This is a genomic window from Phenylobacterium sp. LjRoot97, from assembly GCF_964254345.1.
GTDB lineage: Bacteria > Pseudomonadota > Alphaproteobacteria > Caulobacterales > Caulobacteraceae > Phenylobacterium.
In genome coordinates this window covers 1,664,042-2,554,687 of record NZ_CAXUTH020000001.1, presented here as the reverse complement: position 1 = coordinate 2,554,687, position 890,646 = coordinate 1,664,042, and the positions used below count along the sequence as shown (strand labels likewise).

Sequence of the window (890,646 nt, the reverse complement as noted above, 5' to 3'; positions counted from 1 at the left end):
CGGGCCGGGTGCGCAAGCGCTCAAATCGACTTTGTCCACAGAGCAAAAAAAGAGCCCGGCCGGAGCCGGGCTTGAATCGAAGTTCGGTGATGGTGGGGTGTCTTCAAGGAAGACGCCGCCATGGTCCCGCTCCGATGGTTAAGTGGCGATTAACGCTCCTGTCCGCCAATGGACGGGCGCGACGCCGAGACCTCTCGACGGGCCGAGCGCTCGCCGCTACCAGGGGCGAAATCGCAAGACGTAGGGCGGAAATGCGTATCCATTTCACCGGCATAGCTGGGGCGGGCATGAGCGCCGTGGCCCTGATGATGCGCGACGCGGGCCACGAGATCTCCGGATCGGACGAAGATGTCTTTCCGCCCATGTCGACCTATGTCGAGGGACTGGGCTTTCCGTTTCACCGCCGATTCGACGCGGCCAACCTGCCGGACGGCCTCGACGTGCTGGTTCTCGGGACCAGCGCCAAGCTCGGCGCCGAGACCAATCCCGAGGTGATCGCCGCCCGCGCCCGCGGCGTGCGAGTCACCACCTTCGCCCAGATGCTGGGCGAGGCGACCCGCGATCGCGCGGTCACCGTCGTCGCCGGATCGTTCGGCAAGTCGACCTGCACCGCCCTGATGGCCCATGTGCTGCATGAGGCGGGGACCAGCCCGGGCTGGATGGTCGGCGCCATCTCGCCGTCGCTGCCCGCCACCGGCCAGTGGGGGAAGGGCGAAGTGGTGCTGGAGGGCGACGAGTACATCGTTTCCTCGGCCGATCCGCGCTCCAAGTTCGAGCTCTACCATCCGAACCACCTGCTGCTGACCTCGCTGGTCCACGACCACGTCAACGTCTTCCCGACCTTCGAGGAATACGAGGCGCCGTTCCGGATCCTGCTGCGCAAGCTGCCGCAGAGCGGCCTGGCGGTGCTGCGCGAGCATCCGGCGACGCGGGCCGTGGCCGGCGAGACCGCCGCGCGCGTGGTCTGGTACGACACCAAGCCCTGCGACGGCTGGTACGCCGCCAATGTCGTGTTCGGCGAAACCACCGCCTTCGATCTGATCGGTCCTGGCGGGCGGACGATCGCGCTCACCACCCAGCTGCTCGGGGCCCACAACGTCGAGAACGTGGTCGGCGTCGCCGCCTACCTGCTGGAACGCGGTCTGGTCACCGAGGCGGCGCTGGCCGCGGGCGTCGCCAGCTTCGCCGGCATCCGCCGCCGCCTGGACCGCCTGACCACCACGTCGCAGATCCCGGTGATCGAGGGCTTCGGCAGCTCCTACGAGAAGGCGCACTCGGCGATCGACGCCATGCGGCTGCACTATCCGGACCGCCCGCTGGTCGTGGTGTTCGAGCCGCACACCTTCAGCTGGCGCAGCCGTGACGCCCTGCCGTGGTACGACACCGTGTTCACCGGCGCCTCGCGCGTGCTGATCTGCCCGCCGCCGGTCCACGGCGCCGGCAGCCACCATCAGTCGACCTTCGAAGAGATCCTGATGCGGGCCCAGGCGACCGGCATCGCCGTGGAAGGCGTCGCCGACGCCCAGGCCGCGACCGAGGCGCTGTCGCACCTGCGCGGCGACGAGGTCGTGCTGCTGCTGTCCTCCGGGCCGCTGCTGGGCCTGCCCGACAGCCTGCCGGCTCTGTTCGACCGTCTCTACGGCGCGCCTGCCTACGCCTGAGGCGTCCCGGCCTCTCGGCGAACTCGCCCTGCGGCGGACCGCAAGACGATGTTCGCCAAGCTCATGACCTGAACTACTCGGCCGCTTCCTTGAACTGCGCCCGGCGCGGGCCGAGGTAGCCGAACAGGAAGGCGGCGACCTTGCGCATCTGGATCTCCTCGCTGCCCTCGGTGATCCGATAGCGGCGGTGGTGGCGATAGATGTGCTCGAACGGCTTGTGGCGCGAATAGCCGATGCCGCCATGCACCTGCATCGCCCGGTCGGCGGCCTCGCAGACCAGCCGGTTAGCCCAGTAGTTGCACATCGACACCTTGTCGGAGATCTGCTTCTCGATCTCCTTGTGCGGCATGCGGTCCATGTCCCAGGCGGTCTTGCGGATCAGCAGCCGCAGCATCTCGGCCTGGGTGGCCAGCTCGACCAGCGGCCACTGGATGGCCTGGTTCTCGGCCAGCGCCTTGCCGAACGGCTTGCGGGCGCGGGCGTACTTGACGCTCTCCTCGATGCAGTAGACCGCCGCCCCCAGCGACGAGGCCGCCTGGCGGATGCGGTTCTGGTGCACGAACGACTGGCCCAGCCCCAGGCCGCGGTCGACTTGGCCCCAGTAGCTATCCTCGGGCACCCAGACATCGGTGAAGCTGACGCGCGGGTGGTCGGTCGGCATATTGAAGGTCCAGAGGTACTCCTCGACCTTCACGCCGGGCGCGTCCGCCGGGACGATGAAGCAGGTGATCCCGGTGGCGTCGCCGTCCTGGCCGGACGTGCGCGCGAAGACCATGACGTGGGTGGCCACGTGCATGCCCGTCGTCCACATTTTCTCGCCGCGGATCAGCCAGCCGGGCTGGCCGTCCTTGTCCTGGCGGACGGCGGTGGTCTCCATGAAGGTGGCGTCGGAGCCGTGGTTGGGTTCGGTCAGGCCAAAGCCGGTCCGCATCCCGCCGTTCAGCAGCTTGTCGCCGTCGCGCTCGTACTGAGCGTTCGTCGCGAACTCCTTGAACATCAGGATGAAAGGGTTGTTGCCGACGATCGAGTGCTCGTTCTGCAGGTCGTTGTGCAGGCCCAGCCCCTTGGCCGCCAGGTGCTCGCGGATCACCGCCATGTCGAGGTTGGTGCCGGCCTTGCCGCCCATCTCCTTGGGCCAGGCGTAACGCAGGTGGCCGGCCTCGTCGGCCAGCTTGCGGGCCTTGCCCAGCAGCTCTTCCCATTCCTTCTTCGGCAGGCCGCCGGCGTCCCAGTCGGTGCGCTCGTATTCGCGGCGGTGGTCGAAGAACCGGATGTTGTCGTCCTGGTTCTCCAGCGGCTTTATCTTGGCCTCGATGAAGGCGTCCAGCTCGTCCAGATAGGCGGACAGTTCGGGCGGCAGGCTGAAGTCCATCGCGTCTCTCCCTGTTTTGCGAAGCAGCCTAACCCAGGTTTGCGCTTCCGCCGGGTCAGGGGTGTCGGTCGATCCGTCGCCTGCTCGGCGTGATCCGTCGCGCGCGCCTCGAACGGCCAAGGGTGGGCGGGTAGGCGGGCGGAGTTCCACGTTTGGAGGTCCGCATGCGTCTTCTCCTGCTCGGCGCGTTCGCGTCGCTCTCGCTCGCCGCGCCGGCGCTCGCCGGGGTTCCGGCCGGGGCCTGGTCCCAGAAGTCCGACGGCCAGGAGCTGACCCTGGTTCCCAAGCTGAAGATCTCGCCCAGCATGTCGGCGACCGGCATGGTCCTCGGCACGAGCGGCTACGGCGGCGCCTCGACCACCACGACCTTGCAGAGCGAGTTCGTGCCGATGCGCACTCAGCGTGCGATGTCGCTGGTGATCGCGCCCGACGGCGGCTTCACCTGGACGATCGACAAGAGCCGCCCAGCATCTGCGCAAAGCGCCGACTGCAAGCTGCTGATCCGGGAGGAGAAAAGCGGTCGGGTGCGGGCCGAGGGCGACCGCCTGATCTTCGACGTCACCAGCGGCGTGCAGAGCTCCCGCGACAGCTGCGACCCGGGCAAATCCTCGCGCGGCCCCAAGGCGGCGGCCAGCGAGAGCTACGGCTATCGGCTCTCCGGCGGCGCCCTGAACCTGACCGCCGCCGGCGGGGTGAACTGGACTTTCAGCGGCGGTTGACGCGGCGAGAGCCGTTTACAGCCGCGCAAAACCCCGCCCTGATCGCGCAAAAGCCAAGGGAGGCTGCGCGGCGGATGTCGGATCAGGTGCTCGAAGGGCTGCAGAGGCTGGCGCCGGAACTGGCCGGCGAGGGGGCGAGCGTCGAGGGCCTGCAACGCCTTTCCGGCGGCGCCAGCATGGAGACCTGGGCCTTCGCCCTGGTCGGCCGCGAGCGGCGCGATGAGCTGGTCCTGCGCCGCCGCACCGCGCCGATGGCGCCGGAGGAGGGCCGCTCGGTCTCGCTGGCCACCGAGGCGGCGCTGATCACGGCCGCCCACGCGGCCGGCGCGCCGGTGGCCGAGCTGGTGCATCTGGCCCGGCCGACGGACGGCCTCGGCGAAGCCCACATCACCCGTCGCGTCGCCGGCGAGACCCTCGGCCGCAAGATCGTCTCCGACCCCAGGTTCGAGGCTGTGAGGCCAAGGCTCGCCCGCCAGTGCGGCGAGATCCTCGCCCAGATCCACGCCGTCCCGCCGCCGCCCGGCCTCAAGACCGTCGACGCCCTGGAGGAACTGGCCCGCTATGAGGAGGTGTACCGCAAGTCCGGAGCCGAGCGGCCGATCCTCGAGCTGGCCTTCCAGCACCTGAAGAAGATCGCCCCGCCGCCGCGCGAAGCCGTGCTGCTGCACGGCGACTTCCGGAACGGCAATCTGATGATCGATCCGGAGCGCGGCGTCAGCGCGGTGCTGGACTGGGAGCTGTCGCACTGCGGCGACCCGGCCGAGGACCTCGGCTGGATCTGCGTGAACTCCTGGCGCTTCGGCCGCGCCGACCTGCCGGTCGGGGGCTTTGGCCGCTACGAGGACCTGCTGGCCGGCTACGTCGCCGGCGGCGGGGCCGAGATCCCGCTCTCGCGGGTGCTCTACTGGCAGGCGCTGGGCTCGCTGAAGTGGGGCGTCATGTGCCTGATGATGTACGCCAGTTACGCCAATGGGGCCGAAAGCTCGGTCGAACGCCCGATGATCGGCCGGCGGGTTTCCGAGACCGAGATCGATCTCGTCACGCTGCTGGAGAACGGCCTGTGATCGAACATCCCAAAGCCGAGGAACTGGTCGAGGCCGTGGCCCGCTGGATCGACAGCGTGCGTCCTCAACTCGGACCGCGCGACGCTTTCCTGGCCCGCGTCGCCGCCAACGCGCTCAGCGTCGTGAAGCGCGAATTGCAGGCCGGCCCGGCCGCGGAGGCGGCGGCGGTCGAGCGGCTCAGCGCGCTGCTGGGGCGTGAGGGCTCGCTCTCGGACCTCAACGCCGACCTCTGCGCGCGGCTGCGGGCTGGCGAGATGGACGCCGCAACGCCAGGGCTGCTGGCGGCGCTGCGGGCGAACATCACCGAGCAGATCGCCATCGACCAGCCAAGCTATGCGCCGGAGCCCCGCTGACGGGTGATTCCGGCCCTGGCGGAGGGCGCTGATCGCGGATAGAGCGGCGTCATGTTGAGCCGCAATGACTGTCTGGACCTCGACGCCCGCGATCCGCTCGCGGCGCGGCGCGAGTTGTTCGACCTGCCGGCCGGGGTGATCTACCTCGACGGCAATTCGCTGGGCGCGCTTCCCCGCAACGTTCGACCCCGCCTGGAGGCGGCGGTGCAGGACGAATGGGGCCGCGACCTGATCAAGAGCTGGAACACCGCCGACTGGATCAATCTGCCGTCGCGCGTCGGCGACCGGATCGCCCGGCTGATCGGGGCGGGGGCGGGCGAGGTGATCGCCGCGGACTCCACCTCGGTGAACCTCTTCAAGCTGGCCGCCGGAGCGCTGAAGGCGCGGCCGGGCCGCAAGGTCATCGTCACCGAGCCGGGCAACTTCCCGACCGACCTCTACATTCTTCAGGGCCTGCGCGACCTGCTGGGCGACGTCGAGCTGCGGGTGGTCGAGCGCGCGGACCTGGCGGCGGCGCTGGACGAGGACGTGGCCCTGCTGCTGCTGACCCACGTCCACTACAAGACCGGCGCGATCCACGACATGGCCGCCTTGACCGCCCGCGCCCACGCGGTCGGCGCTCTGGCTCTCTGGGACCTCAGCCACTCGGCCGGCGCGCTGGCGGTGGACCTCAACGGCTGCGGCGCGGACCTCGCGGTTGGCTGTGGCTACAAGTACCTGAACGGGGGGCCTGGCGCCCCGGCGTTCCTGTTTATCGCCAAGCACTTGCAGGCCGATTTTCAGACGCCGCTGACCGGCTGGATGGGTCACGCCGCGCCGTTCGCGTTCGGCGACGACTATGCGCCCGCGCCCGGCGTGCTGCGCGGCCTCTGCGGTACGCCTGCGGTGCTCGGCCTGACGGCGCTGGAGGCCTCGCTGGAGGCGTTCGACGGCGTCGATATGAGCCAGGTCCGCGCCAAGTCGATGGCCCTGGGCGACCTCTTCCTCGACCTGGTTCTTGAGCGTTGCGAAGGCTTTGACCTCGGATGCTCGCGCGACGCCGCGTCCCGCGGGAGCCAGGTCGCCCTGACCCACGAGAGCGGTTATGCGATCATGCAGGCCTTGATCGCTCGCGGCGTGATCGGCGACTTCCGGGCCCCCGACGTGCTGCGCTTCGGCTTCACCCCGCTCTATGTCCGCCACGTCGACGTCTGGGACGCGGCGGACATCATTTCCGACATCATGGCCCGCGGCGAGTGGCGGCAGGCCCGCTATCACGAGGTCTCGGCCGTCACATGAGCGAGAAGCTGCACACCCCGCCGGCGATGAGCTACGGCGACTATCTCGGCCTCGACACGCTGCTGGCCTCGCAGAAGCCGCGCTCGGACGAGCACGACGAGCTGCTGTTCATCATCATCCACCAGGCTTCCGAGCTGTGGCTGAAGCTGTCGCTGCACGAACTTCAGGGCGCCCGCGCGCACATCCGCGCCGACGACCTGGGGCCCGCCTTCAAGATGATCGCCCGGGTCAGCCGCATCCAGGGCCAGCTGATCCAGTCGTGGGACGTGCTCGGCACCATGACCCCCAGCGACTACCACGCCCTGCGGCCGCACCTGGGCCAGAGCTCGGGCTTCCAGTCGTTCCAGTACCGGATGCTGGAGTTCGTCATGGGAGCCAAGGACGCCTCGATGCTGCGCGTCCACGAGGGGACCGAGGTCCACGCCCCGCTGGTCGCCGCCCTGGCCGAGCCCAGCCTCTACGATGAGGCGATCGCCCTGCTGGCGCGTCGCGGCTTCGACATCCCGGCGGCGGTCTTGGACCGCGACTGGCGTCAGGCGCACGTCGCCGATCCGGCCGTCGAGGCGGCCTGGACCGCGGTCTATCGCGATCCGGATAAGTACTGGGATCTCTATGAGTTGGCCGAGAAACTTGTCGACCTGGAGTTCCGCTTCCAGCAGTGGCGCTTTGCGCACCTAAAGACCGTCGAGCGGATCATCGGCTTCAAGGGCGGCACCGGCGGCAGCGCCGGGGCGGCCTATCTGGCCAAGGCGCTGGAAGGCTCGTTCTTCCCCGAGCTGTTCAGGGTCCGGACCGTCCTCTAGGGCGGCGGCGGGGCGGTCAGCGCGCGGTTGATCGCTTCGCCCAGGGTCTCGGCCAGCAGCGGCTTTTCGACGATGTCGACCCCGGCGGCCTGGGCGCGGCTGCGCACCTGCGCGTTCGGATGGGTGGTGATCAGCAGCGCCGGCAACCGCACGGCCCGGCGCCGCAGCACCTCGACGAGTTCCAGCCCGTCCATTCCCGGCAGTTGCAGATCGACCACCAGACAGCCGTCCGCCGGGAGCCGCGGGCAGGCCGCGAGGCTCTCGGCGTCGGGGAAGGTCTCGACTTCGTAGCCGTCGATCTCCAGGGCGAACTTCAGCGCCGTGCGCACGGCCGGGTCGTCATCCACGAGGAGGAGCGGGGCGGGGCGCACGGCGGTTCCCATGGTCAGGCCGCGGCCTTCCAGGTCGGCTCGAGTTGCGCGTGCGGCGGGCAGGGGGCGACCGGGACCTGCGGCAGGCCGATCATCTCATTCGCGAAGCCGTGGTTCACGTCGCGATGGTGGGCTTCGTCGGCTCGCACCACCAGGACCACGTCGCGCAGGGTCGCGGTGTCGGGCAGACCCCAGTAGCGCTTGGCGATCTCCGGCGCGGGCACGTTCGGGCTGCGGCCTTCGTCGATCTCGGCGAGGTAGTGCGTGTAGCTGATCACCGCCTCTTCCTCGAAGTAGCCGACCACGCGGTGGGCGGTCTTGGCGGAGACGAGGTAGAGGCCGAAGAAGAACAGGTAGAACACCCACTGCACGGCCACGACGACGAACCGCTCGAACAGCGTCGGCTTGCTGACCTCGATGAAGGTCATCAGGTGCATGCGCTCGTTCTCGGCCTCGTCCATCAGGGTCTTGATCCACCCCTTGTCGTCGCACATGCGGCGCAGGCACTTCAGGTGGGTCAGGGTGGCGCCGACCATGCCGGGCACCGCCGCGACGGTCTCCAGGACCACGGCGCGGTGGCCGTAGCGCTTGGCGAAGAAGGTGTCGGCGCAGAAGCGCAGCAGCTTCACGAAGCCGAAGGCGACGCTGTCGGAAACGCCCTGCGGCTTGTGGTGGACGCTGGTGTCGACGAGGGGGGCGGTCATGTTCGGGCTCCTGCTCCGATGATGGCGAACAGGTACCCGTGCGGCGCCTTGGACAGAATCCGTGTCTTCCTCTTAAGGGGTATCCCCTAGCTTCGCCGCGCCCGCCGGTGCGATATCGGACAGGCGGCGCAACAGGTTCAAGGAAGGCCAGGTTCTGCAGTACGGCTCGTCCAACGTCTGGATCGGCGCGGCGGTGGCCATCCTCGCCACCCTGGCCGGCGTCGCCGCCCATGTCCTGCTGGCCCCGGTCGTCGGCGACCGCGTCGCCTTCCTGGTGTTCGTGCCGGCCGTCGTTCTGGCCTCGGCCCACTCGGGCCTCGCGCCCGGCGCGCTGGCGGCGATGCTCGGCGTCTGGTGCGGTCTCTTCCTGGCTCAGCGGCATGGACCGATCAGCGACGCCGACATCGCCAGCGCCATCGTCTTCGCCGGGGTCGCCGCGGCCATCGTCGTGGGCGGGGAGTCCTTCCAGCGCTCGCGGCGCGAGGCCGCCGCCGTCAACCGCGACCTGGCCGCGCGCGAGGCGCACCTCAGCTCGATCCTCGACACGGTCCCCGACGCCATGATCCTGATCGACGAGCAGGGGATCATGCAGTCGTTCTCCAGCGCCGCCGAGCACATGTTCGGCTGGACCGCGGCCGAGGCCATGGGGCGCAACGTCAGCCTGCTCATGCCCGCGCCGCACAAGGAGGCGCACGACGACTATCTCGAGCGCTACTACAAGACCCACGAGCGCCGGATCATCGGCCTGGGCCGCGTCGTCGTCGGTCTGCGCAAGGACGGCTCGACCTTCCCGATGGAGCTCTCGGTGGGCGAGATGCGCACCGCCGACGGCCGCTTCTTCACCGGCTTCGTCCGGGACCTGACCGAGCGCCAGCGCACCGAGGCGCGGCTCAAGGAACTGCAGTCGGAACTGGTGCACATCTCGCGCCTCACGGCCCTGGGCGAAATGGCCTCGGCCCTGGCGCACGAGCTGAACCAGCCGCTGTCGGCGATCGCCAACTATCTGCGCGGCTCAGTGCGCCTGCTCGCGAACGACCCGATCCCGCGCGAGCGGCTGAGCGAGGCGCTCGACAAGGCCAACGAGCAGACCCTACGCGCCGGCCAGATCATCCGCCGCCTGCGCGACTTCGTGGCCCGCGGCGAGACCGAGCGGCGGGTCGAGAGCCTGCCCAAGTTGATCGAGGAGGCCGGCGCCCTGGCCCTGGTCGGCGCCAAGGAACACGGCGTGCGGGTGGCCTTCGACCTCGACCCGGCGGTCAAGCACGTGCTGGCCGATAAGGTCCAGGTCCAGCAGGTCATCCTGAACCTGATCCGCAACGCCATCGACGCGATGGACGAGTCGCCCCGGCGCGAGCTGCAGATCATCACCCGGTCGGCGCCGGACGACCTGGCGCAGGTGACGGTGTCCGACACCGGTCCCGGCATCAGCCCCGAAGTGGCCGAACAGCTCTTCCAGCCTTTCATCACCACCAAGCGGCATGGCATGGGGGTCGGGCTCTCGATCTCGCGTACGATCGTCGAGGCGCACGGGGGCCGAATCTGGGTGGAGAACACGCCCGGCGGCGGGGCCACCTTCCATTTCACGCTGCGCAGCGTTGCGGACGAGGAACTCGATGGCTGACGAACTGGTGCATGTGATCGACGACGATCCGGCGGTTCGCGATTCCCTGGCTTTCCTGCTGGAGACCGCGAATCTCGCGCCGCGCACCTACGACTCGGCCGTGGCGTTCCTCGAAGCCCTGCCGGAGGTCACGAGCGGCTGCGTCGTCACCGACGTGCGAATGCCCGAAATGACCGGCATCGAGCTGGTGCGGCGGCTGAAGGGGCAGGGGTTCCGCCTGCCGATCGTGATGATCACCGGCCACGCGGACGTGCCGCTGGCGGTCGAGGCCATGAAAGCCGGCGTCGCCGACTTCATCGAAAAGCCGTTCGACGACGAGGTGCTGCTGGCTGCGATCGCCGCGGCGCTGCGCGACGGCGAGAAGGACCGCCAGGGCGCGGCCGAGGCGGCGCAGATCACCGCGCGCATGGACAGCCTGTCGGGCCGCGAGCGCGAGGTGCTGGGAGGTCTGGTGGCGGGCCACGCCAACAAGGTGATCGCCTTTGATCTGGGGATCAGCCCGCGCACCGTCGAGATCTATCGCGCCAACGTCATGACCAAGATGAAGGCGGCCAGCCTGTCGGAGCTGGTTCGTATGGCCATGCTCGCGGAGCGAGGCTAGCTCAGCGCTTCCCGCCGCCCGCCGCGCTCCAGATCGACACGCCGCCGAGCGTCAGCGCGAAAGCGGAAAACGAGACGACGACCATGGCCAGGTAGAGGGTGTCGAGCGACATTGGGTGGGCTCCTGTCTGATGAGCCCACGGTGACGCTATCAACCCCGCTGGAACATTCGTGAGTGCTCCTTAAGGGCTTCTACGGAAAGCCCTAGATCGGGAACTCGACCCCCTGCGCCAGCGGCAGGTCCGAGCCGTAGTTCACGGTCTGGGTCTGGCGGCGCATGTAGGCCTTCCAGGCGTCCGAGCCGGATTCGCGGCCGCCGCCGGTCTCCTTCTCGCCGCCGAACGCTCCGCCGATCTCCGCGCCGGAGGTGCCGAGGTTGACGTTGGCGATGCCGGTGTCGCTGCCCAGGGCGCTGGTGAACAGCTCGGCCTCGCGCAGGTCGTTGGTGAAGATCGAGGCCGACAGCCCTTGCGGCACGGCGTTGTTGCGCGCGATCGCGTCCGCGAGGTCGGTGTAGGGCAGCACGTAGAGGATCGGCGCGAAGGTCTCGGTCATCACGTTGGCGTCGGCGGCCGCATGCTCGACGATCGCCGGCTGGACGTAGAAGGCCTCGGGGTGCAGCTCGGCCAGCGCCCGGTCGCCGCCGGTGACCACCGCGCCCTGCGCCTGGGCTTCGTCCAGCGCCGCCTGCATGCCGTCGAAGGCCGCCCTGTCGATCAGCGGCCCGACCAGCACGCCGTCGTCGAAGGGATCGCCGATGCGCAGCGAGCCATAGGCCCGCTTCAGCCGGTCGACGAACTCGGCGCGGACGTTCTCGTGCACGAACAGCCGCCGGGTGGTGGTGCAGCGCTGGCCGGCGGTGCCGGCCGCGCCGAACACGACCGCGCGTAGGGCGAGATCCAGATTGGCGCTCGGTGCGACGATGACGGCGTTGTTGCCGCCCAGCTCCAGGATCGCCTTGCCGAAGCGGGCGGCCACGCGCGGGGCCAGCTCGCGGCCCATGCGGGTCGAGCCGGTGGCGCTGATCACCGCCAAGCGGCGGTCGTCGGCCAGGGCCTCGCCGGCCGCACGTGCGCCGATCACCACCTCCAGCAGGCCCTCCGGCGCTTCGTGGAAGTCCTGGGCGGCCAGCGCGAACAAGCTCTGGCAGGCCAGCGCCGTCAGCGGAGTCTTTTCGGACGGCTTCCAGACCACGCTGTCGCCGCAGACGATGGCCAGGGCCGCGTTCCAGGCCCAGACCGCCACCGGGAAGTTGAAGGCGCTGATCACCGCCACCGGCCCGGCCGGATGCCAGGTCTCGGCCATGCGGTGGCTGGGACGCTCCGAGGCGATGGTCAGGCCGTAGAGCTGACGCGACAGGCCGACGGCGAAGTCGCAGATGTCGATCATCTCCTGGACCTCGCCCAGGCTCTCGCTCAGCACCTTGCCGCATTCCAGCGTCACCAGCTGGGCCAGGTCGCGCTTGGCGGCGCGCAGGGTCTCGCCGAAGCGGCGGATAAGCTCGCCGCGGCGCGGGGCCGGAACCTGGCGCCAGGCTTCGAATGCACGCGCCGAACGGGCGATCTTGGCGTCGATCTCGGCCGCCGAATCGATCTTCAGCCGCGCCAGTACCGTCCCGTCCACCGGACTGGAGACCGCGAGGTCGCCGTCCGGCTGTTCACCGAGAAACGCCCGCAAAAACGCCGCACGGGCCGCTGGGCGGGCGATATCGACATTGGCGGGGATAGGAGCGTAAAGGGCTTGCGACGCGCCGTTGGACATGAACTCGATGATCCGGGATGTGGCGCGAACCGCGCCTCTTCTTGTCAGATTGCTTCTACATGCGGCGCATGGCTTTGCAAATTGCAAATAATTTGACCAAATCGTCACGTGTGATGGATCGCGCTTTTCCGTGATGGAAATAGCGGACTAGAAAGGACTCACGCGCGGACTCCGCGCATGAGGCACAGCAGGAACCCGGCCCCTTGATGACGACTCTCTCCAAGCGCGAACAGGAGCTGCTGCAGCTTCTCCGCGAAGATGCGCGCAAGAGCGTGACCGACCTGGCCAAGGAACTGGGGGTCAGCAGGCCCACCCTGCAGAACATGATGAAGAAGCTCGAGGAGGTGGCGATCAGCCGCTACACGGTCGAGCTGAAGCCGACCTTCGCCAATGCGCCGATCCGCGCCTACGTGCTGCTGAACCGCGAGCCTCGGAAATCCAACGAGATTCTCGACGTCATCATGAAGTTCCCGACGGTGCGCTACGTCTGCACCATCACCGGCGAATTCGACGTGATCGTCGAGCTGGAGGCCGGCCAGTACGAAGACCTCGAAGCGATTCTCCACGGCATCGAGCTGATCGACGGGGTGGTCCGCACCCAGACCTACATGGTGCTGTCCGAGAACTTTTCGCAGAAGGATCTGCCCTTCCTGCCCGCCAATCTGGTGGAGCCTGCCGGGAGGTAGCTTCCATATTGTCAGTTCGTTCCCTGCCAATCTTTACATTTCTGCATAACAAGCTTGCCAAAAGCGAAAGCCGCCCTTCTAATATGTAAAGAAGGTCGGGGCGTTCAGCTTACAGATTGCCGTCGGCGCCGCCTTCGACGGGACGCAGTGCGCGTCCAGCAGGGGGAGGGGCTCCATGGCGACGCGACGGGGATTGCTGCAGGCTGCGCTGGCGGGCGCGGCGTTCGCCTCCGCTCCGCGCGCCTTCGCCGCCGCCGAACCGGCCGTCGTGTTCGACGCCCTCGGCGAGATGCGCACCGTCTATACGCCCGAGCTGGTCGAGCAGATCCTGGCCAGCGGCACCCGCGCCATCGCGGTGACCATCACCGATCCCAAGGTCGAGGCCGACAAGTCCCTGGCCCAGACCAACGCCGACATCGACCTCTATGACCGCTACTACGACGGCCTGCCGGCGCAGTTCATCCGCACGATCAGGGCCGCCGACGTCGACCGCGCCGCCGCCGAGCGTAAGATCGCGGTCTTCTACAATCTGCAGAACTCGACGCCGGTCGAGGCCGATCCCGGCCAGATCGCGGTGCTGCGCGCTCGCGGCGTCACCTCGATCCAGCTGACCTACAACGACCTCAACCGTTCCGGCGCCGGCTGCTTCGTCGACGACGATCCGGGGATCACCCCGTTCGGCCGCGAGATGGTCGCGCGCCTGGAGGCCGAGCGCGTGCTCGTCGATCTCTCCCACGCGGGGATGAAGACGATGGCCGGCGCCGTCGAAGCCTCGAAGCGTCCACTGATCGTCTCTCACACCGCCTGCAAGGCGCTCTGGGACCATCGTCGCAACACCACCGACGCCAACATCCGCGCGGTCGCCGCCAAGGGCGGTCTGGTCGGCGTCACCCAGATCCGCACCTTCCTGACCCGCGAGAAGGCGAACAACCGTCACGCCTACTTCGACCACATCGACCACGCGGTGAAGGTGGCGGGGATCGAGCACGTCTGCATCGGCAGCGACCGCGACCATCGGGTGATCCCCGACACCGCCGAGGAACTGCGCATCCTGCTGCACGAGGAAGGCTCGCAGATCTCGGCCGACGACTGGCCGCTGTACCTCGACGGCATGAACGGCCCGCGCCGCATGGACGTGGTGCGCGAGGAGCTGCGCAAGCGCCGCTACAGCCAGGCGCAGATCGACAAGCTGATGGGAAACAACGTCCGCCGGCTCTACCGCGACGTGATCGGGTAGGCCGTCCCCCCGGGCGCATGTGTGTGATTATTTTGGGAGATTTTCGATGAGTGGTTTCAGGTTCGCTCTGGCGGGCGCGGCGGCGGCGATTGCGCTCGCAGCGGCGGGCGCGGCCAGCGCCCAGGCTGACAGCTATCAGGGCAAGGACCTGTTCGGGAACGCGCTCTACGCCAAGGGCCGCAATCCGGTGAACGTCGGTTCGGGCGACGACCTGCAGAAGGCGGCCGACGCCGCCAAGGTCGCCTACGAAGCCAACATGACCGTCGACAGCGCCACTTGGTACGCGCGCCTGCTCGGCTATCAGGGCCTGCCCAAGGACGCCATCGACGTCCTGACCGTCGCGCTGAAGAAGTATCCGGACGCGCCGAAGCTGCTGCGCCACCGCGCCCACCGCTACTTCAGCATCCGTGAGTTCGACAAGTCGATCGACGACGGCCTGCGCGCGGCCAAGCTCTATGAGAACAAGCCGCTCGAGCGCGAGAAGCTCGGCCCGTTCCCGGCCAGCCCGGACGTGGTCCAGTTCTACACCTACTACCACCTGGGTCAGGCCTACTTCGCCAAGCACGACTTCGACAACGCCGCCAAGTGGTTCCGCCGCGCCGGCGAGATCGGCGAGGGCACGGGCGGTCCGCCCGACGTCACCGCTTCGCTGTACTGGGAGTACCTGTCCCTGGCCCGTGGCACCCGCTACGCCGAAGCCAAGCAGCTGCTGAAGAACTACGACGTCGACCTGTACGACCTGCGGGACAATCCCGAGGGCAACAACTACTTCGACGGCATCCAGCTGTTCAAGAAGCTGCGCGACCCGCTCGACTTCTACTCCGAGCGCGACACCGGCAAGGCCTTCAGCAACTCCGACGGCATCAAGTCGTCCACCAGCTACAGCCTGGCCCAGTACTACATCCTCCGGGCCGAATACGACCTCGCCAAGCCGCACCTGCGCAAGGCGATGGAGATTTCGACCTGGTCGTTCTTCGCGCGGATCCAGGCCGAGTCGGACTGGGTGCTGCTGTTCGGCAACGAGAAGCCCTAAGGGCGCCGGCCGCCGGGGCGGCCACTACAAACAAAAAGACGGGGATTAGACAGATGCAGAACTACGGGCGTAGCGCCTTCTTGAAATGCGGCGTCGCCGCCATCGCCATCCTGGCGGCGGCGACGCCGGCCATGGCCCAGGACGCGGTCGAGGAGGTGGTCGTCACCGGCTCGCGGATCGCGCGCCAGGACCTGGTCTCTTCCAGCCCGGTGACCACGGTCTCGGGCGAGGACATCAAGGTGGTCGGTTCGGCCAGCGTCGAGGAGTACCTCAACACGCTGCCGCAGCTGGTCGCCGGCGCGACCAAGTCGACCAACGTGACGGGGCAGGCGGACGCCACGGCCAACCTCAACCTGCGCGGCCTGGGCGCCAAGCGCACCCTGGTGCTGGTCAACGGCAAGCGGTTCATGGCCTCGAACCAGCAGGGCATCGTCGACGTCAACAACATCCCGGCCTCGCTGGTCGAGCGGGTTGAAGTCGTCACCGGCGGCGCCTCGGCGGTCTACGGCTCGGACGCCATGGCCGGCGTCGTGAACTTCATCCTGAAGGACAAGTTCGACGGCCTGCAGGTCGAAGGCCAGTACGGCATCTCCGGCCAGGGCGACGCCCAGGACTGGTCGACCTCGCTGACCTTCGGCGCCTCGGGCGAGCGCGCCAGCGTCATGATGTACGTCAACTACGAGGACCGTGCGGCCCTGCGCGGCAACGAGCGTGAACTGTCGCGCTACTCGACCATCGACTCCAACGGCGTGTTCGTCCGCAGCGGCACCGCCGGCCGGGTCGGCGGCACGCTGATCGGCATCCCGACCCCGAACGGCACGGGCGGCTTCACCAACCGCGACTACGCGCTGGACAACCTGATCCCGCGCCCGTTCATCGCGGCGACGGACACCAACTACGAACTGCAGCAGGACTACGCGATCCAGACGCCGCTGCAGCGGACCAACGTCTACGGCCGCGGCACCTACGACTTCACCGACACGATCCAGGGCTACCTGGACTTCGGCTACAACAACGTGAAGTCCAGCGCGATCCTGGCCCGCACGGCCCCGAACATCCGCGAGACCACCAACGTCCCGGGCCTGCCGTACAACGCCTCCTTCGTCAGCCCGCAGATGGCGGCGCTGCTCGCCGCGCGCTCGAACCCGACCGCGCCGTTCGCGCTGCGCTTCGAGGCCCCGAGCCAGTTCCCGAAGCGTGAGATCGCCTTCGCCCGCGACCTCTACCGCGTGCTCGGCGGCTTCGAGGGCACCCTCGGCGACTGGAAGTGGGACGCCAGCTACAGCTACAGCCACCTGGCCACCACCGAAGTTCAGAAGGGCGACATCTCGCGCCGGATGTTCGTCGAGGCCTCGACCCCCAGCGCCACCGACCCGACCAAGTGCGCCAGCGGCAACCCGCGCTGCGTGCTGGTGACGAACCTCACCGACTGGTCGCCGGCCCTGGTCAACTTCCTGCGCGTCGACAACCTGTCGACCACCGAGCTGACCGAGAAGATCCTGCAGGCCAACATCTCCGGCTCGCCGTTCTCGCTGCCGGCCGGCGAAGTCGGCCTGGCCTTCGGCGCCGAGCACCGCTCGGTCGCCAGCTCGGACAACCCCGCGCCGGTGCTGCTGGACTTCGCCTCGGCGGGCTTCGGCGAACGCAACGCCACGGCCGGCGAGTACGACGTCACCGAGTTCTACGGTGAAGCCGTTGTCCCGCTGCTGGCCGGCATGACCGGCGTCGACTACCTCGGCCTGGAACTCGCCGCGCGTTATTCGGACTACTCCACCGCCGGCAAGGTCGAGACCTACAAGGCGGGCGGCGAATGGCGCATCAACAGCGATGTGCGCCTGCGCGCTCTCTATCAGCGTGCGGCGCGCGCGCCGAACATCGCCGAACTGTTCGGGGGCATGATCAACACCTACCCGGCGATGATCGACCCGTGCTCGCGCACGGCCAACCCGAGCGGCCAGGTGGCGGCGCTGTGCGTCGCCCAGGGCGTCCCGGCCTCGGCGATCGGCTCGTACCAGCAGAACGGCGCGGCGATCGAGGCGCGCCTGGTCTCGAACCAGAACCTGAAGGTGGAGACCTCCGACACCGTCACCATCGGCGCCGTGTGGACCCCCAGCTTCCTGCCGGGCTTCAACCTCACGCTCGACTACTTCGACATCAAGATCGATGACGCCATCGAGCGCCTGGGCGGCGGTCCGCAAGGGACGCTGGCCTCGTGCTTCGCCAGCAACGACGTGAACAGCGAGTTCTGCAAGACCTTCACCCGGTCGCGCTCGACCTACGAGATCATCGACTGGGGCGTGCCGCTGGCCAACGTCGCCAGCCTGCAGACCTCGGGCCTCGACATCGCCGCCAACTACGGCTGGACGATGGACAACTGGGGCATCGGCGGCGACCCGGCGCGCCTGCGCGCCTCGCTGTTCGTGACCTGGGTCGACAAGAACACCTTCCAGGCCAACGCCACGGCTCCGGTCGTCGACCGCGTCGGCACCGTCGGCGGCGACACGCCGGCGATCCCGGAATGGCGCTGGACCGGCCAGCTCAACTATTCGAGCAGCGGCCTGGAGCTGTCCTGGCAGACCGAGTTCCTGTCTTCGGTGAAGGATCGCAAGTACGCCAACGCGATCCTGGCCGGCTCGGCCAATCCGAAGGCCGGCATCGCCGCTCCGGAAGTCGACGCCTATTTCTACCACAACGTCCGCGCCGCCTATTCCTTCGACCGCTACACGGTCTCGGGCGGCGTCCGGAACCTGTTCGACAAGGAAGCCCCGCGGCTGTCCTCGCCGATCGAGGGCAACACCGATCCGAACACCTACGACGTGATCGGCCGCTACTTCTTCGTCGGCGTGCAGGCGAAGTTCTAAGTCTGAGAACCATTGGAGCGCTCCCGCTGCCCGGGGGCGCTCCAACTGGCGGCAGCCCCCCCGGCCGCCCCTGGAGCGACCGGCGCACCCCACGCGCCGGTCGCTTTATTTTTGCCTGTTGCGAAAAATCCTAGTGGTCGCTAGGAATCGCTGAGCGATCGCTAGGGAATGAGTGAATTGAGCAGGCGTCTCCTCATCGGGTTGGACAGCGGCGGCGCCAAGACGGCGGCCGTGCTCTGCGATGAGACGGGGCGCGTGCTCGCCCGTGTCCGCGACATCGGCGCGGCCATTGTCGGCTTGCCCGACCTGCGCTTCTACAAGGTCGTCGGCCGGGTGCTGGCGCGGCTGTGCGAGCAGGCGAAGGTGGCCCTGGCCGACGTCGAGCGCGTCGCCATCGGACTCAGCGGCGTCGACTATCCCGACGAGCAGGCCGAGCAGCACCGCCTGATCGCCGCCCGGTTCGGCCTCGAGGGCCGGCTGGAACTGGTCAACGACGGGCTGGTCGCGCTGTGGGGCGTCTCCCGCGCCGAGGCGGTCGCATTGTTCCAGCACGGCAGCGGCGTGACCACCGCCTATCGCAGCGCCTATGGCGGCGAGACAATCTACGACAGCCTGGACGTCGCCGAGGTCTTCGACGTCCGCCGCGCCGCCTTCGCCCAGACCGCCCGGATGATCGACGGCCGCGCCGAGCCGACCGAGCTCAAGGACCGGGTGCTGGCCCACTGCGCGGTGCCGGCCGAACGCTTCGCCGAATGGGCCTTCCGCGACGAGGCCGCGCGCGAGCGCCGCATGGCCGTCGCCCCCGTGGTCTTCGCCGCCTGGCAGGCCGGCGATCTCGCCGCCGCCGAGATGGTCGCCCGCGCCGCCGACGACTACGTGCTGACCATGCGGGTGATGGGCGAGCGGATCGGGGCCCCGTTCGAGGCCGCGTTCGGCGGCGGGGTCATCACCCAGGGCGGAACCGCCTTCCAGCTGCGGCTCGGCGAAATGCTCAGCCGCCAGTTGCCGGATGCGCGCCTGACCCCGGTGGCGCTGCCGCCGGAGCACGGCGCGGCGGTGTTCGCCGCCTTCCGCGCCGGCCTCGATCCCCAGCCGTTCTTCGCCAAGCTCGCCGAACTGGAGGCCGCCTGATGCGTCCCATCGTCCTTTGCATCGTCGGCGCGGGGGGCAGCTACACCCCGGAGATCGTCGAAGGCGTCCTCGACCGCCAGGGCCTGACGGTCGCCGAGATCAGCCTGACCGACAGCGATCCGCAGCGGCTCGCGGTCATGGCCGGCCTGACCCGCCGGATGGTGGCCGCCAAGGGCGCGAAGATCGCCGTCCGCGAAAGCTCCGACCTCGCACAGGCCGCCGCCGGGGCCGACTTCGTCGTCACCCAGATCCGGGTCGGGGGCATGGCCGCCCGCCAGCTCGATGAGACCATTCCCCTGCGCTACGGGGTGATCGGCCAGGAGACGACCGGCCCCGGCGGCATGTTCAAGGCGCTGCGGACCATCCCGGTGATGATCGACATCGCCCGGACGATCGCCGAGGTCGCGCCGAACGCCTTCATCCTCAACTACACCAACCCCAGCGGCATCGTGACCGAGGCGGTGCTGAACCACACCGACGCCAAGCTGCTCGGCCTTTGCTCGTCGATCCCGCTGCTCCAGCACCGCCTGCGCAAGATCCTCGCGCCGGTGCTCGGCGAGGTGCAGATCGCCAGCGTCGGCCTCAACCACCTGGGCTTCATTCACCAGATCACCGCCGGCGACGAAGACGTCACCGCCCGGGCCATCGCCCACCTGGCGGGCAGCTACACCGCCAACGACGCGCTGTTCGCCTCGGCCCTGAAGATCGCCCCGACCCTGGGCGCGATCCCGGTCGAGAAGTACGGCGACCTCTACTTCCATCGCCGGGGCGAGTTCGAGGCCATGATGCTGGCGGAGCGCACCCGCGCCCAGACGGTCATGGACATCGAGGCCGAGGTGCTGGCCGAGGCGGCCGACCCGGCCGTCGCCGCCAAGCCGCCGGCCCTGATCCGCCGGGGCGGGGAGGGCTACAGCGGCGTCACCTTCGACACCCTCGACGCCGTCCTCAACGACCGCGGCGCGCACATCGTGATGAGCGCGCTGAACAAGGGCGCGGTTGCGGGCCTGCCTGACAATGCCGCCGTCGAGACGGTCTGTCACGTTGACGCCGCCGGAGCGCGGGCGCTGCCCGTGGGCGAGATCCCGCTGGCCTATCGCGGCCTCGTCCAGGCGGTGAAGGCGCACGAGAGCCTGACCGTCCAGGCGGCGGTGACCCGCAGCCGCGACGTGGCCCTTCAGGCGCTGCTGGCCCACCCGCTGGTCGGCGACATCGATATCGCCGCGCCGATGCTCGACGAGATGCTCGCCGCACACGGCCTGAACTACCAATAACGTCCGGGGAGGGACGCCATGGAGCCTGCGAAGAGTCTGGTCGAGCGCCTCGGCTACGGCGCCGACGAGCGGCTGCTGATCATCAACTGCGACGACGTCGGCTCCAGCCACGCCGCCAATCTCGGCTGCTACGAGGCGATGACCCAGGGCGTCGCGACCAGCGGCACGCTGATGGTGCCATGCGCCTGGGCGCGCGAGGCGGTGGACATGTTCTCCGATCTCGACCTCGGGGTGCACCTGACCCTGACGGCCGAGTATCCCGGCTATCGCTGGCGCTCGCTGACCGGCGGCCGTTCGCTGCACGACGCCGACGGCTTCCTGCCCTCGACCGCCGCGGCCGTGTTCGCCCGCGCCCAGATCGACGAGGTCCGGGCCGAGTGCCGGGCCCAGATCGAACAGGCGCTGGCCTGGGGCGTCGACATCACCCACCTCGACTCGCACATGGGCGCCAACCAGATCGACCAGCGCTTCATCGAGGTCTACGTCCAGCTGGCGCAGGAGTACGACCTGCCGCTGCGGATGCTGGGCCCGAAGCTCGAGGCGCATCTCGGCGTCTCGGGCCGCCGGCTGGCCGCCGACGCCGGCCTGGTCTGCAACGACGAGTTCGTCTCCGAGTGGGGCCGCCCGACCGGCGAACTGCTGCAGGCGGCGCTGCCGCGGCTGGCGGCCGGCGTCGCCGAGGTCAACGTCCATCCGGTGCTCGATGGACCCGAGCTGCGCGGCTACGACAAGAAGGAGCCGCTGATCCGCATCGACGACCACGCGGTGACCATGGATCCGGCCACCCGCGGCTTCCTCGATGCGCAGGGCTTCCGGATGATCAGCTTCCGTCCCTTGCGGGACCTGCAGCGCGCCGCCGCGTGAGCGAGGCGCGGCGGGTTCGCGCGGCCTACGGGCTCGGCTGCTTCGGCACCGACCTCTACTGGCACGGCACGAGCTTCTTCCTGCTGTTCTATTACACCGACGTGCTCGGGCTCCCGAGCGCGACGGCCGGGCTGGTGTTCGGCGCGGCGATGATCTGGGACGGCCTGATCGACCCGCTCATGGGTCTCCTCGCCAGCCGCACCCGCACCCGCTGGGGGCGCTATCGGCCCTACATCCTGCTCGGCGCCGCACCGCTGGCGGGCGCCTACGCGCTGATGTTCGTGCAGCCGTTCCTGAACGTGCCCTGGCCGCTGGCCTTCGCGCTGCTGGCCCAGATGCTGTTCCGCACCGCGTATACGGCGGTCTCGATCCCCTACGGCTCGCTCTCGGCGGCGATCACCACCAGCGCCGACGAGCGCAACATGCTGGCGACCTTCAAGGTCTGGGGCGGGGCGCTGGCCGCCCTGGCCGTGGCCCTCGGCAGCCAGCCGTTCGTCGCCCTCTGGCCGAGCCCGCAGGTCGGCTGGCTGATGCTCGCCCTGCTGGTCGGGGCGGCGTCCTCGGCGGCCTTCGTCGTCATGTTCCTGCGCACCCGCGAGCAGCCGCCCGGCGACGAGGCGCCGCCCGCCTTCGGCACGATGCTGCGGGCCCTGCTTGAAAACCGGCCGTTCCTGATCCTGCTGGCGGCCATCGTGGCGGTGAATGTCGCCACCGTGATCAGCGGCAAGGTCACGGTCTACTACTTCACCTACTACCTCCAACGGCCCGACCTGACCGGCCCCGGCCTGGCGATCCAGATCGCCGCGGTGATGCTGCTGACCCCGGTCTGGAGCTGGGTCGGCCGGCGCTGGTCCAAGCGCGTCGCCTGGCTCTGCGGCGCAGGTCTCGCCACCGCCGGCCTGGCGGGGCTCTACGCCTATGGCGGCAAGGATCCGGCTGTGGTCATGACCATCCTCGGCCTCGTCCAGATCGGCGGCGCGGCGATCCCGATCACCATGTGGTCGCTGATCCCGGACACCGTCGAGGTCGGCGAGTGGAAGACCGGCGCGCGGGTCGAGGGCGCGGTGTTCGGCGTCGTCACCCTCGGCCAGAAGGTGGCGCTCGGCCTCGGCATCGGCCTGACCGGCGTGCTGCTGCAGGCCTCCGACTACGTCGCCGGCGCGGTGCAGGGGCCCCAGACCCTGCGCGGCCTGCACCTGATGATGACCGTGCCCTCGATGCTCGGCTTCGCGGTCTCGGCGGCGATCATGTGGTTCTACGTCCTGGACGGGCGGCTGCACGGCCGCATCGTCCGCGCCCTGGAGCGCCGCGCCGCCTAGGGCTTGCGCCGGCCCTTGGCCAGCGGCCCGAACTCGGCGCGGGCCCGTGCGACCCGGGCTCTCATGTCGGCCAGAACCTCGGCGTGCGCGCTGGCGACATTGTAGGTCTCGCCCGGATCGGCGCTGAGGTCGAACAGCAGCCCGTAGTCATAGGCGTCCAGCGGCAGCTCGCCCTCGCGATAGTAGGAGCGCGTGACGTACTTCCAGCGCCCGACCCGCACCCCGGCCACGTCCTCGTTGTTGAAGAACAGCAGCTCCTCGTGCGGCGAGACTGCGCCCTTCCGGCGCAGAATGTCGGACACGTCCCGGCCGTCCAGCTGCGCCGCCGGCGGGGGCCGCCCCGTCCAGGCCGCCAGGGTCGGCATCAGGTCGATGTTCATGCTGGGCGCGTCGCTGACCAGGCCTGCGGGGATGGTCCCCGGCTGGCGGGCGATGAACGGCACGCGGAAGCCGCCCTCCCAGCCGCCGCCGCCCTTGCGGTCGCGCCAGGGGCCGCTGGAGCCCTCGAACCAGGGGCCGTTGTCGGAGGTGACGATCACCAGGGTGTCGCGCTCCAGGCCCAGCGCCTTCAGCCTGTCGAGCAGTCGCCCGATCCCGGCGTCCATCTCCTCGACCACGTCGCCATAGGCCCCGGCCGCCGATCGTCCGGCGAACTGCGGCGGCGGCTCCAGCGGATAGTGCGGCGCGGTCAGCGCCAGCATCAGGAAGAACGGCCGGCCGCGGCTCTCCTCGATGAAGGCCAACCCGCGCTCGAAGAACCGCTCGGTGAGCTGCGGCGAGTCGACCGTCTCTGAGGCCAGCGTCCCGCCGGGGCCGCGGCTGTCGTAGAGCGCCAGCGGCTTCATGTCGTGCGAGTAGGGCAGGCCGAAGAACTGATCGAAGCCCTGCACGGTCGGCGGCCAGTACGGCCCCGCGTGCCCGAGGTGCCACTTGCCGACCAGCGCGGTGGCGTAGTCGGGCTTCAGCATCTCGGCCAGGGTGATCTCGGACGGCGGCAGGCCGTGGGTGTCGCCCTGGCGGATGACGTCGTAGCCGAGCCCGGTGCGGATCGGGTAGCGGCCGGTCAGCATCCCAGCCCGCGAAGGCGTGCAGATGTTGGCGCTGGAATAGGCGCTGGTCAGCCGCGCGCCCTCCCGCGCCATGCGGTCCAGGTTCGGCGTGCGGATCGCCGTGGCGCCATAGGCCCCGACATCGCCCCAGCCCAGGTCGTCGGCCAGGACCAGGACGATGTTGGGCGCCCGCCGCGGTCCCGCCGCCGCCCCGAAGGGCAGGGCGCTGGCGGCGGCGCCGATCAGGAGGTCGCGGCGGCGCATCGTCAGAACGCCGCGGTGACCTCGAGGCCGTAGGTCTGCGGCTCGCCGCGCTCGACGAACCGGGTGCCCAGGAAGTCGGCGGTGCGGTTGGTCAGATAGTCGTCGTCGGTGATGTTCGCGCCCCACAGGCTGACGGCCCAGCGGCTGTCGATGTGGGTCAGGGTCACCCGCGCGTTGACGATGTTGCGGGCGTCGAGCACCTGGTTGGCCAGGTTCTCCTGGCCCGCATAGGTGCGCGAGCGGTAGGCGTACTGGCCGAACAGGGTCAGCTCCGAGCCCATCGAGGGCAGGTCGATGGTGTACTGGGCCGAGGCGCTGCCCGACCACTTCGGCGAGAACGGCAGCTCGTTGCCGGTCGCGTCGCTGCCGGCCGCCCCGCCGCCTTTGAAGTCGTCGAAGGTGGCGTCCATATAGGCCGCGTCCAGGGTCAGCCGCAGGCCGGCGATCGGCAGCGCCTCGACGCTGAGCTCCGCGCCCTCGGTGTGCACCTTGGCGGCGTTGGACAGCTGGATGACCGTGATCCCGCCGGGGAACTGCACGAAGCGGTTGATCTGGTAGTCGTCGTAGTCGGCGATGAACGCGGCCAGGTTCAGGCGCAGGCGCCGGTCGAACAGCTCGGTCTTGGCCCCGATCTCGTACGACTGGACCGTCTCGGTGTCGAAGGCGAAGTCGGCGCGGCCGTCGTTGTTGAGGTCGCGGACCTGGTTGCGGTTGAGGAAGTCGATGTTCCAGCCGCCGCTTTTGAAGCCGGTCGAGTACTTGGCGTAGACGTTGACGTCTTCGCTCGCCTTGAAGGTCACGCCCACGCTCGGCGTGAAGCGGTTCTCGTCGGCCTCGTCGCGGAAGTTGTTCAGGGTGGCGATGCCCACCAGGCCGCTGTTGGAGCCGTCGAGGTTGAACAGCAGCTTGCGCTTCTCGCTCGTGTAGCGGCCGCCGGCGTTCAGGATGAAGCGCTCGGTGATGTCGAAGTCCAGCGAGCCGAAGGCGGCGTACGACGTGGTCTCGATGCTGGCCGACGACGGCGTGTTCGAGTTCGGCGGGATGCCGAGGCCGAGCGCCCCGACCATCGGACCCCAGGCGGCGACACGGTCGGTGTCGGCGTCCTCCCTCAACAGGAAGGTCCCGGCCACGTAGCGCAGCCGGCCCTCGTTCGGCGAGGCCAGGCGCAGCTCCTGCGTCCACTGCTTGAATTCGTCCTGGTAGAGCGTGTGCAGGAAGTCGATCGGGCTGTAGTCGTTGTCGGCCTGGATCGCCTGCTTGCTCATCCGGTAGGCGGTGATCGAGGTGATCGTCGACCCGCCGGCCAGCTCATAGTTGATGTTCAGGGCCGCGCCGCCGGTCTCGGCGTGCTTGAAGCGCGGGGTGTTGGTGTTGACCACCCAGGGCGCGGGCGCGTTCGGATCGGTGGTCCCGCCGCCGGTCAGGTTGGACACCGCCTCCGGACCGCCGCGGAACGAGTGGTCGCGCATGTAGTCGGCGCTGACGTCGATGGTCAGGTCTTCGTTGGGCAGGAAGCGGACCGCCGCCCGATAGGACTGCGAATCCAGCGACCCCATCATAGTGTCGCCGCTGAACAGGTTGCGCGTGAAGCCGTCGCGGCGTTCCAGCCCGACCGAGGCCTTGGCCAGCACCTTGTCGGCGACGATCGGCAGGTCGGCGCGCAGGCCGAAGCTGCCGTAATTCGCGTTGCCGGCGCCCAGGATCAGCTCGCCGCCGAACTCGTAGCCCGGCGCGCGGGTGATGATGTTGGCCGCGCCCGAGACGCTGTTGCGCCCGAACAGGTGGCCCTGCGGCCCGCGCAGCACCTCGACGCGGTCGATGTCGAGCAGGCTCTGATTGAGCGAGGCGACCTGGCCGATATAGACGCCGTCCAGATAAACCCCGGCGCGGCCGCCGAAGCCGATGTTGCGGCCGCCGCCGCCGACGCCGCGGATGTAGACCGTGCCGTTGGCCTTCTCGACGCTGAAGTTCGGCGCGACGGCGGTCAGGTCCGACAGCTTGGTGGCGTGCAGCTGGTCGACCCGGTCCTGCCCGATGGCGCTGACCGCGATCGGCACCTCCTGCAGGTTCTCGGTGCGCTTCTGGGCGGTGACCACCACCTCGTCGAGCGCGACGTCCTGGGCGGCGGCCGTCTCGGCGGCGCCCATCGCGGCCAGAGCCGCGCCGGCAAGCAGAAATCTACGCATGGATCCCCTCCCTAGAGCGGCGCGGACATGCGGCTCCACCCCGGAAACCGACCGCGCACTAGAATTCTTGTAATCACTAGGTATTGGCCAACAGCTAGCAGGCGCTAGGTTTCCGTGCAAGGTTCATTTGGATGACCACGACGCGTGCCCCCGCCCAGACCGCCAGCGCTCCTGGAACCCGTCAGCCGCGGGGCAGGGCCCGCCGGGCGGCGGTGCTGGAGGCCGCGCGGCGGCTGTTTGCGAGTCAGGGGTTCAAGGGCTCCAGCCTGGCGGCGATCGCCCAGGAGGCCGGCATCACCGACGCCGGGCTGCTCTATCATTTCCCGACCAAGAACGCCTTGCTGCTGGCGGTGATCGCCGAGGGCGACCGCGAGCAGGACGAGGCCCTGGAAAAGGTCCGCGACGTCCAGGGGCTGCCGCTGCTCGAACGCATGGCCGAGTTCGGCGCCGACCTGGAGGCCGATCCGATCCTGACCGCGCTGGACGTGACGCTGTCGGCCGAAAACCTCTCGGGCGAGACCGAGATCAACGCCTACTTCGTCGGCCGCTACGACCGCTTCCGGGCCATGCTGACCCAGGCCTTCGAGGAGGCGCGCCGCGCCGGCGATCTGGTCGGCGACTTCGACCCGGCGGTTGAGGCGGCGAACATGACCGCGGTGCTCGACGGCCTGCGCCTGCAATGGCTGCTCAGCGACGGGGCCGTGTCGATGTCCGGCGGCATGCGCGCCTATGTGGCCGGCGTGATCGCCCGGCTGTCGCCCCGCTCCTAGGCCGCTTCCGGCGGCAGCTTGCGGGCCCGCGCTTCGGTCCAGAGATAGAGGCACAGGATCGTCAGCGCGACGACGCCGGCCCCGGCCCACATTGTCTGTTCGGGGAACGCCTCGGGGGCCACGGCGATGGGCGAGGGATTGTTGGTCGCCACGATCAGCCCGGCCAGCGCCACGTTGAACAGGCTCTCGCCGACGATGAAGCCTGAGGCCAGCAGCACGCCCAGCCGCTGGGCCGCAGCCCCATGCGGCTTGCGGCTGACCCAGCGGTCATAGATCCAGCCGACTACGGCCCCCAGCACGACCGGCAGCGTCACCGCCGCCGGCAGATAGATGGCGATCCCAACGCCCAGCGGCGGCAGGCTGTACTTGCCGGTCCGCCGCAGCAGCTCGTCGACGACGACCAGCACGACGCCCAGCGCCACGCCGACGCCGATATAGATCCACGGCAGGTCGCCCTGGATCACGCCCTTGGCCAGGGTCGAGATCAGCACCGCCTGCGGCGCGGCCAGCGGCTGGTCCGAGATGGCGTGGAGGTTCGGCGCGCCGGCGAAGCCGAACGCCTTGTTGAGGATGTCGAGGATCGGCGGGATCACGCAGGCGCCGGCGACGACGCCGACGATCAGCGCGGCCTGCTGCTTCCAGGGCGTGGCGCCGACCAGCTGGCCGGTCTTCAGGTCCTGCAGGTTGTCGTTGGCGATGGTCGCGACGTTGAGCAGCACCGCGGTCACGAACAGGGCGTAGGCGACGAGGGCGGCGTGGCCGGTCGGGCCGACGGTGTTCGCGGCCAGCAGCACCAGCAGCAGCGAAGCGCCCAGCACCGAGAGGATGGCGAGCCCCGAGACCGGGCTGTTGGACGAGCCGATCAGCCCGGCCATGTAGCCGCAGACCGCCGCCACCAGGAACCCGGCGATCACGACATAGAGCACCCCGCCGGCGATCAGCGGCCAGATCACGCTCTCCAGCGGGCCGGCGCTCAGGAAGCTGTAGAGCAGCACCGCCAGCGGCGGCAGGCTGCCCAGGATCACCGCCCCGACGATCCAGATCGGCATGTCGCGCTCGGTCAGCGGCAGGTCGGCGCCCTTGCCGGCGGCGCGCAGGCCTGAGGCGCGGATCGCCCCGGCCAGGCCGATCCAGACCGGGCCGGCCAGCTTGGCCAGCGTCCAGATCGCCGCCGCGCCGATCGCGCCGGCGCCGATGAAGCGCACGTTCGGGGCCCAGGCGGCCTGGGCGATCTCGGCCGCGGTTCCGGTCGCGGCCGGGTTCAGGTGGGTCATGATCGGCACCGCCACGCCCCAGGCGATGATCGTGCCGACCAGCATGGCGACTCCGACCGCAACGCCCATCAGGTGGCCGGCGCCGATCAGCGCCAGCTGCAGGCCTCCGGCCAGTCCGGTGGCGGTGGTGGGGGTGGGGCGGAACCAGACCGCGATCTCGCCGGCCAGGGCGCGCATGCCGACCGCGGCGGAGATGGCGGCCGAGCCCAGCGATCCGACGACCACGGCGGCCAGCCCGGCCTTGGCCTCGGCCCCGCCGGACGAGTCGCGCGACCCCGAGCCGACCTTCAGCACCTCGGCCGCGGCGCGGCCTTCGGGGTAGGGCAGGTCGGAATTGGTCACCAGGGCCCGGCGCAGCGGGATCGTGTACATCACCCCCAGGACCCCGCCGATCACGCAGATCCAGAACGAGGTCCAGAACGGGAAGCCCGTCCACCAGCCGACCATCACCAGGCCGGGCAGTACGAAGATGATCGACGACAGCGTCCCGGCGGCCGAGGCCACCGTCTGGACGATGTTGTTTTCCCAGATGGTCGAGGTCTTCAGGCCCCGCAGGATCACCATCGAGATGACCGCCGCGGGGATCGACGAGGCGAAGGTCAACCCGACCCGCAGGCCGAGATAGACGTTGGCGGCGGTGAACACGACCGTGATCAGGCAGCCCAGGGCCAGGCCCCGCAGCGTCAGTTCGACCCGCTTGTCGCCCGTGGCCATTCCCGAATCCCCCGGCGCGCCGTGTTCGGATCAGTTGTGACCCAACACGGGCGCCCCCGCCAGGGGATCAGGCCGACTGGGTGTTGTCGGGCAGCCCCAGGATCCGCTTGGAGATGATGTTGTTCTGGATCTCGGACGAGCCGCCGTAGATCGACATCGCCTTGCCGCCCAGCCAGCTGCGGACCGTCTCGATCTCGTCCTTGCTGAAGGCCTCGCCCTCCCAGCCCAGGCCCTGGTGCCCCATGATTTCGACGGTCAGTTCGGCCCGGGTCTGGGCGACGTTGGTGGCCGAGTTCTTGAGCACCGAGGCGGCGTTGGTCGCCCCCGACGCGCCCTTCGATTCGGCCGCCGCGCGCGCCAGGGTCAGCCGGTGGATCTGGGCGTCCATCAGGTGCCGGGTCAGCCGCGTGCGCAGGTCGGTGTCGGCGATGCGGCCGTCGGCGTCGAGCTCGAGATAGCGCTTGGCGATGTCCTGCATCGGCGTCGCCCGCGGGCCGTTCGCCGCGCCGGTCTGGCTGGCGCGCTCGTGCTGCAGCAGCCGCTTGCCGACCGTCCAGCCGACGTTGAGCTCGCCCAGCACCGCGTCCTTCTCGGCGCGGGCGTCGTTGAAGAAGGTCTCGCAGAACGGCGAGGCGCCGGCGATCAGCGCGATCGGCCGCGTCTCGATGGCGTCCTGCTGCATGTCGATCAGCATGAAGGTGATGCCGTCATGCTTCTTGGCCTTGGAGTCGGTCCGCACGAGCGCGCCGCACCACTGCGAATACTGCGCCCCCGAGGTCCAGGTCTTCTGGCCCGTGATCGTCCAGTGGTCGCCGGCGTCGGTCGCCTTGGTCTGCAGCGAGGCCAGGTCCGAGCCGGCGTTGGGCTCGGAATAGCCTACGCACCAGCGGATCTCGCCGCGCACGATCGGCGGGATGTGCTTGCGCTTCTGCTCCTCGGTTCCGTAGTCGAGGATCGTCGGGCCGACCATGGTCACGCCCATGCCGAAAGTCAGCGGGTTGAAGGCGCCGATCTTGGCCATCTCCTGCTGCAGCACGCGGGCCTGCTGGCCGCTCAGGCCGCCGCCGCCGTACTCGGTCGGCCAGGTCGGGGTGCCCCAGCCCTTTTCGCCGATGCGCTGCATCCAGAGCAGGACGTCGCCCTCGGGCTTCTCGCCTTCCATGAGGGCGGCTGCGACGCCGGGCTTGCCGCGTAGCGAGGCCGGGAAGTTCTCTTCCAGCCAGGCGCGGGCCTCGGTGCGGAATTCCTCGAGTCCCAGTTCGCTTCCGAAGTCAGCCATGTCCAATCCTCCGCTCGTTGCGGACAAACTATTGGCTGGCGCAGGCGCGGCAAGGCGCCCGTCGCGTAACCCTGCGCAGATTTCCGCCGGCGGGGGCGGAAATCGCAGGTCAATTGTCGTGCGAACTACAGAACGATGGCGTTGCGGTAGGAACGAGACCGGCTAGGGGGCGTTTCCAGGCGGTCCCTGACGCAGATTCCACGGCTGCATGTCACGGATTTCAGAGCGCTGCATGAACGGCGGTTGTGCGTCGCGCAGCAGGATCGCGAGGCGTCCGACAAGGTCGCTCATTCGACTGCGGGTCAGCGTCCCGCTTGTCTGGCTGACAGTTCTGTCGCCCATAGCCCACCTTCCAACCCCACGGCGCTTCTGCGGCGCAACGGGCTCCCATGGACAACATAGAAGCCCCGCCTATTAAGGAAAGCTAGGGAAATCCCTTCCGGGGTGTGCTCAGTCCCGTCACACGTGTCATGGGCGACACGGCGCTAGGACGCCGGCGTCGGCGTCGTCAGACGCTCCCCGACCGCAAACACGATTTTGTCGAAGTGCTTCACGACGCGGCCCTCGGCGACAATGTTCGAGGACATGACCGGAGCCCCGGTATATTCGAGCATGCTCCCTCCCGAGGGGACGGCGACGACGCTTAGGGTCATGCGCTCGCCAAATGACATCGCGGACATGGGGGCTTTGGCGGAAACGCGGGCCATGGCTGCGCTCTCTTCCTGGATCTTGAATCCCGAGGCGGGAAGCGCCTGGAGAAGGGCGGCGTAGACCTCGTCCTTCGAGTTTGGGAACTGCTGGCGAAGTGTTTCGGCGTGCGCCGGCGCCGCAAGGCCGAAGGCGCATGCTGCAATGATGATGGCTTGTTTCATTCTCTATTCCCCCCCGGGACCTTCCCCGATCGTCCGGCGAAGCATCGCCGTGAATCTTCTGACAATCGACTAACGCGTCAACGACCTGCGTCGCGCGTGACGCCGATCGGATCTCCGGTCCCCTCGGGACCTCGACTCGCTACTACTCGATGCGAGCTTGTGGCAGGCGGACGCCCGCACGCGCGCTGGTCTAGAGCTTGTCGTCTTGATTTTGCTGGGAAAAATTTGGAGGCCTGACCGAGAATCGAACTCGGGTTCACGGATTTGCAGTCCGCTGCGTCACCACTCCGCCATCAGGCCGCCGCCGGCCGGAGCCGGGGAGGGCGGATCGCTAACAGAACAGGCCGCTCCCTGCAATCCTCTCTCGCCTCTCTCATGGGCCGATTGCCTTCACGTCAGCGGCGGACCTATAAGCGCGCCAAGTTTCTTATTCTGCGTCTGCCCCGTCGAGGAATCATGGCCGCCGATTTCGCCGCAGCCCGGCTCAACATGGTCGAGAGCCAAGTTCGCACCAATGACGTGACGGACGTGCGTCTGCACGACGCGATGCGCGCGATTCCGCGCGAAGCGCTGATCCCCGCGGACCGGGGCTTCCAGGCCTATGCCGACGTCGATGTCGAATACGCCCCGGGCCGCTATCTGCTGCGCCCGCGCGAGGTCTCCAAGCTGCTGCAGGCGGCCAAGCCGGTCGAGGGCGAGCGGGTGCTGGCGATCGCCGCTCCCTACGCCGCGGCGGTTCTCGAGGCGGTCGGCCTCGACGTGACGCGCTTCGACGCCGAGGAACTGAAGGCCGTCCCGGGCGGCGACTACGACCTGATCGTGGTGGAAGGCGCCGTCACTCGGGCGCCGCAGACCTGGCTCGACGCGCTGGCCCCTGGCGGCCGTCTCCTGGTGGTCGAACGGAACGGACCTACCGGTCAAGCTGTTTACTATGTCCGCGCCGACGACGGCGTCGGCCGCCGTACGCTGTTTGACGCCATGGCGCCTGTTCTGCCGGGCTTCGAACCGAAGGCGGGGTTTGCGTTCTAGGTCGAGGCGATCCTCGCGTGCAGATGGCGCACGTGAAACATGGCCGAAACCTTGGGGTGAAAAAAGCTTAAGGTCGCGCCCACTAGTCCGGCGCTGAATAGCCGGTCATATAGGACCCGGTCTCACTACGCCGTTTCGGGGATAACCATGTTCAATAGTCGTCGCGGAGGTTTGTTGGCCGCGGTCTACAGCGCAGGACTTGCGCTCACGATCGCCGCGCCCGCGTCCGCCGAAACCCTGGCCGAGGCGATCGCGCTTGCGTACGACTCGAACCCGACCCTCCAGGCCCAGCGCGCCACGCAGCGGGCGCTCGACGAGAACTGGGTCCAGGCCCGCACCGGTTATCGCCCGCAGGCCTCGGTGACCGGCTCGGTCGCCTATGCCGACATCCGCACCCCCGGCCAGGGCGACTACATCGACACCAACGGCGACGGCATCCGCGACACCCTGGTCGCCGGCCGTCGTGACGACAACAGCGCCAGCGCCACCCTGCAACTGAGCCAGCCGCTTTACACCGGCGGCCGCGTGGCCGCGGCGGTGAACGCCGCCGAAGCCGACATCCTGGCCGGCCGCGAGCAACTGCGCCGCACAGAGGCCACGGTGATCCAGTCGGTCGTCCAGGCCTACGCCGACACCCGGCGCGACCAGGAAGGCCTGCGTATCCGCGAAGAGAACGTCCGCGTCCTCCAGCGCCAGCTCGACGAGTCCAAGGCCCGCTTCGAGGTCGGTGAAATCACCCGCACGGACGTCGCCCAGTCCGAGGCCCGTCTGGCCGCGGCCGAGGCCCAGCTCTCGCAGGCCCAGGCCCAGCTGGCGTCGAGCCGCGCGGTCTACGCTTCGGTCGTCGGCCAGAACCCGGGCGATCTGGCGCCGGAGCCGCCGATCTCGTCCTTCCTGCCGGCCGACGTGGCCCAGGCCTACGAGGCGGCCGAGATCAACAATCCGCAGATCCGCCAGGCGCAGTACACCGAGCAGGGCAGCCGGGCTCGTGTCGCAGCGGCTCGCGCCGAGCGCATGCCGAACCTCGGGCTCACCGGTTCGGTCGGCTACAGCGGCACGGCCGATCCCTGGCAGGGCGAGGATTCGTCGCGCGCGGTCCGCGCGGGAGCGACCCTGACCGTGCCGTTGTTCACCGGCGGCCTGGTCTCGTCGCGCGTGCGCGCGTCGATGGAGCGCAACAACGCCGACCGCATCAACGTCGAGGTGGCGCGCCGCTCGGTCATGCAGAGCCTGACCCAGGCCTGGAACCAGCACCTGGCCAGCAAGGCGAGCATCAGCTCGACCGACCAGCAGGTGAAGGCCGCCCGAATCGCGGCCGAGGGCACCAAGCAGGAGCAGCAGGTCGGGCTGCGCACCACGCTGGACGTGCTGAACGCCGAGCAGGAGCTGCGCAACGCCGAGCTCTCGCAGGTCAGCGCCCGCCGCGACGAGTTCGTCGCCGGCTCGCTGGTGCTGGCGCAGATGGGCCAGTTGGAAGCGCCGATTCTGGAGCCGAGTCTGACGCGCTACGACCCCAGCGCCAATTTCCGCAGCAACCGGATCACCTGGGGCTGGGTGCCGTGGGAAGAGCCGATCGCCGTGGTCGACGGCGTGTTCACGCCCAAGACCGTCGAGAAACCGATGGCCGCTCCGTCTCCCGCCGCGCCGAAATAGGGTTAAAGTTTTAGTGCACGGTTTCGCCTGTGAGGCGATTAGGCGCTTGCGCCTTCTGGCGGAAATTGCAGGATCACACCGTCGCGCCAAGCTTGGCGTGACGGATTCTCTTTCGCACCACCGGCGGCCCTGAAATGTCTGAACAGACCTCGCAAGAACCGACGATGGAGGAGATCCTGGCCTCCATCCGACGCATCATCTCCGAAGATGACGCGCCGGCGGACGCCGCGGCTCCCGAAGCTGAGCCCGAACCCGAACCCGTCCAGGCGACCGCGCCGGTGTTCGAGCCCGAGCCGGAGCCCGTCGTCGAGGAAGACGACGGCGCGCTGGAGCTGACCGACAAGATCGAGTCGCTCGGCGACCTCGACGTCTACACCCCGTCGGTGAGCGAAGAGCCCGAGATCCCTGCCTACGAGCCGCCCCCGGCGCCGCCCGCACCGGCGGTCGAGATCGGCGACGGCCTGGTCGGCGCGGTCGCGGCCAGCGCCGCGGCCTCGGCCTTCGGTCAGCTGTCGCGCTCCATCCAGATGCCGGCCGAGGGCCGCACGCTGGAGGACGTGGTCCGCGAACTGCTTCGCCCGCTGCTCAAGCAGTGGCTCGACGAGAATCTGCCGGGCATCGTCCAGCAGACCGTCGACAAGGAAGTCGAGCGGATCGCCCGCGGCGGCGTACGCTAGGCGAACACGAGCACCGCTCACCCGGTTCGCCGGGCCCCCAAGCCGGGTCTGCATTTTCGTTTTCGCGAGTCCGCTTGGATCCCCGCTGGCGCGGGGATGAGCGGATTCCCATGTCATCGCGCTTCCACGCCGATGCTCGAAAATGTATGCAGCGCCCCAAATGCTTGAAAAGAATTTCGACCCCAAGACCGCCGAACAACGCCTCTACGCCATGTGGGAGGGCTCCGGCGCGTTCGCGCCGAGCGCCGATCCGGCCGCCGAGCCGTTCTCCATCGTCATCCCGCCGCCGAACGTCACCGGTTCGCTGCACATCGGCCATGCGCTGAACAACACGCTGCAGGACGTGCTGACCCGGTTCGAGCGGATGCGCGGCAAAGCCGCTCTCTGGCTGCCCGGCACCGACCACGCCGGCATCGCCACGCAGATGGTCGTCGAGCGCCAGCTGGCCGCCGCCGGCAATATCGGCCGCCGCGACATGGGCCGCGACGAGTTCATCGCCAAGGTCTGGGAATGGAAGGCCGAGAGCGGCGGGACCATCACCAACCAGCTGCGCCGCCTGGGCGCCTCCTGCGACTGGAGCCGTGAGCGCTTCACCCTCGACGACGGGCTCTCGGCCGCGGTCCGCAAGGTGTTCGTCACCCTCCACAAGCAGGGCCTGATCTACCGCGACAAGCGCCTGGTGAACTGGGATCCGCACTTCCAGACCGCGATCTCCGACATCGAGGTCGAGCAGAAGGAAGTCGACGGCGCCTTCTACCACTTCGCCTATCCGCTAGAGGACGGCTCCGGCGAGATCGTCGTCGCGACGACGCGTCCGGAGACCATGCTCGGCGACACCGCCGTCGCGGTCCACCCGACCGACGAGCGCTACAAGGGCCTGATCGGACGCGCCGTCCGCCTGCCGATCGTGGGTCGCCCGGTGCCGATCATCGCCGACGAGTACGCCGATCCGGAAAAGGGCTCGGGCGCGGTGAAGATCACCCCGGCGCACGACTTCAACGACTACCAGGTCGGCAAGCGCAACAACCTGCCGATGATCAACATCTTCACCGAAGATGCGAAGATCAACGAGAACGCCCCGGCCGAGTATCAGGGCCTCGACCGCTTCGCGGCCCGCAAGAAGGTGGTCGCCGCCTTCGAGGAACTCGGCCTGCTGCGCGAGATCGAGAAGACCCGCCACGCCGTCCCGCACGGCGACCGCTCGGGCGTGGTCATCGAGCCCTACCTGACCGACCAGTGGTACGTCGACGCCAAGGTCCTGGCCCAGCCGGCGATCAAGGCGGTGGAAGAAGGCCGCACGGTCTTCGAGCCGCGCCACTGGGAAAAGACCTACTTCGAGTGGATGCGGAACATCGAGCCGTGGTGCATCTCGCGCCAGCTCTGGTGGGGGCACCGGATCCCGGCCTGGTACGGCCCGGACGGCAAGATCTTCGTCGCCGAGAGCGAGGAGGGGGCCAAGGCCGCCGCCCTCGACCACTACGGCCACGAGGAATACCTGCGCCAGGACGACGACGTCCTCGACACCTGGTTCTCGTCGGGCCTGTGGCCGTTCTCGACCATGGGCTGGCCCGAGAAGACCAGCGACCTGGAGCGGTTCTATCCGACCAGCACCCTGGTCACCGGCTTCGACATCATCTTCTTCTGGGTCGCCCGGATGATGATGATGGGCATCCACTTCATGGGTGAAGTGCCCTTCGACCGCGTCTTCATCAACGCCCTGGTTCGCGACGCCGAGGGCAAGAAGATGTCGAAGTCCAAGGGCAACGTCATGGACCCGCTGGAGCTGGTCGACGACTTCGGCGCCGACGCCCTGCGCTTCACCCTGACCGCCATGTCGGGCCAGGCGCGCGACATCAAGCTCTCGCGCCAGCGCATCGAGGGCTACCGCAACTTCGGCACCAAGCTCTGGAACGCGGCCCGCTTCGCGCAGGTGAACGGCTGCGCCCGCGCCGAGGGCTTCGACCCGGCCAATGTGAAGGGCGTGCTGAACCGCTGGATCGTCGGCGAGACGGTTCGCACCGTTCATTCGATCACCAAGGCGCTGGAAGGCTGCAGCTTCGACGGCGCCGCGAACGGCCTCTACCGCTTCATCTGGAACACCTTCTGCGACTGGTACGTCGAGCTCTCCAAGCCGCTGCTCAACGGGACCGACGAGGCGCTGAAGGCCGAGACCCAGGCCACCGCCGCCTGGGCGCTCGACGTCATCCTGAAGCTGCTGCACCCGGTCATGCCGTTCCTCACCGAGGAGCTGTGGGCCCAGACGGCCGACCTTGGCGCTCCGCGCGGCGAGGGGATGCTGATCACCGCCCGCTGGCCGCAGCTGCCCGACACCCTGATCGATCCGGACGCCGACGCCGAGATCGGCCTGATCGTCGCGGCCGTCAGCGAAGGCCGCTCGGTGAAGGCCGAGCTGAACGTGCCGCATTCGGCCCGCCCGCCGCTGCTGGTCATCGACGCCACCGACGCCCAGCGCGCGGTGTTCAAGACCAACGCTGCGGTCATCGCCCAGACGCTGCGCGTGGCCGAGGTCGACTTCGTCGATCAGGCGCCGCAGGGGGCCATCCCCTTCGTCGTCAACGGCGCGACCCTGGCCCTGCCGGTGGCCGAGTTCATCGACCTGACCGCCGAGCGCGCGCGCCTGGCCAAGGAGATCGCGGGCCACGCCTCCGACATCGCTCACGTGATGAAGAAGCTCGGCAATCCGGCCTTCGTGGCCAACGCCAAGGAAGAGGTGGTCGAGGAGAATCGCGAGCGCCTGGCCGAGTCCGAGGCCGCCAAGACCAAGCTCGAGCATGCGCTGAGCCTGCTCGAGGCCGTGGTCTAGCCACCCGCGTTACGCCGCTTCGCCGATGAATGGTCGGCGGGGCGGCGTTCGTCCAGCTTTGGTGCGATTACCTGCCGCCGCGTCAAACGCACGTTTGCACCCGGAGCTAGGTTATGCTTGTTCACCTACGACGACGCGGGCGCGTTCAAGGCCCGCGCGAGCATTAGGAGAACGCCTATGTCCGAGGCTGTGCTGCCCGCTGGCTGGCCCGCCATGTCCATCGCCCAGGCCCACGCGCTGATCACTGCGCCTGGATCCCCGGCCGAGATCGAGACGGTGGATATCCGCGGCGTTCCCACCCGGACCTGGAAGAACCTGCCGCCGTCGCTGCGCTCGATCGTCGAGCTGGGCCGCGCCCACGGCGAAAGGGTGTTCCTCGTCTACGAAGACGAGCGCGTCACCTACGAAGCCTTCTATCGCGCCGTCTCGGCCCTGGCCCGCCAGCTGCAGGCTGACGGCGTCCAGAAGGGCGACCGCGTCGCCGTGATCATGCGCAACCTGCCCGAATGGGTCGTGGCGTTCTACGCCGCCGCCTCGCTGGGCGCGATCGTGACCCCGCTGAACGCCTGGTGGACCGGCCCCGAGCTGGAGTACGGCCTGACCGATTCCGGCAGCAAGGTCGTGCTGATGGACGCCGAGCGCTACGAGCGCCTGACCGAGCACCTGCCCAACTGCCCGGACCTGGTCCGCGTCTATGTCAGCCGCTCGCGCGAAGAGATCGCCCATCCCCAGGTCACCACGCTGGAAAGCGTGCTGGGCGGCGCCAACGAGTGGGCCAGCCTGCCGGACCAGGCGCTGCCGCCGGTCGACATCCATCCCGACGACGACGCCACCATCTTCTACACCTCGGGCACCACGGGTAAGCCGAAGGGCGCCCTGGCCACCCAGCGCGGCGTCAACTCGAACATCATGGCCGGCGCCGTCGCCGGCGCGCGCGCCTTCCTGCGCCGCGGCGAGAAGCCGCCGGAGCCGGATCCCGCCGCGCCGCAACGCTCGTCGCTGATCTCGATCCCGTTCTTCCACGTCACCGGCTGCATGGCCGTGCTGAACCCGTCGCTGGCCGGCGGCGCCAAGCTGGTGATGATGCACAAGTGGGACGTCATCCGCGCCTTCGAGCTGATCCAGCGCGAGCAGATCCAGTCGGCCGGCGGCGTGCCGACCATCGCCTGGCAGCTGATCGAGCATCCGGCCCGCGCCAACTACGACCTCTCCTCGCTGGAGTCGGTCTCCTACGGCGGCGCGCCCTCGGCCCCGGAACTGGTCCGCAAGATCAAGGAGACCTTCCCGAAGTCGGCCCCCGGCAACGGCTGGGGCATGACCGAGACCTGCGCCACCGTCACCACCCACGGCGCCGAGGACTACGCCAACCGTCCCGACAGCTGCGGCCCGGCGGTCCCGGTCAGCGACCTGGAGATCCGTGACCCGGCCGACGGCGTCACCGTGCTTGGCCCCAACGTCGTGGGCGAGCTCTGGGCCCGCGGCCCGCAGGTCGTGAAGAACTACTGGAACAAGCCGGAAGCCACCGCCCAGACCTTCGTCGACGGCTGGGTCCGCACCGGCGACCTGGCCCGCGTGGATGAAGAGGGCTTCTGCTTCATCATCGACCGCGCCAAGGACATGCTGATCCGCGGCGGCGAGAACATCTACTGCATCGAGGTCGAGAACGTTCTCTACGACCATCCGGCGGTGATGGACGCGGCGATCGTCGGCATTCCGCACCGGACCCTGGGCGAGGAGCCGGCCGCGGTCGTCACCCTCAAGCCGGGCGCCTCGGCGACGGAAGAAGAGCTCCGCGCCCACGTGGCCGAGCATCTGGCGGCGTTCAAGGTGCCGGTGAAGGTCCGGTTCTGGCACGAGACCTTGCCTCGCAACCCGAACGGCAAGATTCTCAAGAACGAGCTGAAGAAGCTGTTCGTGGAGGAGCAGGCCTAACCCGCCTGGACAAGGCTTGGGCAAGAAGCGCGCGGATGTCGTCCTGGTCGAACAGGGCCTGTTCGACAGCCGCGCGAAGGCCCGGGCCGCCATCGAGGCCGGCGGCGTCAGCGTCGCCGGCCGCGTGCTTTCCAAGCCCTCAGACCTGATCGACGAGGCCGCGGACATCGCCGCCGTCGCCGCCCACCCGTATGTCGGGCGCGGGGCGCTGAAACTGGTCCACGCCCTGGACCTCTGGCCGGTGCAGGTCGAAGGCCGCACCGTCGTCGACGTCGGGGCCTCGACCGGCGGCTTCACCGAGGTCTGCCTGCTGCGCGGCGCGGCGCGGGTCTACGCCGTCGATGTCGGGCGCGGACAACTGCATCCCAAGCTGGCGGGCGATCCGCGCGTGGTGGGACTGGAGGGCGTCGACGCCCGCAACCTCGACCCGCGCCTGATCCCGGTCGCCCCCGATCTCATCGTCACCGACGTCAGCTTCATCGGCCTGGCCAAGGCGCTGCCTGCGGCCCTGGCGCTCGCGGCCGGCGCCGCCGATCTTGTCGCGCTGGTGAAGCCGCAGTTCGAGGTCGGGCCCGAGCACGTCGGCAAGGGCGGGCTGGTCAAGGACGAGGCCGCGCGCCGCCGGGCGCTGGACGAGGTCGCGGCGTTCCTGACGGCCTCACGCTGGGCCGTTCGCGAGACCGCCGACAGTCCGATCGCCGGCGGCGACGGGAACCTCGAGTTCCTGCTCTGGGCCCAGAGGGCCTGATCCAAAAAAGGAGAAGCCGCCCGCGCGGGGTGGCGCGAGCGGCTTCCGTCCGTCGAATACGCCGACGGGCTCCCCCTTGGGAGGCTTAGTCGACGACCTGGAAGTTCCCGTTCGCGTCGGGGCAGACGCGGACGAAACGCTTCTGGGTGCGGCCGTCGGGCAGATAAATCGGGCTTTCGGCCAGGGTGCAGCCGTCGGTGGCGGCCGGACGCTCGACCACGCGATAAGGCTGGCCGCGGTCGTAGTCGCGCCGGTCGTCGTACGAACGGGCGTAGTAGCCGCTGTCGGCCGGCTGGCCGTAGTAGCCGTTGTAGGTGGTCTGCGGGGCGCGATAGGCCGTGCCGCCGCAAGCCGCCGAGTTCTTGCCGACCGCCGCGCCGCCCAGGGCGCCCAGCGCGCCGCCCAGCAGGGCGCCTTCGGTGCGGGCGTTGCGCGCCGCCGCGTTCGAACCGATCGCCGCGCCCAGCGCGCCGCCGACCAGGGCGCCGACCGTGCCGCGGTTGGTCGAGTCACGACGGCAGGGGTCGTAGTAGGTGTTGCCGTAGCTGTTGCCGTAGTACGGCGCCGACTGGGCGGCCGCGAAGGTGGGGATGGCGGCGGCCGAGCCGAGCGCCATGACGCCGGCCACGCCAGCAAGTGCGCTCTTGGCGAAGGTCGAACGGAAGTTCATTGCGGATTACCCCTCTTGGGACTGATGCGATGTTGGTCTTGTTCTTGATTTAGCTGCGGCCGCTCGGACGCCAGACGCCGTCACGGCCCCGGCAGACCTCGTAGCTGTGGTTGCGGCCGCCGTAGTTGTCCTGCACCCAGCGGCAGTTGCTGGGCTGGCTGTAGCTGCTGCGCTGATAGTTGCTGCTGGTGCGGGCGGCCGGGCGCGGGGCAGGGGCAGGGCGATAGTTGCTGCACTTGCTGTTGCGCTTGCCGATCTCGTGGCCGGCCACGGCGCCGACCGCGCCGCCCAGAACGGCGCCTTCGGTCTTGGCGCCCTTGGCGGCGACGCCGCCGCCGGCCAGCGCGCCGACCAGGCCGCCGACGATGGTGCCCTTGTTGGCGCTCTGGCGCTGTTGCTCGCGGCAGGGGTCGTAGGATTGCGCCGACGCGACGCTCGGGAACGTCACGGCGGGCACGGTGATGGCCATCATCCCGGCGGCGGCGAGAGCAAGAGCGCGTTTCATCGGCTTCTCCTTCATTCAAACTCGGAGGCGGCGCCGAAGCCCCGCCTGCGCTATGGAACTTGGCTGAACGAGTCTGAACGGTGCTTGAGTGGCCTGTTCATGTACGTTCATCTTCGTTGACGCCTTGTCCCGCCTGGGATTGCGGGGTCGGCGCCATCAGGCGAGTTTCAAGCATGCGACGTCCCCGGCCTCATCGGGCCCGACCCACCGAAGCCCCGTCCGGTCCGCCGGTCGAGGTTCTGATCGAGGCTGTAGGCGGCGAGGGCGACGGCATTGCGGCCGGTCCGCTCTATGCGCCGTTCACCCTGCCGGGCGAGCGCGTGCGCCTGGCGGCCGGCCCGCAGCGCCGCGAGGTCGAGGCGATCCTGGCCGCCAGCCTGCAGCGCGTGACCCCGCCGTGCCCGCACTTCGGCGTCTGCGGCGGCTGCGCCCTGCAGCACTGGGAACACGAGGCCTATCTGGCCTGGAAGGTCGAGCGGCTGATCGGCACCCTGGCGCGCGAACGGATCGAGACGGAGGTCCTGCCGGCCTTCGCCGCCAAGCCGCACACCCGTCGCCGCCTGGCGCTCCACGCCCGTCAGGGCAAGAAGGACGCCGCGCGCCTCGGCTTCAAGACCCGCAAGTCGTGGGACGTCGTCGACATCAGCGCCTGTCCGATCGCCGATCCGGCCCTGGAGGCCGCGCTGCCGGCGCTGCGCCGGCTGGCCGCGCCTTTGTTCGAGCACCCGAAGTCCGCGCCGACCCTGCACGTGACGCTGACCTCCACGGGCCTCGATATCGACATCAGCGGCGTCGAGCGCAAAAGCGGCGGGCTATCGGCTGACGCGCGCATGCGCATGGCCGAGTTCGCGGCGGAGGCCGACTTCGCGCGCGTCACCATGGATGGCGAGGTCGCCTACATGGCCCGCCAGCCGACCGTCCGCATCGGGCCGGCGACCGTCGCTCTGCCGGCCGGGGCGTTCCTGCAGGCGGTGCCCGAGGCCGAGGCGGCGATGGCCGCGATGGTCGTCGAGTCCGCCGCCGGCGCCGAGCGGATCGCCGACCTGTTCTGCGGCGTCGGCACCTTCACCTTCCGTCTCGCGGCGGTCGCGCCCGTCCTGGCCGTCGACGGCGCGGCCCCGGCCGTGCGCGCGCTCAGCGCGGCGATCTCCACGGCGCCGGGCCTGCATGGGATCACCGCCGAGGCCCGCGACCTGACACGCCGGCCGGTGCTGGCCGAGGAGATGAAGCGCATCGATACCGTGGTCTTCGACCCACCGCGGGCCGGCGCGGCCGAACAGTCGGCCGAGATCGCCCGCTCGGGCGTGGCCCGCGCCATCGGCGTCTCCTGCAACCCGGCGACCTTCGTGCGCGACGCCCGCACCCTGATCGACGCGGGCTTCACCCTCGAGCGGGTCCTACCGGTCGACCAGTTCCTCTGGTCGCCCCACGTCGAGCTGGTCGGGGTGTTCAGCCGCTGACAAAAGCGGGCGCGCCCGTCTCACGCTCGGTGAACACTGCGATGCTCAGAGCCTGACTTTGGACCTCGGTCACCCGGCGGACCACAGCCATCAGGACCAGGATCAGCGCGACCGCAACGATGCTCGTCAGAACGTTGAACTGGTTGCTGCTTGCGACTTCGTCGACGGACTTCGCCGAGAAACTCAGCCGAGTGCTGATGTTGCCGAGCAGCCCGTTGAGGATGAACAGGCCCCACCACCAGCGCAGCAGGGGCGGCGTCTCGACGTTTCGCCACCCTTGCGGCGACTGGCTGATCTGCCAGGTTTCGCGCATGGCCTTGAACGGCATGTAGAGGGCGGCGAAGGGGATGAAGTACCATCCGACCGCCCACGCTGGCCTGACCTCCTTGCTGGGCGCGAGGAGGGAGGCGTTCAGATTGACCCGGTAGATCCACTTCAAGGTGAGAAAGCCGGCGACGAGATAAACCAGCGTGTAGGCGACGCCGCTGACGCCGACCAACAGATTGACGGCGTCGCCCAGCGGCGCGTCTTCATAGGGCAGATCAGGCGTTGCGTCTGAATACTGGCGCAGAGCGCCCAGCTCCATCAGGCAGGCGAGACTGAACATGAGCTCGGCGGCCAAAAGCCCCCATTGGCTGGCCAGGACGGTGCGCGCCAGCGGCTCCGGCGCCTTGGTTGTCGTTGCTTTGCTCATGCACTTTCCCCACGCGCCTTGCGAAAACAAGCTATAGCTTAAGCGGCGCCCGGGCAAACTGCTCGGTGGGCGTGCGGCCAGGATCAGCCCCCGAACAGATCGCCCTGATCGCCCGCCTTCGCTGGAACCTTGAACTGCGACAGGTCGAGGGCTGGCAGTTTCTCGTCCAGGCCAAAGCGCTTCTTGGCCGCGTGGAAGCGCTGCGACATCAGTTCGGCGATCGGACCTTCGCCGCGCATGCGCTTGCCCCATTCGGGATCGTAGTCGCGTCCGCCGCGCATCTGGCGCACCAGCGACATCACCCGCCGCGCCCGGTCGGGATGGTCGGTCTCCAGCCATTCGCGGAACAGATCCTTGATCTCGCGCGGCAGCCGCAGGGCGACATAGCCGGCGCCCCTGGCCCCGGCCTCGGCGGCCCGTTCCAGCACCGCCTCCATTTCGTGGTCGTTGAGGCTGGGGATCGCCGGCGCGAACATCACCACCACCGGCACGCCGGCGTCGGCCAGCGCCTTGATCGCGCCGATCCGCCGCTCGGGCGTCGCCGCCCGCGGCTCCATGCTGCGCGCCAGCCTGCGGTCCAGGCTGGTGACCGAGATCGCCACCCGGCAGAGGTTGCGCCGGCCCATGGCGGCCAGCACGTCGAGGTCGCGCAGGATCAGCGCCGACTTGGTGATGATCGAGCAGGGGTGTCCGAAGCGGAGCATCACCTCCAGCACGCCGCGGGTGATCCGCGTGGTCCGTTCGACCGGCTGATAGGGGTCGGTGTTGCCGCCGATGTGGATGAACTCCGGCCGGTAGCGAGGCGAGGAGAGTTCCTTCTCCAGCAGCTGCGCCGCGTCCGGCTTGAAGAACAGCCGGCTCTCGAAATCGAGCCCGGGCGACAGTCCCATATAGGCGTGCGCCGGGCGGGCGTAGCAGTAGATGCAGCCGTGCTCGCAGCCGCGATAGGGATTGATCGAGCGGGAGAAGCCGACGTCCGGGCTGTCGTTCTTGCTGATGATCGTGCGGGCGTTCTCCGGGCTCAGCGTGGTCTTCAGCTGCTGGGGCTCGGCGTCCTCCACTGTCCAGCCGTCATCGAACGCCTCGCGGGCCTGGCTCTCGAACCGGCCGCTGGCGTTGGACCGCGCCCCGCGGCCGCGAACAGTGATCTGCTGGGTGAAAGTGCTCACAGCGGCGAGCATAGCATTGGGCGCGAACAAAACAAGAACAATGTTGACGCAGGCCGCGAAGCGTCACCTTTGATGGGCATGATTTCCGTCGTCGTCACCTCGGCCGATTCCGACCGCGATCTCGCCGCGCTGCTGGCGGCCCTGGTGCCGGCTGCGGTCGACGGTCTGGTGCGCGAGGTGCTGGTCGTCGACGGCGGTTCGACCGACGCAGCCGTGGCGATCTGCGAAGACGCCGGGGCCGACCTCGTCACCGGCTTCGCCGCGGCCCTGCGCCGGGCCCGGGGCGACTATGTGCTGGCGCTGCCGCTGTCGCTGCGCCTGCGGCCGGGCTGGGACGAGAGCGTGCGGCGGCGTCTGGAGGAGGGCGGCGGGACCGCCCTGCTGGTCGCGCGCGAACCTGGCCTCCTCGAACGCCTGACCGGGCCAAAGCTGGCCGGCGTGCTGGCGCGGACGCAAGGGCTGGACGGCGTGGACGATCTGGCCGCCCTGCGCCGCCGCGTCGGCCGCGCGCCGGTCCTCAGCTAGCGGTCGAGCCGGGCGTCGACCGAGCGCGCGCCCTGGGCCAGGGCGTCGAGGGTCTTGGTGTCGAGGCCGAACTTCTTGCGATAGGTCCAGTAGCCCGCCATCACCTTCTCGACGTAGTTGCGGGTTTCCTGGCTCGGCAGGCTCTCGATCACCATCAGGCTGTCGCCCTCGTCGCCGACCATCTTGGCCGTCTTCAGCAGCGTGCCGGGGCCGCCGTTATAGGCCGCCACCGTGCGCAGGATGTCGTAGCCGACGCCGCGCTCCATAAGCCAGGTCACATAGTCCTGTCCGACGCGCAGGTTGAACGCCGGGTCGAACATCGGGCTCATGTCCGCCTTCAGCTTGTCGTCGCCGGCGGCGCGGGCGGCCGCTTCCGGCATCACCTGCATCAGCCCGACCGCCCCGGCCGGCGAGACCGCCTGCGGGTTGAAGCGGCTTTCCTGCCGGACGATCGCATAGACCAGCGCCCGGTCGATGGTGAAGCCGGACTTCGGTTCCAGGACCGGGGTCGGATAGTCAGGCTCGGCGAACGAGCGGGCGGCCGGCAGCGAGGCGGCGACGTCGGCGTCCGACGTCAGCGGCGCGTTCAGCGCCAGTATCAGCGACATCCACTGCGAGCGGTCGGCTTCGGTCTTGGCCATCGCCAGGCCCGCCCGCAGCTCCAGCCCGGCCTCGACCGGCATCCCGATCTGGGCCAGCGCCGTCGCGCGGTGGGCGCGGGCGTCGTCGCGGATGAACGGGGTCAGGTGCGCGCTGGGCGCGGAGGCGAAGGTCGCCGGCACGATCTCCCGGGTGACAAGCGGCGGCAGGGGCGGGGCTTCAGAGACGCGATCCAGCGCCTCCAGCCGCACACGGCGCTCGGCGATCATGCCGTAGAAGGTCGTCGGGTGGCGCGCGGCCAGCTTCAGGAAGCCCTGGGCGCGGGTCGTGTCGCCGGTCTGCTCCAGCGAGCGCGCGGCCCAGTAAGCCGCGCCCGAGCGCAGCCACGGGTCTTCTTCTTCGTCGCGGGCGACCTGGCTGAAGAAGGTCTGGGCGACGGCGTAGTTCTTGAGGCGATAGGCGGCCAGGCCGGCGATCCAGCGCTCGCCCACGGCGGGGGCCAGATCCATCGCGGTCTGCACGTCGCCCGAATAGAAGGCCTCGCGCGCCTTGCGGGTGCGGTCGGCCGGAGCCTTGCCGGAAATCCCCTGGGCGGTGATCTCGACCCGTCGCCAATCGGCGCCGGCCAGCAAGGGGGCCTTCAGGGGCTTGGCGATCGCCGGCTTGCGTTTGCTGGCCAGGGTGTAGATTCGCTCGGCGCCGGGCAGGTCGCTGTACTGGTCCAGCCACTTGGCCAGGTCGTCATAGCTCGCGACGTGCCCGCCCGGGTGCATGAGCTGGCGGAACGCCAGGTGGCCGGCCAAGGAACGATCCTTGATCTCGGACGTCTGCATTTCGGCGTCGATGAAGTCGCCGCGGTCGACGGCGTCGAACGCGGCGGCGTAGCGCTTGGCGTCCCACGGGCTCAGGGCCTGTGGCGCAGCGTTCGTCGTTCCGGCGATGGCGGAGCAGATCATGGCCAAGACCGCGATCCGCATGCCCTTGCGTGCCCGCATGCGATCCCCACGTCGCCGCCTCTGCGCGCGGACAACGTGACCCTCAGTTCTCGTGACGGTTAAGTCTTAAGCGCCACGGTCAGGGCGATCAAGCCGTTCGGTCAGGGTCAGAAGGTCGCTCCAGGCCTTCTTCTTGGCCGCGGGCTGGCGCAGCAGGAAGGCCGGATGCAGGGTCGGCATGGCCGGCAACTCCAGGTTTCCGGCCTCCGAGCGCCACTCGAACCAGCGGCCGCGCAGCGACAGGATGCCCTCGTCGCGCTTGAGCATCGACTTGGCCGACGGCGCCCCCACCAGCAGCAGCATCTTGGGCGACACCAGTTCGATCGCGCGCTCCAGAAACGGTTGGCAGACAGCCTGTTCCTGCGCCGAGGGGGTGCGATTGCCGGGCGGACGCCAGAACACGGTGTTGGTGATGAACACCCGTCCGCTGAGGCCCGCGCCGGCCAGCATCTTGTCCAGCAGCTGGCCTGCGCGGCCGACGAACGGCTCGCCGCGCGCGTCTTCGTCGGCGCCGGGACCTTCGCCGATCACCAGCAGCGGCGCGTCGGCCGCGCCGCGCGCGAACACCGCCTGGCGCGCGCCTTCAAATTTAAGAGAGCAGCCGTCGAATCCGGCGATCGCCGCCTTCAGCGCCTCGAGGTCCTGCGCGGCCGCGGCCAGCTGCCGCGCCTGGGCGATCGCGCTGGCGACGTCCGCACCGGTCCCGGCGCGCACCGGCGTAGGCGGCGCGGCAAGCGGCTTCTTCTCTGGCGGCTTGGGGGGCACGAACTTGCCCGCCTCAATCCGATCGATGGGCGTATCATGCAGCATGGCGTCGACGCCCGCTTCCGCCCAGAAGGCGAGGAGGCTTTCGGCGACACGATCGAAGGGCACGGCTTGGCTCATGGTACTCTTTAAAGAGCGTCTATAGCCGAGTTCGCGCTTGACCGCCCTTGTACAAGCTTCGGATAAGTCGCCCGACGGATCAACGCCGCGTGAAACAAGGGGGAGGGGAACCCCGGCGCGGCCTTTTGGGAGTTACGGGGATCATGAGCGAGACCATCGCCACTGATACGATTGAACGCGAAGCGATGGAATACGACGTCGTGATCGTCGGCGCCGGGCCCTCGGGGCTGTCGGCGGCCATTCGCCTCAAGCAGTTGGCCGAAGCCGCTGGGACAGAGGTCTCGGTGGCGGTGCTCGAGAAGGGCTCGGAAGTCGGCGCCCACATCCTCTCGGGTGCGGTGATCGATCCCAAGGGCATCAACGAGCTGCTGCCCAACTGGAAGGAACTCGGCATTCCGCTGGAGACCAAGGTCACCCGCGACAAGTTCGTGATCCTCGGCCCGAACGGCGACCTGGACGTCTCCTGGCTGCCCTTCCCGAAGTGGATGCTGAACCACGGCAACTACATCGCCTCGCTCGGCAACGTCTGCCGCGCCCTGGCCACCCACGCCGAGGCGCTCGGCGTCGAGATCTATCCGGGCATGGCCGCCTCGGAAGTCGTCTACAATGAAGACGGCTCGGTGAAGGGCGTCGTCGCCGGCGTGTTCGGCGTCGACAAGGACGGCAACCACGGCCCTGACTACCAGCCCGGGATCGAACTGCACGCCAAGTACACCTTCATCGGCGAAGGCGTCCGCGGTTCGCTGGCCAAGCAGCTTCAGGCCCGCTTCGGCCTCACCAACGGCCGCGACGCCCAGAAGTTCGGCATCGGCATCAAGGAACTCTGGCAGGTGCCGGACGAGAACTTCGAGCCGGGCCTCACCCAGCACACCTTCGGCTGGCCGCTCGACAACGCCACCGGCGGCGGCTCGTTCATGTACCACTTCGGGGACAACTACGTGGCCATCGGCTTCGTCGTGCACCTGAACTACAAGAACCCGTGGATCTCGCCCTTCGATGAGTTCCAGCGCTTCAAGACCCACCCGACCATCCGCGGCTACCTGGAAGGCGGCAAGCGCGTCGCCTACGGCGCCCGCGCCATCACCGAGGGCGGCTCGCAGTCGCTGCCGCAGCTCTACTTCCCGGGCGGCGTGCTGCTCGGCTGCTCGGCCGGCATGGTCAACGTCCCGCGCATCAAGGGCAGCCACAACGCGGTCAAGAGCGGCATGATGGCCGCCGAGGCCGCCTTCGAAGCCATCCAGGGCGGTCGCTCGAGCGACGAGCTCTCGGGCTACGAGGACGCCTACAAGAAGTCCTGGATCCACAAGGAGCTGTGGGCGGTCCGTAACTTCAAGCCGCTGTGGTCGAAGTTCGGCACCATCCCCGGCATCGGGCTCGGCGCCGCCGACGCCATGATCGCCAACATCTTCGGCGGCTGGTCGCCGTGGGGCACGGTGAAGCACGGAAAGACCGATGCGGAATCGACGGGCCTGGCCAAGGACTACAAGCCGATCGTCTATCCGAAGCCGGACAACGTGTTCAGCTTCGACAAGCTGTCGTCGGTGTTCCTGTCGTCGACCAACCACGACGAGAACCAGCCCGCGCACCTGAAGCTCAAGGATCCGAGCATCCCGGTGAACGTGAACCTGCCGCGGTTCGGAGAGCCAGCGCGCCTGTTCTGCCCGGCCGGCGTCTACGAGGTGCTGTACGACGAGGCGGGGAACAATCCGAAGTTCCAGATCAACTTCCAGAACTGCGTCCACTGCAAAACCTGCGACATCAAGGATCCGTCGCAGAACATCAACTGGACGACGCCGCAGGGCGGCGACGGGCCCAATTACCCGAACATGTAAGAGACCGAAGGGGGCCCTCGCGGCCCCCTTCTTTCTTTGGGCTCGCGATTTCACCTGAGTTCGTCGACCACGCCTTGAACTCGCCCGCGAAAGCGCCGAGTTTCGCACGCATGCGCCGTCTGCTTGTCGCCCTCGCTCCGCTGCTTCTCGTCACCGCTTGCGCCACCGCCGCGCCCCAGGACGTCGCCTGGACGCCGCCCGTCAATGACGGCATGGGCGGCTCGGCCTACGGATCCTTCCTGGCCGGGCAGGGGGCGCTCAACGACGGGGCCGGCGCCGAGGCCGCCGCCTACTTCGAGCGCGCCGAGCTCGAGGGCGGCTCCAGCGACCTGCTCCGTGACCGCGCCTTCACCGCCGCCGTGCTGGCCGGCGACATTCCGAAAGCCGCCGTGCTGGCGCCCAACGGCGCCGACGCCTCCGAGGCCACCAAGCGGCTCGGTCAGCTGGTCGTCGCCGTCGAACTGATGGCGCAGGGCAAAGGCAAGGAGGCGCAGGCTGCGCTCTCCGGCGACGCCATCGGCTTTCCGCATCGCGGCGCGGCCGCGCTGCTCGCCCCCTGGGCCGCGGCCATGGCCGGCGACACCGAAGGCTCGCTCGTGCGCCCCGAGATGCGCGGCGACCGCGTCGTCGACTACTTCGGCCAGCTCGGCCAGGCCTGGCTCTTCGAGCGCGCCCGCCGCTACGACGAGGCCGAGACCGACTACAAGGCTCTGACCGGCGGCGACGCCCCCGGCGACATCGCCGTCCAGGCCTATGGCGCCTTCCTGGAGCGCCGCAATCGCCGCGCCGACGCGGTCGCGCTCTATGACCGCTCGTTGGCCGTCCAGCCGAACAACGAGAACCTGATCAGCGCCCGCGCGCGCGCCGCCGCGGGCAAGTCGGCTCCGGCCGCGCCGAACCTGCGCCAGGGCGCGGCCCAGGTGCTGGTCGCCCCGGCCGCGACCATGCTGGCCGCCAAGCAGGAGCAGCTCGGCCTGGCCTACCTCCGCCTGGCCCTGCGGCTCGATCCCGGCCGCGACACCGCCTGGTTGATGGTCGGCGACATCATGGAGGCGGCTGGCGACGTCAACGGCGCCCGCGCGGCCTACGCCAGGCCCAAGCCCGGCTCGAACGACTACAGCGCCGCGCGCAGCAAGCTGGCCTGGAGCTACCAGAACGCCAAGCAGTCCGACGTGGCGCTGAAGATGGCCCAGGAGGCCGCCGCCAGCGGCGACGCCGAGGCCAAGCTCACCTACGCCGACCTGCTGCGCGCCAACGAGCGCTACGACGACTCCGCCCAGGTGCTGAGCGGCTTGATCGACGCCAACTCCACCGCCGACTGGCGCCTGCTCTACATGCGCGGCGTCGCCTACGAGCGCGCCGGTCATTGGCCCGAAGGCGAGCGCGACCTCAAGGCGGCGCTGGAGCTGCGCCCCGACGAGCCGGAACTGCTCAACTATCTCGGCTACACCTGGATCGACCGCGGCGAGCGCCTGGCCGAGGCCCTGGGCATGGTCGAGCGGGCGGTGGCCGCCAACCCGCAGTCGGGGGCGATGATCGATTCCCTCGGCTGGGCGCACTACCGGCTTGGCGACTACAAGAAGTCCGTCGACCTGCTGGAGCAGGCGGTCGAGCTGGAAGCCGGCGATCCGGAGATCAACAATCACCTCGGCGACGCCTACTGGCGCGTCGGCCGCCGCATCGAGGCCGAGTACCAGTGGCGGCGCGTGCTGACCCTGGATCCCGATCCGAAGATCAAGGCCGACGTCGAGGCCAAGCTCGCCTCGGGCCAGGGACCGAAGGGCCCGTCCGCCGCGCCGCGCATCGCCGGCCAGTAGCCGATGAGCCCGATCGCCTTCGCTCCGGCGAAGATCAACCTGTTCCTGCACGTCGGCGCGCCGGGCGCTGACGGCTACCATCCGCTCTGCAGCCTGATGGCCTTCGCCGATGTCGGCGACCGCGTCGTGCTGCACGAAGCCGACGTCCTGTCGGTTCGCGTCCACGGCCCGTTCGGCGGCATGCTGGCGGGCGAGGGCGACAACCTCGTGCTGCGCGCCGCCCGCGCCCTGCTGGCCCGCGCCCGCGGCCCCCAGCCGCTGGTCGGGCTTTCGCTGGAAAAGCTGCTGCCGGTGGCCGCGGGCCTCGGCGGCGGTTCCAGCGACGCTGGCGCGGCGCTGCGGCTGCTGCGCACCGCGCTGGGCGTTCAGGTCGACGATGACGCGCTTGAGGCGATCGCCGCCTCGCTGGGCGCCGACGGCGCGGCCTGCCTCTGGGGCCGGCCGGTGCTGGCGCAGGGGCGGGGAGAGCTGCTGACCCCGGCGCCGCAGTTGCCGACCATCGAGGCGGTGCTGGTCAATCCGCGGGTCGAGGTCTCGACCCCGGCCGTCTACCGCGCCTTCGACGCCCTGGGCGACTTCGGCGACGTCGAGCCGCCGCCGATGCCGGCCGCCTTCGAGAGCGTCGAGGAGCTGGCCGCCTGGCTCGGCATGATGAGCAACGATCTCCAGGCCCCGGCTATCGGCCTGGCGCCCGAGGTTGGCGACGTGCTGGCCACCCTGGCCGAAGAGCGTGAGACCCTGATCGCCAGGATGTCCGGCTCGGGCGCGACCTGCTTCGCCATCTGCGCCAGCGACATCGAGGCTGACGCCCTGGCCGCCCGCGTGGCCGCGCTGCGCCCGGACTGGTGGACCGTCCGCTGTCGCCTTGGCGGCCCCTGGCCGGACGCCTGATCCCCACGCGCCGAAACGAAAACGGGGGACCCGAAGGCCCCCCGTTCCCATCCCCCCGTTTGAGGCGATCTAGTCGTGCAGGGCTTCGCCGTGCTGCGACATGTCCAGGCCTTCGACCTCGGCTTCGTCGCTGACCCGCAGGCCGATCGTGTACTTCACGACCATCAGGATCAGGAACGTGGCCACGGCGGTGAAGGCGATGGTGACGCCGACGCCCCAGGCTTGGGTCATCAGGCTCGCGCCTTCGCCCAGGCTGTTGACCTTCGGGTCGGCCAGGACGCCGGTCAGCAGAGCGCCGACGATGCCCGCGATGCCGTGCACGCCGAAGGCGTCCAGGCTGTCGTCGTACTTCAGCAGGCGCTTCAGCCACACCGCGCCGAAGTAGCCGCCGGCGCCGCCGAGCAGGCCGATGATCAGCGCGCCTTGCGGGTTCACGAAGCCGGCGGCGGGCGTGATGGCCACCAGGCCGGCCACGGCGCCGGAGGCGAGGCCCAGCATGCCGGGCTTCTTGCGCTCGACCCACTCGATCAGCATCCAGGCGATGGCGGCCGCGGCGGTGGCGACCTGGGTGTTCAGCATGGCCACGCCGGCCAGCGAGTTGGCGCCGACAGCCGAGCCGGCGTTGAAGCCGAACCAGCCGACCCACAGCAGGCTGGCGCCGATCATGGTCAGCACCAGGTTATGCGGCGCCATGTTCTCGCTGCCGTAGCCCTTGCGGCGGCCGAGCACGAGCGCGCAGACCAGGCCCGCGACACCGGCGTTGATGTGGACGACCGTACCGCCGGCGAAGTCGAGGACGCCGTCGCCGCCCAGGAAGCCGCCGCCCCAGACCGCGTGGGCGGTGGGCGCGTAGACCAGCAGGGACCAGAGCACGGTGAACACCAGCATGGCCGAGAACTTGATGCGCTCGGCGTAGGCGCCGGCGATCAGCGCCGGGGTGATGATCGCGAAGGTCATCTGGAACATCACGAACACCGATTCCGGGATCGTGGCGGCCAGGCCGTTCGTGCTCTCCATGGTCACGCCCGAGAGGAACGCGTTCCCCAGCCCGCCGATGACCGCGTTGAGGCCCTCGTTCGAGTTGGTGCTGAAGGCCAGCGAGTAGCCGGCGACCATCCAGACCACCGAGATGACGGCGGTGATGGCGAACGACTGGGCGACCGTCGCGATGACGTTCTTGCGGCGGACCATGCCGCCGTAGAACAGCGCCAGGCCCGGGATGGTCATCATCAGGACCAGGGCGGTGGAGGTCAGCACCCAGGCGGTGTCGCCGGTGTCGAGGGTCGGCTCTGCGGCCGGGGCTTCGGCGGGCGCGGCCTCGGCCGGCGCGGGCGCCGCTTCGGGCGCGGCCTCTGGCGCAGCGGCGACGGGCGCCGCCGCCTCGGCTGCGGCGGGGGCGGCCGGAGCAGCCTCCTGCGCGAACGCCGGGGCGAGCGCGCCGCCCGCCAGCGCGGCGGCGAGCGCCAGGCCCGCCAGCTTGTTGAATCTCGTTGTGTTCATTGTCGTTATCCCCTTGTCCCGATGAGTTCGGCGCGCGTCACAGCGCCGCCGTGCCGGTCTCGCCGGTTCGAATGCGCACAGCGTCCTCGACGTTGAGGACGAAGATCTTCCCGTCGCCGATCTTGCCGGTGGCGGCGGCGCCCTTGATGGCCTCGACGGCCTTGTCGGCCGCCGCGTCGTCGACCACGGCCTCCAGCTTGACCTTGGGCACGAAGTTCACCTGGTACTCGGCGCCCCGGTAGATCTCCGTCTGGCCCTTTTGGCGGCCGTAGCCCTTCACCTCGGAGACCGTCAGGCCTTCGATGCCGGCGCCCACGAGCGCTTCGCGCACGTCGTCCAGCTTGAAGGGTTTGACGACCGCTATGATCAGTTTCATCGCCTGCTCCTGCGCGTCCCCAGCCGGGGGGCGCGCGTTCGATTTGTCCCGCATCCGCCGGAAGATGCGGCTGGCATCCCCCCTCCGACGGCTAAGGGCGACGCTATCGACGCGCGGCCCGCGGAACGGCGCCCGGTAACTTCTGATCAATGAAAAGGCGCGGGAGGCACGATTGCTGTGCAGAACGGGGGTGCGGCGCCCAAATTTCAGGCGAATTGGCGCTCCAGCGGGCGTTTGCGCCCGTCGGGCCTGCGGTTTGGAGCGGAACAAAAGCGCGGCGCCGAGCGCTAGAACGGGACGCAACCTGGTGGCGGGGGCCAGGTGGATCATTCGGAGGCGATGACGATGACCATGAAAACCCTGCTCACAGCCGCAGCCGCTCTGGCCCTGATCGGCGGCGCCGCCCACGCCGGTGAAGGCGCGAAGAAAGCCAAGCCCGCTGCTGCGGCGGGTCAGCAGCATTCCGGCGCGATGACCGCGCCTGGAGCCGACGCTTCGGCCACTACGCCCGACACCAGCGTCAACCCGCCGGGCGACGCGGCGCCGATGATGGCGCCCGACAACGACGCTGCGGCGATGCCGCCAGCCAGCGCCGACGCCTCGGCGCAGGGCGTGCCTGCCTCGGCGACCGTCGCCAGCAATGCGGTGACCAATGGACCTGTGGCCGACACGCCCGAGAACAGGGCGAAGTTCAAACCGCTGTCCCGCGCCGGACGGGCGACCACGCCGCGCGGCAATTAGAACAAGGCATTCCGCCTTGAAGCGAAGGTCGGCGGGCCCTATGGTCCGCCGACTTTTTTTGCGCCTGCGAAACCCCTGCCAATGCCAGCTGATAAGCCGCTTTCGTTTCAGGGTCTTATCCTGAAGCTGCATGACTATTGGAGCCGCCAGGGCTGCGTGATTCTGCAGCCTCACGATGTCGAGGTAGGGGCGGGTACGCTTCATCCGGCTACGGTGCTTCGCGCTCTGGGCCCCAAGCCCTGGCGCGCGGCCTACGTGCAGCCCTCGCGCCGCCCGGCCGACGGCCGCTATGGCGAGAACCCGAACCGGCTGCAGCACTACTACCAGTATCAGGTGATCCTGAAGCCGAACCCGGAGAACCTGCAGGAGCTCTATCTGGGCAGCCTGGAGGCGATCGGCCTCGACACCCGCCTGCATGACATCCGGTTTGTGGAAGACGATTGGGAAAACCCCACCGTCGGCGCCTGGGGCCTGGGCTGGGAAGTCTGGTGCGACGGGATGGAAGTCACCCAATTCACCTATTTCCAGCAGGTCGGCGGCCTGGACGTCTGGCCGGTGGCCGGCGAGCTCACCTACGGGCTCGAACGCCTGGCCATGTACCTGCAGAACGTCGATCACTTCACCGACCTGGCGTTCAACGATCCAGACGGCCCGCTGCCGATGACCTACGGCGACGTGTTCCTGGAGAACGAGCGCCAGCAGTCGGAAGCCAATTTCCACCTCTATGACGTCGACACTCTGAAGCGTCAGTTCGAGGACATGGAACGCCAGGTGCCGCGCATCCTCGACGGCCGCGGTCCGCAGGGCCAGCGCACCGTGCTGCCGGCCTACGACCACGTGCTCAAGGCCAGCCACCTGTTCAACCTGATGGACGCCCGCGGCGCGATCGCCGTGGCCGAGCGCCAGAGCTACATCGGCCGCATCCGCGACCTGACCAAGATGTGCGCCGAGGCGTGGGTCGAAAACGAAGGCGGCAACGCGTGAAACGCGCTGTCCTTACGACTCTCGTCGCCATTGCGGCATCCGTCGGTCCGGTTCTATCTGCGTGCGCGCGGGAGACGGCGCGGTCGCCAGAGCAAGAGGTCATCTTCTCCAAGGAGCAGGACGCGGCCCTCACTGCGGCGTCGGCCGAAGCCCGCAAGTCGTTGCCAGTGTTCTGGGCGAAGTTCGACGCCAAGCCGGCCGGCTACGGCGACTATGCTGTCAAGGCGGCCTTCGAGACTCGCGGCGGCGCCACCGAGAACATCTGGGTGAACGTCATCGGCCGGGCCGACGGCAAAGTGACCGGAGAACTCGCCAATGAGCCGTACGATCTGGGCGCCCTGAAGCTGGGCGACCAAGTCGACGTCGATGAGACGGCGATCTCCGACTGGCAGTATTCGAAGGGCGGCAAGCTCTACGGCCATTTCACAACGCGAGCGCTCACCGCTCGCGCCAATGCGGCTCAACGCGCTCAGTCGGCGGAGTTGTTCTCCCCGCAACCGCTTGAGGCCGGAGCTAACTGATGCCCCAGCTTCTGATCGAACTGTTCTCCGAAGAGATTCCCGCGCGCATGCAGGTGCAGGCCGCGCGCGACCTCGACCGCATGTTCCGCGAGCGGCTGGCCGAGCAGGGCCTGCTGCCCGAAGGTCTGAAGACCTTTTCCGGCCCGCGCCGCCTGACCCTGGTGGCCGAGGGGCTGCCGGAAGCTCAGGGCGACCGCCACGAGGAGCGCAAGGGCCCGCGCGTCGGCTCGCCCGACGCCGCCATCGACGGCTTCCTGCGCTCGACCGGCCTGACCCGTGACCAGCTCACGGAAAAGGACGGCGTCTGGTTCGCCCATATCCATCGTAAGGGCCGCCCGACCGCCGAGATCGCCGCCGAGATCCTCGATCACGTGATCCGCAACTTCCCGTGGCCCAAGTCGATGACCTGGGGCCGCGGCACGCTGCGCTGGGTGCGGCCGCTGAAGCGCATCGTCTTCCTGTTCGACGGCGCCGTGGTGCCGCTCAACGTGGATGGCGTCGAGTCCGGCGATGTCACCGAAGGCCATCGCTTCATGGGCTCCGGCAAGCCCTTCAAGGTGAAGGACTTCGACAGCTACCGCGACAAGCTGGCCGCCCACTTCGTGATCCTCGACCCCGAGGAGCGCAAGGACCGCATCATGGACGGCGCGCGCACCCTGTGCTTCGCGCGCAACCTGGAACTGGTCGACGACGACGGGCTGCTGGACGAGGTCGCCGGCCTGGCCGAATGGCCGACCCCGGTGCTCGGCGACATGGATCCGGCCTTCCTGGACCTGCCGCCCGAGGTGATCCGCACCTCGATGCGTACGCACCAGAAGTACTTCGCCGTCTCCGATCCCAGCCGTGGAAACGGCAATGGCGGCCGCAAGCTGGCGCCGAACTTCCTGACCGTCGCCAACATCGAGGCGGCCGACGGCGGCAAGGAAATCGCCCGCGGCAACGCCAAGGTGCTGTCGGCGCGCCTGAACGACGCCCGCTTCTTCTGGGATGAGGACCGCAAGGTCACCCTGGAAGATCGCCTGACCAAGCTCTCCGGCGTCACCTTCCACGCCAAGCTCGGCACCCTGGCCGAACGCGTCGAACGCCTGGAGCTGCTGGCTAAGGCCATCGCGCCGCGCGTCGGCGCCGATGTCGCCAAGGCCGTGTTGGCCGCGCGCCTGTCGAAGGCCGACCTCGCCACCGGCATGGTCGGCGAGTTCCCGGAACTGCAGGGCCTGATGGGCGGCTATTACGCCCGCGAGGAAAAGATCAGCCCGGTCGTCGCCGACGCCATCCGCGACCACTACCGCCCGGTCGGCGCCAAGGACGAGGCCCCGGACACCCCGGTGACCATGGCCGTGGCCATCGCCGAGAAGCTCGACACCCTGGTCGCCTTCTTCGCCATCGACGAAAAGCCGACCGGCTCGCGCGACCCCTATGCGCTGCGCCGCGCCGCGCTCGGTATCATCCGGATCCTGCTGGGGTCGGAAGCCCGCGCGCCGGTGCGCGAACTGGTCGCCGACTGGTACAAGTCGCTGCGCTGCTACGTCGATCCGGGCCGCGCCCTCTACGTCTCGACCCGCCGCACGACCGGCTATCTGGGCCCGGCCTACCGCTCGCCGTCGGAAGTCTTCGAGACCTATGTCGAGGAATTCGAGAACGCGCTGCTCGAGGGCGTGCCCTATGTCGTTTCGACGACCGAGGACTTCGACATCCGCTTCGACCGCTCGGCTCCGGCCGGCGATCCGCCCGAAGGCGAGGTCCAGTACCAGTTCCGCCCGTACGGCGTGGTCGCCGACGAAGTCCTGGGCTTCCTGGCCGATCGCCTGAAGGTCGCCCTGCGCGACCAGGGCAAGCGCCACGACCTCGTGGACGCGGTGTTCGCGCTCGGCGACGACGACCTCGTGCGCATCGTCGCCCGGGTCGAGGCGCTCGACCACTTCCTGACCGGCGCCGACGGCCAGAACCTGCTGGCCGGCTACAAGCGCGCCGGCAACATCCTCAAGGCCGAGGAGAAGAAGGGCGAGCTTCCGGCTGGCCCTGCCGTCGGCATGCCGGCCGCGCCGAAGGAGGAGGGGGCCCTGATCGCCGCCCTCCAGGCCGCTGAGCCGGCTGTGGCTCAGGCATTGCAGCAGGAAGACTTCGCCGACGCGATGCGTGCCCTCTCGGGACTGCGCGCGCCGGTCGACGCCTTCTTCGAGGCGGTGCTAGTGAATTCTGAAAACGCGGCGGAACGCGAGAACCGCCTGCGTCTTCTCGTGCAGGTTCGCGACCTCATGGAGCGGGTCGCGGACTTCTCGCAAGTGACGGGCTAAGGAGGCCTTAGGAATGTCGACCGATACGCTGACCAAGTCGCGCTGGGTCTATTCCTTCGGGGGCGGCAGCGCTGATGGCGACGCCTCGATGAAGAACCTCCTCGGCGGGAAGGGTGCGAACCTGGCCGAGATGTCGTCTCTGGGCCTCCCGGTGCCGCCCGGCTTCACCATCACGACCGAGGCCTGCGTCCACTACTATTCCAACGAGAAGCAGTACCCGGCCGAGCTCAAGGAGCAGGTCGTGGCCGGCCTGGCCGTGGTCGAGAAGATCACCGGCAAGAAGTTCGGCGACACCGCCAATCCGCTGCTGGTCTCGGTCCGCTCGGGCGCCCGCGCCTCGATGCCGGGCATGATGGACACCGTCCTCAACCTTGGCCTCAACGACGAGACCGTCGAGGGCCTGGCCAAGCTCTCGGGCGATCGCCGCTTCGCCTTCGACAGCTATCGCCGCTTCATCCAGATGTACTCGGCCGTGGTGCTCGACCTCGACCACCACATGTTCGAAGAGATCCTCGACGAGCATAAGGAACGTCTCGACGTCACCGTCGACACCGGCCTGACCGCCGAGGACTGGGAAAAGGTCGTCGCCGACTACAAGGCCGCCGTCCAGCAGGAGCTGGGCCAGCCGTTCCCGCAGGACCCGCACGCCCAACTCTGGGGCGCCGTCGGCGCCGTGTTCGCCAGCTGGATGAACGACCGCGCCAAGTTCTACCGCCGCATGCACGACATCCCGGAAAGCTGGGGCACCGCCGTCAACGTGCAGTCGATGGTGTTCGGCAACATGGGCGACTCGTCGGCCACGGGCGTGGCCTTCACCCGCAATCCGTCGACCGGCGAGGCCCGCCTCTACGGCGAGTTCCTGATCAACGCCCAGGGCGAGGACGTCGTCGCCGGCATCCGCACGCCGCAGGCCCTGACCAAGATCGCCCGCGAGGAGATGGGTGAGAAGGCCCTCTCCATGGAAGAGGCGCTGCCCGAGGTCTTCACCCAGTTCAAGGCCGTCGTCGAGAAGCTCGAGAAGCACTATCGCGACATGCAGGACATCGAGTTCACGGTCGAGCAGGGCCAGCTCTACATGCTGCAGACCCGCAACGGAAAGCGCACCGCCAAGGCGGCGCTGAAGATCGCGGTGGACCTGGCCAGCGAGGGGCTGATCACCCAGCAAGAGGCGATCATGCGGGTCGAACCCGCCAGCCTCGACCAGCTGCTGCACCCGACCATCGATCCGGCCAGCCCGCGCGACGTGGTCACCACTGGCCTGCCGGCCTCGCCCGGCGCGGCCACCGGCAAGATCGTCTTCAACTCCGACGAGGCCGAGCGTCTCGGTTCGGCGGGCGAGGCGGTCATCCTCGTTCGCGACGAGACCAGCCCGGAAGACATCCACGGCATGCATGCGGCCCGCGGCATCGTCACCGCGCGCGGCGGCATGACCAGCCACGCCGCCGTGGTCGCCCGCGGCATGGGCCGTCCCTGCGTCTCCGGCGCCGGCGAACTGCAGATCGACGGCAAGGCCGGCGAGCTGCGCGTCCGCAGCCGCGTCTTCAAGGCCGGCGACATCCTGACCATCGACGGTTCGCGCGGCGAGATCCTGGCTGGCGCCGTTCAGATGATCGAGCCCGAGCTGACCGGCGACTTCGCCGCCCTGATGGAGTGGGCCGACAAGGCCCGCCGCCTGAAGGTCCGCGCCAACGCCGAAACCCCGCTCGACGCGCGCACCGCCCGTCAGTTCGGGGCCGAAGGCATCGGTCTCTGCCGCACCGAGCACATGTTCTTCGACGAGGACCGCATCGCCGCCGTGCGCGAGATGATCCTCGCCGACGACGAGGCCGGCCGCCGCAACGCGCTGGCCAAGATCCTGCCGATGCAGCGCAACGACTTCGTCGAGCTGTTCACGATCATGGAAGGGCTGCCGGTCACCATCCGACTGCTCGACCCGCCGCTGCACGAGTTCCTGCCGCACACCGAGGCCGACCTCCAGGCCGTCGCCGACGCCACCGGCATCGACGCCGCCAAGCTCATGCGCCGCGCCAAGGAGCTGCACGAGACCAACCCCATGCTCGGCCACCGCGGCTGCCGCCTGGCCGTCTCGTATCCCGAGATCTACGAGATGCAGGTCCGCGCCATCTTCGAGGCGGCCTGCGAGATCGCCGAGAGCGGCAAGGCCGCGCCGATCCCCGAGATCATGCACCCGCTGGTCGCCAAGGGCGAAGAGATGCGCTACCTGCGCCAGCTGACCGACAAGACCGCCCAGGCGGTGCTCAAGGAACGCGGCCGCGAGATCGAGTATCAGGTCGGCACCATGGTCGAGCTGCCCCGCGCCGCCATCCGCGCCGGCGATCTGGCGCAGAACGCCGAGTTCTTCTCGTTCGGCACCAACGACCTGACCCAGACCACCTTCGGCATCAGCCGCGACGACTCGGGCCGGTTCCTGGGCGCGTATCTAGAGAAGGGCATCTTCGAAAAAGACCCCTTCGTCAGCCTCGACCAGGAAGGCGTGGGCGATCTGATCCGCCTGGCCGCCGAGCGCGGCCGCGCGGCCCGCCCGAACGTCAAGCTCGGCATCTGCGGCGAGCATGGCGGCGACCCGGCCTCGATCGAGTTCTGCGAGAGCGTCGGTCTCGACTATGTCAGCTGCTCGCCGTTCCGGGTGCCGATCGCCCGTCTGGCCGCGGCCCAGGCCGCCGTCGGCGGTATCGAGAAGGACCGCTAGTCATCCTGCGCCTGGAGCTCGCCGGCAGGCGGGCCCCAGGCGTCGCAGCCCGCCGTCGGCGAGGTTGACGTCCAGACACGAAAAAGGCCGCGCGATCAGCGCGGCCTTTCTAGTTTTCAGGTCCAGCCTGGCTTGGCCGGCCTAGACGGTCTTGGCGTTGGCCCGCTCGGCGGCGCGCGAGCGGCGCACCATGCTGCCCAGGCCGAAGAAGCCGACGATCATCATCAGCCAGGTGCCGGGCTCGGGGACCGGGCTCGTCGGCGTGGTCGGGGTCGTCGGCGTGGTGGGCGTCGTCGGAACCGTGGGATCGGTCGGCGTCGTGGGCGTCGTGGGATCCGTCGGGTTGGTCGGGGTCGTCGGTGTGGTGGGCGTCGTCGGGTCGGTAGGATCCGTCGGCGTGGTCGGCGTCGTCGGCGTCGTCGGCGTCGTCGGATCGGTCGGATCCGTCGGATCTTCACCGCCGCCGCCGGGCGGGGCGATGTAGGTGCCGCCGCCGCCGCCGCCGCGCGGACCGAACATGCTCGGGAAGCCGCCGCCGCCCGGATTGCTGACCGGCAGGGCCGCCAGGCTCATCGGCGGCGAGGCGTCGGCCGTCTCGGCCGGCGGTCCGGCCACTTCGTCCAGCAGGCGCTGGGCGGGCGGACGCGCTTCAGGGGGCAGGGCCGCCATGATCGACGGCTTGGTGTCGCATTCGGTCGACGGCGGCGCCAGCGCGGCGTCGGTGCGCATCGCGTAGGACGACTCCGGCAGCTTCTTCATCGGCGCAGCCGGCTTGGCTGCGGCGACGGCAGTGCGCGGCTTGGTGGCCGGCTTGCGCGCCTGGGCGCTGGCGGCGGGCTTGGCCTTCGCGGGCTTCACGGCGCGGTGCGGCGCAGCGGCCTTCGGCGCCGCAGGCTTGGCCACAGCCGGTCGTGAGACCTTGATGAAGCAATCTTCGGCGGCGGCGGGTGCGGCGGCCGCCGTACTCAAAATCGCACCCATGACGACATATTTGGCGATCGCCATGTCGTTCCCCCCAGACTGACGAGCATCCGCCGCTTCACGGCGATGCTCACAAGAGGCGCTCTCGCGCCGGGCTCGCCACCATTTTAAGGCGAGCGTTTCAAACTCGACCATATAGTACAACGGCGTCCAGGAAAACGCGCGTAATCAATTGTAAAGCACGCTAACCCTTTGGCGTTGCACGGTTGCTACGCCCCGGCCGACGGTTAACCTTCGCCCGTCAGGAGAAATACCGTGACGAGATGCTGGACTGATTCGGTTTTGCGACTACTCGTCGGCCGCGCGGATCTTGTCGAGCTGGGCCGTGATGATGCGCGGCGAGGGCGCGGCGCTGAAGTCCATCACGCACATGGTCGAGTAATCGCGATGCGGGCCGCAGCTGACGCCGACCACCTTGAAGGCGGCGGTGAACATGTTGGTGCGGTGGCCGCGGTCCGGTACGCCGCTGTCGATGATCAGGGCGCGCACCACGTCCTCGGGCGAGGGCGGGCCATAGGCGATGTTCTCGGCGGACAGCGCCGCCGCCGCGCCGTGGCGGCGGACCCGGTCGTAGAACCGCTCGCCGTTGGCGCTCGCGTGGCCGATGTGTCCGGCCGGGCCTTGCATCGACACGTGTTCCAGCGCCGCCGAGGTCAGCATGTCGTCGGGGCGCAGCGGCGAGAGCGGCCGTTGACGCTTGAGGAACGCGACCGCTTCGATGTAGGCGGCGTGGTCGGCAGGCTCGCCGGCGTCGATCAGCGCCTGTTCCCAGCGGGTGACCGGTTCACGCTCGAGGCGCCGGGCGTATTCCTGGGGATAGGCGCGGGCGAAGTTGATCTCGGCCAGGATCGCGTCTTCCATCGGCCCGGCGGCGGCCAGGGTCGGGGCGCACAGGGCGGTCCCGAGCGCGGCGGCAAGAACGTGATGTAGGAAGCGCAGTTTCAACTGTATCGCCCATCAATTTCCTGGGCGAAGACTGCAGTATCGCGATGTATTTCAATTTAAGAGTAATGGTTACAATCCTGGTTACCTTAACGCGAAGTCAATATCCGGACTGGCTGGAGCGCGGTCTGGGGCGTGGCTGTCGACGTCGATCCGAGGGGCGGGCGTGGTGAGATTGAAACCCCTGATGGCAGGGCTGGGCGTGCTCGCCCTGGCCGCTTGCGACGCGCCGCAGAAGGGCGCGGCGCAGAACGACGCCGCGTTCGAGCGCGAGCTGCGCGCCTACCTGCTCGCGCATCCCGAAGTGATCCGCGAGGCCGCCTCCAAGTTGCAGGCCAAGAAGGCGGCCCAGGCCCGCGCCGTGCTGGCGCAGGCCAAACCTGCGCTCGAGCGCGACCCGCGCGATTTCGTCGCCAACCCCGGCGGCCGCGCCACGGTCGTCCAGTTCTTCGACTATCGCTGCCCCTATAGCCGCGCCGTCTCGCCCGACATCGATCGGCTGATCGCCGCCAATCCGGACGTTCGCTTCGTCTTCAAGCAGTACCCCGTGTTCGGCAGCTCGTCCGACTACGCCGCCCGCGCCGCCCTCACGCCCCAGGGCAAGGCCAAGGGGCTGGCGCTGCACCGGGCGCTGATGGCGCAGAAGGACCTGAACCCCGCGCGGGTCGACCGTATCCTTTCCCAGCAAGGGCTGAACCCGCGGGAGGTCGACGCCGCTGCGCGCGATCCGGCGCTGGCCGAGCAACTCGCCGACACCCGCGAACTGGCGCTGAAGCTGGACCTGAAGGGCACGCCGACCTTCGTCGTCGCCGGCGAAATCATCCCCGGCGCCGACGTCGTGCGGCTGGAGGCGGCCATCTCCCGGGCCCGCGCCTCGGCGCTGTCCAGCGTCGGCGAAGCGCTGACCCGCAATCCGTTCGGCCACTGACCGGGCGCGAGCGCCCCTTGGCGGGGGGCTCGCCATGCCCCACCTTTGCACCCGACACGCCGCAATCTGGCGGGCGCCTCGCTCGCCCGCACGCCTGGAGCCTGCTGATGACCGACTACACCCCGCCGAAGGTCTGGACCTGGAACAAGGAAAACGGCGGGCGCTTCGCCAACATCAACCGCCCGATCGCCGGCCCGACCCATGACAAGGAGCTGCCGGTCGGCCGCCATCCGCTGCAGCTCTACTCCCTGGCCACGCCCAACGGCATCAAGGCGACCGTGATGCTCGAGGAGCTGCTGGCGCTGGGCCATGCGGGCGCCGAGTACGACGCCTGGCTGATCAACATCGGGACCGGCGATCAGTTCGGCAGCGGTTTCGTCGACATCAATCCGAACTCGAAGATCCCGGCGCTGCTCGACCGCAGCGGCCCGACCCCGATCCGGGTGTTCGAATCCGGCGCAATCCTGGTCCACCTGGCCGAGAAGTTCGGGGCCCTGCTGCCGACCGATCCGGCCAAGCGCGCCGAGGCCATGTCCTGGCTGTTCTGGCAGATGGGCAGCGCGCCCTATCTCGGCGGCGGCTTCGGCCACTTCTACGCCTACGCCCCGACCAAGATCGAATACGCCATCGATCGGTTCGCCATGGAGGCCAAGCGCCAGCTCGACGTGCTGGACCGCCGCCTCGCCGAGAGCCAGTACCTCGGCGGCGACGAGTACACGATCGCCGACATCGCCGTCTGGCCCTGGTACGGCGGCCTGGCCAAGGGCGTGCTCTACGAGGCCGGCGAGTTCCTGGCCGTGCACGAGTACAAGAACGTGCAACGCTGGGCCGACCAGATCGCCGAGCGCCCGGCCGTCCAGCGCGGCCGCATGGTCAACCGCACCTGGGGCGAGCCCTCGACCCAGCTCTGGGAGCGCCACGAGGCCAGCGACTTCGACACCAAGACCCAGGACAAGCTGCAAGCGGCGAAGTAGGGCAGGGCATGAGCTATCCGTTCACGCCCGCCTTCCGCGCCGAGCTGGCCGCCCGTTGCCAGGCGTTCCCGCGCCTGGCCTACGACGGGCCCCAGCTCAAGCACGCAGCAGTGGCCATCACCCTGGTGGACGCCGGCGACGGCTCGGGCGAGACGGCCTTCCTGCTCACCCGCCGCTCGGCGACCTTGCGCGCCCACGCCGGGCAGTGGGCGCTGCCGGGCGGGCGCTGCGACGACGGCGAGACCTTGCAACAGGCGGCGCTGCGCGAGCTGCACGAGGAGCTCGGCCTGCATCTGGCGCCGTCGAGCATCCTCGGGGTGCTCGACGACTACGCCAGCCGCTCGGGCTACGCGATCGCCCCGGTCGTCACCTGGCTGGAGGACGCCAGCGCCCTGGCGCCCAATCCGGACGAGGTGGCGTCCGTCCACCGCTTCCGGCTCGACCAGATCGCCGGCGACGACGCCGTGGCCTTCGAGACCATTCCGGAAAGCGAGCGGCCGCTGATCCGCCTGAACCTCGGCGAGCACCACATCCACGCCCCGACCGCGGCGCTGATCTATCAGTTGCGGGAAATCGTCGCCGGCCGCGTCACCCGCGTCGCCGACCTCGACCAGCCGGTCTTCGCCTGGCGCTAGGACCTAGGCGATCAGGGTGGTGAACACCGCCGTGACGCGCTCGATGAACACCTCGCGCTCACGGCTTTCCAGCGCCTCGCCGCGGATCAGCCGCTCGACCAGGAAGCCGATATAGACCCCGGCCAGCACCCGGGCGCGCGCCTCGGCGTCGTCCCCGCCCAGCCAGTTGCGGATCGGGACCAGCAGGCGCTCCTGCACCAGGGCGTTCAGCAGCGGGGCCGTCGCCGGGGAGGTCGCCGCCCGCAGCAGGAACTGGAAGCGCTGGGTCCTGGCCTCGTCGTCGTGCGGCGTTCCGGCCAGCATCAGCGCCATTTCGCCTGCGAAGTTCGCGCGGTCCCAGTCCAGCTGCTCGTTGGCCCGGAAGGAGTCCTTCAGCGCCTCGACGAACAGAGCCTCCTTGCCGCCGAAGTAGCGCTTGACCAGCGCCACGTCAGCGCCCGCCTCGCCGGCGATGTCGCGCAGGGTGCAGTCGTAGCCGACCCGCGCGAACTGCTTCTTCGCCGCCTTCAGGATGGCCGCGCGAGTGGCCTCGGCGTCGCGCCGACGGGGGGCTGGGCGAACAAGCGTCTCAGTCATCGCCCCTTGTGTACACGACGTCGGGGCGCCGGTCAGGTCTCTCGCCGCGTCAGCCGCGCCGGGCCGCGTCGATCGCCGCCACGTCGATCTTGCCCATGGTCATCATCGCATCGAACGCCCGCTTGGCCTCCGCGCCGCCGGCCGCCATCGCCTCGGTCAGCGTCCGCGGCGTGATCTGCCACGACACGCCCCAGCGGTCCTTGCACCAGCCGCAGGCGCTCTCCTGGCCGCCGTTGCCGATGATCGCGTTCCAGTAGCGGTCGGTCTCCTCCTGGTCGTCGGTGGCGATCTGGAACGAGAACGCCTCGTCCTGCTTGAAGGTCGGGCCGCCGTTCAGGCCCAGGCACGCCACGCCCGCCACCGTGAACTCGACGGTCAGCACGTCGCCTTCCTTGCCTGACGGGTAATCGCCCGGCGCGCGGCGCACGGCGGTCACCTCGCTGTCGGGAAAGGTCTGCGCATAGAAGCGCGCGGCGGCTTCGGCGTCGGTGTCGTACCAGATGCAGATCGTGTTCTTGGCCATGGCGTTTCCCTGATCGCCCGCCTCGGGCGTCCGGTCATAAACGTCGCTAGCGGATCAACGTTCGGCAAGCCGGCCGCTTGCTAAGTCAATCGCCGTTGACATAGCCCCGGAGTGCGCTCAACCTTCCCCTAAGTCCGCGCGTCCGGTGCCGTTTGCTGCCGGGCGAAATCAAAAGATGGCGGGCGCGACCTGGGAAGGAAGCCATGAATATCTCCGCCAAGATTCAAGCTGCCGACGCGGCCGCCGAAATCGCCGCCATGCCGCTGGAACAGCTCAACCCCGCCAAGGTGTCGCGGTTTTACGACGACTCCATCTGGCCGGTGTTCGAGCGCTTGCGCCGCGAAGATCCCGTCCATTTTACGCCGGACAGCGAGTACGGCCCCTATTGGTCGATCACCAAGTGGAACGACATCATGGCGGTCGACACCGACCATGAGAACTTCTCCTCGGCCGAGGGCATCACCCTGATCAATCAGGTGGCGATGGCCGAGCAGGAAAAGGTCATGGGCGTCCGTCGCCGCGGCGGCGCCGGCTTCATCACCATGGACGAGCCCGAGCACAGCCGGGCGCGCAAGGCGGTCAGCCCGACGGTGGCCCCGTCCAACCTGCACAACATGGCCCCGCTGGTGCGCGAACGCGCCGGCCAGATCCTCGACTCGCTGCCGATCGGCAAGGAGTTCGACTGGGTCGACCTGGTGTCCAAGGAACTCACGGCCATGACCCTGGCCACGCTGTTCGACTTCCCGTTCGAGGACCGCCGCAAGCTGACCTACTGGTCGGACATGGTCACCAACCAGCCGGGGCACGGCCCGGTGAAGAGTTGGGAGCACAAGGGCCAGGCGATGATGGAGTGCTTCGCGGCGTTCCAGGAGCTCTGGGACCAGCGCGTCAACGCCGAGCCGTCCGGCGACCTGATCTCCATGTTGGCCCACAATCCGGCCACCCGCGACATGGAGCTGGCCACCTATCAGGGCAACGTCATCCTGCTGATCGTCGGCGGCAACGACACCACCCGCAACACGATCTCCAGCAGCGTCTATTCGCTGAACAAGAACCCCGAGCAGTACGCCAAGCTGCGCGCCAACCATGACCTGGTGCTGTCGATGGTGTCGGAGACCATCCGCTGGCAGACGCCGCTGGCGCACATGGCGCGCGTCGCCACCCGCGACGTCGAACTGGGCGGCAAGACCATCAAGAAGGGCGAGCGGGTCGCCATGTGGTACATCTCGGGCAACCGCGACGAAGAGATGGTCGACCGCCCGAACGAGTTCATCATCGACCGCGAGCGGCCGCGCCAGCACATGTCCTTCGGCTTCGGCGTCCACCGCTGCGTCGGCAACCGCGTGGCCGAGATGCAGTTGACCATCATCTGGGAAGAGATCCTCAAGCGCTTCCCGGAGATCAAGGTCGTCGGCGAACCGACCCTCAACTGGTCGGCCTTCGTGCACGGCTTCGAGACCCTGCCGGTGGTTATTCCGCACCGGAACTAATTTGCAGACAGGGAGGGGCGCGCCGCCTTCGCGGCGGCGCGGGGAGGCGGGAGCCGAGCGTCTGGAGCGCTCGGCCCCTTTCTTATGTGCCCCATACTGGCGCTGTCACGGCATGTTCATGCGCATTGCGGGCAATCTCCGGCATGTTGCGTCCATGGTTACATTTGAAACTTTCCGGTATCGGCCAAGATAAAGCTGGTCTTCCGGCAACAGTGCGCGGGTTCCGTCACTCCAGAGTCGACTACATCACTTGGCGAGTCGGGAACTTCTCTGTAGCTGCGCTGTCGCGGGGCTTTGGGTCCGGCCATCGCGAGCTTGCGGCTCGCGCAAGACAGTAAGACGAGCGCCGCTCACCGGGAGTAAGTAATGTCCGACCAGTACGACCGTCCTTCGACCGACCGTCGCAGTTTGATGGCCGGGGCCGCCGCCGCTGCGGCCGGCGCCTTCCTCGCGCCCGGCCTGGCCAGCGCGACGACCGCCGACCTCGCGGTGATCCGCAAGGCCGCCGAGGCCGACAAGGCCGACGCCATCAAGCGCCTGCAGGAGTGGATCGCGCTGCCGACCGTCGCGGCCGAGGGCGTGGGCGTCGTCGAAGGCCCGGCCTACATGGCCAAGATCGCCAAGGAGGCCGGCTTCCAGACCGCCGAGATCATCCCGACCGACGGCGTCTCCGGCGTGTTCGCCACCCTGGACGTCGGCGCCCCGCGCTGGATCGGCGTCTACTTCATGTACGACGTGAAGCAGTACGACCCGAAGGAATGGTCGAGCCCGCCGCTCGAAGGCCGTCTGGTCGAAAAGGCGCCGTTCGGCACGGTGATGATGGGCCGCGGCGCGACCAATTCGAAGGGCGGCCAGATCGCGCTGCTCAACGCCCTGCGCGCCATGCGCGCCGCCGGCAAGAAGCCGCCGGTCAACATCGCCCTGATCTGCGAAGGCGAGGAGGAGATCGCTTCTCCGCACTTCCGCCAGATCGCCACCCATCCGAAGGTGCTGCCGATCCTGCAGAAGTGCGAGGGCATCTACGTGCCTGGCCCCTCGCAGGACCGCACCACCGGCGAGGTCTCCTTCACCCTCGGCGCCAAGGGCCCGGTCGAGCTGCAGCTGATCGTCGACGGCTCCAAGACCGGCATCGGTCCGAAGACCGACATCCACTCGTCCGAGAAGGCCCGCATCGACAGCCCGATCTGGCGTCTGGTCCAGGCGCTGGCAACCCTGACCAGCGCCGACGGCAACACCCCGACGCTCGACGGCTTCATGGACAAGGTCCGGCCGCTCTCGGCGCGGGAAAAGGAGCTGATTGGCCAGCTCGCCCAGAAGACCAACGAGGCCGCCCTCAAGCAGGCCTACGGCAACAAGGCCTGGATCGACAACCTCAGCTACGAGAAGTCGATCGAGCGGTTGCTCTCGCAGCCGACCATCAACCTGCAAGGGCTGGTCGGCGGCTACACCGGCCCGGGCGGCAAGAGCATCCTGCCGAGCCGCGCCGAGGCCAAGCTCGAGATCCGCATGGTCCCGAACCAGACCTACGACGACACCGTCCGCCAGCTGCGCGAACACCTCGACAAGCGCGGCTTCCAGGACGTCCAGATCAACGTCTCGGGCGGCTATGATCCCACCGAGACCGCCGAGGACGCCCGCGTCGTCCAGGCCGCGCTCGGCGCCTACAAGAAGATGGGCATCCCGGTGACGCTCTCGCCGCGCAGCGCCGGCTCCTGGCCGGGCTCGCTGTTCACCCAGCCGCCGGTCGCCCGGCCCGCCATCCACTTCGGCGTCGGCTTCGGCTCGGGGGCGCACGCGCCGGACGAGTTCATCGTCATCGACTCCGCCAATCCGAAGGTGGCCGGCTACGTCGACGCCACCATGGCCCAGGCGCAGTTCCTCTACGCCCTGGCGGAAATGAAATAGCCGCTGCCGCCCCCTGCCGGGGGCGGCTTCCACTCGCACGAATTTTGACGATCGCCGCCGAGCCCGCGGGCCCGGCGGCACGATACTTGGGGGAAGTTCACACAGTCATGTCAGTCCAACGTACCAGCGGCCTTGGCCGCTCTTTCCGCGTCGCCCTGCTTGGCGCCTCGGCGACCGTCGCCGTGGCCGGCCCGGCCCTGGCCCAGTCCACCCAGCCGCCGGCGGTCGAGGAAGTCGTCGTCACCGCGCTGAAGCGCGCGACCAACCTGCAGGACACGCCGATCTCGATCTCGGCGGTGACCTCGGAAACCATCGCCAACTCCGGCGTGCAGTCGATCGCCGACCTCGGCGCGACGGTTCCCGGCCTGACCTTCGTCAACAGCGGCCCGTCGTTCAGCCGCGTCGTGATCCGCGGCATCAACGCCGCCGGCGAGCCGACGGTCGGCGTCTACTATGACGAAACCCCGGTGACCGGTTCGATCGGCGCGGGCAACAACGCCGGCGGCTCGACCCCGGAACTGCGCCTGTTCGACGTCGAGCGCGTCGAAGTCCTGCGCGGCCCGCAAGGCACGCTCTACGGCTCCGGCTCGATGGGCGGCACCCTGCGCACCATCTACAAGAAGCCAAGCTACGTGTTCGACAGCGCCGTGGACGCCTCGCTCTCCAAGACCGAAGGTGCCGGCGACTGGAACTACGAGGCCCAGGGGATGGTCAACATCCCGCTGGCCCAGGACAAGGCCGCGCTGCGCGTGGTCGGCTTCTATCGTGAAGCCGCCGGCTACATCGACAACACCTATCTCAACCTCAGCGACATCAACGAGATGGAGACCTGGGGCGGCCGCGCGCTGCTGCGCCTGGAGCCGACCGAGAACCTGACCATCGACCTGGCCGCCTACATCAACCGCACCGAGGCCGAGGCCCCGAGCTGGTTCCCGGCGGTCGGCGAGTACAAGTCCGACGCCCGCACGCAGCTGCCGCAGACCGACGACCTGGACCTCTACAGCGCCACGGCCAACCTCGACCTCGGCCCGGTCACCGCCGTGGGTTCGGTGTCGTACATGCGCCGCGAGCTGATGAGCACGCAGGACGTGACCCAGTTCATGCAGGGCTTCCGCACGGCGGCCCGTTGCCAGGCGCTCTACAACCGCGGCTCGGCCTGCAGCACCGACCAGCTGTCGGCCTACTACGCCTATGTCGACACCCAGTATCCGTCGGTGCTGAAGCCGCAGCAGGAGATGGACACCTACACCGCCGAGCTGCGCTTCACCTCGAACTACGAGAGCGCGCTGCAGTGGACCGCGGGCGGCTTCTTCTCGGACCGCAAGACCGTCGTCTGGAACCCGCAGGTCGGCGTCGATCCGCGCACCGGCGCGCTCTACGAGCCTGAAGTCGTGATGACCGGCCGGGTGATCGACGACACCCTGAAGCAGTACGCGGTGTTCGGCGAGCTGTCCTTCGACGTCAACGAGCAGCTGAACCTCACGGCCGGCGCCCGTTACTTCAAGTACACCAAGGACATCATCGGCGAGACGCTCGTCCCGTCGATCCTGGTGGGCGCGGTGGTCACCCCGCCGACCCACGTCCAGTCCGAGGAAACCGGCTGGGTGTTCCGCTTCAACGGCTCCTACAAGATCACCTCGGACGTGATGGTCTACGCCGAGGCCTCGCAGGGCTATCGCCCGGGCGGCGCCAACCAGGTGCTCGGCCTGCCGGGCAACCTGACCCCGTACGCCTCGGACCAGCTGTGGAACTACGAAGTCGGCGTGAAGTCGGCTTTCTGGGATCGCCGCGCGACCCTCAACGCCGACATCTTCCAGATCGACTGGAGCGACATGCAGGTTCGGATTCTGACCCCGAACGGCGCGTTCAGCTACATCGGCAACGCCGGCAAGGCGCGCATCCGCGGCCTGGAAGTCGAAGGCGCGGTCAATCCGCTCTCGGGCCTCTCCATCACCGGCAACTTCTCGGTCATGGAAGCCGAGTTGACCCAGGACCAGCCGGGCGCCGGGACCACCATCCCCAACGCCGGCCTGAAGGGCGACCGCATCCCCTACGTGCCGAAGTTCCAGGGCGCGATCTCGGCCCAGTACGTCTGGCCGGTCGCCGAAGGGCTCAACGGTTTCGCCCGCGTCGACTTCAACCACATGGGCAGCTCGTACAACGAACTGCGCACCAGCTTCGTCTATGCGCGCAAGATCGACTCCTATGAGCTGATCAACACCCGTCTTGGCGTCGAATCCGACGACGGCGAGTGGGGCGCGTACCTCTTCGTGACCAACCTGCTCGACGAGGCGGCGATCTTCTCCAAGTCGGTGGGCGCCACCTCGGCGGCCCGCACCTCGGTGTTCTCGGCCCCGCCGCGGACCATCGGGATCAACCTGCGCAAGTCGTTCCAGTAACGCCTCGCCAGTACAGGCCGAAGCCGGGCGCGGCGCGCCCGGCTTCGGACGAATTGTCGCCGGACATGGAACCAGCGCGGCGGTAGTCCGTAGGAAGAGAGCACCGACAGCGCGGTCTGAGGCGGGATGTGAACGACGGGACGGCCAGTGACGACGGCATCGAGGGCCGCTATCGCGCGGTCTTCGACAACATGTCCGAGGGTTTCGTCGTCTGTGAAGCCATTCTCGGACCGGACGGGCGGCTGACCGACTACTGGATCCGCGAGGCCAATCCCGTGTTCTGCAGCCGCGTGGCCGGCGCGGCCGACGTCGTCGGCCGCCGGCTGCTCGAGGTGCAGCCCGACACCGATCCGCGCTGGATCGCTGCTTGCGGACGGGCGTTCGCGGGCAAGTCCGTCCGCTTCGAGTTCGCCGACGTCGCGGGCGGCCGCTGGTACGACGTCAACATGATGCGGTTGTCGGACACCCAGTTCGGGCAGCTTTTCGTCGACGTCACCGCACGACGCCAGGCGGCCGATCGCCAGTCCGAGCTGTTCGTCGACCTGAACCACCGGGTGAAGAACAACCTCGCCATCGTCGCCTCGCTGCTGATGCTGCAGGCGCGGAGCGCGGGCTCCGAGGTCGCCAACGCCCTAACCAAGGCGGCGGACCGGATCAGCTCGATCAGCGACCTGCACACCATGCTCCATCAGCAGGAGGCGCACGACGCCGTCCAGCTGCAGCCCTATCTCGGCGGCCTGGTCGAACGCCTGTCGTCCAGCCTGCTCGACGGCGACCGCGTCGCGATCGAGGTCGCCTGCGATCCCGTGGAGGTGAGCGCCGAACAGGCCGTCAGCATCGGCCTCATCGTCAACGAGCTTGTCACCAACTCGGTCAAGCACGCCTTCAAAGACGGCCGGCAGGGCAGGGTGAAGGTCACCGGACGCAACGACGCCGCCGGCTATCTCCTTCGGATCGAGGACGACGGTTCCGGCATCGATGGCCTGGCCGAAGAGGGCCTGGGCATGCGTCTGATCAAGTCGCTGGCGTCCGGCCTGGGCGACGTCAGTTGGACCGGGGGCAGCGGCGGCGCGGCCGTCGAACTGCGGTTCCAGGAGCCGGCCGCGAAGTCGGTGTGAGATTTTCGAACAAGCTACTGCGGTCTGATCGCTTGCCTCCAATCCTTGCCGGCCGCATGCCGGCCGGCGTTGCAGGTCAAGGACGCCATGCTCAGCTTCTCCGAACGGTTCACCGATCTTGCCGCGGCCCGCTCGCCCCTGTGCCTGGGGCTTGATCCGTCGGCCGAGGTCTTCGCCCATTGGGGGCTCGCAAGCGACGCCGCCGGCCTGCAGCGCTTCTGCGAAACGGTGCTCGACGCGGTGGGCGACAGCCTTGCGGTGGTCAAACCCCAGGCCGCCTTCTTCGAGCGGTTCGGCCCTGCGGGCATGACCCAGCTGGCCCAGGCCGCGGCCCAGCTGCGCCGGCAGGACGTGCTCAGTCTCATCGACGCCAAGCGCGGCGACGTCGCCGGCACCATGCAGGGGTATGCGGGCGCCATGCTGGGGGCGGACAGCGGCTTCGGCGGCGATGCGGCGACCGTGACCGCCTATCTCGGCTTTGACGCGCTCCAGCCGATGTTCGATCGCGCCGCCGCGACCGGGGCTGCCGTGTTCGTCGTGGTCCATTCGTCCAACCCCGAAGGGCGCGCCTTGCAGTCGGCACGGATGGGGGACGGCCGGACCGTCTCGCAGGCCCTCGCCGACGCCGTGACGGCGCAGAACGCCGCGACGCCCGGTCTGGTCGGCGCGGTGATCGGGGCGACCGTTTCGCAGGACGATGCGGCCATCGTCGAGCGGTTGCCCGGGGCGCTGATCCTGGCCCCCGGCGTCGGCGCGCAGGGCGCGGATCTCGCGACCGTCGGATCGCGTTTCGCCCATGCGCGGGGCAGGGTGATCCCCTCGGTGTCCCGCGACATCCTCCGCCACGGGCCCGGCGTCTCCGGCCTGCGCGCGGCGATCGACCGCTATCGCGACCAGGCCTGGGCGGCCTTGGGGTAAGCCTTTCCTGGAGGGGGCCGGAATGCGCCAGATGCGCGGGCCCGTCGCCGCTACACGGGGGGCATGACCCAAGCCACCGAAGACCTCCCGCCTCCTTCGCATCTAAGCGCGGGCAAGATCCTGTTCCTGGCCTGCGCGGCCGCCGTCGCCACGTCGACGAGCTACACGGTCCAACCTGAGCTGGGGCTGATCGCCGCCGATCTGAACACGTCATTGGCCGCCGTCGGCGTTGCGGCGGGCCTGCCCATCCTCGGCTACATGCTGGGACTGGCGCTTCTCGTGCCGCTCGTCGATCACCTGTCGGCCCGCACACTGGTGCCCGCCCAACTTGCGGCGCTCGCCGGCGCCTTGATCCTGGCGTCGCTCGCGACCTCCGTCGAAGTCCTCGGCGCAGGGCTGCTGTTGTCCGGGGTCTGCGCCAGCACCGGCGCGCAGATGAGCACGCTGGCCGCCAAGCACTCGGCGCCCGACCGTCAGGGGCGCGCTTTGGGCGGCGTCACGGCAGGGATTTCGGCGGGCATCCTGCTTGGTCGGATCATCGGCGGCGGTCTGACCGACGCGGTCGGTTGGCGGGCGATGCTGCTGATCGTGGCGGCCGCGTGCCTGCTCTGCGCCATCATCGGGCGAGCGCTGCTGCCGCGCGACGTCCCGCGCCCGGCAGGATCATGGCTGTCGGGACTGCTCGGGGCGCCCCAGCTCCTGCGCACCTATCCGGACCTGCTGATCGCCGCGACGTCGGGCGCGCTGTGGTTCTTCGCCTTCAGCCTGGTGTGGGTCGGCGTATCGCTCGCCCTTTCGCTGCCGCCCTACGGGCTGGCGCCGACCACCGTGGGCCTCTACTCGCTCGCCGGGCTGGCAGGCATGGCGGCGACGCCGTGGGCCGGCCGTCTCGCCGACCGCTTCGGCAGCCGCGCCGTCGTCGTGGCCGGCCTGGTCCTGGCCCTGGCCTGCACGGTCGCCATGGTCTCTGGGCTGGCCTACGCAGCCTTGACGCTCGTCGCCCTGGCGCTCTTCGACGTCGGGCTCTTCGCTGCGCAGGTGGCCAACCAGCGCCGCGTCCTTGCCCTGGACCCGTTGCGTCCAGCCCAGCTGAACAGCACCTACATGGTTATCTACTTCGTCGGCGGCAGCCTCGGCGCCGCCGCCGGCGGGCCGATCGTCGCCACCCTGGGCTGGCCGCTCGCCGCGGCCACGGCCGTCCTGGCGATCGTCGCCGCGCTGGCGATCTACGTCCGGCGCGGACGCGAGGCCGCTCTCATTTGACGATCGTGGCCATCTGTTCGCTGGCCTGCTTCAGGCAAAGGTTCGCCTGAGCATTCTTCTGCTCGTTGCTCAGCTTGTTCAGGGCGCCGTCCACCTCCTGCCGGGTGGCCTTCGGCTGGAGCTGACTGGCGCGGCCCATATAGAAGCCGAAGGCCATCGACAGGGCGGCGATCGCCCGCGGCTCCGGGGGTTGCGCAGCCGAAGCTCCGGCGAGACCGGCTCCAATCAGTCCGACGCAGGTCAGTTCGTTTTCGCGGCTGCCGGGGGCTGGCGCGGAAAGGGCGTGTGTCGACACCAGCCAGAGTGCTGTCGCCGTCGTCCAGGCTGCGAGTTTCATGGCGTCCTCCGCAGGTTGAACGCCTCAAAACGGAATCAGGCGTCCAGATTTGCGGGCACGTCCACGGTCAGCCCATAGGGCCGGCCGAGTTCGATGAGCTTGCCGATGTCCGGCGCCGTCGGCGACACTTCCCGGTCGAAGTCGGTGAACATGTGCGACGCGCCCTCGTGCGAGGTCAGCGAGATCATCTCCCCGCCGCCCTTGCCGAACCGGAACCAGTGGGTGGTCCCGGCCGGCAGGTGGACGAAGGTGCCGGCGTGGGCGAGCAGTTCCTGCTCGCCGATGCCGAACGCGATCTCGCCGGCGACGACATAGAACGCCTCGTCCCAGGGATGGCTGTGCGGCGGCGGGCCGCTGCCTTCCGGTCCCACCTGGTGAAAGACTTCGTAGCTGCCGGTGCGGTCGCCGCCGGCGAGCACGGTGATCTGCTCGCCCACGACGTTCAACGGACGGACTCCGTCGGTCAGCTTGACGACGATTGGCTCGGCCATGGTCGGCTTGCTCCTGTTGCGCGCATTAACGATAACATCGTTATGCGATGCTCGCCATGACGTGCTCGGCGCGCGGCGCTATTCAGGCGCCATGTCGCATCCGCTTGATCGCCCCGTCTGGTCGGCCCTGACCGGCCGCCAGTCCCACCTCGCGCACCAGCACGGCGCCGCTGTCCGCTTTGCTCCCGAGTTCGGGCTGTTCGCCGCTCTGCCCGACTCCTCGCCGCAGAGCCTCGCGGACCTGGCCGACCTGGTCGCGACGCAAGGCGACGTGGCGGTGGTGGAGGAGGGGCCGGCCCCGCTGATCCCGGGCCTGGCCGTCCGCAGCCAGGCGCTCTGCTGGCAGATGGTCGCCGAAAGCCCGAACCCCATCGGCGAGCCGGCCTTTCCGATCGAGGTGCTGACCGCGGCCGACGCCCCCCAGATGCTCGCCTTGGCGACCCAGACCGCGCCGGGTCCGTTCTTCGCCCGCACTCACGAGCTGGGCCGCTTCGTCGGGGTCAAGATGGACGGCAAGCTCGTGGCCATGGCCGGCGAGCGGATGCAGCCGGCCGGCTACACCGAGGTCAGCGGCGTCTGCACCGACCCGGCCTATCGTGGTCGCGGCTTCGCCGCCGGCCTGATGCTTGAGGTCGCGGCCCGCATCCGCGCGCGAGGCGAAGTTCCGTTCCTCCACTCCTACGCTCACAACACCGGCGCCATCGCCCTCTACCAGGCGCTGGGCTTCGACTTCCGCTGCGAGCTGGTGATGACCACGCTCACGCGCGGCTAGCGCTCGGGGCGGCCGCGGGGTTAGGCTCGCGGCAAGCCGAAGGGAGAGAGACATGGCCTTGGAACTGCGCGCCCGCCGGAACCCCGTCGTCCCTGCCGATCCAGCGCCGCGCCGCGTCCGCGCCCATCCGGTCTACCTCGCCCCGCGCGCCACCCCTGCCGGCGCCGTCGGCTTCGGCGCGATGGGCAGCGTGGCGCTCGGCGCCATCGCCTTCGGGGCCTTCGCGGTCGGCGCGCTGGCGATCGGCAAGCTGGCGGTCGGCCGGGTCTCGGTCGGCCGGGCCCGGATCAAGCGCCTGGAGATCGACGAACTGACCGTGCGGCGTCTCACCGTCCTCGACGACGGGGAGCCCCCTCGCTAACGTCCGGGCAAACGCCGCCTTGGAGGCGGCTTCTCGGAGCTAAATCACTGACATGCGTAGGTTCGTTGCGCCGCTGATCGCGGCCCTTTGCCTGCCCGCGGCCGCCATGGCCGCCGCCCCCGTCGCCCACGACGGCCTGGCCCGTATCGAGATGCAGATCGAGACCGGCTTCCTGAGCGCCGAGGAGCGCCAGGTGGTCAACCTGCTGATCCAGGCGGCCGATGAGATGACCGCCATCTACAAGCGCCAGGCGGCGGGGCAGGGGCCGGGCCACGGCTTCTATCCCGAGGGCCTGACCAAGGCCGAACTCGACGCCTACATCGCCGCTCACCCGGCCGAGAAGGCCGCGCTGATGGACGGCTACACCGTGGTCAAGCGCCAGGGCGGCAAGCTGGTCACCGTGCCCTACAACGTCGAGTACAAGGCCGAGCTCGACCGCGCCGCCGCTCTGCTGGACAAGGCGGCGGCCATCACCACCAACCCCAGTCTGAAGAAGTTCCTGACCCTGCGGGCCCAGTCCTTCCGCACCAACGACTACTTCGAGTCCGAGATGGCCTGGATGGACCTGGCCGGCACGCCGATCGAGGTCGCGATCGGCCCCTACGAGACCTACACCGACGAGCTCTACGGCCAGAAGACCGCCTTCGAAGCCTTCGTCACCCTGAAGGATCCGGCCGAGAGCAGCGCGCTGGACAAGTACAAGGGCTACCTGCGGGCCATGGAGGAGAACCTCCCGGTCGACGCCAAGTACAAGAACTTCGCCCGCGGCGGCGAGTCGCCCATCGCGGTGGCCGAACAGGTCCGCGGCGGCGGCGACAACACCGTCGGTCCGCAGACCATCGCCTTCAACCTGCCCAACGACGAGCGCGTGCGCGAAGCCAAAGGCGCCAAGAAGGTCGTGCTCTCCAACGTGCTCGGGGCCAAGTACGACCGCATCCTCAAGCCGATGGGCGAGCGCGTGCTGGTCGCCGACCAGGCCGCCCTGGTCAGCAAGAAGTACATGACCTTGGAGACCCTGTTCCACGAGCTGTCGCACAGCCTCGGCCCGGGCTCGATCGTCGTTGACGGCCGCCCGACCACCGTCTCGGCCGAGCTCAAGGAGATCGCCGGCACCGCCGAGGAGGCCAAGGCCGACGTCATGGGCGCCTACAACATCCTCTACATGATGGAGAAGGGCGAACTGCCGAAGGCCGAGCGTTCCCAGCTGTTTGCGAGCTACACCGCAGGCATCTTCCGCGCCGCCCGTTTCGGCGCCGGCGAGGCCCACGGCCGCGGCGCGGCGCTGCAGTACGGCTATCTGAAGTCCAAGGGCGCGCTGGTCTGGGATCCGGCCGCCAAGCGCTTCAAGGTCGATGACGACGCCATGCAGGCCGGCCTCACCAGCCTGCTGGCCGAGCTGATCAAGCTGCAGGGCGACGGCGACTACGCCGGCATGAACGCCTTCTTCGACAAGTACGCCAAGCTCGATCCTGAGGCCGAGACGGTGATCGCCACCCTGAAGGATATCCCGGTGGACATCGCGCCGGTCTACCCGGACAAGATCTGAGCATGAACAGCGAGATCGCCGCCGACCTTCAGTCCCTGATGGCCTTCGAGCTTGTCCGTCTGGGCAAGACCGTGATCACCGTCGGCGGGCTGGTGGCGGCGATCCTCATCGTGGCGGTGTCGCTGCTGGCCGCGCGGCTGGCGGCCGGCGCCATCCGCCGCATCCGCGGCCGGGTCGACACCGACGCCGCCCCCTCGATCTACATCTTCGAGAAGCTCAGCACCTACGGCCTGGTGATCTTCGGGATCATCGCGGCCTTCTCGACCCTCGGCCTCGACCTCTCGTCCTTCACCCTGTTCGCCGGGGCGCTCGGCGTCGGTCTCGGCTTCGGCATGCAGGGCATCGTCAAGGAGTTCATCTCCGGCCTGGTGCTGCTGTTCGACAAGCTGATCCGCATTGGCGACTACATCGAGTTGCAGACCGGCGAGCGCGGCGTCGTCGCCGAGATTGGTCCACGCGCCACCCGCATCCGCAACAACGACGACCTCGACGTCCTGATCCCCAACTCGCGCCTGATCGAGCAGCCGGTCACCAACTGGACCCATCAGAACGGCGCGCGGCGAATGCATATCCCGTTCCGCGTCGCCTACGGCGTCGACAAGGAAGCAGTGCGCGAGGCGGTCCTGCGCGCCGCCCACGCCGTGCCGTTCACGATGAAGGACACCTCGGTTCGCAAGACCCAGGTCTGGCTGATCGGCTTCGGCGAGAGCGGCCTATCGTTCGAGCTGGTCGTCTGGCCGGCGCTGGAGGCGGTTAAGCGGCCCAACGCCACCCACGCGGCCTACACCTGGGCGATCGAGGACGCGCTGCGCAACGGCGGCTTCGAGATCCCGCTGTCGCAGCGCGAGCTGCGTGTCCGCTCGGTGTTCGGCGAGGAGGGCGAGGACGCGCTGCAGACCCTGGGACTGGCCAGCCATGCCGGCGTCATCCGTCCGGACCTGGCCCGCGCCAGCACCAACGACGCGGCCGAGGACCTGGCCCGCGGCGCCCAGCAGGACGCCGCCGAGGCCGCGGTCCGTCCGCGTGGCCGCAGCGGATGAAGCCGCTGGCGACCATCGGCTACGAAGCCGCCACCCAGGACGCGGTCATCGACCGCCTCAAGGCGGCCGGCGTCGAGCTGCTGGTCGACGTGCGGGCGGTGGCGGCCTCGCGCCGCGCCGGGTTCTCCAAGACCCTGCTCGCCGCCAGCCTGGCCGACGCCGGCATCGGCTATGTCCACCTGCGCCAGCTCGGCACCCCCAAGCCGGGTCGTGAAGCTGCGCGCAAGGGCCGCATCGCCGAGATGACCGCCATCTTCGAGGACCACCTGGCCGAGCCCGCCGCCCAGCTGGAACTGGCCGCCGCCAAGGAACTGGCGGCCGAGCGCAAGATCGCGCTGCTCTGCTTCGAAGCCGATCATCGCGGCTGCCATCGCAAGATCCTGGCCGATCGCATCTGCGAAGACCTTGGCTGCGCGGTCGAGCACCTTTAGGAGCACGCCCATGAGCAACAACCGCATCGTCCTCGCCAGCGACCACGCCGCCATCGCGCTCCGCCAGGCGATCGCCGCCCACGTCTCGGCCCTCGGCTGGGAGGTGCTCGATCTTGGCCCGAACACGCCCGAAAGCGTGCCCTATCCGCAGCAGGGCGAGGCCGCCGCTCGTCAGGTGGCGTCAGGCGACTGCCGGTTCGGGATCATCGTCTGCGGCACCGGCCAGGGCATCATGATGGCCGCCAACAAGGTCAAGGGCGTGCGCTGCGGCGTCTGCTCCGACACCTTCTCGGCCCGCATGATCCGGCAGCACAACGACGCCAACATGCTCTCGATGGGCGCCCGCGTGATCGGCGAGGGCCTGGCCCTCGACCTCGTCGACGCCTTCCTGGCCGCCGAGTTCGAAGGCGGCCGTCACGCCCCGCGCGTGGACATGATCAAGGCGCTGGAGGGCTAGCCCCCGAACGCCCGGCGCAGCTTGTCCAGCGCCGGGGTGATCGTATCCCAGTAGGGGCGGGCGCATTCGCCGTGCCAGGGGCCGCTGAGGCCGCGCACGCCGTCGGGGTCTTCCTTGAAGTGCATGTTGGTGGTGGGCTCGCCGGCCTTGATCGGCAGCTTGCACTTCGGGCACCAGCGACCGCGCGGGTCGCCGCCGGGGACGTCGTCATAAGCCATCTGGGTACTCCCCGGGGAACTGGAGACTGAAGCTTAGTCCTCAGGTCCCCGGAGGCCGACGCGGCACGTGGCCGCGCTAGCGCTTGCGGACGAACACCGTCCCGGCCGAATAGCCGGCGCCGAACGAGCAGATCAGGCCCGTGTCGCCGCTGGCGAAATCGTCGTTGGCCTTGTGGAAGGCGATGATCGAACCGGCCGACGACGTGTTCGCATATTCATCAAGGATGATAACGTTCTCGCCGGGCGCCGGTTCGCGCCCCAGGACGCGCTTTCCGATCAGCTCGTTCATGTTGATATTGGCCTGGTGCAGCCACATGCGCTTGAGGCCCGTCGGGTCGATGCCCAGGTCGCCGGCGTGTGCGACGATCATCTCCGAGACCATCGGCACCACCTCGCGGAACACCTTGCGGCCTTCCTGCACGAACAGCTTGTCGGCCTGGCCGGCGCCCTCGGGGGCGGCGCGGTTCAGGAAGCCGAAGTTGTTGCGGATGTTGTTCGAGAACTGGGTCTTCAGACGCGTGCCCAGGATGTCCCAGCCGCCGGTCGCGTCCTCGGCGCGCTCGACGATCACCGCGGTGGCGACGTCGCCGAAGATGAAGTGGCTGTCGCGGTCGCGGAAGTTCAGGTGGCCCGAGCAGATCTCCGGATTGACCATCAGCACCGCGCGGGCCGAGCCCGAGCCGACGAAGTCCGCCGCCGTCTTGATCCCGAACGTCGCCGACGAGCAGGCCACGTTCATATCGAAGGCGAAGCCCTCGATGCCCAGCGCCTGCTGCACCTCGATGGCCATCGCCGGATAGGCCCGCTGCATGTTCGAGGCCGCGCAGATCACCGCGCCGATCTGGCTGACGTCCTTGCCCCAGCGCTCGATCGCCTGCTTGGCCGCCTCGACCGCGATTTCGGCCAGGACCGAGATCTGGTCGTTCGAGCGCTCCGGAATGATCGGACGCATCAGGTCCGGATCGACCAGGCCGGTCTTGTCGACCACGAAGCGCGACTTGATGCCCGAAGCCTTCTCGATGAACTCGGCCGAGGACGGGGTCAGGGCCGCGACCTCGCCGGCGGCGATCGCCTCGGCGTTGGCGGCGTTGAACCGCTCGACATAGGTGTTGAAAGTCTCGACCAACTCGGCGTTCGAGAGGCTGTGCGGCGGGGTGTAAAGGCCCGTGGCCGCGATCACGGCTTGATGCAAAACGCTGTCTCCGACGACCGCTCCTCTCGTTGCACGGGGAGCTTCGGATCACAGTGATAGCACGTTCGCTTACGGCGTCAGCGGTCGATGTGGCCGCAAGGCAACAGACATAATTCGTCTTCTGATTGTCCCGGCAGGGGCCATTTCTCGCCCTGTTTGAGCGCGACCAAGGTCACGTGGCTGGAGATCGCCACGCCTAAGTACGGAGTAAAAAACATGAACAAGAACATTTCTCTCATCGCCGCCGTCGCCGCTGTCGCCATGGTCCCCGTCGCCGCCAACGCCCAGGCCGTCACCGGCTACGGCTCGGTCGGCTACAGCCACCACGATCTGGAAGGCGCTGACGTCGGCGCGATCCAGGGCCGTCTCGGCGCCCGCTTCAACCCCTATCTCGGCGTCGAGGGCGAACTCGGCTTCGGCGTGAAGAAGGACGACGTCAATATCGGCGGCGTCAGCGGCAAGGCCCAGCTGAAGAACCAGGCCGCCATCTACGGCGTCGGCTTCCTGCCGGTGGCCCCGAACGCCGACCTCTACGCCCGCGTCGGCTACGGCAAGAGCGAAGGCAAGGTCTCGGTCCCGGGCGCGATCGCCAAGGCCGACGGCAACAGCTGGAACTACGGCGTCGGCGGCCAGTACTTCGTCGACGACAAGAACGGCGTGCGCGCCGACTACACGCGTCACGAGTTCGAGGACGACGCCGGCAAGGCCGACGTCTGGTCGGTCGGCTACGTCCGCAAGTTCTAAGCCGGGGGCGGGGAGCGTGATCGCTCCCCTTCCTTGAGTTCGAGCCCAAAATGGAAAGGGCCGCCTCCTTGCGGGGGCGGCCCTTTTTCATGGGGGGTGCGCTGCGCCGCCGTCAGGCGGCGGCCCGCTCACAAGGACGCGCCGCCGTCAGGCGGCGGCCCCCTCTTCATGACAAGGACGCGCTGCGGTCATGCGGCGGCGCGATGAAGGAAACGGCCGGCCAGGTCGCCGTTGCGCAGGAAGATCTGCACCTCGGCCGCGCTTCCCGAGCGCGCATAACGGTCGGCGAGCGCGCGGGCGGCGGCTTCGGCGCGACCCCCGGCTTCAAAGATAAGTTCGTTGTCAAAGGCTTCTGAACGGACAGCCCAACCGTCGCCGGCGGGCGCAACCAAAATCTGAAGAGCCATGTGAGCTCCTTTTTACTCTACTAACTTTCGGGGTTCGTGAACGCCCCGTTCTGGAGCTTCACGATGGAGCATGCAGACGGCCATCGCATGGCGCCCGCTGGGCGAGGTCAGGCCGGCATTCGCCCCTGTTTAAGATGACATCGACACATGTGCGTCGCTCGCTGGCTCACTTCCGATAGCTGCACAGATAGGACTCCCGCGTCGTTTCGCCACCCCAGAAAGCGCGAAACCTGCGTGAAGTTTCCCTGACAGCTGACGAAAGGCGGAGGGGAGGGCTAGGCGCCCGGTCCCGACCAGATCGGCCCGGCCAGGATCGCGCCGCTGGTGAAGTCCTGCAGATAGACCTCGAGCCCGCCCTTGGTCTCGTCCTTGTCCTCGTCGCGATAGGTCTTGGGCGCCAGCCGCGCCGCGCGCCAGCGCAGCACGTCGAACTGCAGCCGCGCCACCTTCACGTCGCCCACGCGGGCTTCGGAAGCGATCGCCCAGGCGAGATCGGCCAGCATCTCGGCCTGCATCCGCCGCGCCTGCCGGTACATGGCGGCGAAGTCGTCATGGGCGCGCAGCCATTCGTAGACCGTGCCGGTGACCGGCATGTCGGCCTCGCCGCAGATCTCCAGCAGGCTGCGGCCGCTGGCCAGCCGCCGGCAGATCTCCTCGCCGACCTCGGCCCGGTAGGCGTCCGGCCGCGCCCAGGGGCGAGCCCGCTTCCAGGCCCGGTCGGCGGCGCCCGCGCGAAACGCGTCCCGCCGCGCGGCCTGCGCTTCGGCCTGGGCTTTTCGCAGCGCGGCCCCGAACTGCGGCCGCACCGCGGCCCAGCGATGGACCGTCGCCGCGCCCGGCATGTCGCGCGGTTTGCAGATCGCCCGCAGGCTTTCGCCGGCCGCCACTCGGGTGCAGATCTGCGCGGCCATCGTCTCGCAGAACGGCGTCACCGCGCGGTTGCGCGGGCCCTCGATCTCGGTGGATTCATGCATCCGCCCAGCATAACGCAAGGGGAGAACATAGCAAGAACAAATGACGGTTCTCCGCGCGGTCTGAGACATATGCGCCACAAGCGGAAAAACTTGCCGGCCGCGGCCTTGCGCCCCCTCGCGCAGGCGCGGGAGCAGGCCCATATCGGGCTCCTCCCATGGAAGCGTTCATTCAGAGTCTTGCAGATTTCATCACCCGGCATGCGGCCTGGGCTGGCCTTGTGCTGGGCCTCGTCACGCTGCTGGAATCTCTGGCCCTGATCGGCGCTTTCATTCCGGCCACCGCCCTGATGGTGATGGCCGGCGGGCTCATCGCCGCGGGCGTGCTCGATCCGGTCGAAGTGGTGCTCTGGTGCGTCGCCGGCGCGATCATCGGCGACGCCGTGTCGTTCGAGCTCGGCCGTCGCTTGGGCCCTCGCGCCCTGCGCCATCCGATGTTCAAGGGCCACCGCCGCAAGGTCGCCCGTACGCGCCTGTTCAACCGCCAGTATGGCGCGGCCTCGATCTTCATCGGCCGCTTCTTCGGCCCGCTGCGCGCCTTCGTGCCGCTGGTGGCCGGCCTGCTGCAGATGCGCCGCCGGACCTTCCAGTTGGCCAACGCCCTGTCGGCCGTGGTCTGGGTGCTCGCCATCCTCGCGCCGGGCTATTTCGCCGCCAAGGGCCTGGCCGAGCTCGAGGCCCTGGGCGAGGCGCATCTGACCACCATCGCCGCCATCACCCTCGGCGGCCTGGTGATCATCGGCCTGGTGGCCCGCGAAGTGCTGCGCCGCCGCGCCGCGGCCGGAGCGCCGCCGGTGTTTGCAAAGCCTCGCGCCTAGATAGCTGTCACTTGACGGTCACGTTGCGCGGGCGGACCCTGCCTGCGGGGAGGACCGTAAGTGTCGCAAGCATTCTTCGTGCAGTTCGCTGCGTCGGCGGCGGCGATCGCCGTGCTGGTCGGCCTGGCCGCCTGGGCCAAGATCGCCAAGCCGATGACGCCGCTGACTGACGCCAAGGCCCTGGAACTGCTGGCGCAGGAGTTTCCAGGCCGTCCGATCGACCGCATCTGGGTGGCGGTCGACGGTCGCGGCGCCCTGGCCAAATCCGGGGCCGCGGCCCTGGTGCTCTGCGAGGTCGGCGACGGCTATGTCGCCCGTCACATCCCCTGGACCCAGGCCGTGGCCTCGTCCTTCCGCGACGGGGTGGTGCGGCTCGATCTTTCCGACGTCGCCGCGCCGGTCGCGCGGCTGGCGCTGCCGAACTGGCCGCCGGCCCCTGGCCCTGGCGAGGATCGCCGCGCCGCATGAGCCTCGATCCCGTCACGCTCGCCACTCCGTTCTTCATCCTGGCGATCATCCTGGAGGTGGCGCTGGCGCGGCTTGGCGCCACCCGCACCAACTATGAAGCCAAGGACACCGCCGCCTCGCTGGTGATGGGCCTGGGCAGCACGCTGGCCGGCCTGCTGGTCGGCGGCGTCGTCGCCGCGGCCACGCTCTATGTCTACCAGCACCGGCTGTTCGACATCCCGATGACCGCGGTCTGGGCCTGGATCGCGATCTTCCTGCTCGAGGACCTGACCTACTACTGGTTCCACCGCCTCAGCCACGAGCGCCGGTTCTGGTGGGCCGCGCACGTCAACCACCACTCCTCGCAGCACTACAATCTCTCGACCGCGCTGCGGCAGACCTGGACCGGCGGGATCGCTGGAACCTGGGCGCTGTGGCTGCCGCTGGCCTTCCTCGGCTTCCCGCCGGCGATGATCGCCATCCAGAAGGGGATCAGCCTCGTCTACCAGTTCTGGATCCACACCGAGGCGATCGGCCGGATGCCGCGCTGGTTCGAGGCGGTGTTCAACACCCCCTCGCATCACCGCGTCCATCACGCCCGCAACCCGCGCTACCTCGACCGCAACTACGCCGGCATCCTGATCGTCTGGGACAAGCTGTTCGGCACCTTCCAGCCCGAGCTGGACGAGGAGCCGTGCCGCTATGGCATCGTCAAGAACCTCGGCGACTTCAACATTCTGCGGGTGGCGTTTCACGAGTGGGCCGGAATGTTGGCGGATGTCTCGCGCCATCCGCGCCACGCGCTCGGCTACCTCTTCGGCCCGCCGGGCTGGAGCCATGACGCCAGCCGCGACACCAGCCACACCCTGCGCGCCCAGTGGCAGGCCCAGCAGGCGCAGGAGGCGCCGCCGCCGGTATCCAAGGTCGCCTGAGCGCCTGACAGAACCGTCAGGTTGTTCGCCCGTTTAGGTTCTCGCTAGGCTGCGGGCAGGCAGACGCGAGGCGAGATGAGCTTGGAGACTTCGACACGGGCGGTGCTGGACGCGCCCGGCGCCGGTTTGGCGAGCGCGCTCGACCGGCGGATCTTCGGGCCGTCGCGGGTCGACTACTCCCAGCCCAAGGGCGATCCCGGCCTCTATGGCCCCGACTCGGTCGCCTGGCGGGTGCACGCCAATCCCATCGCCCTGGCGATCGGCGGCGTGGCGGCGGTGATCCTCGAACTGGCCGAGCCGCGGGTGCGCACCGGCGTCTGGGAGCATTCGATCTTCGCCAGCGATCCGCTGACCCGCATGCGCCGCACCGGCGAGGCGACCATGATCACCACCTATGCGCCGACCGCAGAGGCCGACGCGCGCATCGCCATGGTCACCCGGATGCACGAGCGCGTGCGCGGCCAGACGCCCGAGGGGCAGGACTATCACGCCCTCGATCCGGACCTCGCCGACTGGGTTCACCTGACGGCCGCCTACGGCTTCCTCAACGCCTACAAGCGCTATGTCGACCCTGGCCTCAGCCGGGCCGACCAGGATCGTTACTATGTCGAGGGCGGGGCGGTCGGCCGCGCGTTCGGCGCGCGCAATCCGTCGACCTCGGCGGCGATGACGGCGCAGCGGATGCAGGCGATGCGGCCGCAGCTCGTGCATCACCCGATCATCGACGAGTTCCTGGGCATCGTGCGGCGGACCTCGCCGATGGGCCTGGTCGGGCGTGCGCTGCAGCCGCTCGTGGTTGAGGCCAGCATCGACCTGCTGCCGCCGGGCGTCGCGAGCCAGCTGGGGCTCGGCGCCAATCCGGCTCGGCTGGCGGCCGCCAAGGTCACGCTGTCGGCGCTCGGCCGCGCCGCGCGGCTGGCGCCGGGACCAATCCCGCGCCAGGCCTACGCCCGCATGGGCCGGCGGCCCTAAGGCGCGGCGAGGGCGACGCCCAGCGCCGCGAACGAGGCCATGGCCGCAGCCTCCGAGCCGTCCAGGTCGATGGCGCGGCTGGCCGCCGGGATCACCACCGCCTCGAAGCCCTCGGCCAGCGCATCCTCGGCCGAGTAGCGGACGCAGAAATCCAGCGCCAGGCCGACGAACACGCAGCGCTTCAGGCCCCGCTGGCGCAGGTAGCCGGCCAGGCCCGTGGCCGTCGACTTGTCGTTCTCGAAGAACGCCGAATAGCTGTCGACCTCCCGGTGATAGCCCTTGCGCAGCACCAGCTGGGCGTGGGTCACGTGCAGCGCCGGATGCAGCTGCGCGCCCGGCGTGCCCTGCACGCAGTGGTCTGGCCACAGGGTCTGGGGCCCATAGTCGACCTCGACCGCGCTGAACGGCTGCGCTCCGGGATGGTTGGAGGCGAACGAGATCTGGTCGCGCGGGTGCCAGTCCTGGGTGATCACCACATGCTCGAAGCGCGCGGCGATCTGGTTGATCAGCGGCATGATCTCGTCGCCGCCCGCCACCGCCAGCGCTCCGCCGGGACAGAAATCGACCTGCGGATCGATGACGACCAGCACATCGTCGGGGCGGACGGCGAGGGGAGGCAGGCTCATGCCGCGATCATAGCGCGTCAGCCGCGGCCTTTCACCGCCGCCGCCACGATCGCCGCGTTCTGGGCCCGGTAGGCCTGCTGGACCAGGCCCTTCCAGGCCGCCAGGTCGACGACGACGGCGTCGCCCCGGGCGCGATCCTTGATCTGGTAGTTCTGGTCGGTCGTGGCGCCCATCGAGCCCACCCGCACGCCGGCCGCGCCTTCCGAGATGGTCGCGAACGAACCGGCCATCGGATAGTCGGTCAGCAGGCTCCAGCCGCCGGCGAAGGCCGGGCCGCGGTCGAAGGCGCTGACCAGTTGCGCGCCCGATCCGGCCCGCAGGCCAAAGCGCAGGTTCGACGACACCCCGGCGCTCGAGCGGCCCAGGAAATCGCCGCCGGTCTTGGCCTCCATGTCGGCGAAGTCGATCACCACCTGCGAGATCACCGCCACCGCGTCGGCGTCGCGGGCCGCCGCGCCCAGCTTGCCGGTGGCGTCCATCGACGCCATACGCCCCATCGGCGAATTGCTGGGATTGTGGAACGGCGTCAGCAGCGGCGCGGCCTGCGCGCCCATCGCCGTCCAGCCCATCTTCACCGACTTGCCGATGGTGATCGACGGGCCGACCGCCACGACATCGCGGTTGTTCGGCGCGGCGGCGACGCCGGCGGTCAGCGCCACGGCTTCGGAGTCGGAGAGCACGTCGAAGCCGGCGGCCTTGAATTGCGCCACCAGGTCGGCGTGCGCGTCATTGGCCAGCGTCTGCATGGTGGCGTCGTCCACCCCTTCCAGCATCAGGTTCAACCGCGAGCGCGCCGCGATCGAGGCCACCGCCGTGCCCTGCTGCTGGGTGATGTAGGTGACGTGATAGGCCGGGATCGCCACCCGCTTGCGCTGCTTGAAGAACTTCTGGTCCGAGCCCGACAGCTTCGGCCCTGCGCTCTGCGCCCAGGCGGCCTGCGACGGCGCCAGCGTTCCGGCGACAAGGATGGCGGCCGCGGCCAGGCCGGCGGCGAGCTTGCGATGCATCTTGGAATTCCCCCTTGGTGACTCGGGGCACTTTAGGCGGTGAACATTGTTCGATGAAAGAGGTTCGGCGACGCAAATGCGTTCGACCGCCGCACTTGTGCCCCGCGGCATCGACTGCTAATGCGACTAACTCGCATTATTAGGAGTAGCGAAGGTCGCAGGCTCCTCATGTCGGGGGACATCGAATGCAACGGAAACTGGGGCTGCTGACGGGCGTGGCGCTGGCGGCGATCGCCGGGACGGCGAGCGCGCAGGACACCAATGTCGACGAGCTGGTGGTCACCGGCCGCTACACGGTCGACGAGCAGATCGACACCGCCACCGGCCTGGGCCTCACCGTGCGCGAGACGCCGCAGTCGGTGACCGTGATCACCCAGCAGCGGATGCGCGACCAGAACCTGACGACCATCGCCGACGTGGTGCGCAACACCGCCGGGGTCTCGATGGTCGAGGTCGACGACGTCCGCAACGTGTTCAACGCCCGCGGCTTCGAGATCAAGAACTACCAGATCGATGGCGTGCCGCTGTCGTGGAGTCTGGCCGGCGACTCCGGCGAGACCGTCGCCGACATGGCGATCTACGAGCGGGTCGAGATCGTCCGTGGCGCCACCGGCCTGCTGACCGGCGCCGGCGATCCCTCGGCCTCCATCAACCTGGTCCGCAAGCACGCCGACGCCCGCGAGTTCGGCGGCTCGGTGTCGGCCGCCGCCGGCAGCTGGAACAAGTTCCAGGTCGAGGCCGACGTCTCCGGCGCCACCAGCGACGGCCGGATCCGCGGCCGCGTCGTGGCCAAGTACGAGAACCGCGACACCTACTTCGACCGCCAGTCGACCGAGAAGTCGGTGTTCTACGGCGTCGTCGAGGCCGACCTGACCGTCAACACCCTGCTGCGGGCCGGGGCCAGCCGCCAGGACACCAACCCGAACGCCGCGTTCTGGGGCGCGCTGCCGACCTTCTACACCGACGGCGGCCTGACCAGCCTGCCGGTCTCGACCAACACCGCGGCGAACTGGTCCTACTGGGACACCACCAACACCAACTACTTCGCCAACCTGGCGCACAGCTTCGACAACGGCTGGAGCGTCTCGCTGAACTACAACCGGCTGATCAACGAGCAGGATTCGCAGCTGCTCTACCTGTTCGGCGCCATCGACCGCACCACCGGCGTCGGCCTGGCCACCTGGCCCTACAAGAGCAAGGGCGAGACCACCCAGGACAGCTTCGACGTCCAGCTGCACGGCGACTATTCGCTGTTCGGCCGCGAGCACGACTTCACGCTGGGCGCGCTCTACAGCAAGCAGAACTCCGATGTCGTCTACTACCAGGCCGGCGGCCCCAACGCCTTCGCCCCGGCGACCAGCATCTACACCTGGGACGGCAATTTCCCGCAGCCGGTGTTCGGCCCGGCGGCGACCCAGTACACCGACAACAAGACCGAGCAGACCGGCTTCTTCGCCGTCACCCGTCTCAACATCACCGACCAGCTGAAGGTGATCGGCGGCGCGCGGTTCTCGTCCTGGGAGCGAAGCGGGATCAACGGCGGGGCGGCCGACAACTACAAGGCCGACGACGTCGTCATCCCCTATGTCGGCGCGCTCTACGACCTGACCGACCAGCACCGGCTCTACGCCAGCTACACCGAGATCTTCCAGCCGCAGAACGTGCGCGACATCAACGCCAAGACGCTCGAGCCGATCACCGGCAAGGCCTACGAACTTGGCCTGAAGAGCGCCTTCTTCAACGACGGCCTGCAGACCTCGGTGGCGGTCTTCAAGATCCAGCAGGACGGCCTGGGCCAGCCCACCGGCGTCATGGTCCCCGGCTCGAACCCGCCGGAGGAGGCCTACGCCCCGGCCGACGGCGCTGAGAGCACCGGCTTCGAGCTGGAAGCCACCGGCCGCATCAACCCCAACTGGAACGTCAGCGCCAGCTACGCCCAGTTCGAGGTCGAGGACGCCGCCGGCGCCAAGGTCAACACCGACCAGCCGCGCAAGAGCTTCTCGCTGTTCACCACCTATGCCTTCGATGGGGAGTTCGGCGGCGGGCTCGACGGCCTGACCGTCGGCGGCGGCGTCAGCTGGCGCGACACCATCTACTCGCTGGCCGTCAATCCGGTGACCACCGCTCCGACCCGGATCGAGCAGGAAGCCTTCGCCCTGGTCAACCTGATGGCCCGCTACGAGATCACCGACACCACGGTCGTGCAGGTCAATGTCGATAACCTGTTCGACGAGACCTACTACAGCCAGATCAGCTACTTCAGCCAGTATCGCTACGGCGCCCCGCGCAACTTCACGGTCAGCCTGACCCAGAAGTTCTAGGGCGACCCGGCGCGGCAGGGCGACGATCGCCCCGCCGCGCGCCCAGGCCGTCGTCGGTTCAGGAGCCGCCGGTGGCGCCGAACTGCAGGGTGTCCATCACCTTCTCGAGGTTGAAGCTGCCCGCGCGCTGCGCCGGCGGGAACTCCTTCATCGTCTCGAGATAGTCGCCGATGATGTCCTGGCACGGGACCAGGATGAAGGCCCGATCAAGGTACCAATCCCAGTAGGTGTTCGACGTGATGTCGGCGAACTCGTAGGGATCCGTGCGCAGATTGTAGAGCTTCGGAATGCGTCCGGTGACGAACGGCCGGCCCCAGATTTCCAGGGTGCCCTCGGCCTTCTGCTCCATGAACACGACCTTCCAGTTGTCCATCCGCAGCCCGGCCACTTCGCCCTCGTCGGTGAAGTAGATGAAGCCCTTGCGCGGGCTCTTCTCGCCCTTGGTCAGGTGACCGACCAGGCTGTCGCCGTCGAGGTGGGACTTGAACTTCTTGCCGTTGAGGGTGGCGCCCTTCTTCAGGTCTTCCTTGATCGACGCGGCCCCGGCCATCTCGGCGAAGGTCGGCAGTCAGTCGAGGTGCGAGACGATGTCGTTCGAGACCGAGCGCGCCGGGATCTTGCCCGGCCAGCGCACCAGCGCCGGCACGCGATAGGCGCCTTCCCAGCTGGTGTTCTTCTCGGACCGGAACGGCGTGGTGCCGGCGTCCGGCCACGAGTTGCAGTGCGGGCCGTTGTCGGTCGAGTACATGACGAAGGTGTCGTCGGCGACGCCCAGTTCGTCCACGAGGTCGAGCAGCACGCCGATCGCCTTGTCATGGTCGATCATCACGTCGTGATATTCGCTCTGCCAGCGTCCCGCCTGGCCCCGGCTGGCCGGCTTCACGTGGGTGCGGAAGTGCATGTGCGTGGTGTTGAACCAGACGAAGAACGGCACGCCCGCCTTCACCTGCTCGCGAATGAAGGCGACCGTCCGCTCGGTCACCTCGTCGTCGATCGTCTCCATGCGCTTCCTGGTCAGCGGGCCGGTGTCCTCGATCGACTGCCCGCCCTTGCCGTCGGCCTTGCAGTGCAGGACCCCGCGCGGACCGAAGCGCTTGCGGAAGTTGGGGAACTCCTTGGCGTCCGGATAGTCGGGGTTCTCCGGCTCTTCCTCGGCGTTCAGGTGGTAGAGATTGCCGAAGAATTCGTCGAAGCCATGCATCGTGGGCAACTGCTCGTCGCGGTCGCCGAGGTGGTTCTTGCCGAACTGGCCGGTGGCGTAGCCCTGCGCCTTCAGCACCGTGGCGATGGTCGGGATCGAGTCCTTCATGCCCTCCTTGGCGCCCGGCATCCCGACCTTGGTCAGGCCGGTGCGCAGCCCGCCCTGGCCGGTGATGAAGCTGGCGCGGCCGGCGGTGCAGCTCTGCTCGGCGTAGTAGTCGGTGAACACCATGCCTTCGTCGGCGAGGCGGTCGATGTTGGGCGTGCGGTAGCCCATCATGCCCTTGGTGAAGCAGCTCAGGTTCGACTGACCGATGTCGTCGCCCCACATGATCAGGATGTTCGGTTTCTTCGCCATCGCCTCTGTCCTCGCCAACTGATTGGGGTGGGCAGTCTGGCGGTCGTTCCAGCGCGCGATATCGGGCTTTACCCGCCCGCGCCGAAGTTAGATTGCCGCGGCGCCGGCTCGGGACACACCCGCGTCTTCGGCATAGGATGCCCGACCAACTGCGGAGGCGGCGATGTCACGGGTGCGGGTAGGGGCCTTTTCGATCTCGCTCGACGGCTTCGGCGCCGGCCCCGGGCAGAGCGTGGAGCATCCGCTCGGCCGCGGCGGCGAGCAGCTGCATCAGTGGGCCTTCGCCACCCGCTTCTTCCACGCCATGCAGGGCCAGGACGGCGGCTCGGACGGCGTCGACCAGGCCTACGCCCAGCGCGCCATGAGCGGCTTCGGCGCCTTCATTCTCGGCCGCAACATGTTCGGCCCGGTCCGCGGTCCCTGGCGGCCGGACGAGGGCTGGCAGGGCTGGTGGGGCGATGACCCGCCCTACCACGCCCCGACCTTCATCCTCACCAACCACCCCCGCGAGCCCATCGAGATGGCCGGCGGCGCCACCTTCATCTTCGTCACGGAGGGGATCGAGGCGGCGCTGGATCAGGCCAAGGCCGCGGCCGGCGACCTCGACGTCAAGATCGGCGGCGGCGTTGACACCGTGCGCCAGTACCTGCGCGCCGGGGCCATCGACGAAATGCACCTGGCCCTGGCCCCGGTCCTGCTCGGCCAGGGCGAAGCACTGCTCGCCGGCCTCGACCTGCCGGCCATGGGCTTTGTGGTGAGTGAGCACGTGGCCGGCGAGGGGGCCACGCACGTGGTGCTGGCGCGCTAGGCGGCCGCGGCGTCTTGCGCCGGGCGCGCAGCCTGCGCCGGCGCGTCCTCCGACTCGATCGCCGGCGGCCGGACCAGGATGCGATAGGTCAGCGCGAACAGCAGCCAGAGCACCGGCGCGGTCAGGGAAATTCCCCCATGGCTCGCATCGAGCGTGACGCCCGACCCGTCGTCGTGCATCGCCGTCGACCACGCCAGGCCATAGCCGCAGGCCAGCCACGTCAGCGCGAACCAGGCCAGGAACTGCCGACCCGTGCCGCGCGCCATGATCTCGGGGAAGATGAAGGCGATCCCCACCCCCAGCACCGTCAGGTCGTAGTCGTAGCCGTAGGGGCTGACGCAGACCGTCGCGGCGCAGGCCAGGGCCGCCAGGCGGTTGAACGCCACGCCCTTGATGCAGGCGAGGGCCAGGATCGCCAGCGAGACGACGGCGCTGACCAGCTGCAGCGTCATCGCCGCCGCCGGCCCAGCGCCCAGGCTATGGGCCGCGGCATAGACCGAGTTCATGCGGAACAGCGGGTAATACCCCGCCGCCAGGAAGCGGCTGGCCTCGCCCACGGCGTTGCGGAAGTCGAGCCAGATCCCGACGCCGTAGACCGCCGTGGAGACCGCGAGCAGGGCCAGCCCGACCACCCCGGCGATGACCGCCACCGACCAGCGGCGATGCAGCAGCACGATCAGGCCGACGGCCACCGCCAGGTGCGGCTTGATGATCAGCAGCCCCAGCGGCAGCCCGGCCAGGCGGCGGTTGTCGCGGAACGCCAGCAGGAAGGCGCCGATCAGGCCCGCGATCAGGAACCCGTTCTGCCCGGTGCGCAGGTTGAGCAGGATCGCCGGCGCGACGGCCATCACCACGCCCGGCAGCCAGGGGCCGGCGATCCGCCGCAGCACCCAGACGTAGAAGCCGAAGCTCCCCAAGGCGAACAGCAGGAACGCCGCGCCGATCGGAAGCCCTGCGAGACCCTGCATCGCCAGCGTGAACGGCGGCGGATAGGTCCAGGGCATGAAGGCGGCCGAGCCGGCCATCTCGATCTGGGCGCCGAACATCGACATCGCGTGATAGGCCTCCGACACCCGGCCCTCGAGCGCCAGCCGGCCCGCCAGGTGGAAGGCGTCGAAGTCGGTCAGCACCTTCTTCTGGCCGAGCAGTTCCGGGGCCTGGAAGCGCACCGCCGAGACCACCGCCAGCAGGCAGCCCAGCACGATCAGGGCGCGGAGCAACAACCGGCTGCGGCCGATCCCGAACACAGAACCATCTCGGGCCACAGCGTCGTCCCCATTCATCGCCGCCCCGCAGCGGCCTTCCGCAGCGCTCTACACTGCGCAACACGTCGCGATTGTCGGGCCGTCTTGCTGAATAATGCTTAACTGTGAGGCGAGAGCGCGAGTTTAGTCTTGGAGCGCCGCCCAAGTTATTTCGACTTTCCACGTGAGCCACGGATACGCGCCGAGTCGTCCTCCGCCGCTTGAGGGGACTTGAGGCGAGAATAATGCGAGCCTCCAGCGGGTGGGAACGCAGCGAACCAGGAGGATAGCGGGGCTCGCCGCGGCCGGGCTGGTCGGCCTGATGCTCTATGGCCTCTCGGCCTATGTTCTACTGCCGGCGGCCTGGCGCCACTATGAGCGGCAACCGAGGCTGGTAGGGCGTCCGATGGTGACCCGCACCTCCGCCGACATTCCGGGCGATCCTCTGAACATCGGCCTGGTTGGCGAGGAGGGCGACATCGCCGCCGCCATGCAGGCCATCGGGTGGGAGCCGGCCGATCCGCTCACGACGCGTTCGAGCCTGGGCATCGTGCGCAGCGTGCTGGTCGACAGGCCCGATCCTCGCGCCCCGGTCAGCGCCTTGTTCTATGATGGCAGAAGGCAGGATCTTGCATTCGAGCGCGCGAGCGGCGCCAGCGCGAGGCGGCGCCATCACGTACGGCTGTGGAAGGTGCTGGATGTCGGGACCGAGGGGCGGCCGGTGTGGCTTGGCTCGGCCACCTACGATCGTGGCGTCGGCCTGAGCGCCGACACCGGACAAGTCACGCACGACATCGCACCGGACATCGACGCCGAGCGCGACCTGCTCGCCGAGCAAATCCTATCGGCTAGGCGAGCCACCAGCGCCTATCAGGTGTCAGGAGTGGGGCCCACGCTGGCGGGGCGCAACGGCGGGGGCAATCGCTACTTCACCGATGGAGAGATCGAGGTGCTGGTCCTGGCGAAGGGCGGCGGGCCCGGGCCGGCGGCCCCGACGCAGGCCGATCCCCCGCTGCGCATTCAGCTGAAGGACCGGCTCTGGGACGGCATGCGGCCGATGCTGCGCCGCCTGTTCCACTAACTCGTCTGCACGGCGGGGCGCCCGAGCCAGCAGAGGCTGAACCGGGCGCTCGGCCGGCGTGCGTCAACCCACGAAAATCCAATCCCCGGTCAGCGACGACAGTGGCGCTCCGACCAGCACCCGGGTCGCAAAGGCGACGATGGGTGAGCGGGCCCGCTACGTCAACGCGCACCGAGAGATCGCTCAGCTGATGGGCGAAGGGCGCTTTGCGCCTCTCCGAGCCATGGGCGCTTTCTGGCGCAGGGCTGATGGAATGCGGACGAGGATATTGCGGGGGGCCTGCTACGATGGCCCAAAGGCGCGACCGCGCTTGACTGGCGGCCTGCTTCCCCCGCTACAGAACGACCGAACAAAGTGATTGAAAGGACAGCGACATGGCTTTGCTTGACGAGCTCAGAGCTGACCAACTCGCGGCGCGCAAGTTGAACGACCGCCTGAAGGCCGACCTGCTCACCACACTGATCGGCGAAGCGACGCAGATCACGACCGAAGAGTTCAAGCGCGGCGTGACGGAAGTCACTGACGAAAAGGTCGTCGCAACGGTCGCGAAGTTCCTGAAGAATACGAAACTGACGCTGGAGAACCTCGCGAGCGAGCGCGCCCGCCTGATCGAAGCCGGCAGCGATGCGTCGAGGGTCGACCAGCGCACGACGGCCGCTGAAACCGAACTGGCGATCCTTTCTTCGTATGGCCCGAAGCAGATGACGGAATCGGAGCTGCGCGAGGCCATCAACGACTTCCGGGCCAAGAACCCCGACGCCAACGTCGGAACCATCATGGCCCGCCTGAAGAGTAGCTTCGGCGGCCAGTATGACGGCAAGGCAGCAAGCGCGTTGGCCCGGGGCTAGGGCGCCCGCCGTCAGGCGCTAAGCCCTCCTATCGTTCGCTGCTGCTCGCAGCGCCCACCTTTCCGCGATGGATCAGAGACGTAGCGTGGCGCGTGCGCTTCGGATACCCACCGACCAATGGCCGAGCTGAAGTCTACCCAAATCGCCAAGGCGCTGAGTTCGGCTATGGCCGAGCGCCGGCTTGTTCGGCTGACGACGCGGTACGACGAATGGGTCGTGCGTGGCCGCGTACTGGGCATAGGGCCCGGGTTTGTCATGGTGGCGGTGGTGAACGATGGGATCCGGCTTGACGGTTTCGAGTGTTTCCGTCGGCCTGACATCGTTGCTATCGAGGACGATCCGTACGCGGTGTTCATCGAAACTGCGCTAGCTCGACGCGGTGAAACGACCTCGAACGCGCCCGCTGTATCGCTTGCGAGCATAGAAGATTTGTTGGAGACGGCGGGGCGCGCCTTTCGCCTCATCACGATCCACTGCGAAGAGATCGACCCGGAGGTCTGCTACATCGGCAACGTTCACGAGATCGCCGATGGCCACCTCGTGATGCGAGAGATCACTCCTGCGGCAGAATGGGATGCCGAACTGGAGCGTCACCCAACGGCCGATATCACCCGAGTAGCCTTCGGCGCTGACTACGAGCAAGCTCTAGCGCTCGTCGCCCCTTCGTCACCCGTTTAGGGAGGCGCTCGCGTCGCATCCTCTGGCGCGTGCGACTTGAAGGCCCCCAATCGGAGGTCCGCCTTCAGGCCCTCCGCCGATGTCCGCAAGGGGCGCAAAGCCGTCAGGCGTCCACCCCCATCACCCCGCCACCACCAACGCCTCCATCCCGCGGAAGAACGGCAGCGCCCGCCAGGTCGGCTCGTCGCCGGCCAGGCGCAGGTCGGGGAAGCGGGCGAACAGGCGCACCAGGGCCTGCTTGGCCTCGATCCGGGCCAGTGGCGCGCCGATGCAGATGTGGCTGCCGCCGCCGAAGGCGACGTGCGGCACGTGCTTGCGGGTGATGTCGAAGCGGTCGGGGTCCTCGAACACCTCCGGGTCGCGGTTGGCCCCGTGCAGCGAGGTGATCACCGACTGGTGGACGTGCATCGGGCAGCCGCCGACCTCGCGCTCCTCGGAAATCACCCGGTTAGTGATCGCCACCGGCGATTCAAAGCGCAGGATCTCCTCGACCGTGGCGGCCGCCAGGCTCGGATCGGCCTTCAGCTTGGCCAGTTCCTCCGGGTGGTTAAGCAGCAGCCAGACGCCGTTGCCGATCAGGTCGGTGGTGGTCAGGTTGCCGCCGATCAGCAGGGCCGAGAGATTGACTCGGATCTCGTCGTCCGACAGCGGCGCGCCCTCGGCCTGCAGCTTGACCATGTCGCTGATCAGGTCGTCCTGCGGCGCCGCGCGGCGCTGCTCCATCAGGTGCGAGAAGTAGTCGGTGAGCTTGCCCGAGCCCCACTCCATCTTCTGCGTCTCTTCGGGGGTCCGCAGCGGGTTGAGGCCGAGGATCGAGGCCTCCGACCATTCGCGGAACTCGCGGAACCGCTCGCGCTCGACGCCGAGGATGGTGGCGATGACCAGGATCGGGATCGGGATGGCGACGTCGCCGATCAGGTCGAAGGGCTCGCCGTGCGGGACCGCGTCGATCACCTCGTCGATGATCGCCTCGATCTGCGGCTTCATGGCGTTGATGCGGGCATAGAAGGTCTTGGCCAGCGGCAGCCGCACGCGGCTGTGGTCGGGCTCGTCCAGCGACAGGATGCTGTCCAGGCGCGGGGCGTCGGGATCGCGGTCCATGCGGCGGAGCAGGGCGCCTTCCTCCGAGCGGCTCCAGTGGCGCCACAGGCTGCGGTCGTTGACCGTGTCGCGCACGTCGCCGTAGCGGGTCAGGAACCAGGTCTTCACCGGCTCGTCGCGGTGCACCGGGCACTGCTCGCGCAGGTCCTTCAGCCGCTCGTGCGGATTGACCCGCGCCACGGGGTCGAAGGCGGAGGTCTCAACGATGCTCCAGGCGCGTTGATCGCCAGCTTGATCGGTCATCGGCGTCACTCCCCATACCTTTGTTTCGAACCATAGTGGGCAGATCGGCGACGGCATCAAGGGGGCGACGCAGGGGAAACTGAACATTGATTAGATAATTCCCCGCGCGACGGGACGGCGGCCAGGCCGCCGGCGCCCGCGCGACCTGGGATTGGCGCCTTCGAAACCCAGGGTCGCGCGTCCCGCGGTCGCAGACGCGCGGCTCAGCGCCTTCTAGCGGTCAGGCTTGGCCGGCGGCCCGCTGGCGAAGTGGTCGTCGCCGCGCGAAGCGGCCAGGGCGACCTGGCGCTGACGCTCCGCGTACCCCGACCGCTGCTGGGCGTCCCGCTCGCCATGACAGGCCGGGCAGCTGACGCCGTCTTCGAACAGCGGCGAGTCCCGTTCCTCCGGCGTAACCGGCATGCGGCAGGCGCGGCACAGCACATGGCTTCCGGGCGCCAGACCATGGCCGAGCGCCACGCGCTGGTCGAAGACGAAGCATTCGCCCTGCCAGAGGCTGGTCGGCTCGCTCTGCGTCTCCAGGTACTTCAGGATGCCGCCGTCGAGGTGATAGACGGCGTCCAATCCTTCCGACTTCAGGAAGGCGGTCGCCTTCTCGCAGCGGATGCCGCCAGTGCAGAACATGGCGATCTTCGGCGGCGAGGCCCGCCCGCCCAGCAGGGCCTCGCGGTTGGCGCGGAACCAGTCGGGAAACTCCCGGAAACTCCGCGTTCCCGGGTTCACGGCGCCGGCGAAGGTGCCGATCCGGACCTCGTAGTCGTTGCGCGTATCGATGACGAGCGTGTCCGGTTCGCTGATCAGGGCGTTCCAGTCGTCGCACGACAAGTGGCGCCCGGCCGCCAGGGGATCGATGTGCGGCTGCCCCATGGTGACGATCTCGCGCTTGATCCGGACCTTCATGCGGTAGAAGGGCATGACCGCCGCGCGGGAGATCTTCACCGAAAGCTGCTCGCAGCCGGGCAGCGTGCGGATATAGGCCAGCGCCGCATCGATCCCGTCCGGCGTCCCCGCGATGGTCCCGTTGACGCCCTCCGGCGCCAGCAGCAGCGTGCCCTTGATCCCATGCTCGGCGCAGACGGCCGCCAGCGCCTCGCGCAACGGCGCGCAGTCGCTGAACGGCGAAAATCGATAGAGCGCGGCGACGCATATAGGCAGGTCGGTCATGTCGCGGCAGCGATGTCAGGTTCGCAGCCCCAGGGGAAGCAACCCCGACCGGAAAATTGGACCACAGGCCGACTGCCGCGCAAAGCGCCGGGCAGGGGGCGCGTCCGCCTTCCGGCCGCCCACGGACGCCCGCCCTTGGCGCGAGCGGGGCCTAGGCAGAGCGTGGTCGTCGTCGATGTCAGCTAGGGGCTCCTAGCCGACATCTACGTGGTCCGCTCTTGGGATGGCGCTGTTCCGGCGCGTTCGCATCGGGCTTTCAGCTGGCCATCGGAAGGTCCGCTCAGGGCCACCGCTGCGCTGGTGTGGACCGGTTATGGTACCGCTCAGCGCACCTACTCCGACGTGACAACGATGAAGGTCTGATCGTCGCTTGTTCAGCAAACGAAAGTGGGCAGAGCTTGACCGTCGCCTCATCATCCGGGAAATACGAGTGGGGCCTGAACATGAGTACATGTTTCTGAGCGATATGAGTGGCGCAGGCTTCATGGCGTTACCTGGGCATGACTGCTCCCGCTATCCGCAGAGTGGGCGTTATCCCTATCTGGCTGGAGTCCACCTTGACCTTTCAGATTCTTTGCCTCTCTGGGGGTGGTTTTCTCGGGCTCTACACGGCGGGCGTTCTCGCCGAACTGGAGGCCGAGGCCGGCCGGCCGTTGATGGAGTGCTTTGACCTAGTGGCCGGGACGTCAGTTGGCGGCATCATCGCACTCGGTCTCGCCGCGGGCACTCCAGCGGCGGCCATCCGCGACGCCATCCGTGAGAACGGAAGCGCAATCTTCTCGGAACGCCGCGCGCCGAGAAGCGAGATGCAAAAGAGAGTCGCGCTGTTAGCCAACGTGGGCCGTGCGAAGTACCGGCCCGAACCGCTACGCCGCGTCATAGAGCAGGTGGTGCCGGCGGGCACACTGATCGGCCAACTACGTCACCGAGTAATGGTCGCTGCAGTCAATCTGACCAAGGGTGGCCCGCAAGTCTTCAAAACGGATCACCACGAGACCTTCACGCGGGACTGGAAGCTCAGTGTCACCGACGTCGCGCTGGCCACCTCGGCCGCGCCAACGTTCTTTCCACTTCACCAGATTGACGGCCAGTTGTTCGCCGACGGGGGCTTGTATGCTAACGCGCCGGACCTGTTGGCCATTCACGAAGCACAGCACTTCCTCGGTCAGGATTTGGCCGAAGTTCGGCTGCTCAGCATCGGCACCACCACTTCCAAGTTTTCCATTTCCAATACGGCCAATCCTGACATGGGTTGGATGGCTTGGATGGAGGGCGAGCGGCTACCGAGCGTCATGATCGCGTCGCAGCAATTGCTTGCTGACGCGATGGTGAAACATCGGCTCGGCGACAACTACGTGCGCATTGATACTGTCCGCTCACCGGAGCAAGAGCGAGAGCTTGGCCTCGACGTGGCCACTTCGGCTGCGGCTGCCGACTTGATCGGGCTCGCACAGGTATCGGTGCAGGAACACTCGGGCAAAGGGACGTTGACGCCCTTTTTCAATCACCGCGCGGCCGAGCCGCAATTCTTCAATCGCAAATAGGGGGTTGCGGCGATGGGCATTGCGGCTTCGCTATTCTTCTCGACGGCAGATCCGGAACGGACGCTGGACTGGCGTGTGCGGCCATCGGACGAGCAGTTCGAAGCCCAAGAAGCGAGGTGGAACCACCTCGCTGAGTATCTGCTAGCCGAGTTGGGCTCGGAGTCCGGGTGCTCGATGAGGTCCTGGCTGCAAGGATCCTACAAGTTCGGCACGCAGGTTCGCCCCGCCCGCGCTGGTGAAGAGTTTGATATCGACCTAGGTGTTTACTACCAGTGGTCCGGAGAACCTGAGGACGGCGCGCACGGCCCCGTCGACCTCAAGGACATGGTGCAACGGGCGCTTACCAAGTACGCGGCCAACGCGGACAACGACGCCACCTCGGTGTCACCCGCTAAGCCCCGATGCTCGCGCATCCATTTCACGGGTGACTTTCACATCGACGTGCCGGCCTACCATCTGGACAGCGATCGCGATGCGCGGGCCTTGGCAACCGCCTATGACGAGTGGGAGGCTAGCGACCCCAAGGCAATCTATCAGTGGTGGACTTCTACCATCAACGAGGCGGGTCGGCCCCGCGCACGGCGTATGGTCCGGTACCTCAAAATGTGGGCGGCGCTTCGATTTGAGGAGGGAGGACGGCCCAGTTCTATCCTCCTCACCGTGCTGACCGGCGAGGCCTACGTCAGGCTCGATTTCAACACACTCAGCGGCGATGACGAGGTATTTCAGGCGCTCGTCTCGGCAATCCACGCGAGACTTCAGCGCAGCTATGCAGTCACGAATCCGAAGGACCCGCGGGAAGACCTCAACCGGTTGGACCGCGAGGGCAACGAGGCCTTCGTAGAGCAATTGTACGAACTCCTCGGTTGCTGTGGCCGAGCGCTGGGCGCTCTGACTTCGGCGGAGAGCGCGGAAATATGGTCGGAGGCCTTCGTCCACTTCTTCCCAGCGCCTGGTGACGAGGAGGTGGTGGTGGAGATGGCCAAGTTCAGCAGCCGCGCCATCGTCGCGCAGACATTTGTGCCAGAGGTCGCCGTCGAGGCGGTGACTGACGGCATCCTTCGCCAGCGCTACCGGGGGCAGAATGGGATTGGCCCCATTCCGAAGGATTGCACCGTTACCTTCACCCTAGCGAATGCAGCCTCGCTGCCCGCTGGCGCAGTTTTAAGCTGGGTCGTACGCAATGAGGGCGACGAAGCGGAATTCGTAAACGACCTCGGACACATCGCCGGCTCGGGACTCAGCGTTAGCCGGCACTCTGCTTACACAGGCGTCCACCACATGGACGTGTCAGTGAAGCTAAACGGCCGTCTCATCGGAAGGCGACGGGTTCCAGTAGATATTCAGGGCCGCTCGGCACTACTGCCCCGGCAGACACAACGACGGCCCGCGAACATCAAACTGCGCGGCCGGCGTTGAACATGATCCTCTAGGAAAACACAGTGACAATTGTGGTCTACTGGAGGACCGGCAACATCCTCCAGGTCGTGGCAGATACTCGCATCTCGGGACCAGGTCACGTGTACACGGATGCTGGCCCTAAGGTTTTGCTACTCAACATGCAGAGTCGCGCAGCCGGGAAGGATCAGCAGGATCTGAGCCATCGCACGTATGGCTTCGCCTATGCAGGCTCATCGCTCGCGGCCTTGAGCGCATACGCCGTCGTCTCGAACTGCTTAGCCAATCTAGTGAGGCATGGAGACAGCGTCTTCCCATCTGTGTTCGCCGTGGCAAGCTGGATCGAGGAAGCAGCAAACCGGTACATCGCGGAGAGCAAACCACCGGCCCCGCCACTACTGTTTGAAGGCGTTGTGTTCGGAGCATGTGAGGTGGAGAAATCTCGCGTAGCCGTGGCCATTGAACCTCGCCAAGTCGACGGAGTGTGGCGCGCGCAGTCTGAGCGAGCGCCAATCGCGCACCCCGATGTCATCGGGATGCTGGGGCAGTCGACAAGGTTCGTTGAGCGCCTCAACCAATGGCAAGCAGCCGGCAAGGACTTCGATCCGCACGGCGTCATTGATGAGATGATCGCTGATCCCAACGAGCCGACAGTCGGAGGTACAAGGCAGGTCGCGATTTCAGCCGGCTGGGATGTGGAAGTCGTCCCTGTAGCTGTGCCGTCAGGCGAGGGTCAGCGTCTGAAAACGCTTCTAGCCGGCATCGATGTGAGTACATTTCCTTACTGCGATGGGTTCAGCGTCGGCTACCAAGTTCAGATGCTAAAGAAGGCGACGTGACGCGCGCGGGGGCGCAGGCGGAGCCTGCTCGCCGTATTTCGCCTTATCCGCCCGGATCTTGGCTCCTACTCTCCCGCAGCCGCTTCAGTGCCCAAGCCGGCCATGCGGTGCGATCCTGGTGTTCTCGGATGCTGTCAGGCGCCCGAGCGAGGAGCCGACGGGGGATCCTGGGCCAGGCCACGTTCTGTTGTAGGCGGCGGCGTTGCTCGACGCAGTTGCCGATGAGGCGGATGTAGTCGCGCACGTCGACGGCGGCGTCGCGGCAGGCGCGGTATTCGGCGAGCAGAGTTTTCTCGGCAATCATCTTAGCCCGCGTGTTGTGGGCCCAGGTGTGGGCGCGCACTTCGCCAGCCTTGAGGAAGTGCGCGCGGTCCTGGACAGGTAGGGCATCGACATCGGCGACAAGGTGGAGTGGGACGTGGACGGCGTTGTTCCGGCGATCCTCGATGTCGCCGATCTCGCGAAGCAACCAAGGAACATAGAGGCGAAGCTCTTCGGTCCAGCCCGGCGGTTCAGGCACCATTTCATTCACGGCCTTGCCAAGCCAGTTCCGCTTCTGCCTATCAACGCGCGAGCGTTGCCATTCTTCCAACTGAGCCGTGCGCACGCCGCGCGTCAGGACGATGCCGTATAGGCGGCCTAGGTGCTCATGCATGTCGTTCCAAGCTAGCGTCGCCTGGCCAATGGCGAGCGCATACGCGCGGAAGGGCCGCTCGGTGAACCTCACGCCAATCAGGGATCGCAGGGTTTCGCTCGGCACGAGTCGACTCAGATTTCAGTCAGGCGAAGCATAGCATGCGGCGCGCGGCCGGTTGGGGAAGGAACGGTCGACTTTAGGACCGAGCACCTCGTGCTGACGCGGGTGGCCGCCGACAAGCTCGCTGAACCAAACCAACGGACCATGCAGATGACCTTCGTGCGGGAACGCTCCCCCAAGCACTAGATCCACATTCTGCTCACTCATTCACCCACCGCAAAGCGGAGTCCCGCAATTCGTCGCTGCGGTCGCAGACGTCGTTGCCGCCGTTAAGGGACGTGTATCAGATCGGCCGGAAAGGGCATGGCTGCGATCAGCAGCAGGGGTGGTTAGGGCGCGCTCGGCCTGACATTCTGTGCCTATGGCGCCGCTACTCGCGATAGTTCTGGCTTTGGCTGATCCCGCGTCGGCAGGAGCGCGCGCAACCGCAGAAGTTTCGGACACCCGCGCGGTGCTGCCCGACCGGCGTCTCCGCAAGGATCAATACGTCCGCTACTTCATGCGGGCGACAATCCGGAACGACGAGGATCTTCCCTTCACCACGTCTGGCTCCTTCACTCTTGCAGCTCCGCTCGACGTTTGGCTCGGCGTTTATGTCCGAACGCCCAGCCCTTGGACCAGGGCGCCCGCTGGGATGCATGTCGTCGCCCAGCCAGAGCGTTTCCCAGAGTTCGTCCACGGCGGCTGTTTGGTCGTGAACCTTGTGGCCGACGCCAACACGGGAGAGACGCTGGGAAGCTGGTGTAACGCAGACGGTGGGCCGCCAGTGAATGGCGCGCCGACTTCGCTACCGACCTACTTTCCCGCTCACTCGCCCATCCGCTGAGACTTCCAATCGGGGCCGGATGCGGGCGGCCTAGACCGCGCCATCCCACGCAAGCGGCGCGCTAGTCGCGCAGCAGCGGCAGGGCCAGGCCCGAAACCGGCCGGGCGCTCAGCGCCTCGCGCCGGAAGCGGAACAGTTCGGCGGGGCGGCCGCCGGTCTCGGAGTCGACCCGGCCCAGGCCCTCGACCAGTTCGGCCCGCTCCAGGGCGCGGCGGAAGTTCTGCTTGTGCAGCGGCACGCCGGCGATCGCCTCCACCGCCCGCTGCAGGGCCGAGAGCGTGAAGGCGTCGGGCATCAGCTCGAACACCACCGGGCGGTACTTCAGCTTGCCGCGGAGGCGGGAGAGGGCGGTGGCCAGGATCCGCCGGTGGTCGGAGGCCATCGGCTCGCCGAGCGCCGCGGCCAGGGCTTCGGACGGGGCGCCGGGCGCCTCGGCCCGGTCGCGGGCGGCCTCGGGGGCCAGGCCCGCCTCGTAGAGCAGCTCGTAGCGCTCCAGCACCCGCTCCTCGTTCCAGGGCGCGCCGTCCAGCGCGAAGGCCAGCCGCGCGCGGGCCAGCTTCTCGATGCGCCCGCCGGCCCAGCGGCGCAGCGCCGGCTCGAGCGCGTCGAGGGCTTCGGGGCGGCCCTCGCGCCAGTCCTCGTAGGGGAAGAACCGCGACCAGTCGGCCCAGGCGGTGTCGGGGCCCGTGGTGTCGACCGGGGTCGGGGTCAGGGCCAGGTAGCCGACCGAGAGCACGCGCGCGGCGCTGGAGCCTTGCCCCATGTCGGCCAGCGGCGCGTCGCGGCCGCGGTCGCCGAAGGTGTAGAGCTGCTCGACATAGCCGAGGTCGAAGCGGGTCTGGGCGGTCACGAAGGCGCGCAGGGCCAGCTCGAAGGTGCGGTGGGCGTCGGGGTCGAAGGGGCCGAAGGGCAGGCTGGCCAGCTGGCCTTCGCGGCGCACGGTCAGCACCACGGCGTCGCCGTCGCGCACGGCCACGACCACGGCCGACAGTCCGATGACGACCGGCGCCTGCGCCATCAGTGGGCGGCCGCGAAGTCGAAGGGCACGCCGTAGCCGCCGTATTCGTAGTCGCCCATCGCCTCGACGGCGTCGACCATGCGGCCGCGGCGGGAGAGGATGTCGTCGGCCAGGGCGATGATCTTGCGGTTGGGGTAGGCGTGCTTGGCGGCGCGCCGCATGCGCATGGCGATCAGGTGCTCGTCGGCGGCGGGGTTGCGGTCGCAGGCCAGGATGAAGGCGCTGGCGCTGGAGCGGCTGATCCCGGCCCAGCAGTGGACGATCATCGGGGCGTGGGCGTCCCAGGCGCGGCCGAAGGCCAGCAGCTGGTGGACGAGGTCGGCGCTGGGCAGGATCAGGCCGTCCATCGGCTCGGCGATGTCGTTGACCGACAGCCGCAGGTGGCGCTCGGCGGGCAGGCCGGCCGGGGTGTCGATCATGCTGGCGGCGTCCAGCAGGGTGATCATGTGCGACGGGGCGCGGGCCGCGATGAGCGCGGGCACCTCGGCCAGTCCGCAGACAATCAGGGTCATGGCGCTACTCGGTGTCGAAGGCGGCGTCGGCTGAGGCGGAGGCGAATCCCGCCGCCTCGGAGAGTACATTGTAACGCTGAATGTAACGGCTTTGCGCCTGCGCCGGGGGCAGGGGGTCGATGATGAGCGCGTAGCCGGCCGGCGGGGCGCCGAAGAACTCCAGCGCCTCCTTGTGGCTGAAGCCGGCCAGCTGGGTGGCCTCGAAGAAGGCGCAGGCGCGGTCGGCCTGCTTGATCAGCTTCTTGATCGCGACCGGGGCCTTGGCGGGGATGCCGAAGCGGACGTGGATCGCCGTTTCCAGCCGCTCCTCGAATTTCTTATAATCCACCCCCAGCGCCGCCTTGAACGGGCTGATCATGTCCCCGATCACGTACTCCGACGCATCGTGCAGCAACGCCGCCAACCGCCAGCGCGGATCGAGGTCCGGCTGGATGTGCGCGCAGATCTCCTCGACCACCACCGAGTGCTGGGCGACCGAGAAGGCGTGCTCGCCGGTGGTCTGCCCGTTCCACCGCGCGACGCGGGCCAAACCGTGGGCGATGTCCTCGACCTCGATGTCCATCGGCGAGGGGTCCAGCAGGTCGAGCCGGCGCCCCGAAAGCATCCGCTGCCAGGCGCGCGGTTCCTTGCGCGATGTACGCAGCCCTTTGCTCACCGATGCGTTCCTTCCATGGTCAAGGTCGTGAACTGACGCAGGACTTGCCAAAGATCAATGCGCGGCGTGCGATGGAGGCTCCAGATGGGCGGCAAGCCGGGGCGAGAAAGGAACTGCGATGAGCTGGGCTAGGATCATGGCGCCGTTGTCGGGAGGCGAAGGCGACAAGGCCGTGATAGCGGCCGCGGCCAAACTCGCCGAACCGTTCGGCGCCGAGATGGCGGGGGTCTACACCCCGGCCGACGTCGCCGACGTGATGCCCTGGATGGGCGAGGGCTTTCTTGGCGGGGTCCAGACGACCGCGCTGGAATCCCTGAAGGAAGCCGCCGTCGCCGGCGAAAAGAACGCCCGGGCCGCCATGGCTGCAACGCCGTACGCCAAGGGACAGTTCATCGCCCTGCAGACGCCGGTCTGGGCCGGCCTCTCGGCCGAGAGCCGGTTGTCGGACGTGGTGGTGTTCAACAACGATTCCGCCCGCGGCCGCGGGCCGCTGGCCGAGGCGTTCCAGCAGATGGTCGCCGACGAGCAGCGGCCGGTGCTGGTGGCCCGCGACGGCTTTTCCGTCGGCGGCCCGGTCGCCGTGGCTTGGGACGGCGGCAAGGAGGCCTCGCGCGCCGCGCGCCTGGCCATGCCGCTGCTGGAGAAGTCGAAGCACGTCGTGATCCTTGCGGCGCCGAAGGCGACCTCGCGCAGCTTCGACCCGCAACGGCTGCAGGCCTACTACGCCGCCCGCGGCGTGAAGGCGGAGGTCGACATCCTGCCCGATAGCGGCGACGCCGCGCCGCTGCTCCTGTACGCGGCGAGCAAGGCCGGGGCAGGGATTCTCGTCGCCGGCGCCTTCGGGCATCCGCGGCTGCAGGAGTTCATCTTCGGCGGCACCACCCGCACCCTGCTGTCGGCCGACCAGCCGTCACTCTTCCTATCCCACTAGAGCTAGAGGTTCAGGACATGACCCTGTCGCGTATCGTGATGCGGCTCGCCCGCAATCCCGGCACCGAGTTCGCCGGCGGCGACGATCACCGAGGCTACGCCCTGACCGCGCCGCTGACGCCGGACGGCCTGCTCGACGCCGACGCCTACGCCAAGGCGCGCTCGGAATGCGTGGTGCGCCGCTTCGCCCCCGACGAGGACGCGGCTGACGGCCGACTGTCGCGCCGTGGCACGCGTTGGTTCTTCGACTACGACGACGAGGATACGTCGGATGACGAGCCGGTGCATCGCCTGGGCGAGCATCGCTTCGCGGTCGGCGAGTACGTGACCGTCACGGACGAGGACGGCCGGCCGCTGACCTATAAGGTCGTCGAGGTTCAGGCCGCGGGCTAGACGCCGCCGTTGCGGCGCACCAACTCCTGGACGTCGTGATAAATTTTGTCGCCGGACTCGGTGTCGAGCTTGGAGCGGACCTTGGCCACGGTCAGCGGGCCGCTCTTCGGCCCGCCGGCCTCGAAGCCGACGTAACGGTAGCCTGCCGGCAGGTCCTTGCCGGTGTAGATGAAGGTGGCGCGCAAGCCGCGCTTCTCGCGTGAGAGCGCTTCGCCCCGCATCCGGACGTCGCGATAGATGTTGACGGTGGTGTCTTCGCCGTCCGCGTCGACGCGCAGCGGGCCAATGCGGACATTGGCGCTGTCGCCTGACTCGGACACGTGGACCCCCGGCAGATCAATGCGGTTGCTCCCGGCGTCGTCGAGCTTGCTGGATGACACCGATAGGCCGGCGTCTGCGGCGGCTTCGGCATGAACACGCGCCACCTCGGCGGCCATCGCCCCGACATTCGCCTTCATGGCTGCGGCCGTGGCGATCTTGGCGCCGGCTTCGGCCTGGGCGGCCTCGGCCTCGGGAGTCATCGGCCCGGGCGTGCTGCGCAGCTCGGCTTCGATCCTGGCGAGGGTCTGTTGCGGCGTGTCGGCGATCTGCGTGAGTTCGAGACTGACCTCCGCGCCGTCGGATGAGCGGTAGGCGCAAGACTTGCCGTCGGCGGCGATGCTGATCCGGGTCAGTTCGCCCTCGGTGCTCGGGCAGTCGAGCTTGGCCACCGCGCGCGGCGGCTCGCGGTTGCAGGCCGCGAGCGTCAGCGCCGATGCGACGAGGAGAAGTGCAGCCTTCATACGAAAAACGCTCCGGTCATGTCATGGCGACGGTGACCGGAGCGCTTTGAAACGTCGAGTGAATTCGCCGTAAGCCTATTGTTGGCCGGGGCGGCTCCCAGCGCCTTCGCGGCGAGCAAGGAAGGCCAGGCGCTCGAACAGGTGGACGTCCTGTTCGTTCTTCAGCAGCGCGCCATGGAGGGGCGGGATCAGCTTGGTCGGATCCTTTTCCTTCAGCGCATTCTCGTCGATGTCCTCGACCATCAGCAGCTTTAGCCAATCGAGCAGTTCCGACGTCGACGGCTTCTTCTTGAGGCCCGGCACCTTGCGCATGTCGTAGAAGATGCGCAGCGCCTCGGCGACGAGCTTCTGCTTGATGCCCGGATAGTGGACCTCGACGATCTCGTTCATCGTGTCGGCGTCGGGGAAGCGGATGTAGTGGAAGAAGCAGCGGCGCAGGAATGCGTCCGGCAGTTCCTTCTCGTTGTTCGAGGTGATGATCACGATCGGACGGACCACGGCCTTGATCGTCTCATTGGTCTCGTAGACGTAGAATTCCATCCGATCGAGCTCCTGCAGGAGGTCGTTCGGGAATTCGATGTCGGCCTTGTCGATCTCGTCGATCAGCAGGATCGGGCGCTTGTCGGAGGTGAAGGCCTCCCAGAGCTTGCCCTTCTTGATGTAGTTGCGGACGTCCTTGACGCGTTCATCGCCGAGTTGGCTGTCGCGCAGGCGGCTGACCGCGTCGTATTCGTAAAGGCCCTGCTGGGCCTTGGTGGTGGACTTGATGTGCCACGTGATCAGCTCGGCGTCGAGCGCCTTGGCGATCTCATAGGCCAGCACGGTCTTACCGGTGCCCGGTTCGCCCTTGATCAGCAGGGGCCGTTCCAGCGCGACAGCCGCGTTGACTGCGACCTTCAGGTCCTCGGTGGCGACGTAATTGTCGGTGCCTTCAAAACGCTGGCTCATTCGCGCTCCCTGGGACGGGCGAGTATGGCGCCCGCTTTCGAACAAATGTTTCAACCTGGGTGCAAACTAAAGACCCAAGCGGGACATTCAAGCTGATTGAGCGCTGTTCCGCGGCGTTTGTCGCAAAAGGTCGCGGGCCTTCCCTAGCGTCGGGGGTTTGTGACCGAAACGGGATCAGACGCGGGAAAGCTGTCCTCGAGGCCGATTTCCAACGCTCTTTCGTCGCTGGCGTCTGACTTACCGGCCGCTGCGTAGCCCATAAGGCGCAGATCCTCGTCGCTGACCGCCTTGGACTGAAAATTGGTGAAGTCGTCCTCGCCGCCCGCGACAAGGTCCGCGTCGGCGACTTCTTCGAGGCCCTCTATCGAATCGGAATCGACCTCGTCCTCGTCGAATTCGTTCTCATCGTCGTCGAAATCCTCGGCGGAGGCGCGGTAGTCGAGCTCGTGATCCTCTTCCAGGGTGTCGTCGTCGAACTCGTTCTCGTCGAAGTCGGCGGCGTCATAGGCCTCGGCTTCGTCGTCGTCGCGATCGCCTTCGGCCTGGGTGGCGTCGAACAGATCGGGCATCTCTTCGAAGGTCCGCATCTCGCCGACCTGCTCGCGATCATCGAGGTTGGCTTCGTCGAACGTCTCGGCGTTGTCCTGGTCGTCGTAGCCGTCGTCTTCTCGCAGACCCGGCATGATCGCTCTCCTGACTTCAGGCGCCCGCGGCGGACGCATCGTCGGATCAACCCGCCGCGACGACTCGCGTTCCACCGTTTGCGGCCTCGGAGAGGTCGGCCGCGATCTCGGCCATGACCGAGGTCCAGTCGCCGGGATTCTCCGGCGAGTAGGCGCGAACCTGACTGTACCAGGGATAGTGGTCGGTCCCGAGCCGGGTCCAGGCGGACTCCACAGCGATCAGCCAGGCCGGCGCGCCGCTGGCGGCCGCCAGGTTGAAGGTGGCGTTGGAGAAGCCGACGACCAGATCCAACGCCGCCGAAAGCGCAGCGACGTCGTCGAGGTCGTTGCGCAGGTCGATGCCCGACGGCTGGTGCATCTCAACGCCGAAGGCTTCTCGCGCATGAGCGATGGCTTGAGACTGGTCGCCGTACTGAAGGTTGACGAAGGTCACGCCCGGCGTCTGCAGCACGGCCCGCCAGTTGTCGAACGGGGCGAAGTAGAGGTGGCGGCTGGAGTCGATGACCAGGCTGGTCCAGAGCACCCCGACCTTGAGGCCGGGGAGTGTCGCCAGCTTGTCGCGCCAATGCTGCACGCGTGCGGGATCAGGCTTCATGTAGCCCGACGGGCGGGCAGGAAATTGTGAGAGCGCGGCGCGATGCGTCTTGAGCATCGCCCCCAGCGGCGCCCAGAAGTCGATCTCATCCCAGTCCTTGATGAACGGGGCGCCGCGGAAGGCGCGACCGTCGCCCTTCAGCGTGACATGGGCTCCGAAGCGGACGTTTGGATAGCTGCGTTGGAACAGGGGCAGCAGCCGGTCGGTGACAGCCACCGTCAGGCGGCCTTCGGGGCCGAGTTCGGCCAGGACGTCGTCGAGCAGGTTGGCGAAGAGGATTTCGTCGCCCAGGCCTTGCTCGCCGAACAGCATCAGGTGACGACCGGCAATATCCGTTCCGGGAGCCCACCGCGGCCGCTCCACGATGAAGTGGATCGGCTCGGCATAGGTCGGCTCAAGCCGCGCGTCGTAGTAGGACCAGCCTTCAGTCAACTCGCTCCGCGCCAACAGCATGGTGGAGAGCGCAAAGCGCATCATCGAGGTGTCCTGGGGGACATCGGACAGTTCTATGGCGCGTCGGCAATGGCTCAGCGCCTCCTCGTGCCGGCGCTTGGTGAAGAGGATGTTGGAAAGGTTGTAGTGCGCCTTGGCGTAATCGGGCTCGAGGCGTAGCGCCTCGCTGTAGAAGATCTCGGCCTGATCGATGTCGCCCTTGTCGCCCACGATCGTGCCGAGGGTCAGCCACAGCATGGCCGACTCCGGCTCGGCCATCAGCGCCACGCGCACGACGTCGATGGCCTCGTCGAACCGCATTTGGCGACGGAGCAGCGCGCCCAGGTTGTTGGACGGCTCGCGCGCGCCCAGCTTGAAGCTCAGGCAGTGACGGAACAGCACCTCGGCCTGAGGCAGCATGTCCATCTTGAAGGCGAGCCGGCCCAGGTCATGGGCGATGTCCGGATCGGCCGGCGACAGCGACAGGGCGCGTTCATAGGCGTCGAGCGCCGGCGCCCGCTGATTGAGCTTGTCGCGACCGATGCCGAGCAGGTGCCAGCCCAGCACCAGGCTCGGGTCGTGGGTCAGCGCCTCTTCGGCGGCTGTGCAGGCCTCTGCAAAGCGATCTTGGTCGGCGTGCTCCAGGGCGACGCGCAGGGACTTCAGCGCTTCCCGGGTCGCCTTGGCCGACGCGATCTCAGCACTCAGGCGGGCGAGCTTCTCCGGGGCGGCGGCGTCGCCGACGGGACCTTCGTCGAAAATCGCCATGGTCAGGCCTCCGCGCGAGTGAGGGCGACGCCCGAGGCGTCGACATGATCGGCCAGCGCTTCGGCCAGATCTCTCATCAGCGATCCCCAATCGCACGTGGCCTCGGGCCAGAAGGCCCGCACCTGACTGTACCAGGGATAGTGATCGGCCCCGAGGAGAGACCACGCGTCGCTTGAGGTGAGCAGCCAGGCCGGCGCCCCGCATGCTCCCGCCAGATTGAAGCTGGCGTTTGAGAAGCCGACCGTCAGGTCCAGCGCACAGGTCAAGGCCGCGACGTCGTCGAGGTCGTTCTTCAGGTCGATGCCTTGAAGTTGGATGATCTCGACGCCGAAGTCGTGCTTGGCGCGGGCGATGCTCTCGCTCTGGTCGCCGTACTGCAGGTTCACGAAACTGACGCCCGGCGTCCTAAGCACCGGCTCCCAGGCCTCGAAAGGCGCGAAGTAGCGGTAGCGGGCCGTGTCGATCAGCATGCTGGTCCAGAGCAGGCCGACACGGCGCCCAGGCAACTCGTCCAGCACCCCGCGCCAGTGACGCACCCGCTCCGGATCGGCCGTCATGAAGCCTGCAGGACGGCGGGGAAAGGCGTCGACGCTGCGGCGGAACTGCCGGGTGGCTTCGCCGAGCGGCGCCCAGAAATCGACGTCGGCCCAGTCCTCGACGAACGGGGCGCTGCGGACGTTGCTTCCGAGGCGCTTGATGGTGACGTGCGAACCGACCCTGACATGGGGATAGGACCGCTCGAACAGCGGCGCGAGGCGGTCGGTGATCGCCAAGGTCAGTCGCCCGCTCGGTCCGAGCGCGGCCAAGACGTCGTCGATGGGGTTCGCAAGCAGGATCTCGTCGCCGAGGCCCTGTTCGCCAAACAGCAGCAGATGTCGTCCGGCGATGTCGGCGCCGGGCTCCCACCGCGGCCGGGGCGTGAGGAACTGAATGGGGTCGCGATAGGTCGGATCGAGCCGCGCGGTGTAGGTGTCCCAGCCCTCAGCCAGTTCGCCCGCTCCCAGCAGCATCGTCCCGAGAGCAAAGCGCATGCCGGTGATGTCGTCCGGCGACTGCGAATCGGCGATCGCCCGCCGGCACTCGGCGATCGCTTCATCTCGCTGCCCCAGGGCGAATAGCGTGTTGGCGAGGTTGTAGCGGGTCCGACCGTCGAGGGGATTGAGGCGCACCGCCTCGGCGTAGAACACATTGGCCTGTTCCACCTCGCCGCGCTCTTCGAGGACGACCCCGAGGGCGTTCCAGAGCATGACCCGCTCGGGGTGGGCCTGGATGGCGGGCTTCAGGACCTCGATCGCTTCGTCGTAGCGAAGCTGCTCGCGCAGGACATTGGCGAGATTGTTGCTGCTCTCGGCCGAGAACGGCCGGAACGACAGGTAGTGGCGAAACAGCGCCTCGGCCTGGGGATACATCTCCATCTTGGAGGCGAGGCGGCCCAGGTCGTTGGTGATCGGCGGGTTTGTCGGATCTAGCGCCAGGCCGCGCTCGTAGGCCTGGAGGGCGGCGGGCCAGTCGCCCAGGTGCTCATGGGCGATCGCCAGCAGATGCCAAGCGTGAACGAGCGCCGGGTTGCGGTCGACGGCCTTCTGCGCCGCGACGCGAGCCCGCGCGTAGTCCTTTGCGGCAATGAGGCCGAGGGCCTGCTTCAGATGTGTCAGAGCTGCGTGGGCGGCCTTGAGCGAGCCGAGCTCGTTCTGCAGTCGGCCAACCGCCTCGCTTGAGGCCGAGTCGCCGGCCAGTCCGCCGTACGGTTTGGAAGGGGCGCGAGCTGCGACGCCTGGATTCGAAGTCACACTCATTACGCCGTCCCAGCATCCCGCATGCTGCGATCTTGAAAAAACATGCTTAACGGTCTGCTAATGTTCTGGGGCGACAGGGGTGTCGCAAGGTCCGGTTAACCCCTCGCATCTAGCCTTGCCCAATCGGACTGCCGAGTGCAGGCGGGTTGGGCGACGTGCCTCTATTGGAGACTGAGGAATGCCGCTTAAACTGTCCCTGAAGCCCGGCGAGAAATTCGTTCTCAACGGCGCGGTGGTGCAGAACGGCGATCGCCGTACGACCCTGGTCCTGCAGAACAAGGCGTCGGTCCTTCGCGAGAAGGACATCATGCAGCCCGAGGACGCCGCCACGCCGGCCCGTCGCATCTATTTCCCGATGATGATGATGTATCTCGATGACGGGGGGGCTGGTCGTTACTACGACGAGTTCGCCGAACGTCTGACCGAGTTCATGAGCGTGATCCGGAATCCGGAAGTGCTGGCGGAGTGCGTGGCCATCTCAAAGCACGCCATGGCGCGCGAGTACTACAAGGCGCTCATGCTGTGCCGGAAGTTGATCGAGTACGAAGACGAGAGGTTGGGGAATGTCGCTTCGAGCTTACCAGCAGGCGGCGAGCCGGGCTGAGGCCCCTAAGGACGCTGAGTACCGGCTGTTCGGCCAGGTGACGCGGGCGCTGATCGTGGCGTCCGAGGCTCCGGTCGCTGATTTTGCTGTGCGGATCGACGCCATCGACTGGAACCGGCGGCTCTGGTCGACGCTGGCGCGCGACTGCTCCGAGCCTGACAACAAGTTGCCGCCGCAGATTCGCGCCGGGATCATCTCGCTCAGCCTGTTCGTCGGGCGTCATTCCAGCGAGGTGATGCGGGGAGAGGACAACTTCGACACGCTCATCGAGATCAACAAGATGATGATGCAGGCGCTGTCCCAGCGCGCCGACGCGCCGGCCGCAGCCTGACCGCCGCAACTCGTTAACGCCGCTCTCGAATTCAGCGCCGGCCCTCGTGGCCGGCGCTTTGCATTTGGGGCTAGTGTGGCGGGTGGAAGATATTTGCCGATCGGCAAAAAATGCCGGCGTCGCCAGGCAAATATTGCCGGGTCAGGGCGTTTCCATGGCCCTGGGGTGTGGTTTACCCCGGGTAAATGCGAAAAGCGCAATATATTCAAATAGATATTTGCTGGCTGGCGTGGCCCCGCACTTGCTTCGTGTGGGGCGGGCAAAAAGCCTCCGGCAGTCAAAACGACGCCGGTCTCCGAGAAAAGGAACCACGCGTATGGCCATGAATTCGGTTAATACCAACCAGGGCGCGATGATCGCCCTGCAGAACCTCAACACCACCAACAAAGAGCTCGGCGTCGTCCAAAACCGGATCAACACCGGTCAGAAGATCTCGTCGGCCAAGGACAACGGCGCCATCTGGGCCATCGCTCAGAATCAGCGCGCCGAATCGGCTTCGCTCAACTCCGTCGTCTCGTCGCTGCAACGCGGCCAGTCGGTGGCTGACGTCGCTATGTCGGCCGGCACCGCCATCTCGGACATTCTCGTCCAGATGAAGGAAAAGGTCCTGGCGGCGACTGAAGCGGGTCTGTCGTCCGCCTCGAAGCAGGCGCTCAGCGACGAGTACACGGCGCTGCGCGATCAGATCAACACGATCGCCAACAACGCCACCTTCGACGGCGTCAACCTGATCTCGGCGGCCACGGTCAACAGCTCGAGCATCAAGTCGATCGCCAACGCCGACGCCACCGCGACGATCGACATCGCCCACGTGGACCTGTCGAAGTCGAACACCAAGATCGCCGCGACGCTGAGCTCGCTGACCGGCACCGTGGGTTCGGCGGACGTGAAGGACGTGGAAGACGCCATCCAAGACGTCTCCTCGGCCCTCTCGAAGCTCGGCACGGGCGCCAAGGCGCTCGACACCCACATGACCAACGTCATGAAGCTCCAGGACACCCTGGACGCCGGTGTCGGCAACCTGGTCGACGCCGACCTGGCGAAGGAAAGCGCGCGGCTGCAAGCCCTGCAGACCAAGCAGCAGCTTGGCGTGCAGGCCCTCAGCATCGCCAACCAGTCGTCGAGCACTCTGCTCGGCCTGTTCCGATAAGGCCAAAAGGGGCGCGGCTTCGGTCGCGCCCTGCGTCGGCGGCGGGGAGGGCGACCTCTCCGCCGTCTGCGCGCAACTGGGGTCGTCGGACGGCGCAAGCCTCGGGCGAATGGAACCATGGAGAGCAAGCTCTCAGTCGTGGCGGCGCTACCGGATATCGAACCCACCCAGATCGCCGCCAAGCCGGTCGTCGCGCCCGCGCCCGTTGCGCCGCCGTCGCCGGAGCCGGATCTGCGGCTGGTGATCGAAGAGGGGCAGGCGGGCAGCTTCGTCTACAAGACCATCGACCGCCGTACCGGCGAGGTGGTGCTGCAATTGCCGCGTGAAGAGGTGCTGCGTATGCGGGACGCCGAGGCCTACGTGGCCGGAACGGTGATCGCGACCCAGGCCTGAGTTTCGCTGCGCCCGCATCGCGGGCTCTGTCGCGCGCCTGTCCACAGGGCGCAACCGCAGCCCGGACAACGGGTCTGCGGCTATTGGCGCATCGTCGTTAATCTTTCGGAAACCATACGCTTCCTAGCGTTAACCATAGTTTCGGCGTGCGAGTCGCGCGTCATTCATGGGTTCTCTGAAGGAGATTGGCGCCATGGCGATGAGCGTTAACACGAACAAGTCGGCGCTGATCGCGCTCCAGAACCTCAACACCACCAACGAAAAGTTGGAGCAGGTTCAGAACAAGATCAACACCGGCCTGCGGGTCTCGAGCGCCAAGGACAACGCCGCGGTCTACGCGATCGCGCAGAAGCAGCGGGCGGACTTCAGCTCGCTCGGCGCCGTGAAGATGAGCCTCGACCGCGCGACCTCTATCACCGACGTCGCCTTGAGCGCCGGCCAGCAGATCAGCGACATTCTCGTCCAGATGCGGGAAAAGGTCGTCGGCGCCGCCGAAGACTCGGCCTCGCCCTCGACCCGTAAGGCGTTCGACGACGAATACCAGACGCTGCTGCAAGCGATCAGCCAGTTCTCGTCGTCGGCCGAGTTCGACGGCGTTTCGGTGCTCAACGGCTCGCTGACCGCCAACCTCAACTTCCTCGCGAACTCAGACGGCGACAGCTACATCGCACTGACGCCGCAGGACTTCACGATCTCCGGATCGATCATCAATCTCGATGGTACGGCGCTGACCGGCACGACCAGCTCCACGAAGTCGGTGCTTGCCTCGCTCGACCTGGCGATCGGCAAGGTCACCGCGGCGCTGGCCGAGATGGGCGCCCAGGCCAAGCAGATCGAAAAGCATGTCACCTTCGTCTCGAAGCTGCAGGACGTGCTGGAGACCGGGATCGGCAACCTGGTCGACGCCGATATCGCCAAGGAAAGCGCCCGCCTGCAGGCCTTGCAGGTCCAGCAACAGCTGGGCGCCCAGGCGCTCTCGATCGCCAACTCGCAGCCGCAGGTGATCCTGCAGCTGTTCAAGGGCTGACGCCCGTCTGAGGAGAGCGTACCCGGCCCCGGATCCCTTAGGTTCCGGGGCCTTTTATTTGCCTGGGCGACCGCGGCCTTAACACCTCGTCAGCCCTTGTGGCGCAATCTGCGGTTGGGAAATTGCGTGAGTCGGTGGCCTAGGTGATCAGCCTCGATACCAATCTGTTGCTTGGGTACTATCAGGCCAAGAACGGCTTGAGCGCCGCTGTGGGCGGAACCTCCACGACGGTCGCCTCGTCGGTGAAGAAGGCCCCGACTCCGCCTTGGAGCACTCTGTCCGCGGCCCCGAAGGCCGACGAGATGCTCAAGAGCGTCATGATGGGCCGCAAGTTCATCGACGAGTACCAGACCCAGCTCGACGTGAAGGGCGCCAGCGAGGACTACCGGCAGCTCTTCGCGATCCACCAGGGCCTGTCGACGCTCGAGGCGTTGGCCAAGAAGGCCGACGGCAAGGACACCAGCGCCGCCGAGTTGAAGCGAATCCAGGCGGCCTTCACGCGCGGCATGGCGGAGATGTCGGGCTATATCGACGACGCGAACTTCGACAAGCTGCGGCTGACTTACGGCGACGTCGCCGACAAGGCCAAGGGGACGGTCGGGGTGCCGAAGACGGTGCCGAAGTACATGACCTCGCCCCTGCACCAGGGAACGGCGACCGAGGCGGTCGACGCGTTCCAGGGGGACATGAAGTTCAGCGTCAAGATCCGGCTGCCGAACAAGGTCGAGACGACGATCGACTTCGACCTCGCCGAGATGGGCTCGACGACCCGTTCGATGAACGAGGTGGTCAAGTACATCAACACCAAGCTCAGCTCGGCGGGCTTTTCCACGCGCTTCGCGGTCGAGAAGATCGCCGGCGCGGAGAAGACCACCGAGGTCAACGGCCGGACGATCAAGCTGGGCACCGAGCCGGACAAGTTCGCCCTGAAGATCCAGGGCGATACGACTGAGATCCTGACATTTTCCGCGCCGACGACGTCGCCGGCCGTCTACATCACCCAGACCGCCGGCGACCCGAAACCCGCCAAGACCACGAAGGTCGAGGACGGCAAGGTGGTCACGGTCACGCCTGAGCCGAAGCTGACCGAAGAACTGATCAAGTTCGAGACCGGCACGACGTCGGACGCAGTGCGCCGTCCCGGCGACGTGAACTGGGTCGAGGGGCGGGTCTTCAACGTCGCGCTGCCGGAGGGCGTGGAGAAGGTCCACAAGACCGTCACCGGTCCGGACGGCTCGCTCTACCTGCTGGCCGACGTCAACGACACCGTCGACGGCCAGACGATCAAGGGCGCAGGCGACGTCGCGCTGATGAAGTTCGATTCGGCCGGCAAGCTCGTCTACACGCGCACGCTCGGCGCGTCGGCCGATGCGACGGGCTTGGGCCTCGCGGTCGGTCCGGACGGGCAGATCGCGGTGTCCGGCTCGGTCACCGGGGGTTTCGCCGCCAGCGGGGTGCCCATCGGCAACGGCGCCTTGGAGACCATCCCCAAGGTCCTGAAGGCCGACAACGGCGTCGACGAGACCAAGCCCGACAGCTTCGTGGCCGTGTTCAGCGCGGCCGGCGACGAGATGTGGTCGCAGCGCATGGGCGCGCGCGACGATGACGAGGCCACCAGCGTCGCCTTCGGCGCCGACGGATCGCTCTACGTGCTCGGCCGCACCAAGGGCGCGATGCCCGGCCAGACGTCGAACGGCAACTGGGACAACTATCTGCGCGCCTTCGACGCCGAAGGCCGCCTGAAGTCGACGACCCAGTTCGGCACCTCCGGCGAGGACAAGCCCGCCGGGCTGGTCGTCGATGGAACCAATGTCGTGGTCGCCTCGATCGAGGGCGGCGAGGTCAAGCTTCGTCGCTATGACATGACCGATCCGAAGGCGCCGGGGCTGTCGGCGACACGCAGCCTCGGCACGCTCGGCGGCGGTTCGGTCGCGGGCATCACCATGGACGGCGGCAATATCGTGATCGCCGGATCGACCGGCGCGACTCTCGGCGTCGCCAACACGACCCGGCCTTCGTCGGGCAGCGTGGACGCGTTTGCGGCGCGGATTTCGATGGACCTGTCGGGGAGCGCCGACGCCATCGCCTACTACGGCGGCAGCGGCGACGACCGCGCGACGGCGATGACGGTCGCCGACGGCAAGGTCTGGCTGACCGGCACCACCAAGACCGATCTGCCGGGCATGGACAACGCCGTCGGCAAGGTCGACGGCTTTGCGGTTGGGCTCGACATCGGCACGGGCGTGGTCGCCTGGTCGCAACGCTTCACCGGTTCGGAGAAGATGACGACGCCGACGTCGATCGCAGTGGATCCGGCAGGCGCCAGCGCTTTGGACCGGCTCGGGCTACCCAGCGGCAAGGTCGCTTATTCGGACTCCCAGCTCGTCACCTCGGCCACCTCGGCGCGGCCGGGCGACACCTTCCAGATCCGACGGCGGATCGGCGGCCCGGCCGTGACGATCACGATCGAGGCGACCGACACGCTCGATACCCTGGCGAAGAAGATTCAACGTGCGACGTCGTTCGGCGTGAAAGCCGAGGTCGTGTCTGACGGCGACGTGCGCAAGCTGCAGATTCGGCCGCAGAACAGCCGGTCCAGCCTGGAGATTCTGGGCGGGAAGGGCGGGCTCGACGCGCTCGAGGCGCTCGGCCTGCATGAGGGCTTCGTCCGCAGCACGGTGATGAAGGACGACAAGACGGTCCCGGGCGACGGAGGCTCGGCGATGTACGGGCTGAAGATGCCCCGCGACTTGTCTCTGTCGACCAAGGAAGACATCAAGGCGGCCATCGACAAGCTGACCATGGCGATGTCGGTGCTGCGCGGCGCCTACCGCGACCTCGAACAGGGCATGAAGCCCGCCAGCGAGACGAAGAAGGCGACTGGCGAAGTGCCTGCCTATCTCAAGAACCAACTGGCGAACTATCAGGCAGGCCTCAACCGCCTGACCGGCGGCTGACCAGACGCGCGCTTGAAACCGTCACACGCACGGTCTAGCGAGAGCGCATGGAATTCCTGAAAGATCGGCGCACGCTTCTGGCCCTTGTCGGCGGCGCGCTCGCCTTGTTGGCCGGCGTGATCATCGCGAGCGTCATGGTCAACAAGGGTAAGGGTGAAAAGCCTGCGCCGCCGCCCGCCTCGCAGGGTGGCCTGGTCGTTGAGACGGGCGCGCCGGACGACGGCCGGTTGGATCCGGCAAAGCCGCTGCGTTGTTTCGTGGCCGGGCAGTATGTCGGCGAAATGACCCTCGCCGAATGCGCGAAGCGCAACGGCGTGGCGACCGGCGCGCTCGACGTCGGTGTCGACGAGGCCGGCAATCTGGCCGCCGCTGACCAGGCCGGCACGATGCTGACGCCGCTGCCGCCGCAGCCCGAGGCCGTAACACCGCTCAATCCGACGCCGGCCGCGCCGACCCAGACGCCGGCGGCGACCAATGCCCCCGCGGGCAGCTGCTGGCGTTATGTCGATGGCGGTTGGCGCAAACTGCCCAACGAGCTGTCCCTCAACGCCTGCGTTCAGACGTTGTTCGCTGGCCGCTGCGAGCGGCCCGGCGGAGCGACCTACGGCCGCTGGATGCAGCAGACGCTGCGCCTGGTGCCGGGCAAGGTGGAGGTGTCGGGCGACAATCGCAGCTTCCGTCCGCTGGCCGAACAGGCGCAGAACTGCTCGATCTCTTCGATCGGCTAGGGATTCGCCCTGCCGCCGCCGCAATCGCGACTATAGGCTGACCCCATGCTGCTCCGCTTCGCCCTCGTCGCTGGCCTTTCCATCGTCGCGCTGGCGGCGTGCTCCAAGCGCACCTTGCCGCCGGGCGGGGAGGGGATCTGCTGGAACGTCACCCGCACGGCGGACGGCGAACTGAAGTACCACAAGCTGAAGACGGACGTTCCGACGCTCGAACACTGCGCGGCCGAGCTCGAGAGCATGCGGGTTCGCTTCCTGCGCATGGGCGGCTCGGTCCGCGAGATCACCGGAGCCTACAAGGGCAGCTTCATCTTCATCGACCGCCGCGGGATCTTCACCGCTCCCTCGCTGGAAGAGCATCCCTACCTGGCGCTGGTGCGTACTGGCGATGGCCGCTTGGCGATCCCCGGCGCGATGCCGCAGCAGGCCGAGCAGTAGGCCGCTGCCCGCGACCAAATCGCTGTGGACTAAGCGTTAACGTCGTGAACAGATAGAGAACATCGACGTTGATCCGTGCGAGCGGGTCGTCTAGCGTCGCGCGCTTGGGCGAAAGCCCGCAAGCACGGAAAGCAAGGGACAAGCTCATGGCGGGCAGCGTCAACAAGGTCATTCTGGTCGGCAATCTCGGCGCCGACCCTGAAATTCGTAGCCTGAATTCGGGCGATCGGGTCGCCAACCTCCGCATTGCGACGTCGGAAACCTGGCGCGACCGGAGCTCGGGCGAGCGCAAGGAAAAGACCGAGTGGCACCGAGTCGTGATCTTCAACGACAACCTCGTGAAGGTGGCCGAGCAGTATCTGCGCAAGGGCTCGAAGGTCTACATCGAGGGCGCGATCCAGACCCGCAAGTGGACTGACCAATCGGGCCAGGAAAAGTACTCGACCGAAATCGTCCTGCAGAAGTTCCGCGGTGAACTGACCATGCTCGACGGCCGCGGTGATGGCGAGCGCAGCGGCGGTGGCGACTACGGCGGCGATTACGGTGGCGGCAGCGGCGGTGGCGGCGGCGGTTACGGCGGCGGCGGCGGCGGCGGCGGATTCGGCGGCGGCTCGCGCAACCAGAGCTCCGGCCCGCGGGAAGACTTCTCGGCCGACCTGGACGACGAAATCCCGTTCTAGGCGTCACGCAACAGATCAAAAGGGCCGGCTGCGAAGCCGGCCCTTTTCGATTCCGGCTGTGATTGGCCTTGGCCCAGCGGTCGAGCTAGATCACTGCTCGTCCATAGTTCTCGGGGGCTTCCCATGAAAATGCTGTCGTGCGCCGCTTCGGCGGCGGTTCTCGTTCTGGCGGCCGCGCCGGCCACGGCCGCGACGCTCGATGTGCAAGCGGCCAAGGCGCAGGTGGCCCAGACGCTGAACGGAGACTACGCGCAGCTGGACGCGCTCTACAGGGATCTGCACGCCCACCCGGAGCTCGGCTTCCAGGAAACGCGCACCGCCGCCAAGCTCGCGGCCGAGATGCGCGCTCTTGGCCTGGAGGTCACCGAGGGAGTCGGCGGCACCGGCGTCGTAGCTGTCCTGAAGAACGGTCCCGGTCCGACGGTCCTGGTCCGTACCGAACTCGACGCCCTGCCGATGGAGGAGAAGAGCGGTCTGTCCTACGCCAGCCGCGCGCAGGCGACCTGGAACGGCAAGGAGACCTTCGTCGCCCATTCCTGCGGCCATGACGTGCACATGGCCGCCTGGATCGGTACGGCGCGCGCCCTGATCGCCGCCAAGGCGCGCTGGAGCGGCACTGTCATGTTCGTCGCCCAGCCGTCTGAGGAAACCGTCAACGGCGCCAAGGCGATGCTGGATGACGGCTTCATCAAGCGCTTCGGCAAGGCCGACTACGGCTTTGCGCTGCACGTCGGTCCGGGGCTCGCCGGGCAGGTCTACTACAAGCCCGGCGCGGTCAGTTCGACCTCCGACAGCCTGGACGTGGTGTTCGCCGGGCGCGGCGGGCACGGCTCGATGCCGGCCGCCACTATCGACCCGGTGATGATGGGGGCTCGTTTCGTGGTCGACGTTCAGAGCGTGATCAGTCGCGAAAAGGATCCGGCGGCGTTCGGCGTCGTGACCATCGGGTCGTTCCAGGCCGGCAGCGCCGGCAACATCATTCCCGACAGCGCGCAGCTGCGGGGCACCATCCGCACCCAGGACGGCGCGGTGCGCGACAAGATCCTCACCGGTGTGGAGCGGACCGCCAAGGCGGTCGCCGACATGGCCGGCGCGCCGGCGCCGACGGTTAAGATCGTTCCCGGCGGCAAGGCGGTGATCAACGATGCAGCGCTGACCGAACGGACAGCGAAGGTCTTCCAGGCGGCGTTCGGCGCCAATGCGGTCGTCCAGCCGCAGGCAGGGTCGGCGAGCGAAGACTATTCCGAGTTCATCATCGCGGGCACGCCGTCGGTCTACTTCGGCATCGGCGGCTACGACGCCAAGACGATCGCCGAGGCGCAAAAGAGCGGCGCGGCGCTGCCGGTGAACCACTCTCCGTTCTTCGCGCCGGCCGCCGAGCCGTCGATCCGCACCGGGGTCATGGCCATGAGCCTGGCGGTCATGAACGTCACGGCGAAGTAGGGGGGCGTCAGGCGACGCGGCCGCCGCTGCGCGCCCAGCTGTCGAGATGGGCGCTGAGCACTGAGAGCGGCATGGCTCCATAGAGCAGGCCCGCGTCGTGGAAGGCGCGAATGTCGAAGGCGTCGCCCAGCCGCGCCTTGGCCGCGTCGCGGGACTGTACCCAGACCTGGTGGCCGAGCATGTAGCTCGACGCCTGGCCCGGCTGCACGCAGTAGCGCTCGACCTCGCGCGTGACGCTGGTCTCCTTGTCGCCGAGCGTGTCGACCATGTAGGCGATCGCCTGTTCGCGGCTCCAGCGCTTGTGGTGCAGGCCGGAGTCGACGACCAGCCGCGCTGCGCGGAACAGCAGCGAGGCGAGGTAGCCGAGGCGACCCAGCGGATTGTCCTCGAACGCGCCCATTTCGTCGGAGAGCTGCTCGGCATAAAGCGCCCAGCCTTCGGAATAGCCTGAGAACAGCGGCATACGCCGCATCAGCGGCAGCCCCTTGGCCTCCATGGCGAGCGCGATCTGCAGGTGGTGGCCCGGCAGCACCTCGTGGTGGACCAGGGTCGGCAGATCCAGGCGCGGCTGCTCGGCCGTGTCGCGTAGATTGATGTAGAAGATACCGGCGCGCGAGCCGTCGACAGAGCCTGGTTGATACGAACCGCCGGGAGCTCCAGCCTCGATCGTCGTTGGGACGCGGGCGATCTCGACGGGGGCCCGGGGCAGAGCGCCGAAGTACGCGGGCAACCGCTTGCGCATCGCCTCGGCCATCCCGTTCATGTCGGACAGCAGCTGCGCGCGGCCAGCGTCGGTGTTCGGATAGATCTGGTCTGGGCGCCGGCGCAGGGCGGAGATCCGCTGGCCGACCGAGCCCTGGCTCAGGCCTTGGGCCTTGAGGATCTCGTCCGCCCTTGCGGTCAGTTCGGCGACGCGTTCAAGCCCGAGGCGGTGGATTTCGTCGCCGCTCATGTCGGTCGTCGTGAACGACCGGACGGCGAAGCGGTAGTAGGCCTCGCCTTGGGGCAGGCGCCAGCAGCCGGCGTCGTGCGAGGCCGTGGGCAGCGCCTGCTGCAGCAGGTGCAGTTGGCGGCGCAGCGCAGGGTAGACGCTCGCCTCGACGATCCTGGCGGCGCGCGCCTCCCAATCCCCGTCCAGGCCCTTTTCGGTCGTGCGGCGGGTCAGGTTGGTCACGAGTTCCGACGCCGTCGGTGCTGGAGCCAGCATGGCCGTGAGCTGACCGGCCGTAGAGCGCAGAATGAAGTCAGGCGGCGTCGCGCCCAGAGCGAAATCGGTTCGGACGCGCTCGGCTTCCTGATCGAGGGAGGGGCCGAAGGCCGCCAGGCGATCGAGATAGGCCTCGGCGTCGTCCCTGCTGGCGATCCCGTGCTGCGTCCCGAGGAAGCTGGGAATGCTGCGGTAGTTCCCGCTGAGCTGCGAGACGATGTAAGGGATCGCACCGCCGACGCCGGGGTCGCCATAGGGGAAGCTGTAGCCCTGCAGCGTGACGTCGGCCAGGTAGGCGGCGGTCTGGTAGTTGAGCAGGTCGCCGCCGCGCAGCGTCGCCGGATCGAACGGCCGCAGGTCGGCCGCCATCTGCTCGAACAGCGCCTTCATCTTCGCCAGGCTCGCGTCGGAGCGATCGTCCAGCCGATGCTTGGCGGCGGCGTTCGCGCCAGTATCGAGACCGGTCAGCGTCATAAGCTGCGGCGAGGCGGCGAGGGCGGCCTGCATCGCCTGGTCCATCAACGCCGTGAGCCGGCGGCCGTCTGTGCTCTGCGCGGCGGCAGGCGAGGCGGCTAGGGAGGCGGCCCCTGCGAGCAGGACGTCTCGGCGGTTCAGCATGGTGATGATCCGGAAGGGGACGTCAGCCGCCGCGGGCCGGGCTCGCGGCGGCGCAGTCAGGGTGCGGGCGGGCGCTTAGCCGCCGGCGATGACGCCGCAGGCGATGCGTGCACCGGCGCCGCCGATCGGCTGGGTCGTGTGGTCGTCGGCGTTGGCGTGGACGACGATGGCCGAGCCGTCCTTGTCGGTCAGGTCCTGACGGCCATCGACGCCGCCCAGCGACACGAAGGTGGTGAAGATCTCGGCGTTCGCCGTGCCGTCGGCGGCGACGAAGATGTTCGGCAGATCGCCGGCTTCGTTGGCGTCGGGGTTCAGCAGGCCGTGCACCATGGTCGGGCCGCCGTGCACGTGGCCGCCGGCCGACGTGAAGTCAGACTTCGAGCAATCGCCCTTCTCATGGAAGTGGAGTCCGTGCCAGCCCGGAGCGACCCCCTTCATCTCGACGCGCATCAGCACGCCCTTGGGCGCATTGGTCAGGGTGGCCGAGCCCACCGAGGCGCCTGCCGAATTCTTCAGTTCGATCCGTTGGTTGGCCGGCGCGTCTGCGGCGATCGCCGTCCCGGCGAAAAGGGTGGCGGCGAGGGCTGCGAGGGCATATTTCATGAGATCTAGCACCTGGGTTCGAAACTGTACGGACATTTGGCCTTACGGCCTCCGGGATGGTAACAACAGAACCTAGCTTTGTGTCCGATTCTAAACGGCTAAATCCTCTCCTTGACCGACGAAACCCATACCCCGCCGGACGGTGATCGGCGTGGGGGCATCGCCCCTATCGCGATCGAAGACGAGCTGAAGCGCTCCTATCTCGACTACGCGATGAGCGTCATCGTGTCCCGCGCCCTGCCGGACGCGCGCGACGGCCTCAAGCCTGTCCACCGCCGCATCCTGTTCTCGATGAACGAGCAGGGCCACACGCCCGACCGTTCATACGTGAAGTCGGCCCGCGTCGTCGGGGACGTGATGGGTAAGTATCACCCGCACGGCGACGCCTCGATCTACTTCACCATGGTCCGGATGGCGCAGCCGTTCTCCATGGGCCTGCTGCTGATCGACGGCCAGGGCAACTTCGGTTCGGTCGACAACGACCCGCCGGCGGCCATGCGCTACACCGAGAGCCGCATGAGCAAGGCGGCGATGTCGGTCGTCGCCGACCTCGACAAGGACACCGTCGACTTCAAGGAGAACTACGACGGCACCGAGCAGGAGCCCGTGGTCCTGCCGTCGCGGATCCCCAACCTGCTGGTCAACGGCGCCGGCGGCATCGCCGTCGGCATGGCCACCAATATTCCGCCGCATAACCTGGGCGAGGTGATCGAAGCCTGCCTGGCCTATGTGGACGATCCCGAGGTCTCGCTCGACGCCCTGCTGGACATCGTGCCTGGTCCCGACTTCCCGACCGGCGGCGAGATCATCGGCCGCTCGGGCGCGCGCAATGCTTTGATGACCGGCCGCGGCTCGGTCGTCATGCGCGGCAAGGCGGACATCCAGGAGATCCGCAAGGATCGCGAAGCCATCATCATCAACTCGATCCCGTATCAGGTGAACAAGGCCGCGATGGTCGAGCGCATCGCCGAACTGGTGCGCGAGAAGAAGATCGAGGGCATCGCCGACCTGCGCGACGAAAGCGACCGCGACGGCATGCGGGTCGTGGTCGAGATGAAGCGCGACGCTTCGCCCGACGTCGTCCTGAACCAGCTCTATCGCTACACCCCGCTGCAATCGTCCTTCGCCGTCAACATGCTGGCGCTGGACCGCGGGCGCCCGCGCGAGATGAACCTGCGCGACCTGGTCGTGGCCTTCGTCGACTTCCGCGAGGAAGTGGTCGTCCGGCGGGTGAAGTTCGAGCTCGGCAAGGCGCGCGACCGCGGCCACGTCTTGGTCGGTCTGGCCATCGCCGTCGCCAACATCGACGAGTTCATCCACATCATCCGGTCCTCCAAGGACCCGGCTGAGGCGCGCGAACGCCTGGTGGCCAAGGATTGGCCGGCCGGCGACATGCTGCCGCTGGTCGAACTGATCGCCGACCCGCGTACGCTAGTCATCGACGGCGCTCTGATCCGGCTGTCGGAAGAGCAGGCCCGGGCCATCCTGGCCCTGACGCTGTCTCGCCTGACCGGCCTCGGCCGCGACGAAATCTTCGGCGAGGCCCGGGAACTGGCCGACACGATCCAGGGGCACCTGACCATCCTGTCGGCACGCGCCAATGTCATGGCGATCGTCCGCGACGAGCTGGTGGCCGTGCGCGACGCCTTCGCCGTGCCGCGCCGCTCAGAAATCGTCGATGGCGACGCCGACGTCGAAGACGAGGACCTGATCGCCCGTGAGGAGATGGTCATCACCGTCACTCACGGCGGCTATGTGAAGCGCACGCCGCTGACCACGTACCGCACCCAGCACCGGGGCGGCAAAGGCCGCTCGGGCATGGCGACCAAGGAAGAGGATGCGGTCACCCGCGTCTTCTCAGCTTCGACCCACACGCCGATGCTGTTCTTCTCGTCGGGAGGCAAGGTCTATCAGCTCAAGGTTTGGCGCTTGCCGGTCGGCAACCCGAATTCGCGCGGCAAGGCGTTCGTAAACTTGCTTCCGATCGAGCCGGGCGAGAGCATCACCTCGATCCTGCCGGTGCCGGAAGACGAGGCGGCCTGGGCTCAGTACGACGTGATGTTCGCCACGAAGTCCGGCAACGTCCGCCGCAACAAGCTCTCCGATTTCCAGGGCATCAAGCGTAACGGCAAGATCGCCATGAAGCTTGATGACGGCGACCAGATCATTGGTGTCGGCCTTTGCAACGCTCAGCAGAACGATATCCTGCTGACCACCGCTCTTGGCCGCTGCATCCGTTTTGCGACGGAAGAAGTCCGGGTGTTCGCCGGCCGTGACTCGACCGGCGTCCGTGGCATCCGCCTGGCTGAGGGCGACAAGGTGATCTCGATGGCGATTCTTCGCTCCGTCGAGGCCCTGCCGGCCGAGCGGGCGGCCTACGTCAAACACGCCAACGCCATGCGCCGGGCCACTGGCGACGACGTCGAGGAGGTCTCCGCGCCAGACGACGACGAGGCTGAGGGCGACGTCACGCTCAGCGTCGAGCGCATCGCCGAACTGGGTGCGGCCGAGGAAGTCATTCTCACCGTCTCGACCGAGGGCTTCGGTAAGCGGACCTCCGCCTACGAATTCCGACGCACTGGACGCGGCGGGCAGGGGCTCTTGGCTCAGGACCTCACCAAGAAGGGCGGCCGCCTGGCGGCGTCGTTCCCGGTCGAAGAGTTCGACGAGATACTGCTGGTCACCGACCAGGGCCAGTTGATCCGCACGCCGGTCAACCAGGTCCGCATGGTCGGTCGCAATACCTCGGGCGTCACGATCTTCCGCACCAGCAAGGACGAGCACGTCGTGTCCGTCGAGCGCCTGGCCGACCAGGGCGGCGGCGATGCGGCCGCCGATGATTCAGACATCGAAGGTGACGCGGCGGAATAGCGCCGCCGCGTATCCTCGCTACGCGCAACCGTTGGTTCAGCTGACGGTTGCGGGTGAGATTTGGGCTTGCTTTCGCGGCCCGTGCCGGTGAAATCCTGCTGCACCGCAACAGGGGGGAGACGTCGAATGACGCGTGTGGGGCTCTATCCGGGGACCTTCGACCCGATCCACAACGGCCATACCGACATCATCGGCCGGGCCGTAAAACTCGTGGACAAGCTGGTCATCGGCGTGGCGATCAACGCCGGCAAAGGCCCTCTGTTCGAGTTGGAAGAACGCGTCGCGATTCTGCGCGAAGCCACCCAGCACCTCAATGATCGAGCGGAGATCGTCGTCCAGCCGTTCGAAGGTCTGCTGATGCACTACGCCCGCGAAATCGGCGCCCAGGTGATCGTGCGCGGTCTGCGCGCAGTCGCCGACTTCGAATACGAATTCCAGATGACAGCGATGAACCAGCAGCTCGATCGCGAGGTCGAGACGGTGTTTCTGATGGCCGATCCGCGTCACCAGGCCATTTCGTCAAAGCTGGTCAAAGAAATCGCTGTCCTCGGCGGCGACATCAGCAAGTTCGTCAGTCCGGCCATCAAGGATGCGCTGATGGCCAAGGTCGGCCGCGGCTGACGTCGGCGGACGGGCTGGCGGTATCGCGCGTTGCCCGCTACGAGGGGCGCATGATCCGAACCCTGTTGCTCACTGCCGCCGTCCTGGCGATGGCGGCCCCGGCCGCCGCCCAGGCGCCCGCCGCAAAGCCTCCCGCAGCCGCGCCCGCTCCGTCGGCTGCCGATTGGCGCACGCCCAATCCGGACGACCTGTTGGTCATCGACACCAACAAGGGGCGGATCATCGTCGAGATGCTGCCTGAGGCGGCTCCCGCCCATGTGCAACGGGTCAAGGAACTGACCCGCGCCGGCTTCTATGACGGCCGCAGCTTCTTCCGGGTCATCGACGAGTTCATGGCTCAGACGGGAGACCCCGAGGACCGTGGCACCGGCGGTAGCGACAAGCCGGACCTGACTCAAGAGTTCCTGTTCCGTCTTGGTCCTGACGCCGGCTTCGTGCAGGCGGCCGACCAGAACGTCGCCCAGGTGGGCTTCATCAAGTCCCTGCCGGTGAAGAGCCAGAGCCCAATGCTGATGGCGATGACCGCCGACGGCAAGATTTCGGCCTGGCCGCTGTACTGTCCGGGCGTCGCCGCCATGGCCCGGGGGCAGGGCGAGGACAGCGCCAACAGCCAATTCTTCCTGATGCGCCAGACCTATCCGTCGCTAGAGCGCCGCTACACCGGCTGGGGCCGGGTCGTGTCGGGCCTCGACGTCGTGCGCGCGATCAAGGTCGGCGAGCCGGTGGCTCCGCCGCAGGACAAGATGGACAAGGTCCGCATCCTGGCCGATATCCCCGCGTCTGAACGCCCCAAGGTGCGCGTGATCGATCCCAACAGCGCCTGGTTCAAGGCCGAGATCGAAAGCGTCCGCGCCCGGATGGGTGAGAATTTCTCGGTTTGCGAGATCAAAGTCCCATCGGAGGTGAAGTGATGGACCCGGAAAACACCCTTATCCTGACCCTCGACACGGGCCCGGTGACGATCAAGCTCCGCCCCGACCTGGCGCCTGGCCACGTCGAGCGCATCAAGGAGCTGTCGCGCGAGGGCTTCTACGACGGCGTCGTGTTCCACCGCGTCATCGACGGCTTCATGGCCCAGGGCGGCGACCCGACCGGCACCGGCACCTCGGGCTCGGACAAGCCGAACCTGCAGGCTGAATTCTCGCGCGAGCCGCACGTCCGCGGCGTCTGCTCGATGGCTCGGACCTCGGCGCCGCACTCGGCCAACAGCCAGTTCTTCATCTGCCTGGATGACGCCACCTTCCTCGACGGCCAGTACACGGTCTGGGGCGAAGTGGTCGAAGGCATGGACGCGGTCGACGCGCTGCCCAAGGGCGAGCCGCCGCGCGCTCCGGGCAAGATTCTGTCCGCCCGCGTCGCCGCCGACGCCGCGTGACGCCGAACCTGGAAGCGGCGTATGCGCAGCCGCATCGCCGCTACCACACGCGGGCCCACATCGAGCAGTGCCTGGCGCTGCTCGATCAGGTCCCTGACCTCACCGACACCGAACGCCAGATCCTGACCTATGCCATCTGGTGGCACGACGCCGTCTACGACCCGTCGGCTGCGGACAACGAGGCCAAGAGCGCGCAGATGGCCAAGGCCGATCTGCGAGATTTCGACGTCTCGATCCACGCCCGCGAGGAGGTGGCGCGGCTGATCCTTCTGACGGCCGGCCATGAGGTCGAAGACGAAGATCGGCTCGGCGAATTGCTGGTCTCAATCGACCTGGCGATTCTCGGCGCGCCGGCCGACCGCTACGACGCCTACGGGCGCGCGGTCCGTGAAGAATATGCCCACGTCCCGGACGACCTCTGGCGCAAGGGCCGCGCCGGCGTGCTGCAACGCTTTCTCGACGCGCAGGTTATCTTTCCCGATCCGGCGTTCGCCGAATGGCTGGACGCCCAGGCGCGGGACAACCTGACGCGGGAGCTCGCGTCGCTCGGCTAGGAGGCTGCGGTGGCGCGGCTGAAGGTCTTCGTCACCTCGGATGGCTTCACCGACTATGTCGTGGCGGCGACCTCTCGGGCCAAGGCGCTGGCGGCTTGGGGCGCACATCAGGACCTGTTCCAGACCGGCGGCGCCCGCGAAACGGTCGACCCTGATCTCATAGCCGCCGCCAGCGCGCAGCCTGGGCAGGTGCTGCGCCGGCCCTCGAAGGTCACCCCGCTGGTCCCCAAGCGCCGGGTTGCCGACAAGCCGGCTCCGCCGCCGAAGCCCGCGGCCCCGAAGAAGCCACGCGGGCCGACGCCGGCGCAGCTGCGCAAGATCGCCGAACTCGAGGCCGAACTGGAGGCCGCCGCTGAACGCCACGCGGCCGAGTTGGCGCAGATTGCGGACGAGAGGCGCGCGCTCGAACGGCGGCGCGACGACAGCGAGAGCAAGTTCCTGACCCGCCGCAGCGAATTGCGAGAGGCCCTGCGCAAGGCGCGGCTGGCGTTAAGGTGACGGTGCCAGGAGGACGATGACCGGATAGTGGTCCGAGCCCAGCAACGGTCCGCGCTCGACCCGGACTGTGCGCCATCCCGGACCGGCGTAGACATGGTCGATCGGCAGCAGCGCGAAGGGCAGGCGCATGCCCGATGGGCCGCGGTCGGCGGGCCAGGTGAACAGCCCGCGGGTCCGTCGCTCCAGTCCGAAATTCGCGTCCTCGCGCCGCCGGCTGAACGACCAGGGCGTGGAGTTGAAGTCCCCCGACAGGATCAGGCGGTCCTTTGGAAAGCGCTCCAGCAGGCCAGCGATGACCCGACCTTGCGCCTGCTGCCAACCGCCATAGATCGGCCAAGTGTAATGCGTGCCGAAGACACTGAACTCGCCGCGCTCGTCGCGGAAGGTGGCCCCGGCGATCGGCGGGCGGATATCGTCGGCGCCCGGCGGCACCGGGACCTCGTTGGCGATGGGCCTGGCCTTCGAAAGGATCATCACGCTGCAGTCGCCGCAGCTGACGTGATAGCCGTCAAAGGCGCGCTTCAGGGCCGGAGCAATCACGCTGGCCTCTTCGACCACCAGGATGTCGGGGTCCTGCGCGCGTAACCATTGAACAGTGGCGACCTCGCGGCTGTTGCGCTCCCAGGCGTTGAACTGGATCAGCTTGATCTGTCCGGGCGCGTCGGGTCGCGCAGGCGGGCTGGCCTGCCGTAGATACTCCGGGGCCAAGAGTGTCGCAGAGGCCGCGATCGCGACGGTCGAGACGGCGGTAAGGAGCAGGCGTGCGCCGCGTCGCTCGAACATCAGTCCATAGACCGCCGGGATCAAAGACAGCGCCAGCAGCATCGGCGCAAAGTGGGTCAGGACGTCGAGCCGCACGCTCCAGCGGCCGCCGTGGGCGGCCAGCGCCCAGCCCGCGCAGCCGAATGCGGTCAGGGCCATCAGGCTGGTGATCAGCAAGCGAAGCGAACGCATCGGCTAGTTCTGCTTTGGAGCCAATACGGCCACGACAGGATAGTGATCTGAGCCCAGGCGCGGGCCTCGGGTGACCGAGACCGTGCGCCAGCCCGGTCCGGCATAGACATGATCGATCGGCAGCAGCGCAAGGCCGAACGGGCCGTTGGCGGGATAGGTCGCCAGCGCACGCGTGCGGCGCTCCAGTCCCAGGGCGGCGTCTTCGCGACGGCGTGAGAACGACCACGGCGTGGAGTTGAAGTCGCCTGCCAGGATGAGCCGCTCAGGGGCGCGGCCCTTGATAAGTTCCTGCAGACGGGCGCTGTTCTCGGCGTGGGTCCGCAGGTCGGTCGGCCAAACGTAGTGGACGCCGACGACCGCAAAGTCGCCGATGGCGTCGCCCAGATGGGCGATGGTGACGGCCGGGCCCAGCCCCTTGCGGCCGCGTCGCGGCGCTTCGATCTGCCTGGCGGGCGCGCGCGTGAAGATCGCCACCTCGCAGGTCTTGCCGCAAGCCATCTGCCGACCGAGCCGTTGTGTGACGGCCGTCTGGAAGACAGCGCGCGAGTCCTCGACGACCAGGACGTCGGGGTCCTCGGCCGTCAGCCAGGCCAGGCGCTGTTCCAGACCCTGGCTGTCGCGCGCGGCGTTGAACTGGATGATCTTGATCTGGCCCGCAGAGCCGGGCGGCAGCGTGGGGCTCTGGGGGCGCATGAACTCCGGCAGCATCAGGGCCAGGCTGCCGATCACCGCGGCCGCGCCGAGCAGCGCGGGAGCCAACCGACGATGCGCGAAAATCGCCGCCGTCAACGTCAGCGCGCCGCCGGCCAGATAGAGCGGCGCAAAGTGGGTGAGAACGTCGAGCCCGTCGCTGAAACGCCCGCCTTGCGCGGCGACGGCCGCCGCCGCGGACAGCGCGCCAAGCGGCAGGACGACGCCGCGGAGGACGAATCGCACGAGGCTCATGGCGCGAGCTTACACGCGGCCACGCTTGACGGGTGGGCTGCCCCGTGCGCTTCAAGCGCGTCCATGCAGCTCTCCGATTTCGACTTCGAACTTCCCGACGACCGTATCGCCCTGCGGCCGGTGACCCCTCGTGACTCCGCACGCATGCTGCTGGTGTCGAAAGGCTCGCCGCTCCGGGACGTGAAGGTCGCTGATCTGCCCGCGCAATTGCGCGCCGGCGACGTGCTTGTGCTCAACGACACCCGGGTGATCCCTGCGCGGCTCAAGGGTCGACGCGTCCGCGAAGGCTCGAACGTGGCGGTCGAGGCGACGCTGCACAAGCGGTTGTCGCCTTCGCGATGGTCGGCGTTCATGAAGCCCGGAAAGAAGCTCGCGCCTGGCGATCGGGTGCGGTTCGGCTCGACCGACGACCGCGCCTGCCTGCTGGGCGTCCTCGACGCCACGGTGATCGAAAAGGGCGAGGGGGGCGAGGTGACCCTTGGCTTCGACTTGGCAGGGCCCGACCTCGATGCGGCGATCGCCGAACGCGGGGCCATGCCGCTGCCGCCCTACATCGCGGCCAAACGCGGTGAAGACTCTCAGGACAAGGCCGACTACCAGACCGTCTATGCGGACGAGGAAGGCTCGGTCGCCGCGCCGACCGCAGGCCTGCACTTCACGCCACGGCTGCTCGACGAACTCAAGGCCATGGGCGTGACGCTGCAGTTCGTGACGCTGCACGTCGGCGCCGGCACGTTCCTGCCGGTGAAGACCGAAAACCTGTCGGAACACCGCATGCATGCCGAGTATGGCGAGGTCGACGCGTCCACCGCCGCAGCGCTCAACGCGGCCAAGGCTGCGGGGGGGCGTATCGTCTGCGTCGGCACCACGTCGCTGCGCCTGATCGAGAGCGCCACCGGCGAGGACGGTGTTGTGCGGCCCTTCGCCGACGAGACGGCGATCTTCATCACGCCCGGCTATCGCTTCCGCGCCGCCGACGGGCTGATGACCAACTTCCACCTGCCGAAGTCGACCCTGTTCATGCTGGTCAGCGCGTTCGCCGGCCTCGAGACGATGCGGGCGGCCTACGCCCATGCCATCGCCGATGGATACCGGTTCTATTCCTACGGCGACGCCAGCCTGCTCTGGAGAGCCAACTAGTGGCCGCATTCCCCTTTGAGATCGCCGCGACCGACGGCACGGCGCGCACCGGCGTGTTGAAGACTCCGCGCGGCGATATCCGCACCCCTGCCTTCATGCCCGTCGGCACTGCGGCGACGGTGAAGGCGCTGACAGTCGATCAGGTACGCTCGACCGGCGCCGACATCATCCTGGGCAACACCTATCACCTGATGCTGCGGCCGACCGCCGAGCGGGTCGCGCGTTTGGGCGGCTTGCACAGGTTCATGCGCTGGGACCGGCCGATCCTGACCGATTCCGGCGGCTTCCAGGTCATGTCGCTGTCAAAGATCGCGAAGGTCACCGAGGAGTCCGTGGCGTTTCAGAGCCACATCGACGGCTCCAAGCACGTGCTCACACCGGAGCGTTCGATCGAGATCCAGGCCGATCTTCTGGGGTCCGATATCGTCATGCAGCTCGACGAGTGTGTGGCCTGGCCGGCGGAGGAGGGACGGGCGCGCGAGGCGATGCAGCTGTCGGCCCGCTGGGGTAAGCGTTCGAAGGACGCGTTCGGCGCGCGCGAGGCTCAGGCCTTGTTCGGCATTCAGCAGGGCTCGACCTTCGAGCATCTTCGCAAGGAATCGGCGGAGCGCCTGATCGAGACCGGCTTCGACGGCTATGCGCTGGGCGGACTGGCGGTGGGCGAGGGGCACGAGGCGATGTGCGAGGTGCTGGACTACGCGCCGGCCATGCTGCCAGCGGACCGGCCGCGCTACTTGATGGGGGTCGGCAAGCCGATCGATCTGGTGGAAGCCGTCGCCCGCGGCGTCGACATGTTCGACTGCGTATTGCCGACCCGTTCGGGCCGCCATGGCCAGGCATGGACTTGGGAGGGCGCGATCAATCTGAAGAACGCCCGCTTTGCCGAGGACGACACGCCGCTGGACGAAGCCAGCGACTGCCCGGCCTCGTCGCACTACTCGAAGGCCTATCTGCACCACCTTGTGAAGTCCGAGGAGATCCTCGGCCAAGTGCTGCTGTCCTGGCACAACATCGCCCATTTCCAAGCCCTCACCGCCGCTATGCGGGAGGCGATCGCCGAAGGGCGGTTCGAGCAGTTCCGTCGTGATTTCAAGGCCCGTCAGCGCACCGGGTAGCGAGGCTTCAACTCCTGCGACTTCACCGGCGTCCCTGTGAGGATGTGCGACGGCGTCGCCGGCGGGGGGCAGCCACGGGCTTCGCCGAGGCCCTTCAGGTAGGCGCGGCGCACGCCGCCAGCGGTGATCGCGGCCGTAACCATGCTGTCGTGGCGCTCGGCGCCGGAGAGCTTCCGCACCCATCCACGGAAGGGAATCACGTCGGACGCCAGGCCGGCCATGACGCCCAGGGCCGCGCCCTTGCCACGATCCATGAGGTCGTCCTCGTCCACGGCGGCTTCGTCCAGATCAGCGCCCAGCGCGCCGTTGAGCGGGAGGATCGCCGCGGCGATGGCTTCGCACGTCGCTGCTTGCGGTCGCTGATAGGGGTCGGCCATCGCCTCCAGCAGGACGGTCGGGATCTTCGTCTGCAGCAGGTTGACGTCGCGTAGCGGCGCCGAGACGGCCCCCTGCATGCTTTCACGCTTGGCTTCGGACGTCGTTTGGATCTTGGCCGAGCCGTCGGCCGGCGGGGTGACGCAGCCGCCGACAAGCAGAAGCGGAATCAGGGCGGGAACAAAATTGCGCATGGCGGGGATGCTAAGGGCAGGGAGAACCTGTTGGAAAGCTGCAGCAGCGCTCTTGCTCCGGACAGGCCGCCCGCATATGGTCCGCGCCTCTTCGCCGCCGCCCCCTGGGCGCGGCGACGTGGGCCGGTAGCTCAGTGGTAGAGCATTCGACTTTTAATCGAATGGTCGTGAGTTCGAACCTCACCCGGCCTACCAATTCTCTCGACACCCCAGGATCGGCCAAACGGGGCGCGACGGCTGCGTGTGTGGTCAAGCCTGCTCAGGCTTTCGCTCGGCGATGTAAGAAAAACTATATTGTCGATGGGGGCGCTGGGAATTAGCCAGACGCCCTGACCGGACGCAGCGAACTTGGCGTCTCGGCGTTAATGCGTCTGAACCGGGGCTGTAACGATGACGGCGACCACGCCGACCGAACGTGTCGCGTCACGAAGGCCGCTGATCCGGCGGCGCTCGGCGATTCCGGGCTTCTCCTTGACCATGGGGCTGACGCTCGCGATCCTGTCGCTGATCGTGCTGATCCCGTTGTCAGCGGTGGCGTTGAAGGCATCTGAGCAATCCGCCTCGGAGTTTCTGCAGGCGGCTTTCAACGAGCGGGCCTTGACCGCCTACCGTCTGTCCTTTGGCGCGGCGCTGATCGCCGCACTGATCAACGGCGTGTTCGGGCTGCTGACGGCCTGGGCGCTGGTCCGTTATCAGTTTCCCTTCAAGAGCCTGGTGAACGGGATCATCGATCTGCCGTTCGCCCTGCCGACCGCAGTAGCCGGCATCGCGCTGGCCACGCTCTACGCACCCAACGGCTGGATAGGGGCGCTGCTCGCCCCCGCCGGAATCAAGGTGGCCTATACGCCGCTGGGGGTGATCGTAGCCCTGACCTTCATCGGCCTGCCGTTCGTCGTGCGAACGTTGGAGCCGGTGATGCGCGACCTCGCCGCCGACGTCGAAGAGGCTGCGGCGAGTCTGGGCGCGACGCGCCTCGACACCATCGTCCGGGTCATCCTGCCCGCGCTCGGCCCGGCGTGGCTGACCGGTTTCGCCTTGGCCTTCGCACGCGCGGTCGGTGAGTACGGCTCGGTGATCTTCATCGCCGGCAACATGCCCTACAAATCCGAGATCGCGCCGTTGCTGATCATCATCGAGCTCGAGCAGTACGACTACGCCGGCGCGGCGACGATCGCAGTCGTCATGCTGTCGGTCTCGTTCCTCATGCTGTTCGTCATCAACGCCATCCAGGCCTGGGCGCGGAGGCTCGCCGCATGAGCCGGCTTCGCCACCCCACCGAAGATCCGCCCTGGGCCAAGGCGCTGATCCTGGCGATCGTCGCCGCCTTCCTAGCCTCGGTCCTCGTGCTGCCGATGGTCTCGGTGTTCTTCGAGGCCCTGCGCAAGGGACTGCCCGCCGCCCTCGAGGCGATCGGGACCGAGGACGCCCGCGCGTCGATCAAGCTGACCCTGATCACCGCGGTGATCACCGTGCCGTTCAACATCGTGTTCGGGGTCTGCGCCTCGTGGGCGATCGCCAAGTTCGAATTCCCGGGCAAGCCGTTCCTGATCACTCTGATCGACCTGCCGTTCTCGGTGTCGCCCGTGGTCGCGGGGCTCATCTACGTGCTGGTGTTCGGCGCCCAGGGCTGGTTCGGGCCCTGGCTGATCGATCACGATATCAAGATCATCTTCGCGGTGCCCGGCATCGTGCTGGCGACGATCTTCGTGACCTTCCCGTTCGTCGCGCGCGAACTGATCCCGCTGATGCAGGAACAGGGCGTGGACGAAGAGGAGGCGGCCGTCTCGATGGGAGCCTCGGGCCTGCGGACCTTCTGGAGCGTGACGGCGCCGAACATCCGCTGGGGCCTGCTCTACGGCGTCCTGCTCTGCAACGCCCGAGCGATGGGCGAGTTCGGCGCGGTCTCCGTGGTGTCGGGGCATATCCGCGGCCTGACCAACACCATGCCGCTGCACGTGGAGATACTCTACAACGAGTACGATTTCGTCGGCGCGTTCGCCGTCGCGGCGTTGCTCTGCTTCCTGGCGGTCGTCACCCTGGTGCTGAAGACCCTGCTTGAAATCGCCCAGCCGCCGTCGCGGCCGGGCCGTCATTGATCGCGAGACGCTGCAAATGACCATTTCCATCCGTTCGGTGGAGAAGACCTTTGGGCGATATCCCGCGCTCAACAGCGTCAGCCTTGAGATCGCCGACGGTGAACTGCTGGCGCTGCTTGGTCCGTCGGGCTCGGGCAAGACCACGCTGCTGCGGGTCATCGCCGGGCTTGAGTTCCCCGACAGCGGTCAGGTTCTGTACGGCGAACAGGACATGACCTACGCCGGCGCCGCTGCGCGCCGGGTCGGCTTTGTGTTTCAGCAGTACGCGCTGTTCCGGCATATGACGGTCGCGAAGAACGTCGCCTTCGGTCTCGACGTGCGCAAGGGCGCGACCAAGCCGAGCAAGGCCGAGATCACTCAGCGGGTCGATGAACTGCTCCGCCTCGTCGAGCTCGGCGAACTGGGCAAGCGATATCCGGCGCAGTTGTCAGGCGGCCAACGCCAGCGGGTCGCCCTGGCCCGCGCCCTGGCCGTGAACCCGAGCGTGCTGCTGCTGGACGAGCCTTTCGGCGCGCTCGACGCCACGGTGCGCAAGTCGCTGCGCAAAGAGCTTCGTCGCATCCACGACGCCACCGGCGTCACGACCATCTTCGTGACCCACGACCAGGAAGAAGCGCTGGAACTGGCTGACCGCGTCGCGATCCTCAATCAGGGCGCAATCGAGCAGGTCGGGACCCCGCAGGAGATCCACGACAATCCGACTGGCGCCTTCGTCGCCGGCTTCGTGGGGGAATCCAACCGTATCGAAGGGGAGGTGAAGGGCGGTCGCTTCCGCAAGGGCGACGTTCAGTTCACCGTCTCGGGCGTCGCCGACGGCGCGGCGGTGGCCTATGTGCGGCCCCACGAGCTTGTGCTGTCACCGACTGCGGACGAGGGGACCTTCGGCTTTGTCGCCAACCACATCGCCCCGCAAGGCGCGGTGGCGCGGATCGACGGCGCCACGCCCGGCGGCCTTCGGCTTGAGGCGGCCTTTGCGCGCCAAGCGGTGGCTGACCTGAGGCCTGGTGCGAAGCTCAACCTCTCGGTCAGCCGCGCGTACGTCTTCCCAGGCTAGCGGCGATGGGCGAGCCGTTCATTCGCCTCTTGGGATCCGGCGATCTGGCTGTACTGGGGCAGGTCGCCGCTGAGGTGTTCGACCGGGCGATCGATCCGGTCATCTGGGCGGAGTTTCTCGCCGATCCACGGCATCACCTGGCTGTGGCGGTCGACGGCGATGTGGTCGTGGGCTTCGCGTCGGCGGTGCACTACGTCCACCCGGACAAGCCGCCCCAGCTCTGGATCAACGAGGTCGGCGTCGCGCCGACCCATCAGCGGCGAGGCCTCGCGCGCGACCTGTTGGACGCGCTGCTGATCAAGGGCCGGGCCCTGGGCTGCTCCGAGGCCTGGGTGCTGACCGAGGAGGACAACGCTGCGGCCCGCGCCGCCTACCGATCCGCGGGCGGGCAGGAAACCACCGGCGTCGTGATGGTGACCTTTCCCTTCGACTGACCGGCTATTGTTGCTGTTGTTGCTGCTGGTCGTAGGCCGGGACGCCAGTCGGCCGCCGCCGTCCGCCGCGCGCGAAAGAGGGTTGCGCCATGCGGATGAATTCCGGCTCGGTTGGGGCGGTGCGGGCGCGCCGCACCGATACTCCGACCGCGAGCTGGCTTTCGGCGTCGCCCTTGTAGACCCCGCGCGAGGGCGGCACGTCGTTGTAGTCGCGGCCTACGGCGGCGGCGATGTGGCGTTCGCCCGCGAGCACGTTGTTGGTCGGGTCGAAACCGACCCAGCGCAGCGACGGCAGGAAGACCTCCACCCAGGCGTGGGTCGCGTCAGGGTCTGAGCGGTCGCCAGCCTGTCGGTCGGTGACCAAATACCCGGAGACGTAGCGCGCGGGAACGCCCCAGCCGCGACAAATCGCGATCATGATGTGGGCGAAGTCCTGACAGACGCCGCGCCCGGCGCCGAGCGCCAGATCGATCGGGCTGTCGGCATGGGTGACGCCGGGCTCGTAGTCGAAAGAGGTGTAGATTGTCTCCGACAGCGCACGCACGGCGTTGAGAGGGTCGCGCCGGCGCAACTCGTCCAAGCCGTGCTCGGCGACGTAGGTGCGCAGCGCGTCGGTTTCCGCCGCGAAGCCGCCGAGCGTCAGGAAGTCGAAGTTTTCGCCGCGCACGAAATCGCTGCGCAGACGGTCCCATTCGCCATGGTCGAGCGCGTCGGGCAGGGCGGGCGGCGCCTGCGTCTCGACGGCGGCGTTCGCGACGATGCGCAGCCGGTCGTGTGGATGCGGGACGTCGAAATGGTAGACCGCGTTGCCGAAGGGGTCGGCGTAGGAAAACAGCTGCGCGGCCGGATCGACGTCGAGGTCGAAGGAGACCAGGCGCTGGCGAGCGGCCTTTTGCGGCTGCATCCAAACCTCCATGACGCTTTCGCGCACAGGTTCGGCATAGTGATACTGGGTGACGTGCCGGACTTCGAGAAGCATGGGCGATGAGGTCCTAGGCCGGCAGCCGGGTTTCCAGGGAATAGGCGACGAAGGTGTCGTAGATCGACTGATGGAGCGCGGCGCAGTCTTCCAGCACGCTGGAGATCAGCCCGCTGGCGCCGTCGTATTCGTCCATGTCGGCATACTGCAGGCGCGCCCTTAGACGCCCGGCGAGGCGCTCGGGCGGCGAGTGGCCGCCGGCGTCTGCATGCCGTGCGGCCGAACCGAGGTACTCCTCGATCCGGGCGGTGCAGAAGCGCATCGAGCGGGGGAACTCCTCGTCGAGCAGCAGGAACTCGAGAACCTTGCGCGGCTGCACGTCGGAGGTGAACCGGCGAAGGTAGGGCTCCAGCGCGCAGCTCATCCGCAGAACGCCCATCAGCGCCATGTGGTCCTCCGGCGCGCGGCGCAGGCCGAAGCAGGCCTCCAACAGGCGACCGATGAGCTGGGCCCGCTCCAGGTGCACGCCCAGCAGCAGGAAGCGCCAACCCTCGCCATGGCTCATGGTGGCGTCTGCGGCGCCCTTGAACAGGTGAAGGTCGGCGATGATCTCGTGCAGGAACGCGGAAGGGCCGTCGCCGAAGGCCCGGGCGGCGTCGCTGGCCGTGACCCGCAGGTGGAGCATGTTGAGGCGCTCCCAGGTCTCGGTCGTGATCTGGTCGCGGACCTGCCGTGCGTTCTCGCGCGCGAGCGCCAGGGACGACACGATCGAGCCGCCATCATGCCGGTCCAACGCCAGGGCCAAGGCGAGTTGGTAGGGATCGTCGGCGCGATGGCGCTCGGTGTCGCCGACCGCCGACAGGACAATGCGTGAGACGAGCCCGGCGGCTTCGTTGCGGTCGAGTGTGGCGTTGAGCATCACGTCGCTGAGGCGGCACAGGTGTTCGGCGCGTTCGACGTATCGGCCGATCCAGTAGAGGCTGTCGGCCACGCGAGCGAGCATCATGGCTGAGCTCCCGGCGGCGTGGACTCCAGCACCCAGGTGTCCTTGGATCCTCCGCCCTGGCTGGAGTTCACGACCAGCGATCCCTTCTTGAGAGCGACGCGGGTCAGGGCGCCTGGGGTCACGACGATCTTCTCGCCCGAGAGAATGAAGGGGCGCAGATCGACGTGGCGCGGTTCGATCTCGCCGTCGATCAGGCAGGGGGCGGTCGAGAGCTGGATCGTCGGCTGGGCGATGTAGTTGGCCGGGTCGGCCGCGACGGCGGCGGCGAACGCTTCCCGTTCCTTGCGGCTCGCGTGCGGACCGACCAGCATGCCGTAGCCGCCCGAGGCGCCCACCGCCTTGACCACCAGCTTGTCGAGGTTTGCGAGCACGTGCGCCAACTGCGATGGCTCACGGCAGAGGTAGGTCTCGATGTTCGGCAGGATGGCGTCCTCGCCGAGATAGTAGCGGATGATCGCCGGGACGTAGGCGTAGACCGCCTTGTCGTCGGCGACGCCGGTGCCGGGCGCGTTGCAGATGACGACGTTGCCGGCCCGGTAGGCGTTGAACAGGCCGGCCGACCCCAGCGCCGAGTCTCTACGGAAGGTCAGGGGGTCGATGAAGTCGTCGTCGACCCGGCGATAGATCACGTCGATCCGTCGCAGGCCGGTCGTGGTGCGCATGTAGACCATGTTGTCATGCACGACGAGGTCGCGACCCTCGACCAGCGGGCAACCCATCAGCCGGGCGAGATAGGCGTGCTCGTAGTAGGCGGAGTTGTAGACCCCGGGAGTCAGGACCACGATCTGCGGATTGGGCCGCCAGTCGGCCGCCATGCTCTTGAGGGTGGTCAGCAGCAGGTCGGGGTAGCGGTCGATGGACCGGACGCCCGCCTCGCGGAACGAGCCGGGGAAGGTGCGTCGCGAGGCCTCGCGGTTGGCCAGCATATAGGAGACGCCGGACGGGACGCGCAGGTTGTCCTCCAGCACCGCAAAAGCGCCGTCCGGCTGGCGGATGAGGTCCGATCCGCAGACGTTGGCGTAGGCTTCATGCGGCACGTAGAGGTTCTGCATCTCCCGCCGGTACGAGGGCGCGCCGAGCACAAGTTCGCGGGGGACTACGCCGTCCATCAGGATCTGTTGGGCGCCGTAGATGTCGGCGAGGAACATGTTCAGGGCCCGCAGGCGCTGGGTCAGGCCGGCCTCGATCCGCTCCCACTCCGCGGCCGGAATGATGCGGGGGAGGAGGTCGGTCGGAATGATCCGCTCGGTGCTGCTTTCGCCGCCATAGACGGTGAAGGTGATGCCCTGGAGCAGAAAGTAGCGTTCCAGCGTGCGCTGGCGCTCGGCCATGTCGGCTGGGGCCAGGGTCGCGATGCGCTGATGCAGGCCCGCATAGTGATCGCGCACGCCGCCGGCGCCGGTGACCATTTCATCATAGGGAGTCGCGGGCGGTTGGACCGCCTGCGCGCCCGTCGTGCAATCAGGGTCCTGGGTCGCCACGCCGTACTCCACCCGCCAGCCCTTTCCTGCAGTTCGCTGGGAAAAGCTTAGGAAAGGCGGGCGCGATTGAAGCGCGAAATCCGACCCAGCCGGCGCGCCCCGCGTGGGCGCCCACGAATTGTGCAGATTGGCGCCTGTGCGTGTGGCGCCTTCATCTATCGGTGGTGGGTGACAGGCGAGCGCGACGCGGGCTACACCGATGGAGGGGGCGCATGTGAAAGGATTGGCGTGGGACGATTGGTCGTCGCGGTCGCCGCCTCGGCGGCCATTTGTGCGTCTGGAACGGCTCGAGCCGAGTCTCCGCGCGCGACCATCGAAGGACAACTCGACAGCGACCTGCGCGAGGCGATCGTCCGCGCCGTCGGCGAGACGGACAAACCGATCTCCAACCGCTTCGAGGCCCGCCGCCGGGCCAACGAGGCCGGCGAAGACGCGATCGCGGTGCTGCGGTCCGAGGGCTACTACGCCTCCGAGGTGGATCCTGACGTTGGCGACGGCGATCCGCCGACGGCTCTGGTCCGCGTCACGCCCGGCCCGCTGTTCACGCTCTCCGATCCGCAGATCGACTGGATCTCGCCGGAGCCTATCGAGAGCGTTCGCCAGTCGGGGGAGGTGGTCATGGGCCTGGCCACCGGCGCTCCCGGTAGGGCCGTCGACGTCATCAACGCCGAAGGCCGGATCGTCGCGGCGGTCCAGAAACGGGGCTATGCCGATGCAGCGGCCCAGCCGCGAGAGGTCATCGTCGATCACGCCGATCGCACCGTCCAGCCGACCTACAAGATTGCGGCGGGCGAACTGGTGCACCTGGGCCGGCTGAAAATCGTCGGGGAGCGCGGGCGTAGCCGCCCGGGCTGGCTGGAAAGCCTGGCGCCGTGGAAGCCTGGCGAAGTCTACGACCCTGAGGACGTCGGCGAGCTTGAACGCCGGCTGCTCGACACCGGCGTCTACGACTCCGTCACCGTCTCACTGGCGCCCAAGGATCAGGCCGAACCCGATGGACGGCGACCGATCCTGCTGAGCCTCTCGGACCGCAAGTCGCGGACCCTGGAACTCGGCGCGAGCTATTCGACGACAGAGGGCTTCGGCGCGGACGCGCGCTGGACGCGCTACAATGTTCTGGGCCGGGCCGACACTCTGGCCTTGCTGGCCCGCGCCTCGAACATCGACAGTCGCCTGGACGCGGAGTTGACCTTGCCGCACTGGCGGCGTCCGCAACAGTCGCTCAAGGCCGGCGGCGGCGCCTATTCGAACCGCACCGACGCCTACGACGAAACCGGCGTCGGCATTCGTGCGGACGTCACCCGGCGCTTTCGGAAGACATCGTACCTCACCCTCGGCGGGTCGCTCGACTACGGCACGGTCGAGGAGAAGCAGACGATCCAGGTTTCTTCTCTGGGAGATCGGCTCCTCACGGTGGCTGGCTTGGCGGCCGGTGCGCTCGATCGATCCGACGATCCGCTGGATCCCAAGCGGGGCTGGCGGCTCGACGTGCGGGCCGAGCCGACCTACCTGATCGGCGACGAGAGCATGGCCTATCTGAAGGTCCAGAGCCAAGGCACGGTCTACGTTCCAGTGGACGCCAAGGCGCGCACGGTGATCGCGGGCCGCGTCAAGGCGGGGGCGATGATCGGCGGCAGCATCCCCGAGGTGCCGGCGTCCCGCCGGTTCTACGCCGGGGGCGGCGGCTCGGTTCGCGGCTACGCCTATCAGGCCATCGGCCCGCGCGACATCGACAACACGCCGGAGGGAGGCATCTCGCTGCTGGAGACATCGCTCGAGCTGCGCCAGAAGGTCGGCGAGCGCTGGGGCGTCGTCGCGTTCGTGGACGCGGGCGCGGTCGGCACCAACGAGTTTCCCACTGGCGACGACTTCAGCGTCGGCGTCGGGATCGGCGTTCGCTACGATCTCGGTTTCGGCCCGATCCGCGCCGACATCGCCGTGCCGCTCGACAAGCGCGAAGGCGACCCGGCGTTCCAGATCTATCTCAGCATCGGGCAGAGCTTTTGAGCGAGACGCCGAACGAGATCGAAGAGGCTCCGGCCGCGCCGAAGAAGAAGGCCCGCCGGCGTTGGGGCCTGGTCTTGCTTGTGGCGTGCGCGCTGCTCGTCGCCCTGGCCGCCGCCGCCCTGCTCACCGGGCGATACGGGGCGCTCTCGCCCCAAGGCCGGTCGATCATCGAGACGCGGGCCAACGGCCTCAAGGTCGGTCGCTTCGGCAGGCTGTACTTAGAGGGGTTGAGCGGCGACGTCTGGCGCGACTTCAGCGTTCGCAAAGTCGAGATCCGCGACCCCAAGGGCGTCTGGCTCGAGGGGCGTAATCTCCGTCTCAAGTGGGTGTTCCGCGACCTCGTCCAGCGGCGCTTCCACGCCACCGACGTGACGGCCGAACATCTCGTCGTCCATCGACGCCCGGTCACCGAGCCCAAGCGTCCCTCGGCAGGCATGCCGATCGACGTCGTCATCGACCGTGCGAGCGGTCGGGTCGAACTGATGCCGGAGTTGGCGCGGACCCGCGGGGTCTACGACGTCGAAGCCTCGATTGAGCTCATGCGCCGCAACGGGGGCCAGAAGGGCGCGGTGAAAGCGGCCAGCGTTCTGCACCCCGGCGACCACCTGGACGCCAAGTTCGACTTCGGCGGCGGCCGTCCTCTGGTGCTGGAGGCCGACGCGCGAGAGGCCCAGGGCGGCGCGCTCGCTGGAGCGCTCGGTCTCGCGCCGGATCAGCCGTTCCTGCTGCACGTCAGGGCGAAGGGCGAGGCGTCGACCGGCCGGTTCTCGGCTGTCGCCGAAAGCGGCGCGTCCCGACCGGTGGACGCGTCCGGCGTCTGGGGCCCGGAAGGCGGCTCGGCGCAGGGCCGCGTCGAACTGGCCGCCTCGACCCATACCCAGGCGCTGGTGGCGAGGCTCGGCCCCCAGGTTCAGTTCGTGGTGACGGGCAGCAAGGCCGAGCAGGGGCTGTTCGACTTGCAGGCGGAGCTGACGTCCGACAACGTCGCCGTCACCGCCAAGGGCAAGGCGAACCTCGGCGAGCGCCGGACAGGGCCGAAGGGCGTGGCGCTGACCGCCTCGGCGCGGGAGTTGTCGAAGGTCACCGGCGGCCCCTCAATGGGCCTTGGGCGCGTCGACGGCGTGCTGACGGGGACGCTGGACGATCTGCGGTTCGCCGGAACCGCCGATGTGGCCCGCTTGAAGCTCGGTCAGTACGACCTCGATCGGGTCTCCGGGCCGTTCGAATTCACGCGCAAGGACAAGGTCCTGGCGATCGAAGGGCGCCTGGCCGGGGCCGGCGGGCGCGGCGCGGGCCTGGCCGCAGCGCTGCTGGGCGCGCGGCCGACGGCCGTGATCGACGCCGCCCGACTGGCCGACGGCCGCTTGATGCTGCGAAAGGTCGAGGCCAACGGCGCAGGGCTGAAAGTCGACGCCAGCGGTGGCCGCAGTCTGCTGGGCGGTCTCAACTTCAAGGGCACGGCGGCGTTCTCGAACCTGGCGGCGGCGCGGGCCGGCGCCAGTGGTGCGCTCACCGCCGACTGGTCGGCGAGCCAAGGCGGGGCCGGCAAGCCCTGGGCGCTAACCCTTGACGCCAAGGGCGCACGGTTCGCGTCCGGCTTTTCAGAGCTCGATCGGCTGCTCGGTCCGACGCCCAGCCTGCAGGCCCGCGCCGACGTCGCTGGCCGCAAGGTTTCGATCACGCGCGGCGCGCTCGACGGGGCGGCGATCAACGCGACGACGGCCGGGGTGCTCGACGAGGCGGGCGATATGCGATTCAAACTCGACTGGTCGGCCAACGGTCCGTTCCGCGCCGGTCCGGTCGAGATCACCGGCAAGGCCAGCGGGACGGGCGCCGTCACGGGTAAGCCTTCGTCGCCGCGCGCCGACCTGCTCGCGGACATCGAGGCCATCGACTTGCCGCGGTTGCCGCTCAAGGGCGCCAAGCTGACCCTGAGCTTCATGCGCGGGACGGGCGCCTCCAGCGGCGTTGTCTCGATGACCGCGGCCAGCGAATTCGGCCCGGCGGCGGCGCACTCGGCTTTCAGCTTTCCACGGGGCGGGGTCGACCTGTCGGACCTGTCGCTGGACGCCGGAGGGTTGACCGCCAGCGGCGCTGTATCGCTCCGGAAGGCGACGCCCTCAGCGGCCGATCTCAAGGTGCGCGTCGTCAAGGGCGCGTTCCTCGACGGCGGGGCGGTCGCGGGGGCGGTGAAGGTCGTCGATGCGCCAGGCGGCCCACGCGCCACGCTGAACCTCACCGCCAACGATGCGGTGCTGCCGGGCTCTCGCTTTGCGGTCCGCAACGGCGCCGTGACGGCGGACGGTCCCCTGTCGCGGTTGCCGTACCAGGCTCGACTACAGGGCGTTTCGGCCAGCGAGCGCTGGCGCCTGGAAGGCGGCGGCACGCTGTCGGCGCAAGATCCGGGCTATGAACTCACCTTCGCCGGCGACGGCGCCTACGGCCGCCGGAACATGAAGACCGTAGAACCGGCGGTCCTGCGTTTCGGGGGCGCAGAGCGCAGCGCGCGCCTGCGCCTGGTCGCCTCGGACGGGGGGCGCATTGACCTCGATGCGAGCCTGGAAAAGGACGCCGCCGACATCCGCGCGCAAGTGCAGAACCTGGGGCTTGGCCTAGTCAACGCCGACCTGACGGGCCGCGCCGACGGCACGCTGACCCTGACCGGCCGTGGCGGCCAACTGGACGGAACGCTGGAAGCCAAGCTGGACGATGCTCGTGGCCGCGGATCGCCGCGTGAGCAGGGCCTGGACGGCGTCCTGAAGGCGAAGCTGGCCGGGGATTCCCTCGAACTCGACGCCGCCGTGACCAACGAACATGGCCTGCGCGCCAACGCCCAGGTCGTCCTTCCGACCGAGACCAGCGCCAGTCCGTTCCGCATCGCGATCGCCCGAACGCAGCCGATGCGTGGCAAGTTCTTCGCGGACGGAGAGGTCAAGCCGCTCTGGGACCTGCTGGTGGGCGGCGAACGCGAGCTGGCCGGCCACGTGCAGATGCAAGGCACGCTCAGCGGCACCCTGGCGGACCCGCGGGCCGTCGGGCAGGCCGAGGTCGACAACGGCCGTTTCTCTGATGGCGCGACGGGGCTCGTGCTCACCGACGTCACGCTGCGCGCGACCCTGGCGGACAACGCGGTCAACATCGTGCAGGCGACCGGGGCGGACGGGCATGGCGGCTCGCTGGCCGGATCCGGCCGGCTGAGCCTGCTCCGCGACGGAGCTTCGACACTCAAGCTCGACCTGAAGAATTTCAGGTTGATCGACAATGATCTTGCGACCGCCTCTGCCTCCGGGCAGGCGACCCTCGACCGCGCCGCCGACGGCAAGGTGCGCCTGGCGGGCGACCTGACCATCGATCGCGCAGACGTGGCGGCCAAGCTGACTGGCGGTTCCGGCGTCGTGAACATGGACGTCATCGAGCGCAACAAGCCGGTCGACGTTTCCGGCTCCCTGCAGCCGGTGGCGCGGCGCGGGCTGGCCATGACCCTCGACGTCACGCTCAAGGCTCCGCGGCGGATCTACCTGCGCGGCAAAGGACTGGACGTCGAGCTGTCGCTGGACGCCAGGGTCGGCGGTACGACGGCGCGCCCGACGCTGTCGGGCACGGCGCGCGTAGTGCGCGGTGAGTACGACTTCGCCGGCAAGCGCTTCGAGTTCGACGATCGGGGCGTGGTCTATCTGGCGACCTCGCCGCAGGCGATCCGTCTGGACCTGTCGGCGACGCGGGACGATCCGTCGCTGACCGCCGTGGTGCGCATCCGCGGCACGGCGGCCAAGCCGGAGATCACTCTCACCTCGGTCCCGACCTTGCCCAACGACGAGGTGCTGTCGCAGGTGCTGTTCGGACGCTCGGCCTCGCAGCTTTCGCCGCTGGAAGCCGCGCAGCTGGCCTCGGCCCTCTCGTCGCTGGCCGGCGGCGGCGGGTTCGACGTGGTCGGCAACCTGCGCACCTTCGCAGGCCTGGACAGGCTGTCGCTGGCCGGCGGCGACGAGTCCGGCGTCACCGTCTCCGGCGGCAAGTATCTGACCGATGACGTCTACCTGGAAATCACCGGGGGAGGGCGCGACGGCCCCTCCGCCCAGGTGGAGTGGCGACTCGGACGTAACCTGTCCATCATCTCGAAGCTGGCCAGCCAGGGGGACGGCAAGCTCGCCGTTCGCTGGCGCAAGGACTACTGACGATGCGACGGCTGATTTCGGTCCTTCTGGCGCCTCTGCTGCTGACGGCGTGCGAGAAGCCGCTGACGGCTCCAAGCAATCCGGGCGTCTGCTGGCGCATGGTCGAGGGCATGAACGGCAAGCCCGACTTCCGACCGATCGCGCCGAACATCGACACGCTGGAGAACTGCGCCGTTCGCCTCGAAGGCTTGCGGATGACCACCGGCCTGCCGATGACGGGCGCGTTCCAGGGGCGCTTCATCTACGTCACCGACGAGGAGATCAGCGTCGCCTCGGGCCCGAAGGCCCAGCGCTATCGCGTGTTCACGCCCGCGGCGCGGCTCGAGGTCCAGAAGGGCATCCAGACCCTGTTGGACCGAGAGAAAGCCGGCGGCTAGCCGCCCGCCAGCCGACCGCCGCGCTCGGCATAGGCCTGGGTCCCGCAGGTGAAGATGCGATCTCCCGGGGCCATCGCATCGATGGCGATGTCCTCGGCTCCGTCCAGCCGCGCGTAGATGGCCGAGAAGTCGGCGAGCGTCGTCTCGCGCAGCGCCTTCAGCGAGGGGATGACGAAGTAGACCTGCTGGAAATCGTCGATGCGGTAGGGGGTGCGCATCACCCGCTCAAGGTCGAAGCCGATCCGGTTGGGCGACGGGTCGTCGAGCGCGAAGATCGACTCCGAGCGGCTCGAAACGATGCCGGCGCCATAGATGCGCAGGCCCTGCGGGGTTTCCATCAGGCCGAACTCGACCGTGTACCAGTAGAGTCGCGCCAGATTGTGCAGCTGGCCGCGGCCGAGCGCCTTGAGCCCGCCCTCGCCATAGGCCTGCATGTAGTCGGCGAAGATCGGGTCGGTGAGCATCGGCACATGGCCGAAGACGTCGTGGAAGACATCAGGCTCCTGCAGGTAGTCGAGTTCGTGCGGCTGGCGGATGAACCGCCCGGCTGGAAAGCGCCGGTTCGCCAGGTGGTCGAAGAAGACGTCGTCAGGCACCAGCCCGGGCACGGCGACCACCGACCAGCCGGTCAGCTTGCGCAGTTCCGCGTTGATCCGCTCGAACTCAGGGATGCCGCCACGATGCAGATCAAGGGCGTCCAGGCCCTTCAGAAAGGCGTCGCAGGCGCGACCAGGCAACAGTTGCGCCTGGCGCTCATAGAGCGTCGTCCAGACATCATGCTCGGCCTGGGTATAGCTCGGCCAGTCCTGGTCGATGGTCCAATCGGCCCGGGCTCCGGGCGGCGGGGTGGTGTTGAAACCGTCTGCGCTCATGGCAGGTACAATGGGCGCGTCGCCGCGAAACTTCCGTTCGAACTATGCCGAAAAATCGGGGTTCGGCGGATAAAGATTGCGTATGGTTGGCGTCGCGTGGAACGTCCTTGCCACTGGCCTAGTGACTGATCCGCGGGCGCAGCACGTAGTGCCCTTCCTCGAAGGATTCGAAGATCAGCGCCGCCTGCGGGTGGCCGACCGGCTCGCCGCTGTCGTCGGGCATCAGATTCTGCTCCGAGACATAGGCGACGTAGGCGTTTTCCTCGTTCTCGGCCAGCAGGTGATAGAACGGCTGGTCCTTGCGGGGGCGGATTTCCTCAGGGATCGACAGCCACCATTGCTCGGTGTTGGCGAACGTCGGGTCCACGTCGAAGATCACGCCGCGGAACGGATAGTGCCGGTGACGGACCACCTGTCCGATGGCGTACTTGGCCAGACGCGCTTCGGTGAGCACCGTCGGAGGCGCCACCAGATCTCGTCCGCTTTTTTCGATTCGAGCGTCCATAAAACCGACTCTAGATCCCGGCGCCTAACTGGGAGGTGAACGTACTGCTCATCGATCGCAGTGCAAGTGCGCGCCTTCCGAGAGGCGAACGGCCTTGCTACAGTCGCCTGTGAAACGAGGCGCCGGCGTCGGCGCCTGCTAGGGACGGATGTCGGTCCATGAGGGTGGCGCTGTTGAGCGCGTTCGGGCGGAACGTGCTCCAAGGCCTTGAAATGCAAGCGTTTTGGTCGCCGTTCCGGTGACCGCGACGCTTGATCGGATTGCAGACTCCGGGTCCCGGAAACCCCCGGTCGCGTCGGCGGCGGATTCGCCGTGCTATGGCGCGCTCGATCTGGGTACGAACAATTGCCGCCTGCTCATCGCAACCCCTATGGGGCGAGGATTTCGCGTCGTAGAGGCCTATTCGCGCATCGTGCGGCTCGGCGAAGGCCTCTCGCAGACGGGGCGACTATCTGACGCAGCCATGGAACGTGCGCTCGCCGCGCTCAAGGTCAGCGCCGAAAAGGTGCGCCGCCGCAAGGTGATCAAGCTCAAGGCGATCGCCACTCAGGCCTGCCGTGCGGCCGACAACGGCGCGGAGTTCGTGGCGCGGGTCGCCGCCGAGACCGGACTGAATCTTCAGATCATCACGCCGCGGGAAGAGGCGCACCTGTCGGTGGCCGGCTGCCTCAACCTGCTCGATCGCCAGGCGCAGGCTGCGCTGGTGGTCGATGTCGGCGGCGGTTCGACGGAGCTTTCGTGGGTCGACCTGACCGCAGGCGGCTTGGACACCGAACTCGGCAAGTTCTCGGCCTCACAACTGCCGATCAAGGCGTGGCTGTCGATTCCGATCGGCGTGGTCACTCTGGCCGAGCGCTTCCCGGAGGGCGAACGGGCGACCGAGGCCTGGTACCGGGCCATGGTCGACGCCGTAAAACGCGAACTCGCCGGCTTCCGGCACGCGGACGAACTGCGGCCGATATTCGACGCGGGCGCTGCGCATCTGGTTGGGACTTCCGGCGCGATCACCAGCCTGGCGGGGATGCACCTTGGTCTGCGGCGTTACGATCGCAGCGTCGTCGACGGGATCTGGATGAGCCGGGCCGAATGCGACGCCGCCGCCCAGATGCTGCTTGAGCTCAGTCCCCAGGAGCGCGCCGGACAGCCGTGCATCGGGCCTGACCGCGCTGACCTGGTGCTGGCCGGCGCCGCCATCTTGCAGGCGGTGCAGGAACTCTGGCCCTGCACACGCGTGCGCGTCGCCGACCGCGGACTGCGAGAAGGCATCCTGATGTCGCTGATGTCGGGGGCCGGGAAGCGCAAACGCCGACGCCGCCGTCGGCGCGGCCGTGGATCGAGCGCGGGTTCCGCTGTAAACGCTTCCGAATGAGCGAACCTCCCCGCAAGCGTATGGTCAAACCGCCGTCTGGCGGACTGGAAGAGGGCCGGGGAAAACCCGCCCGCCTCAAGACGGCCAAGGATCGCACGCCGTCCCAGCAGGCCTGGCTGAATCGGCAGATCAATGACCCGTTCTCGGCCAAGGCGCGCGCGCACGGCTATCGCAGCCGCGCGGCCTACAAGATGACCGAGCTCGACGACCGTCTGAAGTTTCTGAAGCCTGGCGCGCGGGTCATCGACCTCGGCCTGGCGCCCGGGGGCTGGACGCAGGTGGCGATCGAGCGCGGCGTCACCAACATCGTCGGGGTCGATCTGCTCCCCGTCGATCCGTTGCCGCCCGCCCACATTCTGGAGATGGACTTCACCGATCCGGAATGCGGCCCCAAGCTTATCGAGTTGCTGGGCGGGCTGCCGGACGTCGTGCTGTCGGACATGGCGCCAAACACGGTGGGCCATAGGCGGACCGACCACCTGCGGATCATGGGTCTGATCGAGGCGGCCGCGGATTTCGCGATCAGCGTTCTGAAGCCGGGCGGCGCATTCGTCGCCAAAGCATTCCAGGGCGGGGAGACGGCGGAGGTCATCGGCCTGCTCAAGCGGCACTTCACGGATGTGAAGAACCTCAAGCCGAAGGCCAGCCGCGCCGATTCCTCGGAAGTCTATCTGATCGCGACCGGCTTCAAGGGCTGACTGGCGCGGGGGCGGTCCCGGCGCCTTCAGCCAGCAGCCAGTCGCGGAACCGGTCGAGCGCACGGCTGGTGACTCCCGACGTCGCGGTCATCGCGAAGGCGCTCTCCGCCTTGCGGAAGCCCATCGGCGCGACCAGCCGTCCGTTGCGGATGTAGTCCGCTACGAGCGGCCAGGGCATGACTGCAGCTCCCAGTCCGGCGATCGCGGCGTCGATCGCGAAGTGGAGGTGGGCGAACGGCTGCTCCGGGCCCGGGGGCAGATCAACGCCGGTCAAGGCGGCCCAGATGGCCCACCCTTGCGGATGGGTCTGGGCCGTCAGCCGCGGCGCGGCCTGCGGCGCGCCGGCGAAGCGCTCGGCGAGGGCGGGGGACATCACCAGGCCCAGGTGGTTGGCGATGAAGCCTGTCGTCTCCGGCTCGCTGAGGCGGCTGCTCGGAACGATGCGGACGACCGCATGCGCCCCGCGATATGACGTGGCGTGCGAAGGCAACTCGGCCAATTGCAGGTTCACGTTCGGGTGGGCGGCCGTGAAGCGGGCCAGCCGCGGGATCAGCCACTTCACCGAGACGCTGGCGTTCACCGCGATCAAGAGGTCCTCGCCGCCGGCGCGGACCTGCCCGACGGCGGTGGCGATCTGATCGAAGGCCGAGGTCAGCGCGGGCAGCAACCGCCGGCCGGCGTCGGTCAGCTCCAGCCGGTGCTTGGGGCCGCTGAACAGTCGCACGCCGAGTTGGTCTTCGAGCGCCTTGACCTGGCGGCTGACGGCGCTGTGGGTGACGTTCAACTCGTCGGCCGCCAATGTCGCCCGGCCAGTGCGCGCCATCGCCTCGAAGGCCCGCAGGGCGTTCAGCGAGGGGATGGCTCGTGATGTGAGATTTTCGAACATCTCGCGTCGAATATATCGTTTTCCTCAAAAGACCAATTGCCTCAGAAGCTCGCCATGTCAGGAGAGCCCACCCAGTCGCGACCGCCTAAGCTGCTCGTCACGCTGATCCTGGGCCTTGGCCAGATCGTCGCTTTCGCCTCCAGCTACTACCTGATGGGCGCCCTGGGCGACCCGATCGCCCGCGACCTTCATCTCGCTCCGACCGTCTTGTTCGCGCTCACGTCAGCGTCCCTCGCGGTGTCGCCGATCCTCTCGACCGCCGCGGGCCGCTGGATCGATCGGCGAGGCGGCAAGGTCGTGCTGTTGGCCTCCAACGTGATCTTTGCGCTGGCCTTGGCCCTGCTCGGCTGGGCGCCTGATGCGATCGGCCTTGGCCTCGGCATGGCGGTGCTTGGCCTGGGCATGACCATCGGCATGTACGGCACGCCCTTCGCCATTCTGGTGTCGCTCTACGGCGAGGAGGCCCGTCGGCCGATCACCGGCGTGGCTGTGTTGGGCGGATTGGGTTCAGCCGTCGGATGGCCAGTCACCGCCTGGCTCGCCGAGACCTGGGGCTGGCGCGGCGCCTGCCTGGCCTGGGCGGCGGTACACCTGCTGATCTGCCTGCCGCTCGTCGCAGTGGTCACGCCAAAGATCCTTGCGCACGCTCGCCATGCGGCCGACCAGCCCGCCGCGCCCGTGGTCTGGGACCGCCGCATGATCCAGCTCGCCACGATCTTCGCCTGCGCCTGGTTCATTTCCAGCGCCATGGCCAACCACCTGCCCAGGCTGCTGGCGAGCTTCGGCCTCCCCCCTGGCCGCGCGGCCGCGGTCGCCGGGCTGGTCGGCTTTGCGGCCGTCGGCGTGCGCCTGGCCGAGTTCACAGTCCTGCGCCGCGTGCCGATCCTGATCTCCACGCGACTGGCGACCTTGCTGCATCCGCTTGGCGCGTCCTGCCTGGCCGCACTCGGCGCCCAGGCCGCGCCCCTGATGGCGCTGGGGCAGGGCGGGGGCAACGGCATGATCACGGTCGCCAAGGGCGTTCTGCCGCTCACCCTCTTCGGGCCCGCCAACTACGGCTACCGCTCAGCCCTGCTGTCGCGCCCGGCGCTCGTGCTGCAGGTGGCCGGTCCAGCCCTCTACGGCCTTGCATTGGCCGAGTCGCCGACCCTGGCCTTGGCGCTGTCGTCGGGGCTTTGCCTGGTCATGTTCGCCATGACTTTCGGCCTTCAGAACCGTCACCAACCTCAAAAGGAGCACGCTGCGGCATGATTACGCTCGATCCGGCCCTTGCCGGGAGCGCCCGAGAGGGCTTATACGCGGCTCGCAAAATGGAGCCTTACATGGACATTCGCGAAGGTCTCACCTTCGACGACGTTTTGCTGGAACCGGGTGCGTCCGACGTGATGCCCACCCAGGTGGACACCGCCACCAAGTTCACTCGCGAAATCAGTCTCAACATTCCCCTCGTGTCCTCCGCCATGGACACGGTCACCGAAAGCCGCCTCGCCATCGCCATGGCCCAGGCTGGCGGTCTGGGCGTGCTGCACCGGAACCTCACCGTCGAGGAGCAGGCCGACCAGGTCCGCGAGGTGAAGCGCTACGAAAGCGGGATGGTCATCAATCCGCTGACCATTCACCCGGAGACCACGCTGCGCGAGGTCCGCGAGATCAAGGCGCGCCGCAAGATCTCGGGCTTTCCGGTCGTCGAGCCGGGCACGGGCAAGCTGGTCGGCATCCTGACGAACCGCGACATGCGCTTCGAGGGCCGCGACGACATCCCGGCCCGGGAGCTGATGACCAAGGACAACCTGATCGTCGTGCGCCAGGGCGTCACCCAGGCCGAGGCTCGTGAGCTGCTGCGCAAGCACAAGATCGAACGCCTGATCGTCGTCGACGACGACTATCACGCGGTCGGCCTGATCACGGTCAAGGACATGGAAAAGGCCCAGGCCTATCCGTCAGCGGCCAAGGACGCCCAGGGCCGCCTGCTGGTCGGCGCCGCCTCGACCGTCGGCGACGCCGGCTACGAGCGCTCGATGGCGCTGGTCGACGCTGGCGTGGACGTGGTGGTGATCGACACCGCCCACGGCCACAACGCCGATGTCGCCAAGGCCGTCGGCCGCCTGAAGCGCGAAACCAACCGCGTGCAGATCGTCGCTGGCAACGTCGCCACCTATGAAGGCGCGCGGGCCCTGATCGACGCCGGCGCCGACGCCGTGAAGGTCGGCATCGGTCCGGGCTCGATCTGCACCACCCGCATCGTCGCGGGCGTGGGCGTGCCGCAGCTGACCGCCATCGCCGACGCGGTTCGCGCCGCCAAGGGCACCGACGTTCCGGTCATCGCCGACGGCGGCATCAAGTACTCGGGCGATCTGGCCAAGGCGCTCGCCATGGGCGCCCAGGTGGCCATGATGGGTTCGGCCTTCGCCGGCACCGACGAGGCTCCGGGCGAGGTGTTCCTCTATCAGGGCCGCTCCTACAAGGCGTACCGCGGCATGGGTTCGCTCGGCGCCATGGCCAACGGCTCGGCCGACCGCTACTTCCAGAAGGAAGTCTCGGCGCTGAAGCTGGTGCCGGAAGGCATCGAGGGCCAGGTCGCCTACAAGGGGCCGATTGGGGCCATCGTGCACCAGATGGTCGGCGGCCTCCGGGCGGCCATGGGCTATGTGGGCGCGCCGGACCTCGAGACCTTCCGCAACAAGGCGCGGTTCATCCGCATCACCGGCGCGGGACTTCGCGAAAGCCACGTTCATGACGTGATGATGACCCGCGAGTCTCCGAACTATACGAGCCCGGTCTGATGACCATGGCCGTCGAACTGAAGCTGCTGGGCGTGGCCGTGATCATCGGCCTGGTGCAGTTGATCTGGGCGGCGGTCGCGGCTCGGGGGCAGCAGGGACTGGAGTGGGGCAGGGGGCCGCGTGACGAACCCCGGCCGCTTTCTGGAAACGCCGCGCGGCTGGAACGCTCGTTCTCCAACTTCATGGAGACGTTTCCGCTTCACGCCGCGGCGGTTGTCGTGGCGTACCTCGCGGCCAAGCTCGGCGATCTGACGATGTGGGGCTCGCTGCTCTATGTCGTCGGTCGCGCACTGCACCCGTTCGCCTACATCCTCGCCGTTCCCTTTGCGCGCAGCCTGGTCTGGTTCGTAGGGTTCGGCGGCACTTTGGCGGTCGTGGCCGCCATCTTCCTCTGACTATGAGAATAGCCTTTGCGTGACGGCGGACGCCTCTCCGCAGCCATCGAGATTCTCACCGACGTCGAGACGCGCCACCGGCCTGTGAAGCTGGCGCTGAAGGCGTGGGGCGATGCGTCGCGATTTGCTGGTTCCAAGGACCGCGCCTGGGTCTCGGGCTTGGTGCTCGACGTCCTGCGCCGCCGCCGCTCGCTGGCTTGGCGCATGGGCGACGACAGCCCCAGGGCTGCGGTGTTCAGCGCCCTGCACGTGCTGTGGAACTGGCCGGTCGAACGGATCGCCGAGGCCGCGGCCGATGCGCCGCACGGGCCCGGCGAGCTCAGCGACACCGAGCGTGCGGCCCTGGTGCAGCCCCGCGACCTCGCCGACGCGCCGCCGTCGATCCGGGGCGACTATCCCGAGTGGCTCCAACCCTCGTTCGGTCGCGCCTTCGGGCACGATGCGGCTCTCGAAGGGGCGATGCTGTCCGAGCGCGCGCCGGTGGACCTGCGGGTCAACACCCTGAAGACCGACGCCGAGCAGGCGCTGAAGGCGCTGGTGCCGCTCAACGCCGAGCCGACCGGCGTCCTGCCCAACGCCTTGCGCATCGCCGCGCCGGATCCCAGCCAGCGCAGCCAATCGCTGGAGGCCGTTCCGGCTTTCTCCAAGGGCTGGTTCGAAGTCCAGGACCTGGCCTCACAGATCGCCGCGGAGGCCGCCGGTGAGATCGCCGGCAAGCAGGTGCTGGACCTGTGCGCCGGGGGCGGGGGCAAGACCCTGGCCCTGGCCGCCGCGATGGCCAACAAGGGCCAGATCTACGCCTACGACAGCGAAGCGCGGCGGCTGGCCGACACCGTCCGCCGGTCCGAGCGGGCCGGGGTGCGGAACCTGCAGGTCCGCTCGCCGATCTACGCCGACGCGCTGAAGGGGCTCGACGGCAAGATCGACGTGGTCTTCATCGACGCGCCCTGCACCGGCACCGGCGCCTGGCGTCGGCACCCGGACACGAAGTGGCGGCTGAAGCCGGCGACCCTGGCGCAACGCACGGCCGACCAGGACGCGGTGCTCGACCACGGCGTCCAGTTCGTGAAGCCTGGCGGGCGGATCGTCTACGTCACCTGTTCGGTACTGCCCGAGGAGGACGAGGACCGCGTCGCGGCCTTCCTCGAGCGCTGGATGGACTTCCGCGTGATCCCGGCCACCCAGAACCCGCACCTCGTTTCCCATCTCACGGCGGAGGGTTTCCTTCGCCTCTCGCCCCGCAGCTCGGCCACCGACGGCTTCTTCGTCGCCGTGCTTGAGCGCGCCAAATGGACCCCGCAATGACCCAGCCCGCCCACGAGAAAGTCCTGATCGTCGATTTCGGCAGCCAGGTGACCCAACTCATCGCCCGTCGGGTTCGCGAGAGCGGCGTCTATTGCGAGATCCATCCGTTCGACAAGATCGACGACGTGCTAGGCGGCTTCTCGCCGAAGGCGGTGATCCTGTCCGGCGGCCCGGCCAGCGTCCACGAGGACGAGAGCCCGGCCGTCACCAAGAAGATCTTCGAACTGGGCGTGCCGGTGCTGGGCATCTGCTACGGCGAGCAGACCATGTGCGCCGAACTGGGCGGCCGGGTCGAACCGGGCACGACCCGCGAATTCGGCCGCGCCGAGATCGAGATCGTCAAGGAAAGCCCGCTGCTCGACGGCCTGGGCGGGATCGGCCACCGCGAGGTGGTCTGGATGAGCCACGGCGACAAGGTCACGGCCCTGCCGATGGGCTTCGAGGCGGTGGCGGTGTCGGAAGGCTCACCCTTTGCGGTGATCGCCGACGAAGGCCGCCGCTACTACGGCATCCAGTTCCACCCGGAGGTGGCGCACACCCCCCGCGGCGCGCTGATGCTGCGTAACTTCGTCCACAAGATCGCCGGCCTTAAGGGCGACTGGACCATGGCGGCGTTTCGCCAGGAGATGGTCCAGAAGATCCGCGACCAGGTGGGCGAGGGGAAGGTGATCTGCGGTCTGTCCGGCGGGGTCGACAGCTCGGTCGCCGCGGTGCTGATCCACGAGGCGATCGGCGACCAGCTGACCTGCGTGTTCGTCGATACCGGGTTGTTGCGGAAGGACGAGGCCACCCAGGTCGTGACCATGTTCCGCGATCACTACAACATTCCGCTCGTCCACGTTGACGCCGGTGATCTTTTCCTCGGCGAGCTGGCCGGCGTTTCGGACCCGGAGACCAAGCGCAAGACCATCGGCAAGCTGTTTATCGACGTCTTCGACAAGGAAGCGGCGAAGATCGACGGGGCCAACTTCCTCGCCCAGGGCACGCTCTATCCCGACGTCATCGAAAGCGTTTCGGCGCGCGGCGGGCCGTCGGCGGTGATCAAGAGCCACCACAATGTCGGCGGTCTGCCCGACTACATGAAGCTCAAGCTGGTCGAGCCGCTGCGCGAACTGTTCAAGGACGAGGTGCGGGTGCTGGGCGTCGAACTGGGCCTGCCGCCGCAGTTCGTCGGCCGCCATCCGTTCCCTGGCCCGGGTCTGGCGATCCGTATTCCGGGCGAGATCACCCGCGAAAAGGTCGCCGTGCTGCAGCAGGCCGACGCCATCTATCTCGAGGAAATCCGCAAGGCCGGGCTCTACGACAGCATCTGGCAGGCGTTCGCCGTATTGCTGCCGGTTAAGACGGTAGGGGTGATGGGCGATGCGCGCACCTACGAGGACGTTCTGGCCCTGCGGGCGGTCACCTCGACCGACGGGATGACGGCGGACTTCTTTGAATTTCCTTGGGAAGTTCTCGGCCGCTGCGCCACGCGGATCATCAACGAGGTGCGCGGCGTGAACCGCGTCGTCTACGATGTGACCTCCAAGCCGCCCGGCACGATCGAGTGGGAATAGGGGGCTAGCGGCAGGTTTTCCGCCGCTGACCGCACTTACCTGCCGGAAGGGTCAGCTCGGGCTCGACCAGGTCGAGAGCACGACTTTGCGTTCGACCTGATCCTCGTTCCGAAGGGTCAACGTCCAGTCGCCCGGGGTGATCGGCCTCTCGACGTACAGCGATCTGAAGATCTGGCTGGCCTCGGGCTTGCCCGCGAGGTTCTCGGCGGCGACGGCGCCCTTGTCGTCGGTCAGGGTCGCGGAGACCTGGCTGGCGGCCACGAAGGTCACGCCCAGGTTTCGGGCCTGCCTGACCGGGATGACGACCTTCAGGGTCTGGCCCGGGGCCAGCTTCGCGATCTGCGAGAAGTCGGGGACGGCGACGTCGGCCGCACTGCCGTCCGAGGCGTCGAGGCCCTGGCCAAGGGCGCTGAGCGCCGACAGTTTCACCGGCTGGGCCGCGGCCTTGGGGCCGATCGCGACCCGCGGCTTCACGAAGGACGAGAAGCCCTCCACGCCGGTCATGCTCGTATGCAGGACGCTCTGCTGCTCGGTGTCGGCGATGGTCCAGGTCGCGGAGGGAACGGTCACCACGCCGTCGTTGGCGTCGAACATATAGCAGATGGCGGGCAGGGGATTTCCGGCCAGGACCGAGAACTCGACGCCCTTGCGGTTGGCGTGGGCCGCGTTGAATTGGGCCACCACGCTCGGCCGCAGATCGCGCAGAGCGTCCATCGACTCCCCGGCGGTTTCCATCGGCGCGCTGATCATGTCCGCGCAGCGGCTGCCCATATTCGGGGTGCCGAGCATCACCAGGTGCGAGACCTGCGGTTTGCCGTCGGGATAGGTCGGCATGGTCGCGTGGATGTATCGCCGGCTGATCAGACCCCCCATCGAGTGGGCCACGATGTCGACGTGCCAGGCGTTGCGGTCCTGTTGGGCGTACTTGACGTAGAGGCCGAGCTCGACGGCGTTCTGGGCGATGGTGTTGGTCGGGCCCAGATTGCCCACTTCATCGCCGGTGCGCATACGGCCGTGCTCAGGCTTTTCGCCGACCGGGAACGCCTTCCAGTCGTAGGAGTGGCTGGTGGTGAGGATGTTCTGCCAGACCTCCCAGGCGCGCCAGTTCGACCATAGGCCGTGCACGAGTACGAGCGGTTTAGGCGCGACCTTCAGGTTCTGGGTCTTGTCGTCGACCTTCTTTCCGGCGTCTTCGAGCTCGGTCCTGATGCGCTGGACCAATCTCGGCCGGCCGTCGTCGTACCAGGCGTAGCCCGAGGAATCCCACTTGAACGACACCTCGGCCTGCTCACCGGCTGGGACCGTGACCGAAAGCTCCTCGATCAGGCTGTCAGGCTTGTCGCCGTCCCACTTGTCGCCCTTGTAGGTCTCGCGGAACTTGATGGTCGCCGACTTCTCGTCGGGGCCGTCATTGGCGACGGTGGCCGTCACACGGACGATGTTGCCGTCGATCGTGCCCTTCTGCTCGGAGATCTCCTGCCAGGCCTCCCAGGTCGGGAAGCGCATGTCCTCGAACTTGACCTCGACCAGCCGCAGCGCGCCGCCGCAGCGGCGCAGGTTCCATTTCAGGGTTTCGGTCGTCCCAAAGGACGTGACCGAGTGGCTGCCAGACAGCCGGTCGGGGTCGGAGGGCGAGACCCGGTCTTCGCCGCTGCTCGAGAAGGTCAGCCCGTTGATGGTCGTGGGCATGTCGGCGATGCTCTGGTTCACGCCCTGCTTGGGGGTGCACTGGCCGCTGTAGCTCGATGACGTCGAACCCGAGGCGGTTCCCTTCACTTCGGGCAGCCGAACGCCGACGGTGTATTCGCCATTCGAGCTCATGCTGATGTTGACGCCAGCCTCGAGCCCGCTGCCGTTGGCGCGGGTCTGGCTCTTGGTGACGAAGGCGCCGGACATGGCGCGCGGGGTCCGCGTGCCGGGGCAAATGTGCTGGTCGTTGGCGGCCGTGGTCTCGGTCGAGATCGAGCTCAGGTTGATGTTCGCACGGCCGAGGCTCTGGTCAGGCTCGGGCGCAGGTCGCACGGCGATCTGCGCAGCGTATTCGTAGGTCATCGACCAGGTGGTCGTGTCGACGCCTTTGCGGGAGACGCGCTCCACGGTCTTGGAATTGCTGTCGGCTTGGGATCGGAAATACTGCACCGAGCCAGACCAACCGCGCGTGCACTGTGCGGCCTCGGCCACGACGGGGACCGCCGTTGTCGACAGCATCAGACCAATGGCGAGTGCCGGAAAGGTGCGCAAATCGATCCTCCAGATCCCGGTGTCTGAACGGCGGCGCAGATTTGCTTCCCCCGTGCCGGCCATCGGCGTCGACGCCGGCGGGGGGCCATCTCGCGGGCGGGCCCGCGGCTGAAGTAAAATGCTACCAACAACGCGATCTGTGGGACGAAAACCACCGAGGAGGCCCCTCGTGCGCTCGGGCCTCCGGGCTCGGGATCAGCCGGCCTTGCGGCGGGCGGGGCGCTGCTGGAGGACGTTGCGCATCGCCAGGCTGGAATGGATGCGCGCGACGCCGGGCAGCCGCGAGAGGATGTCGGTGTGGATCGCCTCGTAGTCGGCGGTGCTCGCGCCGGAGACCCGCAGGATGTAGTCGACGTCGCCGGTCATCAGGTAGCACTCCTCGATCTCGGGGTGCTCGCGAACGGCGGCCTCGAAGCGGCGCAGATACTCCTCGGTCTGCTTCTCGAGGGTCAAACGCACGATGGCGATGATCCGACCTTCGGAATCCGGTGCGGCGATGATGGCGGTGTAGCCGCGAATGACGCCGCGTTCCTCGAGCATGCGGATGCGACGCAGGCAGGCCGAGGCCGACAGCCCGACCTCGGCGGCCAGTTCGCTGTTGGGCCGTCGGCCGTCCAGCCGAAGGAGTCGGATCAGGCTGCGGTCGATGTCATCCAGGGCGATGGTCATGTGTTGCTTGGTTGTGCAAGAAAGATGCGCAATGTGCCGCGTGGTCGTTGAATATACGACGATGAGGCGAAACGTTCGAATAATCTTCGAGTAGCCTCTAGCGCGCCGACAGACGGGAGGCGAGCGATGGCGAATTTCGAGGATCCGGCCGAGGCCCTGGCGGGCGGGCGCCTGACCATCGACCTTGCCGCGCTGCGCACGAACTATTCGCTCATCGCCGAGCGCGCCGCGCCGGCCCGCGCCGCCGCGGTCGTGAAGGCCGACGCCTACGGCCTCGGGGCCGAGCGCGTCGTCCGCACCTTGGCGGAGGCCGGCTGCCGGGACTTCTTCGTGGCGGTGATCACTGAGGCTTTGTCACTCGTCACGCATGCGCCGGCCGAGGCGCGGATCTACGTGCTCAATGGTCTGCCGCCGGGCGCTGAAGCCGTCTGCGCCGACGCGGGCGTCGTCCCGGTGCTGAATTCGCTTCCTCAGATTGAACGCTGGCGAGCGGAGGCCCGGCGGCGGGGCGTTCGGCTGGCGTGCGTCGTCCAGGTCGACAGCGGAATGTCGCGCCTGGGCCTGGCGCCTGGCGACATCGACAACCTTCCCGCCGGCCTGATGGACGATGTCGAGGTGGTGCTGGTGATGAGCCACCTGGCCTGCGGCGACACCCCGGGGGCGGCGGCGAACCAGGAGCAACTGGCGCGCTTCGAGGCGTTGGCCGATCGCATCGGGCCCGCTCTCCCGCGCTCTCTGGCCAATTCCGCGGGCGTGTTCATCGCTCCGGAGTTCCGTCAGGACCTCGTGCGTCCGGGGTTGGCGCTTTATGGCGCGGCGCCGATCGACGGGGCGGCGAGCCCTGTCCGCCCGGTCGTGCGACTGGAGGCGCGGGTGATCCAACTGCGGAGCATCGAAGCCGGCGCCGGCGTCGGTTACGGCCTGACCTATGTCGCGCGCGAGCCGCGGCGACTGGCGAGCGTGAGCGTCGGCTATGCCGACGGCTGGCCTCGACGGCTGGGCGGCCGGGCCGCAGCCTATTTCGGCGACGTTCGGTTGCCGATCGTCGGGCGGGTGTCGATGGACAGCATGACCCTGGACGTCAGCGATTTGCCGGCTGGGGCGCTGAGCGAAGGCGACTTCGTGGACCTGATCGGCCTCAACCAGACGCTGGAAGCCGTCGCGGCCGGCGCCGAGACCATTGCCTATGAAATTCTGACCGGGCTGGGGAAGCGCTATTCGCGCACCTACCTGACCCATGACGCGCGCGCGGAGATCGACGCATGAAGGTGGCAGTCCTGGGCGGCGGGGTGATCGGCGTCACCTCCGCCTACTATCTCGCCAAGGCCGGTCACGAGGTGACGGTGCTCGAGCGCCAGCCGGGACCGGCGCTGGAGACCAGCTTCGCGAACGCGGGCGAAATCTCGCCGGGCTACGCCTCGCCCTGGGCAGGGCCCGGCGTTCCGGCCAAGGCCGTGAAGTGGCTGCTGATGGAGCACGCGCCGCTGATCCTGCGGCCGAAGCTGGACGCGGCGACGATCGGCTGGCTGCTGTCGATCCTGCGCAACTGCACGGAAGGTCGCTATGCGCTCAACAAGAGCCGCATGGTGCGGCTGGCCGAATACAGCCGCGACCTGCTGATCGCCCTGCGGGCGGACACCGGCATCGCCTATGACGAGCGCAGCCGCGGTACGCTGCAGCTGTTCCGGACCCAGGCGCAGCTGGACGGCATCGGCAAGGACGTCGAGGTGCTGAAGTCGTACGGCGTGCCCTACGAGGTCCTGGACGCGGCGGGCTGCGCCGGCGCCGAGCCGGGCCTGGCCAACGCGCTGGAGCCGATCGTCGGCGGCCTGCGCCTGCCGCATGACGAGACCGGCGACTGCTTCAAGTTCACCAATGCGCTGGCCGAACTGGCCAAGGGCCTGGGCGTCGAGTTCCAGTTCGACACCGCCATCGCCGGCCTGCGCAAGGAGGGCGACCGCATCGCAGCCGTGCGGACGAGTCGGGGCGAGGTCACGGCCGACGCCTTCCTGGTGGCGATGGGCAGCTATTCGCCGGCCTTGGTGCGGCCGTTCGGGATGAAGCTGCCGGTCTATCCGGTGAAGGGCTACTCGATCACCGCCCCGATCCTCAATGCCGAGCGCGCGCCGGTCTCCACCCTGCTGGACGAGAGCTACAAGGTGGCGATCACCCGGCTGGGCGATCGCATCCGGGTCGGCGGCATGGCCGAGATTTCCGGCTTCAACAACGACCTGCATCCGCGCCGCCGGCGGACCCTGGAGCACTCGATGCAGAGCCTGTTTCCGGGGGCGGGCGACGCCGCGGCGGCGAGCTTCTGGTCGGGCCTGCGGCCGATGACCCCGGACGGCACCCCCGTAGTCGGCGCGACGCCGATCGGGAACCTCTACCTCAACACCGGGCACGGCACGCTCGGCTGGACGATGGCCTGCGGATCAGGGCAGGTGATCGCCGACGTGATCAGCGGCGCTGCGAGCGCCATCGACACCCGGGATCTGGCGATCTCGCGATATTCAAACTGAGAAGGAAATGAGCCCCATGGCGATCGAACGTATCGAAGCCGGCCCCCGCATGAGCCAGGCCGTCGTCCACGGCGACACGGTCTATCTGGCGGGTCAGGTCGGCGCGCCGGGCGAGAGCGTCACCGTCCAGACCCAGCAGGTGCTGGCCCAGATCGAAAAGCTGCTGGCCGCGACGGGCAGCGAGAAGTCCAAGATCCTGACCGCCACCATCTGGCTGGCCGACATGGCCGACTTCGCCGAGATGAACGCGGTGTGGGACAAGTGGGTCGATGGCAAGGACGCCCCGGCCCGGGCCACCGGCGAGGCCAAGCTGGCCACCCCGGACTACAAGGTCGAGATCATCATCGTCGCCGCCCGCTAAGGGCGCTGACGGTCGAGACAAGAGGCCCGGCGGAACGCTCCGCCGGGCCTTTTTCGTGCCGAGCGGGCCTGGCATCGTGGAACCGCGCCGGGGGCGAGCGACTTCGTGATGCGACGAGTCCCGCAGGAGCGCGCCCATGATCATGAAAGCCGCCGTCGCGCGGGCCTTCGGCAAGCCGCTGACCATCGAGGAACTGCCGATCCCGCAGCCGGGTCCGGGGGAGGTGCTGGTCAAGATCGCGGCCTGCGGCGTCTGCCACACCGACCTGCACGCCATCGACGGCGACTGGCCGGTCAAGCCGACCCTGCCGTTGGTGCCGGGCCATGAAGGCGTCGGCCATGTGGCCGCCGTGGGCGCGGGGGTCGCCGATCTGAAGGAAGGCGACGCGGTCGGCGTGCCGTGGCTCTACGACGCCTGCCGGGCCTGCGAGTTCTGCGAGACCGGCTGGGAGACGCTGTGCACGCGCCAGCGCAACACCGGCTACAGCGTCAACGGCGCCTATGCGCAGTACGTGCTGGCCAGCGCCCCGTTCGTCGGGCGGCTGCCCAAGGACGTCGATTTCGTGGCCATGGCGCCGATCCTCTGCGCCGGGGTGACGACCTACAAGGGGCTGAAGGAGACCGAGGCGCGGCCCGGAGAGTGGGTGGTGATCTCGGGCATCGGCGGCCTGGGCCACGTGGCGATCCAGTACGCAAAGGCCATGGGCCTGAACGTCGTGGCGATCGACGTCGCCCAGGACAAGCTGGACCTGGCGTCCCACCTGGGCGCGGACCTGGCGGTCGACGCGCGTCAGCCGGACGCCATCGAGCGCGTGCAGCGTCTGACCGACGGCGGCGCGCATGGGGTGCTGGTGACGGCGGTGTCGCCGTCAGCCTTTCAACAGGCCATCGCCTGCGCCCGGCGGCGGGGAACGGTGGCGCTGGTCGGCCTGCCGCCCGGCGACTTCCCGACCCCGATCTTCGACGTCGTGCTCAAGCGGATCACGGTCCGCGGCTCGATCGTCGGCACGCGCCGGGATCTGGCCGAGTCGATCGCCTTCGCCGCCGACGGCAAGGTGAGGGCCACCGTGACCGCTCGGCCCCTGGCCGAGGTCAATGCGGTGCTGGACGATCTGCGGGCCGGTCGGGTCGAAGGGCGCGTGGCGCTGACGATGTAGTCGCGATAAGTCGGAGCTTGGCTAGACCCAGGCGGATTCGACCGATGAGCATCACGATCTACGGCATCAAGGCGTGCGACACGATGAAGAAGGCGCGCACCTGGCTCGACGATCACGGTGTGGCCTACGGCTTCCACGACTACAAGGCGGTCGGGATCGACCGTGCGAGCCTGGAGCGCTGGGCCGGCCAGGTGGGCTGGGAGGTGCTGCTGAACCGCTCCGGCACCACGTTCCGGAAGCTGGCGGACGCCGACAAGGCCAACCTGAACCAGGACAAGGCCATCGCACTGATGCTGGAGCAGCCGTCGATGATCAAGCGTCCGGTTCTGGACGTCGATGGCCAGCTGCTGGTGGGGTTCAAGCCCGACGCCTACACCGCGAAGTTCAGTTAGGTTGAGGGGCGGGGGCGTTCTTCACCAACATGAAGAACATTTCATGCGCCCGCCTGCATCCGTACGCTTAGGTCGGCGCCTCTTCCCATCAGAACGGGGCCGATGAGCCACCCGCACTGAGAGAAGGAAGAGCACAATGGAAGATATCCTGGTCCCGCTGGGGTTCTTCGCCATGATCGCCGCGATCGTCATCGTGCCGCGATACCTGAAGAGTCAGGAGCGTCAGAAGCTCCAGGAGACGCTGCGCGCGTCGATCGAAAAGGGCGCGGAGTTGCCGCCCGAGGTCGTCCAGGCGCTGACCAGCGACGCCAAGGCCCCGCCCTCGTCGTATCGCGACATGCGCGCCGGGATCATCTGGCTGGGCGTGGCGATCGGCTTCGCCTCGCTGGGCGTGGCGGTGTCGTTCTCCGAGCCCGACGCGCTGTACCCGATGCTGGGCGTGGCGGCGTTCCCCGGCTTCATCGGGCTGGCGCTGATCGCGCTGTCGTTCATCTCCCGCGGCAAGTAGCCCGCAAAGGGGAGGGGAAAGCCCCTGATGTCGGGCTCTCAAAACAACAGGCTCGCAAGCGCCCATGACGTGGAACTGGCCGCGCTGGCCGCCACGGGCGACCGCTCGGCGTTCGGCGAGCTGGTCCGTCGGCATGGCTCGGCGGTGCGCGGCCTGCTGCGCCGGATGGGCGCGCCGCCAGCCGAGGCGGACGACGTGGCCCAGGACGCGTTCCTGACCGCCTTCGAGCGGATCGGCGAGTTCCGCGGGCAGGGCACGTTCGTCGCCTGGGTCCGCAAGATCGCGGCGCGGGCCTATCTGCGCCGCCTGCAGCGCGAACGGAAGATCGCGGCGCTGACCGCGGCGGACGAGGACGTCGCCGCGACGCCCGACGCCGCCGGCCGTATGGACCTGGACGACGCTTTGCGGGGGCTGGGCGCGGCGGAGCGGATCTGCGTGTCGATGTGCTACGGCGCGGGGCTGTCCCATGCCGAGGCGGCCGACGCCTTGAATCTGCCGCTTGGAACGGTCAAGTCGCATGTCAAACGTGGTCTGGAGAAGCTCAGAGCGCGACTGGCGCCGGCCGACGGCGCTCCGCTGGAAGGGAGGCGCGGGAATGGCTGAGCTCGAATTCGAGCGGCGTCTTGAACGCCTTTTCGCCGAACCGCCGGCCTTCTCGGACGAGAAGGCCTTCGCCGTGTCTGTGGAGCGCAAGCTGAACCGCGGCTGGAATATCCGGCGCTGGATCATCGGCGCCGCGGGCTTGGCCGGCGGCGTCATCGGCGCCAGCCAGCTGATCATGTCCAACTTCGTCCATCAGGTGGAGAACGCGTCGGAAGGGTCCACGCGCCTGCTCCAGGCCGGGGTGCAGCAATTGGCCCCGCGCTCGGATCTGCTCGCAGCGCTGCCGGCGGGCTCTTCCGTGGTATGGATCGCCAGCGGAATGGCGGTGCTCGCCATCGGCTTCGTGGTGACCCGAGTGTTCGAGGAGTTTTAGTGATGTCGGCTCAGCGTCAGGAAACCGTACGGCGGATCGCCGCCCCCGATATCGCCGCCCGCAAGGGCGGGGTGCCGGTCGTGTGCCTCACCGCCTACACCGCCCCGATGGCCGAGATCCTCGACGACCATTGCGACCTGCTGCTGGTCGGCGACTCGCTGGGCATGGTCGTGCACGGCCTGCCCAACACGGTCGGCGTGACGCTGGAGATGATGATCCTGCATGGCCAGGCGGTCATGCGGACGTCGAAGCGGGCGATGGTGGTCGTCGACATGCCGTTCGGCTCGTACGAGGGCTCGCCTGAAGTGGCCTACGCCAATGCGGCGCGGGTGATGAAGGAGACCGGCGCCCAGGCGATCAAGGTCGAGAGCGGCCCCACCGTGGTCGACACCATCGACTACCTGGTCAAGCGCGGCATCCCAGTGATGGGCCACGTCGGCCTGCGCCCGCAGGCGGTGCACGTCGACGGCGGCTTCAAGGCCAAGGGCAAGGGCGGCGACGAGCGCGCCCGCATCCTGCAGGAGGCCAAGGCCACCGCCGAGGCCGGCGCCTTCGCGGTCGTGGTCGAGGGCGTGGCCGAGGGTCTGGCCCGCGAGATCACCGAGGCGATTTCGGTCCCGACCATCGGCATCGGCGCCTCGGCCGGCTGCGACGGTCAGATCCTGGTCACCGACGACATGCTGGGCCTGTTCGACTGGACGCCCAAGTTCGTGCGTCGCTACGGCGACCTGCGCGGTGAGATCAGCAAGGCGGTCGCCGGCTATGCCGACGACGTCCGCGCCCGCCGCTTCCCGGGACCGGCCGAGATCTACTTCGCCAAGGCCGGCTAGAACCGCCGCAATCCGGAAACGTCCAGCCCCGGTTCGAACAGGATCCGGGGCGAGACGTGCAGCGCGGTGATCAGCGCGTGCATCTGCGTCGAGGGCAGGCGCAATCGGCCGTGTTCGGCCATCGACAGCTGCGTGTGCGGAATCCTCGCCCGGTCGGCGAGATCGTCCAGCGCCAGGCCCCTGGCCTCGCGGACGGCTTTCAGTCTCCGGCCGACGGCTTCGAGGTCCGCGCTGACCGGAGGCAGCGATATGATCATCGCCGGTCCTCCCTGATGGGCGAAGCTTAGGACCAATTGGGCGGCCAGCCCAATCAACTTATCCTATTGAATAGATAGATGGTTTCGATGCTGCGGCGCCGTGCGGGAGCAGGGTGTCCCGCCATGGACGTGTGTCGGGATGAGGTCTGCAATCCACATAAAAACAACGTCCTATGCGATAATGCTGACATGAAGTGCATTGCGGCCGGTCGACGCCGATCTGACGAGCGACCCGAGCCCGGATCGCCTCAGCGAAGTGAAATCCGGTTTCGCGGGCGCCCGAACGCGCACTAGTTTCAGGCCGATGGCCAAGCTTTTGAACGTGATCCGGGCGGCCGGCGCCCAGACGACCGTGCGTATTCTGCTCGCCCTGGTCGCCGGCCTGATGGTTGGCGCCGCGTTGGCCGAGCATCCGTCGATCGACAAGATCATCGCCGTCGCCGATCCGATCGGCGGGCTGTGGCTGGACGCCCTGCGCATGACCATCGTGCCGCTGGTCTTCTCGCTGCTGGTGGTCGGCGTGTCGGCGGCGGCCGGCACCGCGGCGGCCGGCGGGACCGCGGCGCGGGCGCTGGGCCTGTTCGGCGTGCTGCTGCTGGCCAGCGCGCTATTCTCGGCGCTGGCGGTGTCGGGCGTGCTGGCTGCGTGGCCGGCGCCGCAGGCGGCGGTCGCCGGGCTGCGCGAGGCGGCGGGCCATTCAGCCCAGAAGGTGCCGGACTTCCCGACCATGGGCGCATGGCTGCGCGCCTTCATCCCGACCAATCCGATCGAGGCGGCGGCCGAGACCAACATGGCGCCGCTGGTGGTGTTCGCGCTGCTGTTCGGCTTGGCGCTGACCCGCATCCGCACCGAACTGCGCAACGGACTGACGAACGTCTTCCAGGCGGTGATGGACACCATGCTGGTGCTGGTCCAGTGGGTGCTGCTGGTTGCGCCGATCGGGGTGTTCGCCCTGGCGCTGATCGTCGGGGCCAAGGCCGGGTTCGGCGCGGCCGGCGCGCTCGGCCACTACATTCTGATCTTGTCGGGCGTCTGCATCTCGGTCGGGCTGCTCTCATACCTGCTGGCGCTGGCGGCCGGCGTGCCGCTGCTGGCCTTTGCGCGGGCGGCGGCCCCGGCCCAGGCGGTGGCGTTCTCGACCCAGTCCTCGATCGCCTCGCTGCCGGCGATGATCGCCGGCACGCGCCAGCTTGGCGCGTCCGAGGCAAGCATCGGCGTCGTGCTGCCGCTGGCGGTTTCGCTGTTCCGGATCACCAGTCCGGCGGCGAACCTGGGCGTGGCCATCTACTGCGCCCACGTGTTCGGCGTGCCGTTGAATGCGGCCTTGCTGGCGGCCGGGATCGGCGTGGCCGCGGTGATCAGCCTGGCCTCGGTCGGGCTGCCCGGCCAGATCACCTTCTTCACGACCACCGGGCCGATCTGTCTGATCATGGGCGTGCCGCTGGAGCTGCTGCCGATCCTGCTGGCGGTGGAGACCATTCCCGACATCTTCCGCACCGTCGGCAACGTCACCGCGGACATGGCGGTGACCTGCCTGGCCAAGGGCGTCGAAAGGGGCGCCAAGTGACCCGGACGGCGAAACCGGCCCCGCCGACGCGCGGCCGACGCAAGAAGGGCGAAGGGCCTGACCTGCGCAAGGCCATCCTCGACGCGGCCGAGCAGCTGTTCGCCGCACACGGGTTCTATGGGGTGACCACCCGCCAAGTCGCGGCCGAAGCAGGCGTCGATACGGCGCTGATCCACTACTATTTCGGGGCCAAGCGCGACCTGTTCGACGCGGTGTTCGCGCGGCGCGCCGAGATTCTCAATGCGGTCCGAGTCGAGGCCATGGCGGCGTACGAGGCGCAGAGCGGCGGCGTGATGACGCCGCGCGGCGTCGTCGCGGCGTTCATTGAGCCGCTGATCGAGATGTCGCTGACCGGCGAGCCGGGCTGGAAGAACTACTTCCGGCTGGTGGCGCTGGTGAACAACACCCCGGCCTGGGGCGGCGAAACGATGCACCACTTTTTCGACCCCGTGGTCCACCAGTTCATCGACACCCTGCGCAGGGTGATGCCCCAGGCGCAGCTGCCGGATCTCTACTGGGGCTACCAGTTCCTGACCGGGTCGATGATGCTGGCGTTGTCGGAGACAGGCCGGATCGACCAGCTGTCGGAGGGCCTGTGCCGATCGACCGATCTGGCGGCCGTGCGCGCACGGCTGTTCGACTACTGCGCGGCCGGCTTCGAGGCGATCGCCGCGCCGCGGCCTTGAGCGCGGCCTGCGGCGACGGTCCGCCGTTGCAGCCGCGCGCCCACCGCTATAGGTTCCGCCGCTCTGAACACTAACGCCTATTCGCGCGGAGTCCCCCGACGTGGTCGATGTCTTTGATGAAGTCGAGGAGCAGCTTCGCTCCGAGCGCTACAAGTCGATTGCCCTGAGGGTCCTGCCGATTCTCGGCGGCGTGCTGGTGGTGGCGCTGGTCGCCGCCCTGGCGGTCTGGGGCTATCAGCATTTCCGCAGCCAGGCGGCGGCCGAGGCGTCCGAAAAGTACGCGCAAGCGATCGAGGCGTTTAACGCCGGACGCCGCGACGACGCCATCCGGCTGTGGGGCGAGGTGGGGCACGGCTCCTCCAAGGCCTACAAGTCGCTGGCCCTGCAGCACCTGGGCGGCCTGAAGATCGCCGACAACAAGACCGCCGAGGCGGTGAAGCTGTTCGACGAGGCCGCCGAAGCTGCGCCGAACAACATCATCGGCGACGCCGCTCGCCTCAAATCCGCCTTCGCGTTGCTGGACACGGCTCCCTTGAAGGACATGGAGGCGCGCCTGACGCCGCTCACCGAAGAAGGCCGCCCCTATCGCGCCCAGGCGCGCGAGGCGTTGGCCTTTTCCAAGCTGATGGCCGGCGACCTGGCCGGCGCGCGTAGCGACTTTACGGTGATCGGCCTGATGGCCGACGCCGGCGAGGCTTCGCGCCAGCGTGCGGAGGCGGCTAAGGCCCTGATCGATTCCGGCTCGGCCAAGGCCCTGCCGGCGACCGTGAAGGCCGCCATGGCCCTGCCGCCGCCGGTGCAGCTGCCGCCCGGCGCGGTCCCGCCGGGCCTCGCGCCCCAGGCCGCCCCGCAACAGTCCGCCCCCGGAGCCCAATGACGTCCATGCGCCGTACCAGCCTCCTTGCTCTGTTCCTGGCGGCGAGCGTCGCCGTGACCGGCTGCTCGACCGTCAATCGGCTCAACCCGTTCAACAAGGGCGATGAAGGCCCGCAGGAAACCGCTTCCGAAGGCGAACGCATCGCCATCGTTGCGGCCGACCAGACCCTGGAAGTCGCCGAGGCCCTGAAGGGCGCCGACTTCTTCCTGCCGACTCCGGAAGTGAACACCAGCTGGTCGCTGCCGGGAGGTTCGCCCGAGCAGTCGATGGGCCATGTCGAGGCGGGCGGCAGCCTGTCGATCGCCTGGAAGCGCGGCTTCGGCGCCGGGTCCGACCGCGGCGCGCACGTGACCGCCACGCCGGTCGCGGCCAACGGCAAGATCTATGTGATGGACGGCGAGGCGTCGGTCTCGGCGTTCGACGCCCAGTCGGGCGCGCAGCTGTGGCGCACCAACCTGCGTCCCGACTCCAAGCGCGACAAGGAAGCCTTCGGCGGCGGCCTGGCCCTGGCCGACGGCAAGCTCTACGTGACCTCGGGCTATCGCTTCGCCGCCCAGCTCAACGCCGACACCGGTGCGGTGACCTGGCGCACCAGCACCGAGCAGCCGATCCACGCGGCGCCGACGGTGTCGGGCGGCCGGGTGTTCACGGTCGCGGTCGACAACACTCTGCTGACCTTCGATGCGGCGACCGGCGCGACGGGCTGGACCTATCAGGCGCTGTCGGAATCGGCGCGGATCCTGGCCGCCTCCAGCCCGGCGGTGTCGGGCGATACGGTCGTGGCCTCGTTCGGCTCGGGCGAACTGGTGGCGCTGCGAGCGGGCAACGGCAACGACCTCTGGAACGAGGCGCTGAGCCGCGCGAACCGCAACAACGCGCTGTCGGAGATTCGCGACATTCCGGGGCGTCCGGTGATCTACCAGGGCGACGTGTTCGCGGTCAGCCACTCGGGCGTATTCGCCGCCACCGACCTGCGCAGCGGCCAAGCGCGCTGGAGCCTGCCGGTGACCGGCATCACCTCGCCGTGGCCGGCGGGCGACGTCGTCTACGTGGTCTCCAAGGCCGGTGAAGTGATCTGCGTGGCGCGCGAGAGCGGCCAGATCTACTGGATCACCGACCTCGGCAAGGACCGCGAGTCGAACGGCGGCGGCTTCATGGGCATCGGCAAGAAGAAGTTCACGACGCGGCCGATCTGGTCGAGCCCGCTGCTCGCCTCCAACAAGCTGATCGTGGCCGGGTCGACCGGCGAACTGGTCGCCCTCAACGCCAAGACAGGCGCCGTCGAGAACACCGTGAACCTCGGTTCGCCGACCCTCATCAGCCCGATCGCCGTCGCCGGCACGGTGTATGTTGCGACCGACAAGGCGCAACTGATCGCGCTGCGCTAAGCGGAACCTGATCTAGATGCCTATGCGGCTCGCTATCGTCGGACGGCCCAATGTCGGCAAGTCGACATTGTTCAACCGGCTGGCGGGCAAGAAACTCGCCATCGTCGACGACCAACCCGGCGTCACCCGCGACCGGAAGTTCGCGCTTGGCCGGATCGGCGATATCGACCTGGAGCTGATCGACACCGCCGGCTTCGAGGACGTCACCGACGACAGCCTCGAATCGCGCATGCGCCAACAGACCGTGACCGCCATCGAGGAGGCGGACGTGGCGCTGTTCGTCATCGACGCCCGCGAGGGCGTGACGCCGATGGACGAAGTGTTCGCCGAGCTGCTGCGCAAGCACGACAAGCCGGTGATCCTGGCCGCCAACAAGGCCGAGAGCAAAGCGTCGGAAGTCGGCGTCAACGAGGCCTTCGGCCTGGGCCTCGGCGAGCCGGTCGCGATCTCGGCCGAGCATGGCGAAGGCATGGCCGATCTCTATCAGGCGCTGCTGGCGGTCTGGCCTGAGGTCGACGACGAGCACGAGGACGAGGACGGCGAGAAGCCGATCCGCATCGCCATCGTCGGCCGGCCGAACGCCGGCAAGTCGACCCTGGTCAACAAGATGATCGGCGAGGACCGGCTGCTGACCGGCCCCGAGGCCGGGATCACGCGCGACGCCATCCCGGTCGACTGGACGTGGGACGGCCGCCCGGTGCGGCTGGTCGACACAGCTGGCCTGCGCCGCAAGGCCAAGGTCCAGGAGAAGCTCGAGAAGCTGTCCACCGGCGACACCATCCGCGCGATCACCTTCGCCGAGGTGGTGATCCTGGTGATGGACGCCACGCACCCGTTCGAAATCCAGGACCTGCAGATCGCCGACCTGGTCGAGCGCGAGGGACGCGGCCTGGTCTTCTGCCTGACCAAGTGGGACCTGATCGAGGATCAAGGCGCGACCCTGAAGGAACTCACCGAGGAAGCCGGCCGGCTGCTGCCGCAGCTGCGCGGCTCGCCGGTCGTGGCGCTGTCGGCCGAGACCGGACGGCACTTGGACCGGCTGATGCCGGCGGTGTTCAAGGTGCACGGCGACTGGTCGACCAAGGTGAAGACCCGCGACCTGAACGATTGGCTGAAGATGGCGCTGGAGCGCCACCCGCCGCCCGCCGTCGGCGGCCGTCGCGTGAAGCCGAAGTACATGGCGCAGATCAAGGCCCGCCCGCCGACCTTCGTGCTGTTCGCCAGCCGGGCCGACCAGCTGCCGGACCACTACCGCCGCTATCTGATCAACTCGCTGCGCGAGAGCTTCGACATGCCTGGCGTGCCGATGCGGCTGACCGTCAAGTCGAACAAGAACCCCTATGCCGAGGGCGAGGAGAAGGGCGGGCCGGCCCCGAGGTCGTCCGTGCCGACGTTCGCGCCCAAGCTGGGCAAGAAGGTTGCGGCGCCCAAGGGCGTGGCTGCGGTGCGGGCCAAGGCGGCCGGCTCTGCTGCGGCGGCGACCGAGGTCGCCGACAAGCCGAAGCCAAAGGTGAAGCCGAAGACCAAGCAGGTCGCGCCCGGCAAGGCGAAGGTCGGCGCGGGCCCCACGCCGAAGGGCCGCGCCGCCAAGCTGAACCGCCCCGGCGTCAAGCCGAAGCGAGCGTCCCGGCCGACTTCCACGCGTCGAAGCAAACATTAGCCTTGGGCAGGCCCAGCTGGGCCTGCGCCAATTCCACGATCAGCGGGCCGATCTCCGACGGGTGCGGCAGGTCCATCGGATCTTCGCCGGGCATGGCCTCGGCGCGCATCTTGGTGCGCATGGCGCCCGGATCGATCAGCGCCGCACGGACGGTCGTGTTCTCCAGTTCGTCGGCCCAGGTGCGCACCAGGTGCTCGACAGCGGCCTTGGTCGCACCGTAAGCGCCCCAGAACGCCTTCGGGCGCTCGACGCGGCCGGAGGTGAAGAACAGGCCGCGGCCGGCGTCCGATTCACGCAGCAGCCGCTCGGTCGAACGGATCAGGCGATAGGTCGCCGTCAGGTTGGCGCTGACGACCCGGTCCCAGATCGGCGGGTCGATGTGCGAGACCGGCGTCAGGCCCCCGAGGATCGCCGCGGCGTGCACCAGGATGTCCAAGCGCTGGAAGCGCTGGTGGATCGCCAGGCCCAGGCCGTCGATGTCGTCGCCCTTCAGCAGGTCCAGCGGCACCAGGGTGGCCGGCTTGCCGGTAGCCTCCTTGATCTCGTCGTCCAGTGATTCCAGCGCGCCTTGGTTGCGCCCCACCGCGATGACGTGAGCGCCGGCCTTGGCGAGCGCCAGGGCGCATTCGCGGCCGATGCCGCGGGTCGCGCCGGTGACCAGGGCGATGCGGCCGTCGAGGGGAAGGGACTCAGTCATGACTTGGCTCTTGAAGCGGACGTTGGGCGTAGCGCTGCGCCAGCACAGCGCAGAGCATGAGTTGGAACTGGTGGTACAGCATCACCGGCAGAAGCACGAACCCTACCGTCGCGGCCGGAAACAGCACGCCGGCCATCGGCACGCCGGCCGCCAAGCTCTTGTTGCAGCCGGCGAAGGCGATGGCGATCTCGTCTTCCTTCGGAAAGCCGCGGACGCGCGCGACCCAGATCATGAAGCCCAGCGAGATCGCCAGCAGCACGAGGCAGACGAGAATGATGCGGACGAGGTCGAAGGCCGAGACCTTCGACCAGATGCCGGCGACCACCGCCCCTGAGAAGGCGTTGTAGACGACCAGCAGGATCGAGAACTTGTCGACCAGGCCCAGCGGCTTGGCGTGGCGCGAGATCCAGCCGCCGATCCAGCGGCGCAGCAGCTGGCCGGCCAGGAACGGGGCCAGCAGCTGCAGCAGGATGGCCTCGAAGGACGAGAGCGAGAGGCCGCCGCCTTCGGCGCCCAGCAACAGCCCGACCAGCAGCGGGGTGATGAACATGCCCAGCAGGTTGGAGACCGAGGCCCCACAGACCGCGGCGGCGACATTGCCCTTGCCGATGGCGGTGAAGCCGATCGCCGACTGGATCGTCGAGGGCAGGCAGGCCAGATAGATCAGGCCGGGGGCGAGGGCGGCTGGCACGATCCAGCCCGGCAGGGCCGAAGCGCCGAGGCCGAGCAGCGGCCAGAGGACGAAGGTGGTCGCCAGCACCAGGCCGTGCAGCCGCCAGTGCAGCAGGCCCTTGATCACCGCCTCCTGGCTGAGCTTGGCGCCGTGCAGGAAGAAGACCAGCGCGATGCCGGCCTTGGTGAGGTCCGAGACGACGGGCGCGGCCGCGCCGCGCGCCGGCAGGAAGGAGGCGAGCACCACCATCCCGACGATCGCGGCGATGTACCAATCCAGGCCGAGGGACTTCAGCCGGCCCTGGAGGCTGGTGCGCGCAACGGCGGCCTTGGCGTCAGTCACGCCTCAACTCTTCGCGTAGGAGCCTTTCCCGGAGGAAAGGCTGCAGTCGCGGCTCACGCGTCGACCAGGAACGAGAGCTGACGGTCGGCGCCGTCGTTGCGTCCCTCGGCGATCTCGCGATCCAGCAGGCGGGTCGGATAGTCGCCGGTGAAGTAGTGGTCGGTGAACTGCGGGTTGGCGGGGTCGCGCGGGGCGGCCTGCATGGCCTCGTAGAGGCCCTCGACCGACAGGTAGCCCATCGAGTCGACGTCGAGGATCTTGGCGATCTCCTCGACCGACTTGTTGGCCGCCAGCAGGTGCTCACGGTCGGGCATGTCGATGCCGTAGTAGTCGGGCCACTTGATCGGCGGCGAGGCCGAACGCAGGTGGACCTCGGCGGCGCCGGCCTCGCGGACCATGCGCACGACGCGGACCGAGTTGGTGCCGCGGACGATCGAGTCGTCGATCAGCATCACCCGCTTGCCGGCCAGGACGTTGCGGTTCGGCGAGAGCTTCATGCGCACGCCCAGTTCACGGGCGCCCTGGGTCGGCTGGATGAAGGTCCGGCCGACATAGTGGTTGCGGATGATGCCCATCTCGAAGGGCACGCCGGTTTCCTGCGAGTAGCCGAGCGCGGCCGGCACGCCGGAGTCCGGCACCGGCACGACGACGTCGACCGGCACGTGGCTTTCCTGGGCGAGGCGGCGGCCCATGCGCTTGCGCACGTCGTAGACCGAGCGGCCGTTCACGACCGAATCCGGACGGGCGAAGTAGACGTATTCGAAGATGCAGGGACGCGCGCGGGCCGCCGGGAACGGCTTCATGCTGCGGATGCCCTTGTGGTCGATGACCACCATCTCGCCGTGTTCGACGTCGCGGACGAACTTGGCGCCGATCATGTCGAGGGCGCAGGTCTCGGACGCCAGGACCGGCTTGCCGTCGAGGTCGCCGAGCACCAGCGGGCGGATGCCCAGCGGGTCGCGGACGCCGATCAGCTTCTTGTTGGTCAGGGCGACGAGGGCGTAGCCGCCTTCGATCTTGGAGAGCGCGTCGACGAAGCGTTCGACGAACTTGGCCTTCCGCGAACGGGCCAGGAGGTGAAGGATCACTTCCGAGTCCGAGGTCGACTGGAAGATCGCGCCCTCGGCGACCAGCTGCTCGCGCAGGGTCAGGAAGTTCGTGAGGTTGCCGTTGTGGGCGAGGGCGACGCCGCCGGCCTCGAGGTCGGCGAACATCGGCTGGACGTTGCGGATGAAGCTGCCGCCAGCCGTCGAGTAGCGCGTGTGGCCGATGGCCGAGTGGCCAGGCAGGCGCTCGACCAGGTCAGGTCCGGCGAACGCGTCGCCGACATGCCCCATGTGGCGCTCGGTATGGAAGCGCTGGCCGTCGAAGACCGCGATGCCGCAGGCCTCCTGGCCGCGGTGTTGGAGGGCGTGCAGACCCAGCGCGGTGACGGCCGCCGCAGCGGCGGTGTCGTAGACGCCGAAGACCCCGCACTCGAGTCGCGGGGTATCGTCGTCAGGATCGCGAAAGGTCGGCTGGCGCCATCGATCTTGATCCTGAGTCATCGGGATTTCTCCACCAGATCGTCGAGCCTGCGTCGTTCGCGCGGGTCATAGCCTTGGGCGTCCGCAGAGTCACCCCGGTCCGTCGCCGAACCTTCACGAACTGCGTCTCCAATCGAAGGCGCAAGTTTACCAGCCATGTCTAAGCCCTTGGGCGCGAAGGCCTTTAGCGCTTTGGCCGCCGCGCTGGTCAGAGGATAAAACGCCGCACCTGTCATCCATCCCGGAACCCGATCCGGCGGAGTCGCCGCCTGAAAGGCCAAAAGCATGGCTCCCAGGACCACGAGCGCGCGCACGAGGCCGAATCCGAGACCGATGGTGCGGTCCAGAACGCCCAGTACATGGGTGCTGTGCACGCTGCGCACCATGGCCCCGCCGGTGACGCGCAATGTCGCATAGACGACGACGAATGCGGCGAGCCCGGCGACTACCGCGCCGGCCCACGGCGGGTCCTCCAGCAGGCTGCGGCCGATCGGGGCGGTCCAGCGCAGGCCGAACACCGCGACCACGGCCGCCAGCACGAAGGAAAGCGCGCGCACCATCTCGCGGGTCGCGCCGCTGAAGAAGCCGACGGCGGCCGAGATCAGCAGGATCGCCAGGACGATGATGTCGAACCAGGGCAAGCCGGCTACTCCCACTGACATTCGCCGATGCGCCGGATGGCGTCGGCCAGCCGCGTCGCGCCGATGGCTTTCATGGCGCCGCCGCCGTCGAGCCCTTGCGGCCCGAGCACCCGATTGAAGCCGAGCTTGGCGGCTTCCTTCAGGCGGGAGTCCATGCGGCTGACCGAGCGGATGTCGCCCGACAGGCCGATCTCGCCGAACACCACGCAGTCCTGCGGCAGGGCCTCGTCGAGCGCCGAGGAGGCGAGGGCGGCGGCGGCGGCGAGGTCGGCGGCCGGTTCTGTGACCCGCAAGCCTCCGGCCACGTTCAGATAGACGTCGCGGTCGCCGAGCGAGAGCCCGCAACGAGCCTCCAGCACGGCCAGCACCATCGCTAGGCGTCCGGAATCCCAGCCGACGACCGCCCGTCGCGGCGTGCCGTAGGCCGAGGGCGCGACCAGGGCCTGGAACTCGACCAGCACCGGGCGCGAGCCCTCGATGCCGGCGAACACCGCAGCGCCCGCGGCGCGCTCGCCCGAGGTGTCGAGGAACAGGGCGGAGGGATTGCGCACTTCGCCGAGCCCGGCGTCGCCCATTTCGAACACGCCGATCTCGTCGGTGGCGCCGAAGCGGTTCTTGGTCCCGCGCAGGATCCGGAACGGATAGCCGCGCTCGCCCTCGAAGGTCAGGACGGCGTCGACCATGTGCTCGACCACGCGCGGACCGGCGATGGCGCCGTCCTTGGTGACGTGGCCGACCAGGATCATGGCCACGGACTGCTTCTTCGCCAGCCGCACGAGTTCGCCGGCAGCGGCGCGGACCTGGGTGACCGAACCGGGCGCGGCCTCGTGCGCGTCGCTCCACATGGTTTGGATGGAGTCGATGACGACGAGGTCGAACTTCTCGCGCTTGAGACTGTCGAGGATGTCGCGCAGCGAGGTTTCGGCGGCCAGGCGCACAGGCGCATCGGCCAGGCCCATGCGCTGAGCGCGCCCCCGAACCTGCTCGATCGCCTCCTCGCCGGAGATGTAGGCGCAGCGCACGCCGCGACGCGCGGCGTTGGCGGCGACCTGGAGCAGCAAGGTCGACTTGCCGACGCCGGGATCGCCGCCGAGCAGGATGGCCGAGCCCGGCACGACGCCGCCGCCGCAGACGCGGTCAAACTCGTCGACGCCGGTGGAGATGCGGGGCGGGGCGGGGACCTCGTCTTCCAGACCCTGGAAGTTGACGCCCCGCGCGCGGCTGGCCTTGCTGGGCGCGAGGGCCCCTGGCGGACGGCTCTGGACCTCCTCGATCAGGGTGTTCCAGGCGCTGCAGGCAGGGCACTGGCCGGCCCATTTGCTCTGCACCGCGCCGCAGGACTGGCAGACATAGACGGCGCCGTCGCGGGCCATGCGAACTCCATGATTCGTAATAAGTGCGCAGTCTAGCGAGGCTAGCGGATCAAGTCCGTCGCCCCGAAGTTGGCGTCCGTCGCACGGCGTGAGATAGATTCGCGTTACGCGAGTAGGGCGATGGGTTTTCAAGGGCTGGAGGCGTGAATGAGCGCAGTTGAACCGGGGACCGCGACGTCGGGTCTGGTCGAACGAGTTAAGTCGATCCTGTTGAAGCCGGGCGCGACCTGGGACGTGATCGACACCGAACCGGCGACGACCGGCGGTCTGTTCAGGAACTATGCGGCCATACTGGCGCTGATCCCGGCGATCTGCGGCCTGATCGGCGGAGCGGTGATCGGCGGCGCGTTCGGGATCAAGATCCCGATCCTGTTCGGAATCGTCGGCGCGGTGGCCGGCTATGTGCTGAACCTGGCCATGGTCTTCGTGATGGGCCTGATCATCGATGGCCTGGCCCCGTCGTTCGACGGCCAGAAGAACCGGGTCCAGGCGATGAAGGTCGCGGTCTATTCGAGCACGGCCGGATGGATCGCCGGCGTGTTCTCGCTGATCCCCATGCTGGGGCTGCTGGCGGTGCTGGGATCGCTGTACGGGCTTTATCTGCTCTATCTGGGTCTGCCCAAGCTGATGAAGGCGCCGCAGGAGAAGGCCTTCGGCTACACCGCCGTATCGGTCGTCGTGGCCATCGTGCTGTCGATCGTGATCAGCGCGGTTCTGGGTGCGATCAGCACGTTCGGCATGGTCGGTATGGGCGCGGCCGGCGCGCTGAGCTCCAACACCGTGCAGATCGGCGACAAGTCGGTGGACCTCGGCAAGCTTGAAGAGGCGTCCAAGCAGATGGAGGCCGCCGCCAAGCAGATCGAGAGCGGCGAGGCGCCGGAGGCCGTGCAACCCGACGTGCTGAAGGCCTATCTGCCTGAAGGGATCGCCGGTTACGCGCGCACCGAACTGACCACGGGGTCGGGCGGCGCGGCAGGCGTCGCCGGTTCGCAGGCCGAGGGCGTCTACACCAAGGGCGACGCCAAGATCCGGCTCAGCGTCACCGACCTGGGCGCGGCGGGCGCGCTGGCGGGCATGGCCAGCGCTTTCAACATGCAGTCGTCGAGCGAGAGCGACGGCAAGTACGAGAAGATCGGCAAGGTTGACGGCCGCATGACCCAGGAGTCGTACGACAAGACCAGCAAGCACGGGCAGTACAGCGTGCTGGTCGGCGACCGGTTCATGGTCGCCGCCGAGGGCGAAGGCGCGAGCATCGACGACCTGAAGTCGGCGGTGGCGGCGGTCGGTCCGGCGAAGCTGGAAGCCCTGTCGAAGGGCTAGACCGCGCCGAGGTAGACCCGGTCAGGGCGGCCGCCGAGGCGCACGAGGCATTCGTGCGCCACAGTGCCGGCGGCCGTCGCGATGTCGTCGATCAGCACGTTTGGACCGAGGAGCTCCACATAGTCGCCGATGGCGGCCGGGGACTGGCCAAGGTCGACGCCGATCAGGTCCATGGTCACGATCAGCACCTGGCGGCGGGCGCCGGCGTACCAGGCGTAGCCGCCGCGCTGGGAAGACCGAATGACGCCGTCGGCGTAGCCGGCTCCGACAACGGCCATGCGGATCGGGCGGTGGGCGACGACCCGCGAGCCGTAGCCGATGGTTTCGCCGGGCTGGACGTTGCGGATGTAGAGAATCTTCGCCTCGAGCTTGGCCACGGCCTGGAGCCGGGGATCGGGGTGTTCTTCCGGGCCGCCGCCATAGAGGCTGATGCCCGGGCGGATGATGTCCGCGCGGTAGTCCTCGCCCAGCATGATGCCGGCCGACGCGGCGAAACTGGCGCGGGCCTCCGGAAACAGCGGCCGCACCTGGTTGAAGCGCTCGAGCTGCAGGGCGTTGCGGGCGTCGGCGGGATCGGTCGCCGAGCCGAGGTGGCTCATCAGCACCTGGACGTCGAGGTGGCGCAGCCGGTCGGGCGAAGCCGAGAGAGCCCTGGCCTCTTCGAGCGTGACGCCCTGGCGGTTCATGCCGGTGTCGACCTGGAGCACCACGGGCAGCCGTCCGGCCGAGGCGGCGTAGGCGTTCGCAGCCTCGATCTGGGGCAGGCTCTCCAGCACAGGGGTCAGGTCGGATGCGGCCAGACGCGGCCCGTCGCCGGGCAAGAAGCCGTCCAGCACGTAGATCGCGGCCGGACGCTGGGGCCCGAGTTCAGCGCGCAGCGCCACGCCTTCCGACAACCGCGCGACGTAGAAGGCGCGCGCGCCCTCGGCCCACAGCCGGCGGCCGACCGGACCGGCGCCCAGGCCATAGCCGTCAGCCTTGATGACCGGAGCGGCGTCGGCGCCAGGGGCGGCGGCGCGCAGGACGGCGAAGTTGTGGGCGAGCGCGTCGAGATCGATGGTCAGGCGCGCGGGAGAGGAGGAAGACATCGCCTGTCCCATAGCCGAGGCCGGCAGGCGGCGCGAGGCCGGGCCTATTCCGATCGGTGAAGAGGGCTTGCCCGACGGCTTATTCGTCGGACGTGTAGAAGTGACTGTGCGCCAGGTTGCCGAACTTGGTGATGTCCGAGTCGAAGGACAGTTTCACCGTGCCGATGGGACCGTGACGCTGCTTGGCGATGATCACGTCGGCCGTGCCTTGGCAGCGGTCCATCTCCTCCTGCCAGGTCAGGTGTTCTGGGGTGCCTTCGCGGGGCTCGGCTCGGCCGAGATAGTAGCTCTCACGGTAGATGAACATGACCATGTCGGCGTCCTGTTCGATCGAGCCCGATTCCCGCAGGTCGGAGAGCTGGGGACGCTTGTCCTCTCGGTTTTCCACCTGACGCGAGAGCTGTGAGAGCGCGATGACCGGCACCGCCAATTCCTTGGCCAAGGCCTTCATCGACTGCGTGATCATCGAGACTTCCTGCACCCGGTTGTCGCTCTTGCCGTCGCCGCCGGTGACGAGCTGGAGGTAGTCGATGACGATCAGGTCGAGGCCATGGGTCCGCTTCAGGCGGCGGGCGCGGGCGGCGAGCTTGGCGATGGTGATGCCGCCGGTGGCGTCGATAAACAGCGGCGCGTCCTGGATCTCCAGGGCGGCGTCGCGGATGCGGCTGAACTCCATGGCGTCGATTTCGCCCTTGCGCAGCTTGTCGCCGGAAACCCCGGAGCTCTCGGCCAGCAGACGCATGGCCAACTGGTCGGCGGACATTTCGAGCGAGAAGAACGCGACGACGCCGCCGGCGACGGTCTTCTTCGTTCCGTCGGGCTGCGGCTCCCACGCGTAGTGGCGCGCGACGTCGAAGGCGATGTTACAGGCCAGCGAAGTCTTTCCCATCGACGGACGGGCGGCGAGGATCAGCAGGTCGGAGGGGTGCAGGCCGCCGATCTTGCGGTCAAGGTCGAGCAGGCCCGTCGAGATGCCGGCGAGGCCGCCGTCGCGGGCGTGCGCCTCGGCCGCGAGAGTCACGGCGCCGTGGACGGCTTCGGCGAACGGCACGAAGCCCTGATTGGTGCCGCCCGCCTCGGCCAGGGTGAACAGCTGGGCTTCGGCGGCCTCGATCTGGTCGCGGGCCGAACGGTCGGCGTCGCCTTGCTGGGCGGTGAGGGCGATTTCGCCGCCGATCCGGATCAGGTCGCGGCGCAGGGCCAGGTCGTAGATGGCACGTGAATAGTCCGGCGCGTTGGCGGCCGGGGGCGCGCGGTCGACGAGGTCGGCCAGGTAGCGGATGCCGCCCAGTTCCTCGAACGCCGGGTCGCGGTTGAACTGCTCGGCCAGCAGGATCGGCTCGGCCAGCTGGCCCTTGCGGACGGCGGTTTCGAGCGAGGTGAACAGCCGCTGGTGGAACGGTTCGTAGAAATGGCGGGCCTGCAGGAAGTCGCCGAGCCGCTCGAAGGCGGCGTTGTCGTACAGCAGGACGCCGAGCAGGGCCTGTTCGGCCTCGATGTTCGCCGGCGCATGCGGGATCGCGGCGTCGTTCTGGGCGGGGCGGAGATCGAGGGCTGGGACGATGGACATCGATTTACAGATACCTAACCCGGAGGGGGGCGGTCTGCGCCGATGTCAGGGGAACCCACAGGAGAAATGTCGCCCCTGTGGATAGCTCGAGCGACAACGGCGCAGGGCTGGATAGCCCTGCGCCGCGTCAGTTCCGGACGTAAGTCCTAGCCTACCACTTGTAGGCCAGGCGGCCGTAGACGAAGCGGCCGTTGAAGCCGAACGGCGAGAACGACGAGAACGGCGCCGCCGAGGTCGTGTTCTGGTTCGGGGTGATCTGACGCGGATAGACGTCGAAGACGTTGTCCGCGCCGACCGAGGCGGTCAGCCCGATCGGGAAGGTGTAGCGGGCTTCCAGGTCGACCAGGCCGCGCGTGCCGGTGTGGTTGTCGCCGCTGCCGTCCAGAGCCGCGCCCGGCGAAAGGACGTCGCCGTAGATCGTGGTGCGCACGGTCGCGCCCCAGGCCTCGCGGTTCCAGTCGCCCTGCAGAGCCAACTTGTGCTTCGGCGTGCCGTCCTCGAACCGCATGGTCGCCTGGCGGGCGAACAGCGACGTCGGGGTCGGCAGGATCGACGCCTTGGTCACCGGGGTCTTGGTGACATCGACGTCGTTGTAGTTGGCCGCGGCGGTCAGATCGAAGGTCCCGGCCTGTTCGTCGACGATTCGGTAGCGCGCCACCACGTCGACGCCGACGGTCTCGGTGTCGACGCCGTTGATGAAGAAGCGGGCCGCCGTCGCGCCGAGCGGCGAGAGCAGATCGTAGATCACGCGCGCGTTGGTCCCCGGCGCGGCGGTCGGGCTGCCGGTCAGGGTTTCCGACAGAACGATCCGGTCCTTCACGTCGATCTTGTAGCCGTCGACAGTCAGTTCAAACGCGCCGCGACGGAAGACGAAGCCGAGCGCGTAGTTGTCGGAGCTTTCGGCCTTCAGCGGCTCGGCGCCCAGGGCCCGGGCGACCGGGCTGGTGGCCGGGTAGGTGCCGGTCTCGTAGGGGACGTTGTCGATGTAGAGGATCGAGGTCGAGGTGAAGTACTGCTGCTGCAGCGCCGGCGCGCGGAAGCCGGTCGAGATCGCGCCGCGGATGGCGAACTCAGGCGTGAACTCGTAGCGGGCCGCGAGCTTGCCGGTCGTGGTGTCGCCGAAATCGGAATAGTCCTCGTAGCGGACCGCGGCCGACAGGGTCAGTTGCTCGGTGACCTTGCCTTCCAGGTCGACATAGACGCCGACGTTGTCGCGATCGACATCCACCTCGTTGGACGGGGTGAAGCCGGTGAAGCCGCGCGAGCCGAACGTCACGCCGGCGACGGGGCCGCGGGCGTAGGACGCCACTTCGCCCTGGTTGACCTTGTAGGTCTCCTTGCGGGCCTCGAGGCCGAAGGCGACGTTGAGCGGGCCAGCGAGGCCGACGTCGAATTCACGGCTGAAGTCCGCGCCGAAGACCAGCTGGTCATAGGTCAGGCCGCCGGCCTGGAACGAGGTCGGCGAGGTCGGGCCATAGGACGGGTTGATGGTGTTCTGGACGCCGAAGTCGATGTCGTTCTTGCCGTAGACGATGTTGAAGTCGGCGTTGAAGCCGCCGATCTGGCCGCGGACGCCCAGGCCGGCGCTGTTGTCCTCGGAGTCGGTCGTCAGATAGGGCAGGTAGCCGTTCGGATAGACCGACAGGATGTTCTGCTGGGTGTCGGTCGGCAGCCGGTAGGTCGCGGCGCTGGAGGCGTCGCGGTGTTGGTAGCCGTACCAGCCGTAGAGATCCCAGACGTCGTTCAGCGACTTGCCGGCGTTGGCGTAGAACGAGATGTCGTCGACGTCGGCGTCCCCGAACCGCGAGGTGATGCGGTTCGGAGTGACGCGCTTGTCGATGTCGCTGCGGTTGGTGTTCTCGCGCGAGCGGTACTCGGCCGAGAGCGTCAGGAAGCCGTCGCCGAGGAAGCTCAGGCCCTGCCAGCCGGACACCGTGGTGGTGGCGCCGTCGCTGATGTCGTCGTTGCGACCATAGTAGCCGTCGAACTTGGTGAGGTACGAGCCGTAGGTCACCGACAGGCCGCCGCCGCTGGCGGCTTCGCGCAGGCGCATGTTGATCACGCCGGCGATGGCGTCCGAGCCGTACTGGGCCGAGGCGCCGTCACGTAGCACCTCGATGCGGTCGATGGCGGTGGACGGGATGGCGTTGAGGTCGACGGCGGCCGAGCCGCGGCCGACTGAGCCGTTGGTGTTGACGAGCGCGGTGGCGTGGCGGCGGGTCCCGTTGACCAGCACCAGCGTCTGGTCCGGGCCCTGGCCGCGCAGGGTGGCCGGGCGGATGGCGTCCGTGCCGTCGGTGTTGGACGGGCGCGGGAAGGTGATGGACGGGACCGAGGTCGCGAGCGCGGTCGCCAACTCGGTCGTGCCGCGCTGCTGCAGCGCGTCGGCGCTGATCACATCCACGGGAGCGAGGGTCTCGAGCCGCGAGCGGCCTTCGGTTCGGGTGCCGGTTACAACCAGCTCTTCGACTTCGCCGGCGCCCGATTGGGCGTAAGCCACGCCAGAAAACAGACTCGCGGCGGAAGTCGCCGCAAGCAACAGTACGCGATACTTCATTGATATCCCCAGTTTATTTTTCCCGCCTTTTGGCGGTCGGATTATGGCCCTAGCGAAATGGTAGGAATTGCTGAGGGTTTCCGAAAGAACATAATTGCAACGCTTTCCGGAAAACTCTGGGTAGCAAGGGGACGCTCGGCGCCAGGCGCGTCCACGATTCACGTCCAAGCTTGGAGTCGACGACGTTCGATCCTGGCCCTACACATCAAGGATCGGTTGTTCCGGGGTGGCGATGCAACGAGGCGTGGATGCAGGCGCCCCTGTCGACAAGGCGGGCGATCCGCTTGCGGCGGCGCATGCGGAACTGTTGCGCGATCGCGGCTTCCAGTTCGACCGCGCCGACTTCCAGCCGCCCAAGACCCCGGAGTGGTTCAAGTGGATCGCCGAGGCGTTCCAGGCGATCGCGCCGTTGCTGAAATGGGTGTTCTGGATCGGCGTGGCGGTCATCGCCGCCCTGGTGCTCTACGCGCTGGTGCGTGAGGTGCTGCGTCTGCGGATGCCGGCGGCCAAGCCCAAGACTCTTGCGACAGAGGCGGTTCCCGAATGGCGGCCGGACGTGGCCGCAGCCCGCGACCTGCTGGCGGCGGCTGACGCGTTGGCGGCTGAAGGACGCTATGCCGAGGCGGCGCACCTGATCCTGCTGCGCAGCGTCGCCGATATCGAGAGCCGGCGACCCAGGACCGTCCGGCCGGCCCTGACCACACGCGAGATCGCGGGACTGTCGGCGTTGCCGCCCTCCGCGCGGCCAGCCTTCGCCCAGATCGGCCGGGTGGTCGAACGCAGCCTGTTCGGCGGCGCGCCGGTGCAGGCGACCGACTACGCCGAGTGCCGGCGCGACTACGAAGCCTTCGCGCTGCCGGCGGGTTGGGCATGACCGGCGATCGGAGCCGGGCGTTCTCGCCCATGGTGATGCTGGTGCTCGTGCTGGTCGGCTGCGTGTCACTGGCCGGGCTTGGCCTGTTGGCGGCCTACGAACCGGAGCTGCGCTCGGGCGACAACGGCCAAGGGCATGCGTTGTCGCGCTCAGCGGTTGGATTTGCCGCGGTCGCGCGGCTGCTGGAAGCGTCGGGAACCCCGGTCGTCATGCGGCGCGGGGAGCTGTCGGCGACGGCCGCGGAAGGGCTGCTGGTGCTCACCCCTGGCCCTGGGACGAGCGGCAGCCGGGTCAGCGACATCGAGCACGACGGCCCGACCCTGGTGGTGTTGCCCAAGTGGGTGACGATTCCGCATCCGGTCCGCAGGGCGTGGGTGCGCGTGGCCGCGCCCCTTGGCGACGATGCGTCGTTGAAGGTGCTGCCGGCCGCCTGGCGCAGCGGACTGACCCTGCAGCAGCGGCCTGGAACCGCAGCCGTGCGTTTGAGACGGCCCGACGGTCGTGCGGTGGGCGTGCAGCCGGCCGTCGAGAATCTGCGGACGCTGTCCGGCCCGGGTTGGATCCCGGTCGTGGTGGATGAGGCTGGACGGGGCGTGCTGGTGATGAACCAGAAGACCGGCGTCTACGTGCTCGCCGACCCGGATTTCCTGGACACCGCGGGCATGAAGAGATTGGACGGCGCGCGCGCGGCGATCGCCATGCTCTCGGTGATCCGCGCCGAGGGCACGCCGGTCGTGTTCGACCTGACGCTTCACGGCTTCGAGCGCTCGCTCAATCCGTTGCGCCTGATGCTGGAGCCGCCGCTGCTGGGCGCGACGCTCTGCCTGCTGGCGGCGCTGCTCCTGGTCGGCGTTCAGGCGGCCGTACGGTTCGGGCCGGCGCGAGGCCAGGCGCGCGCCGTGGCCCTGGGCAAGCGCGCCTTGGCGGACAACACCGCCGGCCTGGTGCGAATGGCGCGCCGCGAGCACCGCATGGCTGCGCCTTATGGCGAGTTGGTGCGCACGGAGGCGGCCCGCGCCGTCGGAGCGCCGCGCGGGCTGGAGGGCGACGAACTCGACGGCGTCCTCGACCGGCTGGGGGCGGCGGGCGGCTCGACCTATCGGATTTCGACCCTGATCGAACGCGCCCGCGCGGCGCGCACCAAGGGAGACCTGATGGAGGTCGCCCGGGACCTCTATCGTTGGAGACAGGAGATGACGCGTGAACGTCGCTGAGGTGAAGGCGCTGGCCGACGGCATTCGCGGCGAGATCGCCAAGGCCGTCATCGGCCAGGATGCGGCGGTCGATCTGCTGCTGACCGCACTGTTTGCGGGCGGCCACGTGCTGCTGGAAGGCCCGCCGGGCACGGCCAAGACCCTGCTGGCGCAGACCTTCGCGGCCAGCCTCGGCCTCGAGTACGGCCGCATCCAGTTCACGCCCGACCTGATGCCGGGCGACATCATCGGCGCCAACCTGTTCAATTTCCAGACCAGCACTTTCACCCTGACGCGCGGGCCGGTGTTCTGCGAGCTGTTGCTGGCGGACGAGATCAACCGGACGCCGCCGAAGACGCAGGCGGCCCTGCTGGAGGCGATGCAGGAGCGGCGGATCACGATCGACGGCCAGTCGCATGAGCTGAGCCCGCGGTTCACGGTCGTGGCCACCCAGAACCCGATCGAGCAGCAGGGCACCTATCCGCTGCCGGAGGCGCAGCTGGATCGGTTCCTGTTCAAGCATGTGCTGGACTATCCGGAGCGCCACGACGAACTGGCGATCGTGCTGGGACACGGCTCTCGGGCGGGGCTGCCGAGCCCGCAGGACCTGGGCGTGCGCCGGGTGCTCGATCGCGCCGGCGTCGACGCGGCGGTCGAAGCGGTCGCCCAGGTGCGGCTGACGGACGAGGTGGCGGCCTACGTCGTCGACCTGATCCGGGCGACCCGCGAATCCGCCGACATCGAGACCGGCGCGTCGCCGCGGGCGGGCGCCATGCTGGCGCTGGCGTCGCGGGCGCACGCAGCGCTGGACGGGCGCGACTACGTCATTCCCGACGACGTGAAGACCCTGGCTCCGCCGGCGCTGCGCCACCGGGTGATCCTGTCGCCGGCCGCCGAGATCGAAGGGCGGCGCGTCGATCAGGTGCTGGCCGCGCTGATCGATCAGGTGGCGGCCCCGCGGTGATCTACCCCACGCGACGCGCTGCGCTGGCCGTCGCGGCCGGAGCGCCCCTTGCGCTGATCGCGGGGAGCGTGGCCGAGCCCCTGTGGGTCGTAGGCGCGGTTTGGGCGGCAGGCCTGCTGTTGCTGATGGCGCTCGACGCGATGTTGGGGGCGGCGCGCGATCGCCTGGCGCTGGACCCGCTGCCCGCACTGAGCGCGGCGGTGGCGCGGCCTGGCGCAGCGCGGTTCGTCGCGCGGTTCGAAGGCGCCGCGCCGGGCACGGTCGAGGCGGCGCTGGCGGCGGACGAGCGGCTGGGCCTGGAGGCCCGCACCGCGCTCGCCGAGGTTCGCGACGGCGTGGCGGAGATCCTCGTGGCCTTCACCCCGCAGCGGCGCGGACTGGTGAAGCTGGAGTCGCTGTGGCTTCGCTGGCGTGGGCCCCTGGGCCTGGTCTGGAAGCAGAAGACCTTCGAGCTCGACTACAACCTGGCGATCACGACCGACCTGCAGTGGGTGCGCGACGAGGCCGTGCGGCTGTTCGCGCGCAACGCTCTGTTCGGGGCCAAGGCGCAGATCGAGATCGGCGAGGGATCGGAGTTCCACGCCCTGCGCGACTTCCAGCCGGGCATGGACCGCCGCGCCGTGGACTGGAAGCAGTCGGCCCGGCACGCCGCGCTGCTGGCCAAGGAGTTCAGGACCGAGCGCAACCACAACGTCGTCATGGCGATGGACTGCGGCCGGGCGATGAGCGAGCCCGTGGACGGCGCGCCGCGGATCGATCGCGCGATCAACGGGGCGCTGCTGCTGGCCCACGCCTGCCTGCGGTCGGGCGACCGGGCAGGGCTGTTCGCCTTCGATTCAGCGCCGCGGCTGTCGACTGGCGCCGTCGGCGGACCGAACGCGTTCATGGTCCTGCAGCAGATGGCCGGGCGCATCGACTACTCCACCGAGGAGACCAACTATGCGCTGGGCCTCTCGGTGCTGGCGGGGGAACTGCAGCGGCGCTCGCTGGTCGTGGTGTTCACAGACTTCACCGACCAGACAGCCGCGCAGCTGATGATCGAGTCGGTCGGGCGACTGGTCGGCCGGCACCTGATCATGTTCGTGGTGCTGAAGGACGAGGAACTCGAAGGCATGGTCGCCGCCGAGCCGAAGACGCCGGAGGACGTGTCCCGCGCCGTGTTCGCCGCCAGCCTGCTGCGCGAGCGTGACCTGGTGATCTCGCGGCTGCGACGGCTGGGCGTGCATATCGTCGAGACGCCGGCCGATCGGATCGGGACCGAGGTGATCAACGCCTATCTGGACCTCAAGCGGAGGGACCTGCTGTGAGCGCCCTCAAGAGCCAGCGGTTCCGCGAGGAGCGGGAAGCCGATTGGAAGCGGCTCGAACGACTGATGGACCTTGTCGAGAAGCGGTCGGCGGCGAGCCTGACCGACGAGGAGCTGCTGGCGATCCCCGTCCTCTACCGCTCTACGCTCTCGGCGCTCAGCGTGGCGCGCGAGACCTCGCTGGACCGCAGCCTGATCGACTATCTCGAAGTGCTCTCGGCGCGCGCCTATTTCTTCGTCTACGGCTCGCGTTCGACTCTGCTGGAGCGGCTGGGCGGTTTCTTCCGGCAGGACTGGCCGGCGGCGGTGCGCAGCGTCTGGCGCGAAACGCTCGTCGCTGCGCTGCTGACGGCGCTCGGCGCGGTCGCGGCCGCCTTGCTGATCGCGCACGACGCCCAGTGGTACCACGTGTTCGTCCCGGAGGGCCTGGCTGGCGGCCGCGACCCGGCCGCGGCTACTGAGACCTTGCGCGAGATGCTCTATGACGGCGGAGGCTCGGGCGATGGCTTGTCGGTGTTCGCCACCTTCCTGTTCACCCACAACGCCCAGGTGGCGCTGCTGGCCTTCGCGCTCGGCTTCGCGTTCTGCGTCCCGACCCTGATGCTGCTGATCTACAACGGCGCGACGCTGGGGGCCTTCCTGTCGCTCTACTTCAGCCGCGGACTGGGCTTCGAGCTGGGCGGTTGGCTGTTGATCCATGGCGTCACCGAGTTGTTCGCCGTCATGCTGGCCGGCGCGGCCGGGATCCGGGTCGGTTGGAGCCTGGCGTTCCCCGGCGCGCTGTCGCGCCTCGACTCGCTGGCCGCGGCGGGGCGCACCGCCGGCGCGGTGATGGCCGGCGTCGTGGTCATGCTGTTCTTCGCGGGTCTGTTGGAGGGCTTCGGCCGGCAGCTGATCAATCACGACCTGATCCGCTACGCGGTGGCGCTCGGGACGGCGCTGCTGTGGGGCGCATACTTCTATGGTCCGCGTCGGGAGAGCGCCTCGTGAGCGATGCCTTCGACAAGGTCACGCGGGCCTTCGTGACGCCGGAGGGCGTCGATCTGCGGCTGCAGATCGGCGACGGCGGGCAACGGGCGGCGGCGTTCTTCATCGACGTCTTGATCATCGCGGCGGCGCTGCTCGGGCTGACGATCCTGGCCATCGCGACCGGGGTCACCAGCGGCGGGCAGGCCGGGATGGAAATCGCCGCCATCATCTGGCTGCTGATCGCATTCCTGTTGCGCAACTTCTACTTCACCGCCTTCGAGCTGAGCGCAGCGGCGGCGACGCCGGGCAAGCGGATGCTGGGCCTGCGCGTCGCAGCCCGCGACGGCGGGCGGCTGCGGGCCGAGGCGGTGCTGGTCCGCAACGCCATGCGTGAACTGGAAGTGTTCATGCCGCTGTCGGTGATCATGGTCCGCACCCAGGAGGGGGGCGGACAGGCGTGGATGTACTTGCTGGGCGTGGTGTGGGTTGGAATTTTCGCCCTGTTTCCGCTGTTCAATCGCGACCGGTTGCGGATCGGCGACCTGGTCGGCGGGACCTGGATCGTGCGCACGCCGCGCCAGCGCCTGGCGCGCGACATGGCGGTCGAGGGTTCGGAACGGCTGGTCCGCTATCCGTTCACGCCGGCGCAGCTCGACGCATACGGCGAAAAGGAACTGCATGTGCTGGAGGAAGTGATCCGCCGCCGGGACCGGCGCACGGTCCGAGCAGTGGCCGAGCGGATCACCACCAAGATCGGCTGGACCGCATCGCCGGATCAGGACGATTACGACTTCCTCAGCGCCTACTACGCCGCGCTACGGGGGCGGCTCGAAAGCCGGATGCTGATGGGGCGGCGGCGGCGCGACAAGCACGCCGCCTGACGCGATCAGTCGAATACGGCTGCAAGCTGGGCCGCGCCGACGCCTTCCTTGATCATCCGCAACTCGTAGTAGATCGAGGATATTCCAGCCGACGTGACGACGCCCGAGATCGCCCCGACGAGGGCGTTGCTGATGGTCGAGGAGATCGCCATCGCGCTGAGGTCGCCGCCGATCATGCTCAAGGCGACGAAGATCCCGCCGAGCACGGCGGAAACGACGAAGTAGGCGACGAAGTAGACCACCAGCAGCCCGAAGATCGGCCACCGGTGGCCCCGAGTGAGGTCGCGGCTTCGGCCCAACGCGCCGAACACGCCTGGGCGCTCCATGACGTAGGCGGGCGTCGCGATGACCCAAATGACGCCCAGAATGATCGCCGGCACGACGAGCAGCAGGAACGCAATGCCGTACGCGAACATCATCACGATGCCGAGGCCGATGAGCGGCAAGAGCACGCTGTAGGTTTTGCCGAGTTCTCGAAAGGCCGACGGCTTGTCGCCGTTCAAGGTTCCCACCGCCACCCGGATCGTGGACGCTTGGAGCAGAACCGAACCGATCATCAGGGCGAGGAAGCCGATCCCCATCAGCGCCGAGGCGAGGCCGAGGTCGCCGATTTCTCCGGTCCCGCTGGCGCCGGTCAGGACGATCTGGCCCCAGCCCATGACCGCAGCGGGCAGGCCGGCCAGCAGTAGGGCGAGGATCGACAGCTCACGCAGATTGGCGCCGACGACACGGAAGGTGTTTGAAACCACCCGTCCGAAGTCAAAATTTGCGCTGGTTGCTTGCGCCGCCGTCATGCCGTGCCCCTGTCGGTCGTGGCCGACCAGAACATCATGGCGCGTGCGGGGTTGGAACTACAATCTTGAGTGCAGTTCAAAAGAAACGGCGCGGATCCGAAGATCCGCGCCGCTCCTGAAGTCTTGGGACTGCGTCCGGCGTTAGTGGTCGCCGAAGTCGCCGTCCTGTTGGCCAGCGCCGCCTTCCAGCATGTCCTGGGCGGCTTGCTCATCGGCCGCGCGATCTTCCTCGAACTGCGAGGCGATCACGTTTTCACCGCGGGCTTGGCGCTCGGCCTCGTCCTGGCTGCGGGCGATGTTGATGTTGACGCTGACGGTCACTTCCGCGTGCAGGCGAACCTTCACGGGGTGGACGCCGAGGGTCTTGATCGGCTTGTCGAGAACGACCATCGAGCGGTCGATCTTGCCGCCTTCGGCGTTGACCATGTCGGCCACGTCGCGACCGGTGACCGAACCGTAGAGTTGGCCGGTTTCGCCAGCCTGACGGATCAGGATGTACGACGTGCCGTCCAGGGCTTCGCCAGACTTGCCGGCGGCGTCCTTGGCCTTCTGGTTGCGGACTTCGATCTCGGCGCGCTGGGCGTCGAAGATCTTCAGGTTCGCGGCGGTCGCGCGCAGGGCCTTCTGACGGGGCAGGAGGTAGTTACGGGCGTAGCCGTCTTTGACGGTGACCACGTCGCCCAGGCCGCCACGGCCTTCGACGCGTTCGAGCAGAACAACTTTCATGTGTCGGTCCCCCTTACTTCACGACGTAGGGCAGGAGGGCGAGGAAGCGAGCGCGCTTGATGGCGCGAGCCAGTTCGCGTTGCTTCTTGGCCGACACCGCGGTGATGCGCGACGGCACGATCTTGCCGCGCTCGGAGACGTAGCGCTGCAGCAGCTTCACGTCCTTGTAGTCGATCTTCGGAGCGTTGGCGCCGGAGAACGGGCACACCTTGCGGCGGCGGAAGAACGGGCGGCGGGCGCCGCCAGCGGCCGGGGCCGCCGGAGCGGCGGAGGTTTCGTCAGTCATTGTGATCCCTCCCTTTCTTAGCTTTGGAATTCTTCACGGCGCGGTTCGCGTTCGCGATCGCGGCGAGCCAGAACCGGGGAGAGCTCGAGGTCGAGTTCCTCGACGCGGACGGTCAGGGTGCGCAGAACGTCTTCGTTCAGGCCCAGCTGACGCTCCATCTCCTTCACCGCCGCCGGAGGGGCGTCGATGGCGAGCAGGGAGTAGTGCCCCTTGCGGTTCTTCTTGATGCGGTAGGTCAGGTTGCGCAGACCCCAGTACTCGATCTTCGCGACGGAACCGCCGCCTTCTTCGATCAGAGCCTTGATTTGGTCGTTGAGGGCTTCAGCCTGTTGCGGCGAGATATCCTGCCGCGAAATAACAACGTGCTCGTAGAGCGCCATGTTTTCCTTTTCCCATTTGGAAGGCGGCGCGCCCGACACCGGGTAAGTGTCGGAAACGATGGCTCTTGTGGCGCGGCGACCGGGAGTTTCCCGATCCTTTCGCGTTCCGGCCCAAGACCGCCTTCCGTGAAGAGGCGGGCTAGTACGGGAAAAGCGGTTGCAGGGCAAGGCTTTTCCCGTGTGTCGCTCGCAGGTCTACTTCGGATGCTTGACCCGCCATTGCTTCACCGCAGTGAGGGTCTCGGTGACGTGGTCGTTGGCCTTCATGTCCGAGTAGGCGTGGATCACTTCGCCCGTCGGCGAGATCACGTACGAGGTCCGGTTCGACCAGCCGGGCTTGACCGCCAAGGCGGCGTCGTACGTGCCGGCGATCTTGGCGCCGGGGTCGGCGGCGACGGGGAACTTGCCCGAGCACTTCTCAGTGTCGGCCGAGAACGAGGCCAGCTTGTCGAGGTTGCCGCCGGTGACGCCGATGACCGTCGCGCCCTGGGCCTTGAACTGGTCGATCGACTCCGCGAACAGGCGGGCCTCGAGGTTGCAGCCCGAGGTCTCGGCGGCCGGGAAGAAGTACAGCACCACCGGCCCGCTCTTGCGGGCCTGAGCCATTGAGAAGGTTATCGGCTTGCCGGCCTGATAGCCCTGGGCGGTGAAGTCCGGGGCCTTGGAGCCCTCCTTCAGCGCCGCAAAGGCGGGGGTGGCGGCGAGCGCCGCGATGGCGGCGGCGAGGGCGAGACGGCGCATGTGGGATCCTCCGGAATCCCTTGCACTATAGGCGCCCGGCGTCGGCTTGTCTGCGCGCGGAATGGGCCACGGATCTCATCGAACGCCGGTCGATTCAAGCTTGGCCTTAGTTGACGCGGCGTTGACCTTCTTTGTTACGGTTATCGCAACAGCGGTCCCCCTAACTCATTGATGTTGCGTAGCATCCAGGGGTGGGGCGATGCGTGTTGGGACTATGGTGAGCTTGGGCGCCTCGGCTGCGCTCGGGCTGGGGGCGTTGTTCGTGGCCAAGGTGGCCCTGCCGGCGCATGGCAACGTCGCCGTCGCCGCCGCTCCCACACCAGTCGTCAGCGGCGTTCCGGTCGTGGTCGCCGCCAAGGATATCAAGTACGGCGAGCGCCTGGACGCCAGCCATCTCAAGCTCGTGCAGATCCCGCGTGACGCCGCGCCGGCCGGGGCCTTCGCCACCATCGATCAGGTTCTGGCCCAGGACCACGGCGGCGCGCCGGTGGCGCTGTCGCCGATCCTGGCGCGTGAGCCGCTGCTGCCGACCAAGCTCAGCGGCCCGGGCGCGCGTCCGTCCGTCGCCGCCGAGATCGGGGCCGGGATGCGGGCCTACACGATCGGGGTTTCCGATGTCTCCGGCGTCGGCGGCCATGCGCTGCCGGGCGACCGCGTTGACGTGGTGCTGATGCGCAACCTGTCGGACGACGACAGCCACAAGATGCTGCAGGCAGAGGTCGTGATCCAGAACGTGCGGGTGCTGGGCGTCGACCTCAACGCCGATCCGACCTCGAACAAGCCCGAAGCGCCGAGCACCGCGACCCTGGAAGTCAGCGTCCGAGACGCCCAGAAGCTGGCGGTCGCCGCCGATCTAGGCGCCCTCTCGCTGGCGCTGCGCGCGCTGGGGCAGGCCGAGGTCGAACAGGCGGCGCCGATCGGCGTGCGGGAAGTCGTCGGCGCTGCGCCCCGCGGGGCGCCGGCCGTCGCAGCGCGCGCCTGGCGGGCGCCGCAGTCCAGCGTGGCTTCGGGCCGCTCGCTGATCACAGTTGTCGAGGGGGAGGGCGGGGCCAAGCACCCCGGCGAGTGACCCCTATGAAGAGCGTCAATCAGATGTCGCGTACGATCCTGGCCGTTCTGGCCTGCACCCTTGGCCTGGGTCAGGCGCCGGCCCATGCCGAAACCTTCGTGAGCGAAGCCGTGCGTAGCCGCACGATCAACGTGCCGAAGAACAAGTCGCTTTCATTTCGGCTGGATGGTCCAGCCTCGAAGATCGTGGTCGCCCAACCCGACACTGCGCAGATCGTGGCCACCACGGACCGCAGCTTCTATGTGCGCGGCAAGGCGTTGGGCGCCACGAACCTGCTGATCTACGGCCAGGGCGGTGCGCTTCAGGAGGTCGTCGACGTGCGCGTCGGCTATGACGCCGAGGCGCTGCAGACCGATCTGGCGGCCGCGATCCCCGGCGAGGTCATCAAGGTACGGAACCTGGGCGAGGGCCTGCTGCTGACCGGCGAGGTCTCGACGACCGCCGTCGCCGCCAAGGCCAAGACCCTGGCCGACAAGTTCGCGCCGGAAAACGTCACCAGCGCCCTGACCGTCCGCGCCTCGCAGCAGGTGATCCTGGAGGTCCGGGTGCTGGAAGCCGGACGTTCGGACCTGAAGGATGTCGGATTCAACCTCACGGCCACCGATGGGATCAACTTCGCCTTGGCCAGCGGTTCGGGCCTGATCGGCCCGAGCACGCCGCAGGGCGCGCTGCAGGTCCGCGGGTCGATCGGCTCGGTCGATATCGATCTGATGCTGCAGGCGTTGGAGGAAAAGGGCGTGGTCCGCACCCTGGCCCGCCCCAACCTGGTCGCGCTGTCGGGCCAGAAGGCGAGCTTCCTGGCCGGCGGCGAGTTCCCGTTCCCGGTGCCGAACGGCCGCGACACGGTGACGATCGAATTCCGCCAGTTCGGGGTGAAGCTAGACTTCGAGCCGGTCGTCCAGGACAACGGCCTGATCCGGCTGCTGGTAGCCCCTGAGGTCAGCGCTCTCGACAACAGCGCCAACCTGCGCCTGAACGGGATGGAAGTGCCGTCGCTCACCGTGCGGCGCGCGGCGACGACGGTGGAGCTGAAGTCCGGCGAGAGCTTCGCCGTCGCCGGCCTGTTTCAGCAGGACTACAGCAACGCCGTCCGGCAGCTGCCGGGCATCGGGCAGGTGCCGGTGATCGGCGCGCTGTTCCGTTCGGCGCGCTGGAAACGCCACGAATCCGAACTGGTCATCATCATCACGCCGCGCTTGGCCACGGCCGACGACCTGACCGGCGAGACCCGGATCATGGCGGGCCGCGAAACCAATCCCATCGACCTGCTCCTGATGGGCATGGCGCTCGACAAGCCGCTGTCGGCGCCGGTCGGAACCGGCCCGGCCGGACAGTAACGTGTGAGTTCGAGGTCGCAGTCATGACCCATTGGAGCCTTCTAGGCCGACGCGTCCTGGCGGTTGGGCCAAGCCTCGCCCCACTGGCCCGCGGCCCGCTGTTCGGCGCGGCGTTGGAGATGGCCGGGGTTGAGCGGCTGGCCGAAGCCCGCAGCGCGTCGGTCGACCTGGCGCTGGTCGACGTCGACAGCCTGGAGCCGCAGGCCCTGACCGCCGCCTTGGAGGCGCTGGCCGCGTCAGGCCAGGCCCCGCCCGTGCTGCTGGTCGGCGCGAGGTTGCCTGCCGGACTCGTGCGGATCGCGATGCGGCTGCCGCAGTCGGACGTGCTGGAGCCGCCGTATAGCGACGACCAGGTGCGCGAGGCGGTGTTCGGACTTCTGGACGCGGCCGGGGCGCAGGCGCCGGCGGCCGCCGACAGCGCGTCGCGTTGCTGGTCGGTCGTGGGCGCGGTCGGCGGGGCCGGGGCGACCACCCTGGCGATCGAGTTCGCTGCGCTGCTGGCGGCGCGCGCCAATCGTGACCACGCCGTATGCCTGATCGACCTGCATCTCGCCGATGGGGCTGCAGCCGCCTATCTCGGCGCGACTGCGGCCATGGGCTTGGCCGAGTTCGGACCGGCGGCCGAGCGGATGGACGCGGCCCTGCTCGCGGCGTTCACCACTCCGATCGCCAAGGGCCTCGACCTGCTGGCCTGCCCGCGTGATCCGCTGGCCTTCGAGCAAATCTCCAAGGAAGCCGTGCTGCGGATCCTGGAGATCGCCTGCGAGGCCTATGACTTCGTGATCATCGACATGCCGCGGCATCGGCGGCCCTGGACGCTGGAAGTCCTGGCCGGGTCCGACGAGGTGTTCGTGGTCTCGGAGCTGACGGTGCCCGCGCTGCTGGCGGCCCGCGCCCTGGCTGGCGAGATCGAGGCCGGCCTGCCGGTCGGGGTCCGCACTCGGGTCGTGCTCAATCGCCTGGCCACCCGAATGTTCGGTCCCGCGCCCTCGGTCGCCGAGGCCGAGCGGGCGCTCGAGCGCAAGGCCGAAGCTGGCATCAGCTCGGATTGGGAGGCGGCCGCCGCCTCGGTGAACCTGGGTGGTCCCATCTCCCAGCACCGGCCGAAGTCCAAGATCGTCCGCGATGTCTCGGCGGTCGTCGATCGGCTGCTGGGCGTCCAGAGCCCGGCGGCCCGTCGCAGCGGCTGGCGTTCGCGGAGGGCCGCCTGATGGGACGCTTCACACTTGCGCCCCGGCCTGCACAGCCGGCCCCTGAGGTTCGGTCGGCGGAGCCGGTTGCGCCGCCGCCGGCCCCCGCGCCGACCGATCACCTGCTCGACATCAAGCTGAAGCTGCATGCGCGGCTGATCGAGGAACTCGATCTCTCGAAGCTGGAGAGCCTGGCCGAAGGCGAGCTGCGGCGGCAGGTCATGGTGCTGGTCGCCGACTTCGCGCGCGCCGAGCGCCTCGTGCTGAACACGAGCGAGCTGGAGGAGCTGGGCGCCTCGGTCCACGACGAGATGGTGGGGCTTGGTCCGATCGAGCCGCTGCTCAAGGACGACAGCATCAACGACATCCTGATCAACGGCCCGTTCCAGGTCTATGTCGAGCGGCGAGGGGAGCTGGAGCCGACGCCGGTCCGCTTCCGCGACAACGACCACCTGCTGCGGATCGTCAATCGGATCGTGGCGGGTGTCGGGCGGCGGATCGACGAGAGCCAGCCGATGGTCGATGCCCGGCTGCCCGACGGCAGCCGGGTGAACGCGGCCATTGCGCCGATCGCCATCGACGGCGCCTGCGTCTCGATCCGGAAGTTCTCCAAGAAGCCCTATACGCTGGACAAGTTGGTCGAGGTGGGCGCGATGCCGGCCTGCGTCGCCGAGTTCCTGCACGGGGCGATCAAGGCGCGGGTCTCGACGGTGATCTCGGGCGGCACCGGCTCGGGCAAGACGACGCTGCTCAATGCGCTCTCTTCGGCGATCAGCCACAAGGAGCGCCTGATCACCATCGAGGACGCGGCCGAACTGCAGCTGCAGCAACCGCACGTCGTGCGCATGGAAACCCGGCCGCCCAACATCGAAGGCAAGGGCGAAATCCGCCAGCGCGAGCTGGTCAAGAACGCCCTGCGGATGCGTCCGGACCGGGTGATCCTGGGCGAGGTCCGGGGCGAGGAAGCCTTCGACATGCTGCAGGCCATGAACACCGGCCACGAAGGCTCGATGGCCACGATTCACGCCAACACCCCGCGCGACGCGATCACCCGGCTCGAGCAGATGGTGGCGATGTCGGGGATGAAGCTGTCGCCCGAGGCCGTGCGCGGCCAGATCGCCTCGGCGGTCGGGATGATCATCCAGATCATGCGGATGTCGGACGGCAAGCGGAAGATGATGAGCGTCAGCGAGATCGTCGGCATGGAGGGCCAGGTGGTCCAGATGCAGGAGATCTTCGCCTTCCACCGCAGCCACACGACCGCCGATGGCGTCGTGCACGGCGAGTTCCGCGCCTCGGGCCTGCGGCCGCGTTGCCTGGACGAGATGATGCGTCGCGGCATCGCCTACGACACCGCCTATTTCGATCCGAACCGGGTGCTTGGCTGATGTCGTTCGACGCGACCTCGGTCTATCTGGTCCTGGTGTTCGCGGCGGTGTTCGCCGCCGTACAGGCCGCCGTCGGGCTGCTTCGCACCGCCAAGGTCAAGCAACAGGTCAATCGCCGGCTGCTGGTCGCAGAGCGGACGGGCGGCAGCATCGCCGAACTGGTGGTCGAGCTGCGAAAGCAGCGAGGGCTCAACGCCGCCGGCGACGCGCGCGGCGGCTGGGCCTGGCTCAGTGAGCTGATCGTCCGGTCCGGCGTGCCCTATGATGGGCGGCGCTGGTTGGCGATCGCGGCGGGTCTGGCGCTGACCGGCGCGGTTCTCGGCTTCGCTGGGACACGGCAGCTGTTGGCGATCCCGCTGGGTGCAGTGCTGTTCGGCGTCGTCGGTCCCATCGGCTATCTGAAGATGAAGGCCGGTCGTCGGGCGGTGGCGTTGGGGCAGCAGTTGCCGCAGGCGCTGGAGATTATCGTCCGCAGCCTGGAGGCCGGACACCCTGTGCCGACGGCCGTGGGCCTGGTCGGGCGTGAGATGCCTGATCCGATCGGCTCGGAGTTCGGTATGGCCTCCGACGAGATCGCCTATGGCGCGACGCTGGAACAGGCGGTCAACCGGATGTCGGTCCGTTGCCAGCATCCCGACGTCGATCTGTTCGCCGCCACCGTCCGGTTGCAGGAAAAGGCCGGTGGAAATCTGACGGGCCTGTTGAAGCTCAATGCCGCCACGGTTCGCGACCGGCTGCGCATGCGCCTGAAGATCAAGGCGGCGACCGCAGAGGGCCGCGCCTCGGCGTTGATCCTGACCGCCGCTCCGTTCCTGGCCGCGGGCGCGATCATCCTGCTGTCGCCGGACTTCTACGGCGACGTCATCCACGTTCCGATGGTGCGGATCGGGCTGGTCGTCATCGGAGTCTGGATGCTCATCGGCAATCTCGTCATGCGCAAGATGATCGACATGCGGATCTGACCATGGACCTCGCGCAGATCCAGAACCTGATGACTCTGGCGGCGTTCGCGCTGCTGGCCGTCGCCGCACTCGGCGGGGCTGCGGTGATGGCCGGCGAGATGCGGCTTCGAGCCCAACGCCGGGCCCGCTTCCAATCGCCAGGCGCGGCGACGTCTGCGGCGGGCGTCCACTCGCTGGGGCAGGCTCCCTTGGTCGGACGGCTGGCCGACGGCGTGCGCCGGCTTGGCCAGCAGGCGGCGATCCGCGATCCGTCGCAGATATCCGAGCTGCGCATGAGGCTGACCCGTGCTGGGTTCTTCAGCCGCGACGCGGCGATCTACTATCTCGGCGCGCGGGCCGCAGCGCTTGCGGTGGCGACGCTGGCGGTGATCACCGTGTTGCCGTTCGCGCTGAAGGGCGGCGGCATGGCCGCGGTTGCGGTGGCGTGCGTGTTCGCTGGCGCGGCGCTTCTCGGCCCCGACCAGGTGCTGAAGGCGCGGCAGAAGAACCGCGAGCTGGAATACGGCGACGGCTTTCCCGATCTGCTGGACCTGCTGGTGGCGTCGGTCGAGGCCGGGCTCAGCCTGGACGCGGCGGTGTCGCGCGTCGCCGACGAACTGGTGCGCCGCTATCCGCGCCTGACCATACACCTGCGGATGCTGACCCTGGAGCTGCGGGCCGGCAAGGCGCGCAAGGACGCGTGGTCCTCGTTCGCCGACCGCCTCGGGATCGACGACGCCCGCGCCCTGGCCACCATGCTGCGCCAGGCCGAGGAGATGGGCACCAGCCTGGGCGAGACCCTGTCGGTGTTCTCGCTCGACATGCGCGCCAAGCGCATGCTGCGCGCCGAGGAAAAGGCGCTGGCGCTGCCGGTCAAGCTGACCGTGCCGCTGATTTTGTTCATCTTCCCGTGCCTGATCGGGGTGCTGATGCTGCCGGCGATCGCGCGGATCATTCAGACGATGGGCGCGGGCCAGTAGCGCTCCGGGCACGCAATAGGCTAGAGAGCCGCTTCAAGTCTCCGGCGCGGATACCCCCATGGACAAGACGGCCCTGGCTCGCAACGCTCACCGCGTTCTGCGCGACGCGATCATTCCCGAATTGCCCAAGCCCTACTACGGCAAGGTGCGGGACAATTACGACCTGCCGGACGGCCGGCGGATCATCATCGCCAGCGACCGGATCAGCGCCTTCGACCGGATCCTGGCGGCGATCCCATTCAAGGGCCAGGTCCTGACCCAGACCGCGCGCTTCTGGTTCGAGAAGACGGCGGACATCTGTCCTAACCACGTGCTGGCCTATCCCGATCCGAACGTCGTCGTGGGCCGCCGTCTGGATATCCTGCCAGTCGAGATCGTCGTGCGCGACTACCTGGCCGGCACGACCGGCACCTCGATCCTGACGCTCTACAAGAAGGGCGAGCGCGAGATGTACGGCCACCACCTGCCCGACGGCATGGCCGACAATCAGAAGCTGCCGCACGCGATCATCACGCCGACCTCCAAGGCGTTCGACGGCGGCCACGACGAGCCGCTGACCCCGGCGCAGATCGTCGAGCAGGGTCTGCTGACCGCCGAACAGTGGGAAACGCTGTCGAAGTACGCCCTGGCTCTGTTTGCGCGCGGCCAGGAGATCGCGGCCGAGCGTGGCCTGATCCTGGTCGACACCAAGTACGAGTTCGGCGTCGACGCCGACGGCCAGATCATCCTGGCCGACGAGATCCACACCCCCGATTCCAGCCGCTACTGGTTCGCCGAGAGTTATCCGCAGCGCTTCGCCGCGGGCCAGCGGCCCGACAGCTTCGACAAGGACTTCGTCCGCGCCTGGGTCGCCGAGCGCTGCGATCCCTACAAGGACCCGATCCCGGAGATCCCGGCGCAGATGCTCGTCGATACGGCGGCCGTCTACATCCAGGCCTTCGAGACCATCACCGGCCAGACGTTCGAGATCGACGAGAACGACGAGCCTGTGCTCGAACGGGTCCGTCGCAATCTGGCGCAGTTCTTCTAGCCGGCGACCCCCAGCATCACGACCGCGGCCAGGAACAGGGCCAGAGCCAGGGTGCAGAACAGCAGCAGCATGCCGGTGCGCCAGAGCGCCGAGAAGGTCGACAGGCTGTAGGCGCCTTTCACCTGGGCGAACATGTGCACAGGAACAATCGCGGTGGCCGCAAGCGCCGCGATAACGGAGATCGCGCCGCCGACGCGCATGAGCCCCGCCGTGACCATGATCAGCATCGCCATGAAGGTCAGCGAATAGAGCACGAAGACCCCGTGGTCGTAGAGCGTGAAGCCGCGCTTCCACAGGAAGAGCAGGGCGACGAAGGGGATCGAGATCGGGATCAGCAGGAACGAGAATTTGTAGAAGGTCTGCTGCAGCTTGTAGAGCGTCAGTTCGGGGTTCTGCAGTTTCTTCAATAGCTTCTTGTCGAGCGCCTCGTCGCCGGTGTTGACCTTGAGGTCGCCGTTGGCGGCGGCGTCGCGCAGGTTGTCGGCCAGGTTCGCGCCCATGACCGCAACGTTGGGCGCCGTGGGAGACTCGGCCATCGCCGCGTCGGCGGCCCTCTCGGCCTCGCGCGCGGCGGCCAATCGCGTCGTCAGCTCCGCCCGCTTAGCGACTGAGGCCGGATCATCGCCCTTTGGCGCGTTCTCCAGGGCCGTCTCGGCCTGCACCACCGCGTTGGTGGCCATCATGAAGGTGGTGCCGGTGGAGGCCGGGCCGCTGGCGGCGTCGCGCACGGCGGTCTCAGCGGCCTGGATCTGCGTGTTCACCGGCATGAAGCTCAGGATCATGAACATCACGAAGACGGTGAACAGGTACATCGCCAGCGGCGACACGTAGCGCGTCCGCTTGCCGAGCACCCATTCACGGGTCAGCCGGCCCGGATTCGCGACGAGCAGCGGCAGGGTGCGCCAGATCCGGCTGTCGAAGTGCATCACCCCGTGCAGGATCTCTTCGCCCAGGTGCAGCAGCGTGCGGTGGGTGTGGGCCGGCTGGCCGCAGTTGGCGCAGAACCGGCCGGCGACCGCGGCGCCGCAGTCGTCGCAGTTGTGGCTATGCTCGCCGGCCTTGCCGGTCGGCTTCTCGATCGCCGCGGCCATCATGGCGCCCGTGACCGCCCCGCCTGTCGAATCCACGTCCATGGCCGGCTCCAGCTCCCCCGAATGCGAGAGTTAGACCGGTTCGAGCCGGCGGCGCTAGGCCGCCAACTCCTCCTCGATCTGTCCAAGGCGCTCCTTGCCGAAGAACATCTCGTCGCCGACGAAGAAGGTGGGGATTCCAAAGGCGCCCCGAGCGGCGGCGCGCTCGGTGTTGGCCAGCAGTTCGGCCTTCACCTCTGGGTCCTGGGTCGCTTCGAGGATCGCCTTGGCGTCGAGACCGGCCTCGGTCAGCGCCCCGGCCACGACCTGGGGGTCGTCCATCTTCAGGCCGCGCTCCCACATCCCCGCCATGACCGCGTCGAGATAGGCCTGCTCGACGCCCTGCCGTCGCGCGGCGACCAGCCCGCGCATGATCAGCAGCGTGTTGACCGGGAAGTGCGGATTGAACTGGTAGCGGTCGAGCTTGTGCTTGGCGACGAAGCGCTTGGTCTCCAGCGCCTCGTAGGCCAGCTTACCCTGGATGCCGCCGAAGGCGGTCATCGGCGCCTGGTTGCCGGTGATCTTGAAGAGGCCGCCCAGCAGGCAGGGGGTCAGCACCACCTGGGCGCCGGTTCGCGCCGCGATGTCCTTCAGCACCCCGTAGGCCAGGTAGGCGTTGGGGCTGCCGAAGTCGAAGATGAACTCGACGGTCTTGGTCATGGGGCGTTCCTCACCAGGTCTCGGTCCAGGGACGCAGATCGAGTTCGTGCGTCCAGGCCGAGCGTTGTTGCTTGTGCAGCCAGACATAGTTGCTGGCGATCTCGTCCGGCTTGAGGATGCTGTCGCCTTCCAGCCGTGCTTCCAGGTCGGGGATGTTGGCGCGCGAGAAGACCCCATCGATGGAGCCGTCGACGACCACGTGGGCGACATGGATGCCCTGCGGACCGAGCTCGCGGGCGGCCGACTGGGCCAGGGCTCGCAAGCCATGCTTGGCGGCGGCGAACGCCGAGAAGCCCTGACGTCCGCGCAGCGAGGCCGAGGCGCCGGTGAAGAGGATCGTGCCGCGGCCGCGGGGGATCATTACCCGCGCCGCTTCGCGTCCGGTCAGGAAGCCGGCGAAGCAAGCCATCTCCCAGACCTTGTGAAATACGCGGCTGGTGGTGTCGGTGAGGCTGAAGCAGACGTTCGCGCCGATGTTGAAGACCACGACTTCGAGCGGGCCGACCTCGGCCTCGATCTTGTCGACGAGGGCGATCATCTCGTCTTCGGAGCGGGCGTCGACGCCGTAGGCGCGGGCCTTGCCGCCGTTGTCGCGGATCGATTGGGCGAGGTCCTCGAGCTGCTCGAGATTGCGGGCCCTGCGCGTGATGCAGACCTCGTAACCCTCGGCGGCGAAGGCCTTGGCGATCGCGCCGCCCACCCCGTCGCCTGCGCCCACCACCAGACATGCGGCCATGGTGTTTCTCCAGTCCATTTATTTTCTGGACGGACCATGGTATCGAATCTGGACTTGGTCAACGGCGAATGGAGCCGGCGATGAAATGGGATGAACTCAGCCGCGAGCCGTGCTCGCTGGCGCGGTCGGTGGCGGTGATCGGCGACCGCTGGACGCTGCTGATCCTGCGCGACTGCTTTCTCGGCGTGCGGCGCTTCGAGGCGTTCCAGGAACGATTGGGCATTTCGCGCACCATCATCGCCGACCGGCTGAAAGTGCTGACCGACGAGGGCGTGCTGGAAAAGGTCGCCTATCAGGACCGCCCGGTCCGCCATGAGTACAGGCTGACCGGGAAGGGCCTCGACCTCTATCCCGTCATCCTGGCCGTCGTCAGCTGGGGCGACCGGCACTATGACGACGGCCGCGGGCCGCCGATCCTGCGCCGGCACAAGGCCTGCGGCTGTGACTTCCAGCCGGTGATGACCTGTTCGGAGTGCGGCGACGAGGTGAACGCCCGGGGGGTGGAGGCCCGCCCGGGCGCCGCCTTCAGTCCATCAGCTGCTGGCTGAGATAGGTGTATTCGAGCGCCTGACGCTTGGCGGTCTCGTTGAGATTGGCGGCGGCGGCGTGACCGCCGTCGATGTTCTCGTAGTAGAGGTAGTCGTAGCCGAGCTCCTTGAGCCGGGCGGCCGCCTTGCGCGCATGGGCCGGATGGACGCGGTCGTCCTTGGTAGAGGTCTCCAGGAACACCCGCGGATAGGGTTGGCCCTTGGCCAGCTTCTGGTACGGCGAGTAGGTGTCGATCACCTTGCGCTCTTCCGGATTGGCGGGGTCGCCGTACTCGCCGACCCACGAGGCGCCGGCGCCGATGTGGGTGTAGCCGATCATGTCGAACAGCGGCACCTGGATCACCACGGCCTTGTAGAGTTCCGGCCGCTGGGTCAGGGCCACGCCCATCAGCAGGCCGCCGTTCGAGCCGCCCATGATGCCGAGCTTGGCCGGGCTGGTGACCTTGCGGGCGATCAGGTCTTCGGAGACGGCGAAGAAGTCGTCATAGACCCGTTGGCGGTTCAGCTTCAGTCCGGCCTCGTGCCAGCGCGGGCCGAACTCGCCGCCGCCGCGGATGTTGGCGATCGCATAGGCGCCGCCGCGTTCCAGCCACAGCTTGCCGACGGTCGCCGCGTAGCCGGGGGTCTGCGAGACCTGGAACCCGCCATAGGCGTAGAGCAGCGTCGGCGTGGCGCCGTCGAACTTCATGCCCTTCGCGCGCACCAGGAAGTACGGCACCTTGGTCCCGTCCTTGGAGACGGCCCAGTGCTGCTCCACGACCTGTTGGGAGGCGTCGAACCGCGCGGGCAGAGTCCGCAAGGTCTCGCGCGACCCGCTGGCGGCGTCGGCGAGCAGCTGCGTCGACGGGGTCAGGAAGCCGGCGACCTGCAGGATGAGCTGATCGTCGTGATCCGACGCCGAGGCGATGCCGACCGAGATGTCCGTCGGCAGGTCGAGCTTGGTCGACGTCCAGCCCTTGTCGTCGTGGCGGAAGCTGAGCACGCCGCCTTTGACGTTGTCGTACAGCGCCACGACCAGCCGGTTGCGGGTGGTCGCCACCTGTTCGACGGACTGGCTGTCGGTCGGGCGCAGGACAAGCACGGCCTTCGGGCTGTCGGCCTGTGACTTCAGTTGGGTCAGGTCCAGCGCCATCAGGTCGCCGGACTTGCCGGACTGGGCGGCCCAGTCTTCTTCCAGAGTGAGCAGCACCTGGCCGTCGAGCAGGCCCTGGATCGACGAGCGCAGCGGCAGCGGCAGCTTCCTCGCGCCGGTCTCGGCGATCAGGTGATGTTCGGCGTTGAAGGTGTCGAGCGGCCGGTGGGCGATCAGCGCCTGCAGCTTGCCGTCGGCGTCGCGCAGCGCGATCGGACTGACGCCGTATCCGCCGTCGTCGGCCTTGCCGCGGAACACCTCGCGGGCGTCGGCCAGCGCCTGGCCACGCTTCAGCAGCTTGATCACATAGGGATAGCCAGAGGTCGTGACTTCGCCCTTGGTCCACTCGGTGGCGACGGCCAGGGTGTCGGCGTCGACCCAGGTCACCCGGTGCTTGCCTTCAGGCAGCAGGAAGCCGCCTTGCACGAACTGGCCGGTCTGGATGTCGAATTCGCGGACCACGACCGCGTCCTTGCCGCCGTCCGACAGCTCGATCAGGCAAAGCCGATCGTTCGGCGGCAGGCAGGTCGCGCCTTTGTAGACCCAGTTCTTGCCTTCGGCCTTGGCCAGGGCGTCGATGTCCAGGACCGTCCGCCATTCCGGCTTGCCGGTTCGGTAGCTGTCGAGCGTGGTCGAGCGCAGCAGGCCGCGGACATGCTCGGCGTCCTGCCAGAAGTTGCGCAGGGCGCCGTCGCCGGCGAAGCCCACGACCGTGATCCGGTCCTTGGCCGTCGCGATGGCTAAGGCGTCGTCATAGAGCTTGGCGTAGCGCGGGTCGTTCTGCAGCTGCGGCAGCGAGCGATCGTTCTCGGCCTTGGCGAAGGCCATGGCGCGGGGGCCCTCGATCTCCTCCATGTAGACATACGGATCGTTCGGATCGGGCAGGGCGGCGGCGGGAAGCGCGGTCATGCCGCTCAACATGGCGCCGGCCGCCAATTTTCCAAGGAACTGGAAACGCATCTGCAAACTGCCTCTCGGAGTGATCTTGCCAAGGTCGAGCTTAGGGTAGTCCGTTTGCGGCGCGCAAATGCGTCGCGGCGAAATGAAATGCGTCGCTTCGCCGCCAGTCAGGGAAAGCCCTTCCGAATTCGCCGCAAACTAGGCTGGGCCAGGGGAATCCGTCATGGTCCCGCGCCATGACGAACGAACCCTTTTTCAAACGGGACGGTCAATATTACGTCCCAACCCCCGCCGGCCGCGGTCCTTGGAATCCCAACTCCCTCCATGGACGGGTCATCATCGGTCTTCTCGGCTTCGTGCTCGAGCAGAAGCACGGCGATGCGGATTTCATCCCCGCGCGCCTGACCGTCGACATGTACAAGCTTCCGGGCTTCGATCCGATCGAGGTCACCACCAAGGTGGTGCGTGAGAGCGGCCGCATCCGGGTGATCGACGCCGAGTTCATCTCCGGCGGCGTCAGCATGGCGCGCGCCACCTGCCAGTTCCTCAAGCGCACCGAGAACTCGGAAGGCAATGTCTGGAAGCCGGGCAACTGGAGCGTCCCGTCGCCGCTGGACATTCCCGAGCCCGAAAATCGCGGCGGCATGGGCGGCATGTGGGCCTCGCGTCCGATCAGCGGCGGCTTCGCCACGGCCGAGCAGCGCCGCACCTGGATGAGCGAGGTGCGCGACATCGTCGAGGGCGAGCCGTTGACCCCGTTCCAGCGCGTCGCGGTGGCCTGCGACTTCGTCAGCCCGCTGACTCATGTCGGCGACCAGGGCCTGGGCTACATCAACTCGGACGTGACGCTCTACCTGCACAAGCTGCCGGACACCGAGTGGGTGGGCTTCGAGAGCGTCTATCACGGCGCCGACGACGGCGTGGCCGTGGGCGACGCCCGCGTCTACGACGAGACCGGCCCGATCGGGGTGGCCTCCTGCACCGCGCTGGCCCAGCGCCGCCTGGCGCCGCCTCCGCCTAAACCGTCCTAGCTGCGGAGGGCGCGGTTCAGGCTAGAATGATGCCGATGACCGCGCCCGTCCTGCAGATCTCGAACCTCGCCAAGTCGGTGCCCGGCGGGCGGGTCCTGTTCTCGGGCTTGGACTTGCAGCTCGCCGCCGGCGAGTTCGTGGCGATCATGGGCGAATCCGGGGTCGGCAAGTCAACCCTGCTGAACCTGATCGCCGGCCTCGATCAGGCCGACGCCGGGACCATCGCCATCAACGGCGTCGATCTGGCCGGTCTCGACGACGACGCCCGCACGCTGCTGCGCCGGGACCGGGTCGGCTTCGTCTTCCAGGCGTTCCATATCCTGCCGCATCTGACGCTGGGCCAGAACGTCGCCCTACCGCTGGCGCTGCAGGGCCGGCGGAGCGAGACGGCGTTGGAACGCGCGGACCAGATGCTGACCGCGGTGGGATTGCCGGGTCGGGCAGGCGACTATCCGCGCCAGCTTTCGGGCGGCGAGATGCAGCGGGTGGCGATCGCCCGGGCGCTGATCCACGAACCGGCCCTGCTGCTGGCCGACGAGCCGACCGGCAATCTCGATCCGGAGACGGCCAACCGCGTCTTGCAGGTGTTCGCCGACGAGGTGCGGCGCTCGGGCGCCGCCGTCGTCCTGGTGACGCACTCGGAGGTCGCCGCCGCCGCCGCAGATCGCACGCTCATCCTGGGACGAGACGGTCTTGTCGAACGCCCACGCGCCTGAGCAGCGCGGCCTGGCCGCCCGCTGGATGATCCTGGGCGAGTGGCGGGCCCATCCGATGCGCGTGATCACCGCCGCCGCGGCCATCGCCGTCGGGGTGGCGCTCGGCCTGGCCGTGCACCTGGTCAACGCCTCGGCGCTCAGTGAATTCTCCAAGGCCGTCAGCGCGGTGAACGGCGAGGCCGAACTTCAGGTGCGCTCGACGACGACGCGCGGCTTCGCCGAGGCGCTGTATCCCCAACTTGCGCGGACCGAGGGCGTCTCCGCGGTCAGCCCCGTCGTCGAGCTGGAGGCCTCGACCGACCGTCCAGGTGAGACGCTCACCGTGCTCGGGCTCGACGTGCTGCGCGCCGCCTACGTGACCCCCAGCCTGATCGGCCGCCCCCTGGCCGCCGAAGGCGACGAGGCGAGGGGACCGACCATGGAGGCGGCGTTCGACGAGAACGCGGTGTTCCTGTCGCCGGCCGCCTTGGAAGGGCGATCGGTCGGTCAGGAGATCACCTTGGGCGCCGGGGGCCAGAGGGCGGCGTTCCGGATCGCAGGCGTGCTGCCCGGCGCTGGCGACGAGCGCCGACTGGCGGTGCTCGACATCGCCGCCGCGCAATGGCGGCTTGGAACGCTTGGCCGCCTTCAGCGGCTGGACCTCAAGCTCGACAAGGGGGCTGACGTGACCCGCGTGGCCGAGCAGCTGCGGGCGGTGCTGCCGGGCGACGCCCAACTGGCCAGCCAAGAGAGCGAGGCGCGGCGCAGCGACAGCCTCAGCCGGGCGTACCGGGTCAATCTCGACATGTTGGCGCTGATGGCGCTGCTGACCGGCGGGTTCCTCGTCTACTCGGCGCAGTCGCTTTCGGTCGCCCGCCGCCGACCGCAGTTCGCGCTGCTGCGGGTGTTGGGCGTGCGCCGGCGCTCGCTGCTCGCTCAGGTGATGGCCGAAGGCGTCGGAGTTGGACTGGCGGGCGGCGTCATCGGCATCGGCCTGGGTTTCGCGCTCGCCGATGGCGCACTGACACTGCTCGGCGGCGATTTGGGCGGGGGCTACTTCGGAGATTCAAAGCCGCAGTTGGTCCTGGCTCCGGGACCCGCCCTGCTGTTCCTGGCGCTCGGCCTAGCGACCGCGGTCGTCGGCAGCCTCGCGCCGGCGCGCGAAGCGGCTCGCGCGCAGCCAGCCGTGGCGCTGAAGAACGCGGGCGACTCCGTCGATCCGCGCACCACTCCGGCCATCTGGCCCTCGGCCGTGCTGCTGGCCCTGGGCGCTGCGGCGGCCTTCGCGCCAGCGATCGGCGGGGTGCCGCTGCTTGGCTACGCCTCGATGGCTCTGCTGCTGGCGGGCGGGGTCGCAGCGATGCCGCGGCTGGCGCGGGTGCTGCTGTCGGGGCTCAAGCGACGATCATTCGCCAGCATCGCCCCGGACCTGGCGGTGAAGCGGTTGTGGGGCGCGCCTTCGCAGGCCGCCGTGGCGCTCTGCGGCGTTGTCGCCAGCACCAGCCTGATGGTGGCGATGGCGGTGATGGTCTCCAGCTTCCGTGGCTCGGTGGAGGACTGGCTGGCCCAGGTGCTGCCGGCGGACCTCTATCTGCGGATCGAGGCGGCGGGCACGGGCGGCGGCTTCGATCCCGAGGAGCAGGCCAGGCTCGCTGCGACGCCCGGTGTGGCGCGGATCGCGTTCATGCGGACGACGACCTTGCGGATGAGCGCCGACGCGCCGCCCTTGGCCCTGGTCGCGCGTCCGGAGGGCGGCCTGGACGCCGGTGCGCCGCCGATGATCGGGCGTACCGTAGAGGCCCCGGCCGGAACCATACCGGTCTTCGTGTCGGAGCCCGCCGCCTGGCTCTATGACTGGAAGGTGGGGCAGCGCATCGACCTGCCGATCGGCGGCGCGCCCTCGAAGGGGTTCTTCGTGACCGGGATCTGGCGGGACTACGCCCGGCAGCATGGGGCCGTGACCTTGGAGAGCCACGACTACACGGCCCTGACCGGGGATCGCACGCGCAGCGAGGCGTCGGTGACCTTGGCGCCGGGCGCCGATCGGAAGGCGGTGGCCGCGGCTCTTGAGGCCAATGCGCCAGAGCGGCTGGCGGGGCGCGTCACCGTGGCCGAACCGCGGGCGCTGCGGGACATGGCGCTGCGGCTGTTCGATCGGAGCTTCGCGGTGACCTACGGCCTGGAGGCGATCGCCATCGTCGTCGGGCTGGCGGGCGTGGCGGCGACGATCTCGGCCCAGACCCTGGCGCGGACCAAGGAGTTCGGGATGCTGCGGCACCTGGGCGTCACGCGACGGCAGATCGTGGCGACGCTGGCCACCGAAGGGGCGTTGCTGGGCGCGGTGGGCGGCTTGGCGGGGATCGGCCTCGGGCTGATCATGAGCCAGGTGCTGATCCACGTGGTGAACCCGCAGTCGTTCCACTGGACGATGGAGACGAAGCTTCCCTGGGCGTTGTTGGCCAGCGTCGGCGTCGCGTTGGTGGCCTCGGCCGCCGGCACCGCGTTGCTGGCGGGGCGACGAGCCGTCTCGGCGGACGCCGTCCGCGCCGTGCGGGAGGACTGGTGATGCGCCGCATGATGCTCGCGCTCCTGGCGCTGCTCGCCGCCTGGGCGCCAGGCTATGCGGTCGTGCGGCCTGGGGCGGTTCTGCGCTTCCCGGCCGATCATGGCGCCCACCCGAGCTTCCGGACCGAGTGGTGGTACGTGACCGGCTGGCTGAAGACCGCCGATGGCGCGGACCTCGGCTTCCAGGTGACGTTCTTCCGCTCGCGTCCGCCGACGGCGAGCGACAACCCCAGCGCCTTCGCGCCGCGCCAGATCCTGTTCGCCCACGCCGCGATCTCGGACCCGTCGGTCGGCAAGCTGATCCATGGGCAGCGTATCGCCCGGGCAGGGTTCGGCCTGGCGGAGGCTGCGGTCGGCGACGCGGACCTGGTCATCGACGATTGGCGGCTGCGGCGGGGAGCAGATGGACGCTTCACCACCAAGGTCGCCGGAGAGGATTTCGACCTCGATCTGGCCTTTACCCCGACCCAGCCGGTGTTGCTGCAAGGCGAGGGGGGCTTCAGCCGCAAGGGACCATTGGCGACCCAGGCCAGCTATTACTACAGCCTGCCCCAGCTGAGGGTCGTCGGAACGGTTTATCGCGGCGGCAAGGCCGTCAAGGTGACCGGCACGGCCTGGCTGGACCGGGAGTGGTCGTCGACCCTGCTCGACCCCGCCGCGGTCGGCTGGGACTGGGTCGGGCTCAATCTCGACGACGGCGGCGCGCTGATGGCGTTCCAGGTCCGCGACGCGTCCGGCAAGGCGCTGTGGGCAGGCGGCTCGTTGCGCGGCGCCGATGGACGGACCGTCCGGTTCAGCCCCTCCCAAGTGCGCTTCTCGGCGCAGCGCAACTGGCGTTCGCCGCGGACCGGCGCGGTCTATCCCATCGAGCGGACGGTGACCGTGCAGACGCCGGTCGGCGAGCGGCGCTGGACGCTGACGCCGCTGTTCGACGATCAGGAGCTGGACAGCCGCGCCTCTGGCGGCCCCGTCTATTGGGAGGGGGCCGTGCGCAGCGAAGGCGGACGCGGCTATCTGGAGCTGACGGGCTACGCCAGCCCCATGAAGCTCTAGGGCTGGACGAGGATCTTCACGTGCGCCTCGGGGTCGCCGAGGTCCTTGAAGGCCTGGGCGACGCCGTCGAGCCCGACGGTGCCGGTGACCACGTTGCTGACGTCGATGCGGCCCTCGGCGATGTCGTGCAGGGTCGCGGCGAACTCCTCGGGCGAGTAGCCGAACACGAAGGTCAGCTCGATCTCCTTGGTGATGGCGATCGCCGGCTCGATGCGATCGGTCTCCATGCAGACGCCGGCGACGACGATCTGCGCCCCCGCGGGCGAGGCCTCGATCAGGCTCTGCAGCACGCCGGGGGATCCGACGCACTCGAACACCACGGGCCGGCCGAAACTGCCGCCCATCATCCGGACCATGTTCTGCGCGGCGCGGGCGGTCGGCACGCCGAAGCCCTCCCAGCGGGCGTGCGGGCTTTCCACCGCCGGATCGATGACGACGTCCGCGCCCAGCATCTCGGCGGCGGCGCGGCGGCGGGGCGAGAAGTCCGCGGCGATGACCGGGCCGTGGCCGCGGGCCTTGAGGCCGGCGATCACCGCCAGCCCGACGGGGCCGCAGCCGACCACCAGCGCGACGCTGTTGGGATCAAGCCTGGCCTTGGCCACGGCGTGGGCGCCGACCGCGAACGGTTCGGTGAGGGCGGCCTTGTCGGTCGGCAGGCCGTTCGGCACCGGCAGCAGCAGCGCTTCGGACAGGATCATCCGCTCGGAGAAGCCGCCGGGCAGGTTGTTGGAAAAGCCGAGCATCTCGACGCCGCCGACCGGGGTGAGGGTGGCGGGAATCGAAACCACCCGCGTGCCGGCCTTGAGAGCGCCAGTGGTTCCGGGGCCGTGCTCGAGGATCTCGGCGCAGAACTCGTGGCCGAACACGGTGTCGGCGGTCGGATCGAAGCCGTCGCCCATGCCCCCAGCGCGGCGGGTGAGGTCGATCATGTGCTCCATGTGGTGCAACGCGTGCAGGTCCGAGCCGCAGATTCCGCAGGCCAGGGTGCGCACCAGCACCTGACCCTGATCGGGCTTCAGGTCGGCGATCTCGTCGCAGACCAGTTGCTTGTTTCGCCGGATCACCGCGCGCATGACGTCCTCCCGTTCTCGATCGCCGCCTTGCCGGGGCTTGGCTTATCCCCTAACCCTCCCGGCTCGGAATCGTAAGTGCGTGGGAGACGCGCCATGAGCCTCGCCTTCATTTTTCCTGGCCAGGGCAGCCAAGCTGTCGGGATGGGCGCGGACCTCGCCGAGGCGTTCGCCTCGGCGCGTGAGGTCTTCCAGGAAGTCGACGACGCCCTGGGCCAGAAGTTGTTTGCGCTGATGCGCGAGGGCCCCGAAGGCGACCTGACCCTGACCGAGAACGCTCAGCCGGCCCTGATGGCCGTGTCGCTGGCGGTGACCCGGACCCTGGAGAAGGAATTCGGCGTCAGCATCGAGAAGGCCGCCTTCGTGGCGGGCCACTCGCTGGGCGAATACTCGGCTTTGGCGGCGGCCGGCGCGATCACTCTGGCGGACACCGCCCGCCTGCTGAAGCTGCGCGGCCAGGCCATGCAACGGGCCGTCCCGGTCGGCGCCGGCGCCATGGCGTCGCTGATCGGTCCGAAGACCGACGTGGCGCTGGCCGAAGCCGCCGCCGAAGCCGGCTCGAAAGTCGGCGTCTGCGTCGTCGCCAACGACAACAACAACGGCAACGTGGTGATCTCGGGCGACAAGGCCGCGGTCGACGTCGCGATCGAGAAGGCCAAGGAGCTGGGCGCGCGGGCGATTCCGCTGAACGTCTCGGCCCCCTTCCATTGCCCGCTGATGCAGCCGGCCGCCGACGAGATGGCCCAGGCCCTGGCCAGCGCCACGATCATCGCGCCGCGCGCGCCCGTCGTCGCCAACGTCACGGCGCGCCCGACGCTGGATCCCGAAGAAATCCGCCGCCTGCTGGTGGAGCAAGTCACCGGCCGCGTGCGTTGGCGCGAAAGCATGATCTGGCTGGCCGGTGAGGGCGGGGTGACCCGCTTCGCCGAAGCGGGCGCCGGTAAGGTGCTCTCGGGCATGGCCAAGCGCATCGCCCCGGACGCCGAGGCGACGCCGCTGAACACGCCCGCCGACCTTGAAGCCTTCGCGAAGGGACTCTGAGATGTTCGACCTGACGGGAAAGACCGCCCTGGTCACCGGTGCGACCGGCGGCATCGGCGGCGAGATCGCCAAGGCCCTGCACGCGGCCGGCGCGACCGTGGTGCTGTCCGGCACGCGTGAGGCGGTGCTGCAGGATCTGGCCCAGCAGTTGGGCGGCCGTACCTTCGCCGTGCCGGCGAACCTGTCGGATCCGGAATCGGTCGACAGCCTGCTGTCGCGCGCCGAAGAGGCCGCCGGCGCCGGGGTCGACATCCTCGTCGCCAACGCCGGAATCACCCGCGACGGCCTGCTGATGCGGATGAAGGACGAAGACTGGGACGCGGTCCTCAAGGTCAATCTGGAGAGCTACTTCCGGCTCAGCCGTTCGGCCATGCGCGGCATGATGAAACGGCGCCACGGCCGAATCATCGGCATCACTTCGGTCGTCGGGGTGATGGGTAATCCGGGGCAGTCGAACTATGCCGCTTCCAAGGCCGGCATGATCGGCTTCTCCAAGGCGCTGGCCCAGGAGGTCGCGTCCCGTGGGATCACGGTGAATTGCGTGGCGCCCGGTTTCATCGAAAGCCCGATGACCGACGCCCTGAACGAGCAGCAGAAGGCCCAGATCATGGGCACGATCCCCGCTGGACGGCTGGGTTCGGGCGGCGAAGTGGCCGCCGCCTGCGTCTATCTGGCCAGCGATGAGGCCGCTTACATGACGGGTCAAACCCTGCATGTGAACGGCGGCATGGCCATGATCTGAGCCCGCTGGCGTGGCCGTGGCGAACATGCTACGTCGCCGCCCGAACCGGCGAGGCGAAGGTCTCAACCTGTATGTTTGCAACGGTTGACATCCCGTCGACCGTCGCAGATGGATTTAGACAAACACAAGGGACTTAAGCGAATGTCCGACATCCTCGAGCGCGTGCGTAAGATCGTCATTGAACATCTGGACGCCGACCCCGAGAAGGTCACCGAAAAGGCGAGCTTCATCGACGACCTGGGCGCTGACAGCCTCGACAACGTCGAGCTGGTCATGGCCTTCGAAGAAGAGTTCGACATCGAGATCCCGGATGACGCCGCCGAGCACATCCAGACCGTCGGCGATGCGGTGAAGTTCATCGGTGAGCGCCTGGGCGCCTAAGGCGAACCCACGGAATTCATTGAATATTCGGCCGCCGCGAAGCTCTTCGGAGTTCGCGGCGGTCTGCGTTTGGAGGCCCGCTCATGCGTCGTGTCGTCGTCACCGGCATCGGTTTGCTGACCCCCCTCGGCCAAGGCGCCGAGATCACCTGGAAAGCCATCCTTGAGGGCAAGTCCGGGGCGGGGCGCATCACCACCTTCGATCCCACCGACTATGCCTGTCAGGTCGCCTGCGAAGTGCCGCGGGTCGACGGACGCGGCGGCGGCGGTGAAGACGTCCCCGGTTCGTTCAACCCGGACGACACCCTGGCGCCGAAGGACCAGCGTCGAGTCGACGACTTCATCCTCTACGCGATCGCCGCGGCCGACGAAGCCGTGAAGGATTCGGGCTGGGTCCCGGAATCCGAGGAAGACAAGGAACGCACCGGGGTCATCATCGGCTCGGGCATCGGCGGCCTCGCCACCATCGAGAAGACCAGCGTCGAGCTGTTCGAGAAGGGCCCGCGTCGGGTCAGCCCGTTCTTCATTCCCTCGGCCCTGATCAACCTGGCGTCTGGTCAGGTCTCGATCCGTCACGGCTTCAAGGGGCCGAACCACTCGGTCGTCACCGCCTGCGCCACCGGCGCCCACGCGATCGGCGACGCTGCGCGTCTGATCAAGTACGGCGACGCTGACGTGATGGTTGCGGGTGGGGCCGAAGCGGCCATCTGCCCGGTGGGCGTCGCGGGCTTCATCGCCTGCCGTGCCATGTCGACCGGCTTCAACGACGAGCCGCAGAAGGCCAGCCGTCCCTACGACAAGGCCCGCGACGGCTTTGTGATGGGCGAGGGCGCCGGCGTGCTGGTGCTGGAGGAATACGAACACGCCAAGGCGCGCGGCGCGAAGATCTACGCCGAAGTGGCCGGCTATGGCCTGGCTGGCGACGCCTATCACATCACCGCCCCGGTCGAGGACGGCGACGGCGGCTTCCGCGCCATGCGCGCGGCGATCAAGGACGCCGGCATCGACGTCGCCGACATCGACTACGTGAACGCCCACGGGACTTCGACGCCGCTCGGCGACGAGATCGAACTGGGCGCCGTCACCAGGTTGCTGGGCAACGCGGCGAAAAACCTGACCATGTCGTCGACCAAGTCGGCGACCGGCCACCTGCTCGGGGCCGCCGGCGCCATCGAGTCGGCGTTCACGGTGCTGGCGATCCGCGACCAGATCGCGCCCCCCACCATCAACCTCGACAATCCGTCGGTGGAGACCGAGATCGATCTGGTTCCGAACAAGGCCAAGCCGATGAAGATCGACGTGGCGCTGTCCAACAGCTTCGGGTTCGGCGGCACCAACGCTTCCGTGGTGTTCAAGAAGGTCTCGTGAGCCGCAAGCCGCGCAAGTCGGCCGCCCGCGGGCGGCGCAAGCCGTCGGGCGCCTTGCCGCCTGCGCGCAAGTTCAGGATCATCCTGGGCAGCGCCGCGGCGACGCTGGGCGTCGTCGCCGCCCTGGTCCTGGCCTGGGCCCTGTGGTCCTACCAGGGACCAGGACCGGCCACAGACGGCGGTGAGACCCGCGTGGTCATGTTGCGCAAGGGCGCGGGCCTGACCGAGATCGCCTCGACCCTGGAGCGCTCCGGCGCCATCCGCTCAAAGGCGGTGTTCGCGGCCGCCGCCCAGTTCACCGGCGCGGCCAAGGGGCTGAAGGCCGGCGAGTACGAGTTCAAGAGCCGCGCCTCGCTGGCCTCGATCCTGCGCGACATCCGCGACGGCAAGATCATCATCCATCAGGTGACGATCCCGGAGGGCATGACCTCGGAAGCCGCGGTCGCCACGCTGATGGCGCGCCCGGACCTGAGCGGCGTCGTGGCCGCCCCGCCGGAAGGCTCGATCCTGCCCGAGACCTACCAGTACGAACGCGGCGAGGATCGCTCGGCCGTGCTGAAGCGAATGATGGACGCCCGCGACGAGCTGCTGGCCCTGCTGTGGGAGAAGCGCCAGCCCGGCCTGCCGATCAAGACGCCGGAGGACGCGGTGACGCTCGCCTCGATCGTCGAGAAGGAGACCGGGATCGCGAGCGAGCGGCCCGAAGTCGCCGCCGTGTTCGTCAACCGGCTGCGCAAGGGCATGCGGCTGGAGAGCGACCCGACGATCATCTACGGGCTGAATGGCGGCAAGCCGTTGGGCCGTGGGCTGCGCGCCTCGGAGATGGCCCAGCCGAACCCGTACAACACCTATCAAATCGACGGCCTGCCGCCGACGCCGATCGCCAACCCGGGCCGGGCGGCCCTGGCGGCGGTGCTTGATCCGCCCATCAGCGACCATCTGTTCTTCGTCGCCGACGGCACCGGCGGCCACGTCTTCGCGACCACCTACGACGATCATCTGAAGAACGTCGCCAAGTGGCGGACGGTCGAAAAGCAGCGCGCTGCGGCCGCGCTTCAGGAAAAGGCCGGCGCCCTTCAGGAGAAGGCCGCGGAGCAGGCCGGCCGCTAGCGGGGGCGTCTAGATCCCGAGGTTGAGCGGTCGATGCCGGCGTTGAGAAGCGCTAAGCGCGACCGCAGATTCCTAAGGTAAATCCCTCGACCCACTCCGCAAACGGCCCTAGCGCCCGCATCTCGCCATGGTCCTATCGGTGAGGGGTCGATTCTGGACGCGATCCCTCGCGCGCCTGTTCGACGCCCGTCAAACGATCGGAGGACAGGCCATGGCGGAAGACTGGGCCATCGACGTCAGGAAGTACGTTCCCAACGCCGATTCCAAGGTGATCGACGCGATCATCCGTTACTGCGGGATCGCCCTGCATAACCGCGACTCGTCGTTGGTTTCCTTCACAGAACCCGAGGAACTGCGCCGGGTTCGGGAGAACTACCTGAAGAAGAAGCTCGGCCTGACGCATAGCGACGCCGAGCTGGACGACGCGATCATGGGCGTCGGCGAACGGATGAGCGCGGATCGGACCAAGAACCGGGTGACGGTCTACTACCTGTTGGCCGAGCACTTCCGGAAACTGTCGGTGTTCGGCGGCACGGATGTGGCGGGCGGCATCGGCAAGGCGGCGATGGCCGCCGGCGCCGTCGGGGCCGGCGCTGCGGCTGCGTCAGTGGCGAGCGCGGCTACCGACGCCTCTGCGACTGTCGCCGACTTCGGCGATCGCGCGCACCGGGTTGAAGACCGCCCGCCGCCCGCCGCGCCGGTCTATGCCCGCGGCCCGGCCGCGGCGCCCGCGCGTCGCTCCGGGATGGGCGCGTTGTTGCCCTGGCTGTTGGGTCTGGCGGCGTTGGCGTTGCTGGCCTGGTTCTTTCTCGGCCGGCAGGCCACGACGCCGACCGCTCCCGTCGCCGAGGTGAGACCCGCCGCGCCCGCCGTGGCCCCGCCCGTACGAACCGCTCCGGCTGAAGCCGTGGCCCCGGTTCCGGTCGCTCCGGCGCCCGTCGCGCCGGCGGCCATTGTCGGTCTTCCCGCCAACGTCCACTTTGCGCTGGGCTCGGCGGCCATTGGGCCCGATGACGGGCGTCTGATCGAGGAAGCCGCCGCGGCGATCAAGCAGGACAACCTGCGGGTCGGCATCACCGGCTATACCGACCGCACCGGTAATCTGCCGCTGAACGAACGTCTGGCTCAGCAACGGGCCGAAGCGGTTCGCGACCGGCTGGTCGCCTCTGGCGTTCCGGCGTCAAGCATCGAGATGGTGGCCCCGACCGCCGTCGAGAACGGCCCCGTCGCGACACCCGACGTCGACGCTCGACGCGTCGAAATCGTCCGCCGCTAGGGACGACCGAGGCGTCTGCGGCCCGCGCTAATCGCGCGGGTCGCGGCGTGCGCGGAACATCGGAAGCACCGCTGCGTAGAGCAGCAGGATGAGCGTGGCCCAGGCCGCGATACGATCATTGGGCTGGGCCAGTTCCGCCGTGAAGAAGCGGCGGAAGAAGGTGAGTTCGATCACCGCCAGGACAAACAGCATCAGCACTGCACCGACGCCGACGGCCAGCCGCTGGGAGAGAGCCGGGGGAATGGCGAAGGCCCGCACCGCGAATCCCGCCCACGGCAACAGGGCGAAGGCGACGATCAAGGCTCCGGCGATGACCCCGAACACGGGTTCGATCCCCACAAGGTCCACCAGATCGCGCACCAGCCGGGCCACCCCGAGCGCGGTGAACAAGGCGCAGAAGTAGATCGCCGCGGCGCCGGCGATGCGTCGGACCACGTCCATGGCGGCCTCCGTACAGTCTCGCCTGCAACTTGACGCTGAAGCGGTCGGCGAGTCGACCTTGGACATTTGAAAAGCCGCCGGCGCGTTTCGGTTGGCTTCGGCGTCTGCGCGCCATGTAGACTGCCGGAAATTGCGCAGCTTCGAGGATTTCCATGCCGCTTTCTGGGATGACGGGCTTCGGCCGGGCCGAGGGGGCAGCCGGCGACTGGACCTGGGCGGTCGAGGCGCGCTCGGTGAACGGGCGAAATCTGGAGGTCCGGTTCCGCGGTCCGCCGGGATTTGACCAGTTGGACAAGGCCGCGCGTGACGGAACCCAGGCGCGGTTCGCGCGTGGCCAGGTGAATGTCGGCGTCCAGGCCAAGCGCACCGACAGCGGCGTCGAGGTGCGGATCAACGAAGAGGTTCTGGCGCGCTATCTGGCGATGGGCGAGGGGCTGATCGCGGCCGGCAAGGCAGGTCCGCCGAGCCTGGACGGACTGCTGGCCCTGCGCGGGGTGATCGAGGCGGCCGAGGGCGGCGACGATCCCGAGGCTCAGGCCGCGCTGCAGGCGGCGATCGCTCTGTCGATCGGCGCGGCGTTGGAGGCGCTTTCCGCATCACGCCGCGAAGAAGGCCTGGCGCTGACCGCGGTGCTGATCGGGCTGGTCGACAAGATCGAAGCCCTGGTCGGCGAGGCCAAGAGCCTTGCCGAAGGGCAGCCCGTGGCGATCAGGGACCGGTTCGCCCGGCGGATGACCGAACTGGTCGGTGAGGCGGTCAGCGAGGACAAGATCGTCACCGAGGCTGCGGCCATGGCGGTGAAGGCGGACGTGCGCGAAGAACTGGACCGGCTAAGCGCGCACGTCGAGGCGGCCAGGACTCATATCGCCGCCGAAGGGCCGCAGGGCCGGCGGCTGGACTTCCTGACCCAGGAGTTCATGCGCGAGGCCAACACCTTGTGCTCGAAGTCGGCGCTGGGGGCGCTGACGACGACAGGCTTGGAGCTCAAGGCCACCATCGAGCAGTTCCGCGAGCAGGTGCAGAACGTCGAGTAGGCCCCGCCAGCCGCGCGGCGGTCCCCATGCCGCGCATTGAGGGCCTTCCGCTGAAAGGGCGCTATCTGTTAAGCGGCGCTCTGAACGTGCGAAGAGTGACGAATGACTGACGGACACGACCATCCCAGGCCCTGGGAAACCACCCGCCGCGGGATGATGCTGCTGGTGTCCTCGCCGTCTGGTGCGGGCAAGACGTCGCTGTCTCGGCGGCTGGTCGCCGACCATAGCGACCTGATGCTGTCGATCTCGTGCACCACGCGCGCGCCGCGCCCGGGCGAAGAGGAGGGGCGTGAGTACTATTTCGTCGACCGCCCGACCTTCGATGCGATGATCGAGCGGGGAGAGTTCCTCGAATGGGCCGACGTGCACGATAATCGCTACGGCACGCCCAAGGCGCCGGTGATGGCGGCCCTGGAGGCCGGTAAGGACGTATTGTTCGACATCGACTGGCAAGGCGCCAAGCAGGTCGCCGACGCCGCGCCGGACGACAGCGTGCGGGTGTTCATCCTGCCGCCGTCGTGGGAGGACCTGTCGCGCCGGCTGCACGCACGGGCTCAGGACAGCGAAGAGGTGATCCAGAAGCGCCTGGTCAAGGGCAAGGACGAGATCGAGCACTGGCGGCTCTACGACTACGTCATCGTCAACAAGAACTTCGATCGGGCCTATGCCGACCTCGGGCACATCTACCGCTCCGAGCGGATGAAGCCGGGCCGCAATCCGTGGCTGCCCGACTTCGTCGAGGCGCTGCTGGAGGAATAGCTGCGTTGATCATCACGGGGTGATCGCGACGTAGATTGACAGCACCGCTACAAACACGTTGGTTAACGCAATTCAGGGGGGATTGCATGCGCGTGTTGCTCGGATTGGTAGCGATTGCGGCGTCGGCGGTGATTGCCGGTTCGGCGAGCGCTGCAGCGTTTGTGACGGTCGATGCGCCGTATCGCACCTGGACTGGGAATTGGTTCACCGGTGAGTTCGAACCGGGAGTCGAATCGTATCAACTGCCATCGCCTTACGTTGTCGGAGGGGTCAGCTTTTCGGCGTCCTACCTGGCGCTCTACAATGACAACGTCACTTTCCCCGGCATCTACTTCGGCGCGAGCTCGCCCTTGACGATCACGCCGAGCGAGCGGATCGGCGCGTTTCGGACATCAATCGGATCGTACCAAGGCACGAGTTCGATGCAGATCGAGGTCAATGGTGTGGTTATCGCTGACTTCGCTATCGCCGAGAAGGAATCGGTGAGCTTCGCCATCGTATCCGATGAGCCCATCTCTCAGATCCGGTTCATTGGTTGGGGAGGAGCGGAGATGAAGGGTTTCAGCATCTCAAGCGCCATCCCCGAACCCGCAACTTGGGCGATGATGATCGTCGGGTTGGGCCTGAGCGGGGCGGTGTTGCGCCGCCGCCGCGGAGCGGTCGTCGGCGCCTGACGCCAAGGCGTTCACAGGAATTCGCCCCCTGTGGACGCCTCTGTTGTTTTGAGAACCCGCGACTCTTCCGATGCTTGCGACTGGTCGCTCCCGTCTGAGTTGGAGGGCGGTCCGGACGATCAACCTGGGCGGAGTCGCGCATGTCCTCATGTTCTGTTTTTGTTCTGCCGCTGGAGGCGAACATGAAGAATGAGGACTGGATCAACGCGCAGCGCGAGCCGCTGCTGGCGTGCGTGGGGCTGGACCGGCACCTGGTGGCGCGATGCGCCTCGCCGGGATGCGAGCGGGCCGCGCCGTGCGATCCGACCCACTGGGTCGCGCAGGGGCTCGGCGGACTGCCGTTGCGGGCGTTCACCGATCGCATGCGGTGTGTCTGTGGCGGGCGACGGGCGCAGCTGACGATTGCGGCGGGGCCGTTGCCGGAGCGGTCCGGCGGGGACGTCTACGTTTTCCGCTGACTTCCAAGGCGGTGGAGCGGATTTTCGAGCGCCGCCTCGACCGTCTGGCCGGATCACCGTCTGGCCGGATCCATGACGGGCTCTCCTGCGCAAGGCTAGCCTGACACGTCTGGGCAAAAGGAAGAGCGCGCCCCGGCTGGAGGTCCGGGACGCGCTCGAAGCAATCTACTTCTTCAGCATCGTTTTCAGTTCGTCGGCCGTGGCGTTGATGGTCGCCGAGCCGTCGGCGATCGCCAGCTTGCTGGTTTCGACCGCGAAGGTGTCCGAGCCCATCTTGATCGTCGCGACCTGCTGGCCGGCGGCGTCGGGCTTCACTTCGGTGACCGTGCCGATGCTGGCGCCGGTCTTGTCCTTCACGGTTGCGCCGACGGCCAGGGTGGCGGCGGTGGCGCTGGCGTCCTTCGCCGGCGGGGCGGTCGGCTCAGAAGCGTCTTGAGCAAAGGCCGGAGCGGCGATGGCGAGGGCGAGGGCCGCAGCCCCGTAGGTGAAGATGGAACGCATGAGGTCTCCCGTACATCTGTGAGGCCTCCCCCGAGGCATCTCCAATCTGGCGGGGCAATTCGGCCATCAAAGGACCGTGATAAGGCATAATAGTGGCAATGGTATGTGGGTGATGCGCGGCGCAATAAGGCCTTACGGAAATTATTATAGCATCAGGTATGATTCAAGGGCCGCGCTCCCCCAGGGAGCGGGCCTATCAACGCTTAGCTTGACCTTGCAGCCTCCACGCGCATCCGGCGCGCACAGAACAACCCCGGAGACAGTGGGAGGAAGCGCAGCCGGCGCAGATTGGTTGCAAACCCGGATGAGACGTTTTGGCGCAGGGGTCAGACGATGACCGGATGGGCGTGGCGTCCGGCCTCGCCGAAGACGCGCAGGTAGCGGACGATCTCGGCGCGATCGCCGGTCGCCTTTTCGGGGTTGTCAGAGAGCTTCACGGCTGGGCGGCCGTTCGCCTCGGTGACTTTGCACACCAGCGAGATGGGATCGAGGGCGTCGCCGCCGCCGGGCAGGCATCCCTTGAAGTCGTTGGTCAGGTTGGTGCCCCAGCCGAAGCTCATCCGCACGCGACCGGCGAAGTGGCGGTGGGCTTCCTCGATCGAGTCGATGTCCATGCCGTCGGAGAAGACCAGCAGCTTGTCGCGCGGGTCGCGGCCCTTCGCCTTCCACCAGGCGATGATCTCCTCGCCGCCCTCGATCGGCGGGGCGCTGTCGGGACGGAACCCGGTCCAGTCGGCGACCCAGTCGGGCGCGTCCGACAGGAAGGCGCGGGTGCCGAAGGCGTCGGGCAGGGCGACCAGCAGGTTGCCGGCGTAGGTGCGTCGCCACTCGTCGAGCACCTTGTAGGGCGCAGCGCGCAGTTCGTCGTCGGATTTGGCCAGCGCAGCGGCGACCATCGGCAGTTCGTGGGCGTTGGTCCCGATTGCCTCGAGATCTCCGTCCATGGCGAGGAGGACGTTGGACGTGCCGAGCACGGCGTCGCCCAGACCTTCCTTCAGCGCCTCCACGCACCAGCGCTGCCAGAGGAACGAGTGGCGGCGTCGGGTGCCGAAGTCGGAGATCAGCAGGCCGTCGAGTTTGCGCAGTCGTTCGACCTTCTCCCAGAGCTTGGCCTTGGCGCGGGCGTAGGTGATGTCGAGGGCGAACCGCCCCTGACCGCGCAGGACGGTGCGGGTACGCAGCTCGTTGATGATCGCCAGGGCCGGAATCTCCCACATGGTGGTGTGGGTCCACGGGCCGTGGAAGCTGAGCTCGTATTGGCCGTCGTGCTGGGTCAGCTCGTAGGGCGGCAGCCGGAAGTCCGCGAGCCAGGCGATGAAGCCCGGCTTGAACATCTGGGTCTCGCCATAGAACGTGTTTCCGGCCAGCCAGATCAGCTCCTTCTTCGAGAACGAGAGGGTGCGGGCGTGGTCGAGCTGGGCGCGCAGCTCGCTCTCGTCGACGACCTCCGCCAGGCGCACGTGGCGGGTGCGGTTGATCAGCGAGAAGGTGGCGTGGACGTCGGGATGCAGGCTCCAGATCAGCTGCAGCATCAGCAGCTTGTAGAAGTCGGTGTCCAACAAGCTGCGGATGATCGGGTCGAGCCGCCAGCCGTGATTGTAGGTCCGCGTTGCGAGGTCGGTGTTCGCCATGGCTCGACAATGGCAGTCCGCGGCTGGTTTGCGAATATAGTCGCGCCATGCATCAGATCCGCACCGAAGCGATCATTCCCGCCACGCCGGACGCGGTCTGGGCCGTACTTGCCGATTTCGAGCGCTACGTGGAGTGGAACCCGCTGAACCTCGAGGCCCACGGGCAGGCCAAGGTCGGAACCAAGGCGAAGATGGTGTTCCGCAATCTGGCCGGTCAGGGCGTCATCCGCCAGACGGTGCGAATAGTAGCGGCCGAGCCCGCGCGGGAGCTCGCTTGGTCGGGGCACGTGCCATTGCTGTTCGCCGGCCGCCACGGGTTCCTGCTGACGCCGCACGCGCAGGGAACGCACGTCCTGCACACAGAGGTGTTGGGCGGGCTGCTGCCGGCGACCTGGAGCAAGGCCAAGATCACGCGTGACTTCACCCCGGCTTACGAGGCGGTGAACGTGGCGCTGGCGCGACGCGTCGCAGAAACGACGCGCTGACCCCTATCGCGACGCCGCCTTTTGAGAGAAGTTCTCAATTGGCATGACGCGCGCGCTTTATCTGGTTCTGGGGTTGGGGTTTACCGCGTTGGGGATCGCGGGAGCGTTCCTGCCGCTGCTGCCGACGACGGTGTTCCTGATCCTCGCGGCGGCCTGCTTCGCCAAGTCTTCGCCGCGTATGGAAGCCTGGATCCTCAACCACAAACAGTTCGGGCCGCTGGTGCGCGACTGGCGGGCGCACGGAGCGATCCCGCGCAAGGCCAAGGTGCTGGCGTGCACGGGCATGGCGCTTGGGTTCGCGGTCTTCTTCCTGTCGGTGCATCCGGGGCTCTGGCTGGCGCTGGCGGTGGCGGCCGCCCTCGGGGCCTGCGCCGCGTTCGTGGTCAGCCGGCCGAGCGGCTCGCGTCCAGGCGGGTAGGCGCCGCGCGACGGACTTGGTAGGCCAGGGCCGATCACGGAGGCGATCATGGCCGAACCCAAGGGCAAGCGGGATTTCCGCGACAACGTGCGGCTGGATATCCGCGAGCGTCACGAGGTGGCGTTCTGGGCCAAGCGCTGGGGCGTGAAGCCCGAACAGGTCATCGCCGCGCACCGCAAGGTCGGCCACAACGTCAAGGACATCGCCGCCGAACTCGGCAAGCGGAAGTAACCTCCGCTGCTGACCGACCCCTTCTTCTACGCCGTGGCGATCCCGGCGGTGATTCTGCTGGGCCTGGCGAAGGGCGGCTTCTCCGGCATCGGGGTCATTGCGGTGCCGATGATGGCGCTGGCGGTGTCGCCGGTGCTGGCCGCCTCGATCACCCTGCCGATCCTGATCGTGCAGGACGTCGTCAGCGTCTGGTCGTTCCGCAAGACCTGGGACAAGAACGTGCTGGTGGTGATGCTGCCGAGCGCGGCGGGCGGCATTGCGCTGGGCTACTCGCTCGCGGCGTTCGTCAAGCCAGGCGCGGTGGAGCTGGCGGTTGGGGCGATCTCGATCGTTTTTGCGGTCATGCGGCTCTGGGCCGAGCGCGGTTCGGCGCTGCCGAAGCCGGCCAAGCCTGAGAAGCTGCCGTGGCGCGGCGTGCTGGCGGGGATCATGGCGGGCTTCACGAGCCAGATCGCCCATGCCGGCGGGCCGCCGTTCCAGATCTACGTGATGCCCAAGAACCTGCCGCGCGACGTGTTCATCGGCACCAGCGCGATTTTCTTCGCCGTGGTGAACTGGATGAAGGTCCCGGCCTATTGGGCGCTAGGCCAGTTCACGCGCGAGGCGATGATGACCGCCCTGGCGTTGCTGCCGCTGGCCATCGCCTCGACCTGGGCCGGCGTTTGGCTGGTCCGACGGGTCCCGGCCGGGAACTTCTACCGGATCATCTATGTCCTGCTGATCGCGGTCGGCGCCAAACTGGCCTGGGACGGAACGGCCTCGCTGCTTGGCTAGCGCCTTACGAGCGCCCATATCGGCTGCTTAAGCTACGGCGCGCTTGGAGGCGCCTTTCGATATGCGTACGCGTACCATTCTGGCGGCCTCGGCCGCTCTGGTCCTGACGGCGAGCGTCGCCCAGGCCCAGGAGGCGATGAGCACCGCCGGCGCCACCGGCGTCGCGCCCTCGGAAATCAATCTGGCCGCCGCCGAGCCGGCGGCTCCGGCAGCGGCCGCCCCGAAAACCGAGACGCTGGACACCGCCGAACAGATCAGGCGCTGGCTGGCCGACTCGCCGGCGGCGACGACGCCCGAGGAGGCGTATGGCGAAGGCGTGAGGTTGCCGCGAGATCGCCAGATCCACGGCGAGGTCGGCGTCGCGGTCGGCACCGGCGGCTATCGCAGCGGCTACATCACCAGCGTCATGCCGATCGGCGAGACTGGAACCCTGGCCCTGACCATCGGCCAGGAGAAGAACGGCTATCGCCACTACTGGAATGGGCGGCCCTACGGCGTCTTCGACTACGGTTATTCGGGCTTGCCTCACTGATCAGCACGGTGAGTGGGTGACGCCAAGGCGATCTACCCATTGACTCTCCCCAAGGCAGGGCGTTGGTTAACGCCACCCTGGGGAGAGCGAAATGCGCAATATGCTCGGATTGGCTGCGGTGCTGGGCGCACTGTTTATGGCTGGCGGCGCGCAAAGCGCGACCACTCTTCCCCTCGACATGGGCAATCTGGAGTCCGACGGAGCCTACTATTCCGAGGGCGCGCGGATCGTGCTTCCGCCGTCGGGCCAGCCCTACCTCTATGTTGTCTTCCAATGGAGTTCGGGCGATCTGAAGGGCGCCTCGGTCGCCGGCTTCCATCGGACCACATTCGGCTACTACGATCCGTGGGCGGTTGGCGGTGTCGGGTACAACGAGTCCGACTGGAACCTGGATTGTTCGTTTGCGAATGGCTGCGTGCAAGCTCTCGGCGATCGTCGGGGCTATGCGCGGCTGGTCTTGCCCACTGAGATCGACCAGCCGTGCGGGCCGCCGCCCGACAGTCTGTGCTACCAGCGCCTCAACTTTTCCGACCTTGCGGCTAGCCTGAACATCCAGACCTGGAACGGCGAAGTCGTCACCGCGTCGGTCACCTTCCAGGATTACGCGCCGGTCCCCGAACCGGCGACATGGGCGATGATGATCGGAGGGTTCGCGCTAACGGGGGCGACTTTGCGGCGGCGGCGGGCGGCGATGACCGCCTAGAGACCAAGGGTAATTCAAACGCCCGTTCGACTCTGGTCCGCGTCGGTCTATACGTGTGGACGGCGCCCTCGGGCGTCCGACGACACAGGAGACGCCCCATGAGCTTCGATACGCCCCTCAGCCTTGCCGGTCCGCTGCGCAAGCCGGCGCAGATGCTGGCCGACCAGGAGTATGGCGGGCACACCTCGATCCACGACGACGCCATGGCCGAGAAGCTGGGCTTCCGGGCCGGGCCGATCGAGGGGCCGACGCACTTCAGCCAGTTCCAGCCGCTGCTGGCCAAGATCTGGGGGCAGCGCTGGTACGAGAGCGGCTGCATCTCCTCGCACTTCCTGAACATGGTGGTCGAAGGCGAAGAGGTTCGCGCGTTCGCCGAGATCCCCGCCGAGGGCGCGACGCGCACGCGCATCTGGGCCGAGAAGGCCGACGGCACGCCGGTGCTGGAGGCCAGCGCCAGCGTCGGGCTGCAGACCGAGCCGAGCCTGTTGGAAGCCCGCATGGCGGCGCTGCGCCCGCCCAGCAAGCTGCTGATCCTGGAAGACCTGAAGGTCGGCATGACCGGCGCTAAGGACGAGCGTGTGAAGATGGACGCCGACCAGAACATGGGCGCGCTCTATCCGTTCAGCCTGAACCAGAAACTCGCGAAGATCACCGAGACCTCGCCCTGGTTTTCCGACGGCGCGGCTTCGCCCTGGGGGCGGGCGATCATCCCGTTCGAGATGCTGAGCGTGCTGTTCGAATACTCGAGCCGCGAGGCCGCGTTCCCGGTGAAGGGACCGGCTGTCGGGCTGTTCGCCGACCAGGAGATCAGGCTCGTCGACGGGCCGCTGTTCGTCGGCGAGGAATATGTGCTGCGCCGGGAGATCGCCGCGCTGGCCGAAAGCAAGCGCACCGAATCCTATTGGGTGCGCACGCGGGTGTTCGACGCCAAGGGCGAGAAGCAGGTCGCCGAGATGCTGCTCAATCACGCCAGCATGAAGAACTCGTACGCCGGCTACGCCGACGCCGCTCAAGCCTGATCAAGAGGACGCATTTCCATGGAAGTTAAGGGCAAGGTCGTCGTCGTCACCGGCGGCGCCGAGGGGATCGGTGCGGGGCTCGCGCGGCGGTTCGCACGCGAGGGCGCCAAGGCGGTGATCGTGGCCGACCGCAATGGCGACGGCGCGGCGGCGGTCGCCAAGGAAATCGGCGGCGAGGCGGTGACGCTGGACGTCAGCGACGGCGCGGCGGTGGCGGCGATGGTCGCCGACGTCGAGGCGAGGCACGGCGGCATCGACCTCTTCTGTTCCAACGCCGGGGTCGGCGACGGCGACCCTGACAAGCAGAACGCGGCCTCGTCGCCGGACGAGATCTGGAACCGGGCCTGGAACGTCAACGTCATGGCCCACGTCCACGCGGCGCGGGCGGTGATCCCCGGCATGCAGGCCCGCGGCGGCGGCTATCTGCTCAACACCATCTCTGCGGCGGGGCTGCTGTCGCAGATCGGCGGGGCGGTCTATTCAACCACCAAGCACGCGGCGGTGGGCTTCGCGGAGTCGCTGGCCATCACCCACGGCGACCAGGGCATCAAAGTCTCGATCCTGTGCCCGCAGGGCGTCGACACCGCGATGCTGCGGCAGGGCGACAGCGCCTCGCAGCCGCAGAACCTGGATGGCGTGCTGACGTCGGACGACGTCGCTGAGAGCGTCGTGCAAGGGCTGGCGGCGGAGAGCTTCCTGATCCTGCCGCATCCGGTCGTGCTGACCTACATGCAGCGCAAGACCGCCGACTACGACCGCTGGATCGGCGGTATGCGCCGGCTGCGGGCGAAGATGTTCGGCGGCTAGGAGCGGCCGCGCAGGGCGTCGGCCAGCGCCAGGAAGCCGGCAACGTCGATGGTCTCAGCGCGAGCTTCCGGTGCAATGCCGGCGGCCTCGCAGAGCTCGGCGCCGCCCAGCACCTTCAGGCTGGAGCGCAGCATCTTGCGACGCTGGCCGAAGGCGGCGGCGGTGACGCGCTGCAGGGCGTCCAGGCGCTCGGGCGCCGGGCGATCGGCGCGCGGGGTCAGCCTGGCGACCGCCGAGGCGACCTTGGGCGGCGGGGTGAAGGCGCGGGCCGGGACGTCCATGACGACGGCCGCGTGGCTCGTCGCCTGGGCGATGACCGACAGCCGGCCATAGGCCTCCGATCCGGGCTCGGCGGCGATACGGTCGGCGACTTCCTTCTGGAACATCAAGGTCATGGATGCCGGCGTGAAGGCGCCCGTCAGCCACTTGATCAGCAGCGGCGTGCCGACGTTGTAGGGCAGGTTGGAGACCATGTGCGCCGGCGCGCCGGCGGCCACTTCGGCCTCGTTCGTCTTCAGCGCGTCCTCCAGCCGCACGGTGAGCGCGCCGCCGGAGGCGACAGAGAGCTCCTCCAGCAGCGGGGCGAAGCGCGGGTCAGCCTCGACCGCGGTGACCTTTGCGCCGGTCTCCAGCAGGGCGCGGGTCAGCCCGCCGGGGCCAGGGCCGACCTCGATGACATGGTCGCCGGGACCGACCTCGGCCAGACGCGCGATCTTCCGCGTGATGTTGAGGTCGAGCAGGAAGTGCTGGCCGAAGCTCTTCTTGGCCAGCAGGTCATGCTCGGCGAGGGTTTCACGCAGGGGCGGGAGCTGGTCGAGGGTCATTGCGCCCGCAATAGCAGGCGCGGGCGGCAGCCGCCTAGGGGCGCTTGGGCGTCAGAGCGTGGAGCCGCTGATAGAGGGCGTTGGCCTCCTCGTCCTTGGGGGCGATCGCCCAGGCCTGGGCCGCGCAGGCGAAGGCGCGCTCCAGATGCTCGGCGTTGCGGCGCTGGGCTTCGTAGAGATCGGCATGCGCGGCGCCTTCCATGGTGGCGATGATCGCGCGCTGGCGCTCGTTCAAGGCCGGCCGGGCGAAACGAAGATCGGCAAGCGTGGCGAGCGACCCGCGGGCGTCCTTGGCCTCGCGTTGGAACCGCGCCAGATGAATGGCGACGTCGCCCTGCGGCCAGACGCCGGCCGCGATCGCCGCCTCGCGCCAGCCGGCCGCGATGGCGACCCCAGCCGTCCATGCCCCGCTGCGCTTCAGCGCCTTGGCACGGAGGTGGCGCGTGTCGCGGTCCGGCGTCAGGCCGCGTCGGTGATCGCGGACCGCATCCAGGATCACAAGGAGATCCTCGCGGGAGGGCGGCCGATGCGGGACCACATCGCGGATCTCGTCATAAGCGGCGTTCTCCTCGCGCAGGCTCGCCGGGGTCGCGGCCAGCACGGCCGCGCGCAGGGCGTCGCTGGGAACGACCACCCCATCGGCGAGTCGGGCGAAGGGAACCGATCGCGTTCCGGCCGCCGCGGCATAGGTGATGCGGCGGGCGCCAAGGTCCACCGCCACGACCGGAAGGAGGTCCTCGCAGTCGCCGTCGTCGAAGCCACATCCGATCAGCAGGTTCGGGTCGGCGTCAGGACTGTCCAGCCAGCGGATCACCTCGGCGCCGGCGATGTCTGCGTCGGTCATGATGGATCTCCAGAGTCGTGGTCGGCGTAGGCCAAGCGATCTTAAGCCGAGCTTCACTCCCGGCCGGTAACATGTCGGCAACTTTTGGCAGGTGAGACGTTCGTGTCGATCACCCCGATCCAAGGCCCGCTGACGCCGCAGGTGGCGATACCGGTCACGCCGGTGCGGCCGGTGATTCCGGTGACGCCGCCGGCTGCGCCGTCGATCGACATCGATCCGGGACAGGTGCAGGCCCAGCTTCTAGCCCAGACCGCTCAGCAGGCGGCGGTGCGACAGGGCGGGCTCGCGCCGTTGATGGCGGACCTTACCCAGGCGGCTGGAAATCCGGCCCTGCCCAGTCCCGTCCGCTCTGCGGCGGCGCAGGTGCTGGCCCAGGCGACGCCCTTTGATGCACGGGTCGGCGGCCCGGACGTCGCCAAGGCGCTGTCGCAGTCGGGGCTGTTCCTGGAGGCGAAGCTGGCGGCCGCGCCGCAGGTGTCGCCGATGGGCCAGGACATGAAGGCCGGGCTGCTGGTGCTGCGCCAGGCGCTGAGCGCCTGGCTGGCCGGCGCCCCGCGCTCGCCGGACGCCAGGGCTCCGGCGCGCACGCCGCCGCCGCCCTATCGCGCGGGCGGGCCGAGGGCCCAGCCGGCCGCCAGTCCGAGTCTGCCGGCCGACGCCGCGCCCAGCCAGATCGGCCAGCGGCTGCTCGCCGAGACCGAGAGCGCGGTCGCCCGGCAGGAGCTTCTGCAGATCGCCTCTATGCCGGCCGGCGAAGATCACCCGGTCGAGTCGCAGGTGACCCGCTGGATGTTCGAAATGCCGTTCACCACCCCTCAGGGCGCGGCGGTGGCGCAGTTCGAGATCAGCCGTGACGGCCGCGGCAAGGGTGGGGAAAACCAGCCGACCTGGCGCGCCGTGTTCTCGCTGGACATCGAGCCGCTGGGACCGATCCACGCGCGGGTGTCGCTGGCCGGCGGCCAGGCGATCGTCGGGCTGTGGGCCGAACGCGAGACCGGGTTCGCGCGACTTGAGGAGGGCCGCGAGCTGCTCGGCGCCGCTCTGGCGCGTGCCGACTTCCGATCCGAGATCGCCGTGCACTCCGGCGCGCCGCGGATCGCCGACCCGCAAGCCGGCCAGTTGGTGGACCAGACCTCATGAGCCAGGACCCACGCAAGACCCTGGCCGTCGCCCTGACCTATGACGCGCCGCACGCGCCGCGCGTGGTGGCCAGCGGCCGCGGCGTGATCGGCCAGAAGATCATCGAGGCGGCGCAGGCGCACGGCGTGCCCATCCAGCAGAACGCGGTGCTCGCGCAGGCGCTGTCGACCATCGAGCTGGAGACCGAGATCCCCGAGCGTCTCTATGTCGCGGTGGCCGAGATCCTGGCCTTCGTGCTGCGCGCCGCGGAAGAGGGGCAGCGGCGCTGAGGTCGTGCTAAGCGGAGCCCATGCACGCGATCCTCTGCGCCACGCCGGAAGAAATGGACGCCCTTCGGAACGTCCTGCACGCCGATCCGCAGCCGGAAGTCCACGGACCGACCAAGGTCTGGCGGGCGCTCTATCGCAACGAAGCCGTGGTGCTGGCGCAGGCGGGGATCGGCAAGGTCAACGCCGCGGCTGCGGCGACGCTGCTGTTGTCGGTCTTCCGGGCGCGCAGCCTGATCTTCTCTGGCGTCGCCGGCGGGCTGAACCCGGCGCTTGGGGTCGGTTCGGTGCTGCTGGCCGAGCGGCTGGCGGTGCACGACTACGGGATCGTCACAGCCGGCGCCTTCACGCCGACGGCCTACGGGGTGATCCCGGTCGGAGCGCCGGTGCTGAGCGCGCCTGAACCCGTGGACGCTGTCGTGCGGGAGGTCCTGACGCGGCTGGCCAGCGCGATGCAGGGACGGCTGGACGCGCGCCTCGGCGGAGTGGTCACGGCTGACTACTTCCTGAACTGCCCGGTGACGCGCGACGAACTGCATGCGCGACTGGGGGCCGACGCCATCGACATGGAATCCGGGGCCGTGGCGGTCGTGGCGCGGGCCTGGAACACGCCGCTCTACGTCATCCGGACGCTTTCGGACCTGGCCGGAGCCGACAGCCACCTGACTTATGACGAGATGGTCGAGGCCGCGGCGCGCAACTCGGCCGCCTGCGTCGACGTGCTGCTGGGTCTGCTGGCCGAAGGCTAGTCGGCGACGCCGCCACGAAGCGGATCAGCGCCGTCGAGCATCATGATGTGTCGGCGTTGGCGCCGCACCCCCTCGATGATCTGCTCCAGGCTGCGGCGCTGGCGCGGCGCGCTCGCCCCCCTGGGCGCGCGGTCGGCTGCAGGCGTCGAGCGGGGGTTCGGGGGCGTCATGTCTACTCCTCACGGCGTCGCCCGGTGGCGGGCGGCGAGCTCAAAGGACAACACCTGTGCTGTAGATCGGTTCGCCGGCAGGTCAGATCGCCGGCATCACTTGATCGCGATCACCTCGACTTCGGCGCCGTTGACCTCGGCGAGGTCGCCGAGGGTCTTGCCGAGCAGGGCCCGGGCCAGGGGCGAGATGTAGGACACCGAGCCGCTGGCGGGATCGGCCTCGTCTTCTCCGACGATGGCGTAGGTCTGCCGTCGGCCGTCCTCGCGCTCGAAGGTCACGCTGCGCCCGAACTGAACTGTGTCGATCGACAGGTCGGGTTCGACCAGCTGGGCGCTGGCGCGACGGGCGCCGTAGTAGCGCAGGTCGCGGGTGGCGCGGGCCATCGCGGTGCGGTCGGCGTGCACGTCGCCCGCGGTCTGGGCGGCGCTGTAGGCCGCGCGAGCCTTGGCGAGCTCGTCGTCGATCTCGGCCAGACCTTTGGCGGTGACCAGGTTCGGGTGTGGAGAGATCGGGCGATCAGGGAGGTCGGCGGCGACCGACTCGCTGTCTCCCTCTTTGGTGAAGGCGACGCTCATGAGCCCATTATCTCAGGCGGCGGCCGTCATGAAAACGTCGCAGCGCAGGGTCTTGCCGACGATCTGGTGCGACGGCGCTCGCAGACCCGGCATCGGCGGTCCCTTGCGCGGCCACTTCAGGACGACCCGCTTGCGTGCGCAGGCGAGCGCGGCCTGCATCAGTTCGAGCTGGTCCGGGTCGGTCCCCACCAGGTCGCGCAGCAGGCGCATGTCCTTCTTCACCAGGGCGGTGGAGGTGCGCTCAGGGTGCATCGGATCGACGATGACCACGTCGGCGGCCAGGGTCGGCAGCAGCAGGCGCGCATCGCCGTGCAGCAGCGTCATGCGCGCGACGACCTCCGCCGTTCGCGGATCGTCGGCTGCAGCCTGCAGCCCGGCGGCGAGGCGCGCGTGTACGTGCGGCGAGCGCTCGATCAGCGTCACCTGCGCGCCGAGCGAGGCGAGCAGGAAGGCGTCACGGCCCAGGCCCGCCGTGGCATCGATGATCGTGGGGGTGACCCCCTTCACGAAGCCCGCAGCGCGCGGCAGATCCTGGCCGCGGCCGCCGCCGAAACGGTGACGATGGCCGACCGCGCCGCCGACGAAGTCGATGGTCAGCTCACGGGCGAGGTCGGCCGGGTCTTTCATCAGCGCTGGGACACCGTCCACTGATCGACCACGCGCTCGAGCACGGCCAGCGGCAGCGAACCGCCGAGCAGCACGGCGTCGTGGAAGCCCTTGATGTCGAACTTCGGACCCAGGGCCGCCTTGGCCTTGGAACGCAGGCGGTCGATCTCGGTATGGCCGATCTTGTAGCCGCAGGCCTGACCCGGCCAGACGACATAGCGGTCGATCTCGTTCTCCGCCGCGCCGAGCGGCAGGCCGACGGTGTCACGCATGTAGGCGATGGCCTGCTCGCGGCTCCAGCCCTTGCCGTGGATGCCGGTGTCCAGGACGATCCGGGCGGCGCGGTAGAGGAACGACTGCAGCCAGCCGATACGGCCGGCGGGATAGGCGTCGTACATGCCGAGCTCGTCGCCGAGTTGCTCGGCATAGAGACCCCAGCCCTCGCCATAGGCGGTGAAGCCGATGTTCTTGAACAGCATCGGCGAGGCGCCGGCCTCCTGCACCAGCGCGCCGTGGAACAGGTGCCCGGGGACCGCCTCGTGATAGGTGAGGGTGGGCAGCGCCCACTTGGCCCATTCGGTCGTGTCGCGCAGGTTGATGTAGTAGGTCCCGGGCCGCGAGCCGTCGAGCGAGCCGCTTTCGGCGTAGCCGCGCGGGGCCCCGATCTCGATGGCCGGCGGCACGCGCCGGATCTCCATGCCGCCCTTGGGGATGGTGTTGAACATCTTCGGCGCGGCGGCCTTCACGGCCGCCATCTGCCGGTTCAACTCGGCCAGCAGCTCCTGACGGCCGCCATCGGTGTTCGGATAGAACTGGGCCGGGTCCTTGGCGAAGGCGTCGAGGCGGGCGGCGACCGTGCCCTGGGTCAGGCCCTGGGCCTTCAGCAGCGGATCAAGGCGGGCGGTGAGGTCGGCGACCTGCTCCAGGCCGATCTTATGGGCCGCGTCCGGCGTCAGGTTGGTCGTGGTGTGGAAGCGCAGCGCGTACTCGTAGAAGGCCGCCGTGATCTGTTGGCGCGAGACGGTGGCGTCATGCACGGCCGTGCGGCGCTGTTCGGTCAGCAGCGCGATCTGGGCGCCGAGGGCCTGGGCCACAGGTCCATCGACAATCGTTGCGGCCTTGGAGGCCCAATCGGTTCCGAGTCCCTTCTCCGCGGCGCGGCGGCCGACCGAGGCGGCCAGGCCCGAGCTCTCGCCCTTCTGAGCGGCCAGGGCGTTCATCTGGGCCAGCGCCTTGTCGAGGATGAAGTCGGGCGGCACGAGGCCGGGGGCGGCGTTGTCCTTGGCGCGGGCCGTCTCGTCGTTCATCGCCTTGGCGAAGTCGGTGAGGCGGGCGAGATAGGCGTCGGCGTCGGCCTCGGTCTCGATCACGTGCTTGGTGTCGAGCGCGTCCGGAACCTTCTGATAGCAGCCGGTGAGTTGGCTGAGCACGTAGGGCACGGGATAGTCGTAGGAATCCACCCCGACGAACGCGAAGCGCGCGCCCTCGGCGCAACGATCAGCGTACCAGGTGACGGTGTCGTACTCGGTGACGCTGCGGCCCGAGAGCGCCGAACGGTCGACGGCCTTCAGGGCGTCGCGAGCGTCGATCAGCGGTTGGAAGGAGCCCATGCGCCCGGCCTGTGAGCGGTCGCCGACGCGGGACTTGAGCGGCGCGCGGGCGTCCTTGTCGAGACCAAGACCCGAAGCATTGAGAGGATCGGCCGCCAGCATGCCTTCGAAGATGCGGTCATAGATCGCTTCCGCCTGAGCCTGGGCGCCGCCTTGGGCGCGGGCCTGGCCGAGGGTTCCGAGACTGGCGACGCCGGCGGAGGCGGCGAGCAGGCGGCGACGATTGAGCATGACGTGGAATTCCCCCGGAACAGACCGGCGGCAAGAGGACATGTCCGGCTGGAGTCGGCAAGTCGCGCACGACGGAACCGATCGCCGGCGCGCCGAACTCAGGCGGCGCGATTGGCGGCGATCTCGGCGGCCATGCGGATGGCGGCGATCAGGCTGTCCGGGCGCGCCAGGCCCCGTCCGGCGATGTCGAACGCCGTGCCGTGGTCGGGCGAGGTGCGGACGATCGGCAGGCCGAGCGTGACGTTCACGCCGCCCCAGAAGTCGAGCATCTTCACGGGGATCAGCGCCTGGTCGTGGTACATGCAGACGGCAGCGTCGAAGCGCGCGCGAGCGGCCTCGTGGAACAGGCTGTCGGCAGGGGTCGGCCCAGCGGCGGCGACGCCTTGGGCCCGCAGCGCCGCGACCGCCGGGGCGATGATCTCGACATCCTCGCGGCCGATAGTTCCGTCTTCGCCGGCATGCGGATTGAGCCCGGCGACCGCAAGCCGCGGCTCGGAGATCCCGAAGTCCCGGCGCAGGGCCTGGGCGGTCACGAGCCCGGCGTTGACGATCGCATCGACGCTGAGCAGCGCGCCCACCTTGGAGATCGGCTCATGGACCGTGACGAGAGTCGTGCGCAGGCCCGGCACCGCCAGCATCATGATCGGGCCGCGCGCGCCCTCATAGGCCGCGCCGGCCGTCAGTTCGCCGAGGAATTCGGTATGGCCAGGAAAGCCGAAGCCGGCGGCATAGAGCGGCGCCTTGGCGATCGGGGCCGTGACCACGCCGCTGACCGCCCCTGAGAGGGCCAGGCCCACCGCAGTCTCGATCCAGCGGATGATCGCCGAGGCCGCCGTCGACGACGGCTGGCCGGCGATGACCGGGCTGCGCAGGGGGATGTCGAGGACCGGCAGCGCTTCGCCGAACACTGCGACCGCCTCCTTGGGCGTCGTCACCCGGCGAACAGTGCGCATGCTGGCGCCGGAGGCGGAGGCCACCGATTGGACGTCGCCGACCACCATGAAGGCCGGGCCTTCATGGCGCAGCTGGTTCCAGGCCTTGACCGTGATTTCCGGGCCTACCCCGGCGGGATCGCCGAGGGTGAGGGCGAGCGGCGGCTGGTCGGGCGCGGTCACCGGGTCTCGATCGTCGCCGACGTCCGGAGGTCACGCATGTACCGCCGCGCGATCATGCTGAGCTGTTGGCCATAGAGCCGGCTTTCGATCTGCTCGGCGGTCAAGCTTTCGGCTCCGCCGGCGCGCTTGCCGCAGACCGCCAGGATGTGAAGGCCCGCATTGGTGCGGATCGGCCCGGAGATCTGACCCGCTTCCAGCGTCTCGACCGCCTGGCGGAACGCGGGCGCCAGATCCTTGATCTCGGTCTCGCCAAGATCGCCGGCGACGACGCCGTTGACCTTGGAGGCCTTGGCCTCGATGTCGTTGCAGCTGGTGACCTGGCTGCGGACGGTTTCGAGCGTGGCGGTGGCGGCCGCGACCTGGGCCTCAGTGGCGCTTTGCGGCAGGGCCACTGCGGCCTGTTTCAGGTGGACGACGGACGCCGTCGAACCCGAGCGCTTGTCGCGCAGGAAGATGATGTAGACGCCGTCGCGGACGGAGATCGGCTGCGACAGCTGACCCGGACGCATCTGCTCGAGCGCCGCATCGATCTCCGGCGCCATTTCGCCGGCGCTCACCCAGCCGGCGTCGCCGCCATTGGCGGCGGTGGCCGAGGCCGAGAACTGCCGGGCGACCGCGGGGAAGGGGGCGCCCTGTTGCATCTGGGAAATCAGCTGGGTGGCGCCGTTGACGGCGGTCTCCATGCCCCCGACCCGGTTGGAGTCGATGAACACTTCGCTGATCTGGTACTGCGGCTTGGACGCGGCGGCGGCCATGCGCTGCTGCATCGCCTTGACCTGATCTTCGCCGACCCGCAGACGCGAGCCGTAGCGGCCACGGATCCAGCGCTGCCAGCTGATCTGGGCGCGGACCTGTTCACGCAGCGTCTCGACGCCAATGCCCTGGCCGGCGAGCGAGTTGGTGAACTGCTCGAGCGACATGTTGTTGTTGCGCGCCATGTCGGTCAGCTCTTCGTCGATCTCGGCGCGGTCGGCGATGAGCGAGATCTTCTGTTCCTTCTCCTGGCGACGGAGCTCCTGGATCTGGAGGCGCTCGTCGACCAGCGAGACCAGGGCCTCGCGCTGGAACTGGGCGATGTTCTGCTGGGTCGGCTGGATGCCGGACGTGGCGATCAGCAGGCGCATGCGCTGGGCCAGGTCGTAGGTCGAGATGATGTCGTCGTTGACGACGGCCGCGACCGACTCCGAAAGGCCGCGCGGCGCAGCGGGTGCAGCGGGCGCAGGCGCGGCGGTCGCCGGAGCAGCGGCGGGGGCCTGGGCGAACGCGTACTGCGGCGCAGCCGCGGCGGCGAAGGCGGCGGCCAAGGCGACGCCGCGCGCCGCAAGGCCCGTGACTTTACGCGCGCGGATCATGGATGAGGTCTTCCTTAGCGTAGCCGTAGCGGGCGGCGCCTCAGGGCGGCCGCGGTTGTCAGTTGCCATATATCGGTTCGCCCAATGTGGCGAGGGTTAGGCGGAACCCGACAGACTCCGTCGCGCCCAGGCGATTGCCGATAGCGTCTTCGCGCCGATAGTAGACGTCGAGCCGCAGGCACTCGTCGCGATAGGCGACGCCGATATCGCGGACGACCCAGGCGTCGGCCTGCAGATCGCGGTTGCCGTAGGCGGTGAACGACCAGTTCTTGGTGACGTAGATTTCGCCGCCCAGGTCCAAATTCTCGACCCTGCCGTTCGTGTCCGTCGCGATCGGGCTGGATCGGTCGCGCAGATAGCGGACGTAGCCGAAGCCCCACTTGGAGTTGACGTTGGCTCCAGCCTCCGCCCGGGCCAGGTCGAAGTCCTCCGAATCCAGCCGGGCCCGGGTGAACAGCGACAGTCCGCGCATCGGCTCTGCGGACGCCGCTACGATCCAGTCGGACGACTTGGTGCGCAGGCCGCTGGCCTGGGTGAAGACGTCGTTGTCCTCGGTGCGCAGCGAGCGGCCGATCAGCAAGCTGGCCCTGCGGCCATCGTCCCAGAGGATCGACGCCCGGCCGCCGACATTGGCGCGAATGCCGTCCTCGTAGAGATCGTAGCCGGGGAATTTGTTGGGCCGGAAGAGATTGGTCTCATCGAACTCGAAGGCGAGACCGTCTTCGTTCAGATAGATCGGCGCGCCCGTCGTGTCATAGCCAAGCACGACCTGCTTGACGTCGGGCGACAACGCAACTTGAACAATTGGTTCAAGAACTGCGGTGAAGTTCTTGTAACGCTTGAAGAAAGGATAGCTTACATCAGCCCCGGCGACGCCGAGGCCGCGCATCAGGCTGTCCGAGCGTGAGCCGTTGGACAGCACCCCTTGCAGGTTGTCGTCGATCGAGTAGGCGTCGATCCGGGCCTGGACATACGGCGAGACAACCACGCCGGCCTTGGAGACGAAGGTGGTGCGCCAATCGACCTCGGCGGTGGCGCGGCGGCTGTCGAGCCCGTCGAGCCGCTGCGGCGGCGCGTTCATCGGCGACTGATCGCGGGTCAGCGCGACGGCGCTGGCGCGCACCCGCAAACGGCCGCCCAGGACCGCCGGCTCCGCTTCCCAGCGTGACTCGATCAGCGGCGCGACGATCGGGAAGGTGCGGTCGTTGTCGTCCGGGCGCAGGCCCTGGATGGTGAAGGCCGCGGCCGAGAAGTAGGACCGCTGGTCCTCGCGGATCGTATAGACTTGGCTGATCAGGCGGCGGTCGTCGGCGACGTAGGGGCCGCGCGCCTCGTAGACGCCGCCGATGTCGTACTTGTCGAACAGCAGGTCGTCGGAGGTCCGCTCGGCGGTGAAGCCCCAGCGCCACTTGTCATTGATGGCGAAGGCGCCGGACGCCAGGATGTAGCTGTGCGAGGTCTCGTCGCCGCTCTGGCCCTGGGGGGCGGCGATGTCGTCGTCATAGGTGTAGCCGAACCGCGCCTCGAGCCCGCCGGAATAGAACCGCTTGCGCAGCTTTCCATTAAGCAGCGGGTTAACTTTCGTGTTGATTTGAGGACTTAGCGTCAAATCCGCAGACGGCGACAGCACGAATAGGTAGGGCTGTTCGTACGACACGCCACGGCGGTCGGAGAACGAGATTTCAGGCGGCATCAGGCCGGACTTGCGTTCCGCCTGCGGATCCGGATGCCAGAAGATCGGCAGGTAGATCAGCGGCACGCCCTTCACCTGGATGACGGCGTTTCGGTAGTAGACGAGCTGGCGCTGCTTATCCTGGACGACCTTGTCTGCCCGGATCGACCAGGTCGGCGACTTGGCGGTCTTGGTATCGGTCGCGCAGATGTCGCACGGCGTGTAGATCGCGCGATTCAGCTCGTTGATGGTGTTGGAGCGGTGGACGGCGCTGGCCGCCGCCATCTTCACGTTCTGCTGCAGCCGCGATGAGAAACCCGTCGCTACCCCGGCCTTCATCTCGTCGTCGAGGACGATCTCATCGGCGTATTGCACCGACCCGTCGGCGTTGATGATCGAGGTGTCGCCGCGGGCCCGGATCAGGCCCTTGGCCTCGTCGTAGATCAGCTCCTGGGCGTGAAGCGTGCGGCCCTGGTAACGGACCTCGACCTCGCCCTTGGCCGTGGTGATCTTGTTCTTGTCGTCGCGGATGACGAGGTCGGCTTCCATGTAGAGCTGACCGGGCGCGAGGCCGTCGGGCGACGGCGGGGCCGCGCGCGCGGCCTCCTGCGCCTGGGCCGCGCCGCAGAACACCATCAGCGCCACGCCCGCGAGCAGGCCGCGCTTGGCTGAGGCTGAACGCCTGCCGAGACTCATGAACTCCCCTCGCGCGGACCCTAGAGCGAAGCCCGATCCGCCTAGATCGGGCTTTGCTCAAGGCTCCCTGAGACCGAAGCATCCTTCGTCGGAAGAAAGCTCCAAGGCGTGATGCATAGCCGGTCAGTCCGGCGATTCAACCGTCTTCGGTGTAACAGAGCAGCGCGACGCCCGACAGCAGCGCCACCAAAGGCGGCGCCCAGGCTGCCGCAAACAGCGGGATGATGTCGGCGCCGGCCAGCGCGCCCGAGAACTCGTTGAAGAAAAACACGATGAAGCCCAGCCCGACGCCGGCCCCAGCCAGGCCCGCCAGCCCGCCAAGCCGCGCCAGGCGAAGTGAGAACGCCGCAGCTAGGATCGACATGGCCGCGAACAGCACAGGGGTGGCCAGGAGCTGCTGGAAACGCAGCCGGTAGCCGTTGCCGGAGAACCCGGCGGCTTCCGTCAGGCGGATCGCGTCGGGCAGCCGCCAGAAGGCGACGGATTGCGGCGCCGCGTAGCGCTCCATCGCCGACTCGGCGTCCAGCGTCGAGCGGATCGACAGCGAGTCGGAGCGCACGGAACTCTCGCCGGCGCTGGCCTCGCGCACGTCCCAGAGTTTCCAATAGCCGGGATAGAGCTGGGCCTCGGCCGCTTCCAGCCGACGCTTGAACTCAGGGCGGCCGGCGCGGTCCTTCTGATAGACGAAGACCGAAACCGAGCGCAGGCGCACGCGGCCCTGTTCGGTGTCGCGCTGCTTGGCGTGGATGACCATCTGAGTCCGGTCGTCGCCCTGGCGCAGCCACACCTCCTTGGGCGCGTCGGTCAGGTAGTTCTCCATCAGGTTGGCGCGGTCGGATTCGTACCTGGCGCTGAAGGTCGCGGCGAGGGGGTTGAACACCAGCACCACGGCCACGCCGATCAGGAAGGCCACTGCCGCGGACGGCAGGATGAAACGCCAGGCCGAGACGCCGGCTGCGCGCATGGCGACCAGTTCGGATCGGCGGTTGAGGCCGACATAGGCCGCGATACCGCCGAACAGGAACACGAACGGCAACAGCAGCAGCACGACCGAAGGGGCCTGCAGCAGGGTCAGGCCGAACAGCTGGGCGACGCCCACGTCGGCGCGCACCGCGACCTCACGCGAGAGGTTGACGAAGGAGACCAGGATGATCACCGCCGAGATCACCGCCAGCGCCGCGCCGACGCCGGCCAGGGTGCGGCCCATCACATAGCGTTCGAGCTTGCCGGCGCCGATCATGCGGCGGCCTCCCCGTGGCGGCTGATCCGATGAGGTTTCAGCCGCATGTCGATGAAACGCGAGACCTTTTCGCGGAATATGCCGCGCAGCCCGACATAGGTCGCCGCGACCGGCACCATGTACTGCAGCACGTTCAGCCAGGCGGCTTCTTCCGACGCGGCCTGGACCACGAAGCCAAGGATCCGGAACCCGACCGCCACCGCGCTGATGATCGCGATGCGCCGGCCATAGCCCATGCGGCTGAATCCGCCGCCGATGATCGCGGTGAAGGCCAGCGCCATCAGCGCGATGTTGTAGAGCGGGCTGGCGATGCGGTTATGGCCCTCGGCCAGCAGCTTCAGCTGGTTCCGCTTCTCCCAGTCCTGGGTCAGGTCGGGGAACAGCAGCTCGTGCAGATAGCGGTCCGACGGCTTGAAGTGGATCAGCTCGTCGCTGCGCATGAACGGCGCGAGTTCGTAGGGATAGTCGTCGAAGGTCAGGTAGTTGAGGACGTCGGCCTTATCGAACTCCTGCATCGAGCCGCGATGCATGGCCAGAACCGGCTTGCCGTTGCGCTTCTCGATTCGGCCTTCCTCGGCCGTGTACGTAGTGGCGCCGCCGCCGTCCTTCTCCTGGTGGATGAACAGGTTGTGGATTAAACCTGTGGCGTCGACGGACTGGGCGTAGACGGTCAGGCCCGGGGCTGGGTTCGTGAACTCGCCCTCGCGGATCAGGGTCGAGGCCAGATCCGTGCGGACTTCGAACAGCGTCTCGCGCATTTCGCGGGCCGCCAGCGGCTGGATCCAGAGGTTCATCACCAGCGCCAGCAACGTGATCATCGAAGCCAGCCGCAAGCCGGGCGCGATCACGCGCCAGCGGCTCATGCCGCCAGCGAAGCAGACGACGATTTCCTGCTCGGTGTGCAGCCGGTTGAGCGAGACCAGGGCCGCCACGAACACCGCGATCGGCAGCACCATGTTGACCAGCTGCGGCATGGCCAGCAGCGTCACCTTGGCGAAGACGAGGGCGCTCTGCCGCTGGCCTACGATCAGGTCCAGCGCCGACAGACTTTGCGAGAGCAAGGCGACAGCCGCCAGCGCGCCCGTGGCCATCACGGTCGGTCCGAGGAGCTGGCGGAGCAGATAACGGTCGATCAGCAGCATGGGCAGAAAAGTGGGGTTCGCCGGGGATTTTGCGCGCCCTGGACGTGAACCTGCTCTAAATCATGCGTCGCCGCGTCACACAACCGCCGCAAGAACAGCCAAGCTTGCGAGCCAGGTGGGCGCGGGCCCAAATTCTATTCGGAGTTCGAGACTGATGGAGATCGAGTTCATCGCGGCTGGCGCGGCGCTTCCTGAGAAGAGCGCCCTGGCCTTGGTGGTGTTCGAAGGCGCGGTGCTGGACGGCGCCGCCGGCCAGGCCGACGCCCAGGCGGGCGGGGCGCTGGCGCGTGCGGCCGCGGCCCAGCGCTTCACCGGCGCCAAAGGCCAGGTCCTGGACGTGCTGGGCGCGGCTGGGGCGGCGAGCCGCATCCTGCTGGTCGGCGCAGGCAAGAAGGACGGCTTCGACGATGTCGGCGCCGAGCACGCAGCGGCCAGCGCCTACAACGCCGTGAAGACCTCGGGCCTGACGACTCTGCGCGTCGAACTGCCGGCCGGCGGTTCATCGGCGCATGCGGGCCTGGGCGTGCGCCTGGCTTCCTACCGTTTCGATCGCTACCGGACCAAGGAACCGGCGGACAAGAAGCCGTCGATCGCCAAGGCCCAGATCGTCGCCGACGACGCTGATAAGGCGCTCGCCGCCTTCGCTCCGCTGGCGGCGCTGGCCGATGCGGTGGCGTTCTCGCGCGACCTGGTCTCCGAGCCGCCGAACGTTCTCTATCCCGCCGAATTCGCCCGCCGGGTGAAGGCGCTCGAGAGTCTCGGCCTCGAGGTCGAGATCCTCGGCGAGGCCGAGATGGAAAAGCTCGGCATGGGCAGCCTGCTGGGCGTGGGGCAGGGCAGCGCCCGCGAGAGCCAGCTGGCGGTCATCAAGTGGTATGGCGCGGCCGACAAGTCGGCCCAGCCGATCGCCTTCGTCGGCAAGGGTGTCTGTTTCGACACCGGCGGCATCTCGATCAAGCCGGCCGACGGCATGGAAGATATGAAGTGGGACATGGGCGGCGCCGGCGCCGTGGCGGGTCTCATGCACGCGCTGGCCGGCCGCAAGGCCAAGGTCAACGCCATCGGCATCCTCGGCCTGGTCGAGAACATGCCCGACGGTAACGCCCAGCGTCCGGGCGACGTGGTCACCTCGATTTCGGGCCAGACCATCGAGATCATCAACACCGACGCCGAAGGCCGCCTCGTGCTGGCCGACGCCATCTGGTACTGCCAGGACCGCTTCAAGCCGAAGTTCATGGTCGACCTGGCCACCCTGACCGGCGCGATCATCATCAGCCTCGGCAACGACTACGCCGGCCTGTTCTCGAACAACGACGAACTGTCGGCCAACCTGCTGGCGGCTTCGGGCGCCGAGGGCGAGCCGCTGTGGCGCATGCCGCTGCCCGCGCAGTACGACAAGAACATCGACTCGATGATCGCCGACATGAAGAACACCGGCGGCAGGCCGGGCGGTTCGATCACCGCGGCGCTGTTCATCCAGCGGTTCGTCAACAACGTGCCCTGGGCGCACCTGGATATCGCCTCGACCGCCTGGAAGAAGCCCTCGACCGTCCCGACCATCCCGGACGGCGCGACCGGCTTCGGCGTTCGGCTGCTGAACCGCATGGTTCAGGACAAGTACGAGGGCTGAGGCTCGATCAGATCCTCCCCTTCTGGGGGAGGTGGATCGATGCGCAGCATCGAGACGGAGGGGGACTGCTCTCGCTCAGCAGGGTCAAAGTCCCCCTCAGTCAGCTATATGGGCTGACAGCTCCCCCAGAGGGGGAGCATCGAGCCGCATATGCGTTACAAGCACCCCAATGCGATTCATCCTGCTTCACAGCCCGCTGACGGGCGCAGCGCCCTGGGGCCCGGTCGCGGCCGAACTGGCGGCGCGCGGGATCGAGTCGACGCGGCCGGTGATCCCGCCGATGGCGGCGCTGGCGGCGCCTTACTACGCGAGCGCAGCTCAGGCCGTAGCGGCCCAGGTGCTGAGCCAGGGCGGCCCTTTCGTCTTGGCCGTTCACTCGGCCGCGGGGGGGCTGGCGCCTTCCGTCGTCGCGGCCGCAAAGGGCCAGGTCCGCGGCGTACTCTATGTCGACGCCATCCCGCCGCATCCCGGCCGCTGCTGGTTCGAGACCGCGGGCGACGGCCTGGTGGCGAGCCTGAAGGCCAAGGCGGAGGACGGCATGGTCCCGGCCTGGGACCAGTGGTTTCCCCCCGGCGCGCTGGAGAGCCTGTTGCCGGAAGGCCCGCTGCGTGAACGGTTCATCGGCGAACTCGCCGCCACGCCGCTGGCTTGGTTCGAGGAGACCGCGCCGCAGATGGACTTGCCGAGCGACGTCGGCTGGGGCTTCCTGCGGCTCTCGAAGGCCTATGAACGGGAGGCGGGCGAGGCGCGGCGGCTAGGATGGCCGACCCTGCGGCGCGACCTGCATCACCTGTCCATGGCCGCGCACCCGACGGAGGTGACCAACGCCATGCTCGCCCTGACCCGGCTCCTGGGATTGAAGGCGAGCGCGTGAGCGAGGCTCCCTGCGAGGTCTGGTTCTACCACCTGGAGCGCTCCGGATTGGATCAGGTGCTGCCCGACCTGCTTGAGCGCACGCTCGGCCGCGGCTGGAAGGCGATCGTGCGGGCGCGCGAGGCGGACCGGATCGAGCATCTCGACGGCTGGCTATGGTCCTATCGTGACGACAGCTTCCTGCCGCACGGGACCTCGGATGAGCCCCAGAAGGCGCGTCAACCGATCCTGCTGACCCTGGAGATGGACAATCCGAACGAAGCCGACGTGCTCTTCGTCGTCGACGGGGCCGAGCCGGGAGACCTTGTCGGGTACGCCCGATGCATGATCGTGTTCGACGGTCGCGACGACGCCCAGCTGGCGCTCGCGCGCAGTCAGTGGAAAGCGGTCAAGGCCAAGGGGCATCCCGCGGTCTACTGGAAGCAACAAGAGCGGGGATGGGAGAAACAGGCATGAAGAAGTTCATCATCCTTGGCGCGACGCTGATGGCCCTGGCGGCCTGCGCCGACAGCCCGCCGGTTCCGCCGCCTGCGCCCCCGAAGCCGGCCCCGCCGCCTGCGCCGCCCCCGCCGCCGAAGGAGCCGGATCAGTGCGGCGCGGCCGAGGCGCAGAAGTTCGTCGGCCGTCCGCGGACCGAGATCCCGGTGCCGGTGCTGCCGAACCTGCAGCGCGTGGTCTGCACGACCTGCCCGATGACCATGGACTTCAATGCGCGGCGGCTGAACTTCGTGTACGACGCAGCCACCGGCGTCGTGAAAGAGGTCAAGTGCGGCTAGGCCCGCCGACCAGATGAGCTCCGCGCTCGGTGCGATGATCCTGACAGGCGGCGCCTCCAGACGGATGGGCGCCGACAAGGCCACTCAGCTCTGGGGCGGGATCACCGCCGTCGAGCGCGTCGCCGCCCTGGCCGCGGCGGTCGGGGCGAAGCCTGTGATCACCGTCGGCGGCGCATCGCATGGCCTGCCGCATGTCCGCGACGAGCCGCCGCTGGGCGGGCCGGTCGGCGGGGTGCTGGCCGGGGCCCAGGCTTTGCGCCAGGCGGGCTGCATGCGCATGCTGGTCCTCGCGGTCGACGCGCCGACCTTGTTGGCCTCGGACTTGGCTCCGCTGATCGAGGCTAAAGAGCCCGGCGCCGCCTTCGCCGGACTGCATCTCCCCATGGTCTTGAGTCTCTCGACCTTGCCAGCCGACGCCGAGCCCGGCTGGCCGTTGGCTCGGTTGGCCGAACGCGCCGGACTGGCGCGGCCGACCTGCCCGCCGGCGGTCGTCGGGCGAATCCGCGGCGCGAACACGCTAGGCGAGCGCGATGCGCTGCTGGCGTGCATGTCGCGCGACAATTCTGCTGAGAAACCGGGCGCCGGCTGACCGATCGATAGGCGTTTCAAGGTTGCAAACAACCAGGGAGGGCCTCGCCCCCTGCTCAAGCGCCGCGCCTCGCTCTTAGTCGAGCGGCATGCGCGTGCTCGTCATCGATCCTGATCCCGCCCGGGCCGCCCTCGTCGCCGAGGGCCTGGCCGGCGTCGAACCGTTGGAGGTCCGGCGGGCCGCAGTGTTCGTCGAGGCGGAGGTCGCGCGCTTCGGTCCGGACGTTGTGGTGGTCGCCGCAGACAGCCCGGACCGCGACACCCTCGAGAGCCTGCGGGAAACCAGCCTGGCGAACCCGCGCCCCGTGGTGATGTTCGTCGACCGCTCCGAGCCAGGGCTGGCGGAAGAGGCGGTGCGGGCAGGGGTCGCCGCCTACATCGTCGATGGCCTCGCGGTCGGCCGGGTTCGCGCGATCCTCGAGGTGGCGATGACCCGCTTCCAGCTGATGAGCCAGCTGCGCCAGGACCTGGAGCGCGCCAAGGCGGACTTGGCCTCGCGCAAGACGGTCGATCGGGCCAAGGCGCTGCTGATGAAAGAGCGAGGGCTGGAGGAGGATGCGGCCTATCGGCTGCTCCGCAAGCTCTCGATGGACACCGGCCGGCCGCTGGGCGCGGTCGCGGCGGACCTGCTCGCCTTTGCGGGCGTGCTGAAGGGAGACGGCGCATGAGCCGCAGCGAGGTCCTGAGACTGGGCTTCGTGCCCCTGACCGACTGCGCCCCGCTGGTGATCGCCAAGGAGCGAGGCTTCTTCGAAGCGCATGGGCTGAGGGTCGAGCTGAGCCGCGAGGTGTCCTGGGCGACGATCCGCGACAAGGTCGCGGTCGGGGCGCTCGACGGCGCCCACATGCTGGCGCCGCTGGCCTTGGCCGCGACGATGGGGGCCGGCAGCGAGCCGACGCCGATGATCGCGCCGATGGCGCTGAACCTGAACGGCGCGGCCGTGACGCTGTCGACTCGGCTCACCGCGGCGCCGGGCGAGAACGGCGAGGCGATGGCGCTCGCCAAACTGATCGCGCGCCGGCGCAAGGAAGGGGCGAGCCCGCTCACCTTCGCGGTCGTCTATCCGTACTCGGTGCACAACTATCTGCTGCGCGACTGGCTGGCGGCGGCCGGAGTCGACCCGGACAACGACATCCGGCTGACGGTCGCCGCGCCATCGCGGATGGCCGAACTGCTGGCCGACGGGGTGATCGAAGGCTTCAGCGCGGGCGAACCCTGGAGCAGCGTCGCGGTGGCGTCAGGCGCCGGGCGTGTCGCCGTCCGCGCCTCGCAACTCTGGGGGCGGGCGCCGGACAAGGTGCTGGGCGTGACCCAGGAATGGGCCGAGGAGAACGGCGAGGTCCTGGCCAGGTTGTTGCGGGCGCTGATCGCCGCCGCGGCCTGGTGCGACGCTCCCGAACATCGCGGCGAGCTTTCGGGTCTGCTGGCTGGCGCTCCCTACGTCGACGCGCCCCGCTCGGTTATCGCCGCCAGTCTGGACGACGTGATCTTCCATCGCGACGGGGCCAACGCCCCGCGCCCGGCGCAGGCCGCCTGGCTGCTGGGCCAGATGGCGCGCTGGGGCCAGGTCGCCGCCGACGCAGAGGCCTCGTCCGTGGCGGGACAGGTTTACCGCCTCGATCTCTACGAAGCCGCGCGCGCCGGTCAGAACGCCTAAAATCCGATCACGGCCCTCGGCCGGCGCCGAGATTTTGCGCTGCAGCAAAGACCTCTCGGTTCGCGCCTGATTTGCACGTGACGCCCACAGCGACCCGGGTTCTGCTGGTCTCGGCCTCAGGACAACGGCGTTCGCGGCCTCTGGAAACCGCCCGATGACGGGCGGACCTCCGCCTTCGGCGACGCCGCCGCTTCCGTTCATTCCTGCACGGGGCCAACCAGCCATGCTGAGTCGTTCATTCCTAAAGTCGGGCCACACGCCGACCCTGCTCTCGGCGTTCCTCTATTTCGACCTCAGCTTCATGGTCTGGGTGATCCTGGGACCGCTGGGCGTCGCCATTTCCAAGAGCCTGCACCTCGATCCCGGCCAGAAGGGGCTGATGGTCGCTATTCCGGTGCTGTCCGGCGCGCTCCTGCGGCTGGTGGCCGGCGTCATGGTCGATCACATCGGACCCAAGAAGACCGGCCTGATCGGCCAGGTCATCGTCATGGCCGGCTTGGGCCTGGCCTGGTTCATGGGGATCAACAGCTACAACCAGGTGCTGATGCTCGGCGTGGTGCTGGGCGTGGCCGGGGCCTCGTTCGCCGTAGCCCTGCCGCTGGCCTCGCGCTGGTATCCGCCGGAACACCAGGGCCTGGCGCTCGGCATCGCCGGCGCCGGGAACTCCGGCACCGCCCTGGCGGCGCTGTTCGCCCCGGGCCTGGCCCAGACCTTCGGCTGGACCAATGTCATCGGCCTGGCGGTGCTGCCGCTGGCCGTCGCCTTCGTGGTCTATCTGATCTTCGCCAAGGACGCGCCGAACCGTCCGCCGCCCAAGCAGCTGTCCGAGTACCTCGGCGTGCTGCGCACCGCCGACGCCTGGTGGCTGATGCTGCTCTACGGCGTGACCTTCGGCGGCTTCGTCGGCCTGTCGTCGTCGCTGACCATCTACTTCAACTCCGAGTACGGCCTGTCCGCGGTGACCGCCGGCTTCTTCACGGCCGCCTGCGTGTTCGCCGGCTCGTTCATCCGCCCGGTCGGCGGGGCGCTCGCCGATCGCTTCGGCGGCGTCCGCACCCTGACGGTCGTCTACATGCTGGCCGCGGTCGGCCTGACCCTGGCCAGCTTCGAGGCGACCAATCCCTACATCGCCCTCGGCGTGCTGATGTTCAGCATGATGGCGCTGGGAGCCGGCAACGGCGCGGTGTTCCAGCTCGCGCCGCAGCGGTTCGGCAAGGAGATCGGCGTCGTCACCGGCCTGGTCGGCATGACCGGCGGCATCGGCGGCTTCTACCTGGCCGCCAGCCTCGGCTGGGCCAAGCAGGCGACCGGCAGCTACCAGCCGGGTCTGCTGGCCTTCGCGGGGCTGGCCCTTCTGGCCCTGGCCTGCCTGACCGGGGTGAAGGCGCGCTGGCGCCAGACCTGGGGCGCGCAGACCGCCGGCGCCCAGCTTCGCCTTTGACTTCCTCAGTGACCGGGAGCCTTACGATGCCCAAGGAAAAGCTCGTCGTCATCGGCAACGGCATGGCCGGCTGCCGGGCGGTCCAGGAAGTGCTCAAGCGCGACCCTGACCGCTACGAGATCACCATCTTCGGCGCCGAGCCGCGGGTGAACTATGACCGCATCATGCTCTCGCCAGTGCTGGCCGGGGAGAAGGCCTTCGAGGACATCGTCCTCAACGACGAGGCCTGGTACCGCGACAACGGCATCGCCCTGCACGCCGGTCATGCGGTGTCGCAGATCGACCGCGAGGCCAAGGTCGTGCGCACGGCGTCCGGCCTGGCCGAGCCCTACGACCGGCTGCTGCTGGCCATAGGCTCGGACCCGGTGCGGCTGCCGCTGCCGGGCGCGGACCTAGAGGGCGTGGTCACCTTCCGCGACCTGGACGACGTCGAGGCTATGGTCGCGGCCGCCGCCAGACCGGGCGCAAAGGCCGTGGTGATCGGCGGCGGACTGCTGGGCATCGAGGCGGCGTATGGACTGGTCCGGCGCGGCATGGCGGCGACCGTCATCCACCTGATGGACGTGTTGATGGAGCGCCAGCTGGACGCCTCCGCCGGCTTCCTGCTGGTCGAGGCCATGGCCCAGCGCGGCGTCGACACGGTGCTGGGCGCCCAGTCCGAGGAGATCGTCGGCCAGGACGGCAAGGTTGCGGGCTTGCGGCTCAAGGATGGCCGGGTGCTGCCGTGCGACATCCTGGTGATGGCCGTCGGCATTCGTCCCAACACGACGCTGGCCCGCGAAGCCGGCCTGGAGATCGGCCGCGGGATCGTCGTCGACGACGCCATGCGCACGTCCGACCCGGCGATCCTGGCGGTCGGAGAGTGCGCCGAGCACCGGGGCCAGTGCTATGGCCTGGTCGCGCCGATCTGGGAGATGTGCAAGGCGCTGGGCCAGACCCTGACCCAGGGCGAGGGGGCCTACGAGGGCTCGGTGCTCTCGACGCGGCTGAAGGTGTCGGGCGTCGACGTGTTCTCGGCCGGCAAGTTCGGCGGCGGGGCCGAGTGCGAGGACATCGTGTTCCGCGACGCCGGGCGCGGGGTCTACAAGCGCGTGGTGCTGGAGAACGGCAAGGTGGCCGGGGCGGTGCTGTTCGGCGACGCCGCAGACGGGCCCTGGTACTTCGACCTGATGAAGTCGGGCGCCGAGGTCGCCGACATCCGCGAGACCCTCATCTTCGGCCAAAGCGTGACGGAGGGCCTTCGGGGTCTGGACCCTAGCGCAGCCGTTGCCGCCATGGCCGACGAGGCCGAGGTCTGCGGCTGCAACGGCGTCTGCAAGGGCGAGATCACCGGCGCGATCACCGGGCAGGGGCTCTCGACCCTGGACTCGGTGCGCGCGGTCACCAAGGCGTCGGCATCGTGCGGTTCCTGCACGCCGCTGGTCGAAAAGCTGCTGAAACTGACGCTCGGCGACGGCTTCCAGGCGCAGACCGGCCCCAAGCCGGTGTGCGGTTGCACGCCCAAGGGTCACGACGAGGTCCGCCGGCGGATCGTCGCCGAAGGGCTGAAGTCGATCCCGGCCGCCATGCAGGGGCTGGAGTGGGCGACGCCCGACGGCTGCGCCTCGTGCCGGCCGGCGCTGAACTACTACCTGCTGTGCGCCTGGCCGGGCGAGTACCGCGACGACAAGCAGTCGCGGTTCATCAACGAGCGCGCCCACGCGAACATCCAGAAGGACGGCACCTATTCGGTCGTGCCGCGGATGTGGGGCGGCATGACCAGCGCCGCCGAACTGCGCGCCATCGCCGACGTGGTCGAGAAGTTCGACGTGCCGGCGGTGAAGGTCACGGGCGGCCAGCGCATCGACCTGCTGGGGGTCAGGAAAGACGATCTGCCCGCGGTGTGGGCCGACCTAAACGCGGCCGGCATGGTGAGCGGCCACGCCTACGCCAAGGGCCTGCGGACCGTAAAGACCTGCGTCGGTTCGGACTGGTGCCGGTTCGGGACGCAGGACTCCACCGGCCTGGGCGTGCGGCTGGAGAAGTTCATGTGGGGCTCGTGGGCGCCGGCCAAGGTCAAGCTGGCCGTCTCCGGCTGCCCGCGCAACTGCGCCGAGGCGACCTGCAAGGACATCGGGGTGATCTGCGTCGACAGCGGCTACGAGATCCATGTCGGCGGCGCGGCGGGCCTGCACATCCAGGGCACCGAGATCCTGACCAAGGTCGCCAGCGAGGACGAGGCGGTCTGGACCATCTGCGCCATCACCCAGCTCTATCGCGAGAACGGCTGGTATCTGGAGCGGATCTACAAGTGGATGGCGCGCGTCGGCCTGGAGAGCATCAAGGCTCAGGTCGAGGATCCCGAGGGCCGCAAGGCGCTCTACGACCGGTTCGCCTACTCGCAGAGGTTCTCGCGCATCGACCCCTGGGCCGAACGTGTCGCCGGCCGCCATGCCGAAGAGTTCAACCCGCTTAGCCGCCGTATGGAGTTCGCGCCGTCATGAACGTGCTGGTGAAAGACTCGATCGCCTGGACCGATGTCGGGGCGGTGACCGACATCCCGCTGCGCGGCGCGCGCCGGGTGCCGACTCCGGAGGGCGACATCGCCATCTTCCGGACCGGCGACGGCAAGGTGTTCGCGCTGAAGGATGCCTGTCCCCACAAGGGCGGGCCGTTGAGCCAGGGCATCGTCCACGGCCATGCGGTGGCCTGTCCGCTGCACAACTGGTCGATCGACCTCGCCAGCGGCGAGCCGATGGGCGCCGACCGCGGCAAGGGCTGTACGCCGGTCGTACCGCTGGAGGTCCGCGACGGCCGCCTGCTGCTGGGACGGAGCTGAGGCGATGGGCGGGGGCGCGGTTCGTACGGCTTGCCCCTATTGCGGCGTCGGCTGCGGCGTCGCGGGCAAGCCGGAAGGGCGGGCGTTGGAGGTTGCGGGCGACGCCGCGCATCCGTCGAACTTCGGCCGCTTGTGCTCGAAGGGCTCGGCGCTAGGGGCGACGGTCGGTCTGGACGGGCGGTTGCAGACGCCGGTCATCGGCCGGCGGGCGGCAAGCTGGGACGAGGCTACGGCGCTGGTCGCCAGGCGGTTTCGCGAGACCATCGCGCGGCACGGCCCGGACTCGGTGGCGTTCTACGTCTCGGGCCAGCTGCTGACCGAGGACTACTACGCCGCCAACAAGCTGATGAAGGGCTTCATCGGCTCGGGCAACATCGACACCAACTCGCGGCTGTGCATGGCCTCGGCGGTCGTGGCGCACAAGCAGGCGTTCGGGGCCGACCTGGTGCCGGGCTGTTACGAGGACCTCGATCTCGCCGATCTCGTGGTGTTCTCCGGCCACAACGCGGCCTGGACCCATCCGGTGCTGTTCCGGCGCATGGAGCAGGCGCGGGCGCGCGGCCAGCGGCACGTGGTCATCGACCCGCGCCGCACCGACACCGCCGAGGTCGCGGACCTCCACCTGGCCCTGGCCCCGCAGAGCGACGTTCGGCTGTGGAACGGGCTGCTGGCCGAGCTGGACCGGCGCGGCGCGTTGGACACCGACTACATCGCCGCGCACGTCTCCGGCTTCGACGCCGTGAAGGCGGCGCTGTCGCATGACGACCAGTCCCCCGCGGCGGTGGCGGCCGACTGCGGCGTCCCGCTGGCCGACCTGCAGCAGTTCTTCGACTGGTTCGCGCAGACCCCGCGGACGGTCAGCCTGTTCTCGATGGGCGCGAACCAATCGGCCCAAGGGGTGGCCAAGGGATCGGCGATCCTCAATGTCCACCTGGCCACCGGCCGGATCGGCAAACCGGGCGCGTGCCCGTTCTCGATCACTGGCCAGCCCAACGCCATGGGCGGCCGCGAAACCGGCGGCATGGCCACGACCTTGGCCGGGCACATGGACTTCGACGACGCCTCGCGGGCCCGCGTGGCGCGGTTCTGGGGCGCACAGGACGTCGCCCCGCGTCCGGGCCTGAAGGCGATCGATATGTTCGACGCCATCGCCGACGGCAAGATCAAGGCGCTGTGGGTCATGGCGACCAATCCGGCGGTCAGCCTGCCGAACGCCGGCAAGATCCGTGCGGCGCTGGCGGCCTGTCCGTTCGTGGTGGTCTCCGACTGCATGGCGCAGACCGACACCATGGACTTCGCGCATGTGAAGCTGCCGGCGCTGGCCTGGGGCGAGAAGGACGGCACGGTCACCAATTCCGAGCGGCGGATCTCGCGCCAGCGGCGTCTGTTCGATCCACCGGGCGAGGCGCGGGCGGACTGGCGGATCATCGCCGACGTCGCCGGCGCCATGGGCTGGCCCGAGGCCTTCGACTGGCGCTCGCCCGCCCAGGTGTTCCGCGAATGGGCGCGCCTGACCAACTACGAGAACCAGGGCCGGATGCTGGCGCTGGGGCCGCTGGCGGCCCTCACGCCGCAGGCTTATGAGGCGCTCGAGCCGGTGCAATGGCCGGTGACGGCGGCCGGCGGTACGGCCCGGCTGTTCGAGGACGGCGTCTTCCAAACTCCCGACGGCCGGGCGCGAATGGTGGTCACCCAGGCCAAGGGGCCGGCGCAGGCGACCGATCCGTCGTTCCCGTTGGCGCTCAACACCGGCCGGGTGCGCGACCATTGGCACACGCTGACCCGCACGGCTCTGGCTCCCGACCTCTGCCGCCACACGCCAGAGCCCTATGTCGAGATGCACCCGGCCGACGCCGAGCGCCTGGGCGTGATCGACGGCGCGTTGGCGCGGGTCCAGACCGGGCAGGGCGAGGCGGTGGCGCTGGCCAAGGTGACCGACCGGCAGCGGCCGGGATCGATCTTCATGCCCATGCACTGGACGCAGGCCTTCGCGCCCAGCGGCCGGGCCAACCCACTGGTCGCCGCGGCGGTCGATCCACAGTCCGGGCAGCCGGAGTTCAAGCACACGCCGGCGCGGGTGCGGCCCTACCGGGAGACGTGGCGCGGGTTCTTCATCGCCCGCGAAGGCTGGGCGGCACCGGCCGGCCTCGATCTCGTTTGGCGGCGCATCCCGCAGCACGGCTGCCAGCTGCACGAGTTCGCGGGACGCGGCGACGAGGCTGAACGCGAGGCGGTCCGCCGAGCCCTCGTCAAAGGCGTCTCGGGCGAGCCATTACGGTACGAGGACGCCGCCGCCGGCAGCCTGCGTGAGGCCTATCTGGCCGGCGAGGCGCTGGACCGGGTGCTGTTTACGGCCACCAGTGGGGCGCTGCCGCCGCGCGACTGGTTGGCCGAACTGTTCGCCAAGGAGGCTCTCAGCGCGCTCGACCGCACGGCGTTGCTGATCGGCCGAGCCCCGGGCCGCGTGGTCGATAGCGCGCCGCTGGTCTGCGCCTGCCGAGGCGTGCGGGCCGACAAGATCGGCGCGGCGATCGCGGCCGGCGCCGGCTCGGTCGACGCCGTCAGCGAGGCCACGGGCGCTGGTTCGTCCTGCGGATCCTGCCGGCCCGAGATCGCCCGGATCATCGCTCAGACCCAAAGCAAGGAGGTGCGCCATGCCGCGTGACCCAGGACGCGTTCTACTCGTCGGGGCAGGGCCGGGTTCGGCTGACCTGCTGACGGTGCGCGCAGCGCGGGCGGTGGGCGAGGCCCAAGCGCTGCTCTACGACGCCCTAGTCCCGCAGGAGATCCTGGACCTCGCGCCGGCCAACTGCCTGAAGATCCAGACCGGCAAGCGAGCCGGCCGAACCAGCATGGCCCAGACGACGATCAACCGGCTGATGGTGCGGCTGGCCCGACGCGGCCTCAACGTCGTGCGGCTGAAGGGCGGCGATCCGTCGGTGTTCGGCCGGGTGGGCGAGGAGATGGCGGCGCTGCAGGCGGCCGGGATCGAGGCGCAGGTCATTCCCGGCGTCACCGCAGCGGCGGCGGCGGCCGCACAGTTCGGCTTTCCGCTCACCCACCGCGGCCAGGCCCGGCGGGTGGTGCTGACCACGGCGCGGCTGGACCATGGTAGCCTGGCCGAGGACTGGCGCGCCGCCGCCGATCCGGAAGCGACGCTGGCGATCTACATGGGCGGCGCGGCCGCGGGCGAGATCCGCGACCGTCTGCTGGCCGCCGGACGGCTCGCGGCGACCCCGGTCCTGGCGGTCGAGAACGCGGGCCGGCCTGAGGCGCGGCTGTTCACGGGCGTGCTCGCCGGCCTGGCCGAGATGATCCCTGGCGACCTCGACGGGCCGGTGCTGATCGTCGTCGGCGACGTCGCCGCGCAGGCGGCTGCACAGCAGCCCGCGCAGCTCGCAGAGCTCGCCAGCTAGGCGGGTTGGCCCGGGCGGCGGGGGAGGCGCACACTGCCGCCGATTCCCGTTGTTCGTGGTGAGCCCCGATGAGCGTCATTGCCGCCTATGTCTATGGCGAGGGCCGGCGGGTGCGGGGGATCGACCTGCATGATCCGGCGAGCCTGGAGCTGGAGCCGGGCCAGTTCGCCTGGATCGGCCTGTTCGAGCCGACCGAGCCTGAGCTCGACATCCTGAAGCGGAGGTTCGGCCTGCACCCGCTGGCGGTCGAGGACGCGTTGAAATCCGACCAGCTGCCGAAGGTCGACGTCTATGGCGAGCAGCTGTTCGTGGTCGCCCGCACCGCCCACCTGGAGGGCGAGACGATCGGCTATGGCGAGACCGACATCTTCGTCGGCCCCACCCACATCATCACCGTCCGCCACGGCTCGGCCCGCGCCCACTTGGAGCTGCGCGAGCATCTCGAGGCCGCGCCGGCCCAGCTGAAGCACGGCGTCGACTACGTCCTGCACGCCGTGCTCGACTTCATCGTCGACGGCTACTTCCCGATCGTCGATGCGATCGAGGAGAAGGTGCTGGAGATGGAGCGGTACGCCCTCGACGCCTTCCTGAGCCGCGCCGAGGTGCTGCGCATCTTCGCCCTGCGCCGCGAACTGATGCGCTTCAAGCGGGTGCTGGGCCCGATGGAGGAAGTGGCCAGCCGCCTCGAGCACCATGAGATGCCGTGCATCGACTGGGACGTTCGGCCGTACTTCCGCGATGTCTACGACCACCTCCGGCGAGTCGCCTCGCTCGTTGAGACGCTTCGGGAAGTGCTCTCGTCCGTGTTCGAGGCCAGCAGCCTGATGGAACAGCAGCGCCAGGGCGTGATCACGCGGCGGCTGGCGGCCTGGGCCGCGATCCTGGCGGTCCCGACGGCCATCGCCGGCATCTACGGCATGAACTTTGAGGTCATGCCGGAACTGAAGTGGCGCTACGGCTATCTGTTGGTGATCGTCGTCATCATCGTGATCTGCCTGGGGCTCTATGCCCAGTTCAAGCGGTCGAAGTGGTTGTAGTCATGGATCCAGTCGTCATTCCGCTGGATGCGGAGCGCAGCGTGTCGGGCCTGTGGATGCGCCCCGCAGGCGCCCGCGCGGCGTTGATCCTGGCGCACGGCGCCGGGGCGGGCATGGCGCACAAGGCGATGGCCGCCACGGCGGAGGGCTTGGCGGCGCGCGGCATCGCCACCCTGCGCTACAACTTCCTCTACATGGAGCGCGGCTCGAAGCGGCCGGACTCTCCAGCCCTAGCGCATGAAGCCGTCCGCGCCGCCGTCGCCAAGGGCGCCGAACTTGCGCCCGACCTGCCGCTGTTCGCCGGCGGCCGCTCGTTCGGAGGCAGGATGACCTCGCAGGCTCAGGCCGAGCAGCCGCTGCCCGGAGTGCGGGGACTGGTGTTCTTCGCGTTCCCGCTGCACCCGCCGGGCAAGCCAGGCGTCGAGCGAGCAGCGCACCTCGCCGAGATCAAGCTCCCGATGCTGTTCCTGCAGGGGACCAATGACGAGTTCGCCCGCCTGGATCTGCTGAACCAAACCGTCGCGGGCCTGCGCCCGCGGGCGAGCCTGACGCTCGCCGAATTCGCCGACCATTCGTTCCACGCCCCCGCCAAGAGCGGCCGAAAGGACCCGGAGGTCCTGGCCGAAATCCTGGACGCCTGCGTGGACTGGATGGCCGCGAACTAGGCCCGGCCAGCCATCGGGAAGACCGGATAGGCCGGGTGTCCCGCTGACTGCCGGCGCCGCGCTCGAAGCGCCGGACGCGCGGCCTCGCCGAGCGCGGTCAGGGCGTTGAGCGCCGCCAGGCCCTCTGTATTCCTAGGGATCTGACCCCGGCGCCTGTGCCGGCGCCAGGGTCAGGCAAGTCACTTCACGAAGGTCAGGGTCGAAGTGTGATAGACCTTGGCGACCGGCTTGCCCGCGATGGTCGCCTCGCCGTCGACCGGATGGCTGACCGCCAGCAGGTAGCGGCCCTTCAAGCTGGTCGGCACGGCCACCTTGCCGGCCGCGTCGGTCTTGAAGGACTTCTGCCAGCGGTCCGGATTGACGATGTTCACCGAGGCGTCGGCCAGCGGCTGCCCCTTCCACACCACGACGAAGGTGTCGCTGTTCGCGGCCACCGGCGCGATCTCGAGGTCGAGCTTGGTCGCGGTCTCGGCGCGGCCGGCGCGGGCGTAGTAGGCGGCGCCTTCCATCTTGTCGCCTTGGCCCTTCCACGGTTCGAACACGTTGTCGTCCTTGGCGCGGACGTCGCCGGCGGTCTTTACCGCCGCTTCGATGTGGTCGGCCTTGCGGGTGAGGGCGGCCGGCGCGGCCGGATCGGCCGTGAAGACCACGGGCGCCTTCAGGTTCGGAAACTCGGGGTCGCCGTTCGGCGGCACCGGATCGGCGGGCTCGCCCAGATAGACGCGGGCGGGGCCTGCGCCGTCGCGTTCCAGCCAGACTTCATGCGCTTGGGCCGCGCCCGCCAGCATCAGGGCGCTGCTCAGCGCCAGGGTCGTGATCTTCAGCATATCTGTGTTTCCTGTCCGCCCATGCGCGATGGTCATCAGCGCCGGTATTGCGAGTGAATTGCAAACTGCACCTACGCGACCTATAGCGACTGCGAACTATTCGCAAGAGACATGGGGAAACCTGCGGAGGGGTGTGGCGAACCGGCGCCGGTCGGCGGACCACTCTCTAAGACGTCGATACTGGCGCCAGAGCGCCCGCCGCAGTTTCTAGCGGTCAGGCTCGCTCCATTCGGGGCAAGCCGGTAGGCTGGCGGCCATGATCCAGGGGGCGCCTGACTGGTTGGGACGAGCGCGGCGCGCGGCCTTGAGCCTGCGCGCCACGACGCGGGGCGCGTCCGGCGCCAAGCAGTCGGTCTATGTCATTCTGCTGCATGACGACCGGCGGCCCGATCCCTGGGGCCTCTATGTCGGCCAGACCTCCCGCGATCCGGACATGCGCTTCGACCAGCACAAGTCCGGATACAAGGCCAGCGGTCCAGCCCGCCGCTTCGGCGTGAGGCTGCTGCCGGACCTGGTGAGCCCCCTCAACCCCATGCGCCCTTGGGAGGCGCTGGAGTTGGAGGCGGCTCTGGCCGAGGTCTTCCTGACGGCCGGCGTGTCCTGGGTCGAGGGCGGGCGCTAGCCGCCTAGTGGCCGTCGACCATCTGGTGCAGGAACGCCAGCTTGGCGACCGGCTCCAGCGGGCCGGCCTCCTTGACCACCTTGAAGGCGTCGTCGGCGGCGTTCAGCGTCTGGTCGATGTCGGCCGTCGTCATCGCCGCGCAGATGAACATGTTGTGCCAGGGGTGGAAGTAGACGCCGCGCTTCAGCAGGGCGTTGTTCCAGAGATAGCCCTTCGCCGAGGTCGGATCGTCGTCGAACATGATCAGCGGCAGTTGAGCGGGACCGGTCTGACGCAGGGCGAAGCCATGACGGGCCGCCGATTCGTCGAGGCCGGCGCGGAGCCGTTCGCCCAGGGCGATGGTGTGCTCCAGGTAGTCGGTCTGCGCGATCAGCTTCAGGGTCTCCAGAGCCGCGGCCATCGGCGCGGCCGAGAACCAGTACGACCCCGTGGCGTAGATCGTCGCCGCAGCGAAGCGGCAGACGTCCGAACCCAGCAGGGCGGAAATCGGATGGCCGTTGGCGATCGCTTTGCCCCAGGTAGAGAGGTCAGGCTTCACGTCGACCAGCGCCCAGCTGCAGTCGCGGGCCAGCCGGAAGCCGGCGCGGACGTCGTCGACGATCAGCAGCGCGCCGTGCTCGTCGCAGAGCTCGCGGGCCCGGCGGGCGTATTCGGGGTTGGGCAGTTCCTGGTCGATGAAGGTGTCGTGCTTGATCGGCGACGCGAAGATCGCCGCCAGATCCGAACCGGCCGCCTTCACCGCGGCCTCAAGGCTCTCGACGTCGTTGTATTCGTAGAACACCTGGTTGGCGCGGTCCGACGGCGCGACGCCGTTCTTGACCGGCGTGCACCACGGCGCAGCGCCGTGATAGGCGCCCTTGGCCAGGACGATGGTGTTCTTCTTGGTGTGGTTGCGGGCGATCATCATCGCCATGGTCGTGGCGTCGGTGCCGTTCTTGCAGAACATCGCCCAGTCTGCGTGACTGACCTGGGCGGTCATCGCCTCGGCCAGCAGGACCATGGCCTCGCCCGGGCCGGTCATGGTGTCGCCGAGCTTGGCGCGGTCGAAATAGGCCTGGTCGATGCCCGCGTGCGCGTAGCCGAACAGGTTGGGGCCATAGCCGCAAAGGAAGTCGACGTAGCGGTTGCCGTCCATGTCCCAGAGGTAGGCGCCCTGGGCGCGGTCGAAGAACTGCGGATAGTCGTCGGGAAGGAGCATGACCGACTGGTGGCCATACATGCCGTTGGGGATGACCGCCTGCGCCCGTTCACGCAGTTCGCTGTCCTTGCTGTTCGTCCAAACCATGTCGGCCCCTCTAAGATAGTTTTGACTATCCTAGCGAGCCGGGCTTACTAATCAAGGCGTAGGGGAGAGAACCGATGAAGTCCGGACTGCTGACCATTGGACTGACGACGCTGGACGTCGTGGCGCGGCCGATCGACGGCCTGCCGAGCGGCGAGGGCACGACCCTCATCGAGGGCATCGCCTGCGCCCCGGCCGGGACTGCCGCAGGCGCGGCGATGGTGGCCGCGACGCTGGGCGTGCCGGTGAAACTGGCCTCGGCGGTCGGCGGCGACCTGATCGGGCGCTTCGTGCGCATGGCCCTGGAAGAGGCCGGCGTCGACACCTCGCTGCTGACGACCATGGACGGGGCCCCGACATCGACAACCGTGCTGGCGGTGGATTCGCAAGGCCGGCGGCCGAACTTCCACGCCCTGGGCGCAGGCATGTTCGCCACCGTCACCGACGAGGTCCTGGCCGCCGCGCGGGAGACGCGTTTCCTCCACTATGCTGGCGTTGGCGGGCCGAAACTGGACCGCGGACCGGGCGCAGAGCTGCTCCGCGCGGCGCATGAGGCCGGCGCGATCATCACCTGCGACCTGATCTCGCCGCAGCCCTCGGCGCTGCAGGAGCTGGAGCGCCTGCTGCCCTACGTCGACTACTTCATGCCCAGCGCGGCCGAGGCCCTGGCGCTGACCGGGACCGAGGATCTGGACGCCGCGGCCGACGCCTTCCTGGCCCTGGGCGCCAAGGCCTGCATCATCAAGAACGGCGGGCAGGGGTCTTACATCGTGCTGCCGAGCGGCCGGTTTACGCTGCCGGCTCACAGGATCACGCCGATCGACACCACCAGCTGCGGCGATTCCTACTGCGCCGGCTTCATCGCCGCGCTGAATCGCGGCTGGGAGCCGCTGGAAGCCTGCCGGTTCGCCACCGCGACGGCGGCGCAGGTGGCGCAAGGCCTGGCGACGCTGGGCAAGCTCGAGAGTTTCGACGCGACGCAGGCGGCGATGACCGCGGCGCGCACGGCGGAGAGCGCCTGATGGCTCAGAAGATGGACGAAGGCCAGCTGCGCGAGCGCATGGCCTATGTGATGCGGGCGATGGACGCCCGCGGCCTCAACCGCGGCACCTCGGGCAACGTCTCGGCCCGCTTCGGCGAAGGCATGCTGGTGACGCCGAGCGGCGTGGTGCCCTCGCTGCTCAGCGCCGAGCAGATGGTCTATGTGGCCCCCGACGGCTCGACGCCGGAGGGCAGCCTGAAGCCGTCCAGCGAATGGCAGATGCATTGGGGGCTGCTGGCGCGGCGCCCCGACGCCAACGCCGTCGTCCATTGCCACTCGCGGCACGCGACGATCCTGGCCTGCGCCGGGCTGGAGATCCCGTCGATGCACTACATGGTCGCCGTCGGCGGCGGCTCCAGCGTGCCGGTCGCGCCCTACGCCACCTTCGGCTCGGCCGAACTGGCCCAGTCCGTGGTCGAAGCGCTCGACGGCCGCGCCGCGGCGCTGATGGCCAATCACGGCCAGATCGTCGTCGCCCGCAACCTGGACGCCGCCCTCGCCATCGCCGAGGAGGTCGAGGAACAGTCGGCGGTCTACTGGGGCACGCTGGCGATCGGCGGCCCCAAGCTGCTCGACAAGCAGGAGATGGACACCATCCTCCAGCGCTTCAAATCCTACGGCCAGAAGTCGTGACCGCGGCCCTCAGCGTGGCGGGCGCTCCCGCCGCCAGCCGTCGGGACGTCACCATCGCGCTGACCATCGGCGTCGTGGCTCTGCTGATCGCGGGCCTGCAGCCCGTCGTCCTGGGCGGACTTGAGTCCGAGGGACGGCTGACCGCCTCGCAGATCGGCCTGGCCGCGACCGTCGAGCTGCTTGCGCTCGGCCTGACCTGCGGCCTGGCCGCGGCGTTCCTCAAGCCTGACCGGGTCCGCCTGAAGCTGGCGCTGGCGTGCGTTGCCCATGCCGGCGCGATGTTCGGCACCTGCTTTGCGAGCGGCGTCGCGGTGATCGCCATGCGCGGCGCGGCCGGGGTATTCGCGGGCCTGATGCTGTGGGCGGCGATCAGCACCATCACCCGCGCCCAGCGCCCCGAGCACCTTTCCGGCGTCTTCGTGACGGTGCAGACGCTGGCGCAGCTGGTCCTGGCCGCGGTGCTGCCGGCGACCGTCGTACCGTGGTTCGGCATCAACGGCGCGCTGGAGGCGCTTGGGGTCATCTCGCTGCTGACCGCCGTCGCGGCCCTGGCCGGCGCCAACAGCTATTCGCCGCTGCCGAAGGCGGAGAAAGGCGGCGGAGGCATCGGCCTGCGTCCGCTGCTGGGCCTGGCGGCCTGCTTCCTGTTCATGGCCTTCATCGTCGCGCTCTGGGTCTATCTCGAGCCGCTGGCCGAGCTCTCGGGCATGTCGGCCAAGCAGGCCGGCCTGGCGGTGGCCGTGGCGCTGGGCATGCAGGTGGCGGGCGGGGCCGCGGCGACGCTGGCCGCGCGGCGCTGGCAGCGGCCGGGGATCGTGTTGCTGGCCGTCGGCGCGCTGAACGGAGGCATCCTCGCGATCCTGTTCGGCGCCCCGCAGGCGGCCCTGTTCATGGGCGCGGTGGCGGTGTTCGGCTTCCTCTGGCTGTTCGCCCTGCCGTTCCAGACGCTGCTGCTGATCCAGCTCGACCCCACGCGGCGCGCGGCCATGCAGCTGGGAACCGCGCAACTGCTGGGCAGCAGCTTCGGCCCGTTGGTCGCCTCGTTCGTGGTGAGCAACGACGAGGTGAGGGGCGCCATTGGCCTGTCGGCCGTGCTCCTCGTCCTCGCCCTGACGGCTATTGGCCTGCTGACGGCGTCGCGGTGCGCTTCCGCAGCTGGTGATAGTACAGGCTGACCATCCAGCTGACCTCCTCGGCGACCTTGTCGTCGTCGAGGGTGGGGTCTTCGATGATCATCTCGACGGCGGCGTAGGTCATCTGCTCGGAAAGCCGCATGGCGGTGCGCAGATGATCGTCGCTGACATTCGGATAGGCTTGGCGCAGCACCTCGAACATCCGGTCGAGCACCGTGTTGCGCGAAGCCGTGCGGACCTCTTGGAAGGCCGGGACCGCGCGGATGGCGCGCAGGATCCAGAGGCCGCCAGGCTGGCTGCGGGTGATCTCGATCTGCCGTTTCTGCAGCCGCAGGTTCTTCTCGACCGCTTCATCGAGCGTCGTCGAGATCGCGCCGCCCTCCTCGAGCCACTCGAAGACGGCCTCGTCCTGGGCTTCCATGAGCCGGCGGGCCAGTTCAGAGACCAGCGCGTACTTGTTCGGGAAGTAGCGATAGAGCGCCGGCGGGGTCAGCCCCGCCCGTTCGCAGACCAGATTGGTGGTCAGCCGCTCGAACCCGACCTCGGCCAGCACCTCGCCGGCGGTCGTCAGCACCACTTCATAGGTGTTCTTGCCGCGCGGCCGCGAGGGCAGGGACTTGGCGTCGAGCGAGGGAGCCGCGCCTGCGGCGGCTGAAGCGGATGCGCGTTTCGCCATTTGATTCCAGGTTCTCGCCGGATCGACGATCGCAAAATGTATAGCAGGGCCGGGACGTCCGGCGAAAGCATGGCTAAGCCCTGGCGTACTTAGACGCCAGGGCCGCCGGAGCTCAGTTGTTCGGTCTTAGTAGTGGTAGCGCAGGAACACGCCGAGGCTGCGCGGCTTGTTGTAGGTCAGCAGGTCCTGGCCGAGGCTGTCGATGTTCGAGATCGACACGAAGTAGTCCTCGTTGAACACGTTGCGGGCGAACACGCCGGCCTCGATCGAGGTGTCGGGCGAACGCCAGCTGGCCTGCGCCCCGGCGATCCAGACGCCGTCTTGCGACAGGCGATCGGCGTTGGAGTTGTCGAAGTAGATCTTCGACGAGTACGCCGCGTCGGCGCTGGTCACGATCGAGGCGCCCGACGCCAGCGGGAAGGTGTAGTTGACCGCGGCGTTGAAGGTCACCTTCGGCGACTGCGGGAGGCGGTTGTCGGTGAAGTCGTCGCCGTCCGACTCGTACTCGCCGTACTTGGCGTTGAGCAGCGACAGGCCGGCGTTGATCGAGAGGTTCTCGGTCGGACGCGCGGTCAGGTCGGCCTCGGCGCCGTAGACCTTGGAGCTGGCGGCGTTGTCGAGCACGAGGACCGTCAGGCCGTTGCGCAGGGCTTGGGCGAACACCTGCTGGTTCTGGTAGTCGTAGTAGAAAGCCGACATGTTCAGGCGCACGCGACGGTCGAACAGCTCGGACTTCACGCCGACTTCGTAGGCGTCGAGCGTCTCGTTGTCGTAGGGCTCCAGCTCTTCCGGCGTGGTCGCCAGGCCGCCGAAGAAGCCGCCCGCCTTATAGCCGCGGCTGTAGGTGGCGTAGACATTGACGTCGTCGTTGACCGCGTAGCGCAGGCCCAGGCGACCCGACCAATCGGAGAAGGTCTTGCTCTGCTGAGACTCCAGCAGAACGATCGAGCCTTCCGCGGTGCTGCGGTAGTTGAAGTCCTTGTCGTCGGCCGACCAGCGCAGGCCCACGGTCGCGGTCAGGCGGTCGTTGATCGAGTAGTCGGCCTGGCCGAAGATCGCATAGCCCTTGGTCTTCTGAGTGTAGGGCGTGCCGAACACCGCGACGCTGTTTTCCAGGCTGACGCCGGTCGGATTGTCGGGCGTCGTGAACAGCGGACGCAGGTCGCGCAGGATGTCCTGCTGCGTCGCGTTCTTGATCGTCTCGTCCATGTAGTAGAGGCCCGCGACCCACTTCAGGCGCGCGGCCGGGTCGTTCGACTGCAGGCGCAGTTCCTGGGTGAACTGCTGCGAGCGCGAGAGGTAGTTGATCTCGATCATCTGCAGCGGGCTGGAGTCGGTGTTCTCCAGGGCGTTGCGGTGCGCCCACTGGTAGGCGGTGACCGAGACGAGCGAGACCGCGCCCAGGTCCCAGTTGGCTTCCAGCGAGGAGCCGAACAGGTCGACCTTGTCCTTGCCTTCGAGGTTGTAGTCGCCGGCGTAGCGGTCGTTGTCGGTATCCGCATAGCCGAGCAGGTCGGTGCAGAGACCGCTGGCGTAGAGCGTCGGGGCGCAGAAGCCGGTCGGGCCAGCCGCTTCCGGCGTCGCCGGGAAGAGCGCGCGGTGCTGCGGGGCGGTGGCGTCGCCGCGGTTCACGAAGCGGTTCACCTGGGCGAGGACCTCGAAGTCCTCGGTCGGGGTGAACAGCAGCTGGGCGCGGCCGGCCCAATAGTCGGTGGCGTTGACGTCGTTGCCGGTGACGCGGTTGTAGGTGAAGCCGTCGTCGGCGACGTACTGGCCGGCGACACGGAAGGCGAGCTTGTCCTCCACGATCGGGCCGCCGACGGCGGCGGTCAGGTTGACCGCGTTGTAGGTGGCGTACTCGGCCGCGACGTCGGCGGTGAAGGTCTGGGTCGGACGCTTGGTGGTGACGTTGATCGCCCCGCCGTTGGTGTTGCGGCCGTACAGCGTGCCTTGCGGGCCGCGCAGCACTTCGACCTGCTGGAGGTCGAAGAAGCCGGCCATCTGGGCCAGGGGCGAGCCGATATAGACGCCGTCGACATAGACGCCGACGCCGCTCGACGAGTTCGGGTTGAAGTCGCTGAGGCCGACGCCGCGGATGAAGATCTTCGGGTTGGCCGCGGCGTCGCCGCTGCTGACGCGCAGGCCCGGCGCGAGGTTGTTCAGCGCCACGACGTTGTTGACGCCCTGGTTGGCCAGCGCCTGGCCGGTGATGGCGGTCAGCGCGACCGGCACGTCCTGGAGGTTTTCGGAGCGCTTTTGCGCGGTGACGACGATCTCCTCGACCGTCGCCGTGTTGTCCTGCGCGTGCGCCGCGCCCGTCGAAAGCGCCGCCAGGGCGCAGCCCATCAACCAGAACGTCTTCATATTCATCCCCGTGATCTTCTTGTCGCAAACGCGATGCGGGCCCTTGAGATAGCAAAAGCTATCATAGCGCAAGGGGGCCTCTGCGGCTGGGCGGCAAGTGGGCGGCGATGCGTGTTCTGGCGGCGACAGCGGCTCAAACCGCGTGCATCAAGCGCTAAGGGAAATTGCGGGTTGGCGAACGTCGCAGCCCCCTGCAATAATAAAAACTATCACAACATCGTGGCCGTTGGGAGGGTGTCATATGCTGGGGTGCTACACGGATCGTCTGAGCGTTCGCCCTCTCGAGCGCTTCACCCTGATGGCCAGCGCCGAAGGGCCGAGCCGGCTGCAGATCACCCGGATCGGCGGGTCCGAGGACGTGGTCCTGACGCAGGACGGGGTGGCGACCGAGCTGCAGCCCGTGCCCGCGAACGTCGACCGTGACGGCTGCGGCTGGCGGCCGACGCTGGAGATCGAGGTCGGGGCCGACTGGCGCTCCGGCTACTACGACATCACGCTCACCGACGCGGCAGGCGCCGAGACGCACCACTTCGTCTGCGTGAAGCCGCCGCTTGGCGCGCCCAGGTCACGCGCGGCGCTGGTCCTCGCGACCAACACCTATCACGCCTACAACTGGTGGGGCGGGGCCAACGCCTATTCCAACGTCACCGGGCTGATGAGGGGGCAGGTCCCGTTCGACCAGGCGATGGACCAGGCGATCGGCGTGCTGTCCACCGAACGCCCGTTCGCGCCGCTGATCGCCGCCGCGCCGGCCGACGCGCCGCGACTGGTCAACACCCGCAAGCGCGGCTTCAAGGAGCGGCCCTGGGCCAGCGACCCGGCCTGGATGGCCGCTCATCGGGTGTCGCCCTATGACGGCTCGGCCGGCTTCCTCAACAAGTGGGAGCACGCGTTCGTGGCTTGGGCCGAGCGCGAGGGCTACGCCTTCGACGTGTTCACCGACTATGACCTGGAGGCCGAGCCCAACCTCCTGAAGGATTACGCCTCGGCGTTCTTCGTCGGCCACAGCGAGTACTGGTCGGGCGGCCAGCGCGCGCAGGTCGAACGGTTCGTCGACGCCGGCGGCAAGGTCGGGATTCTGTCGGGCAACACCTGCTTCTGGAAGGTGCGCTGGGAGAACGACGGCAAGACCCTGATCTGCCACAAGTGGCGCGGGTTCGAGGCCGAGGACGTGCCGGCCAAGGACGCCACCCATCTGTGGTCCCACGCCGCCTTCGAGCAGCCCGAGGCGGCGCTGACCGGTCTGAGCTTCGTGTTCGCCGGCTATCATCGCCTGGGCATGTGCGTCTCGCGCGGGCAGGGCGGCTTCACGATCTACGACGACAAGCACTGGGCCCTGGAAGGCTCGGACCTGTTCTATGGCGATATCCTGGGCGGCGACCTGCCGCTGATCGGCTACGAGAGCGACGGCTGCAAGTTCGAGTTCGGCCAGGACGGCCTGCCCAAGGCGATCCCTAGCGTCGGCGTGCCGGCCAACCTGGAGATCATCGGCATTGCGCCGTGCGCGTTCGGCGAGGAGGCCGGCCGCGGCTACAACCCGATCATCCCGCCCGAGAAGCTGGACGTCATCGCCAACGTCGTGTTCGGCGACTCCAGCCCAGAGGCGCAGGCCGCGGTGCTGCGCGGCCATGCGGTGCTGGCCAGCTTCAAGCGCGGCGAGGGCGAGGTGTTCAACACCGGCACGACCGAGTGGGCGCATGGGCTGAAGGCGCAGGATCCGTTCGTCGAGACCATCACCCACAACGTCCTGCGCCGGTTCGGCGTGACCCGGGCGGCCTAGAGAACGCCCCGGTCATCCCGGCGAAGGCCGGGACCCAGATGCATCAGCCGCAGAGCGTGATTTCACAGCTCGTCAGCACCCTATGACCTGGGTCCCGGCCTTCGCCGGGATGACCGGAATGAAGGGAGACGACTGCGCGGCCTAGGCCGAGACGCCGGCCCGCGCTGCGATCGGCGGCGCGTAGCCGGCGGCCTTCGCGCGCGCCTCGCCGCGGTCGATCTCCTTCAGCAGGTCGGCGACATAGACGCCGAAGTCGACCTGGATGGTGTGGCGCTTGGACCGATAGTACTGGCCAAGATGCGCCTCCTCGTCGCGGGTGGTGGTTTCGGCCATCTCGGCCGGCGGCGGCGGCCGATAACGGCCAGCCAGATAGGCCGCCGCCAGCTTGGCCTGCTGCTCGGCGAAATTGACCAGGGTCGGCAGCGGCTGGGCCAGGCCCATGTAGAAGAGGTTCGGGACCGCCGGGTTCATCATCCGCTTGAACAGCGGCAGCCGATGGTCGGCGTCCGGAACCAGCGCCGGATCGTCGAAGAACGGGAAGCGCATGTCGTAGCCGGTGGCGAAGATGATCGCATCGACGTCCTCGACGCTGCCGTCGGCGAACCGGACCTGGTCGCCCTCCAGCCGCTCGATCGCCGGCTTGAACTTCACGTCGCCGCAGCCGGCGCGGGTCAGGAACTCGCCCGACACCGATGGGTGCGCCTCCAGCGGCTCATGGTCCGGCTTGGGCAGGCCGTAGTCCTCCATCCGGCCGATTGACTTCTTGATGGCGGCGCGGGCCAGCGACAGCCCGAGCTTGCGCGGCATCCAGGAGGGCATGGCCGATTTGTCGGCCGGACGCCCGTTCATGTACTTGGGCAGCACCCAGACGCCGCGTCGGGCCGAGACCCAGAGGTTCTTGGCGATCGGCCGCTGGGCGAGCTCGGAGGCGATGTCCATCGCCGAGTTGCCCATCCCGACCACGACGATGTTCTTGCCGCGCATGTCGACCGGATCGAACGGGTCGCGATAGGCGTGGCTGTGGAACGCCGCGCCGTTGAACTCGCCGTCATAGTCGGGGACGCGGGGGCTCCAGTGGTGGCCGTTGCAGACAAACAGGACGTCGTAGAGCCGGGTCTCCCCGGTCGAGAGCTTGACCTCCCAAAGGCCATCGTCCGTGCGCCGCGCCTTCTCCACCGCGGTGTTGAAGGTGATGGTCGGGCGCAGGCCGAAGTGGTCGACGTAGTCCTTGAAGTACTGGAAGAGCTGAGCGTGGTGCGGGAAGTCGGGCCAGTCGGCCGGAACCGGATAATCCTCGAACGCCAGCCGCCACTTCGAGGTGTCGATGTGCAGGCTCTCGTAGCAGGCCGAGAGCCCGTTCGGGTTGCGGTAGTACCAGTTGCCGCCGACGTCGTCCGACAGCTCGAAGCAGTCATAGGGAATGCCGTGATCCTTCAGGCGCTTGGCGGTCGTGAACCCCGAACAACCGGCGCCGATGATGCAGGCCTTTGGCGGCTGAGCCACGGCGTCCTCCCATGCATGACATTGTTGAAGAGAAGGCTAGCGCCAGAGGGCCGGCGGCGCCTAGATTCACGTGGGGGAACCCGATGCGGCGGCGGTCATTAGCCTTCTTACGGCGTGATGGTTCGCATTGAGGACGGTCGGGTTGTGGGGGACGTATGAAGCATTCCATCGAGGCGCCGCAGGCCAGGGACGAGCGCATCTATGAGCGGCTGATCCAGTCGGTCGTGGATTATGCGATCTACATGCTCGACCTCGACGGCCGAGTGGTCAGCTGGAACGCCGGGGCCGAGAGGATCAAGGGCTACAGCGCCGCCGAGATCATCGGCGACAATTTCGCGCGCTTCTACACGCCGGAGGACCGCGACGCAGGCGGGCCGGAGAAGGCCCTGCTGGTCGCCAGGTCGGAAGGCCGCTTCGCCGCAGAGGGCTGGCGGCTGCGCAAGGACGGCACCCGGTTCTGGGCGATGGTGGTGATCGATCCGGTGCTGGCCGACGGCGAACTGATCGGCTTCGCCAAGATCACCCGCGACATGACCGAGCTGCGTGAGGCCCAGCTGGAGTTGGAGCGCTCGCGTCAGGCGCTGTTCCAGGCCCAGAAGATGGAAGCGGTCGGCCAACTGACCGGCGGTCTCGCCCACGACTTCAACAACCTGCTGACCGGGGTGACCGGCAGCCTAGACCTGATACGCCGGCGGCTCGACCAGGGCCGGCTCAACGAACTGGAGCGCTACATCACCGCCGCGCAGGGGGCGACCTCGCGGGCCGCGGCCCTGACCCATCGGCTGCTCGCCTTCTCGCGCCGCCAGACGCTGCAGCCGAAGGCGGTCGACGCCAACAAGCTGGTCGCCGGCATGGAGGAGCTGGTCCGCCGCACGGTCGGGCCGGGGATCGTGCTGCAGACCGACCTCAGCGCCGAGCTCTGGCCCTGCAACTGCGACCCGAACCAGCTTGAGAACGCGATCCTCAACCTGTGCATCAACGGCCGGGACGCGATGGGCGAGGACGGCCGGCTGATCGTCGAGACCGCCAACGCCCTGATCGACGAGGCGGCCGGCGCCGATCGCGACCTGCCGCCCGGACAGTACGTCGCCGTCGCCGTCAGCGACACCGGGCGCGGCATCAGTCCGGAGCTGCTGACCCGGGTGTTCGAGCCGTTCTTCACCACCAAGCCGGCCGGGAAGGGAACCGGCCTGGGCCTGTCGATGATCTACGGCTTCGCCAAGCAGTCAGGCGGCCAGATCCGCATCTATTCCGAGGTGGGAGAGGGGACGACCGTGCGCATCTACCTGCCGCGCCACCAGGGCGATGCGCTGGAAGAACGACCCGCCGACCGCCCGCCCAAACCTCCGGCCGGACGCGGCGAGACCGTGCTGATCGTCGACGACGAGCCGACCATCCGCATGCTGGTCAGCGACACCCTGGCCGAGCTCGGCTACCAGGCCATCGAGGCGGCCGATGCGGCGACCGGGCTGAAGCTGCTGGAATCGGATGTCGTCATCGACCTGCTGATCACCGACGTCGGCCTGCCGGGCGGGATGAACGGCAAGCAGATGGCCGACACCGCCCGTCTGCGCCGGCCGGACCTGAAGGTGATGTTCATCACCGGCTACACCGAGAACGCGGCGATCTCGAACGGGCGGCTGGAGCCTGGAATGCACGTGCTGAGCAAGCCGTTCCCGATGGAGAGCCTGGCCACCCGCATCCGCACGATCATCGAGGGCGGCTGACCGCTAGAGCCGCGGCAGGCCGTCCATGATCGCAGTCAGCGCCATGGCGGTCTCGCGCTCCATGGCGCTGTGGCCGGCGTTGGTCATCACGAAGGTCGCGGGCGGCGCGCCCAGTTCGGTCAGGGTTGCGGCCAGGCGCGAAGCCTGGGGCAGGGGACAGACCTGATCGAAACGGCCATGGACGATGTGGGTCGGGACGCCGGCCAGGGCCTTGGCGTTGCGGACGATGTAGTCGGGCTCCAGGAACAGCTGGTTGGCGAAGAAGTGCGCCTCGATCTGCGCAAAGCACAGGGCGAAGTCCGCCTCGCCGAATTTCCCGGAGTCGGCGTTGTCGGGGATCATGTTCGAGATCGTGCCCTCCCACACCGACCAGGCCACCGCCGCCTGCAGCTGGCGCTCGCGCTCGGCGTCGTTCGCCGGGGTCATGTCGAAGATCGCCTTGTAGGCGCCCATCATGTCGGCGCGATCGGCCGGCGCGATGAGCTCGACGAAGGCCTTCCATTCGTCGGGATAGGTGACATACGAGCCCGGTTCGGAGAGCTCGAACGGCGTCTGCTCGAACACCGCCGCGTTGCCCTGGTACATGTAGAGCAGGTCCTCGCGCGTGCCGAGGAAGATGCCGCGCAGGATCAGCGAAGCGACGTTCTGCGGGTGCCGGATGGCGTAGACCATCGCCAGGGTGCTGCCCCAGCTGCCGCCGAAGACGTGCATCTTGCCTGTGATCGACAGCGCCTCGCGCAGGGCGTTGATGTCGTCGACCAGGTGATCGGTCGTGTTGTCGGCCAGCGCGATCTTCGGCCCGGCCGAGGCGACGGTCGGCTCGCTCTTCCCGCAGCCGCGCTGGTCGAACAGGATCACCCGATAGCGGTCGGGGTCGAAGAACCGCGACATCACCGGGGCGCAGGCGCCGCCTGGGCCGCCATGCAGGAACATCACCGGCTCGCCCTCCGGGTTCCCGTACTCCTCCCAATAGAGCTTGTGACCCGGCGACACCGCCAGCAGGCCCGAGCGGTTGGCCTGGGCCTGGGGATAGGACCACTGGTCGGTGATCTTGCTGGTCGCCTGCAGTTTCGAGAAGTCCACGGGAGTGCTCCGGATCCGTCGCTTTGCGTGCGGCTTGGACCCATGCACGCCGCAAGGTCAACCCGCCAGGCGAGGTGTCGCCGTGTCAGCTGTCAGCTGTCGGCGAGCAAGGCGCGCAGCTCGGCCTTGGCGACCTTCTCCAGGGTCGATCTCGGTAGGCTCTCCACCAGCCGGATCTCATGCGGCTGCTTGAAGCTGGCCAGCGCCTGGGCGCAGGCCGCCAGGATCCGAGACTCGAGTTCGGCCTCAGCACCGGCTGCAGGGATCACGAACGCGACCGGGACCTCGTCGAGCATCGGATGGCGCTTGGCGACGACGGCGACCTCGGCGACGCCCGGCACGCCGGCGATCACGCGCTCGATCTCCGAGGCCGCGACGTTCTCACCCCCGACCTTCAGCATGTCCTTGGAGCGGTCGGCGAAATGGAGAAACCCGTCGAGCCCGAGACGCACCCGGTCGCCGGTGATGAACAGCCCATCGTCGCGAAACGCAGCGGCCGTGGCGGCCGGATCGCCGGCATACTCCTTGAACAAGGACAGGCCCCGCTGGCCGCCAACGAACAGGTCTCCGGTCTCGCCTGGCGCGACAGGCCGGCCGTCGTCATCGAGCACGTGGATGTCGTAGCCAGGGGCGGGGCGGCCCATCGACATAGGCGCGTCAGGCTGACGGGCCGAGCCGACCGTGCCGTGGGCGATGGTCTCGGTCATGCCCCACCAGCCGATGGTCTTGACGCCGAAGTGCTTGTCCCAGGCCGGCTCGCAAATCGCGTTGCCCCAGAAGCGATAGTTGTGCACGGCGGGCAGCGGCTGGGCCGCCAGCGCCTTGACGCAGAACGGCACCACGGAGGTCCAGGTCGCGCCGTGCTTCAACGACACCGGCCAGAAGCGCGATGCCGAGAACCTCGGCATCAACACCACGTGCGCGCCGGCCCACAGCGAGGCCAGCACCGAATAGGCCTGGGCGTTGGTGTGAAAGAGCGGCAGATGCGTCAGGTTCACGTCGTCTGGCCGCAGGTCCTCGTTCTGAGCGCAGGACTTGGCGCCCCACAGCGCATTGCCGTGGGTCCAGAGCACGGCCTTCGGCCTCGCCGTGGTGCCGGACGTGTACTGGATGGCGAAGTCGGCCCAGGGGTCGTGCGGCCGCTCAGCCAGCACGCCCGGATCGGCGGCGATCGCCGCGAAGGGTTCAAAGCCGGCGACCGGCTCGGCGGCGATCGCCGCGAAGGGTTCAAAGCCGGCGACCGGCTCGGCCGGTGCGCCGTTGTCGGTCTGGGTGACCACGCGCCAGGCCAGGTCCGGCGCCGCCGCGGCGACCAGGGCCGCGAACCGCGGCTGCGTGATCGCGCCGACCGCGCCGCTGTGCTGAGCGAAGTAGGCGATCTCGTCGGCGCTGGACTTGGCGTTGGTGGTCACCGCCACGGCCCCGGCATAGGCGCAGCCGAGCCAAGCGATCACCGACTCCGGGCAGTTGTCCAGGTGGACCAGCACCCGCTGGCCGGGCTGCACCCCGCGCGCCTGCAGCCCAGCTGCGAACCGGCGCAGGACCTTGGCGAAGGCGTCATAGGTCCAGCTCGCCGGCTCGCCGTCGAGCGGCTCCCAGCTCAGCCAGGGGCGACCAGCCTGCAAGCGCGCCTGGTTGTCCACCAACGTGCGGACGTCCATGCCCTCAAAGGGTGAGATGGGGCGAAGGCTCAATGGGCCGCTCCCTTGGCTGGCGACGCGTTCTGGAACGCGCCCTGGCGAACGATGTCATCGGCGGCCTGCGCGGCGATCGCCTCGGGCTCGGCGCCCGGCACGCCCAGGCCGCGCAGCAGCAAGGTGCACATCTGCTGGGCCAGGCTGACGGCGAACGGCGCGGTCGGCTCCTGGGTGACGCGGATCAACGCCAGTTGGGCGATGCCAAGCACGAAGAGGACGCCCGACTCCGTTGTCGCGACCGCGAAGCGGCCCTGGGCCAAACCGTCGGCGATGTCGTCGACGAGGCCCTTGTTGAGCGGCGTCGAAATCGAGGTGTGGCCGCTGTGCATGCGCACCAGGACCCCGGCGCGCTCGGGATCGTCGACCGCGTAGCGCAGGTAGACGCAGACCGCCCGGGCCATGCGCTTGGCCGGATCGGCGACGCCGGCGTTGGCGCGGGTGACCGCCCGCTCGACCTCGGCGCGGATCTCGGCGGTGATCTCGCGGACCAGGGCGTCACGGTCAGGGAAGTGATTGTAGAAGCTGCCCTTCGACACCTCGGCCGCCTGGACGATGTCGTCGATCGCCACCGCGTCCACCGGGTGCTCGCAGAACAGCCTCCGTCCGGCCGCGACCAGCGCCGCCCGCGTCTGCTGCGCCCGCTCGATCCGCTTGCCGCTCACCGCCCTAGCCCTCCGCCATCAGCTTCATGTCCTCGCCGAGTATGACGGCGAGCGCCGGGCGGGCCAGCATCCGTTGCTGGAAGGCGTCGAGGTTCGGCAGCGGCGGCAGTTTGCCGGCCACCGCCGGCGCGCCGCGCCACAACAGGAACACCAGCAGATAGAGGTCGCAGAGGCTGAAGGCGTCCAGCAGATGGTCCTGCTTGGCCAGATGGGCGTCGATCTCCTGCAAGGCCACGCCGACCCGCGCCACATGCACGGCGCGGACGGCCTCAGGGTCACAGCCCTCGAAGCCCTCCGCGCGCAGGGCGCCGGTATAGGCCGCATGCACCGTGCTCGACAGGAACGAAAGCCACGACTGGGCTTGGGCACGCGCGAACGTTCCCGCGGGCGGCAGCAGCCCGGCCTGCGGCGCCAGGTCGGCGATGAACGGCAAGATCGCCGTCGACTCGGTGATCACGCCCTCGTCGGTCTGCAGGGCGGGGACCTTGCCGCGCGGATTGATCCGCAGATAGGCCTCGGTGCGGTTCTCGCCGCGGGCCGTGCGGACGACCACGACCTCATGGGCGAGACCGGCTTCGGCCAGGGCGAAACGACTGGCGAGCGAACAGGCCATGGGCGAGTGGTGCAGACGTAACATGAGAACTCCTAGGCGAGGCGCAGCGCGTGACGATACGCGGCTGAAAGTTCGGCCGGCTCGCCGGCGCCGAAGACATAGCGGTCGGGCCTGACAAGTACGGCCGAGGCCCCATGACGCTCAAGCCAGCCGTCGATATCGCGGGCGAACGGGGCAAGACGCGGATCCGACAGCGCGATGGCGAATTCGGCCGCATGGGGGCAAGGCTCGCGCACGATCAGCCACGGCCCTTCGCCGATGGCGTCGTCCAGCCGGCCGGCCTGCGGACAGACCGGTTGCGGGAACAGCGCGCCGGCGCCCGACGAACCGACCAGGACCGCGGCGCTGGCCAGCGGGGCCGGCGCCGCCGGGGGGAGCGGGGCGACGCCGGCCGCGCGCTGGGCCAGCATTCCGGCGTCGCGCTGGGCCGCAAGAGCCGGGTCCTGGGTGCAGACCACCCGGCCCATGCCGATGGCGAGCTCGATATAGGTCCGCACGTGCGGTTCGCGTTCGGCCTGATAGGTGTCGAGCAGAGCCTCCTCGGCCTCGCCGCGCAGCACCACCCGAAGCTTCCAGGCCAGGTTCGCCGCGTCGCGCAGACCCGAGCACATGCCCTGGCCGGCGAACGGCGGCATCTGGTGCGCGGAGTCGCCGGCGAGCAGCACCCGCCCCACGCGCCAATCCTTGGCCACCAGACCGTGGAAGCGATAGACGGCCTTGCGCTCGATGCGCACCGGCCCGCAATCCCAGGCCTCGATCAGCGGCGCGATGAAGCCGTCGTCCAGCACCTGCTCGGCGGTTTCGCCCGGCAGCAGCATGAATTCCCAGCGATGGCGGCCCGGGCCCATCAGCACGCAGGTGGTCGGACGCGCCGGATCGCAGATCTGCAGATTTACGTCCGGCAGCCGCGCGCCCGGCTCGACGACCGCGTCGATCACCAGCCAGGGCTCATCGAAGCGATAATCGTCAAGCGCCCCGCTGATCGCCTCGCGCACCGCGCTGGAGGCGCCGTCGCACCCGACCAGATAACGGGCGCGGATGTGCGCCTCGCCGCCGGAGCCGGCGACCGTCGCCGTCACGCCGTCGCCGTCCTGCGCCAGGCCCACAAAGCGATGGGCCAGGCGTACCTGCGCCCGTGGATCGGCTTCCAGCCGCGCGCGCAGCGCGTTCTCGACCGCCGGCTGGTGGAACATGTAGCCCGCCGCCCAGCCGCAGGGAGCCAGTTGCGGCAGGTCGATGCGCATCAGAACCTGGCCGTCCGCCGCCCGGAACTCGTAGGCCGGCGCGGCCCGGGCGTTACGTGCGACCTCCTCGGCGATCCCGACCTGCTGGAACAGGCGCATGATCTCGTGATCGAAGTGCGCGGCGCGGGGCAGGGGATAGACCGCCGTGTCCTTATCCAGGGCGATGGCGCTGACGCCGCCGCGGGCCAGCAGCAGGGCGAGCATCGCCCCTACCGGGCCCAGGCCGACGACCAGGACGTCGCAGTCGAAGCCGTCAGCCACGGTCAGGCTCCGGTTCGCAGGGATTTTCGATGGCGCCAAGGCCGTCGATTTCGATGCGCACCACATCGCCGGCCTTTAGGAACTGCATCGGCTTCATCGCCGCGCCGATCCCGCCCGGCGTGCCGGTGAAGATCAGGTCGCCGGGCTCCAAGGTCATGGCCTGCGACAGATGCTCGATCTGGTCCCAGACGTTGAACACCAGATGCTGGGTGTTGGAATTCTGCCGCGTCTCGCCGTTGACCTGGCAGCGGATGCCGAGCGCATGCGGATCGGCGACCTCGTCGGCCGTGGTGATCCAGGGACCGAACGGGGCGTGGGTGTCGAAGGACTTGCCGATCACCCATTGTGGCGTCCGGTGCTGCCAGGCGCGTTCGGTGGCGTCATTACCCACGCAGTAGCCGAACACCGCTTTGGCCGCGTCGGCCTTGCCGATATGGCGGCCGCCGGCCCCGATCACAGCGACCATCTCGGCCTCGTAGTCCAGCGCCTGGGAGACCTTCGGCACGTCGATCGGGTCGAACGGGCCGTTGGCCGCGGTCGGGGCCTTGGAGAACCAGACCTGATGCTCGGGCGTGCCCAGATTGCTCTCGGCGATGTGGTCGGCGTAGTTCAGGCCGATGGCCATGATCTTGCCCGGCCGCCGGATCGGCGCCAGCAGGCGCACCTGGGCCTGGGGCAGGGCGCCCGCCGCCGCCGCCTCGATGGCGCGGACTTCGCGCTCGACCTGCGGCCAGGCCGCGATCAAGCCGATCATGTCGGCCGGCAGTCCCGGCGCCGCGCGGCTCAGCGGAATGATGCGATCGCCGATGACGACGCCGAGCTCCGGCGCGTCGCCGGCCTGGAAGGTCGCGAGCTTCATGCAAGGTTCTCCGTAAAATCCGCCGCTCAGCCCATGGTGGGCGGCGCGGCCGGGCCCCACTGGACCCCCATCAGGTCGGTGAGGCTGGCGACGTTCGAGCCGTCGGCGGCGGTGAACAGATCGCCGTCGGTCCAGTGCTCCAGCGTGTGGCCCCAGGGGTCGCGCCAGTAGTCGAAGATCTGGCTGCCCAGGATGTGACGGCCGACGCCCCATTCCGCGTGGCGGCCGGCGTCCTTCAGTGTCTGGTGGCCGGCCATCAGGTCGTCGAAGTCAGCGACCTCGAAGGCGGCGTGGTTGAAACCAGGCCCCGAGGGCGCCTGGATCAGGAACAGCGTGTGGTGGTCGGTCGGCGCATCGCCGCGGTCACAGCGCAGGAAGGCCCCGACCGAAAACTCCGGCGTCAGCGCGATTTCGTCGGAGGTGATGAAGCCGAACCGCTCCTTGTACCAGCGCTCGACGGCGCGAAAGTCGGAGACGTTCAGGACGCAGTGCCCCAGGCGCACGACATGGGCCGGACCGCCGGTCACCCGCTTGGTCTGACGTAGACGGCGACGCGCGGCGGCGGTGTTCCAGGCCTCGCGCTCGGGGAGGGGGAGCGGCGGGGCCGCGGCCTGCCCGGCCACCACCTCGACCAGCCGACCATCCGGGTCGGTCAATCGGACCACATGGCCGCCGCCGGGCGCGTCCAGGGGCTCGACCTGCGCGCCTTCCGCCGCGGCCAGCGCATCCAGGTCGGCGCGCGAGGCCGCCCGCAGGCCGAGGCCAGCGAAGCCCGGCGCTCCCAGTTCCGTCACGTGCAGGAAAGGGCTCTCGCCGCTGCCGCGGGCGTACAAACGTCCGTCGTACTCGGCGACCGTCAGGCCGAAATCCTCGAGAAACGGCCGCATCTGCGCGAGGTCGGGCGCCTGGAAACGGACGAAGGCGATGTCGTCGATCTTGATCAAGCTCATGTCGCGCCATTCGGTGACTATTTGGTCATCAAATATCGCGCGAGCGGTCGTGACAAGGGATAATTAGGCCTCGATGCGCAATTTACACCTGACGATTTGGTCAATATTCCTACTGGGCAACGGCTGGATCGGGCGTCACGCCTCCGCCTCGCTAGGCAAGCCCGCGTCGGACTACCTCCTAGTCGACCGGGCCAGCACAGGGCCCAGGTCCGGCAGCATCGGTGTCTTGCGCAGGCGTGCGCCCGTCGCGGCGAAGATTGCGTTGGCCAGGGCCGGCGCAAGCGGCGGCAGGCCCGGCTCGCCGAGGCCGGTAGGGGGCTCATGCGACTCGATGAAGTCCACGTCGATGCGCCGAGCGGCGCCCTCAATACGCAGCATCTCGTAGTCGTTGAAGTTGCGCTGCTCGACTTGGCCGTCTTTCACGGTGATCGCCTGGCCCAGCGCGGCTGACAAGCCGTCGTTGATGCTGCCCTCGATCTGGGCGCGAGCTCCGTTTGGATTGATGATCGTGCCGGCGTCGACAGCGGCGGTGACCCGGTCAATGCGCAAGCTGCCATCAGCGACGGTCACCTCGACGACCTCGGCGACATAGCTCTCGAACGTGAAATGCGCCGCAAACCCGCGCCCGCGGCCCTTGGGGAGCGGCTTGCCCCATCCGGACGCCTCGGCCGCTCGTCGGATGACCGCAGCATAGCGCCGGGTATCGAAGATGTGGCGCGGCATCTGGGGCAGGTACATGTAGCTGTGCGCGGCGCCGGCTCCGATCATGTCGAGGCGAAGTTCGATGGGGTCCCGGTTTGACGCGGCGGCGATCTCATCGAGGAAGCACTCGATGGCGAAGGCGTTGACGACGTGGCCGGGGGCACGCCAGGAGCCGCGTGGGGCTGCCGAGGGCAGCAGGTGGTACTCGACCTGCATGTTGGGGACGTGGCCGGCCGGGAAGCCGTCGGGGTAGTACTCGGTCAACCGCGGCGCAGGAGCGCCGGCGGCGCCCGCCACCCTTGAATGCGTCGCCAGACGATGCCGCCAGCCCAGAATGCGGCCGCTCGGGGTCACCGCGGCATCGAGGATGTGGCAGGCGCCCGGTCGGTAGAGATCATGCTGCAAGTCGTCTTCGCGGCTCCAGACGAGCTTGATCGGGCGCTTGATCGAGTTGGCGATGATGGCCGCCTCAGCGACCATGTCCTGGTCGTATTTTCGGCCGAAACCTCCGCCCATGCGCATCAGCGTGACGTCGATCTGCAGCGGATCGATTCCGGTGATCTTCGAAATGGTCGCCGCGGCCATGTCCGGCGCCTGAGTCGCGATGATCGCCTGGGCGCGCCGCCCGTCAGGGTCGACCGAAACGATGGCGTTTGGCGGCTCCATGCAGGCGTGAGCGACCATTGCGGCTTCATAGCGCGCGGTGATCATCTGCGCTTGCGGGGCGTGCAAGCCGGCGAAGTCTCCGTCCTGCCGAACCACGTCGCCCGGGGTCGCCTCCATCTTCGCCCAGGTTTCGGCATAGGCGCGGGCCGTGCTTTCCTCGGCCGCGGCTCCTGCGCCCCGGCTCCAAGTTATCTTGAGCGCGTCGCGGGCCTGCAACGCCTCCCAGAGGGAGGTCGCGATGACGGCCACGCCTGTCGCCAGCGGCGTGCCCTGCGGGGTGAGGGGCGGCGCTGGCGCGTCGGCGACGGGAATGGGCACCAGCGCGACGACGCCCGGAAGCTGGAGCGCGTGGACTTCGTCCAGGGTGGCGACTTTTCCGCCAAGATATGGACAGCGGGCGATGACTGCGTGGAGCATGCCCGGCATCATCGCGTCGATCCCGAAGAGCGGCTCGCCATGGACGATCCGGACCGCATCCAGCTGCCGCTGGGGTTTGCCGATGACGGAGAACTTGTCCGGAGTCTTGAGGGCGATCTCGCCGACCGGTTCACGCCGCTTCGCAGCCTCGCCGGCCAGTTCGCCATAGGTGGCGGTGCGGCTCGACGCGGCATGGCGCACGACCCCGGCCTGGGTGGTGAGCTCTTCGACCGGAAGACGCCAGCGTTCGGCCGCTGCTTCGAGGATCATCCGTCGCGCCCGCGCGCCGGCCTGCCGCAACGGCGTGAAGCCCAACCTTACGCTGTTCGAGCCCCCGGCGGTGCTCTGGCCGGCGCCCAGGTAGGAGCGGGCCTGGCCCCGAGCGTTACGGGCCAGGTGCAGGGGCATCGCCTGGATCGAAACGCGCTCGAACGGGACATCGAGTTCTTCTGCGATGAGCATCGGCAGAGAGGTCGATACACCCTGACCCATCTCCCCGACGTGGTAGCCGATCGTCACCGCACCATCCACGTCAATGCGGACAAAGGGGCCGATCTCGCCGACGAAGCGGGCCGCGGCGAGGCCGGCACGCGGGTGGGCGAACACCAAGAGGGCGCCGGCCCCGGCCGCCGCCCTCAAGAGGTCGCGCCGGGACGCTGACAACCTGGCCGCGCTCATCCGACACGCTCCTTCATGAGCGCAGCGGCGCGGTGGATCGCTGTACGGATGCGCGTGTAGGCGCCGCACCGGCAGAGGTTGGTGAGCTGGGCGTCGATCTCGTCGTCCGACGGGTTCGGCGTCTGAGCCAGCAGACTGGCGACCGCCATGATCTGGCCGGCCTGACAGTAGCCGCACTGCGCAACATCCTCCTCGATCCAGGCCAGCTGCACCGGATGGAGCTTACCCCTCGTGGCGAGCCCCTCGATCGTGGTGACGGCGCCCTGCTCGACGGCGCCGACCGGGGTGACGCAGGAGCGAACGGCGTGACCGTCGATATGGACCGTGCATGCTCCGCAGGCGCCGATCCCGCAGCCATACTTCGCCCCCTTCAAGTTCAGTTGCTCGCGCAACACCCACAGAAGCGGCTGGTCGGGCGGTGCGTCGACGTGCCGGGTCTGGCCGTTTATGCGAAGAGCGATGGTCATTGGGGTCCCAAAAGTGGCGATCGGTGACGTCGGTGAAACTCGCATCCGGTTGGTTCGACAATGCCGGTTCCGTGAATGGCGTTGGCTTTTCGCCAATGCCGCTAGGGAGCCCGGCTCTGCTTCAGGCCACTGCCGCGCGGTCCCAAGGAGAGCGCAGGAGCGCGTCATCCATCACTCGCCGGATCAGGTCGGCTTGGCGGCTTTCGCCGACCTTGTTGAACAACCCCCGGAGATGAGTCTTTGCGGTGGATAGCTTCACGCCGGTGCGCTCGGCGTACTCGGCGAGCCGCTCGCCGGTTACCAGCGCCGACAACAGGCGGGTCTCGGCTGCGGTCAGCCCGAACGCTAGGCGCAGGCGGTCGGGGGCGATGGTCGCGGAGGGCGCGCTCAGGGCGACGAGGGCCATCGGCTCCCCACCGGGATCGCAGGCCGGCGCGATGCTGGCGGAGTGACCGGCGGCGCCCTCTAGGCCTTCGAGCGTGATCGTGCGGGGCGGGGCGCCGGGCGCGCGCGCCATGGCCTCGATCACCCGATGCAGGCGCACGGTGTCGGCCCGCACTTGCCCCAGCAACCTGTCGGCCTCAAGGCGTAGGAAGCCGCTGTCGATCAAGCCGCGCGCCACGTCGTTGCGAAACCGCACCCGCGCTGCGCGGTCCACGACCAGCAGGGCGACGCCGATCGAGTCGAGGGTTTTGCACATGGTCTCGATCAGAACCTCGCCGGCGCCGGCCTCAAGCGAAGCGGCGCTCATGGTGCGAAAGCCGTAGCGCTCGCCCCAGAAGCTCCCCGCGCCGACAACCGTGCGTCGAACGGGGGAAGCCGCGGGCATTCGCTCGTGTCAGTTAGGGACGAGGTCTGGCGCAGAAGCGGAAGCGGTGTGTCGAGGCGCCGGGGATGGCGGTCCATGTGATGGGCAACAGTCATTGGCGTCCGGAAATTTGGCGACGGGATAGGTCCTTTGGAGCTCACATCCGGCCGGCTCGACAACGCCGATTTCCGCGAATAGCTTTCGCTTTTCGCCAACGCCGCATGATGCCCTCAATCTCCTCCCGAACCTGGACCTCGCCGCTCTTCATCAGCTTCTACGGGGCGATCGCGCTGGGGGTGTTTCTGGGGTTCGCCGGCCCGTTCGGCTCCTTCCAGTCCCTCGCGTCCCCGCAGCGCTACGCCTACTGGTTCGGCCTCGTGGCGATCGGCTACGTGCTGGCGATCGCCACCCTGCAGATCGTGCGTCCCTTGGCGGCGGCTCGCCTGCCGAAGATCGCCGCACTCGCGCTCGTCGGATTGGTCTCGACCCTGCCGATGATGTTCGTCGTGGCGTGGACGCTCGACGTGGTGTTTGGACGCTCGACACCGCCGGGAAGCCTGGTGTCGCTCTATCTCTCGGTGGCGTCGGTCCAACTGGTCATCACCGGCATCGCGGTGTGGCGTCTTCTGGGCTCCGCGAACCCCATGCCGCCGGCAGCCGACCTGAACGCCGACCAATTCTTCGAGCGTGTTCCCGACCGGTTGGGGCGGGACCTGCTCGCCCTCGAGGCGCAAGATCACTACCTGATGGTCTACACGCGCCGCGGTTCGGCGCTCATCACCATGCGGCTTGGCGAGGCCGTGCAGATCCTGCCCCCGCAGCTTGGCTTTCAGGCTCACAGACGTTGGTGGGTCGCGCGAAAGGAAGTCGCCGCTTTGCGCCGCGACGGTCATCAGACGCTCATAGAACTGACGGGAGGACTGACCGTCCCAGTCGGCAGAACCTACCTCGCAGCAGTTCGCTCGGACCTGGAAGCGACTAGCTCCGGATAGACCTCGGCTCACCCGAGGCCGATCGGCGTCACTCGGCCGCGAGCGGCCGCAGAAGACCAAAAGCCGCCATCACGTCTCGCGCGTAGGTCTCGCCGACCGCGACCGTGGCATGGCTGGCCAAGCGAAGCAGGAGCTTTCGTCGCGCCACTCTCTCAATAGCGGTGACCGCGCCGATGCGGACGAAGGCTGACCGACTGACACGCATCATGATTGCGGGGTCGAGGCTGGCTTCCAGGCTGTTCATGGTGGCGCGGGTCATGAACGCGCGGCTGGCGGTGTGGAGGATCACGTAGTCACCGGCGGCCTCCACCCAATCGATCGTATCGACATTGATCCGCAGGGCTCCCCTCCTGTGGGGCACCCACAAGCTGGTGGGGTAGGTCGGCTGTGAACGGACCGTCGCGGCGGTTGGCGGCTGGGCTTGCGACAGTCCCATTCGCCGCCGGGCGCGCGCAACGGCAAGCGCCAATCGCGCGGCGCTGACCGGCTTCAGCAGGTAGTCGGCTGCGTCCAGCTCGAAGGCCTCGGCCGCGAACTGGTGAAAGGCGGTGACAAAGACAATTTCGGGCCTGTTCGGCCCGTTCAACTGCCGGGCCAGGTCGAGGCCGGAACATCCGGGAAGGCAGGCGTCGAGGAGGACAAGATCCGCCGCCAGGTAGGGGATGAGTTCCGCGGCGAGGTCGCCGTCGTTTGCCGTACCGACGATCTCGACGTCGTCGAACGCCTTCAGGAGTGCTTCAAGCAGCTTGAGAGTGACAGGATCATCATCCGCCAGGAATACGCGCATTTTGACGTCCGAACATGTCGCTGATCGAGTTGAGCTGGCGGGCCTCAGCGACGGGTCCGCGATGTGCGCCAAGACCGTGAACGCTTGGAGCCTCGCCTGGCCAGGCGCCTCCTCGGTTAGCTGTAGATGGGAGAGGGCGGCACCTCGCCGTACGCGCGGATCAGGGACGGGCGAGGAGCGCGGCGAGAGCTCGCCGGTCCAGGAGGCGTGGGATCGGCTCGCGCACCGACCATGAGGCTGCGCTTTCGTCGTTGAGCAGCCCCGGGAAGTCGAAGGCGATCATCTGCACGTCACTGGGGCGTGTCGAATCGAAGAAGGCGGTGTTGAATTCCCACGCCTTGCGATCGTCCTGGCAACCGTTGTCGGGCCTGGCCATGAACAGGTCGGCTTCCAGACATGCGTCGCCGGCCCGCTCCTGGGGGCTCCAGTTCGCCAGGCGACCTTCCCACTCCGCTGCGAGCGGTCCTCCGTCGTGCCGGCCGCCGTCGGTCAATATCCTCAACTGCTCGCGAGCGTAGCGTTCGATCGATATGGGCTTGATCAGCTCGGCCCTGGATTCGTGGAAATAGACGCCGTTCGGAAGCTCGAGATAACCGGGACGGCGGTCGAGGATGTGCAGAACCCGCCAGTCGTCGTCGACCCCGTCGTCGACAGGGGACTTCGTCGGCAGGCCCTCTGGTAGGTTCAGGTAGATCGTGGTGCTCATCTCGGTCAGATGGATGATCGGCGGGCCGCCGCACCTGCCGTCCTCGCCGAGGACCGGCGTCGTGACGGCGATATCCGACGCGACGACGCCGCCGGGATGAAGTGTGTTGTTTTCGCGGGTCCGGATCAGCGAGCAGGCGGGCGGCGGCGGCGAGGAGACGCTGGGGACGGCCTTGAGGAGTTCGATCGCCTTGGCGCCCTGGAGACGCAGCTTCGCGGTCTGCGCCTCGGTGAAGCCATAGGCCGCGCCGCTGTTCTGGATGGAGGTCAGGAAGTGGCCGTTCGCGCCCTCGACGGTCCATGTTTCCTTGAGATGGACCTGGGCCTGCGCGGTCCCGGTGAACAGGGCGGCTAGGGCGCCTGCAAGCAGCATCGTCCGCGTCACTCCGTCTCTGTTTCGATGGCGAGAGGGCAGGCGGCGCGCGAGTAGGCGCGTTTGCGGGCGAGCGCCTGACGCGAGCCACAGGCCGCCATCGTCGCCTCTGAACTGCGGGGGCAAGGTGATCCTGATCATGGGGGGCCTTCGTGTAGCGAAGGTCGGCTTCTGCAGGAGGAGAGGTCTCGCCGCGTCCCTCGAATAGGGGAGGCGTGCAGGTTGCCGTCGGCTCGCTTCCCGGGAACGACGGGGGGGATCTGCGTGATGCATCATCATCTTCGGCGCAGGGCTCAGCGCAGCACCCCGCAGGCGAGACGACGACCGCCGCCGCCCAGCGCCTCAGGCGTATCGGAATAGGTGTCGGCGCCCACATGGACCACGAGCGCGCGCCCCTTCAACGCCTGAATCTCGGTGATGCGCGGCGCGACGACGGACACAGCAGCGCGACCGCCACTGTCCGCTTCAATGCGCGGGAGGTCCGCGAGATGTCCCTGCCCATGGGGACCTTGGTGAGCCTGGGTTGCTTCGGGGTCCCAGTGCGGGCCCGCGGCTCCGGCGGCGATGGGTTCGCCCGCGGCATTGGCGGTGTCGTCGCACGAGCCGGAGGTGTGGACGTGGAAGCCATGCGGGCCAGGGGGGAGGTCGTCGAGCCTGACCTGGAAGACCGCGCCCTGGGGAGAGGCCAAGACCTCCACCTTTCCCGCGGGGCCTGGTCGCGGAGCCGCGCTGGTGAAGGTCATCTGCGCCGTCAACGGCGGCGGCGCGGCCGGTGCGCTCGCGAGAACTGCAGCGGCAAGGCTGAAGATCAACATGTCTTGGCGTCCTTGTTGGGTTCGGAGCCGCCTTGTGCCGCCCCGCCGGGCGATGCGCTTCCGCCATACGAAGGATGCCGCGGACGCGCCGATCAGGTCGGCTTGCCGGCGCGTCCTGCGAACAGGCCGCGGCCTAATCCGGCGGTGGGACGCACCTCGAAGGGGATGAGCGGCTCCCCCTTTCGGTGGAAGAGGGAAACGCCGGGGTGGGGCATTGCGGCGCTTGGCGGAGCTTGTCCCCCGCAAGGTCGGCTCCATTCGCCTGGGGATCACACGCCGCCGTCATCCCGCGCGCTCGACGCGCTTCAGCCCGGCCTTGGCCGAAACTGGTGAGACATGCGCAGACTGCTTCCGATCCTCATACCGCTGGCCCTGGCGGGTTGCTCCCAGACCGATCCCAGCCAAAGCGAGAAAGTCGAGGCCGCTACGACGCCGCAGGCGCCGCTTGCAGGCCTTTGGAAGACGACCACCACGGTCAACGGCAAGAAGGCATTCGGCGAAAACCAGACTTGCCAGGGGGCCGACAGCGCCGGATCCGAGACCTCGGGCGGCAAGGAAGGCGCGGCCGGCTGCAACACCGCGAGCCGGCAGACGCGTGCCAACGGCTACAGCTACGAGCTCGTCTGCGAAAAGGACGGCCTGCGCAGCGTCGTCACCGGCGAGGTCCGCCGCGAGGCCCGCCGCAGCAGTTCGACCTCGACGACACGCATCTACGGCCCGGACGGCAAGGAGGTGGGCGCGGCGGCCACGGTCCAGGTCGAGAGCGTTTACGCCGGACCCTGTCCCGCGGGCATGAAGGCCGACGACTTCATCCAGAAGGGAGTGGAGTGACGTGGCGAACCAACGCGGGAACAAAGCGGTCACACGAGTGGCCCTGGTCGCGGCGCTGTTGCTCTGCGCTGGCCGGGCCGGAGCTGTCGAGCCGAAGTCGGGAATGACGCCATTCATTCCGCCGCCCCCGGCGGGCTGGTCGTCGCCGATGCCGCCGAACGAGACGGACGACGAGAACGGCATGGAGCCGTCCGTCAACCAGGGCTACGGGCCGGACGCTCCGGGCGCCCGCGGACTTCTGTATGTCACCCTGAGCCGCCCGAGCCCGCACGACATGCCTTCGAGGTTCCAGTCGCCGCGGCCGCTCGGTCCGAGCCAGTTCGCCCCGCAGTTCGTGGTCTCGCAGGTCAAGGTCAACGGGCTGGACGCCTATCTGACTTATGACGCCAAGGAACAGGGCGGCGTTCTGGAGATGCGAGTCGGGCGGGTCCTGGTCGGAATCCAGGGCGGGGCCGTGACGACGGAGCAGATGGTGGCCTTCGCGCGCAGCATCGATACCGCAGAGCTGCAGAAGTATTGAGCCGTTGAGGCGTTCAGCTCCGCTTCAGCGTCCAGCGGAACCGGTAGCTGAACGCCCCCGTCTTGATCGTCCGCTCGCCGGCATAGTCGTGCTCGGGGCCCGCGGTCGGCAGCATGGGCAAGGTCACCGACATCCGCAGGGCGCCGAACCGCAGCCCCTCGGCCTCCTGCACGCCCTGGAGCCTTTCAAGGTCGATGATCCGGGCTTGGTCGAGCTTGAGGGTCGCAGGAGACATCAGCAGGGCGATCGCCCCGTCGCGGCGGTCGAGCACCACCATCGTCATGCAGGCGACCAGCGAGGCGTTCGGGTCGCCCGGTCCTGGATAGACGCCAGCCGTCTTTACGTCGCCGAGCTGATGCTCGTAGCGAACCGCGCCGCATCCGTCCGAGCCGGGCGCGAAGGTGAGGAAGCGCTGGTCGTCCTCATCGCGCCTGACGACCTGGGCCTGCGCCTGGGCGATGGCCGCGCCGCGGTCGGACAGCCGTTGTTCGGCCGCCTGGAAGCGGGCGCGGGCGGCGGCGCACCCGGAGCTCTCGCCGGCAGAGCAGGCCGTCTCCATGGCTACGACCAGCCGATTTGACTCGAGCATGTCGGCGGTTCCGTCGCCCGCCGACATCGTGGCCTCGGACATGGCGGCGATTTCGGAGTTCTGCGCATCGGTGAAGTCGCGGGCCAGCGGATGAAAGCCGCTGCTCTCCTTGGCGACAACCGGAGTTTCGACGATCAGCCGCTGCAGCAGCGGCTTGCCCGCCGTCCGCCCCACGACCTCGATCTCGTATCGAAGGATCGCCGACTGGTCCCTCAGCGGCGCCTCCAGCGGCGCAGCGATGGCGGGCCCCGCCGCAAGCGCGGCAAGCATGGGGAGATAGCGGAACAAGGCGGGCCTCCAGGCTTTGGCGCCGTCATCTGCGCCTGTCACGCCTGGATAGGGGGGAGAAAGGCGGCGTCCTTCCCCCGGATGGGGGAAGCCGCCGCCATCGTGAGCTTTCATGAGGGACCGAAACAAGGGACGCTACGATGATCTTTCATGCAGTCTTCGCCGCCGCACTGGCGGCGGGCGCGCCGTCGGCCGCGGCTGACGCCATTCCGCCCGAGGCGGCGGCGCGCTGCACCGCCTTGGCGGCCGAAGGCGAGAAGCTCCGCGGAGAGCTCGGGGCCGCGCGCTCGCGAAAGGCCGCAGGATTTCTTGCCGGGGTCGCCGGCCGCGCCCTGGTCTATGCGCCCGGCGTCGATCTGGGCGACAGCCGCCTGGCTCAGTACGCCGGCCAGGAAGTCGAAAGCGCAATCCACGGTCAGGCGAGCGAGGGTCTCGACAAGGTCCGTGGGACCGGGAAGGGCGCTGATGCGACCTCCGCCAAGGCCAGGCTGAAGGCGATCGAGGCCGAGTCCGCCAAGCTGAGCTGCCGGAAGGCCTGAAGTCGGTGCAGACCAGAATTCTCGTATCGCTTTTCAGCGTCCTGGCCGCTGGCGCCGGGACGCCCTCGGCGGTTCGCGCCGCGCCGCAGATCGAAGTCAATTTATCGGGGGGCGAGTCGTTCGGCGGACTGATCGCCCAGCAGTCGGCGAGCGACCGCATGAACGCCGAACTGGACGAGGTGGTCCGGGCCGCGGTGGCGCGCGGCGAGGCCGAGCGGCGCAGCCGGTCGGCCAGCCGTCCGATCCAGACCTATCTGGAAAGCGCCAAGGCGCCGGTCGTCGACGAGGCCTCTGCAAGTGCGGTGACGCCGGACGACATTCCTCCGCTGGTCGAGAAGCACCTGCTGCTCATGGAGGGGCTGGAGCGCGAGAACCTGCAGCAGGACGAACCGACGCGGGGGCAGGTCGACGCCTATGCCCGGGCCAGGGTCAACGGCGTGGCGATCAAGCTAAGGACGGCCGGAGCGATCGAATCCTGGGGCCGGCTGGTGGTCATCGTCCCGCCTGGCGAGGTCATCGAGAACGATCCGATGGACGTCGCCCATGCACGGCTCGAAGACCTTACCCGGCGGCGCGAAGAGCTGCAGGCCGAGTTGAAGACCAAACCCACCTCCGCCTCAATGCGATCGATCCTTCGTGAGCTGGCGGGGATCGACCGGCAGATCAACGCGGCGATCTTTCAGATTACCGGCGTGGTCTGGTTCCAGCGCGCAGGCAAGGGCTCGATCTGCCATCCGACGCCCGTGAAGGGCCGACCTGTGGCCTGGTTCAATTGCGACTACTGGGCGCTGAGCACGCCGTTCGTGGTCGATCCCTCTGGGGAGAACATCATCGTCGACCGGGTGCTGCTCGACATCACCGAGGACACGAGCGGACTAAGGTCTGCACGCATCGCCTACTACACCCGCGGCCAGGGTCAGCCGCCGTCGGACCAGCCCAGCAATAGCGCTGCTGGCGACTTTCGCTATCTAGCTGACGGCACGGTTCAGCTCATCGTCAAAGAGGTCGATGATGGCGGCGAGGAGCGCGAGCGCGCCTATCCGGTCCAGCTGAGCACCGACTCCGGCAATGGGCTCATTCCCGGCTTCTCGGGCCACGGTCCTTTCAAACTCAAATTCAAGCGCGACCCCAAGGCCTACATCAGCTGGGAAGCGGCGCAGGAAGCGTTGGACAACATCGTTCCGCTGGTCGGCCAAACTCCACCGCCCAAGCCGCCTCCTTGGGCGGTCCCTGACGAGGACGGGATCGTCCCGCTCGTCGAGCCGCCGCCGAAGCCGGCCCCACAGCCCACATCGCCCACCCCGGCTTCTCCCGAGGACTATGACATCCCTCCACTGGTCGAGCCCTGACCCGTTCGGGCGTCGCAGACCGGCTCCTGATCGTCGGACGATGTCACCCTTGTTCCACTCGTATCCCCGAACTGATCGGCCCTGGCGGCCCGAGCCTCCGGCCCTCGATCCTCAACAAAGAGACCCGCAATGACCCGACCGGCTTTCGCCGCAGCCACCGTTCTCGCGCTCTGCCTCGTCGCCGCGCCGGTCCACGCTCAGATGGACCCTGCCTCCTTCAAGGAGCACGCGGTGGTGAAGCACTATCCCGGCGCCCTGATCGACAGTCACGACGAGAAGGAGTTCGACGCCACCGACCTGGTGATCGGCTACAAGGCGACGCCCAAGCCCTTCATCACGCGCAAAGAGGTGGAGGGGCGGGTCTACAAGACGTTCTATATCCATCAGGGCGGGATCTCGGCCCTGCAGGTCATGCGCAACTATGAAGCCGCTCTGAAGGAGGCCGGCTTCAGGGTGGTGGTGACGGGCAAGGTCGCTTCGCTGCCATCCATGGAGAGCGCCCGCGACGGGGCGCTGTTCGGCGCCTTTGTCCTCGATCAGGGCGGCCAACCGGCGATCTACGTGAACATTCTCATCGACCCGAACGTCGGCGAGCCGGTGTCGCGCGTGGTCGTGGTCGAGCCGGAACGCATGCAGCAGGTCTACAAGGTCGACGCGTCCAAGCTCTACGAGGGGCTCGCGGCGGAGGGGCGCATCGCGGTCTATGGCATCAATTTCGACAGCGCCAAGTCGGCGGTCAGCGCAGACTCCGAACCCGTGCTGAGTCAGGTCCGCGACATGCTCGCTGCCCATCCGGACCTGAAGATCGGGATCGAGGGCCACACCGACAATGTCGGCGGCCAGGCCGCCAACCTCGTGCTTTCCCAGCAGCGCGCCGCGGCCGTGAAGGCTTGGCTGGTCAAGTCCGGCATCGCCGCGGACCGCCTGTCGACCTCTGGCTACGGGGACAACCGGCCGCTCGCTGCGAACGACACCGACGATGGGCGTGGCAAGAACCGCCGCGTCGAACTCGTGCGGGCCTCGTAATGCGCGGCGGCGGCGAAAGGTCCTGGATCTGGTTGGTCCGCGCGGGCGCGCTCGCCCTCGCGGGCGGGCTCTGCATCGCCGGTCCAGCCTGCGCTGCAGGCGTCGAGGGCGTCTGGTATGGCCTGCGCAGCGACGGGATCAGCGGCAAGGTCAAGGCCGACCACTACACGTTCCTGGCCGACGGCCGGGCCTTCCGCAACTCTCCGGCCGAGGGACTTGGGGCGCCAGTCGACTGGACGCAGGCGTGCCGCTACGCCGAATGCGGGACCTATCAGGTTCGGGGCGGAGAGGTGGTCTTCCAAAACGCAGGATCGGGAACCTCGACCCAGTTCGCGCTGGACGGAGAGGACGTACTGCGAAAGGCCGCGCCGAAGACCAGCTATCGGCGCATGCACCTGCTCGATCAGCCGCTCAGCGGAACCTGGGGCGTCTTCGATCCGGCCGGCGGTCCGCCGCTGGTATTGCTCGCCCTGCAGGCCGATGGCCGTTTCCGCGAGACCGGGCTGCTCAGTTACACGGCCTGGGCGGCGCTCGCGCCCGTGGGGGAAGATCGCAGCGGTCGGGCGGTCGAAGGCGGGGAGGGCGTCTATACAATACGCCGAGGCACCCTCGAGCTGCGTTATCGCTCCGGGACGGTGGCGCGCTTCTTCCTGGCGACGCCGCCCGCGATCTCGCCAAGTACGAACCCGGAGACGCTGCACCTGGGCGGGACGCGGCTTGAGCGGGCGCCTTAGGGCGGGCTTACTCTTGTGCCGCGGGAGGTCCGATCGGTAGCGCTCAAGGCGAGCGGTCAAGCCGCCTCCAGCCGGACACGGTCGATAGCCGCGGCGAACTGATTCAACATGGAGGGCGTCGTCTGGCGGCCGGCGACGATGATCTGATAGCGCCCGACACTGAAGGTCAGTTGGCCCGCGCCGGTCGCCGCCTGCCAGGACAGGTAACCTATCTTGCCGCCGATCGAGACCTCCGAGATCTCAGTGCCGCTGTACGCATCCCGGCCGAGTTGCGGGATCCCGCCGCCGATCAGGTCGCTCTTGGCGAGAATGGTGATCTCCACGCTCTGGCCCGCGGCTCCGCTGGACGGCGCGTAGCGGCCGGAGGCCTGCTGGGTCAGATCTACGAGCCCCTCGGCGTCGTCGTTCGGATTGTTGATCAATCGCCAGCCCCTGGGCGCGGCAGGGACAAACCCGGCGAGCGAGGGCCCGGTCGGCTTGGCTGGGGTGGCCGGTTTGGGCGCGCTGGCCGCCTGCGCCTCGTGCTTGCGGGCTGCGGCGCGCAGCGCCTCAAACTCCGGATCCAAGGCCAAGGCCGAACCTGAGAGAGCGAACGCAAGGGCGAGGGCGCCCGTGCCGATCATGATAGGATGGGACATATCGGGACTTCTGCTGTTGGACTTGGCCCGGCACTAGCGGGGGCCGATCCCGGCAGCTTCCCCCGTTCGAAGGAGGCGGCTGCTCACGCTCACGGCGGTCGGGCCGGACCTCCCGATGTCTGCGGGCTGCATACCCCGAATGGGAGACCCTTGCGCACGGTCTCGAGCTTCGCTGGGGGGGCTTTCACCCGCGGCAGCCTCGCGGCGCACGGTCTCGCGGCGAGGTCGTCTCGTTTCTTCGATGGCGTGCCCCGACCGACCGGCTTCGCCGGGCGCGCGCCCGCGTCGCGCAATGCCTTCATCCTCCTTCGAACGGTGGAAGTAGAGCCTGCGCGCCGGAGCTAGAGCTTCGCCATGTCACGGAAACTAGGGAGCGCTTTCCAAGTGAAGCTCAAGTCTATCTTCTCGGGGGGCGCGGTGTTGTGCGCGCTTCTCTCTGTCCAGCCCGCAAATGCGGCGACCATCGTCACCCAGACCACGCGGGCCGGCATCGAAGCGGCTACGGGTCTGTCAGGCGGCTCCGCGATCGATTTCGAGTCCATCGCCACGGGTTTTTATAGCCAAATTTCCACCGGCGGCGTGACCTTCAAGACTCCGAAAGGGGCGCTTGGCGTAGACACGCAGTACGGCGGCCAATTCAACGCTCTTGGGAAATCGCTAAAGAGCGTCATCCATAGCCAGGTCGACATCGGCTTCGACGAGGCGCTGACCGGCTTTGGCTTCTTCTTCGGCGCCTCGGACCTGACTTGGACGCTCAGCGCCTACGACGCGCTCGGCGGTCTCCTCGAAAGCGTTCAGATCTCGCCGACCGGGGCCAGCAACGCAGGAAACTTCTATGGCCTCAAGGCCAATGGCATCCGCAGCGCGCGGCTCACGACCACCTCTGCGGACTATGTGATCATCGACGATTTCCGCACCTCCATCGCGCCGCTCGGGCCGACAGGCGCGGTTCCGGAGCCTGCGACCTGGGCCATGATGATCACCGGCTTCGGTTTGACCGGAGCTATGGTTCGGCGCTCGCGCCGGAGCCAGATGCAACGTCTGATGGTCTGAAGACCCAGCTGCGGGCCGATTGTTGACCCTCAGAGCCTCCGACGCCACGCGCACTGATGGCGACAGCGACCTCATGGTCGTCATGCCGTCAGAGCGCGTGGTGCTCATCGAAGGAACCCGCGAGCCCACGATCATCACCCCCGGGCGAGACGTTGCCCCCTTCTACGAGGAGCTCGCTCCAGGATTGCCTGAAGGCCAGAGGGGGAGGGGACGATGATTGGCGGCCTCCTCGGCGATGCCAGCGCCCCGGCCATGCGTCTGCTGCGCGTCGCCTAGCGGCGCGGCGGGCGGGGGAAGAAGGCGCTGGTTCGCGCTGCGTACGCGGCGAAGGCCTGTGGGCGCGAGCGGCGCATGTAGGCTTCCAGCAGCGGCACGCCAGACACCCGGGTCAACAGCCAGTACATGTAGGCTGGACCACTGAGGGCGAGCCACCCCCACGGCCAGCCGCCGCCCAGGTCGATTGCGAACACCGGCCAGGCGCACCATCCGAGCCATTCGAAGAAGTAGTTTGGATGGCGCGACCACGCCCAAAGGCCCGTCTCGCAGATCTTGCCGCGATGAGCCGGATCGGCTTTGAAAGCGGCCAACTGGCGGTCAGCCCATCCTTCGCCGATCAAGGCGCTAATGAAGATGAGCGCGGCAAGGCCATCCTGCGCCGATAGATCCGCCCCCGGCTTGCGCGCAGCTACCAGGATGCTGAGGGCGAGCAGCGTCGCGGCGGCGGCCTGCAGCATCAGGAAGCCGAACATCCGCGCCTGAAAATGGGCGCCCCAGTCCTGGCGCAGCCGGGCGTAACGCGCGTCTTCCGGCTGCGTTGCGGCGCGCGCTGCAATGTGCAGGCCCAGCCGCAAACCCCAGGCGCCAATCAACAGCGCCGCCAGCAATTGGCGCGCCGTGGGCGGCGAGCCTTCCAGCGGGAATAGCGCCACAAGGACGCCCGTCGCGCCCAGGCCCAGCGACCAGAACGCGTCGGCCCACCCGCCTTGTCCGGTGCCGCGCTGAATCACCCAGGCGGCGGTCATGACCAGCACCAGGACGAGGGCCGCTGCGGCCCACAGCGCCAGCAGGCCGCCGATCACAGCCGAATGAAGGGGCGGATCAGCAGACCCAGCCACCCATCCGGCCGAATTTGTCCATCAAGGGCGACGACGCAGAGGCACGGCTCGTCGGACACGACGCGCGGCCGGTGCAACACCGCCTCATCGGCCTCTTCCAGGTCGCCGACGTCGAACCGCGTGGTTTCCGTGGCGTAGGCGCCAGACAGCACGCAGGTAAGTTCGACCCCGCCGTGGGTGTGTCGGGGCGTCTCTCGGCCGGGGTCGATCTTCAGCAGGATGACCCGGCAGTCGCCGTCGCGCGGCGCGTGGACGTCACGCGCTCTGATGCCGGGCCCGATCCACCGCCACGGGCCCAGGGCGTAGTTTCGCAGGGGCTCAGGCAGTTCGGGCATGTCATTCAAGGGCGGCGGCGTCCGCACCTCGCCGGCGTCGGTCTCGATCCGGGCCATGGCGCGCGCCAGCGCGCCCTGAGAAAGCGCCGAGGGTTGAGCTTCTTCGAGGAACTCGCCGCCGATCGCCTGTAGTTGTTTCACCCAGGCGCTATTGGCTGGGCGCAAGGCGAGATGGGCGGCCACCACCACTGCTTCGGGCGGACTTAGCGTGCCGGCCGCATAGGCGAGCAAGCGTTCTTCGGAGGGGTTATGAGCAGGGTTCACTGGGACGCCTCCTCGGACGGCTCAAGGATGCTGCGCAGCTTGATCATGGCGTTGCGGATTCGGGACTTGACCGTGCCCAGCGGCAGGTCGAGCTGCCGAGCGATTTCAGAATGCGGATTGTCTAGGAAGAAGGCGAGGCGAAGCACCTCCACCTGATCCGGATTCAGCCGCGACATTGCCTTGCGCACGCGCTGGGCGTCTTCAGCCATGACCAGCAAGTCGTCCGGGCGCGCCAGTTCATCCTCGGCGAGATCGATGTGCGGCAGAGGCGGAACCCGCGAGTCGCGACGAAACGCGTCAGTGCGCCGATTTCGAGCAATGGTGAAGATCCAGGTCGCGGCGCGAGCTTTGCGCGCGTCGAACAGGTCGGCCTTGCGCCAGGCCGTCAGCATGACGTCCTGAGCGAAGTCTTCCGCCGCCGCGGCGCTGGTCCCGGACTTCATCAGCCAGGCCTTGAGGCGAGGGGCGAAGTGCTCGAACAACTGGGCAAAGGCCTCGCGATCTCGCCGCAAGGCGACGGCCTCAATCAGCCGGTCGTGCAAAAGCGCGTCGTCGGCCTCGGTGTTCATCGCACCATCACGCTTGGCCGAGGATGCGAAAGATGGGGCTTCACCATGCATGGAGCCTAATACGGTTCGCGGAAAAATCTGGATCAATCCCGATCCGCTGGAGGCGGCGGCGCGTAGTGGAGTTGCTCGCACCGCTGTGAGGCGCGGGCTTTGCCGGAGCCTTCCATGTCGCCTTACCTCGCCGCCAGCGCCCCTCTGAAAGTGGCTGTGGTGGGTTCTGGGATCGCCGCCCTGTCCTCGGCCTGGCTCTTGTCCCAGCGTCACCAGGTGACGGTCTACGAAAAGGCCGATCGGCTGGGCGGCCATTCAAATACGGTGACCGCCGAAACGCCGATGGGCGAGGTCCCCGTCGATACAGGCTTCATCTGCTTCAACGACGCGACCTATCCCAACCTCATCGCCCTCCTTTCGCACCTTGGGGTGAAGAGCCGCGCGACGGACATGTCCTTCGCCGTGTCCCTGGACGAGGGGCGTTTTGAGTACGCTGCGCCAGGGCTGTTCGCACAGCGTCGTAACCTGGTCAGTCCGCGCTTCTGGTCGATGCTGAGCGAGATCCTGCGGTTTTATCGACAGGCCCCGGGCGATCTGGCCGGACTGACCGACCCCGACCTGACCCTGGGCGACTACCTCAAGCTTCAGGGCTTCAGCGAGGCCTTCCGCGATGATCATCTGCTGCCTATGGCGGCCGCCATCTGGTCATCTCCCGCCCACACGTTGATGGACTATCCTGCCGAAGCCTTCATCCGGTTCTGCGGCAATCATGGGCTCTTGAAGCTTGTCGATCGGCCCCTGTGGCGGACGGTGGAGGGGGGCAGTCGCACCTATGTCGAGCAACTGGCCCGGAATATCTCTGACATACGTCTCAGCGCCGGGGTGCGGGCCGTGCGCCGTACCGCCCAGGGGGTGCTGATCCACGACGACCAAGAACGTGTTGAACGCTTCGACCACGTCGTGATCGGCGCCCACGCCGACCAGGCTCTGGCCATGTTCGACGACCCGAGCGATCTGGAAAGGCAGATTCTCGGCGCCATCAAATACAGCCGCAATCTCACGGTTTTGCACGCTGATCGCGGCCTCATGCCCCGCCGGCGCCGCGCGTGGGCGAGTTGGAACTACATCGGTACGGGCGAGGGGCTCTGCGTCACCTACTGGATGAACCGGCTCCAGGGCCTGCCGGGTCAGGACCTGTTCGTCACGCTAAACCCGCCGCGCCCGCCGAAGCCTGGAGCTCTGCTGCGCAGCGAGATCTACGAGCACCCGGTCTTCAATCCGGCCGCCATCCAAGCCCAAAAGCGGCTCTGGGACATTCAGGGGCGGGGCGGAGTCTGGTTCTGCGGAGCCTATTTCGGCGCCGGCTTCCATGAAGACGGCCTGCAGTCAGGGCTGGCGGTCGCAGAACAACTCGGCGGCGTGCGACGCCCGTGGTCCGTCGAGCGCGAGAGCGGACGCATCCATCTGTCAGCGGCAGCGCCGAGCGCCATAGGGAAGGCCGCTTGATGCAGACTTCGGCGCTCTATCTGGGCCGGGTGACCCATCAGCGAACCCGGCCCGTGACGCACAGATTCGGTTATCGCGTCTTCTGGCTGTTGTTGGACCTTGCCGACATTGACGGGGCCAACCGACGGCTGCGGCTCTTCTCGCGCAATCGGTTCAACCTGCTGTCGTTCCACGACCGTGACCATGGCGATGGATCAGACGAGACGCTCCGTCGCCAAATCACGGTCTGGCTCGACAGGGCCGGGATCGACATCGGAGACGGTCCCATCCGTCTGCTCACCATGCCGCGCGTGTTGGGTTACGTGTTCAATCCCATCAGCTTCTACTTCTGTCATCGGCCTGACGGGCGGCTGGCGGCGATGGTCTATGAGGTGACGAACACCTTTGGCCGACGCCATTCCTATGTCGTACCCATCCGTCCCGAGGATCAAGCCGCCGGCCTGATCCGCCAAAAGGCGGCCAAGGACCTCTACGTCTCGCCCTTCATGGGCATGGACATGAACTACGAGTTCCGCGGTCGTGCGCCGCAAGAGCGCTTGAATCTGACGGTCCGGGGATTGGCCGCAAACGGTCTGCTGATCACGGCCGCCATGTCGGCCAGACGCCGCCCGCTGCAGGACACTGAACTTCTTTCGGCGGTCCTCTTCCTCCCCTTCATGACCCTCAAGGTGATGGCCGCCATTCACTGGGAGGCTCTAAAGCTCTGGTTCAGAGGCGTCCCGTTGACCCGCCAGCCGCCGCCAGCGCGTGAACCCGTCACGATTCAGCCTGCCGCACCTCGCGTCCGCACCGCAAGCGGGGCCGCCCGATGATCCTTTCCGGCGCCCGCCAGCCGCGGCGGGCTGCGAATTTCCGCTCCGACCGCAGGGCGAACCAGCCGGCGTCGCCGTTCTTCGATGCGTTCTGGCGGCGGCTTGCGGCCAACTGGACCTGGGGGCGATTGACTCTGAAGCTCCCGGACGGCTCCCAACGCGTGTTGACCGGCACGGAAGCTGGTCACTCGGCGGAAATGACGGTCAGCGACTATCGCTTCGTCGTCCGCGTGCTCAAGAGCGGCGATATCGGATTTGCCGAGGGCTTTATGGCCGATGATTGGGACACGCCCGACCTGGCCGTCCTGCTTGAGACCCTGGTCCACAACTATGAGCACATTCGCCGTCTCTACGACGGCAGCCGGATGATCCAGGCGGTCAACTGGCTGGGAAACAAATTGAACCGCAACAGCCGCAGCGGAGCGCGCCGCAACATCCACGCCCACTATGACCTCGGGAACGCCTTCTATCAGGCGTGGCTGGATCCCTCGATGACCTATTCCAGCGCGCGTTTCGACGAGCCCTGCCAACCGCTGGAGGAGGCCCAGCGCGCCAAGTATCGCTCCCTGGCGCAGATGATGGAGCTCCAGCCTGGCCATACCGTCCTGGAGATCGGGTGCGGTTGGGGCGGGTTTGCGGAATTTGCAGCGCGCGAGGTCGGCGCCGTCGTGACGGCGATCACCATCTCGCGCGAACAGTACGAGTTCGCCCGGCGCCGCATGTTCGCGGCAGGCTTGGCCGAACGGGCGGAGATCCGGCTCATCGACTATCGAGATGTCGAGGGACAGTTCGACCGTGTCGCCTCGATCGAGATGTTCGAGGCGGTGGGCCGTGAATACTGGCCGGCCTTTTTCAGCAAGCTCCACGACGTATTGACGCCGGCGGGCCGAGCCGGCCTGCAGATGATCACTATTCAGGACGACCTGTTCGACGGCTACGCCGCCCGAGCGGACTTCATCCAAAAGTATATCTTCCCAGGGGGCTTCTTGCCCTCGGAGTCGATGGTGTCGCCGGTGATCGCGCAGGCGGACCTCCGGTGGGAAAAGGTCGAACGCTTCGGCGGCGACTATGCCGACACGCTCGCCCAATGGGCGCGTCGTTTCGAGGCGGCCTGGGAGGAAGTGCGCGCGCAGGACGTGCGGTTCGACGAACGCTTCCGACGCCTGTGGCGCTTCTACCTTGCCTTCTGCGAGGCGGGGTTCCGGTCCGCGCGCACCGATGTGATTCAGCTCTCGCTCGCGCGAGCGGCGTGAACCCAAACCTGTTCAATTCCGCAGAAAAGCGCCCCTCCCATGATCCGAATGCGCGACGTACGATCTCTCCTGCTGGCGGCCGCCGTCCTGGCCCTGCCGGCTTGCGCCACCCTTGAGCGCGGCCCCGTCGGCAATTCGGCCGTTCCACAGCCAGCCAAGTCCGTGGACCTGAACCGTTATGGCGGTCTCTGGTACGAAGTGGGCCGCTACGAGAATGGCTTCGAGCGCGGTTGCGAAGAGGTGACGGCCGAGTATTCGCTTCGCGACGATGGGCTCGTCTCGGTCATCAACGCCTGCCGGCAAGGAGGCCCGGGCGGAAAGCTGAAGAGGGTAGAGGGCAGGGCCAAGGTGGTGGCCGATAGCGGCGACGCCAAGCTGAAGGTCTCCTTCTTCGGTCCATTCTATGTCGGAGACTACTGGGTGCTGGACCGTGCCGACGACTATTCATGGTCGATCGTCGGCGAGCCGTCGGGCCGCTATCTTTGGCTCCTGAGCCGCTCGGCCCGGCCGTCCGCCAAGCTGCGGGCCGAAATCATGACCAAAGCCGCGGCGCTGGGCTACGACCTGAGCCTTGTCCATGAGACGCGGCACTAGACATCGCACGATGCGGGGCTGTCTTTTGCGATAGATCCCTGGTGTCCCGTGACCGACCTAGTCGGGCTCAGTTGGCGCGGAGCAGACGTCAACCGCTCAGGCAGGCAAACTTGTCGGTCGGGGCAGTTGGCGACCAGCCTCGAGCAGAAGCCCCCTGAACCAGGCGTGGGCCGGATCGCGTTCCACCGCGCGGCCCCAGTAGGCCGTTAAGTTGATCGGCGAGAGCGGGAAGGGGGCTTCGAGGATGTCTATCTCGTGGCTGCGCTGGAAGCGTTCGGCGAGCCGGCGCTGGACCAGGGCCAGGGTCGAGGAGGCCTCCACGATCCCGGGTAGGCTGAGGAACTGCTGGACCATGACCAGATCGTGCTGATGGACGCCGATCTGGCGGAAGTTCACGTCCTGGTGGGTGGCGGTGTTCTTGGGGGACATGCGGAACCGTGCATGGCGGCTCGCCTCGTACAATTCGCGGGTCAAGGGAGCATCGAAGGTGCGATGCCGCCGTGATGCGATCACGACCATGTCGTCTTCGAATAGCAGAGCCGAGGAGATATCGCGCCCCAGGCCCGTGGCCGTGTCATCCGGGATGGCGACGACGTCCACCGTGCCGCGGACGATCTGGGACTGGAGGTCAGTCGGAACGTCGACGAAATAGACCGAGGCGTTGGGCGCCTGTTCTGCGAAGAGCCTGGCAAGGGTAGGGGCCAGCAGGAAGGTCACATAGTCGGCGGTGGCGACGACGAAGCGCCGGGTTTCGGTCGAGGGGTCGAATTCCGGCGGCCGCAGTAGGCTCTCGACCTCCAGGCAGGCGCGCTCGGTCTGCTCGATCAGTTGGGCGCCCTTCTCGGTGAGCTCGAGACGTCGCCCGACCATGACCAGGAGGTCGTCATGGTAGGTCTCCCGTAGCCTTGCGAGCGCCGCGCTGACAGCCGACTGGCTCAGGCCGACGATTTCCGCCGTTTTGCCCACGCTTCGGGTGCGCAGAAGCTCCCGCAGGATCGGAAGGAGGTTCAGGTTATGGCGGCGCAGCAGCAAATCTTAAGTTTCCGGAGAGGGGCCGGGCTCGGTTAGCTTGCGGAAGCCAGGGCAGGTTGTCGACCGGGCGAGGGGCTGGGCAGCGCACCTCGCAGGCGCGCGACCAAGGCTTGCGGCTGTTCGGGTGGGGAATCTCCCCGCCAGGCGACATGCTGGTCGTGCCGCACGATCAACAGACGGTGCTTGAACTCGGGCCGGTCCGGGCGTTCGGCGTTGATGACCTTCAGGGGGACTCCGGCGTCGTGAAACGCGGCGATGAGCCGCGTCAGCTCCTGGGGGCCGAAACTGAGCAGCGTGTAGTCGGGTCCAAGCAGGTCATAGATCGACTGGGTGCCCGCCTCGTCGATCCAGAAGTGAGGCATGCGCGCGCCAGGCGCAGTCGAGGGCGTAGCCTGGCCCATGCTGTAGGAAGGCGGCGCCTCGTCGTCATAGGCGATCAGCGGTGAAGCGTCGTAGTAATAACCGAAGTTGAGGCCTGCTGGCGCGAACTGCGGGCGGTTGCGTTCTTCCGCGGCCGCACCGAACGCCGAGCGGAAGGTCGCGTCTTCGGGGCTACTGCCCTCCAACTTCTTGAGCAGCTCGTCGGTCAGTTCGTAGGCGTCGCGGTTCTGCTGTCCCATACCGGCTGCGAACCGGGAGACCTGTTCGGTGATCGGATGCCGCTCGGCTTCGTGCGCGTCGAGGATCGCCGGGTCGGCCCACCCCTTGAGCACTGCAGCGAGGACGAAGGAAAGGTTCATGGCGTCGGCGACGCCAGCGTTCATGCCGTATCCGGCCAGGGGCACCCAAAGGTGCGCGGCGTCGCCGGCGATGAAGACATTCTGGTCGCGGAACCGCTCTGCGACCATGCGCCGGCCGACCCAGTCTTCGTGGTTCAGCAGTTCGTATGTCCAGTCGGGGCCCATTCCCAAGACATCGCGCAGCGAGCCATCGAGGTCGATCGAGTTGAAGTCGCCGTCGTAGGTCGCCCGATGGACGAGCCACAGCTCGCGTCCGTCGATCGCAATGACGGTGCCGCGGCCTTGCCTGCCCAGCACGTGGGTCATCCAGGCCGGGCGGTGATCGCCGAACTTCGTCAGCACGTCCTTTGATCGGATCAGCGAACTTCGGGTCCGGCTGATCTCGTCGTCACCCGTCAGACGAAGGCCAAGCTGCTTGCGGATGGTGCTGCGGCCGCCATCGCAGCCGACGAGGAAGCGGCTGCGCAACGTGACTTGGACATCCTTGACCACGTCCGTGGCAGTCAGGGTGACGCCGTCCGCGTCCTGCTCGAAGCTGTCCGCCCGCATCGAGTTCAGCACCGTGATGCCTGGCAGGTCCAGCATGCGGGCGTACAGGATCGGCTCAAGATAGAGCTGGCTGGCCCGAACCACAGGTTCGGGGGTCTCCCATGTGCTGTCCGGCCATCCGCCTTGTGAGCGCTCGTCGCGCGACGGCATTCTGATGCGGCCGATCTCCTGGCCGCCGAGCGACGTCGTGATCAGGAAGTCGGTTGGATAGTCGTCGGGAAGGCCGGACGCTCGCACCTGATCGGCGAGGCCGAAGCGCCGGAACACCTCCAGCGTCCGCGACGCCACGGTGTTGCACTTGGTCGAGGGCGGCGCCCCGGGCGCGCGCTGCTCGAGGATGACGACCTTGAGGCCCCGGAGCGCGGCGTCGATCGCCAGCGACATGCCGACGGGCCCGGCGCCTGCAATGGTGATGTCGGCCTGATAGTCGGCTTTCATAGGCCCTCCCAAGGTTCTCTGACCTTCACGCGTCGCACTCGGTGGCGGGACAATCCGAGACCCTGGGCGCCGGCCGGGAACATCTCAAATCGATAGTGCTGATGGCTGCATCGACCCCTTCGATGGGCCGCCAGCGACGTATTGCGGCCGCGGCCATCCATCGGTCCCGCCGATGGAAACATCAGGATTATCGACTGAACGATCGTGGCCCGAGCCGTGAAGCTCTCCTGATCGGAGCGCCGCCGTGCGCTGCCGGGCCTGGGCCGAACTGGCCTGCACAAGAGCCGCCAAGAGCTTCCACAAGGAGGAACTAGAACTATGCCACTCGGGGGAAAACTGCGTGCTGGCCTGATTGCCAGCGTCTCGGCCGGCGCGCTGGCGGCGACGTCCGCCTACGCGCAAGAGACCAATGTCATCGAGGAACTCGTCGTGACCGCGCAGAAGCGCGAAGAGTCGCTGCAGGACGTTCCGATCGCTGTCTCCGCTTTCAACCAAGAGTCACTGGACCGCCGCGGGATCGACGGCGGGCAGAACCTTCAGGAAGCCATTCCGAACGTCACCTTCTCGCGCACCAACGGAGGCGGCTTCAATTTCGTCATCCGGGGGATCGGCTCGAAGACCGGCACCGTGACCGGGGACGCTGCGACCGGCATCCACCTGAACAACGCCCCGCTGACGACCAACACCCTTGCCGACGCCGACTTCTACGATGTCGAGCGGGTCGAGGTTCTTCGCGGTCCGCAGGGGACGCTGTTCGGCCGAAACGCCACCGGCGGGGTCGTCAACATCATCACCGCCAAGCCGAAGCCCGACTTCGGCGCCAACGCCCGACTGGAGCTGGGCGACTACAGCTCGATCAAGCTGCGCGGCATGATCAACCTGCCGATCGCGGAGAACCTCGCGGTGCGCCTGGCTGGCGTTTCCTCGCGACGCGACGGCTTCGGCAATAACATCATCACCGGTTCCGATATCGACGACCGTGACCTCTATGGGCTGCGCGGGACCATCGCCTGGGAGCCCACCGATCGCCTGGCGACCTATTTCATGTGGGACCACTTCCGAGAGGATGATCATCGCTCGCGGATCGGCAAGCAGTACTGCTCGAAGGACGAGGGCCCGACCAGCGTCGGCGGGGCCAGCGTGTCCACCAATCCGGTGACGGCGCGTTTGCAACGCGGACTGTTGGGCCAGGGCTGCCGCGCGACCTCCGTCTACGCGTCGGACGCGCTCGGTACGCCCAATTATCTAGCGGCGGTCGAGACGATCTTCGCGCTGCGCGGCGGCCTGGTGAACGATGATCCCTACGCCGGCAAGATGCAGACGCCGGGGCTCTACGACATCGAGTCTCGGTTCGATCCGATCTACGAGAACAAGAGCGACGTGGCGCTCTGGAACACGACCTTCAACATCACCGACCAGCTTACGCTGACCTCGCTGACGTCGTGGAGCGAGACCAAGCAGCACACCAAGTCGGACTACACCCGTGCGCGACCGACGACGACGTTCCTGGTCACGCCGGTGACCCCGGGCGGTGTCCTGAACGATCCGCAGATCGGGCTGTCGGACCGGATGTCGACCTATGACGACATCACCGTCGCGACCCGTCAGTGGACGCAGGAACTGCGCCTGCAATCGGACTTCGACGGCCCGGTCAACTTCAACGTCGGCGGCATCTATCTCGACTACGCCAACAACAACCGCCAATACATCATCGCCAACGGCTTCACCGGCTTCCGCTATGCGACCCAGGGGACCGGCGACTGTCCGCCAGCGTCGGCGACATGCATCTATGTCGACCCGAACAACCCGCCCAGCGGAGATGGCCACAACTACTTCCTGTCCCAGCAGCCCTACCGCCTGAAAGCCTCCGCCGCGTTCGGCGAGCTGTACTGGAAGCCCGTTGAAGGCGTGAAGGTCACCGGCGGTCTGCGCTACACGGAAGACGAGAAGGTCGCGCAGAACATCCCGACCCGGATCCTGCAGCCGGGCAGGGGCTATCCGCCCGGCACGCCGCCGGAGCAGAAGGCCAAGTTCGACGCCTTGACCGGCCGCTTTGGCGTCGACTGGCAGCCCGAACTGAGCTTCACCAGCGACACCCTCGTCTATGCCTTCTACTCCAAAGGCTACAAGGGGGGCGGCCTCAACCCGGCAGCGGCGGTTGGCTTCGCCGGCGTGACGGAGGTCTTCGATCCAGAGTACGTCAACGCCTACGAGATCGGCACGAAGAACACGCTGCTGGATGGCTCGCTGCGCGTGAACGTCACGGCCTTCTACTACGACTACAAAAACTATCAGGTCTCCAAGATCGCCAACCGCCAGTCGGTCATCGAGAACGTCGATGCCGAGGTCTACGGCGCAGATTTCGAAGTGATGTGGAGCCCGTTGCCGGGGCTGCAGCTCAACGGATCGCTGGGTCTGCTGGACTCGAGCATCAAGAATGGCGCCTCGATCGACACCTTCGACCGGACTGCGGGCAACCCGAACTTCGCCGTGATCAAGTCGATCACCGGCCAGACCTGCATCGCGCCGCCGGCGCTGATCGCCTCGGCCATCAATGCGGTCAACGCCGGCGCGCCGATCACCAGCATGCTGACGGTGTGCCTCAACCCCGCCGCCAGCGAGGGCATCGCCAAGAACCTTGAAGGGAACCAGCTGCCGAACGCGCCGAAGTCCACCTTGAACCTGGGCGCGCAATACGACTGGACCCTCGTGGGCGATTGGGAGGCCAGCGTCCGCGCCGACTACTATCGCCAGGGTGAAACCTTCGCCCGGGTCTACAACACTGAGGCCGACCGTCTGAACAGCCGCGAGAACATCAATCTTTCGGCGCAGGTGTCCAATCCGACCAACGGCGTGACCCTCGAGGCGTTCGTGAAGAACCTCACGAACGAGCAGGACGTGCAGGACTTCTTCCTGTCCGACAGCGTGCTGTTCCGAAACGGCTTCATCACCGACCCGCGGACCTACGGCGTGGCCGTGACCAAGTCCTTCTAACTCAACCTTCCTCTGGACCTGACGGGCGGCGGCGTTTTGCCGGCGCCCGTCCTTGTTCCTGGGAACAGCAGGAGTGCGCCCCGTGTCGGCCGCCAGCCTTGAAACCTCCGACGAGAGCGCGGCGCCAGCCGCCTCCAAAGCCTACCGGACCTACGTGGTCTGGCTGCTGTTCTGCATTGCGCTGATCAATTTCTTCGACCGCCAGATCGTCAACATCCTGGCCGAGCGGATCAAGCGGGACCTCGGCCTGTCTGATCTCCAGCTTGGCCTGCTGACCGGCTTGGCGTTCGCGTCCCTGTACACGATCACCGGCATCCCGATCGCCATCATCGCCGACCGGACCAATCGCGCGCGGGTGATCACCGGGGCGCTGCTGGTGTGGAGCACGTTCACCGCCGCCTGCGGCCTGGCACAGAACTATACTCAACTCCTGCTCGCCCGCGTGGTCGTGGGACTTGGCGAATCCGGGTGCCAGCCGCCGTCGCTGTCCCTGATCGCCGACTATGCCCCAAAGGAGAAACGCGCCTCGTCGATGGGGACCTACTCGCTCGGAATCTCGGTCGGCGGGCTGGTTGCGCTCGCCCTAGGCGGAGTGCTGGCGGATCAATTCGGATGGCGGGTGGCGTTCTTTCTGGCCGGCGTACCGGGCATCCTGCTGGCCATCGTCGCCGGACTGACCCTGAAGGATCCGCGCTCAGGCGTATCCGACCGCCCGCCAGCGCGCAGCGTGCGCGAGTGCTTCGCCGAGCTGAAGGGCAATTCGGTCTTCTGGTGGGTTTGCCTCGCCTCGGCCGCAAAGGCCCTGGTCAGTTACGGCCAGGTGGCCTTTCTCGGCTCCTTCTTCCTCCGCGTGCACAAGGAGGGTTTGGCCAAGGTCGCAGCCCAAATTGGAGATGTGACGGGGCTGCACCTTGGTCCCCTGGCCATGGTCGGACTGGGCCTGGGGCTCATTTCCGGCATCGGAGGGGTGTTCGGCACCTGGCTGGGCGGCTACCTCGGGGATCGTCTCGGCCGCCGCGACGCTACCAACTTGCTGCTGATCCCGGCGATCGCCGCGCCACTCTCGATCCCGTTTCAGGTCGCGGCTTTCCTGACGCCGGACACCGGTATGGCGCTGCTGCTTCTGATTCCTCCAGGCGTCCTCGGGGCGCTTTGGCTAGGGCCGACCTTTGCAGCGCTGCAAAGCGTGGTGCGGCCGGATACGAGGGCGACTGCCGCATCGCTCCAATCGAGCTTCGTGCTTTTTCTCGGTTTGGGCCTCGGACCGTTGTTGGTCGGCCTGGTCAGCGACACCCTCGCTGGCGGCCTGGGAGAGGCGGGAGGAGTTCGCTGGTCATTGGTGCTGTGCTCGCTCTTCGGCTTGGTCGCCTCGGCGCTGTTCTGGGCCGGTTCCCGAAACCTGAAGGCGGCGGTTGTCAGCTAACTCGAAAACCGCTGGGCCCTTGATGGGCCCAGCGGCAAGCTGTTAGGCCGTGATCGCTGTAGTGCTTCCCTTGAGCTTCGACATCAGTGCGACAGAGTCGGCCGGAGCCTCGTTTCCGCGCCAGACGATGTGCTCATCAAAGCGAACGATCAGCAGCTCATGCTGGAAGGCCACATCGTTGGGGCGGTCTGCCCGAACGACCTTCAACGGAACGCCGGTGGCCTCAGCCGCCTTGACCAGCGGGGCCACATCGGCGCCAAAACTGAGCACAGTGTAGTCCGCTCCCAGCTGATCGTAGATCGAGCCACGATCGGCGAGCCGGAAGTGGGGCAGGCGGCAGCCCGGGACGGTCGAAGGGGTAAAGCTTCCCATGTCGTAGGTGGGCGCAGCCTCGCCATCATAGGCGATGATTGGCGAGCCTTCGTAATAGTACCCGAAGTTGAGCCCTTCCGGAGACATCTGCGGGACATTGATCTCGAACAGCCGCTGTCCCAGGAACCGTCGGATAGCCTCGCCCTCCGACGTATCGGCGACGAGCGCGGGCGGGATCGTACCGCCCGAGCGCATCGCTTCGACGTTCTCGAGAACCTTGTTCATCGCGAAATGCGAGACTTGCTCGGTGATCGGTTGGCGCTCGGCCTGGTAGGCGTCGAGAATGCTGGCGTCCGCCCAGCACTTCAGCACGGCGCAGAGCAACCAGGACAGGTGCGTGGCGTCCGCAATGCCGGCATTCATCCCATAGCCGGCGAACGGCACCCAGAGATGAGCTGCATCGCCGGCGATGAACACCCGGCCATCGCGGAAGCGTTCGGCGACCATGCGGCGGCCAATCCAGTCTTCGTGGTTCAGGACTTCCCAGGTGAAGCTCTCGTCGACCCCGAGCACGTCACGAATGGACTCGTCGAACGGCACATCTTCGAAGGCTTCGCTGGCTCCGACTCCCCGGTGCACAAGCCAGACGTCCTCGCCGTCGATCGCGATGACCGTGCCGCTGCGCTTGGGGTTCTGCACCCAGCTCATCCAGGCCAGCCGACGTGCGCCGAACAGCGCCTTCAGGCCTGGCGCCCTTATCAGGGTGCTGCGGGTGCGGGAGATTTCGGCGTCGCCGACCAGGCTGACGCCCATGGCCTTGCGGATGGTGCTCCTGCCGCCGTCGCAGCCGGCGAGGTACTGGGCGCGGATATCGAATTCTTCGCCGTCATCGCCCTTGCAGTGAAGGGTGACGCCCTCGGGGTCCTGGTCGTAGGCGTCGACAGAGGTGCGATTGAGCACGGTGATGTTCGGCAGCGACTTCACGCGCTCGTAGAGGATGGGTTCAAGGTAAAGCTGGCTGACGCGCACCATGGACTCAGGGGTCGGCCAATCGCTGTCGTGAAAGCCGGGCTGGCTCCGTTCGGCGCGGGCGGGCATGCGGATGCGGGTGAGTTCGTGCCCGGTGATCGAGGTGCAGTAGGTGGTATCGGTCGGATAGTCGTCCGGCAGGCCGGAGGCCCGGACGGCTTCGGAAACGCCGAGTCGGCGAAAGGTCTCCATCGTCCGCGCAGCGACAGTGTTGCATTTGGCGCTCGGCGGTTCGCCGGCCGCACGGGCCTCGATCAAAATCACATCCACGCCGCGCAGGGCTGCATCAATGGCCAAGGTCATGCCGACCGGGCCGGCGCCCGCAATGGCGATGGCGGTCGAATATTTGGGCTGCATCTCAAAATTTCCAAAGCAGGCGCATGGACGCGCATCCTGCTCCACTCTCGGATCGCGGGCGCATCAGGCCAAATCGATAAGGCGCAGCGACCTATCGATCAGACGGATGGGTCGAGCGGCGAGAAGGCTGGTGCGCACCGTCGCAATGCCTCTCGTAGCCATCTGATCTCCGGGTCGGCGTCACGGCGCTTGAGCCAGATCATCACCAGTTCCAGGTCCGGGACGGGGAGGGGCGAGGGTACGGACTGTAGCGGCAGGCTACGGATGGCCGCCGCGGCCAGGCTCGAGGGCACCAGGGTCAGGCAATCGCTCGCCGCCGCCACCAGCGGCAGGACCGAAAAGTCGGACGTCAGCAGCCGATCGAACTGTCCAATTCCGTTCTCGAGCAGATAGGCGTGCTCAAGACTGGCGTGAACGTCGAGGTCCAGGAAGAAGCTCGCGTGCGGGCGGGCGAGATAGGCCTCTCTACTGAGGCCTGCGGCCAGGTCGGCGTCGTCGGCCCGGCCGAGGCAAACGAACGGGTCGCGCGCCAGATCCTCGAACGCGAACTCAGCCATCACCCGCGGTGCATCGAAGATGGCGGCCGAAATGATCTGCCGAGGCGAGATCAAGATGTCGATGTTCTCGAGCCGGAGGTCCTCGGCCGACCGCCCGCGGGCCGTGACCATCTGGACGCTCATCAGCGGCGCCTCTTCGCCCAGCAGGCGGGTGAGGTTGGGCGTCAGGACGGCGGTGACATAGTCGGCGGTTGCGATGCGATAGCGTCGGCGAGATCGCTCCGGCGCGAAAGCCTCGCCGGCGAGCACGTCGGCGACCGCCGCCAACGCCGCCTCCAGCGGACCGACCATCCGTCGCGCCTTCTCGGTCAGCCGCAGCCCGCGGCCGTCCTTCACCAGCAGATCGTCGCCGAAGTGATCTCGCAGTCGGCGGAGACTGTTGCTCACGGCGGCCTGGGTAAGATTCAGCTCTTCCGCGGCGCGGGTCAGGTTCCGATGCTTGAGGATCTCACGCAGCACCGGAAGCAGGTTCAGGTTGGTTTGCCGCAGGCTGCGTTCGAGGTCGTCCATGGCACTCCAGCCATTCGAGATATCTATGGCTCAGATCAGAACAGAAAAGTTCTGGTGTCACCCCGATTCCTTCACACAGGGGACGGGAGGACGACATGAACAAGATCGCCATCGACCAGAGACCCACCGCCGCGGACCTGCTTGAACGCGCGAAGGCGCTCGTGCCCACGCTTGCCGAACGCGCCCAGGCCACCGAAGACGCGCGCAGTGTCTTGCCGCAGACCGTCGCCGACTTCGAAGCGGCGGGCTTCTACAGGATCCTGCAGCCGGCCCAGTACGGCGGCTACGAAATGGAGCCGAAGGCGTTGTTCGACGTCGCGATCGAGCTGGCGAAGGGCTGCCCCTCCAGCGCCTGGTGCATGTGCCTTGTCGCGGTCCACAACTGGGAGATCGGCCTGCTCGACCCGCGGGCCGCACATGACATCTGGGGCGCGGACAGTTCGGTGCGGCTCTCGTCGTCCTATGCTCCATTCGGGACGGTGGAGCGTGCTGACGGCGGCTTCCTGGTTAGCGGTCGTTGGCCGTTCTCGAGCGGTTGCGACCATTGCGACTGGGCGATCCTCGGCGGGCGGGCCCCGTCCGAGCCGGGCCTGCCGCCGGACGTACGGGCCTTCATTATCCCGCGCAGCAACTACAGGATCGACGACACCTGGCACGTGCTCGGCCTGAAGGGCACCGGCAGCAAGGACATCGTTGTCGAAAAGGCTTTCGTGCCTGAGCACCTGACGCACAAGTTCTCCGACTCTTTCCTCGGCATTGATCCAGGCCTGGCGACCTTCACGGCGTCGACCTTCCGCTATCCGTTCGGGATCGTGTTCGCCTACACGCTGGCGGTCGTGACGCTCGGCATGGCCGAGGGCGCGCGCGAGGCCTTCGTGGAGCAGATGCAGGTTCGCCTCGGCGCCTATGATGGCGCCAAGGCCGCCGACGATCCGTTCGTGCGCCAGCGTCTGGCCCAGGCCGACGCCATGATCCGCAGTCAGCGGGCGCTGCTCGACGCCAACTTCGCTGAGCTCGACAGCTATGTGCAGGCCGGCCAACCGATTCCGCTGGAACTGCGTGTCCGCTGCAAGTGGGAGGCGCAGCATCTGTCGCGTGTGGCGATGCAGGCCATCGAGCTTCTCTTCAAGGCCGGCGGCGGCCGCGGCATCCGCCAGGAGAACCCGCTTCAACGCTACTTCCGCGACGTGCAGGCGGCGTCAAACCACGCCTATCTGAACGCCGACAAGGGCGCGCTCAACGCAGGCGGCGTCCTGCTGGGCGCCCCGAACGGCGACTTCGCCCTCTAGTCATGGCGACGCCCGACGCGCTCTCAGCCGATCTCACCCAGGCCCTGCGCCGGCTCGCCGCGACGCCCTGCGTGCTGGCCGCGCGCGGAACCGATGGGGCGCGGGTGGGCATGACGGCGACCGCCGTCACCGCGCTAAGTCTGGATCCGGCGTCCTTGCTGATCAGCATTGATCGTGGGCGCAGCCTGCACGGGCCGCTGACGACCGGCCAGAGCTTCTCTGTGAACCTCCTCGACGAGGCCAACGCCGAGCTCTGCCAGACCTTCGCCGGGAGCACGCCCCAGCGCGCCCGCTTCGCCGCCGGCGACTGGCGCGACGGCTCGGACGGGGCGCCGTTCCTGGCCGGCGCCGTGAGCCTCTCGTGCCGGGCGGACACCGCATTCGACTACGGCACCCACACCATTGTCGCGGCGGCCGTCAGCGAGGTCCGGTTGGGCGCTCGCGCAGCGCCGGTCGCCTATGCGCAGGGCGCGGTGCACCGGCTCGCCACGCTCTAGATCATCGATCCCGTCGATGGGTGGCTTCGCGACTATCGATTTCCCGGAAGGGGCCAGGGTGCGGGACAACACCGTGATGGAGGACCCAATGACGGCGACGCTTGAGGCGACAATCCGGTCGGTGGCCGACCAGCTTCTAGAGGCCCGGCGCGTCGGAGCGCCCATCGCCGCCGTGCGCGGTCAGTTGCCGCCAAAGGACGTGGCGGCAGCCTATGCCGTTCAGAAGATCAATATCGACCGGTTGCTGGCCGAAGGCCGCCGTCGGGTCGGCCGCAAGATCGGTCTGACCTCCGAGGCGGTCCAGCGGCAGCTTGGCGTCGACTCTCCGGACTTCGGGGTGCTGCTGAACGACATGGATTTCAGCTCAGGCGAGGTTCCGCTCAAGGGCCTGATCGCACCGCGGATCGAGGCGGAGTTCGCGCTGCGCCTGGGGCGCGACATCGCCGAGCCTGGCCTGTCCGGCGCGTCGCTTGCGCCGTATGTCGAGGCGATGGCCGTCTCGGTGGAGATCGTAGACAGCGCCACCGGGTGGGACATCGATATCGTCGACACCATCGCCGACAACGCCTCGAGCGGCGGCTTTGCGGTGGGTGAGTGGCGGCCCTTTGGACCCGACTCCCGGCTACCCGAGCGGGCGATGCGGCTGTTCCGCGACGACGAAGTGATCTCTCAGGGGACCGGCGCCGCCACCCTGGGCGATCCGCTGAACGCCCTGGCCTGGCTGGCTGATGCGTCGATCGAAGTCGGAGAGCCGCTCCGGGCTGGCGAGATCATTCTCTCCGGCGCCCTTGGCCCGATGGTCGGCCTGACTCCGGCTGAGTACCGCGTGGAAATCGACGGCTTCGACCCGCTCGTTCTGAGGGCCGTCTGATGAAGACCAAGGTCGCCATCATCGGTTCGGGCAACATCGGCACCGACCTGATGATCAAGATCATGCGCCTGTCCGAGGTGCTGGAGATGGGCGCCTTCGTCGGCGTCGATCCGACCTCCGACGGGCTGAAGCGGGCCGAACGCCTGGGCGTGCCAATCACGTCCGACGGCATCGACGGCCTAGTGGAGATGCCGCGCTTCAAGGACATCGAGATCGTGTTCGACGCCACCTCGGCGGGGGCGCATGCGCGCCACGACGAGGTCCTGCGCGCCCACGGCAAGCGGATCGTCGACCTGACACCGGCGGCGATCGGCCCCTATACGATCCCGCCGGTCAACGGCCTGGCCAACCTCGATCAGCCCAACGTCAACATGGTCACCTGCGGCGGCCAGGCGACGATCCCGATCGTCGCGGCGGTGAACCGGGTCAGCCCCGTGATCTATGGCGAGATCGTCGCCTCGATCGCCTCCAAGTCGGCCGGACCAGGCACCCGCGCCAACATCGACGAGTTCACCGAAACCACCTCCAAGGCCATCGAGGTCGTCGGCGGCGCGCGGCGCGGCAAGGCGGTCATCGTGCTCAATCCGGCCGAACCGCCGCTGATCATGCGCGACACCGTCTACTGCCTCTGTGAGGGCGGCGCCGAAGAGGCCATCCGCGCTTCAATTCTGGAGATGGTGGCCGAGGTCCAGGCCTATGTGCCTGGCTACCGCCTCAAGCAGGAGGTTCAGTTCGAGACGATCACCGACAACGAGCGGCTGCTGATCCCGGAAATGGGCGAAGCCTTCGCCGGCCTGAAGGTCTCGGTGTTCCTCGAGGTCGAAGGCGCGGCGCACTACCTGCCGGCCTATGCGGGGAACCTCGACATCATGACCTCGGCGGCGCTGAAGACCGCTGAGCGGATGGTTCAGCGCCAGGGCGCCCTCGCATGAGCAAGCTCTACATCCAGGACGTCACCCTTCGTGACGGCATGCACGCCATCCGCCACAAGTATTCGCTCGACGATGTGCGGGTGATCGCTAAGGCGCTGGACGACGCCAAGGTCGACGCCATCGAGGTCGCGCACGGCGACGGCCTGTCCGGGTCTTCGTTCAACTACGGCTTCGGCGCGCACACCGACTGGGACTGGATCGCCGCGGTCGCCGAGGTGATCGGCCACGCCAAGCTCACCACGCTGCTGCTGCCCGGGATCGGCACTATCCACGACCTCAAGCACGCCTATGAGCTTGGGGTGCGTTCGGTCCGCGTCGCCACCCATTGCACCGAAGCCGATATCTCCAAGCAGCACATCGAGGCCGCTCGCGAGCTCGGCATGGATGTCTCCGGCTTCCTGATGATGAGCCATATGAGTCCGCCAGAAGCGTTGGCCCAGCAGGCCCTGCTGATGGAGAGCTACGGCGCTCACTGCGTCTACGTGACCGACAGCGGCGGGGCGATGACGATGGACGACGTCGCGGCGCGCCTGCAGGCCTACGACCGGGTGCTGAAGCCGCAGACCGAACGCGGCATCCACGCCCACCACAACCTCTCGCTCGGCGTCGCCAACTCCATCGCCGCGGTGCAGAACGGCGCGATCCGGGTCGACGCCTCGCTCGCCGGCATGGGGGCAGGGGCGGGCAATGCGCCGCTGGAGGTCTTCATCGCCGCCGCCGACGTCTACGGCTGGGAGCACGGGACCGATCTCTTCGCCCTGATGGACGCGGCCGAGGATCTGGTGCGGCCCCTTCAGGACCGGCCCGTCCGGGTCGATCGCGAGACCCTCAGCCTCGGCTATGCCGGGGTCTACTCCAGCTTCCTGCGCCACGCCGAGAAGGCGGCCGAGACCTACGGTCTCGATGTTCGCAGCATCCTGCTCGAGCTTGGCAAGCGCCGCATGGTCGGCGGCCAAGAAGACATGATCGTCGACGTCGCGCTGGACCTGAAGGCCCGCGCGGCGACCGCCCCCTAATCAGAAACGCACCCGAGGAACGCCCGATGTCCGCTATCGACGCTGCCGCCTTTACAGAAGGGTCCACCAGCCGTTTCGTCCAGACCAAGCGCTGGAAGCTGCACTACAACGAGGTCGGCGAAGGCTATCCGATCATCCTGCTGCACGGCACCGGCCCGGGCGCGACCGGCTGGAGCAACTTTCATCAAAATATGCGTGTGCTCGCGGCCACGAACCACGTGATCGCGCTCGACTTTCCAGGCTGGGGTGGATCCGAGGTCTATGACGCGTCCGCAGAGCCCCGCAACGCGGCCAATGCCGAGGCAGTGAAGCTGCTGATGGACGAGCTGGGCATCGAAAAGGCCGCGCTGGTCGGCAATTCGATGGGCGGCGCGGCGACGCTTGAGTTCATGGCGCGCTACCCCGATCGCATCAGCCACGCGATCACCATGGGCTCGGGGCTGTTCGGGGTGCCGAACATGTTTGCGCCGGGCGGTCTCTCACAGGGCATCCGGGTGATCGCTGAGACCTATATGAACCCGAGCCCGGAGAACTTCCGCCGGCTGGTCGAGGTCATGGTCTACGACGCCTCGTTCGTGACCGAAGAGCTGACCAAGCAGCGCTCGGACGGGGCGCTGGCGCAGCGCGAGCACCTGACCAACTGGCTGAAGGGCGGCCCGCTGGGCCAAGGCGGCCCGTTTGGAGGGATCGAGGAACTGATGGGCAAGCTCGCCATCAGTTCGGTTCCGACCCTGATGATCCACGGCCGCGACGACAAGACCGTGCCCATGGAGGTGACGCTGAAAACCGCCAGCCTCATCCCCAACAGCCGGGCGGTCATCCTGAACCGCTGCGGCCACTGGGCTCAGGTGGAGCACGCCGACGAATTCAACAACCTGGTGCTGGGCTTCCTGGCGCGGGGCCCGGCGGGAGCCGCCAAGGGCGGCTTCGGCGGCTGATCGGGAAAAGGGGAGGGCTGCGAGATGAGCATCGCGTCGTTGGGCTATGTCGGCTTCAAGGCTGATGATCTTGAGGCTTGGGCCCGGTTCGGAACCGAAACCCTGGGCATGATGCAGGTCGAGGCGCCGGAAGGGAGCTTGCGCTTCCGTATCGACGCCCAGGGCTGGCGCGTCAGCGTCGAGCAAGGCCCTGAGAACGACATCGCCTATATCGGCTTCGAGGTGACGGGCGCCGCCGACCTCGAGGCGATGGCCGCTCGCCTGTCCGGCGCCGGCGTAGCCTACGAGCGCGGCGCCGAGGAACTGCTGAAGCTTCGGGGCGTGATGGGCATGATCGCGTGCACCGACCCCCAGGGGCTTGCGGTGGAGATCTACTACGGCCCGACCCAGCGCGGGGAGGTTCCGTTCGTCTCGCCCGCCGGCGTCACTGGCTTCGTCACCGGAGAACAGGGGCTGGGCCACGTGGTGCTGTCAGCCGCCGACATCGCCGCGAACCGAAAGTTCTACAGTGAAGTCCTGGGCTTCCGGCTGTCCGATATCATCCGGATGCAGATCACCGAGGAGTTCGGGATGGATCTGGAATTCTACCACTGCAATCCGCGCCACCACACCCTGGCGCTGGTGCCGCTGCCCGTGCCGCGCCGGCTCAACCACTTCATGCTGCAGGTGGCGAGCCTCGACGACGTGGGCTTCGCGCTGGATCGGATCAACGCGGCGAACATTCCGCTGACCAATACGCTCGGCAAGCACACCAACGACCACATGGTGTCGTTCTACGCCCAAACGCCATCGGGCTTCGAGATCGAGTACGGCTGGGGCGCACGCGATATCGATGAGAACTGGCGCGTCGTGCGCCACGACAAGACCAGCATTTGGGGACACAAGCGTCAGCACTAGCGCCGCCTGGCGGCGTCGCCTGGAAGCACGCCGCCCACGGTCCGGGAGTGAGGCTAGTGTGCTCCGCCCAGACGCGAATGGACCTCAGCGTCTACGCTTGAAAGCCGGGCGCGCAGCCTTTGGGAACGGAAACTCTGAACCCGCGCCACTGTGCCGAAGCGATTCCTACGTTTGGTGATTTGGCCGATCCATTTATCGCCTAAGGAATATTATCGGCAATTGATGATTCAGCCCCGACGCTGCGGGATTCGCCGCTGAGCGCCAAGCCGACTTGATCGACAGGCGCTCCCGCGGTGTCTTGGCGGCTCCGGCCAGAATCTCCTGGCTGACAGTGCAGACGGCGGCCCGGCATGACGACGCGAAACCTCGATGCGCTGTTTCATCCCAATGCGATCGCCGTGATCGGCGCCAGCAATGCGCCCGGTTCGGTCGGTCAGGTCCTGTCGCGCAATCTGCTGGAAAGCGGCTTCTCCGGCCCGGTGCTGCCAGTGTCGCTGAGCGCCCGGGCGATTCGCTCGTCGATCGCCTATCGCAGCGTCGCCGATCTGCCGCTGGTTCCGGACCTCGCGGTCGTCGCCACGCCCGCGCCGTCTGTCCCGACGGTAGTCGCCGAGCTGGCCCAGGCCGGTTGTCGCGCCGCCATCGTGATCAGCGCCGGCGTCGATGCGACGCTGCGCCAGCAGATGCTGGACGCGGCCAAGCCGACTCTGATGCGGATCCTGGGCCCCAACTGCCTGGGGTTCATGTCGCCGCGCCAAGGTATTAACGCCAGCTTCGCGCACCTGTCGCCGGCGCCCGGCGGCCTGGCGCTGGTCTCGCAGTCCGGCGCTGTGGCCGCCGCAGCGATCGACTGGGCCCATGCCCGCGGCGTCGGCTTCTCGCACGTTCTGACGATCGGCGACGCGGCCGACGTCGATTTTGGCGACCTGCTCGACTACCTGGCGCTCGACTACGACACGCACGGGATCCTGCTGTACGTCGAGAGCATCACCGACGCGCGCAAGTTCATGACCGCCGGCCGCATCGCCTCGCGCGCCAAGCCCGTGGTCGTGGTCAAGGCCGGGAGCAGCAAGGCCGGCGCTCAGGCCGCCTTCTCCCACACTGGCGCCCTCGCCGGCGCCGATCTGGTCTACGAAGCGGCCTTGCGACGCGCCGGCATGTTGCGTGTGGGCGGCCTGCGCGAGCTGTTCGACGCGGTGTCGACCCTCGGCGCCGGCATGCGGGTCTACGGCGACCGCCTGGCGATCCTGACCAATGGCGGCGGCGCTGGAGTGATGGCGGCGGACGCGCTGGAAGCCCGCGACGGCCGGCTGGCGGAGCTGTCGCCCGAAACCATGGAAAAGCTGGCGGCCACGGCCCCCAAGCACTGGTCCGGGGCCAATCCGGTCGACATCCTCGGCGACACCCACGCCCCGGTCTACGCCCGCGCGCTGGAGATCATGCTGGAAGATCGCAACGCCGACGCCGTGCTGGTGATGAACTGCCCCACGGCGGTCGAGGACAGCACTGCCGCCGCCGACGCCGTGGTCGAGGTGCTGAAGGCCAAGCGCTACCATCGCCCCGTGCTCAGCGCCTGGATGGGCCAGACCGCCGTCGCCGAGGGCCGCCGGCGACTGGCCGCGGCGGGCGTGCCGGCGCACGAGACCCCCGACGAGGCCGTCCGGGCTTTCATGCACCTGGTCGATCACCGCAAGAACCAGGAAGCCTTGATCCGCACCCCCGGCGCCATGGCGGCGCCCAACGGCGCTGCGGCCCGCGCGGTGATCGCCAAGGCCCGCGCCGACGGGCGCCTGACCCTCACCGACCCGGAAGCACGAGAGGTGCTGAAGGCCTATGGCGTACCGGCGCTCGAGGGCCGCGACGCGGCGACGCCAGAGGAGGCCGGCCGCATCGCCGAGGAGATCGGCGGCCCCGTGGCGCTGAAGATCCTGTCGCCGGACGTCAGCCACAAGTCCGAACTCGGCGGGGTCGTGCTCGGGCTCGAGGGCGCGCTGGAAACCCAGATCGAGGCCCAGGCGATGCTGGCGCGCGTCGCCAAGGCCCGGCCCCAGGCCCGGATCGAAGGCCTGGTGGTCGAGCCGCTGGTCCATCGGCCCGAAGCGCGCGAACTCCTGGTCGGGATCGCCCAGGACAGCCTGTTCGGACCGATCGTGATGTTCGGCGCCGGCGGGATCAGCGTCGAGGTCACCGCCGACCACGTGATCGGCCTGCCGCCGCTGGACGACGTGCTGGCCCGCGACATGATCGGCCGCACGCGGGTCTCGCGCCTGCTGCAGGGCTTCCGCGACCACACCGCCGCCGACCTCGACGCCATCGCCGACGTCATCGTCCGGGTCTCGCAGATCGCCGCCGGCGAACCGGAAATCGCCGAACTCGACATCAATCCCCTGCTCGCCGACGCGTCCGGCGCCCTGGCCCTGGCGGCGCGGATCCGGCTGCGGGCGCCCGACGAGGCGTCAGGAAGGATGGCCATCCTCCCCTACCCCGACGGCCTGCAGCGGCAGATCATGGTCGGCGGCCAGCCGGTGACGCTGCGCGCGATCCGCCCGCAGGACGGCCCGGCGATCGCCGCCATGGTCGAGGCGAGCAGCGCCGAGGACGTGCGCCTGCGGTTCCGCTCGGGTTTCCGCACCCTGCCCCCGGGCTGGCCCGAGCGCCTGTCGCAGATCGACTACGACCGAGAGATGGCGCTGGTGGTCGACGACGGTGAGAAGATCATCGGCGTCTCGCGTCTGGCCGGCGATCCGCAGGGTGAGACCGCCGAGTTCGCGCTGATGGTCCGCACCGACCAGCAGCACAAGGGCCTGGGCCGGCTGCTGCTCGGCGAAATCCTCGACTACGCGGCGGCCAAGGGGCTGTCGGAGGTCTGGGGCGACGTGGCGCGGGAGAACACCGGGATGCTGACTACGGCCAAGGCTTTCGGCTTCGAGCGGCGCGCGGCCGAGGACTTTTCCCGGGTGAAGATCGTCAAGACGCTGGCGAAGGACGCCGGCTAGTCCGGCAGACGCAGGTCGCCGGACGCGATGCGGGCCAGGGTCTCGATGAAAAAGGCCGGCTCCATCGCGGCCACCCGCGCTTCGAGATCTTCCGGCGCGTCGCCGGGCAGCACCGGGACCGTCCGACGTTCGATCACCGGGCCGTGGTCGTAGATCTCGTCGACGGCGTGGATCGTCGCGCCGCTCTCGGCGACGCCGGCCGCAATCACCGCCTCGTGCACCCGGCGGCCGTACATCCCCTCCCCGCCGAACGCCGGCAGCAGGCCGGGATGGATGTTCAGGATGCGGTTGCGATAGCGGCCCAGCGTCTGCGGCCCCAGATGGCGCAGATAGCCTGACAGGATCACCAGCTCGACCCCCGCGGCCTCCAGCGCCCCGCACAGCGCTGCGTCCGCGGCGTCCGGATCCGACTGCGTGGGGATCACCAGGCTCGGCACGCCGCGCTCGGCTGCGAACGCCAGGGCCGCAGCCTTGCGATTGTTGCTGACCACGAGCCGCGGCTCGGCCGACAGCGCGCCCGCCCGCGCCGCCGCCACGATGGCGCGCATGCTGGTGCCGTTCTTGGACGCCAAGAAGCCAAGCTTAAGCGGCGAGGAAATCATGATAAATCGCCACTCAGTTCATGTTCGAAACGCAGGCCGTCGAAGGCCGGCTCGACCCCTGGCGGCAGCCGCGCCGCCAGCTCGGCGTAGTCGAGGTCGATGTGCATGTTGGTCAGGATCGCCCGGCGCGGCTGCGCGCGCGCGATCCATTCCAGCGCCAGGTCGACATGCGCATGGGTCGGATGCGGCCGCCAGCGCAGCGCGTCGAGGATCCAGACGTCCAGGCCGTCCAGGGCCGCGAACGCCGCCTCGTCCAACCCGACCACGTCGCTGGAATAAGCCACATTTCCAAAGCGGTAGCCGACAGACCTCACACCGCCATGGTCCTGATCGAAGGTGGTGACCGGGATCACGCCGGAGGGGCCGTCGACCGCCCAATGCTCGCCGTGCGGCGCCAGCGGTGTGATGTCGCCGATGGCCGGATAGCCGTTCTCGCCCTGGAAGACGTAGCCGAACCGGCGCTGCATGCTGAGCGCAGTCGGTGGATCCATGTAGCAGGGGATCCGCGCCCGCTGGCGGATGAAGAAGGCGCGGATGTCGTCGATGCCGTGGGTCTGGTCGGCGTGGTCGTGGGTCAGCAGCACCCCGTCCAGCCGCTTGGCCCCCGCCTCCGACGTCTGCCAGACCAGGTCAGGCGAGGTGTCGACAATCAGGGTGGTGTCGCTGTCGGCCCCCTGCCCCAGCCGCCGCACCAGCAGCGAGCAGCGGCGGCGGCGGTTCTTCGGCTCGGCCGGATCGCACGCGCCCCAGTCGCCGTCCGCCCGCGGCACCCCGCCGGACGAGCCGCAGCCGAGGATCGTGAATTCCAGCCGCCCGCTCATGGCCGCGGGATCCGGTCGAACAGGGCGAAGAACGCGTCCTCGGTCCGCTTCTCGGCGTCGTGCCTCGACCAGCCGCGGATCTCCGCCAGCTTGTTCAGCACGTCAGGCAGATAGGCCGGCTCGTTGCGGCGTCCGCGATGCGGCACGGGAGCCAGATAGGGGCAGTCGGTCTCGACGATGATGCGGTCGGCCGGCATCTCGCGGACCACGGCGCGGACGTCCTCGGCGGCCTTGAAGGTGGCGATGCCCGACACCGAGAACCAGGCGCCCAACGCCGCGGCCCGCGCCGCCAGCTCGGCGCCGGACGTGTAGCAGTGCATCAGCATCTTGAACGGCCCGGCGGCGTACTCCTCCTCGAGGATGTCGCCCATCAGGTCGTCGGCCTCGCGCGTATGGACCACCAGCGGCAGGCCGGTCTCGCGCGCGGCGGCGACGTGCTGGCGGAACACCTTGGCCTGGATGTCGCGCGGGCTGAGGTCGTAGTGGAAATCGAGCCCGGTCTCGCCGATCCCGACCACGCGCGGGTCGGCGGCGATGGCCACGAGCTCCGCCGCCGAAAGGTCGGGGTTCTCCTTGGCCTCGTGCGGGTGCGTGCCGACCGTGCACCAGATGTCGGGATGGTCGGCCAGGGCGCGCACGGCGGCGAAGCCGGAGACCTTGTCGCTGATGTTGACCATCAGCGCGACGCCGGCGGCGCGGGCGCGGGCGATCACCGCGTCGCGGTCTTCATCGAATTGGTGCGCGTGCAGGTTTACGTGGCTGTCGATCAGCATTCGGAGATTTCAGGCGCGCGCGGCGGCGCGCAGTTCGGTGAGGGCCGTGAAGAACGCGTCCGCACGGTCGAGATTGACGGCCTCGACCTCCCGCGGGAGGCGCTGCAGCGTCTCCCATGCTCCGGCCCAGCGATCAAGCCCGCCATAGCCCTCTGCGGCCAGCCGCATGGCGTGGCCGTGCACGCGCTCGGCGAGCCGCTCCAGCAGCAGATTGAACTGCGCCGCGCCCTCCGCCCCGCGGAACCGATCGGCCAGAGACAGCGCCAGGCCTTCGTCGACGTTCGGCAGCGACAGCAGGATTTCCTTGGCCGCGTCGTCCACCGCCACTGCGCCGGCCAGCGCCAGGGCCAGGGCCTTGCCCGGCGCGCCCTTCGACATCCGGGCCAGCCGAATGGCGTCCTCGGGGTTGGCGGTGGTCCGCGCCTCGACGAAGGCGGTGACCGCGTCTTCTGGCAACGGCTGGAAGCCCAGCCGGCGGCAGCGCGACTTGATCGTCGGCAGCAGACCGCCCGGCGCATGCGAGACCAGCAGGATCACCCCGCGCGGCGGCGGCTCCTCCAGGGTCTTCAGGACCGCGTTGGCGGCGTTGACGTTCAGGTCGTCGGCCGCGTCGATGATCGCCACGCGATGCGGCGCCGAAGCCGGGGACTTGGAGAAGAAGTCCGTGAGCTTGCGAGCCTCGTCGACCGGGATCAGCTTCCGCGGCTTGCCGTCCTCGCCGATCTTCTCCAGCACCATGAGGTCCGGGTGCGAGCGGGCGATGATCTGCCGGCTGACCGGATGGTCCGGCGAGGCGCCCAGCACCCCATAGGCCGGGTTCGGCGGCGCGCCCAGCAGGCGGCGGGCGGCGCGAAATGCGAATGTCGCCTTGCCGACCCCCTCAGTCCCGGTCAGCAGCCAGGCATGGTGCAACCGGCCGCGGCCGCGCGCCTCCTCGAAGGCCATTTCGGCGGCCTCGTGGCCCTTCAGATCGAAGACCTGGCGCGGATGCGGCGCGGCGTCAGCCATGGACCAGCCGGCTCTCGACCGCCCGCCACACCTGGCCCTCGACATTGTCCATGTCCTGGGCGGCGTCGATCAGCGCGCAGCGGTCCGGTTCAGCCGCCGCGATGGCGCGGAACGCGGCCCGCAGGCGCTCGTGGAACGCCACGCCCTTGGATTCGAACCGCGTCTCGGCGTGGCCGTCGGCCTTGGCGAAGGCTTCGGCGCGGGCCAGGCCGACATCGACCGGCAGATCGAAGACCAAGGTCAGGTCCGGCTGGACGTCGGCGAGAATGAAGGTCTCCAGCGCGGTGATGAAGGCCGGATCGACCCCGCCGGCTCCGCCCTGATAGGCGCGGGTGGAATCGGCGAAGCGGTCGCAGACCACCCAGGCGCCGCGCTCCAGCGCCGGCAGGATGGTCCGCTCGATGTGGTCGCGCCGCGCGCCGTACATCAGCAGGGTCTCGGTGGCCGGGCTCCAGCGATCGGCGTCGCCTTTCAGCACCAGGTTGCGGATCGCCTCCGCCCCCGGCGAGCCGCCGGGCTCACGCGTGGCGACCACGTCATGGCCGGCGGCCTGCAGGCGTGCGACCAGGCGCCGGACCTGCGTCGACTTGCCCGCGCCCTCGCCGCCTTCGAAAGTGATGAACCGCCCACGCGTCACGCCGGCCAAAATGGCCGCTTCGGCCCGTTTGTCCAGCGCTCAACTGTCGCCGGCGGCGATGCGGCTCAGGCGCCGGGACGCACCACCCGCGCCTCGGTGAAGCCGTAGGCGGCCACCCGGTCGCGCAGATCGAAGGCCTCGCCCTCGTCCGCGGTCCCGTCGACCATCACGCGGTAGAGGGTCATGCCGTCGGCCCGCTGGAACGGCTCGACCTTGGCGACGACTGCAGAGCCGAGCTGGCTGACCACCCGCTGGGCGTTGGCGGGGTCGGAGAACGCCCCGGCCTGGACCCGATAGATCAGCCCGCCGCCGGCCGACGGCGCCTGCACCGGCGTCGAGGCGACCGGCGTCAGGGGCGCCAGCGGCTGGGACGCCACAGGCGTCTCGACCGGCCCGGGATTCAGCCCCGCATACGGGGTCGGCGCCGGGGGCGATTGCGACGGCGCAGGCGACGGCGTGTAGGCCGAATAGCGCAGACCAGCGTCGGGCGCGCCGAGCGGCGCTGGCCCGACATAGCGCACGCGGACCCGCGCCGTGCCTTGCTGCTCGAACCCGAGCTGGCGGGCGGCCTCCTGCGAGACGTCGATCACCGCGCCGCCCTTGAACGGACCACGGTCGTTGACCCGGACCTGGACCGTGCGGTTGTTCTCGAGATTGGTGACCTCGACGATCGAGGGCAGCGGCAGGGTCGTATGCGCCCCCGACAGCGCGTAGCGGTCGAAGACCTCGCCGTTGGCCGTGGTCTTCAAGTGGTGCGACTGACCGTACCAGGTGGCGGTCCCCTCCTGGTCGTAGCCCGGCTCTTCCTTGGGCACGTACCAGACGCCGCCGACCTCGTAGGGCGAGCCGACCTTGTAGCGGCCCCCTGCTCCGTTCGGCAGCACGCCAGGCGTCGGACCGACAGTCGGATGCTTGGCGGCGTAGCGCGGCTGGGGCGTGGCGCAGGCGGCCAGCGCCGCGGTTCCCATAAGCACGACAACGACGCCGCGAACCGGCGAACGCGAACGGATGCGGGCCATGGCCGCCCCCTCTTTCAAACCTACGCTCCCCAGCGCTGGCCTTCATGTTCGCGCGCGAGACTTGAGCCATGGTTAACGCCAGGGCGAATTTCATTAAGCATCGACGATGGGTGGAGACGCCGACCGACCCCTGCTATAGGCCCCTCCTTCCGGAAGGGTGGCCGAGTGGTTTAAGGCAGCGGTCTTGAAAACCGCCGTAGGTGAAAGCCTACCGTGGGTTCGAATCCCACCCCTTCCGCCAGCTGAGGCGGGCAGAGCCGAGCCCGCGTGGGCGACGCCTTCACAACCCCTCGATGCGCTGTAAGTTGGCCCACGTCTGGAGGGGCCATGTTCACTGCGATTCTGCTTCAAGCGATCTCCGCCGAAGCGCCGGCGTTGAACCTCAACCTGGCTTGCGACGGGCATGGCCGCCGAGGTCACACGCGAGACGGTCGATTTGACGACCCGCGCCGGGTATGGAAGCGCGACAGGAACCGCGACCACAAACGTCATCCGAACTGGGGTCGCCTACGCCACGTTCACAGGCTCCACGGGTCGCTTCACCTATCCCGATGGCCGCCAGCGCGAACTCTCAAACGTCGTAGCGACGGCGCACGAAATCACCGCGTCTTACGATCGCAAAGCCATGTTCACCACCACCACCTGGAAGATCCAGGTCAATCGGCTGACGGGCGCGATCCGCATCGTAAGCCCCTCTGAGGTCGGCTTCGCGGGAACCTGCACGCCGGTCTCGAACACGCCGAAGTTCTAGGCTCCGCGCGGGCCTGCCGCCCACCCTCTCACCCCGCCGGAGCGATCAGGACGAGTTCCAGGCCCTTGTAGTCGACGATGGTGCGGTAGCGACCCAGCTGGTCCATGCCCAGGATCATCGCCGGTCTGTCGGCTAGGCCGACCACCTCGAACACGGGCAGGTCCGCAATCCGGAACTCCGGGCGCTCGATGAGCGCGCCGGCCACCTCCAACTTTCGTGCGGTGTGGACCGCGTTGGCGCTCGAGTGCCCGCTGACGCCCTTGACGGCGCTGCCTGCACGCAGGCCTTCGCTCTCCCGTGTCAGGCCAAGCAGGCTCGCCGCGCGCCAGTTGACGATCGTCACCCGCGCCCCGGTGTCGACGACCGCGTCGATCGGGTAGCCGTCCAGCCAGACCTTCACCCGCGGCGCCAGGGCGTCGTCCAGCGTGATCGCAGCCCGATGCTTCGTCGCCGAAGCCGGCAAGCTCGGAATCGCGTCGCGCAGCGCCCAGCGCCCCTGCGCCAGATCCACGTCGAGCACCCCCTCCGCCAGGACGTCGGCGCCGAGGATCCCATGCACCTGCAGCGCATCGACCGGCCCCGGCGGCATGTCGAATGCGGTCAGCCCCGTGAACCGCCGCCCCTGCGTCTCCAGCGTCCGAATGAGGACGGTGGCGACCTCCGCGCTGCCGGCGGCGCCATTGACCTCCAGTCCGCCCTTCTTCTCGAGCTTCACCGGCAAGGCGGCATGCAGGCTGGGCAGCACGACGGTGTTGCTCGCAGCAGTGTCGATCACGAACCGATAGGGGCCGTGACCTTCGATCGTGACCTCGGTGACCGGCAGGCCGCTGTCGTGCGCCATCAACGGCGTAGAGGGCCGCTCGACGGCCGCCGCGCCCGTCAGCGCCAGCGCCAGAGCGAAAATCGCCTGCATCATCTTAGGTCTCCTGCCTCGGGTCGGTGAGCACCCTAACGCCCAGAGCCGGACAGGCGACGCGTCGTCGCCGAAAACTGATTTCACCGCGGCAACTACGACCAGGCCGGACCTGGGCGCGACGAAGGCCGACCTTTCAAGCGCGACCTGCCGGTCTCCGCTCGCCGACATAGCCGAGCACCGAGGCGCGGTGCACGGCCTGCGGCCGACCCACGACGCCCATCTTGTCGGCGGCGTTGCGCATGTGGAAGCGGACCGTCGGCATCGAGATCTTCACGATCTCGGCGATTTCACCGTCCGTCTTGCCCTTGGCGGCCCACTTCAGACACTGGATCTCGCGCCGGGTCAGGTGAACCAGCCCGTCCGACGACAGGCCCCTATCGTTGTAAGCGGCCATGAAGCGGAGCGAGAGGATCGACAGCTCGGCGGCGCGCTGCTCGAACACCGGCCGCACATCGAAGACCTCTGGAGACGCCCAGACGATCGCCCCGATAATGCCGCCCGGCAGATGGACGGGCGCGATGATCGCCGTCCCAATCTCGACCGTGTCGGCGCTCTGCACCACATCGATCGACTCAAGCCGCCGCGAGGGCCGCCAGGCGCCGAAGCGGCCATCCTGAAAGTAGAACGGCTCGGCCGTATAGCGGCAGGCGAACACGAAGGCCGAACGCAGGGCGAAGCCTCGATCCTTCCAGTACTGCAACCCGGGGTCGAGCCACTGAAACAGGGTTTCGGCGAATGGCCGGCCATGCCGATCGCGCATCGGCTCGGGATCGCCGATGTCGGCGCTGACCGCGACATAGGGCAAGTCGATCTCGCGGCCACGGTCGCGAACCTGGCCGGCCAAGGCCTCGATCAGCTCGTACTCCTCGTGAGACTCAGCGCTCAACGCCACGACGGCCTGCCTCCCCTGCGGCGCCTATCACATCCGTTAGCTTGTCCCTCAAAGCCTGCTTCTGCAAGCATTCCCGCCTCGCCGCGACAAGACGGCGACGTGCAAGAACGGTTAGCCGGCGCGGCCGGCGACGGGAGGGATGATGAAACAAGCACTGACGACCGCCTCGTGGGCGGTGATCGCGCTCGCCTGCGCGGCAGGTCCGGCCATCGCGCAAGAATCGGGGACCGTCGCCGAACTCGTGGTTACGGCCCAGAAGCGCGAGCAGAACCTGCAGGACGTGCCGATCGTCGTCACCACCCTTCCGCAGCGGCAACTTCAGGATGCGGGCGTTCGGGACATTAAGGACCTCCAGGTCCTGGCCCCCGGCCTCAGCGTGACCTCGTCGACCAGCGAGGCCCAGACCTCGGCCCGGATCCGCGGCGTCGGCACCATCGGCGACAACCCCGGCCTGGAATCCTCGGTCGGCACGGTGATCGACGGCGTCTATCGCGCCCGAAGCGGCGTGGCCTTCGGCGATCTCGGCGAACTGGAGCGCGTCGAGATCCTCAAGGGGCCGCAAGGCACGCTGTTCGGCAAGAATACTTCAGCGGGCGTCATCAACGTGCTGACCAAGGCGCCCTCGTTCGACTTCGAGGCCGCGGGCGAGTTGACCGTCGGCAACTACGGCGCGCTCGGCGTGGCCGGCAGCGTCACCGGCCCGATCGTCGCCGACAAGCTGGCCGGCCGCCTGTACGCGGCCAAGCGCGAGCGCGACGGTTTCGCCGATGTCCACGTCGGAGCCGGACCGCGCACCCGCACCGACGACACCGACCAGAACTACTACACGGTCCGCGGCCAGCTGCTGTTCACCCCGACCGAGAGCCTCAGCGTCAAGCTGCTGGCCGACTATTCGAACCGCGACGAGCATTGCTGCGTGAACTTCGTCACCGTCGCGGGGCCGACAGCGGCGCTGGTCGACGCGCTGGCTGGCGACGAAGGCGTCCAACGCCCGCCGAACCCCGGCGCGCGGATCGCCAACGCCAACCGCGACATGGGCTCGAAGATCACCGATCAGGGCGTCTCGGCCCAGGTCGACTGGGACATCAACGACGACATGGTGCTGACGTCGATCACCGCCTACCGCGATTGGCGGGCGGAGAACGGCTCGGACATCGACTTCTCGTCCGCCGACATCTGGTATCGCGCCGCCGATGGCTCGAGCTTCAATCAGATCAAGGCGTTCTCCCAGGAAGTTCGCCTGGCCGGCGCCACCGAGACGGTGAACTGGCTGATCGGCGCCTTCTATTCGGACGAGGATCTGAAAGCCGCTGCGGCGACCACGTTCGGCAGCGCCTACGAGCCCTACTTCGGCCTGCTGCTGTCGGCGGCGACCGGCAGCCCCAACCCGGCCTTCGTCTCGGTTCTGACCGGCCTGCCGTTCGGGACCAACTTCCCAGCCGGCACGGGGCCGCGCGACAGCTACGACCACAGTTCCAAGGGCTGGGCGCTGTTCACCAACAACAACTGGAAGGTCACCGACGCGCTCGAGCTGACCCTCGGCCTGCGCTACTCCGACGACGAGAAGTCGGTGCGCAGCCACTACACCAACTCCGCGCCGGCCAACGCCTGCGCCGCGGCGCTGGTTCGCCCGATCCCGGCCGCTGCGCGCGGAGCGATCTGCGCGCCGCACTCCGACCCCGCCTTCAACAACGTGGTCACCAACCAGGACCAGAGCGAGGGCCGCTGGAGCGGCACCCTGAAGGCCAGCTATCGCTTCAACGAGGGCGTGATGGCCTACGTCTCCTACGCCGAAGGCTTCAAGAGCGGCGGCTTCAACCTCGACCGCGCGCGTCTGGCCGCCGGGGTGATCAATCCCGACACCAGCTTCCCGGCCGAAACCGTGGTCAGCTACGAGTTCGGCGTGAAGACCAACACCGCCGACTACGGCCTAGTCGCCAACGCGGCCCTGTTCCACCAGACCTACCAGGACTTCCAGCTCAACACCTACACCGGCATCAGCTGGCTGGTCGCCTCGATCCCGGAAGTAATCTCGCGCGGCGTCGACGTCGACCTGATGTGGCGCCCGCCGGTCGAGGGGCTCAGCTTCACCGGCGGCGCCACCTACGCCGAGACCCAGTTCGGCGACTTCGTGCCGCCGGCCGGGATCTCGCCCCGCCTGCCCAACACCCGCCTGTCCTACGCCCCGCTGTGGTCGGCGGCCGGCACGGTCAGCTACGAGCGCCCGGTCAGCGAGACCCTCGAGTTCCGCGCCAGCCTCTCGGCCAAGTACACCTCGGAGTACAACACCGGCTCGAACCTCGACCCGCTGAAGTCCCAGCCGCCGCTGACCCTGGTCAATGCGCGCCTCGTGCTCGCCAGCCAGGACGAGCGCTGGTCGGCCGAGCTCTGGGCCCAGAACCTGACCGACGAAGATTACAACCAGGTCGTCGTCGACCAGCCGCTGCAGACCGGCACCTTCGCGACTTTCCTTGCGCCGCCGAGGACTTACGGCGTTACCTTGCGCGGACGTTTCTAGGACGCCCGCCAAGTGAACCTGGATCTGACCGCCGAAGAACTGGCCTTCCGTGACGAGGTGCGCGCTTTCCTTGAGGAAGCGCTGCCCCCCGACCTGCGCGAGGCCGGACGCCGCGCCACCAGCGTCTTCATCGACAAGCGCTACAGCCTGCCCTGGCAGAAGATCCTGCACGCCAAGGGCTGGGCCGCGCCAAGCTGGCCCAAGGCCTATGGCGGTCCTGGCTGGAACGAGATGCAGCGGCACATCTTCGCCGCCGAGTGCGCGCGGGCCGGCGCGCCGAGCCTCGCCCCCATGGGCCTGCGCATGGTCGGGCCGGTGATCATGGGCTACGGCAGCGAGGCGCAGAAGGCCCACTACCTGCCGCGCATCCTGTCGGGCGAGGACTACTGGTGCCAGGGCTACTCCGAGCCCGGCGCCGGCTCGGACCTGGCCGCCTTGAAGCTGCGCGCAGAGCGCGACGGCGACGACTATGTGCTGAACGGGTCCAAGCTGTGGACCACGCATGCGCACTGGGCCAACCGCATGTTCTGCCTGGTCCGCACGCTGGCCGAGGGCAAGCCCCAGGCCGGCATCACCTTCCTGCTGCTGGACATGCAGACCCCGGGCGTCAAGGTCCGGCCGATCATCACCCTGGCCGGCGAGCACGAGGTCAACGAGGTGTTCTTCGAGAACGTCCGGGTTCCGGTCTCCGGGCGCATCGGCGAGGAGAACCAGGGCTGGACGGTCGCCAAGTACCTGCTCGAGTTCGAACGCGGCGGCGGCTCGGCCCCGGGCCTGAAGGTCATGCTGGAGCGGCTGCGCAGGACCGCCCGCGAGGCCGGCCTGCTGGACGAGGCCAGCTTCCGCCGCCGGCTGATGGAGGCCGAGATCGCCGTCCAGGCCATCGAGGTCTCCGAGCAGCGCATCCTGGCCGAGCTGTCGTCAGGCAAGAACCCAGGCCCGGCCTCCTCGATGCTGAAGACCCAGGGCGGCGAGGCCATGCAGCGCATCGACGAACTGCTGCTGGAGGTCGCCGGCGTCTATGCCGCGGCCGACCAGCCGGCCGCCCGCGAGGCCGGCTCGAACATTCCGCCGATCGGGCCGGACGCAGTGCTGACCGCCATGCCCAGATACCTGAACAATCGCGCCGCCTCGATCTATGGCGGCTCCAACGAGATCCAGCGGGACATCATCGCCCGCCTGGTGCTCGGACTTTAAGGAGGCCGCCCGTGGCCCAAACGTCCGTCGACTTCAACGCCATTCCGACCCTGGCCGACGCGCCGCGCTTCCACGCCCGCGAGCGGCCGGACGCCGTCGCCCTGACCTTCGAGGGGCGGGAGACGACCTACGCCCAGTTCGACGCCGCCAGCAATCAGGCGGCCCAGGCGCTGCTTGCCGAAGGCCTGACCAAGGGCGACCGCATCGCCTATCTCGGCAAGAACAGCGACCACTACTTCGAGCTGCTGTTCGGGGCCGCCAAGATCGGGGTGATCATGGCCCCGATCGGCTGGCGGCTGGCCCCGCCCGAGGTCGCCTACATCGCCGGCGACGCCCAGGCCAGGATGCTGTTCGTCGGCCCCGAGGTGCTCGAGCCCGCGCGCAAGGTCGCCGCCGAGCTGCCCGAACTGAAGGTCGTGGCCATGGAGTCCGGGGCCGGCGATTGGCCGACCTACGAGGCCTGGCGCGACGCCCAGCCCGCCCGCGACCCCGCCATTGAGATCGACGAGCGCGACGTCGCCGTGCAGCTCTACACATCGGGAACCACGGGCCGCCCGAAAGGCGCGATGCTCAGCCACCTCAACATCCTGGGCGGCCGTCGCCGGGCGCAGGAAACGCCCATGTCCTGGAACCAGTGGGCGCCGGAAGACATCAGCCTGGTCGCCATGCCGGTCGGCCATATCGGCGGCACCGGCTGGGGCATCGTCGGCCTGGTCAACGGCGCCAAGGGCGTCGTCGCGCGCGAATTCGATCCGTTCAAGGTGCTCGACTACATCGAGCACGACCGCGTCTCGAAGATGTTCATGGTCCCCGCCGCGCTGCAGATCGTGGTGCGCCAGCCGCGGGCCCGCGAGGTCGACTATTCGCGCCTGAAGTACATCCTCTACGGCGCCAGCCCGATCCCGCTGGACCTGCTGCGCGAGTGCATGGAGGTGTTCGGCTGCGGCTTCGTCCAGCAGTACGGCATGACCGAGACCTGCGGCACCATCGTCTACCTGCCGCCGGAAGACCATGACCCGGCGGGCAACGCACGGATGCGCGCCGCGGGCCTGCCGATGCCCGGGGTCGAGATCAAGGTGGTCGACGAGGCCGGCGCCAGCCTGCCGCCGAACACCGTCGGCGAGGTCGCCATCCGCTCGGTCTCCAACATGGCCGGCTACTGGCGGCTGCCCGAGGCGACGGCCGCGACCGTGGCCGCCGACGGCTGGCTGCGCACCGGCGACGCCGGCTACCTCGACGAGGACGGCTATCTCTTCATCCACGACCGGGTGAAGGACATGATCATCTCGGGCGCCGAGAACATCTATCCGGCCGAGGTCGAAAGCGCGGTCTATGGCCACCCGGACGTCGCGGAGGTCGCCGTGATCGGCGTGCCCGACGACAAATGGGGCGAGTCGGTGAAGGCCATCGTCGCGCCCAAGCCCGGGACCAGCCCAGATCCGGAGGACATCATCGCCTTCGCCCGCACCCGCATCGCCGGCTTCAAGGCCCCCAAGAGCGTGGACTTCATCGAGGCCCTTCCCCGCAACGCCTCGGGCAAGATCCTGCGCCGCGAACTGCGCGAGCCCTACTGGGCCGGGCGCACCCGCCGCGTGAACTGACCTCCGTAGGAGTACGTAAGGGCCCGCCCGTAAGGGACGATCCGAAATTTTCCGCCTGCCCGCCCCGTCCTAGTCAAAGGTCATCGGGAGTTGGGTATGACTTGCAGCGAAACGATCCTCCGTGACGACCACGACCTGATCAGCCGGATCGGCGTGCCGATGTCCTTCGCCAAGGACGAAGAGATCTATGGCCAGGGCGAGCGCGCCGATCTGGTCTATCGCATGATCAGCGGCACGGTGCGCACCTCGCGCTTCATGGCCGACGGCCGCCGTCCGATCGGGGACTTCTACTATCCCGGCGACGTGTTCGGCCTGGAGACGACCGGCAGCCACAGCATGGGGGCCGAGGCGCTCAGCGACTGCGTGATCCTCGCCGCCAGCCGTCAGGCCATGCTGGCCGCCGGCGGGGCGGACGAACTCAAGGACCTGATGTGGGACGCCACCGTGCGCGATCTCGAAAGCGCCCGCGAGCACCTCACCCTGCTGGTCCGCAAGAGCGCCAGCGAGCGCGTGGCGAGCTTCCTGCTCGGCCTGTCCCAACGTCGGGACGAACCGGCGATCGAGCTGGCCATGGGCCGTCAGGACATGGCCGACTATCTCGGCCTCACCATCGAGACGGTGTCCCGGATGATCACCCAGCTGCAGTCCTCCGGCGTGGTCGAGTTCGAGAGCTGCCGCCGCTTCCGGGTCCGCGACCGCGAGGCCCTGGAAGACCTCGCCGCCGCCTGATCCTAACTCTTCCCCCGATCCTTCCTCACAACGCCTTGGCGTGCCGGCCCTGCTGGGCGTCGAAGTAGGCGTCGACCGCCGCGCAGATCGAGCGGATCACCAGCCGGCCGTGTCCGATCACCTCGACGCGGCCGGCTTCGGCCTGCAGCAGGCCTTCGCGCCGGAACGGCTCCAGCCGCGCCAGGATCAGCGCCAGATCGGCCAGCGACCGTCCATGGCGGGCGCACACCGCGTGCAGGTCCACTGCGAAGTCGCACATCAGCCGCTCGATGATCTCGCCGCGGAACCGGTCCTCGTCGGTGATCGCCACGCCGCGCGCGACCGGCAGCTCGCCGCGCTCCAGCGCCGCGCGCCAATCGAGTTCTCTCGTCACGTTCTGCACGAAGCCTTGCGGGAAGGCGCCGATCGCCGACGCGCCCATGCCGATCAGCGTCTTGGCGGCGTCGGTCGTGTAGCCCTGGAAGTTGCGGCGCAGCCGGCCCTCGTCCAGGGCGATCGCCAGTTCGTCGCTCGGCAGTGCGAAGTGATCCAGGCCGATGCGGACATAGCCCTCGGCGATCAGGCGCTCGGCCGCGGTCTCGCTCTGGTCGAGGCGCTCGGCCGGCCCCGGCAGCGCATCTTCAGCGATCAGCTGCTGGTGCGACTTCATCCACGGCACGTGGGCGTAGCCGAACAGGGCCAGCCGTTCGGGCCGCAGCCCCAGCACCGCGTCGATGGTCGCCAGGGTGTTGGCGGTGGTCTGGTGCGGCAGGCCGTACATCAGGTCGAAATTAATCGAGGTCACGCCGGCCTCGCGCAGCCATCCGACGCAGCGGGCCGCCTCCTCGATGGTCCCCTTGCGGTCGACGGCCGCCTGCACCTGCGGGTCGAGGTTCTGCACGCCCAGACTGGCGCGCCGCAAGCCATGACCCGCGCAGGCCATGACCCAGTCGCGGGTCAGGGCGGGCGGGTCGATTTCGGTCGCCACCTCGATGTCGGGTGAAAGGTCGAAGACCTCGCCAAGCGCGGCGAACAGCACGTCGAGCTCTTCGACCGCCAGCATGTTGGGCGTGCCGCCGCCGAAGTGCAGGGCGTTGGCCGGCAGTTTTGACGGCAGCGCCTGGCCCAGCAGCCGGATCTCGTCGAGCAGCTTGCCGACATAGGCCGCGATCGGCTCGTGCCGGTTCACCGCCCGGGTGTTGCAGCCGCAGTACCAGCACAGGCGCGCGCAGAACGGGATGTGCATGTAGAGCGACACCGGGTCGCTCGCGGGCAGGCCGGCGAGCCAGCCGCGGTAGGCCGCCTCCCCGACGTCCGGCGTGAACTGCACGGCGGTCGGATAGCTGGTGTAGCGCGGCGCGCGGCCGTCGAAGCGGGCGACGAGATCGACCAGGGCCTGGGGGTCTCTGAGCGCGGTGAGGGTCACGGGCAGCTCCTGTGGTGTCCCGGGACTTCTCGCCCGATCCGCCGACAGCCGCCGTGATATCCGTCAATCGGGCTGATCGTGTTCCACCAGGATCCGCGACGCGTCGCCGACCGGGTCCTCGTACTGGCCGCTGCGCAGCGTCCACCAGAAAGCGCCAAGGCCCACCAGCGCCAAGGCCACCGAGGCCGGGGCCAGGAACATCAGGATGTCCATCAGCGTCTCCCCGCCCCGGTGCGCAGGGCGTTCAGGGTCACGACCAGCGACGAACCGGACATCGCCAGCGCGGCGACGAACGGATTGACTAAGCCGAGCATCGCGGCCGGGGCCGCCACGAGGTTGTAGAGCGCCGCGAACGAGAAGTTCTCCAGCGCCCGCCGACGCGCCGAGCGCGAGACGTCGATCGCCTCGACGACCGCCTCCAGCCGCTCGCCGGAGAACACCAGGTCGGCGGCGTTCTGACTGGCGTCAAGCGCCGTGCCCGGGGCCATGCCCGCGTGCGCGCCGGCCAGGGCGGCGGCGTCATTCAGCCCGTCGCCGACCATCAGCACTTTGCGGCCGTCGGCTGTGCGCTCGGCGACCAGCGCGGCCTTATCGGCCGGCGTCAGCGCCGCGCGCCAGGTCTCGATCCCCGCCTGCTCGGCCGCGCGCGCCACGGCGGCGAAGGTGTCGCCCGACAGGATTTCGACGCTCAGCCCCCGCGCCTTCAGCGCCGCGATCGTCGCTGCCGCGTCGGCGCGCAGCTGGTCGGCGAACACGAAGCGGACCTTGGTCCCGCCTTCGATCCCGAACCACAGCTCGGTCTCGCTGGCCGGCGCGCCGGCGACGCCGACGAAGGCTGCGCGGCCGAGCCTGGCGCGGCGGCCCCCGATCAGGCCCTCGACCCCCTGCCCCGGCGTTTCGACGACATTGTCGGCCAGCAGGGTCGGTCCTGCGTGGGCGGCCAGCGCCCGCGACAGCGGGTGAGCCGAGGCCTTGGCCAGCGGCGCGGCCATGGCGATGGCGCCTGGCACGGGATCGATGAGCTGCGGCCTGCCCTCGGTCAGGACCCCGGTCTTGTCGAGCACGACATGATCGACCTCGGCCAGCCGCTCCAGGGCCGCGCCCGACTTGACCAGGATGCCGCGCCGGAACAGGCGAGCCGAGGCGGTGACCTGCACCGCCGGCACCGCCAGGCCCAGGGCGCAGGGACAGGTGATGATCAGCACCGCCACGGCGCGCAGCAGCGCCTCACGCGGCCCGAGGCCCAAGGCCCAGACGCCGACGAAGGTCAGCGCCGCCGCCGAATGGATCACCGGGACATAGAGCGCCGCGGCCTTGTCGGCCAATTGCACGTACTTCGAGCGCGACTGCGCCCCGGCCTCGACCAGCCGGGCGATCGCCGCGACCGCCGAGTCTTCCGAGCGGGCGACGGCGCGCAGCCGCAGCACCCCGCCGAGATTCAGCGCCCCGGCCTGGCAGGCCTCGCCCGCCGCGACGCGGACCGGCAGCGTCTCGCCGGTCAGCATCGACTTGTCGAGCTCGGACACCCCGGCGGCGATCACCGCATCGACCGGGATCCGTTCGCCCGGGCGGACGATCAGTTCGTCGCCCGGCGCGACCTCGCTGAGCGGGATGCGACGCTCGGTTCCGCCCTCCCCGACCAGCGTCGCGGACGGCGCCTGCATGGCCAGCAGGTCGGCGGCGGCGCTGCGTGCGCTGGCCCGCAGCCGGTGATCGAGCCAGCGGCCGATCAGCAACAGGAACAGCAGCGTCACCGCTGCGTCGAAATAGGCGTCGCGGCCGCGCAGCACGGTCTCGATGAACGAGATCACCAGGGTCAGGATCACCCCGATCGAGATCGGCACGTCCATGTTGGCGCGGCCCGAGCGCAGCGAGCGCCAGGCCGACTCGAAGAACGGCATCCCGGCATAGACCGCGCAGGGCGCGCCGATCACGCCGCTCATCCACATCATCAGGGTGCGGGTGGCCGGGCCGAGCTCCTGGCCGAACAGGCCCGCCCAGATCGGCACCGAGAACATCATCGCGTTGCCGGCCCCGAAGGCGGCGACGCCGAGCGCCAGGGTCAGTTTGCGGCCCTCGGCGTCGCGGGCAGCGGCGGCCTTGCCCGGGTCATAGAGCGTCGCCGGATAGCCGAGCTCGCCCAGACGCTCGAGCACCAGGCTGGGATCACCCGCGCCCGACGCAAACCCGACCGTGAGCTTGCCGGTGGTCAGGTTCAGTCGCGCCGACTCCACCGCCGACAGTGTGCGGACCTCGCCCTCGATCTTGGCCATGCAGGCCGCGCAGCGCGCGCCCTTGACCAGCAGCTCCAGCGAGCGGCCGCCATCGTCGGAGGGGCGGAGGAAGGCGGAGTAGTCGTGGCGAACGGCGGCGGTCATGGCCATGTCAGTCGGCGCTCCGCTTGGAAGACCTGGCCCTGCGTCTGGACGTGGACGTCCCAGGCTCCCGCCGCGGGCTTGGCGGGCGCGCGATAACGACCGGGCGCGGCTTCCTTGAACGTCAGCGGCAGTTCGCCCGTCTCGGTGGCCGGCCGCCGCAGCAGGCCGGTCAGCTGCAGGCCGGAAACCGGCTGGCCCTGGGCGTCGGCGACCTCGACCACGACGCCGTCGGCGTCCGGCGCCGCCGTCGCGGTCCACCCGACGGCCGCCTGGGCGCGGCGCTGGGCGACCGCGCGATTGTAGGCCAGGCCGTCCTCGTACGGCGTCACCGACACCTGGCCCGGGTGCGAGCGATAGGCCAGCACCAGGAACAGGCTGTCGACCGCGATCACCACCCCGAAGAAGGCGACCACTGAAAACAACACGTGCCAACCGGTGACACGAAACGGCTTCTTCACGGCGCGGGCGGTCATGGCGCGTTCGCAGCTCCTGACAGGAAGGTGGTCTCGGTCCGCTCCTGCGCCGCCGGGGCGGCGACGACGAAGGCGGCCGACATGTTGGCGGCGGTGACGGCGTCCGGCGGCAGGGTCACGAACACGCGCACGGCGCGCACCTCGTTGGCCGGGACCTCGATCTTCAGCACGTCCTGGCTGGCGCGGTCGCCCGGCGTCTTCAGGATCGCGCCCTTCGGCCCGTCGAAGGCGACCGTGTAGGTCTGGGCCTGGAAGGTCCGGTTGGCGATCTTGATCGTGTAGCCGTTGCGCACCGCCCCGTCGTGCAACCGCACGAAAACCGGGTTGCGGTCGTGCAGGACGTGGACGTCCAGGGTCGGCCGGGTCAGCAACCCCCAGGTCATGAGCCCGCCGACGATCGCCAGCGCCACGGCGTAGAACACCGTGCGCGAGCGGATCAGCCGATAGACCGCCGGCTTGCCGGCTGCGCGCGCCTCGACCGCTGCGTCGGTGTCATAGGCGATCAGCCCGGTGGGCCGCTCGACCTTGATCATGATCTCGTCGCAGGCGTCGATGCAGAGGCCGCAGTTGATGCATTCCAGCTGCGCGCCGTCGCGAATGTCGATGCCCATCGGACAGGCAGTGACGCACTGGTGGCAGTCGACGCAGTCGCCGCGGCCTTCCCAGCCGGCGCTCTTCTTGTGCGCGCCGCGCGGCTCGCCGCGGTCGTAGCGATAGGTCACCTGCAGCGAATTGGTGTCGAGCATCGCGCCCTGGATGCGCGGCCAGGGGCACATGTAGATGCAGACCTGCTCGCGCATGGTCCCGGCGAAGACATAGGTCGTAAAGGTCAGCAGGACGCAGAACACGTAGCCGGTGACCGGGCCCTGAAGGGTCCAGAAGTCGCGCAGCAGGCTGGGCGCATCGTGGAAATAGAAGATCCACGCCCCGCCGGTGGCGAAGGCGATGCCCAGCCAGGTCGCGTGCTTGCCGATCTTGCGCCAGGCCTTGTCGAGCGACCAGGGCGCGGCGTCCAGGCGCATGCGCGCGTTGCGGTCGCCCTCGAACAGCCGCTCGACATAGATGAACAGGTCGGTCCAGACCGTCTGCGGGCAGGCGTAGCCGCACCACAGCCGGCCGAACAGCGCCGTCACCAGGAACAGCGCCAGCGCCGACAGCACCAGCAGCCCGGTGATGAAGTGCACCTCCTGCGGCCAGAGCTGGATGTCGAAGAAGTAGAACCGGCGTCCGGCGAAATCGACCAGCACCGCCTGGTCGGGCAGCACGCCCGGCCGGTCCCAACGGATCCACGGGGTGATGTAGTAGATCGCCAGGGTGACGATCATCACCGCCCACTTGATCGCCCGCCAGCGGCCATGGACCAGCTTGGGATAGATCGGGGCGCGCGGCTTGTAGAGACCGCCGCCCGGATCCGCGCTCTTGCGGGCCCGGGCGGCGGCCGAGACGGGACCCGCTTCATGCTTGGGGGCGGAAGCTCGGGTCCTGTCTATGACGACGGTCATGGCCCTACTGGCCTCCGGCGTTGGCGTGGATGTAGACGGCGAGCGCCTTCAGGGTTTCCGGATCGAACCGGGCCTTCCAGCTGGGCATGACGCCGTTGCGGCCGTTCCAGATCTGGGCGTGGATGTCCGCGCGGGCGGAGCCGTACAGCCACTCCTGGTCGGTCAGGTTCGGCGCGCCCTGCTTCTGGTCGCCGGTCCCGGTCGGGCCGTGACAGGCCACGCACTGCGTCTGATAGACCGGCGCCGCGCGGCGCACGGCGGCGGCGTTGGCCGGCCGGCCAGAGAGCGCGACCACGTACTCGGTCAGGTCCGAAACCTCGGCGGCGGTCAGCATCTGGTCGCGGCCGAAGGCCGGCATCTGCGAGAAGCGCGTCTGCGGATGGTCCGAGCGGATGCCCACCTCGATGGTGTGGTGGATGTCCTCCAGCGAGCCGCCCCACAGCCAGACGTCGTCGCGCAGGTTGGCGTAGCCCTTGGCCCCGACCCCGCCGGTGCCGTGGCAGGTGGCGCAGTTGTCGCCGAACACCGACTGGCCGACCGCCTGGGCGTAGGCCTGCAGTTCAGGGTCGCGCTCGATCTCCTCCAGACTGGCGGTCTTCAGGCGCGCGGCCTGCGCCCCGCGCAGGGTCTGCAGGTCGCTAAGGGCGACGGCGACGTCGGCGCGATCGGACTGCCCGAGCACGCCCTGGGTGTAGCCGCGCACGCCCGGCCAGGCCGGCATCAGGATCCAGTAGACGGCGGCCACGACGATGCCGGCCCAGAACATGTAGAGCCACCAGCGCGGCAGCGGGTTGTCCAGCTCGCGGATCCCGTCCCACTCGTGTCCCGTGGTTTCGACGCCCGTGACCTCGTCGGCTTCACGCTTGGACATCGGGGGCCTCATCATCTTGCAGGGGAAGGCTGGCGAGGCGCTTGAACGCCTCGCGGTTTCGCGGCCAGAGCGCGTAGACGACGCCACAGAGGAAGATCAGACCGAAGTAGATCAGGCCGCCCTGCTGGGCGAAGCGCGCCACGGTCTCGTAGGAGAGATCGCTCATCGACGGTTCTCCGGGGCCTTGGCCTCGTAGGTGCTGAAGTCGACGAGCGTGCCGAGCATCTGCAGGTAGGCGATCAGCGCGTCCATTTCGGACAGCCGGTCGGGCTCGCCGTCGAAGTCGCGCTGGATGACCTTGCCGCCATAGCGGGCCTGGAACTTGCTGGCCGCCGCGAAAGGATCCGCCTGGGTCTCCAGGTCGTCCTTGGCGTTGTCGATCATGTCCTGGGTGTAGGGCACGCCGACCTTGGTCATCGCGCGGATCTTGTCCTGGATGTCGCGGTAATCGAGCGCCTTCTCGGCCAGGAAGGCGTAGGGCGGCATGACCGACTCCGGGACGACCGAGCGCGGGTCGACCAGGTGGTCCTTGTGCCAGCCGTCCGAGTACTTGCCGCCGACGCGGGCCAGGTCGGGGCCCGTGCGCTTGGACCCCCACTGGAACGGGTGGTCGTACATGCTCTCGGCCGCCAGGCTGTAGTGGCCGTAGCGTTCGACCTCGTCGCGCAGCGGGCGGACCATCTGCGAGTGGCAGGTGTAGCAGCCCTCGCGGATGTAGATGTCGCGTCCGGCCAGTTCGAGCGGGGTGTAGGGCCGCACGCCCTCCACCTCCTCGACGGTGCTCTCGAGCCAGAACAGCGGCGCGATCTCGACGATCCCCCCGATGGACACCACGATCAGGATCGCGATGACCAGCGGCAGGGAGTGCTTCTCAAGCTTGGTGTGGTGCTTCCACATGGTCGGCCTCGCCTTACTGCGCCGCGACGAGCGCGGGGGCGGGACCGCTCAGGCTCTGGGCGCTGGGCGCAGAGCTGGGCATGCGGATCGTACGCCACAGGTTGTAGGACATGATCACCGCGCCGGCGAGGAACATGGCCCCGCCCAGGGTGCGGATGACGTTCTCGATATGCTTGGCGGCGACGGTCTCGACGAAGGAGTTCGCGAGGAAGCCCTGCGGCGTGTACTCGCGCCACATGAGGCCTTCCATGATCCCGGAAACCCACATCGCGCAGATGTAGAGAAGGATCCCCAGGGTCGCGATCCAGAAGTGCCACTCGGCCAGCTTCAGCGAGTAGAGGCCGTCCTTCTTCCACAGCCACGGCACCATGCAGTAGACGGCGCCGAAGGTGATGAAGCCGACCCAGCCGAGCGCGCCGGAGTGCACGTGGCCGATGGTCCAGTCGGTGTAGTGGCTGAGCGCGTTGACCTCGCGGATCGACATCAGCGGGCCCTCGAACGTGGCCATGCCGTAGAAGGCGATCGCGACGGCCATCATGCGGATGACCGGGTCGGTGCGCAGCTTGTCCCAGGCCCCGGAAAGGGTCATCAGGCCGTTGATCATCCCGCCCCAGGACGGCATCCACAGCATGATCGAGAAGGTCATGCCCAGGGTCTGGGCCCACTGCGGCAGCGCCGTGTAGTGCAGGTGGTGCGGGCCGGCCCAGATGTAGATGAAGATCAGCGACCAGAAGTGCACGATCGACAGCCGGTACGAGTAGACCGGCCGCTCCGCGCGCTTGGGCACGAAGTAGTACATCATCGCCAGGAAGCCGGCGGTCAGGAAGAAGCCGACGGCGTTGTGGCCGTACCACCACTGCAGCAGGGCGTCCTGCACCCCGGCGAACAGCGAGTAGCTGCGGCTGTTCAGCGGGCTGACCGGGACCGCCAGGTTGTTGACGATGTGCAGCAGCGCGATGGTGACGATGAAGGCCAGGTAGAACCAGTTGGCCACATAGATGTGCGGCTCCTTGCGCTTCCAGATCGTGCCCAGGAAGACGAAGAGGTAGGCCACCCAGACGAGCGTCAGCCACAGGTCGACCAGCCATTCCGGCTCGGCGTATTCCTTGGACTGGGTGATGCCGGCGACATAGCCGACCGCCGCCAGCACGATGAACAGCTGGTAGCCCCAGAACACGAACCACGGCCAGACGCCGCCGGCCAGGCGGGCGCGGCAGGTGCGCTGAACCACGTAGAAGGACGTGGCGATCAGGGCGTTGCCCCCGAAGGCGAAGATCACGCCGGAGGTGTGCACCGGACGCAGGCGTCCGAAGTTCAGCCAGCCGTGCTCAGGGAAATACAGCAGGTTCGGCCACGACAGCTGGGCGGCGATGAACACGCCGGCGGTCATGCCGACGATCGCCCAGAACATGGTGGCGATGACCCCTGCCCTCACCACGCCGTCGGCGTAGCGGTCCTGCGGTGATTGCAGGCGGCCGGAGTTGATGGCGACCGTCATGATCGACAGCGCGAGCAGGAAGGCGCCCAGGAAGATCCAGCCCTGGAGCCGGAACAGCGGGTCTTCGGTGAAGGCGGTGGCGAGGAGCGCGGCGAACGCGCAGATCCCCGTTGTGATGAACAGAAGGACCGCGTCGCGCGGCGCTCTGCTCTCTGGAGCCGGCAAGGTAGTCATGGTCCCCCAAGCGAGTCATGGTGACAGCACCTGGGAGATGGCCGCCCCCTGCCGTAGGGGCATTGATTTCGGTCAAGGCGCCGCTCGGGCGGCTAGTTCTTATGGCTGTACGCCATCCAGTGAGGACGCCATGACACAGCTGAAGTCGGACCTGATCACCGCCGCTGGAGCGGCCATGCTCGTCGGCGCGGCCGTGAGCACCGAGATGGCCTGGCTCGCGGCGCGGGGCGTCGCCGAACTGGGCGTCATCTGCGGCGCGGCCGGCCAGCCGCACTGCCCCTGGCTGATCGGCGCCGCCGCGCTGCTGGCCTCCGGGACCGCGACCCTGATCGCCGGCCGCCGCCGCATGAAGTCCGCGCCGGCTTCTGCGAAGTGAAGGTCCGCAGCCTGGCCGCTTGAGACCAGGCCGCGAGCTCTACATGGTCAGTAGGTAAAGCGCAGGCCCACCGTGAACCGGCGTCCGACGATGTCGTGCGCCGCGCCGGAGTTCGGGCTACCGAAGATGAAGGTGTTCGGCGACACCGGCGGATCGACGTCGAACAGGTTGCTGATCACCCCGAACGCTTCGAGCGAGCGGGCCCCGTCGTCCTTGATCTTCCAGGCGGCCGACGCGGTGGTTACGAACTGGCTGTCGACATGGGCGTCGTCATAGGTCTGCTCGACGTCATAGACGCCTTCGCCGACATAGCGGCCCTGGATGTAGCCCTTGAACGGACCGTTCTCGTAGGACGCGCTCGCCGTCCACCGCCAGTGCGGCCGGTTGTTGCCGACCTCGCCGGCCGTATCGAGCGAGGTCACCCCGTCGTTGGTGACATATCGGTCGAGGTAGCTGGCCAGGAAACGCAGGGTCAGGTCGCCGTCGACGGCCTCGAAGATGTTCGACAGCGGGGTCGAGTAGCTGACCTCGGTGTCGACGCCGCGCACCTGGATGCTGGACAGGTTGATGAAGGTCCGCATCACCTCGTTCAGCGACCCGTCCGGGTTGCGGGTGATGTAGCGGCACAGATCCGCCGCCCCGGCCGCACAGCGGTTGACGATGCTCTGCCCGGTCAGCGTCGAGATCGCCCCCTGCAGGTCGATGTCGTAGTAGTCGACCGACAGCCGCAGGCGCGGCGCGAAGGCCGGCTCATAGACGACCCCGGCGGTGAAGGTGTCGGCCTCCTCCGGCTGCAGCGCCAGGTTGCCCTGCTGCGGCGAACGCACCGTCGACTGTCGCCCGGTCACCGGATCGGTGATCGACGAGAAGGTCAGCACGTAGGACGAGTACAGCTCCGAGAGGTTCGGGGCCCGGATGTCGCGTGAACGGGTCGCCCGGAACTTGAGCCCGTCGAACGGCTCGTAGGTGAAGCCCGCCTTCCAGGTCCATACCGTGCCGCTGGTCGAGTAGTTGGTCGCCCGCACCGCGCCGTTGAAGTCCAGCGATTGGGCGAAGGCCATGTCCTTGGCCAGCGGGATCACCGTTTCGACAAAGGCTTCCTGGACGTCGTAGGAGCCTTTCATCGCCTTCGGGTTGCCGATCGAGAACAGCCCGGTCTGGGCCATGGCGTCGACGCGCTGGTCGACGGAGTCCTTGCGGTACTCCAGGCCCGTCGCGATCGAGACCGGTCCGGCCCAGGTCGAGAACGGTTCGCCCGACAGGCTGGCGGCGGCGGCCTGCTGCTCGATGTTGGCGACCAGATGCTGGCTGCCGGTGACGTAGTCGATCGCCGCCGCCGAGGGCGAGCCCTCGCCGAACAGGTTGATCGGCACGCAGCCGTTGCCCGGCGCGCTCAGGGTCGAGCGGCAGACGATCTGGTTGGTCGCCGGGTTGATCACCGCGTCCAGGGCGCTGGTGAAGTTGGCGGCGATCCGGTTGTTGAAGATCCGCGCCGCGTAGCGATTCTGGCCGTACTGGTAGTAGGCGTCCCAGTTCCAGCCGTCGCCGAAGTCGCCCTTCAGGCCGACTACGATACGCGAGGTGGCGTTCTTGTTGTCGACGACGTTGAAGGCGATGTCGCGGTTGAAGCGCCCCATCCGGAAGGTCGAAATGCCGTTGGCGTCCATCAGCGCCCCGACATTGGCCGGCAGATAGGCGTTGTCGCGGCGGATGGTCAGCGTGCCCAGGTCGTAGGACGTCGACAGGTTGAAGGTCGTTTCGGCATAGGCGACCGAGGCTTCGACGAACGCCTCGACGTTGTCGGTGACGTCATAGGTCGTGCGGGTGAACAGGTTGGCGCGGGTCAGCGGGGTCATCAGGCTGATGATGTCCCCCGGATAAAGCCCGTCGCCGTCGGTGTGGTACTGGGTGCCGAGATTGTTGCCGTATCGGAACGGCGCGGTGACCCCGCCCGACAGGAATTGCAGCCCCTTCAGCGGGCCGTCGGTGATCAGGCCGCCCAAGGTCGCGACCGAGGCGGTGACATTGGGGACCAGCAGATTCTGCGGCTGGCCGTTGCCGGCGCGGTAGGCCGGATTGGCGATGACCTGCTGGTGCTCGCGGAACCAGTCGCGGTCGGCCCCGACGCCCTTCATGTCGACGAACTCGGAAGCGGCCATGAAGTGGCCGCGGCCGCCGGCGAAGCGGAAGCCGCCGGCCAGGGCGACGTTGAACTCCTCGTTGTCCTTGTACTGGCTGGTGCTGCCCTGGACCTGTCCCTCAAGGCCTTCCAGATCCTCGCGGAAGATCAGGTTCACGACCCCGGCCACGGCGTCCGAGCCCCAGGCCGCCGAAGCGCCGCCGGTGACGACCTCGACCCGGCCCAGCAGCGACGCCGGGATCACGTTGATGTCGACCAGGCCGCTCGCGGTCGTCGGCACGTGCCGACGGCCGTCCACCAGCACCAGGGTGCGGTTGTTGCCCAGGTCGCGCAGGTTCAGGAAGTTCGCGCCGGCGTTCTGCGAGCTGTGCGAGGTCGTGGACGGCGTCGTGCCGCCGCCGAAGGTCGGCAGGGTGTTCAGCATGTCGGCGACGTTGGTGGCGGCGACCGCCTGCAGGTTCTCGGTGCCGACGACCGTGGTCGGTGTCGGGGCGTCGAAGCCCGAGCGGTTCACGCGGCTGGCGGTGACGACGAGCTCGTCGACCAGATCCTGGGCGAGCGCCGGACCCGCCGGCGCCAGGCAGGCCATCACCAGGCTGCTGGCCCCCGCCAGAGCCGTCTTGCGCAGCCGGCCGCAGGCCGCAGCGCGGCCGTAGGAAGTCGTGATATTTCGCATGGTCCCCTCGTCGATGCCCGTCATGCGAACGGCGCTTGCGGCCGCCCGTCGTGTTGTCGACGCGGACCTTTGGTCGGCGACCCCGTGACGCCAATGTCGAAGGCTTCCTCAGCCCATAACCGAAGCTCATGGGTTCGGGGGCGGCGGCGGAATCTTCCGGGTGCGGCAGATGCCCCCTGTGGCGGCGCTGAATGATCGGCTATTCCGCAGTCGCGTGAAATCGACGCGACCCCGCACGCACGGTGTTGCGCATCAGGGTTTCAGTGGCGTTGAGGGGGAATGGTCATGGTCTCAGTTCCGGGTTCTTCGATGAACCTGCGCCACATCGAAGTCTTCCACGCGGTCTACCAGTCGGGCTCCGTCAGCGCCGCCTCCCGCGCCCTCAACGTCTCCCAGCCGTCGGTCAGCAAGGTGCTCAAGCACGCCGAGAGCCGGATCGGATTTCGACTGTTCCGCCTCGTGAAAGGGCGCCTTGTGCCTACCGATGAGGCGCACACCCTGTTCCGCGAGGTCGACGATATCTACGGCCGGATCGAATCCCTCCGGCAGACGACCCGGAACCTGCGGGCCGGCGGCGACGGACACATCCGGCTGGCGGTCCTGCCGTCCCTCGGGCTGGGGGTCGCGCCAGCCGCCGTCGCGCGGTTTCGCCAGCAACGGCCTAATGTTTCCTTCGATATCCATACCCTGCACAACGACGACATCCTGAAGGCGCTGTACGAGCGCAACAGCGATCTGGCGGTGGCCTACGACGCCCCGCGTCACCCTCGCCTGGCCGACGTCCGCATCGGGTCGGGCGAGCTGGTCATGCTGTATCGCAAGGACGAAATGCCCGATGCGCCCGAGCGGCTCAGCCTCGACGCGGCCCGCGATCGCGACCTCATCAGCCTGGCCGGCAGCGGCCCGGTCGGCGCCCTGTTCGCCAGCGAAGTGGTTCAGGACGACCCCGGGCGCAGCGAGCGCATTTTCGTCCAGACCTACTATGTCGCCGCCGCCCTGGTGCGGCACGGCGCGGGGGTCGCCGTGGTCGACGAGTTCACCGCACGCGCCAGCCTCAGTCCCGAGCTCGACTTCCGGCCGCTGACCCCGAAAGTGACCTTCGGAGTGCACTGCATCTACCTGGAAGACCGGCCGCCTTCGCGTCCCGCGCGCGACTTCATCGCGGTCCTGCAGCAGACCCTCGCCGAGCGGCACACATAACCGGCGGCTATATCGCAGCCCCGTCTTTGACCTATCGCCGGAGCCGCCGGACGACATGATCCAGCCCGCCAGGCGCGCCCTGGCTGGTCTGGAGCTGTTGATGATCCCCTCCCCGTTTCTCCTCTATCTTGGCGACTCTCAGGACGAGTTGTCGGTGAAGACGTCGCGCGGCGTCGCCGTCTGGCGCCCGCAGGCCTGCGTCGGGGAATTCCGCGGTCCGAACTGCAACCAGACCCTGGGCCTGCCGCATCTCGACTTCGACGAAGCCAAGGCCAAGGGCGCCGAGACCGTGATCATCGGCGTCGCCAACGCCGGCGGGATCATGGGGCCGAGCATCGTCGCCGACGTCGTCGCCGCGCTGCGCGCCGGCCTCAACGTCGCCTCGGGCCTGCATGATCGGCTGCGCAACCACCCGGAGATCGTCGAGGCCGCCGCGGCCGGCGGACTGGAGCTGTTCGATGTCCGTGAGCCGCCCGCCGACATCCCGGTCGGCAACGGTCGTCCCCGCGCCGGCCTGCGGCTGCTCACCGTCGGCACCGACTGCTCGGTCGGCAAGATGTACACGACCCTGGCGCTCGAAAAGGAAATGCAGGCGCGCGGCCTGAAGGCCGACTTCCGGGCCACGGGTCAAACCGGCATCTTCATCGCCCAGTCCGGCGTGCCGATCGACGCCGTCATCGCCGACTTCATCTCCGGCGCCGCCGAGCAGATCTCGCCGGCTCGTCACGACGGCGGCTGGGATCTGCTGGAGGGCCAAGGCTCGCTCTTCCACCCGTCCTACGCTGGCGTCTCGCTCGGCCTTCTGCACGGCGCCCAGGCCGACGCGTTGGTCATCTGTCACCAGCCCGGCCGCGAAAGCATGCGCGGGCTCCCCGGCCGCGCGCTTCCCGACCTCAAGACCTGCCTGGAAGCCAATCTCGCCGCCGCCCGGCTCACCAGTCCCGACGTCATCGCCGTGGGCGTAGCGCTCAACACCTCGGGCATGAGCTCGGACGCCGCCCAACGCGCCTGCGCCGAGGCTAGCGATCTGCTGGGCCTGCCGGCTCAGGACCCGGTGTCCATGGGCGTCAATCTCATCGTCGACAGGCTGATCGAATGCTTCGAACCTTCCAAGCTCGCCGCGAACACTGGCCGCTAGCCGCGCCGTTCCGGATCTCGCGCGGGGTGAAGACGGCGGCCGACGTGGTCGCCGTCGACGTCGGGCACGACGGCCAGATCGGGCACGGCGAGGCCGTCCCCTACGCGCGCTACGGCGAGACGCTCGACAGCGTGCTCGCCCAGGTCGAAGCCGTGGCCGAAGCGGTTCGCGGCGGGATGACCCGCATTGAGCTGCTGCGCGCCCTGCCCCCCGGCGCGGCCCGCAACGCCATCGACTGCGCGCTCTGGGATCTCGAGGCCAAGCTTTCAGGGCGCACCGTCGCCGAGCTGTTGCAACAGCCCGAGCCGGCGCCAGTGACCATCGCCCTGACCGTCAGCCTGGACGAACCCGAAGCCATGGGCCGCGCCGCTGCTGCGATGAACGGCGCGCCCGTCATCAAGGTGAAGGTGGACGCCGCCCAGCCCGAGGCCTGCCTGCGCGCCGTCCGCGCAGCGGCCCCGGACGCACAGCTGATCGTCGATCCTAACGAGGGGTGGAGCTTCGACTTGCTACGCGACATCCAGCCCCTGCTGCTGGAGCTCAAGGTGGCGCTGGTCGAACAGCCGCTGCCGGCGGACGAGGATCACCAGTTGGCGGGGTTCACCCCCGCCATTCCGATCTGCGCCGATGAATCGTGCCACGTCGCCGCCGATCTGGGCGATCTCGCCGGGCGCTACCAGGTGGTCAACATCAAGCTGGACAAGACCGGCGGCCTGACCGAAGCCCTCGACCTGCTGGCGGCGGCCAGGGCCCGCGGATTCGGCGTGATGATCGGCTGCATGGTCTCCAGCTCGCGCTCCATCGCCCCGGCCCTGCTGCTGGCGGCCGAAGCCGAGTTCGTCGACCTGGATGGGCCGCTGTGGCTCAAGGCCGATCACCCGGGGGGCGTGCGCCTGGAGGCCGGGAAGCTGACGCCGGCCGCGCCGGGCTTCTGGGGGACGCCATGCCCGCAGGCTATGGCGTCGCCAAGCCTCTGACGCTAGGCGCAGCGCGGGCGCGGGACGACAGTTGCTGACGACGCCGTAGGCGTCTGTTTTGGGGGAGATGCTTGATGACGACGTCCAAGAAGATCGCCGTAGCCGGCGCGAGCGTTCTGGCGCTCTCGGCTGGCGCGCTCGGCCTGGCCCACGCCCAGTCGGGTCAGCAGGTCGACGTCCTGATCAAGGGCGGGACCGTCTATGACGGCGGCCAGGGCGGCGGGGTCACGGCCGACGTCGCCATCACCGGCGGCAAGATCGTTTTCGTCGGCGACGCCGCCGAGGCCAAGATCAAGGCCGCGACCGCCATCGACGCCAAGGGCAAGCTCGTCACCCCCGGCTTCATCGATCCCCACACCCACTACTTCGAGGACCTGTCATCGGCCGACGCCGGCATGCGCCGCAACCTGGCCGCCACGATGCAGGGCGTGACGACCGTCTTCGTGGGCAGCGACGGCCGCGCGGCGCCTGAGGTGAAGGACACCTTCGCCAAGCTCGAACAGAACGGCGTCGGATCCAACGTCGCGACCTATGTCGGCTTCGGGACCCTGCGCCAGCGGGTGCTGGGCGATTCCGACCGCGCCCCGAACGCCGCCGAGCTCGACCAGATGAAGGGCATGGTCGCCAAGGCCATGTGCGAGGGCGCGCTCGGCCTCTCGACCGGCCTATTCTACCCCCCGCAGAGCTACGCCAAGACCGAAGAGGTCATCGCGCTCGCCAAGGAAGCGGCCAAGCGCGGCGGGACCTATGACAGCCACATCCGCGACGAGTCCTCGTACACGATCGGGCTGAAGGGCGCGGTGCAAGAGGTCTTCGACATCGGCCGCGGCGCCGGCATCCCGGTCCACATCGGCCACATCAAGGCGCTTGGCGTCGACGTTCAGGGCCAGGCCGGAGAGATCATCAAGATGGTCGAGGCGGCCCAGGCCTCCGGGTTGAAGGTCACCGCCGACCAGTATCCTTGGGCGGCCTCGGGCACCGGGCTTTCGGCCGCCCTGCTGCCGCGCTGGGCGCAGGTCGACGGCGAGGCCGCGATGCTGAAGCGCCTGTCCGACCCGACGCTCGGCCCGAAGATCCGCGCCGAGATGGCCGAGAACATGCGCCGCCGCGGCGGAGCCGACTCGCTGCTGCTCACCCGCACCCGGGTCGGCGAGGCGATGGGCAAGACCCTGGCCGAAATCGCCAAGACCTGGAGCGTCGATCCGATCGAGGCGGCGGTGCGCATCCTCCAGCGCGGCGACGCGGGCGTGGCCTCGTTCAACCAGAGCGAAGCCGACATCAAGGCGTTCATGCAACAGCCGTGGGTGATGACCTCGTCCGACGGTTCCGAGGGGCACCCGCGCAAGTACGCCAGCTTCGCCGAGAAATACGCCAAGTACGTCAAGACCGAGAAGACCGTCAGCATGACCGACTTCGTGTATCGCAGCACCGGTCTGACCGCCGACACCTTCGGACTGACGGGCCGCGGCTATCTGAAGCCCGGCTACCACGCCGACGTCGTGGTGCTGGACCCGGCGACCTACGCCCCCAAGGCCACCTACGTGCAGCCGGAACTGCTGTCGGTCGGCGCCGAGCAGGTGCTGGTGAACGGCAAGTTCGTGGTCCGTGACGGCAAGCCCACCGACGCCCTGCCTGGCGTGGGCGTGCCGCACGCGCCGACCGCCGGTTCCTGCAACTGACCCTGCGGCTGCGCAGCGCACTAGCGCGCCGCGCAGCCAGGCCACTATCGTCGGGCACGCCCCGCACCTTGGGAACTCTTCATGGCGACCGAGCAAGACGCCCGCACCGCGGCTGACGACGGCCCGCCTCCGCGCGGCGCCGGCGCGCTGCTGCGCCGCTACTGGTTCGGCGTGGTCCTGTGGAAACGGATCCTGATCGCGCTGGTGCTGGGCACGATCGTCGGGCTGGCGCTCGGCGAGGCCTCCGTGCAGCTCAAATGGATGGGCGACGTCTTCATCCGCCTGATCCGCATGGTCGTCGCCCCGCTAGTGTTCTTCTCGATCGTCTCGGGCATCGCCAGCATGGGCGATCCCAAGCGCCTGGGCGCCATCGGCTCCAAGACCCTCGCGCTTTACCTGACCCTGACCGTCATCGCCGTCAGCGTCGGCATGACCATGGGCGTGATCTTCCAGCCCGGCGTCGGCATGGACTTCGCCGGCGCGGCCCCCGCCCAGATCGCCAAGGCCCCGCCCAGTCTCGGCGAGCACCTGATCAGCATCATTCCGACCAACCCGATCGCCGCCCTGGCCGAAGGCAACGTCCAGTCGGTGATCTTCTTCGGGATTCTCGTCGGCCTCGGCATCCTGACCATCGCGCCGCGCGCCGAACCGGTCGGCCGCCTCTTCCAGATGGGCGCCGACATCATGCTGCAGATCGTGCGCTTCGTGATGGAGGTGGCGCCCTTCGGCGTCTTCGCCCTTGTCGCCTGGGTGATGGGCACCACCGGCCCCAGCGCCTTCGTCCACGTCCTGAAGCTCGCCGCGGCGCTCGTGCTGGGCTGCGCGTTCCAGACCCTGATCATCCACGGCGGCCTGGTGCGTTTGATCGCTCGGCTGCCGGTGCTGCCGTTCTTCCGCGACATCACCGACGTCGTCGCCATCGCCTTCTCGACCTCGTCGAGCGCCGCCACCCTGCCGGTCGCCATGCGGGTCGCCGAGAAGAACCTCGGCGTCAGCCACGCGGTGACCTCGACCGCCATGCCGCTGGGCGTGACGCTCAGCATGGACGGCACCGCGCTCTATGTCGCCCTGCTGGCCGTGCTGTCGGCCCAGGCGTTCGGCATCGACCTGCACTTCTCGCAGTACGTGATGCTGGCCCTGGCCACGACCGTCGTGGCGCTGGGCACGGCCCCTGTGCCCTCGGCCTCGCTGTTCATGCTGGCCGCCGTGCTGCAGGTCATCGGTCTGGGCGCCGAGCAGACCGCGCTGGTCGTCGGCTTCATCCTGCCGTTCGACCGGCTGCTCGACATGACCCGCACCATCACCAGCGCCACCAGCGACCTGTCGACCGCCGTCACGGTCGCCAAATGGGAAGGCGAGCTCGATCACGAGGTCTACCTGCGCAAGCCCGTCGAGTAGGTTTTTCGCGTACCTCGTCTAGGGTTTTACCCTGACAGCAATGCGCGGCTGCATGGCCCAGTCTCCCGGAAGCTTCGCCAGGAGACGCAACATGCGCAGGATCGGGATACTCGCATTGCTGGCCGCGACGGCCGGGCTTCCCGCCGCCGCTCACGCCGAGGACGACTGGACCATCTCAGTCACGCCCTATGTCTGGATCGCGTTCCCGACCGGCGACGTGGCTCTGGCCTCCGGCCGCGGCGGTTCGCGCCCAACGGTCAATCCCGACGTCCAGGTGAACTTCGACGACATCGGCCTGTCCGGCGCGTTCACCGGCTCGGCCGACGTCCGCTACGGCAAGTTCGGGGTGCTCGGGGACCTCACCTACTACGAGGTCGAGGCCGACAAGGATATCGCCGCCGGCCCCCTGCCCGACGCCGACGGCAAGGTCACCATCTCGGGCACCAAGGGCATGATCGTCGGCTACTGGCGCGCCTACGAGACCGACCGCGCCTCGGTCGATATCCTCGGCGGCGCGCACTACCTCGGCATCGACGCCGACGTCGCGGTCAGCACCCCGAACCGCCAGATCGATTTCGGCGCTAAGGAAGATCTCTGGGACCCGGTCATCGGCGTCCGCGGCAAGACCATGATCGGCGAACATTTCGGGGTGGTCGGCCTGGCCACCGCCGGCGGCTTCGGCGTCTCGTCCGAAAGCCTCTACGAGGTCCAGGCCTACCTGAGCTACCGGTTCAGCGACCTGATCACGGCCGAGGCCGGCTACCGCTTCTACTCCACGAAGTGGGAAGGCGACCGCATCGACTACGACGCCTCGTTCAGCGGTCCGCTGATCGGCCTGACCTTTACGTTCTGAGGGCCGCCGCGATCACCAGAAGCGGCGCGGGGTCGCGCCCTGCGCCGCATCGTGGGCAGGCGCCGCCTCGGGGGCCGGCGCTGACGGCGCCGCCGCCTCGCGGCCGTTCGCCGAGTTCATGCCCGTCGCGACGACCGACACCCGCAGCTTGCCTTCCAGCGACGGATCGAAGGCCGCGCCGAAGATGATGTTGCCGTCCGGATCGACCTGGTCGGAAATCACGTTCGCCGCCTCGTCGACCTCTAGCAGCGTCATGTCGGTGCCGCCGGTGACGTTGATCAGCACCGCCTTGGCGCCGGCCAGCGAGGTCTCGTCCAGCAGCGGGTTCTGGATGGCGTTCTGCGCCGCCACCGCCGCGCGGTCCGCGCCGGTCGCCTCGCCCGTCCCCATCATCGCCGCGCCCATGCCGCCCATGACGCTGAGCACGTCGGCGAAGTCGAGGTTGATCAGGCCCGGCAGCACCATCAGGTCGGTGATCGAGCGAACGCCCGAGTGCAGCACCTGGTCGGCCATGCCGAACGCTTCGGCGAACGTCGTCTGCTCGGTGGCGACGCGGAACAGGTTCTGGTTCGGCACGATGATCGAGGTGTCGACGTACTGCTGCAGCTCCTGCAGGCCGGCCTCGGCCAGCCGCATGCGGTGACGGCCTTCGAATCGGAACGGCTTGGAGACCACGCCGACCGTCAGGATGCCGCGCTCACGGGCGCAGCGCGCCACGAACGGCGCTGCGCCCGTGCCGGTGCCGCCGCCCATACCGGCGGTGATGAACACCATGTCGGCGCCGTCCAGATAGCGGATGATGTCCTCGGCCGACTCCTCGGCGGCGCTCAGGCCGGCGTTCGGATTGGCCCCGGCCCCCAGCCCTTGCGTGACCTGCACGCCGAGCTGAATCCGTTGGCTGGCCAGCGACAGCGACAGTTGCTGGGCGTCGGTGTTGGCGACGACGAAGTCGACGCCCTCCAGCCCCTGCTCGATCATGTTGTTGACCGCGTTCACGCCGGCGCCGCCGACTCCGAACACCACGATCCGGGGCTTCAATTGGGCGGCCGCCGGGCGCGTTCCGTTCGGGGCTGACACTGACATGTTGGCAAAACTCCTCGTACGTCCCTGCCGTGGCCGCCGGCGATTCCACAACCAAGCGCGGACCAGTTCCACAGGAATGTGGTGCAATCCGGACTCGCCCCCCGGGCACGGGCCAACGAATTGGCCCATTGCGGGACAAACCGCAAGCTGAGGCGTAGCGCCGCGCTTTACGCCGCAGCCGGAAGACTTCGCCGCGGCGTGGCGATCACTCCGCGCACGCTGGCGCGCATGAAGCCGATCAGCCGCGCGACCCGTTCGTCGGCAAGGCCGGCCTCGGCCGCCGCCAGCCGTTCGGCCAGCGGCCCGTCGCCGTGGAAGATCGACCGGAAGGCGCGCTTCAGGGCCGACACCTCCGACGCCGCCAATCCGGCCCGGCGCAGGCCGACCGCGTTCAGCGAGACCAGCCGCGCACGGTCCCCCTGCACCAGGCAGTAGGGCGCGACGTCCTGGGTCACGATCGCCCCGCCGGCCACGAAGGCCAGCTCGCCGATCCGCACGTGCTGGTGGACCGCGCAGAGGCCGCTGAGCTGGGCCCGGTCGCCGATCACGACATGCCCGGCCAGCGTCGCCCCGTTGGCCATCACCACGTCATCGCCGAGCACGCAGTCATGCGCGACATGCGCGGTGGCCATGAACAGCCCGCGCGCGCCGATGACGGTGGTCGAATCTCCGCCCGCGTGGACGGTCACGAACTCCCGAAAGACGTTGCCGTCGCCGATCCGCAGACGCCCCGCCTCGGCGGCGCGGCCAGTGATCTGCGGGCTGGCCCCGATCGAGCACGAGGCCATGAAGCGGTTGTCGGCGCCGATCTCGGTGCGGCCGTCCAGCACCACGTGGGGCCCGACCACGTTGCCTGGCCCCATGCGCACATCAGGGCCGATCACCGCATAGGGACCGATCTCGCAACTGGGGTCGATCTGCGCGCCGGGCGCGACAACGGCTGTCGAATGGATGCTCGCCATGCGAAGACACCTGAACCCGTCGCAGGTCGCCGCCAACTCAACTTCGGTGTCCGATTGCGACGGGCTACAGATGACGCAACAGATTCGACGCTCCCCGGACCCAGCCATTGCCTTCAGCCGTCTACGGAAATCCGCCCTCCGACGTCATCGAGACGCCCCCTGGGGCCGCCCAGCTCTCGCCGCTGATCCCGGGCTCCACGGACATCGCGGGCCTGGCCGACGCCAGCCAGGACGAACTGGCGCTGCTCGTGCCGGGCGGCGCCATCGAGGCCCGCTATCTGCTGGCCCAGGCTCTGCGCGTGCTGCGCCCCGGCGGCGCGCTGACCGCCGCCGCGCCGAAGGACCGCGGCGGACTTCGCCTGAAGAAGACCCTCACCGCGCTCGGCTGCGAGGTCGCCGAGACCTCCCGCCGCCACCATCGGATCTGCGAGGTCGAGCGCCCGGACGTCTCTCTCGACCTCGCCGCCGCCATCGCCGACGGCGCGCCCCGCATCCTGCCCAGCGGGCTCTGGTCGCAGCCGGGCATGTTCAGCTGGGACCGTCTGGATTCCGGCAGCGACCTGCTGCTCCAGCACCTTCCAGCGCTGTCCGGCGCGGGCGCGGACTTCGGCTGCGGCGTCGGCTGGCTGTCGCGCGCAGCGCTGACCTCGCCCGCGGTCACCGCCCTGACGCTGATCGATCTCGATCGCCGCGCCGTCGAATGCGCCGAGCACAATGTCGTCGATCCGCGGGCGAAATTCGTCTGGGCCGACGTCCGGACCGCGGCCAAGGACCTGTCGAACCTCGACTTCGTGGTCATGAACCCCCCCTTCCACGACGGCGGCCAGGAAGACCGGCGCCTGGGCCAGGCCTTCATCCGCGCCGCGGCCGACAGCCTGCGGACCGGAGGCCGGCTCTGGCTGACCGCGAACCGGCACCTGCCCTACGAAGCGGCGCTGGCCGAGGCCTTCAAGGCGGTGACGCCGGTCGCCGACGGCGGCGGCTTCAAGATCTACGAGGCGCGCAAATGAGCAAGACGCCGACCATGCGGCTCGACCGGCTGCTGTCCAATCTGGGCTACGGTAGCCGCAAGGAGATGCACGGCCTCGTCGCCGCCGGCGAAGTCATCCTGGACGGCGTGGCGCTGACCGACGCCGGGGCGCGGATCGCCATCGGCGCGGATCTGCCCGAACGCATGCGGATCATGGGCAAGCCCGTCGATCCGCCGCCGCCGATGGTGGTGATGATGCACAAGCCGCTCGGCGTGGTCTGCTCGCACAAGGAGTATGGCGACCGGGTCTACGACCTCCTGCCGCCGCGTTGGCGGGTGCGCGATCCCGCCCTTTCGACCGTCGGCCGGCTCGACAAGGAGACCTCCGGCCTGCTGCTGATCACCGACAACGGCGACTTCCTGCACCGGGTGATCTCCCCGCGCCGTCATGTGAAGAAGAGCTACGTCGCGGAGTTGGACCGCCCGCTGGAAGGCCACGAGGGCGAGATCTTCGCCGCCGGGACGTTGATGCTCGAAGGCGAGGAAAAGCCTTTGCTGCCGGCGATCCTCGAGCCGCTCGGCGAACGTCAGGCCCGGCTGATCATCGAAGAGGGTCGCTATCATCAGGTCCGGCGGATGTTCGCCGCGGTCGGCAACCACGTAAACGCTCTGCACCGCGACCGGATCGGCGGGCTCGCCCTGCCCGACGACCTGGCCGCCGGCGAGTTTCGGGTCCTGCCCGCCGCCACCGCCGAACTGGTCTTCGCTGACTGACGACACGGGGGACAGCCGATGACCACGGCCGATCATGCGTTCGAACAGCTGATGCGGTTGGCGGGTCGGCCCAGGCCTGACTTCGTCCACATCGAGGATCAGCCGGCGGCCATGGCCACACGCTTCCAGGCCGAGGCTGGCGCCGCCGCAGCGCTCGCCGCTGTCGGGACGCTGGCCGCCGACCTCTGGACCCTGCGCTCGGGCCAGACGCAGCAGGTGAGCGTCTCGCCCCGCGAGGCCGGCGCATCCCTGATCAGCTTCGCCCTGCAGGTCTTCGAAGACCCCGACCGCGCGCCGCCCCAGCGCCCCGAAGACGCCGGCGGCGGCGGACGCGGCACTCCGGCGATGGGATTTTTCCCGACCAAGGACGGTCGCCACGTCTTCCTGCATCCCAGCTTCCCGGCCAGCGCCGCCAAGCTGCACCGCCTGATGGGCTCGCCGGCCGACACCGCCGCGGTCGCCGCGCAGGCGCTGAAGTGGAACGCGCTCGACCTGGAAAACGCGATCGCGGACGCCGGCGTCTGCGGCGCCATGGTCCGCGCCGCCGAGGAATGGGACGCCTCCGAGCAGGGACGCACCCTCGCCGCCCGGCCGGTCGTCGAGGTCGTGAAGATCGCCGACGGCCCGCCCATGCCCTTGCCCGGTCAAGTAGAGGCGCCGCTTTCGGGCGTCCGTGTCCTGGACCTGACCCGCGTGCTGGCCGGCCCGACCTGCGGCAAGACCTTGGCCCAACATGGCGCCGACGTCCTCTACGTCGCCTCGCCCAACCTGCCGGCCACCGAGTTCTTCATCAGCGACGTCGGCCACGGCAAGCTCTCGGCCTGGCTCGACCTGAAGGACGCGGCGCAGCTCGCCCAGTTGAAGGCGCTGGTCGCCCAGGCCGACGTGTTCAGCCAGGGCTACCGTCTGGGCGCGCTGGAGCGGCTGGGCCTTGGCCCGCTCGACCTCGCCAAGCTGCGGCCCGGGATCGTCTACACCTCGATCAACGCCTATGGCCACGAAGGCCCCTGGGCCAACCGGCCAGGCTGGGAGCAGCTGGCCCAGACGGTCACCGGCATGGCGGACATTCACGGCGGCGACGGCCCGCCCAAGCTTCAGCCGGCGGCGGTCGCCGACTACACGACAGGATTCCTCGCCGCCTTCGGGACGCTGGTCGCGCTGGAGCGGAGGGCCCGCTATGGCGGCAGCTATCTGGTCCGCGTATCGCTCGTCCAGACGGCGGCCTGGCTCCGCGGCCTGGGCCTGAAGTCCCCGGACGACCTCGCCGCCATTCAAATCGCCACACCCGCCGAGATCGACAGCTGGCGGATCGACTCGCCCTCCGGCTTCGGCGGCGTGCGCCACCTGCGGCCGCCCGTGCAGATGTCAGCGACGCCGGCGCGATGGGCGCGGCCGACGACGCCGCTGGGCACTGCGCCCGCGATCTGGCCCGCCTAGGGCACGTCGTCGATCACCGACAGAGGCGGGGCGATCTCCTCCAACGGCTTGCGCTCGGCGGCGACGCCCAGGAACAGCTCCACGACCGCTGCGCTCAACATCAGCACGCCGCCCAGCAGGTAGCCCCAGAAGATCTGGCCGCGTTCGCCGCTGTCGATCAGCGCGCCGAACAGCGCCGGTCCGCCGACCCCGCCCAGCAGCGTACCGAACGCATAGAACAGCGAGATGGTCACCGCCCGCGTCTCCAGCGGGAAGCTCTCGCCCACCGTCAGGTAGGCGGCGCTCGCTCCGGCGGACGCGAAGAAGAAGATCACCGTCCAGGCCGCCGTCTGCGTCGTGGCGGTCAGCAACCCGGCCGAGAACATCCAGCCGGTGGCGCACAGCAGCGCGCCCGCCAGCCCGTAGGTCAGCGCGATCATCGGCTTGCGCCCGACGCTGTCGAAGAAGTGGCCCAGCAGCAGCGGGCCCAGGAAGTTCCCGGCCGCGAAGGGCAGGATGAACCAGCCGATCGAGGCGGCCGGCACCTCGTAGAACTTGGTCAGGATCAGCGCGTAGGTGAAGAAGATCGCGTTGTAGCAGAAGGCCTGGGTGGCCATCAGCACCAAGCCGAGGACCGTGCGCTTCGGGTGGCGCACGACCAACGAACGGGCGATGTCGAACCACGAGGTCCGCATCGGCCGCAGTCGCAGGGTCGGCAGTTCGCTGGTCGGGCCCAGCGACCGGCCGGTGTCGCGCTCGATCCGCGCCTCGATCGCCTCGACGACCGCCAGCGCCTCCTCGGGGTGGCCGTGGGTCATCAGCCAGCGCGGGCTTTCGGGGATGTAGCGGCGGACCCAGATGACGATCAGCGCCAGCAGGCCGCCGATGATGAAGGCCAGCCGCCAGCCCCAGGCCTGGTCGACGAGGTTCGGGTCGAGCACGATCAGCGAGCCCATCGCCCCCAGGGCCGCGCCGAGCCAGAAGCTGCCGTTGATGGCCAGGTCGGTGTAGCCGCGCCGCCGCGCCGGGATCAGTTCCTGGATGGCCGAGTTCACCGCCCCGTACTCGCCGCCGATACCGGCGCCGGTCAGGAACCGGAACAACATGAACGACCAGAAGTCCCAGGCGAACCCGGTGGCGATCGTCGCCAGCAGATAGACGCCCACCGTGATCGTGAAGAGCCGCCGCCGCCCGAAGGTGTCGGTCAGACGCCCGAACACCAGCGCGCCCAGCACCGCGCCCAGGATGTAGGCGCTGCCTGACAGGCCGATCTGAGTGGTGGTGAGGCCAAGCCCTTCCGAGATCGCCGGCGACAGCGACCCCACCAGCGTCACCTCCAGCCCGTCGAGGATCCAGGTGATCCCCAACGCGGCGACCACCAGCCAGTGGAAGCGGCTCCAGGGCAGGCGGTCGAGCCGCGCAGGTACGTTGGTTGTGAAGCTGCCGGTCATGCGCCCTCCCCCCGTCGTTCGGCGTAAGTGAGCGACAACGCGACGGCGCCGCTTGGGTTCATGCCCTTCTGGCTGTATGGCCGCACAAGATGTTTACCGACGAGATCACCGTTGACGCCCGCGGCCACCGCTGCCCGGTGCCGACCCTGCGGCTGCGGCGCGCACTGGAAGACGCCCGGCCGGGCGTGAAGGTACGGCTGCTGGCCGATGATCCGCTGGCCAGGATTGACGTCCCGCACTTCGCAAACGGCGCGGGCTTCGTCGTCGTCGAGACCGACGAGCGTGACGGCGTGCTCAGTTTTCTCGTGGCGCGGCCAGATCCGGCGTAGCGGCCTCGCAGGCGACGCGCCGCTCGCGCTCGCGCAGCACGGCCTCGATCTCGGTCGCGAAGGCGCCGCCGAAGAATACCGCGTTGACGCTCCACGACAGCCAGATCAGGAACACCACGACCGCCGCGACCGAGCCGTAGGTCGCGCCCAGGTGCGCCACCTGCTCGACATAGAAGGCGCTGGCCCACGACACCATCAGGCAGAGGATCGCCGCCGAAACCCCGCCGAGGATCGACGGCAGCCACGCGACCGGCCGGCTGGACATCGCGAACCGGTAGATCAGCGTCATCGCGAAGGTCAGGCCGAAACTGGCCCAGGTCCATTCGCTGTAGAGCCAGGGCACCCCGGCCATCGGCTTGAGTCCGAAGGCGGCGGCGATGAAGCGGAAGTAGAAGAAAATGGCCGAGAAGAAGGCCAGCATCGCGAACGCGGCGAACAGCACGGCCAGCGCCAGCAGGTTGAAGCTGAGAAAACCCCGCGGCGCTTCTTCGTCGTGGATGAATGACAATCCGGCCAGCAGCGCCTTGAAGCCGCGGTGCGCCGCGTAGCCGCCGACCACCAGCGCCACCCCGCTCTGCGCCGACACCGAGTGGAACGGAGTCTGCGCCAGGCGCTCAAGTTCGGCCTGGAAGATCGCCTGCGCGCCAGACGGCATCAGCCGGGCCAGGGCCTCGGCCTGGTGCGCCACCTCGTTCGGATCGGCCAGCAGACTGTAGAGCCCGATGCCGATCGCCAGCGCCGGGAACACCGCGAGCATGATGAAGAACGAGACCCCGCCCGTGTAGAGCATGACGTCCCGCCCCCAGAGACGGCGGAGCGCGCGCCCCATGATCAGGACCGCCAGACGCAGCCAATGCGAGGGATCCCAGTCCATCTCCCGCACGCGCAGGATTCGTTGCCTAAGCGACATGGCGCGGAAGGTGCTGAAGCTCGCCTCGCGGCGCAAGCGATGATCTTCCCACGCCGAACGGCGCGCCGGCCCTTGCTGGGGGACCGACGCGCCGCCGATGGGCGTGTCATGCCATCGGGCCGGTCGCCGTATCGAGGGACGGGAGTGACGACGACCGACCGTGGCCAAGGATGGGCTGCGCGGCCTGAACCCCCGCTGAACGCAGTTCGTAGAACCTGTTCAGCTCGAACGCGTTCGTCATCCAACCTTCACAGAACCGTCAAACAACAATGTTAGCGCCTCTGCCGTACCGGAGCGGAGCCAGATCATGAAGACTTTCGCCTATCTCGCCGTCGCCGCCGTCGCGCTCAGCGCGTGCGGCCAGCAAGCCCCTAAGGGCGGAGCCGAAAAGGCCGCGGGGCCCAGCGCCAGCGGCCGCGATCAAGTGTGGGCCGCGGGTTCCTCGACCGTGTTCCCGTTCGCGACCCGCGTCGCCGAGAACGTCGCCAAGACCACGGGCGGACGCCCGGCCAAGGTCGAAAGCCTCGGCACCGGCGGCGGCTTCAAGCTGTTCTGCAGCGGCACCGGCGCGGGCTTCCCCGACATCGCCAATGCCTCGCGCCCGATCAAGAAGTCGGAGTTCGAGCAGTGCGCCGCCAACGGCGTCACCGACATCGTCGAGATCAAGATCGGCTTTGACGGCATCGTGATCGCCAACGCCAAGGGCGGCCCTGTCTACAACTTCAAGATCGAGCAGGTCTATCGCGGTCTGGCCGCCGAGCTGCCGCAGGGCGACGGCTTCGCCAAGAACACCGCCAAGTCCTGGAAGGACGTCGACGCCGGCCTGCCGGCCCAGTCGATCCTGGTCTACGGTCCGCCGCCGACCTCGGGCACCCGCGACGCCTTCGTCGAACTGGGCCTGGAAAAGGGCGCCCGCAAGCTGCCCGCCCTCGAAGCCCTGCGCGAGAAGGACGAAGACGCCTTCAAGGCCAAGGCTCACACGATCCGCTCGGACGGCGCGTGGGTCGACGCCGGCGAGAACGACAACGCCATCGTCCAGACCCTGACCAAGACCCCGAACGCCATCGGCGTGTTCGGCTACTCGTTCCTCGAGAACAACCTCGACACGGTGAAGGCCGCGACGGTCGACGGCATCGCCCCGACCTTCGAAACCATCTCGAACGGCACCTATCCGGTGTCGCGCTCGCTCTACATCTACGTGAAGAAGGCCAATGTCGGCGTCATTCCGGGCCTGCGCGAATACGTCAACGCGTTCGTCTCTGACGCCGCGACCGGCAAGGGCGGCTATCTGCAGCAGCGCGGCCTGATCCCGCTGCCGGCCGACGAGCACGCGGCTCAGAAGGCCTCGGTGACCGAGCTGAAGACCATCAGCGCGCCGGAAAAATAAGCTTCGCCCCAGGCGTGGCGAACGAGGCCCCGAAGCGCGAGCTTCGGGGCCTTTCTGTTATCTGGCCATGTTATCCGGCGAGCGCGCCGGCCGCCTTCAGCTCGTCGATCGCCGCGGCCGAGAAGCCCCAGTCGCCCAGCGCCTCGCGGTCGTGGGCCCCGATGGCCGGCGGCGGGCCCTGGATCTCGCCGGGCGTGGCCGAGAAGCGCGGCGCCGGCGCCGGCTGCACCACCCCGCCCAGTTCCACGAAGGTCTGCCGCGCGACGTTGTGCGGGTGCTTGGGCGCCGCATCGAGGTCGAGCACCGGCGCGAAGCAGACGTCGGTGGCGTCCATGATCTCGCACCATTCGGCCTGGGTCTTCTGAGCGATCACGTGGGCCAGCTTGTCGCGCAGGTCGTTCCACGCGCCGCGGTCCATCTGGGCGGCGAAGGCCGGGTCGTTGATCCCGGTCTTCTCCAGCAGCAGCGCGTAGAACTGCGGCTCGATCGAACCGATCGAGATCCACTTGCCGTCGGCGCACTGGTAGGTGTCGTAGAAGTGCGCGCCGCCGTCGAGCAGGTTGGCCCGCCGCTCTTCCTTCCACATGCCGCTGGCCTTGAAGCCGTAGAACATCGACATCAACGAGGCCGCGCCGTCGCTCATCGCGCAGTCGATGACCTGGCCCTCGCCGGTCGCCCGCGCGTTCAGCACCCCGGCCAGCAGACCGAAGGCCAGGTAGAGCGCCCCGCCCCCGAAGTCGCCGACCAGGTTCAGCGGCGGGATCGGCTTGTCGTTGGTGCCGATCGCGTGCAGCGCCCCGGTGATGGCGATGTAGTTCATGTCGTGGCCGGCGGCGTTGGCGTAGGGCCCGGTCTGTCCCCAGCCGGTCATGCGGCCGTAGACCAGCTTAGGATTGCGCTTCAGGGCGACGTCGGGGCCCAGGCCCAGGCGCTCCATGACGCCCGGCCGGAAGCCTTCGAACACCGCGTCCGCGCTCTCCATCAGCTTCAGGCAGGTCTCGATCGCCGCCGGGTTCTTGAGGTCGAGCCCGATCGAACGGCGGCCGCGGCTGGTGATGTCGGCCGGCGACGAGCGCCCCTGCCCCTTGCGGTCGATCCGCACGACGTCGGCGCCGAGGTCGGACAGCAGCATGCCGCAGAACGGACCCGGGCCGATTCCGGCGAACTCGATGACCTTCAGCCCTGAAAGCGGTCCCTTACCCATGCGACGTCTCCCTGTTTCGTTGGGCCAAACCTAGCGGCCATGACGCGCCGTCAGCCAACCGCCTCAGCCGCCGCCCGGCAGCGACTGGCCGTCGTCGACGGTGATCACTGTGCCGGTGATGGCCCGCGCCGCCGGGCCGCTCAGCATCAGCAGCGAGGCGTCCAGGTCCCCCGCCTCCATCAGCCGCCGACGCGGGAAGGCCTTCATCTGCTTCAGCCCGCCCTCAGTCTTGAACCAGTCGGAATTGATGTCGGTCTCGATGTAGCCGGGGCAGATGGCGTTGACCGCGACGCCCTTGCGCGCCCACTCGCGGGCCAGGCTACGGGTCAGCATCGCCACCGACGCCTTCGAGGCGCAGTAGGCCGACAGGCCCGGCAGCACCGTGTGCGAGGCGATCGAGGCGATGTTGACGATGCGCGCCTCGCCCCGCTCGGCGACGCCCGAGGCGATCATCCGCTTGGCCGCCTGCTGGGCGGCGAAGAACACGCCACGGACGTTGACGTCGAAGGTCCGGTCCCAGTCTTCGATCGACAGATCCAGCGCCAAGCCTTCGCCGCCGACCCCGGCGTTGTTGACCAGGATCGAGATCGGCCCCAGCGCCGCCTCGACCTCGTCGAAGGCCGGCCCGATCGCCGCGGCGTCGGCGACATCCAGCTTCAGCGCCATCGCCTGGCCGCCGTCGCCGGCGATCGCGCCGGCGTGGCTCTCGACCAGGTCCAGCCGGCGCGCCGTCAGCGCCACAGAGGCTCCGGCCTGCGCCAGCACCCGCGCGAAATGCGCGCCCAGCCCGCCCGACGCGCCGGTGATCACGGCCACGCGGCCCTTCAGCGTCTGCTCCATCCTGTCTCTCCTCCACAGGCTTGCGACTCGGCGTCGCTGTGCCATTCGCCTTGCGGCTGTATAGTTGTTGCGCACGTCGATTCCCGCCCAGCCTGGGCGGGCGCGCGACCGAGAGGCCAGGGTTTAAGCGAATGACGGCGGGCGTCCAGGCGCGAGTCTTGATCGTTGCACGGGACGACGCGGTCGCCGGGCCGCTGGCCGAGGGGCTCGACCGCCTCGGCTGGCGTACAGTGACGGCCCGCGGCCCCTACGCCGCCGTCGCCGCGCTGGCCGACCTCAATGTCGAAGCCGCCATCGTCGATCTCGCCAGCGGCGGCCATGAGGCGCTGACCATGGCGCGGCGCCTGAAGGCCGCCTGCGCCCCGCGCCGCCTGCCGGTGGTGGCCATCGGCGATCCGGGCCCCGAGCTCGACACCTACGATTTCGACCTGACCCTCGCCGCGCCGGTGCATCCGGCCCAGATGGTCATGCGGCTGGAAACCCTGGTCCGCACCGCCGTCGCCGAGGAAGAGTTCGAGCTGCGGCTCGAGACCTTCGCCGAGCGCGGCCGCCGGCTGGACATGCCCGAGCCGGACCCCACGCCCTACCACGTGCTGGCGATCGGCGAGCCGGCGCCGCAGTTCCTGGCCCTGGCCAACGCCCTGACCCGGTCGGGCGCGGAGGTGGTGGGCGCGTTCACCGCCTACACCGCCTTCGACTACCTGCATGAGCGCCCGTTCGACGCCGTGGTGCTGTGGGCCGGCGACACCAGCCAGGAAGCGCTGTCCATCGCCGCCGGCATGCGCCGCAACACCCGCCTCTACCACACGCCTGCGCTGCTCTACATGCGCCAGGAGAGCTATGTGACGATGTCGGAGGCCTACCATCGCGGCGTCTCCGACGTCGCCTCGCCCGAGACCCCGGAAACCGAAACCGCCCGCCGCGTGCTCGAACTGGCGCGCAGCTATCGTCGCCAGACCGCGATCCGACGTGCGCTGGAGATGGCGCGCACCTCCGGCCTGATGGACGCCGCCACCGGGCTCTTCACCCGCGATCTCTTCGCCCGCCACGTCGGACGCCTGGCCCAGGCGTCACGCGCCCGCGGCCGTCCGCTGTCGGTCTGCGTGCTCAAGGTCGCCGAGCGCACCGACGTCTCAGCCGCCCGCGCCGGCGGTTGGTTGGATCGGGCGATCCCGCAGATCGGCTCGATGATCGGCCGCCTGGTCCGCGTCGAGGACACCGCCGCGCGCCTGGGCCAGGAGGTCTTCGCCCTCGCCCTGCCCGCCACCGGCAAGGCCGCCGCGCGCGCCGCCGGCGAGCGGATCGCCGCCGTCATCGGCTGCACCGCCTTCGAAGCCGGCGACGGCCAGCCGCCGTTCGTGGTCGACTTCGACATCGGCGTGGCCGAAGTCACCTCGCCCGAGAACGTCGGCAAGGCGCTCGAAGAAGCCGCGGCCAGGGCACACCAGAAGGCGAGCTAGCCGGCGGCCTCCACCGCGACCGGGGCTGAGCTACGCAGCCGCGCGCTCACCGCCTGGGCCTTGTTCCAGGCGACCCAGACCAGGATTCCCCCGACCAGCGCGCAGGCCACCTGCAGCAGCGGCCAGTTTGGCGCGCCCACCGCGTTGAGGACGACCCGGACGTGGTAGTGGGTCAGGTAGATGAACAGCGATCCGCCCGACAGCAGGAAGATCGCCCGCCCGAACGGCTTCAGCACCGGCAGCCGGCGCACGAACAGCAAGGTGAAGGCCGAGGCCAGGATGAACAGCCAGCTCATGACCTCGAGCGTGAAGTAGGTCGCCGCGGCATAGGCCAGGGCCGACACCATCGCCGCCAAACGCCGGCGCGGCGTGTCCGCACAGGCCGCCATCGCCCCCAGGATCAACGTCGCATAGTGGGTGGTCGGCAGCAGGTTCACGACCAGCAGCGGATCCGACGTCGCTTCGGGGTAGTCGGGATAGATCAGGAACGGGACCACGAACCGGAACACGCAGGCGATTGCGAACGACGCCGCCAGGAACGACCATTTCCGGTCCGGCTCCAGGCGCCGTTGCCCCATCAGCAGCACCGATAGATACAGGATGGCCAGCATCTGCATCATGCAGTGGATGTACCAGAGGAAGAACTGCTTCTCGCTCGGGGTGTAGGCCAGGAAGTTCTTGTAGAAGAAGGCCAGCGACCACGAGGCCTCCTGCCCGGCCAGCACCTTGGCGAAGAACAGGGCATAGGAGAACAGCGCCACCGGGATCGTGACGTTGAGCAACATCTTGAGGATGGGCTTGGCGCTCTTCTTTTCGAACACCTCCCACAGCTGATGGCCGCCGATCATGAACCCGGACACCAGGAACAGCGCGCTCGTCGCCCCGCCCCCATAGTCGAGCAGGGCGAAATGCCCGGCCACGACCAGTGCGATCGACACCGCGCGGATGATCATCGAGGTGTCGACGTCGCTGAAGAAGCGCTTGGCCGGCGCGGCCGTGGCGGCGATGTCGCGCAGGGCCATCAGGTGCCAGCCGTCGGGAACGACGCCCAGCACCTCCTCGGTGGCCAGGTAGAGCTGCACATAGGACAGACTGTCCCCGCCGATGCTCACGAACGACGAACCCGGGGCGATGTCCCGGCGTCCGAGCACCGAGGACCACTTCTCGACCAGCGCCCGTTCCTTGGGCGAGCCGGCCGCGCGGCCGGCCGGCTCGGGCGGCGGCTCGGCCGGCGATGTGCTGGCCCGCAGCGCCATGCGGTCGATCTTCCCGTTGGGCAGCAGCGGCATCGCCTCCAGTCGCACGAGACTGCTCGGCGACATGTAGCTGGGCAGCCGCTCGGCGAGGAACTGCAGGATGTCTTGTTGCAGGTTCGCGTCGGAGCGGTCGGAGGTCACGAACGCCGCGATCCTCGGTGCGCCTGCCCCTCCCTCGGCAAGGGCGATGGCGGACCGGACATCGCGGTGCGCCAGCAGGGCCGCCGTGATCTCGGAGAGATCGACGCGATAGCCGCGGATCTTGATCTGGTCGTCTTGGCGGCCAAGCACCACGACGTCCCCGCTCGGCAGATAGAAGCCGCGGTCGCCGGTATAATAGCTGTCGCCGCTCGTGCTGGCCTGGATCTCACCGCCGACCACATAGCCCAGGCTGAGCAGGTTCGAGCGGACGGCGATTTCGCCCACTTCGCCGATCCCTTTCAGCTGCCGATCACGATCGACGATCAACAGCTGAAAGCCGCCGGAGCCTTGCCCGACCGGAACCGTCTTCCAGCCGAAGTCGCCGTCGAAGACGAAGTAGCCTGCGGCCTGCGGCGTTTCGGTCGACCCGTAGAAATTGACGTTGACCGCGTTAGGGGCGACGCGGGCGATCTCGGTCAGCAGCGCCGGACGAAGCAGGTCCCCACCCCAGAACACGTGGCGAAGCCCCGGAAACGCCTCGGCCTTCGCCCCGGCGCAGAGCAGTTGCCCCATGGCCGGCGTCATGTGCGCGGTGGTGGGACGGACGTCCTCGAACCAACGCCGCAGGCCGCCCGGCTCGAAGATCGCCCTCTGCTCAGGGATCATCAGGCAGGCGCCGAGCGAAAGCGGCGTGAAGACGTCGCGCAGCAGCGGATCGTGCGACAGCCCCGACAGCATGGTGAACCGGTCGCTGGCGCCGAGCTCGAACCTCGCCGCCTGCCACGTCACGAAGTTCACCAGCGGCCTGTGGCCGACGGCGACGCACTTCGGAACCCCGGTGCTGCCCGAAGTGAACAGCAGATAGGCCGGATCGGTCGGCTCGGCGGCGTCGAGACCCGCCCCCTCTCCCTTCGACAGTAACTCCCGGCCGGGATAGACGATGGGCACGCTGCGGCTGGCCGCGATCCGCGCCGCAAGGGCCTTCACGTCCTCGCCGTCAGCGGCGCCGATGACGGCGCCGACCGCCGCGATCGCCGCCAGCTCGGCGAGGCGCTGTTCGGGGTAGGCGCTGTCGAGCACCACGAACACCCCGCCCAGGCGCAGGACCCCAAGGATCGCCCAGATTAAAGCCGGACCGCGTTCGGCGATGATCGCCACCCGGTCGCCTCGCCCGACACCCGACGCATGCAGCCGCGCCGCGACGTCTCTCGAACGCGCCTCGACCTGGGCGTAGCTGTAGGCCAGCCGGCCATGACGCAGGGCGATGGCCTGGGGCGTGTCGCGCGCCGTTCGCAAGAACGCGGTGTGAACGAGCTCCGTGCCGCCGATTGTCAGCGTCGCAGTCGGATCCGGAAGCGCTCCGGGCGTCGCCAGCGCGCTGGACCGGGTCTGGGCCGTCGGGACCGACGGCGAGGCGCAGAGGCGTCCCGTCAGGGCGACGAGCAACTCGGCGATCGCCGACGCCCGTGACGGCGACACGCCCGCGGCATGAAAGACCGAAACCGTTCCCGGCGAGGCGGCGAGATCGAACTCCAGGCGCAGATCGAACCCGCCCTCGGCGTCGGACGGCGCCGAGCCGCCAGTCCTGACATCCAGGGCCAGTCGCGGCGACGCGTCGTCGCCGGTCGGCGTCCGCCTCGCGATTGCCACCGCCTGGGCCTGCTCGCCGAGCGAACGCGCCTCGTCGACGCCGATGCTCAGCAGGTCCCGGCCGCGCTCGTCGCCACCCAACGCCACGTACTGCCGATCGACATCGGTCAGCCGCGCCAACGCAATCAAGCCGATCGCCCTGGCCACATCACCGGCGCTCACGCCGGCGCTGCGCGCGCTCGCCTCCAAGTCCGCGCGAACCCCGTCTGGCAGTTCGATCGCAACTCGGCCGCCACCGCTTGGATCGGCGGCGACGAGCCGCTCCATCGGGATTGTCGGCATATCCTCCGACGTGCCGGCTTCCGCCGGTCGAGCCTCTAAGTCCAACGACGCGTGCGTACGCGACCGTCCATCCCACAGGACGATCTTACCCATCTCACCCCCCCGACACCGGCAGGCGCGAACCTGCCGATGCAGCGTTTACCCGACTGCGATCACCGTTCAGTGATCATCGCTACGGCGCGGGGTTCTATACGCTCAGGATGTAGAGGCAAACCGCAATCCACCATTGCGAGAGTCGCGGGCGCGACGATCGCAATCGGATCGACGGATCAGGCCGCCAGCTTCGCCAGTTCGCTGAGGATGCCCTCGGCCGCGGCCAGGCGCTGCTCAGGGGTCTCCCACTCGCCCTTCACCACGACCTTGTGGTCGGGGCGGATCTTCCAGGCCACCTGGTTCTTCTGCACGAAGCCGACCAGACCCATGGGATTCTTGAACTCGTCGCCACGGAAGGTGACGACCGCGCCCTTCGGCCCGACGTCGATCTTGGCGACATTGGCCTCGCGGCACATGCCCTTGATGGCCACTACCTTGAGCAGCTGACCCGCTTCCGCCGGCAGCGGACCGAAGCGGTCGATCATCTCGGCGGCCAGCGCTTCGCGGTCGCCCGCCTTCTCGGCGTCGGACAGGCGTCGATAGAGCGACAGGCGCACATTGAGGTCCGGCACGTAGTCGTCGGGGATCAGCACGGCGGCGCCGGTGTTGATCTGCGGCGACCATCCGCGGTCGGACGCCTCGCCCTTGCCGGCCAGTTCCTTGAGCTCGTTGACCGCGTCTTCCAGCATCTGCTGGTACAGCTCGACCCCGATCTCGCGGATATGGCCCGACTGCTCGTCGCCCAGCAGGTTGCCGCCGCCGCGCTGATCGAGGTCGTGGCTGGCCAGTTGGAAGCCCGCGCCCAGATTGTCGAGCGACTGCAGCACCTTCAGGCGACGCTCCGCCGACAGCGTGATCTGCTTCTCGGCCGGCGTGGTCAGGTAGGCGTAGGCGCGGGCCTTGGCCCGGCCGACGCGGCCGCGCAGCTGGTACATCTGCGCCAGGCCGAACATGTCGGCGCGGTGCAGGACCATGGTGTTGGCGGTCGGGATGTCGAGGCCGCTCTCGACGATGGTCGTCGACAGCAGCACGTCGTACTGCCCCTCGTAGAAGGCGCTCATCACCTCCTCGAGCTGGGTCGGCGCCATTTGGCCGTGGCCGACCACGAACTTCACCTCAGGCACCTGCTCGCGCAGGAACTTCTGCAGGTCCGGCAGGTCGCTGATCCGCGGGGCGACATAGTAGGCTTGGCCGCCGCGGTACTTCTCGCGCAGCAGCGCCTCGCGGATGACGACCGGATCGAACGGCGTGATGTAGGTCCGGACCGCCAACCGGTCGACCGGCGGCGTGGCGATGATCGACATCTCGCGGATGCCCGACAGCGACATCTGCAGCGTGCGCGGGATAGGGGTCGCGGTCAGGGTCAGCATGTGCACGTCGGCGCGAAGCTCCTTGAGCTTCTCCTTGTGCTTGACCCCGAAGTGCTGCTCCTCGTCGACGATCACCAGGCCGAGGTTCTTGAAGCCGACCTGCTTGCTGAGAACCGCGTGGGTGCCGACGATGATCTCCACCTCGCCGTTGGCCAGGGCCGTGCGGGTTTCGCTGGCCTCCTTGGCCGGCACCAGCCGCGACAGCCGGCGAACCTTCACCGGCCAGCCCTGGAACCGCTCGGAGAAGGTCTTGTAGTGCTGGCGCGCCAGCAGCGTGGTCGGCGCGACCACTGCGACCTGCTGGCCGCTCATCGCCACCACGAAGGCCGCGCGCAGGGCGACCTCGGTCTTCCCGAAGCCGACATCGCCGCAGATCAGGCGGTCCATCGGCTTGCCGGCGCCCAGGTCTTCCAGCACGTCGCCGATGGCGTTGAGCTGGTCCTCGGTCTCCTCGTACGGGAAGCGGGCGCAGAATTCGTCGAACACCCCGTGCGGCGGCGTGATCGCGTCGGTGTCCTTGGTCGCCCGTTCGGCCGCGATGCGGATGAGGCCGATGGCCATCTCGCGCAGGCGTTCCTTGGCCTTGGCCTTGCGGGCCTGCCAGGCCGCGCCGCCGAGGCGGTCGAGCTGGACGTTCTCGCCGTCGCTGCCGTAGCGGGTGAGCAGATCGATGTTCTCGACCGGCAGATACAGTTTGGCCTCGCCGCCGTACTGCAGTTCCAGGCAGTCGTGCGGGGCGCCGGCGACGTCGAGGGTCTTCAGCCCCTCGTAGCGGCCGATGCCGTGGTCGATGTGGACGACGAGATCGCCTGGCGTCAGCGACGAGGCCTCGGCCAGGAAGTTCGCGGCCCGGCGACGGCGGCGCGGGCGCGCCAGGCGATCGCCGAGGATGTCGGTTTCGGAAATGACCGCCAGCTTGTCGGTCTCAAACCCCGACTCCAGCGGCAGCACCACGCGCTGGAAGATCTTTGGGTCGGCCGACCGCGCCGCGTCCCAGTAGGGCGCGAGCGAGATGTTCTTGAGGCCGTGGTCGGCCAGCATCGCCCCGAGGCGGTCGGACGAGCCGTCGGACCAGGACGCGAACAGGACCCGCTTGCCCTCCCCCACCAGTCGCTTGGCGTGGTCGGCGGTCGCTTCGAACAGGTTCACCGAATCCTGCTGGCGCTCGGCCGTAAACACCCGTCCGAGCCGCGCGCCCATGTCGATGACGGTTTCGCCCTCGACCTCCTGGAACGCCGAGAACCGCCGCGTCGGCCGAACCGCCAGCCGTTCGCGGTACTCGTCGACGTCCATGTAGAGCCGCGTCGGCTCCAGCGGGCGGTAGTGCACCTTGCGGTCGGCCTGGGCGCGGGCGTCGTAGGCGTCCTCGATCATCGAGAGACGCTCGTCGCGGGCCCCGTCGGCCAGATGGTCCAGGGCGATCAGGGTGTCGGCGGGCAGATAGTCCAGCAGCGTCGCCATGTCCGGGTAGAACAGCGGAAGCCAGTGCTCCATGCCGGCGCGGCGGCCGCCCTCGCTGACGGTGTCGTAGAGCGGATCGCCGCCCGGCGCCCCGAAAGCCTCGACGTAGCCGCGGCGGAATCGCGAGATCGCGTCCTTGTCCAGCAACGCCTCGCTGACCGGCAGCAGCGAGATGTCCTTCAGTTGCCGGGTCGAACGCTGGGTCTCTGGATCGAAGCCCCGGATCGATTCCAGGGTGTCGCCGAACAGGTCCAGGCGAACCGGCTCTTCGGCGTTGGGCGGAAAGACGTCGATCACCCCGCCGCGGATCGCGAATTCGCCGCGCTCCGAGACGGTCGAGGCGCGCTGATAGCCGTTGATCGCGAAGTAGCGCTCGAGATCGGCGATCTCGACCACATTGCCGACCGTGGCCGAATAGGCTCCGCCCTCGACCATCGACTTCGGCGGCACGCGCTGGATCAGCGCCGGAACGGTAGTGACCAGCAGCGCCGGCTTCTTGGCGTCGAAGCCCTTGGCCAGGCGGGCCAGGGCGGTCATCCGCTCGGCGCCGGCGCCGGCTGAGGGCCCGATGCGGTCGTAGGGCAGGCAGTCCCACGACGGGAAGCGGACGACCTCGACACTGGACGCGAAGAACGAAAACGCATCGACGAACGCCGAGAGCCGCGAGGCGTCGCGGGCGACGAACACCGACAGGCCGCCGCGGGCCTTGACGATGTCGGCCATGACCAGGGCGTCGAAGCCCTCGGGCGCGCCGACCAGGTCGAGCCGACCTGGATCCTGTGCGATACGCCGGGTCTCCGCCGCCGTCGGCGCGCGGAAGCCGTCAGCCGCCACGGGGCCCTCCCCTCGCCTCGAAAGCTTCGAAGCGGAAGGTCTTGATCATGCCCATGATTTCACCGTCGAACTCAGGCGGGGTCGGGGTGCGCTCGACGATCCACTCGTAGAGATCCTGGTCCGGCTGCTCCATCAGCGCCTCGAGGGCGTCGAGCTGCTCGGCCGTGAGCTTATGGGCGTAGGTGTCCGCGAACGGCCCCAGGATGAGGTCCGCTTCCCGGAAGCCCCGGTGCCAGGCCCGGAACTTCAAACGCTTCAGTCGTGTGTCATCGATACTCATGGGCGAGCGGCCGATATAGGCCGCTACGCCCACACGCGCCAGAGCGCGTTCGCCGAAAACGCGTCAGCCCCAGTCGCCGCCCCGCCAGGTGAAGGCGACATCCTTGAACGGCGTGTCGCCGACCTGCAGCGCGCCTTGGGCGACGGTCAGGCCGTCCTTGCCCTTCACGCCCTTGGTCTTCTTCAGCGCCGCGGGGTCCAGCTTCACGTCCAGCCGCACGTCGCCGAGCTTCGGATGCTTGCCGACCAGGCGGATCCGCTCGTCGGTGACGGCGTAGGCTTCGGGCAGAACCTTGAGCTTCACCGAATAGACGACGTTGCCGAGCGCGTTCTTTCGCGCCGGGCTGGTGATGTCGACGAACTCCAGCATCACCGGCGCGTAGGTCTTGGTCCGCGCGCCTTTTTCCCAGTCGTTGAAGCCCATCTGGCCGGCGATGTGCAGGTTGTCGAGCCGGTAGTCGCCGACCTTCACCTCGTTGGCGGGCAGGTAGTAGCCGAACTGGGCGTCGCCCTTGGGCCGGGTCAGGCCGGTGAACGTCGGATCGACCGGCACCGCGGGCTCGGCGACCGGGGCCTTGGCCTGCTCGACCTGCTCGGCCGCCGGGCTGCAGCCAGCCAACAAGACGACGCTCGCCGCCGCGAGAAGCGCTTTACGCATGAAATTCCCCCCTGGGTTTTGCGGAACTTCATCATGGGCGCCGCAGGCTGTCCATGGTCGCGCTATGTTCCGCCCATGCGGCCCGAGATTCTTTTTCCGCTCTATGCGCCGATCACGACCCTCAAGGGCGTCGGCGCGCGCGTGGCGCCCCTGCTGGAGAAGCTGGCGGGGCCGATCGTGCGCGACGTGGCGTTCCTGCGCCCGCACTCGGTGATCCGCCGCGAGCACGCCACCGTCGCCAGCGCCGTCGAAGGCGCGGTGCAGATCTTCGAAGTCCAGATCGACGCCTACAAGCGCCCGCGCAGCCCCCAGCAGCCCTGGCGGGTCGAGACCTACGACGGCGCCGGCGTGCTCAGCCTGGTGTTCTTCGGCAGCTTCGGCGGCCAGCTCGAGGCCAAGCACCCGCTCGGCTCCAAGCGCCTGGTCAGCGGTAAGGTCGAGCGCTTCGGCGCGGGACTGCAGATCGCCCATCCCGACTACATCGTCGCCCCCGACCGCGCCGAGGACATCCCGGCCTTCGAGGCGGTCTATCCGGCCACCGCCGGCCTGCCGGCCCGCACCGTGCGCAAGTTCGCGCTCGAAGCCCTCGGCCGCGCGCCCGAGCTGCCGGAATGGCAGGACCCCGCCTGGCTGGCCCGCGAGCGGTTCCCCAGTTGGCGCGAGGCGCTGGAGCTCATGCACGCCCCGCAGTCCGAACTCGACCTCGCGCCGCAGACCGCCCACGCGCGGCGCCTGGCCTATGACGAGCTGCTGGCCCACCAGCTGGCCATGGCCCAGCGCAAGTCCGAGCGCCGCGCCGAACCGGCCGCCAGGATCGCCGCCTCCGATCTCGCCGAAAAGGTCCGCGACGACCTGCCCTACCGCCTCACCGGGGCCCAGGACCGGACCCTGGCCGACATCCGCCGCGACCTCGAGGCCGGCGACCGCATGAGCCGCCTGGTCCAGGGCGACGTCGGCTCCGGCAAGACCGTGGTCGCCATGCTGGCCATGGCCGACGTCGCCGCCGGCGGCGGCCAGAGCGCGCTGATGGCCCCGACCGAGATCCTGGCGCGCCAGCATTTCGAGACCCTCTCGGGCCCGCTGTCGCAGCACGCGATCACCGCCGTCCTGCTGACCGGCCGCGACAAGGGCGCGGCGCGGGCCGAAAAACTGCGGGCTCTGGCCTCCGGGGCCGCCCAGGTCGCGGTCGGCACCCACGCCCTCTTCCAGGACGACGTCGGCTTCCAGAACCTGCAGCTGGCGGTCATCGACGAGCAGCACCGGTTCGGCGTCGCCGAGCGCCAGCGGCTGCAGGCCAAGGGTCAGGCCGTCCACCTGATCGCCATGTCGGCGACGCCGATCCCGCGCACCCTCGAGCTGACCGTCTACGGCGACCTCGACGTCTCGCGGATCGACGAGAAGCCGCCGGGCCGCACGCCCGTCGCCACCCGCGCGGTGCCGACCAGCCGCCTGGACGAGATCGAGGCCCGCCTGCGCGACGCCATCGCCCACGGCGCCCAGGCCTTCTGGATCTGTCCGCTGGTCTCCGAATCCGAACTGATCGACCTCAAGGCCGCCGAAAAGCGCGCCGCCGAGCTGCGGGCCAAGATCGGGCCCGGCGTCGGCCTCGTCCACGGCAAGATGACCGGCCCGGAGAAGGACGCGGTCATGGCTGACTTCGCCGACGGCAGGATCAGCCTGCTGGTCGCCACGACCGTCGTCGAGGTCGGGGTCAACGTGCCGAACGCCACGATCATGGTCATCGAGCAGGCCGAACGCTTCGGCCTGGCCCAGTTGCACCAGCTGCGCGGCCGGGTCGGCCGCGGCTCGCGCGAGAGCGCCTGCGTGCTGCTCTATGACCCGCCGCTCTCGGAGACGGCGCAGAAGCGCCTCGACATCCTGCGCCGCACCGACGACGGCTTCCTGATCGCCGAGCGCGACCTGGAGCTGCGCGGCGGCGGCGACGCGCTCGGCCTGCGCCAGTCGGGCTTCCCCGCCTACGTCTTCGCCGATCCCGTCGCGCACAAGGACCTCATCGCGACCGCCGGCGACGACGCGCGACTGATCATCGAGCGCGATCCGAACCTGACCTCGCCGCGCGGCCAGGCCGTGCGCGTCCTGCAGGAACTGTTCGACTGGCGGCCGAGCTCGCCCCTGAAGGACGCCGGCTAGGACGCCCCCTAGACCTTGACCATCCGCTTGCCGCGGTTCTCGCCGGCCAGCAGGCCGACCAGCGCCGCGGGCGTGTTCTCCAGCCCCTCGATGACGTCCTCCTGCACCTTCAGGGCTCCGCTCGCGACCCAGGCCTGCAGCTCGGCCAGCGCGATGTCGCGCCGGTCGTAGAAGTCCGAGACGATGAAGCCGCGCACGTTCAGCCGCTTGGTGACGATCAGGCCGGGCACCCCGCGCGGCCCATGCGCCGGCGCCGCGCCGTCATACTGCGAGACCGCGCCGCAGCAGGCGATCCGGCCGAAATTGTTCATGTTGAACAGCGCCGCCTCGAAGATCTCGCCGCCGACATTGTCGAAGTAGATGTCGATCCCGTCGGGACAGGCCGCGCGCAACGCGCGCCGCACGTCGCCGGCCTTGTAGTCGACCGCCGCGTCGAACCCGAGCTCGTCCGTCAGCCACGCGCATTTCTCGGCCCCGCCGGCGATCCCCACCACCCGGCAACCCTTGATCTTGGCCAATTGCCCGACGATCGAGCCGACCGAGCCCGCCGCCGCCGAGACCACGACGGTCTCCCCCGCCTGCGGCCGGCCGCATTCCATCAGCCCGAAATAGGCGGTCAGTCCCGCCACGCCGTAGACGCTGATCAAGTGCGTGACCGGCTTCAGCTCGGGCAGCGGCGACAGCCCCTTGCCCGGGACCGCGGCGTACTCCTGCCAGCCGGTGTCGGCGAACACCAGGTCGCCGGCCTTGAAGCCCGCCGCCTTGCTCTCCACCACTTCGGCGACCGATCCGCCGGCCATCACGTCGCCGGCCTGCAGCGCCGAGCGGTAGGTCGCGCCCTGCATCCAGGCGCGGTTGGCCGCGTCCAGCGAGATGTAGCGGGTGCGCACCAGCACCTCGCCGTCCGCGGGCGTCGGGGCCGGCGCGGTCTGCAGCCGAAAATGCTCCGGCGTCAGCTTGCCCTGCGGGATCTGCTCAAGAACGATCTGGCGGTTGTCCATCCGGCGTCTCCTGTCCTGCGCTGACGAGACGATGATCCCCGAAGCCCGCCGGGGTCAATCGACGGGCTTGGCCCCGCGCTCGATCAGCGCCGCAACCCGGGCCCCCGCGTCGGCCTCCAGGTCGGCGAAGAAGACGTTGTAGCCGGGCGCTCGCCGCCGGTCAGTCCAGGAGCCCGACGGCTTCAGCGACGGCGACTTCGGCCGCGTCACCCTCAGGATGCCCTTCTCACATTGGGCCCCGACCTGGCGGGTCAGGAAGGCCGGCCGCGCTCCCCACTCCAGCCCGGTGGCGTTGGTGGCCCCAAGGTTGAGGCGCGCGGGGGCCTCGGCGTCGACCACGGCCCCGAACAGCGGATTGAAGCAGATCGGCGTGCGGCCGCCGAGATTGACCAGTTGCCCGGCGTCGCCCCAGACCAGCGAACGGTCCAGCAGCGCCTGGGCGCGCTCCGGCTCGCCCTCATAGACTGACGCCCAGGCCGCCAGGCATCCGGTCTGCTTGGGCGCGATGCACGGCGCCAGCGGCGGCTTGTCGGACGGCACGACCGTCTGCATCAGATAGGCGGCGGCGACCCGCGCGCGCAGGGCCGGATTGGGCGCGACTTCCTCGGCGATCAGCCGCGCCGCCAGCGTCCCGCCCTGCTCCACTCCGACGATCACGAAGGGCCGGCCCTGGTTGTAGTGGGCCACGTAGTAGCGGAACGCCTCGGCGACATCGCCATAGGCGAAGCGGCGCGCCTCCTTGGCGTCGTCGCGCAGGGTCATCAGTGTGTAGAGGCTGGCCTGGCGATAGCGCGGGGCGAAGATCCGCCCGACCCGGACGAACGGCCCGGCGTAGTTGGGCGCCATGACCTCACGGAACAGCCGGTCGGCCTGCGGATCGTCGATCGGCGCGTTCCAGTGGCGGCCGCCGTCGTAGGTGGTCGGCGCGACGAAGAACACATCGGCCGGCGGTTCCTCGGCCGTCGGCGCCTCCGGAGCATTCGGCATCAACGCCCAGGCCGAGCGCTGCGCATAGTCGGGCGCCGGCGGCGGGTCGTAGATCTGGAATGGCTCCTTGGGATCGAGCCGGGTGCGCAGGATATCGTCGCGCCAGACGTAGGCCGCCGCTGACAGCACCAGCGCGACCACCAAGATCGTGGCGGCCGCCAGACGCCGAAAACCCTTAGGACGATCGGCCATTCGTCCCTTCGCCTAGCGGTAGTGGTCGGGCTGGGACAGATAGCGCTTCACGTAGTCGCTGACGCCGTCCTCCAGACTGGTCATCGGCTGGTTGTACCCCGCCGTCTGCAGGCGCTCCATGTTGGCCTGCGTGAAGTACTGGTACTTGTCGCGGATCGCCGGCGGCATCGGCGTGTACTCGATCTCCGGCTCGCGGCCCGCGGCGGCGAAGACGGCGCGCGCCAGGTCCTCGAACGTCCGCGCCGTCCCCGAACCCAGATTGTAGATCCCGTTGACCTGTTCGTTCTTGGCCAACCAGCCGATCACGTCGGCGACGTCGCGCACATAGACGAAGTCCCGGGTCTGGCCGCCGTCCGGCACGCCCTCGCGATACGACTTGAACAGCTGCACCGCATGGCCGTCGCGGACCTTCGGCCAGATCTGCGAGACGACCGACTTCATCGAGTGCTTATGCTCCTCGTTCGGCCCGTAGACGTTGAAGAACTTTAGACCCACCCATTGCGGCGGCGCGTAGTCGCGCGCGGCCTGGCGCGCGGCGAAGAGATCGAACAGCGCCTTGGACCAGCCATAGGTGTTGAGCGGGCGCAGACCCGCCAGCCACTCCAGGTCGTCGCGATCTCGGAAGTCGGTGGAGTCGCCATAGGTCGCCGCCGAGGAGGCGTAGACGAACCGGCGCTGGTGGTCGGCGCACCAACGGAACAGGTCGCGGGACAGCGTGAAGTTCGAGTGGATGATCTTGTCGGCGTCGGGCTCGGTCGTCGACGACACCGCGCCCATGTGGACCACCAGCTCGACGTCCCGCCAGCGCTTTTCCAGCCAGTCGAACATCGCCTCAGGGGCCACGAAGTCGCCGATCGGATGCTTGGCGATATTGCGCCATTTGCCGAGCTCGGCCTCGCGCAGCCGATCGCAGACCACCACGTCCAGAGACGGGTCCTCCGCCAGCTTGGCGACGATGTTCGAGCCGATGAAGCCGGCCCCGCCGGTGACGAAGATGATGCGACGGCTCATGCCTTCTCCTGCATCCGGGCGATGGCGGCGGTCGTGGAATAGCCGTCCACGAGCTGGGCCAGCCTGACCTCGCCCCCATAAGACTTCACAAAGTCGCCGCCGACCACCTCGCTCTCGGCGTAGTCGGCGCCCTTGATCAGCACGTCCGGCCTGGCGGCCTCGATGAGCGTGATCGGGGTGTCCTCGTCGAACGGCGCCACCAAGTCGACCGAACCGAGCCCGGCCAGCACCATGGCGCGGCTCTCCAGGTCGTTGACCGGCCGCCCCTCGCCCTTCAGCGCGCGCACCGAGCGGTCTGAATTGACGCCGACGATCAGCCGGTCGCACCAGGCCCGCGCCTGGGTCAGATAGGCGACATGCCCGCGGTGGAGAATGTCGAAGCAGCCGTTGGTGAAGCCGACCTTGAGGCCCTTGGCCCGCCAGCGGGCGATCTCGTCGGCCATGCGCTGCGGCGTGGCGATCTTGGCTTCGGCCGGCGCCATGTGCGCGGTGATCGACGCCTCGATCATCTCCTCAGGCGTCACGACCGCCGTGCCGGCTTTCCCCACGGCGACGCCGGAGGCCAGCATCGCGAACTCAATGGCGTCGGCGACGTCGACCTTGGCGGCCAGGGCCACGCCCAGCGCGGCCAGCGTGGTGTCGCCGGCCCCCGAAGCGTCGAACACCTCGCGCGGCACGCCGGGGAAATGGCGGACCGGCTCGCCGCGGACCGCCAGCGAAATGCCCTTGGCCGCACGGGTCACCAGGATCGCCTTGGCTTCGCAGAGCGTCAGGGCGTGGGCCAGCGCCGCCTCGATCTCGGCGTCGGTCTGGGTCGGCATGTCGGTGGCGTGGGCCAGTTCGGCGGCGTTCGGCTTGACGATGTCGACAGCGCCATAGCGAGCGAACGACCGGGCCTTGGAATCGACGATCATCAGCGCGCCGGACGCCCGACAGGCCTCGATGACGGCGGCCGTCACCACGCCCTTGCCGTAGTCTGACAGCAGGATCACGCCCGCGTCCTTGGCCACGTCGCGCACCGTGCGGACCAGCCGCTGCTCGACATCCCCGCTCGCCGGGCCGCTGGTCTCCATGTCGACGCGCAGCAGTTGCTGGCCGCCGGACACGAAGCGGGTCTTCAAGGTGGTGGGCCGCGCGGCGTCGGTGACCACAAAGCCTTCGACGCCCTCCTCGGCCTTGATCAGCCGCAGGGCCTCGACGCCCTCAGGATCGCCGCCGATCATCCCGACCAGGCAGACCTCGCCGCCCAGCGCCGCGGCGTTGCGCGCCACGTTCCCCGCCGCGCCCAGCATCACCAGCTCGCGCTTGCGCGCCAGCACCGGGATCGGGGCTTCCGGCGAGACGCGGGTCACGTCGCCATAGACGAACCGGTCCACCATGAGGTCGCCGACGCAGGCGATGCGGGCGCCCGACAGGGCCGAAAGGATCTTTTGAAGGGCCGCCAGGTCCATGATGCTCAGAGCCTACGCCGATTACTGAACCGCCGCATGGACGGCTTTGACGCTGGCCAGCAGGTCGCGCGCGCCGTCGAGCGGCAGGCAGCTCGGGCCGTCGCAAAGCGCCTTGTCCGGGTCAGGATGGAACTCGAAGAACACGCCGTTGGCGCCCGAGGCGACCGCCGCCTTGGCGATGATCGCGACGCCGTCGCGACGCCCGCCGGTAGAGGCGCCCGCCGTGCGCGGGTCGGCGCCGGGCAGCTGCACGGCATGGGTGGCGTCGATGGTCACCGGCGCGCCGAGCTTCTTCATCTCCGGGATCGCCAGCATGTCGACGATCAGATTGTTGTAGCCGAACGAGGAGCCGCGCTCGCACAGGATCACGCCGACGTCCGACACTTCCTTGATCTTGCTGAGGATGTTCTTGGTGTCCCAAGGCGCCAGGAACTGCGCCTTCTTGACGTGCACCAGGCCGCCGGCCGCGCCGGTCGCCTTGGCCGTCGCCACCACCAGGTCGGTCTGACGGCAAAGGAACGCCGGGATCTGCACGAGGTCGGCGACGGCGGCGACCGGTTCGGCCTGTTCGACCTCGTGCAGGTCGGTGCAGATCGGAACGTCCAGTTGCGCCTTCACCTCGGCGAGGATCTTCAGGCCTTCCTTCAGACCAGGGCCACGGAAGCTCTTCACCGACGAGCGGTTGGCCTTGTCGAAGCTCGCCTTGAAGACATACGGCAGACCCAGCTCGGCCGTGACGGCCTTCAGGTGGCGCCCGGTTTCCAGCGCCAGGTCGAGGTCTTCGATGACGTTCAGGCCAGCGATCACGACCAGCGGCTGGCCGTCGCCGATCGAGAGATTCCAGCGATTAAGCGTCAGTGCGGTCATGATAATCTCGGATTGGGGTGATCTGCGGCGCGCTCGCGCCTTGGCCTAAGTGGCGCGCGTGCGCCCGGTTCACAAGCGCGAAAACGTGAACCTCCGCAACCAGCTCCACCGCTCTCGCGTACTGGAGTTGATTCTATTCAATCCCAAATGCAGTGTTGCAGGTGTGAAAATCGAGGGTTGCGACCATGAGCTTGGCGCACGAACCATCGCTGGCGGCCCTGGCCGCCTCACCCAGGGCCTTCGGCAAGCTGCCGGCCCTCGCCGGCGCGCCCGCCGCATTCCGGTTTGCGGCGCGCCTCATGGCGCTGAATTGGCGGGCGGGCTCCCTGACCTTCGTCACGCCATCGGGCCAGGAATTACGGATCAAGGGCGCCGATCCTGGGATCGACGGGCGCATCATCGTCCACGACTTCGGCTTTATGCGCAGGGTGCTGGCGGCCGGCGACATCGGCTTCGCTGAAGGCTACATGGCCGGCGAGTGGGACACCCCCGACCTGTCGGCGGTGCTCAGCACGGTCAGCATGAACTTCGACCGCTTGGCGCGCTTCTTCATCGGCAATCCGCTCGTGCGCGCGGTGAACTTCATCGGCCACAACCTGCACGCCAACACCCGCAAGGGCTCGCGCAAGAACATCCACGCCCACTACGACCTGGGCAACGCCTTCTATTCCCAGTGGCTCGACGAGACGATGACCTACTCGTCGGCGCGCTATTCGCATGATGGCGAGGCGCTGGAGCTCGCCCAGACCAACAAATACCGCTCGCTGGCCCAGGGCATGGGACTGGAACCCGGCCAGAGCGTGCTGGAGATCGGCTGCGGCTGGGGCGGGTTCGCCGAGTACGCGGCCAAGGAAGTCGGGGCCAAGGTCACCGGCATCACCATCTCGCAGGAACAGTTCGACTTCGCCCGCAAGCGCATCTTCGAACAGGGCCTGACCGAACGCGCCGAGATCCGGATGATCGACTACCGCGACGTCCAGGGGCAGTTCGATCGGGTCGCCTCGATCGAGATGTTCGAGGCGGTCGGCGAACGCTACTGGCCGACCTACTTCGGCAAGATCCGCGACGTGCTGCGGCCGGGGGGCCGCGCGGGCCTGCAGATCATCACGATCCGCGACGAGATCTTCGAATCCTATCGGCGCCGCGCCGACTTCATCCAGAAGTACATCTTCCCGGGCGGGATGCTGCCGTCCGAGGCCCGGCTCAAGGACGTGACCAGCGCCGCCGGCTTGGCTTGGACCGGCATCAGCCGGTTCGGACAGGACTACGCCGACACCCTGGCCGAATGGGGACAGCGCTTCGAGAGCGCCTGGGACGGCATCGCCGAACTGGGCTTCGACGAGCGGTTCCGCAAACTCTGGCGGTTCTATCTCAGCTATTGCGAGGCGGGCTTCCGCACCGAGCGGACCAATGTCGTGCAGCTCAGTCTTTCGCGGGCCTGAGCCTCAGAACAGCTTAGGTCGGTTCGACGAAAGCTGCGGGCTTTCCCCCTGTTCTGCGCCTGCGGCCCGGCTTAAGTAGTCGGCTATGACCGTCGCCAGCAGCGTCCTCGACGCCATCGGAAACACGCCCCTGATCCGCCTTCGCCGAGCGAGCGAGGCGACAGGATGCGAAATCCTCGGCAAGGCCGAGTTCATGAACCCGGGGTCGTCGGTTAAGGACCGTGCTGCCCTCTATATCGTGCGCGACGCCGAACGCCGCGGGCTGCTGCGGCCTGGCGGGCGCATCGTCGAGGGCACGGCCGGCAACACCGGCATCGGCCTGGCGATGGTCGGGGCGGCCAGCGGCTACAAGACCACCATCGTCATCCCGCGCACCCAGAGCCAGGAGAAGAAGGACGCCATCCGCCTGCTCGGCGCCGAGCTGGTCGAGGTGGACGCGGTCCCCTACTCCAACCCCGACAACTATGTCCGCTACTCCGGCCGCCTGGCCGAGGAGCTGAACGCCAAGGAGCCGGCCGGCGCGATCTGGGCGAACCAGTTCGACAACGTCGCCAACCGCCAGGCCCACGTCGAGACGACCGCCCCGGAAATCTGGGAGCAGACCGGCGGCAAGGTCGACGCCTTCATCTGCGCGGTCGGTTCGGGCGGCACGCTCGCCGGCGTCGCCGAGGGCCTGCGCGCCCGCAACCCGGCCATCAAGATCGGTCTGGCCGACCCGCACGGCGCGGCGCTCTATTCCTGGTACGCCGACGGCGAGCTGAAGTCGGACGGGACCTCGATCAGCGAGGGCATCGGCCAGGGCCGGATCACCGCCAACCTCGAAGGGTTGAGCGTCGATCACCCCTACCGCATCGACGACGTCGAGATGCTCAATGTGATCTTCGACATGGTCGAGCACGAGGGGCTGGTGATGGGCGGCTCGACCGGCATCAACGTCGCCGGGGCCATTCGCATGGCCAAGGACCTCGGCCCCGGCCACACCATCGTGACGATCCTCTGCGACCAGGGCGCCCGCTACCAGAGCAAGATCTTCAATCCGGCGTTCCTGGCGGAGCGCGGCTTTCCGATCCCGCGCTGGCTCTAGCCATGGATGATCCGGTCGTCTCCACCGCCTGGCTGGCCGAGCGCCTCGGATCGGTCCGCGTCGTCGACGGCAGCTGGCACATGCCCACCGAAGCGCGCAACGGCCGCGAGGAACACCTCCAGCGGCATATTCCTGGAGCCGTCTTCTTCGACATTGATCATGTCGCCGATCACGACACCGACCTCCCGCACATGCTGCCGACTCCCGAAGCCTTCGCCGAGGCCGCCGGCGCGCTCGGCCTGTCGCGCGAGACCGACATCGTCGTCTACGACGTCCACGGCATCCGCTCAGCCGCCCGCGTCTGGTGGACGCTGCGCGCCATGGGCTACGACAAGGTCCACGTTCTCGACGGCGGCCTGCGCAAATGGCTCGCCGAAGGCCGGCCCGTCGAGGCTGGCGAAGTGGCGCCTGAGCCCGTCGCCGTCGCGCCGAAGTTCGACGCCGAGCTGGTGCGTAATGCCCAGGACGTCCAGGCCATCCTGCAGTCCGGCAAGGCCACGATGGTCGATGCGCGCTCGGCCGCCCGCTTCCGCGGCGACGCGCCTGAGCCGCGCGCCGGCCTAAGATCGGGCCATATGCCGGGCGCGGCGAACCTGCCCTGGGAACAGGTCGTCGCCGACGACGGCACGCTGCGCCCCGCCGACACGCTCAAGACCGCTTTCAAGCAGGCCGGCGTCGATCTCGCCAAGCCGATCGTCACGACCTGCGGTTCCGGCGTGACCGCATCGGTCCTGGCCCTGGCGCTCGCCCGACTGGGGCTTCGCGCCGCGGTTTACGATGGGTCCTGGTCCGAGTGGGGCGGCCTGGCCGGCGCGCCCGTCGTCACCGGCCCCTAGCGCGCGGGCGGCGCGTAGAGCAGACCTGGCTTCGGCGCATTCCACAGCGCGTTGTGCCCACGTTCGAGGTTCAGCGCCGACTGCGCCCCGAGATTGCGGGCGAAGACCTCGTCATAGGCGCCGACCTGGATGATCGCCTGCAGCGCAAAGTCGCGGCGCAGCCCCAGCAGCGGCCCGAAGTCGCCCTCCGCCCCCAGCAGCCGCCGGATCCTCGGATCGACCGAGCTCTTGGCCAGCTCGGCCGCGGTCTTCGAGGTGACGCCGATCTCCTCGGCCAGGATCAGTGAATAGACGGTCCAGCGCACGATGTCGGTCCAGACAGGATCGTCCTGACGCACCACAGGCGCCAGCGGCTCCTTGGAGATCACCGTCGGCAGGATCACATGCGCGTTCGGGCTGTTCATCACCGAGCGGGCCGACGCCAACGCCGACACGTCAGCCGTGAACGCGTCGCAGCCCTCGGCCTGGTAGAGCGCGCGGGCCTCGGCCTCGGTCTTGGCCACGACCGGCGTGTACTTGAGGGCCCGGGCCTTGAAGTAATCCTCGACGTTGGTCTCGCTGGCGGTGCCTTGCTGGACGCAGATGCGCGCGCCGTTCAACTCGTCCGCGCTCGTCAGGTTCAGGGACTTCGGCGCCAGAAACCCCTGCCCATCGAAGTAGGTGATCGCCGCGAAATCGACGCCCTCTCCGGCGTCGCGCGCCAACGTCCAGGACGTATTGCGCGACAGCACGTCGATCTTTCCGCTGCGCAGCACCTGGAAACGATCAGCCGCGTCCACCGGCGTGAAGCGCACCGCCTTGGCGTCGCCGAGCGTAGCGGCGGCGACCGCCCGACAGATATCGACATCAAAGCCGCGCCAGGTTCCACGGTCATCGGCGAAGGCGAACCCCGGCAAACCCGGATTGACCCCGCAGGAAACCCACCCGCGGGCCTTCACAGCAGCCAGGGTCGGGCTCGGTTTCGGCTTGTAGGCCCCGGCCGGCGCGGTTGTCTCGACCATCGGCGCGGGTTCGGGCGGCGGCGCGGCTTGTTCCTTCCCGCAGGCGGCCAACAACAGCGCCGAGGCGATGATGCTGGTGGTCTTCGTAGAAATACTGAGCCGAGAGATTGGCCGCCCTCCTTGATTGCATAGCTGTGGAGGCTCTAAGTGCCATGCGATCATGGCTCAAGTTCGCTCCACCCCGTCAACCCGCGTCACCCCAGAAACTCGCCTCATCCGCGCTGGCGCGCGTGACTGCGAACTGGTCAAGACGGTCGGCCCTCCGATTCAAAAGGGCTCGACGGTCCTACTGCCCAACGCGGCGGCGCTATACGACGACGATTCGTTCCTGACCTACGGTCGCGCGGGCCTCGCCGCCCACGACGCGCTCAAGTGCGCGCTGGCCGAGATGGAGGGCGCGGAGGGTGTTTGCCTCTACCCGTCCGGCCTGTCGGCGGTGACCGGCGCCGTACTGGCGGTGCTGCAGGCGGGCGACGAGGTGCTCGCCGCCGACAACATCTACAAGCCCAGCCGGCGGTTCTGTGACAACGTCCTGAAGCGCTACGGGGTCAGCGTCCGTTATTTCGACCCGCGGCTGTCGCCGCAGTCGCTGATCGATCTGGTTGGTGAAAAGACCCGGCTGATCATGATGGAATCGCCGGGGTCGCTGACCTTCGAAATGATGGACCTGGCCGCCGTCGCCGCGCTGGCCAAGGCCAGGGGCATTCTGACACTCACCGACAACACCTGGGGCGCAGGCTACCTCTTCAAGCCGCTGGAGCATGGTATCGACATCAGCGTCCAGGCGCTGACCAAGTATGTCGGCGGCCACTCCGACGTATTCATGGGATCGGCGGCTGCGCGAGACCCCGCGCTCGTGCGGCAGCTCGAAGACGGCGTGCATAACCTCGGCTGGTCGGTCTCCGCCGACGACGCCTACCAGATGCTGCGCGGCCTGCGGACGCTCCCGGCCCGGCTCAAGGCCCAGGGCGACGCCGCGCTGCGGATCGCTGGATGGTTGGCCGAACAGCCAGAGGTCGCCGAAGTTATTCATCCGGCCCTGCCGGGCACTGCGGGGCACGCCCTCTGGACCCGCGACTACAGCGGCGCCTGCGGGCTCTTCGGGTTCGTTCTGAAGGGCGGCGCGCCGCAGGCCGCCGACGCCTTCCTGGACGCCCTGCAGCTGTTCGGCCTGGGCTTCTCCTGGGGCGGCTTCGAAAGCCTGGCCATCGTCAGCGATCCGCAGCTGGGCAAGCGCAAGTTCGCGCCGACCTATGACGGCCCGCTGATGCGGCTGCATATCGGCCTCGAGGCCGAGGATGACCTGGTAGCGGACCTGCGGCGCGGCCTCGACGCCTTTGCCGCCGCTCGCTAGGGCTGGGCCATCCGGCTCATGAACAGCGCCGCACGCTTCGTCTGCCGATCGAGGCTTTTGACGTCCATGGTCTCGCCCGGCGCATGAGCGCCCGCGCCTGCTGCGCCGAAGCCGATCAGACCCGGGAGGATATCTCCCACGAAACCGATGTCGCCGGCCCCTCGCTTCAACGGGTCTAGCTCAGCCATCTGATCGAACCCAAGGTCGCGGTTGACCTCGTTGAGGCGTCCCAGCAGTTGTCGAGACGCCTCGCTCGGCGCCATGGCCGGATAACCGTCGTCGAATGCTATCGACGCGCTCGCCCCGGCCAGCGGCTGGGCGACAATGGCCCGCATCTTGGCGCGAATGCTCTCAGTCTGGGCGTTAGACAGGGTGCGCAGGTCCCCCCTGGCCACGGCCTCGGCCGGAATGATGTTGGTCTTGCCCCCTGCGACCCCGCCCGTGTCGCTGGCGTTGGCCGCCGCCGTAGTTCCCGCCAGCATGTAGCCGACGTTGAAGGTCGCGTTCGGCTCGCGCGCTTGCTCGCGGAAAGCGTCGACGATCCGGGCCAACTCATAGGCCGCGCCGTAGCCGACGGTGTCGATGAAGATCCCCGACGAGTGCCCCGACTTCGCCGTGACCGTCAGCGTCCAATCGGTCGACGACCGCCGGGCGATCGAGGCCATGTCCTTGCCGTTCTCCTGGGCGAGCCCCTCGAACTCCAGGGCCAAGTCGCTGGCCTTCGCGGCATTGATCAGTTCGGCCCGCGATACCGACAGCGGCCGGCCGCCGCGTTCCTCGTCACCCGTCAGGACGATGGTGATGTCGGCGTCCTTCAGCGCGCCCGCGGCCTGCATGGCCCGCAGGGCGGCGACCATGATCACCAGCCCGCCCTTCATGTCGTTGACGCCCGGCCCTTCGGCGATGTCGCCGCGCCGGACATATTTCTGAAACGCACTGTCGGGTTCGAAAACCGTGTCGAGGTGACCAATGAGCAGCATCCGCCGCCCCTTGCCCGATCCCTTGTGAACCGCAACCACATGCCCCGCGCGGTCGACCTGCGCCATCGGGACCCAACGGACGTCGAAACCGAGCGCCTTCAGCTCGGCCTGCATCCGGCGACCAACTTCCTCGACGCCAGGCTTGTTGAGGGTGCCGCTGTTGATGTTGACCAGCGTCTCCAGCAACTCCAGGGAGCGCGCCTCCTCGGCGGCGGCGGCCTTGACGAGCTTTTGTTCCTGGACGCTCAGCCCTGCGGCGTGGACAGGGCCTGCAGCTAGCATGGCGATCGCCGCAAGGACGGCGGCGGAAGTCTTGAAGCCGGTCACGAGCGCTCCCCCAGCGACTAGAACGCCCAAGGCGCCCGGCGGTCTGGCGCGCCCAGCAGGACTCGAACCTGCAACCGTCCGCTTAGAAGGCGGATGCTCTATCCGGTTGAGCTATGGGCGCCTGGCAGGCCGCTAGTGCGTCCAGGACTGCTTGCGATTGTAGGCGAAGTTGTCGGCGTAGGCCTTCAGGATGCGCTTGGGCGCCTTCGGCTCGGTGATCTGGAACGGAATGCCGTGCGCCTGCGCGTAAGCCACCGCCTCGTCGCTGGTCTCGAAGGACAGACGAATCTGGCCGTTCATGTCGCTGGTCAGGGTCCAGCCCATCAGCGGGTCCGAGCGACGGGCCGAGTCCGGCTCGAACTCCAGCACCCAGTCCTTGGTCTTGGCCTTGCCGGACTGCATGGCGTTCTTGGCCGGACGATAGATGCGCGCGAGCATGCGAAGCCTCATAGAATTCTTACCGGCGTGGTCGGGGCGGCAGGATTCGAACCTGCGACCCTCTGCTCCCAAAGCAGATGCGCTACCAGGCTGCGCTACACCCCGAAGAGCCGGCGTGGGCGGGATATAAGGCTTTGGCCTTTCCCGCAATTGAACAAAGTCGCGCGCCGCCGCCTATCCGTGGCGACGCATCAACTTAAACACAGCGGATCCACGCACGACGTCCGTGCCGGCCACGTGCGCACGCGCTTCGACGAAGGCGACGTCACGCGTCGCGCGCGTCACCCGCGCCTCGCCCATCACCCACTCCCCGACCCGCGCCATGTGCAGGAAATCGATCGAGAGATGGATCGTGACCGCGGTCTGGCGCGCGGAGCGATAGACCGCAGCGCCCATCAGACCGTCGAGAAAAGCGGTCAGCATGCCTCCGTGAACCAACCCCAGGCCGTTGGCGTGGCGCGGCAAGGCATAGAAGGCCTGCTCGGTGACGTCGCCCATTTCGGCGCGGTGAAAATATGGTCCATTGTGACTTGAGAACGGACCGCGGCTGCCCGACGGCACAAACCCGGCCGGAGGCGCCGGCACCACATCCTTGTCAGTCACGCTTGAAGATCCGGTGCTCGATCCGATCGCCCGGCATCAGGCCGATCTCACCCGCCCGGCCGCCGGCCAGTTCCAGGACGCCGACGATTGGACCGCCTGAAGGGATCGGCGCCTCAGACAGCGGCGTGGTGTTGCGGGCGATCGACAGGACCGTGCCGTCCGTGCGGATGTAGATGATGTCCAGCGGGATCAGGGTGTTCTTCATCCAGAACGCCACCTCACGCGGCGTCTTGAAGTCGAACAGCATGCCGCGGTCGGGCGGCACTTCCTTGCGGAACATCAGCCCCTTCTCGCGCTCGGCGTCGGTGTCGGCGATCTCGACGAAGAAACGGGTTCGGCCGGACGGCGTCACGGCCTCCAGCGCCTCGAAACCCGCAGGCGGCTTTCCGACCGCGCCGGCGCCCGACGTCGACACCGCACCTGAAGGTGCAGGCGCAGCGTGAGTCGCAGCCTCTTGCGCCGCCGGTTCCTGCGCACACGCCGCGAGAAGCGACAGCGCGCCGACGAGCACGGTCAGGCCGCGTCGCAGCCTCATCTGACTAGGCACCGGAAACCTCCGAGCAGTGGGTCCGGAGCGCGACGAGCGTCGCGCCCCCAGGTCGAGAGTCCCGAAAGACTCTAGGCCAGACCTACAGACTCGATCTCGGCGACGACAAGCCCCTTCGGGCCTTCCGCGAACCGCACCATGACATCGTCGCCCGGCTGCAGGTCCTCAATCCCGGACCTCCGCAGGGTTTCAATGTGCACGAAGATGTCGCCGGTCTCCCCATCGCGAACTACGAAACCGTAGCCCTTTGCGCGGTTGAACCACTTCACCTTGGCGCGCTCCAACGGACCACGCGGAGTCAACGGACGGCGCTGAGGACGGGCGCCGAAGCCCCCGCGATCGAAGCTGCGTCCGTGATGCCCCTCGTCGTGTCGTCGGCGGTCCGAGGGTGGCGGAGCTGAGCTCTCATCCACCTCCAGCACCTCGGCGACCTGCCACCCCTTTGGACGTCGGATCACGTCACAGACGATCACCGCACCTTCGAGCGCGCTTTCGCGGCCCGAATTGCGAAGACTTGTGACGTGAAGCAACACGTCCTTGAGCCCCGTTTGATTGGGGTCGTCAGGAACGACAAATCCATAACCTTTGCCGGCGTCGAACCACTTCACACGCCCGCTGATCCGCACGGCTTCTTCGTGTGGACCTAATCCCTCGAATTCGTAACCAGACATCTGCCCCTCTGGCCCCGGTCTCCCCCCGATCCTTTCGGATATGGCCAACTAGAACAGTGTTCTCGTTACGCTAGTGCCGTCAATGGGGCATTTCACGCGCAGCACACGCGGCGGTCGCAATCTTCGCGCCAGCGTCGTGAATGGGTGCTTTTGGGGAGCCTCGCGGTGGCAGTCCCTAGGGGAGTCGAACCCCTCTCTCCAGGTTGAAAACCTGGCGTCCTAACCGATAGACGAAGGGACCGCGTCCGCGAGAGCGGTGTCTATATGGGCGAATCTTCGGGGGCGCAAGCGCCTTGCTCAAACCTTTTTCAGCACACCGTTATTCGAACGCGAAGCAGAGGCCCTAGGCCCTTCTGGCTCAGGGCTCAGCCAACGCGACGGGGGTCAGCGGCGTCTTCGATTTCGAGCTCCACGCTCTCGCGTCCCTGCCAGTCATCGGGCTTCAGGCGACCGGCGACGTGGATCGCTCCGGCCCCGCCGAGCAGCGCCCGGCCCAGCTCAGTCTCTTCAGCACGCCAGGCCACGGCCTTCAGCCGGCCGCCTGACCCGTCGGTCAGCGTGACCCGCACGTGGCCGCCACGCAGAGCCATGGGGCGCTCGACGCGGACATTGGCCGCCGCGAACATCGGCTCGGGATTGCCGGGCCCAAAGGGAGCCATCGCCTGGAAGGCCGTCCAGAGCCCCCTGTCGGCCCCGCCCGCCGTGACCAAGGCGTCGATATCCAAGGCGTCCTCAGCGGCCGCGATTTCGGCCTCGGCGGCGATGCGCTCGTTGAGGAAAGCCCGCAGATCGGGAATGAGCTCCGGCCGCACCGACAAGCCGGCCGCCATGGCGTGTCCGCCGCCTGCCAGGAGCAACCCCTCATCGAACGCGGCCTGCACGGCCCGGCCGAGGTTCACGCCCGGCTGGGACCGCCCCGACCCCTTGCCGACGTTCGCAGCGCGATCGACGCCGATGACCATGGTCGGCTTGCGGTAGCGTTCGCGCAGGCGGCTCGCCACGATGCCGATCACGCCGGGATGCCAGCCGTCAGCCGCGACCAGCGCCATCGGCGCGTCCATCTGGTTGCTTTCACGGTCGACGATGCTCACGGCCTCGTCGAAAATTTCCTTCTCGACCTCCTTGCGAGAGGCGTTGAGGGCGTCGAGCTCCACAGCGAGGGCGGCCGCCTCTTCGGGGTCGTCGGTCGACAGCAGCCGAGCGCCGAGGTCCGAGCGGCCGATGCGGCCGCCGGCGTTGATGCGCGGGCCAAGTATGAAGCCGGCATGGAAGACGCTCGCCGGACCGGAGCCCTTCGCGACCTCCAGCAGCGCCTTCAGGCCGGGATTGCGCCAGGCCGACATCACCTTCAGGCCTTGCGCCGTCAGCGCGCGATTGAATCCGACGAGCTGGGTGACGTCGCAAATCGCGCCGAGGGCCGCCAGATCCAGCCATTGGCGCAAGTCCGGTTCAGCCCGGTCCTGAAACAGGCCCCTCCCCCTCGCCTCACGATTCAGGGCCGCCAGAAGCACGAAGGCCACCCCCGCCGCGGCTAGGACGCCCTGCCCCGACTCGCAACCGGGGCGGTTGGGGTTCACCAAAGCGGCGACGTCGGGGATCTGGTCGCGCATCAGGTGGTGGTCGATCACCACCACTTCGAGCCCGATCTCCTTGGCGCAGGCCAGCGCCTCGTAGGCGGCCGCGCCACAGTCGACGGTGACGACGAGGTCGACCCCGGATTCACGGATCTTGCGGAACGCCGCTGGCGACGGGCCGTAGCCCTCCGTCATCCTGTCGGGGACATAGATCGGAAGTTCCATGCCCATCACACGGAACCAGCGGACCAGCTGGGCGGCGCTCGAGGCGCCGTCCACGTCGTAGTCCGCGAACACGGTCATCGACCGGTTCGCGAGCAGCGCGTCGATCAGGATCGCTGCGGCCCGGTCCATGTCGAGGAAGCTCGACGGATCGGGGAACTGCGCCTTGAGCGTAGGATTGAGATAGGTCTCGCCGCCGTCGGCGCTGACCCCACGCGAGGCCAGCGCCCGCGCCAGGGGTTCAGAAAGGCCGAGCGCCAGCTGGTGACGGCGTACGACGGCGGGATCGGCCGGCCGCTCGCGCCACGCACGCCCAGTGAGCGACCGCGCAACGCCGAGATAACCTGCCGCCGTGTCCCCGTCCGGCACGGCCCTAGACCGGCCGCTTCATCCGCACTTCACGCACCGTGCGGGTCGAGGAGTTCATCACCAAGGTGTGGGTGTGGACGAAGCCGTCCTCGTAGGCCACGCCGTCCAGCAGCGCGCCGTTGGTGACGCCGGTCGCCGCGAAGATCGCGTCGGCGCGGACCATCTCGTGCAGATCGTACTTCTTGTTGAGGTCGGTGATCCCGACCCGCGCCGCACGCGCCTTCTCGTCGGCGTTACGGAACACCAGGCGACCTTGAAACTGGCCGCCCACGCACTTCAGCGCCGCGCAGGCCAGAACGCCCTCCGGCGCGCCGCCCTGGCCGATGTAGAGATCAACGCCGGTCGTCGGATCCGACGTGTTGATCACCCCGGCGACGTCGCCGTCGGTGATCAGGTGAACACGCGCGCCCACCGAGCGGACCGAGGCGATGATCTCGGCATGCCGCGGGCGATCCAACACGCAGACGGTGATTTCCGACGGATCGACGTCCTTGGCCTCCGCCAGCGTTCTGACGTTCTCGGCCGGTGTCTTGTCGAGATCGATCACGCCCGCCGGATAGCCGGGACCGCAGGCGATCTTGTCCATGTAGGTGTCGGGCGCGTTCAGCAGGCTGCCCTTGGGCGCCCAGGCCATCACGGCCAGCGCGTTGGCCATCGCCTTGGCGGTCAGGGTCGTGCCTTCCAGCGGATCGAGCGCGATGTCGATGGCCGGGCCTTTGCCGCGACCGACCTTCTCGCCAATGTAGAGCATCGGGGCCTCGTCGCGCTCGCCCTCGCCGATAACGATCTCGCCGTTGATGTCGAGGTCGTTCAGCGCCGTGCGCATGGCGTCCACGGCGGCCTGGTCGGCGGCCTTCTCGTCGCCCCGCCCGACCAGCTTCCAGGCGGCGATCGCAGCGATCTCCGTCACCCGGACCGCGTCCATAACCAGACCGCGATCCAGATCTTGCGAGCTCATCCGTCTCTCCCAGCGCCTCGATCGGCGCAGACTATCCGTGGATTCTTATATGCGGGCGATCCGCAAGAGGCGCGGTCTTTCCAGCACCGCCGGTAGATTGGCGATGCGGTCGATCGCCGCCGTCAGGACCGATTCCGCCACGGCGTGCGTCGTCAGCACGATCGGCACGCCTTCGGCGTTTTCCACCGGCTTCTGCAGGAAGCTCTCGATCGAGACCCCTGCCTCCGCCAGCGTCTCGGAGACCGCGGCGATGACGCCGGGCTCGTCCTTGACCAGGAACCGCAGATAGGCGCGGCTCAGGCTCCGGGCCGGGTCGACCGGCGTGAAGGGCTTCAGCGACTTGGCCGGAGCCTGGAAGACCGGGCGCTTGGCGGCCGTCATTACGTCGGCGATGTCAGCAGCGACGGCGGCCGCGGTCGGTCCCGAGCCGGCGCCGGGCCCCTGGATGAAGATCCGGCCGATCCGCGTGCCCTCGATGAACAGTGCGTTGAGGGCGCCGCCGGCCTGGGCCAGCGGATGGTTCTGAGCCACCAGGGTCGGGTGAACGCGCACCAGCACGCCCTCGTCGGACCGGTCCGCCGAGGCGATGAGCTTGATCTTGTAGCCCAGGTCCTTGGCCAGCTGGATGTCGAGCAACGCGACCTGATCGATGCCTTCGATCTCGGCGGCGGCGTAGTTCGGCGCGCAGCCGAACGCCAGCGCGGCCAGGATCGAGATCTTGTGCGCGGCGTCGAAGCCGCCGACGTCCATGGTCGGATCGGATTCGGCGTAGCCGAGGCGCTGAGCCTCGGACAGCACGTCGGCGAACGAACGCCCGCCGCTGTCCATCTCCGAGAGGATGTAGTTGCAGGTGCCGTTGAGGATGCCGGCCACCGACTTCACGTCGTCGCCGACCATGGCCTCGCGCAGCATCTTCACTGCCGGAGTTCCCCCCATCACCGCGGCCTCGAACAGCAGCGGCACGCCCTTGGATTCGGCCAGGGCGGCGAGTTCCGCGCCATGTTCGGCGATCAGCGCCTTGTTGGCGGTCACGACAGGCTTGCCGGCGTTGAGCGCCGCCTCGACAGCAGCCTTCGCCGGACCGTCGGATCCGCCGATCAACTCGACGAAGATGTCGACGTCCGGCGACTTGGCCAGCTCGACGGGGTCGTCATACCAGGGCAGGTTCGAGATATCGAACGGCCGCGGGCGCGACCGCGAACGCGCCGACACGCCGGTCACGACCGCCTGGCCGCCAGCCGGCGCGAAGCCACCCTGATCCGACAGGAAGTTCAGCAGGCCGCCGCCGACCGTACCCAGGCCTGCGACGCCGACCCGCCACTCAGTTTTACTCATTGCGCCGCCATGGTGTTGTGGGCCCGGCCGAGGATCTCCTCGGCGTTGGCCAGAAATTTCTTCACGTTGCGCGCCGCCTGCCGGATGCGGTGCTCGTTCTCGACGAGCCCGATACGCACATAGCCCTCGCCGTACTCGCCAAAGGCCACGCCCGGAGCGACGGCGACACCGGCCTCCTCGATCAGCAGCTTGGCGAACAGCATTGAACCGGCTTCCTTGAACTTCTCCGGCAGCGGAGCCCAGGCGAACATCGAGGCCGGCGGCGGCGGGATGTCCCAGCCGGCGCGCTTCATCGAAGACACCAGGGTGTCGCGACGGCCCTTGTAGATCGCGCGGATCTCGTCGACGCAATCCTGCGGGCCGTTCAGCGCCGCCGCGGCCGCGACTTGGATCGGCGTGTAGGCGCCGTAGTCGAGATATGACTTCACACGCGCCAGCGCCGCGCACATCCGCGCATTGCCGACCACCATGCCGACGCGCCAGCCGGCCATGGCGTAGGTCTTGGAGAGCGAATTGACCTCGACGGCGATATCCTTGGCGCCCTCGACCTGCAGGATCGACGGGGGCGGATTGTCCTCGAAGTAGATTTCCGAATAGGCGATGTCGGAGAGCACGAGCATGTCGTGCTTCTTCGCCAGCGCCACGGCCTCCTTGTAGAAGTCCAGATCGACCCACTGGGCCGTCGGATTCGACGGATAGGACAGGATCAGCACGCTGGGCGGCGGCGCGGAGTGCTTCACCGCGCGGCTGATCCCCGCCAGGTACTCTTCCGGCGACGGCGCCGGCACGTGGCGGATCACCCCGCCGGCCATGATGAAGCCGTAGGCGTGGATCGGATAGGCCGGGTTCGGGCAGATGACGACGTCGCCGGGCGCCGTCAGGGCCTGGGCGAGGTTCGCGAAGCCTTCCTTCGAGCCGAGCGTCGCAATGACCTCGGTGTCGGGGTTCAGCTCGACGTCGAACCGCTTCTTGTAATAGCCGGCCATGGCCTTGCGCAGGCCGGCGATGCCTTTCGAGGCGGAGTAGCGACCCGCCTTGGGATCGCGCGCCGTCTCGATCATCTTGTCGACGATGTGCTTGGGCGTCGGCATATCCGGGTTGCCCATGCCGAAGTCGATGATGTCGACGCCCTCGCCGCGCAGCCGCGCCTTGATGCGATTCACTTCTTCGAAGACGTAGGGCGGGAGCCGGCGGATACGGTGGAATTCGGGAGTCATTTTGAGCTCTGGCCGCGACGCTCGCGGCGATGGGGAGCTGAAGTCGCGCATGGATAGCCCCCGCGACGGGGCGAGCCAAGCAGGTTCAAGGTCATTTTTGCCTCCGCCTGCCGAACTACCGCGGCGACGGAGGCGGGGTAGCTCGCTCCCGAAGTTCCTTGGCGAACGCCTCGCTGGACGGTGTCGTCGACGCGTCCGACCCAATATCCGGACCAGCCTGCGAACGGGCGCGCGCCACGAATCGCTCTGTGCCGGTCAACGTCCAGGTGTTCGGCGCCGTCGCCTGATCGACCTTGGCCCCGGCGATCTCAAGTTGGTCCGCCGCCTTGCCCCATTCAGCGACCGGCCGCTGCGCCGCCGGCATGGGCGGGATCTGGGCAAAGGTCGGGAAGGCCCGCGACTCATGGGCCATCCGCGCCACGTCTTCGGCCACGGCCGAATTCGGATCCACCTTGGCTTCAGAGAACGGATTGGCCGCGCATCCCGCCGCCAGCACGGCCAGCGAAGCGCAACCGAGCAGCGCCCGGGCGGAGGCTCCAAGCGACGAACATGCAAAAAGTCGAAGCGGCGCGTTCATTTCCGTCTCGGTCTTATGCCACTATCGCGTCGGGCGGAAGAGCGTGGGCGCTTTCGCTCCAAAGGAATGCGCATGCGGGAGGACAACGGGCGATGAGCGATCAGGCCACGGCGCCGCCGAAAGCCAAGGCGAAGAAGAAGGTCAAGGCAGCCAGCAAGGCCGCGAAGACCAAGTCCGCCGCCATGCCGCCGCCAGAGGTCGCCGTCGAGGCGCGGGCTGCGCCTGAAGCCGCGAACGCGTCGAGCTTCGAGCAGCTGAGCGCCGAACAGCGCGAGATGATGGAGAAGCTCTCGACCAACCTGGCCCGAGCCGCGTTGACCGCACAGGGCGCGATCGCCGAGGCGGCCCTGCGCCAGGCCGAGCGCCCTGCGGGCTTGCAGCCCGATCCGTTCCACGTGGCCCCCGCCCTGACCGACGTGATGGGGCGTCTGATCGCCCAGCCCGATCGCCTCGTCCGCGCCCAGGCCGATCTGTTCCAACGCTATCTCGAGCTTTGGCAGAGCGCCGCCCGCCGAGCCGGCGGTGAAACCGTCGAGCCGGTGGTCCAGCCCGAGCGCGGCGACAAGCGGTTCAATGACCCGGACTGGGCCGAGAACCCGGTCTTCGACGTGATCAAGCAGTCCTATCTGCTGACGTCGAACTGGCTGAACGGACTGGTCGCCGAGGTCGACGGCGTCGATGGCATGACCAAGCGCCGGGTCGAGTTCTTCATGAAGATGCTCACCGACGCCTTCTCGCCGTCGAACTTCCTGGCCTCAAATCCGGCGGCGCTGCGCGAAGCGATGGCCAGTCGCGGCGAGTCGCTGGTCAAGGGAATGGAGAACTTCGCGGCGGACCTGACCCGCGGCGGCGGTCAGTTGGCGATCAGCCAGACCGACTATCAGATGTTCAAGATCGGCGAGAACGTCGCCACCGCGCCAGGCCAGGTCGTCTTCCAGAACGAGATCCTGCAGCTGCTGCAGTTCAATCCGACGACCGACCAGGTCCACGAGATCCCGCTGCTGATCTTCCCGCCGTGGATCAACAAGTTCTACATCCTCGACCTGCGCCCCGAGAACTCGATGATCCGCTGGCTCACCGACCAGGGCTTCACGGTGTTCGTCGCCTCCTGGGTCAATCCGGATCCGACGCTCGCCGGCAAGACGTTCGAAGACTACATGCACCAAGGCATCTACGCGGCCACGGACGCGGCGATGACCCAGGCCGGCGTCGATCGCGTCAACACCGTCGGCTACTGCATCGGCGGCACCCTGCTCTCCTCGTCGCTGGCGCACATGGCGGCCAAGAACGACGAGCGGATCTCCTCGGCCACCTTCTTCGCCGCCCAGCAGGACTTCGCCGAAGCCGGCGACCTGCTGCTGTTCACCAACGAGGACTGGTTGTCCGACCTGGAAAAGCAGATGGACGCCGCCGGCGGCGTACTGTCGGGCCAGGCCATGGCCGAGACCTTCAACTCGCTGCGCGCCAACGACCTGATCTGGTCGTTCTTCGTGAACAACTACCTGATGGGTAAGGAACCCAAGCCCTTCGACCTGCTGTTCTGGAATTCCGACCAGACCCGCATGCCCAAGGCGCTGCACCTGTTCTACCTGCGCAAGTTCTACGGTGAGAACGCGCTGTCGAAGGGCGAGCTGGTGCTCGACAACGTCAAGCTCGACCTGAAGAACGTGAAGACCCCGGTCTATGTGCAATCTTCGAAGGAGGACCACATCGCACCGGCCCGCTCGGTCTATCGCGGCGCGCGGCTGTTCGGCGGTCCGGTGACCTTCACCCTCGCCGGCTCGGGCCACATCGCCGGCGTGATCAACGCTCCGGTGGCCAACAAGTATCAGCACTGGACCAACAGCAATCTGCCGGAGAGCGTCGAGCAGTGGATGGGCGGCGCCGTCGAGACGCCCGGCTCCTGGTGGCCGCACTGGGCCGAGTGGCTACGGGCCAAGTCCGGCGGCCTGGTCCCGGCCCGCGATCCCGCGAAAGGCAAGTTCGCCCCTATCGAGGCCGCGCCCGGTTCCTATGTGAAGGTGAAGTCTTAGGCGGCTGAGCTTTCGGGGGCGTGATGATCAAGACGGTGTTGCTGGGGCTGGCGGCCTTGCTCGCCCTGTGGGTGGGCTCGGGCCTGGCTCTGGTCGCTTGGTCGGGCCCGTTCGAGCCCAGCGGCCGCTATGTCGACATCGGCGGCCGCAAGCTGCGCCTCGTTTGTGCGGGCCCGAAGTCGGACCAGCCGGTGATCTGGATGGAGGCCGGCGCCTGGGGGCTGGCCGCCGACTTCGCCGCGATCCAGCAGCGGCTGGCCGCCAAGGGGATCCGCTCCTGCGCCTATGACCGCGCGGGCATGGGCTTTTCGGATCCCGGCCCCAAACCCCGCGACAGTGCCGCGATCGCCGCCGATCTGGCCAAGCTGATCGCCGCCTCAGGGGAAACCGGCCCCTTTGTTTTCATGGCCCACTCGATGGCCGGGCAGCACATCCGTCTCTACGCCGGACAACATCCCGAGCAGGTCGCCGGCCTGGTCTTGCTCGAGGCGACGACGCCGGAGATGGCGGCGAACCCGGCGGCTCAGAAGTTCCTCAACCGCGTGCAGATGGTCTCCCGCGTGAGCGCCATCGCCGGCAGCCTCGGCTTGACGAAGATCGCCTACTACATGGGCGACCGCATCGGGCTGCCGCCACAGGGACAGGCCGAAAAGCGCCACGCCTTCGTTTCCGGCCGACACGCGCGCACCGCTTCCGACGAAGTCCTGGTCTGGCCTCAAGGCGCCGTGCAGGCTGCGGCCGTGCAACTGGACCCTAAGTGGCCCGTCGCCGTGATCACCGCCGGAGACGAGAACCGCATGTCGGCCTGGAACGTCGTCCGCCGCGCGCCGGAACGGAACTCCCGCGCCGGCTACTATGAGAACGAGCCCAAGGCCCAGCACGCGACCCTGCTTGGCCTGACCCATTCCGACGCCGTCCTGCGCGGCGTCGACCACGTGCTGGCGGCGATCGCCAAGTAGCCTCGGCAGGTTGCTGGAAGCCTCGGTCGGATACCTGCCGAGAAATCAGGCGTCGGCGATCGAGTTCCACGACCGCGAGATCGTCAACTGACCCCGGTCGACCTCGAGCCAACAGCCCCCGCCCGGGTGCTCGGGCCTGGCCTCCTGGCCGATTTCAACACCGTCCAGGTGCGCCGCCAGCAATCTGCCGACGCCGCCGTGCGAGACGATCGCCAGGTCGCCCGCCGGCGCTTCCCGCACCGCCCGCTCGACCGCCCGGACGATCCGCGCCTGTGCGTCCCGCGCCCGCTCCCAGCCGCGGATGCTCTCGTCCGGCCGGCTGAAGAACTGCTCGACGACCTCCCAAAATTCCGGTGGCGCAAGAAACCCAGTCGACTCGCGATCGTTCTCGCCGAGCTCGGGATCGATCAGGTGCGGCACGCCCTGCGCCGCCGCGATCATCTCCGCGCCGTCCAACGCCTTCTGCTCGTCGCTGGACAGCACAGCGGCAAGACCTCGCCCGTCTAGCATCTCGATGAAGCGCCCCATCCGCCTGCGCCCGACGTCAGACAGCGGCCAACGCGTGATCGGGACCGCAGGATCGATCACGACCTCGGGGTGGGTCAGGAAATAGATGGTCGGCATGCGCCCAAGCTATGCCGAGACGAACCTCAGCGCATCGCCGTTGTTGCAGTACCGCAAGCCCGTGGGTCGTGGTCCGTCCGGGAAGACGTGGCCTTGATGTCCAAGACACCTGGCGCAGTGATACTCCGTCCGCGGCACGCCGATGGCGAAGTCGGTCTTCTTGCCCAAGGAGCCCTTGATGGCCGTGTAGAAGCTGGGCCAACCCGTGCCGCTCTCGAATTTCCACTGAGAAACGAACAGCGGAAGCGCGCAGCCGGCGCAGACGTAGGTTCCCTTCCGCTTTTCCTTGTTGAGCGGACTGGTGCCGGCCATCTCGGTCGCCTCCCTACGGAGGACGTTGTAGGTCGCCGTATCCAGGCGCTTGCGCCACTCGGCGTCGGACAGCTTGCGCCAGGGCGAGGCGGCATAGGGATCGTCAGCCGCGGCGGCCAAAGCCGGGACGCAAGCCAGAGCCGATCCCATCAGGAAGGCGCGTCGGTCGATCTTGCTCATGCCAGGAGATACGGCGCTCTCCGGCAGGCGGATGCAAGCCTAGCGGCCAGCCCAGCGATAGAGCGCGTCGGGGGTCTTTTCTTCGTTGTCGGCGCCGTCCGTCAGCCGCACCAGTTCGAAACCGCGCGCCTCATAAAAGCGGCGGGCTCGCGCGTTCTGCTGAAACGTCCACAATTCCCGTGGCGCGCCGTCCTCGAGCGCCTTGGCGAGCAGCTGCGGGCCGATCCCCTGCCCCTGGTGGTCCGGGTGAATATAGAGATGGCTTACCCAGCCCGGTTTGAACGCCACATAACCGACGATCTGGTCGTCAACTTCAGCGCCCCACACCTCGTTCTCTGGAAACAGCCGCTCGCTGAAGAACCAGAGGTCTTCCTCGGGCGTGTGGAGGTCCGGGAGGTAGGGCAGCGATACGCTTACGACGTGCCGCTGCAGCCGGGCCACCGGCGCCGCGTCGGCGGGGTTGGCCCGGCGCAGGGTCATAGCCCCTCGCCTTCCGCCAACCCGAGGATCAGGTTCAGATTCTGGACCGCCGCGCCCGAAGCGCCCTTGCCCAGATTGTCGAGCACCGCCACCAGCCGCGCTTCGCCCTCGGCCTCGTTGCCGAACACGTAGAGCTTCATGCGGTTGGTGCCGTTCAGCGCCTCCGGATCCAGATCGGCGTTGTAGCCGGCTGCTCCCGCGCGGGCTTTTTCAACGGCGGCGCACTCGGCTTCCGAGGCCACCGACACGAAGGCCTCGCCCTCATAGGCGGCGGCCAGCGAGTCGCGCAGGGCAGTCAGCGTCGGCTGCTTCGGCATCGCCCAGAGGTGCAGCGGGATCTCGACCAGCATGCCCTGGGCGTAGCGTCCGACCGCCGGCGCGAACAGCGGACGGCGCTGCATCCCTGTGTAGCCCATCATCTCGGGCAGGTGTTTGTGGGTCAGCGGCAGGCCATAGGCGCGGTAAGCGTCCTGGGTGCCCTGCGGCGCGGGTTGCTGTTCGAACTCCTCGATCAGCCCACGGCCGCCGCCGGAGTAGCCCGAGACGCCATGCACGCTGATCGGCGTGTCGGCCGGCACCAGCCCGTCCCGGACAAGCGGCGCCATGAGGCCGATGAACCCCGTCGACCAGCAGCCCGGATTGGTGATGCGCTTGGAGGCCACGATCGCCTCGCGGTGTCCCGGCTTCCATTCCGGGAACCCGAACACCCAGGCGGGATCGACCCGATGGGCCGTCGACGGGTCGACGATCTTCACGGCGGGATTGGTGATCAGCGAGACAGCCTCACGCGCGCCGTCGTCCGGCAGGCAGAGGATCGCGACATCGACCCCGTTCAGCAACTCGGCCCGCGCGGCTGGATCCTTTCGCTTGGCCGGATCGATCGAAACGAGCTCGAGATCGCGACGGCCTTCCAGCCGTTGCCGAATCTGCAGGCCGGTGGTGCCGGCTTCGCCATCGATGAATACGGTGTGGGCCATGGTCGGTGATCCAGAAATCTAGGCCGAAAAACAGAAAGGGCGCCTCGGTTGCCCGAAGCGCCCTTCCCAAACGCGAGTGCTCGCGCGCGGTTAGCGCTTCGAGAACTGGAAGCTGCGGCGGGCCTTGGCCTTGCCGTACTTCTTACGCTCGACGACGCGGCTGTCGCGGGTCAGGAAGCCGTGCGGCTTCAAGACCGGGCGCAGGGCCGGTTCGTAGTAGGTCAGAGCCTTGGACAGGCCGTGGCGGATGGCGCCGGCTTGACCCGACAGGCCCGAGCCTTCGACCGAGACGATGACGTCGAACTGGCCGACGCGATCGGTCACTTGGAACGGCTGGGCGATCATCATGCGCAGCACCGGGCGAGCGAAGTACACTTCCTGGTCGCGGCCGTTGATCGTGATCGTGCCCTTGCCGGGCTTGATCCAGACCTTGGCGATCGCGTTCTTGCGCTTGCCGGTCGCATAGGCGCGGCCTTGAGCGTCGATCTTCGGTTCAGCCGGAGCGGCTTGCGGGTTGGACGAGAGGCCTTGCAGGGCCTCGAAACCTTGGGTCTCGGACATCTGTCTTACAGGCTCCGCACGTTCTTGGCGTTCAGCGAAGCGAACGCGATGTTCTCGGGGTTCTGCGCTTCGTGCGGATGCTCGCCGGCATTGTAGATGCGCAGGTGCGTCATCTGCTTGCGGGCCAGCGGGCTTTCCTTGGGCAGCATGCGCTCAACGGCCTTTTCCAGGATGCGCTCCGGATACTTGCCGCCGAGGATCTTGTCCGCGGTGCGTTCCTTGATGCCGCCCGGATAGCCGGTGTGCCAGTAGTAGGTCTTGTCCTGCAGCTTCTTGCCGGTGAACTTCACCTTGTCGGCGTTGACGACGACGACGTAGTCGCCGCAATCGACGTGCGGGGTGTAGTCCGGGCGGTGCTTGCCGCGAAGACGCATGGCGATGAACGAAGCGAGACGGCCGACCACGGCGTTCTCTGCATCGATCACGATCCACTTCTTCTCGACGTCGGCGGGCTTCAGCGAAGCCGTCGTCTTCATCATGGGAACGGGTCCGTTAGGTTGGCGGGACGAGAAAGGTCCCGGCGAGGGCGCGGCTAGTACGGGGTTACCAACCGCCTGTCAACACCGATTGCGACACAAAGCGCGCAACACGTTGCCACGCAAGGCTTTGCTGCGATAGGTATCATAATACCGTCAATTTCAGCACTCAAGCTTCTATGGTCGCGTCTCGTCCATGAGCCATGCTGGAAAATTCCCATGTTCGCGTCGCGTCGCCAGTTCCTTCAGACCGCAGCCGCCACCGCCGCCTTCACCGGCTTGGCGCGATATGCGAACGCCCAGGTCACCGCCGACGCCGAGGGCTACTCCAACCCGGGTTACGCCAGCGAGATCGCAGGCTACGGCCCGCTGCGCCGCGACCCGGCCGAGATCTTCGACCTGCCCGAGGGCTTTTCCTACAAGGTGATCTCGCGCGCCGGCGACCAGATGGACGACGGACTGGTCGCGGCCGGCAAGATGGACGGCATGGGCTGCTTCCCCGCCGGCCGCAACCGCGTCGCCCTGGTGCGCAACCACGAGATCAGCCCCCCGCCCCGCGACATCCAGATCACCGCCTTCGGCGACAACCGCAGCCTGGCTGGCAAGATCGCCGCCTCCGATCTCTATGACACCGACAGCGAGGGCCTGCCGCTCGGCGGCGGGACCAGCACCCTGATCTACGACCTCAAGACCCACGAACTGAAGGCCCAGCACCTCAGCCTCGCCGGATCGGCGGTCAACTGCGCTGGCGGCGTCACCCCCTGGGGCTCGTGGCTCACCTGCGAGGAAACGGTCGTGAAGGCGGGCCAGGGCGTGAAGAAGGATCACGGCTGGGTCTTCGAGGTCCCTTCCCGCCTGCGCGGGCTGGCCGAGCCGGTGGCGCTCACCGCGATGGGCCGTTTCAAGCACGAGGCCTGCGCCGTCGATCCGCGCACCGGCGTCATCTATATGACCGAGGACGAGATCGACGGCAAAGGCCTGTTCTACCGCTACCTGCCCAACGACCGGCGCAAGCTGCAGGCGGGCGGCCGGCTGCAGGCGCTCGCGGTGGTCGGCGACGGCGATCCGCGCAACTGGGATGCGGTGTCCTGGAAGCAAGGCGACTGGCGCAACGTTCGCTGGGTCGATCTCGACGGGGTCGACAACCCCAACAACGACCTGCGCCAGCGCGGCAAGGCGGCCGGCGCCTCATGGTTCGCCCGCGGAGAAGGCATCTTCTTCGGCCAGGGCGAGCTCTTCTTCACCTGCACCAGCGGCGGACCGAAGTTCCACGGCCAGGTCATGCGCTATGTGCCGAGCGCGCACGAGGGCCAGGCCGGCGAAGCGGACGAGCCCGGTCGCCTGCAGCTGTTTGTCGAGCCCGCCGACATTCGGGTCATGGAGATGGCCGACAACCTGGCCATCGCGCCCTGGGGACACATCGTCACCTGCGAGGACAAGGTCGGCGGCACCAACTACCTGCGCGCCATCACGCCCCAGGGGCAGGTCTACACGATCGGTCGCAACGCCCAGACCCTGCCTGGGGCGAAGATCCGCGGGACATCGGAGCTTGCCGGCGTTTGCTTCTCGCCCGACGGGTCGACCTTGTTCGTGAACATCTACTCGCCCGGCTGCACGCTCGCGATCACCGGGCCCTGGCGATCCCTCAAGGCCTAGGGACGGCGCACCCGCCAGCCAAACGCCACGGCCAGCGACAGCACCAGAGCCGCCGTCACCTGATGGGCCATGCCAAGCCAAACGGGCACCCCGGCGACCAGGGTCACGACGCCCAGCAGCGCCTGCAGCAGGATGGCCGCGCCGGTGGCTTGGGCGAGCAGCTTGGCCTCCGCCGGCAGGTAGCGCGAACGCGAGGCCACCCAGGCCATCGCCAGGCCGACGATCGTCAGCAGGTAGGCCACGATGCGGTGGTTGAACTGTACGGCCGCCTGGCTGTGCGCCAGCGTCGCCCAGAGACCGTCGTTGGCGTAGTCCTGCGGGAACAGCGCGCCGTTCATGAGCGGCCAGTCGTTGTAGACGAAGCCGGCGTCGTTGCCGGCCACCAACGCCCCCAGCAGGATCTGGAAGAAGATCAGCCCGATGAGAGCCCATGCGCCCCGGGTCCAGGGGCTGGGCACCGTCTGCCGCGGCGCGCCGGACCACGCGTCAAGCGCGGTCCAGACCAGGGCGCCCAGCAGGGCGAACGCCAGGCCGAGGTGAATCGCCAGGCGCTCGGGCGCCACCGAGACCCGTTCCACGAGACCGCTCGCGACCATCCACCAGCCGACTGCGCCCTGAAGGCCGCCGAGGACGAACAGCCCCACGCAGCGAACGACGAGCCGCCGCGGCAGTTCGCGCCGAATCAGGAAGTAGGCGAACGGCAGGGCGAAGGCCGCCCCCACCAGCCGGCCGAGCAGCCGATGGCTCCACTCCCACCAATAGATCGCCTTGAAGGCCTCGAGGGTCATGCCCTTGTTGACCTGCTGGTACTGCGGGATCTGCTTGTAGAGCGCGAACTCGTCCGCCCAATCCTTGGCCGACATCGGCGGCAGCGCGCCGGTGACGGGCTTCCACTGGGTGATCGACAGGCCGGAATCGGTGAGGCGCGTCGCGCCCCCCACGACCACCATCGCCAGCACCAGGGCGGCGACGATGAACAGCCAAACCGCGACCGGGCGCGACCGGTCGGAACGAAGGAACGAGGTCATGACTTAAAGTGCAGGCTCTTCAGGGCGTTCTTACGGCGATCCGCTATCGGAGATCGCGCCGCAGGTCCATGCTCGGGAGGCGGAACCACGGAAGCTTGACCGCATTTGGTGAGTGGGACTCAACCAGAGGGCAAGACAATGCAGGGCGTGGGTATCATCGGGTGGATCGTTATCGGCATCGCCGCCGGCTTCGTGGCCGAGAAAGTGATGAAGCGCGACCACGGTTTGCTGACCAATCTGCTCGTCGGGGTGGTCGGCGCGCTGCTCGGCGGCTGGCTTGCCGGCCTCGTCGGCTTCAGCTTCGCCGGCTGGATCGGCAGTTTCATCGTCGCCACGATCGGCGCGATCGTCCTGCTGTTCCTCCTGGGCCTCATCAAGAAGCGCTAGGGGCTTAACGGCGCGCGCGCGGGCGCCTATAGGCATGGCATGAGCGCGCGCGTCCGAAAGTTCATTGGTGGTATTGGTATCGTCCTGTTCCTGGGCTTCTACGCCTGGATCATGACGATGATCGGCGAGCGACTGCCCGATCACTGGGCTGCGCAGCTGGCCTTCTATGGGATCGGCGGACTTGCCTGGGGCGTGCCGATCCTGCCGCTCATCAGCTGGATGAACCGCGGAAAGTAGCGAGGCCGCCCGTCGCCGGGCGGCCTGCGCACATCAGAACCCGAAGCGGGCTCCGACCGTCAGCACGTGCGCCCCGGTTTCGGCGCTCACCTTCGTGGTCGCGTCAGAGACTTCGTACTCCGCGCTCTTCAGGTAGCGATAGCCCACGTCCAGGCTGACCTTGTCGCTGATCGGATAGCCGGCCCCGACGAGGACCTGCCACATCACGCCGTCACCCTTGTCGCTCTCGCCGAGCAGCTCGTACTCCGACTGCCCGTAACCCACGCCCGCGCCGATGCGCGCGTTGACCGGGCCCAGAGCGCCGATGTTGTAGAAGGCGTTGGCCATCACGCCGGTCGTCTGGACCGAAGCGTCGAGGTTGTAGCCGAGGACGCGATCCATATCGCCGGTGTCGAGATCGTTCTTGCCGTAGAGCAGCTCGGCTTCGACCCCGATGCTGTTGTCAAAATTCCAACCGACGGCGACGCTGCCGAAGACGCCCGGATCGACGTCCGCGTCTTGCGAGCCCGAGAAGCCCGGCTCCGACACGTTGAATTCAGTCTGTCCGGCCACGCCGGCGCCCAGGTTCACCTGGACGTACGAGCCGACCGCCGGCTGCGCCATAGCGGCCGAACCGGCCAGAGCAAACGAACCGGCCGCAATAGCGCCAATCAAGGATTTCATATTGTGGTTCCCTCCCAAACAATGCCGGGCATTGATGGTCAGGCTTAGTTAATCGAGTCTCAAATTTTAGTGGCAACTCAGCGCCACTACAATTTTCGCGCGCAGCGCCGCGTCTGCGAAAATCGACCTCGACTATTGTGCGGGGGGAGGCCGCGAAGGCCAATTCGCCGATGGTCGGAGCGACAGGATTCGAACCTGCGACCCCTTGACCCCCAGTCAAGTGCGCTACCAGGCTGCGCCACGCTCCGACATCGGCGAGCGGCCCTTCTAACCACTTGGGCGGAGCGGGCAAGCTGAATTTCGAAGTCCGACGACGATCTCGCCCGGCGCGGACCGTCAGCCCTTGTCCAGCAACGTGTCCAGACGCCGCTTGGCGCTCTGCAGGTCGTCGAGCGCGAACAACAGGCGCTCGCGGCCTTCCTCGGTCAAATCGCTGTTGGCGAGGTCCAGCGCCACGCCCTCAGGCCGTGGCCCCACATCGCCGTCCGCCGCGGCCAGAAGCCGCTTCAGGCCTTGCTCCTTATGGAGTTTCTGGACGCCCTTGATGGTGTATCCGGCGTCGTGCAGCAGCGCGCGGACCCCGCGCAGGACCGCAATGTCCTGCGGACGATAGAATCGCCGGCCGCCCGCACGCTTCATCGGTCGGATGAAGGAGAACTTCGTCTCCCAGAATCGCAGCACGTGCTGCGGAACGTTCAGCTCGTCGGCTGCTTCCGAGATCGTCCGAAAGGCGTCCGGGCCCTTGGCCACTTAGCCGCCTTCCTCACTTCGCCAGGGCGCGGTCCACCCGCGCCTTCATGACCTGGGAGGCCCGGAAGCCAATCACCCGGCGCGGCTCGATCGCCGCCGGTTCCCCGGTCTTGGGATTGCGGCCCATGCGGGCGCGCTTCTCGCGCACCTGGAACACGCCGAATCCGGAAAGTTTCACCTGCTCGCCCTTCTCGAGGGCCTGCGCCATGAGTTCCAGCGTACGCTCGACCAACTCGGAACAATCCTGCCGGGTCAGCCCCACTTCCTCATGAACCGCCTCGCACAGGTCGGCCCGCGTCACCGTCGCGCCTTTCATGAACGCCCCTACCCCGAAAAAACACCGTTACTCTAATAGTTGACCCGCCGTCACTACCTGATTGTCACGTCAGGTCAAAGACTTCACGGGTCATTGTCTGAAATGCACCCTCGCGCCTACGCGCGCCAGACGCAAGCGTCTCGCAACAAACGTTACAGACGAACCACGCAGGCGCCCCAGGTCAGACCGCCGCCCATGGCCTCCAGCAGCAGCATCTGGCCCGGCTTGATCCGGCCGTCCTGCATCGCTTTCCACCACGCGAGCGGAATCGACGCCGCCGAGGTGTTGGCGTGTTCGGACACGGTGGAGACCACTTTCGTCTCCTGAATGCCGACGCGCTTCGCGACGCCCTCGAGGATTCGCTGGTTGGCCTGGTGCGGGATGAACCAGTCGACATCGTCGATCGCGACGCCCGCGTCAGCAGCGGCGGCGAAGATCGCCTCGGAAATATTCACGACCGCATGCCGGAAGACCTGGTTGCCCTGCATGCGCAGATGCCCGATCTGGCCGTTGGTCGAGACCCCGCCGTCGACGTAGAGCAGGTCTTGCTTCGTACCGTCCGCGCGCAGCGCAAAGCCCAGCAGACCGCGATCGGCCGTCGTCCCCTCGCCTTCCTGCGGTTCGAGCACGACCGCGCCGGCGCCGTCTCCGAACAGGACGCAGGTGCCGCGATCGGTCCAATCCATCAGGCGCGTCATCGTTTCGGCGCCGATCACCAGCGCGCACTTCGAGCGACCGCGCGCAACGAAGCCGTCGGCGGTCGAGAGCGCGTAGACGAAACCAGAGCACACGGCTTGAACGTCGAAGGCGATGCCCACCGGACAACCGAGCTTGCGCTGGACGATGGTCGCGGTCGCCGGAAAGGTCAGGTCGGGCGTCGTCGTCGCCACGATGATCAGATCGACGTCGGCCGGCGTCTTGCCCGCCGCCTCCAAGGCCATGCGGGCCGCCTCGACAGCCAGGTCGGACACGGGCTGATCCTTCGCCGCGCGATGGCGCTGGCGAATACCCGTGCGCTCGATGATCCATTCGTCGGACGTGTCGACGACCTGGGCCAGATCGGTGTTGGTGACGATCTCGTCGGGCAGATAGCCCCCGACACCGGTCACGACGCTACGCAGAACTTTAGTCACTCAGGCGGCTCCATCCACGGCCGGCGGCTGCTGTTCGGCCACCGCGGCGGTGAGCCGCGTCATATTCCGTTCGATCTCCGCTGCGAAGTCGCTTTGCGCGAGCTTCGAGGCCATGCGGATCGCGGCGGCGATGTCCCGGTCTGACGCGCCGCCGTGGCTCTTCACCACCACCCCATTGAGGCCGAGCAAAGGCGCCGCAGCGTCGGGGCTCAGCTTTTCGCGGAACTTCATCAGGCTGGACTTGGCCAGCAGCGCGCCGAGCTTCGAAATGACGCTGCTTGTCAGCGCCGAACGCAGTTCACCGCTGATGTAGCGCCCCGCGCCTTCGGCGGTCTTCAGCGCCACATTGCCGGTGAATCCGTCGGTGACGACAACGTCGACCTTGTTCTGAAACAGGTCGTCGCCTTCGACGAAGCCGCGATAGTCCAGATCGAACTTTCCGCTGCGCAGGATTCCATGCGCCTGGCGGACTTCCTCGTGGCCCTTCATGTCCTCGGCGCCGACGTTCAGCAGGCCGACGGTCGGCTTGGCCACGCCGTGGGCCGCACGATGGAAGGCCTCGCCCAGAATGGCGAACTCGACCAGGCGCTCGGCGTCGCAATCGACGTTGGCCCCGACGTCGAGAACCGTGGTGATTCCCTTCACCCCAGGCCAGCCGACCACCAGACAGGGCCGCTCGACGTCCACGCTCATGCGCAGGATCAAGAGCGAGATCGCCATCAAGGCGCCGGTGTTGCCGGCCGAGACGGAACCCTGGGCTTCGCCGGACTTCACCGACTCGATCGCGGACCACATCGACGTGCCCTTGCCCCGGCGCAGCGCCTGGGCGGGCTTCTCGTCCATGGCCACCACACGCTCCGCGTGGCGGACCTCGACGCGGTCCTTGAGGGCTGGATGCTTGGCGAGTTCGGCTAGAATAGCCGTCTCGTCGCCATGCAGCAGGAAGCGCAACGCGGGCGCCTCGGCCGCCGCCAGGGCGACGCCGGGGACCACGACGGAGGGACCGTGGTCGCCCCCCATTGCATCAATTGAAATGGTCAGGGATTTCGTCACGGCGCCGTTTTCACCCCTCACAGCGTCGCGCCGCAAGCATTCTCAGAATATGGCCCGAGGCGCCTTGATGCAAATGGAGAGCCGATCACGCACCATCGTCCTTCAAGCGCTTCAGGACCGCGAATGGAGATTCCTCAGCCACGTCCGGCTGGTAGTCGAACTCCACTCCCGGCTTGCGCGGGAACGGATCGATCTCTAGCGCCAGATGCTCGACCAGATAGCCGGCCAGATCGATTTCATCTGAAGCGAGCACATCCGGCGGATCGGGCGCTTCAAGGCTCATCTCGACCTCGCCGCCTTCCGATTCGGCTGGGGCGTTGGGACTCCCGGCGGGAAGCGCATGAACCAGGAAGTCGCCGTCGAGTCGCGACTCGAACGGATCGAGCGTCACGCCGCAGATCTGCTCGACCGTCGCCATGAAGCGGCCGCCGATCTCAGCGCCGTCAAGCCAGGCGCGGGCCGTTACGCGGCCCTGCAAGGCGGGCAGGCTCACGAGGCCGAGTTCCTTGGCGATCGCCGCGCGCGTCTCGGCATCGGGCTCCAGCGTGACGCTGACCGGCCCGCGGGCCAGATCGGCGAGGCGCACCATATGACGCCAGCCGCTCATGCCGCGCCCCAATCCGCACGGCCTTCGAGCAGGCTCTCGAGCTTCAGATCAGCGAGGGCGGCGCGCTGGCGCACGACATACTCGCCAAGTTCGGCGACATGTTCGCCTCCGCCCTGGGCGTAGACCGTCCGGCCCAGCAAGGCGTGCAGGTGATCGGTCTGCGGCAAGGCCGCGAACGCCGATTCGTAGGATTTCACCCGGCCGTAGAAGGCCTCGCCCAGTTTGCGCATCTTCTTGCCGACCGAAAGGTCGCCGACGCCCATCTCGCGCAGCGCGTCGTCCAAAGCGCCAAGGTAGGTGTCGAACAGGGCCTGCGACGTTTCGCCGGCGCGACCGCCCTGCCCGCGCAGCCGATCCAACAACAGGAAGACGTGGACCGTGTAGAGCTCAAAGCGGCCTTCGACCGTATCGGGCACGCCATAGGCCTCGTAGAGCGCGGGCGTGCGCGCCTGCGCAACGACGCCGGCATACAACTTCTGACCCATGGCCAGGGTCGTGCGTGGGCGGAAGAAGCGGTCCAGGAACATCTCGGCCTCGATTTCGCCGTCAGGCGCAGATACAGGCGGCATTGAACTAAGGGGCGGCGAGCGATAGGTCAAAGCCTCGAAGAATTGAACAGGTCCGGTTCGCACATGTTTCGCCGCGTCGCCTATGCCGCACTCGCCGCCGGTCTGCTGACCTCCGCTACGGCCTGCGCGCCTATTACGACCTATTCCGGCTTCCAGGCCATCGAAGCCAACCCGAAGGACGTCAAGGTCGGTACGGACACCAAGTCCACCGTACGCGCCAGTCTCGGCTCGCCCTCGGCCACCTCCACCTTCGACCCGAACGTCTGGTTCTACATCGACCAGGTGAAAGAGCGTGTGGCGTTCCGCCGCCCCGTCGTCACCTCGCGTAACGTTGTGGCGGTGACGTTCGACAAGGACAGCGAGGTCGTGAAGACCGTCGACACCATGACCCTGAAGGACGGCAAGGTCATCGCCTTCAACGGCCGCGAGACCCCGACCCGGGGCCGCGAGCTGACCATCCTCGAGCAGCTGCTGGGCAACGTCGGTCGTGGCGGCATGCTGCCCAACGCCGACGACGAGGGCATTCCGGGCACGCGTCCAGGCGACCGTCGCTAACGCCGCCCATCAGCAGAGAATCAAACAGGCCCCGGAGATCGCTCTCCGGGGCCTGATCTTTTTGGTGCGGTTGCGGACTTAGCCGGCCGCCCCGTGCGCCAGCACCGCCAACAGCAGCAGCGCCACGATGTTGGTGATCTTGATCATCGGGTTCACGGCCGGGCCGGCGGTGTCCTTGTAGGGATCGCCGACGGTGTCGCCGGTGACCGCGGCCTTGTGCGCCTCGGACCCCTTGCCGCCATGATGGCCCTCTTCGATCAGCTTCTTGGCGTTGTCCCAGGCCCCGCCGCCCGACGTCATCGAGATGGCGACGAAGAGACCGGTGACGATCACGCCCATCAGCATCGCGCCGAGGCTGGCGAACGCGTTCACCTTGCCGGCGATCATGTTGATCACGAAGAACAGCACGATCGGCGAGAACACCGGCAACAGCGACGGCACGATCATTTCCCTGATCGCCGCCTTGGTGAGGATGTCCACGGCCCGGCCGTACTCCGGCTTGACCTCGCCGGTCATGATCCCGGGGTTTTCCTTAAACTGGCGGCGAACCTCGGCGACGACCGACTCGGCCGCCCTGCCCACGGCCGTCATCGACATGCCGCCGAACAGGAAGGGCAGCAGCCCCCCGATCAGCAGCCCGACGACGACGTACGGATTGGAGAGGTCGAAGGCCACGGCCCCGAGCCCGTCGAAGAACGAACCCGGCGTCGCATTGGCCGCGAAGTACTTGAGGTCCTCGGTGTAGGCCGCGAACAGCACCAGTGCGCCGAGACCGGCCGAGCCGATGGCGTAGCCCTTGGTGACGGCCTTGGTGGTGTTGCCGACCGCGTCGAGGGCGTCGGTGGTCACGCGAACCTCCGGCGGCAGACCGGCCATCTCGGCGATGCCGCCGGCGTTGTCGGTCACCGGCCCGAAGGCGTCGAGCGCGACGATGAAGCCGGCGAGCGACAACATCGCGGTCGTGGCGATGGCGATGCCGAACAGCCCCGCGAGCCCGTAGGTCACGATGATGCCGACAACGATGACCAGCGCCGGGGCGGCGGTCGATTCCAGCGACATGGCCAAACCCTGGATGACGTTCGTGCCATGGCCGGAGACCGAGGCCTTGGCGACCGACTTCACCGGCCGGAAGCCCGTGCCCGTGTAGTACTCGGTGATCACCACGATCAAAGCGGTGACGACCAGGCCGGTGATTCCGCACCAGAACAGGCTCATCGCGTCGAAGGTCTTGCCGTGGACTTCCAGCGGACCGGTGACCAGCGACGTCACCACCCAGTAGATCGCCGCGACCGACAGCACGCCGGTGACAATCAGGCCCTGATAGAGCGCGCCCATGATGTTGTTGGACTTGCCCAGGCGAACCCCGAAGGTGCCGATGATCGAGGTGACGATGCAGACGCCGCAGATGGCCAGCGGCAGCAGCATCATGCTGCCGACCACATCGCTGCCGCGGAAGAAGATCGCCGCCAGGACCATGGTGGCCACCGTGGTCACCGCGTAGGTCTCGAAGAGGTCGGCGGCCATGCCGGCGCAGTCGCCGACGTTGTCGCCGACGTTGTCGGCGATGGTCGCGGCGTTGCGGGGGTCGTCCTCGGGAATGCCGGCCTCAACCTTGCCGACCATGTCGCCGCCGACGTCGGCGCCCTTGGTGAAGATGCCGCCGCCGAGGCGGGCGAAGATCGAGATCAACGACGCGCCGAAGCCAAGCGCGACCAGCGAGTCGACGACTTCGCGGCTGGTGTTCTCATGGCCCAGCGGACCAATCAGGAAGGCGTAGTAGCCGGCGACGCCGACCAGGGCGAAGCCCGCGACCAGCATGCCGGTAATGGCGCCCGACTGGAACGCCAGCGAAAGCCCCTTGGCCAGCCCTTCCGAGGCGGCCTGGGCCGTACGAACGTTGGCCCGCACGGATATCAGCATGCCGATGAAACCGGCCGCGCCCGAGAGCACGGCGCCGATCGCGAAGCCGACGGCCGCCAGCGGGCCGATCAGAATCGCCGCGGCGATGAGGACCACGACGCCGACGATGCCGATGGCCGTGTACTGACGCCGCAGGTAGGCTTGCGCCCCCTCTTGGATCGCCGCGGCGATCTCCTGCATGCGTGGGTTACCAGGTGAAGCCCGCAACAACTGCGCGGTTCGCACGATGCCGTAGAGCACCGCCAATAGGCCGGCGGCGATCACCAGCGTAAGCGTAAGACTCATGTTCTAAGCGCCCCTATCGATTGCGCGAAGACGCCGGTCGCCGCCCACGATTGGGCGGTGCTCGACGCTCCAGGCCCCTGTCGTTTTCCCTCAAGTGGAGCGCCGTTGGTCCGCCGCTCGTTATTGATGAGCGAGACGTTGCCAGTTGTAACGCATGCGTGCAACGCCCCGTTGACCGGGGTTACGCGACGACAGGCGTGAGCTGCGTATCCGCTAGGGCTGGATTTCAGTTCGCGTCGGCCGCGGCCCGGGCTTGGGCAGGCCGCGACGCTGCTTTGGGGTCTGGGCGGTGATGACGACGTTCTTGACGTCCTTGCCGGCGATCGCGACCGCTTCGCGCTGGAAGGCCGCCGTCAGGCGCGGCGCATCAACCGACGCATAGTCCTTCGGGTCGCCGAAGGCCCCGCGGCTGCCCAGCCGCGCTAGCGCGTCGCGGAAGTACGGCTCCTTGCCACGCCATTTGCTGGCGTTGGCGGCCGACGTGAGGTTCACGCGGATGGTCACGAACACGTAGTTGACCAGCCGTCCTTCGGCCATGATCGGGACCGCGACCGGAAGAACATCGACGTACTGGCCGATCGGCGCGTCCTTCGACGGCTCTTCCGTTTTGGCCGCGGACGCCGGTCCGGCGACGGCGGCGACAAGCAGGCTGGCTATCAGGGCGCGGCGGATCATGCCGCTTCCTTAGCGCAAAGGCATTTCCGGAAGCTTTCGCCTCAATCGTGACGCCAGCCGCCGGCGCCCGCCTCCACGATGCGGCCCCCGCAAGTCACCTCGACGCCCGCGCCCTCGGAAACGGCCCCGATCACGGTGAAACCGGCGATGGGCGAAACGCCCGTGCACACGACCTCATAGTCGTCGCCGCCAGAGGCCAGCAGGGCCAGCGCCTTCGGGCGATCAGGCTGCAGGTCCACCCAGGCCGCTGCGGCCGGGGAAAGCGGCAGAGCGTCCAGGTCCACGCGCAGGCTCACCTCGCTGGCGCGGGCGATGTGACCAGCATCCGCAATCAGACCGTCGGAGACATCGGCGGCCGCGTTTGCACCTGCGCGCAGAGGCGCACGCAGGTCGAGCCGCGGGGTCGGCAGCCGGTAGCGCCCGGCCAGGTAGTCGTCGGGATCCTCGACCTCGCCGCGTGCCGCGGCCAGCCCGAGCCATCCGTCGCCGATCACACCCGACACCATCAGCAGGTCGCCAGGACGCGCGCCTCCGCGCCGGATCATTTGGCCGGCTGGCGCCCAGCCAAGCATGGTCAGCGAAACGGTCAGCGGCCCGGGCGTCGAGACGGTGTCGCCGCCCAACAGCACCAGCCCGAAGGCCTCGCCGTCCTGAGCCAGTCCCGCAGCAAACCGTCGCCGCTCGGTCCAGCCGTAGTGCGCAGGCCAGGCCGTCGCCAGGAAGTAGCCGTACGGCTCAGCGCCCTTGGCCGCGAGATCGGACAGGTTCACGCGCAGAAGCCGGCGCGCCACAGTCTCGGGCGGCTCTCCGGGCAGGAAGTGAACGCCCTCCACCATGGCGTCCTTGGTGACGACGAGGTCTTGTCCGACCCGCGCGGGAATCGCGGCCGCATCGTCCAGCAGATCAAACGCCTCGGGCGCGCCCCGCGTCAGGGGGCGATAGAGGCGGGCGATCTGCCCGAACTCATCGGGCAGATCTTCGTGCGGCTCGTCAGCCGCGGACATCGCGGGCCACCGCGTCCAAGGCGCCGTTGACGAAGCCCGCCTCGGGACCTTCGAAGAACGACTTGGTCAATTCGACATATTCGTTGATCGCGACTTCAGTCGGCACGTCCGGACGATGCGAGAGTTCGAACACGCCTGAGCGCAGGATCGCGCGCACGGTGGCGTCCAAACGCTCCAGGCGCCAGTTCGCGGCCAGCCGGCCCGCGACCGTCGCGTCGATCTCCCGCTGGTGGCCGACGACCCCGCGCACGAGGTCGGCGAAGAACGCCTCATCGGCGGCGGCGAGGGTTGCGCCCTCGCCCTCCGGGTCGCCTTCCAGCGTGCGATCGAACCGGTGATCGGAGAACTCGCGGATCACCGCCTCGACGCCGACACCGGACACCTCCATCTGGTAGAGGGCTTGGATCGCGGCGAGACGGGCGACGGAACGTTGGCTGCGGCTCATCAGTCTTGTCCGAGCAGTTGACGCTTGAGGCCGATCATCGCGAACGCTGCACGGGCGGCGCCGCCGCCCTTGTCGCCCTCGCTCGCCTTGGCGCGCGCCCAGGCCTGATCCTCGTCCTCGACCGTCAGGATGCCATTGCCGATCGCCAGACGCTTGCCGACGGTCAGATCCATGATCCCGCGGGCCGACTCGTTGGAGACGATCTCGAAGTGGTAGGTCTCGCCGCGGATGACCGTGCCGAGCGCGACATAGCCGTCATAGCGCTTGCCGGCCGGGCCTTGCCCGCCCTCCTCGGCGATCGCGATCGCGCCGGGGATCTCCAGCGCGCCGGGCACGCTGATGACGTCATATTCGGCGCCGTGAGCGGTGATCACGTCGGCGGCGGCCTTCAGCATCTCGTCGGCCAGATCGTCATAGAAGCGCGCCTCGACGATGAGGATGCGGATTTTGTCTTCGAGCATGGGGCTCCAGTCTCTGTTTGGAGGGACCCTTTAGGCCGTTTCTCGCCAGCGGGCGAGATAGCGAGCGAGCATGTCGATCTCGAGATTGACCTTCACGCCCGATTTGAGGCGTCCCAGCGTCGTCACATCCCAGGTGTGCGGGATCAGATTCACGCCGAACACGTCGTCCTCGACCTCGTTCACGGTCAGCGACACGCCGTCCACGGTGATCGAGCCCTTAGGTGCGATGAAGCGGTGCAGCGGACGCGGGACGCGGATCTTTACGCGATGCGAGCCGCCTTCGGATTCGACCGAGATCACCTCGCCGACGCCGTCGACGTGCCCGGAAACGATATGGCCGCCGAGTTCGTCGCCGACTCGGGCGGCGCGCTCCAGGTTGACGGGATCGCCTTCCTTCCAGGTCCCCAGGGTGGTCAGGCTGATCGTTTCGCCCGAAATCTCGACCGCGAACCAGTTGTCGCCCTTCTCGACGATCGTCAGGCAGCAACCCGCGTGGCTGATCGAAGCGCCCATGTCGATCGTCGACAAATCAAAGCTGGTCTCGACCTCGAAACGCAGATCGCGGTTGGTTTCGCGGACGGCGCGCAGCCGGCCCACATCGGTGACAATGCCGGTGAACATTCAGATCCTCTCGTAACGCTCCCAGAGGTCGTCGCCGACCTCGCGGATTTCAACTCGGCGCAGCCGCGGGGCGTCGGCCAGCGCGTCGAGCGCCAGCGCCCCGATTCCCGGCCGCCCCTCCCCGCCGATCACAATCGGCGCACGGAACCACTCCAGGCGATCGACCAGCCCGCAACGCAGGAAGCTGCCGGCGACCTGGCCGCCGCCCTCGACGAACAGTCGCTGCAGGCCTTCTTTTGCCAAGGTTCCCACCACGTCATGCAACTCGGGCCGTTCCTCGCCGACGGCGTGGACCTGAAGCACCCGCACGCCGGCGTCCACCAGACGCGCCTCGGGCGGCGTGGTTGAAACGACGTAGGTCGGCACGTCCCGCGCCGTGGCCACGAGCTTGCAATCGTCAGCAAGCCGCTGACGGCTATCCAGCACCACGCGGGCTGGCTGCGGCCCGCGCCAACCCTCCAGCCGCACGGTAAGTTCGGGATCGTCGGCCAGGGCGGTCTCCACCCCGACCAGTACGGCGTCGTGCTCGGCCCTGAGGCCGTGCACCGCCTCACGCGCCTGCGGCCCGGTGATCCAGCGGCTTTCGCCACGCGACGTGGCGATGCGACCGTCGAGCGAAGTCGCCAGCTTGAGGGTGACGCTAGCGGCCATCCTCGTCGCCGTCGCTCAGGCCCTCCTGGCCCAGGAAGGTCGCGAACTCGCCGGCCTCGCGGAAGTCGCGATAGACCGACGCGTAGCGAACGTAGGCGACGTCATCGAGGCTCTTGAGGTGCTTCATGATCAGTTCGCCGACCACCGACGAGGGTAGCTCGGTTTCGCCCATGCTTTCGAGTTGCCGGACAATCGCCGAGATCATCTTTTCGATCCGGTCAGGCTCGATCGGCCTCTTGCGGGTGGCCAAGGCGATCGATCGCGCCAGCTTGTCCCGGTCGAACGGCGCACGCCGCCCGGCGCGCTTGACGATCGTCAACTCGCGCAACTGCACGCGCTCGAAGGTCGTGAAACGACCTTCGCACTCCGGACACATACGACGGCGTCGGATAGCCGCGCCGTCTTCCGACGGGCGGCTGTCCTTCACCTGACTTTCGGCGTGGCCGCAGAACGGGCACCGCATGATCTAGCCCCTTCCGGCCAACCAGACCCCTAAATACAGGGACTAGCCGTAGATGGGGAAGCGTTTCGTAAGCGCCAGCACTTCGTCGCGGACCTTGGCTTCTACGGCGCTATTGTTGCCGCCCTGCGCCAGGCCATCGAGGACCTCGCCGATCCAGGTCCCGATCTGGCGGAATTCTCCCGGACCAAAGCCGCGGGTGGTGCCGGCCGGCGTCCCGACGCGCAGCCCCGACGTCTGCATCGGGGGCAGCGGGTCGAACGGGATGCCGTTCTTGTTGGTCGTGATGTGGGCGCGCTCCAGCGCCACTTCCGCGTCCGAGCCCGAGACGCCCTTCGGCGTCAGGTCGACCAGCATGAGGTGGCTGTCAGTGCCGTTGGACACGATCTTGAAGCCGGCGGTCTGCAGGCTGTCCGACAGCGCGCGGGCGTTGTCGACGACCTGGCGGGCGTACTGCTTGAACTCGGGCTTCAGGGCTTCGCCGAACGCAACGGCCTTCGCGGCGATCACGTGCATCAGCGGGCCGCCTTGCAGTCCCGGGAAGACCGCCGAGTCGATCTTCTTGGCCAGCTTCTTGGAGTTGGTCAGGATCATGCCGCCCCGCGGACCGCGCAGGGTCTTGTGGGTCGTGGTGGTCACGATGTCGGCGTGCGGGAACGGGTTCGGATAGACGCCGCCGGCGACCAGGCCGGCATAGTGGGCGATGTCGACCATCAGCAGCGCGTCGACGCTATCAGCGATTTCCTTGAAGCGCGCGAAATCGATGTGACGGCTGTAAGCCGAGCCGCCGGCGATGATCACCTTCGGCTTCTCGGCAAGCGCGACCTCAGCGGCCATGTCGTAGTCGATCAGGTGATCCTGCTGGCGCACGCCATAGGCGACCGGACGGAACCACTTGCCCGATTGGTTCACGTTCTTGCCGTGGGTCAGGTGGCCGCCAGCCGACAGGTCCATGCCCATGAAGGTGTCGCCGGGGCTCATGGTCGCCATGAACACGGCCTGGTTGGCCTGGCTGCCCGAATGCGGCTGCACGTTGGCGAACTCGCAGCCGAAGATCTGCTTGGCCCGGTCGATGGCGATCTGCTCGGCCACGTCGACGATTTCGCAGCCGCCGTAGTAGCGCTTGCCCGGATAGCCTTCGGCGTACTTGTTGGTCAGGACCGAGCCCTGCACGTCCATCACCGCCTTGGACACGATGTTCTCGGACGCGATCAGTTCGATCTGATCCTGCTGGCGCTTCAGCTCGCCCGACAGCACGGCGGCGATGTCCTGATCGGTGTCGGCGACGCTGGCCGAGAAGAAGGCGTCTGCGGGGGCTTGGGCGTGAACGGTCATGGGCGGGCCTTTCGGGAAACCTGGGAGGCGAAATATGGGTGAGCGCCTCGTGCTGCGCTCTTTAGCGCCATCGGACCTACGATCCAACGGCATGGAACGATCTTCTGTGTGCAGCGTTGGAACCCCCACGGAGGGGCGCGCGCCGATGCGCCCGCTTCGCGTGTCATTGCGTTCTCAGGGGGTCCTGAATGAGTATTGAAGCCGAGCCCGAGGTTCGTTCGGGCGAGGAATTGATGCGGCTTGGGGCCGATATCGTGGCCGCCTACGTCAGCCGCAACGCTGTCGCCGCCGAGGCGGTCCCCGAGATTATCAGGTCCGTTTACGGCGCGCTTGAAGGGCTCAGCAAAGGTCCTGCGCCAGCTCCCGAAGAGAAGCCTAGGCCCGCGGTCCCAATTGGTCGCTCGATCCAGCACGACTACATCATCTGCCTCGAAGACGGCAAAAAGCTGAAGATGCTGAAGCGCTACCTGCGCTCTCGGTACGACATGAGTCCGGAAGACTATCGCCGGCGCTGGGGCCTGCCGCCGGACTATCCGATGGTTGCGCCGGCCTATGCGGCGCGCAGGTCCGACTTCGCCAAGCAAATCGGCCTTGGCCGGGGCGTACGTCGAGGGAAGTAGGCGGGGCGGCTTAGCCGCCCTTGCTCTCGTTTGATCAGTGAACCCGGTGGGTCTCCAGTGAATCGAACTTTGGCGGGTATGCGCCCGCCTGGCGCCGGCGGCAAGGACGAACCTTAAGCCGCCTGTCCGCCCACGCGGGCGACGTTGCAGTGAACCCAAAGCTTTTCAAGGGCTTCGGCCAGGGCGTCCATCATACCGTCAGTGTGCGCCGGCGACGGCGTAAAGCGCAGCCGCTCGGTGCCGCGCGGCACGGTCGGATAGTTGATCGGCTGCACGTAGATGCCGAAATCGGTCAGCAGGATGTCCGAAATCATCTTGCAGTGCACCGGGTCGCCGACGAGCACCGGCACGATATGGCTGACCGACGGCATGACCGGCAGGCCAGCCTTGCGCAGACGGGCCTTCAACGCTTCGGCGCGCTCCTGGTGGGCGACGCGGACCTCGTTGTGCTCTTTGAGGTAGCGGATCGAAGCCACCGCGCCCGCGGCCAGGGCCGGCGGGATCGAGGTCGTGAAGATGAAGCCGTCGGCATAGGAGCGGATCGCATCGACGATGACCGCGTCGGCAGCGATGTAGCCGCCCATGACGCCGAACGCCTTGCCCAGCGTGCCTTCGATGATGTCGATCTCGGCCATCACGCCGTCGCGCTCGGCGACGCCGGCGCCACGCGGGCCGTACATGCCGACCGCGTGGACTTCGTCGAGATAGGTCATGGCGCCGTACTTCTTGGCCAGCGCCACGGTGCCGGCCATGTCGGCGATATCGCCGTCCATCGAGTAGACGCTTTCGAAGGCGATCACCTTCGGCGCGTCGGCCGGCGCTTCGGCCAGCAGCTGCTCAAGGTGCTCGAGATCGTTGTGGCGGAACACCCGGCGCTGGGCGCGGCCGCCGGCGCGGATGCCCGAGATCATCGAGTTGTGGTTCAGCTCGTCCGAGAAAATGATCAGGCCCGGAAGGATCTTGTACAGGGTCGAGAGCGAAGCTTCGTTCGACACGTAGCCCGAGGTGAACAGCAGCGCCGCTTCCTTGCCGTGCAGGTCGGCGAGCTCGTGCTCGAGTTCGACGTGATAGTGCGTCGTGCCGGAGATGTTGCGCGTGCCGCCCGAGCCGGCGCCGGCCTCGTCGATCGCCTGGTGCATGGCGTCGGTCACGATTGGGTTCTGGCCCTGGCCGAGATAGTCGTTGGAACACCAGACCACGACGTCCGACTGTCCACCGTCCGGACGGGTCCAGGTCGCCTGCGGGAACTGCCCGCGGTGACGCTTCAAGTCGGCGAACACCCGGTAACGGCCTTCCGAACGGATCTGTTCGAGGGCGGTGGCGAAGGCGCTCTTATAATCCATCGACTTGAACTCCGCCCGAGGCGTTCGACGATCTCGCGCCGCGGAGCGGTCCCCTTGCAATTGCCCGGCTTATCGCGCCGCGGGCATCGATTGTCTACAATTCGTCATACGTAATCATTCAGATTTCGATGACGCACCGTAAGCTCGCGCGTTCAGCCGTGCAGCTCGTCTAGCCGACCGCGCAGCATCTGCAGAACTCCGGAAAAGTCCGTAGTCCCGAAGCCGAGACGGTCAAATAGGGCATAAAGTCCCTCGGCCTGCGCCCCCATCGGAGCCGCGGCGCCGGCCGTCGCGGCCGCCTGCTGAGCCAGCTTCAGGTCCTTGAGCATCATCGCCGTGGCGAATCCGCCCTGGTATCCACGGTTGGACGGCGCGGTCTCCACCGGGCCCGGCCAGGGATAGTAGCTGGTGATCGACCAGCATTGCCCCGACGACTTGGACGCGATCTCGAAGAAGCGCTCCGGATCCAGGCCGAGCTTCTCGGCCAGGGCGATCGCCTCGCAGACGCCCAGCATCGAGATGCCCAGGACCATGTTGTTGCAGATTTTGGCCGCCTGCCCTGCCCCGTGGTCGCCGGCGCGGATCACCGCGCGGGCCATGGGCTGGATGACCGCCTCGACCTCGGCGAAGTCGGCCTCGTCGCACCCCACCATGAAGGCCAGCGTGCCGGCGTCGGCCGCCGCCGTGCCACCCGAGACCGGCGCGTCGGCGAAGCGGAAGCCCTTGTCACGGGCCATGTCAGCCACGGCCCTGGCGCTGTCGACGTCGATGGTCGAGCAGTCGATCAGCAGGGCGGACTTCGGTGCGTTGGGGAGGATCTCTTCGGCGTAGACCTTGCGGACGTGAGGCCCGGCCGGGAGCATCGTCACCACCGCGTCGGCGTCGCGAACGGCTTCGGCGACCGATCCCGCCGTCGCGCAACCGGCGGCCTTAGCGCGGTCGACAGCGGCCGCGGCGAGGTCGAAAGCGGCGACCTGGCGGCCTGCCTTGGCCTGGTTGGCGGCCATGCCGCCGCCCATGTTTCCCAATCCGATGAAGGCGATACGCATGTCAGATCCCTAATGCGGATCGCCGTTAGCCGAGCTCCGTCGATCCTTGTTGTCTGCTCAGGGTAGCGGCGACCACTCCTGGTCGGAAGGAAGCGGCGCGAAAATCTCGTCGAGCATCGCTTCGGTGACGCCCTCGGCGCTCGCGGGGTTCCAGCGAGGCGCATTGTCCTTGTCGACGATGACCGCGCGTACGCCCTCGATGAAGTCGTGCCGCTGCACGACACGGGCGCCGATACGGTATTCCATCGTCATGTTTTCGGCGAAGGACTCCATGTTCCCGCCGAGACGCAGCTGGCGAAGCGCCACCTTCATGGTCTGCGGCGACTTGGTCGCCATCACCTTGAGCTGCTCGGCCGCCCATTCCGTCCCCGCCGCCTTCAGTCCAGCGAGGATCTGCTCCAGCGTGTCTGCGCCGAAGATCCGGTCGATCTCGTCCTGGTGCGCGGCCAGGGGCGGGCGGCCGGCGTCGCCTTCGTACTCGGTCAGCAAGCCGTCGATGGCGGCCGGATCGGCGATGATCGCCGTCTTCAGCGCCTCGACCTTGCCGCTCTCGATGAAATCGGTGGCCACGCCGATCAACTCGCAGTCGGCGGCCTTGATGCGTCCGCCGGTCAGGGCCAGCCAGGTTCCGATATGGCTGGGCATTCGCGGCAGGAACCAGCCCCCGCCGACGTCCGGAAAGAGGCCAATGCCGGTCTCCGGCATCGCGAAGGTCGTCCGCTCCGTCGCCACGCGATAGCCGGCCGGCATGGCCAAGCCGACGCCGCCGCCCATGGTCACGCCGTCCATGATCACCACCACCGGCTTGGCGTACTCGAACAGCAGGTGGTTCAGGCGATATTCGATGAAGAAGAACTCGCGGGCTTCGCGGCCGTCGCCAGCTCCGCTCTCGGCCAGCATCCGGATGTCGCCGCCGGCGCAGAAGCCGCGCTCGCCCGCGTGATCCATCAAGACGAGCTTCACCGCCGGGTCGGCGCGCCACGCCAGCAGCGCGTCGGTCATCGCCGTGCACATGGCCGTCGTCAGGGCATGCAGGGCCTTGGGCCGATTGAGCGTGATCCGCCCGACTTCGCCTTCGACGCGGATCAGGACTTCGTCGGTCATTGCCGGAACATCTCCCGGGCGATGATCACCCGCATGACTTCGTTGGTGCCTTCGAGGATCTGGTGGACCCGCAGGTCACGCACGACTCGCTCGAGCGGATAGTCTTTCAGATAGCCGTAGCCGCCGTGAAGCTGCAGCGCCTGGTTGGCGACGTCGAAACCGGCGTCAGTGGCGAAGCGCTTGGCCATGGCGCAGTACTTGGTGGCCTGCGGATCGCGGTTGTCGAGCGCGTTCGCCGCCCGCCGCACCATCAGCCGCGCAGCTTCCAGTTCGGTGGCCATGTCGGCGATCTTGAACTGCAGCGCCTGGAAATCGGCGAGCTGTTTCCCGAACTGCTTGCGCTCGCTCATGTAGGCCTGGGCCGTATCGAGGGCGAAGGCCGCCCCGCCGAGCGAGCAGGAGGCGATGTTCAGCCGCCCGCCGTCGAGCCCCATCATCGCAAAGCGGAAGCCCTCGCCCTCCCCGCCGATCCGATTCTCGACAGGGACCCGGACGTTGTCGAAATTGACCTGGGCCGTCGGCTGGGCGTTCCAGCCCATCTTCTTCTCCTGGGCGCCGAACGAGAGTCCCGGCGTCCCGTTCTCGACCACGATGGCCGAGACGCCCTTGGCGCCCGGCTCGCCCGTCCGCGCCATCACGACGTAGAGATCGGAGACCCCGCCACCGGAAATGAAGGCCTTGGAGCCGTTGAGCACGTAGTGGTCGCCATCCAGTGTCGCCGTCGTGCGCAGCGCGGCCGCGTCGGAGCCGGAGCCCGGCTCGGTCAGGCAATAGCTGGCGATCAGCTCCATCGTGGTGAGTCGCGGCAGGTACTTTCGCCGCAGCTCGTCAGAGCCGAAGCGATCGATCATCCACGAGGCCATGTTGTGGATCGTCAGATAGGCCGCGACCGAGACGTCGCCGTAGCTCAAGGCCTCGAAGACGATCGACGCGTCGAGGCGGGTCAGAGCCGAGCCGCCGACATCCTCGCCAATGTAGATTCCGGCGAAGCCGAGCTCGGCGGCCTTGCGCAGCACGTCCGTCGGGAAGTGCTTGTCCTCGTCCCAGCGCGCCGAGTTCGGGGCAAGTTCCGCCTCGGAGAACGCCTGGGCGGCTTCCTGTATTGCGCGCTGATCGTCGGAGAGGGTGAAATCCATTCGCTCGAACCTGGGTTTGAGAGGCTGACTTGAGCAAGTCGCTCCGCTGGCGCAACCTGTCAACGACGCGACGCGCGGGGGCGTGTCTTTCTCGGGGTCTTACGCATGGCGGTCCAGACGGGCGGCGGGCGCATCGGCGAGTCGGCGCGCAATCTCGCCTTCATCAACTACGCCCTGTTGTTCTCGGCGGTGTTCTTCGCCGGGGTGCCGGCGCTGATCGCGGCGATCATCGCCTATTCCCAGCGCGACGAGGCGCCGGCGCCGATCGGCTCACACTACAGTTTCCAGATCCGAATCTTCTGGGTGGCGTTCGTGATCGCCTTGGCCGCCGGCCTCTGTTTTCTCGGCGCCGTGGTCAGCATCGCCGGAGAGCTGTTCCAAGTCACCCGGCTGGAAGGATGGAAGGTCCCTGATCAGGTTCAGGTCAGGCTCTCGGACGTGACGGTCGATCGAACGCTGATCGTCCTATTCGCCGGCACCGGCCTGTTTTCGGCGATCGGCGGCCTCTGGCTGATCTTCGCGCCGGCTCTGGGCTTCATCAGGCTTGCGTCGGCGCAGGGGATGGGTCACAGCGCGCGCTCATGAGCATGCCCCCCCTCGCCGCCTACCCCGCCCTGCGTCTCCGCCGCTTGCGCCAGGCCGACTGGGTCCGACGCCTGGTCCGAGAAAGCGTCCTCACCCCCGCCGACCTGATCTGGTCGATGGTGGTCCACGAGGGCGACGGCGAGGTTCCCGTCGCTTCGATGCCGGGCGTTTCGCGCCTCTCGGTCGACCTCTGCGCCAAGGCCGCCGTCGAGGCCCGGGAGCTGGGCATTCCGGCCATCGCCATCTTCCCGCACATCGACGGCGCCAAGAAGGACGCCGCCGGTACGCTGGCCGCCGATCCTAACGGCGTCGTCTGCCGCGCCGTGAAGGCGATGAAGGAAGCCGCCCCTGAGGTCGGCATCATGTGCGACGTGGCGCTCGACCCGTTCACCGACCACGGCCACGACGGGATCATCGAAGACGGCAAGATCGCCAACGACGCCACGATTGATCGCCTGGTCGAACAGGCCCTGGTCCAGGCGCGGGCCGGCTGCGACATCCTCGCCCCGTCGGACATGATGGACGGCCGCTGCGGCAAGCTGCGTGCGGCGCTGGAGGCCGAAGGCCTGCAGGACGTGATGATCATGTCCTACGCGGCCAAGTTCGCCTCGGCGTTCTATGGCCCCTATCGCGACGCCATCGGCTCGGGAAAGCTCGGCACCGCCGGGCCTGCCGACAAGAAGACCTACCAGATGGACTCGGCCAACGCCGAGGAAGCCCTGCGCGAGGTCGCCCTCGACATCGCCGAGGGCTCCGACATGGTCATGGTCAAGCCGGGCATGCCCTACCTGGACATCGTCAGCCGCGTCGTGCGCGAGTTCAACATGCCGACCTTCGCGTTCCAGGTGTCGGGCGAGTACGCCATGATCATGGCCGCCGCCCAGAACGGCTGGATCGACGAGGAACGCGCAATTTTGGAAAGCCTGGGCGCCTTCAAGCGCGCCGGGGCCGCCGGGATCATCACCTATTTCGCACCGCGCGCCGCGCGGATGCTCGGGGCGTGAAGGCCGTCGAGATCGTCGCCGGCGTCATCCGAGACCATGGCGGCCGGGTGCTGACCGTGCGCAAGCGCGGCACAAACGCGTTCATGCTGCCGGGCGGCAAGCGCAACCCCGGCGAGGCCGACATCGACACCCTCTCACGCGAGCTGGGCGAGGAGCTCGGCTGCGACCTGATCAGCGCCGAGCACCTCGGCACCTACGACGCACCGGCCGCCAATGAGCCCGACACCCGGGTCTATGGCGCGATCTACCTTGCCGAGGTCGCGGGCGGCGTGCTGCCTAAGGCCGAGATCGAGGAACTGCTCTGGATCGAGCCGAAGTCCCCGCCCAGCGTGCGACTGGCGCCGCTGCTGGAACGGCAGGTTCTGCCGCGGCTGGGGTAGTACCCGCCTCGACAGCGCTAGTCCTCGACCTCTCGGCTGAGAAATAGCGCGAATTCCCCCTCTGACTCGGTGCCATCGTAGAGCGTCAGGTCAAAGCCCGTGACTTGGAATTCCAGCGCTTTGTACGCCTCTAAGGCGGGCGTGTTCACACTGCTCGCCTCAAGCCAGACATGGCGTGCGCCAAGGCGCCGCGCGTGCGCCGCTACCACGTCGATCAGGCGGCGAGCCACCCCCTGGCCGCGCACCGGCGCATCCACATAGAGATGCCAGAGCGCCAGACGCCGATTCCACTCCTGGAAGCCGACCGCCGCAAACCCGCACAGCGTTCCGTCGAGAACAGCGACCCAGGCCGTGTCCCAGGAGCGTTCGACATCCCGCAGGTCGTCGAGCGGCAGCACCTTCTCCACCGCCACGCCATAAGGAAGAAACTCGATACCGTGGTCCCCGCGGATCGGCGCTAGGGCCGTATCGGTCCGAAACGAACGATCAATGGCCTCGATCGCTTCAATATCGTGCGGCAGCCGCGCCGGACGAATTTCAATCACGGCTTCTCCAGCCGCGCCACGAGGCTGGACGTATCCCAGCGATTGCCGCCCAGTTCCTGGACCTCGGCGTAGTAGCCGTCGACCAGCGCCGTCATGTCGAGCTTCGCGCCGTTAGCCTGTGCCTCGTCTAGCACCAGGCCCAGGTCCTTGCGCATCCAGTCGACGGCGAAGCCGAAATCGAAGCGGTTCTCGGCCATCGTCGCCCAGCGATTGTCCATCTGCCAGGACTGAGCCGCGCCCTTGGAGATCGCCGCGGCGACCTCCAGCGGATCGAGGCCGGCGCGTTTGGCGAAGTGCATGCCTTCGGCCAGGCCCTGGACGACGCCGGCGATGCAGATCTGGTTGACCATCTTGGTCAGTTGCCCGGCCCCCGGACCGCCCATCAAGCGCGTCGCCTTGGCGAAGGCGGCGATGACCGGCTCGGCCCGCGCGAAGGCGGCCGGATCGCCGCCGCACATGACCGTCAGCTGACCGTTCTCGGCGCCGGCCTGGCCGCCGGAGACCGGCGCGTCGATGAACCAGCGGCCGCCAGCTTCGGCCAGCGCCGCCATTTCGCGCGCGACCTTCGCCGAGGTGGTGGTGTGATCGACAATAATGCCGCCCGCCGCCATGGCCGGCAGCGCCTGGGCGACGACGCCCCGCACGTCGTCGTCATTGCCGACGCAGAGGAAGACGACCTCCGCGCCATCGGCGGCCTCGGCGACCGTACCGGCCGCGGCGCCGGCATGTTGAGCCGCCCAGGCCTGGGCCTTCTGCGGGCTGCGGTTGAACACGGTCACCTCGTGGCCTGCTTTCGCCAGATGCCCGGCCATCGGGAAGCCCATGACGCCCAGGCCCACGAACGCGACTTTCATTCCAACTTCCTTCTTAAGCTCAACGCCATCTTAACGGCCTCCCGCGCAGTTTGCCGGGAAATCAGGGCTTCCGGGGTAGAACACCATGGCGATGGGCGAAGCGCCTATCCTGATCAAGAAGGTCAAGAAGGGTCACGGGCACGCCCACCACGGCGGCGCCTGGAAGGTGGCCTATGCCGACTTCGTCACCGCGATGATGGCCTTCTTCCTTCTGATGTGGCTGATCAACACCACGAGTCCGGAGCAGAAGCGCGGCATCGCCGACTACTTCGCCCCGGCCAGCGTGTCGGAAAGCACGTCGGGCTCCGGCGGCATCCTCGGCGGGACGGCGCTCGGCGACGACGGCGCCATGGCCGCCGGCTCGCAGTCGATGATCGAGGAAATGGCGCCTGAGTCGCGCAATCCGAACGACGGCACCCAGACCGACGCCGCCAAGGAAATGGCCCGCGAGGCTTCGACCGAAGCCCTGCGCGAAGCGGTGCTGCAGCGCGAACAGGCCGCCTTTGCGTCGGCCGCCGCCTCGCTGCGCCAGGCGCTGCAGGACATGCCGGAACTGGCCGAGCTGTCGAAGAACATCCTGATCGACGTCACGCCTGAGGGCCTGCGCATCCAGCTGGTCGACCAGGAAGGCCGCTCGATGTTCGCCAACGGCCGCACCGAGCCTAACGACCGCGCCAAGCTGCTGCTGCGCGCTGTCGCCCGCGTGGTCAATCAGCTCCCCAACCGCATCAGCGTTTCGGGCCACACCAGCATGTCGCCCAACGGCGTCAAGGCCGACGGCGACTGGCAACTTTCGGCCGGACGCGCCGACGCCTCGCGCCGGGTCCTGCAGTCGGCCGGCGTCGATCCGGACCGCGTCTATCAGGTTTCCGGCAAGGCCAACTCCGAACCGCTGTATCCTGACGATCCGACCCTGGCCGGCAACCGCCGCATCGCCATCGTCCTGCTCCGCGAGGCCCCGGTCCTGCCGCCGGATCACGGTCTGCAATGAGGAGTTCGCTTCGCTGACGCATGGGACCTTGCGCCCGAGCTTCCCATGACGCCTAATCGGTCCAGGCGCACTGTTTCGAGAGCGGTCCGTGACGCAGCACTTTCCGACGCGACAGCTCAGGTTCTTCCTGACCGCGCCCAGCCCGTGTCCTTACCTGCCGGACCGGCACGAGCGTAAGGTTTTCGCGCATCTGCCGCTGTCCGACGGCGCCAGCGTCAATGACAGCCTGACCCAGGTCGGGTTCCGCCGCTCCCAGAACATCGCCTACCGCCCGGCTTGCGAAAGCTGCTCGGCCTGCGTGTCGGCGCGAATCCCGGCCAGCGACTACGAGTTCTCGCGCTCGGAGCGACGGGTGCTGAACCGCAACGAGGATCTCGAGCGCCACCTGGTCGAGGCCGAGGCGACGATGGAGCAGTTCGACCTGCTCCGCCGCTATCTGACCACCCGGCATGCCGACGGCGGCATGGCCGAGATGACCTGGCCCGACTATGTGGCGATGGTCGAAGACACGGCGGTCCGCACCCACATCATCGAGTATCGGCTGCGCTCGAAGGACGGCGGCCCCGGCGACCTGATCGCCTGCGCCCTGGTCGACCTGATGAACGACGGCCTGAGCCTAGTCTATTCGTTCTACGACCCGACGCTGACCCGGCGCAGTCTGGGGTCGTTCATGATCCTGGACCATGTCGTCCAGGCGCAGTTGACCCAGATCCCTTACGTCTATCTTGGCTACTGGGTCCGCGGCTCGGAGAAAATGGACTACAAGGTCCGCTTCTCGCCAATCGAACTGCTCCGGCCAGAGGGCTGGTCGCTGATGTCGGCGCGCGACCGCACCCGGCCGGTAGAAGCCTGAGCCGAGACGCCGGCTTTGGCGAAGCGGCGGAATTGATGCCTGCTCGCGCCGATTTCTCCCGCAAAAACCGCAAATCATCCCCAAGCCCAGCTTGCCGGCGCGTCGACCGACCTAGTCCGGCTTGGTAAACGACCCTTCTGTTTCAGTTGTCTGGACTTGGCGCATGACGCGGCAACTACGTCTGAAGCTGCGACGTCCCGCTTCATACCGCCGGGAAGACTTCGTCGTCGGCCCTTCGAATGCGCAGGCCATCTTGGCCTTGGACGCCTGGCCGGCCTGGCCGGGCGGCGCGCTGGCGCTGTTCGGCCCCGCGGGCAGCGGCAAAACCCATCTGGCCCGCGAGTGGGCCCAGCGCGCCGGCGCGCTGATCATGGACCGGGTCATTCCCGACATCTCCGCCGCGGCGGGCCGACCGGTGCTGCTGGAAGACGTCGACCAGGGCGTCGACGACGAGGCGTTGTTCCACCTGATCAACATGGCCGGCCGCGAGGGCGCCGGCCTGCTGCTGACCGCGCGCGAGGCGCCGGCCGCCTGGCGCGCCCAGCTCCCCGACCTTCGTTCGCGCCTGAACGCCCTGCTCGTCGCCGAAATCGAGGAGCCGGACGATGAAGTGTTGGAGGGGGTCTTAAGAAAATTCTTCCGAGAGCGGAGCATTCGCCCGCCCAAAGAGGTTTATCCATATCTGCTGCGCCGCATGGAACGGTCGATCCCATGCGCGCGCGAGATCGTGAAGCGGCTGGATGAAGCCGCTGATGATGAACAACGCCCCATTTCGCGCATGCTTGCGCGACAGATTCTTGAAGATGATATGGAGAATCTTGACCTTTTCGAGTGATGACTTGCGGGACCCGAAGGGCTGGTCCAGAACCAGCCCATGTCTACGGAAGCGCCCTCGATGACCTACGCCGCCCCCTCGCCGCGGCCGGCCGACGCCAGCCCGCTGGCCCTCGATCCGGAGCTGTTCGGGTCCGCCGATCGCTTCTTCAATCGCGAACTTTCCTGGCTGGCCTTCAACGAGCGCGTGCTCGACGAGAGCAAGAACCCGCGCCACCCGCTGCTCGAGCGCCTGCGGTTCCTGTCGATCTCGGCCAACAACCTCGATGAATTCTACATGGTGCGCGTGGCCGGCCTGAAGGCCCAGGCCCGCGAAGGCGTCCGCGTCGTCTCCCAGGACGGCCTGACCCCGGTCGAGCAGTTGCTGCGCGTCAACGCCGAGGCAGCCAACCTGATGGCCGACCAGCAGTCGCAGTGGCGCGGCCTGCGCAAGGAACTGGCCGGCGAAGGCCTGACGGTCGTCATGCCCGAAGAGGTCAGCCCGACCGAGAAGCAGGCGCTGGAAGAGATCTTCCTGTCGCGTGTGTTCCCGGTGCTGACGCCGCTGGCGATCGATCCGGCTCATCCGTTCCCATTCATCCCGAACCTGGCGTTCTCGATCGTCCTGAAGCTCAAGGGCAAGTCGGACGGTCGGATGCTCTACGCCCTCGTGCCGATCCCGGCGCAGGTCGCGCGCTTTTGGGAGCTGCCCGCCCCGCCCAGCCGCCGCAAGCGCCCCGAGCGCCGGTTCATCAGCCTGGAAAGCCTGACCGCGCTGTTCCTCGACCGGCTGTTCCCCGACAGCGATGTCGAGGCCCTGGGTGTCATCCGCCTGATCCGCGACAGCGACGTCGAAATCGAAGAAGAGGCCGAAGACCTCGTCCGCGAGTTCGAGGTGCGCCTGAAGCAGCGCCGGCTCGGCTCGGTCGTCCGCGTCGAGATCGAAGCGGCGATGCCGCAGGACCTGCGCTCGTTCATCGTCGAGAACCTGCACGCCAAGGACGAGGACATCATCCTCATCGACGGTCTGCTGGGCCTGGACGAGCTCTCGCAGCTCATTCCGTCGAATCGTCCGGACCTGAAATTCAAGCCGTTCGAAGCGCGCTTCCCCGAGCGGATCCGCGACTATGGCGGCGACTGCTTCGCGGCGATCCGCGCCAAGGACATCCTGGTCCACCATCCGTTCGAGAGCTTCGACGTGGTGATCCAGTTCATCCGCCAGGCGGCCCGCGACCCGAACGTCCTGGCGATCAAACAGACGCTGTATCGGACGTCGTCGGACAGCCCGATCGTCGCGGCGCTGATCGAGGCGGCCGAGAACGGCAAGAACGTCACCGCCCTGGTCGAGATCAAGGCGCGCTTCGACGAAGAGGCGAACCTGAAGTGGGCGCGCGACCTCGAACGCGCCGGCGTGCACGTCGTCTTCGGCTTCGTCGAATACAAGACCCACGCCAAGCTCTCGATGGTCGTCCGCAAGGAAGGCGACCAGCTGCGCACCTACTGCCACTTCGGCACCGGCAACTATCACCCGGTCACGGCGCGCATCTACACCGACCTGTCGCTGTTCACCTGCGATCCGGCGCTCGGCCGCGACAGCGCCAAGGTGTTCAACTTCATCACCGGCTACGCGCGGCCCGAGCACCTGGAAAAGCTGTCGCCGTCGCCGCTGACCATGAAAGCCGACCTGCTGACCTTCATCATGCGCGAGGTCCAGGCGGCCCGTGAGGGCAAGCCGGCCGGCATCTGGGCGAAGCTGAATTCGCTGGTCGATCCGGTGATCATCGACGCGCTGTACGAAGCCAGCCAGGCCGGCGTTTCGATCGACCTGGTGATCCGCGGCATCTGCTGCCTGCGCCCCGGCGTGTCCGGTCTGTCCGAGAACATCCGGGTCAAGTCGATCGTCGGCCGCTTCCTGGAACACGCCCGAATCGTCGCCTTCGCCAACGGTGCGGCGATGCCCTCGGCCGAGAACCGGGTGTTCATCTCGTCGGCCGACTGGATGCCCCGCAACCTCGATCGGCGCGTGGAATGCCTGACGCCTGTCGAGAACCCGACGGTCCACCAGCAGGTCTTGCAGCAGATCATGGTGGCCAATCTGAAGGATGAAGCGCAAAGCTGGACGCTCGACGCGGACGGCCGCTATACCCGGGATCCATCATGGGACCACCCGGGCGCCTTCTCCGCGCACGAGTACTTCATGACCAACCCCAGCCTGTCGGGCCGGGGAGAGAAGGTGAAGGACATGCCGCGCGCGATTGATCATGTGGCCCCGCGCGGATAGCCGGGCTTTCCAAGGCGACCCTGGGGCTAACGCGTTTCAGGATCCGAGTTCGCGCCAGACCGCCGTCATCGACGTCGGCTCCAACTCGGTGCGCCTGGTCATCTACCGCCTGGAAGGCCGGGCGATCTGGACCGTCTTCAACGAGAAGGCCCTGGCCGGCCTCGGTCGCGACCTGCCAGCCACCGGCCGACTTTCGCCCGACGGCGTCGAGACCGCGATGATCGCCTTGCGCCGGTTTCGCGCCGCTCTGAGCGGCTGGAACCGTGCCGATATCTTCGCTGTGGCGACCGCCGCGGTGCGCGAGGCCTCCGATGGCCCGGCCTTCCTGGCCCGGGTGGAGATGGAGACTGGCCTGCGCCTGCGGGTGATTTCCGGATCTGAGGAGGCGCGGTACGCCGCGCTCGGCGTCGTCGCCGGCCAGCCGGACGCCGCCGGGGTCGTCGGCGACCTTGGCGGCTCGAGCCTCGAGCTCGTTCACCTGGATCCGGCCGCCCCGCGCGACGGGATCACTTTGCCGCTGGGCCCGTTCGCGCTCGGCGCGCCCCGCCCGCTTGAGGTCGACAAGGTCCGCAAGGTCATCGACGAGCGCATAGACGGCGCAGGCCTGGCCTTCCGGTCGCGGGAATTCCACGCGGTGGGCGGCGCCTGGCGGAACCTGGCGCTCCTGCACATGGAGATGGCCGACTACCCGCTCCGCGTCGCCCACCAGTACGAGATGAACCGGTCCGACGCGGTCGACGTCGCCCGCTTCGTCGCTCGGCAGTCCAAGAACAGCCTGGAACGGATGCAGGGGCTGTCGAAGAAGCGCTTCGACACCCTTCCCTACTCAGCTCTCGTGCTGGACTCCCTGATCGAGCGCCTGGGCATCGAACGCATCGTGATCTCGGCCTATGGCCTGCGCGAGGGGCTGCTGCTCGAAGCTATGCCGCCTGAGGAAGCCGCCCGCGATCCGCTGATCGAAGGTTGCGAGGCCCTGACCACGGTGCGCGGCCTGTCGGCGGACCTGGGCGCGGCGCTTCACCAATGGCTGCAACCGGCCTTCGGCCGGCTCCAGCCGGTGTTTGGAATTCGCGAGCCGACGCTGATCGCCGCGGCCTGCCGACTGGCCGACCTTGGCGCGCGCCTGCACCCCGATCACCGTGGCGAACTGGCCTTCGAGCAGGTTCTGCGCGCACCGATCGCCGGCATGAACCACCCTGAGCGGGCCTTTCTGGCCAGCGCCGCCTTCGCGCGGCACTCGTCGGCCCCGAGCACGCCGGACCCGCAAACCGTCGCCAAGGTGCTCTCGACGGAACGCCGCCAACGGGCCCGTGCGCTCGGCTCGGCGATCCGGCTGGGCTGCGACCTTTCAGGGCGCAACGCCAGCCTGCTGCAGCACTCGACGCTGACGATCGACGGGGACCGGCTGATCCTGTCCGCCCAGGACGGCTGGGGCGACATGCTGCTCGGCGAGCAAACCACCAAGCGGGCGCAGGCCCTGGCCCAGGCCCTGCGGCTGAAACTCCAGGTCGGCTGAGACGACTGCAATCAAGCTGTCATCGGCGCGTCACGCCGCTGTAGCCAATCACCACCAAGAGGACGCCCAGCAGTATGGAGGGCGTGACCTTGGCGAACATGAGCGGCAAGTTGGCGGCGGGGCTCTGCGCCCTGGCCTTGGCGACGGGACCGGCCTCGGCGGCTGAGCGGGCCAAGAACGTCATCCTCTTCATCGGCGACGGCATGGGCGTCTCGACCCTCACCGCGGCGCGGATCTATGATGGCCAGAAGCGCGGCGTCGACGGGGCGTCCAACTCGCTGTCGTTCGAGACGTTTCCCGACCTGGCGCTGGTGCGCACCTACTCGACCGACAGCCTCGTGACCGACTCCGCCGCCGGCGCCTCGGCGCTGCTGACCGGCCGACGCACGCTGAACGGCGCGCTCGGCGTGACCGACCAGATCAAGTTCGCCGATTGCGCGTCGACCAAGGGTCAGTCTGCGCCCACCCTGGCCGAACAGGCCAAGCAGGCCGGACTGGCGGTGGGCGTGGTCACGACGGCTGCGATCACCGACGCCACCCCGGCCTCGCTCTATGCGCATACTCCGGCGCGCCGCTGGCAGTCTGACGCCGACATGCCGCCGGAAGCGGTCGAAGCCGGCTGCATCGATATCGCCCGGCAGATGCTGGACGTCCCCAAGGCCAAGCGCTTCGACGTCATGCTCGGCGGCGGGCAGGCCAACTTCGTGGCTGAGGACGGCAAGCGGATGGATAGCCGCGACCTCACCGCCGAGTGGCGCACGGCCGGTGGCGTCTACGTGCAGACCGGAACCGAACTCGCCGCCGCCCCCAACAACGGCGCGCCGCTCCTGGGCCTGTTTGCGCCGAACAACATGATGCGCGACACCGCCCGCCAGGCGACGGGCACGGACGCGCCGACCCTGACGCAGATGACCACCCAGGCCATCGAGCGGTTGGCCGCCAACAAGAAGGGCTACTTCCTGATGGTCGAGGGCGCCTTGATCGACAAGGCGCACCACGTCAGCCTGGCCGGCGAGGCCCTCAACGAGACGGTGGAATTCTCGAAAGCGATCGCCGCCGCCGCCGCGATGACCGACCCCAAGGACACCTTGATCATTGTCACCGCGGACCACAGCCACGGGCTGACCATCAACGGCGGCGCGCGCGACACCTCGATCCTCGGCGTCCTGCAAGGCAACGACGACGACCCGCCGGTGGCGCTCGATGGCCTGACTGTGCCGATCCTGATGTATGCGTCGGGCCCGGGCGCGCCGGCCGCCGGCGAAGCCCGCTCCGTCCCGACCAAAGCCGACATCGACGACCCGGACCGGCTTACCTACGCCGCGGTCCCGTTGATGAGCGCGGCGCATACCGGCGAGGACGTCGCGGCCTATGCTCGCGGTCCCGGAGCGTCGAAAATCCGCGGCCTGATGGACCAGCCGGGCGTCAATCGCGTGATGAAGGAGGCGCTGGGCCTCTAAGGGAGCACTCAGCTCTAGCCACGCGGACGTACCTCCCCCTAGAATTCGCACAACGAGAATCTGGGGGGAAACGTCATGAGCATCACGCGCAAGGGCCTGCTCGTCGGGCTGCTGGCTTCGGCCGCCATCATCGCCGGGCCGGCCGTCGCCGAGGTCAAGCTGGCCGACCCGGCCGATGTCGGCATGTCCAAGGAGGGTCTCGCCGCCCTCGACAAGAGCTTCCGCGGCCTCGTGGACGACGGGCGGCTGGCCGGCGTCACCACCCTGGTGGCCCGCCATGGCAAGGTCGTCCACTTCGACGCCTACGGCGTCCAGGACGTCGGCACGGGCGCGCCCCTGAAGCGCGACACCATCTTCCGCATCGCCTCAATGACCAAGCCGGTGACCGGCGTGGCGATGATGATCCTCTACGAAGAGGGCAAGTGGAAGCTGGACGACCCGGTCGCCAAGTACATCCCCGAGTTCGCCGACCTGAAGGTGAAGGGGCCGGACGGGACCCTGGTCGCCCAGTCGCACCCGATGACCATGCGCGAGCTGATGAGCCACACGGCCGGCTTCGACGTGTCCGGCGGCTACGCACCCGACGTCACCGACCGCAACCAGCCGCTGCAGGCGATGATCGACAAGCTGGCCAAGCTGCCGCTCGCTGTCCAGCCGGGCGCCGACTGGCGCTACGGCCCCAGCGTCAACATCCAGGGCTACATCGTCGAGAAGCTGTCGGGCCAGCCGCTGGACGCCTTCTTCCAGCAGCGCATCTTCGCGCCCCTGAAGATGACCGACACGGGCTTCGCCGTGCCCGCCGCCAACGTGTCGCGGGTGTCGTCGATCCACTCCTACGATACGGCCAAGAAGCTTATCGTCCCGCCGAACCCGGTCGATCCGTCGGTGAAGCCGGCCCTGCTGTCCGGCTCGGGCGGTCTGATGTCGACGACCGAGGACTACTGGCGCTTCTCGCAGATGCTGCTGAACGACGGTGAACTCGACGGCGCACGCATCCTGAAGCCGGAAACCGTCAAGCTGATGCGCCAGAACGTCCTGAAGGACGGGGTCCTGGTCGATCTCTATGGCCCCAGCATGCAGGGCGTCGGCTTCGGCATGGACTTCGCCGTCATCCTGGATCCGGCCAAGGCTGAGACGCCCCAGGGCAAGGACAGCTACTACTGGGGCGGCGCGTTCGGCACGTGGTTCTGGATCGACCCGACCAACGATCTGGTCTTCGTCGGCATGATCCAGAACCTGAACGGCTCGATCCCGGGCCGCGATACGCCGGAGGTCCGTTCGATCTCGTATCCGCTGGTCTACGGCGCGCTGACGGACGCCGGCAAGCAGGACGCCCAATAGCAAGAAGGCGGCGCTGTGGTTTCCCACGGCGTCGCCTTCTCATTCCAGGCCCGGAGGCCTGAAGGTCTGAGGTCTTCGACTTTTTCGGCGGGCGAGATTTCTCTGGTCGGCCGTGTCCGTCGTCGTGACCCCTTGATCTGCTGCTTTGGGTCGCCCCTTGGCTGCGTCTCTTGGAGCCTTCCGCTCGCTTTCTGGCCGGTCTCCCGGTTCGGTGCGCCGCGTTTCCTTTCGACAAGTCGAGCCTCGCGCCGATGCGCCGCTCACGCAAGCGCGGCCACGCGCAAAAATATCCGTGCTCGGTGGAAAAGCGGTGCGCAAGATTGTCGACGAACGGCGATACGCCAAGCGCCGCAAGCGCTCAGAGTTATCCACAGCTTCGTCAGGAGGATGTCGGCAGACGGATGTTCGCGGCCAGAAAGTCGATGAACGCACGGACCCTGGCCGGCAGCCGGCCGCCCTGCCCGACGAAGACGGCATGCGCCTCGAGGATGTCGCCGGGGTTGAACGCTTCGAGCACCGGAACCAGCCGCCCGGCACGGATGTCTTCAGCCGCCGCAAAGACGCTCATCCGGGCCAGGCCCGCGCCCGCCAACGCCAGCCGCCGCAGGCTCGCGCCGTCGCCGACCTGCACCCCGCCCGCGCCGGGGAGATAGACCACCTCCCCGTCAGGCCCCAGGAACGGCCAATTGCGGACGCTGCGGGTGAAAGTGAAGTCGAGCTGGTGATGACTGGCCAGATCCTCGAGCCGTGTCGGCACGCCGCGCCTTGCGAGGTACTCGGGAGATCCGACCACGACCGCCCGGCTCTCGCCCAGCTTGCGGGCGGTGAGGTTCGACGAGCGGAGCGCGCCCATCCGGATCGCCACGTCGGCCCGCTCCTCCAGCAGATCGACGACCTGGTCGGTCAGCACGATGTCGAGCGTCACCTCCGGATGCTGCTCCAGGAACGCCGGGACCAGTGGCAGGATGAACTGACCGCCCAGATCGACCACGCTGTTGACCCGCACCCGGCCGCGCGGCGCCGCCCCGGCCAGCACCTCACGCTCGGCCTCCTCGATGTCGGCCAGCACCCGGACGCTGCGCGCGAAGAACGCCTCTCCCTCGGGCGTCAGCTGCAGGCCCCGCGTCGAACGGTTCAGCAATCGCGCGCCGAGCCGCGCCTCCAGCCGCGAAACCAGCTTGCTCACGGCAGATGGCGTCAGCTTGAGCGCCCGCGCGGCCGCCGACAGGCCGCCCGTCTCGACGACCCGGACGAACACTTCCATCTCGGTCGAGCGGTTCACTTCCGCGCGCGACATTGAATTGAACTCACAAGTGATGTGCCCAGAGGCAATCTACTTCACATACTCGAAGAGCTCCATCTAGCGCCGATCGCTGCCTGGAGACCTGCCTTGCCTATCGCCCTCTACGCCCTGACCGCCGGCGCCTTCGGCATCGGCGTCACCGAGTTCGTCATAATGGGCCTGCTGCTGCAGGTGTCCGGCGACCTCGGCGTCTCGATCTCCGCCGCCGGCCTGCTGATCACCGGCTATGCGCTCGGGGTCTTCGCCGGCGCGCCGCTGCTGACCATCGCCACCCGCCGCCTGCCGCGGAAGACGACGCTGATCGCGCTGATGATCATCTTCACGCTCGGCAATCTCGCCTGCGCCCTCGCGCCGAACTACACGACCTTGATGATCGCCCGGGTGATGACCGCGCTGGCGCACGGCACATTCTTCGGGGTCGGCTCGGTGGTCGCCGCCGGTCTCGTCGCGCCCGACAAACGGGCCTCGGCCATCGCCCTGATGTTCACCGGTCTGACCGCCGCCACTCTGGTCGGCGTGCCGTTCGGGGCTTGGCTCGGCGAGAGCTTCGGCTGGCGTTCGACCTTCTGGGCCGTCGCCGGGATCGGCGTCTTCGCGGCCGCCGTGCTGACCGCCTTCGTGCCGCGCGCCGAGCAAACGGTGGAAGCCGGCGCCCTGTCCGAAGAACTGGCCGTGCTGCGCCGCCCGCAGGTGCTGCTGGGGCTGCTGATGACCGTGCTGGGCTTCGGCGGCGTGTTCGCCGTCTTCACCTACATCCAGCCGATCCTGACGCAGATCACCGGCTTTCCGATCTCCGCCGTCTCACCGATCCTGCTGGTGTTCGGCGGCGGCCTGGTGGCCGGCAACTACCTAGGCGGCAAGGCGGCCGACCGGGCGCTCAATCCGGCGCTGATCGGGACGTTGGCCACCCTCACCGTGGTGATGCTGGCGATGAGCTTTGCGCTAGAAAGCAAGGTCGCGGCGGTGGCGTTCACCGGTCTGCTCGGCGCGGCGGCCTTCGCCACGGTTGCGCCGCTGCAACTGCGCTTGATGGAGGCGGCCGGCGGGGCCGGCCAGACCCTGGCCTCCAGCCTCAACATCGCGGCCTTCAATCTGGGTAACGCGGTCGGCGCATGGCTAGGCGGCGCGGTAATCGACCACGGGCCTGGACTGGCGGCTGTCACGTGGGCCGGGGGGCTGATGCCGGCGGCCGCGCTGCTGACGGCGCTGCTTAGCCAGCGGCTGGCGAGCCGTACGGCGCTCGCCAGCTAAGGGCCGCAACGGCGGAGGTCTACTCCGCCGCTTCGGTCGCCTTGCTCTTCGGCGCGCGACGCACCTCGACGACCCGCACGCGCGCGCCGTCCAGCACCAGGGCCAGTTCGCCGCGCTTCAGCCGCAGGGCGTCCTCGCCGAACGCCTCGCGCCGCCAGCCGGTCAGGGCCTGGGTCTTGGCGTTGTCGTCATTGGCGATCTGCTCGAGATCCGAGACCGTGGCGATCAGCTTCGAGGCCACGCCGGCGTCTTCCGAACGGGCCTTGAGCAGCACCTTCAGCAGTTCGACCACCGCGCCGGCGGCCGGCGACGGCTGGTGCTTGGTCTTCTCGATCACCGGGGCGTATGCCTCGGGATCCTTCAGCCCCTCGCGCACCGCCGCCAGCAGGTCAGGCCCGAACCGCGAGCCCGAGAAGCCCTTCGGCACCGAGCGCAGGCGGTCGAGCCCGTCGGCGTCGGTCGGCGCCTGGGTCGCGATCTCGTCGATGGCGTCGTCTTTGAGGATCCGGCCGCGCGGCTGGTCACGCTGTTGAGCGGTGCGCTCGCGCCAGGCGGCCACCGCCTTGAAGATCGCGAGGTACTTGGCCGTGTGCCGGCGCGGTCGCAGACGTTTCCAGGCGTTCTCCGGGCTGACGTCGTACATCGCCGGATCGGTCAGGCCCTGCATCTCGTCGACCACCCACGCCAGGCGGCCGTCCTTTTCCAGACGGGCGCGCAGCATCGGATAGAGCTTGGCCAAATGCGTCACATCGCCCACCGCGTAGACCAGTTGGGCGTCGGTCAGCGGTCGGCGCGCCCAGTCCGTGAAGCGGGACGACTTGTCGATCTCGACCTTGAGCATCTGGCGAACCAGGGCGTCGTAGGCGATCTGCTCGCCGAACCCGGCGGCCATGCCGGCCACCTGGGTGTCGAACAGCGGCGTCGGCATCGCATTGAGGTTGTTGAAAATTTCAACGTCCTGGCGCGCCGCATGGAAGACCTTCTCGATCTTCGGATTGCGCAGGATCTCCAGGAACGGCTCGAGGTCGATGCCGTCGGCCAGCGGATCGATCACAGCCTCGGCGTTCGGCGCCGCGGCCTGGATAAGGCACAGCTTCGGCCAATAGGTCGTCTCGCGCATGAACTCGGTGTCCACGGCGACGAAAGGCTGGTCTTTGATCTTGTCGCAGAACGCCTGGAGGTCGGCGGTAGTTGTAATCGGCGTCATCAAGTAGCTATACGCTCGCGCAGGGCCGAGTCTGCAAGCGCCCGATGCGCGCAGCGGCCAATTTCTAGTCGTCCTAGCACCAAAGGCGTCACATGACCGACCGGCCCAATGGCCTCACCTACGCCCAGGCCGGCGTCGACATCGATGCCGGAAACGCCCTGATAGAGCGTATCAAGCCTCTGGCCAAGGCGACGCGTCGTCCCGGCGCCGATGCGGCGCTCGGCGGCTTCGGCGCGCTGTTCGATCTGAAGGCCGCCGGCTACGACGATCCGCTGCTGGTCACGACGACCGACGGCGTCGGCACCAAGCTCAAGATCGCCATCGACACCGACCAGCATGACACGGTCGGGATCGACCTCGTGGCCATGTGCGTCAACGACCTGCTGGCCCAGGGCGCCGAGCCGCTGATGTTCCTGGACTACTTCGCGACCGGCAAGCTCGACGTCGACGCCGCCGCCCGTGTGGTGGCCGGCATCGCCGAGGGCTGCACCCAGGCGGGCGCGGCGCTGGTGGGCGGCGAGACCGCCGAAATGCCCGACATGTATTCCGAAGGCGACTACGATCTCGCCGGCTTCTGCGTCGGCGCGGTCGATCGCAACGGCGTGCTGCCGAAGCTCGACGCCCAGCAGCCCGGCGACATCCTGATCGGCCTGGGATCGTCCGGTCCGCACTCCAACGGCTATTCGCTGGTCCGCAGGATCGTCGAGCGCTCGGGTCTGGCCTGGGACGCGCCCGCGCCGTTCGAAGAGGGCAAGACCCTGGCCGAAGCGCTGATGGCCCCGACCAAGATCTACATCAAGAGCGTCCTGCCCCAGATCAAGAAGGGCCGCATCAAGGGCTGCGCCCACATCACCGGCGGCGGGCTGATCGAAAACCCGCCGCGCGCCATCGCCGACGGGCTGGTTCCGAAGTTCGACTGGGACGCCTGGTCGATGCCGCCGGTGTTCCAGTGGCTGGCCGAGGTCGGCGGCGTCGCCGAGCACGAGATGCGCCGGACCTTCAACTGCGGCGTTGGCCTGATCCTGATCGTCGATCCGCACGATCTGCCCGACGTGCTCGACGGCCTGCTGCACGCCGGTGAGGACGCCTTCGTCTGCGGAGAACTCACCGCCGCCTGAGCCGATCAAGGGGGAGCTACTCCCCCTTGAACACCGCCGTCCGCTTCTGATTGAACGCCGCGACGCCCTCGCGGCGGTCCTTGGTCTTGAAGAGGCGATTGTACTCGACCAGCTCGAGCGCCATGGCCTTGTCCAGCGGCAAGGCCGCGCCGCCGCGCACCACCTTCTTCAGCGCCTTGACCGAGAGCGGCGCCTTGCCGGCGATCACGCGAGCGCGTTCCAGCGCCTGCGGCATGAGCTCGTCGGGCGGGGTCACGCGGTTGACCAGACCGAAGTCGAGCGCCTGGGCCGCATCGATCGGCAGACCCGACATCAGCAGCTCGGCCGCCCGGCGCTCGCCGGCGGCGCGGACGATGTACTGGGTTCCGCCCAGCCCAGGAATGATGCCGAGCCCGACTTCCGGCAGGCCGAGCCGCGCCGTGTCCGAGGCCCAGGCGAAGTCGCAGGCGAGCGCCATCTCGCAGCCGCCGCCCATGGCCGCGCCGTTCACCGCGGCGATGACCGGGAACGGGCAGGCCAACTGAGCGCGGATCATCGCCTCGAACATGACGTGCTGGTCCGACCAGGCCTGGTCGCTCATGCCGTCGCGTTCCTTGAGGTCCGCACCCGCGCAGAAGAACCGGCCCGCGCCGGTCAGGACCGCCACGCGCACCGAAGCGTCCTTGGCGAGGGTCGTCCAGAGCGCGAGCAGTTCCTCGCCCATGGCGGTGTTGAGCGCATTCGCGGCGTCCGGACGGCTGAGAGTGACGACCTTGACCCCGGGCGACGGCTCGCTGACCTCGACTGTACTGCTCATCGTCCCTCCGGACCGGCGACCACGCCGGCGTCATGCAAACTGGCGATCTCGCCGGCCGAGAGCTTCAGCACCTGCGCCAGCACTTCGTCGGTGTGCTGGCCCAGACGCGCAGCGCCGCCGGCCGGCCGGCGCTCGTCCTGCGGGATCGTTCCGGCGAAGCCCGCCGTCGGATAGGTCCGGCCGCTCGGATGGGTCGCCTCGGCGAAAACCGGGTTGCCCTTGATCAGCCGGGGATCTTCCGCCGCCGCGCTCATCGGCTGGTACGGCCCCCAGCAGACGCCCTCCTTGTCGAAGGACGGCTTCAGCTCGGCCAGCGTCTTACGGGCGAACGCCGCCTCGAACAGCGGAAACAGGCGCGCGCGGTGATCGAAGCGGAGCCCCTCGTCCGCGGCGAAGCTGACGCCGAGCTCGGCTTCCAGGGCCGCGACCGGCGCCTCGATCTCCAGCACTTGGATCAGCCCTTTCCATTGCCGGGGCGTGATCGCCACCAGCATGATCCGCTGACCGCCCTTCAGCAGGAAGTCGCGGCCGAACGCGCCGAACAGGTCGTTGCCCATCCGCTGGCGATCCTGGCCGCCGAGGCTCTCGGCGAGGTAGCCGAGATTGGCCATGGTCGTACCCGCGATGTCGGACAGCGGAATGCGGATCTCCCGCCCCTTGCCGTCCCGTTGGCGGGCATGCAGCGCCGAGACCAGGGCGAACGCCGCATAGGCGCCGGTGAGCAGGTCCCAGGCCGGCAGCACGTTGTTCACCGGCCGCGGCTCCTCGGGGAAGCCGTTCAGCATCGGCACGCCGATCGCGCTGTTGACGGTGTAGTCGACCGCCGGGCCGCCATCGGCCCAGCCCATGACCCGCGCACAGATCAGGTCCGGTCGCAGCGCGCTCAATTTCTCATAAGAAAGAAAGCCTTCGACCGGGAAGTTCGTCACGAAGACGCCGCCCTCGTCGCCAGGCGCGGCGGCCAGGCGCGCCGCGAGCTCGCGGCCTTCGGGCCGGGACAGGTCGATGGCGATCGACTTCTTGGCTTTGTTGAGCCCCTCCCAATAGAGGCTCTCGCCGCCTTCGCTGAGCGGCCAACGGCGAAAGTCCGGCCCGCCGCCGATGTTGTCGAAGCGGATCACCTCGGCGCCGAGCTGCGCCAGATAGAGCCCGCAGGTCGGCCCGGCGACGAACGCCGAGCCCTCGACCACCCGCAGGCCTTTCAGAAGATCGTACATCCCCGGCCCTCAGAACGATTTCGGCATGCCCAGCACGTGGGTGCCCACGTGACTGAGGATCAGGTTCGTGGAGATCGGCGCGACCTGATAGAGCCGCGTCTCGCGGAACTTGCGCTCGATGTCGTAGTCCTCGGCGAAGCCGAAGCCGCCATGCGTCTGGATCGCTGTGTCGGCCGCGAACCACGAGGCCTCCGACGCCAGCATCTTGGCCATGTTGGCTTCCGTGCCGCAGGGCTGGCCGGCGTCGAACATGGCCGCGGCCTTGTCGACCATCAGCGAGGCGGCGGTGACCTGTACGTGCGCCCGGGCGATCGGGAATTGGACGCCCTGGTTCTGGCCGATCGGCCGACCGAACACTTCACGCTCGGTCGCGTACCTGCTGGCCCGATCGACGAAGAACCGCCCGTCGCCGATGCACTCCGACGCGATCAGGATGCGTTCGGCGTTCATGCCGTCGAGGATGTAGCGGAAGCCCTTGCCCTCTTCGCCCACGAGGTTCGCCGCCGGCACTCGCAGGCCGTCGAAGAACAGTTCGGTCGTCGCGTGGTTGAGCATGGTGCGCACGGGGCGGATGGTGAGCCCGTTCCCGACCGCCTCGCGCAGATCCACGAGCAGCACGCTCATTCCGTCAGCCGGCCGCGCGGCGTCTTCGCGCGCGGTCGTACGACAGAGCAGCACCATGAGATCAGAATGCTCGGCGCGGCTGATCCAGAGCTTTTGGCCGCTGACCACGTACTGATCGCCGTCGCGGCGCGCGAAGGTCGAGATGCGGGTCGTGTCGGTCCCCGCGGTCGGCTCCGTCACCCCGAACGCCTGCAGCCGCAGTTCGCCGGACGCGATCTTGGGCAGATAGGCCTGCTTCTGCGCCTCGCTGCCGTGCTTGAGGATCGTGCCCATGGTGTACATCTGGGCGTGACAGGCGCCGCCGTTACAGCCTGACCGATGGATCTCCTCAAGCACCGCGGTCGCCGCCGCCAGGCCGAGCCCGGAACCGCCGTAGGCCTCGGGGATCAGCACCGAGAGAAAACCGGCTTCGGTCAGCGCCGCGACGAATTCCTTGGGATAGGCGCGCTCACGATCATGCTCGCGCCAGTATTCGCCTGGAAACTGGCTGCACAGCCTGCGCACGGCCTCACGGATTTCAGGAAAGCTCTCTGTCCCGCTCAAGCCGGCCTCCACAAAACGCAAGAGTCCGGCACCAGCTAGCCCAAAGCTACTCAGCGGGAAAGCCATGCCGCTACGTCAGCGGCGGCCCGCCCAAGCTTAAGTGTTCGCAAGCCCGAAAACTAAAGCGAACTCAAATACAACTTCCGGCAATTTGCGAATCGTTAACCAAGTTCTGGCGGAACTTCAGTGCGTTTGCGTTGTTCGAACCGGCATGGACAGCATGACCCGCAATGAACGCTTGCATCGAGAGGCCGTAAGCCTCTGGCGCGCGTTGAGCGCCGATCCCCCGCCGACGGGATTGCGCGGGGCGCGCCTGCTCGACGCCGCCCTGCATCTGAAAGTGGCCGACAAGTACGACCGGTTTCATTCGCCGCACCTGCGACCAAGCCAGATCGTTCGCCCTCGCTGACCCCGAAAACGAGAAGGCCCCGCCCGGCGTGCGCCGAACGGGGCCTGTCATGCGGCTGGTCCGCTGGATGGACCGAGTGGGGCTCGTGGCCGCGCTTGTTCAACGCGACCAGAGCTTAGCCGTTCCCTGACTTAGCCGACGATCTGGTCGTCGGTGAAGAATTGGGCGATCTCGATCTTGGCGTTGTCCTGGCTGTCCGAACCGTGGACAGAGTTTTCGCCGACGTTCAGGGCGAACAGCTTGCGGATCGTGCCGTCGGCGGCTTGTTCCGGGTTCGTGGCGCCCATGACTTCACGATACTTGGCCACGGCGCCTTCGCCTTCCAGAACCTGCACGACGACCGGCGCCGAGGTCATGGTCTCGACCAGTTCGCCGTAGAACGGGCGCTCGGCGTGGACTTCGTAGAACTTCTTGGCTTGGGCTTCGGTCATCTGGATGCGGCGCTGGGCGACGATGCGCAGGCCGGCGCCTTCGATCACGGCGTTGATCTGACCGGTCAGGTTCCGCTTGGTCGCGTCCGGCTTGATGATCGAGAAGGTGCGTTCGGTCATGTCTGTTGCTTGTCTTATTCTTGGGAGGCGCGGGGTCCCGCGCGGGTGGCGGGCTTATAGCCGCCGGATGTGACAACGCCAAGCGCACGACGGTCGCCTTCGGCGGCGCGCTCTGCTAAGGCCCCCCGCTCCCATGCTGCAGATCAACGACCTTACCTTCGACTCCTGGGGCCGCCGCTTCTTCGACCATGCGAGCGTCAGCATACCTGTGGGCGCCAAGGTCGGGCTGGTCGGCCGCAACGGCGTCGGCAAGTCGACGCTGTTCAAGCTTATCCTCGACCAACTCCACGCCGGCGACGGCGAAATCGGCTATCCGAAGCAGGCTCGTATCGGATCGGTGGACCAGGAGCATCCGGCCACGCCGGTCCCGCTGATCGACACCGTGCTGGCCGCCGACGAAGAGCGCGCCGGTCTGCTGCACGAGTTGGAGACCGCCGATCCCGAGCGGATGGGCGACATCTATGGCCGACTGGCCGAGATCGGCGCCGACCGCGCGCCGAGCCGCGCCGCGGAAATTCTGTCGGGCCTCGGGTTCTCGAACGCCGACCTCACCCGCCCGATGGCGGAGTTCTCGGGCGGCTGGCGGATGCGGGTGGCGCTGGCCGCAGCGCTGTTCGCCGAGCCGGACCTGCTGCTGCTCGACGAACCGACCAACTATCTGGACCTGGAAGGCGCACTCTGGCTGGAAAGCCGGCTGAAGAAGTATCCGCACACCGCGGTGATCATCAGCCACGACCGCGAGATCCTGAACAACAGCTGCGACCACATCCTGCATCTGCTCGATGGCAAGCTGACTCTCTATATCGGCGGCTACGACCAGTTCGAGCGCCAGCGGGAGGAGAAGGCGCGCCTGCAGGAGGCCACCAAGGCCAAGGTCGAAGCGCAGCGCGCCCACCTGCAGTCCTTCGTCGATCGCTTCCGCGCCAAGGCGTCCAAGGCGACCCAGGCGCAGTCGCGTCTGAAGATGCTGGCCAAGCTGCCGCCGGTCTCGGCGGTGGTGATCGAACACACCGCGCCGTTCATCCTGCCCTCGCCCGAACGCCCGCTGGCGCCGCCGCTCGTGCGGCTGGAGGGCGTAGCGACCGGCTACGCCGGCGGTCCGCCGATCCTGAAACACCTGAACCTGCGCCTGGACCTGGATGACCGCATCGGCCTGCTCGGCGTCAACGGCGCCGGCAAGTCGACCTTCGCCAAGCTGGTCGCCGGCGCGCTCGAGCCGCAGTCCGGAGACCTCAAGCGCTCGGCGCGACTGAAGGTCGGCTGGTTCCACCAGCATCAGATCGAAGCGCTGGACCCGAACGACACGCCGCTCGACATCATCCGCCGCGAAATGCCCGAGGCGTCGGAGGCCAGCCGCCGCTCGCGCCTGGCCCAGTACGGGCTCGGCCACGAGAAGGTCGAGACCTCCGTCGCCAACCTGTCCGGCGGCGAGCGGGCGCGCCTGCTGCTGAACCTCGTGGCGGCCGAGAAGCCGCACCTGCTGATCCTCGACGAACCGACCAACCACCTGGACATCGACAGCCGCCGGTCGCTGCTCGACGCGCTTAACGACTACGAGGGGGCGGTGATCCTGATCACCCACGACCGCTCGCTGATGGAACTGGTCGCCGACCGGCTGTGGCTGGCCACCGACGGCACGATCGCGCCGTTCGACGGCGACATGGACGACTACGCCAAGTTCGTCATCGATCGCGCCAAGCAGGCCGGCAAGGCGCCCACCCAGGTGCGCGAGGCCGAGCCGGTCGCCCCGCCCAAGCCGCCGCCAGCGGCGAAGTCCAAGGTGCCGACCGGGACCGCGCGCCGCCGGGCCGAAGCCGCGGAGGCCGTCCTCGCCCGCGCCAGCCAGGCGCTAGGCAAGATCGACGCCGCCCTGACCGACCCCAAGATCTTCAACGAGAACCCAGCCAAAGCCGCGGAACTTGGGCGGCAACGGGCGAGCGCAGAAGCTGCGCTCGAAGCTGCGGAACTCGAGTGGCTGGAGGCGACCGAGGCCTACGAGGCGTTGAAGTCCGAGGGCTAGAGCCCCTTCCCCTGCCCGCGCAGCCGCCTATGGTTGGGCGATGCCCGCCGACGCGATTTCGCCGCCCGATCCTGGCCAACGCCGCCTGGCGCCGCGCATTCGAGCACGGTTGCACGAACTCTACTTCGGCAAGTCCGACCGCTCGGTCCGCTTCCGGCTGACGGTGATCGCGGTCGACGTCGTGATGATCGCCTTCTTCATCGCCGCGCCGTTGATCCGCGAGACTCCGGCCTTCCTGTTCATCGACTACGCCATGGCCTTCGTGCTGGCCACGGACCTGCTGGCGCGGGCCCTGGCCAGCGACAATCTGGGAGCCTGGATCAAGCGACCCGTGACCTGGATCGACCTGTTCGTGCTGGTGACGCTGCTGTTCCCGCTCTGGCTGTTCAACCTGGCGTTCCTGCGGGTGCTGCGGCTGTGGACGCTCGTCCACTCCGAGTTCTTCTGGGACACGGTCGGCCGCCGCTACAACGAGACGCGATGGGAGGATGTGGTTCGGGCCGCGTCGACCCTGATCACCTTCATCTTCATCATGACGGGGTTCGTTTACACGAGCTTCGCGCGCACCGAGGGCATCGGCGGCTATGTCGACGCGCTCTACTTCACCATCGCCACGCTGACCACGACGGGCTTCGGCGACATCACCCTTCCAGGAACCTGGGGCCGGGTGATCTCGATCGTGACCATGCTGACGGGGATCACGCTGTTCGTGCGCCTCGCCCAGGCCCTGTTCCGGCCCTACAAGATCCGCTTCACCTGCCCGACGTGCGGGCTGCGCCGACACGACGTCGACGCCGTGCACTGCAAGGCCTGCGGCGAATTGCTGAACATTCCGAACGACGACGAGGTCTAGGACCGTGCCCGAGGAAGCCAGCCTGATCTATCTGCTGCTGGTGCTGGTGCTGCTCGCGCCTGCGGGCCTGGCGGCGTTGCGCCACCTGCTCCGCAAGCGCGACAAGTAGCGCGCCCTAGAGGGCGCGAGCCAGGCGCAGGTTTTCGGCGTGCTCCGCCTGGGCGCGACGCAGATTGATCTCCAGCGACTGGCTGTCCTGGGCCTCATCGGCGGCCGCATCGATCATGGCATCGGCGACTTCGGCGTCGTCGAACGGGGACGCGACTTCGAACGGTTGGTTCGGCATCGGAGGACCTCCTTGGCTGGCTGGCGAAATTGTTAAGCAAAGCTTGACGACAACCAAGCCCCTTCGCGTAACAGGCGCGTGAAATTCGCCCGGCTTCACAGCAACTTGAGCCGCGCCAAGCTGCGCCTTGGCCATCAGGTCCTCTGATGCGGCGCCCACCGCACAAGTCGACGAAATCGCACACTTAGACGTTGGAAGCCGCAAGAAATGTATTGGCTCACGCAACGATAGGGTCCTACCATCCTCTCGAACGCTGCGTCGCGGTAAGGCGAGTCTGCTTTCACTGACCCTCGTCTTCGCAGCCGCGAAAGAATGGCGTGTGGGAAGGAAGCGATTGTGCACCGCACCAGTACCGAGGGGCCTGACTACTTTCATAAAGTCGTCGATTGCCAGTGGGCCTGCCCGGCCCACACGCCTGTGCCTGAGTACATCCGCCTGATCGCCGAAGGCAGGTACTCGGACGCCTACATGGTCAACTGGAAGTCGAACGTCTTTCCCGGAATCCTGGGACGGACCTGCGACAGACCTTGTGAGCCGGCCTGCCGACGCGGGCGCGTCGAGGATGAGCCGGTCGCGATCTGCCGGCTCAAGCGCGTCGCCGCCGACAACAAGGACGACATCACCGGTCGCCTGCCTGCGCCCGTCGCGGTCTCCAACGGCAAGCGCGTGGCGCTGGTGGGCGCCGGGCCCGCATCGCTTACGGTCGCCCGCGACCTCGCCCCCCTCGGCTACGAGCTGACCCTTTTCGACGGCGAAGCCAAGGCCGGCGGCATGATCCGCAGCCAGATCCCCCGCTTCCGCCTGCCGGAGGAAGTCATCGACGAAGAGGTCGGCTACATCACGGGCCTCGGGATGGACGTTCGTCTGGGCGCGCGGGTCGACAGCCTCAAGGCGCTGATGGACGAGGGCTACGACGCCGTCTTCGTCGGCACAGGCGCCCCGCGCGGCCGCGACCTGGACCTGCCCGGACGCCAGGAGGCGGCCGCCAACATCCACATCGGCATAGACTGGCTGAGCAACGTCTCGTTCGGCCACCTCGACAAGATCGGTCGGCGGGTGATCGTGCTGGGCGGCGGCAACACCGCCATGGACTGCTGCCGCACCTCGCGCCGGCTCGGCGGGGAAGACGTCAAGGTCATCGTCCGCTCGGGCTTCGAGGAGATGAAGGCCAGCCCCTGGGAAAAGGAGGACGCGCTCCACGAGGACATCCCGATCCTCAACTTCCTCGTCCCGAAGGCCTTCACTCACGACAATGGACGACTGACCGGCGTGACCTTCGAGAAGGTGCGCCCCGAGTACGACGCCAGGGGACGCCGCAGCCTGGTCGCGTCGGGCGAGCCGGACGAGCACTACGAGTGCGACGACGTGCTGATCGCCGTCGGCCAGGAGAACGCCTTCCCCTGGATCGAGCGCGACATCGGCCTGGCGTTCGACGAGTGGGGCATGCCCACGGTCGATCCCCTCACCTTCCAGTCGACCGTCCCGAACGTGTTCTTCGGCGGCGACGCCGCCTTCGGCCCCAAGAACATCATCTGGGCCGTGGCCCATGGGCACGATGCGGCGATCTCCATCGACAAGTTCTGCAAGGCCGAGGATCTGACCGCGCGGCCGCCTCCCGGCACGTCGATGACGAGCCAGAAGATGGGCATCCATGAATGGAGCTACGACAACGATCCGGCCAACGACACGCGCTATCGCGTGCCCTTGATGGACAAGGGCGAGGCGCTGAAGGACGTCCGGCTGGAAGTCGAGCTGGGCTTCGACCGGGCGATCGCCTACCGCGAGACCCAGCGCTGCCTGAACTGCGACGTCCAGACCGTGTTCGCGGAGTCGGCCTGCATCGAGTGCGACGCCTGCGTCGACATCTGCCCGACCGACTGCATCACCTTTACCGAGAACGGCGATGAGGACGACCTGCGGGGCCGCCTGAAAGCCCCCGCACTGAACCACGACCAGGCGCTTTACGTCTCCGGCGACCTTCCGACCGGCCGGGTCATGGTCAAGGACGAAGACGTCTGCCTGCACTGCGGCCTCTGCGCCGAGCGCTGCCCCACCGGCGCGTGGGACATGCAGAAGTTCCTGTTGGAAATGACCCATGCGGGGGGATCATGCCGCTAGAGGCGCTGAACGATTTCGTCGTCAAGTTCGCGAACGTCAACGGTTCCGGGTCGGCCAGCGCCAACAGCATGTTCGCCAAGGCGATCCTGCGCATGGGCGTGCCGGTCGCGGCCCGCAACATCTTCCCATCCAACATCCAGGGCCTGCCGACCTGGTTCGAGGTCCGCGTGACTGAGGCCGGACATCTCGGGCGGCGAGGCGGCGTCGACCTGATGGTGGCGATGAACCCACAGACCTGGGATCGCGACATCGCCGAGATCGAGCCTAGCGGCTACCTGTTCTATGATTCCACCAAGCCGCTGCCGCCCTCCAAGTTTCGAGACGACATCACGGTGGTCGGCGTGCCGCTGACGGCGATGTGCAACGCCGCCTACCAGATCCCGCGCGAACGCCAACTGTTCAAGAACATCATCTATGTCGGCGCCTTGGCGACGCTTCTCGACATTGAGATCGGCGTCATCGAACAGCTCCTGGCCGAGCAGTTCGCCGGCAAGGACCGGCTGATCGCCGCCAATGTCGCGGCGCTGCACATGGGCCGCGACTACGTCGCCGAACATCTTTCGCCGTTGCGGCTCAAGGTGCGGCGCGCCGATCGGGTCGGCGACCGGATCTTCGTCGAGGGTAACGCCGCCGCCGCATTGGGCGCGGTCTACGGCGGCGCGACCGTCTGCGCCTGGTACCCGATCACGCCTTCGACCTCGCTGGCGGAGGCCTTCACCGGCTACTGCGAGGACCTGCGCACCGATCCGGAAACCGGCAAGGCGCGTTACGCCATCGTACAGGCCGAGGACGAGATCGCCGCGATCGGGGTCGTTGTCGGGGCTGGCTGGAACGGCGCCAGGGCGTTCACCGCCACGTCGGGGCCGGGCGTGTCGCTGATGACCGAGTTCATCGGCCTCTCGTACTTCGCCGAGATCCCGGCGGTGATTTTCGACGTCCAGCGCGGCGGCCCCTCGACTGGGATGCCGACCCGCACACAGCAAGCCGACCTGCTCGCGGCCGCCTATGCCGGTCACGGCGACACCAAGCACCCGCTGCTGCTGCCCGCCGATCCCGGGGAGTGTTTCGAGATGGGGGCGCAGGCCTTCGATCTCTCCGACCGCCTGCAAACCACCGTCTTCGTCATGCTCGATCTCGACATCGGCATGAACGAGTGGCTGACCCAGCCCTTCGAGTGGGACGACAGCCGCAAGCTCGATCGCGGCAAGGTCCTCGGCTATGACGAACTCGAGGCCGGCGTGGAGTTCGGCCGCTATCTCGAAGTCGATGGCGACGGCATCCCGTACCGGACCTATCCGGGCGCGCATCCGACCAAGGGCGGCTACTTCACCCGCGGAACCTCGCGCAATCCCTACGCCCGCTATAGCGAGGAAGGCGCGGTCTATGTCGGCAACATGGAACGGCTGCTGCGCAAGTTCGACACCGCGCGGCGCCTGGTGCCTGGGCCGATCCTGCGAAACGCCACGCGGGCGACTCGCGACGGCGTCATCTACTTCGGTTCGAGCACGCCAGCCGTTCACGAGGCGCTGGGCAGCCTGGAACACGCCGGACTGCACCTCGATGCGCTGCGGGTACGTGGTTTCCCCTTCGCCGACGAGATCTTCGCGTTCATCGCCGCGCACGACCGGGTGTTCGTCATCGAACAGAACCGCGACGCCCAGCTACGGACCCTGCTCATCAACGAGGGCGAGATCGATCCGTCGCGGCTGACCGCGGTGCTGCACTATGACGGCACGCCGATCACCGCGCGCTTCATCACCGAAGCGGTCACGCGGCTGATGAGCCAGCGCAGGCCCATGCCGGAGGCGGCCGAATGACCTACATCACCAAGCCGCAACTGCATCATCCGCAGCTCAAGCCCAACGCCCTCGGCTACACCCGACGCGACTACGAAGGCGCGGTCTCCACCCTGTGCGCCGGCTGCGGTCACGACTCGATCTCTTCCGCCATCATCCAGGCCTGTTACGAACTCGACCTACCGCCGCATCGGGTCGCCAAGCTGTCGGGAATCGGCTGCTCGTCGAAAACACCCGACTATTTCCTGGGCAATTCGCACGGGTTCAACACAGTTCATGGGCGCATGCCCTCGGTGCTGACCGGCGCCAATCTCGCTAACCGTGACCTGATCTATCTGGGCGTTTCCGGCGACGGCGACAGCGCCTCGATCGGGCTGGGCCAATTCGCGCACTCGATCCGTCGTGGCGTGAACATGCTCTACATCGTCGAGAACAACGGCGTGTATGGCCTGACCAAGGGCCAGTTCTCGGCCACCTCCGACAAGGGCTCGAAGTCCAAGAAGGGCGTGGTCAACCACGACGCCGGCATCGACCTGGTCAGCCTGGCTCTGCAGATGGGCGCAACCTTCGTGGCGCGCTCGTTCTCCGGCGACAAGAACCAGCTCGTGCCTCTGATCAAGGCCGCGCTCAGCCACAAGGGAGCCGCCTTCATCGACTGCATCAGCCCCTGCGTGCAGTTCAACAATCACGCCGGTTCGACCAAATCCTACGACTATGTGCGCGAGCACAACGAAGCTGTGAACCGGATGGATCTGGTGCCGGCGCGCGACGCGATCACCATCGACTACGCTCCGGGCGAGACCGTGCCGGTCGCCCAGCACGACGGGTCGGTGCTCCACCTGCACAAACTGGCCGAACACTACGATCCGTCCGACCGGGTCGGGGCCCTGGCCTATCTGCAGGCGCGTCAGGCGCTGGGCGAGATCGTGACCGGCTTGCTGTTTCTCGACCCCGAGGCGCGCGATCTGCACGAGAACCTCGGAACGGTCGACGTTCCCCTGAACACGCTGAGCGAACGCGAACTGACGCCTGGGGCGGCCGCACTGGCCAAGCTCAACGCGTCGCTGCGCTGAACCGAGCGCGACGACCTGCCACGAGCCACAACCCCCGCTAGCATCTTCTTCGCTACACGCTGCTACCCTATGGTCTACGCCCGCTGATTCATCGGCGGGTCGAGGGGGAGCGATCGGGGCATGTGGTTGCTGCGGGCGATGCTTGGCGCGCTGGCTCTGCTGAGCCTTGCGATCACGCTTGCGCCTGAGCCCGCCGCCAAGCCCATGCATGGCGTCGAGACGCACGTCATCGTCGGGCGGCCTTACGCCCACCCCCTGCGCGACGCTGCGGACCTCGACGGCGCGCTACGAGCTGGAACGCCCCGTGACTCCGCCATCCTGCGATCGTTGTCGCCGATCGGCGTACGTCCCATGGCTCTGGAAATGGGCCCGCTCGAGCCGGTCGACTACGTCGGGGTCACCTATCAGGGGGCGGTCCGCGAGTACGAGACGCGCAACGCGCTTCATCTGCGGTGCTCCAGTCACGAGCGGCTCAAGCCCATCAGCGGCGGCGCGACCGAAGGAACCTACACCGAATCCATCATCCCGCTGGGAGCGGACTGGTGCCCTGGCGGCAAGGTCTACCTGCGGCTCGTCGGGACCTCCGACTTCCGCAATGTCGGCGTCGCGCCGCCATACGCAGTCTCTGCGCTGAGCTACCTCAAGCAGTCCTATCTTGGCTATGTGGGCTATCTGTTTGCGGCGTTCGTCGTCGTGTTCGCCGCGTTCTTCTCGGGCGGCGTCGTTGCGCGGGCCACGCGAAGCGGAGTCGATCCGGTGCTGGCCGGATTCCTGGGCCTGGGCGGGACCTCTCTGGCTGTCTTCTACGCTTACGCCTGGACCCCGCTGCCACCTCGCGGCGGCCTCATATTTGTCGCCGCGCTCGCCGCATTCGCCGCATGGACCTGCTGGAAGACCCCGGACCTCGCCAGATCGGTCTGGCGGGCGCAGCGACGCCCGGTCTACGCGTGGTTCCTGACCGCGTTCCTGGTCTTCACCGTACTGCACCTGGGCGGAACCGGATCGGGAGTGTGGGAGCCGGCGCGCCGGTTTGCACCGGCGGTCTGGTCCTCCGACCATCTGCTGCCTGGCATGTTCGCGGAAGCCGTGCGGCTCAGCACCCATCCCCTGCAGACCCTGCCCGGCGACTGGTCGCTCAGCGACCGCCCGCCGCTGATGGCCGGCGGCTACCTTCTGTTCGCCGACATCTTCGCGCTGCTCCAGGCGAACAACGACGGACGACACCTGCAACCGGCCGCGCTCGCGGTCGGCGGCATCGCCCTGTCAGCCCTGTGGGCCGCGGCGCTCTACTGGGCCATTCGCCGGGCCGGCAAGCTTCCAGCGGCGTTCGCGACCATCGGCGTCGTCTTGATCGCCGTCACGCCGTTCGCCCTGTTCAACACCGGCTACACTTGGCCAAAGCTGATGGGCGCGGCGTTCAGCATCGCCGCGGCCGCCTACGCTTTCCGACTGCGCCGACCGCCGCGCGCCCCTATGGGCGAGACCATGATCTTCGGGGGCCTGGCCGGGTTCGCCGTGCTCTGCCACGCAGCCTCGGCGTTCTTCCTGGCTCCGGTGGCCCTGATCTACTTCACCACCCGGCTCTGGCGCTCGCCCAAGGCGCTGATGGCCGGCGCCGCCGTCGGCCTGGCCCTGCTGGCGACGTGGTCCGCATTCAAGGCGACCGCCTTGCCCAGCGAGGATCCGTTGCTGTCCTACGCGCTCACCGGCGAGCTGCACCTCGGCTCACAGGAATCCCTGCCGACGCGGATCGCGGCGCGATATCGGGACCACACCGCGCTGGAATGGCTGCAGACCAAGGCCGAGGTCGCGGCCTATCTCTTCACCCCGACGCCGCGCCCCGGCCCCGAACCGTTGTCGCGCCCCATTCCTCCAGGCGAAACGGACCTCGCAGGGCGGCTGCGATACTGGGACTTCTACGCCCTCAGCGCCGGTAATATCTCGATCCTGCTGCTCGGGGCCTTTGGGATCTGGAGCGTTCTGCGAACACGGGCCCATCGCACTCCCCAGGCCGCGCTGGCCGCTCCCCTCCTCGGCGCCGCGGCCGGATGCTACGCGCTGTTCGTCGGCGTGACATTCCTGGCGCTGTTCATTCATCAGTTCAGCTACGACGCGGTGCTGGCGCTCGCATTGGCCGGCATTGTCTCGGTTGGCGCTTGGCCGCGCGGACGAACGGTGCTGCTGACGTTGGCCGCGGCTGCCGCGCTCTATACGGCGGTGGTCTGGATCGCAGCGCCGCTCCGCGCGCTGATCAGCCTGGACCTCGTGGCCGTCGGGGCGCTGTCGCTAACCGGCATCAGCCTGGTCCTCGCCCGGCGCGCGCCCGTCTCCGCCGCCCCGGCCCGGACGGCGCTCGTCGCCCTGGGCCTCGTCGCCCTCCTGGGGGCCGGCCTGGCGCTCAGGCCCACGGCGATCATCCGGGAACTCAACTCGCCTGAACTGTCCTACATGGCCAAGCTCGTCCCGAATCCCGGCGTCGATCCCGACCGCTGCCGCGGCAGCCTCGATGGCGTAGCGGCGCGCAAGACGGGCGATTGGCGCATGTTCGGCTGGGCCTGGGACGTCGCCGCGGGAGCTCCGGTGAAAGCCGTCATGGTGCTGGACAACGGCCTGCTCGTCGGCGGTGCGGTCACCGGCAAGCTTCGCGCGGACGTGCCTCAGGGGCTGCCCATGGTCACCGATCCGGGCGTAGGCTGGATTCTCGATGTCGCCAGGCCGCCCGCACGCCCGCGGGTGCTGGTGACCCTCGGCGACGGCTCGACCTGCACCCTCGGAGGGGCGTCCTGATGCGGCGCAGAATCGTCCCATCTTCCCAGCCTCCGGCTGCGGCCCATCCGCTCCACGTGCGTGCTCTTCCATGACCCAGCGTATTCTCGTCACCGGCGCAGCAGGTCTCGTCGGCCAGAACCTGATCGCCCAGCTGGCGCGCACGGGCGAGTTCGACCTGGTCGCCGTCGACAAGCACCCGCAGAACACCAGCGTTCTCAAACGTCTGCATCCGCAGCTTCAGGTCATCACGGCGGACCTCGCCGAACCCGGCCCGTGGGAGGACGTCGCCGCCGGCTGCGACGCGGTCGTGATGCTGCAGGCCCAGATCGGCGGTCTCGATCCCGAGGCGTTCCGGCGCAACAACATCGTCGCCACCGAGCGCGTTCTGGCCGCCGCGGCGCGCGGCCAGCGGCCCTACGTGGCGCATGTCAGTTCGTCGGTGGTGAACTCCCAGGCCCACGACCTCTACACCGAGAGCAAGAAGGCGCAGGAGGCGATCGTCGCGCGGTGCGAGCTGCCGCACGTGATCCTGCGGCCGACGCTGATGTTCGGCTGGTTCGACCGCAAGCATCTGGGGTGGCTGGCCCGTTTCATGCGGCGCGCGCCGGTGTTTCCGATCCCGGGCGACGGGCGTTATCTGCGTCAGCCGCTCTATGCCGGGGACTTCGCCAGCATCATCGGCGCCTGCTTGCGGGAGCGGCGGCAGGGGACGTTCAACATCTCCGGCCAGGAGCGGATCGACTACATCGACCTCATCCGGCAGATCCGCGATATCGACGGATCGCGCACGCCTATCGTCAGGATTCCGGTCTGGCTCTTCAGTATCCTGCTGAAGACCTACGCGATCTTCGACCGCAATCCGCCGTTCACCACCGCCCAGCTCAAGGCGCTGCGGACGCCGGACGTGTTCGAGGTGATCGACTGGCCGGGCATCTTCGGCGTCCGCGCCACGCCCCTGCGCGAGGCGCTGAGCGCCACCCTGAAGGACCCCGCCTACGCCGATGTCGAGCTGACCTTCTGATCATGGCCCGGACGGACGACAGACTGCTGGTGATCGGCGCAGGCCCGATGGGACTGGCCGCGGCCTATTACGCCGCCAAGGCGGGCTGGAAGGTCGAGGTGCTGGAGGCCGGCGACCGGCCCGGCGGCATGGCCGCGCACTTCGACTTCAACGGCCTGTCGCTCGAGCGCTTCTACCACTTCTGCTGCCGCAGCGACGTCGACACCACCGCCCTGCTCGCCGAACTCGGCCTGCCGCCGATCTCCTGGGTCCCGACGAAGATGGGCTACTTCGTCGACGGCAGGCTGCATCCGTGGGGCGATCCGATCTCGCTGCTGACCTTCCCCGGGATGAGCCTGGTCGAGAAGGTCCGTTACGGCCTGCAGGCCTATCTCTCGACCAAGCGCTCGGACTGGCGGCGGCTCGACAAGATCAGCGCCGCGGACTGGTTCCGCGCCTGGTGCGGCCCGCGGGTCTACGACAAGCTCTGGCGACCGCTGTTCGAGCTGAAGTTCTACGAGCACGCCGAAAGCATCTCGGCCGCCTGGGTCTGGCAGCGGATCAAGCGGCTGGGCCGCTCGCGCCGCTCGCTGTTCCAGGAAGAGCTCGGCTACATCGAGGGCGGCTCCGAGGCCCTGGTCGCGGCGCTGACCGACGCCATCGAGAAGCTCGGCGGGACGATCCATCTACGCACCCCCGCCACCCGGCTTCTGATCGCCGACAGCGCCGTGCGCGGCGTCGAGATCGCTGACGGACGCCGTTTCGAGGCGAGCCAGGTGATCTCGACGGTCGCCATGCCCTATGCGGCCGCGATGCTGGCCGACCACCCAGAGCTGGCGTCCACCTATGCGCAGTTCGAGAACGTCGGCGTGGTCTGCGTCGTCCACCAGCTGGCCAAGCCCGTCAGCTCGAACTTCTGGGTCAACATTTCGGACGCCGCTATCGGCGCGCCTGGGTTCGTCGAGTTCTCGAACCTGCGCCCGCTCGACCGGCACATCGTCTATGTCCCCTACTACATGCCGGCCGGCAATCCGGCGTTCGGGCGGACCGACGAGTCGTTCATCGAGGAAAGCTTCGGCTATCTGCAGCGGGTGAACCCGGCGCTGGGCGCCGCCGACCGCATCGCCAGCCACGTCGCACGCCTGCGCTACGCCCAGCCGGTCTGCGACGTCGGCTTCGCCGACAGGATCCCCGATCCGCAGACCCCAGTGGGCGGTCTTCAGATTGCGGATACCTGCTTCTACTATCCAGAGGATCGCGGCGTATCCGAAAGCATCGGCTATGCGCGACGCCTGGTGGAGAGCCTTCCGCGTGCATGAGCGCCTGCGCCCATTGCTGAGCCGGCAGTTCGCCGCCTTCCTGCTGGTCGGCGGGACCGCGGCTGCGGCCCAGTGGCTGAGCCGCTTCGCCTTCAGCCACGCCCTGCCCTATGCCGCCGCCGTCATATGCGCCTACGCGGTCGGGGTGCTGGTCGCCTTCGAGCTCAACCGCCGCTTCGTGTTTCCGACCGCGCCGGGTGATCGCCGCGGTCAGTTCATGCGCTTCCTGGCGGTGAACGCCGTCTCCTTCGCCGTCGTCTGGCTGGTATCGATGTTGCTGGGCGAATGGCTGCTGCCGCGGTTCATGGCCCGCCCGTGGGCCGAGGCCATCGGCCATGGCGTGGGCGTACTGTCCCCCGCCGTGCTCAGCTTCGCCCTGCACAAGCGCTACACGTTCCGAACCCACGGGCCCACCGAATGACCCTGCAGCCGAACGCTCAACGCGCAGCCGCCAGCGTGCTGGTCGTCGACCTCGACGACACGTTGGTCCGCACCGACACCTTGGTCGAGCAGTTCGTGGCGCTGGTGTTCCGCAAGCCGCTGGCCGCGCTCATGCTGCTACCGATGCTGTTGCGCGGCCGCGCGGCGTTCAAGGACCGGCTGGCGCAGTTGCAGCCGCTGGACCCGGCCGCCTTGCCCTACAACGAGCCGCTGCTGGACTTCCTGCGCGGAGAGAGGTCGCAGTCGCGGCCGATCCACCTGGTCACCGCCGCTCACCAGACCGTCGCCGACGCCGTGGCCGGTCACTGCGGGCTGTTCGACAGCGCCGAGGGCAGCGACGCCGGGCGCAACCTCAAGGGCGCACGCAAGGCCGAGCGGCTGGCTGAACGCTTCCCGGGAGGCTTCTGCTACGTCGGCGACTCCCGGGCCGACCTCAAGGTCTGGGCGCATGCGGAGAGCATCGTGCTGGCGGGCGCGACCGCCAGCGTCGCCCAGCAGGCGCGAAGCCTGGGCAAGCCGCTTGAGGCTGAGTTCGGCCGTGATCGACCAAGCCTGAAGACCTGGCGCAAGGCGCTGCGCCTGCACCAGTGGACCAAGAACCTGCTCGTGTTCCTGCCGCTGCTGCTCTCGCAGAAGTTCACCGAGCCGCATGCAGTGCTGATGAGCGTCGTGGCGTTCGTCGCCCTCGGCCTGACCGCCTCGGCGACCTATCTGATCAACGACCTTTCCGACCTGGCGTCCGACCGCCGTCACGCCACCAAGCGCAGCCGCCCGCTGGCCGCCGGCGTGCTGCGCATCGAGCATGTCGCGGTCGCCGTTCCGCTGCTGCTGATCGCCGCCGCGGGGCTGGCGCTCGCGACGTCCCCGGCCCTGCTGCTGGGTCTGGCCGGATACGCCGCCCTGACCCTGACCTACACCTTCCGGCTCAAGCGTCGGGCGATGCTGGACGTCGCGGCCCTCGCCTCGCTCTACGCCATCCGCATCGCCATCGGCGCGGCCGTGATCGGCACGCCGCACTCGCCGTGGCTGATGACGTTCTCGCTGTTCTTCTTCTTCTCGATGTCGCTCGCCAAACGCTACGCCGAGATTCACAATTTGCGCGATGGCGGGCTGTCTCGGCCGTTGCCCGGCCGGGGCTATCGCACCGACGACGGGCCGGCCGTCTTGGCGCTGGGGGCGGCGTCCAGCGTCGCCTCGGTGCTGGTGGTGATGACCTATCTGATGGAAGAGGCGTTTCCCTCGAACATCTACGAACAACCCGATTGGCTCTGGGTCGCACCGTTCCTGCTGATGATCTGGGTCGGCCGGATCTGGCTGGTCGCCGGGCGGGGTGAGCTGGACGAGGATCCGATCGCCTATGCGATCAGCGACCGTTTCAGCTGGAAGCTGATGGTTCCGCTCGTCGCAGCCTTCGTGTTGGCCACCGTCGCATGGCCCTGAGCTTCCACAGCCAGGTCGTCGAGCCATGGGGACGCACGCCACGGCTGACGCACCAGGTCGCCCGGCCCCAGCATCGGGACCAGCTGCCTGGCTTGCTTCAGGAAGCCGGTGGAAGCGAAAGCCTGCTGGCGGCGGGCCTGCACCGCTCGTACGGCGACAGCGGCCTCAACCCCGACGGACTGATGATCTCGATGCGCGGCCTCGACCGCTTCATCGCCTTCGACCCGGCGACCGGCGTCCTGCGCGCGGAGGCCGGCGTCAGCCTTGACGAAATCTTGCGCATGGCGACGCCCCACGGGTGGTTCCTGCCGACCACCCCGGGCACCCGGTTCGTGACCCTGGGCGGGGCGATCGCCAACGACGTGCACGGCAAGAACCACCATCGGGCCGGCTCGTTCGGTCGGCACGTGCGCCGCATCGGCCTCATGCGCTCGGACGCCGGAGCCCTGGAACTTTCGCCCCAGGAGCGGCCGGACCTGTTCCACGCGACGCTCGGCGGTCTGGGCCTGACCGGCCTGATCGCCTGGGCCGAGATCGCCCTGGCGCCGATCCCGAGCACGCTCGTCGACGAGGAAACCGTCCCGTTCGCCAACCTCGCCGAGTACTTTCGGCTGAGCGCGGAAAGCGACCACTATTTCGAGCACGTCTCATCCTGGATCGACTGCACGGCCAGCGGCGGCGCGCTGGGCCGCGGGGTCATGTACCGCGCCAACTGGTCTCCGGGCGGCGGACTGGCGCCCCATTCGCCCCGGCAGAAGCTGAACGTGCCCGTCACCGCGCCGCCCGGCCTGATGAACCGGCTGTCGCTCAAGGCCTTCAACGCGGCCTATGGCGGCTTGCAGCGGATGCGGCGCGGGACCGCCCGCAAACATTATGGCGGCGCCTTCTATCCGCTGGACGCAATCGGCGGCTGGAACCGCTTCTACGGGCCGGCGGGATTCTACCAGCACCAGTTCATGGCGCCCGTCGAGACCCAGCAGGACGCCATGGCCGAGGCGCTGCGGACGCTCGCGTCCACGGGCCAAGGCTCCTTCCTGGCGGTGCTCAAGAGCCTTGGCCCCCTGCGCTCAGGCGGCCTGATCTCGTTCGAAGGTCCAGGCGCCTCGCTGGCGCTGGATTTCCCGAACCGGGGCGAAGCGACGCTGAAGCTGCTGGAACGGCTCGACGCCATCGTCGTCGCCGCCGGCGGCAAGATCTATCCGGCCAAGGACGGACGGATGTCCGCGGCCACCTTCCGCGCGGGCTATCCGCGCTGGCGCGAGCTCGAGGCGCTGCGCGACCCCCTGTTTTCTTCACGTTTCTGGCGACGAGTAACACATGACCAATAACGCCTGGCGCGGCCGCGGCGTCCTCATCCTGGGCGCGGCCTCAGCCATCGCCGAAGCGGTCGCGCGCGACCTCGCCGCCCAAGGCGCCCAGCTGGTGCTGGTGGCGCGCGATGGCCCGCGGCTGGAGGCGATCGCCGCCGACCTGCGGGTGCGCGGCTCTCCCAATGTCGCGGTGCGGGCGCTGGACCTCGTCGAGTCCGAACCGACGGACGAGCTGTTGCAGTCGCTGGCCGACGCCATCGGCGGCTTCGACACCGCCCTGATCGCGCACGGCCTGCTGGGCGACCAGACCCGCGCCGAGCAGGACGCCGCGCACGCCGCGGCCCTGATCGACGTCAACTTCACCTCGGCCGGTCTCTGGGCGCTGGCCCTGGCGCGCCGGCTCGAACGTACGGACGGCCGCAACGGCGTGGTCGCGGCGATCGGCAGCGTCGCCGGCGACCGCGGCCGCAGCTCCAACTTCGTCTATGGCGCGGCCAAGGCGGGGCTTGCGGTGCTGATGCAGGGACTGGCCCACCGCAGCGCGCTGCACGGCGGTCCCAAGGCGGTGGTGTTCAAGCTGGGCTTCGTCGACACCCCGATGACCGCGGACCTGCCCAAGGGCGGGCCGCTGTGGGCCACGCCGGACGCGGTGGCCAAGGTCATCGTCAAGGGCCTGAACGGGCGCAGCGCGATCGTCTACGGGCCCTGGTTCTGGCGTTACGTCATGCTGATCATCCGGCTGCTGCCGCAGCCGGTGATCGCCCGGATCGACATCTAGTCGTCCGGGCCTCGGCGTCAGCCTTTCGAGCGTCCTTCGCGGAGGCGCTCGATCGGGTCGAGCAGGTAGGCGAAGTCCTGGCGGCGGAAGCTGCGGAACAACAGGATCACGCCGCTGAGGGTCAGCCAGGTGACGCCGCTGGCGACCGTGACGATCAGCGGGTGATTGAAGCTCTCCCGCTTGGTGTAGTCCATGATGTGGATCATCCAGAAGATGTCCCACAGCCGCCAGGTGTCGTTGCGAAGCAGGACCATCTCGCCGGTCGCCGCCGACATGAACAAGGTCGTCTGCTCGGCGTCGGCGAACTCGACCCGCCAGGCGGGAAGTTCGGCGGTGCGCGACTCGACATCATGCTTCTCGACCAGACGGATCGAGGCGACGCCTTCCGGTCCGGCGAACACGGCCGCCGCGAGAGCCCCGGCCTTGGCGGCGTCGATGGCGACCGGCGCGCCCGTCGCCGCGTCGAGCAGCTTGACGCCCGAAGGCGTCGTGGCCTCGTAGACGTGGCCTTGGCCGAGCGGCTTCAGACGCATCTTGAGGACGGGCTCGCCCAATGCCGCGGCCACCTGCGGCAGCGGCAGGGTCTGGGCCGGCAGCATGACCGAGGGGACCTGGCGGAGCGAACCCTCGCCGGAGACCTTGTGGTGATCGAGCAGGGCCATCATCGCCCCGCTGATCGACCAGAGCAGCATCTGGAGGCCCAGGATCAGGCCGAACCACTTGTGAAGCGTGCGGATCAGGAACATCGGTCGATCCCTCAGGCCGTCTTACGCGCGCGGCGTCGGCGGCGGAAACTGTAGAGCAGCAGCCAGCCGCCGGTCGCCGATGTCGCCACCGCCATCCAGGTGGCGACGCGCAGCAGCGTGTTGTTCATGTCCGTGCGCTCTTCGTAGTCCATGATGTGGAGCATCCAGACGAAGTCGAAGGTGCGCCAAAGGTCGTGACGCTTGGCGACCAGTTCGCCGGTCATCGGCGAGATGTAGAGCGTGGGCTTCCACATGCCTTCGAACTCGACCCGCCAGATCGGGACCGGGCGGTTCTTGATCTCGCTGGGCGCGGTGTCGAGCAGTTCGACCTTCGAGACGCCCCCCTTCCCCGCATAGAGCGCCACGGCGCGGTCGCGCGCGGCCTTCTCGTCGAGCGGTGAGAGCATCTCGCCGTTACGAGCGTCGAAGAGCATGCGGCCCGGAATGGCGTCGACGATGTAGACCGGCTGGCCCAGCTGGGTGTCGAGGCGCACCGAGCGGGTCCCGCCCGGGATCAGGGACCCCGGCTCGACCAGCGAGGCCAGGGGCTGAGCCTGCGGGCCCGGCGCGCGCACCAGATGGTCGCCGTGGATGATGTCGATGTGGATCGCGGTCATGTAGAGGCCGCTCAGCATCCAGAACACCGCCTGGACGGCGATGATCAGGGCGAGCCACTTGTGGGTCTTCCGGGCCAGGGCCGGCAGGCGCATGTCGAACTCTCTTCAGCAAATAGCCGACGCCGGACGGGCCATGGGGTAGCCCGTCCAGCGTCGTGCGCCGACCTAGTTGAACTGGTAGGTCAGGCGCACATAACCGCGACGACCCAGAAGGTCGTAGGTCATGGTGTCGGTGTTCCCGTCGGTGAAGCTCTGGATGTACGGAGCCTTCTTGTCGAAGATGTTGTCCACGCCGACGGCGATGTCGGCGTTGTCGGCGATGCGATAGGCGACCTGGGCGTTGTGGTAGAACACGCGCGGCGCCTGATAGCCGATGTCCTTCGGCGCGGCGTTGAAGTCCGTCGCCTTGCCGATCATCTGCACCGAGTAGGTCCCGGTCCACTTGTCGTCGGTGACCGTGAAGCTGGCGTTGGAACGCCACTTCGGATAGCCGCCGTTGCCGCCGCCGATGTGACCGTCGAAGCGGATCGGTTCGGCCCCGTCATAGGCGGTGATCAGGTACTCGCCGAGATAGGTGGTGTTCCAGTCGAAGCTCGCCCGGCGCTCGAACAGGTCGAAGTCGTAGTGGATGCCGATGTCGACGCCGGTCATCTCTTCCTTGCCGGTGTTCACCGGGATGGACGAGAGGTAGTTGACCTCGCCGGTCAGGGTGCTGCGGGTGAAGTTGGTCGGGCCGCAGAACGGATGGGTCATCCCCGCCGAGGCGTAGCAGACCGCCAGCTTGGTCGAACCCGGGATCGAGCGGATCGCATCGGTGATCTCGATGTCGAAGTAGTCGATCGTGAGCGACAGGCCGCTGACCTGGGGCGGCGTGAACACCAGGCCGAGCGTCAGGGTCTTGGCCTCTTCCGGCTGCAGGTCGCTGTTGCCGCCGTTGGTGGTCAGGATCGTGGTGCCCAGCTGGCGGTAGCCGGCCGGAACGCCCGAGGCCTGGCAGTTGGCGATCAGGGTCGCGTTGCCGCTGGCGCTGTAGCCGCTGCAGGGGTCGGTGGTCGTCAGGTTGCCTTCGGCGACGCCCCCGAACAATTCGGGCACGCTCGGAACCCGGAAGCCGGTGCCGTAGGTGGCGCGCAGGCGCACGCCCTCGATCGCCGTCCAGTTCAGGCTGGCCTTGTAGGTCACGTTGCTGCCGAACAGGTCGTAGTCCGAGTAGCGAACGGCGCCGTCGACATCGAGGCGCTTGATCAGCGGCAGGTCGGCCAGCAGCGGCGCCGAGACTTCCAGATAGGCTTCCTTGGCCTTCATCGAGCCGGCGATGGAATCCTGCTGGTTGGTGTTGCCGATGCCGAGCACGGTGAGAGCGTCGGGATCACGCCAGCCCTCCTCTTCGCGATAGAGCAGGCCGACGGCCGCGCCGACCGGACCGGCCGGCAGTTCGAAGACCGTGCCGGAGAAGTCGAGGGTGGCGCTGCGCTGCTCGTTACCGCCGGTGTCGCGCGAGGTGTAGAGGATGTAGTCCAGCACCTCCTTGGTCAGGCTGCCCTCGCCCAGATAGTCGCCGCAGGGCGCGCCGGGCACGCAGTTCATGCTCTTCTGCACGCGGTCCAGGTTGGCGATGTTGGTCATCGCGTCGATGCCGGTGTTGCGGCCCCAGTTCACCGCCGCTTCCCAGGTCCAGTCGCCGACGACCTTGCCGCGGGCGCCCGCGACCAGGCGGTAGGTGTCGGTTTCCTGGAAGAACTTGCGCGGGCCGCCCTCGCCGAGCCGGCGGGCCAGCAGGACCAGGTCCTGGCCGGTCGGGTTGTTCGGGTTCGACGCGCGGATGGTGAAGTCACGCAGCAGGTCGGGGGTGCCGTCCGGATTGGTCGGGCGATGGGTCAGGCCGCCGGGGGTGGCCAGCTGGTTGCTCTTGCGGTGGGTGAAGAAGAACTCGCCGAACAGCTGGACGTCGTCGGTCAGGTCGTAGTTCGCCAGGAACGCCGTGCTGATCCGCTCGATCGGCGAGACCGCATTGAGGAACGGGTTCGAATTGAAGCCGTGCTTAGCCCCGTTGTAGAGCTCGAAGTAGTTGCCGTCCGGGCCTGGCGTCTGGCTGAAATTGACGACCCGGCCGTCGGCGAGCCGCGCACGGCCGCCCAGCGTGTTGCCGCTGTACGAACAGACCAGCTGGCCGCCGCTCTCGCCGAGGCTGCACGGCGCGCGGCTGGCCATGTTGACCGCTTCGGTCTTCTGGTAGGTGAACGCCGCGGTGACCCCGCCGCGCTCGCCGCGCATGCCCCACAGCAGGTCGACGGTGTAGTCCTCGCCGTCGCTCTCGTCGGTGACGCCGTACTTGGCGGAGACCTTCAGGCCTTCGTAGCCGTCGATGGTGACGATGTTGACCACGCCGGCGACGGCGTCGGCGCCGTAGATCGCCGAGGCGCCGTCCTTCAGCACGTCCATCCGCCCGATGATCGAGGTCGGGATCATGTTGAGGTCGGGGGCGCTGTTGGCGCCGGTGCCGCCGTTCACGACGCGGCGGCCGTTGATCAGGGTCAGGGTGCGGTTGATGCCCAGGCCGCGCAGGTTCACCTGCGCCGTGCCGTAGCCGTTGCCGGTCCAGTAGGCGCTGGTCTGGCCGCCGGCCGCGCCGGCCGAGGCCGGCAGGCGCTGCAGCAGGGTCTCGACGTTGGTGACGCCGGTGTTGGCGATCTCTTCCTGGCTGACCACGGTCGCCGGGCCGACGCCGCTGATATCGACGCGCTTGATGCGGCTGCCGGTGACGATGACTTCCTCAACGTCGTTGGCGCTCTGCGCCCAGGCCGGAACGGCGGACATCGCGCCAGTGAGCATCGCGCTCGCCAGCAGCAGGCGCTTGGAAAAACGGTTCATACCTACCCCCTTGTCAGAAAGCGCCCTGAGCCACCCTCCCGGCGTTACGGAGCGCTTCGGAGCCCTCGCGGCGGACCGGCGACGGCTAATGTCTATACATATTTGGCATTGCACGAGCAGGACCGCTGATCACGGCCATCCTCCGAAGAATAGGCCGCACACCGCCTCGACGCGGCGACGTAGAGTCGGCGCGCCGCCTTCCAGGCGACATGTATTTTCGAAACTATCCCCACTCGTCCAATACCGCTTGGCGTGTATCGGATCGTCTTGCGACTGCTCTTGACTTACCCCGTTCTCACTACGCTGATCCCCTCACCTCAACGACCCTATCGTCGCTCATTGGGGATACGCGCGCCCTCTCTCGACCCCTCAGAATTTTTCCGGGTACGGCCGGATTTTTTGACCGGGATCAAGGCGAGGCTCCGGGGCGACGGAGCCGCCCCGGAGATTGAACCGCCTATTGCGGACGGATGGCGGTGATGGTCTGGCCGCTGAGGTCGAAGCGCACCTTGGCGCCGACCTTGACCTTGGCCAGCAGCGCCTTGTCGGCGACCTTGAACGGCATGGTCATGGCCGGCCAGTTCAGGGCCTTGATCGGATCGTGGGCGATGGTCACCGAGCCGGTCTTGGCGTCGATCTTCTTCACCACGCCCGTGCCCTCGACGCTGCCGGCGGCGGCCGGGGCGGCGTGGCCGGCATGATCGCTGTGGTCCTGACCGTGGGCCAGGGCACCGGTGGCGCTGACGCCGACGGCCGCGACGGCCAGAAGCAGGGTCTTCATGTCTTGGTCTCCAAACTAAGCTCGCGCCCTCGGCGCGAGGACTAGAACCAGGCGCGCACGCCCAGGACGAAACGGGTGTCTTCGACGTCTTCGCCGGCCGCGCGGGCCAGATCGGCGGTGTCGCCGAACTTCCGCTCGTGCGAGACGCCGATGTAGGGGCCGAACTCGCGGCGGAACTCGTAGCGCAGCCGCAGGCCGAGCTCGGCGCTGGTCAGGCCTGAGCCGACGCCCAGTTCCGGAACCTCCTGCGCAGCCAGCTCGATCTCGGCGCGAGGCTCGAGGATCAGCTTCTGGGTCAGACGCAGGTCATAGGCGCCTTCCAGCCGAGCGGAGAGATCGCCCTTCTGCGAGAGGAAGGCTGCGCCCTCCAGCTCGAACCAGTAGGGCGCGACGCCCTCGAAGCCGACCGTGGCGTAGGTCCGCGAGGGGCCAGGCTCGAAGTCGTGCCGGACGCCGGCCTGCAGGTCGAAATAGGGACCGATGGCGCGCGAGTAGAGCACCTGGGCCTCGGCCGAGTGCAGGTCGCCGCCGAACGCGCCCTCCCCGGCCGACTTCAACACCAGGCGGTTGACGTCGCCGCCGTACCAGAACTCGCCCTCCCAGGCGTAGGCGTCCTCATCGGAGCCCGGCCGGATCTCGGCCGTGCTGAGCATGACCTTCCAGGCCTTGCCGCCGCCGTGCTCCTTGGCGAGTTGGGCGCGGGCGGCCGCCATCGCCTGGCGGTCGAAGTAGCGCTCGGCCGCATAGTCGCCCGGGACCGGCGGCGCCGGCGCATTCCCAGCCGGCGGGACGTTCGCCGGCGCAGGCATGACATGACCTGCGTGGGGGTCGGCGGCGGCAGGCGCCGGCATCGCGTGGCCGGCATGCGGATCAGCCGCGGCCGGGGGCATGGCGTGGCCGGCGTGAGGGTCGGCCGCCGGAGCGGCCGCAGGCGGCGCGTGATGCTCGTGCTGGGCGGCGGCGGGGGTGGCCAGGGCGAGCGGCGCCAGGGCGATCAGAAGCTGGCGGCTCACGCGGCGTCTCCTTCGAGGGGACGCACGGTCACCACGTTAAACATGCCCGCGTGCATGTGGTACAGCAGGTGGCAGTGGAACGCCCAGTCGCCGCGCTCGTCGGCGGTGAAGTCGAACGCCACCTTGCCGCCCGGCAGCACGTTGACGGTGTGCTTGCGCGGATGCCGTCCCGGATTGCCGGTCACCACCTCGAAGAAGTGGCCGTGCAGGTGGATCGGGTGGGCCATCATCGAGTCGTTGACCAGCACCACGCGGACCCGCTCGTTGTAGCGGAACGGGATCGGGTCCTTCAGGTGGCTGTAGGTCACCCCGTCGAACGCCCACATGAAGCGTTCCATGTTGCCGGTCAGGTGGATCTCCAGTTCGCGCGACGGCGGCCTGGGATCGGGATTGGGATCGAGCGAGACGAGGTCCTTGAGCGTCAGCACCTTGTGGCCGACGTCCTCCAGCCCCTGCCCTGGATCGCCGGTGCGGTCGGCCGGCATCGGCGAGATCATCTGCACGCCGGGACCGAGCTTGACCTGCGGCGCATTGCGCGGGTCGAGCATCGACATGCCCGAGTGGTCCATCTCCATGCCTTCCATGCCCGGCATGGCCGAGTGGTCCATGCCCATGTCGCGCATGTTGAGCAGCGGGCGCTTACGCAGCGGCGGAACCGGCGCGGTCATGCCCAGGCGCGGCGCCAGCGTGGCGCGGCCCATCCCCGAGCGGTCGGCGGCTTCGGCGACCAGCGTGTAGGCCTGATCGCCGGTCGGCTGGACGATGACGTCGTAGGTTTCGGCCGGAGCGATCTGGAACTCCTCGACGTCGACCGGAACCACGTTCTGACCGTCGGTCTGCACGACGCTGAGCTTCAGGCCCGGAATGCGAACGTTGAAGATCGTCATCGCGCCAGCGTTGACGAAGCGCAGCCGCACCCGCTCGCCCGGCGTGAACAGGCCGGTCCAGTTGTCCTTCGGCCCGTGGCCGTTGATCAGGAAGGTGTAGGTCGACCCGGTGACGTCCATCACGTCGGTGGGGTCCATCAGCATCTTGGACCACTCCTTGCGGTCCTTGAACGACTGGTCCTCGCCCTTCAGCAGGCCGGCGACGGTCTGCTTCTGCATGTTGAAGTAGCCGGCGTGGGCCTTCAGCTTCCGGAAGATCTCGTGCGGATGCATGAAGCTGTAGTCGGACAGCACGACCACGTGTTCGCGGTCGTACTTCACCGGATCCTCGCCCGCCGGATCGATGACGATCGGGCCGTAGTGGCCCATCTGCTCCTGCAGCCCCGAGTGGCTGTGGTACCAGTAGGTGCCGGCCTGGCGCACCTTGAACTCGTAGTGGAAGGTCTCGCCCGGCTTGATGCCCGGGAAGCTGACCCCCGGCACGCCGTCCATCTCGAACGGCAGCAGCAGGCCGTGCCAGTGGATCGAGGTGTCCTCGTCGAGATTGTTGGTCACCGACAGGCGGACCTGCTGGCCTTCCTTCAGGCGGACCAGCGGCGCAGGCACCGTCCCGTTGACCGTGATCGCGTGGCCGGCGCGGCCGTCGACCTTGAACGGCGTGTGGCCGACGGTCAGGGCGATGTTCTCGCCCGACACGGTCGGCAGGGTGCTGGCGATGCCCGGGGTTCCGCTCTGCGCCCAGGCCGGCAGCAGCGCGCTGAGGGCCGCTCCACCGCCCAGGGCGGAGGCCCCACGCAGCAGTTGGCGTCGATCGAAATCCTTCATGGGCGGCCCTTCAAAGCATGGCCCGCCATGCGCGGGGGAGCGCCGACGGGTCGGGTACAGGTCGTGTCAGTCATGGTGGGAAAAGAACAGGTTCCCATCGTGGGAGGGTCAAGCGGACGGTCAGAACGAGATACGCGCGCCCGATCGTCTTCCCTCAGGCCTGATCGGCCAAATCTTCGACGTTCAGAAGTTCAGCGAGCCTGCGCCGGGCCCGATAGACCCGGGTTTCGATGGTTTTCGCCGACACGCCGAGCAAGTCTCCCGCCGCCTGCTGCGAGAGTTCCTCGAAGGCGGTCAGGATCAGCGGTTCCTTGAGCTTGGCCGGCAACATGGCGATCGCGCGGTCCAGCGCCCGGCGCCTTTCAGCGGCGATCAGACTGGTGTCTGCGCCCGGCTGCGGATCAGGCGCGGCCGCCACCTCCTCGCCGCCCGGGTCGGCGCCGAAGAACACCCGGCGCACCGTCTCGCGGCGGCCCCGGTCACGGCACTTGTTGAGCGCGATGGCGCGCATCCAGCTCGCGAACGAACGCCCGGCGTCATAGCGCGCCAGGTTGCGCCAGGCCGCGACGAAGCTCTCCTGCACGACTTCGTAGGCTGCGTCGGCGTCGCCGACGTAGCGGCGGACAAAACGGTACAGCCATCCCTTGTGGCGGCGCATGAGCAGGGTGAAGGCATGATCCTCGCCCGCGAGCGCCCGACGGGTCAGCTCGGCGTCGGACGCCTCGTCGGATCCGGTCACTTCGCGTCTTCGGTCAGGGCCTCCGACACGCGTCTGTCGAAGATCACGGCCTGTTCGGGGGTCAGGATCGCCCGCATCTCCAGGATATGGACGACCGTCTCCTTCTGGAGCTCGCCCATCACGTCGTGGAAGTGCTCGATAGCGGTCCGTACTTCAGGCGAGTACTCGTGCTTGGCGTTGATGGCGCCCGCCAGCTCGGCATTCGCCATCCGCAGCTCGGCCTCGCGAGCGCTGCGGGTGATCGAGAACTCCCGCTCCAGCGCCTGCAACTGCCGGCCCTGCTCGGCGCTGAGGCTGAGCTTCTCGTGCATGAACTCATGCAGCGAGGGCTCCTTCTTGGCGTTGATCACATAGGTGGCGCCGCCCCAGGCCCCAAGGCCCGCCGCCAGCGCCGCCAGCAGCACCGTCAGGATCGCCCCCCGCAAGCCGCTCACCGGCGCGCTTCCAACAGCGTCGAAGGCGCAAGCCGGCTATCCAGGGCGAAGACCGACGTCTCCTTCGGCGCGGCGACCGCGGCCACCGCCGAAGCGCTGCCGACCGCGGCGCCGACCACCAGCGCCATGACCACGCTCGCCATGCGGACGGACGCGAACCCGAACGCCGGCTCGCGCTCGATGCGCGCGCCGCCGACCCGCCGCCAGACGGCCGGTTCGAGCTGGCTCAGATCACGGTCCGGCCCTTGGGATTTAAGGCCTTCGACCAGTTCATCCAGCGAGTGGTTCATCGACGACTCCGAATACGTCACGCCATCTATACGCGACGGCCAGGCAAATCCCTCAGCTTTTGCAGATGCATCGCGCCGCCAAGCGCGCGGGAGTTGCATCCACCCTGGCGCCACCCGACATCCATCAATCGTCGACAGAGCCGCCGGCTGGTGCGCGCTCCGCCGAGGACTGACCATGACCGCCGCCGTCGCCGCCGAACCCAGCCTGACCGACCTGGCGATGAAGGCTGCTCCGCTTCTTGAAAGCCGGCTGGCGAAGTCGCGTGTCCCCGCCCTCGCCGCCGCCGTGGTCAATCGCAACGGCGTGGTCTGGTCCGGCGCGGCGGGCCTCCGTCGAAAACTCCAGGAGACGCCCGTAAGTCATTCCGACCGCTGGCATCTCGGATCAAACACCAAGGCCATGACCGCGGCCTTGTTCGCCCGGCTGGTGCAGGCCGAACTCACGCACTGGGACGCCCCGGTGAGCAGCCTGTTTCCAGACCTGGGGCCCGACGCCGGCTGGGACGCCCTGACCATAGCCGACGTCCTGCGGCACCGATCCGGGCTGCGCGATCGCGGCCTCGTCGACGCCGCCTGGATCGCCCACGCCGGGTCCTCGCCCGCCGAGGCCATCGAGCAAAGAAGCGAACTGACGGCCCGGGCGCTGCGCGGCCCGCCGCGCCGTGGATTCGCCTACGCCAACGCCAACTACGTGATCGCCGGCGCGGCGATCGAGCGGATCACGGGCCAGACCTGGGAAAACGCCATGCGCTCCTGGCTGCTCGAGCCGCTCGGCATGAGTTCGGCCGGGTTCGGCGCGCCGCGCGGCGAGCAGCCCTGGGGCCACAGAAGCAAGCTCGCCGGCTTCAGCGTCGGCGCCGCCGTCGACCCGCGCTCGCCCGAGGCCGACACCCCGGCGTTCCTTGGCCCTGCCGGCACGGCGCACATGTCGCTGACCGATCACGCCAAGTTCGCACGGTTGTTCCTCGCCGACGGCGCCGGGTTCCTGACCCGCGCCAGCATCGCCGCCCTGACGACCCCGCCGACGGGCGAGCCCAATGACTACGCCTTCGGTTGGGGCGTCATCGCCAATCGCCCGTGGGCGCGCGGGCCGGTGTTGCTGCACGAGGGCTCCAACACGCTCTGGCACTCGGTCATCATCGTCGGCCCACAGCGCGGCCTGGCAGTTCTGACCGCCGCCAACGCGTCCGGCCCCGGCGGCCGGGCCGCCCAGGGACTGGCGCTGGACCTCGTCAAGCTATACGCAGGCGCCGACCGCCCCTGACCTTCGGCGGCCGGATGCGCGGGGGCTGGCCCGGTTCTGCGCGCAATCTCCACAATCGCCCCGCTCGTGGCCCCCATGGACAACGCCCTCATCCTGATCGTCGAAGACGAGCCCGAGATCGCCGAGATCCTCGACGCCTATCTCAGCCGCGACGGCTTTCGGACGGTGCGGGCGGGCGACGGCGTGACGGCGCTGCAGCACCATCGGATGCTGCGCCCTGACCTCGTCGTGCTCGACGTCAAGCTGCCCAAGGCCGACGGGTTCGAGGTGCTGGCGGAAATCCGCCGCCGCGGCGATACGCCGGTGATCATGGCCACCGCTCTGGCCGAGGACCTCGACAAGCTGTCGGCGCTGCGCATCGGGGCCGACGACTATGTGGTCAAGCCGTTCAATCCGCTCGAACTCGTCGCTCGCGCCCGCGCGGTCCTGCGCCGCACCCAGGCCCGCGGCGTCAGCCACCTGCTGCGCCTGGGCCCGCTGGAGATCGACCCCCAGGCCTATTCCGTCGTGGTGATCGGCGACGTCGAGTCCAAGGCGCTCGACCTGACGCTCACCGAGTTCCGGCTGCTCGAACACATGGCGCGCACGCCGCGAAAGGTGTTCAGCCGCGCCGAGCTGCTCGACGCCTGCCTGCCCGACGGCGACGCGCTGGAGCGTACGGTCGACAGTCACGTCTCGAACCTGCGTCGCAAGCTGGAAGCGGCGGGAGCCGCCGAGCTGCTGGAGGGCGTCCGCGGCGTCGGCTACCGGCTCGCCCACCTGCCATGAGCCGCCTACGCCGCCTGCCGCGCCGCCCCTGGAAGCTGAGCGCCCAGCTGGTCGCGGCGATGACGGCTGTCGTCGTCCTCTCCGTGATCATCATGATCGGCGGCATGGCGCTGTACTACCTGATCCTCGATAAGGTCCTGCGGCTGCAGATGCCGCCGCAGGCGCTGGCCGCCTATCACGCCATCGAGGCCAACAAGCTGCCGCAGCCCACCGACTTCCAGGTGCTGCTCGACGTCCACAAAGGCCTGGAAACGCAGCTGAGCCTGATGGAGCTCGGCGCCCTGGCCGTCTGCGGCGCCGTGGCGCTGACCGCCGGCGTCGCCGCCGCGCTGTGGTTCGCCCGGACGATCAGCGATCCCCTGCACCGGGTGGCCGCGACCGCCCGGCGCGTCGCCGGCGGCGACCTGGGCGCGCGCGTCCTGCAGCCGGAGGCCGGCGGCGGCGCCGGCGAAACCCACCAGCTGATCGCCGACTTCAACCTGATGGCCGACGAGATGCAGCGCGCCGAGCGCGACATGCGCGAGAGCGTGGCGGCCATCGCCCACGAACTGCGCACGCCGCTGACCGTGCTGCGCGGCCGGCTGCAGGGCATGTCCGACGGCGTGTTCGTGCCCGACAGCAAGGGCCTGGCCGGGCTGATCCTGCAGGTCGACTCGTTGACCCAGATCGTCGAGGACCTGCGCACCTTGAGCCTGGCCATGGCCGGCCGGCTCCTGCTGCAACCGGCCAACCTCGACCTGGCGCAGGAGATCGAGGCGGCGGTCGATGCGCTGGCGCCGGACTTCACCGCCGCCGGCCTGACCATCGAACGCGACCTGCGCGCGGCGCCGGTGCGCGCCGATCCCGCGCGGCTGCGCCAGGTGCTGCTGGTGATGCTGGAGAACGCGCGGCGCTACGCCCTGGCCGGCGGCGTGGCCCGGGTCGAGACCCGCCGTGGCGAGGGCATGGTCTATCTGCGGGTGCTGGACCGCGGTCCGGGCCTGCGCGTCGGCGACGAAGAGCGCGTGTTCGAACGGTTCTGGCGGGCCGACGAATCGCGTTCGCGCGACGCCGGCGGCACGGGCCTAGGCCTGGCCGTCGTGAAGGCGATCGCCGAGGCGCACGGCGGCACGGCGATCGCGTTCGCCCGCCCCGGCGGCGGCGCCTGCTTCGAGATCCGTCTGCCGGCCTGAACGTCCTCGCCTCTCGGCCTTCGCTCGGCGCGGCCTGCGCCCAAGCTCCACATTGGCCGCTCAAATGATCCTCGCACGGTCGAGTTGCGGCCGCGCTTCCGAGGAGAGTTGAGTATGAAATTCTGGATCACCCCCCTGGCCGGCGCCCTCTCGCTCGGCGCGTCTGCCGCCAGCGCCGAGCCGTTCCAGGGCTTCCACGTCGGCGCCGGGATCGGCGGCTCGAAAGTCCAGTCCGAAGACGCCATTCCGGGCTTCGCCCGCAAGGCCGACAACGACGCCAGCGGCTTCGCCTACCGCGCCTTCGCCGGCTACGACCTGCGAGTGTCTGAGCGCGTGGTGATCGGCGCCGAGGCCGGGATCAGCGGCGGCGACAAGAAGATCGAGAGCCGTGTCGACACCGCGCGGGTCAAGGTCGATCCGGGCCGCGGCTACGACGTCACCGCGCGGCTGGGCTTCCTGGCCACCGACAACCTGATGCTCTACGGCCGCGCCGGCTGGGCGCGCCAGGACTTCGAGCGCGAGATCCGCTTCACCAACAACTCCACGGTGATCCGCAGCGACAAGGACGTCGACGGCAAGCTGTTCGGCGTCGGAGCCGAGTTCGCGATGTCCGACAACATCGCCGTCCGCGCCGAGTACGACCGCACCGACTTCGACGGCGACCGCAAGCGCGACCGCCTGCTGGTCAGCGCCGCCTACCGCTTCTGATCCTACGCGGCCGCGCAGCGCCCCCATGCGCGCGGCCGCAGGGGGCGGCTCCATGCCCCGGGGCCGCCCCGCCCTTGACCCGCCAGCGCCGCTTAACCGCGCGCGGTAACGAAGCTGCAACGCTGCTGCGGGCAATCTGAGCGTGGGGCAAAACGCCCTGCGGACGCGCGCGCCCGCTCCCTTGGAACCGAGGCTTCGTCATGCCGCTGAACAGCGTCAATACGAACACCAGCGCCATGATCGCGCTGCAGAGCCTCAACGCCATCAATACGGAATACGCCCAAGTCCAGCGCCGGATCTCGACCGGCCTGAAGATCGCCGGCCCCAAGGACAATCCCGCCATCTGGGCGATCGCCCAGAACATGCGGGCCGAATCCAAGTCGCTCGACGCGGTGATGAGCTCGTTGCAGCTCGGCCAGTCGATCGTCGACACAGCCATGACCGCGGGCGAAACCATCTCCGACATCCTCTCGCAGATGAAGGAAAAGGCGCTGGCCGCCACCGAGGCCGGCCTCAGCACCGCCAGCCGCCAGGCGCTCAACGACGAGTACGTCGCCCTGCGCCGCCAGATCGACCTGGTGGCCTCCAACGCCAGCTTCGACGGCGTGAACCTGATCTCGGCCGGCTCCACCGGCAATATTCGCGCCCTGGCCAACACCAAGGCGACAGCCACGATCAACGTCGATCACGTCGACCTCTCCACCACCGGCGGGGCGATCTCCTCGACCCTGGCCGACCTGATGGGCGGCGTCACCTCGGCCGACATCAAGGCGCTGGAGGCCTCGTCACAGCGCGTGTCGTCCGCGCTCTCGAAGCTCGGAGTCGGCGGCAAGGCGCTCGACCGACAGCTCGAGATGAGCTCCAAGCTGCAGGACAGCTACGATTCCGGGATCGGCAATCTGGTGGACGCCGATCTGGCCAAGGAAAGCGCGCGGCTGACGGCCCTGGACGTCAAGATGCAGCTTGCGATCCAAGCGTTGCGGATCGCCAACCAAGGCCCGTCGTTGCTGCTCGCCCTGTTCCGATAGTGAGATCTTCGTCGGCTCGGGCGTTTGGCCCCTCCCAGCGGCGCAGCAAGCGCCTATATCGCGCTGATGGTTGATCTCTCGGTTCTCGATCTCTCGCCGATCGTCGAAGGCGGCAGCGCCGCCCAGTCGCTGCGCAACAGCCGCGACCTCGCCCAGCACGCAGAGCGCTACGGCTACAAGCGCTATTGGCTGGCCGAGCACCACAACATGGCCGGCGTCGCCAGCGCCGCCACCTCAGTCGTCATCGGTTATGTCGCTGAGGGAACCTCGACGATCCGGGTCGGCGCCGGCGGCATCATGCTGCCCAACCACGCGCCCCTGGTGATCGCCGAGCAGTTCGGCACCCTCGCCTCGCTCTATCCCGGCCGTATCGACCTGGGGCTCGGCCGCGCGCCTGGATCCGACCAGGCGACCGCGCGCGCCCTGCGCCGCACGCTGGCCGGCGATATCGACGACTTCCCGCGCGATGTGATCGAGCTGATGAACTACTTCGAGCCGGTGAAGCCGGGCCAGCTCATCCGCGCCGTGCCCGGCGCCGGCCTGGACGTCGAGTTCTGGATGCTGGGCTCCAGCACCTACGGCGCGCAGCTCGCCGCGGCGCTGGGCCTGCCCTACGCCTTCGCCTCGCACTTCGCGCCCGCCCAGTTGGAGCTGGCGCTGAACGTCTACCGCAGCCAGTTCCGCCCGTCGGAGCACCTGGACAAGCCGCATGTGATGCTGGGCGTCAACGTCACCGCCGCCGACACCGACGCCGAGGCCCAGCGGCTGTTCACGTCGCTCAAGCAGGCCTTCATCAACCTCGGCCAGGGCCGCCCGGGGCCGCTGCCGGCGCCGGTCGACGACCCGGACGGCCGCCTCGACGAGATGGGCGGGGCGATGCTGCGACAGAGCTTGAGCTGTTCGATCGTCGGGTCGCCCGAGCGTGTGCGTCAGGGCCTGGCCGACTTCGTGCGCCGCACCGGCGCCGACGAACTGATGGTCACCGCCCAGGTCTACGACCACGCGGCCCGGGTCAGGTCGTTCGAGATCGCCGCACAGGCGCGCGATGAACTCGCACGCCTGGCGGACGCATCTGCTTAGGAGTTGTCTTCGACCTCGGCGCCCGGGCCATTCTTCTTGATGGAATCGATCGCGTTCTGAGCGCTCGCCTTCGACGAATAGCCTTCCGTCGAGAACATCGTTTCGCTGTTGTACTTGAAGCGAACCCGGAATTCTCCGGCCTTGTCCTTATAGATTTCGAACTTGTGCGCCACTGGTCGTCTCCGTTTGACGATTGAACATGCCCGTCCCCTGCCGGGCAGACTTGGGCGCCGCCCCCTTCAGGTCAAGCCTGATCCCCGGCCGCGCGCCACACTATGGTCACGCTTGGATGATGGCTTTGCGACAGGCGGTCGTGCGCCCCATCTACTCAGACAGACTGTGTCGCCTTTCCGTTTGGAGCCAGTTATGCGCGCCCTGCTTTTCACCGCCTTCGCCACCTTCGCCCTCGTCGGGTCGGCCTTCGCCGAACCGATGCCGACCGTCGCCAGCGTCGAGGTCACGCTCAGCCCTGAACTGCAGAAGAAGGCCGCCGAGGAATACGGCGTCCGCGACGTGGAGCGCCTCGCGACCGAACTGCGCAAGGACGTGGAGCGCGAGATGCACCGCACCGGCATCCTGGCCGGCGGCCGCCTGGAACTAACCCTCGTCGATGCGCGGCCCAATCGCCCGACCTTCAAGCAGCTCGGCGACAAGCCCGGGCTGTCGATGGAGAGCTTCGGCGTCGGCGGCGCCAAGATCGAGGGTCGCGCCATCTCGGTCGACGGCGAGGTCACGCCGATCCGCTACGACTGGTACGAAAGCGACATCCGCCAATCGCGCCTGACCACCACCTGGTCGGATGCCGAGTACGCCTTCAACCGCTTCGCCTATCAACTGGGCCGCGGCAATGTGTACGCAGGCCGATAACGCCGATAGGCCTTGCCACCCCAGGGCCTGAGGGTTCAGATCGCGCCGCTCGCCGGACGCCCGTAGATCCGGAAGCGTCAGGGGATGAGTGAGATGACCGCGCAAGCGGAACGGCGTTCCAACTGGACACTGGCGGCCCTGGCCGCCCCGTGTCTCCCGCTGGCGGGCCTCGGCCTGCCGCTCGTGGTCTATCTCCCCGAGTATTACGCAAACGAACTTGGCCTCAGCCTCGGCGCCGTCGGCATGGCGTTCATGCTGGTGCGGCTGCTCGACATGGCCTTCGACCCCTACATCGGCGGGGTCATGGACGGCACGCGCTCGCGCTTCGGCCGCTTCAAGCTCTGGTTCGCGATCAGCGCGCCGTTGCTGATGCTGGCGTCCTATATGCTGTTCATGGCCAAGCCCGGCGTATCCACGGGCTATCTCTGGCTCTGGCTGCTGGTGGTCTACGCCGGCGTTTCAATCGCCGGCCTCTCCCAACTGGCCTGGGCCGCCGTGCTCTCGCCGCAGTACGACCAGCGCTCTCGGATCTATGCCTGGTGGCAGGCTGGCAATGTCGTAGGCATGATCTTCGTGCTCACCCTGCCCGCGCTGCTGCCGCTGCTGGGCGTCACCGGACACCGCGCCGGCGTGCAGGCCATGGGCTGGTTCATCGTCATCCTCATGCCGATCACGGTGGCGCTGGCCCTGTGGCGCGTTCCCGAACCGCCGGTCGTTTCCGAGGTCAAGAAGTCTGGCTTCCGCGAGTACCTGGCGCTGTTCAAGCGCCCGACCGTGGTGCGCATCCTGGTCGCCGACCTGCTGATCGGCACGGGACCGGCGATCACCGGCGCCCTGTTCTTCTTCTTCTTCGGCCGCGTGAAGGGCTTCTCCCACGCCGATGCCAGCCTGCTGCTGCTGATCTACTTCATCGGCGGCCTGGTCGGCGCACCGCTTTGGACCTGGCTCTCGTACAAGATCTCCAAGCACCGGGCGCTGGCGGTGTCGGGCGTCGTCTACGCCGGCCTGACGCTGTGCTCGCTCGCTATCCCCCAGGGCGCGATGATTCCGGCCGCGGTTCTGATGTTCATGATCGGCGTGCCCTATGCGGCCGGCGCCTTCCTGCTGCGGGCGATGATGGCCGACATCGGCGACGAGGAACGTCTCGCCAGCGGCGTCGACCGCACGGGTCTCCTCTATGCGATCCTGTCGGGCACCGTGAAGGTCGGCTCGGCCGCCGCCGTCGGCATCAGCTTCCCGCTGCTGCAGGCCATGGGCTTCGATCCCAAGGGCACGGGCGTCGACACCGGCCTCCAGGGCCTGGCCGTCCTGTTCGCGGCGGTCCCAGCGGCGATGTCGATCGCGGCCAGCATAATCGTCTGGGGCTTCCCGCTGACCTCGGAGCGCCACGCCGAAATTCGCGCGGCCCTGGCGGCTCGCGATATGAAGGACGCCAAACTTGCAGAGGCTGCCGAGTAGTCCATGAGCTCCACTCCCGGCGATCAGCGCCCCATCGACCGCCTGCTCTCGATCATGGCGCGGCTGCGCGACCCTGATGAAGGCTGCGCCTGGGACCTGGAGCAGACCTTCGCGACCATCGCGCCCTATACGGTCGAGGAAGCCTATGAGGTCGCCGACGCCATCGAGCGCGGCGACCTGAACGACCTGCGCGAGGAACTGGGCGACCTGTTGCTGCAGGTCGTCTTCCACAGCCGCATGGCGCAGGAACAGGGGGCCTTCGCCTTCGACGACGTGGCCGACGCCATTTCAGAGAAGATGATCCGCCGCCACCCGCATGTGTTCGGCGAGGACGAACAGCGCACCAGCGCCGAGCAGACCCGCGCCTGGGAGGTCATCAAGGCCCAGGAACGCGCCAGGAAGGGCAAGAACCAGAGCCTGCTGGACGACGTGCCGACCGGCCTGCCCGCCCTCACCCGCGCCGTGAAACTGACCGCCCGCGCCGCCCGCGTCGGCTTCGACTGGCCGGACGTCTCGTTCGTGCTCGACAAGCTGCGCGAGGAGACCGCCGAGCTGGAGGTCGAGATCGCGGCGGGCCGTGACGTCGCCCGGATGCGCGACGAACTGGGCGACATCCTGTTCGTCTGCGCCAACCTGGCCCGCAAGCTGGACCTGGAGCCGGAGGATGCGCTGCGTTCGACCAACGCCAAGTTCGCCCGGCGCTTCCAGTTCATCGAGGCCGAGCTCGCCAAGCGCGGCAAGTCCGCGGACCAGTCCGACCTCGAAGAAATGGACGCGCTCTGGGACGCGGCCAAGGCGGCCGAGAAGGCCTAGAGTGGCGTCAGGTCCACTCTCGGGAACTGCTGCTCGAACTGGCCCAGGGCCTGGGCGTTCAGCCGCACGGCGATGCGGACGCCGCCATCCTCGTCGTCGATGCGGTCCGTGACCCGACCATGCCGGTAGAGCCACGCCATGGCTGCGCCGTCCGCGGCCGAGAGCTTGACCGACACCGGCGGCGCGTCGTCCACCAGCCGCGCGATCGTCGCCAACAGGGTGTCGCAACCTTCGCCGCTCACGGCCGAGACCATGACCGCCGGCGGATGGTGACGCCGGGCGTCGCCGGCCACCTGCTCGCGATCCTCGGGTTCCAGCAGGTCGGCCTTGTTCCAGACCTCGATGACGTTGCGTTCCTCGACGTCGACACCGAGCCGGTCGAGCACCGTGCGGACGTCCTCCGCCTCGGCCTCGCTCTCCTCGCTGGCGATGTCGCGCACATGCAGGATGACGTCGGCCTCCTTCACCTCCTCCAGGGTGGCGCGGAAGGACTCGACCAGTTCATGCGGCAGGTCGGAGATGAAGCCGACCGTGTCCGACAGGATCGCCGGGCGCCCATCGGGCAGGTCCAGCATCCGCAGGGTCGGGTCGAGCGTGGCGAACAGCATGTCCGCCGCCATCACGTCCGCCTTGGTCAGGCGGTTGAACAGGGTCGACTTGCCGGCGTTGGTGTAGCCCACCAGCGCCACGGCCGGGAACGGGTGACGTTGGCGCGCGCCGCGCTGCAGGTTGCGGGTTCGCCGAACCTCGACCAGCTCGCGCTTCAGCTTGCCGATCTTCTCGGCCAGCAGCCGCCGGTCGGTCTCGATCTGGGTCTCACCGGGACCGCCCATGACCCCGAAGCCGCCGCGCTGGCGCTCCAGGTGGGTCCAGGTGCGGACCAGCCGTGAGCGCTCGTAGGACAGCCGGGCCAGTTCGACCTGAAGGATGCCTTCTCGGGTGCGGGCGCGGCGGGCGAAGATCTCGAGGATCATGCCCGTGCGGTCCATCACCTTGACCTGCCAGGCCTTCTCCAGATTGCGCTGCTGGACAGGCGTCAGAGCGTCGTCGACGACGGCGACATCGACGTCGAGCTGGGCGCAGAGCGCCCCGATCTCGTCGACCTTGCCGCTGCCGAACAGGGTCGCAGGCGTGCGCTTGCGCAGGGGCGCGATGATCGCGTCCCTGATCTCAAGGTCGAGCGCCAGCGCGAGGCCGACGGCCTCGTCCAGACGCGCCTGCGAGCTGCGCGCCGAGTCGCGGCCGTCTCGCTGGGGATGAATGACGAGCGCCCCCTGGGGGGGCGCTTCACGATCGATGGACTTGGAGGTCAATCGCCCTCGTCTTCCGCCGGTTCATAGAGCTGAACGGGCTGGGCCGGCATGATGGTGGAAATGGCGTGCTTATAGACCAGCTGCGACTGGCCGTCGCGACGCAGAAGCACGCAGAAATTATCGAACCAGCTCACGACGCCCTGCAGCTTCACGCCGTTCACCAGGAAGATCGTCAGCGGCGTCTTCGACTTGCGGACGCTGTTCAGGAACGTGTCCTGGAGGTTCTGTTTCTTTTCGTTGCCGGACATGGCTTGTCGCCCTTTTTTCTGTTCCGGGAGGCAACACGCCTCCCACACACATGCATGAGGCTAGACCGGCGGGTGTGACCGGCGCAATCGCGCCGCTCGCATCAGACGGCCGTCGCCCTCGCGCGCTCGATATAGAGGCGTCGGAGCTTCATCGCCACCGGTCCGACCTCACCATTTCCAATTGGCGTGTCGTCGACGGCCACGACGGGCAGCACCAGGCTGCCGGCGCCGGTGATGAACGCCTCCTTCGCGGCGACGGCCTCGGCGGGCGTGAACGGCCGCTCTTCGACCTTCATGCCCTCGTCGCGCAGGACGTCCAGCAGCGTGCGCCGGGTGACGCCGCGCAGGATGTTGGCGTTGGTGTCGCGGGTGCGCAGCACCCCGTCGGCGTCGATGATCCAGGCGTTGGACGAAGCGCCCTCGGTCACGAAGCCCAGTTCGTCGACGAACCAGGCCTCGGCCGCGCCGCGTTCCTTGGCCGCCTGCTTGGCGAGCGCGTTGGGCAACAGGCCGACGGTCTTGATGTCGCAGCGGCCCCAGCGGTTCTCCGGCGTGGTGATGACCTTCACGCCCTTGGCCGCCTTGGCCTCGCTGGTCGCCCGATCGACCGGAGAGACCGTGATCACCACGGCGGGCGGGACCGGCTGGTCCGGGAAGGCGTGTCCGCGCGGCGCGACCCCACGGCCGACCTGCAGGTAGAGCAGGCCTTCGCTGATCCGGTTGCGGCGCACCGCCTCGCGCAGGACGATGGTCAGGGCCGCGCGGCTCATCGGCATCGGAATGCGCAGCTCGGAGAGGCTGCGTTCCAGCCGGGCGAAGTGCCCCTCGGCGTCCGCCAGCTTGCCGTCGAACAGGGCCCAGACCTCGTAGACCGCGTCGGCCAGTTGGTAGCCGCGGTCCTCGATGTGCACAACGGCCTCGCCGTGCCGCACGAACTGCCCGTTCACATAGGCGATACGCCCCACCTTACGCGTCCTCTTCTTCCATGGGCCTGGCGCCCGACAGGCCCAGGGACTTCAATTTGCGGTGCAGGGCCGAGCGCTCCATGCCGATGAAGGCCGCGGTCCGCGAGATGTTGCCCGAGAACCGCAGCATCTGGGCGTTGAGGTACTCGCGCTCGAACACCTCGCGCGCCTCGCGCAGCGGCAGGGCGATGATCTTCTCGGCCCCCAGGTTCGACGGGCTGTCGTTCACCACCGCGTCGTTGGGCAGCATCTCGGCGCTGATCGGCTCGCCGGGATCGCCGGCCGCGAGGATCAGCATGCGCTCGACGTTGTTGCGCAGCTGGCTGAGGTTGCCCGGCCAGGCCCGCACCTGCAGCGCGGCCAGCGCGTCGTCGGCCAGCCGCCGGCGCGGCATGCCGGTCGCCTCGCAGATCCGGTTCACGAAGTAGTCGATCAGCTCGGGAATATCCTCGCGCCGCTCCGACAGCCCCGGCACGCTGACGGGCACCACGTTCAGGCGGTGGAACAGATCCTCGCGGAAGCGGCCCGCATTGATCTCCTCGCGCAGATCGCGGCAGGTCGAGGAGACCACCCGAACATCGACCTGCACGTCCTGCTCTCCGCCCACGCGGCGGAATCGCTGCTCCACCAGGACCCGCAGAATACGGCTCTGGGTCTCGCGCGGCATGTCCGCCACTTCATCGAGGTATAGCGTCCCGCCATGGGCGCGCTCGAACACCCCGATCTTGGCCGGGCGCCCGCCTTCCAGCTCCTCGCCGAACAGCTCGGTGTCCACGCGCTCGGGCGTCATGCCGGCGGCGCTGATCACCACGAACTCGTTGCGGGTCCGCGGGCTGGCCGCATGGATCAGCCGGGCCACCGTCTCCTTGCCCGACCCCGGCGGGCCGGCGATCAGCACCCGGCTGTTGGCCGAGGCCAGCTTGGCGATCAGGCCGCGTAGCTGCTGCGTGACCACCGACTTGCCGATCAACCCGTCCGGCTGGATCGTCTGGGCCCGCAGCCGGCGGTTCTCGCGCTTGAGGTTGCTGGTCTCCAGCGCCCGCTCCACGCAGAGCAGCAGGCGATCGGATTTGAACGGCTTCTCCAGGAACTCGTAGGCGCCGCGCTTGATGGCGCTGACCGCCGTCTCGATGTTGCCGTGCCCGGAGATCATGATCACCGGGATGTCCGCATCCAGCGTCTTGACCAGGTCGAGCAGTTCCAGCCCGTCCATCCCCCCGCCCTGCATCCAGATGTCGAGGATCAGCAAGGCCGGCTTGCGTGACTTGATGGCGGCCAGCGCGCTCTCGGAATCGTTGGCCGTGCGCACCGCATAGCCTTCATCCGAGAGGATGCCTGCGACGAGTTCACGGATGTCCGCCTCGTCGTCGACCACCAGTACATCAGCCGCCATCACATCACTCCTGCGTCTTGAGCTCTGGGCTCAGGTCCGGCGGCGGCGTCGGGCGAAGCCGGCGCCGCCGTGGGAAGTTTCAGCACTGCACGGGCGCCGCGTCCGCCCGTCGCATCGGTCAAAATCAGTTCGCCGCCATGGTCTTCCAGGATGCGCTTGACGATCGCCAGGCCGAGCCCGGTGCCCTTCTCGCGCGTCGTGACATAGGGCTCGGTCAAGCGGTCGCGGTCCTTGTCGGGCAGGCCCACGCCGTTGTCCTCGACGATCACCTGCACCCCCTGCTCGTCCGAGATCAGGCGCGCCGTGATGCGGCCCTTCGGTTCGGGCTCGACCGCGACGCGGGCGGCGACCGCCTCGGCGGCGTTCTTGAGAATGTTGGTCAGCGCCTGGGCCAGCATCCGCCCGTCGGCCACCAGCGTCACCTGCGGGGTCGGGTCGAGCAGCTCGACGTCGATGTCCGGCGCGGCGACCCGCTGGGCGAACACCGCCGCGCGGACCAACTCGGCGCCGTCCTGCGCTGCGAACTTCGGGGCCGGCATCCGGGCGAAGGACGAGAACTCGTCGACCATCCGCCCGATCCCGTCGACCTGGCGCACGATGGTGTCGGTGCAGCGGTCGAAGGTCTCCAGGTCCTCCTGGGCGACATCCTTGCGGAACTTGCGGCGCAGGCGCTCGGCCGAGAGCTGGATCGGGGTCAGCGGGTTCTTGATCTCGTGGGCGATACGCCGGGCGACGTCGCGCCAGGCCGCGTTGCGCTGGGCCGAGACCAGCCGCGTGATGTCGTCGAAGGTCAGCACCAGCCCGCCTTCCGAGCGGCTAGCCCGCACGCGCAGCCGGTGCGTCTCGCGCGCCCGCGCCACGTCGACCTCGGCCTCAGCCTCCCCGACGGCGTCGGCGCGGTCGGCGATGGCCACGAACTCGGGCGCCACCTCCGCCAGTCGCCGCCCGCTGGTCTGCCCCTCGATGAGGTCGAGCAGGATGCGCGCCTGGCGGTTCACGGCCGAGATCCGGCCGTCGGAATCGAGGCCGATGACCCCGGCGGACACCTCGGCCAGCACGGTCTCGATGAACTGGCGACGTTCCTCGGCCTCGTCGCCGGCGCGCTTCAGCGCCGCCTGCTGGGCCTGAAGATCGTGCGTCATGCTGTTGAAAGCGCGCGACAACACGGCCAGCTCTTCCGGATCTTCGGACGTATCGACCCGGGCGTCGAGATCGCCGCCCGCGACCCGCCCGGCCGCCTGCACCAGCCGTCCGACCGGAGCCGAGATGGCGCTGGCCGCCCCCATGCCCAGCCACACCGCGCCGACCAGCACCAGCATCGCCGTCTCGATGTAGGAAAGCGCGAAAACGCGTTGAATTCGCGCACGACTTTCGGCCGCCTCACGATAGGCGGTCACCGCCCGGTCGGCCTCGTGCAACTGGTTGACGATCCCGGCCTGCACCGGCCGCGTCACATAGAGATAGGCGTCAGGATAGGCCGTGAGCCGCGTGAGCGCCCGCGTCAGGTTCGGCGACACCGAGATCGATCCCTCGTCGGCGGCCGCGAAACTGGAGGGCGGCGGCGCCTGGAAGCCGACCACGTCCACCGCCTCGGCCCGCGCCAGGATGCGACCTTCCCGGTCGATCAGATAGGCGGCGGGGAACGCGTGGTAGGACGCCTGGTAGGCGAGAAAGTGGCTGAAGGTCACGGGACTGACCTGCAGCGCCGGCGCGGCGCGGTTCAGGTCATTGGCCATCAGGGTGACGTGCTCGTCGACGAACTGGCTCTGGTCGTCGACATAGGAGCGCATCACCGTCGCCGAGTTCTCGACCACGGTCTGGACCCGCTCGGAGAACCAGTTCTCGACGCCGCGGTTGACCAGCACGGTGTAGAACAGCGCCACCACCATCGCCGGCGCCACCGCGGCCAGCGCGAACAGCGTCACGAACCGCACGTGCAGCCGCGCCGCCGGATCGGTCGATCGCGCCCGCATCAGGGTCGCCACCCGGAACCCGACCTGCGCGGCGAGCGCCAGGATCAGCACCAGGTTGAGGCCGAGGATCGCCAGGATGTTCTTGGACGCGGGCGCCAGCGGCCCGGTTTCGGGGGGCGAAGCGGCGAGCAGGATGGCCACCGCCGTGAGCACCGCGGCCAGCGCGTAGCCGCCGCCAAGCACATAGCGTGATTGCAACGCCCGCCAGATCCGCGCGGCGGGCGTCGCGTGAGTTCCGCCATCGTGACTCAGAGACGCCATTGCAGCGGCGACCCTAACCACCTGTGCCCCAAATTCAACAGTGATGTTGCACTCAAGCTTCACGGTTGCTTGGGGATGACACCGGCCCGCCAGTGCGCTATCGATGAAGGCGATGATCCTCGCCACCAGCCAATATTCGTTTTGGTATTTTGGCTATTCCGATGCCGCTGGCGGAGGAAGGGGATCGCGCGACAGCACGCTGTCATAGGACGCAAGACCCACCCAGCCGCCAGCACCTGGCGGCTTTTCTTTTGCGCCGCCGGAGACTGAAACCACCCGGAGCGCACCAGTGACCACCGACGACCTACGTATCCTCGACATCAAGCCCCTCGCCTCGCCGGCGCAGGTGATGAGCGACCTGCCGGCCAGCGACGCCATCGGCGCCCTCGTGTCGGATAGCCGACAGACCATTCACCAGATCCTGCATGGCGACGACGACCGGCTGGTCGTGGTCATCGGCCCATGCTCGATCCACGATCCCGTCGCGGCGATGGACTACGCGCGACGACTGGCCGCACAGCGCGATCGCTTCGCGGGCCAGCTCGAGATCGTCATGCGCGTCTACTTCGAGAAGCCGCGCACCACGGTCGGCTGGAAGGGGCTGATCAACGACCCCCACCTGGACGGCACCTTCCGCATCGACGAGGGCCTGCCGCTCGCACGCAAGCTGCTGCTGGAGGTCAACGCCCTCGGGCTGCCGGCCGCGGTCGAGTTCCTCGACGTGACGACGCCGCAGTACCTGGCCGACCTTGTGGGCTGGGGCGCGATCGGGGCCCGCACCACCGAAAGCCAGATCCACCGCGAGATGGCCTCCGGCCTCTCCTGCCCGATCGGGTTCAAGAACGGGACCGACGGCAATCTGCGGATCGCGGTCGACGCGGTGAAGGCCGCCAGCCAGCCGCACCATTTCCTGGCGATCGGCAAGGACGGCCGCGCCGCCATCGCCGCCACCCGCGGAAACGACGACAGCCACGTGGTGCTGCGCGGCGGCAAGACGCCCAACTACGACACCGCCGGCGTCGCGGCGGCCTGCGCCGAGCTCGCCTCCAGCGGCCTGCGTCAAAGCGTGATCATCGACGTCAGCCACGCCAACAGCGGCAAGAAGCCGGAGAACCAGCCCGCCGTCACCCGCGACGTCGCCGCCCAGGTCGCCGCCGGCGACCAGCGGATCGCCGGCGTGATGATCGAAAGCCACCTCGTGGCCGGCCGCCAGGACCTGGTCGAGGGTCAGCCGCTGACCTACGGCCAGAGCATCACCGACGGCTGCATCGACTGGGGCACGTCCGTCGAGCTGCTGGAGGAACTGGCCCTGGCGGTCGAGGCCCGCCGCCGGGTGCGCGCGGCCCAGCTGGCCGGCGAACCCGTCCAGGCCTGACAGAGATGGGAGCGCGCACCGGGGCGCGCTCCCATCGCTATTCGCGCGCCGCTTGGCTGTCGGGACTTGGCGCGCCCGGCTGGTTCAGGTCTGTTGGCGTCCGCTTCGCCGTCAACGACCAGGACCCGACATGGCCGATCCCCGTTCCCTTGGCTTTTGCCCCGACCGCCTCGCCAAGCTCGACCGCTTCATCACCGAGAAGTACCTGCAACCCGGCCGGATGCCCTGCGCCCAGGTGCTGATCGCCCGCCACGGCGAGATCGTGCACGAGTTCGTCGGCGGCCGACGCGACGTGTCCCGCGGCCTGGCCAGCGAGGCCGACACCATCTTCCGCATCTATTCGATGACCAAGCCGATCACCTCGGTGGCGTTCATGATGCTGGTCGAAGAAGGCAAGGTCGCGCTCGACGATCCGGTCCACCGCTTCATTCCGGAATGGGCGAACCTCGGCGTGTTCAACGCCGGGATCACCGGCGGCTTCCTGACCAAGCCGGTCGCCCGTCCGATGCAGATGGTCGACCTGCTGCGCCACACCTCGGGCCTCACCTACGGCTTCCAGAACCGCACCAATGTCGACGCCGCCTATCGCAAGGCCGGCGTCGGCGAGATCGGCAGCACCCTGCCGCTCGACGCGATGATCGAAACCTTGGCGACCCTGCCGCTGGAGTTCTCGCCGGGAGAGGCGTGGAACTACTCGGTCTCCACCGATGTGCTCGGCTACCTGGTCGGCAAGATCGCCGGCATGCCGTTCGAGCAGTTCCTGCAGGAGCGGATCTTCACGCCGCTGGGCATGACCGACACCGGCTTCCAGGTCCGCGAAGGCCAGGGCGGGCGGTTCGCGTCCTGCTACAGCGCCACCCCGAAGGGCGGCCTGGACCTGCAGGACGACGCGACGACCAGCCCCTACCTGCAACCGCCGTCGTTGGTCTCCGGCGGCGGCGGGCTGGTCTCGACCGCCGCCGACTACATGAAGTTCTGCCAGATGCTGCTGAACCGCGGTCAGTTCGACGGCGTCCAGTTCATCGCGCCCAAGACCCTGGACCTGATGACGGCCAATCACTTGCCGGACGGGAAGGACCTCACCCAGCTGTCGCGCTCGCTGTTCTCCGAGGCGACCAACGCCGGCGTCGGCTTCGGCCTCGGCTTCGCCGTCGTGCAGGACGCGCCGCGCACCCTGGTGCCGTGCAGCGACGGCGAGTTCTACTGGGGCGGCGCGGCCAGCACCGCCTTCTGGGTCGATCCGGCCGAGGATCTCTCAGTGGTGTTCATGACCCAGGTGCTGCCCTCGTCGGCCTATCCCATCCGCCGAGAGCTGCGCACTTTGGTCTACTCGGCGCTTGTCGAGCCTCTGACCTGAGGCCTAGCGACGGCCGCGGGCCATCTCCACGCCCAGGTCCTGGATCTTCTTGCGCAACGTATTGCGGTTGAGGCCCAGGATCTCGGCGGCGCGCACCTGGTTGCCGCGGGTGGCCGCCAGGGTCAGCTGGATCAGCGGCCGCTCGATCTCCTCGAGCACCCGATCGTAGAGGCCTGGCGGCGGCACGCCGTCTGGTTGCTCGGCGAAGTAGCCGCCCAGGTGCCGCTCGACGAGGGTCGCCAGCGTCACCGGCCCCTCGTGGCCGGGGATGGCCGGCTGCTGATCGGCCAGTTCGCGCTCGACGATGCGGGCGGTGATCAGCTCCTCGCCATAGAGCGCGCAGATCCGCCGGATCAGGTTCTCCAGCTCGCGCACGTTGCCCGGCCAGCCGTGCAGCTTCAGCCGCTCCAGGGCGCTGGCGTCGATGGTCTTGGCCGGCAGGCCTTCGCGGTTGGCGCGCAGCAGGAAGGCCCGGGCCAGGTCCGGAATATCCTCGGTGCGATCGCGCAGCGGCGGCAGGCGCAGCGGCGCGACGTTGAGGCGGAAGAACAGGTCCTCGCGGAACAGCCCTTGCTGGATCAGAGCCCGCAGGTCGCGGTTGGTCGCCGCGATGATCCGCACGTTCGGCGGGCGGCCCGTTTTCGGGTTCACCGACTGCTCGGAGCCGTCGATCACCCGCAGCAGGCGGGTCTGGGCGTCCAGCGGCATGTCGCCGATTTCGTCGAGGAACAGCGTGCCCCCGTCGGCCTCGACCAGCTTGCCATAGTCGCCGTCGTCCCGGCCGAACAGCTCGGCCTCGACCCGCTCGCGCGGGACGGCCGCCAGGTTGATGACCACGAACTTGCCGTCCTTGCGCCGGCCCATGTCGTGCAGCGCCCGCGACACCAGCTCCTTGCCGGTGCCGCTCTCGCCGAGGATCAGCACCGTCAGGTCCGCGCCGACCAGCCGGGCGATGGTGCGATAGACGTCCTGCATGGGACCTGAGCGTCCGATCAGCGGCAGTCGCTCGTCGCGAACGGCGCGGGCCTGGGCCTTGGTGGCCTCGGTGTCGGCCGGCCGCGACAGCGCACGTCGCGCCGCCGAGGTCATGTCGTCCAGGTCGAAGGGCTTGGAGACGTAGTCGAACGCGCCGGCGTCGGCGGCGTTGACCGCCGTCAGCAGGGTATTCTGCGCGCTCATCACGATGACCGGCAGCCGCGGCCGCTCCTTGCGGATGCGCGGCAGCACGTCGAACACGTTCTCGTCGGGCATCACCACGTCGGTGACGACCAGGTCGCCCTCGCCGTCCGACACCCACTTCAGCAGCGTCGTGGCGTTGCCGGTGGCCCGGACCTGGTAGCCCAGCCGCGTGAACGCCTGGCTCAGCACCAGCCGGATCGAGGCGTCGTCATCGGCGATCAGGATCTTCTTGCTGGCGTTCGTCATCGCATTCATGCCGGCGTATCCTCTCCAGACGCGATCGGCAGGAGCACACGGAAAGTCGTGCGCCCCGGCTCGGATTCGAAATCGATCAGGCCGCCGTGCCCGGCGACCAGTTTGGCGACCAGGGCCAGGCCCAGGCCCGCCCCGTGGGTCTTGGTGCTGACGAACGGCTGGAACAGGCTCTCACGCAGGTGCGCGGGCACGCCCGGGCCGTTGTCCTGGACCCGGATCTCCAGAGGCGCGCCGCGCAGGACATGCCCCTTGGCGGCGCGAACCTTGACCCCGTGGCGATAGCCGGTGTGGACGGTGATCGCGCCGCGGCCGTCGCCGCGCGCATGGGCCGCCTCGGCGGCGTTCTTCACCAGGTTCAGGAAGATCTGGATCAACTGGTCCTCGTCGCCATAGGCCGGCGGAAGCGAGGGGTCGTAGTCGTCGGTCAGTTGCAAGCCGTCGGCGACGCCGTTGGCGGCCAGCGCTTTCACGCGGTCGAGCACCTGGTGGATGTTGATCGGCTTGCAGTCAGGCAAAGCGTCGTCAGAAAACGCCTCCATCCGATCGACGAGCCGACGAACCCGGTCGGTTTCGTCGACGATCAGCTGCGCCAGCGGCGCGTCCTCGGCCTTGGCGCCCATCTTCAGCAGTTGCGCCGCCCCGCGTATGCCGGCCAGAGGGTTCTTGATCTCGTGGGCCAGCATGTGGCCCAGGCCGACGATGGTCCGCAGGCCCGCCTGCTCAGCGCCGGTCCGCTCGCCGCCGAGCGCTCCGCCCTTCACGTGCAAGGTCAGCAGGACCGAGCCATCGCCGAGCGGCGCGGCCGCTCCGTCCGCCTCGAAGGACGGGTGACCGAACAGGCTGATCTCCACACCCCGCTCGCGGACCCGAACGCCCTCCTCCCGGGCCCGGTCCAGCAGCGACACCAGCGCCGACCCCGGCGGCAAGGCCGCTCCGAACCGCCCACGGGTCAGCAGGCCGAGCCCTTGGCCGAACAGCGCCTCGGCCGCCTCGTTGACCGCGACCAGCGCCCCTTCGCGGCTGACCACGAGGGCCGGTTCCGGAGAGATGTCGAAGGCGCTCGACTTCAGAAGCTCCAGGTTCAGGCCGTTAGGCGCCGCGCGGGTTTGGTTGGTCATGCGGCCAGTCTCGGTTGAGGGTCACACCACAAGGCGGTCAGGCCAGCTTCGACCTCCGCCGGATCATCCAGGCGGCACAGCGTCGAGCGTGCGGCCCGTCGCCCTTCGGCCGTCTCGGGCCAGGGCGCGTTTTCGATGTAGGACGCCAGATGCTTGCGGAAGATCCGCAGCCCCAGGCGGTCGCCGTAGAAGTTGAGGCTGTCGCGGAAGTGCTCCAGCGCGATCTCCAGCCGGCGCTCCGCCAGCGGCTCTTCGAACACGCCGCCGGCCAGCTCGGTCTCGATCTGCGTTGCGACCCAGGGCCGTCCGTAGACCCCGCGCCCGACCATCACGCCATCGGCCCCCGACGCAGCAAGAGCCCGGCGCGCGCTGTCGCCGTCGATGATGTCGCCGTTGACGATGACCGGGATGGAGACCGCCTCGGTGACCGGACGCACCGCGCTCCAGTCGGCGGAGTCCTTGTAGAACTGGCTGCGCGTGCGGCCGTGAATGGTGACGGCCCGCGCCCCGCGCGCCTGCGCCCGCGCAGCGATGTCCGGTGCGTTCTTCGACGCCGCGTCCCAGCCCAGCCGCATCTTCACCGTCACCGGCACGTCGACCGCGTCGACGGCCGCCGCGATCAGGCTCTCCGCCAGATCCGGCTCGCGCATCAGCGCCGAGCCCGACAGCACGCCGGTCACTTCCTTGGCCGGGCAACCGAAGTTCAGGTCGATGATCTGCGCCCCGGCCTGAGCCGCCAGGCGCGCGCCTTCGGCGATATATCCGGGATCGCGGCCGACCAGCTGGACGACCATGAGCGGCAGCCCCTCGCCGACGGCCGCGCGGCGAACGACATCCGGACGGCCCTTTGAAAACTCGGCGCAGGCGACCATCTCGGTCGCGACATAGCTCGCGCCCAACTTGCTGGCGGCCTTGCGGAACGGCAGGTCGGACACGCCGGTCATCGGCGCGATCCAGGCCCGGCCGCCGACCTCCACATCCCCGATCTTGAGCGTGTTGCTCATTTTATAGTCACCCCTATCGCCTCTGTTTTAGGCAAATTGTGCACTGCCGTAAAGCCTAGACAGCAGGCGTACGCGCCCTAAACAGACGGCATGGATTTCTCAGCCGTCATCGTCGCCGCAGGCTCCAGCACACGCGCCGGCCCTGGCGCGCCAAAGCCTTGGCGCAGCTTGGCTGGCCGCCCGATCCTCTCCTGGTCGATCGACGCGTTCGCGGCCGCGGGGGCGCGACAGATTGTCATCGTCGTCGCCGAGGCCTGGCTGGACGAGGCGGCCGAACTGTTGCGCGGCGTACCGGGCGCCGTCGCGGTGCGCGGGGGCGCCACGCGGGCGGATTCGGTCCAGCAGGGCCTGGCCGCCCTGGAGGGGGACGGCGCCTCGGCCGTGCTCGTGCATGACGCCGCGCGCCCATTCCTGACCAGCGCGCACATTCAACGCCTGCTGGCGGCGATCGAGGGCTCCGACGGCGCCGTCCTCGCCCTGCCCGTCGCCGACACCCTCAAGCGCGGCGGCGACGCCGTCGTGGAGACCGTGCCGCGTGACGGTCTATGGCGCGCGCAGACGCCTCAGGCCTTTCGGCTCGACGTCCTGCGGACGGCTTACGCCGCCTGGCCGGCCGACGCCGAACCGACCGACGACGCCGCGGTCGTCGAGCGAAACGGCGGCCAGGTCGCCATCGCGCCCGGCGATCCGCGCCTGATGAAACTGACCTATCCGGAGGACTTCGCCATGGCCGAGCAACTGGCGGGCGCCGCGCACATCACCCGCATCGGCCAGGGCGTCGACGCGCACCGCTGGGGTCCCGGTGACGCGGTCTGGCTCTGCGGGGTGAAGATCGACCACGACCAGACCCTGATCGGTCACTCCGACGCCGACGCCGGGCTCCACGCCCTGACCGACGCCATCCTGGGCGCCATCGGCGAAGGCGATATCGGCGAGCACTTCCCGCCCTCCGACCCGCAGTGGAAGGGCGCCGCGTCCGACAGGTTCCTGCTGCACGCGGTCGAAATCCTGACGAACAAGGGCGGCCGGATCATCAACGCCGATGTCACCCTGGTCTGCGAACGGCCCAAGATCCGCCCCCACCGCGACGCCATGCGTCAGCGCCTCGCCGAACTCCTGGGCGTGCCGCTGGACCGCGTCAGCGTAAAGGCCACCACCACCGAGGGCATGGGCTTCACCGGCCGTCAGGAGGGCCTGCTGGCCCAGGCGATCGTGGCCGTGGAGACCCCGGCCGCCTAGGGCAGCCAGGGCCAGTTCACCTTCAGCTGCGCGTACATCGCCCCGGCGAGGTTCATGTAGTCGTCGGTCCAGGGCCGCGCCGCCGTCGGGTCGGTCTGCGACCACCGCCCATCGGCCTCGTACGGCGCGAGCGCCGCCAGGCTGCGGGTGACGATCATCGCGTCCTCGGCCGACTCCCAGAGCGGCGGGCTGCCCTCGGCGGGGCTGTGGCGCTGGATGAGCGCAAAGCCGCCCGCCGCCTCGGCGACCGCCATGGCCGGCGCGCGCAGCTCGAGATTGCGGTTCGACAGGTGGACGATGAGCACGCCGTCGGGCTTCAGCTTGGCCAGGTAGCCCTTCATCGCCTCGACGGTCAGCAGGTGCGCCGGCACCGCGTCGGACGAGAAGGCGTCGATCAGCAGGACATCGAACTCACCGGCAGGTTGCTTGGCGAGGGTCAGGCGCGCATCGCCGACCACGTAGTCGATCGTCCCCTTGGCGCAGGTCGTCGTGTAGCTGAAGTGCTGCGGATTGGTCGCAAGCCGGATCACCAGCGGGTCGATCTCGAAGAAGGTCAGGTGATCGCCCTTGCGGGTGTAGGCCGCCACCGCGCCGGTGCCGAGCCCGACCGCGCCGACGCGCAACGGGGTCGGCCGCTTGATTTCGTGGCTGAAGACCTGGCCGATCGGCGTTTCCGGCGCGTAGTAGACCAGCGGGCGGCACATGTAGCGGGGATCCTGGGCCTGTGCCCCGTGCAGGGTGGTCCCGTGCGAGAGCATCTTCACGCGGCCGCCCATGGCCGGCACCGGCATTTCCGACTGGCGCAGCACCCCGAAGAAGCTGCGCCAGCTCTCGCGCACGTCGACACGGTCGCCGACCAGGGTCGCCGCCATCGACAGAACGACCACTAGGCCGAAGAAGACGATCATCTGACGGCGGATCACGAACGCGCAGACCGCCGCCACGATCAACAGCCCGATGACGATGACCTTCAGATGGTCGGCCATCCCGAATTTCAGAGCGATCACCGGCGCAGCGGCCGCCGCGAGGGCGCCAAGCGCGAAGGTCGCCCAGCGCCACGCCTCGACAGGCTGAAGCCCCGGCCTCGCCAGGCATGCCAGCACCAGGACCAGCGGATATTCCCAGACGTTGACGAAGATCACAGGCGCCAGGAAGGCGTTGAAGGCTCCGCCGACCACGCCGCCGAACGACATCCAGAGATAGAACTCGGTCAGGTGTGCAGGATTGGGCCGCCTGGCGACCAGCGCCTGATGGCACATCAGCGCCGTCAGGAAGAAGGCTCCCAGGTGCACCACGAGCTGATACGCGAAGTTGGCCTCCGTAAACGGCATCAGAGCCGCGCAAGCCACCACCGCGGCGGCCTGCAGCGTCAAGGTCATCCTCGAGGAGATGATCGGCTTGTCCGAGAAGGCGATGATGAAGGTCAGCAGGTAGAGCGCCAGCGGGATCACCCAGAGGAACGGCGCCGAGGCGACGTCGGTGGTGATGTGTGTGGTGACGCCGAGCATCAGGCTGGACGGGATCGCCGCCAGGCCCACCCAGATCGCCCGATCGCGCCAGCTCGGTCGAGGGCCCGCGTCGACGGGCGCCTCGATCGTCGCGACCCGCGCGCGCGACACGAACAGCGCCAGCGTCGCCATCAGCACCACGAAGGCGACATACCCTGTGCTCCAGCCGGCGGTCTGGCCGTGCAGGGTTGCGAGCGGCTCCACCAACGCCGGGTAAGCCAGCAGCGCCAGCAGGCTTCCGAGGTTGGACGCCGCGTAGAGCGCGTAGGGCTCGGCCCCCGTCTCTGCGTGGATGGTGCGCGCGTGCCAGGCCTGCACCAGCGGCGCGGTCGCCGACAGGATGGCGAACGGCGCGCCGATTGAGACGGCCAGCACCCCGAGCAGCCATAGCGACGGATGGTCGGACGACGGCTCGCCCAGCATGCCCGTCACCCGCAGCGGCAGCGCCAGGGCCGCGACCAGCAGCGCCGCGACATGCACGAGCGCCTGCGCGCGCACCGAACGGATCTTCTGCAGCGCATGCGCGTAGCCGTAGCCGACCAGGAGCGCCGCCTGGAAGAAGGCGATCGACGTATTCCAGACCGACGAGCTGCCGCCCAGCAGCGGCAGGACCAGCTTGGCGACCATCGGCTGGACCAGGAACACCAGGCCGGCGCTGGCGAACGTGGTCACCGCGAAAAGGACCGGAGAGATCGAAGCGGTTGGCCGTTCGGCTCGTTCTAACGTGGTCATGGGCTCGAATCGGCTTGTGTGGCGGGCGCTGGCGATGTTGTGGTCAGCCCTCGCCCTTGCCTAGAGCCCGCTGGAGTCGCCCCTATGTTTTCCCTTGAGATCGAAACCCTGGCGCGGCTGCTGATCGATGAGGCCCGCGAGCGTTCGCTGCGCATCGTCACGGCCGAAAGCTGCACGGGCGGCCTGGTCGCCGGCGCGATCTGCGCGATCCCCGGCGCGTCCGACGTCTTCGAGCGCGGCTTCGTGGTCTACACCAACCGCGCCAAGCAGGAGCTGCTGGGCGTCCCCGGCGACCTCATCGCCGACCTCGGCGCCGTGTCCGAACCGGTGGCGCGGATGATGGCCGAGGGGGCGTTGGAGGCGTCGAACGCCCACGTGGCCGTGGCGATCACCGGCGTGGCCGGCCCGGGCGGCGGCACGCCGATGAAGCCGGTGGGCACCGTCCACATCGCCACGGCACGCTCGAACCAGGCGCTGATGCACCGCTCCGAGCTGTTCGACGGCGTCACCCGTGCGGATATCCAGGAACAGGCGGTGCAGGCCGCGCTGCAGGCGCTGCGCGACCGCATGACCTAGGCGGGATAGAGCGCCCTCGCCCGGCCTTCGAAGCAGGCCATCAGCCGATCGACGGCGTGGTTGAAGTTCGACTCCAGCAGGCCTGTCAGCAGCCGGGTCTTGAACTCGAAATCAATGTCGAACTCGATCCGGGTTCCGCCTGGCGCCTCGACGAAGCGCCAGCGGTTCACCAGGTGCTTGAACGGCCCCGACAGCAGCTGCACGTCGATCTGCCGCGCGTTCGCGTCACGTCGCACGCGGGTGGAAAAGGCCTCCTTCAGAAAGGCGAATCCGACCCCGACCTTGGCGTCGAGCTGGCTCACGCCCTCGGCCGGCGAGGTGTGGTTCCAGGTCCGCAGCGACTGGACCCAGGGTACGAACTGCGGATAGGCCTCGACGTCGCCGACCAGCGCAAAGAGCTGGTCGGGCGCGTAGGGCAGCACCTTCTCGAAATGGTGGCGCGGCAAGCGGTTAGGCCGCCGCGTCCTTGGCCAGCCGCGCGGCCTTCAGCCGGGCGAAGTCCTCGCCGGCATGGTGCGACGAGCGGGTCAGCGGGCTGGCCGAGACCATCAGAAAGCCCTTGGCCCGCGCGATCTCCTCGTAGGCCTTGAATTCGTCGGGCGTCACGAACCGGTCGATGGCCGCGTGCTTGCGGGTCGGCTGCAGGTACTGGCCGATGGTCAGGAAGTCGACGCCGGCCGAACGCATGTCGTCCATGACCTGCATGACCTCCTCCTTGGCCTCGCCCAGACCGACCATCAGGCCGGACTTGGTGAACTGGTTGGGGTCGCGCTCCTTGACCCGCTCCAGAAGGCGCAGCGAGTGGTAGTAGCGCGCGCCCGGCCGGATCGAGAGGTAGAGGCGCGGCACCGTCTCGAGGTTGTGGTTGAAGACGTCCGGCTTGGAGTCGATGACGATCTCGGCCGCGCTCGGCGCCTTGCGCAGGAAGTCCGGCGTCAGGATTTCGATGGTGGTGCCGGGCGCCGCGGCGCGGATCGCGTGAACCACCGCGGCGAAGTGGGCGCCGCCGCCGTCGGCCAGGTCGTCGCGGTCGACCGAGGTGATGACCACGTGCTTCAGCCCCATCTTGCGCACGGCGTCGGCCACGCGCGCCGGCTCGGTCGGGTCGAGCGGCAGCGGCTTGCCGGTGCTGACGTTGCAGAAGGCGCAGGCACGGGTGCAGATCTCGCCCATGATCATCATGGTCGCGTGGCTCTGGCTCCAGCACTCGCCGATGTTCGGGCAGGCCGCCTCTTCACAGACCGTGGTGAGCCCATGCTCCTTCACGATCGAGCGCGTCGCGTTGTAGCCGGGCGAGCCCGGAGCGCGCACACGCAGCCACTCCGGCTTTCGCAGGATCGGCGTATCGGGGCGCGACTGCTTTTCGGGATGTCGGGGCCGTTGGCCCCCGATGGTGTCAATGACGGTCGCCATAAGGCCTAGATCGGCTTTCTATCCCTCCGGATCAAGGCGTGATTGAGCGGCCCGGCGACGCATGGTCAAACTCCGCCATGGTTCGCGTGTGTCTGCTCGCCGCTCTGGTCCTCTCGCTCGCGGCCTGCGGGCGCGACGGCGGCCGCGAGCCGTTCGCCGAGAGCCGCACGCCCGGCTCGCTCGCACCACGGTTCTATCCGCCCGAAGGCTGGGCCTGGGGCTACATCGGCATCGGCGACCAGCCGCTGCAGCGCTATGGCGTCGCCAGCACCCGGCGCGTGCCCGTCGCCACCGTGGTCATCGTGCCGGGCTACGGGGAAACGGCCGAAGTCTGGTTCGAGACCGCCTCCGACCTGATCGAACACGGCTGCACCGTCTGGATCCTCGACCGCGCCGGCCAGGGCGGCTCCGGGCGTTATGTCCTGCCGCGAGACCTGGGCTTTGCGCCCTCCTTCGATCCGGAGGTGGCGGCCTTGCGCGAGCTCGTGCGCGTGGTCGTCCGCCCTCCCCCCGAAACGCCGCTCGTCCTGCTGACCCAGGCCGACGGCGCCGTCGTGGCGCTCAGTGCGGTGCGCTCGGGCTTGAAGGTCGACGGCGTGATCGCCAGTTCGCCGCAGATCGCCGACCCACCCGAGAAGGCGCTGCTCGGACCGGTCCGGCGTGCGTCGTCGCCGCCGGCCGGCTGGAAGCCCTGGAGCCGCGAGACGGCGAACGACACGTCGGCTGGGCGCACGCATGACGCCTGGCGCGGCGACGTCGGCCACGCCTGGATGACCGCCAATCCCGACCTGCGCCTGACCGGTCCCAGCCTCGGCTGGACGAACGCGTTCGAAACCGCCAGTCGGGTGCTGGAATCAGGCGCACGGCAAGTCCGCACCCCCGTGCTGATGATCAACCCGGGCCGCCGCGCCGACGCCTTCTGCCGCCAGCTGGCGGAATGCAGGACCAGCACGCTGGCCGGTGCGCACAGCGCGCTGCATCTCGAGGCCGACCGCTGGCGCCGTCCCTGGCTCGATGCGGTGGGCGGCTTCATCGACAGCCGCCTGAGCTCGGCCTCACCTGCGACGATTTCGGCAGCCCCCGCAAGAACTTAAGCGCGCCTCTGGACTTGACGCGCAGGCCGAAGCTCACGACCTGTTACACATCTTTTCAAGCTCAGGCGTCAGCTATAGGCTCGCGCCCAACAATAATCGGCGAGACGTTCGGGGAGGTTTTCGCCTTTGTCGCGTTCTTTTGATCCGCGTTCGTGCGAGCGCTCTCTTTTCGATGCGCTGGTCGACGCGCGCGCCACCTACGGCGCCAAGAAGCCGATCCTGGAAGACCAGGAGCGCAAGCCGCTCACCTATACCGACCTGATCCGCGCCTCCTTCGCCCTCGGCCGCAAGATCGCGGCCATGACCAGCGAGGGCGAGCGCGTGGGCGTCATGCTGCCGGCCAGCGCCGGCGCCGTCGTCACCTTCTTCGCGCTGCACGCCTTCGGCCGCACGCCGGCGATGCTCAACTTCACGGCCGGCATCCGCAACCTCAAGGCGGCGTGCGAACTGGCCGGGGTCAAGCGCGTGCTGACCTCGCACCGCTTCATCGAGCAGGGCAAGCTGCACGACCTGATCGACGCGCTCGAACCGCTGGCGGCGGTCACCTATCTCGAAGACGTGCGTGAGACCGTCGGCCTGTCCGACAAGCTGTTCGCCGCCGCCGCCGGAGCCTTCCCCAAGCGCTTCCGGGCCGCCACCAAGCCGTCGGATCCGGGCGTGATCCTGTTCACTTCCGGCAGCTTCGGCGCGCCACGCGGCGTGATCCTCAGCCAGGCCAACCTGATCGCTAATGTGGAGCAGATCGCGGCGCATATCCCGCTCGACCCGTCCTGGGTGATGTTCAACCCGCTGCCGACCTTCCACTGCTTTGGCCTGACCGGCGGGGTCCTGCTGCCGCTGATGAAGGGCATGAAGGCGTTCGAATACCCCTCGCCGCTGCACGTCAAACAGATCCCGCCGCTGATCAAGGACACCGGCGCGTCGATCCTGTTCGCCACCGACACCTTCCTCAATCAGTACGCCCGCGCCGCCGAGCGCGACGAGTTGTCGGGCCTGAAGTTCATCGTCTGCGGGGCCGAAAAGGTGCGTGACGAGACCCACAACCTGATCCGCGATCGCTTCGGCGACATCCCGGTGCTGGAAGGATACGGCGCGACCGAGGCCTCGCCCGTAATCGCCGTGAACAAGCCGACCGACAACCGTCGCGGCACGGTCGGCGGCCTGCTGCCCGGCATCGAGACCAAGCTTGAGAAGGTCGAGGGCATCCCCGGCGGCGGCCGGCTGTTCGTGCGCGGTCCCAATATCATGGCCGGCTATCTGACCGAGAACGGGCTCGAACCACCGCCCGGCGGCTGGCACGACACCGGCGACGTCGTCGACATCACCTCAGACAACTGGATCAAGATCCTCGGCCGGGTGAAGCGCTTCGCCAAGGTCGGCGGCGAGATGGTCTCGTTGACCGCCGCCGAAGACATCGCCACCGCGGTGTGGCCCGACAGCCGCCACGCGGTCATCGCCATGCCCGACCCGAAGAAAGGCGAACGGCTGGTGCTCGTCACCGACCGCCGCGACGCCGACGCCGGCCCGCTGGTGGCCCATGCCCAGTCGATCGGCGCGCCGGAGCTGGCCGTGCCGCGCAAGATCATCCGGGTGCCCGAGATCCCCGTGCTCGGCACCGGCAAGACCGACTATGTCGCGATCACGCGGATGGCGGAGGCCGACGGGCGCCGCGCCGCCTGATCCCTGACTGCATCGCGCCGCTTCGGCGCCGATTGGGAGGGACTGCTATGCCGAACCTCGAGGCCTGGGCGCCGCGGGTGCTGAGCCTGCTGCGCATCGTCGTCGCCCTGCTCTTCATGGAGCACGGCCTGATGAAGCTGTTCCACTTCCCGGCGCCGCAGCCGGGCGCGCCCGATCCGCTGCCGATGATGCTGCTGGCCGCTGCGTGGATCGAGGTGATCGGCGGCGGCCTGCTGGCGCTGGGCCTGTTCACCCGGCTGGCGGCGTTCGTGTGCTCGGGACAGATGGCCGTGGCGTACTTCATCGCCCACGGCTCGCAGGGGTTCTGGCCGGCGCTCAACGGCGGCGAACCGGCGATCCTGTACTGCTTCGTGTTCCTCTACCTGGTCTTCGCCGGCGGCGGGGCGTGGAGCCTCGACACCATGCGCCGCGGTCGTCGCCGACGGCTGTAGGCCAAGGCGACACCTTTCCCTTCCCTTCATGGGGAGGGTGGATCGCCGCAAAGCGGCGAGACGGGTGGGGCCTTCTGACCCTCAGCAGCCTCGTCGCCTTGCGACCGGTCCCTCCCCGCTAGGGGGAGGGAAAACTTCGTCAGATGTGCAGGACGCGGCCGTAGGCGTCGAGCGCGGCCTCGTGCATCGCCTCGCTCATGGTCGGGTGCGGGAAGACGGTGGCGAACACCTCTTCCTCGGTGGCCTCCAGGGTGATGGCCAGGGTGAAGCCCTGGATCATCTCGGTGACTTCCGCCCCGATCATGTGCGCGCCGATCAGGGCGCCGGTCTTGCCGTCGAAGACGGTCTTCACGAAGCCCTCGGTCTCGCCCGCGGCGATGGCCTTGCCGTTCACCTTGAACGGGAAGCGGCCGACCTTGGCCTCGATGCCCTGCTCCTTGGCCTGGGCTTCGGTCAGTCCAACCGAGGCGATCTGAGGGGTCGAGTAGGTGCAGCCGGGGATCGGCGAGCTGAGGTTGTTCGGCTTCAGGCCGGCGATGTGTTCGATGCAGTGCACGCCCTCATGGCTGGCCTTGTGCGCCAGCCATGGCGGCCCGGCGACGTCGCCGATGGCGTAGAGGCCGGGCACGCCGGTCCCGCCATGCGCGTCGGTGACCACGTGGGTCTTCTCGACCTTCACGCCCACGCCCTCGAGCCCGAGGTCCTCGACATTGCCGACGATCCCGATGGCGACGATGGCGATGTCGGCCTCCAGCGTCTCGGCCTTGCCGCCGGTCTCCAACTCGATGGTCACGCCGGTCTTGGACTTGGCGAGCTTCTTGACGCTGGCCCCGACGCGGAACTTCAGGCCGCGCTTCTCAAAGGCCTTGTGGGCGGTCTTGGAGACCTCTTCGTCCTCGACCGGAAGAATGCGCGGCAGCGCCTCGACCACGGTCACATCCGAGCCCAGCGCCCGATAGAAACTGGCGAACTCGATGCCGATGGCGCCGGACCCGATGACGATCATCGACTTCGGCGCCGCCTTCGGAACCATGGCCTCGCGGTAGGTCCAGATGCGGTCGCCGTCCGGCTCCATGCCCACGGCAGGAATCGTCCGCGCCCGCGCGCCGGTGGCCAGGATCACGTGCTTGGCCTGCACGGTCCGCGAACCACCGGCCTTCAGCGCCACGACCACCTTCGGCGCCCCCTGCCCCTTCTCGAGCTTGGCGACGCCCTCGATGACCTCGATCTTGTGCTTCTTCATCAGGAAGGCGACGCCGGAGTTCAGCTGACCGGCGACCTTGCGCGAGCGCTCGATGATCTTGCTGAAGTCGAAGCTCGCCTTCTCGATCTTGAGGCCGTAATCGGCCAGATGGCTGAGGTTCTCATAGGCCTCGCCGGACTTCAGCAGCGCCTTGGTCGGGATGCAGCCCCAGTTGAGGCAGACGCCGCCCAGCGCTTCGCGCTCGACGATGGCGGTCTTGAAGCCGAGCTGGCTGGCGCGGATGGCGGTGACATAGCCGCCCGGGCCGGAGCCGATGACGATGACGTCGAAATCCATGACTTACTGCTTCCTCAGACGATCATCGTGATGGGGTCTTCGATCAGGGCCTTGAAGGCCTGCAGCCAGCGCGCGCCGGTCGCGCCGTCCACCACGCGGTGATCGCAGGACAAGGTGACGGTCATCACCGTGGCGATCGCCAGTTGGCCGTTCTTGACCACTGGCCGCGGCTCGCCGGCCCCGACCGACAGGATGCAGCCCTGCGGTTCGTTGATGATCGAGCCGAACGACTTGATGCCGAACATGCCGAGGTTCGACACCGAGAAGGTGCCGCCCTGGAACTCGTCGGGCTTGAGCTTGCGGGTGCGCGCGCGCTCGGCCAGGTCCTTGGCCTCGACGGCGATCTGCGCCAGCCCCTTGGTCTCGGCCTTGCGGATGATCGGGGTGATCAGGCCGCCCTCGATCGCCACGGCCATGGCGATGTCGGCGTTGTGGTGCATGGCGATGCCTTCGGGCGAATACGATGCGTTCGCCTCCGGCACCTGCTTCAGGGCTACCGCGGCGGCCTTGATCACCAGGTCGTTGACGCTGACCTTCACGCCCTGCTTCTCCAGCATGGCGTTGATCTTGGCGCGGCTGGCCAGCAGCCCGTCGATCTCCAGGTCGATGGTCAGCGGGAAGTGCGGCACGTCGCGGAAGCTGTCGGTCATCCGGCGCGCGACCGTCTTGCGCATGCCGTCCAGCGGAATGAGGTCGTAGCTGCCGTCCGGAATGCCCATCTGGGCCAGGGTCTGGGCCTGACGCGGAGCAGACGCGGTCGCTGCGGCGCCCGCGGCCGGCTTGGCCGCCTGGGGCGTCGCGCCCTCGACGTCGCGCTTGATGATCCGTCCGTGCGGGCCCGAGCCGTGGACCTGGGAGAGGTCCAGTCCCTTTTGCCCCGCGATCCGCCGCGCCAGCGGCGAGGCGAAGATCCGCTCGCCCGAAGTCCGGGCGGGCGCAGCGGCCGGAGCGGGCGCCTGCGCCTTGGCAGGCTCAGCCTTCGCCTCGATCTTTGGGGCTTCCGTCTTCGGGGCTTCGGCCTTCGCCGGTTCAGCCTTGGGCGCGGACGCAGCAGCGGCGGCGTCATCGCCGCTCAGCCGCGCGATCGGGGTGTTGACTTTCACGCCCTCGGAGCCTTCCGGCACCAGGATGTCCTCGACGACGCCCTCGTCGACCGCCTCGACCTCCATGGTCGCCTTGTCGGTCTCGATCTCGGCGATCACGTCGCCGGACGAGACCTTATCGCCCTTCTTCACGTGCCACTTGGCGAGCGTGCCCTCTTCCATGGTCGGAGAGAGCGCGGGCATCAGAACATCAATGGACATCTTCAAGCTTCTCAGGCGCTGGGCGAGGCTTCGACAAGCACGGTAGGCGTCCAGCGCGCCTTTCGCCGGGCCAGCCTGTCCTCGTCAGTTTCGTCGTCATAGGCGACAGGTTCTCCAGCACGGTCGGAGAACCCGTCGAGGGCGACGCCCGCCACGTTCAGCGTGGCGAGCATCTTGTCTTCGATCTGGATGACCGAGGCGACGTAGACGCCGCACTCGTCGCAAAGCAGGGCTTCCACCATCCGCCGGCCGAACCGGTAGCGGTTGAGCGAGCCCGGCGCCGCCTCGATGTTGAGCCGGCAATCCGGATCGCTGGTGGTCATGGCCCCGTGCCGCCGGCAAAAGCCGCATTGGCAGGATCGCAGCGGAAGCTCGCCGGCCGGCTTGCCGGTCTCGAGCTCCACCCGGATCGCGCCGCAGTGGCAGTGGCCGGCGAGCGTGGTCATGAGCGCCCGGTCATCACTTGTAGGCGACCGCCTTGGCCGCCTTCACGATGTCCTCGACCGAGGGCAGCGAGAGGGCCTCCAGATTGGCCGCGTAGGGCAGCGGGACGTCCTTCTGGTGCACGCGGGCTGGCGGCGCGTCGAGATAGTCGAACGCGTGCTCCAGAACCCGCGCCACGACCTCGGCGCCGACGCCCATCGGGCCCCAGCCTTCTTCGGCGGTGACCAGGCGGTTGGTCTTCTTCACGCTCTCGACGATGGTCTCGTGATCCAGCGGGCGCAGGGTGCGCAGGTCGATGACCTCCGCCTCGATGCCGTCCGCGGCCAGCTCCTCGGCCGCCTTCAGCGCCAGGCCGACCATCCGCGAGTGGGCGGTGATGGTGACGTCCTTGCCCTCGCGCCGGACCTTGGCCTTGCCGATCGGCACCACCCAGTCGACGTCCTCGGGAACGTCGAACTCCTGGCCGTACATCATCTCGTGCTCGAGGAAGACGACCGGGTTCGGATCGCGGATCGCCGCCTTCAGCAGGCCCTTGGCGTCGGCCGCGTCATAGGGCGCGACGACCTTCAGGCCCGGGACCTGGGCGTACCAGGCCGAGTAGTCCTGGCTGTGCTGGGCGCCCACGCGGGCCGCGGCGCCGTTGGGGCCGCGGAACACCACCGAACATTTGATCTGCCCGCCGGACATGTAGAGCGTCTTGGCGGCCGAGTTGATGATGTGGTCGATCGCCTGCATGGCGAAGTTCCAGGTCATGAACTCGACGATCGGCTTCAGCCCCGCCATCGCCGCGCCGACGCCAAGCCCGGCGAAGCCGTACTCGGTGATCGGGGTGTCGATGACCCGCTTCTCGCCGAACTCCTGCAGCAGATCGCGGCTGACCTTGTAGGCCCCCTGGTACTGGGCGACTTCCTCGCCCATCAGGAAGACCTTGTCGTCCTTGCGCATCTCCTCGGCCATCGCGTCGCGCAGGGCGTCGCGGATGGTGGTCTTCGCGAGCTTGACGCCCTCGGGCAGCTCGGGATCGCGCAGTTCGACCTTCGGAACCACCGGAGCCGTCGCCTCGCCTTCGGCGCGCGCTTCGGCGGGCTGGGCTTCGGCCTTCTCCGGCTCGGCGGGCTGGGCCGGCGCCGCGGCCGGCGCGCCGTCGCCGGACAGGCGGGCGATCGGGGTGTTTACCTTCACGCCTTCCGAGCCCTCGGGAACCAGGAGCTCCTCGACCACGCCCTCGTCGACGGCCTCGACCTCCATGGTCGCCTTGTCGGTCTCGATCTCGGCGATCACGTCGCCCGAACGGACGGCGTCGCCCTTCTTTACGTGCCACTTGGCGAGCGTGCCTTCCTCCATGGTCGGGGAAAGCGCAGGCATAAGGACGTCGGTCACTCGGCGGCCTCCAGATAGACGTCCGTATAAAGCTCGGAAGGTTCAGGCTCGGGCGAGGTGCGGGCGAATTCGGCCGCATCGGCGACGATCGCCTTCACCTCGGCGTCGATGGCCTTGAGCGCGGCCTCGTCAGCCCAGCCCTGCTTCTCCAGCAGTTCCTGGACATGGTCGATCGGGTCGCGGGTCTTGCGCACCTCGTCGACCTCGTCGCGGGTCCGGTACTTGGCCGGGTCGCTCATCGAGTGACCGCGGTAGCGATACGTCTTCATCTCGAGGATGTAGGGCCCCTCGCCGGAACGCGCATGGTCGGCGGCCTTCTGGGCCGCGGCCTTCACCGCCATCACGTCCATGCCGTCGACCTCTTCGCCCGGGATCCGGAACGACGAGCCGCGCTTGTAGAGGTGGGTCTCGGACGAGGAGCGCTCGATCGAGGTGCCCATGGCGTACTGGTTGTTCTCGATCACGTAGACGACCGGCAGGTTCCACAGCCGAGCCATGTTGAAGCTCTCGTAGACCTGGCCCTGGTTGGCCGCCCCGTCGCCGAAGTAGGTGAACGAGACCTTTTTGTTGTCGCGGTAGTGGTTGGCCAGCGCCAGCCCGGTGCCCAGCGCGACCTGCGCGCCGACGATCCCGTGCCCGCCGTAGAAGTCGGCTTCGGTCGAGAACATGTGCATCGACCCGCCCTTGCCCTTGGACGAGCCGCCGGCCCGGCCGGTCAGCTCGGCCATGACCTCGCGCGGATCCATGCCGCAGGCGAGCATGTGGCCATGGTCGCGATAGCCGGTGATGACCTGGTCGCCAGGCTCCTTGATCGCCTGCACGCCGACCGCGATCGCTTCCTGGCCGATGTAGAGGTGGCAGAAGCCGCCGATCAGGCCCATGCCGTAGAGCTGGCCGGCCCGCTCCTCGAAGCGCCGGATCAGCAACATGTCGCGATAGTACTTGAGCAGCTCGTCCTTGGTCACGCCGCCTACGGCGCCGCCGTCGGAGTCATTGCTCTTGCGCTTAGCTGCGGAGCTGGTTTGCCCACGCGCCATCTGTCTCTCCCGTAGGAATGATTTTGCGCGGTTAAATTCCACGCTTTCGGGTCGTTAATGAACGAACGAATCCGCCCTAGGGCTTCACGCGGACCACATAGTCGTTCGGATGCCCGAAACCTAGCAGGGAACGGGCACGTTCTTCCAGTAGGTCGGCAGAGAGGCTGGAATCGCGCAGAAGCTTGGCGCGGGCCTCGAGATCCTGGCGCTGAGCGCGCAGGTCGGCGAGCTCCTGGGACTTGGCTGCGAGCGCCGCATCCCGTTGCGTGGACGACAAAAGGCCACGCTCGCCCGTGAAGGCATGGAACCCGAAATAGAAAATCAGGAGCACGAGCGCCGCGGTCGGCAGATATGGGCGGAAGCGCGCGAACACGGTCGAATCCAGGACTCCTGATCAGCGATCATCTCACGCAAACGTGCTTAATTTCCGGTTACAAACACCGGATCGGCGGGCGGGATGCGAAAAATCCTGCCCGCCGAATGTGGCGCGTTTTAGAGCTGCTTGAGCGCCTTGGCGCCGAGGTAGATGGCCTGGTCGCCCAGTTCTTCCTCGATGCGCAGCAGCTGGTTGTACTTGGCGGTCCGGTCGGAGCGGGCCAGCGAGCCGGTCTTGATCTGACCGCAGTTCATCGCCACCGCCAGATCGGCGATGGTCGAGTCCTCGGTCTCGCCCGACCGGTGGCTCATCACCGAGGTGTAGCCGGCGCGGTGCGCCATCTCGACGGCGTCCATGGTCTCGGACAGCGTGCCGATCTGATTGACCTTCACCAGGATCGAGTTGGCGAGCCCCTTGTCGACGCCCATCGACAGGCGGGCCGGGTTGGTCACGAACAGGTCGTCGCCGACCAGCTGCACCTTGCCGCCCAGTGCCTCGGTCAGCAGCTTCCAGCCCTCGAGATCGTCCTCGGCGGCGCCGTCCTCGATGCTCACGATCGGGAAGTTCTTCACCAGGCCTTCCAGGTATTTGACCATGCCGGCCGGATCGAGGGTCTTGCCCTCGCCTTCCAGCACGTACTTGCCGCCCTTGAAGAACTCGGTCGAGGCGACGTCCAGGCCCAGCTGGAAGTCCGAACCGGCCTTGTAGCCGGCCGCTTCGCCCGCCTTGACGATGAAGGCCAGAGCCTCTTCGGCCGAGCCGATGTTCGGCGCGAAGCCGCCTTCGTCGCCGACGTTGGTGTTGTGGCCGGCGTCCTTCAGGGCCTTCTTCAGGCCGTGGAAGATCTCCGCGCCCATCCGCAGGCCTTCGGCGAAGGTCGGCGCACCGGTCGGCAGGATCATGAATTCCTGGATGTCGATCGGATTGTCGGCGTGGGCGCCGCCGTTGATGATGTTCATCATCGGCACGGGCAGCACGCGGGCCGAGACGCCGCCGACGTACTTGTAGAGCGGCAGGCCGGCGCTGATCGCCGCGGCCTTGGCCGTCGCCAGGCTGACGCCCAGGATCGCATTGGCGCCCAGGCGGGCCTTGTTCGGCGTACCGTCCAGTTCGATCAGGCGCTGGTCAAGGCGGCGCTGGTCCTCAGCGTCGAAACCCGACAGCGCGTCGTAGATCTCGGTATTGACGGCTTCCACGGCCTGCAGGACGCCCTTGCCGCCGTAGCGGCTCTTGTCCCCGTCCCGCTTCTCGACCGCTTCGTGCGCGCCCGTGGAGGCCCCCGACGGGACCGCGGCGCGACCCATCGAGCCATCTTCCAGGACGACATCGACTTCGACCGTCGGATTGCCGCGGCTATCCAGGATTTCACGGGCTGTGATGTCGATGATTTCGGTCATGGGAGCTCCAGGTCTTTGGGCGGGAAGGCGCGCGTTCGTTTAGCCACCTTCGCCCGCGTGAGCAAATCGCCAGCCGGCCGGGCAAAGCAAAAGCCCCCGCCCGGCATCCCGGACGGGGGCTTTCGAAACTCGCCGGCGCGCGATGCGCCGGAACGTCGACGGCTTAGTCAGCCTTCGGCGTGATGACCTGGCGGCCCTTATACATGCCGGTCTTCAGGTCCACGTGGTGCGGACGCTTCAGTTCGCCGGTTTCCTTGTCTTCGACATAGGAGTTGGCGCCCAGCGCGTGGTGCGAGCGTCGCATGTTGCGCCGCGAGGGGGATACTTTTCGCTTCGGAACGGCCATCGGAAAATCTCGCAGGCGTAGAAAATGGAGAAGGCGGCCGAACGGGCGGCCGCCGACGTGAGCGCGGGTGTATGCCGGAAAACGTCCGCCGTTTCAACCGCCCTTGTGAATAAGGCCTGAAACCCTTGCCTGCAAAGACTTTGGCGCGACCTGCGCCCAGGCCATCCGCATCAAGTCGGCCAGATCGGTCGCTTCGATTCGCTCGAACCACACGAAGGTGGAGCCGTTCTTGCCCCAATAGCCGGGCACAGGCTCGACCACGCCCGGTCGGCCGTCCGCCAGGTTGCGCTGGTCCTCCGGATCGAGCTTCAGCATCGTCCGGGGGTGATCCTGGTGGATCGTGCAGAAGATCTTCTTGCCGACCCGGAACGACGGCATGCCGTGGTGGTCGGCCTCGTAGGCCTCGGGCTGGGCCAGCGCGATACGGCGGACGTCATCCTGCGTGAGCATGACGTCAGGCTAGCGCTCCCTCCCGCTGATGGGGAGGGAGTTCTGAACCTAGACCAGCCGGCTCCGCTCCTTGGCGGCGCCGATGAAGCCGGTGAACAGCGGGTGCGGGTCGAACGGCCGGCTCTTCAGTTCCGGGTGGAACTGAACGCCGACGAACCACGGGTGGTCGCTGCGCTCGCAGATCTCGGGCAGCACGCCGTCGGGCGAAAGGCCCGAGAACGCCAGGCCGGTGCTCTCGATGGCTTCGCGGTAGGTTATGTTCACTTCGTAGCGGTGCCGATGGCGCTCGCTGATGGTCGAGCCGCCATAGATGGCTTCCACTTTCGAACCGGGCGTCAGGACGGCCTCGTAGGCGCCCAGGCGCATGGTGCCGCCCAGATCGTCGCCTTCCTTGCGGGTCTCACGGTCGTTGCCGCGCACCCACTCGGTCATCAGGCCGACGATCGGTTCTGACGTCGGGCCGAACTCGGTGGACGAGGCCTGCGTCATGCCGGCCAGGTTCCGCGCCGCCTCGATCATCGCCATCTGCATGCCGAAGCAGATCCCGAAGTACGGGATCTCGTGCTCACGCGCGAAGCGGACCGCGCGGATCATGCCTTCCGAACCACGCTCGCCGAAGGCGCCGGGCACCAGGACCCCGTGCACGCCGGTCAGGCGCTCGGAGATCAGTCCCTCCTCGCGCTCGAAAGCCTCGCCCTCGATCCAGTCGAACTTGACGCGGACATTGTTGGCGACGCCGCCGTGCACCAGGGCTTCGACCAGCGACTTATAGGCGTCGGTCAGGCCGGTGTACTTGCCGACGACGGCGATGTTCACCTCGCCGTCCGGGTGCGTCAGGGTGTTGGAGATCGACTGCCAGCGCGACAGATCGGGCGCCGGCGCGGTGTCCAGCAGGCCGAACACCGACAGAACTTCGCGGTCCAGGCCCTGAGCGTGGTAGTCGAGCGGCACGTGATAGATGTTCGGCGAGTCCATCGCCTGGATCACGGCGCTTTCACGCACATTGCAGAACTGGCCGATCTTGCGGCGCTCGCTGGCCGGGATCGGCTGCTCGCAGCGGCAGAGCAGGATGTCCGGCTGGATGCCGATCGAGCGCAGCTCCTTGACGGAGTGCTGGGTCGGCTTGGTCTTCATCTCGCCGGCCGTCTTGATGTACGGCAGCAAGGTCAGATGGATGTAGCAGGCGTGGCCGCGGGGCAGTTCCTGGCCGAGCTGGCGGATCGCCTCGAAGAACGGCAACCCCTCGATGTCGCCGACCGTGCCGCCGATCTCGACCAGCACGAAATCGACGCCGTCGCCGGGATCAGACAGCACGAAGTTGCGGATCTCGTCGGTGACGTGCGGGATCACCTGCACCGTCGCCCCGAGGTAGTCGCCGCGGCGCTCTTTCTCGATGATGGTCTTGTAGATCTGACCGGTCGTGATGTTGTCCGCCTTGGTGGCGTTCACGCCGGTGAAGCGCTCGTAGTGCCCCAGGTCGAGGTCCGTCTCAGCGCCGTCGTCGGTCACGAAGACCTCGCCGTGCTGATAGGGGCTCATCGTCCCCGGATCGACATTGAGATAGGGGTCGAGCTTGCGCAGGCGGACCTTATAGCCGCGAGCCTGCAGGAGCGCGCCAAGGGCGGCGGACGCGAGACCTTTTCCCAAGGAGGAGACCACGCCGCCGGTGATGAAAATGTACCGGGCCATGGGCGTTCAGATTACCTCCGATTCGCGGCGGGCGCCCTGCGGCGTTTCGCCAAAGCCTGTGGATTGAGAGCAAAGTTCTGCGAGGAGCGGCGCGCACAAACGCCGAACGAGCCGCCGAAGCGGCTTTTCTGTCAGGCTCACGATCATGCTGGGCTTAAGGGTTCGACGGCGCCGCGGGGGCGGTCTGCGGCGCGGCCGGGGCTTGCGCGGCCGGCGCTTCAAAGGGGCTGCGGACCTGCGGGGTCGGCGCGGTGAGCGGCGCGGGCGCGTCGCTGGGCGCGGTCGGAGCCGCCGGTTGCGGAGCGGCCGGCTGGTTCAGCTGGTTCGGGTCGAGGCCCTGCACCTTGATACGGTCGACGACCGACGAGGCGCCCCGCTCCTGGCCGGCCAGGACGGTCAGCGTCAGGCTCAGCACGAAGAACACGCCGCCGAGAATCCAAGTGGTGCGGGTCAGCAGGTCGCCGGCTCCGCGCGCCGTCATGAAGCCGGTGTTGCCCCCGCCCATGCCCAGGGCGCCGCCCTCGGACCGTTGCAGCAGAACCACAGCGATCAGGGCGATGCAGACGATGACGTGAATGGTGAGCAGAATGCCGAGCAGCATGACGTATCCAATGACTTCGGGCGGTCCCCCGCTCCGAAATGAAGCGCGCGATCTAACACCAGGGAGCGCGTAAGGCCATAGCTAGCGCGTCGCATCGCTCGGACAAGGTCATGATTCTGGAAACCGAACGTCTCAGTCTGCGGCCGCTCACGGCGCCGGACGCCGAACTGCTGTTTCCGCTGCTCAACGATCCCGAGGTCATGGCGCACTGGGACATTCCGGAAGTCGACGACCCCGACCTCGTCCGCGCCATCGTCGAAGGCCAGGTCGCCGAGGCCGACACCGGCAAGGCCGTGCATTGGACCATCCACACCCTCGGCGGCGACGAGTTCCTGGGCGCCTGCGATCTCTCCCAGATCGACCGCTGGCATAAACGCGCCGAGATCGGCTTCATGCTGGGGCGCGGCGCCTGGGGCCAGGGCTTTGCTGTGGAGGCGATGCGTTCGGTCGTCGGACACGCCGCGACAATGGGACTACGGCGGCTCTCGGCCCGCACGCACCTTGGCAACCTGCGCTCAGACGCCTTGCTGGAGAAGCTCGGCTTCGAGGAGGAAGGGCTGCTGCGCGGCCACGTCCTGCGCGACGGCGAGCACCGCGACTGCCGGCTGTTCGGGCTGTTGCTCTAGCAACCGCCGGCGGCCGGCCTAACTAGGGTCGCATGACCCATCCGATCCACACCACCGGTCTTGACCACCTCGTCCTGCGCATCGTCGACAAGGAGAAGATGGTCGCCTTCTATCGCGACGTGCTGGGCTGTCCCGTCGAATGGGACCGCCCGGACCTGGGCATGACCCACATGCGCGTCGGCGCGTCCCTCATCGATCTGGTGACCGTCGACGGCAAACTGGGCCGCCAGGGCGGCCCGGCGCCGGGGTCCGACGGGCGCAATCTCGATCACTTTGCGCTCGTGGTCCGGCCGTTCGACGAGGCCGCCATTCGCGCGCATCTCGCCGCCCACGGCGTCGAGATCGGCGAAACCGCGCCGCGCTTCGGAGCCGACGGCGAAGGGCCCTCGATCTACATCCAGGACCCCGAAGGCAACACCGTCGAGCTGAAGGGCCCGCCCGCCGAGCGGCCCTAGACGGCGTTGATGATGCCAAGGAAATCCTGGGCCTTCAGCGACGCGCCGCCGACCAGCGCCCCGCCGACCTCGGCCGCGCCGAGAATTTCGGCTGCGTTCGAGGGCTTCACCGAGCCGCCGTAGAGAATGGCCACGCTCTTGCCGTGCTCGCCGAAGGTCTCGACCAGGGTCGCGCGGATCGCGACGTGGACCTCCTCGATCTGCGGGGTGGTCGGCGTCAGGCCGGTGCCGATCGCCCAGACCGGCTCATAGGCGACGCAGAAGCCCTTGCCGGCCAGCTCGGCCGGCAGCGATCCCCTCACCTGCCCGGTCACGATGCTCAACGCATCGCCCGCCTCGCGTTCGGCCAGGGTCTCGCCGACGCAGACGATCGGCTCCAGGCCCGCGCGCAGGGCCGCGCTCACCTTGGCGGCGACTACGTCGTCGGTCTCGCCGTAGCCGGCGCGACGCTCGGAGTGACCGAGGATCACCAGGCTGGCGCCCGCATCGACCAGCATTTCCGCCGCGACGTCGCCCGTGAAGGCGCCCGCCGCTTCGGCGCGGCAGTCCTGGCCGCCGACCAGCACCTTGCCGCCTTCCAGCGCCGCGGCCGCCCGCGCGACCAGCGTCGCAGGCGGACAAATCGCCACGCGCGCCTTGCTGTTTTCGATCCCGGCGGCGACCGCCTGGGCCTCGGCCAGCGACGCGGCGACCCCGTTCATCTTCCAGTTGCCGGCGATCAAAGGGGTCGGAGAAGTCATGTCTTGCCTCGCATTTCGTGGGTCGCAGGGCCGTTAAGCTATGCAGCTTCTTCTGTCACGTGCTTGCGGGGGGGAAGCGGCCTCCACTATACCCGCCGTTCCACATTCGCGCCGAAGGGGCTCCGGTAGGGTCAAATGCTGTCCGCCACCCGACAATTCGCCAAATCCTGGGTCGCCGCCGTGCTGATCGGCCTGCTGGTCGTCAGCTTCGCGATCTTCGGCGTCAACGACGCCTTCCAGGGCAATTACACCAACGATGTCGTGAAGGCCGGCTCTCGGCACGTCTCCGGCAATGACTTCCGCCGCGAGTTCGACAACTTCCGCAAGGGAGCCGAGGAGCAGACCAAGCGCCCGATCACCATCGAGGAAGCGGTCGAGGCCGGCCTCGACCGGCGGCTGATGGACGAGATCGCCACCCGCGAGTCGTTCGGCGAAATGCTGCGCAAGATCGGGATCCACCCGTCCGACCGGCTGATGGAATCGGAGCTGCGCAAGATCCCCGCGTTCTTCGACCAGGTGTCCGGCGCCTTCGACAAGGCGCTCTACCAGCAGCGCCTGAACGAGAACGGCCTGACCCCGGCCCGCTTCGAGACCCTGCTGCGCGACCAGATCGCTGAATCCCACACCGCCGCCGCAATGGTGAACGGCCTGCGCGTGCCGCGGGCCTACGGCGCGCTGACCGCCATCTACGAGATGGAAGCCCGCGACGTCGGCTACTTCATGATCGACCCGCGCAGCGTCGCGCAGCCGGCCCAGCCGACCGACGCCCAACTGCAGGCCTTCATGAAGGAAAACGCCGACCGCATGACCCTGCCGGAATTCCGGGTCCTGACCGTCGTGGCCTTCACCCCGGCCCAGGTCGGAGAGGTCAAGGTCGACCCGGCCGAGGTCCAGAAGCGCTTCGACTTCCGCAAGGACACGCTGTCGCGCCCCGAGACCCGCACCCTCATCCAGATCCCGGCCAAGGACGCCGCCGCCGCCCAGGCGATCGCCGCGCGCCTGACCAAGGGCGAGGATCCCGCCGCCATCGCCAAGTCGACCGGCGTCGAAGCCATTACCTATGCCGACAAGCCGCAGTCGGCGGTCGCCGACAAGCGCGTCGGCGCGGCCGCCTTCGCCCTGAAGGACGGCCAGGTCTCGGTGATCCAGGGCGACCTGGGCATGGCCGTGGTCAAAGTGGCCAAGGTCACCCCCGGCCAGGTCGTGACCATCGATCAGGTTCGCCCGCAGATCGAGGCCGAGGTCCGCAAGGACGCCGCGGCCGAGAAGGTCTACGCGCTCAGCCAGGCCTATGAGGACGCCCGCGCCGACGGCGCCAATCTGGTGGAGGCCGCCAAGAAGGCCGGCGTGCCGACCTTCACCATCGGTCCGGTGACCCAGCAGGGCCAGGGCCAGCAGGGCCAGCCGGTCGCCGGCGTGACCCCGAAGATGCTCGAGCTCGCCTACAGCCTGCCGGCCGGCGGCGAGAGCGAGGTCCAGGACGCCGGCGAAGGCCAGTACTTCGCCGTCCGCGTCGAGCGGGTCATCCCCAAGGCGCTGCCGCCGCTGGCCGAGGTCAAGCCGCAGCTCACCCGCTTCTGGATGATGCGCGAGCTGGTCAAGAACATGCAGACGCGCGCCGACGAACTGGCCGCCCGCGTGCGCAAGGGCGAGAGCCTGGACGCCGTCGCCGCCTCGGCCGGCGCCAAGGTGGTCAACGTGACCAACCTCGACCGTCAGAACGCGGCCCAGAACACCGCTCTGTCGCGCGACGCGCTCGGCAAGGCGTTCGCTGGCAAGCAGGGCGACGTCTTCACCGCCGAGGGCACGCAGTTCGGCCTGATCGTCGGCAAGCTGACGGCGATCCGCGCCCCGAGCGGCCCGACCCTGGCCCGGATCACCGAGGACGTCCGTCCGCAGCTGACCATGGCGCTGTTCCGCGACCTGGGCGCCGACGCCCGCAAGGCGGCCCGCGCCGAGGTGAAGGCCAAGGTCTATCCGGACAAGGCGCGCGCGGCCCTGGGCCTGGCGCCGATCGAAACGCCAAAGGCCGCTGAACCGGCGGCCAAGACGGAGAAGGCGAAGTGACGATCGATCCTGCGTTTGCGGACTTTGAGACCAAGTACTCTCAGGGCGCGCCGCAGGTCGTTTGGACCCGGCTCATCGACGATCTGGAAACGCCGGTCTCGGCCTATCTGAAGATCGCCCACGGTCGGCCCTATGCCTTCCTGTTCGAGTCGGTCGAGGGCGGCGCGCATCGCGGCCGCTACTCGGTCATCGCCATGAAGCCCGACCTCGTCTGGAGGTGCCGCGGCGACCAGGCCGAGATCGCCGTCGGCCCGGACATCGCCGCCGGCCGCTTCCAGACCCAGGCGGGCGGCGCGCTGGATTCGCTGCGTGATCTCGTCGCCCGCTCGCGGCTGGACCTGCCCGAAGGCCTGCCGCCGATGTCGGCCGGCGTGTTCGGGGCCATCGGCTACGACATGATCCGGCTGGTCGAGCGGCTGCCGAACATCAATCCCGATCCGCTGGACCTGCCCGACGGCCTGATGATCCGCCCCTCGATGGTCGCGATCTTCGACGCCATCGCCCAGGAGATCATCCTGGTCACCACGGTCCGTCCGTCGGAAATCACCGCCAAGGCCGCCTACGACGATGCCAAGGCCCGGCTGGCCGAGGTCGCCTCGGACCTCAAGGGCGCCGCTCCGCCGCTGACCGGCGCGGCCCAGCCCGAGCCCGACCGCTTCACCACGCCGGTGAGCCGCGAGGACTATCACCGCATCGTCGCCCGGGCGAAGGACTACATCCTGGCCGGCGACATCTTCCAGGTCGTGCCCAGCCACCGGCTGCGCTCGCCCTTCGCGCACGACCCGTTCGCGCTCTATCGCTCGCTGCGGCGCATGAACCCCTCGCCGTTCCTGTTCTACCTGAACTTCGGCGACTTCCAGCTGGCTGGCTCCAGCCCGGAAATCCTGGTGCGGCTGCGCGACGGCAAGATCACCATCCGCCCGATCGCCGGCACCCGCCCGCGCGGCGCGACGCCCGAGGAAGACCGCGCCCTCGAGGCCGAGCTGATCGCCGACCCCAAGGAGCGCGCCGAGCACCTGATGCTGCTCGACCTCGGCCGCAACGACGTCGGCCGCGTGGCGATGCTGAAGTCGCAGGGCGCCAACGAGCCGCCGCAAGTCGCGCGCGGACCGCGGGTGCGGGTCACCGACTCGTTCTTCGTCGAGCGCTACAGCCACGTCATGCACCTGGTCTCCAACGTCGAGGGCGACGCCCCCGAGGGCCTGGACCCGATCGACGTGGTCATGGCCGCCCTGCCCGCCGGCACCCTGTCGGGCGCGCCGAAGGTGCGGGCGATGGAGATCATCGACGAGCTGGAGCTGGAAAAGCGCGGCATCGCCTATGCCGGCGCGGTCGGCTACTTCGGCGCCGACGGCTCGGTCGACACCTGCATCGTGCTGCGCACGGCCTGCTTCAAGGACGGCCAGATGTACGTCCAGGCCGGCGGCGGCGTGGTCGTCGACTCCGATCCCGACGCCGAGTACGACGAGACCCTGCACAAGGCCCGCGCCCTGCGCCGCGCCGCCGAGGAGTCCTGGCGCTTCGTCTAATCCGCGCGGTCGACCACGTGGGTGGTCGTCACGGGCGGGGCGGTGATCATGGCCGCGGCGAGCGCCAGCGCCGCCACGGCCGCGAACGCCGCCGCGCCCAGGGCCGGCCAGGCCCGCTCGCGCTGGACCGGGGCCCGCAGCAAGCTGCGCGCATAGGCCATCTGGTCCGGGTCGAGGGCGGAATCGGCAGGCGTCATGGACACAGCATCCCGCCAACCTGCGGCCCAGGCAATCGGGGCTTGGCGTTGGGGCGGGCCGAGCCTAGAGAACCCTTATGATCTTGGTGATCGATAACTACGACAGCTTCACCTACAACCTCGTTCACTATCTGAACGAGCTGGGGGCTGAGACGCTCGTCTACCGCAACGACGCGCTGAGCGTCGACGAGGCCCTGGGCCTGAAGCCGCAAGGCGTGCTGCTCTCGCCCGGCCCCTGCACCCCCAACGAGGCGGGCATCTGCCTGGACCTGCTGGCCGCCGCGCCCGACGACCTGCCGATCCTGGGCGTCTGCCTCGGCCACCAGTCGATCGGCCAGGCCTACGGCGGCCAGGTGGTGCGCGCCAAGGCGATCATGCACGGCAAGACCAGCCAGATCGAGCACACCGGCAAGGGGCTCTTCGCGGGCCTGCCGAACCCGGTCACCGCGACCCGCTATCACAGTCTGTCGGTCGAGCCCTCGACCATGCCGGACGTGCTGGAGGTGACCGCCTGGACCGAAGACGGCGAGGTCATGGGCTTCCAGCACAAGACCAGGCCGGTGCACGGCGTGCAGTTCCACCCCGAATCCATCGCCACCGAAGGCGGCCACGCCATGCTGGCCAACTTCCTCAAGCTCGCGGGCGTCCCGCCCCTGGTCGACGCCTAAGACATGTCAGACGCCTTCAAGCCGCTCCTGGGCCGCCTCGCGGATGGTGGGACCCTGACCGAAGACGACGCCGGCGAGTTCTTCGCCGCCTGCCTGCGCGGCGAGCCGACGCCGGCCCAGGTCGCCGCGGCCGTCACCGCCATGCGCATGCGCGGCGAGACGACCGGCGAGATCACCGCCTGCGCCCGCGCCATGCGCAAGGCCGCCGTCACCCTGGACCATCCGTTCCAGGTGATGGACGTCTGCGGGACCGGCGGCGACGGCCTGCACACCCTGAACGTCTCCACGGCCGTCGCCTTCGTCTGCGCCGGCGGCGGGCTGAAGATCGCCAAGCACGGCAACCGCGCGGTCTCCTCGCGTTCCGGCGCCGCTGACGTGCTGACCGAGCTGGGCGTCAACCTGGCCGCCAGCGCCGAACAGCAGCTGCGCGCGCTGGACGAGGCCAATGTCGCGTTCTTCTTCGCGCCGGCCCACCACAGCGCCATGCGCCACGTGGCCCCGATCCGCACCGACCTCGGCTTCCGCACCATCTTCAACCTGCTCGGCCCGCTGACCAATCCGGCCAACGCCCAGCGCCAGGTGATGGGCGTCTTCGCCGACCGCTGGGTCGAGCCCCTGGCCCGCGTGCTCGGCGCGCTCGGCGCTGAACGGGCCTGGGTCGTGCACGGCGGCGGTCTCGACGAGATGACCACCACGGGCGAAACCAGCGTCGCCGAATATCGCGACGGCCAGGTGCGCCTGTTCACGATCACCCCGGAAGCCGTCGGCCTGCCGCGCTCGGCTCTGGCCGACCTCACCGGCGGCGCGCCGGCCCACAACGCCGTCGCCCTGCGCGAACTGCTGGACGGCGCCCAGGGCGCCTACCGCAACATCGTGCTGCTGAACGCCGCCGCCGCCTTCCTGGTCGGCGAACAGGTCGAGACGCTGCGCGAAGGCGTCGAACTGGCCGGGCGGATCATCGACGACGGCCGCGCCAAGGCCGCTCTGGACAAGCTGGTCGAGGTGACCGCGGCATGAGCGACATCCTCGACAAGATCGCCGCCTACAAGCGCGAGGAAGTCGCCGAGCGGAAGGCCCAGCGGACCCTGGCCGACCTCGAAGCCGCCGCCCAGGCCGCCTCCGCGCCGCGCGGCTTCCGCGCCGCGCTCGAACGCGCCCATGCGCCCGGCAAGTTGGCGCTGATCGCCGAGATCAAGAAGGCTTCGCCGTCCAAGGGCCTGATCCGCGAGGACTTCGATCCGCCGCTCCTCGCCAAGGCCTACGAGGCCGGCGGCGCGGCCTGTCTCTCGGTGCTGACCGACGGGCCCAGCTTCCAGGGCGCCGACGCGTTCCTGACCGCTGCGCGCGACGCCGTCGCCCTGCCAGCCCTGCGCAAGGAATTCCTGGTCGATCCGTGGCAGGTCGCCGAGGCCCGCGCCCTGGGCGCCGACGCGATCCTGGTGATCATGGCCATGGTCGACGACGCCCTCGCCGCCGACCTCATGTCGGAAGCCGCCCGCCTGGGCATGGACGCGCTGGTCGAGGTCCACGACGAGGACGAGATTATCCGTGCCGGCAAGCTCGGCGCGACCCTGGTCGGCGTGAACAACCGCAATCTGCGCACCTTCGAGACCGACCTGGCCATCACCGAGCGCTTGGCCGACGCCACGCCAGGCAACGCCCTGCTGGTCACCGAGAGCGGCATCTTCACGCCGCTGGACGTCACCCGCCTGGAACGCTGCGGCGCGCGCGCGATGCTGGTCGGCGAAAGCCTCATGCGGCAGGCCGACGTCACCGCCGCCACTCGCGCCCTGCTCGGCTGAGTCGGGCCCCGGGCCCTTCAAGCGACCGAAAAAGCCTAGCTTTTCAAAGGCTCCACGGTAACTTGACATTAACCCAGAACACCTAGAGAACATTCGTGACGTTAGCGCTTTGTTCTCAAGGGCTCGACAGCCATGCTCACCCGTAAGCAACACGAACTTCTCATGTTTATCCATGAGCGGATCAAGGAAACCGGGGTCTCGCCGTCCTTCGACGAGATGAAGGAGGCGCTGGACCTGGCCTCCAAGTCAGGCATTCACCGGCTGATCACGGCGCTTGAGGAGCGCGGCTTCCTGCGCCGCCTGCCGCACCGGGCCCGGGCGCTCGAAGTCGTCAAGCTGCCGCAGCAGGCGACCACGGCCGCCCCGCCCAAGGGCCGCGCGCCGTTCAAGCCGCAACTGGTCGAAGGCGCCGGCGACGCCCCGGTCATGCCGATCGCCAACGACACCCGCGAGCTGCCGATCCTGGGCCGCATCGCCGCCGGCACGCCGATCGAGGCGATCCAGCAGGAGCGCGACCGGATCCCGGTTCCGGAGACCATCCTCGGTGCGGGCGAGCACTTCGTGCTCGAGATCGCCGGCGACTCGATGATCAACGCCGGCATCCTCGACGGCGACTACGTGGTGATCCGCAAGACCGACACCGCCAATTCCGGCGACATCGTCGTCGCCCTGGTCATGGGCGAGGAAGCGACGTTGAAGCGCCTGCGCAAGAAGGGCGCGTCGATCGCCCTGGAAGCCTCGAACCCGGCCTACGAGACCCGCATCTTCGGTCCCGACCAAGTGCAGGTGCAGGGCCGCCTCGTCGGCCTGATCCGCCGCTACCACTGACGAGCGTCAGCGGCTCCAGGGCCGCTGACCGCGCAGATCCTGCGCCCAGACGATCCGCCAGCCATCGGCCGTCCGATAGAGTTCGGCCGAGCCGCCACGTTGGAAGTCGGCTTCGGTGAGAGTGAGCGCCTTCGGACAGGGCGCCGCCTGACCGCGGATTACGACGATCTCCGCCCACTGGCAGAACAACGGCAGCTTCTTTTCGATCGTCGAGGCCCGGCGAGTAAAGATCGCGGCGATGCGAGCATCCTGGCTCGACTGCAGCGGCGCGCAGGACCAGCGGTCGCAGTCATATCCTCCATCGCGGGCGTCAGCGTCCGCCACCGTCAGGCCCCGCCGGCGCGACCAGAGTTCGGCTGCGAACAGCTTGGCGTCCGGGCGCAGAAGCACCGCCTCATCGCCGCGCCTGACGGCGACCGCCGAGCCATCAGCGGAGATCCACGCGTCGGGCGCGGGCGGTCGCGGACAGAGCCATACGGCCAGCGCCAGCGGCAGTCCCAGCCAGCGCAGCGGCCCCTTCCACAAACATAGCCACAGCACCCCGACGAACGCCGCCGGCAGGGTCCAGGCCGGCGCGCTCGCGAAGATCCGCTGGCTGCCGGGCATCGCCGCCACCCAAGAGGCGATCATGTTCATGGTGTCGATGGCCAGGCCGGCCGCCGCCAGCGGGAGGCCGCCCAATCCCAAGGGCGCGAGCACAGCCCCGATCGCCAGGGCCGGCATCATCAGGAACGAGGTGATCGGCGCGGTCAGCAGGTTGGCGACCAGGCCAAAGGTCGAGACCCGGTTGAAGTGCTGCATGGCGAACGGCCCGGTCGCCAATCCCGCCACGAAGCTCGCGCCGATGCTGGCGGCGGTCCAGACGCCGAGCGCCTGCGCCACGCGGATCGGCCAAGGCGTGTTGATCTCGCTCGGCGGCCTTGGCCAGGCCTCGGCGAGCGCGACGAGGGCGGCGGTCGCGGCGAACGACATCTGAAAGCCGGGGGCGGCCACCGCCTCCGGCTGCAGCGCCAGGATCACCAGGGCTGCGATCGCCAGGGTGTGCAAGCTGATCGCCCGCCGATCGACGAGAATCGCCAGGAACGCCGCTCCGGCCGTGATCGCGGCCCGTTCGGCCGGCGCCGGAGCGCCGGAAATCACCAGGTAGAGCGTGACAGTGGACAGACCGGCGGCCGCGGCGACCTTCTTGGACGAGACGCGCAACGCGGCCCACGGCCAAGCCGCGATTCCCAGACGCACCGCCGCGAAGGTGAAGCCGCCGACGATGGCCATGTGCAGGCCGGAGATCGAGATGATGTGCGCCAGGCCCGATGCGCGCAGGTCCTCGACCTGCTCCTTTGGAATAAAGGCCTCGTGGCCGCTGATCATCGCCGCCGCCAGCCCGCCGCTCTCGACGCCCATCTCCTCGACGATCCGCTGGGCCAGCGCCCAGCGGAGCGCGTTGACCTTCATCTCCAGGGCGAGTCGCCACGGCGGCGGCGCGGCCCGGATCGACTGGACCGGCGTCAGCGCAAATCCGACTCCGCCGACGCCGTCGAAGAACGCATCGCGGGCGAAGTCGTAGGACCCAGGGCTGGCGGGCGGCGGCGGCGCGTTGACCATGCCCTTCAGCGAGATCGCCGAACCCGGCGCCGGCAGAACGTCATCGTCGCGCAGGGTCACCCGAATCCGGATCGGCGTGGCGTCTGGCGCAAGGCCGCTGATCCTGATCGGGGCGATGAGCAGCCGCGGCCCGCCCTGCCCCGGGCTCGCCACGTCGACGACGAATCCCTCGATCAGCCGCACGCCGCCCCCAGCTGGCGCGATCGGTGCCCGAACCGCTTGGGTGCGAAGCTTGGCCGCGGCGAAACCGCCCAGCGCGAACGCCGTCAACACGAGCAGCACGACCGCCGGCCGAGCAAGGCTCAGGCGCGACACCGCCGCCAAGATCATCGCGGCCGCAGCCAGCAGCCCATAGGCCGTCAGCGCCAGCGGTTCGCCCGGGAGCGCGAGATAGATTGCGGCCCCCGCGCCGAACGCGACAGGCGTCCAGAGACTGATCGGTTGCACGGAGGCTTGATCGACAAACCATGCTGCGATGCGGCGGAGGCTAGGACGTGGCGAAAAGGGCGTGTTAAGAGGCGCCGCGCGCACTTCAGGCGCGCCTGCTGCAGACATAGCTTCAATCTCGATGTCCGACCGTCCCGTCGTCACCCGGATCGCCCCCTCCCCAACCGGCTCAATGCACATTGGCACGGCCCGGACGGCGCTTTTCAACTGGCTTTATGCAAAGCACACCGGCGGCCAGTTCCTGCTGCGCATCGAGGACACCGACCGCGAGCGTTCGACCGACGCGGCCGTGAAGGTCATTTTCGACGGCCTCGACTGGCTGGGCCTGAAGCCCGACGCCGAGCCGGTGTTCCAGTTCGCCCGCGCCGATCGCCACCGCGAAGTCGTGGCCGAGATGCTCGCCAGCGGCGGGGCCTACCGCTGCTACATGACGCCTGAGGAACTTGAGATCGAGCGCGAAGCCGCGCGCGCCGAGGGCCGGGTGATCCGCTCGCCGTGGCGCGAGCGCACCGACGCCGGCAACTACGATGAGGCCCAGCCCTACGTCGTGCGCTTGAAGAGCCCCCTCGAAGGCGAGACGGTGATCGCCGACGAGGTTAAGGGCCAGGTCACTTTCCAGAACAAGACCCTGGATGATCTGATCCTGCTGCGCTCGGACGGCACGCCGACCTACAACCTCGCCGTCGTGGTCGACGACCATGACATGGGCATCACCCATGTGATCCGCGGCGACGACCACCTGAACAACGCCGCCCGTCAGACCCTGATCTACCAGGCGATGGGCTGGGAGGTTCCGGTCTGGGCGCACCTGCCGCTGATCCACGGCCCGGACGGAACCAAGCTGTCCAAGCGCCACGGCGCGCAGGCCGTCAGCGAATTCGACGACATGGGCTATCTGCCCGAAGCCATGCGCAACTACCTGGCCAAGCTGGGCTGGGGCCATGGTGACGACGAGATCTTCTCCGACGAGCAGGCGATCAGCTGGTTCGACGTCAAGGACGTGGTCGGCGCTCCCGCCCGCCTCGACTGGGACAAGCTCAACCACCTGAACAACCACTACATCCGCCAGGCCGAACCGGCCCGGCTGGCCAAGCTGGTCGTCGGGATCCACAAGAGCCGCGACTTCCCGCTGCACGACGGCGACGAGGCGATCATCGAGCGCACCGTGCCGCTGGTGCGCGACGGCGCCAAGACGATGCCGGAACTGGCCGACGCGACGGTCTTTGCTCTCAAGCGCCGTCCGCTGGAACTTCCGGAAAAGGCCAAGGGCCTGCTGACCGACGAGACCCGCGCGCGGCTGGGCCGCCTGCGCGACCACCTCGACGGCCAACCCGATTGGACGGTTCCGGCGCTCGAAGCGGCGCTTCGCGGCTTCGCCGAATCCGAGGGCGTGGGGATGGGCAAGTTCGGCCCAGCCTTACGTGGCGTCCTCTCTGGAGGGTCCCCGGCCCCTGATCTGGCCGGAGCCCTTGTGAGCCTTGGGAAACCGGAAAGTTTGGGGCGCCTCGACGACGCGCTTTCACACTCCGCATAAGGCGCTATAAGGCACCCTGAAACGGGTGTTTAACTCCTGCAAGACGGAAGGAATGGCATGGGCGATACGGCTAAGGTGAGTTTCGACGGCAAGTCGGTCGAACTGCCGATCCTCAAGGGCACCGACGGCCCCGCGGTCGTCGACATTCGGAAACTCTACGCCGAGGCCGACGTCTTCACTTACGACCCGGGCTTCACCTCGACGGCGAGCTGCGAAAGCAAGATCACCTTCATCGATGGCGACAAGGGCGTTCTGCTGCATCGCGGTTATCCGATCGATCAGCTGGCCGAGAAGTCGAGCTTCCTCGAAGTCTGCTACCTCCTGCTGAACGGCGACCTGCCGAACGCCAAGGAGTTCGAGACCTTCGAGCACAACATCACCTATCACACGATGCTGCACGAGCAGTTCGATAGGTTCTTCATGGGCTTCCGTCGCGACGCCCACCCGATGGCCATCATGGTCGGCGCCGTCGGCGCTCTGTCGGCCTTCTATCACGACAGCACCAACATCGATGATCCGGAACAGCGGATGATCTCGTCGCATCGGCTCATCGCCAAGATGCCGACGATCGCCGCGCGCGCCTTCAAGTACTTCAAGGGCCAGCCGTTTGTGCATCCGCGCAACGACCTGTCCTACTCGGAGAACTTCCTGCGCATGTGCTTCTCGGTCCCGGCCGAGGACTGGAAGCCGAATCCGGTGCTGACCCGCGCCATGGACCGCATCTTCATCCTGCATGCGGACCACGAGCAGAACGCCTCGACCTCGACCGTCCGCCTGGCCGGTTCGTCGGGCGCCAATCCGTTCGCCTGCATCGCGGCCGGCATCGCCTGCCTTTGGGGCCCGAGCCACGGCGGCGCGAACGAAGAAGCGCTGAACATGCTCAAGGAGATCGGCTCGGTGGAGAACATCCCCGAGTACGTCCAGGGCGTGAAGGACCGTCGCTATCGCCTGATGGGCTTCGGTCACCGCGTCTATAAGAACTACGACCCGCGCGCGACCGTGATGCAGAAGACCTGCCACGAAGTGCTCGCCGAAGTCGGCCACGGGGATGACCCGCTGCTGAAGGTCGCGATGGAGCTGGAAAAGGTCGCCCTGAGCGATCCGTACTTCATCGAACGCAAGCTCTACCCGAACGTCGACTTCTACTCGGGCATCACCCTGCGCGCCCTCGGCTTCCCGCCGGAGATGTTCACCGTGCTGTTCGCCCTGGCCCGCACCGTGGGCTGGATCAGCCAGTGGAAGGAAATGATCGAGGATCCCTCGCAGAAGATCGGCCGTCCGCGCCAGATCTACACGGGCGCTGGCCCGCGCGACTACGTCGCGGTCGACAAGCGCTAAGCTCGATCGACATCCAAGACATCAGCCCCGTCCGGTTCGCCGGGCGGGGCTTTTGTTTGGCGCCTAGGTATACGCCTAGGTTGCGGCGATTGCTCATGCTCGTAGGGTTTGCTCCGCCAACCCGCATGAGGAGCACGCCCATGGCGTTCATGGCGAAGCTGAACGAACCGCAGATCACCCGCGACATGTACGAGCAGGTCCGCGCCGAGATCGATTGGGATCACAATCCGCCCGTCGGATGCCTGCTGCACATCGCCTCGTTCGACGAGGCCGGCGCGCACACGGTCGACATCTGGGACAACGAGGAAGACCTCAAGGACTACCTGGAAGACCGCTTCATGCCGGCCTTGCGCAAGTTGGGGCTGGGGCCGGTCAATCCCACCTGGTCGGAGCTGCACGTCTGCGCGGCGGCTCCCGAGATCCAGCAGTACGTGCTGGACGCCGCGCCGCTACGCTCGCGACCCGAGCACTTCCAGAACGGCGTCGGCCGCCACGTCTGACGGGTCGGCCCCGCCGCGCCCCATCTTCTGCAGGGCCGCGGTCTGGGCCGCGGTCTGCCGCTCGCGCAGCGCCGGATCGTCGAGGCGCATCGCGACCTCACGGGCGAGCGCCGGCCCGTTGCAGTCGTCCTGCACCAGTTCAGGCGCGACGAAGTCCTTCGCCGCGATGTTGAACAGCGTGATGTAGGGCGTGCGGATCAGCCGCTTGAGGATCGTATGGGTCATCGCGCCCAGCCGGTAGCCGACGACGATCGGCACGCCGGCCAGGGCCAGCTCGGTCGTGACCGTGCCCGAACAGGCCAGCGCCACGGTCGCGGCCTTCATGGCGTCGAGCTTCGCGCCTTCGCCCTCGACGACGTGAGCCCAGCCGGAGGCCTGCTCCTTGACCGTCGCCGCGACCGTCGGCGCGGCCGGGATGATCACCTGCAGGTCGGGGCGCGCGGCCTTGAGGATCGCCACCGCATCGGCGAAGGGCGGCAGCACGCGGCTGATCTCCCCCGGCCGGCTGCCCGGCAGCACCAGCAGCACCGGCGCGTCGGGCGCGACGCCCAGTCGGCTCCGCAGCCGGCCGCCGTCAGCCTGCGAAAAGTCGAGCGTCAGCGCCGAGTTGCCGACGAACGTCACCGGCAGGCCCTCGGCCTCGAAATACGGCGCGTCGAACACATGGATCGACAGCAGATGGTCGACGGTCGCCGCCAGGGTCTTGGCCCGGCCCGGACGCGTCGCCCAAACCTGGGGCGCGACGTATTTGATGAGCGGCAGTTTCGGGTCGAGCTTGCGAAGTTGCTGCGCCACCCGCAGCGTGAAGCCCCAGGAGTCGATCAGGACCACCACATCGGGCTTCTCGCGCTTGGCCAGGGCGACGGTGTCCTCGACCCGCGCCACGACCTTGCGATAGGCCAGCAGGCCCTCCAGCAGCCCCAGGATCGACAGCTGCGCGATGTCGAACGGGCTCTGCACGCCCTCGGCCGCCATCTTCGCCCCGCCGACCCCGACGAAGCGGACGCCGTCGCCCAGCCGCGCACGCAGCGCCCGCGCCAGGCCCGCGCCGCGGTCGTCGCCCGAGGCTTCCGCCGCGACCAGCATGACGCACAGCGGCTTGCTCACGGCGCGCTGGAGGGTTCGACCCCCACCACGAAGATGCCGAGTTCGTCGGCCAGGGCGATCACCGCCTCGCGGTCGAGCACCAATAGCCGCCCGACCTCGCCCGCCACGCCGGCCAGGCCCGCCTGGGCCGCCCGCTGGATGGTGTTGAGGCCGATGGTCGGCAGATCGATGCGAGTCTCCTGGATCGGCTTGGGCGCCTTGGCCAGCACGCCGCGCGGCGCGTCCGCCGTTCCGCGGATGTTGCGCGGCAGTTCGGCGACCCGGCGCAGCATCGCGTCGGTGCCTTCCTGCGCCTCGACGGCCAGCACCAAGCCGTCGCAGACGACGGCGCCCTGCCCCACGTCCAGTTGGCCGATGGCCCGCGCCACCCGCAACGCATGTTGGACATCGGCCATCTGCTCGTCGCTGGGCGTGACCGCGCCCAGAGGACCGGCCGAGAGCGTCAGGTCGCCCATCACCTCGTGCGCGCCTTCGACGACGAAGCCTTCCTTCTCGAACTCGCCGAGCAACTGGCGCAGCAGCGCGTCGTCGCCCTGGCGCGCCGCGGCGATCACGCCGGGCAGAGCCATGAGCCCGCGCAGGTCCGGGGTCAGCGACTTGAAGTCGGGCCGATCGACGGTGCCGACCAGCGTCACCGCCTTGCAGCCGGCGCGCTTCAACGCCTTGAAGCACTTGCCGAGCTCGGCGATGCCGATGTCCTCTCCTGGGAACCGGGCGATCTCCTCGCCGGCGAACCCCTTGAGACGGACGATGAAGAACGGGCGTCCGGCGCGTTCGCAGTACTGTGCGATCTCGACCGGCAGGTTCCCGCCGCCCGCAATCAGCCCGAGCTTCTGCACGTACTAGACCTCCCGCTCCGGGAGGCAGAGCGGCCGGCTGGCGTCGGCGCGGATGAAGTCGACGATCTCCATGACCTCGGGGGAGCCGGAATAGGTCTCCACCGTGTCGTCGAGCCGTTCCTGGAAGGTGCCTTCATCGGCGAACAGCATGCGATAGGCCGCGCGCATGGTGTTGATCGTCTCGCGGCTGAAACCGCGGCGCTTCAGGCCCAGCAGGTTCAGGCCCTCGAGGTGGGCGTGGTTGCCCCACACCGAACCGTAGGGGATGACGTCCTTCACGACGGCCGCCAGGCCGCCGACCATGGCGTGCCGCCCGACGCGGGTGCGCTGGTGCACCGCAGCCAGACCACCGACGATCACGAAGTCGGCGATGTCGCAGTGCCCGCCCAGGGTCGCCTGCTTGGTCAGGATCACCTGGTCGCCGACGATGCAGTCATGTCCGACGTGGCTTTCGATCATGTAGAAGCCGTCGGAGCCGACCTTGGTCATCCCACCGCCGCCGACGGTGCCCGTGTTCATCGTCGCGTGCTCGCGGATGATGTTGCGATCGCCGATGACCAGCTGGGTCGGTTCGCCCTTGTAGGCGGTGTGCTGCGGCGGCCCGCCCAGCATGGCGAACGGGTAGACCGTGTTGCCCTCGCCCAGCGAAGTCACGCCGTCGACGACGACATGCGAGAAGAGTTTCGTGCCCGCCCCGATCTTCACATCGGGGCCCACGGTGCAGAACGGGCCGATCACGACCCCGTCGGCCAACTGGGCCTTGGGGTGGACGACGGAGCTGGGATGGACGTCGGTGCTCATGGGGTCTCCACCAGCATGGCCGCGAACTCCGCTTCAGCAGCGGTCTTGTCGCCGACCATGGCCTTGCCTTCGAACTTGAAGAGCCCCCCGCGGGCGCGCAGCACCTTGACGTGCATGCGCAGCACATCGCCCGGCCGCACCGGCTGCCGGAAACGGCAGTTGTCGACCGAGGTGAACAGAATGGTCTTGCCGGCGCGATCGACGTTCAGCGTCTTCGACATCAAAACCGCGCCGGTCTGGGCCATCGCCTCGACGATCAGCACGCCGGGCATCACCGCATAGTCCGGGAAGTGGCCTTGGAAGAACGGCTCGTTGATGGTCACGCACTTGATGCCGACGATCGACTCATTGGGCCGATACTCTTCGGCGCGATCGACCAGCAGGAACGGATAGCGATGCGGGATCCGCTCCATGATCTCCGCGATGTCGATCGAGACCTCGGCTGTCGCCGCGTCGTTGCTCATTTGTCGGTCCCCTTGCGGTTGGCGGAGCGCGACAGCCAAGCCACCTCCCGCATCCAGCGTCGAATGGGTTGTCCGGGGACCCCGCCCCAGGTTTCGCCGGCCGGAATGTCCCGGAACACGCCGGCCGCGGCGGCCACCTGGGCGCCGTCGCCGATGTTCACGTGGTCGGCCACTCCTGCGCGGCCGCCGAAGGCCGCCCCGTCGCCGATCACGACGCTGCCCGAGATGCCGGTGTGCGCAGCCATGACGCAGTTCCGTCCCACACGCACGTTGTGGGCGATCTGCACCAGGTTGTCGATCTTGGTGTTCTCGCCGATCGCCGTGTCGTCGAACGCGCCACGGTCGATGCAGGTGTTGGCGCCGATGGTCACGCCGTCCTGCAGGATGACCCGGCCCAGCTGAGGAATGTCGACGACCCCGGTGGCGCCTCCGGCCGCCCCGAAACCGGGCTCGCCGATGCGCGCGCCAGCCAGGATGCGGACCCGATCGCCGAGCAGCGCGAACCCCAGGGTGACATTGGCGCCGATCACGCAGTCGCGCCCGATGGCGACGCCCGGACCGATGACGGTGTTGGCGCCGATCTCGGTGCGCGCGCCGATCCGCGCGCCCGGTCCCACCACCACGCCGGGCGCCAGATGCACGTCTTCCTCAAGCACCGCGTCGGCGGCGATCAGGTCCGGGCCGGCGTAGCGGCGGGCCCGATGCAACCGGGTCGCCGCCGCCGCGTAGGCGGCCTGAGGCGTCGGCGTGACGAGCGCCACGCATCCTTGCGGAGCTAGGTCCCTGTCGCGCGGGGTGACGAACACCGCCGCAGCCTTCGCCGCGGCGAGGTCGGCCGCATACTTCTTGTCGGTCAGGAAGGTGACGGTGTCCGGCTGGGCGCTGGCCAGGACGGCGACGCCGCGGACCTGAACTTGGCCCTGAGCGGCGTCGGAGAGTTCGGCGCCCGTCAGGCTGGCCAGTTCGGCGAGCGTGACGGGGCCAAGGTCTTCAAAGAATCGGGGGTCGGGCATGGAAATCCTCAGCTCGACCCGCCTTTATCGCGAGTCGCGCCCTACTTGGTCGCCGCGGTCGGAGCAGCGGCCTGGTCGAGACGTTCACGGTCGAAGGTGAACTGGGTGATCTTCGCGTTCAGCGCGGTGACGACCGGCTGGCTGATGTCCATCGACGGGTTCGACAGCACGACGCTTTCGCGGTTGATCAGCAAGCTGCACTTGTTCTGCTGGTACACTTGGCTGACGATCGGGGTCAGCTCTTGGTACACGCGGCCCAGGGCCTTCTGCTGCGTCGCCTGCAGCTCACGGCCGCGCTGCTGTTCCTTGCGCTGATAGGCGTTGGCCTTGACCTGCAGGGCGGCCGCGCGGGTCTCGAACGTGTTCTGGTCGAGCGTGGCGCGCTGGCCTTCCAGCGTCTTGGCCTCGTTCTGGATCGCGGTCTGCTCGGCCTTCAGCTCGGCTTCGACCTGGGTCGCGATCTGCTGCAGGCGGGTCTGAACGTACTTCCCGACGGTCGAGGTCGCGATCGCCCCTTCCACCGAGACGGTGCAGACGCCGGGCAGCGCCGGGCCGTGGGTCACCGCGGGCGCCGCCGGGGCGGCCGCTTGCGCGAAGGCCGCGCTGGAAGCCGAAGCAGTGATGGCGGCGACACAGGTCGCCGCGACAAGGGCTTTGATCGTCATGTGGAGAATCTAGAACCTGGTTGAGGTGGAGAACCGGAACGTTTCGGTCTTGTCGTAGTCTTCTTTGGCCAAAACTTGGCTGAAGTCGAATCGGATCGGGCCCATCGGCGAGCGCCAGAACACCGACAGACCGGCCGTCGCGCGCAGCGACATGTCGTCATAGATCAGCGGGTCGACGGTGCCGTCGGCCCTCAGCTTGTCCTTGTCGTCCAGCAGGCCGAGCGTGCCGACGTCGGTGAACAGCGCGGCCTTGATGCCATACTGCTCGGGCAGCCCCGTCGGGATGGTCAGCTCGGCCGAACCGATGGCGTAGGCGCGGCCGCCGAGCGCGTCGGAGCGCCCGAAGTTCGTGTCGCGCGGACCGATGCCGGCGGTCTCGAAGCCGCGGAAGCTGTTGCCGCCCTTGTAGAAGCGGCTGTTGACCCGAACCGTGTCGCCGTTCCAGCCGGCGATGTAGCCGCCCTGCCCGGTCAGGCTCAGGATGAAGTCCTTGTTGAAGCCGTAGTACCAGCCGCCGGTCACTTCGGTGCTGATGTAGTTCACGTCGCCGCCGATGCCGGCCAGATCCTGGCTGACGTCGAACCGGAAGCCGCGGGTCGGATTGATCGGGTCGTTCCGGCGATCGTAGAGGTAGGTGTAGCCGATCAGCGACGTCAGGTACTTGCCGCGCTGGGCGCAGAGCGAGAGCGAGACCAGCGGCGCGGTCGGATCGCAGTAGGCGTCGTCGATCTGGACGTCTTCCTGACGCAGCGTGTAGCGCGTCGACATCCGCGAGTTCAGCGTCAGCGGGAACGCCATCCGGATGTTGCCGCCGACGGTCACAGTCTTATAGGCCGAGTACTCCGTCAGGTCGTAGCGGTACGAATAGAGGTCGACGCCGGCGCCCAGGTCGCGGCCCAGGAACCGCGGCTCGGTGAAGCCGAAGTCGATCTGCTGACGCAGCGAGCCGACGGACACCCGGGCGCGCAGGCTCTGGCCGCGGCCGCGGAAGTTCCGCTCGGTAACGCCGAGGTCGAGGATCAGCTGGTCGACCGACGAATAGCCGGCGCTGAACGACAGTTCCCCCGTCGGCTGCTCTTCGACCTTCACGGCCAGACGGGTGCGGTCGGGCGCCGTGCCCGGCGTCTCGTCGATGGTCACGTCCTTGAAGAAGCCGAGCGCGCGGATGTTGTTGCGCGAGCGATCGACCAGGGCGCGGTTGTAGGCGTCGCCTTCGACCAGGTTCATTTCCCGGCGGATGACGTAGTCCAGCGTGCGGGTGTTGCCGGTGACGTCGATGCGTTCGACGTACACGCGCGGGCCTTCGCGGACCTGGAACACCACGTCGACCAGGCCGGTCTCGCGGTTCGGGGTGTAGCGCGGACGCACGTCCACCGCCGCGAAGCCGGCGGCGCCGGCCGCGAAGGTCAGCGAGTCGGTCGCCGCTTCGATCTTTTCGTCCTGGTAGATCTCGCCTGAGCGGATCGGCACCAGCTGCTGCAGGACGTTCTTGTCGAGCTTCTGCAGCTCGGTTTCGACCGTGACCTTGCCGAACCGGTACTCTTTGCCTTCGTCGAGGGTGTAGGTGACGACGAAGCCGTTCTTGTCGGGCGCCAGCTCGGCGATCGCCGAGACGACGCGGAAGTCATAGAAGCCGCGGTTGCGGTAGTGCTTGCGCAGTTGCTCCTTGTCGTACTCCAGGCGGTCGGGGTCGTAGTTGGCGTTGTTCGAGAAGAACTTGTACCAGCTCGACTGCTCGGTCACGACGACGTCGCGCAGGTCGTTGTCCGAGAACTCGCTATTGCCCAGGAAGTTGACCCGAAGCACGCCGCTCTTGGGGCCTTCGTTGATCTCGAAGATCAGGTCGACGCGCTTTTGCGGCAGTTCGACGATCTTCGGCGTCACGGTCGCGGAGATGCGGCCAGAACGGCGATAGAGCTCGACGATGCGCTGGACGTCCTGCTGCACCTTGGCGCGGGTGAAGATCCCGCGCGGGCGCACGGTCACCTCGTCGCGCAGCTTGTCTTCCTTGAGACCCGAGTTCCCCTCGAACACCACCTTGTTGATGATCGGGTTCTCGACGACCGTCACGATCATGTCCGAGCCTTGCAGCTCGATCTTCACGTCGGCGAACAGGTCGGTGCGGAACAGGGTCTTCAGCGCCAGGTCGGCCTTGGCGGGATCGAGGACCTCGCCCGGCTGGATCGGCAGATAGGACAGCACGGTCGACTGCTCGATCCGCTCGTTGCCGCGCACGATGATGCGCTGAACGACGCCGGACTGCTGACCGGCGTCCTCCGGCGCAGGCTGCGGCTGAGGCGGCGTCGCCTGTTCCTGGGCCAGCACGGCGCTGGGGATGACGATCGCCGTCGAGCCCATCAGCAAGGCAAGGCCGGAGGCGAGCGCGGCGCGGCTAGCGCGGGGTCTTTGCATCGTATCAGCCGTCAATGGAAAAGCGCGGGTTTCAGGAGAAAACGCCGCCGAGGATTTTGAACACACGCAGTTGCTGCAGATCGTTCCAGGTGGCGAACAACATCAATCCCAACAGCAGCGCAAGCCCCACCCGGTAGCCCGCCGCCTGGACCCGCGCCGCCAGCGGACGCCGCGCCACCGCCTCGTAGGCGTAGAACAGCAGGTGTCCCCCATCCAGCACAGGGATCGGCAGCAGGTTCATGAAGCCGATGCTCACCGAAACGAACGCAGCCAGCTGGAGCAGATTGACGCTGCTGCCGAGGATCATTCCCCCGACATCAGGCGCGCCTTCGGCTCCGGCCTGCGCAACCTTGCCGGAGATTCGGGCGATTCCGAGAGGGCCGCTGAGCTGGTCGGGCGAAACCTGGCCCGTCACCATGCGGCCCAGGTAATAGACAGTGGTCTCGAGCGTGCGCCACGTGCGCTGCACGCCGCCCGCGACCGCCTCGACCGGGTTGTAACGGACGTGCTCGAAGTCGTCGCGGGTCTGGGCCGGAACCAGGCCCAGCATGCCTTGGCGGCGGGTGCCGGCCACCGAGTCGGTCCGCTCCACCCAGCGCGGCGTCGCCTCGATGGTCAGCTCGCTTCCCGACCGCTCGACCACGAATGCGGTCGGAACGTTGGCGCGGACCTGAACGATTTCGGCGACCTCGTCGAAGCCGCGGATACGGCGGCCGTCGGCCTCGATGATCAAGTCACCCGGCCGGAAGCCAGCCTGCTCGGCAGGGCTGCCCGGTTGAACCGACGCGATCTTGGCCGGCAGCACGTACTGGCCGAACGCCATCAGCAGTGAGGCGAACAGCGCGACAGCCAGCACAAAGTTGGCGATCGGGCCTGCGGCGACGACGATCGCGCGCTGCCACAGCGGCTTGAAGTGGAAGTAGCGGGCGACCGCCTCGTGTCCCTCGCGCCGCTCGATCGTGCGTCGCATGGTGTCGAGATCTTCGGAATCCGGCACGCTCGAAGCGTTCTCATCGCCGGTGAAGCGGACATAGCCGCCCAGCGGAATCCAGCCCACGCGCCACTCGACGCCGCACTTGTCGGTCCATGAGGCGATCGCCTTGCCGAAGCCGATGGAGAAACGGTCGATGGCCACGCCGAACATCTTGGCGGCCAGGAAGTGGCCGAGCTCGTGGATCGTGACCACGAGCCCCAGGACCAGCACGAAGGGAACGACGAAGGTCAGGGCGGTGAGGATGAAATCGAGCATCTGCTGTTACTCCTCCGCGCGGCTAGCGCCCTAGGCCGCCGACGACCTCGCCGGCGACGCGACGCGCCTGCGTATCCGTCTGCCGAGCCCTTTCGAGCGTGTCGCCGTCCGCCGCCCCCGCGACAAGGCCCTGAGCTTCGACGCGCTCGAGGGTCTCAGACACCGTCGCGGCAATATCGAGAAAGCCAATCTTGCGGTCAAGGAAGGCGGCCACGGCGACCTCGTTGGCGGCGTTCATCACCGCGGGCGCGGCCCCACCGGCCGCCAGAGCTTCTTTGGCGATCTTCAAGGCGGGAAAACGGCGCAGGTCCGGTTCTTCGAAGGTCAATTGGCCGATGGCGGCGAGATCCAGCCGCGGCGCCGGCCACGGCAGGCGGTCCGGCCAGGCGAAGGCGCAGGCGATCGGGGTGCGCATGTCGGGCGCGCCCAGCTGGGCCAGCGTCGATCCGTCGCTGTATTCCACCAGCGAGTGGATGATCTGCTGATGGTGGATCAGCACGTCCACGTGCTCGTCGGTCATGCCGAACAGGTAGGCGGCCTCGATGATCTCGAGGCCCTTGTTCATCATCGTCGCGGAATCGACGGAGATCTTCGCACCCATGCTGAAGTTCGGATGGGCGACGGCCTGTTCGGGCGTCGCATGCGCCATCTGCTCGGCCGTCCAGGTGCGGAACGGTCCGCCCGACGACGTCAGGATCAGGCGATCGACCCGCTGGGCGTTCATCGGGTCGAGGACTTGGAAGATCGCCGAGTGTTCGGAATCCACGGGGATCACCGCCCCGCCCGCCAGTTTGGCGGCCCGCAGCAGCGACGGCCCGGCGCAGACCAGGCTTTCCTTGTTGGCGAGACCGATGACCGCTCCGGCGCGGGCGGCGGCCAGGGTCGGCGCGAGACCCGCGAATCCGACGATCGAAGACATCACCCACTGGGCGTCGGCGGCGGCGGCCTCGACCACGGCGTTGCTGCCGGCGGCGGTCTTGACGCCTGAGCCTTCGAGCCGCTGACGCAGCTCAGGCAGCTTGGTCTCGTCCTCGATGACCGCCAAGGTCGGGCGCCAGCGCAGCGCCTGTTCGGCCAGCCGTTCGGCGTTGCGCCCGGCGGTCAGGGCGGTCACCTCGACCTCGACGCCGGCCTTCTCCAGGAGGTCGAGAGTCGAAACGCCGACCGAGCCTGTTGAACCCAGAACGCTGACGCGGCGAGGCAAAGTCAATGCGCCCATCCCCAATAGTTGACCAGTCGGGCGGCCGCCAGCACGACCACGGCGAACATCAGGCCGTCCACTCTATCCAACAAACCGCCGTGACCCGGGATGAGGTCCCCGGAATCCTTCACGCCGAAGCGCCGCTTGAGCATCGATTCCCAGAGGTCGCCGGCCATGGTGGCCAGCCCGCCGAGCAGACCGATCAGCGCGCCGGCCGGCACGCTCAGCACGATGGCGCTGAACGCGGCCATCGCCGCGCCCGCGCCCGCCGCCGCGACCAGGCCGCCGACGAAGCCGGACCAGGTCTTGTTCGGCGAGAATTTCGGCCACAGCTTGGGGCCCTTCAGGGCGCTGCCGACCGCGAAGGCGGCGATGTCGGCGGCCCAGGCCACCGCGAACAGCAGGATCGTCCACTGCCGACCCTCGGGCATGCCGCGCAGCCATACGAGGCAGACGACTGGGATGGCCAGGTAGATCACCCCGAACGCGGCGTTGGTGGGCCGCTCCGACACCCCCCGCGCCACCAGCGCCGCCGCGACGGCGCCCAGGGCGGCCGCAGCCCAGGCGAGCGGCATATGTTTCTGATGGGCCAGGAACGCCGCAGCCAGGATCGCCACAGTGAGCGCGGTGGAGACGCGGATCGGCGCCGTCGGGGCGGTCATCGCCCCCCATTCGATGGCCAGCAACGCGACGGCGACCGCCACGAGCACTAGGAACAGCCAGCGCAGCCCTGGCATGTCGGAGAACCACACGGCGCCCAGCACCGCGGGCACCAGAACGGTGGCCGAGGCGACCCGTACGCCCAGATTGGCCCAGTCGAAACGCCTAGCCTGCGGCAAGGACATCATCGGCCACGGCGCCGCCGTAGCGCCGCTCGCGCTTTTGGAATTCTTCGATCGCGGCCCGCAGATAGTCGGCGCCGTAGTCGGGCCAGAGCACGTCCTGGAAGACGAACTCCGAGTACGCTGTCTCCCACAGCAGGAAATTCGAGAGCCGCTGTTCGCCGCTGGTGCGGATCACCAGGTCCGGATCGGGGATCCCGGCCGTCGACAGCTTGTTCTGCAGCAGGTCCTCGGTGATGTCCTCGGGACGCAGGCGTCCAGCGGCGACCTCGGCGGCCAGCGCCCGGGCCGCGTCGGCGATATCGGCCCGGCCGCCGTAGTTGAACGCGACCTGCAGGAAGAACTTGTCGTTGTGGGCGGTCTGGCGTTCGGCCCGCTCGACGATCTCGGCGACGTCAGGCGGCAGGCCCGCGCGCCGTCCGAGGATCCGCACCTTCACGCCCTCGCGCGTCAGCTTGTCGAGGTCGGAGTTCACATAGAGCTTCAGCAGCCGCATCACCTCGGCCACCTCGCCGGCGGGACGCCGCCAGTTCTCGGTCGAGAACGCATACAGCGTCAGCCAGCGCACGCCCTGGGCGGGCGCCGCCTCGACGACCCGCCGGATCGCGTCCACGCCCTTCGGATGCCCGACCTGGCGCGGCAGGCCGCGGCGCTTCGCCCAACGGCCGTTGCCGTCCATGACGATCGCCACGTGCAGGGGCGCATGCGGCGCGGGCTGCTGTTGATCGATCGTAGCCATGGGTTCCCGTTCGTCCTCGCTCCTGGTGGGACGATTAGACCTGCATGATCTCTTGTTCTTTGGTTTTCAAGGCTTCGTCGACGCGCTTGATCGCTTCGTCCGTAAACTTCTGAACCTCGGTCTCCATCCGCCGCTGCTCGTCCTGCGTGATGGAGCTGTCCTTCTCGGCCTTCTTGAGGTCGTCGTTGGCCTCGCGGCGGACGTTGCGGATGGCGATTTTCTGCTGCTCGGCGTACTTGCCGGCGATCTTCGCCAGATCCTTGCGGCGCTCCTCGGTCAGCGGCGGAATCGGCACGCGCAGGCTCTGGCCGTCGACGACCGGGTTCAGGCCCAGGCCGGCGTTGCGGATCGCCTTCTCCACCGAGACCACCAGCCCGCGGTCCCAGATGTTGACGCTGATCGAGCGCGGCTCAGGCACGCTGACCGAGCCGACCGTGTTCAGCGGAACCGTGGAGCCGTAGGCGTCGACCATCACCTGGTCCAGCAGGCTGGCGGACGCCCGCCCGGTCCGCAGGCTCGAGAATTCGTCCTTCAAAGTCGAGATCGCCTTGTCCATGCGATCGCGATACTTGCTGAGAACCGGCTTTTCCGCAGCCATAGGATCTTCTCCTAAGATATTGGTCTAATTCGGCGAATGGTCAGGCGATCGTCGTAAAGACGCCCTGCCCCTTCAGCACTTTGAAGAAGTTGCCCCGTTCGCGGATGGAGAACACCACGATCGGGATTTGATTGTCACGCATCAGGGCGATCGCCGAAGCGTCCATGACCCGCAGGTCCTTGGCCAGGACTTCCTGGTAGCTCAGCGTCTCGTAGCGCTGCGCGCTCGGATCCTTCTTGGGGTCGGCGGTGTAGACGCCGTCGACGCTGGTGCCCTTGAACAGCGCGTCGCAGCCCATCTCGGCCGTGCGCAGCGCCGCGGGGGTGTCGGTGGTGAAGAACGGCGCGCCCAGGCCGGCGGCGAAGATCACCACCCGGCCCTTTTCCAGGTGCCGCAGCGCGCGGCGGCGGATGTAGGGTTCGCAGACCGCTTCCATCGGGATCGCCGACTGCACGCGGGTATAGACGCCGATCTTTTCAAGCGCGCCTTGCAGGGCGAGCGCGTTCATCACCGTGGCCAGCATGCCCATGTAGTCGGCGTTGGCCCGGTCCATGCCCTTCCCGGCCAGCGAGACGCCGCGGAAGATGTTGCCGCCGCCGATCACCAGGCAGAGCTCGATCCCATGATCGACCACTTCCTTGATGTCCTCGGCCACCGCCTCGATCGTCTTGGTGTCGATACCGAAGAGCGAGTCGCCCATCAGGACCTCGCCCGACATCTTCAAGAGGATCTTCTTGTAGCGGGGCTTGGTTTCGGACATTGCGGCTTCCGTCGAGAATCTGGCTGGGTACTACATAAACCAAGGGCGCCGTGCGCGTCGAACGCACGGCGCCCTTGGGCCGTCAGTTCAGGCTGAAATCAGCCCTGGCCGGTCATCGACGCCACTTCGGCGGCGAAGTCGTCCTGCTTTTTTTCCACGCCTTCGCCCAGGGCGAAGCGCACGAAGCCCTTCACGGCGACCGGCGAGCCGGTTTCCTTGGCGGTTTCGGCGATCAGCTGCTCGATGGTCTGATCCGGGTTCATGACGAAGGGTTGCTTCAGCAGCACCACTTCTTCCTGCCACTTGCGGATCCGGCCTTCGATCATCTTCTCGACGACGGCCAGCGGCTTGCCCGATTCCAGAGCCTGGTCGGTCAGGAACTTCTTTTCCTTCTCGACGGCGGCCGGATCGAGGTCGCCCTCGTTCAGGGCCAGCGGCGGGGTCGGGGTGCCGGCGACGTGCAGAGCGATCTTGCGGCCGACTTCCTTCAGCACGGCTTGATCGCCAGCGCCTTCCAGAGCCACGAGCACGCCCAGACGGCCCACGCCTTCACCCTGCGCATTGTGCAGGTAGAGGGCCACGGCGCCTTGGCCGACCGACAGGCGGGCCGAACGACGCAGACGCATGTTCTCGCCGATCGTCGCGATCAGGTTGGTGATCACGTCGCTGACGACTTCGCCCTTGGCCGTCTTGGCCGCAGTGATGGCGTCCACGCCTTCGATCTCCAGGCCGACGTCCGCGAAATCGCGGGCGGCGTTCTGGAACAGCTCGTTCTTCGACACGAAGTCGGTCTCGGCGTTCAGCTCGACCAGCACGCCGGTCTTGCCGTCGGCGCTCAGCTTGCCGGCCACCAGGCCTTCAGCCGCAGCGCGGTCCGACTTCTTCGCGGCCTTCGAGAGGCCCTTGGTGCGCAGCCAATCGACGGCCGCTTCCATGTCGCCGTTGTTTTCCTGCAAGGCCTTCTTGCAGTCCATCATGCCGGCGCCGGATTTTTCGCGCAGGTCCTTGACCAGCGCAGCGGTGATTTCCGCCATGGTCAGCTCCTTATCAGTCAGAATGGGTTTGACCGGACCCTGATAGGGCCCGGCCATGATCGTTTTTCGTCAAGCTGAGTAAGACGCCGGAAAGGCGTCTTAGCCGGCTTGTTCCTGGTCCGCGGCCGGAGCCTCGGCGACGGGAGCCTCAGCGGCTTGCGCCTCGGCGACCGGGGCCGCTTCGGGCTCCGGCGTCAGCTCTCGGGCCAGGGTCGGCTCGACCGGCGCAACCGAAGCGCCCAGGTCCACGCCAGCGGCCGATTGGCCGGCGGCCAGGCCGTCGAGGACGGCGTCGGCCATCAGGTCGCAGTACAGCTGGATCGCGCGGGCGGCGTCGTCGTTGCCCGGGATCGGATAGGTGATGCCGTCCGGATCGCAGTTGGTGTCCAGGATCGCGATGACCGGGATGTTCAGCTTGCGGGCTTCCTGGATGGCGATCGACTCCTTGTTGGTGTCGATCACGAACATCAGGTCGGGAATGCCGCCCATCTCCTTGATGCCGCCCAGGCTGAGCTCGAGCTTGTCGCGCTCGCGGGTCATCTGCAGCAGCTCTTTCTTGCCGCGTCCGCCCTGGCCTTGGCCTTGGCCGTCGAGCATGCCTTCCAGCTCGCGCAGACGTTGGATCGAACCCGAGACGGTGCGCCAGTTGGTGAGCGTGCCGCCCAGCCAACGGTGGTTCACATAATACTGGGCGCTGCGCTTGGCCGCCGTCGCGATCGGCTCCGAGGCCTGACGCTTGGTGCCGACGAACAGCACGCGACCGCCGCCGGCGGCGACTTCACGAACCTTCACCAGGGCTTGGTGCAGCAGCGGGATCGACTGCGAGAGGTCGATGATGTGGATGTTCGACCGCGAGCCGAAGATGTAGCGGTCCATCTTCGGGTTCCAGCGGTGGGTCTGGTGGCCGAAGTGGGCGCCAGCTTCCAGGAGCTGACGCATGGAGAATTCAGGAAGCGCCATCGCTTTTTCGTCCTTTTTCCGGTTAACCGCCGCAGGCAAACCCTCCAGATGGAGGACCGGAATGGGTATGGCGGGATGTCTCCCCGCACATCGCCAAACACCTGCGTGTGGAATGACGCGCCAAATAGGGGCTGAACGCGGAAATTGCAAGCCTCTGCGCGCGGCGAGCCCGCCCGGTGCTTGCGCACGCGCTCGCCCCATCGCATCCTCCAAGGGCAGGAGGGGCCCATGACACCTATCGTAGCGCTCGGCGTCAGTCTCGGCGTTTTGGCTCAGGGGACGTTTGGCGGGCCGAGCGGCACACTGAAGCCGCAACCGGGCCCGTGGGGCCCCGCGCCCTCCGTCCGCCCCTATACGCCGCCGACCTATGGCGCTCCGGCGCCAGCGCAGCGCAGCAACCGGCCCAGTTCGGCGCCGCCGGCGTTTCCGGCCGCGCCCCAGCCCCCCAAGCCGCTGGAGATGAATCAGCCGCCGAACTTCAAGCCCTACAAGCCCGGCGTCTCGCCCTACTCCGACCGCGCCCTCAAGCCAGCGAAGCCGCCCGGCTACATCGAGCTGCCCTAGATATCTTCGACGAAGACCACGCCCGGCGCGGTCTTCAGCGCGCCGCGCACTGAGACGTCCAGGCTGAACCGCCCCGGCAGCTTCAGCTCGATCTCCCGGCCGCGCTCGATGTTGGCGACCAGGATGATCTCGCCGCCACGCGGATTGGCGACGTGCTCCAGTCGCTTCTTCAGCGCGTCGATCTCAGCGCTGCGCGGGGCGACGTGGACCCGCAGGCCGGCCACCGCATTTTCCACGGCCTTGTCGACCGGCTCGGCGTCGTCGCCAAAGAAGCGCACCTCGCCGTCCCGCGCCTTGGCCCTGACCTTGAGGGCGACCGCCTTGCCCGGCTCCAGCAGGTCGCGGCACTTGCGCAGCGACTCCGGCGGGAACAACACCTCGTACTCGCCGGTCGGATCCGACAGCGTCACAAACGCAAATTTCTCGCCGCTCGACTGCGAGGCGCGCTCCTGCTTGCGGCGCACGACGCCCGCCATCCGGAACGCTTCGGCGCCCGCCTCGGCCTTGGGGATCACATCGGCCAGCAGGTCGGTGCGCCTCCGGCGCAGCGCCGTGACCATGTCGTCGAGGGGGTGGCCCGACAGATAGAAGCCGACCGCGGCCAGCTCCTCGTCCAGGCGCTGGACCGGCGTCCACGGCTCGGCCTTGGGCAACTTCTTGCGCACCTGATCGACAAGGTGGTTGGTCCCGTCCGAGAACAGGGCGCCCTGCTCGGAGCTCTCCTGGGACGACACGCTTTGCCCAAGGCCGGTCAGAAGCTCGGCGGCCGCCAGCAACTGGGCCCGATCAGGGTGGATCGAGTCGAACGCTCCAGCCCGGGCCAGCGTCTCAAAGGTGCGCTTGTTGACCTGCTTGGGATCGACACGCGAAGCGAAGTCAAAGATGTCCTTGAACGGGCCGCCCGCCTTGCGGACCGCCACCACGTGCTCCATCGCCTGCTGGCCGACATTGCGGATGCCGCCCAGCGCATAGAGCACCTCGCCGTTCTCGACCTCGAAGTCGGCGGACGAGAGGTTGACGTCCGGGCTGCGCACCTTGACCCCGAAACGCTTGGCGTCCTGGTAGAAGACCGCCAGCTTGTCGGTGTTGGAGATATCGAGGCTCATCGAGGCCGCGAAGAACTCAACCGGCGTATTCGCCTTCAACCAGGCCGTTTGGTACGACACATAGGCGTAGGCCGCCGCGTGGCTCTTGTTGAAGCCGTAGCCCGCGAACTTGTCGACCAGGTCGAAGATCGAGCCCGCCTGCTCGGCCGGCACGCCCTTAGCCTCGGCGCCGGAGACGAACCTGGCCCGCTGCAGGTCCATCTCCTCCTTCTTCTTCTTGCCCATCGCCCGGCGCAGAAGGTCGGCTTCGCCGAGCGAATAGCCGGCCAGGATCTGGGCGATCTGCATCACCTGTTCCTGGTAGACGATGATGCCGTAGGTCTCCTTCAGCACCGGCTCCAGGCTCGGGTGCATGTAGTCGATGGGCTTGCGCCCGAACTTGCAGTCGATGAAGGCCGGGATGTTGTCCATCGGGCCCGGCCGGTACAGCGACACGACAGCGGTGACGTCTTCCAGCGAGCCGGGGCGCAGCTGGCGCAGGGTGTCGCGCATCCCCTGCCCTTCCAGCTGGAACACCCCGACGGTGCCCCCGTTCGACATCACCTCGTAGGCCGGGGCGTCGTCGACCCCGAGCGTCGCAAAGTCGATCTCCTGGCCGCGCTTGCGCAGGAACTTCAGCGCCCGGTCGATCACCGTCAGCGTCTTCAGACCCAGGAAGTCGAACTTCACCAGGCCGGCGCTCTCGACCCACTTCATGTTGAACTGGGTGGCGGGCAGCTCGGAACGCGGATCGCGATAGAGCGGGGTCAGCTGGGTCAGAGGCCGATCGCTGATCACGACGCCCGCGGCGTGGGTCGAGGCGTTGCGGTACAGGCCCTCGAGCTGCAGCGCCGTCTCCAGCAGCTGCTTGACCGCCTCGTCTTCGTCCTTGGCCTGGCGCAGCCGCGGCTCGATTTCGATCGCCTTGGCCAGCGTCACCGGGTTCGCGGGGTTCGCCGGCACCATCTTGGCCAAGCGGTCGACAAGCCCCAACGGCAGCTGCAGCACCCGGCCCACGTCGCGCAGTACGGCCCGCGCCTGCAGGGTGCCGAACGTGATGATCTGCGCCACCCGGTCACGGCCATAGTGCTTCTGCACGTAGCTGATGACCTCTTCCCGGCGCTCCTGGCAGAAGTCGATATCGAAGTCGGGCATCGACACCCGCTCCGGATTCAGGAAGCGCTCGAACAGCAGGCCGTAACGCAGCGGATCAAGATCGGTGATGGTCAGCGCATAGGCGACCAGCGAGCCGGCGCCAGACCCCCGTCCCGGCCCGACCGGAATGTCGTGGTCCTTGGCCCACTTGATGAAGTCCGACACGATCAGGAAGTAGCCGGGGAAGCCCATCTTGCTGATGACCCCGATCTCCCGCTCCAGCCGCGCCTCGTAATCCTCGACAGGCAGGGCCGACGCCTGACCGCTGGCGATCCGCGCCTTCAGCCCCTCGCGCGCCTGGTGCGCCAGTTCGTCGGCCTCTGAGCGCCCCGCGCCGGTATCGAACCGCGGCAGGATCGGGTCGCGCTTCTTGACCATGAAGGCGCAGCGGCGGGCGATATCGAGGGTGTTGTCGCAGGCTTCCGGCAGGTCGGCGAACAGCGCCCGCATGTCGGCGGACGACTTGAACCAGTGCTCGGGCGTCACCCGCCGGCGCTCGTCCTGCATGATGAACGCCCCGTCGGCGATGCAGAGCAGCGCTTCGTGCGCCTCGTACATGGCCTGCTTGGCGAAATAGACGTCGTTGGTCGCGACCAACGGAATGTCGTTGTCGTAGGCGAACGCCACCAGCTCGCCTTCGGCCGCGGCCTGCGCTGGCAGTCCGTGCCGCTGGAGCTCGACATAGAACCGATCGCCGAACACCCGCGCCATCTCGGACAGCGCGGCCTTGCCTTCGGGGATCTTGCCGGCGGCCAGCAGCGGATCGACCGGCCCGTCGACGCCGCCCGACAGCAGGATCAGGCCCTCGGCGTGTTCGGCCACCTTCGACCAGGGGACCGAGACGTCCTCGCTGCCGTCCGCTTCCAGGAAACAGAGCGAGGAGAGTTCGCTGAGATTGAGGTAGCCGACCTCGCTCTGGGCCAGCAGGACGATGGTCGGGATCTTGGCCCAGCGCTCGGTCTGGCCGCCGCCGATGCCGGTGACCGGCAGCGCACAGCCGATGATCGGCTGAACCCCGGCGTCCTTGCTGGTGACGGAGAATTCGAGCGCGCCGTAGAGGTTGGCCCGGTCGGTCAGCGCCACCGCCGGCATCTCCGACGCCTTGGCCAGCCCGCTGACCTTGTCGGCCTTGATCGCGCCCTCGAGCAGCGAATAGGCGGAGCGAACCCGCAGGTGGACGAAGCCGTCGTTACCCGCGTCGCTCACTCTCGCACCTCCAACGTCAGGCCGCGTACTGGGCCACCGCGCACATCATCCAGACAAAGCCTGCAACCGACACAAAGGCCAGCGATTCCCGAGCCAAGCGAACCATCTGCGACGTCCTCACTGTGGATGTTCTATATGTGTTCTTATTTCCCGTTTTGTTCTCATCGTCAAGCGGTTTAGTCTCACGCCGGCAAGGAGCCCCGAATGGAACAGCGACTGTCCCTCATCACCCTGGGCGTGGACGACCTCGCCCGATCGCGCGCGTTCTTCGAACAGGGACTGGACTGGCGTCCGGGCACGGTCGCCGACGGCGTCTGCTTCTACCAACTGCCGGGCCTGGGGCTGGCGCTGTTCGGCCGCGAGGACCTCGCAGAGGATGCGCAAAGGCCCGTCGACGGCCGTTTCTCCGGCGTCACCCTGGCGATCAACGAGCGCTCACGCGCCGACGTTGACGCCACCTTCGCCCAGGCGCTCGCCGCCGGCGCCACGGCGCTCAAGGCTCCGCGAGAAGTGTTCTGGGGCGGCTACTCGGGGTACTTCGCCGACCTGGACGGCCACACCTGGGAGGTCGCGCACAATCCGGGCTGCACGATCCACGAGGACGGGACGACGACGTTCGGCGCCGACTAGAGCTTCTGCTCTTCCAAGTGGCCGTCCTTTAGGGCCAGCACCCGGTCCATGTGCCTGGCCAGTTCCAGGTTGTGGGTCGCGACCAGGGCGGCGACGCCTTCCTGGCGAGCCAGGGCGTAGAGGCTGTCGAACACCGCGGCCGACGTGTTCGGGTCCAGATTCCCGGTCGGCTCGTCGGCCAGCAGGAGCTTGGGCGAATTGGCCAGCGCGCGGGCGATCGCCACCCGCTGCTGCTCGCCGCCCGACATCTGCGCCGGCTGATGGTCCACGCGTTCGGCGAGGCCGAGGCTCGCCAGCAGGTCGCGGGCGCGTTCGCGCGCGGCCTTGCGCGACCGGCCGGCGATCATCTGCGGCAAGGCGACGTTGTCGAGCGCGGTGAACTCGGCCAGCAGGTGGTGCGCCTGGTAGACGAAGCCGATGGTCGCCAGCCGCACGCGCGTGCGCTGACGGTCGCTAAGGTCCGAACAGTCGCGGCCTTCGATGACGATGCGCCCTTCGTCGGGGTGCTCGAGCAGCCCGGCGGCATGCAGCAGCGAGGACTTGCCGGAACCCGACGGGCCGATCAGCCCGACAATCTCGCCTGGACGGACGTCGACGTCGGCGCCGTTCAAGACGGTCAGGGTCTTGTCGCCGCTCTTGTAGGTCCGGCGCAGGCCCCGGATGGACAGCACGGGGTCACTCATAGCGAAGCGCTTCCACCGGATCGAGACGCGAGGCCCGCCAGGCCGGCGGCAGGGTCGCCAGGAACGACATGGCCAGGGCCCAGAACGTGATCACCGACACTTCCTGCCAGTCGATCTTCGCCGGGATGCGGGTCAGGAAGTAGATGTCCGAATTGAACACCTCCGCGCCGGTGACCCACTCCACGAACTGCTGGATCTCGCCGATGAAGATGCAGAACAGCGAGCCGATCAGCAGGCCGGCGATGGTGCCGAGCACCCCGACCGCGGCCCCGGACATGAAGAAGATGCGCAGGATCGAGCCCTGCCCGGCTCCCATGGTGCGCAGGATCGCGATGTCGCGTCCCTTGTTCTTCACCAGCATCACCAGGCCCGAGATGATGTTCATCGCCGCGATCGCGACCAGCATCATCAGGATCAGGCGCATGACGTTGCGTTCGACCTTCAGCGCGCCCCAGTAGGCGGAGTTCTTCTCCGTCCAGTCGGTGACCAGCGCCGCCCCGCCGGCCGCCTTGGCGACGGCACCCTTCAGCGCGATCGCCTTGTCCGGGTCGCGCAGCTTGATCTCGAGATAGTCGATGCTGTTGTCGCGGCCGAAGAACAGCTGCGCCTGCTCCAGCGGCATGTAGATGAAGGCCTGATCGTACTCGCTCATTCCCACCGTGAAGGTTCCTGCCACGGTGTAGGTCTTGCGCAGAGGGGTCGCGCCGAACGCCGTCGCCCCGCCGGTCGGCGAGATCAGGCTGAGTTCGTCGCCCGGACCGACGCCCAGCGCCTGTGCGAGCCTGTCCCCGACCATGATGTAGTCGCCGCCGAACTCGCCCTCGTCGAACCCGGCCATCGACCCGCGGGTGATGTTGTCCGAGACGATCTTGGTCGCCTTCAGATCCTTGGCCGTCGTGCCGCGCACGATCGCGCCGCTGATCTGGCCGGCGCCCAGCGCCATGGCCTGGGCCTCGACGACCGGCGTCACCTGGACGACGCCCGGCAGATCGGCGATGCGCTTGATCACCGCCTCGCGGTCCGGGTCGGTCAGCACGCCGCCGGTGACATAGAGGTGACCGCTGAAGCCCAGCATCCGCGACAGCAACTCGGCCCGGAAGCCGTTCATGACGCTCATCACGATGATCAACACCGCCACCGCCAGCATGATGCCGACGAACGAGATGATCGAGATCAGCGCCACCCCGCCCTGGCTGCGCTTGGCGCGCAGATAGCGGGCCGCCACGGAGCGTTCCCATTGGCCGAACGGCGGCGCGCGCCCGTTCAGCGTCCCGTTGGTCGACGACGTGGTCACGCGGCGACCGCTCCGGCGGACGAAGGACTCGATAGAACCATGCTGGGGAAGATGTCCCGATCCTGTGCGGCCGTCACGGCCCGTTCGCCAGCTTTGCCATGTAAGCGGTGCGAAAAGAAGGCCGCCCAGTGACCGGGCGGCCTCCAAGTTGTCGGGGAAAACGCCACGGGCGGCCAGACGGCTGCCTGTGTCTGCGTCCAGGGGTAACTGAAGTTACGTCCCCGCCCCCGCGCCCATCGCGCAGACGGGCGGGCAATTTCTCGTTCGCCTAAAACTTGTGCGAGCACGCGTGGGCGCCGCCCAATCTCCGCTCGCGCCTAGCGCCAGCTATCCGGCACCGGCGGCAGGGTGATCAGCTTGAAGTGGAGGATCAGGAACAGGATGACCCACAGGATCGTCGCGACGATCGTCGTGGTGACGAATTTCTTCTTGAGCTTCGGATCCACCGGCGCGCCGGGATCACCGCCGTCGCCCTTGTCGATCCCGGCCTCGGCATGGCTCGTGACGCCGATCGGCAGGACCGAAAACAGCACGGTCCACCAGATGGTGAAATAGATCGCGATGCCGGTGAAGACAGTCATCAGTGCGCGTCCTTAGGGGTTTCCATCAGTTCGACCAGCACCCCGCCCATGTTCTTAGGATGGACGAAGATCACCGGCGTGCCGTGCGCGCCGGTCCGCGGCTCGCCGGTCCCCAGCACCGTCGCCCCCTTGGCCCGCATGTCGTCGCGTGCGGCGATGATGTCGGGCACTTCGAAGCACACGTGGTGTTGGCCCCCGGCGGGGTTCTTCGCAAGGAAGCCGATGAGCGGCGAATCGTCGCCAAGCGGCTCGATCAGCTCGATCTGGCTGTTCGGCAGGTCGACGAAGCAGACATAGACCCCCTGCTCCGGCATCGCCTTGGTCTCGGTGATGTGGGTCGCGCCGAGGACGTCGCGATAGAGCTTCACGGACTCGGCGATGGAGGGGGTCGCGACCCCGACGTGGTTCAGTCTTCCGATCATGACAGCCCTATAGACCTCTCCGAGGCGCCGCGCGAGATCACGCTACGGCGCCCAAGTCAGATCCTCAGGACCGTAGACTCCACGACCGGCCGCTTGCCCCAGATCCGCTGGCTGGCCTTCTTCACGGCGCGCGACATCACGGTCTCGATCTCGTCGTCGATCTCGCGCTGCTCGCCTTGCAGGCGGGCCAACGCCTGGTGGGCTTCCTTGGCCAGGTCCTCGAGCACCTCGTCCATCGGATAGTCGTCGTCGGCCGGCAGGCCGAGCGCCCGCACCTGCGGTCCCGCGGCGACCTTGCCGCGGCCGTCCAGCACCACGCTAACGGCCAGCACGCCGTTGTAGGCGGCGTGACGACGCTCGCGCAGGGCGTCGCCGTTCTCGGGCGTCAGCACGCCGGCGTCGACATAGATCCGGCCCGCCGGCACTTCGTCGATGATCTCGGCCCGGCCGGGCGCGAGGCGCACCATGTCGCCGTTGCGCGGCGCCACCGACTGCGGGACCTGCAGGTCCTTGGCGAAGGCGGCGTGTTCGAGCAGGTGACGACGCTCGCCGTGGGTCGGGACCGCGATCTGCGGCCGCGCCCAGCTGTACATCTGCGCCAGTTCGTCCCGGCACGGGTGGCCGGAGACGTGGATCCCCGGATGGTCGCGCTCGGTGTAGAGCCGCACCCCGCGGTCAGCGAGGCGGTTCTGCAGGTTGCGGATCGGTATCTCGTTGCCGGGAATGACCCGCGAGGAGAACACGCAGGCGTCGCCCGCCCCCAGCTTCACATGCGGGTGCGAGCCGTCGGCGATGCGCGACAGCGCCGCGCGCGGTTCGCCCTGGCTCCCGGTGCACAGGAACAGCACCTGGTTCTCCGGCGTGGCCGCGGCCTGTTGCTCGGACAGGAACTCCCCGACGCCCTCCAGCAGGCCGACGGACTTGGCGGCGGCCGCCATGCGGTGCATCGAGCGTCCGACCAGGCAGACGCTGCGGCCGGCCGCCTCGGCGGCGCGGATCACGCTGTCCATGCGCGCGACGTTGGAGGCGAAGCACGCCACCGCCACCTTGCCCGACAGCCCGCCGATCAGGCCGGCCAAAGCCTCCTTCACGTCGGCTTCCGAGCCGGACTCGCCGTCCACGAAGACGTTGGTGGAGTCGCAGACCATCGCCAGGACGCCCTCGTCGCCCAGCTTCTGGATCGCCGCGTCGTCGGTGACCGAGCCCAGCACCGGGTCCGGATCGATCTTCCAGTCGCCCGTGTGCAGGACCGTGCCCAACGGCGTGCGGATCGCCAGCCCGTTCGGCTCGGGGATCGAGTGCGTCAGGGTGATCAGCTCGACCTCGAACGGTCCGAGCTGGATCGTCCCGCTCAGCGGGACTTCGGTGATCTCGGCGTCTGCGCACTCCTCGTTCTCGCGCAACTTCTCGCGCAGGAGGAAGGCGGTGAACGGCGTCGCGTACAGCGGCGCGCGCAGCTGCGGCCACAGCCAGGCCACGGCGCCGATATGGTCCTCGTGCGCGTGGGTCAGGACGATGCCGACGATGTTCTTGGCGTACTCCCGGATGAATTCCGGGTCGGGCAGGATGATCTCCACGCCGGGCGTGGTCTGGTCGCCGAAGGTGACGCCCAGATCGACCACGATCCATTTGCGCGCATGCGCCGGACCGTAGCCGTAGAGATTGAAGTTCATGCCGATCTCGTTCGAGCCGCCGAGCGGCAGGAAGACGAGTTCGTCTTGGTCTTTTGCTTTCATTACGTCCTTGCCGCCGTGTTACGGCGGTGAATTTCAAGTAGGCCCCGGATCGTCAGATCCGGGTCGAAATGGTCGATGGCCGTGGTGGCGCCGTGGAACAGCGAGGCGACGCCGCCCGTCGCGATAACGGTCATCGGCTTGTCGCGTTCAGCCTTGATCCGCGCGATCAGGCCCTCGATCAGGGCGACATAGCCCCAGAAGACCCCCGACTGCATGGCGCCGACCGTATCGGTCCCGACCACGCGCTGCGGCTTCTGGATCGCGACCCGCGGCAGCTTCGCCGCCGCCGAGTGCAACGCTTCCATAGATAGGTTGATGCCGGGCGCGATGACACCCCCCTCGAAACCGCCGTCCGCGGCGATGACATCGAAGGTGGTGGCGGTGCCCGAGTCGATGACGATCAGGTCGCCCGGATAGACGATGTGCGCGCCCAGGGCGTTCACGAGGCGGTCGGCGCCCGCTTCCGACGGCTTGTCGATCCGCACCTGGATGCCGAGCTCGGCGTTCTCGCCGATCACCAGCGGTTCGACGTGCAGATAGCGCCGCGCCAGGTTGCGCAGGTTGAAGATCGACTGCGGCACCACGCTGGAGATGATGCAGGAGTCGAGAACCCCGAACTGCAGCCCCGCCATGTGCAACAGCTGCGACAGCCACACGGCGTACTCGTCGGCCGTGCGGCTGGAGTCGGTGGCCGCGCGCCACTGAGCAATCCAGGACTCGCCGTCGTGGACCGCAAACAGGGTGTTGGTGTTGCCTTGCTCGATCGCCAGAAGCATCGCTTCACGCCTCTCCGAAGAAAACGTCCCCGGCGGTGATGCGCAGCACCGCCCCGTCGTCCAATCGCAGCCGCAGCGCCCCGTCCACGTCGAGACCTTCGGCGATGCCTGTGTGGGTCTGATTGGGCAGCCGCGCTACGCATGTCTCGCCCAGGCCCTGCGCAACTTCCGTCCAGCCGCGCGAGATAGGCGCGAAGCCTTCGGCCTGCCAGAGCTTGCGCCAATGTTCGAAACGGGTCGCCAGAACCTCGAGCGCGTCGGCCGGCGCTGGCGGCGGACTGGCCATATGATCGGCGAAGGCCGTCGCCGGCCGCTCCACGTCGGTCGGCGCATGCGCCAGATTGATGCCGATGCCGACCGCCAACCACAACGCCCCATCGGGCCGGCTGCCGGATTCGACCAGGATCCCGACCGCCTTGCGGCCGTGGATCATCACGTCGTTGGGCCACTTCAGCCGCGCCGCGCCGGGCCCTAGGCAGGTCTGGGCCAGGTCAGCGGCGGCCAGCGCCGCCACGAACGACAGCTGCGCGGCCTCGGCGGCGGGCTTGTCGGTGGTCAGCAGCAGGGTGGCGGCCAGATTGCCGGTAGAGGTCGTCCACGACCGCCCCCGCCGACCATGGCCGGCGGTCTGGCGCAAGGCGGTGATCCAGACCGGACCGCCCGCCCCCGCCTCGGCGCGCCTGCGCGCCTCGGCGTTGGTGGAGTCCAGTTCGTCATAGGCTTCGATCGGGGGGTGGGCGCCCACCTAGGAGGCGAGCCCGAACGCAGCCGCCGCAGCCTTGGCGAGCGGATCGATGAAGATCAGCGCGCCCATCACCACGGGGAAGGTGAACAGCGCAGCGCTGATCGCCACCACCTGAGCCTCGCGCGGAAGTTCATCGGTGCCGCTCGGCGCGTTGTCGAACCACATCACCTTGATCAGGCGCAGGTAGTAGAACGCCGCGATGACGCTGCCGACCAGGCCGAGCACGGCGGCGATCACGATCATCGGCTCGCCCACGCTCAGGGCCGCCTTGAAGACGTAGAACTTCGCCCAGAAGCCCGAGAACGGCGGCAGGCCGAGCGCCGACAGCGAGAACGCCGTCATCGCAAGGGCGATGCCGGGGCGCTCCTTGAACAGTCCCGCCATGTCCGAGATCGTCTCCATCGGCCGCCCGTCGCGCGACAGCGCGGTCAGGCAGGCGAAGAAGCCGGTCACGTCGATCATGTAGAGGACCATGAACACCAGCATCGCCTGCATGCCCTCGGGCGTGCCCGCGGCCAAGCCGAGGACGGCGTAGCCGACGTTGGCGATCGACGAGTAGGCCCAGAGGCGCTTCAGGTTCTGCTGCGCCAGACCAGCCAGCGCACCGACGAAGATCGACAGCAGCGCGATGACCACCAGGACTTGGCGCCATTGATCGACCGCGCCGGCGAAGCCTTCGGCCAGCACGCGGGCGAACAGCACCATGGCGGCCAGCTTCGGAGCGCCGGCGAAGAACGCGACGACCGGGGTCGGGGCGCCTTCGTAGACGTCCGGGGTCCACATGTGGAACGGTGCGGCCGAGACCTTGAACGCCAGGCCGCAGATCAGGAACACCAGGCCGAACAGCACGCCGGTGCTGGCGCCGCCTTCCACGACCAGTGCGATCTCGTCGAACTTGGTCGAGCCGGCGAAGCCGTAGATCAGCGAGGCGCCGTAGAGCAGCAGACCCGACGACAGCGCGCCGAGCACGAAGTACTTCAGGCCAGCTTCCGACGCCTTGGCGTCTTCACGATGCATGGCCGCCAGCACGTAGAGCGCCAGCGAGTGCAGCTCGATGCCCATATAGAGCGAGATCAGGTCGCCGGCCGAGGCCATCATCCCCATGCCGAGCGCGGCGAGGAGGATCAGGATCGGGAACTCGAAATTGCGGATCGCCTTCCGCTCGAACCACTTCTGGCCGAGCACGATGGCCACCGCGCTGGCCAGGTAGATCGCCACCTTGGCGAAGGCCGAGGCGTTGTCGGCGATCAGACCGCCGGAGAATCCGCGGCCGATCGGGCCGACCGCAGCGGCCCAGGCCGCGACGATCAGCGCGCCGACCGAGGCGAGCATCACGGCCGTGGTGGCGCGCGGCGCGAACGCGCCGATCACCAGCAGGCCGAGGGCGCCGATGGCCAGGATCAGTTCCGGCGCGGCGAGAGCGAGGTCTTGGGAAAAGGTCATGTGACTTTAGGTCCTCACCCGCCGATGGCCGCGCGGTAAACCGCGGCGAGATTGTCGACCGAGGCTTGGGTCAGATCGAAGACGGCGGCCGGATAGACGCCGAGGTACAGGGTCATGGCGATCAGCGGCGCGAAGATCGCCACCTCGCGCCAGTCGAGGTCGGTGATGTCGGCCAGGGCCGGGTTGGTGATCTCGCCGAACACGACGCGCTTGTAGAGCGTCAGCGCATAGACGGCCGAGAAGATCACGCCGGTGGCGGCCACGACCGCCGTCCAGGTGGAGATCTCATAGACCCCGACCATGGTGGTGATTTCGCCGATGAACCCAGAGGTGCCCGGCAGGCCGACGTTGCCCATGGTGAACAGCAGGAAGGTCGCGGCGTACCAGGGCATGCGGTTCACAAGGCCGCCGTAGAAGGCGATCTCGCGGGTGTGCATGCGGTCGTAGACGACGCCGACGCAGAGGAAGAGCGCGCCGGAGATCACCCCGTGGCTCAGCATCTGGAAGATCGCGCCCTGCACGCCGATGGCGTTGCCGGCGAAGATGCCCATGGTCACGAAACCCATGTGGGCGACCGATGAGTAGGCGATCAGCTTCTTGATGTCGGTCTGACGGAAGGCGACCAGCGAGGTGTAGACGACGGCGATCACGCTGAGCGCGAAGACCAGCGGCGTGAACAGGTCCGAAGCCAGCGGGAACATCGGCAGCGAGAAGCGCAGGAAGCCGTAGCCGCCCATCTTCAGCAGGATGCCCGCCAGGATGACCGAGCCGGCGGTCGGCGCCTCGACGTGGGCGTCGGGCAGCCAAGTGTGCACCGGCCACATCGGCATCTTCACCGCGAACGAGGCGAAGAAGGCCAGCCACAGCCACGTCTGCAGGTTCTGGTCGAACTTGTAGTTCATGAGCTCGGGGATCGAGGCCGTGCCCGCGACGCTGATCATGACCAGGATGGCCGCCAGCATCAGCACCGAGCCGAGCAGGGTGTAGAGGAAGAACTTGTAGGCCGCGTAGACCCGGTTCTTGCCGCCCCAGATGCCGATGATCAGGAACATCGGCACCAGGCCGAATTCGAAGAACAGGTAGAACAGCACCAGGTCCAGCGCGCAGAACACGCCGATGACCAGGGTCTCGAGGACCAGGAACGCGACCATGTAGGCCGGCACCCGCTTGTCGATCGAGAACCACGAGGCCGCGATACAGATCGGCATCAGGAACGCGGTCAGCAGCACGAACAGGATCGAGATCCCGTCCACGCCCATGCGGTAGTGCAGGCCCGCGAACCAGGCGTGATCTTCCACGAACTGGAAGCCCGCATTGGCCGGGTCGTACCGCAGCACCAGCAGCACCGACAGCGCGAAGGTCGCCAGCGTGGTCACCAGGGTGATCCACTTCACGGCGCGGATGGTCTGCTCGTCCTCGTGCGAACGGAAGAGACGGAGCAGCAGGATCGCCGCCACGCCGACCAGCGGCGTGAACGTCGTCAGGGAGAGAATACCGGTCATGGGATCGCCCTCCCCCTTAAGCTTGCCAGGCCCACAGCGCGTAGGACAGCAGTCCCGCCACGCCGAGCAGCATTACGAACGCATAGTGATAGACGTAGCCGGTCTGCAGCCGCCCGGCCCGACGGCCGAGGGTGTAGGACAGCGCCGAGACCCCGTTCGGCCCGAGGCCGTCGATGATCTTCTGGTCGCCGACCTTCCAGAACACGTCGCCCAGGAACTTGGTGGCCCGCACGAAGGTCGCCTCATAGATCTCGTCGAAGAACCACTTGTTGTAGAGGAAGGTCCACATCGGTCCCTTCCGCGCCGCGATCGCCGCGCCGAGGCCTTCCCGCATGATGTAGACGTAGTAGGCGCTGGCGAAGCCGACAGCCGAGACCGCCAGCGGCGCCCACTTCACCCAGGTCGGGACGTGGTGGGCGTGCTCCAGGACGTGGTTGTCCGCGCCGTTGAAGATCGCGCCGCGCCAGAACTCGTTCCAGCCTTCGCCGACGAAGTGGTCGACGAACACGTAGCCGGCCGCGATGGCGCCGAACGCCAGCAGCAGCAGCGGCACGAGCATGATCACAGGGCTCTCATGCGGCTTGTGATCGTGGCCATGACCGTGGTCGTGGTCAGCCAGCGGCTCGTCGTGGGTTTCGATCTGCGCCGAGGAGGCGTGATCGTCATGAGCGTGACCATGCGCATGGTCGTCGTGATGGCCCCATTTGGCGGTGCCGTGGAAGGTCATGAACGCCAAGCGCCAGGAGTAGAAGGCGGTCAGGCCCGCAGCGAAGATGCTGACCACGAAGGCGAAGTAGGCGACGCCGCCGTGCAGTTGTCCGGCCGCGAAGGCGCTCTCGATGATGGTGTCCTTCGAGTAGAAGCCCGCGAAGCCCAGGTGCAGGTTCGGCAGGCCGAAACCGGTGATCGCCAGGGTGCCGATGGTCATCACCGCATAGGTGACCGGCAGGTACTTCCACAGCGCGCCCATCTTCCGCATGTCCTGCTCGTGGTGCATGCCGTGAATGACCGAGCCGGCGCCCAGGAACAGCAGGGCCTTGAAGAAGGCGTGCGTGAACAGGTGGAACATGGCCGCCTGATAGGCGCCCACGCCGGCGGCGAAGAACATGTAGCCGAGCTGCGAACAGGTCGAATAGGCGATGACCCGCTTGATGTCGTTCTGGGCCAGGCCGACGGTCGCGGCGAACAGCGCGGTGACGGCGCCGATGACGGTGACGATCTGCTTGGCGTACGGCGCGTACTCGAACATCGGCGACAGCAGGCAGACCATGTAGACGCCGGCGGTGACCATGGTCGCGGCGTGGATCAGCGCCGACACCGGGGTCGGGCCTTCCATCGCGTCCGGAAGCCAGGTGTGCAGGAAGAACTGCGCCGACTTGCCCATCGCGCCGACGAACAGCAGGGCGCAGGCCAGGTCGACCGCGTGCCAGTAGGAACCGGCGAACCACCAGCCCTCGTTGGACATCGAGGCGATCTTCGGGAACAGCTCGGCAAACTGGATCGTGCCGAACATCCAGTAGACGGTCATGATGCCGAGCGCGAAGCCGAAGTCGCCGACCCGGTTGACCACGAAGGCCTTGATCGACGCCGCATTGGCGGTCGGCTTCTTGAACCAGAAGCCGATCAGCAGGTAGCTCGCCAGGCCCACGCCTTCCCAGCCGAAGAACAGCTGCATGAAGTCGGCGGCAGTGACCAGCGCCAGCATGGCGAAGGTGAACAGCGACAGGTACGCGAAGAAGCGCGGCTTGCTGTCGTCCTCGGCCATGTAGCCCCACGAGTAGACGTGGACGAGCGAGGAGACGCTGGTGACGACCACCAGCATGACCGCCGACAGGCCGTCGAGGCGGATCGACCAGTTCGACTGGAAGTCGCCGATGTTGATGAACGGCAGAAGCTTGATGGTGAAGGCTTCGAGGCCGCCCCAGGTCCACTGGCTGAAGATCGTCCATGAGAGGACGGCCGACAGCAGCAGCAGGCCGGTGGTGATCGATTGGGACGCGACGTTGCCGATGCGGCGGCCGAACAGGCCGGCCACGATCGCGCCGATCAGGGGCGCGAAGACGACGGTGGTGATCAGAGACTGCGGTGTCATGTTCAGGTCCGTCAGCCCTTCATCATCGAGACGTCGTCGACGGAGATGTCGCCGCGGTTACGGAAGAAGGTGACAAGGATGGCCAGACCCACGGCGGCCTCGGCGGCCGCCACGGTGAGGACGAACATGGCGTAGATCTGCCCCACGACGTCGTGGAGATAGACCGAGAACGCCACGAGATTGATGTTCACGGCGAGCAGGATCAGCTCGATCGACATCAGGATGACGATGATGTTCTTGCGGTTCACGAAGATCCCGAACACCCCGATGGTGAACAGGATCGCGGCCACCGCGAGATAGTGGGTGAGCCCGATCATTGGTCGATCCCCTGCCCCGGCTTGATCTGAACGACGCGCATGCCGGTCTTCGGCGTGCGGGCGACCTGGTCGACGATGACCTGGCGGCGCACGCCCGGCTTGTGGCGCAGGGTCAGGACGATGGCGCCGATCATGGCTACCAGCAGCACCAGCCCCGCGGCTTGGAAGAAGTAGACGTAGTCGGTGTAGAGCACCCGGCCGATCGTCTCGATGTTGGAGACGTCGGTGTAGACCTGAGGCGTATCGGCCTTCGGCTTGCCGCTCGTGGCCACCGCGGTGGCGACGACGATCATCTCGACCACGAGGACGCCGGCGACCAGGCCGCCCAGCGGCATGTAGCGGGCGAAGCCCTGCCGGAGCGCGGCGAAGTCGACGTCCAGCATCATGACCACGAAGAGGAACAGCACCGCGACCGCGCCGACGTAGACGACGACGAGCAGCATCGCGAGGAACTCCGCGCCCATGGTCACGAAGAGGCCCGCGGCCGAGAAGAAGCTGAGGATCAGGAACAGCACCGAGTGCACGGGATTTCGGGAGGAAACCACCCCGAACCCTGCGCCTACGGTCACCGCCGCCAGCAGGTAGAATGCGATCGCCAAGGCCATGACGGCTTTTCTCAGCCCCTTAGTTTACTTTGTCCGCCCGCCGGAAGCCCGACAAAGCGAAGGTGGTCGTCTCACGGATGCGCCGGCGCTTACCGGTAGGGCGCGTCCAGTTCCAGGTTCTTCGCGATCTGCCGTTCCCAGCGGTCGCCGTTCGAGAGCAGGCGCTCCTTGTCGTAGTAGAGCTCCTCGCGGGTCTCGACAGCGAACTCGATGTTCGGGCCCTCGACGATGGCATCCACCGGGCAGGCCTCCTGGCACAGACCGCAGTAGATGCACTTGACCATGTCGATGTCGTACCGGGTCGTACGGCGGCTGCCGTCGTCGCGCGGTTCGGCTTCGATGGTGATGGCCTGCGCCGGGCAGATCGCCTCGCACAGCTTGCAGGCGATGCAGCGCTCTTCCCCGTTGGGATAGCGGCGCAGCACGTGCTCGCCACGGAAGCGCGGCGATTGCGGGCCGCGCTCGTGCGGGTACTGCACGGTCGCCTTCGGCTTGACCATGTACTTCATCGCCAGGCCGAAGGCCCCGACGAAGTCCATCAGGGCCGCGCCCCTGACTGCTTGTGAAATTCGCTGCATCATTTCGCGGTTACTTTCTCTTGCAGGCGTAGTCGGTCATGCGCTTGCCCGAGCCCTCGGGGCTGCGGACCAGCTCTCCGCCCTTGGCGGCGCAGGCCGCGCTGGCGGACTTCAGGGCGTCGTAGCTGGCGACGCCCCCCGTCACATCAGGGCCGCCCGCTGCGCTCGCGCAGGACGAAAGGGAGATCAGGAGGATGCTGGCCATGACCGTCCTCATGCGCCCCCCGGACCGAAAACGCGCCAGCCGGCCACCAGGACCACCGCAACCAGCGAGGTCGGCAGGAACACCTTCCAGCCCAGGCGCATCAGTTGGTCGTAGCGGTAGCGCGGCACGATCGCCTTCACCATCCCGATCAGGAAGAAGAAGAAGCAGATCTTCATGACGAACCACATCAGGCCGTAGAAGCTCTGCACGGTCGGCGGCCAGCTGGCGACCCACGGCAGATCGATCGGGGCCTGCCAGCCGCCGAAGAACATCACCGAGATCAGGGCGCACATCAGCACGATGTTCACCAGCTCGCCGATCATGAACAGCAGGAACGGGCTGGACGAGTACTCGACCTGGTAGCCGGCCACGAGTTCGGATTCGGCTTCCGGCAGGTCGAACGGCGGACGGTTGGTCTCGGCCAGGGCCGAGATGAAGAAGATCACCGCCATCGGGACCATGATCAGCGCCAGCGGCAGGTTGTGCAGGCCCTGGCCGCCGAACACGTTCCAGTTCCAGAAGCCGCCGCTTTGCAGCTCGACGATCTTCTGCAGGTTCATCGTGCCCGACAGCAGAATGACCGTGACGATGACGAAGCCGATCGAGACTTCGTACGACACCATCTGCGCCGCAGACCGCAGCGAGCCGAGGAACGGGTACTTCGAGTTCGAAGCCCAGCCGCCCATGATGATGCCGTAGACGCCCAGCGAGCTGATCGCGAACAGGTACAGCACCCCGACGTTGATGTCGGAGACGACCCAGCCCGGCGCGAACGGGATCACCGCCCAGCCCACCATGGCCAGGACGAAGGTCAGAACCGGCGCCAGCAGGAAGACGAACTTGTCGGCCCCGTCGGGGATGACGATTTCCTTCAGCACGAACTTGATCAGGTCGGCGAAGGACTGCAGCAGGCCGAAGGGACCCACGACGTTCGGGCCCTTGCGCATCTGCACGCCGGCCCAGATTTTCCGGTCGGCGAGCATGAAGAAGGCCAGCGCGACCAGCAGCGGCAGCACGACCGCCAGGATCTGCGCGACCGTGATCAGGGTCCAGCCGCCCGGCGTAGCCCAGAAGTTGTTGGCGACAGCGTCCATGCCCCTACTCCGCCGCGATCTTGGCGGCGCCGGAAGCGACGGCGGCGCACTCTGCCATCGTCACGCTGGCGCGGGCGATGGGGTTGGTCAGATGGAAGGTCTTCACCGCGCTCTCGAACGGAGCGTCGGAGACCTCGCCCTTCGCGCCCAGCGAACCGAGGTCCAGGGCCGCGCCCGCCGAACCGGGGGCGTAGTCCACCTGGCCGAAGGTCGGATGGTCAGCGAAGAGCTTGGCCCGCAGTTGGGCCAGGGTGTCGTACGGCAGGGTCGCGCCGAGCCGATCGGAGAGCGCCCGGAACACCGACCAGTCCTCGCGGGCTTCGCCCTTGGGGAACACGGCGCGGTAGCCGAACTGAACGCGGCCCTCGGTGTTGACGTAGATGCCGTCCTTCTCGGTGTAGGCCGCGCCCGGCAGGACCACGTCCGCCGAATGTGCGCCGGCGTCGCCGTGCGTGCCCAGATAGACCGTGAAGGCGCCCGAGGCCTTGGCGTCGATCTCATCGGCGCCAAGCAGGAACAGCACGTCCAGAGCGCCCGGTTGCACCATCTCCTTGGCGCTCTTGCCGCCCTCGCCGGGCACGAAGCCGAGGTCCAGGCCTCCGACGCGCGACGCGGCGGTGTGCAGAACGTTCCAGGTCAGGCCGAAGCTCTTGGCGGCGGCCGCGGCGGCGGCGAGCACGGCTTGGCCGTCCTCACGCGACAAGGCGCCGGCGCCGACGATGATCGCCGGGTTCTTGGCGCCCTTGAGGGCGGTGACGAAGTCGTTCTTGGCGCGGCTCAGGCCCGAAAGGGTCGCGGCTCCGGCGCCGAGATAGTCGTACTTGTAGGTCAGGTCGGCCTGTTCGCCGATCACGCCGACGCGCAGCGCGCCCGCCAGCCAGCGCTTGCGGAGGCGGGCGTTGAACACCGGCGCCTCGACGCGCGGATTGGTCCCGACCAGCAGGATCACGTCGGCCTCTTCGATGCCGGCGATGGTCGAGTTCATCAGCCAGCTCTCGCGCGGGCCGGCGCCGAGCGCCATGCCGTCCTGGCGGCAGTCGATGTTGGCCGAGCCGAGCGCGGTGAACAGGTCCTTGGCCGCGGCCATGGATTCAACGTCCTGGACGTCGCCGGCGATGACGCCGATGCGCTCGCCGCTGGCGGCCTTGACCTTGGCGGTGATCAGTTCGAACGCCTGCGCCCAGGTCGCCGGCTGGAGGCGGCCGTCCTTACGGACGAACGGCTGGTCCAGGCGCTGGCGCGACAGGCCGTCGACGGCGTAGCGCGTCTTGTCGCTGATCCACTCTTCGTTGATCTCTTCGTTCAGGCGCGGCAGCACCCGCAGCACGGCCGGGCCGCGGCTGTCGACGCGGATCGCCGAGCCGAGCGCGTCCATGACGTCGACGCTCTCGGTCTTCTTCAGCTCCCACGGACGCGCATTGAAGGCGTACGGCTTGGAGGTCAGAGCGCCGACCGGGCACAGGTCGATGACGTTGGCCGACAGTTCCGACCCGACCGACTTGTCGAGATAGGTCGTGATTTCAACGTCTTCGCCGCGCGAAATGAGACCGATGTCCGGCACCCCGGCCACTTCGGTGATGAAGCGGACGCAGCGCGTGCACTGGATGCAGCGGGTCATCACCGTCTTGATGAGCGGACCCATGTACTTTTCTTCGACGGCCCGCTTGTTCTCGGCGTAGCGGCTGTCGTCGCGGCCATAGCCCATGGCCTGGTCCTGCAGGTCGCACTCGCCGCCCTGGTCGCAGATCGGGCAGTCCAGCGGGTGATTGATGAGCAGGAACTCCATCACCCCTTCGCGCGCCTTCTTCACCATCGGCGTGTTGGTGAAGATCTCCTGGCCTTCGGCGGCCGGCAGCGCGCAGGAAGCCTGGGGCTTCGGCGGGCCCGGCTTCACCTCGACCAGGCACATGCGGCAGTTGCCGGCGATGCTGAGACGCTCGTGGTAACAGAAGCGCGGAATTTCTTCCCCAGCCAGTTCCGCCACTTGCAGAACCGTCATGCCGGGTTCGAATTCGACCTCAGCGCCGTTGACTTTAGCCTTGGGCATTAGGGGTTACTCCGCCGCTTGCAGGGACGCGCCCTGCACATGCGGCCTTCCGGCCCGGTATTGGGTGATGCGGTCTTCCACTTCGTGACGGAAGTGGCGGAACAGGCCCTGGATCGGCCAGGCGGCCGCGTCGCCGAGACCGCAGATGGTGTGGCCTTCGACCTGGCTGGCGACGTCCAGCAGCATGTCGATTTCGCGCATCTCGGCTTCGCCGGTGACCATGCGTTCCATAACCCGCCACATCCAGCCGGTGCCTTCACGGCACGGGGTGCACTGGCCGCAGCTCTCGTGCTTGTAGAAGTACGAGAGGCGCGCGATCGCCCTCACGATGTCGGTGGACTGGTCCATCACGATCACCGCGGCGGTGCCGAGGCCCGACTTCAGCGCCGAGAGGCTGTCGAAGTCCATCAGCGCGGTCTCGGCCTCGTGGGCCGGGATCATGCGGACGGACGAGCCGCCCGGGATGACCGCCTTCAGGTTGCCCCAGCCGCCGCGGATGCCGCCGCAATGGTCTTCCAGCAACTGCTTGAGCGGGATCGACATCGCCTCTTCGACGACGCACGGCTTGTTCACGTGGCCCGAGATGGCCATGAGCTTGGTGCCGGTGTTGTTCGGGCGGCCGAAGCCAGCGAACCACTCGGCGCCGCGGCGCAGGATGGTGCCGACGACCGAGATCGACTCGACGTTGTTGATGGTGGTCGGGCAGCCATAGATGCCGGCGCCGGCCGGGAACGGCGGCTTCAGGCGCGGCTGGCCCTTCTTGCCTTCCAGGCTTTCCATCAGCGCGGTTTCGTCGCCGCAGATATAGGCGCCGCCGCCGTGCGTGACGTGCAGGTCGAAGTCCCAGCCGTGAACGTTGCCCTTGCCGATCAGCTTGGCCTCGTAGGCCTGCCGGATCGCCGCTTCCAGGCGCTCGCGCTCGTGCACGTATTCGCCGCGGATGTAGATGTAGCAGGTGTGCGCGCGGATCGCGTAGCTGGCGATCAGGCAGCCTTCGATCAGCAGGTGCGGATCATTGCGCATGATCTCGCGGTCCTTGCAGGTGCCCGGCTCGGATTCGTCGGCGTTGACCACCAGATAGTGGGGACGCTCGCTCTCCTGCTTGGGCATGAAGGTCCACTTCAGGCCGGTGGAGAAACCCGCGCCGCCGCGGCCGCGCAGGCCCGACGCCTTGATCTGGTCGCAGAGCCATTCCGGCGTCTGCTTCAGCATCTCACGCGTGCCGTTCCAGGCCCCACGCTTCTTCGCTCCCTCGAGGCCCCAGTCGTGCAGGCCGTAGAGGTTGGTGAAGATGCGGTCCTTGTCTTCGAGAATACCGACCAAGGCCCCTAAACTCCTCTGTCCGCGCCCGCCGGGCGCGCGATCGCATTCATTCCGCTCACTGGGCCGGCTCCTTGGCGCCCTTCGAAGGCTTGGGCGCATTGGGAAGCGACTTGATCGGCTTGGCGCGGGTGCCGTCGAAGAGCGACGGATCGCTCAGCGTCAGCGGGCCGCCCTCAGGGGCCGAACCGCTGCGGCCGATCACCGAACCCGGGGCGCGCGGCTTGCCGGCGGCGAACTCGTCGAGGATCTGGTCGAGCGTCTCGACCGTCAGGTCCTCGTAGTAATAGTCGTTGATCGCGGCCATCGGCGCGTTCGAGCAGGCGCCGAGGCATTCGACTTCCTGCCAGTAGAACTTGCCATCCGCTGACAGGTGATCCTTCGGGCCAAGCCGCTTCTTGCAGTGGGCCATCAGCTCGTTGGCGCCGCGCAGCGCGCACGGCGTGGTGCCGCAGACCTGCACCAGGGCGTGGCTGCCGACCGGCTCGAGCATGAACATGGTGTAGAAGGTCGCGACCTCCAGCACCCGGATCTGGGCCATGCCCAGCATTTCGGCGATCAGCCGGATCGCGGGCTCGGAGACCCAGCCTTCCTGCTTCTGCACGAGCCACAGAATCGGAATGACCGCCGATTGCTGGCGGCCGGCCGGGAACTTGGAGATCCACCACTCCGCCGTCTTCTTGGTCTCCGCGGAGAACTCGAAGCTGGCGGGCTGGTTCGGAGAGAGGCGGCGAACGCTCAAGCGATCCTCACTTCACGAAGTCGACCCGGACGATCTTGGCGTCCGAGACGGTGTAGATGGCGGCGACCTCGAACGGATCGGCGTCAGGCGAACGCTTCACTCGCTCATGGTCGATGACCCGGGCGCCGACCACGATGCGGTTCAGCAGCACGGCATGATTGTGCGGGAAGTCGGCGAAAACCTGCTGGTACTTGGCGCGATACGCCTCGATTCCAGAGATCGTCACAGCACCGTTCAGGTCGGCGACAACGACGTCGTCGGCGAAGCAGGCGCAGTGCGCGTCGAGGTCCTGGGCGTTGTAGGCCTCGAGCTGGGCCTCGGCCACGTCGAACGGGGCGATGCAGGCAGGCGCGCTCACCGGTCGATCTCCCCGAACACGATGTCCAGCGAGCCGAGGATGGCCGATACGTCGGCCAGCATGTGACCGCGGTTCAGCCAGTCCATCGCCATCAGGTGCGGATAGCCCGGCGCGCGGATCTTGCAGCGGTACGGCTTGTTGGTGCCGTCCGAGACCACGAACACGCCGAACTCGCCCTTCGGCGCTTCCACGCAGGCATAGACCTCGCCCGGGGGCGTGCGGAAACCTTCGGTGTAGAGCTTGAAGTGATGGATGAGCGCTTCCATCGAACGCTTCATCTCGCCGCGGCGCGGCGGCGCGAACTTGTTGTCTTCCGTCAGCACCGGACCGGGCGTTTTCTTAAGCCGATCAGCACATTGGATGATGATCTTCGCGCTCTGGCGCATCTCTTCCATGCGGCAGAGATAGCGGTCATAGCAGTCGCCGTTGACGCCGAGCGGGATGTCGAACTCGAAGTCGTTGTAGCACTCGTAGGGCTGGCTGCGGCGCAGGTCCCAGGCGATGCCCGAACCACGCACCATGACGCCCGAGAAGCCCCAATTGATGGCTTCTTCCCTCGACACCACGCCGATGTCGACGTTGCGCTGCTTGAAGATGCGGTTGCCGGTGATCAGCTTGTCGATGTCGCTCAGCGGCTTCTCGAAGGCCACGGCCCAGTCGCCGATGTCCTGCACCAGCGCATCGGGCAGGTCCTGGTGGACGCCGCCCGGACGGAAGTAGTTGGCGTGCAGGCGAGCGCCGCAAGCGCGCTCGTAGAACACCATCAGCTTCTCACGCTCTTCGAAGCCCCACAGCGGCGGGGTCAGCGCGCCGACGTCCATCGCCTGGGTGGTGACGTTGAGCAGGTGATTCAGGATCCGGCCGATTTCCGAGAACATGACCCGGATGATCGAGCCGCGGATCGGCACTTCCAGGTCCAGCAGCTTCTCGATGGCCAGGCAGAACGCATGTTCCTGGTTCATCGGCGCCACGTAGTCGAGGCGATCGAAGTAGGGGATGTTCTGGAGGTAGGTCCGGTACTCCATCAGCTTTTCGGTGCCGCGATGCAGCAGGCCGACGTGCGGGTCGACCCGCTCGACGACTTCACCGTCCAGCTCGAGCACCAGGCGCAGAACGCCGTGCGCCGCGGGGTGTTGCGGACCAAAGTTGATGTTGAACTTGCGGACCGGAGTTTCCGGGACCGCGACCGGGTTCGAAGCGTCGTCGGCCATTATTTCGCCTCCGCCTTTTCATCGCCCGGCAGCACGTACTCGGCGCCTTCCCAGGGCGACAGGAAGTCCCAGTTACGGAATTCGACCGACTTAACCGGCTCGTAGACCACCCGCTTCAGCTCGTCGTCGTAGCGAAGCTCGACATAGCCGGTCATCGGGAAGTCCTTCCGCAGCGGATGGCCGTGGAAGCCGTAGTCGGTGAGAATCCGGCGCAGGTCCGGGTGGCCCTCAAAGAAGATGCCGTACATGTCGAACGCCTCGCGCTCGAACCAGTCGGCGCACGGATAGACGCCCGTCACGGTCGGAACCGGGGTGTCCTCGTCGGTCTGCACCTTGATGCGGACGCGCTGGTTCTTGGTCATCGACAGCAGGTGGAAGACGACGTCGAAACGCTGGGCGCGCTCCGGATAGTCGACGCCGCAGAGGTCGATCAGCTGATGAAAGCCGAACTGGTCGCGCAGCTGGGTCAGCGCCTCGACGATACGGTTGGCCGGCCCCGTCAGGGTCAGCTCGCCGTACTCGACGTGAAAACCGGCGATCGCGCCGGTTCCCGAGGTCAGGATCTCGTTGCCCAGCGCCTGCAGGGCGTCTTCGGTCAGGGGCCAGCTCATCGCTCGATGGTCCCCGTCCGGCGGATCTTCTTCTGCAGCTGCAGCACGCCGTAGACCAGCGCTTCAGCCGTCGGCGGGCAGCCCGGGACATAGATGTCGACCGGCACGATGCGGTCGCAGCCGCGCACCACCGAATAGGAGAAGTAATAGTAGCCGCCGCCGTTGGCGCACGAGCCCATCGAGATGACGTAGCGCGGCTCCGGCATCTGGTCGTAGACCTTGCGCAGGGCCGGAGCCATCTTGTTGCACAGCGTGCCGGCGACGATCATCACGTCCGACTGGCGCGGGCTGGCGCGCGGCGCGAATCCGTAGCGCTCCAGGTCGTAGCGCGGCATCGACGCCTGCATCATCTCGACGGCGCAGCACGCGAGACCGAACGTCATCCACATGAGCGAGCCGGTGCGCGCCCAGGTGATCAGGTCGTCGGCGGCCGCCGTAATAAAGCCTTTGTCGGCCAGCTCACTCGACACGCCGTCGAAGAACGGATCGTGGAGCTTGGGGTCGTAGCCTTCGACCGTCGAACGGCCGGCCGAACCCGCGGGAACGATCACTCCCATTCCAGGGCGCCTTTCTTCCATTCGTAGATGAAGCCGACGGTCAGCACGCCCAGGAAGGTCATCATTGACCAGAAGGCGAACTGTCCCAGCTCCTGGGGCAGCTTCATGAGCGACACCGCCCACGGGAACAGGAACGCCACTTCAAGGTCGAAGATGATGAAGAGGATCGACACCAGATAAAACCGGACGTCGAACTTCATTCGCGCATCGTCGAAGGCGTTGAAGCCGCACTCGTAGGTGGACAGCTTCTCGGGATCCGGAGCCTGCGGCGACAAAGTGGCCGAAGCCACGATGAATGCGAGGCCCAGGGCGGTCGCGATCCCAAGGAAGATCACGATGGGCAGATACTGCAAAAGAAAGGCGTTCATGGAATCCTCGAAGGAGTCGCGCGCCCTTCTAGACCAGCATCGCTCAGGGTTCAAACGGCGTGGTGCGACCGGTGGTATCGCAAATGCGCGCAACCTGCATTGTCTGTGAATTCGAAGGCCGGCGCCCGTGATCCAGGCTCACACATCTTCGGGTCGACAGGAACTACGATTGATAATCACTCGCAACACTTGAGGCCCCTTCCCCGCCTCCGTGCAAGAAAATGCAGGTCTGAGCGGTTTATCCACAGCTGCGCGCAAAAGGCCGTTGACACGATTCCGGGTCGGTCATATCAGACGCCCCTCGCGGCGACGTCGCCGTCACGCGGATGTAGCTCAGTTGGTTAGAGCGCCGGCCTGTCACGCCGGAGGTCGCGGGTTCGAGCCCCGTCATTCGCGCCACTTCTTCCCGAAATCTCAAGAAGATAGCGCAAAGCGCCAGTTCGCTTGTGCGCGCGCCGTACCCGCAAAAAACTTGGAATGGCTCCGCTTGACTTGAGGTGGCGCCAGGCGTCCGCTGCTCTCAAAGAGGGAGGACGCTATGCCGAAAGTCTATGCGCCGGTTGTCGCCTTCGCGGCGGTTGCCTGCTTCTGGTCCGGTTCAGCCCAGGCTGCCCGCTACTACGAGGTCACGCTCAAGGGGGAACTGGTCAACGAGCTTGGCTACAGCCCATGGGAGTTGAACTCCGGGGTCGATCAGAATCTCGCCATTGGGGACATCGTCACGCTGACGGCGCGCTTCAGCGCCGATCGCGTGTTCGACCAAGGGGGAAGCTTCGTCGCCGGTCTCTACGGCTTGCCGACGGATGGAGAAGAGTTCTGGCGCGTTGAGGCCGGCGGCCTCGTCTGGAACTCCATCCACGAGATGTACGACGGCTTTCCGATCTACGTGGATGACGAGAACTACTACGCCGACCCATCGATCCGATTTTCCAGCGGCAAGGTGACGGGCGTATCGGGCGAAATGGTGCCCACGTGGACCGACACGATTCCGGTGCTGCGCCTGTCGGACTTCCGCGTCGAGCCCGGCGAGGGGCTCTATGGAAACACCTACGGGACCCAGGGCTTCAAGGGGACCTGGGACTACGCACACTCATCGGCGGTGCTTTCCGGCGTTCCGGAACCGGCGTCTTGGGCGATCATGATTGTCGGCTTCGGCATGACCGGGGCCGCGATCAGGGCCGCGCGCAACGCCCGCAAGGCCACCGCGGCGGCCTGACCGACTTACGAGGCGCCTCGTGCGGGGCGCCTCGCCATTCTCAAGGCTTGACCATACCCGACGACGCGCGGTCCCCTGCCCGGTCGCTGGGAGGATGACGCCATGAGAGCCTACCGCAGTCTTGCGGCGCTGGCGGCCTGGTTCGGGCTGCTGCTGCAGTACTACCTGCTCGTGCGGGGCCAGGCCGGGGCGGAGTTCGCCGCGCGCACCGTCAATTTCTTCAGCTACTTCACGATCCTCAGCAACTTGCTGGCGGCCATTGCGCTGTCGGCGCCGACCACCGCGCCGGACAGTCCGCTGGGGCGCTTCTTCGCCGCCCCGCCCGTGCGCACCGCGGTCGTGCTCTATACGAGCGTCACCGCCGCCACCTACATCGTCGTGCTGCAGGCTCTCTGGAGCCCTCAGGGCCTGCAGTGGGTGGCGGACGTCACGCTGCACTACGTGACGCCCGCGCTGTTCCTGGTGGACTGGCTGGCCTTCACGCCGAAGGGCACGCTGCGCGCCAACGCCGTGATCGGCTGGCTGATCTTCCCCCTCGGCTTCGGAATCTACAGCCTGGCTCGCGGACCGGTCTCGGGCTTCTACCCGTATCCTTTCCTCGACGCCGGAGCTCTCGGCTACGCTAAGGTGCTGACGAACATGGCCGTGATGAGCGCCTTCTTCCTGGCGGTCGGACTGGGCTTCGTGCTGCTCGACCGCCTCCTGCGCCGGCGTGCCTAGGCGGACGCCTCGCGCATCCCCTTCAGCGCCGCACCCCAGCGCGCCAGTTCATCCAGCATCGCCTTGGCAGACGCCAAATGGATGTCGTTGGGCGTGAAGCGCTTCTCCTCGTCCAGATGCTGACTGAACATCGGGATCATCACCTGCTCGGGCAGCGGCATGATCTTGAAGCTGGTCATCATCAGCTTCTCGGCCTGGGTGGCCCGGATGCCGCCCGAGACGCCACCATAGCTGACGAAGCCGGCGACCTTGTTGTGCCACTCGAGCACCAGGTAGTTCATCGCGTTCACCAGCGAGGGTGGCGGCCCGAAATTGTACTCCGGCGTCACGAACACGAAGGCGTCGGCGCTCTCGACGCTCTTGCTCCAAGCCTTGGTGTGATCGTGCTCGTACTTGCGCAGGCGCGGGTGGTGCGGCTCGTCGAAGATCGGCAGGGCGTAGTCGGCCAGGTCCTCAAGGCTGACCTCGAAGCCGCCGTGCGCCTTGGCGTACTCCTCGAACCAACGCCCGATCGAAATCCCCACGCGTCCGGGCCGGGTCGAACAGACGATGACGTTGAGCTTCAGGGCCATGGGGAATCTCCGAGCGGTGAATTGGTCGCCAGGATAGTCACGGCCGCGCGCCAAAGTCGCCCGGTAGAAGTGCTGGTCGCCTAGCCGGGCGGGCCGCGCTCGAACACGGGCAGGCCGGGCGTCAGCTGGTGCCAGGACGGCGCTTCGACCGTCCAGATATGCATGCCCGGCGACAGCGCCGACGGATCGTCCAATCCGCCGAGCTTCACCGCCAGGAACGGCAGCACCACCGGATCCGAATAGAGCGGCGTCCCACAGTCGGGACAAAAGGCTCGCTGCACATCCTGGCCGCTGCCGCCTGGACTGGCGAAGGCCTTGGGAGCGCCGCTCGTAACCTCGAAGGCGTCGCGCATCACCAACGCCACATAGTTCGGGCCGCCGCCGGAACTATACTGGCACTGCCGGCAGTGACACACGCCCACGCCCATCGGCGCCTGGCTGACCCGGTAGCGGATCTTGCCGCAGGCGCAGCCTCCTAGAAGGTCGCTCATCGCCCCCTCCCCTAGCTCACCAGTTCGGCGCTTTTGGTCAGCACGAAGTCGTTCGGGTCAGGTGACAAAGTCGCGCGCCAGTAGTCGACCAGAGCGAACGGCCAGTTCTGGCTGACCCGGCCGCTCTCGCTTTTGTACCAACTGGTCACCTGCGGCGCGCCCCAAGCCATCAGGCTGTTGCCCGCGTCCACCCGCTCGTTGAAGGCGTCGTGGACGTCACGGCGCGGCTCCATCGCGACCGCCCCTGTCTGCGCCAGCAGTTTCAGGCACCCAACGATGTAACGGACGCTGCACTCCGAGAAGAAGATGATCGAGCCGTTGACGACGATGTTGGTGTTCGGGCCGTAGATCATGAACAGGTTCGGGAACCCGGGCGTGGTCATGCCCAGATAGGCCCGCGCGTCGCCGCCCCAGGTCTCGTGCAGGTCCGCGCCGCCGCGGCCCTTGATCTTCATCGGCCACAGGAACTTCGAGGCGTAGAAGCCTGTGCCGTAGATGATGACGTCGAAGTCGCGCGCCTTGCCGTCGGCGGTGACCACGCCGGTCTCGGTAATCTCGCTGATGCCGTCGGTCACCAGCTCGACGTTCGGGCGCTGCAGGGCGGCCATCCAGACGCCGTTGTCGAGCAGCGAGCGCTTGCCGCCGACGGGATAGGTCGGGATCACCTTCTCCACCAGATCGGGGCGGTTCGGCGCCTGCTCGGCGATGGCCATCGCGATCATGTCGCGGAAGCCCTGGTTGAGCTCGCTCACGGCAGTCGGCGGGCCGTTCCAGCCGGGATCGGCGGTGACCATGGGCAGCAACCCGTCGGTCACCATCCAGAACATCCAGAACCGGTACCATTTGTCGTAGAACGGCACGTGCTCCATCAGCCAGTTCATCCCCGCGGGGACATCCTCGTGATAGTGCGCCACCGGGAAGCCCCAGGGCGGCGTGCGCTGGAAGACGGTCAGGCTGGCGACCTTGCCCGCGATTTCGGGCACGAACTGATAGGCGCTGGCCCCCGTGCCGATCACCGCGACGCGCTTGCCCGTCAGATCGACGTCATGACGCCACTCGGCCGAATGGAAGGCCGGCCCGGCGAAGCGCTCCCGCCCCTCGATCTCGGGGAAGCGCGGCCGATTCAACTGGCCGACGGCCGTCACGACCGCGTTGGCTTCCACGTGCTCAACGCCCTCAGGCGTCTTGAGCCGGATTTTCCAGACGCCTCGATGATCGTCCCAGACCATCTCCTCGACCGTTGCCGAGAAGCGGACGTGCTTCTTGAGGTCGTGCTTGGCCGCGACGCCGCGGAAATAGTCGAGCAGCACCGGCTGGGTGGAAAAGTGCTGCGGCCAGAAATGGTTCGGCTCGAAGCTGTACGAGTACATATGGTTCGAAGAGTCGACCCGGCAGCCCGGATAGGTGTTCTCCAGCCAGGTCCCGCCGACGTCGGCGTTCTTGTCGACCACTTGGAACGGCACGCCGGCCTGTTCCAGCCGCAGCGCGGTCAGCAGCCCTGACATCCCCGCGCCGATCACCAGCACGTGCAGCCGGCGCGCGACGGTCTTCAGCTCCGGCGACCAATTCGGATCCTTCGACGAATGGCCGTCCAGCGCCAGCTCGTCGGTCAGGAACTCGCCGTAGCCGTCAGGAATGTCCGCCCCGGCGACGAAGCTCATCATCTGGCGGACCATCTCGGGGGACGGCGTCGACGCCATCGGCGTCTTGCCGGTCAGGTAGTCGGTGATCGCCGCCTTGGCGAGTTTGCGCATCTTGGCCTGCTCGGCTTCAGGCACCCCCGTCTCGCCCCGCGACAGCGGCGTATAGGCCGGCCGCCACTCGGGCCGCAGCCAGCTGGGATCGCCGGTCAGGTGCACCAGCGCCGCCGACAACGCCGGCAGGTGCGCCGTTTCCAACGCCTGGTCGAGAGGCCCGAGATCCACGGCCATGACACGTCTCCGCCCTGGTTATCGTTGTTATGCGAGAAGACTACGCCTCTCGCGCCCCAGGGAAAGGGCGCCGTCGCGTCAGCTAGGCGTGAATGCGGACCGGTAGCGTCTCATAGCCCTTCACGAAGCTGGAGCGCACCCGGCGCGGCTCGCCGACGACCTCCACGTGCTTGAAGCGCTTGAGGATTTCCTCCCAGACGATGCGCAGCTGCATCTCCGCCAGGCGATTGCCGACGCAGCGGTGGATGCCGAAGCCGAAGGACAGGTGCTGGCGCGCGCGCTCGCGGTCGATGACGAAGGCGTCGGGGTTGGCGATCACCTCGTCGTCCCGATTTCCCGAGACGTACCACATCACGACCTTGTCGCCCTTTCGGATCTGCTTGCCGCCGACCTCGATGTCCTCCAGCGCCGTGCGGCGCATGTGGGCCAACGGCGTCTGCCAGCGGATGATCTCCGAGACCATCGACGGGATCAGGCTGTGGTCCGCCTTCAGCTTGGCGTACTGCTCCGGGTTCTGGTTCAGCGCCAGCAGCCCGCCGCTGATCGAATTGCGCGTGGTGTCGTTGCCGCCGACGATCAGCAGGATGATGTTCCCGAGGTACTCGTCCGGGCTCATGTTCCGTGTGGCCTCGCCGTGCGCCAGCATCGAGATCAGATCGCCGGAGGGCGGCGCGTTGACCCGCTGGTTCCAGAGCTCGGTGAAGCTGGCCAGGCACTCCATCAGCTCGGCCTGCCGCGCCTCCTCGGTCTCGCACAGCGCCCCGGGCATCGGGATGGTGGTGGCGACGTCCGACCAGCGCGTCAGCCGCCGACGGTGCTCGAACGGATAATCGAACAGCGTCGCCAGCATCTGGGTGGTCAGCTCGATCGACACCCGGTCGACCCAGTCGAAGGTCTCGCCGACCGGCAGTTCGTCGAGAATGCGCCCCGCCCGCTCGCGGATGATCGGCTCCAGCACCTGCAGATTGGCCGGCGACACCACCGGACTGACGGTCTTGCGCTGAACGTCGTGCTTGGGCGGATCCATGGCGATGAAGCTGGGGCGGCGCAGGTCCGGCCGCGCGTCGCGGATCGTGATCCCTCCCAGCGCCGCTTCCGACGAGAAGACGCCGTGATTGGTGTCCACGGCCATGATGTCGTTGAACTTGGTGATCGACCAATACGGCCCGAACTCGCTGTCGCGGCACCAATGCACCGGATCCTCGCGTCGTAGGCGCTCGAAATACGGCCAGTGCGTATCGGTGCGGAAGAGATCGGGGTCGCCGGGGTGGAATTCCTCCAGCGGCAAGGAATAGGCCCTGGCCTTGGCCTCGTCGGCCAGCTTCATGGCGCCGTCAGCCATCGCGCGATCTCCCTATGTGATCGACGCCTGGTCGCAGCTGCCGCCCGGCGCCGTTGAGCCTGATGAAAGCTCAATCCGCACGCGCTCACAACAACCCTTTGAATCCAAACTATGTTCGGTTTTCAGCCATCCTGGCGCGCCTTCCAGTGCGCATACAGCGACGGCTCGTCGCCCGAGATCGGCAGATGGGCGATGTCGATCGTCTGCGCCTCCAGGGGTTGCGCCATCTGGGCGTACACGGCCGCGGTCGAGAGGCCGTAGGGCTCGCCGTCATCGTTCGAGTAGCAGAAGCGCACTTTGCGCACCCCGGTCATGTGCATCGCCGCCAGGCACATCGGGCACGGCTGGCCGCTGGCATAGACCACGCAGCCGTCCAACCGCGGCGCGCCCAGCGCCTGGGCCGCCCGACGTATCGCCGTCAGCTCCGCATGGGCTGTCGGATCGCCGGTCGCCCCGATCTCGTTGACGCCGGTGGCGATCACTTCGCCGTCCTTGACCACAAGCGCCCCGAACGGCCGGCCGCCGCCGTCTCGGACGTTGGCCATCGCCAGATCCACGGCCTGGCCCAGGAAGTCCGCATCGCTCCGCATGTCCCTACTCCGCTCCCTGCGCCCGCCGGATCCGTTCCAAGACCGTCGGCGATAGGCTCATGCCGGAGGCCGCAAGATTATCGATCAGGTGGGCCATCCGCGTCGTACCGACCACCGCGCAGGAAACATTGGGATCAGCCAGCACATACGCCAGCGCCGCCTGAGCCGCCGTCATGTCGTCGAGCTGCCGCAGGAAGCCGAAGCGCGCGCCTTTGGCGACGTCGGCGCGATGGTTCTTCAGCGCCCGCAGCGCGTACCAGACGTCCCGGGGCGCGCGCAGGCGCAGCACCTGTCCGTTGGCATGCCCCATGGCCAGCGCCATCCCCGCCAGGACGCCCTTGCCCTGCTGGGCGGCCCTGGCGATCAGGGCCGCACGCTCGGGCCGCAGGACGTTGTAGTCGACCATGACGACGTCGAAATCCGGCAGGCCGATGATGTGCTCGATCACCGCCGGATCGAAACTGTTGGCGCCGACCGCGCCGACCAAGCCGCGACGCTTCAGCGACACCAACGCCTTCAGCATGTCCTGGTCGAGCTCTGCGACGGCCGGCCCATGCAGCTGCAGGAGCGGCAGGTGCTCCAGGCCAAGATTGCGCAGGCTGCGCTCGACGCTGGCGATGATCGCCGACGGCCGGAAGTCACGCGCCACGCGCGAGCCGTCGTGATAGGTCCCGGCCTTGGTGGCGATCACCACGCCGTCCAGCGCCCTACCCTTCAAGGCCCGCCCCAGCCGCGGCTCCGCCTCGCCGCCGGAATAGGCCGCGCCGGTGTCGAAGAAGGTTACCCCGCGATCCAGCGCCGCGTGGACCAGGTTCGCCGCCTGGCGCTCGTCGAACGCCTTCTGGCCCCACCAGCTCGCACAGCCCAATCCGATTTCGGAAACGGCCAAACCCGTTCGCCCAAGGGCGCGGTAGCGCATAGCGTTGGTGGTCGAGTGCAACATTACGTCCGGGACGACGCCTAGAGATCGCTGTGGCGCACGCAACGCCCGCGTTAGTCCCCCACTGCCTATCCGCACGCGCGACGACGGCGCAAGTCCAGGCCCGCTTCGAAACGTCGAACACACAACAGGTTGCGCGCTCACCTCAGCCCCAGCAAGCTAGACCAATGAATATTAATTCAAGTTATAGTGGCATCAATGGCGCGGAATATGAATATTCGATCAATACCACTGTCAATATTTTGTCTTAACTTACATTAACAAGCGACACTATTCGGCGGAACGATATCATCCGATTCTGACACCCACGTCACGCTTACCTCAGGTCGAAACCCCACAACACCATCGTTCGCCTTGAATACGCAAACCGCAGGTAATAGTAACAGCGTTATCCGACATCGGCACACCCATGCTGCGAGGTCGGAAGGGGGAGAGGAAAGGACGAGGGCCTGTTGAGCCTTCGCGGTCTGGAGGGCTGCCCCCAATGCGAGACGTGTTTCCAGACGCCGTCATCGCGCTGATCCCGATGATGCGCGCCTATGCCATGAGTCTCACGCGCTCCAGGCCAGAGGCGGACGATTTGGTCCAGGACACACTCGTGCGGGCCTGGCGTTTTCGGGACGCCTACGAACCGGGCACCAATCTCAAGGCCTGGCTCTACAAGATCCTTCGCAACATCTTCTACTCGAACCACGCACGGCGTCGCCTCGTAGTGCAGGACGTCGATGGCAAGCTGACAGCTCAGCTCGCCTGCAAGCCAGATCAGGAATGGCAGGTCGAGTTCGGCGATCTGCTGCGGTCATTGGACCGCCTGACCCCCGACACCCGGGACGCCCTGCTGCTGATTGTGGTCGCCGGCCTCAGCTATGAGGAGGCGGCCGAGGTCTGCGGCTGCGCGACCGGCACCCTCAAAAGCCGTGTCAGCCGTGCACGCGCCCGTCTGGCCGAACTGCTCGACTACGACCTGCCCGCCGCGCGCCGACATCACGCGCGCCGCCCCGTCCCGGCGCCCCAGGCCTCAGGCGCATGATTGAACCCTCCAGCAGCGCCTGCCGTTTAGTCGGCGGCCGATGGGTCTCCACAGTCCGGATCGAGCAGATGACCACAGCACCATCTCGCGTCCTGCGCCGCCTCACCGTCATCGGCGCCGCAGTCGTCAGCCTTGCGATAAGTGCGCCCGCTCGCGCCCAGGAAGACATCTCGTCCAAACTCGAACGCATCGAGGCCCTGCTGGTCGACCAGTCGTCCCGACTCTCCGCGCAGGAACGCAAGCTCGCCGAGCAGGCGGCGCTGATCCAACAGCAGGACATGGAATTGAGGGCGCTGCGCGCGACGCGAGACGACGACCTTGCGGAGATCCGCGCGGGGCGCTCTGGTGCGCCCCAGCAGGCCGCTCCGCTCAACCCGCCTCTGGGCCCGGCGATGACCGCCTCGGCCCAGCTGCCCTCACGGCCGGTCGGCGAGGCGCCGCCGCCGGCGACGACCGAGCAGAAGGCTCGAGAGGTCGCCGCCATCCCCGAGCGGCTGGGCGTACTGACGCCTCCAGGCCGCTTCGTGTTCGATCCGACGGTCGAATATGTGCGCGCCAGCACCAATCGCCTGACGTTCCGAGGCGTCGAGATCGTCCCCGGGATCAATCTCGGCCTGATCGAGGCAGGCGACGCGGATCGCGATTCCGTCGTTGGAACGCTTGCCGCGCGCTACGGCGTGACCAACCGCCTCGAGGTGGAGGCGCGCGTTCCCTATGTCTATCGACATGACCGGATCACCACCGTCGCCGCAGCCGATCGGGCGGTCACCCGCACTATGGAACTGGACGCCAACGATCTCGGCGACATCGAGGTGTCGGGCCGCTACCAGCTCAACAGCGGCGACAACGGCTGGCCGATCTTCGTGGCGGGACTTCGGGTCAAGTCCGACACCGGCGTCGGCCCTTATGACGTCGACTTTGACGACTTCGCCGTGGCCAAGGGTCTGGCGACGGGCTCCGGCTTCTGGGCGAGCGAGCTGGGTCTGACGATGCTCTACCCCAGCGATCCAGCGGTGATCTACGGCGGGATCAGCTATCTGCACAACTTCGCCGGCAACGTGGACAAGGCTGTTGGAAACAACATCTTCGTGGGCGAAGTGGACCCCGGGGACGGCATCAACGCCAGCATCGGCTTCGGCCTGGCGCTCAATCCGAAGTTCTCAGTCTCGTTCGGTTACCAGCACCACTACATCTTCCCGACTGACACCGAGATCAACAACACGACGCAGAGCTCGAACAGCCTCTCGATCGGCGCCTTGCAGATGAGCCTGTCGTACAGGCTGAACCGCCGGATCACGCTCATCAACAGCTTCGAGTTCGGGGTGACGAGCGACGCCCCCGACATGCGGCTGACAGTGCGGGCGCCCTACTCCTTCTGATGGTCAGGGCCGCGCGGCGTCACCGAGCGCCGCGCCGACCGCCTCCATCATCCGCATGCTGGCGCGTTCCTGGATCGCCGACTGCTGGAACTGGGACAGCTCCGGGATCGCGAGGTCGATCTGGACCTCCTGGCGAATGTCGCGATTGTTCGCGGTATTGACGACAACGTTGGCGATGCGCGCGGCGCTGAGTTCGTGCAGCACAACAGTCGAACCGCCGTCGCCGCTGACAGCCACGCCCGGCAACTGCGCAGCCCCGTCTGACAAGGTGATCTGGCCGGTCTGCCCCTGGCTTGCGAGCGACGGGGCCGCCTCGGACTGCATCGCGCCTTGGTCCGTCCAGACCAGCTTGGTCTCCAGCACCAGCGCACCATCGACGAAGGTGCGCACAGAGGCGCCGAACCCGACCTCCATTCCGGTCGGCAACTGAATTCCGCCTCGTTCGACGGCAAGTTCCTCATCGCTCAACGGCGCGCCCAACGCCGGATCCGCGTTCGCCGCCCCGACGCTGGCGACGAAGCCTAGGAAGATCGCGGCGAGGATCGAGACATACCGCATGGCGTCAGAACCCGGCCGCCGGCCGGTTCTCCCAGACCACCTGGTAGAGCGGCGGCAGCTGCAGCGTGAAGGCCGCCAGCGAGTCGTCGGACAGGGGCTGGCCGAACAAGGGCGTGGTGGCGGCCGCCCATTCGTAGGTGGTGTTGTAGAGACCGTGTCCCGGCCCGGAGTGGATCCCGAATACGATGCCGTTCCAGACCTTCTCGAAATCCGCCTGGCGATAGGACTTGAGGCCCAGGGCCGGGTCTCCGACGAGGATCCGCCCCGCTCCCGCGCCTTTGACGACGACGAAGTGCTTGTAGGAGCCGACCGTGATCACCGCGATCGAAGGCCACTTCGCGTGCACCAGCGCGTCGGCGTCGATGCGATAGCCGTCCGCCTTGTAACCGCGCGTGGCGAGGTAGCGCTTCATGTCCAGCAGCGAGAAGCCGACCTTTTGGATCTGGGCCTGATCGCCTCCGGCGTACATCGCCTTGAAGATGTCGGCTTCGGTGACGTCGACGCCGTAGTGGTAGCGCAGCAGCGTCGCCAGCGCGGCCGACCCGCAGCTGTAGTCGTACTGCTGGCGCACGACGGTCTTGAACGGCATGTCCCGGAACGTCGTGACCCGTTCCAGGGCGAAAAGCGAGCCGCCGTCTGTGAAGGCGATCTGCGCCGCCGCCGGGCTCGCCAGCGTGCACAACCCGCCCATCGCGGCGGCCAGGACATGTCGACCCCGAGGCGGCATGCGTTGGGCCTACGGCCCGCCCAGGGTGGCGACGTTGACGCTGATCACGCCCTGGAGATTGTTGTTGTTGCCGGTGTTGACGACGAAGTTGCCGATGCCCGAGTAGTCGCCGGTCGAGAAATCGACGTTGCCGGTGGTCACCTGGTCGGCTTGGACCGAGCCGGAATTGCTGGCTGTGAGCTGCTGGTTCGAGAGCGCCTCGACCACCACCGCCTGCCCGCCGCTGATGGCCCCGAGCTCGGCGTCGCCGATCGGAGCCGCATCCGGAGCCTCGGCGACGGCAGGCGCTTTATCAGCCGGCGCGTCCTCGGCCATGGCCGCACTCGCGACACCCAGGGCCGCCAAACCGGCGAGGCCTCCGATCATCCACCTCGACATCGCTCCCTCCAAGTCCCCAAGACCTCAAATGCGGGTACGGGCCGACGCCGAACGGACGCCGGCCCGAGTACGCTTTACGGAGCGCCGAAGCTGATGTTGGCGTTCGCCGAAAGCGACGTCGCAGCCTGGCCTTGCGAGTTGATGCCGGAGTTGGCGTTGGCGGTCTGAATCCCGCCGAACGCCGCGCCGTCGAACGACGCGTTGCCGGTGGTGATGGAGCCGGTGGCGCCGTCGCCGCCGTTGTTCGAGACGGGCGCGCCGGTGACGGTGCCGCTGAGCGTCTGGGTGGACACCGCAGTGTAGGTCGCCGTCGTTGAGTTGTCCGAATTATCCGAATGGTCCGAATTGTCGGTCGTCGAACTGTTCGAATTGTCGGAGCTGTTCGAGTTGTCCGAATTGTTCGAGTTGTCGGAGTTGTTCGAGTTGTCCGTCGTCGAGTTGTTGGAATTGTCGGTGGTCGAATTGTCGGAGTTGTCCGAGTTGTTCGAGTTGTCCGTCGTGGAGTTGTTCGAGGCGTCGGTGGTCGCTTGGTTCACTGTCGCCGTCGACGTGTTATCGGCCGTCGTATTGTCGACCTGCGCGATAGCCATGGTGCTCATGCCGAGGCCGATCACCAGCGCGGCAGCCGATGTGAGAAGCTTGGATTTCATAAGGTCACCCTCCCAGGGTCGCTAAGAAACTGGAGGCGCCTTGTCCTCCGGCCGCCAGAACCGCTGGAGCGCAGGGAGAGTTCGGATCACATGAGCGTGAACCGCTTTTGGTGGGAACTGAGGTGTCCCCGCGAAGGAATGGTGGGCGGCGAGGGGTTCGAACCCCCGACCCCCTGGGTGTAAACCAGGTGCTCTGACCAGCTGAGCTAGCCGCCCTCATAGAATGCGAAAAAGGGCGACCTCCGCGCCGGGAGGCCGCCCTCGAACGAAAGCCGCGGTGGCGTCTTTAGTTCAGCGAGCCCTTCAGGCCTTCGCCGACGCGGAAACGCGCCGTCTTCGAAGCCGGACGGCTCACCGTCTCACCGGTGCGCGGGTTGCGCGCAGTGCCGGCCGCACGGGTCACCGGCACGAAGCTGCCGAAACCGACCAGGCGGACCTCCTGGCCCTCCTTCAGCGACGCGGTGACGCTGTCGATGAACGCTTCCAGAGCGTCCTTCGCCTGCGCCTTGTTCAGGCCCGCCTTGTCGGCAATCGCCGTGACGAGTTCGGCCTTGGTCATTTCTTGTCTCTCCCAGCCCGTTATCTCAAACCGCGAACCTCTCGCGGAAGCGCGAGGCTGCTTCGCGTTGCGCGATTATGGCGGTCGATTCTCGCCCGTCAAACAAAGGCGGCGCGGGGAGGCCCCGCGCCGCCTTATTTTTTCTCAGTTTTCCACCGTTTAGTGGGTGATCATGGCCTCATCAGAGCCGTCGTCGGCCGCCACGGATACCGCCGGTTGCTCGGCAGGGTTCCATTCGATCGGCGTCAGGGGCTGAATCAGCGCCCGGGCAAGGACTTCATCGACATTGGAGACCGGCACGATCTCCAGCGCCGACTTCACGTTGTCCGGGATATCGGCAAGATCCTTCACGTTTTCCTGCGGGATCAGCACGGTCTTGACGCCAGAACGCAGCGCCGCGAGCAGCTTCTCCTTCAGGCCGCCGATCGCCGTCACCCTGCCCCGCAGCGTGACTTCGCCGGTCATGGCGATGTCCTTGCGGATCGGGATGCCGGTCAGCACCGACACGATGGCGGTGGCCATGGCCGCGCCGGCGGACGGTCCGTCCTTCGGAGTGGCCCCGTCCGGAACGTGGATGTGCACGTCGGTCTTCTCGAAGATCGGCGGCTCGATGCCGAAGTGCGTGGCCCGGCTGCGGACATAGCTCGCCGCCGCCTGGATCGACTCCTTCATCACGTCCTTCAGGTTGCCCGTGATGGACATCCGGCCCTTACCCGGCATCTTGACCGCTTCGATGGTCAGGATGTCGCCGCCGAACTCGGTATAGGCCAGGCCGGTGATGATCCCGACCTGATCCTCCTCGTCCGTCTCGCCGTAGCGGTACTTCCGAACGCCCGCGTACTTGGCCAGCCGCTCGTCGTCGACGGTGATCGAGGTGACGCTTTCGCGGCCCAGGTCCCGCACCGTCTTACGCGCCAGGTTGCCCAGCTCGCGCTCGAGCGAGCGGACGCCGGCTTCCCGGGTGTAGTAGCGGATCAGATCGCGGATGGTCTCATCCGGAACGATGAACTCTTCCGGCTTCAGGCCATGGTCCTTGGTCTGCTTGGGCAGGATATGACGCTTGGCGATCTCTACCTTCTCATCCTCGGTGTAGCCGGGGATGCGGATGATCTCCATGCGGTCCAGCAGCGGCTGGGGCATGTTGAGGCTGTTGGCCGTGGTGACAAACATCACCGGCGACAGGTCGTAGTCGACTTCCAGGTAGTGGTCGCCGAACGTCGAGTTCTGCGCCGGGTCCAGCACCTCGAGCAGAGCCGAGGCCGGATCGCCGCGATAGTCGCTGCCCATCTTGTCGATTTCGTCGAGCAGGAAGAAGGCGTTGGTGGACTTCGCCTTCTTCATCGACTGGATGACCTTGCCAGGCATCGAGCCGATGTAGGTCCGGCGGTGACCGCGGATCTCGGCCTCGTCGCGCACGCCGCCCAGGGAGACGCGCACGAACTCACGGCCGGTCGCCTCGGCGATCGACTTGCCCAGCGAGGTCTTACCGACGCCGGGAGGACCGACGAGGCAGAGGATCGGGCCCTTCAGCGAGCCGACCCGCGCCTGCACGGCGAGGTACTCCAGGATCCGCTCCTTGACCTTTTCCAGGCCGAAGTGGTCGCGGTTCAGGACTTCCTCGGCCTTCACCAGATCGATGGCCTTGGTCTTGGTCTTGCCCCACGGGATCGAGAGCAGCCAGTCGAGGTAGTTCCGCACGACGGTGGATTCCGCCGACATCGGGCTCATGTTGCGCAGCTTCTTCAGCTCGCCCTCGGCCTTGGTGCGGGCCTCCTTGGACAGCTTGGTCTTCTTGATGCGCTTTTCGAGCTCGATCAGTTCGTCGCGCTGATCGTCCTGTTCGCCCAGCTCGCGCTGGATCGCCTTCATCTGCTCGTTGAGATAGTACTCGCGCTGGGTCTTCTCCATCTGCCGCTTCACGCGGTTCCGGATCTTCTTCTCGGTCTGCATGACCGAAATCTCGCCCTCCATCAGGGCGTAGACCTTCTCCAGGCGCTTCACGACGTTGAAGATCTCGAGCAGGCTCTGCTTCTCGGCGATCTTCACCGACAGATGGCTGGCGATACGGTCGGCCAGCTCGCCAGGCGCGTCGACCTGCGGCATCGAGGCCAGGGCCTCGGGCGGGACCTTCTTGTTCAGTTTGACGTAGTTCTCGAACTGCTCGACGACCGCGCGCGACAGCGCCTCGGCCTCGGGCGAGGCCGCGCCGTCTTCGGAAATGAAGGCGATCTCGGCTTCGTAGAACTCTTCTTGCGCGGTGAAACGGGAAATGCCGGCGCGCGCCTTGCCTTCGACCAGCACCTTCACGGTGCCGTCCGGAAGCTTGAGCAGCTGCAGAACCGTCGCCACGACCCCGACGTCATAGATGGCCTCGGGCGACGGATCGTCGTCGTCCTTGTCCTTCTGGGTCGCGAGGAGGATCTGCTTGCCTTCGCCCCGCATCGCCTCTTCGAGCGCGCGTACGGATTTCTCCCGGCCCACGAAGAGCGGCACCGGTTGATGCGGGAACACCACGATGTCCCGCAGCGGTAGAATGGGAAGGGTCTTAATCTCGGACATGATGCGTTCTTAACTCCTGCCGGCCTGTTGGGGGATCAGGCTCGGCCCCCGGACCGCGGTCACTTCAGACGATGCGTCTGAGTCGGACGGCCCGTCCGCCTTTGAAGGCGGCTTATCGGCTCATTTATGTGGACGCTTCCGACCGTCATTCAAGCGCAGCCGCAAATATGCACGCGATCCATCTAGGGAAGATGATCGGCGATACTCAAGCGCCACCAGAGCGAGCGGCGGCTTCTGCCGTGCTTTTCAACATTTCATCCAGAGCTTTCCGGTCGAAATATTGCCCCTTGAGCACCACGCCGTCGATCGCGCGGGTGGCGGCGATGTCGGCGAGCGGGTTGCGATCGAGGATCAGGATGTCGGCGGCCTTGCCGGCCGCGATCGCGCCATAGCGGTCGGCGTGGCCCAGGAAGCGCGGCCCGTTGATCACCGAGGCCTGCAGCGCGTGCAGCGGCGAGAGCCCGGCATCGACATAGATCTTCAGCTCGTCGTGCAGGCCGACGCCCGGATAGTTGAACGAGTTGAGGAAGCCGGCGTCGGTGCCCGCCAGGATCGACACGCCCGCATTTTGAAGCATCGGCACGAGCGAGGCGTTCTTCTCATAGATCGCATGGCGCCGCGCGATGGCCGCGGCGTCGTCCTTCGCCGCCCGCTCGACGCGCCAAGCATAGGTCGCCTGAAGCCCCTTGCCGATATAGGCGAGGTACGGATCGTTCTTGTGATCGTCCTGGTCGAGATAGGCGGTCGCCTTGCTGCCGTTCAAGGTCGGCGAGACATAGGTCCCGCGCGCGGCCAGCCGGCGGAAGCCGGCCATCGCCGTCGCCTCGTCGAAACTCGCCAGCGTCTGGATTGTGGCCTGCGCACCGGTAATCTTGCCGCTCGCGACGTCGGCGGCGATCTGCGCCTCCTGCGGCGAGCCCATCCGCAGCGCATAGCCCATGTGCTCGATGGAGCTAAGCCCAGCCTCGCTGGCCGTGTCGACGGTGATCGCCGCAGGAATGTGGGCTGAGGTGATCAGGCCCCGCGCCTTGGCCTGCTTGACTGTGTAGATGAACAGCGACGGCGTCAGCGTGTTCTCGGTGATCTTCACGAAGTCCACCTTGAGGCCCTGGAGCTTGTCGAGCGCCGCGTCGGCCTCGGCTTCGGTTCCCACCTCGATGGTGCCCTTCCACATCGGCTTGACGCCTTCGATCTTCGGGCCGGAGGTGAAGATGGTCGGACCGAGCAAGGCGCCGGACGCCACCTCCCCGCGCCAAGCCAGGACCTCCTGCGGCAGGTCGCCCGAGGCGTCGCGCACCGTGGTTATCCCATGGGCCACATAGAGAGGCAGCAGGGCCTTGTTCTCGCCGATGAGCTCCGGACCGCCGCCGAAGTGGACGTGGTTGTCCCACAGGCCCGGCATCACGAAGCGGCCCTTGGCGTCGACGGTCCGGCTGGCGGTGAACTCGACCTTAGCCTTGGCGGTCGGCGTCACCGCGACGATCGTGTCGCCCCGGACCGCGACGGCCGCACCCTTGTCCAGCTTGCCGCTCGCCACGTCGATCACCGTCGCATCGACGATCAGCAGATCGACCTTCTCGGCCGCGTATGCCGCGACGGAGCCGCCCATCAACAAGGCGACGGCGAGCGGAGCGGCAAGAGAGAGGTTACGCATGGGGGCCTTCCGGAAAACTGAAGGCGTCGTGTAGCCCCTCAGGGCGCCCGCGTCCTCGACATATCGTCGCGCGTCACCCCGTCTTCGGCGCGTACATGAAGGTCCCGCAGAGCTCGGCTTCCGGCGATGTCGCGCCAGGCGCCGACGAGCCGCTGAAGGCGATGACGACCAGCGCCGGCGCCCCGCTGCTGTCCGCGCCGGCATAGGTGACCAGATAGGTCGTCGGCGTCTGGCCGCAGAACCCGCCATTGCGGGCCTGGCCAGGATCCTCGGCGGTGACCCGATAAACCGAAAGGTCCGCTGTCTCAGGAACGTTGATCAAGCTGGCGAAGCTGGCCTTGGTCGCGGCATAGGCGCCCGCCGCCTTCACGGTCGCAATCCCTTGGAGGCGATAGCTCTGTCCCTGCGCGAACTTCAGCGCGCCGCCAGAGCCAGCTAGGTCGCCGGTCACGCCCATGGCGGTATTCGAGATCGCATCATAGGCGCCCTCCGGCGCCGCGACCGTCGCCGCTGCCTGAGGCGCCTCGACCGGCGCGCTGGCGGGCGGTGTGGTCGGCGCGGCCGGGGCTTCGACCGGCTTGCGATCACAGCCGGCGGCCAGCAGCAAACTCACACAGGCCAACGCCGCGGCGCGCATCAGTTCAGCTCCACATTGGCGTAGCGGCCGTCGTAGTCGCAGTTGAAGCTGTAAGTCACGCTCCGCGGACCGACGTCGGCCGCGACATAGCCCTGGACCGAGTAGCCACGCCCCTGCGGCCGCGCATAGGTGATCCGGTCGATGCGAGCCCGGCTGCCGTAGCGCGAGGCCTGGTTCATCGCTTCGTTGGAACAGCTGTCCACAGCCTGGCGCGAGTCCGCCGAGCCGCCGCCGCTGTTGGTGTTGTCTTTCGAATTCGCCGCCAGCGCGCCAAGTAGCAGGCCGCCGAGCAGCAACCCGCCCACGACCGCGGCGGTGTTGTCCTTGTCCTTCTTGCCGCCGTCGCCGCTATAGCGGTCCTCGACCCGGAATCGGCCGCGACACCCCCGGTCGACCCAGACGCCACGCCCATCCCAGCCCCAGGTCTGGTTCTCGATGCAAGCGCCGTTATTGTTGCTGTATTGGTAGTCCAGCCAGACCCGGCCGCGCGAATTCACTGGGCAATAGTTGCGTCCGTAGCCCGACGACGAGCAGTCGATGTACGAGTCTGCATAGGCCGGCGTGACCGGCGCGGTCCAAAGACCAAGCACCGACGCCGCAATCATCAAGCCGACACGCATCCCCGACCTCCGACGCCTCTGTGGCGCCACCCTAGCGCCAACAACTCTCCGTTGAGAATAGCGCTTGTCATCGGCCGACAATGGAATTCTCATCGAGATCGTAGCCAGGAGGGGTGAGCGAATGCGATGCGGCTTGGTGATGGGCGTAGTCCTCGGCCTCCTGGTAGGCGCCGCCCCCGCGTTGGCCGACACGCTCGACGACGCGGCCAAGCGCGGCTCCCTCAAGATCTGCGTGGTCGAAGGCGCGCCCTATGCGCTCAAGACGCCGTCGGGCCGCTGGATCGGCCATGAGATCGACATCGGCCAGCGCCTGGCGACCGACTTCGGGCTCGCGCCAGAGTTCGTGTCCGGATCCTACGCGGACGTGATCGGCCGGCTGAACAAGGGCGAATGCGACCTGATCGCCGCCTCGTTGGCGATCGAGCCGGATCGGCTGCGCCAAGCCTGGTTCACCACGCCCTACAGCGAGACCGATGTTTCGATTGTGGCCGCCCAAAAGGCCCCAGTCAGGATGGCCGACCTCGACAAGCCCGGCGTGGTCATCGGCACGGTCGCCGGCGCGCCGGCGATCCTGCTGGCCAAGTCGAAGCTGCCGGCCGCCACGATCGAGGTGTTTCCCGACCTGCTCGCCGCCGAACGCGCGCTCGAAGGCGGCGCCATCAACGGCTTGGCGCACAAGGCCCCCATTCCCCGGCTGGTCGCCGTGAAGGCGCCCGAGAAGTACGCGGTGGTCGAGGGCGAGCCGCTGGCTCGAACTGCCGACGCCTTCGCTGTCCGCAAGGGTGATGCTGATCTGCTGAACACGCTGAACGGCTGGGTCGAGGCACGCAAGCGCGACGGATTCCTCGACCGCACGAACAGCTACTGGCTTTCGACCCTCGACTGGACGGAACGGCTGAAGCCGCGCTCAGCGTCCGCCAAGTAAGCTAGGGCCTGGCCCCCGGCCGCATGGCGACCAACCCGACCAGTCCCGCCGCGGCGGCAGCGCACGCAGCCGCCGTCATGGCGATCTGGTAGGCCTGCGTCATTGCCTCGCCGTTGGCTTCGCCCGGCGCCAGCGCAAAGCCCGCCAGGGCCACGGCCAGCAAGCCGCCGATCCGCGCCGTGGCGTTGTTCACCCCCGACGCCGCACCCTCGTAGGCGCTGGGAACCGCGCCCAGCACAGCATCGGTCAGCGGGGCGACCGCCACCCCCATGCCCAGAGCCAGCAAGGTCAGGCCCGGAAAGACCCCAGTCCAGTAGACGCCGTCCTGGGCGCTCCAAGCCAGCCCGGCGAACCCGGCGGCGGCCAGCAGCGGCCCGATGGTCAACATCGCCCGCACGCCGATGCGCGCCGACAGGGTTCCGGCCAGCGGAGACAGCACAGCCAATCCGATCGATAGCGGCAGCAGCGCTGCTCCAGCCTCCGTCGCCGGATAGCCGTGGACGCGGATCAACTGGAAGGGCAGCAGGAACAGCGCGCCGCCAAACGCTGCGTAGAGCAGCAGGGTCAGCAGGTTGGCCCCCGAAAACGCGGCATTCCTGAAGAGGTCCAGCGGGACCATTGGGCTGGCCGCCCGACGCTCGATCCGCAGGAAGATGATGAGCAGAGCCGCGCCCGCCGCGCTGAACGTCCAGACGGCCGCCGACGGCCCGGCCGTCGAGGCCTGGGTCAGGCTCCACGTCAGCGCGGTGAGGCCCAGGGTCGCGCAGGTCGCGCCGCGCCAGTCCACCGGGCCGGCCGCCGGCTCGCGGCTCTCGCGGGCGCCGGCCAGAATGAACCATATCGCCATGGCGGCCAGCGGAAGGTTGATCAGGAACACCGCCCGCCAGGAGACCGCGTCGGTCAGCCAGCCGCCGAGCACCGGACCGATGGCGCTCATCAGGCCGCTGGCGCCGGCCCAGACGCCAACGGCGCGGCCCCTCCCCGCCTCGTCGAACGACGCACCGAGCAGCGCGAGACTGGCGGGGACCAGCAACGCGGCCCCTACGCCCTGGAGCGCCCGAGCCATGATCAGCAGCGTCAGGTCAGGCGCCGCGCCGCAGAGCGCCGAGGCCGCCGAGAACAGCACGACGCCAACCACAAAGACCCTGCGCCGACCATAGCGATCGGCCGCCGCGCCGCCGGCCAGCACAAGCGCGCCGAGCATCAGCGCATAGGCGTTCATGATCCATTGAGCGCCGGCCGCATCGCCGCCGAGTTGCAGCTGGATCACCGGCAGGGTCAGGTTTACGGCCGATCCGTCGATGAAGGCCAAGCTCGAGCCCAGCACCGTCCCGGCCAACACGAGCCGCGCGTTCACCGGCTCCTCGGCCGGCTCGGTCGCCGACACCACGCCGCGATCACAAGGCGCTGCGCCGATCTGGCTCATCGCCCGCCCCAAACGAAAAGGGCCCCGCGGCGCTTGTCCGCGGGGCCCATGATCATTGGTCGCTCAACCGCCTCAGGCGGCGCCGCCCTTGTCGCGACGCTCGGCGTAGATGACCAGCGGCTGGGCGCGGCCTTCCACGACCTCGGCGTTGACCACCACTTCCTCGACGCCGTCATAGGTCGGCAGCTCGTACATCGTGTCGAGCAGGATGCCTTCCAGGATCGAGCGCAGGCCGCGCGCGCCGGTCTTGCGCTGGATGGCCTTGCGGGCCACGGCGCTGAGCGCGTCGTCGGTGAAGGTCAGGCCGACATTCTCCATGTCGAACAGACGCTGGTACTGCTTCACGAAGGCGTTCTTCGGCTCGGTCAGGATCTTGACCAGGGCGGCCTCGTCGAGGTCGTCCAGGGTCGCGATCACCGGCAGACGGCCGATGAATTCCGGGATCAGGCCGAAGCGCAGCAGGTCGTCCGGCTCCACCTGGCGGAAGATCTCGCCGGTACGGCGGTCGTCCGGGTCCGACACCTTAGCGCCGAAGCCGATCGAGGTGCCTTGGCCGCGGGCCGAGATGATCTTTTCCAGACCGGCGAAGGCGCCGCCGCAGATGAACAGGATGTTCGTCGTGTCGACTTGCAGGAATTCCTGCTGCGGGTGCTTGCGGCCGCCTTGCGGCGGCACGGAAGCGACCGTGCCCTCCATGATCTTCAGCAGAGCCTGCTGGACGCCTTCGCCCGACACGTCGCGGGTGATCGAAGGGTTGTCAGACTTGCGGCTGATCTTGTCGACTTCGTCGATGTAGACGATGCCGCGCTGGGCGCGCTCGACATTGTAGTCGGCAGCCTGCAGCAGCTTCAGGATGATGTTCTCGACATCCTCACCGACATAGCCGGCTTCGGTCAGCGTCGTGGCGTCGGCCACGGTGAACGGCACGTCGATGATTCGAGCCAGGGTCTGGGCCAGCAGGGTCTTACCCGTACCGGTCGGACCGATGAGCAGGATGTTGGCCTTGCCCAGTTCGACGTCGTTGTTCTTCGTCGCGTGGTTCAGGCGCTTGTAGTGGTTATGGACGGCGACCGAGAGCACCTTCTTGGCGTGGTCCTGGCCGATCACGTAGTCGTCGAGGACTTCGCGGATTTCCTTCGGGGTCGGGACGCCGTCCTTCGACTTCACGAAGGAAATCTTGTGCTCTTCGCGGATGATATCCATGCACAGCTCGACGCATTCATCACAGATGAACACCGTCGGGCCCGCGATAAGCTTGCGGACCTCGTGCTGGCTCTTGCCGCAGAAAGAGCAATACAGCGTGCTCTTGGAGTCTCCGCTCGCGGCCTTGGTCATGCTCTTTTCTCACTCTCTCGACGACGCCGACCGAAGTCTTCGCCGTCGTTCGGCCCAGGGGCGTCCCTGACGCCATCAGTGCAGGATACGTGCCCGGGGTTGTCTAATCCTTGACATTCCCCGATCCGAGCCACGATCACAAGCCTCTGCATACTTCAGTGACAATTGGCGGCGGGGCGCCCGATGGCGGGCATGTCCGAATCCCTAGATGGGATTGTGTTCAAACGGCGCAAGTGAGACGCCCTGGCGCGCAATCCGCCCCTCCCACAACGGCCGGACCAACGCCAGACGCGATGACTTGAGTTGACACGTCACAGAACGCGGCGTGTTGGGGGATATATGGCTAGACGACAACTGCGGCGCATTGGCGCCTCGCAGGCGGAATCCTTGGACGAGCAGATCGAAGACGCGGGCGTGGTCGCCTTCGACTTCGACGGCACCTTGACCACCCATGACAGCTACACCGCCTTCCTGAAGTGGCGCGCCGGCCCGACGCGGTACAATCTCGGTCTGGCCAAGCTGGCTCCGGCCGCACTTTCGTACCTCGCTCACCGCAACCGCGGACGCATCAAGGCGGCGGCCACACGCGAGTTTCTGGCCGGCGTCTCGCGCGAGCGCCTGGAAGCCGACGCCCGCGCCTTCGCCGAGTTGATGGCCCCGCGGATGCTGCGCCCGGACGCGCTGCGTACCTGGCGTCGCTGGGGCCAGCGGCGCGCAAAGCTGGTCATCGTCACCGCTTCGCCAGAAATCGTCGTCGCGCCCTTCGCACGCGGCCTGGGCGCCGACCTGCTGATCGGCACCGAACTGAAATTCGACGCCCGTGACCGGGTGATCGGCAGCTTCGACGGCCCCAACTGCCGTGGTCCGGAAAAGGTGCGGCGGCTGCAGGAAGTGTTCGGCCCCGACGTGCGGTTGCGCGCAGCCTATGGCGACACAAGCGGCGATCGTGAGATGCTCGCGATCGCCGACGAGCCCGGCTACCGGGTCTTCCAGGAGAAGCCCTGAGCCGCCCGATCGCAGGAGGATCCATGACGTCCGTCGTCTCCGGCGCCCAGATCGCCGCCGCCCGCGCCCTCACCGGGGTCAGCCAGGCCAAGCTGGCGCTTCGCGCCGGCCTCGAAGTCGAGGCCCTGCAAGCCCTGGAGAGCGCCGGCCATGCGCCGCTGGACGCGTCCCCTGCAATCGAAAGGCTGCTGCTGGCACTGGACTCGTTCGGCGTTCTGCTGATCGACGACGGCGACGGCTTCGGGTCCGGCGTGCGCCTGAAATTCAGCCGCAAGCAGGCCAAGGCCATCGGCGCCTGGGAAGACGAAGGCGGCGTCGTCGGCGACGACGACGTCCCCTGATCATGCGCTTCCGCGTCGAGAAGCTGATCCGCGACCGGCTGCCCGAGATCATGCGCAGCCAGGGGCTGGCGGTGTTCGACCGCCGGCTCGACGACGCCGAGTACGTCGTCGCCTTAGGCGACAAGCTGCTCGAGGAAGCCCAGGAGGCGCGGCTCGCCAGCCCCGACGAGATCGCCGGCGAGCTGGCCGACGTACTGGAGGTAGCCTACGCCCTGGCCCAGGCCCACGGCCTCAGCCCCCAGGATGTCGAGGCGGCCCGGCTTGCCAAACGCGCCGAGCGCGGCGGCTTCGACGCCCGGGTCTACAACGCCGCCGTTGAAGCGGCGGACGACCTGCCGGCCGCATCGTACTATCTCGCCCGCCCCAACCAGTATCCTCGCGAGGACTGACCCCCGTGAAGCACGCCGGCTCCAGCACGCTCGACGACCTGGAGCCGCTGCTGGCGGAGTTGCGCGGCTTGAGCGGAATGGTCGAGAGGAAGCGCGGCGTGTTCTACCGCAAGAGCCACGCCTTCCTGCATTTCCATGAAGACCCGAAAGGCCTGTTCGCCGATCTGCGCGCGGCCGAGGGGTCGGATTTCGATCGTTTCGACGTCACTGCGCCCGACGGCCGCAGCCGGCTGCTGGCCGCCGCAGCTTCGCGGCTCAAGGCCTAGCCGACCAAGGCTCGACCTGACCGATGACGCTCATCGGCCGGTCGCTGCGGACCGCGTCGAGTACGCCGTCCGAGATTTCGTCGTTGGTCAGCCAGCGCGAGCAGCCGTCTATCACCCGAAAACCTAGAACCACTTGGCGCAGCCTGCAGGTCGCGAGACCATCGGCCACGGCCGCCGCCGTCGCCAGCCGATGCGGATGGGCCGGGTCGGCGGTAGCGCTGCCCAGCACCTGAAACATCCGCCCCCTCACCTGCTCGGCCAGCAGCCGCGGCGCGGCGATCTTCAGGGTGTGGAACCAGGCCACCGCCAAGTCGATCGGTCCGCTGCGCTCGATCGCCGCCGCCAGGGCCCGCCCGAACGCGGCCTCGTCGTGATAGTCGCAGTCGAAGCCGCCCGGGTGCTGCGAAGCGCTGCGCGACAAAAGCGAAAGGCGCCCGCCGTCGCCGGCGAGCGCCTCCACAAGTCCGGTCAGCATGCCGGTCCCGCCCACGACGAGGACATGGCCGGGCATGACTGCGCCCTTAGTCTTCGGCGCGACGCTCGATCACGTGGTCGACCAGGCCCCACTCCTTGGCCTCTTCCGGGGTCATGAAGGTGTCGCGGTCGAGCTTTTCCTCGACCTCTTCGTACGAGCGGCCGGTGTGCTTGGCGTAGATTTCGTTCAGGCGACGCTTGGTCTTGATGATGTCCTCGGCGTGACGCTCGATGTCCGAGGCCTTGCCCGAGTAACCGCCCGACGGCTGGTGCACCATGATGCGGCTGTTGGGCAGCGCGATGCGGTTGCCCTTTTCGCCGGCCATCAGCAGGAACGAGCCCATCGACGCGGCCATGCCCATGCACAGGGTCACGACCGGCGAGCGGATGTACTGCATGGTGTCGTAGATCGCGAGACCAGACGTCACCACCCCGCCGGGGGAGTTGATGTACATCTGGATCTCTTTCTTGGGGTTCTCGGCCTCGAGGTAGAGCAGCTGGGCGCAGATCAGCGCCGACATGCCGTCTTCCACCGGGCCGTTCAGAAAGATCACGCGTTCCTTCAGCAGGCGCGAGAAGATGTCGAAGGCGCGTTCGCCGCGGCTGGTCTGCTCCACCACCATGGGCACCAGGTTCAGCGCGGTGATCTGCGGGTCACGCATAAAGGGAAGCCTCTCTCATTGATCGACTCTGCGCGCAGAGCCGCGTTCCCCTCCGATATCGCGTGGCGGAGGGGCCAGCGCAAGGTGACCGATAGTCTTAAAGAAAATCCCTCCCGTTTCCGGGAGGGATTTCTGCGTCCTGCCTAGCGGCCGACCAGCGCTTAGGCGCTGTAGCCTTCCGGCATGTCGTCTTCCTTCAGAAGGTCGTCCTTGGAGACCTTCTCGTCGGTCACGGTGGCCTTCTCGACGATCAGGTCGACGACCTTGTCCTCGAAGATCGGCGCGCGCAGTTGAGCCTGCATGCCGGCGTTCTGGCGGAACATGTCGAAAATCTGCTGGGCTTGCTGGCCATATCGCATGGCTTCCTGGCGCATCGCGTCCAGCAGTTCCTGGTCGGTGACCTGGACATTGTTGATGCGGCCGATTTCGGCCAGCACCAGGCCCAGACGCACGCGGCGCTCGGCGATCTTGCGGTACTCGGTCTGCAGCTGGTCGTCCGACTTCTCGGCGTCTTCCGGCGGCAGGCCGCCGCGGTCCTTGTCGGCCTGGACCTGTTGCCAGATGGCGTTGAACTCGGCTTCCACCATCTTCGGCGGCAGCGGGAAGTCGTGCTTTTCGTCCAGCACGTCCAGCAGGGCGCGCTTCAGCTTGAAGCGCGAGGCGCCGGTGTACTGCGACTCTAGGTTCTGCTTCAGCAGTTCCTTGAGCTTCTCCAGGTTCTCGACGCCCAGACGCTCAGCCAGGGCGTCGTCGGCCTTGGCGTCGACCGGCGCGCGGACTTCCTTCACCGTGGTGGTGAACTCGGCGTCCTTGCCGGCCAGGTTGGCGGCTTGGTAGTCGGCCGGGAAGGCCACCTTCACGATGACTTCGTCGCCCGGCTTGGCGCCGACCAGTTGGTCTTCGAAGCCCGGGATGAACTGGCCCGAACCCAGAACCAGTTCCGAATCCTCGGCGGTGCCGCCTTGGAACGCTTCACCGTCGATGCGGCCCACGAAGTCGATCAGCAGCTGATCGCCGTCCTTGGCCTTCAGCGACTTGCCGGTGCGCGGCTCATACGTGCGGCTCTGCTTGGCCAGTTCGTCCAGCGCTTCGTCGACTTCGGCGTCGGTCGGCTCGTAGACCGGGCGGGTCAGGGCGATCTTGCTCAGGTCGGTCGGCTCGAACTCCGGCATGATCTCGAGCGAGATCTCGTAGGAGAGGTCGGCCTTGCCGTCGATCACCTGGGCGATGTCGCCTTCCGGCTTCAGGTCGGGCTCGCTGGCCGGACGCAGCTTGTTGTCTTCCAGCACCTTCTGGGTGGTTTCCGAGATGGTCTGCTCGACCACTTCCGCCATCAGGGCCTTGCCGTGCACGCGACGGACGTGGGCGGCGGGCACCTTGCCGGGGCGGAAGCCCTTGATGTTGAGCTGGGGCATGATCTCGACGATCCGCGCCTCGAGCCGCTCGTTCAGGTCCGCGACCGGGACGGTCACGCCATAGACGCGGCTCAGGCCTTCGCCCGACTTTTCAACGATCTGCATCGACATTCTCGAATTCCGGAGTGCGGCGCGGGCTCGCGCCGGCAGTTCCGCCCTAGGGTGAAAAGGTGGTCGCCGCCGAACAAGCGGCGGCGAGCGGGCGCTCTTATGTCATTTCGCAGGCCCCAGTCCAAGCGCAAAGACGGCCCGGCCTGCCGCGGCAAGGCCTAGCCGGCGCTTGCGGTCTGCGCCACTGGCTCGCCGCCGCGGAGCCGCAACGCTCCTGGCGACACGCCCAGGTGCCGCTTGAAGGCGCGGCTGAAGGCCGGCCCGGACTCATAGCCCAGCCGCCCGCCGACCTCGGCGATGCTCAGTCCCTGCTCTGTCAGCAGCCCGCTCGCCAAGTACATGCGCCAGCGGGCGATGTAGCGCGCCGGCGATACGCCGAGCGCGCGGGTGAACCGCTCAGCGAAGATCGACCTAGACAGACCCGCTGTCCGCGCCAGGACTTCGATCGACCAGTTGTGGGCGGGATCCTGGTGAATCGCCGCCAGCGCGCGACCGATCTTCGGATCGCGGATCGCCGCCATCCAGCCTTCCGCCTCCCGGCCGCCGTCACGCACCCAGGCGCGGATAAGCCGGGTGATGACCACGTCGGCCAGGCGCGACAACACCGTCGCCGCACCGATGTTCTGGTCGAGCACCTCGTCCGCCATCGCCCCCAACAGGGCGCCGAGCGTCGGGTCGCTGCGCGCTCCGGCGACCGAAACCACCACCGGCATCAGGTCGAGCAGCGGATTGAGGCAAGGCTCGCGGAAACGCACGCTGCAGCACGCCAGGACGACGTCGCCCTCCCCGTCCCCGTCGAGCTGATAGACCCGATCGCCGATGGCCCGGACCGGCATCTGCGAAATGCAGGTCGCCCGGCCCTCCTCGGTGTCGCTCAGACAGTGCGTCGTGCCCTTGGGCAGCAGCACCGCGTCGCCCGCCGACAGCGGGATCGGATCCTGCCCCTCCACCCGCAGCCAGCATCGGCCCTCGACCACGAAATGCAGCCGCGCCGCACCGTCCTTCGGAAAGTTGACGCCCCAGGGCGCAGCCAGCCGGCAGCATCCGTAGGAAACGCCCACGATCCTGAGGTCGCGCAGGATCCGGCTGAGCGGATCTTCGTCCATCGCCCGGTGCAGGTCTGAGACCGGCGGACTGAGTTGAGCCTGCAAACTGGCGGCGCCCACGCGACGTACTCCCAAGACTTTCGGCGATCAGAGATGTGGACTCGCGGCCGGAAGAACCATGCCCGGCGCTCCAGTTTTCTGTGCCGTTCGTCCGGGATCGTCGAACTACGCGGCGCAGGCGGCCGCCTGGGCAAGGCGACGCCGGCGCAGGGCCAACACTAGGCAGACCCCGACTGCGGCCGCCGTCCCACAGTAGACCGAGGCGCTGAGCACCCCGAAGCGGTCGACCAGCAACCCGCCCGCCACAGCGCCGCTGGCGATCGCCACCTGGAACGCGGCCGTCAGCAGTCCGCCGGCCAGTTCCGGCCGATCAGGCACGTCGGCCACCATCCAGGCCTGGAAGCCGACCGGCAGCATCGCGAACGCCAGGCCCCACAGGGTCAGCGCGATCGCCGCCAGCCAAGGCGTCGCGCCCAGCAGCACCAGGGCGGCCATGGCGGCCGTCATCAGCGCCGATCCGGTGATGATCGCGAACTTCGGATCGCGCTCGGCCAGGAAGGCGCCGACGAAGTTGCCGATGAACCCCGCGCAGCCGAAGGCCAGCAGAATCAGCGAGATGGCCGCGACGTCGAGGCGCACCACCTGCTCCAGCACCGGCCGGATGTAGGTGAAGCCCGCGAAGTGACCGGAGATCACCACCAGCACCGAGGCCAGCACGACCATCGCCCGCGGACGCACGGCGACCTCCGCCAGATCCTTGAGGTTCGCGGTCGCGCCTGGCTTCAGCTTGGGCAGGGTAAGCCAGAGGCAGGCCAGCGCCGCCACGCCGACCAACCCAGCGATCAGGAACGTGGCCCGCCAGCCCAAGAGATCGCCGACATAGGCGCCGACCGGCGCGGCCGAGACCGTCGCGACCGTGACCCCGGTGAAGACGATCGACATCGCGCGCGGCAACACGGGCATCGGCACCAGCCGCATCGTCGTCGCCGCAGCCATCGACCAGAAGCCGCCAAGACTGACGCCGAGCACAACTCTCGCGGCCAGCAGCATGGGCAGATTGACCGCAGCAGCCGTCATCAGATTGGACACGCCGAGCAGCAGAAGCAGGCCTAGCAGCACCAGCCGCCGGTCCCAGCGGCTGCTGACGACAGGCACGAGCAGCGCTGCGAAGGCGCCGACCACCGCGGTCGCGGTGACGGCCTGCCCCGCCGCTCCGAGGCTGACGCCGAGATCGCTCGCCAGCGGCGTCAGCACGCTCGGCGGCAGGAACTCGGCCGTGACCAGCCCGAAGACGCTGAGCGATAGCGCTGCGACGCCGCTCCAGGCCGGCCGGTCGGGTTGGGCGAGGTCTTGGGCGACGGCGGCTCCGTCGGCGGGATGAGCGTCAAGCATGCGGTACTCCGGTTCAGCGCCCGAGGTAGGCGGCGACAACCGGCGTCTCAATGTCAGGATATCCGGAAGAACTGGCCGTTCGTCCGGCCCGGCGATGGCGCACGGGCCGGACGATGAATGGTGCGGGCGAGAGGACTCGAACCTCCACGCCTTGCGGCGCTGGAACCTAAATCCAGTGCGTCTACCAGTTCCGCCACACCCGCAACGCCCGCTGCATAGGGCGTAGCGCCCCGCAAAGGCAAGCCCTGCCCGCCCTGCTGCCCGCGCGCATTGGGCGCAGGCGGCCGGACCGAAGTCGGGTGGCGGCGCCGATGCGATCGGGCTATCGACATGGCGGGGGCGCGTTGCGCGTGGGCCAGGCTTGGCCCGGCGGCGAGTCGCCGGCGCGCGTTCTGACGGAGTTTTCCATGTCCGGGACCGAGCGTCTTCAGGCGCGCGCCAAGGCGCGCCAAAGCCGAATTGCGCCCCGCACAGCAGTGATCCTGGCGTTAGTCGGCTTTCTCGCGATGTGCGCAGCCCTTGAACTCGCCGGCCATGGCCAGGCCCCGCCCATCGATGGGCAACAGCCGCAACCCGCCTCGGCCCCGTAGGTCGGAACACCGGCCCCGGACATCGCGTTCAATCTTCGAACCGGAGCCGGACCATGGAAACCGTCAAAGAACACCGCCGGGCCTACGAGAGAACCGGACGCAGCACCGAGCACGCCGTGCTCCTCGTGCTCCTGCTCGCCGTCTCGGGCCTGTTCGCAGGATTCTCGGTCGCAACCTTCATCGGCGTGCTGTCGGGCGCGGGCTGAGCCCGCGCCCTCAGCGCCCGTAGGTCGCCCGCAGCGAGAGGATGCTGCTGCGCGGCTCGCCGTCCTCAGCGGCCAGCGGACAGCTCGAGCGCCACCGGCACGAGCGACAGAACCAACAGCAGGGCCATGCCCAGGTTGAACGCGCGCAGCACCGCCGGACGATCCAGGAAGCGGCGCAGGCCGACTCCGAACCCCGTCCAACTAGCCACGCAAGGCAGATTGATCGCCGTGAAGATGACCGACACCACCAGGATGTTCGTCACGTAGCCCTCACGCGGCGCATAGGCGGTGACCGCGCCCAGCGCCATCGCCCAGGCCTTGGGGTTTACCCACTGGAACGCCGCCGCTTGCAGGAAGGTTTGCGGTCTGGCGCCCGCCTCCCCCATCCCCAGCCCCGAGGAGGTCGCGATCTTCCAGGCCAGCCAGAGCAGGTAGAGGCCGCCGGCCACGGCCAGCACGTCATGCAGTTCCGGATAGGCGGCGAACAACCCGCCCAGCCCGAGCCCCACGGCCACCACGAGCAGCAGGAAGCCTCCCGACACGCCGATCATGTGCGGGATCGATGCGCGGAAGCCGAAGTTGGCCCCCGAGGCCATCAGCATCGTGTTGTTCGGTCCCGGGGTGATCGACGAGACGAAGGCGAACAGCGCCAGCGCCGCCAACAATTCGGGGGTGAGCGAGGTCATGGAAGGCTCCAACGGATGCGATCCGGCGGCGGACATGGGCCCCAAAAGCAAAACCCCTCCCGTCGCCGGGAGGGGTTTTCTGCTGCGTCAGGTCCGGTTTCGAACCCTAGACGCCCCTGCCCTCCCATACGCGCATAATCATCCGCCCGGCGATTACCGGACGGCCGATAGCCACGATGGCGGCTGCGCGATGGAGGTTCGAGGTCATCGCGACGGGCGTTAGCACGGCCGCCAGAGGCTGACCACCAGTTAGCCGAGGCGTCCTTCGTAGAGCCGGCGCAGGACGGTCGGCGCCAACCCCGGCAGGTCCTCGGCGATCAGGCCGGGGCCATGCAGCTCGGCCGCCTCGGCATGGATCCAGGCGCCCGCGCAGGCGGCTTCGAAGCTCTCCATGCCCTGGGCGATCAGCGAGCCGATGAAGCCGGCCAGCACGTCGCCCGAGCCGGCCGTCGCCAACCACGGCGAGCCGTTGGTGTTGACGCAGGCGCGTCCGTCGGGCGCGGCGATCACCGTGTCGGCGCCCTTCAGCAGCACGATCGCATCAGCCTGTTGCGCCGCCCGGCGGGCTGCGGCGATGCGGTCCGGCGCGTCCTTCAGCAGCCCCGGGAACAGCCGGTCGAACTCGCCTGGGTGCGGGGTCAGCACGTCGTCGACGTCGAGAACCGAGAACAGCTCCTCCGGATCGTCGCGGAAGACGGTGATGGCGTCGGCGTCGATGACCAGCGCCGCGCCGGTCCGCGCCAGGGCCAGCACATTGACCAGCGTGTTCTCTGTCACGCCCGCCGCCGGACCGATGATCGCCGCATCAACGTCGGCGGCGGCCTGCTCCAGTTCGGCCTCGGTGTCGAAGCCCTTGAGCATCACCGCCTCCAGGTGCGCGGCGTTCACCGACAACGCCTCGCTGGGCGACAGCAGCGTCACCAGGCCTGCGCCCATCCGCAGTCCGGCGCGCGCCGACAGCCGCGCCGCGCCGGTGTTCCAGGCTTCGCCCGAGACCACCACGAGGCGGCCCCGCGCATGCTTGTGGGAGGTGGGCTTGGGCCAGGGGAAATGGGCGAGCCAGGCTTCCGGGCCGTTCTCGATCAGGTCGCTGTCGGTCTCGAGCAGGCCGATGTCGGCCACCACCACCTCGCCGCACAGCTCGTGTCCCGGCTGCAGCACGTGGGCCGGTTTCTTGGCGTGGAACGTCACGGTCAGGCCGGCGACCACCACCGGCCCGCGCGGATCACCGGTGTCGCCGGGCAAGCCGGAGGGCACATCAACCGCCACCACCGCCTCGGGATGAGCCGCCAGATGCGTGGCCATGACGGCGGCTTCGCCGCTCAAGGGGCGGGCTAGGCCCGCGCCGAACATCGCGTCGACGAACAGGCGCGCATCGAGCGGCGCGTCCCAAGCGGTCAAGCCGCCGTCCCACAGCGCCGCCGCGGCCTTGGCGTCGGCGCTCTCGGCCGCGGCCAGCGCGCGCACCTCGACGGGCCAGCCGCGCGCCTTGAGCAACCGGGCCACGACATAGCCGTCGCCGCCGTTGTTGCCCGGACCGCACAGCACGCAGACCGATCGCTGCGAGAAGCGTTCTGCGATGGCCTCGGCCACCGCCGCGCCGGCGCGTTCCATCAGTTCGAGGCCGGGCGTGCCCGCCGCGATGGCTGCACGGTCGGCCGCGGCGATTTCCGCGACCGTGAGAATCTTGCGCGCAGCCACGGCCGCTCCTCGTCTGACCTACAGGACCTGCGTAGAGGCTTCGCGCCCACGCTCCACCAAGGTCAAGCGCTCGCCATCGGTTTCGAGGGTCGAGATCGAGGCGTGATCCGGGCGGAAGACGAGAACGCGCTCGTCGCCTTCCAGATGCGAGATCACCGCATTGATCGCCACGTAGTGCGAAAACACCGCCGCGCCGCCCTTGGCCTGCAGCGCCTTCACGACATCGCCGCGCCAGGCGTCGTAGTCGAGATCGCCCTCGACGTCCTTCCAGCGGCCTTGGAACACGCCGCGCAGCCAAGCCGGGCGTTCCTCGGCGGTCAGCGCCTTGGGCGTCGGGATCTCGCCGACGAAGGGATCGATCTCGACCTCCACGCCCAGCGCGGCAGCGGTGGGCGCAGCGGTCTCGCGGCAGCGACGCAGCGGCGAACTGAACACCCGCCGGGGGCGCTCGGCTTCCGGCAGGCTCATCAGGTAGTCGCGCGCGGCCTCGGCCTGCGCCTGACCCGCCGCGTCCAGACCGGGGTCCTCGTCGGCCTCGCCCCAGACGGCGGCCGGCTTGCCATGGCGGATCAGGTACAGTCGGGACATCAGATCAATCCGGTACGAAGATGTTGCGGCTTCCGTCCTCGGACCTGCTGACAGTTCCGGTGCGGCCGACCGCTTCCTTAGCCTCAAGTCCGGCCAACGTCGCCTCGTCCGTCGGCGTGTTGGCGACGAAACGGCGGCCTTCGGAGTCGCGGCCGACGACGATCCCCATCATGTAGCCCTCGCGCCCGTGCACCACCGTATAGGTCTCGATAGTGGCCGCGCCGTTTGGCTGTTCGATGACAGCCGGGTGCGGCAGGGCGTCGATCTGGGCCTGGATGATCTTCGGATCCTGCCGATCGAACGGCCCCTTCGGCGGGGTGGTCGAATAGACGCCCGTCGATTGCTTGGTCAGGAACCAGCCGTTGGCCGTCACCAGGCCGTAGGCGCCCGGATCGGCGCGCAACCGCTGCATCATCACCGCGATCGAGTGCATGGCGTAGTTGTTCCCGGGGCCGCCCATGTACGGCAGCCCGCCGGTCACCGTCAGGCCGCGCGGATCGTCGAGCGCCAGGCCCAGTTCCTCGGCCCCGACCTCGACCGCCACCGGGAAGCACGAATAGAGGTCGATGTGGCCGATGTCGGCGAGATCCACCCCGGCCATCTCCAGCGCCCGCTTGCCGGTCAGGCGCATGGCCGGGCTGGAATGGAAGTTCTGGCGGTCGAGCGGATACCAGAGGTCGGAGGCGTCGGCGCAGCCGTGCAGGTAGACCAGCTTGTCCTCGGGGATCCCAAGCTCGCGCGCCGTCTTCAGGCTGGCGACCAGCACGCCCGCGGACTGGTCCACGTCCATGATGGCGTTCAGGTACTTGGTGTAGGGAAAGCCGACCATCCGATTGCGGTCGCTCACCTCGACCAGTTCCTGCGCCGAGCGCTCGATCGGGAACCAGGCCTCCGGGTTCTGGGCCGCCACCTTCGTGAAGGGCGCGAACAGCTCGCCCAGCCGCGCCTGGTGATCGGGGATCGAGCGGCCGTCCCGCGCCCGCAGCGCGTTCTCGAACAGCGGGTAGCAGTTGATCGGCCGACCAAGCCCGTGCTTGGCCTCGTACGGCGTCACCCCCGGCCGCGGATCGCCGATCCGATCCGGCTCGGGCAACTCCTCGGCGTCATCCCAGTCGGCGAAACCCAGGCCCTTGGTGAGTCGCTTGGTGGCCGAGCCGAGGAATTCGCAGCCGACCACCAGGGCCAGGTCCGTTTCGCCCTTGGCGATCCGCTCGCTGACGATGTTCACCAGCTGCTGGGGACTGTTGCCGCCCATGTGGGAATAGACTGCGTACTTCGGATCGGCGCCGATGCGCTTGGCCAGAGTCGCCGGCGGATTGGTCGAATGCGGCACCAGCCGTCCGCCGCCGGGCGCGTCGATCGTGAAGCCGACGACCGCCAAGGTATCGATCTTCGACAGCTTTTCCGGGGCAAGGCCCGCATCCTGCGCCGCGCGTTCCGCTGCAATCTTCAGCAATTCCGTCGGGGAAGGCGATGCGCCCGGATCGCCCCGATAGGTGAATTGGCCCGCTCCGATGAGAACTGGGGTCCGCTCGTCCATCATTTCCCTCCCCTCGGCGATCGTTCGGCGCCACGGGGGCCGCCGAACGGACGCGAACAGTATTGTTTCCGGCAATGATCGTGATTTGGGCGCCGGGCGCCTAAAAAGGCATCATTCACATCATCGCACGCTCCCGCGACGGAACCGCAAGCCCATCCCTCTTGTGAGTCCACTCCGGAGCGTGCTCGTAGCCGCCAACCGCTTCGGCGGCGCCGCGCATCAAGTGAGGCCAGTGAACTTGGAATGAAAAAGATCGAAGCCATCATCAAGCCGTTCAAGCTGGACGAGGTGAAGGAGGCCCTGCAGGAGCTGGGCGTCCAAGGCATGACCGTGATCGAAGCCAAGGGCTACGGTCGCCAGAAGGGCCACACCGAGCTCTACCGCGGCGCCGAGTACGTCGTCGACTTCCTGCCGAAGATCAAAATCGAAGTCGTCGTCGCCGACGACCAGCTCGAAGCCGCGCTGGAAGCCATCGTGGGCGCCGCCCGCACCGGCCGCATCGGCGACGGCAAGATCTTCGTCTCGGAAATCACCGACGTTCTGCGCATCCGCACCGGCGAGACCGGCGCCGCAGCCGTCTAACGACTTTACAGCTATCGGACTTCTTCAAGGGGATTAGACCATGGCCACGACCGCCAAGGACATTCTGGATCAGATCAAGGAAAAGGACGTCAAATACGTCGACGTCCGCTTCACCGACATTCGCGGCAAGATGCAGCATGTCACCTTCGACATCGACCTGGTGGACGAAGAGTTCCTGACCGACGGCACCATGTTCGACGGCTCGTCGATCGCCGGCTGGAAGGCCATCAACGAGTCGGACATGAAGCTGCGTCCGGACCTCGATACGGCGATCATCGACCCGTTCTATCAGCAGACCACGCTCTGCCTGATGTGCGATATCGTGAACCCCGACACTGGCACCCCGTACAACCGCGACCCGCGCTCGATCGCCAAGGCGGCCCTGAACTACGTGAAGGCCTCGGGCATCGGCGACACCGTGTTCTTCGGCCCGGAAGCCGAGTTCTTCATCTTCGACGACGTGCGCTGGAACACCCAGCCGCACAACACCGGCTACTCGTACGACTCGAGCGAACTGCCGGCCAACACCGGCCGTGAGTATCCGGAAGGCAACATGGGCCATCGCCCGGGCCCGAAGGGCGGCTACTTCCCGGTGAACCCGGTCGACAGCTGCCAGGACCTGCGCGGCGAGATGCTGGCCGTCATGGGCGAGCTCGGCATGAAGCCGGAAAAGCACCACCACGAAGTGGCGCCGGCCCAGCACGAACTCGGCCTGAAGTTCGACACCATGATCGTCATGGCCGACCGGATGCAGCTCTATAAGTACGTGATCCACAACGTGGCAGCGGCCTACGGCAAGTCGGCCACCTTCATGGCCAAGCCGATGTTCGCCGACAACGGTTCGGGCATGCACGTGCACCAGTCGATCTGGGCCGACGGCAAGCCGCTGTTCGCGGGCGACAAGTACGCCGGCCTGTCGCAGATGTGCCTGTGGTACATCGGCGGCATCATCAAGCACGCCAAGGCGATCAACGCCTTCTCGAACTCGACCACCAACTCCTACAAGCGTCTGGTGCCCGGCTACGAAGCCCCGGTGAAGCTGGCCTACTCGGCCCGCAACCGCTCGGCCTCGATCCGTATCCCGCACGTCGACTCGCCGAAGGCCAAGCGCATCGAAGCCCGCTTCCCGGACCCGATGGGCAACCCCTACCTGACCTTCGTCGCCCTGCTGATGGCCGGCCTGGACGGCATCATCAACCAGATCGACCCGGGCGCCGCCCAGGACAAGAACCTCTACGACCTGCCGCCGCGCGAGCAGAAAAAGGTTCCGGAAGTCTGCGGCTCGCTGCGTGAAGCCCTGGAGAACCTCGACAAGGACCGCGCCTTCCTGAAGGCCGGCGGCGTCATGGACGACGACTTCATCGACTCCTACATCGAGCTGAAGATGCAGGAAGTGATGCGTCTCCAGCTGCATCCGCACCCGGTCGAATTCGACATGTACTATTCGTGCTGATCGAAGCCGCCTGAGGCGACTTTCGAGAGGGCCGCGGAGCAATCCGCGGCCCTTTTCGCATCCCCGCCAAGCTGGACGTTGACGAACCCGGTTCAGTCAGCGCGTCATCCCGCCACAACCTTGCGTTTCAGCAGGGGACCAGTCGGGGAAACGCCATGAAAAAGCTGCTTCTGAGCACGGCCGCCTGCGCGCTGGCCGCGGGAATCGCCTCGAGCGCCGCCGCCTACGAGGCGCAGATCGTGCGCACCAAGTACGGCATCCCGCACGTCACCGCGAAAGACTTCGGCGGGCTCGGCTACGGCCAGGCCTACGCCTTCGCCCAGGACAACCTCTGCCTGCTGGCCGACAAGATCGCCACCGTGAACGGCGAGCGGACCAAGCACTTCGGACCGGACGCGACCAATGTCGTGGCCTTCACCGACATCAAGAATCTCGAGAGCGACTTCTTCTTCCGCTCGAACATCGACGTCCCCGCCCTGCGCGCCAAGCTCGACAAGGGGCCGGCCGACTACCGCGCCCTGGTCCAGGGCTACGTCGCCGGCTTCAACCGCTACCTGGCCGACACGCCGAAGGACCAGCGTCCGGCCGACTGCCGCGACGCCGCCTGGGTGCGGCCGATCAGCGTCGACGACATGGTGCGGCTGAACGAAGAGCGCATGATCCAGGCCAGCGGCGGGGCGTGGCTGCGCCAGACCAACGCCGCCGCGCCGCCCGCGGCGGAGGCTCCGGCCAAGGCCGCCGCCAATGTCGGCCTGCCGAACATGGCCGAGCAGATCGGCCTCGGCTCCAACGGCTGGGCGTTCGGCCGCGACGTGACCACCAACAAATCGGGCCTGCTGCTCGGCAACCCGCACTTCCCCTGGGAGACGACCAACCGCTTCTACGAGGCGCACCTGACGATCCCGGGCAAGTTCGACGCCATGGGCGTGACCATCGCCGGCGCGCCGGGTCTGTCGATCGGCTTCAACAAGGACGTCGCCTGGACGCACATCTCGACCGATCGGCACTTCACGCTGTTCGAGCTGACCCTCGATCCAGCCGACCCGACCGCCTACCTCGTCGACGGCAAGCGCCACGCGATGGAACGCAAGTCGGTCACCGTCGACACGCCGGCCGGGCCGCAGACCCGCACCTACTACACGACGCTCTACGGCCCGGTAGTGGTGATGCCGCAGGCGGGCCTGGCCTGGACCACCAAGACCGCCTACGCCCTGCGCGACGCCAACAAGGGCAACAGCGCCGCGGCCGGGACCTGGCTGGACATCGCCCGCGCCAAGTCGGTGGGCGAGATCCGCGCGACCATCACCAAGTCGCTGGGCATTCCATGGGTCAACACCATCGCCGCCGACCGCCACGGCGATGCGCTCTACGCCGACATCACCGCCACGCCCGACGTCTCGGCCGACAAGCTGAAGACCTGCGCCCCCAGCCCGGCCGCCGCGAAGCTGGCCGCCGCCTCGCGCATCTATGTCCTCGATGGGTCGCGCGCCGCCTGCGACTGGGGTTCGCCGGGCCTGATGGCCGGCGCGACTATGCCCGCGATGATCCGCCAGGACTATGTCGCCAACAGCAACGACAGCTACTGGCTGACCAACGCCAAGGCTCCGATGGCGGCGGTGTCGCCGATCATCGGCCTCACCGACATTCCGCAGAACCTGCGCACCCGCTCCGGCATCGTCGAGATCGACGCGCGGCTGGCCGGAACAGACGGCCTGCCCGGCAAGGGCTTCGACCCGGCGGCGGTGAAGACCATGCTGTTCTGGAACAAGAACCACGCCGCCGAGCTCTTCCTCGACGATACGCTGACGGCCTGTGGGGCCGGCGGCGCGGTCGCCTTGGCCGACGGCCAGAGCGTCGACCTGACTGCCGCCTGCGCGATCCTTGGCAAGTGGGACCGCCGCATGGACAACGACAGCGTCGGCGCCCTGCTGTGGATGGAGTACTGGCGCCAGGCCCAGAAGATCGCGGGCCTCTACGTGACGCCCTTCGACGCCGCCGACCCGGTGCACACCCCGCGCGGCCTGAAGACCGACGCGGACACCGCCCGCAAGCTGCGCCAGGCCCTGGCCGGCGCGGTGCAGCTGATGGCCAGGCAGAACATCGCGCTCAACGCCCCCTACGGCGCCTATCACTTCGCGATCCGCGGCGAGCACAAGATCCCCGTCCACGGCGGCGAAGGCTCCGACGGGGTGCTCAACGCCCAGCAGGCGCATTTCAACGCCAAGGCCGGCGGCTACGTGCCCTACCACGGCTCCAGCTACATCCAGGTCGTGACCTTCGACGACAAGGGTCCGGTGGCCGACGCGGTGCTGTCCTACTCGCAGTCGACCGATCCGGCCTCGCCGCACTACGCCGACCAGACCTGGCTCTATTCCAAGAAGGGCTGGCACCGCCTGCCCTTCCATGCCGCCGACATCGCCGCCGACGAGCCCAGCGCGCCGCTGGTGCTGAAGGGGAACTGATCCGGATCCCGGGCCAGGCCGCCGCGCCTGGCCCGTTTCGGCACATCCGCGCACCTGCAAGGCCCACGCGCCGCCCCAGAGCGCCGGACAAATTCCATAGAATACTGACACTTATGGCCATGCAGAACTGGCCCGCACCTTGCTCCCTTCGGCCCAAGGGACAGATGCGCCGCAGGACGGCGCGTTGGGGCAGGACGGGGCCATATGCGCAAGTCGTCGAGACTAACCAAGAGGACGCTTTTCGGGCTGCTGGTCGCGACCATCGCCCTGCCGCTGCCGGCGATGACGCCGGGCCTGCTGTCGAGCGCGATCGGCGCCATGGCGCTGGTCGGCGTTCCTGCCGCCGCCCCCTCCGCGACCCCAATGGTTCCGGTCTACTTCAAGCCCGCCCGCGGCCGCCTGGCCAAGGCGATGGCGCCCGAGCATGAGCTGGCCCGGCTGGCCGAACCGCGCCAGGCGCTGTTCGAGAACATCGCCGAGCCGCTGACGCCGCCAGAAGACCTCAAGCTGATCGCGCTCTACGACATCCAGCCGCGCATGCCGACGCCCTGGGACTGGCTGATCGCACCCGATGGGCCTGTCACGACAGGCGTTCGACGGCCGCTGCCGCGGGTCGCGACGCCGGTGCCCGAGCCGTCGACCTGGGCGATGATGATCACCGGCTTTGGCCTAGCCGGCGCCTTCATTCGCCGCCGTCGCCACGCTGCGACAGCCATCGGCCCGCAGGTCGCATTGATTTAGAGGCCGTCGCGATTCATATGGGGCGGTCTCGAATCGTTCCATTTTCAGGTCGCATGTCCCAGGCCTCTACTCCCCAAGCTTCTCTCTTCGACGACGCTCTGAACCCCGCGCCGGCCGCACCGCTGGCGCAGAGCCATGAGCCGCGCCCCGATCCGGCGGTGCTGACCGAAAAGCCGGGCGGCGGCTACTCGGCTAAGGACATCGAGGTTCTCGAAGGGCTGGAGCCGGTCCGCAAGCGGCCCGGCATGTACATCGGCGGCACCGACGAGCGTGCGCTGCACCACCTGTTCGCCGAAGTGCTCGACAACGCCATGGACGAGGCCGTCGCCGGCCACGCCAAGGTCATCGAGGTCAAGCTCGACGCCGACGGCGTCCTGAGCGTCAAGGACGACGGCCGCGGGATTCCAGTCGACCCGCACCCGAAGCATCCGGGCAAGTCGGCCCTGGAAGTCATCATGACCGTCCTGCACTCGGGCGGTAAGTTCTCGGGCAAGGCGTACGAGACCTCCGGCGGTCTGCACGGGGTCGGCGTCTCGGTGGTGAACGCGCTGTCCGAGCGCGTCGACGTCACCGCCTGGAAGGACGGCTTCGAGTGGCGCCAGTCGTTCAGCCGCGGCAAGCCGCTGGGCTCGATCGAAAAGCTCGGCGCGACCCGCAAGAAGGGCACGGCGTTCGCCTTCCTGCCGGACGAACAGATCTTCGGCGAGGGCTGTGCGTTCAAGCCGGCGCGCCTCTACCGGATGGCCCGGTCCAAGGCCTACCTGTTCGGCGGCGTCGAGATCCGCTGGAGCTGCGATCCCTCGCGCATCCAGGACCAGACCCCGGCCGAGGCGGTGTTCCGCTTCCCCAACGGCCTGGCGGACTTCCTGGCCGAGCGAGTCAAAGGCGTCGAGACCGTCACCCCCGAACCCTTCGCCGGCCGCTATGAGCGTCCCGGCGAAACCGGCAAGGTCGAATGGGCCGTCACCTGGACGCCCGCCGGCTTCGGCGAGGCCGACAGCTTCATGCAGTCCTACTGCAACACCGTGCCGACCCCGGAAGGCGGCACGCACGAGGCCGGTCTGCGCGCCGCCCTGACTCGCGGCCTCAAGCAATACGCTGAACTGACGGGTGAGAAGCGCGGCGGCCTGATCACCGCCGAGGACGTCGTGGCCCAGGCCGGCGCCTTGGTCAGCGTGTTCATCGCCAACCCGGAGTTCCAGGGCCAGACCAAGGAAAAGCTGTCCTCGTCGGACGCCCAACGGCTCGTCGAGAACGCCCTGCGCGATCCCTTCGACCACTGGCTGACCGCCCAGCCCAAGTCCGCCAGCCTGCTGCTGCAGTTCGTCATCGACCGGGCCGAGGAGCGGCTGAAGCGCCGCCGCGACCGCGACGTCCAGCGCGCCTCGGCCACCCGCAAGCTGCGCCTGCCAGGCAAGCTGGCCGACTGTTCGGGCCAGGCCACCGACGGCACTGAAATCTTCCTGGTCGAAGGCGACTCCGCCGGCGGCTCGGCCAAGCAGGCGCGTAATCGCCGGACCCAGGCGATCCTGCCGCTGCGCGGCAAGATCCTGAACGTGGCCTCGGCCTCGGTCGACAAGCTGGTCGCCAACAAGGAACTCTCCGACCTGCTGCTCGCCCTCGGCGTTCAGCCCGGCAAGAAGTTCAAGGAAGAGGACCTGCGCTACGAGCGCGTGGTGATCATGACGGACGCCGACGTCGACGGCGCCCACATCGCATCGCTGCTGATCACGTTCTTCTACCGCACGATGCCGGACCTGATCCGCGCCGGCCGGCTCTATCTCGCCCTGCCCCCGCTCTACCGGATGAGCCACGGCGGCAAGACCATCTACGCCCGCGACGATGCGCACCGTGAGGAGCTGCTGCGCACCGATTTCAAAGGCAAGAAGCCCGAGATCGGCCGCTTCAAGGGCCTCGGCGAAATGATGCCGAACCAGCTCAAGGAGACGACCATGGATCCGGGCAGCCGGACCCTGGCGCGCGTCACCCTGCCCCGCGCCGAGGAGACGGTCGAGGACCTGGTCGAGGCGCTGATGGGCCGCAAGCCGGAGCTGCGCTTCCGCTTCATCCAGGAAAACGCCGAGTTCGCCGCGGACGACCTCGACGTCTAACGCCCCGGCCTCGCGCACCTTCCAGAACATCTCGCGGGCGCCTATATCGCGGTCCGAAGCTCTCCGCTGAGGCCGCGACACCCAAAGCGCAGCCTACGAACTTGCGTGAAGCTTGCGCCTCCCCTTGAACTGCAAGGGGCAGAACGCGTTTGACTTGACGCTATGTCTCCGTATCTTCCGCGTCGCGCGACGATCGCCGTACGCGCCGCCGCGGTTCGCTAGCTCGTCTTCGGGCGAGCCCCCGCCCCCATTGCTGCTGAATGACCGAATTTTCCGAACTGGGCCTGTCGCCCGCGACGCTCCAGGCCGTTGCCGACACCGGCTACACGACCGCTACTCCGATCCAGGCCCAGGCTATTCCTGTGGCGCTTCAAGGTCGCGACGTCCTCGGCATCGCCCAGACCGGCACCGGCAAGACCGCCGCCTTCACGCTGCCGATGATCGATCGCCTGGCGGCTGGCCGCTCGAAGGCGCGGATGCCGCGCTCGCTGGTCATCGCCCCGACCCGCGAACTGGCCGACCAGGTCGCCGCCTCGTTCGAAAAGTACGCCAAGGGCCAAAAGCGCACGTTGTCGTGGGCGCTTCTGATCGGCGGCGTCTCGTTCGGCGACCAGGAGCTGAAGCTCGATCGCGGCGTTGACGTGCTGATCGCCACCCCTGGCCGACTTCTCGACCATTTCGAGCGCGGCAAGCTGCTGCTGACCGGCGTCCAGATCATGGTGGTCGACGAAGCCGACCGCATGCTCGACATGGGCTTCATCCCGGACATCGAGCGCATCTTCAAGCTGACCCCGGCCAAAAAGCAGACGCTGTTCTTCTCGGCGACCATGCCGCCGGAAATCACCCGCCTCACCAAGCAGTTCCTCAACGATCCGCAGCGGATCGAGGTCGCGCGCCCGGCGACCACGGCTGAAACGATCAGCCAGTACATGGTGAAGCTGCCGACCTCGGATCCGAAGGCCAAGCGCACCGCCCTGCGCATGCTGATCGAGCGGTCTCAGGTCGACACCGGCATCGTGTTCTGCAATCGCAAGTCCGAAGTCGACATCGTCGCCAAGTCGCTGAAGAAGCACGGCTTCGACGCCGGCGCCATTCACGGCGACCTGGACCAGGCGACGCGCATGCGCACGCTGGAGGCCTTCCGTAAGGGTGAGCTGAAGCTGCTCTGCGCCTCCGACGTCGCCGCCCGGGGCCTGGACATCCCGGCTGTCGGTCAGGTCTTCAATTACGATGTCCCGCATCACGCCGACGACTACGTGCACCGCATTGGCCGGACCGGCCGCGCGGGCCGCACCGGCGAGGCGTACATGATCGTTACGCCGGCCGACGCCAAGAACATCGACAAGGTCCTGAAGCTCATCGGCAAGACGCCCGAAGAGGTCGTCTTTGAGGGCGTCGATTTCGCCTCCATCAAGGACGAGCGTCGCGCCAGCAGCAGCGGCCGCGAACGCGGCGGCTCGCGCGAGCGTGGCGGCCGCAGCGAGCGGGGATCGCGCGACCGCGCTCGCCCGATCGCTCCGCACGGCGAAGTCGCGTCGATGGAGCCGGTCGTCACCGCGCCCGCCAGCGACGAGGCTCAGGCCGAGGCGCCCAAGCGACGCACGCGCACCCGCGCCGAACCTGCCGCCAAGGCGCCGCCGAAGGCCGCCCCGCCGCCCCCCGCGCCCGCCACAGCCGCGCCAGAGCCGGCGCGCCGCGAGCGCTCGCGGCGCGACAACCGGGACGGTCGCGACAATCGTGACCATCGCGAGGACCGCGACAATGTCGTCGGCTTCGGCTCCGATATCCCGGCGTTCCTGCTGCGGGCCCCGCCGCGCTCGACGACGACCGAATAGTCGAGTTTACATTTTTAACGGCTCGTTCGGCTCTCCCCGGTAACCTTCTCCCCGGGACATGAATGCTGCCGCGAAAAATTCGCGGCGCCTTCGAGGATTCGGGGAAGACAGTATGTCGGGCGACATCGAAACCAAGCTGCGGGGTCCGGGCGCCTATGCCTTGGCCAGGCAGACCATGGACGCCATGGAGGCGAACAAGGTCTGGCCGACTGCAGTGAACTTCGAGCTCTGGACCCACTTCATCGCTGCGCCCGACAGCGCCCTGGGCCGCGAGATCGCCAGGATGCTCTCCACCGGCGAAGCGTTCACCGACACCGTCGCCGACGAACTGGCCGCCACCTACCTCCCCAAGGCCAAGCTCAACGACCACATCCGCGACGCCGGCGACGCCCTGACCAAGGAACTCGACGCCGTCAGCCGGGCCATCGAGACCGCCCAGAAGTCCAGCGAGGCCTATGGCGAAACCCTCGCCGGCGCCTCCAAGTCGCTGAGCGCCGTCGGCAGCGTCGACGATCTCAAGGCCACCGTCGAGACCCTGGTCAACGCCACCAAGCGCGTCCAGCGCGAGAACAAGTCCCTCGAGCGCCGGCTCGGCGAATCCACGGCCCAAGTCACCAAGCTGCGCGAGCACCTCGAACAGGTCCGCCGCGAAGCCACCACCGACGGCCTGACCAACCTTGCCAACCGCAAGGCTTTCGATGAGGAACTCGAGCGCGCCTGCGCCGACGCCGTCGACCAGGCCCAGAGCCTGACCCTGGCGGTCATCGACATCGACCACTTCAAGTCGTTCAACGACACCTGGGGCCACCAGACCGGCGACCAAGTCATCCGTTACGTCGCCAGCGTCATCGGTCGCGTCGGGGCCCCGCCCCGCTTCGCCGCGCGCTACGGCGGCGAGGAATTCGCTCTGATCTTCCCGCGTGAGCGCGCCGAACTGGCCGCCATCGTCCTGGACGAGATCCGCGAAGAGGTTTCCTCGCGGATGCTGAAGCGCCGCTCGACCAACGACGACCTCGGGGCGATCACCGTCTCGGTCGGCCTGGCCGAACTGCGCACCGGCGAGAGCGCTCACGGCCTCATGGAGCGAGCCGACAGCGCCCTCTACGTCTCCAAGCGCTCAGGCCGGAATCGGGTGACCAGCGCCGAGTCCGTAGCCGCGGCCGCCTGACCCCCGCTTGGGCGTTTTTCCCCTAGCCTGACGCGGCGACATACCCCTTTAAGTTCCGTCAGGACCTTGAGGGAGGACGCCATGGCCTATTCGAAGATCAAGACTTCGGTCGCGGACGGGATCGGCGTCATCACGCTGGCGGACCCCAGCACGCTGAACGCGGCGGGCCTCGACCTCATGGACGAGTTGCAGCAGGCGTTCGACGGCATGAAGGCCGACGCGTCGGTTCGATGCGTGGTGCTGACCGGCGAAGGCCGCGGGTTCTGCTCGGGCGCCAACCTCTCCGGCCGCGGCGGCGCGGCTCCCGCCAACCCCGATCCGGATGGGCCGGACGCCGGTGCAGCGCTCGAAAGCGTCTACAATCCTTTCGTGAAGTCGCTCCGCGACTATCCCCTGCCGATCGTCACCGCGGTGAACGGCGTGGCCGCAGGCGTCGGCTGCTCGCTGGCTCTGATGGGCGACATCATCGTCTGCGCCGAGAGCGCCTACTTCCTGCAAGCGTTCCGCCGCATCGGTCTGGTCCCGGACGGCGGCTCGACCTACCTGCTGCCACGCCTCATCGGCAAGGCGCGCGCCATGGAGATGGCGCTGATGGGCGAGAAGGTCCCTGCCAAGACTGCGGTCGAATGGGGTCTGGCCAACCGGGCCGTGCCTGACGACCAGTTGATGGCCACGGCCATGGAGTTCGCCCAGAACCTCGCGACGGGCCCGAAGGCGCTCGGCGCCATCCGCAAGCTCATGTGGGAGAGCCTGGACGCCGAATGGGCCGACCAACTCCATGCCGAGCGCGTCGCGCAGAAGCATGCGGGCCGCACCGAGGACAATCGCGAAGGCATCCTGGCCTTCCTTCAGAAGCGTCCGGCCCTGTTCAAGGGGCGCTGACCGCGCCCCGGCCTTCCCGCCGCCGTGACAGCGACTCTGAGGCCGCCACGGCGACCAGCAGGGTCGATGTCGCCACGCTGAGCACGGCCGGCGTCAGGGTCGTGGCCAAAGGCGCCAGCACCGCCAGGCCGATCAGCCCCGCCAGGTGCGAGCGCGGGAAGCGCTGCGTCGTAACCCGCCGAAACAACAGGTCGCCGAACAGGTAGAGCGCCGGTCCCGACAGCAACACCATGGCGCTCTTCACATCCACATGGCCGTCCGGGTGGGCCAGCGCCAATTCGTCGCCCACCGCGCTCACCACGATGCCGGCCAGCAGCGGCAGGTGGATGTAGGTGTAGGCGAGCCGAGCGATCCGTCCAGGATCATCCGACTTCGCGAACTGGCTGCTCGCGCGTTCGGCCGCCGCATCGAAATAGATCCACCACATCGCTACGCTGGCGACGAACGAGGCGCCGAACGCGGCCAGCACGCCGGCGCTCATCGGCAGTTCAGCGAAGGTCGCGCCGGTGACCAGCAGCGTCTCGCCCAGGGCGATGATCACGAACAGGGCGCAGCGCTCGGCCATGTGCCCGCCCTCGACATCCCAGTCGCCGGTGGTCGAGCGGCCAAGGCCAGGCGTCCAGAAGCCCAGCGACGGCGAGGCGAACTCGATCGCCACCGCCACGCCCCACAGCGCCAGCCGCAAGCCGCCCTCGGAGAGCCCGCCCGCGATCCAGAACGCGCCCGAGACCGAAAGCCAGGCGGTGATCCGAAGGAAATTGCGATAGTTCCGCTCGTTGTGTCGCCGCAGGGCCCACAGCATGAACAGCGAGCGGCCCACCTGCATGACGACGAAGGCGCAGGCGAAGAGCAGCCCCTTGTCCTCGAACGCCTCCGGCAGCGACGTCGTCATCAACAGGCCGGCCAGCATCAGGGCCAGCAGCAACAGCCGCACGACCGGCTGCTCGGGGTCCATCCAGTTAGTGATCCAGCAGGTGAAGATCCACACCCACCAGACGGCCAGGAACAGCAGTCCGGTCTGGACCGCCCCCATCGGCGTCAGGTGCTTCAGTAACGAGTGCGACAGCTGGGTGATCGCGAACACGAACACCAGGTCGAAGAACAGCTCGATGAAGGTGACCCGGTGATGCTCGTGCTCGCGCCGTGTCCGCTGGAGATCCTTGGTCGCGCCGAACATGGGCCCACCTCGCTGCAAGCAAGATTATCTAGGCAGCAGACATGCGTCAGCGCCATCGCCGATCAGGCGAATACTGGCCTACAAATGTAACTTCTATGCTGACCATCACGCCCGTCCGGCCTATCGGCGGGCGCTGGAGGGGGGCCGGCCATACGACTTCGCCGACTAGGCGTCGGCGGGCTTGGCCGGCTCGATGGTGACGCTCTCGCCACAACCGCAGGCGTCGGTCTCGTTCGGATTGCGGAACTGGAACTTGGCCGAGAGCTTGGTGGTCACGTAGTCGATCTCGGTGCCGACCAGGAACAGCACGGCCTTGGGCTCGATCAGGATCGTGACGCCCTTGTCCTCTACCACCTCATCCAGCGGGCCGGCTTCCTCGGCGTACTCCAGAATGTACTCCTGGCCGGCGCAGCCGCTGTTCTTCACGCCGACCCGCAGGCCGACATAGGGCTTCTCGGACTTGGCCATGATGGCGCGCACGCGCTCTGCGGCCGCATCCGTCAGGGTGACGACCTTGGGCCGAGGGCGGCGCGCCCGAGGCGCGGGGGTCAGGTTCAGATCGCTCATGCTCCCCTCCATATGGGGTCAGAACATGTTGAGTTGAAGCTTGGCCTCGTCGGACATCCGCGAGGAATCCCACGGCGGATCGAACACCAGCTCGACCGTGACGTTGCGGATCCCGGGGATCTCGCGCACCGCGTCCTGCACCCAGCCCGGCATTTCGCCGGCCACTGGGCATCCAGGCGCGGTCAGCGTCATGTCGATCGCCACGTCCTTATCGTCGGACACGTCGACCTTGTAGATCAGCCCCAGTTCGTAGATGTCGACCGGGATCTCCGGGTCGTACACCGTCTTCAGTTTCTCGATGAGCAGATCCGTCAGCGCGTCCAGCTCGCCTTGGGAAAGCGGCGTGGTCGCGGTCGGCTCGATGGCGGCGGCGTCGTCCATGTTCATACTCAAGCGAAAAAGGCCTGGGTGCGGGTCAGCGCGTCGACGAATGCGTCGGCCTCCCCTTCCGTATTATATAGGGCGAAAGAAGCTCTGGCGCTCGCGGTCAGGCCGAAACGCCGCATCAGCGGCTCGGCGCAGTGGGTGCCGGCGCGAACCGCCACTCCGTACCGATCGAGAATCTGGGCCACGTCGTGGGCGTGCGCGCCATCGACGGTGAAGGCCATGATCGCGCCCTTGCCCGGCGCCTCGCCGATCACCCGCAGCCAGTTGTAGCCCTTCAGCCCCTCGCGGACGCGGGCATAGAGCTTGGCTTCGTGCTCGGCGGCGGCCTTGCGGTCGATGGTGTTCAGCCATTCGATGGCCGCGCCCAGCCCGATCGCCTCGATGATCGGGGGAGTGCCGGCTTCGAACCGGTGTGGCGGATCGGCGTAGGTGATCGCTTCCAGCCGCACTTCGCCGATCATCTCGCCGCCGCCCTGATAAGGCGGCAGCGCGGCCAGCGCCTCTTCCTTGCCGTACAGCACGCCGATCCCGGTCGGGCCGTAGAGCTTGTGGCTGGAGAACACGTAGTAGTCGACGTCCAGCGCCTTCACGTCGATGTCCAGGTGAACCACGCCCTGGCAGCCGTCGACCAGCACCTTGGCGCCGGCCGCATGGGCCATCCGCGCGATCTCGGCCACCGGATTGATGGTCCCCAGCACGTTCGACATCTGGGTCAGCGCCACGACCCTGGTGCGATCCGTCAGCAAGTCGGGGATTGCCGCCAGGTCCAGAGTCCCGTCGTCCAGCACCGGCACGAACTTCAGAACCACGCCCTTGCGCTCGCGCAGGAAGTGCCACGGCACGATGTTGGCGTGGTGCTCCATGACGGTCAGCAGGATCTCGTCGCCCTCGACCAGGCTCGCGCCGAGGCCCGACGCCACCAGGTTGATCGCCTCGGTGCCGCCCTTGGTGAAGACGATCTCGTGCTCGCCGGCGTTGATAAACCTGGCCACCGACTTGCGCGCCGCCTCGTAGGCGTCGGTCGTCTCGTTGGCCAGGGTATGCAGGCCGCGGTGGACGTTGGAATACGAGCCCTCCATCACCGCGGTCATCGCGTCGATCACCGCCCGCGGCTTCTGGGCCGACGCGGCGCTGTCGAGATAGACCAGCGGTTTGCCGTTCACCTGGCGGCTGAGGATCGGGAACTGCGCCCGCACAGCCTCGACGTCGAAGGCCATGTTCAGACCTCCAGCCGCTGGGCGGCCCAGGCCTGGGCCGCCTCGCGCACGGCGTCGTGCTCGATGCGCTCGATCACTTCGCCCACGAACGCCGCGGTCAGCAGCGCCCGGGCCAGGTCTTCAGGCATGCCCCGCTGCTCGGCGTAGAACAGCGCGTCCTCGTCCAGCGCCCCGACCGTATTGCCATGCGCGCACTGCACGTCGTCGGCGAAGATCAGCAGCTCGGGCTTCGCGTCGATCTCGGCCTTGTCCGACAGGATCAGCGCGTGGTGGCCCATGCGCGCGTCGGTGCGGTCGGCGCCTTGCGCGACCACGATGCGGCCCTGGAACACGCCGCGCGACTGGTCGCGCACCACGCCCTTGGTCAGTTGGCTGGTGACGCCGTCAACGCCCTGGTGCTCGACCACGGTGGTCAGGTCGGCGTTGTGCTGGCCCTCCAGCAGGTATGCCCCGTCCAGCCGGACCTGAGCGTGAGCGCCGGGATGAGCGACCCGCGTCTCGATCCGCTGGCGACGGGCGCCGGTGGTCAGCACCGTCTGGGCGTAGCTCGCCTCGCCGGCCAGTTCGACGGTCGCATCGACCACCGAGACGCCCTCGGCGTGATCGGCCGCGAACACCACGCGCTCGACGCGGGCGCCATTGGCCAAGCGGAAGTTGAGGTTGGCGTTAGCCAGATAGCCGCCTGCCGCGCCTTCGTAGCTCTCGACCAGGGTCAGCACCGCGCCTTCGCCCACCGACACCCACAGCTCGGCGGTGTGCGCGCCGGCCTCGGGGCTCGACAGGAAGCGATAGGCGGCCAGCCGCGTCTCTCCAGCCGGCACGTCCAGGTCGCTCGGTCCGCGGCCGTTGACGACGTCCACAGCCTCGACGCTCTGCGCCAGCGGGTGGTCCCAGGTCCACGCCTGGCCCTGCGGCGAGGCGGCGGGCATCTGGCGGATCAGCCCGCGCAGATCGGTCCAGCGCCAGTCCTCGTCGCGCCGACCCGGCAGCAGGCCGGCGTCGCCGGAACTGATGGCCTCGGTGACGCTCACGCAGCCCTCGCGTACTTGTCGTAGCCTTCGCGCTCGAGCTCGAGAGCCAGCTCCGGCCCGCCGGATTCCACGATCCGCCCGGCCGACAGCACGTGCACGCGGTCGGGTTTGATGTAGTCGAGCAGACGCTGATAGTGGGTGATCACCAGCATCCCGCGATCGGGCGAGCGCATGGCGTTGACCCCGTCCGACACGATCTTCAGGGCGTCAATGTCGAGGCCGGAATCGGTCTCATCCAGGATCAGGAAGCGCGGCGAAAGCATCGCCATTTGAAAGATTTCCATGCGCTTCTTCTCACCGCCCGAGAAGCCGACGTTCAGGGCGCGCTTGAGCATGTCGAAATCGATCTTCAGCGACGCAGCGGTCGCCTTGGCCAGCTTCAGGAACTCGGGCGCGCTCACCTCGGGCTCGCCGCGCGCCTTGCGCTGGGCGTTCATCGCGGTGCGGATGAAGGTCAGGGCCGGGACGCCCGGGATCTCCAGCGGATACTGGAACGACAGGAACATCCCCTTGGCGGCGCGTTCGGCCGGGTCGAGGCTCAGCAGGTCCTCGCCATTGAGAGTCGCGGTCCCGCCGGTGACGTCGTAGCCGTCACGCCCGGTCAGCACGTAGGACAGCGTCGACTTGCCGGCGCCGTTCGGGCCCATGATCGCATGCACCTCGCCGGCTGGAACCTCCAGCGACAGGCCCTTCAGGATCTCGTTGCCGTCGACTTCGGCGCGCAGGTTGGAAATCGAAAGCATCAGTCGGTCTCGTCGGCCAGGAACTGGGCCATCACATCAAGGGCTTCGTCGGGCGTGTTCACAAACTGCTGTTTGCGCGGCGCGGCGGTGGAGGTCGTGGCGGTGCGCTTGTCGGCCGAGCGCACGTTGATGCTCCCGGACTCGAAATAGGCGTCGATCAGGAAGCCCTCGTGATTGAGGGTCACGGTGTAGCGGCGCAGGCCAAGCGTCAGCCCTTTCTCGCGCAGGAAGCCCTCGTCCTCGGCCAATGCGTCGTACAGCTGCTGGGCGCGCGCCAGGTCTTCTTCCTGCTGCTTGCGCTCGGCCTCCTCGCGGGCATGGCGGACCGCATCGCGGCGGGCGTGCTCGGCGTCGAAGGCGCGGCGAAGGGACATGGAGCGGGTCTCTGAGCTGGAAAGGGTCATCCGACGGAGCCCTCGAGGGAGATGGCGACGAGCTTCTGGGCTTCCACGGCAAATTCCATGGGCAGCTCCTGCAGCACGTCCTTGACGAAACCGTTGACCAGCAGCTGCACGGCCTCTTCCTGCGAGAGCCCGCGCTGCATGGCGTAGAACAGCTGATCTTCCGACAGCTTGGTGGTCGTGGCCTCGTGCTCGAACACGCTGCTGCCGTTGCGCGCCTCGACATAGGGCACGGTGTGGGCGGCGCAGGTCTTGCCGATCAGCAGGCTGTCGCACTGGGTGAAGTTGCGCGAGCCCTTGGCCTTCGGGTGCGCCGAGACCAGGCCGCGATAGGTGTTCGAGGACTTCCCGGCGCTGATGCCCTTGGAGATGATCCGCGAGCGCGAATTGGCGCCGAGATGGATCATCTTGGTGCCGGTGTCGGCCTGCTGGCGGCCGTTGGTGATCGCGATCGAGTAGAACTCGCCGACGCTGCCCTCGCCGCGCAGCACGCAGGACGGATACTTCCAGGTGATCGCCGAACCGGTCTCGACCTGGGTCCACGACACCTTCGAGCGGTCCCCACGGCAATCGGCGCGCTTGGTGACGAAGTTGTAGATGCCGCCCTTCCCGGTCTCCGGATCGCCGGGGTACCAGTTCTGCACCGTCGAGTACTTGATCTCGGCGTCGTCCAGCACGACCAGCTCGACCACCGCCGCGTGCAGCTGGTTCTCATCGCGCATCGGCGCGGTGCAGCCTTCCAGGTACGAGACGTAGGCGCCCTTGTCGGCGATGATCAGCGTGCGCTCGAACTGACCGCTGTTCTCCGCATTGATGCGGAAATAGGTCGAGAGCTCCATCGGACAGCGGACGCCCGGCGGGACGTAGGCGAAGCTGCCGTCCGAGAAGACCGCCGCGTTCAGACAGGCGTAGTAGTTGTCCGACACCGGCACCACCGAGCCCAGGTACTTCTGAACCAGCTCGGGATGCTCGCGGATCGCCTCGCTCATCGAGCAGAAGATCACCCCGGCCTCGGCCAGCTCCTTCTTGAAGGTGGTCACCACCGAGACGCTGTCGAACACCGCGTCGACGGCATAGCGCGGCGCGCCCTGCACGCCGGCCAGCACTTCCTGCTCGCGCAGCGGGATGCCCAGCTTCTCATAGGTCGCCAGGATGTCGGGATCGACCTCGTCCAGGCTCATCGGCCCGTCCTTGCCCTTGGGCGCGGCGTAGTAATAGGCGTCCTGGTAGTCGATCGGCGGGAAGTCGACCTTGGCCCAGGTCGGCTCGTCCATGGCCAGCCAGCGCTCGAAAGCGTCCAGCCGCCACTGCAGCATCCACTCCGGCTCGTCCTTCTTGGCTGAGATGAAGCGCACGATGTCGGCCGACAGCCCTTTGGGCGCGAACTCCTGGTCGATCTCGGTGACGAAGCCGTGCTTGTACTTTTCCAGGCTTTCGACGTGTTCGACGGTCTGCTTGACGGCGGCCATACTCTTACCTCCTCACGCCGCCGGCGCGCGGCGACGCGCGGCGTGACGGGACTGAACTTGCTCCCAGGCGGTCGCGAACGCCGCCCATTCTTCTTGCTTGGTGGCCCAGCCGCCCGAAACGCGGATCGCGCACCCGGCCAGGTCGGTCAGGCCCATGGCGGTCAGCACGTGGCTGGCCTTCACCTTGCCCGACGAACAGGCCGATCCGGCGCTGACCATGATCCCGGCCAGGTCCAGCGCCATCACCTGCAGCTCTGCGCCCCAGTCGGGGGTCGCCACGCACAGGGTATTGGCCAGTCGCGGCGAACCTTCGCCGATCACCACCGCGCCGGCCGCCTTCAGCCGCTCGGCGGCAGCGTCGCGCCAGCCGGCCTCGATCTCGCGATCGCGCAGCGCCGCCAGGGCCGCAGCGCCGAAGCCGGCGATGCCGGCGACGTTCTCGGTGCCGGCCCGACGCCCACGCTCCTGCCCGCCGCCATGCTGACGGCGCACCAGGGTCGCACGCGGCCCGAAGGTCAGCGCGCCGACGCCCTGCGGCCCGCCCAGCTTGTGAGCCGAGACCACGAGAGTGTCCGCGCCCAGGGCACGGCTGTCGGTGATGATCTTGCCGGCCGTCTGGATCGCATCGACATGCAGCCAGCCTTCGGCGCCGCGCACGATCTCGGAGGCCTCACGCACCGGCTGGATGACGCCGGTCTCGTTGTTGGCGTGCATCAGCGCGACGAACGGTCGCCCGTCGGCCGCGTCCCAGCGCGCCAGGCGCTCGGCCAGCCAGACCAGGTCGGCGACGCCGTGGGACGTCACCGGCAGATACTCGACCGCCGCGCCGCTGGCCTTGGCGCTCTCCAGCACGCTGTCGTGCTCGATGGCGCTGACGATCAGGCGCTTCGATCCGGTGGCCACGGCGCTTTCGATCGCCAGGGCATTGGCTTCGGTGCCGCCCGAGGTAAACACCACGGTCGAGGCCGGACCGCCGATCAGCGCGGCGACGGCATTGCGGGCGTCTTCCACGATCGCCCGCGCGGCGCGGCCGCTGGCGTGCACGGACGACGGGTTGCCGCCGACGGCGAAGGCGCGCGCAACGGCGTCAGCCGCCTGCGGGCGCACCGGCGCGGTGGCGTTGTAATCGAGGTAGACCGCGCTCATGCAGCGGCCTCGTGCGGCGCAAAGCGGCCGTTCACCAGATCGTCCAGGCTGACCGAGGCCAGATAGCTGTGCAGGTGCCGGCCCATGTCCTCCCAGAGGTCGTGGGTGATGCAGCGCTCGCCCTTCAGCATGCAGCCCTTGCCCTGCACGCCGCAGCGGGTGGCGCGCAGCGGCTCGTCGACGGCCAGCACGATGTCGGCGATGTTGGTTTCTTCGGCGCTCTTGGCGAGGCGATAGCCGCCGCCCGGGCCGCGCAGGCTCTTCACCAGCCCGCGGCGACGCAGGCGGGCGAACAGCTGTTCCAGGTACGAGAGCGAAATCTGTTGCCGGGCGGCGATTTCGGCCAGGGTCACGGCGCGATCGCCTTCCGCCAACGCGGCCTGACGGCGCGCGAGGTCGGCCATGGCCATCACTGCATAACGTCCCTTGGTCGAAAGGCGCATAGCGCTCCTTGAAGCTCTCAGCAGCCCGATTGCTTTTTTTCGAGCATTTGCCGGGTCCCATATGTTACAGGCCCCCGCTTGCACGGGGCTTGTCGCCGGAACCGGCCGACGGTCGCGACTTAGGAAGACCGAGCGCGTTAGTCAAGTATTCGGACGCCGCGCCTGACGAGAGGAATGGCATGCCAGAAGTGGTTCTGACCGGCGCGGCCGGGCGGATCGAGGGTCGATACACCCAGGGCAAGAGCCCGACGGCGCCGATCGCGCTGATCCTGCACCCGCACCCCAAGGCCGGCGGGCAGATGAACCACCCGGTGGCGGTGCAGCTCTTCCACCTGTTCATGAAGCGCGGCTTCTCGACCCTGCGGTTCAATTTCCGCGGCGTCGGCCGCAGCCAGGGCGAATTCGATTCGGGCATCGGCGAGCTGGCCGACGCGGCCACCGCGCTCGACTGGCTGCAGTCGACCAATCCGGCCGCCTCGCAGTGCTGGGTCGCCGGCTACTCGTTCGGCGCCTGGATCGGCATGCAGCTGCTGATGCGCCGGCCCGAGACCGACGGCTTCATCAGCGTCTCGCCGCCGACCAACATGTATGACTTCAGCTTCCTGGCGCCCTGCCCGGCCTCGGGCCTGATCCTGCACGGCGGCGCCGACACCGTCGTCCCGCCGGTGGAAGTCGAGCGCGTGGTCTCCAAGCTGCGCACCCAGAAGGGGATCGTCATCGACCATGAGGTCGTCGACGGCGCCTCGCACTTCTGGGCCGAGCACCTGCCGGAAGTCGAAAAGCGCGTCGGCGCCTATCTCGACAAGCGCATCGAGGCCGACCCGATCTGATCGGGCGCCCAGCGCGGAAAGTTCAAAGGCCGGAGCTCACGCCCCGGCCTTTTTCTTTGTCTATTTCGCGGCCAGGTAATCCAGCGCCAGCAACGCCTGAGCGCGGACGCCGGTCTCCATCGCCTTTTCGTCGACGTCGAAGAACGGCGAATGGTTGCCGCCCTTCGGGTTGCCGACGCCGAGATGGTAGAAGAAGCCCGGAACCTCCTTCTGGAAGTACGAGAAGTCCTCGGCCCCCATGATGTAGTCGATGTCGTCGGCGACCTTTCCCCCGGCGGCGCGGGTCAGGGTCGGCTTCATCTGCGCCGAGAGGGCGCGGTTGTTGTCGGTCACCGGGTTGGGCTGGCCCCAGTCGATCTTGCCGCTGGCGCCGTAGCGCTCGGTGATCGAGGCCACCGCCTTGTCGGCGCGGGCCATGACGTCGGTGCGCATGCCCGGATCGAACGTCCGCAGCGTCCCCGTCATCGTCATGTCTTCGGGGATGATGTTGTAGCGCATGCCGCCCTGCAGGGTGGCGATGGTCAGCACCGTCGGCGTCTTGGAGACGTTGATCTGCCGCGAGGTGATCTGGTTGAACGCGGTGACGATGTCGGCGGTCAGCGACGACATGTCGATCCCTTGCCACGGCATCGAGCCGTGCGCCTGCCTGCCTTTCAGGTGGATCTCGAAGCGGTCCGAGGCGGCCATCATCGGGCCCGGACGCCAGACCAGCATCCCGACCGGCCCCGGGAACGCATGCAGGCCGAAGATCGCGTCGACCTTCGGGCTGGTCAGCACGCCTTCCTTGACCATCAGCGGCGCGCCGCCCTCCTCGCCCGGAGGTGGGCCTTCCTCGGCCGGCTGGAAGATGAAGACCACCGTGCCTTCGATCTGGTCCTTCATGCCGGCCAGAATCTCGGCCGTGCCCATCAGGATTGCGACGTGGCTGTCATGGCCGCAGGCGTGCATCACCGGCACCGTCTGGCCCAGATACTTGCCCGTCGCCTTCGAGGCGAACGGCAGGCCGGTCTGCTCAGCCACCGGCAGGGCGTCCATGTCGGCGCGCAGGGCGACGACCTTGCCCGGCTTGCCGCCTTTCAGGACGCCGACCACGCCGGTCTTGCCGACGCCGGTGCGGACCTCAAAGCCCAGCTTGCGCAGGTGGTCGGCGACGATCTTGGCGGTGCGGACCTCGTTGTTGGACAGCTCCGGATGCTCGTGGAAGTCCCGCCGCCAGGCGATCACCTTGGGCTGCAGCGCCGCGGCCTGGGCGAACACCGCTGCGTCGTAAGGCTTGGCCGCCGGCGCTTCCTGCGCCGACGCACTCCCCGTCATCGCCACAACAGCGGCGACGCCCGCCAGCCAAACCCGTTTCGACATGTAAGCTCCTAAACTCTAGCGGTTCGGGCGGACGATGCGCCCGCCGGTCATCGGCGCAGCTACGCCGGTGGTCTTGGGAAACGAGATCGGCAGCCCCCGCGCGGTGCGCGCCGCCAGATAGGCGAAGGCCTCGGCCTCGATCGAGTCGCCGCGCCAGCCGTGATCCTCGGCGGTGGTCACCGGCACGGCCAGCCGCTCGGCGAAGGCCGCCATCAGGGTCGGATTGCGCCGTCCGCCGCCGCAGACGATCAGCTCGGTCGGCGATCCGCCCATCACGTTGAAACCCAGCTTCAGCGCCTCGGCCGTGAACGCCACCAGGGTCGCTGCGGCGTCCTCCAGCCGCAGCGGCTCCAGCGGTTCCAGCGAGAAGTCGTAGCGGTCCAGCGACTTGGGCGGCGGCGCCTGGAAATACGGATGCGCCAGCAGTCCGCTCAGCACCACCTCGTCCGCCTGGCCGACGCTGGCGTACTTGCCGCCTTCGTCGAAGCGGCCGGCGCCGCGCGACTGCATCAGCAGGTCGATCATGCCGTTGCCAGGACCGGTGTCGAAGGCCGCGATGTCCTCGCCGCCCGACCAGAAGGTGACATTCGCCACCCCGCCGACGTTCAGCACCGCCAGCGGCGCGGACATCCCGGCGCTCTGGGCACGCGCCAGGTGATAGATCGGCGCCAACGGCGCGCCCTCGCCGCCGGCGGCGACGTCGGCGGTGCGGAAGTCGAAGGCCACCGGCACGCCGCTCGCATCGGCCAGCCACTGGGCGTCGCCCAGCTGCACCGTGCGCCCGACCGCGCCGTCCTGCGGCCGCTCATGCAGCACCGTCTGGCCGTGCATGCCGATCAGGTCGATGTCGGACCAGGCCAGGCCGTTCTGCGCCAGGAATTCCTCGGCCGCGGCGAAGTGCTCGCGCGCCACGGCCTCGGCCGCCGGCGCGAAGGATTGCGGCTCCGGCTCGCCTCGCTCCCACGCCATCGCCGCATGGGTCGCCTCGAGCACCGCCGCGCGGGTTTCCTCGCTCAGCTTGCGCTCTCCGGCCGGCCCGAACGCGAAGATCGTTTCGCCGTCGGTCTCCAGGATCGCCATGTCGCAGGCGTCGAGGGACGTGCCGGTCATGAAGCCTAGAACTCGCATGCCAGCTTGACTGCCACGGCGTGCGGGCCGTAGCTAGAGCCCATGATCACCCGCGCCACCATCGCCGGCCGCTATTACCGCCTGCCCTAGAGCAGGCGCGGAACGATCTCTTGCGCCCCCCGTAATGGTCGGCGCCCGCATCCCAGGAAAAGACGGTCTCCGGCCCCCCGCCGCCTAGGAGCCTGTCAGATGTCCCTCGAAATCAGCAATGAGCGCGTGTTAGAGCGCCCCTCTGAATCCTCGCCGCCAAAAGAACGCCCAATGTCCGACCAGCCGTTCAAGTCCGAGTTCCTGCGCACCATGCAGGAGCGCGGCTACATCCATCAGATCACCCACCCGGTCGAGCTCGACGAAGCCGCCGGCAAGGGCGCGATTACGGCCTACATCGGCTTCGACGCCACTGCCGCCTCGCTGCACGTCGGCCACATGATCCAGATCATGATGCTGCGCCGGCTGCAGCAGGCCGGTCACAAGCCGATCGTGCTGATGGGCGGGGGCACCACCAAGGTCGGCGACCCGACCGACAAGGACGGCCAGCGCCCGCTGCTGACCCACGAGCAGATCCAGGACAACATCGCCACCATCAAGGGCACCTTCCAGCGCTTCCTGACCTTCGGCGACGGGCCGACCGACGCGGTCATGCTCGACAACGACGCGTGGCTGTCCAAGTTCGGCTACGTCGAATTCCTGCGGAACTACGGGGTCCACTTCACGGTCAACCGGATGCTGGCCTTCGACAGCGTCAAGGCGCGGCTCGAGCGCGAGCAGCCGATGACCTTCCTCGAGTTCAACTACATGCTGATGCAGTCGGTCGACTTCCTGGAGCTCGAGCGCAGCCACGGCTGCCTGCTGCAGATGGGCGGCTCGGACCAGTGGGGCAACATCGTCAACGGCGTCGAGCTGATCCGCCGCGTCGATCAGAAGCCGTCCTTCGGCCTGACCACGCCGCTGCTCTCCACCGCCTCGGGCCAGAAGATGGGCAAGACGGTCGGCGGCGCGGTCTGGCTCAACGCCGACATGCGCAGCCCCTACGACTACTGGCAGTTCTGGCGCAACACCGAGGACGCCGACGTCGGCCGCTTCATGCGCCTGTTCACCGACATGCCGCTGGACGAGATCGCCCGCTACGAGGCGATGCAGGGCGCCGACATCAACGAGGCCAAGAAGGCGCTCGCGAACGAGACCACGCGCATGCTGCACGGCGAGGAAGCCGCGGCCGCAGCGGCCGAGGCCGCGCGCGTGGCCTTCGAGGTCGGTTCGGTGTCCGGCGACATGCCGACCCACGAGGTGCCGGCCGCCGAGCTCGAGGCCGGGATCATGCTGGCGGCTCTGGCCACCGACGCCGGCCTGGCCGGATCGCGCGGCGAAGCTCGCCGCCTGGCTCAGGGCGGCGGCCTGCGGGTCAACGACAAGGCCGAGGCGGACGCTGGCCGTACGATCACCAACGCCGACCTCGTCGACGGCGTGGTCAAGCTCGCCGCCGGCAAGAAGAAGATCGTCCTGGTGAAGCCGGTCTAAGGAGCCGAAATGTCCGCACTGACCGAGGGCGCGAGCGCGCCCGACTTCGAACTGCAGGGCGCGCAAGGGCCAGTGAAGCTGGCCGACTTCGCCGGAAAGCCGCTGGTCGTCTACTTCTATCCGAAGGACGACACCTCCGGCTGCACCAAGGAGGCCCAGGAGTTCACCGCCCTGGCCGCCGACTTCGCCAAGGCCGGCGTCGCGCTGCTCGGCGTCTCCAAGGACAGCGTCGCCAGTCACGCGAAGTTTACAGCCAAGTATGACCTCGCCGTCCCGCTGGCCTCCGACCCGGAGGGCGCGATGATCGAGGTCTATGGCTCGTGGGTCGAAAAGAACATGTACGGCCGCAAGTACATGGGCATCGAGCGCTCGACCTTCCTGATCGGCGCGGACGGCAAGCTGGTCCGAATTTGGCGCAAGGTCCGCGTCCCCGGCCACGCCGCCGAGGTGCTGAAAGCCGCCCAAGCCCTTTGATTGTTAAGCTTGATGCGCTGCGGCCGCTCGCCGCAGCGCGTCGTCTGGACACGGCCGTCCGGCGGAACCCGCCGCCCTCCCCGCTGTTGTAGATTTGTCGCGCCGAGCCTTTATCCAGCCAAGGTTCGGGGCCGCATACCACCGTGATCTAGCGTGGCCATTCAGGCCCTGTTAACCACGATCAGCGAGACTCATTCGCCGCTCGGCCCGCGTACGTTGCAGCGTGAAGACGCTTGCACGCGCGCCAAATCTCATTGCATATCGCGCCGTTCCCCGAGTTCGTAGCCGATACGGTGAGAATGACACGCTTCGCGCGCCTTCGCCGATCGCTTGTAGAGCTGTTCCCAGAACGGCACCTCTACATCCGCTCCGGTGGTGAAATGCGTTCCTTCGTCCTAACCACCGGCCGCCAGATGGCGATCGCCGGCGGCGTCGCGGCTGGCGCGCTCTGGATGGGCGTCAGCACCGCGGCGATGATGGTCAACGCCATGGCTGTCTCCAGCCACGACCAGCAGCTGGCCCGCATGCAGGCCAAGTCCGAGCGCCTCGTCGCCGACCGCGAAGCCCGGCTCAACAGCGCCATGGTCCAGCTGAACCAGGCCGAGGGCGGCATCGGCGCCCTGGCCGCCAGCGTCGAGAACCGCCACGCCGCGCTCGCGATCCTGCTGACCGAGTTCAAGGGCCAGCCGGGCGCCCAGGCCGCGCTCGCCCCAGCCATCGCCAAGGCCACCAGCGCTTCGGCCGAGGTCGGCCCCCTGCGTCGGATCGAACTGGTCCGCGCCGGCCAGGAACGCCTGATCGACGCCGCTGACGACTTCGCCAAGACCCGCGCCGACCGGCTGCGGCTGGCTTTCCGCCTCGCCGGCCTGACGCCGTCGTCCTACGTGCCCAAGGGCGGTTCGCTGGGCGGCCCGCTGATCGAGGCCAAGGATCCGCGCGCCCTGGCCGCCGTGCTCGACGTCGACGAGGACTTCGCCGAACGCATCCAGCACGCGGCGACCAACCTTTCCGAGGCCGGCGCCCTAGTCGACGCCGCCGCCAAGCTGCCCTTCGCCCGCCCGACGACGGCCGCCGCCCAGACCAGCAGCTACGGCGTCCGCTTCGACCCGTTCACTCGTCGTCCGGCGTTCCATTCGGGCCTGGACTTCGCCGGCCCGACCAATACCCCGATCTACTCGACCGCGCCGGGCGTGGTGTCGTTCACGGGCGTTCGCTCGGGCTACGGCAACACCATCGAGATCGACCACGGCCGCGGCTTCAAGACCCGCTACGCCCACCTGCAGGCCATCGGCGTGCGTCCGGGCGAGCGCGTGACCGTCGGCAGCCGCATCGGCGGCATGGGGTCCACGGGCCGGTCCACCGGACCGCACCTGCATTACGAGGTCTGGGTCAATGGTAGGGCCCAGAACCCGTCGCGTTTCGTAAAGGCTGGCGATTATGTTCTCCAAGGCGGTTAAGCCCGAGAAGACTTCCGACGCGTCCTTGTCGGCGACTAGCGAACGCAAGGCCCCCAAGCCCGCCTCCCTCATCAGCCAGGACCTCACGCTCGAAGGCGGCATCGTCGGCGAAGGCGAACTGCACGTCGACGGCGTGATCCGCGGCGATGTGCGGGTCGGCCGCCTGACCCTGGGCGACACCGGCCACATCGAAGGCTCTATCCAGGCCGAAAGCGTCGACATTCGCGGCCGTATCATCGGCACGGTCACCGCCAAGCAGGTGCGCCTCTACGGCACCGCCTATGTCGACGGCGACATCACCCACGAGCAGCTGTCGGTCGAGACCGGCGCCTTCTTCCAGGGCCGTAGCCTCAAGTTCCAGCGCCCGGCCCCGGTCGCCCTCGCCGCGCCCGAGCCGGAAGCCCAGAGCGCCTGACGCTCAGGCCACGTTCTCGTAGGCGCCGTTCTTCAGCAGCGGCGTGCAGTGACTGACGTTCAGCTCGGCGGCGATATCGACGTCGAGCGCGTGTTCCTTCTCGATCAGCTCCACGCCCGACCGGCAGGTCCGCAGGGTCGCCTCCAGGTGGGGACGCGCGCTCAGGAATGCGTGCCGCGCCACGACCGCCTCGGGTTCGCCGTCGAAGCCGATCGCCTCGATCACCGCGCCGGCGCCTAGCAGGTCCTCGATCGCCGGCCGCAGGGAGCCGTCAGGCCAGAGCTCGCCAGCCGGGATGACCGCGATGTCCTTCCCCTCGGCCAGGGCGACCGCCTTGGCCGCCACCGCCGCGGCGTTGCGCAGGCAGCCGGCCAACACCGTGGCTCGACCGCAGGCCAGCGACAGCCGCGACCCGTTCGGCGACGGCAACAGCAGCCGCTCGCCCGGATTGAGCTTCATCAGGCTGGCGGGCGAAAGGCTCAGCTGCCCCCCGGCCTTGCGGCTGGCCGCCAGCCGCGCGCCTACCCGTTCGGCCTCGGCTCGCGCCGCGTCCTCGTCGCCATAGGGAAAGGGATGGATCCGCGCCTGCCGGTGCACGGCCACGTCGACCGCGGTCGAGAACGACAGCACATCGACGATGACTACGACCGCCACGCGATCGCGCAGCAGCTCGACGCCCTTCAGCCCCCACTCGCAATGAACCTTCTGCATCACGCGCCTCCGGCTGCGATCGAACGCCGATCCGCGCGCGAATGCAAACGTCGCCGTTCGGCGAACGCCAGTGAATAGGGGATGATGCGGCGGGGTCTGAAGACGGGGGCCTAGGCCCCCGCCCCCTCGCGGGTGTTGCCGACGCGCTGCGCCAGCGAGGCGCCCATGAACTCGTCGAGGTCGCCGTCCAGCACCCCTTGGGTGTCGGAGGTTTCGACGTTGGTCCGCAGGTCCTTCACCATCTGATACGGCTGCAGGACATAGCTGCGGATCTGGTGACCCCAGCCGATGTCGGTCTTCTGCTCGTTCAGGGCCGCGGCCTCGGCCTCCCGCTTCTGCAGCTCAAGCTCGTAGAGCCGCGCGCGCAGCATCTTCCAGGCTTCCTCGCGGTTCTGGTGCTGCGAGCGGCCGCTCTGACAGGCCACCACCACGCCGGTCGGGGCGTGGGTCAGGCGAACCGCCGAGTCGGTCTTGTTGATGTGCTGACCGCCAGCGCCGGAGGCCCGATAGGTGTCGGTGCGCACGTCGGCCGGATTGATCTCGATCTCGATGGTGTCGTCGACCACCGGATAGACCCAGACCGAGGCGAAGCTGGTGTGGCGCTTGGCGGCGGCGTCATAGGGTGAAATCCGAACCAGGCGATGAACCCCGGCTTCGGTCTTCAGCCAGCCATAGGCGTTCGGCCCCTTGATCTGCAGGGTCACCGACTTGATGCCGGCCTGTTCGCCCGACGTCTCTTCGAGGAAGTCGACGCTCATGCCGTGGGCGGTGGCCCAGCGGGTGTACATCCGCATCAGCATCCCGGCCCAGTCGTTGGACTCGGTGCCGCCGGCGCCGGAGTTGATTTCCAGGAAGGCGTCGTTGCCGTCGGCCTCACCGGACAGCAGCGCTTCCAGTTCGGCGCGCGCGGCGCGCTCCTTGATGGCCTTCAGCTGTTCGCGGGCCTCGTTGAGGGTGGCTTCATCGCCCTCCTCGTCGGCCATCTCGGCATAGCCGATCGCGTCGGCCAGGTCGCGCTCGAGCGACTGCACCGCCTCGACCGAGGCGGCCAGCTTGGATCGTTCGCGGGTGATCGCCTGGGCGGCGGCCGCGTCGTCCCACAGGGTGGGGTCTTCGACGCGGGCGTTCAGCTCATCGAGCTTTCTTAGGGCCGGTTCCCAGTCAAAGTCGCCTCCTGAGCAGTTCGATCGACTGCTCGATGTCGGCCTTGGAGGCCTCGACATCCGCTCTCATGGGAATCTCCGAAACCAGAAAAATTCTGGAAGTCGGGGCAGATAGCGCGGGCGCGAGCCCATGACAATGGCGGGCGGCTAGTACAGCCCGCTCATGTCGTCCTGCTTCTTGGGCGGCGGGGCGGCGGCCGGGGCCGGGCTGGTCAGCTGTCCGTCCGGCCAGACCTGGTTGTAGGGCTGGGGCCCGTCCGCCGGCATGCCGCCCATCGGGGCCACGAACGGCTTCGGCTCCGTCCCCGGCCGGAACGCCTCGCGGATGCCGCGCACGGTCGCGAACTTGGCGTTCTTGGGCGCCTTGAACTCGTCCTTCGGCAGGTCCTTGGTCGCCGCCTGCATGAACTCGATGAAGATCGGCACCGCGGCCTGGGTGCCGGTTTCACCCTCGCCCAGGCTGCGGTTGTCGTCGAAGCCGACAAAGACGCCGGCCACGATCTGCGGCGTGAAGCCGACGAACCAGGCGCTGCGGTACTCGTTGGTGGTTCCCGTCTTGCCGCCGACCGGGCGATTCAGCACCAGGGCCGAGGTCGCCGTGCCCCGCTGGACCACGCCCTGCAGCATCGAGGTCACCTGATAGGCGGTGATCGGATCCATGACCTGTTCGCCGCCCGGTGCGATCCGCGGGCTCTCGTCGCCGTTGAAGCCGGCCAGGCAGCGCGGACAGTCGCGCTTGTCGGCGCGGAAGATGGTCTCGCCGTTGCGGTCCTGGACCAGCTCGATCAGGTGCGGCTCGATCCGCCGGCCGCCGTTGACGAACGACGCATAGGCCGCCGTCAGCTTGAACGGCGTGGTCTCGCCGGCGCCCAGCGCCATGGCGAGCACGTTGTCCATGCGCTTGGCGACGCCCATCTTCACGGCCAGGTCGCTGATCTTGCGCATGCCCACGCCCTGGGCCAGGCGCACGGTCATGGCGTTGCGCGACAGTTCCAGGCCGCGACGCAGGGTGAGCGCGCCATAGTAGCGGCGGTTGTAGTTCTCGGGCGTCCAGGCCTGACCGCCGGCGCCGCGCAGGGTGATCGCAGAGTCCATCACCACGCTGGACGGCGTGTAGCCGTTCTCCAGCGCCGCGGCGTAGACGATCGGCTTGAACGCCGAGCCCGGCTGGCGCATCGCCTGGGTCGCGCGGTTGAAGTTCGACAGCGAGAACGAATAGCCCCCCACCATCGCCAGCACCCGGCCGGAATAGGGTTCCATCGCCACCAGCGCGCCGTTGACCGCCGGGATCTGGCGCAGCCGGAAGCCGCCGCCGCCCTCGACCGATTCGACGAAGACGAGGTCGCCGGACCGCAAGCCCTTGCCCGCCCGGGCCCAGGCCACGTCCTGGCCGACGATCGAGCCCGTAGCCCCCTCGCCCGCCACCCGCACGCGGACGTTGCCGCCCGAGACGTCGGTGACCAGGGCCGCGCGCCAAGCGCGTCGTTCCGACGGCGGGCTCTTCTGCTTGGCGACCGCTTCCCAGCCTTCGGCGGTGTCGACATGGCCCCAGGCCCCGCGCCAGCCGTGGCGACGGTCGTACTGTTCCAGGCCGTTCATCAGCGCCACCCGCGCAGCCGTCTGCAGCTGCGGGTCGAGGGTGGTGCGCATGTAGTAGCCGCCCTCGTTCAGGCGCTGGCCCATGGTCGCCAGGCCGCGGCGGCGCACTTCCTCGACGAAGAAGTCGGCATCGCGGTACTTGGCGCGCGTCGGCGCCTTCTGGACCTTCAGGTCCTCGCGCTTGGCGGCCTCGGCCTCCGCGCGGCTCACCCAGCCGAGTTCGGCCATCTGGTCCAGCACCCAGTTGCGGCGCGCCATGGCCTGCGCCTTGCGGCGGATCGGGTGGTAGTTGTCGGGTCCCTTGGGCAGCGAGGCCAGATAGGCGCATTCGGCCAGGGTCAGGTCGCTGATCGACTTGCCGAAGTAGTTGTAGGCGGCCGCGCCGACCCCATAGGAGCGATAGCCGAGCCAGATCTCGTTCAGATAGAGCTCAAGGATCTGCTCCTTGTTCAGTGTCTGCTCCAGGCGGCCGGCGAGGATGGCTTCCTTGAGCTTGCGCCCGACCGTCGCGTCGCTGGTCAGCAGGACGTTCTTGGCGACCTGCTGGGTGATGGTCGAGCCGCCCTCGAGGCGGCGGCCGTTCACCGCGTTCATGACGTTCTTCATCATGGCCCGGGTCAGGCCCATGGCGTCGACGCCGCCGTGGCTGAAGAAGTTGCGGTCCTCAGCGGCCAGGAACGCCTGGGCCAGCTGCGGGGGCATGTTGTCGTACGGCACGTAGATGCGGCGCTCGCGCGAAAACTCGCCGATCAGCACCCCGTCCCAGGCATAGGCGCGCGTCGCCGTGGGCGGACGATAGTCGGCCAGGTCGGCGGCGTCGGGCATGTCGTGGAACAGCCAGGCGGCATAGATGGCGATGGCGAATCCCGCCAGCGCGACTGCGCTCAGCACGGTGACGCCGGCGATCGCGATCCATCTCTCGGGGGGCTTCAAACTGACCGACCTCCGCGGGGCGCGCCCCGTCCGCTCAGGCTGATCTAGCGTGCATCGCGCCGGGCGCCAACGGCCCTGCGTCGGCGTGGCGCGGCGCCGTCAGTTCGAGGCGAGCTTGGTGGGCTGGCCGAAATAGTCGTCGATGGCCTCGGCGACCGAGCCCATCAGCCGCGTACGCTTGCCCGGATCGCGCAGCACCGCTTCGTCGGCGGCGTTGGTCAGGAAGCCCATTTCCAGCAGCACGGCCGGCACGTCCGGGGCCAGCAGCACGGCTAGGCCCGCCTCGCGGTGGCTGCGGCGCAGCAGCGGCTGATGGTCGCTGACCCGCTCCAGCAGCACCTCGGCGAAGGTCGCCGAGCGGTTGCGGGTCATCCGCTGGGTCAGGTCCAGCAGGATCGTCGAAACCCCATGATCGCCATGGCTCCCGGCCTGCATGAACCAATCGTCCTTGCTGACGAACTTGGCCGAGCGGGCGGTGGCGCGGTCGGCGAGCGTGTAGACGCTCGCGCCGCGCAGCGAAGGGTCGGTGCCGGAATCGGCATGCAGCGAGATGAACAGGTCCGCATCGGCCCGGCGCGCGATCTGCACGCGCACGGCGTGGTCGACATAGACGTCGGCGTCGCGGGTCATGACGACCTTGTAGCGGCCGCTCTTTTCCAACTGGCTCTTCAGCGCCCGCGCCGCGGCGAGGGTGACGTCTTTCTCGTTGCCGTCGGCGCCCTTGGTGCCAGGGTCCTTGCCGCCATGGCCCGCGTCGATGACGATGACCTTCTTGAGCGGCAGCGCGGCCTTGGTCGACTTGACCGGCGCGGAGATGAAGCGGGGACCGGCCGAAGCCTGGGCGGCGGCCTTCACGGTCGCCGGCGCCTTGGAGGCCAGATCGATCACATAGCGATAGTTGGCGACGCCGTCGGCCGGCGGCAGCAGGAAGCGGCGCTTGATCACCGCGTCTTCGGCCAGATCGATGCGCAGGCGCGCGCCGCTGGCGGCGTCGTCCACGACCCAGGCCTTCACCAGCCCGAGCCCGCCGCCCTGCAGCTGGCTGTCGACGGAGACGCCGGGCAGGTTCACGACGACTCGCCGGTCGCCCTGGCCATCGGATGCCACCTTGCCGGTCGCCGACTTGTCGAGATCGATGACGATGCGGGTTTCGGCGCGGTCGCCGCCGAGGCGCACCTTGAGAATGTCGGCCTTGGCCCCTGCAGCCTGCGCCCCGGCGACGATCGCCAGGCAGCCGACCACCGCGCCGACAACCGCCAGCACGCTTCGCCCGCCGATCCTGAACCTGCCGCCCATACGCGCAGCCCCGTTACACATTCTATACAGTCATACCCATATAGATGGCAGTGGCGTGGACAAACGGTTAACCGTCTCCTTACGCTACCGCATTGCGGCGCGGCGGCTTTCCTTTTCGCCTCCAGTGTTGCAATGTCCGCCCGCGCTGGACCGTGCGCGCCTTGCGTCGCAAGGTTGCGGCCCGCGCGACACAACCCCGCGTCGGCTTCGCCTCTTTCGGCGACCACGCGCCATCCGATCCGCGCTTAACGTTAGGCGCGCCTGGGAACACACCAATGGGCAGCGCCGCTCGAGCCCAATTTCGGCCTACCGCCCGCCTTGCCGGTTTCGGCATTGCGATGGGCGGTGGCGTGCGCGCCCTCCTGACAGACCGGCGGCGCCCGAGCCGAGAGCTCGCGGCGCGCCTCGGAGACGTACTTGATGTCCAAGAAGATGTTGATCGACGCCGCACACGCCGAAGAGACGCGTGTCGTGGTGGTCGACGGACCGCGTGTTGAAGAATTCGATTTCGAGAGCCAGAACCGCAAACAACTCAGAGGCAATATCTATCTCGCCAAGGTGACGCGCGTTGAGCCGTCGCTGCAGGCTGCCTTCATCGAGTACGGCGGCAATCGCCACGGCTTCCTGGCCTTCAACGAAATCCACCCGGACTACTACCAGATCCCGGTCGCCGACCGCGAAGCGCTGATGCGCGAAGAGGCCGACGAAGAGGACGAGGTCGAATCGCGCGCCCGTTCGGGCGATGACGAGGACGAAGACGCCGTCGACGCCGACGACGACGACGTCATGGAAGAAGAAGTCGCGCGTCGCCGCCGCCGGCTGATGCGCCGCTACAAGATCCAGGAAGTGATCCGCCGCCGGCAGATCATGCTGGTCCAGGTCGTCAAGGAAGAGCGCGGCAACAAGGGCGCGGCCCTGACCACCTACCTCTCCCTGGCCGGCCGCTACGGCGTCCTGATGCCCAACACCGCCCGCGGCGGCGGCATCAGCCGCAAGATCACCGCGGCCACCGACCGCAAGCGCCTGAAGGGCGTGGTTCAGAGCCTGGACGTGCCGGAAGGCATGGGCCTGATCGTCCGCACGGCGGGCGCCAAGCGCACCAAGGCCGAGATCAAGCGCGACTACGAGTATCTCCTGCGCCTGTGGGAGAACATCCGCGACACCACCCTGCACTCCGTGGCCCCCGCCCTCATCTATGAGGAAGAGGACCTGGTGAAGCGGACCATCCGCGACCTCTACGACAAGGACATCGACGAGGTCTGGGTCGAGGGCGAGGCCGGCTTCAAGGAAGCGCGTGAGTTCATGCGCATGCTGATGCCGTCCCAGGCCAAGAAGGTGCAGCCGTACCGCGAGGCGACCCCGCTGTTCGTCAAGCACCGGGTCGAGGACCATCTCTCGCAGATCTATTCGCCGGTCGTGCCGCTGCGCTCGGGCGGCTACCTGGTGATCAACCAGACCGAGGCCCTGGTCGCCATCGACGTGAACTCCGGCCGCGCAACTCGCGAGCGGAACATCGAGGCCACGGCCCTCAAGACCAACATGGAAGCGGCCGAAGAGGCCGCCCGCCAGCTGCGCCTGCGCGATCTGGCCGGCCTGATCGTCATCGACTTCATCGACATGGATGAAGGCAAGAACAATCGCGCCGTCGAAAAGAAGCTGAAGGACGCGCTGAAGGACGACCGCGCCCGCGTCCAGATGGGCAAGATCTCGACCTTCGGCCTGATGGAAATCAGCCGCCAGCGCCGCCGCTCGGGCGTGCTGGAAGGCACCACCCACGTCTGCGAACATTGCGCCGGCACCGGCCGCGTGCGCTCGGTCGAGTCGAGCGCCCTGTCGGCCCTGCGCGCCGTCGAGATCGAGGCCCTGAAGGGCGGCGGCGAAGCCACCCTGAAGCTGCCGCGCGCCGTCGGCCTCTACATTCTCAACGAGAAGCGCAACCACCTGGCGCGCATCCACGAGAGCCTCGGCCTGTTCATCACCATCGTGATCGACGACGCCCTGGCCCACGCCGATCACGAGATCGAACGCACGGCCAGCGAGACCCGGCCGGAGCATGCGGCCGTGCATCACGTCCCGCTGCAGCCCTATCAGCCGGTTGAAGACGACTTCGACGACGAAGCCTTCGAGGACGAAGAAGACGTCGAGGAAGACGAAGAAGACGCCGACATCGAGCGCGAGGCCACCGACGACGACGAGGCCGAGCATCGCTTCCAGGACCACGAGGGCGACGGCGACGACCGCAACGGTCGTCGTGGCCGCCGCCGCCGCCGCCGCGGTCGCCGTGACGGCGAGCCGGTCGAAGCCCGTGAGGGCGGCGAGCATCCGCCCCGTGAGCCGCGTGAGGCCCGCGAGGAAACCGACGACGGCGGCCGCCGCCGTCGACGCGGCCGTCGCGGCGGTCGCCGGATGCGCGACGATGGTCGTCCGGCCGACATGTTCGCCTGGACCCGGCCCTGGGTCCCGTATGGCGACGACCCCTTCGTCTGGCACGACCCGTCGGAAGATTTCCCCGCGGCCCGCGCGCCGGCCCCTGCGCCGGCCAATGACGTCGCTCCGGCTCCGGCTCCGGCCGCGGCGGCTGAGGCGATCGCGCCTGCGCCCAGCGTGAGCGACGACCAGCCCCACGTCGAACTGGACGTCTGGGTCGAACTGCCTGCGGTCGAGGACAAGCCGAAGAAGGGCCGCGCGCGCCGCGGTCGTGGTCGCGGCAAGGCCGATGCGGCTGAAACCGAGGTCGCAGCCGAAGCGCCCGAGGCGGTCGAGGTCGTCGAGGTGGTGGAAGCCGTCGCCGAACCGGAACCGGAACCGGTCGCCGAGCCGGTCACGGCCGAGCCGGAAGCCAAGCCCGCCAAGAAGCCGCGCGCGCGTCGCACCAAGGCAGCTGCGGCTGCTGAGGCCGCGGCCGCCGAGCCGGTGATCGAGGCTGCGCCCGTCGAAACCGCCCCGGCCGAGATCGTCGTCGAGGCGGCCCCGGAGCCTGCTCCTGAGCCTGCGCCGGTCGCGCGCGAGCCCGATCCGAACGAGATCAACGCGCCGCCGCCGGTCCCGAAGAAGGGCTGGTGGCGCCGGGGCTAACCCTGGGCTGTGACAAAGGAAACCGGTTCGCGCCCAGCGAGCCGGTTTCCAGTCCGTCGGAAGCGCGTTAGGCTTCGAACACTGGGGCTTTGCGGGGGGCGCTTGGAGTTGTTCGGCATGGTGTCCCCTGCCCGTTCGGTCTCGAGAATCGCTCTGGCTGCTGTGACGGCGCTGAGCCTGACGCTGCAGGCTGCGCCCGTCCGAGCCGAAGAGAGCATGTCGCTCATTCGCGACACCGAGATCGAAGAGATCCTCCGCAAGGACTCCGAACCGATCTTCAAGGCCGCCGGCGTCGACTCCAAGTCGATCGAGATCCTGCTGATCGGCTCAAAGGACCTCAACGCCTTCGCCGGCCCCGGCACCATGGGCGTCTTCACCGGCCTGATCCTCGAATCGGAAAACCCCAACCAGCTGCAGGGCGTCATCGCCCACGAAGTCGGCCACTTGGCCGCCGGCCACTCGGCCCGCTCGGGCGAGATGACCTCGGCCGGCATGAAGCCGTTCCTCCTGACCATGGGCCTCGGCGTGCTCGCCGCTCTCGCCGGTTCCGGCGAAGGCGCCGCCGGCCTGATCGGCAGCGCCAGCTACTTCGGCACCCTCGGAGCCATGGGCTACAGCCGCGAACAGGAAAGCCGCGCCGACCAGGCGGGCGCTGCGATCCTTGAACGCGCCGGCCTTTCGGGTAAGGGCCTCGTCGAGTTCTTCGACAACTTCCGCTACCAGGAAGTCTTCCAGGAAGCCCGCCGCTTCGCCTATTTCCGCTCCCACCCGCTGTCGTCCTCGCGGATCGAGGCGCTTCGCCATCGGGTCGAGCAGAACGCCCACTACGACACTCCGGACACGCCCGAAGCGATCTCCGAGCACGAGATCATGAAGGCCAAGCTCGACGGGTTCATCAACCCGACCATCGCCATCACCAAGTACGATGAGAAGGACAAGTCCTATCCGGCGCGCTACGCCCGGGCCATCGCCTACTATCAGATGAAGCAGCCCGATCAGTCCGTGAAGCTGATCGACGCCCTGCTCGCCGAGCAGCCGAACAACCCCTACCTCTGGGAACTCAAGGGGCAGGTGCTGTTCGAGTTCGGCCGCGCCCAGGAGGCCGAGGCCCCGCAGCGCAAGTCGGTCGAACTGAAGCCCGACGCGCCGCTGCTGCGCATCAATCTTGGCCAGACCCTGATCGCGCTCGAGGACAAGGCCAAGGTCGAGGAAGGCGTCGGGGAACTGCGCAAGGCCCTGACTCAGGAACACGACAACGCCACCGCCTGGCGGATACTGGCCCAGGCCTACGACAAGCAGGGCAAGGAGGGCCTCGCCCGCCTCGCCACCGGCGAGTACTTCTTCGCGACCGGCGACGCGACCCAGGCGCGGGTCTTCGCCATGCGCGCCCGCGAAAAGCTCGACAAGGACACGCCCGAATGGCGCCGCGCCACCGACATCGTCCTGACCTCCAACCCCAGCAAGGACGATCTCAAGGACCTCGCGTCCGAGGGCTCGATCAACCGCCGATCCTCGCGCTGACCGGGCCGAAAGGCCTTCGCAAAGCCACGCTTCTCACCTAATTGGCCTGACATGACCAAGATTTCCCGCGGCGTCCTCGTCGCCTGCGCCGCCCTCGCCCTGCCCCTCGCCGCCTGCCAGAAGCAGGAGGACGACTTCGGCCAGAAAGTCCGCGCCTACCTGCTCGCCCACCCCGAGGTGATCGAGGAGGCGGTCGTGAAGCTGCAGGAAAACAAGCAGGCCGCGGCTCAGGAGGCCGCCAAGGCCTCGCTCGCCAAGTACCGCGACCAGCTGGAGCGCGACCCGCGCGACTTCGTGGCCAATCCGAACGGCACCGTGACGGTCGTCGAGTTCTTCGACTACCGCTGCGGCTACTGCAAGGTCAGCGCGCCCGAGGTGCTGAAGCTGATCAAGGAGAACCCGGACGTCCGGTTCGTGTTCAAGGAGTTCCCGATCTTCGGGGCCGAGAGCAACATCGCCGCCGAGGTCGCCCTGTCCCCCGCCGGCATGCCCAAGAACATCGAGCTGTTCGAGCGCTTCATGGCCGAGAAGGCGCTGGACGAGGCCGCCATCGACCGTCACCTGCGCGCCGTCGGGGTGGATCCGGCCGCCGCTCGCGCCGGCGGCGCCAGCGCCGAGGTCAAGAAGCACATCGCTGACACCCGCGCGCTCGCCCAGGCCCTGGCCATCGAAGGCACGCCTGCCTTCGTCGTCGGCGACCGCGTCATCCCAGGCGCCGACATGCCGGCCCTGCGTGCGGCGATCGCCGAAGCCAAGACGGGCAAGCTCAAGACCGTCCCCTCGCCGCAGATCGACAAGGGCTAAAACCCCTCGCCAAACTCGGACTTGCGCCGCACCGCGACGCAGCTAGGCTCCTCTCGAGTGCCTTGAGAGTCTGTCCGTCCGACCACGGCGAGCCGAATGCACGAACGAGTGCTGATCATCGGAGCTGGTATCGGCGGCCTGTGTTCGGCGCTGGCCTTGGCGCCGACCGGCCGCGATATCGTCATTCTGGAACGTGATCCGGCGCCGCCGCGCGGCGACGCCGATCACGCATTCACCGACTGGACCCGTCGCGGAGTCGGCCACCTGCGCCACAGCCACGCCTTCCTGGCGCGGCTGCGCACCATCATCCGCAACGAACACCCTGAACTGCACGCCGACCTGCTGGCCGCGGGCTGCCGTGAACTTGGCTTCGAGCGGATGCTCACCGACGTCCACCGCCAGGACTACCGGCCCCAACCCGCCGACCGCGACTTCGTGGTCCTGACCAGTCGCCGCACCACCCTCGAGCTCGTCATCCGCCGCTATGTCGAGCGCTATCCGAACGTGCGGATCGATTCGGAGACCTTCGTCCGCCGGCTTTTGACCCAACGCGACCCGCAGGGCTTGCGCGTGGTCGGGGTGTCCGTGGCCGACGCCGCCGGGGCGCGCGACATCATCGGCGATCTGGTGATCGACGGCGGCGGCCGCACCTCGTCCTGCGTCGAGCAACTCATCGAGGACGGCGCGAGCATTCCCGAGGAGCGCGAGAGCGCCGGCATCGTCTACTTCACCCGTCACTACCGCCTGCGTCCGGGCGCCCAGGAGCCGCAGCGCACCAAGGCCGGCGGGACCGGCGATCTCGGCTTCCTCAAGTTCGGGTTGTTCCCGGCCGACAACGGCTGCTTCTCGATCACCCTCTGCACGCCTGAGCCCGAGCTTGAGCTGCGCAAGGCCATCGTGCGGCCCGAGGTGTTCGACGCCATCTGCGCGCGCCTGCCGGGCCTCGCGCCCTGGGTCGACCCGGCCACCGCCGAGGGTGTCAGCCGCGTGTTCGGCATGGGCGAACTGCAAAGCCGCTGGCGCGAGATCGCCGGCGAAGGCGTCCCGCCGCTGCTGGGGTACTTCCCGGTCGGCGACGCCCTGGTCCGCACGAACCCGCTCTACGGCCGCGGCTGCTCGTTCGCCGCCGTCACCGCCTACGTCCTGCGCGACGTGCTGGTCTCCACCGGCGACGCGGCCGACCGTGTCCAGGCTTTCCAGACCCAGGTCAGCGAGGAGTTGCGGCCCTATTATCTCAACATGCGCGACCAGGACCGGGCTGCGATCCGGCGGGCGCGCCAGCAGCTCACCCCCGGCTATCGCCCCAGCCTGCGGAGCCGGGTGATCAAGAGCTTCCTCGAGGACGGCGTAAACATCGCCATCCGCTCCGACGCCAACCTGCTGCGCGAGGCGCTGCGGGGCTTCCATATGCTGGAGCATCCGTCAGCCTGGCTGAAGCGACCGGACAACCTCGCCAAGGTGCTGCGCTACTGGGCCACCGGCCGGGACAGGAAGGCCCACGTCTATCCGCCCAAGCCGGGCCCAAACCGCGCCGACATGTTCCAGCAGCTGGGCCTGCCGGCCGAGGCCGACATGATCCCTAAGGCGGCGCGTTGAACAGCCCGCCCTGGGCCATCTGATCGCGAACCGCTTCCGGCGTCAGGGTCGCGGCCTTGTCGAGTTCGACCAGTTCCGGCGGCACGTACCAGTGCAGTTTGTCGGCGTGGTAGGCCTCCCACACCGCCTTGGCGACCTCCACCGGCGGGATGGCGCGGAACATCCCCTCCTTTGGCGCCGCCTCGGCCACGCCCGGCGGCAGGATCGGCGTGTCGATCACCCCGGGCAGCACGTCGGCGACCCGCACGCCATAGGCCTTGAACTCGACCGAGAGCGCCTCCGACAGACCCTTCACCGCGTGCTTTGTCGCCGAATAGACCGCGATATTGGCCATGCCGAAGGTCGCTGACGACGACGAGGTCGTGAAGCATAGGGAGTTCGGCGTCGCCTTCAACAGCCCGATCGCTTCGTGGATGCCGATCAACACACCCATCAGATTGACCTGGACGACCGCGATCACGTCCTCGAACGGCTGCTCGGCGAACGGGCCGCCGCAGCCGATGCCGGCGTTATTGTAGAGCAGGTCCATCTTCCCGCCGGTCGCCTCGCCGAAGGTCGCGACCGCCATCCGGTAGTCATCGCGGTCGGTGACGTCGAGCCGCCGGACCACGCAATTGTCAGGGCCGAGTTCCGCCATCAGAGCCTCGAGCCCGGCCTCGTTGACGTCGTAGCCGCCGACGAACCAGCCCTGGCCGGCGAACAGCCTGGCCGTCTCGCGGCCCATGCCCGAGGCCGCGCCGGTGATGAAGATGGACTTGCGCCCGTTGGCCTTGCCCATGTGCGCCTAGCTCCCGTTTTCCAGGAGCCTAGAGCGCCTTCCGCCACGGAACGCCGCTGAAAACTTCAGCCGCGCTTCTGCAGGCCGCGCTGCTTGAGCCGCCACACCAGCACGTCGAAACGATCCTGGCCGAAGAACGGCTCGCCGTCGAAGACCATGGTCGGCACGCCCCAGTGGCCGCTTTCGCGATGTGCGACCTGATTGGCCTCGATCTCGGCGGCGATCTCGTCCTTCTTGCCGGCCGCTTGCGCCTGCAGATCTGCCATATCGAGACCCGCACGCTCGATGGCCCGCGCCAGCTTGTCGCCCTCGTTCCAGGGCATGTCCTGGCCGTTCCAGATCAGCCGCGAGACCTCGTCGTAGAAGGCCAGCGCCTGCGGCTTGTGCGCTGCGATCACGCCCAGCGGCATCAGCAGGTCCAGGTGCGGCTGCTCGGCCGCGCCGTTGAGGTTCTGTCCGATCACGACGGGGTCGGGGTTCGGCCACACCAGCGGCAGGCCCAGGAAGTCCCCCAGCCGCCGGACGTCGCGCACCAGATAGGGCACGAACAGCGGGTCCTGCTTGGTGAAGAACCCCTCCGATCGCACGGCCAGCGGATAGACCGGCCGCATCCGGACATCGACGTCGTAGGTCTCAGCCAATTCCCGCAAGCGCGGGACCACCAGGTAGGAATAAGGGCTGCGGAAGGACCAGTAGACGTCGACGCCGAGGCTCATCAGATCAGACCGGATAACGGGGATGATGGGTCAGCATACATACGTTTTGGCATACGTCCTGCCAAAAATGCCTCCCGCCCCGCGATCACGGCGTGCTTCATGGCCACGGCCATGCGGATGGGGTCCTGCGCCCCGGCGATGGCGGTGTTCATCAGCACCGCGTCGCAGCCTGTCTCCATCGCCAGCGTGGCGTCCGAAGCCGTGCCGACCCCGGCGTCGACCAGCACCGGCACCTTCGACTGCTCGATGATCAGTCCCAGGTTCAGGAAGTTCTGGATGCCGCGCCCCGAGCCGATCGGGGCCGCAGCCGGCATGATCGCCGCCGCGCCGGCGTCCTCAAGCTTCTTGGCGTAGACCGGATCGTCGCTGCAGTAGACCATCACCTGGAACCCGTCGGCGACCAGCAGCTTCAGCGCCCGCAGGGTCTCTTCCATGTCCGGGAGCAGGTGCTTGGTGTCCGACAGCACCTCCAGTTTCACCAGGTCCCAGCCGCCGGCCTCGCGCGCCAGGCGCAGGGTGCGGATGGCGTCCTCGCCGGTGAAGCAGCCGGCGGTGTTGGGCAGGAAGGTGAAGCGGTCGGGCTTCACATAGTCGACCAGCATCGGCTGGTTGGGATCGGACAGGTTCACCCGGCGCACCGCCACGGTGACGATCTCCGCCCCGGCCGCCTCGGCGGCGGCGGCGTTCTCGGCGTAGTCCTTGTACTTCCCCGTCCCGACGATCAGCCGCGAGGTGAAGGTCCGGCCCGCCACGCTCCAGGTGTCTTCCTTGTGGGTAGACCCGTCCATGTCAGCCGCCTCCGATAAAATGCACAATCTCAATGCGGTCGCCGTCGGCGAGCGCGGTCTGTCCATAGGCCGATCGCGGTACGATCTCCAGGTTGCGCTCCACCGCCACCTTGCGCGCATCCAGGCCAAGTTCCGCCACCAGGGCGGCCACGCTCGACACCCCGCCGAAGGCCCTTTGTTCCCCGTTGATGGTCAGCGTCATGACGCCCTCGTGAAGCTTGGAGTTTCCGAATGCTTGTGACCCCCGCCGCCGCCCGTTACAAGACGGCGGAATCGACGGCGGAGCCGAATGTCGAAACCGATCTATGTGCTTAGCGGGCCCAACCTCAACCTCTTGGGGGTCCGGGAGCCGGAGATTTACGGAAAGGAGACGCTGGAGGACGTCCGCACTCGTTGCGAACGCCGCGCCGGCGCCCTCGGTCATGCCGTGGTCTTCCGCCAATCCAACCACGAAGGACAGCTCATCGACTGGGTGCAGGAAGCCCGGACGGAAGCCTGCGCCGTCGTGATCAATCCTGCGGGCTATGGTCACACTTCCGTGGCCCTGCTGGACGCACTGAAGACACTCGATATTCCTGTCGTCGAATGTCACCTGTCCAACCCGGCGGCGCGCGAAGCGTTCCGTCGTCAAACCTATGTGTCCCTCGTCGCCACCGGGGTCGTCTCCGGCTTCGGCGGGGCGAGCTACGAACTGGCCGTCGAGGCCGCCGCGGGCCTGGCCCGCCAAAGCCAAAACTAAGGATTATCAAATGGCTAGCAGTCCGAAGGCCCCCGCCGACCCGATCGACGCGCGGCTGGTGCGCAAACTGGCCGACATTCTCACCGAGACCGGCCTGACCGAGATCGAAGTCGAGCACAACGACCTGAAGATCCGCGTCGCCAAGACCGCCGCTCCGGCGGCCGTCCAGTACGCCCCCGCTCCGGCCGCGTTCGCCGCCGCTCCCGCCGTCGCCGCTGCCGCGCCGGTTGGCGAAGCCGCGCCCGCCGCCGTCGAGCGCAAGGGCGACGTCGTGAAGTCGCCGATGGTCGGCACCGTCTACCTGCAGCCGCAGCCTGACGCTCCGGCCTTCGTGAAGGTCGGCGACACGGTCACCGCCGGTCAGACCCTGCTGATCGTCGAAGCCATGAAGACCATGAACCCGATCCCCGCCCCGCGCGGCGGCAAGATCGTCGAGATCATCGTCCAGGACGCTCAGCCGGTCGAATTCGGCGAACCGCTGATCGTCATCGAGTAAGTCGATGTTCGACAAAATCCTCATCGCCAATCGCGGCGAGATCGCCCTGCGGGTCCACCGGGCCTGCAAGGAAATGGGCATCTCCACCGTGGCGGTCCATTCCGAGGCCGACACCGGCGCCATGTGGGTGCGGCTGGCCGACGAAAGCGTCTGCATCGGCCCGGCCCCCGCCGCCAAGTCGTACCTGAACATCCCCTCGATCATCGCCGCTGCGGAGATCACGGGCGCCCAGGCGATCCACCCCGGCTACGGCTTCCTGTCGGAGAACGCGCGCTTCGCCGAGATCGTGGCCGCGCACGGCTTCACCTTCATTGGTCCGACCGCCGACCACATCAAGATGATGGGCGACAAGATCACCGCCAAGCAGGCGGTGAAGGAGGCCGGCATCCCGGTGGTGCCCGGCTCCGACGGCGCCGTCACGACCGAGGAAGAGGCCTTCGCGGCGGCCAAGGAAATCGGCTTCCCCGTGCTCATCAAGGCCGCCGCCGGCGGCGGCGGGCGCGGCATGAAGGTCGCCCAGACCGAGGAAGACCTCTACGAGGCGGTCTCCACCGCCCGCGCCGAGGCCAAGGCCGCCTTCGGCGACGACGCGGTCTATATGGAGCGCTATCTCCAGACCCCGCGCCACATCGAGATCCAGGTCATCGCCGACAAGTTCGGCAATGTCTGCCATCTGGGCGAACGCGACTGCTCGCTGCAGCGTCGTCACCAGAAGGTGCTCGAGGAAGCCCCCTCGCCCGTCATCGACGCCGCCGGCCGCGCCAAGATCGGCAAGGTGGTGGTCGATGCGATCAAGGCCATCGGCTACCTCGGCGTCGGCACCATCGAGTTCCTGTACGAGAACGGCGAGTTCTTCTTCATTGAGATGAACACCCGCCTGCAGGTCGAGCACCCGGTCACCGAGGCCATCACCGGCATCGATCTGGTGCGCGAGCAGATCCGTATCGCCGCGGGCCTGCCGCTCTCGTTCAGGCAAGAAGACGTCGTGTTCGAGGGCCACGCCATCGAATGCCGGATCAACGCCGAGAACCCGAAGACCTTCATGCCGTCGCCCGGCCTGGTCACGGACTTCCACGCTCCGGGCGGCCTGGGCGTGCGCCTCGATAGCGCGCTCTATGCCGGCTACTCGATCCCGCCCACCTACGACAGCCTAATCGGCAAGCTGATCGTCCACGGCCGCGACCGCGAAGAGTGCATCGCTCGCGTCAACCGCTGCCTGAACGAGATGGTGGTCGGCGGCATCGAGACCTCGATCCCGCTCTTCCAGGAACTGCTGCACCAGCCCGACTTCCTCACCGGCGACTACAACATCCACTGGCTCGAACGCTGGATGAAGTCGCAGCAGGAAGAGGCCTGACCCTGACATCCTCCCCCGCTCGCGCGGGGGAGGAAAGTCCGGGCCAATTCCAATAGACTGCCGCCATGAAACGTTTCGGCCCCCGCGAGCTCCTTGAGTGCTACGGCCGCGGCGTGTTCCCGATGGCCGATGCGCGCGAAGACGACCGCGTCTTCCTGATCGATCCCGAAAAGCGCGGCGTCGTCCCGCTCGACGGCTTCCACGTCTCGCGCCGCCTGGCCCGCACTGTGCGCGGCGATCCCTTCGACATCCGCATCGACACCGCCTTCTCGCGCGTGGTCCTCGAATGCGCCGCCCCCAAGCCTGGCCGCACCGAAACCTGGATCAACGGGGTCATCGAGGACCTCTACGCCCAGCTGTTCGAGATGGGCCACGCCCACAGCGTCGAGTGCTGGCTCGGAGACGAACTGGTCGGCGGCCTCTACGGCGTCTCGCTCGGCGCGGCCTTCTTCGGCGAGAGCATGTTCAGCCGCCGCACCGACGCCTCCAAGGTGGCGCTGGTCCACCTGGTCGCGCGGCTGCTCAGCGACGGCTACAGGCTGCTCGACGCGCAGTTCATCACCGACCACCTGTCGACGTTCGGGGCGGTCGAAATCCCGCGGGCGGAGTATCACCGCCGGCTGGCCCGCGCTCTAGAGGCGCAGGCCTCGTTTCAGCGCGTCGCGGTGGGAACCGGCGCGGCCGCTCTGCAGGTGATCAGCCAGGCGTCGTAGATCGGGTGTTCCAGCGGGTTGAGGCCCGGCGAGGACGCATACATCCAGCCGCGGAACGCCTGGCGCGGCGGCGGGGTGGGCTTGCCGGGCGCAGCGCGCGGCTGGGACTCCACGGTCACGTGCGCGACCGAGTCTTCGACCGCCTCATCGGCCGCCGAGCGTTCGCAGGCCTTCACCGTGAAGACGAGGTTCTTGTAGCGAACCGGCCGGCCGACGGCGGCCTCGAAGCGCATGGATTCCGCTGAGACCTTGTCCAGCGCCTGGATCACGGCGACGTCGTAGCGGGCGCGCTTGGCCGCCTCGGCGGGCTTGGCCGCGACCTGGGCCTTCGGCGCCGGTGCCGGCTCGACCTCTTCGGCGGCGATCGGCGGGGCCGCGAGCGGCGGCGGCGGGGCCACCTGGGCGGGCGGAGCCTCTTCGCGGGCCGGCGGCGGCTGCGCGACCGGCGGCGTCACGGTTCCATTGGGGGACGGCGTGGGCGGGGTCGCTGGCGGCAGCTGCAGCAGCGGCGGTTGGGCGGGCTGCTGGTTCGGAGAGGTCGGCTGCGCGCCCGCCACGCCGGCGCCCGCCAGGGCGCTCAGCACCGCCAGTCCGGCAAGGGTGCGGCCGCGCGACATGCCTATTCGGGCCGCCAGGCCTCGTAGTCGCCCGACGCCTTCTGACGCTCGCCGCCCCGGGCGATCGAGCCTTGCGGCTTCCAGGCGTGCACCGTGCCGGTCAGGTTCGGCAGGTGGTCCTTTTCCCACTCTTGGCGCTTCAGCGGCGCCTTGGTCGGCGGTTCGTCGAAGGTGTAGTGCAGCCAGCCATGCCAGTCGGCCGGGACCTTCGAGGCCTCGGCATAGCCGTTGTAGATGACCCAGCGCCGCTTGCGGCCCTTGTCGTACGATTTCCGGTCGTCCTTGGCTTCGTAGTAGCTGTTGCCCAGCTCGTCCTTGCCGATGAACACGCTGCCGCGAACCGTGTTGCGGATGCCGATGGTCGCGCCGTTCCACCAGGTGAAGATATTCTTGAGCACGTTTGGGAATTCCAGACAGACAGGAAGCGGCCGGACTATAGGCGCCCGACGCTTCACCGTCCAGCCGCGCGAAATCCGCAATATGTTGGGGATAGGCGCCCCACGGACCGCAACATCTATTGCCCGCGTTAACGACGCTGCTAGACTCGCCCGACGGGAGAGCCGGATATGGGTGCAGAAGCGGCAAGGATCGAACGGCGGACGCTCGAGCGCGCGTCCAGCGTAGCCGATGTTCTGGCCCCCGCGTCATGGACCGACGCGCGGGTCGAGGCCTGGCTCGACTGGCTGGGCGAGGACGCCGATCTGCCCGCCGCCGTGTTCCGCTTCGCCGAAGACCTCGTGCAGCGCGGCGATTCGGCCGCGCTGTTCGAGACGGCCCGGGCCCGCGCCGCGTTTCGACGCGATCTCGGCGCGGCCATGCTGGCCGGCCAGATCGCCATCTCCTGGCCGCGGCCTGATGCGGCCACGCCCGTCGTTCAACTTGGCGATGCTTGCGCGCCGGCCCTCGCCGCGCTGCGCGCCCAGCGTCGCGGCCGCGCGATGGCCCGCGCCGCCGCCCGTGAGATGGGCGCCCGGCTCCAGGCGGTGATGGACTCCATCCTTCGCTGCGAAGGCGATCCGGCCGCCTGCGCCGACCTGCGCGCCAACGCCAGCCTGGCCCGCAGCGCCGAGGCCGCCCGTGCGGCCGGCGCCACCGACGCGATGATCCTCGACGCCATCGCCCTGGCCAAGGCTGGCGAGCTCGAGTGGGCGGCCGCCGAACCGGACGCCGGCGCCGCCGAGGACCTCGAACTGATCTGCGTCGGGCCCAGCACGCCCGAACCCTCGCTCGCCGCCGCGGCCTGGGAGACCGGCGCCCTCGCGCTCGCCCTTACCCCCGACATCGCCCAGGGCGTCGCTCGCGCCTGGGGCGGCGCGCGCGGGGCGGTCAACCTGATGGCCTTCGGGTCCGGGCCGGACTTCGACGCCGCCGCCTTCGCCTCGGCCGTCGCGCTGCTGGCGGCCGCCTTGGCGGCGGTCGGCGGCGAGCGTCCCGCTTCGCTCGGCCTGGCCGGCGTCGCCGACTGGCTCGTCGCCCAGGGCCTGACCTACGACTCCGAGGCCGGCCGCACGGCCGTCCGTGACCTCTACCGGCACGCCGCTTCGGCCTGCGTCGCCTCGGGCGCCAAGCTAAACGGCGGCTTGGCGGTGTTCGACGATCCCGAACTCGCCCTGCGGCTCGGCGGAGCCAGCGCCTCGGCCGCCCCCTGGCTGGGTCCCGTCACCGTCGCCCAGACCGAGGACGGCGTCCTGACCCGGGTGATGACCGAGTCCGCGCTCAGCGGCCTGACCGCGCTCGGCGCGGATCTGTCCCAGGCGCGGGCCTGGCTGCTCGGCGGCCAGGACCTTTCCGAGGCCCCCGGCATCGACCACGCCGCCCTCGCCGCCCGCGGTTTCACCGACCACGAGATCGCCCAGGCCGAGGCCGCCCTGCCCTTCGCCGCGACCCTGGCCGAGGCCTTCTCCGCCATCGACGCCGGCTTCCTCTGCGACGTGCTCGGCGCCACCGACGCCGATCTCGCCGATCCGGCCCTGAACGTGCTCAAGCTGGCGGGCTTCGGCGACGAGGAGATCGCGCAGGCCGAGGCCTACGCCATGGGGTCGGGGGCGCTCTCCCAGGCCGACTTCCTCACCGCCGCCCAACAGGCTGTGTTCGAGACTGCGGACGAGCTTGGCCCCGAACGTTACTTCGCGGTGCTGGCCGTCATCGCCCACGCCCTCGCGGTGCCGGCCATGGCCGACCTGGAGCTGGAGTGGGACACCACTCCGGCCGACGCCGCTGGCGTGATCGCCATGGCTGCGCGCGCCAAGGCCCCGGCCCTGCGCATGCGGCGCGCCGCAGCTCCGGCCGACATGGTGCTGGATCTGCCCAAGGCGAGCGAGCCGCCGCCCCGCACGCTCCGCGAACCGGAGGCCGAGGCCCGCGCCCCGCAGCCCGAACGGATCGTCGAGCGCATCGTCGAGCGCGACCGCACCCGCCGCAAGCTGCCCGACCGCCGCAAGGGCTACATCCAGAAGGCCAGCGTCGGCGGCCACAAGGTCTACCTGCACACCGGCGAGTACGAGGACGGCGAACTCGGCGAGATCTTCATCGACATGCACAAGGAAGGCGCCGCCTTCCGCTCGCTGATGAACAACTTCGCCATCGCGATCTCGATCGGCCTGCAGTACGGCGTGCCGCTCGACGAGTTCGTCGACGCCTTCGTCTTCACCCGCTTCGAACCGGCCGGTCCGGTCACCGGCAACGACTCCGTGCGCTCGGCGACCTCGATCCTCGACTACCTGTTCCGAGAGCTCGGCGTCTCCTATCTGGGCCGCAACGACCTCGCCAACGCCGACCCGGACGAGCTCAACGCCGACGGCCTGGGCGACGGCAAGAGCGACGACGAGGACGGCCCCCAGCCGGCCAGCCACTTCATCTCCCGCGGCTTCGCCCGCGGGGCCGCGCCCGACAACCTGGTTTTCCTGCCCAGCGCCGCCGCCCGGCCGCCAGCGGCTGAGGCTGACGTCTGCGCCGCTTGCGGCGACATCGCCGTGGTTCGCAAGGGCGCCAGCCTGATCTGCGAGACCTGCGGAACCCGGGCGACGCCGCAGGGCGGCGACATGACCGGATGACGCCGTTCGGCGGCGGTCACCTCGCCTTAAAGCTTCACCGCTAAGCAAGGAGCCCTTGTCGGAGGGCTCCTCATGAAACCGCTCGTCGCGATCGGCGTCCTCGCCGCCCTCGCCGTAGCTGCGCCTGCCAGCGCCCAGAACGCCGGCCAGATCGGCCAGGCACGCCGCGGCGCCAGCTGTCCGAAGTGCAACCTCTTCCAGGCCGACATGGCCGGGCTGGAGATGCGCGGCCAGAATTTCGCCGGCGCACGCCTGCGTCAGGCCGACCTGTCCCTGGCGGTGATGAATCGCGTGAACTTCTCCGGCGCCGACCTGCGCGACGTCGAAGCCTATGGCGGAGTGTTCTCCAGCTCGAATTTCGCCGGCGCCGACCTCACCAATTCCAGCTTTGTCGGCACGCATCTCAGCGGGGCGAATTTCGCCGGCGCCAAGCTTGACGGGGCCAATTTTTCCGGAGCTGAGCTGGATGGCGCACGGGGTTTGTCTCAAGCCCAGCTGAACCGCGCCTGCGGGGACGGTTCGACCGTGCTGCCCGGCGGCCTGCGCATCCCCAGCTGCTAGCTAAGCTGCTGACAATTACCGCGAATTAAGTAGCGTCCACAGGGTGTCGAGAGCACATGCTCACATCATGGACCAACAACGCCAAGCTTCGATGCCTCGTCTGACGCGTTCCCTGCCCGCGCTCTCCGCCCTGGTCGCCGTGGCGCTCGCCGCCATTCCCGGCCTGGCCAGCGCCAACATGGGCGACAAGGACGTGGCGCGGATGGTCTCGTTTGGCGGCGCCTGCGCCAAGTGCGAGCTGTCGGGCCGCAAGCTGGCCGGCGCGCAGTTCGTCGGCGCCAACTTCGCCCAGGCCGCCCTGGTCGGCTCGGACCTGCGCGACGCCCGCTTCCTCGGCGCGAACTTCAATGGCGCGGACCTCTCACGCGCCGACCTCAGCGACGCTCAAATGGTCGGCGCGAACTTCACCACAGCGGTGCTGGCCGACGCGCGCCTGCGCGACGTCGAGGCCCGCGGCGTCAACTTCGGCGGCGCCAACCTCGCCCGCGCCGACATGCGCGACGCTGCGGCGGCCGGTTCCAATTTCAGCAAGGCCAACCTCTCCAACGCCTCGCTGCGCGGCGCCGAGCTGCGCGCCGCCAACTTCTCCAAGGCCAACGGCCGCGCCGCCGACTTCCGCGACGCGGCGCTGACCGGGGCCAATCTCGGCTCGGGCGCATTCGATCACGCGTCGTTCCGCGACGCCGACCTCTCGGCCGCCAGCCTCACGGGCGCGACGTTCGTGAATGCCGACTTCCGCGGCGCCAGCCTGACCGGCGCCAACATCGCGGGCGTCGACTTTTCCCGCGCCAAGGGCCTGGAGCAGGACCAGCTCGACAACGCCTGCGCCGACGGCGCCACCCGCACCCCGCCCGGCCTCGTCGCCAAGGCCTGCCATCGCGGGGCCCGTGTCCGCGTCGTCAGCCGCAACCCTGCGCCGCCGGCCCCGCCCGCGGCCCCCGCGCCGCCGGCCCCGCCGCGCTACTTCGCCTCGGTCGACTGACAGGCACAAAAAAGGGGACCAGCGGCCCCCTTTTCCATGACGTTGGTCGCGCCCTAGACCTTGATCGGCGTCGCGAGCCGGATGTGCAGCTCCTTGAGCTGCTTCTCCAGCACCTCGGACGGCGCGTTCATCAGCAGGTCCTGGCCCTGCTGGTTCAGCGGGAAGGCGATGACCTCACGGATCGCGGTCTCGCCGGCCAGCAGCATGACGATCCGGTCGATGCCGGGCGCCAGGCCCCCGTGCGGCGGCGCGCCGTGACGGAAGGCGTTCAGCATGCCGCCGAACTCTTCCTCGACGACGTTGGAGCCGTAGCCGGCCAGTTCGAACGCCTTCACCATCACCTCGGGGAGGTGGTTCCGGATTGCGCCCGAGCACAGCTCATAGCCGTTGCAGACGATGTCGTACTGGAACGCGCGGATGGTCAGCGGGTCCTGGTTCAGCAGCGCGTCCAGGCCGCCCTGCGGCATCGAGAACGGGTTGTGCGAGAAGTCGACCTTCTGCTCTTCCTCGCTCCACTCGAACATCGGGAAGTCGACGATCCAGCAGAACTTGAACTGGTCCTCGTCGACCAGGTTCAGGTCCGTGCCGACCTTGGTGCGGGCGTTGCCCGCGAACTTCACGAACGCCTTGGGATCGCCGGCCACGAAGAAGGCCGCGTCGCCCTGCCCCATGCCGATGCCGCTCATCAGCGCCTGGGTCGCGTCCGGGCCCAGGTTCTTGGCGATCGGGCCGCCCCAGCCGCCCTGGTCTTCCGACCAGAAGATGTAGCCCAGACCCGGCTGGCCTTCGCCCTGCGCCCAGCTGTTCATGCGGTCGCAGAACGCGCGGCTGCCGCCCTTCGGGGCCGGGATCGCCCAGACGGCGTTCTTGGCGTCTTCCAGGATGCGCGCGAACAGGCCGAACCCGCCGCCGCGGAAGCGCTCGGAGACGTCCTGCATGATGATCGGGTTGCGCAGGTCGGGCTTGTCGGTGCCATAGCGGGCCATCGACTGCACATAGGTCAGGCGCTCGAAGCCCCGGTGTTCGATCGTCTTGCCGAAGTCGTCCTCGTAGGACATCGACTGGTCGATCGGCGAGACGCGCTTGCCGCCGCCGAACTCCACGAACACGCCGTGCATCACCGGCTCGATCGCCGCGAACACGTCTTCCTGGGTCACGAAGCTCATCTCGACGTCGAGCTGGTAGAACTCGAGCGAGCGGTCGGCGCGCAGGTCCTCGTCGCGGAAGCAGGGCGCGATCTGGAAGTAGCGGTCGAAGCCCGAGACCATCAGCAGCTGCTTGAACTGCTGGGGGGCCTGCGGAAGGGCGTAGAACTTGGTCGGGTGCATCCGCGAGGGCACCAGGAAGTCGCGTGCGCCTTCCGGCGACGAGGCCGTCAGGATCGGCGTCTGGTACTCCAGGAAGCCCTGGTCGATCATGCGGTTGCGGATCGAGTGGATGACCTTCGAGCGCAGCACGATGTTCCGGTGCAGCGTCTCGCGGCGCAGATCCAGATAGCGGTGCTTCAGGCGGATTTCTTCCGGATACTCCGGCTCGCCGAAGACCGGCAGCGGCAGCTCGGCGGCTTCCGACAGCACCTCAACCGAACGCACGCGCACCTCGACTTCGCCGGTCGGCAGGTTGGCGTTCACGGTTTCCGGGCTGCGGGCCACGACCTCGCCGTCGATGCGGATGACGCTCTCGGCGCGCAGGCGCTCGATGACGTCGAAGCCGGGGGTCTCCGGGCTGATCACCAGCTGGGTCAGACCGTAGTGGTCGCGCAGGTCGATGAAGACGAGACCACCGTGGTCGCGCTTGCGGTGGATCCAGCCCGAAAGACGGACGGTCTGGCCCGTGTCGGCGGCGCGAAGAGCGCCTGCGGTATGGGTGCGGTAGGCGTGCATGGGGAGTCGCTAAGGCTCTGAAAATCGAGGGCGGAAGGGCGCATGTAGGGCCCCGAAAGTCAAGGCGCGCGCCCCATTCCGCCCCGCGATCCCCCTACTTCGCCGGATCGACCAGGGCCTGGTAGACCAGGGTCCTCGTCAGGCCGCCCAGGTCCGGGCCGCCGGTGCCGCCATAGCGCTGGATCATGCCGACAAAGACCACGTCGTTGGTCGGATCGACCCAGAACCAGGTGCCGGCCGCCCCGCCCCAGCTCATCGTGCCCTTGCCCTCCAGGCTGCCGGCCTTGCGCGGGTCGTTGACGACCATGAAGTCCAGCCCGAACCCGACCGCCTCGTTGAACGACGACGCCGTGGAGCCGTTCGACGACACCAGCGCCGCCTGCGGAATGACGTTGGTCCCCATCAGCTCGACCGACGCGGGCGAGAGGATCCGCACCCCGTCCAGCTGCCCGCCGTTGGCGATCATCTGCGCGAAACGGGCGTAGTCGCGGGTGGTCGAAACCAGCCCGCCGCCGCCGGATTCCAGCCGCGGCTTGTCGACGAAGTTCTGGATCGGCTGGTTGAAGAGGGTCTTGGCCTCCTCGATCTTGCCGGTCTCAGGATTGCCGATATAGGGCGTCGCCAGCCGCCCGGCCTTGGCCGCCCCAGTGTGGAAGCCGGTGTCATTCATCTTCAGCGGCTTGAAGATCCGGCTTTCCATGAAGTCGCCCAGGCTCTGGCCGCTCAGCCGCTCGACCACAGCGCCCTGCAGGTCTACGGCCACCGAATAGCTCCACTGCTCGCCCGGCTGGTACATCAGCGGGATCGCGGCGGTCTTGGTCGTCAGGTCCTTGAGGTCCGCCGCGCCCAGGATCCGCCCGTCACGGAACATGCGGTCGACCGGGTGCTTGTCGCTGAGGCCATAGCCGAACCCGGCCGTGTGGCTCATCAGCTCGCGCATGGTCGGCGCCCGCTTCACCGGCTCCAGGATCGGCTGGCCCTTGGCGTCGACGCCCTTCCAGACCTTCAGGTCCTTCATCTCGGGCAGATAGGTCGTGATCGGGTCGTCGAGACGCCAGCGGCCTTCCTCGAACAGGATCATCATCGCAACGCCGGTCACCGGCTTGGACATTGAATAGATGCGGAAGATGGCGTCCTTCTCGAGCGGCGCGCCGGTCTCGAGGTTCGCCTTGCCGTAGCTGTTGAACGCCACCACCTGGCCATGCCGCGCCAGCAGGGTCTGCACGCCAGCCACCCGGCCGTCGGCCACCGCCTTGGCCATCGCCGCGTCGAGGCGCTTCAGCCGGGCGCCGTCGAAGCCGACCGCCTCCGGGCTGGCGGCCGGCGCCAGCGCCGTGGCCGGCTCCCTAGCCAGGACGGCGGGCGCGGCGGCCCAGCTCAGCGAAACCGCGGCCAGAGCCGTCGCCAGCAGATGGCGCTTCATGAAACTTCCCCTCCCGAACATCGGTCGGCGAAGCTTAGCGTTGCACCCGACACCTACAAGGTGTCGCCGAAGCTATTTCGGCTTGAACCGCTTGCTGGTCGGAAAGCCCTTGGGCGCCAGCTTGCCGGCCGCGGCGCGCCGCCCCAGCCACTCGCGCCACTCGCCCCAGACGCGGGTGCGCCCGGCGGTGTCGATCCAGGTCGCGCCGTCCTCGGCGTTGAACACCACCGCGTCGCGCAGACCGCCCTCGCGGTAGGTCTGCAGCTTCACGCCCTTGCCGCGCGGCATCTCCGGCAGCTCCGACAGCGGGAAGATCAGGATCTTGCCGTTGTCGCCGACCACGCCGAAGTGGTCGCCGCTCATCGGCATGGCGAAGGCCGCGCCCTTGGCCCCGGCGTTCAGCACCTGCTTGCCGGCCCGGCGGAAGCTGACCGCCTCCTCCTCGGGCAGGATGAAGCCGTAGCCCTCCTTGGACGCGATGACCCGCTTGGTCCCCGGCTTGTGGGGGAAGATGTCGATGATGTCGGTCTTGTCGTCGAGGTCCAGGATCAGCCGCAGCGGCTCGCCGTGACCGCGGGCGCTCGGCAGCTTGTCGCAACCGATGGTGAAGAACCTGCCGTCCGAGGCGAAGATCAGCAGCTTGTCGGTCGTCTCGGCCGGAACGATAAAGCCGAGCTTGTCGCCTTCCTTGAACTTCAGCTCCGACGGGTCTTCCACCTTGCCCTTGGCGGCGCGGATCCAGCCGCGCTCGGACAGGATCACGGTGATCGGCTCGCGCACGATCATCGCTTCCATGGCCGCCTCGGCGTCCACCACCGGGGCGGTGTCGAAGGTCGAGCGGCGCTTGCCGAGGTTCGTGTCCGGTCCCAGGATCGCGCGCACGTCCTTCAGGCCGACGCCGACCAGCCGCCACTGCGCCCGATCCGAGGCCAGCATCTTCAGCAGCCCGTCGCGTTCCTCGGCCAGCTCGGCGTGCTCGCGGCGGAGCTCCATCTCCTCCAGCTTGGCCAGTTGGCGCAGGCGGGTGTTGAGGATGGCGTCGGCCTGGATCTCCGTCAGCGCGAAGGCCTCGATCAGCTTGGCCTTGGGCTCGTCCTCGTAGCGGACGATGCGGATCACCTCGTCCAGATTGAGGAAGGCGATGACCAAGCCGTCGACGATGTGCAGTCGAGCTTCGATCTTATCCAGGCGGAAGCGGGCCCGGCGCACCACCACCTCGCGGCGGTGATCGAGGAACGACTGCAGCAGCTGGCGCAGGCCCATGACGCCCGGCGCGCCCTTGGCGTCCAGCACGTTCATATTGACCGGGAAGCGGTTCTCCAGCGCCGAGAGCTTGAACAGGCTCTCCATCAGCACTTCAGGCTCGACGTTGCGGTTCTTCGGTTCGAGAACCAGACGCACGTCCTCGGCGCTCTCGTCGCGCACGTCGCCCAGCAGCGGCGCCTTCTTGGTTTCGATCAGGTCGGCGAGTTGCTCGACCAGATCGGCCTTCTTCACCTGGTAGGGAACCTCGGTGACGATGATCTGATAGGTCCCGCGGCCAGTGTCTTCCTTCTCCCAGCGCGCCCGCACCCGAACGCCGCCGCGACCGGTGGCGTAGGTCTCCAGCATGCTCTCGCGCGACTCGACGATGATCCCGCCGGTCGGGAAGTCGGGGCCCTGGACATGGTCCATCAGCCGCGAGGTCTCGGCGTTGGGGTCTTCCAGCAGCACCAGGCAAGCGTCGATCAGCTCGGCGGCGTTGTGCGGCGGGATCGAGGTGGCCATGCCCACCGCGATGCCGCTCGACCCGTTGGCCAGCAGGTTCGGGAACCCGGCCGGCAGCACCACCGGCTCTTCGTCTTCCCCGTCATAGGTCGGGCGGAAGTCGACCGCGTCCTCGTCGATGCCGTCCAGCAGCAGCTGCGCGGCCACGGTCAGTTTGCACTCGGTGTATCGCATGGCCGCGGCGTTATCGCCGTCGATGTTGCCGAAGTTCCCCTGCCCGTCGACCAGTGGGTAGCGCTGGGCGAAGTCCTGGGCCAGGCGCACCAGGGCGTCATAGACGGCGGTGTCGCCGTGCGGGTGATACTTACCGATGACGTCGCCGACGACGCGGGCGCACTTCTTGGCCGTGGTGTTCGGGTCCAACCGCAGCTGGCGCATGGCGTACATCAGCCGCCGGTGCACCGGCTTCATCCCGTCGCGCACGTCGGGCAGCGCCCGTCCGGTGATCGTCGAGAGCGCATAGGCCAGGTACCGACGCGAGAGGGCCTCGGTCAGCGGCTCGTCGATGATGCGGTCGCCTTCGCCGTCGCCCGGCGGTGGGGTGTGCTTGGTCATGGTCGAATCAAACTCGCAGTTCAGTCCCGTTCTAACGGGCGACGCGACGGAAGTCGCCGCGGCCGATGGGGCCTACAGCCGCTCGGCCTCGCCCAGCCGCTCGACCAACCACACCCGCGCCGGCGGAAGCGGCTTGTTGATCGGCCCGAACACGAACAGCTCCAGGAAGTGCGCAGTCAGGTCCAGGCCCGCTCTGACGTCCCCCGCCGCCAATCCGGTCTGGGCCGAGAGCATGAACGGCGGCAGCGGCAGCAGACGGTCCTTGTAGGGCTCTCCGGCCTTGCGGCTCACCGCCCGCCCGGTGCGCGGACTGACATAGATGAGATCATCGACCTCGCCGGTCGCCGCGCACTTCGACAGGTCCATTCCAAAGCCCAGGTCCTGCAGCAGTCCGGCCTCGAAGCGCACGAACACCGCCGGCCAGATCTCCGGCAGCATCAGCGCCGCGGTCAGCGCCTCGAACGCCAGGAACACGCCGGGGTGCGGCTCGCGCTCGGGCAAGGCGGCGGCGGCCACCGCCGCGGCGGCCGACAGGCCCGCCAGCGCCATGCGGTCGTCGAACAGCGCTGAGGGCCCCTCGCCCACCGGCTCCAGCTGCGCCGAACCCAGCTGGTCAGACACCCGCGCCCGGTAATGGACGATCGTCCGCGCCCCGGCCTGCAGGAACGGCTTCATCCGCCGCGAGGCGCCCCCGGCGACGTGCGCGGCGTACTTGCCGTGCCGCGCCGTCAGCAGCTCGACGATCGCTCCGGTCTCGCCAAAGGCGCGCGCCGACAGCACATAGGCGTCGTCTTCGAATTCCATCAGCCGCGAGCCGCCAGGACCATGACGCCCAAACTAGGGTGCTAGGCGTCGAAATCCAGGCCCACGTCGCCATAGAATTCGCGCTTGTCGGCCCAGCGCTCGTCGACTTTCACGTGCAGGAACAGGTGCACCGGCCGGTCGAACAGCTCGATCAGCTCCTCGCGCGACTTCTGGCCGATCCACTTCAGGGTCTGGCCGTTCTTGCCCAGCACGATGGGGCGCTGGCTTTCGCGTTCGACATAGATCGACTGCTCGATGCGCACCGAGCCGTCCTTGCGCTCCTGGAACGCCGTGGTCTCGACAGCGGCGGCGTAGGGCAATTCCTCGTGGACGCGCAGGAACAGCTTCTCGCGCGTGATCTCGGCGGCCAGCAGCCGCGCCGGCAGGTCGGCGGTCTGCTCCTCCGGATAGAGCCAGGGGCTCTCCGGCATCAGTTCGGCCAGCCGCGCCTTCAGGTCGTCCACGCCCTGGCCGTCAGCGGCCGAGATCATGAACACCTCGGTGTAGACCCCAGTCTCGAACAGCCGCTGCGCCAGACCCAGCAGCCGTTCGCGCTTGAGGCCATCGATCTTGTTGAGCGCCAGGATCACCTTCTTGCCGGCGGTCTTCAGGCCCTCGACGATGGTCTGCACGTCGGCGGCCGAACGCTTGTCGGCCGACTTGGCGCCCGGCTCGTCGGCGGCCAGTTCGGCCTGCACGTCGACCAGGTGGACGGTGACGTCGGCTTCGTCCGCCCCGCCCCAGGCCGAACGCACCATCGCCCGGTCCAGCCGGCGGCGCGGCGAGAAGATGCCGGGGGTGTCGACCAGCACGATCTGCGACTCGCCCGCCATGGCGACGCCGCGCACGGGGAACCGCGTGGTCTGGACCTTCTGGGTCACGATCGTGACCTTGGCCCCGACCAAGCGGTTGGTCAGGGTCGACTTGCCCGCATTCGGGGCTCCGATAATCGCGGCGAAGCCGGCGCGGGTGGTCATTGAGGTCCTTCGCGTTTGAGCAGCATCACCGTGGCCGCGGCCTTTTCGGCCTCCTGACGGGAACGGCCTTCGGCAAGTTCGGGTTCATAGTCGCCCACGGTCACCGACACGGTGAACGAGGGAGCGTGGTCAGGGCCTTCGCGCCCGACCACCTTGTAGAGCGGCAGCGGCATGCCGCGACCCTGCGCCCATTCCTGGAGCTGGGTCTTGGGATCCTTGATCTGCGGCGCGTCCAGGCGCTCGAACTCCTCGGCCCAGAACTCCAGGAAGAAGGCGCGGGCGGCCTCAAGGCCATCGTCGATATAGATCGCCCCGATCAGCGCTTCGCAGGCGTCGCCCAGCACGGTGTCCTTGTCGCGCGCGCCGATCTTGCTGGCGCTCGGCGCCATGCGCAGCGCGGAGGGCAATCCGATCCGCCGGGCGACCCTGGCGCAGGCGTGATAGTTGACGAGCCCGGCCATCAGCCGACTCATCTCCCCTTCCCGCGCCTCTGAGTTCAGGGCCATCAGCCGCTCGGCCGCGAGGAGGTTCAGCACCCGGTCGCCCAGGAACTCCAGCCGCTCGTAGTGGCGGACCTTCAACGCGCCGTCGCCGACGCTGGCATGCGTCAGCGCGCGCTCCAGAAGCTCGCGGTCGTGGAAGACGTGGCCGATGCGGCCTTCCAGTTCGGCGACCGCGACTTCTCGTCTGTTCATTGGAGGATGTTGAAGAACCGGCTGGGCCGGGCGTTCATGACCCAGGTCCAGGGCTTGAACAACGACGCTCCCGGGTTCCAGGACAGCAGGATGATCTGCGCCTTGCCGACCAGGTTCTCAGCCGGGACGAAGCCCACCCCGATCTCGGCCGGCACGCGGCTGTCGAGCGAGTTGTCGCGGTTGTCACCCATGAAGAAGTAGTGGCCTTCGGGCACCACGAAGGTCGGCGTGTTGTCGACGTCGCCATCGGGACCGAAATCATAGGTGATGAAGGTGCGGCCGCCCGGCAGCGTCTCCTGGAAGCGCTGGACGTTGCGGGTGAAGCCGTAGCCGGAATCGATCATCACCGGCGGCAGTTCCTTGTCGACGACTTCCTTGCCGTTGATCCACAGGCGGCCCTGGCGCATCTGCACCCGGTCGCCCGGCACGCCGATCAGCCGCTTGATGTAGTCGGTGCGGCCGTCGCGCGGCAGCTTGAAGACGATGATGTCCCCGCGCTCGGGCTTTTGCTCCATGATCCGGCCCTTGAACAGCGGCGGGCTGAACGGGATCGAATGGCGCGAATAGCCGTAGGAGAACTTCGAGACGATGATGTAGTCGCCTTCCAGCAGCGTCGGCTCCATCGAGGCCGACGGGATCGTGAACGGCTGGAAGAACAGGACGCGCAGGAACAGCGCGATCAGCAGCGCGTAGGCGACGGTCTTCACGATCTCTACGAAATCGTTCACCCCGCTGGCCTTTTCGGAAGCGGTCTCGGCGCGGTCGGTCATCTTCAATCCTTAGCCCGAAGCAGCGGACAGTTCGCCTAGCTAGACGTTGCATTGGCCTTGAGCAAGCGCGCGACAGAGGACTCTCCTCGTGGCGCGATACGGCCATTTTGCGGCCGATCAAGCAAACTCCAGGCCAGCATTGAGCTTTCCTTCGCGCCGGCCCCTGCGACGAGATATCCAACGCCGCTGACGGGCCCCGCAACTTTCCTGCATTGTCCGCCGCGCGTGCGGGAGTATCACGCGCTCATGACTCGTCCAGGCCTGCCGCTGCCCCATGTGCTGCTCGCCCTCGCCGTCGTCGCGGTGTGGGGCACCAACTTCGTGGTCATCCGCATCGGCCTCGACCATCTGCCGCCGCTGACCTTCGCGGTGCTGCGCTTCACCTTCGCGCTGCTGCCGGCGGTGTTCTTCCTCAAGAAGCCGGCCGTGCCGTGGAAGAACCTCGCCGCCTATGGGGTGCTGATCGGCGCGGGCCAGTTCGGCCTGCTCTACATCGCCATCAACGGCTTCATCTCGCCAGGCCTGGCGTCGCTGGTCGTGCAGACCCAGGTGTTCTTCACCATCGGCCTCGCCATGTGGCTGGCCAAGGAACGCCTGCGCAGCTTCCAGGTCGTGGCCCTGGCTCTGGCCGCCGTCGGGCTGCTGGTCATCGTCAGCCACAACACCGACGCCTCGGTCACTCCGCTCGGCCTGGCCCTCGTGCTGGCCGCCGCGGCCAGCTGGGCGGGCGGCAACGCGTTCTCCCGCGCCGCGGGTCAGGTCAACATGCTGGCCTACGTGGTCTGGGCCAGCCTGTTCTCGGTGCCGCCGCTGCTGGTCCTGGCGCTGGTCTTCGAAGGCCCGACCGCGATGATCGAGGGCGTCCGCGCCGCCGACGCCGCCACCTGGGCCGCGGTGCTCTGGCAGTCGGTCGGCAACACCCTGTTCGGCTATGCCGCCTGGGGCTGGCTGCTGTCGCGCCACCCCGCCGCGACCATCACGCCGATGGCCATGCTGGTCCCGGTGTTCGGCATGGGCGCTTCGGCCGTGTTCCTCGGCGAGAGCCTGCCCGGCTGGAAGCTGCTCGCCGCCGCCCTGGTGATGAGCGGCTTGGCGCTGAATATCTTCTGGCCGCGCCTGGAACGGCGTCTCGTCCGCGCCTAGCTTTCCAGGCGAGGAGATCGCCCATGCCCGAGCGCACGACCGTCGACGCCTTCACCGCCCAGGTCCTCTCCGGCGACCATGTCGGGGCCATCCGCGACTGGTACCACGACGATGCCTCCATGCAGGAGAACCAGGGCGAGCCGCGCGTCGGGCGCGATCTGCTGATGGACGGCGAGACCCGCACTCTCGCCCGCGTGGAACGCGTCGAGACCGAACTCCTGGCCCCGCCGCTGGTCGACGGCGACACCGTCGTGATCCGCTGGCGCTTCACCTTCGTCCCGCACGAAGGACCGTCCAAGGCCATGGAGGAAGTCGCGTGGCAGACCTGGCGCGGCGACAGGATCGCCCGCGAGACGTTCTTCTACGACCCGCGTCAGATGGCCTGACTACTCCGGCACCGCCTCGATGATCACGAAGGCCTGCGCGTAGGGGTGGTCGTCGGTCAGCGACAGGTGGATCACCGCCTTGTGGCCAGGCGGCGTCATCTTGGCGAGCCGCTCGGCTGCGCCGCCGGTCAGCGCCATGGTCGGCTGGCCCGAACGCATGTTGACCACGCCCATGTCACGCCAGAACACCCCGGCCCGCAGGCCGGTGCCCAGCGCCTTGGCGCAAGCTTCCTTGGCCGCGAACCGCTTAGCGTAGCTCGACGCCCGGTCCGGCTTGCGCTCCGACCGCGTCCGCTCGATCTCGGTGAAGATGCGGTTGGTGAATCGTTCGCCGAACCGCTCCAGCGTCTCGGCGACGCGGCGGATGTCGGACAGGTCGGAGCCGATGCCGATGATCACGCCGCTTTCCCCACCCGCGCCTCGTCCATCAGCGCGCGCATGCGATGGATGGCCGGCGACAGGCCCACGAAGATCGCCTCACCGATCAGGAAGTGGCCGATGTTCAGCTCCATGACTTCCGGGATCGCCGCGATCGGCTTGACGGTCTCGTAGTCGATGCCGTGGCCGGCATGGACTTCCAGCCCCAGCCGCCCGGCTTCAGCTGCGGCGACGCGCAGGCCTTCCAGCAAAGCCGGGGCCGCGGGCGAGCGCTCGCGCACGGCGTCACAATAGGCCCCGGTGTGGAACTCGACCACCTGTGCGCCCATCGCCTTGGCGGCCGCCGCCTGGGCCGGATCGGCGTCGATGAAGCACGAGACCCGCACGCCGGCGGCGACGAGCTTGCTGACCACCGGGGCGATGTGGTTGTGCCCGCCGACCACGTCGAGCCCGCCTTCGGTCGTGCGCTCCTCGCGCCGCTCGGGCACCAGGCAGGCCGCATGCGGCAGGTGAGCCAGGGCGATGGCTTCCATCTCCTGCGTCACCGCCATCTCGAAGTTCAACGGCCGGCCGCGCTTACGGGTGATCGCCGCCAGCGCTTCGATGTCGGCGTCCGAGATGTGGCGCCGGTCCTCGCGCAGGTGGGCGGTGATGCCGTCCGCGCCCGCGGCGATGGCCAGTTCGGCCGCCCGCACAGGATCGGGATAGCTGCTGCCACGGGCGTTCCGGATGGTCGCCACGTGGTCGATGTTCACGCCCAGCCGCAGCTTGCTCACTTGCTCAGTCTCCGGCTGCCGGGATCCTCGACCGGGATCGCCGCCAGCTCTGGCGGCAGCTGGTCGGCCGGATAGGCCGGCACGTCCAGCCGGGCCAGGGCCACGAACGGCGCGCCGGGGTCGGCCCGGCCGCCCGAGCGGTCGACGATGCAGGCCGCGACCACGACATTGCCGCCGGCCTTCTTGATGGCTTCCACGCACTCGCGCGACGACAGGCCGGTCGAGACGATGTCCTCGACCATCGCGATCCGGGCGCCCGGCGGAATCTCGAACGCCCTGCGCAGCTTGAACTCGCCGCCCTCGCGCTCGACGTACATCGACGGAACGCCCAGCTGCCGCGCGGTCTCGTAGCCCGGGATGATCCCGCCCACGGCCGGCGAGATGCAGAGATCGACCTCGCCCACCGCTTCCTTGATCTTCTCGGCCAGCGCCTTGCACAGCCGCGCGGTGCGCTCCGGATACTGGAACACCAGGTTTTTCTGCAGGAACGTCCCGGAGTGCAGGCCGCTCGACAGCACGAAATGGCCTTCGCGCAGCGCGCCCGAGGCGCGGAATTCTTCCAGGACGTCTTCAGTGTTCATGTCGGGTCTCCTGACCTTGCGGATTACCCAACGCCCGGCATGCTGTCATCGACCAATTCGCGTCGGGAGGACGGACCGGTGAAGCTGTTCCAAACCTATGACTCGCCATTCCCCAGTCGGGTGCGGCTGCTGCTCTACGCCAAAGGGATCGAGGTCGAGATCATCCATCCGCCCGGCTTCGGCGCCTCGGAGGAAACCAAGGCCGAGTATTTGAAGGTCAATCCTATCGGCCGGGTGCCGACCCTGGTGCTCGACGACGGCCGGGCCCTGCCCGAGTCCGAGGTGATCTGCGAATACCTCGAGGACGCCTATCCTGAGGCCGCCCTGCGGCCCGCCGATCCCTGGGGGCGGGCGCAGATGCGGTTGCTGTCGCGCATCTGCGACTTCTACGTGGTCATGGCCATGGTCCCGCTCTTCACTCTGGCCGGCCGTTCTCGCCGCCACTGGGAGCCGGCCGTGGTCGAGGCCGCCGCCGGCAAGCTGGCCGAAGCCCTGGCCTATCTTGACGAGTTCATCGGCGCCGACGGCTACGCGGTGGGCACGGGGCTTACCCAGGCCGACGGCGCCATCGCCCCGCAGCTGGTGCTGGCGAGCGAGTGGATCCCCAGCGTCTTCGGCACGCCCGACCCGCTCGACGCCCTCCCCCGCCTGGCCGCCTACTGGCAAGCCATCCAGACCGATCCGATCGTCGCCCGCATCCTCGACGAGACCCGTCAGGGCATCGTGGTGCAGCAACAGACGGCGCGCGATCGCGCGGCCAAGGCGGTCTGACGGGCGCCGCCAGGAGTTGAACTCAGGCGTTCGTCTCGCCACATGAGCGCCACGAACCGGCCGCAGATAACGGCGTCGTGCGGATTCGGTTCGGTGTTCAAAACAGGTTTGGGTGGCGGTGATGCGTAGCAAGGTCCTTCTCGCAGGGGCGCTCGGCGTGGTCGTCATATCCACCGCATCCCTGGCCGCAGAAGCCGCCGCCGCGACCCGCCACCCGGTCGTGCTCGACCGCTTCGTCTACGGCGCCGAGGCCTGGGGCCGCTGGGGCCTGCAGCGCATCAAGCCTGGCCGCCTGACCGAGGTGACGCGGCTGGTGCGTTGGACCTTGTCCCTGCGCCACCAGAGGATCGATATCTGCAGCATCAAGATCTTCTGCCGACCCAAACCGGCCGAAGAGGTCAAGACCGCCGAGGCGGCCCAGCCGAAGCCGAAGGGCGCGGGCCGCATCTCGCCCGGGCTGCCCGCCCGCGTCCACTACGGCGCGCCCTAGGCTTCGAACCCCGTCAGATCGGGCCGCCGGTCGTTCCAGCCGGACACCGCCTCGTAGGCCGCCGCCAGGGCGACGACGCTGACCTCGTCGGCCATCCGCCCCATGATCTGCAGGCCGGCCGGCAGGCCCGCGCCGGTCAGCCCCATCGGCACGCTGGCGGCCGGCAGGTCGAGATAGTTGCCGGCCCGGGTCAGGGCCGAGAACGGCGAGGCGGTCTCTTCCACATCGTCGATCGGCGGCGCCGGGATCGGCAGGGTCGGCGACAGCAGAGCGCTATAGGGCGCCATCCAGTCCTGGAACTCCCGCTGGTCGGCCGCTCGCCGCGCCAGCGCTTGGCCCAACTGCGCGTCGGTGACATCGCGCCCGCCTTCGAACCGCTTGACCACCCAGCGGTCCATGACCTCGCCGTTGGCCGCGATGTGCGCGCCGCGCACGCGCCAGCCCTCGGCCGCCATCAGCCAACCGTTCGGGATGAAGTAGTCGGCGAACGGCCGCGGCGTGCGGGCGGTCTCGATCTCCACGCCCAGCTCCGCCAGGCGCCCAATGGCGGTTCGATAGAGCTCGGCGACCTGCGGGTCGATCGTCGGCATCGCCTCCATGGGCAGCACGGCGACCTTCCAGCCCCGCACGTCGCTCGCGAGCGCAGCGGCTGCGTCGAACCGCGGCCGCACCGCGCCGCCGCCGTCCGGACCCGAGATGATCTCCAGCACCCGCGCGGCGTCGGCGACCGAGCGCGCCAGCGGCCCCAACGTGTCGAGGCTGGGCGCCAGGTCGTGCACGCCCTGCGTTGAGACCAGGCCGCGCCCCGGCTTTAGGCCGACCACGCCGCAGGCCGCCGCCGGGATCCTGATCGAGCCGCCGGTGTCGGTGCCCAGCGCCACGTCGCAGAGCCCCGCCGCGACCGCCACCGCCGAGCCGCTGGACGAGCCGCCTGGCGCTCGATGCACCGTTGCGTCCCAGGGGTTCCACGGCGCGCCGACCGAGCGGTTCGTGCCCCAGCCGCCGAAGGCCAGCTCCACCGTGTGGGTCTTGCCGACGGCCGCGTAGCCGGCGTCCAGCAGCCGCTGCACCGCCACGGCGTGCTGCGCCGGCGCGACGTCCAGCGGAACCACGCCGCCCCCGCCGGTCGGGACGCCGGCCACGTCGATCAGATCCTTGATCGCGAAGGTCGGTCCGCCGCCTGCGCCGAGCGACGGGTCGAACACCTGGGTGAAGGCGTGCAGCCGCGCGCCCAGCCGGCGCCGTTGGTCGATGCTCACCACGTCCAGCTCCAGTCATTGGCGCTCACCCGGCAGCCGCCGTCGCTCCAGCCGGTCCAGCCGCGCCCGCGCACCACCTGACCGCCCAGTTGTCCCGTCGGCTCGCCGTCCTTCAGCGCCTGCTTGCCGTTGACGAACACGTCGCTGACCCCGACCGCGAACTGCTTGGGCTGCTCGTAGGTCCCGACGTCGCCGATCGTGGCCGGATCGAACACCACCACGTCGGCGTAATAGCCCGCCTTCAGCATCCCGCGGTCCTTCAGCCCCAGGTTCTGGGCCGGAAACGCCGACAGCCGGCGCACGGCGTCGGCGAGGCTGGTGGTCTTCTCCTCGCGCACGTACTTGCCCAGCAGCCGCGCAAAGTTGCCGTAGGCGCGCGGATGGGTGCTCGACTTCAGGAACACCCCCTCCGGCGCCTGGGCCGAGGCGTCCGATCCGAAGCTCATCCACGGCAGCGCCGTCTGGCGCGCCACGTTCTGCTCGGACATCAGGAAGTAGACCACCTGCACCCGGCTGCCGTCCTCGATCACCAGGTCGATGGCCGCGTCCTCGGGCGAGACGCCGCGTTCCTTGGCCACCTGCGCCAGGGTCTTGCCGGTCAGCCCCTTCATCGCCGGGTTCTTGAAGCCGACCAGCAGCGTCCCCTCGGCGCCGGCATGGCGGTAGAGGTTCTCGAAGTCCGGCTTCTCCTGGCGCATTTCGGCGATCAGCTTGGCGCGGGTCGCCGGGTCCTTCATGCGGCCGATCCAGGTCTCCACCCCGCCGGCCTGCACCCAGGGCGGCATCGCCGCGTCCAGCCCGGTCGAACCGGCGGTGTAGGTGTACATGTCCGCCGTGATCCGGTGCCCCGCCGCGCGCGCCGCCTCGATGCGGGCGATGGCCGGATCGAGCTTGTCCCAATTGGCCTTGCCGGCCTGCTTCAGGTGATAGATCTCGGCCGGCGCGCCGGACTGCTTCGAAATCTCGATCAGTTCGTCGATGGCTTCGAGCAGCCGGTCCGCCTCCGAGCGCATATGGCTGATATAGATTCCGCCGCAGCGTCCCGCCTCGCTGGCCAGCGCCACCAGCTCCGGCGTCTCGGCATAGCTGGCGGGCGCATAGATCAGCGACGATCCGACGCCCAGCGCCCCGTCCTGCATCGCCTCCACCACCAGCTTGCGCATCGCCGCCAGCTGCTCGGGCGTGGGATCGACGTCGCCCTCGCCAAGCACGTGCTCGCGCACCGTGGCCGCGCCGACGAACGAGGCGACGTTCAGCGCCGATCCGCGCCTCGTCAGCCAGGTCAGGTATTCGTCCAGACTGGTCCAGCCGATGTCGTACTTGATGTCTCCCATGCGCTGGGTTTCCAGCCGTTTCATCTCCGGGCTCAGCGGTCCCATCGAGGTCCCCTCACCCATCACCTCCAGCGTGACGCCCTGCTTGAGGTCCGACAGCCCCCGCGGATCGGCGATCAGGCTCTCGGTCGCCCAGGACAGCATGTTGATGAAGCCCGGCGACACCGCCTTGCCCCTGGCGTCGATCTCGGTGCGCGCGCTCTCGGGCGCCTTCATAGGCGATGCGGTCCTCGGCGATGGCCACCTCGCCCTTGAACGGCGCCTGGCCCGAGCCGTCATAGATCTGCGCGTTGCGGATCAGCACGTCGTAAGCCGGGGGCGAACTCGCCTGGGCGGTGGTGGCGAGCAGGACGGCGGCGAGCGCGAGCGGCTTGTGCATGTCGTACATGTGACGGGAGAATCCACGCCGTGTCAGGCCCCGCAGAACGGGCGTCGTGAGAATTGTTCTACCTGACCGGGAACCCGCGCGCGCCGTGCGCAGTTGTATGCATGTCTACGGACAGCCCGATCCCCGAAACGCAAACTCGAGATCGGCTCAAAGCCCAGGAGTGCTGACCGGCCTCCTGGGCTTTTCACGTCGGCTTCGTCCGCCAGCTGATTTTTGTCGTCCATCCCGGAACCCGACGACACGCTCGCCCGTTGATCAGACGGTTGGAGATGAAAATCGAAAACCAGCCCGACAAATCAGCCAGCAATGGAAAACGATAGTCGGACTTGAAGCCCGGCGGGTCCTCGACCCCCGGGCTTCGCTGTTTTGGGGTCCACGCCTGCGCCCTAGGAACACCCGCCGCCTCCGGCCGTTTGCCGCAGAGGCCGGCCCGCGTCGCCGGCTCCCCCAGGTACGGAGTCCCGACATGAAAGTCGCCGATTGCATGACCCGCAACGTCAAGATGGCCAGCCCGCAGGAGACCTTGCGCGACGCCGCGCGGATGATGGCCGAACTCGACGCCGGCATCCTTCCCGTCGCCGACGGCGACCGGCTGGTCGGCATGATCACCGACCGCGACATCTGCGTGCGCGGCATCGCGCTGGGCAAGGGTCCGGACGCCAAGGTCGCCGAGGTGATGAGCCGCGAGGTCAAATATTGCTTTGACGACGACGACAGCGACGCCGTCCTGCGCAACATGGGCGACATCCAGGTGCGCCGCTTGCCCGTGCTCAACCGCGACAAGCGGCTGATCGGCATCGTGTCGCTGGCCGACTTGGCCTCCATCGGCCAGACCTCGCGCACCGGCGAGGCGCTCGGCGGCATCGTCCGGCCCGGCGGCGAACACTCGCAATCGGTCCACTGATCCAGGGCGGCGCTCGGCGAGCGCCGCTCCCTCAGCCCTTGGCGCGGTCGACCGTCTCGATACTGGGATAGGCGCGCAACGCCGCGGCGATGTTGGTCAGGTGCCGGGCGTCCTTCACTTCGACGTCGAAGTCGACGTCGAAGAAATCTGACTGCCGTCGATGCATGCGCAGGTTGACGATATTGCCGCCGGCCTCGCCGATCGCCGTGCAGGCCTGGCCCAGCACGCCCGGCGCATTGCGGATCGTCGCCGTCAGCTTGGACAGCGTCACCGTGTTGCGCTCGGCCTCCGGCGTCCATTGCAGGTCGCGCCAGAGCTCCTCGCGGTCCTCGAACTCGGCCAGACGCGCGCAGTCGATGGTGTGAACGGTCAGGCCGGTGCCGTCCGGCTCCAGAATGCCGACGATGCGGTCGCCCGGCACCGGCGTGCAGCACTGGCCGAAGTTCAGCGATACGCCCGGCGTCAGTCCGCCGCCGCGCACATAGAGCCGCGCGCCCTTGCCGCCCTCGATCCTGCGCGTCGCCGCCGCCGCTTCGCGCTCAGCCGCCTTCAGGCCGGGGAAGATCACGTCCAGCACCTGGGTCGGCGCGATGCGCCCGCGCCCGACCAGCTCGAACAGGTCTTCCTCGTTCGGGACCGCAAAGCGCTCCAGCGACGGCTTCAGCACCACGTCCTTGCGCGACTTTCCGGCCCGCTCGAAGGTCTGGTCGAGGCTCGCCCGTCCCAGCCGCACGAACTCGTCGCGCTCGGTCTGGCGGATATGTCGGCGGATCGCCGAACGCGCGCGCCCGGTGACGGTCAGCGAGCGCCAATCCGGCGGCACCACCGGCTTCGGGCCGCGGATCACCTCGACCACGTCGCCGTTCTGCAAGGTCGTGCGCAGCGGCTTCAGCTCGCCGTTGATCTTCACCCCGATGCAAGTGTCGCCGACGTCCGTGTGGACGGCATAGGCGAAGTCCAGCGGCATCGCCCCGCGCGGCAGGCTCACCAGCCGCCCCTTGGGCGTGAACACGAAGACCTGGTCGAGATACATCTCGAGCTTGGCGTGCTCGACCAGTTCCTCGACGTCGCCGCCGTGCTCCAGCACCTGGACCAGGTGGCGCAGGTTGACCAGCGGGTCGCGCCCGCCGCCGGCGGCCTGATCTTCCGGATCGAAGCCGTAGGACGAGTTCTTGTAGCGCCAGTGGGCCGCCACGCCGTCCTCGGCGATCCGGTCCATGGTCTCGGTGCGGATCTGCATCTCGATCCGCATGCCCTTCGGGCCCACCACCGTCGTGTGCAGCGAGCGGTAGTTGTTGCGCTTGGGCGTCGAGATGAAGTCCTTGAACCGCTCGGGCACGCTCGGCCAGGCGCGATGGATCACCCCCAGGGCCGCATAGCAGTCGGCCTCGGTGTCGACGATCACCCGGAACGCGTAGATGTCGGAAAGCTGAGAGAATCCAATCGATTTGCGCTGCAACTTGCGCCAGATCGAATAGGCGTTCTTTTCACGTCCGAAGACTCGCGCCGGAATACCCGCCGTTTCCAGCTTGGCGGCGATTTCGCCGGAGACGATCGAGACCGCCGCCCCCTGCTCGATCCGCAGCGCTTCCAGCCGCCGGCCGATGGCGTCGCGCGCCACCGGGTTCAGATGCTCGAAGCACAGCTCTTCCAGCTCGGTGCAGATGCGGTGACAGCCGATCGACCGCGCCAGCGGGGCATAGATGTCCAGCGTCTCGCGCGCGATCCGCTCGCGCTTGGCCGGGCTGGAGATGTAGTGCAGCGTCCGCATGTTGTGCAGGCGGTCGGCCAGCTTGACCATCAGGACGCGCACGTCCTTGGAAATCGCCAGGATGAACTTGCGCAGGTTCTCGGCCTGCTTGGTCCGCTCGCTGTTCAGTTCAAGCTTGGTGAGCTTGGTCACCCCCTCGACCAGCTCGGTGATCTCGGGGCCGAACAGGCCGCGGATGTCGTCGGGCGTGACCGGAGTGTCCTCGATCACGTCGTGCAGCAAGGCGGTGACGATGGTGGCGGTGTCCAGCCGATAGTCGGTCAGGATTCCCGCCACCTCGATCGGGTGGGCGAAATAGGGGTCGCCGGACGCGCGCTTCTGCGACCCATGCATGCGCATGGCGTAGACATAGGCGCGGTTCAACACCGCCTCGTCGGCGGTCGGGTCGTACGAGCGGACCTTCTCGATCAGCTCGTACTGGCGAAGCATCTTCGGCCGCTGCTTGGCGACCGGCGCATCGTTCTTATCGGCGGGCGGTTGTTGAGGCGCCGCCGTGACGGTGAGGGGTTCTGCGCCTTCCGGGCTCAGTACCGCTCCTCCTGGCCGCCGTCACGGTCGCTCTGAAGCGCGCGGACCAGTTCCAGCTCGCTCATCTGCATGTGGGTCGGATCCGCCAGCAGGGCCAGGGTTTCGGCCTCTTCCTCGGCTTCCGAACGCTCGTCGACGCGCTGCAGCGTGCCGATCAGGTTTTCCCGCAGTTCCTCGGCGTCCACCACGTCGTCGGCGATTTCGCGCAGCGACACGACGGGGTTCTTGTCGTTGTCGCGGTCGACCAGCAGCGGGGCGCCGGCCGAAATGGCTCGGGCGCGATGCGCCGCCAACAGCACGAGGCTGAAGCGGTTGGGAACCTTCTCGACGCAATCTTCGACGGTGACGCGGGCCATGGAATCCTCAGAGCGGCGGTAGAACCGAACAAAATAGAGGCTTCGCGGCGATTGTGCAACGCCGCATGGCCAGCTGGCGGCGGGTTAGATGCCGCAGAGCCCGGCTTCGCGCAGCACGTCGTCCGTGGTTTCGAAGATCGCGCTCGGCCGCTGCGCCTGCAGGATCTCGGGCGTCGCATAGCCCCAGGTCACCGCCCCGGCCGCCAGCTTCACCTTCCGCGCCGCCTCGATGTCGCGCACCTCGTCCCCGACGCTCAGCACATCGGCGTCGGCTACGCCCGCCGCGCGGATCACCTGGCGGAACTTGGCGGCCTTGCCGAAGATCGACGCGCCGCAGCCGAAGTGCGCGACCAGGCCGGCCAGTTCGGCCCCCAGCACCCGGCGCACCACCGCCTCGCTGTTCGAACTCACGATTGCCACCTTCACGCCGCGCGCGGACAGGCGACGCAGCATGTCGGCGACCCCGGGAAACAGGTCGATCGAAGGCGCGGCCTCGGCCGCCAGCTTGCGCATGTGCGCGGCGATGAACGGCAGCTTCCAGGGGCTGACCTTCAGGGCCCGCATGATCTCGCGGCTCGGCCGGCCGCGCAGCCGCGCCATTTCGGCGAGGTCGATCTCGCGGAAGCCATAGCGCCGCGCCACGCCATTGAGCGCGCTCGCGAACCAGGCCGCGCTGTCGGCCAACGTGCCGTCGAAGTCGAAGATGATGAGCCGATAGCCCACGGGACGTTCCTGCCGCCTCGAAAGGGGGCGGGCCGTAAACCCGCATGACGCGTGCGTCAACTTCGCGCGCGCGCCTGCGACCTTAAAGCGGGGTCGCGTCCAGCCCGACCGTGGCGCTGGCCGCCAGCTCCGCCGCCGTGCGCCCCAGCACCGGATGGCGCCAATCCGGCGCGATCTGCGCCAGCGGCCCCATCACGAACAGGCGCTCGTGCGCCCGCGGGTGCGGCAAGGTCAGCTCGGGGTCGTCGGAGACGATTCGGCCATGCGCGATGAGGTCCAGATCGAGGGTGCGCGGAGCATTCCGGACGCTGCGCGTACGGCCGAATTCGTTCTCCAGCATGAACAACGTTCGGATAAGCGCTTGGGGCGAAAGCCGAGCCTCGACAACCACAACGCCGTTGCGATACTCCTGAGTGCTCGGGTCGGGCCAGGCGGCGGAACGCCACCAGGACGACCGACGCAGGATGGGCAATCCCGCCTCCGCGAAACGAGCGAGCGCCGCCTCGAGAAGGGCTTCGGACGATCCATAGTCGCCGGCGACATTTCCGCCCAAGGCGACAACCGCAGCATCGTTCGGATCTACGCCCAGAGACATTTTCGCAGGATTATTCGCACTCATGACGTTCTACCCCACGGACAGGCTGGCGCTCTTCATTGACGGAGCGAACCTGTACTCCGCCGCCAAGGGGCTCGGCTTCGATATCGACTATCGCAAGCTGCTGGAAGAGTTCCGCAGCCGCGGCGTGCTGGTGCGGGCCTACTACTACACCGCCCTGGTCGAGGATCAGGAGTATTCGCCGATCCGCCCGCTGGTCGACTGGCTCGACTACAACGGCTTCCGCCTGGTGACCAAGCCGGCGCGCGAATACACCGACGCCCAGGGCCGCAAGCGCTGGCGCGGCGATATGGACGTCGAGATCGCCGTCGACATGATGGAGATGGCCGCCCACGCCAATCACCTGGTGCTGTTCTCGGGCGACGGCGACTTCCGCGTCCTGGTCGAAGCGGTTCAGCGCCGCGGCGCCCGCGTCACCGTGGTCTCCACCGTCAAGTCGCAGCCGCCGATGGCCTCCGACGACCTGCGCCGCCAGGCCGACAACTTCGTGGATCTGGCCGACCTCGCCGACATCATCGGCCGGCCCTCGCGGCTGCCGCGCTTCATCCAGGAAAGCCGCGCCGCGCGCGACGAACACGACGTCGACGCCGAACTCTGATGTCGGTGGAACTCTGGGGCGCTGAACCGCCCCGCGACTGCCCGCTGTGCCCGCGTCTGGTCGCCTATCGCCAGGCGAACGCAGCCCAGAATCCCGATTGGTGGAACGGCCCTGCGCCTTCCTTCGTCCCGGTCGGCGGGCCGCAGAGCGTGCGCCTGCTGGTGGCGGGCCTTGCCCCTGGCCGCACCGGCGCCAACCGCACCGGCCGCCCGTTCACCGGCGACCACGCCGGCTGGATGCTCTACGACACCCTCTTCAAGACCGGCTTCGCCAACGACAAGTTTGACGCCCGCATCGACGACGGGCTCGAACTGTACGAGTGCATGATCACCAACGCGGTCCGCTGCGCTCCGCCCGGCAACAAGCCCGAGACCAGCGAAGAGAACACCTGCCGCCCGTTCCTGACCCAGCGGTTCAAGGACCTGCCCAACCTCAAGGTCATCGTCACACTCGGCGACGTCTCGCGGCGCAATATCCTGAAGGCCCTGGGCCTCAAGGCTTCGGCCGGCATCCCCGGTCACGGCACGGAATTCCAGGCCGGCCCTTACGTCGTGCTGAACAGCTATCACTGCTCGCGGCTCAACACGAACACCGGCCGCCTCACCGCCGAGATGTTCGAGACGGTCTTCCGCCGCGCCCGTGAACTGATCGACGCTTAGACCGGCCGGCTCCAGTAGTAATACCGCCAGGCCTTGGTGAACCCGGCGCGCCGGTAGAGGCTGCGCGCACCGGTGTTGCCTTCCTCGACCTGCAGGAACACCCGCTCCACGCCGCGCGCCAGGGCTGCGCCCGCCAAGCCCGCCAGAACGCGTCCGGCCAGCCCCTCCCCGCGCCGCGAGGCGTCGGTGCGCATGCCGTGCACGCTGGCCCAGCCGTGACCGAAGGCAGCGACGCCGACCGCCAGGGTCCGTTCGCCGTCCGATATCCCGCCATAGACCGCGTCAGGCGAACGGGTCAGCGCCGCCACCCGGCTGCGGCCGTCCGCCTCGTCGAAGCCCTCGCTCGTAAAGACGCTCGCCCAGCCCGCGTCGGGCGCGCCGGCTATGTCGGCCGCCTCGCCGCGCGCCGCGGCGATCATCCCGGCCGCGCCGCCGATCTTCACCAGGGTCGGCTGCTCGAAACCGTAGCCGCGCCGCGTCAGTTCGGCCCGGACGCTCTCCAGCCCTGGCGCGTCGGCGATCCGGAAGGCCGGCGCCAGGCCGCGCCCAGCGAACGCCGCTTCGATCCGATCGAACACGCCCAGGTCCGCCGCCAGTTCGTGGCTCAGCGGAACCGCGCTCGCCGCGCGGCGGATGGTCCCCTCGTTCAGGGCGACCAGCCAGCCGCCGATCTCCAGCACTTCGCGCGGCGCCACCGCCGCGATGGTCGCCCGTTCGATGGCCTCGACGTCAGCCACGGTCGCGCAGCAGCCGGGCCTTGTCGCGCGCCCAGTCGCGCTCGGCGGTGGCCTCGCGCTTGTCGTGCAGCTTCTTGCCCTTGGCCAAGGCGATCTCCAGCTTGGCCAGGCCCTTCTCGTTCCAATAGAGCTTGGTCGGGATGATCGTGCGGCCTTCGCGCGTCACCGCCCCGATCAGCTTGTCCAGCTGCTTGCGGTGCAGCAGCAGCTTTCGGTGCCGCCGCGGCTCGTGGTTGAAGCGGTTGGCCTGTGCGAAGGGCGGGATGTCGGCGTTGATCAGCACGACCTCGTCGCCCTCGACCGAGGCGTAGGACTCGGCGATGTTGGCCCGGCCGGTGCGCAGCGACTTGACCTCCGATCCAGTCAGGACCAGGCCCGCCTCGAAGGTCTCCTCGAGGAAGTAGTCGTACCGCGCGCGGCGGTTCTCTGCGATCAGCTTTCCGGTCATCAGATGACGCCGGCTTCCCTCATCCCGGCCAGGACCTCGACGCGCGAGGCTTCCGACGCCGGCACGATCGGCAGGCGCGCGTCCTCGGCGCAGAGGCCGAGATGCGAGAGCGCGAACTTGGTCGGGGCCGGCGAGGCGTCCGTGAACAGCGAGCGATGCAGGCGGAACAGGCGATCTTGCCAGTAGAGCGCCGTCTTCCAGTCGTCGCCCATGGCGGCGTTGTAGAAGGTGGCGCACAGGTCCGGGGCGATGTTGGCGGTCACCGAGATGCAGCCGTGCCCGCCGTGGGCCATGTAGCCCAGCGCGGTCAGGTCGTCGCCCGACAGCAGCACCCAGTCGTCGCCGCACAGCTGGCGCTGCACGGTGGCGCGGGTCATGTCGGCGGTCGCGTCCTTGATGCCGACGATGTTGGGCAGCTTGGACAACCGGCCCAGGGTGTCGTTGCTGATGTCCACCGACGTGCGTCCGGGCACGTTGTAGACCAGCACCGGCAGCTGAACCGCCTCGTTGATCGCCGCATAGTGGGCGTAGAGGCCCTCCTGGCTCGGACGATTGTAGTAGGGCGTCACCACCAGGGCGGCGTCCGCGCCGATGGTCTTGGCGTGCTGGACCAGCTCGATCGCCTCTTCGGTGGAGTTCGACCCCGCGCCGGCGACGACCGGCACGCGGCCGGCGGCGGTCTTCACGGCCAGCTCGACCACGCGGCGGTGCTCGTCATGCGAAAGGGTCGAGGTCTCGCCTGTCGTGCCCACGGGCACGATGCCGTGGACTCCGCCCGCGATCTGACGCTCGACGAGAGCGACGAACGCCTTCTCGTCCACCACGCCGTCGCGGAAGGGAGTCACCAGGGCAGGCATCACGCCCTTGAACAAGGAATCTGACATGGTCTGCAAAAAGCCGTGAAAGCGAGGCCAGTTGTTGCGGCCTCATGATTTGGCCGGACAATATGGCGGGGCGCCCCCGCGCCGCAACATAGTTTCATCCTTCTGCGAATCCGGAGTTCGTCACCTTGCCGTCCAAGGCCCGTAAAGCGTTTCTGACCACCGCCTCGATCGCCTTATTGGCCACCATGGCCAACGCCCAGGCGCCGACGGGCGGCGCGCCGGGTCAGGGGCCCTACCGGCCGTTCTCCGGCGCCGAACGGCCGCCGGCCGAAGGTCCGCGCCCGATCGAGCTGACCCAGACGCCGCCGACCGCCTATCGCCAGTCGCTATCGATGACCGACTCGGCCACGCTCAGCTCGGCGCTGGCCGCGGCGAAGCGCGGCGACGTGACCACCGCCCGGTCCGGGATCGCCGCCCTCTCCGACCCGATCGCCAAGAAGCTCGCCACCTGGGCGCTCGTCGATTCCGCCGTGGAATCGATGTCGTTCTTCGAGGTCGACCAGGCCCGCCGCGACCTCGCCGGCTGGCCGCGCGCCACTCGCCGCCAGCTCGGCGCCGAGAAGCTGCTGGAGACGTCCAGCCAGACCCCGCAGCAGATCATCGCCTGGTTCGGCGGCTCCGAGCCCCAGACCGCCGAGGGCGCCATGGCCCTGGCCAGCGCCTACCAGGCCAGCGGCCGCCAAAAGGACGCCGAGGACCTGATCCGCCGCTTCTGGCGCGACAGGCTGTTCGAGGTCACGCCCCAGCGCACCATGCTGGCCCGCTTCGGAACCATGCTGACGCCCGAGGACCACGTTCGCCGCGCCGACATCCTGCTCTATGGTCCGCAAGGCCCGGCGGCGCGCGACATCCTCCCGCTGCTGCCGCCCGACCAGCTCCAGGTCGCCCAGGTGCGGATGGCCTATCGCGCAGGTTCCTCGGCCGCCAACGACCAGGCCAACGCCCTCCCCGGCAATCTCTCCAACGATCCGGGCGTCGCCTTCGAGCGCGCCAGCTATTACCGCCAGCGCAACCTCGAGACCCTGGCGATCGCCAATCTGCGCTACTTCCCGACCGACCTCGCGCACGGCGACATGGCCGATCGCATCTGGGCCGAGCGCTACCGCCTGATCCTCTACGCCCTGCGCAACAGCGACGCGGCCGGGGCCTACGCCGCCGCCGCCAACAGCGGCCTGACCACCGGCGCGCCGGCCGCGGACGCCGAGTTCTACGCCGGCTGGATCGCCCTCACCCGGCTGAAGAAGCCCGACCAGGCGGCCGTCCACTTCGCCAACCTCGAGAAGATCGGCCAGTCGCCGATCACCCGCGGCCGCGCCTTCTACTGGCAGGGCCGCACGGCCGAGGCGCGCGGCGACCAGAACGCCGCCAAGGGCTTCTATGCGGCCGGCGCCAAGTTCAACACGACCTTCTACGGCCAGCTCGCCACCGAAAAGCTCGGCCAAGCGCTCGTGCTTGGCGGCGACCCCCAGGTCACCCAGGCCGACCGTGCGCGGTTTGAGTCCCGCGACACCGTCCGCGCCGCTCGGCTGCTCTATGAGATCGGCGCCCGCGACCTCTTCAAGACCTTCGTCCTGGCGCTCGACGACATCCTGCCCACCGTCGAGGAACAGGCCCTGCTGGTCGACCTCGCCCGTGGCTACGGCGACCAGGACACCTCGATGAAGGTGGTCCGCACCGCCGCCCAGCGCGGGTTCATCCTGCCCGAACGCGGCTACCCGCTGCGTAACCCGCCGCCGGTCGCCGGCGCGCCGGAACCGGCCCTGACGCTCGGCATCACCCGCCAGGAAAGCGGCTTCGATCCGATGGCCCGCTCGGGCGCCGACGCCCGCGGCATGATGCAGCTGTTGCCCGCCACAGCCGCCAGCACCGCCCGCGGCCTGGGCATGAGCTACGACGTCTCGATGCTCTGGCAGCCGGACTACAACATGCAGCTGGGCCAGGCCTTCCTTGGCCGGCAGATCAACAACTTCTCGGGCTCGTACCCGATGGCGATCGCCGCCTACAACGCCGGTCCCGGCCGCCCGCCGCAGTGGGTGCAGTTCTGCGGCGATCCGCGCGGCGGCTCCACCGACCCGATCGACTTCGTCGAGTGCATCCCGTTCTCCGAGACCCGCAACTACGTCATGCGGGTCATGGAGGGCATGCAGGTCTATCGCGCCCGCCTGGCCGGCGGCTCGGCGCCGATCACCCTGACCACCGACCTCAAGCGCGGCTCCTACGGCGGCTATGCCGGCCCGGTCGGCCCGCAGCCGCCGCTGCCGATCGGCGGGGCCAGCACGCCGGTCCCTAACCCGTAGGGACCTAGTGCCCGCCGCCCGGCCCGGCGGCCCGCTTGGGTCGCGGGGCCAGCCAGATGGTCGTCGCGGCGATGGCGAACACCACCGCCGTGGTCAGGAACATCAGGTTGGTCGACAGCATCACCGCCTGGCTCTGCACCAGCCCCTCCAGCTGGCGCAGCGCCTGGTCGGGCGAGAAACCCTGGGCGACCATGCCGTCCAGCGCCGACTGCGGCTGGTTCAGCGCCCCGACCAGTTCGGCGCGCTTGGCGCTGGCCTGGTTCTCCCATGACGTCGTCATCAGCGAGGTCGCGAACGCGCCGGCCACCACCCGCAGGAAGTTGGCGATGCCGGCCGCCGCTGCGGTCTCCTCCTCGTCCACGGCCCCCAGCGCGATGCTCTGGGTCGGGATGAAGAAGAACGGCATGGCAAAGCCCAACGCCAGCTGCGGCAAGGCGATGGTGATGAAGTCGGCGTTGGTGGCGAAGTGGCTGCGCCAGATGGCGATCCCCGCCATCCAGAACACCCCGAAGGAGACCAGCGCCCGTGGATCGCGCTTGGCGACCTGGCTGGCCACGATCGGCGACATCACCACGGCCAGCACGCCCTGGAAGGCGGCGGCGTAGCCGGCCCAGGTGGCGGTGTAGCCCATGTTGGTCTGCAGCCAGAGCGGCAGGATCACCACGCTGGCGAAGAACGCCCCGAACGTCAGGCTCAAGGTCGTCACGCCTATGGTGTAGCCGCGGTGTCGGAACACCCTCAGGTTCACGATCGGGTTCTCGGCCGTCAGCTCCCAGATCAGGAAGGCTACGAAGCCGACCGCCGCGACGATCGCCAGGCCGACGATGAACCCCGAGGAGAACCAGTCGTGCTCCTTGCCGGTGTCGAGCATGATCTGCAGCGCCCCGACCCAGACGATCAGCAGCGTCAGGCCCATATAGTCGACCGGCACCCGGCGCGTGGCGCCCTGACGGGCGATCAGCGCCCGGTAGGCCAGGAACGCCACCCCGAAGGCGACGGGGATGTTGATGAAGAAGATCCAGTGCCAGCCGATGGTGTCGGAGATCGTGCCGCCCAGGATCGGCCCGGCGATCGGCCCGACGACGGTGGTCATGCTCCACAGGCCGAGCGCCTGAGGCGCCTTCTCCTTGGGGAAGATCTGCAGCAGCAGGGTCTGCGACATCGGCATGATCGGGCCGCCGCAGAGGCCCTGCAGCACCCGGGCGAACACGAGGAAGCCGAAGGTCGGCGCCAGGCCGCAGAGGATCGAACAGACCCCGAAGCCGACCAGCCCGAACACGAACACCTTCACCGCGCCGAACCGCTGGGCCAGCCAGCCTGACAGCGGCACGGTGATGGCCTCGGCCACCGAATAGGAGGTGATGACCCAGGTGCCCTGGCTGGGCGACACGGCCAGGCCGCCGGCGATGTGCGGCACCGCCACGTTGGCGATGGTGATGTCCAGCACCACCATGAAGTTGGCCAGGCCGAGCAGCAGCCCGGTGACCAGCAGCGCCATCCCGGTCAGTGGCGCCGGCGCCGGCGTCGATTGGCTCTGGCTCACGGCCGGCCCCTTACTTCGAGATGTCGATCACGGCTTCCATGGACAGGCCGACGCGCAGCGGGTGCTCGGCCAGTTCCTTGGGATCCAGCGCGATGCGGACCGGCACGCGCTGAACGACCTTGATCCAGTTGCCGGTGGCGTTCTGGGCCGGGATCAGCGCGAAGGCCGAGCCGGTGCCGCCGCCGACGCCGGCGACCTTGCCGTGGAACTTCACGCCGGAGCCATAAAGGTCGCTGGTCAGCTCGACCGGCTGGCCCGGCCGCACCTTGCGCAGCTGCACTTCCTTGAAGTTGGCGTCCACATAGGCGGTCTGGATCGGCACGATGCTCATCACCGGCGCGCCGTTGGCGACCTTCTGACCGACCACCACGCTCTTGCGCGCCACCACCCCGTCGACCGGCGAGCGGATCGTGGTGCGGGCCAGGTCCAGTTCGGCCTGGGCCAGCTTGGCGCGGGCTGCGGCGACCTCGGGGTTGTCCTCGACCTTGGTCCCGGCGACCAGGGCGTTGGCGGCCTTCTGCTGACCGGCCGACTGGGCGGCCGCGGCCTTGGCCTGGGCCAGGCCCGCCTGGGCGGCGGCCAGCGCGGCCTTGGCGGCCTGGTAGCGGTTCTCGGCTTGGGTCAGCTCGTCGCCCGACACCGCGCCCGAGTCGGCGAGGTTGCGGCGGCGGCCGTACTCGACCTCGGCCCGTGAATAGTCGGACCGGGCGCTGGCCAGCATCGCCTCGGCGCGGGCGATGTCGGCCCCGCGCGCGGCGGTCTGGGCGCTCAGCGCCTCATCGTTGGCGAAGTACTGGCCGACCCGGCGCTGCGCCTGGCCGAGTTCGGCGCGGGCGCGGTCGACGGCCAGCTCGAAGTCGGCCGGATCGATCACCGCGATCACCTGGCCGGTCTTGACCACCGCGGTCTCGCCGACCGGCGCCTGCACGATGGGCCCGGCGACCAGCGCGGTCACCTGGGCGGTGTCGGCGTTCACATAGGCGTTGTCGGTGGTCACGTGACGCGAACCGACGAGGAAATAGTACAGCCCCCAGATCACGGCGCCGGCGAGCACCACGCCCCCGAGGATCATGAAGAGGCGCTTGCGGCGCGCGCCGTTGGCGGGCGGCGGGGCGGTCGCGACGGCGGCCGCCGGTTGGGGATGCGATCCGATGTCGTCGGGCATGGGAGACCTTTCCGGGGGAGGACGGAAACGGGTTGGGGTCAGGCGGCCCGGAAGCCGCCACCAAGGGCGCGGACCAGGGCTGCATCAAGGGTGAGCGCGCGCGATTCCAGGTCGGCGGCGGCCCGCCGCTGCAGGATCACCGCGTTCTCGGCGGTCAGCACCGAGGTGTAGGAATTCAGGCCGCCTTCGTAGCGCAGGCGGGCGATGCGATAGGCTTCCTCGCCCTTGGCCAGCGCCTCGCGCGCGGCCTCCAGCCGGACGGCCAGCGCGCGTTCGCTGACGGCGGCGTCGGCCACCTCTTTCAGCGCCTGGGTCAGGGTGGCGTCATAGGCGCCGACCGCGGCGTCGTACTCAGCCCGCGCGCCGCGATAGGCGCCCGACAGCCGTCCGCCCTGGAAGATCGGCAGGCTGAGCGCCAGGCCCGCCTGCCCGATGTCCGACCCGCTCTCGCTCAGCATGTCCAGGCCCAGGGACTGGGCGCCGATGAAGCCGGCCAGATTCACATTCGGATAGAAGGACTTGCGCGCGACATCGATGCGCTTGCCGGCCGCCTCGGCGCGCAGCCGCGCCGCGACGATGTCCGGGCGACGTCCGATCAGGTCGGCCGCCAGGTTCGACGGCAGCCCGAACTCGCGCACCGCCGGGGCCTGCGGCTTGGCGATCGCCAGACCGCGGTCAGGACCGGCGCCCAGCAGGGCGGCGATCGCATCGCGGGCCAGGCCGACCTGTTCCTGCGCGGAGGCCAGTTCCTGGTTGGCGCTCGCCAGCCCGGATTCGGCCTGCCGCAGCTCACCCTTGTTGGCTGCGCCGTTCTCGACCTGCTGGGCGACCAGCTTGCGGGTGGCTTCGCGGTTGGCCTGGGCCTGCACGGCCGCGTCTTCGACGGCGAATGCGCGCTGCAGTTCGGCGTAGGCGCCGACCACCGAGGTGGTCAGCATCAGCCGCGCCTGGGCTGCGTCCATCTCGGCGGCCGTGGCTTCCGAGGTCGCTGCGGCCAGCGCCGCGCGGTTCTTGCCCCAGAGATCGAGGTCGAAGCTGAGGTCCAGCGTCGCGCGGCCGGTGTCGTTGTAGCCCTCCGGCACGAAGGCCGGCGGAATTCCGTTGTTGTAGCTCTGCTTGGCCTGCGCGGCCTGCGCGTTCAGCGCCGCGCTGGGCAGCAGCGCCGCGCGGCTCTGCTGGGCCCGCGCCTGCGCCGCACGCACCCGAGCCTGCGCCTGCACCAGGCTGGGAGAGCCAGCCAGCGCCTCGTCGACCAGGGTGTCGAGCTGGGCGTCGCCATAGCCCTTCCACCACTGGTCGGCCGGCCACTCGGCGGCCGGAGCGTCGAAGCTCGAGGTTGCGGCATAGGCCTGCGCGGGCCGGACCTGGGGGGCTGGACCCAGGTTTGGTACGGCCGCGCAGCCCGCCAACAGGAGGGCCGCCGTCACTGGGGGGAGAATCAGGCGTGCCATGCCGCGTCTCGGGAATCGACTGAGGAGAAGTCCGGTCTAGAAAACCGTACGGTACGGTCATATGTTCCCGACACTGGATTTCGTCAAGGACAAACCGTACAGGATGGTCAGATGACAGCCGCCCCCATGAGCCGGCGCGAAGAACGCCGCGATGAACGCCGTGACGGCATTCTCGACGTCGCGCGCGACTGCTTCCTGGCCGACGGCTACGCCGCCACGTCGATGTCCAGCATCGCCGCGCGGCTCGGCGGGTCGAAGGGCACGCTCTACAACTACTTCAAGTCCAAGGAAGAGCTGTTCGAGGCGGTCATGCAGCGCCAGTGCGGCGCCCTGGCCGAGACCCTGTTCGATGTCGAGCACGACGGCGACGACGCCCGCGAGCGACTCGAGCACTTCGGCGCGGCGTTCCTGAAACTGCTGCTGACCCCGGAATCGATCGGCATCCACCGCGTCGTGGTCGGCGAGAGCGGCCGCTTCCCCGAAGTCGGGCGCATGTTCTACGAGATGGGCCCCAAGGTGATCCTGACCAAGATGGCGGGCTACCTGTCCGACCTCATGGACCAGGGCGGCCTGCGCCGCGCCGACCCGTTCGTCGCCGCCCAGCACTTCAAGGACCTGACCATCTCCGGCGTGCAGCAGCCGCGCACCTGGGGCGTCCTCACCGGCGAACTCAGCGACGCCGAGGTCGAGAGCCAGGTGACGACCGCGGTCGACACCTTCCTGCGCGCCTACCGGCCGGACTAGGCCCCTACCCCACCTTGGTCAGCGGCGGCGGCGGCCACTTGCCCTGCCGGGCTTCCGACGACGGCCCATAGAGCCGGAACACCACGTTGAACGGGCCCGCGGCCGGGCTGGGCAGCCAGTTGGACTCCTTGTCCGGCCCAGGCGACGTCGCCTGGACGTAGAGCGTCAGCGACCCGTCCGGCCCGAATTTCAGGTTGCTGCGATCGCCCAGCGAGTAGCGCCTGATCGGGTTCTCGACCAGCAACCGGTCCGGCAGGTTGTACATGGTCGCCGACCAGAAATACGCCGCTGGCGGCAGCTGCTCCTTGGTCAGGCGAACCTCGTAGCGGTTGGCGCCGTCCAACGGCGCGCCGCTCGCATCCCGCATCGTTCCGACATAGACGGCCTCTTCCGCGGCGTTGCCATAGATGCCCATGGCGGCCGCCACCGCGCGCTTCATGATGTAGTTGGAGCCCAGTTGCGCGCGCGAGCCGAACAGGCCGATCGAGCTCGTGGTCTTGGCGACCTCGGCCTCCAACGCCGCCGCCCCGTCCGCGGCGCCGCCGACGATCGCCTCGCGCGCTTCGGGGGTCAGCGCGGCCAGGTCGAACGGCTTGCCGGGCCCCACGCCGATCGTGGCGAACCGCGCCATCAGCGGGACCTCGACCGCCGGCGTCGGCTGGCTGAACTGCAGCAGGAAATTCAGGTAGCCGACGAAGTCCGGTCCCAGCGCCTTGGCCTTGTCCCAGGGTGGGAAGCTGATCGCCGGCGCCGGCGCGGGGGCCGGGGTCTTGGCGAACGCCGACAGCGCCTGCAGCTTGTACTGCGCCTGGAACGCCCGCACGGCGGCGGCGTCCTGCGGCCCGGACATGCTCGTGCGCGCCAGGTTGAGCACCAGGTCGCTCTCGGACCTCAGCACGCCCTTGATGTCGCGCGGCGTGGCGCCCGTCCACCGCGGCCCGGCGATCAGATAACTGCCGGCGTCGCGCCCCGTCGCCCGCACCCCGACATAGCCGAAGATCTGGGTGAACAGGTCCATGAACTGATGCACGTAGTAGCGCCCTTCAGGCGCGGCCGGCACGCTCAGCACCCAGGGCTCGGCCCGCAGGTCCAGCCACGCCCAGGAATAGGGCGTGTCGTTGTTGGGGGTGACGATGTCGCGGTTGGCGGGCGTGAAGAACTGGCTGTAGTGCCGGAACTTGCCGAACCCGACATATTCCGAGCTCTTCGGGTCCTGCGTCTGGCGAACCAGGGTCTGGTAGTTCATCAGCCCGGGAAAGGCGTAGAGCCACGCCTCCTTGGCGATCGCCCGCAGCGGGTCGGCCACGGCGGCCGGCGCCGCCCTCTTCTCGCCCTCCGCGGCCTGACGGCCGCAGCCGGCCAGCAGCGCAGCGCCGCCAAGACCGGCGACGGAGCCCAGCAGCCACCGGCGCGTCTGCACGCCGGATTGGGGAACCAGGAGGGATTGGGTCATGCGGGGCCTCGCCTGTCGGACAGACCCCCACCCTCGCCTCAGGCGAGTACGCCGCGTATTGGGGCGAACCCTGAAGCCGCGCCTTGTAACGCTGGAGCGGGCTAGTCCGCGACCAGGCCGTGCATCAGCCCGTCGAGCGTGACGTGAATCAGCTCGTCGGTGGGGGCCCAGTCGAAGTTCGGCCGGGCGATCATCATGCTGACCACGCCATGGCAGGCGGTCCACAGCGCCTGGGCGGCGCTGTCGGCGCTGCCGGTCCGTAGCCGGCCCTCGGCGGCGATCTCGCGGACCACGTCGGAGAACACCTGGTAGCACTGGTCGCCGAGGTCGGCGGTGGTCGCCTCCTCGCCGATGACCAGCGCCAGCCGCGCCACGTTGCAGAACACCAGCTCGTAGGCGTTTGGATGCTCCAGGCCCCAGCGCATATACGCGTCCAGCATCAGCTTGACGCGGTTGGCGGCGTCCATCGGCTTGGCGGCGATCTCGGCGTTGCGCTCCAGCAGGTTGCGGATCGTGCCCTGGCAGATCTCCAGCAAGATGCAGCTCTTGTCCGGGAAGTGCATGTAGAGCGCCGTCGACGACACCCCGACCTCGTCGGCGATCTTGCGGATCGTCGCGCCTTCATAGCCTTCGGCCACGAAGATGCGCTCGGCGGCCTCCAGGATTTCCTGCCTGCGAAGGTGGCCGTCGCCCTTGGGTTTCCGGGCTGAGCGCCGCGTCGTCACTGCGATGGTCACAGCTATCCTTCCGAGTCCGTTCTGTAACAAACGGAAACCAAAACCACCGCGGTTGCAAGCCTGGACTAAAGAAAAGCCCAGCCGAATCCGAGACTAAGGGCGCCCCTGCGTAAGCTCTCTGGCAGGTGTTCGCCGCCAAACGGCAGCGTTTCGACCGTTCAGGCGTTTCTTTCGGGCGAATGGATGAGGGAGCGGCCATGAGACTGCCCGACGACCAACTGCAACGCCTGGCGCTGCACAGCGCCTTCGGACTCCACCTCGTCGCCAAGTGGATGGCGACCCGTTCCGACGTGGATCCCGAGATTCGCGAACGACTTTCGGTCCATATGGCCGCCCTCGACGGCGTGCTGTCGGCCAACGGCCACGACTGGATTCGCGAGGAAATCGAGGGCACCGAGGCGGCCCTGCAGGGACGCTGAGCCCTCGCAGGACTGGACCACGAGGCTACGAACCGGCTAGTGGGCGGCCATGACCAGGACCGCCCCCGTCGTCGCCGATCTGCCCGGCGCCATGCGCACCACCGGCTGGGCCGACTACGCCCTGCTGGACTCAGGCGGCGGCCGCAAGCTCGAACGCTACGGCCCCTACACCGTCGTGCGCCCCGAACCCCAGGCGATGTGGGATCCGCGGCTGCCGGCCGCGACCTGGGACAAGGCCGACGCCGTCTTCGATCCGTCCGACGAGGAAGACGCCGGCAAGTGGCGCTTCCGCGGCAAGCCCAAGGAAAGCTGGCCGATGGCCTGGGGCGACGTGCGCTTCCACGCCCGCTTCACCGCCTTCCGCCACCTGGCCTTCTTCCCGGAACAGGCCGCCAACTGGGCCTGGCTGGACCACCGCGTGCGCGCCCTCCCCGACCAGCCGCGCATCCTCAACCTGTTCGGCTACACCGGCGTCGCCAGCCTGGTCTGCGCCGCCGCCGGCGCCCACGTGACCCACGTCGACGCCTCCAAGAAGGCCATCGCCTGGGCGCGCGAGAACGCCGCCCTCTCGGGCCTCGACGACCGGCCGATCCGCTGGATCTGCGAAGACGCCCGGCGCTATGTCCAGCGCGAGGTGCGCCGCGGCTCGCGCTATGACGGCATCATCCTCGATCCCCCGAAGTATGGCCGCGGCCCCGACGGCGAGGTCTGGCGCCTATTCGAGAACCTGCCCGAGCTCTCGGCCCTATGCGCTGAACTTCTCGGGGAAAACGCCTCCTTCCTGCTGCTCAACGCCTATGCGGAACGCATTTCCGGGGCGGCCCTGTCGTCGCTGTGCGCCGCCAAGCTGGGCGGCCGCGCCGGGACCATCGACTGGGGCGAACTGACCCTGGTCGAGGACGCCGCCGACCGCCAGATCGGCATGTCCTTCTACGGCCGGTGGTCGGCATGAGCCGCCTTGTCACCTCGCTGACCAACCCGACGGTCAAGTCCGTCCGCGGCCTGCACATGCGCAAGGAGCGCGAGCAGTCGGGTCTGTTCGTGGCCGAGGGCCTGAAGATCGTCACCGAGGCCGTCGAGCTCGGCCACGCTCCACGCATCCTGATGCACGGCAAGGACGCCGAGGGTCATCCGCTGCTCAAGCGCGCGATCCAGGCGACGCTCGCCGCCCGCGGCGAGGTCATCGAGGTCACCCAGGACATCCTCGCCAAGGTCTCCCGCCGCGACAACCCGCAGGCCGTCGTCGCCGTGTTCGCCCAGGTGTTCGCGCCGCTGGCCTCGCTCGATCCCAGCGCGGCGACCTGCTTCGTCGCCCTGCACCGGGTGCGCGATCCCGGCAATCTCGGCACCATCGTGCGCACCGCCGACGCCGCCGGCTGCGGCGCGGTGATCCTGGTCGGCGACTGCTGCGACCCGTTCTCGGTCGAGGCGGTCCGCGCCACCATGGGCTCGATCTTCGCCGTGCCGATCGTCAAGGCGACCGAGGCCGAGTTCGCCGGCTGGCGCTCGTCTTGGCCAGGCTCGGTGGTCGGCACCCTGCTCACCGCCGAGGTCGACCACCGCCAGGCCAGCTACGCCAAGCCGGCCATGATCCTCATGGGCAACGAGCAGCAGGGCCTGACGCCGGACATGGCCGCGCTCTGCGACGTCAACGTCAAGATCCCCATGCGCGGCCGCGCCGACAGCCTGAACCTGTCGGTCGCCACCGGCATCATGATCTACGCCGCCACCTAGTTCCCGCCTCGCCCGCGCAGGCCTTCGCGAGCGCCTTGACGCCGATTTACATAGCTATGTATATAGTTTGCTATATTCATGCTTACGGAGCGGCCAGATGACCCCCGACACCCTCTCCGACCTCGGCGTGATGTTCCTGGGCAGCCGCCTGAAGCGGCTCGGCGACCGGCTGCAGACCGAGGCCGGCGCCATCCTCCAGACCCTGGATCTGCCGGTGCAGCCGGCCCAGCAGCCGCTACTGGCGGTGCTCCGCCGTGAAGGCCCGCTGACGGTCGGCGCCGTCGCCCAGCACCTGCGGCTCAGCCAGCCGACCACCACCCGCGCCCTGCAGGCGCTGATCGAGCAAGGCCTGGTCGAGGTCGGCAAGGACGGCCGCGACCAGCGTCAGAAGATGCTCTCGCTCACTCCCGCGGGCGTTGCGCTCATGGACCGGCTCGAAAGCGACCTCTGGCCGCGGGTCGAAGCGGCCGCCATCTCGCTCTGCGACGGCCGCCATCAGGAACTCATGGACGCCATCGCCCGGGTCGAAGCGGCCCTCGACCAACGCTCGCTGACCGACCGGACCCTCGCCGAACCGACCATGGCCCCCGACATGGCCGTTCGCGACTTCACCGACGATCTGGCCGAGGCCTTCTATGCGATCAACGCCGAGTGGATCGAAGAGATGTTCTCGCTGGAGGCCAACGACATCGACCTGATGTCGAACCCCCGGGACCGGATCGTCGACCAGGGCGGCGCGATCCTGTTCGCCGAAGCTCAGGGCCTTGGCGTCGTCGGGACCTGCGCGATCATGAAGGCCAAGGACGGTTGGTACGAGCTCACCAAGATGGGCGTCTCCAAGTCCGCCCGCGGCCGCAAGGTCGGCGAGTTCCTGCTGGCCAAGGCGATCGAGCGCGCCCGCGCCATGGGCGCCGCCGACCAGCTCTACCTGCTGACCAACACCAAGTGCGGCCCGGCCATCCATCTCTACGAGAAGCTCGGCTTCGAGCACGACGTCGAGGTTATGGCCCTGTTCGGCGCCCGCTATGAGCGCTGCGACGTCGCCATGCGCTTCCGGGCCTAAGTCCCGCGCGGCTTGGCCCGCGCGGTCGGGGCCGTATTGGCCGGGTCCTCGGGCCAGACGTGCTTGGGATAGCGCCCGCGCATGTCCGAGCGTACGTCCCGCCAGGATCCGCCCCAGAACCCCGGGAGGTCCTTGGTGGTCTGGATCGGCCGATGCCCCGGCGACAGCAGCGACAAGGTCAGCGGCGCGCCGGCCACCCGCGGATGCTCCTTCAGCCCGAAGACCTCCTGCACGCGCACGTCGACCCGCGGCCCGCCCTCGGCGGCGTAGTCGATCGAAAAGCTGTTGCCGGTCGGAGCCGTCCAGCGCGCCGGGGCCGATGCCTCTAGCTTGCGCTGCAACTCCCACGGCACAAGCGCACGCACCGCGCCATCAAGCGCGTCCGCTCGTACGGCGCCCAATGAACGCACCCCCGTCAGCAGCGGCGTCAGCCAGTCGTCGAGCTGTTCGATTAGGGCCGCGTCGCTGAGGTCCGGCCAGTCCTGCCCCTGGGCGCGCAGGAACGCCGCGCGCTCACGGAACGACCGCGCCGCCTCGCCCCAGGGCAGCTTGGAAAGTCCCTCGGCCCGCACGCGATCGGCCAACGCTGCGGCGATCAATGCTGGGTCCGGGTTCTCGTCGATCTCCTCGCGCACCGTCACCCGGCCCAGCCGCGTCAGCCGCTTGGCCCGCAGCCGCCCGCCGCCGCTCTCGTCGAGCCGGTACTCAGTCTGCATCTGGCCCCGGAACGCGGCGACCAGTTCCCCCTCGTCCACCGGCGCGGCCAGCAGGATGCGGTCGCGCCGCTCACCGCCGCCCATCTCGGCGATGGCCAGCCACTTCTCGCGCGCCAGGGCGTCGGTCGGCTCGACGAAGGCCCCGCGGCCGCTGACCAGCTGGAACTCGCCGCTCCCGCCGCGCGCCTTGGCGATCCGCTCGGGGTAGGCGAAGGCCAGCAGCAGGCCGTCGTCCAGCGGTTCGCCCTTGCCGGGCTTGCCCGCCAGCCGCGCCCAGCGCTCGGCCAGGGCGCGGGCGTCGCGGGCCCGCGGCGAGCGGTCCCGGCCCAGCCCCTCCAGCCGGTGGCGCAGATCGGCGTCGCGCCCGCCCAGGCCGCGCTCGGTCACCAGGGCGGCGATCTGCGCGGCCCGCTCGGCCTGCCCGGTCTCGCCGGCCTTCAGCACCATGTGCGCCAGCCGCGGGGCCAGCGGGAACTCACTCAGCGCCTCGCCGTGCGCGGTCAGCACCCCGTCGTCGCCCAGCGCCTCCAGCCGCCGCAGCAGCGTGCGCGCCTCGTTGAACGCCGCGGCCGGCGGCGGGTCCAGGAACGCCAACTCGCTCGGATCGCGCGCGCCCCAGCGCGCCAGGTCCAGCGCCAGGCCCGACAGTTCCGCGTCGAGGATCTCCGGATCGGCGAAGGCCGGCAGCGCCCGGGTCTCGGCCTCGTCCCACAGCCGGTAGGCGACGCCCGGCTCAGTCCGCCCCGCCCGGCCGCGCCGCTGGTCGGCGGCGGCGCGGCTGACCCGCACCGTCGCCAGCCGGGTCAGGCCGCTGGCCGGGTCGAACCGCGGCACGCGCGCCAGCCCGCAATCGATCACCACCCGCACGCCCTCGATGGTCAGGCTGGTCTCGGCGATCGAGGTCGCCAGCACCACCTTGCGCACGCCGGCCGGCGCCGGGCTGATCGCCGCGTCCTGCTGCGCCGGATCCAGCGCGCCATAGAGCGGGGCGATCCTCACGTCGGGCCGCCGCACCCGTTCCTGCAGCCGTTCGGCGGTCCGCAGGATCTCGCCCTGCCCGGGCAGGAACACCAGGATGCTGCCGGTTTCCTCGGCCAGCGCCCGCTCGACGGCGCGCACCACCCGGTCTTCCAGCCGCAAGCGCTCGTCGCGGCCCAGATAGCGAGTATCCACAGGAAAGCTGCGGCCCTGGCTCTCGATCACCGGCGCGTCGTCGAGCAGCCGCCCGACCGCCGCCCCATCCAGTGTCGCCGACATCACCAGGATGCGCAGGTCCTCGCGCAGCACCCCCTGCGCGTCCCGCGCCAGCGCCAGGCCGAGATCCGCATCCAGGCTGCGCTCGTGATACTCGTCGAAGATCACCGCGCCGACCCCGTCCAGGCTCGGGTCCGCCAGGATCATGCGGCTGAACACGCCCTCGGTGACCACCTCGATGCGCGTCCGGGCCGACACTTTCGACTGCATCCGGACGCGGTAACCGACTGTTTCGCCGACCTTTTCGCCCAAGGTCTTGGCCATGCGGTCGGCCGCCGCGCGGGCCGCCAGCCGCCGCGGCTCCAGCATCACGATCTTGCGCCGCTCCAGCCACGCGGCGTCCAGCAGCCGCAGCGGGACCAGCGTCGTCTTGCCCGCGCCCGGCGGCGCCACCAGCACCGCCGAGGTCCGCGCATCGAGCGCCGCCTGCAGGGCGGGCAAAATTTCCTCTACCGGAAGCATGCCGTGGTCTAGCCGCGCCTGCGCGCCGGGCCAAGACGGACGCTCATCCCGCGGGCGCCCGCTTTGGCGCAAAGCTCAGCGACGGCTTGGCGCTTGACCGCAAGGTTACGAAGAGGCCACGTAACGCCCAATCAGACCGCGCGGCGGGGGCCGCACGGGTTTTCCTGGAGGAAATATGTGGCGAGTTAAATCGCTCGACGCGATTCTCGCGACCGCAGAGAAAAAGTCTCTGCATCGGTCGCTGGGCGCGTTTCAGCTTACCATGCTTGGCATCGGGGCCATCATCGGCACGGGGATCTTCGTTCTGACCGCCGAAGCGGCGCAGAAGGCCGGCCCCGGCATGATCGCCGCTTTCATCATTGCCGGTTTCGTCTGCGCGGTCGCCGCGCTCTGCTACGCCGAAATGTCTTCGATGGTCCCGGTTTCCGGGTCCGCCTACACCTATAGCTACGCCGTGATGGGCGAATTGCTGGCCTGGATGGTCGGCTGGGCGCTGATCCTGGAATACGCCGTCGCCGCCGGGGCGGTGTCGGTCGGCTGGTCCGGCTACGTGGTCGGCCTGATTGAGCACGCCTTCCATATCGACATACCCAACGCCCTGACGCTCGGCCCGATGGACGGCGGCATCGTCAACCTGCCGGCCGCGCTGATCGCCCTGGCCGTCACCGGCCTGCTGGTCATCGGCACCAAGGAATCGGCCACCGTCAACGCCGTCCTGGTGGCGGTGAAGGTCGCGGCCCTCACCCTGTTCATCGCGCTGGCCGTGCCGGTGATGAACATGGAGAACTTCCATCCGTTCGCTCCGCTCGGCATGGCCGGGGTTTCGGCGGCAGCAGCCTCGATCTTCTTCGCCTATGTCGGCTTCGACGCGGTCTCGACCGCGGCCGAGGAGACCAAGAACCCGCAGCGCAACATGCCGATCGGCCTCATCGGCTCGCTCGGCATCTGCACCATCTTCTACATCCTGGTCGCCTCGGGCGTGATCGGCACTGTCGGCGCCCAGCCGATGACCGACGCCAACGGCGTCGGCCTGCGTCCCGGCAGCCCCGAGCTCACCGCCGCCTGTAAGGCCGCCGGCGACGCCGCGGTGGTCTGCTCGAAGGAAGCCCTGGCCTGGACCCTGCGCTCCATCGGCTGGCCGCAGGTCGGCAACCTGATCGGCCTCGCCGCCGGCCTGGCCCTGCCCTCGGTCATCCTGATGATGATGTTCGGCCAGACCCGCATCTTCTTCGTGATGAGCCGCGACGGCCTGCTGCCGGCCGTGCTGTCCAAGGTCCACCCGAAGTACCACACCCCGCACGTGATCACCGTGATCACCGGCGTGTTCGTGTCGCTGTTCGCCGCCTTCTTCCCGGTCGGCGTGCTGGCCGACATCTCGAACTCGGGCACCCTGTTCGCGTTCGCGATGGTGGCCATCGCGGTGCTGGTGCTGCGCAAAACCGATCCGAACCGCAAGCGCCCGTTCCGCGCGCCGGCGATCATGGTCGTCGCGCCGCTGGCCGCGGTCGGCTGCGTCTACCTGTTCTTCAGCCTGTCGACCGAGACCAAGCTGCTGTTCCTGGCCTGGGCGCTGATCGGCCTGGTGGTCTACTTCCTCTACGGCTACCGCAAGAGCCACGTCGGCCGGGGCATCGTCGATGTCCCCGAACTGGACAGCGATGCGCCTCCCGGCCCCGTCGCGCCGATGCCGGGCGCGCCGGCGCCTGGCGATCGCCAGCACTGACTTGGAGAGGCCCGGGTTCGTCCCGGGCCTTTTCTTATGGCGCGACAGGCCCGATGTTAGGGACCATGAACGCCGAGCCCACCATCCGCGCCCTGATCGCGCCGGTCACCCCGCTGCAGCAGAACTGCACCATCGTCTGGTGCGCCAAGACCTTGAAGGCCGCCATCATCGATCCGGGCGGCGAGGTTCCGCGCCTGCTCGAAGCCCTGAAGGCGCATGGCCTGACGCTCGAGAAGATCTGGATCACCCACGGCCACCTCGACCACGCCGGCGGAACCGCCGCCCTGCAGGAGGCCACCGGCGCCCCGATCGAGGGTCCGCATCCCGACGACGGCTTCTGGATCGACGAGATCACCGCCTCGGGCGCCAAGTGGGGCATGCCCGACGCCCGCTCGTTCACCCCCGACCGCTGGCTCGCGGACGGCGACACGGTGTCGCTGGGCGAGACCCAGTTCGAGGTCTACCACTGCCCCGGCCACACCCCCGGCCACGTCGTGTTCTTCCATCGCGAGGCCCGCTTCGCCCAGGTCGGCGACGTGCTGTTCCAGGGCTCGGTCGGCCGCACCGATTTCCCGCGCGGCAACCATCAGCAGCTGATCGACTCGATCACCGGCAAGCTCTGGCCGCTGGGCGACGACGTGGCCTTCGTCCCGGGTCATGGCCCGATGTCGACCTTCGGCCAGGAGCGCCGGACCAACCCGTTCGTCGCCGACGAGGTCCTGGCCGGCGCGTAATGCTTTCAGTCGTGAAATCTGCGCGTTACGCGGGCGCGTGAAAATGCCCCGGATGGATACACGTAGCGAACAGTCCGGGGCGGGCTCCAGCGCCCGCATTCTGATGGTCGACGACGATCCGGGCATCCGGGACGTCGTGTCCGACTTCCTGGGCAGGCACGGCTATCAGGTCGAGACCGCCGGCGACTCCCGCGAGATGGAACAGGCGCTGGAACGCGGTCCCATCGACCTGATCGTGCTCGACGTCATGCTGCCGGGCGAGGACGGCCTGGCCATCTGCCGCCGGCTGGCCGTCGGCGAAGGCCCGCCGATCATCATGCTCTCGGCCATGGGCGAGGACACCGACCGCATCGTCGGGCTCGAGCTCGGCGCCGACGACTACCTCTCCAAGCCGTGCAACCCGCGAGAGCTGCTGGCCCGCGTCCGCGCGGTGCTCCGCCGCGCCGAACTGCGCGGCCAGGCCGCCTCGACCAGCGCCGGCTGCGAGTTCGCCGGCTGGCGCTTCGATCTGGTCCGCCGTGAACTGCGCTCGCCGCAGGGCGTGGTGGTCAACCTGTCCTCGGGCGAGTTTTCGCTGCTCCGCACCTTCGTCGAGCGGCCGCAGCGGGTGCTGACCCGCGACCAGCTGCTGGAATTCGCCCGTGGCCCGGACTCCGACGCCTTCGACCGGGCCATCGACGTCCAGATCAGCCGCCTGCGCCGCAAGCTCGACGACGGCGGCGGCGGCCAGGACCTGATCCGCACCATCCGCAACGAAGGCTACATGTTCACCGCCAAGGTGAAGCGTCTGTGACCGCGCCCTGGGCCGGGCGGCCGACCGCATCCCTGTTCGGTCAACTGCTCGCCCTGATCGGGCTCAGCCTGGTCGCCGCCCAGGCCATCAGCCTGTTCCTGCTGTTCAATCTGCCGCCGCCGGCCCCGGACTTCTACCGGATCGGCGAGATCGTCCAGACCCTGCGCGGCTCGCCGCCGACCTTCAGCGAGCGTCACCCGCTCACGGTCACGCTCACCAAGACTCCGCCGCACCTGGTGATGGAAGGGCGGATGACGCCGAAGATCCGCGCCCAGATCGCCGCGGGGCTCGGCGTGCCGGTCGAGCGGGTGCTGGTGGCCTCGACCTCGCGCTTCCCGTTCTCCGACCGCCGCGTCTTCCGGGTCATCCGCGATCGGATGGCGCGCGAGGGCGGCGAGGTCGAAGACCATTTCATGATCGCCCCGTTCAAGGTCGCCGTGCAGCAGGCCGACGGCCGCTGGAAAGTGCTGACTCCCGAACGCGGCATCGGCCTCGACGCCTGGCAGCAGCGGATCGTGCTGCTGTTCCTGCTCTCGGCCCTGGCCATGACGCCGGTCGCCTTCGTCTTCGCCCGCCGGCTCTCCGCGCCGATCAGGCTTTTCACCGATGCGGCCGAGCGGCTCGGCCGCGACCCGCGCGCCCCGCCGTTGTCGCTCAAGGGCTCGGCCGAAATCAGCGTCGCGGTGAAGGCGTTCAACGACATGCAGGAGCGCCTGCGCCGCTACGTCGAGGACCGCACCGCCATGGTCGGCGCCATCGCCCATGACCTGCGCACGCCCCTGACCCGCCTGCGGTTCCGCATCGAAAACGTGCCCGAGGACGTGCGCGTGAAGATGGCCGCCGACATCGACCAGATGGAGGAGATGATCTCCGCCGCCCTGACCTTCGTGCGCGACACCAGCCGGCCGGGCGAGCGGACCCTGCTGGAGCTCTCCTCGCTGCTGGAAAGCGTCTGCGACGAGATGGCCGACACCGGCGCCGACACTCAGGTCGAACGCGGAGAGAAGGTGGTGCTGGAGGGCGATCCCCTGGCCCTGCGCCGGCTGTTCGCCAACCTGCTCGAGAACGCGACCAAGTTCGGCGACCGCGCCCGCGCCCGCGTCTACCGCGACGGCGCCAGCGCCATCGTCGAGATCGAGGACGACGGTCCCGGCATCCCGCCCGAGGAGTTCGAGCGGGTGTTCGAACCCTTCTACCGGCGCGAGCCCTCGCGCAGCCGCCAGACCGGCGGCATCGGCCTGGGGCTGGCCGTGGTCCGCTCGGTGGCGCGCGGCCACGGCGGCGACGTGGTGCTGGTCAATCGCCCCAGCGGCGGCCTCACCGCACGCGTCCAGCTGCCGATCTGACCGCTCCGGAAAATTTTAACACCGCCTGCGCGGCGCACGGCCTCGCCGCTATCCCCTGCCAGTCCTCGGACGCCGTGTCCGGACAAAGCTTTGCGGTACGAAAGGTCGCAGGCGCCAATCGCATTTTGCGCGCAACCTCCTTCGCCCTTGGCGAGTTTGCTTGACCGTAAGGATAGCGAGGCGTCGACCGCCCTCCCCCCGACGGTCGGCGCGCAGAGGAGCCGCTCATGGATCTTGAACCCACCGCCAAGCCGAAATCCCGCCGCGGATTTGCAGCAATGAATCCGGAACGCCGCCGCGAGATCGCGCGCAAGGGCGGCGCCAGTGTTCCGGGCGAGAAACGCAGTTTCGCCAAGGACCGCGACCTGGCCGCCTCCGCTGGGCGCAAGGGCGGTGAGTCCTCGCGTGGTGGCGGCCGCAGTCGCGGCGATCGTCTCGAGAGCTGAGACGCCGAGGCGCCTGCCGATGCCAAGATCGGTCAGGCCCTCAGCAGCACCACTGCGAAGCTCGGGGCGGAGCTTTCCCAGCTCCGCTCCAGCTTCCAGCCGGCCTCTGAGGCCAGCGCGGCGAAGCCGTCCATCGTGAACTTGTACGAGTTCTCGGTGTGGATGCTCTCTCCCGCCGCGAAGCGGAACGATCGCCCCGCAACGCTCACGAACTGGTCGCGCTCGCTGACCAGATGCATCTCGATCCGGCCCTGATCGGCGTTCCACACCGCCTGATGGCGGAAGGCCGACAGATCGAAATCCCCGTCCAGTTCGCGGTTGATCCGCGCCAGCAGGTTCAGGTTGAACGCTGCGGTCACGCCCTGTGCGTCGTCATAGGCCGCGGTCAGGGTGGCCTCGTCCTTGGCCAGGTCGATGCCGACCAGGAACCGGGCGTCTTCGCCCAGCAGCCGACGCGCGCCTGACAGGAAGGCGACGACCTCGTCGGGCGTGAAGTTGCCGACGGTCGAACCGGGGAAGTAGCCGACCCGCGGATGGCCCGCCGCGTCGGGCAGCGCCAGCGCCTTCGTGAAGTCCTCGACCAGCGGCGCGACCGTCAGCTTCGGATAGTCCCGACCGATCGCCGCCGCCGCCGCGTCCAGCGCCGAGGCGCTGATGTCGATCGGCGCATAGACCGCCAGCTGCGGCGCGGCGTCCAGCAGCAGCCGGGTCTTCGTGCTCGCCCCGCTGCCGAACTCGACCAGGCTGGCGCCAGCCGGGATCGCCGCGGCCATCTCGCCCGCCCGCGCATGCATCAACGCCAGTTCGGTGCGGGTTGGATAGTACTCCGGCAGCTCGGTGATCGCCTCGAACAGGTCAGATCCCGTCGCGTCGTAGAAGTACTTGGCCGGCAGCGCCTTCTGCGGCTTGGACAGGCCAGCGACCACGTCGCGCGCGAACTCGCCGTCGGGCGCGCCCTGCGCCGGCTGCGGAACCCCGTCCCAGGCCAGCCGCACGCCGGAGAACATCCAGCGCTGCTGCGGATAGAAGAAGTTGCGATAGCTGGCCCGCACATGTCCGGTCGGCGTCGCGCAGCAGCCGCCGCGCAGCACCATCTGGCCGATCATGAACTTGCCGTTGTACTCGCCGACCGCCCCGCCCGCCGGACGGAAGCCCGGATAGGGCGAATAGGCGCTGCGGGTCCATTCCCAGACGTCGCCGAACATCTGGCGCAGGCCCGGCGCGGACTTGGCCGCCGCCGGCCCGAACTGCAGTTGCTCGCGCATGTTGCCGCTCGCCGCCAGGCCCTGTGCGGCGTGCTCCCACTCGGCCTCGGTGGGCAGCCGCGCCCCGGCCCAGGTGGCGTAGGCGTCGGCCTCGAAGAAGCTGACATGGGTGACCGGCGCATGCGGAGCGATCGCCCGGCGCCCTTGCAGGGTCATGGCCAGCCAGCCGCGTTCGCCCTGCTCCCAGTAGAGCGGCGCTTCCCAGCCCTCGGCCTGGACCTGCGCCCAGCCTTCCGACAGCCAGAGCTCGGGACGGCGGTAGCCGCCGTCGGCGATGAAGGCCAGCCACTCGCCGTTGGTCACCAGCCGGTCGGCCAGTCGGTAGGGCTGCAGATAGACCTTGTGCCGCGGGCCTTCGTTGTCGAACGCGAAGCCCTCGCCGTCGTGGCCGATCTCGACCACCCCGCCCTCGTAGGCGACCTCGCCCGCCGGGCCGGGATCGCGCCCGACCGGCAGGGCCGGCGCCGGCACATAGGCCGGCTTCAGCGGCGACTGCGCGAACAGGTGCAGCACGTCCATCAGGATCAGCTCCTGATGCTGCTCCTCGTGCGCCAGACCCAGCTCGACGAGTTCGGCCATGCCCTCGAACGGCGCGGCCAGCAGCCGGCCCATCGCCTCGTCGACATGCGCGCGATAGGCCAGCACCTGGGTCAGCGACGGGCGGGTCAGCAGCCCGCGCTGCGGACGCGGCTGCCGCGGTCCCAGCGCCTCGTAGTACGAGTTGAACAGATAGCCGAAGGCCGGATCGAACGGCCGGTAGCCCGGCAGGTGCGGGACCAGCAGGAAGGTCTCGAAGAACCAGGTCGTGTGCGCCAGGTGCCATTTCACCGGGCTGGCGTCCGGCATCGACTGGGCGGTCTGGTCTTCGGCCGACAGGTGCGCCGTCAACGCCAGGCTGGCGTCACGCACCTTGCGATAGGGGTCGGGCGCGCCCCGCGCCCGTGCGGCCCGGGCTGGCGCTGGAGCGAGTCCAGCCTTGTCGAATGACGCCATCGTCCCGCTCCACTCTGCTTTAGATTGTGCCGGAATTCGCCATGCCCGGCGAAGCCGTGCTCGCCTCGCCAAACGTCGGACCTGGAACGCAGTTCCTTGCATTTGGGGGCTCGGGACGATCCCGCAACCCGGAACGGTTGCCCCAAGGACGCGTTGAGTTGCCACGAAAAGTGCGAGGCCCGCGAGGGGAACGGGCGTTTCGAGGACAGCATGGGCGGTGACACCGAGTGGCGCAACGAGGTGGTGGCGATGATCCCCGCTCTGCGCGCCTTCGCATGGTCGCTCAGCCACAATGGGTCCGACGCTGACGATCTGGTGCAGGACACCCTGATCAAGGCCTGGTCCAACCGCGACAAGTTCGAGCCGGGCACCAACCTGCGCGCCTGGCTGTTCACGATCCTGCGCAACACCTACTACACTCAGGTGATCCGCCGCCGGCGCGAGGTCCGCGACGAGACCGGCGAGTACGCCAACAACATGCGCACCCCGCCGACCCAGGACTGGAGCATCGCCATGCGCGCGCTCCAGGCGGGCCTCGCCCAACTGCCCGACGAGCACCGCGAGGCGCTGATCCTGGTCGGCGCCGCCGGCCTCTCCTACGAGGAGGCGGCCGAGATTTGCGGCTGCGCGCTTGGCACCATCAAGAGCCGCGTCAACCGCGCCCGCGCCCGCCTGCTCAAGATCATGGACGCCGAAGAAGCCTCCGACGTCATGGCCCTCGACCACGCCGAGGCCCACCGGGCCTAGTCGCAGAATGCGCCGCCGCTACTATGCCGGGCGACTCGTTTCGCCTGGAGTATCCATGTCCCGTTCCCTGCCCGCCGCCGCGCTTGCGCTGTCCGTCCTGATCGCCGCGCCGGCGCTCGCCGCGCCCAAGGACGACGCGGCCAGGATCGTCGCCAGCCCGGCCTTCAAGGCGGCCGCCGCGGTGCTCGACCGCGAGCATGACCGCACCGTGCAGGACATCATCACCCTGACCGAGATCCCCGCCCCGCCCTTCAAGGAAGAGGCGCGCGGCAAGGCCTACAAGGCGATGCTGGAAGCCCACGGCCTGACCGACGTCGAGATCGACGCCGAGGGCAACGTCATGGGCCTGCGCAAGGGGACCCAGCCCGGCCCGCTGGTGGTGGTCTCGGCCCACCTCGACACCGTCTTCCCCGAAGGCACCGACGTGAAGGTCCGCCGCGAGGGGACCAAGCTGTTCGCGCCCGGCGTCGCCGACGACACCCACAACCTGGCGGTCCTGCTGGCCTGGATCCGCGCCCTCGACGCGGCCAAGATCAAGACCAAGAGCGACATCCTGTTTGTCGGCACGGTCGGCGAAGAAGGGGCCGGCGACCTGCGCGGCGTCCGCTACTTCTTCAACCAGGGCAAGTACAAGGACCGCACCAAGGCGTTCTTCTCGGTCGACGGCCTCGACCCCAGCGGCATCACCCACGTCGGGGTCGGCTCCAAGCGCTACCGCGTGACCTTCAGCGGCCCCGGCGGCCACAGCTACGGCTCGTTCGGCATCGTCAATCCGATGGCGGCCATGGGCAAGGCGATCGCCGACTTCTACGAGGTCCAGGTCCCGACCAATCCGAAGGTCACCTACTCGGCCTCGGTCACCGGCGGCGGCACGTCGGTCAACGCCATTCCCAACAAGGTCTTCACCGAGTTCGACATGCGCTCGGCCGACGCCGGCGAGCTGGCCAAGCTCGACACGCGCTTCAAAGAGATCATGCAGGCCGCCGTCGAACACGAGAACAAGGCCCGCTCGACCCGCGTCGGCGCGGTCAGCATCGAGATCAAGCCGATCGGCGACCGCCCCGCCGGCCAGACCGCCAAGGACACCGGCCTCGTCGCCGGGACCGCCGCGGCCATCACCGCGCTTGGCTACACGCCGCAGTACGACGCCTCCTCCACCGACGCCAACGCCCCGATGGCGCTGGGCATTCCGGCCATCACCATCGGCGGCGGCGGCTCGGGCGGCCGCGCCCACTCGCTCGACGAATGGATCGACGTGGAGAAGTCGAACAGCGTCCGCGGCATGAGCGTCGGCCTCGCCGCCGTCCTCGTCGCCGCCGGGATGAACTAGCGGGACCGCCCGGTCGACCCCTGGGGCGGCCGGGACCTTAGCGGCCGAACACCGCCAGCAGGCCCTTCAGCCAGCTCATCAGCCCCTCCCAGAGGCCGGCCAGCCACGACGTCGGCGTGGCCGGCTTCTCGGGAACGAACCAGCTCGGCGCGGCCGGCGGGGCGCAGTTCATGTTCATGCCCACGCCCTTCAGGTAGCCGCGCCGCACGCCGCCGGCCTTGATCGCCGCCTCCACCGCCTTGCGGTGGCGGTCGGCGCCGCTCAGCTTGCGCACCCAGCCGCGGAACGGCAGCAGGTCCTGGGTCTCGCCGCGCACCTCGGCCACGGCCGCCGCCTTGGCCTGCGCTCCCAGCTTCTGCATCCGGGTGCGCTCGTCGGGCGACGGCGCCTCGTCCAGGTCCGGCCCCAGCACCGCGTCCAGCCGGCCGATCTCGGCGGCGATCGCCTCGCAGCGGGTCAGTTCGGCCGCCTCGTAAGGGTCGGCGACCGCCCGCAGCAGCACGTCCGGGATCTGCGCCTGCTTGAGGTTCAGGTCCTCGAGCGGCGCGGTCACCGCCCCGCGGAAGCCCTCGTCCGCCTGGGTCGTGCCGCGGTCGACCGCCGCCGCGGGGCTCGCCGCCAGCATCGCCGCAGCGCTCAGCCAGATCAGTCTCGTCGTCATCGCCCCAACCTAGTGCGTACGAGCGCTTTCGCGCTGCGGCGTTTCGCGCGCCGCCGCGCGCAGCCATCGCCCGAGTCGACCGGCGCGGCGACGGAACACCCCTCCGGCCCCGTCGTTTCTGAATGACCAGGGAGACACGGAGGAGAAGGTCCATGCCCAATCGCCAGACCCCGCCCGACCAACCGCGACCGCCCCGGCGACGCGGCGGCGAGCCCCCGCAGGAGGGTCCGGAACAGCGCAGCTTCGGCGAGGAAGGCCGCTTCTCCTCGGATCAGGCCCGCTACTACGGCGCCGACACCCGCTCGTTCGACGCCTTCGGCGCACACCGTCCCAGCGACGAGCGCCCCGACTGGCGGCGCGGCCGCTACGAGACCGGCCGCGACAGCGCCCCGGATGTGCCCTTCGACGAGGCCGACGCCCTGGCCCGCGGCTACTACAGCCTCGACGCGCCCCACGGCGGCCAGGAGTACGGCATCGAGCCGCACGGCTATCGCCAATCCATCGTCCGTCGCCGGGCCCGGCCGCAGGCCGCAGCGCCCACCGAAGCCGAGCGCGCGCCCTACGGCGACCAGCCGCTGGATCCGCGCGACCTCGGGGTCCGTCAGTTCGGCCCGCCGGCCGACTACGCCTATCACCCGGGCGCCGAGACCGAGTTCGAACTGGAGTATCTCGACTGGCGCGAAGCCCGACTCGCCGCCCATGATCGCGACTACGCGGCCTGGCGCGAGGCCCAGCAGCGCAAGTACGACGCCGAGTACCGCACGTTCCGCGGCGAGTGGCAGGCGCGCTTCGATCGCGGCTTCGCCGAGTGGCGCAACCTGCAGGACGCTCAGGACCCCCTCAGCGCCCCGGCCAGCGAAGGCGCGGCCCCGCCCGACGATCGCGTCTGAACTCGCCCCATACGCGATCAGTTCGCGGCTTACGCGAAACGACGTTCACAGAACGTCATTTGCGATCCCCCTACGGCCTCGAATAGTCCTATCGGCCAGATGACTCGCCTCCCCGAAACCCATACTAGCGCTAGGGAAAATTGATCGGGCGGCGCGAGGCGGCCGCCAGGGGGTGCGTTATGCGTGTGGTCGTGGTGAGCAGACAGCCGCTTTGGCGGGACGCGCTGAGCGCCCTGGTGGCGGCCCAGCTCCCCGCCGACCAGGTGGTGTCGCTCGACGACGTCTCGCAGCTTGCGGCCGTTTCTCCGCATGCCGACGACCTGATCCTGCTCGATCCACCGGCCCAGACCGATCCCGGCGAATGGATCGAGCGCCACACCGAGCACCTCACCACCGGACGCCTCGTGCTGTTGCCGCCGCACAAGAACGTCCGCTGGGCCAAGATCGCCTACGCTCGCGGCTTCCGCGCCCTGGTGCCCAAGGACACCGCGTCGGAGCTGATGGTCGCGGTGCTGCGGCTGGTCGTGGTCGGCGGCGAGTACTTCCCCTGCTTCGAGGAACTCGGCGCCATCCCGGACCCGACGCCCGGCCATGGGCCACGCCTGTCGCCGCGCCAGATCGAGGTGCTGCGCGAGCTCGAGCGCGGCCGCACCAACAAGGAGATCGCCGAACAGCTCGGCATCGCCATCGCCACGGTGAAGCTGCATGTCCAGGCGATCCTCAGCGCCACCGGCGCGCGCAACCGCACTGAGGTGGTCAGCCGCATGGCCTCCGGCCAGACCCGGCCGCCGAACTAGCCGTTCAGCCAGTCAAATATAGTTCCAACGCACTATTTAGATTACGCACCCGACTATACTTCTCTATTACTTTTGATATTCGTCATTTTAGGACATCGTTAACAACAACTCGTTCAGCGTCACGCCCAATACAACGGGGGCCTGACATGTCTACATCTGCGCAGCTCGGTGAACGACTAAGCTTCATGCGTATGGACGACCTCGCCTGCGAGAGTCTCCGCGATATCAAACCCATCATCATGAGCGCCCTGCCCGGCGCCCTTGATACCTTCTACGGCCAGGTCGCCGAGCGCCCGGAGACCCGGGCCTTCTTCTCGGGCGCCAGCCACATCGGCTCGGCCAAGCGCCGGCAGATCGACCACTGGGAGACGATCTCCAGCGGCCGGTTCGACGACGGCTACGTCTCCGCCGTCACCACGGTCGGCGAGACCCACGCCCGCATCGGGCTGGAGCCGCGCTGGTACATCGGCGGCTACGCCCTGGTGCTCGAGGCGCTGATCGCATCGGTCACCGCCGCCCGCTGGCCGCGCGGCGGGATGCTGCGCCGCGGCCCGTCGCCGGAAAAGGTCTCCGCCGAGCTCGGGGCCCTGGCCAAGGCGACCTTGCTCGACATGGACTATGCGATCTCGGTCTATCTCGCCGCCGCCGACGCCGCGCGGCGCGAGGCCGAGACCCAGGTGCTGGCGGTCGAGCGCGCGGCCATCGTGCAGACCATCGGCGCGGGAATGACCGCCCTCGCCGAGGGCGATCTCGGCTACCGGATCGAGACCGAGCTCGCCGCCGAGTACGCCCAGATGCGCGAGGACTTCAACGCCGCCCTGGTCAGGCTGGAGGACGCCGTCGCCTCGGTGGCCGGAAACGCCGCCGCGGTCGACGCCGGGGCCGACGAGCTGGCCCGGGCCTCCGACGACCTCTCGCGCCGCACCGAACGACAGGCCGCCGCCCTCGAGGAGACCGCCGCGGCGCTCGATCAGATCACCGCCACGGTGAAGGCCACCGCCGACGGCGCGCGCCAGGCCGGCGAGGTCGTCGCCGCCGCCAAGGCCCAGGCCGAGCTCTCCGCCACGGTCGTCGAGCGCGCCGTCGGGGCCATGGGCCAGATCGAGCATTCGTCCGGCCAGATCGGCCGCATCATCGGCGTGATCGACGAGATCGCCTTCCAGACCAACCTGCTGGCGCTCAACGCCGGGGTCGAGGCCGCCCGCGCCGGCGAGGCCGGCCGCGGCTTTGCGGTCGTCGCCTCCGAGGTCCGGGCCCTGGCCCAGCGCTCGGCCGACGCCGCGCGTGAGATCAAGGACCTGATCGGGGCCTCGGCCGGGCACGTCGACGAAGGCGTCGGCCTGGTGCGCGAGACCGGCGCGGTCCTGCAGGCCATCGCCGCCAAGGTCGGCGAGATCGACGAGGTGGTCGCCGGCATCGCCGCCTCGACGCAAGAACAGGCCTCGGGGCTGGCCCAGATCAACACCGCCGTGAACCAGATGGACCAGGGCCTGCAGCAGAACGCCGCCATGGTCGAACAGGCGGCCGCCGCCACCCGCGCCCTGCGCGGCGAGGCGGCCGAACTCACCAGCATGGTCGGCCGGTTCCGGCTCTCGGGGCAGGAGCCGCGCGGCGACGCCGGGCCCGTCGCGGCCCTGACCCGGTCCCTGGCCACGGCGGTCTCCGGCGGCCGGCTGGCCCATGGTTGAGGACCGCCTCGAACGCGTGCAGCGGCTGGCCAACGCCGGCGCTTGGGAGTGGACCGCCGCCAGCGGCGCGCTCTGCTGCAGCGAGCCGGCCCTGCGCCTGCTCGGCCTGCCGCCCGGCGCCTGCACCGCCGACGAGGCCCTGGCGCGGATCCCGGCCGACGATCGCCGCCGGGTCGAGGACGCCGTCCAGCGGGCGCTCGACACCGGCTGCGCCTACGCCCTCGACCATCGCGTCAAGCTGCCTGACGGCGCCGTGCGGGTGCTGCGCCACCAGGGCGCGCCGCGCTTCGCCCCCGACGGCGCAGCCATCGGCCTGGCCGGCGCGCTGCAGGACGTCACGCCGCTGCGCGCCGCCGAGGCCGCCTCCCACCGCAGCCAGCAGATGCTGGCCGGCATGCTGAAGATCTCGCCCGAGGCGATCGTCGTCGCCGACTCGGAAGCCCGGATCATCCTGTTCAGCGCCGGGGCCGAGGCGATGTTCGGCTACAGCGCCGAGGAGGCGCTCGGCCGCAGCGTCGAAGACCTCATGCCGCCCCGCTTCCGCGAGCGTCATCAGCAGGCCGTCTATCGCTTCGCCTCCGGCACACGGCCCAGCCTGCGGATGCACGAGCGCGCCGAGATCCTTGGCCTGCGGCGCAATGGCGAGGAGTTCCCGGCCGAAGCCTCCCTCGCCCGCCTGGAGACCCCGGCGGGCACGGCCTTCACCACCATCGTCCGCGACCTCTCCGAACGAAAGGCGGCCGAGACCCGCCTCGTCCAGGCGCTCGAGGAGGCCGAGGAGGCCAGCCGCGCCAAGTCCACCTTCCTGGCCAATATGAGCCACGAGATCCGCACCCCGCTGAACGGGGTGCTCGGCGTCGCCGGCGCGCTGGCGCGAACCGAACTTGCCGAGACCCAGCGCGAGATGGTCCAGCTCATCGAGACCTCCGGCCGCGCCCTGCAGGACCTGCTCAGCGACATCCTCGACCTCGCCAAGGTGGACGCCGGCCGCATGTGCATCCGTGACGACCCCTTCGACCTGGCCGAGATGGTCCGCGCCGTCTTCGCCCTGTTCCAGGCCAGCGCCGCCGAGAAGTCCATCGGCTTCAGCCTGGAGATGGACCGCGAGGTCTGCGACCGCTTCCACGGCGATGACCTGCGCATCCGTCAGGTGCTGTCGAACCTGCTCTCCAACGCCGTGAAGTTCACCGCCCGCGGCGAGGTGCGCCTCAAGGTGCTGTCGCGCGGGCTGGCCGGCGACGTCCGCCGCGTGCGCTTCGTGGTCGAGGACACAGGCGTCGGCTTCCCGACAGAGGTCGCCGAGGCGCTATTCGACCGCTTCGAGCAGGCCGACTCCTCGATCACCCGCCAGTTCGGCGGCACGGGCCTGGGCCTAGCCATCTCCCGCTCGCTGGTCGAGTTGATGGACGGCGAGATCGTCGCCGCCTCCAGCCCCGGCGAGGGCGCGACCTTCGCCTTCGAGCTGCCGCTGCGCCGCGTCTCCCGCGACGCCGCCGCGCCGCCGCCCGCACCCAGCCAGGCGCCGAGGCCGGGCGACCGCACCGTCCGCGTCCTGCTGGCCGAGGACCACCCGACCAACCGCCGCGTCGTCGAGCTGATCCTCGGCGGGCTGCCGGTCGACCTAACCTGCGTGGAAAACGGCCAGCAGGCGGTCGAGGCCGCCGCCGAGCGGACCTACGACCTGATCCTCATGGACATGCAGATGCCGGTGATGGACGGGGTCACCGCCGTCAGCCGCATCCGCGCCGCCCGCCCGCTGCGCCTCGGCCCGCGCATCTGCATACTGACCGCCAACGCCATGCCCGAGCACCGCGAAGCTTCGCATCGCGCCGGCGCCGACGCCTTCCTGGTCAAGCCGCTCGACGCCGCCGAACTCATCGCCGAAGTCATGGAAGCCCGCGACGCGCCGCCCGAACCGCTGGCCTAATCGTCGGTGTGAGGAGCCCCCACATCGGCCCGCTCCCTGACACGGAGGGAGCGGACCCCGACCCCCTTCCAGGTGTGGATGAGGGGGATAGAGGGCCGGTGCGCGACTCGGGGGGATGCCGCGCCCGCCGACGATCCCGCCCCGCTGCCCCAAGGTCAAGCTGGTTGGCGTTGATAGCGTCCGCGACCTGTGCGCAAGACTGGCGGCCCGCGCAGCAGGAGCCTGGCGACGCATGGATTCGGCCGAGACGAGCAACGCCGCCACGGCCGAGCGCATCCTCGACTCCGCCCGCGTCCGGCTCGCCGCCGGCGGCTTTCGCGACCTGACCCTGCGCCCGCTCGCCGAGGCCAGCGGCTCGACCGTCGCGGCCCTCACCTACCATTTCGGCACCAAGGGGGCGCTGATCGAACGGCTGGTCCTGGCCGAGCGTCACGCCGACGCGGCCCGCCACGCCGCCTTCCTGGCCCGCTTCGCCGGCCTGCCGCGCCTGGCGCCCACCGCGCTCGCCGCCCTGCTCGAACAGTATCTGGACGCGGCCGCCGGCCCCGAGCGGGTGACCAGCCTGATCTGGTGCGAGCTGCTGCTGGCCGCGGTCGGCGACGAGGAAGCGCGCGAACTGGTCGCCCCCTGGATATCCGAGCGCCGCGCCTTCTGGCTGGCGCTGCTTGACGGCCGCATCGACGATCCCCACGCCTGGGCCCGCGCCTGCATGGGCTACGTCACCGACGAGACCGCTCATGGCCTGGCCCAACCGGACAGCCCCGACTATCGCCTCATGCGCTCCATGACCCTCGAGCGGCTGGCCGGGCGCGGCGCCGGCCTTGGCCTGTCCGATCCTGAATTCTTCGAGGCCGTCGTCCGCCGGCTCGACCCGGCGCTCGAACTTCCGGGCCCGGCCTCGCAGGCGCCCTATGCCGGGCGCGCGCTGGAGATCGCCCTGGCCGCCGGCGAGGTGATCGTCGCCCGCGGCGCCGAGGGGGTGACCCACCGCGCCGTCGGCGAGCGCGCCAAGGCCCCGGCCTCGTCCGTCGCCTATCACTTCCGCACCCGCCTGGACCTGCTGCGCGCCGGCCTGACGGTCATCTACCTCGTCGCCCAGGGGCGGCTGACGCCGCGCCAGGACCAGGCCGAGATCGAAGCCTTCGTCGCCCGCGGCACGGTGTCGGTGGCCCTGGCCGCGGCCCGCGAGCCGGAACTGGCCCCCTATGCGGTCGACCTGCGCCGGCTGCGCGGCGAGAACCTGCGCCGGCGCGTGTCCCAGCGGCTGGGCCGCGACCTCGACCTCTGCACCGCCCAGAGCGCTTCGATCGCCCGGCTGGGCGCCACCCTGCTGGCCCGCGCCGAAGGCGTCCCGCCGCCCGCAAGCGCCGAGCTCGTGAACTGGGTGCTCGGACTCCCGAACTGAACATTTGTTCTGTTGAGTGACAATCAGCGCCTGAACGCGTCGTAAATATTTCGCACAACTGTTTTCCCGAGAAGCTCTGAGACCCCCTAGAAGGCCGGCGTCCGAGCCACAGGGGATCACAGATGCTCAAGACCGCGCACGCCCGCCGCCATACGCTGCGGGCGCTTCTGGCCATCGGCGCCAGCGCCATCGCAACTGAACAAGCGTTCGCCCAGGCCGCCGCCTCCGACCCGCTGGCGGTCGAGGAAGTGGTCGTCACCGCCCAGAAACGCGAGCAGAAGCTGAAGGACGTGCCGATCTCGATCGCCGCCTTCGGCGCGGCCAATATCGAGCAGCAGAACTTCACCGACTTCGAGCGGCTCTCAACCCGAACCCCGGGCTTCTTCGTTCAGCAGCAGACCGACTCGGCCGCGAGCTTCGTCATGCGCGGCATCGAGGCCGGCAACGCCGGCGCCGTCGCCGAGCCGAGCATCTCGTTCTTCCTCAACGACGTCGACACCAGCCGCTCGCGCGGCATGCTCAAGGAGCTGTTCGACATCGAGCGCGTCGAGGTCGCCAAGGGCCCGCAGGGCACGCTCTACGGGCGCGGCTCGCAGATCGGCGCCGTCGCCGTCGTCACCCGCCGCCCCGACCTGTCGCGCCCGGGCTGGTCGGTCGAGGGCCAGTACGGCTCCTACAACCTCTACAGCCTGACCGGCACAGCCAACCTGCCGATCATCGAGGACGAGCTTGGCCTGCGCGTCTCGGTCCGCCGCCGCGAGCGCGAGGGCTACATGACCAACATCGCCGGCGGCAAGAAGCTGAACGACGACGACCTCTGGGCCGCCCGCGCCTCGCTGCGCTGGGCGCCGAGCGAGGACCTGACCTTCGACCTGATCCTCGACCACCAGGCCGACAACGACGCCGCCGCCGCGACCAAGGCCATCAACATCGCCTCGCCCGGCGGCGACACCGGCTGGTTCAGCGACGCCGGCCAGAACCGCTATCAGCCGCCGCAGAAGCGCCGCCAGACCGGCGCGACCCTGCTGGCCGACTGGGACCTCGCCGAGGGCTGGAACCTCAAGTCGATCAGCGCCTGGCGCGAGGTGGACTTCGCCGAGTCCTGGGACGTCGACGGCACCACCTACGAATTCCTGATCGGCCGCAACAACGTCGACGACCAGAGCATCCTCAGCCAGGAGTTCCGTCTGGCCTACGACCAGGGCGGTCCGTTCCGCGCCGTCGGCGGGGTCAGCTTCTACAAGGACAAGACCTTCAATCAGTCGGAGTTCGTGATCAACGAACAGCTGCTGCTGGCCGGCTTCCCACGCAACACCACCCCGGTCACCCGCTTCCCGGTGCCCGGAACCAGCCTGGTGCTGCCGGTCACCACCGGCAACTCGACGCTCTCCAACACCCGCAACAACCGCGAAAGCTGGTCGGCCTACATCAATGGCGGCTACGACATCACCGACCGCCTGGTGCTGGACGCCGGCGTACGCGTCACCCACGACGAGGCGACGGTCCGCAACTCCTCGCTGGTCACCACGGTCGACGGCGTGCGCCCGATCGCCCTGCCCAACGGGCTCTCGAACTCGCTGGGCCAGGAGTTCTCCAACAGCCGCGACTACGACATGGTCCAGCCGCGGATCGCGCTGACCTACCGCCTCACCGACCAGGTCAACATCTATGCCGGCGCCTCGCGCGGCCTGAAGGCCGGCTATCCCCAGACCACCTTCGGCGCGCCGGTCAACGGCCAGCCGACCCCGACCTTCAGCGAGGTGAAGACCGAGGAGGTGGTCAACTTCGAGGTCGGCGCCAAGGGCACGTTCATGGACCGCCTCTACTTCGAGGCGGCCGCCTTCACCTACGACTACAACGACTTCCAGACCCGCGCCGTCGACCTGACCCTCGGCGTGGTCAACGCCGGCAAGGCCTCGGCCTGGGGCGTGGAAATGAACGGCGGCCTGAAGGTCACCCCCGAACTCACCCTGTCGGGCGCCTACGCCTACCTGCACACCCAGTACGACGAGTTCCGCGAGGTGGTCGGCGGCCAGCCGGTCGACCGCTCGGGCAACGTCTTCCGCATGGCCCCCGAGCACACGGTCTCGCTCAGCGCCGACTACCGCCGCCCAGTGTTCGGCGACTGGGACGGCTTCGCCAACGCCAACTACGCCTGGCGCTCGAAGTACTATCTCAACAACGACAACCTCGAGAGCGAGATGCAGAAGGCCTTCGGCCTGGTCGACCTGCGCCTGGGGCTGGAGAGCGCCGACGGCGTGTTGCTGGAAGCCTACGCCGAGAACCTGCTGGACCAGGACTGGGTCCGCGACGTCGGCAACGGCGGCAAGTTCTTCGGCGTCCCGACCTCGATCCGCGCCAACCCGCGCATGGTCGGCGTCCGCGTCCGCATCACCCGCTAGTTCGAGAGCCCCCATGAAGACGCTGATGACCAGCCTCGCCGCCCTGGCGTTCGCCTCGACCGCCGCGGCGGCCCCGGGCGACGACCTGAGGCTCAACCAGATCCAGGTGGTCGGCACCCACAACAGCTACAGCCAGCCGGCCGACCCTCGCGTGTTCGCGGTGATGAAGCCGCTGATCCAGCCGACCCTGGACGGGATGATGAAGATGATGCCGCCGGCCATGGCCGCGCGCTTCGCCGACGAGCATCCCAATCCGCTCGGCGCCGACCTGCAGGCGGGCCTGGAATACGTCCACCCGCCGGTCGAGATGCAGCTGCGCGCCGGCCTGCGCAGCCTGGAGTTCGACCTCAACGTCGACCACGAGGGCGGCCGGTTCTGCGATCCCCTCGCCTACCGGCTGCTGCGCGAGAAAGGCGCCAAGGACCTCGCCCCGCTCTATTCCGACGCGCTGAAGGAGCCGGGCCTCAAGACCCTGCACGCCGCCGACCTCGACTTCCGCAGCAGCTGCCCGACCTTCCGCCTGTGCCTGCAGCAGATGCGCGCCTGGTCGGACGCCAATCCCGGCCACTCGCCGGTGTTCGTGCTGCTGGAGCCGAAGTTCAACAGCCTGGCCGGGTTTGCGCCCGGCGCGACCAAGCTGATCCCGTTCGACGCCAAGGCCTTCGCCGAGATGGACGCCTCGATCGGCGAGATCATCGGCCGCGACAAGGTGGTCGCCCCCGACGACCTGCGCGGCCGGCACGCGACCCTGGAAAAGGCCGCCCTGGCCGGGGCCTGGCCGACGGTGGGTCAGGCGCGCGGGAAGTTCGTGTTCCTGATGATCGTGCCCGGCATGAACCTGACCGCCTTCAAGCCCTACCTCGACGGCCATCCCAACCTCGAAGGCCGGCTGGCCTTCGTGCAGGGCGAGCCCGGTATGGCCCACGCGGCCTTCACCATGGTCGACAACGCCCTGACCCGCGGCGCCGAGATCAAGGACCTGGTGAAAAGCGGCCGGCTGGTCCGCTCGCGCAGCGACATCGACACCTACGAGGCGCGCCAGAACGACACCGCCCGCCGTGACGCCACCCTGGCCAGCGGCGCCCAGATCGTCTCCACCGACTATCCGTGGGCACCGAACATCTTCGGCAACGCCTACGCCGTCGCCCCGTTCGAGGGCGGCTTCCGCTGCAACCCGGTGAGCGGCGCCTGCCCCGAGGCGCCCGCCCGCTGAGGAGCGGCCGCTGGTCCTCCCCCCGGGGGCCAGCGGCTGCTCACGCCCGCAGGCTCGCCTCGACCAGCTCGCGAACCTCGTGCAGGTCGCGGACGACGAGAACCCCGAGCGCGCGGATCTCGTCCGTCGGCGCCATCAGATCGGGCGCCATCACGGTCATCATCCCGGCCGCCGCCGCCGACCGGACGCCGATGTGCGAGTCTTCGAGCGCCAGGCACAGCCGCGGCTCGGCGCCCAGCCGCTCGGCCGCCTTCAGAAATGGATCGGGCGCCGGCTTGCCCGCCTCGTAGTCGCCACGACAGACGATCGTTTCGAAACGGCCCGTCAGGCCGTTCGCGGCCAGGTGGCGCTCGACGCTCGCCCGCGACGACGACGTGGCGATCGCCCGCGGCAGGCCGGTCTGATCCAGCAGCTCCAGCAACTCCAGCACGCCCGGCTTCATGGCCGGCCTGCCCTCGGCGACCCGCCAGAAATGCCGCCGCCAACTGCCGTGGAAGTCCTCGAACCGAAAGTCCGCGCCAAGGTGCGCGCGGAACAGCTCCCCGCATTGCGAGCGCCGCACGCCGATCGACCCGTCATAGACCGCGCCCGGAACCTCGAACCCGGCCTCGGCGGCCGCCGCCAGCAGCCCCTCCTGCCAGAGCGCCTCGGTGTCGAACAGCAAGCCGTCCATGTCGAAGACCACGGCGCTCGGCCGAAAAGGCAAGGTCATGTCTAGGAGGCCGCCGCAACGATCTCGGCGCGCACTGCAGCTTCATCCGCGTCAGGGTGAAGCTCCATGTAGCGCTCGACGGCCTGGTCGACGGTGTAGCCGACGTCCTGCCACTTGAACGACGCGTAGTACAGCCGCGACGGCGTGTAGTCCGCCATACTGTTGATACGAAGCGTTCGCATCACTGCGCCTCCGGAGAGTTCCAGCCGGTTTGACGGACCAGTTTATAGAGAGCGTGCACTATGTCATCTGTGCCGCCCAAAGCGTCCTCTTCGACTTTACCTCTTCGGATCGCGACATGACGAAAGACCACCGCATCGGCTACTCGCCGACCAAATTGTACGTCAACGGCCTCCGCATGACGTACGACTACAATGTTGACGGCGCCGTTGAAGACTACATGGGCATGCACCCCGACGCCGATGAGGCGGCGGTTCGCGCTGAGATCGAAGACTTTGAGCTTCGCGGCGTTCAGGACCGGAACTTCTGACGCCGAGGCGCATGGACCGAGGCGACCACGTTGGACGATTTTTCAGAAAGATGGCGGTGACGCAGGGATTCGAACCCTGGATACGCTTTCACGTATGACGATTTAGCAAACCGTTGCCTTCAGCCACTCGGCCACGTCACCAGTCCGACCGGACTCGCACGGGGTGCGCTCCAAATCGGGTCGCATTCCATAGCGAAACCGGGCGCCGGGAGCAACGGGGGCGCGGAAAAGAAAAACGCCGCAGGCCGACGATCACGCGTCGCTCGCCAAAATGTGCGGCGCGCCGCCGGTTTCATCGCTTAAGGTTAAGCGACGGGAGGCTGGCGACGAGCGTGAACGGTTCACTGCACGAGCGACTGGACGCCAAGATCGGCGAGCTGCGGGCCGCCGGCGTGGCGATCACGCGAATCGACGCCAGTCCCCAGGCCATCGAGCAGCTGTTCGTCGGCAAGGGCGAGAGCGCCATCCTGTTCGACGCCGATCCGGCCCGCGACACCGCCTGGTACGGCGACGTCGAACTGCAAGCCAGCGCCGAGCCGGGCGCGCGGCTGCTGGTGGTCGGCGCCGAGGGCCCCCAAAACATCGAGATCTAGAACATCGAGATCTGACGGCACGAGGCTTGCTGCGCGGTCCTTAAGTGGAACACTCGCGCACCAAAACGAGCCCATCGTCCCAGTGCGCGCGCCGGCGCCTTACGCGCCGGCAAGGCGGGGGAGCGCGCCATCGCCGGCGCGCTCCCCTCGCCATCCTGACATCAGGACGGGGTCTTGGCGTAGCGGCGCGCGCCTCGGGCCGCGTCCAGGCACTCCGCATAGGTGTCCAGCAGCCACTTGCGGCTGGCCAGCTTGTCCTTGCCGCCGCGCGTCAGGGCCACGCCTTCGAGGTCGGCGACCCGCTCCAGCAGCTGGTAGGCGACGTGCTCGGCGGTGTTCTCCACCGCCCGCGAAATCGGTAGATCGATCATGGCGCTATCGGGCTTCCTGACGGATATTGGACGCGCCCCCCAGTCACGCTTCGGCTCAACGCGCGGGCGGCGGTACTGTTGCATCACCCGGTGTTCACTCCCTCCCAAACCCCTTCCCGGGATGAGATGATCATGCGCCCGCTCCTGCTCCCCCTGCTGGCCCTCGCGCTCGCCGCCTGCGACGCGCCCGAGGCGGCCGCCGCCGACCCCAGCGCCAGCCCGGAGCTGCTGGCGCGGCTGCCCGACGGGCGAAAGCTGAACTTCCGCTGCGCCGGGACCGGCGCCCCGACCGTGCTGCTCGAAGGCGGCTACGCGGCGGATTCGCTCGGCTGGGGCAAGGTCAAGGCCGCGCTGGCCAAGTCCTATCGCGTCTGCAGCTACGATCGCGCCGGCGCCGGCTTCTCCGATGCCGGCCCACTGCCGCGCGACGGCGCGGCCATCGCTCGCGATCTCGAGCGCGGCCTGACCGCCGCGCGCATCGACGGGCCCTACATCGTCGTCGGCCACTCGGCCGGGGCGCTCTACATGCGGCTGTTTTCCAACCGCCGGCCGCAGGACGTGGTCGGCATGGTGCTGGTCGATCCATCGGTCGAGCACCAGGACCGCCGGTTCGCGGCGATGTTCGGCGAAGGCGCGGCCGGCCTCGGGCCGCTGCGGGCGCGCGCCGCCCAGTGCCTGGCCGCCGCCGAGGCCAAGACCCTGCCCGCGACCGAGCCGCCGCTCGACCGGTGCACGCCCCCCGCCCGCCCCGGCCAGGATCCGGCCGCCGCCGCCGCGCGCCGGGCCGAAGCGCTGCGCCCGTCGACCTGGCGGGCGCGGATCTCCGAACTCGACACGCTCTGGGGCGCCACCTCCGACCAGCTCGACGCCGGCCGGCAGAGCTACGGCGACCTCCCGCTGATCGTGCTCACCGCCGACGGGACCTACGCGGCCGCGCCCGAGGCCGCGCGCCAGCCGCTGGCCAGCCTTTGGTGGGGCCTGCACCGCGAACTCGCGCGCCGTTCGAGCCGCGGGATCAGCCGCGTGATCGAGGGCAGCTCGCACATGATGATGACGGACCGCCCTGACGCCATCGTTGCGGCGGTCGACGAAGTCGCCTCTCAGGCGAATATGCTTAAGCGCAGGTGAACAATTCACCCACAGGTTGTTCGCCCTTACCAAGCATCTTGTAGTGTGAATGACAGTTGTTGCAGCGCACTCCCACCCCCGTGTCTGAGTCAGTCGACTTTCTGTTCGTAGGCGGGGTGCTTTACGGATGCGAATAGTTTACAGATGTCGTTACAGAACGCGTGTACGTTAACTGCTCACACAGAGGCCGTGTGGCAGTGTGCTTCCCCGTCATCGCGATAAACCGGTCCCTGATGTCTTTCGCCGCCCCGTTCAAGCCCAGCTCGTTGGCTGACCGCCGTGCACGCCGTCAGGCCGATTCCGACGCCGCCGCCGCCGCGTGGGCCGATCCCGGCCGCGACCGTCGCGGCCCGCTGCGCCCCGACAAGCTGACCCCGACCCGGCTGCGGATGTCGGGCCGGCTGCTCACCCGCTTCTTCCAGGCCGGCGACGCCCTGGCGCTGATCCTCGGCAGCCTGATCGCCGTGGCCCTGACCCATGGCGCCAGCGTGCTGCTGATCTACGGCGCGGCCACCGTCGCCACCTTCGCCAGCCTGCGCCTGTTCGACTGCTACAAGTTCGGCCGCCGCGAAGACCTCGCCATGCATCTGATGCGGGTCACCGTGGCCTTCGCCGTCGCGGTGGCGATGTGCTTCGCCATTCTCACCCATTTCGTCGGCGCGATCATGCTGACCGCCTCGCTCGGGGTCTGGACGCCGATGGCGTTCCTCTGCGTGGCGGCCGCCCACGGCCTCTGGTGGGCCAACGTCAAGCGCTGGCGCTCCAATGGCCGGCTGACGCCCAACCTGGTGATCGTCGGGGCCACCGGCGCCGCCGACCGCCTGATCGCCGCCATTCTGGAAACCCGCGAGGCTCACGTCCTCGGCGTGTTCGACGACCGCGCCGAACGCACGCCCGCGGGCCTGCACCGCGTGCCGCTGCTGGGCGGCACCGACGAGCTGCTGGCCCACCGGATCATGCCGTTCGTCGACCGCATCGTGATCACCGTGCCGGCCCATGCCCGCGAGCGCGTGCACGCCCTGCTCGAGCGCCTGAAGGTGCTCCCCAACGAGATCACCCTGCTGCTGGACCGCGAGGGCCAGGCCGAGGAAGCCGACGCCATCGACCGGATCGCCAGCATCCCGCTGGCCCGCGTCTCGGGCGCCGAGATCGACCAGGGCAAGGCCCTGGCCAAGCGCGCCCAGGACCTGATCATCGGGGCCATCGCGCTGTTCGTCGCCACGCCGATCATGTTGCTGGTCGCCCTGGCCATCAAGATGGACAGCCCCGGCCCGGTGTTCTTCCGCCAGCGCCGCCACGGCTTCAACAACGAAGAGATCGTGGTCTGGAAGTTCCGCTCGATGCGCACCGAGGCCGCCGACGCCAAGGCCGCGCGCCAGATCAGCGCCGACGACGACCGCGTCACCAAGGTCGGCAAGTTCATCCGCAAGACCAGCCTCGACGAACTGCCGCAGCTGTTCAACGTGCTGACCGGCGAGATGTCCCTGGTCGGCCCGCGCCCCCACGCCATCGGCATGAAGACCGGCGCCGTCGAGAGCTCGCGCCTGGTCGCCGAATACGCCCACCGCCATCGCATGAAGCCGGGCATGACCGGCTGGGCCGCGATCAACGGTTCGCGCGGCGCGGTCGACACCCCGGAACTGGTCCGCCGCCGCGTGGCGCTGGACGTGGAGTACATCGAGCGCCAGTCCTTCTGGCTCGACCTCTACATCATGTTCATGACCGTCCCCTGCCTGCTGGGCGACTCCGAGACCGTCCGCTAGGGCCGCCGGCCCAGCTCACCCCCCCGCTCATCCCGGCGAAGGCCGGGACCCAAGCGGAGCTTCCGTGTCCACCAAGGTCTGAAGTGCTGCGCCTTGGCCTTCGCCGGGGTAAGCGAAAAATCCCACGCGCTTAACGGTTTGCAACCGGTCCTTGCGTCATCCTGCGCCTGAAGGCGGCGTCCTGCCGCCCTGTGCGCTTGGGAAGGAACCGGATGTTCTGGCGTGGCGTGGTCGGCTACCTGCCGGTCAATATCGTTCAGGGGCTGGTCGGCCTGCTGACGATCGTCACCTTCACGCGCCTGCTCTCGCCCAGCCAGTTCGGCGACTACGCCCTCGGCTTCACGGTGATGAGCCTCGTCCACACGGCGGTGTTCACCTGGAACGAGGCGGCGCTGGCCCGCTACTGGGCCGGCGAGGCTGACCGCGACGGCGGCCGCGACCTGGCCGCCACCGTCTATCGCACCTGGCTGGTGCTGCTCGGGGCCTTGCCGCTTGCCTGCGCCCTGGTGCTGGTCCTGCCGCTCAATCCCGGGCTGAAGTTCGCCACCCTTTGCGGCCTGCTCGCCGTCCTGCCGCGCACCTTCGCGCGCCTGGCCCAGGAGCGCCGCCGCGCCGCCGGCGAAGTGGCCGGCGCCGCCAACATCGATCTGGTCCAGACCCTCGGCGCCTTCGCGCTCGGCGCGGCCCTGGCCTTCGCCGGCCTGGGCGGCGCCGCACCGCTGATCGGCGTCGGCGTCGCGGCCACGGTCTGCGCGCTCTGGTGCTTCGCCTCCGAGTTCGGCAAGTCCGCCGGCGGCCGCTTCGAGCCGGCCCGGATGCGCCGCCACGCCGGCTACGGCGTCCCGGTCGCGCTGTCGCTGATCCTGGCCCTGGTGCTTTCCAGCACCGACCGCTTCCTGCTCGCCGCCTTCCTCGACGAGGCGGCGGTCGGCGTCTACCACGCCGGCTACAGCCTCGCGAACCGCACCCTCGACGTGGTGTTCATCTGGCTCGGCGCGGCCGGCGGCCCGGCCCTGATCATGGCCCTGGAGCGCGGCGGCAAGCAGGCCCTGATCCCGGCCGCGCGCGAACAGGCCTCGCTGATGCTGCTGCTCACCGTCCCGGCCGCCGTCGGCCTGGCGCTGGTCGCCGCGCCGCTCTCCCAGCTGATGGTCGGCCCGGCCCTGGCCCAGGGCGCGGCGCAGGTCACCCCCTGGATCGCCGCCAGCGGCCTGCTCGCGGGCCTCACCACCTACTACTTCCACCAAGCCTTCACGCTCGGCCAGCGCACGGTCTTCCTGCTGGCCGCCATGGCCCTGCCGGCGCTCGCCAACCTGGTCCTGAACCTGCTGCTGATCCCGCGGCTGGGCTTGCAGGGCGCACTGATCGCCACCCTGGCCAGCTACGCCCTCGGCCTCGCCGCCTCGGCCCTGCTCGGCCGCCGGCTGATGGCCCTGCCGGTGCCCTGGCTCACCCTCGCCCAGGCGCTCGGCGCCAGCGCGCTGATGGCGCTCGCCGTCAGCCGCATCCCCGCCCTCGGCGGCCTGCCCGAGCTCGCCGCCAAGGCCAGTCTCGGCGCCCTCGTCTACGGCCTGGCCGTCTACCTGATCGACGCCGGCGGCCTTCGCAGCCGCGCCGGCCAGGCCCTTCGCACCCTCCGCGCCCGGAACGCCGCATGACCCAGCAAGCCCTCATCGTCGACAATCCGGCCTGGTATCGCGGCGGCGCCAAGCTCTCGGTGCTGATCCCGTTCAAGGGCGACGACCCGATCCCGCTGCTGGCCGCCCTCTCGCGCGAAGCCGGCGTCGCCGCCGAAATCGTCATCCTCGACGACGGCAGCGACGACCAGAACCTCTCCTACGAGGTCGAGGCCGCCGTCGGTCTCCTGCCGCTGCCCGCCCGCTTCATCCGCCTGGCCCGCAACGAGGGCCGCTCCAAGGGCCGCAACCGCCTGGTCAGCCACGCCCGCGCCGGCCATTTCCTGTTCCTCGACAGCGACATGCTGCCCGACGACCCGAACTTCCTCGGCCGCTGGCTGGAGCTGATCGCCCGCGAGAACACCCCCGTCGCCTTCGGCGGCTTCTCGCTCAAGCAGGTCCCGCCGCGCCGCGACCAGGCCCTGCATCGAAGCATGGCCTCTCACAGCGACTGCCTGGACGCCGCCGTCCGCAGCCAGCACCCCGAAAAGCACGTCTTCACCTCCAACCTCCTGGTCCGCCGCGACGTCTTCGAGACCGAGGCCTTCGACGAGGGCTTCGCCGGCTGGGGCTGGGAGGACGTCGAGTGGGGCATGCGCGTCGCCCGCCGCTGGCCGATCCTGCACCTCGACAACACCGCCACGCACCTGGGCCTCGACACCGCCCGGACCATGGCCGCCAAGTACGAGCAGTCGGCCGCCAACTTCGCCCGCGTGGTCGCCGCCCATCCGGCCGTGGTCAGCGGCTATCCGAGCTATCGGGTCGCCAAGGCGCTGAAGCGCGCCCCGTTGCGCGGCCTCTGGCGGCCGATGCTCAAGCAGTACGCCCTGGCCGAATCCGCCCCGCTCGGCAGCCGCGCCCTGGCCATGCGGCTCTACCGCGCCGCGCTCTACGCCGAGGCCGTCTGATGTCCTACGAGGGCGCCTACAAGGCCGACTCTTCGCTCAAGGGAAAGCTTCGCCGCCGCCTGGCGCGCCTGGCCCATCGCCGCCCGCTGGCCGCCGCGCCGGGCCGCCCGATGTTGTCGATCAGCTTCGACGACGCCCCGCTCACCGCCTGCGCGGCCGGCGCGCAGATCCTCGAGGCCCGCGGCCTGCGCGGAACCTACTACGTCTCGGCGGGCCTGGCCGGCCAGGACGCGCCGATGGGCGTCTGCGGCCAGGAGGCCGACTATCGCCGTCTCGCCGCCGCCGGCCACGAACTCGGCTGCCACACCTTCTCGCACCTCGACTGCGGCCGCGCCTCGGGCGAAGCCGCCGCCGCCGAGGCCGACCATAACGCGCAGGTCCTGGCCGCCTGGGGCGCCGGCTCGCTGGAAAGCTTCGCCTATCCCTATGGCGACGTCGCCGCCGGCCCCAAGCAGGCCCTGGCCCATCGCTATGCCACCCTGCGCGGCCTGCACCACGGCGTCATCGACAAGGGCGTCGACCTCAACCAGGCCCCGGCCGTCGGCATCGAAGGCCCGGACGGCGAAGCGGTCGCCCGCCGCTGGCTGCACGAAGCCAAGGCCCGCAAGGCCTGGCTGATCCTCTACACCCACGACGTCGCCGACGATCCTTCGCCCTGGGGCTGCACGCCCACGGCCCTCGCGACCCTCATCGACGAAGCCCAGGCCGCCGGCTTCGAGATCGACACCGTCGGCGCGGTAGCACGCCGCCTCACCACCGCTCATCCCGGCGAAAGCCGGGACCCCATCTGAGGTAAGTTCAGGCGAAAGCTTCGCCGCGGGCCGCGCATAGCACCGCCCAGGTTCTGCTGGATATGCGCAAGCGCCCGACCTCCGGCTCGCCGAACACCAGTTGCGTCATTCGATGCCCCTCCGGCCCTTCGACGCGAACGTCATGCCAGGGCACGACGAACGGCGGACGAAGCCAGACGGACACCATCAGGCCCCGCTCGCACGCCCTGAGCGTCAACGTGCCCCAGCACGTCCAGAACCATCCGAACTCGCCGGACAGGAAGGACTGGCTGCGGAGAATCCGCTCGGCGCCGGCCGGATAGGTCCGCGCCAGCCGCGCCAGCCCTGACACCCACCCTTCAGCGAAATAGAAGGCGGCCGCGGCGAGCGCCACGAGCAGCACCCAGACCAGCCAGCTCATGGAGCCAACGCAGCATAGCACCTCCACCAGCCCCCTACTCCCGCACTTCCCGATCGGGCCAGACCAGCTTGGTCGCCACCATCACGAACATCATCCAGCGGAAGTCGTGGAACGTCACCGCGATGCTCTCGGTCAGCGTCATCAGCGTGTAGACGATCAGGAACGGCACCGCGAAGTACGCGCCCTTGTCGCGGAACAACGCCACCACCGCCAGCATCAGGGTCTGCACGTACATCAGCGCGAACGCCGCCAGCCCGAACACGCCCAGCCCGATCCACTGCTCGATCCAGGCGCTGTGAGCGTGGATCGGGGTGAAGCCGGCGCTCTTGACGATGTGGGACATCGGGCTCCAGGCGCCCTTCGACTCCCAGATCACCCCATAGCCGTAGCCGGTCCACGGCCGCAGCCGGATCTGCGCCATGGCCGCGTCCCAGATCTTGGTCCGCCCGGTCAGGGTCGCGTCCTTGCCCAGCACCTCGAAGAACAGGTCGGCGGCGAACAGGAACAGCCCGGCGATCATCGCCACGGCCAGCGCCGCCAGCCAGATGGTCGCCACCCCCGAAGCCGGGTGGCGGCGGATCAGCGCCACGAAGGCGATGCCGCCCAGGCCCAGCATCAGCGAGACCAGCGAGGTCTTCGAGGTCGACATCAGCACCAGCAGCAGCGCCAACCCCGCGAACGGCAGCCACACCACCGCCCGCCGCGGGTTCAGCACCGCCGCGGCGGTCAGCACGATGAAGCCCAGCGCCATGATCCCGCCCAGAGCGTTCTTCTCGGGCCAGACGCCGCGCCAGGCGCCCGGGAACAGCTCGCTCATCACCCCGATCGACGGGACCGCCACCGAGACGGCGATCGCCACCAGCGTCAGGAAGGCGAATGCGGCGGCCAGGATCTCCAGCAGGCTGGCCCAGCGATGGCGCGCGGCCAGCACCACCCCGCCCAGGGTCGTGAAGCAGAGCGCCACCACCCGCGTCAGGGTCTTGTCCGGCGCGATCGACCACAGCGTCGAGGCCAGGCAGATCGCCAGCAGCGCCAGCAGGAACGGCTGGCGCAGCAGGGCCAGCAGCGTCGCCCGCGGGCTCAGCAGCAGCAGCAGCGCCGCCACGCCATAGGCCGGCAGATAGAGCGCCCGGATCAGCCCGCTGGCGGCCGGATTGCCGGCGTCGCCCAGCAGCGGGAACACCCAGAACTGGCTGTAGATCAGGAAGATCCCGGCCGAACCGACCAGGGTCGCCAACCGCCAGGCGGTCAGGCGCGGCGCCGCCGGAGCCATCGCCCCGCCGCCGGCCAGGGCCTGGGTCACGGCAGCAGCGCCTTCATGAACTTCGGGACCTCGACGACGGCGCGATTGAAGAACAGGCCCGTCACCTGGCCGCCGGCCCCGACGATGGCGTCGCGCAGCTGGGCCGGGGCGCGCACGTCGGCCTGGTCGGCCGAGACCACCAGCACCGTCTGGTCCATGAAGGGAGCGAGCGCCAGCGCCGCGCGCGAGCGGTCGGGCGCAGGCCCGTCGACGATGATCACCTCGGCGAAGCGGCGCAGCGCGTTCCAGTAGTCGGCGGTCGGGACCAGCCGCACGCTCTGGCGGCCGACCAGCCGCTCGCGCTGGAACCGCGTCACCCACCAGCGGGCCGAGCCGACGCGGTGCGCGGCGAGGTATCCGCCGTCCGGCCAGATCTCCCCGTCGGCGGTCTGGGCCGGCGGCTCGACGGTGAAGAAGGCCGAGCCGTCGGGGCTGGCCTGCACCGGGCCGCTGAGCTCGCCATAGCGGCCGGTCTGCGCCGACAGCGCCGCGTGCTGGCCGGCGGTCACCAGGTCCAGGTCGACCAGCCACACCGAGCGGCCGGCCTTGCGCGCCGCATAGTGCGCCAGCTCGCGGGCGACGGTGGAGGCGCCCTCCCCGGTCCGGGCGGCGGTGATCTGGATGACGCGCGAGCGGCCGGCCGCAGGCGACCCAAGGGACGCCCACAGATCGGCCATCTCGGAACTCAGATCGACCATGCTCGAATCGCGCCGCCCAATTGCGCCCAGGCTAGCGCAAACGGCGCGTCACTGCGCCTTCAAGGGCGCAGCGCCCAGCACCGGCAGGTCCAGGGTCCGCGCCGCCGACTGCGGGGTCGGCAGGCCGGGACGCAGGAACATCGCCAGCAGCCCGGCGCAGAGGGCCGTGAAGCCGGCGAACAGGAAGGCCAGCACCACCACCGGCTTGCGCAGGCTCTTACCCTTGATCGGCGCGATGGCGCGCTGGACGATGCGGATGTTGTCGTTGGAGCGGGCCGCGATCTCCTGGGCCGCGCGGTTCTGCTCTTCCTTGACCGTGAAGTCGCGGACGCTGGTCTGCAGCACGTCGCGGTTCAGCGACAGCTCCTGGAAGCGCGGCTCCAGCGCCGTCAGCCTCAGCCGCCGCTCGGTCAGCCGGTTGATCTGGTCGGCCAGCTCGGCCTGCGAGCGGCGCAGCGCCCCGACCTCCGAGGTCAGCTGGATCTTCTCGGTCTGCAGGGTCTGGAACACAGGATTGACCCCGATCCGCTTGGCCCCCTCGCCCAGGGTCCGGCCCGCGGCCATGCCGGCCTCCAGCTGGGCGATCTGCGCGTCCAGCTCCTGCACGGGCCGCGCGTCGGCGCGATAGCGCGACAGCAGCTCCTCGCGCTGGACCTTCAGGCCGACCAGCTTCTCGCCCGGCGCGCTGGAGATGTCGCGATAGATCCCGACCTCGCGCGACACCTGGCCCAGCTGGGCGTTCAGGGTGGTCAGCCGGCCGATGCGGTCCTGCAGCTGGGCGTCGGTCTGGTACTTCTGCTGCTCGATCTGCGCCTGCAGCTGCGACAGCGAGGCCTTCTCGGCGACGAAGTCCCCGATCCGGTTGCTGGTCAGGAACTCCTCATAGGCCGCGTCGGCGTCGGCCAGCCGCGTCTCGAACAGCTGGCGCTGTTGCTCCAGGGCCGGCGAGCTTGGGTCGACCAGCACCGTGCGGCGATAGATCAGGTATTCCTCGAGCAGGGTGTTGAGGATCAGCGCCGCAGTCTGCGGGTCCTTGTGGCTGAACCCGATCCGCACGATCGGCGTGTCCGGCGCGGTCTCGATCTTCAGGTTCTGCTCGATGGCCCGGATGGCCATGCTCATGATGGTCTTCTTCTCGGCCGGCGTCGCCTTGGCGTACTTCTCGGCCAGGTCCGGATAGGTCCGCGCCAGGCCCAGCCGCTCGATCACCCGCAGCTTCAGCGGCGCGGCGCCCAGGATCTCGATTTCGGACTGGATGACCGCGTCCGAGTCGAGCACCGCCCCGCGGCCGGCGTCGCCGGCCCGCGGCTCGTAGACGTACTCCTGGCCCAGCCGCACGAGCACGCTCGAATAGGCCTCATAGCTGGTCTTCATGGTCAGGGCCGCGGCGACGCCTAGCACGAACAGCGTCAGGAAGATCGCCAGCATCAGGTAGCGCTCGCGCCACAGCAGCACCGGGAAATCGCTCAGCGCATAGCGCGGCCGCCCGGCCCAGGCGAACCCCGGCCCGGCCTCTTGCGTCGCTGCTGTCCACGCGGCCTGCGTCACTGAAAGAATCTCGGTCCCCGAACTTCAGCCGACCCTGCGAGGCCGCGATTAACACTCCGTTACCCATTCTCCTTAACCTTTGCGGCCATGCTTCAGAGGCGCCGCCGTCCTGTCCCGATGATCGCCGCTTGCGCGGGCCTGGCCCTGGCCGGCTGCGCCACGCCGCGCGACGTCATGGGGCCCTGGCGGCCGCCCGAGCCGGCCCCCGCGGCTCCCGCCGCCCAGGCGTTCAGCAACATCCCCTACGCCACCTGGAGCGACTACGAGCCCGACTACCGGTTCTATCCGGGCGACGAGATCGAGGTCGCCGTGCCTTCGGCGCCGGAACTGACCAAGACCCTGGTGGTCCAGCCGGACGGGCGGATCACCCTGCCCCTGGTCGGTCCGGTCATGGCCGCCGACCGCACGATCCCGGAGCTGGAAGGCGTCGTCGCCCAGGCCTATTCGAGCCAGCTGCTGCGCCCGCACGTCGAAGTCTCGGCCAAGGCCGCGCCGCTCAAGGTCTTCGTCGGCGGCGAGGTCGGCAATCCGGGCGTCATCGACCTCACCGGCGACGCCGACGCGCTCCGCGCGATCATCCAGGCCGGCGGCTTCCGCTCGAGCGCCGACGCCAGCGCGGTGTTCATCATCCGCCGCGGGCCCGACGGCCGCGGCATGATCCGCCGCGCCGACCTGCTGCGCGGCCTGCGCCACGCCGAGACCGACCTCGTGCCGCTGCGGCGCTTCGACGTGATCTACGTCCCGCGCACCGGCGCCGCCAACGCCGGGATCTTCATGCAGCAGTACTTCCGCGACCTGCTGCCGGTCTCGTTCAGCTACGCGCTCGGCGCCCAGGCGATCCAGTAGACGCCAGCGCCGCCGCCGCTCGCAAGCGGCCCCGCGACCTACTCCCCCTGCCTCACCATTCCAGGGCCTCGGGGTTCTCGATCGGCCGTCCCGATTGCGAATTCACCGCGACGCGCTCCAGCCGGCCGTCTTTCAGCACTCCGATCATGTAGGCCTGGACTTCCGACGTGGGGTTGGCGGCGCTTCTTGCAATGCCGGCCACGACCGCCGGCGCGCCCCTCTGCGAGGCTTCAGCCGTGCGGATCGCGTCGGCCAACGAAACCTTGGCGACCTTGACGGCGGTCGCGCGCCGTTGGGCCTTCCAGTTCAACATCCACGCCGGAATGGACGCGCCGACAAGCTCGACGACGTCGCTGCTCGGAGCGTCGAGCCGCCAGAACCTGACGTCCGATCCGTTCAGCACGATGGCGGCGTAGCCCGGCGCGCCGCCGACGTTGTCAAAGGTGATCGCCGCCACGCGTCCGCCGTTCAGGGCCTCGATCTTGGTCACCATGTCGGCCAGGATCTTCGGATCGCCGCTGAAGCCGGTGACGTCGATGCTGATGTCCTGGTTCACCTTCAAGGTCTGGGCGAGAGATGGCGCCGCAGCGGCCAAGCTGCCGATGGTGGCCAGAGCAAGCAGCAGAGCACGCATGGAGGTCTCCTCAGAGGTGTAGCCTCCCCGCGTTACACCCTTCGGCAATGGCAAAGTCATGCGCGCCGGCGCCTGAGCACGAGCGGCGATTCACCTGAGAGCGGACCCCGCGAATGTCTGTGAAGGGTGGGAAGCGGGCGCTCAGTCTTCCGGCGCGAAGACCTTCAAGTCGGAGAAAGGGATTGGTTCTCTGGATGGCAAACCGTCGTTGAGAGAGAGCCGCCACCAGCCGACATCGTGCCAACCGCCGAACTTGAAACCTACCTCTCTGTAGGTCCCAATGTGCTCAAATCCCATGGCCTCGTGAAGCCCGACGCTCTTGTCGTTGGGGAGAGCAATCCCAGCGAATGCGGAGTGAAAGCCCTGGTCCGCCAAACGAGCTAGCAAGTCGCGGTACAGGGCGCGGCCGACGCCGCTGCGATGAGCGTGCTTAGCCACATACACCGTCACATCGACCGACCATCGATAGGCGGGCCGTGCTCGGTGAGGCCCCGCATAGGCGTAGCCGACCACCTGGCCGCCTTCCTCGAAGACGAGGAAGGGATGAACCGCCTGGGTAGAAGCGATGCGCTCGGCCATCTCGGCGGCCGTCGGTGGCTCTTCCTCGAAGGAGATGACCGTGTCGCGAACATACGGCGCGTAGACCGTCGCTACCGCCGCCGCGTCCACTGCGCGCGCCGGCCTGATGCTTCCGCCCATCGGCCCCTCCTGTGGTGCAGTTTGGACAGTTTCACCCCGCGCCGACAGCGGCAAGGATCGTTGCTTCGGGGGCCTACGGCCTGATCACCTCGCCGTCTTCCTTGGTGAAGCTGTCAGGTTTGTGCTGGATCAGGCCAAACACCGCCTCGGAAGGCCGGCACAGCCTCACGCCGATCGGCGTCACGACGATGGGTCGATTGACCAGAACGGGGTGCTCGACCATGGCGTCGAGGATCTGATCCTCGCTAACGCCGTCGCCAAGCAGACCCAGCGCGGCGGCGGGCGTACCCTTTTCCCGCATAAGCTGGCGGAACGTCATGCCTGCCTCGTCGGCTAAGGCTCGAAGCCGGTCGTGGGTCCAACCTGTCTCAAGGTACTCGACAATCTTCGGCGTGTAGCCGGCGGCCTCGACCATCGCGACCGTGTTGCGCGAGGTGCCGCAGGCCGGATTGTGGAAGATGGTGACGGGGAAGTCGGTCATGGCTGGGCTCGTTCGGGGCTTAGGGTTTGCGCCACGCGCCGGACGGATGCGCCCCGCTCGTACCAAGGGCGGCTTCGGTTCACGATGGCGACGATGGACAGCATCACCGGCACTTCGATCAGGACTCCCACGACGGTCGCGAGCGCCGCGCCGGACTCGAAACCGAACAGGCTGATGGCGGCGGCGACGGCGAGTTCGAAGAAGTTGCTGGCGCCGATCAGCGCCGATGGCCCGGCCACGCAATGCGCTTCCCCGGTCGCGCGGTTCAGTAGGTAGGCGAGGCCGGAGTTCAGATAGACCTGGATGAGGATCGGCACGGCAAGCATGGCGATCACCAGCGGCTGCCGGATGATCTGTTGGCCCTGAAAGCCAAACAGCAGGATCAGCGTCGCCAGCAGTGCCAGGATTGAGACCGGCTGCATGACCGAAAGAAAGCGGTCGAGGCGCGGCTGTCCCCCGGCAAGGAGAATGCGCCGGATGAACTGCGCCGCGACGACGGGCACGACGATGTAGAGACCGACTGACAGAGCAAGCGTCGCCCAGGGCACGGTGATCGCCGACAACCCCAGCAGCAGAGCGACCACGGGCGCGAAGGCGAACACCATGATGGTGTCATTCAACGCGACTTGGCTAAGCGTGAAGTTCGGCTCGCCGCGCGTGAGGTTGCTCCACACGAACACCATCGCCGTACAGGGCGCGGCGGCGAGGATGATGAGCCCGGCGATGTAGCTCTCGATCTGCTCGGCGGGCAGATAGGGGCGGAACAGCCAGCCAATGAACACCCAGCCCAACGCGGCCATGCCGAACGGCTTGATGATCCAGTTGATGAAGAGCGTGACGCCGATACCGCGCCAGTGACGGCCGACCTGACCGAGGGCCGCGAAGTCGACCTTGATGAGCATGGGTATGATCATCAGCCAGATCAGCGCGGCGACCGGCATGTTGACGCTGGCGATTTCGGCGGTTCCGATGGCCTTGAAGGCCGGCGCAAAGAAGTGGCCAAGGGCGATGCCGACCACGATGCACAGCGCGACCCAAAGCGTCAGATAGCGCTCGAAGACCGACATCGCGGGCTTGGCGGTCATTTGCAGACGCCGTCACACGCGGCGGCTCGGCCGAGGATTTCCGTCAACGGCGCGCAAATCTCCGGCGCGCCACCGCAGCAATCTTCCATCAGAAAGCCGAGCAGCGTGCTCATCGCCGCGTAGTTCGCCGTGTAGATGATCGAGCGCCCATCACGCCGAGAACTGACGAGGCCGGCTCCGCTGAGGACGCCAAAATTGGCCGATAGCGTGTTCGGCAGCATATCGAGACGACGCGCGACCTCCCCCGCTGCGAGGCCTTCCGGCCCGGCCTGGACCAGCAGGCGATAGATGGTGAGACGCCCCTCGTGCCCGAGGGCGGACAGACTCGCGACGGCGGATTTGATTTCCATATTTCCAAGATAGTCGAAATATGTGACAACGAGAAGGACATTTCGAGGATTGTGGAAATGACCGCTTCGTTCCCGGCGCTAGCCCCTGAGTTTCTGGCGCCGATCAATATGGCTCAGCTTGAACCGACTGCGCGAAGGACCCACCCGCCGCGCATCCTGCTGCTCTACGGATCGCTGCGCGAGCGGTCGTTTAGCCGGCTCTGCGTTCTGGAGGCTGAGCGGATACTGCAACGCCTTGGCTGCGAGACGCGGGTTTTCGATCCGCGCGGTTTGCCGCTGCCCGACGAGACGACGCCGGACCATCCGAAGGTGCAGGAACTGCGTTCGCTCTCCGAATGGTCGGAAGGCCAGGTTTGGTGCAGCCCAGAGCGTCACGGTGCGATCACCGGTGTGATGAAGTCGCAGATCGACTGGATACCACTTTCGATCGGCAGCGTGCGGCCGACCCAGGGCAAGACGCTGGCGGTGATGCAGGTCAGCGGCGGCTCGCAGTCTTTCAACGCTGTGAACACATTGCGCCTGCTCGGGCGGTGGATGCGAATGCTCACCATCCCTAACCAATCATCCGTGGCGATGGCCTACCGCGAGTTCGACGAGGACGACCGTATGAAGGCGTCGAGCTATTACGAGCGGATCGTCGATGTGATGGAGGAACTGGTGAAGTTCACGCTGCTCACCCGCGACCGCGCCGACTACCTCGTTGACCGCTACAGCGAGCGCAAAGCCGATGGGCGCATCCCAGAGCACGTGACGCTAGGCGCAGAGGCCATGCGGCATGAGGTGGTGACGAGTTAGCCGGCATTCCCCGCTTCCGCTAAGGGTCGATTTCAGACGCTGACCTGGCGCCGACTTGCTGACGTTGAGCGGATCGGCCGAAAAGCAGACGTCACGAGCGGCGGCGAAGGGACAGTTCAGTCGCATGGCAAAGCTTCGCTGGATCGTGGTCGCTGCCTTCACGACCGCCTGCGCGCACGAGGCTACGCGGCCGATTGAGGCGCCAACCTCCGCGGAGGTCGGAGACCATGTCGCCTCGCAGTGGGACGCCGACTTCAGTCAGCGCTTTAGCCGGTTCGCCGGTCGGCAGGGGCAGCCCTCGCAATTGATCTCGGTTCGGAACGTGCACTGCGACCGCAGCTGGGGCGGCCGGATCGCGAACTGCACCTATGATGTGACGGCCGTTTTCAACGCCGAAGAAAGCGTCACCAGGCGACTCGTGAGCGAGTTCGAACGCACCGAAGGCGGCTCGCTCAACGAGGTGATCATCATGTGGCACGAGCGGAAGCGCTAAACACCCAACGCCCCCAAGGTTCGCCTTCGGTCATCAACTCCGCCGCGACCAACGGTCGCCGCCCCCGCGCCGCAGAGCCGGCGCCTTGGCCGCGCTCCCTACCGCGGGTAGCCTCCCCGCAAATCTGGGTTGAATCGACAGGCTGCAATGACCGCAAACCAGTTCCCCGCTTCGCGTCCCCACCTGGGCGGCGTCGAATCGTTGCGCGCCTATGCGGCCCTCGCGGTCATCGTCTTCCACGTCATCCACCTGGCCCAGTTCGACCCGCCCCAGAGCCTGATGGCCCTCAAATGGCATCTCGGACGCGGGGTGCCGCTGTTCTTCGCCGTCAGCGCCTTCAGCCTGGCCTACGGCTATTTCGGCCGCCTCGGGGAAGGCGCCCAGCAGCGGGAGTTCTATCTGCGGCGCGTGTTCCGGATCGCGCCGCTCTACTATCTGGCGACCTTCTTCCAGCTGGCGCTGAACTATCCGCCGCTGTGGGCGCTGCATAACCCCGTCGACATGCTCCTCAACCTGACCTTCCTGTTCGGGCTGTCGCCGAACCATGTGGAAGGCATCGCCCTGGCGTCGTGGTCGATCGGCGTCGAGATGCTGTTCTATGCGATCCTGCCCCTGGTGCTGTTCCTGGTCCGCGGCCTGCGCAGCGCGATCGTCTTCACGGTGCTGAGCTCGCTGGCCGCCGTGGTCTATTTCGTCGCGCTGTCCGCCATGCCCGGCGTGCCGTTCGCCTTCATCCAGCACGGCTTCGTCTTCAACCTGCCCTACTTCGCCTTCGGCCTGCTGGCCTTCTTCGTCTGGAAGGCCGCCTCCCCGCGCGCCTTCTGGCCGGTGTTCGCCGCCGCCCTGGCCGGGATCGCCGCGCTGCTGTGGGGCGCCGACACGTTCGGGGCGCTCGTGAACACGCCGCTCGGCAGCGCGGTCTACCAGACGCTGTGGGGCGCGCCGCTGGCGCTGCTCTGCCTGGCCCTGGCCTGGCGCGACGGCCCGCCGGTGTCGTGGCCGGTCACCCGGTTCCTCGGCAAGATCAGCTTCAGCCTCTACCTCGCCCATCCGCACGTGCTGGCGCTGCTGGACGCCACCGGCGTCTATGCGCGCATCAAGGCGCTGCCGGGCGGCTCGGGCGTGCATCTCCCGGCCGCGTGCGCCGTCACCCTCGTCGTGCTGGTCCCGATCTCGTACGCGCTCTACCGGCTGGTCGAGGCGCCCGGCATGACCCTTGGCCGCGCCACCGTCGCGCGCCTGCGTCCCGCGCCTTCAGGCGCCTGACACAGGGCCCGCGCGTCTATCCGCCGGCGCAGGCGCTCGGCATGGCCCGGCCGACGCCCCAGGACAGCTGCCCCTGCACGATGCTCAGCGTCTGCCGGCCGTTCGAGAAGGTGGTTCCTTCCGGCCCCATCGCGGGCAGATCGAACGCGGCGCCGTCGTTGACGGCCACCGACGCGCGCTCGCCCATGAGCCGCACCGCCAGCCGCGTGCCGTCCTCGCAGACGTACTTGCTGACGGGATAGGGGTTGCCCACGCCGATCGACGCCTCCGTCCCCGACTGCTCGCAGCCTGCAAGCATCACGATCGCCGCGACGGCGAGTCCTCTCAACATGACGGGCCTCCAGACTTGAGCGGTTAGAGCAGCTGTATCGACGATCGGCCTGGGCGCTAGCGATCCATGTTCTTGTAGATGACGCCGTTCTTCATGATGACCACGAAGTTGCGGGCCGGATCGGCGACCAGGTTGATGTTCTCCAAGGGATCGCCGTCCACCAGCAGCAGGTCGGCGTACGCCCCCTGTTCGACGACCCCGAGCTTGCCGGGATAGGGATTGCGCTTGCCCGAGAGCGCGAGCAGCTGCGCGTTGGTCCCCGTGGCCATGGCGAGGGCCTCGGCCGGCGTGTACCAGCGCGTCAGCGAGGCCAGGATCGCGCCCTGCTGCTGGGCCAGGGCCTGCGAGAACAGCACGTCGGTGCCCCAGGCGGTCTTCAGCTTGTACTTCCTGGCCAGCCGATAGGTGCGGTCGATGCCCGGCCAGACTTCGTCGGCCCCCTGGCGCTGCACCGACCCGACCGGAAAGCCTTCCCGCAGGCCTTCCGGCAGCGGCTGCAGGCTGAGCCAGACACCCTTCTCGCCGATGAGCCGGGCGGTGTCCTCGTCCATCAGGAAGCCGTGCTCGATGACCTTGACCCCGGCGTTGATCGAGGTCCGGATCGCCGCCGAGGTGAAGGCGTGCGCCGTGACATAGGTGCCCCAGTTCCCGGCCGCCTCCGTGGCGGCGCGCAGCTCCGGCTCGGTGAAGGTCGACACGTCGACCGGGCTGAAGGGCGAGGACACGCCCCCGCCGGCGGTGACCTTGATCTGGGAGGCGCCGTGCATGAGCTGTTCGCGCACGCGCATGCGCATCTCGTCGGGGCTGTCGGCGATCGCCGCCCCGCCGATCTCCTCGATCCGGGTGAGCTTGCCCGGCGCTCGCGGCAGGTCGGTGAGCTGGCGGAAGTCCCCGTGGCCGCTGGTGACCGTGATCATCGCGCCGGACGGATAGATCCGCGGGCCGGGCACGACGCCCTCGTCGATCGCCTGCTTGAGGCCGAAGGCCGGACCGCCCAGGTCGCGGACGGTCGTAAACCCGCGCATCAGCGTCTCGGTCGCCTCGGCGGCGGCGGTGATGTTGTTGTAGCCCAGGTCGCCGTTGATGGACTGCGCCGGGGTCGGCACGATCAGCATGGTGTGCCAGTGGGCGTCGATCAGCCCCGGCATCAAGGTGCGCCCACGGCCGTCGATGACGCTCGTACCGGGCCCGGCCTCGATCGGCCCTTGCGAGATCTGGGCGATCAGGTTGCCGGTGACCAGCACGTTGGACGGGGCCGAGAGGGCTTTCCCGGTCCCGTCGAAGATCCTGACGTTCCGGAAGAGCGTGGCCGTCGGGGCTTCAACGGCGGGCGCGCCCGCGGCGGGAGCGGCCGAGACGAGCGCGGACGGGCCGTGCGCCAAGCCGGCCCCCGGAGCCCCGGCGATCAGCGCCGCCGCCAGCGATGCGGCAAGCCTCGCCCGATCCAGGGGCGCTCTTCCAGGGCGGACGGAGTGCATCGACATGCGTCACCTCCAGTTGCGACGGGCGTCGTCGCCGCGTCCGCAACCACGGCCAGGGTGGCAGCGCGCAGGACGGGCGCACATCGGGTCGATGCCTGAGGCCGAAGCTTTTGCGAGGAGGGTCGGTTGCAGGCCTGAGCGCCGATCGCCGAGACCGGCCGCGATGCGCGGTCAGCCTTGCCAGAGAGCTCGCCGATGGCCAGTGTCCGCTCGCAATGGGGAGCGGGGACGAATGAGACTTTTTGCTGCGGTGATATCGGCGCTGTTCGCATGCTGGGCGTCAGAGGTGCGAGCCGCGGACGCGTATGTCTACGTCGTCAACGGGACCGGGGGCGCCATCCAAGTCGTGGTCGATGCGCAGGTGTTTCCCCCGATGGACCACCTGCAAGCCGTGAGCGTGCGGGCGCCGCCAGGCAAACACGTCATTCTCGCGGGTGAGCCGAAGGCGATCGCTGCCGGCCAGGTCCAAGCGACGGGAACATCCATTTCACCGGATCTGACGCCGAATAGCGGCATTGTGGATGAGCAGAAGCGCACCTTCTGGTGCTTCATTGTGGGCAAGCAGTCGGACGGCGCGCTCCGAGTCGTCTCGCCCAATCAGCCGACATGCCGCGAGCTTATCCGCCGAGGCGTCGGCGATCGTCAGCTCAACTAGCGTCCCCCGGCTGAGGGGATGACCTGGCGCCGATTACGGACGTTCAGCGGAGGAGCCGCCAGACAGGCGCCGCGATCGGCGGCGACGGGTGGATAGCGGACGTTATTGTTTGGAGGCACATTCTGTCGGATAGCGTGGATCGCATGAGCCGAAAGGTCCCCAAATCTTTTGCCCGTCGGCAAGGGGCCGGCCGAGCGTCACTACAGGTGTCTGATCGCGGAGTGAGTACGTCTTTTGTGGGGGCAGGATGGATACCCCGGCGATGCCGCGCTCAAGGCCGCGTCGCCAATCCTCCAACCCAGTGTTGAACCCCGGCGCGAGCGAACGACCAGCCGTCCTTTCCGGGCAAGCGTCGATGAGAACCTTTTGGTCAATCGCGGTGAAAGTCTGTCCGCGAAAAACCGGAGCGGCAGGATCGTCGAGCGTGACCAAAGCCACCTTCCGACTCCAACCGAATGGTTCGACGCTCCCCACTACGACGTAGAATGGCGGCCCTGAGGGCAGATCACACTTAAGCGTCTCACCGGCCTTCAGGTCGGCTGGGCCACAACTCCCCAAGCCCGCCCCGATCAGGGCAAGGATAACGAAGTTTCGGTAAACGCACTTTCTCACGAGATTACGGTAGCTGGGGCTCAGTCGCTCGTGAAGGCGATGTCCGCAACGGGTGGAGCACTGACTTCAGGCTCAACCCTGCAATCGGTCGCTCAGATAGTCCGCAAAGGACGAGGCAACCTGTTGCGTAGCGCCGCCCGCTGAGGTCAGGAAGATCGGGCCGTCCTCCGCTCCAAGTCGCTCCCAATACCAACCGCCGTCACCGCTATCGCCAACGATCACTGCATCGTTCGGCACGGAACCGTTGTGCCTTTCCGACAGCGTGACCCAAACCGCGTCTGGTCCTGGCCCACCGAATGTATTGTCGATCAGACCATAGACCTCGAATGATCCATAGCTGCCTGCGCCTAACTGACGGGTGAACTCACGGAAGGAAGGAGGAAACTCGCCGCCGAGCGCAGCTTCAGCTTGGGCCACCATTCTCTCGTCGCGAGGCCCGACGAAGTCGCCAAAGGCAAGCCGGTCTAGAGTCTCTTTGTAGCTCGGTTTCATGGCCTCAACTTCCTAGTCTGAGCCGAAACATAGCGAGCGAGCGCAGTACCCGAAAGCGGACCTTCCCGAGGTCAGCAACGGGTGGGAAGCGGACCTTAGGCCGGCTCGTCAGGTGCGCTCAGCCTTTCGAGAAATTCGGTCAAGTTGCCGGCCAGCGGCACCACACTGTCTGCAATCGATCGCTCGTGCATGTAATAGACAATTGCGCTTGCTGCCCCGGTGTCGAGGCATACGTAGTCCCCGGCCCCAGTCTCGATGAAAGGGATCAGTGCGGGGCGAAGGCCTTCTACCATCCGAGCCGCCGCTCGAATGCTGTCGGTGCCATCGCCAGCTACCCTAAGCACAGCGCCAAAATTGCCGACGCGCCTACGGCCTGAGGGCTCGACCACGTCGAACTCGCTCTCTTCGGGATTACTCGCCCCGGCGTTTGAACGGAGGAAGGCCACGACGTCCGATGGAAAACGACATGCGAGGTCGTCCTCTAGCTGCCTGACCTCCTCTACAGTGGCGCCGGACCCGACTTCGAACCACATTAGCGGGCGCATTTCTGCCTCTTGCTGGTGCGCAACGGAAAGCAGAGGCGCAAGACATCTGCAATGGGGGGGAGGCCGCCTCTGATGTCAGCTCGATCTGAGGAACGATTGCCACTCTTCCCAGACATTTGCAGGGTCGAAGTCTCGATAACCTCGCTCCTCTGCCATCTTCCACGCAGCCGAGCGGCGCACCGTCATGCAAATTGCACCGTCCCGCGCCTCTAACACCTCCGCCTCCGTGAGCGCACTTCCTTTGCGCTCTTCGAGTGCGACAAGCAGTGTCACCAATGGCGGGATAGGGACCACCACTACTGGATCGTCTTCAACTGACGGCACGGCAGTAGTCTTCGCCGCCCTGGGCCTAAAGAATTTCGACAACATCCCAGGCCCTGCGCGTGAAACTCGGCACCAGCTTAGGCGGGCCGTCCCAACGTCCGCAACGGGTCGATAGCGGTCGCCGACCTGGCGCCAAAGAGCAGACGTAACCGGCGTCAGCCGTGCAGAACGAGTCCGCCGTAGCCGGCGATGTGGCCGAAGATGGCGGCCATGACGCCGACGGCGACCGACACAATGCCGACCACGAAGATGCGCACCGCCCTTTCGTAATTGGCGACGATCACGGACTTCACCGCCAGCAGATCGACCAGCGCCTTGATCTGCAGGGCGACGCCAAGGCTGATGGCCGCCACGGCGAACAGATCGGAAGTCTCCCAACGCCCCGGCAGTCCGCTCCAGCGAACCAGAAAGGCCAGCGAGAAGCCGAGCACCACCCCGATCGCGGTCATCGAGCCCGAGCGGAAAATTCCCTCGACGCGGGCAGGCTCATCTGTAGCGGGCTTTGTGGTGGGCGGCGTGCGGGCCATCGCGGAGGGCCTTCTGCTGAGCCGGCGCCTGAGGCCGCGAACTCCAACCGCAATCGGCGGGCGCGGCATCGCCTGCCGACCTGGACGCGCCAACTCCGCGATCGGTTCCGAACTTCGCAGCTTGCTAGAGGCCGCGACGCAGGACGCAGGCCAGCTCGTGCGTCTGGAGCGCCGGGATCAAATGTGATCCGCTGCGGTTCCTCGGTGGCACCAGGAAAGGGCCGGCGCATGATCACCGTTTGGGGCGGACAGACCTCGCGATCGATCCGGGTCGTGTGGGTGCTGGAGGAGATGGGCCTTCCCTACCGCGTGCGGCAGGTGGACATGCTCGCCGCCGAGCAGGACCCCGAGTTCTTGGCGGTGAACCCGGCCGACTACATTCCGGCGATTCAGGACGGCGACGTCGTCATGGTCGAGTCGATCGCGATCATGGAGTACCTGATGGCCCGTTACGGGCCGACGCCCCTGGCGCCTGCGCAGCACGACCCGAGCTTCCCGGCCTATCAGCAGTTTCTGCACCTGGGCGAAGCCGGTCTCGCGACCCTGATGATGCCGGTCGTCGTCAGCCGCTTCATCGCGCCCGAGGCCGAGCGGGAGAACTGGGGGGCGGCCTGGTGTCTGCGGTCGTTCCAGAAGCGGCTGAAGCTGGTCAGCCAACGGCTCACCGGTTCACCCTACCTCGCCGGCGAGGCTTTCACCGCCGCCGACATCTCGGTGACCTATGCGCTCAATCTCGCTCAACGGAACTGCGGCGTCACCCTCGGCGACGCCGAACAGGCCTACCTCGCCCGCACCACCGGCCGCGACGCCTACAGGCGCGCCATGGCCCGCTCGCATGAAGGGGTGACCTGAGACCGGGTCCACGGCGAACGATCTGGCGTTCAGTCGGGTCGGTCCGCCAATCGCGCCGAATCCCGTGCCGGCGCAGATCGCGAAGAGCGCGCCAGGCGCCCTCGTCCAGTCGTCAGCGTCGGCGTCAGCCGTGGGCCAGCCACTCGCGGGCCTGGCGCTGGGCTTCGGCGACCTCGTCCGAGGCCATCTCCTGGCTCAGTTCCTTGCGGTAGACCTTGGCCTCGACCGAGCCGCGCATCGCAGCCAGGTTGAACAGCATGTGCGCCGAGACGTAGTCCAGCGGCGCCCCGCCCTGACCGGTCGAATAGAGCAGGCCCATCTTGAACAGCTCGTCCCCCGTCGACTCGGCGGTCGGCAGCGGCATTCCATCGTTTTCCACGCTCGTAAGCATGACTTCGTTTCCCTAGCCCCGTCGGTCCGTCCCCGTTCTGGGTACCGATCCCGACGTTCCTGAGGCTAAGAAAGTCGATGCGCACTGAAGATAGGGTTAACTCGAAAAACGTCGTGATTTTTCTGTGCGGATTTTGACTATTCGCGATTTTTACTGACCGGAAAGCTCCGTAGCCAGAATCTTAAGAGCGCGCGTTTCTGGCCCCGGCCTGCGATCGGCGCCTTCCTGCCGGGCGGCGGCGTAAACCTGCCGCTTGCGCCCCAAATACGAAGCTATCGGCGCCCAATGCGAAGCTGACAGGCCCGTTCAGGTCAAGTTCAGCCGCCTACCGTCAGGTTTGCCGATATCGAGTACGATAGCTTTGGAGCCAGGAGGCCCGCCATGAAACGCCTGATCTTGAGCCTTGCCGCTGTCGCCGCGGTCGCCGGCCCGATGGCGTTCGCCGCGACCTCGGCCTACGCCGACAATGATCGCGGCCGTGGTCGCGACCGTCACGAGCAGCGCTGGGATCGTCACGACGATCGTCGCGACTGGGACCGCCGGGGCGACAATCGCCGCGACTGGGATCGCCGGGACGACCGCCGCGACTGGGGCCGTCATGACAACGGCCGCCACAACGGCTGGGATCGCGGCCGCCACAACGGCTACTACTACAACAGCCGCTGGTACTACGGCCCGCCGCCGCAAGCCTATTACGGCAATCCGTACTACCGCCCGGGCTACGCCGCCTGGCGCCGCGGGGCGCACCTGCCGCCCTACTACCGGGGTTACGTGGTGAACGACTACCACCGCTACCACCTGCGCCAGCCGCCGCGCGGCTACGCCTGGTACCGGGTCGGGGATGACTACCTGCTGGCCGCGCTGGCCAGCGGCATCATCTTCGATATCATCAACAACTAGTTGATCTAAAAATAGAAACGCCCCGGATCGCTCCGGGGCGTTTTGCTATTCGATGCCCAGCTTGGCCTTGAGCAGGCCGTTGACGGCGCCGGGGTTGGCCTTGCCGCCGGTGGCCTTCATGACCTGGCCGACGAACCATCCGATCGCCTGCGGCTTTTCCTTCACCGCTTCGGCCTGACCCGGATTGGCGGCGATCAGCTCCTCGATGATCTTCTCGAGCGCGCCGGTGTCGGAGACCTGCTGCAGGCCCTGCTTCTCGACGATCTCACGCGGGCGGCCCTCGCCGGCCCACATGCGCTCGAAGACGTCCTTGGCGATCTTCGAGGAGATCACCCCCTCTTCGATCAGCGCCACCAGCTCGGCGATGGCGTCCGGCTTCAGCGGGCTGTTCTCGATGTCCAGGCCGCCGGCCGTCAGCTTGGCGGCCAGTTCGTTGGTCACCCAGTTGGCGGTCAGCTTGGCGTCACGGCCCTTGGCGGCTTCCTCGAAGTAGTCGGCGCGGGCCCGCTCGGTGATCAGCACGCCGGCGTCATAGGCCGACAGGCCGTATTGCGACTGCAGGCGCGCCTTCTTGGCGTCCGGCAGCTCGGGCAGCTGCGCCTCGATCGCCTTCACCCAGACCGGGTCCAGCTCCAGCGGCAGCAGGTCCGGATCAGGGAAGTAGCGGTAGTCGTGCGCCTCTTCCTTCGACCGCATCGAACGGGTCTCGCCCTTGTTCGGGTCGAACAGGCGGGTCTCCTGGTCGATCTTGCCGCCGTCCTCGAGGATCTCGATCTGGCGGCGCGCCTCGTACTCGATCGCCTGCTGGATGAAGCGGTAGGAGTTGACGTTCTTGATCTCGCAGCGCGTGCCCAGGTGGCCGAAGTCCCCGGTTTCGCGGAACTTCTCGTAGTCGCCGGGGCGGCAGACCGAGACGTTGACGTCGGCGCGCAGGTTGCCCTTCTCCATGTCGCCGTCGCAGGTGCCCAGGTAGACGAGGATCGTGCGCAGCTTCTTCACATAGGCCGCGGCCTCGGCGGCCGTGCGCATGTGCGGGCGCGAGACGATCTCCATCAGCGCGGTGCCGGCGCGGTTCAGGTCGACATAGGTCGAGTTCGGATCCTGGTCGTGCAGGCTCTTGCCGGCGTCCTGCTCCAGGTGCAGGCGCTCGATCCCGACCGTGAAGGTCGTGCCGTCGTCATGCTCGACGATGACCTCGCCCTCGCCGACGATCGGGTCCTTGAACTGGCTGATCTGATAGCCCTGCGGCAGGTCCGGATAGAAGTAGTTCTTCCGGTCGAAGTGGCTCTTCAGGTTGATCTGGGCCTTGAGGCCGAGGCCGGTCTTCACCGCCTGCTCGACGCAGTGCTTGTTGATCACCGGCAGCATGCCGGGCATGGCCGCGTCGACCAGCGAAACCTGCTGGTTGGGGCCGGCGCCGAAGCCGACCGCCGCGCCGGAGAACAGCTTGGCGTTCGAGGCGACCTGGGCATGAACCTCCAGGCCCAGAACCATTTCCCATTGGCCGGTGCGGCCGGCGATCTGCTTCGACGTATCAGTCATGGCCGCTTCCTAGCGCCCCTCGCGCGCGAGCGAAAGCGGGGCCCTCGAAATCCCTTGCGCAAAGGCCGAAACCGGGGCTGAAATCCGCGCCGGAAACCCTGGGGATGAGGAAACACCCACAATGATGAAAACGTTTACTGCCGGCCTCGTCGGCCTGTCGCTCTCGCTCGGCGCCATGGCCGCCCCGGCCCTCGCCCAGGACGCCCAGGACGCCCACGCCGGCCACGCCGCGGCCCTGTCGGCCGCCGACACCCCGATCGAAACCATCGCCGCGACCGCTGAGGGCAAGGCCGCCCTGGACAAGAACCTCCCGGGCCTGACCACCCACGAGGCCTATGAGCAGTTCAAGGGCATGAGCCTGAAGCAGGTCCAGCCGATGAGCGGCGGCGCGATCAGCGACGACGCCGTGAAGGCCCTGCAGGCCGACCTCGACAAGCTGAAGAAATAAGGCTCCGCGCCGAACGGACGAGGCCCCCGCCCTTCACCGGACGGGGGCCTTTTTCGTGCGCGTTCGCCGGGCAACCTGGGCCGCTGGCGAAGCGTTTTGATCTGTGAGGCCGGTCCCGACGCGAGTGGCCGCCGGGGCGTCCGCGCCCTCATTCAGGAAGGCAGGTCCGATGCGACAGGCCAGCGCGATTCCCACCACCCTCTTCTGCCTCATCGCCGCCGCCGGGCTCGGCCTGGCCTATGCGGTCTACAGTTCCATCGGCCTCGCCGCCGGGGTCACGGTCAGCGCGCTGTCGCTGATCGCCGCGGCGCTGGTCGGCTCGGCTACCCGTGTCGCCAGCCAATGGGAGCGGGCCATCGTCCTGCGCCTCGGGCGCTTCCAGGCGCTGCGCGGGCCCGGATTGTTCTTCATCGTCCCGATCGTCGACACCGTCGCCTACTGCCTCGACATCCGGGTGATCACCTCGACGTTCAAGGCCGAGAAAACCCTGACCAAGGACACCGTGCCGGTCGACGTCGACGCGGTGCTGTTCTGGAAGGTCGTCGACCCGCAGCGGGCGGCCCTGGAGGTCGAGGACTACGGCGCGGCCATCGCCTGGGCCTCGCAGACCGCCCTGCGCGACGTGATCGGCAAGACCATGCTCGCCGACATGCTGGAGGGCCGCGAGAAGATCAGCCGCGAACTGGGCCGGATCATCGACGACCGCAGCCAGCCCTGGGGCGTCAAGGTCATCTCGGTCGAAGTGAAGGACGTGCTGATCCCCGCCGGCCTCGAAGACGCCATGTCCATGCAGGCCCAGGCCGAGCGCGAACGCCAGGCCCGGATCATCCTCGGCGACTCCGAACGTCAGGTGGCCGAGAAGTTCCAGGAGGCGGCCAGGACCTACGCCGACGACCCCACCGCGTTCCATCTGCGGGCGATGAACATGCTCTACGAGGGTCTCAAGCAGAACTCGACCATCGTCGTCGTGCCCTCGACCGCGGTCGAGACCATGAACCTGGGCGGCATGATGGGAACCACCGCCTTGGGTCTCGAGCTCGAGCGGCGGCGGGAGACCAAGCACAAGCCGACGGCGGTCAGGCCTGCAGCCTGACCGCGCCGGCGTCAGCGCCCTACCACCACTTGGCGGGCTTGGCCTTGAAGTCGGCGGCCTTCTCGATGGCGCCGCCGATCGAGAACAGCGTGCCCTCGTCCAGCGCCTTGCCGATCAGCTGCAAGCCGAGCGGCAGGCCGTTGGCGTCGACGCCGGCCGGAATGCTCATGCCCGGCAGGCCGGCCAGGTTCACCGTCACCGTGAAGATGTCGTTCAGGTACATCGCCACCGGATCGTCGGCGTTCTCGCCCAGCCCGAACGCCGCCGACGGCGCGGTCGGAGTCAGCAGAGCGTCAACTTTCTGGAAGGCCTGGTCGAAGTCGTCGGCGATCCGCCGCCGGACCTTCAGCGCCTTGACGTAGTAGGCGTCGTAGTAGCCGGCAGACAGCACATAGGTGCCGATCAGGATCCGCCGCTTCACCTCGGCCCCGAAGCCCGCGGCGCGGGTGTTCTCGTAGGTCTCGGTCAGGTTGCCGCCGTTCTCGCGCAGGCCGTAGCGCATGCCGTCATAGCGCGCGAGGTTCGACGACGCCTCGGCCGGCGCGACGATGTAGTAGGCCGGCAGGGCGTACTTGGTGTGCGGCAGGGAGACCTCGACGATCTCGCAGCCGGCTTCCTTGAGCCAGGCGATGCCCTGCTCCCAGAGCTTCTCGATCTCGGGCGGCATGCCGTCGACGCGGTATTCCTTCGGAATGCCGATCCGCAGGCCCTTGACCGACTTGCCGACGAAGCTCGGGAAGTCGGGGGTCTCGATGTTCAGGCTGGTCGAATCCTTCGGGTCGTGGCCCGACATCGACTTCAGCAGGATCGCGGCGTCCTCGACGGTCTTGGCGATCGGGCCGGCCTGGTCGAGCGACGAGGCGAAGGCGACGACGCCCCAGCGCGAGCAGCGGCCGTAGGTCGGCTTGATCCCGACGGTGCCGGTGAAAGCGGCCGGCTGGCGGATCGAACCGCCGGTGTCGGTCGCCGTCGCGCCGAGGCAGAGGTCGGCGGCGACCGCGGCGGCCGAACCGCCCGACGAGCCGCCCGGGGTCAGCTTGGCGTTGGAGCCTTCCGACCGCCACGGGTTCACCACCGGTCCGAAGGCCGAGGTCTCGTTCGACGAGCCCATCGCGAACTCGTCGAGGTTCAGCTTGCCCAGCATCACCGCGCCGTCGCGCCACAGGTTGGCGGTGACGGTCGACTCGTAGGTCGGGACGAAGTTGCCGAGGATGTTCGAGCAGGCGGTCGAGCGCACGCCCTCGGTGCAGAACAGGTCCTTGATGCCCAGCGGCGCGCCGTCCAGGGCGCCGGCCTCGCCTTTCGCCCGGCGGGCGTCGGAGGCCTTGGCCATCTCGATGGCCTTGTCCGGGGTCTCGAGAATGTAGGCGTTCAGCGGCTTGGCGGCGGCGACGACGTCGATGTGCGCCTTGGTCAGCTCTTCCGACGAGAACGACTTGTCGGCCAGCCCGTCGAGGGCGGCTTTCAGGGTCAGGGAGGTGAGCGCGCTCATTATTCCACCACCTTCGGCACGACGAAGAAGCCATCCACGGTTTTCGGCGCGTTCGACAGCACCTTGGCCGGGTCGCCGCCGTCGGTGACCACGTCCTCGCGCATCGGCAGCGTCACGGCCACGGCCGAGGTCATCGGCTCAACCCCGTCGGTGTCGACCTCGCCCAGCTGCTCGATCCAGGTCATGATCGAGGTCAGCTCCTTGGCGAGCCCTTCCAGCTTGTCCTCGGGCTCGGCGATCCGCGCGAGCCTCGCGACCTTACGAACGGTCGCGGCGTCGATGGCCATGGGGCCCTCCTAATGGTTCGAGGCAGGGGTTAGCCGTGTGGGCCTCCCTTTGACAAGCGATGACCGCTAAGAAGCGGCATGGCCGTCGTCGATCTGACCGAACTTCCCGCGCTTCTGCCGCGCTATAGCGCCCTCATGGGGCTGGACCTGGGCGAGAAAACCATCGGCGTCGCCGTGTCCGACGTCACCCGCATGGTCGGCAGTCCGCTCGAGCTGATCCGCAAGACCAAGTTCACGGTCGAGGCCAACCGGCTGTTCGCCCTGATCGACGAGCGCGAGGTCGGGGCCATCGTCATCGGCCTGCCCGTCAACATGGACGGCACCGAGGGAACGCGCTGCCAGTCCAACCGCGCTTTCGCCCGCAACCTGCTGCGCCTGCGGGACATTCCGATCGCCTTCTGGGACGAGCGGATGTCGACCATGGCGGTCAACCGCGTGCTGGTGGAAGAGGCCGACGTCACCCGCGCCCGCCGCGCCGAACTGGTCGACAAGATGGCCGCAGCCTGGATCCTGCAGGGCGCGCTGGACCGCCTCAGCGCGCTGGGCGACTAGCCCAGCACTGAGATCCGGATCTGGCGCAGGACCTCGCCCAGGCCTTCCTGCGGCTGGTCCAGATCATAGGTGCGCACGGTGCGCACGCCGAGCTCGGGCGGCTTGCGCCATGCCACGTGGACCTCGCGCCCCATCCCGGTCACCAGATCGAGCACGCAGAAGGCGTCTGGCGCCGGCTCGTCGCCCGGCAGGTTCAGACGCAGCCCGCCCTCCGAACGGTCGAGGATGACGCAAGGCCGGCGACGACCGTCTGCCTCGACCAACAGGGCCGGCAGCAGCACGGGTTCGCGCGGCGTGGCCCGGCGCTCGATTCCGCCGCTGGCCCGCGACCAGCGTTCGGTGATCGGCGGCGTCGCATCAGGTGGTGTCATGAGGAGGCTCCGAGGGGCGACCCTAGCCTGAGTCAGCCTATGATCCACAGTGGGGTGTCGAACCCAGTCGCCTGCCCCTTGGCGCCCGTCTCCGGCTCCCCTAAGAGGGCGCTTTAATGACCGCAGCACCGACCGGCCTGAACGAAGTCCTTGGCAGGACATTCCCTTTTCCCAAGCGCCACTTCCTGTCCGTGGTCGATCTCAACCCCGTGGAAGTCACCGGGTTGCTTGATCTGGCCGACAGTTTCGTCGCGCTGAACCGCCAGACCTCGAAGAAACTCGACCTGCTCAAGGGCAGGACGCTGATGAACCTGTTCTTCGAGAACTCGACCCGGACCCAGAGTTCGTTCGAGCTGGCCGGCAAGCGGCTGGGCGCCGACGTGGTCAATATGAGCCCACGCTCCTCGTCGATCTCCAAGGGCGAGACCCTGATCGACACCGCGGTGACGCTCAACGCCATGCAGCCGGACCTGCTGGTGGTTCGCCACTCGTCCTCGGGCGCGGCTTCGCTGCTGTCGCAGAAGGTCACCTGCTCGGTGATCAACGCCGGCGACGGCCAGCATGAACACCCGACCCAGGCGCTGCTCGACATGCTGTCGATGCGCCGCGCGTTCGGCCGCGTCGCCGGCCTGCGCATCGCCATCTGCGGCGACGTGCTGCACAGCCGCGTGGCGCGGTCCAATGTCGGCCTGCTGCAGATGATGGGCGCCGAGGTGCGGCTGGTCGGTCCGCCGACCCTGATGCCGGCCGACGTCGACCGTTGGAACGTCCAGGTCTTCCACGACATGCGCAAGGGCATCGCTGGCTGCGACGTGGTGATGATGCTGCGCCTGCAGCTCGAGCGGATGGACGGGGTGATGGCCCCCTCGCAGCGCGAGTACTTCCGCTTCTTCGGCCTCGACCGCGAGAAGCTGGCCTTCGCCTCGGACAATGTCCGCGTCATGCATCCGGGGCCGATGAACCGCGGCGTCGAGATCGACTCCGACGTCGCCGACGACCTCAACGTCTCGCTGATCCAGGACCAGGTGGAGATGGGCGTGGCCGCCCGCATGGCGGTGCTCGCCTCGCTGGCCGCCCGGCTGGACAACGACTGATGAGCGCCCTCGCCTCGGTCTGCATCTTCTGCGGGGCCAGTCCCGGCGGAGACGTCGCCTACCGGGCGGCGGCCGAGGCCATGGGCCGGGAAATCGTCAGGCGCGGCCTGCGGCTGGTCTATGGCGGCGCCAAGGTCGGGCTGATGGGCGCGGTGGCCGATGCGGCCCTGGCCGCCGGCGGCGAGGTGATCGGCGTTCTGCCGCACGCCCTGACCGACAAGGAGATCGCCCACACCGGCCTGACCCGGCTGGAGGTCGTCGCCTCGATGCACGAGCGCAAGGCGCGGATGGCCGAGCTGTCGGACGCCTTTGTCGCCCTGCCGGGCGGCGCCGGCACCCTGGAAGAGATCTTCGAGATCTGGACCTGGGGCCAGCTCGGCTTCCACGCCAAGCCGGCCGGCTTCCTCAATGTGCGCGGCTACTATGACGGCCTGCGCGGCTTCGTGGACCACGCGGTAGGCGAGGCGTTCCTGCGCGCGCCGCACCGCGACATGCTGATTTTCCGGGAGGACTGCGGCGAGATGCTGGACGCGCTCGCCGCCTACAAGCCGCCCGTCGTCGAGAAATGGATCGGACGCCCCGAACTATGACCCAACGCCCGACCGCCTTCGTCAACGCCCGCATCATCGATCCCGCCAGCGGCTGGGACGGACCCGGCGCCCTGCTGGTGCAGGACGGCAAGATCGCCGACATCGCCCAAGGCGGCGATCTCGGCGCGCTGTCGGCCGACATCGAGGTGATCGACGCGGCCGGCGCCATGCTGGCCCCCGGCCTGGTCGACCTGCGGGTCAAGACCGGCGAGCCCGGCGCCGAGACCAAGGAAACGCTGAAGTCCGCCGCCTTGGCCGCCGCCGCCGGCGGGGTGACCTCGATCGTGCTGCAGCCGGACACCAACCCGGTCGTGGACGAAGCCTCGGTCGTCGACTTCATCCTGCGCCGCACGCGCGACATCGAACTTGTCCACGTCTATCCGGCCGGCGCCGCCACCAAGGGCGCCAAGGGCGAGCGGATGGCCGAGATCGGCCTGATGCGCGAGGCCGGCTGCGTCTACGTCACCGACGCCGACCGCCCGATCGTCAACTCCAAGGTGCTGCAGCGCGTCCTGGCCTACGCCAAGAGCTTCAACACCATCGTCGCCCATCGCCCGGCCGACCCGTGGCTGTCGGCCGGCGCCGCCGCCACGTCCGGCGAGTTCGCCGGGCGCATGGGGCTGCCCAGCGTGCCGGCCATCGCCGAGAAGATCATGCTCGAGCGCGACCTGGCCCTGGTCGAGCTGACCCGCGCGCCGTTCCTGGTTGATCAGGTCACCACCGCCGCGGCGCTGGAGACCCTGGCGCGGGGCAAGGCCAAGGGCCTGCCCGTGACCGCCACCACCTCGATCAACCACCTGTCGTTCAACGAGGTGGACATCGGCGACTACCGGACCTTCCTGAAATTCGATCCGCCGGTGCGCAGCGAGGACGACCGCCAGGCGACCATCGAGGCGCTGGCCAGCGGGCTGATCGACATCGTCGTCTCGGCCCATGCCCCGGCTCCCGCCGAGGACAAGCGTCTGCCGTTCGACGAGGCCGCCCCCGGCGCCGTGGGCCTGCAGACCCTGCTGCCCGCCCTGCTCTCGTTCCAGGACCGCATTCCATTGATCGACCTGATGCGCACGGTCACCAGCCGTCCGGCCGACCTGCTCGGCCTGCCCGCGGGCAAGCTGGCAAAGGGCGCGCCGGCCGACCTGGTGCTCTGCGACCTCAACGCGCCGATCGTCATCGACCTCGACAAGCTGAAGTCGAAGTCGCGCAACTCGCCCTTCGACGGCCGCCGGCTGTTCGGCGAGGTGAAGATGACCGTCGTGGACGGCCGCGTGGTCTACCAGGCCTAGACCGGCCCACAAAAGTTCTCCTCTTGTTCGCCACCTTCGCGTAGAGGTGGCATGTGCGGCGATCACTCCGTCCTGGAGCGCCGCTGCACAAGCTTGCTTGGCCGAAGCACCGCTCAAGGCTACGACAGGTCAAACTGGGGGAACGCCGATGCTTGACCAACTCAGCCCCGTGCTGATCGCCGCCGCCGTCATCGGCGGCTACCTGCTCGGCTCCATTCCGTTCGGGGTCATCGCCACGCGGCTTGGCGGCGCCGGCGACGTGCGAAACATCGGCTCGGGCAACATCGGCGCGACCAACGTGCTGCGCACCGGCCGCAAGGACCTGGCGGCGATCACCCTGCTGGGCGACGGCGGCAAGGGCGCGGTGGCGGTGTTCGTCGCCTGGCTGCTGACCCGCAACGCCGGAACCCACGCGCAGGCGACGCTGACCGCCCTGGCCGGCGGCTCGGCTTTCCTTGGCCACCTGTTCCCGGTCTGGCTGAAGTTTAAGGGCGGCAAGGGCGTGGCGACCTTCTTCGGCACCCTGCTGGCGGCGGCCTGGCCGGTCGGCATGGCCGCGGGCGCGACCTGGATCGTCATGGCCTTCCTGTTCCGGATCTCGTCGCTGGCGGCGCTGACCGCGGCGGCCCTGGCCCCGATCTATGTCTTCCTGCTGGATCGGCCCTACCCGATCGCGGTGATGGCGCTGTTCATGGGCGTGCTGATCTACGTCCGCCACAAGGACAATATCGGCCGGCTGCTGAAGGGCCAGGAGCCGAAGATTGGCAAGAAAAAAGACGCCGCGTGACGCTCACCGCCGCAGCCCGTCGCGACTGGCTGCGGCTGGCGCGCACTGAGAACGTCGGCCCGGTGGCCTTCGCCCAGCTGATCGCCCGCTATGGCGAGGCCTCGTTGGCGCTGGCCGCCCTGCCCGATCTCGCTCGCCGCGGCGGGCGGGTTTCGCCGCTGGGCGTGCCGCCGGTCGATGAAATCACCCGCGAGCTCGCGGCTGGCGAAGCGCTTGGCGCGCGGCTGATCGCGGCCTGCGAGCCGGACTTCCCCGCCGCCTTGGCCGCGCTCGATCCGCCGCCGCCGGTGATCTGGACGCGTGGAGACGCCGCGCTGCTGAATCGCTCGAGCGTCGCCGTCGTCGGCGCCCGCGTCGCCTCGGCCGGCGGCCAGAGGTTTGCGCGGGGCCTTGCCGCCGAACTCGGCGGCGCAGGTCACGTCGTCGTCTCCGGCATGGCCCGCGGCATCGACGGCGCGGCGCACGAAGGCTCTCTGCCGACCGGGACTGTGGCCGTGCTGGGCGGCGGGATCGACGACGTCTATCCGCACGAGCATCGCGACCTCTACGACCGGATCGTCGCCGAAGGCTGCGTCGTCAGCGAGAACGCGCCGGGCCGCACCGCCACCGCTCGCGACTTTCCGCGCCGCAACCGCATCATCGCCGGCCTCTCGCGCGCCGTGGTCGTGGTCGAGGCCGAACTGCGCTCCGGTTCGCTGATCACCGCCCGCCTGGCCGCCGAGCAGGGCCGCGAGGTGCTGGCCGTTCCCGGCTCGCCGCTCGATCCGAGGGCGCGGGGGAGCAACGACCTAATCCGCCAGGGCGCCGCGCTCTGCGAAGGCGCCGAGGACGTGCTGCGCGCGCTCGAAGGCATCGGCGGCCTGCGCGAGCCCGAGCGTCCCTACGCGCCGCCGCCGGCTGCCGACGCCGAGGTCGATGCGGTGCGAGAGCGGGTCGCGGCCCTGCTCTCGCCGACGCCGGTCTCACGCGACGAACTGGTCCGCACCGCTGGCGCGCCTACCCACGTGGTGTTGGCCGCCTTGACCGAGCTGGCCCTGGCCGGCCGCGCCGAGCTGTTGCCGGGCGGGCTTGTCGCGGGGCTCGGATGAGGCCATTGACAGCGCCTAGGCGCCACGCCCACTTTTCGCGCCCTTGATTTTCGGGCGATCCGCCCAAGACGCCCCATATAGAGCGACCATGAACCTTCTCGTCGTCGAGAGTCCGGCCAAGGCCAAGACCATCAACAAGTACCTCGGCTCGGACTATACGGTCCTGGCCTCGTACGGCCACGTCCGCGATCTTCCGGCCAAGGACGGATCGGTGAAGCCCGACGAGGACTTCGCCATGTCCTGGGACGTCGACGCTAAGGCCGCCAAGCGGCTCAGCGACATCGCCGAGGCGGCCAAGAAGTCCGACCGCATCATCCTGGCCACCGACCCCGACCGTGAGGGCGAGGCGATCTCCTGGCACGTCCTGGAGGTCCTTCAGAAGAAGAAGGTCCTGAAGGACAAGAAGGTCGAGCGGGTGGTGTTCAACGCCATCACCAAGTCGGCGGTGACCGAGGCGATGAAGTCGCCGCGCGACATCGATATGGAGCTGGTCGAGGCCTACCTCGCCCGCCGCGCCCTGGACTACCTGGTGGGCTTCACGCTTTCGCCGGTGCTGTGGCGCAAGCTGCCGGGCTCGCGCTCGGCCGGCCGCGTGCAGTCGGTCGCCCTGCGCCTGGTCGTCGACCGCGAACTCGAGATCGAGCGCTTCAAGACCCAGGAGTACTGGACCGTCGAGGCCGACGTTTCGGCCGGCGCCGAGCCGTTCCTGGCCCGCATGGTCAAGCACGAGGGCAAGCGGCTCTCGAAGTTCGACCTCGGCAACGAGGCCAGCGCCCACGCCGCCAAGGCGGCGGTCGAAGCGGCGACCTTTACGGTGGCCGGGGTCGAGAAGAAGCCGGGCCGGCGCTCGCCGCCCCCGCCCTTCACCACCTCGACCCTGCAGCAGGAAGCCGCCCGCAAGCTGGGCTTCTCGGCCCAGCGCACCATGCAGGCGGCCCAGAAGCTGTACGAGGGCATCGACATCGGCGGCGAGACCGTCGGTCTGATCACCTACATGCGGACCGACGGCGTGCAGGCCGCGCCTGAAGCGCTGGACGAAGCGCGCGTGGTGATCGGCGGCGTCTACGGCAAGGAATACGTCCCCGAGACCGCCCGCATCTACAAGACCAAGGCCAAGAACGCCCAGGAGGCGCACGAGGCCATCCGTCCGACCAGCCTGGCCCGCAATCCCGGCTCGCTGCGTCTGGAGAGCGACCTTGGCCGGCTCTACGAGCTGATCTGGAAGCGGATGATCGCCTCGCAGATGGAGTCGGCGCGCATCGAGCGCACGACCATCGAACTGGACAGCGCCGACGGCAAGACCGGCCTGCGCGCCACCGGCCAGGTGGTGCTGTTCGACGGCTATCTGGCTGTCTACGAAGAAGGCCGCGACGACGCTGACGACGAGGAAGGCGGCCGCCTGCCGCAGGTGAACGAGGGCGCCTCGGCTCGCGTGATCGCCGCGCGGTCCGATCAGCACTTCACCGAACCGCCCCCGCGCTATTCGGAAGCCAGCCTGGTCAAAAAGATGGAAGAGCTCGGCATCGGCCGGCCGTCCACCTACGCCTCGGTGCTGACCGTGCTGCGCGACCGCGAATATGTGCGCATGGACAAGAACAGGTTCGTTCCCGAGGACAAGGGCCGCCTGGTCACCGCGTTCCTCGAGCAGTTTTTCTCGCGCTACGTGGAGTACGACTTCACCGCCGCGCTCGAAGAGAAGCTCGACCTGGTCTCGGCCGGGGAAATGGACTGGAAGGCGCTGCTGCGCGAGTTCTGGCAGGACTTCCACGCCGCCGTCGGCGAGATCGCCGAACTGCGCGTCACCAACGTCCTCGACGCCCTGAACGAGGCCCTGGGTCCGCACATCTTCCCGGCCAAGGAAGACGGCTCCGACCCGCGCGGCTGCCCGACCTGCGGCACCGGCCGCCTGTCGCTGAAGACCGGCAAGTTCGGCGCCTTCATCGGCTGCTCGAACTATCCGGAGTGCCGTTTCACCCGCCAGCTGGCCCAGTCCGACGACGAGGCGGCCCAGGAGAGCGGCGACCGCGAACTGGGCGTCGATCCGGTGACCGGCGAGACCGTGTTCCTCAAGGCCGGCCGCTTCGGCCCCTACGTCCAGCTCGGCGAGGCCGACAAGCCCAAACGCTCCAGCCTGCCCAAGGGCTGGTCGGCGGCGGCCATGGACCTGGAAAAGGCGCTGCGGCTGCTGCGGCTGCCGCGCGAGGTCGGCGCGCACCCCGAAGACGGCGGCATGATCACCGCCGGGATCGGCCGGTTCGGCCCGTTCGTGCTGCACAACGGCACCTACGCCAATCTGCCCAATGTCGACGAAGTGTTCGAGGTCGGCCTCAACCGCGCCGTGGCGCTGCTGGCCGAGAAGCGGGCCGGTGGTGGACGCCCCGGCCGCGGCGAATCCGCGGCGCTCAAGGACCTGGGCGCGCACCCGGCCGACGGCGCGCCGGTGAAGGTGCTGGCGGGCCGCTATGGCCCCTACATCAAGCACGGCTCGACCAACGCCAACGTGCCCAAGGGCAAGGACCCGCAGGACATCACCCTCGAGGAAGCGGTGGCGCTGATCGCCGAGCGCGAGGCCAAGGGCGGCGGCAAGAAGAAGGGCAAGGCCGCGGCCAAGCCCAAGGCCGAAAAGGCTCCGGCCAAGAAGGCGACGGCCGCGAAGAAGCCCGCAGCCAAGAAGCCGGCCGCGAAGAAGGCCGCGAAGGCCGAAGGCGAGCCCGCTCCCGCCGACGGCGCCGCGCCTTGGGACGACGAGTGACGGCGGGGAGCAAATCCCCGCCACCGCTGGCTGATTCCTGCGTTACAAGGCGGAATGGCTAAAGCCCGCATTCCGAAGACCGCTCGCTTCAACACCAAGTCCGTCCGGCCGCCCCAGGGGCTGCCGGATCGCGAGACCTTGCTCAAGTTCATCCGCGAGGCGGGCGAAACCGACAAGGCCGACATGGCCAAGGCGTTCGGCCTGAAGGGCGCCGACCGCCGCGCCCTGCGCGACATGGTCAAGCAGCTGCAGGCCGAAGGCGCGCTGGGCAAGCGCGGCCGCAAGGGCTTCTCCGAAGCCGGCGCCCTGCCCGAAGTCGGGGTCGTGGACGTGGTCGAGCGCGATCCGGACGGCGACCTGCTGGTCAAGCTGACCAAGGGCGAGGACGCGCCGCTGGTGCGGCTGGCCCCGGATCGCGCCGGCGCGATCGGCGGCGCGCCGGGCCTGGGCGACCGCCTGCTGGTGCGCTTCGAGACGCTGGAGAACGGCGAGACCGAGGCCCGGGTCATCAAGCGCCTGGGCCAGAGCGCGCACCGCATCCTCGGGGTCGTGCGCAAGGCCAACAAGCAGGTCCGGGTCGAACCCGTCGACCGCCGCTCCAAGGAAAGCCTGACCCTGGTCCCGGCCGAGGCCGCCAACCTGCACGACGGCGACCTGGTGCTGGCCCAGGTGACCGCCGAGGTCCGCTACGGCCCCAAGCGCGGCAAGGTGCTGGAGGTGGTCGGCCGGGAGGACCAGCCCCGCGCCGCCTCGCTGATCGCCATCCACAGCCACGGCATTCCGACCGGCTTCACCCAGGACGCCGAAGCCGAGGCCGAAGCGGCGCAGGAACCGACCCTGAAGGGCCGCGAGGACCTTCGCGCTGTGCCGCTGGTGACCATCGATCCGCCGGACGCCCGCGACCATGACGATGCGGTCTATGCCGAGCCGGACACCGATCCCAAAAACGAGGGCGGCTGGGTGGTCTGGGTCGCGATCGCCGACGTCGCCGCCTATGTTCGGCCAGGTTCGGCCCTCGACAAGGAAGCGCGCGACAAGGGCAACTCGACCTATTTCCCCGACCGCGTCGAGCCGATGCTGCCCGAGCGGCTGTCAGCCGGCCTCTGCTCGCTGCGCCAGGGCGAGAACCGCGCCTGCATGGCCGTGCGGATGGTGTTCGGGGCCGACGGCCGCAAGCGCTCGCACAAGTTCGTCCGCGGGCTGATGCGTTCGGTCGCCAAGCTCTCCTACGAGCAGGCGCAGCGGGCCATCGACGGCTTCCCGGACGATCAGACCAATCCGCTGCTGGCGCCGATCCTCAAGCCCCTGTGGGCCGCCTACGAGACCATGCTGAAGGGGCGCAAGGCGCGCTCGCCGCTGGCCATCGAGAGCCAGGAGCGCAAGATCGTGCTCAACGCCGAAGGCGAGGTCACCTCGATCACCCCGCGCGCCTCGCTGGAGGCGCACAAGCTGATCGAGGAGATGATGGTCCAGGCCAACGTCTGCGCCGCCGAGACGCTGGAGCAGAAGAAGAGCCCGCTGATCTACCGGGTCCACGATGCGCCGAGCCAGGAGAAGGTGCAGTCGCTGGCCGAGTTCCTGCAGACCATCGGCATCGCCTGGAACAAGGGCGAGGCGCCGCGAACCGACCGGTTCAACAAGCTGCTGGGCGAGACTCGCGAGGGGCCGCACGCCGAGATCGTCAACGAGGTGGTGCTGCGCACCCAGATGCAGGCGATCTATTCGACCGAGAACATCGGCCACTTCGGGCTGAACCTCGACCGCTACGCGCACTTCACCTCGCCGATCCGCCGCTATGCCGACCTGGTCGTGCACCGGGCGCTGATCCGGGCGCTCGGCCTCGGAGACGACGGCCTGACCGATCGCGACATCGCGCAGATGAAAGACACTGCCGAGCGGATCACCGGGACGGAGCGCCGCTCGATGGCCGCTGAGCGCGACGCCACCGACCGTTACGTCGCCGCCTTCCTGGCCGACCGCGTCGGCGCGGAGTTCGCAGGGCGGATCACCGGCGTCACGCGCTTTGGCCTGTTCATTCGCCTCGATGAAACCGGCGCGGACGGCCTCGTGCCGGTCTCCAGCCTGGGCGGCGAGTTCTTCGTCCACGACGACAAGGCCCACGCGCTGGTGGGCGAGCGCACAGGTCGCCGCTGGCCGCTGGGCATGCGCGTGCAGGTTGAGCTGAAGGAAGCCACGCCGATCACCGGCGGGCTGCTGTTCGAGATGATCAGCGATCCCCTGCCCGTCGATCCGACCGCGCCGCGCCCACGCCTAGGCGTACGCGGTCGCGCGCCGTTCACGGGGCCGAAGCGAGGCGGCGGCGCCGGCAAGGCGCCGCCCAAGCGTGGAAAGCGGCGCTAGACCGGCACGCAGGCGACCGCCAGCCCCGCGCAGACGTCGTTGTGCGTCTGCCGGGCCGCCGACAACCTGACCGCGACATGGCCCTGCTCGCGGACCAGGAAGTCGATTGCGCCACCGTACTGCTCCGAGCGTCCCTGCATGACCACGTTCATCGCCTGGCTGAACTCGTGCCGATGCGGCGGGGCCACGAAATCGACGAGCCGCGCGCCCAGCACCTGAGAGCGTGAGAAGCCGACCAGGTTGCAGAACGCCGCGTTTGTCTCGTCGATGAAGCCCATGGCGTTGACGCCGAGTTGCGAGACCACGCCCAACGCATCGACGGCCTGATCCCGAGCGCGGCTGACCTCGGCGTCGCGCCGCAGATCCAGCAGTTCGGTCAGCTGCGAGAACGTCACCCCGACGCCGCCCTCGAACGGAAAGGCCTTGCTCTCGAAGTAGCGGTGCGGATTGAAGAAGCCCTTGGACTCGAACTGGACGACCTCGCCGGTGCGCAGCACCCGGCGCAGACGGGCGGCCAGCACCGCGCCCTGTTCGCCGAATTCGGGACTGTCGACCGACTTTCCGATCAGGTCGGTCAAGCTTCGCCCCATGCTGGCGACGGCGACGGCGTTGAGGTAGCGCACGCACAGGTCGGCGTCGAAGTAGGCGAAGCCCTCGAACATGTTGGCGATGAAGGTGTCGCGGCTGAGTTCGCTGACGCGGCTCCCCCCGCCGTCTGTCGGCGGGGCGACGCCTCCGCCCTCGCAGAGCCTCTCGAACTCCTCGGCCGCGAGCACGACCAGTCGCGGTCGGCCGTGGTGGGTGACGAGCACCGGCCCCTGCATCGCCCGGTCCTGCCAGTGTCCGAAGTTCCGACTGATCTCGGCCGCGGTCGTTCTAGCTCCCGGCCTGTCAAAGCGCGTCAGCACGTATTTCCCCCCGGTTCACCCCAACCGTGCGGTGAAGGTTGTTCACTCGATCGTACTTGACACTGCGCCCTAGGGTCGCACTCCGTTATCTTTATAATTCATAATGTTGCGCCGGATCGGCACGATCGAACTTGATCACCGAACGCCGGCCGATTCGCCGCGCCGCACCGACCGATGCGACGCGCCCCACCGCAGGTCATCGAAGAACGATGCAAGGGCGCGTGATGAGATAAGCTCGCCGTGAAGGCGACAGGAGGGACGCGATGTACGACAGCCCCGCCCAACCGACCGGAGCGCAGGCGGTTCCGGACAGCCGCGGCCTCAACCTCTATCGGGCCGATCCAGACCTGCAGCGGTTGGCCGAGCTGTACCTCCCGGGCGGACTGGCGGCCCACCTGGCGCCGCATCTTGATCGGCTGGGCGCCCTGGCTGGCGGCGAGCTCGACGAGCTGGCCAGCATCGCCGACCACAACCCGCCAGTGCTGCGCCCTCGCACCCGGCGCGGCGAGGACGCCCAGAGCATCGACTACCATCCCGCCTATCGCCGACTGGAGCAGACGGCGTTCGGCGAGTACGGCCTGGCGGCGCTGTCGCATCGGGCCGGCGTGCTGGGCTGGAACGCAGCCATGCCGGCGGCCGCCAAGTACGTGATCACCTATCTGTTCGTGCAGGCCGAGTTCGGCCTCTGTTGCCCGGTCAGCATGACCGACAGCCTGACCCGGACCCTGCGCAAGTTCGGGTCGGAGGAGCTGATCTCCCGCTACCTGCCGGCCCTGACCAGCCAGGACCTGGACCTCCTGAACCAGGGCGCGATGTTCATGACCGAACAGGGCGCCGGGTCGGATGTCGGGGCGACCGTGGTGACCGCCTCCCCCAAGGCCGACGGGACCTGGTCGCTGCACGGCGAGAAATGGTTCTGCTCCAACGCTGACGCCGAACTGGCGATGGTGCTGGCCCGTCGAGAGGGCGGCGAGCCCGGCCTGAAAGGCGTGTCGCTGTTCCTGCTGCCGCGCACGCTGCCGGACGGAACCGCCAACCGTTACCGGATCGTGCGGCTGAAGGACAAGCTGGGCACCAAGTCGATGGCCAGCGGCGAGATCTCGCTGGAAGGCGCCACGGCCTGGCTGGTCGGCGACCCCGGCGCGGGCTTCAAGCAGATGGCCGACATGGTCAACAATTCGCGGCTGTCGAATGGGGTGCGCGCGGCCGGCCTGATGCGCCGAGCCGGCACCGAGGCGCTCTATATCGCCCACCGGCGCGAGGCGTTCGGCAAGCGGCTGATCGAGATGCCGCTGATGCGCCGCCAGCTCTTGAAGATGATTATGCCCGCCGAGCAGGCGCGCAGCATGATGTTCCAGACCGCCGAGGCGCTACGGCGATCCGACAGCGGCGACGAGAGCGCCTATCCGCTGCTGCGCATCCTGACGCCGTTGATCAAGTTCAGGGCCTGCCGCGACGCGCGCAAGGTGACCGGCGACGCCATGGAGGTGCGCGGCGGCTGCGGCTACATCGAAGAGTGGTCCGACGCGCGGCTGGTGCGCGACGCGCACCTGGGCAGCATCTGGGAGGGCACCAGCAACATCGTCGCCCTGGACGTGATCCGCGCCGCCCAGCGGGAAGGCTCGCTGCCGGTGCTGCGCGCGCATGTCGCCGACCTCTGCGCCGACAGCGACGCGCCCGCCGAGCTGATGCCGGCGCTCGACCGGGCCACCGCCCTCGCCGAAGCCGCCCAGGACGACGTCGCCCAGACCCGCCAGGCGGCCAGCGCGCTCTACCACCTGACCTCCGCCGCAGCCCTGGCCTGGGAGGCGCGGCGCCTGGACGCGCCGCATCGCCTGGCCCTGGCGCGAGCGGTGCTGACCCACCGCGTCCTGCCGCGTGATCCGCTGGCGGCGACGCCGGCCGAGGATCCCGACCTGGCGCCGTTGCTGGCCGACCCCGGCGTGTCCTAGGCGGCGGCGGGCTGCAGGGCCGCCAGGAAGCCCTGCTTGGTCAGGGTGATGCGGTCCTGGTCGAGATCGCGCAGGCAGTCCTTGTCGCGCAAGGTTTCGAGCGCGCGATCCAGGCGGCCGGCATTGTAGCCGCGCAGAACCGCAGCCTCATGCACCGCGCCCCAAGAGATCGCCTCCCCGGGCCAGATGTCGAAACTGCGCACGGCCGCCAGCACGGCGCGCTCGGCGTCTTCCAGGATCAGCAGCCGTGGTGCGCCGGCCGCGAACTCCATGACCTCGCCCGCCGGTTCAACCGACTCGCCGGCCGGGATCTCGTCCTCGAGCATGCCGCGGGCAATTTCGACTTCGCCCATGACGATGCGGTCGGCCCCATGGGCGATGAGGTGCGCGGCCTCCTCCTCGGAATGAGCCCGGGCGATGATTTCCAGGCCGGCGTTGGCCTTGCGCGAGTGATCGACAACGCCGCCGCACTCGAAGCCGTCGGCCACCGCCACGTACATTCGCGCCGCGCGCGGCACGCCCGCGGCCTCCAGCACCCGGGTCTCGACCGCCGATCCGACCACGACTTCGTATCCCTGCTCGGCCGCCTTCGCCGCGAACTCTGGCTCGGACTCGATCAGCACGAACGGCTTGGCCTGGTGCTTCAGGCCCGCGGTCACCGACTGACCGACACGGCCATAGCCGACGACCACGATGTGTCCGCTGAGCGCGGTCGGCGCGAGGTCGTTGGCCGGCTCCGGTTCAGGAGCAGCCGGCGTCGGTACGACCGGCTCGACCGGCGCGGCCTTTGGCGGCCGCAGCGCCACGGCGAAGATGAGCGGGTTCAGCATGATCGAGATGATCGCGCCGGCCAGGATCAGGTCACGGCCTTCCCGCGGCAGGATCTCAAGATCAACGCCCAGACCTGCGAGAATGAACGAGAATTCGCCGATCTGGGCCAGGCTCGCGGCGACCGTGATCGCCGTCGTGTTGGACCGCTTGAACAGCTTGAGGATCGCATAGGCGGCCAGCGACTTGCCGATGATCACGATGGCCAGCACCGCCAGCACGGTGAGCGGATTGGCCAGAACCACGAACGGGTTGAACAGCATCCCGACCGAGACGAAGAACAGCACCGCGAAGGCGTCGCGCAGCGGCAGGGTCTCTTCGGCCGCCCGGTGGCTGAGCTCGGAATCGGCGAGGATCATCCCGGCGAAGAAGGCCCCCAGCGCGAACGACACGCCGAACAGCATCGCCGCGCCGAACGCCACGCCCAGCGCGATCGCAAACACCGCCAGCCTGAACAGTTCGCGCGAACCGGTGTGGGCCACGTAGTGCAGCAGCCACGGCACCGCCCGCCGCGCCACGATCAGCATGAAGGCGACGAAGCCGCCGACCTTCAGCAGCGTCAGGCCCAGCGGCACGCCGTACGCGATGAGCGGGTCGGCGGACCCGGCCCCGGATTTCATCGCCCCAGCCACCGCCGGCAGCAGCACCAACGCCAGGACCATGGCCAGATCCTCGACGATCAGCCAGCCGACCGCGATCTTGCCCCGCTCGGTCTGCACCAGCCGCCGCTCCTGCAGCGCGCGCAGCAGCACCACCGTCGAAGCCACCGACAGCGCCAGGCCGAACACCAGGCCCGAGATCAGCGGCCAGCCGAGCAACGCCGACAGCGCGATGCCGAGGACCGTGGCCACCCCCATCTGCGCCAGCGCCCCAGGCACCGCGATCTTGCGAACCGCCATCAGATCCTTGACCGAGAAGTGCAGCCCGACCCCGAACATCAGCAGGATGACGCCGATCTCCGCCAGTTCGTTCGCGATCTTCTGATCGGCGACGTAGCCAGGCGTGAACGGACCGACGATGACCCCCGCCAGCAGATACCCCACCAATGGTGAAAGCCTCAGGCGCTGCGCGAGGGCGCCGAGGGCGAAAGCGGCCACGAGGCCGGCGACGATGGTGGCGATCAGCGGCGTATGATGGGGCATGTGCCTCCGTGGAGAGTTGTCAGGGGTTCCCACCGTGGAAATTGCGGTCCGAGGCCCTCAGATCAACCAGAAATGATTACTCCCACCGGACACATCGACGTCATCACATGCATTCGCGTCAGTTTTTGCGCGGGTCGGTGAGCACCAACAGCAGCCATGCCGCCAGCGCCCAGCTGGCGCCCAACACCCAGCCCCCCAGCACGTCGGTCGGCCAATGCACGCCGAGATAGACGCGGCTCACCCCGACGCCCAACACGGCGACGATCGCTACACCGTAGATCAGCGCCTTGGTCCGACGCCGCGGCTCGACGCTGGCCACCACCGTCGCCAGGATCAGGAACACCGCCGCCGCCATGGCTGAGTGGCCCGAGGGAAAGCTGTGCGAATAGACATAGCTGCCGTGCGCCACCAAGGCCGGGCGTTCGCGCCCGTAGAACGCCTTGAGCAACTGGCTCGACGCCTGGGCGGCGATGATCGTCGTGGCGAAGATCAGCGCCTCGCGCCGCCGGGCCTGGAACACCAGCAGCAGGGTCGCCACGATGGTGAGAAGGGTCAGGATCGTAAAGCCGCCGAGCGCCGTGATGTCGCGGACCGCCTCCTCCAGCCATTGCGGACCCAACGGATCGGACGGCTGACCGGGCGTCCTCAACGCCAGCAGCAGTTGGCGGTCGATGGCGTCAGCGCCGCCTTCGGAGACCTCACCTGCTACGATCAGGAACAGCCATGAGGACCCGGCCAGTGCGACCAGCAGCACCAGGGTACGGGTCTCGAGCTTGCCGATCAGGTATTTAAGGCGTTCGATCATGGCGTGTTCGCGAGGGGTGAGGTCGATGACATCTTCATGGCAGCTTTGGGCGTTGCTGTCGGCGGGCTTTGCGGCCCTGACCGCGGTGTTCGCCAAGGTCGGGGTGGAGAACATCAACTCCGATTATGCGACCTTGATCCGCACGCTGGTGATCCTGGCGATCGCCGCCGCCATCGTCACCGTGACCGGAGCCTGGAAGCCGGCCGACGAGGTGAGCCCGCGGACCTACATGTTCCTGATCCTGTCGGGGGCGGCCACCGGCCTTTCCTGGCTCTGCTACTTCCGAGCGCTGAAACTGGGCGACGCTGCGCGGGTCGCACCTTTGGACAAGCTGAGCGTCGTGCTGGTCGCGGTGTTCGCCGCGATCTTCCTGGGCGAGCGACTTTCGGGCGTGAGTTGGGCGGGCGTGGCGCTGATCGCGGCCGGCGCCGCGCTGGTCGCGTGGGGAGGTTGACGCTACGTCGCCGTTCCCAGGACTCAGATCGAGTCATACAGTTGTTTCATGACCACGACCGTTGTTCCGACCAACCGCGCCCCTGAAGGCGGCCGCATGCGCCCCGAGGGCGCCCGCGCCGTGAAGCCGCGCAACGCCGCGACCCTGATCATCGTGCGCCGCGACCGCAAGAAGCCCCAGGTGCTGATGGGCAAGCGGCACAGCGGGCACGACTTCATGCCGAACCTCTGGGTTTTCCCGGGCGGGCGCATCGATCGCAGCGATTTCCGCGCGCCGTTCGCGACGGACCTGAAACCCGAGGTGGCCGCCCGGTTCGAGGCGCACATCCCGATGAACCGCGGCCGGGCTCTGGCGCTCACCGCGATCCGCGAAACCTACGAGGAAGCTGGCCTGCTGCTGGCCAGGCAGGCGCCGGCTCGGCCGCTGGCCGGCCCCTGGCGCGAGTTCGCCGCCGAAGGCGCGGCCGCAGACTTGGATGCGCTGGAGATCGTGGCTCGCGCCGTCACGCCGCCGATGCTGGCCAAGCGCTTCGACACCTGGTTCCTGATGGCCGACGCCGAGCGCCTGATCAGTCTGGAACGCAAGCCCGACTGCGGAGAGCTCGAGGAAATCGCCTGGGTCGATTTCGACGAGGCCATCGCCCTGCCCCTGCCTTCGGTCACCCGCACAGTGATCGGAGAGGCGATCCACCGGCTGGAAGACCCCGAGCGCCCGCGTCCGTTCATGCGGTTCGGCGCCGGCGCCACGCGGCTGAGCCACCTCTAGGCGCCGGAACATTTCAAATGCGAATTGTTCTCAACTGACTTGCGTTGAGCGCAACCCCTTGTTAGTGCGACCTACTATCAGCACTTGCGAGGACTAGTAGTTTGTCGGCTTCGGAGCTCGTGGACGCGAAAGCGGCCATCGACGAGGAAAAGGCCAAGGCCAAGCGTAAGGCCCAGCGCCGTGCCGCCCTCATGCGCCAGATGGTCAAGTGGCACTGGATCAGCGCAGCGGTCTGCCTGGTCGGGATGCTGCTGTTCGCAATCACCGGGATCACGCTCAACCACGCCGGCGCCATCGAGGCCAAGCCGAACACCGTCGAGACCGAAGGGCGGCTCCCGGCTGAACTCTTGAGCGTGGCCAAGGCCGCCCAGGCCGAGCAAGGCGCCTTGCCCGAGCCGATCCGCGCCTGGCTGGCCAAGGACATGGGCGTGAAGGCCCCCAAGGCCGCCGCCATCGAGTGGACCGACGAAGAAGCCTATGTCTCCCTGCCCCGCCCCGGCGGGGACGGCTGGGTGACCTTCGACGCCGGCGACGGCGCGGTCGTGCACGAAAGCACCAGCCGCGGGCCGGTGGCCTATCTCAACGACCTGCACAAAGGCCGAAACACGGGCGCCGTCTGGAGCCTCTTCCTAGACATCTTCGCCATCGGCTGCGTGATCTTCTGCATCACCGGGCTGGTGCTGCTGCAACTGCATTCGAAGGCCCGCAAGATCACCTGGCCGTTGGTCGGGCTTGGCCTCGCAGTCCCGCTGGTCCTCGTTCTCATCTTCCTTCACTGACCGGAGCACCTATGCGTCTGCCGATCTACACCGCCGCCTTCACGGGCCTGATGGCGGGTCCCGCCTTGGCGGCGGACCTGGAGTTGAGCCTGGAAATTCCGCGGCTGACGGTCGCCGAGTACCATCGCCCGTACGTCGCCGTCTGGATCGAGAACCAGGACAAGACCGCGGTGAAGACGCTGGCCGTCTGGTACGACGTCAAGCTGAAGAACCAGGAAGGCCAGAAGTGGCTGAAGGACATGCGCCAGTGGTGGCGCCGGGCCGGCCGCGACATGAGCCTGCCCGCCGATGGCGTCAGCGCCGCGACCCGCGCGCCCGGCAAGCACCAGGTGGTGTTCAAGGGGGGTGCGACGCCGCTCGGGAACCTGCCGGCCGGCCAGTACAACATCGTCGTCGAAGCGGCTCGCGAAGTCGGCGGCGTCGAGGTGGTGCGCGCGCCGTTCCAATGGCCCCCTAAGGCCCGCACGACGTCCTCCGCCAAGGGGACCAGCGAACTCGGCGCCGTGAGCGTCACCGTCAAGCCGTAGAGGACAGAAGCATGCAAAAGATCCGCCGCGGCGCCCTGGCCGCCGTCTCCGTCGTCGCCATCCTGGCGATCCCGGCCGCCGCCAGCGCACACCGCCAATGGCTGTTGCCCTCGGCCACCGTGCTGTCGGGCAACGATCCCTGGATCACCGTCGACGCCGCCGTCTCCAACGACCTGTTCTACTTCGACCACGTGCCGATGCGCCTCGACGGCATCTCGGTGATCGCGCCGGACGGCTCGAAGGGCGAAATCAAGAACGGCGCGACCGGCAAGTACCGCAGCACCTTCGACGTGCAGCTGAGCCAGCCGGGCACCTACAAGATCGCCAATGTCAGCGACGGCGTCGGCGCCTCGTACAAGCAGGGCGGCGAGCAGAAGCGCTGGCGTGGCGCGGCCGCCGACCTGGCGACGGCGATCCCCAAGGACGCCACCGACGTCAAGATCACGGAGAACGCGCGCCGACTGGAAGTCTTCGCCACCCGCGGCTCGCCGACCAAGGAAGCCCTGAAGCTGACCGGCAAGGGCCTCGAGCTCGACCCCGTCACCCATCCGAACGACCTCGTGGCCAGCGAACCGGCGACCTTCAAGCTGGTCATCGACGGCAAGCCTGCGGCCAATGTCGAGGTCGAGGTCGTCGCCGGCGGCAACCGCTACGCCGGCAAGACCACCGAGCTGAAGCTGAAGACCGGGGCCGACGGCGCCTTCACCGTGCACTGGCCGGCGGCCGGCATGTACTGGCTGGAGGCCTCCGTCCGCGGCGGTCAGAGCAGCATCCCGAACGCCGAGCGCAGCGCCGCCTACGTGACGACTCTGGAAGTCCTGCCCGACTGATGAGTCGGGTCGCCGTCCCTCTGGACCTCTCGCCGCGCGCCCTTCGGGCCCGCGGCGAGCGAGCGGTCGCCTTCAGCGGCCCGACGATGGGCGTGGCTTGGAACGTCAAGGCTTTCGCGCCCCCAGGCTTCGAGCTCACGGCCCTTCCTGCCCAGATCCAGGGCCTTCTGAACGGCCTGATCGAGCAGATGAGCAACTGGGAGCCGGACTCCCACATCTCACGGTTCAACCGCGCGGCCGCCGGCGACTGGCTCGACCTCGCGCCCGGTTTCCAGCACGTGATGGACCGCGCGCTGCATTGGGCGGAATTGAGCGACGGCGCCTTCGACCCCACGGCAGGACGGTTGGTGGATCTATGGGGGTTCGGACCGCCCGGCCCGACCTCTCCTCCCCCTGACGCCGAACTTGAGGCCGCTCGGGCCGACTGCGGCTGGGACCGACTGGCCCGCGACGGCCAGCGCATGTTCCAGCCGGGCGGCCTGCATCTCGACCTGTCCGGAATCGCCAAGGGATTTGGTGTGGACGAAGTCTCGCGAGCTCTCTCCCACCTTGGGCTGGCGGACCACCTCGTGGAAATCGGCGGCGAGCTCCGGGGCGCCGGCGTCAAGCCGGACGGCCAGCCCTGGCTCGCCGACATCGCCGCGCCGCCAGGCGTCAGCCTGCCGGGCGGTCCGATCCGCGTGGCGCTGCACGGCCTCTCGCTCGCCACCTCCGGCGACTATCACCGCTTCCTCGACCACGACGGACGGCGCTACAGCCACACGCTGGATCCGCGCACCGGACAGCCCGCCGCCAACGGCCTGCGTTCGGTCAGCGTCGTCGCCCGCGACTGCATCGACGCCGACGCGCTCTGCACCGCGATCGGCGTGCTGGGACCAGAAGACGGCCGCGCCTTCGCCGTCCGGCACGAGGTCGCCGCCTATCTGCTGGTGGACAATGGCGCCGGATTGAGCGAAATCGTCACCCCCGCCCTTGAGGCGATGCTGGCCTGAGCCAGGACACCCGCGGATTTTCCCAAGGCCGCATTGACTTTGGGTTCGAGATTCGTATTGTCCGCGGCTCTTTAGAACACCTGCCGGTCCGACCGGCCCCGCGAGGACCGACCATGGCGAAGCCCGCCTCCATCAAGATCCGCCTGAACTCGTCGGCTGACACCGGCTACTTCTACGTCACCAAGAAGAACGCCCGCACGAAGACCGAAAAGCTGGTCATGAACAAGTACGACCCGATCGTGCGCAAGCATGTCGAGTTCAAAGAAGGCAAGATCAAATAAGCCTTCACCAGACTCTCCAGTCTGTGAAAACGCCCGGCCGGCTGGCCGGGCGTTTTTCGTTGTGCGTCCCGCGGCGCAGCGCGTCATGTCGTCGCCCCTCGGCCTGAGCTAACATACGGTCATGACGCCCCTGGATCTCAGCATCCGCAGCTACGGCGAAGACCGCGGCCCCGACAGCCACAGCTTCGACCAACTGGTGCTGCCGCTCAGCGGAGCGCTCGAGTTGGAAATCGCCGGCCAGGGCGGCCGACTCGCTTCCGGGCGCGCCGCCTTCGTGGTCGCTGGAACCCAGCACTCAACCATGAGCGACATCGCCAACCGCTCGCTCATCCTCGATCTGCACCTGGCTCACCTGGCCCCCCAGATGGCCGAGCGGCTCGCGCGCGCGCCGTTCGTGAGTCTGACGCCCGCCGCCACCAAGCTCATCGACTACATGGGCCTGATGATCGCCGATGGACGTGCTGCGTCCGCCACAGTGGCGCTCTGGACGCCGCTGCTGATCGACGCCTTGGGCCAGGCGCCGGCCAGCGCCGCCTCGCGTCTGGCGCGGCTCGCCGCCGAGATCGAGGCCGCCCCCGCCCTGCCCTGGACCGCCGCCATGATGGCCGAGCGGACGGCGCTCAGCGTCAGCCGCCTGCACGCCCTGTTCCAGACCGAGCTCGGCATGAGCCCGCGGGCCTGGCTGAGCGAAGTTCGCCTGCGCCAGGCTCGCGACTGGCTGGCGACCTCGCCGGCGTCGATCGCCGAAGTCGCCCACCGCTGCGGCTACGCTGACCAGAGCGCGCTGACGCGGGCGATGCGGCGGACCAGCGGCATGACCCCCGCCGCCTATCGCCGCCAGGAACGCGAGACGCGGACCAAAGCGCAGTAGCCCGGGCCAAGACCGGGCCGCTGTTTCGTGGCATCTGCCGCCTCATGACAGGACAAGGCCGGACATTGCTGGGCGTCGGATGCGGATTGGCCGCCGGCGCGCTCTGGGGGCTGGTCTTCCTCGCGCCGGAGCTGGCCTCCGAGTTCTCGCCGTTGCAGCTGGCGGCCGGGCGCTATCTCGCCTATGGCGCGCTCGCAGCGGTCTTGCTGGCGCCCCGCTGGCGGGCGGTCAGCAACGCGATCGGCCGGCGCGAGTGGGTCGCGCTGTCGTGGCTCAGCGTGCTGGGCAACACCCTCTACTATGTCCTCCTCGCTAGCGCCGTGCAGCTGGGCGGGGTGACCATGACCTCGGTCGTGGTCGGCTTCCTGCCCGTCGCGGTGACGGTGATCGGCAGCCGTGACCACGGCGCAGTCCCGCTGCGACGGCTGATCCCCTCGCTGGTCATGGGCGCCGGCGGCGTCGCCTGTATCGCCTGGCAGTCGCTGGACGCCGCCGCGCCAGGCTCGGAAACCAAGGCCATGGTCGGCTTGGCCTGCGCCGTTGGCGCGCTGGTCTCCTGGACCGCCTATGCGGTCTGGAACGGCCGCTGGCTGGCCCGCATGCAGCACGTCTCCGCCCACGACTGGAGCCTGCTGACTGGCGTGGCGACCGGGGCCCAGGCGGTCCTGCTTGCGATCCCGGCGGCGCTGATCGGCGCCGGCGCGCACGCATCGGCCGAGTGGATGCGGTTCATCGCCGTCTCAGCCGGCGTCGCGATCTTCGCGTCCATCGTCGGCAACGCCTTCTGGAACCGCGCCAGCCGACTGCTGCCGCTGACCCTGGTGGGCCAGATGATCCTGTTCGAGACCCTGTTCGCCCTACTCTACGGCTTCCTCTGGGAGCAGCGCTGGCCGACCACGGCCGAACTCGCCGCCATCGCCTTGATGGTCGCCAGCGTCGTCACCTGCGTTTCGGCGCACCGCCCGCGCCAAGGAGCAGCACATGCACAAGATCAGCACGCCTGACGAACCGGCCGCCGAACAGATCGTCTTCGACGACTTCGCCAAGATCGACATCCGTGCGGGCGTCATAGTTTCGGCCGAGCCGTTTCCAGAGGCGCGCAAGCCGGCATTTCGCCTGGCCATCGACTTCGGTCCCGCGATCGGCGTGAAGAAGAGTTCGGCCCAGATCACCGAGCACTACACGTTGCAGGAGCTCGTCGGACGCCGGGTGATGGCTGTGGTGAACTTCCCGCCCCGCCAGATCGGCCCGGTCCGCTCCGAAGTGCTGGTCCTGGGCTTTCCCGATGAGGACGGCCGCATCGTACTGGCTGCGCCGACCTCGGCGGTCCCCAACGGCGCGCGACTGGCCTAAGCGCTACCTGGAATAGCAGAGCTTACTGGACTACCCTCCTCGACCGGATTCCGGGGGGAAGACATGGCCAAGAAGAAATCGAACGTCGGGCTGCTGGTCGGACTGGGCGTGGGCACCGCGATCATCGGAGGCGGAGCCTTCTGGCTGTCCCAGGACGCCAAGCGAGCGGCTAATAGCGATGCAGAAGCCGCCGCCTATATCCCCAAAGCGCCCACAGGAGCGCTGGTGCTCGTACGCGAGGGCGTCACCGAGGCCCGGTTCGTCGTCCGCGACGAGGTCTCGCGCGACGGCAAGACTGTCAATGCGACCGTGCTGGTGATCGGCAAGTCGCCGACCGGGCTCGAGGGCAAGTCGGCGATGATCGCCCAACGCAAGACGCTCGACTGCGAGCGCCAGCGCATCTTCGACGGCAAGATCGGGCTCTTCGACCATGATGGAAAGCTGACGAGTCAGAAGGTGCTGTTCTCTGGCAAGCGCGGCCGCCTGATCGAAACGGAGGAGGTCGAGGCCGCAATGCTGTGCGGCGCGCCAGCCGCCCTCAAGGGCCGCACCTTCGAGGGCTTCCGAGCCGCCCAGCGCGAGATCCAGACCATGCCGCAGGGCTACGAGACCTCGCCGGCGGCGCAGGCCGCCGATCCGGCCGCCCTCGCCTGGATGTGCAACGCCGCCGCGCGTGGCCGTTGGCGGTCCGAGGCGCCCCGCGACTGCGACCGCGCCGTGCAGCTCAACCCCGCCGCCGCCGACGTACGTCTCGACCGCGCCTTCCTGAGCCTGATCCTCGGCAAGCGCGCCGCCGCGCTCGCCGACTTCGAGCACGTCATCGCCAACGATGCGTCAAACGCGCGGGCCCTGTTCGCCCGCAGCCTGATCATGGCGCTGCAGAACAACGAGGCGGCCAGCAAACGCGATCGCGCCCAGGCCCTGGCGTTGGACCCGACCGTGCCCGCTTGGATCCTCGCGACCTACGGCATCCGGATAGGCGCCGAGCACCGCACGCTTTAGGGCGCGGTCGGCCTGACGGTGAAGCGGTAAGGGATGCAGAGCGCGGCCCCCTGCCTCGACGCGGTGGTCGAGGTCACGCCGCGCGGGCGACCACCTTGTTGCGGCCGTGGGCCTTGGCCTCGTAGACCGCCTCGTCGGAGCGCTTGAGCAGGGCTTCGGGCTTGTCGCTCTCTCCAAGCGTCGCAGCGACGCCGACCGAGATCGTGACCGTCAGCAGTTCGCTTCCGCCCATCACCCGGAAGGGCGAGCCGGCGACATGCAGCCGGATCCGCTCGGCGATGCGCTCGGCGTCTTCCAGCTTGGTGTCGGGCATGACCACGACGAACTCTTCGCCGCCGTAGCGGCACGGCAGGTCGATGGCCCGGACGTTGGAGGCCAGGCGCACGGCGAACTCGCGCAGCACCTCGTCGCCGACGTCGTGGCCGTAGCCGTCGTTGATCTTCTTGAAGTGGTCGATGTCGATCAGCAGGCAAGCCACCGGATCGCCGCCATGCGTCGCCCGGCGCACCAGCGCCTCGAGCTGACCGTTCATGTAGCGACGGTTGTGCAGCCCGGTCAGCTGGTCGGTGACCGCCAGTTCGAGCGAGTGGTCCAGATTGTCGCGCAGATAGTCGGTGTAGCGCTTGCGCCGGATCTGGGTGCGCGCGCGGGCCGCCAGCTCCTGCGGGTCGATCGGCTTGGGCAGGATGTCGTTGACGCCGATCTCCAGCGCCTTCACCAGCCGCGGACGCTCGTCGAAGTCGACCACCGCCAGCACCGGCAAGTGCCGCGTCGCTTCGTCCGATCGCAGCTGGGCGGCGAAGCGCAGGCCGTCGAAGCCGCGCGCCGTCGCGTTGACGATGATCAGATCGACCGGCCCCTTTGCGGTCATCAGCGCCTTTTCGGGATCGGCCTCGATGACCGGCCGATGCTCGATGGCCAATTCGGTGGCGACGCGCTGGGCCTGCCGCTCGTGGTCGTCGACAATGAGGATCCGCCCGCCCGTCCCGCCCAGGCGCGAGGCCGCGCCCGCGATGACGCCCATGCGGCGGCCCGAAGCCTCGCGATCGCGCAGCTCGTCGATGACCATCTTGAGCCGGGTCAGGCTGCGCACGCGGGCGAACAGCATGACGTCGTCGATAGGCTTGGTCAGGAACTCGTCGGCGCCGGACTCCAGCCCGGCGATACGGTCGGCGCGGCCGTCCAGGGCGGTGACCAGCACCACGGGCACGTGGCGGGTCTCCGGATCGTCCTTCAGCCGCCGGCAGACCTGGAAGCCGTCCATGCCCGGCATCATGACGTCCAGCAGGACGATGTCGGGCTTTTCCTTGGCTGCGATGGCCAACGCCGTCGGCCCGTCGCTGGCCGTCAGGACATCGTAGTACTCGGCCGTCAGCTTGGCTTCCAGCAGACGCACGTTGGCTTCGATGTCGTCGACGACGAGGATGCGGGCGGACATGCGCGAACTAACTCAACAATCGCCGGATGGTATCGAGAAAGTGCGACACGGAAATTGGTTTCGATAGATAGGCCTCGCATCCGCCTTCGCGAATCCGCTCCTCGTCGCCCTTCATGGCGAACGCCGTCACCGCCACGACTGGAATCGCGGCCAGCTCGTCGTCCTCCTTCAGCCACTTGGTGACCTCCAGGCCGGAGATCTCGGGCAGCTGGATGTCCATCAAGATCAGATCGGGGCGATGCTCACGCGCCAACGCAAGCGCCTGCAGCCCCTCGCGGGTCTGTAGGGTTTCGTAGCCTTGGGCATCGAGCAGATCATGAAACAGCTTCATGTTCAGCTCGTTGTCCTCGACGATGAGGACCTTCTTGGCCATTTTCGTCTCGACGATGCTTCGAGAGCCCGCGAATCGACCGCTGGCTCCACCTTTGGATCGTTAATCTCACGGATATCCTTAAACTCGCGTTAGTCGCACCGGAGGGCCCTTTGGCCAGCGTTTCACCTCAACTGCCGCCGCCGCGGGCGCCCAACCTGCTGGAACTGGGCGTCGATCCGCATCGGCCGCTGCTGTTGGTCGACGTGGACGAGGTGCTGGGGCTGTTCATGCAGGGCTTCGGGCGCTTCCTGGAGGGGCGCGGCCTGGAGTTCCGCGTCGACCGCTTCGCGTTGTTCCAGAACATCTATCGTCCCGGCGAGACCCAACACCTGCCGATCGAGGAAGGTCGTTCGCACTTCGACGACTTCTTCCGTCTCGGCTGCGGGGACATGGAGCCCGCCCCTGGCGGCCCCGAAGCGCTGCGTGCGCTGTCCCAGCGCGCCAATGTCGTGATCCTCACCAATGCGCCGGGACCGGCCCGCATGGCGCGCGCCCGCTGGCTGGGCCGCCATGGCATGGACTATCCGCTCGTGCTCAACACGGGCCCGAAGGGGCCTGTCGCAGCCCTGATGGCCCGGCAGGTGAAGGCGCGAGCGGCGTTCATCGACGACCTGATCTCGAACCTCGACTCCGTGGCCGAAAGCGCGCCGGGCGTGAACCGCTTCCAGATGGTCGCCGATCCACGCCTGCAGCCGCTGGCCCCGACTGCCCCCGAGCGCCACACCAGGATCGACGACTGGCGGGCGCTGCGCGAGGCGATCGAAGCGGCGGTGTTCTAGGCCGCCGGCTTGGCCGGGCCCGGCTGGGTGAACTCGGCCTCGATGATGATCTCGACAGCATCGCTGACGCCGAAGTTCGTCCCCGGCGCGGGCACGCCATAGGCGATCCCGAAGTCCGAACGCTTGATCTCGCCCTTGGCCGAAAAGCCGATGCGCGCCCCGCTGGGGTCCATGCCGCCAGCGGCATAGCCGCCGTTGAAGGTGACATCCAAGGTCAGGGGCCGCGTCACGCCATGGAGGGTGAAGTCGCCCGTGACCTTGGCGGTGTTGGCGCCGGTCAGCTCGACCTTAGTCGACTTGAAGGCGATGGTCGGGAACTTGCCAGCGTCGAGCCACTTCGGCCCGGCGAGCTCGGCGTCGAAGTCCGGCTCGTCGAGCGGGAAGTCCGTTTCGAGCGACTTCGGATCGACCGTCGCCTCCACGGTCATCGCCGCGGGGTTGGCGGGATCGAAGTTCAGCTTGCCGGCGATGTCGGTGAAGCGCGCCGTATAGCGCGACAGGCCCAGGTGATTGACCCGGAAGGTGACGCTGGCGTGGGTGTTGTCCAACTTGTACTCGCCCGGAGGGGCGGTGTTCTGGGCCGCTGGCGCAGCGGCCGTCGGCGCGGGCGGCTCGGCCGCCTTCTTCTCGGCCGGCGACTGCGAACAGGCGGCGACGGTAAGGGCGGCGAACGCCCAGGCGGCACGCTTCATGGGTCCGGTCCTTCGAGTGTGTCTGGCCACAACTGAGCGTCGCACCAGCCGGACCGCCACGCCAACCGAAATCGCCGCCCATTGCGCAGGCGTGCAAAACGGAACAAACCATGACCTCATGATCCGGATCGGCGTGGACTTCGGCGGCACCAAGATCGAGGCCGCGGCGCTGGACGCGCAGGGCTGCTTCCAGGCGCGCGTGCGCGTCGCCTCGCCCCGCGACTATGCGGCCGGCCTCGAAGCGGTTCGCGAGCTGGTCAGCGAAGCCGAGCGTCAGGCCGGCGTGAAGGGCGCCAGCATCGGCGTCGGCGGCCCGGGCTCGCCCTCCCCCGCCACCGGCCTGATGCGCAACGCCAACTCGACCGAGCTCAACGGCCACCCCTTCCCCGCCGACCTCGCCCGCGTGCTGGAGCGCCCGGTGCGCTACGCCAACGACGCGAACTGCCTCGCGCTGTCGGAGGCCGTCGACGGCTCGGCGGCCGGACATCGCGTGGTCTTCGCCGCGATCCTGGGGACCGGCTGCGGCGCGGGCGTGGCGGTGGACCGAACGATCCTTGAAGGCCGCAACGCCTTCGCTGGCGAGTGGGGGCACATGCCCCTGCCCTGGCCGACCGACGCCGAACATCCGGGTCCCTCGTGCTGGTGCGGGCGACGCGGTTGCATGGAGCTTTGGGTCTCAGGGCCCGGCCTCGCCAAGGACCACGGCGGAGGATTGTCGGGCGAACACATCATCGAGGCGGCCCGAGGCGGCGAGCCGGCGGCCGCCGAGGCGTTGGACCGCTATGTCGACCGTCTGGCTCGCGGCCTCGCCGTGGTCTGCGACGTGCTCGACCCGGACGTCATCGTGCTCGGCGGCGGCATGTCGAACGTCGGCGAACTCTACGAGCGTCTCCCAGACGCGATCACCCCTCTGGTGTTCTCGGACCTGTTCGAGACCGAGATCCGCCCCGCCCTGCACGGGGATTCTTCCGGCGTGCGCGGCGCCGCCTGGCTGTGGCCGCTGACGCCATGAGCACTCTCTGCCGCGACTGCTTCAAGCGCGGCCAGTTCGAGCGCCGCTGCCCGGCCTGCGGCTCGCCGCGGATCGTCGCGCACGCGGAACTCGAAGCGCTTTCAATTGCGCACATGGATTGCGACGCCTTCTACGCTTCGGTGGAAAAGCGCGACGATCCTTCGCTGCGCGACCAGGCGGTGATCGTCGGCGGCGGCAAGCGTGGCGTGGTCACCACCTGCTGCTACATCGCCCGCATCAGCGGCGTGCGCTCGGCCATGCCCATGTTCAAGGCGCGCCAACTCTGCCCCCAGGCTGTGATCATCAAGCCGGACTTCACCAAGTACCGCACGGAGAGCCGGCGGATCATGGAGATGGTGCGCGACCTGACCCCGCTGGTTCAGCCGCTTTCGCTGGACGAGGCGTGGATGGATCTGTCGGGCACCGAGCGCCTGCACGGCGCGCCCCCGGCCGAGACCCTGGCCCGGCTGCAGGCGAAGATCGAGACCGAGGTGGGCATCACCGTCTCGATCGGCCTGGCCGCCAACAAGTTCCTCGCCAAGATCGCCTCAGACCTCGACAAGCCGCGCGGCTTTTCGGTGATCGGCGCGGCCGAGGCGCAGAGCTTCCTGGCGTCCAAACCGGTCGGCATCATCCCCGGCGTCGGCCCGGCGATGATCAAGTCCCTGGAAGGCGCAGGATTCAGCAAGGTCGGCGACCTGGCCCGCGCCGACCTCAAGGTCCTGGCGCAGCGCTTCGGCGCTCAGGGCCTGAGGCTGCACGATCTCGCGCACGGGCGCGACAACCGCAGCGTCAACCCGAACGAGGAACGCAAGGGCATCAGCGCGGAGACCACCTTCAACGAGGACCTGTCCGCACGCTCGGATCTGGAGGACAAACTCGCTCCGCTCTGCGAGCGGGTGGCGCGCCAGGCCCGCGCCGGCGGCGTTGCGGGCCGGGTCGTGACCCTGAAGCTGCGCCGCACCGACTTCAAGATCATCACCCGCCGCCGCGCCCTGCCCGTGGCGACCCAGACGGCCAAGACCCTGTTCGCGGTCGGCCGCGAACTGCTGGCCAAGGAGGTCGACGGACGCCCCTGGCGGTTGATCGGCATCGGCATGGCCGAACTGATCGACGCCGATGCTGTGGAGCATGACTTTTTCGCCGGCGCTGAGCAGAAGGCGCTGGTCGAGGAACGCGCCGTGGATAAGCTACGGGCGCGATTCGGCCCCGATGCGGTCACATCCGGACGGGCATTGGGGGCGAAACGCACCTCCCATGATTGAGGGTTGCCATGTTCCCCCGCATTCGGGGTGACAAAAACGCGCGGTTAGACGGGTTGGAGCCTTCGGGCGACATTTCAACCCTTCCATACGGCAGCCTTTTCCATATCTAATCCATTGTAGAGAGGGCGGCTGCCCTCAGGAGACCTGTTCGATGGCCGAGCGCAAGCAAGGTGATCAAGATACGGGCGTCCGGTCGACGGTCATCACTCAGACCAAGCCGAAGACGCAGAAGCCGTCGATGTATCGCGTGCTCATCCTGAACGATGACTACACGCCGATGGAATTCGTCGTCTACGTGCTTGAGCAATACTTTAACAAGTCGCGCGAAGACGCGACGCGGATCATGCTGCACGTTCACCAACATGGTGTCGGCGTGTGTGGCGTGTTCACATACGAAGTGGCGGAAACGAAGGTGGCCCAGGTGGTTGATACCGCTCGCCGGCATCAGCACCCGCTGCAATGCACAATGGAAAAGGATTGAGGCTCAGTGCCGTCATTCTCGCGCCAGCTTGAAGAATCTCTCCACCGCGCGGTGGCTTTCGCGAACCAGCGTAAGCACGAGTACGCGACGCTAGAGCACCTGCTGCTCGCCCTCATCGACGATGAGGACTCGGCTGGTGTGATGCGCGCGTGCGACGTGGACCTGGCCGCGCTGCGCACCACTCTCACCAACTACGTGGACAACGAGCTCCGCTCCCTGGTCGTCGACGACGGCGAGGACGCCAAGCCGACGTCGTCGTTCCAGCGCGTGATCCAGCGCGCCGTGATCCACGTCCAGTCCTCGGGCCGCGAGGAAGTGACCGGAGCCAACGTGCTCGTGGCCATTTTCTCCGAGCGCGAGAGCCACGCCGCCTACTTCCTGCAAGAGCAGGACATGACGCGCTACGACGCGGTCAACTACATCGCCCATGGCATCGCCAAGAAGGCCGGCGCTGAGCAGCCCAAGACGGTCAAGGGCTCCGAGGACGAGGACAAGCCTGCGGTGAAGACCGGCGGCGAAGCACTCGAGGCCTACTGCGTCAATCTCAACGAAAAGGCCAAGCAAGGTAAGGTCGACCCGCTGATCGGGCGTCATGCCGAGGTCGAGCGCTGCATCCAGATCCTCTGCCGCCGGACCAAGAACAACCCGTTGCTGGTCGGCGACCCGGGCGTCGGCAAGACCGCCATCGCCGAAGGCCTGGCCCGCAAGATCATCAACAACCAGGTCCCGGAAGTTCTGGCCGGCGCGACCATCTTCTCGCTCGATATGGGCTCGCTGCTGGCTGGCACCCGCTATCGCGGCGACTTTGAAGAGCGCGTGAAGCAGGTCGTCAAGGAGTTGGAGAACCACCCCGACGCGATCCTGTTCATCGACGAGATCCACACGGTGATCGGCGCCGGCGCGACCAGCGGCGGGGCGATGGACGCCTCCAACCTGCTGAAGCCGGCCCTGGCCTCGGGCACCCTGCGCTGCATGGGCTCGACGACCTACAAGGAGTTCCGTCAGCACTTCGAGAAGGATCGGGCCCTGGTCCGGCGCTTCCAGAAGATCGACGTGAACGAGCCGACGATCGAGGACACCATCAAGATCCTCAAGGGTCTGAAGACCTACTACGAGGAGTTCCACAAGCTCCGCTACACCAATGACGCCATCAAGTCGGCGGTGGAGCTGTCGGCCAAGTACATCACCGACCGCAAGCTGCCGGACAAGGCCATCGACATCATCGACGAGGCCGGCGCCAGTCAGATGCTGCTGCCCGAGGGCAAGCGGAAGAAGACCATCGGCGTGAAGGAGATCGAGACGGTCGTCGCCAAGATCGCCCGCATCCCACCGAAGTCGGTCTCCAAGTCCGACACGGTCGCGCTGAAGGAACTGGAAATCGATCTGAAGCGCGCGGTCTACGGCCAGGACGACGCGATCGAGCAGCTGTCCGCCGCCATGAAGATGGCGCGGGCGGGCCTGCGCGACGCGAACAAGCCGATCGGTTGCTACCTGTTCTCCGGCCCCACCGGCACCGGCAAGACCGAGACCGCCCGCCAGCTGGCCTCGACCATGGGCATCGAGCTCCTGCGCTTCGACATGTCGGAGTACATGGAGCGCCACACGGTCAGCCGCCTGATCGGCGCGCCTCCCGGCTATGTCGGCTTCGACCAGGGCGGCCTGCTGACCGACGCTGTCGATCAGCATCCGCACGCCGTCGTGCTGCTCGACGAAATCGAGAAGGCTCACCCGGACGTCTTCAACATCCTGTTGCAGGTCATGGACCATGGCGTCCTGACCGACGCCAACGGCAAGAAGGTCGACTTCCGGAACGTGGTCCTGATCATGACCACCAACGCCGGCGCCTCTGACGCCCAGCGCAACGCCATCGGCTTCGGCCGCGGCAAGCAGGACGACGAGGTGGACGAGGCTCTGAAGCGCCTGTTCACGCCGGAGTTCCGCAACCGCCTGGATGCGGTGGTCCAGTTCAAGCCGCTGACCCAGGAGATCATCCGCCAGGTCGTCCAGAAGTTCGTCATGCAGCTGGAAGCCCAGCTCGCCGATCGTCACGTCACGATCGAAACGACAGAAGAAGCGGCCGACTGGCTGGCCAAGAACGGCTTCGACGAGCTCTACGGCGCCCGGCCGCTGGCCCGGGTCATCCAAGAGCACATCAAGAAGCCGCTGGCCGACGAGATCCTGTTCGGCAAGCTGGTCAAGGGCGGCCACGTCAAGGTGGTCCTCAAGGACAGCAAGCTGGGCTTCGAGATCGAAGGCGACGACCGCGAGCCGGGCGCCCCGATCATCGAGGATCCCGCCGAGGACCCCGCGCCGGAACTGGCCAACTAAGGTCAGCTCCAGCCTAAAATGCGAAACCCCGGAGCTTCGGCTCCGGGGTTTTTCTTTGGTTCGACCGCTGATCTCCTCAGGCGATCTTGGCGGCGATCTGCTCGGCCAGGGCTTTGAGTTCGGCCAGATCGGCCATGCCGCCCGCGCCATGACGGCCGAGTTCCAGCCCCGCCCAGCGCGGGATGATGTGGAAGTGCAGGTGGTAGATCGTCTGGCCGGCCGGGGCGCCGTTGTACTGCGAGACCATGATCCCGTCCGGGTTCAGCGCTGCGCGCACCGCCCGCGTGATCCGCTGCACGCCCAGCATCAGCGGCCCCAGGACCTCGGGCTCCACCTCAAGCAGGTTGCGGGCCTGTGAATGCTTGGGGATCACCAGGGTGTGGCCCTGGGACTGGGGAAACACGTCCATGAAGGCGAGGATCTCGCCGTCTTCGAACACCTTCGCCGCCGGCGCTTCGCCCCGGAGAATCTTCGCGAAGATGTTGCCGTCCTCGTAGGTCCCGTCCAGGCTCATGCGGTGTTTCCTCCAAACTCGTCGCACGGTGGTAACGCATCGCCCACCATGACGGAACACGGCAACGGGTTTACGCCCCCTCGCCTTGCGATAACCTGCAACGACAGACGGCCAACAAGGCCGCGGAGGGAGGGAAGCGATGTATCTCGCCGATCACGCGCGGCTGACGCCCGACAAGCCGGCCATGATTTCCGCCGACACCGGCCAGGTCGTGACATTCGCCGAACTGAACGAACGGTCGAACCGTCTGGCCCAGTTTCTCCATGCCCAGGGCCTGCGCCGCGGCGATCACGTCGCAGTGCTGATGGAGAACAACCTCGCGTTCATGGAGCCGGTCTGGGCGGCGTTCCGTTCGGGCCTCTACGTGACGACGATCAACCGATACCTCCCCCCGGACGAGGCCGCCTACATCGCCAGCGACTGCGGGGCGAAGGCGCTGATCACCTCCTACGCCAAGCGTGACACTGCGGCCGAACTTCTGGACCTGATCCCGAACTGCCCGATCCGCCTCATGGCGGGCGGCGTCATCCCGGGCTGGGCCTCCTATGAGGAAGCCGTCGCATCGGGTTCGCCAGAGCCGCTGGCCCAGGAGTGGATGGGCGATTCCATGCTCTACTCGTCGGGCACCACCGGACGCCCGAAGGGAATTCTCCGCCCGCTGCCCGAGATCACGCCGGCGGAAGGGTTCGACACCCGTCAGGCGTCCAACCGCTATGAGCTATCGGACCAATCCGTCTATCTGTCCCCGGCCCCGCTCTATCACGCCGCGCCGCTGGCCTATGTGCTGACGGTGCAGTCCTTCGGCGGCACGGTCGTGATGATGGAGCGCTTCGATCCGGAGCAGGCGCTGCTGCTGATCGAGAAACACCGCGTCACCCACAGCCAATGGGTGCCGACCATGTTCGTCCGCATGTTGAAGCTGCCGCCCGAGGTTCGGACGCGCTACGACCTCTCCAGCCACAAGGTCGCCGTCCACGCCGCCGCGCCCTGCCCGGTCGAGGTCAAGCGCCAGATGATCGAGTGGTGGGGGCCGATCCTCTACGAATACTACGCCGGCACCGAAGCCTCCGGCTCGACCTTCATCACCAGCCAGGACTGGCTGGAACATCCTGGGTCGGTCGGTCGGGCAGCGCTGGGCGTGCTGCATATCTGCGACGAGGACGGCGAGGAGCTGCCGATCGGCGAGACCGGCCTCGTCTACTTCGAGCGCGAGGCCCCGACTTTCGAGTACCACAACGATCCGGCCAAGACCGCCTCGGCCCGCCATCCCAAGCACCCAAACTGGAACGCGCTCGGCGACGTCGGCTATCTCGACAAGGACGGCTACCTCTACCTCACAGACCGCAAGGCCTTCATGATCATCTCGGGCGGGGTGAACATCTATCCGCAGGCCATCGAGGACGCGCTGGTCACCCATCCAAAGGTCGCCGACGTGGCCGTCTTCGGCGTCCCGGACGCGGAGATGGGGGAAGCGGTGAAGGCCGTGATCGAGCCGGCGCCCGGTCAGGCGCCGAGCGACGACCTGGCGGCCGAGTTGATGTCCTATGCCCGCGAGCGGCTGGCTCACTACATGGCCCCGCGCTCCATCGACTTCATCGAGGAGATGCCCCGCCTTCCGACTGGCAAGCTCTACAAGCGGCTGCTGCGCGACGCCTACTGGCAGGATCGGAAGATCTGATCCGGCGCGGACGTCAGCCCTGGCGGAACGGCGAATACTCCTCGGCGAGCCATTCCATCTCGCCGTTCACCGCCTCGCGCTCGCGCCGCAGGAAGTCGTCCACCGGGCCGCGCAGCCGCGTGTCGGCGATGTAGTGGGCCGAGTAGACGGGCGCCGGCAGATAGCCGCGAGCGATCTTGTGCTGGCCCTGGGCGCCGGCCTCGACCCGCGCCAGCCCCTGGTCGATCGCCCATTCGATGGCCTGATAATAGCAGAGCTCGAAGTGCAGGAACGGCACGTCCTCGATGCAGCCCCAGTTGCGGCCGTAGAGGCAGTCCTCGCCAATCAGGTTGAGCGCCCCGGCGATCCATTGTCCGCCACGCCGCGCCATGACCAGCAGCACGCGATCGGCCATGCGTTCGCCCAGCAGCGAGAAGAACAGCCGATTGAGATAGGGCCGGCCCCACTTGCGCGAGCCGGTGTCCATGTAGAAGCCGAAGAACGCGTCCCAATGGTCCTCGGTGATCTCCGAGCCCGTGAGCGCGACGATCTCGACTTGCGCCTGGGCGTCGCGCCGCTCGCGGCGGATGGTTTTGCGCCGGCCAGAGGACAGCGCCTCGAGGAACCCATCGAAGCTGGCGTACCCCTGGTTCAGCCAGTGGTACTGCTGGCCCTGGCGCTGCAGCAGCCCTCGCTCACCGAACCACTCCCACTCGCCTTGCGTGGGGAAGTTCACGTGCAGGGATGAGACGTCGTACTGCTCGCACACGGCCAGAGCGCCGCCCAGCAGGATGCGGCGCGCCTCCTCCAGGTCGACATCCGGCCGCACCAGCAACCGCGGCCCGGTCACCGGACTGAACGGCGCCGCGGAGATCAGCTTCGGATAGTACTGCCCCCCTGCCCGCTCATAGGCGTCGGCCCAGGCATGATCGAAGACGTATTCGCCCCGGCTGTGAGACTTCAGATAGAGCGGCATGACCGCAGCCACCTGGCCCGCCTCGTCCTCGACCGCCAAGTGCTGCGGCCCCCAACCAGTGCGCTCGACGGCGCAGCCGGCCGCTTCGGCGATGTCCAGGAAGTCGAACGACACGAAAGGGTTGCCGCGATGATCAGGGTGACCCGCACAGGAGTCCCATGCCTCGCGCCCGATCTCGGCGATTCGGCGGCTGATCTGCACCGCCGGCTTCAGCGTCACGCCTCGAAACCCTCGAAGATCAGGTTGTCGCAGTAGTCTTTCACCGCGTCCCACTGGCTTGGCTCGCGGACGGTCCAGGCCACGATCGGCATCCCATCATCGCGGAACTTCGCCGCCCGCTCGTCCGGAAGCATGCCGATGTGCAGCGCCAGGAAATGCGGGCGGGCGATCGACACGTGCTCGAGCCGCGCGAAGGAGTCGCGCTGTGCTTCGTTCATGCTCGGCGCCTGCTTGTAGTCATAGCTGTCCAGCCCGCGCAGGACGCCCGGGAATCGGTCGGCGAACCAAGCGTGGGAGTAAGGATTGAAGCCGATGACGCAGGTCGGTCCCGCATGGTCGATCAGCAGGTCATGGACGCGCTGTTCCAGCGGTCCGACTTCGCCGTAGGCGGTCTTCAATTCGATATGCACCATCGCCCGACGGCCGATCAGGGCCAGGGTCTCGCGCAGGGTCGGGATCTTTTCGTCGGTGCCCTTCAGCGACAGCTCGGCGAGGTCGGCGGCCGTGCGGTCGCGCAGCTTGCCCTCGACGCCCGTCATCCGCTTCAGGTCGTCGTCGTGGAAGACCATCGCCTCCCCGTCCGACGACAAGTGAACGTCCAGTTCGACGCCGTAGCCGGCCTCGCAGGCGGCCTGAAACGCAGCCAGCGAATTCTCCGGCGCGCCGCCGCGGGTCCACAGGCCCCGGTGCGCCACCGGCGGATGGAACAGCAGGTCCCAGGCCTCACCGAACGGGTTGCTCACCGAACCTGCACCACGGCGTCGACCTCGACCGAAAAGCCTAGCGGCAGACGATAGACGCCGACCGCCGAGCGGGCGTGCTTGCCGGCGTCGCCGAAGGCCTCGACCATCAGGTCCGAAGCGCCGTTCACGACCTGCGGGATCTCCAGGAAGTTCGCGCCGGCCTGCACGAAGCCGCCCAGCTTGACCACACGGACCACGCGGTCGAGATCGCCGTCGCAGGCCGCTTTCATCTGGGCGATCAGGTTGATACCGCACAGGCGAGCCGCGGCTTTGGCGGTTTCCAGGTCGACCTCTTCGCCCACCGTGCCGCGAATCCCGCCGCCGGCGTCGAGCGACACCTGGCCCGAGATATGGACGAGATCGCCGGCCCTCACGAAGGGCACGTAGTTGGCGACCGGCGGATTGGGCTGCGGCAGGGTGAGCCCGAGCGCAGACAGGCGTTCTTCGACCTTCGACATGCCGAAGGTCTAGCGCTGCGCTCTGGACCCGAAAAGAGAAAAGGCCCGCGCCTGGGCTGGCGCGGGCCTTTTCCGTTCGGACACCCCGCCGAGGCGGGGCGACTGGGAGCTCTTAGCGAGCGGCCTGCAGGCGCTCGACGGCGGCGGTGACGCGCTCGTTGAGCGGCTTGACCGCATCCTTCACCGACGACGACACGATGTCCGACATCTTCGAAACTTCGGCGATGTAGGCGTCGAGGGCCGACTTGGCGTAGGTGGTCTGAAGCTCGATCACTTCCTGCACCGACTTGGCGCCCGAAAGCGACTTGGCGGCGGCGACGTGATTTTCCACGGCCTTCTTGGAGTAGGCCATGGCCTGGGCGCCCAGGGCTTCGGCGCCCTTGGTCGAGGCGGTCACCGAGGCGATAACGGCTTCCAGGTTCTTCTTCGAATGGGTGTTCATCTCGTTCAGTTGAGCGAGCGACTTCTCGACAGCGTCCTTGAAGGCGACGTTGCCGGCGGTGGTGAACTGTTCGACGGTGTTCTTGACGGTCTCAGCGGCGGCCATGGGCGGGCTCCTGGGGTGTCGGGATGGGGCGGTGATACCGCGACGCAAACGTGGACGGGGGACTTGCCTTGAACTCGCCCGTCGTTTCCCATGCTGCAGTGCAGCAGTCAAGCGGATTTTGTGCAGTGCACAATGACCTGCCCGTTCGCTAGGCGCCGGGCGTTCACGCAAGAGTTGAACGTATCAGGCGCGACAAATGGGCCCGTTCAAGTCCTGTTTACCATCGCGCAAGGCTACCGCTGGCATGCTAGGACTCACCTGGAGTGGCCCGGGGGGCCGCTTAACCCTTTGTATCGACGGACGAACCGTATGTTCGAGCGCGCCCGCCGCCTGATTGCGTCTCTTGCCCTCGCCGCCGCGACCGCCATCGCGCCGGTGGCGGCCTCGACCGCACAGGCTCAGGTTCCCTACCTTCAGCTGCCCGCCAGCCAACCCAAGTACGCGGCCATTGTGGTCGATGCGAAGACCGGCGAGGTCATGTACGCCAAACGCGCGGACAGTCCCCGGTATCCCGCCTCGATCACAAAAGTGATGACGCTGTACCTGGCGTTCGAGGCGCTGGCGGCCGGTCGCATCCATCTCGACGACCCGGTGGTGATCTCGCCCCGCGCCGCGGCGCAGGCGCCGACCAAGCTCGGCCTGCGCCCCGGCGAGACCCTGACCGTCGAACAGGCGATGCAGGCTCTGGCGATCAAGTCGGCCAACGACATCGCCGTCGCCCTGGCCGAAAAGCTCGGCGGCTCGGAAGCCCGCTTCGCGGCGATGATGACCCTGCGCGCCGAAGAGCTCGGCATGCAGAACACCCGCTTTGTGAACGCCTCGGGCCTGCCCGACAGCCGCCAGGTTTCGACGGCTCGCGACATCGCCATCCTGTCGCGCGCGGTGATGCGCGACTACCCGCAGTACTACAAGCTGTTCAGCCAGCAGAGCTTCACGTTCCGCGGCGTGACCATGCGCAACCACAACGGCCTGCTCGGCCGCATGCCCGGCGTCGACGGCCTGAAGACCGGCTTCACCAACGCCTCGGGCTTCAACATCGCGGTGTCGGCCGTCCGCGACAATCGCCGCCTGATCACGGTGGTGCTCGGCGCGCCGTCGACGGCCGTGCGCAACAACAACGCCGAGGACCTGATCCTGACCGGCTTCGACGTCATGGCCCGCCGCGACCGCGGCGAGAAGATCACCGTCGCCCAGAACCTGTTCGAACCCGAGCCCACCGGGCCGATCGTCCGCCCCTCGATCGAGCAAGGCGACAACGAGCAGGACGGCCTGAAGATCGTGCTCGCCTCGGCCAGCCCGCCCCCGTCCGCCGCCCGCACCAAGATCGTCGAACCTTCGAAGAGCGCCCTGCGCGACAAGAAGGCCGCCGGCAAATGGTCTGTCCAGGTCGGCGCGTTCAAGTCCAAGGCCGACGCCAAGGAGCAGCTCGCCCTGGTCACCAAGCGGTTCGGCAAGCACTTCAGCGCCGCTAATGGCGAAGTCGGCGGCAAGGTCGGCGGCTCCTACCGCGCGCGGTTCTCGGGCTACACCGAGGCCTCGGCCAAGGACGCCTGCCAAGCCCTGAAGGCCAAGCGCCTGGCCTGCATGGTCGTCCGCCCAGCCTGACGAACTACTTTTTCAACAGACGATCCCTGGCCGCGTTCAGCTGCGCGGCCAGGCCGCTGGTCCCACCCTTGTCGGGGTGGGCCATGCGCATCAGGCGGCCATAGGCTTCCCGGATCTCAGTTTCGGTGGCGTTCGGCCCGACCCCGAGAATGGAGCGCGCCTCGCTGTCGCTGATGCGGCCGGCGGTCGGCGGAACCGCCATGCCGGTCCGGCGCGTCGAGACCGCCAGCCACAGCCCCATGACCACCAGCACGATGGACTTGCCCCACCCGCCGCGCACGCCGACATAGGCCGCCGCCGCGAAGCAGGCGATCGCCAGCGCACCGGCCAGGAACCGCCACTCTCGCCGCTTCAACATCGGCTTGCCTCGGGTGATCCAGACCAGCAGGAACAGCGCCAGGCAGCCAAGAGCAAGATAGAGCATCTGAGCCCGGCTATTGCGCCGCCAGCAGTTCTTCGCCGTCCAACCCCGACAGACCCAGCGAGCCCATCAGCGCCCGCAGCTCCTGGCGCGCGGCCACGTGCTGCAGCGACATCGCCACCGGGCGGATCGTCGGCGACAGGTCGGCGATGGTCAGGCCGAACGGGAACAGCTCGCGATAGATCACCCGGTCGCGCAGACCCGGCCCGACGCGGAAGCCGACCCGCCGCGACAACGCCTGAACCCGCTCGTCAAGGCGCTTGCGGTTGCGCGCCTCGGTCGGCGCCAGGCGATTGCGGAGCACCACCCAGTCGATCGACTTGCCGGTCGCCACGGCCCTGACCTTGCGGCTGTTCCAGACCGTCTCGGAGTAAAGGCTCGGGCGCTTGAGCTCCAGGCTCACGGGATCGACCACGCCCAGCATGTCGAAGTCGACGAAGCTGTCGTTCATCGGCGTGACGACCAGGTCGGCCTGTCCGTGCGCGGCGCGGCCGATGGCCGTGTCGCTGCCGGGCGTGTCGATCAGCACGAAGTCCGCCTGCTCGGCCGCCCGGCCGAAGGCGTCCTCGAACTGGGCCAGCGCATCGGCGTCAGCGGCCTTGGCCAGCTCGGCCGGCAGCTGGAATTCCAGCGGCATCGGGGCCGCCGCGCCGTTGGCGTCCAGCCAGGCCCGGCGGTGGGCGAAGAAGTGCGCCATCGACTGCTGGCGCACATCGAGATCCAGGGTCGCGACCTTGGCTCCCGCGTGCAGCAGGGCGGTCGCGACGTGGATGGCGATGGTGGACTTGCCCGCCCCGCCCTTCTCGTTCCCGACGACGATCACCTTGGCTTGTGACATCGATTCTCAACTCCAAAACCGATTCGGCGACTTCGCACCGATTCTATTGGTTAACAGGAACCTTCACCACGACGCGGCGTCAACGTAAGGCGCCGCTACGGCTGTGGATGGAATGGACGACGCCAGTCGACCGCGCCATAAGCCCCACACCCTGCTTAGCGAGTACATCATGCCTCAGATCGCCATCGTCCGCACTGTCGCCGACCTCCGCGCCCAGGTGGCGGCCTGGCGCCGCGCTGGCGAACGGGTCGCTCTGGTCCCGACGATGGGCGCCCTGCATGAGGGCCACCTGTCGCTGATCGCCTTGGGCAAGGCCAAGGCCGACCGCGTGGTCGCCAGCGTGTTCGTCAATCCGACCCAGTTCGGCCCCAACGAAGACTTCGACGCCTACCCGCGCGGCGAGGCTCGCGACGCCGAACTGCTGGCCGGCGCCGGCTGTGACCTGCTCTTCGCCCCGACGGTCGGCGAGATGTACCCGCAAGGCTTTTCCACCACCGTCAACGTCACCGGCGTGACCGAACCGCTCGACGGCGCCGCCCGGCCCGGCCACTTCGCCGGCGTCGCCACGGTGGTCTCGAAGCTGCTGCTCCAATGCGGGCCTGACGTGGCGATCTTCGGCGAGAAGGACTTCCAGCAACTCCAGGTCATCAAGCGCGTGGTCCGCGACCTGAACATTCCGGTCGAGATCGTCGGCGCCCCGACCTCACGGCTCGACGATGGCCTCGCACGCTCCTCGCGTAACGCCTATCTCAGCGAGGCCGAGCGCGAGGTCGCCGGCCGCATGAATGTCGCGCTCGCCGACGCCGTGCGCCGCCTGCAAGCCGGCGAGACGATCGAACGGGTGGAGGCCACGGGCCTCGCCGCCCTTGAGCGCGCCGGCTTCCAGCGCATCGACTACTTCGAGGTCCGCAACGCCGACGACCTCAGCCATCCGGGCCCCGGCCCGCTGACGGTTCCCGGCCGCGTACTGGCCGCCGCGGTGATCGGCAAGACCCGCCTGATCGACAACATGGCGGTCTAGCGGCGCGCCGCTACCAGGCTCCGGCCTCGCGCAACTGCCGCGCCAGCTCCGGCGGGATGTCGCCATCGACCCCGCCGGACAGGTCCGGCGGCGCGTCCTTGGCGTCGAGATAGCGCCAGCCCTGGAATGCACGCCGCGGGGTCGGCGCCACGCGGATGATCTCCGGATCGACGGTCACCTGGCAGCGCGCGTTGACGCCCTCGCCGACGGTGTCGACGGCCAGGATGGTCTGGCGGCACATGATCACGCCCTTGAACACCCGATAGAGCGATCCGCCGTCCAGCAGTTCGGCGGCGCGCTTGGGCGTCTGGCGGGTGTGCATGATCCAGGGCCGGCCCGCCTGGTGCCAGGCGAGCAGGTCCTCGATGGTGTCGCACCCCACCACCAGCTTGATCATGTGCAGCGACATGGTCGTTAGGCCAGCCAGTTGGGTTTGCGCTTTTCGAGGAAGGCTCGCACCCCCTCCTGCCCTTCGGAGCTGACCCGCACGCGGGCGATGCGCCGCGCCGTCTCTTCCATCACCTCTTCGACCGGGCGATAGGCGACGTCCTCGACCAACTTCTTTGACTGCGCGACCGCTTCGGGACCGCAGGCCATCATCTCCTGGGCGATCCGGTCGCGCGCCTCGGTGAGTTGCGCGCCGTCGGCGACCACCTCGCTGACCAGTCCGACCTTCTCCGCATAGGAGGCGTCGAACACCTTGCCGGTGGCGAACAGCGCGCGCGCCTCGCGCGGGCCGACCGCCTGGACGACATAGGGGCTGATGGTCGCGGCGATGAGGCCAAGCCGCACTTCCGAGAAGCTGAACTTCGCGTCGGCCGTGGCTATCGCCATGTCGCACGCCGCCGCCAAGCCTGCGCCGCCGCCATAGGCCCCGCCCTCGACCAGCGCCACCGTCAGGGCCGGAATGTCCCACAGGCTCTTGAGCATGCGGGCCAACAGCATGGCGTCGTCGCGATTGTCCGCCTCGGTGCGGTCGACGGCCTCGCGCATCCAGTCGAGGTCGGCGCCGGCGCTGAAGGTCGAACCCGCGCCGCGCAGGAACACCACCCGCACGCCTTCGGCGCCCTGCAGGGTCTCGAACGCCTCGTGCAGGGCCGCAATGAGCTCGGCGTTGAAGGCGTTGCGGCGGATCGCCCGGTTGAGCGTCACGGTCGCCACGCCCTCCAGGGTCGCGTCGATGTCGACGAGGCGGGAGTCGGCGTCGGTGTCGGTGATTTCGACCAGCGGGTCGGCGATCGGATTGGTCATGGCTGCGGTCTCCTGGATCCTTCAACAACGCTGGAGCGGAACTTTGGATCAGGCCAAGCCATAGCCCCCCGGGGCGACGCAAGCTAGGCTGCCGGCGTGGTCAGCTTGCCTGATATTCCCAGCGAATCGGCGTTGGCCCGCCTCTTCTACGAGGAGCGCGGCCACGGCGAGGCGACGTGGTTCTCCCTGCCAGGCGGAGCGACGCTGTTTCAGGCCGGCGAGCCCGCCGACCATCTCTACTTCCTGCGCGCCGGACGCCTGGGCGCCTTCCGCAAGGAAGAGAACGGCGAGCCCCAGTTCCTGGGCGTGATCCGGCCCGGCGAGCCGGCTGGCGAGATGTCGCTGATCACCGGCGCCCCGCATAGCGGTACGGTCGTCGCGCTGCGTGACTCCGAAATCTTCGCACTCCCGCGCGAGGCGTTCTTCGAAGCCGCCGAGACCGACGCCTCGGTGATGACCGAACTGGCGCGCCTGATGATCCTGCGCAGCCGCCAGGCGGTCAGCAAGACGTCGATCGGCGAGCCCTCGGTCTACGGGTTCGTCGCCACCGGCGGCCCCGTCGCCGTCCGGCCCCTGCTCGACAAGGTCGCCCGCGAGATCGGCCGGCTCGGCTATTCGGTGACCGTGGTCGGCAGCGAAGCCCAGCACGCCCCCACCGAATGGTTCTCGGAGGTCGAGCGCGACTACGACTTCGTGCTCTACGCGGCCGAGGCCGAAGACATCGGCTGGAAGCAGGTCGTCGGCCGCCAGGTCGACCGCCTGTTCCGGGTCGCTCGCGGCGACTCAGCGCCGCCGCCCGAGGGGCTGGCCCATGGCGAGCCGCTGCAGGCCCAGGGCCTGGTCGACCTGATCCTGGTGCAAGCCAAGAGCTGCAAGGCGCCGAAGGGGTCTCAGGCCTGGGTGGACACGCTGCGGCCCGCCCGACTGTTCCACGTGCGCCGCGACAACGCCGACGATGCCCGGCGGATCGCCCGGCTCCTGACGGGCCAGTCGGTCGGCCTGGTGCTTTCCGGCGGCGGCGCGCGTGCCTACGCCCACGTCGGGGCGATCAAAGCCCTGCGCGAGCGTGGCGTGCCGATCGACTTCGTCGGCGGCGTCTCGATGGGCGCCATCGTCGGCGCCGGCCTGGCGGTCGGCTGGGATGGCGAGGAAATGGAGCGGCGCATCCGCGACGCCTTCGTCACCACCAGCCCGCTCGACGACATCGCCCTGCCCCTGCTGGCCATGACCCGCGGCGAGAAGGTGCGCGAACGCCTGGCCAAGCACTTCGACGACATCCAGATCGCCGACCTGTGGCTGCCGTTCTTCTGCGTGTCTTCCAACCTCACCACCGGCGCCTATCAACTGCACAAGAGCGGCCTGCTGCGCGAGGCGCTGCGCGCGACGATTTCGCTGCCCGGCGTGCTGCCGCCGGCCACCACCGAGGACAACAACGTGCTGGTCGACGGCGCGGTGATGAAGAACTTCCCCGCCGACCTCATGCGTCTGACCCAGCTCGGACCGATCGTCGGCGTCGACGTCAGCCGCGGGCGCTCGATCACCGCCGACGATGTCGCCCGCCCGGAGTCGGTCTGGCGCTGGATCCGTTCGGGCCAGTGGCGAAAGGGCCCGCCGATCGTCTCGTTGCTGATGCGGGCTGCGACGGTCTCCACCGGGCGCGACCTGGCTGCGGCGCGCGAAGCCACGGACGTCCTCATCACGCCCGACCTGACCGGCGTGGAAATCCGTGATTGGTCCGCCTTCGAGCCCGCCGTCGAGGCTGGCTATCGCGCCACGATCGAGGCCCTCGACAAGCTGCCGCGGCCGGTGACGGAGCTACGCCGTAGGGCCGGCCGCAACGATGAACCGGTCGTGCAAGCTGTCACGCTCGCTTGATCGGCGACGAAGGGGTTTGCGAACTGGAAAAACCGTCCCATATTGAAGGTCCTGTTCAACAGCTGAAAGGAGGTGACCCAGTGTCTCATTGTCCTCATCCGAGTGTGGAAGCCGCGACCCGGGTCGCCGCTTACGAGGTCTCCAAGTAAGCGCCGAGTTGCGGGCCGCACTGCGGTCCGACAATGGAAGGGCCGGTTCTCGAAAGGGAGCCGGCCCTTTGTCTTTCTGGGTGTTCGAAACCACCCTCATTACCTCTGAGGTCATGGAGCCCGTGCTCAGCCCTCGCTAGTCTCGCCGTATGATCGCGACAGCAACCGCGGTGGGCGACCACCTCCGTCAATGGCGCCAGCGCCGCCGGCTCAGCCAGCTCGACCTTGCGCTCGACGCCGAGATTTCGACCCGCCACCTCAGCTTCCTCGAAACCGGCCGCGCCCAGCCCAGCCGGGACATGGTGCTGCGCCTGGCTGAGCACCTGGAGATCCCGTTGCGCGAACGGAACACCATCCTGGTCGCCGCCGGCTTCGCCCCGGTGTTCCCGCAGCGCTCGCTGGACGACCCCGCCCTCGCCGCCGCGCGCAGGGCTGTCGACATCATCCTCGCCGGCCACGAGCCCCACCCCGCACTGGTCGTCGATCGCGGTTGGAACCTGGTCAGCGCCAATCGGATGATCGCGCCGATGATGGCGGGCGCTGCGCCGCACCTGCTGTCGGGACCACTGAACGTGCTGCGGCTGACCCTGCACCCGGAAGGCCTGGCGCCGCGAATCTGCAATCTGCACGAATGGCGCGCCCACCTGCTCGATCGTCTGCGCCGCGAGGTCGAGCTGACCGCCGACCCGGGGCTCGCGGAGTTGCTGACCGAATTGAAGGCCTATCCGATCCCGGGCGGCCAGCCGCCGCGCAAGCCGTCGGACGAGTTTGGCGGCGTCGCCATCCCCTTCCGCCTGCAGACGCCCGCGGGCGTGCTGTCGTTCTTCTCGACGACCACCGTCTTCGGCACGCCGGTCGACGTGACGCTATCGGAACTTACGCTGGAGACGTTCTTTCCCGCCGACGCCGAAACCAGCCAGGCGTTGCGCGCCTTGGCCGACGCCTTGCCGGCTTAGAAGTCGACGCAGGCCGGTTGCGTGACCAGCAGCACCGACTCCTGGTGGAACCGCGACTTGTAGGCCTTGCGCGCGGCGTTGAGCTTCAAGTTCGCCTCGATGCCGTTGGGCAGCACCAGAACCACGACCTTGGAGGCTTCGCGGATGAGCTTGTTCTCATCGCCCTTCCACTGGCCGCCGCCCTCGAGCACGGTCAGGCCGCTGGGAAACCGCGGCGTCAGCTCGTCGTCTACGAACTTCCGAAAATCGGCCTCGGAAACGCCGGGTTTGCCGCCGATGTTCTGACCGAAGAAGAGCTGAGCTGTGCGCATCGGCTCCTGCCCGGCGGGGCAGCTAGGCCCTATCAGACTGGCGCAGCCCCCGAGCGCCAGGACGCTCAGGGCTGCCGTGACGGTAACGACGCGCTTCATGTGACATGGTTAGCACGCGTCGCGGCTAAGGCGGAACGGCCCCGTGGCTATTCGTCGCGCTCGAGTACGGCATCCACGTGCTCGATGTCGGGGCGGCCGAGCCGGTCCAGGATCATGTAGACCGCGACCCCGATCAGCCCGACGCCGGCGATCCCCGCCAGCCAGACCACCGTCCCCGGATTCACCGCCCCGACGGTCTGCGGCTGCGGCATGTTCAAGGCCCAGAACAGGCAGCCGCCGAACAACGCCACGCCCGCCCCGGCCAAGCCAAACGCCGGCGCCAGCCCGGGGCGCTTGGCCGCGGAAACGACATCGTCGGCGGGCGGCGCCAACTCCTCTGCAGCCGGTTCCAGGACAGCCTCGACGTCGGGCGCGCTCTCGACGGGCGGCTCCTCGAACAGGCTCGGCTCGGCGACAGGCTCAGACTCGTTGGCGGCCACCAGTTCGAGCTTCGGGGCCTCGTAGGCCTCGGGCTCAGCGAACTCCTCCTCCACCGGCGGCGTCAGCACGAAGGCCGGCTCGGCCGCGGGCTGCGGGAACGCGGCCGTCGCCGGGCCCGGCTCATCGATGACCAGCCGCGGCGACGGCTCGACGACCGGCCCGTTATGCAACGGCTCGCTGAAGATGCTCGCCAGGCGGGACGAAACTGATGCTGCGGCCGCGGCGGCAGGGCTCTGCTGATCGTCCTCCAGGACATCGCCGACCCGCCGCTCCGACTGGATCTCGTCGCGCTCGACGACCACCTTGGCGCCGTCCATCGGCGTGGTCAGCGCAGTGGGCGTCTGGCGCGGTACGACGCCCAGGGCGTCCAGGTCGATATTGGGCCGCACGACCGGCGACGGCGCCGGGACCCAGCCGTTCATCGGCGTCAGGAACAGCGTCTTCTCCGCCGACCGGCGGCGGACCAGGGCGTCGACGACGATGGTCTCGCCCTCGAACTCGGCCTTGCGCCAAAGCTCCATCGCGCACGCGGCCTGGATCAGGCTGCCCTCGTTCAGCCGCCGCAGCACCGACGAGCGTCGGAAGTTCTCGAGTCCGATGTTGAAGGCGAATGCGGTCAGCGAGTCGAACTGGTTCTGGTTAAGCGGCGTGAAGACCCACTCGTTGATCGAATGCGAAACGGCGATCAGGTCGTAGAGCAGCAGCGCCTCGGCATCCTGCTCCGAGACTTCGGCGCCCTCGCGGGCGGTCTGGGTGTGGCCATGACCAATGGTCCAGCGGCCATCGGGCAGCTGGGCGGACTTCCGGCGGTAGCCTTCGAAGCGCTTGATCAGCTCGATCGCCGATCTCGACACCTGGTTACGCGGTTTCATGGCCGATTGACCCATTCTGACACATGGGCGCATGCGCCCAGGGCTTAGCCGGCAAGATAGAGGCCGGTTACAGCAGGATCACTGCGGCGAGGCCTAGAAAGGCGAAGAAACCTGTGAAGTCCGTGGCGAAAGTCACGAAAACTGAGGATGAAACCGCCGGGTCGCGGCCCATCCGTTCGAGCACCAGCGGCGCCAGCACCCCGGCCAGCGAGGCGACGAACAGGTTTATGATAAGCGCGAGCCCAAACGTGACGCTCAGCATCAGGTCGCGGAACAGGAAATAGATCACCCCGCCGGTCACCGCGGCCAGCGCCGCGCCGTTGGCCAGGCCCACCGCCATCTCGCGGAAAACCGTCCGGTAGGCGTTCACCGAGGACAGTTCCTTGCTGGCCAGCGCCCGGACGGCGACGGCCAGGGCCTGGGTGCCGGCGTTGCCGCCCAGCGAGGCCACGATCGGCATCAGCACGGCCAGCGTGACCAGCTTGGCGATCTCGCCCTCGAAGGCGCGGATGACGCTGGCCGCAAGGGCCGCCGTCACCGTGTTGAGCGCCAGCCAAGGCAGGCGCGCCCGGATGATGTCGAGCACGTCGGCGTTCCGGCCGGCGTCGGACACCCCGGCCAGGGCGAGGATATCCTCCTCGCTCTCTTCCTGGATGACGCCGACGATGTCATCGACCGTGATCTGACCGACCAGCCGCCCGCCCGGCTCCACCACCGGGGCCGAGATCAGGTGGTACTTGTCGAAGATGTAGGCGACCTCTTCCTGGTCCATCCCGACCGGGATTTCCGTCACCGGCTCCATCAGCTGGGCCAGCGGCGTGCTGCGCGGCGCGCGCAGCAGGTGGCTGACCGGCGCAGCGCCGACGGGCTTGTAGCTCGGGTCCACGACATAGACGTCGAAGAACAGCTCGGGCAGGTCGTCGGCTTCCTTGCGGAAGTGGTCGATGGTCTGGCCGACGGTCCAGAACTGCGGCGCGGCGACGACCTCGCGCTGCATGATGCGGCCGGCGGTCTCGTCCTCGTAGGCCAGCGAGGTCTCGATGGCGGTCCGCTCGGTTTCCGGCATCGCCGCGAGCACCTGGACGCGCTTGTCGTCCTCCAGGTCGTCGACGACATCAGCGGCGTCGTCGGAATCGAGCTCCTCCAGCACCTTGGCGAGAGTGGCCGGCGACACGGTCTCCAGCACTTCCTCGCGAATCTCGGTGTCGAGCTCGGAGAGAATCTCGGCCAGCGCCTCGGGCGCCAGATGGGCCACAACTTCGTCGCGGTATTCGGCCGACAGGAATCCCATCAGGTCGGCGACGTCGGCCGGGTGCAGCGCGGCCAGCAGTTCGCGCAGACGCTCGGCGTCGCCGCGATCGGCGGCGTCCACCACCATGGCCACGAATTCGGGATTTAGCGCGTAGTCCTCGCCGAGGGCGAGGTCTTCAAGGTCTTCTTCGAGCTCAGGAGCAATCTTGTCGCCAGCTTCGGACAGGTCGGCCGTTTCGCGGCTCATGCTGACCTCCCAAGGCGTCGGACGAAGATGTGCTCAGTCGCTGTTGAAGACCCTGATTCACTGGTGCGGTCGAGAAGACTCGAACTTCCACGGGTTGCCCCACAGCGACCTCAACGCTGCGCGTCTACCAATTCCGCCACGACCGCTCGTGGTGAGGCGCGGCAGGTAGCAAACCCCCGCAGCTTTGTGAAGCCCTACTGACCGCCTGCCATGAAGTCATACACATCTGCCGCACGTGTGACGGCGATCGAGATGCGATCTTCGTTGATCTGAATCTCCCCGCGGGCGACCGGATGGTTGTTCGCCAGGATCCAGACTTCCTCGTTCACGCCGGCGTCCAGCGGAATCACGGCGCCGCGGCCCATGCGCAGAAGTTGCTGCATCGGCAGGCTCGATCGGCCCAGCAGGACCGATATTTCGACGTTGACCTCGTTGACCTGACCCAAGACGCAAAGCCTTTGAAATACTAGACACATCACGGGATGGGCTTTGACGCGCCCGGTCCCGTCACCACATTGGGTCCAACATGCTTGACCGCTCGTTAAACCTCCCGCCTGACGCACCGATCTTCGGCCGAGGCGACGGCCTGCCCGCGCAATGGGCGCTGTCGCGCGCCCCGGTTCCCTACCCCGAGGCTGTCTCGGCCATGGAAGCGCGCGCCGCGGCCATCGCCGACGGAACGGCGGGCGAGCTTATCTGGCTGCTGGAACATCCGCCCCTCTACACCGCGGGGATCTCGGCCAAGGACGACGACCTGCTGGAGCCGAATCGATTCCCCGTCTTCGCCAGCGGCCGCGGCGGGCAGTTCACCTATCACGGCCCAGGCCAGCGGGTGGCCTATGTGATGCTCGACCTGACCAAGCGCCAGCGGGACGTCCGCGCCTTCGTCGCCAGCCTCGAGGCCTGGGTGATCGGCGCCCTGGCGCGCTTCAACGTCGAGGGCGAGATTCGCGACGGCCGCGTCGGGGTCTGGGTCGAGCGCAAGGCGCCGGGCGCTCCGCCCCGCGAAGACAAGATCGCCGCCATCGGCGTCAAGCTGCGCCGCTGGGTGTCCTTCCACGGCATTTCGCTGAACGTCGAACCCGACCTCGGGCACTTTTCGGGCATCATCCCCTGCGGCCAGACCGAGCACGGGGTCACCAGCCTCGTGGATCTGGGCCTGCCGGTGACCATGGACGAGGCCGACGAAGCGCTGCGCGCCAGCTTCCGGCTGGTGTTCGGCGAAGTCGAAGAGGCGCCCGCCCCGCTTTAGGCGCCGAGCGGTCGCAGCGGATTGGGTCCGAAGCGGTTGGCGCCCATCTCGCTGCCCATCACCCCGAGCTCGACCGCCGCCCAGACCAGCGCCACGCCGAACAGGAAGTCGAAGAACCCGACCGGCTGCGGCCACACCGCGACCAGCGCGAACAGGATCAGCGCCGCCCACCAGCCCGACTTGCCGCGGTCATGCAGGCGCTTCGACAGCACGCAGGCCCCTGCATAGATCAGCGCCGGATAGACGAACCAGCCGGTCAGCCAGTGCAGGGTGACGCCCACCACCGCTTCGTAAACCGCCGCGAGGCCGAGCAAGGTCGCCGCCGCGATCAGGAACGGCGCACGTCCGATCCGCCCCTGCGCCGAGAGCAGCAGCGCGCCCCAATCCGTCTGGCCATTCATGCCCCCTCCGGTCCGCTCTAGCGGAGTTTGACGGCCGTGCCGGCGGCGGTGACCATCAGCATGCCGTTGTCGGCGCCCAGCGCCTCGTAGTCCAGGTCCACCCCGACCACCGCATCGGCGCCCAGCTTGGCCGCCTCGTCACACATCTCCCGGAGGGCGATGTCGCGGGCCTCTCGCAGGGCCTTCTCATACCCCCCGGCGCGGCCGCCGATGATGTTGGTGATGCCGGCGAACAGGTCGCGGAAGATGTGCGCTCCGATGATCGCCTCGCCGCTGACCACCCCGACGGTGCGGGCGATTTCACGCTCGGCGACATAGGGCGTGGTGCTGGTGATCATGGCGGCTCCTGGCGACGCACTTTCGCGAACGGCTCGCCGACCTTAGATTGACCTCCATGAGCACGCCAGCCGCCTCCCCTTCCGGTTTCAACCTCACCCCGCCGACGCCCGACGAGCGCGCCTCGCTCGAGGCTGGGCTCTCGCGCGAAGAGGCCGACGTCCTGCTGCATCACGGCACCGAGGCCCCGTTCTGCGGCGGTCTGCTCGATAACAAGGAGGACGGCGTCTATTGCTGCCGCCTCTGCGCGCTGCCGCTGTTCCAGGCCAAGACCAAGTTCGAGAGCGGCACCGGCTGGCCCAGCTTCTTCGCCCCGTACGACGAGGCCCATGTGATCGGCGTGCGCGACGTCAGCTACGGCATGGTCCGCATCGAAACCCGCTGCGCCCGCTGCGACAGCCACCAAGGCCACGTGTTCCCCGACGGCCCGCCGCCGACTCGGTTGCGCTACTGCATCAACTCGGTCTCGCTTGAGTTCACCGCCACCGGCGAGCCGCTGCGCGACCCGCTGCACCGCGGCGACAACGCCGCCCTCGTCGGCGCGAAAGCCTGATGTCCGGCGCCGCTCACGCCGGCGCCGACTTCTATCTGCATGTCAGGGTGATCATCGGCCTCGTCGTGGGCATGTCGATCACCCGCTCGCTGGCCGGCTTCTCGGCCATGGTCCAGCACCCGGGACGGCGCAAGCTGTATCCGATCCATCTGGCGTGGGCCGTCTCGGTCCTGCTGTCGGCTGCGCACTTCTGGTGGTGGGAGTTCCGGCTTTCGGACGTCTCCTGGACCTTCGCGCTCTACGCCTTCGTCCTGGCCTATGCGAGCCTCTACTACTTCCTGGCCTGCCTGCTGTTCCCCGACGACCTCGCCGAGTACGGGGGCTTCGAGGACTTCTTCATCTCGCGGCGCAAATGGTTCTTCGGCCTGCTGGCCCTGACCTATGTCGCCGACATCGTCGACACCGCGATCAAGGGCTATGACTACCTGGCCCACCTGGGATGGGAGTATCCCGTCCGCTGCCTGGTCTATGTCGCCCTCTGCGGCGTGGCGATGATCACCACCAACCGCCGCTTCCACGCCGGCTTCGTGATCGCCAACCTGATCTACCAGGTCTCCTACATCCTGCGGCTCTACTACGTCGAAGTCTGACCGCTTGGCGGACCGGACGGAAAGCGCGTTAGGCTCCCTCCAAACAACGCCAGGGAGGCGCCGCCGTGAAGGATTTCGCAGGTAAGACCGCCGTGATCACCGGCGGCGGAACGGGCATGGGCCGCGAACTCGCCCGCCAGCTCGCCGCCGAGGGCTGCAACGTCGCCATGTGCGACGTCTCGCCCAAGGCCATGGCCGAGACCGTCCGGCTGATCGAGGCCGACGGCAAGCCGCAGGGCACCAAGGTCACCACCCACGTCGCCGACGTCTCGCTCGAGGCGGCGCTGATCGCGTTCCGCGAGGAGTTGGCCGAGCAGCAGCAGACCGACCGCATCCATCTGCTGTTCAACAACGCCGGCATCGCCGGCGGCGGCAGCATGATCGCCGACAGCCGGGCGGCCTGGGAGAAGACCTTCAACGTCTGCTGGGGCGGGGTCTATCTGGGGGTCCGCACCTTCCTGCCGATGCTGATGGCCGCCGACGAGGGCCACATCGTCAACACCTCCAGTGTCAACGGTTTCTGGGCGACCATCGGGCCCAACACCTCGCACACCGCCTACGCCGCGGCGAAGTTCGCGGTGAAGGGCTTCACCGAGGCGCTGGTCACCGACCTGCGGATCAACGCCCCGCACATCAAATGCTCGGTCGTCATGCCCGGCCACATCGGGACCTCGATCGTCGCCAATTCGCGCAAGGTCCAGGCCGGCGTCGATTCCGACGACATGAGCACCGATGAACTGGCCCAGGCCCGCGCCCGACTGACCGCGGCAGGCATGGACGTCGCCTCCGTTCCCGATGCGGCCATCCAGGCGATGTCGGCCGAGATGGCCCGCAGTTTCCTGGAGGACGCGCCGATGACGGCCGCCGCCGCCGCCAAGGTCATCCTGGACGGCGTGCGCGACGAGCGCTGGCGCATTCTCGTGGGCGACGACGCCCACGCCTTGGACCAGTGGGTGCGCAAGGATCCGGAACGCGCCTACGAGCCGGAATTCTTCACCGACTTCGCCCGCGAGGTGGGCTGGCGGATCGGCGGCTAGCCGTAGAGCCGGGCGGCCGCCAGTTCGGCGATCGAGCTGTCGAAATGCGCGGGATCCCCGTCGTCGAGGATCCAGGCCGCCGAAAGTCCGCTATAGGCCAGAATCCACATCAGCAGGCGGCGCGGGTCCTGGCCGGTCTTCTCGATGACGACAGCCAGATAGCGGTCGAGCCGTCCCGGGATCAGGGCCGTGGCGGTGTCCGGGTTGCAGAACGGGTTGGCGTAGTCGTAGCCGCGCTCGCCCAGCACGCCCTTCGGATCGATCGCCAGCCAGCCCTTCGGGCCGAAATCCAGGATGTTGCCGTGGTGTACGTCGCCGTGCAGCGCCACGACGTCGCGCGGCTGCGCCAGCAGGGCCTGGGCGGTCTCGTGCGCCTTGATCAGCACGCCCCCGTGCCGCACCGCGCCGGGCCCTAGGGCAGCGAACCATACGTCAAGCGGAACCAGGGTGTCGGGCGGCGGAGTCGCTCGCGGGGCGTGGAGCACCTTCACGGCGTCGCAGATGATCTTCGTGGCCACGTCATCCTCGTCGCCGCGCGACATGCGGATCAGCGACCGAGGCCCTTCGGCGCGCTCCAGCAGCAACGCCTCGTCCTGTCGGGCCAGTACCTCAGCAGCGCCCTGCCCGCCCCACCACTGCATCAGCGCGCCGCCGGCGATCTCCTCGGGCACGTAGGCGAGCTTGAGCATCGCGGCGCGACCGCCCTGACGCACCGGCAGCAGCCAGCTTCCGGTATGTTCGGTGGTGAAGGCCTCGCCGTCGGGAACGAGGTCCCAACGGTAGAGCCAGGTTTGAAATGATGGCCCCGTCACGCTCTCAATGTAGGGCGTGGGCGCGACGGGACCAGGGCGCCGCTAGTTCTTTCGACCTGCGGCGCGGATCTGTTCGGCGTTGGCGGCGTCGCCGAAGCCGGTTCCGGACCCGGTGATCGGGTCGTTGCGCCGGACCCGCAGATTGTTCTGCACGTGGGTCACGCCGGCCATGTCCTCGATCAGCCGTTCCGCGCGGTGCTTGGCCTCGCGTTCGAGCACCTGCCCCGTCAAGGTCACCTCGCCGCCCTCGACCGCAACATTGATCGCACTGGCGTCGAGCCACGGGTCGTCGGTCAGGCGCTCATGCGCCTCTTCGCTGATCCGCGTGTCGGTGCGCTTGTAACCGCTGGGGCCTTGGCCGCGGTGGTCGCCCTCGCCCAGCCAGGAGGCGACGCGATCGCCGGCGCGTTCCCAGAAGCTTCGGCGGTCGCGCTCGTCCTCGTAGTGGCCCACGTGGTCCGGGTGGTGATCGCCATAGGCGACGCGGTAGGCCCGCTCCTCCCTCCAGCGCTCGTCGCCATAGCGGTCGTCGCGGTGGCGCGGCTGCCCGTACGCATAGGCGCCGCCGCGCGTGATCGCCCGTTCATCGCCACGATAGTCCGGGTGGCGATCATAGTCGGCGTAGGCCCGCCGCGCCCGCCGCGCCATCCGGGCCTCGTACGCGTAGTCCGAAGAGTCGCGCGGGCTGGTGTAGTCCACGCCGCTCTCGCGCTCGCCGAACACATGATCGGGGCCGCGCGGCTGAAAGCTGCGGTCTCCATAGAGCCCACGGTCGTAGCGGTAGTCGCCGTCCCGCTCATGGCGGCGATAGCGCCCATAGCCGCGTTCGCGGTCCATCCGTTCCAGTTCCTCGCGCTCGTCCATCCATCGGTCCGACATGGTCGTTCTCCCTGGTTGTTGTTGCGTCATGCGAGCGACAACGAGGGATCGCGGCGCCGGTTCCGGGCCGATTTCACGCCAAGCTTGGCCCTACAGCGGGATGTTGTCGTGTTTCTTCCAGGGATTGGCGAGTTGCTTGCCCTGGAGGTTCTTCAGCGCGTTTGCGATGCGCCGGCGGGTGGAGTGGGGCATGATGACATCGTCGATGTAGCCGCGTGAAGCGGCGACGAACGGATTGGCGAAGCGCTGCTTGTACTCGGCCTCGCGGGCGGCGATGGCCTCGGGGTCGCCGATCTCGGAGCGGAAGATGATCTCGACCGCGCCCTTGGAGCCCATGACCGCGATCTCGGCCGAGGGCCAGGCGTAGTTGACGTCGCCGCGGATGTGCTTGGAGCTCATGACGTCATAGGCCCCGCCATAGGCCTTGCGGGTGATCAGGGTGACCTTCGGCACCGTGGCCTCGGCGTAGGCGAAGAGGAGCTTGGCGCCGTGGCGGATCAGCCCGCCCTGTTCCTGCTTGGTGCCGGGCATGAAGCCGGGCACGTCGACCAGGGTCACCAGCGGGATCTCGAAGGCGTCGCAGAAGCGCACGAAGCGCGCGGCCTTTCTGGACGAGTCGATGTCCAGCACCCCGGCCAGCACCTGCGGCTGGTTGGCGACGACGCCGACGGTGGCCCCGTCGATGCGGCCGAAGCCGCAGATGATGTTCTTGGCGAAGTCCGGGCTGATCTCGAAGAAGTCGGCCTCGTCGACGACCTTCAGGATCAACTCCTTCATGTCGTAGGGCTTGTTGGGATTGGCCGGCACCAGGCTGTCGAGCGAGGGCTCCAGCCGGTCGGTCCGATCGAAGCTCTCGCGCACCGGCGGCTTCTCTCGGTTGGAGAGCGGCAGGAAGTCGACCAGCCGGCGCACCTGGGTCAGCGCCTCCAGGTCGTTCTCGAACGCGCCGTCGGCGACGCCCGACTTCAGCGCATGCACCCGGTAGCCGCCGAGCTCCTCGTGGGTGACCTCCTCGTGGGTCACGGTCTTCACCACGTCCGGGCCGGTCACGTACATGTACGAGGTGTCCTTCACCATGAAGATGAAGTCGGTGATCGCCGGGGAGTACACATCGCCGCCGGCGCAGGGGCCCATGATCACGCTGATCTGCGGGATGACGCCGCTGGCCAGGGTGTTCTGCAGGAAGATGTCGGCGTAGCCGGCCAGGCCGTCGACGCCTTCCTGGATGCGGGCGCCGCCGGCGTCGAACAGCCCGATGATCGGGGCCCCGACCTTCAGCGCCTGCTCCTGCACCTTGACGATCTTGCGGGCGTGGGCGTTCGACAGCGAGCCGCCGAACACCGTGAAGTCCTTGGAGAACACGAACACCAGCCGGCCGTTGATCCGGCCCCAGCCGGTCACCACGCCATCGCCCGGCACCCGGTTGTCGGCCATCCCGAAGTCGGTCGCCCGGTGCTCGACGAACATGTCGAACTCCTCGAACGAGCCCTCGTCCAGCAGCAGGTCCAGCCGCTCGCGCGCCGTCAGCTTGCCCTTGCCGTGCTGGCTGGCGATCCGGCGCTCGCCCCCGCCCAGACGCGCCTCGCCGCGGCGCTTCTCAAGCTCTTCAAGGATGTGCTTCACGCATCGGCCTCCCACGCCAAGCTTCAAGGCGTAGTCGGACGATCCGGCGCTGGCAACCGCGCAGGACGCTCTATGCCAGAGCCTTGAACCAGCTCTCGAGCATGCGCGCTTCCTCCAGCAGGCGCGCCGTCCGTTCGGCCGCCTCCTCGTCCACGCCCCATTTCTCTTCCTGGTAAGCCTCGTCGATGCGCGAGAGCGTCCAGGCCTCTTCGCCGGTCAGCCAGCCGCGCTGCAGCGAGAGCGCCAGCACCGCCGAGCCGAACAGCGGCGTACCGAACGCCACGCCGGTCAGGGCGAAGTCGTCGAGTTCCAGCGCCAGCGCCTTGACCTGGGCCAGGGTCTCCTCGGGCTGTTCGGTGTGAACGATCCCGGTGGCGCGCTTGAAGACCAGGGTCAGCTCCTGTTCGGCCCGGCGCAGCACCGGCTCCCAGCCGGCGACCTGGCGGTCATACAGGCTGTTGCCGGTCTCGGAGAAGTAGCAGATCAGGTCCGAGGCGGCGTACTGGGCGACCTGGCCGGCGGTGGCGTCCCGGGCCTGCGGAACAGCTTCGGTCGCGGTGAAGGCCAGCCGCGTGATGTGCATCGAGGCGATTTCGATGTGCTTGCCCTGCGCGTCCCATTCGGCGGCGACCATCTCCGCCAGCGCCTTGGTCGGCACCGAGAGCTTGCCGCCCTTGGGCGAACGGACGTTGCGGCCGTCGAGCTTGACCGAAAAGGCGCCGTCTTCGGCCGCCACCGTCACGTCCTTGTAGAACCGCTTGGGCTTTTCGCCCGGCTCTATGAAGCCCTTCTGCACGCGCATCTCCTTAGCTCACGGGTGCAATGACGCCCCGGCGGCGATTGCGCAAGCTGGGGCGGGTCGGCGATCCTGGGTTCATGAGCGACACCGTCCTGAGCCCGCGCGACCTCAACCGCATCCTGCTGGACCGGCAGTTGCTGCTGGAACGCCACGCGATCGATCCCGTGTCCGCGCTGGAGCGGCTGTTCGCGATGCAGGCGCAGCTGCCGCGCGCGCCGTTCCTAGGCCTCTGGGCGCGCCTCAAGGGCTTTCGGCGGCAGGACCTGCTGGACGCCATCCACGCGCGCCGGGTGGTCCGCTCGACGCTGATGCGCGGCACCCTGCATCTGGCCAGCGCCGACGACGTCCTCGCCTTCCGCACCACGGTCATGCCGGCGCGCGACGTCACGCTGCCTTGGGGCGTGAAGCCGACGCCTGAGGTGTTGGACGCCGTGCTGGCGATCGGCCGCGAGCACTTCGCGCCCGAGCCAAAGGACTTCGAGAGCGTGCGGCAAGTGCTGGAAGCGCAAGGCTTCGAACCAGTGCGCCCCCTCGCCTACGCCACGCGGATGTTCCTGCCGCTGGTTCAGGCCGCGTCGGACGCCCCATTCGGCCACGAGCCTGGCGGCGACTTCACCCTGGCCAGGACCTGGCTAGGACGCGACGAGCACGAAGCCCCCCAGCCGCAGGCCCTGGCGCGCCGGTATCTGGCCGCCCACGGCCCGTCCCTGCCGGCCGATTTCTCGGCCTGGTCTGGCCTCAAGGCGGCGGCCTCCACCTTCGAGGCGCTCGGCGAGGAGCTCGTGACCTTCAAGGACGAGCGCGGCCGCAAGCTCTACGACCTGCGGGACTCTGCGCGGCCGCCGGGCGACACTCCCGCCCCCGTCCGGCTGCTGGCCGACTTCGACGGCGCGGTGCTCTGCCGCGCTGATCGCACCGGGATCATCCGCCCTGAGCACGCCCCGCTGATGGCCAGCAAGAACGGACTGATCCCCGCCATGGTCCTGGTCGACGGGGTCGTCGCCGGGACCTGGCGGATCGAGACGAAGAAGAAATCCGTCGCCGCCGCCATCCGCCTGTTCGGCAAGATCGCCGCCAGGGACCGCAAGGCCATCGAGGCCGAAGCCTTGTCCGCAGCCGCCTTTCTGGCCCCGGACGTCAGGCCGGAGGTCGCTTTCGAGCCCTAGTGGCGGCGCTTGCGGGCCTTGAACGGTTCAGGATTGGCTTCGTGCTCGTCGAAGCCGAACCGCTTGAAGCCTTCCTTCAATTCCTTGCTGATCGGCGCCTCCAGGATCAGCGTGCCGCGCGATGGGTGCGGCAGGGTCAGCCGCCGCGCATGCAGTTGCAGCTTCAGGCTCCCGGACAGCTCGGCCGACGCGTCGGTCTTGTACTTGGGATCGCCCAGGATCGGATGGCCCATGGCCAGCATGTGCGCGCGCAGCTGGTGAGTCCGGCCGGTGTGCGGGCGCAGCGCCATCCAGGCCACGCGGTGCGCCGCGCGGCTGACGGTCACGAACTCCGTCTCGGCCGGGTCGGCGTTCGGGTCCTTCGGGTCCGCCGGCACGACCATCTCGCGGTCGCCGACGCCCTTCTTGACCAGGTGCAGTTCCATCACCCCCTCGGAGGGCTTGGGGTTGCCGAGCACCAGCGCCCAGTAGGTCTTTTCGGCGCGGCGGCGCGCAAAGGCGCCGGACAGCTTGGCCGCGGCGCCGGGCGTCTTGCCCAGCACCAGGACGCCGGAGGTGTCACGGTCCAGCCGGTGGACCAGGCGCGGGCGATCGAGCCCCTCGCCCCAGGCGCTGAGCAGGCGATCGACGTGCTTGGTGGTCTTGGTGCCGCCCTGCACCGCCAGGCCGGCGGGCTTGTTGAGCACCAGCACCTCTTCGTCCTCGTAGAGCACCAGAGACTTGGCGTAGGCGATGTCGCGTGGGTCGAGGCCGGGCTTGTCGCCGGGCTTGGGCGCGTCGGGCAGCGGCGGCACGCGGATCATCTCGCCGGCGGCCAGGCGCTGGTCGGGCTTGGCGCGCGCCCCGTCGACGCGGATCTGCCCCGAACGGGCGAGTTTCTGGATCTGGATCTGCGAAACATGCGGCCAGCGGCGGCGGAACCAGCGGTCCAGGCGCACGCCGTCCTCGCCCGGATCGACGGCGATGTTACGGACTTCCCTCATGCGAACACCCTCCGCGCCAGCAACAGTCCCAGGAACAGCGCCGAGACCGACAGCAGCACCGAGGCGCTCGTATAGGCGAAAGCCTGGCCGTAGGCGCGCCGCTGGACCATCAGCGCCGTCTCCAGCGAGAACGCCGAGAAGGTCGTAAACCCGCCGAGCACGCCGACCCCCAGCAGCACCCGCAGGCGCTCCTGGTCAGCGCCGCCGCGATGGGCGAGATAGCCCGCCAGCACGCCCATCAGCAGCCCGCCCGAAACGTTGGCGATGAACGTCCCAAACGGCCAGGCCGTGCCCCAGAGCCGCAGCGCCTGGACGCCCAATGCGTAGCGCGCCGCGGCGCCTGCCGCGCCTCCGGCGGCCACAAGTAGAACCTTTTCCATGCGCCCTTATGCGACGCGCCGCACCCGCCGCGCAAACGGTCGGTTAATCTCGCCCCGTCACCGCCGGTTAAGTCCGCCCCGGCATGGTCCCAACGCGATAGGCTTTTCTGGATGACGGGCGTGGCGGGCGAGAGCGCAGTGGCGGTGACGGTGGGACCTTCCGAGGGCCTGCCGCCCTGGACCTTCGCCACCAGCGAGCGTCGGATTCTCGCGCTCGACTATTCGATCGAGGAGCTGGTGAGTCTGCGCCACGCCGCCACCGCTGCGTTGCGGATCCGGCCTGTCGTGCGCCATGTGAAGACGGGAGTGATCATCCCGTCCTGGGCCTATGGCCGCCTGACCGACAGCGATGTCGAGGCCATCGACCGCGCGACACTCGAGTTCGCCAGTCGGCTGCGCCCTTCGGAGACCGAGGCCAAGCTGCCGTTGATCATCCCGCAGTCATTCCGCACGCTGGCGGGCCGTCGCGGGCGGGCCAACCTGGTGCAGGCCGCCCATGGGTCGACGGAGACGCTCAAGGCCCACATCATCGTCGAGATCACCGAAGTCGGACGCGGCACGCCGTCCGGACGGCTGAACGAGGTCGCCAGCCTGCTCGGCGCCATGTGCAAGGGCGTTTTCGGCCGCCTGCAGGCTGGCCGAGACGCCGCGGCGCCCTTCAAGGACGTGCGGCTCCAGGCCTTGGCGCTCGACGCTGGCGACATCGTCGGCGCCGACAGCGACGTGGCCGCCGCCCTGCTGGAGGTCGGCGAGCAGATCCAGGGCCTGGCGCCGCTGTTGATCGCCCAGGGCTTGCCGGCGGACGGATTTTCCGATGTGGCCGAAGTCGCGGGCTTCACCCATGTGGCGACACGCGCCCAGGACGCGCCCGGCGTTCGCGCCTAGATCCGGCTGCGGATGGTGCTCTGGACGTCGGCCGCATCGTAGACCTGACCGGTCGCGGACGGCGGTTGCTGACCGCGCCCCATGATGACCTCGATCGTCTGCGTCAGGGCCGGCCCGCCACCGAGGTTGAAGCTGGTGCCGACGCCGACACCGACGCCGCTGCTGTATCCGCCGCTGCCGCCGCCTGCGCCCACCGACACCCGCGGGCCGCTGTCGTAGCCGCTTTGGGCCACGTACCGGTCAACCACCCGGAACCACTCGTAGCCGTCGGCCAAGGTCAGTTCTGCGGCCCGCAGCAGGGCATAGTCTGACACCTGGTCGATCGGCGCCCCCGCCCCGCCCCGGAACGTCACGCGATAGCGGCCAGGTTCGATCCTCATTTCGGTAAAGCCGACCGCGCCTGCGCTTCTCGCCGGCCCATAGACCGTGGGGGCCGTGGCGCAGGCGCCGAGCGCGGCGCAAAGCGCGATGATGGTTGTCAGGCGTCGCATGGCGGTGACCTCACCCAAGCCGCCGTTCGCACGGCTTCCTGGCTAACGGTCAAGCCTCCGCGGCGTTCCCCGCCAGGCCCAGGGCCTCGATCAGCGACTGCATGTCAGCCGGGGTATCCGCGGTGATTGTCTTCGTCCCACCGGCGGGATGCGGAAAGCTCAGCGCCGCGGCATGCAGCATCAGCCGCGGCACCGGGCGGCCGCCGGCCATCAGCGCCCCGCCGTAGCGCGCATCGCCGGCGATCGGCCGTCCGATCGAGGCCAGGTGCACGCGGATCTGGTGCATCCGACCGGTCTGCGGGTTCGCCTCGACCAACGCCGCGCCCGCCCCTTTGGCCAGGGTCCGATAGCGGGTCAGCGCCGTCTCGGCGTCGGGGTGGTCCGGTGGGCAAACGCGCATGTAGGCCTCGCGTCCAGCCTCCTCGCGGCGCAAGGCGGCCTCGATCACCCCGCCGGCCGGCTCAGGCGCGCCTGGGGTGACGATGGCCCGATAGGTCTTGGCGAAGCGCCGGCCCATCATGTGCTTGCCGAGAAAGCTCGCCGCCGGCTTGGTCTTGGCCGTCAGGATCACGCCCGAGGTGTCGCGGTCGAGCCGGTGGATCAACCGTGGCCGCGCCTTGCCTGGCTTGGCGAACGCCCAAAGCAGTTCGTCCAGCGTGTTGACCTGCCCGCGGCCGCCCTGGCTGGACAGGCCCGACGGCTTGTTGAGCGCCATGATGTCGGCGTCCTCGTAGATCACCAGGCTGCGGACCAGCGCGATCTCTTCAGGGGTCAGGGAGACGGGCTTCGGCTGGGCTTTGACCTTGGGCGGCGTGCGCGGCTTCACGAGCGGCGGTTCCGCTGCTCGGCCCAGCGCTCCAGGCGCTCCTTGATCCGCGCTTCGACGCCGACGTCCTTGGGCTGGTAGAAGCGCTGCCGCTCCATCCCCTCCGGGAAGTAGTTCTGGCCCGAGAAGCCGCCCTCGACGTCATGGTCGTAGGCGTAGCCCTTGCCGTAGCCGAGGTCCTTCATCAGCTTGGTCGGGGCGTTGCGGATGTGGGCCGGCGGCATCAACGAGCCGGTCTCGCGCGCCGCGCGCTGGGCGGCCTTGAAGGCGACATACACCGCGTTGGACTTGGGCGCGGCCGCCAAGTGCACGACCACCTGCGCCAGCGCCAGCTCGCCCTCTGGGCTGCCCAGGAAGTCGTAGGTGTCCTTGGCGGCGTTGGCCAGGACCAGGGCCATGGGATCGGCCTCGCCGATATCCTCGACGGCCATGCGGATCAGCCGCCGGGCGATGAACAGCGGGTCCTCGCCACCCCCCAGCATCCGCGCCAGCCAGTAGAGCGCAGCGTCGGGATCGGAGCCGCGGACGGACTTATGCAGCGCTGAGATCAGGTTGTAGTGCTCTTCCCGGTCCTTGTCGTAGGCCGGGCTTCGCTTCTGAAGGATTTGACCTAAATCCTTGATCGACAAGAGTTTCGCCGATCCGATATTGAACAGGGTCTCGGCCAGGGTCAGCAGGTAGCGGCCATCGCCGTCGGCCATCGCGACCAGGGCTTGGCGCGCCTCCGGCTCGAGCGGCAAGTCCTTCTGCTCGTGGGCTTCGGCCTTGGTCAGCAGCGACTGCAGCGCCTCTTCGTCGAGCCGCTTGAGGACGTAGACCTGCGAGCGCGAAAGGAGCGCCCCGTTGAGCTCGAACGACGGGTTTTCGGTGGTGGCTCCCACCAAAGTGACGATGCCCTCCTCGACGAAGGGCAGGAAGCCGTCCTGCTGGGCGCGGTTGAAGCGATGGATCTCGTCGACGAACAGCAGGGTCGACTGGCCCGCGGCGCGGCGCATCCGCGCCTGCTCGAACGCCTTCTTGAGATCCGCGACGCCCGAGAACACGGCCGAAATCTGCTGGAACTCGTAGCCGGCCTCCTTGGCCAGCAGGCGGGCGATGGTCGTCTTGCCGGTGCCAGGAGGGCCCCAGAGGATCATCGAGGACAGGCGTTTGGCCTCGGCCATGCGGCCGATCGGCCCCTCAGGGCCCAGCAGATGGTCCTGCCCCACCACCTCGCCCAGCCGCTGCGGACGCAGGCGGTCGGCGAGCGGCGACGGCGCGTGCGGCGTCAGCCCGGCTGCTTCGAAGAGATCGGCCATAGGCGCCTTCTACCGCCCTTCGCGGATTGGAGCGAGAGCGGCGCGCCCGGCGCCGCCCTCGAAGCCGTCAGGTCCGGAAGTTGGCGGTGATCTCCTGGCCGTTACGCTCGATGGTCACCTGCCATTGGCCGCCGCCGCCGCCGAGCACGCCGGTCAGTTCGCGGACGCTGCCGATGTCGCGGCCGTTGACCTTGCGGACCAGGTCGCCCGGACGCAGGCCGGCGTTCATCGCAAAGCCGCGGCTGATGTTGGTCACCAGCACGCCTCTCCCGGCGAACGGATCGATGCCTAGTTCGTCGGCCACAGCTGGCGACAGGTTGACGACCGTCGCGCCGTCGAACGGATTGCGCCCGGAAATCACCTGCTCGTCCTTGGCCGGGGTCGCCGGCGGCGCCTCGGCGCGCAGGGTCAGGGTCTGCTCGCCGCTGCCGCGACGAACGCCCAGCTTGATGCTGTCGCCCGGCCGCCGCGAGGAGATCGCATAGGACACTGCAGCCGCATCGACCGCAGGACGGCCGTCGACCGAGACGATGACGTCGCCCTGGCGCAGACCCGCGCGCGCGGCCGGGCCGTTCGGCCAGATGTCGGCCACCAGCGCACCCTGCGGCACGCTCATGCCCATGCTGCGCGCCAGTTCGGCGGTGACCGTCTGGGTGCGGGCGCCAAGCCAGGGACGCACGACCGCCTGGCCGCCGCCGGCGGCGGTTTCGACCACCCGCCGGACGATGGCTGCCGGCACCGCGAACCCGACGCCCGACGACGTCCCAGAGCGCGAAAGGATGAAGCTGTTCACCCCGATCAAGTCGCCGTCCATGTCGACCAGGGCGCCGCCGGAGTTCCCCGGATTGATCGCTGCGTCGGTCTGGATGTAGGCGTTGGACGCATCGCCGTTCGGATCGGCGGTGCGGTTCAGGGCCGAAATGATGCCGTTGGTCACCGTCTGGCCGACGCCGAAGGGGTCGCCGATGGCCAGCACCAGGTCGCCGACCTGAGCCTCACCGGAATCGTCGATCGCCAGGGTCGGCAGGCGCTCGTTCCCGACATCGATCTTAAGCACGGCCAGATCGGTGCGCGGGTCGGCGAGCAGCACGCGCGCGGTGTACTCGCGGCGGTCGGCCAGGGCCACGGTGATCTCCTGCCCGCCCTCCACGACGTGATTGTTGGTCACTACAATGCCGTCGGAACGGACGATGACGCCCGAGCCGAGCGAGCCCTGGATTCGCTCTCGCGGAGCGCCCATGCCGAACATCTCCCAGAACGGGTCGGCCCGCTGTCGCACCAGGCGCTTGGACGAGATGTTGACCACGGCCGGGGCCGCCCGCTTCACGACCGGCGCGAACGAGGACTTCATGGTCAGCGCGTCGCCCGGCGCGGCCCGCGTCGGCTGAGTCAGCGGCGGGATCTGGGCGTTGGATTTGGCTGCAGGGTCGGAACAGGCGGCCAGCAGGGCCAGGGCGGGAATCAGGACGCGAAAGGCGCGCATAGAGTCTCCAGGCATCGTCTCGGACCTGCACTCTCAGGAGTTTTCAGGCGCAATGATGGCGACGATTTAGTCCTCGTCTGGCTTCGACGGAATAGCCTGATCCTTTTCCTGCGGTGTCTTGGGGCCCCGCCCGACCTTCAAAGACATCAGGAAGGCGCCCACGAGGAGCCCCGCGGCCAGGTAGATCGCCAGACCGGGCTGGTGCATCGCCCCGTCGTGACGGATCGACCAGGCGAAGGTCATGCCGAAAATCACTGGCCCGATCACCGAAGCGATGCCCTGCAGCGCCTGGTTTGCGCCCTGCAACTGCCCCTGCGCCGAGGGCTCCACGCGCCGGGTCATCAACCCCTGGAGGCCGGGCATCAGGAAGTTCATCAGCGCGAAGACCGGCACGCCGAGCATGTAGGCCCAGCCGGTCTGCGCCAGGCCGTAGATGGTGAATCCCGCTGCGCCGGCCGCAGCGCCCAACAGGAGGGTGCCGCGCTCGCCGATCCGCGCCACGACCGGCCCGACCAGCAGGGTCTGGACGATCACGCCGGCCAGGCCCGTGGCCATCATGGTCAGGCCCATGAACCCAGGCGTCCAGCCATAGCGATAGCCGGTGTAGAGCACGAAGATCGCCGGCAGCACGGTGTGGGCGAGTTGAAAGAGGAAGCCGATGGAAGCCAGCCCCAGCAGTTCGTTGTGCGAGCGCAGGAAGCTGAGCGAGCCGATCGGGTTGGCCCGCTTCCAATCGAACTTGGCGACCCTTTTCTCGCGCGGGAGCGACTCCGGCAGGATGAAGAACCCGTAGAGCCAGTTCACGGTGGTCAGCGCCGCGGCGACGAAGAACGGCAGCCGCAGATCGATGTCGCCCAGGAAGCCCCCGACAGCCGGCCCGACCAGGAAGCCGAAGGAAAAGGCCGACCCCATCCAGCCATAGGCTTTGGCGCGCTTGTCGGGCGGGGTGACGTCCGCGACGTAGGCGTTGGCGGTTGAGAAGCTGGCGGCGGTCAGGCCGTTGATCACCCGCCCCACGAACAACCACATCAGGCTCGGCGCCAGGGCCATGAACAGGAAGTCGATCGCCAGGCCGCCCAGCGACACCAGCAGGATCGGGCGACGGCCGAAGCGGTCGGACATCATCCCCAGGATCGGTCCGCAGAACAGCTGCATGACGCCCCAGACCGCCCCGAACACGACGTTCCATTCGGAGGCCGCGGCGGTGTCGCCGCCGGTGAATTCCTTGATCAGGTTCGGCAGCACCGGGATCATGATCCCGAACGAGACCGCGTTGATGACCGCGGCCGCGAAGATGAAGCGGAACGCCCCCGCCCACCGCTTGTCGTCGGCCACGCCGCCGACAGTCTCGGCTCGGTCAGTCATGGCTTCCTCCGCTCGGCCGCTTCGGGCCGTTTACGTCTTTGAACTACCACGTCCGCCAGCCTAGGCCGACGTCTCGCGATAGGATGTCAGCAGCGTTCGCCACCATTCGGCCAGCCGCATGAGCAGCACCTCGTCGGGGAAGCCATGGCGGGCGGCGCCCTCCGGCACTTCGTCGAAGCCGCGATGCTCGACGCTGACCCGGGTCTCGTCGCCGACCGGCTCGAAGCGCACTTCGACCTGCGTCATCAGTTCCGGCGGGAAGTTCGCCTGCCGCCACGAGAAAACCAGGCGGTGCGGCGGTTCCCAGACCAGGATGCGTCCGATCTCGAACACCTTGCCGTTCTCGAGCGTCTCGGTCAGGCGCCCGCCCTCTTCCGGCTCGAAGGCCAGGACTCCCGGCGCGCGCGGCGTGGTCTGGAAGAGGCCGTTCGGCCGCCACCAGGCCCCGATCTCGCCGACGAAGGCCGCGAAGGCGCGCTGGGGCGGCGCCTTCACCCGCAGGGCGACGTAGACCTTCGACGTCACGGCGTCTTCTCGACGTGGGCCTTGAAGGCGGTCAGCTGCTCGCTCCACAGCCGCTCGCTCTCTTCCAGCCAGCGCAACAGATGCACCATCGGTTCGGGCCTCAAGGCATAGATGCGGACGCGCGCGTCGAATTCCGGATGGCTCTCCTCGACCAGACCGCTTTCCCGCAGCGTACGGAGGTGACGGCTCATGGTCGGGGGCGAAAGGCCGAGCTCGCGCGCCAGTTCGCCGGACGGCCGCGGCCCGCGGGCGAGCAGGTCCACGACCCGGCGGCGGGCCGGATCGGCCAGCGCCGCCAGGGTGGTGTCGAGGGCCCGCGCCGCGCTCATCGCCAGCCGGTGATCTTCAGGCCGCTGGCCGTCTCGGCGTCCTCACGACTGATGCTCGCGACGGTCTGGGAAACGGTCCAGATATGGCCCTCGGGATCGCGGCAGCGATAGGTGCGGTCGCCGTAGAACTGGGTTTCCGGCTCGGCCATGATCTCCGCCCCGGCGGCCCTGGCGCGTGCGCAGTGCGCATCGATGTCGCTGTCGAGCTGCACGTGGACCGTCTGGGTGTTCTTGCCGCCGACAGACTTGGGGCTCTTGTGGTCGGCGCTCCATTCCTGGCCGATCATCACGTAGCTGTCGCCGAACTCCATCTGCGAATGGGCGACGTTGCCGTCGGCGTCTTCAAGCAGCATGACCAGCTCGAAGCCGAAGGCCTTCTCGAGCCAGGCCAGGGCCGCCTTGGGATCCTGGTAGAACAACGCGGAACGGAAACCTGCGGACATGGCGTCCTCCTCTGGGTGCGTCAGGCTATGATCTTGTGGCCGGTGGCCTGTTCCATCTGTGCGACCGACAGGTCCTGCACTGTCTGGCCGAACGACCAGGGATGGTCCTCCAGGTCTCGACAGGTGAAGACGCGGTCGCCATAGGGCTGGTCGGCTGGTTCGCGCTCGATGACGGCCCCCGCGCCGCGGGCGCGCCCACAGAGGTCGTCGAGGCCATCATCCAGTTGCACGTGTACCGACTGGGTCGATCGCCCGCCGAACGCCGCCGGGCTGACGGCGCGGCCGCTCGGCGGCCCCACGACCATGATGTAGCCGTCGTGGAGCGCGAGCTCGGAGTGGATCACCCCGCCCTGTCCGTCCTCGACCACCATGCGGGTTTCAAAGCCGAACGCCCCCTCCAGCCAGGCGATGGCCGCCATCGGGTCGCGATACCAGAGCAGCGGGCCGATCGTCGGCAGCTTCCTGCGGTCGCTCATCGCTTACCTCCCTGGTTCGCGCGGCGCATTCAATTTCCGAAAGATATAATATTTTCCACTTTCTGCAAATATATTCGCAAGCCGAAACGCCAAAGCAAAGAGCCCCGGGCGTTTCCGCCCGGGGCTCTCGAAATCTGCTGACTGCAGGTTGGTCTTATTCGTCGGCGAAGCCGACGTCCTGGACCGGACCCGAGTCCTTGCCCTTTTCGGCCGGATCGCGATCGACGAACTCGATCACGGCCAGCGGGGCGTTGTCGCCGTAGCGGAAGCCGGCCTTCAGGACGCGGATGTAGCCGCCCTGACGTTCCTTGTAGCGCGGGCCGAGCACGGCGAAGAGCTTGCCGACTTGTTCGACATCGCGGACCTGGCTGATCGCCTGGCGACGGGCATGCAGGTCCCCGCGCTTGGCGAGCGTGACCAGCTTTTCGACGACCGGACGCAGTTCCTTGGCCTTCGGCAGGGTCGTGACGATCTGCTCGTGCTTGATCAGGCTCGCCGCCATGTTGGCGAACATAGCGGTGCGGTGGGCGGTCGTACGACCGAGTTTGCGGTGGGCTTTGCCGTGACGCATTTCATATCTCCTGGGTCGCTCGACCCGCTGGACGCCCCTGTTGCAGAGGACGCCCTTGCCTAACCAAGTCCCAGCCTGCTCCCAGCGGGGTCAAAACGAAGCACCGGAGCCCTCCACCGCTGTCGCGGCTTCACCGGGCCCTCGCCGCGCGAGCGGCTTGGAGTCAGCGCACAGTCCTAAGAACCGAGGCCCGCTAGGCGGGCCTCGGAGGGTCCTACATCTGATCGTCGAACTTCTTGGCGAGCTCTTCGATGTTTTCCGGCGGCCAGTTCGGCACGTCCATGCCGAGATGCAGGTTCATGCCCGCGAGCACTTCCTTGATCTCGTTCAGCGACTTGCGGCCGAAGTTCGGAGTGCGGAGCATTTCCGCCTCGGTCTTCTGGATCAGGTCGCCGATGTAGACGATGTTGTCGTTCTTCAGGCAGTTCGCCGAACGGACCGAGAGCTCCAGCTCGTCGACCTTCTTCAGCAGCGCCGGGTTGAACGGCAGTTCCGGCTTGCTCTCGCCTTCGACCTTCTTCTTCGGCTCTTCGAAGGTGATGAAGATCTGCAGCTGGTCCTGGAGGATACGGGCGGCGAAGGCCACCGCGTCCACCGGCGAGATCGCGCCGTTGGTTTCCACTTCCATGATCAGCTTGTCGTAGTCGAGGCTCTGGCCCTGACGGGTCGGCTCGACGCGATAGGCGACGCGCTTGACCGGCGAGAACAGGCTGTCGACGGCGATGAGGCCGATCGGGGCGTCTTCCGGACGGTTGCGTTCGGCGGCGACGTAGCCCTTGCCGTTGTTGACCGTGAACTCCATGCGCACGGTGGCGCCGTCGTCCAGCGTGCAGAGCACGTGGTCAGGGTTCAGCACTTCGATGTCCGAAGGGACTTCGATCTGGCCGGCGGTCACCACGCCCGGACCGGTGGCCTTCAGCGTCATGCGCTTGGGGCCCTCGGCGTGCATGCGCAGCGCCAGTTGCTTGATGTTCAGGACGATGTCGACAACGTCCTCACGAACGCCTTCCAGCGACGAGAACTCATGCACGACGCCGTCGATCTGGACGGCGGTCACGGCCGCGCCCTGAAGCGACGACAGCAGCACCCGGCGGAGGCTGTTGCCGAGCGTCACCCCGAAACCGCGCTCGAGCGGCTCGGCCACCAGACGCGCCTTGCGGTTCGCGTCGGTTCCGGCCTCGATCAGCGGCTTCTCGGGACGGATGAGCTCGTTCCAGTTTCTTTCGATCACGTAGAGATGTCCCTCGAAACGCAGGATCGCCGGACACGAAGAACTCGGTCCGGCGCGTGGGGATTGCGGTACTGCGGTACTTAGACCCGCCGGCGCTTGGGCGGCCGGCAGCCGTTGTGCGGAATGGGGGTCACGTCGCGGATGGTGGTGATCGTCATGCCGACCGACTGAAGGGCCCGCAGAGCCGACTCACGCCCGGAACCCGGACCCGAGACGTTCACTTCGAGGGTCTTCACGCCATGCTCGGCAGCTTTCCGGCCGGCGTCCTCGGCCGCCATCTGGGCGGCGTACGGGGTCGACTTCCGGGAGCCCTTGAAGCCCATCATGCCGGCCGACGACCAGGAGATGGTGTTCCCCTGCGCGTCCGTGATGGTGATCATGGTGTTGTTGAACGAGGCGTTCACGTGCGCCACGCCCGAGGTGATGTTCTTGCGTTCGCGACGTTTGACGCGCGCCGGTTCCTTGGCCATCGCTAAGCTCTCTTACTTCTTCTTGCCGGCGATCGGCTTGGCCGGACCCTTGCGGGTGCGGGCGTTGGTGTGGGTGCGCTGACCGCGGACCGGCAGGCCCTTGCGGTGACGCAGGCCGCGATAGCAGGCCAGGTCCATCAGACGCTTGATGTTGACCGCCGTCTCGCGACGCAGGTCACCCTCAACGAGGTAATCGCGATCGATCGCTTCGCGGATCTGCAGCACCTCAGCGTCGGTCAGCTGATTGACGCGGCGAGCGTCCTCAATGCCAACCTTCTGGACGATCTCCTTGGCTTTCGCCTGGCCGATCCCATGGATGTACTGCAGCGCAATGACGACGCGCTTGTTAGTCGGAATGTTGACGCCAGCGATACGGGCCACGCGTTGAATCTCCTAGTCACGCAGAGAAGCGCGAACGGCGCCCCGGCCCAGAATCCCATACAGGAAGGCCGGCACGTCCTTCGCGCCCTTTCGCGGAAGCGCACCGTTATAGGGAACGTTGCGTTTCCGTCAATGGAGCAATCGCAGGAATCTGAAGCTTTTCAGACTTCCGCAATCGCTGGGCGGGTTGGTCGCCGAAAATCAGGCCTTGAGGGCCTGGTCGATTCCGGCGGCGACGTCCTCGATCGAACCCATGCCGTCCAACTCGACCAGTTTTTCCTGGTCTTGATAGTACGGCAGCAAGGGCGCGGTCTGGTCGTTGTAGGCCGAGAGCCGCACCTTGAAGCTCTCGGGATTGTCGTCAGGGCGGCCCGACTCGGCGAAGCGGCCAGCAACTCGGTTTAGGAGCTGCTCGTCGTCCACCTTCAGGCGCAGCACTAGATCGATTCGCGAGCCGCGCTTGGCCAGCATCTCGTCCAGCGCCTTGGCCTGAGCCAGGGTCCGCGGAAACCCGTCGAAGATCGCCCCGCCGGCCGCCTCGGCCTCCGGCAGACGCTCTTCGATCAACGCGATGACGATCTCGTCGGTGACCAGCTCGCCCCGTTGCATGACGCCCTCGACGCGCTTGCCGAGCTCAGAGCCCGAGGCGATCGCGGCGCGCAGCATGTCTCCTGTGGAGAGCTGGACCATCTTGCGGGAATCGACCAGGCGCTTGGCCTGCGTACCCTTGCCCGCCGCCGGCGGGCCGAACAGGATCAAATTCATCTTCTTAAATGTCCCCTCCCCGGCCGCCCCTTTCGGCCGGACCGATCCTTAGCGTCCGCCGCGTCCGCCGCGGAGCTTGGATTTCTTGATCAAGCCTTCGTACTGGTGCGCCAGCAGGTGCGACTGGATCTGCGTCACCGTATCCATGGTCACGCTCACCACGATCAGGATCGACGTACCGCCCAGATAGAACGGCGCCTTGAAATATCCGATCAGCGCTTCCGGCATCAGGCAGACCAGCGTGATGTACGCCGCGCCGATCACGGTCAGGCGGGTCAGCACGTAGTCGAGATACTCCGCCGTCCGCTTGCCCGGGCGAATGCCCGGCAGGAAGCCGCCGTACTTGCGCAGGTTCTCGGCGGTGTCGTCCGGATTGAAGACGACCGACGTGTAGAAGAAGCAGAAGAAGATGATCAGCAGCGCATAGAGCACCATGAACGCCGGGCGTCCGTGCTGCAGCTGGCCGACCATCCCTGGAAGCCACTGGGCCCAGGCGGGCAGATCCGCTGTCGCCAGGAAGCCCATCGCCGTGGTCGGCAGCAGCAGCAGCGACGAGGCGAAGATCGGCGGGATGACGCCGGCGGTGTTGATCTTCAGCGGCAGGAACGACGTGTCGCCGCCGAACATCCGGTTGCCTTGCTGGCGCTTCGGATACTGCACCAGCAGGCGGCGCTGCGAGCGCTCCATGAACACGATCGCGAACACGACGACGATGGCCAGGGCGATGATCGCAAACATGGCGAACGGCGACAGCGAGCCGGTCCGCGTCATCGTGAACATCTGCCAGATGCCTTGCGGCAGCACCGCCACGATGCCGGCGAAGATGATCAGCGACACGCCGTTGCCGACGCCGCGGCTGGTGATCTGCTCGCCCAGCCACATCAGGAACAGGGTTCCGCCGGTCAGGGTGACGACCGTCGAAGCCAGGAAGAACAGGCCGGGGTTCAACACCAGGCCAGGGCTGTTCTGCAGCCCGGTGGCGATGGCGAAGGATTGGAACAGCGCCAGCACGACCGTCAGGTAGCGGGTGTACTGGTTGAGCGTCTTGCGTCCGGCTTCGCCGCCTTCTTTGCGCAGCTTCTCCCACGGCGGATAAACCGTGCCGAGGAGCTGAACGATGATGGAGGCCGAGATGTACGGCATCACGTTCAGCGAGAAGATCGCCATCCGCTGGACGGCGCCCCCCGAGAACATGTTGAACATGCCGAGGATGCCTTGCGCCTGGCCCTGGAAGGCCTGCGCGAACGCCGCCGGGTCGATGCCCGGAATCGGGATGTAGGTCCCGAGGCGATAGACGATCAGCGCACCCAGCGTGAAGAGGATGCGCTTGTGCAGCTCCGTCGCCTTCTGGAAGGCGCCGAAGTTCATATTTGCTGCGAGCTGTTCGGCGGCCGAAGCCATTTAGAACCCCAGACTAAAGGACCGGACGTACATAGGGCGTCCATCCTGCGCTGTCATCCGGCCGCCTTGCCTCACCCTCCCCCAAAACTGTGGAAGCGGGCCAGACGGGCGCCGGATGATCAGCGTGGGTCCCCGCGCTTAACGCGCGGAGAGCGGCTTACTCGGCGGCTTCGGCGACCGGGGCGGTCGTGGTGACCTTGCCGCCAGCCTTCTCAACAGCGGCCTTCGCCGAGGCCGAGGCCGAATAGACGGTGATTTCGATCTTCGACTTCAGCTCGCCCTTGCCGAGCAGCTTCACGCCGTCCTTTTCACGGCGCAGGACGCCGGCGGCCACCAGGGCGGCGCCGTCGATGGCCTTCTTGGCGTCGAGCTTGCCGGCGGCGATCGCCTGCTCCAGGCGCCACAGGTTCACTTCGGCGAATTCCTTGGCGAACGGGTTGTTGAAGCCGCGCTTCGGCATCCGCATGTGCAGCGGCATCTGGCCGCCTTCGAAGCCGTTGATCGACACGCCGGTGCGGGACTTCTGGCCCTTCACACCGCGACCGCCGGTCTTGCCCTTGCCCGAACCCGGGCCGCGGCCGACGCGCATGCGGTTCTTGGTGGAGCCTTCGCGCGGCGAAAGTTCGTTGAGCTTGGTCATGTGACGCCTCTCCTTGGAGATCTGTCGCCCGGGATCCGTCCCGGACTCGGCTGAAAAAGATTGTTGGCCGCCGAAACGGCCGAAGAGGCGACGCTTTTGGCGCCGCCTCTCCTAAACGTCCAGTCGAAAGGCGCTTAGCCTTCGATCACTTCCACCATGTGATGGACCTTGGCGATCATCCCGCGCACCGACGGGGTGTCTTCCAGGACCGACACGCGGCCGATGCGGTTCAGGCCGAGACCGATGAGGGTCGCGCGCTGATCGCTCTTGCGGCGGATGGGGCTCGCCGTCTGACGAACGGTCACCTTAGCCATGGATTACTCTCCGTCAGCGGCGGCGACCGCAGCGCTGTCGGCCTTGCGGCCCAGCACGTCGGCGACCTTCTTGCCGCGCTTGGCGGCGACCTGGCGGGGCGAAGACTGAGCCTTCAGCGCCTCGAAGGTCGCACGCACCATGTTGTAGGGGTTCGACGAGCCGACCGACTTGCCGACGACGTCCTGGACGCCGAGGGTTTCAAGCACCGCACGCATCGGACCGCCGGCGATGACGCCGGTGCCCGGAGGAGCCGAGCGAACCATGACCTTGCCGGCGCCCCAACGGCCAGCGCCGTCGTGGTGCAGGGTGCGGCTCTCGCGGAGCGGCACGCGGATCATGGTCTTCTTGGCTTCCTCGGTCGCCTTGCGGATGGCTTCCGGCACTTCACGCGCCTTGCCATGACCGTAGCCGACGCGGCCCTTCTGATCGCCGACCACCATCAGGGCGGCGAACGAGAAGCGACGGCCGCCCTTCACGGTGGCGGCGACGCGGTTGATGTGCACCAGCTTCTCGACGATGTCGGATTCGGCGCGCTCTTCCGCTTGATTGCCGCGGTTGCGGTCACGACGGCCTTGGCCGTCACCACCACGTTGTTCGTTTCCACGAGCCATCAGCGTACCCCTAGAAGTTCAGGCCGGCTTCGCGCGCGGCGTCGGCCAGGGCTTTCACCCGGCCGTGGTAGATGTAACCGCCACGATCGAAGACGACGTCCTTGACGCCCTTTTCCATGGCGCGTTGCGCCACGAGCGCGCCCACACGGGCGGCGGCGTCCTTGTCGGAACCCTTCTGCTTGTCGCCCTCGAGGGTCGAGGCGGCAGCCAGGGTCACGCCGCGCTCATCATCGATGACCTGGGCGTAGATGTTTTTGGCGGAGCGGAAGACCGACAGACGCGGCCGACCATTCGCCACCGACCGCAGGCGGATGCGCGTGCGCTCGGCACGACGCTTGGCGGTGTCACGGGGTTTAAGAGCCATGGCCTACTTCTTCTTGCCTTCCTTGCGGCGAACCTTCTCGCCGGCATAACGGACGCCCTTGCCCTTGTAGGGCTCCGGCGGACGCAGGCGACGGATCTTCGAGGCGATCTCGCCGACGGCTTGCTTGTCGATGCCCGAGATCTTGATCTCGGTCTGCTTCGGCGTCGCGAACGTGATCCCGGCAGGCGGGGGCACGTCGACGTCGTGGCTGAAGCCGAGCTGCATGGAGAGCGCCTGGCCCTTCATGGCGGCGCGGTAACCGACGCCGACCAGCTCGAGAGTCTGCTCGAAGCCTTCGGTCACGCCGACGACCATGTTGCTCACCAGGGTGCGCGAGAGGCCCCACATGGCTTGCGCCCGGGTCGAGTCGACGCGCTTGGAGAGCTGGAGCTCAGCCCCCTCCTGCTTGACTTCGATTTCTTCGGCCACGGTCCACGACAGCTGACCCTTGGGGCCCTTGATCGTGACGGTCTGGCCGTCGATGGTCACCGTCACGCCCGAAGGGACGGCGACCGCCTTCTTTCCAATCCGCGACATCTTAGTAGACCCGCAACAGGACTTCGCCGCCCACGTTCGCGTCACGCGCGGCCGTGTCCGACATGACGCCCTTCGGCGTCGACAGGATCGAGATACCCAGGCCGTTCTTGATCGGCTTCAGGTCCTTGATCGACGAGTAGACGCGGCGACCAGGCTTCGACACGCGGCGGATCTCAGCGATCACCGGCTGGCCGTCGAAGTACTTCAGCTCGATCTCGAACTCCGGGAAAGCGCCCGGCTTCTGAACGAGTTGGTAGCCGCGGATGTAGCCTTCCTCCGCCAGAACGTCGAGGACGCGCGCGCGCATCTTCGAAGCCGGCGTGGAAACCTTCGAACGGCCGCGAGTGGCGGCGTTCTTGATGCGGGCGATCATATCGCCAACGGGGTCGTTCACCATGAGACCCTCCTCACCAGCTCGACTTGACGAGGCCAGGAATCTGGCCGTTCGAACCCAGTTCGCGCAGGGCGATCCGGCTCATCTTAAGCTTGCGGTAGTAGGCGCGCGGACGGCCCGTGACTTCGCAACGGTTACGGATGCGGGTCTTGGACGAGTTACGCGGCAGTTCGGCGAGCTTCAGGCGCGCTTCGAAGCGTTCTTCGAGCGGCAGGCTTTCGTCGTTGGCGATCGCCTTGAGTTCTTCGCGCTTCGCGGCGAATTGCTTCACCAGCTTGCGGACCATCTCATTGCGATTGACGGCGCTTTTTTTGGCCATTTGTTCTTTCCTTCCCGCCGCTTACGCTTGAACGAACGGGAACTGGAATTCCCGAAGAAGCTGACGGGCTTCTTCGTCGGTCTTCGCAGTCGTGCCGACGATGATGTCCATGCCCCACATCTGATCGATCTGGTCGTAGTTGATCTCCGGGAACACGATGTGCTCCTTCAGACCCATGGCGTAGTTGCCACGACCGTCGAACGAAGTGGGCTTCAGGCCCCGGAAGTCCTTCACCCGCGGCAGCGCGATGGTGATCAGACGGTCCATGAACTCGTACATGCGGTCCTTACGAAGGGTGACCTTCGCGCCGACCACCATGCCTTCGCGCAGCTTGAAGCCGGCGATGGAGTTGCGGGCGCGGGTCGCCACCGGCTTCTGGCCGGCGATCTTCGTCAGGTCGGCGATCGCGGCCTGGACCTTCTTGGAGTCGGTCACAGCCTCGCCGATCCCCATGTTCAGGACGATCTTGTCCAGCTTGGGGATTTGCATTTCGTTGGAATAGCCGAACTGTTCCTTCATCGCCGCGCGAATGCGCTGGCGATATTCGGTCTTAAGCCGCGGCTCGTAAGCTTGCTCAGCCATTGATCACCTCACCGGTCGTCTTGGCGACGCGAACCTTCTTGTCGCCTTCGACGCGGAAACCGACGCGGGTCGGCTTACCCTTGGAATCGACGATCGCCACGTTCGAGATGTGGAGAGCCGCTTCCTTGTTCTTGATGCCGCCCTGCGGATCCGATTGCGTCGGACGGGTGTGGCGCTGAACCATGTTCAGGCCTTCGACCACGACGCGATCTTCCTTCGGCAGCACGCGCAGGACGGCGCCTTGACGGCCCTTGTCCTTGCCCGTGAGGACAACGACGCGGTCGCCCTTCTTAATCTTCGCGGCCATTACAGCACCTCGGGGGCGAGCGAGATGATCTTCATGTGGTTCTTGGCGCGCAGTTCGCGGGGAACCGGGCCAAAGATCCGCGTGCCGATCGGCTCGGATTGCTTGTTCACGATCACGGCGGCGTTCTTGTCGAAACGGATCACCGAACCGTCCTTGCGCTTGATCGCCGAGGACGTGCGCACGACGATCGCCTGCAGCACGTCACCCTTCTTCACGCGACCGCGCGGGATCGCTTCCTTCACGGAGACGACAATCTTGTCGCCAACGCCGGCGTAGCGGCGACCAGCGCCACCAAGCACTTTGATGCACATCACACGACGGGCGCCGGAATTGTCGGCGACCTCGAGGTTAGTCTGCATCTGAATCATGGGATGAGACTTTCTTTAGGAGGCTTGCTGGTCAGCGCCCTTCGGCAGCGCTTCCCAGGTCTTGGTTTTCGACTTCGGGGCGCATTCGATGATGCGCGCGATGTCGCCGGCCTTGTAGACGTTCGCCTCGTCGTGGGCGTGGTACTTCTTGGACCGACGAACGGTCTTGCGCAGCACCGGATGCAGGAAGGTACGTTCGACCTTCACCACGATCGTCTTATCGCCCTTGTCCGAGACGACGACGCCTTCGAGAATTCGCTTTGGCATGTTCGTTGTGTCCTTAGGCCGCGGTCTGCTTGGAGCGCAGGACGGTCTTGATCCGCGCGATGTCCTTGCGGACCTCGTTCACGCGGTGGGTCTTCTCGACCTGGCCGGTCGCCGCCTGGAAGCGCAGGTTGAACTGCTCTTTCTTCAGGTTCAGCAGAGCCTCACCGAGTTGGTCGGGCGTCATGCCCCGGATATCGTCGATCTTCATCACGCGTGCTCCACGGCGGCGTCGATGCGGGTGACGATGCGGGTCTTCACGGGAAGCTTGGCCGCGCCGAGGCGCAGGGCTTCACGAGCGACATCGTCCGGCACGCCGTCGATTTCAAACATGATACGGCCCGGGTGAACGCGCGCAGCCCAGTACTCGACCGCGCCCTTGCCCTTACCCATCCGCACTTCGGCCGGCTTGTCGGTGACCGGAACGTCCGGGAAGATCCGGATCCACACGCGACCTTGGCGCTTCATCTGACGAGTGATCGCCCGACGAGCCGCTTCGATCTGGCGAGCGGTGATGCGTTCCGGTTCGACGGACTTCAGACCATAGGAGCCGAAGTTCAGCGAGAAGCCGCCCTTCGCAACGCCGTGGATCTTGCCCTTGAACTGCTTGCGGTACTTGGTTTTCTTCGGAGACAGCATGGCTCTACCTTAGGCTCCAGCTTGGTCGCGCCGGTCGCGGCGCGGGCCGCGATCGCCGCGGTCCCCACGTTCACGTCCACCGCCCTCGCCGGCCGGGCCGGATTCCGTGGCCAGGCGCTTGTCGAGAGCCATCGGGTCGTGGTCGAGGACCTCGCCCTTGAAGACCCACACCTTCACACCGATGATGCCGTAGGTGGTCGAGGCCTCGGTCACGCCGTAGTCGATGTCCGCACGGAGGGTGTGACGCGGAACGCGGCCCTCGTGATACGACTCGCTGCGGGCGATTTCGGCGCCGCCAAGACGGCCGGCCACTTCGATCCGCATGCCCTTGGCGCCCAGACGCATCGCGCTTTGCAGCGAACGCTTCATGGCGCGACGGAACGCAACGCGGCGCTCGAGCTGCTGGGCGATGTTCTCGGCCACCAGCTGGGCGTCGGTTTCCGGCTTACGGATTTCGACGATGTTCAGGTGAACTTCGCCTTCCGTGATCGCCGCAACGTCCTTGCGCAGCTTGTCGATGTCCGCGCCCTTCTTGCCGATGATCACGCCGGGGCGCGCGGCATAGATGGTGATGCGGCACTTCTTGTGCGGACGCTCGATGATGATCCGCGAAACGCCAGCTTGATACAGGCGCTTCTTCAGCTGCTTGCGGATCTTGATGTCCTCATGCAGGAGCTTGCCGTAGTCCGCCTTCTTGGCGAACCAGCGCGAGTCCCACGTGCGGTTGATGCCGAGGCGAAGCCCGACCGGATTGACTTTCTGACCCATCAGGCGGCCTCACCCAATTCGCGGACCACGATGGTGATCTCGCTGAACGGCTTTTCGATGCGCGAAGCACGACCGCGAGCGCGGGCGGCGAAGCGCTTCATCACCAGGTTCTTGCCCACAAAGGCCTCGGCCACGACCAGGTTGTCGATGTCGAGGTTGTGGTTGTTCTCGGCGTTCGAGATGGCCGAGTAGAGCGCCTTACGCACATCGCGGGCGATGCGCTTGTGGCTGAACTCCAGCTCGTTGAGGGCGCGCTGCACCTTCAGGCCGCGGATCGACTGGGCCACGAGGTTCAGTTTACGCGGGCTGGTGCGCAGGGTGGTCACCTTGGCCATCGCCTCAACGCCGGTCAGCCGGCGCGCTTTAGCTTGCTTTGCCATGGTTACTTCCTCTTGGCCTTCTTGTCGGCCGCGTGGCCCGGGAAGTACCGGGTCGGAGCGAACTCACCGAGCTTCATGCCGACCATGTCTTCGCTGATCAGCACGGGGACGTGCTTTTGACCGTTGTGCACGCCGAACGTCAGGCCGACGAACTGCGGCATGATGGTCGAGCGGCGCGACCAGGTCTTGATGACGTCCTTACGGCCGGACGACAGAGCGTTGTCGGCCTTCTTGAGGAGGTATCCGTCGACGAACGGACCTTTCCAAACAGAACGGGTCATGGCTTAGCGAGCCTTCCGAGCGTGACGCGAACGGATGATGTACTTATCCGTCGCCTTGTTGGTGCGGGTCTTCGAGCCCTTGGTCGGCTTGCCCCACGGGGTGACCGGGTGGCGGCCGCCCGAGGTGCGGCCTTCACCGCCGCCGTGCGGGTGGTCGACCGGGTTCATGACAACGCCGCGGACGTGCGGGCGGAAGCCCATGTGGCGGGTGCGGCCGGCCTTGCCCAGGACCTGGTTCATATGGTCCTGATTGGACACCGCGCCGACCGTAGCCATGCAGGTGTCTTGAACCATCCGCAGTTCGCCCGAGCCGAGACGGATCTGAGCGTAGCCAGCGTCACGGCCGACCAGCTGAGCGTAGGCGCCAGCCGAGCGAGCCATTTGGCCGCCCTTGAGGGGCTTCAGCTCGATGTTGTGGATGATCGTGCCGATCGGCATGCCACGGAGCGGCATGGCGTTACCCGGCTTCACGTCGGCCTTTTCGGCGGCGATGACGACATCGCCGGCCTTCAGACGTTGCGGGGCCAGGATGTAGGCCAGTTCGCCGTCCTCATACTTGATGAGGGCGATGAACGCGGTGCGGTTCGGGTCGTACTCGAGACGCTGAACCGTGGCCGGCACGTCGAACTTGCGACGCTTGAAGTCGACCTTGCGGTACAGGCGCTTGGCGCCGCCGCCGCGGAAGCGGACAGCGATACGGCCGTTGCCGCCGCGGCCGCCCGACTTGGTCAGGCCTTCGACGAGCGACTTTTCCGGACGGCCCTTGTGGAGCTCGGACCGGTCGACCAGCACGAGGCCGCGACGGCCCGGCGAGGTCGGATTGAAATGCTTCAGAGCCATTGAACTAGAGCCCCGTGGTGATGTCGATCGACTGGCCTTCGGCCAGGGTCACGACAGCTTTCTTGACGTCCGAGCGACGGCCCGGACGGCCGCGGAAACGCTTGGTCTTGCCCTTCACCACCAAGGTGTTGACCTTGGTGACGTTGACCTTGAACAGCGCTTCGACAGCGGCGGCGATTTCATCCTTCGTCGCATCGTTGGCGACGCGGAAGACGACCTTGTTCTGCTCCGAGAGCAGAGTGGCCTTTTCCGTGATCACCGGCGACAGGATGGCGTCGTAGTGGCGGGCGACGGGGTCGGCCATTACGCAGCTTCCTTCTCAGCAAAGCGCGCGTTGATCGCTTCGACCGCGTCCTTGGTCAGGACCAGGGTCTTGCGACGCAGCACGTCGTAGACGTTCAGGCCGGCGTTCGGCAGGACATCCACGTTCGGGATGTTGCGAGCGGCCATCGCGAAGTTCGCGTCGACCTCGGCGCCGGCGATGACCAGCGCGTTCTTCAGGCCGATCTTGTCGAAGTTGGCGCGCAGGGCCGAGGTCTTGACCTCGGTCAGGGCCACGCTGTCGACGACAACCAGAGCGCCCGACTTGACCTTCGAGGACAGCGCATGGCGCAGGGCCAGGGCGCGGAACTTCTTGGTCAGGTCGAAGGCGTGGCTGCGCACGACCGGCCCGTGGGCCTTGGCGCCGCCGACGAACTGAGCCGCACGGCGCGAACCGTGACGGGCGCCGCCGGTGCCCTTCTGCTTGTACATCTTCTTGCCCGTACGAGAGACCTCGTTGCGGACCTGGATCTTGTGGGTGCCGGCGCGGCGCTTGGCGAGCTGCCAAGTGACCATGCGCTGCAGGATGTCCCCGCGGATCTCTTCGATGCCGAAGACGGCGTCGGACAGTTCAACCGAACCGCCCTTCCCGCCGTCGAGTTTGATGACGTCGAGTTTCATTACTGTTCTTCGCCCCCAGCTTCGGCCGGAGCCTCTTCCACCGCAGGAGCCTCAGCAGCCGGAGCCGCAGCCGCCTGGCCAGCCTTACGGAAGCCGCCCGGGATCGGGGCTTCAGCCGGACGAGCCGACTTCACCGCGTCGCGGATCTTCACGAAGGTGCCCTCGGTGCCGGGCACGGAGCCCTTCACGAGGATCAGGCCGCGCTCGGCGTCGACCTTCCAGACGGTGACATTGAGGGTGGTGACGGTCTCTTGGCCGAGATGGCCGGCCATCTTTTTGTTCTTGAAGGTCTTGCCCGGATCCTGGCGGTTACCGGTCGAACCATGGGCCCGGTGCGAAACCGAGACGCCGTGGGTCGCGCGCATGCCGCCGAAGTTCCAGCGCTTCATGGCGCCGGCGAAACCCTTACCGACCGTGAGGGCGGTGACGTCGACCTTTTGGCCGGCGACGAAGTGGTCGGCGGTGAACTCCGCGCCAACTTCGATCAGGTTCTCTTCGGTGACGCGGAATTCCGCGACTTCGCGCTTCGGCTCGACCTGAGCCTTGGCGAAGTGGCCGCGCAGGGCCTTCGAAGTGTTCTTGGCCTTCTTGGCGCCAGCACCGAGCTGGAGAGCCACATAGCCGTCTTTGTCCTGGGTGCGCTGACCCGTGACCTGGCAGCCCTCAAGGCTGAGCACGGTCACCGGAACATGGACGCCGCCTTCATCGAAGAAGCGAGCCATACCCAGTTTCTTGGCGATCACGCCGGTACGCATCGACCGATCCCCTCTTAAAGCTTGATCTCGACGTCCACGCCGGCGGACAGGTCGAGCTTCATGAGCGCGTCCACGGTCTGCGGGGTGGGGTCGACGATATCGAGCACGCGCTTGTGCGTGCGGATTTCGAACTGCTCGCGCGACTTCTTATCGACGTGCGGCGAGCGGTTGACGGTGAATTTTTCGATTTGCGTCGGCAGGGGGATGGGCCCCCGGACGGTCGCGCCGGTGCGCTTAGCCGTATTGACGATCTCGCGTGTGGAATGGTCCAGCACGCGGTGATCGAAGGCTTTGAGCCGGATGCGGATGTTCTGACGATCCATATCGCTCTTTAGTTTCCCCTACAGACGACGAACGTCCGCGTGACATTGACCATTTCAAAGACCAACCCGAACGCCTCATAGGAGACGCTCGTACGCGTAAGTCCGCAAAAACGACGTGAGCCCGCGCGAACAGCTCGCGAGGGCCCCGCCCGAAGGTGCCGATTTCCACCGGTTTTCGGGCCGTTCTGCGAACCGCGTCTGTGCTTCAAATCACTTCGAAGCACACAGCCGGTCCAACAGGAGGCGCGTCTATACGTGGGTGACTCGCCGACGTCAAGGGTCGCCCGAGCGGCGGCCCCCTGCCCTAGCCGATCACGACGTCGCCCGAGCCGAGGACCGCCTTCGACACGGCGCCCTTCACGGCCTTGACCTTGACGTCGCCCGACCCGGCGATCCGGGCCTTGAGCGACTCCGCCGCGCCGTCGACGACCACGCCGCCGGACCCGGCCACCGAAACGGTCATCGCCCCCACCTGGCCGCCCGCGACCTTGACGTCGCCGGAGCCGGCGATCTTCACGTCCAGCGGACCGTCTAGGGAACCGACCCAGACGTCGCCGGATCCGGCCATGTTGACGTCCATCGGCCCTTTGACCGCTTGGGTCTTGATGTCCCCAGAGCCCGCGACGCGCAAGCTGGCGCTGCCGACGCTGCCGACATAGGTGTCGCCCGACCCCGCCTCGTTCAGCTTGAGCTGGCCGGCGACGTTGGCGACCGTCCAGTCGCCGCAGCCGGCGTTCGAGAGCGCCAGGCTGGCGGACTTGCCGATCGTGCCGAACACCGCGCCGCCGCTGTCGAGATTCACGTCCCGCGGGGTTCGGATCACCACCTGCGGCATATTCGCATAGGCGATCGACCCGATGCCGGCGACGTTGACCGAGGCGCGGGCGCCATCGCCTTCACAGCTGCGGATCTTGCGGTTCAGGCCACCATCCACCACCACCTTGCCGCCGGCCTGGCGGACCTGGACGGGCAGCTTCGGGTGTGTCGACAGGAACTCGACCTTGATGTCGCTGCGCGCCTCCGGAATGACCGTGACGCGGACGACGGCGTCCTTGATCTCGACCGACTGCGCGTGCGCCGCCCCCGCCGCCATCGCGGCCCCGAGCCCGATCATGATCACCGGAAGACGCATGTCTTTCTCCGCCTTGCTGAATAACCTGACTGGGACGGTAGGCCTGGGCGCCGCACCGGTCAGCTTAATTCCGGGTCATGACTTAGCCGTCACGCAGTAGTTGCGCTCGGAAAACGAAAAGGCCGCCGAGGTTGCCCTCGGCGGCCTGATCTTCAGTCTGTCGACTGTGGCGTTAGATCGCTTACTCGACGATCTTGGCCACGACGCCGGCGCCGACGGTCCGGCCGCCTTCGCGAATGGCGAAGCGCAGGCCTTGGTCCATGGCGATCGGGGTGATCAGCTCGACGTCCAGCTCGGCGTTGTCGCCCGGCATGATCATCTCAACGCCTTCGCGCAGCTTGATGATCCCGGTCACGTCCGTGGTGCGGAAGTAGAACTGCGGGCGGTAGTTGGTGAAGAACGGGGTGTGACGGCCGCCTTCTTCCTTGGTCAGGATGTACGCCTCGGCCACGAACTTCGTGTGCGGGGTGATCGAACCCGGCTTGCAGAGAACCTGGCCGCGCTCGACGTCTTCACGCTTGGTGCCGCGCAGCAGCACGCCCACGTTGTCGCCGGCTTGACCTTGGTCCAGCAGCTTGCGGAACATTTCGACGCCGGTGCAGGTCGTCTTCTGGACCGGACGGATGCCGACGATCTCGACTTCCTCGCCGACCTTCACGATGCCCTTTTCGATCCGGCCGGTGACCACGGTGCCGCGGCCCGAGATCGAGAACACGTCTTCCACCGGCATCAGGAACGGCAGGTCAACCGGACGTTCCGGCTGCGGGATGTAGGCGTCGACCTGGGTCATCAGCTCGAGGATGCGGTCCGCGCCGATTTCCGGGTTGCGGTCTTCCACCGCCGCCAGGGCCGAGCCCTTGACGATCGGAATGTCGTCGCCCGGGAACTGGTAGGACGACAGAAGTTCGCGAACTTCCATCTCGACCAGGTCCAGCAGCTCGGCGTCGTCGACCATGTCGACCTTGTTCATGAACACCACCAGAGCCGGCACGCCGACCTGGCGGGCCAGCAGGATGTGCTCGCGGGTCTGCGGCATCGGGCCGTCAGCGGCCGACACCACCAGGATCGCGCCGTCCATCTGCGCCGCGCCCGTGATCATGTTCTTCACGTAGTCGGCGTGGCCGGGGCAATCGACGTGCGCGTAGTGACGGTTCGCCGTCTCATATTCCACGTGCGCGGTGTTGATGGTGATGCCGCGAGCCTTCTCTTCCGGCGCAGCGTCGATGTCGGCGTAGTTCATCGCCTTCGCGCCGCCGGTCTTCGCCAGCGTCAGGGTGATCGCAGCCGTCAGCGTCGTCTTGCCATGGTCAACGTGACCAATGGTGCCGATGTTGCAGTGCGGCTTATTGCGTTCGAACTTTTCTTTAGCCATTTCAAGCTCCAGCCCTGTTTGGGCTTGTCCTCTAAACTAGGGTTGGGGTTAGGCGTACTTCTTGATCACTTCGTCGGCGACGTGTTGCGGCACCGGGTCGTAGTGGTCGTACTGCATGGTGAACTGAGCGCGGCCCTGCGACATCCCGCGAAGGGTGTTCACGTAGCCGAACATGTTCGCCAGCGGGACGAACGCATTCACGACGATCGCGTTGCCGCGAGTGTCCTGGCCCTGGATCATGCCGCGGCGGCCGTTCAGGTCGCCGATGACCGAACCGAGGTACTCTTCCGGGGTCACGACCTCGACGGCCATGATCGGTTCGAGCAGCTTCGGAGCGCCCTTTTCGCGCAGCTCCTTGAACGCCGCGCGGGCGGCGATTTCGAAGGCCAGCACGCTGGAGTCGACGTCGTGGTACTTGCCGTCGGTCAGGGTCGCCTTGAAGTCGATCAGCGGGAAGCCGGCCAGCAGACCGTTGTCCTTGACCGACTCCAGCCCCTTTTCGACGCCGGGGATGTATTCCTTCGGCACCGCGCCGCCGACGATCGCGCTCTCGAACACGAAGCCCGAGCCCGGCTCGCCGGGTTCGAAGGTGAGCATCACGCGGGCGAACTGGCCCGTACCGCCGGTCTGCTTCTTGTGGGTGTAGTCGATGTCGACCTTACGACCCAGGCTTTCACGATAGGCCACCTGCGGCGCGCCGATGTTGGCTTCGACCTTGTAGGTCCGCTTCAGGATGTCGATCTTGATGTCCAGGTGCAGCTCGCCCATGCCCTTCAGGATCGTCTGGCCCGACTCGTGGTCGGTCGAGACGGTGAAGGACGGATCTTCCGACGCCAGCTTCGCCAGGGCGACGCCCAGCTTTTCCTGGTCGGCCTTCGACTTGGGCTCAACGGCGATCTCGATAACCGGGGCCGGGAACTCCATGCGCTCCAGGATCACCGGCGACTTGTTCGGGTCGCACAGGGTGTCCCCGGTGCGGGTTTCCTTCAGGCCGGCCAGCGCGACGATGTCGCCGGCGTAGGCTTCCTTGATGTCCTCGCGGTTGTTGGAGTGCATCAGCAGCATGCGGCCGACGCGTTCCTTCTTGTCGCGGGTCGAGTTCATCAGGCTCATGCCGGTCTCGAGCTTGCCCGAGTAGATGCGGCAGAAGGTCAGCGAACCGACGAAGGGGTCGTCCATGATCTTGAACGCCAGAACCGACAGCGGCTCGTCGTCCGAGGCGCGGCGCACGACCGGCTCTTCGGTGCGGAAGTCGATGCCCGGGGTCGGCGGGATGTCGAGCGGCGACGGCAGGTAGTCGACGACCGCGTCGAGCAGCGGCTGGACGCCCTTGTTCTTGAACGCCGAGCCGCAGAGGATCGGGTAGAACGCGCCCGTCAGAACCGCCTTACGGATGCACTTCTTGATGGTCTCTTCCGAGGGCTCTTCGCCGCCCAGGTAAGCTTCCATCGCATCGTCGTCGAGTTCGACGGCGTTCTCGATCAGGTACTGGCGAGCCTCGACGGCCTTGTCCAGCAGGTCGGCCGGGATCTCTTCGTCACGGAAGGACGCGCCCAGGCCGTCGTTGTCCCAGACCACGGCCTTCATGCGGACCAGGTCGACCAGGCCCTTCAGCGCCGATTCAGCGCCGATGGGGAACTGGATCGGAACGGCCTTCGCGCCGAGGCGGTCACGGATCGACTCGACCGACTTGTCGAAGTCGGCGCCGAGCTTGTCCATCTTGTTGACGAACACGATCCGCGGAACGTTGTACTTGTCGGCCTGACGCCAGACGGTCTCGGTCTGCGGCTCGACGCCGGCGTTGCCGTCCAGCACCGTGACGGCGCCGTCGAGCACGCGCAGCGAGCGTTCGACTTCGATGGTGAAGTCGACGTGGCCGGGGGTGTCGATGATGTTCAGGCGCTTGTCGTTCCAGAACGCCGTGGTCGCAGCGGAGGTGATCGTGATGCCACGCTCCTGCTCCTGCTCCATCCAGTCCATGGTCGCGGCGCCGTCGTGGACTTCGCCGATCTTATGGGACTTGCCGGTGTAGTAGAGGATCCGCTCCGTCGTCGTCGTCTTTCCGGCGTCGATGTGCGCCATGATGCCGAAGTTGCGGTAGTCTTCGATTTTGTGCGTGCGGGGCATAGCGGAAGCTCTGCTGAAGTGGGGCGTTCGGGAGTAGCTGAACGAACGGCGCGGGCGGTTTAACTCAAACCGCCCGCGCCGGAAAGCGATGGATGCCGGGTCTTACCAGCGGTAGTGCGAGAAGGCGCGGTTGGCTTCGGCCATCTTGTGCGTGTCTTCACGCTTCTTGACGGCGGTGCCACGGTTCGAGGAGGCGTCCAGCAGTTCGCCGGCCAGCTTCTCGGTCATGGTGTTCTCGCCGCGCTTGCGGGCGGCCGTCACCAGCCAGCGGATCGCCAGCGCCTTACGACGGTCCGGACGGACTTCGACCGGCACCTGGTAGGTGGCGCCGCCGACCCGGCGGGAACGGACTTCGATGCCAGGGGCGACATTTTCCAGGGCCGCGTGGAACGTTTCCAGCGGGGTCTGGTCCTTGCGCTTGGCTTCCAGGATATCGAAAGCGCCGTAGAGGATGTTCTCAGCGACAGCTTTTTTGCCTTCGTACATCACGTAGTTCATGAACTTCGTGACGGTGAGGTCTCCGAACTTGGGATCCGGAAGGACTTCACGTTTATCGGCGCGACGACGACGGGACATTCTTCTTATTCCTTACTTCGGACGCTTGGCGCCGTAGAGCGAACGACGCTGCTTGCGGTCCTTGACCCCTTGGGTGTCGAGCACGCCGCGCAGGATGTGATAGCGGACGCCCGGAAGGTCCTTCACCCGGCCGCCGCGGATGAGCACGACGGAGTGCTCCTGCAGGTTATGGCCTTCGCCCGGGATGTAGCACACCGCTTCAATGCCGGTGGTCAGACGCACCTTGGCGACCTTACGAAGCGCGGAGTTCGGCTTCTTCGGGGTCGTCGTATAGACGCGGGTGCAAACGCCGCGGCGTTGGGGGCAGCCCTTCAGGGCCGGCACCTTGTTACGCGACGGCTTGTCCTGCCGAGGCTTGCGGATGAGCTGGTTGACTGTAGGCATCTAATCTCTGCTCTGGAGGCGTGTGCCGTTTGGCCGTAGCGCCTCGATAGGGGTTCTAGTCGTTTCTGGTTTCGAAGCCGCCCGGTGAACGCAAAAACTCGCCGGCGCGCGATCTCCTGCGTTCCGGCGGGCCTGGCCGACCGTTTCCGGCCGACCGTTCATCGGGGCTGGGGGAATCCCCGGCCTCGAAAGGAGCGCGGTTCATACTCGTGAAGCCCGCAGTCGTCAACGCTTGTGAACGAAAGGGCTTTTCGCGCTCTTCCACAGGCGTTCCGTCACGAATTCGCCGCGGCGAGCGAGGCGAATGGTGACGGTTGCAACCGAGGAGAGCCGATGGCCGCTGCGCGCCGATCGAGGCTGTACGCGTTGCTGGGCGCCTCGCTGCTCGTGCACGCCGCGGTCCTGGCCGTCCTCGGTCTGCGCGAACCCAAGCTAAGCCTCGCCCCTGCGCCGCCGGTCATGGAGGTGCAGGTCGTGCCCTATTATGTGCTTCCGGTCCCCCGGGCGCCGGAGGCCGATCGTCTGCCGCCGCTCGTCGAGCGACCGATCCGCCCGCGCCGGACGCTTCGCCCCGGCGAGACGTCTCCCGTCGCGCCCTTGGTGACGCCACGCGCGCCGCCGGCGAGCGGGCCCTGGACGCTCGAGCCTGCCGAACCAGGCGCCCCTGCCCCGCCTGCCGACCTGCGCCAGGCGCTGCGGCGCGGGGCGGCCGGCTGCGCCAACCCGTCCCTGCTGTCCCGCGAGGAACGAGAGGCATGCCAGGAGCAGTTGGGGGCTGGCGCGAAGGACGCCCCCTTCTTCCAGCCGCCGATGGACCCGCGCAAACGTCAGGCCTTCGATGAGGCGGCGGCGAAGAAGGAGGCCTATCAGCGCTACAAGCGCGGCAACGTGCCGCCGGGGATCACCCACGATCCGCGTCCCTCGGAGGCGCCCAACCCCTTCCCTGAAGTCTGGACGCCCCGACAGTAGTGATCGTCAGTCGAAGATGTCGAAGATGTCGAAGCCCTTCTTTTTCTTCTTGTGGCGGTAGTAGTCGTCCTCGTCATAGCGATAGCGCTTCCGGTCGCTGTCGTAGGGATGCGCCCGCTTCCAGGCGTCCGGATCGCGGTGGAAACTGTCGATCTCGCGGTCGAAGCGCTCGCGCGCCTGCACATCGCCCTGCTGGGTCTCGCGACCGGCGCCGAGGATCTTTTCCAGTTCGCCCCGGTCGAGCCAGACGCCCCGACAGCTTGGGCACATGTCCAGTTCGACGCCCGAGCGGGCGACGTTCTGCATCGAGACATTGCAGTTGGGGCATAGCAGCAGCGGCATCGGTGTCCTCCTTGAGGATCACACTTAGGAAGCCGCCCACCTCACCGCGACCTTGCGGCCACGAAAAACGGCCCGGGATCGCTCCCGGGCCGTTCTCTGGCTCACAGACTGGAAGAGCCGCTTAGTTCTCGACCTTCTCGGCCTCCGCGTCGACCGCGATGACCTCCGGCAGCGGCTCCATCGCCTCTTCGCGGCTGGCCGCCAGGGCCTCGTCGCGCTTGGTGGCGATGCGCTGCAGGTTGCGCAGGTAGGAACCGGTGCCGGCCGGGATCAGACGGCCCACGATCACGTTCTCCTTCAGGCCTTCCAGGGTGTCGTTCTTGCCCTGGACGGACGCTTCGGTGAGGACGCGGGTGGTTTCCTGGAACGACGCCGCCGAGATGAAGCTGCGGGTCTGCAGCGACGCCTTGGTGATGCCGAGCAGGACCGGCTGGGTGATCGCAAGGCGACCGCCGCGAGCTTCCGCCTTGGCGTTCTCCTCGTTGATCTCCGTCATATCCAGGTGATCGCCCTTGAGCAGGCCGGTGTCGCCCGGCTCGAGGATTTCACCCTTCTGCAGCATCTGACGAACGATCGTCTCGATGTGCTTGTCGTTGATCGGCACGCCTTGCAGTCGATAGACGTCCTGGATCTCGTCCACGAGGAACTCGGCCAGGGCCTCGATGCCCAGGATGCGCAGGATGTCGTGCGGATCCGGGTTGCCGTCGATCAGGTACTCGCCCTTGCGGATGACGTCGCCGTCGTGGACCGCAATGTGCTTGCCCTTCGGGATCAGGAACTCGACCGGTTCGCCACCATCCTCGGGGGTGATCTTGATCCGGCGCTTGTTCTTGTAGTCCCGACCGAATTCGACGCGGCCGTCCATCTCGGCGATGACCGCGCAGTCCTTCGGACGACGAGCCTCGAAGAGTTCGGCGACGCGCGGCAGACCGCCGGTGATGTCGCGGGTCTTGGCGCTTTCCGTCGAGACGCGGGCCAGGACTTCGCCCGGCTTGATCTCGTCGCCGTCGCCGACCGAGAGAATGGCGCCGACCGGCAGCAGGTACCGGGCTTCACCGCCGTTTGAGATGCGCTTGTAGGCGCCATCGGCGTCCAACACGGCCATGGCCGGACGCAGATCGCCGCCCTTGGTCGAAGCGCGCCAGTCGATGACCACGCGGTTCGAGATGCCGGTCGCTTCGTCGGCTTCCTCGCGGACCGAGACGTTCTCGACCAGGTCCTCGAAGCGGACGCGGCCGCCCACTTCCGAGATGATCGGGTTCGAGTAGGGGTCCCATTCGGCTAGGCGCTGGCCGCGCTTGACCTTGTCGCCGTCCTTGACCTTCAGGCGCGTCCCGTACGGCGGCTTGTAGGACTCGCGGTCCTTGCCATCGACCTGCACGATGATCTGCAGGTTGCGGCTCAGCACCACGAAGTCGCCGTCCGGAGCCTGGACGGTCATGCCGCCCACGATCCGCGCCACGCCTTCGTTGCCCGTCTCGAAGAACGACTGTTCGGCCACCTGGGCCGTACCGCCGATGTGGAAGGTCCGCATGGTCAGCTGGGTGCCCGGCTCGCCGATGGATTGGGCGGCGATGACGCCGACCGCTTCACCGATGTTCACCGGAGTACCGCGGGCCAGGTCGCGGCCGTAGCAGGCGCCGCAGACGCCGACCTTGGCTTCGCAGGTCAGGACCGAGCGAACCTTGATCGACTGGACGCCAGCGGCCTCGACGATGTCGCACATGTTCTCGTCGAGATAGGTGTCGGCCGGCACGATGACTTCGCCAGTGCCCGGGTCCTTGACGTCCTCGGCCGCGAAGCGGCCCAGGACACGGGTGCCCAGCGAGACCAGGACGTCGCCGCCCTCGACCACGGCCCGCAGGGTGATGCCCCGGGTCGTGCCGCAGTCTTCCTCGTTGATGATGCAGTCCTGCGCCACGTCGACCAGACGACGCGTCAGATAGCCGGAGTTGGCGGTCTTCAGCGCGGTGTCGGCCAGGCCTTTACGGGCGCCGTGGGTGGAGTTGAAGTACTCCTGGACGGACAGGCCTTCCTTGAAGTTCGAGATGATGGGCGTCTCGATGATCTCGCCGGACGGCTTGGCCATCAGGCCGCGCATCCCGCCGAGCTGCTTCATCTGGGCTTGCGAACCGCGGGCGCCGGAGTTGGCCATCATGAAGATCGAGTTGATCTCCTTTTCGCGGCCGGTCTCGTCCTTCTCCGAGGTCGAGATCTCCAACATCATCTCGTCGGCGACGCGGTCGGTGGCCTTGGCCCACGCGTCGACGACCTTGTTGTACTTCTCGCCCTTGGTGATCAGGCCGTCGGCGTACTGTTGCTCGTACTCCTCGACCAGCTTGCGGGTCTGTTCGACGATCGGCTTCTTCCGCTCGGGGATGATGATGTCATCCTTGCCGAAGGAGATGCCGGCCTTGGCCGCTTCCTTGAAGCCCAGCGCCATGATCTGGTCGGCGAAGATGACCGTCGCCTTCTGACCGCAGTGCCGGTAGACGGCGTCGATCAGGTTGCCGATCTCCTTCTTGGTCAGGTTCTTTTCCAGCAGACGGTGGCCAATGGCCGGGTTCTGCGGGAACAGCGCCGCGATCTTCATCCGGCCCGGCGTCGTATCGATCACCTTGCGGACCAGCTCGCCTTCCGCGTTCATCTCGGTGTGGCGGGCTTTGATCTTGGTGTGCAGCGTCACGACGCGAGCGTCGAGCGCGGCGTCGATTTCGCCCAGGTCGGCGAACAGCTTGCCCTCGCCCGGCTCCTTATCCTTGGCCAGCGACAGGTAGTAGAGGCCAAGCACGATGTCCTGCGACGGCACGATGATCGGGCGGCCGTTGGCGGGCGACAGGATGTTGTTCGTCGACATCATCAGGACGCGCGCCTCCAGCTGGGCCTCGAGGCTCAGCGGGACGTGCACGGCCATCTGGTCGCCGTCGAAGTCAGCGTTGAACGCGGCGCAGACCAGCGGGTGCAGCTGGATAGCCTTGCCCTCGATCAGCTTCGGCTCGAACGCCTGGATGCCCAGACGGTGAAGCGTCGGGGCGCGGTTCAGCAGAACCGGGTGCTCGCGGATCACCTCGTCCAGGATGTCCCAGACAGCCGGCTGCTCACGCTCGACCATGCGCTTGGATTGCTTGACGGTGCCCGACAGGCCCTTGGCGTCCAGGCGCGCATAGATGAACGGCTTGAACAGCTCGAGCGCCATCTTCTTCGGCAGGCCGCACTCGTGCAGCTTCAGCTCCGGACCGACGACGATGACCGAACGGCCCGAATAGTCGACGCGCTTGCCGAGCAGGTTCTGGCGGAAGCGGCCTTGCTTGCCCTTCAGCATGTCGGCGAGCGACTTCAGCGGACGCTTGTTGGCGCCGGTGATGACGCGGCCGCGGCGGCCGTTGTCGAACAGGGCGTCCACGGCTTCCTGCAGCATCCGCTTTTCGTTGCGGATGATGATGTCCGGGGCGCGCAGCTCGATGAGGCGCTTCAGGCGGTTGTTCCGGTTGATGACCCGGCGATACAGGTCATTCAGGTCGGAGGTCGCGAAGCGGCCGCCGTCCAGCGGCACCAGCGGGCGCAGTTCCGGCGGGATCACCGGCACGACCGACAGGATCATCCACTCGGCCTTGTTGCCGCTCTCGATGAAGCTCTCGATGAGCTTCAGACGCTTGGACGTCTTCTTGAGCTTCATTTCCGAGGTGATGGTGAGGAGTTCCTCACGCAGACGGTCGGCTTCCTTCGGAAGGTCGATCGCCTTGAGCAGGCCCTGGACCGCCTCGGCGCCGATTTCGGCGGTGAAGCTGTCGTCGCCGTACTCTTCCTGGGCGCGCATGTAGTCGTCTTCCGACAGCAGCTGGTGCTGCTTCAGAGGCGTCAGGCCCGGCTCGGTGACGATGTAGTACTCAAAGTACAGGACGCGCTCGATGTCCTTCAGCGCCATATCGAGCATCATCGAGATGCGGCTCGGCAGCGACTTCAGGAACCAGATGTGGGCGACCGGCGAGGCCAGCTCGATGTGGCCCATCCGCTCGCGGCGAACGCGCGCGAGAGTGACCTCGACGCCGCACTTCTCGCAGATGATGCCCTTGTACTTCATGCGCTTGTACTTGCCGCACAGGCATTCGTAGTCCTTGGTCGGGCCAAAGATACGGGCGCAGAACAGGCCATCACGCTCCGGCTTGAAGGTCCGGTAGTTGATGGTCTCGGGCTTCTTGATCTCGCCGAACGACCACGAGCGGATCTTTTCCGGCGAGGCCAGGGCGATACGGATGCGGTCGAAGGTCGGAGCGGCCTGGACCGGATTGAAGATATTCAGGACTTCCTGGTTCATCGATTTTCCAGTTCGTCAGTATTTCCAGAGGCGATGGGGAGAAGCTGACGGCCCCTCCCCTCGCACATGCGGCGAAGTCGAAGTTCGGCCTTAGCCGTTCTCCAGCTCCACATTCAGACCCAGCGAGCGCATTTCCTTGACGAGCACGTTGAAGCTCTCGGGGATGCCGGCTTCGAAGGTGTCGTCGCCGCGGACGATGGACTCGTAGACCTTGGTCCGGCCGGCCACGTCGTCGGACTTCACCGTCAGCATTTCCTGCAGGGTGTAGGCCGCGCCGTAGGCTTCCAGAGCCCACACTTCCATTTCCCCGAAGCGCTGACCGCCGAACTGCGCCTTACCGCCCAGCGGCTGCTGGGTGACGAGCGAGTACGGGCCGATCGAGCGGGCGTGGATCTTGTCGTCGACCAGGTGGTGCAGTTTCAGCATGTAGATGTAGCCGACCGTGACCGGACGCTTGAACTGCTCGCCGGTCTGGCCGTCGTACAGGATCGACTGACCCGAACGCGCCAGGCCCGCCGACTCGAGCAGGTTCTCGATGTCGTCGATGTGGGCGCCGTCGAAGACCGGGGTCGCATAGGGCACGCCCTTGCTGAGGTTCTTCGCCAGTTCGATCAGTTCTTCCGTCGTCTCGGGAAGCTCCTGGTCCGGACCGTAGATCTGACGCAGGTGATCGATCAGGGCCTGCTTCTGGCCGCCGTTCTGCCAAGCCTCCAGCAGGTCGGCGATCTGCTTGCCGAGGCCCGCAGCCGCCCACCCAAGGTGGGTTTCGAAGATCTGGCCGACGTTCATCCGCGACGGCACGCCCAGCGGGTTCAGCACGATGTCCACGTGCTGGCCGCTTTCCAGGTAGGGCATGTCCTCGATCGGCAGGATCTTGGAGATGACCCCCTTGTTGCCGTGACGGCCGGCCATCTTGTCGCCCGGCTGAAGCTTGCGCTTCACGGCCACGAAGACCTTGACCATCTTCATAACGCCCGGGGGCAGTTCGTCGCCGCGCTGCAGCTTGTCGACCTTGTCCTCGAAGCGACGGTCGAGACGCTTGCGGGCCTCGTCGAACTGACGGCGCATAGCCTCCAGCTCGCCCATCGCCTTCTCGTCGTCCATGGCGATCTGCCACCACAGGCCCGGCGCGATTTCTTCCAGCTTGTCAGCGGTGATCTCGCCGCGGCCCAGGCCCTTGGGGCCCGAGACGGCGGTCTTGCCGATCAGCAGCTCGCGCAGACGGACGGTCATGTTGCGGTTCAGGATCGCGAATTCGTCGTCGCGGTCCTTGCCCAGACGGTCGATCTCGGCGCGCTCGATGGCCATCGCGCGCTCGTCCTTGTCCACACCGTGACGGTTGAAGACGCGGACTTCCACGATCGTGCCGGCCACGCCCGGCGGCAGGCGCAGCGACGTGTCGCGCACGTCCGAGGCCTTTTCACCGAAGATGGCGCGCAGCAGCTTTTCTTCCGGCGTCATCGGGCTTTCGCCCTTCGGCGTGACCTTGCCGACCAGGATGTCGCCCGGCTGGACTTCGGCGCCGATCGCCACGATGCCCGCTTCGTCGAGGTTGCGCAGGGCTTCCTCGCCGACGTTCGGGATGTCGCGGGTGATTTCTTCCGGACCCAGCTTGGTGTCCCGGGCCATCACCTCGAACTCCTCGAGGTGGATCGAGGTGAAGATGTCGTCGCGAACGATGCGCTCCGAGATCAGGATCGAGTCCTCGAAGTTGTAGCCGTTCCACGGCATGAACGCGACGAGGGTGTTGCGGCCCAGCGCCAGTTCGCCCAGCTCGGTCGAGGGACCGTCGGCGATGACGTCGCCCGAAGCCACCTTGTCGCCCACGCGAACCAGCGGACGCTGGTTGATGCAGGTCGAGGTGTTCGAGCGCTGGAACTTCTGCAGGCGGTAGATGTCGACGCCGGCCTTGGTCGGGTCGGTCTCTTCCGTGGCGCGGATGACGATCCGGGTGCCGTCGATCTGTTCGACCACGCCGGTGCGGCGGGCGACCACGACAGCGCCGGAGTCGACGGCCACGATCGCTTCCATGCCAGTGCCGACCAGCGGCGCATCCGATTGGATGAGCGGCACGGCCTGCTTCTGCATGTTCGAGCCCATGAGGGCGCGGTTGGCGTCATCGTTTTCGAGGAACGGGATCAGCGAAGCGGCGACCGAGACGACCTGCTTGGGCGACACGTCCATCAGGTCGACGGTGTCCTTCGGCAGCAGCGAAGGTTCGCCGTTGATCCGCCCGGGGACCAGGTCCTCGACGATCTCGCCGCCCTTCAGCTTGATGTTGGCCTGCGCGATGACGTGCTTGGCCTCTTCCATCGCCGACATGTAGACGACTTCGTCGGTCGTCTTGCCGTCCTTGATGCGACGGTAGGGGCTCTCGATGAAGCCGTACTTGTTGACCACGGCGTGCGTGGCCAGCGAGTTGATCAGGCCGATGTTCGGGCCTTCCGGCGTTTCAATCGGGCAGATCCGGCCATAGTGGGTCGGGTGCACGTCGCGGACTTCAAAGCCGGCGCGCTCGCGGGTCAGACCGCCCGGGCCAAGCGCCGACAGACGGCGCTTGTGGGTGATTTCCGACAGCGGGTTGGTTTGGTCCATGAACTGCGAGAGCTGCGAGGATCCGAAGAACTCGCGAACGGCGGCGGCCGCCGGCTTCGCGTTGATCAGGTCGTGCGGCATGACCGTGTCGATATCGACCGAGCTCATGCGTTCCTTGATGGCGCGCTCCATCCGGAGCAGGCCGACGCGGTACTGGTTTTCGAGCAGTTCGCCGACCGAACGGACCCGGCGGTTGCCGAGGTTGTCGATGTCGTCGATTTCGCCCTTGCCGTCGCGCAGGCCCACCAGGGTCTGCAGGACCGCCAGCACGTCTTCCTTGCGCAGGATGCGCACGTCGTCGGGGCAATCCAGTTCCAGGCGCATGTTCATCTTCACGCGGCCGACCGAGCTCAGATCGTAGCGCTCGCTGTCGAAGAACAGCGACTTGAACATGGCTTCGGCGGCTTCCACCGTCGGCGGCTCGCCCGGACGCATGACGCGATAGATGTCGAACAGCGCGTCTTCACGGCTGTTGTTCTTATCCACGCGCAGGGTGTTGCGGATGTAGGCGCCGACCGTGGCTTCGTCGACGTCGAGGATGTCGAGCTTGTCGAAGCCTTGCTCTTCGAGCGCGGCCAGCAGCGCCGCGTCCAGCTCGTCGCCGGCTTCGGCATAGATTTCGCCCGTCTCGAAGTTGACCAGGTCGCCGGCCAGATAGCGCCCGTTGAGCGCCTCGGGGGCCAGCAGCAGGGTCTTCAGACCCGCGTCGGCGAACTTCTTGGCGTTGCGGGCCGAGATCTTCTGGCCGGCCGGGGCCACTTCTTCACCGGTGTCGGCGTCGATCAGGGCGTAGTCCGGCTTCGCGCCGCGCCAGCGCTCGGCCTTGTAGGGGGCGGCCCAGCCGGTCCCGCGCTTCTCGTAGGTGACGGTGTCGTAGAACGTCGAGAGGATTTCCTCGCCGTCCATGCCCAGCCCCATCAGGAAGGTCGTGGCCGGCAGCTTACGGCGACGGTCGATACGGACGTAGACAATGTCCTTGGCGTCGAACTCGAAGTCGAGCCACGAGCCGCGGTACGGGATCACGCGGGCCGCGAACAGCAGCTTGCCCGACGCGTGGGTCTTGCCCTTGTCGTGGTCGAAGAACACGCCCGGCGAACGGTGCATCTGCGAGACGATGACCCGCTGCGTGCCGTTGACGATGAACGTGCCCTTCTCGGTCATGAGCGGGATGTCGCCCATGTAGACGTCCTGCTCCTTGATGTCCTTCACGGAGCGGGCGCCGGTCTCTTCATCGGTTTCGAACACGATGAGGCGCAGCTTGACCTTCAGCGGCGCGGCATAGGTCATGTCCCGCTGGACGCATTCCTCGACGTCGTACTTCGGCTCTTCGAACTCGTACGAAACGTATTCCAGCACGGCGCGCTCGTTGAAGTCCTTGATCGGGAAGACCGACCGGAAGACCGCTTCGACACCCTCTTCGCGGCGGTCGCCAGCGCGGGTTTCACGTTGCAGGAACTGTTCGTAGGAGGAGCGCTGAACCTCGATGAGGTTCGGCATTTGCACGGCTTCGGGGATGCGGCCGAAAGATTTCCGGATCCGCTTCTTTCCAGTGAAGGATTGCGCCATTTTGTTCCCTTGAGCGACGCCCGGAACGGTTTCCGTGCGCCAGGTCGTGTTGTCCTGCGTCCACCCTCGAACGCCCTTGCGGGCGCCGGACGCTGGAAGCCCCTGTTTCGCCAGGGGCGCTCCCTCGCATGGCCGGAGGGCGGCGGGCCATGCCTCGGAGCGTGCGCGCGTGAAATATCGCCTGAGCGGCGAATCCTAAATTTCGCGAAGAGAGCCAGATAGGCGTTTTATGCGGCGAAGGGAACCCCCTTTCCACATGAAAATGGAACGGCGTGGGCAATCGACTCCACGCCGCTCCATCTTGGTCGGACCCGGGCGTCTCCCGGGGACATCCTTGGATCTCTCGTTAGCTGCCGGACGTCAACCGGTGAGCCAGCCGGCAGGTTCCCGATCCACAGAAAACGTCGCCCGGGGAGCGCAAGGCGCCGGCCGCCGCCGCACAAACTGGCAGCAGCAATCTCAGCGAGCGCCAACACTTTGATTTTCTTGCCCATTGTCCGAATCCGCCGAAAGCTTGACGGCAGCTTTGCGCGGCATGGCGCGTTTAAAGCTGCAAGGAGGGCGACAGATGGCCGTCAGCGCCGACTTCGAACGCCAACTCGCCGGATACGGCCTCACCACAGCCGAGATCCTCTATCGAATGCCCGACCACCCCGCCCTGCTCCAGACCTATCTCTGGCAGGAGTATGATCTCTACCCGCAGTTCCCGAACCTGCACCGGTTCCTGGATTTCTGGAGCCACCAGCTGGACGGCGTGCTGCACACCATCACCGTCGCCCACCGCGAGTTGATCCGCCCGGCCCAATTCCGCATCGCGCAGGACGCCTGCAAGCTTCACTAAGGGCACAAAGAAAACGACCCCGGAGATCGCTCTCCGGGGCCGCTCGAAAGACGCAGAAACTGCGCGCCGCCTTTCTCGAGAGAAAGGCGCCAGAAAGAAACTAGCGCGCGACGATCGCCAGAACCCGGTATCGGGCCCCGACCGTCGCGCTCCAGCTTACTTCACTTGGACGGTGGCGCCGGCTTCTTCGAGCTTCTTCTTCACTTCTTCAGCGACTTGCTTCGAGACGTTCTCGACGACGTTCTGCGGAGCGCCTTCGACCAGGTCCTTGGCTTCCTTCAGGCCGAGGTCCGGACGGACGCCGCGGACTTCCTTGATCACGTTGATCTTCTTGTCGCCACCGGCGGTCAGAACAACGGTGAACTCGGTTTGCTCTTCGGCGGCTTCGGCCGGAGCGGCAGCGCCGCCAACGGCGGCGACGGCGACCGGAGCAGCGGCCGAAACGCCCCACTTTTCTTCCAGCAGCTTCGAGAGTTCAGCGGCTTCCAGAACGGTCAGGGTCGACAGTTCTTCGACGATCTTTTCAAGCTTCGACATAGTTTAGGTCCTTACGGAAATAGAGGTTGTGTTCGGGAATGACGATCAGGCGGCGTCTTTGGCGGCATAAGCGCCCATGACGCGAGCCAGCTGACCGGCCGGAGCCTGCAGGACGCCGGCGACCTTGGTGGCCGGGGCTTGCAGAAGGCCGATGATCTTGCCGCGGAGCTGGTCCAGCGAAGGCAGGGTCGCCAGGGCGGCGACAGCCTTTTGGTCCAAGACCTCGGTCCCCATGAACCCGCCGACGATGGCGAACTTGTCGTTCCCCTTGGCGAATTCAGCAGTGACCTTGGCGGCGGTGACGGGATCCGGCGCATAGGCGATGGCGACCGGGCCGGTGAACAGGGCGTCGCCCGCTTCACCGATCGAGCCGTCCAGGGCCTTTTGAGCCAGGGTGTTCTTCACCACCTTCAGCGCGGCGCCTTCCTTGCGGAGGCGGAGGCGAAGATCAGTCATTTCCGCAACGGTCAGACCCAGGTTGTGGGTCACGACCACGGCGCCGGCGCCTTCGAAGACGCCCTTAAGCGTCTCGATCGACTCCTGCTTTTGAGCGCGGTCCATTGCGGTCTCCATACTCAGATAGGTCGGCGGACGATTCCGACGACCTCAGCAGACGACCCATGCGAAGGCGAACCCGCGCGCGGATCGTTTAGGCCTGTCCTTTTCCGGAGAAGTCGCAGGTCACGCGCCCATCGAAAGCCGATGGCCGGCGAAACCTCATCTTCCCGTCTCCCTATGGCCGAGGAAGGGCTCTTCCTCGTGTCACGGTTCCAGGCGGCCCCTGGATCCCCACAGTTCTTGGACAGGATGGAAGGGAGAACCCTTCCGTCCCCGTCGCCCCTTGCGAGACGACGAAACTCTTGAAGGCGCGGCTCTTACACCGATCGCCGCCGATTGACAACCGTGAGGCCTAGCGCGGCCGGGTGGCGATCACCGCTGTGGTCAGCATCACCGCATAGGCCCACAGCACGAAGGCCCCGAACAACGGCGCGTGGTCGGGCGGGAAGTTCGGCAGCACATGGGAGAAGAGCACCGTCACCCCGGCGTCCAGAACCATCTGCGGCGCGACAAAGGAGGCCAGAGCCGCCATCCGGTGCCGCTGCTCGATCTTTCGCAGGAACAGCAGCGTCGCGATCACCAACCCGGAGCCGGAGATCAATCCCGTGATCAGCAACGTCCAGGCCGGCCGATCGACCCAGGCGCTGGGCAGCAGCCGCAGGATCAGCGTCGACACCGCCCAGACGAACGTGCCGCGCGCCGCGAACCAGGCGTAGAGATGCAGCGCGCCCTTGCTCTGTGCCTCCGCCACGTCTTCGGTCGCCAGTCCCGCCAACTCGACCTTCTCCATCGGCGCGCCCTCAGTCGCTGACCGAAAGCGTTTCGAAGACCCGAGCGGTGACCATGCCGTCCTCCGTCCTTGCGTTCCGGCGGAGCTTAGCCGGGCCGTGCGGGAAGGAAAGACCTCAGCCGGTCCACTGCGCCGGGCGCTTCTCCATCCAGGCCTTCACCCCTTCCTTGTAGTCGGGGTCCTTGATCATCGCCTCCAGCAACCGCTCGGCCTCGCCGACGGCGCCGGCCGCGTCGCGATGCAGGTCGCGATAGACCTGCCGCTTGCTCTCGCGCGCCGAGCCTGGCGCGACATTCGCCGCGATGGCGCGGGCGTATTCAAGCACCGCCGGCATCAGCGCCTCGGCCTCGGTCAGACGGTTGAGGAAGCCCATCGTCGCCGCCTCGTCCGAGGTGAAGGTGCGGCTCGACAGCAGGATGTCGTTGGCGTGGGTCAGGCCGACGATCCGCGGCAGCACCCAGGAGAGGCCGAATTCGGCCGGGAAGTTGAAGCGCCCGTGCGCAGCGGTGAACTTCGCGCCCTTCACGGCGAAGCGCATGTCCGCAAAGGCCGCAAGCACCAGTCCGACACCGGCCGCCGCACCGTTGATCGCCGCGATGATCGGTTTGCCTACCCCGAAGTGATAGGCGAACGCGGCGTCGAAGTTCGGATCGACGCCAAAGCCAGGCCGGGCGATGTCCTCGCTGGTGCCGGGGTCATAGCGGCCCTTTTCCGAATGGCCTTCCAGCGCCCCGAGGTCGGCGCCGGCGCAGAACGCCTGCCCCTCCGGATCGCCGGTCACCACGATCACCCTGACGGCCTTGTCGGCGTCCGCCCGCTCCAGCAGCCAGCGGTACTCGGTGTGCATTCGCCCGGTCCAGGCGTTGCGCCGTTTCGGCCGGCTCAAGGTGACGACGGCCACGCCGCCCTCGACGATCTCGTAGCGCGTTGTCTTCAGTTCCATGGAGGTCCTCCCAAACCTCGTCCGGGCCCGCGGTCTTCGCCGCCTAGGCCGCTTCGAACACCGCCGCGATCCCCTGCCCGCCGCCGATGCACATGGTCTCCAGGCCATAGCGCCCGCCGCGACGCTTCAGCTCGTGCAGCAGGTTGGCCAGGATCCGGCCGCCGGTCGCGCCGATCGGGTGACCGAGAGAGATGCCCGAACCGTTCACGTTCAGCCGGTCGCGCTCATCCCAGCCCCAGCCCTTCAGCACGGCCAGGACCTGCGGGGCGAACGCCTCGTTCAGTTCGACCAGGTCGATGTCGTCCCAGCCCATGCCGGTGCGGGCGAACAGCCGCTCGACGGCCGGCACCGGGCCGATGCCCATTCGCGAGGGCTCGCAGCCCGCGGCCGCCCAGCCGACGAACCAGCCCATCGGCTCCAGGCCCAGTTCGGCGAGCTTGTCCTCGGCGACGATCAGGCAGGCCGCCGCCGCGTCGTTCTGCTGGCTGGCGTTGCCGGCCGTGACCACCCCGCCCTTCTCCAGCGGCTTCAGCGCCGCCAGGCTCTCGACCGTCGCGTCGGCGCGCACGCCCTCGTCCTTGGCGAACAGCAGCGGATCGCCCTTCTTCTGCTTGACCGGCACGGGGACCAGTTCGTCGTCGAACTTGCCGGCGGCCCAGGCCGCGGCCGCGCGCTGGTGGCTCATGGCCGCGTACTCGTCGCATTCCTCGCGGCTGATCTGGTAGTCGCGGGCGAGGTTCTCGGCGGTTTCGATCATGCCGCTGATGACGCCGAAGCGTTCGACCGGCTGGCTCATCACCCGGCCGCGGGCCAGGCGGTCGTGCATGGTCACCGAACCGGCCCGCGCCCCGCCGCGCATGTCGGTGCTGTAGTACTCGACATTGCTCATGCTCTCGACGCCGCCGGCGACGACCACGTCGGCCGCTCCGGTCTGGACCATCATCGCCGCATCGACCACGGCCTGCAGGCCCGAGCCGCAGCGTCGGTCGAGCTGATAGCCCGGCACGGTGATCGGCAGGCCGGCGGCCAGGGCGGACCAGCGGGCGATGCAGGGCGCTTCGCCGTTGGCGTACCCCTGGGCGAAGATCACGTCGTCGATCTTCTCCGGGTTGATGCCGCTGCGCTCCACCAGCGCCTTGAGGATGACGGCGCCGAGGTCTCCAGCGGTGACGCTGGACAGGCCGCCCAGGAACTTGCCGACCGGCGTGCGGACGGGGGAGACGATGGCGGCGCGTTTCATGGGCGTTTCCTCGATCGACGTATGCATCGTCAGTGGCGAGGGACGCCGCCGCGGTCAAGCGCGACCGGGCCACGAAAAAGGGAGCGGCCTTGCGACCGCTCCCCTTCGAAGTTCTGCCGATGTGGCGGGCGCTTAGGCGCCGACCGAACCGGTGTCCACCTTGAAGCCCGGGCCCATCGTCGACGACAGGCTGATCTTCTTGATGTAGGTGCCCTTGGCGCCCGACGGCTTGGCCTTGTTCAGCGCGTCCACGAGAGCGCGGACGTTGATGAGCAGGGCTTCATCCGAGAACGAGGCCTTGCCGATGCCGGCGTGGATGATGCCGGTCTTCTCGGTGCGGAACTCGATGGCGCCGCCTTTGGCGTCCTTCACGGCTTGACCGACGTTCGGGGTCACGGTGCCGACGCGCGGGTTCGGCATCAGGCCGCGCGGGCCGAGCACCTTACCCAGACGGCCGACGAGGGCCATCATGTCCGGCGTCGCGATGACGCGATCGAAGTCCATGAAGCCGCCTTGGATGCGCTCCACCAGCTCTTCGGCGCCGACGATGTCGGCTCCGGCGGCGGTGGCTTCAGCAGCTTTGGCGTCCTTGGCGATGACGGCGACGCGAACGTCGCGGCCGGTGCCCGAGGGCAGGCTCACCACGCCGCGGACCTGTTGGTCGGCGTGGCGCGGGTCGACGCCCAGGTTGACGGCGATTTCGATCGACTCGTCGAACTTGGCCTTGGCGTTGGCCTTGACCAGCGAGACGGCGGCTTCGACAGCGTGGCTGGCGTTACGGTCGCCGGTCCAGGCTTGAATGCGCTTGGGTTGCTTAGCCATGTGATCAGGCCTCCACGATTTCGAGGCCCATCGAGCGCGCGGAGCCCTCGATGATCTTGGCGGCGGCTTCAACGTCGTTGGCGTTGAGGTCCTTCATCTTCTTCTCGGCGATTTCACGCAGCTGGGTGCGCGAGATCGAGCCGGCGTTCTCACGGCCCGGAGCCTTCGAACCCGACTTCAGGCTGAGCGCCTGCTTGATGAAGTGGGTCGCCGGCGGGGTCTTCGTGATGAAGGTGAAGGACTTGTCCTGATAGACCGTGATCACGGTCGGCAGGGGCGTACCCTTCGGTTCCTTCTCGGTGCGGGCGTTGAACTCTTTGCAGAAGCCCATGATGTTGACGCCGCGCTGACCCAGCGCCGGGCCGATCGGCGGCGACGGGGTGGCGGAGCCCGCGGGCACCTGCAGCTTGATATAGCCCAGAATCTTCTTGGCCATTGTTTCTCCTCGTGACCGGGAACCGGTCGGTTGAGCCGTGGTGCGGGGTTAGGTGGCCCTCCCCTCCCACGGATTTGACGCGCTTGCGCGCGGTCCAGACGGTGAGTCACCGACCGGAAGGGCGCGCTCATAGCAGGAGCCGTCGCCCGCCGCAATGGTTTGGCGCAGAACGAAAAAGGGCGGCGCCCGTAAGCGCCGCCCCTTGTTCTTGACCAATCTGGTCGGCTGGGATCAGCCGATCTTCTCGACCTGGCCGTATTCGAGCTCGACCGGCGTGGCGCGGCCGAAGATCGACACGGTGACGCGCAGACGGGCGCGCTCTTCGTCGACATGCTCGACCGAGCCGTTGAAGCTCGCGAACGGACCATCGGTGACGCGGACCTGCTCGCCGATCTCGAAGGAGATGGTCGGCTTCGGCCGCTCCACGCCCTCTTCGATGGCGCCGATGATGCGCGCGACTTCCTTTTCGGACACCGGCATGGGCTTCGAGCCCGAGCCGAGGAAGCCGGTCACCTTCGGGGTGTTCTTGATCAGGTGATAGGCTTCGTCCGTCAGCTCCATCTTCACCAGCACGTAGCCGGGGAAGTACTTGCGTTCGGCGTTGACCTTACGGCCGCGACGGATCTCGACGACTTCCTCGGTCGGAACCAGGATGTCGGAGAAGTTCTCTTCCAGGCCCTGGCTCTTGGCCTGTTCGCGGATCGACTCGGCCACCTTCTTCTCGAAGTTCGAGTAGGCGTGGACGATGTACCACTTGTGGCGCGGGTTCGGGGCGATCGGAGCTTCGGCGTTCATATCTGTCTTCAAGCCCCGTTCGCGAGTTTGAGCACGAGGTTCATGCTCGCGCCCAGTCCAAGGTCGACCACCGCCAGGAACGCACAGGCCAGCACCACCATGATCCCGACCATCACCGAGGTGATCCAGGTCTCCTTGCGGGTGGTCCAGGTGATCTTGCGGCCTTCGGCGCGCACTTCCCGGGCGAACTGGGCCGGGCTGGTGCGCTTCTTCTTGGCCGGCGCATCCTGCGCCAGGGCCGAGGCAGGGGCGATGGCCGCAGCCGTCTTGCTGGCGCGGTTCTTCATCGCTTGCGGGGACGAACCCGGTTTCCTGGCCATCAGGCTCTTACGACTCTCTTCAGTTGGGCGGCGGACGTTCCGCGCCCGGCATACTCATATAGTGGATGGCAGGAGTGGAGGGACTCGAACCCACGACTTTCGGTTTTGGAGACCGACGCTCTACCAGCTGAGCTACACTCCTACACGGCCTGACCTGACCGCTGCAGCCTGCCCTTACTCCGCTTTCGTCTGACCGCAAACCGTTCAAACGCTGGGTTGGTGAACCGTGATCTGAGCACCGTTCGTGCCGCCCCGGGCGGTGTAAAATGACAAACTCCAACGATGTCGGGTAGGACGGAGGCGTATGACGCAAACCGGTTCCCATTTCAAGCCTCTTCGACGCCTCGCGATCGCGGCCTCGATCATTCCTCTGGCGTGGATCGGGACGGCCGAAGCGATCCCCCCGCCCCCACCGCAGGCGCTCTTCCTCGATTGCGCCCGTCAGGTGTTCGCCACCGAGAGCTTCATCTGCCAGAACCCGGCTCTCATCGTGCGCGATGCGGCCCTGCGGGACCTGTACGACAAGGCTCTCGCCCGGCCGGACAGCGATCGCGCGGCGCTGGACCGCCGAGCGCAACCGCTGCGCCTTTCGCGATGACCAGCGGCGCTGCATCGAAGACGCCTACGCCGCCCGCGAGGCGGCGCTGGCCGGCGGATCGTCCGACCTTCTCCCGCGTTCACCAGCGGACGAAGGAGCCCCCATGTCCCCGCAAGGCCAGAATCGCGACGACGCGGCGCGAAACCGCGACGAGAACCTCAAGCCCGGCAGCCCGCCGCGGCCCGCGACCGAACCCAAGGGCGCCGAAGGGTCGGCGCGCAACGCCAAGACGCTGACCGATCCTGCGACCGGCGAGCCTCAGCCTCGCGCGCCGAAGCCCAACTAGGACGCCGGCGCCCCGGCGCACTCCAGGCCGAGGTACTCGACCTCGACGTCCGACAGCTTGATGCCGCACGACCCGACCTCTCCGGCGGCGTGACCGGTCACGGAAATGCCGACCTTGCGCGACAGGTCGACCGCCGGCTTGGCGGCGGCCAGGTCGTAGGACTTCCCGCCCGATTTGATCGTCACGCATCCCGGGGTCGGCCCGGCGACCGGACATCCAACCGCGGTGACCCGCTCGCCCTGCGGCGCAGCCGACGCTTCGGCCTGTCCGCTCCCCTGCCCGCTGCAGGCCCCGCAAAGGACCAGCGCCAGACCGATCACTGAAATACTCGCAAAGGGTACGCGCATGCTGTTTCCATCCCTCCCGCACACGACACGTCCTTTTCGGACAAACTTGACTGTGCGCCTGGGACATTCATGCGGCAATTCAAGAATTTGACGGATGCGTCAAATCCGGAATCAGCAGCTAACTCTTTGATTCAGCGGGCGCCGCCGTCCAGTTCGAAGCTGCGCTCGAGGCCGCCGATACGGTCTTCGACCAGGTTCATCCGCTTTAACGCCAGGTGCGCCGCCCACAGCCCCGCCCGGCCGACGCGCGGCGTGCGCCGCATGTTCGCCACCGGCAGCTTCCAGCGCCGCATCAGCCCGCTGGCGTAGTGCGCCCCGTTCGTGAAGCGCGTGTCCCAGGTCTGGTAGTCGACCGAGAGCGAGACGTTGAACACGCCGAGGTTCTCGATCCGGTGCGGCGCGTGCAAGGGCCAGGTCGCGGCCATGCCGGGATCGAGATCGAACACCTTGGCCCCCGTGTCCCATTCAGGGCGATACGGCAGGTCCTCCGTGGCCTGCTTGAGCATGATGTCTTCCATGCCCCGCTGGGGCATGTGGGCCTCGTCGCTCGGATAGATCCAGATGCGCTTGCGCCCGCGGATGTGGAATAGGCAGACGCCCGGCGCGTCGGCATGGAACGGCACCTTGGCGTTGGGCGCCGACATGATCAGCTGGCCCGTCAGCTGCACCGGCCGGAAGCCCGGCGACTGACGCGAGATGTCGGCGAACGCCGCGCGGATGGCCTCGCCCAGCTCCTCATAGTGGGTCTCGACGCCGCGCAGCTGCAGCCAGACGCGGCCCTGCTTCACGCCCTCCAGCACCTCGGCGCCGGGCAGCCGTCCGCGCGCGCCCGTCTGCATCCGCATTTGCCCGTCGGCGTCGATCTCGAACAGATTGATGTCGAACAGCTCGGCCGGATAACGGTCGAGGACCGCCGCCAGCCGGTCGTCGTCGAACAGGCCCGTCTCGCCCAACCGGTGCGCGAAAGTCATCGGGGTCCGGGCGAAGTCGGCTTTCTGCCGATCGCTCCACGCGCCGACCAGCGGCTTGTCGATGCTCATTGCGATGTCCCTCTACTCGGTCAGCAGACTGACCAGGCTGGCCCCGACGCCGAGGCCGACGCCGACGCCGATCGAGGCGCCGGGGCGCCGCGCGGCGATGGATGTCAGGCTGCGCGAAGCGGCCCCGACGCGCCCGTTCAACTCCGGCTCGCAGGCCGTGATCCGGTCCCAACGTCGGTCGACGCGCTGCCCCGCCTCGCTGAGCGCCTTGCGCAGCAGCGGCGCGCCCGCCAGGGCGATGTCCGCCGTTCGCCGCGCCGCCTCGACGACGCCGCCCTGGGTCACGTCGCCCTCGAACACATGGGCCGCCGGATCGGCGAAATCGCGCTTGTAGCTTTCTCCGGCCGGACCGAAATCAACCACCGTCACCCCGGCGTCGGCCAAGGCGCGAACCGTATCGAGCGTGGCCAGTGATCCTGGAGAATATTTAGCGAATTCCGGATTATAGACCGGAAACCACAGGTGATAGGCGTCGCCCGACAGCAATCCGGCCTCGGCCGCCACAAGCCGCCCGCCGGCGCGCAGCGTCGCAAAGCGCATGCCGAAGTCGGCGTCGCGCCGCTCCATCAGCCGGCGCAGGAAGCGTTGGACCCAGGGGCTGGCGAAGATGTCGTGCTGCCCGGTCCGACGCATCTGCTCGCGCTTCAGGCGCAGGATGAAATCCATCGCCTCCCCAGGCTCGCGCGAGAACTGGAACTCGAGCGTTCCGTGGTCCTCGCTCAGCCTGCGCGCTCGCCGGCGCTTGTCCTTCAGGAAGTCCTTGGCGCGCCGCGTCAGATACCCGTCGAACCCGCGGGACAGGTCGGCGACCATGGCGATGCGGGTGTCGGCCTTTCGCAATCCATGGCCGCCAGCCAGGCCGCTGAACCGGAATCGGCGCGCCCCGAGCGCGGCGACCACGCCGCCTAGATCGATCTTCGCCCCAGCGCGGCTCAGCACCCCATGATAGTCCGTCAGCGGCGCGGCGATCGGCTGGATCAGGCGTCCGCGGCGCTGGAAGGGCAGAAACCCCTCCACGCGGCCTCCACGGGAAATCACGGCGATCTCGGCGCCGGGCGCGGAATCTCCCGCCACCAGGGCGTAGCGGAGGTCGAAGTACGGACTGCGGAAAACCCGGTCGTTCGCGCGGAACTGGTTCCACAGCAGGCGGCACGCCGCATCCAGCTGCGCCGGCTTCAGCGTGTCGATGGCAATTCGCGCGCTCATGCGGCCGCTCCGCCCCCACGCCTGGCGGCGCGCTCCCTTAGGTTGAAGAGCCTAAACCCGGAGCGGTAAACAACGCGTTCTATGCTGGCGCTTCGCCCTGGTGTCTAATGTCTGCGAACGCCGTTCGTGGTCGAACTTGAGAGTTTGGGAAGAGCTTACATGAAGTCATGGATTGCAGCCGCGGCCCTCGCCGTGCTCTGCGGCGCGCCCGCCCAGGCCCAGCAACAAGACCAGCGTTGGGGCGGCGGATGGAGCCAGGCGCCGTCCGGCAGCTATCAGCAGACCTGCCGCGACATCCGCGTCAACGGCGACACCCTGACCGCCAGCTGCCAGGACAGCCGCGGGCGCTGGAGTTACAGCACGCTGAACTTCCGCGACTGCCGCGGCGACATCGGCAACAGCAATGGACGCCTGCTGTGCTCGTGGGGCGGCGGTGGCGGCGGCGGCGGCTGGGGTCAACTCCCCTCGGGCAGCTACCAGCAGACCTGCCGTGATGCTCGCGTCAGCGGCAGCACCCTGACAGCGAGCTGCCGTGACGACCGCGGCCGCTGGAACTACAGCACGCTGAACTTCCGTGACTGTCGCAGCGACATCGGCAATGCCAACGGCCGGCTGGTGTGCGGCTGGAACGGCGGCGGCGGGCCCAACCCGCCGTGGGGCGGCGGCGCCAACAACAGCACCCTGACGCTCTATTCCGCGCCGGACTTCGGTGGTCAGGCCTATCAGGCGAACCGCGAGGTCACCAACCTGCCGCGGCAGTTCAATGACAAGGCCATGAGCCTGCGCATCCAGGGTCGCGGCTCCTGGCAAATCTGCAGTGACAGCGACTTCCGCGGCCGCTGCCAGATCTTCGACCGTGACGTCGGCGACCTGCGCCAGTACGGCCTCGGCGAAGCCGTCACCTCGATGCGGCCGGTCAGCGGCGGCCGCCCCTACTGAGGCGACGCGATCGGCGAACGATCAGGGCCGCCGGGAGCATCCCGGCGGCCCTTTTTCTTGGTCGCGCATCGTGGAAAACGAAAAGGCCGCCGAGGTTTCCCTCGGCGGCCTGATCTTCAGTCTGTCGACTGTGGCGTTAGATCGCTTACTCGACGATCTTGGCCACGACGCCGGCGCCGACGGTCCGGCCGCCTTCGCGAATGGCGAAGCGCAGGCCTTGGTCCATGGCGATCGGGGTGATCAGCTCGACGTCCAGCTCGGCGTTGTCGCCCGGCATGATCATCTCAACGCCTTCGCGCAGCTTGATGATCCCGGTCACGTCCGTGGTGCGGAAGTAGAACTGCGGGCGGTAGTTGGTGAAGAACGGGGTGTGACGGCCGCCTTCTTCCTTGGTCAGGATGTAGGCCTCGGCCACGAACTTCGTGTGCGGGGTGATCGAACCCGGCTTGCAGAGAACCTGGCCGCGCTCGACGTCTTCACGCTTGGTGCCGCGCAGCAGCACGCCCACGTTGTCGCCGGCTTGACCTTGGTCCAGCAGCTTGCGGAACATTTCGACGCCGGTGCAGGTCGTCTTCTGGACCGGACGGATGCCGACGATCTCGACTTCCTCGCCGACCTTCACGATGCCCTTTTCGATCCGGCCGGTGACCACGGTGCCGCGGCCCGAGATCGAGAACACGTCTTCCACCGGCATCAGGAACGGCAGGTCAACCGGACGTTCCGGCTGCGGGATGTAGGCGTCGACCTGGGTCATCAGCTCGAGGATGCGGTCCGCGCCGATTTCCGGGTTGCGGTCTTCGACCGCCGCCAGGGCCGAGCCCTTGACGATCGGAATGTCGTCGCCCGGGAACTGGTAGGACGACAGAAGTTCGCGAACTTCCATCTCGACCAGGTCCAGCAGCTCGGCGTCGTCGACCATGTCGACCTTGTTCATGAACACCACCAGAGCCGGCACGCCGACCTGACGGGCCAGCAGGATGTGCTCGCGGGTCTGCGGCATCGGGCCGTCAGCGGCCGACACCACCAGGATCGCGCCGTCCATCTGCGCCGCGCCCGTGATCATGTTCTTCACGTAGTCGGCGTGGCCGGGGCAGTCGACGTGCGCGTAGTGACGGTTCGCCGTCTCGTATTCCACGTGCGCGGTGTTGATGGTGATGCCGCGGGCCTTCTCTTCCGGCGCAGCGTCGATGTCGGCGTAGTTCATCGCCTTCGCGCCGCCGGTCTTCGCCAGCGTCAGGGTGATCGCAGCCGTCAGCGTCGTCTTGCCATGGTCAACGTGACCAATCGTGCCGATGTTGCAGTGCGGCTTATTGCGTTCGAACTTTTCCTTGGCCATCGGGATCCTGCCGGCGATTGAAATTCAGAAGGTTGGAGCGGGTAGCGGGAATCGAACCCGCATCCTCAGCTTGGAAGGCTGCTGCACTACCATTGTGCTATACCCGCCGCTGAAGGATGCGCGGGGTCGCGCCAGTCTCCTTAAAGTCACGCTCCGAGCGCGTGGTGGGGGAAGCAGGACTCGAACCTGCGAAGGCGTACGCCAGCGGATTTACAGTCCGCCCCCTTTGCCGCTCGGGACATTCCCCCAGCGCGCTCGGAGCCAGATCGGATGCCTGGACACTGCCCCTCGCCTGAGCGAAGAACCCGTCCGGCCCCCGATTTGGAGCGCGTCTTATAGTGTCCTCCCCTCACGAACGCAACGCGCACTCGAAGGGTGCGAAAAAGTTTGGTCAAAGACCCTTCAACCGCAAGCCAGACAACGGTTCTGACGAGTGGTTGTGGGGCTGGCACGCGGTTTCCGCCGCACTTTCCAACCAGAAAAGAAGCGCTCCAGAGCGACTCTTGGCGACTCCCGATCGGGCGAAAGAGCTCGAATCTCGATTCGGCCGCCCCAAGGCGCTCGAGGTCGTAGAGTCGGCGGCCATCGGTCAGATTCTGCCCCAGGGCGCCGTGCACCAGGGCATCGCCCTGCGCATCCCGCCGCTCGAGTCGGTGGCGCTCGAGGACTTCGAGGCCAAGCGCGGCGCGGTGCTCCTGATGCTGGACCAAGTCACCGACCCGCAGAACGTCGGCGCGATCCTCCGCTCGGCCGCCGCATTCGGCGCAGCCGGGGTCATTCTTCAGGACCGCCACGCGCCCAAGCTCACCGGCGCGCTGGCCAAGGCCGCGGTCGGGGCCGTCGACAAGATTCCCACCGCCCATGTCGTCAATCTGTCGCGCGCTTTGGAATCGCTCGCGGACCTGGGCTGGCGCGCGGTCGGGCTGGACGGCCATACCGACACCTATCTGGGCCAGGCGCTGGACGGCGGTCCGACAGTGCTGGTGCTAGGTTCCGAAGGCGAAGGTCTGCGCCGGCTGGTCGCTGAGCACTGTGACGAACTGGCCAAGATCCCTATGCCCGGGGGCTTTGAGAGCCTGAACGTGTCCGCCGCCGCCGCGGTCGCACTGTATGAGGCCAGCCGAACCCGATCCTAGAAAACGACCAACGGTCGCGAAAGTCGCCGCCTACGCAGCTAACCGGTTGCGGACGCGCGGCGGCTGACGCATTCAAGGCGCAATGTTGGAAACTCTCCTCGCCCCAGGCGCCCTCGGCGCGCTCTTCTCCGTCCTGATGATCGACCTGGTGCTGGCCGGGGACAACGCCGTGGCCGTCGGCCTGGCTGCTGCGGGCCTGCCGCCCGAGCAGCGACGCAAGGCGATCCTCTGGGGCTTGGCCGCCGCTGTGACCATGCGGATCGGCTTTGCGCTGATCACGGCCCAGTTGCTCGGCATCGTCGGCCTGCTGTTCGCCGGCGGCCTGCTTCTGCTCTGGGTCTGCTGGAAGATGTGGCGCGAACTGCGCGAGCAGGCCGCCCACGACGAAGCCGTCGCCGGCGCCGTGATGGATTCCGATCCGTCTACAGAGCCCTCTGCCGAAGCGGTCGCCCGCCAGCCGAAGACCTTCCGCGCCGCCTTCATCCAGATTCTGATCGCGGACCTGTCGATGTCGCTCGACAACGTGCTGGCCGTGGCCGGCGCCGCCCGCGAACATCCGGCGATCATGGTCTTCGGCCTGCTGCTCTCGATCGGCCTGATGGGCGTCGCCGCCAGCTACATCGCCCGCCTGCTGCATAAGTACCGCTGGATCGGCTACATCGGCCTGGCCATTGTGCTCTATGTCGCCCTGCACATGATGTGGCAGGGCCACCAGGACATCATCAACGACCTCGGCTACATGCCCTCATACAACGCGGTCATGCCTGACTTCCTGGACATCAAGCCCAAGGTTCCCGCGCACTAGCGGCCTGGGGAGCTTCGAGAAATGACGCCGCCGAGCCTTAGGTTCGGCGGCGTTTTCGTTTCGGCCTAGACCGTCTCGGCGATGCGGCGCGTCGCCTGCGCGATCACCGCCTCGTCGCGGCGATAGAAAGTCCACTGCTTGATGCGCTTGGGGACCACCAGCTTGGCCTGAACCAGCAGGCGCATGTGCTCGCTCAAGGTCGGCGCGCTGACGCCCAGCTTGTCGGCGATGAACACGCCGCAGACCCCATCCTCCACCAGATCGCCATGCACCTGGGGCGGAAAGTGCGCCGTCGGATCCTTGAGCCAATCGAGGATTTGCAGCCGGCGCTCATTGGCCAGGGCGCGTAGCAGGTCTGCGAGCTCCATTTCGGCACTTTGCCAATCGACTAACTTATGTCAAGTCAAGGCTCCCTTCCCGCCTGGACGCGCAATATGGCCAGCTATCCGTTCGTCACCCTCGACGTGTTCACCGACACCCGCTTCGGCGGCAATCCGCTGGCCGTGTTCACCGATGCCCGCGGCCTGACCGACGCGCAGATGCAGTCGCTGGCCGCCGAGATGAACCTCTCGGAGACGACCTTCATCCTGCCGCCGCAGGACCCGGCCAACACCGCCCGCGTGCGCATCTTCAACCGGACGGCCGAAATGCCGTTCGCCGGCCACCCGTCGGTCGGCACCGGCTGGGTGCTGTCGCAGATGGGCAAGGGCCAGGCCCTGCGGCTGGAGGTGCCGGCCGGCATCGTCGAGGTGAGCATCGAGGACGGCGGCGGCGTCATCGCCGCGCCGCAGGCCCTCTCGCTCGGCGTCGAACTGCCGGTCGAACGCATCGCCGCCTGCGCCGGCCTGACGCCCGCCGACATCGTCGTCACTGCGCATCGGCCCGTCGAGGCCAGCGTCGGCGTCACCTTCGTCATCGCCCAGGTCACGCCGGAGGCGCTCGGCCGCGCCGCGCCCGATCTCTCAGCCTTCCGCCAGGCGGCGTTGGACTACCCCGAGTTCGGCGACCGCCTGTCGCTGCACCTCTACGCCGACGACGGCGCCGACAAACTGCGGGCGCGGATGTTCGCGCCGAACTCCGGCACGGTCGAAGACCCGGCCACCGGCAGCGCCAACGCCACCCTGGCCGCCTTGTTGCTCTCGCTCTCGGACGCCCCTGACGGCGCCTGGGACATCGTTCAGGGCGTCGAGATGGGCCGTCCCTCGCGTCTGCGCGCCACCGCCCGCCGCGCAGCCGACGGCGTGCGCGCCACCATCGGCGGCGGCTGCGTGCCGGTGCTGAGCGGCCAAGCCAGCGTCTGATGAACCCGCGCAAGCCCCTCGACCTGTTCGCCTTCAGCGTCATGGTCGCGCTCTGCCTGTGCTGGGGCTTTCAGCAGATCGCCGTGAAGCTGATCGCCGCCGACGTGACCCCGGTGATGCAGACGGCGCTGCGTTCGGGCATGGCGGCCGTCGTGCTCGGCGCCGTCACCCTCCGCAACGAGGGCCGCGGGGCGTTCGCCGACGGCACCCTGCCCGCGGGCCTGCTGGTCGGCCTGCTGTTCGGTCTTGAGTTCCTGTTCATCGCCCAGGGGCTGGTGCTGACCAGCGCCTCGCCCCTGGTCGTCTTCCTCTACAGCGCGCCGATCTTCTCGGCCCTCGGCCTGCACCTGCGGTTCCGCGAGGAGCGCCTGAAGCTGCTGCAGTGGATCGGCGTCGCTGTCGCCTTCGGCGGCATCGCCGTCTCGTTCCTCGGCGCGGGCGAACAGGTCGGCCGCGACATGCTGATCGGCGATGCGATGGGCTTGCTGGCCGGCCTCGCCTGGGGCCTGACCACGGTCGCCATCCGCGGCTCGCGCCTGTCGGACGCTCCAGCCGTGAAGACCCTGTTCTATCAGGTCGCATTCGCCGGGGTGATGCTGCTGGGGATCGCCGCCCTGCGCGGCGAGACCGGAGTCAACCTGACCCCTACCGTGGCCCTGAACCTCGGCTTCCAGACCATCGTCATCACCCTGATCAGCTACGTGATCTGGTTCTGGCTGCTGCGGAAGTACCTGGCCTCGCGGCTGTCGATCCTGTCGTTCCTGACGCCGCTGTTCGGCGTCGTCTTCAGCGTCGTGGTGTTGCACGAGCCGCTGGAGCCGGCCTTCGTCGCCGGCGCGCTGCTGGTTCTGGCCGGGATCAGCCTGGTCAGCGGGTCCGAACTGCTGCGCGACCGCTTCGGCCGCGCAGCCGTCTAGATCCTCAGGCGGCGGCTTCCGGACCGCCGAAGCGCTCCAGCCATTCGGCCACCTGCTCGTTCTCGACCTTCTTGAACAGCACCTCCTGCGCGGCGACCTTGCGGCCCGCCGGCAGGATGTCCAGCACCGCCGCGCCCTGGGCGCTCGGCCACTGAGCCGGATAGTCCTCGCCGATCGCGATCGCGATCTTCTCGCAGGCGAACGGGATGAACGGCTCCGAGACCTTGGCGAACAGGGCCACCAGGTTCAGCCCCGTGCGCACCACCACCGCGGCGCGGTCGACATCGGTCTTGATCGCCGTCCAGGGGGCCGCTTCGGTAAGATACTGGTTGCCCAGCACCCAAAGCTGCCGAAGGGCCGTCGTCGACTTGCGGAACTCGCGCGCCTCCATGAAATCGTTCAGCTCGGCGAGCTTGGCGTTCACGTCGGCGTAGAGCTTGGTCTCCAGGTCGCTCGGCTCGCCGCCGGCCGGGACCACGCCCTCGAAGCGCGCCTCGGTGAACTTCAGGATTCGATTGACGAAATTGCCCAGCACGTCAGCCAGGTCAGCGTTCACCTGCGCCTGGAACTGTTCCCAGGTGAAGGTCGAGTCCGAGGTCTCCGGCGTGTTGGCGGTGACCCACCAACGCCAGTAGTCGGCCGGCAGCAGCTCCAGCGCGTGATCCATGAACACGCCGCGCTTCTGCGAGGTCGAGAACTTGCCGCCGTAATAGTCCAGCCAATTGAAGCCCTTGAGCTGATCGACCAGCTTCCAGGGGGCGTTGTTCACGACCTTCCAGGACCCGTCCGCTTCCAGCGTCTCGTTGATCCCGATCAGCGTGCAGGGGAACCCGACCGTGTGGAACGGCACGTTGTCCTTGCCCATGAACTCCACATAGGTGACGTCGGCCGCTTCGGACCCGCGCCACCAGCGCTCCCACTCGGCGTCTTGGGCGGGGCCCTTGCCGGCCTCGGCCGCGCGGGCGTCGGCCCACTCCCAGGTCGCGGCGATGTATTCGATCGGCGCGTCGAACCAGACGTAGAACACCTTGCCGGCCAGGCCCTCGACGTCCGGCGTCTGGCCCTGCGGGTTCGCGCCCCACTCGAAGGCGTTGACCGGCACGCCCCACTCCAGGTCGCGGGTGATCCCGCGGTCCTGCAGGCCCTCGTCCAGCCACTTCAGGGCGATCGAGGTGACCAGCAGCGGCCACTCGCCCTTCTTGCCGTCGATCCAGGCCCGCAGCTTGTCCGAGAACAGGCTCTGGCGCAGGAACAGGTGCTTGGAATCGCGGATTTTGATGTCCTCGGATCCCGACACCGCCGAGCGCGGCTTGATCAGGTCGGCCGGGTCCAGCACCCGGGTGCAGTTCTCGCACTGGTCGCCGCGGGCGGCGGTGTAGCCGCAATGCGGACAGGTCCCGATCACGTAGCGGTCCGGTAGGAAGCGCTTGTCGGCGTTCGAATAGACCTGCTGGGTGACGCGCTCCTCAATGAAGCCCGCCTCCCACAGCTGCTGGGCGAAGCGCTGGGTCAGCTTGTGGTTCTGCGGCGAGGACGAGCGGCCGAAGTGGTCCCACGACAGGCCGAACTTGCGGCCCAGGTCGTGCTGAACATCGTGCTGCTGGGCGCAGAAGGTCGCCGGATCGAGGCCGGCCTCTGCCGCGGCCAGTTCGGTCGGCGTGCCGTGCTCGTCGGTGGCGCAGATGTAGAGCGTCTCGCGGCCGCGGGCGCGCTGGAAGCGCGCATAGACGTCGGCCGGCAGCATGGAGCCCGCAAGCGTCCCCAGGTGCTTGATCCCGTTGATGTAGGGCAAGGCCGAGGTGATGAGGATGCGGGACATGGCTTCTCTCGTAATGAGGAGGGAGCGCGGCTTATAGGGCGCGGGGTCGGTTCGGCAAAGCGCTAGAGCGGCCCCTTGAAGATGAAGAGGGCGCCCGCGGCGATCAGCGCGAAGCCGACCATATGGTTCAGCGTGAACCGTTCGCCCAGATAGGTGATCGAGAACACCGCGAACACGGCCAGGGTGATCACTTCCTGCATCGTCTTGAGCTCGGCCGGTGAATAGAACTCGCGCCCGATCCGATTGGCCGGCACGGCCAGGCAGTATTCGAAGAATGCGATCCCCCAGCTAACCAGCACCAGCAGCCAGATCGGCCGGTGCTCGACCTTCAAGTGCCCGTACCAGGCGAAGGTCATGAAGATGTTGGAGGCGACGAGCAGCAGGACCGGGGCGATCATCGCCATCGAGGTAGGCATCGGAAGCGCTCCTTGCGCATTAGCACTTAAAATCTGTCGGCTTGGCCCTATAAGCTGCCCTTCGGGCAAGTTGGAGAGTGGGCATGTGGACTAAGGCGCTGGGCACGGCTGCTGTCCTGGCTATGAGCATGACCCTGGTCGCCTGCGGCCAAGGCGGCGGGGCCAAGGAAGAGACTCTGAAGATCTACAACTGGTCGGACTATATCGACCCCCAGATCCTGGCCGATTTCACCAAGGAAACCGGGATCAAGGTCCAGTACGACACCTTCGATTCCAACGAAATCCTCGAGACCAAGGTCCTGCAGGGCAACACCGGCTACGACATCGTCGCGCCCTCGAACCACAACGTCCCGCGCTACATCATCGCCGGCGCGATCGCCCCGCTCGACAAGTCCAAGCTGCCGAACAACAAGAACCTGTGGCCTGACATCATGAGCCACATGGAGCCCTTCGATCCGGGCCAGAAGTACACCGTGCCCTACATGTGGGGCACCATCGGCATCGGCTACAACGTCAAGGAAGTGGCCAAGCGCCTGCCGGGCGTGAACATCGACAGCTGGTCGGTGGTGTTCGATCCGGCCAACCTCGCCAAGCTCAAGGACTGCGGCGTCTATTATCTCGACGCCTCCGAGGACATGTACGCCGTCGCCCTGAACTATCTGGGCAAGGATCCCAATTCCAAGAACGTCGCCGACTACCAGGCCGCGACCGACATGATGGTCAAGGCCCGGCCGTTCATCCGCAAGTTCCACTCGTCGGAGTACGTCGAGGGCCTGGCCAACGGCGACATCTGCGTGGCCGTCGGCTACTCCGGCGACATCCTGCAGGCCAAGACCCGTGCGGCGGAGGCCAAGAACGGCGTCGAGATCGCCTATGTCATCCCCAAGGAAGGCAGCCAGGTCTGGTTCGATGTTTTCGCGATCCCCGCCGACGCGCCCAATCCGGACGCCGCCTACAAGTTCCTCGACTACATGCTGCGGCCCGAGGTCATCGCCAAGGCGTCGAACTACACCCAGTACGCCAACGCCAACCAGCCGGCGACGCCGTTGGTCGACGCCTCGGTGCGGGACGATCCCAACGTCTATCCGACGCCCGAGCTCTTCAAGCGCCTCTTCGTGACCACCACCAAGGACCAGGCACTGCTGCGCGAGGTCACGCGCATGTGGACCCGCGTGCAGACCGGCCAGTAGGAAGCGGCAGATGACCGAACGCAGCCGCCCGCGCCTGAACATCGGCGCGGTCCGTTCGACCTTCGCGCCGTGGACCGATCCCACGGCCGAGCCGCTGGTGCGTTTCGAGAAGGTGGTGAAGCGGTTCGACGGCGAGACGGCCGTCAACGGCGTCTCGCTCGACATCTACCCAGGCGAGTTCTTCGCTCTGCTTGGGCCGTCAGGCTGCGGCAAGACCACGCTCATGCGCCTGCTGGCCGGCTTCGAGACCCCGGACGAGGGCCGCGTCCTGCTGGCCGGCGAGGACCTGGCCGGCAAGCGCCCGCACGAGCGGCCGGTCAACATGATGTTCCAGTCCTACGCTCTGTTTCCCCACCTCAGCGTGGAGAAGAACATCGCGTTCGGGCTCAAGCAGCAGGGCATGGCCAAGGACGAGATCTCCGCCCGCGTGACGGAGATGCTGTCGCTCGTCCGCCTTGACGGACTGGCCAGGCGCAAGCCGCACCAGCTGTCCGGCGGCCAGCGCCAGCGCGTCGCCCTCGCCCGCGCCATCGCCCCCCGTCCGAAGATGCTGCTGCTCGACGAGCCGCTGGCGGCGCTCGACAAGAAGCTGCGCGAGGAAACCCAGTGGGAGCTCATGGCCCTGCAGCAACAGCTGGGCATGACCTTCCTGATCGTCACCCACGACCAGGAAGAAGCCATGGTCACCGCCGACCGCATCGCGGTCATGCGCGCCGGACAGATCGTGCAGATGGGCCGCCCGGCCGAGATCTATGAGGCGCCCAACTCGCGCTACGTGGCCGACTTCATCGGCGACGTGAACATCTTCGAGGGCGTCGCCGAGCACGCTGACGGACTGACCGTCCGCATGGCCAGCGCCGACTCCCCACAAGGCTTCGACATCATCGAGGACGACCGCATCGACGTCGGCGCGACCGCCTGGCTGGCGGTGCGGCCTGAGAAGATCCAGGTCCACCTGGACGAACCCCCGCCCGGTCCCAACCGTATGGGCGGCAAGGTCGCCGACATCGGCTACCTGGGCGACTGGACCACCTATCTGGTCGAGCTGGAGAGCGGCCGCACGATCCGCGCGGCCCGCGCCAACGCCACCCGCTTCGTCGACCGCCCGGTCGACTGGGACGATCAGGTCTGGCTGACCTTCGCCCGCGACGCGGGCGTGGTGCTGACCCAGTGAAGGCGCGCCACGACCGCACCAGCCTTGCGGCCCTCGCGCCGTTCCTCTGGCTCGGCCTGTTCTTTCTGTTCCCGTTCCTGCTGGTGGCGAAGCTGTCGCTGTCGGAGACGGCTTTGGCCATGCCGCCCTACGCCCCGCGCCTGGACTGGTCCCAGGGTCTGGCGGGGCTGAAGACCTTCCTGGCTGGGCTGGACCTCGAGACCTACGCCCGCCTGCCGACCGACCGGCTCTATGTCGTCGCCTATCTTTCCAGCCTGAAGTTCGCAGGCGTCGCCACTTTCATCCTGCTCTTGCTGGGCTACCCGTTCGCCTACGCGATGGCCCGCTGCTCGCCTTCGGTGCGCAAGGCGCTGCTGATGGCGGTGATCCTGCCGTTCTGGACCAGCTTCCTGATCCGGGTCTACGCGCTGATCGGCATCCTCAAGCCCGAGGGTCTGCTGAACGTGGCCCTGCGCGCCGTGGGCCTTGGCCCGGTCTCGCTGCTCAACACCGACACCGCCATCTACATCGGCCTCGTCTACGCCTACCTGCCGTTCATGGTCCTGCCGCTCTACGCGGTGCTCGAGCGCCAGCAGCACGACCTGCTGGAGGCGGCTGCCGACCTCGGCTGCACGCCGATCGAGGCGTTCTGGCGGGTGACCTTCCCGCTCTCCCTGCCCGGCGTCGCCGCGGGCTCCCTGCTCTGCTTCATTCCGATGGTCGGCGAGTTCGTGATCCCCGACCTGCTCGGCGGCTCCTCGACCCTGATGCTGGGCAAGACCATCTGGACCGAGTTCTTCGCCAACCGCGACTGGCCGGCAGCGTCGGCCGTGGCGATCGTGCTGCTGTTCACCCTGGTGATCCCGATCGTCTACTACCAGCGCCAGCAGGCCAAGCTGACGGAGTTCGGGCGATGAAGCGCGGCCTCACCGGCTTCAATATCGCCGCCCTGGTCGTCGGCTTCGGGTTCCTCTACCTGCCGATCGTCCTGCTCGTCGTCTACTCGTTCAACGCCAGCCGGCTGGTCACGGTCTGGGGCGGGTTCTCGACTCGCTGGTACGCCTCGCTGTTCCGCAACGAACAACTGCTGGACGCGATCTGGGTCACCTTCAGGGTCGGACTGATCTCGGCGACCATCGCCACCATCCTCGGCACGCTGGCGGCCATCGCCCTGGTCCGCGCCAGACATTTCCGCGGACGCACGCTCTTCTCGGGCATGGTGTTCGCGCCGCTGGTCATGCCCGAGGTGATCCTCGGCCTGTCGCTGCTGCTGCTGTTCGTCTCGCTCGGTCTGCCGCGCGGCTTCTGGACCGTGACCGTCAGCCACGCGACCATCACCATGTGCTACGCCTGCGTGGTCATCCAGGCGCGGCTCGCCGCCTTCGACCAGCAACTCGAAGAAGCCGCCCAGGATCTCGGCTGCCCGCCGATCAAGTCGTTCTTCCTGGTCACCCTGCCCAACATCGCGCCGGCCGTCGCGGCCGCCTGGATGCTGGCCTTCACCCTGTCGCTCGACGACCTGGTGATCGCCAGCTTCACCTCGGGGCCGGGCGCGACCACCCTGCCGATGCGGATCTACAGCCAGGTGCGACTGGGGGTGAGCCCGGAGATCAACGCCGTCTCGACCCTGCTGATCGGCCTGGTCGCCACCGGCGTCATCGCCGCCTACCTCTTCCAGCTGCGCCGCAAGACCGACGACTAGTCGGCCGCGTTCAGCCGCTCCGCCCTCGCCGAGAGATAGGCATAGAGCGCCGCGACCTCGGCCTGCGTGAACGCCTTGAAGTCCGACCGGGCGACCAGGGTCATGATCCCCAGATTGCGCCCGCCCGGCGGCGCCCCGGTCCGCATCAGGGTTTCGAACGCCTGGGCGTCATAGGCGCCGACCACCCGCAAGTCCGGACCGCCTTCCCGCTCGTCGCCGCCCAGGTCCGAGCCATGGCACTCCGAGCAGACAGTGCGGGCGATGTGCCGCCCCCTCGCCAGCCCCGGTCCCAGGTCCAGGGCCGGCCGCGTATGCGCCCGCGCCACTCGCCGCGGCTCGTCGAGCGCTCCGTTGAGCACCGCCCAGCGCGCGCGCAGTCCGGCGCTCTCGGGCGGTGTCGGCGCGCCGGCCGGCGGGTGCGAGCGTATGAACGTCAGCACCGTCGACAGCTCCTCCGACGTCAGGTGCATCAGGGTCTGGGCCGGCATGCCCCAAAGCGCACGCCCGTCGCTTGGCCGCACGCCCTGCCGGATGGCCTGGGCCAGTTGCTCGTCGCTGTAGCGCGCCGCCGCCAGGGTCAGGTTCGGGGCGTAGTTGCGCACCAGCCGGGGGTTGGGGTTGTAGACCTTCCCTTGCAGGTCGGCCCCGTGGCAGCTGGTGCAGCCATAGAGCTTGCTGAGCCGCCGGCCCTCCTCGACCGCATGCGCCGGCGCGGCCTGAGCGACCTCAGGCGCGAGCCGATAGGTGCGGGTGATCAGCAGCTCGCTCCAGATCCACAGCGCAACGACGAGCAGCGTCGTCGCCGCGACCGCGCCCAGGGCGATGGAGACCAGAGCCCGCCCCACCCGCAGGCTCTAGAGCGGCGCGACGCGGTCGAACCAGGGCCGCGTCTGCTCCAACTGGCCGGCCAGCCGGAACAACAGCGCCTCCTCGCCCATGCGCCCGACGAACTGGATGCCGATCGGCAGACCGCCCTGGCTCCAGGCCAGCGGCACGGTCATCGCCGGCTGGCCGGTGTTGTTGAACGCCTGGGTGTTGGGCATGAACTTGAACAGCCGCTTGGTGTACTCGCGCGGGTCCTCGGTCAGATGGCCGACCGGAATCGCCGGGCTGCCCAGCGTCGACAGCAGCAGCACATCGTATTGCTGGAACAGCCCCGCCATCGCCCGGCCGTAGGCGTGGATCGCGGCCAGGCCCCGGACATAGGCCGAGCCCGATATCTGCTTGCCGCGCTGGTACATCAGCCAGGTCAGCATCTCGACGTCGCTGTCGGTCACCGGCCGACCGCGGCGCTCGCCCTCGGCGTCGAGGGTCGCGGCGATGCTGGCGGCGATCACGTCGCCGGCGCCCTGCTGCATGGCGGCTAGGTCGCCGGGCACGCGCACCTCCTCGACCATGTGGCCCAGCCCCTCACACAGCTTGGCGGCGTCCAGCACCGCGGCCGCGCACTCCGGGTCCAGGCCGTCGGAGGCCAGCGCCGCGGTGGTGAAGCCGATGGCCAGCTTGCCGGGATCGCGGCGCACTTCTTCGGCGTACGGCCGCTCGGGCGGCGCCAGGAAGTAGGGATCGCCCGGCTGCGGCTGGCACACCGCGTCCAGCAAGGCGGCGCTGTCACGCACCGAGCGCGTCACCGCATGCTGGATCGAGGCGCCGCCCCATCCCTCGCCCATCGGCGCGAACGACACCCGCCCGCGCGAGGGCTTCATGCCGAACAGGCCGCAGGCCGAGGCCGGGGTACGGATGGATCCGCCGCCGTCGCTGGCGTGCGCCGCCGGCACGATGCCCGCGGCCACCGCGGCCGCCGCGCCGCCTGACGAGCCGCCCGGCGTGCGGCCGGTGTCCCAGGGATTGCGACAGACGCCCAGCAGCGCCGGCTCGGTCACCGGCATCAGGCCGAACTCAGGCGTGTTGGTCTTGCCGAACAACACCAGGCCAGCGTCCTTGTAGGCGGTGGTGATGGCGCTGTCGGCGGCCGCGGTCGCATCGCGGAACACGGCCGACCCGGCGGTCGTCGGCGAGCCCGCGAGCTGCGCGCCCAGATCCTTGAGCAGGAACGGCACGCCGGCCATCGGCCCGCCCCAGATGTCGCGCTTGACGTCCTGACGGCCCCATTCCGTCAGGTCCATGGTCACGGCGTTGATCTTCGGATTGACCGCCGCCATCCGCGCCACCGCCGTCTCCAGCAGTTCCGAGGGGCTGACCTCGCCCGTCGACACCAGCCCGGCTAGGCCCACAGCGTCGTGCTTGCGGTACTCATCGAAGTTCATGGCGCGCTCCCTGCTTTGACGGCAGATGACCATGGGCGCGCGCCCATTCCAACCTCAGGTGAAGGACGGATCGTCCTAGTGGCGCATGCCGACGTGCTCGATGACGGCGCCGCGCATCGAATGGGTCTGCTGGATCGGCAGGCCTGTCGTCTCGAACTGGGTCTTCAGCTGCGTCTTGCGCGCCATCAACCGCTCGCCGAGCTCGTCCATGTCCAGACCCGCCTGCCGCGCCTGGGCGAACATGCCCTCCGAGCGCATTTCCTCCTCGTGGACGTGGTGGCGGATCTCTTCGGACAGCACCTTGACCTTGGCGTCGTAGAACGCCTCGTTCGGCGCGGCGTCCGACAGTTCGGCGATCATCAACTTGGCGCCGTCGTGCTCGACATAGGCCTCGTCCAGCGTGCTGTCCTCGATCTTGCCGCGGCAGGCCGGATAGAAAATCTCCTCCTCGATCATCGTGTGGACCGTCAGGTCGACGCAAATCTGGTGGACGATGGCGGCTTTTCGCGTTGCACCGCGCGCCTTCTTGAAGTCCTCGAACAAGGCCTCGACCGCGCGGTGGTCAGCCTTGAGCAGAGCGATGGCGTCGGGGGCGGCCATGAGGTCTCTCCTGGGCTCGTTTCCAGGATCAACCCGCGCTCGCCCTCGCTGTTCCGTCAGTCCTCGGCGATCTCGCTGTGCTTCTGGGTGTCGCGCATCCGCAGGTATGTGATGAGCGAGACGCCAATCATGCCGGTGACGTACCAGTAGAAGCCGCTTTCCATGCCCTGCGCCTTGAACCAGAGGGCCACGTACTCGGCCGTGCCGCCGAAGATGGTGTTGGCCAGCGCATAGGGCAGCGCAACGCCCAGCGCCCGGATGTGGGCCGGGAACAGCTCGGCCTTTACCACCGCGTTGATCGAGGTGTAGCCGGTGACGATGATCAACGCGCCCAGCACGATGGCGAAGGCCACCACCGGGTCGCTGGTCTTCGAGAGCGTCGTGAAGATCAGGTAGGTGAAGGCCACGCCCAGTACGCCGAACGCGATCATCAGCGGCTTTCGCCCGATCTTGTCCGACAGCGCCCCGGCCGCCGGCTGGATCAGCATGTAGACAAACAGCGCCGCGGCGCTGATCGCCGTCGCCGTCTCGCGGCTGAAGCCCGAGGTGTTGACGAGGAATTTCTGCATGTACGTCGAGTAGGCGTAGAAGGCGAGTGTGCCGCCCGCCGTCAGCGCGATGACCGTCAGGGCCTGGCGCGGATAGTACTTGAAGAGCGCAAAGCCGCTCGACTTCGGCGCGTCGCTCGCCTGGGCGTTCTTGAACGACTCGGTCTCCGCCAAGCCGCGACGCAGATAGAACACGACCACCGCCAGCGCCCCGCCGATCACGAACGGGATCCGCCAGCCCCACGCCTCGAGGTCCGGCTCCGGCAGGATCGCCTGCAACAGCAGCAGCACCAGCAAGGCCAGAAGTTGGCCCGAGATCAGCGTCACGTACTGGAAGGACGAGAAGAAGCCGCGCCGCTTCTTTCCGGCCATCTCGCTGAGATAGGTGGCGCTGGCGCCGTACTCGCCGCCGACGCTCAAGCCCTGCATCAGCCGCGCGAGCACCAGCAGCGCCGGCGCGATCCAGCCGATCTGATTGTAGCCCGGCGTCACCGCGATCAGCAGCGAGCCGGCGCACATCAGAGACACCGACAACGTCAGGCCGGCCTTACGCCCTTTGCGGTCGGAATAGATGCCCATGATCCAGGCCCCGATCGGCCGCATCAGGAAGCCGACCGCGAACACCGCCGCGGCGTTCAGCAGCTGGGCGGTGCGGTCGCCGGCCGGGAAGAAGATCGGAGCGAAGTAGAGGGTGAAGGCGGAATAGACGTACCAGTCGTACCACTCGACCAGGTTGCCCGTGGACCCGCCGATGATCGACTTCAATCGATGCCGGCGGTCGGCGGCTGCGCTGTCGGCCATATCGCCCCTCCCCCTGGGGAAACAGAAACAAGCGGCCGGCGCTCTTGCGGCGCCGGCCGGTCACGTCCGGAGACTACTTCCGGTCGCGTGTTTCTTCCTAGGCCCGGTTTGCGCGCTCTAGTGCGAGCTGGACAGTTTCATCATCACCAGGCCGCCGACGATCATCACCGCGGCGAGGATGCGCATGATGCTGATCTGCTCACCCAACACGGCGATGCCGACCAGGAACGCCCCGACCGCGCCGATGCCGGTCCAGACCGTGTAGGCCGTGCCCAGCGGCAAGGTCCGCATGGCCACCGACAGCAAGCCGAAGCTGGCGATCATGGTCCCGATGGTGATGACGCTTGGCAGCAGGCGGGTGAAGCCGTGCGACTGCTTCATGGAGAACGCCCAGACGACTTCGAGCAGTCCGGCGATGAAGAGAAGAATCCAGGCCATTGCGGCCCTCCTTTCGAAGAGCCGGGCCGTCCCGGACTTTGATGCCCATCATTCAGGGGGAGGTCGTTCCTCGCGGCCCCTAGCTAGGTTTGGCGCCGCTCCGGGTCAAGTTCGGCGTCGCGAGGCGATGGTGCCGGCTACAGGATTCGAACCCGTGACCTTCGGTTTACAAAACCGCTGCTCTACCAACTGAGCTAAGCCGGCAACGGCCCGCTTATGGGGAAATTCAAGGGATCGCGCAACATCGCGCCGCCGACGAACCTGGGAACAAAGCGGAAAAGTTCGGGGCACTTCGGACTAGCAGTCCCGGAATACTCCCGAAGTATGTTCCACATTCGTTCTGGACCCGGCGGCATCGGCCGCGCTAGCTTTGGCGCCATGAAAAAAGGCGAGCCCTACAGTCCGCGTCTGGTCCGCATCGAGGGCGATATCGCCTATGTGCCACTTACCAAGGGCTACGAAGCCATCATAGATGCGTCGGACGCATCCCTTGTTTCGGACCGAAGTTGGTACGCCCAAGAGAGTCGAACAGGCGTCTATGCCGCTCGGTCGCAGACCATTGAAGGCCGCCAGAAATGCGTCCTCATGCATCGAGTGCTGCTGGCCGCTCCTGACGAAATGGAGGTCGATCACTGTGATGGCGATGGTCTCAACAATCGGCGCGCCAATCTCAGGCTTGCGACCCGGCTGCAGAACCAAGGCAACAGGCCGGCGAACCGGAGCAACCGCCTCGGCGTGAAGGGGGTCCGCGCTCACCAGGGGCGGTACATGGCTGAGATCACTGTTTCCGGCCGATCCACGTTCCTCGGGTCGTTCGACACTATCGAGGAGGCTAGCGCGGCGTACGCTCAGGCCGCCAACACCCGCTTTGGTGAGTTTGCAAGGTCATGAAGCTGAAGAACGTCACCCCCGCCCAACTGCCAGCCTTCCTGCGTGAGCCCGTACGCCTAGAGGGCGTCGTCGGACCTGATGGTAAGGTCGCCATGCTGAAGCGCGAGCCGAAGCGGTCCTGATGGGCCTGCCGCCGCGCTGATGTCTGTCCCCCTCGCCCACTATCGCCAGTTCGAACGATGCCGCGGCGTCCGGCTGACGTGCCTCGGGTGCATGGGCGCGCGCGATGTCCCGCTGGAGGTCGTCATCGCCCGGCTGGAAGCCCGCGGCGTCGGCGGCGCCCAGACCGGCATCAAGGACGTGGCGAAGTTCGTTCGCGAGCCCTGCGACCAGTGCGGCCGCACGACCTTCGACACGAGCCCGGCGTTTTAGAATGTCGAAGTACGAAACCCTCACCACGGCAATGCGCTACCAGGACCGACTGAAGATCGCCTGCGAGTGCGGCCACCAGGCGGACTTCAGCCAGGCCGACGCGATCAAGGTCTTCGGTCCTGACGCCACGCCGTTCGACATCCGTCGGCGCCTACGCTGCAGCCGATGCCATGAGGTCGGCAAGGTGACGGTGACGATCTAACCGGCTCGCGAATCGAAGAGCGTCGCGGCTATCACCTCGAACCATGAAGCAGCACACCGGCGACGAAATTCGCTCAATCATGACGGACATGCCGGCCGAGGTCGTCGAGGGCCTGCAGGCGGTCCACGCCGAGCATCAGATCACCGAATTTGAGGCCCGCTGGTGGGGCTATCTGATCTTCGCGAACACCGGCGCCTATGAGGGCACCTCGTACTCGATCGAGGTCAGCAACGGCGGCCAATACACACTGAACTTCCTCAGCTACGTGCTGGAAGCGCGCGAGGGCGACAAGCGCCATGGGCTAGTCCGAAAGCCGTGGCCTGAAAGCGGTTTCGACCGGGTCTAGGCCGGCTCCATCCCCGCCTCGTCCTTCTTCACGCCCCGCGCTACGATCTGCAGCGAGCCGCCAGGCAAGGGCCGCTGAAGCGCCTTAGCCTCGCTCCACGGCGCCCGCATCCAGGCGTCCCTCTCCTCTTCCGTCGCGAGGATCACGGGCATGGCCTTCGAGTGATAGGTCTTCACCGGCTCGGCCGATTCCGTCGTCAGGAACGCGAACGCCTCGATCTCCTCCCAGCCCTTCGACTTCATGCGGACGCAGGCGTGCGGGGTCCAAATGCCGGCGAAGAAGGCGAGCGGCCGATCCTCCCCAAACGCGAACCAGATGTTCTGGCGCGTGCGTTCGTGGTCCTGATCGGGCTCGGCGAACGACGTGAACGGGACTAGGCACCGGTTGGCCGGGCCCAGCCACGGCTCCCAGTGCTTGTTGGTCCGGCCGGTCTTCGGGCTGGTCGTGTTCCGGACGTTGGTCGTGCCCTTGTCCGGCTCCATCTTCAGCAGCTCGGCGAAGGCGGCTTCGTCGACCACCTTGCCCTTTTTCCGGAGCGCGTCGGCCCGCTTGCTGGCGTCCTCGAAGATCGCCTGCTTCGAACTGGGCATGCCCCATCGGGTCATGGCCATCTCAAGCCCGCCCTCCGGCGCGTGGCGGATGATCGGCGCCTCATGGTCGGGATAGATCCCCGGCAGCGGCGGCATGTTGCCCGTCCGGTCGTTCATGTGCCGAACCATGGCGTTGATCGCCGCCTGGCCCTTGGTCTGGCTGTAGAGGTTACACATCGGCCGCGCTCCCCAGCACCAAGCCCTCACTGCCGCCGCTGAAGCGCCGCAGGCCATCGCCGAGCAGCGAAAGAGCCTGAAGGCGAACCTCTGTCTCATCTTCGCTGATAGGAGAGTTCAGGCCGTCGCTAATCGAGCGCATCGCGTCCTGGACGTTCTCAGGGTCGATCCAGGCCACCAGTTCCAGGAGGGCCAACTCCACCGCGGCCAAGCGCTTTTCCGTTTCAGTCATGCGGCAAAGGTGACGGCGCCGATCGCCGGCCGTCAATTGCCCCACTCTGCCGCCCTTTGGCAGGCCAGCGACTTCCCGGATTAGATGGCGAAAGCCCGACAGACCGAAGTCCGACGGGGTGCTTTCGCGGAAGGTTGATGCTGCGGGCCTCGCGCTACTGAGGCTGTGCGACTTCGACGGCTTGAGCGCTCGTGGGTAGAGCGCTTGATGGCCGTCAGGCCAGCTGTGGGGGGTGCCTATCGAACTACCTTTTGCGTGTCTCCAGCAGGCCCAAGGCGAACCCTGGGCGGGTGCAGCTTTCCACGCCGCCGCAGCGCGTTCTTTCTACGCAGAAGGTACACAATCTCAACCCCGCTTCGCCGCTTGCACTGCCTTATCCGTCAGGAAGTAGTGGGAGGCGCTTTCGCAATTGGGCTCGTCAGCAACCTCCCCTGCTGCGGCCGGGCGAAGATAGTCTTCCTGGCACATCCTTTGCGCCCACTCCGACAACGCCGCCGCTTCGCCGTCGCTCACTCGGCCCGTAAACGCATGCACTTGAAGCCGGCCGCCGGAGTCAGCGATCGCGGCCAATAGATGCAGATCCGACGGCGAAAGGCGTTTCACTTCAAGATAATGCGCATCCGGCGCTATGGAGCCGTAAGGGCGCTACTTTTCCCTAACGACCTCTTCGGGAGCTTTGTCCTCGCGCAGGCCTTTGAACGACGCCTGTCGCAGCTTACCGCTATCGGTCCATTCGGCGATCTCCGCGGCCGCCACGAGCTCGGGCCGGACCCAATGGATCTCCGACGTCTTGCGCGGCGCGCCGGCCGCAAAGGGCGAGGCTTCCGTCTCCAGGGCGCGGAGACGCTTCAGCATGCCCGTGTCGGCGCTGAAGCCGGTCTTGATGCTTCCGGCGTAGGTCAGCCGGCCACGGTCGTAGACGCCGACCAGCAGGCCCTTAAAGGCCCGTCCCGGCTCCTGCTTCCAGCCGCCGATGACGACCTCTTGGGAGGGCCGGCACTTGGCCTTGACCCAGGTGTCGGAGCGTCCGGCGCCATAGGGAGCGTCGAGGCGCTTCGAGACGATCCCCTCCAGCCCCATCTTGCAGGCTGAGGCCAGGATCGCGGGCCCGCCCGTGGGCAGGCTGCTGACCTCGCGTAGCCGCGTGCTTTCCGAGACGCCCAGCACCTCCTCGAGCACGTAGCGCCGGGTGCTGAGCGGATAGGACCGCATGTCCTCGCCCCGGCCCCAGATGATGTCGAAGAGGAAGACGACGAGCGACTTCGTCCGGCCGGGCGAGATCGAGGCGCGCAGCTTGGAGAAGTTCGGCCGCCCCTCCCCGTCCAGGGCGCAAAGTTCGCCGTCGAGGATGCAGTCGGGCAACTCGCCGAGGTCAGCCGCCAGCTCCGGAAATTTGGCGGTCCAGTCGTGGCCGTTGCGGGTGAAGATCGTCGGCGTCCCGCCGTGCACGTGCAGCTGGACGCGGTAGCCGTCGAACTTGATCTCGTGCGACCACTTCTCGCCGGCGGGCGGCGTCGCGACGAGCTTGGGATGCTGAAAGGGCAGGAAGACGCGCGGCATGGTCGGCGCCACGTACTGCTGACTTCGTCCCTTGCCCTCGCGCGCCATGGGAACCTCCTGGGGTCGCCGGGAGTCGAGTCATCCAGGAGGCCAGCGGTTCCATGACCAAGCCCAGCGACTTTCACTACATCGGCCGGGAGGACGGCGAGCCGATCGACGAGGCCCGGCACTTCTACCGCTGCCAGACCTGCGGCCAGGCGGTCGACAAGCGCGACCTAGGTCAGGTCTTTCACCATGAAGCGCGCGATCACTTCCCGCTTCCTGGCATGGGGCCGGCACCGCCCGGCGTGGGCGGGTCGACGCACTGACGGAACGCCCTGCCCCCGCTGCCCTGCGGGCCGCTCGGGCCCGGAAGGGGAGCTGTTGTCCGTTATTCGTCCCGATCGCCCGCCAATAGCCGAAGAATTTTGACGGCTCGCCGCTGCTCCGCCGCGCTCATCTGCTCCATCAACGTGGCTGCCTCGGCAACCTCCCGCGACCAGATCGGGGGGGCGGTTAGGCCGTCGACTGGCTCCCAGGGGAGCAATGTGAGCGGACTAACCTCCAACTTTCGGGCGAGGTGGCACAGCATTGACGCGCTGATACGGTTGGCGGCTCGCTCATATTTTTGAATTTGCTGGAAGGTCACCCCACCCGCTTTGGCGAGGTCTGCCTGCGATACGCCCTTGCGCAACCGCAGCGAACGCAGGCGTCGGCCGACCTCAACGTCAATTTCGTCCGGTGCATAACTGGTCATACTGGGACCCGCTTAGGACTGCTGTCAGCGAAAGTCGAGGCCGGCTGCGTTTCGTTCCCCAGCGATCAAGCAAGACCGACCGCCACGCCGGGCAAATGCTCTCATCCCTTGCTCCGGCCGACGCCGCCGACGAACTAGAAGGGCGCCCGGAGCCTCAGGGTCCTGGATAAAGCAGCCGGGCTAGGAGGGCGTGACCGCGCGACCTCACCCCCCATGGCCTAGGATCATCGGAAGTGAGCACCGGCGGTGCAATTCCGCAGAAATACGGTGCGGATGCGTTGCCCATTCCGATTTGGGGCGGAAGTTCTTTCGTTCAAGTATTGTCTCGCAGCCGGTTATGCCCAGAGTTCGGGACCCTCAGATGGAGGGCCCAACATTTGTCCACAAACGCAACGCCGCTCGCACAGGCTTTCTTTCACGGCACCAAAGCCGACCTGGCAGTCGGCCAGACTCTCGAACCTGGATATCGGTCCAACTTCGACGGGCAGCTTTCGACCCATGTGTACATGACTGCGACCTTAGACGCGGCCGTCTGGGGCGCTGAACTCGCAGCGGGCGATGGCCCTGGGCGCATCTACGTAGTCGAGCCGACCGGCCCGGTTGAAGATGATCCAGACCTCACCAACCAGCGCTTCGCCGGAAACCCGTCGATGTCCTTCCGCTCGCGATCTCCACTACGGATCATCCTGGCGGAGGTAGTTGGCTGGACTGGGCACTCCCCAGACCAGCTCGCCTCGATGAAACGGCGCGTAGAAGTTGTCGTCGCCGCAAACGGCGAACGCCCCTGACACGCAAAAGGCCCGCCCCCGTTAAGGGAGCGGGCCAGTCAGGTGTCTAGCGCCGATGGTTGCACCGCAGACCGAAGCACGCCCACATTGCCGCACATTGGGGCGGCAACTTTAGTGGTGGAACTCATAGGATGCGCAGGGATCTAGACGAAATCAGAGAGGGTCTGGAGTTTTGCAAAACTAAGAACGCCGAGTTGGTATCCAAAATCCGCGAGTTCGCCGACACCAACGTACAAATCATAATCGACGGTCACCCCAGTCACTTTGCTCACGTCACGGCTCGGTTGAAGGCGGACCTTCCGAGCTCATTCGGCCGCGAGGCCGGTCTTCTAATGAACGAAACCCGCGCTCAACTTGATCATCTGGCGAATGCACTCGCGCGACGGGCAGGAGCGAATAGCGATGATGCCTCGTATCCGATCCTGTCGGGCCCGGAGAAGGTGAATGCTGAAGCTAGACGAAAGCTCCGACAATTGGCGGACGCGGACCGCGACCTCGTTCTTCATCTTCAACCGTTTTCAGAACAGCATCCGCTGGAAGCGCTGACCTACCTGCACAACGGTGACAACTTCCGGAAGCATAGAAAGCCGCTTGGTCTAAGCGTGCTTGGCTCAGTCGCGATGACGGGCTCAGGCCATATTGGAATGATGGTTAGCGGTCAGACCGAAGCGCTGACGCGAGCCGGCCAGACCACGGATGTTATGCATTGTCAGGGCGTAACCGTCCCCCTGGCTTTTGGGTACGAACTTGAGGTCTTAGAGCCAGCGGATATGCGCGGCTACTTCATCACCGGATTTATCGAGGAAGCAATCAACGCGGTCGGCGTTGTGGTGGAGCAGTTCAATTGACGACGGCTGCACGCCACATTTGCTCGAGCAGCGAGCGGACAAAGAAAAGGCCCGACTTGGAGCCGGGCCAGTAGCTAACGGTGCGGTCGGCTCTAGGCCGCCGGAGTTGGAGCTAGACGCGGCCTACGTGTCCGGCGGATGGCCGCCGCAGCCTACGAGCGCGGCCCGGAGTTCGGCTTCGGTCGTCTTGCGCTGCTCCCGCTCGATTAGCAGGCCGCGGACCAAGCCGAAGATGTCGTCATCGAGGTCCATGGTGTCTCCTTCGTAAGCTGGGGCGGGTGGAAGCTTGGGGGCGCACGCGACCGGCACGGGCACCTTCACCTGGACGGTGCGGATGCGCTCTTTCGGGGTGGCGCAGGCGGCCAGCAGCAGGGCGGCCAGGACGATGGGAACGGCCTTCATTTCCGGTCCTCCGACAGGCTGTCGATGATCAGGCTGCGGGCGCTGGCGCACATGTCCGGCCCCGGTTGGGCGCGGGCCAAGCGGTCGGCCTTGGCCTTGTAGATGGCGGCCTTGCGGCGGGCCTCGGCGATGGCGGCGTCAGCGCGGCGCGACCGCTCGCGCGCCTCGGCTTCCATTCGGTCCACCGCCGCGTTCTGCACCTCCAGCGCGTCGGTCAGGTTGTCGACCTTGACGTTGCAGGCCGCGAGATCGTCACGCAGCGGTTTGATGACCTTCTCGGCCGCCGCGCGCTCCTTCTTGGCGGCGTAGTTGGCGCCGGTGAAGTAGGCTGCTGACAGCACGCCGACGATCACGAGCAGAGCCACGGCTGCGACTACCAGCCGGGTCTGTAGGGTGGTGAGCGGGTTGGTGAACATTCAGAACCCCTGTGCAAGGCGGCGGATCGCCAGCCAGACCAGCAGCGCGAGGCCGCCGACGGTGAGCGAGGCGCCGCAGACGAGCCCGGCCAGGAACGTGATCACGTGTCCCATGGGCGGGCTCCGGTGTTGGGTGGTCAGGCGGCTTCCAGCATTTCCGGCGTCACGGTGTTCCGTGCGACCTGGCCGAACTCGGCGTGGTAGGTGATCGCACTGGCCTGGCGCTCGGAGATCCAGCCGCCGCGGGCCGCGTAGGCGTCGCGGGCGGCCAGGGTCGGGTGCTGGATCACCGTCATGCCGGAGTGCTCGCGCTCCTCGACATGGTGGCGGTGGCCAGTGTGGCAGTAGCGCTTGGTGGTTGCGCCCCAGTCCTCGGGGAACTGTGCGGCGAAGAGGAGCGGAAGCTGCTCGTTCTTCTTCATGTGGCCGTGGTGGAAGGCCAGCATCACCTTCCCGTGGCGGTGGACGTAGTACGGGATTTCGGACTGGTTGACGGTCAGCCTGGGCTCGACCTCGTAGAGCGCGGTGAACATCTGCCGCAGCCAGACCGAACTCGAAAGGTCGTGGTTCCCCTCGGCGATGACCAGATGCACCTCATCGTGGCGCATGAGGACGATGTCGATCAGCCTGCGAATAACCCGGATCGCGGCGGCGACCATGTTCGAGAACCGGCCGTCGGCGTCGAGGACGTGGCCGTGCATGGGCGTCACCGGCGTCAGGCCGTCATAGTGCAGGAAGTCGCCCTGGAGGTTGATCACGCCGACCCGGGCGCGCGGCGCGCTGGTCACGAGGTGGTCGAGCGCCGAGACCAGAAGCCGCTCGGCGATCTTCACGTCCCAGTCGGCGCCGCCCTCCTTGCGCCAGGCCAGCATTCCGAGGTGGTAGTCCGTGAAGGTGTAGAGGTTGCAGAGTGCCGCATGGGTCTCGGCCGGGCGCTCGATCGGATCGACGCGCGGGATGTCCTTCGACAGCGCCTCGATCGCCGCTACCTCGGCCAGATGCCGGGCTTCCTGGTCGAGGGTCGTCTTGACCCACTGGCCCCTCACCTCTCCGTCACGGTCGAAGTAGGTCGAGGTGCCCTTCACGACGAACGGCGCCGGAGCGGTCTTGGTCATGTGGTGCTCAGGGCTGTAGCCCTGCACCGCGGCCCGCTTCTTCATGGCGCTGACGGTCTGGTCAACCATGCTGTGTGAGAGGCCCAGGGACTTCGCGGCTCGTCGGATTGATCCGTGCTCGACCAGCGCGGCCATCGTCTCTCGCTGTCGGGCCGTGATGGCGAACGCCGCGAGCGCGGCATAGTCTGGGGTAGCTCCCATTCCGACCTCAGATGTGCTCGACCACGCCGCGTTGCGGGTGGCCTGGGATGATCATGCGGACGGGGGTTTCCCAGCCGTGACGGGTGGGCGCTGGGCCGGGCGTGGCGCAGCTCCCGAGCAGGAGCGCGATCAGCGCAAACCTGAGAGGCATAGCGCCACCTCGGCTTCCCGGCGCTTCGGCAGGCCGCTGCACCTGTTGGCAGCGATCCGGCAGTCCTTGCCGCCCGTCCAGACGTAGAGGCGAAGGGCTTCGCAGGCTCCGCGCAGGTCACCGGCGTTCGCGCGGCGGGCCATGGAGGACTTGCAGAAGGCGCTGGAGCCTATGTTGTAGGCCGACGAGATGAAGGCCGCGCGCGTGCGGTCAGGCAGCACCGGCGGCAGGCAGCGGGAAATCTCGATCCCGTGGCTCACCGCGTCGCGGGCCAGGAACTCGGTGCAGGTGTCGTCGCTGTAGTAGCGGCCGACCTCGATGCCCTTCGTGGCGCCGAAGCAACCGGTCGGGATGTTGCCCGCCAGCTTATCGGCGTAGCCCCAGTTCTCTTTACCCTCCCACGCGGCGATCGTGCCGATTGCGATGGCGGCGGCCGAGAGCGTGGCCGCGACGATGCGGGCGTTGCTCACGCCCCAGGCTCCGCACGCTTCCGCGCTCGGCGATCACGCCACTCCACAGTCCAACGCCACAGGGTGTGCAGGGTGATGACGACCGAACAGATGATGCCCGTGATCATCACCCACTGGTCGAGGGTGATCGCGCCCGCAAGCGCTAGCCCGGGACCGACCACAAGCTTTGTCCCATAAGCGCCGACTTCGTGGCTGGGCTGGTAATCGCTCATGCGGCATCGCTCCGCGAGACACGGCTGTTCATTCGGGCGCGCTCCGTCCGGGTGTTGAATTTTGGCTTTGGGGGGGGCCGGTTCGCCTAACGGGCGAGCCCGGATTGACTCTCGTTCAACCCGGCGTCTTGCTTAACCAACTCTGGGGAGAGTGAGATGATCAGGAAGCTTTTGGTCGCCGCTGCTGCGGCCGCATCGCTGTTCGCGGGCTCGAGCGCCATGGCGGCTCAGATCGTGACGACGAACGACAACTACTTCGAAGAGGGCAGCGGGTTGGCCTACCCGTACACCTCGTTCCTTGCGCCAGACGCCGGCATGCAGGCGTTCGTGAAGATCTTCTTCGACGGCGGATCGCTCCGCCCCGACTCCATGCTTCAGACAACCCGCGACGTGACCTACAGCTACTGGGACGCGGGAATCGGCATGGTCAACGGCAACGAATATGCCTTTGAACAGGTCTGTTCCGTCGCCAACGGCTGCATCCAGATCAAGGGCCCGGGTTACGCGGTCGCCAAGCTTATGACGCCGCGGAACTGGACGAAGAAGGAATGCACCGCCGCTACCTCTGGCTACTGCAGTGAACTGTACTGGGATAACGCGCTCACCTACTTCGAGGGCATTTTCATATCGGACGGATCTAGCGACCGAATGCGCGTGTCCATCCAGGTGAGCGACTTCACTGCCGTGCCGGAACCGGCTACCTGGGCGATGATGATCGTCGGCTTTGGCTTGGCCGGAACCGCCCTTCGTCGCCGTCAGGCCGCGTACAGCTGAACGGGATCGCCGTTCGTCTTGAACGCGCCGATCGGGCTAGACTGATCAGCCGGGCCGCCGACTTTGGCCCGATAGTGGGCCTGCCAGTCGGCCAGGTGACGCAACGATGGTCCGTCCACGGGGTCGTTCCACACCGATCCGTAGGCCGTATCGCCCGTGGTCGCGGTGTAGCTGACGAAGATGTTCTCACCGTACGACGCCAGGGAGCCACCAGCGGCGTAGCTGACTGAGATGCTAGGTCCATTGCCGATATTCCGGCGGATGCGGCCCTGAGTACCCGAGATGTTGTTGCAGGAGATCCGGCCGGCGGCGGCAATGAAGTTCGCCGTCGGCACGTTCTTGCAGCCCATGATCGAGTTGTTCTCGATGATCGGGTTCTCGGCATAGTTCACGGCAATGCCGTTCACCATGTCTCGATTGTAGGTGTTGTTGATCACCTGGGGGGCTTTGAGAATCACGGGATAGCCGGTGCCCGAGCCCCTGACGCCGTCCCAGCCGCGGGCCACGACCTCGTTGTCGTTGTTCGCGAACCAGACACCCTGGGAGCTGTTGTAGACCTTGTTGGCCGCGGGCACGTAGCCCTTGCTGTCGGGGTTCGGATAGGGCGGCGAGGTGTAGAACGGCATTGTGTCGCGGCCCAGCCCGCGGCTCATGCAGTTGTTCCAGACCTTCGGGCCATCAACCGAGCCGAACAGGCACTTTGACCAGTCAAACGACAGGCTGTCGCCGTGGGGCTGAACGTTCGTGTCGTAGGGGCTGTTTCCGGTGAGCTTCTGCTGCGCGGTTAGAGCGTCCCACGGACGAACGCCGGTCACCTTGTCGTAGAGCACGTTCCCATAAACGAGCGGGCCCGTAGAGTTGGAGATGTTGATCTCGTCGTTGGAGACCCGATAGACCTCGTTGAACGAGACCTCGTGGAAGCAGTCGGCGCTGTCGTGGTGGTCGTTCTGATCGGTAGGAAGCGCCGTCCAGGCCGTGCCGAAGTCGAATTTTGTAGGGCTGTTGAGCAGGTAAATCCCGCCCATGACGTCGTGGACCCTGTTACGCCGAACACGCCAACGCCGGGCCGTGTAGGTGGTGTAGATTCCGGAGAACTGATCGCCGCCGTACTCGCTGTTCGGCGTCGAGCTGATGTCGCAATCCCAAATATCGATGTGGTCTGCACCAGCCGTTTCCATGAAGACGGCAGTCGTCGAAGCGATGGGCTGAACCGCGGCAGACGTTAGTTGCCCCGTGAAATACTGGAACCGCAGATAGTCGACGCGGTGGAGCTTTTGCCCCTCCAGCTTTATGCAGCGCAGCGTGGCGGCTAGCGGCGTTTCGGGACGGATAACCACGTGATTTTCGCCCGTGAAGGCCGCAGCGCGGGCAGCCGTCTGCGCAGCGGTGTAGGTAGTCCGGAGGCGCCAATCCGCGCCGGTCGGGTTAAGCACGGCCCCGTCCCGCACTTCGATAACGTAGCCAAGCGAGGCGTCGCCGTTCAGGACGGTCCTGAGTTGCGAGTTGGCCTCGTCATTGTTGGCTGCGGGCGCTGGCCGCCACGTGATCGTGTAGCCGTTCTGACTGGCGACCGACACCGACAGAGCGCCCGTTCGACCAGTCGGATTGGTAAGCCCAGCGTCGGCGTACTCAACCAGGGTGCCAGAGTAGGTGCTTCCCGCCGCCCACGCGGGGGCAACGGCCCCGAATGTACCGACCGGAACAAGCTGGTTGAGATCGTCAATCCGGACATAGGTGGCGGCCGCACCCGTGACCTTCAGGTAGCCTGTGCCGCCGTATCCGCATTTGTGGCCACCGTGCCCTGCGCGCGTCTTCGGCATGAATCGCACGGTCTGTGACACCGGAAGCACCGGGTCCTGCGGGATCTCCTCTGCGATGGCGTCGCCGGCCTCGCTGATGGCAACCGTCGGGGAATGCGGCGAGGCGTTGGCCCCCTCAACCCGGAAGGATGGCGCCTTGCCCTCATCCTCAGCCGTCGGCGTGTAGACGGTGTTCGTTGCGCCCAAGACCGGGGTGTCGTCCATCAGCCACTGATAGCTTAAGACCTCCGCGCCCACCCAGGTGCCGGGCAAGCCCGTCATGGGCACGCCAACCCGGAAGTCGCTTGCCTCAATCGTCGGCGGCGTGACGCACACCGGCGGCGAGATAGCCTGGGCGATGCCGCGCGAAGCGACCAGCTTCAGTTCCGCACGGCTCATTCAACCCACTCCAAGCAAGGCCAGATTGCTGGTGACGGTGGCGGGCGGCGGTGCGCCAGCAACTTTGTAGATTGCCCAGTTCCCGTTGTACGAGTTCGAGGCGCTGTTGGTCGGGTTGTACGTGTCGG

At 68.0% G+C, this 890,646-nt stretch carries 878 protein-coding genes, 16 tRNA genes and 4 pseudogenes (1 of these 898 running past the window's edge); 412 read left to right on the top strand and 486 right to left on the bottom strand.

From position 1 onward, the window contains the following. The first annotated feature begins 251 nt into the window (after positions 1-251). Positions 252-1,661, top strand: a complete 1,410-nt coding sequence (locus ACSQ2H_RS12680; RefSeq protein WP_436061748.1) for a Mur ligase domain-containing protein — start codon at positions 252-254, stop codon at positions 1,659-1,661. A 73-nt stretch (positions 1,662-1,734) separates the two neighbouring features. On the opposite strand, the gene ACSQ2H_RS12675 is transcribed toward ACSQ2H_RS12680, so the two are convergent. Continuing rightward, the gene (locus tag ACSQ2H_RS12675) at positions 1,735-3,033 is read right to left on the bottom strand and encodes an acyl-CoA dehydrogenase family protein (RefSeq protein ID WP_436061747.1); all 1,299 of its coding nucleotides are present in this window, start codon (positions 3,031-3,033) and stop codon (positions 1,735-1,737) included. 164 nt (positions 3,034-3,197) lie between these two features. Between ACSQ2H_RS12675 and ACSQ2H_RS12670 the strand changes: the two genes are divergently transcribed. The 5 genes from ACSQ2H_RS12670 (at position 3,198) to kynA (ending at position 7,250) form a co-directional block, all read left to right on the top strand. After that, entirely contained in the window at positions 3,198-3,752 is a 555-nt protein-coding gene (locus tag ACSQ2H_RS12670; RefSeq protein WP_436061746.1) for a hypothetical protein, read from the top strand. 74 nt (positions 3,753-3,826) lie between these two features. Beyond that, the gene (locus ACSQ2H_RS12665) at positions 3,827-4,816 is read left to right on the top strand and encodes a phosphotransferase family protein (RefSeq protein WP_436061745.1); all 990 of its coding nucleotides are present in this window, start codon (positions 3,827-3,829) and stop codon (positions 4,814-4,816) included. Continuing rightward, positions 4,813-5,169, top strand: coding sequence for a DUF6285 domain-containing protein (locus ACSQ2H_RS12660; protein ID WP_436061744.1), 357 nt, complete (start codon positions 4,813-4,815; stop codon positions 5,167-5,169). The genes ACSQ2H_RS12665 and ACSQ2H_RS12660 overlap by 4 nt, the downstream gene beginning before the upstream one ends. Before the next feature lie 51 nt (positions 5,170-5,220). Then, entirely contained in the window at positions 5,221-6,447 is a 1,227-nt protein-coding gene (gene kynU / locus ACSQ2H_RS12655) for a kynureninase (protein ID WP_436061743.1), read from the top strand. Then, positions 6,444-7,250: a tryptophan 2,3-dioxygenase gene (gene kynA, locus ACSQ2H_RS12650; RefSeq protein ID WP_436061742.1), complete on the top strand. Its 807-nt coding sequence runs from the start codon at positions 6,444-6,446 to the stop codon at positions 7,248-7,250. The genes kynU and kynA overlap by 4 nt, the downstream gene beginning before the upstream one ends. Here kynA and ACSQ2H_RS12645 read toward each other — a convergent pair. Together ACSQ2H_RS12645 and ACSQ2H_RS12640 are read right to left on the bottom strand one after the other, a co-directional pair. Beyond that, positions 7,247-7,633 (bottom strand): response regulator transcription factor, encoded by a 387-nt coding sequence (locus tag ACSQ2H_RS12645; RefSeq protein WP_436061741.1) that lies wholly within the window; start codon positions 7,631-7,633, stop codon positions 7,247-7,249. The genes kynA and ACSQ2H_RS12645 overlap by 4 nt on opposite strands. A 2-nt stretch (positions 7,634-7,635) precedes the next feature. Continuing rightward, on the bottom strand, positions 7,636-8,325 hold the full coding sequence (locus ACSQ2H_RS12640; protein WP_436061740.1) for an alternative oxidase: 690 nt from the start codon (positions 8,323-8,325) through the stop codon (positions 7,636-7,638). A gap of 193 nt (positions 8,326-8,518) precedes the next feature. Between ACSQ2H_RS12640 and ACSQ2H_RS12635 the strand changes: the two genes are divergently transcribed. Then, positions 8,519-9,946 carry a PAS domain S-box protein gene (locus ACSQ2H_RS12635; protein ID WP_436061739.1) on the top strand — a complete coding sequence of 476 codons (1,428 nt, stop codon included), beginning with the start codon at positions 8,519-8,521 and terminating at the stop codon, positions 9,944-9,946. After that, positions 9,939-10,547, top strand: coding sequence for a response regulator FixJ (gene fixJ, locus ACSQ2H_RS12630; RefSeq protein WP_436061738.1), 609 nt, complete (start codon positions 9,939-9,941; stop codon positions 10,545-10,547). Before ACSQ2H_RS12635 ends, fixJ begins: the two co-directional genes overlap by 8 nt. Positions 10,548-10,750: 203 nt before the next feature. Here fixJ and amaB read toward each other — a convergent pair whose 3' ends face one another. Then, entirely contained in the window at positions 10,751-12,307 is a 1,557-nt protein-coding gene (amaB, locus tag ACSQ2H_RS12625; protein ID WP_436061737.1) for an L-piperidine-6-carboxylate dehydrogenase, read from the bottom strand. Between the two features lie 206 nt (positions 12,308-12,513). On the opposite strand from amaB, the gene ACSQ2H_RS12620 reads away from it, so the two are divergent. The 8 genes from ACSQ2H_RS12620 (at position 12,514) to ACSQ2H_RS12585 (ending at position 22,709) form a co-directional block, all read left to right on the top strand. Then, entirely contained in the window at positions 12,514-12,993 is a 480-nt protein-coding gene (locus tag ACSQ2H_RS12620; RefSeq protein WP_436061736.1) for an Lrp/AsnC family transcriptional regulator, read from the top strand. Between the two features lie 175 nt (positions 12,994-13,168). Beyond that, complete coding sequence (locus ACSQ2H_RS12615) at positions 13,169-14,230, top strand: dipeptidase (protein ID WP_436061735.1); 1,062 nt, start codon at positions 13,169-13,171, stop codon at positions 14,228-14,230. Positions 14,231-14,276: 46 nt separating this feature from the next. Then, the gene (locus ACSQ2H_RS12610) at positions 14,277-15,263 is read left to right on the top strand and encodes a tetratricopeptide repeat protein (protein ID WP_436061734.1); all 987 of its coding nucleotides are present in this window, start codon (positions 14,277-14,279) and stop codon (positions 15,261-15,263) included. 53 nt (positions 15,264-15,316) lie between these two features. Then, complete coding sequence (locus ACSQ2H_RS12605; protein WP_436061733.1) at positions 15,317-18,124, top strand: TonB-dependent receptor domain-containing protein; 2,808 nt, start codon at positions 15,317-15,319, stop codon at positions 18,122-18,124. A 177-nt stretch (positions 18,125-18,301) separates the two neighbouring features. Next, a complete protein-coding gene (locus tag ACSQ2H_RS12600) occupies positions 18,302-19,255 on the top strand; it encodes a BadF/BadG/BcrA/BcrD ATPase family protein (RefSeq protein WP_436061732.1) in 954 nt (317 codons plus the stop codon). Then, positions 19,255-20,526 carry a hypothetical protein gene (locus tag ACSQ2H_RS12595; RefSeq protein WP_436061731.1) on the top strand — a complete coding sequence of 424 codons (1,272 nt, stop codon included), beginning with the start codon at positions 19,255-19,257 and terminating at the stop codon, positions 20,524-20,526. Before ACSQ2H_RS12600 ends, ACSQ2H_RS12595 begins: the two co-directional genes overlap by 1 nt. An 18-nt stretch (positions 20,527-20,544) precedes the next feature. Then, positions 20,545-21,390, top strand: coding sequence for a carbohydrate deacetylase (locus tag ACSQ2H_RS12590; RefSeq protein WP_436061730.1), 846 nt, complete (start codon positions 20,545-20,547; stop codon positions 21,388-21,390). Beyond that, complete coding sequence (locus tag ACSQ2H_RS12585) at positions 21,387-22,709, top strand: MFS transporter (RefSeq protein ID WP_436061729.1); 1,323 nt, start codon at positions 21,387-21,389, stop codon at positions 22,707-22,709. Before ACSQ2H_RS12590 ends, ACSQ2H_RS12585 begins: the two co-directional genes overlap by 4 nt. Here the strand turns inward: ACSQ2H_RS12585 and ACSQ2H_RS12580 are convergent. Both ACSQ2H_RS12580 and ACSQ2H_RS12575 read right to left on the bottom strand, forming a co-directional pair. Then, on the bottom strand, positions 22,706-24,022 hold the full coding sequence (locus ACSQ2H_RS12580) for a sulfatase family protein (RefSeq protein ID WP_436061728.1): 1,317 nt from the start codon (positions 24,020-24,022) through the stop codon (positions 22,706-22,708). The two genes, ACSQ2H_RS12585 and ACSQ2H_RS12580, sit on opposite strands and share 4 nt — an antisense overlap. A 2-nt stretch (positions 24,023-24,024) precedes the next feature. Then, positions 24,025-26,208, bottom strand: a complete 2,184-nt coding sequence (locus tag ACSQ2H_RS12575; protein WP_436061727.1) for a TonB-dependent receptor — start codon at positions 26,206-26,208, stop codon at positions 24,025-24,027. Positions 26,209-26,339: 131 nt separating this feature from the next. Between ACSQ2H_RS12575 and ACSQ2H_RS12570 the strand changes: the two genes are divergently transcribed. Further along, positions 26,340-26,978 carry a TetR/AcrR family transcriptional regulator gene (locus ACSQ2H_RS12570; protein ID WP_436061726.1) on the top strand — a complete coding sequence of 213 codons (639 nt, stop codon included), beginning with the start codon at positions 26,340-26,342 and terminating at the stop codon, positions 26,976-26,978. On the opposite strand, the gene ACSQ2H_RS12565 is transcribed toward ACSQ2H_RS12570, so the two are convergent. From ACSQ2H_RS12565 to ACSQ2H_RS12550, 4 genes are all read right to left on the bottom strand, one after another. Then, positions 26,975-28,966: an OPT family oligopeptide transporter gene (locus tag ACSQ2H_RS12565; protein WP_436061725.1), complete on the bottom strand. Its 1,992-nt coding sequence runs from the start codon at positions 28,964-28,966 to the stop codon at positions 26,975-26,977. The genes ACSQ2H_RS12570 and ACSQ2H_RS12565 overlap by 4 nt on opposite strands. 67 nt (positions 28,967-29,033) lie before the next feature. Further along, complete coding sequence (locus ACSQ2H_RS12560; protein ID WP_436061724.1) at positions 29,034-30,245, bottom strand: acyl-CoA dehydrogenase family protein; 1,212 nt, start codon at positions 30,243-30,245, stop codon at positions 29,034-29,036. 485 nt (positions 30,246-30,730) lie between these two features. Then, positions 30,731-31,117, bottom strand: coding sequence for a hypothetical protein (locus ACSQ2H_RS12555; RefSeq protein ID WP_436061723.1), 387 nt, complete (start codon positions 31,115-31,117; stop codon positions 30,731-30,733). A 226-nt stretch (positions 31,118-31,343) separates the two neighbouring features. Then, positions 31,344-31,417 (bottom strand) — tRNA-Cys (locus ACSQ2H_RS12550). A 156-nt stretch (positions 31,418-31,573) separates the two neighbouring features. Here ACSQ2H_RS12550 and ACSQ2H_RS12545 point away from each other — a divergent pair. From ACSQ2H_RS12545 to ACSQ2H_RS12520, 6 genes are all read left to right on the top strand, one after another. Continuing rightward, the gene (locus tag ACSQ2H_RS12545) at positions 31,574-32,146 is read left to right on the top strand and encodes a protein-L-isoaspartate O-methyltransferase family protein (RefSeq protein WP_436061722.1); all 573 of its coding nucleotides are present in this window, start codon (positions 31,574-31,576) and stop codon (positions 32,144-32,146) included. A gap of 147 nt (positions 32,147-32,293) precedes the next feature. After that, positions 32,294-33,799 (top strand): TolC family outer membrane protein, encoded by a 1,506-nt coding sequence (locus tag ACSQ2H_RS12540; protein ID WP_436061721.1) that lies wholly within the window; start codon positions 32,294-32,296, stop codon positions 33,797-33,799. Between the two features lie 134 nt (positions 33,800-33,933). Further along, positions 33,934-34,476: a DUF2497 domain-containing protein gene (locus ACSQ2H_RS12535; RefSeq protein WP_436061720.1), complete on the top strand. Its 543-nt coding sequence runs from the start codon at positions 33,934-33,936 to the stop codon at positions 34,474-34,476. Positions 34,477-34,636: 160 nt separating this feature from the next. Further along, positions 34,637-37,300, top strand: coding sequence for a valine--tRNA ligase (locus ACSQ2H_RS12530; protein WP_436061719.1), 2,664 nt, complete (start codon positions 34,637-34,639; stop codon positions 37,298-37,300). A gap of 177 nt (positions 37,301-37,477) precedes the next feature. Next, the gene (locus ACSQ2H_RS12525; protein WP_436061718.1) at positions 37,478-39,232 is read left to right on the top strand and encodes a class I adenylate-forming enzyme family protein; all 1,755 of its coding nucleotides are present in this window, start codon (positions 37,478-37,480) and stop codon (positions 39,230-39,232) included. Between the two features lie 16 nt (positions 39,233-39,248). Next, on the top strand, positions 39,249-39,980 hold the full coding sequence (locus ACSQ2H_RS12520) for a TlyA family RNA methyltransferase (RefSeq protein WP_436061717.1): 732 nt from the start codon (positions 39,249-39,251) through the stop codon (positions 39,978-39,980). 85 nt (positions 39,981-40,065) lie between these two features. Here the strand turns inward: ACSQ2H_RS12520 and ACSQ2H_RS12515 are convergent, their stop codons facing one another. Both ACSQ2H_RS12515 and ACSQ2H_RS12510 read right to left on the bottom strand, forming a co-directional pair. Beyond that, positions 40,066-40,650: a hypothetical protein gene (locus ACSQ2H_RS12515; protein ID WP_436061716.1), complete on the bottom strand. Its 585-nt coding sequence runs from the start codon at positions 40,648-40,650 to the stop codon at positions 40,066-40,068. Between the two features lie 49 nt (positions 40,651-40,699). Beyond that, a complete protein-coding gene (locus ACSQ2H_RS12510; protein WP_436061715.1) occupies positions 40,700-41,155 on the bottom strand; it encodes a glycine zipper 2TM domain-containing protein in 456 nt (151 codons plus the stop codon). Positions 41,156-41,328: 173 nt separating this feature from the next. Between ACSQ2H_RS12510 and ACSQ2H_RS12505 the strand changes: the two genes are divergently transcribed. Beyond that, complete coding sequence (locus ACSQ2H_RS12505; RefSeq protein ID WP_436061714.1) at positions 41,329-42,615, top strand: class I SAM-dependent RNA methyltransferase; 1,287 nt, start codon at positions 41,329-41,331, stop codon at positions 42,613-42,615. On the opposite strand, the gene ACSQ2H_RS12500 is transcribed toward ACSQ2H_RS12505, so the two are convergent. Then, entirely contained in the window at positions 42,605-43,339 is a 735-nt protein-coding gene (locus ACSQ2H_RS12500; RefSeq protein ID WP_436061713.1) for a DUF4328 domain-containing protein, read from the bottom strand. The two genes, ACSQ2H_RS12505 and ACSQ2H_RS12500, sit on opposite strands and share 11 nt — an antisense overlap. 53 nt (positions 43,340-43,392) lie before the next feature. After that, complete coding sequence (locus tag ACSQ2H_RS12495; protein WP_436061712.1) at positions 43,393-44,490, bottom strand: PA0069 family radical SAM protein; 1,098 nt, start codon at positions 44,488-44,490, stop codon at positions 43,393-43,395. A gap of 60 nt (positions 44,491-44,550) precedes the next feature. On the opposite strand from ACSQ2H_RS12495, the gene ACSQ2H_RS12490 reads away from it, so the two are divergent. Continuing rightward, the gene (locus ACSQ2H_RS12490; RefSeq protein WP_436061711.1) at positions 44,551-45,003 is read left to right on the top strand and encodes a hypothetical protein; all 453 of its coding nucleotides are present in this window, start codon (positions 44,551-44,553) and stop codon (positions 45,001-45,003) included. Here ACSQ2H_RS12490 and ACSQ2H_RS12485 read toward each other — a convergent pair. Beyond that, on the bottom strand, positions 45,000-46,598 hold the full coding sequence (locus ACSQ2H_RS12485) for a transglycosylase SLT domain-containing protein (RefSeq protein WP_436061710.1): 1,599 nt from the start codon (positions 46,596-46,598) through the stop codon (positions 45,000-45,002). The two genes, ACSQ2H_RS12490 and ACSQ2H_RS12485, sit on opposite strands and share 4 nt — an antisense overlap. Positions 46,599-46,664: 66 nt before the next feature. Continuing rightward, positions 46,665-47,483 carry a uracil-DNA glycosylase gene (locus ACSQ2H_RS12480; protein WP_436061709.1) on the bottom strand — a complete coding sequence of 273 codons (819 nt, stop codon included), beginning with the start codon at positions 47,481-47,483 and terminating at the stop codon, positions 46,665-46,667. Between the two features lie 143 nt (positions 47,484-47,626). Here ACSQ2H_RS12480 and ACSQ2H_RS12475 point away from each other — a divergent pair, with 143 nt between their 5' ends. The 3 genes from ACSQ2H_RS12475 (at position 47,627) to ACSQ2H_RS12465 (ending at position 52,023) form a co-directional block, all read left to right on the top strand. Then, positions 47,627-49,315 carry an electron transfer flavoprotein-ubiquinone oxidoreductase gene (locus tag ACSQ2H_RS12475; RefSeq protein WP_436061708.1) on the top strand — a complete coding sequence of 563 codons (1,689 nt, stop codon included), beginning with the start codon at positions 47,627-47,629 and terminating at the stop codon, positions 49,313-49,315. Positions 49,316-49,425: 110 nt separating this feature from the next. Then, entirely contained in the window at positions 49,426-51,132 is a 1,707-nt protein-coding gene (locus ACSQ2H_RS12470) for a tetratricopeptide repeat protein (protein WP_436061707.1), read from the top strand. A 3-nt stretch (positions 51,133-51,135) separates the two neighbouring features. After that, positions 51,136-52,023: a 4-(cytidine 5'-diphospho)-2-C-methyl-D-erythritol kinase gene (locus tag ACSQ2H_RS12465; RefSeq protein WP_436061706.1), complete on the top strand. Its 888-nt coding sequence runs from the start codon at positions 51,136-51,138 to the stop codon at positions 52,021-52,023. A 69-nt stretch (positions 52,024-52,092) separates the two neighbouring features. Here ACSQ2H_RS12465 and ACSQ2H_RS12460 read toward each other — a convergent pair whose 3' ends face one another. Together ACSQ2H_RS12460 and ACSQ2H_RS12455 are read right to left on the bottom strand one after the other, a co-directional pair. Continuing rightward, a complete protein-coding gene (locus tag ACSQ2H_RS12460) occupies positions 52,093-53,523 on the bottom strand; it encodes an ammonium transporter (protein ID WP_436061705.1) in 1,431 nt (476 codons plus the stop codon). 37 nt (positions 53,524-53,560) lie between these two features. Next, the gene (locus ACSQ2H_RS12455) at positions 53,561-53,899 is read right to left on the bottom strand and encodes a P-II family nitrogen regulator (protein ID WP_183769692.1); all 339 of its coding nucleotides are present in this window, start codon (positions 53,897-53,899) and stop codon (positions 53,561-53,563) included. A gap of 345 nt (positions 53,900-54,244) precedes the next feature. Between ACSQ2H_RS12455 and ACSQ2H_RS12450 the strand changes: the two genes are divergently transcribed. From ACSQ2H_RS12450 to ppdK, 5 genes are all read left to right on the top strand, one after another. Beyond that, positions 54,245-54,640: a hypothetical protein gene (locus ACSQ2H_RS12450; RefSeq protein WP_436061704.1), complete on the top strand. Its 396-nt coding sequence runs from the start codon at positions 54,245-54,247 to the stop codon at positions 54,638-54,640. An 81-nt stretch (positions 54,641-54,721) separates the two neighbouring features. Continuing rightward, positions 54,722-55,624, top strand: a complete 903-nt coding sequence (locus ACSQ2H_RS12445) for a glycine--tRNA ligase subunit alpha (protein ID WP_436061703.1) — start codon at positions 54,722-54,724, stop codon at positions 55,622-55,624. Beyond that, the gene (locus ACSQ2H_RS12440) at positions 55,621-56,145 is read left to right on the top strand and encodes a DUF2314 domain-containing protein (RefSeq protein ID WP_436061702.1); all 525 of its coding nucleotides are present in this window, start codon (positions 55,621-55,623) and stop codon (positions 56,143-56,145) included. Before ACSQ2H_RS12445 ends, ACSQ2H_RS12440 begins: the two co-directional genes overlap by 4 nt. Next, positions 56,145-58,439, top strand: a complete 2,295-nt coding sequence (gene glyS / locus ACSQ2H_RS12435) for a glycine--tRNA ligase subunit beta (protein WP_436061701.1) — start codon at positions 56,145-56,147, stop codon at positions 58,437-58,439. The genes ACSQ2H_RS12440 and glyS overlap by 1 nt, the downstream gene beginning before the upstream one ends. A gap of 13 nt (positions 58,440-58,452) precedes the next feature. Continuing rightward, the gene (gene ppdK, locus ACSQ2H_RS12430; RefSeq protein WP_436061700.1) at positions 58,453-61,149 is read left to right on the top strand and encodes a pyruvate, phosphate dikinase; all 2,697 of its coding nucleotides are present in this window, start codon (positions 58,453-58,455) and stop codon (positions 61,147-61,149) included. 141 nt (positions 61,150-61,290) lie between these two features. Here the strand turns inward: ppdK and ACSQ2H_RS12425 are convergent, their stop codons facing one another. After that, positions 61,291-62,154: a PEP-CTERM sorting domain-containing protein gene (locus ACSQ2H_RS12425; RefSeq protein WP_436061699.1), complete on the bottom strand. Its 864-nt coding sequence runs from the start codon at positions 62,152-62,154 to the stop codon at positions 61,291-61,293. A gap of 264 nt (positions 62,155-62,418) precedes the next feature. After that, complete coding sequence (locus ACSQ2H_RS12420) at positions 62,419-63,075, bottom strand: CAP domain-containing protein (protein ID WP_436061698.1); 657 nt, start codon at positions 63,073-63,075, stop codon at positions 62,419-62,421. Between the two features lie 166 nt (positions 63,076-63,241). On the opposite strand from ACSQ2H_RS12420, the gene ACSQ2H_RS12415 reads away from it, so the two are divergent. The 3 genes from ACSQ2H_RS12415 to ACSQ2H_RS12405 all read left to right on the top strand — a co-directional run bounded on the left by ACSQ2H_RS12415 (position 63,242) and on the right by ACSQ2H_RS12405 (position 65,609). After that, on the top strand, positions 63,242-64,000 hold the full coding sequence (locus tag ACSQ2H_RS12415; protein ID WP_436061697.1) for a DsbA family protein: 759 nt from the start codon (positions 63,242-63,244) through the stop codon (positions 63,998-64,000). 107 nt (positions 64,001-64,107) lie between these two features. Beyond that, a complete protein-coding gene (yghU, locus tag ACSQ2H_RS12410) occupies positions 64,108-64,974 on the top strand; it encodes a glutathione-dependent disulfide-bond oxidoreductase (RefSeq protein WP_436061696.1) in 867 nt (288 codons plus the stop codon). A gap of 8 nt (positions 64,975-64,982) precedes the next feature. Continuing rightward, a complete protein-coding gene (locus tag ACSQ2H_RS12405; RefSeq protein ID WP_436061695.1) occupies positions 64,983-65,609 on the top strand; it encodes an NUDIX hydrolase in 627 nt (208 codons plus the stop codon). A 3-nt stretch (positions 65,610-65,612) separates the two neighbouring features. Here ACSQ2H_RS12405 and ACSQ2H_RS12400 read toward each other — a convergent pair whose 3' ends face one another. After that, positions 65,613-66,185 carry a TetR family transcriptional regulator gene (locus ACSQ2H_RS12400; RefSeq protein WP_436061694.1) on the bottom strand — a complete coding sequence of 191 codons (573 nt, stop codon included), beginning with the start codon at positions 66,183-66,185 and terminating at the stop codon, positions 65,613-65,615. A 49-nt stretch (positions 66,186-66,234) separates the two neighbouring features. Beyond that, a complete protein-coding gene (locus ACSQ2H_RS12395) occupies positions 66,235-66,708 on the bottom strand; it encodes a VOC family protein (RefSeq protein WP_436061693.1) in 474 nt (157 codons plus the stop codon). Between the two features lie 203 nt (positions 66,709-66,911). Here ACSQ2H_RS12395 and ACSQ2H_RS12390 point away from each other — a divergent pair, with 203 nt between their 5' ends. The 6 genes from ACSQ2H_RS12390 to ACSQ2H_RS12365 all read left to right on the top strand — a co-directional run bounded on the left by ACSQ2H_RS12390 (position 66,912) and on the right by ACSQ2H_RS12365 (position 75,801). Then, positions 66,912-68,198 carry a cytochrome P450 gene (locus ACSQ2H_RS12390; protein WP_436061692.1) on the top strand — a complete coding sequence of 429 codons (1,287 nt, stop codon included), beginning with the start codon at positions 66,912-66,914 and terminating at the stop codon, positions 68,196-68,198. Positions 68,199-68,564: 366 nt separating this feature from the next. After that, positions 68,565-70,103, top strand: a complete 1,539-nt coding sequence (locus ACSQ2H_RS12385) for a M20/M25/M40 family metallo-hydrolase (RefSeq protein WP_436061691.1) — start codon at positions 68,565-68,567, stop codon at positions 70,101-70,103. Positions 70,104-70,210: 107 nt separating this feature from the next. Continuing rightward, on the top strand, positions 70,211-72,502 hold the full coding sequence (locus ACSQ2H_RS12380) for a TonB-dependent receptor (protein ID WP_436061690.1): 2,292 nt from the start codon (positions 70,211-70,213) through the stop codon (positions 72,500-72,502). A 128-nt stretch (positions 72,503-72,630) separates the two neighbouring features. Then, the gene (locus ACSQ2H_RS12375) at positions 72,631-73,620 is read left to right on the top strand and encodes a sensor histidine kinase (protein WP_436061689.1); all 990 of its coding nucleotides are present in this window, start codon (positions 72,631-72,633) and stop codon (positions 73,618-73,620) included. Positions 73,621-73,707: 87 nt separating this feature from the next. Further along, the gene (pyrF, locus tag ACSQ2H_RS12370; RefSeq protein WP_436061688.1) at positions 73,708-74,538 is read left to right on the top strand and encodes an orotidine-5'-phosphate decarboxylase; all 831 of its coding nucleotides are present in this window, start codon (positions 73,708-73,710) and stop codon (positions 74,536-74,538) included. A gap of 63 nt (positions 74,539-74,601) precedes the next feature. After that, positions 74,602-75,801 (top strand): MFS transporter, encoded by a 1,200-nt coding sequence (locus tag ACSQ2H_RS12365; protein ID WP_436061687.1) that lies wholly within the window; start codon positions 74,602-74,604, stop codon positions 75,799-75,801. Here the strand turns inward: ACSQ2H_RS12365 and ACSQ2H_RS12360 are convergent. Then, the gene (locus tag ACSQ2H_RS12360) at positions 75,794-76,138 is read right to left on the bottom strand and encodes a hypothetical protein (RefSeq protein ID WP_436061686.1); all 345 of its coding nucleotides are present in this window, start codon (positions 76,136-76,138) and stop codon (positions 75,794-75,796) included. The genes ACSQ2H_RS12365 and ACSQ2H_RS12360 overlap by 8 nt on opposite strands. Positions 76,139-76,173: 35 nt before the next feature. Further along, positions 76,174-76,629, bottom strand: a complete 456-nt coding sequence (locus ACSQ2H_RS12355) for a cupin domain-containing protein (RefSeq protein ID WP_436061685.1) — start codon at positions 76,627-76,629, stop codon at positions 76,174-76,176. A gap of 91 nt (positions 76,630-76,720) precedes the next feature. Here ACSQ2H_RS12355 and ACSQ2H_RS12350 point away from each other — a divergent pair, with 91 nt between their 5' ends. The 6 genes from ACSQ2H_RS12350 to rpiB are packed head-to-tail and all read left to right on the top strand — an operon-like array spanning position 76,721 to position 81,236. Further along, positions 76,721-77,401 carry a GNAT family N-acetyltransferase gene (locus ACSQ2H_RS12350; RefSeq protein ID WP_436061684.1) on the top strand — a complete coding sequence of 227 codons (681 nt, stop codon included), beginning with the start codon at positions 76,721-76,723 and terminating at the stop codon, positions 77,399-77,401. A gap of 52 nt (positions 77,402-77,453) precedes the next feature. Further along, entirely contained in the window at positions 77,454-77,762 is a 309-nt protein-coding gene (locus ACSQ2H_RS12345) for a hypothetical protein (protein ID WP_436061683.1), read from the top strand. Between the two features lie 52 nt (positions 77,763-77,814). Then, entirely contained in the window at positions 77,815-79,308 is a 1,494-nt protein-coding gene (locus tag ACSQ2H_RS12340) for a dipeptidyl-peptidase 3 family protein (RefSeq protein WP_436061682.1), read from the top strand. Positions 79,309-79,310: 2 nt separating this feature from the next. Beyond that, complete coding sequence (locus ACSQ2H_RS12335) at positions 79,311-80,348, top strand: mechanosensitive ion channel family protein (RefSeq protein ID WP_436061681.1); 1,038 nt, start codon at positions 79,311-79,313, stop codon at positions 80,346-80,348. Next, positions 80,345-80,779 carry a DUF488 domain-containing protein gene (locus ACSQ2H_RS12330; RefSeq protein ID WP_436061680.1) on the top strand — a complete coding sequence of 145 codons (435 nt, stop codon included), beginning with the start codon at positions 80,345-80,347 and terminating at the stop codon, positions 80,777-80,779. The genes ACSQ2H_RS12335 and ACSQ2H_RS12330 overlap by 4 nt, the downstream gene beginning before the upstream one ends. 10 nt (positions 80,780-80,789) lie before the next feature. Next, positions 80,790-81,236: a ribose 5-phosphate isomerase B gene (rpiB, locus tag ACSQ2H_RS12325; protein ID WP_436061679.1), complete on the top strand. Its 447-nt coding sequence runs from the start codon at positions 80,790-80,792 to the stop codon at positions 81,234-81,236. Here rpiB and ACSQ2H_RS12320 read toward each other — a convergent pair. Both ACSQ2H_RS12320 and ACSQ2H_RS12315 read right to left on the bottom strand, forming a co-directional pair. After that, entirely contained in the window at positions 81,233-81,454 is a 222-nt protein-coding gene (locus tag ACSQ2H_RS12320) for a hypothetical protein (protein ID WP_436061678.1), read from the bottom strand. The two genes, rpiB and ACSQ2H_RS12320, sit on opposite strands and share 4 nt — an antisense overlap. A gap of 76 nt (positions 81,455-81,530) precedes the next feature. Beyond that, the gene (locus ACSQ2H_RS12315; RefSeq protein ID WP_436061677.1) at positions 81,531-82,646 is read right to left on the bottom strand and encodes a beta-ketoacyl-ACP synthase III; all 1,116 of its coding nucleotides are present in this window, start codon (positions 82,644-82,646) and stop codon (positions 81,531-81,533) included. Between the two features lie 216 nt (positions 82,647-82,862). Here ACSQ2H_RS12315 and ACSQ2H_RS12310 point away from each other — a divergent pair, with 216 nt between their 5' ends. Then, positions 82,863-83,390 (top strand): porin family protein, encoded by a 528-nt coding sequence (locus ACSQ2H_RS12310; RefSeq protein WP_436061676.1) that lies wholly within the window; start codon positions 82,863-82,865, stop codon positions 83,388-83,390. Positions 83,391-83,578: 188 nt separating this feature from the next. Here ACSQ2H_RS12310 and ACSQ2H_RS12305 read toward each other — a convergent pair whose 3' ends face one another. Both ACSQ2H_RS12305 and ACSQ2H_RS12300 read right to left on the bottom strand, forming a co-directional pair. Continuing rightward, positions 83,579-83,797: a hypothetical protein gene (locus ACSQ2H_RS12305; RefSeq protein ID WP_436061675.1), complete on the bottom strand. Its 219-nt coding sequence runs from the start codon at positions 83,795-83,797 to the stop codon at positions 83,579-83,581. A 275-nt stretch (positions 83,798-84,072) separates the two neighbouring features. Continuing rightward, positions 84,073-84,771 carry a hypothetical protein gene (locus ACSQ2H_RS12300; RefSeq protein ID WP_436061674.1) on the bottom strand — a complete coding sequence of 233 codons (699 nt, stop codon included), beginning with the start codon at positions 84,769-84,771 and terminating at the stop codon, positions 84,073-84,075. Between the two features lie 155 nt (positions 84,772-84,926). On the opposite strand from ACSQ2H_RS12300, the gene ACSQ2H_RS12295 reads away from it, so the two are divergent. The 4 genes from ACSQ2H_RS12295 to ACSQ2H_RS12280 all read left to right on the top strand — a co-directional run bounded on the left by ACSQ2H_RS12295 (position 84,927) and on the right by ACSQ2H_RS12280 (position 87,937). Beyond that, a complete protein-coding gene (locus ACSQ2H_RS12295) occupies positions 84,927-85,586 on the top strand; it encodes a DedA family protein (protein WP_436061673.1) in 660 nt (219 codons plus the stop codon). A 60-nt stretch (positions 85,587-85,646) separates the two neighbouring features. After that, entirely contained in the window at positions 85,647-86,054 is a 408-nt protein-coding gene (locus tag ACSQ2H_RS12290) for a hypothetical protein (RefSeq protein WP_436061672.1), read from the top strand. Beyond that, positions 86,051-86,965, top strand: a complete 915-nt coding sequence (locus tag ACSQ2H_RS12285) for a sterol desaturase family protein (RefSeq protein WP_436061671.1) — start codon at positions 86,051-86,053, stop codon at positions 86,963-86,965. Before ACSQ2H_RS12290 ends, ACSQ2H_RS12285 begins: the two co-directional genes overlap by 4 nt. A gap of 75 nt (positions 86,966-87,040) precedes the next feature. Beyond that, on the top strand, positions 87,041-87,937 hold the full coding sequence (locus ACSQ2H_RS12280) for an oxygenase MpaB family protein (protein WP_436061670.1): 897 nt from the start codon (positions 87,041-87,043) through the stop codon (positions 87,935-87,937). On the opposite strand, the gene pncA is transcribed toward ACSQ2H_RS12280, so the two are convergent. Together pncA and ACSQ2H_RS12270 are read right to left on the bottom strand one after the other, a co-directional pair. Continuing rightward, entirely contained in the window at positions 87,934-88,563 is a 630-nt protein-coding gene (gene pncA / locus ACSQ2H_RS12275; RefSeq protein ID WP_436061669.1) for a bifunctional nicotinamidase/pyrazinamidase, read from the bottom strand. The two genes, ACSQ2H_RS12280 and pncA, sit on opposite strands and share 4 nt — an antisense overlap. Positions 88,564-88,580: 17 nt before the next feature. Then, positions 88,581-89,570: a hypothetical protein gene (locus ACSQ2H_RS12270; RefSeq protein ID WP_436061668.1), complete on the bottom strand. Its 990-nt coding sequence runs from the start codon at positions 89,568-89,570 to the stop codon at positions 88,581-88,583. Positions 89,571-89,755: 185 nt separating this feature from the next. Here ACSQ2H_RS12270 and ACSQ2H_RS12265 point away from each other — a divergent pair, with 185 nt between their 5' ends. Continuing rightward, positions 89,756-91,891: a TonB-dependent siderophore receptor gene (locus tag ACSQ2H_RS12265; protein WP_436061667.1), complete on the top strand. Its 2,136-nt coding sequence runs from the start codon at positions 89,756-89,758 to the stop codon at positions 91,889-91,891. 58 nt (positions 91,892-91,949) lie between these two features. Here ACSQ2H_RS12265 and ACSQ2H_RS12260 read toward each other — a convergent pair whose 3' ends face one another. Further along, entirely contained in the window at positions 91,950-92,441 is a 492-nt protein-coding gene (locus ACSQ2H_RS12260; protein WP_436061666.1) for a hypothetical protein, read from the bottom strand. Positions 92,442-92,459: 18 nt separating this feature from the next. Further along, entirely contained in the window at positions 92,460-93,449 is a 990-nt protein-coding gene (locus tag ACSQ2H_RS12255) for a sulfatase-like hydrolase/transferase (protein ID WP_436061665.1), read from the bottom strand. Between the two features lie 163 nt (positions 93,450-93,612). Here ACSQ2H_RS12255 and ACSQ2H_RS12250 point away from each other — a divergent pair, with 163 nt between their 5' ends. Beyond that, positions 93,613-94,257 carry a dihydrofolate reductase family protein gene (locus ACSQ2H_RS12250; RefSeq protein ID WP_436061664.1) on the top strand — a complete coding sequence of 215 codons (645 nt, stop codon included), beginning with the start codon at positions 93,613-93,615 and terminating at the stop codon, positions 94,255-94,257. On the opposite strand, the gene ACSQ2H_RS12245 is transcribed toward ACSQ2H_RS12250, so the two are convergent. Next, complete coding sequence (locus ACSQ2H_RS12245) at positions 94,254-95,522, bottom strand: glycosyltransferase family 87 protein (protein ID WP_436061663.1); 1,269 nt, start codon at positions 95,520-95,522, stop codon at positions 94,254-94,256. The two genes, ACSQ2H_RS12250 and ACSQ2H_RS12245, sit on opposite strands and share 4 nt — an antisense overlap. A 241-nt stretch (positions 95,523-95,763) precedes the next feature. Between ACSQ2H_RS12245 and ACSQ2H_RS12240 the strand changes: the two genes are divergently transcribed. The 3 genes from ACSQ2H_RS12240 to ACSQ2H_RS12230 all read left to right on the top strand — a co-directional run bounded on the left by ACSQ2H_RS12240 (position 95,764) and on the right by ACSQ2H_RS12230 (position 98,108). Beyond that, on the top strand, positions 95,764-96,582 hold the full coding sequence (locus tag ACSQ2H_RS12240; RefSeq protein ID WP_436061662.1) for an LssY C-terminal domain-containing protein: 819 nt from the start codon (positions 95,764-95,766) through the stop codon (positions 96,580-96,582). Positions 96,583-96,956: 374 nt separating this feature from the next. Then, positions 96,957-97,430, top strand: coding sequence for a GatB/YqeY domain-containing protein (locus ACSQ2H_RS12235; protein WP_436061661.1), 474 nt, complete (start codon positions 96,957-96,959; stop codon positions 97,428-97,430). Between the two features lie 117 nt (positions 97,431-97,547). Next, positions 97,548-98,108, top strand: coding sequence for a hypothetical protein (locus ACSQ2H_RS12230; RefSeq protein WP_436061660.1), 561 nt, complete (start codon positions 97,548-97,550; stop codon positions 98,106-98,108). 120 nt (positions 98,109-98,228) lie between these two features. On the opposite strand, the gene ACSQ2H_RS12225 is transcribed toward ACSQ2H_RS12230, so the two are convergent. Beyond that, positions 98,229-99,452 (bottom strand): cytochrome P450, encoded by a 1,224-nt coding sequence (locus tag ACSQ2H_RS12225; RefSeq protein ID WP_436061659.1) that lies wholly within the window; start codon positions 99,450-99,452, stop codon positions 98,229-98,231. A 213-nt stretch (positions 99,453-99,665) separates the two neighbouring features. After that, on the bottom strand, positions 99,666-100,616 hold the full coding sequence (gene trhO, locus ACSQ2H_RS12220; protein WP_436061658.1) for an oxygen-dependent tRNA uridine(34) hydroxylase TrhO: 951 nt from the start codon (positions 100,614-100,616) through the stop codon (positions 99,666-99,668). 557 nt (positions 100,617-101,173) lie between these two features. On the opposite strand from trhO, the gene ACSQ2H_RS12215 reads away from it, so the two are divergent. Genes ACSQ2H_RS12215 through ACSQ2H_RS12205 form a run of 3 tightly spaced genes read left to right on the top strand, consistent with a single transcriptional unit; the run spans position 101,174 to position 104,397 of the window. Next, complete coding sequence (locus ACSQ2H_RS12215; protein ID WP_436061657.1) at positions 101,174-102,160, top strand: CBASS cGAMP-activated phospholipase; 987 nt, start codon at positions 101,174-101,176, stop codon at positions 102,158-102,160. A gap of 12 nt (positions 102,161-102,172) precedes the next feature. Beyond that, the gene (locus ACSQ2H_RS12210) at positions 102,173-103,579 is read left to right on the top strand and encodes a CBASS cGAMP synthase (protein ID WP_436061656.1); all 1,407 of its coding nucleotides are present in this window, start codon (positions 102,173-102,175) and stop codon (positions 103,577-103,579) included. Between the two features lie 23 nt (positions 103,580-103,602). Next, positions 103,603-104,397, top strand: coding sequence for a hypothetical protein (locus tag ACSQ2H_RS12205; protein WP_436061655.1), 795 nt, complete (start codon positions 103,603-103,605; stop codon positions 104,395-104,397). A 43-nt stretch (positions 104,398-104,440) separates the two neighbouring features. Here ACSQ2H_RS12205 and ACSQ2H_RS12200 read toward each other — a convergent pair whose 3' ends face one another. From ACSQ2H_RS12200 to ACSQ2H_RS12185, 4 genes are all read right to left on the bottom strand, one after another. Next, entirely contained in the window at positions 104,441-105,157 is a 717-nt protein-coding gene (locus ACSQ2H_RS12200) for a hypothetical protein (protein WP_436061654.1), read from the bottom strand. Between the two features lie 884 nt (positions 105,158-106,041). Further along, the gene (locus ACSQ2H_RS12195) at positions 106,042-106,998 is read right to left on the bottom strand and encodes an NUDIX hydrolase (protein WP_436061653.1); all 957 of its coding nucleotides are present in this window, start codon (positions 106,996-106,998) and stop codon (positions 106,042-106,044) included. Next, entirely contained in the window at positions 106,998-107,510 is a 513-nt protein-coding gene (locus ACSQ2H_RS12190; protein ID WP_436061652.1) for a tyrosine phosphatase family protein, read from the bottom strand. The genes ACSQ2H_RS12195 and ACSQ2H_RS12190 overlap by 1 nt, the downstream gene beginning before the upstream one ends. A 4-nt stretch (positions 107,511-107,514) precedes the next feature. Further along, complete coding sequence (locus ACSQ2H_RS12185; protein WP_436061651.1) at positions 107,515-108,165, bottom strand: YfbR-like 5'-deoxynucleotidase; 651 nt, start codon at positions 108,163-108,165, stop codon at positions 107,515-107,517. 118 nt (positions 108,166-108,283) lie between these two features. On the opposite strand from ACSQ2H_RS12185, the gene ACSQ2H_RS12180 reads away from it, so the two are divergent. Beyond that, positions 108,284-109,096 (top strand): universal stress protein, encoded by an 813-nt coding sequence (locus ACSQ2H_RS12180; protein WP_436061650.1) that lies wholly within the window; start codon positions 108,284-108,286, stop codon positions 109,094-109,096. 17 nt (positions 109,097-109,113) lie between these two features. Beyond that, positions 109,114-109,488: a hypothetical protein gene (locus ACSQ2H_RS12175; RefSeq protein ID WP_436061649.1), complete on the top strand. Its 375-nt coding sequence runs from the start codon at positions 109,114-109,116 to the stop codon at positions 109,486-109,488. On the opposite strand, the gene ACSQ2H_RS12170 is transcribed toward ACSQ2H_RS12175, so the two are convergent. From ACSQ2H_RS12170 to ACSQ2H_RS12150, 5 genes are all read right to left on the bottom strand, one after another. Beyond that, entirely contained in the window at positions 109,485-110,270 is a 786-nt protein-coding gene (locus tag ACSQ2H_RS12170; RefSeq protein WP_436061648.1) for a hypothetical protein, read from the bottom strand. The genes ACSQ2H_RS12175 and ACSQ2H_RS12170 overlap by 4 nt on opposite strands. Positions 110,271-110,345: 75 nt before the next feature. Continuing rightward, on the bottom strand, positions 110,346-111,218 hold the full coding sequence (locus ACSQ2H_RS12165) for an AAA family ATPase (protein ID WP_183769737.1): 873 nt from the start codon (positions 111,216-111,218) through the stop codon (positions 110,346-110,348). A 143-nt stretch (positions 111,219-111,361) separates the two neighbouring features. After that, a complete protein-coding gene (locus tag ACSQ2H_RS12160; RefSeq protein WP_436061647.1) occupies positions 111,362-111,901 on the bottom strand; it encodes a hypothetical protein in 540 nt (179 codons plus the stop codon). A 46-nt stretch (positions 111,902-111,947) separates the two neighbouring features. Next, positions 111,948-113,696, bottom strand: coding sequence for a tetratricopeptide repeat protein (locus ACSQ2H_RS12155; RefSeq protein ID WP_436061646.1), 1,749 nt, complete (start codon positions 113,694-113,696; stop codon positions 111,948-111,950). A 2-nt stretch (positions 113,697-113,698) separates the two neighbouring features. Beyond that, the gene (locus ACSQ2H_RS12150) at positions 113,699-115,492 is read right to left on the bottom strand and encodes a tetratricopeptide repeat protein (RefSeq protein ID WP_436061645.1); all 1,794 of its coding nucleotides are present in this window, start codon (positions 115,490-115,492) and stop codon (positions 113,699-113,701) included. A 178-nt stretch (positions 115,493-115,670) separates the two neighbouring features. Here ACSQ2H_RS12150 and flbT point away from each other — a divergent pair, with 178 nt between their 5' ends. The 10 genes from flbT (at position 115,671) to ACSQ2H_RS12100 (ending at position 125,240) form a co-directional block, all read left to right on the top strand. Beyond that, positions 115,671-116,096, top strand: a complete 426-nt coding sequence (gene flbT / locus ACSQ2H_RS12145; RefSeq protein ID WP_436061644.1) for a flagellar biosynthesis repressor FlbT — start codon at positions 115,671-115,673, stop codon at positions 116,094-116,096. Beyond that, positions 116,056-116,427 carry a flagellar biosynthesis regulator FlaF gene (gene flaF, locus ACSQ2H_RS12140; protein WP_436061643.1) on the top strand — a complete coding sequence of 124 codons (372 nt, stop codon included), beginning with the start codon at positions 116,056-116,058 and terminating at the stop codon, positions 116,425-116,427. The genes flbT and flaF overlap by 41 nt, the downstream gene beginning before the upstream one ends. 316 nt (positions 116,428-116,743) lie before the next feature. Next, on the top strand, positions 116,744-117,577 hold the full coding sequence (locus tag ACSQ2H_RS12135; RefSeq protein ID WP_436061642.1) for a flagellin: 834 nt from the start codon (positions 116,744-116,746) through the stop codon (positions 117,575-117,577). A 117-nt stretch (positions 117,578-117,694) separates the two neighbouring features. Beyond that, a complete protein-coding gene (locus ACSQ2H_RS12130) occupies positions 117,695-117,970 on the top strand; it encodes a flagellar protein FlaG (RefSeq protein ID WP_436061641.1) in 276 nt (91 codons plus the stop codon). A 193-nt stretch (positions 117,971-118,163) separates the two neighbouring features. Then, positions 118,164-118,997, top strand: a complete 834-nt coding sequence (locus ACSQ2H_RS12125; RefSeq protein WP_436061640.1) for a flagellin — start codon at positions 118,164-118,166, stop codon at positions 118,995-118,997. Positions 118,998-119,140: 143 nt separating this feature from the next. Further along, positions 119,141-121,954 (top strand): hypothetical protein, encoded by a 2,814-nt coding sequence (locus tag ACSQ2H_RS12120; protein WP_436061639.1) that lies wholly within the window; start codon positions 119,141-119,143, stop codon positions 121,952-121,954. 47 nt (positions 121,955-122,001) lie between these two features. Next, entirely contained in the window at positions 122,002-122,682 is a 681-nt protein-coding gene (locus ACSQ2H_RS12115) for a hypothetical protein (protein WP_436061638.1), read from the top strand. 45 nt (positions 122,683-122,727) lie between these two features. Then, positions 122,728-123,117, top strand: coding sequence for a hypothetical protein (locus ACSQ2H_RS12110; protein WP_436061637.1), 390 nt, complete (start codon positions 122,728-122,730; stop codon positions 123,115-123,117). Positions 123,118-123,263: 146 nt separating this feature from the next. Beyond that, complete coding sequence (ssb, locus tag ACSQ2H_RS12105) at positions 123,264-123,797, top strand: single-stranded DNA-binding protein (protein WP_436061636.1); 534 nt, start codon at positions 123,264-123,266, stop codon at positions 123,795-123,797. Positions 123,798-123,920: 123 nt separating this feature from the next. After that, positions 123,921-125,240 (top strand): amidohydrolase, encoded by a 1,320-nt coding sequence (locus ACSQ2H_RS12100; protein WP_436061635.1) that lies wholly within the window; start codon positions 123,921-123,923, stop codon positions 125,238-125,240. A gap of 7 nt (positions 125,241-125,247) precedes the next feature. On the opposite strand, the gene ACSQ2H_RS12095 is transcribed toward ACSQ2H_RS12100, so the two are convergent. Next, on the bottom strand, positions 125,248-127,065 hold the full coding sequence (locus ACSQ2H_RS12095; RefSeq protein ID WP_436061634.1) for a DUF885 domain-containing protein: 1,818 nt from the start codon (positions 127,063-127,065) through the stop codon (positions 125,248-125,250). A gap of 75 nt (positions 127,066-127,140) precedes the next feature. Continuing rightward, a complete protein-coding gene (locus ACSQ2H_RS12090; protein ID WP_436061633.1) occupies positions 127,141-127,668 on the bottom strand; it encodes a superoxide dismutase family protein in 528 nt (175 codons plus the stop codon). A 213-nt stretch (positions 127,669-127,881) separates the two neighbouring features. On the opposite strand from ACSQ2H_RS12090, the gene gyrA reads away from it, so the two are divergent. The 6 genes from gyrA to ACSQ2H_RS12060 all read left to right on the top strand — a co-directional run bounded on the left by gyrA (position 127,882) and on the right by ACSQ2H_RS12060 (position 133,587). Further along, positions 127,882-130,539 (top strand): DNA gyrase subunit A, encoded by a 2,658-nt coding sequence (gene gyrA / locus ACSQ2H_RS12085; protein WP_436063571.1) that lies wholly within the window; start codon positions 127,882-127,884, stop codon positions 130,537-130,539. A gap of 126 nt (positions 130,540-130,665) precedes the next feature. Then, on the top strand, positions 130,666-131,160 hold the full coding sequence (coaD, locus tag ACSQ2H_RS12080; RefSeq protein ID WP_436061632.1) for a pantetheine-phosphate adenylyltransferase: 495 nt from the start codon (positions 130,666-130,668) through the stop codon (positions 131,158-131,160). 50 nt (positions 131,161-131,210) lie between these two features. After that, entirely contained in the window at positions 131,211-132,071 is an 861-nt protein-coding gene (locus ACSQ2H_RS12075) for a peptidylprolyl isomerase (RefSeq protein ID WP_436061631.1), read from the top strand. Then, complete coding sequence (locus ACSQ2H_RS12070; protein WP_436061630.1) at positions 132,071-132,535, top strand: peptidylprolyl isomerase; 465 nt, start codon at positions 132,071-132,073, stop codon at positions 132,533-132,535. Before ACSQ2H_RS12075 ends, ACSQ2H_RS12070 begins: the two co-directional genes overlap by 1 nt. Continuing rightward, on the top strand, positions 132,532-133,089 hold the full coding sequence (locus tag ACSQ2H_RS12065) for an HD domain-containing protein (RefSeq protein WP_436061629.1): 558 nt from the start codon (positions 132,532-132,534) through the stop codon (positions 133,087-133,089). Before ACSQ2H_RS12070 ends, ACSQ2H_RS12065 begins: the two co-directional genes overlap by 4 nt. A gap of 9 nt (positions 133,090-133,098) precedes the next feature. Continuing rightward, on the top strand, positions 133,099-133,587 hold the full coding sequence (locus tag ACSQ2H_RS12060; protein WP_436061628.1) for a hypothetical protein: 489 nt from the start codon (positions 133,099-133,101) through the stop codon (positions 133,585-133,587). Here ACSQ2H_RS12060 and ACSQ2H_RS12055 read toward each other — a convergent pair. Further along, positions 133,579-134,541, bottom strand: coding sequence for an endonuclease/exonuclease/phosphatase family protein (locus tag ACSQ2H_RS12055; RefSeq protein WP_436061627.1), 963 nt, complete (start codon positions 134,539-134,541; stop codon positions 133,579-133,581). The two genes, ACSQ2H_RS12060 and ACSQ2H_RS12055, sit on opposite strands and share 9 nt — an antisense overlap. A 3-nt stretch (positions 134,542-134,544) precedes the next feature. After that, a complete protein-coding gene (locus tag ACSQ2H_RS12050; RefSeq protein ID WP_436061626.1) occupies positions 134,545-135,486 on the bottom strand; it encodes an endonuclease/exonuclease/phosphatase family protein in 942 nt (313 codons plus the stop codon). A gap of 63 nt (positions 135,487-135,549) precedes the next feature. Between ACSQ2H_RS12050 and queA the strand changes: the two genes are divergently transcribed. Both queA and tgt read left to right on the top strand, forming a co-directional pair. Then, on the top strand, positions 135,550-136,626 hold the full coding sequence (queA, locus tag ACSQ2H_RS12045) for a tRNA preQ1(34) S-adenosylmethionine ribosyltransferase-isomerase QueA (RefSeq protein ID WP_436061625.1): 1,077 nt from the start codon (positions 135,550-135,552) through the stop codon (positions 136,624-136,626). Continuing rightward, positions 136,626-137,741, top strand: coding sequence for a tRNA guanosine(34) transglycosylase Tgt (tgt, locus tag ACSQ2H_RS12040; protein ID WP_436061624.1), 1,116 nt, complete (start codon positions 136,626-136,628; stop codon positions 137,739-137,741). Before queA ends, tgt begins: the two co-directional genes overlap by 1 nt. Here tgt and ACSQ2H_RS12035 read toward each other — a convergent pair. Further along, positions 137,726-138,310 carry a hypothetical protein gene (locus ACSQ2H_RS12035; RefSeq protein WP_436061623.1) on the bottom strand — a complete coding sequence of 195 codons (585 nt, stop codon included), beginning with the start codon at positions 138,308-138,310 and terminating at the stop codon, positions 137,726-137,728. The two genes, tgt and ACSQ2H_RS12035, sit on opposite strands and share 16 nt — an antisense overlap. Before the next feature lie 120 nt (positions 138,311-138,430). Between ACSQ2H_RS12035 and ACSQ2H_RS12030 the strand changes: the two genes are divergently transcribed. From ACSQ2H_RS12030 to ACSQ2H_RS12010, 5 genes are all read left to right on the top strand, one after another. Further along, positions 138,431-138,505: transfer RNA gene (locus ACSQ2H_RS12030), tRNA-Lys, on the top strand. A 195-nt stretch (positions 138,506-138,700) separates the two neighbouring features. Then, entirely contained in the window at positions 138,701-139,567 is an 867-nt protein-coding gene (gene cysT / locus ACSQ2H_RS12025; protein WP_436061622.1) for a sulfate ABC transporter permease subunit CysT, read from the top strand. Continuing rightward, positions 139,564-140,406: a sulfate ABC transporter permease subunit CysW gene (gene cysW, locus ACSQ2H_RS12020; RefSeq protein ID WP_436061621.1), complete on the top strand. Its 843-nt coding sequence runs from the start codon at positions 139,564-139,566 to the stop codon at positions 140,404-140,406. Before cysT ends, cysW begins: the two co-directional genes overlap by 4 nt. Before the next feature lie 16 nt (positions 140,407-140,422). Beyond that, positions 140,423-141,460, top strand: a complete 1,038-nt coding sequence (locus ACSQ2H_RS12015; RefSeq protein WP_436061620.1) for a sulfate/molybdate ABC transporter ATP-binding protein — start codon at positions 140,423-140,425, stop codon at positions 141,458-141,460. Between the two features lie 5 nt (positions 141,461-141,465). Next, positions 141,466-141,894: a GNAT family N-acetyltransferase gene (locus ACSQ2H_RS12010; protein ID WP_436061619.1), complete on the top strand. Its 429-nt coding sequence runs from the start codon at positions 141,466-141,468 to the stop codon at positions 141,892-141,894. Positions 141,895-141,898: 4 nt separating this feature from the next. Here ACSQ2H_RS12010 and ACSQ2H_RS12005 read toward each other — a convergent pair whose 3' ends face one another. Genes ACSQ2H_RS12005 through ACSQ2H_RS11995 form a run of 3 tightly spaced genes read right to left on the bottom strand, consistent with a single transcriptional unit; the run spans position 141,899 to position 145,228 of the window. Further along, the gene (locus tag ACSQ2H_RS12005) at positions 141,899-142,873 is read right to left on the bottom strand and encodes a transglutaminase family protein (RefSeq protein ID WP_436061618.1); all 975 of its coding nucleotides are present in this window, start codon (positions 142,871-142,873) and stop codon (positions 141,899-141,901) included. Positions 142,874-142,886: 13 nt separating this feature from the next. Continuing rightward, complete coding sequence (locus ACSQ2H_RS12000; RefSeq protein ID WP_436061617.1) at positions 142,887-143,819, bottom strand: alpha-E domain-containing protein; 933 nt, start codon at positions 143,817-143,819, stop codon at positions 142,887-142,889. After that, entirely contained in the window at positions 143,816-145,228 is a 1,413-nt protein-coding gene (locus tag ACSQ2H_RS11995) for a circularly permuted type 2 ATP-grasp protein (RefSeq protein ID WP_436063570.1), read from the bottom strand. The genes ACSQ2H_RS12000 and ACSQ2H_RS11995 overlap by 4 nt, the downstream gene beginning before the upstream one ends. Positions 145,229-145,528: 300 nt before the next feature. Here ACSQ2H_RS11995 and ACSQ2H_RS11990 point away from each other — a divergent pair, with 300 nt between their 5' ends. From ACSQ2H_RS11990 to ACSQ2H_RS11980, 3 genes are read left to right on the top strand one after another with little or no spacing between them, the layout of a single operon-like run. Beyond that, positions 145,529-147,307: an autotransporter assembly complex protein TamA gene (locus ACSQ2H_RS11990; protein WP_436061616.1), complete on the top strand. Its 1,779-nt coding sequence runs from the start codon at positions 145,529-145,531 to the stop codon at positions 147,305-147,307. Continuing rightward, positions 147,304-151,482 (top strand): translocation/assembly module TamB domain-containing protein, encoded by a 4,179-nt coding sequence (locus ACSQ2H_RS11985; protein WP_436061615.1) that lies wholly within the window; start codon positions 147,304-147,306, stop codon positions 151,480-151,482. The genes ACSQ2H_RS11990 and ACSQ2H_RS11985 overlap by 4 nt, the downstream gene beginning before the upstream one ends. A gap of 2 nt (positions 151,483-151,484) precedes the next feature. Then, on the top strand, positions 151,485-151,859 hold the full coding sequence (locus ACSQ2H_RS11980) for a hypothetical protein (protein ID WP_436061614.1): 375 nt from the start codon (positions 151,485-151,487) through the stop codon (positions 151,857-151,859). Here ACSQ2H_RS11980 and phhA read toward each other — a convergent pair. Then, the gene (phhA, locus tag ACSQ2H_RS11975; protein ID WP_436061613.1) at positions 151,856-152,731 is read right to left on the bottom strand and encodes a phenylalanine 4-monooxygenase; all 876 of its coding nucleotides are present in this window, start codon (positions 152,729-152,731) and stop codon (positions 151,856-151,858) included. The genes ACSQ2H_RS11980 and phhA overlap by 4 nt on opposite strands. A gap of 118 nt (positions 152,732-152,849) precedes the next feature. After that, positions 152,850-153,185, bottom strand: a complete 336-nt coding sequence (gene hspQ / locus ACSQ2H_RS11970; protein WP_436063569.1) for a heat shock protein HspQ — start codon at positions 153,183-153,185, stop codon at positions 152,850-152,852. A 289-nt stretch (positions 153,186-153,474) separates the two neighbouring features. Here hspQ and ACSQ2H_RS11965 point away from each other — a divergent pair, with 289 nt between their 5' ends. Further along, on the top strand, positions 153,475-154,605 hold the full coding sequence (locus tag ACSQ2H_RS11965) for a Ppx/GppA phosphatase family protein (RefSeq protein WP_436061612.1): 1,131 nt from the start codon (positions 153,475-153,477) through the stop codon (positions 154,603-154,605). Continuing rightward, entirely contained in the window at positions 154,602-155,303 is a 702-nt protein-coding gene (locus ACSQ2H_RS11960) for an RlmE family RNA methyltransferase (protein WP_436061611.1), read from the top strand. Before ACSQ2H_RS11965 ends, ACSQ2H_RS11960 begins: the two co-directional genes overlap by 4 nt. Here ACSQ2H_RS11960 and ACSQ2H_RS11955 read toward each other — a convergent pair. Then, a complete protein-coding gene (locus ACSQ2H_RS11955) occupies positions 155,293-156,189 on the bottom strand; it encodes a LysR family transcriptional regulator (protein ID WP_436061610.1) in 897 nt (298 codons plus the stop codon). The two genes, ACSQ2H_RS11960 and ACSQ2H_RS11955, sit on opposite strands and share 11 nt — an antisense overlap. A gap of 54 nt (positions 156,190-156,243) precedes the next feature. On the opposite strand from ACSQ2H_RS11955, the gene ACSQ2H_RS11950 reads away from it, so the two are divergent. From ACSQ2H_RS11950 to guaA, 5 genes are all read left to right on the top strand, one after another. Further along, positions 156,244-157,440, top strand: coding sequence for an MFS transporter (locus ACSQ2H_RS11950; RefSeq protein ID WP_436061609.1), 1,197 nt, complete (start codon positions 156,244-156,246; stop codon positions 157,438-157,440). A 71-nt stretch (positions 157,441-157,511) separates the two neighbouring features. Beyond that, positions 157,512-158,972 (top strand): IMP dehydrogenase, encoded by a 1,461-nt coding sequence (gene guaB, locus ACSQ2H_RS11945; protein ID WP_436061608.1) that lies wholly within the window; start codon positions 157,512-157,514, stop codon positions 158,970-158,972. Further along, positions 158,972-159,367, top strand: coding sequence for an MAPEG family protein (locus ACSQ2H_RS11940; protein ID WP_436061607.1), 396 nt, complete (start codon positions 158,972-158,974; stop codon positions 159,365-159,367). Before guaB ends, ACSQ2H_RS11940 begins: the two co-directional genes overlap by 1 nt. Before the next feature lie 15 nt (positions 159,368-159,382). Next, a complete protein-coding gene (locus ACSQ2H_RS11935; RefSeq protein WP_436061606.1) occupies positions 159,383-160,672 on the top strand; it encodes an RsmB/NOP family class I SAM-dependent RNA methyltransferase in 1,290 nt (429 codons plus the stop codon). After that, positions 160,669-162,228 (top strand): glutamine-hydrolyzing GMP synthase, encoded by a 1,560-nt coding sequence (gene guaA, locus ACSQ2H_RS11930; RefSeq protein WP_436061605.1) that lies wholly within the window; start codon positions 160,669-160,671, stop codon positions 162,226-162,228. The genes ACSQ2H_RS11935 and guaA overlap by 4 nt, the downstream gene beginning before the upstream one ends. A gap of 51 nt (positions 162,229-162,279) precedes the next feature. Here guaA and ACSQ2H_RS11925 read toward each other — a convergent pair whose 3' ends face one another. Then, entirely contained in the window at positions 162,280-164,469 is a 2,190-nt protein-coding gene (locus tag ACSQ2H_RS11925) for an esterase/lipase family protein (protein ID WP_436061604.1), read from the bottom strand. 195 nt (positions 164,470-164,664) lie between these two features. Next, the gene (locus ACSQ2H_RS11920; RefSeq protein ID WP_436061603.1) at positions 164,665-165,138 is read right to left on the bottom strand and encodes an Lrp/AsnC family transcriptional regulator; all 474 of its coding nucleotides are present in this window, start codon (positions 165,136-165,138) and stop codon (positions 164,665-164,667) included. A 126-nt stretch (positions 165,139-165,264) separates the two neighbouring features. Here ACSQ2H_RS11920 and alr (ACSQ2H_RS11915) point away from each other — a divergent pair, with 126 nt between their 5' ends. The 9 genes from alr (ACSQ2H_RS11915) (at position 165,265) to panB (ending at position 171,880) form a co-directional block, all read left to right on the top strand. Further along, positions 165,265-166,404, top strand: coding sequence for an alanine racemase (alr, locus tag ACSQ2H_RS11915; protein ID WP_436061602.1), 1,140 nt, complete (start codon positions 165,265-165,267; stop codon positions 166,402-166,404). Then, a complete protein-coding gene (locus ACSQ2H_RS11910) occupies positions 166,401-167,657 on the top strand; it encodes a D-amino acid dehydrogenase (RefSeq protein ID WP_436061601.1) in 1,257 nt (418 codons plus the stop codon). The genes alr (ACSQ2H_RS11915) and ACSQ2H_RS11910 overlap by 4 nt, the downstream gene beginning before the upstream one ends. 16 nt (positions 167,658-167,673) lie before the next feature. Further along, on the top strand, positions 167,674-168,018 hold the full coding sequence (locus tag ACSQ2H_RS11905) for a RidA family protein (protein WP_436061600.1): 345 nt from the start codon (positions 167,674-167,676) through the stop codon (positions 168,016-168,018). Between the two features lie 142 nt (positions 168,019-168,160). Further along, the gene (gene adhP, locus ACSQ2H_RS11900) at positions 168,161-169,174 is read left to right on the top strand and encodes an alcohol dehydrogenase AdhP (protein WP_436063568.1); all 1,014 of its coding nucleotides are present in this window, start codon (positions 168,161-168,163) and stop codon (positions 169,172-169,174) included. 44 nt (positions 169,175-169,218) lie between these two features. Then, a complete protein-coding gene (locus tag ACSQ2H_RS11895) occupies positions 169,219-169,566 on the top strand; it encodes an ArsC family reductase (protein WP_436061599.1) in 348 nt (115 codons plus the stop codon). 136 nt (positions 169,567-169,702) lie between these two features. Then, a complete protein-coding gene (locus ACSQ2H_RS11890; RefSeq protein WP_436061598.1) occupies positions 169,703-170,074 on the top strand; it encodes a DUF6249 domain-containing protein in 372 nt (123 codons plus the stop codon). A gap of 27 nt (positions 170,075-170,101) precedes the next feature. Continuing rightward, positions 170,102-170,677 carry an RNA polymerase sigma factor gene (locus tag ACSQ2H_RS11885; RefSeq protein WP_436061597.1) on the top strand — a complete coding sequence of 192 codons (576 nt, stop codon included), beginning with the start codon at positions 170,102-170,104 and terminating at the stop codon, positions 170,675-170,677. Then, positions 170,670-171,050, top strand: coding sequence for a hypothetical protein (locus tag ACSQ2H_RS11880; RefSeq protein WP_436061596.1), 381 nt, complete (start codon positions 170,670-170,672; stop codon positions 171,048-171,050). The genes ACSQ2H_RS11885 and ACSQ2H_RS11880 overlap by 8 nt, the downstream gene beginning before the upstream one ends. Before the next feature lie 2 nt (positions 171,051-171,052). Next, positions 171,053-171,880, top strand: a complete 828-nt coding sequence (gene panB, locus ACSQ2H_RS11875) for a 3-methyl-2-oxobutanoate hydroxymethyltransferase (protein ID WP_436061595.1) — start codon at positions 171,053-171,055, stop codon at positions 171,878-171,880. Here the strand turns inward: panB and ACSQ2H_RS11870 are convergent. Next, positions 171,877-172,137 carry a helix-turn-helix domain-containing protein gene (locus tag ACSQ2H_RS11870; RefSeq protein ID WP_436061594.1) on the bottom strand — a complete coding sequence of 87 codons (261 nt, stop codon included), beginning with the start codon at positions 172,135-172,137 and terminating at the stop codon, positions 171,877-171,879. The genes panB and ACSQ2H_RS11870 overlap by 4 nt on opposite strands. A 304-nt stretch (positions 172,138-172,441) precedes the next feature. On the opposite strand from ACSQ2H_RS11870, the gene ACSQ2H_RS11865 reads away from it, so the two are divergent. The 5 genes from ACSQ2H_RS11865 (at position 172,442) to der (ending at position 178,315) form a co-directional block, all read left to right on the top strand. After that, positions 172,442-173,704, top strand: coding sequence for a dicarboxylate/amino acid:cation symporter (locus ACSQ2H_RS11865; protein WP_436061593.1), 1,263 nt, complete (start codon positions 172,442-172,444; stop codon positions 173,702-173,704). After that, complete coding sequence (locus ACSQ2H_RS11860; protein ID WP_436061592.1) at positions 173,701-174,390, top strand: TetR/AcrR family transcriptional regulator; 690 nt, start codon at positions 173,701-173,703, stop codon at positions 174,388-174,390. Before ACSQ2H_RS11865 ends, ACSQ2H_RS11860 begins: the two co-directional genes overlap by 4 nt. Before the next feature lie 100 nt (positions 174,391-174,490). Further along, the gene (locus tag ACSQ2H_RS11855; RefSeq protein ID WP_436061591.1) at positions 174,491-175,267 is read left to right on the top strand and encodes a tetratricopeptide repeat protein; all 777 of its coding nucleotides are present in this window, start codon (positions 174,491-174,493) and stop codon (positions 175,265-175,267) included. Continuing rightward, entirely contained in the window at positions 175,264-176,655 is a 1,392-nt protein-coding gene (locus ACSQ2H_RS11850; protein ID WP_436061590.1) for an outer membrane protein assembly factor BamB family protein, read from the top strand. Before ACSQ2H_RS11855 ends, ACSQ2H_RS11850 begins: the two co-directional genes overlap by 4 nt. Before the next feature lie 16 nt (positions 176,656-176,671). Beyond that, positions 176,672-178,315, top strand: a complete 1,644-nt coding sequence (gene der / locus ACSQ2H_RS11845) for a ribosome biogenesis GTPase Der (protein WP_436061589.1) — start codon at positions 176,672-176,674, stop codon at positions 178,313-178,315. Here the strand turns inward: der and ACSQ2H_RS11840 are convergent. The 5 genes from ACSQ2H_RS11840 to radA are packed head-to-tail and all read right to left on the bottom strand — an operon-like array spanning position 178,263 to position 183,567. Then, the gene (locus ACSQ2H_RS11840; protein ID WP_436061588.1) at positions 178,263-179,012 is read right to left on the bottom strand and encodes an SDR family NAD(P)-dependent oxidoreductase; all 750 of its coding nucleotides are present in this window, start codon (positions 179,010-179,012) and stop codon (positions 178,263-178,265) included. The genes der and ACSQ2H_RS11840 overlap by 53 nt on opposite strands. Beyond that, positions 179,005-180,027, bottom strand: a complete 1,023-nt coding sequence (locus tag ACSQ2H_RS11835; RefSeq protein WP_436061587.1) for a bile acid:sodium symporter family protein — start codon at positions 180,025-180,027, stop codon at positions 179,005-179,007. Before ACSQ2H_RS11835 ends, ACSQ2H_RS11840 begins: the two co-directional genes overlap by 8 nt. A 53-nt stretch (positions 180,028-180,080) precedes the next feature. Then, positions 180,081-181,574, bottom strand: coding sequence for an amidophosphoribosyltransferase (purF, locus tag ACSQ2H_RS11830; protein WP_436061586.1), 1,494 nt, complete (start codon positions 181,572-181,574; stop codon positions 180,081-180,083). Beyond that, a complete protein-coding gene (locus ACSQ2H_RS11825; RefSeq protein ID WP_436061585.1) occupies positions 181,571-182,194 on the bottom strand; it encodes a CvpA family protein in 624 nt (207 codons plus the stop codon). The genes purF and ACSQ2H_RS11825 overlap by 4 nt, the downstream gene beginning before the upstream one ends. 5 nt (positions 182,195-182,199) lie before the next feature. Next, a complete protein-coding gene (gene radA / locus ACSQ2H_RS11820; RefSeq protein ID WP_436061584.1) occupies positions 182,200-183,567 on the bottom strand; it encodes a DNA repair protein RadA in 1,368 nt (455 codons plus the stop codon). Positions 183,568-183,714: 147 nt separating this feature from the next. Between radA and ACSQ2H_RS11815 the strand changes: the two genes are divergently transcribed. Beyond that, entirely contained in the window at positions 183,715-184,887 is a 1,173-nt protein-coding gene (locus ACSQ2H_RS11815) for a Yip1 family protein (protein ID WP_436061583.1), read from the top strand. Here the strand turns inward: ACSQ2H_RS11815 and alr (ACSQ2H_RS11810) are convergent. From alr (ACSQ2H_RS11810) to ACSQ2H_RS11800, 3 genes are all read right to left on the bottom strand, one after another. Further along, complete coding sequence (gene alr / locus ACSQ2H_RS11810) at positions 184,884-185,975, bottom strand: alanine racemase (protein ID WP_436061582.1); 1,092 nt, start codon at positions 185,973-185,975, stop codon at positions 184,884-184,886. The genes ACSQ2H_RS11815 and alr (ACSQ2H_RS11810) overlap by 4 nt on opposite strands. A 79-nt stretch (positions 185,976-186,054) precedes the next feature. Then, positions 186,055-187,545, bottom strand: a complete 1,491-nt coding sequence (locus ACSQ2H_RS11805; protein WP_436061581.1) for a replicative DNA helicase — start codon at positions 187,543-187,545, stop codon at positions 186,055-186,057. 151 nt (positions 187,546-187,696) lie between these two features. Continuing rightward, positions 187,697-190,102, bottom strand: coding sequence for a TonB-dependent receptor plug domain-containing protein (locus ACSQ2H_RS11800; RefSeq protein WP_436061580.1), 2,406 nt, complete (start codon positions 190,100-190,102; stop codon positions 187,697-187,699). Between the two features lie 244 nt (positions 190,103-190,346). Here ACSQ2H_RS11800 and ACSQ2H_RS11795 point away from each other — a divergent pair, with 244 nt between their 5' ends. The 6 genes from ACSQ2H_RS11795 (at position 190,347) to ACSQ2H_RS11770 (ending at position 196,289) form a co-directional block, all read left to right on the top strand. After that, entirely contained in the window at positions 190,347-190,976 is a 630-nt protein-coding gene (locus ACSQ2H_RS11795; protein WP_436061579.1) for a DUF4129 domain-containing protein, read from the top strand. After that, on the top strand, positions 190,973-192,190 hold the full coding sequence (locus tag ACSQ2H_RS11790) for a DUF4350 domain-containing protein (RefSeq protein ID WP_436061578.1): 1,218 nt from the start codon (positions 190,973-190,975) through the stop codon (positions 192,188-192,190). The genes ACSQ2H_RS11795 and ACSQ2H_RS11790 overlap by 4 nt, the downstream gene beginning before the upstream one ends. Beyond that, positions 192,177-193,133: an AAA family ATPase gene (locus tag ACSQ2H_RS11785; RefSeq protein WP_436061577.1), complete on the top strand. Its 957-nt coding sequence runs from the start codon at positions 192,177-192,179 to the stop codon at positions 193,131-193,133. Before ACSQ2H_RS11790 ends, ACSQ2H_RS11785 begins: the two co-directional genes overlap by 14 nt. Before the next feature lie 68 nt (positions 193,134-193,201). After that, a complete protein-coding gene (locus tag ACSQ2H_RS11780) occupies positions 193,202-194,440 on the top strand; it encodes a DUF58 domain-containing protein (protein ID WP_436061576.1) in 1,239 nt (412 codons plus the stop codon). Further along, complete coding sequence (locus ACSQ2H_RS11775; protein WP_436061575.1) at positions 194,437-195,429, top strand: stage II sporulation protein M; 993 nt, start codon at positions 194,437-194,439, stop codon at positions 195,427-195,429. The genes ACSQ2H_RS11780 and ACSQ2H_RS11775 overlap by 4 nt, the downstream gene beginning before the upstream one ends. Continuing rightward, positions 195,426-196,289, top strand: coding sequence for an RDD family protein (locus tag ACSQ2H_RS11770; RefSeq protein ID WP_436061574.1), 864 nt, complete (start codon positions 195,426-195,428; stop codon positions 196,287-196,289). Before ACSQ2H_RS11775 ends, ACSQ2H_RS11770 begins: the two co-directional genes overlap by 4 nt. 5 nt (positions 196,290-196,294) lie before the next feature. On the opposite strand, the gene ACSQ2H_RS11765 is transcribed toward ACSQ2H_RS11770, so the two are convergent. From ACSQ2H_RS11765 to ACSQ2H_RS11745, 5 genes are all read right to left on the bottom strand, one after another. Further along, the gene (locus ACSQ2H_RS11765; RefSeq protein WP_436061573.1) at positions 196,295-197,038 is read right to left on the bottom strand and encodes a hypothetical protein; all 744 of its coding nucleotides are present in this window, start codon (positions 197,036-197,038) and stop codon (positions 196,295-196,297) included. 186 nt (positions 197,039-197,224) lie between these two features. Continuing rightward, positions 197,225-197,809 (bottom strand): 50S ribosomal protein L9, encoded by a 585-nt coding sequence (gene rplI, locus ACSQ2H_RS11760; RefSeq protein ID WP_436061572.1) that lies wholly within the window; start codon positions 197,807-197,809, stop codon positions 197,225-197,227. Between the two features lie 13 nt (positions 197,810-197,822). After that, positions 197,823-198,095: a 30S ribosomal protein S18 gene (gene rpsR / locus ACSQ2H_RS11755; RefSeq protein ID WP_293402063.1), complete on the bottom strand. Its 273-nt coding sequence runs from the start codon at positions 198,093-198,095 to the stop codon at positions 197,823-197,825. 17 nt (positions 198,096-198,112) lie between these two features. Beyond that, on the bottom strand, positions 198,113-198,475 hold the full coding sequence (gene rpsF / locus ACSQ2H_RS11750; RefSeq protein WP_183769815.1) for a 30S ribosomal protein S6: 363 nt from the start codon (positions 198,473-198,475) through the stop codon (positions 198,113-198,115). Between the two features lie 195 nt (positions 198,476-198,670). After that, a complete protein-coding gene (locus ACSQ2H_RS11745; RefSeq protein ID WP_436061571.1) occupies positions 198,671-199,216 on the bottom strand; it encodes a peroxiredoxin in 546 nt (181 codons plus the stop codon). A 199-nt stretch (positions 199,217-199,415) separates the two neighbouring features. Here ACSQ2H_RS11745 and cpaB point away from each other — a divergent pair, with 199 nt between their 5' ends. Genes cpaB through ACSQ2H_RS11710 form a run of 7 tightly spaced genes read left to right on the top strand, consistent with a single transcriptional unit; the run spans position 199,416 to position 207,151 of the window. After that, the gene (gene cpaB / locus ACSQ2H_RS11740; protein ID WP_436061570.1) at positions 199,416-200,285 is read left to right on the top strand and encodes a Flp pilus assembly protein CpaB; all 870 of its coding nucleotides are present in this window, start codon (positions 199,416-199,418) and stop codon (positions 200,283-200,285) included. A gap of 23 nt (positions 200,286-200,308) precedes the next feature. Then, on the top strand, positions 200,309-201,622 hold the full coding sequence (locus tag ACSQ2H_RS11735) for a type II and III secretion system protein family protein (protein ID WP_436061569.1): 1,314 nt from the start codon (positions 200,309-200,311) through the stop codon (positions 201,620-201,622). Between the two features lie 23 nt (positions 201,623-201,645). Further along, positions 201,646-202,833, top strand: a complete 1,188-nt coding sequence (locus ACSQ2H_RS11730; protein ID WP_436061568.1) for an AAA family ATPase — start codon at positions 201,646-201,648, stop codon at positions 202,831-202,833. Then, positions 202,833-204,200, top strand: a complete 1,368-nt coding sequence (locus ACSQ2H_RS11725; protein ID WP_436061567.1) for a CpaF family protein — start codon at positions 202,833-202,835, stop codon at positions 204,198-204,200. Before ACSQ2H_RS11730 ends, ACSQ2H_RS11725 begins: the two co-directional genes overlap by 1 nt. Further along, positions 204,200-205,162 (top strand): type II secretion system F family protein, encoded by a 963-nt coding sequence (locus ACSQ2H_RS11720; RefSeq protein ID WP_436061566.1) that lies wholly within the window; start codon positions 204,200-204,202, stop codon positions 205,160-205,162. The genes ACSQ2H_RS11725 and ACSQ2H_RS11720 overlap by 1 nt, the downstream gene beginning before the upstream one ends. Before the next feature lie 2 nt (positions 205,163-205,164). Then, complete coding sequence (locus ACSQ2H_RS11715; RefSeq protein ID WP_436061565.1) at positions 205,165-206,121, top strand: type II secretion system F family protein; 957 nt, start codon at positions 205,165-205,167, stop codon at positions 206,119-206,121. Positions 206,122-206,179: 58 nt separating this feature from the next. Continuing rightward, positions 206,180-207,151 carry a phosphoribosylaminoimidazolesuccinocarboxamide synthase gene (locus tag ACSQ2H_RS11710; protein ID WP_436061564.1) on the top strand — a complete coding sequence of 324 codons (972 nt, stop codon included), beginning with the start codon at positions 206,180-206,182 and terminating at the stop codon, positions 207,149-207,151. Here the strand turns inward: ACSQ2H_RS11710 and ACSQ2H_RS11705 are convergent. The 3 genes from ACSQ2H_RS11705 to ACSQ2H_RS11695 are packed head-to-tail and all read right to left on the bottom strand — an operon-like array spanning position 207,148 to position 209,677. Then, positions 207,148-208,284 (bottom strand): DUF3667 domain-containing protein, encoded by a 1,137-nt coding sequence (locus ACSQ2H_RS11705; protein ID WP_436061563.1) that lies wholly within the window; start codon positions 208,282-208,284, stop codon positions 207,148-207,150. The two genes, ACSQ2H_RS11710 and ACSQ2H_RS11705, sit on opposite strands and share 4 nt — an antisense overlap. A 54-nt stretch (positions 208,285-208,338) precedes the next feature. Then, a complete protein-coding gene (locus tag ACSQ2H_RS11700; protein WP_436061562.1) occupies positions 208,339-208,941 on the bottom strand; it encodes a 2-hydroxychromene-2-carboxylate isomerase in 603 nt (200 codons plus the stop codon). Between the two features lie 10 nt (positions 208,942-208,951). Then, on the bottom strand, positions 208,952-209,677 hold the full coding sequence (locus ACSQ2H_RS11695) for an SDR family NAD(P)-dependent oxidoreductase (RefSeq protein ID WP_436061561.1): 726 nt from the start codon (positions 209,675-209,677) through the stop codon (positions 208,952-208,954). A gap of 80 nt (positions 209,678-209,757) precedes the next feature. On the opposite strand from ACSQ2H_RS11695, the gene ACSQ2H_RS11690 reads away from it, so the two are divergent. Then, a complete protein-coding gene (locus ACSQ2H_RS11690) occupies positions 209,758-210,225 on the top strand; it encodes a winged helix-turn-helix transcriptional regulator (protein WP_436061560.1) in 468 nt (155 codons plus the stop codon). Here ACSQ2H_RS11690 and ACSQ2H_RS11685 read toward each other — a convergent pair. Beyond that, positions 210,203-212,317: a prolyl oligopeptidase family serine peptidase gene (locus ACSQ2H_RS11685; protein WP_436061559.1), complete on the bottom strand. Its 2,115-nt coding sequence runs from the start codon at positions 212,315-212,317 to the stop codon at positions 210,203-210,205. The genes ACSQ2H_RS11690 and ACSQ2H_RS11685 overlap by 23 nt on opposite strands. 296 nt (positions 212,318-212,613) lie before the next feature. Between ACSQ2H_RS11685 and ACSQ2H_RS11680 the strand changes: the two genes are divergently transcribed. The 4 genes from ACSQ2H_RS11680 to ACSQ2H_RS11665 are packed head-to-tail and all read left to right on the top strand — an operon-like array spanning position 212,614 to position 217,601. Next, on the top strand, positions 212,614-213,288 hold the full coding sequence (locus ACSQ2H_RS11680; protein ID WP_436061558.1) for a hypothetical protein: 675 nt from the start codon (positions 212,614-212,616) through the stop codon (positions 213,286-213,288). A gap of 35 nt (positions 213,289-213,323) precedes the next feature. After that, entirely contained in the window at positions 213,324-214,004 is a 681-nt protein-coding gene (locus ACSQ2H_RS11675) for an ABC transporter ATP-binding protein (protein ID WP_436061557.1), read from the top strand. Further along, the gene (locus ACSQ2H_RS11670) at positions 213,982-216,549 is read left to right on the top strand and encodes an FtsX-like permease family protein (RefSeq protein ID WP_436061556.1); all 2,568 of its coding nucleotides are present in this window, start codon (positions 213,982-213,984) and stop codon (positions 216,547-216,549) included. The genes ACSQ2H_RS11675 and ACSQ2H_RS11670 overlap by 23 nt, the downstream gene beginning before the upstream one ends. Positions 216,550-216,557: 8 nt before the next feature. Continuing rightward, complete coding sequence (locus ACSQ2H_RS11665) at positions 216,558-217,601, top strand: lipocalin-like domain-containing protein (protein WP_436061555.1); 1,044 nt, start codon at positions 216,558-216,560, stop codon at positions 217,599-217,601. Here ACSQ2H_RS11665 and ACSQ2H_RS11660 read toward each other — a convergent pair. After that, a complete protein-coding gene (locus ACSQ2H_RS11660; protein ID WP_436061554.1) occupies positions 217,598-218,674 on the bottom strand; it encodes a zinc-binding dehydrogenase in 1,077 nt (358 codons plus the stop codon). The genes ACSQ2H_RS11665 and ACSQ2H_RS11660 overlap by 4 nt on opposite strands. A 93-nt stretch (positions 218,675-218,767) precedes the next feature. Between ACSQ2H_RS11660 and fabD the strand changes: the two genes are divergently transcribed. From fabD to ACSQ2H_RS11630, 6 genes are all read left to right on the top strand, one after another. After that, the gene (gene fabD, locus ACSQ2H_RS11655; RefSeq protein WP_436061553.1) at positions 218,768-219,712 is read left to right on the top strand and encodes an ACP S-malonyltransferase; all 945 of its coding nucleotides are present in this window, start codon (positions 218,768-218,770) and stop codon (positions 219,710-219,712) included. A gap of 1 nt (position 219,713) precedes the next feature. Continuing rightward, complete coding sequence (fabG, locus tag ACSQ2H_RS11650; RefSeq protein ID WP_436061552.1) at positions 219,714-220,454, top strand: 3-oxoacyl-[acyl-carrier-protein] reductase; 741 nt, start codon at positions 219,714-219,716, stop codon at positions 220,452-220,454. A gap of 141 nt (positions 220,455-220,595) precedes the next feature. Then, complete coding sequence (locus ACSQ2H_RS11645) at positions 220,596-220,835, top strand: acyl carrier protein (protein ID WP_056019455.1); 240 nt, start codon at positions 220,596-220,598, stop codon at positions 220,833-220,835. Between the two features lie 83 nt (positions 220,836-220,918). Then, positions 220,919-222,202, top strand: a complete 1,284-nt coding sequence (gene fabF / locus ACSQ2H_RS11640; RefSeq protein ID WP_436061551.1) for a beta-ketoacyl-ACP synthase II — start codon at positions 220,919-220,921, stop codon at positions 222,200-222,202. Beyond that, the gene (gene mltG / locus ACSQ2H_RS11635) at positions 222,199-223,311 is read left to right on the top strand and encodes an endolytic transglycosylase MltG (protein WP_436061550.1); all 1,113 of its coding nucleotides are present in this window, start codon (positions 222,199-222,201) and stop codon (positions 223,309-223,311) included. Before fabF ends, mltG begins: the two co-directional genes overlap by 4 nt. Before the next feature lie 211 nt (positions 223,312-223,522). After that, positions 223,523-224,587 (top strand): DUF2853 family protein, encoded by a 1,065-nt coding sequence (locus ACSQ2H_RS11630; protein WP_436061549.1) that lies wholly within the window; start codon positions 223,523-223,525, stop codon positions 224,585-224,587. Between the two features lie 27 nt (positions 224,588-224,614). Here ACSQ2H_RS11630 and ACSQ2H_RS11625 read toward each other — a convergent pair whose 3' ends face one another. After that, the gene (locus ACSQ2H_RS11625) at positions 224,615-225,028 is read right to left on the bottom strand and encodes a hypothetical protein (protein WP_436061548.1); all 414 of its coding nucleotides are present in this window, start codon (positions 225,026-225,028) and stop codon (positions 224,615-224,617) included. A gap of 152 nt (positions 225,029-225,180) precedes the next feature. On the opposite strand from ACSQ2H_RS11625, the gene ACSQ2H_RS11620 reads away from it, so the two are divergent. The 4 genes and pseudogenes from ACSQ2H_RS11620 to ACSQ2H_RS11605 all read left to right on the top strand — a co-directional run bounded on the left by ACSQ2H_RS11620 (position 225,181) and on the right by ACSQ2H_RS11605 (position 227,953). Further along, the gene (locus ACSQ2H_RS11620; RefSeq protein ID WP_436061547.1) at positions 225,181-226,062 is read left to right on the top strand and encodes a YicC/YloC family endoribonuclease; all 882 of its coding nucleotides are present in this window, start codon (positions 225,181-225,183) and stop codon (positions 226,060-226,062) included. A gap of 102 nt (positions 226,063-226,164) precedes the next feature. Beyond that, a complete protein-coding gene (gene gmk / locus ACSQ2H_RS11615; RefSeq protein WP_436061546.1) occupies positions 226,165-226,821 on the top strand; it encodes a guanylate kinase in 657 nt (218 codons plus the stop codon). A 566-nt stretch (positions 226,822-227,387) separates the two neighbouring features. Next, positions 227,388-227,495 (top strand): annotated as a pseudogene (locus tag ACSQ2H_RS11610) (PEPxxWA-CTERM sorting domain-containing protein); the annotation flags it as partial. Positions 227,496-227,635: 140 nt separating this feature from the next. Next, positions 227,636-227,953, top strand: coding sequence for a hypothetical protein (locus tag ACSQ2H_RS11605; RefSeq protein ID WP_436061545.1), 318 nt, complete (start codon positions 227,636-227,638; stop codon positions 227,951-227,953). Between the two features lie 165 nt (positions 227,954-228,118). Here ACSQ2H_RS11605 and ACSQ2H_RS11600 read toward each other — a convergent pair whose 3' ends face one another. Beyond that, positions 228,119-228,454, bottom strand: a complete 336-nt coding sequence (locus tag ACSQ2H_RS11600) for a hypothetical protein (protein WP_436061544.1) — start codon at positions 228,452-228,454, stop codon at positions 228,119-228,121. Between the two features lie 326 nt (positions 228,455-228,780). Further along, entirely contained in the window at positions 228,781-230,085 is a 1,305-nt protein-coding gene (gene pncB / locus ACSQ2H_RS11595) for a nicotinate phosphoribosyltransferase (RefSeq protein WP_436061543.1), read from the bottom strand. Positions 230,086-230,132: 47 nt separating this feature from the next. On the opposite strand from pncB, the gene ACSQ2H_RS11590 reads away from it, so the two are divergent. The 8 genes from ACSQ2H_RS11590 (at position 230,133) to ACSQ2H_RS11555 (ending at position 235,054) form a co-directional block, all read left to right on the top strand. Next, complete coding sequence (locus ACSQ2H_RS11590; protein ID WP_436061542.1) at positions 230,133-230,570, top strand: SRPBCC family protein; 438 nt, start codon at positions 230,133-230,135, stop codon at positions 230,568-230,570. Positions 230,571-230,613: 43 nt separating this feature from the next. Next, entirely contained in the window at positions 230,614-230,988 is a 375-nt protein-coding gene (locus tag ACSQ2H_RS11585; protein WP_436061541.1) for a YbaN family protein, read from the top strand. Between the two features lie 48 nt (positions 230,989-231,036). Beyond that, a complete protein-coding gene (locus tag ACSQ2H_RS11580; RefSeq protein ID WP_293402135.1) occupies positions 231,037-231,219 on the top strand; it encodes a DUF3606 domain-containing protein in 183 nt (60 codons plus the stop codon). Positions 231,220-231,225: 6 nt separating this feature from the next. Next, positions 231,226-231,993: a sulfite exporter TauE/SafE family protein gene (locus ACSQ2H_RS11575; protein WP_436063567.1), complete on the top strand. Its 768-nt coding sequence runs from the start codon at positions 231,226-231,228 to the stop codon at positions 231,991-231,993. A gap of 61 nt (positions 231,994-232,054) precedes the next feature. Beyond that, positions 232,055-232,525, top strand: coding sequence for a hypothetical protein (locus ACSQ2H_RS11570; RefSeq protein WP_436061540.1), 471 nt, complete (start codon positions 232,055-232,057; stop codon positions 232,523-232,525). Between the two features lie 91 nt (positions 232,526-232,616). Further along, on the top strand, positions 232,617-233,228 hold the full coding sequence (locus ACSQ2H_RS11565) for a PEPxxWA-CTERM sorting domain-containing protein (RefSeq protein WP_436061539.1): 612 nt from the start codon (positions 232,617-232,619) through the stop codon (positions 233,226-233,228). 98 nt (positions 233,229-233,326) lie between these two features. Next, the gene (locus ACSQ2H_RS11560; protein ID WP_436061538.1) at positions 233,327-234,247 is read left to right on the top strand and encodes a hypothetical protein; all 921 of its coding nucleotides are present in this window, start codon (positions 233,327-233,329) and stop codon (positions 234,245-234,247) included. Between the two features lie 18 nt (positions 234,248-234,265). Further along, positions 234,266-235,054, top strand: a complete 789-nt coding sequence (locus ACSQ2H_RS11555; RefSeq protein ID WP_436061537.1) for an SDR family oxidoreductase — start codon at positions 234,266-234,268, stop codon at positions 235,052-235,054. On the opposite strand, the gene rsmA is transcribed toward ACSQ2H_RS11555, so the two are convergent. After that, complete coding sequence (gene rsmA, locus ACSQ2H_RS11550) at positions 235,051-235,878, bottom strand: 16S rRNA (adenine(1518)-N(6)/adenine(1519)-N(6))-dimethyltransferase RsmA (RefSeq protein ID WP_436061536.1); 828 nt, start codon at positions 235,876-235,878, stop codon at positions 235,051-235,053. The genes ACSQ2H_RS11555 and rsmA overlap by 4 nt on opposite strands. Positions 235,879-235,912: 34 nt before the next feature. Continuing rightward, positions 235,913-236,722 (bottom strand): hypothetical protein, encoded by an 810-nt coding sequence (locus tag ACSQ2H_RS11545; RefSeq protein ID WP_436061535.1) that lies wholly within the window; start codon positions 236,720-236,722, stop codon positions 235,913-235,915. A gap of 102 nt (positions 236,723-236,824) precedes the next feature. Here ACSQ2H_RS11545 and fliK point away from each other — a divergent pair, with 102 nt between their 5' ends. Genes fliK through mtnN form a run of 3 tightly spaced genes read left to right on the top strand, consistent with a single transcriptional unit; the run spans position 236,825 to position 238,877 of the window. After that, positions 236,825-237,862: a flagellar hook-length control protein FliK gene (gene fliK, locus ACSQ2H_RS11540; RefSeq protein WP_436061534.1), complete on the top strand. Its 1,038-nt coding sequence runs from the start codon at positions 236,825-236,827 to the stop codon at positions 237,860-237,862. Beyond that, the gene (locus ACSQ2H_RS11535) at positions 237,784-238,131 is read left to right on the top strand and encodes an EscU/YscU/HrcU family type III secretion system export apparatus switch protein (protein ID WP_436063566.1); all 348 of its coding nucleotides are present in this window, start codon (positions 237,784-237,786) and stop codon (positions 238,129-238,131) included. The genes fliK and ACSQ2H_RS11535 overlap by 79 nt, the downstream gene beginning before the upstream one ends. A 20-nt stretch (positions 238,132-238,151) precedes the next feature. Continuing rightward, complete coding sequence (gene mtnN / locus ACSQ2H_RS11530) at positions 238,152-238,877, top strand: 5'-methylthioadenosine/S-adenosylhomocysteine nucleosidase (RefSeq protein WP_436061533.1); 726 nt, start codon at positions 238,152-238,154, stop codon at positions 238,875-238,877. Here the strand turns inward: mtnN and ACSQ2H_RS11525 are convergent. From ACSQ2H_RS11525 to lptF, 9 genes are all read right to left on the bottom strand, one after another. Beyond that, complete coding sequence (locus ACSQ2H_RS11525) at positions 238,874-239,047, bottom strand: hypothetical protein (RefSeq protein WP_436061532.1); 174 nt, start codon at positions 239,045-239,047, stop codon at positions 238,874-238,876. The two genes, mtnN and ACSQ2H_RS11525, sit on opposite strands and share 4 nt — an antisense overlap. A gap of 96 nt (positions 239,048-239,143) precedes the next feature. Next, positions 239,144-239,623: a transcription elongation factor GreA gene (gene greA / locus ACSQ2H_RS11520; protein ID WP_436061531.1), complete on the bottom strand. Its 480-nt coding sequence runs from the start codon at positions 239,621-239,623 to the stop codon at positions 239,144-239,146. A gap of 12 nt (positions 239,624-239,635) precedes the next feature. Continuing rightward, the gene (locus ACSQ2H_RS11515) at positions 239,636-240,250 is read right to left on the bottom strand and encodes a class I SAM-dependent methyltransferase (protein ID WP_436061530.1); all 615 of its coding nucleotides are present in this window, start codon (positions 240,248-240,250) and stop codon (positions 239,636-239,638) included. Beyond that, a complete protein-coding gene (locus ACSQ2H_RS11510; protein ID WP_436061529.1) occupies positions 240,250-242,070 on the bottom strand; it encodes a DUF885 domain-containing protein in 1,821 nt (606 codons plus the stop codon). Before ACSQ2H_RS11510 ends, ACSQ2H_RS11515 begins: the two co-directional genes overlap by 1 nt. Positions 242,071-242,168: 98 nt before the next feature. Next, positions 242,169-243,185 carry a 4-hydroxythreonine-4-phosphate dehydrogenase PdxA gene (pdxA, locus tag ACSQ2H_RS11505; protein ID WP_436061528.1) on the bottom strand — a complete coding sequence of 339 codons (1,017 nt, stop codon included), beginning with the start codon at positions 243,183-243,185 and terminating at the stop codon, positions 242,169-242,171. After that, entirely contained in the window at positions 243,182-244,537 is a 1,356-nt protein-coding gene (locus ACSQ2H_RS11500; protein WP_436061527.1) for a peptidylprolyl isomerase, read from the bottom strand. The genes pdxA and ACSQ2H_RS11500 overlap by 4 nt, the downstream gene beginning before the upstream one ends. Before the next feature lie 58 nt (positions 244,538-244,595). Beyond that, on the bottom strand, positions 244,596-246,905 hold the full coding sequence (locus ACSQ2H_RS11495) for an LPS-assembly protein LptD (RefSeq protein ID WP_436061526.1): 2,310 nt from the start codon (positions 246,903-246,905) through the stop codon (positions 244,596-244,598). 136 nt (positions 246,906-247,041) lie between these two features. Next, positions 247,042-248,145 (bottom strand): LptF/LptG family permease, encoded by a 1,104-nt coding sequence (locus ACSQ2H_RS11490; protein ID WP_436061525.1) that lies wholly within the window; start codon positions 248,143-248,145, stop codon positions 247,042-247,044. Next, positions 248,142-249,287 (bottom strand): LPS export ABC transporter permease LptF, encoded by a 1,146-nt coding sequence (lptF, locus tag ACSQ2H_RS11485; RefSeq protein ID WP_436061524.1) that lies wholly within the window; start codon positions 249,285-249,287, stop codon positions 248,142-248,144. Before lptF ends, ACSQ2H_RS11490 begins: the two co-directional genes overlap by 4 nt. 154 nt (positions 249,288-249,441) lie before the next feature. On the opposite strand from lptF, the gene ACSQ2H_RS11480 reads away from it, so the two are divergent. The 14 genes from ACSQ2H_RS11480 to ACSQ2H_RS11415 all read left to right on the top strand — a co-directional run bounded on the left by ACSQ2H_RS11480 (position 249,442) and on the right by ACSQ2H_RS11415 (position 264,188). Beyond that, entirely contained in the window at positions 249,442-250,917 is a 1,476-nt protein-coding gene (locus ACSQ2H_RS11480; protein WP_436061523.1) for a leucyl aminopeptidase, read from the top strand. A 169-nt stretch (positions 250,918-251,086) separates the two neighbouring features. Further along, entirely contained in the window at positions 251,087-251,791 is a 705-nt protein-coding gene (locus ACSQ2H_RS11475) for a hypothetical protein (protein ID WP_436061522.1), read from the top strand. Then, positions 251,788-252,246 (top strand): DNA polymerase III subunit chi, encoded by a 459-nt coding sequence (locus ACSQ2H_RS11470; protein WP_436061521.1) that lies wholly within the window; start codon positions 251,788-251,790, stop codon positions 252,244-252,246. Before ACSQ2H_RS11475 ends, ACSQ2H_RS11470 begins: the two co-directional genes overlap by 4 nt. Further along, positions 252,243-252,566 (top strand): I78 family peptidase inhibitor, encoded by a 324-nt coding sequence (locus ACSQ2H_RS11465; RefSeq protein ID WP_436061520.1) that lies wholly within the window; start codon positions 252,243-252,245, stop codon positions 252,564-252,566. Before ACSQ2H_RS11470 ends, ACSQ2H_RS11465 begins: the two co-directional genes overlap by 4 nt. A gap of 13 nt (positions 252,567-252,579) precedes the next feature. Continuing rightward, entirely contained in the window at positions 252,580-253,155 is a 576-nt protein-coding gene (mobA, locus tag ACSQ2H_RS11460) for a molybdenum cofactor guanylyltransferase (RefSeq protein ID WP_436061519.1), read from the top strand. A gap of 88 nt (positions 253,156-253,243) precedes the next feature. Beyond that, the gene (locus tag ACSQ2H_RS11455; RefSeq protein ID WP_436061518.1) at positions 253,244-253,822 is read left to right on the top strand and encodes an ANTAR domain-containing response regulator; all 579 of its coding nucleotides are present in this window, start codon (positions 253,244-253,246) and stop codon (positions 253,820-253,822) included. Continuing rightward, complete coding sequence (locus ACSQ2H_RS11450; protein ID WP_436061517.1) at positions 253,819-254,811, top strand: CmpA/NrtA family ABC transporter substrate-binding protein; 993 nt, start codon at positions 253,819-253,821, stop codon at positions 254,809-254,811. Before ACSQ2H_RS11455 ends, ACSQ2H_RS11450 begins: the two co-directional genes overlap by 4 nt. A 223-nt stretch (positions 254,812-255,034) precedes the next feature. Then, a complete protein-coding gene (locus ACSQ2H_RS11445; protein ID WP_436061516.1) occupies positions 255,035-256,252 on the top strand; it encodes a nitrate/nitrite transporter in 1,218 nt (405 codons plus the stop codon). Between the two features lie 26 nt (positions 256,253-256,278). Continuing rightward, entirely contained in the window at positions 256,279-258,735 is a 2,457-nt protein-coding gene (gene nirB, locus ACSQ2H_RS11440) for a nitrite reductase large subunit NirB (RefSeq protein ID WP_436061515.1), read from the top strand. Continuing rightward, on the top strand, positions 258,732-259,070 hold the full coding sequence (gene nirD, locus ACSQ2H_RS11435; protein ID WP_436061514.1) for a nitrite reductase small subunit NirD: 339 nt from the start codon (positions 258,732-258,734) through the stop codon (positions 259,068-259,070). Before nirB ends, nirD begins: the two co-directional genes overlap by 4 nt. A 4-nt stretch (positions 259,071-259,074) precedes the next feature. After that, positions 259,075-261,735, top strand: coding sequence for a molybdopterin-dependent oxidoreductase (locus ACSQ2H_RS11430; protein ID WP_436061513.1), 2,661 nt, complete (start codon positions 259,075-259,077; stop codon positions 261,733-261,735). Beyond that, on the top strand, positions 261,725-262,486 hold the full coding sequence (gene cobA, locus ACSQ2H_RS11425) for a uroporphyrinogen-III C-methyltransferase (protein WP_436061512.1): 762 nt from the start codon (positions 261,725-261,727) through the stop codon (positions 262,484-262,486). Before ACSQ2H_RS11430 ends, cobA begins: the two co-directional genes overlap by 11 nt. A 68-nt stretch (positions 262,487-262,554) precedes the next feature. Then, positions 262,555-263,523: a magnesium/cobalt transporter CorA gene (gene corA, locus ACSQ2H_RS11420; protein ID WP_436061511.1), complete on the top strand. Its 969-nt coding sequence runs from the start codon at positions 262,555-262,557 to the stop codon at positions 263,521-263,523. Positions 263,524-263,525: 2 nt separating this feature from the next. Further along, positions 263,526-264,188 (top strand): alpha/beta hydrolase family protein, encoded by a 663-nt coding sequence (locus tag ACSQ2H_RS11415; RefSeq protein WP_436061510.1) that lies wholly within the window; start codon positions 263,526-263,528, stop codon positions 264,186-264,188. 179 nt (positions 264,189-264,367) lie between these two features. Here the strand turns inward: ACSQ2H_RS11415 and ACSQ2H_RS11410 are convergent, their stop codons facing one another. After that, a complete protein-coding gene (locus tag ACSQ2H_RS11410) occupies positions 264,368-265,015 on the bottom strand; it encodes a hypothetical protein (protein WP_436061509.1) in 648 nt (215 codons plus the stop codon). A gap of 304 nt (positions 265,016-265,319) precedes the next feature. Between ACSQ2H_RS11410 and ACSQ2H_RS11405 the strand changes: the two genes are divergently transcribed. Continuing rightward, positions 265,320-265,637: a hypothetical protein gene (locus ACSQ2H_RS11405; RefSeq protein WP_436061508.1), complete on the top strand. Its 318-nt coding sequence runs from the start codon at positions 265,320-265,322 to the stop codon at positions 265,635-265,637. Positions 265,638-265,641: 4 nt separating this feature from the next. Here the strand turns inward: ACSQ2H_RS11405 and ACSQ2H_RS11400 are convergent, their stop codons facing one another. Further along, the gene (locus ACSQ2H_RS11400) at positions 265,642-266,922 is read right to left on the bottom strand and encodes an aminotransferase class III-fold pyridoxal phosphate-dependent enzyme (RefSeq protein WP_436061507.1); all 1,281 of its coding nucleotides are present in this window, start codon (positions 266,920-266,922) and stop codon (positions 265,642-265,644) included. A gap of 74 nt (positions 266,923-266,996) precedes the next feature. Here ACSQ2H_RS11400 and ACSQ2H_RS11395 point away from each other — a divergent pair, with 74 nt between their 5' ends. The 3 genes from ACSQ2H_RS11395 to ACSQ2H_RS11385 are packed head-to-tail and all read left to right on the top strand — an operon-like array spanning position 266,997 to position 269,769. After that, entirely contained in the window at positions 266,997-267,941 is a 945-nt protein-coding gene (locus tag ACSQ2H_RS11395; protein ID WP_436061506.1) for a carbohydrate kinase family protein, read from the top strand. Further along, on the top strand, positions 267,941-268,594 hold the full coding sequence (locus ACSQ2H_RS11390) for a class II aldolase/adducin family protein (protein WP_436061505.1): 654 nt from the start codon (positions 267,941-267,943) through the stop codon (positions 268,592-268,594). The genes ACSQ2H_RS11395 and ACSQ2H_RS11390 overlap by 1 nt, the downstream gene beginning before the upstream one ends. Beyond that, the gene (locus ACSQ2H_RS11385) at positions 268,591-269,769 is read left to right on the top strand and encodes an MFS transporter (RefSeq protein WP_436061504.1); all 1,179 of its coding nucleotides are present in this window, start codon (positions 268,591-268,593) and stop codon (positions 269,767-269,769) included. Before ACSQ2H_RS11390 ends, ACSQ2H_RS11385 begins: the two co-directional genes overlap by 4 nt. Here the strand turns inward: ACSQ2H_RS11385 and ACSQ2H_RS11380 are convergent. Together ACSQ2H_RS11380 and ACSQ2H_RS11375 are read right to left on the bottom strand one after the other, a co-directional pair. Further along, positions 269,711-270,403, bottom strand: a complete 693-nt coding sequence (locus ACSQ2H_RS11380) for a TetR/AcrR family transcriptional regulator (RefSeq protein ID WP_436061503.1) — start codon at positions 270,401-270,403, stop codon at positions 269,711-269,713. The two genes, ACSQ2H_RS11385 and ACSQ2H_RS11380, sit on opposite strands and share 59 nt — an antisense overlap. A gap of 126 nt (positions 270,404-270,529) precedes the next feature. Further along, entirely contained in the window at positions 270,530-272,767 is a 2,238-nt protein-coding gene (locus ACSQ2H_RS11375) for a TonB-dependent receptor (RefSeq protein WP_436061502.1), read from the bottom strand. Positions 272,768-273,008: 241 nt separating this feature from the next. On the opposite strand from ACSQ2H_RS11375, the gene ACSQ2H_RS11370 reads away from it, so the two are divergent. Continuing rightward, positions 273,009-274,547, top strand: a complete 1,539-nt coding sequence (locus ACSQ2H_RS11370) for a N,N-dimethylformamidase beta subunit family domain-containing protein (RefSeq protein WP_436061501.1) — start codon at positions 273,009-273,011, stop codon at positions 274,545-274,547. 141 nt (positions 274,548-274,688) lie between these two features. On the opposite strand, the gene ACSQ2H_RS11365 is transcribed toward ACSQ2H_RS11370, so the two are convergent. Further along, on the bottom strand, positions 274,689-276,050 hold the full coding sequence (locus ACSQ2H_RS11365) for a flavin-containing monooxygenase (RefSeq protein ID WP_436061500.1): 1,362 nt from the start codon (positions 276,048-276,050) through the stop codon (positions 274,689-274,691). Positions 276,051-276,205: 155 nt separating this feature from the next. Between ACSQ2H_RS11365 and ACSQ2H_RS11360 the strand changes: the two genes are divergently transcribed. After that, positions 276,206-277,777 (top strand): ATP-binding protein, encoded by a 1,572-nt coding sequence (locus ACSQ2H_RS11360; RefSeq protein ID WP_436061499.1) that lies wholly within the window; start codon positions 276,206-276,208, stop codon positions 277,775-277,777. 3 nt (positions 277,778-277,780) lie between these two features. Here ACSQ2H_RS11360 and pip read toward each other — a convergent pair whose 3' ends face one another. The 10 genes from pip to ACSQ2H_RS11310 all read right to left on the bottom strand — a co-directional run bounded on the left by pip (position 277,781) and on the right by ACSQ2H_RS11310 (position 288,905). Beyond that, entirely contained in the window at positions 277,781-278,860 is a 1,080-nt protein-coding gene (pip, locus tag ACSQ2H_RS11355; protein WP_436061498.1) for a prolyl aminopeptidase, read from the bottom strand. Positions 278,861-278,952: 92 nt separating this feature from the next. Continuing rightward, positions 278,953-280,554: an AMP-binding protein gene (locus ACSQ2H_RS11350; RefSeq protein WP_436061497.1), complete on the bottom strand. Its 1,602-nt coding sequence runs from the start codon at positions 280,552-280,554 to the stop codon at positions 278,953-278,955. Next, the gene (locus ACSQ2H_RS11345; RefSeq protein ID WP_436061496.1) at positions 280,551-281,219 is read right to left on the bottom strand and encodes a TetR/AcrR family transcriptional regulator; all 669 of its coding nucleotides are present in this window, start codon (positions 281,217-281,219) and stop codon (positions 280,551-280,553) included. Before ACSQ2H_RS11345 ends, ACSQ2H_RS11350 begins: the two co-directional genes overlap by 4 nt. A 4-nt stretch (positions 281,220-281,223) precedes the next feature. Beyond that, positions 281,224-281,856 carry a glutathione S-transferase family protein gene (locus tag ACSQ2H_RS11340; protein WP_436061495.1) on the bottom strand — a complete coding sequence of 211 codons (633 nt, stop codon included), beginning with the start codon at positions 281,854-281,856 and terminating at the stop codon, positions 281,224-281,226. 8 nt (positions 281,857-281,864) lie between these two features. Then, positions 281,865-283,337: a bifunctional 3-(3-hydroxy-phenyl)propionate/3-hydroxycinnamic acid hydroxylase gene (gene mhpA, locus ACSQ2H_RS11335; protein ID WP_436061494.1), complete on the bottom strand. Its 1,473-nt coding sequence runs from the start codon at positions 283,335-283,337 to the stop codon at positions 281,865-281,867. After that, positions 283,330-284,196, bottom strand: coding sequence for a fumarylacetoacetate hydrolase family protein (locus ACSQ2H_RS11330; protein WP_436061493.1), 867 nt, complete (start codon positions 284,194-284,196; stop codon positions 283,330-283,332). Before ACSQ2H_RS11330 ends, mhpA begins: the two co-directional genes overlap by 8 nt. 26 nt (positions 284,197-284,222) lie before the next feature. Beyond that, a complete protein-coding gene (locus ACSQ2H_RS11325) occupies positions 284,223-285,146 on the bottom strand; it encodes a VOC family protein (RefSeq protein WP_436061492.1) in 924 nt (307 codons plus the stop codon). Between the two features lie 171 nt (positions 285,147-285,317). Then, positions 285,318-287,609, bottom strand: a complete 2,292-nt coding sequence (locus tag ACSQ2H_RS11320) for a molybdopterin cofactor-binding domain-containing protein (RefSeq protein ID WP_436061491.1) — start codon at positions 287,607-287,609, stop codon at positions 285,318-285,320. Further along, positions 287,606-288,076 (bottom strand): (2Fe-2S)-binding protein, encoded by a 471-nt coding sequence (locus ACSQ2H_RS11315; RefSeq protein WP_436061490.1) that lies wholly within the window; start codon positions 288,074-288,076, stop codon positions 287,606-287,608. Before ACSQ2H_RS11315 ends, ACSQ2H_RS11320 begins: the two co-directional genes overlap by 4 nt. Positions 288,077-288,197: 121 nt before the next feature. After that, positions 288,198-288,905 (bottom strand): helix-turn-helix transcriptional regulator, encoded by a 708-nt coding sequence (locus ACSQ2H_RS11310; RefSeq protein WP_436061489.1) that lies wholly within the window; start codon positions 288,903-288,905, stop codon positions 288,198-288,200. A gap of 200 nt (positions 288,906-289,105) precedes the next feature. Here ACSQ2H_RS11310 and ACSQ2H_RS11305 point away from each other — a divergent pair, with 200 nt between their 5' ends. Further along, a complete protein-coding gene (locus ACSQ2H_RS11305; RefSeq protein ID WP_436061488.1) occupies positions 289,106-289,876 on the top strand; it encodes a LytTR family DNA-binding domain-containing protein in 771 nt (256 codons plus the stop codon). 28 nt (positions 289,877-289,904) lie between these two features. Here ACSQ2H_RS11305 and ACSQ2H_RS11300 read toward each other — a convergent pair whose 3' ends face one another. The 3 genes from ACSQ2H_RS11300 to ACSQ2H_RS11290 form a co-directional block, all read right to left on the bottom strand. Then, on the bottom strand, positions 289,905-290,663 hold the full coding sequence (locus ACSQ2H_RS11300) for a LytR/AlgR family response regulator transcription factor (RefSeq protein ID WP_436061487.1): 759 nt from the start codon (positions 290,661-290,663) through the stop codon (positions 289,905-289,907). Positions 290,664-290,823: 160 nt separating this feature from the next. Further along, the gene (locus tag ACSQ2H_RS11295) at positions 290,824-291,882 is read right to left on the bottom strand and encodes a hypothetical protein (RefSeq protein ID WP_436061486.1); all 1,059 of its coding nucleotides are present in this window, start codon (positions 291,880-291,882) and stop codon (positions 290,824-290,826) included. 152 nt (positions 291,883-292,034) lie between these two features. Beyond that, positions 292,035-292,556, bottom strand: coding sequence for a superoxide dismutase family protein (locus tag ACSQ2H_RS11290; RefSeq protein WP_436061485.1), 522 nt, complete (start codon positions 292,554-292,556; stop codon positions 292,035-292,037). 336 nt (positions 292,557-292,892) lie between these two features. Here ACSQ2H_RS11290 and ACSQ2H_RS11285 point away from each other — a divergent pair, with 336 nt between their 5' ends. Next, positions 292,893-293,387, top strand: a complete 495-nt coding sequence (locus tag ACSQ2H_RS11285) for a DUF3617 family protein (protein WP_436061484.1) — start codon at positions 292,893-292,895, stop codon at positions 293,385-293,387. A 103-nt stretch (positions 293,388-293,490) separates the two neighbouring features. After that, on the top strand, positions 293,491-293,907 hold the full coding sequence (locus ACSQ2H_RS11280; protein WP_436061483.1) for a hypothetical protein: 417 nt from the start codon (positions 293,491-293,493) through the stop codon (positions 293,905-293,907). 13 nt (positions 293,908-293,920) lie between these two features. Here the strand turns inward: ACSQ2H_RS11280 and ACSQ2H_RS11275 are convergent, their stop codons facing one another. After that, on the bottom strand, positions 293,921-294,784 hold the full coding sequence (locus ACSQ2H_RS11275) for a hypothetical protein (protein ID WP_436061482.1): 864 nt from the start codon (positions 294,782-294,784) through the stop codon (positions 293,921-293,923). 140 nt (positions 294,785-294,924) lie between these two features. Here ACSQ2H_RS11275 and ACSQ2H_RS11270 point away from each other — a divergent pair, with 140 nt between their 5' ends. The 4 genes from ACSQ2H_RS11270 (at position 294,925) to ACSQ2H_RS11255 (ending at position 298,432) form a co-directional block, all read left to right on the top strand. Continuing rightward, positions 294,925-295,323 (top strand): hypothetical protein, encoded by a 399-nt coding sequence (locus ACSQ2H_RS11270; RefSeq protein ID WP_436061481.1) that lies wholly within the window; start codon positions 294,925-294,927, stop codon positions 295,321-295,323. Positions 295,324-295,328: 5 nt separating this feature from the next. Further along, positions 295,329-296,672 (top strand): hypothetical protein, encoded by a 1,344-nt coding sequence (locus ACSQ2H_RS11265; RefSeq protein ID WP_436061480.1) that lies wholly within the window; start codon positions 295,329-295,331, stop codon positions 296,670-296,672. A 129-nt stretch (positions 296,673-296,801) separates the two neighbouring features. Then, complete coding sequence (locus ACSQ2H_RS11260; protein WP_436061479.1) at positions 296,802-297,698, top strand: OmpA family protein; 897 nt, start codon at positions 296,802-296,804, stop codon at positions 297,696-297,698. Beyond that, complete coding sequence (locus tag ACSQ2H_RS11255) at positions 297,698-298,432, top strand: hypothetical protein (protein WP_436061478.1); 735 nt, start codon at positions 297,698-297,700, stop codon at positions 298,430-298,432. Before ACSQ2H_RS11260 ends, ACSQ2H_RS11255 begins: the two co-directional genes overlap by 1 nt. A 56-nt stretch (positions 298,433-298,488) precedes the next feature. Here the strand turns inward: ACSQ2H_RS11255 and ACSQ2H_RS11250 are convergent, their stop codons facing one another. Beyond that, a complete protein-coding gene (locus ACSQ2H_RS11250; protein WP_436061477.1) occupies positions 298,489-299,055 on the bottom strand; it encodes a hypothetical protein in 567 nt (188 codons plus the stop codon). Positions 299,056-299,454: 399 nt separating this feature from the next. Here ACSQ2H_RS11250 and ACSQ2H_RS11245 point away from each other — a divergent pair, with 399 nt between their 5' ends. Continuing rightward, positions 299,455-300,123, top strand: a complete 669-nt coding sequence (locus ACSQ2H_RS11245; RefSeq protein ID WP_436061476.1) for a PEPxxWA-CTERM sorting domain-containing protein — start codon at positions 299,455-299,457, stop codon at positions 300,121-300,123. 272 nt (positions 300,124-300,395) lie between these two features. On the opposite strand, the gene ACSQ2H_RS11240 is transcribed toward ACSQ2H_RS11245, so the two are convergent. From ACSQ2H_RS11240 to ACSQ2H_RS11230, 3 genes are read right to left on the bottom strand one after another with little or no spacing between them, the layout of a single operon-like run. Next, positions 300,396-301,202 carry a DUF1295 domain-containing protein gene (locus tag ACSQ2H_RS11240; RefSeq protein ID WP_436061475.1) on the bottom strand — a complete coding sequence of 269 codons (807 nt, stop codon included), beginning with the start codon at positions 301,200-301,202 and terminating at the stop codon, positions 300,396-300,398. Further along, on the bottom strand, positions 301,199-301,837 hold the full coding sequence (gene chrR / locus ACSQ2H_RS11235) for a cadmium/peroxide/UV radiation responsive anti-sigma factor ChrR (protein ID WP_436061474.1): 639 nt from the start codon (positions 301,835-301,837) through the stop codon (positions 301,199-301,201). Before chrR ends, ACSQ2H_RS11240 begins: the two co-directional genes overlap by 4 nt. Next, positions 301,834-302,406 (bottom strand): sigma-70 family RNA polymerase sigma factor, encoded by a 573-nt coding sequence (locus ACSQ2H_RS11230; RefSeq protein WP_436061473.1) that lies wholly within the window; start codon positions 302,404-302,406, stop codon positions 301,834-301,836. Before ACSQ2H_RS11230 ends, chrR begins: the two co-directional genes overlap by 4 nt. 165 nt (positions 302,407-302,571) lie before the next feature. On the opposite strand from ACSQ2H_RS11230, the gene ACSQ2H_RS11225 reads away from it, so the two are divergent. The 4 genes from ACSQ2H_RS11225 to ACSQ2H_RS11210 are packed head-to-tail and all read left to right on the top strand — an operon-like array spanning position 302,572 to position 306,562. Beyond that, positions 302,572-303,903: an NAD(P)/FAD-dependent oxidoreductase gene (locus ACSQ2H_RS11225; protein ID WP_436061472.1), complete on the top strand. Its 1,332-nt coding sequence runs from the start codon at positions 302,572-302,574 to the stop codon at positions 303,901-303,903. Continuing rightward, a complete protein-coding gene (locus ACSQ2H_RS11220) occupies positions 303,903-304,715 on the top strand; it encodes a DUF1365 domain-containing protein (protein WP_436063565.1) in 813 nt (270 codons plus the stop codon). Before ACSQ2H_RS11225 ends, ACSQ2H_RS11220 begins: the two co-directional genes overlap by 1 nt. Then, entirely contained in the window at positions 304,712-305,968 is a 1,257-nt protein-coding gene (locus ACSQ2H_RS11215; RefSeq protein ID WP_436061471.1) for a class I SAM-dependent methyltransferase, read from the top strand. Before ACSQ2H_RS11220 ends, ACSQ2H_RS11215 begins: the two co-directional genes overlap by 4 nt. 39 nt (positions 305,969-306,007) lie before the next feature. Further along, positions 306,008-306,562: a lipocalin family protein gene (locus tag ACSQ2H_RS11210; RefSeq protein WP_436061470.1), complete on the top strand. Its 555-nt coding sequence runs from the start codon at positions 306,008-306,010 to the stop codon at positions 306,560-306,562. Positions 306,563-306,658: 96 nt separating this feature from the next. On the opposite strand, the gene ACSQ2H_RS11205 is transcribed toward ACSQ2H_RS11210, so the two are convergent. Next, positions 306,659-307,594: a LysR family transcriptional regulator gene (locus ACSQ2H_RS11205; RefSeq protein WP_436061469.1), complete on the bottom strand. Its 936-nt coding sequence runs from the start codon at positions 307,592-307,594 to the stop codon at positions 306,659-306,661. Between the two features lie 32 nt (positions 307,595-307,626). Beyond that, positions 307,627-309,321 (bottom strand): FAD-dependent monooxygenase, encoded by a 1,695-nt coding sequence (locus ACSQ2H_RS11200; protein ID WP_436061468.1) that lies wholly within the window; start codon positions 309,319-309,321, stop codon positions 307,627-307,629. A gap of 318 nt (positions 309,322-309,639) precedes the next feature. Here ACSQ2H_RS11200 and ACSQ2H_RS11195 point away from each other — a divergent pair, with 318 nt between their 5' ends. Both ACSQ2H_RS11195 and ACSQ2H_RS11190 read left to right on the top strand, forming a co-directional pair. Beyond that, positions 309,640-312,315, top strand: a complete 2,676-nt coding sequence (locus tag ACSQ2H_RS11195) for a TonB-dependent receptor (RefSeq protein ID WP_436061467.1) — start codon at positions 309,640-309,642, stop codon at positions 312,313-312,315. A gap of 82 nt (positions 312,316-312,397) precedes the next feature. After that, positions 312,398-313,738, top strand: coding sequence for a spinster family MFS transporter (locus tag ACSQ2H_RS11190; protein WP_436061466.1), 1,341 nt, complete (start codon positions 312,398-312,400; stop codon positions 313,736-313,738). A 42-nt stretch (positions 313,739-313,780) separates the two neighbouring features. On the opposite strand, the gene ACSQ2H_RS11185 is transcribed toward ACSQ2H_RS11190, so the two are convergent. Continuing rightward, positions 313,781-315,436, bottom strand: coding sequence for an FAD-dependent monooxygenase (locus ACSQ2H_RS11185; RefSeq protein WP_436061465.1), 1,656 nt, complete (start codon positions 315,434-315,436; stop codon positions 313,781-313,783). Between the two features lie 98 nt (positions 315,437-315,534). Then, complete coding sequence (locus ACSQ2H_RS11180) at positions 315,535-316,503, bottom strand: LysR family transcriptional regulator (RefSeq protein WP_436061464.1); 969 nt, start codon at positions 316,501-316,503, stop codon at positions 315,535-315,537. Positions 316,504-316,598: 95 nt separating this feature from the next. Between ACSQ2H_RS11180 and ACSQ2H_RS11175 the strand changes: the two genes are divergently transcribed. The 8 genes from ACSQ2H_RS11175 (at position 316,599) to ACSQ2H_RS11140 (ending at position 325,939) form a co-directional block, all read left to right on the top strand. Further along, positions 316,599-317,792: an acyl-CoA dehydrogenase family protein gene (locus tag ACSQ2H_RS11175; protein ID WP_436061463.1), complete on the top strand. Its 1,194-nt coding sequence runs from the start codon at positions 316,599-316,601 to the stop codon at positions 317,790-317,792. A gap of 2 nt (positions 317,793-317,794) precedes the next feature. Next, on the top strand, positions 317,795-318,289 hold the full coding sequence (locus ACSQ2H_RS11170) for a flavin reductase family protein (RefSeq protein WP_436061462.1): 495 nt from the start codon (positions 317,795-317,797) through the stop codon (positions 318,287-318,289). A gap of 16 nt (positions 318,290-318,305) precedes the next feature. Next, entirely contained in the window at positions 318,306-319,160 is an 855-nt protein-coding gene (locus tag ACSQ2H_RS11165) for a 2-keto-4-pentenoate hydratase (protein WP_436061461.1), read from the top strand. Further along, on the top strand, positions 319,160-320,092 hold the full coding sequence (locus ACSQ2H_RS11160; protein WP_436061460.1) for an acetaldehyde dehydrogenase (acetylating): 933 nt from the start codon (positions 319,160-319,162) through the stop codon (positions 320,090-320,092). Before ACSQ2H_RS11165 ends, ACSQ2H_RS11160 begins: the two co-directional genes overlap by 1 nt. Then, on the top strand, positions 320,089-321,108 hold the full coding sequence (gene dmpG, locus ACSQ2H_RS11155) for a 4-hydroxy-2-oxovalerate aldolase (protein ID WP_436061459.1): 1,020 nt from the start codon (positions 320,089-320,091) through the stop codon (positions 321,106-321,108). Before ACSQ2H_RS11160 ends, dmpG begins: the two co-directional genes overlap by 4 nt. A 26-nt stretch (positions 321,109-321,134) precedes the next feature. After that, positions 321,135-322,046, top strand: a complete 912-nt coding sequence (locus ACSQ2H_RS11150) for an alpha/beta fold hydrolase (protein WP_436061458.1) — start codon at positions 321,135-321,137, stop codon at positions 322,044-322,046. Between the two features lie 24 nt (positions 322,047-322,070). Further along, entirely contained in the window at positions 322,071-322,943 is an 873-nt protein-coding gene (bphC, locus tag ACSQ2H_RS11145; RefSeq protein WP_436061457.1) for a biphenyl-2,3-diol 1,2-dioxygenase, read from the top strand. A gap of 350 nt (positions 322,944-323,293) precedes the next feature. Continuing rightward, positions 323,294-325,939, top strand: coding sequence for a bifunctional acetate--CoA ligase family protein/GNAT family N-acetyltransferase (locus tag ACSQ2H_RS11140; RefSeq protein ID WP_436061456.1), 2,646 nt, complete (start codon positions 323,294-323,296; stop codon positions 325,937-325,939). Here the strand turns inward: ACSQ2H_RS11140 and ACSQ2H_RS11135 are convergent. The 6 genes from ACSQ2H_RS11135 to ACSQ2H_RS11110 form a co-directional block, all read right to left on the bottom strand. Then, positions 325,936-326,541 carry a formyltransferase family protein gene (locus ACSQ2H_RS11135; protein ID WP_436061455.1) on the bottom strand — a complete coding sequence of 202 codons (606 nt, stop codon included), beginning with the start codon at positions 326,539-326,541 and terminating at the stop codon, positions 325,936-325,938. The genes ACSQ2H_RS11140 and ACSQ2H_RS11135 overlap by 4 nt on opposite strands. Beyond that, on the bottom strand, positions 326,538-327,362 hold the full coding sequence (locus ACSQ2H_RS11130; protein WP_436061454.1) for an MBL fold metallo-hydrolase: 825 nt from the start codon (positions 327,360-327,362) through the stop codon (positions 326,538-326,540). The genes ACSQ2H_RS11135 and ACSQ2H_RS11130 overlap by 4 nt, the downstream gene beginning before the upstream one ends. Beyond that, entirely contained in the window at positions 327,359-328,135 is a 777-nt protein-coding gene (locus tag ACSQ2H_RS11125) for a TatD family hydrolase (RefSeq protein ID WP_436061453.1), read from the bottom strand. The genes ACSQ2H_RS11130 and ACSQ2H_RS11125 overlap by 4 nt, the downstream gene beginning before the upstream one ends. Positions 328,136-328,144: 9 nt before the next feature. Then, positions 328,145-329,143 (bottom strand): DNA polymerase III subunit delta', encoded by a 999-nt coding sequence (locus ACSQ2H_RS11120; RefSeq protein ID WP_436061452.1) that lies wholly within the window; start codon positions 329,141-329,143, stop codon positions 328,145-328,147. Next, positions 329,136-329,780 carry a dTMP kinase gene (gene tmk, locus ACSQ2H_RS11115; RefSeq protein WP_436063564.1) on the bottom strand — a complete coding sequence of 215 codons (645 nt, stop codon included), beginning with the start codon at positions 329,778-329,780 and terminating at the stop codon, positions 329,136-329,138. Before tmk ends, ACSQ2H_RS11120 begins: the two co-directional genes overlap by 8 nt. Before the next feature lie 65 nt (positions 329,781-329,845). Beyond that, complete coding sequence (locus tag ACSQ2H_RS11110) at positions 329,846-330,799, bottom strand: septal ring lytic transglycosylase RlpA family protein (RefSeq protein WP_436061451.1); 954 nt, start codon at positions 330,797-330,799, stop codon at positions 329,846-329,848. A gap of 151 nt (positions 330,800-330,950) precedes the next feature. On the opposite strand from ACSQ2H_RS11110, the gene ACSQ2H_RS11105 reads away from it, so the two are divergent. Beyond that, positions 330,951-331,040, top strand: a tRNA-Ser gene (locus tag ACSQ2H_RS11105). Positions 331,041-331,202: 162 nt separating this feature from the next. Continuing rightward, a complete protein-coding gene (locus tag ACSQ2H_RS11100; RefSeq protein ID WP_436061450.1) occupies positions 331,203-331,550 on the top strand; it encodes a hypothetical protein in 348 nt (115 codons plus the stop codon). Positions 331,551-331,578: 28 nt separating this feature from the next. Here the strand turns inward: ACSQ2H_RS11100 and ACSQ2H_RS11095 are convergent, their stop codons facing one another. Together ACSQ2H_RS11095 and ACSQ2H_RS11090 are read right to left on the bottom strand one after the other, a co-directional pair. Continuing rightward, positions 331,579-332,466, bottom strand: a complete 888-nt coding sequence (locus ACSQ2H_RS11095; RefSeq protein ID WP_436061449.1) for a retroviral-like aspartic protease family protein — start codon at positions 332,464-332,466, stop codon at positions 331,579-331,581. A 133-nt stretch (positions 332,467-332,599) separates the two neighbouring features. Then, positions 332,600-333,358 carry a helix-turn-helix transcriptional regulator gene (locus ACSQ2H_RS11090; protein ID WP_436061448.1) on the bottom strand — a complete coding sequence of 253 codons (759 nt, stop codon included), beginning with the start codon at positions 333,356-333,358 and terminating at the stop codon, positions 332,600-332,602. A 142-nt stretch (positions 333,359-333,500) separates the two neighbouring features. Here ACSQ2H_RS11090 and ACSQ2H_RS11085 point away from each other — a divergent pair, with 142 nt between their 5' ends. From ACSQ2H_RS11085 to ACSQ2H_RS11070, 4 genes are all read left to right on the top strand, one after another. Continuing rightward, on the top strand, positions 333,501-335,876 hold the full coding sequence (locus ACSQ2H_RS11085; RefSeq protein WP_436061447.1) for a TonB-dependent receptor: 2,376 nt from the start codon (positions 333,501-333,503) through the stop codon (positions 335,874-335,876). A gap of 12 nt (positions 335,877-335,888) precedes the next feature. After that, positions 335,889-337,073 carry an acyl-CoA dehydrogenase family protein gene (locus tag ACSQ2H_RS11080; RefSeq protein ID WP_436061446.1) on the top strand — a complete coding sequence of 395 codons (1,185 nt, stop codon included), beginning with the start codon at positions 335,889-335,891 and terminating at the stop codon, positions 337,071-337,073. 41 nt (positions 337,074-337,114) lie between these two features. Continuing rightward, a complete protein-coding gene (locus tag ACSQ2H_RS11075) occupies positions 337,115-338,674 on the top strand; it encodes a fatty acid--CoA ligase (RefSeq protein ID WP_436063563.1) in 1,560 nt (519 codons plus the stop codon). Between the two features lie 96 nt (positions 338,675-338,770). Continuing rightward, positions 338,771-339,403 (top strand): helix-turn-helix domain-containing protein, encoded by a 633-nt coding sequence (locus ACSQ2H_RS11070; protein WP_436061445.1) that lies wholly within the window; start codon positions 338,771-338,773, stop codon positions 339,401-339,403. A 25-nt stretch (positions 339,404-339,428) separates the two neighbouring features. Here ACSQ2H_RS11070 and hemN read toward each other — a convergent pair whose 3' ends face one another. From hemN to ccoN, 9 genes are all read right to left on the bottom strand, one after another. Next, on the bottom strand, positions 339,429-340,808 hold the full coding sequence (gene hemN / locus ACSQ2H_RS11065; protein WP_436061444.1) for an oxygen-independent coproporphyrinogen III oxidase: 1,380 nt from the start codon (positions 340,806-340,808) through the stop codon (positions 339,429-339,431). Between the two features lie 63 nt (positions 340,809-340,871). Next, complete coding sequence (ccoS, locus tag ACSQ2H_RS11060) at positions 340,872-341,021, bottom strand: cbb3-type cytochrome oxidase assembly protein CcoS (protein WP_436061443.1); 150 nt, start codon at positions 341,019-341,021, stop codon at positions 340,872-340,874. After that, a complete protein-coding gene (locus ACSQ2H_RS11055; protein WP_436061442.1) occupies positions 341,021-343,192 on the bottom strand; it encodes a heavy metal translocating P-type ATPase in 2,172 nt (723 codons plus the stop codon). The genes ccoS and ACSQ2H_RS11055 overlap by 1 nt, the downstream gene beginning before the upstream one ends. Further along, complete coding sequence (locus tag ACSQ2H_RS11050; protein ID WP_436061441.1) at positions 343,183-343,659, bottom strand: FixH family protein; 477 nt, start codon at positions 343,657-343,659, stop codon at positions 343,183-343,185. Before ACSQ2H_RS11050 ends, ACSQ2H_RS11055 begins: the two co-directional genes overlap by 10 nt. Continuing rightward, positions 343,656-345,161 (bottom strand): cytochrome c oxidase accessory protein CcoG, encoded by a 1,506-nt coding sequence (ccoG, locus tag ACSQ2H_RS11045; protein WP_436061440.1) that lies wholly within the window; start codon positions 345,159-345,161, stop codon positions 343,656-343,658. Before ccoG ends, ACSQ2H_RS11050 begins: the two co-directional genes overlap by 4 nt. Positions 345,162-345,165: 4 nt before the next feature. Further along, positions 345,166-346,032, bottom strand: coding sequence for a cytochrome-c oxidase, cbb3-type subunit III (ccoP, locus tag ACSQ2H_RS11040; RefSeq protein ID WP_436061439.1), 867 nt, complete (start codon positions 346,030-346,032; stop codon positions 345,166-345,168). Next, entirely contained in the window at positions 346,019-346,198 is a 180-nt protein-coding gene (locus ACSQ2H_RS11035; protein WP_436061438.1) for a cbb3-type cytochrome c oxidase subunit 3, read from the bottom strand. The genes ccoP and ACSQ2H_RS11035 overlap by 14 nt, the downstream gene beginning before the upstream one ends. Next, the gene (gene ccoO, locus ACSQ2H_RS11030; protein ID WP_183769908.1) at positions 346,195-346,929 is read right to left on the bottom strand and encodes a cytochrome-c oxidase, cbb3-type subunit II; all 735 of its coding nucleotides are present in this window, start codon (positions 346,927-346,929) and stop codon (positions 346,195-346,197) included. The genes ACSQ2H_RS11035 and ccoO overlap by 4 nt, the downstream gene beginning before the upstream one ends. Before the next feature lie 13 nt (positions 346,930-346,942). Then, a complete protein-coding gene (gene ccoN, locus ACSQ2H_RS11025; protein ID WP_436061437.1) occupies positions 346,943-348,601 on the bottom strand; it encodes a cytochrome-c oxidase, cbb3-type subunit I in 1,659 nt (552 codons plus the stop codon). A gap of 130 nt (positions 348,602-348,731) precedes the next feature. Here ccoN and ACSQ2H_RS11020 point away from each other — a divergent pair, with 130 nt between their 5' ends. Next, entirely contained in the window at positions 348,732-348,977 is a 246-nt protein-coding gene (locus ACSQ2H_RS11020; protein ID WP_436061436.1) for a hypothetical protein, read from the top strand. A 47-nt stretch (positions 348,978-349,024) separates the two neighbouring features. On the opposite strand, the gene ACSQ2H_RS11015 is transcribed toward ACSQ2H_RS11020, so the two are convergent. Next, entirely contained in the window at positions 349,025-351,793 is a 2,769-nt protein-coding gene (locus ACSQ2H_RS11015; RefSeq protein WP_436061435.1) for a TonB-dependent receptor plug domain-containing protein, read from the bottom strand. 285 nt (positions 351,794-352,078) lie between these two features. On the opposite strand from ACSQ2H_RS11015, the gene ACSQ2H_RS11010 reads away from it, so the two are divergent. The 6 genes from ACSQ2H_RS11010 (at position 352,079) to ACSQ2H_RS10985 (ending at position 359,038) form a co-directional block, all read left to right on the top strand. Continuing rightward, complete coding sequence (locus ACSQ2H_RS11010; RefSeq protein ID WP_436061434.1) at positions 352,079-352,993, top strand: LysR family transcriptional regulator; 915 nt, start codon at positions 352,079-352,081, stop codon at positions 352,991-352,993. Positions 352,994-353,048: 55 nt separating this feature from the next. Continuing rightward, entirely contained in the window at positions 353,049-354,131 is a 1,083-nt protein-coding gene (gene dgcN / locus ACSQ2H_RS11005) for an N-acetyltransferase DgcN (protein WP_436061433.1), read from the top strand. Next, positions 354,089-355,108 (top strand): N-acetyl-D-Glu racemase DgcA, encoded by a 1,020-nt coding sequence (gene dgcA / locus ACSQ2H_RS11000; RefSeq protein WP_436061432.1) that lies wholly within the window; start codon positions 354,089-354,091, stop codon positions 355,106-355,108. Before dgcN ends, dgcA begins: the two co-directional genes overlap by 43 nt. Positions 355,109-355,182: 74 nt before the next feature. After that, positions 355,183-356,787, top strand: a complete 1,605-nt coding sequence (locus ACSQ2H_RS10995; RefSeq protein ID WP_436061431.1) for an N-acyl-D-amino-acid deacylase family protein — start codon at positions 355,183-355,185, stop codon at positions 356,785-356,787. Between the two features lie 81 nt (positions 356,788-356,868). Next, complete coding sequence (locus tag ACSQ2H_RS10990) at positions 356,869-358,185, top strand: dicarboxylate/amino acid:cation symporter (RefSeq protein ID WP_436061430.1); 1,317 nt, start codon at positions 356,869-356,871, stop codon at positions 358,183-358,185. Between the two features lie 91 nt (positions 358,186-358,276). Beyond that, on the top strand, positions 358,277-359,038 hold the full coding sequence (locus ACSQ2H_RS10985) for a hypothetical protein (RefSeq protein WP_436061429.1): 762 nt from the start codon (positions 358,277-358,279) through the stop codon (positions 359,036-359,038). A 39-nt stretch (positions 359,039-359,077) separates the two neighbouring features. On the opposite strand, the pseudogene ftsZ reads toward ACSQ2H_RS10985, so the two are convergent. Together ftsZ and lpxA (ACSQ2H_RS10975) are read right to left on the bottom strand one after the other, a co-directional pair. Then, positions 359,078-360,121, bottom strand: a pseudogene (gene ftsZ, locus ACSQ2H_RS10980) (cell division protein FtsZ); the annotation flags it as partial. 167 nt (positions 360,122-360,288) lie between these two features. Next, the gene (lpxA, locus tag ACSQ2H_RS10975) at positions 360,289-361,083 is read right to left on the bottom strand and encodes an acyl-ACP--UDP-N-acetylglucosamine O-acyltransferase (protein WP_436061428.1); all 795 of its coding nucleotides are present in this window, start codon (positions 361,081-361,083) and stop codon (positions 360,289-360,291) included. A 107-nt stretch (positions 361,084-361,190) separates the two neighbouring features. Here lpxA (ACSQ2H_RS10975) and ACSQ2H_RS10970 point away from each other — a divergent pair, with 107 nt between their 5' ends. The 3 genes from ACSQ2H_RS10970 to ACSQ2H_RS10960 are packed head-to-tail and all read left to right on the top strand — an operon-like array spanning position 361,191 to position 364,264. Further along, complete coding sequence (locus ACSQ2H_RS10970) at positions 361,191-362,093, top strand: class I SAM-dependent methyltransferase (RefSeq protein ID WP_436061427.1); 903 nt, start codon at positions 361,191-361,193, stop codon at positions 362,091-362,093. After that, on the top strand, positions 362,090-362,827 hold the full coding sequence (locus tag ACSQ2H_RS10965; protein ID WP_436061426.1) for a 16S rRNA pseudouridine(516) synthase: 738 nt from the start codon (positions 362,090-362,092) through the stop codon (positions 362,825-362,827). The genes ACSQ2H_RS10970 and ACSQ2H_RS10965 overlap by 4 nt, the downstream gene beginning before the upstream one ends. A gap of 18 nt (positions 362,828-362,845) precedes the next feature. After that, positions 362,846-364,264, top strand: coding sequence for a CoA transferase (locus ACSQ2H_RS10960; RefSeq protein ID WP_436061425.1), 1,419 nt, complete (start codon positions 362,846-362,848; stop codon positions 364,262-364,264). Here ACSQ2H_RS10960 and ACSQ2H_RS10955 read toward each other — a convergent pair. Next, positions 364,261-365,694 (bottom strand): MFS transporter, encoded by a 1,434-nt coding sequence (locus tag ACSQ2H_RS10955; protein ID WP_436061424.1) that lies wholly within the window; start codon positions 365,692-365,694, stop codon positions 364,261-364,263. The genes ACSQ2H_RS10960 and ACSQ2H_RS10955 overlap by 4 nt on opposite strands. 89 nt (positions 365,695-365,783) lie before the next feature. On the opposite strand from ACSQ2H_RS10955, the gene ACSQ2H_RS10950 reads away from it, so the two are divergent. After that, a complete protein-coding gene (locus ACSQ2H_RS10950; RefSeq protein WP_436061423.1) occupies positions 365,784-366,023 on the top strand; it encodes a sulfurtransferase TusA family protein in 240 nt (79 codons plus the stop codon). Here ACSQ2H_RS10950 and ACSQ2H_RS10945 read toward each other — a convergent pair. Beyond that, a complete protein-coding gene (locus ACSQ2H_RS10945) occupies positions 365,989-366,897 on the bottom strand; it encodes a YihY/virulence factor BrkB family protein (protein WP_436061422.1) in 909 nt (302 codons plus the stop codon). The genes ACSQ2H_RS10950 and ACSQ2H_RS10945 overlap by 35 nt on opposite strands. Positions 366,898-367,240: 343 nt before the next feature. On the opposite strand from ACSQ2H_RS10945, the gene ACSQ2H_RS10940 reads away from it, so the two are divergent. Further along, positions 367,241-368,320 (top strand): substrate-binding domain-containing protein, encoded by a 1,080-nt coding sequence (locus ACSQ2H_RS10940; protein WP_436061421.1) that lies wholly within the window; start codon positions 367,241-367,243, stop codon positions 368,318-368,320. Positions 368,321-368,390: 70 nt separating this feature from the next. On the opposite strand, the gene ACSQ2H_RS10935 is transcribed toward ACSQ2H_RS10940, so the two are convergent. Both ACSQ2H_RS10935 and ACSQ2H_RS10930 read right to left on the bottom strand, forming a co-directional pair. Further along, positions 368,391-369,524, bottom strand: a complete 1,134-nt coding sequence (locus tag ACSQ2H_RS10935) for a CaiB/BaiF CoA transferase family protein (protein ID WP_436061420.1) — start codon at positions 369,522-369,524, stop codon at positions 368,391-368,393. Between the two features lie 63 nt (positions 369,525-369,587). Then, positions 369,588-370,364, bottom strand: coding sequence for an SDR family NAD(P)-dependent oxidoreductase (locus ACSQ2H_RS10930; RefSeq protein ID WP_436061419.1), 777 nt, complete (start codon positions 370,362-370,364; stop codon positions 369,588-369,590). Between the two features lie 131 nt (positions 370,365-370,495). Between ACSQ2H_RS10930 and ACSQ2H_RS10925 the strand changes: the two genes are divergently transcribed. Further along, positions 370,496-371,824 (top strand): diguanylate cyclase domain-containing protein, encoded by a 1,329-nt coding sequence (locus ACSQ2H_RS10925; protein ID WP_436061418.1) that lies wholly within the window; start codon positions 370,496-370,498, stop codon positions 371,822-371,824. Here the strand turns inward: ACSQ2H_RS10925 and ACSQ2H_RS10920 are convergent. The 4 genes from ACSQ2H_RS10920 to ACSQ2H_RS10905 form a co-directional block, all read right to left on the bottom strand. Beyond that, the gene (locus ACSQ2H_RS10920) at positions 371,821-375,153 is read right to left on the bottom strand and encodes an AMP-binding protein (RefSeq protein WP_436061417.1); all 3,333 of its coding nucleotides are present in this window, start codon (positions 375,151-375,153) and stop codon (positions 371,821-371,823) included. The genes ACSQ2H_RS10925 and ACSQ2H_RS10920 overlap by 4 nt on opposite strands. A gap of 269 nt (positions 375,154-375,422) precedes the next feature. Next, complete coding sequence (gene mfd, locus ACSQ2H_RS10915) at positions 375,423-378,863, bottom strand: transcription-repair coupling factor (protein WP_436063562.1); 3,441 nt, start codon at positions 378,861-378,863, stop codon at positions 375,423-375,425. A gap of 37 nt (positions 378,864-378,900) precedes the next feature. Next, the gene (locus ACSQ2H_RS10910) at positions 378,901-379,191 is read right to left on the bottom strand and encodes a succinate dehydrogenase assembly factor 2 (protein ID WP_436061416.1); all 291 of its coding nucleotides are present in this window, start codon (positions 379,189-379,191) and stop codon (positions 378,901-378,903) included. A gap of 63 nt (positions 379,192-379,254) precedes the next feature. After that, a complete protein-coding gene (locus ACSQ2H_RS10905; protein ID WP_436061415.1) occupies positions 379,255-379,848 on the bottom strand; it encodes a hypothetical protein in 594 nt (197 codons plus the stop codon). A 75-nt stretch (positions 379,849-379,923) separates the two neighbouring features. Here ACSQ2H_RS10905 and recG point away from each other — a divergent pair, with 75 nt between their 5' ends. Further along, the gene (gene recG, locus ACSQ2H_RS10900; RefSeq protein ID WP_436061414.1) at positions 379,924-381,999 is read left to right on the top strand and encodes an ATP-dependent DNA helicase RecG; all 2,076 of its coding nucleotides are present in this window, start codon (positions 379,924-379,926) and stop codon (positions 381,997-381,999) included. 8 nt (positions 382,000-382,007) lie between these two features. Here the strand turns inward: recG and ACSQ2H_RS10895 are convergent, their stop codons facing one another. Genes ACSQ2H_RS10895 through kdsA form a run of 5 tightly spaced genes read right to left on the bottom strand, consistent with a single transcriptional unit; the run spans position 382,008 to position 387,508 of the window. Further along, positions 382,008-383,000: an NADP-dependent oxidoreductase gene (locus tag ACSQ2H_RS10895; protein WP_436061413.1), complete on the bottom strand. Its 993-nt coding sequence runs from the start codon at positions 382,998-383,000 to the stop codon at positions 382,008-382,010. A 54-nt stretch (positions 383,001-383,054) separates the two neighbouring features. Continuing rightward, a complete protein-coding gene (locus ACSQ2H_RS10890) occupies positions 383,055-384,179 on the bottom strand; it encodes a DUF3089 domain-containing protein (protein ID WP_436061412.1) in 1,125 nt (374 codons plus the stop codon). 12 nt (positions 384,180-384,191) lie between these two features. Next, entirely contained in the window at positions 384,192-385,190 is a 999-nt protein-coding gene (gene rfaD / locus ACSQ2H_RS10885; protein ID WP_436061411.1) for an ADP-glyceromanno-heptose 6-epimerase, read from the bottom strand. Then, the gene (gene rfaE2, locus ACSQ2H_RS10880) at positions 385,187-386,641 is read right to left on the bottom strand and encodes a D-glycero-beta-D-manno-heptose 1-phosphate adenylyltransferase (protein ID WP_436061410.1); all 1,455 of its coding nucleotides are present in this window, start codon (positions 386,639-386,641) and stop codon (positions 385,187-385,189) included. Before rfaE2 ends, rfaD begins: the two co-directional genes overlap by 4 nt. A 21-nt stretch (positions 386,642-386,662) precedes the next feature. Continuing rightward, complete coding sequence (gene kdsA, locus ACSQ2H_RS10875) at positions 386,663-387,508, bottom strand: 3-deoxy-8-phosphooctulonate synthase (RefSeq protein WP_436061409.1); 846 nt, start codon at positions 387,506-387,508, stop codon at positions 386,663-386,665. 185 nt (positions 387,509-387,693) lie between these two features. Here kdsA and ACSQ2H_RS10870 point away from each other — a divergent pair, with 185 nt between their 5' ends. The 3 genes from ACSQ2H_RS10870 (at position 387,694) to sseA (ending at position 390,870) form a co-directional block, all read left to right on the top strand. Continuing rightward, positions 387,694-388,950: a class I SAM-dependent methyltransferase gene (locus ACSQ2H_RS10870; RefSeq protein WP_436061408.1), complete on the top strand. Its 1,257-nt coding sequence runs from the start codon at positions 387,694-387,696 to the stop codon at positions 388,948-388,950. 85 nt (positions 388,951-389,035) lie between these two features. Beyond that, entirely contained in the window at positions 389,036-390,034 is a 999-nt protein-coding gene (locus tag ACSQ2H_RS10865; RefSeq protein WP_436061407.1) for a cysteine synthase A, read from the top strand. A 2-nt stretch (positions 390,035-390,036) separates the two neighbouring features. Continuing rightward, positions 390,037-390,870 carry a 3-mercaptopyruvate sulfurtransferase gene (gene sseA / locus ACSQ2H_RS10860; RefSeq protein WP_436061406.1) on the top strand — a complete coding sequence of 278 codons (834 nt, stop codon included), beginning with the start codon at positions 390,037-390,039 and terminating at the stop codon, positions 390,868-390,870. On the opposite strand, the gene ACSQ2H_RS10855 is transcribed toward sseA, so the two are convergent. Continuing rightward, complete coding sequence (locus ACSQ2H_RS10855; RefSeq protein WP_436061405.1) at positions 390,867-391,871, bottom strand: amino acid ABC transporter substrate-binding protein; 1,005 nt, start codon at positions 391,869-391,871, stop codon at positions 390,867-390,869. The genes sseA and ACSQ2H_RS10855 overlap by 4 nt on opposite strands. A 160-nt stretch (positions 391,872-392,031) precedes the next feature. Here ACSQ2H_RS10855 and metC point away from each other — a divergent pair, with 160 nt between their 5' ends. Further along, positions 392,032-393,225: a cystathionine beta-lyase gene (metC, locus tag ACSQ2H_RS10850; protein ID WP_436061404.1), complete on the top strand. Its 1,194-nt coding sequence runs from the start codon at positions 392,032-392,034 to the stop codon at positions 393,223-393,225. On the opposite strand, the gene ACSQ2H_RS10845 is transcribed toward metC, so the two are convergent. The 13 genes from ACSQ2H_RS10845 to ACSQ2H_RS10785 all read right to left on the bottom strand — a co-directional run bounded on the left by ACSQ2H_RS10845 (position 393,222) and on the right by ACSQ2H_RS10785 (position 403,043). Beyond that, positions 393,222-394,532, bottom strand: a complete 1,311-nt coding sequence (locus tag ACSQ2H_RS10845) for a M20/M25/M40 family metallo-hydrolase (protein ID WP_436061403.1) — start codon at positions 394,530-394,532, stop codon at positions 393,222-393,224. The genes metC and ACSQ2H_RS10845 overlap by 4 nt on opposite strands. Before the next feature lie 44 nt (positions 394,533-394,576). Next, positions 394,577-394,653: transfer RNA gene (locus ACSQ2H_RS10840), tRNA-Arg, on the bottom strand. A gap of 11 nt (positions 394,654-394,664) precedes the next feature. Then, positions 394,665-394,970, bottom strand: coding sequence for an ETC complex I subunit (locus ACSQ2H_RS10835; protein ID WP_436061402.1), 306 nt, complete (start codon positions 394,968-394,970; stop codon positions 394,665-394,667). A gap of 28 nt (positions 394,971-394,998) precedes the next feature. After that, positions 394,999-395,075: transfer RNA gene (locus ACSQ2H_RS10830), tRNA-Pro, on the bottom strand. A 69-nt stretch (positions 395,076-395,144) separates the two neighbouring features. Next, positions 395,145-395,468 carry a PaaI family thioesterase gene (locus ACSQ2H_RS10825; RefSeq protein WP_436061401.1) on the bottom strand — a complete coding sequence of 108 codons (324 nt, stop codon included), beginning with the start codon at positions 395,466-395,468 and terminating at the stop codon, positions 395,145-395,147. Positions 395,469-395,565: 97 nt separating this feature from the next. After that, positions 395,566-395,988: a DUF192 domain-containing protein gene (locus ACSQ2H_RS10820; protein WP_436061400.1), complete on the bottom strand. Its 423-nt coding sequence runs from the start codon at positions 395,986-395,988 to the stop codon at positions 395,566-395,568. 203 nt (positions 395,989-396,191) lie between these two features. After that, entirely contained in the window at positions 396,192-396,791 is a 600-nt protein-coding gene (locus ACSQ2H_RS10815) for a cold-shock protein (RefSeq protein WP_436061399.1), read from the bottom strand. 166 nt (positions 396,792-396,957) lie between these two features. Then, positions 396,958-397,032 (bottom strand) — tRNA-Glu (locus ACSQ2H_RS10810). A gap of 124 nt (positions 397,033-397,156) precedes the next feature. Beyond that, positions 397,157-398,956: a single-stranded-DNA-specific exonuclease RecJ gene (gene recJ, locus ACSQ2H_RS10805; RefSeq protein ID WP_436061398.1), complete on the bottom strand. Its 1,800-nt coding sequence runs from the start codon at positions 398,954-398,956 to the stop codon at positions 397,157-397,159. 4 nt (positions 398,957-398,960) lie between these two features. Further along, positions 398,961-399,914, bottom strand: a complete 954-nt coding sequence (gene glpX, locus ACSQ2H_RS10800; protein ID WP_436061397.1) for a class II fructose-bisphosphatase — start codon at positions 399,912-399,914, stop codon at positions 398,961-398,963. A gap of 45 nt (positions 399,915-399,959) precedes the next feature. Then, entirely contained in the window at positions 399,960-401,249 is a 1,290-nt protein-coding gene (locus ACSQ2H_RS10795; protein WP_436061396.1) for a homoserine dehydrogenase, read from the bottom strand. Next, entirely contained in the window at positions 401,246-402,466 is a 1,221-nt protein-coding gene (locus ACSQ2H_RS10790) for an LL-diaminopimelate aminotransferase (protein WP_436061395.1), read from the bottom strand. Before ACSQ2H_RS10790 ends, ACSQ2H_RS10795 begins: the two co-directional genes overlap by 4 nt. A 115-nt stretch (positions 402,467-402,581) precedes the next feature. Continuing rightward, entirely contained in the window at positions 402,582-403,043 is a 462-nt protein-coding gene (locus ACSQ2H_RS10785; protein ID WP_436061394.1) for a hypothetical protein, read from the bottom strand. Between the two features lie 92 nt (positions 403,044-403,135). On the opposite strand from ACSQ2H_RS10785, the gene phaC reads away from it, so the two are divergent. Further along, entirely contained in the window at positions 403,136-405,076 is a 1,941-nt protein-coding gene (phaC, locus tag ACSQ2H_RS10780; RefSeq protein ID WP_436061393.1) for a class I poly(R)-hydroxyalkanoic acid synthase, read from the top strand. Positions 405,077-405,099: 23 nt separating this feature from the next. Continuing rightward, positions 405,100-406,035, top strand: a complete 936-nt coding sequence (locus ACSQ2H_RS10775) for an alpha/beta hydrolase (protein ID WP_436061392.1) — start codon at positions 405,100-405,102, stop codon at positions 406,033-406,035. Positions 406,036-406,080: 45 nt separating this feature from the next. Here ACSQ2H_RS10775 and ACSQ2H_RS10770 read toward each other — a convergent pair whose 3' ends face one another. The 6 genes from ACSQ2H_RS10770 to rplM all read right to left on the bottom strand — a co-directional run bounded on the left by ACSQ2H_RS10770 (position 406,081) and on the right by rplM (position 409,648). After that, positions 406,081-406,659, bottom strand: a complete 579-nt coding sequence (locus ACSQ2H_RS10770) for a histidine phosphatase family protein (protein WP_436061391.1) — start codon at positions 406,657-406,659, stop codon at positions 406,081-406,083. A 9-nt stretch (positions 406,660-406,668) separates the two neighbouring features. Next, on the bottom strand, positions 406,669-407,151 hold the full coding sequence (gene msrB / locus ACSQ2H_RS10765) for a peptide-methionine (R)-S-oxide reductase MsrB (RefSeq protein WP_436061390.1): 483 nt from the start codon (positions 407,149-407,151) through the stop codon (positions 406,669-406,671). Positions 407,152-407,190: 39 nt separating this feature from the next. Then, positions 407,191-407,631 carry an N-acetyltransferase family protein gene (locus ACSQ2H_RS10760; protein ID WP_436061389.1) on the bottom strand — a complete coding sequence of 147 codons (441 nt, stop codon included), beginning with the start codon at positions 407,629-407,631 and terminating at the stop codon, positions 407,191-407,193. Continuing rightward, positions 407,628-408,608: an N-acetyl-gamma-glutamyl-phosphate reductase gene (gene argC, locus ACSQ2H_RS10755; RefSeq protein WP_436061388.1), complete on the bottom strand. Its 981-nt coding sequence runs from the start codon at positions 408,606-408,608 to the stop codon at positions 407,628-407,630. Before argC ends, ACSQ2H_RS10760 begins: the two co-directional genes overlap by 4 nt. A 90-nt stretch (positions 408,609-408,698) precedes the next feature. Beyond that, complete coding sequence (gene rpsI, locus ACSQ2H_RS10750) at positions 408,699-409,169, bottom strand: 30S ribosomal protein S9 (protein WP_056019023.1); 471 nt, start codon at positions 409,167-409,169, stop codon at positions 408,699-408,701. A gap of 5 nt (positions 409,170-409,174) precedes the next feature. Next, on the bottom strand, positions 409,175-409,648 hold the full coding sequence (gene rplM, locus ACSQ2H_RS10745; RefSeq protein ID WP_436061387.1) for a 50S ribosomal protein L13: 474 nt from the start codon (positions 409,646-409,648) through the stop codon (positions 409,175-409,177). A gap of 216 nt (positions 409,649-409,864) precedes the next feature. Here rplM and ACSQ2H_RS10740 point away from each other — a divergent pair, with 216 nt between their 5' ends. Next, the gene (locus ACSQ2H_RS10740) at positions 409,865-411,301 is read left to right on the top strand and encodes an alkaline phosphatase PhoX (protein ID WP_436061386.1); all 1,437 of its coding nucleotides are present in this window, start codon (positions 409,865-409,867) and stop codon (positions 411,299-411,301) included. Here ACSQ2H_RS10740 and ACSQ2H_RS10735 read toward each other — a convergent pair. Continuing rightward, the gene (locus ACSQ2H_RS10735) at positions 411,298-412,329 is read right to left on the bottom strand and encodes a COX15/CtaA family protein (RefSeq protein WP_436061385.1); all 1,032 of its coding nucleotides are present in this window, start codon (positions 412,327-412,329) and stop codon (positions 411,298-411,300) included. The two genes, ACSQ2H_RS10740 and ACSQ2H_RS10735, sit on opposite strands and share 4 nt — an antisense overlap. Before the next feature lie 138 nt (positions 412,330-412,467). On the opposite strand from ACSQ2H_RS10735, the gene ACSQ2H_RS10730 reads away from it, so the two are divergent. Both ACSQ2H_RS10730 and ACSQ2H_RS10725 read left to right on the top strand, forming a co-directional pair. Beyond that, complete coding sequence (locus ACSQ2H_RS10730) at positions 412,468-412,716, top strand: GlsB/YeaQ/YmgE family stress response membrane protein (protein WP_436061384.1); 249 nt, start codon at positions 412,468-412,470, stop codon at positions 412,714-412,716. 39 nt (positions 412,717-412,755) lie between these two features. Next, positions 412,756-412,953: a DUF2842 domain-containing protein gene (locus tag ACSQ2H_RS10725; protein WP_183769954.1), complete on the top strand. Its 198-nt coding sequence runs from the start codon at positions 412,756-412,758 to the stop codon at positions 412,951-412,953. 33 nt (positions 412,954-412,986) lie between these two features. On the opposite strand, the gene ACSQ2H_RS10720 is transcribed toward ACSQ2H_RS10725, so the two are convergent. The 8 genes from ACSQ2H_RS10720 to ACSQ2H_RS10685 form a co-directional block, all read right to left on the bottom strand. Then, on the bottom strand, positions 412,987-413,616 hold the full coding sequence (locus ACSQ2H_RS10720) for an outer membrane protein (RefSeq protein ID WP_436061383.1): 630 nt from the start codon (positions 413,614-413,616) through the stop codon (positions 412,987-412,989). A 171-nt stretch (positions 413,617-413,787) separates the two neighbouring features. Beyond that, positions 413,788-413,864: transfer RNA gene (locus ACSQ2H_RS10715), tRNA-Pro, on the bottom strand. Between the two features lie 88 nt (positions 413,865-413,952). Next, a complete protein-coding gene (locus ACSQ2H_RS10710) occupies positions 413,953-414,366 on the bottom strand; it encodes a MerR family transcriptional regulator (protein WP_436061382.1) in 414 nt (137 codons plus the stop codon). A gap of 13 nt (positions 414,367-414,379) precedes the next feature. Continuing rightward, on the bottom strand, positions 414,380-414,682 hold the full coding sequence (locus tag ACSQ2H_RS10705; protein WP_056019003.1) for an integration host factor subunit alpha: 303 nt from the start codon (positions 414,680-414,682) through the stop codon (positions 414,380-414,382). A gap of 152 nt (positions 414,683-414,834) precedes the next feature. Continuing rightward, positions 414,835-415,815: a beta-ketoacyl-ACP synthase III gene (locus ACSQ2H_RS10700; RefSeq protein WP_436061381.1), complete on the bottom strand. Its 981-nt coding sequence runs from the start codon at positions 415,813-415,815 to the stop codon at positions 414,835-414,837. Further along, positions 415,816-416,868 carry a phosphate acyltransferase PlsX gene (gene plsX, locus ACSQ2H_RS10695; protein WP_436061380.1) on the bottom strand — a complete coding sequence of 351 codons (1,053 nt, stop codon included), beginning with the start codon at positions 416,866-416,868 and terminating at the stop codon, positions 415,816-415,818. It abuts the gene before it with no gap. 85 nt (positions 416,869-416,953) lie between these two features. Next, a complete protein-coding gene (locus tag ACSQ2H_RS10690; RefSeq protein WP_436061379.1) occupies positions 416,954-417,475 on the bottom strand; it encodes a YceD family protein in 522 nt (173 codons plus the stop codon). Beyond that, on the bottom strand, positions 417,472-418,002 hold the full coding sequence (locus ACSQ2H_RS10685) for a ubiquinol-cytochrome C chaperone family protein (protein ID WP_436061378.1): 531 nt from the start codon (positions 418,000-418,002) through the stop codon (positions 417,472-417,474). The genes ACSQ2H_RS10690 and ACSQ2H_RS10685 overlap by 4 nt, the downstream gene beginning before the upstream one ends. A 105-nt stretch (positions 418,003-418,107) precedes the next feature. Between ACSQ2H_RS10685 and ACSQ2H_RS10680 the strand changes: the two genes are divergently transcribed. Beyond that, a complete protein-coding gene (locus ACSQ2H_RS10680) occupies positions 418,108-418,599 on the top strand; it encodes an outer membrane protein assembly factor BamE (protein WP_183769959.1) in 492 nt (163 codons plus the stop codon). Between the two features lie 78 nt (positions 418,600-418,677). Here the strand turns inward: ACSQ2H_RS10680 and ACSQ2H_RS10675 are convergent, their stop codons facing one another. From ACSQ2H_RS10675 to glyA, 9 genes are all read right to left on the bottom strand, one after another. Next, positions 418,678-420,804 (bottom strand): sodium-translocating pyrophosphatase, encoded by a 2,127-nt coding sequence (locus tag ACSQ2H_RS10675; protein WP_436061377.1) that lies wholly within the window; start codon positions 420,802-420,804, stop codon positions 418,678-418,680. 213 nt (positions 420,805-421,017) lie between these two features. Then, entirely contained in the window at positions 421,018-421,479 is a 462-nt protein-coding gene (locus ACSQ2H_RS10670; protein ID WP_436061376.1) for a hypothetical protein, read from the bottom strand. Positions 421,480-421,520: 41 nt separating this feature from the next. Then, complete coding sequence (gene thiL, locus ACSQ2H_RS10665; RefSeq protein WP_436061375.1) at positions 421,521-422,483, bottom strand: thiamine-phosphate kinase; 963 nt, start codon at positions 422,481-422,483, stop codon at positions 421,521-421,523. Further along, positions 422,470-422,928 carry a transcription antitermination factor NusB gene (gene nusB, locus ACSQ2H_RS10660; RefSeq protein ID WP_436061374.1) on the bottom strand — a complete coding sequence of 153 codons (459 nt, stop codon included), beginning with the start codon at positions 422,926-422,928 and terminating at the stop codon, positions 422,470-422,472. The genes thiL and nusB overlap by 14 nt, the downstream gene beginning before the upstream one ends. Continuing rightward, positions 422,928-423,389, bottom strand: coding sequence for a 6,7-dimethyl-8-ribityllumazine synthase (gene ribH / locus ACSQ2H_RS10655; protein WP_293402458.1), 462 nt, complete (start codon positions 423,387-423,389; stop codon positions 422,928-422,930). The genes nusB and ribH overlap by 1 nt, the downstream gene beginning before the upstream one ends. 30 nt (positions 423,390-423,419) lie before the next feature. Then, positions 423,420-424,010 carry a riboflavin synthase gene (locus ACSQ2H_RS10650; RefSeq protein ID WP_436061373.1) on the bottom strand — a complete coding sequence of 197 codons (591 nt, stop codon included), beginning with the start codon at positions 424,008-424,010 and terminating at the stop codon, positions 423,420-423,422. Continuing rightward, positions 424,011-424,661 carry a RibD family protein gene (locus ACSQ2H_RS10645; RefSeq protein ID WP_436061372.1) on the bottom strand — a complete coding sequence of 217 codons (651 nt, stop codon included), beginning with the start codon at positions 424,659-424,661 and terminating at the stop codon, positions 424,011-424,013. After that, entirely contained in the window at positions 424,651-425,124 is a 474-nt protein-coding gene (nrdR, locus tag ACSQ2H_RS10640) for a transcriptional regulator NrdR (protein ID WP_436061371.1), read from the bottom strand. The genes ACSQ2H_RS10645 and nrdR overlap by 11 nt, the downstream gene beginning before the upstream one ends. Positions 425,125-425,166: 42 nt before the next feature. Then, positions 425,167-426,456 (bottom strand): serine hydroxymethyltransferase, encoded by a 1,290-nt coding sequence (gene glyA, locus ACSQ2H_RS10635; RefSeq protein ID WP_436061370.1) that lies wholly within the window; start codon positions 426,454-426,456, stop codon positions 425,167-425,169. A gap of 188 nt (positions 426,457-426,644) precedes the next feature. Between glyA and ACSQ2H_RS10630 the strand changes: the two genes are divergently transcribed. Continuing rightward, a complete protein-coding gene (locus ACSQ2H_RS10630; protein ID WP_436061369.1) occupies positions 426,645-427,076 on the top strand; it encodes a MucR family transcriptional regulator in 432 nt (143 codons plus the stop codon). A 113-nt stretch (positions 427,077-427,189) separates the two neighbouring features. Here ACSQ2H_RS10630 and hemA read toward each other — a convergent pair whose 3' ends face one another. From hemA to ACSQ2H_RS10610, 4 genes are all read right to left on the bottom strand, one after another. Next, positions 427,190-428,419, bottom strand: a complete 1,230-nt coding sequence (gene hemA / locus ACSQ2H_RS10625; RefSeq protein ID WP_436061368.1) for a 5-aminolevulinate synthase — start codon at positions 428,417-428,419, stop codon at positions 427,190-427,192. Positions 428,420-428,571: 152 nt separating this feature from the next. Beyond that, a complete protein-coding gene (gene mmsB, locus ACSQ2H_RS10620; protein WP_436061367.1) occupies positions 428,572-429,468 on the bottom strand; it encodes a 3-hydroxyisobutyrate dehydrogenase in 897 nt (298 codons plus the stop codon). Between the two features lie 57 nt (positions 429,469-429,525). Continuing rightward, on the bottom strand, positions 429,526-430,572 hold the full coding sequence (locus tag ACSQ2H_RS10615; RefSeq protein WP_436061366.1) for an enoyl-CoA hydratase/isomerase family protein: 1,047 nt from the start codon (positions 430,570-430,572) through the stop codon (positions 429,526-429,528). After that, a complete protein-coding gene (locus tag ACSQ2H_RS10610; RefSeq protein ID WP_436061365.1) occupies positions 430,569-431,708 on the bottom strand; it encodes an isobutyryl-CoA dehydrogenase in 1,140 nt (379 codons plus the stop codon). Before ACSQ2H_RS10610 ends, ACSQ2H_RS10615 begins: the two co-directional genes overlap by 4 nt. Positions 431,709-431,813: 105 nt before the next feature. Here ACSQ2H_RS10610 and ACSQ2H_RS10605 point away from each other — a divergent pair, with 105 nt between their 5' ends. From ACSQ2H_RS10605 to ACSQ2H_RS10595, 3 genes are read left to right on the top strand one after another with little or no spacing between them, the layout of a single operon-like run. Next, entirely contained in the window at positions 431,814-432,293 is a 480-nt protein-coding gene (locus ACSQ2H_RS10605; RefSeq protein ID WP_436061364.1) for a hypothetical protein, read from the top strand. After that, entirely contained in the window at positions 432,290-433,297 is a 1,008-nt protein-coding gene (gene hemB / locus ACSQ2H_RS10600; RefSeq protein WP_436061363.1) for a porphobilinogen synthase, read from the top strand. Before ACSQ2H_RS10605 ends, hemB begins: the two co-directional genes overlap by 4 nt. Then, entirely contained in the window at positions 433,294-433,677 is a 384-nt protein-coding gene (locus tag ACSQ2H_RS10595) for an NUDIX hydrolase (RefSeq protein ID WP_436061362.1), read from the top strand. The genes hemB and ACSQ2H_RS10595 overlap by 4 nt, the downstream gene beginning before the upstream one ends. Positions 433,678-433,694: 17 nt before the next feature. On the opposite strand, the gene ACSQ2H_RS10590 is transcribed toward ACSQ2H_RS10595, so the two are convergent. Then, positions 433,695-434,222 (bottom strand): N-acetyltransferase family protein, encoded by a 528-nt coding sequence (locus tag ACSQ2H_RS10590; protein WP_436061361.1) that lies wholly within the window; start codon positions 434,220-434,222, stop codon positions 433,695-433,697. Next, positions 434,219-435,076, bottom strand: coding sequence for an NAD(P)-dependent oxidoreductase (locus ACSQ2H_RS10585; protein WP_436061360.1), 858 nt, complete (start codon positions 435,074-435,076; stop codon positions 434,219-434,221). The genes ACSQ2H_RS10590 and ACSQ2H_RS10585 overlap by 4 nt, the downstream gene beginning before the upstream one ends. 85 nt (positions 435,077-435,161) lie before the next feature. Here ACSQ2H_RS10585 and ACSQ2H_RS10580 point away from each other — a divergent pair, with 85 nt between their 5' ends. The 7 genes from ACSQ2H_RS10580 (at position 435,162) to ACSQ2H_RS10550 (ending at position 444,331) form a co-directional block, all read left to right on the top strand. Continuing rightward, positions 435,162-436,067, top strand: a complete 906-nt coding sequence (locus ACSQ2H_RS10580) for a flagellar motor protein MotB (protein WP_436061359.1) — start codon at positions 435,162-435,164, stop codon at positions 436,065-436,067. Positions 436,068-436,155: 88 nt separating this feature from the next. Further along, positions 436,156-436,920, top strand: a complete 765-nt coding sequence (locus ACSQ2H_RS10575) for an arginyltransferase (RefSeq protein WP_436061358.1) — start codon at positions 436,156-436,158, stop codon at positions 436,918-436,920. A 163-nt stretch (positions 436,921-437,083) separates the two neighbouring features. After that, positions 437,084-437,755, top strand: coding sequence for a chromosomal replication initiator DnaA (locus tag ACSQ2H_RS10570; RefSeq protein WP_436061357.1), 672 nt, complete (start codon positions 437,084-437,086; stop codon positions 437,753-437,755). A gap of 39 nt (positions 437,756-437,794) precedes the next feature. Next, complete coding sequence (locus ACSQ2H_RS10565; RefSeq protein WP_436061356.1) at positions 437,795-440,014, top strand: RNA degradosome polyphosphate kinase; 2,220 nt, start codon at positions 437,795-437,797, stop codon at positions 440,012-440,014. After that, complete coding sequence (locus ACSQ2H_RS10560; RefSeq protein WP_436061355.1) at positions 439,995-441,530, top strand: Ppx/GppA phosphatase family protein; 1,536 nt, start codon at positions 439,995-439,997, stop codon at positions 441,528-441,530. The genes ACSQ2H_RS10565 and ACSQ2H_RS10560 overlap by 20 nt, the downstream gene beginning before the upstream one ends. An 83-nt stretch (positions 441,531-441,613) precedes the next feature. Beyond that, positions 441,614-442,990 carry an alkaline phosphatase gene (locus ACSQ2H_RS10555; RefSeq protein WP_436061354.1) on the top strand — a complete coding sequence of 459 codons (1,377 nt, stop codon included), beginning with the start codon at positions 441,614-441,616 and terminating at the stop codon, positions 442,988-442,990. A 75-nt stretch (positions 442,991-443,065) separates the two neighbouring features. Continuing rightward, on the top strand, positions 443,066-444,331 hold the full coding sequence (locus tag ACSQ2H_RS10550) for a serine hydrolase domain-containing protein (protein ID WP_436061353.1): 1,266 nt from the start codon (positions 443,066-443,068) through the stop codon (positions 444,329-444,331). Between the two features lie 379 nt (positions 444,332-444,710). Here the strand turns inward: ACSQ2H_RS10550 and ACSQ2H_RS10545 are convergent, their stop codons facing one another. Then, positions 444,711-445,628 (bottom strand): LysR family transcriptional regulator, encoded by a 918-nt coding sequence (locus ACSQ2H_RS10545; RefSeq protein WP_436061352.1) that lies wholly within the window; start codon positions 445,626-445,628, stop codon positions 444,711-444,713. A 93-nt stretch (positions 445,629-445,721) separates the two neighbouring features. Here ACSQ2H_RS10545 and ACSQ2H_RS10540 point away from each other — a divergent pair, with 93 nt between their 5' ends. After that, entirely contained in the window at positions 445,722-446,885 is a 1,164-nt protein-coding gene (locus tag ACSQ2H_RS10540; RefSeq protein WP_436061351.1) for an MFS transporter, read from the top strand. Positions 446,886-446,904: 19 nt separating this feature from the next. Here ACSQ2H_RS10540 and rnd read toward each other — a convergent pair whose 3' ends face one another. Further along, complete coding sequence (gene rnd, locus ACSQ2H_RS10535; RefSeq protein ID WP_436061350.1) at positions 446,905-448,092, bottom strand: ribonuclease D; 1,188 nt, start codon at positions 448,090-448,092, stop codon at positions 446,905-446,907. Between the two features lie 92 nt (positions 448,093-448,184). On the opposite strand from rnd, the gene purM reads away from it, so the two are divergent. Further along, the gene (gene purM, locus ACSQ2H_RS10530) at positions 448,185-449,210 is read left to right on the top strand and encodes a phosphoribosylformylglycinamidine cyclo-ligase (RefSeq protein ID WP_436061349.1); all 1,026 of its coding nucleotides are present in this window, start codon (positions 448,185-448,187) and stop codon (positions 449,208-449,210) included. A 16-nt stretch (positions 449,211-449,226) separates the two neighbouring features. On the opposite strand, the gene ACSQ2H_RS10525 is transcribed toward purM, so the two are convergent. The 5 genes from ACSQ2H_RS10525 to ndk all read right to left on the bottom strand — a co-directional run bounded on the left by ACSQ2H_RS10525 (position 449,227) and on the right by ndk (position 453,350). Further along, positions 449,227-450,006, bottom strand: a complete 780-nt coding sequence (locus ACSQ2H_RS10525) for an enoyl-CoA hydratase/isomerase family protein (RefSeq protein WP_436061348.1) — start codon at positions 450,004-450,006, stop codon at positions 449,227-449,229. Next, complete coding sequence (locus ACSQ2H_RS10520) at positions 450,003-451,223, bottom strand: CoA transferase (RefSeq protein WP_436061347.1); 1,221 nt, start codon at positions 451,221-451,223, stop codon at positions 450,003-450,005. Before ACSQ2H_RS10520 ends, ACSQ2H_RS10525 begins: the two co-directional genes overlap by 4 nt. Positions 451,224-451,232: 9 nt before the next feature. Continuing rightward, a complete protein-coding gene (locus ACSQ2H_RS10515) occupies positions 451,233-452,390 on the bottom strand; it encodes an acyl-CoA dehydrogenase family protein (protein WP_436061346.1) in 1,158 nt (385 codons plus the stop codon). 130 nt (positions 452,391-452,520) lie between these two features. Further along, positions 452,521-452,757: a hypothetical protein gene (locus ACSQ2H_RS10510; protein WP_436061345.1), complete on the bottom strand. Its 237-nt coding sequence runs from the start codon at positions 452,755-452,757 to the stop codon at positions 452,521-452,523. 173 nt (positions 452,758-452,930) lie between these two features. Continuing rightward, on the bottom strand, positions 452,931-453,350 hold the full coding sequence (ndk, locus tag ACSQ2H_RS10505) for a nucleoside-diphosphate kinase (protein ID WP_056018887.1): 420 nt from the start codon (positions 453,348-453,350) through the stop codon (positions 452,931-452,933). Positions 453,351-453,483: 133 nt separating this feature from the next. Between ndk and ACSQ2H_RS10500 the strand changes: the two genes are divergently transcribed. Both ACSQ2H_RS10500 and ACSQ2H_RS10495 read left to right on the top strand, forming a co-directional pair. After that, positions 453,484-455,370: an ABC-F family ATP-binding cassette domain-containing protein gene (locus tag ACSQ2H_RS10500; protein ID WP_436061344.1), complete on the top strand. Its 1,887-nt coding sequence runs from the start codon at positions 453,484-453,486 to the stop codon at positions 455,368-455,370. A gap of 109 nt (positions 455,371-455,479) precedes the next feature. Next, the gene (locus ACSQ2H_RS10495; RefSeq protein WP_436061343.1) at positions 455,480-456,223 is read left to right on the top strand and encodes a potassium channel family protein; all 744 of its coding nucleotides are present in this window, start codon (positions 455,480-455,482) and stop codon (positions 456,221-456,223) included. A 115-nt stretch (positions 456,224-456,338) separates the two neighbouring features. On the opposite strand, the gene ACSQ2H_RS10490 is transcribed toward ACSQ2H_RS10495, so the two are convergent. Then, a complete protein-coding gene (locus ACSQ2H_RS10490; RefSeq protein WP_436061342.1) occupies positions 456,339-456,509 on the bottom strand; it encodes a hypothetical protein in 171 nt (56 codons plus the stop codon). A gap of 336 nt (positions 456,510-456,845) precedes the next feature. Here ACSQ2H_RS10490 and ACSQ2H_RS10485 point away from each other — a divergent pair, with 336 nt between their 5' ends. The 10 genes from ACSQ2H_RS10485 to ACSQ2H_RS10440 all read left to right on the top strand — a co-directional run bounded on the left by ACSQ2H_RS10485 (position 456,846) and on the right by ACSQ2H_RS10440 (position 470,553). Further along, positions 456,846-458,627 carry an FAD-dependent oxidoreductase gene (locus ACSQ2H_RS10485; RefSeq protein WP_436061341.1) on the top strand — a complete coding sequence of 594 codons (1,782 nt, stop codon included), beginning with the start codon at positions 456,846-456,848 and terminating at the stop codon, positions 458,625-458,627. Continuing rightward, entirely contained in the window at positions 458,618-460,444 is a 1,827-nt protein-coding gene (locus ACSQ2H_RS10480) for a 2-oxoacid:acceptor oxidoreductase subunit alpha (protein ID WP_436061340.1), read from the top strand. Before ACSQ2H_RS10485 ends, ACSQ2H_RS10480 begins: the two co-directional genes overlap by 10 nt. Continuing rightward, positions 460,441-461,496, top strand: coding sequence for a 2-oxoacid:ferredoxin oxidoreductase subunit beta (locus tag ACSQ2H_RS10475; RefSeq protein WP_436061339.1), 1,056 nt, complete (start codon positions 460,441-460,443; stop codon positions 461,494-461,496). The genes ACSQ2H_RS10480 and ACSQ2H_RS10475 overlap by 4 nt, the downstream gene beginning before the upstream one ends. Before the next feature lie 120 nt (positions 461,497-461,616). Beyond that, entirely contained in the window at positions 461,617-464,283 is a 2,667-nt protein-coding gene (locus ACSQ2H_RS10470) for a hypothetical protein (protein WP_436061338.1), read from the top strand. A gap of 70 nt (positions 464,284-464,353) precedes the next feature. Next, positions 464,354-465,286: an NAD-dependent epimerase/dehydratase family protein gene (locus tag ACSQ2H_RS10465; protein WP_436061337.1), complete on the top strand. Its 933-nt coding sequence runs from the start codon at positions 464,354-464,356 to the stop codon at positions 465,284-465,286. A gap of 2 nt (positions 465,287-465,288) precedes the next feature. After that, a complete protein-coding gene (locus ACSQ2H_RS10460) occupies positions 465,289-466,584 on the top strand; it encodes an NAD(P)/FAD-dependent oxidoreductase (RefSeq protein ID WP_436061336.1) in 1,296 nt (431 codons plus the stop codon). Beyond that, positions 466,577-467,005 (top strand): GtrA family protein, encoded by a 429-nt coding sequence (locus ACSQ2H_RS10455; protein ID WP_436061335.1) that lies wholly within the window; start codon positions 466,577-466,579, stop codon positions 467,003-467,005. The genes ACSQ2H_RS10460 and ACSQ2H_RS10455 overlap by 8 nt, the downstream gene beginning before the upstream one ends. Next, positions 467,002-468,465, top strand: coding sequence for a UbiA family prenyltransferase (locus ACSQ2H_RS10450; protein ID WP_436061334.1), 1,464 nt, complete (start codon positions 467,002-467,004; stop codon positions 468,463-468,465). The genes ACSQ2H_RS10455 and ACSQ2H_RS10450 overlap by 4 nt, the downstream gene beginning before the upstream one ends. After that, the gene (locus ACSQ2H_RS10445; protein ID WP_436061333.1) at positions 468,456-469,793 is read left to right on the top strand and encodes an FAD-binding oxidoreductase; all 1,338 of its coding nucleotides are present in this window, start codon (positions 468,456-468,458) and stop codon (positions 469,791-469,793) included. Before ACSQ2H_RS10450 ends, ACSQ2H_RS10445 begins: the two co-directional genes overlap by 10 nt. Then, a complete protein-coding gene (locus tag ACSQ2H_RS10440) occupies positions 469,783-470,553 on the top strand; it encodes an SDR family NAD(P)-dependent oxidoreductase (protein ID WP_436061332.1) in 771 nt (256 codons plus the stop codon). Before ACSQ2H_RS10445 ends, ACSQ2H_RS10440 begins: the two co-directional genes overlap by 11 nt. A gap of 17 nt (positions 470,554-470,570) precedes the next feature. Here the strand turns inward: ACSQ2H_RS10440 and ACSQ2H_RS10435 are convergent, their stop codons facing one another. The 9 genes from ACSQ2H_RS10435 to ACSQ2H_RS10395 form a co-directional block, all read right to left on the bottom strand. Next, complete coding sequence (locus tag ACSQ2H_RS10435; RefSeq protein WP_436061331.1) at positions 470,571-471,299, bottom strand: PepSY domain-containing protein; 729 nt, start codon at positions 471,297-471,299, stop codon at positions 470,571-470,573. Between the two features lie 11 nt (positions 471,300-471,310). After that, complete coding sequence (locus tag ACSQ2H_RS10430) at positions 471,311-472,009, bottom strand: hypothetical protein (protein WP_436061330.1); 699 nt, start codon at positions 472,007-472,009, stop codon at positions 471,311-471,313. Between the two features lie 72 nt (positions 472,010-472,081). Next, positions 472,082-474,787, bottom strand: a complete 2,706-nt coding sequence (locus ACSQ2H_RS10425; RefSeq protein ID WP_436061329.1) for a TonB-dependent receptor — start codon at positions 474,785-474,787, stop codon at positions 472,082-472,084. A 457-nt stretch (positions 474,788-475,244) separates the two neighbouring features. Beyond that, positions 475,245-475,568, bottom strand: a complete 324-nt coding sequence (locus ACSQ2H_RS10420) for a copper-binding protein (protein ID WP_436061328.1) — start codon at positions 475,566-475,568, stop codon at positions 475,245-475,247. 41 nt (positions 475,569-475,609) lie between these two features. Further along, positions 475,610-476,581, bottom strand: coding sequence for a copper resistance protein B (locus ACSQ2H_RS10415; protein WP_436061327.1), 972 nt, complete (start codon positions 476,579-476,581; stop codon positions 475,610-475,612). Then, positions 476,578-478,293 (bottom strand): copper resistance system multicopper oxidase, encoded by a 1,716-nt coding sequence (locus ACSQ2H_RS10410; RefSeq protein WP_436061326.1) that lies wholly within the window; start codon positions 478,291-478,293, stop codon positions 476,578-476,580. The genes ACSQ2H_RS10415 and ACSQ2H_RS10410 overlap by 4 nt, the downstream gene beginning before the upstream one ends. 154 nt (positions 478,294-478,447) lie before the next feature. Continuing rightward, on the bottom strand, positions 478,448-479,032 hold the full coding sequence (locus ACSQ2H_RS10405; RefSeq protein ID WP_436061325.1) for an RNA polymerase sigma factor: 585 nt from the start codon (positions 479,030-479,032) through the stop codon (positions 478,448-478,450). Then, on the bottom strand, positions 479,029-479,466 hold the full coding sequence (locus ACSQ2H_RS10400; protein WP_436061324.1) for a periplasmic heavy metal sensor: 438 nt from the start codon (positions 479,464-479,466) through the stop codon (positions 479,029-479,031). Before ACSQ2H_RS10400 ends, ACSQ2H_RS10405 begins: the two co-directional genes overlap by 4 nt. Further along, complete coding sequence (locus ACSQ2H_RS10395) at positions 479,463-479,756, bottom strand: hypothetical protein (RefSeq protein WP_436061323.1); 294 nt, start codon at positions 479,754-479,756, stop codon at positions 479,463-479,465. The genes ACSQ2H_RS10400 and ACSQ2H_RS10395 overlap by 4 nt, the downstream gene beginning before the upstream one ends. Positions 479,757-479,931: 175 nt before the next feature. Here ACSQ2H_RS10395 and ACSQ2H_RS10390 point away from each other — a divergent pair, with 175 nt between their 5' ends. The 6 genes from ACSQ2H_RS10390 (at position 479,932) to ACSQ2H_RS10365 (ending at position 485,776) form a co-directional block, all read left to right on the top strand. Continuing rightward, the gene (locus ACSQ2H_RS10390) at positions 479,932-481,020 is read left to right on the top strand and encodes a serine hydrolase domain-containing protein (RefSeq protein WP_436061322.1); all 1,089 of its coding nucleotides are present in this window, start codon (positions 479,932-479,934) and stop codon (positions 481,018-481,020) included. A gap of 75 nt (positions 481,021-481,095) precedes the next feature. Beyond that, positions 481,096-481,788: a response regulator gene (locus tag ACSQ2H_RS10385; RefSeq protein ID WP_436061321.1), complete on the top strand. Its 693-nt coding sequence runs from the start codon at positions 481,096-481,098 to the stop codon at positions 481,786-481,788. Next, a complete protein-coding gene (locus tag ACSQ2H_RS10380; protein WP_436061320.1) occupies positions 481,785-482,960 on the top strand; it encodes a sensor histidine kinase in 1,176 nt (391 codons plus the stop codon). The genes ACSQ2H_RS10385 and ACSQ2H_RS10380 overlap by 4 nt, the downstream gene beginning before the upstream one ends. A gap of 114 nt (positions 482,961-483,074) precedes the next feature. Further along, entirely contained in the window at positions 483,075-483,668 is a 594-nt protein-coding gene (locus ACSQ2H_RS10375) for a porin family protein (RefSeq protein WP_436061319.1), read from the top strand. A gap of 200 nt (positions 483,669-483,868) precedes the next feature. Then, the gene (locus tag ACSQ2H_RS10370; protein WP_436061318.1) at positions 483,869-484,696 is read left to right on the top strand and encodes a flagellin; all 828 of its coding nucleotides are present in this window, start codon (positions 483,869-483,871) and stop codon (positions 484,694-484,696) included. Between the two features lie 66 nt (positions 484,697-484,762). Next, on the top strand, positions 484,763-485,776 hold the full coding sequence (locus tag ACSQ2H_RS10365; RefSeq protein WP_436061317.1) for an LLM class flavin-dependent oxidoreductase: 1,014 nt from the start codon (positions 484,763-484,765) through the stop codon (positions 485,774-485,776). Here ACSQ2H_RS10365 and ACSQ2H_RS10360 read toward each other — a convergent pair. Beyond that, positions 485,773-485,949 carry a YegP family protein gene (locus ACSQ2H_RS10360; RefSeq protein WP_267230088.1) on the bottom strand — a complete coding sequence of 59 codons (177 nt, stop codon included), beginning with the start codon at positions 485,947-485,949 and terminating at the stop codon, positions 485,773-485,775. The genes ACSQ2H_RS10365 and ACSQ2H_RS10360 overlap by 4 nt on opposite strands. Positions 485,950-486,142: 193 nt before the next feature. Between ACSQ2H_RS10360 and ACSQ2H_RS10355 the strand changes: the two genes are divergently transcribed. The 3 genes from ACSQ2H_RS10355 (at position 486,143) to mazG (ending at position 488,914) form a co-directional block, all read left to right on the top strand. After that, the gene (locus ACSQ2H_RS10355; RefSeq protein ID WP_436061316.1) at positions 486,143-486,643 is read left to right on the top strand and encodes a hypothetical protein; all 501 of its coding nucleotides are present in this window, start codon (positions 486,143-486,145) and stop codon (positions 486,641-486,643) included. A 93-nt stretch (positions 486,644-486,736) separates the two neighbouring features. Next, complete coding sequence (locus ACSQ2H_RS10350) at positions 486,737-488,101, top strand: MFS transporter (RefSeq protein WP_436061315.1); 1,365 nt, start codon at positions 486,737-486,739, stop codon at positions 488,099-488,101. A 3-nt stretch (positions 488,102-488,104) separates the two neighbouring features. Beyond that, a complete protein-coding gene (gene mazG, locus ACSQ2H_RS10345) occupies positions 488,105-488,914 on the top strand; it encodes a nucleoside triphosphate pyrophosphohydrolase (protein ID WP_436061314.1) in 810 nt (269 codons plus the stop codon). Here mazG and hflX read toward each other — a convergent pair. The 5 genes from hflX to ACSQ2H_RS10320 all read right to left on the bottom strand — a co-directional run bounded on the left by hflX (position 488,911) and on the right by ACSQ2H_RS10320 (position 495,067). After that, positions 488,911-490,227: a GTPase HflX gene (gene hflX, locus ACSQ2H_RS10340; protein WP_436061313.1), complete on the bottom strand. Its 1,317-nt coding sequence runs from the start codon at positions 490,225-490,227 to the stop codon at positions 488,911-488,913. The genes mazG and hflX overlap by 4 nt on opposite strands. Continuing rightward, entirely contained in the window at positions 490,224-490,475 is a 252-nt protein-coding gene (hfq, locus tag ACSQ2H_RS10335) for an RNA chaperone Hfq (RefSeq protein WP_183770024.1), read from the bottom strand. The genes hflX and hfq overlap by 4 nt, the downstream gene beginning before the upstream one ends. A gap of 101 nt (positions 490,476-490,576) precedes the next feature. After that, on the bottom strand, positions 490,577-491,440 hold the full coding sequence (locus tag ACSQ2H_RS10330; RefSeq protein WP_436061312.1) for a D-amino-acid transaminase: 864 nt from the start codon (positions 491,438-491,440) through the stop codon (positions 490,577-490,579). Between the two features lies 1 nt (position 491,441). Then, the gene (gene ntrX, locus ACSQ2H_RS10325; RefSeq protein WP_436061311.1) at positions 491,442-492,833 is read right to left on the bottom strand and encodes a nitrogen assimilation response regulator NtrX; all 1,392 of its coding nucleotides are present in this window, start codon (positions 492,831-492,833) and stop codon (positions 491,442-491,444) included. Further along, positions 492,833-495,067 (bottom strand): ATP-binding protein, encoded by a 2,235-nt coding sequence (locus tag ACSQ2H_RS10320; protein WP_436061310.1) that lies wholly within the window; start codon positions 495,065-495,067, stop codon positions 492,833-492,835. The genes ntrX and ACSQ2H_RS10320 overlap by 1 nt, the downstream gene beginning before the upstream one ends. A gap of 289 nt (positions 495,068-495,356) precedes the next feature. Here ACSQ2H_RS10320 and ACSQ2H_RS10315 point away from each other — a divergent pair, with 289 nt between their 5' ends. Beyond that, positions 495,357-496,442, top strand: coding sequence for a 3-deoxy-7-phosphoheptulonate synthase (locus tag ACSQ2H_RS10315; protein ID WP_436061309.1), 1,086 nt, complete (start codon positions 495,357-495,359; stop codon positions 496,440-496,442). 130 nt (positions 496,443-496,572) lie between these two features. Beyond that, positions 496,573-497,799 (top strand): serine hydrolase domain-containing protein, encoded by a 1,227-nt coding sequence (locus ACSQ2H_RS10310; protein WP_436061308.1) that lies wholly within the window; start codon positions 496,573-496,575, stop codon positions 497,797-497,799. 3 nt (positions 497,800-497,802) lie between these two features. Here the strand turns inward: ACSQ2H_RS10310 and ACSQ2H_RS10305 are convergent, their stop codons facing one another. Genes ACSQ2H_RS10305 through dusB form a run of 3 tightly spaced genes read right to left on the bottom strand, consistent with a single transcriptional unit; the run spans position 497,803 to position 501,355 of the window. Beyond that, positions 497,803-499,224 carry a sigma 54-interacting transcriptional regulator gene (locus tag ACSQ2H_RS10305; RefSeq protein WP_436063561.1) on the bottom strand — a complete coding sequence of 474 codons (1,422 nt, stop codon included), beginning with the start codon at positions 499,222-499,224 and terminating at the stop codon, positions 497,803-497,805. A gap of 5 nt (positions 499,225-499,229) precedes the next feature. Continuing rightward, positions 499,230-500,351 (bottom strand): two-component system sensor histidine kinase NtrB, encoded by a 1,122-nt coding sequence (locus tag ACSQ2H_RS10300; RefSeq protein WP_436061307.1) that lies wholly within the window; start codon positions 500,349-500,351, stop codon positions 499,230-499,232. Further along, positions 500,348-501,355 carry a tRNA dihydrouridine synthase DusB gene (gene dusB / locus ACSQ2H_RS10295; protein WP_436061306.1) on the bottom strand — a complete coding sequence of 336 codons (1,008 nt, stop codon included), beginning with the start codon at positions 501,353-501,355 and terminating at the stop codon, positions 500,348-500,350. The genes ACSQ2H_RS10300 and dusB overlap by 4 nt, the downstream gene beginning before the upstream one ends. A gap of 90 nt (positions 501,356-501,445) precedes the next feature. Between dusB and ACSQ2H_RS10290 the strand changes: the two genes are divergently transcribed. After that, positions 501,446-502,594 (top strand): bifunctional 2-C-methyl-D-erythritol 4-phosphate cytidylyltransferase/2-C-methyl-D-erythritol 2,4-cyclodiphosphate synthase, encoded by a 1,149-nt coding sequence (locus ACSQ2H_RS10290; RefSeq protein WP_436061305.1) that lies wholly within the window; start codon positions 501,446-501,448, stop codon positions 502,592-502,594. Here the strand turns inward: ACSQ2H_RS10290 and ACSQ2H_RS10285 are convergent. Then, positions 502,591-504,774 (bottom strand): spermidine synthase, encoded by a 2,184-nt coding sequence (locus ACSQ2H_RS10285; protein ID WP_436061304.1) that lies wholly within the window; start codon positions 504,772-504,774, stop codon positions 502,591-502,593. The genes ACSQ2H_RS10290 and ACSQ2H_RS10285 overlap by 4 nt on opposite strands. A 144-nt stretch (positions 504,775-504,918) precedes the next feature. Between ACSQ2H_RS10285 and ACSQ2H_RS10280 the strand changes: the two genes are divergently transcribed. Next, positions 504,919-505,410 carry a CinA family protein gene (locus ACSQ2H_RS10280; RefSeq protein ID WP_436061303.1) on the top strand — a complete coding sequence of 164 codons (492 nt, stop codon included), beginning with the start codon at positions 504,919-504,921 and terminating at the stop codon, positions 505,408-505,410. On the opposite strand, the gene ACSQ2H_RS10275 is transcribed toward ACSQ2H_RS10280, so the two are convergent. Together ACSQ2H_RS10275 and lipA are read right to left on the bottom strand one after the other, a co-directional pair. After that, positions 505,407-505,856, bottom strand: a complete 450-nt coding sequence (locus ACSQ2H_RS10275) for a type II toxin-antitoxin system RatA family toxin (protein WP_436061302.1) — start codon at positions 505,854-505,856, stop codon at positions 505,407-505,409. The two genes, ACSQ2H_RS10280 and ACSQ2H_RS10275, sit on opposite strands and share 4 nt — an antisense overlap. A 4-nt stretch (positions 505,857-505,860) precedes the next feature. Further along, positions 505,861-506,823 carry a lipoyl synthase gene (lipA, locus tag ACSQ2H_RS10270; protein ID WP_436061301.1) on the bottom strand — a complete coding sequence of 321 codons (963 nt, stop codon included), beginning with the start codon at positions 506,821-506,823 and terminating at the stop codon, positions 505,861-505,863. Positions 506,824-506,900: 77 nt separating this feature from the next. Between lipA and ACSQ2H_RS10265 the strand changes: the two genes are divergently transcribed. From ACSQ2H_RS10265 to ACSQ2H_RS10255, 3 genes are all read left to right on the top strand, one after another. Next, positions 506,901-507,917 (top strand): serine aminopeptidase domain-containing protein, encoded by a 1,017-nt coding sequence (locus ACSQ2H_RS10265; RefSeq protein WP_436061300.1) that lies wholly within the window; start codon positions 506,901-506,903, stop codon positions 507,915-507,917. Positions 507,918-508,043: 126 nt separating this feature from the next. Further along, a complete protein-coding gene (locus ACSQ2H_RS10260) occupies positions 508,044-509,597 on the top strand; it encodes an AMP-binding protein (RefSeq protein WP_436061299.1) in 1,554 nt (517 codons plus the stop codon). Between the two features lie 47 nt (positions 509,598-509,644). After that, positions 509,645-510,049, top strand: a complete 405-nt coding sequence (locus ACSQ2H_RS10255) for a DoxX family protein (protein WP_436061298.1) — start codon at positions 509,645-509,647, stop codon at positions 510,047-510,049. Between the two features lie 139 nt (positions 510,050-510,188). Here ACSQ2H_RS10255 and lpdA read toward each other — a convergent pair whose 3' ends face one another. The 11 genes from lpdA to secG form a co-directional block, all read right to left on the bottom strand. Further along, positions 510,189-511,589, bottom strand: a complete 1,401-nt coding sequence (gene lpdA / locus ACSQ2H_RS10250) for a dihydrolipoyl dehydrogenase (protein WP_436061297.1) — start codon at positions 511,587-511,589, stop codon at positions 510,189-510,191. A gap of 14 nt (positions 511,590-511,603) precedes the next feature. Next, the gene (locus ACSQ2H_RS10245; RefSeq protein ID WP_436061296.1) at positions 511,604-512,893 is read right to left on the bottom strand and encodes a pyruvate dehydrogenase complex dihydrolipoamide acetyltransferase; all 1,290 of its coding nucleotides are present in this window, start codon (positions 512,891-512,893) and stop codon (positions 511,604-511,606) included. A gap of 11 nt (positions 512,894-512,904) precedes the next feature. After that, complete coding sequence (locus ACSQ2H_RS10240; protein WP_436061295.1) at positions 512,905-513,339, bottom strand: GFA family protein; 435 nt, start codon at positions 513,337-513,339, stop codon at positions 512,905-512,907. Between the two features lie 13 nt (positions 513,340-513,352). Next, the gene (locus ACSQ2H_RS10235) at positions 513,353-514,717 is read right to left on the bottom strand and encodes a pyruvate dehydrogenase complex E1 component subunit beta (RefSeq protein ID WP_436061294.1); all 1,365 of its coding nucleotides are present in this window, start codon (positions 514,715-514,717) and stop codon (positions 513,353-513,355) included. After that, positions 514,714-515,754, bottom strand: coding sequence for a pyruvate dehydrogenase (acetyl-transferring) E1 component subunit alpha (gene pdhA, locus ACSQ2H_RS10230; protein WP_436061293.1), 1,041 nt, complete (start codon positions 515,752-515,754; stop codon positions 514,714-514,716). Before pdhA ends, ACSQ2H_RS10235 begins: the two co-directional genes overlap by 4 nt. Before the next feature lie 76 nt (positions 515,755-515,830). Then, on the bottom strand, positions 515,831-516,127 hold the full coding sequence (locus ACSQ2H_RS10225; protein ID WP_293402628.1) for an FtsB family cell division protein: 297 nt from the start codon (positions 516,125-516,127) through the stop codon (positions 515,831-515,833). A gap of 119 nt (positions 516,128-516,246) precedes the next feature. Further along, positions 516,247-517,527: a phosphopyruvate hydratase gene (gene eno, locus ACSQ2H_RS10220; RefSeq protein ID WP_183770046.1), complete on the bottom strand. Its 1,281-nt coding sequence runs from the start codon at positions 517,525-517,527 to the stop codon at positions 516,247-516,249. 163 nt (positions 517,528-517,690) lie between these two features. After that, positions 517,691-517,873 carry a 50S ribosomal protein L32 gene (rpmF, locus tag ACSQ2H_RS10215; protein ID WP_056018768.1) on the bottom strand — a complete coding sequence of 61 codons (183 nt, stop codon included), beginning with the start codon at positions 517,871-517,873 and terminating at the stop codon, positions 517,691-517,693. A gap of 93 nt (positions 517,874-517,966) precedes the next feature. Further along, positions 517,967-518,323 (bottom strand): MmcQ/YjbR family DNA-binding protein, encoded by a 357-nt coding sequence (locus ACSQ2H_RS10210; RefSeq protein ID WP_436061292.1) that lies wholly within the window; start codon positions 518,321-518,323, stop codon positions 517,967-517,969. Between the two features lie 48 nt (positions 518,324-518,371). Beyond that, positions 518,372-520,012, bottom strand: coding sequence for a CTP synthase (locus ACSQ2H_RS10205; protein WP_436061291.1), 1,641 nt, complete (start codon positions 520,010-520,012; stop codon positions 518,372-518,374). Positions 520,013-520,166: 154 nt separating this feature from the next. Beyond that, entirely contained in the window at positions 520,167-520,613 is a 447-nt protein-coding gene (gene secG / locus ACSQ2H_RS10200) for a preprotein translocase subunit SecG (RefSeq protein WP_436061290.1), read from the bottom strand. Between the two features lie 110 nt (positions 520,614-520,723). Here secG and ACSQ2H_RS10195 point away from each other — a divergent pair, with 110 nt between their 5' ends. Together ACSQ2H_RS10195 and ACSQ2H_RS10190 are read left to right on the top strand one after the other, a co-directional pair. Then, positions 520,724-521,239: a GNAT family N-acetyltransferase gene (locus ACSQ2H_RS10195; protein ID WP_436061289.1), complete on the top strand. Its 516-nt coding sequence runs from the start codon at positions 520,724-520,726 to the stop codon at positions 521,237-521,239. Positions 521,240-521,271: 32 nt separating this feature from the next. Next, positions 521,272-521,694, top strand: coding sequence for a VOC family protein (locus ACSQ2H_RS10190; RefSeq protein WP_436061288.1), 423 nt, complete (start codon positions 521,272-521,274; stop codon positions 521,692-521,694). Here the strand turns inward: ACSQ2H_RS10190 and tpiA are convergent. Then, entirely contained in the window at positions 521,691-522,434 is a 744-nt protein-coding gene (gene tpiA, locus ACSQ2H_RS10185) for a triose-phosphate isomerase (protein WP_436061287.1), read from the bottom strand. The two genes, ACSQ2H_RS10190 and tpiA, sit on opposite strands and share 4 nt — an antisense overlap. 135 nt (positions 522,435-522,569) lie before the next feature. Between tpiA and ACSQ2H_RS10180 the strand changes: the two genes are divergently transcribed. Together ACSQ2H_RS10180 and trpE are read left to right on the top strand one after the other, a co-directional pair. Next, positions 522,570-524,501 carry a peptidyl-prolyl cis-trans isomerase gene (locus tag ACSQ2H_RS10180; protein WP_436061286.1) on the top strand — a complete coding sequence of 644 codons (1,932 nt, stop codon included), beginning with the start codon at positions 522,570-522,572 and terminating at the stop codon, positions 524,499-524,501. Beyond that, complete coding sequence (trpE, locus tag ACSQ2H_RS10175) at positions 524,498-526,030, top strand: anthranilate synthase component I (RefSeq protein WP_436061285.1); 1,533 nt, start codon at positions 524,498-524,500, stop codon at positions 526,028-526,030. Before ACSQ2H_RS10180 ends, trpE begins: the two co-directional genes overlap by 4 nt. On the opposite strand, the gene ACSQ2H_RS10170 is transcribed toward trpE, so the two are convergent. Then, the gene (locus ACSQ2H_RS10170) at positions 526,027-526,227 is read right to left on the bottom strand and encodes a hypothetical protein (RefSeq protein WP_267230047.1); all 201 of its coding nucleotides are present in this window, start codon (positions 526,225-526,227) and stop codon (positions 526,027-526,029) included. The genes trpE and ACSQ2H_RS10170 overlap by 4 nt on opposite strands. A 77-nt stretch (positions 526,228-526,304) precedes the next feature. Here ACSQ2H_RS10170 and ACSQ2H_RS10165 point away from each other — a divergent pair, with 77 nt between their 5' ends. The 4 genes from ACSQ2H_RS10165 (at position 526,305) to lexA (ending at position 529,525) form a co-directional block, all read left to right on the top strand. After that, positions 526,305-526,895 (top strand): anthranilate synthase component II, encoded by a 591-nt coding sequence (locus ACSQ2H_RS10165; RefSeq protein ID WP_436061284.1) that lies wholly within the window; start codon positions 526,305-526,307, stop codon positions 526,893-526,895. A 3-nt stretch (positions 526,896-526,898) separates the two neighbouring features. Further along, complete coding sequence (gene trpD / locus ACSQ2H_RS10160) at positions 526,899-527,912, top strand: anthranilate phosphoribosyltransferase (protein WP_436061283.1); 1,014 nt, start codon at positions 526,899-526,901, stop codon at positions 527,910-527,912. Continuing rightward, positions 527,909-528,697, top strand: coding sequence for an indole-3-glycerol phosphate synthase TrpC (gene trpC / locus ACSQ2H_RS10155; protein WP_436061282.1), 789 nt, complete (start codon positions 527,909-527,911; stop codon positions 528,695-528,697). The genes trpD and trpC overlap by 4 nt, the downstream gene beginning before the upstream one ends. Positions 528,698-528,829: 132 nt before the next feature. Beyond that, complete coding sequence (gene lexA / locus ACSQ2H_RS10150) at positions 528,830-529,525, top strand: transcriptional repressor LexA (protein WP_436061281.1); 696 nt, start codon at positions 528,830-528,832, stop codon at positions 529,523-529,525. A 6-nt stretch (positions 529,526-529,531) separates the two neighbouring features. Here lexA and ACSQ2H_RS10145 read toward each other — a convergent pair whose 3' ends face one another. Then, entirely contained in the window at positions 529,532-531,574 is a 2,043-nt protein-coding gene (locus tag ACSQ2H_RS10145; RefSeq protein WP_436061280.1) for a ComEC/Rec2 family competence protein, read from the bottom strand. Positions 531,575-531,695: 121 nt separating this feature from the next. On the opposite strand from ACSQ2H_RS10145, the gene gltX reads away from it, so the two are divergent. The 3 genes from gltX to ACSQ2H_RS10130 all read left to right on the top strand — a co-directional run bounded on the left by gltX (position 531,696) and on the right by ACSQ2H_RS10130 (position 534,946). Beyond that, positions 531,696-533,108, top strand: coding sequence for a glutamate--tRNA ligase (gene gltX / locus ACSQ2H_RS10140; RefSeq protein WP_436061279.1), 1,413 nt, complete (start codon positions 531,696-531,698; stop codon positions 533,106-533,108). Positions 533,109-533,165: 57 nt separating this feature from the next. After that, positions 533,166-534,446: a citrate synthase gene (gene gltA, locus ACSQ2H_RS10135; protein WP_436061278.1), complete on the top strand. Its 1,281-nt coding sequence runs from the start codon at positions 533,166-533,168 to the stop codon at positions 534,444-534,446. A 140-nt stretch (positions 534,447-534,586) separates the two neighbouring features. Beyond that, positions 534,587-534,946: a hypothetical protein gene (locus tag ACSQ2H_RS10130; protein WP_436061277.1), complete on the top strand. Its 360-nt coding sequence runs from the start codon at positions 534,587-534,589 to the stop codon at positions 534,944-534,946. On the opposite strand, the gene lpxB is transcribed toward ACSQ2H_RS10130, so the two are convergent. From lpxB to rpsB, 15 genes are all read right to left on the bottom strand, one after another. Continuing rightward, positions 534,896-536,053 (bottom strand): lipid-A-disaccharide synthase, encoded by a 1,158-nt coding sequence (gene lpxB, locus ACSQ2H_RS10125; RefSeq protein ID WP_436061276.1) that lies wholly within the window; start codon positions 536,051-536,053, stop codon positions 534,896-534,898. The two genes, ACSQ2H_RS10130 and lpxB, sit on opposite strands and share 51 nt — an antisense overlap. After that, positions 536,050-536,892 (bottom strand): UDP-2,3-diacylglucosamine diphosphatase, encoded by an 843-nt coding sequence (lpxI, locus tag ACSQ2H_RS10120; RefSeq protein WP_436061275.1) that lies wholly within the window; start codon positions 536,890-536,892, stop codon positions 536,050-536,052. The genes lpxB and lpxI overlap by 4 nt, the downstream gene beginning before the upstream one ends. A 3-nt stretch (positions 536,893-536,895) precedes the next feature. Continuing rightward, positions 536,896-537,693 (bottom strand): acyl-ACP--UDP-N-acetylglucosamine O-acyltransferase, encoded by a 798-nt coding sequence (gene lpxA, locus ACSQ2H_RS10115; RefSeq protein ID WP_436061274.1) that lies wholly within the window; start codon positions 537,691-537,693, stop codon positions 536,896-536,898. Then, a complete protein-coding gene (fabZ, locus tag ACSQ2H_RS10110) occupies positions 537,690-538,157 on the bottom strand; it encodes a 3-hydroxyacyl-ACP dehydratase FabZ (RefSeq protein ID WP_436061273.1) in 468 nt (155 codons plus the stop codon). Before fabZ ends, lpxA (ACSQ2H_RS10115) begins: the two co-directional genes overlap by 4 nt. After that, positions 538,154-539,170 carry a UDP-3-O-(3-hydroxymyristoyl)glucosamine N-acyltransferase gene (lpxD, locus tag ACSQ2H_RS10105; RefSeq protein ID WP_436061272.1) on the bottom strand — a complete coding sequence of 339 codons (1,017 nt, stop codon included), beginning with the start codon at positions 539,168-539,170 and terminating at the stop codon, positions 538,154-538,156. Before lpxD ends, fabZ begins: the two co-directional genes overlap by 4 nt. 41 nt (positions 539,171-539,211) lie before the next feature. After that, complete coding sequence (locus ACSQ2H_RS10100; protein ID WP_436061271.1) at positions 539,212-539,835, bottom strand: OmpH family outer membrane protein; 624 nt, start codon at positions 539,833-539,835, stop codon at positions 539,212-539,214. Positions 539,836-539,844: 9 nt separating this feature from the next. Continuing rightward, on the bottom strand, positions 539,845-542,247 hold the full coding sequence (gene bamA, locus ACSQ2H_RS10095; protein WP_436061270.1) for an outer membrane protein assembly factor BamA: 2,403 nt from the start codon (positions 542,245-542,247) through the stop codon (positions 539,845-539,847). A gap of 31 nt (positions 542,248-542,278) precedes the next feature. After that, positions 542,279-543,496 (bottom strand): RIP metalloprotease RseP, encoded by a 1,218-nt coding sequence (gene rseP / locus ACSQ2H_RS10090; RefSeq protein WP_436061269.1) that lies wholly within the window; start codon positions 543,494-543,496, stop codon positions 542,279-542,281. 22 nt (positions 543,497-543,518) lie between these two features. Next, the gene (locus tag ACSQ2H_RS10085; protein WP_436061268.1) at positions 543,519-544,715 is read right to left on the bottom strand and encodes a 1-deoxy-D-xylulose-5-phosphate reductoisomerase; all 1,197 of its coding nucleotides are present in this window, start codon (positions 544,713-544,715) and stop codon (positions 543,519-543,521) included. Beyond that, positions 544,703-545,545 carry a phosphatidate cytidylyltransferase gene (locus ACSQ2H_RS10080; protein ID WP_436061267.1) on the bottom strand — a complete coding sequence of 281 codons (843 nt, stop codon included), beginning with the start codon at positions 545,543-545,545 and terminating at the stop codon, positions 544,703-544,705. The genes ACSQ2H_RS10085 and ACSQ2H_RS10080 overlap by 13 nt, the downstream gene beginning before the upstream one ends. Continuing rightward, positions 545,523-546,278: an isoprenyl transferase gene (locus tag ACSQ2H_RS10075; protein WP_436061266.1), complete on the bottom strand. Its 756-nt coding sequence runs from the start codon at positions 546,276-546,278 to the stop codon at positions 545,523-545,525. Before ACSQ2H_RS10075 ends, ACSQ2H_RS10080 begins: the two co-directional genes overlap by 23 nt. Before the next feature lie 34 nt (positions 546,279-546,312). Continuing rightward, positions 546,313-546,876 (bottom strand): ribosome recycling factor, encoded by a 564-nt coding sequence (frr, locus tag ACSQ2H_RS10070; protein WP_436061265.1) that lies wholly within the window; start codon positions 546,874-546,876, stop codon positions 546,313-546,315. A 40-nt stretch (positions 546,877-546,916) separates the two neighbouring features. Then, the gene (gene pyrH / locus ACSQ2H_RS10065) at positions 546,917-547,636 is read right to left on the bottom strand and encodes a UMP kinase (protein ID WP_293402685.1); all 720 of its coding nucleotides are present in this window, start codon (positions 547,634-547,636) and stop codon (positions 546,917-546,919) included. Positions 547,637-547,734: 98 nt separating this feature from the next. Beyond that, a complete protein-coding gene (tsf, locus tag ACSQ2H_RS10060; protein WP_436061264.1) occupies positions 547,735-548,670 on the bottom strand; it encodes a translation elongation factor Ts in 936 nt (311 codons plus the stop codon). A gap of 99 nt (positions 548,671-548,769) precedes the next feature. Beyond that, positions 548,770-549,630: a 30S ribosomal protein S2 gene (gene rpsB, locus ACSQ2H_RS10055; protein WP_436061263.1), complete on the bottom strand. Its 861-nt coding sequence runs from the start codon at positions 549,628-549,630 to the stop codon at positions 548,770-548,772. A gap of 228 nt (positions 549,631-549,858) precedes the next feature. On the opposite strand from rpsB, the gene ACSQ2H_RS10050 reads away from it, so the two are divergent. After that, a complete protein-coding gene (locus tag ACSQ2H_RS10050) occupies positions 549,859-550,194 on the top strand; it encodes a hypothetical protein (RefSeq protein WP_436061262.1) in 336 nt (111 codons plus the stop codon). On the opposite strand, the gene dnaE is transcribed toward ACSQ2H_RS10050, so the two are convergent. Both dnaE and sidA read right to left on the bottom strand, forming a co-directional pair. Next, positions 550,191-553,640, bottom strand: coding sequence for a DNA polymerase III subunit alpha (gene dnaE, locus ACSQ2H_RS10045; protein WP_436061261.1), 3,450 nt, complete (start codon positions 553,638-553,640; stop codon positions 550,191-550,193). The two genes, ACSQ2H_RS10050 and dnaE, sit on opposite strands and share 4 nt — an antisense overlap. 16 nt (positions 553,641-553,656) lie before the next feature. Next, positions 553,657-553,746, bottom strand: coding sequence for a cell division inhibitor SidA (gene sidA / locus ACSQ2H_RS10040; RefSeq protein WP_183770094.1), 90 nt, complete (start codon positions 553,744-553,746; stop codon positions 553,657-553,659). Between the two features lie 98 nt (positions 553,747-553,844). Here sidA and ACSQ2H_RS10035 point away from each other — a divergent pair, with 98 nt between their 5' ends. Further along, complete coding sequence (locus tag ACSQ2H_RS10035) at positions 553,845-554,270, top strand: VOC family protein (protein WP_436061260.1); 426 nt, start codon at positions 553,845-553,847, stop codon at positions 554,268-554,270. Here ACSQ2H_RS10035 and ACSQ2H_RS10030 read toward each other — a convergent pair. From ACSQ2H_RS10030 to ACSQ2H_RS09920, 23 genes are all read right to left on the bottom strand, one after another. Beyond that, on the bottom strand, positions 554,267-554,953 hold the full coding sequence (locus ACSQ2H_RS10030) for an ABC transporter ATP-binding protein (RefSeq protein ID WP_436061259.1): 687 nt from the start codon (positions 554,951-554,953) through the stop codon (positions 554,267-554,269). The genes ACSQ2H_RS10035 and ACSQ2H_RS10030 overlap by 4 nt on opposite strands. Next, on the bottom strand, positions 554,946-556,247 hold the full coding sequence (locus tag ACSQ2H_RS10025; protein ID WP_436061258.1) for a lipoprotein-releasing ABC transporter permease subunit: 1,302 nt from the start codon (positions 556,245-556,247) through the stop codon (positions 554,946-554,948). The genes ACSQ2H_RS10030 and ACSQ2H_RS10025 overlap by 8 nt, the downstream gene beginning before the upstream one ends. A 317-nt stretch (positions 556,248-556,564) precedes the next feature. Then, positions 556,565-556,828 (bottom strand): DUF1467 family protein, encoded by a 264-nt coding sequence (locus tag ACSQ2H_RS10020; protein WP_436061257.1) that lies wholly within the window; start codon positions 556,826-556,828, stop codon positions 556,565-556,567. Beyond that, positions 556,828-557,250 carry a methylmalonyl-CoA epimerase gene (gene mce / locus ACSQ2H_RS10015; protein ID WP_436061256.1) on the bottom strand — a complete coding sequence of 141 codons (423 nt, stop codon included), beginning with the start codon at positions 557,248-557,250 and terminating at the stop codon, positions 556,828-556,830. Before mce ends, ACSQ2H_RS10020 begins: the two co-directional genes overlap by 1 nt. Positions 557,251-557,306: 56 nt before the next feature. Beyond that, complete coding sequence (locus ACSQ2H_RS10010; RefSeq protein ID WP_436061255.1) at positions 557,307-558,986, bottom strand: ribonuclease J; 1,680 nt, start codon at positions 558,984-558,986, stop codon at positions 557,307-557,309. Continuing rightward, the gene (locus ACSQ2H_RS10005; RefSeq protein ID WP_183770106.1) at positions 558,986-559,762 is read right to left on the bottom strand and encodes a type III pantothenate kinase; all 777 of its coding nucleotides are present in this window, start codon (positions 559,760-559,762) and stop codon (positions 558,986-558,988) included. The genes ACSQ2H_RS10010 and ACSQ2H_RS10005 overlap by 1 nt, the downstream gene beginning before the upstream one ends. A gap of 4 nt (positions 559,763-559,766) precedes the next feature. Continuing rightward, positions 559,767-560,507, bottom strand: coding sequence for a biotin--[acetyl-CoA-carboxylase] ligase (locus ACSQ2H_RS10000; protein WP_436061254.1), 741 nt, complete (start codon positions 560,505-560,507; stop codon positions 559,767-559,769). Beyond that, positions 560,508-561,950 (bottom strand): NADH-quinone oxidoreductase subunit NuoN, encoded by a 1,443-nt coding sequence (gene nuoN / locus ACSQ2H_RS09995; protein ID WP_436061253.1) that lies wholly within the window; start codon positions 561,948-561,950, stop codon positions 560,508-560,510. Between the two features lie 14 nt (positions 561,951-561,964). Beyond that, positions 561,965-563,452 carry an NADH-quinone oxidoreductase subunit M gene (locus tag ACSQ2H_RS09990; protein WP_436061252.1) on the bottom strand — a complete coding sequence of 496 codons (1,488 nt, stop codon included), beginning with the start codon at positions 563,450-563,452 and terminating at the stop codon, positions 561,965-561,967. A 16-nt stretch (positions 563,453-563,468) separates the two neighbouring features. Then, positions 563,469-565,544 carry an NADH-quinone oxidoreductase subunit L gene (gene nuoL / locus ACSQ2H_RS09985; protein WP_436061251.1) on the bottom strand — a complete coding sequence of 692 codons (2,076 nt, stop codon included), beginning with the start codon at positions 565,542-565,544 and terminating at the stop codon, positions 563,469-563,471. An 11-nt stretch (positions 565,545-565,555) separates the two neighbouring features. Next, the gene (gene nuoK / locus ACSQ2H_RS09980; RefSeq protein ID WP_056018653.1) at positions 565,556-565,861 is read right to left on the bottom strand and encodes an NADH-quinone oxidoreductase subunit NuoK; all 306 of its coding nucleotides are present in this window, start codon (positions 565,859-565,861) and stop codon (positions 565,556-565,558) included. Next, a complete protein-coding gene (locus ACSQ2H_RS09975) occupies positions 565,858-566,466 on the bottom strand; it encodes an NADH-quinone oxidoreductase subunit J (RefSeq protein ID WP_183770118.1) in 609 nt (202 codons plus the stop codon). Before ACSQ2H_RS09975 ends, nuoK begins: the two co-directional genes overlap by 4 nt. A gap of 89 nt (positions 566,467-566,555) precedes the next feature. Next, a complete protein-coding gene (gene nuoI / locus ACSQ2H_RS09970) occupies positions 566,556-567,047 on the bottom strand; it encodes an NADH-quinone oxidoreductase subunit NuoI (RefSeq protein ID WP_436061250.1) in 492 nt (163 codons plus the stop codon). 7 nt (positions 567,048-567,054) lie between these two features. Next, a complete protein-coding gene (locus ACSQ2H_RS09965) occupies positions 567,055-567,249 on the bottom strand; it encodes a hypothetical protein (protein ID WP_436061249.1) in 195 nt (64 codons plus the stop codon). Between the two features lie 8 nt (positions 567,250-567,257). Continuing rightward, the gene (gene nuoH, locus ACSQ2H_RS09960) at positions 567,258-568,343 is read right to left on the bottom strand and encodes an NADH-quinone oxidoreductase subunit NuoH (RefSeq protein ID WP_436061248.1); all 1,086 of its coding nucleotides are present in this window, start codon (positions 568,341-568,343) and stop codon (positions 567,258-567,260) included. A 4-nt stretch (positions 568,344-568,347) separates the two neighbouring features. Continuing rightward, on the bottom strand, positions 568,348-570,390 hold the full coding sequence (nuoG, locus tag ACSQ2H_RS09955; RefSeq protein ID WP_436061247.1) for an NADH-quinone oxidoreductase subunit NuoG: 2,043 nt from the start codon (positions 570,388-570,390) through the stop codon (positions 568,348-568,350). Positions 570,391-570,396: 6 nt separating this feature from the next. After that, positions 570,397-571,713, bottom strand: a complete 1,317-nt coding sequence (nuoF, locus tag ACSQ2H_RS09950; RefSeq protein WP_436061246.1) for an NADH-quinone oxidoreductase subunit NuoF — start codon at positions 571,711-571,713, stop codon at positions 570,397-570,399. A 55-nt stretch (positions 571,714-571,768) separates the two neighbouring features. Further along, a complete protein-coding gene (gene nuoE, locus ACSQ2H_RS09945; RefSeq protein ID WP_436061245.1) occupies positions 571,769-572,452 on the bottom strand; it encodes an NADH-quinone oxidoreductase subunit NuoE in 684 nt (227 codons plus the stop codon). Positions 572,453-572,459: 7 nt separating this feature from the next. Continuing rightward, complete coding sequence (locus tag ACSQ2H_RS09940; RefSeq protein WP_436061244.1) at positions 572,460-572,810, bottom strand: nuclear transport factor 2 family protein; 351 nt, start codon at positions 572,808-572,810, stop codon at positions 572,460-572,462. After that, on the bottom strand, positions 572,807-574,021 hold the full coding sequence (locus ACSQ2H_RS09935; protein WP_436061243.1) for an NADH-quinone oxidoreductase subunit D: 1,215 nt from the start codon (positions 574,019-574,021) through the stop codon (positions 572,807-572,809). The genes ACSQ2H_RS09940 and ACSQ2H_RS09935 overlap by 4 nt, the downstream gene beginning before the upstream one ends. Beyond that, positions 574,021-574,632 (bottom strand): NADH-quinone oxidoreductase subunit C, encoded by a 612-nt coding sequence (locus ACSQ2H_RS09930; protein ID WP_436061242.1) that lies wholly within the window; start codon positions 574,630-574,632, stop codon positions 574,021-574,023. Before ACSQ2H_RS09930 ends, ACSQ2H_RS09935 begins: the two co-directional genes overlap by 1 nt. Then, positions 574,629-575,210, bottom strand: a complete 582-nt coding sequence (locus tag ACSQ2H_RS09925; protein WP_156378300.1) for a NuoB/complex I 20 kDa subunit family protein — start codon at positions 575,208-575,210, stop codon at positions 574,629-574,631. The genes ACSQ2H_RS09930 and ACSQ2H_RS09925 overlap by 4 nt, the downstream gene beginning before the upstream one ends. Next, entirely contained in the window at positions 575,180-575,557 is a 378-nt protein-coding gene (locus ACSQ2H_RS09920) for an NADH-quinone oxidoreductase subunit A (RefSeq protein WP_056018620.1), read from the bottom strand. The genes ACSQ2H_RS09925 and ACSQ2H_RS09920 overlap by 31 nt, the downstream gene beginning before the upstream one ends. A 322-nt stretch (positions 575,558-575,879) precedes the next feature. Between ACSQ2H_RS09920 and ACSQ2H_RS09915 the strand changes: the two genes are divergently transcribed. The 3 genes from ACSQ2H_RS09915 to ACSQ2H_RS09905 all read left to right on the top strand — a co-directional run bounded on the left by ACSQ2H_RS09915 (position 575,880) and on the right by ACSQ2H_RS09905 (position 577,493). Further along, a tRNA-Asp gene (locus tag ACSQ2H_RS09915) sits at positions 575,880-575,956 on the top strand. Positions 575,957-576,095: 139 nt separating this feature from the next. After that, on the top strand, positions 576,096-576,773 hold the full coding sequence (locus ACSQ2H_RS09910) for a PEPxxWA-CTERM sorting domain-containing protein (RefSeq protein ID WP_436061241.1): 678 nt from the start codon (positions 576,096-576,098) through the stop codon (positions 576,771-576,773). A gap of 102 nt (positions 576,774-576,875) precedes the next feature. Beyond that, entirely contained in the window at positions 576,876-577,493 is a 618-nt protein-coding gene (locus ACSQ2H_RS09905) for a Pr6Pr family membrane protein (protein WP_436061240.1), read from the top strand. On the opposite strand, the gene ACSQ2H_RS09900 is transcribed toward ACSQ2H_RS09905, so the two are convergent. The 6 genes from ACSQ2H_RS09900 to ACSQ2H_RS09875 form a co-directional block, all read right to left on the bottom strand. After that, positions 577,490-578,065 carry an NADPH-dependent FMN reductase gene (locus tag ACSQ2H_RS09900; RefSeq protein ID WP_436061239.1) on the bottom strand — a complete coding sequence of 192 codons (576 nt, stop codon included), beginning with the start codon at positions 578,063-578,065 and terminating at the stop codon, positions 577,490-577,492. The two genes, ACSQ2H_RS09905 and ACSQ2H_RS09900, sit on opposite strands and share 4 nt — an antisense overlap. A gap of 80 nt (positions 578,066-578,145) precedes the next feature. Beyond that, the gene (locus ACSQ2H_RS09895) at positions 578,146-578,556 is read right to left on the bottom strand and encodes a GFA family protein (RefSeq protein ID WP_436061238.1); all 411 of its coding nucleotides are present in this window, start codon (positions 578,554-578,556) and stop codon (positions 578,146-578,148) included. An 11-nt stretch (positions 578,557-578,567) separates the two neighbouring features. After that, positions 578,568-580,487 carry an NAD(P)-binding domain-containing protein gene (locus tag ACSQ2H_RS09890; RefSeq protein WP_436061237.1) on the bottom strand — a complete coding sequence of 640 codons (1,920 nt, stop codon included), beginning with the start codon at positions 580,485-580,487 and terminating at the stop codon, positions 578,568-578,570. Positions 580,488-580,569: 82 nt separating this feature from the next. Continuing rightward, on the bottom strand, positions 580,570-581,829 hold the full coding sequence (locus ACSQ2H_RS09885; protein ID WP_436061236.1) for a cytochrome P450: 1,260 nt from the start codon (positions 581,827-581,829) through the stop codon (positions 580,570-580,572). 122 nt (positions 581,830-581,951) lie between these two features. Continuing rightward, positions 581,952-582,419, bottom strand: a complete 468-nt coding sequence (locus tag ACSQ2H_RS09880) for a nucleoside deaminase (protein WP_436061235.1) — start codon at positions 582,417-582,419, stop codon at positions 581,952-581,954. 4 nt (positions 582,420-582,423) lie between these two features. Then, complete coding sequence (locus ACSQ2H_RS09875; protein WP_436061234.1) at positions 582,424-583,308, bottom strand: aldo/keto reductase; 885 nt, start codon at positions 583,306-583,308, stop codon at positions 582,424-582,426. 535 nt (positions 583,309-583,843) lie between these two features. Between ACSQ2H_RS09875 and ACSQ2H_RS09870 the strand changes: the two genes are divergently transcribed. Together ACSQ2H_RS09870 and ACSQ2H_RS09865 are read left to right on the top strand one after the other, a co-directional pair. Beyond that, on the top strand, positions 583,844-584,389 hold the full coding sequence (locus tag ACSQ2H_RS09870; RefSeq protein ID WP_436061233.1) for a sigma-70 family RNA polymerase sigma factor: 546 nt from the start codon (positions 583,844-583,846) through the stop codon (positions 584,387-584,389). Between the two features lie 68 nt (positions 584,390-584,457). Beyond that, positions 584,458-585,768: a transporter gene (locus ACSQ2H_RS09865; RefSeq protein WP_436061232.1), complete on the top strand. Its 1,311-nt coding sequence runs from the start codon at positions 584,458-584,460 to the stop codon at positions 585,766-585,768. Between the two features lie 3 nt (positions 585,769-585,771). On the opposite strand, the gene ACSQ2H_RS09860 is transcribed toward ACSQ2H_RS09865, so the two are convergent. The 10 genes from ACSQ2H_RS09860 to ACSQ2H_RS09815 form a co-directional block, all read right to left on the bottom strand. Then, positions 585,772-586,326: a hypothetical protein gene (locus tag ACSQ2H_RS09860; protein WP_436061231.1), complete on the bottom strand. Its 555-nt coding sequence runs from the start codon at positions 586,324-586,326 to the stop codon at positions 585,772-585,774. Between the two features lie 4 nt (positions 586,327-586,330). Further along, positions 586,331-587,053 carry a C39 family peptidase gene (locus ACSQ2H_RS09855; RefSeq protein WP_436061230.1) on the bottom strand — a complete coding sequence of 241 codons (723 nt, stop codon included), beginning with the start codon at positions 587,051-587,053 and terminating at the stop codon, positions 586,331-586,333. 9 nt (positions 587,054-587,062) lie between these two features. Continuing rightward, positions 587,063-587,431 (bottom strand): hypothetical protein, encoded by a 369-nt coding sequence (locus tag ACSQ2H_RS09850; RefSeq protein WP_436061229.1) that lies wholly within the window; start codon positions 587,429-587,431, stop codon positions 587,063-587,065. A gap of 74 nt (positions 587,432-587,505) precedes the next feature. Beyond that, a complete protein-coding gene (locus ACSQ2H_RS09845) occupies positions 587,506-588,081 on the bottom strand; it encodes a hypothetical protein (protein ID WP_436061228.1) in 576 nt (191 codons plus the stop codon). A 139-nt stretch (positions 588,082-588,220) separates the two neighbouring features. Continuing rightward, positions 588,221-588,297 (bottom strand) — tRNA-Val (locus ACSQ2H_RS09840). A 70-nt stretch (positions 588,298-588,367) separates the two neighbouring features. Further along, positions 588,368-588,640: an HU family DNA-binding protein gene (locus ACSQ2H_RS09835; RefSeq protein WP_436061227.1), complete on the bottom strand. Its 273-nt coding sequence runs from the start codon at positions 588,638-588,640 to the stop codon at positions 588,368-588,370. A gap of 159 nt (positions 588,641-588,799) precedes the next feature. Next, a complete protein-coding gene (gene lon / locus ACSQ2H_RS09830) occupies positions 588,800-591,199 on the bottom strand; it encodes an endopeptidase La (protein WP_436061226.1) in 2,400 nt (799 codons plus the stop codon). A gap of 205 nt (positions 591,200-591,404) precedes the next feature. Then, positions 591,405-592,853: an amidohydrolase family protein gene (locus tag ACSQ2H_RS09825; RefSeq protein ID WP_436061225.1), complete on the bottom strand. Its 1,449-nt coding sequence runs from the start codon at positions 592,851-592,853 to the stop codon at positions 591,405-591,407. A gap of 73 nt (positions 592,854-592,926) precedes the next feature. Then, complete coding sequence (locus tag ACSQ2H_RS09820; protein WP_436061224.1) at positions 592,927-593,490, bottom strand: hypothetical protein; 564 nt, start codon at positions 593,488-593,490, stop codon at positions 592,927-592,929. Next, complete coding sequence (locus tag ACSQ2H_RS09815) at positions 593,490-594,110, bottom strand: DUF3011 domain-containing protein (RefSeq protein WP_436061223.1); 621 nt, start codon at positions 594,108-594,110, stop codon at positions 593,490-593,492. Before ACSQ2H_RS09815 ends, ACSQ2H_RS09820 begins: the two co-directional genes overlap by 1 nt. Positions 594,111-594,231: 121 nt before the next feature. On the opposite strand from ACSQ2H_RS09815, the gene ACSQ2H_RS09810 reads away from it, so the two are divergent. Continuing rightward, the gene (locus ACSQ2H_RS09810) at positions 594,232-595,035 is read left to right on the top strand and encodes an ABC transporter substrate-binding protein (RefSeq protein WP_436061222.1); all 804 of its coding nucleotides are present in this window, start codon (positions 594,232-594,234) and stop codon (positions 595,033-595,035) included. 1 nt (position 595,036) lies between these two features. Here the strand turns inward: ACSQ2H_RS09810 and ACSQ2H_RS09805 are convergent, their stop codons facing one another. Together ACSQ2H_RS09805 and clpX are read right to left on the bottom strand one after the other, a co-directional pair. Next, the gene (locus ACSQ2H_RS09805; RefSeq protein WP_436061221.1) at positions 595,037-596,461 is read right to left on the bottom strand and encodes a DHA2 family efflux MFS transporter permease subunit; all 1,425 of its coding nucleotides are present in this window, start codon (positions 596,459-596,461) and stop codon (positions 595,037-595,039) included. A 72-nt stretch (positions 596,462-596,533) separates the two neighbouring features. Further along, positions 596,534-597,796 (bottom strand): ATP-dependent Clp protease ATP-binding subunit ClpX, encoded by a 1,263-nt coding sequence (gene clpX / locus ACSQ2H_RS09800; protein WP_183770171.1) that lies wholly within the window; start codon positions 597,794-597,796, stop codon positions 596,534-596,536. Between the two features lie 339 nt (positions 597,797-598,135). Between clpX and ACSQ2H_RS09795 the strand changes: the two genes are divergently transcribed. The 4 genes from ACSQ2H_RS09795 to ACSQ2H_RS09780 are packed head-to-tail and all read left to right on the top strand — an operon-like array spanning position 598,136 to position 599,797. After that, positions 598,136-598,801 (top strand): HAD-IB family hydrolase, encoded by a 666-nt coding sequence (locus tag ACSQ2H_RS09795; RefSeq protein WP_436061220.1) that lies wholly within the window; start codon positions 598,136-598,138, stop codon positions 598,799-598,801. A gap of 23 nt (positions 598,802-598,824) precedes the next feature. After that, a complete protein-coding gene (locus ACSQ2H_RS09790) occupies positions 598,825-599,142 on the top strand; it encodes a DNA-binding protein (protein WP_436061219.1) in 318 nt (105 codons plus the stop codon). Between the two features lie 2 nt (positions 599,143-599,144). Then, complete coding sequence (locus tag ACSQ2H_RS09785) at positions 599,145-599,531, top strand: hypothetical protein (protein ID WP_436061218.1); 387 nt, start codon at positions 599,145-599,147, stop codon at positions 599,529-599,531. A 5-nt stretch (positions 599,532-599,536) separates the two neighbouring features. After that, positions 599,537-599,797: a hypothetical protein gene (locus ACSQ2H_RS09780; RefSeq protein WP_436061217.1), complete on the top strand. Its 261-nt coding sequence runs from the start codon at positions 599,537-599,539 to the stop codon at positions 599,795-599,797. Here the strand turns inward: ACSQ2H_RS09780 and ACSQ2H_RS09775 are convergent. The 6 genes from ACSQ2H_RS09775 to ACSQ2H_RS09750 all read right to left on the bottom strand — a co-directional run bounded on the left by ACSQ2H_RS09775 (position 599,787) and on the right by ACSQ2H_RS09750 (position 605,160). After that, positions 599,787-600,308 (bottom strand): hypothetical protein, encoded by a 522-nt coding sequence (locus ACSQ2H_RS09775; RefSeq protein ID WP_436061216.1) that lies wholly within the window; start codon positions 600,306-600,308, stop codon positions 599,787-599,789. The two genes, ACSQ2H_RS09780 and ACSQ2H_RS09775, sit on opposite strands and share 11 nt — an antisense overlap. Positions 600,309-600,318: 10 nt before the next feature. Further along, positions 600,319-600,933, bottom strand: a complete 615-nt coding sequence (locus tag ACSQ2H_RS09770; protein ID WP_183770180.1) for an ATP-dependent Clp protease proteolytic subunit — start codon at positions 600,931-600,933, stop codon at positions 600,319-600,321. Positions 600,934-601,094: 161 nt separating this feature from the next. Next, positions 601,095-602,453 (bottom strand): trigger factor, encoded by a 1,359-nt coding sequence (gene tig / locus ACSQ2H_RS09765; RefSeq protein ID WP_436061215.1) that lies wholly within the window; start codon positions 602,451-602,453, stop codon positions 601,095-601,097. A gap of 164 nt (positions 602,454-602,617) precedes the next feature. After that, positions 602,618-603,625, bottom strand: coding sequence for an AraC family transcriptional regulator (locus tag ACSQ2H_RS09760; RefSeq protein WP_436061214.1), 1,008 nt, complete (start codon positions 603,623-603,625; stop codon positions 602,618-602,620). A 105-nt stretch (positions 603,626-603,730) separates the two neighbouring features. Beyond that, entirely contained in the window at positions 603,731-604,957 is a 1,227-nt protein-coding gene (locus tag ACSQ2H_RS09755; RefSeq protein ID WP_436061213.1) for an MFS transporter, read from the bottom strand. Between the two features lie 118 nt (positions 604,958-605,075). Further along, positions 605,076-605,160 (bottom strand) — tRNA-Leu (locus ACSQ2H_RS09750). A 440-nt stretch (positions 605,161-605,600) separates the two neighbouring features. Here ACSQ2H_RS09750 and ACSQ2H_RS09745 point away from each other — a divergent pair. Beyond that, positions 605,601-605,753, top strand: coding sequence for a hypothetical protein (locus ACSQ2H_RS09745; protein ID WP_436061212.1), 153 nt, complete (start codon positions 605,601-605,603; stop codon positions 605,751-605,753). Positions 605,754-605,818: 65 nt separating this feature from the next. On the opposite strand, the gene ACSQ2H_RS09740 is transcribed toward ACSQ2H_RS09745, so the two are convergent. The 4 genes from ACSQ2H_RS09740 to ACSQ2H_RS09725 form a co-directional block, all read right to left on the bottom strand. After that, positions 605,819-606,439 carry a LysE family translocator gene (locus tag ACSQ2H_RS09740; RefSeq protein ID WP_436061211.1) on the bottom strand — a complete coding sequence of 207 codons (621 nt, stop codon included), beginning with the start codon at positions 606,437-606,439 and terminating at the stop codon, positions 605,819-605,821. 249 nt (positions 606,440-606,688) lie between these two features. Continuing rightward, the gene (locus tag ACSQ2H_RS09735; protein ID WP_436061210.1) at positions 606,689-608,140 is read right to left on the bottom strand and encodes an NAD(P)H-hydrate dehydratase; all 1,452 of its coding nucleotides are present in this window, start codon (positions 608,138-608,140) and stop codon (positions 606,689-606,691) included. Between the two features lie 18 nt (positions 608,141-608,158). Next, the gene (locus tag ACSQ2H_RS09730; protein ID WP_436061209.1) at positions 608,159-608,728 is read right to left on the bottom strand and encodes a histidine phosphatase family protein; all 570 of its coding nucleotides are present in this window, start codon (positions 608,726-608,728) and stop codon (positions 608,159-608,161) included. 4 nt (positions 608,729-608,732) lie between these two features. Then, positions 608,733-610,268 (bottom strand): acetyl-CoA acetyltransferase, encoded by a 1,536-nt coding sequence (locus ACSQ2H_RS09725; protein ID WP_436061208.1) that lies wholly within the window; start codon positions 610,266-610,268, stop codon positions 608,733-608,735. A gap of 243 nt (positions 610,269-610,511) precedes the next feature. On the opposite strand from ACSQ2H_RS09725, the gene ACSQ2H_RS09720 reads away from it, so the two are divergent. The 8 genes and pseudogenes from ACSQ2H_RS09720 (at position 610,512) to ACSQ2H_RS09685 (ending at position 621,502) form a co-directional block, all read left to right on the top strand. Further along, entirely contained in the window at positions 610,512-610,850 is a 339-nt protein-coding gene (locus ACSQ2H_RS09720; protein ID WP_183770192.1) for a P-II family nitrogen regulator, read from the top strand. A gap of 40 nt (positions 610,851-610,890) precedes the next feature. Further along, positions 610,891-612,303, top strand: a complete 1,413-nt coding sequence (gene glnA / locus ACSQ2H_RS09715; RefSeq protein WP_436061207.1) for a type I glutamate--ammonia ligase — start codon at positions 610,891-610,893, stop codon at positions 612,301-612,303. A 155-nt stretch (positions 612,304-612,458) separates the two neighbouring features. Further along, positions 612,459-614,765, top strand: a complete 2,307-nt coding sequence (locus tag ACSQ2H_RS09710) for a penicillin acylase family protein (protein WP_436061206.1) — start codon at positions 612,459-612,461, stop codon at positions 614,763-614,765. A 624-nt stretch (positions 614,766-615,389) separates the two neighbouring features. Further along, positions 615,390-615,506: pseudogene (locus ACSQ2H_RS09705) on the top strand (PEPxxWA-CTERM sorting domain-containing protein); the annotation flags it as partial. Between the two features lie 53 nt (positions 615,507-615,559). Continuing rightward, complete coding sequence (gene parE, locus ACSQ2H_RS09700; protein WP_436061205.1) at positions 615,560-617,617, top strand: DNA topoisomerase IV subunit B; 2,058 nt, start codon at positions 615,560-615,562, stop codon at positions 617,615-617,617. Positions 617,618-617,877: 260 nt separating this feature from the next. Beyond that, positions 617,878-619,452, top strand: a complete 1,575-nt coding sequence (locus tag ACSQ2H_RS09695) for a DEAD/DEAH box helicase (protein ID WP_436061204.1) — start codon at positions 617,878-617,880, stop codon at positions 619,450-619,452. Between the two features lie 112 nt (positions 619,453-619,564). Then, positions 619,565-620,620 (top strand): diguanylate cyclase, encoded by a 1,056-nt coding sequence (locus tag ACSQ2H_RS09690; protein ID WP_436061203.1) that lies wholly within the window; start codon positions 619,565-619,567, stop codon positions 620,618-620,620. An 81-nt stretch (positions 620,621-620,701) separates the two neighbouring features. Beyond that, the gene (locus tag ACSQ2H_RS09685) at positions 620,702-621,502 is read left to right on the top strand and encodes an enoyl-CoA hydratase/isomerase (RefSeq protein WP_436061202.1); all 801 of its coding nucleotides are present in this window, start codon (positions 620,702-620,704) and stop codon (positions 621,500-621,502) included. On the opposite strand, the gene ACSQ2H_RS09680 is transcribed toward ACSQ2H_RS09685, so the two are convergent. The 10 genes from ACSQ2H_RS09680 to ACSQ2H_RS09635 all read right to left on the bottom strand — a co-directional run bounded on the left by ACSQ2H_RS09680 (position 621,489) and on the right by ACSQ2H_RS09635 (position 630,083). Continuing rightward, positions 621,489-622,679, bottom strand: a complete 1,191-nt coding sequence (locus tag ACSQ2H_RS09680; RefSeq protein WP_436061201.1) for a low temperature requirement protein A — start codon at positions 622,677-622,679, stop codon at positions 621,489-621,491. The genes ACSQ2H_RS09685 and ACSQ2H_RS09680 overlap by 14 nt on opposite strands. 165 nt (positions 622,680-622,844) lie before the next feature. Then, positions 622,845-623,246, bottom strand: a complete 402-nt coding sequence (locus tag ACSQ2H_RS09675) for a HesB/IscA family protein (RefSeq protein WP_436061200.1) — start codon at positions 623,244-623,246, stop codon at positions 622,845-622,847. Between the two features lie 18 nt (positions 623,247-623,264). Next, positions 623,265-623,627 carry an SUF system Fe-S cluster assembly protein gene (locus tag ACSQ2H_RS09670; protein WP_436061199.1) on the bottom strand — a complete coding sequence of 121 codons (363 nt, stop codon included), beginning with the start codon at positions 623,625-623,627 and terminating at the stop codon, positions 623,265-623,267. 8 nt (positions 623,628-623,635) lie between these two features. Further along, a complete protein-coding gene (locus tag ACSQ2H_RS09665) occupies positions 623,636-624,850 on the bottom strand; it encodes an aminotransferase class V-fold PLP-dependent enzyme (RefSeq protein WP_436061198.1) in 1,215 nt (404 codons plus the stop codon). 2 nt (positions 624,851-624,852) lie between these two features. Next, positions 624,853-625,881, bottom strand: coding sequence for a Fe-S cluster assembly protein SufD (gene sufD, locus ACSQ2H_RS09660; protein WP_436061197.1), 1,029 nt, complete (start codon positions 625,879-625,881; stop codon positions 624,853-624,855). Then, the gene (gene sufC / locus ACSQ2H_RS09655; protein WP_293403360.1) at positions 625,878-626,624 is read right to left on the bottom strand and encodes a Fe-S cluster assembly ATPase SufC; all 747 of its coding nucleotides are present in this window, start codon (positions 626,622-626,624) and stop codon (positions 625,878-625,880) included. Before sufC ends, sufD begins: the two co-directional genes overlap by 4 nt. Then, positions 626,624-626,998: a hypothetical protein gene (locus ACSQ2H_RS09650; RefSeq protein ID WP_436061196.1), complete on the bottom strand. Its 375-nt coding sequence runs from the start codon at positions 626,996-626,998 to the stop codon at positions 626,624-626,626. Before ACSQ2H_RS09650 ends, sufC begins: the two co-directional genes overlap by 1 nt. 26 nt (positions 626,999-627,024) lie before the next feature. After that, a complete protein-coding gene (sufB, locus tag ACSQ2H_RS09645; RefSeq protein ID WP_436061195.1) occupies positions 627,025-628,494 on the bottom strand; it encodes a Fe-S cluster assembly protein SufB in 1,470 nt (489 codons plus the stop codon). A 12-nt stretch (positions 628,495-628,506) separates the two neighbouring features. Beyond that, entirely contained in the window at positions 628,507-629,640 is a 1,134-nt protein-coding gene (locus tag ACSQ2H_RS09640; protein WP_436061194.1) for a cysteine desulfurase family protein, read from the bottom strand. Continuing rightward, a complete protein-coding gene (locus tag ACSQ2H_RS09635; RefSeq protein WP_183770217.1) occupies positions 629,637-630,083 on the bottom strand; it encodes an Rrf2 family transcriptional regulator in 447 nt (148 codons plus the stop codon). Before ACSQ2H_RS09635 ends, ACSQ2H_RS09640 begins: the two co-directional genes overlap by 4 nt. Positions 630,084-630,262: 179 nt before the next feature. Between ACSQ2H_RS09635 and ACSQ2H_RS09630 the strand changes: the two genes are divergently transcribed. Then, complete coding sequence (locus ACSQ2H_RS09630; protein ID WP_267233802.1) at positions 630,263-630,913, top strand: alpha/beta hydrolase; 651 nt, start codon at positions 630,263-630,265, stop codon at positions 630,911-630,913. A 60-nt stretch (positions 630,914-630,973) separates the two neighbouring features. Here ACSQ2H_RS09630 and ACSQ2H_RS09625 read toward each other — a convergent pair whose 3' ends face one another. Together ACSQ2H_RS09625 and ACSQ2H_RS09620 are read right to left on the bottom strand one after the other, a co-directional pair. Then, the gene (locus ACSQ2H_RS09625) at positions 630,974-632,272 is read right to left on the bottom strand and encodes an amidohydrolase (protein WP_436061193.1); all 1,299 of its coding nucleotides are present in this window, start codon (positions 632,270-632,272) and stop codon (positions 630,974-630,976) included. 15 nt (positions 632,273-632,287) lie between these two features. After that, positions 632,288-633,400, bottom strand: coding sequence for an anhydro-N-acetylmuramic acid kinase (locus ACSQ2H_RS09620; RefSeq protein ID WP_436061192.1), 1,113 nt, complete (start codon positions 633,398-633,400; stop codon positions 632,288-632,290). Between the two features lie 261 nt (positions 633,401-633,661). On the opposite strand from ACSQ2H_RS09620, the gene tyrS reads away from it, so the two are divergent. The 4 genes from tyrS (at position 633,662) to ACSQ2H_RS09600 (ending at position 637,264) form a co-directional block, all read left to right on the top strand. Continuing rightward, positions 633,662-634,918: a tyrosine--tRNA ligase gene (gene tyrS, locus ACSQ2H_RS09615; RefSeq protein WP_436061191.1), complete on the top strand. Its 1,257-nt coding sequence runs from the start codon at positions 633,662-633,664 to the stop codon at positions 634,916-634,918. Positions 634,919-634,927: 9 nt separating this feature from the next. Next, positions 634,928-635,392: a peroxiredoxin gene (locus ACSQ2H_RS09610; protein ID WP_436061190.1), complete on the top strand. Its 465-nt coding sequence runs from the start codon at positions 634,928-634,930 to the stop codon at positions 635,390-635,392. A 293-nt stretch (positions 635,393-635,685) separates the two neighbouring features. Continuing rightward, positions 635,686-636,849, top strand: a complete 1,164-nt coding sequence (locus ACSQ2H_RS09605) for a M23 family metallopeptidase (RefSeq protein ID WP_436061189.1) — start codon at positions 635,686-635,688, stop codon at positions 636,847-636,849. Next, a complete protein-coding gene (locus tag ACSQ2H_RS09600) occupies positions 636,830-637,264 on the top strand; it encodes a bactofilin family protein (protein ID WP_436061188.1) in 435 nt (144 codons plus the stop codon). Before ACSQ2H_RS09605 ends, ACSQ2H_RS09600 begins: the two co-directional genes overlap by 20 nt. 3 nt (positions 637,265-637,267) lie before the next feature. Here the strand turns inward: ACSQ2H_RS09600 and ACSQ2H_RS09595 are convergent, their stop codons facing one another. The 4 genes from ACSQ2H_RS09595 to ACSQ2H_RS09580 all read right to left on the bottom strand — a co-directional run bounded on the left by ACSQ2H_RS09595 (position 637,268) and on the right by ACSQ2H_RS09580 (position 642,966). Next, the gene (locus ACSQ2H_RS09595) at positions 637,268-637,975 is read right to left on the bottom strand and encodes a 2-phosphosulfolactate phosphatase (protein WP_436061187.1); all 708 of its coding nucleotides are present in this window, start codon (positions 637,973-637,975) and stop codon (positions 637,268-637,270) included. A gap of 110 nt (positions 637,976-638,085) precedes the next feature. Then, a protein-coding gene (gene prfB, locus ACSQ2H_RS09590; protein WP_436061186.1) for a peptide chain release factor 2 occupies positions 638,086-639,208 on the bottom strand; the annotation gives its coding sequence in 2 pieces (ribosomal slippage) (positions 638,086-639,138 and positions 639,140-639,208; 1,122 coding nt in all). A 77-nt stretch (positions 639,209-639,285) separates the two neighbouring features. Next, on the bottom strand, positions 639,286-641,670 hold the full coding sequence (locus tag ACSQ2H_RS09585) for a penicillin-binding protein 1A (RefSeq protein WP_436061185.1): 2,385 nt from the start codon (positions 641,668-641,670) through the stop codon (positions 639,286-639,288). A gap of 99 nt (positions 641,671-641,769) precedes the next feature. Continuing rightward, on the bottom strand, positions 641,770-642,966 hold the full coding sequence (locus ACSQ2H_RS09580; protein ID WP_436061184.1) for an N-acetylmuramoyl-L-alanine amidase family protein: 1,197 nt from the start codon (positions 642,964-642,966) through the stop codon (positions 641,770-641,772). A 420-nt stretch (positions 642,967-643,386) separates the two neighbouring features. On the opposite strand from ACSQ2H_RS09580, the gene ACSQ2H_RS09575 reads away from it, so the two are divergent. The 4 genes from ACSQ2H_RS09575 (at position 643,387) to ACSQ2H_RS09560 (ending at position 649,962) form a co-directional block, all read left to right on the top strand. Continuing rightward, positions 643,387-646,041: an Rne/Rng family ribonuclease gene (locus ACSQ2H_RS09575; protein WP_436061183.1), complete on the top strand. Its 2,655-nt coding sequence runs from the start codon at positions 643,387-643,389 to the stop codon at positions 646,039-646,041. A gap of 117 nt (positions 646,042-646,158) precedes the next feature. After that, a complete protein-coding gene (locus ACSQ2H_RS09570) occupies positions 646,159-647,562 on the top strand; it encodes a M48 family metalloprotease (protein ID WP_436061182.1) in 1,404 nt (467 codons plus the stop codon). 51 nt (positions 647,563-647,613) lie between these two features. Continuing rightward, positions 647,614-648,366: a DsbA family protein gene (locus ACSQ2H_RS09565; protein WP_436061181.1), complete on the top strand. Its 753-nt coding sequence runs from the start codon at positions 647,614-647,616 to the stop codon at positions 648,364-648,366. A gap of 96 nt (positions 648,367-648,462) precedes the next feature. Further along, on the top strand, positions 648,463-649,962 hold the full coding sequence (locus tag ACSQ2H_RS09560) for an FAD-dependent oxidoreductase (RefSeq protein WP_436061180.1): 1,500 nt from the start codon (positions 648,463-648,465) through the stop codon (positions 649,960-649,962). On the opposite strand, the gene ACSQ2H_RS09555 is transcribed toward ACSQ2H_RS09560, so the two are convergent. The 4 genes from ACSQ2H_RS09555 to thiS all read right to left on the bottom strand — a co-directional run bounded on the left by ACSQ2H_RS09555 (position 649,946) and on the right by thiS (position 652,446). After that, positions 649,946-650,740 (bottom strand): SDR family oxidoreductase, encoded by a 795-nt coding sequence (locus ACSQ2H_RS09555; protein WP_436061179.1) that lies wholly within the window; start codon positions 650,738-650,740, stop codon positions 649,946-649,948. The genes ACSQ2H_RS09560 and ACSQ2H_RS09555 overlap by 17 nt on opposite strands. A 65-nt stretch (positions 650,741-650,805) precedes the next feature. After that, positions 650,806-651,456: a 2-hydroxychromene-2-carboxylate isomerase gene (locus tag ACSQ2H_RS09550; protein ID WP_436061178.1), complete on the bottom strand. Its 651-nt coding sequence runs from the start codon at positions 651,454-651,456 to the stop codon at positions 650,806-650,808. Then, a complete protein-coding gene (locus ACSQ2H_RS09545; RefSeq protein WP_269626059.1) occupies positions 651,456-652,244 on the bottom strand; it encodes a thiazole synthase in 789 nt (262 codons plus the stop codon). The genes ACSQ2H_RS09550 and ACSQ2H_RS09545 overlap by 1 nt, the downstream gene beginning before the upstream one ends. Before the next feature lies 1 nt (position 652,245). Next, on the bottom strand, positions 652,246-652,446 hold the full coding sequence (thiS, locus tag ACSQ2H_RS09540) for a sulfur carrier protein ThiS (protein WP_267234209.1): 201 nt from the start codon (positions 652,444-652,446) through the stop codon (positions 652,246-652,248). A gap of 87 nt (positions 652,447-652,533) precedes the next feature. Between thiS and ACSQ2H_RS09535 the strand changes: the two genes are divergently transcribed. The 4 genes from ACSQ2H_RS09535 to aat all read left to right on the top strand — a co-directional run bounded on the left by ACSQ2H_RS09535 (position 652,534) and on the right by aat (position 655,549). Next, positions 652,534-652,983 (top strand): type II 3-dehydroquinate dehydratase, encoded by a 450-nt coding sequence (locus tag ACSQ2H_RS09535; RefSeq protein ID WP_436061177.1) that lies wholly within the window; start codon positions 652,534-652,536, stop codon positions 652,981-652,983. Between the two features lie 10 nt (positions 652,984-652,993). Further along, a complete protein-coding gene (gene accB / locus ACSQ2H_RS09530; protein WP_436061176.1) occupies positions 652,994-653,479 on the top strand; it encodes an acetyl-CoA carboxylase biotin carboxyl carrier protein in 486 nt (161 codons plus the stop codon). Between the two features lie 4 nt (positions 653,480-653,483). Continuing rightward, entirely contained in the window at positions 653,484-654,836 is a 1,353-nt protein-coding gene (accC, locus tag ACSQ2H_RS09525; protein WP_436061175.1) for an acetyl-CoA carboxylase biotin carboxylase subunit, read from the top strand. Positions 654,837-654,901: 65 nt separating this feature from the next. Next, positions 654,902-655,549, top strand: a complete 648-nt coding sequence (gene aat, locus ACSQ2H_RS09520) for a leucyl/phenylalanyl-tRNA--protein transferase (RefSeq protein WP_436061174.1) — start codon at positions 654,902-654,904, stop codon at positions 655,547-655,549. On the opposite strand, the gene ACSQ2H_RS09515 is transcribed toward aat, so the two are convergent. Together ACSQ2H_RS09515 and ACSQ2H_RS09510 are read right to left on the bottom strand one after the other, a co-directional pair. After that, entirely contained in the window at positions 655,489-656,166 is a 678-nt protein-coding gene (locus ACSQ2H_RS09515; protein ID WP_436061173.1) for a DUF2155 domain-containing protein, read from the bottom strand. The genes aat and ACSQ2H_RS09515 overlap by 61 nt on opposite strands. A 2-nt stretch (positions 656,167-656,168) precedes the next feature. Beyond that, positions 656,169-656,564 (bottom strand): NADH:ubiquinone oxidoreductase subunit NDUFA12, encoded by a 396-nt coding sequence (locus tag ACSQ2H_RS09510; protein ID WP_436061172.1) that lies wholly within the window; start codon positions 656,562-656,564, stop codon positions 656,169-656,171. Between the two features lie 168 nt (positions 656,565-656,732). Here ACSQ2H_RS09510 and ACSQ2H_RS09505 point away from each other — a divergent pair, with 168 nt between their 5' ends. The 3 genes from ACSQ2H_RS09505 to ACSQ2H_RS09495 all read left to right on the top strand — a co-directional run bounded on the left by ACSQ2H_RS09505 (position 656,733) and on the right by ACSQ2H_RS09495 (position 660,762). After that, positions 656,733-659,219, top strand: coding sequence for a TSCPD domain-containing protein (locus tag ACSQ2H_RS09505; RefSeq protein WP_436061171.1), 2,487 nt, complete (start codon positions 656,733-656,735; stop codon positions 659,217-659,219). A gap of 72 nt (positions 659,220-659,291) precedes the next feature. Further along, the gene (locus ACSQ2H_RS09500) at positions 659,292-659,780 is read left to right on the top strand and encodes a pentapeptide repeat-containing protein (RefSeq protein ID WP_436061170.1); all 489 of its coding nucleotides are present in this window, start codon (positions 659,292-659,294) and stop codon (positions 659,778-659,780) included. Between the two features lie 91 nt (positions 659,781-659,871). Then, on the top strand, positions 659,872-660,762 hold the full coding sequence (locus ACSQ2H_RS09495) for a pentapeptide repeat-containing protein (RefSeq protein ID WP_436061169.1): 891 nt from the start codon (positions 659,872-659,874) through the stop codon (positions 660,760-660,762). 53 nt (positions 660,763-660,815) lie between these two features. Here the strand turns inward: ACSQ2H_RS09495 and aspS are convergent, their stop codons facing one another. The 7 genes from aspS to lepB all read right to left on the bottom strand — a co-directional run bounded on the left by aspS (position 660,816) and on the right by lepB (position 669,636). Next, the gene (aspS, locus tag ACSQ2H_RS09490) at positions 660,816-662,645 is read right to left on the bottom strand and encodes an aspartate--tRNA ligase (protein ID WP_436061168.1); all 1,830 of its coding nucleotides are present in this window, start codon (positions 662,643-662,645) and stop codon (positions 660,816-660,818) included. Between the two features lie 94 nt (positions 662,646-662,739). Further along, the gene (locus ACSQ2H_RS09485; RefSeq protein WP_436061167.1) at positions 662,740-664,068 is read right to left on the bottom strand and encodes a serine hydrolase domain-containing protein; all 1,329 of its coding nucleotides are present in this window, start codon (positions 664,066-664,068) and stop codon (positions 662,740-662,742) included. A 72-nt stretch (positions 664,069-664,140) separates the two neighbouring features. Then, the gene (gene parC / locus ACSQ2H_RS09480; RefSeq protein WP_436061166.1) at positions 664,141-666,390 is read right to left on the bottom strand and encodes a DNA topoisomerase IV subunit A; all 2,250 of its coding nucleotides are present in this window, start codon (positions 666,388-666,390) and stop codon (positions 664,141-664,143) included. A 72-nt stretch (positions 666,391-666,462) separates the two neighbouring features. Next, a complete protein-coding gene (gene recO / locus ACSQ2H_RS09475) occupies positions 666,463-667,194 on the bottom strand; it encodes a DNA repair protein RecO (RefSeq protein ID WP_436061165.1) in 732 nt (243 codons plus the stop codon). Positions 667,195-667,235: 41 nt separating this feature from the next. After that, entirely contained in the window at positions 667,236-668,171 is a 936-nt protein-coding gene (era, locus tag ACSQ2H_RS09470) for a GTPase Era (protein ID WP_436061164.1), read from the bottom strand. Beyond that, complete coding sequence (gene rnc / locus ACSQ2H_RS09465; protein WP_436061163.1) at positions 668,168-668,866, bottom strand: ribonuclease III; 699 nt, start codon at positions 668,864-668,866, stop codon at positions 668,168-668,170. Before rnc ends, era begins: the two co-directional genes overlap by 4 nt. Continuing rightward, positions 668,863-669,636: a signal peptidase I gene (gene lepB / locus ACSQ2H_RS09460; protein WP_436061162.1), complete on the bottom strand. Its 774-nt coding sequence runs from the start codon at positions 669,634-669,636 to the stop codon at positions 668,863-668,865. Before lepB ends, rnc begins: the two co-directional genes overlap by 4 nt. A gap of 246 nt (positions 669,637-669,882) precedes the next feature. On the opposite strand from lepB, the gene ACSQ2H_RS09455 reads away from it, so the two are divergent. Together ACSQ2H_RS09455 and ACSQ2H_RS09450 are read left to right on the top strand one after the other, a co-directional pair. Further along, positions 669,883-670,779 carry an EamA family transporter gene (locus tag ACSQ2H_RS09455; RefSeq protein ID WP_436061161.1) on the top strand — a complete coding sequence of 299 codons (897 nt, stop codon included), beginning with the start codon at positions 669,883-669,885 and terminating at the stop codon, positions 670,777-670,779. A gap of 23 nt (positions 670,780-670,802) precedes the next feature. After that, positions 670,803-671,165 carry a nuclear transport factor 2 family protein gene (locus ACSQ2H_RS09450; RefSeq protein WP_436061160.1) on the top strand — a complete coding sequence of 121 codons (363 nt, stop codon included), beginning with the start codon at positions 670,803-670,805 and terminating at the stop codon, positions 671,163-671,165. On the opposite strand, the gene acpS is transcribed toward ACSQ2H_RS09450, so the two are convergent. The 3 genes from acpS to pyrE are packed head-to-tail and all read right to left on the bottom strand — an operon-like array spanning position 671,166 to position 672,900. Next, positions 671,166-671,564: a holo-ACP synthase gene (gene acpS, locus ACSQ2H_RS09445; protein WP_436061159.1), complete on the bottom strand. Its 399-nt coding sequence runs from the start codon at positions 671,562-671,564 to the stop codon at positions 671,166-671,168. Further along, positions 671,561-672,319: a pyridoxine 5'-phosphate synthase gene (locus tag ACSQ2H_RS09440; RefSeq protein ID WP_436061158.1), complete on the bottom strand. Its 759-nt coding sequence runs from the start codon at positions 672,317-672,319 to the stop codon at positions 671,561-671,563. Before ACSQ2H_RS09440 ends, acpS begins: the two co-directional genes overlap by 4 nt. Further along, positions 672,316-672,900 (bottom strand): orotate phosphoribosyltransferase, encoded by a 585-nt coding sequence (pyrE, locus tag ACSQ2H_RS09435; RefSeq protein ID WP_056018380.1) that lies wholly within the window; start codon positions 672,898-672,900, stop codon positions 672,316-672,318. The genes ACSQ2H_RS09440 and pyrE overlap by 4 nt, the downstream gene beginning before the upstream one ends. 78 nt (positions 672,901-672,978) lie before the next feature. Here pyrE and ACSQ2H_RS09430 point away from each other — a divergent pair, with 78 nt between their 5' ends. Further along, the gene (locus ACSQ2H_RS09430; RefSeq protein WP_436061157.1) at positions 672,979-673,671 is read left to right on the top strand and encodes a glutathione S-transferase family protein; all 693 of its coding nucleotides are present in this window, start codon (positions 672,979-672,981) and stop codon (positions 673,669-673,671) included. Between the two features lie 121 nt (positions 673,672-673,792). Further along, positions 673,793-674,161, top strand: a complete 369-nt coding sequence (locus ACSQ2H_RS09425) for a hypothetical protein (RefSeq protein WP_436061156.1) — start codon at positions 673,793-673,795, stop codon at positions 674,159-674,161. Here ACSQ2H_RS09425 and ACSQ2H_RS09420 read toward each other — a convergent pair. Next, positions 674,158-675,420, bottom strand: a complete 1,263-nt coding sequence (locus tag ACSQ2H_RS09420; RefSeq protein WP_436061155.1) for an amidase — start codon at positions 675,418-675,420, stop codon at positions 674,158-674,160. The two genes, ACSQ2H_RS09425 and ACSQ2H_RS09420, sit on opposite strands and share 4 nt — an antisense overlap. After that, the gene (locus tag ACSQ2H_RS09415; RefSeq protein ID WP_436061154.1) at positions 675,417-676,970 is read right to left on the bottom strand and encodes an N-acyl-D-amino-acid deacylase family protein; all 1,554 of its coding nucleotides are present in this window, start codon (positions 676,968-676,970) and stop codon (positions 675,417-675,419) included. The genes ACSQ2H_RS09420 and ACSQ2H_RS09415 overlap by 4 nt, the downstream gene beginning before the upstream one ends. A 638-nt stretch (positions 676,971-677,608) precedes the next feature. Here ACSQ2H_RS09415 and ACSQ2H_RS09410 point away from each other — a divergent pair. After that, a complete protein-coding gene (locus tag ACSQ2H_RS09410) occupies positions 677,609-678,046 on the top strand; it encodes a CBS domain-containing protein (RefSeq protein WP_436061153.1) in 438 nt (145 codons plus the stop codon). A 31-nt stretch (positions 678,047-678,077) separates the two neighbouring features. On the opposite strand, the gene ACSQ2H_RS09405 is transcribed toward ACSQ2H_RS09410, so the two are convergent. From ACSQ2H_RS09405 to folK, 4 genes are all read right to left on the bottom strand, one after another. Continuing rightward, the gene (locus ACSQ2H_RS09405; protein ID WP_436061152.1) at positions 678,078-680,246 is read right to left on the bottom strand and encodes a RelA/SpoT family protein; all 2,169 of its coding nucleotides are present in this window, start codon (positions 680,244-680,246) and stop codon (positions 678,078-678,080) included. A gap of 95 nt (positions 680,247-680,341) precedes the next feature. After that, the gene (gene rpoZ, locus ACSQ2H_RS09400; protein ID WP_293403461.1) at positions 680,342-680,701 is read right to left on the bottom strand and encodes a DNA-directed RNA polymerase subunit omega; all 360 of its coding nucleotides are present in this window, start codon (positions 680,699-680,701) and stop codon (positions 680,342-680,344) included. A gap of 84 nt (positions 680,702-680,785) precedes the next feature. Beyond that, entirely contained in the window at positions 680,786-681,424 is a 639-nt protein-coding gene (locus ACSQ2H_RS09395) for an HAD hydrolase-like protein (RefSeq protein WP_436061151.1), read from the bottom strand. 82 nt (positions 681,425-681,506) lie between these two features. Then, positions 681,507-682,043, bottom strand: coding sequence for a 2-amino-4-hydroxy-6-hydroxymethyldihydropteridine diphosphokinase (gene folK / locus ACSQ2H_RS09390; RefSeq protein ID WP_436061150.1), 537 nt, complete (start codon positions 682,041-682,043; stop codon positions 681,507-681,509). Between folK and ACSQ2H_RS09385 the strand changes: the two genes are divergently transcribed. Then, positions 682,042-682,638 (top strand): NYN domain-containing protein, encoded by a 597-nt coding sequence (locus tag ACSQ2H_RS09385; RefSeq protein ID WP_436061149.1) that lies wholly within the window; start codon positions 682,042-682,044, stop codon positions 682,636-682,638. The genes folK and ACSQ2H_RS09385 overlap by 2 nt on opposite strands. Beyond that, positions 682,638-683,297, top strand: a complete 660-nt coding sequence (locus ACSQ2H_RS09380) for a uracil-DNA glycosylase (RefSeq protein WP_436061148.1) — start codon at positions 682,638-682,640, stop codon at positions 683,295-683,297. The genes ACSQ2H_RS09385 and ACSQ2H_RS09380 overlap by 1 nt, the downstream gene beginning before the upstream one ends. Here ACSQ2H_RS09380 and ACSQ2H_RS09375 read toward each other — a convergent pair. The 3 genes from ACSQ2H_RS09375 to dapA are packed head-to-tail and all read right to left on the bottom strand — an operon-like array spanning position 683,294 to position 685,366. Continuing rightward, positions 683,294-684,034, bottom strand: coding sequence for a GNAT family N-acetyltransferase (locus ACSQ2H_RS09375; RefSeq protein WP_436061147.1), 741 nt, complete (start codon positions 684,032-684,034; stop codon positions 683,294-683,296). The genes ACSQ2H_RS09380 and ACSQ2H_RS09375 overlap by 4 nt on opposite strands. Continuing rightward, on the bottom strand, positions 684,027-684,482 hold the full coding sequence (gene smpB, locus ACSQ2H_RS09370; protein ID WP_436061146.1) for an SsrA-binding protein SmpB: 456 nt from the start codon (positions 684,480-684,482) through the stop codon (positions 684,027-684,029). Before smpB ends, ACSQ2H_RS09375 begins: the two co-directional genes overlap by 8 nt. Then, positions 684,482-685,366: a 4-hydroxy-tetrahydrodipicolinate synthase gene (gene dapA / locus ACSQ2H_RS09365; RefSeq protein ID WP_436061145.1), complete on the bottom strand. Its 885-nt coding sequence runs from the start codon at positions 685,364-685,366 to the stop codon at positions 684,482-684,484. The genes smpB and dapA overlap by 1 nt, the downstream gene beginning before the upstream one ends. Positions 685,367-685,491: 125 nt before the next feature. Between dapA and ACSQ2H_RS09360 the strand changes: the two genes are divergently transcribed. Next, positions 685,492-687,663 carry a transglycosylase SLT domain-containing protein gene (locus ACSQ2H_RS09360; protein ID WP_436061144.1) on the top strand — a complete coding sequence of 724 codons (2,172 nt, stop codon included), beginning with the start codon at positions 685,492-685,494 and terminating at the stop codon, positions 687,661-687,663. A gap of 4 nt (positions 687,664-687,667) precedes the next feature. Here the strand turns inward: ACSQ2H_RS09360 and ACSQ2H_RS09355 are convergent, their stop codons facing one another. From ACSQ2H_RS09355 to ACSQ2H_RS09345, 3 genes are read right to left on the bottom strand one after another with little or no spacing between them, the layout of a single operon-like run. Continuing rightward, positions 687,668-689,206 carry a DHA2 family efflux MFS transporter permease subunit gene (locus ACSQ2H_RS09355; RefSeq protein WP_436061143.1) on the bottom strand — a complete coding sequence of 513 codons (1,539 nt, stop codon included), beginning with the start codon at positions 689,204-689,206 and terminating at the stop codon, positions 687,668-687,670. 10 nt (positions 689,207-689,216) lie between these two features. Next, entirely contained in the window at positions 689,217-690,371 is a 1,155-nt protein-coding gene (locus tag ACSQ2H_RS09350) for an HlyD family secretion protein (protein WP_436061142.1), read from the bottom strand. A gap of 38 nt (positions 690,372-690,409) precedes the next feature. After that, positions 690,410-691,822: an efflux transporter outer membrane subunit gene (locus ACSQ2H_RS09345; RefSeq protein WP_436061141.1), complete on the bottom strand. Its 1,413-nt coding sequence runs from the start codon at positions 691,820-691,822 to the stop codon at positions 690,410-690,412. 111 nt (positions 691,823-691,933) lie between these two features. On the opposite strand from ACSQ2H_RS09345, the gene ACSQ2H_RS09340 reads away from it, so the two are divergent. Beyond that, positions 691,934-692,566 carry a TetR/AcrR family transcriptional regulator gene (locus tag ACSQ2H_RS09340; RefSeq protein WP_436061140.1) on the top strand — a complete coding sequence of 211 codons (633 nt, stop codon included), beginning with the start codon at positions 691,934-691,936 and terminating at the stop codon, positions 692,564-692,566. A gap of 4 nt (positions 692,567-692,570) precedes the next feature. Here the strand turns inward: ACSQ2H_RS09340 and ACSQ2H_RS09335 are convergent, their stop codons facing one another. Both ACSQ2H_RS09335 and ACSQ2H_RS09330 read right to left on the bottom strand, forming a co-directional pair. Further along, the gene (locus ACSQ2H_RS09335) at positions 692,571-694,019 is read right to left on the bottom strand and encodes a DUF1254 domain-containing protein (protein WP_436061139.1); all 1,449 of its coding nucleotides are present in this window, start codon (positions 694,017-694,019) and stop codon (positions 692,571-692,573) included. A 101-nt stretch (positions 694,020-694,120) separates the two neighbouring features. Then, the gene (locus ACSQ2H_RS09330; RefSeq protein ID WP_436061138.1) at positions 694,121-694,756 is read right to left on the bottom strand and encodes a TetR/AcrR family transcriptional regulator; all 636 of its coding nucleotides are present in this window, start codon (positions 694,754-694,756) and stop codon (positions 694,121-694,123) included. Between the two features lie 197 nt (positions 694,757-694,953). Here ACSQ2H_RS09330 and ACSQ2H_RS09325 point away from each other — a divergent pair, with 197 nt between their 5' ends. From ACSQ2H_RS09325 to ACSQ2H_RS09310, 4 genes are all read left to right on the top strand, one after another. Beyond that, positions 694,954-695,175 (top strand): hypothetical protein, encoded by a 222-nt coding sequence (locus ACSQ2H_RS09325; RefSeq protein ID WP_156378297.1) that lies wholly within the window; start codon positions 694,954-694,956, stop codon positions 695,173-695,175. A 49-nt stretch (positions 695,176-695,224) separates the two neighbouring features. Continuing rightward, the gene (locus tag ACSQ2H_RS09320) at positions 695,225-696,127 is read left to right on the top strand and encodes a class I SAM-dependent methyltransferase (RefSeq protein ID WP_436061137.1); all 903 of its coding nucleotides are present in this window, start codon (positions 695,225-695,227) and stop codon (positions 696,125-696,127) included. Then, the gene (locus ACSQ2H_RS09315) at positions 696,124-696,909 is read left to right on the top strand and encodes a TrmH family RNA methyltransferase (protein WP_436061136.1); all 786 of its coding nucleotides are present in this window, start codon (positions 696,124-696,126) and stop codon (positions 696,907-696,909) included. Before ACSQ2H_RS09320 ends, ACSQ2H_RS09315 begins: the two co-directional genes overlap by 4 nt. A gap of 97 nt (positions 696,910-697,006) precedes the next feature. Then, entirely contained in the window at positions 697,007-697,972 is a 966-nt protein-coding gene (locus tag ACSQ2H_RS09310; RefSeq protein WP_436061135.1) for a bifunctional helix-turn-helix transcriptional regulator/GNAT family N-acetyltransferase, read from the top strand. Here ACSQ2H_RS09310 and hrpB read toward each other — a convergent pair. Continuing rightward, a complete protein-coding gene (hrpB, locus tag ACSQ2H_RS09305; RefSeq protein ID WP_436061134.1) occupies positions 697,969-700,404 on the bottom strand; it encodes an ATP-dependent helicase HrpB in 2,436 nt (811 codons plus the stop codon). The two genes, ACSQ2H_RS09310 and hrpB, sit on opposite strands and share 4 nt — an antisense overlap. Before the next feature lie 175 nt (positions 700,405-700,579). On the opposite strand from hrpB, the gene ACSQ2H_RS09300 reads away from it, so the two are divergent. The 5 genes from ACSQ2H_RS09300 (at position 700,580) to ACSQ2H_RS09280 (ending at position 705,446) form a co-directional block, all read left to right on the top strand. Then, positions 700,580-702,127 (top strand): amino acid permease, encoded by a 1,548-nt coding sequence (locus ACSQ2H_RS09300; protein ID WP_436061133.1) that lies wholly within the window; start codon positions 700,580-700,582, stop codon positions 702,125-702,127. Positions 702,128-702,192: 65 nt separating this feature from the next. Further along, positions 702,193-702,861, top strand: a complete 669-nt coding sequence (locus ACSQ2H_RS09295; protein WP_436061132.1) for an MBL fold metallo-hydrolase — start codon at positions 702,193-702,195, stop codon at positions 702,859-702,861. A 52-nt stretch (positions 702,862-702,913) separates the two neighbouring features. Continuing rightward, on the top strand, positions 702,914-703,654 hold the full coding sequence (locus ACSQ2H_RS09290) for a response regulator (RefSeq protein ID WP_436061131.1): 741 nt from the start codon (positions 702,914-702,916) through the stop codon (positions 703,652-703,654). Beyond that, a complete protein-coding gene (locus ACSQ2H_RS09285; protein WP_436061130.1) occupies positions 703,651-705,000 on the top strand; it encodes an ATP-binding protein in 1,350 nt (449 codons plus the stop codon). Before ACSQ2H_RS09290 ends, ACSQ2H_RS09285 begins: the two co-directional genes overlap by 4 nt. 227 nt (positions 705,001-705,227) lie before the next feature. Next, complete coding sequence (locus ACSQ2H_RS09280) at positions 705,228-705,446, top strand: general stress protein (RefSeq protein WP_056018305.1); 219 nt, start codon at positions 705,228-705,230, stop codon at positions 705,444-705,446. Between the two features lie 32 nt (positions 705,447-705,478). On the opposite strand, the gene egtB is transcribed toward ACSQ2H_RS09280, so the two are convergent. Beyond that, complete coding sequence (gene egtB, locus ACSQ2H_RS09275) at positions 705,479-707,704, bottom strand: ergothioneine biosynthesis protein EgtB (protein ID WP_436061129.1); 2,226 nt, start codon at positions 707,702-707,704, stop codon at positions 705,479-705,481. 210 nt (positions 707,705-707,914) lie between these two features. On the opposite strand from egtB, the gene ACSQ2H_RS09270 reads away from it, so the two are divergent. Then, the gene (locus ACSQ2H_RS09270; RefSeq protein ID WP_436061128.1) at positions 707,915-708,451 is read left to right on the top strand and encodes a sigma-70 family RNA polymerase sigma factor; all 537 of its coding nucleotides are present in this window, start codon (positions 707,915-707,917) and stop codon (positions 708,449-708,451) included. A 55-nt stretch (positions 708,452-708,506) separates the two neighbouring features. Next, positions 708,507-709,781: a M20/M25/M40 family metallo-hydrolase gene (locus tag ACSQ2H_RS09265; RefSeq protein WP_436061127.1), complete on the top strand. Its 1,275-nt coding sequence runs from the start codon at positions 708,507-708,509 to the stop codon at positions 709,779-709,781. A 37-nt stretch (positions 709,782-709,818) separates the two neighbouring features. Here the strand turns inward: ACSQ2H_RS09265 and ACSQ2H_RS09260 are convergent, their stop codons facing one another. Continuing rightward, positions 709,819-710,442 (bottom strand): hypothetical protein, encoded by a 624-nt coding sequence (locus tag ACSQ2H_RS09260; RefSeq protein ID WP_436061126.1) that lies wholly within the window; start codon positions 710,440-710,442, stop codon positions 709,819-709,821. A 152-nt stretch (positions 710,443-710,594) separates the two neighbouring features. Here ACSQ2H_RS09260 and ACSQ2H_RS09255 point away from each other — a divergent pair, with 152 nt between their 5' ends. The 7 genes from ACSQ2H_RS09255 (at position 710,595) to ACSQ2H_RS09225 (ending at position 720,764) form a co-directional block, all read left to right on the top strand. Next, positions 710,595-711,332, top strand: a complete 738-nt coding sequence (locus tag ACSQ2H_RS09255; protein WP_436061125.1) for a hypothetical protein — start codon at positions 710,595-710,597, stop codon at positions 711,330-711,332. 194 nt (positions 711,333-711,526) lie between these two features. Further along, positions 711,527-712,129, top strand: a complete 603-nt coding sequence (locus ACSQ2H_RS09250; protein ID WP_436061124.1) for a response regulator transcription factor — start codon at positions 711,527-711,529, stop codon at positions 712,127-712,129. A gap of 185 nt (positions 712,130-712,314) precedes the next feature. Further along, positions 712,315-713,817 carry a methyl-accepting chemotaxis protein gene (locus ACSQ2H_RS09245; protein WP_436061123.1) on the top strand — a complete coding sequence of 501 codons (1,503 nt, stop codon included), beginning with the start codon at positions 712,315-712,317 and terminating at the stop codon, positions 713,815-713,817. Beyond that, entirely contained in the window at positions 713,810-715,744 is a 1,935-nt protein-coding gene (locus ACSQ2H_RS09240) for an ATP-binding protein (RefSeq protein WP_436061122.1), read from the top strand. The genes ACSQ2H_RS09245 and ACSQ2H_RS09240 overlap by 8 nt, the downstream gene beginning before the upstream one ends. 232 nt (positions 715,745-715,976) lie before the next feature. Beyond that, positions 715,977-717,149 (top strand): TetR family transcriptional regulator, encoded by a 1,173-nt coding sequence (locus tag ACSQ2H_RS09235; RefSeq protein WP_436061121.1) that lies wholly within the window; start codon positions 715,977-715,979, stop codon positions 717,147-717,149. A gap of 122 nt (positions 717,150-717,271) precedes the next feature. Further along, positions 717,272-719,551, top strand: coding sequence for a TonB-dependent receptor (locus ACSQ2H_RS09230; protein WP_436061120.1), 2,280 nt, complete (start codon positions 717,272-717,274; stop codon positions 719,549-719,551). 13 nt (positions 719,552-719,564) lie between these two features. Further along, positions 719,565-720,764 (top strand): Ca2+-dependent phosphoinositide-specific phospholipase C, encoded by a 1,200-nt coding sequence (locus ACSQ2H_RS09225; protein ID WP_436061119.1) that lies wholly within the window; start codon positions 719,565-719,567, stop codon positions 720,762-720,764. 40 nt (positions 720,765-720,804) lie between these two features. Here ACSQ2H_RS09225 and ACSQ2H_RS09220 read toward each other — a convergent pair whose 3' ends face one another. Both ACSQ2H_RS09220 and ACSQ2H_RS09215 read right to left on the bottom strand, forming a co-directional pair. After that, a complete protein-coding gene (locus tag ACSQ2H_RS09220; protein ID WP_436061118.1) occupies positions 720,805-721,476 on the bottom strand; it encodes an HAD family hydrolase in 672 nt (223 codons plus the stop codon). 2 nt (positions 721,477-721,478) lie between these two features. Beyond that, positions 721,479-721,658, bottom strand: coding sequence for a hypothetical protein (locus ACSQ2H_RS09215; protein WP_436061117.1), 180 nt, complete (start codon positions 721,656-721,658; stop codon positions 721,479-721,481). Between the two features lie 53 nt (positions 721,659-721,711). Here ACSQ2H_RS09215 and ACSQ2H_RS09210 point away from each other — a divergent pair, with 53 nt between their 5' ends. Beyond that, entirely contained in the window at positions 721,712-721,966 is a 255-nt protein-coding gene (locus ACSQ2H_RS09210; RefSeq protein ID WP_436061116.1) for a hypothetical protein, read from the top strand. Positions 721,967-722,017: 51 nt separating this feature from the next. Here ACSQ2H_RS09210 and ACSQ2H_RS09205 read toward each other — a convergent pair. Beyond that, positions 722,018-722,107: transfer RNA gene (locus tag ACSQ2H_RS09205), tRNA-Ser, on the bottom strand. Between the two features lie 191 nt (positions 722,108-722,298). Between ACSQ2H_RS09205 and ACSQ2H_RS09200 the strand changes: the two genes are divergently transcribed. Continuing rightward, positions 722,299-722,559, top strand: coding sequence for a hypothetical protein (locus ACSQ2H_RS09200; RefSeq protein WP_436061115.1), 261 nt, complete (start codon positions 722,299-722,301; stop codon positions 722,557-722,559). A gap of 161 nt (positions 722,560-722,720) precedes the next feature. On the opposite strand, the gene ACSQ2H_RS09195 is transcribed toward ACSQ2H_RS09200, so the two are convergent. Beyond that, positions 722,721-722,930, bottom strand: coding sequence for a hypothetical protein (locus ACSQ2H_RS09195; protein WP_436061114.1), 210 nt, complete (start codon positions 722,928-722,930; stop codon positions 722,721-722,723). Positions 722,931-723,062: 132 nt separating this feature from the next. On the opposite strand from ACSQ2H_RS09195, the gene ACSQ2H_RS09190 reads away from it, so the two are divergent. From ACSQ2H_RS09190 to hfsH, 5 genes are all read left to right on the top strand, one after another. Further along, positions 723,063-724,058 carry an alpha/beta fold hydrolase gene (locus ACSQ2H_RS09190; RefSeq protein WP_436061113.1) on the top strand — a complete coding sequence of 332 codons (996 nt, stop codon included), beginning with the start codon at positions 723,063-723,065 and terminating at the stop codon, positions 724,056-724,058. 233 nt (positions 724,059-724,291) lie between these two features. Then, positions 724,292-725,821, top strand: a complete 1,530-nt coding sequence (gene hfsE / locus ACSQ2H_RS09185) for a polysaccharide biosynthesis protein HfsE (protein WP_436061112.1) — start codon at positions 724,292-724,294, stop codon at positions 725,819-725,821. A 212-nt stretch (positions 725,822-726,033) separates the two neighbouring features. After that, positions 726,034-727,479, top strand: coding sequence for a polysaccharide biosynthesis protein HfsF (hfsF, locus tag ACSQ2H_RS09180; protein ID WP_436061111.1), 1,446 nt, complete (start codon positions 726,034-726,036; stop codon positions 727,477-727,479). Beyond that, positions 727,476-728,405 carry a polysaccharide biosynthesis protein HfsG gene (gene hfsG / locus ACSQ2H_RS09175; RefSeq protein WP_436061110.1) on the top strand — a complete coding sequence of 310 codons (930 nt, stop codon included), beginning with the start codon at positions 727,476-727,478 and terminating at the stop codon, positions 728,403-728,405. Before hfsF ends, hfsG begins: the two co-directional genes overlap by 4 nt. After that, entirely contained in the window at positions 728,405-729,196 is a 792-nt protein-coding gene (gene hfsH, locus ACSQ2H_RS09170) for an oligosaccharide deacetylase HfsH (protein ID WP_436061109.1), read from the top strand. The genes hfsG and hfsH overlap by 1 nt, the downstream gene beginning before the upstream one ends. Before the next feature lie 7 nt (positions 729,197-729,203). On the opposite strand, the gene ACSQ2H_RS09165 is transcribed toward hfsH, so the two are convergent. From ACSQ2H_RS09165 to ACSQ2H_RS09150, 4 genes are read right to left on the bottom strand one after another with little or no spacing between them, the layout of a single operon-like run. Beyond that, entirely contained in the window at positions 729,204-729,596 is a 393-nt protein-coding gene (locus tag ACSQ2H_RS09165; RefSeq protein WP_436061108.1) for a hypothetical protein, read from the bottom strand. Between the two features lie 34 nt (positions 729,597-729,630). Then, positions 729,631-730,899: an O-antigen ligase family protein gene (locus ACSQ2H_RS09160; RefSeq protein ID WP_436061107.1), complete on the bottom strand. Its 1,269-nt coding sequence runs from the start codon at positions 730,897-730,899 to the stop codon at positions 729,631-729,633. Then, positions 730,896-731,597 carry a sugar kinase gene (locus ACSQ2H_RS09155; protein ID WP_436061106.1) on the bottom strand — a complete coding sequence of 234 codons (702 nt, stop codon included), beginning with the start codon at positions 731,595-731,597 and terminating at the stop codon, positions 730,896-730,898. Before ACSQ2H_RS09155 ends, ACSQ2H_RS09160 begins: the two co-directional genes overlap by 4 nt. 48 nt (positions 731,598-731,645) lie before the next feature. Then, complete coding sequence (locus tag ACSQ2H_RS09150; protein ID WP_436061105.1) at positions 731,646-733,145, bottom strand: GumC family protein; 1,500 nt, start codon at positions 733,143-733,145, stop codon at positions 731,646-731,648. Positions 733,146-733,232: 87 nt separating this feature from the next. Between ACSQ2H_RS09150 and ACSQ2H_RS09145 the strand changes: the two genes are divergently transcribed. After that, the gene (locus tag ACSQ2H_RS09145; RefSeq protein ID WP_436061104.1) at positions 733,233-733,991 is read left to right on the top strand and encodes a polysaccharide biosynthesis/export family protein; all 759 of its coding nucleotides are present in this window, start codon (positions 733,233-733,235) and stop codon (positions 733,989-733,991) included. Positions 733,992-734,043: 52 nt separating this feature from the next. On the opposite strand, the gene ACSQ2H_RS09140 is transcribed toward ACSQ2H_RS09145, so the two are convergent. From ACSQ2H_RS09140 to ACSQ2H_RS09120, 5 genes are all read right to left on the bottom strand, one after another. After that, entirely contained in the window at positions 734,044-734,625 is a 582-nt protein-coding gene (locus ACSQ2H_RS09140) for a hypothetical protein (protein ID WP_436061103.1), read from the bottom strand. Positions 734,626-734,766: 141 nt separating this feature from the next. Then, entirely contained in the window at positions 734,767-735,324 is a 558-nt protein-coding gene (locus tag ACSQ2H_RS09135; protein WP_436061102.1) for an arsinothricin resistance N-acetyltransferase ArsN1 family B, read from the bottom strand. A gap of 73 nt (positions 735,325-735,397) precedes the next feature. Then, a complete protein-coding gene (arsC, locus tag ACSQ2H_RS09130; RefSeq protein WP_436061101.1) occupies positions 735,398-735,805 on the bottom strand; it encodes an arsenate reductase (glutaredoxin) in 408 nt (135 codons plus the stop codon). Next, complete coding sequence (gene arsB, locus ACSQ2H_RS09125; protein WP_436063560.1) at positions 735,802-736,872, bottom strand: ACR3 family arsenite efflux transporter; 1,071 nt, start codon at positions 736,870-736,872, stop codon at positions 735,802-735,804. The genes arsC and arsB overlap by 4 nt, the downstream gene beginning before the upstream one ends. A gap of 14 nt (positions 736,873-736,886) precedes the next feature. Then, complete coding sequence (locus ACSQ2H_RS09120; protein WP_436061100.1) at positions 736,887-737,240, bottom strand: ArsR/SmtB family transcription factor; 354 nt, start codon at positions 737,238-737,240, stop codon at positions 736,887-736,889. A gap of 57 nt (positions 737,241-737,297) precedes the next feature. Here ACSQ2H_RS09120 and arsH point away from each other — a divergent pair, with 57 nt between their 5' ends. The 3 genes from arsH (at position 737,298) to ACSQ2H_RS09105 (ending at position 739,794) form a co-directional block, all read left to right on the top strand. Further along, complete coding sequence (gene arsH, locus ACSQ2H_RS09115; RefSeq protein ID WP_436061099.1) at positions 737,298-738,035, top strand: arsenical resistance protein ArsH; 738 nt, start codon at positions 737,298-737,300, stop codon at positions 738,033-738,035. Between the two features lie 55 nt (positions 738,036-738,090). Beyond that, positions 738,091-738,528 carry a hypothetical protein gene (locus tag ACSQ2H_RS09110; protein WP_436061098.1) on the top strand — a complete coding sequence of 146 codons (438 nt, stop codon included), beginning with the start codon at positions 738,091-738,093 and terminating at the stop codon, positions 738,526-738,528. Between the two features lie 147 nt (positions 738,529-738,675). Next, entirely contained in the window at positions 738,676-739,794 is a 1,119-nt protein-coding gene (locus ACSQ2H_RS09105) for an acyltransferase family protein (RefSeq protein WP_436061097.1), read from the top strand. A gap of 16 nt (positions 739,795-739,810) precedes the next feature. Here ACSQ2H_RS09105 and ACSQ2H_RS09100 read toward each other — a convergent pair whose 3' ends face one another. Together ACSQ2H_RS09100 and ACSQ2H_RS09095 are read right to left on the bottom strand one after the other, a co-directional pair. Next, entirely contained in the window at positions 739,811-740,125 is a 315-nt protein-coding gene (locus ACSQ2H_RS09100) for a hypothetical protein (RefSeq protein WP_436061096.1), read from the bottom strand. 56 nt (positions 740,126-740,181) lie between these two features. Continuing rightward, positions 740,182-741,609: an amidohydrolase family protein gene (locus tag ACSQ2H_RS09095; RefSeq protein WP_436061095.1), complete on the bottom strand. Its 1,428-nt coding sequence runs from the start codon at positions 741,607-741,609 to the stop codon at positions 740,182-740,184. A 229-nt stretch (positions 741,610-741,838) separates the two neighbouring features. Between ACSQ2H_RS09095 and ACSQ2H_RS09090 the strand changes: the two genes are divergently transcribed. Next, complete coding sequence (locus ACSQ2H_RS09090; protein WP_436061094.1) at positions 741,839-742,261, top strand: hypothetical protein; 423 nt, start codon at positions 741,839-741,841, stop codon at positions 742,259-742,261. A 102-nt stretch (positions 742,262-742,363) separates the two neighbouring features. Here the strand turns inward: ACSQ2H_RS09090 and ACSQ2H_RS09085 are convergent, their stop codons facing one another. From ACSQ2H_RS09085 to ACSQ2H_RS09070, 4 genes are all read right to left on the bottom strand, one after another. Continuing rightward, positions 742,364-742,699, bottom strand: a complete 336-nt coding sequence (locus ACSQ2H_RS09085) for a hypothetical protein (RefSeq protein WP_436061093.1) — start codon at positions 742,697-742,699, stop codon at positions 742,364-742,366. A 246-nt stretch (positions 742,700-742,945) separates the two neighbouring features. Next, complete coding sequence (locus tag ACSQ2H_RS09080; protein WP_436061092.1) at positions 742,946-743,365, bottom strand: SMI1/KNR4 family protein; 420 nt, start codon at positions 743,363-743,365, stop codon at positions 742,946-742,948. A gap of 95 nt (positions 743,366-743,460) precedes the next feature. Then, entirely contained in the window at positions 743,461-743,898 is a 438-nt protein-coding gene (locus ACSQ2H_RS09075) for an SMI1/KNR4 family protein (protein WP_436061091.1), read from the bottom strand. A 491-nt stretch (positions 743,899-744,389) separates the two neighbouring features. Next, a complete protein-coding gene (locus tag ACSQ2H_RS09070) occupies positions 744,390-744,761 on the bottom strand; it encodes a hypothetical protein (RefSeq protein ID WP_436061090.1) in 372 nt (123 codons plus the stop codon). Between the two features lie 228 nt (positions 744,762-744,989). Here ACSQ2H_RS09070 and ACSQ2H_RS09065 point away from each other — a divergent pair, with 228 nt between their 5' ends. After that, entirely contained in the window at positions 744,990-745,613 is a 624-nt protein-coding gene (locus ACSQ2H_RS09065; RefSeq protein ID WP_436061089.1) for a glutathione S-transferase family protein, read from the top strand. Positions 745,614-745,737: 124 nt separating this feature from the next. On the opposite strand, the gene ACSQ2H_RS09060 is transcribed toward ACSQ2H_RS09065, so the two are convergent. Beyond that, the gene (locus tag ACSQ2H_RS09060) at positions 745,738-746,004 is read right to left on the bottom strand and encodes a sel1 repeat family protein (RefSeq protein ID WP_436061088.1); all 267 of its coding nucleotides are present in this window, start codon (positions 746,002-746,004) and stop codon (positions 745,738-745,740) included. A gap of 381 nt (positions 746,005-746,385) precedes the next feature. Between ACSQ2H_RS09060 and ACSQ2H_RS09055 the strand changes: the two genes are divergently transcribed. Then, positions 746,386-746,904 carry an RcnB family protein gene (locus ACSQ2H_RS09055; RefSeq protein WP_436061087.1) on the top strand — a complete coding sequence of 173 codons (519 nt, stop codon included), beginning with the start codon at positions 746,386-746,388 and terminating at the stop codon, positions 746,902-746,904. A gap of 45 nt (positions 746,905-746,949) precedes the next feature. Here the strand turns inward: ACSQ2H_RS09055 and gatB are convergent, their stop codons facing one another. Next, positions 746,950-748,446, bottom strand: a complete 1,497-nt coding sequence (gatB, locus tag ACSQ2H_RS09050; RefSeq protein ID WP_436061086.1) for an Asp-tRNA(Asn)/Glu-tRNA(Gln) amidotransferase subunit GatB — start codon at positions 748,444-748,446, stop codon at positions 746,950-746,952. 124 nt (positions 748,447-748,570) lie between these two features. Between gatB and ACSQ2H_RS09045 the strand changes: the two genes are divergently transcribed. After that, positions 748,571-748,894, top strand: a complete 324-nt coding sequence (locus tag ACSQ2H_RS09045) for a hypothetical protein (RefSeq protein ID WP_436061085.1) — start codon at positions 748,571-748,573, stop codon at positions 748,892-748,894. Between the two features lie 169 nt (positions 748,895-749,063). After that, complete coding sequence (locus ACSQ2H_RS09040; protein ID WP_436061084.1) at positions 749,064-749,987, top strand: slipin family protein; 924 nt, start codon at positions 749,064-749,066, stop codon at positions 749,985-749,987. 19 nt (positions 749,988-750,006) lie between these two features. Here ACSQ2H_RS09040 and gatA read toward each other — a convergent pair whose 3' ends face one another. Continuing rightward, complete coding sequence (gene gatA, locus ACSQ2H_RS09035) at positions 750,007-751,479, bottom strand: Asp-tRNA(Asn)/Glu-tRNA(Gln) amidotransferase subunit GatA (protein WP_436061083.1); 1,473 nt, start codon at positions 751,477-751,479, stop codon at positions 750,007-750,009. Continuing rightward, on the bottom strand, positions 751,479-751,766 hold the full coding sequence (gatC, locus tag ACSQ2H_RS09030) for an Asp-tRNA(Asn)/Glu-tRNA(Gln) amidotransferase subunit GatC (protein WP_436061082.1): 288 nt from the start codon (positions 751,764-751,766) through the stop codon (positions 751,479-751,481). Before gatC ends, gatA begins: the two co-directional genes overlap by 1 nt. 78 nt (positions 751,767-751,844) lie before the next feature. On the opposite strand from gatC, the gene ruvX reads away from it, so the two are divergent. After that, the gene (gene ruvX / locus ACSQ2H_RS09025) at positions 751,845-752,318 is read left to right on the top strand and encodes a Holliday junction resolvase RuvX (RefSeq protein WP_436061081.1); all 474 of its coding nucleotides are present in this window, start codon (positions 751,845-751,847) and stop codon (positions 752,316-752,318) included. On the opposite strand, the gene ACSQ2H_RS09020 is transcribed toward ruvX, so the two are convergent. Continuing rightward, positions 752,315-752,689: a PilZ domain-containing protein gene (locus tag ACSQ2H_RS09020; protein ID WP_436061080.1), complete on the bottom strand. Its 375-nt coding sequence runs from the start codon at positions 752,687-752,689 to the stop codon at positions 752,315-752,317. The two genes, ruvX and ACSQ2H_RS09020, sit on opposite strands and share 4 nt — an antisense overlap. A gap of 116 nt (positions 752,690-752,805) precedes the next feature. On the opposite strand from ACSQ2H_RS09020, the gene ACSQ2H_RS09015 reads away from it, so the two are divergent. The 7 genes from ACSQ2H_RS09015 to rnr all read left to right on the top strand — a co-directional run bounded on the left by ACSQ2H_RS09015 (position 752,806) and on the right by rnr (position 762,644). Continuing rightward, complete coding sequence (locus ACSQ2H_RS09015; RefSeq protein ID WP_436061079.1) at positions 752,806-753,783, top strand: aspartate carbamoyltransferase catalytic subunit; 978 nt, start codon at positions 752,806-752,808, stop codon at positions 753,781-753,783. After that, positions 753,783-754,373 (top strand): TIGR00730 family Rossman fold protein, encoded by a 591-nt coding sequence (locus ACSQ2H_RS09010; protein ID WP_436061078.1) that lies wholly within the window; start codon positions 753,783-753,785, stop codon positions 754,371-754,373. Before ACSQ2H_RS09015 ends, ACSQ2H_RS09010 begins: the two co-directional genes overlap by 1 nt. Further along, on the top strand, positions 754,370-755,656 hold the full coding sequence (pyrC, locus tag ACSQ2H_RS09005; protein ID WP_436061077.1) for a dihydroorotase: 1,287 nt from the start codon (positions 754,370-754,372) through the stop codon (positions 755,654-755,656). Before ACSQ2H_RS09010 ends, pyrC begins: the two co-directional genes overlap by 4 nt. Positions 755,657-755,804: 148 nt before the next feature. Continuing rightward, complete coding sequence (gene plsY, locus ACSQ2H_RS09000; RefSeq protein WP_436061076.1) at positions 755,805-756,443, top strand: glycerol-3-phosphate 1-O-acyltransferase PlsY; 639 nt, start codon at positions 755,805-755,807, stop codon at positions 756,441-756,443. Next, positions 756,440-757,531, top strand: a complete 1,092-nt coding sequence (dprA, locus tag ACSQ2H_RS08995; protein ID WP_436061075.1) for a DNA-processing protein DprA — start codon at positions 756,440-756,442, stop codon at positions 757,529-757,531. Before plsY ends, dprA begins: the two co-directional genes overlap by 4 nt. Before the next feature lie 88 nt (positions 757,532-757,619). Continuing rightward, on the top strand, positions 757,620-760,283 hold the full coding sequence (gene topA / locus ACSQ2H_RS08990) for a type I DNA topoisomerase (RefSeq protein ID WP_436061074.1): 2,664 nt from the start codon (positions 757,620-757,622) through the stop codon (positions 760,281-760,283). 54 nt (positions 760,284-760,337) lie between these two features. Next, positions 760,338-762,644, top strand: coding sequence for a ribonuclease R (gene rnr / locus ACSQ2H_RS08985; RefSeq protein WP_436061073.1), 2,307 nt, complete (start codon positions 760,338-760,340; stop codon positions 762,642-762,644). Here the strand turns inward: rnr and ACSQ2H_RS08980 are convergent. Then, a complete protein-coding gene (locus tag ACSQ2H_RS08980; protein WP_436061072.1) occupies positions 762,641-763,552 on the bottom strand; it encodes a type II toxin-antitoxin system prevent-host-death family antitoxin in 912 nt (303 codons plus the stop codon). The genes rnr and ACSQ2H_RS08980 overlap by 4 nt on opposite strands. Before the next feature lie 263 nt (positions 763,553-763,815). On the opposite strand from ACSQ2H_RS08980, the gene ACSQ2H_RS08975 reads away from it, so the two are divergent. After that, positions 763,816-765,504, top strand: coding sequence for an acyl-CoA dehydrogenase family protein (locus ACSQ2H_RS08975; RefSeq protein ID WP_436061071.1), 1,689 nt, complete (start codon positions 763,816-763,818; stop codon positions 765,502-765,504). On the opposite strand, the gene ybaL is transcribed toward ACSQ2H_RS08975, so the two are convergent. Together ybaL and ACSQ2H_RS08965 are read right to left on the bottom strand one after the other, a co-directional pair. Beyond that, a complete protein-coding gene (ybaL, locus tag ACSQ2H_RS08970; RefSeq protein ID WP_436061070.1) occupies positions 765,501-767,474 on the bottom strand; it encodes a YbaL family putative K(+) efflux transporter in 1,974 nt (657 codons plus the stop codon). The genes ACSQ2H_RS08975 and ybaL overlap by 4 nt on opposite strands. 118 nt (positions 767,475-767,592) lie before the next feature. Beyond that, positions 767,593-768,279, bottom strand: a complete 687-nt coding sequence (locus ACSQ2H_RS08965) for a phosphatase PAP2 family protein (protein WP_436061069.1) — start codon at positions 768,277-768,279, stop codon at positions 767,593-767,595. A gap of 25 nt (positions 768,280-768,304) precedes the next feature. Here ACSQ2H_RS08965 and ACSQ2H_RS08960 point away from each other — a divergent pair, with 25 nt between their 5' ends. From ACSQ2H_RS08960 to ACSQ2H_RS08910, 11 genes are all read left to right on the top strand, one after another. Continuing rightward, positions 768,305-768,733 (top strand): EamA family transporter, encoded by a 429-nt coding sequence (locus ACSQ2H_RS08960; protein ID WP_436061068.1) that lies wholly within the window; start codon positions 768,305-768,307, stop codon positions 768,731-768,733. A 48-nt stretch (positions 768,734-768,781) separates the two neighbouring features. Continuing rightward, complete coding sequence (locus tag ACSQ2H_RS08955; protein WP_436061067.1) at positions 768,782-769,498, top strand: NUDIX hydrolase; 717 nt, start codon at positions 768,782-768,784, stop codon at positions 769,496-769,498. 119 nt (positions 769,499-769,617) lie between these two features. After that, positions 769,618-770,277, top strand: coding sequence for a PepSY-associated TM helix domain-containing protein (locus tag ACSQ2H_RS08950; RefSeq protein WP_436061066.1), 660 nt, complete (start codon positions 769,618-769,620; stop codon positions 770,275-770,277). 11 nt (positions 770,278-770,288) lie between these two features. Further along, positions 770,289-770,804 (top strand): DUF2271 domain-containing protein, encoded by a 516-nt coding sequence (locus tag ACSQ2H_RS08945; protein ID WP_436061065.1) that lies wholly within the window; start codon positions 770,289-770,291, stop codon positions 770,802-770,804. An 11-nt stretch (positions 770,805-770,815) separates the two neighbouring features. Continuing rightward, positions 770,816-771,634 (top strand): DUF4198 domain-containing protein, encoded by an 819-nt coding sequence (locus ACSQ2H_RS08940; protein WP_436061064.1) that lies wholly within the window; start codon positions 770,816-770,818, stop codon positions 771,632-771,634. After that, the gene (locus ACSQ2H_RS08935) at positions 771,634-772,626 is read left to right on the top strand and encodes an FAD:protein FMN transferase (RefSeq protein ID WP_436061063.1); all 993 of its coding nucleotides are present in this window, start codon (positions 771,634-771,636) and stop codon (positions 772,624-772,626) included. Before ACSQ2H_RS08940 ends, ACSQ2H_RS08935 begins: the two co-directional genes overlap by 1 nt. A gap of 113 nt (positions 772,627-772,739) precedes the next feature. Then, a complete protein-coding gene (rpmG, locus tag ACSQ2H_RS08930) occupies positions 772,740-772,907 on the top strand; it encodes a 50S ribosomal protein L33 (protein ID WP_183770461.1) in 168 nt (55 codons plus the stop codon). A 121-nt stretch (positions 772,908-773,028) separates the two neighbouring features. Next, a complete protein-coding gene (locus ACSQ2H_RS08925) occupies positions 773,029-773,778 on the top strand; it encodes an AraC family transcriptional regulator (protein ID WP_436061062.1) in 750 nt (249 codons plus the stop codon). 44 nt (positions 773,779-773,822) lie between these two features. Continuing rightward, positions 773,823-774,782 carry a DMT family transporter gene (locus tag ACSQ2H_RS08920; protein WP_436061061.1) on the top strand — a complete coding sequence of 320 codons (960 nt, stop codon included), beginning with the start codon at positions 773,823-773,825 and terminating at the stop codon, positions 774,780-774,782. After that, positions 774,760-775,131: a tRNA-binding protein gene (locus tag ACSQ2H_RS08915; protein ID WP_436061060.1), complete on the top strand. Its 372-nt coding sequence runs from the start codon at positions 774,760-774,762 to the stop codon at positions 775,129-775,131. Before ACSQ2H_RS08920 ends, ACSQ2H_RS08915 begins: the two co-directional genes overlap by 23 nt. Before the next feature lie 63 nt (positions 775,132-775,194). Beyond that, on the top strand, positions 775,195-776,133 hold the full coding sequence (locus ACSQ2H_RS08910) for a hypothetical protein (RefSeq protein ID WP_436061059.1): 939 nt from the start codon (positions 775,195-775,197) through the stop codon (positions 776,131-776,133). Between the two features lie 73 nt (positions 776,134-776,206). On the opposite strand, the gene ACSQ2H_RS08905 is transcribed toward ACSQ2H_RS08910, so the two are convergent. Together ACSQ2H_RS08905 and ACSQ2H_RS08900 are read right to left on the bottom strand one after the other, a co-directional pair. Next, complete coding sequence (locus tag ACSQ2H_RS08905; RefSeq protein WP_436061058.1) at positions 776,207-777,571, bottom strand: PleD family two-component system response regulator; 1,365 nt, start codon at positions 777,569-777,571, stop codon at positions 776,207-776,209. Positions 777,572-777,578: 7 nt separating this feature from the next. Further along, positions 777,579-777,944, bottom strand: a complete 366-nt coding sequence (locus ACSQ2H_RS08900; protein WP_056018205.1) for a response regulator — start codon at positions 777,942-777,944, stop codon at positions 777,579-777,581. Between the two features lie 110 nt (positions 777,945-778,054). Between ACSQ2H_RS08900 and ACSQ2H_RS08895 the strand changes: the two genes are divergently transcribed. Further along, positions 778,055-778,723 (top strand): hypothetical protein, encoded by a 669-nt coding sequence (locus tag ACSQ2H_RS08895; protein ID WP_436061057.1) that lies wholly within the window; start codon positions 778,055-778,057, stop codon positions 778,721-778,723. Here the strand turns inward: ACSQ2H_RS08895 and ACSQ2H_RS08890 are convergent. Then, positions 778,720-779,415 (bottom strand): YceI family protein, encoded by a 696-nt coding sequence (locus ACSQ2H_RS08890; RefSeq protein ID WP_436061056.1) that lies wholly within the window; start codon positions 779,413-779,415, stop codon positions 778,720-778,722. The genes ACSQ2H_RS08895 and ACSQ2H_RS08890 overlap by 4 nt on opposite strands. A gap of 118 nt (positions 779,416-779,533) precedes the next feature. Between ACSQ2H_RS08890 and ACSQ2H_RS08885 the strand changes: the two genes are divergently transcribed. From ACSQ2H_RS08885 to clpA, 4 genes and pseudogenes are all read left to right on the top strand, one after another. Further along, positions 779,534-780,427: an ROK family protein gene (locus ACSQ2H_RS08885; RefSeq protein ID WP_436061055.1), complete on the top strand. Its 894-nt coding sequence runs from the start codon at positions 779,534-779,536 to the stop codon at positions 780,425-780,427. Further along, the gene (locus ACSQ2H_RS08880) at positions 780,424-781,692 is read left to right on the top strand and encodes a DNA polymerase IV (RefSeq protein WP_436061054.1); all 1,269 of its coding nucleotides are present in this window, start codon (positions 780,424-780,426) and stop codon (positions 781,690-781,692) included. Before ACSQ2H_RS08885 ends, ACSQ2H_RS08880 begins: the two co-directional genes overlap by 4 nt. 151 nt (positions 781,693-781,843) lie before the next feature. After that, positions 781,844-782,173 carry an ATP-dependent Clp protease adapter ClpS gene (clpS, locus tag ACSQ2H_RS08875; RefSeq protein ID WP_056734830.1) on the top strand — a complete coding sequence of 110 codons (330 nt, stop codon included), beginning with the start codon at positions 781,844-781,846 and terminating at the stop codon, positions 782,171-782,173. Positions 782,174-782,179: 6 nt separating this feature from the next. After that, positions 782,180-784,484: pseudogene (clpA, locus tag ACSQ2H_RS08870) on the top strand (ATP-dependent Clp protease ATP-binding subunit ClpA); the annotation flags it as partial. Positions 784,485-784,577: 93 nt separating this feature from the next. Here the strand turns inward: clpA and ACSQ2H_RS08865 are convergent. Further along, positions 784,578-785,015, bottom strand: coding sequence for an HIT family protein (locus tag ACSQ2H_RS08865; protein WP_436061053.1), 438 nt, complete (start codon positions 785,013-785,015; stop codon positions 784,578-784,580). A gap of 139 nt (positions 785,016-785,154) precedes the next feature. On the opposite strand from ACSQ2H_RS08865, the gene ACSQ2H_RS08860 reads away from it, so the two are divergent. Continuing rightward, positions 785,155-786,693, top strand: a complete 1,539-nt coding sequence (locus ACSQ2H_RS08860; RefSeq protein ID WP_436061052.1) for an acyl-CoA synthetase — start codon at positions 785,155-785,157, stop codon at positions 786,691-786,693. A 13-nt stretch (positions 786,694-786,706) separates the two neighbouring features. On the opposite strand, the gene ACSQ2H_RS08855 is transcribed toward ACSQ2H_RS08860, so the two are convergent. The 4 genes from ACSQ2H_RS08855 to ACSQ2H_RS08840 all read right to left on the bottom strand — a co-directional run bounded on the left by ACSQ2H_RS08855 (position 786,707) and on the right by ACSQ2H_RS08840 (position 789,615). After that, positions 786,707-787,867, bottom strand: coding sequence for a GNAT family N-acetyltransferase (locus ACSQ2H_RS08855; RefSeq protein WP_436061051.1), 1,161 nt, complete (start codon positions 787,865-787,867; stop codon positions 786,707-786,709). Further along, positions 787,864-788,610: a glycerophosphodiester phosphodiesterase gene (locus ACSQ2H_RS08850; RefSeq protein WP_436061050.1), complete on the bottom strand. Its 747-nt coding sequence runs from the start codon at positions 788,608-788,610 to the stop codon at positions 787,864-787,866. The genes ACSQ2H_RS08855 and ACSQ2H_RS08850 overlap by 4 nt, the downstream gene beginning before the upstream one ends. Then, entirely contained in the window at positions 788,607-789,068 is a 462-nt protein-coding gene (locus tag ACSQ2H_RS08845) for a RidA family protein (protein WP_436061049.1), read from the bottom strand. Before ACSQ2H_RS08845 ends, ACSQ2H_RS08850 begins: the two co-directional genes overlap by 4 nt. Before the next feature lie 112 nt (positions 789,069-789,180). Further along, positions 789,181-789,615, bottom strand: coding sequence for a phasin family protein (locus ACSQ2H_RS08840; protein ID WP_312166461.1), 435 nt, complete (start codon positions 789,613-789,615; stop codon positions 789,181-789,183). A 309-nt stretch (positions 789,616-789,924) separates the two neighbouring features. Here ACSQ2H_RS08840 and ACSQ2H_RS08835 point away from each other — a divergent pair, with 309 nt between their 5' ends. Continuing rightward, positions 789,925-791,220, top strand: a complete 1,296-nt coding sequence (locus tag ACSQ2H_RS08835; RefSeq protein ID WP_436061048.1) for a D-alanyl-D-alanine carboxypeptidase — start codon at positions 789,925-789,927, stop codon at positions 791,218-791,220. A gap of 4 nt (positions 791,221-791,224) precedes the next feature. Here ACSQ2H_RS08835 and ACSQ2H_RS08830 read toward each other — a convergent pair whose 3' ends face one another. Both ACSQ2H_RS08830 and ACSQ2H_RS08825 read right to left on the bottom strand, forming a co-directional pair. Next, positions 791,225-791,644 carry a J domain-containing protein gene (locus ACSQ2H_RS08830; protein WP_436061047.1) on the bottom strand — a complete coding sequence of 140 codons (420 nt, stop codon included), beginning with the start codon at positions 791,642-791,644 and terminating at the stop codon, positions 791,225-791,227. A 10-nt stretch (positions 791,645-791,654) separates the two neighbouring features. After that, the gene (locus ACSQ2H_RS08825; protein WP_436061046.1) at positions 791,655-792,479 is read right to left on the bottom strand and encodes a division plane positioning ATPase MipZ; all 825 of its coding nucleotides are present in this window, start codon (positions 792,477-792,479) and stop codon (positions 791,655-791,657) included. 169 nt (positions 792,480-792,648) lie between these two features. Here ACSQ2H_RS08825 and panC point away from each other — a divergent pair, with 169 nt between their 5' ends. After that, positions 792,649-793,500, top strand: coding sequence for a pantoate--beta-alanine ligase (gene panC / locus ACSQ2H_RS08820; protein WP_436061045.1), 852 nt, complete (start codon positions 792,649-792,651; stop codon positions 793,498-793,500). Between the two features lie 10 nt (positions 793,501-793,510). Here panC and ACSQ2H_RS08815 read toward each other — a convergent pair whose 3' ends face one another. Beyond that, entirely contained in the window at positions 793,511-793,909 is a 399-nt protein-coding gene (locus ACSQ2H_RS08815; RefSeq protein ID WP_436061044.1) for a DUF1489 family protein, read from the bottom strand. A gap of 5 nt (positions 793,910-793,914) precedes the next feature. Then, positions 793,915-794,751 carry an enoyl-CoA hydratase-related protein gene (locus ACSQ2H_RS08810; RefSeq protein WP_436061043.1) on the bottom strand — a complete coding sequence of 279 codons (837 nt, stop codon included), beginning with the start codon at positions 794,749-794,751 and terminating at the stop codon, positions 793,915-793,917. Positions 794,752-794,847: 96 nt separating this feature from the next. Here ACSQ2H_RS08810 and ACSQ2H_RS08805 point away from each other — a divergent pair, with 96 nt between their 5' ends. After that, positions 794,848-796,626 (top strand): patatin-like phospholipase family protein, encoded by a 1,779-nt coding sequence (locus tag ACSQ2H_RS08805; protein ID WP_436061042.1) that lies wholly within the window; start codon positions 794,848-794,850, stop codon positions 796,624-796,626. A 298-nt stretch (positions 796,627-796,924) separates the two neighbouring features. Continuing rightward, positions 796,925-797,731 carry an MmyB family transcriptional regulator gene (locus ACSQ2H_RS08800; protein ID WP_436061041.1) on the top strand — a complete coding sequence of 269 codons (807 nt, stop codon included), beginning with the start codon at positions 796,925-796,927 and terminating at the stop codon, positions 797,729-797,731. Here the strand turns inward: ACSQ2H_RS08800 and ACSQ2H_RS08795 are convergent. The 5 genes from ACSQ2H_RS08795 to ACSQ2H_RS08775 form a co-directional block, all read right to left on the bottom strand. After that, positions 797,728-798,042, bottom strand: coding sequence for a DUF3574 domain-containing protein (locus ACSQ2H_RS08795; protein WP_436061040.1), 315 nt, complete (start codon positions 798,040-798,042; stop codon positions 797,728-797,730). The two genes, ACSQ2H_RS08800 and ACSQ2H_RS08795, sit on opposite strands and share 4 nt — an antisense overlap. Before the next feature lie 146 nt (positions 798,043-798,188). After that, complete coding sequence (locus ACSQ2H_RS08790; RefSeq protein WP_436061039.1) at positions 798,189-799,454, bottom strand: glycoside hydrolase family protein; 1,266 nt, start codon at positions 799,452-799,454, stop codon at positions 798,189-798,191. Positions 799,455-799,521: 67 nt separating this feature from the next. Then, on the bottom strand, positions 799,522-800,952 hold the full coding sequence (gene mgtE, locus ACSQ2H_RS08785) for a magnesium transporter (protein ID WP_436061038.1): 1,431 nt from the start codon (positions 800,950-800,952) through the stop codon (positions 799,522-799,524). A gap of 61 nt (positions 800,953-801,013) precedes the next feature. Further along, positions 801,014-801,098: transfer RNA gene (locus ACSQ2H_RS08780), tRNA-Leu, on the bottom strand. A gap of 48 nt (positions 801,099-801,146) precedes the next feature. Continuing rightward, positions 801,147-801,428 carry a FliM/FliN family flagellar motor switch protein gene (locus tag ACSQ2H_RS08775; RefSeq protein ID WP_436063559.1) on the bottom strand — a complete coding sequence of 94 codons (282 nt, stop codon included), beginning with the start codon at positions 801,426-801,428 and terminating at the stop codon, positions 801,147-801,149. Between the two features lie 50 nt (positions 801,429-801,478). Here ACSQ2H_RS08775 and lipB point away from each other — a divergent pair, with 50 nt between their 5' ends. Beyond that, positions 801,479-802,204, top strand: a complete 726-nt coding sequence (gene lipB / locus ACSQ2H_RS08770) for a lipoyl(octanoyl) transferase LipB (protein ID WP_436061037.1) — start codon at positions 801,479-801,481, stop codon at positions 802,202-802,204. On the opposite strand, the gene ACSQ2H_RS08765 is transcribed toward lipB, so the two are convergent. Then, on the bottom strand, positions 802,201-802,605 hold the full coding sequence (locus ACSQ2H_RS08765; RefSeq protein WP_436061036.1) for a DUF805 domain-containing protein: 405 nt from the start codon (positions 802,603-802,605) through the stop codon (positions 802,201-802,203). The two genes, lipB and ACSQ2H_RS08765, sit on opposite strands and share 4 nt — an antisense overlap. Before the next feature lie 17 nt (positions 802,606-802,622). Next, on the bottom strand, positions 802,623-802,943 hold the full coding sequence (locus ACSQ2H_RS08760) for a heavy metal-binding domain-containing protein (protein ID WP_267231822.1): 321 nt from the start codon (positions 802,941-802,943) through the stop codon (positions 802,623-802,625). 56 nt (positions 802,944-802,999) lie between these two features. On the opposite strand from ACSQ2H_RS08760, the gene msrB (ACSQ2H_RS08755) reads away from it, so the two are divergent. The 3 genes from msrB (ACSQ2H_RS08755) (at position 803,000) to ACSQ2H_RS08745 (ending at position 805,121) form a co-directional block, all read left to right on the top strand. Next, the gene (gene msrB, locus ACSQ2H_RS08755) at positions 803,000-803,494 is read left to right on the top strand and encodes a peptide-methionine (R)-S-oxide reductase MsrB (protein ID WP_436061035.1); all 495 of its coding nucleotides are present in this window, start codon (positions 803,000-803,002) and stop codon (positions 803,492-803,494) included. Continuing rightward, entirely contained in the window at positions 803,494-804,084 is a 591-nt protein-coding gene (locus tag ACSQ2H_RS08750; RefSeq protein ID WP_436061034.1) for a hypothetical protein, read from the top strand. The genes msrB (ACSQ2H_RS08755) and ACSQ2H_RS08750 overlap by 1 nt, the downstream gene beginning before the upstream one ends. A gap of 65 nt (positions 804,085-804,149) precedes the next feature. Further along, complete coding sequence (locus ACSQ2H_RS08745) at positions 804,150-805,121, top strand: SDR family oxidoreductase (RefSeq protein WP_436061033.1); 972 nt, start codon at positions 804,150-804,152, stop codon at positions 805,119-805,121. On the opposite strand, the gene ACSQ2H_RS08740 is transcribed toward ACSQ2H_RS08745, so the two are convergent. The 4 genes from ACSQ2H_RS08740 to ACSQ2H_RS08725 all read right to left on the bottom strand — a co-directional run bounded on the left by ACSQ2H_RS08740 (position 805,118) and on the right by ACSQ2H_RS08725 (position 809,231). Continuing rightward, positions 805,118-805,933, bottom strand: coding sequence for an aminoglycoside phosphotransferase family protein (locus tag ACSQ2H_RS08740; RefSeq protein ID WP_436061032.1), 816 nt, complete (start codon positions 805,931-805,933; stop codon positions 805,118-805,120). The two genes, ACSQ2H_RS08745 and ACSQ2H_RS08740, sit on opposite strands and share 4 nt — an antisense overlap. Positions 805,934-805,975: 42 nt before the next feature. Further along, positions 805,976-806,812: a BON domain-containing protein gene (locus ACSQ2H_RS08735; protein ID WP_436061031.1), complete on the bottom strand. Its 837-nt coding sequence runs from the start codon at positions 806,810-806,812 to the stop codon at positions 805,976-805,978. 90 nt (positions 806,813-806,902) lie between these two features. Continuing rightward, on the bottom strand, positions 806,903-808,435 hold the full coding sequence (locus ACSQ2H_RS08730; RefSeq protein WP_436061030.1) for an acyl-CoA carboxylase subunit beta: 1,533 nt from the start codon (positions 808,433-808,435) through the stop codon (positions 806,903-806,905). Positions 808,436-808,505: 70 nt separating this feature from the next. Further along, positions 808,506-809,231 carry an ATP12 family chaperone protein gene (locus tag ACSQ2H_RS08725; RefSeq protein WP_436061029.1) on the bottom strand — a complete coding sequence of 242 codons (726 nt, stop codon included), beginning with the start codon at positions 809,229-809,231 and terminating at the stop codon, positions 808,506-808,508. Between the two features lie 80 nt (positions 809,232-809,311). On the opposite strand from ACSQ2H_RS08725, the gene ACSQ2H_RS08720 reads away from it, so the two are divergent. Next, the gene (locus ACSQ2H_RS08720) at positions 809,312-810,400 is read left to right on the top strand and encodes a winged helix DNA-binding domain-containing protein (RefSeq protein ID WP_436061028.1); all 1,089 of its coding nucleotides are present in this window, start codon (positions 809,312-809,314) and stop codon (positions 810,398-810,400) included. On the opposite strand, the gene ACSQ2H_RS08715 is transcribed toward ACSQ2H_RS08720, so the two are convergent. Both ACSQ2H_RS08715 and crcB read right to left on the bottom strand, forming a co-directional pair. Next, positions 810,397-811,383, bottom strand: coding sequence for an RluA family pseudouridine synthase (locus ACSQ2H_RS08715; protein WP_436061027.1), 987 nt, complete (start codon positions 811,381-811,383; stop codon positions 810,397-810,399). The two genes, ACSQ2H_RS08720 and ACSQ2H_RS08715, sit on opposite strands and share 4 nt — an antisense overlap. Beyond that, entirely contained in the window at positions 811,380-811,763 is a 384-nt protein-coding gene (gene crcB, locus ACSQ2H_RS08710; RefSeq protein ID WP_436061026.1) for a fluoride efflux transporter CrcB, read from the bottom strand. The genes ACSQ2H_RS08715 and crcB overlap by 4 nt, the downstream gene beginning before the upstream one ends. 111 nt (positions 811,764-811,874) lie before the next feature. Between crcB and ACSQ2H_RS08705 the strand changes: the two genes are divergently transcribed. Continuing rightward, a complete protein-coding gene (locus ACSQ2H_RS08705) occupies positions 811,875-812,648 on the top strand; it encodes a hypothetical protein (RefSeq protein ID WP_436061025.1) in 774 nt (257 codons plus the stop codon). Here ACSQ2H_RS08705 and ACSQ2H_RS08700 read toward each other — a convergent pair. The 41 genes from ACSQ2H_RS08700 to rpsL form a co-directional block, all read right to left on the bottom strand. Beyond that, positions 812,645-813,157, bottom strand: a complete 513-nt coding sequence (locus tag ACSQ2H_RS08700) for a CC0125/CC1285 family lipoprotein (RefSeq protein ID WP_436061024.1) — start codon at positions 813,155-813,157, stop codon at positions 812,645-812,647. The genes ACSQ2H_RS08705 and ACSQ2H_RS08700 overlap by 4 nt on opposite strands. A 31-nt stretch (positions 813,158-813,188) precedes the next feature. Beyond that, the gene (locus ACSQ2H_RS08695) at positions 813,189-813,965 is read right to left on the bottom strand and encodes an RluA family pseudouridine synthase (protein ID WP_436061023.1); all 777 of its coding nucleotides are present in this window, start codon (positions 813,963-813,965) and stop codon (positions 813,189-813,191) included. Beyond that, a complete protein-coding gene (locus ACSQ2H_RS08690) occupies positions 813,962-815,263 on the bottom strand; it encodes a replication-associated recombination protein A (protein ID WP_436061022.1) in 1,302 nt (433 codons plus the stop codon). The genes ACSQ2H_RS08695 and ACSQ2H_RS08690 overlap by 4 nt, the downstream gene beginning before the upstream one ends. Before the next feature lie 67 nt (positions 815,264-815,330). After that, positions 815,331-816,746 carry a Do family serine endopeptidase gene (locus ACSQ2H_RS08685; protein ID WP_436061021.1) on the bottom strand — a complete coding sequence of 472 codons (1,416 nt, stop codon included), beginning with the start codon at positions 816,744-816,746 and terminating at the stop codon, positions 815,331-815,333. Between the two features lie 66 nt (positions 816,747-816,812). Beyond that, a complete protein-coding gene (locus ACSQ2H_RS08680; protein WP_436061020.1) occupies positions 816,813-818,111 on the bottom strand; it encodes a TCR/Tet family MFS transporter in 1,299 nt (432 codons plus the stop codon). A 60-nt stretch (positions 818,112-818,171) separates the two neighbouring features. Then, entirely contained in the window at positions 818,172-818,636 is a 465-nt protein-coding gene (locus ACSQ2H_RS08675; RefSeq protein WP_436061019.1) for an SRPBCC family protein, read from the bottom strand. Beyond that, positions 818,633-818,965, bottom strand: coding sequence for an ArsR/SmtB family transcription factor (locus tag ACSQ2H_RS08670; RefSeq protein ID WP_436061018.1), 333 nt, complete (start codon positions 818,963-818,965; stop codon positions 818,633-818,635). The genes ACSQ2H_RS08675 and ACSQ2H_RS08670 overlap by 4 nt, the downstream gene beginning before the upstream one ends. Next, entirely contained in the window at positions 818,962-819,408 is a 447-nt protein-coding gene (locus tag ACSQ2H_RS08665) for a VOC family protein (RefSeq protein ID WP_436061017.1), read from the bottom strand. Before ACSQ2H_RS08665 ends, ACSQ2H_RS08670 begins: the two co-directional genes overlap by 4 nt. 20 nt (positions 819,409-819,428) lie before the next feature. Further along, the gene (locus tag ACSQ2H_RS08660) at positions 819,429-819,884 is read right to left on the bottom strand and encodes a VOC family protein (RefSeq protein ID WP_436061016.1); all 456 of its coding nucleotides are present in this window, start codon (positions 819,882-819,884) and stop codon (positions 819,429-819,431) included. A gap of 154 nt (positions 819,885-820,038) precedes the next feature. Then, positions 820,039-820,455 carry a 50S ribosomal protein L17 gene (gene rplQ, locus ACSQ2H_RS08655; protein WP_436061015.1) on the bottom strand — a complete coding sequence of 139 codons (417 nt, stop codon included), beginning with the start codon at positions 820,453-820,455 and terminating at the stop codon, positions 820,039-820,041. Between the two features lie 214 nt (positions 820,456-820,669). Further along, positions 820,670-821,686 (bottom strand): DNA-directed RNA polymerase subunit alpha, encoded by a 1,017-nt coding sequence (locus tag ACSQ2H_RS08650; RefSeq protein WP_183777087.1) that lies wholly within the window; start codon positions 821,684-821,686, stop codon positions 820,670-820,672. 80 nt (positions 821,687-821,766) lie between these two features. Beyond that, the gene (gene rpsK, locus ACSQ2H_RS08645; RefSeq protein WP_183777088.1) at positions 821,767-822,156 is read right to left on the bottom strand and encodes a 30S ribosomal protein S11; all 390 of its coding nucleotides are present in this window, start codon (positions 822,154-822,156) and stop codon (positions 821,767-821,769) included. A gap of 12 nt (positions 822,157-822,168) precedes the next feature. Further along, positions 822,169-822,537 carry a 30S ribosomal protein S13 gene (gene rpsM / locus ACSQ2H_RS08640; RefSeq protein ID WP_312167028.1) on the bottom strand — a complete coding sequence of 123 codons (369 nt, stop codon included), beginning with the start codon at positions 822,535-822,537 and terminating at the stop codon, positions 822,169-822,171. Between the two features lie 201 nt (positions 822,538-822,738). After that, positions 822,739-823,302, bottom strand: coding sequence for an adenylate kinase (locus ACSQ2H_RS08635; RefSeq protein ID WP_436061014.1), 564 nt, complete (start codon positions 823,300-823,302; stop codon positions 822,739-822,741). A 48-nt stretch (positions 823,303-823,350) separates the two neighbouring features. Next, positions 823,351-824,703, bottom strand: a complete 1,353-nt coding sequence (gene secY, locus ACSQ2H_RS08630; protein WP_436061013.1) for a preprotein translocase subunit SecY — start codon at positions 824,701-824,703, stop codon at positions 823,351-823,353. Between the two features lie 157 nt (positions 824,704-824,860). Next, complete coding sequence (rplO, locus tag ACSQ2H_RS08625) at positions 824,861-825,343, bottom strand: 50S ribosomal protein L15 (protein WP_436061012.1); 483 nt, start codon at positions 825,341-825,343, stop codon at positions 824,861-824,863. Between the two features lie 134 nt (positions 825,344-825,477). Further along, positions 825,478-825,657, bottom strand: a complete 180-nt coding sequence (gene rpmD, locus ACSQ2H_RS08620) for a 50S ribosomal protein L30 (protein ID WP_183777092.1) — start codon at positions 825,655-825,657, stop codon at positions 825,478-825,480. 3 nt (positions 825,658-825,660) lie between these two features. Continuing rightward, complete coding sequence (rpsE, locus tag ACSQ2H_RS08615) at positions 825,661-826,269, bottom strand: 30S ribosomal protein S5 (protein ID WP_436061011.1); 609 nt, start codon at positions 826,267-826,269, stop codon at positions 825,661-825,663. A gap of 10 nt (positions 826,270-826,279) precedes the next feature. Continuing rightward, a complete protein-coding gene (gene rplR, locus ACSQ2H_RS08610; RefSeq protein WP_436061010.1) occupies positions 826,280-826,633 on the bottom strand; it encodes a 50S ribosomal protein L18 in 354 nt (117 codons plus the stop codon). Positions 826,634-826,636: 3 nt separating this feature from the next. Beyond that, entirely contained in the window at positions 826,637-827,170 is a 534-nt protein-coding gene (gene rplF, locus ACSQ2H_RS08605; RefSeq protein WP_436061009.1) for a 50S ribosomal protein L6, read from the bottom strand. Between the two features lies 1 nt (position 827,171). Further along, on the bottom strand, positions 827,172-827,567 hold the full coding sequence (gene rpsH / locus ACSQ2H_RS08600) for a 30S ribosomal protein S8 (protein ID WP_183777096.1): 396 nt from the start codon (positions 827,565-827,567) through the stop codon (positions 827,172-827,174). Between the two features lie 10 nt (positions 827,568-827,577). Beyond that, the gene (rpsN, locus tag ACSQ2H_RS08595) at positions 827,578-827,883 is read right to left on the bottom strand and encodes a 30S ribosomal protein S14 (RefSeq protein ID WP_183777097.1); all 306 of its coding nucleotides are present in this window, start codon (positions 827,881-827,883) and stop codon (positions 827,578-827,580) included. Between the two features lie 21 nt (positions 827,884-827,904). Then, positions 827,905-828,465: a 50S ribosomal protein L5 gene (rplE, locus tag ACSQ2H_RS08590; protein WP_436061008.1), complete on the bottom strand. Its 561-nt coding sequence runs from the start codon at positions 828,463-828,465 to the stop codon at positions 827,905-827,907. Next, a complete protein-coding gene (gene rplX, locus ACSQ2H_RS08585) occupies positions 828,458-828,772 on the bottom strand; it encodes a 50S ribosomal protein L24 (RefSeq protein ID WP_183777099.1) in 315 nt (104 codons plus the stop codon). The genes rplE and rplX overlap by 8 nt, the downstream gene beginning before the upstream one ends. Beyond that, positions 828,772-829,140, bottom strand: a complete 369-nt coding sequence (gene rplN, locus ACSQ2H_RS08580; protein ID WP_056018090.1) for a 50S ribosomal protein L14 — start codon at positions 829,138-829,140, stop codon at positions 828,772-828,774. Before rplN ends, rplX begins: the two co-directional genes overlap by 1 nt. Before the next feature lie 15 nt (positions 829,141-829,155). Further along, entirely contained in the window at positions 829,156-829,407 is a 252-nt protein-coding gene (gene rpsQ / locus ACSQ2H_RS08575) for a 30S ribosomal protein S17 (RefSeq protein WP_436061007.1), read from the bottom strand. A gap of 13 nt (positions 829,408-829,420) precedes the next feature. Beyond that, positions 829,421-829,615 (bottom strand): 50S ribosomal protein L29, encoded by a 195-nt coding sequence (gene rpmC / locus ACSQ2H_RS08570; protein ID WP_374655643.1) that lies wholly within the window; start codon positions 829,613-829,615, stop codon positions 829,421-829,423. Then, complete coding sequence (gene rplP / locus ACSQ2H_RS08565) at positions 829,615-830,043, bottom strand: 50S ribosomal protein L16 (RefSeq protein ID WP_183777101.1); 429 nt, start codon at positions 830,041-830,043, stop codon at positions 829,615-829,617. The genes rpmC and rplP overlap by 1 nt, the downstream gene beginning before the upstream one ends. Positions 830,044-830,052: 9 nt before the next feature. Continuing rightward, positions 830,053-830,811 carry a 30S ribosomal protein S3 gene (gene rpsC, locus ACSQ2H_RS08560; RefSeq protein WP_436061006.1) on the bottom strand — a complete coding sequence of 253 codons (759 nt, stop codon included), beginning with the start codon at positions 830,809-830,811 and terminating at the stop codon, positions 830,053-830,055. Further along, a complete protein-coding gene (gene rplV / locus ACSQ2H_RS08555; RefSeq protein WP_056018081.1) occupies positions 830,811-831,191 on the bottom strand; it encodes a 50S ribosomal protein L22 in 381 nt (126 codons plus the stop codon). The genes rpsC and rplV overlap by 1 nt, the downstream gene beginning before the upstream one ends. Before the next feature lie 2 nt (positions 831,192-831,193). After that, positions 831,194-831,472 carry a 30S ribosomal protein S19 gene (gene rpsS / locus ACSQ2H_RS08550; protein ID WP_183777103.1) on the bottom strand — a complete coding sequence of 93 codons (279 nt, stop codon included), beginning with the start codon at positions 831,470-831,472 and terminating at the stop codon, positions 831,194-831,196. Positions 831,473-831,475: 3 nt separating this feature from the next. Beyond that, on the bottom strand, positions 831,476-832,312 hold the full coding sequence (gene rplB / locus ACSQ2H_RS08545) for a 50S ribosomal protein L2 (RefSeq protein WP_293407511.1): 837 nt from the start codon (positions 832,310-832,312) through the stop codon (positions 831,476-831,478). A 4-nt stretch (positions 832,313-832,316) separates the two neighbouring features. Further along, on the bottom strand, positions 832,317-832,616 hold the full coding sequence (locus tag ACSQ2H_RS08540) for a 50S ribosomal protein L23 (RefSeq protein WP_056018075.1): 300 nt from the start codon (positions 832,614-832,616) through the stop codon (positions 832,317-832,319). Then, complete coding sequence (gene rplD, locus ACSQ2H_RS08535; RefSeq protein ID WP_183777105.1) at positions 832,616-833,254, bottom strand: 50S ribosomal protein L4; 639 nt, start codon at positions 833,252-833,254, stop codon at positions 832,616-832,618. Before rplD ends, ACSQ2H_RS08540 begins: the two co-directional genes overlap by 1 nt. Further along, a complete protein-coding gene (rplC, locus tag ACSQ2H_RS08530; protein ID WP_436061005.1) occupies positions 833,254-834,009 on the bottom strand; it encodes a 50S ribosomal protein L3 in 756 nt (251 codons plus the stop codon). Before rplC ends, rplD begins: the two co-directional genes overlap by 1 nt. Positions 834,010-834,023: 14 nt before the next feature. Further along, complete coding sequence (gene rpsJ / locus ACSQ2H_RS08525) at positions 834,024-834,332, bottom strand: 30S ribosomal protein S10 (protein WP_056018070.1); 309 nt, start codon at positions 834,330-834,332, stop codon at positions 834,024-834,026. A 304-nt stretch (positions 834,333-834,636) separates the two neighbouring features. Beyond that, a complete protein-coding gene (locus ACSQ2H_RS08520) occupies positions 834,637-835,464 on the bottom strand; it encodes a GIN domain-containing protein (protein WP_436061004.1) in 828 nt (275 codons plus the stop codon). A 181-nt stretch (positions 835,465-835,645) separates the two neighbouring features. Next, complete coding sequence (gene tuf / locus ACSQ2H_RS08515; RefSeq protein ID WP_436060983.1) at positions 835,646-836,836, bottom strand: elongation factor Tu; 1,191 nt, start codon at positions 836,834-836,836, stop codon at positions 835,646-835,648. A 48-nt stretch (positions 836,837-836,884) separates the two neighbouring features. Then, the gene (fusA, locus tag ACSQ2H_RS08510) at positions 836,885-838,963 is read right to left on the bottom strand and encodes an elongation factor G (RefSeq protein WP_436061003.1); all 2,079 of its coding nucleotides are present in this window, start codon (positions 838,961-838,963) and stop codon (positions 836,885-836,887) included. 102 nt (positions 838,964-839,065) lie between these two features. Further along, a complete protein-coding gene (gene rpsG, locus ACSQ2H_RS08505) occupies positions 839,066-839,539 on the bottom strand; it encodes a 30S ribosomal protein S7 (RefSeq protein ID WP_056018024.1) in 474 nt (157 codons plus the stop codon). 12 nt (positions 839,540-839,551) lie between these two features. Then, a complete protein-coding gene (gene rpsL / locus ACSQ2H_RS08500) occupies positions 839,552-839,923 on the bottom strand; it encodes a 30S ribosomal protein S12 (protein WP_056018026.1) in 372 nt (123 codons plus the stop codon). Positions 839,924-840,256: 333 nt separating this feature from the next. On the opposite strand from rpsL, the gene ACSQ2H_RS08495 reads away from it, so the two are divergent. After that, a complete protein-coding gene (locus ACSQ2H_RS08495) occupies positions 840,257-840,892 on the top strand; it encodes a hypothetical protein (RefSeq protein WP_436061002.1) in 636 nt (211 codons plus the stop codon). Between the two features lie 6 nt (positions 840,893-840,898). Here ACSQ2H_RS08495 and ACSQ2H_RS08490 read toward each other — a convergent pair whose 3' ends face one another. From ACSQ2H_RS08490 to rpoB, 3 genes are all read right to left on the bottom strand, one after another. Then, a complete protein-coding gene (locus ACSQ2H_RS08490; RefSeq protein ID WP_436061001.1) occupies positions 840,899-841,234 on the bottom strand; it encodes a zf-TFIIB domain-containing protein in 336 nt (111 codons plus the stop codon). A gap of 121 nt (positions 841,235-841,355) precedes the next feature. Next, a complete protein-coding gene (gene rpoC / locus ACSQ2H_RS08485; RefSeq protein WP_436061000.1) occupies positions 841,356-845,549 on the bottom strand; it encodes a DNA-directed RNA polymerase subunit beta' in 4,194 nt (1,397 codons plus the stop codon). Positions 845,550-845,639: 90 nt separating this feature from the next. Then, positions 845,640-849,710, bottom strand: a complete 4,071-nt coding sequence (gene rpoB / locus ACSQ2H_RS08480; RefSeq protein ID WP_436060999.1) for a DNA-directed RNA polymerase subunit beta — start codon at positions 849,708-849,710, stop codon at positions 845,640-845,642. Between the two features lie 568 nt (positions 849,711-850,278). Between rpoB and ACSQ2H_RS08475 the strand changes: the two genes are divergently transcribed. Beyond that, on the top strand, positions 850,279-850,551 hold the full coding sequence (locus ACSQ2H_RS08475) for an usg protein (RefSeq protein ID WP_436060998.1): 273 nt from the start codon (positions 850,279-850,281) through the stop codon (positions 850,549-850,551). A 156-nt stretch (positions 850,552-850,707) separates the two neighbouring features. On the opposite strand, the gene rplL is transcribed toward ACSQ2H_RS08475, so the two are convergent. From rplL to ACSQ2H_RS08425, 10 genes are all read right to left on the bottom strand, one after another. After that, positions 850,708-851,088, bottom strand: a complete 381-nt coding sequence (gene rplL / locus ACSQ2H_RS08470) for a 50S ribosomal protein L7/L12 (protein ID WP_312167156.1) — start codon at positions 851,086-851,088, stop codon at positions 850,708-850,710. Between the two features lie 45 nt (positions 851,089-851,133). Further along, positions 851,134-851,649, bottom strand: coding sequence for a 50S ribosomal protein L10 (gene rplJ, locus ACSQ2H_RS08465; protein WP_436060997.1), 516 nt, complete (start codon positions 851,647-851,649; stop codon positions 851,134-851,136). Between the two features lie 349 nt (positions 851,650-851,998). After that, positions 851,999-852,436, bottom strand: a complete 438-nt coding sequence (locus ACSQ2H_RS08460) for a DUF5367 family protein (protein ID WP_436060996.1) — start codon at positions 852,434-852,436, stop codon at positions 851,999-852,001. Between the two features lie 115 nt (positions 852,437-852,551). After that, on the bottom strand, positions 852,552-853,379 hold the full coding sequence (locus ACSQ2H_RS08455; protein WP_436060995.1) for an enoyl-CoA hydratase-related protein: 828 nt from the start codon (positions 853,377-853,379) through the stop codon (positions 852,552-852,554). Positions 853,380-853,422: 43 nt separating this feature from the next. Beyond that, a complete protein-coding gene (locus ACSQ2H_RS08450; RefSeq protein ID WP_436060994.1) occupies positions 853,423-854,619 on the bottom strand; it encodes an acetyl-CoA C-acetyltransferase in 1,197 nt (398 codons plus the stop codon). Positions 854,620-854,751: 132 nt separating this feature from the next. After that, positions 854,752-855,441, bottom strand: coding sequence for a 50S ribosomal protein L1 (gene rplA, locus ACSQ2H_RS08445; RefSeq protein WP_436060993.1), 690 nt, complete (start codon positions 855,439-855,441; stop codon positions 854,752-854,754). 4 nt (positions 855,442-855,445) lie between these two features. Beyond that, positions 855,446-855,877 (bottom strand): 50S ribosomal protein L11, encoded by a 432-nt coding sequence (gene rplK, locus ACSQ2H_RS08440; RefSeq protein WP_436060992.1) that lies wholly within the window; start codon positions 855,875-855,877, stop codon positions 855,446-855,448. Between the two features lie 231 nt (positions 855,878-856,108). Then, entirely contained in the window at positions 856,109-856,672 is a 564-nt protein-coding gene (gene nusG, locus ACSQ2H_RS08435) for a transcription termination/antitermination protein NusG (protein WP_436060991.1), read from the bottom strand. Between the two features lie 8 nt (positions 856,673-856,680). Next, entirely contained in the window at positions 856,681-856,992 is a 312-nt protein-coding gene (secE, locus tag ACSQ2H_RS08430; protein WP_436060990.1) for a preprotein translocase subunit SecE, read from the bottom strand. Positions 856,993-857,058: 66 nt separating this feature from the next. Then, positions 857,059-857,134, bottom strand: a tRNA-Trp gene (locus tag ACSQ2H_RS08425). Between the two features lie 162 nt (positions 857,135-857,296). Here ACSQ2H_RS08425 and ACSQ2H_RS08420 point away from each other — a divergent pair. Together ACSQ2H_RS08420 and ACSQ2H_RS08415 are read left to right on the top strand one after the other, a co-directional pair. Next, on the top strand, positions 857,297-857,590 hold the full coding sequence (locus ACSQ2H_RS08420) for a hypothetical protein (RefSeq protein WP_436060989.1): 294 nt from the start codon (positions 857,297-857,299) through the stop codon (positions 857,588-857,590). Positions 857,591-857,693: 103 nt separating this feature from the next. Further along, positions 857,694-857,876 carry a hypothetical protein gene (locus tag ACSQ2H_RS08415; RefSeq protein WP_436060988.1) on the top strand — a complete coding sequence of 61 codons (183 nt, stop codon included), beginning with the start codon at positions 857,694-857,696 and terminating at the stop codon, positions 857,874-857,876. On the opposite strand, the gene ACSQ2H_RS08410 is transcribed toward ACSQ2H_RS08415, so the two are convergent. From ACSQ2H_RS08410 to ACSQ2H_RS08400, 3 genes are all read right to left on the bottom strand, one after another. Beyond that, positions 857,873-858,061, bottom strand: a complete 189-nt coding sequence (locus ACSQ2H_RS08410; protein ID WP_436060987.1) for a hypothetical protein — start codon at positions 858,059-858,061, stop codon at positions 857,873-857,875. The genes ACSQ2H_RS08415 and ACSQ2H_RS08410 overlap by 4 nt on opposite strands. A gap of 293 nt (positions 858,062-858,354) precedes the next feature. After that, positions 858,355-859,263, bottom strand: a complete 909-nt coding sequence (locus ACSQ2H_RS08405) for a transcriptional regulator (RefSeq protein ID WP_436060986.1) — start codon at positions 859,261-859,263, stop codon at positions 858,355-858,357. 12 nt (positions 859,264-859,275) lie between these two features. Next, positions 859,276-860,469: a GNAT family N-acetyltransferase gene (locus ACSQ2H_RS08400; RefSeq protein WP_436060985.1), complete on the bottom strand. Its 1,194-nt coding sequence runs from the start codon at positions 860,467-860,469 to the stop codon at positions 859,276-859,278. Positions 860,470-860,628: 159 nt separating this feature from the next. On the opposite strand from ACSQ2H_RS08400, the gene ACSQ2H_RS08395 reads away from it, so the two are divergent. Beyond that, positions 860,629-861,408 carry a CVNH domain-containing protein gene (locus tag ACSQ2H_RS08395; protein ID WP_436060984.1) on the top strand — a complete coding sequence of 260 codons (780 nt, stop codon included), beginning with the start codon at positions 860,629-860,631 and terminating at the stop codon, positions 861,406-861,408. A gap of 145 nt (positions 861,409-861,553) precedes the next feature. On the opposite strand, the gene tuf (ACSQ2H_RS08390) is transcribed toward ACSQ2H_RS08395, so the two are convergent. From tuf (ACSQ2H_RS08390) to ACSQ2H_RS08380, 3 genes are all read right to left on the bottom strand, one after another. Then, positions 861,554-862,744: an elongation factor Tu gene (gene tuf / locus ACSQ2H_RS08390; protein WP_436060983.1), complete on the bottom strand. Its 1,191-nt coding sequence runs from the start codon at positions 862,742-862,744 to the stop codon at positions 861,554-861,556. Between the two features lie 33 nt (positions 862,745-862,777). Beyond that, a tRNA-Gly gene (locus ACSQ2H_RS08385) sits at positions 862,778-862,851 on the bottom strand. 55 nt (positions 862,852-862,906) lie between these two features. Continuing rightward, positions 862,907-862,992, bottom strand: a tRNA-Tyr gene (locus tag ACSQ2H_RS08380). Positions 862,993-863,082: 90 nt separating this feature from the next. On the opposite strand from ACSQ2H_RS08380, the gene rlmB reads away from it, so the two are divergent. Both rlmB and ACSQ2H_RS08370 read left to right on the top strand, forming a co-directional pair. Continuing rightward, on the top strand, positions 863,083-863,880 hold the full coding sequence (gene rlmB, locus ACSQ2H_RS08375; RefSeq protein ID WP_436060982.1) for a 23S rRNA (guanosine(2251)-2'-O)-methyltransferase RlmB: 798 nt from the start codon (positions 863,083-863,085) through the stop codon (positions 863,878-863,880). A gap of 82 nt (positions 863,881-863,962) precedes the next feature. Continuing rightward, complete coding sequence (locus ACSQ2H_RS08370; RefSeq protein WP_436060981.1) at positions 863,963-864,685, top strand: TerC family protein; 723 nt, start codon at positions 863,963-863,965, stop codon at positions 864,683-864,685. Positions 864,686-864,750: 65 nt separating this feature from the next. Here ACSQ2H_RS08370 and ACSQ2H_RS08365 read toward each other — a convergent pair whose 3' ends face one another. Beyond that, on the bottom strand, positions 864,751-865,053 hold the full coding sequence (locus ACSQ2H_RS08365; RefSeq protein WP_436060980.1) for an ArsR/SmtB family transcription factor: 303 nt from the start codon (positions 865,051-865,053) through the stop codon (positions 864,751-864,753). Between the two features lie 66 nt (positions 865,054-865,119). Here ACSQ2H_RS08365 and ACSQ2H_RS08360 point away from each other — a divergent pair, with 66 nt between their 5' ends. Then, the gene (locus ACSQ2H_RS08360) at positions 865,120-865,986 is read left to right on the top strand and encodes a PhzF family phenazine biosynthesis protein (protein WP_436060979.1); all 867 of its coding nucleotides are present in this window, start codon (positions 865,120-865,122) and stop codon (positions 865,984-865,986) included. Beyond that, the gene (locus ACSQ2H_RS08355) at positions 865,986-866,903 is read left to right on the top strand and encodes a DMT family transporter (RefSeq protein WP_436060978.1); all 918 of its coding nucleotides are present in this window, start codon (positions 865,986-865,988) and stop codon (positions 866,901-866,903) included. Before ACSQ2H_RS08360 ends, ACSQ2H_RS08355 begins: the two co-directional genes overlap by 1 nt. A 4-nt stretch (positions 866,904-866,907) precedes the next feature. On the opposite strand, the gene metG is transcribed toward ACSQ2H_RS08355, so the two are convergent. After that, the gene (metG, locus tag ACSQ2H_RS08350) at positions 866,908-868,722 is read right to left on the bottom strand and encodes a methionine--tRNA ligase (RefSeq protein ID WP_436060977.1); all 1,815 of its coding nucleotides are present in this window, start codon (positions 868,720-868,722) and stop codon (positions 866,908-866,910) included. Positions 868,723-868,784: 62 nt separating this feature from the next. Then, on the bottom strand, positions 868,785-869,138 hold the full coding sequence (locus tag ACSQ2H_RS08345; protein WP_436060976.1) for a DMT family protein: 354 nt from the start codon (positions 869,136-869,138) through the stop codon (positions 868,785-868,787). Positions 869,139-869,221: 83 nt separating this feature from the next. Here ACSQ2H_RS08345 and ACSQ2H_RS08340 point away from each other — a divergent pair, with 83 nt between their 5' ends. Genes ACSQ2H_RS08340 through ACSQ2H_RS08325 form a run of 4 tightly spaced genes read left to right on the top strand, consistent with a single transcriptional unit; the run spans position 869,222 to position 873,183 of the window. Continuing rightward, the gene (locus ACSQ2H_RS08340) at positions 869,222-870,328 is read left to right on the top strand and encodes a polyamine ABC transporter substrate-binding protein (RefSeq protein ID WP_436060975.1); all 1,107 of its coding nucleotides are present in this window, start codon (positions 869,222-869,224) and stop codon (positions 870,326-870,328) included. A 10-nt stretch (positions 870,329-870,338) separates the two neighbouring features. Continuing rightward, positions 870,339-871,502: an ABC transporter ATP-binding protein gene (locus ACSQ2H_RS08335; RefSeq protein WP_436060974.1), complete on the top strand. Its 1,164-nt coding sequence runs from the start codon at positions 870,339-870,341 to the stop codon at positions 871,500-871,502. Continuing rightward, positions 871,499-872,398: an ABC transporter permease gene (locus ACSQ2H_RS08330; RefSeq protein WP_436060973.1), complete on the top strand. Its 900-nt coding sequence runs from the start codon at positions 871,499-871,501 to the stop codon at positions 872,396-872,398. The genes ACSQ2H_RS08335 and ACSQ2H_RS08330 overlap by 4 nt, the downstream gene beginning before the upstream one ends. Further along, positions 872,395-873,183 (top strand): ABC transporter permease, encoded by a 789-nt coding sequence (locus ACSQ2H_RS08325; protein ID WP_436060972.1) that lies wholly within the window; start codon positions 872,395-872,397, stop codon positions 873,181-873,183. The genes ACSQ2H_RS08330 and ACSQ2H_RS08325 overlap by 4 nt, the downstream gene beginning before the upstream one ends. Here the strand turns inward: ACSQ2H_RS08325 and ACSQ2H_RS08320 are convergent. The 6 genes from ACSQ2H_RS08320 to ACSQ2H_RS08295 form a co-directional block, all read right to left on the bottom strand. Continuing rightward, positions 873,180-874,028, bottom strand: a complete 849-nt coding sequence (locus ACSQ2H_RS08320; RefSeq protein ID WP_436060971.1) for a cytochrome c — start codon at positions 874,026-874,028, stop codon at positions 873,180-873,182. The genes ACSQ2H_RS08325 and ACSQ2H_RS08320 overlap by 4 nt on opposite strands. A gap of 9 nt (positions 874,029-874,037) precedes the next feature. After that, entirely contained in the window at positions 874,038-875,450 is a 1,413-nt protein-coding gene (locus ACSQ2H_RS08315; RefSeq protein ID WP_436060970.1) for an amidase, read from the bottom strand. 75 nt (positions 875,451-875,525) lie between these two features. Further along, entirely contained in the window at positions 875,526-876,050 is a 525-nt protein-coding gene (locus ACSQ2H_RS08310; protein ID WP_436060969.1) for a hemerythrin domain-containing protein, read from the bottom strand. Between the two features lie 56 nt (positions 876,051-876,106). Further along, entirely contained in the window at positions 876,107-877,399 is a 1,293-nt protein-coding gene (locus ACSQ2H_RS08305) for an MFS transporter (RefSeq protein ID WP_436060968.1), read from the bottom strand. Between the two features lie 117 nt (positions 877,400-877,516). Next, positions 877,517-877,837: a quaternary ammonium compound efflux SMR transporter SugE gene (sugE, locus tag ACSQ2H_RS08300; protein ID WP_436060967.1), complete on the bottom strand. Its 321-nt coding sequence runs from the start codon at positions 877,835-877,837 to the stop codon at positions 877,517-877,519. 128 nt (positions 877,838-877,965) lie between these two features. After that, a tRNA-Thr gene (locus tag ACSQ2H_RS08295) sits at positions 877,966-878,041 on the bottom strand. Positions 878,042-878,161: 120 nt separating this feature from the next. On the opposite strand from ACSQ2H_RS08295, the gene ACSQ2H_RS08290 reads away from it, so the two are divergent. From ACSQ2H_RS08290 to ACSQ2H_RS08270, 5 genes are all read left to right on the top strand, one after another. Continuing rightward, positions 878,162-878,728, top strand: coding sequence for an HNH endonuclease (locus ACSQ2H_RS08290; RefSeq protein ID WP_436060966.1), 567 nt, complete (start codon positions 878,162-878,164; stop codon positions 878,726-878,728). Then, entirely contained in the window at positions 878,725-878,850 is a 126-nt protein-coding gene (locus tag ACSQ2H_RS08285) for a hypothetical protein (RefSeq protein WP_436060965.1), read from the top strand. The genes ACSQ2H_RS08290 and ACSQ2H_RS08285 overlap by 4 nt, the downstream gene beginning before the upstream one ends. A gap of 91 nt (positions 878,851-878,941) precedes the next feature. Then, positions 878,942-879,100: a hypothetical protein gene (locus ACSQ2H_RS08280; RefSeq protein WP_436060964.1), complete on the top strand. Its 159-nt coding sequence runs from the start codon at positions 878,942-878,944 to the stop codon at positions 879,098-879,100. A 1-nt stretch (position 879,101) separates the two neighbouring features. Continuing rightward, positions 879,102-879,302, top strand: a complete 201-nt coding sequence (locus ACSQ2H_RS08275; protein ID WP_436060963.1) for a hypothetical protein — start codon at positions 879,102-879,104, stop codon at positions 879,300-879,302. Between the two features lie 43 nt (positions 879,303-879,345). Further along, positions 879,346-879,648, top strand: a complete 303-nt coding sequence (locus ACSQ2H_RS08270; RefSeq protein WP_436060962.1) for a hypothetical protein — start codon at positions 879,346-879,348, stop codon at positions 879,646-879,648. Here ACSQ2H_RS08270 and ACSQ2H_RS08265 read toward each other — a convergent pair. The 3 genes from ACSQ2H_RS08265 to ligD all read right to left on the bottom strand — a co-directional run bounded on the left by ACSQ2H_RS08265 (position 879,645) and on the right by ligD (position 882,255). Beyond that, on the bottom strand, positions 879,645-880,415 hold the full coding sequence (locus ACSQ2H_RS08265; RefSeq protein ID WP_436060961.1) for an SOS response-associated peptidase family protein: 771 nt from the start codon (positions 880,413-880,415) through the stop codon (positions 879,645-879,647). The genes ACSQ2H_RS08270 and ACSQ2H_RS08265 overlap by 4 nt on opposite strands. Continuing rightward, a complete protein-coding gene (locus tag ACSQ2H_RS08260; protein WP_436060960.1) occupies positions 880,408-880,626 on the bottom strand; it encodes a hypothetical protein in 219 nt (72 codons plus the stop codon). The genes ACSQ2H_RS08265 and ACSQ2H_RS08260 overlap by 8 nt, the downstream gene beginning before the upstream one ends. 666 nt (positions 880,627-881,292) lie before the next feature. Further along, a complete protein-coding gene (gene ligD / locus ACSQ2H_RS08255; RefSeq protein WP_436060959.1) occupies positions 881,293-882,255 on the bottom strand; it encodes a non-homologous end-joining DNA ligase in 963 nt (320 codons plus the stop codon). Between the two features lie 53 nt (positions 882,256-882,308). On the opposite strand from ligD, the gene ACSQ2H_RS08250 reads away from it, so the two are divergent. Next, the gene (locus ACSQ2H_RS08250; protein WP_436060958.1) at positions 882,309-882,515 is read left to right on the top strand and encodes a hypothetical protein; all 207 of its coding nucleotides are present in this window, start codon (positions 882,309-882,311) and stop codon (positions 882,513-882,515) included. A 62-nt stretch (positions 882,516-882,577) separates the two neighbouring features. On the opposite strand, the gene ACSQ2H_RS08245 is transcribed toward ACSQ2H_RS08250, so the two are convergent. After that, the gene (locus tag ACSQ2H_RS08245) at positions 882,578-882,943 is read right to left on the bottom strand and encodes a helix-turn-helix domain-containing protein (RefSeq protein WP_436060957.1); all 366 of its coding nucleotides are present in this window, start codon (positions 882,941-882,943) and stop codon (positions 882,578-882,580) included. A gap of 377 nt (positions 882,944-883,320) precedes the next feature. Here ACSQ2H_RS08245 and arr point away from each other — a divergent pair, with 377 nt between their 5' ends. Next, positions 883,321-883,731: an NAD(+)--rifampin ADP-ribosyltransferase gene (gene arr / locus ACSQ2H_RS08240; RefSeq protein ID WP_436063558.1), complete on the top strand. Its 411-nt coding sequence runs from the start codon at positions 883,321-883,323 to the stop codon at positions 883,729-883,731. Between the two features lie 131 nt (positions 883,732-883,862). After that, positions 883,863-884,579, top strand: a complete 717-nt coding sequence (locus ACSQ2H_RS08235; RefSeq protein ID WP_436060956.1) for a hypothetical protein — start codon at positions 883,863-883,865, stop codon at positions 884,577-884,579. Positions 884,580-884,702: 123 nt separating this feature from the next. On the opposite strand, the gene ACSQ2H_RS08230 is transcribed toward ACSQ2H_RS08235, so the two are convergent. From ACSQ2H_RS08230 to ACSQ2H_RS08210, 5 genes are all read right to left on the bottom strand, one after another. Further along, entirely contained in the window at positions 884,703-884,981 is a 279-nt protein-coding gene (locus ACSQ2H_RS08230) for a hypothetical protein (protein WP_436060955.1), read from the bottom strand. After that, positions 884,978-885,397, bottom strand: a complete 420-nt coding sequence (locus ACSQ2H_RS08225) for a hypothetical protein (RefSeq protein WP_436060954.1) — start codon at positions 885,395-885,397, stop codon at positions 884,978-884,980. The genes ACSQ2H_RS08230 and ACSQ2H_RS08225 overlap by 4 nt, the downstream gene beginning before the upstream one ends. Before the next feature lie 137 nt (positions 885,398-885,534). Beyond that, complete coding sequence (locus tag ACSQ2H_RS08220; RefSeq protein ID WP_436060953.1) at positions 885,535-886,581, bottom strand: hypothetical protein; 1,047 nt, start codon at positions 886,579-886,581, stop codon at positions 885,535-885,537. 261 nt (positions 886,582-886,842) lie between these two features. Further along, a complete protein-coding gene (locus ACSQ2H_RS08215; protein ID WP_436060952.1) occupies positions 886,843-887,334 on the bottom strand; it encodes a glycoside hydrolase family protein in 492 nt (163 codons plus the stop codon). Then, the gene (locus tag ACSQ2H_RS08210) at positions 887,331-887,546 is read right to left on the bottom strand and encodes a hypothetical protein (protein ID WP_436060951.1); all 216 of its coding nucleotides are present in this window, start codon (positions 887,544-887,546) and stop codon (positions 887,331-887,333) included. Before ACSQ2H_RS08210 ends, ACSQ2H_RS08215 begins: the two co-directional genes overlap by 4 nt. A 156-nt stretch (positions 887,547-887,702) precedes the next feature. Here ACSQ2H_RS08210 and ACSQ2H_RS08205 point away from each other — a divergent pair, with 156 nt between their 5' ends. Then, positions 887,703-888,320, top strand: a complete 618-nt coding sequence (locus tag ACSQ2H_RS08205) for a PEPxxWA-CTERM sorting domain-containing protein (RefSeq protein WP_436060950.1) — start codon at positions 887,703-887,705, stop codon at positions 888,318-888,320. Here the strand turns inward: ACSQ2H_RS08205 and ACSQ2H_RS08200 are convergent. Both ACSQ2H_RS08200 and ACSQ2H_RS08195 read right to left on the bottom strand, forming a co-directional pair. Beyond that, positions 888,302-890,518 carry a hypothetical protein gene (locus tag ACSQ2H_RS08200; protein ID WP_436060949.1) on the bottom strand — a complete coding sequence of 739 codons (2,217 nt, stop codon included), beginning with the start codon at positions 890,516-890,518 and terminating at the stop codon, positions 888,302-888,304. The two genes, ACSQ2H_RS08205 and ACSQ2H_RS08200, sit on opposite strands and share 19 nt — an antisense overlap. Further along, a protein-coding gene (locus tag ACSQ2H_RS08195; protein WP_436060948.1) for a hypothetical protein crosses the window boundary here: on the bottom strand, positions 890,519-890,646 show its 3' portion. It continues 571 nt past the right edge of the window; the window shows 128 of its 699 coding nt (coding positions 572-699); its start codon lies beyond the right edge, outside the window — the gene reads right to left on this strand; the stop codon is at positions 890,519-890,521. It lies immediately after the preceding gene.

Coding starts and splice junctions, on each gene's coding strand:
- ACSQ2H_RS10100 (WP_436061271.1), bottom strand. CDS start 539,835: ATGACGATCAAAGCCCTTGTCGCGGCGACCTGTGTCGCCGCCATCACT.
- rplM (WP_436061387.1), bottom strand. CDS start 409,648: ATGATGAAGACGACGGCTTCGCTGAAGCCCGCCGACGTCGAGAAGAAG.
- rplQ (WP_436061015.1), bottom strand. CDS start 820,455: ATGCGTCACGGCAAAGCCCACCGCAAACTCGGTCGTACGACCGCCCAC.
- ACSQ2H_RS08750 (WP_436061034.1), top strand. CDS start 803,494: ATGTCCGGCGCCGCTCACGCCGGCGCCGACTTCTATCTGCATGTCAGG.
- ACSQ2H_RS10320 (WP_436061310.1), bottom strand. CDS start 495,067: ATGGCGTCTCTGAGTCACGATGGCGGAACTCACGCGACGCCCGCCGCG.
- ACSQ2H_RS12675 (WP_436061747.1), bottom strand. CDS start 3,033: ATGGACTTCAGCCTGCCGCCCGAACTGTCCGCCTATCTGGACGAGCTG.
- rsmA (WP_436061536.1), bottom strand. CDS start 235,878: ATGACCCTCGACCAGCTCCCGCCCCTGCGTGAAACCCTCGCCGAGCAT.
- sufC (WP_293403360.1), bottom strand. CDS start 626,624: ATGCTTTCGATTTCCAACCTGCGCGCCGAAGTCGACGGCAACGAGATC.
- ACSQ2H_RS09070 (WP_436061090.1), bottom strand. CDS start 744,761: ATGGCCCGCACGCCGCCCACCACAAAGCCCGCTACAGATGAGCCTGCC.
- ccoP (WP_436061439.1), bottom strand. CDS start 346,032: ATGTCCAAGCGTGAAGCCGACGAGGTCACGGGCGTCGAAACCACGGGA.
- ACSQ2H_RS12170 (WP_436061648.1), bottom strand. CDS start 110,270: ATGAAGGCTGCACTTCTCCTCGTCGCATCGGCGCTGACGCTCGCGGCC.
- ACSQ2H_RS12355 (WP_436061685.1), bottom strand. CDS start 76,629: ATGGCCGAGCCAATCGTCGTCAAGCTGACCGACGGAGTCCGTCCGTTG.
- ACSQ2H_RS10510 (WP_436061345.1), bottom strand. CDS start 452,757: ATGAAACCGGTCGTACTTGTCGGCCACTTTCAGATGCAGGGCGGCGTC.
- ACSQ2H_RS09640 (WP_436061194.1), bottom strand. CDS start 629,640: ATGAGCGCGGTCTACCTCGATTACAACGCCACCGCGCCGGTGCGCCCG.
- crcB (WP_436061026.1), bottom strand. CDS start 811,763: ATGGAAAAGGTTCTACTTGTGGCCGCCGGAGGCGCGGCAGGCGCCGCG.
- egtB (WP_436061129.1), bottom strand. CDS start 707,704: ATGGCGTCATTCGACAAGGCTGGACTCGCTCCAGCGCCAGCCCGGGCC.
- ACSQ2H_RS10560 (WP_436061355.1), top strand. CDS start 439,995: ATGTGGCCCCGCGCGGATAGCCGGGCTTTCCAAGGCGACCCTGGGGCT.
- ACSQ2H_RS10920 (WP_436061417.1), bottom strand. CDS start 375,153: ATGCCGACAATCCCGATGGAGCGGCTCGTCGCCGCCGATCCAAGCGGT.
- ACSQ2H_RS10815 (WP_436061399.1), bottom strand. CDS start 396,791: ATGTCTGGTTACGAATTCGAGGGATTAGGTCCACACGAAGAAGCCGTG.
- ACSQ2H_RS11895 (WP_436061599.1), top strand. CDS start 169,219: ATGAGCATCACGATCTACGGCATCAAGGCGTGCGACACGATGAAGAAG.
- ACSQ2H_RS08690 (WP_436061022.1), bottom strand. CDS start 815,263: ATGGCCGATCTCTTCGAAGCAGCCGGGCTGACGCCGCACGCGCCGTCG.
- lpdA (WP_436061297.1), bottom strand. CDS start 511,589: ATGGATTTCGACGTCATCGTCATCGGCTCCGGCCCGGGCGGCTATGTC.
- pyrE (WP_056018380.1), bottom strand. CDS start 672,900: ATGAACACTGAAGACGTCCTGGAAGAATTCCGCGCCTCGGGCGCGCTG.
- ACSQ2H_RS09425 (WP_436061156.1), top strand. CDS start 673,793: ATGCGTAGCAAGGTCCTTCTCGCAGGGGCGCTCGGCGTGGTCGTCATA.
- queA (WP_436061625.1), top strand. CDS start 135,550: ATGCAGCTCTCCGATTTCGACTTCGAACTTCCCGACGACCGTATCGCC.
- ACSQ2H_RS11685 (WP_436061559.1), bottom strand. CDS start 212,317: ATGCGTTTCCAGTTCCTTGGAAAATTGGCGGCCGGCGCCATGTTGAGC.
- ACSQ2H_RS12350 (WP_436061684.1), top strand. CDS start 76,721: ATGTCGCATCCGCTTGATCGCCCCGTCTGGTCGGCCCTGACCGGCCGC.
- ACSQ2H_RS10585 (WP_436061360.1), bottom strand. CDS start 435,076: ATGAAAGTCGCGTTCGTGGGCCTGGGCGTCATGGGCTTCCCGATGGCC.
- hfsH (WP_436061109.1), top strand. CDS start 728,405: ATGTCCTACGAGGGCGCCTACAAGGCCGACTCTTCGCTCAAGGGAAAG.
- ACSQ2H_RS12345 (WP_436061683.1), top strand. CDS start 77,454: ATGGCCTTGGAACTGCGCGCCCGCCGGAACCCCGTCGTCCCTGCCGAT.
- ACSQ2H_RS08635 (WP_436061014.1), bottom strand. CDS start 823,302: ATGAATTTGATCCTGTTCGGCCCGCCGGCGGCGGGCAAGGGTACGCAG.
- ppdK (WP_436061700.1), top strand. CDS start 58,453: ATGTCGACCGATACGCTGACCAAGTCGCGCTGGGTCTATTCCTTCGGG.
- ACSQ2H_RS12225 (WP_436061659.1), bottom strand. CDS start 99,452: ATGACCGATCAAGCTGGCGATCAACGCGCCTGGAGCATCGTTGAGACC.
- frr (WP_436061265.1), bottom strand. CDS start 546,876: ATGGCTGCGGAAAAGCCGGTTCTCAGCAAGTATCGCGATCGCATGGAC.
- rpoB (WP_436060999.1), bottom strand. CDS start 849,710: ATGGCGCAATCCTTCACTGGAAAGAAGCGGATCCGGAAATCTTTCGGC.
- ACSQ2H_RS10720 (WP_436061383.1), bottom strand. CDS start 413,616: ATGAAATCCTTGATTGGCGCTATTGCGGCCGGTTCGTTTGCTCTGGCC.
- thiL (WP_436061375.1), bottom strand. CDS start 422,483: ATGTCCGCGGCTGACGAGCCGCACGAAGATCTGCCCGATGAGTTCGGG.
- ACSQ2H_RS12540 (WP_436061721.1), top strand. CDS start 32,294: ATGTTCAATAGTCGTCGCGGAGGTTTGTTGGCCGCGGTCTACAGCGCA.
- ACSQ2H_RS08705 (WP_436061025.1), top strand. CDS start 811,875: ATGACGGGCGTGGCGGGCGAGAGCGCAGTGGCGGTGACGGTGGGACCT.
- ACSQ2H_RS10305 (WP_436063561.1), bottom strand. CDS start 499,224: ATGACGAACGCCAGCAAGAAGATCCTGATCGCCGATGACGACGCCTCG.
- lon (WP_436061226.1), bottom strand. CDS start 591,199: ATGTCCGAGATTAAGACCCTTCCCATTCTACCGCTGCGGGACATCGTG.
- ACSQ2H_RS12295 (WP_436061673.1), top strand. CDS start 84,927: ATGGAAGCGTTCATTCAGAGTCTTGCAGATTTCATCACCCGGCATGCG.
- ACSQ2H_RS11495 (WP_436061526.1), bottom strand. CDS start 246,905: ATGAGTCTCGGCAGGCGTTCAGCCTCAGCCAAGCGCGGCCTGCTCGCG.
- clpX (WP_183770171.1), bottom strand. CDS start 597,796: ATGACCAAGGCCGCGAGCGGAGACTCCAAGAGCACGCTGTATTGCTCT.
- secE (WP_436060990.1), bottom strand. CDS start 856,992: ATGGCCAGGAAACCGGGTTCGTCCCCGCAAGCGATGAAGAACCGCGCC.
- ACSQ2H_RS08210 (WP_436060951.1), bottom strand. CDS start 887,546: ATGAGCGATTACCAGCCCAGCCACGAAGTCGGCGCTTATGGGACAAAG.
- ACSQ2H_RS11735 (WP_436061569.1), top strand. CDS start 200,309: ATGTCGCGTACGATCCTGGCCGTTCTGGCCTGCACCCTTGGCCTGGGT.
- ACSQ2H_RS09515 (WP_436061173.1), bottom strand. CDS start 656,166: ATGTCGCGCGGCCGCACCCTTGCCGGACTGGCGGTGCTGAGCGCCCTG.
- ACSQ2H_RS11805 (WP_436061581.1), bottom strand. CDS start 187,545: ATGTCCATCGTCCCAGCCCTCGATCTCCGCCCCGCCCAGAACGACGCC.
- ACSQ2H_RS09495 (WP_436061169.1), top strand. CDS start 659,872: ATGCCTCGTCTGACGCGTTCCCTGCCCGCGCTCTCCGCCCTGGTCGCC.
- ACSQ2H_RS08415 (WP_436060988.1), top strand. CDS start 857,694: ATGTCCCCGCAAGGCCAGAATCGCGACGACGCGGCGCGAAACCGCGAC.
- ACSQ2H_RS10075 (WP_436061266.1), bottom strand. CDS start 546,278: ATGGCTACGATCGATCAACAGCAGCCCGCGCCGCATGCGCCCCTGCAC.
- mobA (WP_436061519.1), top strand. CDS start 252,580: ATGAGCTCCGCGCTCGGTGCGATGATCCTGACAGGCGGCGCCTCCAGA.
- ACSQ2H_RS11865 (WP_436061593.1), top strand. CDS start 172,442: ATGGCCAAGCTTTTGAACGTGATCCGGGCGGCCGGCGCCCAGACGACC.
- ACSQ2H_RS09855 (WP_436061230.1), bottom strand. CDS start 587,053: ATGCCGCCTCGGGGTCGACATGTCCTGGCCGCCGCGATGGGCGGGTTG.
- ACSQ2H_RS10500 (WP_436061344.1), top strand. CDS start 453,484: ATGCTGCAGATCAACGACCTTACCTTCGACTCCTGGGGCCGCCGCTTC.
- gatA (WP_436061083.1), bottom strand. CDS start 751,479: ATGAGCGCGCTCACCTCCCTGACCCTGAAAGCCGCCCTCGACGGGCTG.
- purF (WP_436061586.1), bottom strand. CDS start 181,574: ATGACTCAGGATCAAGATCGATGGCGCCAGCCGACCTTTCGCGATCCT.
- ACSQ2H_RS08365 (WP_436060980.1), bottom strand. CDS start 865,053: ATGGAGCTCGCAGACCTGCTACGCGCCCTGGCCAATGAGCGCCGGCTG.
- ACSQ2H_RS11890 (WP_436061598.1), top strand. CDS start 169,703: ATGGAAGATATCCTGGTCCCGCTGGGGTTCTTCGCCATGATCGCCGCG.
- ACSQ2H_RS11015 (WP_436061435.1), bottom strand. CDS start 351,793: ATGCGAAATATCACGACTTCCTACGGCCGCGCTGCGGCCTGCGGCCGG.
- ACSQ2H_RS11230 (WP_436061473.1), bottom strand. CDS start 302,406: ATGAACACCGAGGCCGACGACGCGCTTTTGCACGACCGGCTGATTGAG.
- arsB (WP_436063560.1), bottom strand. CDS start 736,872: ATGTCGGTCTTCGAGCGCTATCTGACGCTTTGGGTCGCGCTGTGCATC.
- ccoS (WP_436061443.1), bottom strand. CDS start 341,021: ATGGACATCCTGATGTTCCTGGCCCCGGCCTCGGTGGCCTTGGCGCTG.
- ACSQ2H_RS09710 (WP_436061206.1), top strand. CDS start 612,459: ATGAAAAAGCTGCTTCTGAGCACGGCCGCCTGCGCGCTGGCCGCGGGA.
- glnA (WP_436061207.1), top strand. CDS start 610,891: ATGGCCACGACCGCCAAGGACATTCTGGATCAGATCAAGGAAAAGGAC.
- ACSQ2H_RS12160 (WP_436061647.1), bottom strand. CDS start 111,901: ATGCCGGGTCTGCGAGAAGACGACGGCTACGACGACCAGGACAACGCC.
- ACSQ2H_RS09315 (WP_436061136.1), top strand. CDS start 696,124: ATGAGCCGCCTTGTCACCTCGCTGACCAACCCGACGGTCAAGTCCGTC.
- ACSQ2H_RS12580 (WP_436061728.1), bottom strand. CDS start 24,022: ATGCGCCGCCGCGACCTCCTGATCGGCGCCGCCGCCAGCGCCCTGCCC.
- panB (WP_436061595.1), top strand. CDS start 171,053: ATGTCGGCTCAGCGTCAGGAAACCGTACGGCGGATCGCCGCCCCCGAT.
- ACSQ2H_RS10265 (WP_436061300.1), top strand. CDS start 506,901: ATGGTTCGCGTGTGTCTGCTCGCCGCTCTGGTCCTCTCGCTCGCGGCC.
- ACSQ2H_RS10005 (WP_183770106.1), bottom strand. CDS start 559,762: ATGCTTCTGGCGATCGAGCAAGGCAACACCAACACCCTGTTTGCGGTC.
- ACSQ2H_RS11250 (WP_436061477.1), bottom strand. CDS start 299,055: ATGATCGGCACGGGCGCCCTCGCCCTTGCGTTCGCTCTCTCAGGTTCG.
- rpmD (WP_183777092.1), bottom strand. CDS start 825,657: ATGGCTAAGGTGACCGTTCGTCAGACGGCGAGCCCCATCCGCCGCAAG.
- rplV (WP_056018081.1), bottom strand. CDS start 831,191: ATGGCAAAGCAAGCTAAAGCGCGCCGGCTGACCGGCGTTGAGGCGATG.
- ACSQ2H_RS09825 (WP_436061225.1), bottom strand. CDS start 592,853: ATGCGTAACCTCTCTCTTGCCGCTCCGCTCGCCGTCGCCTTGTTGATG.
- ACSQ2H_RS08715 (WP_436061027.1), bottom strand. CDS start 811,383: ATGAGGGAAGTCCGTAACATCGCCGTCGATCCGGGCGAGGACGGCGTG.
- ACSQ2H_RS11715 (WP_436061565.1), top strand. CDS start 205,165: ATGGACCTCGCGCAGATCCAGAACCTGATGACTCTGGCGGCGTTCGCG.
- ACSQ2H_RS11225 (WP_436061472.1), top strand. CDS start 302,572: ATGTCGCCTTACCTCGCCGCCAGCGCCCCTCTGAAAGTGGCTGTGGTG.
- glyA (WP_436061370.1), bottom strand. CDS start 426,456: ATGACCGTTCACGCCCAAGCCCCCGCAGACGCCTTCTTCTCGGCCAGC.
- ACSQ2H_RS12465 (WP_436061706.1), top strand. CDS start 51,136: ATGAGCCCGATCGCCTTCGCTCCGGCGAAGATCAACCTGTTCCTGCAC.
- ACSQ2H_RS10630 (WP_436061369.1), top strand. CDS start 426,645: ATGAGTATTGAAGCCGAGCCCGAGGTTCGTTCGGGCGAGGAATTGATG.
- ACSQ2H_RS10300 (WP_436061307.1), bottom strand. CDS start 500,351: ATGACCAACCAAACCCGCGCGGCGCCTAACGGCCTGAACCTGGAGCTT.
- rpoZ (WP_293403461.1), bottom strand. CDS start 680,701: ATGGCCCGCGTCACCGTCGAAGATTGCGTCGAGAAGGTTCCCAACCGC.
- ACSQ2H_RS11995 (WP_436063570.1), bottom strand. CDS start 145,228: ATGGTCACCGGCGCCGGCGGCGTGCGCGATCACTATGCGGGCCTGCAT.
- ACSQ2H_RS11620 (WP_436061547.1), top strand. CDS start 225,181: ATGCCGCTTTCTGGGATGACGGGCTTCGGCCGGGCCGAGGGGGCAGCC.
- ACSQ2H_RS08860 (WP_436061052.1), top strand. CDS start 785,155: ATGTATCTCGCCGATCACGCGCGGCTGACGCCCGACAAGCCGGCCATG.
- ACSQ2H_RS09905 (WP_436061240.1), top strand. CDS start 576,876: ATGAGAGCCTACCGCAGTCTTGCGGCGCTGGCGGCCTGGTTCGGGCTG.
- ACSQ2H_RS10690 (WP_436061379.1), bottom strand. CDS start 417,475: ATGAGCGGCTGGCGTCATATGGTGCGCCTCGCCGATCTGGCCCGCGGG.
- ACSQ2H_RS09795 (WP_436061220.1), top strand. CDS start 598,136: ATGGCTAGACGACAACTGCGGCGCATTGGCGCCTCGCAGGCGGAATCC.
- ACSQ2H_RS12525 (WP_436061718.1), top strand. CDS start 37,478: ATGTCCGAGGCTGTGCTGCCCGCTGGCTGGCCCGCCATGTCCATCGCC.
- ACSQ2H_RS10375 (WP_436061319.1), top strand. CDS start 483,075: ATGAAATTCTGGATCACCCCCCTGGCCGGCGCCCTCTCGCTCGGCGCG.
- ACSQ2H_RS11870 (WP_436061594.1), bottom strand. CDS start 172,137: ATGATCATATCGCTGCCTCCGGTCAGCGCGGACCTCGAAGCCGTCGGC.
- fusA (WP_436061003.1), bottom strand. CDS start 838,963: ATGCCCCGCACGCACAAAATCGAAGACTACCGCAACTTCGGCATCATG.
- ACSQ2H_RS09975 (WP_183770118.1), bottom strand. CDS start 566,466: ATGGCCTTGGCGATCGCATTCTACCTGCTGGCGGCGGTGACCGTAGGC.
- ACSQ2H_RS10255 (WP_436061298.1), top strand. CDS start 509,645: ATGCCGAACCTCGAGGCCTGGGCGCCGCGGGTGCTGAGCCTGCTGCGC.
- ACSQ2H_RS09120 (WP_436061100.1), bottom strand. CDS start 737,240: ATGGAAATCAAATCCGCCGTCGCGAGTCTGTCCGCCCTCGGGCACGAG.
- rpmC (WP_374655643.1), bottom strand. CDS start 829,615: ATGAAGATCGACGATATCCGGGGCATGACGCCCGACCAACTCGGTGAG.
- nuoH (WP_436061248.1), bottom strand. CDS start 568,343: ATGGACGCTGTCGCCAACAACTTCTGGGCTACGCCGGGCGGCTGGACC.
- ntrX (WP_436061311.1), bottom strand. CDS start 492,833: ATGGCGGCTGATGTACTGGTGGTCGACGACGAGGCGGACATCCGTGAA.
- ACSQ2H_RS11370 (WP_436061501.1), top strand. CDS start 273,009: ATGCTGGGGTGCTACACGGATCGTCTGAGCGTTCGCCCTCTCGAGCGC.
- ndk (WP_056018887.1), bottom strand. CDS start 453,350: ATGACCGAACGCACCTTCTCGATCATCAAGCCGGACGCGACCAAGCGG.
- ACSQ2H_RS12255 (WP_436061665.1), bottom strand. CDS start 93,449: ATGGCGAAGAAACCGAACATCCTGATCATGTGGGGCGACGACATCGGT.
- thiS (WP_267234209.1), bottom strand. CDS start 652,446: ATGACGCTGACCATCAACGGGGAACAAAGGGCCTTCGGCGGGGTGTCG.
- ACSQ2H_RS10365 (WP_436061317.1), top strand. CDS start 484,763: ATGGTTGATCTCTCGGTTCTCGATCTCTCGCCGATCGTCGAAGGCGGC.
- ACSQ2H_RS11360 (WP_436061499.1), top strand. CDS start 276,206: ATGAAGCATTCCATCGAGGCGCCGCAGGCCAGGGACGAGCGCATCTAT.
- ACSQ2H_RS10130 (WP_436061277.1), top strand. CDS start 534,587: ATGGCGTTCATGGCGAAGCTGAACGAACCGCAGATCACCCGCGACATG.
- ACSQ2H_RS11255 (WP_436061478.1), top strand. CDS start 297,698: ATGCGCGGCGGCGGCGAAAGGTCCTGGATCTGGTTGGTCCGCGCGGGC.
- ACSQ2H_RS11490 (WP_436061525.1), bottom strand. CDS start 248,145: ATGATCGGCGCCGGCAAGCTCGAACGCTATGTGATGGGCCGCACCCTG.
- ACSQ2H_RS11175 (WP_436061463.1), top strand. CDS start 316,599: ATGAACAAGATCGCCATCGACCAGAGACCCACCGCCGCGGACCTGCTT.
- ACSQ2H_RS11220 (WP_436063565.1), top strand. CDS start 303,903: ATGCAGACTTCGGCGCTCTATCTGGGCCGGGTGACCCATCAGCGAACC.
- ACSQ2H_RS09225 (WP_436061119.1), top strand. CDS start 719,565: ATGAAGACGCTGATGACCAGCCTCGCCGCCCTGGCGTTCGCCTCGACC.
- rplP (WP_183777101.1), bottom strand. CDS start 830,043: ATGCTGTCTCCGAAGAAAACCAAGTACCGCAAGCAGTTCAAGGGCAAG.
- ACSQ2H_RS08905 (WP_436061058.1), bottom strand. CDS start 777,571: ATGTCCGCCCGCATCCTCGTCGTCGACGACATCGAAGCCAACGTGCGT.
- rplO (WP_436061012.1), bottom strand. CDS start 825,343: ATGACCAAGCTCAACGAACTTTCGCCGCGCGAAGGCTCCACCAAGAAC.
- adhP (WP_436063568.1), top strand. CDS start 168,161: ATGAAAGCCGCCGTCGCGCGGGCCTTCGGCAAGCCGCTGACCATCGAG.
- rpmG (WP_183770461.1), top strand. CDS start 772,740: ATGGCGAAGCCCGCCTCCATCAAGATCCGCCTGAACTCGTCGGCTGAC.
- ACSQ2H_RS11815 (WP_436061583.1), top strand. CDS start 183,715: ATGAGCGCAGTTGAACCGGGGACCGCGACGTCGGGTCTGGTCGAACGA.
- ACSQ2H_RS11705 (WP_436061563.1), bottom strand. CDS start 208,284: ATGGACGTGGATTCGACAGGCGGGGCGGTCACGGGCGCCATGATGGCC.
- ACSQ2H_RS09740 (WP_436061211.1), bottom strand. CDS start 606,439: ATGACCTCGCTCACCCCCGAATTGTTGGCGGCGCTGGCGCTGTTCGCC.
- ACSQ2H_RS08475 (WP_436060998.1), top strand. CDS start 850,279: ATGGCCGTCAGCGCCGACTTCGAACGCCAACTCGCCGGATACGGCCTC.
- ACSQ2H_RS08900 (WP_056018205.1), bottom strand. CDS start 777,944: ATGGCCAAGAAGGTCCTCATCGTCGAGGACAACGAGCTGAACATGAAG.
- ACSQ2H_RS10925 (WP_436061418.1), top strand. CDS start 370,496: ATGACGGCGGGCGTCCAGGCGCGAGTCTTGATCGTTGCACGGGACGAC.
- ACSQ2H_RS09670 (WP_436061199.1), bottom strand. CDS start 623,627: ATGGACGACGCCGCCGCCATCGAGCCGACCGCGACCACGCCGCTTTCC.
- ACSQ2H_RS09745 (WP_436061212.1), top strand. CDS start 605,601: ATGGAAACCGTCAAAGAACACCGCCGGGCCTACGAGAGAACCGGACGC.
- ACSQ2H_RS08310 (WP_436060969.1), bottom strand. CDS start 876,050: ATGGCCGCCCCCGACGCCATCGCTCTGCTCAAGGCTGACCACCGCGCG.
- ACSQ2H_RS09620 (WP_436061192.1), bottom strand. CDS start 633,400: ATGCGAGTTCTAGGCTTCATGACCGGCACGTCCCTCGACGCCTGCGAC.
- rpsC (WP_436061006.1), bottom strand. CDS start 830,811: ATGGGTCAGAAAGTCAATCCGGTCGGGCTTCGCCTCGGCATCAACCGC.
- ACSQ2H_RS12455 (WP_183769692.1), bottom strand. CDS start 53,899: ATGAAACTGATCATAGCGGTCGTCAAACCCTTCAAGCTGGACGACGTG.
- ACSQ2H_RS09215 (WP_436061117.1), bottom strand. CDS start 721,658: ATGCGAACGCTTCGTATCAACAGTATGGCGGACTACACGCCGTCGCGG.
- amaB (WP_436061737.1), bottom strand. CDS start 12,307: ATGTCCAACGGCGCGTCGCAAGCCCTTTACGCTCCTATCCCCGCCAAT.
- ACSQ2H_RS09675 (WP_436061200.1), bottom strand. CDS start 623,246: ATGAGCGATCTGAACCTGACCCCCGCGCCTCGGGCGCGCCGCCCTCGG.
- rplK (WP_436060992.1), bottom strand. CDS start 855,877: ATGGCCAAGAAGATTCTGGGCTATATCAAGCTGCAGGTGCCCGCGGGC.
- ACSQ2H_RS12285 (WP_436061671.1), top strand. CDS start 86,051: ATGAGCCTCGATCCCGTCACGCTCGCCACTCCGTTCTTCATCCTGGCG.
- lpxD (WP_436061272.1), bottom strand. CDS start 539,170: ATGCCCGACCCCCGATTCTTTGAAGACCTTGGCCCCGTCACGCTCGCC.
- ACSQ2H_RS10545 (WP_436061352.1), bottom strand. CDS start 445,628: ATGTCGCGCGCGGAAGTGAACCGCTCGACCGAGATGGAAGTGTTCGTC.
- cpaB (WP_436061570.1), top strand. CDS start 199,416: ATGCGTGTTGGGACTATGGTGAGCTTGGGCGCCTCGGCTGCGCTCGGG.
- ACSQ2H_RS11375 (WP_436061502.1), bottom strand. CDS start 272,767: ATGAAGACGTTCTGGTTGATGGGCTGCGCCCTGGCGGCGCTTTCGACG.
- ACSQ2H_RS10085 (WP_436061268.1), bottom strand. CDS start 544,715: ATGGGCGCATTGACTTTGCCTCGCCGCGTCAGCGTTCTGGGTTCAACA.
- ACSQ2H_RS11295 (WP_436061486.1), bottom strand. CDS start 291,882: ATGATCAGGATCACCTTGCCCCCGCAGTTCAGAGGCGACGATGGCGGC.
- ACSQ2H_RS08325 (WP_436060972.1), top strand. CDS start 872,395: ATGAAGCGCGGCCTCACCGGCTTCAATATCGCCGCCCTGGTCGTCGGC.
- ACSQ2H_RS11465 (WP_436061520.1), top strand. CDS start 252,243: ATGAAGAAGTTCATCATCCTTGGCGCGACGCTGATGGCCCTGGCGGCC.
- aat (WP_436061174.1), top strand. CDS start 654,902: ATGAAACGTTTCGGCCCCCGCGAGCTCCTTGAGTGCTACGGCCGCGGC.
- ACSQ2H_RS12235 (WP_436061661.1), top strand. CDS start 96,957: ATGGCTTTGCTTGACGAGCTCAGAGCTGACCAACTCGCGGCGCGCAAG.
- tsf (WP_436061264.1), bottom strand. CDS start 548,670: ATGGCGGAAATCACCGCTGCGCTGGTCAAGGACCTGCGCGAAAAATCC.
- ssb (WP_436061636.1), top strand. CDS start 123,264: ATGGCGGGCAGCGTCAACAAGGTCATTCTGGTCGGCAATCTCGGCGCC.
- ACSQ2H_RS09755 (WP_436061213.1), bottom strand. CDS start 604,957: ATGCTTGACGCTCATCCCGCCGACGGAGCCGCCGTCGCCCAAGACCTC.
- rnd (WP_436061350.1), bottom strand. CDS start 448,092: ATGACGCCGATTACAACTACCGCCGACCTCCAGGCGTTCTGCGACAAG.
- rpsF (WP_183769815.1), bottom strand. CDS start 198,475: ATGGCGCTCTACGAGCACGTTGTTATTTCGCGGCAGGATATCTCGCCG.
- ACSQ2H_RS10930 (WP_436061419.1), bottom strand. CDS start 370,364: ATGGAGCAGACGCTGAAGGGCCGCGTGGCCGTGATCACCGGCGCGTCG.
- fabG (WP_436061552.1), top strand. CDS start 219,714: ATGTTCGACCTGACGGGAAAGACCGCCCTGGTCACCGGTGCGACCGGC.
- hfsG (WP_436061110.1), top strand. CDS start 727,476: ATGACCCAGCAAGCCCTCATCGTCGACAATCCGGCCTGGTATCGCGGC.
- ACSQ2H_RS12150 (WP_436061645.1), bottom strand. CDS start 115,492: ATGAGTGTGACTTCGAATCCAGGCGTCGCAGCTCGCGCCCCTTCCAAA.
- ACSQ2H_RS11580 (WP_293402135.1), top strand. CDS start 231,037: ATGGCCGAACCCAAGGGCAAGCGGGATTTCCGCGACAACGTGCGGCTG.
- nuoK (WP_056018653.1), bottom strand. CDS start 565,861: ATGATCGGGCTCACCCACTATCTCGCGGTGGCCGCGATCCTGTTCACC.
- radA (WP_436061584.1), bottom strand. CDS start 183,567: ATGGCCCGCGACGGCGCCGTCTATGTCTGCCAGTCCTGCGGCGCGGTG.
- ACSQ2H_RS08955 (WP_436061067.1), top strand. CDS start 768,782: ATGACCACGACCGTTGTTCCGACCAACCGCGCCCCTGAAGGCGGCCGC.
- accB (WP_436061176.1), top strand. CDS start 652,994: ATGGCTAGCAGTCCGAAGGCCCCCGCCGACCCGATCGACGCGCGGCTG.
- fabD (WP_436061553.1), top strand. CDS start 218,768: ATGAGCCTCGCCTTCATTTTTCCTGGCCAGGGCAGCCAAGCTGTCGGG.
- ACSQ2H_RS11455 (WP_436061518.1), top strand. CDS start 253,244: ATGCGCGTGCTCGTCATCGATCCTGATCCCGCCCGGGCCGCCCTCGTC.
- ACSQ2H_RS08760 (WP_267231822.1), bottom strand. CDS start 802,943: ATGATCACCAGCACCACGCCCTATGTCGCCGAGCGTGAAATCGCCCGC.
- ACSQ2H_RS11120 (WP_436061452.1), bottom strand. CDS start 329,143: ATGGCTGACGCCGCGCCGCATCCGCGCCAGGTCTTCGATCTGAAGGGC.
- ACSQ2H_RS10565 (WP_436061356.1), top strand. CDS start 437,795: ATGTCTACGGAAGCGCCCTCGATGACCTACGCCGCCCCCTCGCCGCGG.
- ACSQ2H_RS10390 (WP_436061322.1), top strand. CDS start 479,932: ATGACCGCCGCCGTCGCCGCCGAACCCAGCCTGACCGACCTGGCGATG.
- ACSQ2H_RS10520 (WP_436061347.1), bottom strand. CDS start 451,223: ATGTACGATCTTCTGAAAGGCCTGCGGGTGGTCGAGGGCTCGGCGTTC.
- pyrF (WP_436061688.1), top strand. CDS start 73,708: ATGCTCAGCTTCTCCGAACGGTTCACCGATCTTGCCGCGGCCCGCTCG.
- ACSQ2H_RS12090 (WP_436061633.1), bottom strand. CDS start 127,668: ATGAAATATGCCCTCGCAGCCCTCGCCGCCACCCTTTTCGCCGGGACG.
- ACSQ2H_RS09690 (WP_436061203.1), top strand. CDS start 619,565: ATGTCGGGCGACATCGAAACCAAGCTGCGGGGTCCGGGCGCCTATGCC.
- ACSQ2H_RS09450 (WP_436061160.1), top strand. CDS start 670,803: ATGCCCGAGCGCACGACCGTCGACGCCTTCACCGCCCAGGTCCTCTCC.
- rplC (WP_436061005.1), bottom strand. CDS start 834,009: ATGCGTACCGGCGTGATCGCCAAGAAACTGGGTATGGCTCGCTTCTTC.
- gltX (WP_436061279.1), top strand. CDS start 531,696: ATGTCCGACCGTCCCGTCGTCACCCGGATCGCCCCCTCCCCAACCGGC.
- ACSQ2H_RS11675 (WP_436061557.1), top strand. CDS start 213,324: ATGACCGCGCCCGTCCTGCAGATCTCGAACCTCGCCAAGTCGGTGCCC.
- ccoG (WP_436061440.1), bottom strand. CDS start 345,161: ATGACCGTCGTCATAGACAGGACCCGAGCTTCCGCCCCCAAGCATGAA.
- ACSQ2H_RS09310 (WP_436061135.1), top strand. CDS start 697,007: ATGACCCCCGACACCCTCTCCGACCTCGGCGTGATGTTCCTGGGCAGC.
- ACSQ2H_RS12125 (WP_436061640.1), top strand. CDS start 118,164: ATGGCGATGAGCGTTAACACGAACAAGTCGGCGCTGATCGCGCTCCAG.
- ACSQ2H_RS08520 (WP_436061004.1), bottom strand. CDS start 835,464: ATGCGTCTTCCGGTGATCATGATCGGGCTCGGGGCCGCGATGGCGGCG.
- ACSQ2H_RS08495 (WP_436061002.1), top strand. CDS start 840,257: ATGGCCGCTGCGCGCCGATCGAGGCTGTACGCGTTGCTGGGCGCCTCG.
- ACSQ2H_RS12665 (WP_436061745.1), top strand. CDS start 3,827: ATGTCGGATCAGGTGCTCGAAGGGCTGCAGAGGCTGGCGCCGGAACTG.
- nusG (WP_436060991.1), bottom strand. CDS start 856,672: ATGAACGCCGAAGCTCCGATCGCCCCGAACCCGCGCCACAAGTGGTAC.
- rpsR (WP_293402063.1), bottom strand. CDS start 198,095: ATGACTGACGAAACCTCCGCCGCTCCGGCGGCCCCGGCCGCTGGCGGC.
- arsH (WP_436061099.1), top strand. CDS start 737,298: ATGACCGCTTCGTTCCCGGCGCTAGCCCCTGAGTTTCTGGCGCCGATC.
- ACSQ2H_RS12135 (WP_436061642.1), top strand. CDS start 116,744: ATGGCCATGAATTCGGTTAATACCAACCAGGGCGCGATGATCGCCCTG.
- ACSQ2H_RS11630 (WP_436061549.1), top strand. CDS start 223,523: ATGGCGGAAGACTGGGCCATCGACGTCAGGAAGTACGTTCCCAACGCC.
- ACSQ2H_RS12470 (WP_436061707.1), top strand. CDS start 49,426: ATGCGCCGTCTGCTTGTCGCCCTCGCTCCGCTGCTTCTCGTCACCGCT.
- ACSQ2H_RS11515 (WP_436061530.1), bottom strand. CDS start 240,250: ATGAAAGACCCGGCCGACCTCGCCCGTGAGCTGACCATCGACTTCGTC.
- ACSQ2H_RS08400 (WP_436060985.1), bottom strand. CDS start 860,469: ATGAGCGCGCGAATTGCCATCGACACGCTGAAGCCGGCGCAGCTGGAT.
- ACSQ2H_RS11695 (WP_436061561.1), bottom strand. CDS start 209,677: ATGGCCGCATGTCTGGTGGTGGGCGCAGGCGACGGGGTGGGCGGCGCG.
- hemB (WP_436061363.1), top strand. CDS start 432,290: ATGAGCATGCCCCCCCTCGCCGCCTACCCCGCCCTGCGTCTCCGCCGC.
- ACSQ2H_RS12475 (WP_436061708.1), top strand. CDS start 47,627: ATGAGCGAGACCATCGCCACTGATACGATTGAACGCGAAGCGATGGAA.
- ACSQ2H_RS08680 (WP_436061020.1), bottom strand. CDS start 818,111: ATGACTGACCGAGCCGAGACTGTCGGCGGCGTGGCCGACGACAAGCGG.
- ACSQ2H_RS09570 (WP_436061182.1), top strand. CDS start 646,159: ATGGTGTCCCCTGCCCGTTCGGTCTCGAGAATCGCTCTGGCTGCTGTG.
- sufB (WP_436061195.1), bottom strand. CDS start 628,494: ATGGCCGCCGTCAAGCAGACCGTCGAACACGTCGAAAGCCTGGAAAAG.
- ACSQ2H_RS10855 (WP_436061405.1), bottom strand. CDS start 391,871: ATGGTCGAGACAACCGCGCCGGCCGGGGCCTACAAGCCGAAACCGAGC.
- dmpG (WP_436061459.1), top strand. CDS start 320,089: ATGAGCAAGCTCTACATCCAGGACGTCACCCTTCGTGACGGCATGCAC.
- ACSQ2H_RS08685 (WP_436061021.1), bottom strand. CDS start 816,746: ATGCGCGCCTTTCGCGTCCTGATTCCCGCCCTGGCCCTGCTGGCCGCC.
- ACSQ2H_RS10985 (WP_436061429.1), top strand. CDS start 358,277: ATGCGCAGGATCGGGATACTCGCATTGCTGGCCGCGACGGCCGGGCTT.
- greA (WP_436061531.1), bottom strand. CDS start 239,623: ATGAGCGTCGCCTTCACCAAAGAGGGAGACAGCGAGTCGGTCGCCGCC.
- kdsA (WP_436061409.1), bottom strand. CDS start 387,508: ATGACCGCACTGACGCTTAATCGCTGGAATCTCTCGATCGGCGACGGC.
- bphC (WP_436061457.1), top strand. CDS start 322,071: ATGAGCATCGCGTCGTTGGGCTATGTCGGCTTCAAGGCTGATGATCTT.
- tuf (WP_436060983.1), bottom strand. CDS start 836,836: ATGGCTAAAGAAAAGTTCGAACGCAATAAGCCGCACTGCAACATCGGC.
- ACSQ2H_RS08355 (WP_436060978.1), top strand. CDS start 865,986: ATGAACCCGCGCAAGCCCCTCGACCTGTTCGCCTTCAGCGTCATGGTC.
- ACSQ2H_RS11170 (WP_436061462.1), top strand. CDS start 317,795: ATGGCGACGCCCGACGCGCTCTCAGCCGATCTCACCCAGGCCCTGCGC.
- ACSQ2H_RS12610 (WP_436061734.1), top strand. CDS start 14,277: ATGAGTGGTTTCAGGTTCGCTCTGGCGGGCGCGGCGGCGGCGATTGCG.
- ACSQ2H_RS09165 (WP_436061108.1), bottom strand. CDS start 729,596: ATGAGCTGGCTGGTCTGGGTGCTGCTCGTGGCGCTCGCCGCGGCCGCC.
- ACSQ2H_RS10205 (WP_436061291.1), bottom strand. CDS start 520,012: ATGGCCCGGTACATTTTCATCACCGGCGGCGTGGTCTCCTCCTTGGGA.
- ACSQ2H_RS09610 (WP_436061190.1), top strand. CDS start 634,928: ATGTCCGCACTGACCGAGGGCGCGAGCGCGCCCGACTTCGAACTGCAG.
- rnc (WP_436061163.1), bottom strand. CDS start 668,866: ATGAACAGACGAGAAGTCGCGGTCGCCGAACTGGAAGGCCGCATCGGC.
- ACSQ2H_RS08670 (WP_436061018.1), bottom strand. CDS start 818,965: ATGAGCGCGGCGCGGGCCCTCGACACCACCCTGGCGGCGCTGGCCGAT.
- rplX (WP_183777099.1), bottom strand. CDS start 828,772: ATGGCCGCGAAGATTAAGAAGGGCGACCGCGTCGTTGTCCTCACGGGC.
- ACSQ2H_RS08315 (WP_436060970.1), bottom strand. CDS start 875,450: ATGAACTTCGATGAGTACCGCAAGCACGACGCTGTGGGCCTAGCCGGG.
- ACSQ2H_RS08795 (WP_436061040.1), bottom strand. CDS start 798,042: ATGCGCACAGCTCAGCTCTTCTTCGGTCAGAACATCGGCGGCAAACCC.
- ruvX (WP_436061081.1), top strand. CDS start 751,845: ATGGCCGTCGTCGATCTGACCGAACTTCCCGCGCTTCTGCCGCGCTAT.
- ACSQ2H_RS08335 (WP_436060974.1), top strand. CDS start 870,339: ATGACCGAACGCAGCCGCCCGCGCCTGAACATCGGCGCGGTCCGTTCG.
- ACSQ2H_RS08975 (WP_436061071.1), top strand. CDS start 763,816: ATGTACGACAGCCCCGCCCAACCGACCGGAGCGCAGGCGGTTCCGGAC.
- ACSQ2H_RS09560 (WP_436061180.1), top strand. CDS start 648,463: ATGCACGAACGAGTGCTGATCATCGGAGCTGGTATCGGCGGCCTGTGT.
- ACSQ2H_RS10525 (WP_436061348.1), bottom strand. CDS start 450,006: ATGAGCAGTACAGTCGAGGTCAGCGAGCCGTCGCCCGGGGTCAAGGTC.
- dgcN (WP_436061433.1), top strand. CDS start 353,049: ATGATCCAGCCCGCCAGGCGCGCCCTGGCTGGTCTGGAGCTGTTGATG.
- ACSQ2H_RS11010 (WP_436061434.1), top strand. CDS start 352,079: ATGGTCTCAGTTCCGGGTTCTTCGATGAACCTGCGCCACATCGAAGTC.
- ACSQ2H_RS10775 (WP_436061392.1), top strand. CDS start 405,100: ATGATCAAGACGGTGTTGCTGGGGCTGGCGGCCTTGCTCGCCCTGTGG.
- ACSQ2H_RS12340 (WP_436061682.1), top strand. CDS start 77,815: ATGCGTAGGTTCGTTGCGCCGCTGATCGCGGCCCTTTGCCTGCCCGCG.
- ACSQ2H_RS10730 (WP_436061384.1), top strand. CDS start 412,468: ATGCAGGGCGTGGGTATCATCGGGTGGATCGTTATCGGCATCGCCGCC.
- mgtE (WP_436061038.1), bottom strand. CDS start 800,952: ATGAGCCGCGAAACGGCCGACCTGTCCGAAGCTGGCGACAAGATTGCT.
- ACSQ2H_RS10960 (WP_436061425.1), top strand. CDS start 362,846: ATGACCACGGCCGATCATGCGTTCGAACAGCTGATGCGGTTGGCGGGT.
- ACSQ2H_RS08915 (WP_436061060.1), top strand. CDS start 774,760: ATGCACAAGATCAGCACGCCTGACGAACCGGCCGCCGAACAGATCGTC.
- ACSQ2H_RS12195 (WP_436061653.1), bottom strand. CDS start 106,998: ATGGCGCAGGCGCCGGTCGTCATCGGACTGTCGGCCGTGGTCGTGGCC.
- rpiB (WP_436061679.1), top strand. CDS start 80,790: ATGAGCAACAACCGCATCGTCCTCGCCAGCGACCACGCCGCCATCGCG.
- ACSQ2H_RS11020 (WP_436061436.1), top strand. CDS start 348,732: ATGACACAGCTGAAGTCGGACCTGATCACCGCCGCTGGAGCGGCCATG.
- ACSQ2H_RS08290 (WP_436060966.1), top strand. CDS start 878,162: ATGTTCCACATTCGTTCTGGACCCGGCGGCATCGGCCGCGCTAGCTTT.
- nrdR (WP_436061371.1), bottom strand. CDS start 425,124: ATGCGGTGCCCGTTCTGCGGCCACGCCGAAAGTCAGGTGAAGGACAGC.
- ACSQ2H_RS11400 (WP_436061507.1), bottom strand. CDS start 266,922: ATGGTTTGGACGAACAGCAAGGACAGCGAACTGCGTGAACGGGCGCAG.
- ACSQ2H_RS09295 (WP_436061132.1), top strand. CDS start 702,193: ATGAACGCCGAGCCCACCATCCGCGCCCTGATCGCGCCGGTCACCCCG.
- argC (WP_436061388.1), bottom strand. CDS start 408,608: ATGGCCCACACCGTATTCATCGATGGCGAAGCCGGCACCACCGGCCTG.
- ACSQ2H_RS11270 (WP_436061481.1), top strand. CDS start 294,925: ATGATCTTTCATGCAGTCTTCGCCGCCGCACTGGCGGCGGGCGCGCCG.
- flaF (WP_436061643.1), top strand. CDS start 116,056: ATGTCGCTTCGAGCTTACCAGCAGGCGGCGAGCCGGGCTGAGGCCCCT.
- ACSQ2H_RS12620 (WP_436061736.1), top strand. CDS start 12,514: ATGACGACTCTCTCCAAGCGCGAACAGGAGCTGCTGCAGCTTCTCCGC.
- ACSQ2H_RS12180 (WP_436061650.1), top strand. CDS start 108,284: ATGAGCTGGGCTAGGATCATGGCGCCGTTGTCGGGAGGCGAAGGCGAC.
- yghU (WP_436061696.1), top strand. CDS start 64,108: ATGACCGACTACACCCCGCCGAAGGTCTGGACCTGGAACAAGGAAAAC.
- ACSQ2H_RS08965 (WP_436061069.1), bottom strand. CDS start 768,279: ATGATCGAACGCCTTAAATACCTGATCGGCAAGCTCGAGACCCGTACC.
- ACSQ2H_RS08720 (WP_436061028.1), top strand. CDS start 809,312: ATGAGCGACACCGTCCTGAGCCCGCGCGACCTCAACCGCATCCTGCTG.
- hfsE (WP_436061112.1), top strand. CDS start 724,292: ATGTCTTTCGCCGCCCCGTTCAAGCCCAGCTCGTTGGCTGACCGCCGT.
- ACSQ2H_RS09665 (WP_436061198.1), bottom strand. CDS start 624,850: ATGGCCTTCGACGTCGAGGCTGTGCGGGCGCAGTTCCCGATCCTCAGC.
- ACSQ2H_RS11480 (WP_436061523.1), top strand. CDS start 249,442: ATGGAGATCGAGTTCATCGCGGCTGGCGCGGCGCTTCCTGAGAAGAGC.
- msrB (WP_436061035.1), top strand. CDS start 803,000: ATGAGCACGCCAGCCGCCTCCCCTTCCGGTTTCAACCTCACCCCGCCG.
- ACSQ2H_RS08360 (WP_436060979.1), top strand. CDS start 865,120: ATGGCCAGCTATCCGTTCGTCACCCTCGACGTGTTCACCGACACCCGC.
- ACSQ2H_RS10380 (WP_436061320.1), top strand. CDS start 481,785: ATGAGCCGCCTACGCCGCCTGCCGCGCCGCCCCTGGAAGCTGAGCGCC.
- ACSQ2H_RS12335 (WP_436061681.1), top strand. CDS start 79,311: ATGAACAGCGAGATCGCCGCCGACCTTCAGTCCCTGATGGCCTTCGAG.
- ACSQ2H_RS11950 (WP_436061609.1), top strand. CDS start 156,244: ATGTCAGGAGAGCCCACCCAGTCGCGACCGCCTAAGCTGCTCGTCACG.
- mazG (WP_436061314.1), top strand. CDS start 488,105: ATGAGCTCCACTCCCGGCGATCAGCGCCCCATCGACCGCCTGCTCTCG.
- ACSQ2H_RS08405 (WP_436060986.1), bottom strand. CDS start 859,263: ATGAGCATCGACAAGCCGCTGGTCGGCGCGTGGAGCGATCGGCAGAAA.
- ACSQ2H_RS08305 (WP_436060968.1), bottom strand. CDS start 877,399: ATGGCCGACAGCGCAGCCGCCGACCGCCGGCATCGATTGAAGTCGATC.
- ACSQ2H_RS12305 (WP_436061675.1), bottom strand. CDS start 83,797: ATGGCTCTTCAGATTTTGGTTGCGCCCGCCGGCGACGGTTGGGCTGTC.
- lipB (WP_436061037.1), top strand. CDS start 801,479: ATGCTTGACCGCTCGTTAAACCTCCCGCCTGACGCACCGATCTTCGGC.
- nirB (WP_436061515.1), top strand. CDS start 256,279: ATGCCCAAGGAAAAGCTCGTCGTCATCGGCAACGGCATGGCCGGCTGC.
- ACSQ2H_RS09565 (WP_436061181.1), top strand. CDS start 647,614: ATGACCAAGATTTCCCGCGGCGTCCTCGTCGCCTGCGCCGCCCTCGCC.
- ACSQ2H_RS10195 (WP_436061289.1), top strand. CDS start 520,724: ATGATTCTGGAAACCGAACGTCTCAGTCTGCGGCCGCTCACGGCGCCG.
- ACSQ2H_RS12365 (WP_436061687.1), top strand. CDS start 74,602: ATGACCCAAGCCACCGAAGACCTCCCGCCTCCTTCGCATCTAAGCGCG.
- ACSQ2H_RS09155 (WP_436061106.1), bottom strand. CDS start 731,597: ATGGTCGATCTGAGTTCCGAGATGGCCGATCTGTGGGCGTCCCTTGGG.
- ccoN (WP_436061437.1), bottom strand. CDS start 348,601: ATGACTACCTTGCCGGCTCCAGAGAGCAGAGCGCCGCGCGACGCGGTC.
- ACSQ2H_RS09580 (WP_436061184.1), bottom strand. CDS start 642,966: ATGGGCGGCAGGTTCAGGATCGGCGGGCGAAGCGTGCTGGCGGTTGTC.
- ACSQ2H_RS11725 (WP_436061567.1), top strand. CDS start 202,833: ATGGGACGCTTCACACTTGCGCCCCGGCCTGCACAGCCGGCCCCTGAG.
- ACSQ2H_RS10280 (WP_436061303.1), top strand. CDS start 504,919: ATGTTTTCCCTTGAGATCGAAACCCTGGCGCGGCTGCTGATCGATGAG.
- rpmF (WP_056018768.1), bottom strand. CDS start 517,873: ATGGCCGTTCCGAAGCGAAAAGTATCCCCCTCGCGGCGCAACATGCGA.
- ACSQ2H_RS12095 (WP_436061634.1), bottom strand. CDS start 127,065: ATGCTGAACCGCCGAGACGTCCTGCTCGCAGGGGCCGCCTCCCTAGCC.
- ACSQ2H_RS12360 (WP_436061686.1), bottom strand. CDS start 76,138: ATGAAACTCGCAGCCTGGACGACGGCGACAGCACTCTGGCTGGTGTCG.
- ACSQ2H_RS09630 (WP_267233802.1), top strand. CDS start 630,263: ATGCCAGAAGTGGTTCTGACCGGCGCGGCCGGGCGGATCGAGGGTCGA.
- ACSQ2H_RS11840 (WP_436061588.1), bottom strand. CDS start 179,012: ATGACTGAGTCCCTTCCCCTCGACGGCCGCATCGCCCTGGTCACCGGC.
- ACSQ2H_RS11180 (WP_436061464.1), bottom strand. CDS start 316,503: ATGGACGACCTCGAACGCAGCCTGCGGCAAACCAACCTGAACCTGCTT.
- ACSQ2H_RS09065 (WP_436061089.1), top strand. CDS start 744,990: ATGATCACCGTTTGGGGCGGACAGACCTCGCGATCGATCCGGGTCGTG.
- ACSQ2H_RS12445 (WP_436061703.1), top strand. CDS start 54,722: ATGCCAGCTGATAAGCCGCTTTCGTTTCAGGGTCTTATCCTGAAGCTG.
- ACSQ2H_RS10035 (WP_436061260.1), top strand. CDS start 553,845: ATGGAACAGCGACTGTCCCTCATCACCCTGGGCGTGGACGACCTCGCC.
- lpxA (WP_436061274.1), bottom strand. CDS start 537,693: ATGAGCACCGACGTCCATCCCAGCTCCGTCGTCCACCCCAAGGCCCAG.
- ACSQ2H_RS09820 (WP_436061224.1), bottom strand. CDS start 593,490: ATGCGCGCCGCGGCGTTGGCCTGTGTGAGTTTGCTGCTGGCCGCCGGC.
- ACSQ2H_RS09890 (WP_436061237.1), bottom strand. CDS start 580,487: ATGGCCGTGGATCTCGGGCCTCTCGACCAGGCGTTGGAAACGGCGCAC.
- ACSQ2H_RS11305 (WP_436061488.1), top strand. CDS start 289,106: ATGATGCCCTCAATCTCCTCCCGAACCTGGACCTCGCCGCTCTTCATC.
- ACSQ2H_RS12530 (WP_436061719.1), top strand. CDS start 34,637: ATGCTTGAAAAGAATTTCGACCCCAAGACCGCCGAACAACGCCTCTAC.
- ACSQ2H_RS09335 (WP_436061139.1), bottom strand. CDS start 694,019: ATGACCCAATCCCTCCTGGTTCCCCAATCCGGCGTGCAGACGCGCCGG.
- ACSQ2H_RS11910 (WP_436061601.1), top strand. CDS start 166,401: ATGAAGGTGGCAGTCCTGGGCGGCGGGGTGATCGGCGTCACCTCCGCC.
- ACSQ2H_RS12560 (WP_436061724.1), bottom strand. CDS start 30,245: ATGGCTGACTTCGGAAGCGAACTGGGACTCGAGGAATTCCGCACCGAG.
- rpsH (WP_183777096.1), bottom strand. CDS start 827,567: ATGGTGAACGACCCCGTTGGCGATATGATCGCCCGCATCAAGAACGCC.
- ACSQ2H_RS11445 (WP_436061516.1), top strand. CDS start 255,035: ATGCTGAGTCGTTCATTCCTAAAGTCGGGCCACACGCCGACCCTGCTC.
- rpsN (WP_183777097.1), bottom strand. CDS start 827,883: ATGGCCAAAAAAAGCGCCGTCAATCGCAATGAGATGGTCCGCAAGCTG.
- ACSQ2H_RS09380 (WP_436061148.1), top strand. CDS start 682,638: ATGTCGGTGGAACTCTGGGGCGCTGAACCGCCCCGCGACTGCCCGCTG.
- ACSQ2H_RS11955 (WP_436061610.1), bottom strand. CDS start 156,189: ATGTTCGAAAATCTCACATCACGAGCCATCCCCTCGCTGAACGCCCTG.
- ACSQ2H_RS08275 (WP_436060963.1), top strand. CDS start 879,102: ATGTCGAAGTACGAAACCCTCACCACGGCAATGCGCTACCAGGACCGA.
- ACSQ2H_RS09650 (WP_436061196.1), bottom strand. CDS start 626,998: ATGTCCCTTCGCCGCGCCTTCGACGCCGAGCACGCCCGCCGCGATGCG.
- ACSQ2H_RS08225 (WP_436060954.1), bottom strand. CDS start 885,397: ATGTTCACCAACCCGCTCACCACCCTACAGACCCGGCTGGTAGTCGCA.
- rplJ (WP_436060997.1), bottom strand. CDS start 851,649: ATGGACCGCGCTCAAAAGCAGGAGTCGATCGAGACGCTTAAGGGCGTC.
- ACSQ2H_RS12005 (WP_436061618.1), bottom strand. CDS start 142,873: ATGCTTCTCGAAGTCCGGCACGTCACCCAGTATCACTATGCCGAACCT.
- dusB (WP_436061306.1), bottom strand. CDS start 501,355: ATGAGCAACACGCTCAAGATCGGGGATGTGGAGGTCGGCGGCCGGGCC.
- ACSQ2H_RS08775 (WP_436063559.1), bottom strand. CDS start 801,428: ATGTGTCTAGTATTTCAAAGGCTTTGCGTCTTGGGTCAGGTCAACGAG.
- ACSQ2H_RS11700 (WP_436061562.1), bottom strand. CDS start 208,941: ATGACCAAGACCGTCGAGTTCATCTTCGACTTCGGCAGCCCCAACGCC.
- ACSQ2H_RS08825 (WP_436061046.1), bottom strand. CDS start 792,479: ATGTCACAAGCCAAGGTGATCGTCGTCGGGAACGAGAAGGGCGGGGCG.
- ACSQ2H_RS09555 (WP_436061179.1), bottom strand. CDS start 650,740: ATGGGCAAGGCCAACGGGCGCAAGTCCATCTTCATCACCGGCGCGGCC.
- ACSQ2H_RS12165 (WP_183769737.1), bottom strand. CDS start 111,218: ATGAGCCAGCGTTTTGAAGGCACCGACAATTACGTCGCCACCGAGGAC.
- ACSQ2H_RS10995 (WP_436061431.1), top strand. CDS start 355,183: ATGACGACGTCCAAGAAGATCGCCGTAGCCGGCGCGAGCGTTCTGGCG.
- ACSQ2H_RS11545 (WP_436061535.1), bottom strand. CDS start 236,722: ATGACCGACGCAGACATCGCCGGCGCCGAGGTGATCCGCTGGCTGGAC.
- ACSQ2H_RS10440 (WP_436061332.1), top strand. CDS start 469,783: ATGACCAATAACGCCTGGCGCGGCCGCGGCGTCCTCATCCTGGGCGCG.
- corA (WP_436061511.1), top strand. CDS start 262,555: ATGAGCGTCATTGCCGCCTATGTCTATGGCGAGGGCCGGCGGGTGCGG.
- ACSQ2H_RS11215 (WP_436061471.1), top strand. CDS start 304,712: ATGATCCTTTCCGGCGCCCGCCAGCCGCGGCGGGCTGCGAATTTCCGC.
- ACSQ2H_RS11310 (WP_436061489.1), bottom strand. CDS start 288,905: ATGCCCGCGGCTTCCCCCGTTCGACGCACGGTTGTCGGCGCGGGGAGC.
- ACSQ2H_RS11130 (WP_436061454.1), bottom strand. CDS start 327,362: ATGAGCGGGCGGCTGGAATTCACGATCCTCGGCTGCGGCTCGTCCGGC.
- ACSQ2H_RS09625 (WP_436061193.1), bottom strand. CDS start 632,272: ATGTCGAAACGGGTTTGGCTGGCGGGCGTCGCCGCTGTTGTGGCGATG.
- ACSQ2H_RS10785 (WP_436061394.1), bottom strand. CDS start 403,043: ATGAACGCGCCGCTTCGACTTTTTGCATGTTCGTCGCTTGGAGCCTCC.
- ACSQ2H_RS12505 (WP_436061714.1), top strand. CDS start 41,329: ATGCGACGTCCCCGGCCTCATCGGGCCCGACCCACCGAAGCCCCGTCC.
- rpsK (WP_183777088.1), bottom strand. CDS start 822,156: ATGGCCAAGGAACCGGCGCGCGTCAAACGTCGCGAACGCAAGAACATC.
- ACSQ2H_RS09010 (WP_436061078.1), top strand. CDS start 753,783: ATGAGCGCCCTCGCCTCGGTCTGCATCTTCTGCGGGGCCAGTCCCGGC.
- ACSQ2H_RS09790 (WP_436061219.1), top strand. CDS start 598,825: ATGACGTCCGTCGTCTCCGGCGCCCAGATCGCCGCCGCCCGCGCCCTC.
- ACSQ2H_RS09785 (WP_436061218.1), top strand. CDS start 599,145: ATGCGCTTCCGCGTCGAGAAGCTGATCCGCGACCGGCTGCCCGAGATC.
- gmk (WP_436061546.1), top strand. CDS start 226,165: ATGACTGACGGACACGACCATCCCAGGCCCTGGGAAACCACCCGCCGC.
- ACSQ2H_RS09105 (WP_436061097.1), top strand. CDS start 738,676: ATGACCGCAAACCAGTTCCCCGCTTCGCGTCCCCACCTGGGCGGCGTC.
- dgcA (WP_436061432.1), top strand. CDS start 354,089: ATGCTTCGAACCTTCCAAGCTCGCCGCGAACACTGGCCGCTAGCCGCG.
- pncB (WP_436061543.1), bottom strand. CDS start 230,085: ATGGCGAACACCGACCTCGCAACGCGGACCTACAATCACGGCTGGCGG.
- lptF (WP_436061524.1), bottom strand. CDS start 249,287: ATGCTGCTGATCGACCGTTATCTGCTCCGCCAGCTCCTCGGACCGACC.
- nuoI (WP_436061250.1), bottom strand. CDS start 567,047: ATGATGCAGCGAATTTCACAAGCAGTCAGGGGCGCGGCCCTGATGGAC.
- ACSQ2H_RS10410 (WP_436061326.1), bottom strand. CDS start 478,293: ATGAAGGATTTCGATCGACGCCAACTGCTGCGTGGGGCCTCCGCCCTG.
- ACSQ2H_RS11555 (WP_436061537.1), top strand. CDS start 234,266: ATGGAAGTTAAGGGCAAGGTCGTCGTCGTCACCGGCGGCGCCGAGGGG.
- ACSQ2H_RS08890 (WP_436061056.1), bottom strand. CDS start 779,415: ATGAAGCGTGCCGCCTGGGCGTTCGCCGCCCTTACCGTCGCCGCCTGT.
- ACSQ2H_RS08865 (WP_436061053.1), bottom strand. CDS start 785,015: ATGAGCCTGGACGGGACCTACGAGGACGGCAACATCTTCGCGAAGATT.
- ACSQ2H_RS08265 (WP_436060961.1), bottom strand. CDS start 880,415: ATGTGTAACCTCTACAGCCAGACCAAGGGCCAGGCGGCGATCAACGCC.
- ACSQ2H_RS11280 (WP_436061483.1), top strand. CDS start 293,491: ATGACGCCATTCATTCCGCCGCCCCCGGCGGGCTGGTCGTCGCCGATG.
- ACSQ2H_RS10465 (WP_436061337.1), top strand. CDS start 464,354: ATGACCCAGCGTATTCTCGTCACCGGCGCAGCAGGTCTCGTCGGCCAG.
- ACSQ2H_RS10435 (WP_436061331.1), bottom strand. CDS start 471,299: ATGTTCCTGATCCGCACGCTTCACAAGTGGTTCGGCCTGATCCTGGGC.
- ACSQ2H_RS12490 (WP_436061711.1), top strand. CDS start 44,551: ATGGGCATGATTTCCGTCGTCGTCACCTCGGCCGATTCCGACCGCGAT.
- ACSQ2H_RS12115 (WP_436061638.1), top strand. CDS start 122,002: ATGGAATTCCTGAAAGATCGGCGCACGCTTCTGGCCCTTGTCGGCGGC.
- ACSQ2H_RS10490 (WP_436061342.1), bottom strand. CDS start 456,509: ATGCCGAACCAACCGTTCGAAGTCGCGTCCCCGTTCGACGACGCCGAA.
- metG (WP_436060977.1), bottom strand. CDS start 868,722: ATGTCCCGCATCCTCATCACCTCGGCCTTGCCCTACATCAACGGGATC.
- ACSQ2H_RS08810 (WP_436061043.1), bottom strand. CDS start 794,751: ATGACCAATCCGATCGCCGACCCGCTGGTCGAAATCACCGACACCGAC.
- ACSQ2H_RS09845 (WP_436061228.1), bottom strand. CDS start 588,081: ATGAAATCCAAGCTTCTCACATCGGCTGCCGCGCTGGTGATCGGCCTC.
- ACSQ2H_RS12390 (WP_436061692.1), top strand. CDS start 66,912: ATGAATATCTCCGCCAAGATTCAAGCTGCCGACGCGGCCGCCGAAATC.
- msrB (WP_436061390.1), bottom strand. CDS start 407,151: ATGAGCAAGATCGACCGACGCGCCTTCCTGATGGGATCGGCTCTGGCT.
- ACSQ2H_RS11415 (WP_436061510.1), top strand. CDS start 263,526: ATGGATCCAGTCGTCATTCCGCTGGATGCGGAGCGCAGCGTGTCGGGC.
- ACSQ2H_RS11165 (WP_436061461.1), top strand. CDS start 318,306: ATGGGTGGCTTCGCGACTATCGATTTCCCGGAAGGGGCCAGGGTGCGG.
- hfq (WP_183770024.1), bottom strand. CDS start 490,475: ATGTCCGGCAACGAAAAGAAACAGAACCTCCAGGACACGTTCCTGAAC.
- mce (WP_436061256.1), bottom strand. CDS start 557,250: ATGATCGGAAGACTGAACCACGTCGGGGTCGCGACCCCCTCCATCGCC.
- ACSQ2H_RS09885 (WP_436061236.1), bottom strand. CDS start 581,829: ATGGCTGACGGCGCCATGAAGCTGGCCGACGAGGCCAAGGCCAGGGCC.
- ACSQ2H_RS08840 (WP_312166461.1), bottom strand. CDS start 789,615: ATGGCCGCCGCTGAGACCGTCAAGAACACCGTCGAACAGTTCACCACC.
- alr (WP_436061602.1), top strand. CDS start 165,265: ATGGCGAATTTCGAGGATCCGGCCGAGGCCCTGGCGGGCGGGCGCCTG.
- era (WP_436061164.1), bottom strand. CDS start 668,171: ATGACCACCCGCGCCGGCTTCGCCGCGATTATCGGAGCCCCGAATGCG.
- fixJ (WP_436061738.1), top strand. CDS start 9,939: ATGGCTGACGAACTGGTGCATGTGATCGACGACGATCCGGCGGTTCGC.
- ACSQ2H_RS08220 (WP_436060953.1), bottom strand. CDS start 886,581: ATGGTTGACCAGACCGTCAGCGCCATGAAGAAGCGGGCCGCGGTGCAG.
- fabF (WP_436061551.1), top strand. CDS start 220,919: ATGCGTCGTGTCGTCGTCACCGGCATCGGTTTGCTGACCCCCCTCGGC.
- ACSQ2H_RS09935 (WP_436061243.1), bottom strand. CDS start 574,021: ATGGCCGACGACGCTTCGAACCCGGTCGCGGTCCCGGAAACTCCGGTC.
- ACSQ2H_RS09815 (WP_436061223.1), bottom strand. CDS start 594,110: ATGCGTGTCGGCTTGATGATTGCGGCGTCGGTGCTTGGTCTTTGGACC.
- ACSQ2H_RS12515 (WP_436061716.1), bottom strand. CDS start 40,650: ATGAACTTCCGTTCGACCTTCGCCAAGAGCGCACTTGCTGGCGTGGCC.
- ACSQ2H_RS09595 (WP_436061187.1), bottom strand. CDS start 637,975: ATGCAGAAGGTTCATTGCGAGTGGGGGCTGAAGGGCGTCGAGCTGCTG.
- ACSQ2H_RS09235 (WP_436061121.1), top strand. CDS start 715,977: ATGGATTCGGCCGAGACGAGCAACGCCGCCACGGCCGAGCGCATCCTC.
- ACSQ2H_RS10895 (WP_436061413.1), bottom strand. CDS start 383,000: ATGGACAACCGCCAGATCGTTCTTGAGCAGATCCCGCAGGGCAAGCTG.
- ACSQ2H_RS12405 (WP_436061695.1), top strand. CDS start 64,983: ATGAGCTATCCGTTCACGCCCGCCTTCCGCGCCGAGCTGGCCGCCCGT.
- ACSQ2H_RS08340 (WP_436060975.1), top strand. CDS start 869,222: ATGTGGACTAAGGCGCTGGGCACGGCTGCTGTCCTGGCTATGAGCATG.
- ACSQ2H_RS08270 (WP_436060962.1), top strand. CDS start 879,346: ATGAAGCAGCACACCGGCGACGAAATTCGCTCAATCATGACGGACATG.
- alr (WP_436061582.1), bottom strand. CDS start 185,975: ATGTCTTCCTCCTCTCCCGCGCGCCTGACCATCGATCTCGACGCGCTC.
- pncA (WP_436061669.1), bottom strand. CDS start 88,563: ATGAGCCTGCCTCCCCTCGCCGTCCGCCCCGACGATGTGCTGGTCGTC.
- ACSQ2H_RS10770 (WP_436061391.1), bottom strand. CDS start 406,659: ATGCCGACCATCTATTTCCTGACCCACCCCGAGGTCGTGATCGATCCT.
- hrpB (WP_436061134.1), bottom strand. CDS start 700,404: ATGCTTCCGGTAGAGGAAATTTTGCCCGCCCTGCAGGCGGCGCTCGAT.
- ACSQ2H_RS12260 (WP_436061666.1), bottom strand. CDS start 92,441: ATGGCCGGGGCCGCGTCGATCAAGGAAGACCTGAAGAAGGGCGCCACC.
- topA (WP_436061074.1), top strand. CDS start 757,620: ATGAACCTTCTCGTCGTCGAGAGTCCGGCCAAGGCCAAGACCATCAAC.
- ACSQ2H_RS09015 (WP_436061079.1), top strand. CDS start 752,806: ATGACCGCAGCACCGACCGGCCTGAACGAAGTCCTTGGCAGGACATTC.
- lpxA (WP_436061428.1), bottom strand. CDS start 361,083: ATGGCGAGCATCCATTCGACAGCCGTTGTCGCGCCCGGCGCGCAGATC.
- ACSQ2H_RS11940 (WP_436061607.1), top strand. CDS start 158,972: ATGACCATGGCCGTCGAACTGAAGCTGCTGGGCGTGGCCGTGATCATC.
- guaB (WP_436061608.1), top strand. CDS start 157,512: ATGGACATTCGCGAAGGTCTCACCTTCGACGACGTTTTGCTGGAACCG.
- ACSQ2H_RS09880 (WP_436061235.1), bottom strand. CDS start 582,419: ATGCGGAGCGATGCGGACTTCCTGGGCCAGGCCGTGGATCTGGCGATG.
- parC (WP_436061166.1), bottom strand. CDS start 666,390: ATGACCAAGCACACCCCACCGCCGGGCGACGGCGAAGGCGACCGCATC.
- flbT (WP_436061644.1), top strand. CDS start 115,671: ATGCCGCTTAAACTGTCCCTGAAGCCCGGCGAGAAATTCGTTCTCAAC.
- rplR (WP_436061010.1), bottom strand. CDS start 826,633: ATGGCTCTTAAACCCCGTGACACCGCCAAGCGTCGTGCCGAGCGCACG.
- ACSQ2H_RS10725 (WP_183769954.1), top strand. CDS start 412,756: ATGAGCGCGCGCGTCCGAAAGTTCATTGGTGGTATTGGTATCGTCCTG.
- ACSQ2H_RS11340 (WP_436061495.1), bottom strand. CDS start 281,856: ATGTTACGTCTGCACCACTCGCCCATGGCCTGTTCGCTCGCCAGTCGT.
- phaC (WP_436061393.1), top strand. CDS start 403,136: ATGAGCGATCAGGCCACGGCGCCGCCGAAAGCCAAGGCGAAGAAGAAG.
- ACSQ2H_RS10835 (WP_436061402.1), bottom strand. CDS start 394,970: ATGCTCGCGCGCATCTATCGTCCGGCCAAGAACGCCATGCAGTCCGGC.
- ACSQ2H_RS09135 (WP_436061102.1), bottom strand. CDS start 735,324: ATGGGCGGAAGCATCAGGCCGGCGCGCGCAGTGGACGCGGCGGCGGTA.
- secY (WP_436061013.1), bottom strand. CDS start 824,703: ATGGCTTCGGCCGCCGAACAGCTCGCAGCAAATATGAACTTCGGCGCC.
- rpsS (WP_183777103.1), bottom strand. CDS start 831,472: ATGACCCGTTCTGTTTGGAAAGGTCCGTTCGTCGACGGATACCTCCTC.
- ACSQ2H_RS08945 (WP_436061065.1), top strand. CDS start 770,289: ATGCGTCTGCCGATCTACACCGCCGCCTTCACGGGCCTGATGGCGGGT.
- rfaD (WP_436061411.1), bottom strand. CDS start 385,190: ATGAGCCGTCGCATCATCTTCGTCACCGGCGGGGCCGGCTTCATCGGC.
- ACSQ2H_RS08800 (WP_436061041.1), top strand. CDS start 796,925: ATGATCGCGACAGCAACCGCGGTGGGCGACCACCTCCGTCAATGGCGC.
- ACSQ2H_RS11905 (WP_436061600.1), top strand. CDS start 167,674: ATGGCGATCGAACGTATCGAAGCCGGCCCCCGCATGAGCCAGGCCGTC.
- ACSQ2H_RS11720 (WP_436061566.1), top strand. CDS start 204,200: ATGTCGTTCGACGCGACCTCGGTCTATCTGGTCCTGGTGTTCGCGGCG.
- plsY (WP_436061076.1), top strand. CDS start 755,805: ATGCTTGACCAACTCAGCCCCGTGCTGATCGCCGCCGCCGTCATCGGC.
- kynA (WP_436061742.1), top strand. CDS start 6,444: ATGAGCGAGAAGCTGCACACCCCGCCGGCGATGAGCTACGGCGACTAT.
- ACSQ2H_RS12015 (WP_436061620.1), top strand. CDS start 140,423: ATGACCATTTCCATCCGTTCGGTGGAGAAGACCTTTGGGCGATATCCC.
- rpsQ (WP_436061007.1), bottom strand. CDS start 829,407: ATGCCAAAGCGAATTCTCGAAGGCGTCGTCGTCTCGGACAAGGGCGAT.
- ACSQ2H_RS08540 (WP_056018075.1), bottom strand. CDS start 832,616: ATGGCCGACCCCGTCGCCCGCCACTACGACGCCATCCTGTCGCCGGTG.
- sugE (WP_436060967.1), bottom strand. CDS start 877,837: ATGGCCTGGATTCTTCTCTTCATCGCCGGACTGCTCGAAGTCGTCTGG.
- ACSQ2H_RS11605 (WP_436061545.1), top strand. CDS start 227,636: ATGTCCTCATGTTCTGTTTTTGTTCTGCCGCTGGAGGCGAACATGAAG.
- sseA (WP_436061406.1), top strand. CDS start 390,037: ATGGATGATCCGGTCGTCTCCACCGCCTGGCTGGCCGAGCGCCTCGGA.
- ACSQ2H_RS10550 (WP_436061353.1), top strand. CDS start 443,066: ATGAGCATCACGCGCAAGGGCCTGCTCGTCGGGCTGCTGGCTTCGGCC.
- ACSQ2H_RS10650 (WP_436061373.1), bottom strand. CDS start 424,010: ATGTTCACCGGCATTGTCACCGATGTGGGCCGGCTGCGCGCCGTCCGC.
- ACSQ2H_RS12640 (WP_436061740.1), bottom strand. CDS start 8,325: ATGACCGCCCCCCTCGTCGACACCAGCGTCCACCACAAGCCGCAGGGC.
- ACSQ2H_RS10445 (WP_436061333.1), top strand. CDS start 468,456: ATGGCCCTGAGCTTCCACAGCCAGGTCGTCGAGCCATGGGGACGCACG.
- ACSQ2H_RS11315 (WP_436061490.1), bottom strand. CDS start 288,076: ATGACCATCGCTCTTCGCATAAACGGCCAGACCCGGCACGTCGACGCA.
- nuoN (WP_436061253.1), bottom strand. CDS start 561,950: ATGACCTTTTCCCAAGACCTCGCTCTCGCCGCGCCGGAACTGATCCTG.
- ACSQ2H_RS11395 (WP_436061506.1), top strand. CDS start 266,997: ATGAAGTCCGGACTGCTGACCATTGGACTGACGACGCTGGACGTCGTG.
- ACSQ2H_RS08235 (WP_436060956.1), top strand. CDS start 883,863: ATGCGCAGGGATCTAGACGAAATCAGAGAGGGTCTGGAGTTTTGCAAA.
- ACSQ2H_RS12070 (WP_436061630.1), top strand. CDS start 132,071: ATGGACCCGGAAAACACCCTTATCCTGACCCTCGACACGGGCCCGGTG.
- rpsG (WP_056018024.1), bottom strand. CDS start 839,539: ATGTCCCGTCGTCGTCGCGCCGATAAACGTGAAGTCCTTCCGGATCCC.
- ACSQ2H_RS09060 (WP_436061088.1), bottom strand. CDS start 746,004: ATGCTTACGAGCGTGGAAAACGATGGAATGCCGCTGCCGACCGCCGAG.
- ACSQ2H_RS09990 (WP_436061252.1), bottom strand. CDS start 563,452: ATGACCGGTATTCTCTCCCTGACGACGTTCACGCCGCTGGTCGGCGTG.
- ACSQ2H_RS10990 (WP_436061430.1), top strand. CDS start 356,869: ATGGCGACCGAGCAAGACGCCCGCACCGCGGCTGACGACGGCCCGCCT.
- ACSQ2H_RS10420 (WP_436061328.1), bottom strand. CDS start 475,568: ATGAAGACCCTGCTTCTGGCCGTCGCGGCCGTCGGCGTCAGCGCCACC.
- sidA (WP_183770094.1), bottom strand. CDS start 553,746: ATGGTTCGCTTGGCTCGGGAATCGCTGGCCTTTGTGTCGGTTGCAGGC.
- ACSQ2H_RS10680 (WP_183769959.1), top strand. CDS start 418,108: ATGTTTCGCCGCGTCGCCTATGCCGCACTCGCCGCCGGTCTGCTGACC.
- ACSQ2H_RS11525 (WP_436061532.1), bottom strand. CDS start 239,047: ATGACGCCCCCGAACCCCCGCTCGACGCCTGCAGCCGACCGCGCGCCC.
- ACSQ2H_RS10610 (WP_436061365.1), bottom strand. CDS start 431,708: ATGGATTTCACCCTCTCCGACGATCAGCGCGCAATACAGGAAGCCGCC.
- ACSQ2H_RS08830 (WP_436061047.1), bottom strand. CDS start 791,644: ATGCTCTATCTTGCTCTTGGCTGCCTGGCGCTGTTCCTGCTGGTCTGG.
- ACSQ2H_RS11645 (WP_056019455.1), top strand. CDS start 220,596: ATGTCCGACATCCTCGAGCGCGTGCGTAAGATCGTCATTGAACATCTG.
- ACSQ2H_RS09020 (WP_436061080.1), bottom strand. CDS start 752,689: ATGACACCACCTGATGCGACGCCGCCGATCACCGAACGCTGGTCGCGG.
- rpoC (WP_436061000.1), bottom strand. CDS start 845,549: ATGAACCAGGAAGTCCTGAATATCTTCAATCCGGTCCAGGCCGCTCCG.
- ACSQ2H_RS11585 (WP_436061541.1), top strand. CDS start 230,614: ATGACGCGCGCGCTTTATCTGGTTCTGGGGTTGGGGTTTACCGCGTTG.
- ACSQ2H_RS09270 (WP_436061128.1), top strand. CDS start 707,915: ATGGGCGGTGACACCGAGTGGCGCAACGAGGTGGTGGCGATGATCCCC.
- ACSQ2H_RS10955 (WP_436061424.1), bottom strand. CDS start 365,694: ATGACCGGCAGCTTCACAACCAACGTACCTGCGCGGCTCGACCGCCTG.
- ACSQ2H_RS12100 (WP_436061635.1), top strand. CDS start 123,921: ATGAAAATGCTGTCGTGCGCCGCTTCGGCGGCGGTTCTCGTTCTGGCG.
- ACSQ2H_RS09720 (WP_183770192.1), top strand. CDS start 610,512: ATGAAAAAGATCGAAGCCATCATCAAGCCGTTCAAGCTGGACGAGGTG.
- ACSQ2H_RS12320 (WP_436061678.1), bottom strand. CDS start 81,454: ATGGCTTATGACGACGTCCCCGGCGGCGACCCGCGCGGTCGCTGGTGC.
- ccoO (WP_183769908.1), bottom strand. CDS start 346,929: ATGTGGAAGCACCACACCAAGCTTGAGAAGCACTCCCTGCCGCTGGTC.
- ACSQ2H_RS09340 (WP_436061140.1), top strand. CDS start 691,934: ATGACAGCCGCCCCCATGAGCCGGCGCGAAGAACGCCGCGATGAACGC.
- ACSQ2H_RS10290 (WP_436061305.1), top strand. CDS start 501,446: ATGGATTTCTCAGCCGTCATCGTCGCCGCAGGCTCCAGCACACGCGCC.
- ACSQ2H_RS12330 (WP_436061680.1), top strand. CDS start 80,345: ATGAAGCCGCTGGCGACCATCGGCTACGAAGCCGCCACCCAGGACGCG.
- ACSQ2H_RS12000 (WP_436061617.1), bottom strand. CDS start 143,819: ATGATGCTCGCTCGCGTGGCCGACAGCCTCTACTGGATCGGCCGATAC.
- ACSQ2H_RS10020 (WP_436061257.1), bottom strand. CDS start 556,828: ATGACTGTCTTCACCGGCATCGCGATCTATTTCACCATCTGGTGGACC.
- ACSQ2H_RS10675 (WP_436061377.1), bottom strand. CDS start 420,804: ATGAGTCTTACGCTTACGCTGGTGATCGCCGCCGGCCTATTGGCGGTG.
- ACSQ2H_RS09680 (WP_436061201.1), bottom strand. CDS start 622,679: ATGTTCGGCGCGACCAAGGATCTCCAGCGGACACGGCGCGAGCACGAG.
- ACSQ2H_RS10760 (WP_436061389.1), bottom strand. CDS start 407,631: ATGACCCTGCGCCGGGCCAACCCCGCCGACGCGGCGCCGGTGGCCCGG.
- ACSQ2H_RS12495 (WP_436061712.1), bottom strand. CDS start 44,490: ATGCTCGCCGCTGTGAGCACTTTCACCCAGCAGATCACTGTTCGCGGC.
- ACSQ2H_RS09910 (WP_436061241.1), top strand. CDS start 576,096: ATGCCGAAAGTCTATGCGCCGGTTGTCGCCTTCGCGGCGGTTGCCTGC.
- nusB (WP_436061374.1), bottom strand. CDS start 422,928: ATGAGCCGCAGCCAACGTTCCGTCGCCCGTCTCGCCGCGATCCAAGCC.
- ACSQ2H_RS12595 (WP_436061731.1), top strand. CDS start 19,255: ATGCGTCCCATCGTCCTTTGCATCGTCGGCGCGGGGGGCAGCTACACC.
- ACSQ2H_RS11095 (WP_436061449.1), bottom strand. CDS start 332,466: ATGATGCAGGCGATTTTCGCTCTGGCGCTGGCGCTGACGGGCGCGGCG.
- ACSQ2H_RS09255 (WP_436061125.1), top strand. CDS start 710,595: ATGCCCAATCGCCAGACCCCGCCCGACCAACCGCGACCGCCCCGGCGA.
- ACSQ2H_RS10825 (WP_436061401.1), bottom strand. CDS start 395,468: ATGGGCGACGTCACCGAGCAGGCCTTCTATGCCTTGCCGCGCCACGCC.
- ACSQ2H_RS08935 (WP_436061063.1), top strand. CDS start 771,634: ATGAGTCGGGTCGCCGTCCCTCTGGACCTCTCGCCGCGCGCCCTTCGG.
- ACSQ2H_RS12270 (WP_436061668.1), bottom strand. CDS start 89,570: ATGCATCGCAAGCTCGCCGCCGGCCTGGCCGCGGCCGCCATCCTTGTC.
- ACSQ2H_RS11850 (WP_436061590.1), top strand. CDS start 175,264: ATGACGTCCATGCGCCGTACCAGCCTCCTTGCTCTGTTCCTGGCGGCG.
- ACSQ2H_RS12155 (WP_436061646.1), bottom strand. CDS start 113,696: ATGGCGATTTTCGACGAAGGTCCCGTCGGCGACGCCGCCGCCCCGGAG.
- ACSQ2H_RS08450 (WP_436060994.1), bottom strand. CDS start 854,619: ATGAAACGCGCCGCCATCGTCTCCCCCGTCCGCACGCCGGTCGGCAAG.
- ACSQ2H_RS09045 (WP_436061085.1), top strand. CDS start 748,571: ATGAAAACGTTTACTGCCGGCCTCGTCGGCCTGTCGCTCTCGCTCGGC.
- ACSQ2H_RS10385 (WP_436061321.1), top strand. CDS start 481,096: ATGGACAACGCCCTCATCCTGATCGTCGAAGACGAGCCCGAGATCGCC.
- ACSQ2H_RS11960 (WP_436061611.1), top strand. CDS start 154,602: ATGAGCGAACCTCCCCGCAAGCGTATGGTCAAACCGCCGTCTGGCGGA.
- ACSQ2H_RS12555 (WP_436061723.1), bottom strand. CDS start 31,117: ATGAAACAAGCCATCATCATTGCAGCATGCGCCTTCGGCCTTGCGGCG.
- gyrA (WP_436063571.1), top strand. CDS start 127,882: ATGAGCGTCATCGTGTCCCGCGCCCTGCCGGACGCGCGCGACGGCCTC.
- ACSQ2H_RS12250 (WP_436061664.1), top strand. CDS start 93,613: ATGTCACGGGTGCGGGTAGGGGCCTTTTCGATCTCGCTCGACGGCTTC.
- recO (WP_436061165.1), bottom strand. CDS start 667,194: ATGGAATTCGAAGACGACGCCTATGTGCTGTCGGCGCGCGCCTTTGGC.
- ACSQ2H_RS10965 (WP_436061426.1), top strand. CDS start 362,090: ATGAGCAAGACGCCGACCATGCGGCTCGACCGGCTGCTGTCCAATCTG.
- ACSQ2H_RS11050 (WP_436061441.1), bottom strand. CDS start 343,659: ATGACCGCCCGCGCCGTGAAGAAGCCGTTTCGTGTCACCGGTTGGCAC.
- rpsE (WP_436061011.1), bottom strand. CDS start 826,269: ATGGCTCGTGGAAACGAACAACGTGGTGGTGACGGCCAAGGCCGTCGT.
- ACSQ2H_RS11135 (WP_436061455.1), bottom strand. CDS start 326,541: ATGATTTCCTCGCCGCTTAAGCTTGGCTTCTTGGCGTCCAAGAACGGC.
- ACSQ2H_RS09930 (WP_436061242.1), bottom strand. CDS start 574,632: ATGAGCTGGCCCCTGACCGAAGACGCCCTGCAGGCGCTGGGCAACGAG.
- rfaE2 (WP_436061410.1), bottom strand. CDS start 386,641: ATGGACCTGGCGGCCCTTCAAAAGATCCTTTCGGCCCTGTCGGGCGCC.
- ACSQ2H_RS12590 (WP_436061730.1), top strand. CDS start 20,545: ATGGAGCCTGCGAAGAGTCTGGTCGAGCGCCTCGGCTACGGCGCCGAC.
- ACSQ2H_RS12450 (WP_436061704.1), top strand. CDS start 54,245: ATGACCATGAAAACCCTGCTCACAGCCGCAGCCGCTCTGGCCCTGATC.
- ACSQ2H_RS08490 (WP_436061001.1), bottom strand. CDS start 841,234: ATGCCGCTGCTGCTATGCCCCAACTGCAATGTCTCGATGCAGAACGTC.
- ACSQ2H_RS10425 (WP_436061329.1), bottom strand. CDS start 474,787: ATGAACCGTTTTTCCAAGCGCCTGCTGCTGGCGAGCGCGATGCTCACT.
- folK (WP_436061150.1), bottom strand. CDS start 682,043: ATGAGTGCGAATAATCCTGCGAAAATGTCTCTGGGCGTAGATCCGAAC.
- ybaL (WP_436061070.1), bottom strand. CDS start 767,474: ATGCCCCATCATACGCCGCTGATCGCCACCATCGTCGCCGGCCTCGTG.
- ACSQ2H_RS09325 (WP_156378297.1), top strand. CDS start 694,954: ATGAGACTGCCCGACGACCAACTGCAACGCCTGGCGCTGCACAGCGCC.
- ACSQ2H_RS12230 (WP_436061660.1), top strand. CDS start 97,548: ATGGCCGAGCTGAAGTCTACCCAAATCGCCAAGGCGCTGAGTTCGGCT.
- cobA (WP_436061512.1), top strand. CDS start 261,725: ATGCCGCGTGACCCAGGACGCGTTCTACTCGTCGGGGCAGGGCCGGGT.
- ACSQ2H_RS09410 (WP_436061153.1), top strand. CDS start 677,609: ATGAAAGTCGCCGATTGCATGACCCGCAACGTCAAGATGGCCAGCCCG.
- ACSQ2H_RS11800 (WP_436061580.1), bottom strand. CDS start 190,102: ATGAAGTATCGCGTACTGTTGCTTGCGGCGACTTCCGCCGCGAGTCTG.
- ACSQ2H_RS11150 (WP_436061458.1), top strand. CDS start 321,135: ATGTCCGCTATCGACGCTGCCGCCTTTACAGAAGGGTCCACCAGCCGT.
- ACSQ2H_RS12385 (WP_436061691.1), top strand. CDS start 68,565: ATGTCCGACCAGTACGACCGTCCTTCGACCGACCGTCGCAGTTTGATG.
- ACSQ2H_RS11885 (WP_436061597.1), top strand. CDS start 170,102: ATGTCGGGCTCTCAAAACAACAGGCTCGCAAGCGCCCATGACGTGGAA.
- ACSQ2H_RS08815 (WP_436061044.1), bottom strand. CDS start 793,909: ATGTCGCTGCACATGATCAAGCTGGTGGTGGGGTGCGACACCATCGAG.
- ACSQ2H_RS09055 (WP_436061087.1), top strand. CDS start 746,386: ATGAAACGCCTGATCTTGAGCCTTGCCGCTGTCGCCGCGGTCGCCGGC.
- ACSQ2H_RS12055 (WP_436061627.1), bottom strand. CDS start 134,541: ATGCGTTCGCTTCGCTTGCTGATCACCAGCCTGATGGCCCTGACCGCA.
- ACSQ2H_RS09090 (WP_436061094.1), top strand. CDS start 741,839: ATGAGACTTTTTGCTGCGGTGATATCGGCGCTGTTCGCATGCTGGGCG.
- ACSQ2H_RS11125 (WP_436061453.1), bottom strand. CDS start 328,135: ATGCTGATCGACAGCCACGTAAACCTGCACGCGCACCAATTCGATGAA.
- tpiA (WP_436061287.1), bottom strand. CDS start 522,434: ATGACTTCTCCGACCCCTTTGATCGCCGGCAACTGGAAGATGAACGGG.
- ACSQ2H_RS12510 (WP_436061715.1), bottom strand. CDS start 41,155: ATGAAACGCGCTCTTGCTCTCGCCGCCGCCGGGATGATGGCCATCACC.
- ACSQ2H_RS11325 (WP_436061492.1), bottom strand. CDS start 285,146: ATGAGCTTGATCAAGATCGACGACATCGCCTTCGTCCGTTTCCAGGCG.
- ACSQ2H_RS12615 (WP_436061735.1), top strand. CDS start 13,169: ATGGCGACGCGACGGGGATTGCTGCAGGCTGCGCTGGCGGGCGCGGCG.
- ACSQ2H_RS10945 (WP_436061422.1), bottom strand. CDS start 366,897: ATGGACTGGGATCCCTCGCATTGGCTGCGTCTGGCGGTCCTGATCATG.
- phhA (WP_436061613.1), bottom strand. CDS start 152,731: ATGAGCGCAGACGGTTTCAACACCACCCCGCCGCCCGGAGCCCGGGCC.
- ACSQ2H_RS12460 (WP_436061705.1), bottom strand. CDS start 53,523: ATGAACACAACGAGATTCAACAAGCTGGCGGGCCTGGCGCTCGCCGCC.
- ACSQ2H_RS08370 (WP_436060981.1), top strand. CDS start 863,963: ATGTTGGAAACTCTCCTCGCCCCAGGCGCCCTCGGCGCGCTCTTCTCC.
- ACSQ2H_RS11070 (WP_436061445.1), top strand. CDS start 338,771: ATGACTTGCAGCGAAACGATCCTCCGTGACGACCACGACCTGATCAGC.
- rplL (WP_312167156.1), bottom strand. CDS start 851,088: ATGTCGAAGCTTGAAAAGATCGTCGAAGAACTGTCGACCCTGACCGTT.
- ACSQ2H_RS09550 (WP_436061178.1), bottom strand. CDS start 651,456: ATGAGCCTCGGCGTCGACGTCTACTGGTCCTTCCGCAGCCCTTATTCC.
- parE (WP_436061205.1), top strand. CDS start 615,560: ATGTCCCAGGCCTCTACTCCCCAAGCTTCTCTCTTCGACGACGCTCTG.
- ACSQ2H_RS10050 (WP_436061262.1), top strand. CDS start 549,859: ATGACACCTATCGTAGCGCTCGGCGTCAGTCTCGGCGTTTTGGCTCAG.
- ACSQ2H_RS08885 (WP_436061055.1), top strand. CDS start 779,534: ATGATCCGGATCGGCGTGGACTTCGGCGGCACCAAGATCGAGGCCGCG.
- ACSQ2H_RS09805 (WP_436061221.1), bottom strand. CDS start 596,461: ATGAGCCAGATCGGCGCAGCGCCTTGTGATCGCGGCGTGGTGTCGGCG.
- ACSQ2H_RS11560 (WP_436061538.1), top strand. CDS start 233,327: ATGAGCTTCGATACGCCCCTCAGCCTTGCCGGTCCGCTGCGCAAGCCG.
- ACSQ2H_RS09500 (WP_436061170.1), top strand. CDS start 659,292: ATGAAACCGCTCGTCGCGATCGGCGTCCTCGCCGCCCTCGCCGTAGCT.
- ACSQ2H_RS09535 (WP_436061177.1), top strand. CDS start 652,534: ATGTCGAAACCGATCTATGTGCTTAGCGGGCCCAACCTCAACCTCTTG.
- lepB (WP_436061162.1), bottom strand. CDS start 669,636: ATGACCGACCGCGCCGAGACCGCTTCCGAAAAGGCCAGCGGGGTGAAC.
- ACSQ2H_RS08665 (WP_436061017.1), bottom strand. CDS start 819,408: ATGTCCGCAGGTTTCCGTTCCGCGTTGTTCTACCAGGATCCCAAGGCG.
- ACSQ2H_RS11790 (WP_436061578.1), top strand. CDS start 190,973: ATGACCGGCGATCGGAGCCGGGCGTTCTCGCCCATGGTGATGCTGGTG.
- coaD (WP_436061632.1), top strand. CDS start 130,666: ATGACGCGTGTGGGGCTCTATCCGGGGACCTTCGACCCGATCCACAAC.
- ACSQ2H_RS12110 (WP_436061637.1), top strand. CDS start 122,728: ATGCTGCTCCGCTTCGCCCTCGTCGCTGGCCTTTCCATCGTCGCGCTG.
- ACSQ2H_RS10735 (WP_436061385.1), bottom strand. CDS start 412,329: ATGACCTCGTTCCTTCGTTCCGACCGGTCGCGCCCGGTCGCGGTTTGG.
- metC (WP_436061404.1), top strand. CDS start 392,032: ATGGCTCAAGTTCGCTCCACCCCGTCAACCCGCGTCACCCCAGAAACT.
- ACSQ2H_RS09900 (WP_436061239.1), bottom strand. CDS start 578,065: ATGGCCCTGAAGCTCAACGTCATCGTCTGTTCGACCCGGCCCGGACGC.
- fabZ (WP_436061273.1), bottom strand. CDS start 538,157: ATGAGCAACGACGCGGCGACAGCCGAGGTCTCGATCGACATCGCGGAG.
- ACSQ2H_RS11565 (WP_436061539.1), top strand. CDS start 232,617: ATGCGCAATATGCTCGGATTGGCTGCGGTGCTGGGCGCACTGTTTATG.
- ACSQ2H_RS10580 (WP_436061359.1), top strand. CDS start 435,162: ATGGCGATGGGCGAAGCGCCTATCCTGATCAAGAAGGTCAAGAAGGGT.
- ACSQ2H_RS09350 (WP_436061142.1), bottom strand. CDS start 690,371: ATGCCCGACGACATCGGATCGCATCCCCAACCGGCGGCCGCCGTCGCG.
- ACSQ2H_RS11035 (WP_436061438.1), bottom strand. CDS start 346,198: ATGAGCGATCTCTCCTACGAGACCGTGGCGCGCTTCGCCCAGCAGGGC.
- ACSQ2H_RS10010 (WP_436061255.1), bottom strand. CDS start 558,986: ATGAAAGCAAAAGACCAAGACGAACTCGTCTTCCTGCCGCTCGGCGGC.
- ACSQ2H_RS10245 (WP_436061296.1), bottom strand. CDS start 512,893: ATGTCCATTGATGTTCTGATGCCCGCGCTCTCTCCGACCATGGAAGAG.
- ACSQ2H_RS10165 (WP_436061284.1), top strand. CDS start 526,305: ATGATCTTGGTGATCGATAACTACGACAGCTTCACCTACAACCTCGTT.
- ACSQ2H_RS11140 (WP_436061456.1), top strand. CDS start 323,294: ATGACGACGCGAAACCTCGATGCGCTGTTTCATCCCAATGCGATCGCC.
- ACSQ2H_RS08280 (WP_436060964.1), top strand. CDS start 878,942: ATGGGCGCGCGCGATGTCCCGCTGGAGGTCGTCATCGCCCGGCTGGAA.
- ACSQ2H_RS09095 (WP_436061095.1), bottom strand. CDS start 741,609: ATGTCGATGCACTCCGTCCGCCCTGGAAGAGCGCCCCTGGATCGGGCG.
- ACSQ2H_RS09140 (WP_436061103.1), bottom strand. CDS start 734,625: ATGCGTGCTCTGCTGCTTGCTCTGGCCACCATCGGCAGCTTGGCCGCT.
- mtnN (WP_436061533.1), top strand. CDS start 238,152: ATGCACGCGATCCTCTGCGCCACGCCGGAAGAAATGGACGCCCTTCGG.
- trhO (WP_436061658.1), bottom strand. CDS start 100,616: ATGACCGACCTGCCTATATGCGTCGCCGCGCTCTATCGATTTTCGCCG.
- panC (WP_436061045.1), top strand. CDS start 792,649: ATGCCTCAGATCGCCATCGTCCGCACTGTCGCCGACCTCCGCGCCCAG.
- ACSQ2H_RS11450 (WP_436061517.1), top strand. CDS start 253,819: ATGAGCCGCAGCGAGGTCCTGAGACTGGGCTTCGTGCCCCTGACCGAC.
- ACSQ2H_RS09385 (WP_436061149.1), top strand. CDS start 682,042: ATGACGTTCTACCCCACGGACAGGCTGGCGCTCTTCATTGACGGAGCG.
- ACSQ2H_RS11285 (WP_436061484.1), top strand. CDS start 292,893: ATGCGCAGACTGCTTCCGATCCTCATACCGCTGGCCCTGGCGGGTTGC.
- hfsF (WP_436061111.1), top strand. CDS start 726,034: ATGTTCTGGCGTGGCGTGGTCGGCTACCTGCCGGTCAATATCGTTCAG.
- ACSQ2H_RS12380 (WP_436061690.1), top strand. CDS start 70,211: ATGTCAGTCCAACGTACCAGCGGCCTTGGCCGCTCTTTCCGCGTCGCC.
- ACSQ2H_RS09695 (WP_436061204.1), top strand. CDS start 617,878: ATGACCGAATTTTCCGAACTGGGCCTGTCGCCCGCGACGCTCCAGGCC.
- ACSQ2H_RS08460 (WP_436060996.1), bottom strand. CDS start 852,436: ATGGAGAAGGTCGAGTTGGCGGGACTGGCGACCGAAGACGTGGCGGAG.
- ACSQ2H_RS10910 (WP_436061416.1), bottom strand. CDS start 379,191: ATGAGTATCGATGACACACGACTGAAGCGTTTGAAGTTCCGGGCCTGG.
- ACSQ2H_RS11320 (WP_436061491.1), bottom strand. CDS start 287,609: ATGAGCGCGGCCAGGTTGTCAGCGTCCCGGCGCGACCTCTTGAGGGCG.
- ACSQ2H_RS08455 (WP_436060995.1), bottom strand. CDS start 853,379: ATGGAACTGAAGACAACGCGCTACGAGATCGTCGAGGGCGGCGTGGCC.
- rplB (WP_293407511.1), bottom strand. CDS start 832,312: ATGGCTCTGAAGCATTTCAATCCGACCTCGCCGGGCCGTCGCGGCCTC.
- ACSQ2H_RS12075 (WP_436061631.1), top strand. CDS start 131,211: ATGATCCGAACCCTGTTGCTCACTGCCGCCGTCCTGGCGATGGCGGCC.
- ACSQ2H_RS12425 (WP_436061699.1), bottom strand. CDS start 62,154: ATGGCGATCGCCAAATATGTCGTCATGGGTGCGATTTTGAGTACGGCG.
- ACSQ2H_RS11410 (WP_436061509.1), bottom strand. CDS start 265,015: ATGCTGAAGATCACGACCCTGGCGCTGAGCAGCGCCCTGATGCTGGCG.
- ACSQ2H_RS09725 (WP_436061208.1), bottom strand. CDS start 610,268: ATGGACGAGCGGACCCCAGTTCTCATCGGAGCGGGCCAATTCACCTAT.
- ACSQ2H_RS12545 (WP_436061722.1), top strand. CDS start 31,574: ATGGCCGCCGATTTCGCCGCAGCCCGGCTCAACATGGTCGAGAGCCAA.
- ACSQ2H_RS10870 (WP_436061408.1), top strand. CDS start 387,694: ATGAGCTTGGCGCACGAACCATCGCTGGCGGCCCTGGCCGCCTCACCC.
- ACSQ2H_RS11390 (WP_436061505.1), top strand. CDS start 267,941: ATGGCTCAGAAGATGGACGAAGGCCAGCTGCGCGAGCGCATGGCCTAT.
- ACSQ2H_RS10740 (WP_436061386.1), top strand. CDS start 409,865: ATGTTCGCGTCGCGTCGCCAGTTCCTTCAGACCGCAGCCGCCACCGCC.
- ACSQ2H_RS08765 (WP_436061036.1), bottom strand. CDS start 802,605: ATGAATGGCCAGACGGATTGGGGCGCGCTGCTGCTCTCGGCGCAGGGG.
- ACSQ2H_RS12680 (WP_436061748.1), top strand. CDS start 252: ATGCGTATCCATTTCACCGGCATAGCTGGGGCGGGCATGAGCGCCGTG.
- ACSQ2H_RS12670 (WP_436061746.1), top strand. CDS start 3,198: ATGCGTCTTCTCCTGCTCGGCGCGTTCGCGTCGCTCTCGCTCGCCGCG.
- ACSQ2H_RS11055 (WP_436061442.1), bottom strand. CDS start 343,192: ATGGCCATGACCGCCGCCGTTCGCCACGACTACTCCGCCTTCCTCCGC.
- aspS (WP_436061168.1), bottom strand. CDS start 662,645: ATGCACGCCTACCGCACCCATACCGCAGGCGCTCTTCGCGCCGCCGAC.
- ribH (WP_293402458.1), bottom strand. CDS start 423,389: ATGCTCGAAGACAAAATCCGCATCCTCATCGTCGAGGCGCGCTTCTAT.
- ACSQ2H_RS09240 (WP_436061122.1), top strand. CDS start 713,810: ATGGTTGAGGACCGCCTCGAACGCGTGCAGCGGCTGGCCAACGCCGGC.
- ACSQ2H_RS10470 (WP_436061338.1), top strand. CDS start 461,617: ATGTGGTTGCTGCGGGCGATGCTTGGCGCGCTGGCTCTGCTGAGCCTT.
- rplD (WP_183777105.1), bottom strand. CDS start 833,254: ATGAAACTCGACGTCATCAAACTCGACGGCGGGAAGGGCGGTTCGGTT.
- rplN (WP_056018090.1), bottom strand. CDS start 829,140: ATGATTCAGATGCAGACTAACCTCGAGGTCGCCGACAATTCCGGCGCC.
- recG (WP_436061414.1), top strand. CDS start 379,924: ATGCGGCCCGAGATTCTTTTTCCGCTCTATGCGCCGATCACGACCCTC.
- ACSQ2H_RS09920 (WP_056018620.1), bottom strand. CDS start 575,557: ATGAACGCCTTTCTTTTGCAGTATCTGCCCATCGTGATCTTCCTTGGG.
- ACSQ2H_RS09730 (WP_436061209.1), bottom strand. CDS start 608,728: ATGTCCCGACTGTACCTGATCCGCCATGGCAAGCCGGCCGCCGTCTGG.
- ACSQ2H_RS10180 (WP_436061286.1), top strand. CDS start 522,570: ATGCTGTCCGCCACCCGACAATTCGCCAAATCCTGGGTCGCCGCCGTG.
- tyrS (WP_436061191.1), top strand. CDS start 633,662: ATGTCCGACCAGCCGTTCAAGTCCGAGTTCCTGCGCACCATGCAGGAG.
- ACSQ2H_RS11745 (WP_436061571.1), bottom strand. CDS start 199,216: ATGCGCCGTCTCGCCCTCGCCGCCGCCATCGCGGCGCTCGCCGCCACC.
- ACSQ2H_RS09810 (WP_436061222.1), top strand. CDS start 594,232: ATGCGATGCGGCTTGGTGATGGGCGTAGTCCTCGGCCTCCTGGTAGGC.
- ACSQ2H_RS11290 (WP_436061485.1), bottom strand. CDS start 292,556: ATGTTGATCTTCAGCCTTGCCGCTGCAGTTCTCGCGAGCGCACCGGCC.
- ACSQ2H_RS10790 (WP_436061395.1), bottom strand. CDS start 402,466: ATGACTCCCGAATTCCACCGTATCCGCCGGCTCCCGCCCTACGTCTTC.
- ACSQ2H_RS09145 (WP_436061104.1), top strand. CDS start 733,233: ATGCTTCAGAGGCGCCGCCGTCCTGTCCCGATGATCGCCGCTTGCGCG.
- ACSQ2H_RS08790 (WP_436061039.1), bottom strand. CDS start 799,454: ATGAAACCGCGTAACCAGGTGTCGAGATCGGCGATCGAGCTGATCAAG.
- cysW (WP_436061621.1), top strand. CDS start 139,564: ATGAGCCGGCTTCGCCACCCCACCGAAGATCCGCCCTGGGCCAAGGCG.
- pyrC (WP_436061077.1), top strand. CDS start 754,370: ATGACCCAACGCCCGACCGCCTTCGTCAACGCCCGCATCATCGATCCC.
- nuoL (WP_436061251.1), bottom strand. CDS start 565,544: ATGACACCGCAGTCTCTGATCACCACCGTCGTCTTCGCGCCCCTGATC.
- ACSQ2H_RS09895 (WP_436061238.1), bottom strand. CDS start 578,556: ATGAGCGACCTTCTAGGAGGCTGCGCCTGCGGCAAGATCCGCTACCGG.
- ACSQ2H_RS11430 (WP_436061513.1), top strand. CDS start 259,075: ATGGGCGGGGGCGCGGTTCGTACGGCTTGCCCCTATTGCGGCGTCGGC.
- ACSQ2H_RS11380 (WP_436061503.1), bottom strand. CDS start 270,403: ATGGCGAAACGCGCATCCGCTTCAGCCGCCGCAGGCGCGGCTCCCTCG.
- rpsJ (WP_056018070.1), bottom strand. CDS start 834,332: ATGGATCGTCAGAACATCCGCATCCGGCTCAAAGCCTTCGATCACCGC.
- ACSQ2H_RS09775 (WP_436061216.1), bottom strand. CDS start 600,308: ATGCCCGGCCATGTCCTCGTCGTGGGCGGGACCGGCATGCTGACCGGA.
- ACSQ2H_RS11665 (WP_436061555.1), top strand. CDS start 216,558: ATGATGCTCGCGCTCCTGGCGCTGCTCGCCGCCTGGGCGCCAGGCTAT.
- ACSQ2H_RS10645 (WP_436061372.1), bottom strand. CDS start 424,661: ATGGCCGCTAGCGTCACCCTCAAGCTGGCGACTTCGCTCGACGGTCGC.
- ACSQ2H_RS08395 (WP_436060984.1), top strand. CDS start 860,629: ATGAAGTCATGGATTGCAGCCGCGGCCCTCGCCGTGCTCTGCGGCGCG.
- ACSQ2H_RS09635 (WP_183770217.1), bottom strand. CDS start 630,083: ATGCGCCTTTCGACCAAGGGACGTTATGCAGTGATGGCCATGGCCGAC.
- gatB (WP_436061086.1), bottom strand. CDS start 748,446: ATGACTGATACGTCGAAGCAGATCGCCGGCCGCACCGGCCAATGGGAA.
- trpC (WP_436061282.1), top strand. CDS start 527,909: ATGAGCGACATCCTCGACAAGATCGCCGCCTACAAGCGCGAGGAAGTC.
- der (WP_436061589.1), top strand. CDS start 176,672: ATGCCTATGCGGCTCGCTATCGTCGGACGGCCCAATGTCGGCAAGTCG.
- ACSQ2H_RS11185 (WP_436061465.1), bottom strand. CDS start 315,436: ATGCAGCCCAAATATTCGACCGCCATCGCCATTGCGGGCGCCGGCCCG.
- ACSQ2H_RS09075 (WP_436061091.1), bottom strand. CDS start 743,898: ATGTGGTTCGAAGTCGGGTCCGGCGCCACTGTAGAGGAGGTCAGGCAG.
- ACSQ2H_RS10370 (WP_436061318.1), top strand. CDS start 483,869: ATGCCGCTGAACAGCGTCAATACGAACACCAGCGCCATGATCGCGCTG.
- mmsB (WP_436061367.1), bottom strand. CDS start 429,468: ATGCGTATCGCCTTCATCGGATTGGGAAACATGGGCGGCGGCATGGCC.
- ACSQ2H_RS10670 (WP_436061376.1), bottom strand. CDS start 421,479: ATGATCCGCCGCGCCCTGATAGCCAGCCTGCTTGTCGCCGCCGTCGCC.
- ACSQ2H_RS10460 (WP_436061336.1), top strand. CDS start 465,289: ATGGCCCGGACGGACGACAGACTGCTGGTGATCGGCGCAGGCCCGATG.
- cysT (WP_436061622.1), top strand. CDS start 138,701: ATGACGGCGACCACGCCGACCGAACGTGTCGCGTCACGAAGGCCGCTG.
- pyrH (WP_293402685.1), bottom strand. CDS start 547,636: ATGTCCGAAACCAAGCCCCGCTACAAGAAGATCCTCTTGAAGATGTCG.
- ACSQ2H_RS11570 (WP_436061540.1), top strand. CDS start 232,055: ATGCGTACGCGTACCATTCTGGCGGCCTCGGCCGCTCTGGTCCTGACG.
- ACSQ2H_RS12210 (WP_436061656.1), top strand. CDS start 102,173: ATGGGCATTGCGGCTTCGCTATTCTTCTCGACGGCAGATCCGGAACGG.
- ACSQ2H_RS09575 (WP_436061183.1), top strand. CDS start 643,387: ATGTCCAAGAAGATGTTGATCGACGCCGCACACGCCGAAGAGACGCGT.
- ACSQ2H_RS10905 (WP_436061415.1), bottom strand. CDS start 379,848: ATGCGTAAAGCGCTTCTCGCGGCGGCGAGCGTCGTCTTGTTGGCTGGC.
- ACSQ2H_RS08205 (WP_436060950.1), top strand. CDS start 887,703: ATGATCAGGAAGCTTTTGGTCGCCGCTGCTGCGGCCGCATCGCTGTTC.
- dapA (WP_436061145.1), bottom strand. CDS start 685,366: ATGTCAGATTCCTTGTTCAAGGGCGTGATGCCTGCCCTGGTGACTCCC.
- ACSQ2H_RS08845 (WP_436061049.1), bottom strand. CDS start 789,068: ATGTCGAAGGTCGAAGAACGCCTGTCTGCGCTCGGGCTCACCCTGCCG.
- ACSQ2H_RS08285 (WP_436060965.1), top strand. CDS start 878,725: ATGAAGCTGAAGAACGTCACCCCCGCCCAACTGCCAGCCTTCCTGCGT.
- ACSQ2H_RS09220 (WP_436061118.1), bottom strand. CDS start 721,476: ATGACCTTGCCTTTTCGGCCGAGCGCCGTGGTCTTCGACATGGACGGC.
- pdhA (WP_436061293.1), bottom strand. CDS start 515,754: ATGGCGCGTGGGCAAACCAGCTCCGCAGCTAAGCGCAAGAGCAATGAC.
- kynU (WP_436061743.1), top strand. CDS start 5,221: ATGTTGAGCCGCAATGACTGTCTGGACCTCGACGCCCGCGATCCGCTC.
- lexA (WP_436061281.1), top strand. CDS start 528,830: ATGCTCACCCGTAAGCAACACGAACTTCTCATGTTTATCCATGAGCGG.
- ACSQ2H_RS12565 (WP_436061725.1), bottom strand. CDS start 28,966: ATGGCCACGGGCGACAAGCGGGTCGAACTGACGCTGCGGGGCCTGGCC.
- ACSQ2H_RS11980 (WP_436061614.1), top strand. CDS start 151,485: ATGCGACGGCTGATTTCGGTCCTTCTGGCGCCTCTGCTGCTGACGGCG.
- ACSQ2H_RS09040 (WP_436061084.1), top strand. CDS start 749,064: ATGCGACAGGCCAGCGCGATTCCCACCACCCTCTTCTGCCTCATCGCC.
- ACSQ2H_RS11200 (WP_436061468.1), bottom strand. CDS start 309,321: ATGAAAGCCGACTATCAGGCCGACATCACCATTGCAGGCGCCGGGCCC.
- ACSQ2H_RS12605 (WP_436061733.1), top strand. CDS start 15,317: ATGCAGAACTACGGGCGTAGCGCCTTCTTGAAATGCGGCGTCGCCGCC.
- gltA (WP_436061278.1), top strand. CDS start 533,166: ATGGGCGATACGGCTAAGGTGAGTTTCGACGGCAAGTCGGTCGAACTG.
- rplE (WP_436061008.1), bottom strand. CDS start 828,465: ATGGCTGAGCAAGCTTACGAGCCGCGGCTTAAGACCGAATATCGCCAG.
- ACSQ2H_RS12300 (WP_436061674.1), bottom strand. CDS start 84,771: ATGCATGAATCCACCGAGATCGAGGGCCCGCGCAACCGCGCGGTGACG.
- ACSQ2H_RS11625 (WP_436061548.1), bottom strand. CDS start 225,028: ATGGACGTGGTCCGACGCATCGCCGGCGCCGCGGCGATCTACTTCTGC.
- ACSQ2H_RS08200 (WP_436060949.1), bottom strand. CDS start 890,518: ATGAGCCGTGCGGAACTGAAGCTGGTCGCTTCGCGCGGCATCGCCCAG.
- ACSQ2H_RS08250 (WP_436060958.1), top strand. CDS start 882,309: ATGACCAAGCCCAGCGACTTTCACTACATCGGCCGGGAGGACGGCGAG.
- ACSQ2H_RS12485 (WP_436061710.1), bottom strand. CDS start 46,598: ATGCGGGCACGCAAGGGCATGCGGATCGCGGTCTTGGCCATGATCTGC.
- ACSQ2H_RS12395 (WP_436061693.1), bottom strand. CDS start 66,708: ATGGCCAAGAACACGATCTGCATCTGGTACGACACCGACGCCGAAGCC.
- ACSQ2H_RS08660 (WP_436061016.1), bottom strand. CDS start 819,884: ATGAGCGACCGCAGGAAGCTGCCGACGATCGGCCCGCTGCTCTGGTAT.
- ACSQ2H_RS09195 (WP_436061114.1), bottom strand. CDS start 722,930: ATGATCGATCTACCGATTTCGCGGGCGGTGGAGAACACCGCCGAGCAC.
- ACSQ2H_RS12190 (WP_436061652.1), bottom strand. CDS start 107,510: ATGACCCTGATTGTCTGCGGACTGGCCGAGGTGCCCGCGCTCATCGCG.
- accC (WP_436061175.1), top strand. CDS start 653,484: ATGTTCGACAAAATCCTCATCGCCAATCGCGGCGAGATCGCCCTGCGG.
- ACSQ2H_RS09320 (WP_436061137.1), top strand. CDS start 695,225: ATGACCAGGACCGCCCCCGTCGTCGCCGATCTGCCCGGCGCCATGCGC.
- ACSQ2H_RS09455 (WP_436061161.1), top strand. CDS start 669,883: ATGACTCGTCCAGGCCTGCCGCTGCCCCATGTGCTGCTCGCCCTCGCC.
- ACSQ2H_RS09835 (WP_436061227.1), bottom strand. CDS start 588,640: ATGACCAAGGCCGAACTCGTCACGGCGATTGCCGACAAGGCGGGCCTG.
- ACSQ2H_RS10890 (WP_436061412.1), bottom strand. CDS start 384,179: ATGGCCGATCGTCCTAAGGGTTTTCGGCGTCTGGCGGCCGCCACGATC.
- ACSQ2H_RS08960 (WP_436061068.1), top strand. CDS start 768,305: ATGACATCTTCATGGCAGCTTTGGGCGTTGCTGTCGGCGGGCTTTGCG.
- ACSQ2H_RS10605 (WP_436061364.1), top strand. CDS start 431,814: ATGGCGGTCCAGACGGGCGGCGGGCGCATCGGCGAGTCGGCGCGCAAT.
- ACSQ2H_RS12050 (WP_436061626.1), bottom strand. CDS start 135,486: ATGAGCCTCGTGCGATTCGTCCTCCGCGGCGTCGTCCTGCCGCTTGGC.
- rseP (WP_436061269.1), bottom strand. CDS start 543,496: ATGCTCGATTTCATCCTCACCGCCCTGACCTTCGTCGTTCCCTTCGTG.
- ACSQ2H_RS10795 (WP_436061396.1), bottom strand. CDS start 401,249: ATGAGTAAAACTGAGTGGCGGGTCGGCGTCGCAGGCCTGGGTACGGTC.
- rpsB (WP_436061263.1), bottom strand. CDS start 549,630: ATGGCGCTTCCTGAATTCTCCATGCGTCAGCTCCTGGAAGCTGGCGCC.
- rplF (WP_436061009.1), bottom strand. CDS start 827,170: ATGTCGCGGATTGGAAAGAAGGCGGTCGCCGTCCCTTCGGGCGTGACG.
- ACSQ2H_RS09260 (WP_436061126.1), bottom strand. CDS start 710,442: ATGACGACGAGACTGATCTGGCTGAGCGCTGCGGCGATGCTGGCGGCG.
- ACSQ2H_RS11260 (WP_436061479.1), top strand. CDS start 296,802: ATGACCCGACCGGCTTTCGCCGCAGCCACCGTTCTCGCGCTCTGCCTC.
- glyS (WP_436061701.1), top strand. CDS start 56,145: ATGCCCCAGCTTCTGATCGAACTGTTCTCCGAAGAGATTCCCGCGCGC.
- ACSQ2H_RS11710 (WP_436061564.1), top strand. CDS start 206,180: ATGGACAAGACGGCCCTGGCTCGCAACGCTCACCGCGTTCTGCGCGAC.
- ACSQ2H_RS11210 (WP_436061470.1), top strand. CDS start 306,008: ATGATCCGAATGCGCGACGTACGATCTCTCCTGCTGGCGGCCGCCGTC.
- ACSQ2H_RS12035 (WP_436061623.1), bottom strand. CDS start 138,310: ATGCGCAATTTTGTTCCCGCCCTGATTCCGCTTCTGCTTGTCGGCGGC.
- ACSQ2H_RS10080 (WP_436061267.1), bottom strand. CDS start 545,545: ATGATGTCCTTGCCGCAGGCTAGGCGTTTCGACTGGGCCAATCTGGGC.
- ACSQ2H_RS08835 (WP_436061048.1), top strand. CDS start 789,925: ATGTTCGAGCGCGCCCGCCGCCTGATTGCGTCTCTTGCCCTCGCCGCC.
- ACSQ2H_RS10240 (WP_436061295.1), bottom strand. CDS start 513,339: ATGACCACGCTCGCCGGCCACTGCCACTGCGGCGCGATCCGGGTGGAG.
- ACSQ2H_RS10355 (WP_436061316.1), top strand. CDS start 486,143: ATGCGCGCCCTGCTTTTCACCGCCTTCGCCACCTTCGCCCTCGTCGGG.
- ACSQ2H_RS10615 (WP_436061366.1), bottom strand. CDS start 430,572: ATGACCGACGAAGTCCTGATCCGCGTCGAAGGCGAAGTCGGGCGGATC.
- tuf (WP_436060983.1), bottom strand. CDS start 862,744: ATGGCCAAGGAAAAGTTCGAACGCAATAAGCCGCACTGCAACATCGGC.
- glpX (WP_436061397.1), bottom strand. CDS start 399,914: ATGAGCTCGCAAGATCTGGATCGCGGTCTGGTTATGGACGCGGTCCGG.
- ACSQ2H_RS12130 (WP_436061641.1), top strand. CDS start 117,695: ATGGAGAGCAAGCTCTCAGTCGTGGCGGCGCTACCGGATATCGAACCC.
- ACSQ2H_RS11110 (WP_436061451.1), bottom strand. CDS start 330,799: ATGGCCCGCATCCGTTCGCGTTCGCCGGTTCGCGGCGTCGTTGTCGTG.
- guaA (WP_436061605.1), top strand. CDS start 160,669: ATGACCCAGCCCGCCCACGAGAAAGTCCTGATCGTCGATTTCGGCAGC.
- purM (WP_436061349.1), top strand. CDS start 448,185: ATGACCGACCGGCCCAATGGCCTCACCTACGCCCAGGCCGGCGTCGAC.
- ACSQ2H_RS12280 (WP_436061670.1), top strand. CDS start 87,041: ATGAGCTTGGAGACTTCGACACGGGCGGTGCTGGACGCGCCCGGCGCC.
- ACSQ2H_RS11730 (WP_436061568.1), top strand. CDS start 201,646: ATGACCCATTGGAGCCTTCTAGGCCGACGCGTCCTGGCGGTTGGGCCA.
- tig (WP_436061215.1), bottom strand. CDS start 602,453: ATGCAGATCGTTGAAAAGTCGGGCGAAGGCCTGAGCCGCGTCTATGGC.
- ACSQ2H_RS09415 (WP_436061154.1), bottom strand. CDS start 676,970: ATGAAGGCGCCCGAGAGCGCGCGCACCGAGATCGACGCCAGGGGCAAG.
- ACSQ2H_RS09600 (WP_436061188.1), top strand. CDS start 636,830: ATGTTCTCCAAGGCGGTTAAGCCCGAGAAGACTTCCGACGCGTCCTTG.
- ACSQ2H_RS09245 (WP_436061123.1), top strand. CDS start 712,315: ATGCGTATGGACGACCTCGCCTGCGAGAGTCTCCGCGATATCAAACCC.
- ACSQ2H_RS10450 (WP_436061334.1), top strand. CDS start 467,002: ATGACCCTGCAGCCGAACGCTCAACGCGCAGCCGCCAGCGTGCTGGTC.
- bamA (WP_436061270.1), bottom strand. CDS start 542,247: ATGCAAAGACCCCGCGCTAGCCGCGCCGCGCTCGCCTCCGGCCTTGCC.
- ACSQ2H_RS08735 (WP_436061031.1), bottom strand. CDS start 806,812: ATGTCGGACCGATGGATGGACGAGCGCGAGGAACTGGAACGGATGGAC.
- ACSQ2H_RS11880 (WP_436061596.1), top strand. CDS start 170,670: ATGGCTGAGCTCGAATTCGAGCGGCGTCTTGAACGCCTTTTCGCCGAA.
- ACSQ2H_RS09290 (WP_436061131.1), top strand. CDS start 702,914: ATGGATACACGTAGCGAACAGTCCGGGGCGGGCTCCAGCGCCCGCATT.
- ACSQ2H_RS12645 (WP_436061741.1), bottom strand. CDS start 7,633: ATGGGAACCGCCGTGCGCCCCGCCCCGCTCCTCCTCGTGGATGACGAC.
- ACSQ2H_RS12310 (WP_436061676.1), top strand. CDS start 82,863: ATGAACAAGAACATTTCTCTCATCGCCGCCGTCGCCGCTGTCGCCATG.
- ACSQ2H_RS08910 (WP_436061059.1), top strand. CDS start 775,195: ATGGCCAAGAAGAAATCGAACGTCGGGCTGCTGGTCGGACTGGGCGTG.
- clpS (WP_056734830.1), top strand. CDS start 781,844: ATGGCCGAGCGCAAGCAAGGTGATCAAGATACGGGCGTCCGGTCGACG.
- ACSQ2H_RS12575 (WP_436061727.1), bottom strand. CDS start 26,208: ATGCGTAGATTTCTGCTTGCCGGCGCGGCTCTGGCCGCGATGGGCGCC.
- ACSQ2H_RS11590 (WP_436061542.1), top strand. CDS start 230,133: ATGCATCAGATCCGCACCGAAGCGATCATTCCCGCCACGCCGGACGCG.
- ACSQ2H_RS09230 (WP_436061120.1), top strand. CDS start 717,272: ATGCTCAAGACCGCGCACGCCCGCCGCCATACGCTGCGGGCGCTTCTG.
- ACSQ2H_RS11330 (WP_436061493.1), bottom strand. CDS start 284,196: ATGAAGCTCGCGACCTTCCAGGCCGGCGACGCGCCGGAGCTCGGCGTC.
- ACSQ2H_RS09190 (WP_436061113.1), top strand. CDS start 723,063: ATGCGCCCGCTCCTGCTCCCCCTGCTGGCCCTCGCGCTCGCCGCCTGC.
- ACSQ2H_RS11920 (WP_436061603.1), bottom strand. CDS start 165,138: ATGACCATCGCCCTGGATGACATCGACCGCAGCCTGATCCGACTCCTT.
- ACSQ2H_RS09280 (WP_056018305.1), top strand. CDS start 705,228: ATGGATCTTGAACCCACCGCCAAGCCGAAATCCCGCCGCGGATTTGCA.
- ACSQ2H_RS09925 (WP_156378300.1), bottom strand. CDS start 575,210: ATGGAAGAAAGGCGCCCTGGAATGGGAGTGATCGTTCCCGCGGGTTCG.
- ACSQ2H_RS10865 (WP_436061407.1), top strand. CDS start 389,036: ATGACCGTCGCCAGCAGCGTCCTCGACGCCATCGGAAACACGCCCCTG.
- ACSQ2H_RS09100 (WP_436061096.1), bottom strand. CDS start 740,125: ATGTTGAGAGGACTCGCCGTCGCGGCGATCGTGATGCTTGCAGGCTGC.
- ACSQ2H_RS10190 (WP_436061288.1), top strand. CDS start 521,272: ATGACCCATCCGATCCACACCACCGGTCTTGACCACCTCGTCCTGCGC.
- nuoG (WP_436061247.1), bottom strand. CDS start 570,390: ATGCCCAAGGCTAAAGTCAACGGCGCTGAGGTCGAATTCGAACCCGGC.
- ACSQ2H_RS11475 (WP_436061522.1), top strand. CDS start 251,087: ATGCGATTCATCCTGCTTCACAGCCCGCTGACGGGCGCAGCGCCCTGG.
- ACSQ2H_RS12400 (WP_436061694.1), bottom strand. CDS start 66,185: ATGACTGAGACGCTTGTTCGCCCAGCCCCCCGTCGGCGCGACGCCGAG.
- ligD (WP_436060959.1), bottom strand. CDS start 882,255: ATGGCGCGCGAGGGCAAGGGACGAAGTCAGCAGTACGTGGCGCCGACC.
- ACSQ2H_RS09685 (WP_436061202.1), top strand. CDS start 620,702: ATGGCCTATTCGAAGATCAAGACTTCGGTCGCGGACGGGATCGGCGTC.
- ACSQ2H_RS12175 (WP_436061649.1), top strand. CDS start 109,114: ATGACCCTGTCGCGTATCGTGATGCGGCTCGCCCGCAATCCCGGCACC.
- ACSQ2H_RS11160 (WP_436061460.1), top strand. CDS start 319,160: ATGAAGACCAAGGTCGCCATCATCGGTTCGGGCAACATCGGCACCGAC.
- ACSQ2H_RS10430 (WP_436061330.1), bottom strand. CDS start 472,009: ATGCGCCTGCCGGCCCTGGCCCGGAAGACCCACAAGTGGCTCGCCCTG.
- secG (WP_436061290.1), bottom strand. CDS start 520,613: ATGCTGCTCGGCATTCTGCTCACCATTCACGTCATCGTCTGCATCGCC.
- ACSQ2H_RS08230 (WP_436060955.1), bottom strand. CDS start 884,981: ATGAAGGCCGTTCCCATCGTCCTGGCCGCCCTGCTGCTGGCCGCCTGC.
- ACSQ2H_RS08245 (WP_436060957.1), bottom strand. CDS start 882,943: ATGACCAGTTATGCACCGGACGAAATTGACGTTGAGGTCGGCCGACGC.
- ACSQ2H_RS12480 (WP_436061709.1), bottom strand. CDS start 47,483: ATGAGCCAAGCCGTGCCCTTCGATCGTGTCGCCGAAAGCCTCCTCGCC.
- lipA (WP_436061301.1), bottom strand. CDS start 506,823: ATGGCGACCGTCATTGACACCATCGGGGGCCAACGGCCCCGACATCCC.
- ACSQ2H_RS09485 (WP_436061167.1), bottom strand. CDS start 664,068: ATGAAGCGCCATCTGCTGGCGACGGCTCTGGCCGCGGTTTCGCTGAGC.
- ACSQ2H_RS09545 (WP_269626059.1), bottom strand. CDS start 652,244: ATGGACGGGTCTACCCACAAGGAAGACACCTGGAGCGTGGCGGGCCGG.
- ACSQ2H_RS11085 (WP_436061447.1), top strand. CDS start 333,501: ATGAAACAAGCACTGACGACCGCCTCGTGGGCGGTGATCGCGCTCGCC.
- eno (WP_183770046.1), bottom strand. CDS start 517,527: ATGACCGAAATCATCGACATCACAGCCCGTGAAATCCTGGATAGCCGC.
- ACSQ2H_RS10940 (WP_436061421.1), top strand. CDS start 367,241: ATGAAGACTTTCGCCTATCTCGCCGTCGCCGCCGTCGCGCTCAGCGCG.
- ACSQ2H_RS10350 (WP_436061315.1), top strand. CDS start 486,737: ATGACCGCGCAAGCGGAACGGCGTTCCAACTGGACACTGGCGGCCCTG.
- ACSQ2H_RS10395 (WP_436061323.1), bottom strand. CDS start 479,756: ATGAACCACTCGCTGGATGAACTGGTCGAAGGCCTTAAATCCCAAGGG.
- ACSQ2H_RS10705 (WP_056019003.1), bottom strand. CDS start 414,682: ATGAAAGGCGCGACGGTGACGCGGGCCGACCTGTGCGAGGCGGTTCAT.
- ACSQ2H_RS10950 (WP_436061423.1), top strand. CDS start 365,784: ATGTTTACCGACGAGATCACCGTTGACGCCCGCGGCCACCGCTGCCCG.
- ACSQ2H_RS11690 (WP_436061560.1), top strand. CDS start 209,758: ATGAAATGGGATGAACTCAGCCGCGAGCCGTGCTCGCTGGCGCGGTCG.
- ACSQ2H_RS10480 (WP_436061340.1), top strand. CDS start 458,618: ATGCCGCTAGAGGCGCTGAACGATTTCGTCGTCAAGTTCGCGAACGTC.
- rplA (WP_436060993.1), bottom strand. CDS start 855,441: ATGGCTAAGCAACCCAAGCGCATTCAAGCCTGGACCGGCGACCGTAAC.
- ACSQ2H_RS09080 (WP_436061092.1), bottom strand. CDS start 743,365: ATGAAACCGAGCTACAAAGAGACTCTAGACCGGCTTGCCTTTGGCGAC.
- ACSQ2H_RS08940 (WP_436061064.1), top strand. CDS start 770,816: ATGCAAAAGATCCGCCGCGGCGCCCTGGCCGCCGTCTCCGTCGTCGCC.
- ACSQ2H_RS09860 (WP_436061231.1), bottom strand. CDS start 586,326: ATGCGGTATGTCTCGATCCTCGCCGCGATCTTCCTAGGCTTCGTCGCC.
- ACSQ2H_RS12010 (WP_436061619.1), top strand. CDS start 141,466: ATGGGCGAGCCGTTCATTCGCCTCTTGGGATCCGGCGATCTGGCTGTA.
- ACSQ2H_RS11300 (WP_436061487.1), bottom strand. CDS start 290,663: ATGCGCGTATTCCTGGCGGATGATGATCCTGTCACTCTCAAGCTGCTT.
- hemA (WP_436061368.1), bottom strand. CDS start 428,419: ATGGATTATAAGAGCGCCTTCGCCACCGCCCTCGAACAGATCCGTTCG.
- nirD (WP_436061514.1), top strand. CDS start 258,732: ATGAACGTGCTGGTGAAAGACTCGATCGCCTGGACCGATGTCGGGGCG.
- ACSQ2H_RS08420 (WP_436060989.1), top strand. CDS start 857,297: ATGACGCAAACCGGTTCCCATTTCAAGCCTCTTCGACGCCTCGCGATC.
- ACSQ2H_RS09965 (WP_436061249.1), bottom strand. CDS start 567,249: ATGGCCAGCATCCTCCTGATCTCCCTTTCGTCCTGCGCGAGCGCAGCG.
- ACSQ2H_RS08345 (WP_436060976.1), bottom strand. CDS start 869,138: ATGCCTACCTCGATGGCGATGATCGCCCCGGTCCTGCTGCTCGTCGCC.
- ACSQ2H_RS12535 (WP_436061720.1), top strand. CDS start 33,934: ATGTCTGAACAGACCTCGCAAGAACCGACGATGGAGGAGATCCTGGCC.
- ACSQ2H_RS10475 (WP_436061339.1), top strand. CDS start 460,441: ATGACCTACATCACCAAGCCGCAACTGCATCATCCGCAGCTCAAGCCC.
- ACSQ2H_RS09300 (WP_436061133.1), top strand. CDS start 700,580: ATGTGGCGAGTTAAATCGCTCGACGCGATTCTCGCGACCGCAGAGAAA.
- smpB (WP_436061146.1), bottom strand. CDS start 684,482: ATGACCGGAAAGCTGATCGCAGAGAACCGCCGCGCGCGGTACGACTAC.
- ACSQ2H_RS08925 (WP_436061062.1), top strand. CDS start 773,029: ATGACGCCCCTGGATCTCAGCATCCGCAGCTACGGCGAAGACCGCGGC.
- ACSQ2H_RS09405 (WP_436061152.1), bottom strand. CDS start 680,246: ATGCTTCGCCAGTACGAGCTGATCGAGAAGGTCCGCTCGTACGACCCG.
- ACSQ2H_RS09345 (WP_436061141.1), bottom strand. CDS start 691,822: ATGGCACGCCTGATTCTCCCCCCAGTGACGGCGGCCCTCCTGTTGGCG.
- ACSQ2H_RS08880 (WP_436061054.1), top strand. CDS start 780,424: ATGAGCACTCTCTGCCGCGACTGCTTCAAGCGCGGCCAGTTCGAGCGC.
- ACSQ2H_RS10170 (WP_267230047.1), bottom strand. CDS start 526,227: ATGACGCCTGCCGATTCCGCCCTCGACCCGGACCAGATGGCCTATGCG.
- ACSQ2H_RS08920 (WP_436061061.1), top strand. CDS start 773,823: ATGACAGGACAAGGCCGGACATTGCTGGGCGTCGGATGCGGATTGGCC.
- ACSQ2H_RS11195 (WP_436061467.1), top strand. CDS start 309,640: ATGCCACTCGGGGGAAAACTGCGTGCTGGCCTGATTGCCAGCGTCTCG.
- ACSQ2H_RS11500 (WP_436061527.1), bottom strand. CDS start 244,537: ATGATCCGCGCGCGTAAAGTCACGGGCCTTGCGGCGCGCGGCGTCGCC.
- rpsI (WP_056019023.1), bottom strand. CDS start 409,169: ATGTCCGAGACCCAAGGTTTCGAGGCCCTGCAAGGCCTCTCGTCCAAC.
- gatC (WP_436061082.1), bottom strand. CDS start 751,766: ATGGCCATCGACGCCGCGACCGTTCGTAAGGTCGCGAGGCTCGCGCGG.
- ACSQ2H_RS12265 (WP_436061667.1), top strand. CDS start 89,756: ATGCAACGGAAACTGGGGCTGCTGACGGGCGTGGCGCTGGCGGCGATC.
- ACSQ2H_RS10935 (WP_436061420.1), bottom strand. CDS start 369,524: ATGGGTAAGGGACCGCTTTCAGGGCTGAAGGTCATCGAGTTCGCCGGA.
- ACSQ2H_RS12570 (WP_436061726.1), top strand. CDS start 26,340: ATGACCACGACGCGTGCCCCCGCCCAGACCGCCAGCGCTCCTGGAACC.
- ACSQ2H_RS11510 (WP_436061529.1), bottom strand. CDS start 242,070: ATGCTCAATCGTCGCCGCCTGCTCGCCGCCTCCGCCGGCGTCGCCAGT.
- ACSQ2H_RS09770 (WP_183770180.1), bottom strand. CDS start 600,933: ATGCGTGACCCGCAGATCACCGCGCTGAACCTGGTGCCCATGGTGGTG.
- ACSQ2H_RS10030 (WP_436061259.1), bottom strand. CDS start 554,953: ATGAGTGACCCCGTGCTGTCCATCCGGGGCCTGCGCCGGACCTACAAG.
- ACSQ2H_RS11660 (WP_436061554.1), bottom strand. CDS start 218,674: ATGCGCGCGGTGATCCGGCGAAACAAGCAACTGGTCTGCGACGAGATC.
- ACSQ2H_RS10310 (WP_436061308.1), top strand. CDS start 496,573: ATGGCCGATCCCCGTTCCCTTGGCTTTTGCCCCGACCGCCTCGCCAAG.
- ACSQ2H_RS11600 (WP_436061544.1), bottom strand. CDS start 228,454: ATGCGTTCCATCTTCACCTACGGGGCTGCGGCCCTCGCCCTCGCCATC.
- arsC (WP_436061101.1), bottom strand. CDS start 735,805: ATGACCGACTTCCCCGTCACCATCTTCCACAATCCGGCCTGCGGCACC.
- ACSQ2H_RS09850 (WP_436061229.1), bottom strand. CDS start 587,431: ATGTCGAGGTGGATGATCGGAGGCCTCGCCGGTTTGGCGGCCCTGGGT.
- rpsL (WP_056018026.1), bottom strand. CDS start 839,923: ATGCCTACAGTCAACCAGCTCATCCGCAAGCCTCGGCAGGACAAGCCG.
- ACSQ2H_RS10685 (WP_436061378.1), bottom strand. CDS start 418,002: ATGTTCCTGGACCGCTTCTTCCGCCCACGCACGACCCTGGCCATGGGT.
- ACSQ2H_RS10210 (WP_436061292.1), bottom strand. CDS start 518,323: ATGCTCACGCAGGATGACGTCCGCCGTATCGCGCTGGCCCAGCCCGAG.
- ACSQ2H_RS09865 (WP_436061232.1), top strand. CDS start 584,458: ATGACCACAGCACCATCTCGCGTCCTGCGCCGCCTCACCGTCATCGGC.
- ACSQ2H_RS09870 (WP_436061233.1), top strand. CDS start 583,844: ATGCGAGACGTGTTTCCAGACGCCGTCATCGCGCTGATCCCGATGATG.
- ACSQ2H_RS09265 (WP_436061127.1), top strand. CDS start 708,507: ATGTCCCGTTCCCTGCCCGCCGCCGCGCTTGCGCTGTCCGTCCTGATC.
- trpD (WP_436061283.1), top strand. CDS start 526,899: ATGTCAGACGCCTTCAAGCCGCTCCTGGGCCGCCTCGCGGATGGTGGG.
- rplI (WP_436061572.1), bottom strand. CDS start 197,809: ATGAAAGTTGTTCTGCTCGAACGCGTCGAAGGCCGTGGCGGCCTGGGC.
- ACSQ2H_RS11100 (WP_436061450.1), top strand. CDS start 331,203: ATGGCCGCCGAGGTCACACGCGAGACGGTCGATTTGACGACCCGCGCC.
- ACSQ2H_RS09505 (WP_436061171.1), top strand. CDS start 656,733: ATGGGTGCAGAAGCGGCAAGGATCGAACGGCGGACGCTCGAGCGCGCG.
- rnr (WP_436061073.1), top strand. CDS start 760,338: ATGGCTAAAGCCCGCATTCCGAAGACCGCTCGCTTCAACACCAAGTCC.
- ACSQ2H_RS10570 (WP_436061357.1), top strand. CDS start 437,084: ATGACGCGGCAACTACGTCTGAAGCTGCGACGTCCCGCTTCATACCGC.